Origin of the sequence: Pseudomonas sp. PDNC002, assembly GCF_016919445.1 — a bacterium.
GTDB lineage: Bacteria > Pseudomonadota > Gammaproteobacteria > Pseudomonadales > Pseudomonadaceae > Pseudomonas.
Genome location: NZ_CP070356.1, coordinates 1,941,360 through 2,851,732, shown reverse-complemented (window position 1 = coordinate 2,851,732; position 910,373 = coordinate 1,941,360). Strand labels below are relative to the sequence as shown.

Below are 910,373 nucleotides of genomic sequence, written 5' to 3'. Positions count from 1 at the left end.
ACGCCGGATGCCATCGCGGACGAAGTCCGCTCCTACAAAATCAAGAGCCCCTCACCCTAACCCTGGCTGCGCGCCCCGCCCCTCAAGCGGGGAGAGGGTACGGTTCTGAGCAGGGAGAAACCATTGCGTCAGCCGGCACTCTCCGCCCCCTCTCCCTGAGGGAGAGGGCTGGGGTGAGGGGGAAAACACGGGCACGGGCTTTCCCAGGACAAGTCAGTTGTTCCTATGAAAAAGCCATCAGCCTGCGGAACGCTCCGAAGGCCGCCGCGCACCAGCAACGATCTTGTCCACCGCCCGCGCCGCCGCGACCATGCCGAAGGTCGCGGTAACCATCATCACCGCACCGAAACCGCCGGCGCAGTCCAGCTTTACGCCCTCGCCCACGAAGCTCTTGGACTGGCACACCGTGCCGTCCGGCTTCGGGTAGCGCAACTGCTCGGTGGAGAACACACACTGCACGCTGTAATGGCGGCCCGGCGTGCGCGAGAAGTTGTAGTCGCGGCGCAGCGTGGAGCGGACCTTGGCGGCCAGCGGGTCGTTGAAGGTCTTGTTCAGGTCGGCGACCTGGATCTGCGTCGGGTCAACCTGCCCACCGGCACCGCCGGTGGTGATGATCTGCAGCTTGCGGCGCTTGCACCAGGCGATCAGCGCGGCCTTGGCCGCAACGCTGTCGATGCAGTCGATGACGCAGTCCAGCTCCGGAGTGATGTAGTCCGCCATCGTCTCGCGGGTGACGAAATCGGCTATAGCATGTACGACGATGCCCGGATTGATCGCCTTTAGACGCTCGGCCATCACCTCGACCTTGGGCTTGCCCACGGCACCGTCCAGCGCATGCACCTGGCGATTGGTGTTGGTGACGCAGACGTCATCCAGATCGAACAGGGAAATCTCGCCCACGCCGCTGCGCGCCAGGGCCTCGGCCGCCCAGGAGCCCACGCCGCCGATCCCGACCACCGCCACATGGCTGGCCGCCAGCCGCTCCAGGCCTTCACGGCCGTAAAGCCGCGCAATTCCGCCGAAACGCTGTTCATCCAGTTGCATCGCCCACACCTCGCATCGAAACGGCCGGCATTCTATAACGGAGACTCTCCGCACGCCTGCAACAAAGCTGATTTGACGCAGTCTCAGTCACGCACCTTCAGCCCATTCTAAACTGTCAGAAAAACCTCTCCGACACCTCGGCGGCGGATGGGGGCGGCAACCTGTACAGCCCCTGGAGTGCGGGGTAGGATGCGCCCCGGCCAGGCTCCACTCCGGCCTCCCCGTTCCACCCTTTGGAACCCGATCGCACCATGTCTTCACGCAAGCTCGGCCTCAACCTGGTGGTATTCGTCGCCCTCGCGGCGCTCTTCACCGGTTTCTGGGCCCTCTATAACCGCCCCGTCAGCGTTCCCGACTGGCCGGAAAGCATTTCCGGATTCTCCTTCTCGCCGTTCCGGCTGAACCAGAATCCGCAGAAGAACCAGTTCCCCAGTGACGACGAGATCCGCTCGGACCTGGAGCTGGTCTCCAAGCAGACCGACAACATCCGTACCTACTCGGTAAAAGGTTCGCTGGCCGACATCCCACGCCTAGCCGAAGAGCTCGGCATGCGCGTCAGCCTGGGGATATGGATCGGCCCGGACGAGGCGGAGAACGAAGCCGAGATCGAGCGCGGCATCGAGATCGCCAACAACTCGCGCAGCGTCGTGCGGGTGATCGTCGGCAACGAGGCGCTGTTCCGCCGCGAGGTCACGGTCGAACAGCTGAGCGCCTACCTGGACCGCGTGCGCAAGGCGGTGAAGGTGCCGGTCACCACCGCCGAACAGTGGCACATCTACGAGAAGTACCCGGAGCTGGCCAAGCACGTCGACCTGATCGCCGCCCACGTCCTGCCCTACTGGGAATACACGCCGATGGACGACGCCGTTCCGTTCGTCCTCGAGCGCGCCAAGGAGCTGCGCGCCAAGTTCCCGCGCAAACCGCTGCTGCTGGCCGAGGTCGGCTGGCCGAGCAACGGCCGCATGCGCGGCGGCGCCGACGCCACCCAGGCAGACCAGGCCATCTACCTGCGCACGCTGACCAACCTGCTGAACAAGAAGGGCTACAACTACTTCGTCGTCGAAGCCTTCGACCAGCCATGGAAAGTCGGTGACGAAGGCTCGGTCGGTGCCTACTGGGGCGTCTACAACGCCCAGCGCCAGCCCAAGTTCAACTTCGACGGGCCGGTGGTGAACATCCCGCAATGGCGCGCCCTGGCGGTCGCCTCGGTGGTGATGGCGCTGCTCGCCCTGACCCTGCTGATGATCGACGGCAGCGCCCTGCGCCAGCGCGGCCGCACCTTCCTCACCGTGGTCGCCTTCGCCGGCGGCTCGGTGCTGGTGTGGATCGCCTACGACTACAGCCAGCAGTACAGCACCTGGTTCAGCCTGACCGTCGGGGGCCTGCTGGGCATCGGCGCGCTGGGCGTGTTCATCGTCCTGCTCACCGAGGCCCACGAACTGGCCGAGACCGTCTGGGTGCGCAAGCGCCGCCGGCCGTTCGACCCGGTGCTGACCGATACCGGCTACCGGCCCAAGGTTTCGGTGCACGTGCCCTGCTACAACGAACCGCCGGAGATGATGAAGAAGACCCTGGATGCGCTGTCCAGGCTCGACTATCCGGACTTCGAAGTCCTGATCATCGACAACAACACCAAGGACCCGGCGGTGTGGGAACCGGTACGCGACTACTGCGAAGTCCTCGGCCCGCGCTTCCGCTTCTTCCACGTCGCACCACTGGCTGGCTTCAAGGGCGGCGCACTGAACTACATCCTGCCGCACACCGCGCCGGACGTCGAAGTCGTGGCGGTGATCGACGCCGACTACTGCGTCGAGCCGAACTGGCTCAAGCAGATGGTGCCGCACTTCAGTGATCCGAAGATCGCCGTGGTGCAGTCCCCGCAGGACTACCACGACGGCGAGGAAAACGTCTTCAAGAAGCTCTGCTACGCCGAATACAAGGGCTTCTTCCACATCGGCATGGTCACCCGCAACGATCGCGACGCGATCATCCAGCACGGCACCATGACCATGATCCGCCGGACCGTGATGGACGAACTCAAGTGGGCCGACTGGACCATCTGCGAGGACGCCGAGCTGGGCCTGCGGGTATTCGAGAAGGGCTACTCAGCCGCCTACTCGCACCAGAGCTTCGGCAAGGGCGTGATGCCCGACACCTTCATCGACTACAAGAAGCAGCGCTTCCGCTGGGCCTATGGCGCCATCCAGATCATGAAGGGCCACGCCCGGGCGCTGTTCCAGGGCAAGGACAGCAAGCTCACCACCGGCCAGCGCTACCACTTCATCGCCGGCTGGCTGCCGTGGATCGCCGACGGCATGAACATCTTCTTCACCGCCGGCGCGCTGCTCTGGTCCTCGGCGATGATCATCGTGCCCAAGCGGGTCGACCCGCCGCTGCTGATCTTCGCCATCCCGCCGCTGGCGCTGTTCTTCTTCAAGTTCGGCAAGATCATGTTCCTCTACCGCCGCGCCGTGGGCGTGGACCTGCTGCGTTCGTTCCAGGCAGCGGTGGCGGGCCTCGCACTGTCGCATACCATCGCCAAGGCGGTGCTCTACGGGACGTTCACCAAGACCATCCCGTTCTTCCGCACACCGAAGATGGCCTCCAACCACGGCCTTCTGGTGGCGTTAGCCGAGGCTCGCGAAGAAGTGTTCATCATGCTCCTGCTGTGGGGCGCGGCACTGGGTATCGTCCTGGTGCAGGGCGTGCCGAGCCGCGACATGATGTTCTGGGTGGCCATGCTGCTGGTGCAGTCCCTGCCCTACCTCGCCGCACTGGTGATGGCGCTGCTGTCTGCCGCGCCCAAGGCTCAGGAGGCGCCGGCAGCGGACGTCGCGCCAGCCAGCTGATGCAAGGCCCGTAGGAGCGAGCTTGCTCGCGAACACTTTTGCCTGATGCCTGGGCACCAAGCCTGTTCGCTAGCAAGCCCGCTCCTACAAGGTGAACCGTACCGCTGATCCGCTCCCGAGAACGCCGGCCAATCGCCGGCGTTTTTGCTTTAAGATGGGCGCCTTTTTCCGTTCCACCCCCAGGATGACCTCAATGTCCCTCTCGCCGACACTGGCCCTCGCCTGCGAGCTGATTCGCCGTCCCTCCGTCACACCTGTCGATGCCGACTGCCAGCAGCTGATGATGCAGCGCCTGGACGCCTGCGGCTTCGCCCTGGAGCCCATGCGCATCGAGGAAGTGGACAACTTCTGGGCCCTGCGCCAGGGCCGCGATGGCGCCAATGGCCCGGTACTGTGCTTCGCCGGCCACACCGACGTGGTCCCCACCGGTCCCGAACAGGCCTGGCAGCACCAGCCCTTCGACGCCCTGATCGACGCCGATGGCATGCTCTGCGGCCGGGGCGCAGCGGACATGAAGGGCAGCCTGGCCTCGATGATCATCGCCACCGAACGCTTCGTCGCCGACCACCCGGACCATCGCGGCAGCATCGCCTACCTGATCACCAGCGATGAGGAAGGCCCGGCCCACCACGGTACCAAGGCCGTGGTAGAGCGCCTGAAGGCGCGCAACGAGCGCCTGGACTGGTGCATCGTCGGCGAGCCGTCGAGCACCACCCTGGTGGGCGATATCGTCAAGAACGGTCGCCGCGGCTCGCTGGGCGCTACTCTCAGCGTGCGCGGCAAGCAAGGCCACGTGGCCTACCCGCACCTGGCGAAGAACCCGATTCACCTCGCCGCCCCGGCCCTGGCCGAGCTCGCCGCCGAGCACTGGGACAACGGCAACGACTACTTCCCGCCGACCAGCTTCCAGATCTCCAACATCAATGGCGGCACCGGCGCGACCAACGTGATTCCCGGCGAACTGAAGGTCATCTTCAACTTCCGCTTCTCCACCGAATCCACCGTGGAAGGCCTGCAGCAGCGCGTCGCGGACATCCTCGACAAGCACGGCCTGGACTGGCACATCGACTGGGCCCTGTCGGGCCTGCCGTTCCTTACCCAGCCGGGCGAGCTGCTCGATGGCGTGGCCGCTGCGATCCGTGCGGTCACCAGTCGCGAAACCACCCCGTCCACCTCCGGCGGCACCTCCGACGGCCGCTTCATCGCCACCATGGGGACCCAGGTGGTCGAACTCGGCCCGGTGAACGCCACCATCCACCAGGTGGACGAACGCGTACTGGCCAGCGACCTCGATGTCCTGACCGAAATCTACTACCAGACCCTGGTGCGACTGCTGGCATGAGCAAATTGAACAAAGGCTTCTGCCTTGGCGCTACGCGTCCCGATACCCCGCCGCCCGCGCCAGCCGCCGAGCGCCGCTATTCCCTGCGCGTGTACCAACTCGCCCAGCGCCGCCGCTCGCTGCCGACCGTACTGTTGAACGACCTGCCGCAGCCGTTGGGGCCAGGAAAAAAAGGATGCTGATCTGTCCGCTGTGCCGCGAGGCGCTGACCGACGTCGACAACGGTGTCGCCTGCCCCGCCGGCCACCGCTTCGACCGCGCGCGCCAGGGCTACCTGAATCTGCTGCCGGTACAGCACAAGAAGAGCCTCGACCCAGGCGACAACGCCACCATGGTCGAGGCGCGCCGCTACTTCCTCGGCGCCGGGCATTACGCACCGCTGGCCAAGCGCCTGGCCGAACTGGCAGCCGAGCGCGCGCCGGGCCGCTGGCTGGATATCGGCTGCGGCGAGGGCTACTACACCGCACAACTGGGCGAGGCACTGCCCCAGGCCGACGGCTACGCGCTGGATATCTCCCGCGAAGCGGTCAAGCGCGCCTGCAAACGCGCTCCGCAGCTGACCTGGATGGTCGCCAGCATGGCCCGCGTACCGCTAGAGGACGCTTCCTGCCAACTGCTCGCCAGCGTCTTCAGCCCCATCGATTGGAAAGAAGCGACGCGCCTGCTCACTCCCGGCGGCGGCATTCTGCGCCTCGGGCCGGCCCGCGACCATCTGCTGGAACTGCGTCAACGCCTGTACGACGAAGTGCGCGAGTACGTCGAGGACAAGCACCTCGCCGACCTGCCCGCCGAGCTCAAGCCGGCGCACACCGAACAACTGAGTTTCAAGCTGCCGCTGGAGACCCGCGAAGCCCGCGAGCACCTGCTGGCGATGACGCCCCATGGCTGGCGTGTCAACGCAGAGCGACGCGAGCACATCCTCGCCGAACCCTTCGAGGTAACCGTCGCGGTACGCTACGATTGGCTGCAACGCCAAGAACCCTGACGAGGACGCCATGCGCCAACCGGATATCGAGATCTACATCAAGGATGCCGACCAGGCCGCCGTCAGTGCCTGGCTGGAAAAGGCAATTGGCCCGTGCAGCGAATGGCGCGCCCAGGGCGAAACCTTCAAGTGCATCGCCGGCAGCATTCCCGCCACCTGGCTGCCCAAAGCCGTGGGCAAGTGGAACAGCCTGTTCCTGGACAGCGACAAGACGCCGTGGGACGACGATGTCGCCTGCGCTCGCGACGCCTGCGCCGCGCTGGAAGTGGAAGTACGCTGCGCACCCGGCAGCTGGAGCGAGGATCAGGGCGAGGAAGACGCGGACCGCTGGCTGAAAGTGACCACCGCGGGCGTCGAAGAGATCACCTGGCGCACGGGCTGAAACTTCACTGCGCAAGGCTTTAAAAACAAAGGCCCGTCCATTGGACGGGCCTTTGTTCTTTCGGGGGCTCAGACCTTGGCGACGTCTTCCGCCTGGAGGCCTTTCTGACCCTGGATCACCGAGAACTCCACTTTCTGGCCTTCGACCAGGGAGCGGTGACCATCGCCACGAATGGCACGGTAGTGAACGAAAACGTCCGGACCGCTATCGCGTTGAATGAATCCATAACCTTTGGCGTCATTGAACCACTTGACGGTTCCGACCTCACGATCAGCCATTACCACACTCTCCAACTTGCCTATTATTTTTGGGTGGCCCCCGGGAATGAGGACTTTGGCGATCACCAGCTGAACGTTTTCCCAATCATCCAACCCGGATCGAAACCCTGTTGGAAGGTAATTCGAAATAACGCCCAATGGCGACCACGCTCCCGAGTATATAAATCAAAAGTTACAGCTGAAAAGCACTTTTTCATCAACTCCGCGGCCCTATGACCAAACAGGCCCAAGTGCCATTTTTCGGGGCTTGTAGAGCCATTTTGGTGCTCGTTACCCAGCGTAACGAAAGTGTTTCGAACGTGGACCTTTTCGCGCGTCTCCGCATTTTCCACGGGTAATTTCGTTCCCGATTTCCCTTCAACCTGCATGGCTGCGAATTCAGTCCAAAGCCGCGCAATTACTTACACGACCCTGCATTCCAATGGATATGCCCTATCATTCCGCAGCTGAATTCGGCCTCGCCAACAGATTGCCGGGCGCGAGCCAGGAGCATTTCCGATCGGCCTGCCATCGGACGGGCGCCGGAATCGACGCACCATCCGCGGTCCTGCGCTCCCAATGCTCGCGGACTATTACTTCCCTGGCGGAGCGCCAGGGAATCAGCTTCCCTGTCGAGCCCTGCGCCACAGCCACATGAAGAGAGCGACCAGCGTCAGCAGCAAGGGCACCGCTGCGATATTGATGACTCTCAGGCGAGCACCCAACTTGTCGATGTCGGCATTCAACTGGAACTGTACGTCGCGCAACTCCTTGCGAAGCTGGATGCGCTCCTGGATGAACTGCTGCAATGTAGCCTGCTGCTCAGGCGCGAGCTCATTGACCTTGCCCGGCTCGGGCTTCTTCAGCCCTGCAAGCTTCTCCTCGGTCTCCGCCAGACGCCCCTTCAGCGCATCCTCCCGCTCACGGAAGCGTGACTCTGCCTTGCGCTGCAGGTCATTCACCACCAGGAACGGGCGGCTGAATGTTCCACGGGAACGCACGCTGATCAGCGCGTCCGAGCCAGCCAGGTTATCCAGGCTGTTGACGATGAAATTCGCGTTGTCCGCCCACGGTTGCGGCACCTGCTGGCCGTAGAAGTCCTGCAACTGCACCCACAGGCGATCACTCAGCAGATCGGTGTCCGCTACCACGATCACATTGATGCTCGCGGAGCTCTTGAAGCCTCCTTTGCGCCCCTCGACACCCTGTGGAAAGGCACTCTCGGCCGGCCCCTGGATGCGGGCGGCAATAGTGTAGCGCTGACCGGTCGGCGCCAGTTCCCCCATCAACAGGCCCGGGTTCTCGAGTGTGCGGAATCGCCGTGCATCGAAGGGCATGGCGTTGGTCGAGCTGCTGAGCAGCGGAGTGAACTGCGTCTTGGCGCCTTCGAGCGGCTCTAGAATGCCTGCCGTGGCGACATTGATACTGTCAAGGCCGGCGGTGGTAATGTCGGTCTGATCGATTGCCTGGCGATCCAGGCTGAGCCAGGCCGGGTGGTGGGTCGCCTGTTCGCCCGCCCCCAAGTTCACCGACATCGCGTACGTGCCATCGCCCAGCACCTGGTCCGGGAGCATTCGCAGCCCCCAGGCCTTGAACAGCGGCTGGATGTCCGACGACAGCTCTCCCGCGCCGCCCAGCGCGGCCATCGGCGAATCTCGATCCGCCTCGCTGAAGGGGTCTACGAACACCAGAAGCTTGCCGCCACGGAGTACGTACTGATCGATCGCGTACAGCGTTTCCTGCGTCAGATTCTTCGGGTGCACCAGCATCAACACGGTAATGTCCCGTGGGATCTGGTCCATGTTGAGTTTCAGGTTGCGCACATCGAACTGCTGACGGATGTCGTTGAACAGCACCCACGACGCCGTCATCTGCTGTGTCTGCAGGTCGTAGCCGCCACTCATGTCCAGCGCGGACATCACGCCGATGACAGGCCGCTTGGGCTCGGCCAGGGCCTGTATCAAACGGCTGACATCGTATTCCAGGAATTGCTCCTGATCCGGCATGAAGATCGGAACCACCTGGGAATGCCCCAGGGAATTGGTGCCCGCCAGGCCAAAGTAGAGCGGTGCGCCACCATCGGGCACCGGAACCCCCTGGAGGCCGAACTCGGCAGCGCGGTCCTCATCTTCCGAGAACGGCTGGGGATCGATCAGATGCAGGCGAACCTTGCCTTTCGCCTGGCGCTCGTAGGTCTTGAGGAGTTCGGCAACGCGATTGGCGTAGTTGCGCAGCGGGACCAGGTCACGCGTGCCCTTGTCGGAATAGTAGAAGTAGAGATCGACCGGCTCCTCGAGCGAATTGAGGATCTGCCGGGTGCCGGCGGAAATGGTGTAGAGCTTCTGCTGGGTCAGATCCACCCGTGCATTGGTGAATACCTGGCTGCAGAGCATATTGAAGGCCAGGAAGAGCAGTGCGACGAGAACCAGCCCCGCCCCGGAGTACAGAATCTTTTTCATCGGGGCAGACTCACTCGGCTTTCTTGAGATCAATGACGACGACAGTTGCGACCAGCCACGCGGCAATCAGACTGACGAAATACGACAGGTCACGAAGGTCGATGACGCCCTTGCTGACAGCATCGAAGCGCATCAGGAAGCTCATCGAGGCGATTGCATCGAGCAGTCTTTGCGGAGCCCAGAAGCGGAATACATCCAGCACCATGGGCAATCCAGCCGCGATGAAGACGAAGCAGGTGACGATAGCCAGGATGAAGGCGATCACCTGGTTCTTGGAGAGCGCAGACATGCAGGAGCCAATGGCGAGATAAGTGCCTGCCAGCAGCCAGCTCCCCAGATAACCGGTGAAGATCGCGCCGTTGTCGGGCCTTCCCAGGTAGTTGACCGTGATGACCATGGGGAAAGTCAGCAGCAATGCGATGCCCGCGAATACCCACGCGGCCAGGAACTTGCCAGCCACCGCCTGCAGGCGCGTAACCGGCAGGGTCATCAGCAATTCGATGGTTCCGGACTTGCGCTCCTCTGACCAAAGGCGCATGGCAACTGCGGGAATCAGGAACAGATACAACCAGGGGTGAAAGCTGAAGAAGGCGTTGAGATCGGCTTGGTTCCGCTCGTAGAAGTTGCCCAGGTAAAACGTGAATACGCCTGATAGCACGAGGAATATCACGATGAATACATAGGCCAGGGGCGTAGCGAAATAGCTCATCAACTCCCGTTTGAAGATGATCGACAACTGCATCATGCAGCTCTCCCCCGCGTCAGGCTGCGGAATACCTCGTCCAGACGCCCCCGCTCCACGGTCAGTTGCTGCACGGCCCAGCCGCGGTCGTGAACGAGGCCACTGACCTGGGGGAAAATGACGTGCCCCGGTTTCGCCAGGACCGTCAGGCCATTCTCGGCATCGCTCCTCTCCACGCTTGCAACCCCCGGCAAGGCGGCCAATGCGACGGCATCGAGAGCACACTCGGCGATCATCGACACTGCCTGGTGGTACCGGGACCGGCGCTCCAGGCGCTCAGGTGACTCGTCCGCCACCAATCGGCCATTGGCGATCACCACCGCTCGCGAACAGAGAGCGCTCACTTCCTCGAGGATATGGGTGGAAACGACGGTGATCCGGCCGCCGGCCAATTCCTTGATCAGTTCGCGAACCTGATGCTTCTGGTTCGGGTCGAGGCCATCCGTGGGCTCGTCGAGGATCAAGACCTGCGGATCATGCAGAATTGCCTGGGCGACACCGACCCGGCGCTTGAATCCCTTGGACAGGGTATCGATCGTCTGCCGGCGGACGGCTTCCAGCTCAAGTTGCTCCACCACCCGCCCCACGCGCTCGCGGGCCTGCTTTCCACGGAACCCGCGTATACCGGCGATGAAATCCAGATACGCAGTGACACTCATGTCGCCATAGCTGGGGGCGCCTTCGGGCAAGTAGCCGATCAGCTTTTGTGCGCGCCGGGTCTGCGCAAGGATGTCATAGCCATGGATGCTCGCGGTGCCGGAGGTTGGCGCCAGGAACCCCGTCAGCATTCGCATGGTGGTGGACTTTCCCGCACCGTTGGGTCCGAGGAAGCCAAGCACTTCGCCTTGGCGGATGCTGAACGACAGATCGTCGACAACCGTGTGGTGCCCGAAGCGCTTCGTGAGTTCTTTAATAACGATCATCATCTCTTACCATTACCGCGCGGACCCGCTGCTCGGGGACGGGTTCCCGCTTGATCCGGCGCGATCAACGGCCGCCGCCGGAAAAATGTGGCAGCGCGAACACCCACTGCAATACGCCCCTACGTTGAAAGTCGCTGAATGCTACAGCGATCTCCGCGGCCCGAGACGAGTCCCGGAAATCTCCGACGAACTCTTCAGCACCGTCGCATCCCCTGTCCTTTCCCCCGCCAATTAGAGTGACAACTCCTTCGCGCGACTCTGCGCTTCATGCAAGGCATTTCACATGAGTACACCGACCATCCGCGTTGAGACCCTCGAACATCAGATCGTCGACGCCACTGTCCTCTGCGGATTTGCAGTTCCACGAATTCATCAGAATTTCGTGGTGTATAGCCTCGACGAAGAATCCGCCCTCGGTTACTCCCGCGTTTACATCGCCGCCCTGCGCAAGCACGGCGAGGAGTACCACCTGGAAACCGCTTCCTCGAACGAGGATTGGCAAGTCGCCGCACAAACGTTCAAGCAGATCGTCAGGAATGCAACGGTATGAGCGATACCGACAAGACATCCGACTATCACCTGCTGGACCTCGCATCCGTGGAGATTCCCACCGGGGTGATGGCGGAACACCGAACGGCAAGCATCAACAACAAGCTGATGGAAAGAATCATCGCCGTACGAAGCGATAGCGATTACGGCCCTATCCTCGACTCGTCCCACTCCGCTATCGAGTACACGCGCGCAGAGCTCGAAGACATCGCGAATGCCCTGGCGGACATGGATCAGCCAGTGGAGCAGCCGACAACAGTCGCTCTCGAGCAGTCTTCCCTACCCGAGCCGACAGAGATATCGGACGAAACTGAATCGGTCGACGATGCATGTGCCAACAGCCAGGCGTCCGAACCCACTCCCGAATCGCCAGCCCCGCAGATGCCCCCCGAGACCATGTCCACTCTATCCCTACACACCCCAGTCACCAGCGCCGAGATATCAACTGCGATGACATCTGCAAGCCCAGACACAGAGCGACTGCAGGTGCAGGGGGAAATCAGCACGGACACGGAGCACATGCTCTACGACGTCCAGGCGACGCTCGAGAACCTGGCCGGAATGGCTAGAGGCCTGGCTCAGCAAAAACTGGAAACCGAGAAGCATCGCGACAACCTCGACTCTCGCCATCACAGCCTCCAGGAGAAGGAACGTCACCTCCAGGAAAGAGACGAGCATCTGCGCCAACAGCAGAATCAACTGCAACGCGAGCGCGCCAGCATGGAGCAGTTGGCAGAGAACAATGCCCGCGTCCTGGCGGAGCGCAGCACTGCACTGCAGAAGCTGGCCGAAAGCATCGAAGCCCGTGATAAAGCCAGCGCGAAGCGCGCTGAAGCACTTGAGCAGGATCAGCAGCGGCAGCAGGAATTGGCTGATCAGCTACGCCAGAGACTGGCAGAGGTGGAAAAACGTGAGGTTGCCTTGCAGCGTCGCGATACCGAGCTGAATGAGAAATTCAAGCAACTGCTAGGAGCCAAGGAACGCTTCGGCGCTATCGTCCGCAGCTTCAACGAGACGATGGTGTTCAATGATGGACTCCACGCCATCTCCAAAACGGCCTTCGGCGACGAGAACTGATTACACGTTCAACGCAGTTACCTGCAAAAAGTGGACGGCACAGGTCGTCCACTACACTTTTGCCAATCCGGCTATTACGGCAAACTAGCGCCGCTCGGTTATCGCCGGGTCCGTATCAACTGCCAGTAGAAGCCGTATGCCTCGCTATCCGTTCCGTCGCTTTGGTTTTGGTGCATTGCGCCGCTTGCTGTACCTCTGGGTGCGCTCGGAAACCATCAACCAATCGGCCTTCAGTCTGAAGATCGATCGCAGCAAACCGGTTCTCTATGTCCTGCAGCAACCGTCGGTCAGTGACCTGGCTGTGGTGGATACCGAATGTCGCAAGGCCGGGCTGCCGCGACCAGTGATGCCAGTGGCCGTGGGCGAATCCATCGAGCCGGCGGCTTTCTTCTATCTGACTCCGGAACCGGATTGGCTTGGCCGCCAGGACAAGCGTGGTGCCCCGCCGGCGCTGGTGCGCATGCTGGGCGCGATTGGCCAGAACGGCATCGACGACGCGCAGATCATCCCGGTCAGCGTGTTCTGGGGCCAGTCACCCGACAGCGAGAAGAGTGCCTGGAAACTGCTGTTCGCGGACAACTGGGCCGTCACCGGCCGCCTTCGCAAGCTGGCGCGCATCCTGATTCTCGGCCGCAAGACCCGAGTGCAGTTTTCCGCCCCCATCCACCTGCGCGAGCTGGTGGAACAGAACAAAGGGCACGAGCGCACCCTGCGCATGGTTCAACGCATCCTCCGCGTGCACTTCCGTAACCAGAAGACCGCCGTGATCGGCCCGGATCTCTCCCACCGCCGTACGCTGGTCAAAGGCCTGCTGCGCGCCCCGCTGGTGCGCCAGGCGATCCAGGAAGAGTGCGAGACCCAGAAGATTTCCCAGGAAAAGGCCGAAATCATCGCCTTGCGGTACGCGAATGAGATCGCCGCCGACGTCTCCTACCCGGTGATCCGTTTCCTGGAAGTGACCCTGACCTGGTTCTGGAACAAGCTCTACGAGGGCGTGAAGGTCAACCACATCGAGCGCGTGCAGGAAGTCGCCCAGGGCCACGAGATCGTCTATGTACCCTGCCACCGCAGCCACATCGACTACCTGCTGCTGTCCTACCTGCTGTTCCGCAACGGCCTGACACCGCCGCACATCGCCGCCGGCATAAACCTGAACATGCCGGTGGTCGGCTCGATTCTCCGGCGCGGCGGCGCCTTCTTCATGCGCCGCAGCTTCAAGGGCAATCAGTTGTACACCGCGGTATTCAACGAGTACCTGCATACCCTGTTCAGCCGTGGTTTCTCCACCGAATACTTCGTCGAGGGGGGCCGCTCGCGTACCGGGCGTATGCTGCATCCGCGCACTGGCATGCTGGCCATCACCCTGCGCAGCTTCCTGCGCGACTCCCGCCGTCCCATCGTCTTCGTTCCGGTCTATATCGGCTACGAACGCGTACTGGAGGGCCGCACCTACCTGGGGGAACTGCGCGGTGCGGTGAAGAAGAAGGAATCGATCTTCGATATCTTCAAGGTCATTGGTGCGCTGAAGCAGCGCTTCGGCCAGGTCTGGGTGAACTTCGGCGAGCCGATCCACCTCGACCGGTTCCTCGACCAGCAGCAGCCGGACTGGCGCCAGCAGGAGCTGGGCCCGGAATATCGCCCGGCCTGGCTATCGGACACCACCAACCACCTGGCCCGCGATGTAGCGCGTCACCTCAACGATGCCGCCGCGATCAACCCGGTGAACCTGGTCGCCCTGGCGCTGCTCTCCACCACCCGCCTGGCGCTGGACGAAACCGCCCTGGCGCGGGTGATCGACCTGTACCTCGACCTGCTGCGCAAGGTGCCCTACTCGCCGAGCGCCACGCTGCCCGAAGGCGACGGCCAGCAACTGATCGAGTACGTTAAGAGCATGAATCTGCTCAGCGAGCAGAAGGACGCGCTGGGCCGCATCTGCTACCTCGACGAGCAGAACGCGGTGCTGATGACCTACTACCGCAACAACGTCCTGCACATCTTCGCCCTGCCGGCGCTGATCGCCTGCTTCTTCCAGAACAGCGGCCGGATCAGCCGCGAGCAGTTGCTGCGCTACACCCGCGCCCTGTATCCCTACCTGCAGGCCGAGCTGTTCATCCGCTGGAGCCTGGACGAGCTGGACGCCGTAGTCGATCAGTGGCTGCAGGCCATGGTCGCGAGCGAACTGCTCAAGCAAGAGAACGACACCTTCATCCGCCCGGCCCCCAGCTCGCGCCAGTATGTGTTGCTGACCCTGCTGGCCCGCGCGATCGCCCAGACCCTGCAGCGCTTCTACATGGCCATCTCGCTGGTGCTCAACGCCGGGCAGAAGCAGCTCACCGCCGAAGAGCTGGAAAACCTCTGCACCGTCATGGCCCAGCGCCTGTCGATCCTCCATGGGCTGAACGCCCCGGAGTTCTTCGACAAGAGCCTGTTCCGCCACTTCATTCAGACGCTGCTGGACGAAGGCGTGCTGCGCAAGGATGAGCACGGCAAGCTGAGCCACCACGGGCTCCTGGGCGAACTGGCTGAGGGTGCAGCGAAGCGCGTGCTGCCGGCGGAGATTCGACTGTCCATCCGACAGGTTGCCCTGGAGCGTCCCAGCCAGGAAGAAAGCGCCCCCGCCGAACAGCCGCCAGCTGGCCAGAACTGAGGCCGGCCGGCCCCGAGCCGCCTGCTTGACGCCCCTGCACCGCGACCGATAGATTTCTGACGATCACCCTCGGTCGCGGTCAGGGACGCTCCCGTGCTCAACAGGATTCTGATCGTTTGCGTCGGCAATATCTGTCGTAGCCCCATCGCTGAACATCTGTTACGCGAATCGCTGCATGGCACCGACATCGCCGTCGGTTCCGCCGGGCTTGGCGCATTGCGCGGCCATTCGACAGACAGCGCTGCCCTGGCCATTCTGCACCGCCACGGACATCGCCCTCAGCCTCACCACGCCCGCCAACTCACGGTAGAACTGCTACACGAGGCCAACCTCGTGCTGGTGATGGAGCAATCCCAGATCCAGAGCGTGATCCGCCTTGCACCGGAAGCACGCGGCAAGACCTTTCTGCTGGGCAAGTGGCAAGCCGACCAGGAGATCCCCGACCCCTATCGTAAAGGCCCGGAAGCCTTCGAGCTTGCCTATGAACTGATCGCTGCGTCGGTAGCAGCCTGGGCCGCACGGATACGAAATCGTCGGTAAATTGACACCAAAACCAAAAGCGTCAAATCTCCTTACACTCACCCTGTGAAAACGGCTACGCTCTAGCCAGCAAGACCATATCCAGCTGTTTGGTCGCCTCGTTACGCCACGTAATTTTCCAGGGGCCTGCACCGTTTATGAAAATCCTGCACATCACCGAGTCCTTCGGCGGCGGCGTGACCTCGGCCATCAACTCCTACATCCTCAATTCCCAGCAGCACGAGCACTACCTGCTGGCGTCGGTGCGCAAGGGCGATACGACGGGCGAAGAGGGACAAGGCCTGTTCAAGCACCGGGAACTGGTGCCGCGCCGCCTCTCCAGCCTGGCACGGGTACGTCCCTACATCGAGCGCATAGGACCTGATGTCATCCATCTGCACAGCACCTATGCCGGGGCGCTGATTCGCGCCTTGCCGTTCATACCCGCCGAGAAGATCGTCTACACCCCGCACGGCTTTGCCTTCCTGCGCGGAGACCATCCGTTGATGCTCAAGGCCTACCGCTGGGTAGAGAGCGTCCTGGCAAAACGCACCGCGGTGATCGCAGGCTGCGGACTGGATGAACAACGCATCGCCGCTGAGCTGATCAGGCCCGAGCAAACTCTGGGACTGGTGAACATCTGCGATGAGCTACCCGCGGTTGCTGCCATTCGCAGCCTCACGGGCAAACCGGTGATCGGCATGGTCGGACGGATCAGCCGGCAGAAGGGGCACGCATACTTTCAGTCCGTTGCCAACGCCTGCGCCGACGTCGCCCACTTCAAGTGGATCGGAGGCGGCGACCCACAGGTCATGGCGGAAATGGAACGCGCCGGCATCGAGGTCACGGGATGGCGCCCGCGCGCAGAGGTGATCGCGCACATGCGGGGCCTGGACCTGTACTTCCATACCGCCGCCTGGGATGGCTTTCCCATCTCCGTCCTGGAAGCAGCGAAGCTGGGACTTCCAGTCGTCCTGCGACGTATCGGCCCCTTCACCGCCGAGGGCCTCGCAACGGTGTCCGATCCGCACAGCGCCCGCCAGGAAATCATTGCCTTCGCCAACGGCGAGTCCGCGTCCTGCGCCCGCGCGCGCCGAAACAGCGAGTCCATCCAGGCTCTCCATCGCGGCGAACAATTGCGCGCCGCCCTCGACGACCTGTACACCCGCTTCGCCCCACAAGAGGTGACGAGCAGGCTGGCCGTCGGCTGACGGAACTCCGGCGCCTGCGATTCGGCCGCGACGACGCCTTTTTACACCCGCAAACCCGCAGAGACTTCGCCCAGATCATGGTGCGGAAACCAAAGTCATCCACAATGGTCTGACGCCTTTCGTGTCCAAGGAGAGTCTCACCATGAAAGCCCTGCCCCTGCTGTTGATGACCGGCCTGCTCGCCGCCTGTGGCACCACTGCCTCCGGCGACAAGGCGTCGCTGGACGGCGAAGTCTTCTACCTGCAACGCATCGCGCTGCCGCCGAGCGCACAGGTCACCGTCAGCCTGCAGGACGTATCCCTGGCGGATGCTCCGGCCGTGGACCTGGCCCAGCAGCAACTGCAATCCGGGCGCCAGGTTCCGCTGGCGTTCCACCTCGACTATGACCACAACCAGGTCAAGCCCGGCCACAGCTACGCGGTCAGCGCGCGTATCGAGGACAATGGCCGCCTGCTGTTCATCACCACCGAACGCCACAGCGTGAAGCTCGACGGTAGCGATCCCCAGCCGCTACGCGTACGCGTCGATCCCGTGCGCTGATTCACCACGCCGCCGGGTTTTCCCCGGCGACCTCCCCCGTTAATCTCCCTCCTCCATTCTCCGCCTCGGCAGCCAGACCGGCTGCCGGGTTTCGTTCAAGGAAGTCTTGATGCTGCGATTCCCCGTTCTGCTGGCCGGCGCCCTGCTGTCGGTCAATGCCTTTGCCCTGTCCCTTTCCGATCTCAGCCAGAGCGATGCCTCCGGCGGCCTGAAGGACGCGCTGACCCAGGGGGCGCAGGTTGCCGTGAAACAGCTCAGCCAGCCCGGTGGCTTCAGCAATGACCCGGCGGTACGCATCGAGCTGCCCGGCAAGCTGGGCAAGGCCGCCAAGACCATGAAGCAGTTCGGCATGGGCGCCCAGGTCGACCAGTTGGAAGCCAGCATGAACAAGGCCGCCGAGGCTGCCATGCCGCAAGCCCAGGCGCTGCTGGTGGACGCGGTGAAGAAAATGACCATGACCGACGCCAAGGGCATCCTGCAGGGTGGCGACCACTCCGCCACCGACTACCTCAACCGCAGCAGCCGCGACCAGTTGCGCGCCAAGTTCCTGCCGATCATCAAGCAGGCCACCGACCAGGTCGGCGTCGCCAAGCAGTACAACGCCTTCGCCAGCCAGGCCGCCGCCTTCGGCGTGGTCGACGCGAAAAGCGCGAACATCGAGAACTACGTGACCGAAGAAGCGCTGGACGGCCTGTTCAAGATCATCGCCCAGCAGGAAAAGACCATTCGCGAGAATCCGACCGCCGCCGCCAGCGGCCTGGCGAAGAAGGTGTTCGGGGTGCTCTGATCGCGGCCAACCGTCAGGAGCACGCGCAAGCGCACCTTCGAAGCCCATGAAAAAGCCCGGCCAGTGCCGGGCTTTTTCATGCCTGCGTCTCTCAGACTTCCTTCTTCACCCTGAACCACGCCGCGTACAGCGCCGGCAGGAACAGCAGGGTCAGCGCCGTGGCGACGATCAGGCCACCCATGATCGCCACCGCCATCGGCCCGAAGAACACGCTGCGCGACAGCGGGATCATCGCCAGCACCGCCGCCAGGGCGGTCAGTACGATGGGACGGAAGCGTCGCACCGTGGCTTCGATGATCGCGTGCCAGGTGTCCAGGCCGTGGGCACGATCCTGCTCGATCTGGTCCACCAGGATCACCGAGTTGCGCATGATCATCCCGGCCAGCGCGATGGTGCCGAGCATCGCCACGAAGCCGAAGGGTTTCTGGAAGATCAGCAGGAACAGCGTCACGCCGATCAGCCCCAGCGGCGCGGTGAGAAACACCATGATCATCCGCGAGAAACTGCGCAGCTGGAGCATCAGCAGGGTCAGCACCACCACGATGAACAACGGTACGCCGGCGTTCACCGAGTTCTGGCCCTTGGCCGAATCCTCCACGGTGCCACCGACATCCAGCAGGTAGCCGTCGGGCAGCTCGGCACGGATTGGGTCCAGCGTCGGCGAGATCTGCTTCACCAGGGTTGCCGGTAGCGAGCCGTCGTAGATGTCCGCGCGCACCGTCACGGTGGGGAGGCGGTTGCGCCGCCAGATGATGCCTTCCTCGAAGCCGTACTCCAGCGTCGCCACCTGCGACAACGCCACGCTGCGGCCACTGCTGGTCTGCATCGACAGGCTGGGCAGTTGCGACAGGTCATGCCGGCCTCGCTCGTCGCCGCGCAGGAGGATCTCGATCAGCTCGTTGTCCTCGCGGTAGTAGCTGACGGTGGAGCCAGTCAGCGAGCTCTGCAGGAATTGGGAGATGTCCGCGGTGCTGACGCCCAGGGCGCGAGCGCGCTCCTGGTCGATGTCGAGGAAGATCGCCTTGCTCGGCTCCTCCCAGTCCAGGTGCACGTTCACCACATGGGGGTTCTCGCGCATCTTGTCGGCGACCTTGCGCGCCAGCTCGCGGACTTCCGGGATGTGCTCGCCGGAAACACGGAACTGCACCGGATAGCCCACTGGCGGGCCGTTTTCCAGGCGGCTGATACGCGTGCGCAGGGTCGGGAAGTCCTCGTTCATGTGCTTGATCAGCCACTGGCGGATTTCCTCGCGCGACTCCAGGCTCTTGGCCAGGACCACGAACTGCGCGAAGCTCGCCGCCGGCAGTTGCTGGTCCAGCGGCAGGTAGAAGCGCGGCGAACCGGTGCCGACGTAGGCCACGTAGTTCTCGATGCCCGGATGCTCGGCGAGCATCTTCTCCAGGCGATTGACCTGCTCGGTGGTGGCGGTCAGCGAGTCGCCCTCGGCCAATTTCAGGTCCACCAGCAGTTCCAGGCGCGCCGACGGCGGGAAGAACTGCTGTGGCACCAGGCGGAACAGCATGATCGAGCCGATGAACGCCAGCACGGTCAGCAGGATCACCGTCTTGCGGTAGCGCACGCACCACTCCACCACGCGGCGGAAGCGCTGGTAGAACGGCGTCGAGTAAGGGTCATGGCCCTGGTCGGTGCCACCATGTTTTTCCGCGTAGCGCTTGGCCAGGTCCGGCAGCAGCTTCTCGCCCAGATACGGTACGAACACCACGGCGGCGATCCACGACACCAGCAGCGCGATGGTCACCACCTGGAACAGCGAGCGGGTGTATTCGCCGGTACCCGACTGCGCGGTGGCGATCGGCAGGAAGCCGGCCGCGGTCACCAGGGTGCCGGTGAGCATCGGGAAGGCGGTGCTGGTCCAGGCATAGCTCGCCGCCTTGAGCCGGTCGTAGCCCTGCTCCATCTTCACCGCCATCATCTCCACGGCGATGATCGCGTCGTCCACCAGCAAGCCCAGCGCCAGCACCAGCGCGCCGAGGGAAATCTTGTGCAGGCCGATGCCGAAGTAGTACATGCAGGCGAAGGTCATCGCCAGCACCAGCGGGATCGACAGCGCCACCACCAGGCCGGTGCGCAGGCCGAGGGAGAAGAAGCTCACCAGCAAGACGATTACCAGGGCTTCGGCCAGCACGCGGACGAACTCGCCCACGCCCTCGCGTACCGCCGCCGGCTGGTCGGACACCTTGCGCAGCTCCATGCCGGTCGGCAGGGTCTGCTGCAGCCGTTCGAACTCGCTGTCCAGGGCCTTGCCCAGGACAAGGATATCGCCGCCGTCCTTCATCGCCACGGCGATGCCGATGGCGTCCTCGCCCATGAAGCGCATGCGCGGCGCGGGCGGGTCGTTGAAGCCACGGTGCACCTCGGCCACATCGCCAATGCGGAAGGTGCGGTCGCCGACGCGGATCGGGAAGGCACGGATGTCCTCCACCGAGTCGAAGCGCCCGGAGACGCGCAGTTGCACGCGATCGGTCGAGGTCTCGAAGAAGCCGGTGGCAGTCACCGCGTTCTGTTCTTCCAGCGCCTTCTGTACCGCCGCCAACGGCAGGCCGAGGGTGGCGAGCTTGGTGTTGGACAGGTCGATCCAGATCTTCTCGTCCTGCAGGCCGACCAGCTCGACCTTGCCGACGTCCTTGATGCGCTGCAGTTGCAGCTGCAGGCGGTCGGCGTAGTCCTTGAGCACCGCGTAGTCGAAGCCCTTGCCCGACAGCGCGTAGATGTTGCCGAAGGTGGTACCGAATTCGTCGTTGAAGAAGGGCCCCTGGATGCCCTGCGGCAGGGTGTAGCGGATGTCGTTGACCTTCTTGCGGATCTGGTACCAGAGCTCGGGAATGTCGCGGGAATGGAAGTCCTCGCGGGCGACGAAGGTCACCTGGGATTCACCGGGGCGGGAGAAGGAGATGATGCGGTCGAAGTCACCGGTCTCCATCAGTTTCTTCTCGATGCGCTCGGTGACCTGGCGCGAGACTTCCTCGGCGGTCGCGCCCGGCCAGTTGGTCTTCACCACCATGGCCTTGAAGGTGAATGGCGGGTCTTCACTCTGCCCCAGCTTGGAGTAGGACAGCGCGCCGACGATGCCCAGCAGCAGCATGAGGTAGAGGACGATGGAGCGGTTCTGCAGCGCCCAGGCGGAAAGGTTGAATTGCATCGGGCGTTACTCCTTCGCCACCAGCTTGATCGAACGGTTTTCCCGATCGACCGGCCGTACCTCCTGACCTTCACGCAGTACCTGCACACCTGCGGCCACCACCCAGTCGCTATCCTTCAGGCCTTCCAGCACCGGCACGCGGTCCTCGGCATAGGGGCCGACACGCACCGGGCGGCGATGCAAGGTGGACGTATTGGGATCGACGACCCAGACGAACGGCTGGCCACCCTCGGCGGTCAGCGCAGCCAGCGGCACCGCCAACGGCACCGCGCCCTCGGCGTGGATATAGACGCGAGCGCTCTGGCCCAGCTCGGCGGGCACCTTGGCATCGTCGAACGCCACCCGCGCGGCGAAGGTGCGCGATTGCGGGTCGGCGGCCGGCGACAGTTCGCGAATCTTGCCGCTGAAGCGCTTGTCGCGCTGCGACCAGAGTTCGACGCTTACCGCTTCACCGACGCGGAAGCGCTCGAAAGCATGCTCGGGGAAGCTGATCAGGACCTCGCGATCACCGTCGGCGGCCAGGGTGAAGACAGTCTGCCCGGCGGCGACCACCTGCCCCACTTCCACCCGGCGGGTGGCGATCACGCCATCCTGGGGCGAACGCAGTACGGCGTAGCCGGCCTGGTTGCTGGCCACGTCGTACTCGGCGCGAATCTGCTTTACCCGCGCTTCGCCAGCGCGATAGGTGTTCTCGATGTTGTCGAACTGCGACTGGCTGACCAACTGGCGTTCGAGCAGGGTCTTGTAGCGGGTGTATTCGGAGCGGACCGTCTGCAGGTTGGCCTCGGCGGCGGCTACCTGGGCGCGCGTGGCTTCCAGTTGCAGGCGTACGTCTTCGGGATCGAGTTCCGCCAGGGGTTGGTCCTTCTTCACCCGCTCGCCGGTTTCCACCAGGCGCTTGCTGACCTTGCCGCCGATGCGGAAGGCCAGTTCCGGCTCGTGCCGGGCGTGGACTTCGCCGGGATAGGCTTCGGTTACGTCCTTGGCCGGCAACGGCTGCACCACGATGGCCGGACGCACGGCGGGCTTGGGAGGCTCGCCGTTACCGCAGGCAGAAAGGGACAGAATGAAGGCAGCAGGCAGCGCGACAGACAGAGCATGGCGGAACATGATGTGTGACCCTTTCGCAAAACGCGGTTGGAATTCTTATACTCCCCGGTATAGTAAAAATACAGAACCCATCAGTCCAGTATTAGAAATGTAAAATCATGTCGCCATCGAACTCATCGAACGGACCGGGCCGCCCCAAGGACCCCGCCAAGCGCAAGGCCATTCTCGAAGCCGCCAAGGAGCTGTTCGTGCGCTATGGCTACGACGGCAGCAGCATGGAGGCCATCGCCGCCGAGGCCGGCGTCTCCAAGCTCACCGTGTACAGCCACTTCACGGACAAGGAGACGCTGTTCGTCGAAGCCGTGCAGGCCAAGTGCGCGGAGAACCTGCCAGAGCTGTTTGCAGAGCCATCGGCCGATGCGCCGCTGGAAAGCCTGCTGCTGAATCTGGCGCGCGGCTTCAACCAGCTGATCAACAGTCCGGAGGCCATTGCGCTGAGCCGGCTGATGATTGCCCAGGGCGGGCAGAACCCGCATCTGTCCCAGCTGTTCTTCGACGCAGGTCCCCAGCGCGTGCTGGACCAGATGGAGCGCCTGTTGGAGCAGGCCCGTCAGCAGGGCAAGCTGGCGATGGACAGCCCGCGCCGGGCCGCCGAGCACTTCCTGATGCTGGTGCAGGGCTGCGTGCACTTCCGCCTGATGATCGGCTGCGTGCAGCCGCCGACCGAGGAGGAGTCCGAGGCTCACGCGCAGGAAGTGGTGGCGCTGTTTCTCAAGGCCTTCAGGCCCTGACACTCTCATAGTGACTGAACGTAGGCCAGGAGCCTCTTCGTCCCCTAAGAGCCCCTCACCCTAACCCTCTCCCAGAGGGAGAGGGGACCATCCTGAGCGCACTGATCGCGCTACGATAGCCGGCTGGCTCCGGAATCGATCCACTGTGCCGAACGGCTCCCTCTCCTTGGGGAGAGGGTTGGGGTTAGGGGTACGATTGGCAGAGGAGCCAGAGCAGAAAGACGTCAGCCCTTGAGGCTCTTCAGCGGATAGATGTCATAGCGGCTGGACTTGCCTTCCAGGCTGTAGCTGGGCTTCTGCCCCTCGATGATCGGCGCCTTGCGCGGGCGCTTGACCACCACCCGGTGGCTGGCCAGTTTCAGTGCGGCCTCCAGCAGCGCCGGGGCGTCCAGGTCGTCACCCACCAGCGGGCGGAACAGGCGCATTTCCTTCTTCACCAGCGCGCTCTTGTCGCGGTGCGGGAACATCGGGTCGAGGTAGATCACCTGCGGCGCCTCGCCTTCCCACGCCGCCATGCGCTCGATGGAATTGCCTGGCAGCAGGCGCATGCGGGCGACGATGCCACCCACCTCGAAATCCCCCGCCGCACGAGCCAGCCCGTCCTCCAGCAGCGCGGCGATGATCGGCTGTCGCTCGGTCAGGTCCATCTCGCAGCCCAGGGTCGCCAGCACGAAGGCGTCCTTGCCCAGCCCGGCGGTGGCATCCAGCACGTGGGGGCGAACACCCTGCTGGATGCCCACGGCCTTGGCGATCATCTGCCCGGTGCCGCCGCCGAACTGGCGGCGGTGGGCGGTGGCGCCTTCGAGGAAGTCCACGCGCACCGGACCGGGCGAGTCGGGCCCCAGCTGCAGCAACTGCAACCCGTCATCGCCCAGCTGCAGAGCGAAATCCGCCCCCTCGCCTTCTCCCATACCCAAGCCCAGGCGCTGCGCCCACTGCTCGGCGGCGGCCTGCCAGGCGGGTGCCAATGCCTGGACGACGATGCGCGGCGGGGTGAGGGTCTCGGTCATGACGGGGCGATCCTGGGAAAAACCGCAATTCTATCGCAGCGCGCGGCCGCCTGACTCAACGGCAGATCTGCCAACCGCCCAGGTCGAGGTGGAAATGATCGTGATGCGCACGGTTGTAATCCGGCCCCAACACACCATCGAAGTTGCTGCACGCGCCGTCGCGCACAGCGCGTAGAAATCGCGCCGCATCGCCCTGCCCGCTCCAGTCCTTCGCCACCACAATGCGCCGGCCATCGGCGAGGCGGAAAGCAGCGATGTCCAGCGCATTGGCGGTGGCGTGCTGGCTGCGGCGGGCATCGGTGCGCCCATAGATGTTGCGGCAGGCGAAGCTGCCCAGGTGTTCGATGCCCGCCACCGGCTGACCGTAGATTTCGCGCGCCGCCGGCTGCAGCGCATGCCGCTCGAACAGCGCGAAGCTCACTGCCAGCGGACAGCTGGCGAGAAAGCTGCTGCTCAGCTTCACCTGCGCGGCCTGCACGCGCCAGACGTTCTGCAACGGGCAACCCGCGACAGGCTCGCTGTCAGCCATGGGCTGCGCCTTGAGATCGGAGCTTTGCAGTGCCAGGCGGCACAGGTCGACGTCGTCACGCAGGCGCCAGAGCTTGTAGCGGGTCAGCAAGTTCGGCTCGTCGCGCACATCCAGCGGCGCCCAGGGATTCCAGCGACCAGGCACCTGTACCCAGTGCTGCTGCACCGCCAGGGCGAAACTGGCGAGCGCCAGGACGACACCGAGCAGCCACCAGCGCAAACGTCAGCCCCGGAACAGTCCGTTGATCCGGTCGAACGGCATGGCGCCGTGCATGGGCGTCAGGTCGCCTTTTGCCAACGCCTCGGAAGCACTGAAGAAGGCGCCGTAAGCCGTGCGGGCCAGGGTCGAGCCGACACTGACGCGCTTCACGCCCAACTCGGCCAACTCCTCCAGCCCCAACTGCAGCGCCGGCGAACCCACCAGCACATTGACCGGCCGCGGCGCCACGGCCTTGACCACGGCGGCGATTTCCTCGCGGGTCTTCAGGCCCGGCGCGTAGAGCACATCGGCGCCAGCGTCGGCGAAGGCCACCAGGCGGCGGATGGTGTCGTCCAGGTCGACGCGGCCGTGGAGGAAGTTTTCCGCCCGCGCAGCGAGGGTGAAGGTGAAAGGCAGCGCACGGGCGGCTTGCACGGCGGCGGTGATGCGCTCAACGGCCAGTTCCAGCGGGTAGATCGGCGCATCTGGGCGCCCGGTGGCGTCCTCGATGGAGCCGCCCACCAGCCCGCACGCGGCAGCCAGGCGAATGGTCTCGGCGCAGTCTTCCGGCGTGTCGCCGTAACCGTTCTCCAGGTCGGCGGCCACCGGCAGCGGGGTCGCCTCGACGATGTCGCGCGCATTGGCGAGTGCTTCGGCACGGCTGACCGCCCCTTCGGCATCCCGGCGGCCCAGGGCGAATGCCAGGCCCGCACTGGTGGTAGCGAGAGCCTCGAAACCAAGATGAGCGAGCATCTTCGCCGAACCGGCGTCCCACGGATTGGGCAGGACGAACAGACCGTCACGCTGGTGCAGGGCGCGGAAAGCCTCGCCGCGTTGCTGTTGAGTGCTGTTGTGCTGGGAAGGCATGGCTGACTCCTGACCGGGCGGGGAACGAGCAGGTTAGCCGCCTCGCCGCCCCAGCGCCATGCGCAGTTGCCCGCTCAGAGCAGGCCGAGCTGTTCCACTTCCGGCTTGGGCTCGAACAGCGGCGGCAGGCCCGGCAGGCGCTCACGCAGCAGCGCATGGAAGCGCTGCGCCTGCTCGGCGGCGCGGTGGTTGTCCGGGGTATGGAGGAAGACGTAGGGCGTCAGGCCCTGCTCGATCCACTCGGCCACCTTGGCGATCCAGGGCCGCAAGTGGACCAGATTGGCGTCCAGGTCCGGACCGCCGATAAAGCGCACCTGCGGGCTGTCGCTGAAGGCCGCCGGACGCACCGGCACCTTGGGCTTCTTCGATTGCGCGTGGAGCACCGCGGGATCGTCGGACCTGCATGCGAACAGCGCCCGCGAGTCCAGGCAGATACGCTCAACACCGCGATCCAGCAGCAGCCGGTTCAGCGCGCGCTCCTCGTCGCCCTTGGCGAAGAACGCCGGATGGCGCACCTCCACCGCGATGCGCCGTTCAGCGAAGGCATCCAGCCATGCCGCCAGCTCGCCCAGGCGATCCGGGCCGAAGCTGGCGGACACCTGCAGCCACAGCGGCGCGACGCGCTTATCCAGCGGCTTCAGCAGATCGAGGAAGTCCCGCGTGTTCTCCAACTGGCCGCGCAGGTCGCCCTCGTGGCTGATATCGCGGGGCAGCTTGGCACAGAAGCGGAACGTCTCCGGCATGGTCTGCGCCCAGCGCGCGAGGGTATCGGCGTTGGGGCGGGCGTAGAAAGTGGTATTGCCTTCCACGGCGTTGAACACCTGGGAGTAGAAACCCAGGGTATCGGCGGAACGCAGGTCGGCGGGATAGAAACTGCCGCGCCAGGCCGGCTCGTTCCAGGACGGACAGCCCAGATAATACGGCAAGCTCATGGAGTCAGGCGTAGAGGTCGAGACCGAGGACTTCCTGGCCTTCGTACTGGCCAGCCATGCTGGCGGTGCTGGTGTAGCTGGCGAGCGCCTGGGCCGCGCGGGAACTCAGCGGGCGCTGGTATTCGATATCACGCAGGGTCGCCGGCACGCCATAGCTGCTGGCGCTGGAGGATTCCACGCGGCGAGTCTGGGATTGCGACTCCAGGCCCTGGCTCGCCGAGGTCGGCGCGGGCTGCTCGCGGCGGGTCTCGACGTCACTCTGCACGTCCCGATACGGCGTAACCGCAGTGCCCGTTCGGGAACCGCGCTCCGGCGTCTGGGAAATGGAGGTGAAACCGTCGATACGCATGCTGAAGACTCGGTGGGAATACCCATCACTCTAGCGACCGCGTGCAACTGCGGTCAATTGGCACAGGTCAGGCTTTCTTGGGCGTCGCTACGTTGTCACGCAGGTAGACCGGCTGCGCCTGTTCGGCATCGACGGCCTCGCCCCGCGCCCAGGCGAATTCGGCCAGGGTCAGCAGGTCCTCGGAGTGCGGCAGCAGGCTGGCATCGCGGGCGGCAACCTTTACCGCCAGGCGCTCCTCGAAGCCCCAGCCGGTGCCGGAGCCGAACCACTCGCCGTGGGCATCGCGGGGCAGCTCGACACGCTCGGGCGGCAGCACCGCCTCGGCGCCCGCCAGGCGCATTTCGCCCTGCTCCAGGCGGTAGCAGCCCCAGTACACCTCGTCCATCCGCGCATCGATGGCAGCGGCCACCTGGACGGCGCCGTGCTCGCGGTACGCACGCTGGGCCAGCACCGCCAGGTCGGAGATCGGCAACACCGGTTTCTGCAGGGCAAAGGCCAGACCCTGGACCACGCCGATGGCGATCCGCACGCCGGTGAAGGCGCCGGGGCCGCGGCCGAAGGCAATGGCGTCGACAGCGGACAGCTTGATGCCGGCCTCGTCGAGGATGTCCTGCACCATGGGCAGCAGGCGCTGGGCGTGCAGGCGCGGGATCACCTCGTGGCGCACGAACCGGCGGTCGTCATGCAGCAGCGCGACAGAACAGGCTTCGGTCGAGGTATCCAGGGCCAGCAGCGTGGGCATGGTGCTTTCCATAAGTCGATAAAAAATGGGCGGGCATTATAAACGCCAAAGGCCCGCATGTGCGGGCCTTTGGCAGACGCGGGAGCGATCAGCTCAGAGCGGCGAGCACCTTGGTGGTGATCTGCTCTACCGAGCCGACACCCTCGACGCGGGTGTACTTCGGAGTGCCTTCGGCGGCGGCCAGCTTCTGGTAGAAGTCGACCAGCGGCTTGGTCTGCGAGTGGTAGACCGACAGGCGGTGACGCACGGTGGCTTCCTTGTCGTCTTCGCGCTGGATCAGCTCTTCGCCGGTCTCGTCGTCCTTGCCGGCAACCTTCGGCGGGTTGTGCTCGACGTGGTAGACGCGGCCGGAAGCGGCGTGAACGCGGCGGCCGGCGATGCGGCTGACGATTTCCTCGTCTTCAACGGCGATCTCGACGACGTGGTCGATGCTGACGCCCGCTTCCTTCATGGCCTCGGCCTGGGGAATGGTGCGCGGGAAGCCATCGAACAGGAAGCCCTTGGCGCAGTCCGGCTGGGCGATACGTTCCTTGACCAGGTTGATGATCAGGTCATCGGAGACCAGACCGCCGGCGTCCATCACGCTCTTGGCCTGCAGGCCCAGTTCGGTGCCGGCCTTGACCGCCGCACGCAGCATGTCGCCGGTAGAGATCTGCGGAATGCCGAACTTCTCAGTGATGAAGCGAGCCTGGGTACCTTTGCCGGCACCGGGCGCCCCGAGCAGAATCACACGCATCGATATGCTCCTTAATACTTGTTAAGCGAAATCACGGATCCGCCTCTTGGGGCCAATCTCATCGTGCTGGAATGGCGCAGACATGCGCCGAAAGGTTGCTCACGATACACAGCGGCCCCCTGCCAGACAAGCCGGCCATGGGGACTGCGCGAGCCGATCCCGGACGTTTCAGGGCGCCCGGAACAGTCATCAAATTAATCTCATTTCCCGGCTCGGCAATCCACCTTTGGTGGGGGGCTATGCTCCCTCAACCGGTGTTGCGCAGACCGGCGGCGATCCCCGCGACGGTCACCAGCATCGCCTGCTCCAGACCGCCGCAGGCATCGCCGGTACAGCGTCGCGAGCGGGCCAAAAGCTCGGCCTGGAGCAGGTGCAGCGGGTCCAGGTAGGTATTGCGCACACCAATGGACTCGCGCGTCTCGGCGGCGTGGGCGAGCAACTGGGACTGGCCGGTCAGACCCAGCACCACGCGCACCGACTGCGACAATAGGTCGCGTAAATGCGCACCTAATGGTCGCAGTTCCGATTGCACCAGTCGCTCGTCGTAGAGTTGGGCGATTTCCCGGTCGGCCTTGGCCAGCACCATCTCCAGCATGTCGATGCGCGTGGTGAAGAACGGCCACTCCTTGCGCATGCGTGAAAGCAGCGCGCCTTCGCCGCGTTCGATGGCCTTGAACAACGCGTCTTCCCAGCCCAGCCAGGCCGGCAGCATCAGGCGCGTCTGGGTCCAGGCGAAAATCCAGGGGATCGCCCGCAGGCTCTCCACCCCGCCCTCGCGGCGCTTGGCCGGGCGGCTGCCCAGCGGCAGGCGGCCCAGTTCCTGCTCCGGCGTGGCCTCGCGGAAGTAGTCGACGAACTGCGGGTTCTCCCGCACCACCGCGCGGTAGGCGACGACGCCATCGGCGGCCAGGCGGTCCATCTCCTCGCGCCAGGCCGGCTCGGGCACTGGCGGCGGCTGCAGCGTGGCTTCCAGCACGGCAGCGAGGTAGAGGTTGAGGTTCTGTTCGGCGATGTCCGGCAGGCCGAACTTGAAGCGGATCATCTCGCCCTGTTCGGTGGTGCGGAAGCGACCGGCCACCGAGCCTGGCGGCTGCGAGAGGATCGCCGCATGGGCCGGGCCGCCGCCGCGGCCAACGGTGCCGCCGCGGCCATGGAACAGCAGCAGTTCGACGCCATGGTCGCGGCAGATGTCCACCAGCGCTTCCTGGGCGCGGTACTGCGCCCAGGCGGCGGCCAGGGTGCCGGCGTCCTTGGCCGAATCGGAATAGCCGATCATCACTTCCTGCGGCCCGGCCAGGCGCGTGCGGTAGCTGTCCAGGCTAAGCAAGCGGTCGATGCAGGGGCCGGCGTTATCGAGGTCGTCCAGCGTCTCGAACAGCGGGACGACGCGCATCGGCCGCGCCAGGCCGCACTCCTTGAGCAGCAACTGCACGGCAAGCACGTCGGACGGATGGCCGGCCATGGAGATGACATAGGAGCCCAGTGATGCCGCCGGCGCCTGCGCCACGACCCGGCAGGTGGCGAGCACTTCGGCGGTCTCGGGCGATGGTTCGTAGTTCGCCGGCAGCAACGGACGACGACTGCCAAGCTCCTCCAGGAGGAACTCCTGACGCACGCTTTCGTCCCACTCGGCGTAGTTGCCCAGCCCGAGGTAGTCGGTGATCTCGCTCATCGCCCTGGCGTGGCGCGTGGAGTCCTGACGTACGTCGAGGCGGGCCAGGAACAACCCGAAGGTGGCGGCACGGCGCAGGGTGTCGAGCAACGCGCCATCGGCGATCACGCCCATGCCGCAGTCATGCAGCGAGCGGTAGGAGAGCTGCAGCGGTTCGAGCAGTTCGCGGTTGTCCTGCAATACATCGGCGCCCGGCTCCTCGCCGGTGTGGATGGCGCGCTCGGCCCAGGCGCGGGTAGCGCGCAAGCGTTCGCGCAGTTGCTTGAGCAGCGCGCGGTAGGGCTCGGCGAGGTCGCCCACTTCCGCGCGCAGTTCATCGCTGGCCTGTTGCATGGACAGGTCGGCGGCCAGGCTGTCCACATCGCGAAGATAGAGATCGGCGGCCATCCAGCGCGCCAGCAGCAGGACCTCGCGGGTGATCGCGGCGGTGACATTGGGGTTGCCGTCGCGGTCGCCGCCCATCCAGGAGGCGAAGCGGATCGGCGCGGACTCCAGCGGCAGGCGTTCGCCGAGGGTTTCCTGCAGGGTGCGATCGACGTGGCGGAGGAAGTCCGGCAGCGCTTGCCAGAGGGAATGCTCGATCACCGCGAAGCCCCATTTCGCCTCGTCCACCGGGGTTGGCCGGGTGCGGCGGATTTCATCGGTGTGCCAGGCCTCGGCGATCAGCCGCTGGAGTTTTTCCTGCACCGCCTGGCGCTCTTCGGGCAGCAGGTCGCTGTGATCGCCTGCGGCCAGTTGCGCGGCGATGGCGTCGTACTTCTGGATCAGCGTGCGGCGCGCCACTTCTGTGGGATGCGCGGTGAGCACCAGTTCGATCTCCAGGTCCGCCACCTGCCGCGCCAGGCCTTCGACGCCCAGGCCGGATTTGCGCAGACGCGCGAGCAACTCGGCCAGCACGCGGTTCTCGAAGGGTTCGGGCTCCTTGGGCGTGCGGCGGCGGATGCGGTGGTACTGCTCGGCGATGTTGGCCAGGTTGAGGAACTGGTTGAAGGCGCGCGCCACTGGCAGCAGTTCGTCCTCGCCGAGGCCGTCGAGGGTCGCGGTGAGCTGCTTGGCGCCTTCGGCGGAGCCGCGCCGCGCCGCCTTGGCACCGGTGCGGATCAGCTCGATCTTGTCGAGGAAAGCCTGTCCGTACTGGTCGCGGATGGTCTGCCCGAGCAGTTCGCCCAAGAGGTGAACGTCCTCGCGCAGGCGCGCGTCGATATCCGGCATGGCGGAGTCTCCTAATGAGAGAGGCCTTGGCTGTGGGTTCTACAGTGCCGCCGGCTCCGGCGGCTGACAAGCGTGCTCGTCCTGCTGCTCGGACAACGACTAGGCTCAAAGTGATCCCGAAACGCACGGGAATTCACGCGGTCCCACGAAGACCGGTCCATCGCCCCGCCACGAGCGGGCCTACGAGGTGAACATGAAAATCCGCGAGCTGGTACGCCATTGGGAACAGAGCGCCAGGGGGCGCATGACCAAACATCAGTACAGCATTCCGCTGGACGTCGAGACCGCCGCGCGTCTGGCCGCGCTGCACGACATGTACCCCAAGCGCAGTGTGGAGGAGTTGCTGGGGGAGCTGGTGAATGCGGCGCTGGAGGAACTGGAGGCGAGCTTCCCTTATGTGCAGGGAACGAAGGTGGTCGCGCAGGACGAACAGGGCGATCCGCTCTACGAAGACACCGGCCCTACACCGCGCTTCCTGGCACTATCGCGCAAGTACCTGCATGAGCTGACGGAGGCCGAGCACTCCTGAATGAAAACGCCCCGGCATCTGCCGGGGCGCTTGGTTTCAGGCTTCAGGAACCACTGCCTTGCTGCGGCTGCTTCGGTGCCTGGACTTCCCCCTCACCCCAGCCCTCTCCCTCAGGGAGAGGGGGCAGATTGTGCCGGCTGATGCCATGGTTTCATCCTGCTCCATACGGTCCCCTCTCCCTCTGGGATAGGGGACAATTGTGCCGGCTGACGCCATGGTTTCATCCTGCTCCATACGGGACCCTCTCCCTCTGGGAGAGAGGCCAATTGTGCCGGCTGACGCCATGCTTTCATTCCGCTCCTACGAGCCCCTCTCCCTCTAGGAGAGAGACCAATTGTGCCAGCTGATGCCATGGTTTCATCCTGCCCCATACGGTCCCCTCTCCCTCTGGGAGAGGGTTAGGGTGAGGGCCGATCCAAGCGCAGAAGCCTATTGGCGAAGCGGCCCCACGTGCCTTCCTGCACTGACCAGTCAATGCCGGCCGTGGACGCCGGGCACATGCAGATGCCCCGCCTCCGCGCAGGCCTCGGGAATCACCGACGGCTCCGCCGGCTGTTCCAGCTCGCGCAGGATGCCGCAATCCTCGCTGCTGCCCTCGCCCTCGCACTGCGCCCGCAGGTCGCGCAGCTGCTGGCTGAGCGACTGCAATTCGGCAATGCGCACCTCGACGTGGTGCAGGTGTTCCTCGATCAGCCGATTGGCGGTGCCGCAGTCGGATTCCGGACGGTCGCGCAGGCCGAGAAGGATGCGGATTTCATCCTGGGTCATGTCCAACGAGCGGCAATGGCGGATGAAGGACAGGCGCTCGACATGCATCGCGTCGTACTGCCGGTAGTTACCCTCGCTGCGCGACGGCGCCGGCAGCAGGCCTTCGCGCTCGTAATAGCGGATGGTTTCCACTGGGCAGCCGGTCAGTTTCGCCAGTTCACCGATCTTCATCTGCGACTCCTCGCAAGCAGGTGCTTGACTCTGTAGTTGCTACAGGGTGTGCAATCAGCAGCAACTCGTCAAACAGGAACGGACGACATGACTGCCAACCGCCAGGGTCCGATCATCCATGGCCCCGCCCAAGACCGCGAACAGGAAGCCGCTGGCTGCTGCGGCTGCGACAAAGGCGCGCTGCTGCGCGCCCCAGCCGCCGAACCGATCCCGCACGATCACGGCCATGCCCACGATCACGATCACGATCACGATCACGATCACGATCACGATCATCAGCATGAACGCATCGACCCGGCGCAAGCGGCAAGCGCCGTGGCGGGCGCTGCGGCCGGCGAGTTGCGCTGGACCAGCCTGCGCATCGAAGCCATGGACTGCCCCACCGAGGAACGCTTGCTGCGCGATGCGCTGGGCCGCGTACCGGCGGTGGAAGACCTGGACTTCAACCTGATGCAGCGCCTGCTGCGCGTGCAGCACCGCTTCGACAGCATTGAGCCGTTGCAGAAGCTGGTGGCCTCCCTCGGCATGCAGGCCGAGCCGGTGGACGACAACGCTCCCACTTCCGCACAGCCCGCCCCGCAGAAACCCTGGTGGCCGCTGGCGCTGGCCGGTGTCGCGGCCGCGGGCGCCGAGTTCTTCGAATGGTTCGCCATCGGCCCGCACTGGCTGGTAGCGGCGCTGGCCATCGCGGCGATCCTCGGCGCTGGCCTGCCGACCTACCGCAAGGGCTGGATCGCCCTGAAGAACCGCAACCTCAACATCAACGCCCTGATGAGCATCGCCGTGACTGGTGCCATGCTGATCGGCCAGTGGCCGGAAGCGGCCATGGTGGCGGTGCTGTTCGCCATCGCCGAGCTGATCGAGGCCAAGTCGCTGGACCGCGCGCGCAACGCCATTCGCGGCCTGCTGCAACTGGCGCCGGAACAGGCCACGGTGCTGGTGGACGGCCAATGGCAGGAACTGCCAGCCAAGTTCGTAACGCTCGACGCCCGCGTGCGAGTGCGCCCCGGCGAGCGCATCGCCCTGGACGGCGAAGTGCTCGATGGCCGCTCCAGCGTCAACCAGGCGCCCATTACCGGCGAGAGCCTGCCGGTGGAGAAACAGGTTGGCGACACCCTGTTCGCCGGCACCATCAACGGCGAGAGCGCACTGGAATACCGCGTCACCCGCGTGGCCGACGACAGCACCCTGGCGCGGATCATCCACGCCGTGGAAGAAGCCCAGGGCTCGCGGGCGCCGACCCAGCGCTTCGTCGACCAGTTCTCGCGCATCTACACCCCGGCGGTATTCCTCATCGCCATCGCCACCGCGCTGCTGCCGCCGCTGTTCTTCGGCGGCGCCTGGCTGGACTGGGTCTACCGCGCGCTGGTGCTGCTGGTGATCGCCTGCCCCTGCGCGCTGGTGATCTCGACACCGGTGACCATCGTCAGCGGCCTGTCGGCGGCGGCGCGCCTGGGCATCCTGATCAAGGGTGGCGTGTTTCTGGAAATGGGCCGCTCGCTGGACTGGATCGCCCTGGACAAGACCGGCACCCTCACCGAAGGCCGCCCGCGCCAGACCGACTTCACCGCCCTGCGCGACAGCGATGGCGGCGACGTGCGCGCCCTGGCCGCGAGCCTCGCCGCGCGCTCCGATCACCCGGTGTCCCAGGCCGTCGCGAAAGCAGCCGAACAGGACAACATCGCGCTGTATGGCGTCGGCGAGCTGACCGCCCTGCCCGGCCGCGGCGTAAAGGGCGAGATCGACGGGCGCACCTATCACCTGGGCAACCATCGCCTGGTGGAAGAACTGGAGCTGTGCTCGAAGGAGCTGGAAGCGCGCCTGGACGCCCTCGAGCAGCAGGGCAAGACCGTCATCGTGCTGCTCGACGCACAAGGGCCGCTGGCGCTGTTCGCCGTGGCCGATGCAGTCAAGGAAACCAGCCGTGAAGCGGTCGCCCAGCTACACGAAATGGGCGTGAAGACGCTGATGCTGACCGGCGACAACCCGCACACCGCCAATGCCATCGGCGCCCAGGTGGGCATCGACGTGGCGCTGGGCAACCTGCTGCCGGAGGACAAGCTGCGCGAGGTGAAGCAGCGCCAGGAAGGTGGGCGCCGGGTCGGCATGGTTGGCGATGGGATCAACGATGCCCCTGCCCTGGCCCGTGCCGACATCGGCTTCGCCATGGGCGCGGCCGGTACCGATACCGCCATCGAAACCGCTGGTGTGGCGCTGATGGACGACGACCTGCGCAAATTGCCGTCCTTCATTCGCCTGTCACGCCAGACCCACCGTGTGCTGATCCAGAACATCACCCTCGCGCTGGGCATCAAGGCGGTGTTCCTCGCCCTCACCCTGGCCGGCGAAGGCACCCTGTGGATGGCGGTATTCGCCGACATGGGCGCCAGTCTGCTGGTGGTGTTCAACGGCCTGCGATTGCTGCGTCATCGCGGCTGATTCCCGCTGATCGTCACCGATGCCCGCCAATACGGCGGGCATTTTTTTTGAACCCCCTGACAAAACCCTTAGTCCCCTAAACAGATGCCCACTACTGATCACCGACAACCTCGGCGCCAGCAGCAGGCATCCGCCGGCACTCGAAACGCCGAGGGAACCCCCTATCCAAGTCAGAGGATTCGCCCAATGGAACTGAAATCTCAAAGCGCTCGAACCGTCCCTGCCCTTTCCTCCTGCGCTTCGCTGCGCCGCTGGCGCGTTGGACTGCTCGCCCTGGGCAGCGCCGCGCTGCTCGCCGGTTGCGCCGGTAACCCGCCCAGCGAGCAGATGGCCGTCACCGAATCGGCGGTGAACGCTGCCGTCAGCTCCGGCGGGCCGGAGTTCGCCCCGGTGGAGACCAAGAACGCCCAGGACAAGCTCGCCCAGGCGCGCATCGCCCTGAACGACAAGGAATACGACCAGGCCAAGCGCCTGGCCCAGCAGGCCGAATGGGACGCTCGCGTGGCCGAGCGCAAGTCGCAGGCCGTGAAGGCCCAGAACAACGTCAAGGACGCCCAGCAGGGCGTGATGGAGTTGCGTCAGGAAGGCCTGCAGCAGGCCCAGTGATCCCGCCCCTACGTCCGGTCATATAAGGAATTCCGACATGAACAAGCTCATCGTACTGCCCGCCATTTCGACCCTCGCCCTGGCCCTGGCCGCGTGCTCGACGCCGCCCAACGCCAACCTGGAGAAAGCCCGCAACGACTTCCAGGCGCTGCAGGCCGAACCCCAGGCCACCCAGCAGGCCGCGCTGGAAACCAAGGACGCCGGCGACTGGCTGGCCAAGACCGACAAGGCCTACCGCGACGGCGCCGACCAGAAGGACGTCGACCAGATGGCCTACCTGACCCAGCAGCGCATCGAGCTGGCCAACCAGACGGTGGCCCTGCGCAACGCCGAGGACCAGATGAAGAACACCTCCGCCCAGCGCGCCCAGGCCCGTCTGGATGCCCGTACCGCACAGCTGAACAAGCTCAAGGGCGAGCTGAACGCCAAGCAGACCTCGCGCGGGACCATGGTGTCCTTCGGCGACGTGCTGTTCGATCTCGACCGCGCCGAGTTGAAGCCCGGCGCCATGAGCAATGTGCAGAACCTCGCCGGCTACCTCCAGCAGAATCCGGAGCGCAAGGTCATCGTCGAGGGCTACACCGACAGCAGCGGCTCGTCCTCCTACAACCAGGGGCTGTCCGAGCGTCGCGCCGACGCCATTCGCCTGGCGCTGCTGAGCCAGGGTGTCACGTCTGATCGCGTCGTCTCCCGGGGCTATGGCAAGGAGTATCCGGTGTCGAGCAACGCTACCCCGGCGGGCCGCGCGATGAACCGTCGCGTCGAGGTGACCATTTCCAACGACGCCAATCCGGTGCAGCCGCGCTCAGCGGTAAGCGGCACCTACTGATCAGGCAAACGGCCCGCTCCTGCGCTCTTCGTAGGAGCGGGCTTGCTCGCGAATCGCATACCGCGCTCAAGCTTCCCCTCACCCTAACCCTCTCCCGGAGGGAGAGGGAACCGCTGGGCACGAGTGGCAGCTTCAGCGCCCGTCGGCGAGTCCTCTTCAAATCGCCGATAAGCTGCAGGACTCAGCCACACCTGCAGAGCGCTCGGGCTGCCCTCTCTCCCGGAGGGAGAGGGAATCGCTGGGCATGAGTGGTAGCTCCAGCGCCCATCGGCGAGTCCACTTCAAATCGCTGCAAAGCTGCAGGACTCAACCACACCTGCAGCGCGCTCGGGCTGCCCCCTCTCCCGGAGGGAGAGGGAACCGCTGGGCATGAGTGGCAGCTTCAGCGCCCGTCGGCGAGTCTTCTTCACATCGCTGCAAAGCTGCAGGACTCAACCACACCTGCAGCGCGCTCGGGCTGCCCCTCTCCCGGAGGGAGAGGGAATCGCTGGGCATGAGTGGCAGCTCCAGCGCCCGTCGGCGAGTCCTCTTCAAATCACTGCAAAGCTGCAGGACTCAACCACACCTGCAGCGCACTCGGGCTACCCCCTCTCCCGGCGGGAGAGGGGGCCGCTGGGTATGAGTGGCAGCTTCAGCGTCCGTCGGCGAGTCTTCTTCACATCGCTGCAAAGCTGCAGGACTCAACCACACCTGCAGCGCGCTCGGGCTGCCCCTCTCCCGGAGGGAGAGGGAATCGCTGGGCATGAGTGGTAGCTCCAGCGCCCATCGGCGAGTCCTCTTCAAATCGCTGAGAAGCTGCAGGACTCAACCACACCTGCAGCGCGCTCGGTCTGCCCCCTCTCCCCCTGGGAGAGGGCTGGGGTGAGGGTACGACAGCGGCTCGGAGGTCAGCCCAGCAAGCGCCGATAGAGCTCCGCCATCTCCACCGAAAACGGCACCAGCACCAATTCCTTCAGCGAACTTCCCTCCCCGCGCGGGCGACGCAATTCCTCCACCGCAACCTGCGCTGCCGCTTCGGCGGGATAACCGTAGATACCGGTACTGATGGCGGGAAAGGCGACACTCGCCAGGCCCTTCTCTTCGGCCAGTTGCAGGCTGTTGCGGTAGCACTCGGCGAGCAGCTCGGGCTCGCCGTGCTCACCGCCGCGCCAGACGGGCCCGACTGTGTGTATGACGAAGCGCGCCAGCAGGCGGAAGCCGGGGGTGATCTTCGCCTGGCCAGTCTGGCAGCCCCCCAGCGGGCGACACGCGTGGACAAGGTCCGGTCCGGCCGCGCGATGGATAGCCCCGTCGACACCGCCGCCACCCAGCAGCGAGCTGTTGGCAGCGTTGACGATGGCGCCGACGTCGAGGCGGGTGATGTCGCCCTGCCAGACGCGGATCTCGGGGTGGCTCATGACCTTCCTCCCTCAGTCCGCTGTGCCAGGGCCGACCGTCACTTGGTTTCTTGCGGAGTCTGCTCACCCATGCAGCGCACGGCGCGCTTGCGGCCATCGACCAGCACGCCGGTCAGGCCCTTCTGGGTCATGTCGAACATCACCAGCACACCATCGATGCACTGCGCCTGCTGGTCAGCCGGGTCCAGCGACAGTTTGGTGTCCTGGCCGGGAATGCTCTTCAGCATGGTGAACTGGCTCAGTTCCAGCGCGTCCTCGGGTTTGGCGAAGTGCAGGTAACCGTAATACCAGAGCGTGCCGACCGAGACGAAGATGGTGGCGATGATGGTGAGGATGTACGAGATCGGGTTGTTCATGGCTTGCCTTGGTTGGAGGAGTCCGCCGGCGATTCCTGGGGTTTCGCCGGAGCAGGAGAGTTCGGGACTTCGGCCAGCCTGCGCAAACCGGTGAAGTGCTGCGGATCATCGAGGAAGCGCAGCATCACTTCACGCCACACGGGTTCCCCGAAGGTTTCCACATGGTTTCCACGGGTCGGCTGGAAGACCTTGGGCGGCGGAGTGGCCTTGTACAGGGCCAGGCCGTTGTCCAGGGGCACAATGGTATCGTCGATGCTGTGGAAGAACAGCACGGGTGCGCCAGAAAGTCGCGGCATGGAGCGGATCGCGCTGTCGCCATCGGGCACCAGCCAGGACAGCGGCACCTGCAGCGGCCAGGTCAGCCAACTGGTACTCAGGGTGTACCGCCCCACGTCGCGGTAGCTGGCTGGTACGCCATCGAGCACCACGGCATGCAGCTGTTTCTGCCGCTCCGGATGCATGCCCAGGTAATGCACCGCCAGGGCGCCACCGAGGCTCTGGCCCAGCAGGATCACCGGCTTGCCCTGCGCCTCCGGCGCCTTGTCCAGCCAGGCGAAGGCGGCGTCGATGTCCTGGTAGATCGCCGGCAGGCTCGGCTCACCCTCGGAATGCCCGTAGCCACGGTAATCCACCATCAACACCTGGTAGCCCTGCTCCGGCAGCCAGTAGGCGCCGCCCAGGTGCCAGGCCATGTTGCCCCCATTGCCGTGCAGGTGCAGCACGGTGCCCTTCACCGGTACCCCCGCTTTCGCCGGCAGCCACCAGCCGGCGAGCTTCACGCCATCGGCGGTGGTGAGGGTGACGTCGCGGTAGTCCAGCTTGGCGCGCGCGGGCGTGATGGCGACGTCGTCGCTGGGGTAGAACAGCAGGGAGCTGCAGCCGCTCAACAGGAGAGCGCTTGTCAGCAGCAGGCAGGCTTTCAGCAGTCGAATCATGCAGCAGGTGTCCTTGTATACCGCCAGCCAATCACCATGTGGGGCGCTGCGCGGCGGTTATTTGCGCCCGAGTATCCGCAGCACCCTCAGGAACAGGTTGATGATGTCCATGTAGAGCGCCGCTGCGCTGTCGATAGCGTTGTCGAGCGTCTTGGGAATCTGATTTGCGCGAGCCCAGTCGTAGCCGATGTACCCGCAGAAGATCACGGCGGTGATCCAGTCGAGGATGCCGTGGTGCACTCCGAAAACGAAGATTTCCACCAACTCGACCACGATCACCAGCAGCAAGGCGACGAAAAGTGTCGAGCCGATTCGCTGGAAGAACGCCGGGAACAGGCTGCCGGCACACATCATCCCAGCGGTGACCAGCCCTGTGATGCGTATAGCTTCCAGCACCAGTTGCGGGTCGTAGCGAGCGACGACCAGGTTGATGATCAGGCCGAACGGAACCACCACGAGGTTATAGCCCAGGAAGCTCACCGCCGGGTTGCTGGACGAGCTGAACAGGTAGGCGCCGCTCAGGCAGCAGGCGAAATAGCCGATATAGAAGGTCCAGGGGCTGATGTCGCGAATCCACTCAACCGGAACGTTGCCCACCATCCACCAATTGACCAGGAATCCCCAGCAGAGGGTCAACCCGATGATCAGGTTGTAGGCGGCTGCGCCGATCGGACGGTCCTCCAGGTTCGCCTGTCTGTCGAATACCGAATGTTCCATTGCGATGCGCTCCTTGCGTCTGGATAGCGGCAAACTCTCCCGTCATGCCGCAGGCACACGGCCTCAGAGGATATTGGCGTAATCCGCCTCGATGCGATCAAGGCTCAGGTGGTTGAGGAAGTTGGAGAAACACATCCACGCGGACAGCGCGTTGAGGTCGCGGAACTGCGGCGGCAGGTACTTGGGTGGCACCACTAGGCCCTCGTCCACCAGTTGGCGCAGGGTACGCATGTCCTCCAGGGTCGCCTTGCCGCAGAACAACAACGGGATCTGCTCCAGTTTGCCCTTCCGCACGGCGAGCTGGATGTAGTTGTAGATCAGGATGAAGCCCTTGAGGTACGACAGGTCCTTGGTGAAGGGCAGCCCCGTAGGCGTCGAGCCACGGAACACCCGGCTGGCATTCTGGTAGCTGCTTTCGACGCTGTAACCCTGCTCGCGGTAGAAGTGGAACACCTCCAGGAAGTCCGCGCCCTCCTCTGCCATGTGGATGGCGCGGGTGCGGTTGGTGAGCTTGCGCAGGCGCGTCGGATACGAGGCGAAGGCAATCACTTCCATCAGGATCGCCAGGCCCTCCTGGGTCACGGTGGAGGACGGCGGGCCCTTGGCGAGGAAGGTGCAGATCGGCTGGTTGAGGCCGTTGAGCGTGGTGCCGACATGCACCAGGCCTTCGTGGACTTCCAGCGCACGCACGTCTCGCTCGTTGAACATCGCGTCCGCGCGCACCTTGATGTAGTCGGCGCCGGCCGCCGCGTCAGCGACGATGCCGTCGGACTCGAAGACGCGGATGGTGTCTTCCTTGCCATCGAACACCTTGTTCAGGCGCTCCTGCAGCATCTTCACCGCATCGCTGGCGGTCAGCGTCTTGGGTTCGTCCTTGAGGTCGCCACGGTCGGCGATGTTGTTCAGGTAATCCGAGAGCATCAGGCCCAGGTCCGCCAGGGTCGGATCGCCCGCGTGGAAGGCGTCGGAAGCCGAGCCGTAGAGCTCCTGGGAAATCAGCCCGAAGTCCTGGGTGCCGCGTGCTTCGAGCATGCGGATGACCATGCGGTATTCCTTGCACATGCGCCGCATGATCTGCCCGACCGGGTTGAACTGCCCCAGGTGGCGGGTGATGTCGCGCTCGATGTTCTGGAATTCCTGCTTCTTCGCGCTGCTGTCGAAGGACAGCGGGCGATTGTCGTAGTAATGCCGATCGACCTTGGGCGCGTGCTTGCCGCGGCCCTTGAGGAAGTCGTCGCGGATGCCGTCGTCCCACTTGATGGCGTCGAGCACGCGGATCGGCGTCTGCGCCTCGACGATGCGGTCGGACAGGCCGCGGATGATCTGTTGGTATTCGCTGGGCGTAGACTTCTTGCGCCGTGGGGTCATTGCTTTTCTCCCGGGGTCACGCGCGAAAAGCGCAGCGCTTCGACGAACACGTCGGAGTTGGCCGGATCGTTCAGGTAGGTGATGACGTCGGCCAGCGGGCTGCTCACCAGCGCTCCGGCGCCCTGCTCGGTGTCGACTTTCTCGCCCTTGAGCGTGCCTTCCTTCATGTCCTGCAGGATGTGGTCGACGTCCAGGTTATAGATCACCAGTTCGTCCTTGTCGGTGATCTCGAAGCCGGCCAGGGCGAAATTGCCGCCCATGCTTTTCGGCAACCCGGCGGAGAGGTACCAGCGCTTGCCGTGGTGGGCGACGGTGAAGCCGAAATCCTCGACGCTGTCGGTGTTGTCCTTGCTGTCGACGTAGCTGAGCGCACGGTAGAGGTTGGAGCCGGAACGAGTGACTTCGAGGAACTGCTCCTCGCCGTACTCGTCCACACGCGACCACTGGCCCAGCAGGTGAGCCGGCGCGGGCTCGTTGGCCGGAATCGGGTCCTTGAACGTCACCAGACAGCCACTGAGCAGGCAGATGCTCAACAGCAGCAGTGCACGCCAGACTTTCATCACGCCCTCCTTAGGTCCGGATGCCTTTCCATGCGATGCGCAGAGGCGGCCGGAGCAAAAAACCCCGCCGGCCGGCGGGGTTGAAATGCAGCTGCTGGGGCTACAGGCCCATCACCAGGTCGAGGTAGCGGCTAAGGATGGCACGCATTTCCTCGATCTGCAGGTGGTCGGCCCCGTCCAGCAGGCCCTGATACTCCATCTGCAGGATGATGGCCGTCAACACCTTGGCATCCTGCTCGGGCTGCTTTGAACCGAGCACTTCGAAGAAATGCACCACGCCCAGGGAGAGGATGCGCCGGTGACGCTGCGCCAGGTCGCTGAGGCTGGGATTGAGCAACGCTTCCTGGCGGAAGGCCTGCTCGGCCAGCAGGTGCTCGCGGCGCTCGGTGAGCTGGACCTGCACGTACTTGATCGCCAGCTCGACGATATTCGCGGTCAGCTCGCGGCGCGCCTGCGGGTCATCCTGGGCGAGACCGGCAGCCATGGCCTGCAGGTCGCCCTCGACGCTACCCCAGAAGGTCGACAGGGCTTCGGCGCTGCGTTCGACGAAGAGCGCGAAGGTGTCGGTGATGAGGTCCTGGATGTCCTTGAAGTAGTAGGTGGTGGCCGACAGCGGCACACCGGCCTCGGCGGCCACGGCGCGGTGGCGTACGGCGCGGACGCCATCTCGCACGATGATCCGCAGGGCGGCGTCGAGGATCGCCTGGCGGCGCTGTTCGCTGCCCTGGCGGCTGGCCTTACGGCCCTGGTATTTGACACTTTCGGCGATCGCGCTGGCGACTTGCGCGGCACTGTCTCGCGGGGACACTGGGGTCACGGGCATTACCTCCGACGGCGCGGCCTGATGGCGCATTGTTCGAGCTTTTCGATGGGAAAACAATCGCCGCCATGCAGTTGCGACACCGGCGCACGAGACGGGCCGCGAGGCAGAACAGGCGGCCGGGAGTCAGACCTGGGTGTATGACGTGCTACATAGCGCGCGAGCCACGGGAATGGCATGCATTTCGTCGGACGATCCTACAAGAGCGCCCAACCTCGGAAACGCAAGCCGGGCCCGTGGCGCCGTTCCGGCAGGAGCGTAGTGCGTATAACGATCGACGTTATACGCACTACGATGGGAGCGATTCCTGCGCACGACGGGAAAACAAAAAAGGCCGCCCGGTGGGCGGCCTTTTTCGCTGATTCCTGCGCTTACGCCTGCGGGCGCATGTGCGGGAACAGGATGACGTCGCGGATCGACGGCGAGTTGGTCAGCAGCATCACCAGGCGGTCGATACCGATGCCTTCACCGGCGGTGGGCGGCATGCCGTATTCGAGCGCGTTGACGAAGTCGGCGTCGAAGTGCATCGCCTCGTCGTCACCGGCGTCCTTCTCCTTGACCTGCAGCATGAAGCGCTCGGCCTGGTCTTCGGCGTCGTTGAGCTCGGAGTAGGCGTTGGCGATCTCGCGGCCACCGATGAACAGCTCGAAGCGGTCGGTGACGCTCGGGTCGTTGTCGTTGCGGCGGGCCAGCGGGGACACTTCGAACGGGTACTGGGTAATGAAGTGCGGCTGCTCCAGCTTGTGCTCGACCAGCTCTTCGAAAATCATCACCTGCAGCTTGCCCAGGCCTTCGTGGCCAAGGACCTTGGCGCCGGCCTTCTTGGCGATGGCGCGGGCCTTCTCGACGTCTTTCAGGTCAGCCGCGGTGATGTCCGGGTTGTACTTGAGGATGGCGTCGAACACGGACAGGCGGGCGAACGGCTCGCCGAAGTGGAAGACCTTGTCGCCGTACGGCACGTCGGTGCTGCCGAGCACGGCCTGGGCCAGCTCGCGGAACAGCTCTTCGGTCAGGTCCATGTTGTCTTCGTAGTCGGCGTAGGCCTGGTAGAACTCGAGCATGGTGAACTCGGGGTTGTGCCGGGTCGAGACGCCTTCGTTACGGAAGTTGCGGTTGATCTCGAAGACCTTCTCGAAGCCACCGACGACCAGGCGCTTGAGGTACAGCTCCGGGGCGATACGCAGGAACATGGCCATGTCCAGCGCATTGTGGTGGGTTTCGAAGGGCTTGGCCGCCGCGCCGCCGGGGATGGTCTGCAGCATCGGGGTTTCCACTTCGAGGAAGCCGCGATCGGAGAGGAAGCGACGGATGTGGGCGATGACCTGCGAACGCACACGGAAGGTGTGGCGGGTTTCCTCGTTGACGATCAGGTCGACGTAGCGCTGGCGGTAGCGCTGCTCGGTATCGGTCAGGCCGTGGTGCTTGTCCGGCAGCGGGCGCAGCGACTTGGTCAGCAGGCGCACGTTGGTCATCTCGACGTACAGGTCACCCTTGCCGGAACGCGCCAGGGTGCCCTCGGCGCCGATGATGTCGCCCAGGTCCCAGGTCTTGATCTCGGCCAGGGTTTCTTCCGGCAGGGTCTTGCGATTCACGTAGACCTGCAGGCGGCCGCTGCTGTCCTGCAGGACGATGAATGAGCCGCGGTTGAGCATGATGCGACCGGCGACCTTGACCGGGATGGCGGCTGCTTCCAGCTCTTCCTTGGTCGCGGTCTCGTACTGTTTCTGCAGGTCCGCGAAGTAGTTCTCGCGGCGGAAGTCGTTGGGGAAGGCGATGGCCTTGGCTTCACGCACGGCGGCAAGCTTTTCCTTGCGCTGGGCGATCAGCTTGTTTTCTTCCTGTTGCAGTTCGGTCTGGTCGAGTTGTTGGTCGCTCATGGTCGTCTATCTGCCTGGCGTCTTGATCAATAGGGGTTACTGGCGGGGCGGGCCACGCGGCCCGTCCCGCGGGGGTGCTGTTTACAGGCCTTGCTTCAGGCTGGCTTCCAGGTATTCGTCCAGGTCGCCGTCCAGCACCTTGTCGCAATCGCTGCGTTCCACGCCGGTACGCAGGTCCTTGATGCGCGACTGGTCGAGCACATAGGAGCGGATCTGGTGGCCCCAGCCGATATCGGATTTGGTGTCTTCCAGCGCCTGCGAAGCGGCGTTGCGTTTCTGCATCTCCTGCTCGTACAACCGGGCCCGCAGCATTTTCATGGCGGTGTCCTTGTTGGCGTGCTGGGAGCGTTCGTTCTGGCACGCCACCACGGTGTTGGTCGGCACGTGGGTGATACGCACCGCGGAGTCGGTGGTGTTCACGTGCTGGCCGCCCGCGCCGGAGGAGCGGTAGGTGTCGATGCGCAGGTCCGACGGGTTGATCTCGATCTCGATGTTGTCATCGATTTCCGGCGAGACGAAGACCGCGGTGAACGAGGTGTGGCGACGGTTGCCGGAGTCGAACGGGCTCTTGCGCACCAGGCGGTGCACGCCGATCTCGGTCCGCAGCCAACCGAAGGCGTACTCGCCCTTGATGTGCACGGTGGCGCCCTTGATGCCGGCGACTTCGCCTTCGGACAGCTCGACGATCTCGGCACTGAAGCCGTGCTTGTCGGACCAGCGCAGGTACATGCGCAGCAGCATGTTGGCCCAGTCCTGGGCTTCGGTGCCGCCGGAACCGGCCTGGATGTCCAGGTAGGCGTTGTTCGGGTCCATCTCGCCGCTGAACATGCGGCGGAATTCCAGCTTCTCGAGGATGTCGCGCAGGCGCTCGACTTCAGTGGCGACGTCGTTCACGGCACCTTCGTCGTTTTCCTCGACGGCCATGTCCAGCAGGTCGCGGGAGTCGGCCAGACCGCCGGTGAGCTCATCGAGAGTCTCGACGATCTGCGCCAGGGTGGCGCGCTCGCGGCCCAGGTTCTGGGCGTATTCGGGGTTGTTCCAGACCGCCGGGTCTTCCAGCTCGCGGTTTACTTCGATCAGACGATCATGTTTCAGATCGTAGTCAAAGATACCCCCGAATGGACTGGGTACGGTCGGTGAGGTCCTTGATGCTGTTGAGGATTGGTTGGATTTCCATGGCGGGCATCTCTCACGGGTAAAGGGCGTAGAAAAGCCGGCAAGTATACCTGAGATCGACCGCGATGATCTGCACTACGTCAGGCGATTCTGCGGCCGCCCGCGCCGCGGTTTGCCCGCGCCGCGCAGCGGTTTTCGCACCTTACGCGTCCGTCGTGTCAGCCATGCCGACCTGGTTGCGGCCACCGTGCTTGGCGTTGTAGAGCGCCTGGTCGGCCATTTCGATGAGCTGGCGGCAGGTCTTGCCCGCGTTCGGGATCAGCGTCGCCACGCCGATGCTGATGGTCAGCGGCGAGCCGGAGGTGGGCAGCTCGTGGCGGATGTTCAGGTCCTGCACCGAGCGCCGCAGCTTCTCGGCCAACAGGCGCGCGCCGCCCGGCGAGGTATTGGGCAGGACCATGACGAACTCTTCGCCGCCATAACGCGCCGGCAAATCCGAGGGGCGACTGGCGCTGGCGCGGATCGCCCCGGCGACCTGGCGCAACGCCTCGTCGCCCTGCACGTGGCCGAAGGTGTCGTTGTAGGCCTTGAAGTGGTCGACATCGATCAACAGGATCGACAGCTGGGCCTGCTCGCGCAGGCCGCGGCGCCACTCCATTTCCAGGTATTCGTCGAAGTGACGGCGGTTGGACAGACCGGTGAGGCCGTCGGAGTTCATCAGCCGCTGCAGCACCAGGTTGGTTTCCAGCAGCTGCTGCTGGCTCTCGCGCAGGGCGCGGTAGGCCTCGTCGCGCTGCAGCAGCGCCAGGTAGGAGCGCGAGTGGTAGCGCACCCGGGCGATCAGTTCGATGGCGTCGGGCAGCTTCACCAGGTAGTCGTTGGCGCCGGCGGTGAACGCCGCGCTCTTCACCGCCGGGTCCTCCTTGGTGGACAGGACGATGATCGGCAGGTCGCGGGTCGCGGGGTTGGCGCGGTACTCGCGCACCAGCGAGAGGCCGTCGGCGCCGGGCATCACCAGGTCCTGGAGGATCACGGTGGGCTTGATCTGGATCGCCAGGGCAATGGCCTGGTGCGGGTCGGAGCAGAAGTGGAAGTCGATGCTCGGATCGTCCGCCAGGGCGCGGCGCACGGCTTCGCCGATCATGGGCTGGTCGTCGACCAGCAGCACCATCACAGTGGAGTCGCCTGGGGTGTGCACGGGGTAGTCACTCGTCAAAGGGTTCATGGAATCAGCTCCGTAGTCCGCACTCAGGTGCAGACGTCAGCGAGTCGTCGGGCGATGTCGCCCAGTGCGCGAATCTCCACCGCGGCGCCAATCGCCGCCGCAGCCTTGGGCATGCCGTAGACGGCGCTGCTGCCCTGGTCCTGCGCCAGGGTCAGGAAGCCTCGTTCGCGCATGTGCTTCAGGCCCTCGGCGCCGTCGCGGCCCATGCCGGTGAGCAACACACCGACGGCGTCGCCGCTCCAGTTCTCCACCAGGCTGTCGAAGAACACGTCGATCGAGGGCCGGTAGATATGGCTGCTGGGCTCGGCCGTATAGGCCAACTCGCCGCCCTTGAGCAGGCGGATGTGATGATTGGTGCCGGCCAGCAGCACGCAGCCCGGCTGTGGCGGCTCGCCGTTGCGCGCCAGGCGCACGGGGATCCGTGATTGCGTCGACAGCCACTCGGCCATGCCGGCGGCGAAGACTTCGTCGACGTGCTGGACCACGACGATGGCGGCAGGGAAATTCGCCGGCAACTGGCCGAACAGCTCCGCCAGCGCCGCCGGGCCGCCCGCCGAGGAGCCGATGGCCACCAGCTTGCGCGCCCCGATGCCCTTGCGTACCGGCGCGACGCTGGAACTGGGCCGGGTATCGCGCGGGGCATTGAGCCAGGCCAGGTTCTGCAACTTGCGCAATAGCGGGCGCGCCGCCTCCGCCGGATCACCGGTACCGATGGCCGGGGTATTCACCGCGTCCACCGCGCCATTGCCCATGGCGTCGAACACGCGGCTCATGTTCTGTTCCAGGTCGACGGTGACGACGATGATCGCGCAGGGGCTCTGGGCCATGATCCTGCGGGTCGCCTCGACGCCATCCATCACCGGCATCAACAGGTCCATCAGCACCACGTCGGGCTTGTGCGCGGCGCACATCTCGATGGCCTCGGCGCCGTTGGACGCGACCCAGACCACCCGGTGCGCCGGCTCGAAGGCCAGCGCCCGGCGCATCGCCTCCACCGCCAGCGGCATGTCGTTGACGATCCCTATCTTCATCCCTGGGCACCCCCGATCAGGTCGACCACCGCATCCAGCAGGGCCTCATCGTGGAAACTGGCCTTGGCCAGATAATAGTCGGCACCGGCATCCAGACCGCGCCGACGGTCCTCTTCGCGGTCCTTGTAGGACACCACCATCACCGGCAGCGATTGCAGGCGGGTGTCGCGGCGGATCAGGGTCACCAGCTCGATGCCATCCATGCGCGGCATGTCGATGTCGGTGATGACCAGGTCGAAGTGCTCCGAGCGCAGCGCGTTCCAGCCGTCCATGCCATCCACCGCCACGGCGACGTCGTAACCACGCCCCAGCAGCAGCTTGCGCTCCAGCTCGCGCACGGTGAGCGAATCGTCCACCACCAGCACCCGTTTGCGCGCCGGGCCGGAGAGGCGGCCGGTGGGATCGATGCGCTCCAGGCGGCCGGTGGCGAGGAGTTTCTCCACCGAACGCAGCATGTCTTCCACATCGAGGATCAGCACCGGCGTGCCGTCATCCAACAAGGCGCCGGCGGAAACGTCCTGCACCTTGCCCAGGCGCGCGTCCAGCGGCACCACCACCAGGGTGCGCTCGCCGATGAATTTCTCCACCGCCACGCCGTAGGCACTCTCGCGCTCGCGGATCACCACCACCGGAATCTCGTCCGCCGTGGTTTCACCCTCGGGGCGCTGCAGCAACTGGCTGGCGGCGACCAGGCCGACGTGCCGGCCCTCGTGCCAGAACTGCTGGCGGCCCTCGAGCTGGACGATCTCGTCCGGCGCCAGGCGGCGCATGCGCTCGATGTGGGCGAGCGGGAAGGCGTAGGCCTCGCCACCGATGGTCACCACCAGGCTGCGCACCACCGACAGGGTCAGCGGCACTTCCAGGTGGAAACGCGCGCCCTGCCCGCTCACCTGCTCCATGCGAATACCGCCGCGCAGCAGGCGCACCATGTGCTGCACGGCGTCGAGGCCGACGCCGCGGCCGGACACCTCGGTCACCTGCTCGCGCATGCTGAAGCCGGGCAGGAACAGGAAGGTCAGCAACTCCTCCTCGGTGAGCCGCGCCACGGTCTCCTCGGTGGACAGCTGACGGCGCACGATGGCGCTGCGCAGGCGCTCGAGATCGACGCCGCCGCCATCGTCCTGCAACTCCAGCACCAGCATGCCGGCGTGGTGCCGGGCGAGCAGCTGGATCGTGCCCTCCTCCGGCTTGCCGGCGCGGGCGCGCACGTCAGGCGGCTCGATGCCATGGTCGACGGCATTGCGCAGCAGGTGGGTCAACGGCGCTTCGAGCTTTTCCAGCACTTCGCGGTCGACCTGGGTGGACGCGCCCTGCACGTCCAGGCGCACCGGCTTGCCCAGCGAACGGCCAAGATCGCGGACCATCCGCGCCTGCCCGGCCAGCACGTCGGAGAACGGCCGCATGCGGCAGGCCAGCGCCGTGTCGTAGAGCGAGCGGGCCCGCTGGCCGGCCTTGAAGCTGAATTCGTCGAGTTCGGCGATCTGCTCGCTGAGCAGCTGCTGGCATTCGCCGACCAGTCGGCGAGCGTCGGCCAGGTAGGCTTGCGCCTCGGCATCGAGATTGGCCGTGCTGGCCGCATCGCGGGCGCCGTCGAGCACACGGCTGGCGCTGGCCTGCACGCGTTTGAGACGTTGCAGCGAGTCCAGCAGGGGCTTGAGGCGCTGGGATTCCACCAGCGACTTGCTGGAATAGTCGAGCAACTGGTTCAGGCGTTCCGCGGTGACCCGCAGAACGCGCTCGCCGCCTTCGTCGCTATCGCTGGCGCGGCGGCGCGCCGTGGGCTCGGCGGGCACGGTCGGCGACGGATCGACCAGGCTGGGTTCCAGCGGCGCCGCAACAGGCTCCGCGACCCGCTCCGCAAGCTGCGGCGCAGGCGGTGCCGGCAGCGTGGAGCGCACTGGCGCCTGTCCGGACACCAACGCCTGCAGGCGCTCGACCATCGCCGGCACCCCCTGCTGCGCCTGCTCGGCGCGTTCGGGCTGGGCATCGGCGATATGCAGCAGGATATCGGTGCCGGCCAGCAGCGCGTCGATATGCCCGGAAGCCAGCAGCAACCGGCCCTCCTGGGCGCCGACCAGGCAGTCTTCCATCACGTGGGCGACCTGCACGCCGGCGTCGAGGCCGACGATACGCGCCGCGCCCTTGAGCGAATGCGCAGCGCGCATGCAGGCTTCCAGCTGGTCGGCCTGGGTCGGATTGCGCTCCAGCGCCATCAAGCCGTGGACGAGCACCTGCGTCTGGGCTTCCGCCTCCAGGCGGAACAGCTCCAGCATCGAGGCATCCTTCATCTGGTCCGGGGTCATGCAAGGCTCCGGGTGGCGGCATCGAGCAGGGCTTCCTGGTCGAGCAGGCGGATGCTGCGCTGGCGCCACTGCATCACCCCACGGGTGAAGCGGTCGTTGGCGGCATGGCTGTGGGACGAGGCGGTGATCACGGCGCTCTCGCTCAACTCATGGATACCGTCCACTTCGTCCACCGGCGAGATGATCGGCCCGCCCGTGGCGGCAAGAATTAGCATGCGCGGGACGATGCGCGCGTCATCGCGGGCGGCGGCACGGATATCGAGGCCCAGCAGTTCACCCAGGGAGACACAGGCGACCAGCGTGCCGCGAACGTTGGCCACGCCGAGCAGCGCCGGCGACCGCTGGTGCGGCAGCGAATGCACCACGCACGCCGGCGCCACTTCGGCAAGGGCGCGGGTGGGCAGGCCCAACCATTCTTCGCCAAGGCGGAAGATCAGGTGCGCGCGACCATCCTCGATGGCCGTTTCGCCGCTTTCGACCGGCATTTGCACAGGCTCTTCGCCGCCCAAGGCATAGCGGTCGAGCAGGCTGATCGCCGCCGCGGCATGCACCGGGCAGTTACGGCAATGAATATATTCGACGAGCTTCGGGCAACTGCGGTCGCCGCGCACGCCGACGCGATTCCAGCAGTCGTCCACCGGCGGCAACTCGGTCTGCGATGAATAGCCGCGTTCAACCATTGCGCTTCACTCCTCGCGCGGCGCGCTCCTGCAGGCGGCGAGCACCGGCGGCGTCGCCCTGGGCGGCGAGCAGCGCGGCCAGGTGCAGGAGGCTTTCCTGGTGGTCGGGTTGCAGATACAGGGCCTTGCGGTAGAAACCTTGCGCCTCGATGCCCTGGCCCTGGGCATCGGCCAGCAACCCGAGCCAATAGTAGGCCTCGGCGTTCGGCCCTTTCTCGGCCAGCAAGGCCTCGCAACGCTGGCGTGCCGCACCGGCCTGGCCGGAGTTGGCCAGCCGGGCGATGTCCGCCAGCGCATCGGTGGCGGGCTCAGCGACGTGCTGCACGGGTTTCACCGCCACCCGCGGACGCATCGGCGCCTGTACCGGCACGGGTTTCGGCGCGCTTGGGCGCGGCAGCGGTGCGGGCGGCGTCCAGCTCAACGGAGCCGGACGGACGACTTCGGCACTCGCCAGGGGGAAGGCGAAGGACTGCGCCACGCCCAGCGGCTTGAGGCCGATGCGGGACATCAGGCTGGCCTCGGCAGGACCGATGAACAGCACGCCGTCGGCCCGCGCCAGGCGGCACAGCACGTCGACGACCTGCTCCTGGGTGGCGCGGTCGAAATAGATCAGCAGGTTGCGGCAGAACACGAAGTCGTACGGCGCCTCGCCGGCCAGCAGATCCGCCGCCAGCAGGTTGCCGACACGGAAGCGGACTTTCTTGCGGACCGTTTCGGCAATCCGGTAGCCGCCCTCCTCGTCGATGAAATGACGGTCGCGGAAGCCGAGTTCGACGCCCCGGAAGGAGTTACGCCCGTAGCGCCCCTCCTCCGCCCGCTCCAGCACGGAGCGGCTGACGTCCAGCGCATCGACCTGGAACGCCGACGGCGCGAGCCCCGCATCGAGCATCGTCATGACGATGGAGTACGGCTCCTCGCCGGTGGAGCACGGCAGGCTGAGCAGGCGCAGCGGCCGCGTACCCGCCAGCTCCAGCACACGCCGGGTGGCGAGATCGGCCAGCGCGGCGAAGGATTCGGGATAACGGAAGAACCAGGTCTCGGGAACGATCACCGCCTCGATCAGCGCCTGCACCTCCTCCGCCGAGCCCTGGAGCTGCAGCCAGTAGTGCTCGGCGTCACCGCCGCTGACCTTGCTGCAGCGCTGGCGCACCGCTCGCTCGATCACCGCGTCGCCCACCGATTCGGCGTCCAGGCCGATACGTGCCTTGAGCAACTGGGCGAAGCGCGGATCGTTCATGGCGACTCGCTCCCGGACTCCGGTAGCAGACGTGCACGCGCTTCGTCGCTGAGCAGCGCGTCGACGCTCACCCGTTGCAGCAACCCCTGTTCGTCTTCCAGCACCGGCCCGAGGTAGCGCGCGCTGCCGTTGTCGAGGTCGTAGTCACGGAAGGCCGCCGGGTCCAGGCGCAGGGTGTGGGTGGCCTGTTCGAGAATCAGCCCGAGCCGTTGCTCCGGGCCCTGGTCGCCGTTGCGATAGCGCGCCAGCACCAGGCGGGTGCTGGTGCGACGGGGAGCGCTGTGGCCGAACGCCAGTTGACTCAGGTCGAGCACTGGCAGCAATTCGCCGCGGTGCGCGAACAGCCCGGCAACCCACCCCGGCGCTTCCGGCACGCGCTTGAGTACAGGCAGCGGCAGCACTTCGACGACGTCGTGCACGTCCAGCGCATAGCGGTCCGCGCCCAGGCGAAATTGCAGGTAGAGCCTGCCCGCCGAGGCGGCCTCAGACCTTGAAGCGGGAGACGCCATTGCGCAATCCGTTGGCCACGAGGTTCAGCTCGTCGATGGCAAAGCTGGCCTGGCGCAGGGATTCCACGGTCTGCCCGGTGGCCTCGCCCAATTGCACCAGCGCCTGGTTGATCTGCTCGGCGCCGGTGGCCTGGGCCTGCATGCCTTCGTTGACCATCTGCACGCGCGGCGCCAGGGCTTGCACCTGCTGGATGATCTGCGAGAGCTGCTCGCCGACCTGGCCGACTTCCGAAATGCCGCGACGCACCTCCTCGGAGAACTTGTCCATGCCCATCACGCCGGCGGACACAGCGGACTGGATCTCACGCACCATCTGCTCGATGTCGTAGGTGGCCACGGCGGTCTGGTCGGCCAGGCGACGCACCTCGGTGGCGACCACGGCGAAACCCCGGCCGTACTCGCCAGCCTTCTCCGCCTCGATGGCGGCGTTGAGCGACAGCAGGTTGGTCTGGTCGGCCACTTTCACGATGGTGGTGACCACCTGGTTGATGTTGCCGGCGCGCTCGTTGAGGATCGCCAGCTTGGCGTTGACCAGCTCGGCGGCGCCCATCACGTGGTGCATGGTCTCTTCCATGCGCGCCAGGCCCATCTGGCCCGAACCGGCGAGGGTGGACGTCTGTTCGGCGGCCGAGGAAACCTCGGTCATGGTGCGCACCAGGTCGCGCGACGTGGCGGCGATTTCCCGCGAGGTGGCGCCGATCTCGGTGGTGGTGGCGGCGGTTTCGGTCGCGGTGGCCTGCTGCTGCTTGGAAGTAGCGGCGATCTCGGTCACCGAGGTGGTGACCTGGATGGCCGAGCGCTGCGCCTGCGACACCAGCGCCTTGAGCTCTTCGGCCATGCCGTTGAAGCCGGTCTCGATGACGGCGAATTCGTCGTTGCGCTCCATGGCCAGGCGCGTGGTGAAATCGCCGCCGCCCATGACCTGAAGCCCCTTGACCACCTGGCGCACCGGCTCGGTGATCGCGCGCATCAGCAGCAGACCGCAGATCGCGGCCACGGCGATGGCCAGCAACAGCGACAACAGCATGACCACCTTGGCGTTGGTCACCTCGGTCACGATGTTGTCCGCCGCGGCGTCGGCGATTTCCTTGTTCAGCGAGATCAGTTGGTTGAGGGTCTTGCGGCCTTCTTCCCACTTCGGCTCCAGGCTTTCCAGCAACAGGTGGCGCGAAGCATCGCGGTCAGTGGTATAGAGCTGCAGCACCTGGGCCAGGAGATTGTCGTACTCCGTCACCTGCTGCTTGAAGTGGGCGAGCAGTTCCTTGTCGCGCAGGTCGCTAACGGTGCGCTCGTAGAGGGTGATGCGCTCGACCAGCACGTCGTGGTTGGCACGGAATTCCTGGCGGCGGGCGTCGTCCAGCGCCTTTCCGTCGCTCAGGCCGACCAGGACCTGGGTCAGCAGGATGCTGTCGGTCCAGGCCGAACGCACGGTCGTCAGCGCGTAGGTACCGGGCATGGCGTCTTCGCTGACCCGTTGGGTACTGGCTTCCACGCGTAGCAAGCGGGTGTAGGAAATCACCACCATCAGCAGCATGATCGCGATGACGACGGCAAAGCTGGCCAGGATGCGTTGGCGTAGAGTCCAGTTCTTCACAGCATTCCCCAGAAGATGAGCGTGACATGCCGACGGATGATGCATTCGCGCGGGTGGTAGCGGCGAATGTAAATTCGTACTAAATCCTCAGCAAGATAGGACATATAGTATCCGTAGACGCCGGAACCTCGTCTCTTTATTCCGAATTTTTAGTACGCCAGTTCATCAATTTCTGTCTCTCTTTTACCCGCCTGTTATCACGCCCAATGCTCAGCCTCGCCCTGGCCGCCCACGCCGGTCTTTTCCTCTCCGCGTTCATCGCCGCCACCCTGCTGCCCTTGCAGTCCGAGGCCGTGCTCGTCGGCCTGCTGCTCGGCGGCCAGTACCCGCTGTGGACGCTGCTGCTGGCCGCCAGCCTGGGCAACGTGCTCGGCTCGTTGCTGAACTGGCTGCTGGGGCGCGGCATAGAGCGTTGGCGTGACCGGCGCTGGTTCCCAGTCAGCGCGCAGGCGCTGGAAAAAGCGCAGCGCCATTACCAGCGTTTCGGCTGCTGGTCGCTGTTGCTGAGCTGGGCGCCGATCATCGGCGATCCGCTGACCCTGATCGCCGGCGTCATGCGTGAGCCACTCTGGCGCTTCCTCGCCCTGGTCACGCTGGCCAAGGTCGGGCGCTACGCCGTGCTGGCGTGGCTGACGCTCGTCTGAATCATCCCCCCTGCCTTGAGCGGACAGGAATTTCGTCTGCTAGTCCTGTTTTGCCACTGCCGCGGTTTTTTGGCGCCAATAATATCAATGCGCCATCACTGATGGCACGCCGAACACAATGGATGAAGAAAAAGGGAAATTCACGATGTTCAGAAGCATGACTATTGGTCGCCGCGCCTCCCTGGGCTTTGCCGTCATGGGCCTGCTGCTGGTGTTTCTCGGCCTGTTCTCGCTGTACAAGCTATCGACCCTGCGCGCCGCCTCGGAGGAGATCGACAGCAACTGGCTGCTGAGCATCAACCACATGAACCAGCTATCGGGCGACATCGCCCGCATCCGCCTGGAATCCATGCGCCTGCTGGTCAACCAGGACGCCACCGCGCGCCAGCACAGCCTCGACCTGATCGCCGAAGCGCGCCAGGACAAGGACAAGGTCCTCGCCGACTATCGCCGGCTGATCCTCAGCCCCGAGGAACAACAGCGCACCGATGAGCTGCGCCAGGCGCTGGACGGCTACCTCGGCTTCGTCGACCAGATGGTCGAGAAGGTCCGGCAGAACGACAACGAAGGCGCGCTGCACATCCTCAACGGCAACATCGCCCAGCAGGGCGCGGAGCTGAACAAGCGCCTGACCACGCTGATCGACCTGAACCGAAATGGCGCAGCCGCCGCCGCGGACCGCGCGGTGGAGCAGTTCCAGAGCGGCCGGCTAGTGGTCAGCGCGATCCTCGTGCTCAGCGTCGGCCTGACCCTGCTGCTGGCCTGGCAACTCACCCGCAGCATCGTCGTGCCGCTGGGCCAGGCGGTGCGGATCGCCCAGACCATCGCCAGCGGCGACCTCAGCCAGCGCTTCAGCATCGAGGGCCGCGACGAGCCGGCCCAGCTGCTGCACGCCCTGGCCGACATGCAGGAGCGGCTGCGCGAGACCATCCGGGGCATCGGCAACTCCGCCAGCCAACTGGCCTCCGCCGCCGAGGAAATGCACAGCGTGATGGAGGAAAGCGGCCGCACCCTGCAACAGCAGAGCGACCAGATCGAGATGGCCGCCACCGCCGTCAACCAGATGACCAGCGCGGTGGAAGAAGTGGCGAGCAACGCCGCCTCAACCTCCGCCGCCTCCCGCGAAGCCATCGATGCCGCGCGCTCCGGCAGCGAGCGCGTCGACGAGACGTCCAGCGCCATCGGCACCCTGGCCGGTGAAGTGGGCTCCGCCTCGCAGCAGGCGGAAACCCTGGCCAACCAGGCGCAGGACATCGGCAAGGTGCTGGAGGTGATCCGCAGCGTCGCCGAGCAGACCAACCTGCTGGCGCTCAACGCCGCCATCGAGGCGGCCCGCGCCGGCGAGGCCGGGCGCGGTTTCGCGGTGGTCGCCGATGAAGTCCGTTCGCTGGCCCAGCGCACCCAGAGCTCGACCCGCGAGATCGAGGAACTGGTCTCGGCCATCCAGAACGGCAGCGACCGCACCGTTGCCGCCCTGCTCAGCAGCACCGCCCATGCCGAGCGCACCGTCAGCCGCACCGGCGAGGCAGGCGCCTCGCTGCAGGTGATCCTCGAGCGCATGTCGCTGATCAACGAGCGCAACCTGGTGATCGCCAGCGCCACCGAGGAACAGGCCCAGGTCGCGCGCGAGGTGGACCGCAACCTGCTGGCCATCCGCGACCTGGCGACCCAGACCTCGGCGGGCGCCACCCAGACCAGCGCGGCAAGCCAGGAACTGTCGCGCCTGGCGGTGGACCTGAATGGCATGGTGGCGCGCTTCGTCGTGTAACGGCGCGAGTCCTACTCCCGATTCGTCGCGCATGTGACGAATCAGGATCTGGCGATAGGGAATTTTTCTGGCGATTCCCTATCCAATGGCCATCATGGAACGCCACAGGGTGGATAGATGAAGCTTTTGAAATTCTCGGCCGTGCTGGCTGCCGCCGCGCTCTTGAGCGCCTGCGGTGGCAACGAGGCCAAGGTCTGCGGCTCGGACGACGTGAAGAACCAACTGGTGAAGATCTTCCTCAGCGGTGCCCTGTCCGCCCAGTCCGACGCGCTGAGCAAGGCCGAGCTGAAGGACGTGGCGATCATCGACAAGGACCCCGACAGCGGCGTGCTGCAATGCGTCGGCACCCTGACCGTGCCGGTCGTTGGTCAGGTCGCCTCGGGTACCCTCAAGTACCAGATCGCTCCGGCGGCCAAGTCCGAGCACGATTACCTGCTGCTGCTCGCCGATGGTCCGCTGGCCAATGCCTTCGCCAGGCGCATCGAGGGGATGATCCCGCAGCAGTGAGGGTTTTCCGCAGGCAATGAAAAACCGGCCCATATGGCCGGTTTTTTATTGTGCGGGCTTCTACCGATATCCGATGCCCCCAGGATTCCGCCAGGAGGACCTCGCGGTAGCCTCCACGGGAATTCGGCTTAGAAACCTTCCAGATCGATCAGCTCGCCCTCGAAGCGCAGCCAGCCGCCCTCTTCATTCGCCTCGCCGCTCTGGATCTCGCCGTAGTAGGACAGCCCGTTGTCCAACGTCACGCAGACATGGGTGGGCTCGTCCGGCGCGTCCAGCTGGCCCTTGAAGCGCACTTCGATCATGCCCTCTTCCGGAGCGCTGAGGCTCACGGAAACGCGCGCGTTGTCCACCGCTTCGGCCTCGCGCCCCCAATGCTCGGCGCTGACGGTCACGGTGGCGATTTCCTGTTTCATGCTCGATGGTTCTCCGCAAAGGGTCCGGCGCAACGCGCACCGGGAAATACCGCAAGGGTATTCCAGCGGCGGCCCCCAGGCGAGCGCGGAATCTACCCCATGAACACGAAGGGCGCCCACAGGCGCCCTTCGTGCCGTCGCCGGCTCAGTCGGCGTGGATGTCGTTGTGGCGCGTTTCCTTGAGGAACAGCAGCGAGCACACCAGACTCATCGCCGTGATCAGCACCGGATACCACAGGCCATAGAAGATATTGCCGGTGTACACCACCAGCGCGAACGAGATGGTCGGCAGCAGCCCGCCGAACCAGCCATTGCCGATGTGGTACGGCAGCGACAGCGAGGTGTAGCGGATGCGCGTCGGGAACAGCTCGACCATCAGCGCCGCCAGCGGTCCATAGCAGCAGGTGGCGATGAAGATCAGCGCGACGATGATCGCCACCACCATCGGCCGGTTCACCAGCGAGGAGTCAGCCACGGTCGGGTAGCCGGCGTCCTTCACGGCAGCGCCCAGCGCGGCGGCGTCGAAGCCCTCGATGCGCTTTTCGCCCACGGTCACCACCAGTTCGCTGCCGGACGGCGCGGCCACCGAGCTGTAGGGCACGCCGCCCTTCACCAGCAGGGTCTTGGCCTTGTCGCAGGCGCTGTCGAACTTGGCCTTGCCCACTGGATCGAACTGGAAGGTGCAGGTGGCCGGGTCCGCCATCACGGTGACCGGCGCCTGGCGCGAGGCCGCATCGATCTGCGGGTTGGCGTAGTGGGTCAGCGCCTTGAACAGCGGGAAGTACAGCACCGTGGCCAGCAGCAACCCGGTGATCAGCACCGGCTTGCGACCGACCTTGTCCGACAGCCAGCCCATGATCACGAACAGCGGCGCACCGATCACCAGCGCAACGATCAGCATCCCGTTGGACAGCGCCGGGTCGACCTTCAGCACCTGGGTGAGGAAGAACATCACGTAGAACTGCGCCGCGTAGAAGGTCACCGCCTGGCCGGCGTTGATGCTGAACAGCGCGATCAGGACGATCTTCAGGTTGCTCCAATTGGTGAACGACTCCTTGAGCGGCGACTTGCTCACCTTGCCCTCGGCCTTCATTTTCAGGAATGCCGGCGACTCGTGCATGGACAGGCGAATCCAGGTGGAGATGCCCAGCAGCACGATGGAAATCAGGAACGGCAGGCGCCAGCCCCAGGTTTCGAACTCGGGCCCGGTGAGCTGGCGGCAACCCCAGATCACCACCAGCGACAGCAGCAGGCCGCCGGTGGCGGTGCATTGGATCCAGCTGGTATAGGCGCCACGCTTGTGGTCCGGCGCATGCTCGGCCACATAGATCGCCGCGCCGCCGTACTCGCCGCCCAGCGCCAGGCCCTGGAGCAGGCGCAGCACGATGAGGATGACCGGCGCGGCCACGCCGATGGTGGCGTAGGCCGGCAGCAGGCCGACCGCGAAGGTCGACAGGCCCATCAGCAGGATGGTGACGAGGAAGGTGTACTTGCGCCCGATCATGTCGCCCAGGCGGCCGAACACCAGCGCGCCGAAGGGTCGGACGAGGAAGCCGGCGGCGAACGCCAGCAGGGCGAAGATGAAGGCGGTGGTGTCGTTGACCCCGGCGAAGAAGTGCTTGGCGATGATGGCCGCCAGCGATCCGTAGAGGAAGAAGTCGTACCACTCGAACACCGTGCCGAGCGACGAGGCGAAGATCACCTTGCGCTCGTCGCGGCGGGACGTCAAGCGCCCCTCGTAAGGGCTGGACTGTGCTACATCGGTCATTACGGGCTCTCCTGCCCCTTCTGGGGGCTTTTGTTTTTGTCAGCCTCGACTGCCACGGTTTTCACACCGCGCGATACCGGTTGTCTTGCTACACGCCAATTAAAAAGTGGGCAGACGGGATCGCCGTCACGCCACCGGAGCTTCCTCCTGTGTGCGCCCACTGGAAGGGATGACCTCCGCGCCGCGCGCGGGTTCGCTCAAAATCATTTGCGCGGCCTTTTCCGCGATCACCAGCACCGGCGAGCAGCTGTTGCCGGAGGTCAGGCTGGGCATGATCGACGCATCGGCGATGCGCAGGCCGGGAATGCCGTGCACGCGCAACTGGCTATCCACCACCGCGCCCTCCCCCGTCCCCATCCGGCAGGTGCCGGCCGGGTGGAAGATCGTGGTGCCGATGTCGGCGGCGGCGCGGTGCAGGTCTTCGTCGGTCTGGAAATCCATGCCCGGCTTGAACTCCTCCGGGCGGAAGCGCGCCAGGGCCGGCGCGGCGGCGATGCGCCGGGTCAGGCGGATGGCGTCGGCGGCGACGCGCAGGTCCTGTGGGTGGCTCAGGTAATTGGGCTGGATCAGCGGCTTGTCGCGCGGGTCCGGCGAACGCAGCGTCACCGTGCCGCGGCTCAGCGGGCGCAGGTCGCAGACTGACGCGGTGAACGCCGGGAAGCTGTGCAGTGGCTCGCCGAAGCGCTCCAGCGACAGCGGCTGCACGTGGTATTCGAGGTTGGCCGAACGCTGGCCCGGGTCGGACTTGGCGAACGCGCCCAACTGGCTCGGCGCCATGGACAGCGGCCCGCTGCGCTTGAACAGGTACTCCAGGCCCATGCCCATCTTGCCCCACAGCGTGGAGGCAATCTGGTTCAGCGAGGGCGCGCCGTTCATGCGGTAGATCAGGCGCAGCTGCAGGTGGTCCTGCAGGTTGCCGCCGACGCCGGAAAGCTCATGGCGGACGCCGATGCCGTGCTTCTCCAGCAAGTCGCGCGGGCCGATGCCGGAGCGTTGCAGCAGCACCGGCGTGTTGATCGCCCCGGCGCAAAGGATCACCTCGCGCCTGGCCCGCAGCTCGCGGCGCGCGCCCTGCCAATTCACTTCCAGGCCCGCCGCACGGCCGTTTTCCAGCAGCACGCGATGGGCTTCCACGTTGGTCAGCACGGTGAGATTCGGGCGATTGGCGATAGGCCGCAAGAAGGCCTTCGACGCATTCCAGCGCACGCCGGAACGCTGATTCACCTGGAAGTAGCCGCAGCCTTCGTTGTCGCCACCATTGAAGTCTTCCACCGACGGAATGCCCGCCTGCGCCGCCGCTTCGCGGAACGCATCGAGGATCGCCCACGACAACCGCTGTTTCTCCACCCGCCATTCACCGCCCGAGCCGTGCAGTTCGCTGGAACCGGCGAAGTGATCCTCCATCTTCATGAACAGCGGCAGCAGGTCGTTCCAACCCCAGCCGGGATTGCCCTCGGCGGCCCAGCCGTCGTAGTCCAGCGCCTGGCCGCGCATATAGATCATGCCGTTGATCGAAGAGCAGCCGCCCAGCGTGCGCCCGCGCGGGTACTTGATGGCGCGGCCGTTCAGGCCCGGCACCTTTTCGGTGTCGAAACACCAGTCGGTGCGCGGGTTGCCGATGCAATAGAGGTAGCCGACAGGGATGTGGATCCAGGGATAGTTGTCCGGGCCGCCGGCTTCGAGCAGCAGCACGCGGTTGGCGGGGTCGGCGGATAGGCGATTGGCCAGCAGGCAGCCAGCGGGGCCTGCGCCAACGATCAGGTAGTCATAGGCATCCAGCGCCTGGGGCATGGAAAGGTACCTCGTCGTTCTTGTTCTTTTTGCTCTGACGATTGAGCCTAGCCGTTCGTTCGCGATAAAAATACGAACGTTTCAAGTCACCTGCTGTGCGTTTTCTAACAGCGCGTCATCAGAAAAAGAGAGCCGCCCCATGTTCGACTGGAACGATCTGCGCTACTTCCTGGAACTGCACCGCAGCGGCCGCCTGCTGACCACCGCCAAGCGCCTGAACACCACCCACGCCACGGTGGCGCGACACATCGAAAGCATCGAGCGCGACCTCGGCACCCAGCTGTTCGCCCAGCACACCGGCGGCTACCAGCTCACTCCCGCCGGGCAGGCGCTGCTCAAGCACGCCGAGGCCATGGAGAACACCGCCCTCCTCGCCCAGGAGGAAATGAGCCAGGCGATCTCGCCACTGGGGCAGATTCGCATCGGCGTCACCGAAGGCCTGGGTACCATGTTCCTCGCCCCGCGCATGGGCGAACTGATGCAGCGCTACCCCGGCCTGGAAGTGGAACTGGTCTCCGTGCCGCGCTTCGTCAGCATCACCAACCGCGAGGCGGACATCGCCATCACCCTGGAGCGGCCCAGCGCCGACCTCGTCATCAGCCGCCTGCTCACCCGCTACCGCCTGAGCCTGTTCGCCAGCCCGGCTTACCTCGCCTCCGCCCCGCCGCTGCGCAACCGCGAGGACCTGTGCAAGCACCCATGGATCGGCTACGTCGACGACCTGCTGTTCAGCCAGGAACTGCTGTTCCACCACAGCTTCTGCCGCCACCCGCAAGTGGTGTTCCGCAGTACCAGCGTGGTCGCCCAGCAACAGGCCGCCCAGGCGGGCATCGGCATCGCCATCCTTCCGCAATACATGGGCCTGCACGACCCGCTGCTGGTGCCGGTGCTGCCGGAGGAATTCATCGAGCGGGAATACTGGATGTGTACGCGGCGCGAGTTACACCGGTCGGTGAGGCTGAGACTGGTGTGGGATTTCCTGGCGGAGGTGTGCGGGCGGGAGCAAGGAATCCTCGTGGGAGGAAAAGCCGCGACTCCAACGTAGGGCGCATAAAGCGGAACGCTTTATGCGCCGCCGGAATGGCGGATAACGCATGGGGCGTTATGCGTCCTCCTTGCCAATCGAAATATCAGTGCCGGGACTCATCGCTATTGAAAAACAGTCCGCCCCCCACCCATTTATCATCCGAACGTACCTCGGGCACATTCAACTGGAGATCTCTCGATATCAATTTCTGCAACGCGGCATATGCCTCGGAGTGAGCAGGGTCTTTTTCATCGGTCAGCCGCTCGCTCCATTCAGCACGCCATCCCGGAATGCCGTGTTCCTTCTGATATCTGATTGTGCGAATTGAGGCGTCCTGACCGACCCCTTGGAAAGTTTCAAATGCAATCTGATCCATGTAGCGAGAATATGCCTCGAAAGTATCGCTTGACCATATAGCTCGATTCGAATGCATCACCGCATGAATCTGCCTTCGATAGGCATATATTTTTTCTGGCGTCTCCTCTTTCCAAGTCCCCACATCATCGATGAAACAGTAAATTCTATTGAGATTAAGGCGAATCTCATCATATACAGCCAAACGTCTGTCAACCAAGCGCTCACTCGTACGCCTTTCTTGCGCTTGATCCGCAACTTCGGACTGAATCAGATACCCGACACAACCAACCATGATCGGGGTTAGTGCCGCGATAACAATCTTGGTAACTTCAAGACTATTCCACACTGACGGCTTTACTGGCGCCGAACTTTTGGCGTCCCGCAAAGAAAACTTCCTTGGCTTCATTGCAAGTCTCCCTTGTAGAGAAAATTGAATACGACTTGGGAACATTAGCCCAGGAAACCGGGGAAAGCGGGGCATTCTAAAACTCTGTTAGCGGCCCCATCTCTTTCCTAAGGATGGGGTCATTGCGTTGGCCATCCGGACGATTTCGTTAAGTTATTCCAATGGTGCTGAACACACCCTCGCAACGGAATACATGCCCGTTAGCATGGAGCGTTACTTCAAGGGACGCCCTATCCATGTCCCTTTCAACAACTCCCTTAACCCCCACTGTTTTCTTCCGAGCCGATACGGCGACCGAGCAGCCGCGCCGCCTGCTGTGTTGGGAGCACCAGCAGCTGAGCGTGCTGGATTGGCAGGGGCAGGTCTGGGTGCCGCGTCCCCAGTTGGCGCAAGCCTTGCACCTGGGCTGATGCCACGCGCCCCGTGGCTCAAGCTGCGGGGCGTCGCTCTTCTGTAGGAACGACAGCGCCGGAATGGCGCGCCCAAAACGGCGCGAATGAGCCCGAAATCAAGTCAGACTCAGAAACGCCAACTAGTCCGAAAATTCCGATTTAGATATTCCTTCTTTCCCCAATCCAGATGCGACCCGAGCAGGGGGCCCCTAACGTCGAGCCCTGACCGCGCCTTTCGCGCCCATCCCTGCCAGGAAGTACAGAGATGAATGCTCCGCAGCATCCGGAACCCTCTCACCCGCCGCTCGACAGCGGCCTGGACTGCCTGTTGACCCTCGCGCGCTTCCACGGCATCGGCGCCAGCGCCGAGCAACTGCGCCACGAGTTCGCCGACGACGGCCAGCCGTTCGACCGTGATCGCTTGCTGCTTGCCGCGCGCCAGCTGGGGTTGATGGCCAAGGCCGTCGAGACCCGGCCGCAGCGCCTGGCGCGCACGCCGCTGCCGGCCATCGCGGAAACCCCGGCGGGCGACTTCTTCACCCTCGCCCGCGTCGATCAGGACCAGGCGCTGGTGCAGGTTCCCGGTGAGCCAAGGCCGCGCACGCTGCCGCTGGCCGAGCTGGCAGAGTGGTGGAGCGGCCGGTTGATCCTGCTGCGCTTGCAGGCGTCGATCGGCGGCGAGCTGGCGCGCTTCGACTTCACCTGGTTCATCCCCGCCATCGTCAAGTACCGCAAGCTGCTCGGCGAAATCCTCCTGGCGTCGTTCTGCCTGCAGGTCTTCGCGCTGATCACGCCGCTGTTCTTCCAGGTGGTGATGGACAAGGTGCTGGTCCACCGCGGCCTGTCCACGCTGGACGTGATTTGCACGGGGCTGCTGGCGGTGCTGATCTTCGAGAGCGTGCTCAGCGGTCTGCGCGGTTACGTGTTCGCCCACACCGCCAGCCGCATCGACGTGGAGCTGGGTTCGCGTCTGTATCGCCACCTGATTGCGCTGCCGCTGGCGTACTTCCAGGCGCGCCGGGTGGGCGATTCGGTGGCGCGGGTGCGCGAGCTGGAGAACATCCGCAACTTCCTGACCGGCAACGCCATCACGCTGATGCTGGACCTGCTGTTCTGCGTGGTGTTCATCGCCGTGATGCTGTTCTACAGCGGCTGGCTGACGCTGGTGGTGGCGCTGTCGCTGCCGGCGTACGCGCTGCTGTCGCTGTTCATCACGCCGCCCCTGCGCGCGCGCTTGCAGGAGAGTTTCAACCGTGGCGCGGAGAACCAGGCCTTCCTGGTCGAATCGCTGAACGGCATCGACACCCTGAAGTCCCTCGCGGTGGAGCCGCAGTCCACGCGGCGCTGGGATAACCAGTTGGCCGCCTACGTCGCCGCCAGTTTCCGCACCCAGGTGCTGTCCACGCTGGCCAACGAGGGCGTCGGGCTGATCGGCAAGCTGGTCACGGTGCTCACGCTCTGGCTGGGCGCGCGCCTGGTCATCGATGGTCAGCTCTCAGTCGGCCAGTTGATCGCCTTCAACATGCTGGCCGGCCGCGTCGCCCAGCCGATCATGCGTCTCGCCCAGCTGTGGCCGAACTTCCAGCAGACCGGGGTTTCCGTGCAGCGCCTGGGCGACATCCTCAACACCCGCAGCGAGGCCGGCGCCGGCCGGCGCAGCCCGCTACCGCCGTTGCGCGGCCATATCGCGTTCGAGCAGGTGTCGTTCCGCTATCGCAGTGACGGCTCGGAAGTATTGCGCGCCGTCGACCTGGAAATCCGCCCCGGCGAAGTCATCGGCATCGTCGGCCGCTCCGGCTCCGGCAAGAGCACCCTGGCGCGCCTGCTGCAACGCCTGTATGTACCGGATCGCGGCCGCGTGATGGTGGATGGCATGGACCTGGCGCTGGCCGAGGTTTCCTCCCTGCGCCGGCAGATCGGCGTGGTGTTGCAGGAGAACCTGCTGTTCAACCGCAGCATCCGCGAGAACATCGCCCTCACCGACCCGGGCGTACCGCTGGAGCGGGTGATCGAGGTGGCGCGGCTGGCCGGCGCCCACGACTTCATCCTGGAACTGCCCGAAGGCTACGACACCCTCGTCGGCGAACACGGCGCCTCGCTGTCCGGCGGCCAACGGCAGCGCATCGCCATTGCCCGCGCGCTGCTGGGCAACCCACGCATCCTGATCTTCGACGAGGCCACCAGCGCGCTGGACTATGAATCCGAACGCATCGTCCAGCAGAACATGCGGGCGATCTGCCAGGGCCGCAGCGTGATCATCATCGCCCACCGTCTCACGGCCGTGCGCCAGGCCGACCGCATCGTGGTGCTCGACCGCGGGCAGGTCGTCGAACAAGGCAGCCACGGCGAACTGCTGGCCCGGCAGGCCGGGCATTACGCGCGCCTGCATCGTCTGCAGCAAGGCTGAGGGGAGCATTCGGAGATGAACAGACCTGCCGCCGCCCAACACGAATTCCTGCAGCGCTACCGCCAGGCCTGGACGCACGCGTGGCGCCAGCGCGCGAGCATGCAGGGCGTGCCGCGCCTGCCCCACGAACGGCAATTCCTGCCCGCCGCACTGGCCTTGCAGGAAACCCCGGTGCATCCCGCGCCGCGCTACCTGCAATGGCTGATCATGCTGTTCGCCGCCCTGGCGCTGCTGTGGGCCTGTCTCGGCGAGGTGGACGTGGTGGCCAACGCCACCGGGCGCATCGTTTCCAATGGCCGCAGTAAGCTGATCCAGCCGCACGATGTGGCCGTGGTGAAGGCCATCCATGTTACCGATGGGCAGTTGGTGAAAGCCGGCCAACTGCTGGTGGAGCTGGATCGCAGCCAGACCGGTGCGGATGTCGACCGGCTGGCAAGCGATCTGCTCGCCAGCGAGGTGGACGCGGTGCGCGCCCAGGCCATGCTCGATGCCATCGACGGCCAGCGTGCGCCGGCCGATGTCACCGCTCAGCTACCGCAGGCGAGCAGCGCCGAACAGGCCGCCGCCAATCGCTGGCTGCGGGGTCAGTATCAAGAATTGCTCAGCGCGCTCGCGCAGCAGGATGCGCAGATCGCCCAGCACACCGTGGAAATCCAGGCCGCCCGCCTCTCCGCCGGCAAGCTGCAGCAGATGCTGCCGATCACCCGCCGCATCACTGCGGACTATGCGCGGCTGGCGGAAAAGGGACTGGTGCCCAAGCACAATTATCTGAACAAGCAGCAGGAACAGATGGAGCAGGAGCGCCAGTTGGGCGAGCAGCAGGGACGGATCCTGGAGCTGTCCTCGGCGCGCGATGCCGCGCTGCAACAACGCGAGACCACCCTGGCGCAGAACCGCCGGGCGATGCTCGATTTGCTGCACCAGGCGCAGCAGAAGGCTGCCGCGCTGCAACAGGAACTGCGCAAGGCCAAAAGCCTGGACAACCTCACCCGCCTCACCGCGCCGGTGGACGGTACCGTCCAGCAACTGGCAATCCACACGGCGGGCGGCGTGGTGACCGAAGCGCAGACGCTGATGGTGCTGGTACCGCGCGACCAACCCGTGGAAATCGAAGCGCAACTGGAGAACAAGGACATCGGCTTCATCCGCCCCGGCCAGGAGGTCACGGTCAAGGTGGATGCCTTCAACTTCACCAAGTACGGGGTGGTGCGCGGCAAGGTGCTGAGCCTTTCCGAGGACGCCATCGAGGATGAAAAACGCGGCCTGCTCTACAGCCTGCGCATCGAGCTCGAACAGAATCATCTGCGCGTCGGCGGGCAGGACATGCCGTTGACGCCCGGCATGACGATCCGCGCGGAGATCAAGACCGACCGGCAACGGGTCATCGACTACTTCCTCAGCCCGCTGAAGCAGTATGTCGACGAGAGCCTGGAGGAACGCTGAGGCCGGCCCCGGCAAGCGCCTGCCTCACGCACGGCATGGGCAGGCGCCGGGCTCGATCAGGCGACTTCGCCGCCGGTCTTCGCCTGTTGTTCCAGGTGCGCCTGCAGCTCGGGATCGAGGTTGAGGTTGTAGGCGAGCTCATCAAGATAGGTGCGTTCGGCGTCCTGCTGGTCATCCACCAGCATCACGCTGACCAGGTACATTTCCGCGGCCACGGCGGGGTCGCCCTGGGCGGTCTGGGCGACGTCGGCGGCATCCAGCGGCTTGCGCATCTCGGCGTCGATCCACGCCTGTAGCTGCGGCTCGCCGGCGTGGCGCTGCAATTCGGCCTGGATCGCGGCTTGTTCGCGCTGGTCGATCCGACCGTCCGCCTTGGCGGCGGCGAGCATGGCGGTGAGGATCGCGTGGCTGTGGGCTTCGGCTTCGGGGCCGTCGAGCTGGTCAACCGTGGTGAGGGATTGTTGCTGCGAGGGATTGGCGCTCTGCTGGCGTTGCCAATTCTGGTAGGCCTGGAAGGCCATCATGCCCAGCGAGGCGAGCATGGCGTAGTTGACGCCGCCACCACCGGAGCGCCCCTGGGGCATACCGCCACCGCTGGTGCCGCCGCCGAGCATGCTGCCCAGCACGCCACCCAGGCCGCCGAGACCGCCCGCGCCGCCGGCACTACCGCCGCCGCCACCGAGGATCGAACCCAGGCCACCGCCACCGCCGCCACCCAGCAGCCCGCCGAGCAGACCGCCCAGGCCACCCAGTGGGTCCGCGCCACCACCGGCGCCGCTTTGTTGCTGTTGCGCCGACGAGCCCTGTCCGGCCCGCAGCAGTTGTTCCAGTAGATCGGTTGTGTTCATGACCCGTGCCTCGCCATCGCGCGGTGTGCGTTGGGCAACGATAGTCCCGCCACACCGATGCGCCAGCCCATTCCGCCAGCCGGCCCGCAACGGGATGCCCGGCTCCTTGCGAGCAGAGCGCCCGGGGCTTCATCCGGCGGTGGCGAGGGTGGTCGGGCCGCTCAGGCGGGCACCGCGTCCAGCGCCTTCTGCGCCTGGGCTTCCAGCTCCGACTTGAGGCCGACGTCGAGGCTCAACTGGCGGGCCAGTTCGTCGAGGTAGGCGCGCTCCATGTAGTTGGTCTCGTCGACCATCAGCAGGCTGGCCAGGTACATCTCGGCGGCCATTTCCTCGCTGGTGGCAGCGCGGGCGACTTCGGCCGGGTCCAGCGGCTTGGCCAGTTCGCGGTCGAGCCAGCCTTGCAGCTCCACATCGCCGGTGAGCTTGGCGATTTCGCCATCGATCAGCTGGCGTTCGCGATCATCGATATGTCCGTCCGCCTTCGCGGCGGCGACGATGGCCCGCAGGATGGCGTGGCTGTGCTGCTCGATCTGGGCCGGCGGCACGCGGTCGACGGTCTGCGGCTCACCGCGCGGGGCGCTGGCCTGCTTCTGCTGCCAGTTGCCGTAGGCCTTGTAGGCCAGCAGGCCGAGAGCCGCGAGGCCACCATAGGCGACGACCTTGCCGCCGACCTTGCGCGCCTTCTTGCTGCCCATCAGCAGGCCCAGCGCACCGGCTGCCAGGGCGCCGCCACCGGCGCCGGAGAGCAGGCTGCCCAGGTCCAGGCCGCCCTTGCTGCCGCCCTGCGCGGGTTGGCCGCCGCCCTGCTGGGTCAGGCCTTTGTTCTGCATCAGTTCCTGCCCGGATTTGAGCAGTTGGTCGAGCAGGCCACGTGTGTTCATAGCGATCTCCGCTAGCTATCGAGATGAAAAGTCAGGCCTCCGACTCTAGCTCGCAGCCTTGTCACAGCGGAGTCACAGAGTGCTTCCGGATATTGCGGGCCTGTGCCGGCGGGTCCGCAGGGCAAATAGGCCGCTTTCATTCGATTAAAAAGAATGCTCCTATAGATTTTCGATAATCAACAATGAAATGCGCCGAGACCGGCTAGACAAGGCTCTAGATCGCGGCTCCGCGCGCCAGCGGCCAATCACCATGATGACGCTCCGCCAGATCCGCCACTTCATCGCCGTCGCCGAGACCGGCTCGATCTCCGCCGCCGCCCAGGCGGTGTTCATTTCCCAGTCGACCCTGACGCTGGCCATTCAGCAGCTGGAAGAAGAGATCGGCGTGCGCCTGTTCGACCGCCACGCCAAGGGCATGACCCTGACCCACCAGGGCCACCAGTTCCTGCGCCAGGCACACCTGATCCTGGCCACGGTCGAGAACGCCAAGCGCAGCCTGCAGCAGAGCACCGACCAGGTGGCCGGCAGCCTGACCATCGGGGTGACCAGCCTGGTTGCCGGCTATTACCTGGCCGACCTGATCAACCGCTTCCAGCGCGCCTTCCCCAACGTGAAGACCCGCGTGGTGGAGGACGAGCGCCCGTACATCGAGCACCTGCTGGTGAGCGGCGAGATCGACGTCGGCGTGCTGATCCTTTCCAACCTGGAAGACCGACACGCCCTGCAGACCGAGGTGCTCACCCACTCGCCGCACCGCCTGTGGCTGCCGGCGCAGCACCCGCTGCTGGAACGCGACAGCATCGGCCTGGCCGATGTGGCCGGCGAGCCATTGATCCAGCTGAACGCCGACGAGATGGGCCTGCACACCCAGCGCATCTGGTCCCGCGCCGGGCTGGTGCCGCAGGTCACGCTGCGCACCGCCTCGGTGGAAGCCGTGCGAAGCCTGGTGGCGGCGGGCCTGGGGCTGTCGATCCAGCCGGACATGACCTACCGCCCCTGGTCGCTGGAAGGCGACATCATCGAGGCGCGGCCGCTGGTGGACCTGTCCGAACCATTGGACGTCGGCCTGGCTTGGCGTCGCGGTACTGCTCGACCGGCGCTGGTGGACCCGTTCCTCACCGTCGCCCGCGAGCAGCCCAACGCCAAACGCCTTTCCATCTGACCTCCGAGTTACACGGACGCGCCGGACCCAAGTAGGGCGAATAACCGCTAGCGGTTATCCGCCGATAGCGTTGAGGAGGGATAGCCGGCGGATAACGCTTACAGCGTTATGCGCCCTACGAAGGACAGCCACTCAAGTGCTGTTCAATGCAAAACGCCTTGCGATCTAGAGGCTTACAGCGTTCGATTTAATCGAACGGCGCTTTCAGTAATTAGAATTTGTCGACCCCACGTCCGGACTCTAGTCTCTCGTCCCATACCAAAGGGCCAAGTTCCGGGCACCGCCCCTACGCCGGAGCACGCACATGGCCCCCGAAAACAAGACAGATAAAAGACGAGTTTCCAAGATGACCGGCGCAACCCTGCATACCGCCTTGCTGATCGACGGCCAACTGGTCGCCGGCGAAGGCATGGCCGAGCCGATCATCAACCCCACCACCGGCGAGACCATCGTCAGCATCGCCGACGGCTCCATCGACCAGGTCGAGCAGGCCATCGCCGCTGCGCACCGCGCCTTCCCCGCCTGGGCCCGCACCACGCCTGCCCAACGTTCCGCCGCGCTGCTGGCCATCGCCGATGCCATCGACAAACGCGCCAATGACCTCGCACAGCTGGAATCGCTGAACTGCGGCAAGCCGCTGCACCTCGCGCGCCAGGACGACATCCCCGCCACCGCTGACGTGTTCCGCTTCTTCGCTGGCGCCGTGCGCTGCCAACAAGGCCAGCTCGCAGGCGAATACGTGCCCGGCCACACCAGCATGGTGCGCCGCGATCCGGTGGGCGTAGTCGCCTCCATTGCGCCGTGGAACTACCCGCTGATGATGGCCGCATGGAAGATCGCCCCCGCGCTGGCCGCCGGCAACACGCTGGTGTTCAAGCCATCCGAACACACCCCGCTGAGCATCCTGGCGCTGGCGCCAGCGCTGGCGGAAATCCTCCCCGCCGGTGTGATCAACATCGTCTGCGGTGGCGGCGAAGGCGTCGGCAGCCATCTGGTCAGCCACCCGAAGGTGCGCATGGTCTCCCTTACCGGCGACATCGTCACCGGCCAGAAGATTCTCCAGGCTGCCTCGCGCACGCTCAAACGTACCCACCTGGAACTGGGCGGCAAGGCGCCGGTGATCGTCTGCAACGACGCCGACCTCGAAGCCGTGGTCCAGGGCGTGCGCACCCACGGCTACTACAACGCCGGCCAGGACTGCACCGCCGCCTGCCGCATCTACGCGCAGGCTGGCATCCATGACCGCCTCGTCGCCGAGCTGGGCGACGCCGTGGCAAGCATCCGCTTCGCCCGCAAGCGCGACGCCGACAACGAGATCAGCCCGCTGATCAGCGCCCGCCAGCGCGACCGCGTGGCCAGCTTCGTCGAGCGCGCCCTCGGCCAGCCGCACATCGAGCGCGTCACCGGCGCCGCCGTGCATTCGGGCCCCGGTTTCTACTACCAGCCGACCCTGCTGGCCGGCTGCAAGCAGCAGGACGAGATCGTCCAGCGCGAAGTGTTCGGCCCGGTCGTCACCGTGACCCGCTTCGACCAGCTGGAGCAGGCGGTGGATTGGGCGAACGACTCCGAATACGGCCTGGCCTCCTCGGTGTGGACGCAGAACCTGGACAAGGCCTTCCAGATCGCCAACCGCCTGCAGTACGGCTGCACCTGGATCAACACCCATTTCATGCTCGCCAGCGAGATGCCCCACGGCGGGCTCAAGCGCTCGGGCTACGGCAAGGACCTGTCCAGCGACTCGCTGCAGGACTACAGCGTCGTGCGCCACATCATGGCGCGCCACGGCCAGCAACTGGATTGAACCATCCGGCGGGCCACCCGCCGGCACATAAGAAACGCCCCGGCGGTACGCCGCGCGAGGGCTGTTGCTCGATTGAACTGCCCCACCAATAGAGACAACAACGAGAGGGAGACACCCGATGCGCAAGACCGCACTGCTCAGTGCCATCACCACCGCCCTGCTGGCCAGCGCCGGCGTCCAGGCCGCCGAGGCCCTGAAGGAAGTCGGCAAAGGCGAAGGCCGCCTGGACATCATCGCCTGGCCCGGCTACATCGAGCGCGGCCAGTCCGACAAGAACTACGACTGGGTCACCCAGTTCGAGAAGGACACCGGTTGCCAGGTCAACGTGAAGACCGCCGCCACCTCCGACGAGATGGTCAGCCTGATGGCCAAGGGCGGCTACGACCTGGTCACCGCGTCGGGCGACGCCTCCCTGCGCCTGATCTACGGCAAGCGCGTGCAGCCGATCGATCCGTCGCTGATCCCCAACTGGAAGAACATCGACCCGCGCCTGAAGGACGCCGCCTGGTACGTCGTCAACGGCAAGACCTACGGCGCGCCGTACCAGTGGGGCCCGAACCTGCTGATGTACAACACCAAGGTCTTCCCCACCGCGCCGGACAGCTGGAAAGTCGTGTTCGACGCGCAGAACCTGCCCGATGGCAAGCCGAACAAGGGCCGCGTGCAGGCCTACGACGGCCCGATCTACGTCGCCGACGCCGCGCTGTACCTGAAGGCCACCCAGCCGGAACTGGGCATCACCGATCCGTACCAGCTCGACGAGAAGCAGTACGCCGCCGTGGTCGAACTGCTGCGCAAGCAGCATGACCTGATCCACCGCTACTGGCACGACACCACCGTGCAGATGAGCGACTTCAAGAACGAAGGCGTCGCCGCTTCCAGCGCCTGGCCGTATCAGGCCAACGCCCTGAAGGCCGAAGGCCAACCGATTGCCACCGTGTTCCCGAAAGAGGGCGTCACCGGCTGGGCCGACACCACCATGCTGCACGCCGAAGCCCAGCACCCGAGCTGCGCCTACAAGTGGCTGAACTGGTCGCTGGAGCCCAAGGTCCAGGGCGATGTGGCTGCCTGGTTCGGCTCCGTGCCGGCGGTGCCGGAAGGCTGCAAGGCCAGCACCCTGCTGGGCGGCGAAGGCTGCGCCACCAACGGCTACAACCAGTTCGACAAGATCGCGTTCTGGAAGACTCCGGTGGCCGAGGGCGGCAAGTTCGTCCCGTACAGCCGCTGGACCCAGGACTATATCGGGATCATGGGCGGCCGTTGATTCCGGCTCCCCTCTCCCTCTGGGAGAGGGGTTGGGGGTGAGGGCCCGGTCGCGTGCCGTGGCTTCCCTCACCCCGGCCCTCTCCCAGAGGGAGAGGGAGTTCCCGCCCCACCCAATTCGCATCGATTCACCCGTATCTCAGATTCACGGGCAGGACTCCCCTACGCCGGAATCCTGCCCCTTGGAGCGTGCACCATGACCACCCCCGCTGTTCAATTCACCCAGGTCTCCCGCCAGTTCGGCGAGGTGAAAGCCGTTGACCGGGTGTCCATCGACATCAAGGACGGCGAGTTCTTCTCCATGCTCGGCCCGTCGGGTTCGGGCAAAACCACCTGCCTGCGCCTGATCGCCGGCTTCGAGCAACCCAGCGCAGGCTCCATCCGCATTCATGGCGAGGAGGCCGCTGGCCTGCCGCCGTACCAGCGTGACGTCAACACGGTGTTCCAGGACTACGCACTGTTCCCGCACATGAGCGTGCTGGAGAACGTCGCCTATGGCCTGAAGGTGAAAGGCATCGGCAAGGCCGAGCGTCTCAAGCGCGCCGAAGAAGCCCTGGCCATGGTCGCCCTGGGCGGCTACGGCGTGCGCAAGCCGGTGCAGCTCTCCGGTGGCCAGCGTCAGCGCGTAGCCCTGGCCCGCGCCCTGGTGAATCGCCCGCGCGTGCTGCTGCTGGACGAACCCCTCGGCGCCCTCGACCTCAAGCTGCGCGAGCAGATGCAGAGCGAGCTGAAGAAGCTGCAGCGCCAGCTGGGCATCACCTTCATCTTCGTTACCCACGACCAGAGCGAAGCGCTGTCCATGTCCGACCGCGTGGCGGTGTTCAACAAGGGCCGCATCGAGCAGGTCGACACCCCGCGCAACCTCTACATGAAGCCAGCGACCCCGTTCGTGGCGGAGTTCGTCGGCACCTCCAACGTGCTGCGCGGCGACATCGCCCAGGGCCTGACCGGCAACGCCCAGCCCTTCTCCATCCGCCCGGAGCACATCACCTTCGCCAACGGCGAGCGCGCCACGTCGGACATCGAGATCAGCGGCCTGCTGCACGACATCCAGTACCAGGGCGCCGCGACCCGCTACGAGATCCGTCTCGACAACGGCCAGAACCTCTGCCTCAGCCAGGCCAACAGCCAGTGGGCCGACATCGACCTCGCCCACCAGCCGGGCCAGCGCGTGACCGCTCGCTGGGCGCGCGAGGCGATGGTGGTGCTGAACGAGGGCGCGTGAGATGGAACTGACGATGAATGCAGCGCTGCCGGCGGCCAGCAATGGCCCGCTGCGCCGCCTGTCCAACCTGCTGTACCGCAAGCCGACGCTATACCTCTCGCTGCTGCTGATCCCGCCGCTGCTGTGGTTCGGCGCGATCTACCTCGGCTCGCTGCTGACGCTGCTGTGGCAGGGTTTCTACACCTTCGACGACTTCACCATGACGGTGACGCCGGACCTGACCTGGGCCAACTTCGGCTCGCTGTTCAGCGGCTCCAACTTCGACATCATCCAGCGCACCGTGCTGATGGCGGTCGCAGTGTCGATCGCCAGCGGCGCGGTGGCCTTCCCCATCGCCTACTACATGGCGCGCTACACCACCGGCAAGACCAAGGCGTTCTTCTACATCGCCGTGATGATGCCGATGTGGGCCAGCTACATCGTCAAGGCCTACGCCTGGACCCTGCTGCTGGCCAAGGGCGGCGTGGCGATGTGGTTCGTCCAGCACCTGGGCCTTGAGCCCGTGCTGAACCTGTTGCTGGGCATTCCGGGCATCGGTGGCAACACCCTGTCCACCTCCAGCTTCGGGCGCTTCCTGGTGTTCGTGTACATCTGGCTGCCGTTCATGATCCTGCCGATCCAGGCCTCCCTGGAGCGCCTGCCGCCGTCGCTGCTGCAAGCCTCGGCGGACCTCGGCGCGCACCCGCGGCAGACCTTCTTTCAGGTCATCCTGCCACTGTCGATCCCCGGCATCGCCGCCGGCTCGATCTTCACCTTCAGCCTGACCCTGGGCGACTTCATCGTGCCGCAACTGGTGGGCCCGCCCGGCTACTTCATCGGCAGCATGGTCTACGCCCAGCAGGGCGCGATCGGCAACATGCCGATGGCCGCCGCCTTCACTCTCGTTCCGATCGTGCTGATCGCCGTGTACCTGTCCATCGTCAAACGCCTGGGGGCCTTCGATGCACTCTGAGAAAGCTTCCTGGGGGCTCAAAGCAGCTGCCTGGGGCGGGCTGGTGTTCCTGCACTTCCCGATCCTGATCATCTTCCTGTACGCCTTCAACACCGAGGACGCGGCCTTCAGCTTCCCGCCCAAGGGCTTCACCCTGCACTGGTTCAGCGTCGCCTTCGCGCGCCAGGACGTGCTCGAAGCCATCGAGCTGTCGGTGAAGATCGCCAGCGTCGCCACGCTGATCGCCATGCTCCTGGGCACGCTTGCGGCCGCCGCGCTGTACCGCCGCGACTTCTTCGGCAAGGAAGGCATCTCGCTGATGCTGATCCTGCCGATCGCCCTGCCCGGCATCATCACCGGCATCGCGCTGCTGTCGGCGTTCAAGACCCTCGGCATCGAGCCGGGCTTCCTGACCATCGTCATCGGCCACGCCACCTTCTGCGTGGTGATCGTCTACAACAACGTCATCGCGCGCTTCCGCCGCACCTCCCACAGCCTCATCGAAGCCTCGATGGACCTGGGCGCCGACGGCTGGCAGACCTTCCGCTACGTGATCCTGCCGAACCTCGGCTCGGCGCTGCTGGCGGGCGGCATGCTGGCGTTCGCGCTGTCCTTCGACGAGATCATCGTCACCACCTTCACGGCCGGCCACGAACGCACCCTGCCGATCTGGCTGCTCAACCAGCTGGGCCGCCCGCGCGACGTGCCGGTGACCAACGTGGTAGCGATGCTGGTGATGATCGTGACCATGCTGCCGATCCTCGGCGCCTACTACCTGACCAAGGGTGGTGAGGGCGTGGCGGGGAGCGGGAAGTAATTTGGGTGCCATGCGAAACCCCTCACCCCCGCCCTCTCCCCAGGGGAGAGGGAGCTGTACGTGCCGGCTGACGCAATGGTTTCAGCCAGCACCAAACAGTCCCCTCTCCCTCCGGGAGAGGGTTAGGGTGAGGGCCGCATGGCACAGAGCCCAACAGAACCCCTCAGGCCCGCCGGCCCACTCCCCGGCAGGCCCCTAAAAAGAAACACCCAACCGAATTTGCACTACGTTCCTGACCAAGAGGACTCAACCATGCAAACCAACCTGCTGATCAACGGCCAACTGGTCGCTGGCGAAGGCGAGAAGCTCGCTGTTGTGAACCCGTCCCTGGGCACCACCCTGGTGGAAATCGCCGAGGCCACCCCGGCCCAGGTCGACGCCGCCGTGCTGGCCGCCGATGCCGCCTTCGACAGCTGGTCGCAGACCGCGCCGAAAGACCGCGCGATGCTCCTGCTGCAACTGGCCGACGCCATCGACGCCAACGCCGAGGAACTGGCCCGCCTGGAATCCAACAACTGCGGCAAGCCCTACTCCGCCGCGCTGAACGACGAACTGCCGGCCGTGGCCGACGTGTTCCGCTTCTTCGCCGGCGCCTGCCGCGTGATGCAAGGCTCCGCCGCTGGCGAATACCTGCCGGGCCACACCTCGATGATCCGCCGTGACCCAGTCGGCGTGGTCGCCTCCATCGCGCCGTGGAACTACCCGCTGATGATGGTCGCCTGGAAACTCGGCCCGGCCCTGGCCGCCGGCAACACCGTGGTGCTCAAGCCGTCCGAGCAGACCCCGCTGACCGCCCTGCGCCTGGCGCAGCTGATGGCCGAGATCTTCCCCGCCGGCGTGGTCAACCTGGTGTTCGGCCGTGGCCCGACCGTTGGCGAGCCGCTGACCACCCACCCGAAAGTACGCATGGTCTCGCTGACCGGCTCGGTCGCCACCGGTAGCCGCATCATCGCCGGCACCGCCGACACCGTGAAGCGCATGCACATGGAACTGGGCGGCAAGGCCCCGGTACTGATCTTCGACGACGCCGACATCGACGCCGCCGTGGAAGGCATCCGCACCTTCGGCTTCTACAACGCAGGGCAAGACTGCACCGCCGCCTGCCGCATCTACGCGCAGAAAGGCATCTACGCCAAGTTCGTGGAGAAGCTCGGCGCCGCCGTGGCCAGCATCCAGTACGGCGAGCAGGACGATCCGAACACCGAGCTGGGCCCGGTCATCACCGAGCAGCACCTGGAGCGCGTCGTCGGTTTCGTTGAGCGCGCCAAGCAGGTACCGCACATCGAAGTGGTCACCGGCGGCAAGCGTGCCGACCGCGCGGGCTTCTTCTTCGAGCCGACCGTGCTCGCCGGCGCCCGCCAGGACGACGAAGTGGTCCGTCGCGAAATCTTCGGCCCGGTGGTTTCGGTCACAGAGTTCGACGACGAAGCGCAGGCGCTGGCCTGGGCGAACGACTCCGACTACGGCCTGGCCTCCTCGGTGTGGACCAGCGACATCGGCCGCGCCCATCGCCTGTCCGCGCGCCTGCAGTACGGCTGCACCTGGGTCAACACGCACTTCATGCTGACCACCGAAATGCCCCACGGCGGCATGAAGCTGTCGGGCTACGGCAAGGACATGTCGATGTATGGCCTCGAGGACTACACGGCCATCCGCCACGTCATGATCAAACACTGATTGGAGCGCGGCCTGCTGCGCGTCGGCGGAGCTGCGTTGAAACGTAGCGCAGCGAAGTAACAGCCAGCGGCTGGCCCGCAGGGCGAGCAAAGCGAGTCAAGGCGGTTCGTACCCAGTTATTTACCCTCCTGGGCCCAAACCGCCTTCCGCCTTGCTGCGCTCTAGCTCGCGAGGCCCAACAGTACGGTGAAAAAAGCAACCAGCGGACCAAGGTCCGCTGGTTCAACGGCGCCCCGCTCGACCGGGACCGCCGCGCGGCCACGCATGCCGCACCCCCTTCCGGTATGGAAGGGCAAAACCATGACAGCCCTGTCCCGGGCCATCACCTTGCAAGGACTTCCCATGACCATCACCCGCCGCGACTTCCTCAACGGCGTTGCCCTCACCATCGGCGCGGGCCTCACCCCGCTGCAACTTCTCCAGGCCGCTCCGTCCGGCCGCTACTACCCGCCTGCCCTGACCGGCATGCGCGGCAGCCATCCCGGCGCGTTCGAGGTCGCGCACCAGATGGGCTGGGAGAAGAAGGTATTCAATACCGATGGCCTGAAGATCGAGGAGCAGTACGACCTGGTGGTGGTCGGTGGCGGCATCAGCGGTCTGTCCGCGGCCTGGTTCTACCGGCAGAAGTACCCCAAGGCGCGCGTGCTGATCATCGAGAACCACGACGACTTCGGCGGCCACGCCAAGCGCAATGAATTCCAGGCCGGTGGCCGGATGATCCTCGGCTACGGCGGCAGCGAAGCCTTCCAGTCGCCCAAGCACCTGTACAGCGACACCGTCAACAACCTGCTCAAGCAGCTCAACGTCGACGTCGACCGTTTCGAGACCGCCTTCGACCGTGACTTCTACCCGAACCTGGGCCTGTCGCGCGGGGTGTTCTTCGACAAGGCCGGCTTCGGCGAGGCGAAGATGGTCAGCGGTGACCCGACGCCGATGGTGGCCGACGACATCGCCCCGGAAAAACTCAACGCCCGCAGCTGGCGCGCCTTCATCGGCGACTTCCCGCTTCCCGAGGCCGACCGCCAGGCGCTGATCGACCTGCACGAGGCACCGAAGGATTACCTCGCCGGCAAGACCCGCGAGGAGAAGGAAGCGCACCTGGCCAAGACCAGCTACCAGGACTTCCTGCGCAAGGACGTCGGCCTGAGCGAAGCCGCCACCCGCTACTTCCTCAGCCGCACCAACGACTTCTCTGCGCTGAGCATCGATGCCGTCCCCGCCGATTCGGCCTATTCCGTGGGCTTCCCCGGTTTCGGCGCGATGGACCTCTCGCCCATCAGCGAGGAAGCCAAGGCGGAGATGGAAGAGCCGTACATCTACCACTTCCCCGACGGCAACGCCTCGCTGGCGCGCCTGCTGGTGCGTGGCCTGATTCCGGGCGTGGCGCCGGGCAAGGACATGAACGACATCGTCCTGGCCACCTTCGACTACGCCAAGCTGGACCAGCCGAGCAACGCCGTACGCCTGCGCCTGAACAGCACCGCTGTGAGCGTGAAGAACCGCGACGGCGGCGTGGACGTCGGCTACAGCCGCGCCGGCGCCCTGCACCGCGTGCGCGCCAAGCACTGCGTGCTGGCCTGCTACAACATGATCATCCCGTACATCCTGCGCGATCTCTCCGCCGAGCAGTCCCATGCCCTGGCGCAGAACGTGAAGTTCCCGCTGGTGTACACCAAGGTGGTGATCCGCAACTGGCAGAGCTTCATGAAGCTGGGCGTGCACGAGATCTACGCACCGAGCCAGCCATACAGCCGCGTGAAGCTGGACTACCCGGTGGACATCGGCGGCTACAGCCACCCGCGCGACCCGAACCAGCCCATCGGCCTGCACATGGTCTACGTGCCCACCAGCCCGAACGCCGGCATGGACGCGCGCACCCAGGCCCGCGTCGGCCGCGGCAAGCTCTACGCCATGAGCTTCGAGCAGATGGAGGGCATGATCCGCGACCAGCTGCAGGCCATGCTCGGCCCGGCCGGCTTCGATCATCAGAAGGATATCCAGGCGATCACCATCAACCGTTGGTCGCACGGCTATTCGTACTTCTCCAACAGCCTCTTCGATGATGAGGAAGAGAGCGAAAAACTGATGAACCTGGCCCGCACCAAGGTCGGCAACGTCACCATCGCCAACTCCGACGCAGCCTGGGACGCCTATGCCCATGCCGCCATCGACGAAGCCTGGCGCGCGGTGGGCGAACTGTCCTGATAGACCCGGCGCCACGCCCTGCGTGGCGCCACACACAACGGCCATCCGGCCGAAACCCCGCGGGCACGCCCGCAACGGAGGCAAGCATGCGTCACCTCGTCAGAGCGTTTTACCTGCTGTCGCTGTTCACCTTTGCCAGCCTGGTCCAGGCCGCAGAGTCGCCAAAACAGATCGTCGATGCCTACATGGCCGCGTGGAACGCCCACGACGCCGAGAAGGCCGCCGGCTACCTGGCCAAGGATGCGGAGTACTTCGACGTCACCGTCGGCACTCCGCAGAAGGGCCGCGATGCCGCGCGTGACAACGTGATCAAGGTGTTCGTGGGGGCCGTTCCGGACCTGAAGTGGAAGATGAACGGCAAGCCGATCATCGACAAGGATGGCATCGCCTTCCAGTGGACCTTCAGCGGCACCAACACCGGCGCCTGGGACGCCCAGACCCCGGCGACCAACAAGCCGCTGTCGTTCGACGGTGTGAGCTACGTGAAGGTCAAGGACGGCAAGATCGTCTACCAGGGCGACTACTACGACGCCCTGGGGCTGCACAAGCAGTTGGGTTGGTAACGGAAACGTAGGGCGCATAACCCAGAACGGGTTATCCGCCGTCCAGCCATGGCGGCGGATAACGCTACGCGTTATTCGCCCTACGTAACCACGACCAGCGCTCTACTACACAGCCGCGCCTCCGGGTGCGGCTGACATTAGAAGAAAGAAGCCCTCGCCTACCCCTGCCCTCATCCGCCACTGCAGTGTCCCAACCCATGCCAAGCCCACAGGAAAGCCGGCCCGCCAGCGCCGAAGACAGCTCCAGCACCCGCTCCACCATCGACCAGGTCAAGCAACTGATCGCCGACCTCAACGTGCGCTGGACGCAGATCAGCAAGGTTTCCGAAACCATCAAGCAGATCGCCAGGAATACCAACCTGGTGGCGCTCAATGCCGCCATCGAAGCCGCCCGCGCCGGGGAAAGCGGGCGCGGCTTCGCCGTGGTCGCCGACGAGGTGCGCCGCCTGGCCACCCAGTCAGCCAACGCCACCGCCGACATCGGCAACGTCGTGGCCTCGATCAAGAACGAAAGTGCCAAGGCCCTGGCCGATGTCGAACAGGCCGAACACTCCAGCCTGCTGGACACCGCCCGCGTGGTGCTGGCCGGCGAAGCCCAGCGCCTGGAAGCGCGCTTCGCCGTGATGGCCACCGCGCTCTATGGCCTGAAGAACTTCATCCTCGGCCTGAAGGCGCGCAACCTCGGCCCGCAGCGCGAGCAGATCGACGCGGTGATGCACGAGTACCTCACGCGCAACCCCGACCTGCTGGCCTTCGCCTGCGGCTGCGAGCCCAATGCCTTCGACGGCCGCGACCGCGAGTTCATCGATGCGCCGGGCCACGACGCCAGCGGCCGCCTGATGGCCTACTGGCACCGTGGCAGCGGCGTGGCCCAGCGCGAATGCCTGGTCGGCTACGACAAGGCCGACGGCAGCGGCGACTGGTACCAGGTCCCCCGCGACAAGGGCCGCGACGTGTTCATGGAACCCTACGAATACAGCGTCGCCGGCAGCACCGTGCTGATGACCTCGTTCATGTCACCCATGTACGCCAACGGCCGCTTCCTCGGCATCCTCGGCGCCGACTACACCTTGCACCAGTTGCAGGAAAGTCTTGGCAAGCTGACGCCCATGGGCGGCGGCCGCTACGCGCTGCTCTCCAATGCGGGCGTCTACGTCACGCACGCCGACGCCAAACGCCTGGGCGACAAGGCCAGCGAACTGCCGCAGGAAGCGCGCAACGCCATCGCCCAGGGCAAGGCCTGGGAACAGGTGAAGGGCCAGCGTGTGGAGCTGCTGCAACCGATCCGTGTCGGCGACAGCGATGCGCCCTGGGCGTTGATGATGAGCTTCGAGCTGGCGCAGGCGACGGAGTGATAGTCAGCAGGGCGCCCTTCGGGCGCCTTTCGCGGAGAAGCTCCGCTCCTACAAAAGCCACACCGTAGCTGACCTGTAGGAGCGGACCTTGTCCGCGAAACCCCGGCGCAGCCGAATCGGTCCGGGACCAACTACGCCCGGTCAGGCAATTCGGTGATATGGATTTCCGTCACCAGCGCCGGCTTCACCAGCGGCGTACGCGACAGCAACGGGCAGAAGCGCGCCAGGGTGCCAATCAGCTCCCATTGGGTATCCAGGGATTGCGCCAGCACATCGACATCCGCCAGCACGCGCTGGCCGACACGCTGCAGGTGCGGGTCCGGGCTATGGCCGAGTTCCACCGAGAGCTGGGTGATCAGCGTGCTGAGGTTGGACATGTTGCGGGTGGCGAGGGCGAGGATGTTCGCCAAGAGAGCGATTTCGGATTGCGGAATGACAGCAGGCGTTGCAGATGCGTCCATGCGTGCTCCAGTGATGCTCGGGTGGGTAGTTGCGCAGTCCTTGCGCGAGCACGGTGAGGGTAGCATCACAGTGCCACCTTGCGACAGATATCACATTTCAATTCTTTTCCTGACCGAGAGGTCACGCTGATCGGGTCAGCGTGACCTGCCCGTGGCTCAGGCCTGTCCGAAGGCCTTGCGCTTCGGCGTGCCGCGTTGCGCAGCGCGCAGGTATTGCGCCGGCCAGGGCACCGGCTGGCCGCCCAGTTCATCGGCGGCGTGCAGCGGCCAGTAAGGATCGCGCAGCAACTCGCGGGCCAGCAGGATCAGGTCGGCCTGCCCGGTGCGCAGGATGTGCTCGGCCTGCACCGGCTCGGTGATCATGCCGACGGTGCCGCTGGCCACGCCGGCTTCCTTGCGCACGCGCTCGGCGAACTGCGTCTGGTAGCCCGGCCCCACCGGAATCTCGGCGTTCACCGCAGTGCCACCGGAAGACACATCGATCAGGTCCACGCCCAGGCCCTTCAGGCGCCGCGCCAGCTCCACGGTTTCGTCGGGGTTCCAGCCGTCCTCCACCCAGTCGGTGGCGGACAGACGGACAAACAGCGGCAGCTCCTGCGGCCACACCGCCCGCACCGCCTCGGTGATTTCGAGGAGGAAGCGGATGCGGTTCTCGAAGCAGGTGCCGTACTGGTCGCGGCGCTGGTTGGAGAGCGGCGAGAGGAACTGGTGCAGCAGGTAGCCATGGGCCGCGTGCACCTCGGCAATCTTGAAGCCGGCGGCCAGGGCGCGCTCGGCGCCGCGCACGAACTGGTGCTTGATGGTCGCCATCTGCTCTTCGCTCAGGGCGATGGGCGCGGTGTGTTGCGGGTCGAAGGCGATGGCCGAGGGCGCCACCGGTGTCCAGCCACCCTCGCTGATCGGCACCGAGCCATGCTTGCCCAGCCACGGCGCCCAGGTGCTCGCCTTGCGCCCGGCGTGGGCCAGCTGCACGCCGGCCACCGCGCCCTGGGACTCGATGAAGCGGGTGATGCGCCGCAGCGGCTCGACCTGCTCGTCATTCCAGATGCCCAGGTCCTCGGCGCTGATCCGTCCTTCCGGGGCGACGGCTGTGGCTTCGACGATCACCAGGCCGGCGCCGCCGACGGCGCGACTGCCCAGGTGTACCAGGTGCCAGTCGTTGGCCAGGCCGTCCTGGGCGGAGTATTGGCACATGGGGGATACGGCGATGCGGTTGGACAGGGTCAGCTGACGCAGGGTCAGGGGCTCGAACAACTGGCTCATGGTGGCACTCCCTCGGGTCTTCAGAACTTGTCACTTCAACTGTAGACCGGGATCGCCTAAGGATAGGCTCCGATGATCGGTGGAAGCCGTTCCTACCCGCGCAAACCTCGTCGGCGCAGGCCCTGTCCGTAATGCTCGAGGACATCGCGGACAAAGTCCGCTCCTACAGCTCATCCCCGGCGCGGCTCTTGTAGGAGCGGAGCCTCTCCGCGAATTCCCGGCGAAGCCCGGACAGCCGAGTGAAGTGGGAGCACCGGCCTATCGGCCGGATCGCGGACAAGGTCCGCTCCTACAGCTCATCCCCGGCGCGGCTCTTGTAGGAGCGGAGCTTCTCCGCGAATTCCCGGCGAAGCCGGGACAACCGAGTGAAGTGGGAGCACCGGCCTATCGGCCGGGTCGCGGACAAGGTCCGCTCCTACAGCTCATCCCCGGCGCGGCTCTTGTAGGAGCGGAGCTTCTCCGCGAATTCCCGGCAAAGCCGGGACAGCCGAGTGGCGTGGGGGCGCCGGCCTATCGGCCGGATCGCGGACAGGGTCCGCTCCTACAGCTCATCCCGGCGCGGCTCTTGTAGGAGCGGAGCTTCTCCGCGAATTCCCGGCGAAGCCGGGACAGCCGGGCGGCATGGGGGCGCCGGCCTATCGGCCGGGTCGCGGACAGGGTCCGCTCCTACAGGTCATCCCGGCGCGGCTCTTGTAGGAGCGGAGCTTCTCCGCGAATTCCCGGCAAAGCCGGGACAACCGAGTGGCGTGAGGGCACCGGCCTATCGGCCGGGTCGCGGACAAGGTCCGCTCCTACAGGTCATCCCGGCGCGGCTCTTGTAGGAGCGGAGCTTCTCCGCGAATTCCCGGCAAAGCCGGGACAGCCGAGTGCCATGCGGCGCCCGATTGCCAACCGCCGCCGAGCGCCTTGTACAGGGCCACGCTGGCCTGCAAGCGCAACTGGCGCAGGTTGGCCAGGCCGTCCTGCGCGGCGTACAGCGTGCGCTGGGCGTCGAGCAGCACCAGCAGGTCCTCGGCCCCCGCGCGGTAGCGGGAGCTGGCCAGCTCGAAGGCTCGCTCGGCCTGGCGCACCTGCTCGGCCTGGGCCTGTAGCCGTGCCTCCAGCCCGTCGATGGCGTCCAGGCCGGATTCCACTTCGCCGAACGCGGTGATGATCGCTGCGCGGTAGTCCGCCAACAGCTCTTCCTGCCGAGCCTGGGCAAGATCACGCTGGCCGCTCAGGCGGCCATGATTGAAGATCGGCGCGACCAACCCGCCGCTGACGCTGTAGAGCGGATCACTGGTGAGATCACCCAGGCGCGAGCCGCCGCTGTTCAGGTCCAGCCCCAGGGTGAGTTGCGGGAACAGCGCAGCACGGGCGGCGCCCAGATCGGCGGCGGCACTTTGCAGCTGTGCCTCGGCGCGAGCGAGGTCCGGCCGCCGGGCCAGCAACTGCGATGGCACTCCCGCCGCGATGCCCGGGTCGCTCAGGGCGTTCAACGAGTCCGCCTGCAGGCGCAGTTCCTGGCGCGTGCTGCCGAGCAATACGGCCACCGCCACTTCGCTTTGCGCCGCCTGCTGGCGCAGGTCTGCCTGTTCGACTCGCAGCCCCGCGAGCAGCGCGCGCTGCTGGGCGAGTTCCAGCGGCATGGCCGCCCCGGCGCGCTGGCGCGATTCCAGGGTGGCGAGCACGTCCTCGGCGTTCTTCAGGTTCAGCCCGGCAATGCGCAGGCGCTCGCTCAGGCCGGCGTGCTCCAGCCAGGCGGTGGCGACGGCGGCGGTCAGGCTCAGGTGGGTGCTGTACAGGTCGAACTCGCTGGCCCGCCATTGCGCTCGAGCCGCGTCGCGCAGCGCCTGGTTGCGGCCCCACAGGTCCAGCTCGTAACGGGTTTGCAGGCCGAGACCGAACGCATTTCCCGCCACCTCCGCGCTACCACCCAGGCGTCCCTGGCGCGAGGCGTTCAACGTGCCGTTCACTTCCGGCAGCAGGGGCGCGCCGGCGATCTGCAAGGCCGCACGGGCCTGGCGCAGGCGCGCCTCGGCGGCCTGCAAATCATAGCTGTCGCGGGCAGCGCGGGCGACCAACTGGTCCAGCTCGGCGCTACCGAACTGGCGCCACCACTGGGCATCCAGTTGCGCTGCAGCCGGCGCGGCGGTGTGTGCCCAAGCAGCAGGCGCGGCGATCTGGTGCGACGGCGCCGGCTCCTGCAACGAACAGCCGGCCAGCAGCAGGCAGAGCAATAACAGTCGCGCCTTCATCACTCACCTCCCAGCGCGACAACCGGGTCGAGCCGCGCCGCCTGCCGGGCCGGCGCATAGCCGAACACCAGCCCGGTGACCAAGGCGCAACCGAACGCGCCGAGGATCGCCGTCAGCGAGAACACTACCGGCACGCCGCTAAGCAGCAGCACGGCACCGATGGACAAACCGATGACCACGCCGATCAACCCGCCCACCAGGCTCAGCAAGGTGGATTCGGAGAGAAACTGCCGAAGGATGTCGCGCTGCCGCGCGCCGGTGGCTACGCGAATGCCGATCTCGCGGGTACGTTCGCGCACGGTCATCAGCATCACGTTCATCACGCCGATGCCGCCCACCAGCAGCGATACGGCGGCGATCAGGCTGAGCATCAGGGTCATGCTGTCCTGCGCCTCGGCCTGGGCCTGCAACTTGGCGGCGGCGTTGCCGATGCCGAAGTCCTTGCGCCCGTGACGCTCCAGCAGCAGCTCCTTCATGGCCTCTTCCGCCTCTTTCACCAGCGCCGGCGACATGGCGTCGATCACCGCGTAGTCAGGATCGGTCATGCCCTTGTAGACCCGCGCGCGGCCGGCGTTGTAGGGGATGAAGAGCATCTCGTCGTAGTCCTCGACGCCCGAATCGGCGCCCTTCTCCTTGAGCACGCCGATCACCTCGAACAGCGCATTGCCCACCAGCAGTTGCCGGCCCAGCGGGCTCTCTCCGTCGGGGAAGAAGTAGGTCCAGGCCTTGTGCCCCATCACCACCAGCGGCGCCAGTTCGCGGTCCTCGGCGGCGGTGAAGAAGCGCCCCTGCACCACTGGCCAGCGGTGGATCAGCGGCATTTCCTCGGTGGAAGCGAAGGTGTAGAGCGACTTGGACAGGTTGCCGTAACGCACGGTCAGGGCGTTGCCGATCACCGGCATGGCATGGCGCACCTCCGGCAGCTCGGCCACCGCTGCCAGGTCATCCACGGTCACCGCACCGATGGGCCCGCCCTCGGGGGGATAGTCGCCGCTGACGTACATGATGGTCGCGCCCAGCGACGCCATCTGCTGCACCACGCGCTGCTTGGTGCCCAGGCCGATGGCGAGCATGACGATCACCGAGGCCACGCCGATGACGATGCCCAGCAACGTAAGCGCCGTGCGGAAGCGGTTCAGCCACATCACGCGCCAGGCCGAGCGCAGCGCTTCCAGCAGGTCGCCGGCCAGGCTTGCCCCTCCGGCTTCGCGGGCGTCGCGCAGATCGGGAAGCGGCAACGCGGCGGCGCCGGCCTGCCCGCCGCTGTCGGAGACGATGTGGCCATCGCGGATCTCTATGACGCGCCTTGCCCGCGCCGCCACCTCGCGGTCGTGGGTGATGAGGATCAGCGTGTGGCCCTGGGCGGACAGCTCATCCAGCAGCGCCATGACCTCTTCGCCGCTGCGGCTGTCCAGCGCGCCGGTGGGTTCGTCGGCGAGAATGATGCGCCCGCCGTTCATCAGCGCGCGGGCGATGGACACACGCTGCTGCTGGCCGCCGGAGAGCTGGTTGGGGCGGTTGTCCAGGCGCTCGCCCAGGCCCAGGCGGTGCAGCAACTGGCTGGCTCGCTGATGGCGCTCATCGGCGGCACGGCCGGCGTAGAGCGCAGGGACTTCGACGTTCTCCCGCGCGCTGCACGTGGGAATCAGGTGGTAACCCTGGAACACGAAGCCGAACGCCTCGCGGCGCAGCCAGGCCAGTTCGTCGCTGTCCATCCGCGCCACGTCGCTGCCAGCGAAGCGATAGCTGCCGGCGCTGGGTCGATCCAGGCAGCCGAGGATGTGCATCAGGGTGGATTTGCCCGAGCCGGAGGCGCCGACGATGGCGACGAATTCGCCCGGTTCGATGCGCAGGGAAACCCCGTGCAGCACCGTGACCTTCGGACTGGCTCCGCCGCCGTAGTGTTTGACGATGCCGTCCAGTTCGATCAGGGCGGTCACCAGGTGAATCTCCGCGGGCCTTCCTGGGCGGTCAGCTCGCCAAGTATCAGTTCGTCGCCTTCCGCCAGGCCGTCGAGCACTTCGCCCTGCAGCCGGTTGCGCACGCCGACGCGCACCTCGCGGGTCTGCAACTGGCCGGCGCCATCCAGCACCCGCGCGCGGTACAGGCCACGCTGTTGCGGCACGGACTCCAGCGCGGTGAGCGGGACGGCGAGCACATCCGTGGCGGCGGCGTTGACGAAGGTGACCTGGGCGGTCATCTGCGGCATCAGCGCGCCGTCGGCGTTGTCCACGTCGAACAGCACGGTGTACAGCACGACCTTGCTGGTGCCGCTGCTGGCCTGGCCGCTTCCGCTGCTGCTTTCCTCGGTCTTGGGTTCTTCCGGCGCCGGCAGTACCTGGCGCACGCTGCCGGTCCAGCTGCGGCCGTCACCGCCCAGGGTGGTGAAGCGCACCGGCATGCCGGCGCGCACCCGGCCGACATCGGCTTCGGAAACATCCGTCCACACGGTCATCGACGACAGGTCGGCGATACGCAGGATCGCCGGGGTCTGGTAGGTGGCATTGAGAGTCTGGCCCTGCTCGGCCTTCACCGAGATCACCGCGCCGGCGATGGGCGCATAGACGCGGGTGTAGTCCAGTTGGGTCTGGTCGGCGCTGAGGGTCGAGCGGGTCTGCTGGATCTTCGCCTGCAACTGGTCGATGCGCGCGGCGGACACCTTGCGCTCGGCCTCGGCTGTCTGCAGGTCCTCCAGGCGCGTGGAGCCCTCGGCGTACATCTGTCGCTGGCGGCCATGCTTCTGTTCGGCCAGTTGCAGTTGGGCGCGCTGCTCGGCGAGCTGCGCCTGCAAGTCGGCCAATTGGGCCTTGCCGGCATCCACCGTGGCCTGTGGAATGCGCGGGTCGATCTCGGCCAGCAACTGGCCCTGCTCCACCACATCGCCGGCCTTCACCAGTAGGCGGTCGATCTGCCCGGAAACCCGCACGCCCACTTCCACCTGGGTGCGCGGTCGCAGCGTGCCGATGGCACTCACCGTCGCTTCGATATCGCCCCGCTGTACTGTCTGGGTCTGGTAGCGCACGCCATCGCGCCCCAACGCCCAGACCAATCCGCCCCCCACAACGACCAACAGGGCCGCCAGCGTCAGCAGGCGGCCCTTCTTCCCCCGTCCCATCCACTACATCCTTGCTGTCAGTGCAATTCGCTCGATTTGCCCATGGCCGCCACCGCTCCGGGTGCCAGGCTGTATCGCTTGTTCTCGTCGCGTTCGAGCAGGCCGGAGAGGTGCAGCCGGCGCAGGGTCTGGCTGACGCAACTGAGGGAGATCGGCAGGCCGGGCTCCTCCAGGTAGGCATGCAGCTCCACCGCGGTCGCCCTGCGACAGGCCACCAGGGCATCGAGGATATTCAGGCGCGGCAGGCTGCTGCGCAGGCCGGCGTGCTCCAGCAATTGGCGGGCCGGGCGCGGCAGGCGCGGGCGGACCGGGGTGCTGGCTTTCACGGTTGCTCTTAGGGGCGATGTCATGGGCGCACCTCGAAAGACAGGGTGGAAACGTGGATCACGCTGTCATAGCGCTTGCCGTCGACGCTGGCGCCGCCGTTGACCTGGGCGGAGACCTCCAGCACATAGCGCGCCGGGAACGGCGTGGCCAGGGTCACCGTGCCGTCCGCCGCCGGTTTCAGGCTGCGGCTCCACTGCTCGGAGGTGTACACGTTGACCTGCGAGGCCGGCACCACGGTGCCTTTCCAGTGCAGGGCGAAGGTATTGCCGCCGGGCGTGGTGGGCACCAGTTCCAGATCATTCTGCGCGTTGGTTTCGCTGCGGCCTTCGCGTGCCTGATAGATGGTCAGGGTGCTGCCTTCCGCGCGCTGGGCGGCGGCGCGCAGGTCGCCTGCGGGAACGTTGCCGATCTCGAAGGACTCGACGCCGGCCTTCATCGGCGCGGTCTTGCCGTCGCCCAGGACGACGTGCGGATTCTGCAACTGGGCCACCGGCAGGTGCTCGCCGGGCTGCAGTTCGCTGAAGTAGCTTTTCGCGCTCTGGCCTGCATTGCGTTCCAGCCACAGATAGTCCGCGTTGGCCAATGGCGCGCAGCTCAGCGCCACGGCCAGCAGCGAGAGCTGGCGAAGGGTCACGGTCATGCGAGGTTCTCCTGTCTTGAAGGCGCTTGTCTGAAGAAAGCGACATTCGCTTCCGTTGCGAATCGATCGCTTTCACATACAAGACGGATGAGCAGCGAAAAACGCGCACCGAAAATGTGTAAAGAAATGGAAAAGACCGCGAAATCCACGCCGAAACATTTATTTGCAACTGGAAACGGCCGGTTTTTCCGTTTCATCCGTCCTTATTGCTAGAACACCGCTGCTCCTTGGGTGTCTTCGCGCCTCGCCGGCCCGCTCCGGCGGGGGCCTTTTCCTTTGTCTTGTCCTTGCGTGGCCGTGATTCCCCATGTCCAAGAAATCCCGCTCCAGGCTCTGGTTCCTGGTCCACAGCTGGCTGGCCCTGCCCATCTGGTTCTTCGTGTTCCTGGTGTGCATCACCGGCACCCTGGCCACGGTGAGCCAGGAGATCGTCTGGCTCGCCGACCCCGCCGTGCGTGCCAATGCGCCCGATGACGACGCCCAGCGCCTGGGCTACGACCAGGTGCTCGCGGCCATCGCCGAGCAGCAGCCGCAGGCCGCCGTGCGCATGATCAATGTCCCCAGCGAATCGCATTTCGCCCTGCTGGCGCGCGTGACCTATCCGGACACCGGCACCGCCACGCTCTACGTCAACCCCTACACCGGGGTCATCCAGGGCAAGACACCGCTGTTCGATTTCCAGCAGTTCACCCGCGCCCTGCACGGCTGGTGGCTGGTGCCCTTCACCCATGGTTTCAGCTGGGGCTGGTACCTGGTCTCGCTGCTGGGCCTGCCGATGCTCGCCTCGCTTGTGACCGGCCTGGTGGTGTACAAGCGCTTCTGGCGCGGCTTCCTCAAGCCGACCCTGCGCCTGCGCCAGGGCGCGCGCATCTTCTGGGGCGATGTGCACCGGCTGATGGGCATCTGGTCGATCTGGTTCATCGCGGTGATCTCCATCACCGGCACCTGGTTCCTGATCCAGGCGGTGTTGTTCGACAACAACATCTCCATCTCCAGCGAAGGCGTGCCGACCATCATCCAGCGTGACCGGATCCCGCCGGGCGAGAATGGCGCGGCGCCCTCGCGCATCGGCCTGGACGCCGCCGTGCTGGCCGCCCAGGAACGCATTCCGGGCCTGGAGGCGCGCTACTTCGTGCTACCGGCCAATGCCTTCGATCCGCTGAGCGTCGGTGGCAAATCCTGGTACCCGCTGATGTTCGAGAGCGCATCGGTGAATCTCTACGACGGCAGCGTGCCGTCCGTGCGCCTGCTGGGCGACCGCAGCGGCCTGGAGTTCGTCACCGAATCCATGCGCCCGCTGCACACCGGCGACTTCGGCGGGCTGTGGATCAAGCTGATCTGGTTCGTGTTCGGCCTGATCCTCAGCATGATGGTGCTCAGCGGCCTGATGATCTGGAGCAAGCGCACCCTGATCGCCACCGCCAAGGAACTGAAGAAGCAGAAAGCCCGCGAGCGGGTCATCGCCACGACCATCACGGAGGCCCGCCCATGAGCAGCCCGAGCCGACTGCGCCGCCAGTGGCTGCGCTGGCGATTCCACCTCAGCGCCCTGCTGGTGCTGATTCCCCTGGGCTTCATGCCCCAGTACTTCCACGAAGCGAAGCTGGATCGCGGCCTGCGTGGCCTGGGCGAACGCGAGATCGGCGCCGTGCAGGTCGGCCCCTGGACCGCGCGCATGGCCGAATGGGAAGTCGGCGGGCCGGAAGACGAAGGCCGCGCCGGCTTCGTCAAGGCGTTCACCCTGGCCTTCTGCGACAGCTGTTATCCCCAGGTGAAAGCCGCCTACCTGCGCATCGGCGAACCGCGCAGCCTGCGCGCTGCCGGCGGGCTGTTCTCCGGCACGCCGCACCAGCAGTTCGCCGAAGTGACGGTGCCGCCGCGCGTCACCGCCAGCGATGCGCTGTGGCTGACCGTGGAAGGCTGGGATGGCGCCGTGCACCAGACGCAGATTCCCCTCGACCAGGCCTCGCCTTCGCTGGTGGCCTGGCTGGAAAAGACCCGGAGCCCATGATGAAAACGACTCTACGATCCGCCGCCGCCCTCCTCGCCCTGGGCGCCAGCGCCGGCGCGCTGGCCCACGCGCCGTTCTGCGAATGCACCGCGCTGGACGCCGAGACCATCCGCTGTGTGGGCGGCTTCAGCGACGGCAGCGACGCACCGGGCGTGACCCTGGACGTGATGAGCGCCGACAACAAGGTGCTGATTCCCGGCAAGCTGGGCGCGGACTCCAGCCTGACCTTCAAGCGCCCGAACGAGGACTTCTACATCCTCTTCGATGTCGGGCCGGGCTATCAGGTGGAGGTCGAGCCGAGCGAAATCAAAAGCCTCTGATTCGACCGTCCATACTGGCGTGGCAATCGTGGACTTGCTCCGGGGGAAACATCCAAAATAGAATGCGAATTAATCTCAATTTCATTTTATTCGCGGAGCAGTCCCGTTCATGTTCACGCCAGACCTGGCCTACCAACTCCAGGTGCAGCAGTACTATCGCCAGCACCACGGTCTGGTCCGCAACTGGCTGGCGCGCAAGCTCGGCAACGCCTGCGACGCGGCAGACCTGGCGCACGATGTGTTCCTGCGGCTGCTGTCGCAGCGCCGCCAGTTCGACAGTGACAGCCACGTGCGCGCCTACCTGCTGGCCATCTCGCGCAACGCCTGCGTGGACTTCTGGCGCCGTCGCCAACTGGAACAGGCCTGGCTGGACACCCTCGCCTGCCGGCCGGATACATTCCTGCCCTCGGAAGAACAGCGGGCGATCATCTTCGAGACCCTGGAACAGATCCACGGCATGCTCGCGCGCCTGCCCGAGCGCGTCGCCGAGGCCTTCCTGCTGTCTCAGCTCGAAGGCCTGGGCTACCGCGAAATAGGTGAGCGACTGGGCGTATCCGAACGAACCGTCTGCAAATACATGGCGCAGGCCATGTACCAGTGCCTGTTGCTGGAGATGGAACTGGACGAGGCGCTGCAGCCTTGAGCGCAACGCGTCCCGACCATGCGACGCTGGAGCAGGCGGCGCAGTGGTTCGCCCAGCTCAATGCCCATCCCGAGGATCGCCAGTTGCACGCCCGCTGGCAGCAGTGGCACGCGCAGAGCACGCAGAACCGCCAGGCCTGGGGTTACGTCGAGCGCATCGGCCAACGCTTTCAGCCGCTGCTCGATGACAACCAACTGGCCGCGCAGACACTGCGCTCGGCGCGCACCCTGTCACGGCGCCGCACGTTGCAGACGCTGGCCGTGCTCTCCGGCGGCACGCTGCTCGGCCTCGTCGGCTGGCGCCACGGCGCGTTGCGCGAGCAGTGGGCTAGCTGGAGCGCCGACTACCAAAGCGGCAGCGGGGAAATCCGCGAATTCCGCCTGGCCGACGACAGCCATTGCTGGCTCGGTGGCGACAGCGCGCTGGACGTGGATTTCAGCGGTGACTCCCGCCGTCTGCTGCTGCGCAGCGGGGAAATCCTCATCGATACCGCCAAGGATCGCCGGCCCTTCTTCGTCGAAACCGCACAAGGTCGCCTGCAGGCGCTGGGCACGCGCTTCAGCGTCACGCAACAGGAAGCCGCCACGCGCCTGGCGGTCTTCGAAGGCGCGGTGGAAATCGCCCTGTCCGGCCAGAGAAAGGTCGTGCCGGCCGGCCAGCAGACGAGCTTCGACGGCCAGCACATTGGTGCGCTGCAAGCGGTTGATCCCGCCCGTGAGGCGTGGAGCCGGGGCGTTCTGCTGGCCAACGACCTGTCGCTGAGCGAATTCATCGCCGAGCTGATTCCCTATCGCCGCGGGTATCTGGGCGTCAGCCCGGAAGTAGCCAGGCTGCGGGTCATGGGCAGCTTCCCCCTGCACGACAGCGACCGTGCCCTGGACATGCTCGCGAGCATCCTGCCGGTGCGCATCCAGCGCACGCTGCCCTGGTGGGTAAGCATCGAGCCACGTCCGTAGAAATCGCCCTCCGTCATTTTTTGAAAATAATTCGCGTTTGCGCTTCCGGTTTTTTCCGCTCGTTCGAATCAGTGGGTGACAACAGCGCTTTGTCGCGCGCAAAAACACCAAAGGAATTTCCATGTCACCCGCCAAGACCTGCCATTCCCCCGTTCCCCTGCGCCAGCTGGCGCTGTGCGTTTCCCTGGCACTGGGCACCTGCCTTGCCGTTACCACTCCACCAGCCGTGGCCACCGAGCAGGGCCAGGCGGGCGTACGCGACTACAACATTGCCGCCGGCCCCATGGCCCAGCAATTGAACCAGTTCGCTGCGCAGAGTGGCATCTACCTGGCGGCCGACAGCACACTCACCCAGGGCAAGCGGAGCAACGCGCTACACGGCCGCTTCAGCCCGGACCGGGCGCTCGAACTGCTACTGGAAGACACTGGCGTGCAAGCCATCCAGGCCGCCGAAGGGCACTACGAGTTGCGCCTGGCACCGGACAGCCCGATGGAAATGTCCGCCGTGACCATTTCCGGCAAGGCGCCGGGCTCCACTACCGAGGGCAGCGGCTCGTACACCACCTATTCGTCGAGCAGTTCGACCCGCCTCAACCTGACGCCCTCCGAGACCCCGCAATCGGTCACCGTGCTGACCCGCCAACGCCTCGACGACCAGAAACTCGACCGTCTGAGCGACGCGCTGGAAGCCACCGCCGGCATCACCGTGGTTCGCAGCGGACTGGGCGCCGACACCGAGGGTTTCTGGTCGCGCGGCTTCCTGATCAACAACTTTGAAACCGACGGCGTGCCGACCTCCTCGCTGCTCGGCAATCACCTGCAAAGCACCGCCATGTACGATCGCGTGGAAGTCGTGCGCGGTGCCACCGGCCTGACCAGCGGCATGGGCAATCCCTCGGCGACCATCAACCTGATCCGCAAGCGACCGACCCTCGAGCCGCAAGTCAGCCTCACCGGGGAAGCCGGCAGCTGGGATCGCTACGGCACCGGCGTGGATGTCTCCGGGCCGCTCAACGACCAGGGCAACGCCCGTGGCCGCCTGGTGATGGACTACAAGACCCAGCGCGCCTGGATCGACCGTTATGACCGGCAATCCGGGCTGATCTACGGCATCAGCGAATTCGACCTGTCCGACGCCACCCTGCTGACCGTCGGCTTCAGCTACCTCAAGGAAGACGTCAACACACCGATGCGCAGCGGCTTCCCGCTGCAGTACGGCAACGGCCAGCGGCTGGACGTGAAGCGCTCGGACAACTCGGCGCCGGACTGGAGCTACTACAACAACGAGCTGGAGAATGTGTTCGCCTCGGTCGAGCACCACTTCGACAACGACTGGAGCGGCAAGGCCGAGCTGAGCCATACCGAGTACCGCTACGACGGCGTGGTCACCTACATGACCGGCAGCGCCGACCAGGCCAGCGGCGCGGGGCTGTCGATCCTGCCGGTACGCTGGAAGTCCGCGCCGCAGCAGGACAACCTCGACCTCTACCTCACCGGACCGTTCTCGCTGTTCGGCGCCGAACACGAGCTGATCGGCGGCATGACCCTGTCGCAGATCCGCGAACTGGACACTCCCGACTACGGCGGCTGGCTGTACGACGGCTACGATGGCTCGATCCCGAATATCCGCGACTGGAATGGCTCGGCAGCCAAGCCGACCTTCAGCAAGTACGGCGAGTCCGACAGCCGCGAGAACCAGTACGCCGCCTACCTGACTTCGCGCTTCCACCTGAGCGATGCCGCCAGCCTGATCCTCGGCGGTCGCGTTGTGGACTGGAAGCGCACGCAGGAAAGCCATCCGTACGACGGCGCCGATAGCAAGAACAAGGAGCGCGAGAGCGGCGTGTTCATCCCCTACACCGGCATCACCTACGCGCTGGATGACATCTGGTCGCTGTACGCCAGCTACACCAAGATCTTCAACCCGCAAGGTTCCTGGGTCCGCGACCGCAACAACCAACCGCTCGACCCCGAAGAAGGCACCAGCTACGAGGCCGGCATCAAGGCCGCCTTCGCCGAGGGTCGCCTGACTTCCAGCCTGGCCCTGTTCAAGACTGAGCAGGACAACCTGGCGATCTGGGACGGCGTCGCCTACAGCGCCGCGCAAGGCGCCACCACCAAGGGCGTGGAGCTTGAGCTCAACGGCGAACTGGCCGAAGGCTGGCAGCTCACCAGTGGCTATGCCTACAGCGTGACCACCGATAAGGACGACGAGCGCATCGTCACCGACCTGCCGCGCCACAGCCTGAAAACCTTCACCAGTTACCGCATGCCCGGCGAGTGGGACAAGCTGACCCTCGGCGGCGGTTTCAACTGGCAGAGCAAGACCGGCGCTGACCTGGGCTACCACACCCAGGACAGCTACTACGTGGCCAACCTGATGGCGCGCTACCAGCTCACCCCCCAGCTATCGGTGGCGGCGAACCTGAACAACGTATTCGACCGCGAGTACTACACCAGCGTGAGCACCTACGGTGTCTACGGCGCACCGCGCAACCTGATGACCAGCGTCAAGTACGACTTCTGAAGCACCCGGCCCGGCGCCTGGCGCGTCGGGCCGGTCAGCGATGACTCAGATCGCCGTCGACTCGCCACCCTGCGGCAGGATCAGCCGGTCGGGCACATGGCCCTGGCTGTTGCGCGCCAACAGGTAGTAGGCCAGCGCTGGTAACAACAGGCCGATCAGCCAGGAGATATCCACGCCACCGAGCCTCTCCACCAACGGACCGGTGTAGAAACCGCTGTCGATGAAGGGCATCTGCACCAGCACGCCGAAGCAGTAGACGCCGATGCCGGTCCAGTTCCAGCGACCGTAGCGGCCGTCGGGATCGGACAGCGCGGGGATGTCATAGCGCTCGCGGGTGATGCAGTAGTAATCCACCAGGTTGATCGCGCTCCACGGCGTGAAGAACGCCAGCAGGAACAGCAGGAACGACTTGAACGCGGCCAGGAAGGAATGCTGCCCGGCCAGCGCCAGGCCGGTGGACAGGCCGACGATCACCAGCACGAACAGCAGACGCTGCAGGTGCGTGACCTTCAACTGGCCACGGAAGCCGCTGATGATGGTGGCGATGCACATGAAGCTGCCGTAGGCATTCAAGGTGGCGATGGTGACCTTGCCGAAGGCCACGCTGAAGAACAGTGCGGACGCCATCATGCCGCTGGCGCCCAGGCCCACCACGTAAGCCACCGGCTGCCCGGAGAACTCCTTACCGGCCAGCGCCGCGGCGAACACCCCGAGGACCATGGACGTCTGCGAGCCGAGCACCGAGCCCAGGCCCACCGCGAAGAACGTCTTCGGCGACGAGGTTTCGCTGGGCAGGTAGCGCGAGTAGTCTGCCACGTAGGGCCCGAAGGCGATCTGCCAGGACGCCGCCAGGGAAACCGCGAGCAGGAAGGTGTTCCAGGCGAAGTGGCGATTCTCCAGCAGCACACCGATGTCGTTGACCGACAGCAGGCGCACGAACAGGTAGGCGAAGGCGACGATGCCCAGCACGCTGGCGGCCTTGCCGAGCCAATGGATCACCCGGTAGCCGCAGACCGTCACCGCGACGATCACCGCCGCGAACACCAGGATGCCGACGGTGTCGCTGACATGGGCCAACTGGCCGATGGCCTGGCCCGCCAGCACCGTGCCGGTGGCGTTGAAACCGACGTACATCACGCAGACCAGCACCAGCGGGATCACCGCGCCGAACACGCCGAACTGCACACGGCTGGAGATCATCTGCGGCAGGCCGAGCTTGGGCCCCTGGGCGCCGTGCAACGCCATCACCACGCCGCCGAATATCTGCCCGATGAGCAGGCCGATCAGCGACCAGAACACGTCGCCGCCAAGCACCACCGCCAGCGCGCCGGTGACGATGGCGGTGATCTGCAGGTTGCAGCCGAACCACAGGGTGAACTGGCTGAACAGGCGGCCGTGCCGTTCAGCCTGGGGAATGTAATCGATGGAGCGGGTTTCGATCAGGGACTTACCAGCCATGAAGCTTTCTCCTCGCCGCCGGACGTTCGCCCAGCCGCGCTGTTGTTGTTATGGAGCCTGTTCACGACCTCGCGAGCTAGAGCCGTAGTAGGCGGAAAGCACCCGAAGAGCGGAGTTTACGAGCTGTAATTGAGCATCTGAGGGCGCTTTCCAACGCCCTACGGCCGACGCGCAGCAGATCGTGGACAGGTTTTGTGCACAGCGTTTCCTGATTCACCGGGGCGGCAGCGGAGGCCGCCCCGTACCTGCCGTCAATGGCGGGCGGCATCCAGCACGGCGCGGGAGATGATGATCTTCTGCACCTCGGAGGTTCCCTCGAAGATCCGCAGGATCCGGGCGTCGCGCACGAAGCGCTCCAGCGGCAGGTCGCGGATGTAGCCGTAGCCGCCGTGCAGTTGCAGCGCGGCGTCGGTGATGAAGCCGCAGGCCTCGGCGGCGAACAATTTGGCGGTCGCCGATTCGAGGCTGAAGCGCTCGCCGCTGTCACGCCGCGCGGCGGCCTGCTGGGTGAGCAGGCGCGCGGCCTGGAACTGCGCGTGCATATCGGCGATGCGCCACTGGGTGCCCTGGTAGGCCGACAGCGGCTTGGTGCCGATCTGCCGCTCATCCACCCACTTCAAGGCGTACTCCATGGCGGCGCGGGCGATGCCCAGCGACATGGCGGCGACTTCCACGCGGCCGCGATCCAGCACTTCCATGGCGGTGCGGAAGCCCTGGTTTTCCTCGCCCAGCAGCGCATCCGCCGGCAGCCAGCAGTCCAGCGCCAGCTCGTAGATGGTGCTGCCGCGCAGGCCCATGGTCTTTTCCGGGTTGGCGAAGGTGACGCCGGCGGTGCCCTTGGGAATCAGGAAGGCGCTGATGCCACGGGCGCCGGCCTCCGGGTCGGTCTTGGCATAGAGCACGATGAAATCGGCTTCGCGGGCATTGGTGATGTAGTGCTTGCTGCCGCGAATCCGCCAGCCGCCGGTCTCGCGCACGGCGCGGGTGCGCATGTCCGCCGGGTTGGAGCCGGCCGCCGGCTCGGTCAGGCCGAAGGCGCCGAGCAGCTCGCCGCTGGCGCAGCGCGGCAGCCATTCCTGGCGCTGCTCCTCGGTGCCGCCGATGAGGATCGAATCGGTGGCGAGGAAGTGTGCGGTCAACGCTGACGCGGTGGAGGCGCAGGCCGCCGACACCGCCTCGACTACGCGGCTCATGGCCAGGCTGCCGATGCCGAAGCCGCCATAGGTTTCCGGCAGGTTGATGCCCATGAAGCCCAGCTCGCCGAGGGCCTGCAGGCTTTCGGCGCAGAAGGATTCCTCTTCGTCATAGCGCTGGGCGTTGGCGGCCAGCACGTCGCGGCAGACCCGCTCGGCGGAGTCGACGATGGCCAGTTCGGTGGCGTCGATGTCGAAGTTCATTGCACAGCTCCTGCTTTATTCGTGAGGCCGAACGCGGCGTTGGCTTCGCCCAAGCGGGGAGCGCGCGTCGCGGCGTGGGGCTTGCGCCCGTTGAAGTAGACCGGTTGCGGCACCAGTGGCGGCTGGTCGTCGGCCGGTTGCACCAGCAGTTGGCGCACCTGCGCCTGTTCGCTGCCGGTGGCCTCGGCGAGGTTCCACACCGGCGAGGCCGGCACGCCGGCATCCAGCAGCAGGTCGCAGGCCTGTTCGACGCTGCGCTGACCGGTCCAGGCCTCGATCTCGGCGCGCAGTGCCTGCTCGTTGCGGGTGCGCGAGGGGTCGTCGGCAAAGCGCGGATCGTCGGCCAGTTCGCCGCGGCCGATGCTTTCGCAGAAGCGCCGGAACAGCTTGTCGCTGGCCACCGCGATCACCACCAGGCCGTCGGCGGCGCGGTAGGTGTCGAACGGCGTCGACACCGGATGGCGGTTGCCGACCAGGCCCGGCGCCTTGCCGTGGGCGAACAGGTTCGACAGGCCGGTCATCTGCAGGCTGACCAGCACGTCGAACATCGCCACGTCGATATATTGCGCACTGCTGCCCTGGTGCTCGCGGGCGAACAATGCGCTGCTGATCGCCCAGGCCGCATAGACGCCGGCGCACAGGTCACCAAGGGCTTCGCCGCTGCGGGTCGGACCCGTCTCGGGGAATCCGCTGACGCTCATCAGCCCGGACATCGCCTGGGCGACGATGTCGTAGGCCGGGCGGCGCGACAGCGGGCCGTTCTGGCCGAAACCGGAAATGCTCGCGTAGATCAGCTTCGGGTTGTGCTGCCTGAGGCTGTCGAAATCGATGCCCAGGCGCTGGGTGACGCCGGGGCGGAAGTTCTCCACCACCACATCGGCGTCCGCCACCAGGTCATAGAAACGTTGCAGGTCTTCCGGCGACTTGAAGTCCAGCTCGACGCTGCGTTTGCCGCGGTTGATCAAGCCGAAATAGACGCTTTCGCCGTCCTTGAACGGGCCGAGGTGGCGGCTGTCGTCGCCGTGCCCCGGCACTTCGAACTTGATCACTTCCGCACCGAGATCGGCGAGCATCGCGGTGCAGTGCGGGCCAGCCAGCACGCGGCTCAGGTCCAGTACACGCACGCCATTCAGCGGCTGCGGCGTGGGCAGTTCAGTCACATTGCTCATGCTCGATTCCTCAGCCGGTGATCATCGGCAGGTTCAGGCCCTGCTCCCTGGCGCAATCAATCGCGATCTGGTAACCCGCATCGGCATGGCGCATCACGCCGGTGCCTGGGTCGTTGGTCAGCACGCGGGCGATGCGCGCCGCCGCCTCGTCGGTGCCGTCGCAGACGATCACCATCCCCGAGTGCTGGGAGAAGCCCATGCCCACGCCGCCGCCGTGGTGCAGTGAGACCCAGGTGGCGCCGCTGGCGGTGTTCAGCAGGGCGTTGAGCAGCGGCCAGTCGGACACGGCGTCGGAGCCGTCGCGCATGGCTTCGGTCTCGCGGTTGGGGCTTGCCACCGAGCCGGAGTCGAGGTGGTCACGGCCGATCACGATCGGCGCTTTCAGCTCGCCGCTGCGGACCATCTCGTTGAATGCGAGGCCGAGCTTGGCGCGCTGGCCCAGGCCGACCCAGCAGATGCGCGCCGGCAGGCCCTGGAAGCTGATGCGCTCGCGCGCCATGTCCAGCCAGTTGTGCAGGTGGGCGTCGTCGGCGATCAGTTCCTTGACCTTGGCGTCGGTCTTGTAGATGTCCTCGGCGTCGCCGGACAGCGCGGCCCAGCGGAACGGACCGACGCCACGGCAGAACAGCGGGCGGATGTAGGCCGGGACGAAGCCGGGGAAGTCGAAGGCGTTAGTGACACCCTCTTCCTTGGCCATCTGGCGGATGTTGTTGCCGTAGTCGAAGGTCGGCACGCCCTGCTTCTGGAACTCCAGCATGGCGTTGACGTGCACAGCCATGGATTGCTTGGCGGCCTTGACCACGGCGGCCGGGTCGGTCTGCGCGCGGTCGCGGTACTGCTCCCAGGTCCAGCCGGCCGGCAGGTAACCATTGAGCGGGTCGTGGGCGGAGGTCTGGTCGGTGACCATGTCCGGGCGCACGCCGCGCTTGATCAGTTCCGGGAGGATTTCCGCGGCGTTGCCCAGCAGGGCGATGGAGATGGCCTTGCCTTCGGCGGTGTACTTCGCGAGGCGCGCCAGGGCGTCGTCGAGGTCCTTGGCCTGCTCGTCGACGTAGCGGCTGGCGAGGCGGAAGTCGATGCGGCTCTGCTGGCATTCGATGTTCAGCGAGCAGGCACCGGCCAGGGTCGCGGCCAGCGGCTGGGCGCCGCCCATGCCGCCGAGGCCGGCGGTGAGCACCCACTTGCCTTTCAGGTTGCCGTCGTAATGCTGGCGACCGGCTTCGACGAAGGTTTCGTAGGTGCCCTGGACGATGCCCTGGCTGCCGATGTAGATCCAGGAGCCGGCGGTCATCTGGCCGTACATGGCCAGGCCCTTGGCGTCGAGTTCGTTGAAGTGCTCCCAGTTGGCCCAGTGCGGCACCAGGTTGGAGTTGGCGATCAGCACGCGCGGGGCGTTGGCGTGGGTCTTGAAAACGCCGACCGGCTTGCCGGACTGCACCAGCAGGGTTTCGTCTTCATTCAGTTCCTTCAGGGTGGCGACGATCTTGTCGTAGCACTCCCAGTTACGCGCGGCGCGACCGATGCCGCCGTACACCACCAGCTCCTTGGGGTTCTCGGCGACTTCCGGGTCGAGGTTGTTCATCAGCATGCGCAGCGGCGCTTCGGTCAGCCAGCTCTTGGCGTTCAGTTGGGTGCCGCGCGGGGCACGGATTTCGGTATCACGGTAACGGCCGGTGGAGCTCATCTGGACTTCCTCGATGCAGGGGTGGCGCCACGCTGGAAGGCAGTCCGGCGGGGCGGAAACGGGTGAATAGAGGGCAACGGGCACTGCCGTACTCATCTACTGTCACCTGATATGTGTAAAACCTTATATCAACCTGTATATACAAGCTAATGCAAAGCAAGGGCCAAATAAGCTGGCGGTGCGCTAGGAGCTCATTTCCGCGATGAGAATGTCTTTTTATTTCAAATGGATAGAAATCTTATGCACAGACAGGCGACGCCCCTCGCCACGGGTGGCAGCGAGAGAAGGCTTCGGGAAAGGAAGGAGGAAAAGTAACAGCGCGGTGCACAGAGGTAACAAAACGGTGCACCAAAGGAGACAGCGGGGGCGGACTTTTCGCCCCGTCGGGTGACAGCCGATTACTGCCCGAAACGACCTTCGAGGCGATAGCGCGACCCCGGATAGACCAGTCGCGCGGCACCCACCTGCCCCTTCGCCGACCAGGTGCGGCGACGGATCAGCAGGCAAGCATCACCCCGCTTGATGCGCAGCAGCTTGCAGTCGGCCGCTTCGGCGTTGATCGCCTCGACCACATGTTCACCCTCGGTCAGCGGCGCCAGTTGGATCAGGTAGGCGTAGGGCGTGATGCGGGTGAAGTCCTGCTGCAGGTACTCCGGCGCCACCTCGGCGTTGACGAAGCGTTCCTCCAACTGCACCGGCACTTCGTTCTCGTAGTGCACGACGATGGAGTGAAAGATGCGCTGGACGTTTTCCAGCTCGAACGGCATCGCCAGGGTCGCACCCTCGGCCAGCGGCTCCAGTAGCACCACTTCGCAGCGGTGTTCATGTCCGCGTGCGGCGATCTCCTCGGCGATGTTGTGGATCTCGAAGAGCGCCGCGTGGCCCTTCTGTTCGGCGACGAAGGTCCCCACGCCCTGCAGGCGCACCAGCACGCCTTCGATGGTCAGCTCGCGCAACGCGCGGTTGATGGTCATCCGGCTCACGCCAAGCAGGGCGAACAGCTCGCTCTCCGAAGGCAACTTGGAGTTGGGTTTCCAGACGCCGTTGCGGATCTGCTGCAGGATGATTTCCTTGACCCGCGCATACAGGGGCGCCGGAGTTTCCAGCGCGAATGCGGCCAGGGAAGAATGATCTTGGGACACGGCAGCTCCTGAATCGGCGGATGGCGGGCTAGCCGCCAGTTTACCCGCCGCCGGGCCTGCCGCCTACGCGCCGCCGAACCACGGGCACCGGTGAGCGGCTTTGGTAGGGCGCATAACGCGTCAGCGTTATCCGCCGCGATGGGGCCGGCGGATAACCTGTTCCAGGTTATTCGCCCTACAGTCGACGAAACACCGTACTCGTGATCAGCGCGGCGCGATATGCGCCACCATCAGCTGCACGGTTTCATTGCCGCGGAATTCGTTGACGTCCAGCTTGTAGGCCACTTCCGCCCAGCGCACGGTGGGGTTGGGCCAGATGTCGCGGTCGATGTTGAAGGCGATGGCGTCCAGCTGCAGCGAGCCGCACTCGGTCTTGAGCACCAGCTTCAGGTGGCGCTCGCCGACGACGCGCTGCTGGACGATCTGGAAAATGCCGTGGAATAGCGGCTCGGGGAAATGCTGGCCCCAGGGCCCGGCCTGGCGCAGGGCGCGGGCCAGTTCCAGGTGGAATTCCTCGGCGCTGAGCTGGCCGTCGGAGAGCAGGCGCCCGGTCAGGTCGTCCTCCTCCAGCTGGCGGCGCACCTCGAAGTCAAAACCGGCGGCGAAGGCGCCGAAGTTTTCCTGCGGCAGCGACAGGCCGGCCGCCATCGCGTGGCCGCCGAACTTGCTGATCAGACCCGGATGGCGTGCGGCCACGGCGTCCAGCGCATCGCGGATATGGAAGCCCGGCACCGAACGCGCCGAGCCCTTGAGCGTACCGTCGCCGGCATCGGCGAAGGCGATGGTCGGGCGGTGGTAACGCTCCTTCAGGCGCGAGGCGAGGATGCCGATCACGCCCTGGTGCCATTCGGGGTCGAACAGGCACAGGCCGAAGGGCATCTCCTCCACCGGCAGTTCCTTGAGTTGGGCCAGCGCCTCGCGCTGCATGCCCTGCTCGATGGCCTTGCGGTCCTGGTTGAGCTGGTCGAGCTGCACCGCCATGTCGCGGGCGACGCCTTCGTCTTCGCAGAGCAGCAGCTCGATGCCCAGGGACATGTCGTCCAGGCGCCCGGCGGCGTTCAGCCGCGGACCGAGGATGAAGCCGAGGTCCGTGGATGTGATCCGCCGGCAATCGCGCCCGGCCACTTCCAGCAGCGCGCGCAGGCCCGGACGCGCACGGCCAGCACGGATTCGCGCGAGGCCCTGGTGCACCAGGATGCGGTTGTTGGCGTCCAGCGGCACCACGTCGGCGACGCTGCCCAGGGACACCAGGTCGAGCAATTCGGCGAGGTTCGGCTCGGCAATGCCGCGTGCGGCAAACCAGCCGCGCTCACGCAGGCGGGCGCGCAAGGCGAGCATCACGTAGAAGATCACGCCGACACCAGCCATGGCTTTGCTGGGGAAGTCGCAGCCGGGCTGGTTCGGGTTGACGATGGCGTCGGCGGCGGGCAGTTCCGGCCCCGGCAGGTGGTGGTCAGTGACCAGCACGCGCAGGCCGGCGGCCTTGGCGGCGGCGACGCCGTCGATGCTGGAGATGCCGTTGTCCACGGTCACCAGCAGTTCCGGGCGCTTCTCCAGCGCCACGGCGACGATTTCCGGGGTCAGGCCGTAGCCGTACTCGAAGCGATTGGGCACCAGGTAATCGACCCAGGCCGCGCCGAGCATGCGCAGCGCCAGCACACCGACGCTGCTGGCGGTGGCGCCGTCGGCGTCGAAGTCGCCGACGTAGAGAATCCGCTGGCCCTTTTCCAGCGCATCGACCAGCAGTTCCACCGCCGCGTCCACACCCTTGAGCTGCTGGTACGGGATCAGCCGCGCCAGGCCCTTGTCCAGCTCCTCCGCACTCTGCACGCCACGGGCGGCGTAGAGGCGGGTCAGCAGCGGCGGCAGGTCGCCCAGGTTGGGCAGGGTTTGCGGGAGGGGGCGGGATTCGATGCGCATGGGTGTTCCAGTCGATTCATTCAGGCGCCGATCCCGGCGCCCTGGTTACAGCGGGTAAAGCTGGCGATTAACGCTCGCCCATCAGCCATTCCACTTGCAGCTCGTGCTGGCCGCGCTCGTCGGTGACGAAGATGGTCCCTTCGCTGATCATCACGGTCCAGTTGATCGAGCGCGGCAGGTCGCGGGAGATTTCTTCCAGCGCTTCCTGGGGCATGGCGACGACGTTGAGGTTCTTCAGGTGGCGCACGCTGTCGAGCACCTTGGTGGTCCACACGCGCAGGTTGCCGTAGGCCACCAGGGTCAGCTTCTCGCAGCGGCGCGAGCACCAGGTCAGGCGGTCGGCATCCGGCTGGCCGACTTCGATCCAGTGCAGCACGCGGTCGTCCAGGCTCTTTTCCCACAGCGAGGGCTCTTCCACGTCCGACAGGCCACGGCCGAAAGCCAGCTGCTCGTTGTACCAGATGACGTAGGCCAGCAGGCGCACCGCCAGGCGCTCCTCGGTTTCCGAGGGATGGCGGGCGACGGTGAAGCGCAGGGTCTCGTAGACCCCACGGTCGAGGTCGGTCAGGCTGATATCGGCTTTGTAGGGCGTGGCGGACAGGGCCATGGGCGTTCCCGGCGAATTTTCGAAGGCGGCAAGTCTACCGCGAAAGCACGGGCGCGGCTGACTAACTCCGCGGACGTCGGTCGGTTCCCGGCTCCGGCGCGGCCAGTTCGATGCGGTTGCGGCCCTTGGCCTTGGCGGCGTAGAGCGCCTGGTCGGCCAACGACAGCAGGCGCAACAGGTCGTGGCCTGCCTCGCGGCTGGTGGCGATGCCGATGCTCACGCTCAGCTGGCCCTCGGCCATGAACGGCAACTCGGCGAACTCGCGGCGCACGCGCTCCGCCACCTGGCAGGCGCCCTCAGTATCGGCACCCACCAGCAGGCAGGCGAACTCTTCCCCACCGATGCGGGCGAACTGGTCGTGCTTGCGCATCCGCGAGGCGGTGATGCGGCTGAATTCCACCAACACGCGGTCGCCGGCGGGATGGCCGAAGGAGTCGTTGAGGCGCTTGAAATTGTCCAGGTCGCAGAGCAGCAGCGAGGCCTGTTCCCCGCGATCGGCGCACAGCCGCAGCAGGCGTTCGCCGGTTTCCATGAAGGCGCGGCGGTTGCCCACGCCGGTCAGCGGATCGCTGAGGGCGGCGCTGCGGAACTGCAGCTCGGCGCGTTCCTTGACCATCGCCAGGGTAGCGAAGGCGATGCCGATGGCGAACAGCATGGTCTCGAAGACCAGGAAGGTGAAGAAGGTCGAGCCTTGGCCGTTGTTGGCCACGCTCTCGAACGGCATGCCGCGGTCGACCACCAGGCGCACCACATAGACGACGGTGTGGAACAGCAGCAGCGCCAGCGTTGGCCGCAGTTCCACCTCCAGTTTCTGGCGGCTGCGCCACAGCTCGCTGATCGCCGCGATGCAATAGATGACGGTGATGCTGGTACTGACGGCGATGCGCGCCACCAGGGATTCGTAGAAGGGTGGAACCAGGCAGAGCAGCGCCCAGAACGCCGCGCCGGCACCGATCAGCGGCCAGTGCGGCTTGCGTCCGGTGAAGACACGCATGGAGGTCCAGGTCATCGCCGAGCAGAGGTGCAGGATCACGTTCCCCAGCAGGATCGGCACCACATCCATGCCGAATCCGCGCAGCGTCGCGACGAATGTTCCGATGGCGCCCAGCAACAGCGCCGCACTCATGTACCCCAGCGTCGACTCGCGACGACCGCTGTGCCAGGCGAACGCCATCAGCACACCCACCAGGGTCAGGACATACAGGTCGACAACTACCAGCGTTGGCAGGTGCAACGTCATGCAGCCCCCTCGCCACCCGTCGGCGCACATTCTCCAGGGAATGCCGCCAGATCATCGGGCTGTTTGCAGGAAGACGAACGCATCACAGTGTACCTGCCCGAAATCGGGCGAGATTAAGTAGGAAGCATCTGAATGAGGCTACTCTACGCGCGCACAAGGCCGTCGCAAAGCGCTGATACCGGACGCCTGCCCGGCGGCCTGTTCGAAGCCGCGCACACGGGTTAGAGTCCCGCCACTCTTCTTTGCTCGGACCCACCGATGAACAGCACCGCCAAACCCCTCGCCGGCCTCAAGGTCATCGAACTCGGCACCCTGATCGCCGGCCCCTTCGCCTCGCGCCTGTGCGCGGAATTCGGCGCCGAGGTGATCAAGGTCGAGTCGCCCGATGGCGGCGATCCGCTGCGCAAGTGGCGCAAGCTCTACGAGGGCACCTCGCTGTGGTGGTTCGTGCAGGCGCGCAACAAGCGTTCGCTGACCCTTAACCTCAAGCACGAGGCCGGTCGCGAGGTGCTGAAGAAGCTGCTGGCCGAGGCCGATATCCTGATCGAGAACTTCCGCCCAGGCGTGCTGGAGAAACTCGGCCTGGGCTGGGACGTGATCCACGCGCTGAACCCGAAGCTGGTGATGGTGCGCCTTTCCGGCTTCGGCCAGAGCGGCCCGTACAAGGACCAGCCGGGCTTCGGCGCGGTGGGCGAGTCCATGGGCGGGCTGCGCTACATCACCGGCTTCGAGGACCGCCCGCCGGTGCGCACCGGCATCTCCATCGGCGACTCCATTGCCGCGCTGTGGGGCGTGATCGGCGCGCTCATGGCGCTGCGCCACCGTGAAGTGAACGGCGGCGCAGGACAGGTCGTTGACGTGGCGCTCTACGAAGCGGTGTTCGCCATGATGGAGTCGATGGTCCCGGAGTTCGACGTGTTCGGCTTCATCCGCGAGCGCACCGGCAACATCATGCCCGGCATCACGCCCTCCTCCGTGCACACCACGGCCGACGGCAAGCATGTGCAGATCGCCGCCAACGGCGACGCCATCTTCCGCCGCTTCATGACCGCCATCGGCCGCCTGGACCTCGCCGAAGACCCGACGCTCGCCAGCAACGACGGCCGCGATGCCCGCCGCGATGAGCTCTACGGCATCATCAATCGCTGGGCCAGGTCCGAATCGCTGGATACCGTGCTCAAGGTGCTCAACGAAGCCGAGGTGCCGGCCAGCCGCATCTTCTCCGCCGAGGACATGTTCAGCGACCCGCAATTCCTGGCACGGGAGATGTTCCTCTCCGCCAAGCTGCCGGACGGCAAATCCTTTCGCATGCCCGGTATCGTTCCCAAGCTCTCCGACACGCCCGGCAGTGCAGAGTGGATCGGGCCCAAGCTGGGTGAGCATACGGATGAGGTGCTGAGCGGGCTGGGTTACGACGCGACTGCTATCGCCGCGCTGCGCAAGGACGGCGCGGTCTGAGCGTTCGCTCTTCGTAGGAGCGGAGCTTCTCCGCGAAAATCCGGCGCAGCCGGGACAAGACTTCCGGCCGGGCGGCCGGGTCGCGGATAAGATCCGCTCCTACAAAACGCCACCCGCCGAAGTGGTAAGCAGGAAAGCAGTGAGTCAGCCGGCTTCCTGCTCCGGCTCTTCGGTCTGCGCGATGAACTCCAGCATCTTCTCGCTGCCGTCCAGCAGGTCGGCGTGGATCGCCTCGCGGGCGGCGGCGCCGTTGCGATCGCGCAGGGCGCGCAGGACGTCCCAGTGGTGCTCGATAGCCATGCGCTCGTTGAAGTCGGCGTAGGCCTGGGCAATCAGCGGGCCGGTGCGCATCCACAGGCTGTCGAGGAAGGCGCGCAGCAGCGGCATGCCGGCGATGTCGGCGAGGGCGAAGTGGAAGGCCTGGTTGAGCTTGAGCGCCAGCACCAGGTCCTCGGCGTGAATCGCGTCGAGATTCTCGCGAATATTGGTCTCCAGCTCGTCGAGCTGCCCGTCGCTGGCACGTTCGGCGGCAGTCTCGGCGGCGAGGCCTTCGAGCGCTACGCGGATGCTGCGGATCTCCAGGTACTGCTCACGGGTCAGTAACGGCACGCGGATATCGCGCGGGGTCTTGAGGACCAGTGCCTGCTCCTTGGCCAACTGCAGGATGGCGTCGCGCACCGGGGTGACGCTGGTGCCCAACTGCTGGGCCAGGTCGCGGATGCGCAGGCGATCGTCCGGCTTGAAGCGGCCGGTGATCAGCGCCTCGCGCAGCAGCGCGTAAACGCCGCTGCCCAGGTAGGAATGATTGAGCCCTTCGATCGGGTAGTTCATCGCCGTCTCATCGCGTGGTGCGGAATTCGGGCGCGAATGATGGTCGCTGATCGCGCCGAATACCAGCCGGTTTCACACATGCTGCCCGCCATTGACGTGGATTTCCGCACCATTCACGTAGGACGCGCCGCTGGTGCAGAGGAAGTGGATGAGCGAGGCGACCTCCTCCGGCTTGCCCAGGCGGTGCATGGGAATGTCGCGTTCGACGATCAGCTCGGTACCCGACGACAGGATAGCCGTGTCGATTTCCCCCGGCGCGATGGCGTTCACCCGCACGCCATGCGGGCCGAAGTCGTGGGCCATCTCGCGGGTCAGCGCGGCCAGCGCGGCTTTCGAGCAGGCGTAGGCCGCACCGGCGAAGGGGTGCACGCGCGACCCGGCGATGGAGGTGACGTTGATCACCGAGCCCTTGGCCGCCTTCAGTTCGTCGAACAGGCCACGCGCCAGCAGCGCGGTGGAGAACAGGTTGACGTTGAACACCTTCAGCCAGGTGGCGTAGTCGCTGCCCAGCACGCCCAGGCGTTCACCTTCCGGGCCCTTGGGAGAGATGCCGGCGTTGTTCACCAGGGCGTGCAGCGAGCCGCCGAGCTTCTCGCGGATCATCGGCAGGCTGGCCTGCACGCTGTCGATGTCCTCCAGGTCCAAGTGGATGTGGTTGATCAGGCCTTCGGCCCAGGGGCATTCGGCGCTCCAGTCCTGGCGCGAGGCGGTGAACACGCGCCAGCCGGCGGCATTGAAGTGCTTCACCGTGGCGTGGCCGATGCCGCGGCTGGCGCCGGTAAGGAGCAAGGTTCTGGTCTGGTTCATGGGGCTTCCCTCTCAAGTCTGAGCCGCTTTCTATGCCCCATCGGGGCGCGCGATCGATGAACGTCCGTGAAGCGATGGCGTCAATAAAAACATGATGCATCATGTTTTGGAAGATGTTTTAATCGGTCCAGCTTGGTCCTACACCGAGCTATCCGAACAACAACAAGAAACGGAGCAACTTCACATGATCGATCTCACCCGTTCCGCCGGTTCCTCTCCCTGATGTCCGAGGGCAATGCCAGCCGGCCTTCCAGCTTGGCCCGGCGCATCGCCCCACTCTTGAAGCTGCCCTCTTATTCATGGGCCGGATTGGCCCGCTCAGGAGTCATCGCATGTTCAAGAAAGCCATAGCACTGATGATGTTGGCCGGCGGCGCCGCCCAGCTCCACGCCGAGACACTGACCGTGGTGTCCTTCGGTGGCGACAACAAGGTGGCCCAGGAAAAGGCCTTCTACAAACCCTTCGAGCAGCAGGCCAAGGTCACCGTCCAGGGCGCCGAGTACAACGGCGAGATGGCCAAGATCAAGGTCATGGCCGACACCGGCAAGACCAGCTGGGACGTGGTCGAGGTGGAATCCCCGGAACTGATGCGCGGTTGCAGCGAAGGCCTGTTCGAGCAGCTCGACTGGAGCAAGCTCGGCAAGCAGGCCGACTTCCTCGACGCCGCCGTGAGCGACTGTGGCGTAGGCATCTTCATCTGGTCCACGGTGCTCACCTACGACGCCAAGAAGCTGGCCAGCGCCCCCACCAGCTGGGCCGACTTCTGGGACGTGAAGAAGTACCCGGGCAAGCGCGGCCTGCGCCGGGGCGCCAAGTTCACCCTGGAATTCGCCCTGGAAGCCGACGGCGTGAAACAGGCCGACCTGTACAAGGTGCTGGGCACCAAGGAAGGCGTGGACCGCGCGTTCAAGAAGCTCGACGAGATCAAGCCCTACATCCAGTGGTGGGAAGCCGGCGCGCAACCGCTGCAATGGCTGGCCGCCGGTGACGTGGTAATGACCTCGGCCTACAACGGCCGCGTCGCCACCGCGCAGAAGGAAGGCCGCGACTTCGCCATCCAGTGGAACGGCAGCATCTACGACCTCGACCACTGGGCTATCGTCAAGGGCAGTCCGAAGAAGGAGCTGGCCGAGCAGTTCATTGCCCTGGCCAACAAACCCGAGTACCAGAAGGTCTTTGCCGAAACCATCCCCTACGGCCCGACCAACAAGAACACCATCCCGCTGATCAACGCCGCCATCGCGCCGAACCTCCCCACTGCGCCGCAGAACCTGGAGAACGCGCGCGCCATGGACACCGAGTTCTGGATCGACCACGGCGAGGAACTGGAAACCCGCTTCAACGCCTGGGCAAGCAAGTAAGTGGATGGCGTCCGCCCGGCCCCGCGCCGGGCGGACGCGCCACCTCGCCCGGCCGCTGCAATACAGAACGACCGCTGAACCCTGCTGGAGATGTACCCGTGCCCCTCAATACCGCTCCCGTCCACGATCACCTGCTGGAAGCGGCCCCCGCCCAGGTGAGCGATGCCCAGGCCGCTGCCATCGCCGAGGAATACTTCGGCCAGCGCGGCACGCTGCACCGCCTCGCCGGCGAACGCGACCTGAACTTCCATATCGCCCACGGCCATGGCGACGACCGCCTGCTGAAGCTCTCGCACCCGCTGGAAGACCCGCAGGTGGTGGACTTCCAGACCCGCGCCCTGCTGCGCGTGGAGGCCCTGGACCCGACTCTGGCAGTGCAGCGCGTCTATCCCTCGCTGAACGGCGAACACCAGATTCCCATCACCGTCGACGGCCAGCCGATGATTGCCCGGCTGTTCTCCTTCGTCGACGGCGTCCCGCTGCACCGCGTCCCGCAACGCAGTCGCGCCCTGCGCGAGAACCTGGGCGACGACCTGGCCCGCCTGGGCCTGGCGCTCAAGGGTTTCGAACACCCGGCCACCGCCGACCACGAGCTGCTCTGGGACCTCAAGCACGCCTCGCGCCTGCGCAACCTGCTGACCTACATCGAGGACCGCGAACAGCGCGCCCTGGTCGAGCGCTTCCTCGACAACTTCGAGCGCCATGCCCTGCCCCGCCAGACCACGCTGCGCGCCCAGGTCATCCACAACGACCTGAATCCGCACAACGTCATCGTCGATGCCGAGCATCCGGACCGGGTACGCAACATCCTCGACTTCGGCGACATGGTCCACGCGCCGCTGATCAACGACCTGGGCGTCGCCGCCGCCTACCAGGTGGGCGAGCCGGACGCGCCACTGGCCACCGCCTCCGAGATGATCGCCGCCTACCATCGCCGCTGCCCGCTGCAGGCCGAAGAACAGGAAATCCTCGCCGACCTGATCGCCACGCGCCTGATCATGACCCTGAGCATCACCGCCTGGCGCGCCAGCCTGCACCCCGAGAACCGCGACTACATCCTGCGTAACACCGGCCACGCATGGCAGGCCGTACAAGGCCTGGCCCGCCTGAGCCGGGAACAGGCGCAGGAGCAGATCTTCGCCGCCTGCGCCCAACAAGAGGAGCCCCGCAAATGACCATGCCCAACGGATTCAGCGCCGCCGACGCCGAGCGCCTGAGCGAACAGGAACGTCGCCTGATCGAGCGCCGCGCGCGCCTGCTCGGTCCGGCCTACCGGCTGTTCTACGAGCGCCCGCTGCACACCGTGCGCGGCGAAGGCGTATGGCTCTACGACAACCAGGGCAACCGCTACCTCGACGCCTACAACAACGTCGCCTCCATCGGCCACTGCCACCCGCGCGTGGTGCAGGCCATCGCCAGCCAGGCAGCAGTGCTCAACACCCACACCCGCTACCTGCAGGAAGGCATCCTCGACTACGCCGAAGACCTGCTCGCCACCTTCCCCGCCGGGCTGGACCAGGTGATGTTCACCTGCACCGGCAGCGAGGCCAATGACCTCGCCCTGCGCATCGCCCGCCAGTACACCGGCGGCACCGGGGTGATCATCACCCGCTTCGCCTACCACGGCGTCACCGGCACCATCTCCGAGCTGTCGCCGTCCCTCGGCGCCGGCATCACCCTGCCCGCCCACGCCCGCACCTTGCGCGCGCCGGACGCCTACCGCCTGGGTGCGGAGAACGTCGGCAAGCTGTTCGCCGATGACGTGCGCGCCGCCATCGCCGACCTGCGCGCCAATGGCATCAAGCCCGCCGCGCTGCTGCTCGACGGCATCTTCGCCAGCGACGGCGTGCTGGCCGATCCGGCCGGATTCCTCGCCGAAGCGGTGAAGGTCGCCCAAGACGAAGGCCTGCTCTACATCGCCGACGAAGTGCAGAGCGGTTTCGCTCGTACCGGCGACGCCATGTGGGGCTTCCAGCGCCACGGCGTACAACCGGACCTGGTCACCCTCGGCAAACCCATGGGTAACGGCCAGCCCATCGCCGGCGTGGTCGTGCGCCCGGAAATCCTCGAAAGCTTCGGCCGCGAGGTGCGCTACTTCAACACCTTCGGCGGCAACCCGGTGTCCTGCGCGGCGGCCCAGGCAGTGCTCGATGTCATCCGTGATGAACAACTGCAGGAGCGCTCACAGCGCATCGGCAACTTCATGCTGGACGGCATCCGCCAGTTGGCCGACCGGCACGAACTGATCGGTGACGTGCGCGGCGCGGGACTGTTCCTCGGCGTCGAATTGGTCACGGATCGCGCGGCAAAAAGCCCGGCCGCCAACCAGACCCGCCAGGTGGTGAACGCGATGCGTGAGCGCGGCGTGCTGATCAGCGCGGCCGGCCCGATGGAGAACATCCTGAAGATTCGCCCGCTACTGGCCTTCGAGCAGGAACATGCGGAGCTGTTCATCGATTGCCTGGACAAGGCGCTGAAGGAAGTAACTGCCTGACTTTTTCGTCTTTCAGAAACGACGCGGGCCGCGATGAACATCCATCGTGGCCCGTTTCGTTTCTGCAGGGTGAAGGATCAGAAGCGCACGCCGACGTTAACCATCGCGGCCGATCCCCCCAGCACCACGAACTCCGCAGCGACCGGCCCCAGGTGCGCGCCCACCGACGGGATGATTGCCGGCGCTACGCCATAGCGGTTCAGCGGAATCTTGTCGCGGTAGTCGCCGCGATAACCCTGTAGCGCGCCGCCAGTGACCTTGGCGTAGAACGGCGTGCCGTCCCAGTCGAAGCGCTTGCCGGCATAGACGTAGTTGGAACGCTGGCTGAACGAGTTCTTGAAGGTCGCACCGCCGAACACCACGCCATCGGCGCGGTTACGCTCGAGGCCGATCAGTTCCTGGTGGTTGTTGTGCTCCGGATCGTTGGTCCAGTGGGTCGTGTAGACGCTGGTCTGCAGGTACCAGAAGCCCCCGTCATCAGCCATGGCGATGCCACATCCAAGCAGGGCCAGCGCGGCAATCAGCAGGCGGCGCATGGCGCGTCCTCCGTTCAGATGGTGACGCGGCTGGCGCCGTTGACGGTCATGATGCGCACGCGATCACCGATCCGGAACTGCTGGTTGGCATCCACCGCCTGAACGTAGGCGCGGGTGCCGCCGTCATCCTCGCGGACCACGATCTCGACGCCCTGGGTGCGGGTAATGCCCTCTTCCACCGCCGAGCCCGCCGCCCCGCCAGCCACGCCGCCGAGAATGGTGGTGATGGCCTTTCCACGGCCGCCGCCAATGGAGTTGCCGGCGATACCGCCAACCGCCGCGCCGGCCAGGGTGCCGATGGGCGTCTTGGTGCCTTCGATCTGCACCGGCCGCAGGGATTCGACGGTGCCCATGCGGACGTTCTGCACAGCGCGGGCGTCAGCGCGGGAATAGGAAGAACCCGACAGGTTGGACGCGCAGCCGCTCAGCAGAGCGGCGCTGGTGAGCAGGGCGGTCAGCAGCAGAGTAGAACGGTTCATGGTGGTCACCTCGGAAGGGGCTGAAAGAATAGGGCAAAGCCTACGAGGCCAACCCTGAACTCCCCCTGAACCCTTTCTGAACCATCACTGAACAAAGCTGAACGAAGCTGAATGAAACCTCTGTCAGCCCTCCAGGGCGACCAACTGCCTGCGGCTGCGCTCGAACCAGCGCAGCAGGTAGTCCGCCAGAAGCTGCGTGCGGCGCGGCAGGCGACCCTGGTACGGATGGATGAGGAACACCGGCTGGCTGCGAGTCTGGTAATCACGGAGCAGCCAGACAAGGCTGCCTTCAGCCAATTCCTGCTGAATCATGTAGGACGGCAGCCGACTGATGCCGGCACCAGCCAGCGCGGCTTTCTTCAGCAGCGTGTAGTGGTTGCTCGCCAGCACGCCACTGATCGCAACGCGGAACAGTTCGTGGCGGCGCTGATAAAGCCACACGTCGCTGTCCTGATAGTGGGTGTTCTGCAGGCAGGAATGCCCGGTCAGGTCCGCCGGAACCTGCGGCGCACCGTGTTCGGCGAGGTAGTCCGGCGTGGCGCAGGTCAGTTCCTGCAAGGCGAACAGGGGCTTGGCGACGAAGCGGTCATCCACTTCCAGGCTGCCGGAACGGATCGCCAGGTCGAAGCCGTCGGCCACCAGGTCGCGGCGCTCGTTGGACAGATCCAGTTCCAGGCGGATGTCCGGGTATTGGCGGGAGAACTCCATCAGCCAGGCATCGAAGAAGGTCTCACCCAGCGACACCGGTACGCTCAGCCGCACCTTGCCCTGTGCCTCTTCCTGCAACGCCAGCACCGCCTGCCGAGCCCGCGCCGCCTGGGCATTGAGCGCCTGGGCCTCGGGCAATAGCGCGGCGCCGGCTGCGGTCAGGGACAGACGCCGTGTCGTACGGTGCACCAGGGTCGCGCCCAGCGCCTGCTCCAGCGCGGAAATGCGCTTGGACAACTGGCCCTTGCTGCAACCGAGCTTCTCCGCAGCGTGGGTGAAGCTGCCGCATTCCAGCAGCACGGCAAAGGCGGAAAGGTCTTCCAGGTCGCTGGCGATTGTTTCCATATGAAAACCAAAGGTTGTCGATTAGATGGATTATCACAACAAGTTGCCAGACTACTCTGGATAGGTCTTCAGCCAAACCACCCAGTGGAGCCTTCTCATGAAAATCATCCTGATCGGTGCCAGCGGCACCCTCGGCCAGGCCGTCGCCAACGAACTGAGCCCGCGCCACGACATCATCCGCGTGGGCCGCAACAGCGGCGACTACCGCGTGGACATCACCGACAGCGCCTCGATCCGCAAGCTGTTCGAACAGATCGGCGGTTTCGACGCGCTGGTCAGCGCCGCCGGCAAGGTGCACTTCGGTGCGCTGTCGGAAATGGGCGAAGCGGAAATGGCGGTCGGTCTGAAGGACAAGCTGATGGGCCAAGTGAACCTGGTGCTGATCGGCAGCCAGTACGCCAACGACGGCGCTTCCTTCACCCTCACCACCGGCATCCTCAGCGAACAGCCCATCGTGCTGGGTAGCTCCGCCAGCCTGGTCAATGGCGCGGTGGAAGGCTTCGTATGCAGCGCCGCCCTGGAATTGCCGCGCGGCCAGCGGATCAACGCGGTGAGCCCGAACGTGCTGGTGGAATCGATGGAGGGCTACGCGCCGTTCTTCCGTGGCTTCAAGCCGGTCCCCGCCGCCGACGCCGCGCTGGGCTTCGCCCGCAGCGTGGAAGGCAAGCAGACCGGGCAGGTGTACAAGATCTGGTGACCACCCTGCACGCTGCGCTCTGAGCGGCTTTGCGTAGGATGGTGTGGAGCGAAGCGATACCCATCAATGCACCGACAGACATTGTCGATGGGTATCGCAAGTTCTACCCATCCGACGATCCTGACAGTCGGACTGATGCCTTGGCGTCTGCCATTCACCTGGGTTCGCGAACAAGCTCGCGAACTGCCGCTATTCGGTCTTCCCGGCATAACAGACCGGGGAACTCCCCTCGCCCTGTTTCTCCAGCTCATCCTCAAGGAACTCCGCCAGCACCCGGGCATTGTTGTGCTCCTCGTCCCTGGCCGCATAGAGCAGCGTCAGCGTGCCCTTGCGCGCCAGATCGAGCAGGCCCATCCAATGCTCCGGATGCGCGTTCAGCTCGCCGTGGTAGGCCCTGCGGAAATCCTCGAACAGGCTCGGATCATGATGAAAGCGCTGACGCAGCTCGTTGGACGGCGCAGCGTCCTTGGCCCAGAACGCCATGTACAGGTCTTCCTTGCGAATCCCCCGCGGCCACAGGCGGTCCACCAGTACCCGCTCTCCATCCGCTTTCATGGCCGGCTCGTAGGCGCGCTTGCAACGAATCATCCGAAATCCTCCCCACCCAGGGCTTAGCCCTTGAGATGACCGGCGTCGCTGGGTAACGTGGCTCCACTTTCGAGGGAGCCACTCCATGCGATCCAGCCGTTTCATTATCTTCAGCCTGCTACCCCTGTTCGCCGCCTGCCAGGTGTGGACGCCGAACAAGACCGATATTAACGCCTCCACCCGCCTGCAAGGCGAGCTGAGCCGGCTGGACGGCAAACTGGTGTTCCGCAGCTGTGCCGAGCAGCGCCGCTTCAGCATCGAGGACACCGGCAACACCGGCCTGCCCCGCGACGCGCTGGAAATGTTCAACGACGGCGCTACCACCCTGTTCGCCGACCTGCGCGGCAACTTCAGCGGCAGCACCGCCCAGGCCACCGACGGCAAGCTGGAAGTGAGCAAGGTCCTGCGCCTGCAGAACGAAGGTCCGGGCTGCGACGATCCGAACTTCAAGCGCGCCATCGTCCGCGCCAGCGGCAACGAGCCGGGCTGGAGCGCGCTGGTGAACAACCAGGGCATGCTGATCGAACAACCGGGCAAGCCGCCGCTGGTACTTCCCTTCATCGCCGAAGGTGTGCCGGATGGCAGCACCAGTTACTCCAGCGAAGCCAACGGCGAGAAGGTCGAGCTATGGATCGCTCCGGCGCGCTGCCAGGACAGCATGAGCGGCGCCCTGAGCAACCTGTCGGCCGAGCTGCGCCTGGACGACAAGGTCATGCGCGGCTGCGCCTATCCGGGCGGCTCCAGCAACGACTGACTGCACCCTATGCACTGATGCCCAGGCTTCCACTCCAAGCGCCACCACTCGCAGGAACAGCCCAAGGTGACAGGCTTTTGACCTTGTAGGAGCGGACCTTGTCCGCGAAGCGGTTCGATTCACGCTGGGCCATCCGGCGCATGCCGGGTGGAGTTCGCGGACAAGGTCCGCTCCTACGGGGCGATTTCAGTACTTCTGGCGCGATAGGTTCGAATCGCGCCTGTGGCCATCGCGGGCGACGTCCGCTCCCACGTCCTGCCAGTTCAGACCAGCAGCCCCGCCGCCATCAGCCGCGCCTTGAGCGCAGCGAACTCCTCGGCGTACTCCCAGTAGGCCAACCGGCCGGGGCTGGCGGTCACCAGTACGTACTTCTCGCTGATCGACTGGATGCGTTCGATGCGCACCAGTTTCTCGACGAAATCTGGCTCCGCGACCTGTTCGATCACTTCGCGGTTCTGCTCGTCGTAGCCGTGCACCATGAACGCGGCGCGCACCTTCAGGCTGATGAAACTCATGCCGGCTCTCCCAGGATGGCTGCATCGGCCGCGTGCAAGGCGTGCAGGGCGGTGGTATCGAACAGCGGGACCGAGGCGTCGGCCGGGCCGACCAGCAGGGAAATCTCCGTGCAACCCAGGATCACCGCCTCGGCGCCCTGCTCCACCAGCGCGGCGACGACGCGCCGGTACTCTTGCCGCGACGCGTCGCGAATCTGCCCCAGGCACAGCTCCTCATAAATGATTCGGTGCACCACCTGGCGGTCCGCCTCGTCCGGCGTCAGTACCTTCAGCCCGAACCTGTCCACCAGGCGATCCTTGTAGAACGCCTGCTCCATGGTGAAGCGCGTCCCCAGCAGGCCAACCGTGGAAACACCCGCTGCGCGGATCGCCTCGGCGGTCGGGTCGGCGATGTGCAGCAGCGGGATGTCCACCGCCGCCTCGATGGCCGGCGCCACCTTGTGCATGGTGTTGGTACAGAGCACCAGGAAGTCGGCGCCCGCAGCCGCCAGCGAACGCGCAGCGCCGGCCAGCACACGGCCGGCGGCATCCCAGTCACCGGCGTGCTGCAAGCGCTCGATCTCGTGGAAGTCCACGCTGTAGAGGGCGATCTTCGCCGAGTGCAGGCCGCCGAGTTTTTCCTTGATGCGTTCGTTGATCTGCCGGTAGTAGGGAATGGTCGATTCCCAGCTCATGCCGCCGATCAGGCCAATGGTTTTCATGGTTCCCTCCAGGAATATCAGTCCAGTCCGATGCAAGGCAGATCACCGGGAAGCGCCGCGCCATGTTCGGCGCACTGGCGCACCGCGTCGATCAGCGGATCGAGGTCGAAGCCCTGGGAAATCAGCCACAGCGGGTTGTAGTAGGTGGTCTCGTAGCGCTCGCCGCTGTCGCAGAGGATCGCCACCACCGAGCCGCTCTCGCGCCGCGCCACCATCTGCCGCGCCACCAGTAGCGCGCCGATCAGGTTGGTCCCGCTGGAGCCGCCGACATGCCGCCCCAGGCGCTGCGCCAGGTAGTGCATGGCGGCCAGGGAAAGATCGTCTGGGACCTTGCAGCAGGCGTCCAGCACGTTGGGCAGGAACGACGCTTCCACGCGTGGCCGGCCGATGCCCTCGATGCGCGAGCCGTAGTTCAGGGTCAGGTCGCGATCGCCGGTGCGGTAGGAATCGAAGAACACCGAGCGCTCGGCGTCGGCGCAGAGCACGCGGGTTTCGTGGCGGCGATAGCGCGCGAAGCGGCCGAGCGTGGCCAGTGTGCCCCCGGTGCCGGGGCTGGAGACCAGCCAGGACGGCGTGGGGAAGCGCTCGTGGCGCATCTGCTGGAAGATCGACTCGGCGATGTTGTTGTTCGCCCGCCAGTCGGTGGCGCGCTCGGCGTAGGTGAACTGGTCCATGAAGTGGCCGCCGGTTTCCTTCGCCAGGCGATCCGACTCGGCATAGATCTGCGTCGGGTCATCCACCAGATGGCTCTGGCCGCCGTAGAAGGCGATCTGCGCGATCTTCTCCTTCGAGGTGCTGGCCGGCACCACGGCAATGAACGGCAAGCCCAGCAAGCGGGCGAAATAGGCCTCGGAGATGGCGGTGGAGCCACTGGACGCCTCGATCACCGGCGCACCGGGGCGCAGCCAGCCGTTGCACAGCGCGTAGAGAAACAGCGAGCGCGCCAGGCGATGCTTGAGGCTGCCGGTGGGGTGGCTGGATTCGTCCTTGAAGTACAGGTCGACACCCGGCAGGCCGGGCAGGTCCAGCGGGATCAGGTGAGTGTCGGCACTGCGCTGGAAATCCGCCTCGATGATGCGGATCGCCTCGTGGGTCCAGTTGCGTTCCTGGGCGGACATGGTGGGTTCTCCTCGCACAATTCTCGATTCGGTGGATTCAGTCCAGCACACCGGCCGGCGTGGTGGGCGGCGCGCTGCGCCATTGGCTCAGGGCGACGCCGACGAACACCAGCCCGGCGGCCAGCGCCTGCTGGCCGCTGAGCACTTCGCCCAGCAGCAGCGCGGCGAAGATCAGGGTGAAGACCGGGATCAGGTTGATGAAGCCGGTCGCCTGGCTCGCCGGCAGGCGGCTGACACCGAAGTTGTACAGGCCGTAGGCGCCAACGGTCACCACACTGCCCAGGTAGATCAGCGCAAACCAGCCAGTCGGGCCGGGCGCCGACGGCAGGCCGGATGTCGCCAGCGCCAGCGGCAGGAAGAACACCGAACCGATGAACGCCTGCATGGCGGTCAGGATGAAGGGCGAATAGCGCGCCGACAGGTGCTTGAGCAACAGGGTGTAGCCGGTGGCGCAGAGCATCGCCAGCAGCTCGTAGAAATTGCCCAGCAGCGGGTTGGGCGCATGACGGTCCGGCTCGCTGGCCAGGGTCAGCCAGAGCGAGCCGAGTACCGCCAGGGCAAAGCCCAGCCAGGTGTTGCGGGCGATCTTTTCATGCAGCAGGAAGAAGGCGCCGACCGCCACCAGCAACGGCAGCAGCGCGGTAATCATTCCCGCCTGCGCGGCGCTGGTCTGCTGCAGGGCCAGGGATTCGAAGATGAAGTACAGGCAGGGCTCGCAGGCGGCCAGCGCCAGCAGCCATTTCCAGTCGCCGGGGCGGTAGTCGATACGTCCGCGCCAGCGCCAGGCGGCGAGGAAGATCAGGCTGCCCAGCGCCATCCGGGCGAAGATCACCCACATGGCGGGCATTTCCTGGAAGGCGAATTTCAGGGCGATGAAGGAACTGCCCCAGAGCGCCATGGCCAGCACCAGGCACGCGAGGGCGAACGGCCGGGATTGCTGCACGGGACGCTCCAGTCAAAAGGTCACCGGAGTATAGGAGGCGGGCGGTTCGGACCGACAGGTACAGAATCGCAGGGAAACTGTATGGGCTGGCACACTCTTTTTGCAGGACCGAGGGGGGACGCCCAGTCCTTGCTCGCGAACAGACGGGCCGGCGGCTCCATCGCTCAGGCGGTTCGCGAGCAAGCTCACTCCTACGAGCATCATCCAGGCAGTGAGGGGCGCTGCTGGTTTTCCCTCACCCCAGCCCTCTCCCAGAGGAAGAGGGAGCTGTCCTCCGCTGGCCGGGAGGTTCGGAACCAATCCTTGCGCCAATCAGTCCCCTCTCCCTCTGGGAGAGGGTTAGGGTGAGGGCAGGTCCCGCGCAGAAGCCGCAAAAAAATCACTCCCAGGGCTTTCCCTTGGTCCCTCGCTCCACCGGCACACGCTGCTGCATCGCCGCCTTGGCCAGCAGGTGCGCGCTCACCGGCGCGGTGATGAAGAGGAACGCGGTGATCAGCACCTCATGCAGACTCACGCCCTCGCCGCGCGTGCTGAAGTACAGCAGCGAAGCCAGCACCACACCGCCCACGCCCAGGGTCGAGGCCTTGGTCGGCGCGTGCAGGCGCGTGTAGAAGTCCGGTAGCCGGTACAGGCCGATGGCGCCGAGCAGGGCGAACAGGCTGCCAGCCAGCAGCAGCAGGCAAACCAGCGCTTCGACGATCCACTGAGTAGTCATTCGATGATGTCTCCCCGCAGGAGGAACTTGCACAGCGCCACGGTGCTGACGAAGCCCATCACCGCGATCAGCAGCGCCGCCTCGAAGTAGAGGCCGCTGCCCTTCCAGATGCCGAACAACACGATCAGCGCGATGGCTTTGATCGACAGGGTATCCAGCGCGAGGATGCGGTCCGCCACCGACGGCCCGCGAATTAGTCGCGCCACGGTGAGCAGCACGGCCACGCCCAGCAGCGCCAGGCAGATCGGGATCACGATGCCGAGCATGCGAACACCTCCTTCAGCGGCGCCTCGTAGCGCGCCTTGATGTCCGCCACGAGAGCCTGCGGATCGGGGACATCGATGCCGTGGACCAACAGCGTGCGGCGGTCGGCGGACAGATCCGCCGAACAGGTACCGGGGGTCAGGGTGATGACGCTGGCGAGGATGCTGATGGCGAGATCGTCGGTCAGCTCCAGAGGGATTTCGACGAAGCCTGGTTGCAGGTTCGACTTCGGCCCCAACACCAGTTTCGCCACCTGCAGGTTCGCCACAACGATGTCGTAGAGCACCAGGCCGATAAAGCGCAGCAGCAGGCCTGGCCGCTGAATGCGCGGCGCGGCCAGCAGCAGGTTGCGGCACAGCAGCGGAATCGTCAGACCGAGGAAGGCGCCCAGCAACCAGTGGCCGAGGGAGAAATCGTTGACCAGCAGCAGCCAGCTCAACAGCAACACGCCGCTGAGCAACGGGTGCGGTAACAAGCGCCGGATCATGCGCCACCTCCCAGCAGGATCGCGTGACGATACAGCCCGGCATCCAGCAGCTGTGCAGCGGCGGCCTGGGTGTAGTCGATCAACGGCCGCGCCGCGACCACCATCAGCGGTGCGCTGGCCAGCAGGCCGAAGGTCGCCAGCATCTTCACCGGCTCACGGTCGGCGCTACCCAGGACACTCAGCCCGGTGCGCCAGAACAGCGTGCTGCCGGCGCGGCTCAGGGCGATGATGGTCACCAGCCCGCTGACCAGCACCACGCTCCACAGCGCGACAGCCTCGCTGCCACCGCTCACCGAGCGCAGCAGCATCAGCTTGCCGAGGAAGCCCGACAGTGGCGGCAAGCCGGCGACCGCGATGGCACCGAAGAAGAACGCACCGCCCAGCAGATGCGGTTGCAACAAGGCCGGGCCTCGTACCAGTTGGCCGCTTTTGTCGCCGCGCTGGCGGGCGATCAGGTCGGCGAGCAGGAACAGGCCACCCGCCACCCAGATGCTGTGCAGCAGGTAGTAGAGCGCGGCGGACAAGGCTTCCGGCGTTCCCAGCGCGATAGCCGCGAGCAGCGTACCGGCGGAGACCACGACCAGGTACGACAGCAGCCCCTGCAGCGTGGTCGCCGCCAGCGCACCCAGCGCACCGGCCACGATGCCGGCCAGCGCCAGCGGCCACAGCCAGGCCTGCGCGAGGTTCGCCAGCTCGCCGGCCTGCTCGCCGAAGATCAGCGTGTACACGCGCAGGATCGAGTAGATGCCCACCTTAGTCATGATCGAGAACAGCGCCGCCACTGGCGCAGTGGCTTCGGCGTAGGCCCTGGGCAACCAGAAGTACAGCGGCAGCAGCGCGGCCTTCAGGCCGAACACCACCAGCAACAGCAAGGCGGCCACACGTACCAGCGGTGCCTGCTCGGCGCTCAACTGCGCCACCCGCTCGGCCATGTGCGCCATGTTCAGCGTGCCGGTGATGCCATAGAGCGTGCCCACCGCGATCAGGAAGAACGCCGAGCCGACCAGGTTGAGCACCACGTAATGCACGCCCGCGCGCACCCGCCCTGCCCCGCCACCATGCAGTAGCAGCGCATAGGACGCGATCAGCAGGATCTCGAAGAACACGAAGAGGTTGAACAGATCGCCGGTGAGGAAGGCACCATTCAGCCCGAGCAACTGGAACTGGAACAGCGCGTGGAAGCGCTTGCCGCGCTTGTCGTCCCCGCTCACCGCGTAGATCAGCGCGAGGCTGGCCAACAGCGCGGTGGCGGCAATCATCAGCGCACTCAGGCGGTCCAGCACCAGGATGATGCCGAACGGTGGTTGCCAGTTGCCCAGCGCGTAGAACTGCACCACACCGCTGTCGGCCTGTTGCAACAGCACGGCGGACAAAGGCAGCAGTGCCAGCGTGGCGAGCAACGACAGACCGCGCTGCAGGCGATTGCCCACGAGCAGCAGCGCGCAACCGGCGAACAGCGGCAGCAGGACGGGCAGGATCAGCCAGTGGTTCATCGGCTCTGCTCTCCTTCGTGGCCATCTCCACCGTCGACGTGATCACCGCCGGTGTCCGCGAGGCCACGCAGGGCCAGGACAATGACGAAAGCCGTCATGGCGAAGCCGATGACGATGGCGGTCAGCACCAGCGCCTGGGGAATCGGATCGCCGGCGTTGGCGACCTTGCCAATCACCGCCGGATCACCGGCCAGCCGGCCCATGGCGAAGAGGAACAGGTTCACCGCATACGACAGCAGGGTCAGCCCCAGCACCACCGGGAAGGTACGCGCACGCAGCAGCAGATAGACGCCGCTGGCGGTCAGCAGGCCGAGGGCGATGGCGAACAGCGCTTCCATCAGTGCGCCTCCTTGGTCAGAGGCTCCGGCGGCGCGGTGACCGAACCCAGCCCGGAAAGAATCAGTAGCGTCGCGCCGACCACGGTGAAGTACACGCCCAGGTCGAAGAGCATGGCGGTGGCCAGCTCGATCTCACCCACCAGCGGAATGTGGAAGTGGCCGAACGCCGAGGTAAGGAACGGGAAGCCGAAGAACCAGGCGCCCAGCCCGGTCAGCCCGGCGATCAGTACACCGAGACCGGCAAGGCGGCTGTAGTCCAGCGGCAGGCGCGTGCTCACCCAGCGGCTGCCGCAGGCGATGTACTGGAGGATCAGCGCCACAGAAGTGATCAACCCGGCGATGAAGCCGCCGCCCGGCAGGTTGTGCCCGCGCAGGAAGATGAACACCGAGACCAGCAGCGCCAGCGGCAACAACAGGCGTGACAGCGTGGCGAGGATCGGCGGGAAGCGATCCTTCGCCCAGGCACGGCCTTCGTCATCGCTCTCGCGGCGCAGCAGGCGCAGGCCATCGAGCAGCGCGAAGATGCCGACGGCGGCGATGGCCAGAACGGTGATCTCGCCGAGGGTATCGAAGCCACGGAAGTCCACCAGGATCACGTTCACCACGTTGTGCCCGCCACCACCCGAAACGCTGTTCTCCAGGTAGTAGCCGGCAATGCTGTCGTAGGGGCGAGTCAGCACGGCGTAGGTCAGCAGCGTGACCATCAGGCCGGCGCCCAGGGCGATCACGAAATCGCGCAGGCGGCGCAGGCTGCTGGAAGTCTTCGGCGTACGCGCCGGCAGGTAGTACAGCGCCAGCATCAGCAGGACCATGGTCACCACTTCCACCGACAGCTGGGTCAGCGCCAGGTCCGGCGCGGCGAAGCGGGCGAAGGCAAGAGCCACCAGCAGGCCGGCGATGCTGAGGATGACCAGCGCAGTCAGGCGCTGGCGATGGAACCAGACGGTGAGCGGCCCGGCGATCACCAGCAGGACCAGCCCCAGCGCAGTGATGCCATCCAGCGGCGTCTGCGCACGGTCACCCTGGATCCCGGGCAACGGCGCAAGACCGGCGAACACTACGACCACGGCGGCCAGCACCAGCAGCATCGAATAACGTTGCAGCGAGCCATTCTCCAGGTAGCCAGTGACTCGCGCGGCAAAGCGCACCACGCGCTGCACCTGCTGCTCGAACACCAGCTTGGCGTCCAACGCCGGCAGCCCGGCGTACCAGTCGAACAGCGGCTTGCGCAGCACGTAGAGCAGCACGCCGCCGGCGGTGGCGACAAAGCTCATGGCCAGCGGCGCGTTGAAGCCATGCCAGATCGCCAGGCTGTACTCGGGCAGCGCGCCGTTCAGGCTCGACGCGGCGGCGCCGGCCAGCAGCGGGCCGACGATGATCCCCGGCATGATGCCGACCAACAGGCAGATCAGTACGAGGATTTCTACCGGCACCTTCATGTAGCGCGGCGGCTCGTGCGGATGCGGGTTGGGCAGGTTGATCGGCTCGCCGTTGAAGAACACGTCGTGGATGAAGCGCACCGAGTAGCTCACCGAGAACAGCGCGCCGACGGTGGCCAGTGCCGGGATCAGCCAGTTGAAGCTGCCCATCATGTTCTGCGCCAGGGTCTCGCCGAAGAACATCTCCTTGCTGAGGAAGCCGTTGAGCAGCGGCACGCCGGCCATGGACGCCGACGCCACCATCGCCAGCACGGCGGTGTGCGGCATGTACTTCCACATGCCGTTGATGCGGCGCATGTCGCGGCTGCCGGTCTCGTGGTCGATGATGCCGGCGGCCATGAACAGCGAGGCCTTGAAGGTGGCGTGGTTGATGATGTGGAAGATCGCCGCGACGTTGGCCATCGGCGAGTCCAGGCCGAACAGCAGGGTGATCAGGCCCAGGTGGCTGATCGTGGAATACGCCAGCAGCCCCTTGAGGTCGTTCTGGAACAGCGCCATGAAGGCGCCCATCAGCAGGGTCGTCAAGCCGGTCAGGCTGACCAGGTAGAACCACAGGTCGTTGCCCGACAACAGCGGGTACAGGCGCGCCAGCAGGAAGACGCCAGCCTTCACCATGGTCGCCGAGTGCAGATAGGCCGACACCGGCGTCGGCGCCGCCATCGCGTGGGGCAGCCAGAAGTGGAACGGGAACTGTGCGGACTTGGTGAACACGCCCAGCAGCACCAGACACAGCGCCAGCGGGAACAGCGGGCTGGCCTGCAACACCTCGCGCGCACCGAGCACCGTGGAGAGTTCGAAGCTGCCGACCACGTGACCGATCAGCAGAATGCCGGCCAGCAGCGCGAGACCGCCGCCACCGGTGACCGCCAGTGCCATCCGCGCGCCCTTGCGCGCATCCGAGCGATGGCCCCAGAAGCCGATCAGCAGGAACGACGACAGGCTGGTCAGCTCCCAGAACACCAGCATCAACAGCAGGTTTTCGCTGAGCACCACGCCGAGCATGGCGCCCATGAACAGCAGCAGGAAGGCGAAGAACCGCCCGGCGGGCTCCTTCTCGGAGAGGTAATAGCGCGCGTAGAGAATGACCAGCAGGCCGATGCCCAAGATCAGCAGCGCGAACAGGAAGCCCAGGCCGTCCAGGCGCAGGCTGAGGTTCAGGCCCAGCTCCGGCAACCAGTCCAGGCGATACACCTGTGCCTCGGAACCCAGCACCGAGCGCTGGCCCATCAGCAGGATCAGCCCCAGCAGCGGCACCAGGCCGGTCGCGGCGGCACAGGCGGTACGGCCGAAACGCTCGGCCAGCAATGGCAGCAATACCCCGAAGAAAGGCAGCGCGATAATCAGCGCCAACGTCATGACCTACTCCTTTTCACCGCCGGACGGCGTTCGGACAAACAACACCGCGCACAGGCGGCCGGCTTGCAAAGGCGACGATTATCCATATCTATCGATTACACGTCATGGATTGAAGTATTACGAAAATACAGCCCCGAGCCGCGCCCGCATTGAGCTGCGCCGGATTTTCCGATCCCCCAAACGATAGCGCGCGACAGTCGGGGTGACTGTCGCGCGCTGGTTTTCGATGGCTGCCACGCACGGGCAGCCAGGTGCCGGTCAGTGAGCGACGCGGCTGGTACCGTTGACGGTGAGGATGCGCACGCGCTCGCCAACGCGGAACACGGCACCTTCATCGACCTGCTGGACGTAGGCGCGGGTGCTGCCGTCGTCTTCACGAACGGTGATTTCCACACCCTGGGTGCGGGTCAGGCCTTCCTCGGTGGCCGCACCGAGCAGGCCGCCGGCCACGGCGCCGATGATGGCGGTGACGTAGCTACCCTTGCCACCACCGATGGCGCTGCCACCGATACCGCCGACTGCGGCGCCGGCAACCGAACCGATCGGGGTCTTGGTGCCTTCGATCTTCACGGGGCGCAGGGCCTGGATGGTACCCATGCGAACGTTCTGCACGGTGCGTGCTTCTTCACGGGTATAGGTATCGCCAGTCAGGCTGGACTGGCAACCACCGAGGGTCATGGCCAGGGCAGCGAACGTCACGGCGATCAGGGCAGTTTTACGCATTGGGAACCTCCGGATAGGGCAACGGCTATTAGACTCCGACGGCAGCCCAACTGTCACGCCAGGCCTTGCAACATCTTCGTTCGAGTTCAGCTTTCGTACAGTTTGAGCCATATCCGCTGAAAACGCCTGTCATGGCTCAGTTTTCTGTGCGTATGGATGGGTTAGCCTGACGACCGCAACATGGAGCCCACATGGACTACTTCATCATCGTCGCTACCACCGCCGCCGGCCTGTACTTCCACTGGTGGATCTACTGGCGTATTCGCCGCTGGATGGACCGCGACCTGGCCCTGTCGATGGCGGGCGACGATCCGCAAAAGCGCACCTACCTGCTGCAGCGCCTGGACGATGCCAAGCGCCAGAAGGTGAAGCGCCGCGAGTTGCCCGACTGGTTGCAGCGCGCAGCGGACGACTACCGCGCCGCCTGAGCCAGGGACCAGAATCGCGACAGCGCCTCGGCGCGACGTTCCAACTCGACCGCTGCCCGTGCGCAGGCATCGGCCAGGGTGATCGGCCCCGGCGCCAGGCTGAACGCGGCTTCGATACCCACGTCCCGCAGTTCCGCCAGGCCTTCGCCGACACTGCCGGCCAGCGCGATTACCGGCACACCGACACGCCGCGCCACATGGGCCACGCCTACCGGTGTCTTGCCGTGCAGACTCTGGCCATCCAGGCGACCTTCACCGGTAATGACCAGCGACGCACCCGCCAATGCCGATTCAAGTTCGGAGAGCTCGGCGATCAACTCGATGCCCGGACGGAAGCGCGCCTTGAGAAAAGCCCGGCACGCGAAGCCCAGGCCGCCCGCCGCACCGACACCGGGGAACAGGCTGTGATCCTGCCCCAGTGCACGGGCCGCCACCTGCGCATAACGCGCCAACGCCGCGTCCAGTTGCTGCACCTGCGCGGGACTGGCCCCCTTCTGCGGACCGAACACCGCCGAGGCGCCGTGGGGACCGCAGAGGGGATTGTTCACATCAGCCGCCACGTCGACTTCGACCTCGGCCAGACGCGGGTCGAGGTTCGACAGGTCGATCCGTTCGAGCTGCGCGAGTTGCGCGCCGCCGGCGCCGAGTTCGTTGCCCTGGCCGTCGAGGAAACTCGCACCCAGCGCCTGTAGCAGACCCAGGCCGCCATCATTGGTGGCGCTGCCGCCCAGGCCGATGATGATCTTCCTCGCGCCGGCATCCAGCGCCGCGCGGATCAGTTCGCCGGTGCCGCGACTGGTGGTGCGGGTGGCGTCGCGCTGGCCTTCGGGCACCCAGTGCAGGCCGCTGGCGGCGGCCATCTCGATCACTGCGGTGGCGTCGTCCAGCCAGCCCCAGTGCGCCTTTACCGGCAGCTCCAGCGGGCCACAGACATCCAGTGCGCGGCGCTCTCCCGGCCGCGCCGCCAACACCGCGTCCACCGTCCCTTCGCCGCCATCGGCCATTGGCCGCAGCAACGTTTCGTCGCCGGGCCGGGCGCGCAGCCAGCCACGGGAAATGGCCTCCGCGACCTCGGGGGCGGAAAGGCTTTCCTTGAAGGAGTCAGGGGCGATGACGACTTTCATGGGGCGGGTCCGTTGTGCGGGAGGATGCTGGGCATCCTACACCGCCACGGGGGGCCACGTAGGAGCGGACTCCGTCCGCGATGATTTCCGCAGGTGCCGGATGCCCATCGCGGACAGGGTCCGCTCCTACACGATCAACAGCCCCTCAGCCTGACCCTCTTCCTCAGGAGTGGAGCGCGCAGCCAGGGCTGCGGTGAGGAAAAGCATCGGCACGGGCTACCCGGGAAAGACAGTTGCTCCTACGAAAGCCCCATCCGCAGATCAGGGCGCGAGGCGCTCGCGGACCCAGGCACCGTTTTCGTTGCGGAAATTAAGACGGTCATGCAGGCGACTCGGACGTCCCTGCCAGAACTCGACGCGGCTGGGCAGCAGGCGGAAGCCACCCCAGAATTCCGGGCAGGTGGGCGCCGTGTCGGCGAAGCGTTGTTCGGTCTCGGCCAGCAACTGTTCCAACTCGCCACGGCCATCGATCACCCGGCTCTGCGGTGACGCCCAGGCCCCCAGACGGCTGCCCAGCGGGCGCACCCGGTAGTAGGCGGCGGATTCCTCGGCGGAGACTTTCTCGACGCGCCCTTCGATGCGTACCTGACGCTCCAGGGCCGGCCAGAAGAAGGTCATGGCCGCGCGCGGGTTTTCCCCGAGCTGCTGGCCCTTGGCGCTTTCGTAGTTGCTGAAGAAGGTGAAGCCACGCTCGTCCAGGCCCTTGAGCAGCAGCACGCGGCAATGCGGCTGGCCGTCGGCGTCCACGGTGGCGAGCATCATCGCGTTGGGCTCGACCGGCAGTTGCTCGGTCTTCACCGCGTCCTCGAACCACTGGTTGAACAGGCTGAACGGCTCGGCGGGCGCCTGGGCTTCGGTCAGTCCGTCACGGGTGTATTCGCGGCGCATATCGGCCAGGGTCTGGGCCATCGCAATTCTCCTTCGGAAGAAGTCCCTAAGCTTATCCAGAGTTGCGCCTTCGCGCTTGATCCACGACAAGCGTCATTCCGCACGAAATGACGCCGTCGGCAGGAAAGATCAGTTGGCCTGGGCGAGCGCCAGCAGGCTGGTGCGCTGGGTCAGCAGCACTTCGACGCGGCGGTTCAGCGCACGGCCTTCGGCGCTGGCGTTGTCGGCGCGCGGCAGGCTGGAGCCGACGCCCTTCAGGCGCAGGCGATCGGCACCCAGGCCGCTCAGGCGGAAGATCGAGGACACCGCCTGGGCACGCTGCAGGCTGACCTTGTCGTTGGTCGCCTTGTCGCCGGAGCTGTCGCTGTGGCCGAGGACCAGCACGCCGCTTTCCGGATCGTTCTGCAGCATCTTCGCCACGTTGCCCAGCGGCGCCAGGGTGATCGGCAGCAGCAGTTCAGGACGCTTGGGGTTGAAGGAGCCTTCCACCGGGGCGATAAGCACCAGGGCGTTTTCGCGGCGCTCGACGGTGAACTTGCTGCCCGCCACAGCGGCGCGCAGGGACTTCTCATGCTGGTCCAGCCATTCCTTGCTGACCTGTACGGTCTGCGGCTTGGCGGCCTGGTCGGCACCCGGCTTGCTCTCGCTCACGCCGAACGGCCACCACCAGTGGCCACCGGGCTGCTTGCTGCCCGCCTCGGCTACCTTGGGCGCTTCCACGGGCTTCTGCTCCGGCGCGGGCGCGGCGGCGGTCACTTCCTCGTCGCCACCGAAGGGCCACCACCAGTGGCTGGTGCCGGCGGCAGGCTTGGCGGTAGCAGCGGTGTTTTCCGGGGCCTGGGCCGGGTCCTTGGACTGGAACTGGCTGCAGGCGGAAAGACCGACACAGAGTGCGAGGGTAGAGACTTTCAACAGATTCATGGGGCGATTCCATAAGTCGGAATTTGACGGGAGGCCGGGCGCGGCAAACAGGCAGTCGCACCCTGACTTCAGCAATCAGCTTAAGAGTTGTACATAACTTACTCAGTTGGAACGAGATTTTAATCTCGAACTGACGAGCGGCGCTCATCGGCGCCCGGAGAGGAACGTCGTCGCGAAACTGGCCGACAGCGATTGCGGACGACCTTAAGAAGGCGCAGCGGGAGGAAGGTTCCTCCCGCCCGTCGCTACAGGCACTCGCCGGCGATACGCGCCAGGCGCTGCGCGCGCGGGTCCATCAGCACATAGGGGCCGAGGGTGTTCACGACGAAGCCGAAGGCCAGTTCGCGCTGCGGATCGGCGAAGCCGATGGAGCCGCCCGCGCCCGGATGACCGAAGGCCTGCGGGCCCAGGCCATAGGTAGCGTTGGCCACCTCTGCCTGGTCGAGCATGGTGCCCAGGCCGAAACGTGTGCGCGTCAGCAGGGTGCGGTCCTCGCCCACCGCATGCTCACGGGTGAGTTCGGCGAGCAGCGCTGGGTCGAGCAGCTTGCCATGCAGCAGACCGCTGTAGAAGCCGGCCAGCGAGCGCGCATTGCCGTGACCGTTGGCCGCCGGCTGCGACATGCGCCGCCATTCCGGCTTGTTGGTGCCGGTGAGCACCGATGGCGGATTGGTGAAGGCGCGGGTGGAGAGCGCCGCCGCATCGGTCATCATGGTCTTGAGCAGGCGCTGTGCGGCGGCATCACCGAGGCTGCCCTTGCCACGGGCGATGTGCGCCACGCGGTGGAACTCAGCGTCGTCCAGGCCGATGTGGAAATCCAACCCCAGCGGCGCGGCGGTGCGCGCAACGATGGCAGCTCCCGGCTCGCGCCCATCGACGCGGCGGATCACTTCCCCTACCAACCAGCCGTAGGTGATCGGCGCATAGCCATGCTCGGCGCCGGGCACCCACCAGGGCGTTTCGGCAGCCAGCGCGGCGGTCATGGTGTCCCAGTCGTACAACGCTTCCGGCGCCAGCGGCTCGCGGATCGCCGGCAGCCCGGCGCGATGGCAGAGCAATTGGCGAACGGTGATGTCCTGCTTGCCGGCCTGGGCGAACTCCGGCCAATAGCGCGCCACCGGGGCGTCCAGCTCCAGCCGGCCCTCGCCCACCAGTTGCAGCGCGGCAACGGCGGCGAAAGTCTTGGTGCAGGAGAACAGGTTGAGCAGCGTGTCGGCCTGCCAGTCCTGGCCCGGCTCCTTCCCCGCGCTGCCGGCCCAGAGGTCGACCACCGTCTCGCCGTCGACCTGGATGCACAGCGCGGCGCCGCGTTCCTGAGGGTCTTCGAACAGCGCGTTGAAGGCATCGGCAACGGGGGTGAAACGCGGATCGCAGTGGCCGTTCAGGGTCATCTCAAGCTCCGGAAATGCACAGGGGCGGAAGGCGCCATTCTTTCAGCGCGTCCCGCCCCTGGGAACCCCGCCAAAGGCGGGGATGGACATCACGAATGTTGGATCATTGCTCCGAAGACGGCTGCTCGTCGTTGCTGTCGTCATCGTCCGACGCCGGTTTCGGCCCCGGCTCCGCAGGCGCCTTGGCAGCCGCGCGAGCCTGCTCGTCGATGGCCTTGAGCGTTTGCTGGTTGGCCTTGCGCACGGCATCGACGAAGCCGGTGAACGGCAGGTCGGTGATGCCGACCAGGCCGATGTGACCGTTCTCGCCGTCGAGCAGGCGGCCAGTCACCGGCTGGTCGAGGTACTGGAACCAGTGCGCGCCAACGATGTTCGGCTCCTTCGCCGCATCGGCCAGGAAGCGCTGGTACGCCTCGCCACGCTGCTGCTCGTTGTAGACCTCGGCGACGCCGCCCCAGAACGGCCCGCGATCGCGCGAGCCAAAGTGGAACTCGGTGATCAACACCGGCTTGTCCAGGCTGCGTACGTAGTTCGCGTCATAGCCCTGCTGCGGCAGCGGGACGTAGAGATTGAAGCTGAGCACGTCGCAGTACTGCGCGCAGGAGGCCAGCGCCTCCGGCGTGCTGACGGCAAAGCGTGGGCCGAGCAGCAGATGGTTCGGCGCGTTCCACTTCAGCGAGTCCTTCAGCGTCTTGAAATACTGGTCGGCGTAGAGGCGCAGGAAGGCGCTGTAGTCCTGGACGATCGCCGGGTGCGCCTCGCTCGGCAGCGGGGCCTGGTAGCCCGGCGCGTCGAGGTCTTCCCAGGCACCCAGTTGCACGCCCCAGGCCTCGGCGAGGGCTTCGTGTTCCGTGTACTTATCCTTGAGCTGCTTGATGAAAGCGCGCTTGGCCGGGCTGTCGGTGGACAGCTTCAAGGTGCCGAACACCAGCGCATAGTGCGACTGCACGTCATCGCCGCGACCGGCCCAGGCCAGCTCGTTGTCCGCGTAGTAACCCAGCAGCCAGGCATCCTCGCGGTGATCGCGGGCGGCGATGGCGATGGCGCGCTCAGCGGCCATGGCGAAACGCGGATCGAACGGATCGGGCATGGCGCCCCACCAGTCGTAGCCGGTGCTGACGGTGGCGTAGTCGCCGCTAATGGACAGCGGGACGCTGTACGGCATGTGCGGATCGGCGGCGAACTCCGGGTCGCTCCAGTCGCCCAGCGTGTTGAAACCCCAGGCGCCGAGACGCTGCAGCGTCCGCTCGCGCCAGGCGGTGGCCGCGGCGTCGCCGGTCAGTCCGCCGTCGGCGCGGAAGCGGTTGGCGGCGTAGAAGTCGTACCAGCGGCCATTGCCGAAGGCGCGGCCCTGCTGGGCGCCGACGCCACTGCGGTCGTCGCGCTGGCCGTAGAAGGCGGCCAACGGATCGTCTTCCTTGGGCAGGGTGGCGAACATGTACTCGCGGCCTTCCACGTAGGTCTGGCTACTGTCGGCATTGACCGCGTTGACGCCCATGGACCAGAACGAATGTCCTTCCGGCGTCACCAGCCACCAGCGGCCGTTGCGCTTTTCGATGCGGAAGAAGCCGGTGCCTTCGAAGGCCGGTCCATCCAGCAAGCCGCCGAATGCATCACGGCCGGGCGCGGGCTGCCACTTCTTCAACTGCTCGCCTTCGGTTTTCCAGGCACTGGCCAATTGCTCGGCGCTCTTCACCTTTTCCGGCCACTCGCTGCGGGTGGACTGTCCGAAGCCGTCGACGATGCCGGTGTAGGCCTTGTGGTACTCGTCGTTGCCGGCGCGGGTGCCGAAGCGGCCAACGAGGATGTCCTGCGCCGCCTTGGGCGCGTTCAGGTAGAGCTTCACCGCGCCGACCTGGCTGCGGTTCAGCTCGCCGGTCACCTTGCTCGCCAACAGCAGGCGCTGGCCATCCTGGGTGATCGGCATCGGCACGCCGGCACGCATGCCGAAGTTCTCCGGCGTCATGGCTTGCAGGGGAATCACCAGGGTCTGCGCGGGCCCCGCCGGCAGCGCGATGCTGGCATGCAGACCGGGGGCACCGGCAACACCCTCGATCTCCACCTCCAGGGTGATCGCCCAGTCCATGGCGTTCTGGATGCGCAGGCTGATGCTGTCCGCCTGGGACCAGTCCCAGCTACCGCTGGACGGCGCCAGGCGCAGGGTTGGCTGGGGCGCCGGGTTGAAGTTCACCCGCCGCAGGATTTCACCCTCGGGCGTGGCTTCCGCGGTGGAACTGGGCAGGTCGGCGTTCTGCGTGGTGACGCTAACCACGGCCATCGGCTTGATGAAGTTGAACAGGGTTTCATTGCCGCCAGCCGACCAGGCCGGAGCACTGGCGATGGCCAGGCTGAGCAGCAGAGGCAGATGCCAACGCATCGATGTCATGTGTTCTTGTCCTTGCAGCACGCCCGCCGGGCGGCAGGCGTTCGTTTGACAGCAAGCGCGGGAACTCGCTCCCGCACACAACTCAAGCTATTTCGCGGCGGAATGGCGGTAGTGCGTTGAGGATGGCCTTACCGTAGCGTTGCGTCACTACGCGCCGATCGAGCAGCGTGATTGTGCCGCGATCTTCCTCGGTGCGCAGCAGGCGTCCGCAGGCCTGCACCAGCCGCAGCGAGGCGTCGGGCACGGCGATTTCCATGAACGGGTTGCCACCGCGCGCTTCGATCCATTCCGACAGCGCCGCCTCCACCGGATCGTCCGGCACCGCGAAGGGAATCTTGGCGATGACCACGTGTTCGCAGTAGGCGCCGGGCAGGTCCACCCCTTCGGAAAAGCTCGCCAGGCCGAACAGCACGCTCGGCTCGCCATCGTCCACACGCGAGCGGTGCTTGTTCAGGGTTTCCTGCTTGGACAGGTTGCCCTGGATCAGCACGCGCTTGCGCCAGTCGCGATCCAGGCCGTCGAAGACCTCCTGCATCTGCTTGCGTGAAGAGAACAGGATCAGCGAACCGCGCGAACCTTCGACTATCTCCGGCAACTCGCGAATGATCGCGGCGGTATGCGCGGCGGCATCGCGCGGATCGGCCTTGAGGTCCGGCACGCGCAGCACGCCGGCATCGGCATGGTGGAACGGGCTCGGCACCACGGCGGTGACGGCGGCGCGCGGCAGGCCGGCGCGCATCCGGTAACGGTCGAAGGTGCCCAGCGCAGTAAGCGTCGCCGAGGTCACCAGCACGCCATAGGCGACGTTCCACAGGTTGCGGCGCAGCGTCTCGGCGGCAAGGATCGGGCTGGCGTTGGCTTCGATGTCGTAGAAGGTGCCGCTCTCGGCGAGGGTCAGCCAGCGCGCCATCGGCGGGCTGTCTTCGGGATCTTCGCAGGTGAAGGCGGTCCACAGCTCCCAGTTGCCCTGGGCGCGGGACAGCAGGCTGCCAAACAGCGGATACCACTCCTCGGCCTGGTAGCTGGCAATGCCGACGCTGCCCTCCCCGTCCATGGCTTCCTTGAGCAATTCGGTCAGGCGGGTGAAGAGGTCGGTGAGCTTGGAGAAGCCCTTCTTCAACTCGATGCCCATCTCGCGGATGTGTTCGGGAATCACCCCGCCCTCGAAGCGGTGGCGCGGCCGCTCGCGGCCTTCCATGTCCTCGCCGGCACGAAAATCGCCGATCTCCTCGCAGGCGGTGAACATGAACTGCTGGTGCGTGCGCAGCTCGCGGGCCAGCTCCGGCACCTGTTCGATCAAGCGACCGAGGTCGCCCGGCAGCGGGTTCTGCGCCAGCAGCTTGGTCAGGTTCTTGTCCACCTGGGCCAGCCAGTCGGCGGTGGCGCGCAGGCGGGTGAAATGCGCGAAGTGGCCGATGGCCTTGTCCGGCAGGTGGTGGCCTTCGTCGAACACGTAGAGGGTCTCGCGCGGGTCCGGCAGGATCGCGCCGCCGCCCAGGGCGAGGTCCGCCAGCACCAGGTCATGGTTGGTGACGATGACGTCGACCTTGGTCATGCCTTCGCGCGCCTTGTAGAAGGCGCACTGCTGGAAGTTCGGGCAATGGCGGTTGGTGCACTGGCTGTGGTCGGTGGTGACCTGCGCCCAGTGTGCGTCCTCGATGGCCTCGGGCCAGGAGTCGCGGTCGCCGTCCCAGCGGTTGCCGGCCAGGCGCTCGATCATCTGGTTGAACAGTTTGGTGGAGGTCTCGTCCACGTCGATGCGGAAGCCTTCCTCCTCGAAGAGTTGGGCGGTGGCGCTCTGCGCCTGGCCTTCCTGCAGCAGGTGGTCGAGCTTGGACAGGCACATGTAGCGCCCGCGCCCCTTGGCCAAGGCGAAGCTGAACGACAGGCCGGAGTTGCGCAGCAGGTCGGGCAGGTCCTTGTGGACGATCTGCTCCTGCAGCGCGACGGTGGCGGTGGCGACCACCAGGCGCTTGCCGGCGGCCTTGGCGCAGGCGATGGCGGCAAGGCTGTAGGCGACGGTCTTGCCGGTGCCGGTGCCGGCTTCCACGGCGACCACGGCGGCATCGCCGAGGCGATGGCCTTCCTCGTCGCTGGCGATGGTCCCCAGGACCTTGGCGACTTCGGCGATCATCAGGCGCTGGCCGTAGCGCGGCTTGAGTTCCTTGGCCTCGAGGAAGCGCGAGTAGGCGCCCTGGATCGTGGCCTTGAGTTCGGTGCTGAGCATGGACTTCCCGGACCCCGGACGGGTCTCGGTGGACACATCCGGATGCTGGATAAATTTTCAGTGGTTCGATGGGGCGGCTATGATAACGCGCTTGTCCACAACCGCCAGCGGAGATCGTCCGAATGACACCCTTTGCCTTCGTCTATGCCCTGCACGTCCTGGCCGCCCTGGTCTGGGTTGGCGGCATGTTCTTCGCCTGGATGGTACTGCGCCCGGCCGCCGTCGCCGCGCTGGAGCCGCCAGCAAGGCTGAAGCTGTGGCTGCAGGTATTCCCGCGTTTCTTCCGCTGGGTATGGGCCGCGGTGATCCTGCTGCCGGTGACCGGCATCGGCATGATGCACCTGAGCTACAACGGCATGGCGGGTGCGCCGCGTTACGTGCAGGTAATGATGGGGCTGTATGTCGCGATGCTCGCGCTGTTCCTGCGCATCCAGGCGCTGCAGCTGCCGGAACTGCGCAATGCGGTCGGGGCCGAGGACTGGCCGGCCGGCGGCGCCGCGCTGGGCAAGATCCGCAAGACCGTTGGCCTGAACCTGATCATCGGCCTGGCGCTGGTGGCCTTCGTCGCGGCACGCCCGCACTGGTAAAACAAAAAAGCCCGCCTGGATGCCAGGCGGGCTTTTTGCTCGGCCAAGGCGCCTTAGAAGCGTTTCACTTCCAGGCGGCCTTCGCTGCCCTTCGCTCCTTCCGCACCGCCCTTGCCTTCCGAGCCGGGCTGCTCGCCCGCCACCGAATAGAACCAGCAGCCTTTCTCGCCGCTGCGCGCACCCGCCTTGCCGGGCTTGCCGCCCGCGCCGCCGGCGCCACCTTCCAGCCGTACCTTGACGCGTTCGACATCGAAGTGCTCCGGCACTTCCAGGCGCACCACGCCACCGGCCGCGCCTTGTTGGCCATCGGCACCATTCTGGCCGTCACCGGCGGAGCGGCCGCCACCCCACAGGCAACCGGAAGTCTGCGCGCTACCGCCGTCCAATCCGTCGTAGCCCGGCGCGCCAACGCCACCGCGCACGTCGATCAGCAGGTTCTGCACCTGCACGTCCTGGAGGTGCAGCACCAGGTTGCGGCCACCACTGGCGGGTTTCTCGAAGCTGCCCGAACTGCCCTGCGCGGCGATCACGCTGCCGTCGGCCAGGTTGCCGTGCTGTACGTCGATCTGCAGCACATCGCTGCCAGGAAACACGCCGAGCCGAGCGTTCTTCGCCAGGTCCAGCTCGCCGATCTTCAGTTCCTTCACCCGCGACGGGATCAGCAGTGCACCTTCCGGGCCGACCGTGACGCGGTCGAGGGTCAGGCTGTCGCCCTTCACCGGCAGGCGCAGCACGGTATTAGCCTCGACCGATACAGATCCGGCGGCGGAACACGCCAGCGGCACGAACAGTGCCACGCCCAGCAACGACTTACGCATGGGTATCTCCTTCTACGTTTGCGGATGCCGGTTGCGGCAGAGTGGCGAAATGGAAGACGCCGAACAGCAGGATCTGCAGGCGGTCCATGCCCGGATGCGGGCGGCCTTGCAGGCGCTTGCGCAGGGCCAGGACCTCGACGATATGGATCAGCAGGATCAGCGCGCCCGCCGCGTTGAGCAGCAGGCCGAAGGGATGTGCGAAGGGTTGAATCAGGTTGGCCAGCACCGCCAGCCAGAACAACAGGGCAACCAGCTTGCCCAGCCCCAACAACGCTTTCATGAAGTGCCCCCGTATTTTTCTTTGCCGGGGAACATACGCCTCTGTCCCGGACGATGCCAGTGGCCGCCCGGAATGACAAAGGGGGCCAGAAGGCCCCCTTTGTACACATCACGCCAGGATTACTGACGAGTGATCTTGATTTCCGTGCGACGGTTCTCGGCGCGGCCTTCCTTGGTCTTGTTGTCCGCAACCGGTTGGCTTTCACCGTAACCGACCACCGACTTGATGCTGCTGGCAGGTACACCAGCGTCGATCAGGTAGTTGGACACGGCATTGGCGCGGCGTTCGGACAGTTTCTGGTTGTAGGCATCGGTACCGATACTGTCGGTATGACCGCCGATGTTCAGCTCGGTGGTCGCGGCCTCACCTTTCAGGCGGGTAGCGATGGTGTCGAGCTTGTCCTTGTCCTGCGCATCGATTTTCGACGAGTCGAAGGCGAAGTGCAGGTCACGCACGACGATGGTCTCTTCCTTGGGCAGCGGTGCCGGAGCGGGCTCAGGAGCCGGCGCAGGCGGCGGAACCTCAGCCACTTGTTCTTCAGCACCATGTACCCAGCAGTAGGATGCCCCCAGCACACCACCAATCAAGGCGCCCCAGCCAGCCCATGCGCTGCTTTCAATGGAACCCAGACCGGCGCCGCCGACACCGCCAACCACGGCGCAAGTCGGCCAGTCGGACTTCTGCAACCCTGCGCAACCGGTGAGCAACGTGCTTACCAGCAGCAGGGGTAAAGCGGTCCTTGTGATGCTCATAAAGTTAAGTCTCCTCTAATGATCGGGTCTTGACCGACAATTACCGAGTAAAGACGTGACTGACAGAATGCGCCAGCACTAGGCCATATGGGTGTCACACGCTAGTCTTCGTTCATTATTTTTTGCATTCGAAGAGTCCCATGATTTCGACACGCACACCGCAACAGGCCCTTGCCGCCCTGCTCGACCGCTACACACCGCAGCGCCTGCTGCTGGTGGGCGCCAGCCAGATGCCGGCGGTGGAGGCCTTCCTCGCGGCGCATCCGGATTGCGAACTGTCCCACGCCGACGCCGGCGCGCTGCCGGCGGAACTGGCCGCCAAGCGCTATGACCTGGCGCTGCTCGCCGACTGCCTGGAACACCTGCCCCGGCGCGAGGCGCAACAACTGGTGGGTGGCATCCGCAACCTGAACAGCAACCGTGTCGCCGTGCTGGTCGACCTGGACGCTGCACAGGCTCGCGACGCCGACTTCTACGCCCTGGCCATGCAGGCCAGCGAACGCTTCCAGCGCGAGGCGCAGGTGCTCACCCTGTTCACCTACGACCTGCGCGAATACAAGCAGGTCCCGGACTGGCTCAACGCGAAGTTCTGGGCCAATCCGGAAAACTTCGGCAAGTACTGGTGGTAACCATGATCGAACCGACCTGTCCCTGCGGCAGCGGCCACCCGCTACCCGATTGTTGCGGGCGCTTTCACGCCGGGCTCGCCGCCCCCACCGCCGAGGCGCTGATGCGCTCGCGCTACAGCGCTTACGCGCTGGGGCTGGTGGATTACCTGCGCGCTACCACGCTACCCGCCCAGCAGGACGGCCTGGACCTGGACGCCATCCGCGCGTGGAGCCTGGGCAGCACCTGGCTGGGCCTGGAAGTGGAAAACCATGAAGTGCTCGGCGGCCAGCCGGAGCACGCGCGGGTGACCTTCATCGCGCGCTGGCACGATGCCAGCGGCGAACACAGCCATCGCGAGTGCTCGGGCTTCGTCCAGCGCGACGGCCGCTGGTACTTCCTCGACCCGACCGTGCCGATGAAACTCGGACGCAACGATCCCTGCCCCTGTGGCGCCGGTGGCAAGCTGAAGAAATGCTGCGGACCGTGGATCGAATAATGTCCATACGCACACCACTTGGGGGCGGCAGGTGCGTGGGCTAGAATCCGCGCTTTTTTCCGGGGCGGCGGCCATTCGCCGCACCGGCTACCCCTGCCGGAACTCGCCATGCTGCTGACCGTTCTCTACATCATCGCCATCACCGCCGAAGCCATGACCGGCGCGCTGTCCGCCGGACGCCGCAGCATGGACCTGTTCGGCGTCGTGCTGGTGGCCTGCGTTACCGCCCTGGGTGGCGGCTCGGTACGTGACATGCTGCTGGGGCACTATCCGCTGACCTGGGTGCGTCACCCCGAATACCTGGCGCTCACCGCCGCAGCCGCGCTGGTGACGGTGTTCATCGCACCACTGATGCGCCACCTGCGCTCGCTGTTCCTCGCGCTCGACGCCGTCGGCCTGGTGGCCTTCACCCTGATCGGTTGCCAGGTCAGCCTGGAAATGGGTCACAGCCTGTTGATCGCCGCGGTGAGCGGGGTGATCACCGGGGTCTTCGGCGGCATCCTGCGGGACATCTTCTGCAACGACGTACCGCTGATCTTCCGCCGCGAGCTGTACGCCAGCGTGTCCTTCGCCAGCGCCTGGTGCTACCTGATCTGCCTGCAGATCGACCTGCCCAAGGAGCAGGCCATGCTGATCACCCTGTCTGCCGGCTTCCTGTTCCGCATGCTGGCGATCCGTTTCCGCTGGGAAATGCCCAAGTTCGTCTACAAGGACGACCCGCACCAGGGCGACTGATCAGTCCTGCAATTTCAGATGGCTGGTATCTGGCGCAGGTCCCGCCGGCGAAGGCTTGGCCTGGCCCATGTCGCTGCCCACCGGGGCCACGCTGAACTGGCTGAGGTCCACGCGCGGCGCCTGGGCCTCGGGCTTCTCGTCCTGCAGGTCGGCGCCTACCGGGGCGAGGCCGAAATCCGGGGCATCGACATCGGCGAACGCGGCCATGTACTCATCGCGCGGAGCGACCTTCAGGCGCCCCTGCGACGACGCGCCGGACGCTGCCGGTTGCATCGGCGCAGCAGGCTCGGCCGCTGGGGGCGGGGCCAGTTCGATTTCCTCGATCTGCGCATCCATGTCGACCACGTCGACGATGGCGCCGGCACGCTCCAGTACGCTGCGGTACTTTTCCGCGGCCTCGGCGTCGAGGTTGTTCTTGATGACCATGCGCCGCCCGGAGAACAGCAGCGCAATACGCTGGGCGTCGGCCTGGAACAGCTTGGCCAGGTTGGCCTTCACCGTCTCCAGTTGCGCCCCGGGGACGGTTTGCCCCGAGAAGGCGATCTCATAGCGGCTCATCTTCACTCTCCTGTGTTAACCCGCCGGTTACATTCGGCCAGTATGGTGCAGCTTCTTTTAACGTAACAACAACTTGCGGCCGAGCAGGTGCTTGGTACACTGAGGCGTCTTAGGGGATAGACATGAATTATCAGGCGCAAATGATAAGAATTATCAGCCTGATCTGGTTCTTCAGCCTGGTTTCAGGCTGCAGCTGGATCACAGGCGATTTCCAGCAGCCGGACGTGAAACTGGTCAAGGTAAACGTCGTCAAGGCACGCTTGCTGGAGCAGGAATTCACCCTGCACTTCCGCATCGACAATCCGAACGACTTCAGCCTCCCGGTTCGCGGCCTGGCCTACAAGGTCAAGCTGAACGATATCGACCTGGCCGAAGGTGAGTCGAATAACTGGTTCACAGTGCCGGCCAACGGCCATGAAACCTTTGAAGTACCGGTGACCACCAACCTCTGGCGGCACATGAAGTACATCGTCAAGTTGCTGGAAGATCCGGACAAGCCGATCCGCTATCGCCTTGAGGGCGAAGTGAAGACCGGGCTGCTGTTCGGACAGAGCGTGCACATTGCGCGCAATGGCGAGATAATTCCCGGCGATTTCATCCCCGATTGAGTGTCACCATGAGCCAGGAACCCCACGTACACGGTCCGAACTGCAACCACGACCATGATCACGATCATCATCATGACCACGGTCACGTGCACGGCCCGCACTGCAACCACAGCCATGAGCCGGCGCGTAACCCGCTCAAGGACGTCGGTCGCAACGACCCCTGCCCTTGCGGCAGCGGCAGCAAGTACAAGAAGTGCCACGGCGCCTGACCCAGGCTTCGAGCACTGCCCCGAAGGCCCGCCGAGCGCGGGCCTTCTGCTGTCTGGCCCAACTATTCGTCGGCTGCTGAAAATCCCGCTCCGCGCGGCTTGCACAGCTATCCTCGGCTCACTAACGTAGCGCCTTTTCCGCGACCCACTTTGTGCAGGAGCACATCCCCATGGCCCCGCGTGCCTTCCGCCGGCTTCCCAGCTTCGGCCTTGCCGCCACCGTCACTGCCGCTGTCAGCCTTACCGGCTGCCAGGGCTGGCTGAATGACCGCTATTCCGACAGCCTGCCGCCGAGCTACGGCGTGCAGCCGATCAAGGGCCTGGCCGACAACGTATCGATCCGCCGCAACAGCCTGGGCATGCCGCTGATCGAAACCAGCACCTTCCACGACGCCCTGTTCACTCTGGGCTACGTGCATGCCAGCGACCGCATCAGCCAGATGGTCGGCCTGCGCCTGATGGCCCAGGGGCGTCTGTCGGAAATGGTCGGCCCCGGCGCGCTGGAGACTGACCGTTTCATGCGCACGGTGAACCTGAAGAAAGCTGCTGACGCCCTCTATGCCGGCGCCTCGCCGCGCCTCAAGCGCTTCTTCGAGACCTACGCGCGCGGTGTCAACGCCTACCTGTACCGTTACCGCGACAAGCTGCCGATGGACCTGGCCGAGTCCGGCTACCGGCCCGAATACTGGAAGCCGGAAGACTCCGCGCTGGTCTTCAGCCTGCTGAACTTCGGCCTGGCGGTGAACCTGCAGGAAGAGATCGCCTCGCTGGTGCTCGCGCAGAAAGTCGGCGCCGACAAGCTGCCCTGGCTGACGCCGATCTACCCGGATGAAGCGCTGCCCTTCGAGGAAGCCGAGAAGCTCAAGGGCCTGCGCCTGGACGGCAAGATCGCGGGGCTCGAGCAACTGGACAAGGCCGCCGGACAGATCGCCGCGCTGCAGATGATGGGCGTCGCCGCCTCCAACAACTGGGCCATCGCCCCGCAGCGTACGCGCAGCGGCAAGAGCATCCTGGCCAACGACACCCACCTGCCGCTGTCCATGCCCTCGGTGTGGAACTACGTGCAGATCCGCTCGCCCAAGTACAACGCCGCGGGCGTCTCCATCGCCGGCGTACCGGGCGTGGTCGCCGGTTTCAACGGCAAGCTCGCCTGGGGCATGACCATGGTCATGGGCGACAACCAGGACCTCTTCCTCGAACAGGTCAAACGCCAGGGCAGCAAGCTCTACTACCTCGCCGACGGCCAGTGGAAGCCGGCCATCGAGCGCAACGAGACCTTCTTCATCAAGGGCCAGAGCCCGGTCCGCGAGGTCATCTACGAAACCCGCCACGGCCCGCTGCTCAACAGCGCGCTGGGCCCGCGCAAGCACGAGCTGCAACCGCTGGAGCTGTCCAGCGGCTACGGCATCGCCTACCAGAGCATCCAGGGCGAGACCGACCGCACCCTCGACGCCTTCTTCGACCTGTCCCGCGCGAAGAACGTCGAGCAGGCCTTCGACGCCACCCGCGACGTCCGCGCCATGGCGCTGAACATCGTGTTCGCCGACGAGAAGCACATCGGCTGGCAGGTCACCGGGCGCTTCCCCAACCGCAAGGAAGGCCGCGGCCTGCTGCCCTCCCCTGGCTGGGATGGGCGCTATGACTGGGATGGCTTCGCCGACCCGATCCTGCATCCGTCCGACCAGGACCCGGCGCAGGGCTGGCTGGGCACCGCCAACCACCGCAGCGTGCAACCGGGCTACGGCGCGCAGCTGTCCAGCTCCTGGTACTACCCGGAGCGCTACGAGCGCATCGCCCAGCTCGCTGGCGGCAGCAAGAGCCACGACTACCGCAGCATGATCGCCATGCAGTACGACCAGACCACGCCCTTCGCCGGCAAGCTGCAGACGATGTTCGATGCTCCGGGCATGGCGCAGCCGCTGAAGAAAGCCATCGACGCCCTGCCCGCCGATCAGCGCGCCCGCGCCCGCGAAGCGCTGGACCGGATCATGGCGTTCGACGGCAAGCTCTCGCCCACCTCCGGCGACGCCGCGCTGTACGAAGCCTTCCTGCAAGAGAGCACCAAGCAGATCTTCCTCGACGAGCTCGGCCCGGAGGACAGCCCGTCCTGGAAGGCCTTCGTCGAGACCGCCAACCTGTCCTACTCGGCCCAGGCCGACCACCTGCTGGGCCGCGATGACAGCCCGTTCTGGGATGACACCCGCACCCCGCAGAAGGAAGACAAGCCGGCGATCCTCGCCCGAAGCCTGGCCGCTGCCACCGCGTTCTGCGAGCAGAAGCTGGGCAGCGACCGCCACGCCTGGCAGTGGGGCAAGCTGCATACCTACGAGTGGGTCAGCGACAGCACCAAGATGGCGCCCAATCTCAGCGCTGGCGAACGCGCCAGCCTCGGCGCGATCAAGGGCTACCTGGACCGCGGCCCCTACCCGGCCGGCGGCGACCACACGACGCTGAACGTGTCCGCCTACCACTGGGGCCAGGACTTCGACACCTGGCTGATCCCGGCCATGCGCATCGTCGTCGACTTTGGCCAGAGCGAACCGATGATCGGCCTCAACAGCAGCGGCCAGTCCGGCAACCCGGCCAGCCCGCACTACGCCGACGGCATCGACGCCTGGCTCAAGGGCAACTACATGAGCTTCCCGTTCCAGTCGCAGAACCTGGAGAAGGTCTACGGCGTGAAACGCCTGACGCTGGTGCCGGAAAAGTGATGATCTGAAAAATATTTCCGGGAGTCGGGAACTTGCTTCCCGCCCCGGAATCAGAATTGTCGACTTACTCCATGATCATATTCAGGCACCCCTTGGGTGCCTTTCTTTTTTTCCCCGCCCCGCTTCCGCCGCACCACCCTCCTGCAAGACCTTCCCCGGCTGGTACTCCCCTGCATCCTTTCCTTCAGGAGTCATCGCCATGTCCGAATCCCTCATCGTCATTACCGGCAGCCCCGGCGCCGGCAAGAGCACGCTGCTCGACCATCTGCATCGCCATCACGGCCTGAACGTCGTCGAGGAAGGCGGCCGCGCCATCATTCGCGAGCAACTGGCCAGGGGCGGCGACGCGCTGCCGTGGGCAAACCGGGGGGGCTTTCTGCCAGGCGATGTTCGAGCACGCACTGACGACCCGCGAGCGCGCGCTCAATGCGGGTGGGTTGTGGCTGTTCGATCGCGGCCTGCCGGATGTGCTGGGGTATGCGAGGCTCTGCGGCCTAGCGGTTCCGGAAGAGCTGCAAATCGCCGCGCGGGAACTGCGCTACGGGCAGACCGTGCTCCTGGCGCCAGCTTGGGAAGCCATCTACCTCAACGATGCCGAACGCCGGCAGGACTTCGCCGAAGCGCAGCAAACGGCGGCGATCATGACCGAGGTGTACGACGAGCTGGGATATCGCGTGCTGCAGCTGCCGTGCGCCGATCTGGAAGCGCGAGCGGCCTTCGTGCTGGAAGCCTTACGGACGCCCGCCCATGACACCCATTGAAGCGGCGGGCGGCTCGGGAATGCTCACGCTGAGGGACACCACGATCTGGTGACTTTCGCCCTGGATGCCGTAGTCGTCGGAGTTTCCATAGCCCAGCCAGATTTCGCTGTCGCCGCGCATGCGGACATCCGACAGCTCATCGCCGTCCCCTTCCAGGCCATTCAGCCACGCGGAGGCTTCGCCCCGCTCCTGGCCAAGATGCACCTTGCCGTCCACGGCAAAGGTCAGCGGGTCCTTGCCCGGCTCGACCTGGTCGAGCCAACCGAGGAACAGCGACGGAGTGAATCGGCTATGCAGCCAGCAGCGCACCTGCGTCAGGCGCTGCCCCTTGAACACCAGCAGTGTGGAATTGCCATAGAGCAGGCCCTGCTCTCCGCCGCGCATGGGCAGGCGCGCGGTGGGCTCGCCCAGGCGTTCGACGAATTGCTTCAGGGGAGCGTTCGATGGGAGGCCGAGCACCTCGCCACCGGGCGTGACGCTGAGTTCGGCTGCCGCCAGATGGCCGCTCGCGCCCAGCAACAGCGCGCAGAGCAGGCCCCGCAGTCCTTGCGAGGTCATGTCCGGAATCTCTCTGAATCAGGCCTTGGGCAGGGTAACGCCGGTCTGGCCCTGGTACTTGCCGCCGCGGTCGCGGTAGGACACTTCGCAAGCTTCGTCCGACTGCAGGAACAGCATCTGCGCCACGCCTTCGTGGGCGTAGATCTTCGCCGGCAGGTTGGTGGTGTTGGAGAATTCCAGGGTCACGTGGCCTTCCCACTCCGGTTCCAGCGGGGTCACGTTGACGATGATGCCGCAGCGCGCATAGGTGCTCTTGCCCAGGCAGATGGTCAGCACGTCGCGCGGGACGCGGAAGTATTCGACGGTGCGGGCCAGGGCGAAGGAGTTCGGCGGAATGATGCAGACGTCGCTGTTGATGTCGACGAAGCTCTTCTCGTCGAAGTTCTTCGGATCGACCACCGCCGAGTGGATGTTGGTGAACACCTTGAATTCGGCGGCACAGCGCACGTCGTAGCCGTAGCTGGAAACGCCGTAGGAAATCACCCGGCTGTCATCGGCACCGCGAATCTGGCGTTCGACGAACGGCTCGATCATGCCGTGCTCCTGAGCCATGCGGCGAATCCACTTGTCCGATTTGATGCTCATGGCGGGTGTCCTGTGCGGCGGTTGAAAAAGAAGGCGAATCTTACCGGGGCCGGCCCTTCGGGGCAAAGGGCCGGCGGTCAAGCGCTGGCGATGCTCAGGGCAGCCAGGTCGTGCGCAATTTCCGCTGATCCACGGAGAAACGCAGCCAATCCTCGGCATAAGCGTCGGCACAGTCGCACTCCGCACCGGGCACGGCTTCACGCACCAGGCGCAGATCGACGCCATTCGCGGACTGGCGAAGCACCAGGCTGGCGGTTTTCAGCAAGCCTTCCACGGCGCCGGGGTCGCCCAGGCGCTTATCCACAACCTGCAGGGTGGCGAGGTCGAGCAGCAGCGAATCCACCACCGGCAGTCCGGGGCGGTTGTCGCGCACCAGAAGCATCAGCCCCAGGCCGTCGCCCATGTCCAGCAGCGGCACAGGGTCGCAGGCGCTCTTCGGGCTGCCGAGCAGCCCGCTGGCGTGGTAGAGCGCGGGCGGCAGCGGCAAGGTAACGACGGCGCCGTCGGCGCGGCGCGCCTGCACGGCCATGTCGTCCTCGAAGGCATCGCCCGAGGCGGAGCGGAAGTCCAGGGTCACCGGCTTGCCGCCGATCACGCACTGGGCCTGCCAGTCGGCGGAGTCCTCGTCGGCGCCCCAGGCCAATGAGCCGGTGAGGCCCATGCACGCCGCCAGCAGCCAGCCGGCGGCGGTTTTTGCATCCTTGCGCATTGCAGAGCTTCCGGATCAGTCGTCGCTGATGGAGATGTTCGGCATGTCCGGCGCAGCCTTCTCGCTCAGGGCGATGCGGGCGCCGACGCAGCGCGCGGTTTCCTGGTAGATCATCGCCAACTGGCTTTCCGGGTCGGCAACCACGGTGGGTTTGCCGCCGTCAGCCTGCATGCGGATGGCCATGGACAACGGCAGCGAGGCCAGCAGGTCGACGCCGAACTGCGCGGCCAGCTTCTCGCCACCGCCCTCGCCGAACAGGTGCTCGGCGTGGCCACAATTGGAGCAGATGTGCACGGCCATGTTCTCGACCACGCCCAGCACGGGGATATTCACCTTGCGGAACATCTCCACGCCCTTCTTGGCGTCCAGCAGGGCCAGGTCCTGCGGCGTGGTAACGATCACCGCGCCGGCCACTGGGACTTTTTGCGCGAGGGTCAGCTGGATATCGCCGGTACCCGGCGGCATGTCGATCACCAGGTAGTCGAGGTCATTCCAGGCCGTCTGGGTGATCAACTGGATCAGCGCGCCGGAGACCATCGGGCCTCGCCAGACCACCGGGGTGTTGTCGTCGGTGAGGAAGGCCATGGACATGACTTCCACGCCGTGGGCTTCCAGCGGGATGAACCACTTCTGGTCGCGGATCTTCGGCCGGGTGCCTTCGGGGATGCCGAACATGATGCCCTGGCTCGGGCCATAGATGTCGGCGTCGAGGATGCCGACCTTGGCGCCTTCGCGGGCCAGCGCCAGCGCGAGGTTGGCGGCGGTGGTGGACTTGCCCACGCCGCCCTTGCCGGAGGCGACGGCGATGATGTTCTTCACGTTGCTCATGCCCGGCACCTGGGCCTGGGCCTTGTGCGCGGCGATATGGGTTTCCACCTTGACCTGCGCGGAGTCAACGCCGTCCAGCGCTTCCAGGGCCAACTGCACGGTCTGCGCCAGGCCGTTCTTGAACAGGCCGGCGGCGTAGCCAAGTTCCAGGGTCAGCGAGATGCGCCCGCCCTGGATGTCCAGCTCGCGCAGGTAGCCGGCGTCCAGCAGGTTCTGGCCGGTGTGAGGGTCGTTGATCTGGCGGAGAAGGTTTTCCACCGTGGCTCGGTTGGCGGCGCCCATGGGTACTCCCGATGAAAGACTGAGCAGAATGGGCGGGTATCTTACGCCTGTCGTCGCGGCCTTGCTCGGGATCATCAGGGCCGTCTCACTCCCGTAGGAGCGGACCTTGTCCGCGATCCGGCCGCCAGGCCGGTGCCCAGGCCCACGATGCCATCCCGGCCATGCCGGGAATTCGCGGAGAAGCTCCGCTCCTACACAAAGCAGACTCCGGCGCCAATCCGTCGCAGTCGCCCCTCCCCTACTGCCAGGCGGCCCACGGGTGAAAGTTTCGCCCCAGCCCTATATAGTTGCCGATTCCCTCGTTTTAACCGGAACGGCCGATCATCATGTCCGAAGCCCGCAAGATCCTCGTCACCAGCGCCCTGCCCTACGCCAATGGTTCGATCCACCTCGGTCACATGCTGGAGTACATCCAGACCGACATCTGGGTTCGCTTCCAGAAGATGCGTGGCAATCAGGCGGTGTACGTGTGCGCGGACGATGCCCACGGCTCGGCCATCATGCTGCGCGCCGAGCGCGAAGGCATCACCTCCGAGCAACTGATCGATGGCGTGCGCGCCGAGCACATGGGCGATTTCGCCGACTTCCTGGTGGAGTTCGACAACTACCATTCGACCCATTCGGAAGAGAACCGCGAGCTGTCCTCGGCCATCTACCTGAAGCTGCGCGAAGCCGGCCACATCGCCACCCGTCCGGTGACCCAGTACTTCGACCCGGAAAAGCAGATGTTCCTGGCCGATCGCTTCATCAAGGGCACCTGTCCCAAGTGCGGCACCGCCGACCAGTACGGCGACAACTGCGAAGCCTGCGGCGCGACCTATGCGCCCACCGAGCTGAAGGACCCGAAATCGGCGATCTCCGGCGCCACCCCGGTGCTCAAGGAATCGCTGCACTACTTCTTCAAGCTGCCTGACTTCCAGGCCATGCTGCAGCAGTGGACCCGCAGCGGCGCCCTGCAGGAATCGGTGGCCAACAAGCTCGCCGAGTGGCTGGACTCCGGCCTGCAGGAATGGGACATCTCCCGCGATGCACCCTACTTCGGCTTCGAGATCCCCGACGCGCCGGGCAAGTACTTCTACGTCTGGCTGGACGCGCCGATCGGCTACATGGCCAGCTTCAAGAACCTCTGCGCGCGCCGTCCGGAACTGGACTTCGACGCCTACTGGAAACAGGGCTCCGACGCCGAGCTGTACCACTTCATCGGCAAGGACATCGTCAACTTCCACGCGCTGTTCTGGCCGGCCATGCTCGAAGGCGCCGGCTACCGCAAGCCGACCGCGCTGAACGTGCACGGCTACCTGACCGTCAACGGCCAGAAGATGTCCAAGTCGCGCGGCACCTTCGTCAAGGCGCGCACCTACCTGGATCACCTGGACCCGGAATACCTGCGCTACTACTACGCCTCCAAGCTGGGCCGCGGCGTGGACGACCTCGACCTTAACCTCGAGGACTTCGTGCAGAAGGTCAACTCCGACCTGGTCGGCAAGGTAGTGAACATCGCCAGCCGTTGCGCCGGCTTCATCCACAAGGGCAACAACGGCCTGCTGGTGGACGCCAACCCGGCGCCGGAACTGGCCCAGGCCTTCAAGGACGCGGCACCGAGCATCGCTGCCGCCTACGAAGCCCGCGACTTCGGCCGCGCCATGCGCGAGATCATGGCCCTGGCCGACCAGGCCAACGCCTGGATCGCCGACAAGGCGCCCTGGTCGCTGAACAAGCAGGAAGGCAAGCAGGATGAGGTCCAGGCCATCTGCGCCCTGGGCGTGAACCTGTTCCGCCAACTGGTGATCTTCCTCAAGCCCGTGTTGCCGAAACTGGCCGTTGCCGCCGAAGCCTTCCTCAACGTCGCCCCGCTGAAATGGGCCGACCACGAGCAACTGTTGGCCAATCACCAACTGAACCCGTTCAACCCGCTGATGACCCGTATCGAGCCCGCGAAAATCGAAGCCATGATCGAAGCCTCCAAGGAAGACCTTCTCGCCAGCGCCCCAAAACCCGCCGGCAACGGTGAACTGACCAAGGACCCGCTGGCCGCGGAAATCAACTTCGACGCCTTCGCCGCCGTCGACCTGCGCATCGCGCTGATCGAGAAGTGCGAGTTCGTCGAAGGCGCCGACAAGCTGCTGCGCCTGTCCCTGGACATCGGCGACGAGAAACGCAACGTGTTCTCCGGCATCAAGAGCGCCTACCCGGACCCGAGCAAGCTCGAAGGTCGCCTGACCCTGTACGTGGCCAACCTGGCTCCGCGCAAGATGAAGTTCGGCGTCTCCGAAGGCATGGTCCTGGCCGCCGGCCCCGGCGGTGAAGAGATCTACCTGCTCAGCCCGGACAGCGGCGCCAAGCCGGGTCAGCGCGTCAAGTAAGCGTCGGACGGCAAGGAGGCCAACGATGAAACTGCACCACGGGGCAGCGCTCGCCCTGAGCGCCGCCCTCGCCGGCTGCGGCGCCTCTTCGGAGCACGCAGCCAATTCCGGCGCCGCTTTCCAAGGGGAAGCGGCGAAAGCCGGCTCCTTCCTCGCCTACGAACACCAGGTCGGCATCCGCCTGGCCAGTGAGCGCATCGACGCGCAGCTGGCCGCCTCCCGCGATGCCTGCACCCTGGACCGCTTCGGCCCCTGCGAGCTGATCGCCATCGAGCAGAGCGGCGACAGCCAGATGCGCAACGCGCATCTTGTGGTTCGCATCGTCCCCGATGGTGTGGAAAAGCTCGTCGCCCTCGCGGCCGAAGGCGGCCAACTGCAAAGCCGCCGCACCCAGGCCGAAGACCTCGCCCAGGCCGTCAGCGACAACCAGCAGCTGCGCGAGCGCCTGGAGCGCGAATATCAGACCCTGCAAGGCTTCCAGGGCCGCAAGGACATGAGCGTCAGCGACCTGCTGGCGCTGGCCAAGGCCACCGCCGAAGTCGAGCAGCAACTGCACGCCGCGCGCCAGGACGCAGCCCAGCAGCAACGCCGCATCGCCACCAACCTGCTGACCCTGGACTTCTCCAGCGAATACCAGCCGACCGGGCGCTGGTCGCGCATCGGCAAGGCCTTCGGCAATTCGCTGGACGAACTCACCGACGGCACCGTCAACGCCATCCAGGTGGCCGCCTTCGGCCTGCCACTACTGGTCGTGCTGCTGGTCGCGGGGCTGATCCTGCGCTGGCTGTGGCGCAAACTCGGAACCCGACGCGCCACGAAGCGAGCTGCGTGACACGGACTCCCCGCCTTCGGTGGGGCTGCCTCAGGCCTACTGAGCGCCCTCGCAGTCCACATCCCCGCCACCCATGTGCTCGAAGCCTTCGAGGTATAGGCAGGAGGCGTCCTCGGCGCAGTCCTGCAGCGAGGCGTTGCTCAGGTTTTCCCGCGACGTCGGATCTTCCAGGTTCACGTCCGGGAAGATGTCCGCGACTTCCTCCGCGGTCATGATCTTGTCGAAGGTGACGTTCACCGACTGCAGGCGCCCGTACTCCCAGTCCAGGTCTACTGCCGTGACGTGCGGACTCAACTGCCGCGCCAGGGCTTCGGGCAACTGCGGGCCGGCGTAGCTGAGGTCGGTGTCATGGCAGGCGTCACCCCAGTTGCTCAGCTTCTTGCTGGCGGCGCAGCTGAACTGCGCGTCGGCGTGACCGGTACGCTGTTCCAGCAGGCAGGCGAAATCGGCGACATTCATCCGCGGCCAACTGACCAGGTCAGCCGTAGTAAAGGGGGCGGCCGAAGCCAGGCCACTGGAGAACAGCAGGCAAAGTGCGGTGAGGCGTCCGGACAGAGTTTTGCGCATCGCGACTTCCGTGAGGGGAACCGATCAGGTTCGGCAGCCGTCGATGTTCCTCCCGCCGCCCCTGGCACCGCAACTGATTTCGGGGAGGTACAATTACCTACTTCGCACCTTGTATTCGACCTATGCCATCTCGCCGCCAGCAACCCGCCGACCACCGGTCTCCGAGCATGATCCGCCTCCCCTCGCGCCCGGCTGCGAGCGCGCGACCATGACCGAACTCGCCCTGATCCTGGTCAGCGCCATTCTGGTCAACAACTTCGTGCTGGTGCAGTTCCTCGGCATCTGCCCGTTCAAGGGCGTGTCGCGCAAGATCGAGACGGCGCTTGCCCTCGCCCTGGCGACCACCTTCGTCCTCACCCTCGCCTCGGCGTGCAGCTACATCCTGCTGCACTACGTGCTGCGGCCGCTGGACCTGGAATTCCTGCGCACCATCAGCTTCATCCTGGTCATCGCCCTGGTCGTGCAGCTCACCGAGCTGCTGGTGAAGAAGACCAGCCCCCTGCTCGCCCGCGTGCTGGGCATCTTCCTGCCGCTGATCACCACCAACTGCATTGTCCTCGGCGTCGCGCTGCTCAACGCCAACAAGCCCGAGTTCGGCTTCCTGCAGTCCACCTTCCAGGGCTTCGGCGCCGGGCTCGGCTTCTCGCTGGTACTGGTGCTTTTCGCCGCCCTGCGCGAGCGCATCGCCATCGCCGACGTACCCAAGCCATTCAAGGGTGCGGCCATCGGCATGATCACCGCAGGGCTGATGTCCCTGGCGTTCATGGGCTTCAGCGGGTTGCTCAAGCCATGATCGCGGCACTGCTGATCATCCTGGCTTGCCTCGCGGGCGTTGTGGCGCTGCGCTACGCCTCGGTACGGGTGAACGTCGCGGGCGAACCCACCGCCGAACAGATCAACGACCTGCTGCCGCAGACCCAGTGCGGGCAGTGCGGTTACGCAGGCTGCAAGCCCTACGCCCAGGCGATCGCCGAAGGCGATGCAATCAACAAGTGCCCGCCCGGCGGCGCCGCGACCATCGCCGCTCTCGCCGACCTGCTGGACGTCGAGCCGCTGCCACTGGACGCCACCGAAGAAACGCCGCTGCGCGTGGCCTACATCCGCGAGGCCGAGTGCATCGGCTGCACCAAGTGCATCCGGGCCTGCCCGGTGGACGCCATCGTCGGCGCCGCCAAGCTGATGCACACGGTGATCGTCGACGAATGCACCGGCTGCGACCTGTGCATGGAACCCTGCCCGGTGGATTGCATCGAGATGCGCGACCTGCCCGCGAACGTCGCCGACTGGACCTGGCCGCTGCCGCAGAGTCGGCTGATCCACAGCGACCGGGAGCAAGCGGCATGAGCGCGCAGGTCTGGCGTTTCCCCGGCGGCCTGAGCCTGCCGGACAACAAGCAGCAGTCGACCCGGACACCTATCCAGCGGCCGCCGCTGCCGCGCCGCCTGGTGCTGCCGCTGCAACAGCACATCGGCGAGCCCGCCGTGCCCTGCGTCGACATCGGCCAGCGCGTGCTCAAGGGCCAGCTCATCGCCGAAGCCGGCAGCGCCATCAGCGCCGCACTGCATGCGCCGACCTCCGGCACCGTGGTGGCGCTGGGCGAACAACCCTATCCGCACACCTCCGGGCTGGCGGCGCCAGCCATCGTCATCGAAAGTGACGGCGCGGAGGAGTGGGCAGCGCTCGATCCGATTGTCGAGTACGCGTCCCTCTCAGGCGTCGAACTGCTGGCGCGCATCCGCCGCGCCGGCATCGCCGGGCTTGGCGGCGCGGGCTTTCCCACTGCCGCCAAGCTGGCCGCGCGCGCGCAGGACGACCTGCACACCCTGATCATCAACGGTGCGGAATGCGAGCCCTACATCAGCTGCGACGACCTGCTGATGCGAGAGCGCGCCGCCGAACTGCTGGAAGGCATCGACGTGCTGATGCACATCCTCCAGCCAGAAGAGGTGCTGATCGGCATCGAGGACGACAAGCCCCAGGCCATCGCCGCCGTGCAGGCCGCCATCGGCGAGCGGAACATCCGGTTGCAGGCGATCCCGACCTGTTATCCATCCGGCGGCGAGCGCCAGCTGATCCAGATTCTCACCGGCCGCGAAGTCCCCTCCGGCGGACTGCCGGCAGATATCGGCATGCTCTGCGTCAACGTCGCCACCGCCGTCGCCGTGGCCGATGCCGTACAGCGCGGTCGGCCACTGATCTCGCGCATCACCACACTGACGGGCGCAGCGCTGCAACACCCCTGCAACGTCGAAGCGCTGATCGGCACGCCGGTGGGCGAGCTACTGGACTTCGCCGGCCTCGACCATGGCAGGCTCGACCGCCTGCTGCTCGGCGGTCCACTGATGGGCGACAGCCTGCCTTCGCTGGAGGTGCCGCTGATCAAGACCGCCAACTGCCTGCTGGCCGCCACCCACGAGGAACTGCCGCTGCCGGCGCTCGCCATGCCGTGCATCCGCTGCGGCGACTGCGCGCAGGTCTGCCCGGCCAGCCTGCTGCCGCAGCAACTGCACTTTTTCGCTCTCGGCGAGGATCATGACCAGCTCCTGGCGCACAACCTGTTCGACTGCATCGAGTGCGGCGCCTGCGCCTATGTCTGCCCGTCGAGCATTCCGCTGGTGCAGTACTACCGCGCCTCCAAGGCCGAGATCCGCGAACTGGAACAGCGTCAACTGAAGGCCGAGCGATCGCGCCGGCGCTTCGAACAGCGCCAGGATCGCCTGCGCGGTGAAGAGCAACACCGCGCCGCCGAACGGCTCGCCCGCCAGGAACGCGCCGCGCGCGTACAGGAAGACGAAACGACGGTCGAGGTACCCAGCACACCGGCCGCCCAATCGGTGATCGAGCGCGTGAAGGCCGAGAAGGCGGTGGGCAATGCGCCGGACCAGATCAAGCGCCTGAAGATCGAAGCGAGCATGGCCCAGGTGGCGCTGAAGAAAGCCGAGAAGCAACTGGCCGCCCATGACACGGATCAGTTGCGCGCCCAGGTGGCCGAATTGCGTAGCGCCGCCGAAGAGGCCAAGGCCGCGCTGGCTGCCGCCGAATCGGAAAGCACCAGCGTCGCGCCGGCCCCAGTCGTTGCGCCGGCCGCCGATGACGCCGCACTCAAGAAAGCGAAGATCAACGCCGCCATGGCCCGCGCCCAGTTGAAGAAATCGGAGAAGGCCTTCGGCGAGTCACCCACGGATGAGCAGCGCGCGACACTCACATCCCTGCGCGAGGATGTCGAACGCATCGAGCATCAACTCGGCGAACTGCAGAACGCTGTCGGGTCGACGTCATCGACGTCCATCGAGCCTGTCGACGGTGTTCTGGCCCTGCGCCAGGCCAAGCAGCATTACGTCAGCCAGCGCGACGCGCTGCGCCAGGCCGAACACGACGGCGTTTCCGAGGAACACATGGCCGCCCTCCGCGCCACGCTGGCCGCCGCCGAAAAAGCCCTGCACGCCGCCGAAGATGCCAGCGGCAAGGCTCCACCGGAGCTGGTGCGCACCGACAAGCGCCCGGTAAGCGCTGCCCTGCGCGCCGCCAAGACGGAGCTGGCCTACGCCCGCGCCGACCTAAAGAAACTCGAACGCGAAGGCGCCGGCAATGAAGCCCTGGCCAGCGCCCGCGCCCGCCTGGACGCCGCCGAACGCGCCGTGGCCAACGCCAGCGCAGAGGGCCCCCAATGAAACTGCCGCGCATCACATCGCCCCACGCCACTGGCGGCAACCGTACGCAGAAGATCATGCTGACGCTGCTCACCGCCTGCGCGCCCGGCGCCCTGGTGCTGATCGGCCTGTACGGCGCGGGCACGCTGTTCAACCTGCTCTGGTGCAGCCTGCTCGCGCTCAGCACCGAAGCCATCCTGCTGAAGTTGCGCGACCGCCCACTGGCATTCTTCCTCAAGGACGGCAGCGCGCTGGTCACCGCCGTGCTGCTCGCCCTCGCGCTGCCGCCTTATGCGCCCTGGTGGTTGAGCGGCGTTGCGGTGGTGTTTGCGCTGATCTTCGGCAAACACCTCTACGGCGGCCTCGGGCAGAACCCGTTCAACCCCGCCATGGTCGGCTACGCGGTGGTGCTGGTGTCCTTCCCGCAACTGATGAGCCAATGGCCAACGCCGGACAGCGCACCGGGATTCGGCGACGGGTTACGGCAGATTTTCGGCTTCGCCAGCGTGGCGCCGGACGCCTGGGTCGGCGCCACCGCGCTGGACGTGGTGCGCAACAACCACAGCCTGACCATGGAAGAACTCCTGGCGCAGTCCCCGGCCTTCGGCAGCGTCGGCGGGCGCGGCGTGGAACTGGTCAACCTGGCTTTCCTCGCCGGCGGCCTGTTCCTGCTCTGGCGCAAGCTGTTCACCTGGCACGCGCCGGTGGGCATGCTCGGGGGACTGTTCGTCATGAGCCTGCTGTTCTGGAACGGTTCGGGCTCCGACTCCCACGGCTCGCCGCTGCTGCACCTGTTCAGCGGCGCGACCATGCTCGGCGCCTTCTTCATCGTCACCGACCCGGTGTCCGGCGCCACCAGCAACCGGGGCCGCCTGGTATTCGGCATCGGTGTCGGCGTGCTCACCTACGTGATCCGCGCCTGGGGCGGCTACCCGGATGGCCTGGCCTTCGCCGTACTGCTGATGAACCTCGCCGCGCCGACCATCGACTACTTCACCCGCCCGCGCACCTACGGGCACAAGAAGCCCGAGAGCGGTTTCAAGGCAGGTGACCGATGAACCGCGAGTTGCTGAAGAGCGTCCTGGCGCTGGGCGTGGTCGCATCGATCGCCGCCGGCGTGGTGGCAGCCGTCCACCAGTTCACCGCGCAGCGAATCGACACGGTCCAGCGCGAGGCACGCGGCCGCACGATTCTGGAGCTGCTGCCGCAAGGCAGCTACGACAACCATCCGCTGGAAGACCAGGTCAGTACCCTCGACCCGAAACTGCTCGGCCGCGACGAACCGGCGCCGGCCTTCATCGCTCGCCGCCAGGGCCAGGCAACGGCGGTGGTGCTCCAACCCGTGGCGCGGGACGGCTATGGCGGCTCCATCCAACTGCTGGTGGGTGTCACCGCGCAAGGCCGCCTGCTCGGCGTGCGGGTCGTAGCGCATCATGAAACGCCGGGCCAGGGCGACCGTATCGAGCTGGGCAAGAGCGATTGGCTGCACGGCTTCGACGGCCGTTCGCTGACTGATCCGGGTGACAACGGCTGGAAAGTTAAGAAGGACGGCGGCCAGTTCGACCAGTTCGCCGGCGCCACCGTCACCCCGCGCGCCGTGGTCAAGGCCACGCACCTGGCGCTGCAGTATTTCGACGCGCACAAGGCCCAGTTGCTCAACGCCGAGCTCGCCCCCGCCATTACGGGAGACCGCCATGAATAGTCTCGGCTACCGCGAAATCGCCCTGCAGGGCCTGTGGAAGAACAACCCGGGGCTGGTACAACTGCTCGGCCTCTGCCCACTGCTGGGCACCAGCAACTCCATGGTCAAAGCCCTCGGCCTGGGCTTGGCGACCATCGTCGTGCTGGTCCTTTCCAGCAGCGCCGTCGCGCTGATCCGTGGCTCCCTCAGCCAGGCCGTGCGCCTGCCCGTCTTCATCCTGATCATCGCCGCGCTGACCACCTGCATCGAACTGCTGATGCAGGCCTGGCGCTACGAGCTGTACCAGGTGCTGGGGATCTTCGTCCCGCTGATCACCACCAACTGCGTGATCCTCGGCCGCGCGGATTCCTTCGCGGCGAACAACAATGTGGCGCGCTCGGCCTTCGACGGCTTGATGATGGGGCTGGGCTTCGCCCTCGTCCTGCTGACCGTCGGCACCCTGCGCGAGCTGCTCGGCCATGGCACCCTGCTGGCCGGTATGGAGCTGCTGTTCGGCCCCACCGCCGCCGACTGGAAAGTACAGATCCCCGGCTACCAGGGCCTGCTGCTGGCGGTGCTGCCACCCGGCGCCTTCCTGGTGCTGGGCCTGCTGATCGCCCTCAAGAACCGTATTGATGAAAGCCTGGCGGAACGCGCCAAGGCGCAGGCGGGCGACGTACCCGCCACTGAGCGCCAACGCGTCCGCGTGACCGGAGTGATCGAATGAATGCCGCCAAGCGCGCGGAGATTTTCCGCCGACTTAAAGAAGACAATCCCAACCCCGAGACCGAACTGGCCTACAGCTCGCCCTTCGAGCTGCTCATCGCGGTGCTGCTCTCCGCCCAGGCCACCGACGTGGGGGTGAACAAGGCCACCGCCAAGCTCTATCCGGTGGCCAATACCCCGGAAGCGATCTACGCCCTGGGCGTGGAGGGCCTGTCGGAGTACATCAAGACCATCGGCCTGTACAACAGCAAGGCGAAGAACACCATCGAGACCTGCCGTATCCTCATCGAGAAGCACGGCAGCCAGGTGCCGGAGAACCGCGAAGACCTGGAGGCCTTGCCCGGCGTGGGCCGCAAAACGGCCAACGTGGTCCTCAACACGGCTTTCCGACAGCCGGCGATGGCGGTGGACACCCACATCTTCCGCGTATCCAACCGCACCAACATCGCGCCGGGGCGCAATGTGCTGGAGGTGGAACGCAAGCTGCTCAAGTTCGTGCCCAAGGAATACCTGCTGGACGCGCACCACTGGCTGATCCTGCACGGGCGCTACGTCTGCAAGGCGCGCAAGCCGCAGTGTGGCAGCTGCCGGATCGAGGACCTGTGCGAGTACAAGCACAAGACTTCGGACGATTGAGCGTTATCGGAAAAATCCTTCAGTCCGATTGAAAAAATCTTTTTTACCGCCCGGTCCTTTGTCGTTATAAGGGGCGCCAACACACCCCGTGTTGTGGAGTGCACCGAATGGCAAACGACAAAGAAGACCTCGAACTCGAGGACGATGTCAGCACGGAAGACAGCGACGACAGCGCTGAAGCCACGGCGGAAGTCGCCAAGACCAACCTGACCAAGCGCCGCATCATCGACAACTACCTCGAAGAACGTCGCCTGCAACGTCAGCTGTCCGACTACGATTTCGATCTGTAAGCCTGCTCCTGAATGTAAGTCCTGGACGTAAAGCCCGCATGAAAAAGCCCCGCAACCTGGCGGGGCTTTTTGTTTTTACTGTCAGGTTGAATCCACCACATCCGCCTGCTCGAACGGCTCCCTCTCCCTCCGGGAGAGGGCGGGGGTGAGGGCCAGCCCTGACACCGTGCTTACCGGCGCCCCTCACCCTAACCCTGGCTACGCGCCCCGCTCAGAGGGAGAGGGAATTGTCCTCTGCCACTCGCCGGCTTTCAGTCAGCCCGCAAATGCCGCACTGCGCTGCACTACCCGGTAACAAGGCTCGTACGCCGCACCACCCGGCAACTTCATCCGGTGCTGCTCGACGAACGCCTGCAGCAGCGCGTCCAACGGCTCCATGATCGCCGCATCACCGTGGATCTCGTACGGGCCGAACTCCTCGATCATGCGGATGCCACGATCCTTCACGTTGCCGGCGACGATGCCGGAGAACGCCCGGCGCAGGTTCGCCGCCAGTTCGTGGGGCGGCACGTCGCGGCCCAGGTCCAGCCCGGCCATGTTCTCGTGGGTCGGTTCGAACGGACGCTGGAAGCCCTCGTCGATCTTCAGCAACCAGTTGAAGTGATAGGCGTCGTTGCGCTCGCGGCGGAACTGCTTGACCCGCTTCAGGCCCTCACTCATTTCCCGCGCGACTTCCGCCGGGTCGTCGATGATGATGCGATAGCGCTGCTGCGCCGCCTCGCCCAGGGTCGCGCCGACGAAGGCGTGCAACTGTTCGATGTACGCCGCCGCGCTGCGCGGGCCGGTGAGCACCAGGGGGAACGGCATGTCCTGGTTCTCCGGGTGCATGAGAATGCCCAGCAGGTAGAGGAACTCCTCCGCCGTGCCGACACCGCCGGGGAACACGATGATGCCGTGGCCGACGCGGACGAAGGCCTCCAGGCGCTTCTCGATGTCCGGCAGGATCACCAGCTCGTTGACGATCGGGTTCGGCGCCTCGGCGGCGATGATGCCCGGCTCGGTCAAGCCGATATAGCGACCGTCGGTGATGCGTTGCTTGGCGTGGCCGATGGTGGCGCCCTTCATCGGGCCCTTCATCACGCCCGGACCGCAGCCGGTACAGACGTCGAGGCTGCGCAGGCCCAGCTCGTGGCCGACCTTCTTGGTGTACTTGTACTCGTTGGTGCTGATGGAGTGACCGCCCCAGCAGACGACGATCTTCGGCTCCACGCCGGCATGCAGCGCGCGAGCGTTGCGCAGCAGGTGGAAGACGTAATCGGTGATGCCGGCCGAGCTGTCCAGGCCGAAGCGCCGGCTGTTCAGCGCGTTCTGGGTGTAGACGATGTCGCGCAGGGCGCTGAAGAGCATCTCGCGGGTACTGGCGATCATCTCGCCGTCGACGAAGGCGTCGGCCGGCGCGTTGAACAGTTCCAGGCGCACACCGCGGTCCTGCTGGTGGATTTCCAGCTCGAAGTCGCGGTAGGCATCGAGGATGTGCTTGGCGTTGTCGATCTGCGTGCCGGTGTTGAGGATGGCCAGGGCACACTGGCGGAAGAGTTTGTAGGTGCTGCCCGAGCCCGCTTCGCTGAGCTGGTGCACTTCACGTTGGGAGAGGGTTTCGAGGCTGCCCTTGGGGCTGACCGAGGCATTGTTTACCGGTCTTGGGGACATGCTGTATTCCTTGACGAAGGAAGCCGGGCGCCGTGGCGCGGGCCTTCCGATAAATCGATGCGGCCGTCCATTCGGCCGTCATTGTCAGGTGCCACGCGGCGGGGGTTCTCCGGCCCGCAGCGCTGCTCCTGAGTATCTGACAAGCAAATGGCGGAAACTGCTTCCGCAATCGACGCGTCCCGCGTCGATGCCATTTGAGTATGACCGCTGCGGCGGTTTTCTGAATGACCGCCGGAAAAGAAAAACACTGCCGGGTTGGCGGGGTTTCTCCAGGGACGCTTCGGCCAAGCCGAAGGATCAGTCCTTGCGCTGCGGGCTCAGCAGCTCGATCTTGTAGCCGTCCGGGTCTTCGACGAAGGCCAGGACGCTGGTGCCATGCTTCATCGGGCCCGGCTCGCGGGTGATCTTGCCGCCGCGGGAGCGGATGTCCTCGCAGGCCTTGTAGACGTCGGCCACTTCCAGGGCGATGTGACCGTAGCCGGTACCCAGCTCGTATTTGTCCACGCCCCAGTTGTAGGTCAGCTCGATGACGCTGTTCTCGTCCTCGCTGCCGTAGCCGACGAAGGCCAGGGTGAATTGGCCGTCCGGGTAATCCTTGCGGCGCAGCAGGGTCATGCCCAGGACTTCGGTGTAGAAGGCGATGGATTTGTCCATGTCGCCGACGCGCAGCATGGTATGCAGCAGTCTCATCGATTCTTTCCTCATCAGGTGCCCGGATAGCGGGCTTATAAACACAAACCCCGGCTCGTGGCCGGGGTTTGCTTGTCACGGGAGACGCCAGCTTATCAGAACAGCTTGCGACCCTTGTTCGCGGCGATACGCATGCGCAGCGCGTTGAGCTTGATGAAGCCAGCGGCATCGGCCTGATTGTAGGCGCCGCCGTCTTCCTCGAAGGTCGCGATGTTGGCATCGAACAGCGAGTCGTCGGACTTGCGGCCAACCACGATGACGTTGCCCTTGTACAGCTTCAGGCGCACGACGCCGTTCACGTACTCCTGGGAGGCATCGATCATCTGCTGGAGCATCTCGCGCTCCGGGCTCCACCAGTAGCCGGTGTAGATCAGCTTGGCGTAGCGCGGCATCAGCTCGTCCTTCAGGTGAGCGACTTCGCGGTCCAGGGTGATCGACTCGATGGCACGGTGCGCCTTGAGCATGATGGTGCCGCCGGGGGTCTCGTAGCAGCCACGGGACTTCATGCCGACGTAGCGGTTCTCGACGATGTCGAGACGGCCGATGCCGTTGGCGCCGCCGATGCGGTTCAGCTCGGTGAGCACCTGCGCCGGGGTCATGTCCTTGCCGTCGATGGCGACGATGTCGCCCTTGCGGTAGGTCAGCTCGATATAGGTCGCGGTTTCAGGGGCCTTCTCCGGGGAGACGGTCCACTTCCACATGTCCTCTTCGTGCTCGGTCCAGGTGTCTTCCAGCACGCCGCCTTCATAGGAGATGTGCAGCAGGTTGGCATCCATGGAGTACGGCGATTTCTTCTTGCCGTGACGCTCGATCGGGATGTTGTGGGTTTCGGCGTAGTCCATCAGCTTCTCGCGGGACAGCAGGTCCCACTCGCGCCAGGGAGCGATGACCTTGACGCCCGGCTTGAGCGCGTAGGCGCCCAGCTCGAAGCGAACCTGGTCGTTGCCCTTGCCGGTGGCGCCGTGGGAGATGGCGTCAGCGCCGGTGGCGTTGGCGATCTCGATCAGGCGCTTGGCGATCAGCGGGCGGGCGATGGAAGTACCCAGCAGGTACTCGCCTTCGTAGACGGTGTTGGCACGGAACATCGGGAAGACGAAATCGCGGACGAACTCTTCTCGCAGGTCCTCGATGAAGATCTCTTTCACGCCCATCTGCTTGGCCTTGGCGCGGGCCGGCTCGACCTCCTCGCCCTGACCCAGGTCAGCGGTAAAGGTCACCACTTCGCAGTTATAGGTATCCTGCAGCCACTTCAGAATCACGGAGGTGTCCAGGCCACCGGAATACGCCAGGACTACCTTCTTCACGTCCGCCATGCCACTCAACTCCACGGGGGTTGTCACGAAAGGGACCGATTCTACTGTCCGCTCGGGATAATTTACAGAGGGGCGACAGCTTTTGACGACAAAGCGACAAATACTATCGTCGGTGCGACCCGCCGCCGCAGGTTCAACCCTTGGGTGCGGCGGTGGGCGCGGGGGCGTTGGCGGCAGGCATGGCGGGCGCGGTAGACGCCCCTTTTGTCGGAGCGCTGGCCGCAGCCGGCGCGGGGGGCGTTGGCGCCACGGGCGCGACCGGCTCGGCGGGCGCTTCCTCGATGACCGCCTCACGGGAGAGGTTCACCGTCACCCGACGATTCTGGGCGCGGTTGGCGGCGGAGGTGTTCTTCACCAGCGGATAGCGCTCGCCATAGAAGCGCACGGTGATCTGCGATTCGGCAACGCCATTGGCCTTCAGGTACTCCATTACCGCAATGGCGCGACGCCGCGAGGCTTCGCGGTTGGCCAGGCGATTGCCGGTGTTGTCCGAATGACCGTCCAGTTCGATGCGATTCACCGTCGGGTCGGCCTTCATGTACTGCAGGATGATGTCCAGTTTGGCGCGGCCCAGCGCATCGACCTCGGTGCCACCGTCGGGGAAACCGACCTGGCTCTGGCGCACCTGGTCGAAGTTGACCGGGAGCATCTTCGTCGAACAGTCCTGGAACTGCGCATACCCGTCGGCGAAACGCGTCGGCAGCAGGCGTACCAGCAAACTCTCGCCGGTGCGGGTGCGGTGTCGGACTTCCGGCGTGCGGCCTTCCAGCAGGCCACCCAGCAGGCGCCCCGCCTGTTGCTGGGTGCTGTTGAACGGCACATCCCCGGAGCCGACGCGTACCGAGCCCAGGTTCAGGTCGCCCTGCCCCGGCCGCCACGGCGGCGCCGCGGCCAACAAGGTCGCGGAGCCGGAGCCCAGCCAGCCCTGCTGGGACTTGAGACGGAAGGTCGGCTGCTCGCCGGCCCGCCAGACGAACTCGCCGACGCCGAAACCACCGACACTCTGCGACAGCCGGCACTCGAACTGATCGCCCGCCACCGTCCACTGGGCGCTTTCCAGGCGCGGCTGGAAGGTCAGCCCCCAGGCCGGAAGGCTGGTGCAAAGAGCGATCAGAAGAAGAGAAGGCTGGCGCACGGTGGCATCCACACAGGTAAATAGGCGTCCCAGAATCTATCGGTCGGCCCTGGCAAAACTTGATAGCGAGTGCCGGCGACGGCCTTTTCCGGTAGCATTTCACCCTCTTCCCGCTGCAACCGCCTTCCTGGAATCCGCATGTCCGACCGCCTGACACTCCTGCGCCCCGACGACTGGCACATCCACCTGCGCGACGGCGCCGCACTCGCGCAAACCGTCGGCGACGCCGCCCGCACTTTCGGCCGCGCCATCATCATGCCGAACCTGGTGCCGCCGGTACGCAACGCCGCCGAAGCCGACGCCTATCGCCAGCGCATCCTGGCCGCCCGTCCCGCCGGCAGCCGCTTCGAGCCGCTGATGGTGCTCTACCTCACCGACCGCACCAGCGCCGAGGAAGTCCGCGCCGCCAAGGCCTCGGGCTTCGTGCACGCCGCCAAGCTCTACCCGGCCGGCGCCACCACCAACTCCGATTCCGGCGTCACCAGCATCGACAACATCTTCCACGTCCTGGAAGCCATGGCCGAAGTCGGTCTGCCGCTGCTGGTGCACGGTGAAGTGACCCGCGCGGAAGTCGACGTGTTCGACCGCGAGAAGCGCTTCATCGACGAGCACCTGACCCGCGTGGTCGAGCGTTTCCCGACCCTCAAGGTGGTCTTCGAGCACATCACCACCGGCGATGCCGCCGCCTTCGTCAAGGCCGCCCCGGCCAACGTCGGCGCCACCATCACCGCGCACCACCTGCTGTACAACCGCAACCACATGCTGGTGGGCGGTATTCGTCCGCACTTCTATTGCCTGCCGATCCTCAAGCGCAACACCCACCAGGAAGCCCTGCTGGATGCGGCCGTGAGCGGCAGCCCGAAATTCTTCCTCGGCACCGACTCGGCACCCCACGCGCGTCACGCCAAGGAAGCCGCCTGCGGTTGCGCCGGCTGCTACACCGCCTACGCCGCCATCGAGCTGTACGCGGAAGCCTTCGAGCAACGCAATGCGCTGGACAAGCTGGAGGGCTTCGCCAGCTTCCACGGCCCGGACTTCTACGGCCTGCCACGTAACAGCGACCGCATCACCCTGGTGCGCGAGGAATGGGAAGCCCCGGCCTCGCTGCCGTTCGGCGATTTCGATGTAGTCCCGCTGCGTGCCGGCGAGAAACTGCGCTGGCGCCTGCTGGAGACCGAGGCATGAGTGACGAGAACGAAATCTTCGAAGAAGAACTCGACGGTTCCTTCCCGCCCGGCCCGCGCCACCCGATGGCGCGCCGTTTCCGTGGCTACCTGCCGGTCGTGGTGGACGTGGAGACCGGCGGTTTCAACGCTGGCACCGACGCGCTGCTGGAAATCGCCGCCGTCACCATCGGCATGGACGAGAGTGGCTACCTGTTCCCGGAGCACACCTACTTCTTCCGAGTAGAGCCTTTTGAAGGCGCCAACATCGAGCAGGCCGCACTGGAGTTCACCGGCATCAAGCTGGACCACCCGCTGCGCATGGCCGTGCCGGAAGAACAGGCGCTGACCGAGATCTTCCGGGGCATCCGCAAGTCGCTGAAGTCCAATGGCTGCAAGCGGGCGATCCTGGTCGGCCACAACAGCAGCTTCGACCTCGGCTTCCTCAACGCGGCAGTCAACCGCAGCGGCGTGAAGCGCAACCCGTTCCACCCCTTCTCCAGCTTCGACACCGCGACGCTCGCCGGCCTCGCCTACGGCCAGACCGTCCTGGCCAAGGCCTGCCAGACCGCCGGGATCGAGTTCGACAACCGCGAGGCGCACTCGGCGCGTTACGACACCGAGAAGACCGCCGAGCTGTTCTGCGGCATCGTCAACCGCTGGAAGGAGTTCGGCGGCTGGATGGAAGACGATCACTGATCGACTTGCACTCGCTCCATGAAAAAGCCCCGCACTCGCGGGGCTTTTTCATGCTGGTAGGCATCTATTTGTAGGAGCAACTGTTTTTCTCGGGAAGCCCGTGCCGATATTTTCCCCTCACCCCAGCCCTCTCCCGAAGGGAGAGGGAGCAGTCCGTGCCGGCTGACACCAAAGATTCATCCTGCACCGAACGGTCCCCTCTCCCCCTGGGAGAGGGTTAGGGTGAGGGCTGACAGGAGCACGGACCGATCAGGTAGGAGCGGGTGCTGTGCGTGAAATCGACACCGCTTTGCGGGCCTTCGCGGACAAGCTCTGCTCTTACGGAAAGCACCCGTTCCGGTGAAAGGACTTCAACTAACCGCGATAAAAAGCCCGCCGAAGCGGGCTTTTTATCCACAGGCAGTCTTACAGCTTGCCGGCATGCTCGGCCAGGTAAGCGGCGACACCTTCGGGCGAAGCGGTCAGCCCGATGTCACCCTTCGTCCAGTTCGCCGGGCAGACCTGGCCGTGCTCCTCGGTGAACTGCAGGGCATCGACCAACCGCAGCAGCTCGTCCAGGTTGCGCCCCAACGGCAGGTCGTTGACGACCTGTGAGCGAACCATGCCGCCCTTGTCGATCAGGAACGCGCCGCGCAACGCGACGCCGCCTTCGGACTCGACGTCATAGGCCTTGGCGATTTCATGGGTGATGTCGGCGGCCAAGGTGAAGGTGACGGGGCCGATACCGCCCTTCTCCACCGGGATGCTGCGCCAGGCGTTATGGGTGAAGTGGGAGTCGATGGACACCGCGATCACTTCGACATTGCGCGCCTGGAAGTCGGGAATACGGTGGTCCAGGGCAATCAGCTCAGTTGGACAGACGAATGCGAAATCCAGCGGGTAGAAGAACAGCAGGCCGTACTTGCCCTTGATTGCGTCGAACAGCACGAAGCTGTCGACGATTTCCCCCGTGCCCAACACCGCCGCCACATTGAAATCGGGAGCCTTCTTGCCAACGAGTACGCTCATTCCCTGCCTCCAGAACGGAGAGGACTCCAGGGCACGCCTGGCGCCCCGGGTGATCGGAACTGCTGGCTTGATGGTACTCCACCTCGGTGTGGCGCCTCCGTGTTTCAGCCCAACGCCCGAATCCATTGGGCCTGCGGGGCTAACCCATTGATGCCAATGACCATTTGTCAGAGACCTCAGATGCGTACCTGGGAACTTTTGACAATCATTCTCATTATTATTAGTATCGCTTCCAACAACCCCACAGCGACTAGTAGTGCAACCATGTACGTCTGCCTCTGCCAAGGTGTCACCGATACTCAGATCCGCGATGCGATCTACGATGGCGCATGCAACTATCGCGAAGTGCGCGAGTGCACCGGCGTCGGTACCCAGTGCGGCAAGTGCGCCTGCCTGGCCAAGCAGGTCGTTCGCGAGACCCTCGGCGAACTGCAAGGCGCCCAGGCGATGAACTACAACCTGGCCTACGCGGCGGGCTGAAAAAAATACCGCTGATCAGTTCAGCAGGAATTCCGAAGAAACCGGGCACTGGCCCGGTTTTTTTATGCCCGCAATTCAGGGGTTTAGCGCCGGGATGCGGAATTAAAACATTCGCATTCATATTCCTTTTTATAACAAATTCAAGGACTTATGTTTGACATGTGGTTATAAGGGGGCGAGAATTTCAATCTCTCCCACTCCACACGGCAGGACCCCGGCATGAAAGGCGACAAGAAAGTCATCCAGCATCTGAACAAGATCCTCGGCAACGAGCTGATCGCCATCAACCAGTACTTCCTCCACTCGCGCATGTGGAACGACTGGGGCCTGAAGCGCCTCGGCGCGCACGAGTACCACGAGTCCATCGATGAGATGAAGCACGCCGACAAGCTCATCGAACGCATCCTGTTCCTCGAAGGCCTGCCCAACCTGCAGGACCTGGGCAAGCTGCTGGTCGGCGAGAACACCCAGGAAATGCTGCAGTGCGACCTGAACCTGGAACTCAAGGCCACCAAGGACCTGCGCGACGCCATCGTGCATTGCGAAAGCGTGCATGACTACGTCAGCCGCGACCTGCTCAAGGACATCCTCGAGTCCGAGGAAGAGCACATCGACTACCTGGAAACCCAACTGGGCCTGATCCAGAAAGTCGGTCTGGAGAACTACCTGCAGTCGCACATGCACGAAGACGACTGATCAGAAACAAGGCACCGGCGCGGTTGTGGACGCCGGTGCCCTTCCCTTCTAGACGTTCGCCTTGGGCGGACGGCGCACCAGTCCGGCCTTGAACACCAGGCCCGCACACAGCCCGATCACCACCAACAGCGACAGGCGCAGCCCTATGTGCTCGGCGAGGAAGCCGATCAACGGCGGGCCCAGCAGCAAACCGCCGTAACCGAACGACGCCACCGCAGCCACACCGCGCGAAGGCTCGACGCCCGGCCGATTGCCCGCCGCGCCGATCAGGATCGGCACCACCACCGACAGCCCTGCGCCGACCAGCGCGAATCCGGCGATTGCCCCACCCACCCACGGGCTGAACAACGCCAACAGCATCCCCGCGATGGCCAGCAGTGCCAGGTTGCGCACCAGCGCTTCGTCGGCGAAGCGCACCCGTAGGCGATCACCGAACAGTCGGCCCAGCACCATGGTCGCGGAGAACGCCGCGAAGCCCAGTGCCGCTACCCGCTCCGACGCGCCCATCACCTGGTGCAGCAGCAAGGCGCCCCAGTCGGCGACCGCGCCTTCGGACACGAATGCGCACAAGGTCAACACACCCAGACCGATCAAGGCCGGTGGCGGCAGGCGCCAGCCACGTTGGGCTGGCGCCTCCTCCTCTGTGGGCTCCGGGCGCCCTTCGAACAACTGACGGGCGAAGAACGGCAGGATCGCCACCGCAATGACCGCCAGCAGCGTGAAATGCCAGATTGGCGCCAGCCCGGCGAAAACTGCAGCGCCCACCGCACCCACCAGCCCGCCGAGGCTGTACATGCCATGCAGGCTGGAGATGCAGGGCCGCCCGAGGCGCCGCTCCACCTCGACCGCCTGGGTGTTCATCGCCACGTCCATGGTGGCGAAGGTCAGGCCGACCAGCAGCAGCCCCGCCGCCAGATACCAGACGTTCGGCGCCAGCCCCAGCAGCGGGAAGCAGGCCATCAGCGCCAAGCCGGAGATGACCGTGATCGCGCGGCTGCCGTACCGGCGCACCAGAGCGCCGGCGAACACGAACGCCAGCAGCGCGCCGACTCCCGCGCCCAGCAGGGCCTGGCCCAGCTGCTGTTCGTCCACGCCGGTCATGTTCTTGAGTGCCGGCACCCGGCCCATCAGGCTGCCATGCACCATGCCGCCCATGGCGAAGCAGTACCCGCATGCCCAGCGCGCGGCGTTGGCCCGCGTTTGTTCAGTCATTCATTCCTTCCTAGAAACAAAAAGCCCCGCCGAAGCGGGGCTTTGTGCGAAGCACGAAAGACTCAGGCGTCGGCCTTGCCTACGGCAGCCTTGATCAGCGGCTGCAGCTCACCCTTTTCGAACATCTCGGCCAGGATGTCGCTGCCGCCGACCAGCTCGCCGCCGACCCACAGTTGCGGGAAGGTCGGCCAGTTGGCGTACTTGGGCAGGTTGGCGCGGATTTCCGGATTCTGCAGGATGTCCACGTAGGCGAATTTCTCGCCGCAAGCCATCAGCACCTGTGCGGCGCGGGACGAGAAACCGCACTGGGGAGCATTCGGCGAACCCTTCATGTACAGCAGTACGGGGTTGTTGGCGATCTGCTCTTTGATGGTATCGATGATATCCATGAACTTCCTCGGCTGAACTATCAGATACTGATCCGGCAGCTGCCTCCTCGGATGGCGCTGGCCGGCACGGTACCGCGCATTGTACTGCAAAGCCGAGCGCTACGCTCGGCTTTGCAGGCGCCTTGCGACAGCCTGTCAGGCCGCTTCGACTTCCACCGGCACGCCGTTGAGCGCGGTGTTGCCGGACAGCGCATCCAGATGACGTTCGTCGGTCAGGTCGTTGGCGCTGGCGCCGCCCTGCTCCCGCGCAATCGACAGCTGCACGCCCGGCCGCCCGTGCCCCCAGCCATGGGGCAGACTGACCACGCCGGCCATGACTTCATCGCTGGAAGCCACCTCGATCTCGATGCTGCCGACCCGCGAACGCACCCGTACTTTCTGACCGTCCACCAACCCGCGCGTGGCCAGGTCCTGCGGATGCATGAGCAACTGGTGGCGCGGCTTGCCCTTCACCAGGCGGTGATAGTTGTGCATCCACGAATTGTTGCTGCGCACGTGGCGGCGGCCGATCAACAACAACTGGTCCGGCGCTGGCGACTGGGTGTCGGCGAAGCGACGCAGGTCGCCGAGGAAGATATCCGGTGCCGCTTCGATGCTGCGGCTGGCGGTCTTCAGGCGTGGCGCCAGATTCGGTTGTAGCGGGCCCAGGTCCAGTCCGTGGGGATGCTCGCGCAGCCGCGCCAGGTTCAGCTTGTGCTCGCTGGCATCACCGTAGGGGCCGAAGCGCAGGCCCATCTCGATCATCTGCTCCGGCGCCATGGTCGGTTTCAGCTCGGTGCCCATTCGCGCGGCGTAGGCCTTGGCCAGCCCGACGAAGATTTCCCAGTCATGCAATGCGCCTTCGGGTTTGGGCAGGATCGCCTCGTTGAATCGGGTGACGTTGCGCACCGCGAAGACGTTGAAGGTAGTGTCGTAGTGATCGTGCTCCAGCGGCGCCGTGGGCGGCAGGATCAGGTCGGCGTAGCGCGTGGTTTCGTTGATGTAGAGGTCGACGCTGAGCATGAACTCCAGGCCGTCCAGCGCCTGCTCCAGGCGGCGGCCGTTGGGCGTGGACAGCACCGGATTGCCCGCCACCGTCACCAGCGCGCGCACCTGGCCTTCCCCTTCGCTGAGCATCTCTTCGGCCAGCGCCGCCACCGGCAGTTCGCCGCCATATTCCGGCAGGCCGGAGACGCGGCTCTGCCAGCGATTGAAGGCGCCACCCGCGGTGGTCGCCACCAGGTCGACCGCCGGCGTGGTGCACAGGGTGCCGCCCACGCGGTCGAGGTTGCCGGTGACCAGGTTGATCAGTTGCACCAGCCATTGGCAGAGGCTGCCGAAGACTTGCGTCGAAACGCCCATGCGCCCATAGCAGACGGCCTTGTCGGCGGCGGCGAAGTCCCGCGCCAGCTGGCGAATCTCTCCCGCTGGAATGCCGCAGCGAGCAGCCATGGCTTCGACTTTGAACGGCGCCAGCGCCTCGCGTACCGCCTCCAATCCGTTCACCGGCAGGGATGATTCGCGGGTCAGCCCTTCGCTGAGCAGCGTATCGAGGATGCCCAGCAACAGCGCCGCATCTTCACCGGGACGGACGAACAGGTGCTGGTCAGCCAGCACGGCCGTTTCTGTGCGGCGCGGGTCGACGACCACCAGCTTGCCGCCTCGCGCCTTCAGTGCCTTCAGGCGCTTTTCCACGTCCGGCACGGTCATGATGCTGCCATTGGACGCCAGCGGGTTTCCGCCCAGGATCAGCATGAAGTCGGTGTGGTCGATGTCCGGGATCGGGATCAGCAGGCCATGGCCGAACATCTGCTGGCTGACCAGATGGTGCGGCAGCTGGTCCACCGACGTCGCGGAGTAGCGGTTGCGGGTCTTGAGCTGGCCGAGGAAGTAGTTGCTGTGGGTCATCAACCCATAGTTGTGCACGCTGGGGTTGCCCTGGTACACGGCCACGGCGTCGTTGCCATGGCGCTCACGGATCTCGGCCAGGCGCGTGGCGACCAGCTCGAAGGCCTCGTCCCAACCGATCGGCTGCCATTCCTCGCCGACGCGCCGCATCGGCTGGCGCAGGCGGTCCGGATCGTTCTGGATGTCCTGCAGCGCCACCGCCTTGGGGCAGACGTGACCGCGGCTGAAACTGTCCTGGGCGTCGCCCTTGATGGACAGGATGCGCTCGTCCTCGGTCTCGATGGTCAGGCCGCAGATGGCCTCGCACAGATGGCACGCACGGTGGTGGAGGGTCTTGCTCATGGCTCGCCTCGTTGTTGTTGTCGCCGGCGCCTCATGGGGGCCGGTCGCGGGGTCGAAAGCACTATGAATCCTGACCTTGAGAAGCACCACCAGCTTCCGTCGGGTGAATCCCCGGGCATCAGGAACGACCATGGAGAAGCCCCGCGCGACGGGCCTTCCGGGCGAAACTTGCATGGACGTGACATTTCCTTATAGGATCGCGCCTTCCCCCATTTTCCGCTCCATGCGGTCCCGCCGCAGGTTCAGCCCGTTTTTTCTCACGAAATCCGGTCGGTACCTCGGCCTGATTCTGAGAATAAGTAGTAGGTACGAACCATGAGCGCACGTCACTTCCTCTCGATGCTGGATTACACGACCGAAGAACTGCTCGGTCTGATCCGCCGCGCCACCGAGCTGAAGGACCTGCGCGACCGAGGCGTGCTCTACGAACCGCTGAAAAACCGCGTGCTGGGCATGATCTTCGAGAAGGCCTCGACGCGGACGCGGATTTCCTTCGAAGCCGGCATGATCCAGCTCGGCGGCCAGGCCATTTTCCTCTCCCCGCGCGACACCCAACTGGGCCGTGGCGAGCCGATCGCCGATGCCGCACGGGTGATGTCGCGGATGGTCGATGCGGTGATGATCCGCACCTTCGCCCACAGCAACCTGATCGAGTTCTCCGAGAACTCCCGCGTGCCGGTGATCAACGGCCTGTCGGACGACCTGCACCCCTGCCAGTTGCTGGCCGATATGCAGACCTTCCATGAGCACCGCGGCAGCATCGCCGGCAAGACCGTGGCGTGGATCGGCGACGGCAACAACATGTGCAACAGCTACATCGAGGCGGCCATCCGCTTCGACTTCCAGCTGAACGTGGCCTGCCCGCAAGGCTACGAGCCGAACGCCGCGCTGATGGAACTGGCCGGCGAGCGCGTGAAGATCTTCCGCGACCCGCGCGAAGCGGTGACCGGCTCGCACCTGGTGAGCACCGACGTCTGGGCCTCCATGGGCCAGGAAGACGAAGCGGCTGCGCGCCTGCGCCTGTTCCAGCCATATCAGGTAACACGTGCGCTGCTCGACGGCGCGGCGGCGGATGTACTATTCATGCACTGCCTGCCGGCCCACCGTGGCGAAGAGATCAGCGAAGACCTGCTGGACGACGCCCGATCCGTGGCCTGGGACCAGGCGGAAAACCGTCTCCACGCCCAGAAAGCCCTGCTCGAACTGCTGGTCGAGCACGCGCATTACGCCTAATCCCCTGTTTCGAGTCCGATGACCAAACCGCTGCTGCTCACCCTCGATAACCTTTCCTGTGGCTATGAACAGCAGCGCGTGGTGCAAGGCGTCAGCCTGCACCTGAACGCCGGCGACATCGGTTGCCTGCTCGGCCCCTCGGGCTGCGGCAAGACCACCACGCTGCGCGCCATCGCCGGTTTCGAGCCGGTGCAGGGTGGCCGCATCGAGCTGGCTGGCGAAGTCATCTCCCGCCCCGGTTTCACCCTGTCGCCGGAGAAGCGCCGGATCGGCATGGTGTTCCAGGACTACGCGCTGTTCCCGCACCTGTCGGTGGCGGACAACATCGCCTTCGGCATCCGCAAGCACCCCGAGCGCGAACGCATCGTCGGCGAACTGCTGGAACTGGTGAAGCTCGACAGCCTCGGCCAGCGCTTCCCCCATGAGCTTTCCGGCGGCCAGCAACAGCGCGTGGCCCTCGCCCGCGCGCTGGCGCCGCAACCGCAACTGCTGCTGCTCGACGAGCCCTTCTCCAACCTCGATGTGGAACTGCGCCGACAGCTCAGCCACGAGGTGCGCGACATTCTCAAGGCGCGCGGCACCAGCGCCATCCTCGTGACCCACGACCAGGAAGAAGCCTTCGCCGTCAGCGACCACGTCGGCGTGTTTCGCCATGGCCTGCTGGAGCAGTGGGACACCCCGTTCAACCTCTACCACGAGCCGCAGACGCCCTTCGTCGCCAGCTTCGTCGGCCAGGGCTATTTCATTCGCGGACAGATGTGCGGGACCGATGCGGTGCAGACCGAATTGGGCCTGCTGCGCGGCAACCGCGCCTACAGCCTTCCCGATGGCAGCCCGGTGGACGTGCTGCTGCGCCCGGACGACCTGGTGCCAGCCGCCGATGGCGCGCTGAAGGCGCGCATCGTCGGCAAGTCGTTCCTCGGCGCGGCGACGCTCTATCGCCTGCAACTGCCGACCGGCACCGAGCTGGAATCACTCTTCCCCAGCCACGCCGATCACCAGCCGGGTGATGAAGTGGGAATCGGCGTCGCCGCCGAACACCTGGTGCTGTTCCCGGCACAGGGCAGCGTGGCGCTTTAGCCCAATGCGCGCTGCAGTTCCGGCAACAGCTCGAACAGGTCGCCCTGCAGCCCGTAGTCGGCAATCTCGAAGATCGGTGCCTCCGGGTCGAGGTTGATGGCGGCGATGACCTTGGCGTCCTTCATGCCGGCCACGTGCTGCACCGCCCCGGAAATCCCCACGGCGAGATAAAGCTCCGGCGCGACGATTCGCCCGGACTGGCCGATCTGCAGTTCCGCTGGGGCGAAGCCCGCATCCACCGCCGCCAGCGACGCCCCCACGGCGCCGTGCAGACGGTCCGCCAGCGGATAAAGCGCTGCGAAGCCTTCCTCGGTCTGCAGGCCGCGACCACCGGCGACTATGACTTTCGCCGACTCCAGCGCCGGCCGCTCGAAGTCCGGATGTTCCTCGCCCTGCCAACTCGACAGGCCCAGCGCTCCCGCTCCGTCGATACGCTCAAGCTGCGCATGACCGCCGTCGGCAGCGACCGGATCGAATGCCGTTGGACGGATGCCCGCCACGATCACCGCCCCCTCGCAGCGCACCGTGGCAATGACGTTGCCGGCGTAGATCGGGCGTTGAAAGGTCTGTTCGTCGATGACGGCGATGACGTCGGATACCGCATCCACATCCAGCAGCGCGGCGATGCGCGGCAGGCAGTCGCGGCCTACGGAGGTGGCGGGGGCCAGGATATGTGTGAAGCCAGGAGCCAGCTGGACCACCAGCGCCGAGAGATTCTCCGCCAGCAGATGGTCATAGGCGGCGTCATCGGCAAGCAGCACCCGTGCGACACCGTCGACCCTGCGGGCCTGATCGGCCAGCTCGGCAAGACCACTGCCAGCGAGCAGGAGGTTCACCTCGCCGCCGATCTGCCGGGCGGCCGAAATAGCGCTCAGGGTTGCCGGCGCCAGCACGGCACAGTCGCCGTGGGATTGATAGTCAGCGATGACCAGGATTGCCATGGACGTGTCTCCATTCGAGCGAGCCGTGCCAAGCAGGCGCGGCTCCGAGTGAAGACAAGGCTACGCCGGGAAGCCGAAGGCTCCCCGGTCATAGATCAAACAACCAGCAGACGACCGCTGGCCACCAGGCGCGCGTAACCGGCGATGCTCACGCGATCGCCTTCCAGACGGCACCACAGCTCGCCGCCGCGCGCGGAAGACTGGAAGGCGCGCATCTGCAGCTTGTTCAGGCGACGGGACCAGTAGGGAATCAGCACGCAATGAGCGGCGCCAGTCACCGGGTCTTCATTGAGGCCAATCGCCGGGGCGAAGAAGCGCGAGACGAAGTCATAGTCGTCGCTGCGCGCGGTGACGATGATGCCCAGGTACGGCAAGCGCGCCAGCGCGGAGTAATCCGGCTTGCAGTCTCGCACCGCCTGCTCCGACTCCAGCAACACCAGCAGGTGATTGGCGGTATTCAACGCATCAACGACATCCACGCCCAGTGCATTCTCCAGCTCGACCGTGGAGCCGGACTCGGTCGGCGGCTGTGCCGGGAAGTTCAGCGCCAGCCGGCCATCCTCGCGAGTCACGCGCAGCGGACCGGACAGCGAATTCAGCTCAAGCACGTCGCCCGGCTCATCGAATACCTCGAACAGCACGTGAGCGCTGGCCAGGGTGGCGTGCCCGCACAGCGGCACCTCGGCGGTCGGGGTGAACCAGCGGATGCGCCAGCCGCCCGGTTCCCTCACCAGAAACGCGGTCTCCGACAGGTTGTGCTCGGCGGCGATCTGCTGCATCAGCTCGTCGCTCAACCAAGCGTCGAGGCGGTAGACCATGGCCGGGTTACCGGCGAAGGGACGGTCGGCGAAAGCGTCTACCTGGTGGAAATCGAGCAGCATGGCAGTCTCCTGAAAAGTGATGTCCGAGCATGACAGAAGCCGATGAACGAGGAACCGTACAGTAGGGGCCACACAGAGCTCCCCTCCCGCGGAGATCAGGAGCCCCACACCCTGCCCCTCTCCCGCAGGCGGGAGAGGGAACCGTTCGGTGCAGGATAAAACCACAGCGTTAGCCCCCTCTTCCTCAGGAGCGGGGCGCACAGCCAGGGTTGGGTGAGGTCAGGAGCTGGCCGAGCTATTGAGAAAACAATGTTGCTCCTACAAAGAGCTCAATTTCTCCCGATTGGCGCAAACTTCGCCGACGTCAGCCCGGCGAGGGTGTCGGCGCTCAGTTCCACTTCCAGTCCACGACGGCCGGCGCTGACGTGTATGGTCGGGAAACCCTGGGCGGATTCGTCGATGAAGGTACGCAGGCGCTTCTTCTGCCCCAGCGGGCTGATACCGCCCACCAGATAGCCTGTGGCGCGCTGCGCGGCATGGGGATCGGCCATGTCGGCCTTCTTCACGCCGGCGGCGTGGGCCAGCGCTTTCAGGTCCAGCGTGCCCACCACTGGCACCACGGCGACCAGCAGCTCGCCCTTTTCGCTGGCGGCGAGCAGCGTCTTGAACACCCGCGCCGGATCGAGGTTGAGCTTCTCGGCGGCCTCCAGGCCATAGGACGGCGCCTTGGGGTCGTGCTCGTAGCTCAGCACGTGGTGTTCGGCGCGGTTCTTCTTCAGCAGGTCGATGGCGGGAGTCATGATCGGCGGGCTTCTCGCAAGCGGCTTTCCAGCGCATAACAGTAAGCCAAGGCGTGCTGCACTGCACGGTGTTCGCTTCACCGACGCGGACGAATCCCGTATGGTCTGCGCCATTCACCGTCCGGCCCGCGTGGCCGGGACTGCCGAACGGAACCCGCACAAGGCCGCCCGCATGACCGACCTGAAGAACAAGAAATACATCGTCGCCCTCGACCAGGGCACTACCAGTTCGCGCGCCATCATCTTCGACCATGACGCCAACGTGGTCAGCGTGGCCCAGCGCGAGTTCGCACAGATCTACCCGCAGCCGGGCTGGGTCGAGCACGACCCGATGGAAATCTGGGCGACCCAGAGTTCGACCCTGGTCGAAGCCCTGGCCCAGGCCAACCTCAGCGTCGCCGAAGTGGCCGCCATCGGCATCACCAACCAGCGTGAAACCACCCTGGTGTGGGACAAGACCACCGGCCGGCCGATCCACAACGCCATCGTCTGGCAGTGCCGGCGCAGCGCGGCGATCTGCGAACAACTAAAGCGCGACGGTCTGGAACAGTACATCCGCGACACCACCGGGCTGGTCGTCGACCCCTACTTCTCCGGCACCAAGCTCAAGTGGATTCTCGATAACGTCGACGGCGCCCGCGAGCGCGCGAAGCGTGGCGAGCTGCTGTTCGGCACCGTCGACAGTTGGCTGATCTGGAAACTCACCGAAGGCGAAGTGCACGTCACCGACTACACCAACGCCTCGCGCACCCTGATGTTCGATATCCACAAGCTCGACTGGGACGAACGCCTGCTCGCCGCGCTGGATGTGCCGCGCGCCATGCTGCCCCAGGTGCGCGCCTCCTCCGAGGTCTACGGCCACGCCAAGGTCGGCGGCCTGGGTGTGCACCGCACGCCCATCGCCGGGATCGCCGGCGATCAGCAGGCCGCGCTATTCGGGCAGATGTGCGTGGAGCCGGGCCAGGCCAAGAATACCTACGGCACCGGCTGCTTCCTGCTGATGAACACCGGCGCCAAGGCAGTGAAATCCACCCACGGCCTGCTCACCACCATCGCCTGCGGCCCGCGCGGCGAAGTCGCCTACGCGCTGGAGGGCGCCGTGTTCAACGGCGGCTCCACCGTGCAGTGGCTGCGCGACGAGCTGAAGGTGATCAACGATGCCCACGACTCGGAGTACTTCGCCACCAAGGTGAAGGACAGCAACGGCGTCTACCTGGTCCCCGCCTTCACCGGCCTCGGCGCGCCTTACTGGGACCCGTATGCCCGCGGCGCACTGTTCGGCCTGACCCGCGGGGTGAAGGCCGATCACCTGATCCGCGCCACCCTCGAATCCATCGCCTACCAGACCCGCGACGTGCTCGACGCCATGCAGCAGGACGCCGGCGAACCGCTGCGCGCCCTGCGCGTGGACGGCGGCGCGGTGGCCAACAACTTCCTCATGCAGTTCCAGGCCGACATCCTCGGCACCCCGGTGGAACGCCCGCAGATGCGCGAGACCACTGCCCTCGGCGCCGCCGTGCTGGCGGGCCTGGCCTGCGGTTTCTGGGGCAGCCTTGCGGAGCTTAAGAACAAGGCGGTGATCGAGCGGGTGTTCCAGCCGGCCTGTGACGAGGCCGAACGCACGCGGCTGTATGCGGGGTGGAAAAAGGCCGTGGAGCGCACCCGTGGTTGGGCGGCCGAGGACTGAACCCCAGGTGCCACGTCTCCCCTCACCCCAGCCCTCTCCCTGAGGGAGAGGGAGCCGTACGGAGCAGTCGATTGACTCCGGTTTTCCCGGCGATTCTGGACGGTTCCCTCTCCCTGAGGGAGAGGGAGCCGTACGGAGCAGTCGGTTGACTCCGGTTTTCCCGGCGATTCTGGACAGTTCCCTCTCCCTGAGGGAGAGGGAACCGTACGGAGCAGTCGGTTGACTCCGGTTTTCCCGGCGATGCTGGACAGTTCCCTCTCCCTCAGGGAGAGGGTTAGGGTGAGGGAAAGCCGCCCGCACCGAACTCCCCCAGCATGACAGCAAGGCCCCCGCTGCGGCATCCTTGCCCCTTCGGCCCGCCCTGACGAGCACCGCACATGAACCTGCCCCCCCGACAGCAAAGCATCCTCGACCTGGTCCGCGAACGCGGTTACCTGAGCATCGAGGAGCTCGCCCAGCAGTTCGCCGTGACCCCGCAGACCATCCGCCGCGACATCAACCAGCTCGCCGAGCAAAACCTGCTGCGTCGCTACCACGGCGGCGCCGCCTGGGATTCGAGCGTCGAGAACACCGCCTACAACACCCGCGCCGACCAGATGCGCGACGAGAAGCAGCGCATCGCCGAGGCCATCGCCGCGCACATCCCGGACAACGCCTCGCTGTTCATCAACATTGGCACCACCACCGAGGCCATCGCCCGTTCCCTGCTCGGCCACAAGAATCTCAAGGTCATCACCAACAACCTGCATGTCGCCAGCATCCTCGCCGGCAAGGACGACTTCGAAGTGCTGATCGCCGGCGGCACGGTGCGCGGCGACGGTGGCGTGGTCGGGCAGGCGGCGGTGGACTTCATCGAGCAGTTCCGCGTCGACTTCGCCGTGGTCGGTATCAGCGGCATCGACGAGGACGGCAGCCTGCTGGACTTCGATTACCAGGAAGTGCGCGTCTCCCGCGCCATCATCGACAACGCGCGGCAGGTGTTCCTCGCCGCCGACTCCAGCAAGTTCGGACGCAACGCCGTCGTGCGCCTGGGACCGATCTCCCTGGTCAGCCGGGTATTCACCGACAACCCGCCGCCCGCCGCCGTGGCGCGCCTGATGCAGCAGCACAAGGTGCAGCTCGAGCTGGTCTGACCCTTCCGGGCCGCCCTTCACTTTCGAACATTCAGACGAATGCCTGCGCGAATTCGCGCGAAAGGCTGGTCATATTTCGTTCACTGAACTAGGATATTTTCGAAAACGAACATCAAAATATTCACTTTCAATTCCAGGGCGGCCCCATGAACCCAACCAGCAAGCGCAATGCGCCCCTGGCCGAAGTCTATGACCTGGCCGTCGTCGGCGGTGGAATCAACGGCGCGGGGATCGCGGCAGATGCTGCCGGACGCGGGCTATCGGTGTTCCTTTGCGAACAACATGACCTCGCCAGCCACACCTCCTCCGCCAGCAGCAAGCTGATCCACGGCGGCCTGCGCTACCTGGAGCACCATGAATTCCGCCTGGTCCGCGAAGCCCTCGCCGAGCGCGAAGTGCTGCTGGCCAAGGCTCCGCACATCGTTCATCCGCTGCGCTTCATCCTGCCGCACCGCCCGCATCTGCGTCCGGCCTGGATGATCCGCGCCGGCCTGTTCCTCTACGACCACCTCGGCAAGCGCGAAAAGCTGCCGGCCTCCCGCGGCCTGCGTTTCGGCCTGGACAGCCCGCTGAAAGCCGAAATCACCCGCGGCTTCGAATACTCCGACTGCTCGGTGGACGACGCTCGCCTGGTGGTGGTCAACGCCATGGCCGCCCGCGAGAACGGCGCACACATCCACCCGCGCACACGCTGCGTCAGCGCCCGGCGCAGCAAGGGTTTGTGGCACCTGCACCTGGAGCGCCGCGATGGCAGCCTCTATTCGATTCGCGCCCGCGCGCTGGTCAACGCCGCCGGCCCCTGGGTCGACCGTTTCCTGCGCGATGAGCTGCGGCAGAAACCGCCCTACGGTATCCGCCTGATCCAGGGCAGCCACCTGATCGTGCCGCGTCTGTACGAAGGCGACCACGCCTACATCCTGCAGAACGAGGACCGCCGCATCGTCTTCGCGATCCCCTACCTGCGCCAGTTCACCCTGATCGGCACCACCGACCGCGAATACCAGGGCGACCCGGCGAAGATCAGCATCAGCGAGGAAGAGACCGACTACCTGCTCAACGTGGTCAATGCCCACTTCAAGCACCAGCTGGGCCGCCAGGACATCCTGCGCAGCTACTCCGGCGTGCGCCCGCTGTGCGACGACGAGTCCGACGACCCGTCCGCCGTCACCCGCGACTACACCCTGGCACTGGACAACACCCCCGGCGAAGCGCCGCTGCTCTCGGTGTTCGGCGGCAAGCTGACCACCTACCGCAAACTTGCCGAAGCCGCGCTGGAGCAGTTGGCCCCGCACTTCGTCGGCGTCATGAAGCCGCGCTGGACCGCCACCGCTCCGCTCCCCGGCGGCGAGGCGATGACCACGGTGGAAGACCTGGCCATCCAGTTGATGGATCGCCTGCGCCAGCTCGATCCCGCCCTCGCCAAGCGCTGGGCCAGCACCTATGGCAGCCGCATCTGGAAGCTGCTGGACGGCGCGCACAATCTCAGCGAACTGGGCGAGCACCTGGGCGCCGGACTGTATGCGCGGGAAGTGGAATACCTGGTTCGCGAGGAGTGGGCGCGCGACGTCGACGACATCCTCTGGCGCCGCACCAAGCTCGGCCTGTTCCTCAACGCCCGGCAGAGGGAGCGCCTGGAACAGTTCCTCGCCAGCGAGAGCCCGCTGGAGCCCAGCACGCAAGTCGCCTGATCGTCGGATTGGTAGCGAACGCCGCTCTCGCGGATAATCCCCGACGCCACCGCCCCGGTGGCGTCGCCGCATAGAGAACGACGTGGACCTGATCCTCAAGGCCGCCCTCGGCGCCGGTGTGGTGCTAATCCTCGCCGCGCTGTCGAAGACGCGCAATTACTACATCGCCGGCCTGGTGCCGCTGTTTCCCACCTTCGCCCTGATCGCCCACTACATCGTCGGCAAGAGTCGTTCGCTGGACGACCTGAAGACCACCATCGCCTTCGGCATGTGGTCGATCATTCCCTACTTCGTCTACCTGGCAGCGCTCTACGTGCTGGTGGATCGCATGCGCCTGGAGCTGTCCCTGGCGATGGCCGCGCTGGCCTGGCTGGTGGCGGCGACGATCCTGGTTACGCTCTGGGTTCGCCTGCACTGAGTCAGGCGCGCTCGCTCAGCTTCGCTTCCAGTTCCTCGATGCGCGCCTGCAGGCGCTCGCGCTCGGCGCGCTCGGCGCCTATGTCTTCGAACACGCTGATCAGGTGATCGGGCAGTCCGTCCTGGCGGCGGCGCTGCAGCGAGGTGCGCACGCGCACCCATACGTGGGTGCCATCGCGCCGGCGCACGCGCTTCTCTACCACGTAACGGTCGAAATGGCCGGCGAGCAGTTGGCGCAGCAGGTCCAGATTCTTCGCCAGGTCATCGGGGTGGGTGATGTCCTGGAAGGTCATGCCGTACAGCTCTTCGGCACGGTAGCCAAGCAGTTCGCAGAGGCTGCCGTTGACGCGCTGCCAGCCACCGTCCAGGCCGATGTAGGCCAGCGCGCCCCAGGTCAGCTCGAAGATTGCGCGGAAGCGTTCCTCGCTGTTGCGCAGTTGCTCCTCGGTAAGCATGCGCGAGGTGTTGTCCATGCTGATGCCGACCATCTTCAGCGGGCGGCCGACGGCGTCGTTGACCACGGTGGCCCGGGATGAAATCCAGCGCAGCCCGCCATCGGGCTGGAAGATACGGAAGTCGCATTCGCAGCCGGTGCCCTCGGCGACGGCTCGGTCGTACATCGACTGCATGGCGGCGACGTCTTCCGCGGGCAGATGGCGCCAGAAGTCCTGATTGGAGCTGACGGTCCAGCCGTAGACCGCCTCGACGTTGGGTGAGTACGTCACCTCGTCGCTGATCAGGTTCCACTCCCAGGTGACGATGCGCGCGCCTTCCTGGGCCAGTTTCATGCGCGTCTCGCTTTCCATGATCTCGGCGGTGTAGCGGCGACGCAGGTCGGTCATCGGCAGTTCGATGGGCTCGGCGTCCTGCACGCTGCGCAGGGCCTCTTCGCCATAACGCAGCCACAGCCAGTTGACCTTGAGGAAGTCGGCCAGCTTGCGCAGATTGTCGTAGTCGATCTCGCCGCCCTTGGTCCACTTGTGCACCGCCGTGCGGGAAATGCCCAGCGCCGTACCCACTGCCTGCAGCGTCAGTTTGTGGTGTTCGAGCAGTTCCTTGAGACGGAAGGCGAAGCTGTTTTCCATCATGGGTGGCGCGGTCCCTGGGGCTTGATCAAGGGCCGCAGTATACACAGCTGTAAACCAGTGGATGACAGACGTGCCGGATGCCGGCGGCTGATCGTAGGAGCGGACTCCGCGATTGGCTAGCCGCGCTCCGGGGTTGGCCGGAGCAGCGGAGAAACGATCGCGGACGGAGTCTGCTCCTACGCGAGCCGGATGCCCAGCTTAGAGATCGATCACCAGACGCTCGCCGCGCGCGCGGGAGACGCAGAGCATCAGGGTCTGCTGCGAGGCTTTCTCCTCATCGGAGAGATACTGGTCGAAATGCTCGACCTCGCCTTCGAGGATACGGGTCTCGCAGGTGCCGCACACACCTTCGCGGCACAGGCAATCCACCGTGGCCGCCTTCACGTTTTCGATGGCCTGGATAATGGTCATGCCCTCCTCCACCCGCAGTTCTCGACCGGAGCGGCCCAACACCAGGGTAAAGGCGCCGCCGCTGGCAGGCGCGGCAGCGAACTGTTCGAAGTGCACGTGCGCATCAGCGATGCCGGCCTTCTTCGCGTCCTCGATCACTGCGTCGATCAGCGGTTTGGGACCGCAGACGTAGACGTGATCATTCGCCTCCAGCGAAGCGAACAGCGCGGCAAGGTCGAGCCGGCGCTCCTCACTGTCGATATAGAAGCGCACCTTCCCGGCGTGCGGCCCCTCGGCCAGCTCAGCGTGGAATGCGCCATGTTCCGGGCTGCGGAAGGCGTAATGCAGTTCGTAGGGCACCGCGCCGGTTTCCAGTTCATGCAGTTGCGAGAGGAACGGCGTGATGCCGATGCCGCCGGCGATCATCACATGGCGACCGGCCTTGGGATCGAGGGCGAACAGATTATTGGGGGTGGAAATGGTCAACTCGCTGCCCACCTTCACCTGCTGGTGCATGAAGGCTGAACCGCCCTTGGACTGCTCTTCCAGGCGCACACCGATCTGGTAGTGGCTGAGATCGCGCGGATCGCTCATCAGCGAGTAGGCGTTGCTCAGGCCGTCGGCCATTTTCACGATCACATGACTGCCGCCGGTGAAGGCCGGCATCGGCAGCCCGTCGGCGCGCGCCAGGGTGAAGCGCTTGATCTGCGGGGTCGCCTGCTCCACAGCGGTCACGCGCACGCTGAACATCTCGTAGGTATTGGCCATCGTTCACCTCAACTGCAATTCTCGGGTGGACTCACCACCGCTTCGCCCGACTCCCGCATGGCTGCGGGTCAGAGCTGTTGTTATGGAAGGCCGCCCCGGACTCGCCAGGGTGGCAAACCTGCCACCTGCCAGGCTTCACGCATGCATTCGGATGCGCCGCCAGCCGACCGGCTGGCGGCAGCGTCCTCAGTCGAGGTGGGATACGGCGATCAGGTTGTGGAAGTGGGCGATGCCGTGTTCGCTGATGCCGGTGCGCTGCTTGTCCACCATGATCCGGCCCTGACCGCGGTAGCCGCGGGACTTCAGGCCCTTCTGCACGCTTTCCACCAGGCGCAGGTCTTCGGGGCGGAAGACTTCGCGGTACCAGTCGATCAACTTCTGCTGTTCCTCGGTGATGTCCTTGTTGAGGAAGTAGATGTCGTAATGCTGCAGGGTGGTCTCGGCGTCGACCGGGAACTCGTAGATCACGGTCATGAAGTTGGCGCCCGGCGGCACGTTGAACATGGTGCACGGCCAGGCCCAGAAGCCGGAGAAGGACGGATCGCTGACCGACTCATCAACCTTGAAGGACTGCTCGGAAGACTTGGCGATGCCGTATTGCAGCGTCCAGTTGCCATGCAGGGTGTGGACGTACTGGCCGACGTCCACCGAGTCGGCGAAGCTGGGGTGCGCCGGGCCGCAGTGGTAGCACTCCATGTAGTTGTCGACGATGGATTTCCAGTTCGCCGGCGTCGAGCTGACGAAGCGCGCGGCCAGGTGGAGGTCGTCGATCACCGCGCAGGCGCCGCGCATCTTGGCTTCCAGGCCGGGCAACTGGTCTTCGACGCTGCCGGCGTTGGGGTCCATGTTGATGAAGATGAACCCGGCATATTCCTCGACGCGCAGTTGCACCAGGCTGTAGTCGCCCTTGTCGAAGGCTTCGACCTGGTCGCAGTTGCGCACATGGGTCAGTTCGCCATCGAGCTTGAAGGTCCAGGCGTGGTACGGACAGGCGATGACGTTCTTGGCGATGCCGCCGGTGCCTTCGAGCAGTTGGTGACCACGGTGCGGGCAGACGTTGTAGAAGGCGCGCAGCACGTCGTCGCGGCCGCGCACGACGATGATGCTCTCGCCGATCACCTCGCGGACGATATAGGCATTCTTCTCCGCCACTTCACTGCGATGGCCCAGGCAGATCCAGCTGTGGGCGAAGATCTTTTCCTTCTCGTGCTCGAATACGGCATCGCTGGTGTAGAAGTTTGCCGGGATGGTGAAGGCGCGCTCATGGTCGCTGCAGAAATCGGCGGGCAGGCGTTCGAAGTCGGTCATTTGGTGTATCTCCAGGCTGCGCGGTGCGCGGTCAGTCTACTTATTGGTTAACTGCAACCCGATGGTTAACAAGGCAGGCAAAAAAAAAGCCTGCGGGTGGCGCCGCCCTCGGGCTGGCGGCGCCACGCAGGAATCACTGGGCCAAGGCCACTTTCTCGATCAGCGGCTGGGTGGCCGGTGCGGTCGAAGACGAGTCCTCCCCTTCCAGCGCCATGGCGGCGGCCTCCTCCTCGATGCGGTGGGCCGGCATGGCACCGTAGTCCGCCAGCATCCACTTGAAGAAGCCGTAGACCTTCACCAGCAGGATCAGGGTGAACGGAATGGCGGTGAGCACCACGGCGGTCTTCATGGTCGACAGCGAGGCCTTGGCGAACAGCATGGCCAGCGGCACCAGGGTCAGGGTCACGCACCAGAACAGGCGATGGGTCGGCGTCGGATCTTCGCCTTCCTGCAGGTTGCGGGTGCTGGTGGCGGCCACGGCGTAGGCGGCGGCATCCATGTGCGAGGCGCAGAAGACCGCCATGATGAACAGGTAGACGGCGAGGAACAGCTTGCCCCACGGCAGCGCCAGCAGCAGGGCCTCGACGGCGCTTTCGCCGCCCTGCTCGGTGAGGATCTTCGGCACGTCGACGGCGCCGGTGATGAACTGGTGCATGCTGTAGCTTTCCAGCGCGCCGAAGAAGAACCAGCAACCGAAGCTACCGCCCAGCAGCAGGGCGAACACCACTTCGCGGATCTGCCGCCCACGCGACACGCGGGTCACGAACATGGCCACGCCCGGCGCGTAGGACACCCACCAGAGCCAGTAGAACACCGTCCAGTTGCGGGTGAACGCGCCATCGCCAGCCGGGTCGGTGAACAGGCTCATGTGCACGTAGTTCTGGATCATCAGGCCGATGCCGTTGGCGGTGTTGTTGATGGTGAACTGGGTCGGGCCGACCAGCAGCACCACCGCGGCGAACACCAGCGCGCCGTAGCAGACGATCTTGCTCAGCTTCTGCAGGCCGCCGTCGATGCCGATGTAGGAACTCAGGGAGAACAGCACGGCGATCACGCCGATCACCATCACCTGGACCATGAAGGTGTCCGGGGTGCCGACCAGCCCGGAGAGGCCACGGGTCAGGGTCGAGGCGGTGAGTGCCAGGGAAACGGTGAGCGCGCCCATCATGGTCAGCAGGAAGATCAGGTCGACCACGCGCCCTACCGGGCCGGTGGCCTTGAAGCCGGTGACAGCCTCGACGATGGAGGCGAGGTTCAGGCCGCTCTTCTTGCGCACGTGGAAGTGGTAGGCCATGGCCAGCGAGGCCAGCGCGTAGATCGACCAGGCGCTGATGCCCCAGTGGAAGAACGAGTAGCCGACGCTGTACTCCAGCGCTTCACGGGATTGCGGGGCGATGTTCAGGCCGGGGGTCTGGTAGTAGTAGGCCCACTCCATCACACCCCAGTAGAGGGTGGACGAGCCCATGCCGGCACAGATGAACATGAATACCCAGGTCGCGGTGGAGTATTCGGGTTTGCCGGTGCCCAGGCGGATGTGGCCGTACTTGCTGCAGGCCACGTAGAGCACGGCCAGGGAGCTGCCGAAGATCAGCAACTGGACGGCGGTACCGAAGGAGCGGGTGGAAAGCTCGAACAACTGGTTGGCAGCGTGCTCGGCTTGAGTCGGAAAGGCAGCGAGCCCGACGACGGTCAACAGCACCGCTACCAGGCTCATGGATATCAGGAATACATCGACCTTCTTGCTCTTGGGTGACATCAGACGGGACATCAGGCGTCTCCTGGGACTTTTTTGTTGTTGTTCACATCCGACGCAGGCAGCGGATGAGGTAGCGGAGCCGGTCAGCTTCGCCATAGTTAACTAGCGGTTAACATTTACCTATTGGTTAACAGTGTGCGGTGAATCGCCGCACAGCGCAAGAGCAGGCCATCGCTTCGATGGGCGCTGCGGAAATGCCCACGATCAATCAGGGCCGGGCATTTCCACAGGTATTTCGGTAGTTGTAGGAATTATCCCGCCACGATCTCGGCAATTGCCTGACCGACCGCCTGCGTCGACAACTCGCCCCCCATGTCGCGGGTGACCGCGCCATCGGCGATTACCCGCTCGATGGCCTGGAGGATGTCATCGTGGGCGGCGCGGTAGCGCGCATCGCCCTGGCCGACGAAGTCCAGCATCAGCGCGCCGGACCAGATCATGGCGATGGGGTTGGCGATGTTCCGGCCGAAGATGTCCGGCGCCGAACCGTGCACCGGCTCGAACAGCGAGGGGAACTTGCGCTCCGGGTTGAGGTTGGCGGATGGCGCGATGCCGATGGTCCCGGCGCAGGCCGGGCCGAGGTCGGAGAGGATGTCGCCGAACAGGTTGGAGGCCACCACCACGTCGAAGCGTTCCGGCTGCAGGACGAAACGGGCGCAGAGGATATCGATGTGCTGCTTGTCCCAGGTGATTTCCGGATAACCGGCCGCCATGGCCTCGGTGCGCTCGTCCCAGTAGGGCATGCTCACCGCCATGCCATTGGACTTGGTGGCCGAGGTCAGCCGCTTGCGCTCGCGGGTCTGCGCCAGGTCGAAGGCGTACTTGAGGATGCGGTCGACGCCCCGGCGGGTGAACACCGATTCCTGCAGCACGAACTCGTTCTCGGTGCCTTCGAACATGCGACCGCCCAGGGAGGAATACTCGCCCTCGGTGTTCTCGCGGATCACCACGAAATCGATGTCGCCGGGCTTCTTGCCGGCCAGCGGGCACGGCACGCCGGGGAACAGGCGAACCGGGCGGATGTTCACGTACTGGTCGAACTCACGGCGGAACTTGAGCAGAGAGCCCCAGAGGGAAATGTGGTCGGGCACCTTGTCCGGCCAGCCGACGGCGCCGAAATACAAGGCGTCGAAGTCCTTGAGCTGCTCGAACCAGTCGTCCGGCATCATCTTGCCGTGTTCCAGGTAGTAGTCGCAGCTGGCCCACTCGAAGTGCTCGAACTCCAGTGCCAGGCCGTGCTTCTGCGCAGCCGCCCGGACCACGCGCAGGCCTTCGGGTAGGACTTCCTGGCCGATGCCGTCTCCGGCGATGGCGGCGATTCTGAATGTCTTGCTCATGGGGGCAATCTCGCTGGTGAGAAATTGGAAGCGGTGCCAGCCATGCTATAAGTCGCAAAAACAAACATAATCATCGCGACTGTTGATTCTTGAAACACGAACTGTGAACAATCTACCGAACCTGGAAGACCTGCGGGTATTCGTCCACGTGGCGCGCCGTTCGAGCTTCGTCGCCGCCGCCAGCGAACTGGACATGTCCGCCGCCTTCGTCAGCAAGCGCATCCGCCTGCTGGAAGAGGACCTTGGCGTGCGCCTGCTGCACCGCACCACCCGGCGCGTCTCGATCAGCGAAGACGGCGAACGTGTCTACCAATGGGCGCTGCGCATCCTCGACTCAGTGCAGCGGATGGGCGATGACGTCTCCACACTGCACCGCGAGCCCAGCGGCCAGCTGCGCATCGCCAGCAGCCTCGGCCTGGGCCGGCGCTTCGTCGCCCCAGCTCTCTCGGAACTCGCCACGCGCCACCCGCAGTTGGACATCCGGCTGGACGTGCAGGACCGCCTGGTGGACTTGATCGGAGAGGGCTTTGACCTCGACGTACGGGTGGGTAACGAGATCGATCCGAACCTGATCGCCCGCCCGCTGGCGCGCAATCGTCGGGTGCTCTGCGCCGCGCCCGCCTATCTCGCACGACGCGGCACGCCGCGCGGCCTGGCCGAACTGGCCGGGCATGACTGCCTGGTGATCAAGGAGCGCGACCACCCGTTCGGCGTCTGGAACCTGCAAGGCCCGGAGGGCGAGGAAAGCGTGAAGGTCACCGGCCCGCTGTCATCCAATCACGGCGAGGTGGTGCACCAGTGGTGCATCGATGGCCGTGGCATCCTGCTGCGCTCCTGGTGGGACGTGCACGACAGCCTGGAAGATGGGCGCCTGGTTCAGGTGCTGCCGGAGTACCAGCAGCCGGCGGATATCTGGGCGGTGTATGCCGCGCCGCTGGCGAGTTCGGCCAAGGTGCGCGTGGCGGTGGAGTGCCTGCGGCAGTATTTTGCCGAGCGCTATAGCTTGCCTGAAGACTGAAGCCGTAGAGCAGGTAGGAGCAGCGGTCTTCTTCAGGGAAGTCCCTGCCGATGCATCCCCCCTCACCCCAGCCCTCTCCCAGGGGGAGAGGGGGCAGCTCGAGCTGACTGACACAATGGTTTCATCCTGCACTGGACGGTCCCCTCTCCCTCGGGAGAGGGTGAGAGCCACCCTAGACACAGAGGTATCTCGTAGGAGCGGACTCCGTCCGCGATCGATCGCCGGCCACTCCGAGCTGGTCGGCTGCACATCACGGACGGCGTCCACTCCTGCGCAAGCTCTAGAGCTGAGCGACGTGCCCGCCGCCTTGATGCTCACGCAGGTAAGGCAGCACCGCCCCTAGCAGCGGCTCCTTGAAGTTCTCCTGGAAACGGTGAGCCATCCCCGGAATCAGCTTCAGTACCGAACCCCGGATATGGGCCGCCACGTGCACGCCATGCATGACCGGCAACAGCGGGTCCGCCGTCCCGTGCACCACCAGCGTCGGCACATTCAGGCGATTGAGCAGCTCCACCCGGCTCGGCTCGGCGAGAATCGCCAGTATCTGCCGCTGTACCCCCTCCGGATTGAAGGCACGGTCGTAGGAACGCGCGGCCTGCTGCAGCAACTGCTGCCGGTCGTCGCGCACCTCCGGACTGCCAAGGGCGGCCAGCAGGTCCGCCTGCTGCTCGATGGCCTGCTCGCGGCTGGCGGCTTCGCGCCGTGCCAGCAGGCGCAGCAGCGACTCGCTGGGAGCCGGCAGGCCCTCGGCTCCTGAGCTGGTCATCACCAGCGTCAGGCTGATCACGCGCTGCGGCGCAAGGTCCGCCACGTGCTGGGCGATCATTCCGCCCATGCTCGCGCCGAGCACGTGGGCACGCTCGACATGCAGCGCATCCAGCAGATGCAAGGAGTCCTCGGCCATGTCGGTCAGGCTGTAGGGCGCACTAACGGGCAAACCGAGGCGATAGCGAATCACTTCGTAGGTCAGATTTCCGCTGGGAGTAGGAACTCTCCACGAGGACAGTCCGACATCGCGGTTGTCATAGCGGATAACCCGGAAGCCTTGCTGGCAGAGCGCTTCGACCACTTCGTCCGGCCAATGGATAAGCTGGCCGCCCAACCCCATGATCAGCAGCAGTGTCGGGTCCTGTGACCGGCCGATGCTCTGATAGGCCAGGCGCACGTCACCCAGGTCGACCATCTCGGTCGGCACGCGCGGGTCGCATCGATCCGCAGCGAACGACTGATTGGCGGTAATGGAAAGCAAGGGCAGGCCGCAAAAAAGGGCGACCGCCAGCAGGAAGGCACGCATGAGTGAAAATCCGGAACGCAAAACCCCAGTTGAGCGCAATTCTGATGAATTTCCGTCGAGCGCTCTGCCACAGGTCCGTGACAGTTTGATGAAAGACGCCGAGCGGTCATCGCAGGGTCTTCTGCTGACACGGATCAAAGGCGACGGAACGGATCGCTGGTGAAGATAGGAACCTTCCGCCCGGACGCTTCTCCATGGCCTTCCCCCTCGTTCTCGTGCTGCACCTGCTGGCGGCGATCCTGTTCGTTGGCACCGTATTCTTCGAAGTGCTCTTCCTGGAGAGGATTCACACCCGCGTGCCGCCGCGGGCGATGAAGGCGGTCGAAGCGGCGCTGGGGCAGCGCCTGCGCCGCGTGATGCCCTGGGTGATCCTGACTCTCTTCGGCAGTGGCCTGGGCATGCTGCACCTGCGCTATGCGCCCCTGCTGACCCACCCGCTGGCCTCGCCCTTCGCCACATTGCTCAGTCTGAAAATTGTTTTGGCCTGCAGTGTCCTCGGACATTTCGGCTTCGCCATGTACTCATTCCGCACAGGACGCATGACGGGTGAACGCTCACGCCTCATCCATTACAGCGTCTTCGTACACGCACTATTGATCGTCCTACTAGCGAAGGGGATGTTCTATCTGAACTGGTGAAGGCTAGAGGGCCGGTTTATCATGAGGCAATCTCAACTGATCCAGCATTTCATAAAGTTTTCCTCATACTGATATCGAGGCCGCGCCATGCTTGAACTTCGCCACCTGAAAACCCTGCATGCCCTGCGCGAAGCCGATAGCCTGGTGGAAGCCGCCGAACGCCTGCACCTTACCCAGTCCGCCCTCTCCCATCAGTTCAAGGAACTGGAAGAGCGCCTGGGCCTGTCGCTGTTCATCCGCAAGACCAAGCCCGTGCGCTTCACCAGCGCCGGCCTGCGCCTGCTGCAACTGGCCGATGCCGTGCTGCCGCAACTGCGCGGCGCCGAACGCGACCTGGCGCGCCTGGCCGGTGGCACCGCCGGCCGCCTGCACATGGCCATCGAATGCCATAGCTGCTTCCAGTGGCTGATGCCGACCATCGATCAGTTCCGCGATGCCTGGCCGGAAGTCGAGCTGGACCTCGCCTCGGGCTTCTCCTTCGCGCCATTACCGGCGCTGGCTCGCGGCGACCTGGACCTGGTGGTGACCTCCGACCCGGTGGACATTGCCGGCATCACCTACGTGCCGCTGTTCACCTACGAAGCGCTGCTGGCGGTGGACAATCACCACGCGCTGGCCGGCAAGTCCTGCATCGTGCCGGAGGACCTGGCCAGCCAGACCCTGATCACCTACCCGATCGAACGCGACCGCCTGGACATCTTCACCCGCTTCCTCGAACCGGCCGATGTCGAGCCCGCGCAGGTACGCACCTCGGAACTGACGGTGATGATGATGCAGCTGGTGGCGTCCGGGCGCGGCGTCTGCAGCCTCCCCAACTGGGCGCTGCACGAGTACAGCTCGCGCGGCTACGTAACCGCCAAGCGCCTGGGGGAGAAAGGTCTGTACTGCACACTGTTCGCCGCCATACGCGCCGACATGCTGGATGCGCCCTTCATGCGCGACTTCCTGCTGACGGCAAAGGACACCTCGTTCGCGACCCTCGAAGGCGTGAGTGCCGCCAAGAGCTGACAGCAAATACTCGATAGCAGACATGGCTGACGAAAAGCGTGTAAGGCAAATCAGCGGCCAACGGCTCAAGAACGGGCGTCCAGCACTCTCGGAAATAAAAAAGGCCTGCCATTGCTGGCAGGCCCAAGGAGTTAACAATTGACTAGTCGATCAATCATTAATGCCCCTGTAGGAACAGGGAGCGAAGCGAATGATCCGACAGCCGTCAGCAACTTCAAAGTGCGCTCGTCGATGTAGGAAAAATCAACGCATATTTGAGACTGGATATACATCTTCAATATCCGGCTCATTCATGCGCCATCGTCGCTGGACATATCCGTAACCAACGCGAAATCCATTTGCCGCCCGAGCGGCGGACCTTCATCACTGCGAGCGAGCGCCAATGAAAAATGGCCCACTCCGGGGAGTGGGCCAGGGACACGACGAAGGTTCTGGCTTTCTAATCGTTTTTTGAACTTGCCAACGTCACGCGATGGGGTGCGCGGCGTTGGAAGCATGATTGATCAGGTCGTTAATCATGGAAATAAACCCACAACCAAATAGGAATCTTCCCACTTAACATGAGAACGTTTCCTCATTCCCCTGCATGACCTCACAAACCGCGCCGCACTGACCTATGGCCGCGCCGCCCTCCTGCCCAGCGAATCAGGGTGCCTTGGCTTCCGCCGCCTTGGCGTGATCCTCGGCCCATTTGATGTCGCGCTCCCAGACACGAGCGAACGCCGGGCGCGACGTCACCAGTTCCACGTAACGCTCGAAGACCGGCAGCTTGGGCACCACGCCGAAGCCGATGGTCCAGCGCAGGGCCGCGCCCCACAAAACGTCGGCGGCGGTCATGCGATTGCCCAGCAGGTAGGGTCCGGTTTCCAGTTGTTCGGCGATGGCGCGCATCACGCTGTCGTAGTCGCCGTAGGGGCTCATGGCCAATGGCGCCGCGTCACGCTTGAGGGCGCGGTCGACGATGGCCGGCTCGAAACTTGAGCCGTAGAACACCAGCCAGCGCAGGTAGGGGCCACGCAGCGGATCGTCGAGGGCGGGGGCAAGGCCCGCGCGGGGAAAGAGGTCGGCGAGGTAGATGAAGATGGCGCCCTGCTCGGTGACCAGGGAATCGCCAATGCGGATCGCCGGGACCTTGCCCAGCGGGTTGACGGTCAAATAGGCCGGCTTGCGCTGCTCGCCGGCCTTCATGTTGATCAGTTCGAGGTCATACTCGGCGCCCAGTTCTTCCAGCAGCACCAGGGTGCCGCTGGAGCGTGTCTGGGGCGCATGGTAGAGGGTGAGGCGGGGCATGGCGGGATCTCCTCGTTCATCACGGCTCGGAGTCCCCAGCATAGCCCCGCACGGGACTCACGCCTCCTCGAAATGCATCTCCGGCGGTTGCTGGCGGAAGCCGCCGGTGATCACCGCGAGGTAGATCACGCCGAGCACCAGCCAGGTGGCGCCGAGCCAGATCGCCAGGTGGTCGAGGCTGACCATCAGCCAAAGGTCGGCGAGCAGGCCGATCAGCGGGAACAGCAGGAACAGCACCAGCTCGCGCAGGCCGCGGCGCTCGGCGTTCAGGTAGTAGTGGAAGATCACCGACAGGTTCACCAGGCTGAAGGCCAGGAAGGCGCCGAAGTTGATGAACGAGGTGGAGGTGGTGACGTCCATGTGCAGCGCCAGCAGGGCCACCACGCCACACAGCACGATGCTGTTCACCGGGGTTTCGAAGCGCTGGCTGATGCGACCGAAGAACGGGCGCGGCAGCACGCCATCGCGGCCCATGGCGAACAACAGGCGCGAGGCGCTGGCCTGAGCCGACAGGCCGGAGGTGAACTGGCCGACGATCAGGCCGATCAGGAAGAAGCTGACGAACAGGTCGCCACCGATGTTGCGGGCAATTTCGTAGGCGGCGGAATCGGCGTTCTGGAACTCCACCGACGGGTGCGCCAGCTGTACGAAATAGCTGGCGGCGATGAAGATGCCGCCGCCGATCAGGGTGATCAGCAGGATGGCGCGCGGAATGGTCTTGCGCGGTTCGTGGGTTTCTTCGGTCAGGGTGCTGACCGCGTCAAAGCCCAGGAATGAATAACAGGCGATGGCCGCGCCACCCATGATCAGCGGCAGCTGGGTGCCTTCCTTGAGGAAAGGCTCCAGGGTCCACAGCGGACGGCTGACGTCGCCCATCACGTAGTGGATGGCCAGCGCAACGAAGGCCAGCAGGACGAGGAACTGCACGAGCATCAGCACGCCGTTGATGTTCTTCGCCAGGCGCAGGCCGACCACGTTGATCGCGGTGGTTACGCCGATGAAGGCCAATACCCACAGGGCCTGGGGCACGGCCGGGAAGGCGGAATGCAGGTAGGCCGCGCCGATCAGCCAGATGGCCATGGGCAGGAACAGGTAGTCCAGCAGCACTGCCCAGCCAGCGAGGAAGCCCAGTTTCGGACTGATCGACTTGCGCACGTAGGTATAGGCCGAACCCGCCACCGGGAAGGCGGCTGCCATGCGCCCGTAGCTGAGCGCGGTGAAGAGCATGGCGACAGAGGCGACCAGATAGGCCGAAGGGACTACGCCGCGCGTGACGTCGGCGAGGATGCCGAAGGTGCCGAGGACGATGATCGGGGTCATGTAGGCGATGCCGAACAGCACCACCGAACCCAATGACAGGGTTCGTTTGAGTCGAGCCATTACTGCTTACTCCGCGTTGTGTTTGTTATGGCAGTACAAGGTTGCCGGCCTCCACTCACCCGGAGGCCTGCGGGCACTCGGGCACCCGTCTGGTCTTGGAGAATCGCTGTGTCGGCGCGGCCCTGCGCCCCGGTCCGCCTGCCTACAGAAACAGGCGAGCCGGATGGGAAACTCAGGCGGGAATGATCAGCTCGCGCAAGCCGTCTGCGTGCTCACGCATCTCGCCGGGCAGCACGAAACGGCGCTCGCCCAGGTAGCTGTAGTCGCGGCGCGATTGCGCCAGGCGCTCGAAGTCCAGCTCGACGATCTGCCGGCACTCTTCGCGGCCAGCCTCGACGATGAGTTGGCCGTAGGGATCGACCACGGCACTGCCGCCGGCGAACACCAGGCCGTCGTCACCTTCGCCGACGCGGTTGACCATCACGGCGTAGGCCTGGTTTTCCATGGCGCGGCCCATGATCGCGGTGCGGTGGGTCGGGCCGTACGGGTCCATGTTGCCGTTGGTCACGATGATCAGCTCGGCGCCCAGTTGGCCCAGGGCGCGGGCGGATTCGGGGAACTCGATGTCGAAGCAGATCACGATACCGACGCGGATGCCGCTCCACAGGCAGGTGGCGTAGCGGTCGCCGGGGGTGAAGATGCCGCGGTCCGACGCCCACAGATGCGTCTTGCGGTACTTCATGGCGATGCCTTCGGGGGTGATAAGCAGCGTGGTGTTGTAGAAGCGGCCATCCTCAGCGGCTTCGGCGAAGCCCACGGCGACGGAGATGTTCTTCTCCCGCGCGGCACGCTGCACGGCCTGTACGCTGGGGCCCTCGATCGGCTCGGCAATTGCCGCGATGTTCGCTGCAGTGGGGAAGCCGGTCAGCTGGGTCTCGGGGAACACCACCAGTTGGGTGTCGTCGGCGCAGGCGTGGATGGCCTCCAGGGTGCGGGCCAGGTTCCAGGCCACATCGCCATCACGGCCGGCGAGTTGGACGAGTTCTACTTTCATGGGGCTTCCTCGGATTCTTGTCTTTGCGGTGACCGGGCGCTGCAAAAGGGTCAAAATGCGCACCGCGCCGGCTCAAGGCATCCACCGAGTATGCCGGGCGTGCCATCACCGGGTAATTACGCCCGCGTGGTAACCCATCGGGGGTAGAGTCATGAGCCTTTCCCTTCAGGATATCGCCTGGCACCGCTCGGTCGGGCAGCTGATCGAGGCACTGGACAAGCCGAATTTCTGGACCTTGCTGGTGCGTCTGCTGGGCCAGTATGTGCCCTTCGACAGCTGGGTCGTGCTGCTCTTCAGCAATGGTCGGCCACAGGTTTTCGCCGAATGCCCGGGCGAGGACGGCGGCCCCGACTCACTGTTCCAGGACTACCTCAAGGGCCTCTACCTGCTCGACCCGTTCTACATCGCCAGCCGCGAGGCACCCGGCAGCGGACTGTTCCGCCTGGACGACGTGGCGCCGGAGATGTTCGAACAGACCGACTACTTCCAGCGTTACTTCAGCCTGAACGTCGTCGCCGATGAAGTGCAGATCAACGTGCAGCTCGACGCAGAGCGCACCCTCTGCTGCTCGGTGGGCAGCAAGGGCCGCTTCACCCCGGAGCAGATCGCCCTGCTCGCCCTGGTGCAACCCTGGATCGCCGGCCTGATGCGCCAGCGCATGGCCTTCGAGCGCGAGGTGCAGGAAGCGCCCCCGCCGCCGCGCTGGCAGACCCGCCTGGAGTCCACCGCGCAGCAGATGGAAACGCCGCTCACCGCGCGCGAGCTGGAAGTCGGCCGGCTAATGCTCAGCGGCTGCTCCAGCAAGGAAATCGCCCGCAAGCTGGCGATCTCCGCTGAAACGGTGAAAGTCCATCGCAAGCACATGTACGCCAAGCTGGGGATCAAGTCGCAGTCGGAGCTGTTCTCATTGTTCCTGCAGGCGCAGGGCTGAGGCCAGGAGCGCCCCCTGTAGGAACGAGCTTGCTCGCGAACAGAGTTTCCTGGCCGGCTCCGCGGTGAACCGGTTCGCGAGCAAGAACCAGGCGTCCCCCTCTCACCTACAAAAAGCGCTTGGCCGTCGAGCGGTCGGTGAGCATTCAAGCCCACACGGGTCCATGCTGGAAGACAGGAGGAAACCCCATGACCCTCAGCGTCTTCGACATGTTCAAGCCCGGTGTCGGGCCGTCCAGCTCCCACACCGTCGGACCGATGTGCGCCACCCGCGAGTTCGTCGATCGCCTGCGTGACGACGGCCTGCTGGCCCGAACCACGGCCGTAGAGGTGCATCTCTACGGCTCCCTCAGCGCCACCGGCAAGGGCCACGCCACCGACCGCGCCTGCCTGATCGGCCTGCTCGGCATCGACCCGGCCGAAGCCGATCCCGCCGCCCTCGCCCCGCAGGTGGACGACATCCTGCTGCGCCATCGCCTGCGCCTGGGCGGCGTGGAGGAAATCGACTTCGACCCGGCGCGCCAACTGGTCTTCCACGACGACAGCCTGCCCGCCCACCCCAACGGCCTGCACCTGCGCGCGCTGGATGAACAGGGCGAGTTGCTGGCCGAGCGCGTCTGCTACTCGGTCGGCGGCGGCTTCGTGGTAGACCAGGCTGACTTCAACACCGACCGCGCCCTGCCCGACAGCCCCATGCCTTATCCCTTCCGCAGCGCCGAGGAACTGCTGCGCCTTTGCCACGAGCACGGATTCAGGCGCATCAGCGACCTGATGTGGGCCAACGAACTGGCGGTGCGCAGCGAGGCAGAGATCCACGCCGGGCTCGCGCATATCTGGGAGGAAATGCAGGCCTGCGTGAACCGCGGCCTGGAAACCGAAGGCACGCTGCCCGGCGGGCTGAAGGTGCGCCGCCGCGCGCCCATGCTGTTCCGCCGGTTGAACGAGGCGGACAGTGGCAACCTGATCGCCACCACGCTCGGTGCGATGGACTGGGTGGACCTCTGGGCGCTGGCCGTCAATGAAGAAAACGCCGCCGGCGGACGTGTCGTGACCGCGCCCACCAACGGCGCCGCCGGCATCGTTCCGGCGGTGCTGCATTACTACGCGCGCTATGACGACAACGCCAAGGCCGACAGCATCGAGCGCTACCTGTTGACCGCCGCCGCCATCGGCATGCTCTGCAAGCTCAATGCGTCGATTTCCGGCGCCGAGGTCGGCTGCCAGGGCGAGGTCGGCTCGGCCTGCGCCATGGCGGCCGCCGGGCTGGCGGAAGTCCTGGGCGGTAGCCTGGAACAGGTGGAGAACGCCGCGGAGATCGGCCTGGAGCACAACCTCGGCCTGACCTGCGACCCGGTCGCCGGGCTGGTACAGGTGCCCTGCATCGAGCGCAACGCCATGGCCTCGCTCAAGGCCATCAACGCCGCCCAACTCGCCTTGCGCGGCGACGGCCAGCACCTGGTCAGCCTGGACAAGGCCATCGACACCCTGCGCGAAACAGGGCGCGACATGATGGACAAGTACAAGGAGACCTCGAAGGGCGGGCTGGCGGTGAATGTGATTGCCTGTTGATCAATGCCAGTCAGGTGCGTTTCTGCCCGAAACCTTCTCCCCCGCCCTCTCCCTGAAGGGAGAGGGCGCCTTCCGTGCCGGCTGAGATCACGGTTTCAGCCGGCACCACTCCAGTCCCCTCTCCCTGAAGGGAGAGAGAGCCTTCCGTGCCAGCTGAGATCACGGTTTCATCCGGTACCAATCCAGTCCCCTCTCCCTGAAGGGAGAGAGAGCCTTCCGTGCCGGCTGAAATTACGGTTTCAGCCGGTACCAATCCAGTCTCCTCTCCCTGAAGGGAGAGGGAGCCTTCCGCGCCGGCTGAAATTACGGTTTCAACCGGCACCAATCCAGTCCCCTCTCCCTGAAGGGAGAGAGAGCCTTCCGCGCCGGCTGAAATTACGGTTTCAGCCGGCACCAATCCAGTCCCCTCTCCCTGAAGGGAGAGAGAGCGTTCCGCGCCGGCTGAAATTACGGTTTCAGCCGGCACCAATCCAGTCCCATCTCCCTGAAGTGAGAGGGAGCCTTCCGTGCCGGCTGAAATTACGGTTTCAGCCGGTACCAATCCAGTCCCCTCTCCCTTCAGGGAGAGGGTTAGGGAGAGGGAAGCCCCCCAGCACCGAATGATCGAAGAAGACAATTGCACAAGCTGTGCGGCCATTTCTTGCACCGCCCGAAACAAGCTTTCTCAGCCCCGGAGAAAATCGTTAGCTAGCTTTCTTTTTTACCCGCTTCGGGCTACCGTCGATGCCCGCCAGAACTAGAAAACGTCCGAAAGTCCGCCGCATTGACCTTTGCCCAGGCACGTTCGCGCGATGCCTGCCATGCTCTGTGGCGGCCCTTTCGGCCAACCCCACCGTGATAAAAGCCCGACGACTGGAGATTCCATGAACCTGTCGCTGCTCAGCCGTTATGCCTTCTTCGCCGCGTGCGTCCTGTTCACCCTGCTCAGCCTGCCCTTCCTGGGACATGACTGGATCTGGCCCTTCACCCTGCTGACCCTCGTCCTGAGCGTGATCGGGGTGTTCGACCTGCTGCAGGAACGCCACGCCGTGCGGCGCAACTACCCGATCCTCGGCAACATCCGCTACCTGGTGGAAGCCATCCGCCCGGAGATCCGCCAGTACCTGCTCGAAGGCGACCAGGAGGCCCTGCCCTTCTCCCGCGCCCAGCGCGCGCTGGTGTACTCGCGGGCGAAGAACGAGACCGCCGACAAGCCCTTCGGCACCCTGATCGACGTCTACCAGTCCGGCTTCGAGTTCATCGCCCACTCCATCCGCCCGGCGCCGGTGGCCGATCCCTGCACCTTCCGCGTCAGTGTCGGCGGCCCGGACTGCCAGCAGCCCTACTCCATCTCGGTGTTCAATATCTCGGCGATGAGCTTCGGCTCGCTGAGCGCCAACGCCATCCGCGCGCTGAACAAGGGCGCCAAGCTCGGCGGCTTCATCCATGACACCGGCGAGGGCAGCATCAGCCCGTACCACCGCGAATACGGCGGCGACCTGACCTGGGAGCTGGGCAGCGGCTACTTCGGCTGCCGCAACGACGACGGCACCTTCAGCCCCGAGCGCTTCGCCAAGCAGGCGGTCGACCCGCAGGTGAAGATGATCGAGATCAAGCTGAGCCAGGGCGCCAAGCCCGGCCACGGCGGCATCCTGCCCAAGCACAAGGTCACCGAGGAAATTGCCGCGACCCGTGGCGTGCCCATGGGCAAGGACTGCATTTCGCCCTCTTCCCACAGCGCCTTCAGCACGCCCAAGGGGTTGCTCGACTTCATCGTTCAGCTGCGCCAGCTCTCCGGTGGCAAGCCTGTGGGCTTCAAGCTGTGCATCGGCCATCCGTGGGAGTTCATGGGCATCGCCAAGGCCATGCACGAGACCGGCATCCTCCCCGACTTCATCGTCGTCGACGGCAAGGAAGGCGGCACCGGCGCCGCGCCCCTGGAGTTCACCGACCACATGGGCCTGCCGATGCGCGAGGGCCTGCTGTTCGTGCACAACACCCTGGTCGGCCTGAACCTGCGCGACAAGATCCGCATCGGCGCCAGCGGCAAGATCGTCAGCGCCTTCGATATCGCCAGCGTGCTAGCCATGGGCGCCGACTGGGCCAACTCGGCGCGGGGCTTCATGTTCGCCATCGGCTGCATTCAGTCGCAGAGCTGCCACACGAACAAATGCCCCACCGGCGTTGCCACCCAGGACCCGCTGCGCCAGCGTGCCCTGGTCGTGCCGGACAAGGCCGAACGCGTCTACAGCTTCCACCGCAATACGCTCAAAGGCCTGGCCGAGATGATCGCCGCCGCGGGCATCCAGCATCCGTCGCAGCTGGAAGCCAAGCACCTGGTGCGCCGTGTGTCCGCCACCGAGATCCGCCTGTTCTCGCACCTGCACTACTTCCTCAAGCCGGGCGAGCTGACCTCGGGCAACATCGAGGGCGAGTTCTACGAGCGCATCTGGCGCATGGCGCGCAGTGACAGCTTCGACGCCGCCGACGCCTAAGCCAGCGCATGCCGATAGCGGCTTCAGCACACGACGCTGAAGCCGCCGGCATTGGCGCCGGCGTAGAAGAGGAGCGCGAACTGGATGTGGCCAAGGCGGCATGCTCCGTGAACACTCCAGATTCAGATAATCTGCGTTATCAATTCATACACAATTTGAAACATTCCCTTCGCACAGTTTTGACAAATTCTTTGCCTTCCACCTTGTAGCTTCTCGCCCCCAAGCCGGCGACGGCACTTTCAGCGCTGCCGCCCCCCGGCCGGCGCGAATCTACAAGGGCGTCCCCATGCAACTCTTCCGCTCGGCTCCGACCCGCTTTCTGGCGCTGATCGCCTTCCTGTGGCTCTCCGTATTCCTCCTGACTCGCGCGGTCCTCCTGATCGCTCACCTGTCCGAGTTGGGGGCGGGCCACCTGGCGGTCTTCGCCATCGGCTTCCTGTACGACCTGAGCTTCCTCGCCTACGCCCTGCTGCCGCTCGGATTGCTCCTGATGCTGCTGCCCGCCCGGATCTGGCGCACTGCCGCCTGGCGCTGGATTCTCACCGCCGTGGTCTTCGCCAGCCTCTACGTGATGTTGTTCACGGCGGTGGCCGAATGGCTGTTCTGGGACGAGTTCGGCGTGCGCTTCAACTTCATCGCCGTCGACTACCTGGTCTATTCCGACGAGGTCCTGAACAACATTCTCGAGTCCTATCCCATCGGAATGCTCTTGAGCATCCTGGCGGCGGCTTCCCTGGCCGTTACCCTGGCGCTGCTCAAGGCATTGCGCGCCATCACCAATGCGCAAGTTCCACCACTGCGCCAACGTCTCGCGGGTTGTGCCGGCCTGCTGGGCATGGCGGTGGTGGCGCTGTTCCTGGTCGATCAGGAGCATCCGCGCACCCAGGGCGGCAACGCCTACCTGCGTGAACTGGAGAGCAACGGTCCGTACCAGTTCTTCTCCGCGTTCCGGAACAACGAGCTGGACTACGCGCAGTTCTACACGCCCCTTCCGGCGCAGCAGGCCACCACGCTGATCCGCGCCGAACTGGCTGAGCCCAACGCACGCTATGCGGGCTCCGCACCGATGGATATCCGCCGCACCATCAGCCACGACGGAGCGCCGAAGAAGTACAACATCGTCCTGGTCACCATCGAGAGCCTCAGCGCCAAGTACCTGGGCAGCAATGGCGATGAGCGAGACCTCACCCCCAATCTCGATGAGCTGCGCCGCAACAGCCTCTACTTCAACAACTTCTATGCCACCGGCACCCGCACCGACCGCGGCCTGGAGGCCATCACCCTGTCGATACCGCCGACTCCCGGCCGCTCGATCGTCAAGCGCGTCGGCCGCGAGAGCGGTTTCGCCAGCCTCGGACAACAGCTCAAGGCCGTTGGGTATGACACGGTGTTCCTGTACGGCGGCCGCGGCTATTTCGACAACATGAACGCCTTCTTCGGTGGCAACGGCTACCGCATCGTCGACCAGTCGAGCGTGAAAGAGGCCGACATCCACTTCAAGAACGCCTGGGGCATGGCCGACGAGGACCTCTACGCGCAGGCGATCAAGGTGGCCGACGAGGACCACGCCAGGCAGCAGCCCTTCCTCCTGCAACTGATGACCACCTCGAACCACCGCCCTTACACCTATCCGGCGGGGCGCATCGACATTCCCTCGGGCAATGGCCGCGATGGCGCGGTGAAGTACACCGACTACGCGATCGGTCAGTTCCTCGCCAACGTGAAGAGCAAGCCGTGGTTCGACAACACGATCTTCGTGTTCGTGGCCGACCATACGGCTGGCAGCGCCGGCAAGGAGGACCTGCCGGTCGAGAACTACCAGATTCCCCTGTTCATCTACGCCCCCAAACTGCTGCCAGTAGGCGAGCGCCCCGAACTAGCGAGCCAGCTCGACCTGGCGCCCACCCTGTTGTCGATGCTGAACCTGAGCTACCAGTCGACCTTCTTTGGCCGCGACCTGATGACGGATAGTCACCTGCCGCCGCGCGTGGTGATCGGCAACTACCAGCACCTGGGCCTGTTCGACGGCAAGGACCTGGCGATCCTGAGCCCGCGCCAAGGCTTGCGCCGGCACAACCAGGCACTGGGGGAAAGCGTGGAAGTCCCCGCGAAGACGGATGATCCCCTGGTGGACCGCGCCATCAGCTACTACCAGACGGCCAGCTACGGCTTCAGCCATCATCTGCTGGACTGGAAGCCGCAGCCCGCGCAGTAACCGGCCCAACGGCTGCACGAATCTTCCAGACATCGCCCGCCTGCGCGTTATGCTGGCCGACCGGGCGAGCGATGCGGAGGCGGCCCATGCACAAAGACAACTGGATCGACCTGCTGCAGGATGCCGACACCGGCATCCAGAGCCTGCGCGCGCACTTCAAGGGCCACGCCTACGACCCGCACTGGCACGACAGCTACCTGATCGGCTACACCGAATCCGGCGTCCAGCAGTTCCGCAGCCGCAACCAGCGCTACATCAGCACCACCGGCAAGGTGTTCTTCCTCGAGCCCGGCGACATCCATGACGGCGACGCGCCCACCGAAGGCGGGTTCACCTATCGCACCCTGTACCTCGACGCGCCCTGGCTGGAGCGGGAAATCGCCACGCTGTTCGAAGAGGCGCCGGGCAACTGCCAATTGGCCGTACCCGAGCTGCTGATCGACGATCCGCGATTGGCGCGACGCGTCGACAATGCCTTCCAGGCGGTGCACGGCAACGACCTGAAGATCGTTCGCCAGACCGCCATCGACGACCTCCTCGACGGCATGACCCGACACCTGCATTGGCGCCAGCGCGCCACCACGCAGACACACCTGCCGCTGGTAGCGCAGCGCGCGCGGGATTACCTGCACGCCAACCTGACCGCCGACATCGGCCTCGACGACGTGGCACGCGCCAGCGGCTGCGACCGCTTCCGGCTGACCCGCGCCTTCAAGCAGGCCTTCGGCCTGCCGCCCCATGCCTATCTGATCCAGCTGCGCCTGGCCCGTGCGCGCCAGCTGCTCGGACGCGGCCTGGCGCCAGCGGACATCGCCGCCGACCTCGGCTTCGCTGACCAGAGCCATCTGGGCCGCTGGTTCCGCCGCGCCTATGGTGTGACGCCCGCCTACTACCGCAATCGCTGCTCAAAGCTTCCAGACTGAGCCCGCCGCGCTGGCGAAGATGAACTCCCACGGATTCACCGGAGTTCCCGCCATGCACCTCGCCCAGCTCAGCCAGTGGCTGCCCTTCCTGCTCTTCGCTTTCGTCGCCTCGATCACCCCCGGCCCGACCAATCTGCTGATTTTCAGCAACAGCGCGCGCTTCGGCTGGAGCGCCGCGTTGCCGATCATGCTCGGTGGATGTGGCGCCGCAGCGGCGCTGGTGCTGGCGGTGGGCAGCGGTCTGGGCGAAGCCCTCGCCAGCTTGCCGCGCGTGCAGCAGGGCATGAGCGTGGCCGGCGTGCTCTGGCTGAGCTGGCTGGCCTGGCAGATCTTCCGCAGCCCGCCAGCAGACCTCGCGCGGGACGGCAATGCCGCGCGCCTGGGCCTGGTCGGCGCCGCCGCACTGCAGTTGGTCAACCCGAAGACCTGGATGATGGCGCTGGCGGTGATCAGCGTGTACGCCGGCCATGGCGTCGACCGACTGGACCGCGTGCAACTGCTGTCGCTGCTGTTCTTCCTCGTGTCGCTTCCCTGCATGGCGGTCTGGGCCGGACTGGGCATCGGCAGCCAGCGCCTGCTTTCACCGACGCAGATGCAGCGGCTCAACCAGCTGATGGCGGTCCTGCTGCTGGTGTCGGCCTGGGCCGGGGCGCTGCTCTGAACGGTCACTGACAAAGGGCCGGCAGCGCTGGCAAAATCCGCGGCAACCACACAAGGAGGTTGGGGCCGTGGAATCCCTGTACTTCTCACCGATGCTGCTCGGCCTCAACCTGATGCTCGCCAGCGCCATCGCCTGCACCGGCCTCTGGTACTTCGCCCGCCCCTACCGAGGCCCCGGCCTGTGGATGAGCGGCGCCTGGACTCTGATCGTCGGCATTCTGTTGTTCATGGGCTTCATGGCCAGCGGCAACAAGCTGCTGAACATCCTTGGCAACGCCACACAGCTGGCTGGTGAAGCGCTCCTGCTGCTGGGCGTGTACCGCTTCCTCGGTCTGCCGCCACCCTGGTGGACAGTCCCCGCCAGCGCAGCCGCGATGACCGTGGCGTTGTCCTGGCACTGGTGGGTCGCACCGATCAATTCCGAGTACCTGATCGCCATCTATGCCGGCATCGGCGGCCTGTTGCCGATCCAGGCCTGCCTGATTCTGCTGCGCACTCAAGGCGAGATCGAATTGCGCGGCGTGCGCCGCTTCGTGGCCGCCGCCCTGGGTGCGTACGCCCTGGTCACCCTGGCGCGTTCCGGCATCGGCCTGCACGATGGCTTGCACGGCATCGAGCACGTCGACGTCACCCGCTCCTTCAGCTACCTGCTGCCTTACAACTTCGGCGTTCCGTTGTGGGTGATCGCCCTGGTCGGCATGGCCCTGATGACCATGCGCCGGATCCTCGCCGACAGCCAACGCCACGCCCGCGATGCCGCCGCCAGCGCCGAGCGTTTCGAGCGGCTGATGCAGGTCGCCCATGCCGGCATGCTGGTGCTGCGCGACGGCAAGGTGGTGGACGCCAACCCGATGCTCGAACGCATGCTGCTCTGGCCCCGCGAGCGGCTGATCGGCCAGGACTTCAGTGAACTCTTCGTCGGCGAAGTTCAGGAAGACCTGCACGAGCTTCTCGCCGCTGCAGACGGTAAGCCCCACGACATATTGGCCATGCGTGACGACGGCAGCACCTTCGCCGCAGAGCTGAGCGTCGAGCGCCTGGCCGGCGGTCAACAGCGGGTCGCGGAAATCCGTGACGTCAGCCACCACAAGGCCCTGGAAAACCAGCTGCGCCAGCTGGCCACGCTCGATCCCCTGACCAGCGCGCTCAACCGCCGGGCCTTCCAGGCCCAGGCCGAGCACGAGCTGGCCCGCAGCGCACGCTATGGCTCGCCGTTGAGCCTGGCGATACTCGACCTCGATCACTTCAAGCGGATCAACGACCAGTACGGCCACGCCGCCGGTGACCGAGCGCTTTGCCAGTTCAGCGAACTGTGCCGGCGGCTGGCTCGCAGCACCGACCTGTTCGCCCGTTTCGGTGGAGAGGAGTTCGTCTTCCTGCTGCCCAGTACCGACGCCGATGCGGCCCGGCACTTCCTCGATCGGCTGCGGGAAAACCTGCAGAGCCTTCGCCTGGACGTCGAGGGCGGTGAGTTGCGGGTCAGCGTCAGCATCGGGCTGGTCTCGGTGGAGCAGGCCTGCGACCTGGCGCAATTGCTCGAGGGCGCCGACCGGGCGCTTTACCAGGCCAAGGCCAACGGTCGCAACCGGCTGGAAAGCGCCCAGCTCTGAGCGCTCAGAGGATGCCGTCGCGCCGCAGATACTCGCGCAGGTGCTCGATGAACGCGTGGATCTTGCGCGTCGCCCGGCGGTTGCTTGGGTACACGGCCAGGATCTGCGCGCCGAAGGTGTCCGGCTCGAAGAAATAGTCATCCAGCACCGTCACCAGCCGACCGCTGCGCAGGTGTTCCAGCACACTCCAGTGCGGGCATGGCAGCAGGCCGTGCCCGGCGAGGCAGGCGGTCAACAGCACCGCCTGGTTGTCGCTGTTCAGGCGACCGTTGCGCGGAGTGGAAAAGCGCTCCCCTTCCACGTCGAACCACCAGCGATCATCCAGCGCCGGATGGCGGTAGACCAGGCAATCGTGGTCGACGATCTCACTCGGATGCCGGGGCGCTCCGCGCCGCGCAAGGTACGCCGGGCTGGCGCACATGGCCAGGCGGCTTTCGGCCAACGGCTGGGCGATCAGTCCCGGCAGGTCGCTGTTGCCCATGCGCAGGGCGAGGTCGTAGCGGCCGTCGAGCAGGTCGACGTAGCTGTCGGAGAGGTCCACCTGCAGGCGCACGTCCGGGTGCAGGTCGAGAAACTCGGCGCAGGCCTGGTCGAGGAACACCGGGCCGACGATCAGCGGCCCGGTGATACGCAGTACGCCGCGCAGGCTGTGCTGTAGCTGGGCGATTTCCTCGGTGGTCTCGCGCATCCGCGCCAGCACTTCGCGGGCACCGTCCAGATAGAGCTGGCCGGCCTCGGTGAGCGACATGCTGCGGGTGGTGCGCTCGAACAGGCGCGCGCCGACTTCGATCTCCAGCTGGCCGACTGCCTTGGTCACCGCCGAGGGCGTCTTGCCCAGTTGCTCGGCGGCACGGCTGAAACTGCCGGTCTCGGCGCTGGCGACGAACATCGCCAGGCTGCTGAATCTGTCCATCGTCATTCGTGCCAATCCTTCACAAGTGTTATGCCCGTTGGCGACTTCCGCGCACTCCGTCGCACCGTTAGCCTCCGCTACAGACCAACAATAATCCAACGAAAAGCAAGGGGAAGTCATGCACGGCATGCTCAAAGGGGCGCTGGCACTCGCTATCGCACTCGGTACTTTTGAAGCACAGGCACAGAACGCAGACCTGATTCTGTACAACGCCAAGGTCTTCACCGCCGAACCCGGCCAGCCTATGCAGCAGGCGGTCGCGGTCGCCGACGGCAAGGTGCTGCAGGTGGGTTCCAACGAGGACATCCGCAAGCTCGCCGGCACCGGCAGCAAGCAGGTCGACCTGGGCGGCAAGGTACTGATGCCCGGCTTCATCGACAGCCACTCGCACTCGATCTTCGGCGGCCTGGAGCTGATCTCCGCCAGCCTGCTGGACGAGCAGATGGACCTCGACGCCTTCGAGAAGCGCCTGAAGCAGGACCGCGACAGCGGCAAGGCCAAGGTGCACGACACCGTGGTCATGAACGGCATGAACTCCAGCTACTGGTCCCAGGCCGACGGCCTGGCCAAGCGCTTCAACCAGGGCGAGTGGAAAGACACGCCCGTGGTGCTGATCGGCAGCGACCACCACACCGCCTGGGCCAATGCCGCGATGCTCAAGCGCGCCGGACTCGATGCCAAGCGCGTGCGCAGCCTGAGCCCGCTGGAACAGCAGAACGTCGCCCACGACAAGTCGTTCAACCCCACCGGCTTCCTGGTCGACTCCGGCTTCGATCTGGTCGCCGCCGCGATGCCGGTACCCGATACCGCCACCATGGACCGCGCCGGCGTCGCCGCAGTGAAGTACAACAACAGCCTCGGCATCACCGCCTGGATGGACCCGGCGGCCAACGGCAGCCCGGGTGAGGCGCTGTTCGCCATCAAGCCCACCGAGAAGACCGTCGGCGTGCTGCCGGTGTACCGCGACCTGGCTCGCGATGGCCAGCTCACCGCCCACGTCGCCGCGCTGCAGGTGGTCAATCCCAAGAGCAGCCCGGCCGATCTTGACGTCATCGAGAAGGTCCGCCAGCAGTTCCAGGGCATTCCGAACCTGACGCTGCCCGGCATCAAGGTGTTCGCCGACGGCGTGATCGAGTTCCCGGCGCAGTCCGCCGCGCTGCTGGAGGACTACAAGAACAGCCACAAGCCGGGCGAACTATTGATCGATCCGAAGCACTTCGGCGAGCTGGTCAGCGCCGCCGATGCGCGCGGCTGGCTGGTCCACATCCACGCCATCGGCGACCGTGCGGTGCGCGAATCGCTCAACGGTATCGCGCAGGCACGCAAGGATCGGCAAAGCGGTGTGACCCACTCGATCACCCACCTGCAACTGGTCAATCCCAAGGACTTCCCACGCTTCAAGGAGCTTGGGGTGATCGCCTCGATGCAACTGGATTGGGCCACCGCCGAGGTCTACACGGTGGAGCTGGTGAAGCCCTACATCGCCGACGAGGCGTACCGCTACATGTACCCGGCGAAATCCCTGCTGGACAACGGCGCCACCATCGCCGGCGCCAGCGACTGGCCGGTGTCCACGCCTGATCCGCTGAAAGCCATCTACCAGGCCGTCACCCGCCAGGGCGAGGAAGGCGTACTCAACGCCGCCGAGCGCGTGGACCGCCAGACCATGTTCTATGCCTACACCCGCAACGCCGCGCAGACCATCGGCCTGGGCGACAAGATCGGCACCCTGGCCCCCGGCAAGCAGGCCGACATGGTGGTGCTCGACCGCGACGTGTTCACCGTGCCCGACCAGCAACTGGACGAGGCCCGCGTGCTCCACACCCTGTTCGAAGGGCGCGAAATCTACCGCGCCGAAGACCAACCGGCTCTCTGAGCCGGGCTCCTGCGCCGGGGCCTGAACAGCTCCGGCGCCCTGCCCGCCAGCCCTACTCTTGCCGCAGCTTCCCGAGTTGACCGGGAGGGTCGGCGCTGCGCGGGATTTTTCATCTGCCCACAGACAATCACAACAAAGGGACTCCCCGCATGAATCGCCCCCATTGGCTGGCCGGCGCGCTGCTCGCCTGCGCGCCGCTCACCTCCGCCCTGGCCGTCGAGCTGGGCCACGACTTCAACCTGCAGATCGACACCGCCCTGGTCAGCGACTACCGCACCCGTGGCATCTCGCAGACCCAGGGCGACCCGGCCGTCCAGGTCGGCGCCACCCTGCAGCACGCCTCCGGCGCCTACCTGGGCGTGTGGAGCTCCAACGTCGACTTCGGCGCCGACTTCAAGACCCGCCAGGAAGTGGACTACTACGGCGGCTGGTACTGGCAGGCCAACGACGATATCGCCCTGGACCTGGGCTACATCAAGTACGCCTACCCCAAGGAAAGCCAGTTCAACCAGAGCGACACCTACGCCATCCTCCACGCCTACGGCTTCGAAGTGGCCGCCTATTACGGCAACGACTACCCCACCTATTTCGGCGAGGACCAGGCCAACCTCTACACCTACCTGGCCTACAACGCCGAGCTGCCGGCCGAATTCAAGCTGCGCGTACGCTACGGCCGCAACGACGCCAAGGACCCGCTCTACCTGTCCGGCAGCGGCGAAACCCGCGATACCTACCATGAGTGGGAAGCCAAGCTGAGCCATGAATGGGTGGGCTTCGACTGGGCGGTGAGCTACATCGACACCGACCTGTCGCAGAACGAATGCCGGACCCAGTTCGGCTTCGGCGACGCCTGCACGGCCACGGTGGTGGCCAGCGTTTCCCGGTCGTTCTAACGCAACCGTGCGGGGCGCGACCGGTGCGCGTCCCGCTCGCCCAGCAGGGCGATGGCGCACAACGCCAGGGCGGCGATATTGGTGGAGACCGGATTGAAGGCGCCCAGCAGCAATTCCGGGGCGAACAGCGCCACATCCACCAGCAGGCCCACCAGTGCAGCCGCCGCCAGCCATAGTGGCCAGCGGCTGCGGCGCAGCAGCAGGATGGCCAGCGCCAGGACGATCTCGGTGGCGCCGGCCACCTCGGCGATGCGCTGGGTGGACAGCGGCCAGCCGTGGGCCTCGATCATCCGGACTTCGTCAGGACTGAGGAACAGCAGCTTGGGCACCAGGCCGTGGTAGAGGAACACCACGCCCAGCGCCAGGCGCGCGATGGCCGCGCTAGTCATTGCCGAGGAAACGCCCGCGGTACTGCGGCGAGGGCACCAGGCACTGGTCTTCGCGGCCGAACAGGCGATAGCGGTTGAGGGCGATACGGTCATAGCACCAGTCACGCAACGGCCGGGGAATCAGCCAGAGCACGCGCAGCCAGTTCCAGGGCGCCGGCAACTGGCCGATCACCCGCAGGAAGGCGTCGCTGCGCTCGAAACCTTCACGGCCATCGACATAGAGCATGGTGTCGAAATACTCGGTGGGCAGGCCGAACCAATCGAGGATCGCCTGGCCCTCGTCGGACTGCACGCTGCACAGCTTTATCCGGTGCTCGCGGTCGTGCAGCAGGAGGAAGCGGCTCCAGCCGTTGCACAGACGGCAGGTGCCGTCGAACAGCACCACCTTGTCGTCACGCTGCATGTTGGGGGGCAGAGCCATGGGGTCGTCCGCGGATCCCTGATGCGCCAACCGTGCCCGCCCTGTGTGACAACTCTCGCTCTTCATCGCTCATCCATTGGCGAGTGAGTACAAACGGTATTCGACCCAGCCCGGCCCCAGCCGGCCCTCGCCCACCGCCAGTTGGTGGTTGAGCCAGCGGTAGCGGTCATCGCCCACTTCGAAGCGCGGCTGGATCATGAAATAGGTATCGCCGAACTCGGTGCTGTCCCCCCGCGAGACCGCATGAATGGTCTTCGGGTTGGCCACCAGCAGGCCATTGTGCTGCATCAGGATACGCGCGCCGTCGTCGGTGCGCAGTACCAGGCGCACCTCCAGGTGCCAGCCACCGTCGCTGTCCACCAGTATCCAGTCGCCGCCGCCGGGCAGCACTTCGCCGCTCAGGCGCTGCCCCTTGAAGGTCCCCCCACCGGCTGCCGAAATCAGCCGTTGGCCCTGGGGCACGCGGCCGATCTCCAGCGGCACGCTGGCCTTCACACTCATCTCCATCAGCGGCTCGAGCTTCATCGGTGGGTCCTGCGCAACATCGTCGTGGAAAAATCAGTAAAGCAGCCAGCGGTCGGCGCGGCCACGCGCAGTCGAAACGGCGTTTTTCAGCCGAAGCGATAACGCAGGAGCCGGCCCATGCGACGCAGCGCGGGGACCGCCAGGGTGATCCGGTAGAGCAGGCGCATGCCCAGCGACAACCGGTCGATCTGCTGCCAATCGTAGGCGGCGATCGCCTCCGTGAAGCGCAAGCCCGGCACCTGTGCCTCCAGATCGCTCGGCTCGTCGATGCCCCAGTGCAGGACGGCGCCGGTCTTGCGGATCATCGGATTACGCTGCAAAAGGCGAATCCCCAGGGGCGTGTAACCGTCGAACACCAGCTCGCCATGGCCGAAATGCCCCACCAGCGCGCGCAACAGCCAGAACACGTCGTTGCCCTCGATATAGGGCAGCACACCCTCGGCGATGACCAGCACCGGCAGCCCCACCGGAAGCGACCGCCACCAGTCCGGCGCGGTCAGTGCAGTCGCCAGCATGTGGCAGTGCTCCCGTGGCGGGTACAGGCGCTCGCGCAAGGCGATGACCTCGGGATAGTCCACCTCGAACCACTCCACGCTGGCCGGCGGATCGATACGAAACACCCGGCTGTCCAGCCCGCAGCCCAATTGCAGGACGACGCACGCGGGATTGGCGACGAGGAAGTCGCGCACCCAGTCGTCGAACAGCTTGGCCCGCAACGCAATGCCCACCTGCTCCGCGCGGCCGATGTGCAGGCGGGCGAAGTCGTAGTCGATCTGCTCCACGGCCTGCCGCGAGAAACGGTCGCGCAGCAGGCTGTCGGGTAGCTCGCTTTCCTTCGCCTTGGCATAGAGGGTAATCAGCAGGGTTTCCGGCGTCCCGCGCAGGCCGATGCGTTCCACGTCACTCGTGCAGGTAGTAGAGCTTGTTGACGATCTGCCAGCCGTTGCCGATCCGCAGCAGCGACAGGTAGTCGGTGAAGTGCATGCCCATGAACTCGTCGGTGACCTTGGCCACCGCGCTGTCGCCGGTGACGTCCAGCGTCTTCAGCTCCCACGCCGGTGGCGCGCCTTCGGACGGAGGCGACTCGGCCTTGATGGCGCCGATGAACTCGTCCAGCGATGCCCACTCCAGCGCGCCGTGGTAATTGCCGATGATCTTGCAGGATGGATGGAAGGCCTGGCGCAGCTTGGCCTCGTCGCCGAAGGTCATGCCCTCGACATAGTCCGTGAGTACCCGGTTGATCGCGGCGCTGTCCGCCGTGTAGTTGCTCATCGCTGTTGCCCTCCCGGCCGCCTTGGCCATTGGGGAAGGCTAGCACCGCCCCCTGGCCGCGCCGTGGGGAGCGACGACCGGGGGCAGTGAAGGGTGTGGATTCAGACCACCGCGAGATGCCGCTTGCGGCTGGGCGGCGGGAAGGCGGCGTCGAGGGCTTCGAGGTCCTCGGGCGTCAGGCGAAGCTCCAGCGCGGCGGCGTTGTCGCGCACGTGCAGCGGCTCCACGGCCTTGGGAATGGCGATCACGCCGGGCTGGTGGATCAGCCACGCCAAGGCCACGCGGGCCGGGGTGGCGTCATGGCGGCCGGCGATGTCCGCCAGCACGCGGTGGCGCAGCAGTTGGCCACCCTGCCCCACCGGGCAGTAGGCCATCAGCGGCATGCGTTCTTCCTGGCACCAGGGCAGCAGGTCCCACTCGATGCCGCGCTCTTCCAGGCTGTACTGCACCTGGTTGGTGGCGCAGGCCGGCTCGTTGAGTTCGTGCATGTCGTCGAGGTCGAAGTTCGACACGCCCCAGCGCTTGATCTTGCCCGCCTCGCGCAGCCGCTCGAAGGCCTCGACGGTTTCGTCCAGCGGGTACTGGCCGCGCCAGTGCAGCAGGTAGAGGTCCAGGCAGTCGGTGCGCAGACGCTTGAGGCTGCGCTCGCAGGCTTCGGGGATGCCGCGTCGGCTGGCGTTGTGCGGGTAGACCTTGCTGACCAGGAAGACCTTGTCGCGCAGCCCGGCCAGCGCCTCGCCAACCACCTCTTCCGAGCCGCCTTCGGCGTACATCTCGGCGGTGTCGATCAGCGTCAGGCCGCGCTCGATGCCTTCGCGCAGGGCGGCGACTTCACGCTGCCGCTGTGCGCGATCCTCGCCCATGCGCCAGGTGCCCTGGCCGATGGCGGGGACGGCGGTGCCGTCGGCGAATACCACTGTGTTCATCTCGTGCTCCTTCTGACTGTTCGTTACGGGACACGGGGCCGGCCGCCCGGATCGGGCGGCGGAGTGTCAGGGTAGCGCAGAAGAAAGTGCCCAGGGATGGATCAGCGGTTGGTCTGCAGATTCCGGCGGGCGGTGTGGCGCTCGATGGCCAGGTCGATCAGGCGGCTGACCAGTTCGCTGTAGGTCATCCCGGCGGCCTGCCAGAGCTTGGGGTACATGCTGATGCGGGTGAAGCCGGGCAGCGAGTTCAGCTCGTTGATCAGCACTTCGCCGCTGTCGGTGAGGAACACGTCGACCCGCGCCAGTCCGGAGCACTCAAGGGCGAGGAAGGCGTCCACCGCGAGTTGGCGGATGTGCTCGCTGGCCTCGGCCGGAATATCCGCGGGCACCACGACCTTGGCGGCGTCCTCGTCGATGTACTTGCTGTCGTAGGAGTAGAAACCGCTGCCCACGACGATCTCGCCGCAGCCGCTGGCGATTGGCTGATCGTTGCCCAGCACCGCGCATTCGATCTCGCGGCCCCTGACGGCGGACTCCACCAGCACCTTGTCGTCGAAGGCCAGGGCCAGGCGCACGGCTTCGTCGTACGCGGCCTCGTCCTCGACCTTGCTCACGCCCACCGAGGAACCCATGTTGGCCGGCTTGATGAACAGCGGCAGGCCGAGCTTGCGCTGTGCCTCGGCAAACGGCGTGCGCGCGGCGTTGGCGCGGGTCAGGGTGAGGAACGGCGTGATGGCGATGCCGGCGTCGCGGAGAAGCCGCTTGCTCACGTCCTTGTCCATGCAGATGGCCGAGCCCAGCACGTCGGAGCCGACGAAGGGAATGTCGGCCATGCGCAGCAGCCCTTGCAGGCAACCGTCCTCGCCTTGGGTGCCGTGGACGATGGGGAAGATCACGTCGACGTGATCAAGCAACTGGCGGCTGCCGGTTTCGACCAGTTGCTGCTCGGCCTTGCCCGGCACCACGGCAAGCTCGCGGTTGGAGCGATTCAGCGCAATCAGCGCCGGGTTTTCCTGGTTGAGCAGGTAGTCGGAGGCATCGTTGAGGTGCCAACGGCCTTCCTTGTCGATGCCGATCAGCACCGGTTCGAAGCGCTCGCGATCCAGCGCATCGACGATGTTCTTCGCCGATTGCAGCGACACCTCGTGCTCCGCCGAACGCCCACCGAAAATCACCCCAACGCGCAACTTGCCCATGACAGCCTCCCAAGGATCGATGGGCGCTTTCTAACACGCGACTTGGTGCTTGGGTAGGAACAGTGAATGGCGAACAGACAAAGCGCCCCTCAATACCCAGCCAGCTCCTGCGCCAGCTCGCGCGCGGCCTGCCCGCTGTGCACACCGGGAAACAGGTGGGTGAACGGCAAGGCCGCGAAGCGTCCTTCACGCACGGCGCGCAATCGCGAGAGCACCGGGTCGGCACGCAACGTTTTCATCTTCTGCTCGGCCGTGGACCACAGCGCATCGGCCAACAGGATCACATCCGGGTCGCGCGCCAGCAGTTGTTCGGCGTTGGCGGTGAAGCTGCCCAGGTCGACATCCTCGAACAGGTTGTGCGCGCCGGCCGCATGCAGCAGCTGGGTGACCACACCGCGCCTTCCCTGGCTCTCCAGGCCGTTGCTGGCACTGTCGAGGTAGAAGACGTCCAGCGGTTTGTTGTGGGCGAAGAGCCGGCGCGCCTCGGCCAGCTCTGCACGTTGCTGGTGGATCAGTGCCTGCGCCCTGCCCTGTTCGCCGAGCAGGTCGCCCAGCGTTTTCAGGTCCTGCTCGACACCCGCGAACAGATCGTCCTGCCGCGCGACGCAACCGGCATCCAGCAGGTAGCTGGCCACTCCATGGCCGGCCAGTTCCTCACGGGACAGGTTGCCCAGCCGGAAGGCCGAGGCGAAGCCGGCCACCACCAGGTCCGGGCGCTGCGCGTAGACCGCTTCCGCCGACGGATACTGTCGAGATAAGAGCGGCACGCCGCGATAGCGGCCGCTGGCCACATCGAGGTCGTCATCGATGTAGGCCACACCGACCAACCGCTCCCCAGCGCCCAGCGCCAGCAGCAGGTCGGCGGCGTGTTGATTGAGCGCGAGGATGCGTTGCGGAGGGTGATCGAGGTGCCAGGTCCGGGCGCAGTTGCGGTAGTCCTGGGCGGTGGCCGTCGCCGTGCCCAGCATCAACGCCACCCCAAGCGCCAGGACTGAACTGTAGGAGCGAGCTTGCTCGCGAACAGCGCTAGCGCAGAAACATCGCGGACGAAGTCCGCTCCTACACTTTTGGGAAGGCCGTGCCGGGGTTTCGCCCTCACCCCAGCCCTCTCCCTCAGGGAGAGGGGGCAGTCCGTGCCGGCTGACGCTACGGTGTCCATCCACGCCGATCAGTCCCCTCTCCCTCCGGGAGAGGGTTAGGGTGAGGGGCCGTTGAAGGAGAAGGACGAATCCAGCCCCCTGCGTCCAGAGGTTCGCGAGCAAGCTCGCTCCTGCAACGAGCGGAGTGCGTTTCATATCTCGTCATCCACGCGCAGATCCGCCACCGGCACACCATCGCGCAGGTGCTCCGTCACCACCCGACAAACCTGCTCATCGCTGCGTAGTCCATACCAGACACGCTCGGGATAGACCGTCAGCACCGGCCCGCGATTGCAGGGGAACTGGCAACCCGTGCGAGTCAGCAAGGCGCCTTCGCCATTCTCGTAGAGGTCGTGGCGAATCAGCTCGCGGCGCAAGGTTTTCCACAAGGGCAATGCACCCCGGCGCACGCAGCGCGGCCCGGTGCAGAGGAACAGGTGATGCCGGTGCGGCGGTGGCGCGGACCAGTCCGGCTGCGACGGCACCTCGCCGACGCCCTGGCAGTCCAGCTGTTGCGCCGGATCATCGATCGCTGCCAGCACTGCGCCGGCATCCAGCCCGCGACGGCCCAGCGCCGAAGCCGTGATGCTCGGCACCGGCGCCTGCGGAAACTCATCCGCCAGCACCGCCAGTTCGGCGCGCAGCCAGTCGAGATAGGCACCGTCAGCGGCGGGCTCCAGGTCGACCAGCAGCAACGGCGCGCCATCGGCCAACTGCGCGCGCGCTCGCGTCCAGAGCGCGTCGAAACCCTCGCTGGTGTCGATGATCTCGACACCAGTCAGACGCGCCGACACCTCGCGATGCAGGCGCTCGCCCTGGACGCCGGCCAGCGGGCCGACCAGCAGGATGGCCCTCATCAGAAGCTGAAGGTGTAGCGCAGCTCGGCGGTGCGCGGCCGGCCGAGGTTGTCCACCTGGCGGCTGCCATTGCTGGTGCGGCCGGTGGCGTAGTCGCGGTCCAGCAGGTTCTCCAGCAGCAGGCTCAGGCGGTGCGCGTGGGCCGGGTCGAGATAGCGATAGGCGTCGCCGTCGAGCACGGTGTAGTGGCCGTAGTCGTCGTCCTGGGCGCTGACGATGGAGCCCACGTAGCGTGTCGCGAGGCCGGCGCCCCAGAGGTTGTCGTCATAGCCCAGGCGCACACGGGCGAAGAAGTGCGGGATGTTGTTGACCGTCACGCCTTCGCGGCTGTCCACCAGGTTGCGCGTGGCGTCAGCGGAGACCTGCCAGTGCCGGCCGAACTGCCACTGGCCGTTGGCCTCAACGCCGCGCACCTCGATCTCCCCGTTGCCGTTCACCCACTGGTCACCCGCCAGGGTGATGAAGTCGGTGATCTCACGGCGGAACAGGGTGACACTGCCGCTCCACGGCTGGTCGAACAGCTCGCCGGTGTAGTCCAGGCCCAGCTCGGCATTGCGGCTGCGCTCGGGCTTGAGGTCGCGGTTGCCGACTTCGTCTCCCGGCTCGTTGACGAACAGTTGCTCGGCGGTGGGCAGCTTGAAGGCGGTGCCGAACTGGCCGCGCAGCTTGAGCTGCTCGGTGAGGTCGTAGAGCGACGTGAGCATCCACACCGTGGCGCCTTCGCCGCCGGAGATTTCCTCGCGGCGCACGCCCAGGCTCGGGTGCCAATCGGGCAGCGCGTCGATGCGCGGGCGCAGTTGGGCGTAGAGCGCATGGGATTCGGCCTTGTCGTTGTCGATGATCAGCACATCGTCCTGGCCCTTGTACCACTGGTTGTCGCTACCGAAGACCAGCTCGTGACCGCCACCGAACCTGGCCTTGCCTTCGAGCTGCGCGCCCCAGTCGGTGAAGCCCCAGTAGTCGTTGTGGTTGAGCACCTGGGTGCCGCCGCCCTGCAGGTTGTAGACGCGGTCGTAGCGGGTGTCCCAGTCGTTGATGTGGGTCTTGGCGAACCAGCTGAAAACGTCGTTGACGCTCTGCTGGAAGGTGGCCGTGGCGATCTGTTGCACGCGGTTGTTGCTGGTGTGGTGGTTCGACGTTGGCCGGGCGAAATCCAGCTCGGCGTCGGCGTACTGGTAGAACAGCTCCAGGCGCGAAGCCTCACCGATGGCCTGGATGGCCTTGGCGCCGAACACGTTGACGTCGTACGAGCGGCGCTTGTCGCTGACCGTGCTGGTCATGTCCCGGTCGCGGTAGGGCTGGTAGCCGTCAGAGCGGTTGTGGCTGACGTAGGCCATCAGGCCGAGGTCGCCCAGGCCGTTCTGCACGACCTTCTCCGCGCGGGCATCGCCGCTGCGGCCCTTGAAGGTGTCCAGGCCGAGGTTCACCTCGCCGGACGCCTCGCGGCTGCGCGCGCTGCGGGTGACGATATTGATCACCCCGGACACCGCCTGGGTGCCGAACAGCAGGCCCTGGCCGCCCTTGAGCACCTCGATGCGTTCCACTGCGGTGGTCGGCAGGGTGTCAATGTAGATGCCGCCGTAGAGGCGATTGTTCAGGCGCACGCCGTCCAGCAGGATCAGCGTGTCGTCGTTGCGCCCGCCCAGCAGCGAGTAGGTGCCGTAGTCGAACGGGCCGTTCTTCGGCGCAACGAACAGGCCCGGCACGTACATCTGCAGCACGCGGGTGATGTCGGCGCTGGGGCCGGCGCGTTCGATCTGCTGGCGGTCGATGACCTCCAGCTTGCTGCCGTAGCGCGCCATGTCGGCCACCGTGGTGGACTCCACGGAAGGCGCGCTGACGATTTCATCGGCCAGGTCGAGGGGAGCCGCCACAAGCTGCGAACTCAGGGCACAGAGGGAGAGAACGGGAGTCCAGCGCAAGGCGCGCCGGGAATTGGAAGCAGGAGAATGCAAGGTGATCGCCTCGAAATAGATATTTCGCAGGCGGCGCAGCGACACCCGGAACGAGCGCGCCCCGGGAACCGGCTCACGCCCGCCCACCGCGGGTTTGCCAAACAGGTTCCAGGCCGGTCTCCGGGCTTGCGAGGGTCCTGGGGCATCCGCCTTCCCATGCTGGTGCACAGTGGCCTAGTGGATGCTCCGCTCGCTTACCGTTGCGGGGGCAGCGCCGGACTGATCGCACGAGGGCGACGCACCGGCTTCCCGTTTCACCCCACGCACGGCGGCGGGGGGCACCTGAAACGGGGCGCATATCAACACTTGCGATGGGAAAGCGTCAAGCGCGGGGCTTGCGCAGGATGTTGCAGAGCGGCGTCAGTGCCAGGGATCGTAGGTGCCGAAGCTCCAGATATGCCCTTCCGGATCGCGACAGGTGAAGCCCTGGCCGCCGTAGTCTTCGTCCTTGATGTCGATGACGATCTGCGCGCCGCCATCCACCGCTGCGCGGTACAACGCTTCGGCGTCCTTCACCACCACGTAGATGCTCTGGGTGCAGCCGCCAATCTCGTCGGGCTGGCGCATCAGCCGGCCGTACTCGTTGTCGTGCAGCGAACCCAGCATCACCAGCCCACTGCCGTCGGCCATCGCCAGCTGGGCGTGGGCGATGCCGCCATGTTCATCGGCAACGACCAGTTGTCGCTGGAAGCCGAAGGTCGCGCACAGCCAGTCGATGGCCTGGGGCGCATCGCGGTAGCGCAGGCAGGGAATGACGCTGGGGCGGACGGCGGGAACGGTCTGTGACATGGCGATCTCCGACGCGGGGTGGGCGCGACCCTTCCAGCATAGTCGCGCCTTTTCGCCGCTTCAGCGCTGCGCGGCGACCAGCAGCAACATCGGCCGTTCGCGCTCCTCGGCCAGCGACGGGATGGCCTGCACCTGCTCGGCGCTCGGGCCCCAGTCCTCGACGTGGCGCAGCGTCAGCCCCGAGCCGATCACGGCATTGAGAATGCTGCCGAGGGTGCGGTGATGCTTGAGCACGCCCTTGGCCAGCCAGTCGGTGCGGCGCTCGCCTTCGTCCTGGTAATGGTCCACCGGCCAGCAGCGGCGGCCATCGCCGTCGACTATCCAGCCCGGTTTGAGCGAGGCCATGTAGATCGGGTGCTCGATGGAAAACACCAGGCTGCCGCCGGGGCGCAGCGCGTCGTGCACGTTGCGGAAGAAATGCGGCAGGTCCTCCAGGTAATGCAGGGTCAGCGAGCTGTAGGCGAGGTCGAACGCCGCGGTGGGCAATTCGAGCTGGTCGAGGTCGGCATGGAAGTAGCTCACCTGTGCGGCGTCGGTGTTCGCCCGCGCGTGGTCGAGCATCTTCCGCGACACGTCCAGCCCGCTCACCGTGCGTGCGCCCTGCTCTGCTACGTAACGGCTGAACCAGCCGTAGCCGCAACCGAGGTCGACCACGTCCAGGCCTTCCAGCGGCGGCAGCAGGGAACGCAGCACGGCCCACTCCGGCGCGCCGTCCAGGCCGTGCCGGGAACGGGGCAGCTGGGCGTAGCCGGCGAAGAATTCAGGGTTGTCGTAGATGTTCTGCGCCATGGATCGGCACTCCTTTTTGACGCATCGATTGTCGGCGTCAAGGACGGGGCCGGCAACCCGACGAGGTCAATGCCAGGGCGATCGAAGCGCAATTTCCTGCAAGACCACTCGACGGCACGACCTTAGTGTCAGCGGCATCAGAAAAGGAGAGACCACCGTGACCCAACACCAACCGATCAACCTCCGGGACAAGCTCGCCCTGATCCACGAAACCTGGCAGCCGCGGGTAATCGCCGAGATGAACGACTACCAGTTCAAGGTGGTGAAGCTGCACGGCGATTTCGTCTGGCACAGCCACGCCGACACCGACGAGACCTTCATCGTGCTCGACGGCGAACTGCGCATCGACTTCCGCGACGGCCCACTGACCCTGCGCGCCGGTGAGCTGTACGTGGTACCGCGCGGGGTCGAGCACAAACCCTATGCCGAGCACGAAGTGCAGGTGATGCTGATCGAACCGCGCGGCGTGCTGAATACCGGGGATCAGGGGGGCGAGCGGACGGCGGAGAATGATCGCTGGATCTGACCGCCGATCGCCTGCACCTCGTATCGCCGATCAGCGGCCCTGCCAGCGCCAGCCGGGCTGCTATGCCTGACGGGAGGAATCCGCTCCCAGCCGGAGGCTGTCACGCCTGGGATACACAGGCGCGACTCTGGCGGCGGTGCCGAATCGGGTCCGCGCATCATCACAGCCCGAGGCAGGGCCGGAGGTGCGACATGCTCTATCTGGTGAACTGGACCATCCCCATCGAGAACCGCGACAAGATCATCCAGCGATTTCTCAAGACCGGCGGCCTGCCGCCGCCCGGCGTCAAGCTGGTCGGCCGCTGGCACGCCTTGGGCCACATGCTCGGCTTCGGCCTGGCAGAGGCCGAGAACCCGCTCGACGTGCAACGCTGGATGCTGCAATGGACCGACCTGATGCACCTGCAAGTGCACCCGGCGATGACCGATGCGGAATACGCGCCCCTGCTTGCGCAGCTGGCGCAACAGGCGGCGGACGCGCCTTCGGTCAGTCCCTGAGCGCGGCCTCGGCCGGCTTCGCGCCGAAGCGCTTGCGGTAATCACTCGGCGCCATCCCGGTGATCTTGCGGAAGGTGCTGCGGAACGAGCCCGGATCGAGGTAGCCGACCGTGTAGGCGATGTGGTCCACCGTGCCATTGGTGAACTCCAGCAGCTCCCGCGCCTTGCCCACCCGCAGGTGCTGGCAGTACTCGGTGGGCTTGAGCCCGGTGGCGGCGCGGAAGCGGCGCAGGAAGGTGCGCTCCTCCAAACCTGCCTGTGCGGCCATGGCGGCGAGGCTGACATCCACCGCGCCATTGCCCTGCAGCCAGTGCTGAACCTTGAGGATCGCAGCATCGCCATGGCCCAGCAGCGGCGCGAAGTTGCTGCCGCATTGCTGCGCGCTGTCGCTGTGCTCCACCACCAGGAAGCGCGCGGTACGGCTGGCGATGCTCGGGCCGAGCAGGCGGTCGACGATGCGCAGGCCCAGCTCCGACCAGGCCATCAGCCCGGCGGAAGTGATCAGGTCGCCGTCGTCGACCATGGGTTTGTGCGGCTCCAGGCGCACGCGCGGGAAGCGTTTGGCGAAGGCCTCGGCGCCGCTCCAATGGGCGGTGGCGCTGCGGCCGTCGAGAAGCCCGGCTTCGGCTACCAGAAGCCCGCCGATGCACACCGAGCCGACGATGGCACCCTCGCCATGGCGGACAGCGAGCCAGTCGGTGAGGTTGCGCAGCGGCGCGGCGTCGGGCAGGCCGAACAGCGATGGCGGGACGAGCACGGCGCCCAAGCGGCTGTCAGCGCCAGGATGCGTGTCGAACACACGCCGGGGCTCGCCGCCGTCTTCGCCGGACCAATGGCTGACGCGCAGCGCCGGCAACTGCTGCGCGGCCTCTTCGGCGGCGATACGGTCGGCCACCGCGAACAGGTCGGTCAACCCGTGCAGCGCCGCCGTCTGCACACCGGGATAGAGCAGCAACCCGATCTCGACGACGCCCCGTTCCACAGCCATTGTCAGTTTTCCCCCGGTTATTGTCGTTCCGCCTGATCCCCGCGCGGCGCGCGGCGAACCATACTGGTCGCACTTCCTCACCACTCAACTCCCAAGAAGGAATTCGGAAATGGCCAAGCAAGCGCTCATCCTAGTGGATATCCAGAACGACTACTTCCCTTCCGGCAAATGGCCGCTGGTCGGCATCGAAGCCGCCGCCGACCAGGCCGCCAAGGTGCTGGCCGCCTTCCGCGAGCGCGGTGACCTGGTGGTGCACATTCGCCACGAGTTCGAAAGCACCGATGCGCCCTTCTTCGTTCCCGGCAGCGACGGCGCGAAGATCCACACCAAGGTCGCCAATCTGCCCGCCGAGCCGGTGGTGCTCAAGCACTTCGTCAACTCGTTCCGCGACACCAACCTGAAGACCATTCTCGACGAGCATGGCATCGACTCCGTGGTGGTGGTCGGGCACATGAGCCACATGTGCGTGGATGGCGCCTCCCGCGCTGCCGCCGACTTCGGCTACGCGGTCACCGTGCTGCACGACGCCTGCGCCACCCTGGACCTGGAGTTCAACGGCGTGAAGGTGCCGGCCGCCCAGGTCCATGCGGCCTACATGGCATCCCTGGCATTCGCCTACGCCGAGGTGGTGTCCACTGCCGAGTACCTGAACCGCTGATTCACAAAAGATCGAAAACAGGGCCTCCAGGGAGGCCCTGTTTCATTTAGAAATGCGCCGCAACACCGCCGATGAACTAACGAAGCAAGACGTGAGAAGTTGCCCAACACGCCACTGGCTTTCCGCTATTATCGGGGCTCGATCGCCTGCCGATAAGGAAATCCCATGAGCGTCTCTTCGATCATTATCCTCGCCATCATCGCTGGCGTGATCTTCCTGCTGATCAGCGTCTTCAACCGCCTGGTGGCACTGCGCAACCGGTATCAGAACGCCTTCGCGCAGATCGAGGTGCAACTCAAGCGCCGCTACGACCTGATCCCCAACCTGGTGGAAACCGCCAAGGCCTATCTCAAGCACGAGCGCGAGACCCTGGAAGCCGTGATCGCCGCGCGCAACGCCGCCGTGGCCGGCCTGAAGGCCGCCGCCGAACAGCCGGGCGATGCCGGACGCATGGCGCAACTGGCCGCCGCCGAGAACGCCCTGGGTGGCGCCATAGGCCGCCTGAATGTGACCCTGGAAGCCTACCCGGACCTCAAGGCCTCGCAGAACCTGCAACAGGTCAGCGAGGAACTGTCGAGCACCGAGAACAAGGTGGCCTTCGCCCGCCAGGCGTACAACGACGCGGTGATGGAGTACAACACCTACCGCCAGTCCTTCCCCGCCAACTTCCTGGCCAAGACCTACGGCCACACCAAGGACGCCAGCCTGCTCGAGTTCGACGACCGCGAGCAGATCCAGGCCGCGCCGAAAGTCGCCTTCTAACACCTCGGCGCAGGACGCGCGATGAACTTCTTCGAACACCAGGACCGCGCCCGCAAGCAGACCGGGCGCCTGGTCCTGCTGCTGACCGTGGCAGTGGTCTGCCTGGTGACTATCACCAGCTTCGCCCTGGGCTGGCTCTGGCGTCACCTGGGTGAGCCGGCGCTGCACCTGACCTCGCGCGCCTCCCTGCCCGATCCGGAGCTGTACCTGTCGGTGGCCGCCGTGATCGTCGGCGTGGTCGTCCTCGGCGCACTGTACAAACAGGTGCAATTGAGCGCCGGCGGCAAGGTCGTGGCCGAGAGCCTCGGCGGCCGCCTGCTCAACCTCAGCGCCGGCAACGCCGACGAGCGCCGCCTGCTCAACGTCGTCGAGGAAATGGCGCTGGCATCCGGCTCTCCGGTACCGCCGGTGTACGTGCTGGAAGACGGCTCGATCAACGCCTTCGCCGCCGGCCTCAGCCCCCGCGATGCGGTGATCGGCATCACCCGCGGTGCCATCGAGCAACTCGACCGCAATGAACTGCAGGGCGTGATCGCCCACGAGTTCAGCCACATCCACCACGGCGACATGCTGCTCAACACCCGGCTGACCGCCCTGCTCCACGGCATGCTCCTGCTCGGTTTGATCGGCGGCATGCTGCTGCGCGGCTGGAGCGAGACCAGCAGCGGCATCCGCATCAGCAGCCGGAGCAGCAGCAACGACAAGAACGGCGGCGGCAGCGTGGTGCTGCTGGTGATCGGCGCCGGCGTGGTCCTCTACGTGCTGGGCTATGTGGGGACTTTCTTTGGCCAGTTGATCAAGGCTTCGGTCAGCCGCCAACGCGAGTTCCTGGCCGACGCCTCGGCCGTGCAGTTCACCCGCGACCCTTCGACCATCGCCGGTGCGCTGAAGAAGATCGGTGGCAACCCGCTCGGCGCCCTGCTCAGTGCCCCGCGCGCGGCAGAATTCAGCCACCTGTACTTCGGCGACGGTGTGGGCAGCAGTTGGTTCGATACGCACCCGCCGCTGAAGGACCGCATCCGCCGTGTCGATCCGGGCTGGGACGGCCGCTACCCGAAATTCGAACCACGCCTGGACGTGGCGCTGATGAACAAGGACGCCTGGACCGCCGCCGTCGCCGGACAGCCTTACCAGCCCAGCGCCGTGGAAGTGGCAGTGGCCGCCGTCGGCGCGCCTACCATCGCGCACCTGCAGGAAGCCCGCAGCACCCTGCAACGCCTGGATGAGCGACTGCAACGCGCGGCCCATGACAGCGAAGGCGCCCAGGCGCTGGTCTACGGGCTGCTGCTGGACAGCGAATCCGGCCTGCGTGCGCGCCAGCTGGAAGCGATCAAGCAGCACCTGAACCTGAGTCTCGCGCTGCAACTGGACCTGCTGGAGGAATCGCTGGTCCACCTCGATCCGGGCCAGCGACTGCCCTTGCTCGATCTGGCCATGCCGGCGCTCAAGCAGTTGGACGCCAAGGCCTTCCTCGCCCTGCGGGAGAACATGGCGCTGCTGATCAAGCTGGACGGCAAGGTAAAGCTGCTGGAATGGACGCTGCTGCGCATCATCGAGCGCAACCTGCGGCCGGGCAGCGGGAAGATTGGCAACGTGGCGCTGGCGGACCTGTCCGATGCCTGCGCGACACTGCTGGCGTTCCTCGCCCGCGTGGGCGAAGCCAGCGACCTGCAGATCGAACAGGCGTTCGCCGATGCCTGGACCGGCCTGCCCTTCGCGCCCCGGCCCTTGCCGGCGACGGGCAGCCTGCGCGATCTGGAAAACGCCTTGAAGAAGCTGGAGCAACTGCGGCCGCTGCAGAAACCGCAACTGCTCAAGGCACTGGCGCGCTGCGTGGAGCACGACGGCCAGATCACCGCCAGCGAAGCGGAGCTGATGCGCGCGGTGGCGGATATCCTGGATTGCCCGATGCCGCCGTTGTTGCCGGGCTGATCGGCCAATCGCGGACAAGGTCCGCTCCTACAATAGGCGCCCACCGCCGGCGTTTGCCGATAGCCGTATATGCCTTCGCGGTGGATTTCGCGGACAAGGTCCGCTCCTACAATAGGCGCCCACCGCCGGTGTTTGCCGATAGCCGTGTATGCGTTCGCGGTGGATTTCGCGGACAAGGTCCGCTCCTACGAAGGGCTCCGCGCTATTCGGCGAGCGTAGGAGCGGACTCCGTCCGCGATGGTTCGAATACGTAGTCACTCGCATAGCCTTCGCGGAGGCACGCTCCTAGGATGTCCGGCATCACGGATACCGGACGTTTGCCATGCCCCACATCGCCATCGACTACACCGCCAACCTCACCGACGCCCTGCGCACGCTTGAACTACCCCGCAAGCTGCATGAGGCGGCACAAGGTCTGGGCGTATTCCCCAGCAACGGCCTGCGCACTTTCGCCCGCGCCATCGACCAGTACCACGTCGGCGCCAACACCCAAGGCGAAGCCTTCATCAACATCCAGATCCGCATCGCTCCCGGTCGCCCGGAGGAGCTGCGCCAGCGCATCGTCGACACGCTGTTCGCCACCGCCGAGCAGACCCTCGCCGCACTCATCGAAACACGCCCCGTCGGCCTGCAACTGGAAATCACCGAATTCGACCGCAGCCTGACCCGCATGGCTGGCAGCCTGCCCAGCGCCTGATCCAGCAATAAAAAAGGGCCTCCGAAGAGGCCCTTTTCATTCGTTCAACCGAGCATCAGGCGCGGCTGGCCACACTGCCCTGCTCTTTCGGAGCCAGGTTCAGCGCGTAGTACAGCACCGTCAGCAGCACCAGGAAGGCCGGGCCGATGTACAGCGCGATGCGGGTGTCCTCGAAGAACGCCATCAACACCACCACCAGCACCAGGAAGGCCATGGCCAGGTAGGAGCTGATCGGGTACAGCCACATCCTGAACTGCAGCTTGCCGGCTTCGGCGGCGGAGAGGCCACGGCGGAACTTCAGCTGCGCCAGCAGGATCATCGCCCAGGTCCAGATCGCACCGAAGGTGGCGATGGAGGTGACCCAGGTGAACACCTTTTCCGGCACGAGATAGTTCAGCAGCACGCCCAGCAGCAGCGCGGCGATGGACAGCAGCAGCGCATTGCGCGGCACGCCGCCCCTGGAGGTCTTGGCGAACACGGCCGGAGCCTGGCCATGCTGAGCAAGGCTGTAGAGCATGCGACCGGTGCTGAAGATGCCGCCGTTGCAGGACGACAGCGCGGCGGTGATCACCACGAAGTTGATGATGCCGGCGGCGGTCTTGATGCCCATGCGCTCGAAGGTCATCACGAAGGGGCTGCCCTGGGTGCCGATCTCGTTCCACGGGTAGATCGACATGATCACGAACAGCGCGCCCACGTAGAACAGCAGGATGCGCCAGAACACCGAGTTGATCGCGCCGGGGATGGTCTTCTGCGGGTTCTTCGCTTCGCCGGCGGTGAGGCCGATCATCTCCACGCCCAGGTAGGCGAACATCACCATCTGCAGCGACATCAGCACGCCGGTGATGCCGTGGGGCATGAAGCCGCCGTTGCTCCAGAGGTTGGAGATTCCGGTGGCGATACCGCCGTTGCCCAGGCCGAAGAAGATCATGCCGGCGCCGGCCAGGATCATGGCGACGATGGTGACGATCTTGATCAGGGCGAACCAGAACTCGAACTCACCGAAGGCGCGTACCGCCACCAGGTTGATGGTGCCCATGCTCGCCAGCGCGGCCAGCGCCCAGATCCAGCGCGGCACGTCGGGGAACCAGATGCCCATGTAGATGGCCACCGCGGTGATCTCCGCGACGCAGGTCACCAGCCAGAGGAACCAGTAGTTCCAGCCGGTCAGGTAGCCGGCCAGCGGGCCGAGGTAGTCCTGCGCATAGCGGGCGAAGGAGCCGGCCACGGGATTGTGCACGGCCATCTCGCCGAGGGCGCGCATGATCACGAGGATGGCGAGACCGCCGATGATGTAGGACAGCATGATGGCCGGGCCGGCCATCTGGATGGCCTTGGCGGAGCCGAGGAACAGACCGACGCCGATGCAGGCGCCCAGGGCCATGAGACGGATGTGCCGCTCGTTGAGATCCCTTTGGAGATCGTGGGACGACATGGTGATGCAACCTCATTTTGTTCTTGGGAAATATCAGCTGAGGACTCTAAGTGCAGTCGGGATGCGGAAGCGCCGAAACGGCTTCGCCATCGCGCCGGGCGGCACGGAGGGAGAAGTGTCTGGCAGTTCCAGGACGGCACACCGGAAGAGGCTGCCCGCTCTTGTGAAGCGGACGTGGGCATTGCGGGAGGACCACGGCTGAGGTCGCGGGCGAGTGTTACACAAGTGCGAGCGAATCGTCTGCACCACCAAGGTGCAATGTGACCAAAGGAATAGCGGCGTTTCGCCACATCCCCGCTGGCCGCGAGCTCCCGGCGTAGAGCGGTTTCAGCCGGCCAGCGGCTGCAGGTCCAGGAGCAGCGAGCAGGGTTTGCCGGTGTCCGGATGCCGGGGTTCGCGCAGCTGCCGCAAGCGCCAGCCGCTGGCAGCCAGCAGCGCCAGCCAGGACTCCAGCGTACGGAAGAACCAGGGCATCGGCGTGCTGAACTCCCCGCCGAAAGCGGCGAAGGTTTCCAGCCGCCAACCGTCGGCGTACGGCTCGTCCCCACAGGCGGTCCAGGGATGCACGGTCTGGATCAGCAGGCGCCCGCCGGGCGCGACGCGTTCGCGCAAGGCGCCGAGCAGTGGCGCGATGTAGTCGTCGAGCAAGGCGAAGTTGCACACCAGGAGGTCGAACTGGCCGAGGGACTCCCCGTGGGCGATCAACGCCGCGTAGTCCATCACCTCGTAGCGCCCGCCACCCGCTGCTTGCGCGGACTCGATCAGGGGCGCGGAGGCATCCACGCCGACGCACTCGCTGCCCCGCGCCGCCAATGCGCGGCACAACCAGCCTTCACCGCAGCCGATGTCCAGAGCACGCTGCGCCGGGCCTTCGGCGACGGCGGCGAGGATCGCGGCGTCCGTCACCAGCCGCCGGCTCTCGATACGCTGCTCGCGCACGGCGCGGGTCCAGGCGTCAGCGTTGGCCTGCCAGCTATGGCGGATCCGGGCGTCGTGGTCGGTCATGGCGAACTCCGTGCGTGAGGTGAAGCGATCGCGGATGAATCCGCTCCTACGGGATCAAGCACCCCTGCCCTGACCCTGGCTGTGAGCCCCGCTCCTGAGGGAGAGGGAACTGTTCGGTGCAGGATGAAACCAGGGGGCTCAACCGGCACGCCCTGCCCCCTCTCCCTGAGGGAGAGGGCCGGGGTGAGGGGAAGCAACGGCGCACTCCTTCCCGGTACAGATAACTGCCCATGGTCCTGTACTACTGCGTCCTCAGTGCCTTGGGCAGCGCCAGCCCCTTGGGCGGCGGGGTCTGCGGCAGCACCTCGCGGCAAACGGCGTCGCGGAACGGCCCGCCGATCTTCGTCCAACCACTGCCCGGCGAGGTCTGCTGGCAGGTATAGGCGCCATCCAGCTTGCTTTGCCACTTGTAGAATGGCATGGGCGCGGCGCTGAGGCTCAGCGGCACCAGCAACAACGCGACAAGGGGCAAAAAATGCGAACGCATGACCGGGGCTTCCTGTCGAAATAAATACATTGCACATGCTGGCCGTCGGCAAATCAATCCGGCGAGCTCGGAACGGTGCTTCGCGGCGCGCAGATTTTCCGCCGCGAACTACGCTGGAGAATAGGAAAGCCGCTGGCATGGGGCTTTCGCGGCGCCGGGAGGGGCGTCGGCCATCACGTGGGCGGAGTCCGCTGACCTGAGGGCCTGTTGGCGTTTCGCCGTGTCTGCGACGTCGCCACATTTGCGCAGAAATACGGCTTACCTCGTGACGCCAGCAGAACCTCGCCGTTGAGCATGGGCAGGGCGTGAAGATGGGCAAACCGAAGCATTCCGGTACGCAAGCAGCAAGTCAACCGGGTGGCTTGGAGCCCGGTATTCCCCAAGGAAAAGCCCACCACCACCGATTCCTGATCCTCTTCCTGTTCCTCTTGCCGTTGCTCGCGGCCATGGGCGCGGCGCTGCTCTATGAAGCGCGCACTTCGAAGCTGCAGGCACGCGAACTGTCTCGCTACGCTACGGGACTGACCTGGAGCCTGGAACAGGGCGGCACCGGCAGCGTGGTGTATCCACAGGGTGGTCCGTTCGACCGGCGCCTGGGCTACCAGCAGTTGCCGACTTTCCTCGACCGTCTGCACGAACGCAACTTCGTTACCCTGAGCCAGGCGCGCTTCTCCGATCCGCTGATGCAGTACACCGGCCACGGTATGTTCCCGCCCTACCCGGAGAAGGCCCAGGCCGGGGTCGACATCGCCGACTGCCGCGGCCTGCCCATCTACAACTTCCGCTACCCGCAACGCCTGTACGCCAACTTCGAAAGCATCTCGCCGACCATCGTCAACAGCCTGCTGTTCATCGAGAACCGCGACCTGCTCGACCCCGATCGCCCCTACCTCAACCCGGCCATCGACTGGAGCCGCTTCACCCAGGCATCGGTCGCACAGGTCGGCAAGATCGTCGGCCTGGGCAACCACGCGCCCGGCGGCAGCACCCTGGCCACGCAGATCGAGAAGTACCGCCATTCCGAAGACGGCCGCACCAACTCCATTACCGACAAGCTGCGGCAGATGGCTTCGGCCAGCGTGCGCACCTACCAGGGTGGCGCGGAAAACATGGCAGCGCGGCGCAACGTGGCACTGACCTACCTCAACTCGGTACCGCTCTCCGCGCAGCCTGGCTACGGCGAAGTCAGCGGCCTGCCCGACGGCCTGTGGATCTGGTACGGCGCCGACTACCAGCAGGTCAACAAGCTGCTCAACGCCCCGCCCGCCTCCGGTGCGGAGCTTGCCGCGCAGGGCAAGGCGCTGCGCCAGGTCGTCTCGCTGATGATTGCCCACCGCCGGCCTTCCTGGTACCTCGCCCGTGGCCGCGACCAGTTGGCCGTGCTGACCGACAGCTACCTGCGCCTGCTGGCGCAGAACAACGTGATCGCCCCGGAACTGCGCGACGCGGCGCTCAAGCAGAAGCTGGTGTTCCGCGATCCGCGCAGCGAACCGAGCTTCACCCCGCTGGAAAACAACAAGGGCATCGGTCTTGCGCGCACCCGCCTGGCCGGCATGCTCGACGTGCCGCTGTACGACCTCGACCGCCTCGACATGAGCTTCACCACGACCCTGCAGCATGAACTGCAGGAACAGGTCACCGGCTACCTGCGGCACCTGTCCGACCCGGACTTCGCCGAGCAGATCGGCCTGTTCGGCGAGCACCTGCTGTCCAAGGACAAGACCAAGGACGTGCGCTACAGCTTCACCCTGTTCGAGCGCACCCCCAGCGGCAACCGCGTGCGCGTGCAGACCGACAGCACCGAGCAACCCTTCGACATCAACGAAGGCAGCAAGCTGGAGCTGGGCTCCACCGCCAAGCTGCGGGTGCTGGCGACCTACCTGGAAACCGTCGCCGACCTGCACCAGCAGTACGCCGCGATGCCCGCCGCCGAGCTGAAGAAAGTGCCGGTGGAACCGCTGGACTTCATCACTCGCTGGTCCATCGACTACCTGATCACCGCCAAGGACCGCAACCTGCCGGACATGCTCGCCGCCGCCCTGCAGCGCAAGTATTCCGCCAGCCCCTACGAGAGCTTCTTCACTGGCGGCGGCATCCATACCTTCAGCAACTTCCGCAAGGAGGACAACGGCCGCATTCCAACGCTGCAGGACGCCTTGCGCGAGTCGATCAACCTGCCCTTCGTGCGCCTGCTGCGCGACCTGGTGCGCCACGACATCTACGCCAACGAGGGCAGCAAGGTCGCCGTGCTGGCCGACGACAAGGACCCGCGCCGGCAGGACTACCTGGACCGTTTCGTCGACAAGGAAAGCCAGGTCTACCTGCTGCGCTTCTGGCAGAAGTACAAGGGCAAGGACAACGATGACCGCCTGAGCACCTTCCTCGATGGCCTGCGCGCCTGGCCGGTTCGCCTGGCGGCAATCCATCGCTACCTGCAACCCCAGGCCGACCTGCCGACCTTCGCTGCCTTCCTGCAGGACCGCCTGAAACAAGGCAAGTACAGCGGTGACAAACTCACCGACAAGCGCATCGGAGACCTCTACACGCGCTACGGACCGGGCGCCTTCGACCTCAATGACCAGGGCTACGTCGCCCGCGTGCACCCGCTGGAGCTGTGGTTGCTGGGCTACCTGCAGCGCCAGCCGGCGGCCACCTTCGCCGATGCCGTGGCGGCCAGCAGCGCCGAGCGCAAGCAGGTCTATGGCTGGCTGTTCAAGTCGCGGCACAAATACGCCCGCGACAAGCGCATCCGCATCATGCTGGAGGTGGAAGCCTTCCTCGATCTGCATGAACAATGGAAACGCCTGGGCTACCCGTTCGATCACCTGGTGCCGTCGCTGGCCACCGCGCTGGGCAGCTCGGGCGACCGCCCGGCCGCGCTGGCGGAGCTGATGGGCATCATCCTCAACGACGGCGTGCGCATGCCGACCTTGCGCATCGACAGCCTGCACTTCGGCGCCTCCACGCCCTATGAAGTGACCCTCGGTCCGGAGTCGGGTACCGGCCGCCAGGTCATGCAATCGGAAGTCGCCCAGGCGCTGCGCACCGCACTCTCCCAGGTGGTGGATGCGGGCACCGCTCGGCGCCTCTCCGGAAGCTTCAAACTGGCCGATGGCAGCCCCCTGGTGATGGGCGGCAAGACCGGCACCGGCGACAACCGCATCGAAAGCGTGACCCGCAGCGGCTGGGTGAAGAGCTCCAAGGCGATGAACCGCACGGCGACCTTCGTCTTCTACCTCGGCCCGCGCCACTTCGGCACGCTGACCGCCTACGTTGCGGGCAGCGAATCGGACAACTTCAAGTTCACCTCGGCGCTACCGGTGCAGGTGCTCAAGGGGATGGCGCCGATGCTGTCGAGCTATCTCGAACCGGGGATCAGCACCGGGTGCCAGGAGCGGCTGGATAACCTGCGGGTGAGCTGGCGGTAGGCGCTGCTGCATAGATCGGCTTCGCCCCCTCACCCTAGCCCTGGCTGCGCGCCCCGCTCAGAGGGAGAGGGGACTGTCCCGAGCACTCTGGCATTGCTGCGCTGTCCGGCTGACTCGATTTGTATCCAGGGTACCGAACGGCTCCCTCTCCCTGGGGAGAGGGCTGGGGTGAGGGGATAGCACAGATGCCTGAACCTGTAGGAGCGAGCTTGCTCGCGAACCGCTTCATGCCATGGGTAACCGGCCAGGTTCGCGAGCAAGCTCGCTCCTACGAAGAGCCGCTCAGTTACTTGCCCTGCATGCTCTTCACGTACAACGCCTCGACCTGCTCCCGCGCCCACGGGGTGCGGCGCAGGAAGGTCAGGCTGGACTTGATGCTCGGGTCGTTCTTGAAGCAGCGCACGTCAATGCGCTTGGCCAGCCCTTCCCAGCCGTACTGCGCAACCAGCTGGTTGAGGATGGCTTCAAGGGTCACGCCGTGCAGCGGGTTCTTCGGTTTGTCGGTCATGATGGGTGTCGTCGTACGGGGAATGCGCGGCACCTTAGCATCCAAACCTCAGGCCCGCAGCCCGGCCACACCACCGATGATCAGCGCCACCGACAGCAGCTTGGTCAGGGTCAGCGCCTCGCCCAGCAGCAGGAAGCCGAACAGCACCGTGCCCAGGGTGCCGATGGCCGTCCAGATCGGGTAGGCGATGCTCACCGGCAACTGGCGCATCGCCAACGTGAGGAAGAAGATTCCGCCGATCACCGCGAATACCGTCACCACGGTGGGCAACGGCCGGGTGAATCCCTCGGCGTACTTCATCGACACCGCGAACATCACCTCGAACACCGCCGCCACCATCAGCATCGCCCAGGCCATCACGCCCGCGCCCACTCGCTCTCGGCGAGATCGGCCAGGGCTTTTTCAGCCTGTTGATAAGACGCGCGGAAGGCATCCGGATTGCCCTCCTCACCCTCGGCGGCGATCACCTGCACGTCGTCGATGCCGAGGAAACCCAGCGCCACGCGCAGCCAGGCATCGGCGTGGTTCATCCACTCCAGCTCACCGCCCGGCCCCATGCCAGCGCCACCGCGGCTGGTGATGATCAGCGCCTTGCGACCCTTGAGCAGCGGCTCGTATTCCGCCTCGCCGTCCTTCACGTGCAGGTCGAAGGTACGACCGAGCCGAACGATCTGGTCGACCCAGGCCTTCAAGCCACTGGGCACGCTGAAGTTGTACATGGGCGTGGAGATCACCAGCAGGTCGTGGGCGAGCAGCTCGTCCACCAGTTCGTCGCTCAAGGTCAGTTCCGTCTGAAGCTCGGCCGGACGATGCTCACGCTGGGGGTGGAAGGCGGCTGCGATGAAGCCTTCGCTGACGTGGGGCAGATCGGCGCGGCCAACCTCGCGGCGGGTGATCTCCGCTTGCGGCAGCGCAGCGAGGAAGCCTTCGGCCAGGCGGCGGGAATGGGAACGCTCGGCACGCGGACTGGCGTGAATGGCAAGAATACGGCTCATCTGTAGTTCCTTCGGTTCGACTTGTTCCAGGTGATTCATCCGGTACACTGGATTACCACCCTGCTTGCCATCCAAGGTATTTTCCGGCGGTCTCCCGGACAACTGAGGGAAACTGCACTCAGATGAGTTCTACTCATCCATGGAGCTTTCGATGTTCGCCAACCTGCCCCTGCCCGCCCTGCGCACCTTCGAATCCGCCGCACGCCAACTGAGCTTCAAGGCCGCCGCCGAGGAGCTGGCGGTGACGCCCACGGCGGTGTCCCACCAGGTCCGCGCGCTGGAGGAATGGCTGGGCCTGCCACTGTTCGAACGCCTGCCGCGCCAGGTGCGCCTGACCGAAGCCGGCGAGCGGCTATTCCGCAGCCTGCATGGCGCGCTGCTGGAGGTGTCGCAATCGGTGGACAGCCTGCGCCCGCAGCGCAGCGCCAGCAGCCTGACGATCTCCACCACGCCGGCCTTCGCCGCGCTCTGGCTGGTGCCGCGCCTGGGCCGTTTCTACGCGCGTCATCCGCACATCCGCCTGCGCCTGGACAGCCAATGCGAGCTGCTCGACCTGCAACAGGACGCCAGCGTCGACCTGGCGATCCGCTACGGCTTCGGCAACTACCCGCGCATGCACAGCCAGTTCCTTTTGGCCGAGCGCTTCGCCGTCTATGGCGCACCGGCACTGGTGGCGACCGCCGACGTGGACGTGCCGGAGATGATCAGCGTGCGCTGGCACAACTCCGAACTCTACGAGCGCGGCTGGAAGGCCTGGTGCCAGGTGGCCGGCGAGGAATGCCTGCTGGCCCAGGCGGTGCAGCGCGAGTACGACGAAGAGTTCTACGCCCTGCAGGCGGCCATCGCCGGCCAGGGGCTGGTACTGGCCAGTTCGCTGCTGGTGTCCGAGAGCGTGGAGAAGGGCCTGCTGGTGCCCTACCGCCCGGACATCAACGTGCCCGGCGCCAGCTACACCGCGCTCTGCGTACCGGGCCGGGAGCGCCACCCGCCGGTGCGTGCGTTCCTCGACTGGCTGGCCGAGGAAGCCGCACAGGCGGTCGACCCGCTGATCGACAACGCCGCCTGAGCCTGCCGCTGCGCCCGCGCAGGTGACCCTTTGCCGTGCGCGGGCCGGGATGCGTGGGTAGAATTAGTCACCGCCGCAACAACAATTCTTCTTTGCCCGGACACGCCGCGCGTGATCCCAAGGCACGGCCTGAGCCCCCTCTCACCTCAGGATTCCCATGACAACCGCGCAAGACACCCGTACCGGCAGTTGGCTGAACGTCATCGCCCTGGCCATCGCCGCCTTCATCTTCAACACCACCGAGTTCGTCCCGGTGGGCCTGCTCAGCGACATCGGCCGCAGTTTCGACATGCGTCCGGAACAGACCGGGCTGATGCTCACGCTCTACGCCTGGGTCGTGTCGCTGGCCTCGCTGCCGCTGATGCAGCTCACCCGCAACATGGAGCGCCGCCGCCTGCTGGTGGTGATCTTCTGCCTGTTCATCGTCAGCCACGTGCTCTCGGGCTTTGCCTGGAACTTCACGGTGCTGATGATCAGCCGCTTCGGCATCGCCTTCGCCCACGCGGTGTTCTGGTCGATCACCGCCTCGCTCGCGGTGCGCGTGGCGCCGCCGGGCCAGCAGGCGAAAGCCCTCGGCCTGCTGGCGACCGGGACCATCCTGGCGATGGTGCTGGGTATTCCGCTGGGCCGCGTGCTGGGTGAAGCGATGGGCTGGCGCACCACCTTCCTGGCGATTGCCGGCGTCTCGGTAGTCGTCGTGCTCTGGCTGGCCCGCGCGCTGCCGCTGCTGCCCAGCCAGAACTCCGGTTCGCTGCGCAGCCTGCCATTGTTGCTGCGCCGTCCGGCGCTGGTGTCGATGTATGTGCTCACCGTGCTGGTGATCACCGCGCAATTCACCGCCTATAGCTACATCGAGCCGTTCGCGCGGGAGATCGCCGCGCTGGACAGCCAGAAGACCACGCTGCTCCTGCTGCTGTTCGGCGGCGCGGGAATGTTCGGCTCGATCCTCTTCAGCCGCTACAGCGAGCGCTTCCCACGCGCCTTCCCGTGCATCGCGATTGCCGTGCTTGGAGGCTCGCTCCTGCTGCTGATGCCGCTGTCCCATTCGCCCACGGCGCTGCTGGGCCTGAGCCTGTTCTGGGGCGCGGCGATCCTCTGCTTCGGCCTGGCGCTGCAGGCCAAGGTGCTGCAACTGGCCCATGACGCTACCGACGTGGCCATGGCGATGTTCTCCGGCCTGTACAACGTCGGCATCGGCGGCGGCGCGCTGCTGGGCAGCCGCGTGGCGGTGGGCATGGGGCTGGAGTGGATCGGCTATGTCGGCGGCGCGCTGGCGGTGGTCGGCCTGGCGCTGTGCCTGTTCGCCTGCTGGCGGTATGCAGCGGCGATGAGTGGCGGGCACGCGTCGAATTAATCGGCCAGCGCCGGCATTCACAGGCGGACTCCGTTCGCAAAAGGTCCGCGTCGTACCGGAGCGCATCCAACTGCAAGCGCAAAAGCCCCTCACCCTAACCCTCTCCCGCAAGCGGGGGAGGGGACCGTTCGGTGCAGGATGAATCTTCGGCGTCAGCCGGCACGAACTGCCCCCTCTCCCTGCGGGAGAGGGTTGGGGTGAGGGAGAGAACAGGCACGGTCTCTCACGAGAAGGCAGTAGCTCCTACAAAAAGCCACAAAAAAGGCCGCGCCCCTTCCGGGAGCGCGGCCTTTTTCATTCAGCTCAGGATCAGCGGCTGGTCACCGGAGTGCCTGCCGGCTGAGTGGCCTCGGCGTATTCCGCCTCGGCTTCCTCGAAGCGCTGGATCATCGCCTTCGACGGTGCCGAGCCGATCAGGCTGAACACCACGATGGAAACGCTGGAGAGGATGAAGCCCGGAATGATCTCGTACAGGCCGAGCCAGCCGAACTGCTTCCAGACGATCACGGTGACCGCACCGACGATGATGCCGGCCAGCGCGCCGTTGCGGGTCATGCCCTTCCACAGCACGGAGAACAGCACCAGCGGGCCGAAGGCGGCGCCGAAGCCGGCCCAGGCGTAGGACACCAGGCCCAGGACGCGGTTTTCCGGGTTGGCGGCCAGGGCGATGGACACCAGCGCCACCAGCAGCACCATGGCGCGGCCGACCCACACCAGTTCCAGCTGGGTAGCGTTCTTGCGCAGGAAGGCCTTGTAGAAGTCTTCGGTCAGCGCCGAGGAGCACACCAGCAGTTGGCAGCTCAGGGTGCTCATCACTGCCGCGAGAATGGCGGACAGCAGCACGCCGGCGATCCACGGGTTGAACAGGATCTTCGCCAGTTCGATGAAGATGCGCTCGTGGTTCTCGCCCACGGCGCCGGCCTGCTCCGGGTGCGCCTGGAAGTAGGCGATACCGAAGAAGCCGACGGCCACGGCGCCGCCCAGGCAGAGGATCATCCAGGTCATGGAGATGCGGCGGGCAGCCGGGATCGATTTCACCGAGTCAGCGGCCATGAAGCGCGCCAGGATGTGCGGCTGGCCGAAGTAGCCCAGGCCCCAGGCCATCAGCGACAGCACGCCGACGAAGGAAGCGCCCTTGAACATGTCGAAGTTGGCGGCGTCCTTCAGCTCGATGGCGGCGAAGGTCGGCTCCACGCCACCGGTGGCGAACAGCACGATCACCGGAGTGAGGATCAGCGCGAAGATCATCAGCGAGGCCTGCACGGTGTCGGTCCAGCTCACCGCCAGGAAACCACCAACGAAGGTGTAGGCGATGGTCGCGGCAGCACCGGCCCACAGCGCGGTCTCGTAGGACATGCCGAAGGTGCTTTCGAACAGGCGGGCGCCGGCGACGATGCCGGAGGCGCAGTAGATGGTGAAGAACACCAGGATCACCAGCGCGGAGATCACCCGCAGGATGCGGCTGTTGTCCTCGAAGCGGGTGCTGAAGTAGTCCGGCAGGGTCAGCGCATTGCCGTTGTGCTCGGTGTGCACGCGCAGGCGGCCGGCGACGAACAGCCAGTTCAGGTAGGCGCCGCAGATCAGGCCGATGGCGATCCAGCTTTCCGAGATGCCCGACAGGTAGATGGCGCCCGGCAGGCCCATCAGCAGCCAGCCGCTCATATCCGAAGCACCAGCCGACAGTGCGGTGACGAAGCTGCCGAGGCTGCGGCCACCGAGGATGTAGTCGGAGAAGTTGTTGGTCGAACGATAGGCGGCCAAGCCGATCAGAACCATGGCCGCGATGTAGATCACGAAGGTGATCAGTGTTGGCGTGTTGACGCTCATGGGGACTCCCCTACAGCTTGTTTTTATCCAGGTTCGCGGGGTATCGCGGACCCTTGACTGGCAGCCGGCGTGGTTGACGCCGACCGGTTAGCGCTTGCTCACAGCAAACCGGGTTGCGCGTGATGCCAACTGGCACCGAACCGCTACGCATCCCGACGCAGGCACGCCGTCGTCCTTGCTGGCGTTTTCCTGCGGCCACCGTCTCACCACGGTGACCTTCGCCCCGCTCTCGCCGGTTAGCGAATCGCGGGGCATTTCCCGGGCTGTGCCCGTGATCCTTCAGACGCCTACAGTGGCGCCCACACCCTGCTAGCACACCGGGATGCCGCGCGAGAGGCGGCGGCAGCGGTTTCCAGCGGAGTCGTTCGAAATTGTGCTCACGCACGCAGAGAGATGCGGCAGGGAGTGGCCGGCGCGCGAGGGCGCGGATTGTACAGAATGCGAGCGAAGCGGTTGCACCGGTCCGACCGGTGACGGCGCAGGGGAGCGGACGACGGCGGCTAGCCGTGCCGTGGAGGCGTATGTGCGGCCAGGTGCAGGCGCGCAGGCAAAGACAGAACCGGTGATGGGCATGTCGCCCCTCCCGCGTATCGAGCTGGCTGTTGTTCTTGGTCTGACCGGGTTGCACCTTGGAACACCAGCAACGCGGTGGGCGGACTCTATGGGTTGCACCCTGCGTAATTCTTGCTGAAAGCTCTGGAGTTCTTGCAAAAGACTCCGACACCCAAAAGTCGCTATCTGACCATTCGATCAGCAATCAAGGGCGCGCACGCTAGCGGATTCAGCTGCGGCGCAGGCTGCCCGGCGTCAACCCCAGGTAACGGCGCATCGCGGTGGTCAGGGCGCTCTGGCTGGAAAAACCACACTCGCCGGCCACGCCCACCAGTGGCAGGTCGGTTTCCCGCAGCATCCGCGCGGCGCGGTCCAGGCGCTGGCGCAACAGGTACTGGTGCGGCGTGAGGCCGACACGATCCTTGAACTGCGCGTGGAAGTGACTGGGACTCAGGCAAGCAACTTGCGCCAACTCTGCCACGGTGATGCGCCGGGAAAGGTGATCGGCGATGTAATCGTCCAGCCGCTCCAGGTCCAGCGGCCCGTTGCGCGGCGCGCGGTCCTCGCCGAACAACCGCAGGTGCAGTGCCCGCAGCAGCACACCGCCCAGCGCACGGGCGAGCAGCGGGTCATCGCCGTAGCGGGCGATCTCCGCTCCGGCGTAGCTGAGCAGGTTCTGGAAGTCCGCATCCAGGGTCGGGTAGCGCGGCACCTCGAACAGCCTCGCCAGTAGTTCGCGATCCTGCTCGCTGGTACCCGCCTCGTTCAGATCGACGATCAGCATCCGATTGTCGCCCAGCCCGGCGAACTCGTGCCCCACATCCCCCGGCACCAGGCAGGCGCGCATGCGACAGACCTCGCCACCAGCGCCGCCAATTTCGAATTCCGCTCGGCCGCTCAGGGACATCACCAACTGGTGATGGTCATGGGCATGCTGGTCGGTCTGGTCGGACAGCGTGGCGAGGCGGGTATCGAACATGGCGCGATCTGATCAAATTTTGAGCATGGTACGAAAATTCCAGCGACCTGCCCAGCCAGCAGGTGCAACCCGGCGCAACTCGCCACCAGGCTCCGCACGAAATCATCTAAGCAGGAAAGTCTTGCTAACCGATGGATATGTTATGTTATAACAAATAACACTTTCCCATTTTCCCCTTCCCGCCGCCTGGCGCATCCCTGACCACGAGAGGGAGGGGTTCGCTTTGCCAGAAGAAAAACCAGGAGTTCGTCATGCCCCCATCCCTTCCCCGCCCGCGCTGGCGTTTCGCACCGCTGGGCCTTGCCTTGTGTGCCGGTGCGCCCTCGCTGGCCGATGCCGCCCCCACCGAACTGGGACCCCAGGTAATTACCGCCAACCCGCTGGGCGACGCCTCCCCTGCCGCGCCCAGCAGCGTGCTGCAGGGCGACGAGCTGACCCTGCGGCAGAAAGGCAGCCTGGGTGAAACCCTCAATGGCACACCGGGCGTGTCTTCCACCTGGTTCGGCCCCGGCGCCAGCCGCCCGGTGATCCGCGGCATGGATGGCGACCGCATCCGCATCCTGCGCAACGGCGTGGGCGCGCTGGATGCCTCGTCGCTGTCCTACGACCACGCCGTGCCGGAAGACCCGAACGTGGTCGAGCGAATCGAAGTGGTGCGCGGCCCGGCCGCCCTGCTCTACGGCGGCAATGCCATCGGCGGCGTGGTCAACAGTTTCGACAACCGCATCCCCAGCGAACCGGTGGACGGCATCCACGGCCAGGGCGAGCTGCGCTACGGCGGCTCGGACACCACTCGCAGCGCCGCCGGCGCGCTGGAGGCCGGCGACGGCAACTTCGCCCTGCACCTGGACGCGGGCTCCCGCGAGTTCAACGACCTGCGCATCCCCGGCTACGCCCACTCCGCGCGCCAGCGCCAAACCGACGGCGACGACTCCAAGCACCGCGTGAACAACAGCGACGGCCGCCAGGACAGCGGCGCCATCGGTGGCAGCTACCACTGGGATCACGGCTATGCGGGCCTGTCCTACAGCGGCTACGACAGCAACTATGGCTCGCCCGCCGAAGACGACGTACGCCTGAAGATGCAGCAGGATCGCTATGCCTTCGCCTCGGAAATCCGCGACCTAGACGGCCCCTTCAGCTCGGTGAAGCTGGACGCGGCCTACACCGAGTACCAGCACAAGGAAATCGAGGACGGCGAGACTGGCACCACCTTCAAGAACGACGGCTACGAGGCCCGCATCGAGGCCCGGCACAAACCGATCGGCCCGGTGGAAGGTATCGTCGGCGCGCAAATCGGCAACAGCCGCTTCTCCGCACTGGGCGAAGAAGCCTTCGTACCGCACACCGAGACCGACAGCGCGGCGCTGTTCTTCCTGGAAAACTGGCAGGCCACTGAACGCCTGGCGCTGAACCTGGGCGGCCGCGCCGAGCACACGCGCATCGAACCCAACGCCAAGGGCAACGAGCGCTTCGCCGAGAACGACGGCTCACGCAACTTCACCGCCGGCAGCCTGTCCAGTGGTGCGGTGTACAAGCTGACGCCGATCTGGTCGCTGGCCGCCACCCTCGCCTACACCGAGCGCGCGCCGACCTTCTACGAGCTCTACGCCAACGGCGCTCACGCAGCGACCGGCACCTATGAAGTGGGCGACGCCGACGCGAGCAAAGAAAAAGCCGTTTCCACCGACCTCGCCCTGCGCTTCGATAGCGGCCGGCACAAGGGCAGCGTCGGCGTGTTCTACAGCCGCTTCTCCAACTACATCGGCCTGCTGGCCAGCGGGCGCTATCGTGACGAGGACGGTGCGGTAGTAGATGCCGGCGACGATGAGGCGCTGCCGGAATACCTCTACAGCGGCGTGAAAGCAGACTTCTACGGCGTCGAGGCGCAGGATCGCATCCACCTGCTGGACAGCCCCTACGGCCGCTTCGACCTGGAACTATCCGGCGACTACACCCGCGCGAAGAACAAGGACACCGGCGAAGCGCTGCCGCGCATCGCCCCGCTGCGCCTGAACAGCGCGCTGCTCTGGGAACTGCAGCAGTGGCAGGCACGGGTCGACGTCGAATACGCCGCCGACCAGAGCCGCGTGCCGGAGAACGAGTTGCGCACCGACGGCTACACCACCCTCGGCGCCAGCCTCGGCTACCGCTTCGACCTGGGCGACAGCCGCTGGCTGGCCTTCGTCAAGGGCGAGAACCTGACCAACCAGACCGTGCGCTACGCCAGCTCCATCCTGCGCGACAGCGTGCCGGCCGGCGGGCGCGGCATCCAGGCGGGGGTGAAGGTCGCCTTCTGACGGGCTAAGGTCGACGCCCGGCGTAATCCCGGGCGAACTGTGCGGCGATCCGTCCGGATCGCGACCCGCGATGGGTCGCCCAGCGGATCGCCGCCTGTTCCCACTCCGCCTGCGCTACGGCGCCCAAGCCGTGATATTCCAGCCAGCGCGCGACCGCCTCCAGATACTGTTCCTGGCTGAAGGCATAGAAAGATATCCACAGGCCGAAACGCTCGGACAGCGAGATCTTCTCCTCCACCGCTTCGCCCGGATGCAGCTCGCCACTCTCGCTGCGCTGGAAGGACAGGTTGTCCTCGGCGCGCTCGGCGAGCAGGTGGCGGCGGTTGGAGGTCGCGTAGATCAGCACATTGCCGGACTGCCCAGCCACCGAGCCGTCGAGCACGGTCTTCAGGCCCTTGTAGCCGGTCTCGCCATCCTCGAAGGACAGGTCGTCGCAGAACAGGACGAAGCGCTCCTGGCGATGGCGCAGCAGGTCGATGATCTGCGGCAGGTCGGCCAGGTGTTCCTTGTCCACCTCGATCAGGCGCAGTCCCTCGGCGTGGAAGGCGTGCAGGCAGGCCTTGACCAGCGAACTCTTGCCCGTGCCGCGCGCGCCGGTGAGCAGCACGTTATTGGCCGGACGGCCGGAGACGAACTGGCGGGTGTTCTGTTCGATCAGCGCTTTCTGCCGGTCGACATTGCGCAGGTCGTCAAAGGCGATCAGCGCGGGCTCGACGACAGGAGTCAGGCGCGGCTGGCCCTGGCGGTATTCCCAGAGGTGGGCGATGGCGCCTTCCTCCAGCGCCAGCTCGGCGCGCGTCGGCAAGGATTGTTCGAGCAACCGGGCGATACGCGCCAGTTGCTCGGCGATTACGGACATGTCGGTCATGGCGGGATCATCGAAGCAGATGGGGACTGTTCAGCAGCCTAGCGATGGAGGAAAGTGGCCGTCTAACGACAAATAGGCATTCAGATGCGCAAAAAGGACATTCCACCTCAAACAGTGGAAAACCACGGCGACGAACGGGCCGCCAGCCCGGTGGCGGCCGTCGCCCTGGATTTTCCTGATGGCCATCAAGTTCCGGCGCACAGCCACCACCGCGCACAGCTGCTCTATGCCGTGCGCGGCGTGCTGGTGGTGGGCAGCGCCAGCGGCCAGTGGGTGGTACCGGACAACCGAGGCCTGTGGATTCCCGCCGGCGTGGAGCACTGGACGCGCATGGTCGGCGATGTGCAGGTACGCACGCTTTATGTGGAGCCGGACAGCGCCCCGCACCTGCCGCTGGACTGCTGCGTGCTGGCGGTCTCGCCGTTGCTGCGCGAGCTGATCCTGGCGGCACTGTCGATCAGCGGAGAGGTGTCCCCGGACTCCCGCGACGGGCGCGTCCTCGGCCTGCTGCTCGACGAACTGCGCGAAGAACCGGTGATGCCGCTGCACCTGCCTTTGCCTGCGCATCCGCGCCTGCGCGAGCTTTGCCAGGCCCTCCAGCGCCAGCCTGGGGACAACGCCGGCCTGGCCGAATGGGCAGCGAAACTGAACGTGGACAGCAAGACGGTGCAGCGCTGGTTCTTCCGCGAAACCGGGCTGACCTTCGGCCAATGGCGCCAACAGGCACGGCTGCTCGCAGCGCTGGAGCGTCTGGCGCTGGGTGAGACTGTTCTCAACGTGGCGCTGGAAGTGGGCTACAGCACGCCCAGCGCTTTCAGCGCCATGTTCAGTCGCCAATTCGGCCGCCCGCCCAGCGACTTCCTACGCCAGCGCTCGCTAATCCGCTCGTAAGCTCCGTTGATTAACAATCGGCCGCAACATGCTACTGACACATCCTCTGAAACGATGGGATTGAAACCTCGCGCAGGCTTCCCCATCTAGACTGTCATGTTCAATCAGTCAGGTGCCTCATGAGCGACCACGACGAGATTCACGATATTCCCAGCGCCGAAGAGGTCAGCAGCACCGGACTGGTGTTGCCCGGGCAGAACCTGCCGACCACGGTGTACGTCATCCCGATCCACAACCGCCCGTTCTTCCCCGCGCAAGTGCTGCCGGTGATCGTCAACGAGGAGCCGTGGGCGGAGACCCTTGAGCTGGTCGCCAAGACCGACCATCACAACCTGGCGCTGTTCTTCATGGAGAACCCGCCGGAAGACCCCCGTCATTTCGACCCGGACAGCCTGCCCGAGCACGGCACGCTGGTGCGCGTGCATCACGCCAGCCGCGAGGGCGGCAAGCTGCAATTCGTCGCCCAGGGCCTGTCTCGGGTACGCGTGCGTGGCTGGATCAAGCGCCACCGCCCGCCCTTCCTCGTGGAAGTGGAGTACCCGCACACGCCCAGCGACCCCAGCGACGAGGTGAAGGCCTACGGCATGGCCCTGATCAACGCGATCAAGGAACTGCTGCCGCTCAACCCGCTGTACAGCGAAGAGCTGAAGAATTACCTGAATCGCTTCAATCCCAACGACCCATCGCCGCTGACTGACTTCGCCGCCGCCCTCACCACCGCGCCGGGCGCCGAACTGCAAGGCGTGCTGGACACCGTGCCGATCCTCAAGCGCATGGAGAAGGTGCTGCCGCTGCTGCGCAAGGAAGTGGAAGTCGCGCGCCTGCAGAAAGAGCTGTCCGCCGAGGTCAACCGCAAGATCGGCGAGCGCCAGCGTGAGTTCTTCCTGCAGGAACAGCTGAAGATCATCCAGCAGGAACTGGGCATCACCAAGGACGACAAGAGCGCCGACTCCGACGAGTTCCGCGCACGCCTCGAAGGCAAGACCCTGCCCGACCAGGCGAAGAAGCGTATCGACGAAGAGCTGAACAAGCTGTCGATCCTGGAGACCGGCTCTCCGGAATACGCCGTCACGCGCAACTACCTCGACTGGGCGACCTCCGTGCCGTGGGGCCTGATGGGCGTCGACAAGCTCGACCTCAAGCACGCGCGCAAGGTGCTCGACCGGCACCATTCCGGCCTGGAAGACGTGAAGGACCGCATCCTCGAATTCCTCGCGGTGGGTACCTTCAAAGGCGAGATCGCCGGCTCCATCGTGCTGCTGGTGGGCCCGCCCGGCGTGGGCAAGACCAGCATCGGCAAATCCATCGCCGAGAGCCTGGGGCGGCCGTTCTACCGTTTCAGCGTTGGCGGCATGCGAGACGAAGCCGAGATCAAGGGCCACCGCCGCACCTACATCGGCGCCCTGCCCGGCAAGCTGGTGCAGGCGCTGAAAGAGGTGGAGGTGATGAACCCGGTGATCATGCTCGACGAGATCGACAAGCTCGGCAGCAGCTACCAGGGCGACCCCGCCTCGGCACTGCTGGAGACGCTCGATCCGGAGCAGAACGTCGAATTCCTCGACCACTACCTGGACCTGCGCCTGGACCTGTCCAAGGTGCTGTTCGTCTGCACCGCCAACACCCTGGACTCCATCCCCGGCCCGCTGCTCGACCGCATGGAAGTCATCCGCCTGTCCGGCTACATCGCCGAGGAGAAGCTGGCCATCGCCAAGCGCCACCTCTGGCCCAAGCAGCTGGAAAAGGCCGGCGTGCCGAAGCACCGCGTCTCGATCAACGACGCCGCCCTGCGCGCGGTAATCGAGGGCTACGCCCGCGAAGCCGGCGTGCGCCAGCTGGAGAAAGTGCTGGGCAAGCTGGTGCGCAAATCGGTGATGAAGCTGCTGGAGGCCCCGGAATCGACGGTGAAGATCGGCGTCAAGGACCTGGAGGAATACCTGGGCATGCCGGTGTTCCGCACCGAGCAGGTCCTCTCTGGCGTCGGCGTGATCACCGGCCTGGCCTGGACCAGCATGGGCGGGGCGACCCTGCCCATCGAAGCGACGCGCATCCACACGTTGAACCGTGGCTTCAAGCTCACCGGGCAACTGGGCGATGTGATGAAAGAGTCTGCGGAGATCGCTTACAGCTACATCAGCTCGAACCTCAAGAAGTTTGGCGGTGATCCGACCTTCTTCGACCAGGCCTTCATCCACGTGCACGTCCCGGAAGGCGCCACGCCCAAGGATGGCCCGAGCGCCGGCGTCACCATGGCCAGCGCCTTGCTGTCCCTGGCGCGTAACCAGGCGCCGAAGAAGGGCGTGGCCATGACCGGCGAGCTGACCCTCACCGGGCAGGTGCTGCCCATTGGCGGCGTTCGCGAGAAAGTCATCGCGGCGCGCCGGCAGAAGATCTTCGAGCTGATCCTGCCGGAACCCAACCGCGGGGATTTCGAGGAGCTGCCGGAGTACCTCAAGGAAGGCCTGACAGTGCATTTCGCCAAGCGCTATGGGGATGTGGCGAAGGTGCTGTTCCCGGGCTGACTGGCTGCGCCCGGCTGATCGCGGGCATGTCTCCTCTTGCAGCGGATTCAACCTGTGGGAGCGACTTGCTCGCGATCCAACTCCGCAGCGCACCCAGGTTCGTGAGCAAGCTCGCTCCTACACGAAAGCATGCCCTGCACTTTGGCTTTGGCTTCAGTGGACTTCCAGAGAAACCACCACACACTCCGAACTGCCCCTTTCAGGAGGCCTCGTTGAAGCGGAGTTTCAGGGGTTGAGCGACATGGATGTCGCGAGAGCCACGATGGGCCAGGGATGGCCCGTCGTGGCGTGCCCCTGAAACTTCGCTTCAACGAGGGTATTTTTCGCCCCAAGCGAAAAACCGGATGGAGGGGCAAGACCTTTTGGTTCCTTTTGGGGCGTTTGCCAAAAGGGACTCGCCCGAGGGGGCGAAACACAATCTTGCAGCGCACACCGAGGCGACGCTGAAACACATCCCCACAAGGCGAACACAGTCCGCTTGAAACCCCGATTGCGTTATCCTGCGGCCAAACCTGTCCCCTCCCAGGAGCCGTCATGCCGTCGTACCGCTCATTGCTGCCCCTCTCCCTGGCCCTGCTCGCCGGCTGTGCCGGGCAGACCAAACCTGTGGTCACCCTGGAAGACGCCAGCGACTGCAAGCCCCTGAAGCTGCACGAAGGCCAGGAACTGGTGCTGATCCTGCCGAGCAACCCCACCACCGGCTTCCGCTGGGAAATGCGCAACGCCGCCAACGGCCTGCTGCGCGCCCTCGGCCCGGAGGTCTATAGCAACCCCGAAGACGCAGGCCTGGTCGGCAGCGCCGGCGAGTCCACCTGGCGCTTCCGCGTGAGTGGCGCAGGCGAGGACAAGCTGGAACTGGCCTACCGCCGGCCCTGGGAAGCGGAAGTCGCTCCCGCACAGACCTTCGTCTGCCCCATCGCAGTGAAGTGACTGCCGCGCGGACCGGCGCCATAAGCCGCTCGCGCTGACGCCTTCGGCCTGTGGGCCAGGCGCCGCGCTGCGGCACAGTGAGCGCTCGTTTCCACGGGAGGGAACCCCATGCGCTGGGCGCTCTTGGCACTGATCGGCGGTGCCGCTTACCTGCTTGCCATCACCTTCGACCTGCCCGCCTTGCGCATGCTGTGCAAGCCGTTGCCAGTCCTCGCCTTGCTGCTCTGGGTGCTCACCACGCCCGCCGACGGCTACCGCCGCTGGGTCGCCATCGGCCTGGTGCTGTCGATGCTGGGGGACATTCTCCTGGAATGGCCGATTAACGCCTTCGTGCCGGGCCTCGCGGCGTTCCTGCTTGCCCATCTCGCCTACCTGGTCGCGTATCTGGGCGATACTCGCCGCGTCGCGCCAGCGGGCCTGCTGTTCGCCGGCGTCATCGGCGGCAGCCTGTTCGCCTTGCTCCACAGCCGGGGCCTCGGTCCGTTACTGCTGCCCATCGCGCTGTACAGCCTGACGATCAGCGCCATGCTCTGGCGCGCCATCGCCCGGCTGGGCGTGCCCTCGATCACCAATGCCAGTCGCGTACTCGCGGCACTGGGCGCACTGCTGTTCGTCAGCTCCGACGCGATGATCGGCGTGAACCGATTCGTCGCCGCCTTCGACGGATCCTCCTACGCGATCATGCTCACCTACTGGCTCGGCCAGTTCGGCATCGCCGCCTCGGTGACGAGTCGTCATATCGATCTGCCATACTCTTCGGGACAACCAAACTCCCGAGCCTGACATGCTGCGACTCGCTTCACCGGCCCTGCTCCTCTGTTCGGCGCTGGCCAGCGCCGAACCCCTGCGCCTGGCCGGCGACGACTGGTGTCCCTACCTCTGCCCGGACGATCCGCAAAAGCCCGGATTCCTCCTCGAAGCCCTCGCCCAGGTATTGCCGCAGAAGCCCCTGTTCGAACCGCTGCCCTGGCCGCGCGCCCTGCAGATGGCCCGTGAAGGCCTGGTGGATGGCGTGATCGGCGCCTACAGCGAAGAGTCCAATGAGCTGCTGATCGGCCGCGAACCCATCGGCTGGGTGACCATGCGTTTCTACGTCCGCGCCGACAATCCCTGGACCTGGAACGGCCCCGCCTCGCTGAACAGCCAATCCATCGGACTTGCCCAGGGCTATTCCTATGGCACGGAACTGGACAGCTGGCGCGACGGGCACCTGGCGAACCACGAGCAGGTGCAGATCCTCAGCGGCGAGAAGGTGCTGGAGCGGAACATCCAGAAACTGCTGCTGGGGCGTATCACGGTACTGCTTGAGGACAGCCAGATCGTCGAGCACTATCTGCACCGCGAAGGCTTGTCCGGGCGTATTCAAGCAGCCGGCGAACTGGCCGATAAACGTCCCATGTACGTCGCGCTGAACCCTCGCCTGGATGGCGTGCAGGAGCGTCTCGCCGACCTCGACGAAGGCCTGCGCGAACTGCGTCGCAACGACCAATGGCGACCGCTGATGCAGGGATACGGCATCGCTGTCGATTAGCCCCGCAACAGTACAAGAAAAGTCCTGCAGAGCCTTCTGCCATCGGCTATAGATCAATCATAAGAGACTGCGAAAAGGGGAGCTCCATGCGTGCAGTAGTTCGCTCGATGTTGTTGCTGGGAGCCTGCCTGACGCTCTCGGCCTGTGGCAGCTTGTTGCCCAGCGAACGCGCGGAAGTGCAGTCACCATTCCTGGACTACCAGGATGCACAGAGCCGTTACAACCAGGTCGATCCCGGCAGAACCACCAAGTCCCAGCTTTACGCGCTGGGCTTCGATCCGCTGTCACAGGGCAACGCGAAGATGCTCTCGTTCATCGACGTCCGCCTGCTCTTCGTCCAGCCCAACATCCCCATCGATTACCTGCCTGACGGCCTGGTGACCTGCCTGCAGGCCAAGGACCGCTGCGTCGGCTACGCCTTCGATTTCAGCAAGACCGACAGCCAGCGCGTCGGCAGTTTCTGGGCCGACATCTTCAACTTCCGCAAGCGCCGCGAGGTGCAGGGCTGGTCGTTCCGCCCAGTGTTCGTGCTGATCGACGACGTCGTGGTGCACAAGACCAGCAACGGCGAGCCAAACATCCGCCGCATGGAAGACAAGAAAAATCCGCTCGGCCCACTGCAAGGCGCTGGCGAGTACTTCTCCGACCAGCTCAAGTGACCCTTATCGGCTGAAGCTTGGGCGCACTGGGCGCCTCGGCTACAATGCGCGCCCCGGCACACCGGGCGCGCCGCGCCTGGCTGCCTGTTCAGCGTAACGAGGCCCCATCCAGCGTGAGCGAATCCGACCGCATCTTCGCCCAGCCGCAAGCCCAGGTTCCCGACTTCACCTTCAACGAGGACGTGGTGCGCGTCTTCCCGGACATGATCAAGCGATCGGTCCCGGGCTACCCCACCATCGTCGAGAACATCGGTGTGCTCGGCGCGCGCTTCGCCGCCCCGAACAGCGTGCTCTATGACCTCGGCTGCTCGCTGGGCGCCGTGACCCAGGCGCTTCGCCGCCATGTGAAGACCGAAGGCTGCCGCGTGATCGGTGTGGACAATTCCGCGCCGATGATCGAGCGCTGCGGCGAATACCTGCGCGCCCAGGATGCCATGCACCAGGAACTGCTGCCGGTCGAGCTGATCGAGGCGGACATCCTGAACCTGGAGCTCAAGCCCTGCTCGCTGATCGCCCTGAACTTCACCCTGCAATTCATCGCCCCCGAACAACGCCTGGAACTGCTCACCCGCCTGCATGACAGCCTGCTGCCGGGCGGCGCACTGATCCTTTCGGAAAAACTGCGCTTCGCCGATGAGCAGGAGCACGAACTACTCACCGACCTGCACATCGACTTCAAGCGCGCCAATGGCTACAGCGAACTGGAAATCGCCCAGAAGCGCACCGCCATCGAGAACGTCATGCGCCCCGACACCCTGGACACCCATCGCGAGCGCCTGCTGGCCGCCGGTTTCTCCAAGGTCGTGCCCTGGTTCCAATGCCTCAACTTCGCTTCCCTGATTGCCCTGCCATGATCGAACGCTTCGACCTCGACCGCCTCAGCCTTGAACTGGCCGGCACGCCACTGGACTCCTGGGCCGCCTCGCTGCCCGCGCAACTGGCCGCCAAGGTCGACGACGGCCATGGCGACCTCGAACGCTGGCTGGCGGCGGTGGATCGCCTGCCCGAACTGCAAGCCGCCGCCATCGAGCTGCGTGAGCGCTTCAACCTGGAAGGCGCGTGCGACGAAGCCACTCGCGACCAGCTCAAGCTGGCGCTGCAAGGGCTGATCCCCTGGCGCAAGGGGCCGTTCCACCTGTTCGGCGTGCACATCGACACCGAATGGCGCTCGGACTGGAAATGGCAGCGTGTCTCGCCGCACCTCGACCTGGCCGGCAAGCGCGTGCTGGATGTCGGCTGCGGCAACGGTTACTACCAATGGCGCATGCTCGGCGCAGGCGCGCGCAGCGTGGTGGGTGTCGACCCGAACTGGCTGTTCTTCTGCCAGTTCCTCGCCATGAAGCGGTACCTGCCGGACCTGCCGGCGTGGCATCTGCCCTTCGCCCTGGAAGACCTGCCCGAGAAGCTGGAAGGCTTCGACACCGTGTTCTCCATGGGCGTGCTCTACCACCGACGCTCACCCATCGACCACCTGCTCGCGCTCAAGGACTGCCTGCGCAAGGGGGGCGAACTGGTGCTGGAGACCCTGGTGGTGGAAGGCGACGTGAACACAGTGCTGGTGCCCGAGGACCGCTACGCGCAGATGCGCAACGTCTGGTTCCTGCCGTCGGTGCCGGCGCTGGAGCTGTGGCTGCGCCGCGCGGGCTTTACCGATGTGCACAGCGTAGACATCAGCCGCACCTCGGTGGAAGAGCAGCGTGCGACGGAGTGGATGCGCTATCAGTCGCTGCCGGACTTCCTCGACCCGGACGACCACAGCCGCACCATCGAGGGCCTGCCGGCGCCGCTGCGCGCCACGCTTGTGGCGCGCAAGCCCTGAGCGCTGCCGAGGTCGAATCAGAACGTAGGGCGCATAACGCCCGAGGCGTTATCCGCCGTGATGGCGGATAACCCGTTCCGGGTTATCCGCCCTACGGTTTCTAAGCAGATGGCGATCAGCGGTTAGCCGCCGCCACGATCAGCGCCTTCATCTCCGCCACCGCCTGCTTGAAGCCCACGAACAGCGCATGGGCGACGATGGCGTGGCCGATATTCAGCTCGTTGATCCCGGCAATCGCCGCCACCGGCTCGGCATTGTGGTAATGCAACCCGTGGCCGGCATTGACGATCAGTCCGTGGGACAGGCCGAACTCCACGCCATCACGGATACGCGCCAGTTCATGGGCGGCTTCGGCGGGGTTGTGCGCGTCGGCATAGCGACCAGTGTGCAGCTCGACAGCCGGCGCGCCGATACGCGCGGAGGCTTCGATCTGACGCTGGTCCGGATCGATGAACAACGACACCTCGCAACCGGCGGCGGCCAGGCGCTGCACCGCCTCGCGGATGCGCGCTTCCTGGCCGGCGACGTCCAGGCCGCCTTCGGTGGTCAGCTCCTGGCGGGTTTCTGGCACCAGGCAGACGTGAGCCGGACGGATGATCTCGGCGAACTTCATCATCTCCTCGGTGACGCCCATCTCGAAGTTCATGCGGGTCTGCAGCACTTCGGCCAGCACGCGCACATCGCGATCCTGGATGTGCCGGCGATCTTCGCGCAGGTGCACGGTAATACCGTCGGCGCCGGCTTCCTCGGCATCCAGGGCAGCTTTTACCGGATCGGGATAACGGGTGCCGCGGGCCTGGCGCAGGGTGGCGACGTGGTCGATGTTCACGCCGAGCAGGATACGGTTGGCTTCAGTCACGGGAGTTGTCCTTGCGATTCATGAAGAGCTCGCGGCTGACCAGCGGTCGGCCGCCAAGATGGGGCGCCAGGGCCTGGCGCATCAGGCGCTTGGCCGCTGCCAGGGCGCCGGGGGCGCTCCAGTCGGCTTCGGCCATGGCCAGCAGGTCGGCGCCGTGGAACAGGCCCGGCTGCAGGCTGCCGACCGGCTCCAGGCCCGAGTCCGGCAACAGGCGATAGAGACCGTCCGGCGCAATGCCCTGGCCGACGATATCGGTGTCCAGGGAAAAACCATAGCCCAGGTCGTCCAGCAGCCGCCATTCGAAGGAGCGCAGCAAAGGCTCAAGCGGGCTGCCGGCGGCCAGCAGCGGCAGCGTCGCGCGGTAGTGCTCGAACAGCGCGGGGTGCGGGTCTTCGGCGGGCAGCAGGCGGACCATCAGTTCGTTCAGGTACAGGCCGCTGAACAGCGCCTCGCCACTGAGCAGATTGGGAATGCCATTGGCTTCCAGGCGAACGACGTTCTTCAGGTCGCTGCGTCCGCGGAACTCGGCTTCCAACGGGACGAACGGCCGTGCCAGCGCGCCAGCCTTGCCCCGCGCGCCACGCAGCACGGCGCGCAAGCGGCCCTGCGGGGTGAAGAAATCCACCAGCGCGCTGGTTTCCTTGTAGGCCCGGCTGTGCAGGACGAAGGCGGCTTGGGCGGGAGAAGCGAGGCTCATGGCGCTGCGCCTGGATCAGAAATGGGGATCGGAACGCACTGCAGCGTCCGGGAGCGCCCCGCGAACGGCTCGCGGGGCATTATGCGTCAGAGGTCGCCGTAACCCAGCGAACGCAGCGCGCGCTCGTCGTCGGACCAGCCACCCTTCACTTTCACCCAGAGGTTGAGCATGACCTTGGAGTCGAACAGCACTTCCATGTCCTTGCGGGCATTCTGGCCGATGCTTTTGATGCGCTCGCCCTTCTCGCCGATGATGATCTTCTTCTGGCCGTCGCGTTCCACGAGGATCAGCGCGTGGATGTGCAGGATCGGACCGTCCTGCTTGAACTCTTCGATCTCCACGGTGACCTGGTACGGCAGCTCCGCGCCCAGCTGGCGCATGATCTTCTCGCGCACCAGTTCGGCGGCAAGGAAGCGGCTGCTGCGGTCGGTGATCTGGTCTTCCGGGAAGAAGTGCTCGCTCTCCGGCAGACGCTCGGCCACCAGGCCTTCCAGTACGTCGAGGTTCTGTCCGTGCTGCGCGGAGATCGGCACGACCTCGGCGTTGGGCAGCTGTTCGGCCAGCCACTGCAGGTGCGGCAGCAGGTCGCCCTTGTCTTCCATGCGGTCGACCTTGTTCACCGCCAGCAGAACCGGGCAGCTCACGTACTTGACCTTGTCGTAGACCATCTGGTCTTCGTCGGTCCAGCGGTTGCGGTCGACGACGAAGATCACCACGTCGACGTCCTTCAGCGCGGCGCTGGCCGAACGGTTCATGTAGCGGTTGAGCGCCTTGTCGTTGTCCTTGTGCAGGCCGGGGGTATCGACATACACCGCCTGCACATCACCCTCGGTCTTGATGCCCAGCAGGGTGTGACGGGTGGTCTGAGGCTTGCGCGAGGTGATCGCCAGCTTCTGCCCGAGGATATGGTTGAGCAAGGTCGACTTGCCGACGTTGGGGCGGCCGACGATCGCGACATAGCCGCAACGAACGACTCCTGCTTCATCGTGCTCGGATTGATCGTGCTGGTCTTGCTCGTGCTCACTCATGGCCATTCTCCACGCCCAGGGCTGCCAGAGCGGCGGCGGCGGCCACCTGCTCGGCGATGCGGCGGCTGCCGCCGTGACCATGGGTCTTGTCATTCAGCAGGGCAACCTCGCACTCGACGAAGAAAGTGCGGCAATGCGGCTCGCCCTGGATATCCACCACATCGTAGCGCGGCAGGTCGCACCCGCGGGACTGCAGGAATTCCTGCAGGCGGGTCTTGGGGTCCTTGTTGGTATCCACCGGGGTCAGCTCGCGCAGTTGCGGGCCGAGCCAGGCCATGATCCGCTCGCGGGCGGAGTCCATGCCGGTATCCAGATAGATGGCGCCGATCAGCGCCTCCATGGCGTCGGCCAGGATCGACTCGCGGCGATAACCGCCGCTCTTCAGCTCGCCCGAACCCAGTCGCAGGTAATCCCCGATTTCGAAACCGCGGGCCAGCAGGGCCAGGGTTTCGCCTTTCACCAGTCGCGCACGCAGACGTGACAGCTGGCCTTCGCGGGCCTGGGGAAAATGGGTGAACAGGGCTTCGCCGATGACGAAGTTGAGGATGGCATCCCCCAGGAACTCCAGGCGCTCGTTATTGCGCCCGGCGAAACTGCGATGGGTCAGCGCCAGGACCATCAGGTCCTGGTCGCGGAAGGTATAGCCAAGCTTGCGCTCGAGTCGATCCAGACTGTTACTCACGGCATTCGTACACGGAATTCTTTGTCAAAGTGGACCACCAGGTCGACGTTCTGGACCAGTGGCTCGCGTTTTTCGTACTTCAGGTGGGCGCGGAACTCGTTGTTCTCGAGTTGTACGTCCAGTGCATCTTCCAGCTTGAGGTCGCGGATATTGTTGATGATCAGCGCCTTGTTCACGTAAGCGTAGAACTCGGGAACGGTACGCACTTCGGCGGCCTTGTCGGTTTCCACCGAGGTGATGGCCTTCTCGATCGAGTAGTAATCGAGGTAGTGCGGAATGATCTTGAACGCGGTGCTGGCGAGGAACGCCACAACGGCGAGCACAACCAGCCAGCCCAACAACGACATCCCCTTCTGCGAACGTGCGTACGTCATATCGACCTCATGTCGGTATCGTTCTTATTTGCCCGCCAACCTCGGCGGTTCCAAGTGCAAGCGGGGCTGCACCACTCCCCGCGTGCAGCCCCGCCCGGATTTCTAGCACCGTTCTCGGCCCTGGAGCTTCGAACGTCTCACAAGTTTAGTGAATCACGCCGACTCGCGAGAAATTCGGCAGGTTGCGCATTTTCGGATCCGGCCAGCTCATCCAGACCGCGAACGCCTTACCGACGATGTTGTGGTCCGGAACCATGCCCAGCAGGTCTTTCGGGATCTTCGGGTCGTTCCAGTAGCGGCTGTCGTTGGAGTTGTCGCGGTTGTCGCCCATCATGAAGTAATGGTCGGCAGGCACTTTCCACTGCTTGCCCGGCTCGATGCGGAAGCGGGTCATTTCCTTGCGGATCATGTGCTCCACGGCGCCCAGCTTTTCCTGGTACAGGGTCACGCTGCCCAGGGTGCCCGGCTCTTCGCCCACCAGGCTCTCGGCCACCAGCTGGTCGTTGATGTACAGGCGCTTGTCGCTGGTGTAGCGAATGCTGTCGCCCGGTACGCCGACGACGCGCTTGATGTAGTTGATGTTCGGATCGCTCGGGTAGCGGAACACCATGACATCACCGCGTTGCGGATCGCCCACCGGGATCACCTTGGTGTCCAGCACCGGCAGGCGGATGCCGTAGGCGAACTTGTTCACCAGGATGAAATCGCCCACTTCCAGGGTCGGCTTCATCGAGCCGGACGGAATCTGGAAGGGCTCGACGAGGAACGAGCGCAGCACCAGCACGATGAACAGCACCGGGAAGAACGACTTGCCGTACTCGACCAGCACCGGTTCCTTGTTCAGTTTTTCCAGCACTTCCGGATCAGGCTCGCCGACCGTGCCTTCATAGGCGGAAATGGCCGCCCGGCGGCGCGGCGCGAACAGCACCAGGTCCACCAGGGCGAGAACGCCGCATACCGCAACGGCAATCACCAGCAACAGCGGGAAATTCAGGGTCATAGGGTTCAACTGTCCACTTTGAGCACAGCGAGGAAGGCTTCCTGCGGGATCTCCACGCTACCGACCTGCTTCATCCTTTTCTTACCGGCCTTCTGCTTCTCGAGCAGCTTGCGCTTACGGCTCACATCACCACCATAGCACTTGGCCAGCACGTTCTTCCTGAGCGCCTTGACCGTCGAGCGGGCGATGATCTGCCCACCGATGGCCGCCTGAATCGCGACGTCGAACATCTGCCGCGGGATCAGTTCCTTCATCTTCTCCACCAGCTGGCGACCCTTGTACGGGGCGTTGTCGCGGTGGACGATCAGAGCGAGGGCATCCACCTTCTCGCCGTTGATCAGTACGTCGAGACGGACCAGGTTGGCCGGTTCGAAACGATCGAAGCTGTAATCGAGGGAAGCGTAGCCACGGCTGGTCGACTTCAGTCGGTCGAAGAAGTCCAGCACCACTTCGTTCATCGGCAGGTCATAGATCACCTGGACCTGGCCGCTGAGGAAGTGCATGTCGCGCTGTACGCCGCGCTTCTCGATGCACAAGGTAATGACGTTGCCCAGGTGCTCCTGAGGCACAAGAATGGTTGCGCGACAGATCGGCTCACGCATTTCGTCGATGGACGAAAGGTCGGGCAGCTTGGACGGGTTGTCGACATAGAGGATGTCGCCGTTCTTCTGCACGATCTCGAAGATCACGGTCGGCGCGGTGGTGATCAGGTCCAGGTCGTATTCGCGCTCCAGGCGCTCCTGGATGATCTCCATGTGCAGCATGCCGAGGAAGCCGATGCGGAAGCCAAAGCCCAGGGCCTCGGAGCTTTCCGGCTCGTATTGCAGCGCGGCATCGTTCAGGGTCAGCTTCTGCAGGGCTTCGCGGAAGTCCTCGAAGTCATCGGAGCTGACCGGGAACAGGCCGGCGTAGACCTGCGGCTTGATGCGCTTGAAGCCCGGCAGCACGTCCACGTCGGGCGTGTTGTTCAGGGTCAGCGTATCGCCGACCGGAGCACCGAGAATCTCCTTGATGCCGGCAATGATGAAGCCTACTTCGCCAGCCTTGAGATCAGGGGTCTCGGTGTGTTTCGGAGTGAAGACGCCGACGCTGTCCACCTGGTGGACCTTGCCGGTGGACTTCACCAGAATCTTGTCGCCTTTCTTGACCCGACCATGCTTGACGCGCACCAGGGAAACCACGCCCAGGTAGTTGTCGAACCAGGAGTCGATGATCAGGGCTTGCAGCGGCGCATCGATATTGCCTTCCGGAGCCGGAATGGTGGCAACCAGTCGCTCCAGCACTTCATCGACGCCCATACCACTTTTCGCCGAGCAGGCGACGGCGTCGGTGGCGTCGATGCCGATGATGCTTTCGATCTCGTCCTTCACGCGGTCCGGATCGGCCTGCGGCAGGTCCATCTTGTTCAGCACGGGCATGACTTCCAGGCCCTGCTCGATGGCGGTATAGCAGTTGGCGACCGACTGCGCCTCCACGCCCTGGCCGGCGTCTACCACCAGCAGCGCGCCCTCGCAGGCGGCCAGCGAGCGACTGACTTCATAGGTGAAGTCGACGTGGCCGGGGGTATCGATGAAGTTCAGCTGGTAGGTCTTGCCGTCCTTCGCCTTGTAGTGAAGGGTGACGCTGTGCGCCTTGATGGTGATGCCGCGCTCACGCTCCAGGTCCATGGAGTCCAGCACCTGGGCCTCCATCTCGCGGTCGGACAGGCCGCCGCACATCTGGATGAAGCGGTCTGCCAGCGTCGACTTGCCATGGTCGATGTGGGCGATGATGGAGAAATTGCGGATATGACTAAGGTCACTCACGGCTGAACACACTCGGAAGGCTGAAGGCGGCGGTCCGCCGAAAAATAGCCGGGGAGTTTACCTGAATACAGCCAGGGGCGTCACGCCGCGCCGGACGGTCAGGCATGAAAAAGGGCGGTCGAAACCGCCCTTTTTCAGTGCACCAACCTTACTCGGTCAGTTTGAATGTGATGAAGCTCGCACGTCCCTGGCGCAGCACGCGCATGGAGATCGAGCGATCCTTCGGCAGCTCCTTGGCAATTTCGGTGAAGGTCTTGGAGGAATCCACCGCGCGGTTGTTCAGGTGCGTGATGACGTCACCCGGACGCAGGCCGATCATGGCCGCCGGACCGCCCTGTACTTCCTTGATCACCACACCGCCCTTGATATCCATGGACTTGCGCTGCTCGCTGGTCAGCTCCGCCACGGTCACACCCAGGCGGTTGCTGCTGCGCTCGGCGCCCTTGCCTTCGACGGCGGCGACTTCCTCATCGTCGTCCGGCAGGCTGCCAATGGACATGTTCAGGGTCTTGCGACTGCCATCGCGGATGACTTCCAGGGACGCCTTGTCACCCGGCTTCATATTCCCCACCAGGTGCGGCAAATCGGCGGACTCGTTGATGGTCTGGCCATTCAGGCTCAGGATCACATCACCCACCTGCAGGCCGCCCTTGGCAGCCGGACCATCTTCAACCAACTGCGCAACCAGGGCGCCGGACGGCTTGTCGAGGCCGAACGACTCGGCCAGGTCCTTGTTAACTTCCTGAATCACCACACCCAGCCAGCCGCGGCTGACTTTGCCTTCTTTTTTCAGCTGATCGGCGACGTTCAGCGCCACATCGATCGGAATCGCGAAGGACAGCCCCATGAAACCGCCGGAGCGCGTGAATATCTGCGAGTTGATACCCACCACTTCGCCCTGCAGGTTCAGCAGCGGACCACCGGAGTTGCCCGGGTTGATCGCCACGTCAGTCTGGATGAACGGTACGTAATTCTCGTTCGGCAGGCTACGCCCCTTGGCGCTGACGATACCGGCGGTCACCGAATGGTCGAAACCGAACGGCGAACCGATGGCCAGCACCCACTCACCCACCTTCAGCTTGTCGGAATCGCCCAGCTTCAGGGTCGGCAGGCCTTTCGCCTCGATCTTCAGCACAGCCACATCGCTGCGCGGGTCTGCCCCAACCAGCTTGGCCTTGTGCTCGCTGCGGTCGGACAGACGGACCAGAATCTCGTCAGCGTCGGCCACCACATGGTTGTTGGTAAGGATGTAGCCATCATCGGAAATGATGAAGCCCGAGCCCAGGGACTGAGCCTCGCGCTGCTGGCCACGGGGAGCCTGCCCCTGACCGCCCTGGCCACGGGGAATGCTGCGCTCGAAGAACTCGCGCAGGCCCGGCGGCAGGCCGTCGAGGTCCGGAATGCCCATCTGGGCATTCGAGCGATCAGGAAGCTTCTGGGTGGTACTGATGTTGACCACCGCCGGCGAGGCTTTCTCGACCAGCGGGGTGAAGTCCGGTAATTCAGCCCGCGCAGTGACCGACAGGCTCAAGGCCAGCAGGGCGAACAGCGCAGCCATGCTGCGTTTCAGGGTTTGCATTGACTACAGCTCCCGTGATGTTGATTGGGAAGATCACTAAACAGGGCCGGGCGGCCCGCCGACCAGCGCACGCAGCACAACCGGTTGCATCGCCGGATCATCCATATAGCGCCGCGCGAAGCGACGCACGAGTAGCCAGGCCAGCAGGAATCCCGCCATTCCGGCCACAATGATGAAAGGTTCTCCCAGGCCGATCCGCGCCGCCAGCAAGGCCAGTGCGAACAACCCAAGCAAAGGGGATAGATAGAAAAACAGAGCGCTTTTCAGCAGAAGGTCTTCGTCCACTCCCAGCACGACTTCGTCGCCGGGAGCCAGCTTCAGCGAAGACAGGGCGCGCACATGGCCGCGGCCCTTGGCAACGCCCAGTCGCCCCAGGATGCCCTGGCCGCAACCGGCGTTTGCAGAACAAGCTGAGCAGGTGGAGCGGCGCAGCGTTTCGACCTGGACAGAACCAGACTCGACCGCTACCACCCTCCCCTGCTCTTCGATCACTGTGGCTGGGCTCCTGATGGCCGCATGGACAATGCCACGCGCTCGGCCGTGCCACTGGGTATCTCACCCACCACCGTCACCATGGTGCCGCCATCTTCGCTGGCGAGTCGCCTCGATACCACGGTGGTCGGGCCCAGCTGGGTCCGCGCATCGTCAACCTTCGCGCCGTGCAGCGGCTCGAGGAAGACCGAGAAGCGCGCCAAGCCGTCACCATAGGCGAGGCAGACAACCTGGTCATTGGAGACAGCGCTGCGCTGCTGCATCGTACTGTTCAAGGTGAACCCCGGAGGCACCCACTCCGAATGCCAGGCAGTCTTGACGGCAGCGGTCTTCAGCTCCTTCACCGGCTGACAGGCCGAACTGGGCTGCAACTCGCCGTCCTCGGGCGCCGATAGATCGATCCGGGTGAACTGCAGCCGCTCGATGATTTGCCCTTTGTCGTTAAGCAAGAGCGACTTCAGCGGCAAGCCGGTTTCCTTGTCCAGGTGCAATTCGAAGCCATAGCGATGCTGGTCTCGCGGAATGACGGCCAACACCACCGCGGGACGGTCGGCGATACGCGACTCCCCAGCGATCCGGACGTCATACCAGGAAGCCAGTTCGGCGGGATTGAGCTTGCGCGCCGGCCACAGTTCGCCGCTCGCCATCTGCCCAGCCATGCCACCGCCGACGCAGCGGGTGGCACCATCGACCCGCACCACTTCCTGGCGCGGCCCGTCGACCTGGACCAGATGCTCGCGCACGGAACCGTCGCTCTCCACACGATGCCAGACATCGTGAGTGGAGAAAGCTCCGCTGCGTTCGTAGATGAAGGTACCCTGGAAATTCTGCTGCCGATCAGCCTCGGAGAGGCGTTTGATCCAGTCCAACGCATCGGCGGCCTGGACTGGCAATGCCAGCAGACCGCCGAGGAAGAACAACAGTGCTGTCGTAGCGCGCATGTCGCTCCTTAAGGTCGCAAATCAGCGGCTTTCCAGGCTCGCGGCGCGTGCATAAGGCAGGGCGCTATCGGTGCCGCTGACAGCGGACTGCTGCGCATGCTGACGCAGGTAACCCGGAAGACGCTGCTCATGCCAGGTGGTCTGCCCACCTTGGGCATTGGTGATCACCTGCGGCGCCTCGTCCTGAGTGTAGCCTGCCAGCACCGCCGGACCCTGCACTTGCGGCAGCGCGATCTGCGGAGTGGCGCCTTGCTGGGCAAGACCGTTGGCCACACTGTCATCCTGATGATACAGGCGCACACCGGCCAGCACGGCCAGGGTCACCGAAGCGGCGACCGCCAGGCGACCGACGTTGCGCCACGGATTGCGGCTACGCGGTGCCGGTGCGACCTCATCGGCCAGTGCGGCAGACACGGCGGCGGCGATGTCCAGCTTGGGCATTGCCGGCTCGCGGTGCATCACTGCACGGGCCAGTTGGTAACGGGACCAGGTGGCCCGCAATTCGGCGTCCTCGCCGCAGGCTGCAAGCACACGCCGCAGCTCCAGCTCATCCGCTTCGTTATCCATAACAGCGGACAGCGACTCCTGCAGGGCTTCACGACTCATAGCGGTACCTCTCTTGGCTTCTGCCGCTGTATCAGACTTCTTCATGCAACAAAGGCTGCAAAGCTTTGTCGATCGCTTCCCGCGCACGGAAGATCCGTGAGCGGACGGTTCCCACCGGACACTGCATCACGGTGGCGATATCTTCGTAACTCAGCCCTTCGAACTCGCGCAGGGTCAATGCCGTGCGCAGATCATCGGGCAGTTGCTGGATGGTTCGATGGACGGTTTCCTCGATCTCATCCCGCAGCATTGCTCTTTCCGGCGACTCGATGTCCTTGAGGGCGTGATCGCCATCGAAGAACTCCGCGTCCTCTGCCGTAACATCGCTGTCTGGCGGTCGCCGACCCCGCGCAACCAGATGGTTTTTCGCGGTGTTGATGGCGATTCGGTACAGCCAGGTATAAAAGGCACTGTCACCGCGGAAGTTGCCCAAGGCGCGATAGGCCTTGATGAACGCTTCCTGAGCGACATCCTGGGCTTCCTGCGCGTCATGCACGAAACGCACGATCAGTCCCAGAATCTTGTGCTGGTACTTCAGCACCAGCAGATCGAATGCCCGTTTATCTCCGCGCTGTACGCGCTCGACCAGTTGCTGATCCTCTTCCTGGGTTAGCATGAATGCTCCTCTACGAACCTGGAGGAGCTTCGAGCACCCTGGTGAATCGTCCTGCCAAGATAGACTCGGGCCTTTTGCAAAAGTTCTCCCCTCCAAGCATGCGCCGCACAGTTTTTTTACTTTCGCGGCAACCGGACCCCGACATGCGTCCGAAGCCCGTTGAATTCAACTGTACCGGGCGAAACACCCGCGCCCCTTCCGCGCAATGTCAATCTGCGCGAAAAGTAGATTAGGTATTCCGCGTTCGAACCGGAACGCCTGAAAAAGTTCCGGCTATTTGCTGCGATCCTTCACCGTCTTCCACGACACCCATACCGCCCTGGCGAGCCGGCTTGAGCGAGATAAACCACTTCCCGCCCTGCGGCTGCCGCCCCGCCGGAAACGATCCCGGTGTCATCGGTTCGCCAGTATTGTGCCGCGCCCCCCTTCTATATACTAGGGCGCCATTTTGTGGAGCCGGGTATGAGTCAGCATTTCCAGCACGATGTCCTTGTGATTGGCAGCGGGGCCGCCGGCCTGACGCTGGCCCTGACGCTGCCCGCCCACCTCAGAATCGCCGTGCTGAGCAAGGGCGAACTGTCCCAGGGCTCCACTTTCTGGGCCCAGGGCGGGGTTGCCGCCGTGCTGGACGACACCGATACCGTCGAGTCCCACGTCGAGGACACCCTGGTTGCCGGTGCCGGTCTGTGCCGCGAAGACGCGGTGAAGTTCACCGTGGAACATAGTCGCGAAGCCATCGAATGGCTGATCGAACAGGGCGTCCCCTTCACCCGCGACCACGAGCCGGGCCGCGAAGACGGCAGCTTCGAGTTCCACCTGACGCGCGAAGGCGGCCATAGCCATCGCCGCATCATCCACGCCGCGGACGCCACTGGCGCAGCCATCTTCAATACCTTGCTGGAGCAGGCCCGCCTGCGGCCGAACATCGAGTTGCTGTCGCAACGAGTCGCCGTAGACCTGATCACCGAGCGAAAACTGGGGATGAACGGCCAACGCTGCCTGGGCGCCTACGTGCTCGACCGCACGACCGGCGAGGTGGACACCTTCAGCGCCCGCTTCACCGTGCTCGCCTCCGGCGGCGCCAGCAAGGTCTACCTCTATACCAGCAACCCGGATGGCAACTCAGGCGACGGCATCGCCATGGCCTGGCGCGCCGGCTGCCGGGTCGGCAACCTGGAATTCAATCAGTTCCACCCGACCTGCCTGTACCATCCGCAGGCCAAGAGCTTCCTGATCACCGAGGCGCTGCGCGGCGAAGGCGCCCTGCTGCGCCTGCCCAATGGCGAGCGCTTCATGCAGCGCTTCCATACCCTGGCCGAGCTGGCCCCACGCGACGTGGTGGCCCGCGCCATCGACCACGAGATGAAGCGCCTGGGCATCGACTACGTCTACCTGGACATCAGCCACAAGCCGGCCGAGTTCATCCGCGAGCATTTCCCCACGGTCTATGAGCGCTGCCTGGACTTCGGCATCGACATCACCTGCGAGCCCATCCCGGTGGTGCCGGCGGCGCACTACACCTGTGGCGGCGTGATGATTGACGAAAACGGCCGCACCGATGTGCCGAACCTCTACGCCATCGGCGAGACCACCTTCACCGGCCTGCATGGCGCCAACCGCATGGCCAGCAACTCGCTGCTGGAATGCTTCGTCTACGCCCGTTCCGCCGCCGCCGACATCCTCGCCGAGCTGCCCAAGGCGCAGACGCTCGCGGCCCTGCCCAGCTGGGACGCCAGCCAGGTGACCGACTCCGACGAGGACGTGATCATCGCGCACAACTGGGACGAGCTGCGGCGCTTCATGTGGGACTACGTGGGCATCGTGCGCACCAACAAGCGCCTGGCGCGCGCCCAGCACCGGGTGCGCCTGCTACTGGACGAGATCGACGAGTTCTACTCGAACTACAAGGTCAGCCGCGACCTGATCGAGCTGCGCAACCTGGCGCAGGTGGCCGAGCTGATCATTCTGTCCGCCATGCAGCGCCGCGAGAGCCGCGGCCTGCACTACACGCTGGACTATCCGGACCTGCTGCCCGAGGCCCGCGACACTATCCTGGCACCGTCCACCTACTGCGGCTGAAACGCAGTCGCACGCGCAAGCGCCGGTGCAACTCCGGCGCCATGGCATCGGCAGGGATGCAGACGCTGCGCGCCAGCCAATCGCCCGGGCGGCGAAAGCGCAGCACGATCAGCGACGGCAGCGCGAGGCTGTCCGGCAGCAACCGCACCGCCTGGAAGCCTTCCCGCTCGCTCCACAGCTGCCAACCCTCGGCGTTGTGGCGCAGCGCACGCACGGAGGACGGCCCGCGCAATAGAATCTGGCGCGGCACGACGAGGCATGCGTGCAACAGGCAGAGGCTCAGGCCCAGCGTTGTCCAGTGGAGCGGAACATCGGCGAGCAGCAGGGCCAGGATGGCAACGGACTGTGCGGCGAGATAGGCCGCCAGCAAACCGATGGACGGTCGCCAGCGGCACTCGAAGGGGTCACTTCGGCTGGACACGGTCCAGGATCATGCGAACGATGATGCGCAGGTCGGCATCTTCCGGCTCGCCGCGCTGCATGAACCAGCCAAACATATCCTGGTCCTCGCACTCGAGCAGCTTGCGGAAGCGCGCCTTGTCATCGGCTTCGAGGCCTGGGTACACCTCCTGGACGAAAGGCACCAGCAGCACGTCCAGCTCCAGCATGCCGCGGCGGCTGTGCCAGAAAAGGCGTTTGAGTTCGATTTCGTCGGTCATCTGCGGGTTACCTCGAGTTACAGCGGGCGTATGCGTCTGGTCGCTCGCGCAGTCGACGGACGGCGCGAACCGAGCGGCATTATACGCATGCTGCGAAGGGCCCGGCACCCGCTGACAAGGCACGGTCCGAGCTCTATCATGAGGCCCCTAACTTTCTTCCAGCGAATCGTGATGACCGACTCTGCTTTCTTCACCGAACTCAATCACGAAGGGATTCTCGCCGTCCGTGGCGCGGACGCCGCCAAATTCCTCCAGGGCCAGCTGACCTGCAACCTCAATTACCTCAACGCCGACTACTCCAGCCTCGGCGGCCGCTGCACGCCCAAGGGGCGCATGACCTCCAGCTTCCGCATCCTCGCCGAGGGTGACGGCTACTTGCTGGCCATGGCGAGCGAGCTGCTGGAAAGCCAGCTGGCCGATCTGAAGAAATACGCGGTGTTCTCCAAGGTCACTCTGTCCGATGACAGCGCACAGTGGGCGCGCTTCGGCCTGAGCGGCGCGGATGCGCTGCTCGTCGATCTGGGTCTGTCGCTCGATGGCGCAGCCGACCAGGTGGCGCGTGCCGACGGCCTGATCGCCATCGGCCTGGGCCAGGGTCGTGTCGAACTCTGGGTGCCGGCCGAACGTGCCGCCGCCGTCGTCGACCTGTTGCAGGCCCGCCTGCCCCACGCCGAGCTCAATGACTGGCTGCTCGGCCAGGTGCGCGCCGGCATCGGCCAGGTCTTCGGCGCCACCCGCGAGCTGTTCATCCCGCAGATGATCAACCTGCAGGCCGTCGGTGGCGTGAGCTTCAAGAAGGGCTGCTACACCGGCCAGGAAATCGTCGCGCGCATGCAATACCTCGGCCGTCTGAAACGCCGCCTGCAACGCCTGGTGCTCGATGGCAACGACCTGCCTGAGCCCGGCCGCGAGCTGTTCTCGCCGGTGCACTCCAGCAGCGTTGGCGAAGTGGTACTGGCCGCCCGCGCGGGCGAAGGCGTGGAACTGCTGGCCGTGCTGCAGGACGACGCAGCCGCCGACGGCCAGGTGCGCCTCGGCGAGGCCGAGGGCACGCCGCTGCGCCTACTGGATCTGCCCTACGTTCTGGACAGCGATCGCGAAATCCAGCGCTGAATTCCGTGCCGGGTGGGGAGCCCGGCGTCCCTCTCAAGGAAATGCCATGAGCAAGCTTGCCGAAAAAGTACAACAGGAACTGCTGCGGGCCATCGATAACGACGAGCTGGTGCTGCCAACGCTGCCGGAAGTCGCCTTGCGCGTGCGCGAAGCGGCGGAAGACCCGGACATCAGCATCCAGGATCTGGCCAAGGTGATCGGCAACGACGCCGCGCTGACAGCGCGCATCATCAAGGTGGTGAACAGCCCGCTGCTGCGCACCAACAAGGAAATCAACGACCTGCAGATGGCGATCAGCCGCCTGGGGATCAACTACACCTGCAACCTGGCCACCGGCCTGGCGATGGAGCAGATGTTCCAGGCCACCTCCGACGTGGTCGACCGCAAGATGCGCGAGGTGTGGACCAAGAGCACCGAGATCGCCGGCATCTGCCATGCGCTGTGCCGCCACTACACGCGCCTGGCGCCGGACCAGGCGACCCTCGCAGGCCTCGTGCACCAGATCGGCGTGCTGCCGATCCTCACCTATGCCGAGGAACACAGTGAGTTGCTGGCCGACTCCATCAGCCTCAACCACGTGATCGAGCGCATCCACCCGATCATCGGCGACCGCATCCTCAAGGCCTGGGACTTCCCGGCGCCGATCGCCGCCGTGCCGGGCCAGCACCTGGACTTCAGCCGCGACTCGGCCAAGGTCGACTACGTGGACATCGTCCAGGTCGCCACCCTGCAGAGCTACCTGGGCAGCCAGCACCCCTACACCGAGCTGGACTGGGCGACCATCCCGGCCTTCTCCAAGCTGGGCCTGGATCCGAAAGCGGACTACAAGGAAGACGAAGACCTCTCCGCCGCCATGGAAGCGGCCATGAGCATGCTTCAGTAGTAACGGCGGACAATTAATTGCACCGCCGGTGATCGATCGCGGACGGAGTCCGCTCCTACGCATCGGGAAAATCCGTATCCAGGACATTCCCTCACTCCTCTCCCATAGGGAGAGGGGCCGTCTGTGCCGGCTGACGCAATGCTTTCCGCATGCACCGACCGGTCCCCTCTCCCGCCTGCGGGAGAGGGTCAGGGTAAGGGGCTTTTGCCCTCGCAGGAGCGGACTCCGTCCGCGATGTCCACGCCCAGCACCGAAACCCGCCCTGACCGGCGGGTTTCGCGCTTCTGGTTCAGGGGCTTTCCGTCGGGAAGGTTACCCGCACCCGCAAGCCGCCCAGACCGCCCTGTCCAAGCTCTATCTGGGCGCGGTGGGCGCTGCAGATCTCGCCAACGATGGCCAACCCCAGGCCGGTACCCTGCTGGCGGCGGCGGTAGAAGCGGCGGAAAACCTTGTCGCGCTCCTCCGGCGGGATGCCAGGCCCGTCGTCCTCGACTTCCAGCACGGCGGGCGCCAGCAGGCGGATGACCACGTTACCTTCCTTGGGAGCGTGGGCGATGGCGTTGTCCACCAGGTTGCTCAGCAGTTCGTTGAGCAGCATCGGGTCGCCCCGCACCCAGACGGACTCATCGGCCTCCAGCGCCAGCGCCACACCGCGCGAATAAGCCAGGGGGGCCAGCGCCATTCCGAGCTCACGGGCAAGCTGGCTCAGTTCGATGCGCTCCCCCGCCCCTTCAGCGATCGCGCGTGCGCCGCTTTCGACGCGTGCCAGCGACAGCAACTGGTTGGCCAGCCCGGTCACCCGGTCGGTGTTCTGCACCGCGTCGACCAACGTCGCGCGCCATAGCTGCGGGTCCTGCTCGCGCAGCCCCAGCTCCAGGCGCGCCTTGAGCGCCGCCAGCGGTGTACGCAATTCGTGGGACGCCTCGGCGATGAACTGCGACTGCCGCTCGAACAGCCCGCGCAGGCGCACGGTGAAATGGTTGAGCGCCGCCACCAGCGGGCGCAGCTCCTTCTGAACACGGACTTCCGGCAGCGGCCGCAGGTCATCCGGCTGGCGCTCCTCCACCGCCTGGCGCAGGCGGTCGAGGGGGCGCAGACCGGCACTCACCGCGTACCAGACCATCATCAGCGCGGCGACAGCGGACAGCGCGAGATTGAGCAGCGTATCGGCGAGCAGGCTGCGCGCGAGCCGCTCGCGGGCGCCCATGGTCTCCGCCACGCGAATTTCCGCCATACCGCTCACCGTCGGCTGGCTGACCGGCTGGAGCAGGCTGACAACCCGCACTCCCTGGCCCTTGTAGGTCGCGTCGTAGAACTTGGCCAGCGCCGGGTAATCATCGGTACGCGGTGTGGTCGGCAGCGGCGCGGGCAGGTTTTCGTAGCCGGACACCATGTTCCCCTGCGGATCGATCACCTGGTAAAAGATGCGCCCGGCGCTGTCGTACTCGAAGCTGTCCAGCGCCACGTAGGGCACATTGGCGCGCAGGGTACCGTCGCTGGCATAGAGGCCATCGGCGATATCCCGCGCCGAGGCCAGCAAGGTGCGGTCGTAGGCGATATCGGCGGCATTGCGGGCGCGCCAGTAGGTCGCCGCGCTACCGATCAGCAGCAGCACCAGCAGCAGTCCGCCGAGGCGCCAGAGCAGGCGCCCGCGCAGACTGCCCGCGCCAAGGAATCCCCAGCGGCGCTCAGGCATCCTTGGCCTCGAGCAGGTAGCCCAGGCCGCGGAAGGTGACGATGCGCACCGAGCTGCCCTCCAGTTTCTTGCGCAAGCGGTGCACATAGATCTCGATGGCGTCGGCACTGGCGTCCTGGTCCAGACCGAAGACCTGCGCCGCCAACTGCTCCTTGCTCATCACCCGGCCGGGCCGCGCGATCAGCGCTTCCAGCACGGCCTGTTCGCGAGAGGTCAGGGTCATCGCCTGCTCGGCCAGGGTGAAACGCCGCACGCCGAGGTCATAGACCAGCTCGCCGCAACGCTGCTGCTGTTCGCCACCGAGCACGCTGCGGCGCAGCAGGGCTTTCACCCGCGCTTCCAGCTCGCTCAGCTCGAAAGGTTTGGCCAGGTAATCGTCGGCGCCCAGGTTCAGGCCATGCACACGGTCACGCACTTCGCCACGGGCGGTGAGCATCAGCACCGGCAGGGTCTTGCCGCGCTCGCGCAGGCGCGCCAGCACCTGGAAACCGTCGAGGCGTGGCAGGCCGACATCGAGGATCGCCAGGGCGTAGTCCTCGCTCGCGAGGGCGAGGTCGGCGGCTACGCCGTCCTGCAGCAGATCCACGGTCCAGCCGGCCCCCTTGAGCGCCTGGAGCACGCTTTCGCCGAGTTGCGGATGGTCTTCAACCAGGAGGATTCGCACGCGTTCTACTCCTTTCGGGACGACAGATCGGGCGGGCAGTTTACCCATCCGCAGGCCGCTGTGAATGGGGGAAATTCGCTGAAATCACTGCGAAAGCGGATTGAAAGCCTGGCGAAAGCTTAGCCCGTTAGCATCGCCCCAGAGCCGTCCCCCAAACTCGTTTTACGTGCCTTCTGCCCAGGCACGACGAAGGGGGAACAGCGGACTCGCCGACGGCAAAGACCGTCAACAGAGCGAAAGGCGGCGTGGTGCCCTTTCGCGACAACAACAAGAATGGAGACCACAAAATGCCTACCGCCCAGCCTATGGCTGCACAGGCTTGTCGAAAGCCTTCGTCCAGTCGACTGACGCCCGCCCACGCCGGCGCCCTGATCGCTTTCGCCGGGGTCGCGCCACTGTGCGACGCCGCCGGATTCATCGAAGACAGCAGCGCCCGCCTCAGTACCCAGAACATCTATTTCAACCGCGACTTTCGTGACGGCACCGGCCAGTCCAAGCGCGAAGAATGGGCCCAGGGCTTCATCCTCGATTTCCAGTCCGGCTACACGCCCGGCACCATTGGCGTCGGCCTCGACGCCATGGGCATGCTCGGCCTCAAGCTCGACTCGGCGCCCGACCGCACCGGCACCGGCCTGTTGCCGACCCACAGCGACGGCCGCGCCGCCGACGAGTACAGCAAGCTGGGTCTGACCGCAAAATTCAAGGCCTCCGAGACCGAGCTGAAGATCGGCAACCTGATTCCCGACCTGCCCACCCTGCAGCCCAATGACAGCCGCCTGTTCCCGCAGACCTTCGAAGGCGGCCTGCTCAACTCCACCGACCTGCCGGGCCTCGACTTCACCGGCGGCCGCCTGGAGAAGGTCAAGGACCGCGACTCCACCGACTGGCAGGACCTGGCGCTGAACAACAAGAACCGCCGTTTCTCCGGCGGCAACGCCGAAGGCAAGCACTACGACCTGGCCGGCGGCGACTACAAGCTCACCGACAACCTCACCGGTCGCTACCACTACGCCGTGCTCGACGATGTCTATCGCCAGCACTTCGTCGGCCTGCTCGCCGCCTACCCGCTCGGCCCCGGCAAATTCACCGCCGACGTGCGCCTGGCAATCAGCGACGACCAGGGCGAGGCGCGCGGCGGCAAAATCGACAACCGCGCCTTCAACAGCATGTTCGGCTACACCCTGGGCGCCAACAAGTTCAGCTTCGGCTGGCAGCAGATGAACGGCGACAGCGCTTTCCCCTACATCGATGGCAGCAATCCCTACCTGGTGAACTTCGTCCAGGTCGGCGACTTCGCCGACGCCGACGAACGCTCCTGGCAGGTACGCCATGACTACGACTTCGCCGGCCTCGGGATTCCCGGCCTGACTCTGATGAACCGCTATATCAGCGGTGACAATGCCAAAATCAACGGCATGGACGGTCGGGGTCAGGAGTGGGAACGCAACACAGACATCAAGTACGTGATCCAGAGTGGCCCGCTGAAGGACGTGGCGGTGCGCGTGCGCAACGCCACCTACCGTTCGAACTTCGCGCGGGACGCCGACGAGACGCGTATCTACCTCAGTTACTCCCTGGCGATCTGGTAAACCAAAGAACAACAAGAGAGGAATTGCCCCATGCCCACTGTCCTGCGCAACCTGACCCTGGCCGGCGCCACGCTGCTGGCTGCCAGCCAACTGATGGCCGAGCCCTCGCGCCCGGAGTGCATCGCACCGGCCGCCCCCGGCGGCGGCTTCGACCTCACCTGCAAACTGGCGCAAAGCGCCCTGCTGGATGAGAAGCTGCTGTCCAAACCGATGCGCGTCACCTACATGCCCGGCGGCGTCGGCGCCGTCGCCTATAACGCCGTGGTCGCCCAGCGACCGGCCGATGGCAACACCATTACCGCCTTCTCCAGCGGTTCGCTGCTGAACCTGGCCCAGGGCAAGTTCGGTCGCTTCGACGAGAGCGCGGTGAAATGGCTGGCGGCAGTCGGCACCAGCTACGGCGCCATCGCCGTACCGGCGGATTCGCCCTACAAGAACCTCGGCGACCTGGTCGCCGCCCTGAAGGCCGATCCGGGCAAGGTGGTGATCGGCTCCGGCGGCACCGTCGGCAGCCAGGACTGGATGCAGACCGCCCTGATCGCCAAGGCCGCTGGCATCGATCCCAAGCAACTGCGCTATGTCGCCCTGGAAGGCGGCGGCGAGATCGCCACGGCGCTGCTGGGCGGGCACATCCAGGTCGGCAGCACCGATATCTCCGACTCCATGCCGCATATACGCGCCGGCAAGATGCGTCTGCTCGCGGTGTTCTCCGAAGAACGCCTGAAGGACGAAGGCATGACCGACATCCCCACCGCCAAGGAACAGGGCTTCGACATTGTCTGGCCGGTGGTGCGTGGCTTCTACGTCGGGCCGAAGGTCAGCGACGAGGACTATGCGTTCTGGAAGGCGTCCTTCGACAAGCTGCTGGCCTCCGAGGAGTTCGCCAAGCTGCGTGACCAGCGCGAGCTGTTCCCCTTCGCCATGACCGGCCCGGAACTGGACGCCTACGTGAAGCAGCAGGTCGCCCAGTACAAGCAGCTGGCCCGCGAGTTCGGCCTCATCCAGTAACGCCCCGTGCGGCGCCGCCTTCAGCGAAGGCGGCGCCAGGAGACTTCCCATGTCCCAGACCAGCCTCTTCCAGCGGCTGTTCGCCGGCGCCTGGCTGCTCGCCTGCGTCGCCTTCGCCCTGATCGCCTGGCATCTCCAGGCGCCCTTCTCCTACGAGCCAGTCGGCCCGCGCGCCTATCCGCTGCTCTGCCTGGGCCTGATGGCCGCGGGGCTCGCCTGGTTGATCGTGCGCCCCACACCGATCAAGCGCGAAGACGACGAGCCTGCGCTGGAAGGCGCGCTGCTCGCCAAGGTCGCGCTCTGCATCGTGCTGCTGGCGGTGTACGCCGGGCTGTTCGAGCCGCTGGGTTTCATTCCGGCCAGCGCCCTGGTCGGCACCTTCCTCGCGCTGATCTACGGCGGCCGCCCGGTGACCAGTGTGACCACCGCCAGCCTGCTCGCCATCGGCCTGTACGTGCTGTTCGACCGAACCCTGGATGTGCCGCTGCCACTGGGCATTCTCGAACCCCTGCTCTGAGGATTCTGTGATGGAAACGTTGAGCTACCTCGGCCAGGGCTTCGGTGTTGCCCTGACCCCATACAACCTGATCACCGCGCTGATCGGCACCCTGATCGGCACCGTCGTCGGCCTGCTGCCGGGCCTAGGCCCGATCAACGGCGTGGCCCTGCTGATCCCGGTGGCCTTCGCCCTCGGCCTGCCGCCGGAATCGGCGCTGATCCTGCTGGCCGCCGTGTACCTGGGCTGCGAGTACGGCGGGCGGATTTCCTCGATCCTGCTGAACATTCCCGGCGAAGCCTCCACCGTGATGACCACCCTCGACGGCTACCCCATGGCACGCAACGGCCTGGCCGGCGTGGCGCTGTCGCTGTCGGCCTGGAGCTCATTCATTGGCGCCTTCATCGCCACCTGCGGCATGGTGCTGTTCGCCCCGCTGCTGGCGAAATGGGCAATTGCCTTCGGCCCGGCGGAATACTTCGTGCTGATGGTCTTCGCCATCGTCGCCCTGGGCGGGCTGGCCGGCGACCGGCCGCTGAAGACGCTGCTGGCCGCGCTGCTCGGGCTGTTCCTCTCCAGCGTCGGGATCGACGCCAACAGCGGCGTGTACCGTTTCACCTTCGACAATATCCACGTCTCCGATGGCATCCAGTTCGTGGTGCTTGTGCTGGGGCTGTTCTCGGTGAGCGAAATCCTCCTGCTGCTGGAGAAGACCCACCATGGCCACAAGATGGTCGAAGCCAGCGGGCGCATGCTGTTCAACATGAAGGAAGCGACGGCGGTGGCGGTGGTCAATCTGCGCTGCGGCCTGCTCGGCTTCATCATGGGCGTATTGCCCGGCGCCGGCGCGACCCTCGCCAGCGCGGTGGCCTACATGACCGAGAAGAAGATGGCCGGCGAATCGGGCAAGTTCGGCAAGGGCGACCTGCGCGGCCTCGCCGCTCCGGAAACCGCCATCGGCGCCTCCGCCTGTGGAGCCCTGGTGCCGATGCTGACCCTCGGCGTCCCCGGCTCGGGCACCACCGCGGTGATGATCGGCGCGCTCAGCCTGTACAACATCACCCCCGGCCCGCTGCTGTTCCAGGAGCAACCGAACATCGTCTGGGGCCTGATCGCCTCGCTGTTCATCGCCAACGTCATGCTGATCATCCTCAACGTGCCGATGGTCCGGGTATTCACCCGCATCCTCTCGGTGCCGAACTGGGCGCTGGTTCCGGGCATCGCGATCATCACCGCCATCGGCGTCTACGCCGTACACGCCACCACCTTCGACCTGTTCCTGATGGTCGCCATCGGCATCCTCGGCTACGTCCTGCGCAAGCTGGACTTCCCGCTCTCGCCGCTGCTGCTGGGCTTCATCCTCGGCGGACTGATGGAGCAGAACCTGCGCCGCGCGCTGTCCATCTCCAACGGCGAACTGGGCATCCTCTGGTCCAGCCCCATTGCCATCGGCACCTGGGCGCTGGTCGCGGTCATGCTCGGCTTGCCGCTGTACCGCGCCTGGCGCAAACGTGTCCGCCGTACCCGCGAGGCGCTGGCTGACGCCGCGTAAAGCAACCACGCTCGCCGCGTCAGAGACACGCGGCGATTTTCAGGCCCGCCTTCGTGCGGGCCTCTTTTTTGGTGGTTTCAGGAAGGATGGAAGACGCGCAACGGGACCGACCAGCGTTCACCACTGACGGGCCTGGCGCAGGAGACTTCGACGACCTGGCGGGTGATTTCGCGGCCATTCTGCGCAAAGAGTCGGATCGCGCGCCAGCGGGTCGTCAGCGGTACCGAGCAGCGCGTCACCAGGATCTTGAGATTGGGCTCGGTGACGACCCAATCAGTCTGGTTCCGGGCATTCTCGATGGCCACGAAGGCACGGGCCGCCTGATCGATCTCGTACAGCCCGTGGAAGGCGTCGGTGGAGCGCTGCCTCTCGAGTAAGGACTCGGCCGCAAGGCTGCTGCCGGCGAACACCAGCCCCGCAAGAATCGCCAGCCATCCGCGCCGGTTCATGACGATCAGACCGGCGGAAGCGACCAGTCGATAGGCGTCAGACCGCTCTGTTCGAGAAACTTGTTGGTGCGGCTGAAGTGGCCGTTACCGAGGAAGCCACGGTAGGCCGAGAGCGGCGACGGATGCGCGGACTTGAGCACCAGGTGCTTCTGCGCGTCGATCAGCTTCTGCTTGCTCTGCGCATGGGAGCCCCAGAGCAGGAACACCAGGCGGTCGCAGCGCTGGCTGACCACCTCGATCACCTTGTCGGTGAACGGGCCCCAGCCCGCCTGGGCATGGGAGCCGGCACGGGCCTGCTCGACGGTCAGCGAGGTGTTGAGCAGCAGCACGCCCTGCTCGGCCCAGTGCTGCAGGTAACCGTGATTCGGGATCGGGATGTTCAGGTCACGCTGCAGCTCTTTATAGATGTTCTGCAACGACGGCGGCGTCGGCACGCCCGGCTGTACCGAGAAGCACAGGCCGTGGGCCTGGCCGGGGCCGTGGTATGGGTCCTGGCCGATGATCACGACCTTGATGCGCTCCAGCGGCGTGGTATTCAGCGCATTGAAGATCAGCGGACCGGGCGGGAAGATCACCTTGCCGGCGGCCTTCTCCGCACGCAGGAACTCGCCCAGCTGCTTCATGTAGGGCTTCTCGAATTCTTCGTGGAGCGCTTCTTTCCAGCTGGGTTCCAGCTTGATCCGGTCGTCGTTGGTCATGGTGCGTCTGCCTGGTGAAACGAACCGGCACGCTAAGCAAGCGCCCCGGTCAAGTCAAGGCGACTTGTGCCGCACAACCGGCACTCCCGGCAGGCGCGGCGCGCCAGTACCCAAGCCGGCCAGCACCCAGGCCGTCACAGCAACCCCTAGCGCCAGGTGGAATAGCTCGCGGCGCGCTATGCCGGCCCACTCGCCACGGGTGCCGATCAGCAGGCCGGCGCCGATGAACAGCAGCGCGCCAAGCAGGGCCAGTGGATAACGCCGGGAGCGTCCCGGCCAGGCGATCACCAGCAGAGCGACCAGGTTGCCGAGCAGGCTGAGCTGGGATGGCAGCAGCACCAGGGCGACACAGACCAGCAGCACCAGCGCATGCCTGATCGCTGCGCCGTTGATTCGCCCCAGCGCAATCAGCGGCAGGCTTACCGCGCCGGACAGCACGCTCGCCTGGTGGTGCAACTCGACCAGCCCAGTGAACCCGCCATACTCCAGCGCCCCGAGAAAAGCCGCGACTCCCATCGACAGGAAACCCAGCGCCCGCCAGCCCGCCCGCTCGCGCAGGGCGAGCCCGGCGGCGACGGCGCAGGCCAGGGTCAGCAGCAGTTCGGCGATCACGGGCAGCATGGGGAATCCTTCTTCTTGTCGTCGCAGCAGACTAGCGAGCCGTGTATCGCTGTGCACGGTGGCACACGCCAGCGGGGGCGACGCCGCGCGCCAATGTCAGGCGTCGGAGAGTTGCTCGTCGTCGACCGGGTACTTCACTCGCACTCGGTTGCAGTAAATGCAGGCGCGCTCCAGCAGGGTTCCTTGCTGGCCTTTTTCGTGGACATCACGCCAGATCTCGTTCTCCCGAATAACGCCTGCGCCAGACCTCAGGAATCGATGGTTGCGCTGGTAGACGTGATAACGGACGGGACGTTCGGCGCTGCACAGCAGTATGCCTTCCAACTGGTGCTCCGCGACCCGCAGATCGAACTGGAACGTCTGCTGTGTCGGATTGAACAGCACCAGATCAACGAAGTTGTAGAAGATCGCCGCGCCCGAACCAAAAGGCAGGACCCTGCCGTCGTCGGGGAACGGGTCGAAACTGTGGTTGGCACGCTCCACAACCTTCAACGGCGAGTGCAGCGCCATCCAGTGAAGCAAGTTGCTGAGCTGACAGACGCCACCGCCGACGCCTTGCCGCGCTTCGCCAAACGACAACTCCATGCCCTCGACGAAGCCTCGCCGTCGGGTCGGCCGGCCGAGCAGGCGGCAAAAGGAGAAGTATTCCCCCGGCCCGATTCGAACGCCGTCCATGCATTCAACCGCCAGGCGCAGGTTGATGACCTTGCCGTGCTGCAACGCCAGGTCGCTATTGCCCAGCCGCCGAATCAGCTTGGAAGTGTGCTTGATGTACCGAAAGGGCAAGCGGTCCTTATCCGCCGTCTGCTCCACATAATGGCGACCAGACAATGCCCACTGGCAACGACGAAACAGCCGCCGCTGCCAGACGCGAAGCGCATAGAGCCACGGATGGTAAAGAGAAAGCGGTTTACGCACGGCGAATACTGTCCCTGGGCCCGAACAATCCTTGATGTCACGACCGGCGGCAATCCGCCGGCCCTGGTGTAGGTCGCGAAATTTTCGGGCATACCCGGAAACGTCGGCAACCAGAAAACACCCACGCTGGAGTCGGCACTTTCATGCGACCAAAGACCAATGGGCCTGACTCGTCGGACTGTGCACAGTCCCCTCTTCGCTTTACCCGCCAATAAAAACAACAGGGAACGAACATGCGCTTTCTGACTGCCGCACTCTCGCTGGTGGCTGCCTTCAGCTGCCTGGCGCACGCCGCCGAGCCGATCAACCTCGGTCTCAACTACCCCCGCACCGGCTCCTACAAGGAAGAAGGCCTCGCGCAGATGCGCGGCGCGCTGCTGGCCATCGACGAGATCAACACCCAGGGTGGCGTGCTCGGCCGGCCGCTGCACCTGCTGAGCAAGGACGATGCCTCGCGCCCGGAGAAGGCCCTGCGCAATATCGACGCGATGGCCGCCGACGGCGCGGCGATGTTCTTCGGCGGCGCCTCCAGCGCGGTGGCCATCGCCGCCGGCGAACGAGCGGCGCAAAAGAAGCTGCTGTACTTCGGCACCCTCACCTACTCCAACGACACCACCGGCAAGGACGGCCAGCGCTACATGTTCCGCGAGTGCAACAGCGCGTGGATGAGCGCCCGCGCCCTGGGCAGCTACCTGGGCCGCACATTGCCGGGCAAGCGCTACTTCTACGTCACCGCCAACTACACCTGGGGCCTGACTACCGAAAGCTCGCTGCGCCACTACACCGGCACCGAAGATGCCGCCCGGCATCCGTCGATCAAGGTGCCCTTCCCCGGCGCGCGTCTCTCCGATTACCGCAACGCCTTGACCCAGGCAGCGGCGAGCAAGGCCGATGTACTGGTGCTGGCGCTGTTCGGCGAGGACCTGGTGCACGCCATGCGCATCGCCGACGAACTGGGGCTGACGCGCAACCACCAGATCATCGCGCCCAACCTCACCCAAAGCATGGTCGAGCTGGCCGGGCCCGGCCTGATGCAGGGCGTGATCGGCACCGAGCCCTGGACCTGGCAGGTGCCCGAGCGCGAGGGCTCGGCGCGCGGCCAGGCCTTCGTGCGCGACTTCACCGAGCGCTATGGGGTCTATCCCGCGAGCTCCGCCGCCTCTGCCTACAGCATCGTCTACCAGTGGGCCGACGCCGCCAAACGCAGCGGCAGCCTGGACAGCGACGCGCTGGTCAAGGCGCTGGAGGGCCATCGCTACAGCCTGCTCAAGGGCGAACAGCAATGGCGCGGCTTCGATCACCAGAACATCCAGCGCGTCTATGTGGTGAAGGTGAAACCGCGCGATGAAGTCCTGCGCGACCCGCTGCATCAGGACTACTTCGAGATCGTCGAGCACATGGACGGCCCCGAAGCGGCCCCGACCCTCGCCGAGTGGCAGGCCGAACGCAGCGCCGCAGGCAAGCCGCTGACGCTGCAATAGCTCAGCCGGTATGCAGCGCCCGGTAATGACTGGGCGCCATGCCCACCACGCTCTTGAACAGCCGCGAGAAATAGTACGGATCGGCGTAGCCCAGTTGCTCGGCGACCTGGCGCACTTCGAGATTGCCCTGGTCGAGCAGGCGGCAGGCGTGGGTCATCTTCAGCCGGATGAAATCCTGGATCGGCGCCTGGCCGGTCAGCGCGCGGTAGGTCTTGGCGAAGTGGAAGCGCGACAGGCGGAACTGCGCGGCCAGCTCGTCGAGGTTCAGCGCGTCGTGCAGGTGTTCGCGCATCATCGCCTGCACCGCCTCCACGTCCAACACGCGACCGGACTTCAGCCGAGCCCGCGCCGGGCGCAGCGCCAAGGAGGTCAGCAGGCTTTGCAACAAATGCGCGGCATGGATGAAGTGCGGCAGGCTCAGGCCCTGGCGGCGCAGCGCCAACAGCGCATCGAACTCACCGAGAATCCGCGGCTGTACGCCTACACGCAGGCGCGGCGACTTGCCCAGCGGGCGCAGGAAGTCCTCGGCCAGCCGCCCCTCAAGGTGCACCCAGAAGATCGACCACGGGCGCTGCGGGTCGGCGCCATAGGCGTGGGCAAGGCCCTTGGGTAGCACCAGCAGGTCGCCACCGGCGACCTCGAATCGTCCATCCGCCGTTTCCAGCCAGCCATGTCCGGCGCTGCAGTAGATCAGCAGATGATCGTCCGGGCTTTCCCGCTCCATGCGATGCCCCACCGCCGCCGGGTAGTAGCCCAGGGCCAGCGGATAGCACGCCTGGCCGAGCGGGTGGCGGTCCAGCGCACGTCGCAGACGCGGAGGCGTGATGAAGCGGACGCCCTGCTGGGGCAGCGGCCAGGTGGAAATCAGCGGACGGGACATGGGCAGTATTCCGGTGACGGCAACACCAAGATCGTCCATCCACGGCACAAGATCGTCAATCCACAGCCGGAGGCGCAAAGGCTATAACCAGAACACTCTCTACCCAAGAGAAAGGCGCCACGAGCGCGAAGCGGTAGCCGACAAGAACAAACAGAGGTAGCTGCATGCATTTCGATCTGTCCGAAGAACAACGCCTGCTGGTGGATAGCGCCCGCGCCTTTGCCAGCCGCGAACTGGCGCCCCACGCCGCCGACTGGGACCGCCAGCACCACTTCCCGGTGGAGGTGATCCGCCGCGCCGCCGAGCAGGGCTACCTGGGCCTGTACATCGCCGAGGAAGACGGCGGCCTCGGCCTGTCGCGGCTGTCCGCCTCGCTGATCTTCGAGCAACTGGCCGCCGGCTGCGTCGCCACCACCGCCTACATGACCATCCACAACATGGCCAGCTGGATGCTCGCCAGCTTCGGCGACGCCGCACTCAAGGAGCAGTGGCTGCCGGGGCTGATCGGCGGAGAACTGCTGGCTTCCTACTGCCTCACCGAGCCGGATGCCGGCTCTGACGCCGCCCGCCTGCGCACCCGCGCCAAACGCGAAGGTGACGACTACGTACTGGATGGCGCCAAGACCTTCATCTCTGGCGCCGGCTCCACCGACGTGCTGATCGTCATGGCGCGCACCGGCGAGGAAGGCGCCAAGGGCATTTCCTGCTTCCTGGTGCCGGCCAACGCCGAGGGCATCCGCTACGGCCGCAACGAGGACAAGATGGGCTGGAAGGCCCAGCCGACGCGCACCATTACCTTCGAAGGCGTGCGCATTCCCGCCGGCAACCGCATCGGCCCGGAAGGTCAGGGCTTCGTCTACGCCATGAAAGGTCTGGACGGCGGCCGCCTGAACATCGCCAGTTGCTCCCTCGGCGCTGCCCAGGCGGCACTGGAGCAATCGCTGCGCTACGTCGAGGAGCGCAAGCAGTTCGGCAAGGCGCTGGCGGAATTCCAGGCCCTGCAGTTCAAACTCGCCGACATGCTCACCGACCTCACCGCCAGCCGACAGATGGTGCGCCTGGCCGCGCACAAGCTGGACCACAAGGACGGCGAGGCAACGCTGTACTGCGCCATGGCCAAGCGCTTCGCCACCGACCGTTGCTTCTCCCTGTGCAACGAGGCGCTGCAACTGCACGGCGGCTACGGCTACCTCAACGACTACCCGCTGGAGCGCTGGGTGCGCGACAGCCGGGTGCACCAGATCCTGGAAGGCACCAACGAGATCATGCGGGTGATCGTCGCCCGCCGCCTGCTGGAACAGGGTGGGATGCTGGACCGCCTGCTCTGAAATCAAATGGCCGAACCGTAGGGCGCATAACCTGGAACAGGTTATGCGCCGGCCCCTGGATGGCGCATAACGCTGACGCGTTATGCGCCCTACATGAAGCGCCAACGGTTGTGGTCCGCAGTGGAATCACTGGAAAAACCGCCCGCCTGCGCGGGCGCAATCGAACAGATCGGACATGGACGCGCCCCGCCGCACGCACCTAGAGTCCATGCCCATACGCCCGCCCAACGGCGGCACCGACAAGGAGATGCCCATGAGCAACGCCCTCGAGCCCTACAAGCCCGGAGTCTTCGACCTGACCCACAAGCTGACGGTGGAAAAGCACGGCCACACCGCGCTGATCACCATCAACCATCCACCGGCCAACACCTGGGACCGCGACTCGCTGATCGGCCTGCGCCAGGTGATCGAGCACCTGAACCGCGACGACGATATCTACGCCCTGGTGGTGACCGGCCAGGGCCCGAAATTCTTCTCCGCTGGTGCCGACCTGAACATGTTCGCCGACGGTGACAAGGCCCGCGCCCGCGAGATGGCCCGCCGCTTCGGCGAGGCCTTCGAGGCGCTGCGTGACTTCCGTGGCGTCTCCATCGCGGCGATCAACGGCTACGCCATGGGCGGCGGCCTGGAATGTGCCCTGGCCTGCGACATCCGCATCGCCGAGCGTCAGGCGCAGATGGCCCTGCCCGAAGCCGCGGTCGGCCTGCTGCCCTGCGCCGGCGGCACCCAGGCGCTGCCGTGGCTGGTTGGCGAAGGCTGGGCCAAGCGCATGATCCTCTGCGGCGAGCGTGTCGATGCCGACACCGCGCTGCGCATCGGTCTGGTCGAGCAGGTCGTCGATACCGGCGAAGCACGCGGCACCGCCCTGCTGCTGGCCGCCAAGGTCGCACGGCAGAGCCCGGTGGCGGTGCGCACCATCAAACCGCTGATCCAGGGCGCCCGCGAACGCGGTCCGACCACCTGGCTGCCGGAGGAGCGCGAGCGCTTCGTCGACCTGTTCGACGCCGACGACACCCGCGAGGGCGTGAATGCCTTCCTGGAGAAACGCGATCCGCACTGGCGCAACCAATAAGGCCCTGACCATGAATGTGATGTTCGAGGAACGCCCCGGCCTGCACGGCTTCCGTATCGGCGTGGTGACGCTGGACGCGGAGAAGAGCCTGAACGCCCTGAGCCTGCCGATGATCGAGGCGATGAACCACCAACTGCGCGTCTGGCAGGACGACCCGCAGATCGCCTGCGTGGTGCTGCGTGGTAACGGTGGCAAGGCCTTCTGCGCAGGCGGCGACGTGCGCAAGCTGGTGGACGCCTGCCGGGAGAAACCCGGAGAGGTGCCGGAGTTGGCCCGTCGCTTCTTCGCTGACGAGTATCGTCTGGACTACCTCATCCACACCTACTCCAAACCGCTGATCTGCTGGGCCCACGGCTACGTGATGGGCGGTGGCATGGGCCTGATGCAGGGCGCCGGCGTGCGCATTGTCACCCCGAGCAGCCGCCTGGCCATGCCGGAAGTGAATATCGGCCTGTACCCGGATGTCGGCGCGAGCTGGTTCCTTGCCCGCCTGCCCGGCCGTCTCGGCCTGTTCCTCGGCCTGACCGCCACCCAGATGAACGCCCGCGACGCGCTGGACCTGGACCTCGCCGACCGTTTCCTGCTCGACACCCAGCAGGAAGACCTGATCGACGGCCTGGTGCAACTGAACTGGCGCGAACAGACCGACGTGCAATTGCACAGCCTGCTGCAGGCGCTGGAGCACGAAGCCCGCGGCGAGATGCCCGACGCCCAGTTGCTGCCGCGCCGCGAGCGCCTGGATGCGGTGCTGGACTGCGCCAACATCGCCGAGGCCTGGCAGGCACTGACTGCGCTGACCAATGACGAGGATGCGCTGATCGCCCGGGGGGCCAAGACCCTCGCCTCGGGCTGCCCGCTGACCGCTCATCTGGTCTGGGAACAGATCCGCCGCGCTCGCCATCTGTCGACCGCCGAAGTCTTCCGCATGGAATACGCGATGAGCCTGAACTGCTGCCGCCACCCGGAATTCCCGGAGGGCGTGCGGGCCCGGCTGATCGACAAGGACAACACCCCGCACTGGCACTGGCCGGATATCGCTGCCATACCTGATGCTGTGGTGAATGCGCACTTCGACGCGACCTGGGAGGGCGAGCATCCGCTGGCGGATCTGTAACCGCCCCTGCCGTCCCCTGAGCCGCGTAGGGCGCATAACCTGGAACAGGTTATCCGCCGCCGACTGAGCGGCGGATAACGCTGGCGCGTTATACGCCCTACGAGAACCGCTACCCGCCTCGGATTAGGAATACTGTCTGCTGGCGCTGGCGTGTCCTGCGGTCCAACAGGAGGAAACCAGCATGCAAACCATCGCCTTCATCGGCCTCGGCCACATGGGCGCCCCCATGGCCGCCAACCTGATCAAGGCCGGCTACCTGCTGCGCGTGTTCGACCTGGTGCAGAGCGCCATCGACGGCCTGGTCGCCCAGGGCGCGAGCGCGGCCCGTAGCGCCCACGATGCGGTGGACGGCGCCGACGTGGTGGTCACCATGCTGCCGGCCAGCGGGCACGTCGAAGGGCTCTATCTCGGCAACGAAGGCCTGCTGGCGCACATCACTCCCGGCACGCTGGTGCTGGAATGTTCCACCATCGCCCCCGCTTCGGCGCGCAAAGTCCACCAGGCCGCCGCCGAACTCAAGATCCCCATGCTCGACGCCCCGGTCTCCGGCGGCACCGGCGGCGCCATCGCCGGCACCCTGACCTTCATGGTCGGCGGCGACGCCGAGGTGCTGGAGCGTGCTCGCCCGGTATTCAGCGCCATGGGACGGAACATCTTCCACGCCGGCGGCGACGGCGCCGGGCAAGTGGCCAAGGTGTGCAACAACCAGTTGCTCGCCGTTCTCATGATCGGCACCGCCGAATCGCTGGCGCTCGGTGCCGCCAACGGTCTGGACCCGGTAGTCCTCTCGGAGATCATGCGCCGCAGCTCCGGTGGCAACTGGGCGCTGGAGGTCTACAACCCATGGCCGGGCGTGATGGAGAACGCCCCCGCGTCGCGCGGCTACACCGGCGGCTTCATGGCCAACCTGATGGTCAAGGACCTCGGCCTCGCCCTGGAGACCGCCCAGGTCAGCGGCAACAGCACGCCCATGGGCAGCCTGGCACTGGCGCTGTACCGCCTGCTGGCGAAACAGGGCCACGGAGAACAGGATTTTTCCGTCGTGCAGAAACTATTCGATTCCTAGTCCGGGGCATAGAACTCCGACTGCGACCAGGACCAGACTGACAGGCCCCACTCCCGCGCCCATCAGCTGCCATCTTGAAAAATTTCCTGTCGCACTATCGCTTCCGCCTCCTGCTCAACAGCGTGCTGTTGGTGCTGCTGGTACTGTCGATCCCGTCACCACCCAAGCTGCTGGAGCTGGGCAGCCTGCTGCTGATGGTGCTGGCGGGGATCAACACCGTGCGCAGCCGCAGCAAGGGCTTCCATCTGGTCTGCGTGATGGGCACGCTCAACCTGTGCATGTCGTTCGTGCCCGACGACTGGCCGATCCATCCCGTTCTCATGCGCGGCATCCCGCAGATTGCCTTCATCCTGCTGATGGTCGTCAGCATCTTTCACCGGGTTACCCAGCAGCGGCCGGTGACGCGCGAACTCGGCTACGGCCTGTGCGCGCTGTACCTGAACTTCGTCCTGTCCTTCGCGCTGACCTACAACCTGATCGAACACCTCGCCCCCCACAGCTTCCAGACCACCGATGGGCCGCTGGACATGGCCAGCTTCGTCTACTTCAGCATGATCACCCTGACCACCATCGGCTATGGCGACATCGTCCCCGTGCACCCATTGGCGCGCCTGCTGGCCGGTAGCGAGGCGATCATGGGGGCGCTCTTCATCGCCCTGGCAGTGGCACGGGGGCTGAGCCTGATGAACGACGACGTCAAACAGTGATTGTGAAGGCAGGCTTACGAGTGCATGCCGCCAGCCCGTCTTTATCGCTGCCGACGCAAAGCCCAGGATGAGCTACCCGCCGCGCTCATGCGGCATCCCACAGAAGGTCATGCCATGAACATTGCCCTGATCGGCGCCACCGGCCACGTCGGCCACTACTTCCTCGAAGAGGCCCTGAGTCGCGGCCATCACGTCACCGCGCTGGTACGCGATCCCACCAAACTGACGGCAAGTGAACAGCTCAAGGTGGTACAGGCGGATGTCGGCGATGCTGCCCAGGTCGCCCGCGCCGTAGCCGGCCACGATGTGGTGATCAGCGCGTTCAACGCCGGCTGGGGCAATCCGGATATTCGTGGCGCCCACGCCCGTGGCAGCCGCGCCATCGTCAACGGCGTGAAAGCCGCCGGAGTGAAACGCCTGCTGGTGCTCGGCGGCGCCGGCAGCCTGGAAATCGCACCCGGCCAGCGCCTGGTGGACAGCCCGGAATTCCCCGAACAGTGGAAGCAGGGCGCGCTGGGCGCCGCCGATGCGCTGGACCAGCTGCGCGCGGAAAGCGAACTGGACTGGGCCTTCCTCAGCCCGGCGATGCTGCTCGAGGGCGAAACCCGCACCGGCAGCTTCCGCGTTGGCGGCGACCAGGTGTTGTTCGATGGCAACGGCGAGAGCCGCATTTCCCTGCCGGACCTGGCGGTGGCGATGCTCGATGAGGCCGAGCAGGCCAATCATCATCAGCAGCGGTTTACCGTGGCGTATTGATCTGACCGGCAGAAAGAAAAAGGGCCACCCGATGGGGTGGCCCTTTTTTGTGTAGGCACTCTCGATTTACCGTTCCCGCAGCGCCTCCGCCTTGGCCCGCAGGATGGGCTTGAGCAGGTAGCTCAGGATGCTCTTCTTGCCCGTGATGATGTCCACCGTGGCAACCATGCCGGGGATGATCAGCAGCGGCTTGTCATCGGTCCCGAGGTGGCTTTTGCGGGTGCGTAGCTTGATCAGGTAGAAGCTGTTGCCGTCCTCGTCGGTGACGGTGTCGGCGCCGATCTGTTCCAGGTCCGCCTGCAGCCCGCCGTAGATGGTGTAGTCGTAGGCGGTGAACTTGACCATGGCGTGCTGGCCCGGCCGCAGGAAGGCGATGTCCTGCGGACGGATGCGCGCTTCCACCAGCAGGGTGTCGTCCAGCGGAACGATCTCGATCAGGTCGCTGCCCGGCTGGATCACACCGCCGATGGTATTCACCAGCATCTGCTTGACGATGCCTCGCACCGGCGAGGTGACCAGGGTACGGCTGACGCGATCCTCCAGTGCCTTGCCCGTGGCTGTCGCCTTGCTCAGTTCGGTGCGTGCCTCGTTGAGTTCCTTCAGCGCGTCGCTGCGGAAGCGCGACTGGGTCTCGGCGACCTTGCGTTCCACTTCCTTCACCGCCGCCTCGGCACGCGGGATCGCCAGGGTGGTAGCGTCCAGCTGGCCACGGATTTCCACTTCCGAGCGCTTCAGACGCAGCAACTCGACCTGGGACATCGCGCCCTGGGCCACCAATGGCTCGGACATGGAGATTTCCTGGCGCAGCAGCCCGAGGCTGTTACGGTATTGCGCCTGCTTGGAGCCGAACTCGCGCAACTCCTGCTGCTTCTGCACCAGTTGCTGCTGCAGGCCATCGGTCTCGTCTTTCAGCTGCTGCTGGCGGCTGTGGAACAGCGCCTCTTCGCTGCTGGCCTGGCCAGGGGCCTTGGCGCGCACGTCATCGGGAATATCGAGCGGACGAGCGTCCACTTCGGCGGATAGTCGCTCCACGCGCAGGAACATCGCCACGCGGTCGGCTTCGGTTTCGCCGACGTTGGACTGGAAGCGCGTCGGGTCCAGGCGCATCAGTTGCTCGCCGGCCTGCACCACCTGCCCTTCGTGGACGAAGATCTGCGAGACGATGCCGCCTTCGAGGTTCTGGATCTTCTGCACCTTGGACGAGGGAATCGCCTTGCCCTCGCCACGGGTGACCTCGTCGATCTGCGCGAAATGCGCCCAGAGCAGGAGGAAGGCGACGAAGCCGATCAGCACCCAGATGGTCAGCCGCACCACCCGTGGCGCGTCTTCGACCAGGGCCTTGCTGACTTCCGGGAGCGGCTGGCCGGAGAGATTGTCGCCGCCCTTGAAATAGCCACGGACAGAGTGGCGGATACTGCCCAGAGGATTAAGCGACACTGATCTGCCCCTTCTTCAGCGCATCCATCACCACGTCCTTCGGACCGTCGGCGATGATGCGTCCCTTGTCGACGATCACCAGGCGATCCACCAGGCTGAGCATGGAGGCGCGGTGGGTGACCAGCAGCAACGTCTTGTCGCCCATGATCGAATGCAGGCGCTGTTTCAACCGCTCCTCACCGGCGTTGTCCATCGCACTGGTGGGTTCGTCCAGCAGCAGGATCGGCGGGTTGAGCAGCAGCGCGCGAGCCAGGGCGACGTTCTGCCGCTGGCCGCCGGAAAGGTTGTGGCCACGCTCGCCAACCTGCAGCTCGTAGCCCTGCGGGTGGAGGCGGACGAACTCGTTCACCCCGGTCAGCTCGGCGACTTCGAGCACGCGCTCGTCATCGACATAGCGCGCGCCGGCCACCAGGTTGTCGCGCAAGGTACCGCTGAACAGACTGATGTCCTGCGGTACGTAGCCGATGTTGTGGCGCAGCTCGCTGATGTCGAGCTGGCGCACATCGGCACCATCGACCAGCAGGTTGCCGTTGTCCGGTTGATAGAGGCCGACGATCAGCTTGGCCAGCGAGCTCTTGCCCGAGCCGCTGCGGCCGATGATGCCGATCTTTTCGCCAGCGCGGATCTGCAGGTTGATGCCGTGCAGCGCCGCGACCTGCTGGTTCGGGTAGGCGAAGTCGAGCGCGCGCATCTCGATGCCGCCGCGCAACTGCGAGCGGGTCAGCGGACGCTCGTCGGCGTTGCGCTCCTGCGGCAGCGCCATCATCTGGTTGGTGGTGTCCATGGACAGGCGCGCCTGCTGGTAGCGCTGGATCAGCCCGGAGAGCTGGGTCAGCGGACCGAGCGCGCGGCCGTTGAGCATGTAGCAGGCGATCAGGCCGCCCATGGAGAGGTCGCCGGCGATGATCAGGTAGACGCCGCCGATGATCATGATGACCCCGGCCAGCGCCTGGATCAGTACGGTCATGTTCATCGCCAGGGACGACAACAGCTTCACCCGCAGCTCCAGGCGGCTGAGGGTGCCGATGGTCTGCTCCCACAGGTACTGGCGTTCGCTCTCGGCGTTGTTGACCTTCACCGCGTCGAGGCTGGCGAGGGTCTCGATCAGGCTCGACTGGCGCTCGGCGGCCAACGCCATGGTGCGGTTCATCGTTTCCACCAGCGGCTTCTGCAGGAGCCAGCCCAGGCCCGCGGCCAGCGGGAAGGCAACCAGCGGGACGAACACCAGCGGTCCGCCGATGATGCCGATCACCAACAGGATCAGCAGCGTGAACGGCAGGTCGATCAGGGTGGTCAGCGTCAGCGAGTTGAGGAAGTCGCGCAGCGTCTGGAACTCATGGATGTTCTGCGCGAACGAGCCGACCCGCGTGGGGCGGAACTTCATGCTCATGCCGACGATGCGTTCGAACAGGGTCGCCGAGATGATCAGGTCGGTCTTCTTGCCGGCCAGGTCCAGGCACAGGCCGCGCATGGTCTTGAGCAGCAGGTCGAACAGGTAGGCGCCGCTGATGCCGACGGCCAGCACCCAGAGGGTGGCGGCGGCCTGGTTGGGTACCACGCGGTCGTAGACGTTCATCACGAACAGCGGCGCGGCCAGGGCGATCAGGTTGATCAGCAGGCTCGCGGCCACGGCGTCGACATACAGCCAGCGCGAACGCTTGAGGGTGTCGCGGAACCAGTGCCGGGCACGGGGAATCAACTCGCCGTGCTGTAGGTCGAACTTGTGCTGCGGCTGGGCGAAGAAGGCCTGGCCGATATAGTCCTCGCCCAGCAGCTCGCGGGTGACCCGCACCTCGCCGCCGTCGCTCTCGGAGAGCAGCAGGCGTGCATCACCGTTGCTCTCCCAGCCCAGCAATACCGCGCAGCGTCCTTCGCGCAGCAGCAGCATGGCCGGCATGGCGAGGGATGGAATCTGTTCCAACTTGCGCTGCAGCAGGCGCCCCTGCAGACCGGCGCGAGCCGCCGCACGGGGCAGCAACTCGGCGGACAGGCGCTGCCCGGGTAGCGGCAGGCCGCTGGTGAGCATGGCGCGGCTGGCCGGCTTCTGGTGCAGCTGACAGAGCGTCAGCAGGCTGTCCAGCAGCGGGTCGTCGAGCAGACCGCGCGGATCGTGGCTTAGGGGTACTGCACTGACTTCTTGATCCACGCGGATGCTCTCTCGGGCAGGTTAGTTAAGGCCTGGCAGCTGGACTTTCGGCTTGATGTCTTCGGAGGCCACCGACGCCATCGGCGCCACCACACCCTGGCTCTTGAGCAGTTCGCCCAGGGTGGCCTTGATGCGGTACTGGGTGAACAGCTCGGTGTACTTCAGGTCGACCAGGCGGCGCGAAGCGTTGAACAGTTCGTTCTCGCTGTCCAGCAGGTCGAGCAGGGTGCGCTCGCCGATGGTGAACTGCTTCTGGTAGGCCTCGCGCACGCGGGTGCTGTAGTCCACGTACTGGCGGGCGATCGGCAGCTGGTCACGGGCGTTGGCCAGGGCGTTCCAGGACAATCCGAGTTCCTCGTTCAACTGACGCAGGGCGTTGTTGCGGATATCCAGGGCCTGGTTCGCCTCGTAGGACTTGGCTTCCAGCTCGGCCTTGTTGCTGCCACCAGCGAACAGGTTGTAGCGCATGCGCAGCATGGCCTGCCATTCGTTGTTGTGGCCCTCTTCTCCGTCGAGATTGTTATCGGCACCACGGGAGAGTTCTGCATCGAATCTCGGATAGAAGGTCGATTTCGCCGCGTCGTACTGCTTCTCGGCGGCCGCCACGTCCGATTCCGCGGAGCGCAGCACCGGGCTGTTCTCGACCAGTTGCCGACGAGCGGCTTGCAGATCGTCCGGTAGCTGGCCGGCAAGACCGGTCGGATCGGTCAGCTCGGCCGGATCGCTGCCCACCACGCTGTAGTAGTTGGTGCGCGCGTCGGCCAGGTTGGTTTTCTCGGTCATGAGGTTGTTCTGCGCCTGGGCCAGACGGGCTTCCGCCTGGTCCTGGTCAGCCAGGCGACCCACGCCACGGGAGCTGCGCAGGCTGATCTGGTCGTAGACGCGCTGGTGGCTCTTCAGGTTTTCCTCGGCAAGCCGAACCATTTCCTGACGGCGCAGCACTTCGATGTACACCTGGGCAACGTCCAGCGCGGTGCGCTCGGAGGTGCCGAGCAGCGCATAGGCGCGGGAGTTGACGTTGGCCTGCTGGCGGCCGACCTCGCTGGAAGTGGCGAAGCCATCGAACACCATCTGCCGCAGGCTCAGGGCCGACTCGCCTCGATTCAGGGTCTGCCAGGAGTGGTCGCCTTCGCCACGGGTGGTGGTGTTGTCGGAGCCTTCGCGGCCATAACCGGCGGTCAGGTCGACGGATGGCAGGTAGCCACCTTTCGCCGCGCGCAGCTGCTTGTCGGCAGCCAGGCGGGAATTCACGCCGGCCTGGATTTCCGGGTGGTAGTCCATGGCCTTCTGCATGGCCTGGGTGAGGGTGTCGGCCTGCACCGACGAAGTAACAGGCAGCACGAATGCCAGGGCGAAGGGCACTACGGAAGCGAATCGCATGCGCATGGAAAACATCCTTATCAGTGAGATAGCCGCAGCGATTCGATTGGCGCAAATAGCGTCAAAAGACCGGCGAATGCGCTGCAAGGAAAGCATCGAAAAGCGTGATGAATTTCACGCTAAATTTTTTTGAGCCCGCATCCGATATCAAAGTGACATCGATTTGCCAATTGTTTAGGATGGCAGTCGAATGGTCAATACATTGGCATATGGGTAATTTCGAAGCGCTATAAGCCGATTTTTTGACGCCAAGTTTTTTGCTCTAACAAAGACAAGGGAATGCCCCTGAGCCGATCTGCATGCGGCCGGTCGGCAACCAGGCAAGCCTCACCAGGAGAAGTGCATGAGCAGCGTCGTCGCGGTCGTAAAAAGCATCATCGGCCAAGTGATTGCGGTATCCCCCGAGGGCGTCCAGCGCGTCCTGATCGAGGGTGATCGTGTCTATCAGGGCGAACAGCTGCTCACCGGCGCGGCCGGTGCAGTGAGCCTGGATGTGGGGGGCGGCAAGCTGGTCGACCTGGGCCGTGACAGCCAGTGGAGCAGCGCCGACCTGCCGGTATCCGAGCAGGCCCGTGCACCGCACACCGAGGCGCCGAGCACCGCCGACCTGCAGAAAGCCATCGCTGCCGGTCTCGACCCGACCCAGGCGCTTGCCCCCACCGCCGCGGGCCCGGGCGCTGGCGCATCCAGCGGTGGTTCCGGCGTTGCCGGTGGCAGCCACAGTTTCGTGATGCTCAATGAGACCGCTGGCCGGGTAGATCCGAACATCGGCTACACCACCGCCGGCCCGGCCAATGGTGGCGCCGCCGGTGACGAACGGCAGAGCGACCTGACCCCGAACCTGGCCCCCGAATTCACCGAGGGCAGGAACGGCGTGCTGGAACTCACCACCGCCGAAGACACCCTGCTCAATGGCGCCTTCGCCGCGCGCGACCCGAATGGCGACACCATCCGCTACAGCGTCGGCCAGGGCCCGGCCAACGGCCAGCTGGTGCTCGATCCGAACGGCACCTGGCAATACCTGCCGAATGCCGACTACAACGGCGCCGACAGCTTCACCGTGGTCGTCACCGACAGCCGCGGCGCGTCCAGCACCCTGACCGTCAACCTCGGCATCACCCCGGTGAACGACGCTCCGGTCGCCTCCGGCACCTACACCGCCAGCGTGACCGACACCGCCGCCAACGACAGCTTTGCCGACATCAAGGGTCAATTGACCGCCACCGATGTCGACGACCGCAACCTGACCTGGACCGGCAGCGCCAAGGGCGCCTATGGCGAACTGACCGTCAATGCCGACGGCAGCTACACCTACGTCGTCGACGCCAACGCGGTGAACGCCCTGCCCCAGGGCCAGAATCCGCAGGAAAGCTTCACCGTCACGGTGACCGATGCGTCCGGCGCCACCGACACCCGCGTCATCACCATCAACATCCAGGGTGCCAACGACACCCCGGTCGCCCTCCCTGGCGCAGCCAGCGGTAGCGAAGACACAGTGATCGGCGGGCAGCTCGTGGCCACCGACCGCGACAGCGGCAGCACCCTCAGCTTCACCGTCAACGGCAATCCGCCGGCAGGCTTCACCCTGAAACCGGACGGCAGTTGGACCCTCGACGCCAAGGACCCGGCCTACCAGCACCTGAGCGAAGGCCAGACCCTGGTGGTGCAGGTGCCCTACACCGTCACCGACGAGCACGGCGCCAGCAGCACCTCCACCATCACCGTTACCCTGACCGGCACCAACGACGCGCCGGTCGCCGCCGCCGGCAGCGCGAGCACCGAAGAGAACACCGTACTCAACGGCCAGGTGCCGGTCGCCACCGATGTCGACGGCAGCGTCGTCGGCTACCAGCTGACCACCGGTGTCGGCAACGGCAATGGCTCGCTGACCTTCAACGCCGATGGCAGCTACGTCTTCAATCCAGGCAAGGACTTCGACAATCTGGCCGACGGCCAGAGCCGCGACGTCACCTTCACCTACCAGGCGAAGGACAACGACGGCGCCCTGAGCGATCCGCAGACCATCACCATCACCGTCACCGGCAGCAACGACGCGCCGGTCGCCAGCGCCACCAGCGGCGCCGTCAACGAAGACGCCCAGATCAGCGGCCAGCTCGCCGCCAGCGACGCCGACGATGGCGCCGTGCTGACCTACACCCTGGACAAGGCCGCCCCGGCTGGCTTCACCGTCGGCGCCGACGGCAAATGGAGCTTCGACGCCGGCAATGCCGCGTACCAACACCTCAAGGCCGGTGCGACCCAGGTCATCAACATCGACTTCACCGTCACCGACGAGCACGGCGCGCAAAGCGCCAGCAGCTTGACCATCACCGTCACCGGCACCAACGATGCGCCCATCGCCAATGCCGCCAGCGCCAACGTCAGCGAAGACAAGCTGAGCTTCGGCAAGCTGACTGCCAGCGACATCGACGACGGCGCCAAGCTGAGCTTCAGCCTGAATGACAAGGCCCCGGCCGGCTTCGCGCTCGGCAAGGACGGCAGCTGGGTCTTCAACGGCCTCGATCCGGCCTATGCCAGCCTCGCCGCTGGCGAGACCAAGGTCCTGAGCATCGACTACACCGTCACCGACGACCAGGGCGCCACCAGCACCAACACCCTGACGCTCACCGTCACCGGCACCAACGACACGCCGATCGCCCTGCCCTCGCTGATCAACCCGGTGAAGGAAGACGCGCAGATCAGCGGCACGCTGAAGGCCATCGACCCGGACAACGGCGCGCAACTGACCTTCACCACCGGCAAGCTGCCGGCCGGCCTGACCGTCGGCAGCGACGGCCAGTGGAACTTCAACGCCGGCGACGCCGCCTACCAGCACCTCAAGGCCGGCGCCACGCAGATCATCAGCGTGCCCTTCACCGTGACCGACGAGCACGGCGCGAAAACCAGCAGCCTGCTGGTGATCACCGTCACCGGCACCAACGATGCTCCGATTGCCAACGCGGCCAGCGCCGGTGTCAGCGAAGACCAGCTCAGCAAGGGCCAGCTCACCGCCAGCGACGTGGACGACGGCGCCAAGCTGAGCTTCAGCGTCGACGGCACCCCGCCGGCCGGTTTCACCCTGAAGACCGACGGCAGCTGGACCTTCGACGGCAACAACGCCGCCTACCAGAGCCTGGCCAAGGACGAAACCCAGGACATCCAGGTCAAGTTCATCGTCACCGACCAGTTCGGCGCCACCGATACCAAGACCCTGACCCTCACCGTGACCGGCACCAACGACGCCCCGGTGGCTTCCGCCGCCAGCGACTCGGTCAAGGAAGATGCGTCCATCTCCGGCCAGCTCAGCGCCACCGATGTCGACCACGGTGCGACCCTGAACTTCAGCCTCGACCAGCAGGCCCCCGCCGGCTTCACCCTGAACCCGGACGGCAGCTGGACCTTCGATGCCGCCGACCCGGCCTACGCGCACCTGGCCCAGGATGCGACCCAGGTCATCAACATCGGCTTCACCGTCACCGACGAACACGGCGCCACCGACAGCAAGGTCCTGACCCTGACCGTCACCGGCACCAATGACGCGCCGGTCGCCAGCGCCACCGTGGGCGCAGTGAAAGAAGATGCGCAGATCAGCGGCCAGCTCGCCGCCACCGACGCCGACGACGGCGCCAAGCTGACCTACGCCCTGGACAAGGCCGCCCCGGCCGGTTTCAGCGTCGACGCCGACGGCAAGTGGAGCTTCGATGCCAGCGACGCTGCCTATCAGCACCTGAAAGCCGGCGCTACCCAGGTCATCAGCGTGCCCTTCACCGTCACCGATGAACACGGCGCCACCAGCTCCAGCACCCTGACCATCACCATCACCGGCACCAACGACGCGCCGGTCGCCGATGCCATCAGCGCCAACGCCAGCGAAGACAAGCTCAGCACCGGCAAGCTCACCGCCAGCGACGTCGACGACGGCGCCAAGCTCAGCTTCAGCTTGAACGACAAGGCCCCGGACGGCTTCACCCTGGCCAAGAACGGCAGCTGGCTGTTCAACGGCCTCGATCCGGCCTATGCCAGTCTCGCCGCCGGCGAGACCAAGGTCCTGAGCATCGACTACACCGTCACCGACGAACACGGCGCCACCAGCACCAACACCCTGACGCTCACCGTCACCGGCACCAACGACACGCCGATCGCCCTGCCCTCGCTGCTCAACCCGGTGAAGGAAGACGCGCAGATCAGCGGCACGCTGAAGGCCATCGACCCGGACAACGGCGCACAGCTCACCTTCACCACCGGCAAGCTGCCGGCGGGCCTGACCGTCGGCAGCGACGGCCAGTGGAACTTCAACGCCGGCGACGCCGCCTACCAGCACCTCAAGGCCGGCGCCACGCAGATCATCAGCGTGCCCTTCACCGTGACCGACGAGCACGGCGCGAAAACCAGCAGCCTGCTGGTGATCACCGTCACCGGTACCAACGACGCGCCGATTGCCAACGCGGCCACCGCCGCTGTCAGCGAAGACCAGCTCAGCAAGGGCCAGCTCACCGCCACCGACGTCGACGACGGCGCCAAGCTGAGCTTCAGCGTCGACGGCACCCCGCCGGCCGGCTTCACCCTCAAGACCGATGGCAGCTGGACCTTCGACGGCAACAACGCCGCCTACCAGAGCCTGGCCCAGAACGAAACCCAGGACATCCAGGTCAAGCTCATCGTCACCGACGAGTTCGGCGCGACCGATACCAAGACTCTGACCATTACCGTCACCGGCACCAACGACGCCCCGGTGGCTTCCGCCGCCAGCGACTCGGTCAAGGAAGATGCGTCCATCTCCGGCCAGCTCAGCGCCACCGACGTCGACCACGGTGCGACCCTGAACTTCAGCCTCGACCAGCAGGCCCCTGCCGGCTTCACCCTGAACCCGGACGGCAGCTGGACCTTCGATGCCGCCGACCCGGCCTACGCGCACCTGGCCCAGGACGCGACCCAGGTCATCAACATCGGCTTCACCGTCACCGACGAACATGGCGCCACCGACAGCAAGGTCCTGACCCTGACCGTCACCGGCACCAATGACGCGCCGGTCGCCAGCGCCACCCAGGCCACGGTGGCCGAAGACGCCACCCTCACCGGCCAGCTCGATGGCAAGGACGCGGACAATGGCGCGCAATTGACCTACAGCACCACCGGCACCTTGCCGGTGGGCTTCTCCGTCGGCACCGACGGCCAGTGGAGCTTCAATGCCGCTCAGCCGGTCTACCAGCACCTCGCGGTTGGGGCCACCGAGACCTTCACCGTTAACTTCACCGTCACCGACCAGTTTGGCGCGAAGAGCTCCAGCACCCTGACCCTGACCGTCGTCGGCACCAACGACGCGCCGGTGGCCTACGCCGCCAGCTCCGCAGTGAACGAAGACCAGATCAGCAGCGGCCAGCTCACCTCCTCCGACGTCGACGACGGCCACGCCGCCTACTACAGCCTCAAGGATGCCGCCCCGGCCGGCTTCACCCTCAACCAGGACGGTTCCTGGAGCTTCGACGGCAACAACGCCGCCTACCAGAAGCTCGCTGAAGGTGAAACCCAGGAGCTGCAAATCAAGTTCATCGTCACCGACGACAAGGGCGCCACCGGCGAGAACGTGCTGACCCTGACCGTCACCGGCAGCAACGACGCCGCCGTCATCGGCGGCGCCAAGGTTGCCAACGTCTACGAGACCGACAGCGCGGTGAACACCGGCGGCCAACTGACCATCAGCGACGTCGACGGCCCCGCCAGCTTCCAGCCGCAGACCGACACCCTCGGCCAGTACGGCAAGTTCAGCATCGACGCCAGCGGCAAGTGGACCTTCTACGCCCAGGGCGCCTACAACGAGCTGAAGGTCGGCGAAGTCCTCACCGACACCTTCACCGTGAAGGCCGCCGATGGCACTACCTCCAGCGTCACGGTGAACATCGTCGGTACCAACGACGCGCCGTTCGCCATCCCCGCCAGCGCCAGCGCGGTGGAAGGCGGCGTGGCCCTGCCGAGCCTGGTGGACAATGCCGCCGAAGGCTCGGCCCTCACCCTGACCGTGACCACCACCCACGCCGGCGAAGCCGTGAGCTTCAACTGGAACTTCGCCACCAACGACTACGGGCAGTACAACGACTTCGCCTACCTGCTGATCAACGGCCAAGCAGTGAAACTGTCCGACGTCGCCACCGTGGGCGATGGCGGCAGCTCCGGGCAGCAGCTGTTCAGCCATGTGTTCGGCCAGCCGGGCACCTACACCATCGTCATCGGCGTCGCCGACAACGGCGACAAGGGCATCGACTCCAGCCTGGTGCTGAGCAACCTCTCCAGCCAGATCACCGTCAGCCAGTCGGTGGGCAGCGTCAACCTGAGCAACGGCCAGTGGACCCTGACCACCAACGGCGCCAGCCAGCAGACCCTGCAGGAACTCAACAAGACCGGCCAGGCCGTCACCGGCCAGTTGCAGGCCAGCGACATCGACCATGACGCCCTGCTGACCTTCAGCCTGAAGAACGCCGCCCCCGCCGGCTTCACGCTCAACAGCGATGGCAGCTGGACCTTCGACCCGACCTCGGCCGCCTACGACAGCCTCGCGGCGGGCGAGAAACAGGTCCTGACCATCGACTACGTCGTCACCGACGAGCACAACGCCAGCAGCACCAGCACCCTCACCCTGACCATCACCGGTACCAACGACGCGCCGGTCGCCACTGCGGCCCAGTTCACCGTCAACGAAGACCAGACCGCTACCGGCAACATCGGCGCCACCGACGTCGACCACAACAGCACCCTGACCTACGCCGCCATGGGCAACCTGCCGGCCGGCGTCACCCTGCGCGGCGACGGCAACTGGGCCTTCAACGGCAACAACAGCGCCTACCAGCACCTGGCCGAAGGCGAGAAGCTGAACCTGCAGATCGCCTACAAGGTCACCGACGAGCACGGCGCCACCAGCTACGGCACCCTGACCCTGACCGTGGTTGGCGCGAACGACGCCGCCATCCTCGGCAGCGCCGACGTGACCCTGCAGGAAACCAACGCCGTACTGACCACCGGCGGCCAACTGAGCATCAGCGACGTCGACAGCCCGGCCACCTTCCAGGTGCAGAACAACACCGTGGGCCAATACGGCACGTTCAGCATCGACGCTGCCGGCCACTGGACCTTCGTCGCCAACTCGGCCCTCGACAGCCTGTCCGCCGGGCAGGTCGCCCAGGACACCTTCGTGGTGAAGAGCGCCGATGGCACCGCGACCTCGGTGAAAGTCACCATCATCGGTACCAACGACGCCGCCGTGATCGGCAGCACCAGCGTGACGCTGCAGGAAACCGACGCGCCGCTGACCGCCAATGGCCACCTCAGCATCAGCGATGTCGACAGCCCCGCCACCTTCCAGGTGCAGACCGACAAGGTCGGCACGCTGGGCAACTTCAGCATCGACAGCGCCGGCAACTGGAGCTTCGTCGCCAACTCCGCGTACGACCACCTGGCCCAGGGCAAGACCCTGACCGAAGTGTTCGACGTGAAGAGCGCCGACGGCACCCTCGGCAGCGTTACCGTGACCATCTCCGGCACCAACGATGCGCCGATCGCCAGCAACAGCTCCGCCAACGTCAACGAAGACGTGCAGAGCCAGGGCCAGCTCAGCGCCACCGACGTCGACGACGGCGCCCAACTGCAATACGCGGTGGTCGGCAACGCCCCGGCAGGCTTCGTGCTCAACGCCAACGGCAGCTGGACCTTCGATGGCAGCAATCCGGCGTACCAGTCCCTGAAGGCCGGACAGGTCCTCGAGATCGAGGTCAAGTACAGCGTCAGCGACGAGCACCAGGCCAGCGATGATGGTGTGCTCAAGCTCATCGTCACCGGCGCCAACGACGGCCCGACCGCCGTGGCCGACAGCGCCCAGGCGCAGGAAGACACCACGCTGAAGATCGATGTGCTGGGCAACGACACCGATCCGGACGGCGACGCACTGTTCGTCACCTCCGCCAGCGCCGGCAACGGCACCGTGGTGATCAATCAGGACGGAACCCTGAGCTACACGCCGAAGGCCAACTTCAGCGGCAACGACACCATCACGTACAGCATCAGCGACGGCAAGGGCGGCACCTCCACGTCCACCGTCAGCGTGGCCATCGCCGCCGTGGCGGACCAACCCAACCTGTCCCTGGACGGCCACCTGAACGCCACCGGCCTGACCCTGCAGACCTGGACCGGCCTCGCCCTGGGCAATGGCGGCAATGGCGCCGCGCCGAGCGACCTGCAGAGCAAGATCGACGCCGCCGGCACCCCGGCGACCAGCGAATCCACCAACACCGTCAAGGACACCGACGTCCCCGCCGGCACCGCCAGCAAGGTCAGCGGCCTGATCTTCCTCGAAGCCGGTCACACCTATACCTTCAGCGGCACCGGTGACGACAGCGTGCGCCTGGTCATCGGCGGCACCAACGTGGCCGAGGCCACCTGGGGCGGCAGCAGCGGCAAGTACAGCGGCACCTTCACCCCGACCGAAAGCGGCTACTACACCCTGGCGCTCTACCAGCACAACCAGAGCGGCCCGGGCAATTTCGACCTGAAGATCTCCGACAACGGCAGCACGCCGACACTGGTGGGCACCGACAGCGCGCTGGTCTACCACAACGTCGGCGAACTGGCCGCCGGTGGCGAGAACCTGACCGCGCACCTGGGCGGCAACGGCCAGGGCTACTACACCACCGCTCCGCTCAACCAGGGCAACGAAGACAGCGCCATTGCGCTGTCGAAGATCCACGCTTCCCTGGTCGATACCGACGGTTCCGAGAGCCTGTCGATCAGCGTCGGCAAGATCCCGGCCGGCGCCATCCTGAGCGACGGCACGCACACCTTCACCGCCGATGCCACCCATGACAGCACCACCCTCACCGGCTGGAACCTGCAGACCCTGACGCTGACGCCGCCGGCGAACTTCAACGGCACCATCACGCTGGAAGTCACCGCCACCGCGACCGAGAGCAGCAACCAGGATGCGGCCACCCGCACCCTTGACCTGACCGTCACCGTCAACCCGGTGAACGATGCGCCGACCGTTTCCGGCACGCAGAACCTCTCCACCGACGAAGACACCCCGGTCAACGGCCAGATCCACGCCAACGATGTCGACGGCGACAGCTTGAGCTACGCCGTGAAGAACGGCAGCGGCCCGGCCAACGGCAGCGTCACCTTCGGCAGCGACGGCCACTACACCTACACCCCGGCGCCCAACTACAACGGCAGCGACAGCTTCACCGTGGTGGTCAGCGATGGCCATGGCGGCAGCGTGGAGCAGGTCGTCACCGTCGGCATCAAACCGGTGAACGACGTACCGACCACCGCCGACCAGCAGAAGACCATCGCCGAGGACGCCTCGCTGAGCGGCAAGATCGTCGCCAGCGATGTGGACGGCGATACGCTTACCTACAGCTTCAACTTCAACGCACTGCCGCAGCACATGCAGTGGCTATCGCTGAACAATTCGACAGGCGAGTACACCTACCAGCCGGCCGCCAACTACCACGGCACGGACTCCTTCACCATCACCATCAGCGACGGCAAGGGCGGCGTGACCTATTCGACGGTCACCATCACCATCACCCCGGTGAACGACCTGCCGGTGTTCGACACTCCGACCAACACCACCACGGCCGAGGACACCGCGCTGGTCAGCTCGGTACACGCCACCGACGTCGACGGCGACAGCCTCACCTACAGCCTCAAGACCGGCCCCGCGCACGGCACTCTGACGCTGCAGGCCGATGGCAACTACACCTACACGCCGAACGCCAACTACCACGGCAGCGACAGCTTCACCGTGACGGTCAACGACGGCAACGGCGGTATCGACCAGGCGGTGACCCTCACCGTCACCCCGGTGAACGATGCGCCGACCACCGCCGACCAGTCCAAGAACACCCTCGAGGACGCCTCGGTCACCGGCAAGATCGTCGCCAGCGACGTTGATGGCGACACGCTGAGCTACGCCGTGAAGAGCGGCGTAGCCCACGGCACCCTGGTGCTCAACGCCACCACCGGCGACTACACCTACACCCCGGCAGCCAACTACAACGGCACCGACAGCTTCACGGTGCGCGTCAGCGATGGCCAGGGCGGCTATGCCGACTCCGTGGTGAGCATCAATGTCACTGCGGTCAACGATTTGCCAGTGTTCAACGCGCCGAGCAACACCAGCGGCGCCGAAGATACCGTGCTCACCGGCAAGGTCAGCGCCACCGATGTGGATGGCGACACCCTGACCTACACCCTGAAGAGTGGGCCGACCCACGGCAGCATCGTGGTCGACGCCGCCGGCAACTACAGCTACACGCCGAGCACGGACTACAACGGCGGCGACAGCTTCGTCGTCACCGTCAACGACGGCCACGGCGGCGTGGTGGACCAGACCGTCAACCTCACCATCACCCCGGTGAACGACGCACCGACCACCGCCAACCAGACCAAGTCCGTCGCTGAAGACACCCCGCTGACCGGCAAGATCGTCGCCAGCGACGTCGACGGCGATACCCTGAGCTACGCCGTGAAAAGCGGCACCGCCCACGGCACCCTGGTGCTCAACACCACCACCGGTGACTACACCTATACCCCGGCAGCCAACTACAACGGCAGCGACAGCTTCACTGTCACTGTCAGCGACGGCCACGGCGGCACCGTCGACTCCGTGGTGAGCATTACCGTCACTGCGGTCAACGATTTGCCGGTATTCAACGCACCGAGCAACACCACCACCGCCGAAGACAGCGTGCTCATCGGCAAGGTCAGTGCCACCGATGTCGATGGCGACAGCCTGAGCTACAACCTGAAGACGGCGCCGACCCACGGCACCATCGTGATCGATGCCGCCGGCAACTACACCTACACGCCGAGCAAGGACTACAACGGCGGCGACAGCTTCATCGTCACCGTCAACGATGGTCATGGCGGCGTGGTGGACCAGACCGTCAACCTCACCATCACCCCGGTGAACGACGCGCCGGTATTCACCAGTGGCGCGACCCTGACCACTGCCGAAGACAACGCGAAGATCGGCCAGCTCACCGCCACCGACGTCGAGAACGACAGCGTCAGCTTCAACCTGAAGGCCGGTGGCCAGGCCCTGCACGGCACCGTGGTGGTCAACGCCAACGGCAGCTACACCTACACCCCGGCGGCCAACTACAACGGCACGGACAGCTTCACCGTGCAGGCCAACGACGGACACGGCGGCATCACCGACCAGGTCATCAACGTCACCGTCACCCCGGTGAACGATGCGCCCAACGGCACCGACAACACCATCACCCTGGGCGAGGACAGCAGCCGCAGCTTCGCCGTGGCCGACTTCGGCTTCACCGACGTGGATACCGGTGACACCCTCAGCGCCGTCCGCATCGACAGCCTGCCCACCAACGGCAGCCTGACCTACAACGGCGTTGCGGTAACCGCGGGCCAGGTCATCGCCGCGGCGGATCTGGGCAAGCTCGCCTTCACTCCGGCGGCCAATGCCAACGGCAACAACTACGCCAGCTTCACCTTCTCGGTGAAGGACAGTGCCGGCGCGTTCGACGCCACGCCGAACAAGATCACCCTGAACGTCACTCCGGTGAACGACAACCCGGTGGCAGTGAACGACTCCTTCACCGTCTCCGGCCTGCAGGGCAACTACTGGGGCTACCGCGAAGGCCCGGACGGCGCCAACCTGACCAACCTCAGCCAGGTCGTCGCCTTCATTGCCGGCAAAGCGGCCGCCGCCACCTTCACCGCCACCTCGCTGAACTACAACCTCAGCGGCGGCGACCTGGGCGGCGACGGTAACCTGCAGAAGTTCCTCGGCAACGACGCGGGGTCGCTCAATACCGATCCGGCGAACACTTCCGACGCCATCGTCCAGCTCACCGGCGCGATCAACCTCAACGCCGGCAACTACCAGCTGCGGGTCAACGCCGACGACGGTTTCAGCATCAAGATCGACGGTGTGGAAGTCTTCAAGTACGACGCCATCCAGAGTCCCACCGGCCGTGAATCGGCGGTGTTCAACATCGCCCAGAGCGGCAACCACACCATCGAGATCATCTACTGGGATCAGGGTGGCCAGGCGCAGCTGCAGGTCGAGATGCGCCCGCAAGGGGGCACCTACGCCACCGTTGGCGGTGCCGCGCTGACCCACGCCGTGGGCGAGCTGGTGACCAACGAGGACACCGCGCTGACCATCGCGCCGAAGACCCTGCTGGGCAACGACAGCGACGTGGACGGCGACAGCCTGACGATCATCAGCGTGCAGGGCGCCGTGAACGGCACCGTGAAGCTGGAGAACGGCAACGTCGTCTTCACCCCGAGCAAGGACGTCAACGGCACCGGCAGCTTCACCTACACCGTCAGCGATGGCCACGGCGGCACCAGCACCGCGACCGTCACCGTCGGCATCACCGCCGTCAACGACGCGCCGACCCTCGTCGCCGATACCGCCAGCACCAAGGAAGACACGGCGGTGAAGATCGACGTGCTGGCCAACGACAGCGACGTGGACGGCGACAAGCTCACCCTGAGCACCGCCACCGCCAGCAACGGCACCGTGGTCATCAACGCCGACGGCACCCTGACCTACACGCCGAAATCCAACTTCAGCGGCAGCGACACCATCAGCTACACCGTCAGCGACGGCCATGGCGGCACCGCCACCAGCACCGTCGCGGTCAATGTCAGCCCGGTCGCCGATGCGCCGCTGCTGAGCAGCGGCAGCATCTTCGTGCTCAACCCTGGCGCGGTGAGCATCAGCACCACCCAGGAAGTCACCCGCGCGGTGCTGGAGCAGGAAACCGGCCTGGCCAACAACGCCCTCAACGGTATCGACCCGCCCAAGGGCGCGCTCAACGACCCGGGCAATGTCACCGTCATCGACGGCGCGCTGACCAGCTCCGACTACAGCCTCACCGCCGGCAGCAAGATCAACTTCACCTGGGCCTTCACCAACGGCGAGAACACCGTCAGCGAGATCCAGGACGGCTTCAACGATATCGTCGCCCTGGTCGTCACCGATCCCACCGGCGCCAAGCAGGTCATCCAGGTGACCTCTTCGGAGCAACTGGGCGCCAGCGTGAACGGCAATGGCATCCAGAGCTTCACCGCCAGCATGAACGGCAACTACCACTTCGACTGGCTGGTGCTCAACGGTGGCGACAACGGCAAGGACTCCACCCTGGCCATCAACAACACCACCGTGACCTTCGGCGGCAAGACCTACGGTTCGGCCGTGGACATCGCCCTGACCACCGGCCTGGTCGACACCGACGGCTCCGAGAGCCTGAGCGTGAAGATCAGCGGTGTGCCGGCCGATGCCGCGTTCACCGCCGGCACCAAGGGCAGCGACGGCGTCTGGACCTTCACCGAAGCGCAACTGCATGACCTGCAGCTGCTGACCGCGGTGAACTACACCGGCACCCTGAACCTGAATGTCACCGCCATCGCCACCGAGTCCGACGGCAGCACCGCCAGCAGCACCGGCACCCTGGCCGTCACCGTCGCCACCACCACCAGCACCATGGTCAGCAGCAACAACGACCTGCTGCACGGCCTGGATGGCGCCGACACGATCAGCGGCGGCAACGGCCACGACATCATCTACGGCGGTACCGGCAACGACACCCTCAACGGTGGCAACGGCAACGACTCACTCTACGGCGGCCTGGGCAACGACACGCTCAACGGCGATGCCGGCAACGACCTGCTGGTAGGCAACGAAGGCAACGACATCCTCAATGGCGGGGCTGGCGACGACATCCTGATCGGCGGCAAGGGCAACGATACCCTCACCGGCGGTGCGGGTGCCGACACCTTCACCTGGCGTGCGGGCGACACCGGCAGCGACACCATCACCGACTTCAAGGCCAGCGAAGGCGATCGCATCGACCTCAGCGACCTGCTGCCCGATGCCGCGCACAACGACATCCTCAGCTACCTGAAGGTGGACACCGCGACCTCGACCCTGCAGGTGAGCACCACCGGCCAGGTCAACAGCAGCGCGGACGTCACCATCAAGCTGACCGGCGTCGATCTCAGCGCCTACGGCACGACCTCGTCGGAGATCGTCAACAAGCTGGTGGCGGGCGCCGATCCGGTGGTCAAGACTGAGCATCACTGATCCGAGGTTGCCGCGAGGCGACCGAAGGGCCAGGCTCTGACACGACGACGGCGGAGTCATCCCACGGGATGGCTCCGCCGCCGCTCCTTCACACACGACAAAACGGGGACGGGCCGATGCTGTACATCCAGCGCAATGCCGAGGGAAAAGTGGCGCGCGTCGAGGACGCCGAGTTCGAGGGCGCCACCGGCACGCTGCCGGCGGACCATCCGGACATCCAGGCCTGGGCCGCCGAGAGCAGCCTGCTGCAGCTCAAGCAGAGCGACCTGGACATGATCCGGGTACTGGAAGACCTGATCTCGGTGTTGATCACCAAGGGCGTGATCCGCATTACCGACCTGCCGCCGGCGGCGCGTTCCAAGCTGCTCAACCGGACCCAGGCGCGGGAAGCCCTGGGCGGACTGACGCGATTGATCAACGACGACGAGGAAACGGGGCTGATCTGAGCCCCGTTTTTTTTGCTCGATGGCCGCACGGCGCCCCTGTAGGAGCGGACCTTGTCCGCGAAGCCCATCAGCGGCTGGGAAACATCGCGGACAAGGTCCGCTCCTACGAAAAGCGCCGCGCCCGGACGTGGATCACCAGGGCGCCGGCCCACCGAACAACTGCCTCTGCACGCCCTGGATGCCCATCTCTTTCAACACACGGAGTTCCCCGGCAGTCTCGACGCGCTCCGCGATCAAGGGCAGGTCGATGCTGTGGGCCGCCCGCTGCATCGCCTCGAGGAAACGGGGCTGATCTGAGCCCCGTTTTTTTGCTCGATGGCCGCACGGCCGCCCCTGTAGGAGCGGACCTTGTCCGCGAAGCCCATCAGCGGCTGGGAAACATCGCGGACAAGGTCCGCTCCTACGAAAAGCGCCGCGCCCGGACGTCGATCACCAGGGCGCCGGCCCACCGAACAACTGCCCCTGCACGCCCTGGATGCCCATCTCCTTCAGCACGCGGAACTCTCCGGCAGTCTCGAAGCGCTCCGCGATCAAGGGCAGATCGATGCTGTGGGCCGCCCGTTGCATCGCTTCGAGGAAACGGGGCTGATCTGAGCCCCGTTTTCTTTTGCTCGATGGCCGCACGGCAGCCCCTGTAGGAGCGGACCTTGTCCGCGAAGCCCATCAGCGGCTGGGAAACATCGCGGACAAGGTCCGCTCCTACGAAAAGCGCCTCGCCCGGGACATCAATCACCAGGTCGCCGGCCCACCGAACAACTGCCCCTGCACGCCCTGGATGCCCATCTCTTTCAACACACGGAATTCCCCGGCAGTCTCGACGCGCTCCGCGATCAAGGGCAGGTCGATGCTGTGGGCCGCCCGTTGCATCGCTTCGAGGAAACGGGGCTGATCTGAGCCCCGTTTTTTTTTGCTCGATGGCCGCACGGCGCCCCTGTAGGAGCGGACCTTGTCCGCGAAGCCCATCAGCGGCTGGGAAACATCGCGGACAAGGTCCGCTCCTACGAAAAACGCCTCGCCCGGACGTCGATCACCAGGGCGCCGGGCCACCGAACAACTGCCCCTGCACGCCCTGGATGCCCATCTCTTTCAACACACGGAACTCCCCGGCAGTCTCGACGCGCTCCGCGATCAAGGGCAGATCGATGCTGTGGGCCGCCCGTTGCATCGCCTCGATGAACAGGCGCTTGTCGTTCTCCTGATCGATGTGGCGAATGTGGCTGCCGTCCACCTTGAGATAAGCCAGGCCCAAACGAGCCAGGTTGCCGATCATGCTGAAGCGCCCGCCGAAGTGCTGCAGGCTCAGGCGATAACCCAGCTCGCCGAGGCGACGGGTCAGGGCCTCCAGCACCGGTTGGGCCGGCAACTGGTCTTCCTCCAGCTCCAGGGTCAGGCGCCCGGCAAACTGCGGGTGCTGACGCAACAGATCGAATACCCGGCTGGTCGCCCACTCATCCCGCAACAGTGCAGCAGACAGGTTCAGCGCCAGCGGACGGTTGTGCTTCGCCATGTCGGCCAGCACGCTTTCGAGCATCAGCAGGTCCAGCCGCGCCGTCCAGCCGAAGCGATCCAGCCAGGGCAGGAAGCGCCCGGCGGCGATGCTGCCACCCTGCCCGTCCGGCAGACGTGAAAGCACCTTGTAGTGCAGTACCTGCTGAGGATCGGCACAGGACACCACCGCCTGGAAATGCAGCTGGAAGCGCTTGTGCACCAGCGCCTCGTCCAGCAGCTGGTGCCAACTGTGACGCTCCTCCGCGACCGGTTTCGCCCCTCCCTGGAGGAAGGCCCAGCAGCTGTCGTTCTGCCGCTCGGCCTGTGCCAATGCCTCGTCGGCACGCTGCAGCAGAACCTGCGCCGGCTCGCCGGAAACGAAGGGCACCAGGCCCAGGCACGCCACGGGGCTGACATCGCTGGCCCCGGTGGTGACCAGCGCGGCCAGCATGCCTTCCAGGCGCATCGCCAGGGCCGGCGCATCCTCGGGCATCAGCCCCGGCGCCAGCATCACGAACTCGCCGCCGCGGCTGCGCGCCAGGGTCAGGCCGGCCCCCAGGCCTTGCCCGGCAAGACGCAGCTGATCAGCCACGGCCTTGAGCAACTGGTCGACACGCTGGCCGCCCAGGCGCTGGTTCAATCCGGCCAGGTCGTTGACCCGCAGCACCAGCAGCACACCGCTGCTGACCTGGTCCTCGGCGCTCAGTCGGTTGTGCAGTTGCATATCGAAGAAGCGCCGGTTGCCCAGCCCGGTCAGGCTGTCCTGGTAGGCCTCATCGCGCAGGCGTTCGCTGCGCTGGGCCTGTTCCTGGAACAGCGCCTTGAGCTTCTCCACCATCTGGTTCATCGCCTGCACCACACGGCGCAGCTCGGGGGTGCGCGGCAGTTCCGGCAGGCTGAGGAATTCGCGGCGGGCGATGGCGTGGGACTGCTCGACCATGTAGTCCAGCGGTTTCAACTGGCGGCGCAACAGGATGGCGCCGAGCACAGCGCTGGCGATGCCGCACAGCACCAGCCAGAGCAGGCTGCCCAGGGCGCTCTGCCAGAGTTTGGCGATGGCGAACATCGGGTGGCTGAGCACCTCGACCCGTGCGGCCTGGGTCCAGCCGCGGCTGACGATGGCGTCGCCGCCGGCCGAGTGCAGGTCGATCAGCGAGATGAACCACTGCGGCACCTTGGCCGCCACGGCATCCGGCACGCCGGTGCGCTCGACGATGACCTTGCCGGTGGCCAGGTCGATCACCCGGATGCTCTCGAAATAGCCACTGTCGAAGATCGAGCTGACCATCAGCTCGACCATCGCCGGATCGTCGATGTTCGGCGTCAGCGACAGGCCCAGCGCGGTGGCCGCGTCCTGGGCGTGGGAGCGCAGCTGGTTGCCATACTGCTCGCGCGAGCTTTCCAGGCCGACCATGAAGCTGCCGCTGAAGGCGACCACCAGGAACAGGCAGATGGCGATCAACAACTGTTTGAACAGGGACATCGTGTCTCCAGGCTCCCTCGACGGAGCAATTCGTATCGGTGCAGCTATTCGTTCAGAGGAAAGCCTTCAGCTTTCATTTTCTTCAGCAGGTCCTGCCACCGCGACAGCCGCTTGCTGTCGCCCACCTGCTTGCCGCCGCCGGCGCCAGTGCCGGCGAGCCACAGGCCTTCGCCGTTGAACGCGTAGACCGGCTGCAGGTCGCTGCGCTGGCTGGCCGGCAGGATGCTGCCGATCAGGTTGTCCAGCACCAGCGGCACGGCATCGGGCCTCGGGTAGTAAGTCAGCACCATATGCGCCTGGTTCAACCGCAATGCCTTGACGTAGGTAATGCGCAGCTTCTGCGCCGGCACGCCCAGGTGTCGCAGGCTGATGTACTTGGCGATGGCGAAGTCCTCGCAGTCGCCGGCGCCCTTGAGCAACGCCTCCACCGGCGTGGCCCAGTAGTCCACTTCGTGCCAGAGGCTCAAGTCATCGGTGAAGCGCAGTTGATCGTTGAAGAAGCGATTGACCGCCTGCAATTGATCGCGCTCGCCTGCCGCGGCCTGCTGCACGAGCAGCTTCTGCCAGGCATCGATGCGCACCTGACCTTCGCCCAGCGGACCGTAGAGCCGCGCCGACTGCTGGCTGATCAGCTTGAAGTCCCACTCGGCCTGCTGCGCCCCCGCCAGGACGCCGAGCGAAGCCGCCAGCACCAGGACCAACGGCCCCGGCCAGCAACGACGCCACACCCTGGAACAACGGCTGAACACGATCGCGACTACTCGACTGCGAGCGCCAGCAACCAGCTGCGGGCGCAGGGTTGGCATGGTGCAGACTGGCCGCGAAAAAAACAATGGCACAATGCAATCACTGCATTGTGCCATCAGCGGATGACGCGGCCTTGAGGGGTATCAGCCGCGCCGGACGCAGGAGAGCGTTCAGCTCTTCTCGGGCGGGGTCACGATGTCGAACCAGAAGTTGAAGTCTTCGAGCATGCCGAACAGCTTCGCCAACAGCAGCGGATTGCCCGAACTCTTGAGCTTGCCCTCGAATACCAGGCGCACCGGCGAGACTTCCTTGAGCATCAGACGGTTGAGGTCGGCGCGGTCGATGGTCACGGTCTGCCCGGCGTTCTCGCTCTGCACACCCTTGATGTTGTTCAGGTGCGAGTTCTTCAGCTCCAGCAGGTACTGCTCATTCTTGTCCGGCAGCACCAGGTTGATGCTGAAATCTTCGCCCTCGGCCTTCTCCGCGCTCAGGCGTACGCCGAGGTAGTCGAACAGCAAGCCGGTATCCATGGCCGCCAGCGCATCGGGGTTGGCTACGCGCAGCGAAGGCAGGTCGCGCGGCACGCCGTTGCGCAGCTCCTGCGCGGCGACCAGGTAGCTGTTGCGCCAGCCGGCGTTCTCCGCCTGGTAGCCGAGCTGCTCCAGGGCATCGGCCTGCAGGTTGCGTGCGGCCTGGTTGGTCGGGTCGGCGAAGACCAGCTTGTTCACCACTTCCACGACCCAGCGGTATTCACCCTTGTCGAAGGATGCCTTGGCCATCTGCAGCAGGTGATCTGCGCCGCCCATGAACTCCACGTACTTCACCGCCGAATCCTCCGGCGCCAGCGGGTTCAGGGTTGCCGGGTTGCTGTCGTAGTAGCCCAGGTACTTGTTCACCACCGCGCGCACGTTGTGGCTGACGCTGCCGTGGTAGCCGCGGTTGAACCACTCGTTGGCCAGCTCCGGCGGCACCTTCAGGCGCTCGTGGATCTGATTGATGGTCACCCCGTTGTTGGCCAGGTGCAGGGTCTGGTCATTCAGGTAGCCGTACATGTCGCGCTGCTTCTCCAGGGTATGGACGATGTCCTCGTGCCCCCAGCGCGGCCAGTTGTGCACGGCGAACATCACCTCGGCCTTGTCGCCGAAACGGTGCAGCGCCTCGTTGATGTACTTGCTCCAGCCCAGCGGATCGCGCGTCTCGGCGCCGCGCAGGGTGTAAAGGTTGTGCAGCGTGGCGGTGACGTTCTCGGCCATCAGCAGCGCTTTCTGCTGCGGCAGCCAGACGTTCATTTCCGCCGGGGATTCGGTGCCCGGGGTGTTCTGGAAGGTGAAGGGAACGCCGTCGATTTCCAGGTCCTGCAGCTCCCCCTCGATCAGCTTGGTCGGCGCGATGATGCTCAGCGGGCCGTGCGCCACGCCCTTGCCGATCGCCATGTCGACCTGACCATTCGGCCCCTTCGGCAGCACAGTGCCGTACTGGTAGGTGGCACGACGGATCATGGCGTTGCCGGCCATGACGTTCTCCTTGATCGCCGCTTCCATGAAGCCCTTGGGCGCGATGATCTGCACCTCGCCCTTGTCCACCTGCTCCTGGCTGACCAACCCCTTCACCCCACCGAAATGGTCGGCGTGGGCGTGGCTGTAGATGATCGCGCGGATCGGCTTCTGCCCCAGCTCCTGGCTCACCAGGGCGTAGGCAGCCTTGGAGGTCGCCGGGGTGGTCAGGGTGTCGATGACGATCCAGCCGGTCTTGCCTTCGATGAAGGTGGTGTTGGCCAGATCGTAGCCACGCACCTGATAGATGCCGTCGGTGACCTTGAACAGGCCGTAACTGAGGTTCAGCTGCGCCTGGCGCATCAGGCTCGGGTTGACGCTGGCGATGTCCTTGGCGGCCTTGATGAAGTCGTAGTCGCCCAGTTGCCAGGCGACGCTGCCGTCATCGTTCTTGATCACCAGGTTCTCGGGGCGTTTGATCAGCCCCTTCTCCACCCGGTCGAAGTCGGCGCGGTCACCGAAGGGCAGTGACTGGCGCACCTGCTCCTGGGCGGCCTGGGTAAAGGAAGTCGCTGGCTTGGGCTGTTCGGCGGCGACCAGCAGGCCGGGACAGAGACTGGCCAGGAGAACGGCAGCGGAAAGACGGGACATCGGAAGGCTCCGGTATTTGTTGTTGTGCTCGCACTATGCCGGCCGTCGCGCTAATAATTCCAATGCATTCCAAAATCACTATCAATGCAGGAAGCGCATGAGCGATCTTCGCCAGCTACGCCACTTCGTCGCCCTCGCCGAGCACGGTCACTTCGCCCGCGCCGCCGATGCGGTGAATCTTAGTCAACCCGCCCTGTCGCGCAGCATCCAGGCGCTGGAAGGCCAGCTGGACTGCCAGTTGGTGGACCGCAATCCACGCGGCATCACCCTCACTGCGCACGGCAAGCTGGTGCTGGAACACGCCCGCCGCCTGCTGGCCGGCGACCGCGCGCTGAAGAATGCCGTGCTGCAACTGGCCGACCTGGAAACCGGCGAGCTGCGCCTGGGCGCCGGCCCCTTCCCTGGCGCGCGGCTGATGCCGCAGGTACTGGCGCGCTACAGCAGTGCGCATCCGAAGGTGTCGATCCTGCTGTCCATCGAGAACTGGGGCGAGCTGCAGCAGCGCCTGCTGGATGACGAACTGGAGCTGTTCGTCGCCGACTACCGCGAACTGGAAGGCGACAGCCGCCTCGACATCCTGCCGCTACGGGAACATCGCGGCGTGCTGTTCTGCCGGCCGGAGCATCCGCTGATGGCCAGCCAACCCTCGCTCGACAGCGTGCTCAGCCATCCGCTGGCGGGGCCGCGCCTGCCCCGCGACGCCCATGAGGGACTCTCGCGCATCCTGGGCCGCGCGCAACCGTTGAGCGTGCAGTGCGATGACGTGCTGATGCTCAAGGAACTGGTGAAGGGCAGCGACGTGCTCTGCCTTGCCACCTGGGACGTGGTTGCCGCCGATGTCCAGGCCGGTAGTCTCGCCGTGCTGCCCTGGCCCAACGGCGAGGTGGCCGGGCGCGGCTCTGCCTACGCGCTGGTGCGGCACGCCGGCCGCAGCCTGTCGCCGGCGGCCAGCCAGTTCGTCGAGCTGTTGCTGGAGGAAGACGCGGCGTTCAACGCCGCGCCCTGAATGGGGCCGCACACGACAAGACGCCACTTCGTTGAAGGTTCAGTGCTGGGGTTCCCCTCAGGCTGCGCGCCCCGCTCCCAAGGGAGAGGGAGCCGTCCGTGCCGGCTGAAACATAGGCTTCCTCCTGCACCGAACGGTCCCCTCTCCCGCTTGCGGGAGAGGGTTAGGGTGAGGGGCTCTGGCCCTGCCTTGAACGTCACCGGTGCCAGCCCTGGTAGGGGCCGCCGTAGTAAGCCGGCGGTGGCGGCGCGGGGCGATAGTAGTGCGGGCGGTCGCGCCAGCCTCCATGGTCATGCTCGTAGACCACGCAACCGGTCAACGGAAGGATCATCAGTACAGCAGCGAAGAGTCGACGCATGGCGCCTCCATCGAGCGAGCCGGCTGCCCCGCGGGAGTGCGGGGCGACAGTTCTTCCGGTCTCGCAAGATCAGACATGTCTGTCAGAAGGCGGTGCCACAGCTAAAGGTAAAGCTTCGGTAAATCAGCCGTTTACAATTTCCAGGCGACGAAGCTTGCGGCTTTGCAGATGCAGCACACCGAACAGCAGCACCTGCACCTTCTCGGTGACCGAACGCCGACGCGCCAGCAACAGCACCTCACCGACGTGCACCAGCAGGATGGCGGCGGACAGCCACAGCAGCGGACGGTGCAGCTCACCGAACGGGTAGATCAGGTTGAGCACGGCGGCGAGCCAGAACATGGCCAGCGCGCCCTTGGCGAAGCTCAGCAACTCGGACATGGCGATGGATTCCTCAAGGTGAATGTCGCTTCAGTCTGCCGCCCGGTACACCTGGCACGCTCCTGCCTTTCGACTGGCCCGCGCACCAGGAAGCGGCGCCACGCTTCATTTGAGGGCAGGCGAACGCCCTCGCGTGCACCGAAATATCCGCTCCGATTCGCCGCAGCCCTTCTGCCCCGGCACTTTCGCCAACTTGGCACGCCGCTCGCTATATCCGAGTCGTGCAGGAGCCATCCGCCACAGCGGAAAGCAGCACCACAATTCGACAATGGATGACTAGGGTTCCGGCTCGCCAAGCGAGTGACTGGTCCGAGAGTCATCGACCTCCAGCGAGGTTACACGGCGGGACAAAAGCCCGGGAGACGAGAGCGACACGTGCCGCCCGACTCCTGCCTGCCCGCCAATCGACTGGAGATGCTCCATGCGCAAGCCCCTTCTGACCGCCCTGTTCGCCGCCGGCCTCGCCGCCTTCAGCCTCTCAGCCTCCGCCGCCGCGAAGAACAGCTTCAACCTCTGCTGGACCATCTATGCCGGCTGGATGCCCTGGGAATACGCGGCCAGCCACGGCATCGTCGACAAGTGGGCGAAGAAGTACGGCATCGAGATCAAGGTCACCCAGCTCAACGACTACATCGAGTCGATCAACCAGTACACCGCCGGCCAGTTCGATGGCTGCACCATGACCAACATGGACGCCCTGACCATCCCCGCCGCCGGCGGCGTCGACTCCACCGCGCTGATCGTCAGCGACTTCTCCAACGGCAACGACGGCATCGTCATCAAGGGTGAAGGCAAGACCCTGGCCGACCTCAAGGGTGTGGACGTCAACCTGGTGGAGCTCTCGGTCTCCCACTACCTGCTCGCCCGCGCGCTGGAAAGCGCCCGCCTGAGCGAGAAGGACGTGAAGACGGTGAACACCTCCGACGCCGACATCGCCGCCGCCTTCAACACCGACGACGTGCAGGCCGTGACCACCTGGAACCCGATGCTCGCCGAGGCCCGCGCCAAGCCGGGCACCACCGAGGTGTTCAACTCCAGCCAGATCCCCGGCGAGATCATGGACATGATGGTGGTCAACAGCTCCGTGCTCAAAGACAACCCCGCCCTGGGCAAGGCGCTGACCGGCGCCTGGTTCGAAACCGTCGCGCTGATGCAGGGCGACAGCGCCGAAACCCGTGCCGCGCTGGAACACATGGCCAAGGCCTCGGGTACCGACCTCGCCGGCTACCAGAGCCAGCTCGCCACCACCAAGCTGTTCGCCACGCCGAAGGAGGCGCTGGCCTTCGCCACCAGCCCGAAACTGCCGGCGACCATGGACAAGGTCGCGGCCTTCTCCTTCGCCCACGGCCTGCTCGGTGAAGGCGCGAAAAGTGCCGACGCGGTCGGCATGAGCTTCGCGGGCGGGCTGTCCACCGGTGACGCGAAGAACCTCAAGCTGCGCTTCGACCCGAGCTACGTGCAGATGGCAGCCGAAGGCAAGCTCTGACCTGTAGGAGCGGACCTTGTCCGCGAAAGCCGCAGACGTCGGCGCGATTCGCGGATGAGATCCGCTCCTACGAGAGCCGCTCTCCCTGCCCCTCCGTTCTGTCCAGGAAGGCGCCACGGCGCCAGCCGGCACGGACCGCCCCCTCTCCCCCTGGGAGAGGGCTGGGGTGAGGGAAAGCATCGGCACGAAATCACGCGACGAAGTTACCGGCCCCCAGGGCCCGCAATAAACAGGTACGAAGCATGCGCCTGATCAACCGAACCCCCGACCGCAGCGGCCGCCTGTTCCTGGTACTGCTGCCCTTCGCCCTGCTGCTGTTCGCCTACTTCGCGGGCTCCACCTCGCGGCTGGCGGAGAACCCCAACGACAAGCTGCTACCCAGCGCCGCGCAGATGGCCGACGCGGTGAACCGCCTGGCTTTCAACGAAGACAAGCGCACCGGCGAAGTGCTGTTCTGGCAGGACACCGGCGCCAGCCTGCAACGTCTCGGCATGGGTCTTGGCATCGCCGCCCTGCTCGGCCTGGTGCTGGGCATCGCCGCCGGCAGCGTGCCGCTGTTCGGCGCGCCGCTGTCACCGTTGCTCACCGTGCTGTCGATGATTCCGCCGCTGGCGATCCTGCCGGTGCTGTTCATCGTCTTCGGCCTCGGCGAGTTGTCCAAGGTGGTGCTGATCGTCATCGGCGTCGCCCCCTGCATCGCCCGTGACATCGAACAGCGCGCAAGGGAAATCCCCCGCGAATTGCTGATCAAGGCGCAGACCCTGGGCGCCAGCACCTGGACGCTGATCCTGCGCGTGGTGCTGCCGCAACTGATGCCGCGCCTGCTGATTTCCCTGCGCCTGATGCTCGGCTCGGCCTGGCTGTTCCTCATCGCCGCCGAAGCCATCGCCTCCACTGACGGCCTGGGCTACCGCATCTTCCTCGTGCGCCGCTACCTCGCCATGGACGTGATCCTGCCCTACGTGGTGTGGATCACCGCCCTGGCCTGGCTGATGGACTACGGCCTGCGCCTGCTTACCCAGCGTGCCTTCCCCTGGTACGAAGGAGGCAAGGCATGAGCTTCATTTCTGTCCGCAATGTCTGGCAGGAATACGACGGCAACGTGGTGCTCGAACGCCTCAATCTCGAGGTGAAGGAAGGCGAGTTCTGCACCCTGGTCGGCGCCTCCGGCTGCGGCAAATCCACCTTCCTGCGCCTGCTGCTCGGCCAGGAGCGCCCCAGCCGTGGCGAGCTGTTGCTCGAAGGCCAACCGCTGCCGGGCGAGCCCGACCCGAGCCGTGGCGTGGTGTTCCAGCGCTACTCGGTATTCCCGCACTTGTCCGTGCTCGACAACGTCGCCCTCGGCCTGGAATTGCCGCGCTCGCCGCTGCTCGGCCGGCTGTTCGGCAGCGCCAAGCGCGAGGCCCGCGAGCAGGCTGCCGCCCTGCTTGAGCGCGTCGGCCTCGGCCATGCGCTGAAGCAGTATCCGAGGGCCCTCTCCGGCGGCATGCAGCAACGCCTGGCCATCGCCCAGGCACTGGTGATGAAGCCACGTGTGCTGCTGCTCGACGAACCCTTCGGCGCGCTCGATCCCGGCATCCGCAAGGACATGCACGTCCTGCTGCTGGAGCTGTGGCAGGAAACCCGGCTCACCGTGTTCATGGTCACCCACGACCTCGCCGAGGGCTTCAGCCTGGGCACCCGCCTGCTGGTCTTCGACAAGGTTCGCCATGACCCGCAGGCACCCAACGCCTATGGCGCCCGTATCACCTACGACATCCCGCTCAACGCCGACCGCAAGGCCGCCCGCGCCGCCCTGCCCGAACCGCTTGCCGCGCGCCTGGAAACGGCCGCCGCCCCGCTGATCACGCCGGCCTACTAAGGAGCCCGCCATGAACGAATTGCGCACCACCCTCTACGAAGAAACCGTCCCCGGCGGCGGCCACACCTCCTTCGTCCTCAAGCGCGGCCAGGTGCTGCGCCTGACCGACATCGAAGGCGGCGGCAACATCAGCCTGCTGCTGTTCAACGCCGCCGAGAAAAGCGAGCGGCTGAACCTGCCCGACAGCCTCAAATGCCAGCACACCGCCAAGCTCACCGCCGGCCACTGCCTGTACTCGGACATGGGCCGCGTGCTCGCCGCCATCACCGCCGACAGCTGCGGCTGGCACGACAGCTTCGGCGGCGTGCTGAACGCCGCCGAAGTGCAGGAGAAATACGGCGCGGGGCGCTACCAGGAACTGCGCAACGGCTTCTACCGCAATGGCGTGGACAACCTGCTGGTGGAGATGGGCAAGTGGGACATGCGCCTGCAGGACCTGCTGATGTGCCTGAACCTGTTCAGCCGCGTGGACGTCGATGCCGACGGCTGCTTCCGCTTCGCCCAGGTCAATTCCAAGGCCGGCGACTACGTCGAGCTCTACGCGCCGATGGACACCCTGGTAGTGCTCACCGCCCTTCAACACCCCATGGACCCGAACCCGCAGTACGCGCCCAAGCCCATCGGCCTGACCTGGCAGCAGGTCGCCGCCGACGGCATCAGCGTGCTCTGCCGTACGTCCCGCCCGGAGAATGGCCGCGGCTTCCACAACACCGAACGCCAGTACCTGTAAGGAGCGCGAGCATGCCCATCGTCCCCAGCGACAAACACCCGGAAGCCTGCGTCTCGCGCACCCTGATCCCGGCCGGCGAACCCAGCCTCACCGAACTCAAGGCCGGGCAGACCCTGCGCATCCTCGACCTGGAAGGCAACCAGGCGGTGGACACGCTGTTCTTCAGCGCCGCCAACCCGCGCGAGCGTTATGACGTACAACGCACCCTGCGCAAGCAGGGGCAGGTCTACCTCAGCGCCGGCAGCGTGCTGTATTCCAACCTCGGCAACCCGATGCTGAGCATCGTCGCCGACACCTGCGGCCGCCACGACACCCTCGGCGGCGCCTGTGCCCAGGAAAGCAACACCGTGCGCTACGCCCTGGACAAGCGCTACATGCACAGCTGCCGCGACAACTTCCTGCGCGCCAGCCTGCACGACGGTCGCCTGAGCAAGGCCGACATCAGCCACAACATCAACTTCTTCATGAACGTGCCGGTCACCGCCGAAGGCGGCCTGACCTTCGAGGACGGCATCTCCGGCGCCGGCAAGTACGTCGAGCTGCTCGCACACATGGACGTGATCGTCCTGATCTCCAACTGCCCGCAACTCAACAACCCCTGCAACGGCTGGAACCCGACGCCGGCGGAGCTGCTGGTATGGGACTGAAGCAGCCACAAGCGGCAGGCGGAAAGCTGCAAGCGGTGCGGCGCTGGATCTTCTCCCTCAGCCAGAGCCGGAGTGGCCAATGCAGCCCGACGCTGCGGATAGCTCCCTCTCCTGCTTGCGGGAGAGGGCGGGGGGAGAGGGAACGCCCAGCGCCATAGCAAGGGCCCCTCTCCCCGGCCCTCTGACTGGGCGTCCCCCCCATGAAGGGAGAGGGAGCAGTACGCAGCAGGGCTCAGACCCCCACAGCCACGTAGGGCGGATAACGCCACAGCGTTATCCGCCAGCAGAGCACACACAGCCAATCGGCGGATGGGTAAAGCTCATCCGCCCTGCGAGTCCGCAATCCCGCCCCGGACGACCGGGATGGGTACCGAATGACGGCGGGACGGCCCGCCACCCCATGGGGACGCCCTCATGTTCGACAAGCTCCTGATCGCCAACCGCGGCGCCATCGCCTGCCGCATCCTGCGCACGCTCAATGAACTGAACGTGGGCGGCGTCGCCGTGTACTCCGAAGCCGACGCCGCCAGCCTACACATCCAGCAGGCCGCCCAGGCCATCAGCCTCGGCGAGGGTCCGGCCTCCAGCACCTATCTGGTCGTGGAGAAAATCCTCGCCGCCGCTCGCGACAGCGGCGCCCAGGCGATCCATCCCGGCTACGGCTTCCTCTCGGAAAACGCCGCCTTCGCCGAAGCCTGCGAAGCCGCCGGCATCGCCTTCGTCGGCCCGACGCCGGAGCAACTGCGCGTGTTCGGCCTCAAGCACACTGCCCGCGCGCTGGCCCGCGAACAGGGCGTGCCGATGCTCGAAGGCACCGACCTGTTGCCCGACCTTGAAACCGCGCTGCTCGCTGGTGAGCAAGTCGGCTACCCGGTGATGCTGAAAAGCACCGCTGGCGGTGGCGGCATCGGCATGCGCGTGTGCCGCTCAGCGGACGAACTGCGCGACGCCTTCGACGCGGTGAAGCGCCTGGGGCAGAACAACTTCAGCGACTCGGGCGTGTTCATCGAGAAATACATCCAGCGCGCCCGCCATCTGGAGGTGCAGGTGTTCGGCGACGGCCAGGGCGAAGTGATCGCCCTCGGCGTACGCGACTGTTCGGTACAGCGGCGCAACCAGAAAGTGCTGGAAGAAACCCCGGCGCCCAACCTGCCCGCCGGCATGGCTGATGCACTCTGCGCAGCGGCGATCCTGTTGGCGAAAGCGGTCAGCTACCGCAGCGCTGGCACCGTGGAGTTCGTCTACGACAGCGACGCGCAGCGCTTCTACTTCCTCGAAGTGAACACCCGTCTGCAAGTCGAACACGGCGTCACCGAACAGGTCTGGGGCGTCGACCTGGTGCGCTGGATGATCGAACTGGCGGCCGGTGATCTGCCGCCGCTGGCCGACCTCGTCGCCGAGCTGAAGCCCAACGGCCATGCGATCCAGGCACGTCTCTACGCGGAAGACCCCGGCCGCGATTTCCAGCCCTGCCCGGGCCTGCTCACCGCCGTGCAATTCCCGCCGGCTGACGGCAAAACCCTGCGCATCGACACCTGGGTCGAGGCCGGCTGCGAAATCCCTCCTTACTTCGACCCGATGATCGCCAAGCTCATCGCCTGGGCGCCGACCCGCGAACAGGCCAGCGCCGACCTCGATCGCGCGCTGGCCGACAGCGTGCTCTACGGCGTGGAATGCAACCGCGACTACCTGCGGCAGATCATCAAAGACGCGCCCTTCGCCAGCGGCTCGCCCTGGACGCGCTGCCTGGAAGGCCTGCGCTACCGCGCCCACACATTTGAAGTGCTCAGCGCCGGCACCCAGACCAGCGTGCAGGACTACCCCGGCCGCCTCGGCTACTGGGCCGTGGGCGTGCCGCCATCGGGCCCGATGGACGATCGTGCGCTGCGCCTGGGCAACGTCCTGCTGGGCAATCCCGAAGGTGCCGCCGCGCTGGAAATCACCATGAGCGGCCCGACCCTGCGCTTCAACACCGATGCCGTCGTGGCTGTCACCGGCGCGGCGTTGCCGATCAGCCTGGACGGCACCGCGCAGCCGATGGACATCGCGCTGTTCATCGCCGCCGGCTCGACCCTGAGCCTGGGCACCGTAAGCGGCGCCGGCGCGCGCAGCTACCTGTGCCTGCGCGGCGGCCTGAACGTGCCGGATTATCTGGGCAGCAAGAGCACCTTCACCCTCGGCCAGTTCGGCGGCCACGGCGGCCGCGCACTGCGCGCTGGTGATGTGCTGCACCTCGACGCGCTGGCAGACGTACGCCACGGTGAAAGCCTGCCGGTGGAACTGCGCACCGACCTCCCTGCAGTGCGCAGCATCCGCGTGATCTACGGTCCCCACGGCGCGCCGGAATACTTCACCCCGGCCTACATCGACACCTTCTTCGCCACCGACTGGGAGGTGCACTTCAACTCCAGCCGCACCGGCGTACGCCTGATCGGCCCGAAACCGGAATGGGTGCGCGAGAGCGGCGGCGAGGCCGGCCTGCACCCGTCGAACATCCACGACAACCCCTACGCCATCGGCGCGGTGGACTTCACCGGCGACATGCCGGTGATCCTCGGCCCTGACGGCCCGAGCCTGGGCGGCTTCGTTTGCCCGGTGACGGTGATCGAGGCCGATCTCTGGCAGCTTGGCCAGCTCAAGGCGGGGGACAGGGTTCGCTTCCTGCCGGTGGATATCGCCACTGCCCGTTCGCTGAGCTGCACTCAATCCTACGAATACCGTGCTCTCTGTAGGAGCGAGCTTGTGACCCACATGGATGTGGGAAATGCCGAAATCCGTCGGGAACGGATTCGGCCTCGCGAACCTGAACAGAGCCACGGGCAGAATGCGCTCGCGAGCAAGGGCTGGGGCGCCCCCCTCGGTTCTACGGGGGTACAACCCACCTCCGGTGCAAGCGGTTTCCCTTCACCCCAACCCTCTCCCGGAGGGAGAGGGGGCAGTTCGGTGTTGCCGGCGGGCACGGTGTTCTCCGATGGCACGGACGGCTCCCTCTCCCTCCGGGAGAGGGCGGGGGGTGAGGGCAGCCCAGGCGCCATGCTCACCTCCCCCATCGTCCTCAACCTCGGTCAGGACGACACCCGCCTGGTCGCCCGCCTCTCCGGCGACACCCACCTGCTGCTGGAAATCGGCCAGCCCGAGCTGGACCTCGTCCTGCGCTTCCGCGGCCATGCCCTGATGCAGGCGCTGGAAGCCAAGAACCTCGATGGCGTGATCGACCTCACCCCCGGCATCCGCTCGCTGCAGGTGCACTACCAGCCGGAAACCCTGCCGCTGGACAGCCTGCTGGAAACCGTCGCCGGCCTCTGGGACACCGTCTGCGCCGCGCAGGACCTCAAGGTGCCTTCGCGCATCGTCCACCTGCCGCTGTCCTGGGACGACCCGGCCTGCCAGCTGGCCATCGAGAAATACATGACCACCGTGCGCAAGGACGCGCCCTGGTGCCCGAGCAACCTGGAGTTCATCCGCCGCATCAACGAGCTGCCGGACCTGGAGGCGGTGTACCGCACCGTCTTCGAAGCCAGTTACCTGGTGATGGGCCTGGGTGACGTCTACCTCGGCGCGCCGGTGGCCACGCCGCTGGACCCACGCCACCGCCTGGTGACCACCAAGTACAACCCGGCGCGCACCTGGACCGCGGAAAACTCCGTGGGCATCGGCGGCGCCTATATGTGCGTCTACGGCATGGAAGGCCCCGGCGGCTACCAGTTCGTCGGCCGCACCCTGCAGATGTGGAATCGCTACCGCGAAGTCGCCGCGTTCGACGGCAAGCCCTGGCTGCTGCGCTTCTTCGACCAGATCCGTTTCTACCCGGTGTCGGCGGACGAACTGCTGCGCATCCGCCGCGACTTCCCGCTGGGCCGCTATCCGCTGCGCATCGAAGAAAGCGAGCTGCGCCTGGCCGACTATCAGCAATTCCTCGCCGAGGAAGCCGACAGCATCGCTGCGTTCCGCAGCCACCAACGCGCCGCCTTCGACGCCGAGCGCCAGCGCTGGATCGCCTCCGGCCAGGCCCACTTCGAGAGCGAGGAGGCCGCCGTCGACACCGGAGAGGACGCTCCGCTCGGCGCCGGCCAGCACGCCGTCGAAAGCCACATCGCCGGCAACCTCTGGCAGGTGCAGGTGGAAGCCGGCGCCAGCGTAAAGGCCGGCGACATCCTGGTGATCCTCGAATCCATGAAGATGGAAATCCCCCTCACCGCGCCGCGTGACGGCGTGGTGCGCGAGGTCCGTGTGCAGCCCGGTTCGCCGGTGCGCGCCGGGCAGCGGGTGGTGGTGATGGAGGAGGCTTGAGCTGACGTTATCGATCTGGCCAGGAGCCCCTCACCCTAACCCTCTCCCAGAGGGAGAGGGGACTGTTCGGAGTGGGCCTCAGCGCTGGATTCAACCTGAACCACAGTCCGCGCCACCCGGCCAACCATGGTTCGAACCCAACACCGCGCCGGACTGCTCTTCCCCCTCTCCCTCCGGGAGAGGGCCGGGGTGAGGGCAGCCCAGCCTGAGAACTGATCGGCCCAAGGAATCTCGACCATGCCCAACACCTTCGACCTCCGCCTCACCACCCTGCGCACCACCTACCGCGAAGGCCGCACCACCGCGCGCCAACTGATCGCCCAACTGCGCGACAAGGCCGCCGCGCTGAACCCCGACTACCACCTGTTCATCCACCTGCTGACGCTGGACGAACTGGAACCCTACCTCGCCGCGCTGGACGAAAAGTCGCCGGACAGCCTGCCGCTCTACGGCATCCCCTTCGCCATCAAGGACAACATCGACCTCGCCGGCATCCCCACCACCGCCGCCTGCCCGGCCTTCGCCTACACGCCGGAATCTTCCGCGACTCTGGTGCAACAGTTGATCGACCTGGGCGCCATCCCGCTGGGCAAGACCAACCTCGACCAGTTCGCCACCGGCCTCAACGGCACCCGCTCGCCCTACGGCGAATGCCGCAACAGCGTGCTGCCCGATTACCCGTCGGGTGGCTCCAGCGCCGGCTCCTCTCTCGCCGTGGCACTGGGCGTGGCGAGCTTCGCCCTGGGCACCGACACCGCCGGCTCCGGTCGCGTGCCGGCAGCGCTCAACGGTTTGCTCGGGCTGAAACCGAGCAAGGGGCTGCTGTCCAACCACGGCCTGGTGCCGGCCTGCCGCACACTGGACTGCATCACCTACTTCACCGCCAGTGCCGCCGAGGCCAGTGAACTGCTCGCTCTCACCGCCCGGCTCGATCCGCAGGACGGCTACAGCCGCGCCAATCCAGCCTGGAACGACGCCAGCGCCTTCGGTGCGCCCAAACCGTTCCGCTTCGGTGTCCCCCGTGCCGATCAACTGGAGTTCTTCGGCTGCCAGCAAGGCCCAGTGCTGTTCACCGATGCCCTGAACCAGCTCAAGGCCCTGGGCGGCGAGCCTCGGGAAATCGACTTCGCGCCCTTCCTCGAAGCCGCGCGCCTGCTCTATGAGGGCCCCTGGGTCGCCGAGCGCTACAGCGTGGCGGGCGAGCTGATCGAGCGCGACCCGCAGGCGGTGCTGCCAGTGATCCGCGACGTGCTGGCCAAAGCACCCGGCGCAACTGCCGTGCAGGCGTTCCGCGCGCAATACCGGCTGCAGGAACTCAAGGCCCAGTGCGACGCGATCCTCGCCGACCTTGACTGCGTACTGACGCCCACCATCGGCCGCCCGGTGACGCTGGACGAGCTGCACGCCGAACCGGTGAAGCGCAACTCGGAGCTGGGTTACTACACCAACTTCATGAACCTGCTGGACTACGCCGCCGTGGCGGTACCCAGCGCGATCATGGACAACGGCCTGCCCTGGGGCGTGACCCTGTTCGGCCGCGCCTTCACCGACCAGTACCTGCTCGGCGTGGCCGACGCCCTGCAGCGCCAGCACAACTTGCCGCTCGCCGGGGGCAACGCCATCGCCCCGGCATCCTCCGCCAACCCCGCACGCAACGACCGCGCGCGTCTGGTCGTGTGCGGTGCGCACCTGGACGGCCTGGCGCTGAACTGGCAACTGCGCCAGCGCGGCGCCCGCCTGCTGCGCGCCATCCACAGCGCCCCGGCCTACAAGCTCTACGCCCTGGCCGGCGGCCCGCCGCTGCGCCCCGGCATGCTGCGCGTGGCCGAAGGCGGCGTGGCCATCGAGGTGGAAGTCTGGGAGCTGCCCAGCGCCGAGCTGGGTTCCTTCCTCACCGGCATTCCAGCGCCACTGGGGTTGGGCAAGGTGCAACTGGAGGATGGCAGCTGGGAGACCGGCTTCATCTGCGACGCCTGGGGCCTGGACGGCGCCGAGGACATCAGCCACTTCGGCGGCTGGCGGGCCTGGCTTGCCAATCGCAGCTGATCACAGAGACTTTCGTAGGATGGCATGGAGCGCGGAGGCACCTGGCTCCAGCTCGCGGACGCCACCACCGGGGAGTCCGTTCGCGAACCAGAACCAGGCGCCCCTCCTCGCCCAAGGCAATCCGCCCACCTCTGGCGCTTCGCCATGGCGATCAACGCGGGCGGAGTCCGCTCCTGCGAAGGTCAGCCCAGGTGTAGGAGCAACTGTCTGTTCCTGGGAAGTCCATACCAATGCATCCCCCTCACCCCAGCCCTCTCCCTCAGGGAGAGGGGGCAGCCCGAGCCGACTGACGCTGAGGTTTCATCCTGCACCTAACGGCTCCCTCTCCCCCTGGGAGATGGAGCCGTTAGGGTGAAGGCCGACCCGAGCGCAGAACTTTCACGTAGGAGCGGACTCCGTCCGCGATGACCCGCCAACGTGAACAGAGTCATCCGGAAAGCCATGGAACCCCGCCGCGCCACCAGCTAGAGTCCCAGCATCACCCGTCGCAAGGACCGGTCATGCCCGATCTCAGCCACCAGCAGGCGCAGCAGCGTGTGGACGATATCCACGCCTTCGACCGCGAACTGCAACGCCTCACCGACGAGGGTGCGCTTACCCTCGACAGCCCCCAACGCGAACGCCTGCACGACCACCAGCAACGCCTGCTCGCCGACTACCGCGCGCGCTTCGACATCGACCGCGACAGCCAGGACCATCGCCTGTCCCTGGGCATGCGCATCGCCTCCTTCCTCGGCGCGCTGGCCCTGGCCGCCAGCCTGTTCTTTCTCTTCTATCAATTCTGGGGACTGTTCGGCGAAGCCGCCCAGGTCATCATCCTGGTCGCCGCCTCGCTGCTCAGCCTGCTGCTGACCCTCGCCCTGCAGCGGCGCGACGCCTCCGGCTACTTCGCCAAGCTGGGCGCCATGCTCGCCTTCGCCTGCCTGGTGCTGAACGTCGTGATGCTCGGGCAGATCTTCAACATCACGCCCTCGGACAAGGCCCTGCTACCCTGGGCCGCCTATGCGCTGCTGCTGGCCTATACCTGCAACGCGCGGCTGCTGCTGGCCGTCGCGCTGATCTGCCTGATGGGCTACGTCGCCGCGCGGGTCGGCACCTGGAGCGGGGTCTACTGGCTGGACGTCGGCGAACGGCCGGAGAACTTCTTCCCGGCCGCGCTGCTGATCTTCCTCGTCCCCGCCATCATCCCGCAGCGCCGCTTCGACGGCTTCGCCTCGATCTACCGGTTGTTCGGGCTGCTCGGCCTGTTCCTGCCGATGCTGGTGCTGGCCAACTGGGGCGGCGGCAGCTACCTGCCCTTCCATCCGCGCCCGGTGGAAAGCCTCTACCAGGTGCTGGGCTTCGTGGTATCGGCGCTGGCCATCTGGCTCGGCGCGCGTCGCGAATGGCCGGAAGTGGTGAACACCGGGCTGACCTTCTTCGTGATCTTCCTCTACACCAAGTTCTTCGACTGGTGGTGGGAGGTGATGCCCAAGTACCTGTTCTTCCTCGTGCTGGGCTTGTGCGCGGTACTGATCCTGCTGGTACTGCGCCGCCTGCGTCGCGCCCACGGTCTGCTGGGAGGGAGTCGACCATGAACTGGACCCGCACCCATGCGTTGCTTGGCGGCGTCGGACTGATCGTGCTGGTCAACGCCGTCGCCCTCGGCGGCGTGGCCTGGAACCGCTCCGCCGAGCCGGACAGCTTGCTGCGCCTGAGCCAACGTGAACTCTCGCGCAATAGCGACTGGTACAAGGAGAACAGCGGCCTGAGCCTGCGCCTCTTCTGGCGCGTGCCCAGCCGCGAAGAGGACGCCAACCGGCACAACCCCGGCTGGCAGCCACCGGTCACCGCGCAGGCCATGGCCGAGCTTGGCTTCGCCATGCCGGAGCAGGTGGATGACAACAGCGCCCGGCGTTTCGACCGCCAGCAATCCCGCGCCGCTCTGCTGGTGCTGGAACTGGACGGCCCGCTGTACCAGCGCGAACTGCAACTGGCGCGCAAGCATCTGGAGGAAGCACAGCAGGCCGCCGAAGCCGCGCCGGGCAACGAGAAGCTGGCCTTCGAGCTGAAATACAGCCGCAACGCCCTGGAAAGCGAAGAGAAGCGCGCCACCCGGCTGCTGCTCAAGGATGTGGGGGCGGACCTGGCCGTCCTGCGCAACCGCTACCCGGACCGCCAGCGCTACCTGATCGTGCACGGCCTGGTGCGACCGGTGTCGAACTTCCACGAACACATCTGGACCCTCGGCGGCACCGCCAGCGCCAACGGCCTGGACTCGATCAACGTGCCGTACACCTGGCGCGAACGGCTCGACGCGATCACCACCCAGCCGCACCGTGCAGCGGACGAGCGCGCCCAGCCCTTCATCGCCGAGGTCGCCTTCGGCCGCCGGCTGGAGCCGTGGATCAAGCACATCGAGATGCCCTGAGCGCTCCTCGCGCGCCGATCCGAATTCCCTTGCGCGATGCGGGTCGGCGCTGCAACCTGTGCGCCCGCATCGCCCCGTTCCGTCATGAGCGAAGACATCCTCGATCCCACCCGCTGCCCGCTCTGCGGCCAGTCCAACCGCTGTTCCCAGGCCGACCCGGCGCTGGAGGGCACGCCGTGCTGGTGCTTCCAGACCCGCATCGATCGCAATGCCCTGGAGCGCATCCCGCCCGAACTGGTCAATCGCGCCTGCCTGTGTCCGTGCTGCGCCGCCGGGCTCGAGCCGACGGGCACTTCCGCCCAGGGAGCTTCACCGACAATCCAGGACGCCGACGAGAACGCCTGATGCGCCTGGATCGTTTCATCGCCAACCTGCCGCAATTCAACCGCCAGCAAGCTCGCCAACTGCTCGCCGAAGGCCGCCTGCGCGTCGATGGCCAAGTCATTCGCGACGGCACCCACGAGGTGCGCGAGTTCAGCCGTGTGGAACTCGACGATATGCTGCTGCAGGCCGGCAAACCGGCGCGCTACTTCATGCTGCACAAGCCGACCGGTTGCGTCAGCGCTACCCGCGACGCCGAGCACCGCACCGTGCTCGACCTGCTGGACGAGCCGGACAAGCACGAGCTGCACATCGGCGGTCGCCTGGACTACAACACCACCGGGCTACTGCTGATCACCAACGATGGCCTGTGGTCGCGGCGCATGACGCTGCCGGGGCGCAAGCTGCCCAAGGTCTACTACGTCGAGACCGAAGACCCGATCGAGGAGCGCTACATCGAGACCTTCGACCGAGGCCTCTACTTCGCCTTCGAAGACCTCACCACCCTGCCCGCCCAGCTGGAAATCCTCGACACTCGCGCCGCACGCCTGACCCTGCACGAAGGTCGCTACCACCAGGTCAAACGCATGTTCGGCCACTTCCAGAACAAGGTGACGCGCCTGCACCGCGAGAGCATGGGCGGCCTGGTACTCGACCCCGCGTTGCAACCCGGCGAGTACCGCTCGCTGACCGCGCAGGAAGTCGCAGACCTGGACCGGTAGGAGCAACTGTCTTTTCCGGGTAGCCCGTGCCGATGTTTTTCCCTCACCCAGCCCTCTCCCAGAGGGAGAGGGAGCAGCCCGAGCCGACTGGCGTGATGGTTTCATCCTGCACCGAACGGTACCCTCTCCCCCTGGGAGAGGGTTAGGGTGAGGGCCGTCCCAAACACAGAGGCCTCTCGTAGGAGCAGGCTCCGTCCGCGATGGCTGGCGTGGCACCCTCTGCCAGGCCGGAGCGGGCATTGAATCGATCGCGGACTCATCCGAAAAGACAGTTGCTCCCACGACACGCCCTGCGCCGAGACACCTTGCACACTCCTGAAATCACCCAGCGGACCGTTCAGCCCGGCGGTTTGCAGCCTTCGCCATCGCTTGGCTAAGCTGCCAACCATGCCCGCGTTCCAAGGAAAGGTAATGAAGAGACTGTCGGTTGCCCTGTTGATCGCCCTGAGCGCCAGCATCGCCGTCGCGAATCCGAGCAAGCCCTCGCCGCTATCGGACCTGCAAGCCGCGCTGAAGACGCTCAAGCCGGGGCAATTCCTCTGGTACCCGGAAATCTCCCCCGCCGGTCCGGTCACCCTGGTCGTCAGCCTGACCGAGCAGCGCGCCTACGTGTACCGCAACGGCATCGCCATCGGCGTGGCCACGGTCAGCACCGGCAAGAAGGGCAAGGAAACCCCCACCGGCGTGTTCTCCATCCTGCAGAAGAAAGTCGAGTATCACTCCGACCTCTACAACAGCGCGCCCATGCCCTACATGCAGCGCCTGACCTGGGACGGCATCGCCCTGCATGCCGGCAACCTGCCCGGATATCCCGCCTCCCACGGCTGCATCCGCCTGCCCATGGCCTTCGCCAAGAAGCTCTACGAGGTCACCGGCTTCACCTCCACCACGGTGATCATCTCCGACGCCAAGAGCTCGCCGGTCGAGGTCTACCATCCCGGATTGCTAGCCCCCATCGTCAGTGACGGACGCCCCGCCGGCCCGCATGACGACAGCGGAATGGTAGTGCCGTTCTGGAGCGACCCGGGCGCGGAGAAAGGCCCGGTGTCCGTCCTCGTCAGCCGTGCCGACCGCCGCCTCTATGTGTATCGCGGCGGCCTGCAGATCGGCACCGCGCCGGTCGCCTTCGAACACCCGGAAGAGAGGACCGGCGTGGCGGCCTTCTCCCTGATGGAAAAGCCCTCCCAGGCCGAAATCGACAGCGAGAACCCCAACCTGCGCTGGACCAGCGTGCAGGTCAGCGATCCGCAGCGCGGCCTGACGCCCGCCGAGCAATTGGGCAAATTCAGCCTCGACCGCGAATTCCTGCGCAACCTGCTGGCCAGCATGGACGTGGGTAGCACCCTGGTGATCACCGACCTGCCCTCCACACGCGACATGCGCAGCAATCCGGACTTCACCGTGATCACCACCAACGACCGGCAAGCGGAACAGAAGCCGGTCAAGAACCAGCCGGTGAATTGAGCGATGTCCCGGCGCGATGACCTCCTCCTCGCGCCACCGCTGCAGAATTCTTCTTCCGCCGCTTCCTCCTTCCAACACCATGGTGCTCCTGGGTTGCGCGCGCTCGGCTTCCGATGGATGGCCTCAAGCTGGCCGGGCAGGCAGTCGAAAAATCGTGAAACGGCCAGGCTCTGCATACCGGTCCGGGATGCACGCCAGCCCGCGCCAACCGGCGTTCCAAGGCCTTCGGCCGCAGCGGAAAGTTCGCAAATACCGACGGGCGGATCCATAATTGGTTAAAAAACAATCACATCGCTGGTCAAAAATCGCGCACAATGCGGCGTTTCCCAGAAAAAACCATATCGATTCAACGGGAATGTTGTATTCATGCTGACTTTTTTGAAGTTTCGGGGGATCTTCCGGATTTCGCTCGCCAGTGCCGCGCTCTTCGCGATCGGTAGCTGGCAGGTTGCGTCCGCCGCCCGCCTGCCCACGGCCGAGGAACTGCACCGCCTCGCGCCCGCCGCCAATACCGAGACGCTGCGCCTGGCACTCAGCGCACTGCAATGCGCCAGTACCCAACTGGGTGGCCAGAACCAGCTGCTGACAGTGATCGACTACTCCAAGCCATCGCGCGATAAACGCCTCTGGGTCTTCGACCTGAAGCAGCGCAAGTTGCTCTTCGAGGAATGGGTCGCCCATGGCAAGAAGAGTGGCGACGACATGGCCACTTCGTTCTCCAACCGCCCGGAGAGCAACCAGTCTTCCATCGGCCTCTACCAGACCGGCCAGACCTACAGTGGCAAGCACGGCCGTTCCCTGCGCCTGGTGGGCCTCGAGCCGGGCTTCAACGACAACAGCGAAGAGCGCGCCATCGTCATGCACGCGGCCGCCTACGCCGATCCCAAGGTCGTCTCCGGCCTGGGCCGTCTTGGTCGCAGCCTGGGCTGTCCCGCGGTACGTCCGCAGGTGGCGCAGAAGCTTATCGACACGGTGAAGAACGGCAGCTACGTATTCGCCTACTACCCGCAGCAGCAATACCTGAAGACCTCCCAGTTCCTCGCCGGACAGAGCTGCACCGTGGCGAAAAACCCGCAGATCAACCGCTACGCCACCAACCTCGCCAAGCGCTGATCGCTACCCGCTCCCCAGAATGCAAACCGCCGGCTGATGCCGGCGGTTTGCATTTACGCCCTTCGCAGGAGCGAGCTTGCTCGCGAGCCCACGTCGGCGAAGAAGAGCTTCGCGAGCAAGCTCGCTCCCACATTGGCCAAAGATCAAGCCTTCACCCCGTCCAGGATCTCCAGGATCGCGCGCACGTCCACGACATCCATCTGCTCGGGCTGGAGGAAGCGCTCGCCGTACTCACGGTACACGCCCTGGCTGATGAACAGGCGGAACAGGTCAGCGTCGATGTGCTGGTCACGGGCCATGAAGGCGAGAATCTTCAACGACTCGGATAGCGTCTTCGGCGCCTTGTAGGGCCGGTCGGCGGCGGTCAGCGCCTCGAAGATGTCGGCAATCGCCATCACCCGTTCGGGGATGCTCATCTGGTCACGGTTGAGTTTGCGCGGGTAGCCGGTGCCATCCATCTTCTCGTGGTGGTTGGCGGCGATGGTCGGCACGCGGCGCAGATGGCGGGGCAGCGGCAAGGTGGTGAGCATCATGAGGGTCTGGACGATGTGCTCGTTGATCTTGAAACGCTCCTCCTCGTTCAGCGTGCCGCGGCGAATGCCCAGGTTGTACAGCTCGCCGTAGTTGCTCGCGTAGGGTGGTAGGCGCATGTCGAAGCCCCAGATATTGCGCGGGTCGCCCTTGACCACCGGCGGTTTGCGCTCGCCCCACGGCACGCGGTGCTCGGGCTTGTCGGCGAGAAGGAATTCCTCCGCCGGCAGCGGTCGCTCAGGCCGTCCCTGGAGACGCTCGGCTTCGTCGTGGGAGATGCCCAGGCGATCATCGAAGTAACGCATCCAACGGCGCTCGCCGATCTGCTTGAGACGCTCGATATCCTCGTCCTTCATGAACTCGCCACCGACGTTGGCCTGGGCGACGAAGGCGTAATCCTCCTTCAACGCCTCGTGCAAGGCGTCGCGGCGCGCGGCCAGCAAGCCGATGTCGCTGCCCGCGGCAATACCGCGCCAGTAGTCCAGTTCGATGTCGCGCCAGATCACCTCGAAGCGCGTGCGGACCTCATGCAGGCGGTTATAGAGGGTTTCCAGCTTGGTGGCCTTGTCCACCACATACTCGGGACTGGTGATCTTGCCGCAGTCATGCAGCCACGCGGCGATCTGGAACTCGTAGCGCTCCAGATCGTTCATGTCGAAGCTGGCGTACTCGCCATCGCGCGAATCGATGACCTTCTGCAGCAGCAGGTCGGCCAGTTGCGGCACGCGCTCGCAGTGGCCGCCGGTGTAGGGGCTCTTGGCGTCGATGGCGTCGGCCAGGAGCTTGATGATCGCATCCAGCAAGCGCTGCTGTGCCTCGATCAACTGACGGGTCTCGATGGCCACGGCGGCAGCGCCGGAAAGCTCCTCGACGAAACGCTTGAACGGCTTGCGCGGCTGGCGGCTGTGGGCGCCCTCTTCCGCCAGCTGCAGGACCAGGATGCCCAGCAACTCGTCCGAGCGGTTACGCAGCGATACCTCCAGGAACTGCCCGCGATTGGCCAATGCCAGGTCCACCCGCTCGGCCAGCTCCGCCTCGGTAAAACCTTCGATCAGCATGGACTGCGGGTACTGCTCGCCGTTAACCGTGCAAGCCAGTCGCAGGCGGCACTCCTCGTCTTCCAGCAGATAGACAGCGCCGCCCATCACGGCGGTGGCCTCCACCAAACGCGAGAGCACACCCTCGAGCATGCTTTCCAGACGTGTCTCGCGGCTCAGGGTCAGGGTGATGGCCTGGAAGTTGTGGATGGTGCGCGACATGCTGCCCATGACACTGCTCAAGTCACGAACCTCGGCGATCTTCGACTCCACGCCCACCGGCCGGGCGAAATCGAACGCCGCCAGGGCGCCAACCTGGTCGGCCAGCGCGGTCAGCGGCCGGGCGATGCGCCGGCCGATGTACCAGCCAATCAGCAGCAATACCAGCAGCAGGGTCCCGCTCCATAGCGCCTGGTTGAACAGCAACTGGCGCGCGCCGGCCAGCAACTCCACGGCGGGAATCGCGATCAGCACCCGCACTTCGTTGCTGGTGAAGTTCGACAGCGGCACCCAGATGCCATACCAGTCCTCGCCGTTCACCTGATACGACTGCGGCGTACCAGAGGGCACGGAATTGACGTTCAGTTCACTCAGGCTGGGCACCTTCAACTCGTCCAGCGTGGCCAGTCGCAGTTGATCGCCGTCACGGACCATCAGCTTGGAGAGGTCCGGGTAGGCGATCACCGTGCCCTTGCCGTCCACGACCGCCAACTCGGTATGGGCGGTCTGGCGCAGGTCGCCCATTTCGCCGCCCAGGTCGTTGACCGAAGCGTCCATGCCGATCACTGCCGCGCCGTCGACGCTACGGTGCGCCAGGGTCAGACCGATCTCGCGGGTGGTGAAGAAGACGTAGGGCTGGGTCAGCACGGTCTTGCTCGTGCTTCGCGCCTCCGTGTACCAGGGGCGCTGCCGCGGGTCGTACTGGTAATCCGGCCGCTCCTGCACACGCAGCAGGCGCAGCTCGCTGTCGTAGAAACGCCACTCACCGAGCAGCCCGCCCTGGCCGTTGAGCGTCTGGCTCTGCACCAGGTACTTGGCCGCGTCGGGCGCCTGGAGAGCACGGCGCACCTCGGGTACGCGCAAGGCGCGGATCAGCAGGAACTCACCATTCGGGTAACCGATGTACACCGCGCTCAGGGTGCGGTTGGCACGCAGGTTCTCCACCAGCATGGGCAGGCGATCGAGGCGCGCCGGCAGGTTGTCCGTCTGCGAGATGGGGTCGTGGGTAAGCAGGCGCAGCGCGCTTTCCGCCGGGTCGATCAGGCGCCGGATGCGCTCGTTGATAGTCGCGCCCAACTGGCTGGCCGATTCCCCGGCCGCCGTCACCAGCGCACCCTCCACGCCCCGGTATCCCTGGATCAGCAACGCACCCGCCAGCACCAGCATGCTGGCGATGATGGCCCCAGCCACCAGCAGTTGCAGCGGAATACCCCGTTCGAATGCCTTCATCCTTTACCAGCCTCTGTCCGTGGAGCTGTAGCGATAGCCGCTGTCGAGCAGTCCTTCCGCCACCGAAGGCGGTGCGTTGTTGCTCATGATCCGTGCCAGGGTTCCGTCCAGCCACAACGTTTCCACCAGGCGCATCCATTCAGCGCTTTGCGCCGGGGTGAAGCGCTTGCGCGAAAGCATCAGGTTATGGGGCGTCGCCGGTCCGGGCATCACATCTACCACATGAAAGCGTTCCCTTTGACGGCGATCCTTCACCGCCCCCTCGAGGTTCATCTCATGGCCGATCACTCCCTCCACATTGCCATTGAGCAGCGCGGTGAAGCGGCTGGCGTCGTCCTTGTATTCCACCACCCGCCCCTCGGCTCGGAGGATGCGCAACATGCCGTCGATGTAGGCGCCATGGCGGTAGCCTGCAATGACTCCCAGCCGTGCACCGGGCATGTCGTGGAAGGCGTCCAGGGTACTCATCGCGCCCAGGTCGTCGCGCACGATCAGCTTGTTGCGCATATAGAGGTAAGGCAGCAGGTAGGTGTAGGCGCGCCGCTGCGGCGTGGCCACGCCGCTGGTGCCCATCTGCAGCGTGCCACTTTCGAGCATGCTCCAGATTTCGTCGCGCGGGCGAACCGAGGCCTCGAACCGGCACCCGGTACGCTTGGCCAGTTCGGCGATCAGGGCTGGGTCGATGCCGACATCGTCATGGAAGAACACCACGTTGCGGGTGTATGCCACGGTGATCGGTTGCTCGCAGCCATACCGATCTTCGGCCATGGCTTCCGCACACAGCCATGCGGCCGGGGCCAGGACCAGCAATGTGCGCAACCGTGGAAGAAGTGCCATTGAACCGCTCCGCACGCGGTATCGGCCTCAGGGGGGAGCACGGCGAAATCGCTCGTCTTCGGCAAGGGGAATGACAGCTATCACATGAGTGTAATCCGGCTTCACCAAAGCGCCGGACAATCGCAGAGAGAAATGTCATTTCGTCGGAATTCGGCAAAAGCATGTGACTCAAGCGCCCAGTGGCTGTTGCAGGCGCCGGACCAGCCTGCTTAACTCAGGCCCAAGCGTGACCAATGAGTCACGCAGCACAGCTAACAATGATTTTCGCGGCAGCCGTTCCCCGAGCCGCACCTTCCCCCCGCCTGATCAGAAGCCAACTTCCGCGCCCGCACGGGCTTCGGAACGTCGTCTTATGATGTCGTAACCATTTGAAAATCAAGAGATTGTTAACTTTCGTCGAGTGACATGAAGCTGTCACGTCAAGACGCTTTCCTCTGCCTGGGTACTTTCTTCGCATCCGATGGTGGATGCGCACCATGACCTGCGTCTGGAGGAATACGACATGAGGCCGGAAACCGCCGTCGTCGAGATTCAGCAACACCGGGTACACACGGAGTTTCACGCCAACAGGGAAGCGCAGCAGACCATCATCCTGGTCAATGGCTCGCTGGCGACCACCGCCTCCTTCGCGCAAACAGTGAAATACCTGCAACCGCACTTCAACGTCGTCTGCTACGACCAGCCCTACGCGGGCCGGTCCAAGGCCCACAACGATTGCCGCGAGCTCATCACCAAGGAATACGAGGCGCAGTTGCTCCTCGGCCTGATCGAGCACTACCGCGCCGATGTGGTGATGTCCTTCTCCTGGGGCGGCGTAGCTACCCTGCTCGCCCTCGCGGAACGCCCGGCGCGGATTCAGAAAGCGGTGATCAATTCCTTCTCGCCGCTGCTCAATGCACCGATGCTGGACTACCTGCACCGCGGCCTGGACTATCTCGCCAGTTGCGACCGCACCAATATCGGCAACCTGGTCAACGACACCATCGGCCGCTACCTGCCGCAGCTGTTCAAGCGCTACAACTTCCGCCACGTCAGCGGCCTCGACGAGCACGAATACCGGCAGATGCACTTCCACGTCTGCCAGGTGCTCAAGCTCAGCGCCGAGAGCTACATGGAGAAGTTCGCCGCCATCGACATCCCGCTGCTGTTCCTCAACGGTGAGCTGGACCTCTACACCACCCCGACCGATGCCAAGCTGTTCCAGCAACTGATCAGTGATTGCGAGTTCCGCACCATCCGCAACGCCGGGCACTTCATCGACGTGGAGCACAAGAAAGCCTGGCAGGAAACCCAGGACGCCCTGCTCGGCTTCCTCCAGCCACAACGCCAACCGGCACTGGCCAATCCCTACCTGCCCAGCAGCCAGGGCATTCCTATCGCCGCCATGGTGGGCTGATGCGGCCAGCACACAAAGCCGGGGACCGGCCCCAACCTTCCGCCCCCGGCTTTTTATCGCACCAACCGCCTCACGAAATCCGCTCCACCTGCGCCCCTCGCCGGCCAAGGCTTCACTAAGCCCCGCCCTTCTGGTAAAAAGGCACCCCCAAGCGGGCGTCGTATAATGGCATTACCTGAGCTTCCCAAGCTCATGACGAGGGTTCGATTCCCTTCGCCCGCTCCACATCAGCTTCCACTGGAATCCAACCGGTTCCACAAGTGCCTGTCATCAAAGGATTTTCCCCTTGATCGGCGGCCAGTGAAATCCACTGGAATCCACCCGCTTATGGACTGATTTAGTCCATTTTTCAGTCCATCGAAAAGCGGTTGGGTTCGAATCCGGATTGTTGCTGGGATCAAGCGTGCCATAGAGTAAAGGTTCAACTTCTGACGTAATTCAGGAGCTGACATGGCACTCACCGACAGGGTGGTCCGGCAAGCCAAGACCACCGGCAAGAACTACACACTGGGCGATTTCGACGGACTGTCCCTCAGCGTCAATGCGCGTGGTAGCAAGTCCTGGCATTTCCGCTACTCATGGCTTGGCAAGCAAAAACGTATGTCCTTGGGGCGCTATCCCGAGGTCGACCTGCGCGATGCCCGCATGCGGCGTGACGAGGCCCGCGCCCTACTCGCCCAAAACATCAATCCTTGCGCGCAGCGCAAACTTCAACACCAGTTGGTACGCCAGTCAGCGGAACACACTTTCGAGGCGGTGTATGGGAAGTGGCTCGCGCATCGCGAGCTCAGCCTCAAGCACGGTCGCCAAAGTACGCTGGCTGTCCTGCCTCGTGTTTTCGCCAAGGACGTGTTGCCGGTCCTGGCCAAGCGCTCGATCCATGACATCGCCCGCGCCGATCTGCTGGAAATCCTCGGGCGCATCGAGCAGCGCAAAGCGCTGTCCGTGGCCGAGAAAGGTCCGCACCTGGTTCAACCAGCTTTTTCGCTTCGCCCTGGTGATCGTGCCAGGGCTGGATCGCAATCCGGCCTTCGATCTGGATGTGGTCGCGGTGCCCCAGCCGCCGGTGCGCCACAACCCTTTCCTGCGCATGCCTGAATTGCCGGCATTGCTTCAGACCCTGCGCAAGTACCCAGGCAGACATCAGACCCAACTGGGCTTGCGCTTGCTTTTGTTGACCGGTGTTCGGACTGGCGAACTGCGCCGCGCGACACCCGACCAGTTTCATCTGGATCAGGGCTTGTGGATTATTTCTCCGGCGGTGATGAAGCAGTTGCAATTGAGGATGCTCAAGGACACCAAAGCCTCCGCCGACATCCCACCCTACATCGTGCCGCTGTCCGAGCAAGCAACGGAAATCGTTCGCTTCCTGCTGGATCGTGTCAAACCCCCACAGCGCTACCTGCTTCACCATGACAGTTGCCTCAAGCAGTACATCAGCGAAAACACCTTGAATACGGCATTGAAGCGCCTGGGCTACGGCGATCGGTTGACCGGGCACGGTATCCGCGGCACGATCTCCACCGCGCTGAATGAGATTGGCTACCCCAAGGCCTGGATCGAAGCCCAGCTTTCGCATACCGATCGCGACAATGTCAGCGCGGCCTACAACCATGCCGAGTACATTGAACAGCGGCGCCGCATGATGCAGGACTGGGCCGACCGTCTGGATCTGTTCGAGCAGAACCAGATGGACGCCGCCAGCACCACGCTATCGCCGGTCTTGAACGATGCTCCCACATGGGATGCCAGGCAGACTGGCAGCGCCTCGACCTCGCCGGCACCATCCGCGCTGGCGTCATTGGTAGGCGGCGCCCCCAATGAAGCACCCTGTGTGTCCAAACCGCCCGTGCAACGCCTGTCCGCCGTTCGTGTGGACTGTATCAACGGCCAGCGCGCCATTCCCCCGATCCAGCGCGAGCGCATGATGTTGCTCGTCCTGCTCGAAGCCCCGCACAATCTGCCGGTGGCCGAGTATGCCCAACTCGTCGGCAAGTCCCGTCGCTGGGTCAGCTACGAAATCCAAGCTGGCCGCCTGCTGGCAATTCACCTGGGCAACCGGGGCCAGCGCGTACCAGACTGGCACCTTGATCCGGTCAAGCACGCATTGATTCAGGAGGTGCTTCAACACGTTCCGCGCAGCGTGGATTCCTGGGCGATCTACCATGCAATGCTGCGCCCGTATGACACCCTGGGGGAGCGCTCGCCGATTGAGGCGGTCACCTTGAAAAACCTGCCCCAGGTGGTACAGGTCGTCGTCGGGGAGGTGATGGCAGGAACCGCCAGTCTGTCGAATGGATAGAACTCTGACACCCTCAACCCACGGCGCCAGTTAGAGTGGCGAGGCGCAACTATAGATAACGGAGTCCAACATGCCGCGTTCTTTTCACGGTATCGTCGCCGCAGTGGTCTTGCTGCTCAGCATCTTTTCGCTTCTGAAGTTCACTTATTTCTTTCTACTCCCGTATAAGAAGCGCCGTTCGGCGCTCGACAAGGCGTATGACGGCAAAGCCTTCGCCACGGACACCTCCGACATCGTGATGCTGGCCGTTGGGGTTGTGCTCGCCATCGCGATCTTCGCCATGGGCGGGGAGTCCGTCTCGTTTCTTGGCAGGCTCTTTGTCGGCGCCACGCTGATCCAACTCTTTTTCCATGCCTTCCACGCGCCAGTGCCAAACGATCGCGAGGCGCCGGAGCCTTGCTCGCCACTCAAGCGGATGCCCTTTGCGATCTAGGATCGCCCGGAACACGCGCATGGACGGAGATGGCGGCTTACGCTGCCATCGTTGTCGCCGGGATCGTTCTGTATTTCACGTCATGATCGAGAGTCGATCTCACCGAGATGTGGCGGTTGCGCGCACACCCATCATTGCAAGCGGTCCCACCTAAACACCCCTTCCGTGCAACGGGCCATGCTGGAAGAAGTCGAATATCGAGAGGAGCTTGAACATGATCGAATGGCGAGGTGCGTTCGAGAACACCGAGGTCAATGCCCTCCATGCCGAATGCTTTGGGCACCCGTTGCGAAGCAACGACTGGTGGTCGCGAGTGAACCAGTTCAGTCTTGGCTGGGTTCTCGCTCGGCGAGCCACGCGACTCGTCGGGTTCGTGAACCTTGCATGGGATGGCGCAGCCCACGCCTTCGTGCTCGACACGATGGTAGCCCCCGCTTTCCAGCGTCAAGGTATTGCAAAGGTTCTGATCGAAGAAGCGGTGGCTCGGTCGAAGCAAGCGGATTGCGATTGGCTCCATGTGGACTTCGAACCGCACCTGCAATCTTTCTATCGGGACGCCTGCGGCTTCCGACCTACCCATGCGGGGCTCATCTCGTTGAAGTGAGCGCGTCGCATCATTGCACTGCCGGGCAGTGGCTACGGCACGACGGATGGAAAGTGGCGCATGGTCGAAGCCGTTGAGTTGCTGCCGCGACCATTTGCAGATGTCGGGATGATCGCAGGCTGATCAACGAGATGAACATCCTGTTGGCTGCACGACCTTTCCTCCCACCGCTTGCCGCTCCAAAAAATGTACTGCGGCACATACCGCATTGTTTGCTGACGTACAGGCGGGGCGCGATGTGATGCCAGGCAACGGGCCATGCCGGCCCCAACCCTGGAGTCCTTCCGATGGCAGACCACCTCACCCATCCACTGCGGCGAGATACGTCACTGACCACGCCCGTCGCGCTCATGCTGGATGTTCGCCTCACGCCGCTGGAGCGCAACGGCTGGCAAGTGCTGTGCATGCTGCGCGCGGCCAACGGCCTGAGCACGCTGACGAACATGGTTGTCGAATCGAGATCGAGTAGGTTCGCCAGCTGTGCGGGCATTCGTAGAACCGCGTGTCCGGATGGACTGAAGTGTTCCCGTCTTTCAAAGCGAGCGCACTTCACTGCAGGGTGGTTTTCGTCACCTGCGCGTTGCCACTGTCGTCCAGCCAACTGAATTCCACCCGGATAGGGCCGCCTGGACGCTGTCCTTCCGCTTCCAATGGCAGCGTGCTGAAAGGTGGGATCATCTTGCCCTTCAGCGGTTGATGCTTGTCGCCCGCCAACAATTCCACCCCCGTCAATGTCATGTAATAGGGCGTTGGATTACTAACCTTCACTGCTGCCTTGCTTCCGGTCTGCTGCCACTGGAAGGTCAGCTTGCCTGCGGCCTCTTCCGGCGGCATCGCGAGCTTTACCGGACGGTAGAACACCTTCATTTGCGTATGCATGGAGACCACCAGGCGTTGCTGCTCGGGCTGCATGCCCTGGACTGCTTCCGTCGGAGGAACTTCGTGGATGTTGAGCCAGAAAACAGACTCGCGGTCGGTGGGCAAGGCCGCCGTTCCGGTGAATATGATCCGGAGGGAGCGGCGCTCGCTGGGCTCCAGTCGGAACACTGGCGGCAAAGACATGAAACTGGAGATTGCCTTGTCGGGTGTGGAGTCGAGTCCGCCATCATCCATCCAGGTCTGCACCAACACGGGGTACTTGTTGGCGTTGACCAGTAAAACCGCTACCTCATTGAGGTCGGAAGGAAAAATTACCCGGGTACTTTCCGCTGTGACGCCGGCAAAAGCCATTGTGCTGAGCACGAGCGCGCAAAGACAAAGCAGCGCATCCGATATTCGGACCATCCATTTACTGCACACGAAACAATGCCCCCGTGACTCCGATCTTGCCTGGCACAACGCAGCTGCCGCGAGCATCTCAACGTCGCCCATGTATTTCCTGGCACTACTTCGCCAACCGTGGAAGCCCTCAGCCGAAGCGATACCCCTCCTGCGTTGGAGGGGTGCCGTTCCGGCGCGAGGTTTGGTTACTGCACCTGGATCAGCACCCGAGCAGTCGCACTGACCTTGCCAGATGTCACACCGCTGTTGGGCACGCCGGGCAGCTTCGTGAGTTTGGCCTGGAAGGTTTCGCGGTATTTGCCTCCCCCCAGGGGCATGGTGTTGGTATCCACCAGCTTGTACCACCCCACCAGATTGGCGGCCGCATCCGTAGCGGCGTTGGCCGAGTTCTGGTTGCTCAGCAGGTTCATCGGCTGGTTGTTGCGACTGATCTGGATGCCGACACCCTTGGCGACGTCACTGGAAATACCGTAATTGTCGGACAACAGGTAAGTCAGGCCGCCACTCGCCGTCTGGAGATTCATGGCCTGAGCCTGGGCAATGGCATTGGCACTGGTCGGCAGCAGACCAAGCGCCGCCCCGGAGCGGCTGAGGCACAACGCATTGTTGTACGACTGGTAGGACATCCCCTGGCCGCAGGTGACGGTGGACGAGTTGTAGACGAACGAGCCGTAGGATGTATCGGAGTACGTCGAGTTGACTATCGCGCCCGCCTGGCAATTGGACTCGATGACGAACGGCTGCGTACGGCTTTGCCCCGAATTCAGCTCATTCACCATGATGGTGGGGAAGTTGACCACCGGTGTGACATTCGTGACCGCACAGGTAGCCGAGCGACGAAGATAGATGTTCTTGTAGAAACCAACCATGCCGACCCAGCCATAACCCCTGAAGCCAGTGGTGTAATTGCCGGGGTCACCCGGTTTCGGGGTATACCCCGCATTGGCCGCTCCCGTGTTGTAGAACAAGGTGTAGGCGATGGCCCAGGGTTCGGCATCATAGGAGCCGGCGGATTTGTATTCGGAGCCCGGTAAAGCGTTATCCGCGGGATCGACACGTATCAACTCGAACTTCACGTCGGAGAAGTTCTTGGCCTTGATCAGCAGGTAGCCGGCACTGTCCCTGTCCAGGGTGCTCTTGTCGAAGGACCGGGTCTTGAAGATATTGTCGTAGGTTTGGCCCGAGGCAAGGTTGGTGATGCGAATCCCCACATCCGCCCATTTCGTGGAGTAGACATTCCCGCCGTACTTCGCCTGGTTATTCAATGCGCTGCCGTATGGGTTGACGTTACCGTGCATGGAAAACATTTCGGCGACGTCATCGCCGGGGGCACACCGCCAGAATACTGCGTTCGGGTCATAACCGCCGGTGATCGCATACTTGGTGAATGGCATCACGCTGGTGGCCAGAACCGTACCTGCCGGCTGAATGCTGAGGTCGGTATTCACCAGCAGGATGTTGGGCAAGCCCAGCGAACCATTTCGGCCTGCATCGGGCAGTTGCGAATAGGGCACCAGAACACCCTCACTCGCCTTGATTGTGTTGTTGCCGGTGGGAGTTCCAGTAGTCGTGGCGGTCACGGTGTAACACGTCGCCGACGCCTGCTCACCCACCATCACCCCGATGACAGTCAGCACAGCCCCGAGCCAGGGGCGGTAGCGCCTGCAGGCCGATACCTGCGCCAATTTTGCAAGAATATGCTGAAGCATGATCCTAATACCTTTTCTGCTGTCGCCTTAGCCGCACGTGCCGTTCAAACGAACAAGCACTTGGCCTTCGGTGTTCTGGCCCGTCATGTCATAAGGCAGCTTGCATTGCTCATCGCTGGCATCACCCCACTTGACGGTGAATTCCCCCTTGGCGGCCTCGGCGCGGGCATAGAGTTGCCCTCCCTGCCCCACCATGCCCAAGCTCGCGCCGCCATTGCCGAATACGCCGGCTCCCAGCGGTAGCGCCGAGCCGTCCGCGCGCTTGGCAACAATCAGCAGTGCCTGGCCAGACAACGTCTTGAACTCGAGCTTGACCATTGCGCCGGCATACGGCGCCACCTGGCGGTCGGTCTCGACCAGCTCGGTCTTGCTGTTGATGCCCTGCGGATTGAGGCTGACCTGGTTGTAGTGATAGGGGTTGAGCGATGGCACGATGGCGTAGCCAGAGCTGTTGATGCGGGCCCCTTGGCCACCCCGAATCGTGGCCCCTTCCGCGCCTTTGGCCTCGACCAGGCCGAAGGTGTCGCCCAGGTAGGGACCGAACGTCAGGCCACCGCTGTGTGCCACCAATGCCCCACGGGCGCTGCCACTCACCTGCTTGTAACCATCGCCTTGCGAATAGTTCGCGCCCACGGTAGCGCTCGGCAGTTGCTTCTGCAGCGAACCGCCCCAGTCCGTCGTGCGGTAATCGCTGTCACGCGAGGCATTCACGCTGTAGCTCAGCGTACGATCCTGCCCCAGGGTGCCACTCAGGCCAGTCTGATAGGAGTCCCCGCCGCTGCTTCCGGAGCGATGAGACGCCGATGCCGACACGAAGGTGGAGCTCTTGGATCCCAGCGGCAGAGAGAGGGACAGCATCACGATGCTGTCGTCGTAACTGTTGCTCTGCTTTATGTGCGTGATGTACTCAGGCAGCGTTTCGGTGTAATCGGAGTTGTTGAGGCGTACCGATTTTTGCCGCGTATACGAGAGGTTGTAGCTCAGGTCTCGCCAGCCACCGGAGTAGCCAAACTGCAATTGCGTGTTACGGCTGCTTCCATCGTAGAAGTCTGCCGTGGAGCCGGAGAGATAGAGGCTCCCGTACGAGCCCAGCGATTGGCTCACCGTGGTGACGAACTGGTTGCGCTGCTGGTAAGTGCTGGAGTTCCAGACGGTGCCATTGTGCTCCGCCTCTCGCACGCCGAGGACGTCGGACAGATCGCGGAAACCATCGGTCGAGTAGCGGTAGCCAGCCAGTGTCAGCGTGGTGGCGGTGGGCGTGAAGGTACGGCTGTAGGTCGCTTCGGCACGCCAGCCACTCTTGCGCTGGTTGTTCTCGGCTTTGGCGGTGGAGAACGTGGTGTTGAAGCCGAAAGCCCCGAGCTCGCTTGCCACAACACCACCGCCCAGTACGGCAAGATAGTCCTGCGCGATTCGGGAGCCGGTGTTGACCGTCAGGCTGTTGCTGATACCGCGTTGGTAAGTGGCGTCAGCGAAATAATCATCGCCGTTACCGTAGTAGCGCGCCTGGCCAACGCTGACGTTGTAGCGCGATTGCCCCGGACGCATGGAGCTTGGCACCGCCGCGAAGGGGACAGTGAAGCTGGATACCCGGCCATCGGCTTCCACTACTTTGACGTCGAGGTCGCCCTGGTAGTTGGTACCGCCCAGATCATCAATGATGAACGGGCCTGGCGCCACGGTGGTTTCGTAGATGTCATGGCCGTTCTGACTGACGACCACGCGGGCATTGGTGGATGCCACGCCGCGAATCTGCGGCGCATAGCTACGCATCGAGTCCGGCAGCATGCGGTCGTCGGAGCCCAGTTGGACACCCCGGAAGCCCATGCTGTTGAACAGGTCACCTGCAGTATAGGTATCACCAACGGTCATCTCGCTGCGGATGCCCGGCAGCGCTCGTTGGGCGTAGGTGCGAATCGAGTTGTATTCCCGCTGGGACTGGCCACCGTAATCCGAGTAACGGTAGTTGCCCTGATGGCGCAGGCGCCAGAGCCCGATATTGGTGCCGCCATTCACCCCGACATAGCCGTAATTCGAGTCGGAGCTGTCGCCCCCCGTGTACTTGGAGTGGTAATAGCTCGTGTCGTAGTTGAGGAACGACATGGTGCTGCCGACATCCCACTCCGACGGATCGACGTAACCGCGCGGCTTGTTGTCCATGAACGCCTGGGGAACGGCGACATCCATCCGCAGCAGGGCGATATCGAACTTGGCGCTAGCACCGGGCAGACGCAGGGCCAGCGGTTCGCAACGAGCCGTGTCGCTCAGATCCTGGCCGCTCTTGGCGCTGACATTGAGCTTGCTTGGCAATACGCGCATGGCATCGGCCAGGAAACGGTCGCTCAGGCACGGCACCGTTTGTGCCTGGTTGCCCTCGCCGTAGCGGCGGAACTCGACTGCCCGGCGGGCGATGAAGCTGCCATTCACGAACAGGTCGACACTGTAGGTACCAGGGTCCACCTGGTTTGGCTGGTTAAAGCGGGACAACTGTCCCGAGCCCAGCGGTGCGCCCATCAACATGTTGTCGTCGAAGCTGTAGGCCAGCAGGTCACCTGAAGTCTGTGCATGGGCGATCCCGGCGATCGCCACCATGCTGGTCCCGGCCATCGCCTTGAACAGCTTGCGGAGAGCAAAAGGTGCCCTGAGGTCAACCTTGTCATGTGGGCTGATCATGTTAAACGCGCGCTTAACGCGCGACCTCCGTTTCATTCGGAACCCGTGCTCCGTAGTCATTCACCAGCAGGAAACGCATGGTCAGCGCGCCGGCAGGTATCGAGAACTCTTTCGGGACAGGCCAGCTGGCGTGGGACAGGGGGGGCACCATGTCCGCCTGGACCAGGGTTTCCGTAGTGCCCGCGGCCAGCTTTCCTTCGGCAAACGAGGCGAAGTAACCGGTGGGATTTTCCACGTCGATAACCCAGCCGCCGCCTTGCTGCTTGAGCCTGAAACGCAAGCTCTTGGCGACGCTTTCAGGCTTTTGCTGAATACCGCCGGGGCGATAGAAAACCTTCAGCCGGCTGCGGGTCATCACCAGCATCTGGCTCTGGTCGTCATAGGCGGAATTGCGGGGAGGAATCTGCAGGACATTCAGGTAGAACACCGATTCGCGGTCCTGCGGCAGGCCCTGGCCGGTGTACAACATGCGCATGGTCTGGCCAGCCTTTGGCTCCATGCGGAACATGGGTGGCGTAATGACGAAGGGTGCGTCTGCGTCCGTGGGAGTTGATTGAGGATTATTGATGTCGACCCATGCCTGGACGACATTCGGATAATCATCCTGGTTGGTCAGGCGAATGGTTTTTTCCCGCGCGTCCGCTGGATATATGAAGCGAGTACCGGTGACGATCACACTGGCGGACACGCCAGCAGCCATCGCCATGCAGGAAATACTCAACGCTGCCACTAGCAGCTTGGAAATAATCGTCTTTTCATGCATCACTAACACCTACTGATAAATTGGCTAAACACCCCCATCCAGGCAGCACTTGGCCGAGCCTTTATAAATTGGCCGATATCCCTATATTTCTGTCGAAATAGAAAAATCCATTAGGCAAGCGACTGTTACCGATTGGAAAACCGCACCGAGCCTTAATGTTCAGGCATTAAAGTCAAATAGTCGGGCGCACTTAGGCGCCCAACTATCACGCAACATGAATGTTGCATTTGGCGACGGGCTTACTGGTAGCTCACGGTGTATTCAGTAACGCCAGTAACCAGACCCGGAGTGGCGCCGCCCGGTACGGAGATGTACTGCACGGCATAATCGTGCTGGCCGGAAGTGCTGCCGCCGAGGTTGATGCCGGTAGCGGCGGTTGTGACGCCGCCGGCCAGGTTGATTGCCGCGCCGCCAACAGCTTCCTGCAGTTGCAGGGCTACGTTGGTCGCGGCGGTGCCAGTGGCGATGTTGCCCAGGTTGCCGTTGGCATCAACGCTATGGCCCAGGAACTTGGCTTTGATGGACTGCGAGCCGGAGGTGGAGCAGCCGGTGACGCCCAGGGTGAACGGAGTCGAACCGGTCTTGCTGCCGGCAGTGCTCAGGGTCGATGCGGCAACGGTGTTCAGCAATACGGAAGCATTGCCAGTGGTGCCGTTGATGGTGACGGCACAAGTTTGATCAGTAACTTCACCATTGAAAGTGATGGTATCTGCAGCCGCGGCGAAACCCGGGGCAGCGAAGATGGCGAGGGCGATAAGTTTCTTCAGATTGACGTTCATAATTTCTCCTAAATTGGGCAGCCATCTGCCCTGGAAAAATTATCTCTTATGCGTTTTTTTCATTTTGTAAGAATCACCCCATGGACCATTAAGGAAAATCCTTATCCAAACAAATCACCCTTCACACACACCCGCATGACAGAACCACATCTCACACCGAGCCATTCATACTCACCACGGAAATAAATCCCTTGATCTCTTCCGTTTTTCGTGGCTTAAGGGGCATGCACGAAACATCAGGAAAACGCTGAAATCCCCATCTGGAATACCGAGTCTCACCTTTTCAGATCGCCCCCTAGCTCAGGAATCTCATTAGTTCTGAATGTCTGGCACGACAGTAATATGAGTAATCCGCATCTACTGCTCCGAGGAGCGGAATGTGGCTACAGACGATGCCCAAAAACCGCCAGCGATCACCTAGCCAGCATGGGATTACAAGCTTCCACCTCGCAAACAAAAAAGGCCGTATCAATCGATACGGCCTTTTCTTCATGCCAGCGGATGAATCAGGACTCAGGCTTCTTCGGCCTGGCGATGGTGAACTCGGCTCGTTTGTAGGGCTCCTTGCGCCCATGCTTCCCGGTTGGAATCTCCTGGATTTCGCCGCCCTTCGACAAGAAGGCAGAGATTTTCTTATCCAGCTCCAAACGTGCGCTTTTCGTCTCTGAATCGGACATCAGGTCACCCAAGGTGATGAGCCACCAGATTGGTGGCTAGCGGACCACTATACGCAACAAATGCAAGGTTCCCTGACCGCCTGACCGATTTATGCAGTTTCACGCGAAATCCCTACCTATTCCCTGCCAAGTCTGTATGCTGGACCTCTGCCTGCTCGGTTTAGCGGCGCCCGTCCGATGTTTTGTCTTCTTGATTCTCCATCCTTGCGGTCCCTTCACTTCGCATCCAGTCACGCCACGCATGTTGCAGGGCCTGATTAATTTTTGATTGGAGATTCATCATGGCAACTCGCCAAACCGGTATCGTCAAATGGTTCAACGCTGAAAAGGGCTTCGGCTTCATCACCCCGGAAAGCGGTCCTGACGTCTTTGTCCACTTCCGCGCCATCGAAGGCACCGGGTACAAGTCGCTGGACGAAGGCCAGAACGTCAGCTTCAACGTGACCGCCGGCGCCAAAGGCCCGCAAGCTGAGCAAGTGCAAGTGATCTAACCGTCACTGCTCAAAAAAGGCCCCGCAGATGCGGGGCTTTTTCGTTTCTGGCCAACCGATTCGATTAGGCCCCACATCCACAACCCGCCACTGGGCACGCCACCGCACTACACTCCCACGCATGCAGGGTGATCAGCCAAGGCTGCAGGCTTTGGCGGCCGCCAGGCAGGTCTTGTAGAATTTCCCGGCCTCTTCACTTGGCCGACGACACCACTTTCTGTCCGGACTCCCCGTATGCCCGCTTCTGCATTGCACCGGCAGCTGATGTCCTGGCTCCTGCTTCCTCTCCTGTTGCTCGCGCGTCTCGCCTGGGCAGGCCCGGTGATCGACGCCGCCAGCGTCACGCACCAACCTCTGACGCTGACCAGTTACGTCTCCGTGCTGGAGGACCCGACCCGCGCCCTCACATTGGCGGACGTACAAGCCCCCCAGCAACAGGCCCGCTTCAAGGCCGACCAGCCGCCAGGCAGCTCATTGGCGATGGGGTTCACCCGCTCGGCCTTCTGGCTGCGGCTCACAGTCAGCAACACCCGTGATGCACCATTGCAGCGACTGCTGGTGGTGGAGAATCCGCGGATCTCGCATGTGCAGGCGAACATTCCACAAGCGGATGGCACCTACCGCACTATCGACACCGGCAGCGATGTCGCGCAAAGCAGCAAGGTCTATCCGAACCGCAACTTCGTCTTCCCATTGAACCTTCCGGCGCACTCCGAGCAGGTGATCTACCTGCGCGTGGAGTCCAGTATCGGCTTGCTGGTTCCGCTGCAGCTGTGGCCGGTGAAGGCATTCTCCACCTACGAACGCGACGACTACACCGGCAAGGCGTGGTACTTCGGCATCGCCGTGGCGATGATCCTGTTCAACCTGATGCTGCTGCTCGCCCTGCGCGATCCGATCTACCTGCTCTACGTGATCTTCGTGAGCTGCACCGCCGGGGCGCTGGCGATCAAGAATGGCCTGGCGCCCGACTGGACGATTCTCGGCGAGCCACTCAACTCCAACGTCATCTATTACTCTGGTGTGTCGCTCGCACTTGCTGCACTGCTGCAGTTTGCCCGACGGATGATGCAATTCGACCGGATACTGCCGCGCCTGGACTGGGTACTGCGCGGGATGATCCTGCTCTACCTGCTCAGCCTCGTCGCCTATGCAGTCGCGCTGCCCTACGTGTCCCGCGTCGGCATCCTGCTGAACTTCGCCACGGCGGTAATCCTGCTGACAGGTGCTGGCGTCGCCGCTTTCAAGCGCCAGCGCAGCGCGTTCTTCTTCCTCGCCGCATTCGCGCTGCTGATGCTCGGCGGCGCGATGACCTCGCTGCGCGCCCTGGGTATTGTTCCGACCAACATGTTCACCGTCGATGGCCTGCAACTGGGCTCGGCGATGGAAATGATCGTGCTCGCCTTCGCCCTCGCCGACCGCTTCAACGTGATGCGCCGGGAGAAGGCGCGGGTGCAGGAGGAGCTGATCCAGACCCAGCAGCAATTGGTCGAAAACCTGCGCACTTCCGAACATGAGTTGGAGCTGCGCGTCGCCGAGCGCACCGACGAGCTACGCGAGCTCAACACCCGATTGCAGGCCATGAGCATGACCGACGGGCTTACCGGCATTGCCAACCGCCGCCGCTTCGACCAGGTACTGGAACAGGAGTGGAGCCATGCCCGCCGCTCGGGCGAGCCACTAGCCCTGGCGGTGATGGATGTGGACTGGTTCAAGCGCTACAACGACCACTATGGGCATCCAGCCGGCGACACCTGCCTGCGCGAGATCGCCCGAGCGCTAGCCGGTTCGGCCCATCGCGCCACCGATCTGGTGGCGCGCTATGGCGGGGAAGAGTTCGTCCTTCTCGCGCCGATGACCGACCTCGCCGGCATACGTGGCATGGCGCACAAGCTGCTTGAAGCGGTGGAGGCGCTCGCCCTCCACCACGAGCTTTCCCCACTGGGGCGGGTGAGTGTCAGCATCGGCATCGCGGCGTCAGTGTCGGGGCAGGAAAGCTCGGCACAAGCGCTGGTGGAGCGTGCGGATGCGGCGCTGTATGAGGCGAAGAAGCAGGGGCGAAATCAGGTGGCGGGATGACCACGCCGATTCGCCGACCTCCTTTGCCTATTGTCTGGTCTCCGCCTTCGCGCTCCTGCTCTCTTGCAACAACGTCTGGATCACCTGTTCCTGCTCCTCATATCCGCCCTCGCCTATCGAAAGGTGACGAATCCGCCCCTGGGCATCGATGAAGTAGTGCGCCGGCCAATACTGGTTACCGAACGCATTCCAGAGGCGGTATTGGTTATCCACAGCCACCGGGTAGTGGATGTCGTGTTTCTCCACGGCGGCGCGGACGTTGGCCGGAATGCGTTCGTAGGGATACTCCGGCGTGTGCACGCCGATCACCACCAGCCCCTGGTCCGCGTACTTCTTCGCCCAGGCGTTCACGTACGGCAGGCTGTGCTGGCAGTTGATGCAGTCGTAGGTCCAGAAGTCCACCAGCACTACCTTGCCGCGCAGATCATGCAGGTTAAGTTCAGGGCTGTTGATCCACTCCACGGCGCCTTGCAGTTCGGGAGCCGGGCCGAGGTCGGGCAGGCGCCCGGCGCCGTGGGCCATGTCGCCGGGCATAAGCTGACTGATGAGTGCGGGTACGCCGTCGATGACCTTGCGCTCCAGGTTATTCACCAGCGTGGAAGAGCTGCCGGAAGCCAGTTGCGCGCTGGTACCGCTGGCAATGCCAACCACGGCCAGCAGGGCAAGCACACCGGTGGCGCGGCGCAGGCCTTCGATGACGGCCATGCGCGGGCGAAGATGCTGCATCAGGCGGCGGCCGGCAAAGAGCACCACGCCGAGCACCGTGGCACTACCCAGGCCGTAGGCGAACAGCAGCAGGCTGGTCTGCGCGCTCGGGCCTTGCAGCATAGCGCCGGAGAGAATCAGCCCCAGCACCGGCCCGGCGCAGGGCGCCCACAGCAGACCAGCAGCGAAACCCAGTACCCATGCGGAAAGAGCCGGCGGCATGCGCCGGGCTTCGCCATGCAGACGGTCACCGATCCACGCCCAGGGCTTGGCCAGCCAGTCGCTGAAACGCGGCCAGAGCAGCGCGAGCGCGGATACCGACAGCAGCACGAGGGCGAAATAGCGGCCCCACTCGCTGGCGGCGATCACCCAGTTGCTGGAAACGCTCGCCAGGCTCGCCAGCACGGTGAAACCGCTGGCCAGGCCGAGCAGCGTGACCCAGGGCGACCACACCGGGCCGCCGGCACGCTGCAACAACAATGGAAGCACGGGAAGGATGCAGGGACTGAGCAGAGTCAGCGCCCCGCCGAGAAACGCGATGAGCAACATGGTCACCTCGGTGGGCCGGCGGCCCGTGGGGTTCACACTTGGGATAAACGCCAGGGAATAAACGCCGCGGCCGTCCCTGCCCGCGGCTGAGGGGAATCAACCGCCTTCGTTGCAGTCGGTGGCGAACTTGCGGTAAGCCAGGCTGTGCGGCTGGCCGTGGGAGTCCAGGTAGTCCATGCGGGCGTTGACGATGCCGCAGCCGAAGGGCGACGCACCCTCTTCGTGAATGGCGATGACCTGCTTCACATCCAGTTTCTGACCGTAGTGGTACTGCTCGACCGGCTGGCCGTCGGCGGCCTGGGCACCGAAGCTGGCGAAGACCGCGATGGCAGCGAAGAGGCAAGCGTTGGTGAGTTGGATGGCTTTCATGGTGATTCTCCTGTCCTGTGTCGGGTTTGGCTGGCGAAGGCTGTTCGCTTCGCCGTTGGTGCCCATTTCACTGGCAGGAGGTATCGGACTTGTGTCGTGCAACGCCGCCGATTGCGGCTTCGGGTATCGGCGGCGGGGCTGGATACAGTGGAATACAAAGCACGGCAGGCAAGCGCGGCGCGGCGCTATAAACTCGGATCAACCTACTACGAACGAGGCACCGGCATGGACCATGTCGATCACGTACTGATCGTCGACGACGACCGCGAGATCCGCGAGCTGGTCGGCAACTACCTGAAGAAGAACGGCCTGCGCGTGAGCCTGGCGGCGGATGGCCGGCAGATGCGCGCCTTCCTCGACGGCAACTCCGTCGACCTGATCGTGCTGGATATCATGATGCCCGGCGACGACGGCCTGAAGCTGTGCCGCGAACTGCGCGTGGGCAAGCACAAATCCACGCCAGTGCTGATGCTCACCGCGCGCAACGACGAGACCGACCGCATCATCGGCCTGGAAATGGGCGCCGACGACTACCTCACCAAGCCCTTCTCCGCCCGCGAGCTGCTGGCGCGGATCAACGCCGTGCTGCGCCGCACCCGCATGCTGCCGCCGAACCTGCAGGTCAGCGAGGCGAGCCGGTTGATCGGCTTCGGCCGCTGGAAACTCGATACCACCGCGCGCCACCTGCTGGATGAAGACGGTACCCTGGTCGCCCTGAGCGGCGCCGAATATCGCCTGCTGCGCGTGTTCGTCGATCACCCGCAACGCGTACTCAGCCGCGAGCAACTGCTGAACCTCACCCAAGGCCGGGAGGCGGACATCTTCGACCGCTCCATCGACCTGCTGGTCAGCCGCCTGCGCCAGCGCCTGCTGGATGACGCCCGTGAGCCTGCCTACATCAAGACGGTGCGCAGCGAAGGCTACGTCTTCGCCCTGGCCGTCGAACTGCTCGAGCCCAACGAATGAAATCCGTCCTGCACTGGCCACGCACGCTGGCCGCACGCCTGGCGCTGATCTTCCTCGCCGGGTTGGTGTTCGCCTACAGCCTGTCGTTCTGCTCGCAGTTCTATGAGCGCTACCAGAGCGCGCGCAGCATGATGCTGGGCAACCTGGAAACCGACGTCAGTACCGCCGTCGCCCTGCTCGATCGCTTGCCACTGGACGAGCGCGAACGCTGGCTGCCCATGGTGCAACGCCCCAACTACCGCTACCGCCTCGACGGCGGCCAGCCCGGCGAGCCGATGAACATGGCGCAGGCGCCGATGGCGGCGACTTCCATCGCCGATTCCATCGGTCCGCGCTATGGCCTGCGCTTCGAGACCATTCCAGGCTCCATTCCGCACTTCCAGGTGCACCTGAAGCTGGCCGACGGCATGCCGCTGACCATCGACGTGACGCCCAAGGGCGTGCCGGTGGCGCAATGGCTGCCCTGGGTGCTGATCGTCCAGCTGGCGTTGTTGCTGTTCTGCACCTGGCTCGCCGTGCGCCTGGCCATTCGCCCACTGACGCGCCTGGCCCAGGCCGTCGACAACCTCGACCCGGACGCCCCCGCGCCTGATCTGGACGAGCGCGGCCCCAGCGAAGTCGCCTACGCCGCCCGCGCCTTCAACGCGTTGCAGGGCCGCATCGGCTCGTACCTCAAGGAACGCATGCAACTGCTTGCAGCCATCTCCCATGACCTGCAGACGCCCATCACACGGATGAAGCTGCGCGTCGAGCAGATGGACGACTCGCCCGAGCGCGAGCGCCTGTGGAGCGACTTGGAAGAAATGCAGCACCTGGTCCGCGAAGGCGTGGCCTATGCGCGCAGCATGGACGGCGCCAGCGAGGCGGCGGTCAAGGTCAACCTCGATTCCTTCCTCGACAGCCTGGTGCTCGACTACCAGGACAGCGGCCAGGCCGTGGAGCTGCAAGGCAACAGCAATGCCGTGCTGGAAACCCGCCCGCACGCGCTGCGCCGGGTGCTCACCAACCTGGTGGACAACGCCCTGAAATTCGGTGGCTCGGCCCAGGTGGAAGTCGAGCGCGATGCCCGAGGCTTCCTGTGTATTCGTGTACTGGACGAAGGTCCCGGCATCCCCGAGGAAGAACTCACCGAAGTGGTCAAACCCTTCTACCGGGTGGAAAGCTCGCGCAACCGCAGCACCGGCGGCACCGGCCTGGGGCTGGCGATTGCCCAGCAACTGAGCCAGGCGCTGGGCGGCACGCTCAGCCTGTCCAACCGCGCCACCGGCGGGCTGTGCGCACAGCTGGAATTGCGCCCCTCCTGACGCCTTTGTACACAGAGATACAAGACGGGCCTTGCCGGACACATCTGGTATAAGGCCCGTCGCCAAGATGGCTCCACGAACAGCGACGGCATCCCGCCCGCCGCGTTCTCCCAAAGGAGCCTGCCATGAACCGTCCCGCCGAAAACGCCAGCCTGCATGGCTGGCGTCTGTTTTCCCTGCTGTCGTTGCTGGTGCTGATCGCTACCGCGCTCGCCTTGTGGTCACAGCAGCAGTGGGTGGAAGCCCTGCGCAGTGCGATCCGCGTCACTGCCCGGACTTCCTTCGCGATCTTCCTCGCAACCTTCCTCGCCTCTTCATTGGCAACCCTGGTGCCCGGCGACGTCACCCGTGGCCTGCTGCGTGAACGGCGTTTCCTCGGGCTGGCCTTCGCCTTCTCCCATGCCGTGCATGCGCTGCTGATCATCCTCTACGTGAAGTTCTTCCCCGAGACCTTCTGGCACGGCCGCAGCGCCGCTGCGAACATTCCCGGTTCGGTCGGCTATCTGTTCATCTTCCTGCTGACGATCACCTCCTTCCCCTATGCGGTGAGGCTCCTTGGCGCCCGCGTCTGGAAAGGGCTGCACAGCGCCGGCACCTGGGTGATCGCCGCAGTCTTCGTCCTGTCGTTCTACAAGCGGCTGCCGATGGGTTCCTGGTATCCGTTGGGCTTCGCGCTGATCACTTCCGCGGTCGCCATCAAGCTCATCGCAAAACTGGCTCTGCGCCGGCGCCATGAGAGTCGCGCCGCCACTGCCATCACCGCCCGTAACTGACTTCCACGGCCGGACGACACCGTCCGGACGACACCGCGTTGCTCACAACTTTTCTGCACATGAGGTGCGCCATGACCCTGCTGACCCTGAACCCGATCAAGACCGCATTCGACCAACTCGACCGCCTCGCCGCCTGGGGCTGGGACATTCCGCTACGGCTGTTCCTGGCCTGGGAATTCTTCGAGTCGGGACTGGAGAAATGGCACGGCGACAACTGGTTCGAACAGATCCACGCCAGCTTCCCCTTCCCTTTCAACCACTTCTCCGCCGGCTTCGACTGGCAGGTGTCGATGTGGGCCGAGCTGATCGCGCCAATCTTGTTGCTGCTGGGCCTGGCCACGCGCTTTGCCTCGGCCTCGCTGATCGTCGTGACCCTTGTCGCCATCGCAGCAGTGCATTGGCCGGCGCAGTGGTCGAGCCTCGCGGAACTGGCCCAGGGCTACTCGATTACCGACCACGGATTCGGCAACTACAAACTGCCGCTGATCTACCTGGTGGCGCTGGTGCCGCTGGTGTTGAAGGGCTCCGGACATTTCAGCCTCGACCGCGCCCTGGTCAGGTTTCTGAAGTGAAATGCAAACGGCTCAGGCCGGGTGCAGCATCGTTGCAGAATCCGCCGTCTGCTCCCGTGACTGAGCCACTGCGCAGATCAACTGAGCCAGGCCCGGCGGATCGATCAGCGTGATGTCCTGTCCCGGCCCATGCAGGCACAGGTTGATTGGTAATTTCGAATCCAGGTCAGCTACCGTCAACCGATGAACGCTGTACTGGGCATGGTGGCGGCTGGCTGATTCATTCCGCACTTCCAGCCAATGCAGTGGCCGATGATCGGCGTCCACCAGGGCCAGCACTGACGTGGGGAGCAGCTCACCCACGAGATGTATATAGCCTTCGGCGACGAAGGCTCCGATGTACCCCCGGCTGGACATGGAGCCGTTACGCTGCAGCTGCAGTTGATTGGCCACGCTGATTCGACAATTGGCGGGCACATCGCGCGTGATGACGCAGGCCGGGCTGATGAACACGTTGTCGCCGATGGTGACCGCGCCCAACACCCGCGCACCCGCACCAATCTCCACTTGACTGCCCAAGGTCGGATGGCGCTTGCCCAGGCCATTGTCAGCGATACCGGATGCTCCCAGCGTCACCCCACTGAGCAGGTAGCAATCATCACCGATTTCACAGGTTTCCCCGATCACCGTTCCATAGCCATGGTCGAGCACGAAGCGCCGGCCGATGCAGGCGCAGGGATGGATCTCGGCGCCGGACTGCAACTTCCCAGCGTTGGCCAGCCGCTGGGCGATCGCCTCATGGTCAGCGATAGCATCGTTGTGCCAGATCTCGTGAGCGAAGCGGTGGAACAGAATCGCCCTGAACGAGGCGTAACTATCGAGTATCACCTCAACCCGCCCATTGGAGGCGGGGTCACGCTCGGCGTAGGCCCGCAGGTCTTGCTCAATCTGCACCACGCTGATGGACCAGAGGCTATCCAGACAGGGAATCAACTGCACCCAGTCGGCAGGTTTGAGGACCTGCTCGAGAAGCTCGAACAAGCGCTCCTCGAGCGCGGTCCGCTTGAAACGTCGTGGCATGGAAATCTCCGCAATGTCACTCGAACTCAGGTAGGTAGCTGTCCACGCCGTCATAAATCAGCGTCAGCACCCGCGTCCCTTTCATCCACTCACCCACCATCCGGGCTATCGCCTCCAGATTGGCCGCCGAGGAGAGTCCCAGACTCAGACCATCCTCGCGCATGGTCTTGCGCACGCGCGTCAGGCAATCGCGGCGGGACACCTTGATCATCCCGTCGAGCACCGCGAGGTTGAGAATGGGCGGCACCAAGCCGATCGACAGACCTTGAATGCCATGGGGCGCATGACGATTACGTAGCAGGTCGCATTCTTCCGGTTCCACGCCGAACACCCCCAGTGTCGGCCAACGCGCCTTGAGCATTTCCCCCAGGCCGGTGATATGGCCGCCAGTGCCGATACCCGCCACCAGGCAATCGGGGGGAGAGTCGCGAAAGTCTTGTAGAACCTCTTGTGCCGTGGTGCGCCGATGGATATCCGGATTCGCCGGGTTGCGCTGCTGATTGAGCATCACGTACTCGGGATGCTCGAGCTGCAACTCCATGGCTCGCTCGCCGTGTGAGTTGTTGCCACGGAGGCTGTCCGACAGCACCACTTCGGCGCCATACAGACGCAACAGCTTCTGCTTCTCCGGGCTGTAGTTGTCCGGGATCACCAGTACTACGCCGTAGCCCAGGATGTTCGCTGCGATGGCCAGACCGATGCCGGTGTTGCCCCCGCTGGGCTCAAGGATGGTCTGCCCACTTTCGGGCACCAGAATGCCGCGCTCTTCAGCATCGCGGATCATGGCCAGGGCAATGCGCGCCTTGTGACTGCCGCCCGGATTCAGGGACTCCAGCTTGGCGTAGACGTCGAAACCGGTCTCCGCGCTGAACGCCGGCAAACACACCACCGGCGTGTTGCCGATTACGTGGAGCAATGAGGAATGGATCATGGCGGCGCGACCTCAGTAGAGCGGCATATCAGGGTCGATATCACGCGCCCAGGCCTTGATACCGCCACGCAGCACACGAACAGGAGCGAATCCTTCAGCCAGCATCATGGCGGCCACCCGCTCGGCCCGCGCCCCGGCATAGCAGATCACGCACCAGGTAAATCGACGGTCGAGTTCATGCAGGCGGTTGCGCACCTCTCCAACCGGGATATTCACCGAACCCGGCAACTGACAGACCTCCAGCTCGTTGGCATCTCGTACATCCAGCAGGCGTACCTCACCAGACTGCGAAAGCCCCTCGTGCAATTGCTGCGGATCGATGTAGAAATCATCGGGCAGGCGGCTATCCGAACCTGCAGTCGATGCACATGAGACCTGCGGCTGTGGCTGCAGCGCCCGTCCCGCTCGCGCCGGAGAGCAAGTGGGGCAATCCGGACGTCGCCCGTACAGGACCTCCGAAAAGCGCATCGCCAAAGCGTCGAATCTCAGCAGACGCCCCGACAGAGACTGGCCGATGCCAAGGATCAGCTTCACCGTCTCGGTGGCCTGGATCAGCCCGATGACGCCCGGCAGTACGCCGATGACACCACCGGCACTGCAATTTGGCGAGAGTTCTCCGGGCGGGGGCTGAGGGAACAGGCAGCGATAGCAGGGGCCGTCATCCTGGTTGAAAACGCTGGCCTGGCCGTCGAATCGATGCAGCGCCCCGTAGACCAACGGGCGTCCGAGCAACACACAGGCATTATTGATCAGATAGCGGGTCGCGAAGTTGTCGGTGCCATCCACGACCACGTCGTAGTTGCCGATCAGCTGCAGGGCGTTGTCCGCCGTCAGCGCCGCATCATGCGCCTGGATCTCGATATCCGGATTCAGATCGAGCAGCCTCAGCCGCGCCGACTCCACTTTCGCCAACCCCACCGAGCCTGTTCCATGCACCACCTGTCGCTGCAGATTGCTACGCTCCACTCGGTCGAAATCCACCAGGCCAAGAGTTCCGGTGCCCGCCGCCGCCAAATACAAGCTGATAGGTGAGCCCAATCCACCGGAGCCGACGATCAGCACCCGCGCTTTCTTCAGGCGGAGCTGCCCCTGGCGGCCAACATGGGGCAAGGTGATATGCCGGACGTAGCGTCGTACCTCGTCGTTGCTCAATTCATCCAGGTCCAGCCCGCCGGAGGTGGCCAGAAGGATTTCCAGTTCGGCATCCGCGGCGAGTGGGCTTTCACCATCCACCAATCGCCCGCTGGAAGTCAGGAGAAAATGCTCCTTGAACTGATGGTTGCCATAGAACAGGTGCTGCCAGAGCTCGCTATGCCGCTCGCACAGATATTCCACCCGCTCCCGCGCGGTATTGCCTTGGCTCGGCAAGCGCGTGGATGACAGCCCGACTACCCGGACCAGTACTTCAGGAAAAACTACAGCGTTCATAACGACTCCTAGTTATTTCTGGATTGGCTGACCGGTGAGTTCATGAGTGCATGTGAATCCGCCACCGCTCCATTCAAACAATCTGGCGCCATACGCCTGCGCGCCACGAACGTCGACCACCAGATAAGCCACGGGAACGATCGGCTGGCCCATGAACAGCGCTTTGTCCTCGTCTTCGCGACTGAAATAGGCACCGACATCCGGATGCGAGTGATAGATGACCTTCGCCGGATTGCTGCTTCGCAGGCTCTGGTTGAGGAGCAAGGTGTCCTGCACCGCAAAGGTGTAGCCATTGGCTGCGGTGCGATGGAAAACCTCAGGTTGGTTACGGTGGAGGTGGGCTTGGATGTTGGTCCCCAGGTGCACCGTGGCGTCAGCGAAAACCAGGCCGCAACACTCGTCGGGGTACTCCACTTCGGCATGGCGAAAGATTTCCCGAACAACCGCATCCGTCAGAACGTCCTCGGCGCTCATGACTTCATCTCCTCGCTGCCAACCACTGCTCGACGGGCACCTTGGTTATAGCGAACCCCAGGAGCAATAACGCCGAATACAACGCCAGTTCCGGGGAGATGAACTGCCCCTCGTACCAGGAGCCGATGATCACGGCGAACACGGGGAAGATGATGAAAACGAAGGACAGCACGACTGGGCTCAAACGCTTGAGCAGGACGAAGTAGGCGATAAATCCACCCACCGAAGCACAAATGCCCAGATAGATCAGCGCCCACCAGGAGCGCTCGCTAATGACCGAAAACTGCGGCTCTTCCATGGCCAAGCCGAGACCAAACAGCAGAAGTCCGGCGATTCCGATCGGCAAGGCGTTGTAGGTGATGACACTGATCTGGGCGCCCTTCTTCTTGGTGATCACGTAACACAGCGCATGCATTACGGCGGCCGCCAGAATGGCCAATACGCCCCAGAATTCCGCGCGATCGACGCGCACACCCTGTACCCGCAGGATCATATAAAGGCTGCCGAAGCCGATGACGATGCCGATGATCTGCGAGAGATAAATACGCTCTTTGAGCAACAGCGCAGAAAACGCCAGGATGAATACCGGCATGCAACTGAAGAGCAGCGCGGTCAATCCTGACGAAACATGGGTTTCACCGTAATTGAGCAAGTAATAAGGCACGCTGAAATACATCAGCGTGACGAAGACGAAGAACCCTTGAGTGCCGCGCGGGAAAAATATCGGATCGCGGCGCACGAGGGCAAACGTGATGAAAAGGGGAAAGGCGATCAGGAAGCGCAAGCCTGCCGCCGTCAATGGTGGAACGGTTTCCACCGCTATCTTGATGCCCAGCCAGGTGGTCCCCCAACTCAGGCAAACGCAAAGAAATAACAACCCGGTCAATAAACCCGCCAGCCAAGGTTTTCTGATCTTATCCGTGGAGAATGCGGCCGATGTCGTCGACATGATGTCATTGCCTCGATTGCACGTTATTGTCTTGGTCCAATGCCTGATTGAATCCATTAATTCGAGGCTATTTGAGGGGCAAAATGGCTGTCAAACCCTATATTGACATCGTGTCAATTCTGAGGAACGCGCTTCGATCAGCTCCTGGAGCAAAATACAAGAGACTCTCCGCAGCGCTGGAAAAGAGCATTCTAGAAGGTACTTTTAATGCCGGAATGAAGTTACCTCCCCATCGTATTTTGGCCGATCAAATTGGCGTCACCATTGGTACCGTCAGCCGCGCCTATGCCGAACTGGAACGACTGGGGCTGACAATTGCGCGGGTGGGAGACGGAACTTTCGTGCGTCAGCTAGGACAGGAAAACAGACGTGAGGCCGGCTTCAGAAACTTCATAGAAAGCACGCCCGATTTATTTGACATGAGTCGGAACATGCATATTCCAGGTGCAGAGATACCTTTCTTTGAGAAAAGCCTTAAAGAACTTTCCGAGGATAAACGAATAATCCAGGAGCTGATGCTTTATACCCCCGACACGGGTCTTCCCAGATTCAGACAGGCAGGTGCGCAATGGCTGTCAAATGGCGCATTCCAACCTGAAGCGGAACAGGTCTTGTGCGTGAACGGCGGCCAGCACGGTTTGATGTGCGCGCTCTCCTCCCTGCTACGCCCGGGCGATACCGTGGTGACCGAGCAACTCACTTACCCCGGTCTCATCACCGCCGCGCGTCTGTTAGGCATCCGCCTGCTGGGCGCGGCGATGGATGCCGAGGGCATATTGCCCGAGTCGCTGGACGAGCTCTGCCGGCAGAATCGGATTGCGGCGCTGTATTGCACGCCGACCCTGCAGAACCCCACGACCTCGGTGCTCTCCGAAGAGCGGCGTGCGGCCGTGGCGGAAATCTGCCGACAGCACAATGTTCTCATCCTGGAGGACGAGACCCATGCCGCGCTGCTGGAGAGCCGGCCGTTGCCGCTCAGCCACTACGCCCCCGAACGTTCCGTATTGATTGGCGGCCTGAGCAAGGGAGTCTCGGCCGGACTGCGGGTTGGCTATGTACACGCTCCGGTGCAGATGGTCGGCCAGATCGCCGCCGCCATTCGCGCCTCCTGCTGGATGGCCACGCCCCTGGCGATGGAGCTGGCTACACGCTGGATCGAAGACGGCACGGCAACCCATCTGTTGCGCCTGCAGGCCGCCGAAATCCGCCGCCGCAAGGAATGGGTGAAAACCTGCCTGCACGCAGTGACTTACCGCACACATCCGCAGTGCCCTCACTTCTGGATCGAGGTGCCCGAGCCGTGGCGGGCATCGGATATCGAAGCGGAGCTCAAGCTCATGAATTATCTGATCTCCACAGCGGAATCCTTCGCTGTGGGCCGGACGGCCGTGCCGCACTACATCCGAGCGAGCATCAGCAATACAGCGCAGGACGACTCCAGGCTGCAGGCAGGATTCCAGGCGCTCGCCAGCGCTCTTCGCGGGGAAGCGGCCCCCAGCGCTTACAGGTGATAGAGGTCACAAGGAACATCGCGGCCGCAGTAGCTGTCCCGGCTGCGCCGGGAGTACGCGGAGAAGCTCCGCTCCTACAAAAGCAGTGTCGTACTCGACTGTAGGAGCAGGCCTTTTCCTCGATCCGGTTGGCAGGCAGGAGCGTTAGAAAGGAGATCGATCACGGAATCACAAACCCAACCTCGATGTTTCCGCGAGTCGCCTTGGAATACGGGCAGATCTGATGCGCCTCATCGACCAGCTTCGCCTTGTCCTCGGCGTCCAGCCCCGGCAGATGCACGGTGAGCTGGGCGGCCAGGGCGAAGCCGCCGTCGGCGGTATTGCCCAGGGAGACTTCGGCGTCCACCGCCACATCGGCCGGCAGTCGCACGTTCAGCTTCTGCCCGGCGCGGCGCAGGGCGCCGATGAAGCAGGCGGACCAGCCGATGGCGAACAGCTGCTCGGGGTTGGTGCCGGGGCGGCCTGAGCCGGGCGGGCTCAGCGGCAGGTCCAGCTCGCCGTCGGTGGTCTGGCCGCGACCATCGCGGCCGCCAGTGGTGTGGGTCTGGGCGGTATAGATCACGGTTGCCAGGGTATCGGTCATGGCGCTTCTCCTGTGTCAGCGGCGTGGAGTGGTGCAGTTGGGGCGGGTGCCGATCACCACGCCTTGTTCCTTCAGGCTGCGCAACAAGGCGATGCCTTGCTCTTCGATGGCAGCCAGTTCGACGCCGACGATTTCCGCCAGCGCCTTGAGGTGTTCGTGACCGGTGAGCTGCCACTGCTGCAGGGATACCAGCAGGGCATGGGCCAGCGGCGCCAGGCGCGAGAAGTGCACCTTGAGGTCGGTGCCCCGGCGGGCCAGCAGCAGTGTCGGTTCGGCCGGCATTTCCAGGGGAATGCTCTCGGGGCCGATGTGGCTGACCGGCCAGGCATACGCCAATGGCGCAGCAAGGCTGGAAAGCAGCGGCACACCGTCGAGCAGATCGCCATCCGGATCATAAGCCGGTTCGGCCTTGTCGCTGAGCAGCAGCGCGGTCTCGATCCATTCGTAGTGAGCCAGCTCGGCCACCCAGCCGGGTTGCTCGCCACGGCCTTCCAGATAGTCGACGAACTCGCCGGCAACCTCTGTGAAGAGCGGCGTCTGGCAGCGGAAGCCAGCGTAGAAATCCTCGGTCAAGGTTTGCCATTGCTCGCGCGGAACGCTGGCATGCAGCACCGGGAAGTTGCCGGCCAGCAGCGATTGCAGGTTGCCGAAGAACAGTTGCCGGTAGACCGCCAGGCGGCGTGCCTCGATGCCGGGCGGCGGCTCGTTGGCCTGCGGGTCGCGGATGTAGCGGCTCATGCGCAGTTGCTGTTCGCGCAGGGACTCAGCCATGACGCACCTCCGGCTGGCGAGCGGCACGTTGCAGGCCGCGGATGTAATCCACTTCGCCGAGCAACTCGGCCAGCGGCGGCAGGTTGAAGTCACGTTCCAGCAGGGTCGGGACCGTGCCCAGGTGCTGATAGGCGCTGGCCAGCAGGCTCCAGACGTCGTCCTTCACGGCAGCGCCATGGGTGTCGACTTTCAGGTCCGGCGCCTCGTCGTAGTGCCCGGCGACGTGCAGGCAGACGACACGTTCCGCCGGCACGCGGGCCAGGAAGCTGGCGGCGTCGTAGCCGTGGTTGTGGGCGTTGACGTAGAGGTTGTTGACGTCCAGCAGCAGGTCGCAATCGGCTTCGTCGAGGACAGCGCGCAGGAAGTCGATCTCGCTCAGCGCCTGGTAGGGCGCGGCATAGTAGGAGATGTTTTCCACGGCGATGCGGCGGCCGAGAACGTCCTGCACTTCGCGGATGCGGCTGGCGATGTGGCGCACGGCCTCTTCGGTGAAGGGCATGGGAATCAGGTCGTAAAGGTGGCCTTCGTCGGAGCAGTAGCTCAGGTGTTCGCTGAACAGCGGCACATTGTGCTGATCCAGGAATTCGCGGACGCGGCGCAGAAAAACGTGGTCCAGCGGTTCCGGGCCGCCGAGGGACAGCGACAGGCCGTGGCAGGACAGCGGGAAGCGTTCGGCCAGGCGCGCCAGGCCTTCGCCGTAGGAACCGCCAACGCCGATCCAGTTGTCCGGGGCGACTTCGAGGAAGTCCACGGCGCGGTCGTCCATGGTCAACAGGTCGGGCAGCATGGCGCGGCGCAGGCCGAGGCCAGCTCCGTGCAGGGATACGGTCGTGGTCATGGCGGTCTCCTTGGCGAAGTGCCCTCCCCGGCCAGCGGCGCGGGGAGGTCAGCGGCGAATGTCAGTTCTTGGCCTGGCTCAGCTTGCTGTATAGGTCCGACGGGAACGGCTTGCCGTTGGAGTCGAACTGGTTCTTGCGGAACTGATAGACCTCGGCTTCAGAGAGGTAGCCGTCGTGGTTGGCGTCGATGGCGTCGAACTCGGCGTTGGCCTTGGGCGCCACGGCCAGCAGTTCGGCGCGGGAGACGCGGCCATCGTGGTCAGCATCGGTGCGGGCGAAGGAGGCGTCGCCACACTTGCCTTCACCGCATTTGCCCTCGGCGCCGTTAGCCTTGGCCTGGGCACCGTCGGCGCCGCATTTGCCTTCGCCACACTTGCCTTCGCCCTGGTTGGCCTTGGCTTTGGCTTCCTTGGCGGCGCCGCACTTGCCCTCGCCACACTTGCCCTCCCCGGCCTTGGCGGCGGAGGCCAATTGGTAACCCTGCGGCAGTGCTTCTAAGGCGAAGGCCGAAGACGCCATGTTCAAGCCACCGGCCAGGGCGACAGCGAGCAGGCCCAGTTGGGATTTGGAACGCAGGGTTTTCGCGATACCAGTCATTGTGCTTCTCCAGATGCTGTGGCGCGTTGGGCGCCGGGTCATGCCGCAAGGGCGAATCCCTGGAACGATGCTCTGGAGGGTTTTCCCTGCCGTCGCGTTGTTTCGTTCGGGTAGGGCTATTTCGCCGTAGCGATGTATCGCGGGCGTATCGGCGGCGGGAGGCTTTTGTATGCGTGTGCCGGCTCAGGGAGCGGCAGATACAAAGGAATACATTCGGCGGGGATCTGGAGCGGGGAAGTTCGCGAGCAAGCTCGCTCCTGCAGGTTCTCGCCACGCCGCTCCTTGCAGGAGCGAGCTTGCTCGCGAACCGTGGTCATGTCGCAGAGGTGGCAAAAAAAGAAAGGGCCGCAGAGCGGCCCGATCCTACAAAGGCAGGAAAATCAGCTCGCGCGCTTGGCAGCGATGGCGGTGACTTCCACCTTCATGCCGTCCACCGCCAGCTCGGCGATACCAACGGCGGCGCGCACCGGGTAGGGCTTGGCGAAGAAGCGGCAGTACACCTCGTTGAACGCGGCGCGGTCGACCATGCTGGTGAGGTAGATGGTCAGGTGCAGTACGTGGTCCAGGCCGCTGCCGGCCTTTTCCAGGGCCAGTTGCAGGCTGCGCAGGGTGGCTTCGCTCTGGGCCTTGATGTCGCCCAGTTCCAGGCTGCCGTCCTCAAGGGTGGGGATCTGCGTGGAAACCAGCAGCCCGCCGAAGCCGGCGACGTCGGAGGAGATGGATTCGGGGTCCGCGTCGGGGATGAAGGTAGGCGTCATGGAGAAATCTCTGCTGTCGATGAGTGGGGCACGTCGTCGCACAAGGTGCGAAGGCCGGGTCGCGCAGCTTAGCCGCAACGCCCCGCGGCGCGCCATGTCACCGTGCCCGCAGCCCGCGGAAACAGTGACATTGCAACTATCCGAATAACTTTCGAATTACTTTTGTCTATTCGACCTAGGTACGGATTATTACATTTTGAGACATAGACCTTTTCATATTTCGTTATTTAAACAGCGAACTCTTTGGGCATTATGACGTCGCCTTTCCGCGTCTGGAGCAATTCGCGGAGAGTGCAATACCAAGATAATCGCAACAATGCCAACGCAACTTCCTGCGACTTCCGCCGTGGTCATTCCATGTTCGGATTCATTGTGCCTGCCTATAAAAACGTCCGGCTCTCACGCTGTTCATCGAGCCGGCCCTCCAAGACTCTAGGGGCAATATCCATGAAGCACCTCAAACGCAGCGCCATCGTGCTCGCTGTATCCGCCGCCGCCAGCCAGTTTGCCAGCGCCGAACCCTTCGTCACCGACCAGGCCGATGCCAAGGGCTTCGCCGAGGACGCCAAGTTCGACGTCCTGCTGCGCAACCAGTACTACGACCATGACGGCAAGAACGGCGCAGCCGATAACCGCGACTGGACCCAGGGCTTCCTGGCCAACTTCTCCTCCGGCTACACCCAGGGCACCGTCGGTTTCGGCGTGGATGCCTTCGGCTACCTGGGCATCAAGCTCGACGCCGGCCGTGGCCGCGCGGGCACCGGCAACCTGCCGGTGGGCAACGACGGCAAGCCGGACGACGACTATGGCAAGGCCGGCGGCGCGCTGAAGGTGCGCATCTCCAAGACCGAGCTGAAGTTCGGCGACATGCAGCCGACCGCTCCGGTGTTCGCCGCCGGCGGCACCCGCCTGATCCCGCAGACCGCGTCGGGCTTCAACCTGCTGAGCAGCGAAATCGAGGGCCTGGACCTGGAAGCCGGTCACTTCACCTCCGGCACCAGCCCGGTCACCACCGCCCGCGACGGCGGCCTGTGGGCGGCCTACGCCGGCGTGGAAACCAGTGACGTCGACTTCCTCGGCGGCAAGTACGCGATCAACGACAATCTGAGCGTTTCGCTGTACGGCTCCGAGTTCAAGGACATCTGGCGCCAGTACTACGGCAACGTGAACTGGGTGCTGCCGGTGGCCGCAGACCAGTCGCTGGCCTTCGACTTCAACATCTATCGCACCAACGACGAAGGCCAGGCCAAGGCCGGCGAGATCAGCAACACCACCTGGTCGCTGGCAGCCGCCTACTCCTTCCTGCAGGCGCATACCGTCACCCTGGCCTACCAGAAGGTCCATGGCGACACCCCGTTCGACTACGTAGGCTTCGGCGACGACGGCGACGGTGCCACTGGTGACTCGGTGTTCCTCGCCAACTCCGTGCAGTACTCCGACTTCAACGGTCCGGGCGAGCGCTCCTGGCAGGTGCGCTACGACCTGGCAATGGACACCTACGGCGTACCGGGCCTGAGCTTCATGGCGCGCTACATCAACGGTACCGGCATCGACGGCTCCCACGCCGATGTGGACGGCGCCTATGCCGGCCTGTACGGCGACGATGGCAAGCACCACGAGACCGATTTCGAGGCCAAGTACGTGGTCCAGGCCGGCCCGGCCAAGGACCTGTCCTTCCGCCTGCGCCAGGCTTTCCACCGCGCCAACGCCGACCAGGGCGAAGCGGACAACAACGAGATGCGCCTGATCGTCGAATATCCGCTGTCGATCCTGTAATCGGCTCGAATAATTGCCAGGATAATTGCGCGGGGCAACTTTCGGATTCGTCTGAATGTTTGCCCCGCGTTTTCGCCGGATTATTACGCCAGTACAGAAAGTCTCTTCCCGGATTGACGGTTTATCCCGTCACCGCAACTTTCTAGAATCAACCCATCTTCCCGCTTCCGCACTTTCCCTGCGGAAGGCAACTCCTGACGTTGATATTGTGATTGCTCCTTCGACGTCCTTTCGAGCCGCTCCATTGGAGCGGCTTTTTTTATTCCGCCCCAGCCTCGTAACTGGCTGGGTGAAATTTGATCGAATTCACCCAACCGATGGTGGTCAGAACTTTCAACGACGCGGCGATTCCGCTCGTACACGAAAGGAGGCACTTCATCATGAGTGCGATGACTCTCGAAGGCTGGTGCAAGCTCAGCGCAGACCAGAAACCCACTCACCTGGAAGATATCCACTTCTACCTGACCGCCGAGGACCGGCTGCACCTGGAACAGGCCGAGGTGTACCTGCAGGAGAACGGGCAGAAGGAAATGATGGTCGACGCGAACCTGGACACCCTCGACCTGAAGATGCCCGAGGGCTATGGGCCGCTGGCGGACTGTATGTTCCGCGTGTACCTGGGTGGCGTTGAACACCGCGGCCAGTTCCACCTGGTCGGCCACCGCGCCAGCGATGGCAGCCTGATCTACACCAACGCCGTGCTGATCGACCAGCTGCTGAACTGACAGGCATTTCCCACAAACAAGCGCCACACTTCCGGGCGGCGACTGCGAATGCACGCTCGTCGCCCGTTTCGCGAGTGGAGATTGTGGCCGCCCGCCCGCCCGTGATCTCATAGAGCCATCTGCGTCCGCCTGTCGCAGGGCGATGCGCGGATGCATGCGTGCATTGCCCATCCTCCGTTGAAGAAGCTGCTATCGGATGCGAACTTCCAGTGAATCCGGGGTAAAGGAGAACGGGCGTTACGACGGCCTGCTGCGCCTCGCCCAGCTCTCGTGCGGCGGTTGCGCCGCCTTGCTCATCGACATGCGCGGCCAGGTGCTCGGCCAGAACGGCATCAACGACGCCGGCGCACTGTCCATCGCGACCTTGCTGTCCCTCAACGCGGCGTCCGGCCCATTGCGGCATCGTGGCCAGACCCTGTACCTGCTCACCAGCGAGACCTTGCGCGACGAGCAGGGCTTTCCCCACGCCCGCCTTCTGCTGCTGGACCATGAGGATCGCCTGCCCGACCAGACGCAGCGGGCGCTGCTGGAGGATGTGCTGCAACTGGGCGAGGCATTGCTCGATCACCTCCGCGCGCCGCACCGGGAAAGCGACCGGCGCCTCGCTATGGCCGTCGCCGGCAGCGGCACGGGCATCTGGGATCGTCATGTGGCCAGCGGCGAGATTCACTATTCCACGGCATGGAAATCCCTGCTGGGTTACGACGACGACGAAATCGGCAACCGCATCGAGGACGCCTACACCCGCATCCATCCCGATGACCTGAGCTACGTGCAGAACACCATCCTCGAGCACTTCGAAGGGCGCAGCGACGCCTACGAAGTGGAGCATCGGTTGCAGCACAAGGATGGCCATTACCTCTGGGTCTGCAGCCGCGGCAAGGTGGTCGAGCGCGACGCCGCCGGAAACGCCCTGCGCATGCTCGGCACCACCACCGACATCACCGCCCTGCGCGGCATGGCCGAACAGTTGCGGGAAAGCGTGCAGTTGCTCACCGACCTGACCAACGAAATTCCCGGCATGGTTTTCCAGTTCCGCCGCCTTCCCGATGGCACCGGCGTTTTTCCCTACGTCAGCGCGGGGGTCAGGGATATCTACGGCAAGACGCCGGAACAGGTGCAGAACGATACGTCGATCCTGCGCGAACTGGTCCACCCGGAGGACATGCCCGCCTACCTCGCCTCGCTGGAAGCTTCAGCGGCGAGCCTGCGGCCCTGGCGCCACGAGTACCGCGTGCAGCTTCCCGAGCAGGGCATGGTCTGGCGGCAGGGCAATGCCCAGCCCAAGCGCCTGGAGGACGGCAGCCTGATCTGGCACGGATTCATCACCGACATCACCGAGCGCAAACGCATCGAAGCCGAGCTGCAGCTGATGGCGACCACCGACTACCTCACCCAACTGCCCAACCGCGGACACTTCATGCACCTGATCGAGGCCGAGCTGGGCCGCGTGCAACGGAGCGTGGAACGCAGCGCGGCGATCCTGATGTGCGACATCGACCACTTCAAGGCGATCAACGATCGCTGGGGGCATACCGTCGGCGATGAGGCGTTGCGCCATTTCGCCAGCATCCTCGGCCGGGCGATCCGCCGCATCGATTTCGCTGGGCGCATCGGCGGGGAGGAGTTCGCCGTCGTCCTCGGCGATGCGGACCTCGCCAGCGCCGAAATCTTCGCGCAGCGCCTGCAATTGCAACTGGCGGATCAACCGCTGCTGCAGAACGGCCAGCGCATCGCACTGACCATCAGCATCGGCGTAGCCATTCTGGAAGCTGGCGACGCAACCGCCGAGGCCGCCCTCACCCGCAGCGACAGCGCCCTCTACCGGGCCAAGGAAAACGGCCGGAACCGCATCGAGTGCCACTGACGGCAAAGCCGCGAGGCAGACCGTGCCGCGAGGTGCGCGTGTAGTCGATCCTGCACAGCCGCCATGAAAAAGCGTGCAGAATTTTTCACCATTATGATTGCGCGTTTTAAATAATGGACTTTTAAGCTCATCCGGAAATTTACAAAAACGCTTTAAAAACAATCAGTTAAAAATATTGTTCGACAGGATTTCGGCCATTATTTTTGACACCCCCAACCGATTTCGTTTGACATATTTAACGGCTCTGGCAGGCTGGTAGGCAGGTTTCGACCGGGAATTCTCGCCTTCTGTGCGCTCTCGGCAGTGCTCGGAACCTCAGGTAGCGCGCTTTTTCAGCTGCGCGCCTGCACAAAAACGATGGGCTGCAGCTCGTCCAAAGGTGACATATGTCCAACAGCAACATTGGCAACAAGAAACAGACTCTCCGTAAACCCGTCGTCCTGATGTCCATGGGCAGCCAAGAGCGCAAAGGCCACGACTATCAGGTAATGACCCACAAATACATCGTGCCCCTGGTCGAACAGTCCGATTGCGTGCCGGTTCTGGTGCCGACCTGCTGCGGCATCGAAGACCTCGATCAGTACCTCGACATGGCCGACGGCGTGTACCTGACCGGCGCCGGCAGCAACATCGATCCGACCCTGTACGGCCAGGAGAACGAAACTCCCGGCAAGGGCCAGGACAAGGACCGCGACAACTTCGACATCCCGCTGATCAAGGCCGCCATCGCGCGTGGCCTGCCGATCTTCGGCATCTGCCGCGGCATGCAGGAAATCAACGTGGCCCTGGGCGGCGATATCTACCAGAAGGTCTACGCCGAGCCCGGCTTCAACGACCATCGCGAGAATCCCGAAGACCCGGTCGACGTGCAGTACAGCCAGGTCCACGGCGTTCGCCCGCAACCGGGTAGCTGGCTGCAGCAGCTGCTGGGGGACGAGATCCGCGTCAACTCGCTGCACGGCCAGGGCCTGAAGAACCTCGGCAAGGGCATCGAAGCCATCGCCCTCGCCGAAGACGGCCTGGTCGAGGCGATCCACGCGCCGACTCTTTCCTCCTTCCTCTTCGCGGTGCAATGGCACCCGGAATGGCAGGCGGCGAAGAACCCCGACTCGGTGAAGATCTTCCAGGCCTTTGGCGATGCATGCCGCCAACAGGTGAAGAAGAAATCGGCGCGCGCCCTCGCCGCCTGATTGCCTCATCCGTCATGAAAAAGCCCGGCCTTGTGCCGGGCTTTTTCGTTTCTGCTGTTTGTCAGAGCAACTGTCTTTTACTGGGAAAATCCGTGCCTGTGTTTCCCCCTCACCCCAGCCCTCTCCCTCAGGGAGAGGGGCAGATCGTGCCGGCTGACGCCGAATCTTGATCCTGCACCGAACGCGCCCCTCTCCCGCTTGCGGGAGAGGGGCATTTGATCTTGTAGGAGCGAGCGCCTCGTTATTCGCGATGCGAATGGCGCACCCTGCACGCCCTTGAGGGCACCTCGGGCTACCCTTGGCGGTCAGCGATTCCGCTTGATCGAACAAGGTGCCCCCATGAACAACGACCTCTTCTCCCTCGCCGGCAAGACCGTGCTGGTCACCGGAGCCTCCAGCGGCATCGGCGCCCACCTGGCGCGCGTGGCTGCACGTCACGGCGCCCGCGTGGTGCTGGCGGCGCGACGCACTGAACGACTGGCGCAAGTGGCCGAAGCGATCCGCGCTGACGGCGGCGAAGCCCACGCCGTGGCACTAGACGTGACCGACCGCGCCAGCGTGGAAGCCGCCTTCGACAGCGCAGAAGCGCAATTTGGCGTGATCGAGGTAGTGCTCAACAATGCCGGCATCGGCAACGGCCAGCGCGCGCTGGACGTCAGCGAAGACGACTGGCGCGCCATGCTCTCCACCAACCTCGACGGCGTCTGGCGCGTCGCCCAGTGCGCGGCACAGCGCCTGGCCAAGGCCGGGCGCGGCGGCAGTATCGTCAATATCGCCTCGATCCTCGGCCTGCGTGTGGGCGGCGGCTACAGCCACTACTGTGCGGCCAAGGCTGGCGTGGTGCAGCTGAGCAAATCCCTGGCGCTGGAACTGGCGCGCTTCAACGTGCGGGTCAACGCCATCGCACCGGGCTACTTCAAGACCGAGATGAACGATGCCTACTTCGACAGCGACAAGGGCCAGGCCTACATCCGCGATACCGTTCCCATGCGCCGCCTCGGCCAGCTGACGGAGCTGGAAGGCCCCTTCCTGCTACTGGCCAGCGAGGCCGGTGCCTTCATGACCGGCGCGGTGCTGGCCGTGGACGGCGGGCACCTGGTGAGCAGCCTGTAACTACTCCTCCAGCTCGCGAAGACGCAGCTCGAGGAAGCGCCGCTCCGGCTCCAGCTTCGCCAGTGCCAGGGCGCGCTCGTAGGCTTCGCGTGCTTGCGCGCGGCGATCCAGGCGGCGCAGGAAGTCAGCGCGGGCGGCGTGGGCGAGGTGATAGTCCTGTAACTCGCCCCGGGCAAGGATCGCATCGACCTGTGTCAAACCCGCTTGCGGCCCGTCGCGCATGGCCAGGGCCACGGTACGGTTGAGCTCGATCACCGGCGAGGGCTGCATGGCCAGCAGGAGGTCGTAGAGACCGACGATTTCCGTCCAGTCGGTGGAGGCCATGTCGGGAGCGGCAGCATGTACGGCGGAGATGGCCGCTTGCAGCGTGTAGGGGCCGACGCGGCGGGTCCGCAGCGCGGCGCTGATCAGTTGCTGGCCCTCCGCAATCAGCGCGCGATCCCAGCGCGCTCGATCCTGGTTCTCCAACAGCACCAGCTCGCCGTCCTCGGCGGTGCGTGCCTCACGTCGGGACTCGTGCAGCAGCATCAGCGCCAGCAGTCCCATTACTTCCGTCTCCGGCAGCAACTCCAGCAGTTGTCGGCCCAGGCGGATGGCTTCGGCGGACAGGTCGGTGCGTGTCAGCGAGTCGCCGGCCGAGGCCGAATAGCCTTCGTTGAACACCAGGTAGATGACCCGCAGCACGCTGGCCAGGCGCTCCGGCAGCTCCGCCGCCTCGGGTACCTGGTAGGGAATCTGTGCATCGCGGATCTTCGCCTTGGCGCGGACGATGCGCTGGGCGATGGTCGAGGGCGTGGCGAGGTAGGCGCGGGCGATTTCCTCGGTCTTCAGGTCGCAGACTTCGCGCAGGGTCAGCGGCACCTGTGCGTCGGCCGGCAGTGCCGGGTGGCAGCAGGTGAAGATCAGCCGCAGGCGGTCGTCCTCGACGCTCTCGTCGGCCTGCTCTTCCACCGACTGGGTGTCGATCTCCAACTGCTCGGCGATCTGCGTCAGGGAGGCATCGAAACGCGAACGCCGGCGCAGGCCATCGATGGCCTTGAAGCGCCCGGCGGAGACCAGCCAGGCGCGCGGGTTGGCCGGCACGCCGTCACGCCGCCACTGGTCCACGGCGGCGACGAAGGCTTCGTGCAGCGCCTCCTCGGCGAGATCGAAATCGCCCAGCAGGCGGATCAGCGTGGCCAACACCCGGCGCGATTCGCGGCGGTAGATGTCATCCACCACGTCACGCAGGGGCTGGGCGGCGTACTCGTGCATGGGGCCGGTGATCCTTGGCGGGGAATGGGTCTGCCTATCCTGCACGGGTTTTCGCCGGGGAGGGAGGTGGCCGGACGGGTGAGAGGTGGGAGAGCGTTGCGGGGTGTTTCTGGGTGACCGGCCGCGCACCGGGGCCGATGGGATTTGCAGGAGCGAGCTTGCTCGCGAACCTCGCCGGGCAACCATGGCGTCAGGCGGTTCGCGAGCAAGCTCGCTCCTACAGGGTCAGGGCCGAGTCAGGGCTTGGCATCGAACAGCAACTGCCCGGTCGCCGGATCGAAGGGAATGGAGAAGTGCTCGTGGGCAATCTTCCACTGCCCCGCCTCGCGCCGCAGGCCGACGGTCACACGCACCCAGGAGGCATTGTGCTGGCCCTTGTCGTCGGTGCCGCCGCAATAGGCAAGGTAATGCCCGAAGGCCGTCTCGCCACCTCCTTCGAAGCTCAACTCGTGCATCTCGAAAGTGCTTTCCTTGCACATCTTCAGGCAGTCGCGCCAATGGCTGGCATAAGCCTCGACGCCCTTGAACTGCAGTTGCTTCACCGCATCGAAGGCGAGGATATCGTGGGCATAGTGGCGGGTGATGCCCTCCACGTCGGCCGCGCGCACGGCCTTCAACCAGCTTTCCAGCAGCGCGTGCAGCTCGACGTGAGCGGGGTTCTTTTCAGCGGCAGTCATGGGGTGTCCTCCCGGTTCTCGGTGTGCGCATCAGGACCCGCAGCAACTGTGCGGCTGCGGAGCTTCGTCGTAGTCGTCGTGGAAGCGCGTCCAGTTCATGCCCTTGCCCTGGTAATCGGGCATGCCACCCCAGCCTTCGCCGCGCCCCAGCGGGGTGAGGTCGAGCAGGTGGTAGGTGAACAGCGGCGCTTCCAGCCCCCGGCCGTAGGTCGAGTAACTGTGGAAGACCTGGTCGCCGTCGCGCAGGAACACGCTCATGCCCGGTTGCTCGCCGCGCACGTGGTAGTCCTGGCCGAGGCGCTCCAGCTCGGCCTTGTCACGGTAGTTGTATTCCACCGGGGCGACTGTCTCGTCGACGCTGACATGGAAGTCATAGTTGAAATCGCTGCCGAACGACGAGTACCAGGGGAACTGCCAGCCCATGCGCGCGCGGAACGGCGCGATTTCCGCCAGCGGCGCGCGGGACACCATGGCGAAGGTGGTGCCACGGGCATGCAGGTGTTCCAGTCGGCCGATATTGTCGATCAGGAACGAGCATCCGTCGCAGCCCAGCGCGGTGTCGCGGTGGAACATGAAGTGGTAGACGATCAGCTGCGGCCGGCCCTCGAACAGGTCGAGCAGGCGCAGCGGGCCGTGCGGGCCTTCGAAGCGGTAGTCCTTGTCGATGTGTACCACCGGCAACTCGCGGCGCTGGGCGTTGAGCGCGTCGCGGGCGTGGGTGGCGGCCTTCTCCTGTTCCAGCAGGCGAATCCGCGCCTGGCGCCAGGCGGCCTGTGAAACCACTCGTGGAAAATCCTGATTGGCCAGTTTCATGTTGCACGCTCCTGGGGACGCTCCTGTGAAAGCCCCCGTTGATCGTTGGACCGGGCGCGGCGCTTGCCGCGCAGGCGGGTGACGGCGAATGCGCTGACGCCGCCGGCGGAAAGAACGCTGGTTACCGCCAGCGTCAGGGTCGATACGCACAGAGGGCACATGGCTCACCTCCACGGGTGGGCTGCGGGATGGATCAGCCTTGCTCGGCAAGCGCCTTGAGGTTGGCCAGGCCAGCCTCGAAGTCCTTGCCGACCATGCGGTCCACATCGATGAACAGGTGCATGATCTTCGCCACGAAGGGCACCGGGCCGAACATCGCCCAGGTCACCTCGGTGCCGCCGTCGCGCGGCACCAGACTGAATTCGGCGGTGTTGCTGGCTTTGAACGGCTTGAGGAAGTCCAGCGCGATGGTCACGCGGCTGCCCGGATCGTTCTCGACGATCTCCATGCGCCCCGCGCCGGCCTTGCCGTTGCCGGACCAGGCATACACCGCGCCACGGCCCTTCTCCGCGCCGGAATAGGTGCGCTGCATGTCCGGGTCGAGCTTCTCGTAGGGCGACCATTGGCGCCACAGGTGGAAGTCCTCGATATAGCCCTGCACCCGTTCCGGCGGCGCCTGGATGCGCATGGTGCGCTCCACCCGGAAGGTTCCGGGACGATTCGCCGCCAGCACCAGAACCACCACCACGGCCAGTACCACCACCAACGCAATCCACTTGAGCATCACATCCTCCTGATGTCGCTATCACTGATGAAACCAGGCTTCAGCGCCCGGCGAAGTAACGGTCCCAGTCGCGCACCGGGCGGACTTCCACAGCGCCCAGGCGGCCACTGGGAATTCGCTGCGCAATCTGCAGCGCCTCGTTGAGGTCACGCGCGTCGATCAGCACGAAGCCGCCCAGGTACTCGCGGGTCTCGGCGAACGGGCCGTCGGTGATCGCCAGCCCCGCCGGCTCATGACGCAGCGTAGTGGCGGTTTCCACCGTTTCCAGCGCCTCGGAGGCCAACACCCGGCCAGCCCGGCGCTGGTACTCGTCGTTGGCGAAGCACTCGTCCATCAGGCGCCGGTATTCCGGCTCGGACAGGCTCGACAGGCGCTGGTCATCCACATAGATCAGACAGAGGTACTTCATGGTCGCCTCCCCGCACAGTGCGCTTGCAGTTACCTCATAGTCGAAGCGCGCGAGCAGGATTCGACAGCCGTGCAGAATTTTTTCGCGCGATGCCGGACGGTGCACGTCGGATACACCAGCGCAAGGCTCTGCCACGGCGGCTGCGCCGTCTGTCAGGCGCCTTGTCAGGCGTGCTCCAGCGCTTTCAGATTCGTCTCAGAGAGTTCAGAACGCTACGAAGGGAAGATGGCCATGGGAAAAAACCCTGACCATGGAGCTCAAGAGAATGAAACTTCACGCAACCGCCCTGGCTGTCGCAGCCGCTTTTGCTGTGCCGGGCCTTGCCTTCGCCGCCAACACCATCAACTTCAGCGGTGAAGTCACCGACCAGACCTGTTCGGCCGTGGTCGATGGCAACACCGATCCAACCGTAATCCTCGACAGTGTCCCGGTCAGCGCCCTGAACGGTACCGTCGGCCAGACCACCGGTGAAACCAGCTTCACCCTGCAACTGACCGGTTGCGCCGCTCCCAGCGGGGCCGACGAGCACTTCACCACGCTGTTCCAGGCGACCAACGCCACCGCCTCGGGCAACCTCACCAACACTGCCTCCAGCGGTGCCACTGGCGTGGCCCTGCAACTGCTCGACGGTCCGGCCGGCGCCCCGGTGAACCTGGCGGGCGGCGCGGCCGTGGCCGCCGGCGACATCGTCCTCGCCGATGGTGAAACCAGCGCCAGCTACGACTACGCGGTGCAGTACATCTCCGAAGCCACCACCGTGACCCCCGGGCCGGTACTCGGCTCGGTGACCTACACCCTGCGTTACGAGTGATACCCCGCGGCACCGCCCCCCGGTGCCGCACTCCCCACATTACGCCGCCCCGCTCAGGGACAACCGCCCAGCGACCAGTCCCGAGCAGCCCGGCCACAAAGGTGAACAGGATGAATGCCCTCCCACTTCGCGCGGCGACGCTCGCGCTCGCCCTGTTGGCATCCGTCACCGCCTCCCTGGCCCAGGCCAGCGTGGTGATCACCGGCACTCGCGTGATCTACCCCGGCGATGCACGGGAAAAGACCGTGCAGATGACCAACAAGGACGGATTCCCCAACGTCATCCAGGCCTGGATCGACGTCGACGATCCCGCCTCGACGCCGGACACCGCCAAGGCACCGTTCCTCGTCAACCCGGCGGTATCGCGCATGGCGCCCGGCAGCGGCCAGACCCTGCGGATCATCTACACCGGTTCCGGCCTGCCGCAGGACCGCGAATCGCTGTTCCACCTCAACGTGCTGCAGATTCCACCGCGCAACGCCGCCAAGGCCGACCAGAACCAGATGCTGCTGATGCTGCGCAACCGCCTGAAGCTGTTCTATCGCCCGGCCAGCATCGCCGGCAGCCCGGACCAACTGCCCGAGAAGCTGCGTTTCTCCCTGGTTCAGACTGGCAGCGGCTGGCGTGTGAAAGTGGAGAACCCCACCGGCTTCCACGCCTCCTTCGGCAGCGCGACGCTCAGCGTCGGCGAGCACCAGTGGAAGCTGCAGCCAGGCATGGTCGCACCGATGAGCCAGGCGCAATGGCAGGCGGAAAAGCCTTCGACACTGCCGGCCGGCACACCGCGATTGTCCGCCCTGCTGATCAACGACTACGGCGCAAGAGTGGAACTTCGCCATGATCTGCCGCGTTGATCCCTACCGTGGAGCGCTGCTGCCCTTCACCCTCGGAACCCTCGCCATGGTGGTCGCGGGCCTTGCCCAGGGCGATGCGGACTACCGCTTCGACGACAACCTGCTGATGGGCTCGGGCCTGGCCGGCGGCAGCCTGGAGCGCTTCAACCGCGCCGACCAGGTGGACCCCGGCACCTACCACGTCGATCTCTACCTCAACGGCCAGTACGCCACCCGCGCCGAGGTGGAGTTCCGCCAGCGTGGCGAGCGCGCCGAACCCTGCTTCAGCGAGCGCTTCCTGCGCCAGAGCCTGGGCGCGCGCCCCGACCCGCTGGCCGGCAAGGATGACCAGGGCATCTGCCACTGGCTCAGCGAGCGGCTGCCCGCCTCGACCTGGAATTTCGACACCGCACGCCTGCGCCTCGACCTCGCGGTGCCCCAGGCACTGCTCGACATCAAGCCGCGCGGCTACGTGAGCCCCGACGAGTGGGATGCCGGCAGCACCATGGGCTTCGTCAACTACGACGCCAACCTCTACCGTTCGAGCTTCGAAGGCGCCGGCAGTGGCGGTGATTCGGACTACGGCTACCTCGGCCTGAATGGCGGCGTGAATCTCGGCCTGTGGCGCCTGCGCCACCAGTCCAACTACACCTACTCCAGCTACGCCGGGAACACCCGCAGCGACTGGAACAGCATCCGCACCTACGCCCAGCGCGCCGTGCCCGGCCTGCGCAGCGAACTGACCCTGGGCGACAGCTACACCGAAGGCAACCTGTTCGGCAGCATGGGCTATCGCGGCGTGCGCCTGGCCACCGACGATCGCATGCTGCCCGACTCGCAACGCCAGTACGCGCCCCAGGTGCGCGGCACCGCGAACACCAATGCGCGGGTGGTGATCAGCCAGAACGGCCGGAAGATCCACGAGACCACCGTGGCGCCCGGCCCCTTCGTCATCGACGACCTCTACGGTACCGCCTACGACGGCGACCTGGACGTGCAGGTGATCGAGGCCGACGGCAGCGTCTCGCGCTTCTCCGTGCCCTTCTCCGCCGTGCCCGAGTCCATGCGCCCCGGCCTGTCGCGCTACAGCGCCACGGTCGGCCAGGCGCGCCAGTACGGCGACGGCAATGACCTGTTCGGTGACCTGACCTACCAGCGCGGCCTGACCAACGCCCTCACCGCGAACCTCGGCACGCGCGTCGCCGAGGACTACCTGGCGCTGCTTGGCGGCGGCGTGCTGGCCACGCCCTACGGCGCCTTCGGCATGAACACCACCTTCTCCAGCGCCACCGTGGAGAACAACCAGCGCAAGCAGGGCTGGCGCGTCGGCCTGAACTACAGCCGGACCTTCCAGCCGACCCAGACCACCCTGACGCTGGCCGGCTATCGCTACTCCACCGAAGGCTACCGTGACCTGGGCGATGCGCTCTCGGCACGCGATGCCAGCGACCACGGCGACACCTGGGACTCGAGCAGCTACAAGCAGCGCAACCAGTTCACCCTGCTGGTCAACCAGGGATTGGGCGAGTACGGGAACCTCTACCTGTCCGGCTCCACCAGCGACTACTACGACGGCAAGAGCCGCGACACCCAGTTGCAGGTCGGCTACTCCAATACCTGGCGCCAGCTCAGCTACAACCTCGCCTACTCGCGCCAGCAGACCACCTGGTACCGCGACGTGAATGACGACTACGACCCGTCGCAGCCGCCGCAGTACAACCTGCAGCACGGCAGCAACCGCAACAACACCCTGACCCTGAGCGTTTCCATGCCGCTGGGCTCCACCAGCCGCGCGCCGAACCTCAACGCCATGGCCTCGCGGCGCTCCGGCGACAGCAGCGGCAGCACCTACCAGACCGGCCTCAACGGCACCCTGGGCGCGGACCGCACCCTGAGCTATTCGCTTTCCGCCGGGCGCGACAGCGAAGGCCAGGGCACCGATTTCAACGGCAGCCTGCAGAAGCAGACCTCGGTCGCCACGCTCAACGCCGGTTACGCCGAAAGCTCCAGCTACCGCCAGGTCAACGGCGGCCTGCGCGGCGCGGCGGTGCTACACAGCGGCGGCCTGACCCTGGGTCCCTACGTCGGCGATACCTTCGCCCTGGTGGAAGCCAAGGGCGCCAGCGGCGCGGGTGTACGCGGCGGCCAGGGCGCGCGGGTGAACAGTAGCGGCTACGCCGTGGTGCCGTCGCTCTCGCCCTACCGCTACAACCCCATCAGCCTCGACCCGCAAGGCATCGACGAGAACGCCGAGCTGGTGGAAACCGAACGCAAGGTCGCGCCCTACGCCGGTGCCGCCGTGAAGGTCGAGTTCAAGACCCTCACCGGCCACCCGCTGCTGATCCAGGCGAAGCTGCCCGATGGCCAGCCACTGCCGCTGGGCGCCGACGTGCTCGACGGCAACGGCGTGAACATCGGCATGGTCGGCCAGGGCGGGCAGGTCTATGCCCGCGCCGAAGGCGAGAAAGGCCGGCTGCGCGTGCAATGGGGCGAGCGTGCCGAAGACAGTTGCCAGCTCCCCTACGACCTCAAGGGCGCCGACCCCGACCAGGTGCTGGTGCGCCTGCAAGCGACCTGCCTACCGGAGGCTTCATGAACCCCATCCTGCGCAGCCTGCCGCTGCTCGCCCTGCTGCTTGCGCCGACGGCCTGGGCCACCTGTTACAAAGTCACCGGCGTGGGCACGGCAACCACCACGCTGAACTACCAGATCCGCCCCGGCGAGGGCGTCGCCGGCGCCTGGCCGGGCGATGGCGCCTGCGATACCTGCAATGGCTCCCTTGGCCTGCCCAGCGTGATCAACGTCAGCGATGCCAGTTTCCAGCCCGACGGCACCCTGATTGCCAGCGCCGTATCCCCCATCACCCAGTACGGCAATTCCGCCGGCTACGACGCCGAGCGCGTGTTCTTCCGCTGCGCGCCGGGCGATGCGGTGTACGAGATGTTTTCCTCCAACGCCGATGACCTCTACAGCGGCTGGTACAACGGTGGCGACAGCGTGGGCAACTCCATCGGCCTGCAGTCGGCCTACCGTACGGCGTGGCCCAATGTGCTGCTGCGCCTGACCCACGTCGAAACCGGCCAGTACTTCACCGATGTCTGGCGCGAACGCCAGCTCAGCGGGCTGGACATCGACTCGCGCGGCTACCAACTGGTCAAGGCGAAAAACCTCAGTGCCGTGCGCGCCGAACTGTTCCGCGCACCGCTGGAAAGCACCCGCTACTACTCGGCAACCATCGCCTCCCAGGCGTACCTCTATACCCAGCCCGCCGGCTACATCGCCATCAAGGGGCCAGGCCTGGCCTACCCCAACGTCGGCCAGACGCACTACGGCAACTACAGCGGCTGGCACTACAACTGGCCGGGCGCCATCGGTCTGTATGGTGATGTGACGCTCAAGCGCTATCCGACCTGCGCCGTCACCAACGTCACGCCGCATGTGGTCTTCCCGTCGATCTCCATCGGCGAAATCAACTCGGGAGCCAACCGCGAGATGCCCTTCCAGGTCGATTTCAAGTGCCAGACCGGCGTGATCAACAGCACCGCCGCCAACGGCACGGCGCTGGGCATCAAGGTCTCCGCCGGGGCGTTGGCGGCTTCCTCCGGGCTCGGGCTGGTCAATGCCAACGGCGGGCTGTCCTACCTGGTTTCCGACCGCTATGGCCAACCCGGCATGGCCAAGGGCGTGGGCATCCGCCTGCTGCGCAACGGCAGCGCGATGAACCTGCTGGCCAACGAGGACTCCGCCAACGGCAGCAACGCCGAAGCGCGTGGCTGGTACCCGGTGATCGGCAGCGCCTCGAACAACACCGGTACGGTGAGCGGCATTACCCAGTACAGCGAAACCTTCCGCGCACGGCTGGAAAAGCTCAGCCTGGGCGCCATGCCGACGGTCACCGCCGGCCGCGTCGAGGCGACCGCGCAGGTGGTGATCCGTGTTCAGTAACCGCCTGCGCGGCGCCCTGCTCGGCCTCGCCGTGCTGCTGGGCGCCAATGCCCATGCCGGCGTCACCGCCGAACGCACGCGGGTGATCTTCGAGGAAGGCAAGCGCGAGGCCTCGCTGGCCCTGGTGAACCAGAACAGCTACCCGGTCATCGTGCAGACCTGGATCGACGACGGTGACCTCGACAGCGCACCGCAGACCGCCCAGGCGCCGATCATGCCGCTGCCCCCGGTCTTCCGCCTGAACCCCGGCCAGCAGCGCAGCCTGCGCCTGCTCCATACCGGGGAAAAACTCCCCGCGGACCGCGAGTCGCTGTACTGGCTCAACCTCTACGAGATTCCACCGCAATCCAACGAGCCGCTTGCCGAAGGGCAGTCGCGCCTGACCGTCACCCTGCGCACCCAGATGAAGATCATCTATCGGCCGCGCTCGCTGGTAAAAGACGCGGAGGAGGCGCCACGCCAGCTGGTCTTCCGAAAGATCGGTAATGCGGTGCAGGTCGAGAATCCCACCGCCTACTTCATCACCCTGGCCGGTGCCGAAGTACGCCAGGGCAACACGGGGTCGCCGCTGCCCGCCGAACTGCTGCCGCCGTTCTCGCAGCGCACGTTGTCACCCCCGCAAGGCTTGCCGACGAACGCTGGAGAGGTGCGTTACCTGTGGATCGACGATGGCGGGAATAGCCAGCAGGGCAACACGCCGCTGCGCTGAGCCCCCACTCACCGTAGGAGCGGACTCCGTCCGCGATCGGGTCGGCAGCACGCCGGAAGCCATCGCGGACAAGGTCCGCTCCTACAAAGATCAATAGCCCCTCACCCTAATCCTCTCCCAGGGGGAGAGGGGACCGTCTGGTACAGGATGAAACCATCGCGTCAGCCGGCTCGGGCGGCTCCCTCTCCCCAGGGAGAGGGCTGGGGTGAGGGAGATGCATCAGCACGGGCTAACCGGGAAAGACAAGTTGCTACTACGCAAGGGGAAGCAGCGCAGCCGGCCAGCAGGACCGCGGACATGGCCGGTTACTGCAAAAGGTCGGCGCCGGGCTTACTGGAACAGATTCGCCATCACGCAGAACGTCAGCAGCGCCTGGTCGGTCTCCACGTCCAGCTTGCGCATGGCGGAGATCTTCTGCGCACTCACCGTCTTCACGCTGCGGTTCAGCAGCAGGGCAATGTCGCGCACGCTCATCCCGGAGATGAAGTGGCGCAGCACTTCGTATTCCTTCACCGACAGACTGGCGATGCGTCCCTCCACGTCGTCCCCGCTGGCCAGCACGCTGCTGCTGGACTGCATGCCCGGGCCCCGGTAGATGCGATCCTGGGACAGCGCCTTGAGCGCCACCAGGATCTCGTCCAGGTCGCCGTTCTTCAGGATCACCCCCGACACGCCCAGGTCGTACAGGCTGGAGAGAATCAGCGGGTTGGACAGCATGGTGAGGATCAGGATGCGCGTGTCGGGGAAGTTGCGCAGCAGGTACTCGATCAGCTTGATGCCATCGCCGTAGGTCTGGTCGCCCGGCATGTTGTAGTCGGTGATGACGATGGCAGGTTGCTGCTCGCGGTAGAGAGCCACCAGCTCGCTGGAGTTGTGCGCCTCGCCAATCACCTCGAAGCGATCATCCCGTTCGATCACCTCGCGAACGCCCATCAGGACGATGGGATGGTCGTCCGCTAGTGCCACTCTGACTTTTTCCATGAGTTTTCTTGAGTCCCAACGTTTGCGATCGTCGGCCGGCCACAGGGCACGACCACTATTCCAGAGTAGCCCCGGATACCGTACAGGCTCTCAGAGCCTGGCCAGGGCTGCCTCGATTCGTCCCATCAGCACCGTTACCGCCGCCGACAGTTCCGGCCCGGCGGGCTGTGCGATCAGCGCTTCCTCCACCGCACCGCAGGCATCGCTGAGCGCGTGGGCCCGGACCACCGCGAGCGCGCCGCGCAGGCGATGCACATGCTGACGAACGGTCGCCAGGTCGCTGTCCTGCAGGGCGTCGGTCACGCCTTGCATATCCTGGCGCATGGTCCGCAGGAACAGGTCGCGCATCTTTTCCGAGACCTGGATGTCGTCCTGCGTCGACACCTCGGCCTCCACATCGCTGTCCGCCGGCCCGGCCGCCGCATGGCCGCACACCTTGAGCAGCCCATCGTGCAACGTGCGCAGGCTCATCGGCTTGACCAGCCAGGCGTTCATGCCCACCGCCATGCAGCGCTCGCCCTCCTCGCGCAGGGCGTTGGCGGTGACGCCGATGATCGGCAGCCAGCTGTCCTGCCGGCGTAATTCGCAGACCAGCTCGTAGCCATTCATCACCGGCATGTTCACGTCAGTCAACAGCGCGTCGAAGGCGCCAGGCGCCCAGCGCTGCAGCGCCTCGCGACCATTGCTGGTGAGGGTAACGCGGCAGCCCAGCTCCTCGAGCTGTTCCTTGAGCAGCGCCTGGTTGATCGGATTGTCCTCGGCCACCAGCACCCGCAGGCCAAGCTTGCCCAGCCGGGCGACACGGGGCGTCTGCCGTGCCTCGACGCCTCCGCCCTGCTGCGCCAGGCGCAGGGCCTGGGCGATGCCGGCGAGGTGGTAGAGGCTGACCTCCCAGCCCTGGGTCGATGCCAATGGCTGCGCGCCCGCGTCGGCCAGCGCGCAGACCCGCGGGCCGTGCCACAACGGCTCTTTGCTGGCTTCGAGGAGGTCCAGCAGCACCGCACCGGGCGGGGTATCCGCGGGCAACTCTTCCTGGACCAGCGCCGAACCTCCCCAACCGTCGATCCAGGCGGCCAGGTTCTGCGCCAGCTCCTTTACCGGCGCCCGCACGTAGACCGGCTGCGGTAGCAGCGGTGCACTGTCGGCCAGCGGCTGGGCGCGCTCCAGGACCGGCAGCGCCAGGGTGAAGGTGAAGCTGCTGCCCAGCCCGGTTTCGCTCACCACGCGCAGCTGGCCGCCCATCAGTTGACTCAGCCGCGCGCAGATCGACAGGCCCAGGCCGGTGCCGCTGACCGTGTGTTCATGGCCGTGGGCCTGGTAGAAGGGCTCGAACAGGCGCTGCTGCTGCGCGTCGGACATGCCGATGCCGGTATCCGTCACCTGCCATTGCAAGGCCGTCTCGCCCGCCTCACCCACCACCATGCGCAAGCGCAGCACCACGCGGCCGATATCGGTGAACTTCAGTGCATTGCTCAGCAGGTTGGCGAGGATCTGCCGAATGCGCGCGGCATCGCCGCGCACCAGGCCAGGGACATTCGCGTCGATGCAGGCATACAGCTGCAACTCCTTGCCCCCGGCTACCCCGGCGTACCCGGAAACGACGTCCTCGGACAATTCGAGCGGGTTGAACTCCACCGCCTCCAGGGCCATCTGTCCGGCCTCGATCTTGGACACATCGAGGATGTCGCTGATCAGCTGCAGCAGGGTCGAGGACGAGCGCTGGATGGTGGCGAGATAGTCGCGCTGCTGCTGGCTCAGGTCAGTCAGGCCGAGCAGTTCCAGGGTGCCCAGCACACCGTAGAGCGGTGTGCGGATTTCGTGGCTCATGGTGGCGAGGAATACCGTCTTGGCCTCGCTGGCGGCGTCCGCCGAGAGCTTGGCGTCGGCCAGCATCTGCTGCGCCTGGCGGTGCGCGCTGATGTCGTTGAAGGCGCAGAGCACCACGTTCTCGCCGTGGTAGCGGGTCGGCGCGAAGCTGGCGTGCAGGGTGCGCCCTTCCACCTCGAACACCCGGTCGCCGGCGTCGCCGTTGTCGCCACCCAGGTCCCAATCCCGGCTGATGCGGGTGATGGCCTCGGCATCACCCAGCCAGAGTTCGGCCAGGCGATTCTGCATGACCACCTGATGGCTGCCATGGCGCAACACGCACAGCGCCACCGGCGCGGTCTGGATCACCGCGCGACTGAAGGCATTGCTCTCGACGACGTCCAGGTGCGCGCGACGTGCCGGCTTGATCACCCGTCGCTCATACCAGTGGAGCGCGACCCAGCCGCCGACAAGACTGCCCAGGATCAGCACCAGACCACCGATGAACTGCCACTTGGCGTAGCGGAAGAAGCTCGCGTAGCTCAGGCGGTAGAGCGCGGTCCAGCCACCATGGAATTCGCTGCGAACCTTGAATACCAGGCCGTCGGCGCTGAAGTTGAGACCATCCTGGTAATCCTTTTCACCGCCGGGAAAGTCGATCAGCACCTGACCGTGCGGCGAGATCAGCTCCAGTTCGTCGAACACCGGCCGGTCGAGTACCTGTTCGAGGTCGTTGATGCGTCCCAGGTCGAGCAGCGAGACAGCGACGACACGGCGGTCCAGGTCGGACTCCCACCACAGCGCATCCGGCAGGTCGAGGCTGACGTAGGCCAGCAGCTCGCGACTCTCCGCCCCGGTATAGGCCTGCGCCTGCGCCCAGTGCACCTGGGTGTCGCCGCGTTTGGGCGTGCGCTTTTCCAGCGCCTCGCGCACGCTCTCGATCACCGGCAGGTAATTGCCTCGGGTCAGCGGCCGTTGCCCGCGGAAGTTGTCGATGGAGGGCACCGCGAGGCTGGTAGCCCCTTGCAGGTCGAGCACCAGCACCTGCGGCGAGGGAAAGGACGAGGTGCTCCAGTAGCTGCTGTAGAAATTCGCCAGCATCACTCCAAAGGAAAAGGTGCCGGGCCGCTCGTTTGGATTGGCGTGGCGCACCAGTTGCGCCAGCGTGAAGGACATGGCGAAGGAGAACTCCCGCCCCTCGTGAATTTCCATGCCGTTCTCGCGAATCAGCATGCGCCGTTGCAGAGGAATCACATCCAGGTCCTGGCGCTGGGTGGACTCGTCGCTCTGCTGGGCGACGCGGTTGAGGAAGGCCTCGTGCTCGTGGATGTCGCCCACCAGCCGGCTGAAGTGGAAATGCACCTTGTCGCGCTCTTCCTGCACCACGCGGCCGAGCGCCCAGTAGCAGGCCCCCACCAGCATCAGGGCAAGGAAAACGGCGCACAGCAGCACAACGTTCAGGCGCAGCGAAGTGCTGGCCAGTTTACGAATCGAGCCGTTGTCGTGTTCCTTCATGCAAAGCATCCGGTGTCGCGAAAAATGGCGGCGGAAGGCCCGCCGGATACCAGCAGACTGTAGATGTGAGTCATGGATAAGGCGACCCGGCGGCCCAGGACAGGGCGACGACCGCCCTTGCATCTGCGATGAGCCTGCCGTGGGTCAATGAGCGATGGCGGTACGCTCCTGGAGCAACTGGCGGGTGAACACGTCTTGCGGAACTGCCTCGGAGAACAGAAAGCCCTGGGCGCAATCACAACGCAGCCGGCGCAGCAGGGCCAACTCGTCCGGGTGCTCGACGCCTTCGGCGATCACTTCCAGCCCCAACTGCCGGCCGAGCTTGACGATGCTCTCCAGTGCCGCCGCCAGCCCGTCGTCATCCACGCAGCCATGCACCAGCGCACGGTCGATCTTGAGCTCCGTGAACGGGGTCGAGACCAGGTTGTACAGCGAGCTGTAGCCTTGACCGAAATCGTCCTGGGCCAGGCCGAAGCCCTTCATCCGCAGACGGCAGGTGCCGGCGTAATAGTTGGCCGGGGTCGCCGTGCTGCTGCATTCGAGGAGTTCGAAGACGATATGCGCCGGAACCCCGCCACGGGCCGCGACGAAGGCCGCGAGGCGGTCCGGCAGATCGGCGTCGTCCAGCAGGTGGGTCGGCAGGTTCACCGCCACCGCCAGGTGAAAACCCAGTTGTCCCCAGGCGGCCTGGGCGTGCATCGCCTGTTCAAGCACTAACCAGAGCAGCGCCTCATCCAGCCCGGCGGCGGTCAGCGCTGCCATGAAGCTGCCCGGATACAGCACGCCGTGGCGCGGGTGCGCCCAACGCACCAATGCCTCTGCCGCGACGATACGCCCGTCGATCAGCGAGGCCTTGGGCTGGAACCAGGCGCACAACTGCCGCTGCTCCAGCGCGATCTCCAGCTCTTCGCGGGTCGGCACGGGGACCGCCGGCGCGCGGTGCTGCTCCTGCCGCTCCAGGCGCGAGTCGAGCTTCTCCAGCAGGCGACGAACCACCGGCGCGCGGGCAGGCTTGGCGATCTGTTCCAGTACGGTGATGCCATGGGCGCGGGCCACCATGCAGGCACTGCCCATCAGCGGGCGCGAAGCCGAACTCATGATCGCCAGCAGCGGCGGATGGCTCAGCGCGGCCAGTCGCTGGATCAGCTGCACGCCGTCCAGGCCGGGCATCATCAGGTCGCTGACCACCAGGTCGAAGCGCTCCTGCTCCAGCCAGCGCAGCGCCTCGGCGCCATCCTCGGCGGCGCGCGGCTCCCGAACGCCCTGTTCGCGGAACAGATTGATCAGATACTCGCGCTGGAAGGGTTGGTCTTCGACGATCAGGATTCGCTGATTTCGCATGGCGGCACCTCCGCAGGCAGGCTGGTCAAGCATTGGCGCAGGGTGCGCAGGTCCACCGGCTTGAGCAGGCAGAGATTCATGCCAGCGGCGAGGCAACGTTCGTTTTCCTCGTGCATGGCGTTGGCGGTGGCGCCGATGATCGGCCCGCGATAGCCGCGCTGGCGAAGCGCGCGAGTCAGCTCATAGCCATTGAGATGGGGCATGTTGACGTCGGTGAGCACGACATCGAAAGCGTCCGTCTGCCAGCGCGAAAGCGCCTGGCGACCATCGGCGGCAAGTTCGACCACGCAGCCGAGGGTTTCCAGTTGGTCACGCAGGATCAACTGGTTGATCGGATTGTCCTCCACCAGCAGCACGCGCAGGCCAAGCCCGATATCGGGCAAGGCATCGGCCATTCGCGCCGCCTCGTCGCTGGCGCAGCCCTGCGCCACCGCCACGGCACGGCGCAACCCTTCGAGGTTGTAGCGGCCCACGTGCCAGTCGCAGCCTTCCTGGCGCGGCTGCTCGCCACCCAGGTCGGTCACCAGCACCCGGCAGCCGCGCCAGGTGGGCAGCGGCTTGCGGTCATGGGGGTTGAAGCGCAGGTCCACCAGCACGCTGGAAGTGTCTTCCTCCACAGGCTGGTCGCAGGCCACCACCTGGGCCCGCGCACCCCAGCGAGTGATCCAGCCGCAAAGGCTCTCGGCCAGTTCGCGGGTCGGCGCATGCACCCACACCATCGAGTTGCACAGCCGGGGTTCGTTGTAGGTCTGCCGGTCCACGCACTGCAGGGGCAGGCTGAGGGAGAAGCTGCTGCCCAGGCCGACGTCGCTGACGACTCGCAACTGCCCGCCCATCAACTCGGTGAGACGTTTGCAGATCGATAGCCCAAGGCCCGTGCCACCGGCCGTTCGCGTGTTGCCGGAGACTTGGTAGAAAGCGTCGAAGAGGTGCGCCTGCTGGTCTTCGGGGATGCCGATGCCGGTATCGGCGACCTGCCAGTGCAGGGTGTCATGCCAGCCCTCGCCTGGCTCGGCACGGACGCGCAGGACGATGCGCCCGCTGTCGGTGAACTTCACCGCGTTGCTCAGCAGGTTGTTGAGGATCTGGCGGATGCGCGTGGCGTCACCCAGCATTCGCTCGGGCATCTGCGAGTCGCAGCAGGCATAGATCTGCAGGCCCTTGGCGCGGGCGGTGGCGGCGTAGGACTGGACGGTATCGAGGGTCAGCTCCAGCGGCGAGAACTCCACCGGCTCAAGACCCAGTTGACCGACCTCGATCTTCGATACGTCGAGCACATCGCTGATCAGTTGCAACAGGGTCGAGGACGAACGCTGGATCGCGCGCAGGTAGCCGGACTGCTGGTGGTTCAGCGCCGTGCGGCCAAGCAGTTCCAGGGTGCCGAGCACACCGTAGAGCGGCGTGCGGATTTCATGGCTCATGGTCGCCAGGAACAGCGTCTTGGCCTCGTTGGCGCTATCGGACAAGCGCTTGGCTTCGGCCAGGGCGGCTTCGGTCTGCTTGCGCGCGCTGATGTCGCTGAAGGCGCAGCACAGCACTTCCTCGCCCTTGTAGCGGGTCGGCGTGTAGCTCAGGTACAGGTGCCGCCCGGTGTGGGTTTCCACCTCCTCCGAACCGCCCTGCTCACCACTGTTGAAACCGCGCTCCAGCCAGCCACGGCTCCAGTAGCGGCGCTCGTCGCCGCAGCCGAGCCATTGCTGGGCGAGGCGATTCTCCAGCACCACCTCGGCGTCGCTACGGCGCAGCACGCAGAGCGCCACCGGCGCGGTCTGGATCATCGCGCGGGAGAACCCCTCGTTCTCCACCAGGGCATTGAGGCGATGTTGCGCCGGGACGATCAGGCGACGATTGATCCGCCGGCACATGCCCCAGACCAGCGCGGAGCACGCCAGCAGGAACACGAGCGAGCCGAGCAGCCGCGGCCACATCGGCAACAGCAGGTCGGAGAGGTTGAAGTAGTAGATCAGCGACCAGTCGGAACTGCCCAGGTGCTTGAGCAGCGCCAGGTGACTGGGCAGCAGGCCGTGGCCGCTGAAGGCGAAGTTGTCGCCCTGCCACAGGTCACTGAACTGCAGGCCGAGCTGCGGCGTGACGGCGCTGCCGAGAATCGCCCGGTGGTCGCGGTCCAGCAGCAGGAAGCGCCCGGCCTCGGGCATGCCGAATGCGGCGGCGAGATCGGCGCCGAACAGCTCCAGGCCCAGCCAGCCATTGTCCTGCTCGCTGGTCACGCGGGTGAACAGGTACTGCCGCGCCTGCGGGTCGGTCGGGTCGGCCAGCCAGCGCACCTGCCGCTCCTCCGTCGGCGTACCGGGACGTCCCAGCGCCTCCAGCACCGATGGCGGCACCACGGCATTGAGCGCCGGGGCGCCGTACAGCCGGGTGACCGAGCGATCCGGCGCGGCGGACACGAAAACCAGGTTCAGCCGCTTGGCCTCCATCTCCGACAGGTCGCGTCCGGACAGTGCCAGGCTCCAACCCGAACCCGGCTCGCCGAGGGTGACGAAGACCTGCTCGTGAGGCGGCACCGGTACACTCAGCTGACGCCACTGCACCAGCGGCTCGCGGGCCTTCCAGGTCACCCCCCGGCTGATGTGCTCCAGCAACAACTCGCGCTGGCCGAGGTAATCCTGGGCCTGGTACATGGCCGCGTTCATCTGCCGGCGCAGCTGTGACACCTCGCTGTTGAAGCTGGCGGCCAGGAACAGGCTGAGGGTGAAGAACAGGCAGGCGATCACCACCCAGGCCAGCAAGCGAAGGAGCTTTCGGGCCGCCTTCGGGGTGGAAAAGGACGAGTCCTGAGGACGAAGGAACTGCTTGAGTTTCATGCCCGCCAGCCTGGCGAAAAGCAGGCCAGGCGGACATCAGACAAATCTAAAAAGTGCCGAAGCGCGAGCGATCGCTCAAAAACCGCGCCTGCGTTCGTCAGCCGTCCAGCAAGCCGCTCGCCCGCTGCACTCGCCGCTCCGTCGCCGCTTCGAGCACCTGCCAGCCGCGGCCGGCGCTGGCGAGGGTGAACCATTGACGGGCGCGGGTGATACCGGTGTAGACCAGCTCGCGGGTGAGGATGGGGTTCAGGCTGTCAGGCAGCAGCAGCGCGGCGTGGGTGAACTCCGAGCCCTGGGACTTGTGCACCGTCATGGCGAATACCGTCTCCACCGCCTGCAGGCGGCTGGGCAGAATCCAGCGGATGGCGTCGGTGCCGTCGCCAGCGGGGAAGGCCACGCGCGGCACCCAACGGATCGCGCCGTCTTCGCCAGCCTGCGGCAGCGCGAGGGTAATGCCGATATCGCCGTTCATCAGGCCCAGGCCGTAGTCGTTGCGGGTAACCAGTACCGGGCGGCCGGCGAACCAGCCGCTCGCCATGGGAATCAGCCCTTCGCGCTGTAGCAGGTCGCCGATCAGCGCATTCAGCCCTTCGACACCCCAGGGCCCGCGCCGCAGCGCGCAGAGGAGCTGGAACTGGCCATGGGCCCGCAGCACATGGCGCGCCCAATCGTCCAGTGCGGCCTGGTCGGCATCGTCTGCCGGACGGGAGCCACTGACCACGCGCAGGTAATGCGAGTAACCCACCGGTCCGAACAGATCGCCACCGCGCCCGCCGTCGATCACCAGATCGCGCAGGCTGCGGGTTTCCTGGGCGTCCACGGCGATGCGCGCGAGGTCCGCATGCTGCGCCTTCCACACCTGGCGCAACGCCGGGATATCGCCGGCGTTGACCGCCTCGGCCAACTGGCCGATGCCGCTGTCGGCACTGAACCGGTGGCTGTGGCGAAGCATGGCCACGGCCTGGTCGAGGTCGCTGCCGGCGGCGTCCAGCAGCGCGGAGTCGATCGATTCGCCGGTCACGGCCTCCAGCCAATCACGGGTGGCCGGGCGGTAATGGCCTTCGCGGGCGCGGCTGCACAGCTCACCCAGGACGGCGCCGGCTTCCACCGAGGCCAACTGGTCCTTGTCCCCCAGCAGGATCAATCGCGCACGCGGAGGTAGCGCGGCAAGCAGCGAGGCCATCATTTCCAGATCGACCATGGAGGCTTCGTCCACCACCAGCAGCTCCAGCGCCAGCGGGTTGCCGGCGTGATGGCGGAACTGGCGGCTGTCCGGGCGGCTGCCGAGCAGGCGGTGCAGTGTGGTGACTTCCGTGGGGATGGCTTCGCGCGCGGCCTCGCCATTGGCCAGGCCGGTGAGGTCGAGGCGCTGCACGGCGCCGGCAATGGATTCGTTCAGGCGTGCGGCGGCCTTGCCGGTGGGCGCGGCGAGACGGATGCGCAGCGGCCGTCCACCCTCCCCCAGCGCCAGGCTTTGCAGCAGGGCGAGCAACTTCACCACGGTGGTCGTCTTGCCGGTGCCGGGGCCGCCGGTAACGATGCCGAAGGCGTTGCCGGCAACCAGTGCGCAAGCCAGTTTCTGCCAGTCCGCCCCCTGGCTGTTCTTAACGTTGCCGACCTTCTTCGGGAACAGGGCGTCCAGTGCCTGGCGCAACTGCGCCGGCGGCAACGCGGCCCGCAGCGCCTCGCCCTGCTTCAGGCGCTGGTCGATGCCGGTGCGTACTTCGCGTTCGTATTGCCAGTAACGTCGCAGGTACAGCCGGCGTCCAGAGAGCACCAGCGGCGTCTCACCCGGCCCATCGCCGACCAGGCGCGGATCGTTGAGCACGGCGCGCCAGGCGTCGAGATCGAAGCCGTCCAGCAATACGCCGGGCAGCTCCGGCGCGTCCTTGGCGGAGTCGCCTTCGGGCGGTAGCGACAGGGCGAAACGGCTGTCGGCCAGCGTCGCTTCCAGGTCGAGGCAGACATGCCCACGGCCCAGCTGGTGACTGGCCAGGGCGGCGGCGAGGATCAGCAGCGGGTTGGCGTCCGGCGCTCGCTCGACGAGGAAGATCGCGAAGGCGCGGTCCAGCTCGCGCAGCCAGCCGCGCTCGGCCCAGCGGCCGATCAGGTCGAGCATCTCGGCGGTGCTCTTCATGCCGGTACCTCCGCGCGGAACAGGCGGTCCAGCTCATCCATCAGCGCCTTCGGCGGGCGTTCCAAATACATGCCCTGGGTCGCCGAGGAACTGCCGCGCAGGAACAGGTACATCGCGCCTCCGATGTGGCGGTCGTAGTCGTAGTCGGGCAGGCGCGCCTGCAGCAGCCGGTGCAGGGCGAACAGGTAGAGCGCGTACTGCAGGTCGTAGCGGTGCTCCAGCAGGGCTTCGCGCAATGCCTCCTGCGTGTAGGCCTCATCGTCGGCGCCCAACCAGTTGGATTTGTAGTCGGCCACGTAGTAGCGGCCTTCGTGCTCGAACACCAGGTCGATGAAGCCCTTGAGCATGCCGTTGAGCAGGTTCGCCTGCAGCGTCGGCCGCGCCACGCCGCCCAGGGTGTGGCGGATCACGGCGGCGTCGAGGCGTTGAGTGTCGACATTGCGGGTGGAGAACCAGAACTCCATTTCCTTCTGGAAGGTGGCCAACCCGGCGAGACTGACCGGCGCCGCATCCGGCACGCGGAAAGCCGTGCGCAGATACTGGCCGAGCCAGCCGGTGAGCGGTTCGATCCACTCCTCCCAGCCGCGCAGGGCGCAGCGGCGGGCGATCTGGTCGCGCAGTTGCCCTTCATCGACGTCGAAGTTTTCGTCGGCAGCCCATTCAAGCAGGCCATGGAGGAAGCTGCCGGGGTTCGCGCCGCGGGGGAAAGCGTGCAGGCTGAAAGGTGTCGGGACGACTTCCACCTCGCGCAGGTCTTCCAGGCTGCTTTCGCGCAACAGGTCTTCACTGGCGCTGATCGGCTCATCGGCAGCTGGCGCGGGCGCAACGTCGCTGTCGTCCTCGGTGGCCAGTGTCGCCAGCGCGGAGTAGCTGGCGATCCACCATTTTTCCGCCACGCGACGGCGCGGCTCGCGGGCCGCGCCCAGCTCACCGGCCTGAATGCCGACGAACAGTTCGCTGCCGACCTCCGGCGCGGGCTCCAGGGCGATCTCCACCGCTCCCGCCTGCAATTCGCCCAGGCGCACGGTTACGTCCTCGACGCTCAGCGCGTTGCCGCCGCCGAGCAGGTAGCCCATGGCACCCTTGTGCAGTTCGGGGTTCTTGCTGTTGCTCATCACCAGCGGCGCCATGCCCAGCCACACGGCGTGGCACGCGCGGGTCAGGGCCACGTAGAGCAGGCGCATGTCCTCGCTCAGGCGTTCGTCGTTGGCCAGCTGGAAAGCGGCCTTGGCCAGCTCCTTGTCGCGGGATAGCTCGACGACCCGGGAATCGCCGGACTGGAAGCTCGGCGGCGTGCCGCTCTTGCCGTCCAGCTCGCGCCAGGTGCAGATGAAGGGCAGCAATACCAGCGGATATTCCAGGCCCTTGGACTTGTGGATGGTCACCACCTTGATCAGGTCGGCGTCGCTTTCCAGGCGCAGGATTTCTTCGCTCGACGGGCTCTCCAGCTGCTCGGCGAGCACCCGCAGCAGCGCATGCTCACCGTCCACTTCCACGGCCTCGCGCTGCAGCCATTCGGCCAGGTGCAGCAGGTTGGTCAGGCTGCGTTCGCCATCGGGCTCGCGCAGCAGGCGCGCCGGCAGGGCGAAATCGGCCAGCAGGCGGCGTAGCATCGGCAAAACGCCTTGCTGTTGCCAGAGCAGGCGATAGTCGCGGAAGCGCAGCACCATGGCTTCCCAGAAGCGCTCATCCTGGTTCAGCCGCTCCAGGGTCGCCCAGTCCAGCGCCAGGCTGCGGGTGGCCAGGGCGATGCGCAGCGCGCCATCGTCGCCGGGGTCGGCGCAGGCACGCAGCCAGTGCAGCAGGTCGACGGCCTCGGGGCTGTCGAACACCGAGTCGCGGTCGGACAGGTAGACGCTGGCGAGCCGGCGCCTGGCCAGTTCGCCGCGTATGGCCTCGGCCTCGCTGCGGCCGCGCACGAGGATGGCGATGTCCGCCGGGCGCAATGCGCGCCATTGTCCCTCGGCATCGCGGAAGCCGCTCTGCGCGGAGCTCAGCCAGCGCTGGATGGCGCTGGCGCTGCGCGCGGCCATCTCCTGTCGATACAGCGTGGAGCCGCAGACCTGGCCGTCGTTGTCCAGTTGCCAGAAGGTCATGGCCGGCGCTTCGTCGCCTTCGAGCAGCAGCGTTTCGTCCCGCCCGCGCGCGCCGACTTCGAGGAAAGGCACCGGGTTTTCCTGCTCTTCCACGGCAAAGCGGAATGCCGCACGCGGATGACTTTCGGCGAACAGGAAGCAGCGGTTGGCCGCGTTGACCATCGCCTGTGTGGAGCGGTAGTTGATGCCCAGCGTGTAGTGGCGCCCGGCGGTGGCGGCGCGGGCGCGCAGGTAGGTGTGGATATCGGCGCCACGGAAGGCGTAGATCGCCTGCTTGGGGTCGCCGATCATGAACAGGCCAAGGCTTCTCGGGTTCTCACCGATCCGATAGACGCGCTCGAAGATGCGGTACTGCAGCGGGTCGGTGTCCTGGAATTCGTCGATCAGCGCCACCGGGAACTGCTCACGGATGCGCTCGGCCAGGCGCTCTCCTCCGCTGCCGGCCAACGCCCGGTCGAGGCGCACCAGCAGGTCATCAAAGCCCAGCTCGGCGCGCTTCTGCTTTTCCGCTTCGAGGTTCCGGCGCACCTCATTCAACGCATGCAGCAGCAGTTGCGGAGCGATCTCCGGGCGCTGTTCGGCACGTTCGACCCAGGCATCGATGGCCTGCAACGCAGGGTGTTCCGGCACCACGGCCTTGGCTTTCACCTTGATCCGCGTCTGGCCGAACTTGGCGAGGTTGTCCGGCGCGTCGGCGCCTTCGCTCCAGGCATCGAGCGCCTCGATCCAGCCGGCGAACACGGCGTCGTCGTCCTTGTTGCGGTAGCTGTTGCCGTTGAGGTCACCACGCAGGTTGCGCAGCAGTTCGGCGAGGCCTGCGCGGTCCGCCGCCCAGGCCTCGCGGGCGCGAGTTTCGGCGGCGGCGAGTTCGTCGTAGAACTGGCCGGTGGTTTCCAGCAGCTCGCTGAGGGAGGCCGGTGCGGTCAGTGGTTGGTCGGCATAGCGGAAGCCGGCCTCCTGCGCCGCCAGCAGCGGTTGCAGGGCGCGGGCCAGGGCTTCTGGGCCGGCGTAGCAATGGCGCACGGCATTGGCGGCAGCCACGCCCAGCGGATAGAAGTTGCGCCGCCAGTAATCGCGCACGGCTTCGGCAAGCAGTTCGCTCTGGTCGGCGGCCAGGTCCTGAGTGAACAGGCTGCCGCTGTCGAAGGCGTGCTCGCGCAGCATGCGGTAGCACCAGCTGTGGATGGTGGACACGGCGGCCTCGTCCATCCATTCGGCGGCCAGGCGCAGCAGGCGTGCGCAGCCGGGCCAGCGCTCGGGCGCATAGCTGTCGCACAGTTTCACCAAGAGGCCATCGTGCTTCTGCTCGGGTTCGGCGAAGCAGCGCGCAGCCTCGCCCAGGCGTGCGCGGATACGCTCGCGCAGCTCCTGGGTCGCGGCTTCGGTGAAGGTCACCACGAGGATTTCCGGCGGGCTCAATGGCCGGCCGAAGGCGGCTTGCTCACCGCCGTGGTCGAGGACAAGGCGCACATAAAGCAGCGCAATGGTGAAGGTCTTGCCGGTGCCGGCACTGGCCTCGATCAGTCGACTGCCGTGCAGGGGAAATTCGAGAGGCTTCAGCTCGACAGCACTCATTGGGCTTCCTCCTTGCGCTGGAGGATCGCAAACAGCGGCCCGTACAAAGCTTCGGCCCAGGTGGCGAACTCGTCGCTGGCGTTGAGCGTCGCGAAGTCCGGGTAGACCCGTGCCAGCGCCGCCGAGGAAGCGGCCTCGCCGCTCAGGTTGAAGCCGCCGTCATAGCGTTTGGCGGCCTCGCGGGCGGCGCGCTCTTCGTCATCACCGGCGGCCAACCAGGCGAAGGCAGCCTTGCACGCCACCGGCAGCGGGCGGCTCATACCCTGGAACCAGGCGTCCATCAGCGCATTCAATTCCGCACGCGCCTGCTCGGCGGGTAGCGGTGGAAACTCCAGGGTGCCAGTCAGGCCGACCAGCACGCTGGTCACCGAATCGCCGCACAGTTGCAGCGCGAGGTGGCGCACCCAAGGGCGCACCAGGCCATGCCATTTGTAACCCTTGCCTTCGTGGAGCTTGCCGCTGACCAGTTGCAGGCTGGCGAGTTTCCCGGCGGCGTTGCGACGCAGCCCACCGAGCCAGTCGGCCAGTTCGATGCCGGTATGTTCGTGGCTGAGTTCGCGCTGTTCGTCCTCGACCTGCGACCAGTGTTCGAGCTGCTCGCGGTAGCGCGACAGCAAGTCGTGCAACGGCGCCACCAGCGCCTGGGCGGAGAAGTCGCCGAAGGCCGCCAGCGGCAGCCGGCCTTCACGGCGCAGGCGTTCGACCTGGCCGGTGAGTTGCGCAGCCAGTTGCTCGTCCTGCCAGTGCTGCTCGACCCACGGGCGCAAGCGCTCGCAGAGTTCGAACTGCAACTGCCAGACATCCAGCCCGTTCAGCTCGAAGGGCTCTTCATCCTGGCCGGTCAGTTGCTCCTCGGCGAAGCGCACCTTGAGGCGTTGCAGGAAGAAGGCGCCGACCGGATTGGCAAGGAAATCGGCGAGCACGCGCAGGCCGATGGGCGCATCCAGTACGGGCGGCGGCAACGGCGCATCGTCCGTCGCGCTGTCGTGCTCGCGGTGCACGTCGCGCCACTCACGGGCGTAGGTGTAGAGGCCGTCGATGCCCTGATCCGCAGGCGCCTCGAAATAGGCACGGCTGAACGGTTGCAGCGGGTGCTCCAGGGTCAGGCCATGCAGCAGATCGCCGCCATCCGAACGCTGCCAGCCAGCGGCAAGGTGGTCGCGCAACTGGCCGATCAGCACCGAGGGCGGCCGGTCGGTGTTGTCGCGAATGCTCCGTCCAACCCAACTGACATAGAGCTGGCGGCGCGCCGAAAGCAGCGCTTCGAGCAGCAGGTAGCGGTCATCCTCGCGGCGCGAGCGGTCGCCGGGGCGGTAGTCGTTGCGCATCAGGTCGAAGTCCAGCGGCGATTGCGGGCGCGGGTAGTCACCGTCGTTCATGCCCAGCAGGCAAACCAACTGGAAGGGAATCGCACGCATCGGCATCAGGGTGCAGAAGCTCACCGCACCGGCGAGGAAGCGCTGGTTCAGGCCTCCGGCGTCCAGGCCGCTCAGCCAGGCCTCGCGCACCACCGAGAGTGGCAGCGGATCGGTGAAGCCGGCGTGGCCGCAGGTTTCCAGCCAGCCTTCGAGCAATTGCAGGAGTTGCTGGCGCAGCAACTCGTCGTGGTCATCGGTGACCTGGAAGAAGTCTTCCAGCAGGGTGCGCAGGCGCTGCACCCAGGTGGCGGGGGCGGCGTCTTCGCTGAGGGCATCGCATGCCTTCTCCAGTGCGCCGAGCAGCCCGGCCAAGGGACCGAGCGCGGCGGCGTCGAGCCCGCCGATCTCCGCGTAGGGCTGGATGCCCTGGAAAGCGTCGCCCTCGCCCACCGCAAAGCCCAGCAGCATGCGGCGCAGGCCGAAGCGCCAGCTGTTGGCTTCGGCGGCGGCGGGCAGGCCGAGGCGCTCACGCTGCTGGCCATCGAGCCCCCAGCGCACCCCCGCGCCGTCGATCCAGCGGCGCAGCAGCGGCAGGTCGGCGTCGGCCAGGCCAAAGCGCGCGCGCACGGCGGCAACGTCCAGCAGGTCGAGGATTTCGCTCACGGCGAAACGGCTGTCGGGCAGGCGCAACAGGTGCTCCAGCGCCACCAGCAGCGGCTCGCGGCCGCGCTGGCCCTGGTCGGCCAGGGTGTAGGGGATAAAGCGCTTGTCGTCGCGGGGCAACTGGCCGAACACGGCTTCGATGTGCGGCGCGTAGGGGTTGATGTCCGGGACCATGACGATGACATCACGCGGACGCAACGTCGGGTCGGCATCGAAGCGCGCGAGCAATTGGTCGTGGAGGATTTCCACTTCGCGCTGGGCGCTGTGGGCGACGTGGAAGCGCACCGAGTCGTCAGCCTGCGGATCGACCGCCGGCCAGTGTTCGCGGGTTTCGTTGATCGGCCGCAGTTCGAGAATGTCGTCCTGCAGTTGGCCAAGCAGGTTGGTCGGCTCGACCTCGCTGAACAGATCGATTCGCCCATTGCTCACCGCACCCAGGCGTGCGCGGTAGGTTTCCGGATCGTCGTACTGGTCGAGCAGGTTGATGTAGTCACGGCCCTGCTTGCCCCAGGCGGCCAGCAGTGGCTGAGCGTACTGGTGCTGCTGGTCGTCGCTGAGCAGTTCCGGCGTGCCGGCACGGCGACGCTGGCGGCGGTACTCGTGGCGCAGCAGGTCCTTGTCGGCGACGATATCGGCCCAGTGGTGGCGGCAGGGGTTGTGCACGCAGAGCAGTACCTGGGCGTGGCGCGCCAGCACGGCAAGCGCCTCGACGGTCTGCGCGGGCATCGCGGAGATACCGAAGACCACCACGCGGCGCGGCAATCCCGGCAGCGGGTTCTCGGCGGACTTGAGTTTCTGGATAAAGCGGCCATGCACGCCGGCACGGCTGGTAGCCAGCCCCTCGGCACCGACATCATCGAGCAGAGCGCGCCACAGGGCGGCCTGCCAGCGGTTGTCGGCTTCCAGCTCCTTCACGGTGCCATTGGCCAGGCGCAACTGGTCCACGCCGCAACTCCAGTCCTCCAGCCAATCCGCGCGGTAGACCTGGTACTGGTCGAACAGGTCTGCCAGGCGTTCGGCCAACTGGTGGCGCTTGCGCAGGTCGGCATCGTCGGCGAGGAAGCGTTGCAGGGTGGCGAATTCGTCGCGCGCAAGCAGGGTTGGCAGCAGGCGCATCAGGCGCCAGGTCAGCGGGCCCTTGTCGAGCACCGAGACTTCGGGGATTTCATCGCGGCCCAGCGCGCCGCGGTAGGCACGCCAGAGGAATTGCGCGGGGAGTTGCACGTCCAGCGCGGCGGTGACGCCGCAGCCGCCCTCCTCCACATCGCGCCCCAGCGCCAGCTTCAGCCACTGGGCGATGCCGTTGCTCTGCACCAGGATGACTTCGTTTTCCAGCGGCGCCAGCGGATGCAGACTCATCCACTGCACCAGCAGGTCGCGCAGCGCTTCCGGATGGTTGCCGTGGATCACCATCAGGCCGGGGGTCAGTCGCTGCTCGGTCATCGTGTCTCCTGGATCGGGCGAGCAGCCGTTGCCCGCGAAGTACGACGGGCATTTCACCAAAGAAGGACCGAACGGGATAGCTTTTTACGACGGCGCCTACGCGGTCAGCGAACGGCTCCGGATGCCGCGGCGAGCGCCCAGGCCTGGCGGATATCGGCCACCACGGCATCGCGCAGCGCCTCGCGGCGACGGAACTCGCTGCGCCGCTGGCTCTTCACCTCGGAAATATCACGGGCGGGCTCGTGCTCGGGCAGGCGATACCAGTGCCGTTCATGGCACTCCCCGCGCAGTTCCAGCCAGAAGGTGTCGTAGCTGGAACGCAGTTTGTCCGAGCAGCTGTGCGCCGCGTCGCTGATACCCAGTATCCGCGGGCCGCCCATGCACCTGGACAACTCGTACAAGGCCGACATCAGCAGGTTCTTCGGGCGTAGGCCGTGCATTTCCTTGCCCAGCCATTTGACCGTGCCTTCCTCGACACTCGGGCGCGGCCCCTGCAACCCGCCGATCATGATGCAACCCTTGCCCAGGCAGAAACTCACGGAGTACAGGCGCTCGCCAGTCGCGTCGCGCAGGAACAGGCCCAGTTCGCCCTCTTTGGCGAACTCCGAGGGTTCCAGCGACAGGTGCAGGCGCTCGCCTCCCTTCAGCTCCACGTCGCACAAGGCGATGCCCTGGTGGATGAACAGGCGCTCGGCCCAGGCGGAAGGTAATTGCTCAAGCCGCGTGTAATGCTCATGCAGTGCGCGCAAGCGACGGGCAATGCTCCAGTGTCGGCAGAGGTAGGTCTTGCGGTGGCGCCGTGCAGAAACCAGCTGTCCCTTGTAGGACGAGCGCAGCGTCGGGTGGAGTTTCCGCAGGCGTGACCATTGCCAATGCAGGTGGGGGGCGGTGACCAGGGCCAACACCTTGTGGGCGGAGTTTCGGAGGGAGCGCAGATGCATGACGGGCTCGCGGCGATAGGACTGCGACAGGTTGCTCGCGGTACCTTGCGGCGGGCTTAAGGAGCGTCGAGCTGAAGGACTTTGCCGGTGTTCCGCGGACGAAGATGTAGGAATGGCAAGAGTCCGCTTGGCGAACATTCCGATGCTGCAATTACTCACGGAATTCGAACCTGCTCGATTGCAACCACCCGCTATGCTCATTGCCACAGGGCTTTTACCCAGGAGGAAGTGATGGGCAAGAAGAGCAAGGTAAAGATCCCGGCCGCCGAATCGACCGGGAAGATGAAGACCAAGGATTACGAGGAGCATCTGCGCACGCTCACCGTCGAACTGGTGAAGCTGCAGGAATGGGTGGTGCACAAGGGCCTGAAGGTCTGCATCATCTTCGAGGGCCGCGATGGCGCCGGCAAAGGCGGCACCATCAAGGCCATCACCGAGCGTGTCAGCCCGCGGGTATTCCGTACCGTCGCCCTGCCCGCCCCGACCGAGCGGGAAAAATCCCAGCTCTACGTGCAACGCTACATGTCGCACCTGCCGGCCGCCGGTGAAGTGGTGATCTTCGACCGCAGCTGGTACAACCGCGCCGGCGTCGAGCGGGTGATGGGCTTCTGCACCGAGGACCAGGCGGACAAGTTCCTCTCCGTCACACCGCTGTTCGAGCGGATGATGACCGAGTCCGGAATCATCCTGCTCAAGTACTGGCTCGAAGTCAGCCCGGAAGAGCAGGCGCGCCGCCTGAAGGACCGTATCACCGATGGCCGCAAGGTCTGGAAGCTGTCGCCGATGGACATCAAGTCCTTCACCCGCTGGGATGACTACACCCGCGCCCGCGACCTGATGTTCGCCTCCACCGACTCACCCTGGGCGCCCTGGTTCGTGGCGCGCTCGGAGGACAAGAAGCGCGTGCGCCTGAATGTCATCAGCCACATCCTCAAGCACGTGCCCTACAAGGAGGTGCCGCGCGAGGAAGTGAAGCTGCCCCGGCGCGGCAAGATCGGCAAGTACCAGAGTCCGGATTACCCGTTCCACTACATCGACGAGGCATTCTGACGCAGACCTGGGCCGGCACGTGCCGGCCCAGGTAGCGCGCCGACTCAGGCGATGCTGCGCAGGTACGTCTCCACCTCACCCGCCAACCACCCGGCGAATGCCGCGACCTTGGCCTGCGCTGCCTCGCGCTCCGGCCACACCAGCCAGTACGGGAATCCGTAGGGCACCCGCAGGTCGCTCAGCGCCACCAGCTCGCCACGCGCCAGCGCGCCCGCCACCAGGCTGCGCCGCTCAAGCCCGATACCTTGCCCCATGCGCACCGCCTCGATGCTCAGGTTGGAATCGTTGACCACGAACTCCGCCGGCTCCAATGGCACCGCCACGCCCGCCGCCTGGCACCAGTCCAGCCAGGATTCGAAACCGGTGACGCGGGGACAGCGGAGGATTTCCTCGGGCGTCTGCGGTAGGCGCCCACCATTGAAGTCCGGCGCGGCGACGACCACCACCTCATCCTCGAACAGGCGATGCTGAGCCAGGCCCTCCCAGTGCCCCTGGCCGATGCGGATGGCAACATCGGCCAGGCCCTGGCGCAGGTCCATCACTTCCAGGCTGGCCAGCAAGCGCAGGCGATACCGGGGATGGCTCGCGCGAAAACCGGGCAGGCGCGGCAGCAACCATTTCTGGCCGAAGGATGGCGTGAGCGCCACCACCAGTTCGTCCTCCCCCGGCCGCGCCTTCGCCAGGCGGGTCGCCTCGGCGATGTCGCGCAAGGCGCCGCGAACCTGCAGGGCGTACAGCCGCCCCTCTTCGCTCAGGCGTAGGCCCCGGCCTTCACGCTGCAACAGCGTGACGCCCAACAGCCCCTCCAGCAGGCGCACCTGCTGGCTGACCGCCGAATGGGTGACGTGCAGCTCGCTGGCGGCGAGCGTCACACTCCCCAGCCGGGCGACGGCCTCGAAGCTGCGTAAGGCAGATAGCGGCGGCAACGCGCTCATGTAAGTTTTCCTAACCGAGTCGGTCACTAATCGTCGATATTTTCCGGCTGGCAAAGCCGCTAGATTCATGGGCACCGCGCGCAAATCCGCGCCGCCCGCCATGTAATCTCCAATAACAGGATGCGCCCATGCAACAGAAGCCTCCGCATTTGATCGGCATGCTTGACTCCCCCTATGTCCGCCGCGTGGCGATCAGCCTGCGCCTGCTCGGTATCCCGTTCAGCCATCAGTCCCTGTCGGTGTTCCGAACCTACGAGGAGTTCCGCGGCATCAATCCGGTGGTGAAGGCCCCGACGCTGGTGCTGGGCGATGGCGAGGTGCTGATGGATTCCACCCTGATCATCGACTGGCTGGAGCATCAGGCGGGACGCAGCCTGATGCCCGCCGAGCCGGCCGCGCGGCTGCGCACCACGCGCTTGCTGGCCCTGGCACTGGCGGTCATGGAGAAAGCCGTGCAGCGCTACTACGAGCAGCAGCGGCCGGAGGAAAAGCAACTGGCGAGCTGGCAGGAGCGGGTCGACCAGCAGTTGCACGCGGCGCTGGCGGGGCTGGAAAGCGAACTGCGCGAGATGTCGCTGGATATCGGCGCACCGCTGGACCAGGCCGGCCTGAGCATCGCGGTGGCGTGGACCTTCGTACAGCTGCTGCACTCGGAGGACATTCCGGCGGACAGCTACCCGGCGGTGCGCGACTGGACGGAACAGGCCGAGACACTGGAGGCCTTCAAGGCCTTCCCGCCGGTTTGATCCCCACGGGGCGTAGGCTCAATCCTTGGGCAGCTCTTCATGCTGCTGCCGGGTGAAGCGCAGCAGGCCGAAGCAGATGAAGAAGCCGCAGAGCGCCAGCCCGGCGGCGACCAGGAAGATCGACGCGTAGCCGTGGCGGGCGGCGACCAGCCCCATCAGCGGGCCGGCGACGCCCATCGCCAGGTCGAAGAACAGCGCATAGGCGCCCAGCCCGGCGCTGCGGCTGCTGGCCGGAATGCGCAGTACGGCCTCGACGCCCAGCGACGGATAGACCAACGACAAGCCACAGCCGGTGAGCGCCGCGCCCAGCAGCGCGAAGCCCGGCCCCGGCGCCTGCCAGAGCAGCAGCAGGCCGAGAACCTCCACACCGAGGCAGACCACCGCGACGGCAAAGCCGCCGAAGCGATTGACCGCACCTGAGAAGATCAGCCGCGCGCCGACGAAACAGACGCCGAAGGCGGTCAGGCACCAGGCCGGGTCGGCCCAGCCCTGGCTGCCGTAATACAGGGTGATGAAGGTGGCCAGGGTGCCGAAACCGATGGAGCCGAGCATCACGCACAGCCCGTAGGGCAGCACGCGGCCGAGCAGCGCATGGAAGGCCATGCGCGTGCCACTGATGATCGGCACTTCCGCGCGGCCACGGGCGGCCAGCCAGCCCAGCGCGGTAAGCGCCAGCACACTCACGCCCAGGCTCCACAACCCCAGCGAGGCGGACATGGTGACGCCCAGCGGCGCCCCGATGGCGATGCCGCCGTAACTGACGATGCCGTTCCAGGAGATCACCTTGGCGGTGTTCTGCGTGCCAACCAGGGCAATACCCCAGCTCGCCGTGCCGATCCCCAGCAGCCCCTGGGCCAGCCCGAACAGCAGACGACTGCCGAGCAGCAGCACCAGACTCAGCAGCGGCCACGCCTCGACGCTGGTCGCCAGCAGCACCAGCACGCCGGCCATGCCGAGCACGCCCAGCCCCTGCAGGACCGCGCGCTTGGCGCCATGGGTATCGGTCAGGTATCCCGCCAGCGGCCGGGAAACCAGCGTGGCGATGTACTGCAAGCCGATCACCACGCCGGCGACCACGGTGGAATAACCCAGGCCTTCATGGACGAAACCGGGCAAGACTGGCAGCAGCAGCCCGATGCTCAGGAACAGGATGAAGGTAAAGACAACGGTGGCGAGGATTCGCAGGGTAACGGAGGCAGTTCGCTGCTCGGACGAGCTCATGGACAGGCCTGGCGGTGGGTAGCGACACGGGTGACGGATGTGATTGAAAGCAGGCTATCTATTTCCGCCCGACTTGCCAATGCGAACCTTGCCCGTCGGCGGATGCTCCTATAGTTGTTGCATCGCCGCAGCCACCTTCGTATTGCGCCCCGGCGGCGCACCCTTTTGTTCAAGGAGGTTCACATGGATACCAGCCAGCACAGCCTCGGCGCCCTGTTCAAGCAACTGGGCCTGCCCAATGACCGGAAAGACATCGACGCCTTCCTCGACAGCCACCGCCTGGTCGAGGGGCAGAAGCTCCCGGATGCGCCCTTCTGGAACAAGGCCCAGGCGCAGTTCCTGCGTGAAGCGCTGCAGCAGGATTCGGACTGGACCGAGGAAGCCGACGAACTGGCGGTGCGCCTGTCCGACTGACCCGAATTACTTGAGATAGGAGCGCAGCACACCCATGACCTGTTCCAGGTCCTCGTGGCGCTGCGCCGCCGTACGGTCTTCGGCGCCCAGGTGGTCGCGCAGGTGGCCTTCGAGCACCTCGGCCATCAGGCCGTTCACCGCGCCACGGATGGCGGCGATCTGCTGCAGGATCGCCGCACATTCGCTGCCCGCCTCCAATGCCCGCTCCAGCGCCTCGCTCTGCCCCTTGATGCGGCGCACACGGGTCAGCAGCTTCTTCTGGTCCTTGATGGTATGTCCCACGGCAAAACTCCAAAGGTATACTGGGGTATAGTATCCAGGCTCATCTTTCGGATCATCATCATGCAGCACGCAGTACACCCGCAAGACGGCCGGCACGATCATCAGTTCCACGAAGGCAATCCGCTGGCCGAACGCAATACCTTGCGCGCCGCGTTGTTGACAGTGGTGATGATGGTGGTGGAGATCGCCGGCGGCTGGATCTTCAACTCCATGGCCCTGCTCGCCGACGGCTGGCACATGAGCTCCCACGCCCTGGCCCTAGGCCTGGCGTTCTTCGCCTATGTCGCCGCACGACGCTTCACCGGCGATGCGCGCTTCGCCTTCGGCACGTTCAAGATCGAGGTACTGGCCAGCTACACCAGCGCCATCCTGCTGTTGGGCGTGGCGGCGCTGATGATGTTCGAGTCCGTGGCGCGGCTGCTCTCACCTTCGCCGATCCATTATGAGCAGGCCATCGCCATTGCCGTCCTCGGCCTGCTGGTGAACCTGGCCTGTGCGTGGCTGCTGCGCGGCGACCACCCGCACCACGATCACGGGCATGACCACGATCACCACCATGGGCACGATCACCATCACGGTGACGACCTGAACCTGCGCGCCGCCTACCTGCATGTGATCGCCGACGCCGCCACATCGGTGGCAGCAATCGTCGCGCTGATCGGCGGCTGGCTATGGGGCGCCTCCTGGCTCGACCCGCTGATGGGCATCGTCGGTGCGGTGCTGGTGGCGGCCTGGTCGGTCGGCCTGCTCAAGCAGAGCAGCCGCGTGCTGCTGGACGCGGAGATGAACGACCCGGTAGTGGAGGAAATCCGCGAAGTGGTCGCCGAGCTGCCGCAGCCGGCGCGCATCACCGACCTGCACCTGTGGCGCGTGGGCAAGTCGCGCTACGCCTGCATCCTCAGCCTGGCCAGCGACGGCGCCCTGACGCCCGAGCTGGTGCGCCAGCGCCTGCAGGTGCACGAGGAACTCGCCCACATCACGGTGGAAATCAACCCGATTCCCGCGTGAGAACTACCCATGAACAGACCGGAAGTCGTGGCGGCTTTGACGACCGCCGCGCCGCTGCGGCCTAATGCGCAGCCTGTCGAATTCCGGTCACCGCTTCCGATGTCCAGCCCACGCTTCTCCGCCGCCCAGCAACGCGCCAGCACCCTGCACCTGCCCGCCGGCCCCTGGGCAACGGTGCTGGACTGCCTCTGCGCGCGCTTCCCGGCCGTCGACCGCGCCACCTGGCTCGACCGCATGGCCCGGGGCAAGGTGCTGGACAGCGACGGTCAGCCCATCGGCCCCGAGCACCCGTATCGGGAAGCACTGCGTATCCATTATTTCCGCGAGGTGCCGCAGGAGACGCCGATCCCCTTCCAGGAAAGCATCCTGTACGCCGACGCCGACCTGGTCGTCGCCGACAAGCCGCACTTCCTCCCGGTGACACCTGCCGGGCAGTACGTGGAAGAAACCCTGCTGGCGCGTCTCGCCAGGCGCCTGGACAACCCGTTGCTGGTGCCCTTGCACCGGATCGACCGGCTCACCGCCGGACTGGTGCTGTTCTCCGCCAATCCGGACAACCGCGACGCCTACCAGGCGCTGTTCCGCGAGCGGCGTATTCAGAAGCAGTACGAAGCCATCGCCCCCGCCTTGCCGCAGCTGGAGTTTCCCCTGGTGCATCGCTCGCGACTGGTCGAAGGCGATCCCTTCATCCGCATGCAGGAAGCGGACGGTCCTCCCAACAGCGAAACCCGCATCGAGGTCCTGGAGAAACGCGGCGAGCTGTGGCGCTACGGCCTGAAGCCGGTCAGCGGCAAACGCCACCAGTTGCGCGTGCACATGTCGGCGCTGGGCGCGGCGCTGTGCTTCGATCCGCTCTATCCCACGCTGCCGCCACGCGACCAGCGACCGCCGGAAGACTACGACCGCCCGCTGAAGCTGCTCGCCCGCCAGTTGGACTTCATCGACCCGCTGAGCGGCGAGCCGCGGCACTTCGCAAGCCAACTGGAGCTGACCTGGCCTTCCATCAATTTCATCGATGGTCATCAGTAAGACGATCCATTTCCGTCGATGACGACCCCGGTGTTTTCATAGCTCCACCCAAGGAGAGAAAGCATCGGGAGCCCGATCATGAGCTACAGCGCCAAGTCCTTTTCCGCCCTCGTCAACGCCCTGCTGGCCGATGGCATCACCCGCCCCGAACAGATGGCCCGCCAGCCCTTCCGCAACGCGCAGGGCTTCTGGTCCGCAGTGGCGAAGAAATGAACGTCATCCGGCGAGTCCCGCCCGCCCTGCGCACGGATGCGGTGATCGTCCTTTACGCCCTGGTCACGGCCTGGCTGGTATTTTCCGGGCTCTAGGGCGACAGCTTCCACAATGAAAAAGGGCAGCCATGGGCTGCCCTTGTCGTTCCTCGCGGCACTGCCGCGCACCATCGTCACTTTTTCAGGCAGGTGCTCATGAACGCCTTGCGTTCATCACCCTTGAGCGCCTTGGTGGTCGCATCGGCATTGCAGGACTTCATCTTCTCCTGCTGCGGGGTCATTTTCTTGGTGTCCCCGCCACCGGCCTTGAGGCAAGTGCTCATGAACGCCTTGCGCTCTTCACCCTTGAGCGCCTTGGTGGTCGCATCGGCGTTGCAGGTCTTCATCTTTTCCTGCTGCGCGGTCTGCGCGGCGGTGGCCGCGAAGCCTTGCGCCGAGAAGAGCAGAGCGAGGGCGAGCAGCGGAATTCGAACGATGGTCATGGAGTGGTCTCCCAGGATGAAATTTCCACTCTGAGCGTAGCTCGCAGCCCAGCATTCGCGAGGCCCGCAGCACATATCCCCAGGCCCTGCGGAAATCCCTGTGAACACCGCTCGCCCCTGATCAAGCATAAAAGTTATATATAAATTCTAATTGATAATTTTTTGAAATAACAAAAATGCCGCAGTATGGCGATGCCACTCATTCGGTACGCCAGGAACCCACCATGTCGCTGTTGACCCTTCCCAATGCCCGCGAGCAAACCAAGTCGGTCCGCGCCACGGTGCTGGTGTTCAAGGACCCACGCTCGCAGGAACTGCTCAACCGCATCGAGCGCCTGGCGCCCAGCGAAGCCAACGCGTTGATCATCGGCGAGACCGGCACCGGCAAGGAGCTGGTGGCACGACATATCCACAAGCTCAGCCGACGCGGCGCCGCCCCCTTTGTGGCTGTAAACTGCGGCGCTTTTTCCGAAACGCTGGTGGAAAGTGAGCTATTTGGCCACGAAAAAGGCGCCTACACCGGCGCCACCAGCAGCAAGGCCGGCTGGTTCGAGGCGGCCAACGGCGGCACGCTGTTCCTCGACGAGATCGGCGACCTGCCGCTGAACATGCAGGTCAAGCTGCTGCGCGTGCTGCAGGAACGCGAAGTCGTACGCCTGGGGTCGCGCACCCCCGTACCGATCAACGTGCGGGTAGTCGCCGCGACCAACGTCAACCTGGCCGACGCCGTGGTCGCCGGGCATTTCCGCGAGGACCTGTTCTACCGCCTGCACGTCGCCACCATCCGCCTGCCGCCGCTGCGCGAGCGCCCCGGCGACATTCTGCCGCTGGCCGAATTCTTCCTCGAGGAACACTGCCAGCGCCTGGGCTACAACCGCGCCAGCCTCAGCGCGGAAGCCGAACGCAAGCTGCTGGGCCACACCTGGCCCGGCAACATCCGCGAGCTGGAGAACGCCATCCACCATGCCCTGCTGGTGTGCCGCAACCAGCAGGTGCAGCCGGGCGACCTGCAACTGGCCGAGCTGCCGTCGGCGCCGCGTCACGACCTGTTGCGCCACGAACACAGCCCCCACGCCCTGGCGCCACGCGTCGAGGCGACCCTGGAGCAGGCGCTGCTGGAGCTGTTCGAAAGCAACAAGCCCGACCTCTACGAGCACGTGGAAGAAGTGCTGTTCCGCACCGCCTACCACTTCTGCCACGGCAACCAGTTGCAGACCGGTCGCCTGCTGGGCATCAGCCGCAACATCGTCCGCGCCCGCCTGGAAAAGATCGGCGAACTGAACCTCAGCCGTACCGGCTGAGGGGGGTTCCACCCCACGAATCGACTCGCGCGTTGCCGTCCGTCGGCGATCATCGACCGGCCTCCCCCCACGAAAGGTTATAATCCGCGCCGTTTTCCGGCCCGGCAGCTCTTGACCCAGCGTCTACACTGCCAGGATGACGTCCAGGCCGGACGTCCCATGCCAGTCAACAGACAACAGCCTCAAGTCATCAGGACAGACCGTGACCAAAGACGAACTGCGCGCGGAACTGGAGCGCCAGGAGCAACGCTACAAGGACGTGTATGGCGGCGAAGTGACCCTCTACGCCGCCCAGCCTGACCCCGAGAAGAAGCCGTGGCGCAAGCGCCGCAACCTGCTGGACAAGGCTTTCGACCGGGAACTGGAAAAGATCGAAGAACAACGACTGAAAAAGGAACAGGAAGCCGCTTCCTTCAAATCGTAGGTACGGCTCCCCGGCCCTGGTTTTCCGTGAGAAGACCACCGTCGGAGGAAAGCGCTGCTCCGTGGGGGAGTACGCACGCTGACCTGCAAAATACTCATTCGACGGGCCGGCAGCCCGGCGTGGAAGCATTGCAAACTTTTTCCACCCTGCCTGAAAGCGCCGTGCGACGTGGCGTCGCGCAAATTCGAGAAACCGTTTCAGCCTGAATACGGTGACTCACGCTTCTGGCATAATCGCCGCCCCGTCTCCGACCGGTCATAGAATTTTCATGTTCGATCTCTTCAGCGGCCTCGATGTCTGGGTGAGTGTCAGCCTCGTGCTGGCCCTCGCATTCGTCCTTGCCTTCGAGTTCATCAACGGCTTCCACGACACCGCCAACGCGGTGGCCACGGTCATCTATACCAAGGCCATGTCCCCGTACCGCGCGGTGATCCTCTCCGGCATCTTCAACTTCCTCGGCGTATTGCTCGGCGGCGTCGGCGTCGCCTACGCCATCGTCCACCTGCTGCCGGTGGAGCTGCTGATCAACGTGAACACCGGCCACGGCCTGGCCATGGTGTTCTCCCTGCTTGCCGCCGCCATCACCTGGAACCTGGGCACCTGGTACTTCGGCATCCCCGCGTCCAGCTCCCATACCCTGATCGGCTCGATCCTCGGCGTTGGCCTGGCCAACGCGCTGATTACCGACGTGCCGCTGGCCGACGGGATCAACTGGGGCAAGGCCATCGACATCGGCCTGTCGCTGATCTTCTCGCCGCTGGCCGGCTTCCTGATCGCCGGCGCGCTGCTGATCGGCCTGAAGTGGATGTACCCGCTGTCGAAGATGCACAAGACGCCGGAAACCCGCCGCGACGTCGACGAGAAGAAGCACCCGCCGTTCTGGAACCGCCTGGTCCTGGTGATCTCGGCCATGACCGTGAGCTTCGTGCACGGCTCCAACGACGGCCAGAAAGGCATCGGCCTGATCATGCTGGTACTGATCGGCATCGTGCCGACCAAGTTCGTCCTCGACCTGAACAGCACCACCTACCAGATCGAGCGCACCCGCGACGCCGCCGTCCACCTGCAGCAGTTCTACAACCGTCACTCCGATACCCTCGGTGAGATGCTGGCGCTGGGCAAGTCCGCCGACACCGACATGCCGGACCTGTACCGTTGCGAGCCGAAGCAGACCGAAGCGACCCTCAAGGGCCTGCTGAAGGACCTGCACGGCGTGTCCACCTACAACGACCTGGCCGACGACGAGCGCGTGCAGGTTCGCCGCTACCTGCTGTGCCTGGACGACACCGCGAAGAAGGTCGGCAAGCTGTCCGAGCTGCCATCGCGCGAGAAGGCGGACCTCGAGAAGCTGCGCAAGGACCTCACCAGCACCACCGAATACGCCCCGTTCTGGGTGATCATCGCGGTGGCCCTGGCCCTAGGCATTGGCACCATGGTTGGCTGGAAGCGCGTGGTACTCACCGTCGGCGAAAAAATCGGCAAGCAGGGCATGAGTTACGCCCAGGGCATCAGCGCCCAGCTCACCGCGACCCTCGCCATCGGCATGGCGAACATCTACAGCCTGCCGGTCTCGACGACCCATGTGCTGTCTTCGGGGGTGGCCGGCACCATGGTCGCCAACCGCAGCGGCCTGCAGGGTGGCACCGTGCGCAACATCCTGATGGCCTGGATCCTCACCCTGCCCACCTCGATGGCGCTGGCCGCCGGCCTGTTCTGGCTGTCGTCGCGCTTCGTCGGCTGAGTTTCCGCTGCCACGAAAAACGCCTGCTCATGCAGGCGTTTTTCATTTCCGCGGCATTACCCGCCGCTCAGGTGCAGCTCAGGCGTTCTCGGCCTGGCGCGGCAAGCGGATGACGAAGCGCGCGCCACCCTTGAAGTTATCCACAGACAGGCTGCCGCCCATGTTGCGGATCAGGTCGTGGCTCACCGACAACCCCAGGCCGGTGCCCTTCCCGGCGGGCTTGGTGGTGAAGAACGGCTCGAAGATCCGCTCCATCACTGCCGCATCGATGCCACCGGCGTTGTCGCGCACATGGACCTCGACCCAGCCGGTATCCAGGCAAGGCTCCTGCGAGACTCCGACCCAGCGCGCGCCTTCGGTGTCCCGGCCGAGCAAGGCGTCGCGGGCGTTGGCCAGCAGGTTGATCAGCACCTGCTCCAGCTGATCGGCATATCCGCGGACCACCACGCGCTGCGCCGGCGCCCGGCATTCCAGGGAAATGCCCTGTTGCGTCAGGCTTTCGCCCAGCAGCGCCAGTGCGCCCTCGCAGGCGTCATAGGGATCGAAGGGCGCGGCCTCCAGTTCCGACTTGCGACTGAACACCCCCATGTGCCCGATGACCCGCGACAGCCGGTCGATCTGCGCGTCGGCGCGCTCCAGCTTCTCCTTCAGATAATCCTGGTCGCCGAGCTTCTGCCGCGCGTTGTACAGCGACATGCGCAGGACGTGCAGCGGCTGCTTCATCTCGTGGGCCATGCCGCTGACCATCTCGCCCAGGCTGGCCATCTTGGCGCCCTGGGCCAGTTGCTGCTGGGCGTGGCGCACGGCGGTGTTGTCGCGGCCCACGGCCTGGACTTCCAGCAGGCGGCCAGTGGCGTCCGGCAGCGGACGGTCCGACCAGATCAGCCAGAGATTGCGCTGGCCCGGCAGGCTGAAGCGCAGCTCCCAGGAGTCATCGGACGTGGTCCGGCCACCGTCCACCAGGCGCGCGCGCAGGGCGCTGGAGTCCTGCTCCGACAGCCATTCGTCCAGGCGCCGACCAAGCAGCGCCTCCACCGACTCGCCGAGCACCTGGGCGAAGGTGTGGTTGATGAAGGTGAGTCGCAGGTCCGGGTCGTAGCGGCAGATCAATGCGGGTGAATCCTCCACCAGCACGCGGTAGCGTTCTTCGCTCTCGGCGATCTGCAGCGCCGCCAGATGCTGCTCGGTAACGTCCAGCCAGAGCCCTACGGCTTCCTGGGGAATGCCCTGGATATCGCGCAGCAGCTTGGCCTCGTCGTACAGCCAGTGCCATTCGCCCGCGCTATCGAGCAACCGGTACTCGGTACGCACCCTGCCCTCGCGCAGCAGTTCGCGGCCGCGATCGAGGAAGGTTTCCAGATCCTCGGGATGCACGCGTTCGGCCAGTGCCTGCCAGCTCTGGCCCTGGAGATCGAGGCCCAGCAGGTTGCTGGCATTCTCGCTGTAGAACTCGGGGATCAGGTGGCCTTCTTCCACACGCTGCACGTAGATGACCACCGGCGCGCTGTCGATCAGGTTGCGCAGCCGGGCATGGGCGGCCAGCGCCTGCTCTTCCTGCAACTTGCCCTCGCTGATATCCAGCAGTACGCCATCCATCAGTTGATCGCCGGCGCGCGCCTGCATCCGTCCTTGCAGGCGCAGCCAGCGGCGCGTCTGCTGCGTGGCCGCGCCGCGCAGGCGCAAATCCTGCACCAGCCGTCCGCCCGGTTGCAGATGGCGCAGACGCAGGCTGAGTTCGTCAGCATCGGCCGGGTGCAGCTGAATCAACAGGTCGGCCAGCGCCAGCTGGTTCTGCCCGGCCGGCAGGCCAAGGCTGGCGGACACCGCCGGGGACAATTCGAACACACCCTCATCGACGCGCAGCCGCCACCAGCCACCGCCAACCATGTCCTGCAACAGGCTCAGGCGCCGACTGCTGTCGCGCAGGCTGTAGAGTTCGGCGCGCTCGTGCACGAGGTTGGCGAGGATCTCCGCCAGGTACTGCCAATCGCTGGGCGCCAGGCTCGGCCAGTTCGGCGCGTGATCCGCGGGTTCGGCCAGCAGGCCGGCGAGGCGCCCGCCGCGCACGGGCGCCGGCACCAGGTAGAGGCGGTCGCAGCACAGCGATTCGAGCAGGTCCGAACGCCGCTCATCGATGCCCAGCAGGCAGGCGCCACTGGCCGCGCGCAGTTCCTGGTCGGGCAGCGCCAGGCCGTCGCGCAGGAGACTGTCGAGCCCCGGCTGAACATGGCAGGCGAAAACCCGCACGCCATCGGCCGACTCCAGCAAGAGCGCCATGGAACGCATGTGGAAGCTGCTGCAGAAAGCTTCCAGCACCTCCCCCACCGCCTCGCTCAGACGCCGTTGCGAGCTATGCCGCAAGCGGGCCAGGAGCAATTTGCTGAGGTTCAGGCATTGCAGCTTGTGCTGCTGGCTGTCGGACTGCCAGTTGAGGTCGGAGATGTCGGTGCCCAGCAGCAGGCAATGTTCATTGGGCTGCAACAGCGCCTGGAAGCGGCATACCAACGGCAGGTCGCCGGTGCTGCGCAGTACCAGGTCGACCCGTTCGCCACCGCGCAGGCTGGCCAGCGGCGAGCCGCCGGGCGCCCGGCGGTCGAGATGGTCGGTGAGCGTGGGCAGCTCGCTGTTGCCGCGCGCAGGCGGCAACAGCCGGTGCACCATCCCGCCACCTCGGGCCACCACGCGGTCATGGCTGTCCAGTTCCAGCCAGATATCCCAGTTCTCGATGGCCGGAGCGCTCGTCTCCGCCGGCGCCACCTGGGGCCGGCGACGGGCTGCCAGCGGACGGCTGGGTGGCGAGTTCTGCGCTGGCTCGCCCTGGATACTCCGGGAACGGAAGAAGTCGAACATCGCATTCCTCAGAGCAGGACGCTGGCCTGGCCGGTCAGCACGGCGGGTAGCTGCGGTACGGTGCCGATTCCCGGCAACGTCAGTAGCGGCACGATGGGAGACGTGGAGTAGGGGTAGTTCACGCAGACACGCACCCGCGTGTAGTTGCGGCCATTCACGGTCTCGGTGGTCGGGGTGTCGAGGAACTGGCCGCTGTAGCAGCCGTTGCGCCAGGACGTCGGCATCCAGCTCAGGCGCTGGTTGACCTCGTTGGTGACGGCTGTGCGCAGCACCGTGGCGTAGCCGCTCACGTTCGGATTGACCGACACCGCGATGCGCGCACCGGACGCCGCTGCATCATTGAACGCCTGCAGCATCAGGAGCGGCACGCAGTAACCCAGCAAGCCGTAGAGCACCGCGAAGAACAACACGAAGACGCCAGCGAACTCGATGGCCACCGTGCCTTTCTGCCCCTTGCGTCCGCCGACTCCGTTCATCCACGAAACTCCTCGATCAACTTCACTTGAATGATCGTTCAACTTATCGGCGCCAGCGACGATATCTGAAGTAACTCTCCGTCGGATAAACGCGCCATTCATGAGCAATACTAGGCGCTCCACGGAAATTCACCGCATGACCATTCGGTATAACGTTTCGAGCCAATTACCCCGAATACCTGGCTTAATTTGCAATACGGGGTAATTGTAGGAAATAACTTACAAAAACGATGAGCCACTGAGCCCCTGATCGAGGGATAAGGATGTTGTCGATGCCGCTCGAACTGCTCCTCCTCGCCTGGTGTGGCCTGTGCGGCTACCAGGACCTCACGCGCCTGCGCGTAAGCAACCTGCTGACCCTCGGCGGGGGCGTGGCGGCGGCCGTTTTCCTGCTGGTGTGCGGGCACAGTCTCACCGGCCATTCGCCCGCGGATGCCCTGGGGGCGGCCGTTCTGGCGCTGGCGCTCACCGGGCCGGGGTACTGGCTCGGCAAGCTGGGGGCGGCGGACGTGAAGCTGCTGGTGGCCCTGGGCCTGGCCAGCGATCCGCTGACCGTGCTGTACACCCTGGCACTGGCCAGCCTGGTCTGCGTAGTCCTGATGCTCGCCAGCAAACTTTTGATTGATTCGGACAAGTTGCCGGCTAATTTCAAATCGCAATTAGCCAGACTGAGACCGTCAAGGAACAAGTCATTTCCTTTCATATTCGCGCTATTCGCCGGTCTTCTGACGTATATTTCGATCGTCCAGTAAATGACACTCGCCATTGGCACGATTCAAACTTAACGACTATATGCTATGGGTTAATACCACCTGTCACTTCGGTGCAGGTTCCGGCTCAGGATATTGAACAGCCGGACGATAAAAACAATGGATGTGTACTAACTCACGGAGCGTGCAGTCATGGATAAAACGGCCAATCGTCGTTTCAGTGTGCTGGTCATCGACGACGAGCCCCAGGTCACCGCCGAACTTGCCGAACTGCTGGAAAACAGCGGCTATCGCTGCCTGACCAGCGACAGCAAGGACGGCGCCCTCCAGCAGTTCCGCGACGACACCTCGATCGGCCTGGTGATCTGCGACCTGGGCCTGGGCCGCGACAACGGCATCCGCGTGGTCGAGGCGCTCAAGGAAATCGCCGGCGCCAGTCGCTTCTTCGAAACCATCATCCTCACCGGCCAGCAAGGCAGCCAGGAAGTGATCGAGGCCATGCGCGTCGGCGTCGCCGACTACTACCAGAAGCCGGTGGCGCCCATGGACCTGCTCAAGGGCCTGGAACGCCTGGAGGCCCGGCTGCACGAACGCATCCGCAGCCAGCTGAGCCTGAGCCACGTCAACCAGCGCCTGGAATACCTCGCCGAATCGCTCAACTCGATCTCGCGGGATATCCACAAGATCAAGTACGAAGTGCACGGCGGCGGCCAGGCCAGCAGCGCGCTGAAGCAGGAGCAGGCGGAAACGCCGGAGAACGCACCGAGCAGCGCCGAACAGATCGCCCCGGTGGTGAACAACCCGCTGTTCAACAAGTTGTCGCCGCGCCAGCAGGCCGTGGCGCGGCTGGTGAGCAAGGGGCTGACCAACTACCAGATCGCCTACGACCTGGGCATCACCGAGAACACCGTGAAGCTGTATGTCTCCCAGGTGCTGCGGCTGATGCACATGCACAACCGCACCCAGCTCGCCCTCGCCCTCTCGCCCTCCTCCTCGCAAAGCAGCGCGGTGCACTGAGCACCGCGTGCGCCAGCCTTCAGATCAGCAGCTCCGCGCCGCCGGTCTGGAGGTCGATCAGGCGTACGTCGAGGATGCCGGTCTGGATGCCGAGCAACGACAACAGCGGATCAATGAGCTGCTGTCCAAGGGCGCTGACCAGCGTGCCCAACCCCGCCGTGAGATCGAGTGCGAGCTGGGCGATGGAACTGACCAAGCCGCTCAGGGCACAAAGCAGCCAGCTCAGGATGTTGTCGCAATTTCCGCCGGCCTTGATTTTGATGCTCAATGAGTTCCCCAGACTGGTCAGTCCTGCTCCCAGCGACGAACCCAGCGGGCTTTGCACCCGTTTCACCACACTCGGCAGATCGGACGGGCCGTTCACGGTGAAACTCAACGATTGCTCTCCAGGTATGGCGAACTGAGTACCGGCCGACGTGCTGCTGCTGTCCACCCCGGTCGCGCTGTTGGTGATGGTCACCCCCACCAGGCTGCCGCTGGCTCCGGAAAGCAGGCTGACAGCGGCATCGAGGTTGGCGCTCGCCACGCCGGGTCTGGCCATCACGTTGACTGTCACCGGTTTGCCCACACCTCCGCACTGAATGCTGTCCAACGCCGCATACCCCTCCGCCACACCGACCTTCAGGTTCAGCGCCAGCTTCACCAGGTTCAGCCCCAGCAGGTTGGCATTGACGCCGACCTCCAGTTGAACCTGGGCATTCTTCGCCACGGTGCGCCAGTTGCCGGCGCTGTCCTTGCCCGGATAGCCGATAGCGATGGTGGGTGGCGAGATGACCCGCAGTTTTACCGTCGGCACCACGCCGGCGATGTTCTTACCCTTCAGGTCGAGGTCCACCGCGTTGTTCTTGTTCGCCACCAACGCCGTGGCCATCAGCAGGTCCAGCAGATTGACCCCTGCATTGAGCGCCGTATCGCGCACACTGTCCGGCGCCACTACGCTGAGAATCTGCCCCAGGGTCAGGTTGGCCGTCGGTACGTTGATGCTGGCCAATGCGGTGCGCAGCAGCGAGGTATTCACCCCGGCCAGTTGCGAGGCGTCGGCGGCGTTGATCATCGCCTGGAGCAATTGCGCCGCGGTGACGTTGGCCCCCAGCAGGCTGTCGATCTTGCCCAGTTCGAGGTTCACGCCGGCCGCCTTGAGCTGCTGGCTGAGGGCGAGCAGCGACACGTTGGCGCCGGCGATGCCCTGGTAGGTGACCAGGTCGAGGTTGACGGTGGTGCCCAACAGGCCACCCAGCAGCGCGTTGAGCAGCGGCGAATTGGTCGAGTCCAGGCTCAGCACGCCACTGCCCGCGGAAATCCCCGCCAACGCCGTGCGCCGCGCCACCGCCTGGGCGCTGATCACGGTATTGGTGGTGGCCCCGCTGAACAGGCTGGCGACATTCAGTATCAGGCTGGACGGCACTGTGTGGGATGCCTGCACGCGTACGGAGTCCGCCGGATCGCCGCCGGCGGTGAAGAACCGGCGCGACGATGCCGCGCCGTACCCGCCATCGAAAGCGACACTGCCCAGCGTCCCCACCAGGGTATCGCCGGTGGCCGGGACGAAACCGTTCTTCGCCGCGCTCGCGGTGACGTAGCCCTGGACGTCCCCCGCCAGCTGCGAACCACACATGCCGCTCTGAGACGCTGCTTCCAGCGCGGCCATGTCGGCGACGCGCTGCAACTTGCGCTGCTCGAAATACAGGCGCCCGGTGTCCACCACCAGTGCCAGGCAGATCAGCGCGAGCAGCAGCGTGACCGCCGCCATCACACCAATTGCGCCCCGCTGCCGTTCGCGTCCCATGGCACGCTCCCGCAGGCTTACTTGCTGCCTGTGCTGAAGTCGTTGTCCTGGAGCAGATACTCGGGAATCTCGCGGGTATAGCTCTTCAGGTAGCGTTGATAAGCGCGGTCACGCTCGGCCGGCGTCGCGCTCTGGCGATTGGCCGACGCGGCGCGCCCGCTGGATTGCAGCTCCAGCCAGGTGAGCACTTCCTGCTGGTCGCGGGCCACGGTGCCCTGCGGAGCGGGTGTCGCCGCGCGCTCGGCGGCTGACGACAACAGCGGAGCCGCCAGCAGCGCGCCAGCCAGAATCCATGCCTTCATCACATCCTCCCTGCCCGACTCAGCGGGCATTGACCAGCAGCTTGGCGTCGCGCGCCTCGGCGGGCGCCGACGCCATCGAATCCGCGTGCGGCGTGTCGCGCGGCTCATCCACGTAGCTCACGCTTTCCGGCTGGACCGGCGCATGGGCGGCCGGCCGCAGCGAATCCGCCTGATCACGCGCCGCGCGCACCTGATCGGCGCTCAGCCCGACGCTTTGAATCAGGCTTTTTGCCTGGCGGTCATCGTCCTGCAGGTACAGCAGGCTGAGCAGATTGGTGGCCGACAGCTTGTCGTGATCATCCAGCTCCATCGCCGTGATGAACTCGAAACGCGCGCGCTCCAGCGCACCGCTGCGCATCAGCGCGTAACCGAGGTCGTTGCGGAACGCGCTGTCGGTGGGACGCAGGCGCGCCGCCTCGCCCAGCTCTTCCTCGGCGCGGACGGTATTGCCGCCACGCATCGCAATCTGTCCCAGGCCGTGGTGGGCCTCGGCCGCCTTGCAGGTATTGAGCAGGTTCCGATACTCCACCAGCGCCCGTGGATCGCCGATGCGCCGCAAGGCCAGCGCCCGGCTTTCGCGCACTTCCAGCGAGTCCTGCGGCAGCATGTCGAGGTTGGCCAGCGCGGCATGGGCGCGCCCGTTGTCGAGCATCTCCCGCGCAAGGTTGAGCTGCAGCTCCACGGACTGCCCCAGGTTCTCGCTACAGGCCTGGCCGACCTGGTTTCCGCCCAGCGGCCCGAGGTTGGCGCAGCCGCCGAGCGCCAGGCTCAGCAGACCGATCACGCATGCGTTTCTCATCCCATACCCCCCATGGCCTTGGTAATGGCGAGGAAGCCGGGCCCGGCGAGGATGATCAGCAGTGCCGGGAACAACAGCACCATCATCACCAGGCTCATCTTCGCCGACAGCTTGCTGACCTTTTCCTGCAAGGCAGTCAGGCGGCGGTCCTCGAACAATTGCTTGAGCGTCTGCAACGAGCTGCGCGCGCTGCCGCCCTGGCGCACCATCTGGCGCAGCACGTTGCAGCAGTCGGTCAGCTCGCTCACCACCAGGCGGCGGCTCAGTTGCTCCAGTTCTTCGGCCAGGTCCAGGCCGCTGTCGGTATGTCCCAGCACCGTCTCGAGCTCCGAGGCGAGGACCGGGACGATGTTCTGCCCTTCCCGGCAGACCACGCGCAGGCTCTGCTCCACGGTGAGGCCGGAGTCGAAGAGGATGCGGATCAGCTGGATGAACAGGATCACTTCCTCGGCCAGGCGCAGCCGGCGCTTCTCGGCGACGTAGGCCAGCACGCGCTTGGGCAGCAGGAAGCCGATGCCCGCGGCGAACAGCAGCGGCACGACCGGCGAGGTGCCGGCGTTGCCGGGCATCGCCAGGTACACCACGACGATACCCATCAGCAGGAACGGGCAAACGACCAGCGACAGCAGGTAGACGCTGCGCGGCGTGCTGCCGCCCCAACCGGCCTGGTGCAACAGCACGCGGACTTCCTCGTCGCGCAGGTGCAGGCGCTTGCCCAGGCCGCTGCCCCCCAGGCGATCGAAGAAGCCCGCCAGGCGGTTGCCGGCGCGTGGCAGCGGATCGCCACCCAGGCGCTGCTCGATCAGGCGTTGTTCGCGCCCCGCCGCGCGGCTCTGCGAGAGCATCAGCAGAATCGCCGCCAGCAGCAGGATCAGCGCCATCAGGCCGTACATCAGTGGCATGGCGAACTCCTCATATGCTCTTGAGCATGCGCCAGAGCGTGTAGACGCCCAGCACCTGCAGCCCAAGGGACGTCAGCAGCATCCAGCGGCCGCCGCCGTCGAGCCACATGTTCATCAGGTAGCCCGGGTTGGTGAACAGGATGTAGCCGCCCAGGCTGATCGGCAGCACCGCCAGCACCAGGGCGCTCAGGCGCGTCTCGCCGGTCATGGCGCGCAGTTGGCGGCTGAGTTTTTCCCGCTCGTGGATCACCTTGATGATGTTTTCCAGCAGCTCGGTGGTGTTTCCGCCGTAGCGATGGTTCACCGCAACGCCCAGGGAGAACACGTGCAGCTCCTCCACGTCGTACAGCTCGGCGACTTCCTGCAGCGCCTCGGGCAGGCTGATACCGAGCAGTACGTGGTTGTTGACCAGCGAGAAGATCTCCCGCAGCGGGTCGTCCGCGCTGCTGACGGCCTGGCCGATGGAATCACCCAGGGTGCGGCCGGAGTGCAGGCTGCGCACCACCTGGTCGAGGAAGTTGGGCATCTGCCGGATCATCTTCTGCAACCGGCGCTGGTAGAGGACGTTGAGCAGGAAGTGGAAGCCCAGCACCGCCAAGCCCACGCCACACAGCACACCGAGAGCGCCGTAGATGCGCTCCCCGAACAATCCCAGCAGCACCGCCGCGAGGCCGGCGCCCAGCAGCCAGCCGCGCATGTCGGCGATGCCGGCACGGCGCATGCGCCGCGCCAGCCAGTGGCTGCTGCGCCCGCGGCCGCCCTGGGTGATCGGCTCGCCGCTCAGCCGGCGCATCACCTGCTCGTTGTGCCGCGCGCGCCAGCTCATGGCGCTGAGCACGACGCCGACCGCCGCCAGCGACAGACTCGCCAGGATCAGCCACAGCGCGCCGTTCACATCAGCACCTGGCGGAATTTCAGGCCGCTCGGCTGGGCCGTGCGGACAAACTGCCCGCTGCCGCGCCGGTCGAGGCTGAACAGGGAGTTGGTGACGTAGACACCGTCGCGCACCTCCAGCACTTCGATGATTTCGCTGATGCAACGCCGGCCGTTGGACAGGCGGGTGATCTGCACCACGATGTCCAGCGCCGAGCAGAGCATCTGCCGCAGGGTCTGCTCCGGCACGCGCTGGCCGGTGAGGCCGACCAGCATCTCCAGGCGCAACAGGGAATCCATCGCGGAGTTGGCGTGCACGGTGCTCATCGAGCCGTCGTGACCGGTGTTCATCGCCTGCAGCACGTCGAGCACTTCGACGCCGCGGATCTCGCCAAGGATGATGCGGTCCGGACGCATCCGCAGGGCGTTGCGGATCAGGTCGCGGGCGCTGACCTCGCCGTAGCCTTCGGCGTTCGGCGGACGGGTCTCCAGGCGTACCACATGGTCGTGGCCCAGTTGCAGCTCGGCGGTGTCCTCGATGGTGACGATGCGCTCGCGCTCGTCGATGAAGCTGCTCATCACATTGAGCAGTGTGGTCTTGCCGGTGCCGGTGCCGCCGCTGATGAGGATGTTGCAGCGGCTCGCCACCGCCTGGCGGAGAAACGCCAGCATGGCTTCGTCGACGCTCTGGTAGGCCAGCAGGTCGCCGCTCTTGAGCAGCTCCTTGCTGAATTTGCGGATCGACAGGCAGGGGCCGTCCAGCGCCACCGGCGGGATGATCGCGTTGACCCGGCTGCCGTCGGGCAGGCGCGCGTCCACCATCGGGCTGGACTCATCCAGGCGCCGGCCCAGCGGCGCGAGGATGCGCTGGATGACGCGCTGCACATGATGGTCGTCGATGAAGCGCAGGTCACTCTGGTACAGGCGCCCCTCATGCTCGATGAACACACGGTTCGGCCCGTTGACCAGGATTTCCGAGATACCGGGGTCGCGCAGCAGGATCTCCAGCGGACCGAAACCGGTCAGCTCGTCCACCACCTCTTCGGCGAGGCGGTCCAGCTCGTAGCGGGAAATCGCCAGCTGGCGGCGCGCGGCATACTCGCAGACCTTTTCGGAGACGTACTGCGCCACCGCGGGACGCGCGCCTTCGAGCAGGTTCATGCCGTCTTCGTCGATCTCGTCGATGATGTAGCGGTGCAGGCGCATCTTCAGGGACTGCAGGTCCTGATCGTGACGCCCGCCGTGGCCGCTGCCACCACCGTTGTAGAGCTGGCTCATGGCCGCGCCGCCTTCGCCTTGCCGATCCAGCCGAACAGCCCGCGGCGCTCGCCGACACCTGCGCCCAGGCCTTCCGCCAGGTCACGCAACTTGACCGTCAGCGGATCGCGCGGCGACAGGTCGAACAGGCTCTGCCCGAGGTTCTTCGCCCGCAGGCGCGCCTCCGGCGAGGCCGGCAGCACCCCGAAGAGTTCCAGGCCGAACATCTTGCCCAGCGCCGCCGCGTCGGGCGGCACCGACGGCCAGTAGCGCTCGACCAGCAGTTCCATGCGCGGCAGCGAGGGATTGCGCTCGCGCAGGCGACGCAGGCGTTCCATGCCTTTCTTGCAGGACGGCACGCTCTGGTCCACCAACCACAGCACGCGGTTGGCCTGCATCAGCAGTTGGCCACTGAGCTCGCCCTCGGCGATACCGGTGAGGTTGATCACGATATGACTGAACGCACCGCGCAGATTGCCCAGCAGCAGGTACAGCTCCGCCGTGGTCACCCGCTCCAGGGCGCCGGGTTCGTCGGACAGGCTGAGCACCCGCAGGCCGGATTCGTGCCGGGTGAAGGCGCTGTCGATCAGCGTCTGGTCGAGGCGGCGCAGGTTGCGCATCGCGTCGGCGAAGGTGAACGAGGGCTCCATGCCGAGGATGGCCAGGGCCTCGCCGGTGGGCAGGCCGATGTCCACCAGCAGCACCCGGTGTTCAGGCTGGCGTTGCAGCGCCAGCGCCAGGTGCAGGGCGACGAAGGCACCGTCGGCGTCCGGGCGGGCGCTGATCAGGCTGATCAGTTCGCCCTGCTGGGTAGCACTCACCGGCACCGTGGGCAGACGGCCGCCCAGGCGGCGGATCAGGCCGCTCAGCTCGCTGGCACGGGCGCCATAGGTGACGAAGTCGCGGGCGCCGGCGCGCATCGCCGCCAGCACCAGTTGGTTGTCCAGGCCATCGCCCACGGCGACCACCGAAAGCAGTGGCCGCGCGGACACCAACCCTTCGATGAGCGAGCTCTGCGCCACCAGGTTGGCCTTGTTCAGGCTGGTGAACAATACGGTGGCGCCGGTGACGTCCAGCAGCGCCAGCAATTCCTCCAGGGTACCGCTGTTGGCCAGCACGACCTGCCCGCAGCTGGCCAGGCTGCTCTGCAGCCACTCCTGCTCTCCGGGGTGCTGGACCAGCGCCACAAACGTCTGACTCATGCCCGTGCTCCCTTCCTTTGGTTTACCGCCCGCTCTCTGGCGGGTCAGCGCTTCGTAGGTATCCATCAGCGCGACATCCCACTGCTGGCCTTGCGCCGGTCGAACCGGCCGTCTTCCAGGAAGTAGAACTCTCCGAAACCGGGGTCGTAATTGCGCAGGCCTTCACCCGGCAGGGTGGGCAGCGCGGCGTTGGCGGCCAGCGGCTGGACCAGATGCGGGGTGACGATCATCAGCAGCTCGCGATCGTCCTTGTCCAGGTTCGAGGAGCGGAACAAGGCGCCGAGCACCGGGATGTTGCCCAGGAACGGGAACTTGTCGATGTTGCTGATGGTGTTGCTGCTGATCAGCCCGCTGATCACGAAGCTCTCGCCGTCGGCCAGCATCACGCTGGTATCGGTGCGGCGTACGGTCAGGGCCGGCACCGCGATGTTGTTGGTGCGGATGCCGCTGGTGAAGTCCAGTTCGCTGACTTCCGGCGCCACCTTCAGGGAGATGCGCTTGTCGTTCATCACCGTCGGCGTGAGGGTCAGGCGCACGCCGAATTCCTTGTACTCGATGGTGATGGTGTCGTTATCGCCGTTGGGCACCGGAATCGGGAACTCGCCGCCCGCCAGGAACGACGCGCTCTGCCCGCTGGTCGCCACCAGGCTCGGCCGTGCCAGGGTGTAGGCGAAGCCGCTGCCCTCCAGTGCATTGATGAAGCCCAGCCATTTGCTGCTGCCGCCACCCCAGATGATGTTGAAGCCGTTGCCGCCCATCGTCGTGGTGGCATCGCCGAGCACACCGCGCGGGCTGACCTCGATATTCGACAGGCTTCCCGGAGCCCCGAGGACGAAGGTATTGGAACCCTGGCGCACCAGCGAGGTGCTGGCCTGCTTGAGCTTGCTGCGGCTGACCTCGACGAAGCGCACGTCGGTCTGTACCTGGTTGGGCAGACCGGCGGCCAGCCCGCCCGCTGCGCCAGCGACATCACCGATGGCGCGCGCGCCGACACGCACTACGCTGCGCATCGGCTGGTCGCCGCAAGTCGTCCAGATCAGCAGGCTGGTCAGCCCCTCGGCCTTGCCGGTGATGAGGAAGTCGCGCTTGTCGAGCACCTGCACGTCGGCGATGTTCGGATCGCCGATGGCCAGGCGCTTGATCGGTACCGGGAGCTGCTGGTCACGCTGGGCGCCCTGCTCCACGTCGAGGTTCAACTGTTGTCCGGCGAGCCCCGCGCAGGCACTCGGCACCGCCTGCACGGCGGAGTGAGCGGTGCAGGCCAGCAGAGCGGTCAGGGACAGAATGAAGCGCTTGGACATCGATGCACTCCTTGCTCAATGTGCTTCACGGGTGACTTCGGTACCGCGATAGACCACCACGCCCTGGCTCACCGCAGGCGCGGAAACCTGGCGCGTGGCGGGTGCCGGGCGGGGCTTGCCGATCAGTTGTTCGAGGGTGATCGGCTGGCTGCCGCTCATCCCCAGGGAGGCCTGGATGTAGCGTCCTTCCTGCTCCTTCTCGTACAGCTTTTCATCCTTGCTGCGCACTGCCAGGCGCAACGAGCCGGCCTGGCTGGCCAGCATCAGGCGCGACGTGGCCTCGGCTGGCACGGCCAGTACGGCAGTGCGCGGCGGGCGCGGCGTCTGGTCCTTGGGATCGCCGGCGTTGCGGGCCTGGCCATCCTTCGCCACGGCGATCTGTTCGCCATAGGTGAGCACGCGGACGCCGGGCAGCACGACCTGGGCGCTGACATTGCGCTCGCCGGTCTGCTGGTCCTGGACGAAGAGCATGACGTCGACGTAATCGCCCGGCAGGACGAACCCGCCGCCGCCGATGACCTCGTCTACGGCGATGGCCATGGCGCGTTCGTCGGGGCGGATGGTCCGCGCCAGCGGGCCGCCCGGTTCGGTGATGGAGGAGGAAATGATGCTGCCGGCCGGCACCGCGACCCACACGCGCTGGCCGATCAGCTCTTCAGGTTTGGGGAAACTGCCACTGGGGGCGGTGCGCAGCAGCTCGACGGCGAGGTCGTCCTTGCCAATCACCGCCAGCGCCGGCAGGTCACGCGCCGCCACGACCACCGGGGTCCGCTGCAGCTTGTCGGCCTCGGCCACCGCTGCCGGCGCCACCTCCTGAACCACACCCGCCGCCGGCGCGGCCGGCTTGCCGACCTTGAGCCCGAGGTAACCCACTACCCCTGCGCATACCAACAACAGCCCGGCGAATACCATCAGCACCTTGCTATTCATGACACCATCCTTGCGCGGTATTGGGAAAGTTGCCCCACCGGTCGGGCGCCTCGAAAATCGCTGCCTGCCGGGTTAGTCCCAGGGACCTTTATTGTTATTTCGGCTGCAAAGGAAAGTTCGATAAGAATCTTTCCTGATAATCAGACGCTGCTTGTTCCAAAGCAGAATTTAGTAGCTGCGGTAATAGCGTCAAATGCGAACTGGAAATTTCCAATCCTCAGTTAGTTCTACTCCGCCATGACTATAACTTTGGTATTAGCGCTATTTGACCAATTGCGTTTGGCCACGCTGCGCCTAGCCTGACGATGAAGTCAGGGCAATCGCCCTGTTTGCAGTCGGGCGTGCACGGAGCGACGGCCATGAAATCCAAAACCTCAGTAAAACAACTTCCGAAGAATATCCTCAGCAAAGTGAATTCTTTTATCCGCGATCGCGAAGGCGCAACCGCCATCGAATATGCGGTTATTGCGGGACTTATTTCCATCGCGGTACTTACCGCGGCAACTCCGATCGGCACCCGTATCGGAGCACTCATGACGGCGATCAAGACCGCCATCGGTGCATAACTCCCCCACCTGATTCGAAACGTTCGCGGAGCCCGGAAACCGGCTCCGTCGACGCCGCTGTCTCCTGCCCGGAGGGCTCGTACATGGAACGCACGATCGACTCAGTGAAACGTCTCTACTCGCGGCTGCATGCCTTCCTGTCCGATCGGGAAGGCGCCACGGCCATCGAGTACGCGGTGATCGCCGGGCTCATCTCCATCGCGATCGTTGCCGCTGCCACTCCCATCGGCACCAAGATCGGATCGTTGATGAGCCAGGTGCAGACCGCACTGGGCCTGTAATTCCGGTTCACTTTGGGCGCGGTGCGACACCGCGCCCATTTCCGCATTTTCGCCCTAAAGTCCCGTCGTAGACGGCCGATACATCCTGCCTACCCCTTGTTTCACTTGCAGGATGCTTTGCCGATGCTTCGCTCGCTGTCCTTCGCCAAGAAGATTCTTCTGGCGGCCTCACTCGTGGTCACCTTCGCCTTCGCCTGTTTCATCCTCTTCAACGACTTCCGCCAGCGCGAAGCGATCCACTCCGACACCGAATCCTATCTGTCCGAAGTAGGCAGCCTGACCGCCAGCAACATCCAGAGCTGGCTGGAAGGCCGCATCCAGTTGGTGGAAGCCGAGGCCGCACAGTTGGCAGACGGCGAGCCGACGCCCGAGCGCATCCAGCACGTGCTGGAACAGGCGGTGTTCCAGAAGAACTTCGAATCGGTCTACCTGGGTGAAGCCGCCAGCGGCGTGTTCACCATGCGCCCCTATGCGCCGATGCCCGATGGCTACGACCCGCGCACCCGCGGCTGGTACAAGGATGCCGTGGCCGCCGGCCGGCTGATCGTCACCGAGCCCTTCCTGGATGCCGGCACCAACGAGCAGATCCTCGCCATGTCGATGCCGGTCATGCGCAACGGCCAACTGGTGGGTGTGGCCGCTGGCGACATGAAGCTGGAGACCATCACCGCGATCATCAACTCGCTGAAGTTCGACGGCGACGGCTATGCCTTCCTGGTCAGCGATGCCGGCAAGATCCTCCTGCACCCGGACAGCAGCCTGATCTTCAAATCCCTCGGCGAGGTCTACCAGCAAGGCGCACCGAAGGTGCAGCCGGGCGTGCAGGAAGTCAGCATCAAGGGTGAAGAGCAACTGGTCTCGATGACGCCGGTGAAAGGCCTGCCGGGAGTCACCTGGTACGTCGCCCTGGTGCTCAACAAGGACTCCGCCTACGCGATGCTGAGCGACTTCCGCAACACTGCCATCATCGCCACCGTGATCGCCATCGTCGCGATCCTCTTCCTGCTGGGCATGCTGATCCGCGTGCTGATGGCGCCGCTGACCGACATGGGCCGTGCCATGCAGGACATCGCCCAGGGCGAAGGCGATCTGACCAAGCGTCTGCAGGTCGCCAGCAACGACGAGTTCGGCGTACTGGCCAACGCCTTCAACCGCTTCGTCGAGCGTATCCACGAGTCGATCCGCGAAGTGGCCTCCACCGCGCGCAGCCTGCACGACGTCTCGCAGCTGGTGGTGAATGCCTCCAACTCGTCCATGAGCAACTCCGACGAGCAAGCCAATCGCACCAACAGCGTCGCTGCGGCGATCAACGAGCTGGGCGCCGCCGCCCAGGAAATCGCCCGTAACGCCGCCGACGCCTCGCACCACGCCACCGATGCCTCGCACCAGGCCGGCGATGGCCGCCAGGTCGTCGAGCAGACCATCAGCGCGATGAACCTGCTGTCGGACAAGATCAGCTCCGCCTGCGCCAACATCGAGGCACTGAACAGCCGCACGGTGAACATCGGGCAGATTCTGGAGGTGATCAAAGGCATCTCCGAGCAGACCAACCTGCTGGCCCTGAACGCCGCCATCGAAGCCGCCCGCGCCGGTGAAGCCGGTCGTGGCTTCGCGGTGGTCGCGGATGAAGTGCGCAACCTGGCGCACCGCGCCCAGGAATCCGCGCAGGAAATCCAGAAGATGATCGAAGAGCTGCAGGTCGGCGCCCGCGAAGCGGTGGACACCATGACCGAAAGCCAGCGCTACAGCCTGGAAAGCGTGGAGATCGCCAACCGTGCTGGCGAGCGCCTGGCCAGCGTGACTCACCGTATCGGCGAGATCGACTCGATGAACCAGTCGGTCGCCACCGCCACCGAGGAACAGACCGCGGTGGTCGACTCGCTGAACATGGACATCACCGAGATCAACACCCTGAACCAGGAAGGCGTGGAAAACCTGCAGGCTACCCTGCGCGCCTGTGCTGACCTGGAGAACCAGGCAGGCCGCCTGCGTCATCTGGTGGACAGCTTCCGCATCTGATTTTCAGTGGAAACGAAAAAGGCGCCTTCGGGCGCCTTTTTTGTGGGAGCGCGCTTCGCGCGCGATCGCGGATAAGATCCGCTCCTACAGGTCTCCCGCTTTCGTAGGAGCGGATCTTATCCGCGAAAGGCGGGCACAGCCCGCCCTGTATCACCACTGAAACACCCACCCCAGAGCGCCCAGCGCCCAACCGCTACCGTTCGTCCGCCTGCCTCAAGCTTCCAGCGGGTGAGCCGACAGCAAGGGTGAGGCCCACGAGAACCAATAACCCAAGCGGGCCAACGTCACCGCCGGCACAAGGGAGTACCGGCCACGCCTGCGCGGCTATCCGCCGAGCAAGCGCCATTCGTTTCACACCACGGGGACGAATGCCCCGCGGCGACATCGGATCTGTCGCCCGCACCAACGCCGTTCTGGCATCCCACTACTTCCGGACTCGACGCAGCATGATCAAGAGCCTGAAATTCAGCCATAAGATCCTTCTGGCCGCTTCGCTTGTTGTTTTCTCGGCATTCGCCCTCTTCACCCTCTACAACGACTACCTGCAGCGCAACGCGATCCGCGAGGACCTCGAGGATTACCTGCGGGAGATGGGCGATGTGAGCGCCAGCAATATCCAGAACTGGCTGAGCGGCCGGCTGCTGCTGATCGAAAGCACCGCCCAGACCCTCGCCCGCGACAGCTCCCCGGAACACCTCACCGGGCTGCTGGAGCAGGACACCCTGCGCAACACCTTCAACTTCACCTACCTGGGCCAGGAAGACGGCGCGTTCACCATGCGCCCCAACAGCGCCATGCCCGATGGTTACGACCCACGCACGCGCCCCTGGTACAAGGACGCCGTGGCTGCCGGTGGCACGACGCTGACCGAGCCCTACATCGACGCCGCCACGCAGCAGTTGATCATGACCGTCGCCACCCCGGCCCGCGCCGGCGGCAAGACCCTCGGCGTGGTCGGCGGCGACCTCGGCCTGCAGACCCTGGTGCAGATCATCAATTCGCTGAACTTCAGCGGCATGGGGTACGCCTTCCTGGTCAGCAGCGACGGCAAGATCCTGGTTCACCCGGACAAGAACCTCATCATGAAGTCCCTGTCCGACGTCTACCCGCAGAACACCCCGAAAATCGGCGGCGGCTTCAGCGAAGCCGAACTGAACGGGCATACGCGCATCCTCAGCTTCACCCAGGTGAAGGGCCTGCCGTCGGTGAACTGGTACATCGGCCTGTCCATCGACAAGGACTCCGCCTATTCGATGCTCAGCAAGTTCCGCACCTCGGCCATCGTCGCCGCGGCCATCGCCATCGTCGCCATCCTGCTCCTGCTGGGCATGCTGATCCGCGTGCTGATGCAGCCGCTGACCACCATGGGCCGCGCGATGGAAGACATCGCCCAGGGCGAAGGCGACCTGACCAAGCGCCTGAAGGTCGCCAGCAATGATGAGTTCGGCGTGCTCGGTAATGCCTTCAACCGCTTCGTCGAGCGTATTCACGAGTCGATCCGCGAAGTGGCCTCCACCGCGCGCAGCCTGCACGACGTCTCGCAGCTGGTGGTGAATGCCTCCAACTCGTCCATGAGCAACTCCGACGAGCAGGCCAACCGCACCAACAGCGTCGCCGCGGCGATCAACGAACTGGGCGCCGCCGCCCAGGAAATCGCCCGTAATGCCGCCGACGCCTCGCACCACGCCACCGACGCCTCGCACCAGGCCGGCGATGGCCGCCAGGTCGTCGAGCAGACCATCAGCGCGATGAACCTGCTGTCGGACAAGATCAGCTCGGCCTGCGCCAACATCGAGGCGCTGAACAGCCGCACGGTGAACATCGGGCAGATTCTCGAAGTGATCAAAGGCATCTCCGAGCAGACCAACCTGCTGGCCCTGAACGCCGCCATCGAGGCTGCCCGCGCCGGGGAAGCCGGTCGTGGCTTCGCGGTGGTCGCCGACGAAGTGCGCAACCTCGCCCACCGCGCGCAGGAGTCAGCCCAGCAGATTCAGAAGATGATCGAGGAGCTGCAGGTCGGTGCCCGCGAGGCCGTGGACACCATGACCGAAAGCCAGCGCTACAGCCTGGAAAGCGTGGAGATCGCCAACCTCGCCGGCGAGCGCCTGGCCAGCGTGACTCACCGTATCGGCGAGATCGACTCGATGAACCAGTCGGTCGCCACCGCCACCGAGGAACAGACCGCGGTGGTCGACTCGCTGAACATGGACATCACCGAGATCAATACGCTGAACCAGGAAGGCGTGGAAAACCTGCAGGCCACCCTGCGCGCCTGCGCCGACCTGGAGAACCAGGCCGGCCGCCTGCGCCATCTGGTGGACAGTTTCCGCATCTGATTTTCAGTGGAAACGAAAAAGGCGCCTTCGGGCGCCTTTTTTGTGGGAGCGCGCTTTGCGCGCGATCGCGGATAAGATCCGCTCCTACAGGTCTCCCTCTTTCGTAGGAGCGGATCTTATCCGCGAAAGGCGGGCAAAGCCCGCCCTGCCCCCTTACCGTCGCTTGCTCCCACCCAACAGCGCCCCCATCAACCCGCGCACCAACTGCCGGCCGATCTGGTTCGCCGCCTGGCGCACCACGGTCTTGCTGACCTGGCTGGCCAGCGAGCCCAGAATCTCGCCGGCCATGCCGCCGAAGTCGGTGCCAGTGCCAGCGCCCTTCTCCTGAGTCGGCGCCATCTTGTCGTCAGCGCGGCCGGTCAGCTTCTCGTAGGCGGACTCCCGGTCGATCGGCTGGTCATAACGGCCCGCCAGTGGCGAACGGCGGATGACGTCCGCGCGCTCGGCATCGGTCAGCGGGCCGATGCGCGACTGCGGTGGCGCCACGGCAACGCGCTGGACCATCGCCGGCGTGCCCTTCTCTTCCAGGGTGCCGACCAACGCTTCGCCGATACCCAGCTCGGCGAGCACCTTGAGCGTGTCGAGCGCGGGGTTGGGCCGGAAGCCATCGGCGACCGCACGCAGGGACTTCTGTTCCTTGGCGGTGAACGCGCGCAGGCCGTGCTGGATACGCAGGCCCAGTTGCGCCAGCACGTCGTCCGGCAGGTCGCCCGGCGACTGGGTGACGAAATACACGCCGACACCCTTGGAGCGGATCAGCCGCACTACCTGCTCCAGGCGATCCTGCAACGCCTTGGGCGTGCCGTTGAACAGCAGGTGCGCCTCGTCGAAGAACAGCGCCAGGATGGGCTTGTCGGCATCGCCGCGCTCGGGCAGTTGCTCGAACAGCTCGGCCAGCAGCCAGAGCAGGAAGGTGGCGTAGACCTTGGGCGCGTCGTGCACCAGCTTGCTGGCATCCAGCAGGTGGATGCGCCCGCGACCATCGGCCTCGGGGCGCAGCAGGTCCTCCAGTTGCAGCGCCGGTTCGCCGAAGAAGTCCTCGGCACCCTGCTGCTCCAGCAGCGCCAGGCGCCGCAACAGTGCCTGGGACGAGGCGGCCGTGAACAGCGCTCGGTCTTCGCCGAGCACTTCCGGGTGTTCCTTGAAGTGGTTGAGCAGCGCCTTGAGGTCTTTCAGATCGAGCAGCAGCAGGCCTTCGCGATCCGCCACCTTGAACGCGGCGAACAACGCCGCCTGCTGGCTCTCGGTCAGTTCCAGCAGGTTGGAAAGCAACAGCGGGCCCATCTCCGACAGCGTGGTGCGCAGCGGGTGGCCGGTCTTGCCGGCCACGTCCCAGATACTGACCGGGTAGGCCTGGGGCTTGTAGTTCAGCCAGGGCATGCTGGCGATACGCTCGGCCACCTTGCCCTGCGGGTTGCCAGCGGCGGCGATGCCGCACAGGTCGCCCTTGATATCGGCGGCGAACACCGCGATACCGGCATCGCTGAAGGATTCGGCGAGGTGCTGCAACGTCACCGTCTTGCCGGTGCCGGTAGCACCGGCGATCAGGCCATGGCGGTTGGCGAGCTTCCAGGACTGGCCGACCGGCTGTCCATCCGGACCGGCGCCGATGATGAGTTCGTTCGTGGCTGACATCCGTTGTTCCCCTTCAGTGGGCCTGTCGCGATGAGTGCATCAGCAAGAGTGGCGCGTCCCGGCGGGCGGCGCAATTACCTAGCCCGGTACTTTGAAGACGTGCCGGAGATAACGCAGGAAGTTCTCGTCCTTGCACTGGGTCTTGCCCGGCGCGTCGGAGATCTTCGCCACCGGATGGTCGTTGCAGGCGGTCATCTTCAGCACGATGTTCATCGGCTGCACGCCCGGGACATCGCAGGTGAAATGGGTGCCGATGCCGAAGCTGATGTCGATGCGCTCGCGCAGCGCGCGGAAGATTTCCAGCGCGCGTGGCAGGTTGAGCCCGTCGGAGAACACCAGGGTCTTGGTCAACGGGTCGATGCCCAGGCGCTCATAGTGCCGGATAGCCTTTTCCGCCCATTCCAGCGGATCACCCGAGTCGTGGCGCAGGCCATCGAAGAGCTTGGCGAAGTACAGGTCGAAATCGGTCAGGAAGGCATCCATGGTGATGCAGTCGGTCAGGGCGATGCCCAACTGGCCACGGTACTCGCGAACCCAGGCATCCAGTGCGGCGGCCTGGCTGTCGATCAGGCGCGGGCCGAGTTGCTGGTGGGCCATCAGCCATTCGTGGGCCATGGTGCCGAGCGGCTTCACCCCCAGTTCGCGGGCCAGGTGTACGTTGCTGGTGCCGACGAAGTGGCCGGGGAAACCGTCGCGCAGGTCGCGCACCACCGCTTCCTGCACGCGGTAGGAGAAGCGCCGGCGGGTGCCGAAATCGGCCATCTTGAAACCGGCCAGCTCATCGGCGCTGGCCTCACGGCGCAGCCAGTCGAACTTCTCCTGCAGACGGTCGCGCACCGCGGCCAGCGAGGTGCCCGGATGGCGGTGGCGATTGCGCACTTCGCTGATGGTGGCCAGCAGCGGCACTTCGAAAAGGATGACATGCAGCCACGGGCCTTTCAGGCGCAGGAAGAACTCACCGTTCTCCACCCCCAGCTGGACATAGTTGGGATTGAAGCGGAACAGTCCGAGGAAGCGGATGAAGTCGGGCTTGAAGAACGGAATGCGTTCGAGGAAGGCCAGCTCCTGGGGCGAGAACGAAAGCTCCGCCAGGCGCTCGATCTGCTCGCGCACCGGATCGAGGTAAGCGCGCAAGTCCTCCTCGTTACGGCAGCGGAACTCCCACTCCACTTCGGCGTTGGGATAGTTGTGCAGCACCGCCTGCATCATGCTCAGCTTGTAGAAATCGGTGTCCAGCAGGTTCTGCACGATCCGCCGGGAAAATACGCTGTCGCTCATGCTCGTCTCGTTGCAGGCATTGATCCGGCAGTCTAAACCCGCCGCCCACAAAAAACCCCGCCGGGGCGGGGTTTTCCATTGGAAGCAGAAATCAGCGCGGACTTGCTCCGCCGCCCTGGGACATGCCGAAAAGGAACAGCAGGAGATCATGGTCAGGACGGATGTCCTGTTGCTTCGCACGCAGGTTTGCCGGCATCGGACAACTGTCCAGGCCACTCGAGCTGGTGATGACGGTGGGGCCCGGCTCGTGCCAGGCGGCCGCCGCCAACGTCGCCACGCCGAGCGCACCGACGAGGAGCAAACCTCGCGTAACTTCTAACTTCATGTCTGCAACCCTTTGATGGCGCTGCCAAACGCCGCTTGGTAACCATAGACAAAGGCTTGCCACTGCGCTTCTGTCCACGACGAACGGCGTTTGACCTGGCGAAGATCGTGACGAGCGGCACGCTTGGCGCTGAAACGACGGCGTGCTTTCTCCATGTCGATCAGTGCCACGTCGATCTTGTCGCCATCGACCCGCACGAAGACATGCTTGAGATACAGGCAGCCATGTTGCCAATGGCCGGCGTTCAGCTTGGCGAGGGTACTACCGTATTGTTGCAGAATGCGTTGATGGGAGGCTTCGCCCCAGCGCTCGTGATCGCCACGGGCGTAGCAGTCTTCCAGGCTCGAATAGCCGTCCAGCGATTCGGTGACCAGCAGTGCCTGCCACTCACCGTCCACCTTGCGGCAACCGGCGTAGACCACGGTCGGCACCTTCACGCCCAGCGACTCGGCGGCCTTGAGCGCATTACGCTCGCGGATAGCGGTGGGGTAGCCGAAAGGATGCAGCAGATCGCGATAGATATGACCGACCTGCTGCTTGCGGTACAGCAGGCGCCCATCGGAGGTCAGCACGCGTTGCACGCCGCTTTCACCTCCGCGCCGCCGATTCGGCTCCTCCACCCATTTGCCGGGAATCTGCAACCAGCGGTCGATAGCGTTTTCACCGGAAATTTGCTGCAGAGATGCCAGATCAGCGGCCATCCATTACTCCTTGCGCAGAATATAGACCCGCCACATATGAACGAGCGGGACGAAATCGATGTGATCCTGGACCTTGAAACCAGCCTCGCGGAACTCCGCCTCGATGGTCTTGGCGGGAATCACGAAGCGGTTCTGGTAAGCATGTTTCTTGCGAGCCGACTCGGCACGCGTGCGTTTCCAGGACTTGAAGTTGCCATCTACCCATAGCGACAGGATCACCGAATCACGGGTTACGCGGTGGAACTCGCGCAACATCGTCAGTCGATCGTCCGCTTCGCCGATGTGGTGCATCAGGCGCATCGAGAAGATGCTGTCGACGGCATTGTCCGGAAGATCAATGGCAAAAGCGGAAGTCTGCAAAGGTCGAACGCGTTTTACAACCTCGTTCGGTTGACCGGCACAGGCCACGGCGATCATATCGGCGGAATTGTCCGCCCCGATGATCACCCGGTTTTCCTTCTCCGCCAGCATGGGCCAGAAGCGCCCGGCACCGCAGGGCAGGTCGAGTACCAGATTGGGCTGACCGGCAAGCTTGAGCGCCTGGCGGGCTATCTGGACATCTCGCCAATGGGAAAGTTTCCGCGACAGTCCGGCCTGGTGTTTACGCAGATAGCGCTCTGCGTGCTTGCGGTCGTACTTGCGGGAGAACTCCAGATCAACGGACTTTTCACTCATCGGATTGTCACCTTTCCCGAAATCAGGGCGAACGATACGAGCCAGCCTGTCACAGCCGGGTCATGCACTTGTGAAGAAATTGTCAAACTATGGCTAGGCGAACTTCGAACCGGCAGCCGTGGGGTTCCACGGGACGCAAGGTCACGTCCCAGCCTTCGGAGGCGCAGATTCGCTTGACCAGCGACAGCCCCAGTCCGAGCCCTTCACCACGCGGGTTTGCGCCGCGCACGAACGGTTGGAAGACCAATTCCCGTTGCTCTTCGGGAATGCCGGCGCCTGTGTCTTCGACCCAGAATCCGCTCGCCGAAAGTTGTAAGCGGATGCTGCCGGTTTCGGTGTAATGCATGGCATTGCGCAATAAATTGCTCATTACCGAACGCAGGAAAGGCGCGTTGAATCGACCGGGCATGGCATCGCGATCGTCGTACTCCAGCGTCAGGCCTTTCGCCTCGATCATGCCGCGCCACTGCGCCACCAGTTCGTCGCCGATCTGCCGCAGCCCGGCCTGGGAAACGATGGCCATGTCCTTGCGCTGGGCGCGGGCCAGCAACAGGAAGGTCTGCACCAGGTCACGCATTTCCTCGCAGGCGCTGCTCATACGTGCCAACTGGGCGCGCGCTCGCGGGCTGAGCCCCGGTTCCTCCGCCAGCAGCTCGCAGCTGGTGGCGATGACCATCAACGGCGTGCGCAGCTCATGGCTGACGTCGCTGGTGAACAGCTTCTCCCGGGTCAGCACGTCGTGCAGGCGACCCATGGCGTAATCGAAGGCCGCCGCCAGCTCGCCCACTTCGTCGTTCGCGTAATCCGGCGACATCGGCGGCGCCAGCTCGAGCAACTGGTCGCGGTGGCGAACCTGGCGCGCCAGCCGCGCCACTGGCTCCATGACCTTGCGCGACAGCAGCCAGCCCAGCAGCCCGGCCAGGGTCAGGCTGAGCACGTAGCCGGTCACCACGGCGGCATAGAGGATCTGCTCCCGCGCCTCGAAGTCGCTCTGGTCCTGCAACAGTACGAATCGGCGGCCATCGACATCGCGCACCAGGGCGTGGAATGACAGCTCGCCATCGAACACTTCGTGGAAACCGTCATCCAGCCGCCGCAGCGCGGGCGGCATGGCGTAGACGCCCGCGCCATCGCTGATGAAGAAGCGCATGCCCGGGTCGAGCTTGGGGGCCTGGCCGGTGCCGATGTCCTCGTTGAGGATGCGGTCCAGCTCGCCGCCCAGGTCCCGGGAGATCAGGCGCTCCTCGACCACGTGGACCACGCCGACGATGCCCACCGAGAACAGGCCGCCAACGGCGGCGGTCATGAGTACGAAGGCAAAGACAATCCGTCGGGAGAGGCTCTGCTTATACTCCATGCGCTTCCTCGGCCAGCTTGTAGCCGACGCCGTGCACCGTATGCAGCAAGGCGGATTCGAACGGTTTGTCGATCACCTGGCGCAACTGATGGACATGGCTGCGCAGGCTGTCGCTGTCCGGGCAGTCGTCACCCCAGACGGCTTCTTCGAGCACGTCGCGGCGCACCACATGGGGGCTCTTCTGCATGAGCACCGCGAGTAGCTTGAGGCCGATGGGGTTGAGCTTGAGGGATTTGCCGGCGCGGTGCACCTCGAGGGTATCGAGGTTGTAGCTCAGGTCGGCGACCTGCAATTCGCGCCGACCGCCGCCCTGGCTGCGGCGCAGCACGGCTTCGATGCGTGCCGCCAGCTCGGACAGGGCGAAGGGTTTCAGAAGGTAGTCGTCGGCGCCGGAGCGGAAGCCCTGCAGGCGGTCGTCCAGTTGGTCGCGGGCGGTGAGCATGATCACCGGCGTGTCGCGGCGTGCATCTTCGCGCAGGCGGCGGCACAGGGTGAATCCGTCCAGTCCCGGCAGCATCACGTCCAGTACGATCAGGTCGTAATGGGACGTCGCCGCCAGGTGCAATCCGGACAGGCCGTCCTGGGCGCAATCCACCGTGTAGCCCTTCAGGCCCAGGTAGTCGGCCATATTGGCCAGGATGTCCCGATTGTCTTCAACCAACAGAATTCGCATGTACTCTCCTTTCGCGAACAGCACTCTAGCCTAACTGGCTTAAATGGAACTTAAGCGCCTTTGACGGATTTTTCACACTTGTTCGCACTGAGACAGTAGCACCGACACGCGGCACGCCGAGCGCAGGTTCCCGGCGGCGGTCAGTCGTCCTCGCCGGTGACGCCGAACTCGATCGGCGTCTTCACGTAGAACAGCTTCACGCCTGCCTGGCGGATGATGCCGAAGATGCGTTCGGACTCCTCTTCGCTCACGGCCATGGTGACTTCCTGCGGCTGATCGGCCAGCTCGAAGAAATGCGCGTAGTGAATGCGCCCGGTCTTGCCGAACCCCTCGCTCGCCGTCATCAGCGTTGCGCCGCGAACGCCTTGCCGCCGAGCCTCTTCCAACAGCCACTGGGCCAGAGGCAGGCCGGCATGTTTACGGTCCTGCTGGGTGAAGAACTTCAACTGATAGCCGTTCATCTCGTCCTCCAAAGGCCTGCGGCCTTTCGATCGCCTGCGCCCTGACGGGCCCTCTTCTGCCCGGACCTAGCGGCCCATCAGCGCGTGCACCGACCAGAGTCCGGCCAGCGTCATCAACAGAGAACCGGCGAGGTGCGTGGCCACGGTGCCCATCGCCCAGGCCAGCCGGCCCTGCTGCAGCAGCACGACGACTTCCGCCGAGAAGGTGGAGAAGGTAGTGAGTCCGCCGCAGAAGCCGGTGATGATCAGCAACCGCCATTCTGGCGCCACGCCGGGCGTGTTGGCGAAGAAAGCGATGGCCGCGCCGATGATGTAGCCGCCGATCAGGTTGGCGACCACGGTGCCCGGTGGCATCGAAGGCAGGAGAGTATTGAGCTTGAGCCCGAGCACCCAGCGCAGCAGTGCGCCGAGAGCGGCTCCGAGGGAGACGGCGAGAATGGATTTCCACATGGTCCTGTCCTGGGGAAGGTGGTTGGACAGGCTGCAGGCGAGCGCCTACGCGCCTTTCCAGGTCTATGCGTAGGCATCATCAGCCACAAGGGCGGTTGAAGGAGGAATGCCATCTCCTGCGGCGCAGTCTGGCATATCCACCGCCCATGAAAAAGCCCCGCCTAGGCGGGGCTTTTTCTTATAGCAGGTGCCGGGTGGCTTACATCATGCCGCCCATGCCACCCATGCCGCCCATGTCCGGCATGGCCGGAGCAGCCTTGTCGTCAGCCACTTCGGCAACCATCGCCTCGGTGGTGACCATCAGGCCGCCGATGGAAGCAGCGGCTTGCAGGGCCGAACGGGTGACTTTGGCCGGATCGAGGATACCCATCTCGATCATGTCGCCGTACACGCCGGTAGCAGCGTTGTAGCCGTAGTTGCCCGAACCTTGCTTGACCTTGTCGACTACCACGCTCGGCTCGTCGCCGGAGTTGGCAACGATCTGGCGCAGCGGAGCTTCGACAGCGCGACGCAGCAGAGCGATACCGACGTTCTGGTCTTCGTTGTCGCCCTTCAGGCCTTCAATGGCTTGCAGAGCACGTACCAGAGCGACGCCGCCGCCAGGAACCACGCCTTCTTCCACCGCGGCACGGGTAGCGTGCAGGGCGTCTTCAACGCGGGCTTTCTTCTCTTTCATCTCGACTTCGGTGGCAGCGCCAACCTTGATCACGGCAACACCGCCAGCCAGCTTGGCCAGACGCTCTTGCAGCTTCTCACGGTCGTAGTCGGAGGAAGTCTCTTCGACCTGCTTGCGGATCTGCAGGACGCGAGCTTCGATGTCGGCTTGAGCGCCAGCGCCATCGATGATGGTGGTGTTTTCTTTGCTCAGAACCACGCGCTTGGCGTTACCCAGGTGCTCCAGGGTGGCGCCTTCCAGGCTCAGACCGACTTCTTCGGAGATGACGGTACCGCCGGTCAGGATGGCGATGTCCTGCAGCATGGCCTTGCGGCGGTCGCCGAAGCCCGGAGCCTTGACGGCTGCGACTTTGACGATGCCACGCATGTTGTTGACGACCAGGGTAGCCAGGGCTTCGCCTTCGACGTCTTCAGCCACGATCAGCAGCGGACGGCCGGCTTTGGCAACGGCTTCCAGGACCGGCAGCATTTCGCGGATGTTCGAGATCTTCTTGTCGACCAGCAGCAGCAGCGGGCCGTCGAGCTCGGCCACCATGGTGTCCGGCTTGTTGATGAAGTAGGGGGACAGGTAGCCACGGTCGAACTGCATGCCTTCTACGACGGACAGTTCGTTTTCCAGGCCCGAGCCTTCTTCAACGGTGATCACGCCTTCTTTACCGACCTTGTCCATGGCTTCGGCAATGATGTTGCCGATGGAGTCGTCGGAGTTGGCGGAGATGGTGCCTACCTGGGCGATGGCCTTGGTGTCGGCGCAGGGCTTGGCCTGCTCTTTCAGCTGGGCAACGATGGCGATGGTCGCCTTGTCGATGCCGCGCTTCAGGTCCATCGGGTTCATGCCGGCAGCGACGGCTTTCAGGCCTTCGTTGACGATGGCTTGAGCCAGAACGGTAGCGGTGGTGGTGCCGTCACCGGCAGCGTCGTTGGCCTTGGAGGCAACGTCTTTCACCAGTTGGGCGCCCATGTTCTCGAACTTGTCTTTGAGTTCGATTTCCTTGGCGACGGAAACGCCGTCCTTGGTGATGGTCGGAGCACCGAAGCTCTTGTCCAGGATGACGTTACGGCCTTTCGGGCCGAGGGTCGCTTTAACTGCGTCGGCCAGGACGTTTACGCCGACCAGCATTTTCTTGCGAGCGGAATCGCCGAACTTAACTTCTTTGGCAGCCATGTTCTGTTTCCTCTAAATCGAATTCAGTGGGATTGGGGACGGACTGGATCAGTCTTCCAGGACGGCGAGGATCTCGGACTCGCCCATCACCAGCAGCTCTTCACCGTCGACCTTGATGGCGTTGCTGCCCGAGTACGGGCCGAAGACCACCTTGTCACCCACTTTCACCGCCAGAGCGCGAACTTCACCGTTGTCCAGCACGCGGCCGGCACCTACGGCTACCACTTCACCGCGGTTCGGCTTCTCGGCGGCGGAACCCGGCAGCACGATGCCGCCTGCGGTTTTGGTCTCTTCCTCGCTGCGACGGATAACGACGCGATCATGCAGAGGACGAAGCTTCATAGTCGTAACTCTCCCAAACTGTGATTTCCAACGGCCAGATCGATGCCCGGCAGGTTTTATTGAATCCGGCGTTGCCGGTTTGCGTCCCGGCTGGCGAGACGCGTAAAGAGCAGCCTGTCCATGTGACAGGGACCTTGCGGTGACCGGTACATAAGGTCGCTGCAAGGCATTTCAAGGGTGTGACCAAAAAATTTTTGCTAACGGAGGGTGCCTCGGGCGGGTGTAACCGCCCGACGCTCAACGCAGGCGGTCGCGGTCTTCCTCGCGGCGCTGGTACTCACCTTCGATCACGCTGGGGCCGCCACGTTGCTGGGCGCCAGGATCGTCGGCGAACGCCCGGCGGCGCTCGGCCTGTTCCTGCATGCGCTGGCGCACGCGGCCCAGCATCAGACGGCGGGTGAACGGGATCAGGCAGAGCAGGCCGAAGACGTCGCTGATGAAGCCCGGGAGCATCAGCAGGCCGCCGCCCAGGGCGATGACCAGGCCCTCGAGCATTTCCTGCTCGGGCAGCTCGCCGCGGTTCAGGCGCTCGCGGGCACGCAGCGCGGTGGCGACGCCAGCCACGCGCAATACGGCTGCACCGATGAAGGCGCCAGCGATGATCAGCAGCAGGGTCCAGCCCACGCCGATCACGCTGCCGACCTTGATCATCACGGCCAGCTCGATCAGCGGGAAGAGAAGAATCAGGAAAAGAGGAACTCGCATTGATGTTTCCTTGGCGGGTCGTTTGCCCAGATAACAGGCAAGGTGGCGACGTCCCGCTCCGATTTCAAGGGATTGCCCGGGGATTGCTCACGCCTGGATAACTTCGTTGCCCGGCCAGACGTCCGCCTTGGCCAACTGCACGAGCGCCTGGCGAACCGCGCCAGGATTGCCGCACGGCGCGGGGAATGGCAGCCAATGCAGGCTCTGGCCGATGCGCAGGTGGAAACCTTCGGTATCAATTCCAGCCAGTTGCGGGCCCTTGCCGGCAGGTAATCCGGCCAGCTCGACGTAATGCTCGATGGCATTGGCGTGGTCGCTGTTCATGTGCTCGACCATGCTCTTTTCCGCCTCGCCGACGAAGGGGTTGGCCAGCGGCACACTCTCGGCACCCAGCCAGTGGATGTCGCCGAAACCACCGATGAAGCGCCACTGCACCGGTTCGAGCACCCAGAAATCGAAATCGTGGACGATGTGGTAGTCCTGCGAGCCGGGGAAATAGCGGTAATAGCGCTCGGCGGCGCCGGCGATGGCGTCGACGTCCTCGATCTGCCGCGCCTCGGCCAGCAGGGTCAGGCGGCCGGCGGCCTGGATGTCGTCGACGCCGCGCTCGCCGATGAGCAACGAGCATTTGCCGTCCTGCTGCAGGTTATGGGTGTGCTGGGCGATGCGGCTGATCAGGATCAGCGGCCGGCCGGCCTCATCCAGGCAATAGGGCACCACCGAACCGAAGGGGAAGCCGGGCCATTTCTTCGAATGGGTCGAGAGGACGCCGCGGTATTCCTTGAGCAGCAGTTCTCGGGCATGCTTGGCAGCTTTCACGCTCAACTTATGACTCCTCGCAAAGAATCCGTCGTAAACGGACGGGCAGGACTGACTCTGTGCACAGCTGCCGGCGGGGCCTTTCACCAGAAACTGTTCGTGGGGTTGTTCCGATGCAATTGAAAGACAAGGTCATCATCATCACCGGTGGCTGCCAGGGCCTGGGCCGCGCCATGGGCGAGTACCTCGCCGGCAAGGGCGCGCGCGTCGCGCTGGTTGACCTCAACGCCGAAAAACTGGACGAAGCCGTGACCGCCTGCAAGGCCGCCGGCGGTGACGCCCGCGCCTATATCTGCAACGTCGCCAATGAAGAACAGGTTACCCACATGGTGGCCCAGGTCGCCAGCGACTTCGGCGCCATCAACGGCCTGGTCAACAATGCCGGCATCCTGCGCGACGGCCTGACCATCAAGGTCAAGGACGGCGAGCTGAGCAAGATGAGCCTCGCCCAGTGGCAGGCGGTGATCGACGTCAACCTGACCGGCGTGTTCCTCTGCACCCGCGAAGTGGCGGCGAAGATGATCGAGCTGAAGAACGAGGGCGCGATCGTCAACATTTCCTCCATTTCCCGCGCCGGCAACATGGGCCAGGCCAACTACTCCGCGGCCAAGGCCGGCGTCGCCGCCGATACCGTGGTGTGGGCGAAGGAACTGGCGCGCTATGGCATCCGCGTGGCGGGCGTGGCCCCTGGCTTCATCGAGACCGACATGGTCGCCAGCATGAAGCCCGAAGCCCTGGAGAAGATGACCTCCGGCATTCCGCTCAAGCGTCTGGGCAAGCCGATGGAAATCGCCCACTCGGTGGCCTACATCCTGGAAAACGACTACTACACCGGCCGCGTGCTGGAGCTGGACGGCGGCCTGCGTCTGTAATCCGCCCGCCCAGGAAAAAGCCCCGCCAGGTGCGGGGCTTTTTTTCGGCTATTCGTAGGAGCGGATCTCATCCGCGAACCGCACCGGGGCTTCCGGCTGATCGCGGACAAGGTCCGCTCCTACGACAGCGCCTTCCGGCACATCCGGGCGGGGTTTACCAGCCCACGCCCAGGCCAACGGTATAACGGCGCTCGTTGACGTCGCCGTCGTTGCCGCTGAGTTTGTCCCACTCGGCCTTCAGGCTCAGGGACGCCCAGGAAGTCAGCTTGTAGCGGATGCCCGCCTCGCTCTCCAGCTCGTACTCCACGTTGGACTCCAGCGGCTTGCTCACCTCGCCATTGGTGAACAGCTCGAACTGCTTGGCCAGCAGATAGCGGTTGTAGTCCCATTTCAGGCTGGTGCTGTAGAAGTGCGATTTCTCGTTGTCGACGAATTCGTAGTCGTTGCGGTTGACCAGCGTGGCCAGGGAGAACGCGCCCAGCTCGTTGTCCCAGAACTGGTAGCCCGGGCCAGTACCGACGGTGCGCTTCTTCTCCAGGTCTTCGATCCAGTCGCGCTTGTACTGCGCCTGGCCCTGCCAGAACCAATGCTCGTCGAGGAAGCGGTCCAACGCATACTCGGCCGAGTAGTTGTTGGTGCTGACCTGGTCGTTCTTCTTCTCGCGGTTGTACTCACCCTGCAGGTTGTGGCGCCAGCGGCCGTGGCGGGCGTTGGTCTTGAAGTCGATGTCGTAGTCCTCGACATCGTTCTCCGCCTGCTTGTGGTCGAGGGAGAAATCGACGTTGCCGGTCCATACCCAGTCTTCCAGGATCGGCTTGGGCGGCATCATCTGCTCGATCTTCGCCAGCTCCACCGTACGCGGCTGGCCATTGACCAGCGTGACCTTGCCATCGTCCGACGCCTTGATGCCCTTGGAGTGCTCACCGCTCTCTTCGTCGTACTTCACCAGCAGGTTCTGGTCGGTCTCGAGGGTCTTGATCTTGTCCCATTTCAGGGTGATCTCCCCGCCATAATCGGTCGCCAGCAGCAGCTTGCCGCCGTCGAACAGCTTGATGGTGCCGGTGAGACGGTCACCATTCTTCAGCCAGACGGTATCGGCAAGGGCGGGCAGGGAACAGGACGCGAGGGCAAGGGACAGCAGGGCTCTGGGCAACATGAGTCGAATTCAACTGGATTGGATGGGCAAAAAGCCGGGCATTATCCAGATACCCGACACCAGAGCAACGACTGACAGACCCAGTTGCAGGGAGTTCACAATGACTGACAGATGGGGCTGACAAAAATGCCAGCTTGTCAGACTCGCAGCAGCCGATATGCTGACCTCCGGCCCCTCTGATTCGGCGCTTTCGATGCCCAGATCCAAGCTTCCACCTGTCACGCCGTCCCCCGATCTCGGGCTGGAAAGCCTGCAGGTGCGTCGTGAGGCAATCTTCCTGGTGATCGCTCAGGTGCCGGAGGGGCACGTCATCACCTATGGCGACGTCGCGCGGCTTGCTGGCCTGGGCCGCTCCGCGCGCCTCGTCGGACGCGTCCTCAGTCAGTTGCCGGAAGGCACCCGCCTGCCCTGGCACCGCGTGATCGCGGCGGGCGGGCGGATCAGCCTTCCGCAAGGCACTCCCTCGGGCAACGAGCAGCGCGCACGTTTGCGTGCCGAGGGTGTCAGAATCCATAACGATCGGGTGGACATACGTCGGCACGGCTGGCCTAGCGGCGAGCAGTCCTAGTAGAGTTCGCGATAATTTTCGACCTGCTGGAAAACAACCCCCATGAAAGAGCATTCCTGGCGAGAGGCATGGATTGCCTACAAGTCTCCCGCCAGCCTCGCGCTTTTGCTGCTGGGATTCGCCGCCGGCCTGCCGTACATGCTGGTGCTCTCCACCCTCTCGGTGTGGTTGCGTGAAGCGGGTGTCGGCCGGGAAACCATCGGTTTCGCCAGCTGGATCGGGCTGGTCTACGCCTTCAAATGGGTGTGGTCGCCCATGCTCGACCAGTGGCGCCTGCCCTTCATCGGCCGCCTGGGCCGCCGCCGCTCGTGGCTGGTGTTCTCCCAGGGGCTGATCGCCATCGGCCTGCTCGGCATGGCCCTGTGCAACCCGCAATTCCACCTGAACTGGCTGATCTGCCTGGCGATGGTGGTGGCCTTCGCCTCGGCCACCCAGGACATCGCCATCGACGCCTACCGCCTGGAAATCGCCGAGAACTCCCGCCAGGCCGCCCTCGCCGCCTGCTACATGACCGGCTACCGGGTCGCCGTGCTGTTCGCCACCGCCGGCGTGCTGTTCCTCGCCGAATGGGCCGGCTCCAGCGCCCTGCACTACAGCCAGTCGGCCTGGGCGCTGACCTACGCCGTGTGTTCGCTGGCGATCCTCCCCGGGCTGATCACCACCCTGCTGATGCGCGAGCCGCCGGTCAACGTGCAGCCCCAGGCCGGCAGCTCGGCATTCGCCTTCAACCATCAACTGCTCTCGGTGCTGACCCTGCTGGTGCTGCTGATCTCCGTGCCGGCCATGCTCACCGCGCTGACCAACCAGGCCTGGCCGCGCGCCGCGCTCTACGCGATCTTCATCGCCATCTGCATCACGCCCCACGGCCGCCGGCAGATCCGCCCGGTACGCGAGCTGCTGTCGAAGGTACGCCGGCCGCTGCTGCTGGCGGTGCACGGGCGCGGCCTGCCGCAGTTCGACTTCGTCCACCAGGCCGTATCGGTGATCGTGCTGATCATCCTGCTGGTCACGGGGACCGCCTTCATCAGCATGGCGGACGCCGGCAAGTGGTGGCTGGCCATTCTCTATCTGCTGATTTCCCTGAGCTGCATTTCCGCCCCTGGCCGCCTGCTGATGGCGCCGGTGCTGACGCCAATCACCGAATTCGTCCGCCGCTACCGCTGGCAGGCGCTGCTGCTGCTCGGGCTGATCTCCACCTACCGGATGTCGGACACCGTCATGGGCACCATGGCCAGCGTGTTCTACATCGACATGGGCTTCTCCAAGGACACCATCGCCACCGTCAGCAAGCTGTTCGGCGTGATCATGACCCTGGTAGGCGCGGCCGCCGGCGGTGTACTGATCGCCCGCTTCAGCATCCTGCCGATCCTTTTCATCGGCGGCGCGGCCTCGGCGGCGACCAACCTGCTATTCGCCATGCTCGCGCAGATGGGCGCGATCGAAGACCCGCACCTGATGGGACAGAACGTGTTCGCCCTGCTCAAGGTGCTGGAACCCCACGTCACCATGCTGGTGGTGACCATCATGCTCGACAACTTCAGCGGCGGCCTGGCTACTTCGGCGTTCGTCGCCTATCTGTCGAGTCTGACCAACCTGAAGTTCTCGGCGACCCAGTACGCCATGCTCAGTTCCACGATGCTGCTGCTGCCGCGTTTTATCGGCGGTTACTCCGGCGCCATGGTCGAGGGCATGGGCTACGAGCGGTTCTTCTTCTTCACGGCCTTGCTCGGCGTGCCGACACTGCTGCTGATCGGCTGGCTGTGGCTGCGCCGCCGCAACGACATGACCAACGGTGCGCCGGAGGAAACATCGGAAGCGCCGCCGCAACAACCTGCCAGCGCCGAGCGGCACTGAACCGGGGGAAACGAAAAAGGCCGGCGAATGCCGGCCTTTTGCTGGATGCCTGGCTCAATCGGCCAGCACCGCGTCCTCTTCACCTTTGACCACGCGCACTACTTTGCTCGGCGCCAGGTCGATGCTGTGGTCGAGCAAACGCGAGCGCACCTGCTCATTGAGCATGAAGGTCACCGCCCAGTAGTCCGAGTTGGCGGTCCACAGGCGCAGCGACAGGGTCACCGAATTCTCGCCCAGCCCCGCGACCACCACTACCGGCGCCGGCTGCTTGAGTACGCGCGGGTCCTCCGCCAGCTCCTTGAGAATGGCGCGCGCGCCATCCAGGTCGGCGTCGTAGGCCAGCTTCACGTCGAAGGTCACCTGGCGGGTCGCCTGGCTGGAGGTGTTGGTGATGATGCCGTTGGACAGCGCGCCGTTGGGCACGATCACGGTGCGGTTATCGCCGGTACGCAGCACGGTGTGGAAAATCATGATGGTGTCGACGGTGCCGGCCACGCCCTGCGCCTCGATCCAATCACCGATCTTGAACGGGCGGAACAGCAGGATCAGCACCCCGCCGGCGAAGTTCGACAGGCTGCCCTGCAACGCCAGGCCGATGGCCAGGCCGGCGGCACCAATGGCAGCGACGAAGCTGGTGGTCTGGATGCCGATCATCGACGCCACGCTGACCATCAGCAGGATCTTCAGGATGATGTTCACCATGCTGCCGATGAAGCTCTGCAGCGTCTTGTCCACATGCTTGGTGGACAGCACGCCGCCGACGCGACGGGTAAACAGATTGATCACCCACCAGCCGATCAGCAGGGTCAACAGCGCCAGCACGGCATTGCCCAGGTAGGCCAGGACGACCGGCGTCCAGGCCTCCGCGCTGTTCATGATCTGCTCGTAATTCATATCCATGGATGCAGGCCCCTTGTCTATTGCCATTTCAAAAACAAAACCGCCATGGCAAGCCATGGCGGTCGGGAGTTCGCCGAGCGACTCTATTACTGCGACGTCACTCGGGCGATGAGGTTCCGCTGAGAGATATCAGTCGCGGAAATTATTGAATTGCAGGGGCATACCCAGGGACTCGCCGCGCAGCAGCGCGATGGCCTCCTGCAGGTCGTCGCGCTTCTTGCCGGTGACACGCACCTGCTCACCCTGGATGGCGGCCTGGACCTTGAGCTTCTTGTCCTTGATCAGGGCGACGATCTTCTTCGCCAGATCCTTGTCGATGCCCTCGCGGAAATCGACTTCCTGCTTGACCACCTTGCCGGAAGCGAAGGAATCCTTGACCTCCATGCACTGTGCGTCGATCTTCCGCTTCACCAGGCTGGAGCGGAGAATGTCGAGCATCTGCTCGAGCATGAAGTCCGCCTCGGCGGTCAGGGTGATGGACTTGTCCTTGGCCTCGAAGCTGCACTTGCCCTTCAGGTCGAAACGGCGGTCCAGTTCCTTGACGGCATTGTCCAGGGCGTTGGTCAGTTCGTGTTTGTCCAGTTCGGACACCACGTCGAACGAAGGCATGACATCTCTCCAGATGGACGGCGCGACCCGGTTCACAGACGGGACGACGCCTGGCTTGACGATAAAAATGCGCGGTCATTATAACTGACCGACAAGACTGCGCCTGGCCCCGAGACAAAGAAGAGCCGGCATTTCCCACCTCTTTACGAGCCTGTTCATGCCAACCAACCATCTCAGCATCCTGGTGGTCGACGACGCCAAGTTCTCCAGCGCCATGATCGGCCGCGCGCTGAGCCAGGCCGGCTACCAGAATGTGCGATTCGCCAGCAGCGCCAGCGAGGCACTGGAAATCCTCGACAAGCACCCGGTGAGCATCCTCCTCGCCGACTGGCTGATGCCGGAGATGGACGGCCTGGAGCTCACCGCACGGGTCCGCCAGCTTGACGAGAGCGGCGACCACTACACCTACATCATCCTGCTCACCGGCAAGGAGGGCGACAACGCCCTGGCCGAAGCCTTCGATCGCGGCGTGGACGACTTCGTCAGCAAGTCGGCGATGAACGAGCAACTGGTGCCCCGCGTCCTCGCCGCGGACCGCCTGAGCAATACCCTGCAGCGCCTGCTGATGGAAAACCGCCTGCTCACCGAGAACATCACCAGCCTGGAAGAGCGCAACCTGGTGGACAGCGCCACCGGCCTGGGCAACCAGCGCTACCTCAAGCAGAAGCTGGCCGACAGCATCCGCCAGGTGGAATCGCGCGGCGGCGCCGTGTGCTACATGCTGATCGGCCTGCCGGAGCTGGCCGAGCTGGGCCAGAAGCACGGCCAGCCGTTCCAGAACGAACTGCTCCACGGTGTCGCCCGGCGCCTGCAACAGCTGGTGCGCCCGCTGGACGTACTGGCCCGCCTGGACAGCCAGCACTTCGCCCTGATCACCCTGCTGGAAGACCTGCAGGAATGCTCGCCCAGCAGCTTCCGCCGCCTGCACGAAGGCCTGAACCTCAAGGCCTTCAAGACCAGCGAAGGCTTCATCACCCTCAAGGCCGGCATCAGCCTGGTCGGCCTGGATGCCAAGGCGCTGCCGCTGGAAGTCGAGCAGCTCATGCAGCAGGCTCGCACCCTGCTCCCGGATGCCTACACCAGCGGACGGATCAACGCGAGCCGCCTGACCGGCCTGCGCTAAACTCCGCGGTAAGCCCTCCAACCGCGAAGTCCTTGCCATGACCTGGTACATCCTCGGCGCCGGCAGCCTCGGCTGCCTGTGGGCCGCCCGCCTGTCCCGCGCCGGCCTGCCCGTCCGCCTGCTGCTGCGCGACCGCCAGCGCCTCAACGCCTATCGCGCACTCGGCGGCATCACGCTGATAGAGGACGGTCGCGAAAGCCTCTACCCGATCCCCGCGGAAACCGCCGCCCAGGGCGCACCGATCCAGCGCCTGCTGCTGGCCTGCAAGGCCTATGACGCCGAGTCCGCCGCCGCCAGCGTGGCCGCGCGCCTGGCCCCCGGCGCCGAGTTGCTCCTGCTGCAGAACGGCCTCGGTAGCCAGCAGGCGGTCAGCGCGCACCTGCCCCGGGCACGCTGCCTGTACGCTTCCAGCACCGAAGGCGCGTTTCGCGCCTCCGACTTCCGGGTGGTCTTCGCAGGCGCCGGTCAGACCTGGCTGGGCGACGAGCTCGGTGGCCCCGCGCCGGACTGGCTCGCGGACCTGCGACAGGCGGAGATCCCCGCGCAATGGAGCGATGACATCCTCGAGCGCCTGTGGCGCAAGGTCGCGCTGAACTGCGCGATCAATCCGCTGACCGTCCTGCACCAGTGCCGTAACGGCGAGCTGGCCAGCCATCCGGCCGAAGTCGCCGGACTCTGCGACGAACTGGGCCAAGTGCTCCACGCCGCCGGCTATCCGCTCGCCGCGCGGGAACTGCAAGGCGATGTGGAACGGGTGATCGCCGCCACCGCCGCGAATTTCTCCTCGATGTACCAGGACGTGGCCAAGGGACGCCGCAGCGAGATTGCCTATCTGCTGGGCCACGCCTGCGCCGAAGGCGATCGCCTGCGTCTGCCGCTGCCGCGGTTGCGCGCCCTGCATGAACGCCTGCGTGCCTACCTGGTGGCGCGCGGATTGCCCGACACCTGATCGCGGGCTAACCTGCCCGCCTCTCCTGTTTTTCCAAGAAAGCGCCCATGCCTTCACCCATGAACCTGCGCCAGCGCCTGGAAGACCTGCCGGTCGGCCAGAAGGTCCTCGCCGCCCTGCTGGTGCTGCTGGCCACCGTCCTGCTGGTGGCCAATCTCGCCTTCATCAGCGCGGCCTACTGGATCTCCCAGGACAGCGTGGCGCCCCAGGCCCTGCAGACCATTGGCCGGCTGATCGCCAACCCGGCGCTCAGCGAGCCGGCGTTGGCTTCGCCGACCCAGGCCCAGGTCCTGCTGCGCCAACTGGACGATTACCAACCCCTGCGCGCCGCCGCGCTCTACGACAGCAACGGCGAGCGCATCGCGCAGACGCCCAGCAACGGCCCCATCGCGCTGCCTGAGCGCCTGGATCACCTGGAACGCTGGCGCCAGCACGAATACCGCCTCAATGCGCTGTTCGAACTGCCGCAACCCGGCCGCAACAGTGGCTACCTGCTGCTGGTGGCCAGCAGCGAACTGCCCGGCGCCTTCTACACCGGCACCCTGACCGCCAGCCTGGTGATCCTCGCCGTCTCCGTGCTGCTCTGGCTGCTCATCGCCCAGCAGATCCGCCGGCTGATCACCCGGCCGATTCGCAGCCTGGAAGAACTGTCGCGCCAGGTCACCCGCGAGGAGAACTACGCCCTGCGCGCCGAGCGTGGCAATGCCGACGAAATCGGACGCCTGGCAGACGCCTTCAACACCATGCTGACCCGCATCGACGCCCGCGAGCAGCAGCTCAAGCGCGCCCGCGACGACGCCCAGGAAGCCGTCGAGCAAGCCCAGTCGCTGGCCGAAGAAACCCGCCGCTCGAACCGCAAGCTGGAGCTGGAAGTCCAGGTACGCAGCAAGATCGAGAAGAAACTCACCGGCTTCCAGCATTACCTCAACAGCATCATCGACTCCATGCCCTCGGCGCTGATCGCCGTCGACGAGCAGCTCTACGTCACCCAGTGGAACCAGGAAGCCAGCCGGCTATCCGGCACCAGCCTGGACGATGCGGTGAACCAGCCGGTGTTCCTCGCCTTCCCGTCGCTCAAACCCTTCCTGCCGCAGCTCACCCGCGCGGCCGAGCAGCACAAGGTGGAGCGTGTCGAGCGCGTCACCTGGGCGCTGACCGACGCCCCGCGCCACTACGCGCTGACCTTCTACCCACTGATGGGCGGCACCGGCCGTGGTGCGGTGATCCGTATCGACGACATCACCGACCGCCTGGGCATGGAAGAGATGATGGTGCAGTCGGAGAAGATGCTCTCCGTCGGCGGCCTCGCCGCCGGCATGGCTCACGAGATCAACAACCCGCTGGGGGCCATCCTGCACAACGTGCAGAACATCCGCCGGCGCCTATCGCCGGAGTTGCCGAAGAACCTGGAGGTCGCCGGTGAGGTGGGCGTGCGCCTGGACGACCTCAACCACTACCTGGAAGCGCGGGAGATACCCAAGCTGATGGATGGCATCCAGTACGCCGGCTCCCGCGCCGCGAAGATCGTCACCCACATGCTCTCCTTCAGCCGCCGCAGCCACCGGCAGATGGCCGCCTGCGAGCTGCCAGCGCTGTTGGAGCAAGCCGTGGAGATTGCCGGCAACGACTTCGACCTCACCGGCGGCTTCGACTTCAAGTCGCTGGAGATCGTCCACGAGTACGACCCGCGCCTCGGCCCGGTGCCCGTGATCGCCAACGAAATCGAACAGGTGCTGCTCAACCTGCTGAAGAACGGCGCCCAGGCCATCCACCTGCGCGACGACGAAGAGGAAGGCGAGTACGGCCGCATCACCCTGCGCACCCGGCTCAATCCGCCCTGGGCGGAAATCCACGTGGAAGACAACGGCTGCGGCATGCCGGAGAACGTGCGCAAGCGCATCTTCGAGCCTTTCTTCACCACCAAGGAAGTCGGCCAGGGCACAGGGCTGGGCCTGTCGGTCTCCTACTTCATCGTCACCAACAACCACAAGGGGCAGATGGAGGTGCAGTCCGAGCTGGGTGTCGGCACCTGCTTCACCATCCGCCTGCCGCTGGCCGCCGAAATTCCCCCGCCGCTGCCGCTGCTGGCGCGCGACGACAAGGAGCATTGAGCATGGGCAACCGCCTGTCGAAGATCTACACCCGCACCGGCGATGCCGGTGAGACCGGCCTGGCCGATGGCCGCCGCGTGCCCAAGCACCACCCGCGCGTGGAAGCCATGGGCGCCGTGGACGAGCTGAACAGCCACCTCGGCCTGCTGCTGGCAGGGCTGCACGAAGCGCGCAGCAGTGCGCTGGAAGAAGTGATCGGCGTACTGGCGCCGATCCAGCACCGCCTGTTCGACCTGGGCGGTGAATTGGCGATGCCGGAGTACCGTGCGCTGAACGACGCAGAAGTGGAGCGTCTGGAGCAGGTGATCGACCGCTGGAACGAGGAGCTCGGGCCGCTGAAGAACTTCATCCTGCCGGGCGGCTCGCGCCTGGTCGCTCTCGCCCACCTGTGCCGCGCCCAGGCGCGCAATGCCGAGCGCCGCTGTCAGCAGCTGAATGCCGAGGAACCGCTGGAAGGCGCAGGCCTGCGCTACCTGAACCGGCTATCCGACCTGCTGTTCGTCGCCGCACGCTTCATCGCCCGGCGCCAGGGCGTGGAAGAGATTCTCTGGCAGGCCGCCGAAAAGCCCGCTTGAGCCCCCTCCATCCTCAATCCGGCACCGAGAGGTGCCGAACCTGTAGGAGCGAGCTTGCTCGCGAACCGCCCAGCACCTCAGCCAGGCCTGTTCGCGAGCAAGGGCTAGGCGCCCCCTCGGTCCCACGAAGATCCTTCAGCTCGACGGTTGATCGATCTTCGGCCAGAACGCGCGAATCCCCGCCACGCCCTGGGCTCCGGTCTGCCAGGCGCGCTCCAGGTCCTGCGGGCCGACACCGCCGAGCAGGAACACCGGCTGGTTGAAGCCATCGATCAGCTCAGCGGCCGCGTCCCAGCCCAGCGCGGGCTCGCCAGGATGACTCTCGGTGGGCTGCACCGGCGACAGGGTGACGAAATCCACGCCCATGCGGGTGGCCAGTTCCAGTTCCTCGGCGTTGTGGCAGGAAGCCGCCAGCAGACGCTCACGCGGGAACGGACGGCCATTGGGCGCGTATTTGCGCAGTTGCTCAGACGTCAGGTGCCAGCCGGCCGCCGGGAAATCTCCCAGCCATTCCAGCGGGCCCTTGAGCATCAGCTGCGCCTTGCCGGCGCACAGGCCCTGCACGTCCACCGCGAGATCGCGGTACTCGGGGCTGTACATGTTCGGCGCGCGCAACTGAACCAGGCGGATGCCGCTAGCGACTGCAGCGCGCACGCCCTGCACCAGTTGCGGGATTTCCAGGCCTTCCGGGGTGATCAGGTAGCGATCCGGCAGGCGTGCGGCCTGCACGATGGGTTCGTTGGCCGCCGGGAATTCGTAGTCCGGCAGGTCGCGCGGGGCAACCCAGGCCAGCGGCTGACCCTCGGCGCCGTGGGGCGCGCCAGAGAAGGCGGAGACTTCCCAGACATCCAGTAGCACGTGCTTGTCGCTGTAGTCGTGCTGCACACGGATCAGCGGACGCGCCTGCTCGACGTCGATGCCCAGCTCTTCCTTCAGCTCGCGAGCGAGGGCGACCTGCACCGCCTCGCCCTCTTCCACCTTGCCACCGGGAAACTCCCAGAGACCGCCCTGGTGCTTGTCGTCCGGACGGCGGGCGATCAGCACCCGGCCATCGAGTCCGCGAATCACGGCGGCGGCGACATGTACTCGTTTCACAGTGCTACTCCTCAATCCGATTCAGGCAGGGCCCGCGCAGAGGGGCATTCTACCGTCATTGGCGGGCGGGTTCAGGCGCGTTCGACCATCGCCGCGTCCAGCCAGGGGCGGAAGGCCGGCCAGGCGTAGATGGCATCGACGTAGTTCTGCGCCTCGATGGGCAGGGTTACGCAGTAGCTACGCAGGCGCGTGGCGACAGGCGCGTAGAACGCATCGGCAATGCTGGCGTGGCCGAACAGGAACGGGCCGTCCTGGCCGAACTGCTGGCGGCACAGCGCCCACAACTCGACGACGCGGGCGATATCCGCCTCCACGGCCTCGGGCACTTCCGCCAGCGGCTGGTTGCGCTGAATGTCCATAGGCATGTGCGAGCGCAGCGCCATGAAGCCACTGTGCATTTCGGCGCAAACCGTGCGCGCAAGGGCGCGGGCCGCTTCACCACGGGGCCAGAGGTGGGCTTCGGGAAAACGTTCGGCGAGGTATTCGGCGATCGACAGGGAATCCCAGATCAGCCCGTGCTCGCACTTGAGCGCCGGCACCTTGCCGCTGGGCGAGTGCTCGCGGATGCGCCGCGCAGTGTCCTGGCCTCCGAGGGGAATCAGGATTTCCTCGAACTCGGCGCCGGTGAGCTGCATGGCCAGCCAGCCGCGCAGGGACCAGGAGGAGACGTTCTTGCTGCCGATGATCAGGGTGAGGGACATGGACGCAATGCTCTTGAGGGTCAGTCAGAAGACCTTAGAGCGCGGCAGCCATGAAAACAAATTCCCGATTTTCATCCTTCGATGAAAATCGGGAATCCAAGTGGAGCAAGGTGCCGACGCAGGATCAGCACCTAAGGTTACGCAGCGATCAGGTGCGGTATTCCGCGTTGATCTTCACGTACTCGTGGGACAGGTCGGTGGTCCAGATGGTCTCGCTGCAGGTGCCGCGGCCGAGATCGATACGGATAGTGATCTCTTCCTGGGCCATGACCTTCGCGCCCTGGTCCTCGGTATAGCTGGCGGCGCGGCCACCGCGGCTGGCGATGGCGACATCGTCCAGGTACACGTCGATCAGGCTGACGTCGAGGTCCGGCACGCCGGCACGACCGACGGCGGCGAGGATGCGGCCCCAGTTCGGGTCAGACGCGAACAGCGCGGTCTTGATCAGCGGCGAGTGGGACACGGCGTAGCCGACATCCAGGCACTCCTGGTGAGTCGCGCCGCCGTTCACCTGCACGGTGACGAACTTGGTGGCGCCTTCGCCGTCACGGACGATGGCCTGGGCCAGCTCCATGGACACTTCCAGCACGGCCTGCTTCAGCGCGGCGAACAGTGCACCGGAGGCGGCGGTGATTTCCGGCAGCGCGGCCTGGCCGGTGGCGACCAGCATGCAGCAGTCGTTGGTGGAGGTATCGCCGTCGATGGTGATGCGGTTGAAGGACTTGTTCGAGGCGTCGCGCAGCAGGTCCTGCAGCACGCCCTGGGCGACCTTGGCGTCGGTGGCGATGTAGCCGAGCATGGTGGCCATGTTCGGCTTGATCATGCCCGCGCCCTTGCTGATGCCAGTGACGGTGATGGTCACGCCATCATGCTCGAACTGGCGGCTCGCGCCCTTGGGCAGGGTGTCGGTGGTCATGATCCCGGCAGCGGCGTCGGCCCAGTTATCCACAGACAGGTTGGCCAGCGCGGCGGGGAGCGCGGCTTCGATCTTCTCGACCGGCAGCGGCTCGCCGATCACGCCGGTGGAGTACGGCAGTACGGCGTTTTCCGGGACGCCGGCCAGCTCAGCCAGCTTGGCGCAGGTACGGGTGGCGTTGGCCAGACCCGACTCGCCGGTACCAGCGTTGGCGTTACCGGTGTTGGTCAGCAGGTAGCGCACCGGGCCCAGGAAGCGCTTGCGCGCCAGGATCACGGGGGCGGCACAGAAGGCGTTGGTGGTGAACACACCGGCGACGGTGGAACCTTCGGCGCAGCGCATTACCACGATGTCCTTGCGGCCAGGTCGCTTGATGCCGGCGGACGCAATGCCGAGTTCGAAACCGGGGACCGGATGCAGGGTGGACATGGGGCCGAGACCAACAGCCATGTGGCGCGCTCCTTTATTTTTCAGTGAATCGTTTTCAGTGGAATCGTTCTGGGGTGGTTCAAGTGAGAAAAACGCCGCGAGCGGCAGGGCCGGTCGCGGCGTCGATATCAGGGTCGGGGAAGGTTATTCCACCTGACCGTGGCAGTGCTTGTACTTCTTGCCCGAACCGCAGGGGCACGGCTCGTTGCGGCCGATCTTCGGTTCGTTGCGGATGGGTTCCATCGGCACCACGTTGTCAGTCGCCAGCTCGCCTTCTTCTTCCGGCTCGCCGGTGACCTCGTCGATGGACGGCGCGGCGGCATGCTGGAACTGCATGCGCTTGGCCATTTCCTCGGCTTCGCGACGCAGACGGGCTTCTTCTTCGGCCGGGTCTTCGCGGCGAACCTGGACGAAGGACAGCACGCGGATGGTGTCGCGCTTGATGGAGTTCAGCAGTTCCTGGAACAGGTTGAAGGACTCGCGCTTGTATTCCTGCTTCGGGTTCTTCTGCGCATAGCCGCGCAGGTGAATACCGTGACGCAGGTGATCCATGGTGGACAGGTGGTCCTTCCACAGGTCGTCCAGCACGCGCAGCAGCATTTGCTTCTCGAAGGTACGCAGGGCTTCGGCGCCGGCGAGGTCTTCCTTCTCGTTATACGCAGCCACCAGCTCGGTGAGGATCTTCTCGCGCAGGGTTTCTTCGTAGAGCTTGTCGTCTTCGTCCAGCCACTGCTGGATCGGCAGCTTGAGACCGAAATCGCTGTACAGCGACGCTTCCAGGCCGGCGACGTCCCACTGCTCGGGCAGCGACTGCGGCGGGATGTGCTCGCTGATGGTGTTGTTCAGGGTTTCTTCGCGGAACTCGACGATGGTCTCGCCGATGTTGTCCGCCGCGAGCAGGGTGTTGCGCATGTGGTAGATCACCTTGCGCTGCTCGTTGGCGACGTCGTCGAACTCCAGCAGTTGCTTGCGGATATCGAAGTTGCGGCCTTCGACCTTGCGCTGCGCCTTCTCGATGGCGTTGGTCACCATGCGGTGCTCGATGGCCTCGCCCGGCTGCATGCCCAGCGCTTTCATGAAGTTCTTCACCCGATCGGAGGCGAAGATGCGCATCAGGTGGTCTTCCAGCGACAGGTAGAAGCGGCTGGAGCCCGGGTCGCCCTGACGGCCGGCACGGCCGCGCAGCTGGTTGTCGATACGGCGGGACTCGTGGCGCTCGGAGGCGATCACGTGCAGGCCACCCGACTCGATGACCTGCTGGTGGCGCTTCTGCCAATCGGCCTTGATCTGCGCGACCTGCTCGTCGGTGGGGTTCTCCAGCGCGGCGACTTCCACTTCCCAGTTGCCGCCGAGCAGGATGTCGGTACCGCGACCGGCCATGTTGGTGGCAATGGTGACCGAGCCCGGACGACCGGCCTGGGCGATGATCTCGGCTTCTTTCTCGTGGTACTTGGCGTTCAGTACCTTGTGCTCGATCCCGGCTTTTTCCAGCAGCTGGGAAACGTACTCGGACGTCTCGACCGAGGCGGTACCCACGAGGATCGGACGGCCCAGCGCCTGGCACTGTTGCACGTCGGTGATGATGGCGGCGTACTTCTCGTCCTGGGTCAGGTAGACCAGGTCGTTGAAGTCCTTACGGGCAACCGGACGGTGGGTCGGGATTACCACCACGTCCAGGCCGTAGGTCTGGCGGAATTCGAACGCCTCGGTGTCGGCGGTACCGGTCATGCCGGCCAGCTTGGCGTAGAGGCGGAAGTAGTTCTGGAAGGTGGTGGAGGCCAGGGTCTGGCTCTCGGCCTGGATCGGCAGGTTTTCCTTCGCCTCGATGGCCTGGTGCAGGCCCTCGGAGAGGCGGCGGCCCGGCATGGTGCGGCCGGTGTGCTCGTCGATCAGCAGGACCTGGTCGCCCTGGACGATGTACTCGACGTTGCGGTGGAACAGGGTGTGGGCGCGCAGCGCGGCGTAGACGTGGGTCAGCAGGCTGAGATTGTGCGCCGAGTAGAGGCTCTCGCCCTCGGCCAGCAGGCCGTTCTGGGTAAGCAGCTCTTCGATGTACTGGTGGCCCTGCTCGTTCAGCTCCACCTGACGGGTTTTCTCGTCGATGCTGAAGTGGCCCTGCTGGGTCACCTGGCCTTCGACTTCCTCGACGTGGCGCTTCAGGCGCGGGATCAGCTTGTTGATCTTGATGTACAGCTCGGAGCTGTCTTCGGCCTGGCCGGAGATGATCAGCGGAGTCCGCGCCTCGTCGATGAGGATGGAGTCCACTTCGTCGACCACGGCGAAGTTCAGTTCACGCTGGAACTTGTCTTCCAGGCTGAACGCCATGTTGTCGCGCAGGTAGTCGAAGCCGAATTCGTTGTTGGTGCCGTAGGTGATGTCGGCGGCGTAGGCGGCGCGTTTCTCCTCCGGCGGCTGGAACGGGCTGACGATGCCGACGGTCAGGCCGAGGAATTCATACAGCGGGCGCATCCAGTTGGCATCGCGGCGAGCCAGGTAGTCGTTCACGGTGACCACATGCACGCCTTTGCCGGCCAGGGCGTTCAGGTAGACCGCCAGGGTACCCACGAGGGTCTTGCCCTCACCGGTACGCATCTCGGCGATCTTGCCTTCGTGCAGGGTCATGCCGCCGATCAGCTGAACGTCGAAGTGACGCATGCCCATCACGCGCTTGCCGGCCTCGCGGGCCACGGCAAAGGCTTCGGGCAGGATCTGGTCGAGGGTCTCGCCCTTGGCCAGGCGCGCCTTGAACTCTTCGGTCTTGGCCTTCAGTTGCTCATCGGACAGCGGAACCATCTGAGGCTCGAGTGCATTGATGGCCTGTACCTGCTTGACCATGCGCTTCACTTCGCGCTCGTTCTTGCTTCCAAAGAGTTTTTTCAACAAAGGCGCAAACATATCGACTGGGTCATCCGAACTGGAGAATTGGAGGGCTGCCCGACTGGCTGGCCGCGGCGCGGAACGGCAATTAAACGGGCATTCTACCCGGAAACGTGTACGAAAAAAGTGCCGAAGTTTCGTGGGAAGATTCGCACTCCACGATATATCGAGCAACGCACACGCGGACAACTTTCATTTCGCCCTGCCGATATGGTGGCGCCACCGCTCCAGTTCAAGGCCTGGGTGAAAGTTACTGCCATCCGCGAGGGGTGGAGAGCGATCTGCTAACATCGCCATCAACTTGCTCTCTGGTTCTCCCATGGCCTTCCGCCCTCTTCCAGCCCAGGCAATGAACAAGCTACTGCGCGAAGCCAAGCCGCTGCAGTCGCTGTTCGTCCAGGCGCAGCGCCTGTCCCGGCTGCAGGAGCTGCTCGACTCGCAGTTGCAGCCCGCCGCGCGGCCCTATTGCCGCATCGCCTCATGGCGGGAAGGCAGCCTGCTGCTGGTCGTCACCGACGGTCACTGGGCCGCCCGGCTGCGCTACCAGCAGAATCGCCTGATGCGGCAACTTGCCACCTTCGAGGAGTTTCGTGGGCTCGCGCGCATCCTGTTCAAGGTGCAACCGCAAACCCAGGCGCCCACTCGAGTGAACACCAACGAACTGACCGCGTCGGCCTCCGCCACCTTGCAGGAAGCCGCCGACGGTATCAGCAACCCGCAATTGAAGGCCGCACTCGAGCGCCTCGCCAGCCGTAGCCGCAAGCCGAAGGAATAAGAATCCGGGCATAAAAAAAGGCCACCCGAAGGTGGCCTTTGAATGTATTGCTGAAGGAGGAGGTTCCTTATACGGCCGCAGCGGGTCGCATATAGGAGATCGGCGCGGTCTTGGCGTCCTCGAAGGTCACCACTTCCCAAGCGTCCTTGTCTGCGATGAGGGTCCGCAGCAGACGGTTGTTCAGGGCGTGACCGGACTTGTAGCCGATGAACTCGCCGATGAGGCTATTACCCAACAGGTACAGGTCACCAATGGCGTCCAGGATCTTGTGCTTGACGAACTCGTCCTCGTAACGAAGACCGTCTTCGTTGAGCACTCGATACTCGTCGACCACGATGGCGTTCTCCACACTGCCACCGAGCGCCAGGTTCTGCGAACGCAGCATCTCGATGTCGCGCATGAACCCGAAGGTACGGGCGCGGCTGACTTCCTTGACGAAGGAAGTGCTGGAGAAATCCACCACGGCTTTCTGGGTGCGACCACGGAAGACCGGGTGATCGAAATCGATCTCGAAGCTCACCTTGAAGCCGTCGAACGGAACGAAGGTGGCGCGCTTGTCGCCCTCTTCCACCGTCACTTCGCGCTTGATGCGGATGAACTTCTTGGCCGCTTCCTGCTCTTGCAGGCCAGCGGACTGGATCAGGAATACGAATGGACCTGCGCTGCCGTCCATGATCGGTACTTCCGACGCGGACAGCTCGACATAGGCGTTGTCGATACCCAGGCCGGCCATGGCCGAAAGCAGATGCTCCACGGTATCCACCTTGACGTCACCCTTGATCAGGGTGGTCGACATGGTGGTTTCGCCGACATTCGAAGCACGGGCGGGAATTTCCACCACGGGGTCGAGGTCGGCTCGGCAGAACACGATGCCAGTGTCGACTGGAGCCGGCTTCAGGGTGAGGTAAACCTTCTCCCCCGAGTGCAGGCCGACGCCGGTCGCCCGGATGATGTTCTTCAAGGTGCGTTGTCTGATCATGGCTTTGGCCGCTTTCGCGCAAGTTGCGAACTGTTGTCAACAATGGGCGGCGATGATAGCAGAACCGCCCTTTGCTGAACACCAATCACATTGATACTCCTGATAAATCGACTCAATCGGCTTGACGGCGCAGGAAGGCCGGGATGTCCAGGTAGTCCAGATCGTCCTGCGGATTCAGCTTGGCCGCGGTGGCAGCGCCGCCGTGGCTCTGGTTACGCATGACGGTCGGACGGTCCAGGTCGCGGTAGTTCACCGACTGCTGTTCGCGCTGAACCGGAGCCTGGGTGCTGACGGCCTGGGTCTGCACGGTGTTGTCGACGACCTTGACCGGTTTTTCCAGGCGAGCGCCCAGACCCGTGGCAACGACGGTGACGTGCAGCTCGTCGCGCATGTCCGGATCGATCACGGTGCCCACCTTGACGGTGGCGTGCTCGGAAGCGAACTGCTCGATGATGTTACCCACGTCGGAGTACTCGCCCAGGGACAGGTCGGGACCGGCGGTGATGTTCACCAGGATGCCGCGCGCGCCCTGCAGGTTGACGTCTTCCAGCAGCGGGTTGCGGATAGCCGCTTCGGTCGCCTCGCGAGCGCGATTCGGACCGCTGGCGCAGCCGGTGCCCATCATGGCCATGCCCATCTCGCTCATGACGGTCTTCACGTCGGCGAAGTCGACGTTGATCATGCCCGGACGCTTGATGATGTCGGAGATGCCACGAACGGCACCGGCCAGCACATCGTCAGCCTTGGCGAAAGCAGCCAGCAGGCTGGCGTCCTTGCCGAGGATGGTCAGCAGCTTCTCGTTGGGGATGGTGATCAGCGAGTCGACGCTTTCGGACAGCGAGCGGATGCCTTCATCGGCGATCTGCATGCGCTTGCGGCCTTCGAACGGGAACGGACGGGTCACCACCGCAACGGTGAGGATGCCCATCTCCTTGGCCACTTCGGCGATGATCGGCGCAGCACCGGTACCGGTACCGCCACCCATGCCAGTGGTGATGAAGACCATGTCGGCGCCTTCCAGCACCTCGGCGATACGCTCGCGGTCTTCCAGGGCAGCCTGACGGCCGACCTCGGGGTTGGCGCCAGCACCCAGGCCCTTGGTCACGCCTGGGCCGAGCTGCAGCACGGTGCGCGCAGCGATGTTCTTCAGCGCTTGCGCATCGGTGTTGGCGCAGATGAATTCGACGCCATCAACGTTGTTCTTGGCCATGTGATTCACGGCGTTGCCGCCGCCACCACCTACGCCAATGACTTTGATGACTGCTGTTTGTGGGACGTTATCGACCAGTTCAAACATTTCCCCTCTCCTTCCTTTTCTAGTTGTGTCGCCTACGTTTACCGCGGTGGTAAATCAGAAATTGCCCTGGACCCAGCGTTTGAGCTTTTCCAGTACCGGTGTCTTGGGTTCGTCACTGCTGAAGCTGCTGCCGGACATGGAGATGCCGTCGGACTGCTTTTGCAGCCCATACAGAAGTAGCCCTACACCAGTGGAATAGATTGGATTGCGCACGACGTCGGCCAGTCCCTTGACGCTGTGTGGTACGCCCAGGCGCACCGGCATGTGAAAGATCTCCTCGGCCAGCTCGACAGCGCCTTCCATCTTGGAGGTGCCACCGGTCAGGACGATGCCGGCAGGAATCAGGTCCTCATAGCCACTGCGGCGAAGCTCTGCCTGCACCAGTGTGAAGAGCTCGTCGTAACGAGGCTCGACCACTTCGGCAAGCGCTTGGCGCGACAGTTCCCGCGGCGGCCGATCCCCTACGCTGGGCACCTTGATGGTTTCGCCCGGACCGGCCAGTTTGGCCAAGGCACAAGCATATCGAATCTTGATCTCTTCGGCATATTGTGTCGGGGTCCGCAACGCCATGGCGATGTCATTGGTGACCTGGTCGCCAGCGATCGGGATCACCGCCGTATGACGGATCGCACCTTCGGTGAAGATCGCGATGTCGGTGGTACCGCCACCGATGTCCACCAGGCACACGCCCAGTTCCTTTTCATCCTCGGTGAGCACCGAATAGGCCGAGGCCAGTTGCTCGAGGATGATGTCGTCCACTTCCAGGCCGCAGCGGCGCACGCACTTCTCGATGTTCTGCGCGGCGTTCACCGCGCAGGTCACCACGTGCACCTTGGCTTCCAGGCGTACGCCGGACATACCCAGCGGCTCGCGCACGCCTTCCTGGTTGTCGATCACGTAGTCCTGGGCCAGGGTGTGCAGCACACGCTGGTCGGCCGGGATGGCCACGGCCTGGGCCGCGTCCAGCACGCGCTCGATGTCGGCGCCGCTGACTTCGCGGTCGCGAATCGCCACGATGCCGTGGGAATTCAGGCTGCGGATATGGTTGCCGGCGATGCCGACGAAGGCCGAGTGGATACGGCAGCCAGCCATCTGCTGGGCCTCGTCGATGGCGCGCTGGATCGACTGCACGGTGGACTCGATGTTCACCACCACGCCTTTCTTCAGGCCGCGCGACGGATGCGTCCCGATGCCGACGATTTCCAGCTTGCCATCGGCCGCTACCTCGCCCACCAGCGCCACCACCTTGGAGGTGCCGATGTCGAGGCCGACGACCATTTTGCCGCTCTGCACGCTTGCCATGTTTATCGAAGTCTCCTCAACTCACTGCACGGCGGCGGTCTGAGCCACCGTCGTTTCCGGCACCGGATCGCGCCACGCCACGGCCAGGCCGTTGGGGTAACGCATGTCGATGCGGGCAATTTTCGTAATCTGTTCTTTCAGCGCCTTGTCGTAGATGGTCACGAACCGGCGAATCTGTTCTACCGCGTGATCGCGGCCCAGCATGATTTCCACGCCTTGCGCGGTGCCCAGGGTCCAGGCGCCGCGCGAACTCATGTCCAGGCTAGCGATGGTGAAGCCCAGCGGGCGGAGCATCTGGCTGAGAATCTGGTACTGCTGCATCACTTGCTGCTGAGCACGCTGCGGGCCGGACAGGCGCGGCAGGTGCTCGTAGTTGGCCACTTCCCGCGGAGCGAATGCCTGACCCTGGTTGTTCAGCAGCGCTTCGTCACCCCAGCGGGCGATTGGCAACTGCTCGTCCAGGCGGATCACCACCTGGTCAGGCCAGACACGACGTACCTCGGCGTGGGCGATCCAGGGCATCTGCTCCAGCTCCTGGCGCATCCCGGCCAGGTCGATGGTGAAGAAGCTGGCCGACACGTAGGGACTGATCCGCTGCTGCACCGCCGCCTGGCTGATGTAGCTGAGGTCGCCTTCCACGCTGACCTTGGCGATCGGCCGGTCCGCATAGGGCAGCACGTATTGCGCGCCGTAATACGCACCACCGCCAAGAACGCCCAGCACCAGAGGCCACAGCAGCACCTTCAGGAAGCCGAAGCTGGGCTTGGGCATGCGGGCGCTGAGCGGCTCCTTGGCCACCAGACGGCTGGCGCCGCGCGGCACCGGCTTGCGTGCGGGTGCACGGCCGATTCCGGGTTGCTGGTGACGAAGCTGCGCGCCGTTCATTGCTTACCCCCTTGCCTCGACGCTGTCGGCGAGGATCGCCAGCACCAGTTGCTGGAAATCCAGGCCGGCCGCGCGCGCGGCCATGGGCACCAGGCTGTGATCGGTCATGCCCGGTGCGGTGTTCACTTCCAGCAGCCAGAAGCGGCCTTCGGTGTCCTGCATTACATCGGCCCGACCCCAGCCCTGGATGCCGAGGGCATCGCAGGCGCGCGCGGTCAGGTCCTTGAGTTCCTGTTCCTTGTCGGCATCCAGGCCGCAGGGAATCTGGTACTGGGTATCGTTGGCCAGGTACTTCGCGTCGTAGTCATAGAAGGTGTGCGGGGTACCCAGACGGATGGGCGGCAGCACCTGGCCACGCAGGACAGCGATGGTGAATTCGGGGCCGCTGATCCACTGTTCGACGAGCACCTGCGGGTCGTACTTCGCGGCAGCAGCCCAGGCGGCGATCAGCTCTTGCTCGCTGTTCACCTTGGCCATGCCAATGCTCGAACCTTCGCTGGCCGGCTTGACGATCAGCGGGAAACCGAGCTTCGCGGCGGCGGCACGGCAATCGTCCTCGCTGGCGAGCACGGCGTGGTCGGGCGTCGGCAGGCCCAGGCTCAGCCACACGCGCTTGGTGCGCAGCTTGTCCATGGCCAGCGCAGAGGCCAGAACGCCGCTGCCGGTGTAGGGAATACCGGCGATTTCCAGCAAACCCTGCATGGTGCCGTCTTCACCGCCACGACCGTGGAGGATGATGAAGGCGCGGTCGATCTTCTCGCGGGTCAGACGCTCCAGAAGATCGTCGCCCACGTCGATACCGAAGGCGTCCACACCCGCGCCCTGCAGAGCCTGCAGGACCATGGCGCCGGACTTCAGCGACACCTCGCGCTCGGCGCTCTTGCCGCCATACAGCACGGCGACGCGACCGAAGGCGCGGGGCTCGAGGGCGGATTTAAGGGCGTCACTCATTGCTTCTTCCCCTCAGCGCCAGCAGCGGCGGCGCCGAACATCGGATTCTTGATCAGTGCCGGAGCCAGCCCGCCGATATCGCCGGCGCCCTGGCAGAGCAGGATGTCGCCCGGACGCAGTAGCGGTTTGAGCAGCGAGGCGAGATCACCGCCGCGCTCCAGATAGATAGGGTCGAGCTGGCCGCGCTGGCGGATGCTGTGGCACAGGTGACGGCTGTCGGCGCCGGGGATCGGCTCTTCGCCGGCCGGGTAGACCTCCATCAGCATCAGCACATTGGCTTCGCCCAGCACCTGCACGAAGTCGTCGTACAGATCGCGGGTACGGCTGAAGCGGTGCGGCTGGTAGACCATCACCAGGCGACGCTCCGGCCAGCCACCACGCACGGCCCTGATCACCGCCGCGACTTCGCGCGGGTGGTGGCCGTAGTCGTCGACCAGCATCACGCTGCCGCCTTCCACCTGCAGGTCGCCATAGACCTGGAAGCGCCGGCCAACGCCCTGGAAGCCGGACAGGCCCTGGACGATGGCTTCGTCGGAGATGCCTTCGTCGGTGGCGATGACGATGGTCGCCAGGGAGTTCAGCACGTTGTGCAGGCCGGGCATGTTCACCGAGACGTCCAGCGGCTCGCGCTCGGGGCGCAGCACGGTGAAGTAGGTGCGCATGCCTTCCTGGCGGATGTTGATGGCGCGGACGTCAGCGTCCTCGCTCAGGCCGTAGGTCACGGTCGGACGCGCCACCTGCGGCAGGATCTCGCGCACCACCGGGTCGTCCACGCAAACCACGGCCAGACCGTAGAACGGCAGGTTGTGCAGGAAGTCGACGAAGGTGCGCTTCAGCTTGTTGAAGTCGCCGCCGTAGGTGCTCATGTGGTCGGCGTCGATGTTGGTGACCACCGAGACCATCGGCTGCAGGTGCAGGAAGCTGGCGTCGCTCTCGTCGGCCTCGGCCACCAGGTAGCGGCTGGTGCCCAGCTGCGCGTTGGTGCCGGCAGCGTTCAGGCGGCCGCCGATGACGAAGGTCGGGTCCAGGCCGCCGGCGGCGAATACCGAGGCGATCAGGCTGGTTGTGGTGGTCTTGCCGTGGGTACCGGCAACGGCGATGCCATGGCGGTAGCGCATCAGCTCGGCGAGCATCTCGGCGCGCGGCACGACCGGCACGCGGCGATCCAGCGCGGCAGCGACTTCCGGGTTCGACTTGTTCACCGCGCTGGATACCACCAGCACGTCGGCGCCGTCGGAGTTTTCCGCTCGGTGGCCGATGAAGATCTCTGCACCGAACTTCTCCAGGCGCTCGGTAACCGGCGAAGCCTTGAGGTCGGAGCCGGACACTTCATAGCCGAGGTTCAGCAGCACTTCCGCGATACCGCACATGCCCACGCCACCGATGCCGACGAAGTGGATGCGACGGATGCGCCGCATGGTGCGGGTGACGCCAGTGGGTTCTTTAACCACGGGCCACCTCCAGGCAGGCATCGACTACCGTGCGGGTAGCCTCGGGCTTGGCCAGGCTGCGTGCGCGAGCGGCCATGCGGGTCAGGGAATCGGGATGCATCAATACCTCGGACAGCTGCGCGGCCAGATCGGCGGCGCTGGTAGATTTCTGTGGCAGCAGGTGGGCCGCGCCCTCCCGCACCAGGAATTCGGCGTTCTTGGTCTGGTGGTCGTCGATCGCGTGGGGCAACGGCACCAGGAAAGACGGCAGGCCGGCGGCGGTCAGCTCACTCACGGTCAGCGCGCCGGCGCGGCAGATCACCAGATCGGCCCAGGCGTAGGCGGCGGCCATGTCGGCGATGAACGGAGCTACGTCCGCTTCGACCCCGGCGGCGCGGTAACGCTCCGCAGTAATTTCGTCATGCTGACGACCGGCCTGATGGCGAATGGCCGGGCGAATTTCGACCGGAACCTGCGCCAGCGCTTCGGGCAGCAGCTTGTTCAGCGGCTCGGCGCCCAGGCTGCCGCCCAGCACCAGCAGATTGACCCGACGGCCGGCCAGCGGCGCGCGGGCGCCCTCTTCCAGGAACAACTCGACGCGCACCGGATTGCCGGTGGTCAGGCGCTTGGCGCTGCCCTCGAAGGTATCCGGGAAGGCTTCGCAGACACGCTTGGCCAGCGGCGCAAGGCTGCGGTTGGCGGTGCCGGCGACGGCGTTCTGTTCATGGATCACCAGCGGCACGCCGGACAGCTTGGCAGCCAGGCCACCTGGGCCGGTGACATAGCCGCCCAGGCCCAGCACGCAGACCGGCTTGAGCTGGCGAACCACGCCAATGGCCTGGAACAGCGACTTGAGCAGGTCGAACGGCGCGCGCAGCAGCGACTTGATGCCCTTGCCGCGCAGGCCGCTGACATTGATCAGGTGCAGCGGCAGGCCGGCCTTGGGTACCAGGTCGTTCTCGATACCGCGCGGGGTGCCCAGCCAATGCACGCTGTAACCGCGCGCCTGGAACTCACGGGCGCAGGCCAGGGCCGGGAACACATGTCCGCCGGTACCGCCCGCCATGATCAGGACATTACCTTTCATCGGCAAAGTCCTCTTCGCTGAATTCATATTCCTCGCTGCCCATCACGGTGCGGCGCTCCCATTCGATGCGCAGCAGCATCCCCAGGCAGGCACAGCAGATCACCAGCGACGAACCGCCGTAGCTGAGGAACGGCAGGGTCAGGCCCTTGGTCGGCAACAGGCCGACGTTCACGCCCACGTTGATCAGGAACTGGCCGATCCACAGGAAGGCCAGCCCGTAGGCGACGTAGGCGGAGAAGTACTGTTTCGACTGCTCGGCCCAGATGCCGATGTACAGCGCGCGCAGGCTGACGAAGACGAACAGGGCCACGGTAGCCATGGCGCCGACGATGCCCAGCTCCTCCGCGAGGACCGCGAACACGAAGTCGGTGTGCGCCTCGGGCAGGTAGAACTGCTTCTGGATGCTGTTGCCCAGGCCCATGCCGGTCCAGCCTCCACGGCCGAAGGCAATCAGTGCCTGGCTGAGCTGGTAACCGGCGCCGAACTGGTCGGCCCAGGGGTCGGTGAAGTTGGTCAGGCGCGCCATCCGATAGGGCTGGGTCTGGATCAGCAGCACTACGGCGCCGACAGCCAGAGCGACCATCAGACCGAAGCGGAACAGGCCCACGCCGCCGAGGAACAGCATCGCGGCGGCCGCGCCCATCATTACCACGGTGGCGCCGAAGTCGGGCTCGCGCAGCAGCAGGCCAGCCATTGGCAAGAGCACCACGAAAGGCTTGAAGAAGCCCAGCCAGCTCTCGCGCACTTCTTCCTGGCGGCGTACCAGGTAGCCGGCCATGAAGACCACCACGAAGACCTTGGCGATCTCCGAAGGCTGGATGTTGAACAGGCCGAAGCCGATCCAGCGCATGGAGCCGTTCACCTCGCGGCCAATGCCGGGGGTGATCACCATCACCAGCAGCACGAAGGCCACGGCCAGCAGCTTCCAGCCCAGGCGCTGCCAGGTTTCCATCGGCACCATCATGGTCACGCCGCAGGCGACGAAGCCGATGGCGAGGTAGATCAGGTGGCGGACCGAGAAGTACAGCGGGTTGCCGGACTGCGCCGCGGCGACCTCGGAGGACGCCGAGGTGACCATCACCAATCCCAGGCCTAGCAGCGCCAGGCAACCGGCCAGCAACGGGAAATCAATATCGATGCCGTTGCGGCTGATCAGCGGGGACGGATAAGGACGCAGGAAGGAGAACATCAGGCGAGCTCCTCCGCGGCCTTGGCGAACAGGCGTCCGCGTTCTTCGTAGTTCTTGAACATGTCCAGGCTCGCGCAGGCCGGCGACAGCAGTACCGCATCCCCCGGCAGGGCGAGGTCGGCGGCATGCTCGACGGCTTCTTCGAGGGTGTTCACACGCACTTTGGGCACGGCGTTGCCGATAGCGGCGCTCACCAGTTCGGCATCACGCCCCAGCAGCACCACGGCGCGGCAATGCTGCGCAACCGGGCCACGCAGGTCATGGAAATCGGCACCTTTGCCGTCGCCACCGGCGATCAGCACCAGCTTGCCGTCGATGTCGGCGCCCAGGCCTTCGATGGCAGCCAGGGCGGCGCCGACGTTGGTGGCCTTGGAGTCGTCATAGAAATTCACGCCGTTGCGCTCGCGTACCCACTGGCAGCGATGGGCGAGGCCGGCGAATTCGCGCAGGGTCTGCAGCATCGGCTCGAACGGCAGCCCGACGGCGTGGCCCAAGGCCAGTGCGGCCAGCGCGTTGGACTGGTTGTGCGCACCACGAATCTTCAGCTCGCGGGCTGGCATCAGCTTGTCGAACTGGAAGGCCAGCCACTTCTCGCCGTCCTCCTCGATCAGGCCGAAAGCCTTGAAGTCCGGCTTGTTGATGCCGAAAGTCCAGCACGGCACGTTGTCGGCGATCAGCGGGCGGCTCAGCGCATCGGCGCGGTTCACTACGACCTGCCTGGCGCCGCGGAAGATGCGGTGCTTGGCCAGGTGGTAGTCGGCCATGCCGTCGTAGCGATCCATGTGGTCTTCGCTGACGTTAAGGCAGGTGGCGACTTCAGCGTTCAGCCGCTCGCAGGTTTCCAGCTGGAAGCTGGACAGCTCCACGACGTACAGCTCGACGTCATCGGCCAACAGGTCCAGCGCTGGGGTGCCGAGGTTGCCGCCCACGGCGACGCGCTTGCCGGCAGCCTTGGCCATGTCGCCCACCAGGGTGGTGACGGTGCTCTTGGCGTTGGAGCCGGTGATGGCGACGATCGGCGCCTTGGCGTTGCGGGCGAACAGGTCCACATCGCCGGACAGGCGCACACCACGAGCAGCGGCTTCGATCAACGCGGGCACGCGCAGCGACAAGCCGGGGCTCACGTAGAGCTCCTGGGCGCGGCAGAGGAAATCGGCATCGAGGTCGCCGCAGCGCACCTCGACCTGCGGATACTGCTCGCGCAGGGTTGCCAGCTCCGGCGGATTCGCGCGCGTATCGGCCACGGCAAACGGCACGCCCTGACGCGCCAGGTAGCGCACCAGGGACATGCCGCTCTTGCCGAGGCCGACAACGATGCGGAATTGGTCGGAAGCGATCAGGCTCATGCTCGATCAGTCCTCAACGCAGTTTCAACGTGGCAAGGCCGATCAACACGAGAATCACCGTGATGATCCAGAAGCGCACGATCACGCGCGGTTCAGGCCAGCCTTTGAGTTCGAAGTGGTGGTGGATCGGCGCCATGCGGAACACCCGCTTGCCGGTCAGCTTGAAGGAGGCGACCTGGATCACCACCGACAGGGTTTCCATGACGAACACGCCACCCATGATGAACAGCACGATCTCCTGGCGAACGATCACCGCGATGGTGCCCAGCGCGGCGCCCAGCGCCAGTGCGCCGACGTCACCCATGAAGACCTGCGCCGGGTAGGTGTTGAACCAGAGGAAGCCCAGCCCCGCGCCAACGATGGCGGAACAGAAGATGATCAGCTCGCCCGCCCCCGGAACGCTGGGGATCAGCAGGTATTCGGCGAATTTGATGTTGCCCGACAGGTAGCAGAAGATCCCCAGCGCGCCGCCAACCATCACGGTGGGCATGATGGCGAGGCCGTCGAGGCCGTCGGTCAGGTTCACCGCGTTGCTTGAGCCAACGATCACGAAGTAGGTCAGCACCACGAAGAAGATGCCCAGCGGGATCTCGACGCTCTTCAGCATCGGCACGATCAGGGTGGTCTCGACCGGCGTCTCGGCAGTCATATAAAGGAAGATCGCCGCACCCAGGCCGAATACCGACTGCCAGAAATACTTCCAGCGGCTCGGCAGACCGCGAGAGTTCTTCTCGATCACCTTGCGATAGTCGTCGACCCAGCCGACGGCGCCGAACAGCAGGGTCACGGCCAGTACGACCCAGACGTAGCGGTTCGACCAGTCCGCCCAAAGCAGCGTGCTGATGGCGATGGCGGTGAGAATCAGCGCGCCGCCCATGGTCGGCGTGCCTTTCTTGGACAGGTGCGATTGCGGACCGTCGTTGCGTACGGCCTGGCCGATCTGGCGGATCTGCAGGGTGCGGATCATCCACGGGCCCAGCCACAGCGACAGGGCGAGCGCGGTCAGCACGCTCAGGATGCCGCGCAGGGTCAGGTACTGGAAAACGCCGAAGCCCTTGTAGAACTGTTGCAGGTACTCGGCGAGCAGCAGCAGCATTTAGTGACTCTCCTCGGAGGAACCACAGAGCGCCGCGACGACCTTGTCCATCGCCGCGCTGCGGGAACCCTTGATCAGAATGGTGGTTGTCGGTGCTTCATCGGCCAGGGCCTGGATCAGGCTGGCCTGATCGGCGAAGTGCCGGCCCGCGGAACCGAACGCCTGCACGGCATGGCTCATCAGCGGTCCGACGGCATAGAGAGCGGCAACCTTGCCTACGGCATAGGTGCCCACTTCGCGATGGGATGACTCCGCCCAGGCGCCGAGCTCGCCCATGTCCCCGAGGACCAGGACGGTCCGGCCGGAAAAGCCGGCGAGTATATCAATCGCTGCACAGATTGAAGCCGGGTTGGCGTTGTAGCTGTCGTCGATGACGCGCATGCCGTTCGTCGCCAGCTGCGCTACCGCGCGCCCCTTGACCGGCTGCAGGTTCTGCAGGCCGGAGACGATACCGACCAGCGGCACGCCGAGGGCGTGGGCCGCGGCGGCGGCGGCCAGCGCGTTGGTGACGTTGTGCTCGCCCAGCAGGTTCAGCTGGATGCGCGCCTCACCGGCGGGGCCCTGCAGGGCGAACCCTGGGCAACCGCGGGCATCGCGCTGCACATCGCTGGCACGGAAGTCCGCCCGCGCATCGCGCAGGCCGAAGCTGGAGACACGGCGACCGGCGGCACGGGCCTGCCAGGTGTCGAAGGCCTTGTCATCGCGATTGAGGATGGCCACGCCGTCGGCGGCCAGCCCTTCGAGGATCTCGCCCTTGGCCAGGACGATCTTGTCCTGGCCACCGAACTCACCCACGTGGGCGGTGCCGGCGTTGGTGATGATGGCGACTTGCGGGCGGGTCAGCGCGACGGTGTAGGCAATCTCGCCGACACGGTTGGCGCCCAGTTCGATGACCGCGCTCCGGTGCTCCGGCGATAGTTGCAGCAGGGTCAGCGGCGCACCGAGGTCGTTGTTCAGGTTGCCGCGGGTCGCCAGGACTTCGCCCTGGGTCCGCAGGATGCTGGCGAGCATTTCCTTCACGGTGGTCTTGCCACTCGAACCGGTGACGGCGGCGACGCGACCGGGGAAGGCAGCGCGATTCAGCGCACCCAGCTGGCCCAGCGCGATACGAGTGTCCGTGACGACGAGTTGCGACAGCGGCGCGCCGGCAACCTCTCGCTCGACCAGAGCGGCGACAGCGCCCTTGGCGGCGACATCGGCCAGATAGTCGTGACCGTCGAAGCGCGGACCGGTCAGGGCGATGAACAGCTGGCCCGGCTCGATGGCGCGGCTGTCGGTGCTCACGGCATCGAAAGTGACATCGGCGCCGACCACGCGGCCGTCCAGTGCACCGGCGATCTCGTTGAGCGACAGGGGCTTAAGCACGTTTCACCTCCCAGGCAGCCAGCGCCTTGGCGGCTTGATCAAGATCGGAGAACGGATGGCGTACACCGTCGATCTCCTGGTAATCCTCATGTCCCTTGCCGGCGAGCAGCACGACGTCGTCGACGCCGGCGGCGGCAATCAGGCGAGCGATGGCGTCGCCACGGCCCGGGACGAACTCAACAGCGTCAGGCTTGGCGAAACCGGCGCGGATGTCGGCGATGATCGCCTCGCTCTTCTCGGTGCGCGGGTTGTCGTCCGTCACCAGCACGCGATCGGCGTGCTGTTCGGCGATCTGCGCCATGATCGGACGCTTGCCGCGGTCACGGTCACCGCCGCAGCCGAACAGGCAGAGCAGTTGGCCATGCACATGCGGACGCAGAGCCAGCAGGACTTTTTCCAGCGCATCCGGGGTGTGGGCGTAATCCACGACCACCAGCGGCTTTTCACCGCCGCCCAGACGCTGCATGCGGCCAATGGGGCCTTCCAGCTGCGGCAGCACCTTGAGGACGTCGCCCAGCGGGTAGTCCAGACCCAGCAGCGCACCGACCACGGCCAGCAGGTTGCTCAGGTTGAATTTGCCCAGCAGCGAGCTGCGCAGCAGGCCCTCGCCTTGCGGGGTGACGATCTGAGCCTGCACACCAGCGTCGCTGAACGTCGCTTCGCGGCAGTAGATGTAGGCTGCCGGGTCGATCAGGCTGTAACCCAGCAGACGTGACTCATGGGATTCGGCGGCCAGTTGGCGGCCAAAATCGTCGTCCAGGTTGATCACCCGGCAACGTAGGCCCTGCCAGGCGAACAGCTTGGCCTTGGCGGCACCATAGGCTTCCATCGAGCCGTGGTAATCCAGGTGGTCGCGGGACAGGTTGGTGAATACCGCAACGTCGAACCCTAGCGCGGCAACGCGGCCCTGTTCCAGGCCATGGGAGGACACTTCCATGGCCACGGCCTTGGCGCCGGCCTGCTTCAGGCGCGCCAGGGTCGCCTGTACAGCGAGCGGATCGGGCGTGGTGTGGCGGCCGCTTTCCAGCGCGCCATAGAAACCGGTGCCGAGGGTGCCGACGATGCCACAGCGCTCGCCGAGCAGATCGAGGGCCTGGGCTACCAACTGGCTGACGCTGGTCTTGCCGTTGGTACCGGTCACGCCCACCAGATCGACGCCACGGCTCGGCTCGCCATAGAAGCGACCGGCAATGGCGGAAAGCTGCCTGGCCAGTCCCTTGATGGCGATCATCGGCACGTCGCTGGGCGGCAGGTTGGCAGCACCTTCGGCTTCGTAGGCGATGGCGGCGGCGCCCAGTTTGAGCGCTGCAGCGATGTGCGTGCGTCCATCCTGGCTACCGCCCGGCACAGCAAGGAACAGGTCGCCCGGCTTGACGGTACGGCTGTCCAGGGTCAGCTCGCGAATCAGTTCGCCGCTTTCTGCCTGGGGCAGCAGCTGGTTCAGGCTCATCGGCATCAGCCACGCCCTCCTTTGGCAGCGGGCGCAGCTTCGGCTTGTTGCTGCGGAGTCGCCGCCGGCAGGTTGTCCGGCGGCACGTTCATCAGGCGCAGCGTGCCGGACATCACCTTGCTGAACACCGGCGCGGAAACCAGGCCACCGAAGTAGCCGGCCTTGCTGGGTTCGTCGATGACGACCACGGCGACGTAGCGCGGATTGTTCATCGGCGCGAAGCCGGCGAACAGGGAGCGGTAGGAGTTCTCGGCGTAGCCTTTGGCGCCCGTGGCGGTTTTGCGCGCGGTACCGGACTTGCCGGCCACGTGGTAGCCCGGCACCTGGGCACGGAACACGCCGTTGGGTGCCTCGATCACTTGTTGCAGCATGCCCTGCATGGTCTTGGCGACCGGCTCGGGAATGACCTGGGTGGCATCCGGCTGACGATCGGCCCGCACCATGGTCAGCGGCACGCTGCGGCCGTTGTTGGCCAGTGCCGCATAGGCGTGGGCCAGTTGGATGGCGGTCACCGACAGGCCGTAGCCGTAGGACAGCGTCGCGGTCTCTGCCTTGCGCCATTCCCGGTAGTTCGGCAGATTGCCGACGCGCTCGCCAGGGAAGCCCAGGCCGGTGTCCTGGCCGAGGCCGACCTTCTGCATCAGGCTGTAAATGGCTTCGCCGCCGATATCGAAGGCGACCTTGCTCATGCCCACGTTACTGGAGCGGATCAGGATCCCGGTCAGGTCCAGCACAGGACCTTCGGTACGGGATACGTCACGAATGGTGTAGCGGCCGATCTGCAGGGTGCCGGGATAGACCTCAACCTTGTCGGTGGGCTTCCAGCGGCCGGTTTCCAGCGCCGCACTCATGGAGAACGGCTTCATCGTCGAACCGGGCTCGAACACGTCGATCATCGCGCGGTTGCGCATCATCGCCGGCTGCAGGTTGCGACGGTTGTTCGGGTTGTAGGTGGGCTGGTTGGCCATGGCCAACACTTCGCCGCTCTTCACGTCGAGAATCACCAGGCTGCCGGCCTTGGCGCCGTTCTCCACCAGCGCGTTACGCAGCTCGCGGTTGGCGAGGTACTGCAGACGCAGATCGATGGACAGGGCGAGAGTCTTGCCGGCCTTGGCGTTGCGGGTGACCTGTACGTCGCGGATCAGGTGGCCACGGCGATCCTTGAGCACCTGGCGCTTGCCCGGCACACCGGCCAGCCAGCTATCGAAGGCGAGTTCCACGCCTTCGCGGCCACGGTCATCCACATCGGTGAAACCCACGACCTGGGCGGCAACTTCGCCGGACGGGTAGAAACGACGGAATTCCTCGACCGAATAGACGCCCGGGATGCGGTGAGTCTTCACCTGCCCCATCACGGCCTCGCCCTGCTCCGGGGTCAGGCCACGGACCAGATAGATGAATTCCTTGTCGGCGTTTGCCTCCAGGCGCTCGGACAGGGCTGCCTTCGGCTGGCCGAGAGCGTCGGCGAGGAAGCCCCACTTCTCGCGCTCGAGCACCAGTTCCTTGGGGTTCGCCCAGAGGGTAGCGACCGGCGTACTGACGGCCAGCGGCTCACCGTTGCGATCGGTGATCAGGCCGCGGTGCGCCGGGATCGAGATATGGCGCACGCTGCGCGCATCGCCCTGCCCCTTGAGGAAGTCGTGGTCGATGACATGCAGGTCGACGATTCGCCAGGCGATAGCCGCCACCATCGCCAGCAGCAGGGCGATGACGACGCGGAAGCGCCAGGGATAACGAGCGCCGGCCAGATCTCTCATGGTGCCACCATGATGATTTCGGTCGGATCGGGGACGCGCATTTTCAGCTGATCGGTCGCCAGCCCCTCGATGCGGCTGTGGGCCGTCCAGGTGCTCTGTTCGAGGATCAACCGGCCGTACTCGGCCTGCGCCTTGTCGCGAACGTTGAGCTCGGAGTACAGCGAGTTGAGCAACTGGCGATTCCAGTACGCGCTGTAGGAAACGGAGATGGCCGACAGCAGCACGCCAATGAACAGCAGCAGCATGAAGAAGCTGCCGGTAGGCAGGCGCTTGGAGAAGAGGCGGCTCATCTGACCTTCTCCGCGATGCGCATGACCGCGCTGCGCGAGCGCGGGTTGGCCTTGAGCTCGGCTTCGGAGGCGTAGACCGGCTTGCCGATCAGCTTCAGGCGCGGCTCGAACGGCTTGACCTGGATCGGCAGGTTGCGCGGCAGGTTGTCTGCCTCGCCCTTCACCTGCTTGCGCATGAACTGTTTGACGATGCGATCTTCCAGCGAGTGGAAGCTGATCACCACCAGACGACCGCCCACGGCCAGGCCTTCCATCGCAGCTTCGAGGCCGCGCTCCAGATCGCCCAGCTCGTTGTTGATGAAAATGCGCAGGCCCTGGAAGGCGCGAGTGGCCGGGTTCTTGCCCTTCTCCCAGGCCGGGTTGGCCTCGGTGATCACGGCAGCCAGATCGGCGGTGCGCTCGAAAGGCTTCTCGGCACGGCGCTGCACAATGGCGCGGGCCATGCGCTTGGCGAAACGCTCTTCGCCGTAATCCTTGAACACGCGAGCGATCTCGTCCTCGGCGGCCGTGGCGATCCACTGCGCGGCGCTGACGCCCTGGTCCGGGTTCATCCGCATGTCCAGCGGACCGTCATTGAGGAAGCTGAAGCCGCGCTCCGGATCATCCAGTTGCGGCGAGGACACGCCCAGGTCCAGCAGAACGCCATTCACGCTGCCCTGCAGGCCGCGCGCGGAGAACTCTTCGCCCATCTCGGCGAAGGACCTTTGCACAATGACGAAGCGGCCGTCTTCGGCCGCCAGTGTTTTTCCCGTCGCGATTGCCTGGGGATCCTTGTCGAACCCGAGCAGTTGACCGCCCGGGCCGAGCTTCCCGAGCAAGGCCCGGCTGTGCCCTCCCCTGCCGAAGGTTCCGTCCACATAGCGGCCGCCCTCCAGGGGGGCCAGCGCTTCGACGGCCTCCTCGAGTAGAACGGTGATGTGTTGGAAGGTACTGGTCACAGGCAGGCTCACAGAATAAGGTCGCGCAATTCATCCGGCAGGCCGCCGGGCTCTTTGATGGCTGCGAGATCGGCCTCGGCAACCGCATTCCATTTGTCTTCGTCCCACAGCTGGAACTTGTTCAACTGGCCGACCAGCATCGCCTTCTTGTCCAACCCGGCGTATTCGCGCAGGCGCGGCGGAACGAGGAAACGCCCGGCGCTATCGAGCTCCAGGTCCACGGCATTACCAATCAGCAAACGCTGCAGGCGCCGCGTTTCTTCACGCAGCGAGGGCAGTTCACGCAGCTTGGCTTCGATGAGTTCCCATTCCGGGAGGGGGTATACGGTGAGGCAGGTGTCGACCGCATCGATGGTGACGATGAGCTGGCCATCGCAACGCGAAACGAGCTCGTCACGATACCGACTCGGCATCGCGAGGCGCCCTTTGGCGTCGAGACTGATGGCGTTAGCTCCGCGAAACACGTCAGCGCTTCCCCTGTGGTTGGCTATCCATGCCTGTTGATCCCACTTTTACCCACTTCATACCACTTCCGCACACTATAGAAATCCGCGCTCCCCACCGTCAAGGCGAGTCAGAAGGGAAAAATCCTTACAGGACCGAGATTTAGCGTGCTTTTGCGAGGGACAGGGAGGGATTTTGACGCGCTGAAAAAGAGAAAAGCCCAGTGTTTTCAAAACACTGGGCTTTCACACTTAAAGTGATTTATTAAGTTTTAAACTTCTTCCGGTCAGCGACAAATGGTCATGTGGGAAGAAGTGGAGAGAAAGTGGTGAGAGTCGATCTATAAGCCGGGTTCTGTCGAGGACAGCCATTCCTCTGGGACATTCATCACTGAATGCCTCAAGCGATCTACCCGAACCCAACGCGGGCCGCGCCAATGGGTTCCTATTTGATCTTGCTCCGAGTGGGGTTTACCTAGCCACGAACTGTTGCCAGCCGTGCGGTGCGCTCTTACCGCACCTTTTCACCCTTACCGGCGCTTGCGCGCTTAGGCGGTTATTTTCTGTGGCACTTTCCGTAGGCTCACGCCTCCCAGGCGTTACCTGGCACTCTGCCCTATGGAGCCCGGACTTTCCTCCACCCCGTGATGGAACACCACGGAACAGCGACTGTCCAATCGACTCTCAGTCCGCAAGGTTAGCGGCTGACGACGCTCAGGACAAGCTCAAGCCTTGCCCTGGCGCTCCAGCGCGAGCTGATAAAGTTGATTCTTGCGCGCCCCAGTGATTTCAGCCGCCAGCGCCGCAGCGCGCTTGACCGGCAACTCCGCCAACAACAGATCGAGCACGCGCAGGGTCTGCGCATCCACCGCCTCATCGCTCTCCGGCGCCGGCTTGCCGGCTACCAGCAGCACGCATTCGCCACGCTGCTGATTACTGTCGGCAGCCACAAACTCTCGCAACTCCCCCAAGGGCAGCCCCTTGAGCGTCTCGAACGTCTTGGTCAGCTCACGCCCCAGCACCGCCGGTCGGTCAACACCGAAGATGGCGGCCATGTCCTCGATGCACTCCAGCACACGATGCGGCGCCTCGTAGAAAATCAGGGTGCGTGGCTCGTCCACCAGCGCCTCCAGCTTTCCGCGACGGCCGGCCATCTTGGCGGGAAGGAAACCCTCGAAAACGAATCGGTCCGACGGCAGCCCTGCCGCGGACAAGGCGGCGATCAGCGCACACGCGCCCGGAACCGGAACCACCGTAATACCCGCCGCGCGCGCCTGGCGCACCAGGTGATAACCGGGGTCGGAGATCAGCGGCGTTCCCGCGTCGGAGATCAGTGCAACGTCTTCACCCGCTTGCAGCTTGGTCAGAAACCGCCCGCCCTGCTCCCGCTCGTTGTGCTCGTGACAGGCGGCCAGCGGCGTCTCGATGCCGAAGTGCTGCAGCAGCCGCACCGAATGACGAGTGTCCTCGGCGGCGATGAGCGATACGTCGGCAAGCACCTTGAGCGCCCGCGCACTGATGTCGTCCAGATTGCCGATAGGGGTGGCCACCACATAGAGAGTGCCGAAGCTCACGCGCAAAACCTCACCGGAGTTATCTGAAAAAACCGCATTGTATCGCGATTCCGGCAGCCGCCATCGCGCCACCCTCGCCGCTTCGGTACAATCGGCAGCTCTTTGAATGCGTCACGAGAAGCCCGATATGATCGCTCGCCTGCGTCCGCTATCCGCTCTGTTCCTTGCCGGCATGCTCGCCGCCTGTGCGTCCTCCCCGTCGTCCAACCTCGGCGAACTGCCGCGGACCCCGGACGCCAGCATCGAACAATTGCTGCAGCAGGCATCCACCGCCCAGCCGGACGAAGCCAACGTATTGCGTCTGTCGGCCGCGGACCTGGCCTACAAGCAGAAGGACCTGGGCCGCTCCACGCAGATTCTGGACCAGATTCCGATGGATAGCCTGAAGCCCGCCCAGCAGGTCTTCGCCAGCACCCTTCGGGCCCAGCTGGAAATGGCGCGCAACAAACCCAAGGCAGCCCTGAAAGCCTTCGACAACCCCAGCTTCCAGCGCCTGGGCGAAATGCCGGTGGATCTCCAGGCCCGTGCCGGCATGGTCAAGTCGCAGGCCCTGGCAGCCGATGGCCAGGCCATGGCTGCCGCTCGCGAACGCGTCTTCATCGACCCGCTGCTCAACGCAGAAGCCAGCAAGGCCAACCATGAGGAAATCTGGAAGCTGGTGTCCAGCCTGCCCGTTGACCAGATGCAAGCCAGCAGCAATGAAGGCGACCTGAGCGGCTGGCTCGACCTGGCGCGCATCACCAAGTCCTCGTCGACCCTGAAAGAACAGCAGTCGAACATCGACAACTGGGTTGCCCAGAACCCGGAGCACCCGGCCGCCAAGCAACTGCCGGATGCCCTGATCAAGCTGAAGTCACTGGCCGCCCAGCCACTGAACAAGATCGCCTTGCTGCTACCGCAGCAAGGCCAGCTCGCCTCCGTCGCCCGCGCCCTACAGGATGGTTTCCTCGCCGCCCATTACCAGGCGCAACAGGGCGGCCAGGCGCAACCGGCGATCAAGCTCTACGACAGCACCCAGGTGCGCTCGCTCGACGAGTTCTACCGCCAGGCCCAGGCTGATGGCGTGCAGCTGGTCGTCGGGCCGCTGGAAAAGAACCTGGTCAAGCAGATGAGCAGCCAACCGCAACTGCCCATCACCACCCTGGCCCTGAACTACGCCGACGGCAATCAGGAAGGCCCTGCCCAGCTCTTCCAGTTCGGCCTGTCCGCCGAGGACGAGGCCCGCGAAGTCGCCAACCGCGCTTGGAACGATGGCATGCGCCGCGCCGTGGCCCTGGTGCCGCGCGGCGAATGGGGCGATCGCGTACTGGCCTCGTTCAGCCGCAACTGGCAAGCCGCTGGCGGCACGCTGATCGCCGCCGAGCACGTTGACCAACCCGTCGAGCTGGCCCGCCAGATCGCCGACCTGTTGCAACTGCGCCAGAGCGAAGGTCGCGCCAAGCGCCTGCAGGGCGTTCTGGACAGCAGCGTCGACACCCAGCCTTCCCGCCGCCAGGACATCGACTTCATCTTCCTCGCCGCCACTCCACAGCAGGCTCGCCAGATCAAGCCCACCCTGGCCTTCCAGTACGCCGGCGACCTGCCTGTATACGCGACCTCCAACCTGTACACCGGCGTGAACAATCCGGCCCAGGACCAGGACCTGAATGGCATCCGCTTCTGCGAAACCCCGTGGCTGCTGAACCCGAACAACGCCCTGCGCCAGCAGGTTGCTGCGCAGTGGCCGCAAGCCAACGGCAGCCTCGGCCGCCTGTACGCCATGGGTGCTGATGCCTACCAGCTGGCCCCGCGCCTGCCGGAGCTGAAGGCCGTGCCGAGCATGCAGGTGGACGGCTTGACCGGCACCCTGAGCGTCAGCGCCGGTCAGCGCGTCGAGCGCCGCCTGCCCTGGGCCGAGTTCAAGAACGGTCAGGTCCAGCCGCTGGAGAACAGCGGTATTTGATCGGCAACAGTCCCACCCAGAAGGCCGGGCAGCAGGCTGAAGCCGCCGCCCTGGCCCACCTGGAACAGCATGGACTGCGCCTGCTGGCGCAGAACTGGACGTGTCGCCGCGGCGAGCTCGATCTGGTCATGCTGGACGGCGATACAGTAGTATTCGTCGAAGTTCGCTCCCGCCGGTACTCCGCCTGGGGAGGAGCGCTGGAGAGCGTGGACATGCGCAAGCGTCAACGCCTGGCCATTTCCGCTGAACTCTTCCTGCAACAGAACGCCCGCTGGAGCAGCCACCCCTGCCGGTTCGACATCGTCGCCATCGACATTCGCGCCCCAGGCTCCGCAGGGCAATTGAACTGGATTCCCAACGCTTTTGACACCTGATCAGACGCCCGACGAAAGGTCACACCTGATGGACATGCAATCCCGTATCCGCCAGCTCTTCCATGCCAGCATCGAGACCAAGCAGCAGGCCACCGAGGTGCTCATCCCGCATATCGAGCAGGCCAGCATGGTCATGGTCAACGCCCTGCTCAATGAGGGCAAGATTCTCTCCTGCGGCAACGGCGGCTCGGCCGGCGACGCCCAGCACTTCTCCTCCGAGCTGCTGAACCGCTTCGAGCGCGAGCGCCCGAGCTTGCCGGCCGTCGCCCTGACCACCGACAGTTCGACCATCACCTCGATCGCCAACGACTACAGCTACAACGAAGTCTTCTCCAAGCAGATCCGCGCCCTGGGCCAACCGGGCGACGTATTGCTGGCGATTTCCACTAGCGGCAACTCGGCGAACGTCATTCAAGCAATCCAGGCCGCACATGATCGCGAAATGGTTGTCGTAGCTCTGACCGGCCGCGACGGCGGCAACATGGCATCGTTGCTGCTGCCCGAAGACGTGGAGATCCGCGTCCCGGCCAAGGTCACCGCACGCATCCAGGAAGTCCACCTGCTGGTCATCCATTGCCTGTGCGACCTCATCGACCGTCAACTGTTCGGGAGTGAAGAATGACCCGTACCCCTCTGATCGCTGCCGCTCTGGCCGTGACCATGGCACTGGGTGGCTGCAGCAGTTTCGTCAGCGCCACCCGCGACAAGCCGATCGACGATGACAAGGGTACCCGCACCCTTGGCAGCAAGATCGACGACTCGCTGATCGAAACCAAGGTGGCGGTCAACGTCGCCAAGGCCGACCCGGGCCTCGACCGCGACTCCCACGTCGTGGTGATCAGCTACAACGGCGTGGTGCTGCTGGCCGGCCAGACTCCGCGCGCAGACCTGAAGAACAAGGCCGAGCAGGCCGCCAAGGAAGTGCAGAAGGTCAAGACCGTGCACAACGAGTTGCAGATCCTGCAACCCTCCTCCCTGGCCGCTCGCAGCAACGACACCTGGCTGACCACCAAGATCAAGAGCCAGATGCTCGCTGACGCGAACGTACCCTCCACACGCATCAAGATCCTGACCGAGAACGGCATCGTCTACATGCTGGGCCTGGTTACCCGCAAGGAAGGCGACCTGGCCACCCAGGTGGTGCAGGGGGTGGACGGAGTGCAGAAGATCGTCCGGCTGTTCGAGTACATCGACTGATCGAACCGTTCACTGCAGGATTGCAGGCATGAAAAAGGCGACCTTCGGGTCGCCTTTTTTATTACTTCACCACCTTGAGACTCGGGCGGCCGCTGGGGCGCGGCGGCTCATCGGAGGGGCCGTCATCCGGCAGATCCTCGTCATCGGTGGGCACCGGCGGCTCCAGATCGAAGACCATGCCTTGCCCGTTCTCCCGCGCGTAGATGGCCATGACAGCCTGGGACGGGACGTACAGGCTCTGGGCAACACCACCGAAACGACCTTCGAAGCTGACCGCCTCGTTGTCCATCTGCAGGTGGCGCACGGCGGTCGGCGAGACGTTGAGCACGATCTGGCCGTCGCTGGCATACCCCGGCGGCACCCGCACGCCCGGGTACTCGGAATTCACCAGGATATGCGGCGTGCAGCCGTTATCGACGATCCACTCATAGAGGGCTCGCACGAGGTAGGGACGACTGGAGTTCATCATCGGGCTCCTTAGCGCATATCACGTTCGATAGAGGACAGGCTGGCACGGAAAGTTTCCCGTGCAAACTGCCGCTCCATGTAATCCAGCAAAGGCTTCGCCGGTCGTGGAAGCTCAATGCCCAGTATTGGCAACCGCCAGAGGATCGGCAGCAGGCAGCAATCCACCAGGCTCAGATCGTCACTGAGGAAGAACGGCTTGTCGGCGAACAGCGGCGACACACCCGTCAGGCTCTCACGCAATTCCTTGCGCGCCAAGGCACGTTCGGCGTCCTTGCGGCGGGTATCGAGGATGCGATCCACCAGACTGCACCAGTCGCGCTGGATGCGGTGCATCAGCAGGCGGCTGTTGGCACGAGCCACCGGATACACCGGCAGTAGAGGCGGGTGTGGATAACGCTCGTCGAGGTACTCCATGACCACCGTCGACTCGTAGAGCGCGAGATCGCGATCCACCAACGTCGGCAGGCTGCCATAGGGGTTCACTTCGGCGAGCTTGGCCGGGATATTGCCAGCCGGTACGTCGATGATGTCGGCGACGACACTCTTCTCGGCCAGGACCAGGCGCACGCGATGGCTGTAGTGGCAGGAAGGATCGGAGAAGCAGGTGAGCTTATTGATTGCGGCCATGCCGCGCGCCTCCTCGCAGGATTTTCTTGTGGGAGGTAGAAAAACGCACGCGCGCCCCGTAGGGCGCGCGCTTGTTACTACGACTGGTTGTGCTTAGTGCACGTCCTTCCAGTATTCGCGCTTGAGCAGGTAGGCGAACACGAAGAAGAAGGCCAGGAACAGCAGGACGTAGGTGCCGATGCGGTGAGAGTCCAGCTTGTTCGGATCAGCCGAATAAGCCAGGAAGGTCACCAGGTTCTTCACCTTCTCGTCGAACTGAGCTTCGGTCAGTTGGCCCGACTTCGGCACGATGGTCAGCTGGTCGCAGGCCTCGTGGGTCAGCGGGGTACCGGTCAGAGGATCGTACTGCTTCTTGCCATCCTCGACGACCTGAACCTGCTTGCAACCGATGACCTGGCGGCCCTGCAGGCTCACCAGTACGTTCGGCATGCCGACGTTCGGGAAGACCTTGTTGTTCACGCCCCACGGACGCTTGGGATCTTCGTAGAACGAACGCAGGTAGGTGTATAGCCAGTCGGCGCCACGTACGCGGGCCACCAGGGTCAGGTCCGGCGGTGCAGCACCGAACCAAACCTTGGCATCAGCCGGCTTCATGCCGATATCCATGTGGTCGCCGATCTTGCCACCGGTGAACACCAGATGGCTCAGCATCAGCTCTTCCGGAATACCCAGATCTCGGCCAACACGCTCATAACGCTGGAACTTGGCGCTGTGGCAGCCCATGCAGTAGTTGGCGAAGGTACGCGCGCCATCCTGCATGGCAGCCTTGTCGGTCAGGTCGATATCGACCTTGTCCAGGGCCGGACCATGGCCCTCGGCAGCGAAGCCGAAGACAGGCAGCAGAGCCAGAACAAATGCAGCGAATTGCTTTTTCATCAGCCAGTCACCCTTTCCGGAACCGGTTTGGTTTTCTCCATCCGGGTGTAGAACGGCATCAGGATGAAGAAGGCGAAATACAGAATGGTGCACAGGCGGGACAGCGTGGTGCCCAGCGGCGACGGCGCTTGCGAGCCGTAGTAGCCGAGGATCACGAAGGAAACCGCGAAGATCACCAGCCAGATCTTGCTCAGCCAGCCCTTGTAGCGGATCGAGCGAACCGGGCTACGGTCCAGCCACGGCAGCACGAACAGCACGGCGATGGCGGCGCCCATGGCGATGACACCCATCAGCTTGTCCGGAACGGCGCGCAGGATGGCGTAGAACGGAGTGAAGTACCACACCGGAGCGATGTGTTCGGGGGTCTTGAACTGGTTCGCCATCTCGAAGTTGGGCTTCTCGAGGAAGAAACCGCCCATTTCCGGGAAGAAGAAGATCACGGTGCAGAAGACGAACAGGAAGACCACGACACCGACGATGTCCTTGACGGTGTAGTACGGGTGGAACGGAATGCCATCCAGCGGAATGCCGTTCTCGTCCTTCTTCTTCTTGATGTCCACGCCGTCGGGGTTGTTCGAGCCGACTTCGTGCAGCGCCAGGATGTGCAGCACGACCAGGCCGAGCAGAACGATCGGCAGCGCGATCACGTGCAACGCGAAGAAGCGGTTCAGGGTGATGCCGGAGATCAGGAAGTCACCGCGGATCCACTGTGCCAGGTCCTCGCCGACGACCGGGATGGCGCCGAACAGCGAGATGATCACCTGGGCACCCCAGTAGGACATCTGGCCCCAGGGCAGCAGGTAGCCCATGAAGGCCTCGGCCATCAGGGCGAGGTAGATCAGCATGCCGAAGATCCATACCAGCTCGCGCGGCTTCTGGTAGGAGCCGTACAGCAGGCCACGGAACATGTGCAGGTAGACGACCACGAAGAACGCCGACGCACCGGTGGAGTGCATGTAGCGGATAATCCAGCCGTAATCTACATCTCGCATGATGTACTCGACGGACGCGAACGCCTCTTCCGCCGAGGGAGTGAAACTCATGGTCAGCCAGATACCGGTGAGGATCTGGTTAACCAGGACCAGCAGTGCGAGGGAGCCGAAGAAGTACCAGAAGTTGAAGTTCTTCGGGGCGTAATACTTGCTTAGATGGTCTTCCCACATCTTGGTGGCGGGGAAGCGGGCATCGACCCAAGCCATGAACTTGTTCATCAGGCTTTCTCCTGGTCCACACCGATGGTCAATTCATCACCATCAAGCGAATAGGGCGGAATCGGCAGGTTCAGGGGCGCAGGTTGTCCCTTGTAAACGCGGCCGGCGAGGTCGTAATGGGAGCCGTGGCATGGGCAGAAGTAACCGCCCTTCCAGTCCGGACCGAGGTCGGCGGGAGCGACTTCCGGGCGGAAGGTCGGCGAGCAGCCCAGGTGGGTGCAGATGCCAACGATCACTGCCAGCTCCGGCTTGATCGAACGTACCTTGGGATCGACGTAGGCCGGCTGTTCCGAAGCCTTCGACTCGGGGTCGGCCAGTTGCCCGTCGAGGGTCGGCAGCGCGTCCAGCATTTCCTTGGTGCGATGCACCAGGAACACCGGCTTGCCGCGCCACTCAGCGATGACCTGCTGACCCGGCTCGATCTTGGCTACGTTGTACTTCACCGGCGCGCCAGCGGCCTTCGCCTTGGCACTGGGGAACCATGACCCCACGAACGGGACCGCAGCTCCGACCGCTCCTGCCGCACCAACCACCGAAGTGGCCGCGACAAGGAAGCGACGCCGGCCTGCATTCACGCCGTCATTACTCATTCAGTCGTCTCCCATCAGCTTCAAGCCTGTTCAAATCAGGCTTTTAAGTAAAAATTCGAGCCGCGCAAAAAATTCGCCAAATGGTAAAGAAAAGCCCTTGTGATGACAAGGTAATAGCCTGTTACGCAACCCCTGAAAGCCTTGCACGGCGCGGCTTACGCGGATGCGACACCTTGCCGCACGACCTTATTGAAGACATAAAAAAACGCCCAGTCCAAAGGATCTGGGCGTTTTTTTCGAAGCGTCGTATTAACGCTTGGAGTACTGCGGACGCTTACGCGCTTTACGCAGACCGACTTTCTTACGTTCAACTTCACGAGCATCGCGAGTGACGTAGCCGGCTTTGCGCAGCGGGCTGCGCAGGGTTTCGTCGTACTCGATCAGAGCGCGGGTGATACCGTGACGGATCGCACCGGCCTGGCCGCTTACGCCACCGCCAACGACGGTCACGTAGATATCGAACTTCTCGGTGTTCTCGGTCAGCTCGAGCGGCTGACGGACAACCATGCGAGCGGTCTCACGACCGAAGAACTGCTCGATGGAGCGGTTGTTGATGGAGATCTTGCCAGTACCCGGACGCAGGAAGACGCGAGCGGTAGCGGTCTTACGACGGCCAGTGCCGTAATTTTGAGTCGCCGACATAATGAGCTATCCCGTTAAATCTTCAGTTCTTGAGGCTGCTGAGCGGTGTGCGGGTGGTTGGCACCCTTGTACACTTTCAGCTTGCGGTACATGTCGCGACCCAGCGGGTTCTTCGGCAGCATGCCTTTGACGGCAGTCTCGATAACGCGCTCAGGAGCCTTGGCGATCAGCTTTTCGAAGTTGATCGACTTGATACCGCCCGGGAAGCCCGAGTGATGGTAATACATCTTGTCGGTAGTTTTGGCGCCGGTGACGCGAACCTGCTCGGCGTTGATGACGACGATGTAGTCGCCGGTGTCAACGTGCGGGGTGTATTCCGGCTTGTGCTTGCCGCGCAGGCGGGTAGCAATCTCGGTAGCCAGACGACCCAGGGTCAGGCCAGCAGCGTCGACGACGAACCAGTCGCGCTTAACAGTTTCTGGTTTCGCGGTATAAGTTTTCATTCGTTATAGCCTCAGGGGCCGCCTGAAAATAAGACGGCGAATCTTACTGGACAGTGGTTGCCTTGACAAGTCAAGGACAGCCGAAGACAGACACGAATTGGGGCTCGGGTCGGTGTGCGTCCGTAACGACTAGATGTATCAATCGGCAGGCTTTGGCATCCCCCACCGATGAAAGGCTGCGGAATTATGCAGATTCCGGCAGAATTTTCAACCGTATGACGCACTTGTTTTCATGAGGAGACCTGCATGGAGTACCGCCCGCTCGGCCGCACCGAACTGAAAGTCAGCGCCCTCTGCCTGGGGACCATGACCTGGGGCGAGCAGAACACGCAAAGCGAGGCTTTCGCCCAGATCGAACGGGCCAAGGCCGCCGGTCTGAATTTCATCGATACCGCCGAGATGTACCCGGTTCCACCGCGCGCGGAAACCTACACCCGCACCGAACAGATCATCGGCAACTGGTTCGCCCAACGCGGTGATCGCGCCGACTGGGTACTCGCCAGCAAGGTCGCCGGCCCTGGCAACTCGATCAGCCACATCCGCGACGGCCAGCTGAAACTGGATCGGAAGAATATCGTCGCGGCGCTGGACGGCAGCCTCAAGCGCCTGCAGACCGACTGGATCGACCTCTACCAGTTGCACTGGCCCGAGCGCAGCACGAACTTCTTCGGCCAACTGGGCTACCAGCACAAGGACGAGAGTTTCACGGCGCTGGAAGACACCCTGGAAGTGCTCGACGAGCAGGTCCGCGCCGGCAAGATCCGCCATGTCGGCCTGTCCAACGAGACGCCCTGGGGCACCATGCGCTTCCTGCAGATCGCCCAGGAGCGCGGCTGGCCGCGCGCGGTGTCGATCCAGAACCCCTACAACCTGCTCAATCGCAGCTTCGAAGTCGGCTTGGCGGAAATCGCCATCCGTGAACAGATCGGCCTTTTGGCCTACTCGCCCATGGCCTTCGGCATGCTCTCGGGCAAGTATTTTGGCGGCGCGCGCCCGGTCAACTCGCGGATCACCCTGTTCAGCCGTTTCACCCGCTACACCAACCCGCAGACCGCCAGCGCCTGCGACCGCTACGTGACCCTGGCCCGCGAGCACGGCCTGGACCCGGCGCAGATGGCCCTGGCCTTCGTCACAACCCGGCCGTTCGTAACCAGCAACATCATTGGCGCGACCAACCTCGAGCAACTGGAAGCCAACCTCGGCAGCTTCGACCTGAAGCTCTCCGACGAGGTGCTGGCCGGCATCGAGGCAATCCACAAGGACCAGCCGAACCCGGCACCCTGAATGCCCCGCAAAACAGAAAAGCCCGGCGATGCCGGGCTTTTTTTCATCCGTGCCGATTACAGCGCGCGGGCGATGATCTCCTTCATGATCTCGTTGGTGCCTGCGTAGATGCGCTGCACGCGCGCATCGGCCCAGGCGCGAGCAATCGGGTATTCCCACATGTAGCCGTAGCCGCCATGCAGTTGCACGCACTCATCGAGGACCTTGCACTGCAGGTCGGTGGTCCAGTACTTGGCCATGGCAGCAGTCGGCACGTCCAGCTTGCCTTCCAGGTGCTGCTCCAGGCAGCGATCGACGAATACCCGGCCAACCTGTACCTCGGTGGCGATCTCGGCCAGCTTGAAGCGGGTGTTCTGGAAATCCGCCACAGACTTGCCGAAAGCCTTGCGCTCACGGGTGTACTCCAGCGTCCACTTCAGCGCCGCCTCGGCCGAGGCCAGCGCGCCGAGGGCAACCGTCAGGCGCTCCTGGGGCAGTTCCTGCATCAGGTAGATGAAGCCCTGCCCTTCCTTGCCCAGCAGGTTCTCCTTGGGAATGCGCACGTCCTGGAAGAACAGCTCGGAGGTGTCCTGGGCTTTCATGCCGACCTTCTCCAGCCGCTTGCCCTTGCTGAAGCCCGGCGTGCCGGCCTCCACCAGGAACAGGCTGGTGCCCTTGGCGCCAGCCTTCGGGTCGGTCTTGGCGACCACGATCACCAGGTCGGCCAGCCAGCCGTTGGTGATGAAGGTCTTCGAGCCATTGATGACGTACTCATCGCCATCCAGCACGGCGGTGGTCTTCACGCCCTGCAGGTCGGAGCCTGCGCCCGGCTCGGTCATGGCGATTGCCGAGACCATCTCGCCGGAGATCAGCTTGGGCAGGTAGCGCTGCTTCAGCTCTTCACTCCCATAGTGAAGGATGTAGGGCGCGACGATGTCCGAATGCAGCGAGAAGCCGATGCCGGTCAGGCCCAGGCGACCGATTTCCTCGATCACCACGGCGCTGTAGAGGAAGTCCGCAGCCATGCCGCCGTACGCCTCGGGCAGGTGCGAGCAGAGCATTCCCGCCTCGCCGGCCTTGTTCCACAGCGCGCGGTCGATGTGACCGTCCTTTTCCCACTGGCTGTGGAAAGGCACCGCCTCCTGCTCGAGGAATTTGCGGACGCTGTCGCGGAACAATTCGTGGTCGGAAGTGAACAGGGTTCTCGGAATCATGCGCTGTACCTGCGGATCGGATTATTGGAATTGTAGGAACGCCGACTGTAGGACAGCGCGAACCGCTCTGCACTGGACACTTTCGCCAAAAAATAAGACGATCCAGCCGCATCATGACCACTTTAGCGTCATGCAAAGACATCCATAAGAAGTACAAGAATCGATGCCCAATCCAGCTTCCCGCGTGCTGCGCCGCGTCAGCATCCTCGCCACCCACGGCGCGTTCGGCTCTACCCTGATGCAGGCCAAGGACTTCTTCCACATGGCCGCACTGCGCCATGGCCGCCAGCAGGGCCTCGGCCTGCAACCCAGCTTCGAAACCCGTATCGTCAGCCCGGACGGCCAGCCGGTGCAGAGCTTCAGTGGTGACACCCTGTCGGTACACGGGGCCCTGGACGAGCCGGAGCTGATCATTCTCCCCGCCTTCTGGGGCGACTTCGACGAACTGCTGAACCGCTACCCGCAGGTCCTACCCTGGCTGCGCGAGCGCCATGCCGCCGGCTGCGTACTCTGCGGCGAGGTATCCGGGGTATTCTGGCTGGCCGAGGCTGGCCTGCTGGACGGTAAGGAAGCGACGACCTACTGGCGCTTCTTCCGCGAATTCGCCGAGCGTTACCCAAAGGTGCAGCTCAACCAGGAAAAACACATCGCCGACGCCGACAACATCTACACCGCCGGCGGCCTGACATCGGCCTGCGACCTGTACATCTACCTGATCGAGCACTTCTGCGGCGCCGCCGTGGCCCAGGGCGTGGCCCGCGACATCCTCTATGAGGTGCAGCGCAGCTACGTCCCCGGCCGTCTCGGCTTCGGCGGACAGAAACTGCATCATGACCCGGCGATCCTGCAGATCCAGCATTGGCTCGAAGAGCACTTCTCCGACAAGTTCCGCTTCGAGGACGTGGCCCGCGAGCACGGCATGAGCATCCGCAACTTCATGCGGCGCTTCCAGGCGGCCACCGGCGACAAGCCGCTGCACTACCTGCAGCGACTGCGTATCGAGACGGCACGCAACCTGCTGTCCACCAGCCGCAAGAGCATCAAGACCATCAGCTACGAAGTCGGCTACGACGACGCCAGTTTCTTCGCACGGCTATTCCGCCAGCACACGGGCCTTTCGCCAAACCATTACCGGCGCCAGTACGAACAGAAGGAAGGCTGAAACAGGCCATCCCTAGGATGGGTTCACGGACTCGGGGGCGGCCCTATGATCAGGGCAGCTTTCGACAACAAGAACCCAACGGGATATCGCCATGCGCCGCCTTCTGCTTGCCCTGCTGACCGTCTTCAGCCTCACCGCTGTGGCCGATGACACCTGGAAACCCTTCCCCTACGACCAGAGCACCTTCGACTACAGCGGCGACAAGCTGCGCCAGGCCTGGCCAAGACTCACCCGCGGATTCGGTGCGAACTACCCGTTCCCCGACGCGGACTGGGTGGTGACCATGGCCACGACACATCCCGAAGCCCTGGAGAAAACCGTGGCCGCCGGCACCGGCTTCAGCGGTAAGCCGGAAGAGGCGCAGGTCTACGCCGAGAAGCTGCAGGACGTGTGGCGCAAGGTGTTCCGCGGCGACTTCGCCCAGGCCAAGAAAGATGGCCTGGCGCTGGGCGTCCGCGGCCAGGTGCCGGGCATGTTCGCCCAGGTGCTCTACGCCATGTTCCTCGCGCCGAACCAGGACGAGAAGCAACGTCTGCTGGAAGAAGTGATCAGCTACACCGACGAAGCCGGCCCGCTGCTCAATGCCGACCCCATCGCTCAGTTCGGCCGCGCCTACGCCAAGGCCCGCCTGGCCGAAGACCTGCCGGTGCCGGTGGTGCTCAAGCGCGGCTACACCAGCGAGATCCCCAAGGAACTGGACGCCCTGCTGGCCAAACAGCCGAACCAGCCCTTCGCCCTGGCGCTCTATGGCGGCTATGAGGCCGGTGTGATCCGCAAGGTCGGCAAGCTGGTGGGCAAAATGACCTACGGGGTCAGCGCGGACAAGATGGAACAGTACTTTGCCCGATCCTTCCGCGCCGCCGACGACCTGCCCATCGGCCACTACGAGTACGCCAATGCGCTGAGCTACGTGTACGGCGAGGACGAGGAACAGAAGGCGCTGGAACAACTGAAGAAGGCCGTGGCGATCAAGCCGATCAACGCCATGGAGGCGCTGGAAGTCGCCCACGCCCAGCAACTGCTGAAGAAGGCGCAGCAGGAGATGGCCCAGCGCTGAGTCTTGATTTGTAGGAGCGAGCTTGCTCGCGAACCGCCCAGCTTCCGAGCTGCCGGTGAAATGTTCGCGAGCAAGCTCGCTCCTACGAAGAGCCACAACAAAAAAGGCTGCCCTAGGGCAGCCTTTTTCGTTTACCGAACTATCAGGGACGGTGCGGGCGGCTCAGGTATTCGTGGGACTGCATCTCCAGCAGGCGGCTCAGGGTGCGCTGGAATTCGAACTCCAGGCGACCGCCGGTGTACAGGTCCTTCAGCTCCACCTCGGCGGAGAGGATCAGCTTGACGTTGCGGTCGTAGAATTCGTCCACCAGGTTGATGAAGCGGCGGGCCATATCGTCCTTGGCCACGCCCATCTGCTCGACGTTGGAGATCAGGATCGCGTGGAAGATCTTCGCCAGCTCGATGTAGTCGTTCTGGCTACGCGGGCCGTCGCACAGCTCGCGGAATTCGAACCAGGCCACGTCATCGCAGGTGATGCGTGCGCGGATCTCGCGGTTCTCGATCATCAGCGCGTCATCACGGGTCGCTGCGGCGCACTCCGGCGTCAATGCCTTGAAGTCGCGGGTCATGGCCTGGTCGGCCTGCTCGGACAGCGGCCAGTGGTACAGCTCGGCCTGCTCCAGGGCGCGCAGACGGTAGTCCACGCCGCTGTCGACGTTGACCACTTCGGTGTGCTGCTTGACCAGCGCGATGGCGGGCAGGAAGCGCGCGCGCTGCAGGCCGTCCTTGTAGAGGCCGTCCGGCACGATGTTGGAGGTTGCCACCAGGCTGACGCCGTTCTTGAACAGCTCTTCCAGCAGGGTCGCGAGGATCATCGCGTCGGTGATATCGGAGACGAAGAATTCATCGAAGCAGATTACCCGCGCTTCGTCGGCGAAACGTTTGCCGATGATGGTCAGCGGGTTCTTCTCGCCCTTGAGGGTTTTCATTTCCTCGTGGACGCGCTTCATGAAGCGGTGGAAGTGCGTGCGCATCTTCTGTTTGAAGGGCAGCGCTTCGAAGAAGGTATCCACCAGGTAGGTCTTGCCGCGGCCGACACCGCCCCAGAAGTACAGGCCCTTCACCGGCTCCTGGGACTTCTTGCCCAGCAGCTTGCCGAACAGGCCGGTCTTGCCTTTATCAGCGGCGACCAGGTCGTCGTAGAGGCGTTGCAGGTGCTTCACGGCGTTCGCTTGCGCGGCGTCGTGGAAGAAATCGGGGCGTTTGAGGTCTTCCTGGTAGCGCTGAAGAGGCGTCATGATCGGTAGCAAGGCAACGAAAACGGGGGCGCACACTTTAGCGGCGCCCCCGTTGCTTGGCAATTGGCCGGTAGTCGGACCGGCCTGCAAACCCTCACTCCTGCGGAGCGAGAGCCTCGCGCAGACGCTGCATGGCGGCGTCGCGCTCCGCATCAGAGGAGAACTCTGGGCTGTACGCCACGGCTTCGCCATCCAGACGCACGCTGAAGGCGTTCAGCTCGGCATGCAGGTCCAGCTCCTCGGACTGCAGGCGCTTGGTCACCTGGCCGGCGGCCTTGCCGTCGGCGAAGGCGATGGAAAGCAGCAACTGCTCACCGGCGGCATCCAGCAGGCGGAAGCGGAAGCCGTCGTCCTCGCGGAAGCTGACGAAACGCGCGGCCTTGGCGGCCTTCTTCTTGCCTTCGCTGGCCACTTGCACCTGCTCGCGGAACGAGCGCAGGCCCACGGCTTCGCGCAGCTCGCCGAGGAACGGGGTGGCGATGCGGCGGGCCTTGGCGGCGCCGGCCAGGAGGATGTCCTCCAGGTCAGCCGGGCGGGTGATCAGCGCGTGATAGCGCTCGCGGGCCTCGCCCAGTTCATTGTCGAGCAGCTCGAACAGGCGCTGCTTGGCTTCACCCCAAGCCAGGCCACCGAGCAGCTCGGCGCGGAACGCGGCCTGTTGCTCGTGGGTGGAGAAGGCCTGGTACAGGGTGAACAGGTGGGAGTTGTCCGGGTCCTTCGGCTCGCCCGGCGCACGGGAGTCGGTGACGATGCGCGCCACGGCGTCCTTGAGCTGCTTGGCGCTGCCGAACAGCGGGATGGTGTTGTCGTAGCTCTTGGACATCTTGCGGCCGTCCAGGCCCGGCAGGGTCGCCACGTCTTCCTCGATCACCACCTCGGGCAGGGTGAACAGCTCCTTGCCGTTGCCGAACAGGTGGTTGAAGCGCTGGCCGATGTCGCGGGCCATCTCGACGTGCTGGATCTGGTCGCGGCCGACCGGCACCTTGTGCGCGTTGAACATCAGGATGTCCGCGGCCATCAGCACCGGGTAGCTGTACAGGCCCATGGTGACGCCGGCGTCCGGGTCTTCGCCGGCCTCGACGTTCTTGTCCACCGAGGCCTTGTAGGCGTGGGCGCGATTGAGCAGGCCCTTGGCGCTGACGCAAGTGAGCAGCCAGGTCAGCTCGGGGATTTCGGGAATATCGGACTGGCGATAGAAGGTCGCCTTGTCAGCATCCAGGCCGCAGGCCAGCCAGGTGGCGGCGATTTCCAGACGCGAACGCTGGATGCGCGTCGGGTCATCGCACTTGATCAGCGCGTGGTAGTCGGCCAGGAAATAGAAGGAATCTGCCTGCGGATCGCGGCTGGCGACGATGGCCGGGCGGATGGCGCCGGCGTAGTTGCCCAGGTGCGGAGTACCGGTGGTGGTGATGCCGGTCAGGATACGGGTCGTCATGGGAATCCAGGAATCAACACAAATGAAATGGCGGGCCGGATGGTAACGCGGCTTGGCGGCCTAGGCGAGCCGGGCCTGTATCAGGTCCTTGAGCTCGATCAGCTTGCCGTGGAAGAAATGGCTGCACTCGGGCACGCGGATCAGTTCGTGGGGCTTGCTCAGCTCCGCGCTCCAGGCATACACGCGCTCAGGCGTGACCACTTCGTCGGCCTCCGGCTGGATCACCGTCAGCGGGCACTGCTCGGGCAAGTCGACGTCGAAACGCTCCACCGGCGGCGCCAGCATGAACAACTGTGCGAGTTCAGCGCCCTGCTCTTCCAGGCGCTCCGCAGCATTGCCAGCCACGCAGGAGCCGAAGGAGAAGCCCATCAGCGTCAGCGGCAGCCCTGGATGCTCCCCGGCCAGCCAGCGCGCGGCGGCCAGCGCGTCGTCGATCTCACCACGGCCTTCGGCATAACTGCCGGCGCTCTGACCCACGCCACGAAAATTGAAACGCAGGGTGGCGTATCCTGCATCCCGTGCGGCGCGCTGCAGGGTGGCGACCACCTTGGTCTGCATGGTGCCGGCGAACAGCGGGTGCGGATGGCAGATCAGCGCGACGCCCTTGGCGTCCGGCGTGGCGAGGTGCAAGGCTTCCAGTTGGCCTTCGGGACCATCGAGGAACAGGGGGATTTCGCGGGTGGTCAAACAACAGCTCCGTGACCCCGTGGCGGGTCGTCTCGTCTAGCTCAATACCTGCGCAGGCGGCGAAGCATTCGCCACGGTATACAAGCACAGGTGCAAGCCGCTAACGTAAAGCAAAGCCGTCTATAGAGGAAGGATTCGCGTGGAACAGTCCCTCACCACCTGGTTGCTGCCGCTACTCGCCCTGATCGTCGGGGCCGGCATCGGCTTTCTGATCGCCCGCCTGCTGCCCAACGCCGCGCCGAACAAGCTGCAGCGTCAGGTAGACGACATGCAGGATCGTTTCGACAGCTACCAGCGCGAAGTGGTGACCCACTTCAGCACCTCTGCCAGCCTGATGAAGAAGCTCACCCAGAGCTATCAGGATGTGCAGGATCATCTGTCCGAAGGCGCCGAGCGCCTGGCCCTGGACGAACAGACCAAGCAGCGCCTGCTGGCCGCCCTGCACACGGACGAATACCCCGAGCGCCGCGAGCGCCTGACCCCGCCGGCGAACAACGAAGCGCCGCGCGACTACGCGCCCAAGACCGGCGACGGCCCGGGCACCCTGGACGAGACGTACGGGCTGAAGAGCAAATACTGATATCTCGCACCCATAAAAAAGCCCCGCAGTTGCGGGGCTTTTTTATGGGCAGAACTCAGTCATGACGCCGTAGGAGCGGACCTTGTCCGCGACTCCCCACAGCCACACCACACCCTCAAAAGCCCACTCCCTCAGCATCCTGCGCAGGCCGCGAATAATGGTTTGGTCACGAAGCACGGACCTACTTCATGCCGCAACCAAGCAGACACAATCAGGAGTCAGCGGCGCCTTTTGCGGAACACGCGACGGTCTGGAACTGCCCAGGCGAGTGGGGGATGACGGACGTCCTCAGGCAGGATGGATGCATTTCGCGGACAAGGTCCGCTCCTACGAAAGCGGGCTGCTCCGAGCATGGGGGCTGCCAGGCATCACCCAAGAAAAAGCCCCGCAGGTGCGGGGCTTTTTCATCTCAGTGCTGTGCGATCAGATTGCGCCGCGCTGGCGAAGCAGGTCGAGAACCGCCTTGACGCCCTCTTCCACCGATTGGCTCTGGGTGTCGATCACCAGATCGGCATCCAGCGGCACATCGTACGGGAAGGACTCGCCCGGGATGTTGTCCTGGCCGGCGGCGTACAGACCTTGCGGATCACGTTCGCGGCAGACCTGCGGGGAAGCCTGGACGTAGACGGTGACGAAGCGCTCGGCACCGATCAGCGCCTTGCCCTGCTCGCGGCCTTCGGCACTCGGGGCGACGAAGGCGCACAGGCTGATCAGGCCGGCTTCGTTGAACTGCTTGGCCACATGGGCGGTGCGCAGCCAGTTTTCGTTGCGACCGGCGCGATCCTGCGGCAGGCCCTTGTTCAGGTCGTGGCGCAGGTTCTGGCCGTCCAGCACATAGACCGCGCGGCCCATGTCGAACAGCTTGCGCTCAACGGCGTAGGCCAGGGTGCTCTTGCCTGCGCCGGAAAGGCCGCTGAACAGCACGGTAGCGGGCTGCTGGCCGAAGCGGGCGGCGCGCTCGTCGCGGGCTACATGACCATTGCCGTGGTGCGCGGCGGCACCATGGGTCGCCTGCGGCGCGGCGATGATCATGCCGGCACCGACGGTACCATTGGTCAGGCGGTCAACGACGATGAAGGCGCCGGTGGTGCGGTTCTGTTCGTAGCCATCCAGTGCGATGGGCGCATCCAGGCTGACCTTCACGCGGGCGATCTCGTTGAGCTTGAGTTCGCTGGCGGCGGTCTCTTCCAGGGTGTTCACGTCCACCTTGTGGGTGATGCTCGGAATCGAACCCGGGACGTAGCTGGTGGCGCGCTTGATGTCGTATTTCTTGCCAGGGAGCATCGGCTCTTCGGCCATCCACACCAGCATGGCGTCGAAGCCATCGGTGACCTGCGGACGGTTGTCGGCATGCACCAGCATGTCGCCGCGGGAGACGTCGATCTCGTCTTCCAGGGTCAGGGTGATGGCCTGGCCCGGACCTGCCTGCTCCAGCTCACCTTCGTAGGTGACGATGGACTTGACCTTGCTGCCCTTGCCCGACGGCAGTGCGATGACGTCGTCGCCCTTGCGCACGATGCCGCTCGCGAGGGTGCCAGCGAAGCCGCGGAAGTTCAGGTTCGGGCGGTTGACGTACTGCACCGGGAAGCGCATGTCGTCGAGGTTGCGGTCGCCCGCGACTTCCACGGTCTCGAGGATTTCCATCAGCGACTGGCCGGTGTACCACGGCGAGCGCTCGGACTTGTTGACCACGTTGTCGCCCTTCAGCGCCGACATCGGCACGAAGTGCAGGGAATTGGTCTTGAGGTTGATCTTCTCGGCGAACTGCAGGTAGTCGGCCTTGATCTGCTCGAACACGCCCTGATCGAAGCCCTTGAGGTCCATCTTGTTGATGGCCACGACGATGTGCTTGATGCCCAGCAGCGAGGCGATGAAGCTGTGCCGGCGGGTCTGGGTCTGCACGCCGTAGCGGGCGTCGATCAGGATGATGGCCAGGTCGCAGGTGGACGCGCCGGTGGCCATGTTGCGGGTGTACTGCTCATGGCCAGGGGTGTCGGCGATGATGAACTTGCGCTTGGCGGTGCTGAAGTAGCGGTACGCCACGTCGATGGTGATGCCCTGCTCGCGCTCGGCCTGCAGGCCGTCGACCAGCAGCGCCAGGTCGACGTCATCGCCGGTGGTGCCGACTTTCTTCGAGTCGCGGGTGATGGCCTCGAGGTGGTCCTCGTAGATCATCTTGGAGTCGTGCAGCAGGCGCCCGATCAGGGTGCTCTTGCCGTCGTCGACGTTGCCGCAGGTGAGGAAGCGCAGGAGTTCCTTGCGCTCGTGCTGGGCCAGGTAGGCGAGGATGTCCTCGCTGATCAGATCGGATTGATGCGACATGGTGCGAGAACCTTAGAAGTAACCCTGACGTTTCTTTTCTTCCATCGAGCCGGCGGCGTCGTGGTCGATGACCCGGCCCTGGCGTTCGGAAGTCCGCGTCAGCAGCATTTCCTGGATGATTTCCGGCAGCGAGGTAGCGGTCGACTCGACCGCGCCGGTCAGCGGGTAGCAGCCCAGGGTACGGAAACGCACCATCTTTTTCTGGATGCTGGCCTTCTGCTCGGGCGTGAGGTGCTCGAGAATGCGTTCGTCGTCGATCATGATCAGCGAGCCGTTCATTTCGATGACTTCGCGCTCTTCGGCGAAGTACAGCGGCACGATCGGGATCTGCTCGAGGTAGATGTACTGCCAGATGTCCAGCTCGGTCCAGTTGGAGAGCGGGAAGACGCGAATCGACTCGCCCTTCTTCACCTTGCCGTTGTAGACGTTCCACAGCTCGGGGCGCTGGTTCTTCGGGTCCCAGCGGTGCTTGCTGTCGCGGAACGAGTAGACGCGCTCCTTGGCGCGGGACTTCTCTTCGTCACGACGGGCGCCGCCGAAGGCCGCATCGAAACCGTACTTGTCGAGCGCCTGCTTGAGGCCCTCGGTCTTCATGATGTCGGTGTGCTTGGCACTGCCGTGGGTGAACGGGTTGATGTCCTGCGCCACGCCATCGGGGTTGATGTGGGTGATCAGGTCCAGGCCCAGTTCCTCGACCATCTTGGTGCGGAAGCTGTACATCTCCTGGAATTTCCAGCGGGTGTCGACATGCATCACCGGGAACGGCAGCTTGCCGGGGAAGAAAGCCTTGCGCGCGAGGTGAAGCATCACCGCGCTATCCTTGCCGATCGAGTACAGCATCACCGGGTTGTCGAACTCGGCGGCGACCTCGCGGATGATGTGGATGCTCTCGGCCTCCAGCTGTTTCAGATGCGTCAGTTTGTCGACCATGGCTACTCACGGAATTGCTTATGGACGGCCGGCGGGCCGTAGACGAGCGCGCACTCTATCACAGCGCAAGGTGCTAACCGGGGGGCCGGTTATACCGAAAAAATATACTTATATAGCCATACGCGCTCACTGCCGGAACAGGCTCCTTTTCATGTCGGAAGGGGCCCGGCGAGGAAGCTGGAGCGAGAATTGGCAATGCCTGAAAGGGGATGCTGGATCCCCACCGGGGACTTTTCCTGCAACAGAGTCAGCATCCCCAGCTGCATGCTCCCGGCTTGTGCCCGGCCGGCACTGCGCTAGCATAGCGGCACGTTTTCCTGTCCCAGAAGATTTCCCATGCGCCGCATCGCTTTCGCCCTGCCTTTGCTCGTCCTGATTTCCGCGTGCAGCAGCAAACCGACTCCCGCCCCGCAGCCGGCCCAGAAGCCGACGACACCCACCCTGATCTCGCCCAGCGCGCACCCGGCATTCGGCTCGGTGCAACCGATCACCCCGCTACGCGGTGATTTCGCCGGCAATGCCAGTGCCCAGCGCTTCATCGACAAAATGGTGAGCCAGCACAACTTCAACCGCCAGGACCTGCAGGACCTGTTCGCCCAGACCCGCGAGCTGGACTGGGTAATCCGCCTGATGGATCGCCAGGCGCCGACCTACACCCCGCCCAGCGGCCCGAACGGCGCCTGGCTGCGCTACCGGAAGAAGTTCATCACCCCGGACAACGTGCAGAACGGTGTGCTGTTCTGGAACCAGTACGAAGCCGACCTGCAGCGCGCCTCGCGCACCTATGGCGTGCCGCCGGAAATCATCGTCGGCATCATCGGCGTGGAAACCCGCTGGGGTCGCGTGATGGGCAAGACCCGCATCATCGACGCGCTGGCCACCCTGTCGTTCTCCTACCCGCGTCGCGCCGAGTTCTTCAGCGGCGAGCTGGAGCAGTTCCTCCTGCAGGCACGCAAGGAAGGCGACAACCCGCTGGAGATGCGCGGGTCCTACGCTGGAGCCATGGGTTACGGGCAGTTCATGCCCTCCTCCTTCACCCAGTACGCCGTGGACTTTGACGGCGACGGCCACCGCGACCTGTGGAACCCGCGCGACGCCATCGGCAGCGTGGCCAACTACTTCAAGCAGCACGGCTGGATTAGCGGTGACGCGGTGGCGATCCCTGCCATCGGCCAGGCGCGCTCACTGGAAGACGGTTTCAAGACCCAGTACCCGATCAGCGTGCTATCCGCCGCCGGCCTGCGCCCGCAGGGTTCGCTGGGCAATCACCAAAGTGCCAGCCTGCTGCGCCTGGACATGGGCAACACCTACCAGTACTGGTACGGCCTGCCGAACTTCTACGTCATCACCCGCTACAACCACAGCACGCACTACGCCATGGCGGTGTGGGAGCTGGGCAAGGCAGTGGACCGCCAGCGCCACGGCTACCGCTGAGGCGCGCACAAAAAAGCCGGCTCATTGAGCCGGCTTTTTCATGCCCTGAAGAATCAGGCAGGGTTCGGACAATCGATGAACAGATGCTCGATGGCAAAGCGCTTGGCCAGGTAATCCCCCAGCGCCTGCACGCCGTAGCGCTCGGTGGCGTGGTGGCCGGCAGCGATGAAGCTGATGCCGTTCTCCCGCGCGCTGTGCACGGTCTGTTCGGAGACCTCACCGGTCAGGTACGCATCGACGCCAGCGGCAATCGCCTGGTCGATGTAGCCCTGGGCACCGCCGGTGCACCAGGCAATGCGCCGGATCGGCTGGCCGCCGTCCACCAGCAGCGGCTCGCGGCCGAGCACATCGCGCACGTGGATGGCCAGGTCGCTCGGCAGCATGGGTTCTGGCAACGAGCCCACCAGCACGATGGAGCGCGGATTTCCCGGCTCCAACGGTCCTTCGATCTCGAAACCGAGCAGGCGCCCCAGCTGCACGTTGTTGCCGACTTCACCGTGCAGATCCAGCGGTAGGTGATAGGCCAACAGGCTGATGTCGTTGTTCAGCAGGGTCTTCAGGCGACGCTGCTTCATGCCGACCACGCGAGCGTCCTCGCCCTTCCAGAAATAGCCGTGGTGAACCAGCACCACATCGGCGCCCGCTTCCACCGCGGCATCCAGCAGCGCCTGGCTGGCGGTGACGCCGGAAACGATGCGGCGCACCTGCGGACGGCCCTCGACCTGCAAGCCGTTGGGGCAGTAATCCTGGATCTTCGCAGCGTCCAGAAAACGGTCAGCTTCCTCGACCAATGTGCTCAGCGAGATTGCCATCGAAATTCCTCCAACATCGGCTGCGAGCGTCTATTTTCTTGGCTCGCCGCCCGTATAATGGCGGCCACCCTATCGGCCATCCCCCGGCCAAGCAACCCCAAGGATTTTCTTCGATGCTGAAGGCCCTGCGTTTCCTCGGCTGGCCCGTGCTGGTTGGCGTCCTGTTGGCGCTACTGATTATCCAGCATAACCCGCAATGGGTCGGCCTTCCGCAGCAGGAAGTGCACCTGCAACAGGCCCCGCTGCTCAGCCGCCTCCAGCAGGGTCCGGTCAGCTACGCCGATGCGGTGACCCGCTCTTCGCCCGCCGTAGCCAACCTGTACACCACCAAGATGGTCAGCAAGCCGAACAACTCGATGCTCGACGACCCGCTGTTCCGGCGCTTCTTCGGCGATAACCTGCCGCAGCAGAAGCGCATGGAATCGAGCCTGGGTTCGGCGGTGATCATGAGCCCCGAAGGCTACCTGCTGACCAACAACCACGTGACCTCCGGCGCCGACCAGATCGTCGTGGCCCTGCGCGATGGCCGCGAGACCATCGCCCGCCTGGTGGGAAGCGATCCGGAGACCGATCTTGCGGTCCTGAAGATCGACCTCAAGGACTTGCCCTCGATCATGCTCGGCCGCTCCGACGGCATCCGCACCGGCGACGTCTGCCTGGCCATCGGCAACCCCTTCGGCGTCGGCCAGACCGTCACCATGGGCATCATCAGCGCAACCGGCCGTAATCAGCTGGGCCTGAACACCTACGAAGACTTCATCCAGACCGACGCGGCGATCAACCCGGGCAACTCCGGCGGCGCGCTGGTGGACGCCAACGGCAACCTGATCGGCATCAACACCGCGATCTTCTCCAAGTCCGGCGGCTCCCAGGGCATCGGCTTCGCCATCCCGACCAAGCTGGCCCTGGAGGTCATGCAGTCGATCATCGAGCACGGCCAGGTGATCCGCGGCTGGCTCGGCGTCGAAGTGCAGCCGCTGACCCCGGAGCTGGCCGAATCCTTCGACCTCACGGACAAGGCCGGTATCGTCGTCGCCGGTGTCTACCGCGACGGCCCCGCCGCCAAGGCCGGCCTGCTGCCCGGCGACATCATCCTGAACATCGATGGCGAGGCCGCCAGCGATGGCCGTCGCTCGATGAACCAGGTGGCTCGCACCAAGCCGGGCGAGAAGATCACCATCGTAGTGCTGCGCAATGGCAAGCAGGTGACGCTCAACGCCGAAGTCGGCCTACGCCCGCCGCCTGCGCCCAACGGCAACTGATCTGGCAATCCGTTCCCGGCCACTCCCGGAAACGAAAACGGCGCCCGAGGGCGCCGTTTTCTTTTGCAGCAACTGCCTTACAGCTTCAGGCGCAGGGCATCCAGCAGCGCCTGGTTCTGCTCGTCGGTACCGATGCTGATACGCAGGAACTGATTGATCCGCTGCTGCTTGAAGTGACGCACGATCACGCCCTCCTCGCGCAGGGCCGCGGCCAGTTCGGCGCCGTCACGCTGCGGGTGGCGAGCGAAGATGAAGTTCGCCGCCGACGGCAGTACGTCGAAGCCCAGGGTCTTGAGTTCGGCCACCAGCTTCTCGCGGCTGTGGATAACCGCGTTGCAGGTCTGCTCGAAGTACGCCTGATCCTCGAAGGACGCCACCGCGCCGGCTAAGGCCAGGCGATCCAGCGGGTAGGAGTTAAAGCTGTTCTTCACCCGCTCCAGCGCTTCGATCAGGTCTTCGTGACCAACAGCGAAGCCCACGCGCAGGCCGGCCAGCGAGCGCGACTTCGACAGGGTCTGGGCCACCAGCAGGTTCGGGTAGCGGTTCACCAGGGAGATCGCAGTCTCGCCACCGAAATCGACGTAGGCCTCGTCCACCAGCACCACGCTGTCCGGGCTGGCCTGCAGCAGGCGCTCGATGGCTTCAAGCGGCAGTAGGCAACCGGTGGGCGCATTGGGGTTGGGGAAGATGATGCCGCCGTTCGGGCGCGCGTAATCCTCGACGCGAATCTGGAACTGCTCGTCCAGCGGCAGCGCTTCGAAGTCGATGCCGTACAGGCCGCAGTAGACCGGGTAGAAGCTGTAGGTCACGTCGGGGAACAGCAGCGGTTTGCCGTGCTGGAACAGCGCGTGGAAGGCGTGGGCCAGGACTTCGTCCGAACCGTTGCCGACGAACACCTGGGAAGTCTTCACGCCGTGGTACTCGGCGATGGTCTGCTTCAGGCGGTCGGCGTTGGGGTCCGGATACAGGCGCAGCGTATCGTTCAGCTCGGCCTGGATCGCGGCGACCACCTTCGGCGAAGGGCCGTAGGGGTTCTCGTTGGTGTTCAGCTTGACCAGCTTCGCCAGCTTGGGCTGCTCGCCCGGAACGTAGGGCACCAGTTCCTTGACGAAGGGACTCCAGAATTTGCTCATGGGTTACTCACTCTTGCCGTCAAGGATGCGGAATTCAGCGCTACGCGCGTGGGCGGTCAGCGACTCGCCACGGGCCAGGATCGACGCGGTCTTGCCCAGTTCGGAAGCACCCGGCGCGGAGCAGAAGATGATCGAGGAGCGCTTCTGGAAGTCGTACACGCCCAGCGGCGAGGAGAAGCGCGCGGTACCGGAGGTCGGCAGCACGTGGTTCGGGCCGGCGCAGTAGTCGCCAAGCGCCTCGGCGGTGTAGCGGCCCATGAAGATGGCGCCGGCGTGGCGGATCTTCGGCAGCCAGCTCTCCGGGTCGGCCACCGACAGCTCCAGGTGCTCCGGGGCGATGCGGTTGGCGACCTGGCAGGCCTGCTCCTGGTCGGCGACAAGGATCAGCGCGCCACGGTTAGTCAGCGAGGTGCGGATGATCTCGGCGCGCTCCATGGTCGGCAGCAACTTCTCGATGCTGGCGGCGACCTTGTCGAGGAAGGCCGCGTCCGGGCTGACCAGGATCGACTGGGCGTCCTCGTCGTGCTCGGCCTGGGAGAACAGGTCCATGGCGATCCAGTCCGGATCGGTACCGCCGTCGCAGACCACGAGGATTTCCGACGGGCCGGCGATCATGTCGATGCCGACCTGGCCGAATACGTGGCGCTTGGCGGTGGCGACGTAGATGTTGCCCGGGCCGACGATCTTGTCCACCTGCGGCACGCTCTCGGTACCGTAGGCCAAAGCGGCCACGGCCTGGGCGCCGCCAATGGTGAAGACGCGGTCGACGCCAGCGATGCAGGCGGCGGCCAGGACGATTTCATTGATCTCGCCGCGCGGGGTCGGCACCACCATCACTACTTCGGCCACACCGGCGACCTTGGCCGGAATGGCGTTCATCAGCACGGAAGACGGGTAGGACGCCTTGCCGCCAGGCACGTACAGGCCAGCGCGGTCCAGCGGGGTGACCTGCTGGCCGAGCACAGTGCCGTCGGCTTCGGTGTAGCGCCAGGAGTCCTGTTTCTGCTTCTCGTGGTAGCTGCGCACGCGCTCGGCAGCGGTTTCCAGCGCCTCGCGCTGGGCCGGGGTGATGCGGGTCAGGGCCAGCTCCAGGCGCTCGCGCGGCAGGATCAGGTCGGCCATGGTCTTGGCGTCGACACCGTCGAAGCGCTGGGTGAATTCCACCACCGCGGCGTCACCGCGATTGCGTACGTCGGCAATGATGTCCAGTACGCGCTGGTTCACCGACTCGTCGGAGACGCTTTCCCAGGAGAGCAGATGGTCCAGATGACGCGCGAAGTCCGGATCGGCGGCGTTGAGTCGACGGATAGCGAAGGGTGCGGTCATAGCTGGCCTCTTTAATTGGCATGATCATGAATCTGCTCCTGTTCGTCGCGAGCGACGGTCAGGCAAGGCGAAAACTGGCGAGGAAGCGGAGTTTACGTGCAGTAAATGAGCATTCCGAGCCGGTTTTCAACGCCGCCTGACCGAGCGCAGCAGGTCAGGAGCAGGATTCTCGGGCGCCGCAAGACTATCAAGCCTACCGTGCGGGCACCCGAGAAAATTTGGCTATGACACGGATAGGCGGGCGCGGCAGGAGAGCCGCGCTGAGGATTACGCCCGGTGTCGAGACTCCACCGCGTCGCGCAGGGTGTCGATCAGCGCCTGGATGCGAGCGTGCTGCATCTTCATCGAGGCCTTGTTCACCACCAGGCGCGAGCTGATGTGCGCGATCAGTTCCTGGGGCTCCAGGCCATTCGCACGCAGGGTGTTACCGGTGTCGACCACGTCGATGATCTTGTCGGCGAGGCCGATCAGCGGTGCCAGCTCCATGGAGCCGTACAGCTTGATCACGTCGACCTGGCGACCCTGTTCGGCGTAGTAGCGCTTGGCAACGTTGACGAACTTGGTGGCCACGCGCAGACGGCCCTTGGGCTCCGCCGCGCCAACCGCACCGGCGGTCATCAGCTTGCAGTTGGCGATCTTCAGGTCCAGGGGCTCGTACAGGCCCTGGCCACCGTACTCCATGAGCACATCCTTGCCCGCTACGCCAAGGTCGGCGGCGCCATGTTCGACGTAGGTCGGCACGTCGGTGGCGCGCACGATCAGCAGACGCACGTCATCGAGGGTGGTGGGGATGATCAGCTTGCGGCTCTTGTCCGGATTCTCGGTCGGCACGATGCCCGCCGCTGCGAGCAGCGGCAGGGTGTCGTCGAGGATACGGCCCTTGGACAGGGCAATCGTCAGCATTGTCTGGCTCAGCCCTAGCCCGGTACGCGGCGAATCTTCGCCCCGAGGAGTTGCAGTTTCTCTTCGATGCACTCGTAGCCACGGTCGATGTGGTAGATGCGGTCGATCATGGTGTCGCCTTCGGCCACCAGAGCGGCGATCACCAGGCTGGCGGAAGCGCGCAGGTCGGTCGCCATGACCGGTGCGCCCTTGAGCTGCGGAACGCCGGTGACGATGGCGGTGTTGCCTTCGACCAGGATCTGCGCGCCCATGCGGTTCATTTCATAGACGTGCATGAAGCGGTTCTCGAACACGGTCTCGATAACCGCGCCGGTACCTTCGGCGATGGCGTTCAGGGAAATGAACTGCGCCTGCATGTCGGTGGGGAATGCCGGGTACGGCGCGGTGCGGATATTCACCGCCTTCGGCCGGTTGCCCTTCATGTCCAGCTCGATCCAGTTGCTGCCGGTGGTGATGTGCGCACCAGCTTCGACCAGCTTGGCCAGCACCGCTTCGAGGATGGTCGGATCGGTGTCCTTGAGCTTGACGCGGCCACCAGTGGCTGCAGCAGCGGCCAGGTAGGTGCCGGTCTCGATGCGGTCGGGCATGACGTTGTACTTGGCGCCGCCCCCCAGACTTTTTACACCGTTGATCACGATGGTGTCGGTGCCAGCACCTTGTACATCACCGCCCATGGCGTTGATGAAGTTGGCAAGGTCGACGACCTCGGGCTCGCGCGCGGCGTTTTCCAGCACGGAGCGGCCATTGGCAAGGGCAGCGGCCATCATGATGTTCTCGGTACCGGTCACGGACACGGTATCGAAGAAGAAGTGCGCGCCACGCAGGCCGCCGGCCGGGGCCTTGGCCTTGATGTAGCCGCCTTCGACGGAGATTTGCGCGCCCATGGCTTCGAGGCCGCGGATGTGCAGGTCCACCGGACGCGAACCGATTGCGCAGCCGCCGGGCAACGCAACTTCGGCTTCACCGAAGCGGGCAACCATCGGGCCGAGCACCAGGATCGACGCGCGCATGGTTTTCACCAGCTCGTAAGGCGCCACCAGGGTCTTGATGGTGCTGGCGTCGACTTCGACGTTGAGCTTCTCGTCGATGATCGGCTGCACGCCCATGCGGCCGAACAGCTCGATCATGGTGGTGATGTCGTGCAGGTGCGGCAGGTTGCAGACGGTCACCGGGGTGTCCGCCAGCAGGGTCGCGGCGAGGATCGGCAGCGCAGAGTTCTTGGCGCCGGAGATACGGATCTCGCCATCGAGACGAGTGCCGCCGGTAATGATCAGTTTGTCCATTGCAATGTTTCCCCGTGGGCTCAGGAACGCTCGGCCCAGGCGGCGCGGCTGAAGAATTTCATGGTGACGGCATGGATGGCGCCCGAGGCGATCCACTCGTTCAGGTGGGCATAGATCTGCTGCTGACGTTTTACCGGGCTCAGGCCGGCCAGTTCGTCGCTGATCAGGTTCAGCTGGAAGTTGCAGCCTTCGCCTTCCACTTCAACCTGGGTACCTGGCAGTTTCGTTTCCAGGAAGTTTTTGACTTCTACGGCCTGCATGCTCAACCTCGTTCGGCGCCCTATCGCGCGCGGGTCGGCAATGATACAAAAAAGCCCCCCGCCTGCGAACCCCGGCAAGGGAACTCGCGGACGGAGGGCCTTTTCACTGTATCAATGCTGTAACGGCAGAATCTCCAGGAGACCGCCAACCTTGGCGATTTCCTGCATCTCTTTGGGCATGCCGCCGATCTGCAGCGACTTGCCGGCCTTGCGCGCATCACGGACGAAGGACAGCAGCAGCGACAATCCGACGCTGCTGGAGCGCTCCACCGCCGAGCAGTCCAGACGCAGCGCACTGGCCTTGCTCGCGGCGATCAGGCGCCCGCCCTGCTCGCGCAGTGCCGGCCCGGTGCTGTAATCCAGCACGCCGGCCAGGGCGAGATCGCCCTCGGCGCGTTCCGTGATACTGCCCTGACTCATTGCTCGCCGCCTTCCGGCTGCCCCTTGGCAGCGTCCTTGGCGTTGGCGACGACCTGACCCCAACCCGCGATGGTCTTCTCCAGGTCGTTGCGGTTCTTCTGCATGGCATCGGCGAACTGATCACGGAACAGCTTGCCGATGTTAATGCCATTGATGATCACGTTACGCAGGCGCCAGTCGCCGCCCTGGCTGACCATGGTGTACTGCACCGGATAGACGGCACCGTTGCTGCCGACCACTTCCATGTTCACCGAAGCGCGATCCTGCTCCTGCTTGCCGGTATTCAGCACGCGGATGTCCTGGTTGTCGTACTCCAGCAACGCGTTGCCGTAGAACTGGAACAGGCTGTTCTTGAACGTCTCTTCGAAGCGCTTGATCTGCTCCGGCGAGGCCTGGCGCGAGTACTTGACGGTCATCACGCCCTTGGCGATGCCTTCGGAGTCCACCACCGGGCCGAGGATACGGTTCAGGGTGTCGTAGAACGCCTGGGGATTGCTCTTGTAGCTGGCCTTGTTCTGCTTCAGGTCCGTCAACAGGGCATCGACGGTCTGTTGCACGACCTGCTGTGCGGTCTGCTCGGCCTGGGCAAAGAGCGGCAGGATCGCGAGCAGAACCAGGAAGCCACGGCGCAAGGTTTTCATCATGGAAGGAGTCCTCATTTCTTCGAGTCGTCTTTGTTGACCGAATTCAGCAGGAACTTGCCGATCAGGTCTTCCAGCACCAGCGCGGACTGGGTGTCCTTGATGGTATCGCCATCCTTGAGGACTTCCTCGTCGCCGCCGACGCTGATGCCGATGTACTTCTCACCCAGCAGGCCAGCGGTGAGGATGGAAGCCGTGGAATCGTCCGGCAGGTTGTTGGCCTGGCGGTTGATTTCCATGGTCACGCGACCACGATAGGTGTCGTGATCCAGATCGATTGCAGTGACCTTGCCAATGGTCACGCCGGCCATGGTCACCTTGCCGCGCACGGTGACGCCAGCAATGTTGTCGAAGTAGGCGTACAGCTTGTAGGTATCGCCCGAATTGCCGATCGTCAGTCCACTGACGCGCAAGGCCAGCAACAGCAAGGCCAGCAGACCGGCCAGAATGAACAGGCCTACACCGATTTCCAGGGTGCGGGTTTGCATCAGAAGTCTCCAAACATCAAAGCGGTCAGGATGAAGTCCAGCCCCAGCACGGCCAGGGAGGCATACACAACGGTACGGGTGGTGGCGCGACTGATTCCTTCGGAGGTGGGTTCGCAGTCATAGCCCTGGTACACAGCGATCCAGGTCACCACGAAGGCGAACACCACACTCTTGATCACGCCATTGAGGATGTCCTTGGTGAACTGCACGCTGTTCTGCATGTTCGACCAGTATGACCCGTCGTACACGCCCAGCCAGTCCACAGCCACCAGGGCGCCGCCCCAGATACCCACGACACTGAAGATCGCCGCCAGCAGCGGCATGGAAATGAACCCCGCCCACAGGCGAGGCGCGATGATGTACTTGAGCGGGTCGACGCCGATCATCTCCAGGCTGGACAGCTGCTCGGTGGACTTCATGTTGCCGATCTCGGCGGTCAGCGCGGAACCTGCGCGTCCGGCAAACAACAGACCGGTGACCACGGGCCCCAGTTCACGCAACAGCGTCAGGGCCACCATCTGGCCGACCGCCTGCTCGGAACCATAGCTCGCCAGGATGTTATAGCCCTGCAGCGCCAGCACCATGCCGATGAACAGGCCCGACACCACGATGATCGCCAGGGACAGCACACCTACGGAATAGAGCTGCTTGACCAGCAACTGGAAGCCGCCGCTATGAACGCGGCGACCGAAGATGGCGTGGACCAGGAACAGCGTCGAACGGCCGAGCGCCTCGAGTACGTCGAGGCCCGATCGCCCAAGCAGGCGGATGCGCTCGAGCGGTGAAGTCTTGCGCATCAACGTTCTCCCAGCAGGTCGGCGCGGTAATCGCGGGCAGGATAATGGAACGGCACGGGGCCGTCCGGGATGCCCTTCATGAACTGGCGAACGCGCGGATCGTCGAGCCCTTGCAGGTCGGCCGGCGTCCCATGGCCAAGCACCCGACCGTCACCGACGATATAGATGTAGTCGGCGATGCTCGCGGTTTCCGCCAGATCGTGGGAGACAACGATACTGGTGATGCCCAGGGCATCGTTGAGCAGGCGGATCAGGCGCACCAGCACGCCCATGGCGATCGGGTCCTGGCCCACGAAGGGCTCGTCGTACATCAGAATCTGCGGATCCAGCGCGATGGCACGGGCCAGCGCCACGCGACGCTTCATGCCGCCGGACAGCTCATCCGGCATCAGCTCCACTGCCCCGCGCAGGCCGACGGCCTGCAGTTTCATCAGGACAATGTCACGAATCATGTCCTCGGGCAGTTCGGTGTGCACGCGCAGGGGGAAGGCGACGTTCTCGAAGACGTCCAGATCGGTGAACAGCGCGCCGCTCTGGAACAGCACGCCGAACTGCTTGCGCATGTCGAACAGGTCGCTGCGACCCAGCGACGGGAGGTTCTGGCCGTTGACCCACACTTCGCCCTTCGCCGGTCGCAGCTGGGCGGCGATCAGTCGCAACAGGGTGGTCTTGCCACAGCCCGACGGCCCCATGATCCCGGTGACCTTGCCGCGTGGAATGCGGATGTCCACGTTATCGAAAATCGTACGCGTGCCGCGCTTGAAGCTCAGGCCCTTCAGCTCGACCGCGTATTGGTCATTGGTGCTCATAGAACTCCTTTCATCACGGCGCTGTCCGTTGCCCCGTCTGTCTCACGGCAGAAACACGGCGCGACAGGCCGAACGGCCGCGAACTATAACACCCCGCGAAGCCACGCCCCAAGGCCTGCTAAGCCGCCGTTAAGCCACAGTTCAGCAAAATGCGGCCAACATTGAGATGTCTGTGATGAAGCCTTCGTCGCTTTCCCGTTATAATCTCGCACTTCATTTCGCCCCACGCCCTTCGAACATGAGCCAGAATCACGATTTCATCCAGTCGGCACAGCGCACCATCCGCCTCGAGCGTGACTCGGTGGACGCCCTGTTGCCGCGTATTGGTGCCGACTTCTCCCTGGCTTGCGAGCTGCTGCTGAACTGCAAGGGCCGCGTGGTCGTGGTCGGCATGGGCAAGTCCGGGCACATCGGCCGCAAGATCGCCGCCACCCTGGCGAGCACCGGCACCCCGTCGTTTTTTGTACACCCGGCCGAAGCCAGCCACGGCGACATGGGCATGATCACCAAGGACGACGTCGTCCTGGCCCTGTCCAACTCCGGCTCCACCGCGGAAATCGTCACCCTGCTGCCGCTGATCAAGCGCCTGGGCATCACCCTGGTGAGCATGACCGGCAAGCCCGACTCGCCTTTGGCCAAGGCCGCCGCGGTCAACCTGGACGCTGGCGTCGAGCACGAAGCCTGCTCGCTGAACCTGGCGCCGACCTCTTCCACCACGGTATCCCTGGTGCTGGGCGACGCCCTCGCCATCGCCCTGTTGGAAGCCCGCGGCTTCACCGCCGAGGACTTCGCTTTCTCGCATCCGGGCGGCGCACTGGGCCGTCGATTGTTGCTGAAAGTGGAAAACATCATGCACGTGGGTGAAGAACTGCCGCAGGTTTCCCCCGGCACCTCACTCAGCGGCGCGCTGCTGGAAATGACCCGCAAGGGCCTGGGCATGACCATCATCCTGGGCGAAGACGGCCACCTCGCCGGCGTCTTCACCGACGGCGACCTGCGCCGCACCCTGGACAAGGGCCTGGACGTCCGCCAGGTCACCATCGACCAGGTCATGACCGTACATGGCAAGACCGCCCGCCCGGACATGCTCGCCGCCGAAGCACTGAAGATCATGGACGACCACAAGATCAACGTCCTGGTCGTGGTCGACGACAATGACCACCCGGTCGGCGTCCTCCACGTCCACGACCTGACTCGCGCGGGAGTGATCTGAATGACCGCTGACCTGCTGCAACGCGCGAAAGCGATCCGCCTCGCGGTGTTCGACGTCGATGGCGTGCTCACCGACGGCAAACTCTACTTCCTGCCCGATGGCGGTGAGTTCAAGACCTTCAACACCCTGGATGGCCACGGCATCAAGATGCTCATGGCCTCCGGCGTGCGCACCGCGATCATCACCGGCCGTTCCAGCCTGGTGGTCGAGCGCCGGGCGAAGAACCTGGGCATCAATCACCTGTTCCAGGGACGTGAAGACAAGCTGGTCGCCCTTGACGAACTGCTCACGGAACTGGGTCTAGGCTATGAAGAAGTTGCCTACCTGGGTGACGACCTGCCCGACCTGCCGGCCATTCGCCGCGCCGGGCTGGGCATGGCGGTCGCCAGCGCCGACCCGTTCGTGCGCCAGCACGCCGATGGCGTGACCCAGGCTCGCGGTGGCGAAGGAGCGGCGCGCGAATTCTGCGAGCTGATCATGCGCGCCCAGGGCACTCTCGACGCCGCCCAAAGTGCGTACCTCTAGAGCCGAACATGCCCAAGACATTCCGCCAAAAGCTGTTGCTCGCCCTGATCGCCATCCTGATGATCGCCCTCGGCTATTACTGGAACGTGCGCCTGGACTTCAGCGAGCGGCAACTCAAGTCGCAGACCAGCGACGCCATCGATTTCTATGCGGTCAACGCGCACAGCGTGCAGTTCCGCCCCGACGGCAGCCTCGCCTACGAGATGACCGCCGACAAGCTCGAACACCTGAAAGCAACCGACGTGACCCTGGTCACCACGCCTGACCTCTACTTCCACCGGGAGAATGAGCCGCAGCCGTGGCATGTCCAGAGCGTTCGCGCCGAAGTGGCCCCCGAAGGCAAGCAGGTCGAGCTGATCGACGACGTGCGCGTTGCGCGCACCGACGCGCAGCAGCGCACGCTCCTGCTCAACACCTCGCGCATGACGGTGTTCCCAGACAAGGACTATGCGCAGACTGACCAGCCCGTGAAGATCACCGAACCCAACGGTGTGACCACGGCAGTTGGCATGAAAGCGTATCTGAAAGACAGCCGGATGCTCCTGCTGTCCAACGTAAGAGGTCAGCATGAGGCTCGTTAACACCCTCCCCCTTCTTTTCAGCCTCGCCGCCGCTATCGGCAGCTCTGCCGCCTGGGCCCTTCCCACCGACCGGGAACAGCCGATCCGCGTTCAGGCCGACAGTGCCGAACTGGATGACAAGCAGGGCGTGGCCGTCTATAGAGGCGACGTGGTGGTGACCCAGGGCAGCATGAAGCTGACCGGCAACACCGTTACGCTCAAGCAGAACAAGGACGGCGACATCGAAGTCGTTACCTCGGTCGGCAAGCCCGCCTACTTCGAGCAGAAGCCGGCGCCGGAAAAGCAGATCACCCAGGCCTACGGCCTGACGATCCAGTACTTCGTCACCCAGAACCGCGTCGTCCTGATCGACCAGGCCAAGGTAATCCAGGAAGGCAACACCTTCGAAGGCGAGAAGATCGTCTACGACACCCAGCGCCAGATCGTCAACGCAGGCCGCGCCACCGGCGCCCAGGTGACCACGCCGCGCCCGCGTATCGACATGGTCATCCAGCCCAAGAAAAAGCAGGATCAAGCGCAGTAATGGCAACGCTAACCGCGCAGCACCTCGCCAAGAGCTACAAGAGCCGGCAAGTCGTCCGCGATGTCAGCATGAGCATCGAAAGCGGGCAGATCGTCGGCCTGCTCGGCCCCAACGGAGCGGGCAAGACCACCTGCTTCTACATGATCGTCGGCCTGGTCCGCGCCGATCAGGGAATCGTGCGCATCGACGAGCAGGACGTCACGCACCTGCCCATGCACGGCCGCGCGCGCGCAGGCATCGGCTACCTGCCCCAGGAAGCCTCGATCTTCCGCAAGCTGTCGGTGGCGGACAACATCGGCGCCATCCTGGAAACCCGTAGCGACCTCGATCGCGCCGGCCGCCAGGAAGCCCTGGAAAGCCTGCTCGAGGAATTCCACATCCACCACATCCGCGACAACCTCGGCATGAGCTTGTCCGGCGGTGAACGCCGCCGTGTGGAAATCGCTCGCGCCCTGGCCAGCTCGCCGAAGTTCATCCTGCTGGACGAACCCTTCGCCGGCGTCGATCCGATCTCCGTAGGCGACATCAAGCAGATCATCCATCACCTCAAGGCCAAGGGTATCGGTGTACTGATCACCGACCACAACGTCCGCGAAACCCTGGATATCTGCGAGACGGCGTACATCGTCAACGACGGTCAGCTGATCGCCGAAGGCAGCGCCGAAAGCATCCTCGCCAACGACCTGGTGAAGGAAGTCTACCTGGGCCACGAGTTCCGCCTCTAAGGCCCCACACCGCGCCCTGCCTGGGCGCGGCAGCCAATCCCTCCCCTCGCCCGTGGCGCGGCTCGCCTGCCGCTCCACGACGCATTCGGCTGCCCGGCATCCCCTGGCGCAACCGGGTTGTAACGAAAGGTCGACAGCCTCTAGGCAAAGCGTCCAAACTCAGGCATATAATTTGCTTCCTCGCGGCGCCCCGGCGTCCGTAGTCGTGGATATGGCGCGCTTTGCGCCAGCGAACAAGGTGCCTAGTTCCAGCCATGAAACCATCGCTAGTCCTCAAGATGGGCCAGCAGCTGACGATGACCCCGCAGCTGCAACAGGCCATCCGACTGCTCCAGCTCTCCACGCTGGACCTCCAACAGGAAATCCAGGAAGCCCTGGAGTCCAACCCGATGCTGGAGCGCCAGGAAGAGGGCGAGGACTACGACAACAGCGACCCCATGGCCGACGGCGCCGAGTCCGCCGTCAACGGCACCAGCAGCAACTCCCAGGACAACTTCCAGGAAAGCACCACGCCCAACGCCGACAGCCTCGACGAGGACCAGTGGGCCGAGCGCATCCCCAACGAGCTTCCCGTCGATACCGCCTGGGAAGACATCTACCAGACCAGCGCCAGCAGCCTGCCCAGCAACGACGACGACGAGTGGGACTTCACCTCCCGCACCTCCGCCGGCGAGAGCCTGCAGAGCCACCTGCTGTGGCAACTGAACCTGGCACCGATGTCCGACACCGACCGCCTGATCGCCCTGAGCATCATCGACGGCATCAACGACGACGGTTACCTCGAAGAATCCCTCGACGACATCCTCGTCTCCATCGACCCCGAACTGGGCGTGGAAATGGACGAAGTGGAAGTCGTCCTGCGCCGGGTCCAACAGCTCGAACCCGCCGGTGTCGGCGCACGCAACCTGCGCGAATGCCTGCTGCTGCAGCTTCGCCAGATGCCCGCCAAGACCTACCTGCTGACCGAGGCCCTGAAGCTGGTTTCCGACCACCTCGACCTGCTCGGCAGCCGTGACTACAGCCAGCTGATGCGCCGCATGAAGCTCAAGGAAGACGAGCTGCGCGAGACCATCGAACTGATCCAGTCGCTGCACCCACGCCCCGGTTCGCAGATCGAGTCCGGCGAAGCCGAGTACGTGGTGCCGGATGTCATCGTCCGCAAGCACAACGAACGCTGGCTGGTGGAGCTGAACCAGGAAGCGGTGCCACGCCTGCGCGTGAACTCGCAGTATGCCGGCCTCGTGCGCCGCGCCGACTCCAGCGCCGACAACACCTTCATGCGCAACCAGCTGCAGGAAGCGCGCTGGTTCATCAAGAGCCTGCAGAGCCGCAACGAGACGCTGATGAAGGTGGCGACGCAGATCGTCGAGCACCAGCGCGGCTTCCTCGAGTACGGCGAGGAGGCGATGAAGCCGCTGGTCCTGCACGACATCGCCGAAGCCGTCGGCATGCATGAATCGACCATCTCGCGCGTCACCACGCAGAAGTTCATGCACACGCCGCGCGGCATCTTCGAGCTGAAATATTTCTTCTCCAGCCACGTCAGCACCTCCGAGGGCGGCGAGTGCTCGTCCACCGCGATCCGCGCCATCATCAAGAAACTGGTCGCGGCTGAAAGTCCGAAAAAGCCATTGAGTGACAGCAAGATCGCTGGTTTACTGGAGGCACAGGGCATTCAAGTGGCACGTCGCACCGTAGCCAAATACCGGGAGTCCCTAGGAATCTCTCCCTCCAGCGAGCGTAAACGGCTGGTGTGACGTTGATCCACGCCAAGGTGTTCCGGCGGCAGGCCAAATAACCTGCCACTTACACACGGGCAATAAGGAGAAAGCGGTATGCAAGTCAACATCAGTGGACATCAACTGGATGTGACCGACGCCCTGCGCGACTATGTCGGCGAGAAACTAGGCCGACTGGAGCGCCACTTCGACAAGATCACCAATGTTCAGGTCATCATGGAGGTCGAGAAGCTGAAGCAGAAAATCGAAGCCACCCTGCACATCGCCGGAGGCGAAGTGGTGGCCTGTGCCGAGCATGAAGACATGTACGCGGCTATCGACCTTCTTACCGACAAACTCGACCGCCAGCTGATCAAGCACAAGGAAAAATACCTCGAACGCCAGCAAGGTGTGGGCGTTCGTTAACCCCCTCTATGATCCGACTTGAGCAAATCCTGACCCCCGGCCGTTCCCTCGTGAACGTGCCGGGCGGCAGCAAGAAACGTGTCCTCGAACAAATCGCCAACCTGGTGGCTCGCGAGCTGCCGGGTTTCGATTCCCAAGACATCTTCGACAGCCTGGTGGCCCGGGAACGCCTGGGCTCCACCGGTTTCGGCAATGGCATCGCCATTCCGCACTGCCGCCTCCCCGGCTGCCAGTCGCCCATCAGCGCCATCCTGCACCTTGACCACCCGGTAGACTTCGACGCCCTCGACGGCGCTCCGGTGGACCTGGTGTTCGTGCTGCTGGTGCCGGAAGCCGCTACCGAGGAGCACCTGGAACTGCTCCGGCAGATCGCTTCCATGCTCGACCGTTCCGACGTCCGCGACCGCCTGCGCCACGCCGCCAACGGCGAGGACCTGTACCGGATCGTCGTGGACTTCCAGAACAACGGGCACTGATCATGCGCCTGATCATCATCAGTGGAAGGTCCGGCTCGGGCAAGAGCACCGCGCTCAATGTGCTCGAGGACAACGGCTTCTACTGTATCGATAACCTGCCGGCAAGCCTCCTTCCGGATCTGGCCCAGCGCGCGCTGCTACACACCGAACTGCTGCACCCGCAGGTTGCGGTCTCCATTGATGCACGCAACTTGCCCAGCCAACTGCAACGCTTCCCGGAACTGTTGCAGGAAGCGCGCGACAAGCACATTCAGTGCGACGTCCTGTATCTCGATGCGGACGATGAAACCCTTCTCAAGCGTTTCTCCGAGACGCGCCGCCGCCACCCGCTGACCAACGACACCCGCTCGCTGGCCGAAGCCATTGGCGACGAAACGAGCCTGTTGGCGCCCATCGCCGACCTGGCCGACCTCAAGCTCAACACCACGAACCTGAACCTGTATCAGCTGCGCGACGTACTCAAGCTGCGCCTGCTGAACAAGCCCGAACTGGGCACCGCGTTCCTGGTCGAATCCTTCGGTTTCAAGCGCGGCATGCCGGTGGACGCCGACCTGGTGTTCGACGTGCGCTGCCTGCCCAACCCCTACTGGAAGCCGGAACTGCGCGAGCACACCGGGCTGGATGTGGAAGTGCAGGAGTACCTGGCCGCGCAACCCGACGTCGAGGAGATGTACCAGGATATCCTCGGCTACCTGAACAAATGGCTGCCGCGCTTCGCCGCGAGCAACCGGGCCTACGTCACCATCGCCATCGGTTGTACCGGTGGTCAGCACCGCTCGACCTACCTGGCCGAGCGTATTGGCCGGGCCCTCAAGGACACCCTCACCAACGTGCAGATTCGCCACCGCGACCTGAGCTAGCAGCGACAGACAACAAAAGGACAGCCCCTCGCGATGCCCGCCCTCGAAGTCACCATCATCAACAAGCTTGGCCTGCACGCCCGTGCGGCAGCCAAATTCGTCGGCGTCGCGGGACGTTATCCCTGCCAGGTTCGCGTGGGGCGCAATCCGGAGAGCACGGTGGACGGCAAGAGCATCATGGCCGTGATGATGCTCGCTGCCGGCAAGGGCACCAATCTGCACCTCGCCGCCGAAGGCGAGCAGGAAGACGAAGCGCTGAAGGCGCTGGTCGACCTGATCAACAACTACTTCGACGAAGGCGAGTGACGCGCCGGGCACTCAGCCCAGCGACGTATCCAGCACCATCATCAGACAGAAGCCAATGATCAGCCCCTGGGTGGCCTGTGCCGCATGACCGCGGCGCTGGGATTCGGGAATGATCTCGCGCACCACCACATAGAGCATTGCGCCCGCCGCAGCGGCCAGCCCCCAGGGCAGGAACATCCGCGAGATGCCAATCAGCCAGGCGCAGAGCACCGCGAACAGCGGCTCGACCAGCCCGGAAGCGGCTCCCGCCAGCGCCGCCTTGCCGCGCGACACGCCCGCCCCCGCGAGTACCAGCGCGATCGCCAGCCCCTCAGGCACGTCCTGCAGCGCGATGCCCAGCGCAAGGCCGCTGGCGCCTTGCACTTCCCCGCCGGCCGCGACACCCACGGCCATGCCTTCGGGAATGTTGTGCAGGACGATGGCCGCGACGAACAGCAGGATTCGCGCGGGCACCTTTCCATCAGCGACGCCCTGGATATTGGCCTGCGCGTCCTCGAGCACTCGGCCGAATACCGCGAGACCGAAGGCCCCCAGCGCCAGGCCGAGGCTGACCAGCAACGAAGCCAGCCACGTGGGCCGGCCCGAGGCTTCAGCCGCCTCCAGCGCGGGGAGCAACAGCGAGAATGCGGTGGCTGCCAGCATCACGCCGGCGCCGAATCCGAGCATGGCGTCGGCGATCCGCGCCGGCATGCTGCGCACCAGCAGCACGGGCAGCGCGCCCAGGGCGGTCCCGAGCGCGCAGAGCATGCCGCCATGCAGGGCGAGATACATCGGTGCGGACAGCGACAATCGCGCCAGCAGCATCAAGTGCTGGGCCACCAGCAGACCGCCGCCGAGGACAATGATCAGTCCCAGCAACCAACGCACGTTGCGTCCTCCGCTCTCACGCAGACTCTGCACGATCAGACGCATGGGACGGCCTTCGGTTTCATCCTTGTCCCCGCGCCTGCAGCGCCAGACGGTAGCGCCGCAGCACCTCCGGCCAGGCGACCACGTTGTAGAAGGCCGCGATGTATTCCGGCCGGCGGTTCTGGTAGCGCAGGTAATAGGCGTGCTCCCAGACGTCCAGGCCGAGGATCGGCAGGTTGCCCTGCATCAGCGGGCTGTCCTGGTTGCCGGTGCTTTCCACCACCAGCTTGCCCTGCGGATCGACGCTCAGCCACGCCCAACCGCTACCGAAGCGCGTCAGTGCGGCCTTGGTGAAGGCCTGGCAGAACGCGTCGTAGCCGCCCAGTTCGCTGTCGATGGCCTGGCGCAGTTCTTCCTGCGGCTGGCCGCCACCGTGCGGCGCCATCACGGTCCAGAACAGCGAATGATTGGCGTGGCCGCCGCCGTTGTTGACCACTCCGGCGCGCAGCGCCTGGGGCAGGCTCTCAAGCTTCTGCAGCAGCTCTTCCACCGGAACGTCGGCGAACTCGGTGCCCTCCAGCGCGGCATTGAGGTTGTTGATGTAGGTCTGGTGGTGCTTGCTGTGATGGATTTCCATGGTCTGCGCATCGATGTGCGGTTCCAGCGCATCGTAGGCATAGGGCAAGGCAGGCAGGACGTGAGGCATCTTCGAACCTTCTTCAGCAGTAGCGCATCGACTCAGTGATAACGCATCGATTGAACGGCGGTGAACAGGCCCGGACGCAGTTCCACCGCGCCCTGGCGACGTAACAGGCGCTGGGTGCGCGGATAGGTGCCGTGCTCGCCGATGAAGTTGAGCAACTCGACGTAGGTACGCCGGCTGTGCTGCACCGCCGCGGCGCGCAGGTCCGAACATTTGCGCAGGTCCTCGCCCAGCACCAGCAGCCGCTCGTGGCAGGCGCACAGGTACTCGGCGGTTTCCTCCGGCTGGCCGAGTTGCAGGTGCAGGTCGCCGAGGTTGTGGTGGGAGATGACAAACGCCATCACGGCTTCCTCCGGGTCGTGCCAACGGTCCAGCAGGACCTGGGCCAGCGCCAGCGCGTGGAGGTAATGCTCACGGGCATCGATCAGCTCGTTACGAATGAAGCAGCGGTTGCCCAGTTCGATGGTGCGTTGCCAATGACGCATGGCATTTTCCTCCAGTGGCGGCGGACTCAGAGTCCACCGGCGGTGAGCTTCTCGGGATTGAGCAGTTGCTCAAGGCGGGCGCGGTCCAGGTCGATGCCCTCTAAAGCAGAGAACTCAAGCGCAACCTCGATGATCGGCCGCCCTTCTCGGTAGGCCTGCTTGGCGATCTCCGCGGCCTTCTGGTAGCCGATGATCGGGTTCAGCGCGGTAACCAGGATCGGATTGCGCGACAGCGCCTCGCGCAGGCTCGCCTCGTTGACCTTGAAGCTGGCGATGGCCTTGTCCGCCAGCAGACGGCTGACGTTGGCCAGCAGATGGATACTGTGCAGCAGGTTGTCAGCGATCACCGGCAGCATCACGTTCAGCTCGAAGTTGCCCGACTGGCCGGCGACGGCAATGGTGGTGTCGTTGCCCATGACCTGGGCGGCGACCATGGCGGTGGCTTCCGGGATCACCGGGTTGACCTTGCCCGGCATGATCGAGGATCCCGGCTGCAGTGCTTCCAGTTCGATCTCGGCGAGGCCGGCGAGCGGGCCGGAGTTCATCCAGCGCAGGTCGTTGGCGATCTTCATCAGCGCCACCGCCAGGGCCTTGAGCTGACCGGAGGTGGCCACGGCAATGTCCTGGGCGCCGATCAGCGCGAAGAAGTCGTCACCAGGGCGGAACACCAGACCAGTCAGACCGTTGAGTTCCTCGCAGAAGCGTGCGGCAAACTGAGGATGCGCATTCACGCCGGTGCCGACAGCCGTGCCGCCCTGGGCGAGCTGCTGCAGCGCCGGCAATTGACCTTCGATGCCCTGCGACGCCTGGCGCACCTGTTGCGCCCAGCCGCCAAGCACCTGGCTCAGGCGTACCGGCATGGCATCCATCAGGTGAGTGCGGCCGGTCTTCACGTGCTGGTGCACGGCCTTGGCCTTCTTCTCCAGGGTGGCGTGCAGGTGGTCCAGCGCTGGCAACAGGTGCTGGTGGATCTCCAGCGCCGCACTGATGTGGATGGTCGAGGGAATGATGTCGTTGCTGCTCTGCCCGCAGTTGACCTGGTCATTGGCGTTGACCGGCTTGCCCAGGCGAAGGCTGGCCAGGGTGGCGACCACCTCGTTGGCGTTCATGTTCGAGCTGGTGCCCGAACCGGTCTGGAATACGTCCACCGGGAAGTGCTGCTGCAGATCGCCCGCCAGCAGTTCCTCGCAGGCGGCGACAATCGCGGCACCGGCCTCCGCGTCCAGCTGTTCCAGGCTGACGTTGGCCCGCGCCGCCGCGGCCTTGGCCAGCAGCAGCGCGCGAATGAACGGACGCGGCATGCGCTGGCCACTCACCGGGAAGTTGTTCACCGCCCGCTGCGTCTGGGCTCCGTAGAGCGCCGCAATCGGCACCTCCAGTTCGCCCATGCTGTCGCGTTCGATACGGCTGTCAGTCATTCTCGATTCCTTCTTGCAGCTTCAGGGAAGGCGCCATCTCCTGCTGCGCCATGCGCCGGGCCAGCAGGCTCAGGCGTTGACGCTGGACGGAAGAGGTCGCCAGGCGTTGCAGTTCGCGCAGGGGGAGATAGGCGTGGTCCAGGCAGAGCACGCGCCAATGCCAGGGCAGTGCGATGTCGCGACTGCTGTCGAGCAGCAGTTGGTAGCACTTCTCGAACAGGCGCCAGGCCGGCACCGGCTCCCAGGCCGCCAGGTAGCGTGCTTCGCCGAGGTATTGCTCCACCAGGCGCGGCTCGTCCGGCTCCAGCGCACAGCGGATGCGGGTGCCCAGTCGGTACCAGCGGTCGGTGATCGAGCTGTCGATTTCGGCAAACATGGCAATCCCATAATCGATAATGAGATTGATTATTGTTTGCGAGAATCAAAAAAACAAGCCGCCCAACGCAATGCGCAGGGCGGCTCGTCTGGAGAAAGGCTTCGAGAACAGCGGGGAAGCCGCGGCCAGACAGGCCGCGGCGGGTGTATCAGTTGCCGGCGACCATCATCTTTTCGATGAGCACGGAACCGGTATGCAGGTTGCCGCGGTACTCCACATCGTTGCCGATGGCGACGATGTTGCGGAACAAATCGCGCAGGTTGGCGGCGATGGTGACTTCCTGTACCGGGAACTGGATTTCGCCGTTCTCTACCCAGTAGCCGCCGGCGCCACGGGAATAGTCGCCGGTCACCAGGTTGACGCCCTGCCCCATCAGTTCGGTGACCAGCAGGCCACGGCCCATGCGGCGGATCAGGGCAGCCTGGTCTTCATCGCCATGGCTGACGAACAGGTTGTGCACGCCACCGGAGTTGGCCGTGCTGGGCATGCCCAGCTTGCGCCCGGAGTAGGTGCCAAGCACGTAGGAGACCAGCTCACCACCTTCCACGAACGACTTGGCATAGGTGGCCAGGCCGTCGTTGTCGAACGAGGCGCTGCCCAGCGCGCCGCGCAACAGCGGGCGCTCGTCCAGGGTCAACCATTCCGGGAACAGCCGCTGGCCCAGCGCACCTTCGAGGAAGGACGACTTGCGGTACAGACTGCCGCCGGAGATGGCGCCGAGGAAGTGGCCGAACAGGCCGACCGCGACCTCCGGGGCGAACAGCACCGGCACTTCGGCGGTTGGCACCGGGCGGGCGCCCAGGCGGCTGGCGGCGCGCTCGGCGGCGCGGCGACCGATGGATTCGGGGGTAGCCAGCAGCTCGCCGCGACGGTTTACGTCGTACCAGTAGTCGCGCTGCATCTGCCCTTCACCTTCGGCGATCATCACGCAACTCAGGCTGTGGCGGGTGCTGGCATAGCCGCCAACGAAGCCATGGCTGTTGCCGTAGACGCGGCAGCCCTGGTGGGTGTTCAGCGTAGTGCCGTCGGCCTTGGTGACGCGCTTGTCGGCGGCGAACGCCGCAGCCTCGCACGCCAGGGCGCGCTCGATGGCCTGGTCGGGGGTGATCGACCAGCCGTGGTACAGGTCCAGGTCCGGCAGGTCGCGGGCCATCAGCGCCGGATCGGCCAGCCCGGCGCAATCGTCCTCGGAAGCGTGCTTGGCAATAGCCAATGCTGCCGCCACGGTTTCGCGGATGGCATCCGCGCCGGTGGCCGAGGTACTCGCCGAGCCCTTGCGTTGACCAACGTAGAGGGTGATGCCAAAGCCCTGGTCGCGGTTGAACTCGACAGTCTCGACTTCACCCTGGCGCACCGAGGTCGAAAGCCCCTGCTCCACCGATACCGCCACTTCGCAGGCGCTGGCGCCTTGCCGGGTGGCCTCGGCGATGATCCGCTCGACCTGCTCGCGCAGTTCGGGAAGAACCTCCGGGCTCACTGCCGGGTTGTGTTCGCTCATTGCATGCCTCTCCTGTTCATGGTCCGACCCTGCCTTCAAGCGGCGAGGACCGGCGCGGGCCGGACAAGCGGCCCCTGACTCGTTATCATGGCGGCGTTTTCAACGAGACCCCCGCCATGGCTGAAATTCACGATGACGACTCGTCCTTCGATGAGAAGAGCAAGTCGCAAGTTAAACGCGAGCTGCACGCCCTGCAGGACCTCGGCGAGCGCCTGACGACGCTCAAGCCGGACCTGCTGGACCGCATGCCGCTCACCGATCCGCTGCGCCGCGCACTGGACGAAGCACCCAAGCACAAGGCCAATGCCGCCAAGAAGCGCCACCGGCAGTTCATCGGCAAGCTGATGCGCGACCAGGACATCGACGCCATCGTCGCCCTCCTGGAACAGGTAGACAGCTCCACCCGCCAATACAACGAACGCTTCCACGCCCTGGAGCGTTGGCGCGACCACCTGATCACCGGCGGCGACGCGGCCCTGTCGGCGTTCTTCGGCGAATACCCCGAGAGCGACCGCCAGCACTTGCTCCAACTGATCCGCCATGCCCAGCACGAGGCCGCTCACAACAAGCCTCCAGCCGCGGCGCGGAAGATCTTCAAGTACATCCGCGAGCTGGACGAGCTCAAACGCGGCCTGCGCTGAGCAGCCGCGTCCCTCCCCTCCAGCGTCATCGGCAACGGCTTCAGGCGCCCGTGCCGCCTACGGTAATCGCATCGATCTTCAGGGTCGGCTGACCGACACCGACTGGCACGGACTGGCCGTCCTTGCCGCAAGTGCCCACGCCGCTGTCCAGCGCCAGGTCGTTGCCGACCATGGATACCCGGCTCATCACTTCCGGACCGTTGCCGATCAGGGTCGCGCCCTTCACCGGGCGAGTGATCTTGCCGTTCTCGATCAGGTAGGCCTCGCTGGTGGCAAAGACGAACTTGCCGCTGGTGATGTCCACCTGACCGCCACCCAGGTTCGCGCAGTAGATCCCGCGCTCGACGCTGGCGATGATTTCTTCCGGATCGCTCTGCCCGGCCAGCATGTAGGTGTTGGTCATGCGCGGCATCGGCAGGTGCGCATAGGACTCGCGGCGACCATTGCCGGTGCGCGCCACACCCATCAGGCGGGCGTTGAGCTTGTCCTGCATGTAGCCCTTGAGGATGCCGTTCTCGATCAGCACGTTGCAGTGGGTCGGCGTACCCTCGTCGTCCACCGACAGCGAGCCACGGCGGCCGGCGATGGTGCCGTCATCGACGATGGTGCACAGGCTGGACGCGACCTTCTCGCCGATGCGTCCGCTGTAGTTCGAGCTGCCCTTGCGGTTGAAGTCGCCTTCCAGGCCGTGGCCCACGGCTTCATGCAGCAGCACGCCGGACCAGCCGGCGCCCATCACCACCGGCAGGCTGCCAGCCGGCGCGGGAACGGCTTCGAGGTTGACCAGCGCCTGGCGCAGCGCCTCGCGGGCGTAACCCATGGCGCGGTCTTCCTGGAGGAAGTATTTGTAGTCGGTGCGACCGCCGCCGCCGTGACCGCCGCGCTCGCGGCGACCATTCTGCTCGACGATGACGCTGACGTTGAAGCGCACCAGCGGGCGGATGTCCGCAGCCAGCGAGCCGTCCGCCGCGGCGATCAGCACCTTGTCCCAGACACCGGCGAGGCTGACGGTGACCTGCTGGATGCGCGGGTCGAGGGCGCGGGTGGCGGCGTCGATCTTCTGCAGCAGCTCGACCTTCTCCGCGCGGCTCATCACGTCCAGTGGGTTTTCGCCGGCGTAGAGACGAGTCGGCACCACGGCGTTGAACGCCTGCACCTTGCCGTTCTGGCCGGCACGGGAGATCGAGCGGGCAGCGCGGGCAGCCTGGATCAGCGCTTCATGGTTGATCGCGTTGCTGTAGGCGAAGCCGGTCTTCTCGCCGGACTGCGCGCGCACGCCGACACCCTGGTCCATGTGGAAGCTGCCTTCCTTGACGATGCCGTCCTCCAGCATCCAGGACTCGGAGACCTGGCTCTGGAAGTACAGGTCCGCGGCATCGATACCGGGGCCGCTCAGCTCGTGCAGGATCGGCGACAGCTGGTCGATATCCAGACCACCGGGGACCAGCAGGTGCTGGCTGACGGATGACAACAGTTCGCTCATATTCACTCCGTACGCGCCGGTCGTGGTTCGACCGGCGGGAAAAATCTTCTGTGCCGGGCAATCGGCATGCGCTGCCGGACTGCCGCCTGTTCTTCGCTGTCGCGCTCGGCCAGCAGCACGGCCTCGCCCTTGGCCTGTTCGGCCAGGATACGCCCCCAGGGGTCGACGATGGCCGACTGGCCCCAGGTTTCCCGTCCTTTGGGGTGGGTTCCGCCCTGCCCGGCTGCCAGCAGGTAGCACTGAGTCTCGATGGCGCGGGCGCGGATGAGGATTTCCCAGTGCGCCGCACCAGTTACCGCCGTGAACGCCGACGGGGCGCTGATCAGCTCCGCACCCGCCTCGCGCAGCGCGGTGTAGAGCTCGGGGAAGCGCAGGTCGTAGCACACCGTCAGCCCCAGGCGCCCGACCGGGGTATCCGCCACCACCACGCGCTGGCCGAAGGCGTAGTCATCCGACTCGCGATAACGACCACGGGCGTCGGCGACGTCCACATCGAACAGGTGCAGCTTGTCGTAGCGCGCCGCCACTTCGCCGTGCTCGTCCACCAGCAGCGAACAGGCATTGGCCTTGGCTTCCGGTTGATCGATGGGCGGCAGCGGCAGGGTGCCGGCGACAATCCACAACCTGAGGTCGCGGGCGGTGCTTTTCAACCAGGGCAGGATCGGCCCCTCGCCCCGGGCTTCCGCGCGACCGAGGTCCGCGAGATCGCGGCGGCCCATGGCGGCGAAGTTCTCCGGCAGCACGGCGAGGCGCGCGCCACCCTCGGCGGCCTGCTCGAGCAAGCGACGGGCGGCGGTGAGATTGGCCTGGACATCGTCCTGGCTGACCATCTGGATAACGCTGATGGGCATCGTGAGCTCCGGCTGTGTCCTGGGTTTCATGCTAACCGATGCCCGACCAGTCTGCTCAGTGAGGTTTTTCGAAGGGTTTCTCGAAGGCGATGGTGGGGCTCTGCCACGGCCCTTTCACGCTGTACTGCACGCTGGCGAAGCGCGCGACCCGGTCACCCAGCAGCTTGTCCACCACGAACAGCGCGCCGCCGATGGCCGGCGCGCCGACGATCAGCGCGGCAAGGGGCAGGTTGTTGGTCACCGGCAGGGTCACCAGCAGCTTGGCGTCGATCTCGTCGTGGGCGAGGTCGAGGGTGCCATTGAGCTCCAGATTGCTCGACGGACCGTCCAGGCGCAGCGGTTCGCGGGTGAAGAAGACGCCATCGGTGGCCGTCAATACGCCCTTCACGCGGTCGTAGCTCAGGCCCTTGCCCAGCAGATCGGAGAAGTCCAGGCGCAGACGGCGGCTGATGGCGTTGAAGTTCAGCAGGCCGAACACCCGCAGGGCATTGGCGCCACCTTCCACCTCCACGAACTGGCCCTTGCGCAGACTGGCATCGAGCGTGCCGCCAAAGCGCCGCAGACTCAGTGCCGCCGGAGAGCCGGGCCAGTTGCCGTTGATGTCCACGCGGAAGCGCTCACTGGTCACGCTGGGGGCGAAATCCCAGGCCTTGAGCACGTCGCCCAGGTTCTTGCCCTCCAGTTTGCCGACAAAGGTGCTGCGAGCGCTCGTGTCCACTCCGTCCCAGCGCAGGTTGCCCTTCACCGAGATGCCGCGCAGGTCCAGCGCCACGTTGTCGAAGCTGGTGCCGGTCGGGGTGGGGCGCAGGTTGAAACTCCAGGCGCCCACCGGCTGCCCGGCCTTGAGCACCTGGCGAATGGTCACGTCCATCGCCGGCAGCGAGCGCGGGTCGATCTTGGCCAGCGGGTCCGGGGCCTCGACCGCACGTTCCGAGTCGATGGCCTCGCCCTTGGGCAAGTCGATGCGGTCGAGGGCAATCACAATGGGCCGCGCCTTGTTGTCCGGCACGGTGACCTTGCCGGAAACCAGGGAACTGACCAGCCCAAGCTGCCAACTGCTGTCGACGCGCAAAAGGTCCACCGTGAGGTTCTCGAGCGTCTGGCCAAATCCCTTGAAGCGGCCAATCTGCAGGTCTGCGCCCCGCAGCAGCCCGGCGGCGCCCTCGACGCCTGAGTTGGAATACTTCTTCAGCACCGCCTGCCAGGCGTCGGCGTCCACCTCGTCGATCTTGCCGCGCACCTGTACGCCACTCCAGCTCGGCAGCACCGCGGGGTCGCCCCCCAGGCGCAGGACGCCGCGCCCGGCCAGTGGCTGGTCGGCCGGTGCGGCATAGGCGAGGCTGGCACGATCACCATAAATCGCCCAGTAACGCCGCTCGGCGCCATCCAGGGTCATGCGCCATTCGCTGTTACGGGTTTCCTGGGCAGCCTTGCCCAACGGCGCCGGCAGGTCGATGGTCACCCCCTGAAGATTGGAGGCGACCTGCAGCTGGCTGTCCTTGCCGGCAAGCAGCAGATTGAGCTGGAAGGGAATGCGGCCATCGACTGGCAGTTGCTTTTGCACCTTGGCCCAGTCAAGCAGGGACTTCACCGGCAACTGCCCGCCCACCAGCACGCGGGTACGCGAATCGCCATTGCGCCCTTCGGCGCGGATGCTGCCGGTGACGCGGGTGCCGAGGACCTGGGCGGCGACATTCTGCCCGCTCAGGCCGCTATCGGTGTCGAAGCGAAACTTGCCCTTGACCTGTTCGAGGTTCAGTTCGGGCTTGGCGATCTTCAGTCGCGCCTTGTCCGTGGCGAAGTCGACGATCACCCGCGCCTTGCTCGCCTCGCCCTTGGCCAGCGGGATATCCAGCTTCAGGTGACCATTCAGATCGCCCTCGCCCTCCCAGCCGGCGAAGGTGTGGGTCGCGCCGATGGGCGAATCCTGGAGAATCTTCAGGCCATCGACGAGATTGCTGTCGATGTCGCCGTCCACGTGCAGGTGGGCCACCTCGCCCGGCGCCGAATGAGGGATGTCCACCGACACATCGCGCACCTGGCTGTTGAGAATCCTGCCACTGCTGGCGTTGATGCTGACTCCGCTGTCCTCTACCCGCACTTCGCCCTCGGCCTTGCTCAGGCCCGGCCAGCCGGGTTGATAGTCGAGCACGCCGTCGTGGACCTTGAAGTACAGGCTCATGGCATGCGCCTCTGGCGCGGAACCCTTCTGCAACGATCCCTGCCAGAGGAAATAGCCCTGTTCGATGCGACCACTCTTGATCGAGCCCTTGAGCCAGGCGGCGAGGTCCTTGCTCATCTGCGGGATGACGGTGGGCAGGTACTTGCTGGTGAAGCGCGCGTCGCCGTTGCTCATGCCGACACGCAGGTCCATGTAGTCCTCCTGCGCCGGGTCGCGCATCAGGCGGATCAACATGTCGCCGGCGATGGTCCCCTCTTCGCCCTCTACCTGCATCAGGTGGCTGCCGAGGGTGAACGCCTCGTCGTTGAACTGGAAGAACATCCGCGTATGCGCGGTGCGGTAATGCCAAGGCTCCGGGAACAGGGTCGCCAGGTGCAGCATGAAGTCCTGGGCGTTGGCATCCAACTGGCCGCCGCCAAGGTTGCCGCGCAAGGTGCCGTCGACATTCGCCACGGCGGGTACGTCATGGAAGGCGCTGACCCCGACCTTCTCCAGGTTGGTGGCATACGCGACACGGTCGATATCTTCGCGTTGCGGCCAGTAGTCGAAATTGACGTTGTGCAGCACGCCATGCGGCTTCAGGCCGTCGAGCCACTCGATGACCTTGTCCGGCAACGGCGCCAGGGCGGTGATCGTCGGGCCCAGCGGCGTCAGGTCAAGACGATCGGCACGCAGTTGCCAATGCTCCTCGCCCTTCATGCGCCGGGTAAGCTCCAGCTCCACTTCGCCCCAGCGCGTTTCGCCGAGGTTGGCCGCCAGATCGGCGACGCGCAGGTCGAAATCGTCGCCGCTGCGCTTGAAGAACAGCCCCACGCCCAGGTCGCTCAGGCTGACCGGCGGGCGGTCGCCCAGCGCGGCCTCGATCTTCGGCGCATTCAGGCGCGCCACGGCGGCCACCGGCACGCCCTTGTCGATCGTGGCCCAGAACTCGCCGCCAGCCTTGGCCTGGGACAGCTTCCAGGCACCGGTCAGGCCCGCGGGCAACCACTGCGCCCAGTCCGCCTGCGGCAGGCTGAGGTACAGCTGTGCCGAACTCTTCGCCCAGTCATCCCGGTCCAGCCGGGTCTCCAGCCGCGCCGCCACCGGCTCGCCGCCGGGCAGGCTGAAGCGCGCTTCCAGGCGCTGCCGACTGCCGCTGTGCAACGTCATGCCCACATAGTTGAGCGATAGCGCCTTGGCCTGCTGTGGCAGGACAGTCAGTTGGCTATCCATCAGCGACAGTCGCCGCGGTGTGAGCAGCATGTCGATGAGCTTGCGCGGGTCGGTGTCGTTATTGCGGTTGGGCAGCCCGTCGGCGTGCCACTTGCCCGCTTCGTCCTCGCGCAACGTCAGGTGCAGGCCTTCCAGCTCCAGGCTGTCGATGCGCGGCTGGCGCGCCATCAGGCTGGCTAGGATATCCGGGGTCAGACGCACCCGTTCCAGGCGCAGCGAGTCATTGCCCTCGCCAAGCTGAATGTCGCGCACCACGATGATTGGACTGAATGCGTGCCAATGCCCCTCCAGCGCGCCGATGGTGACCGGCAGGCCGAGCTGGTCGCTCGCCTGTTGCGCCAGGTCGTCGCGGTACTCCGCCACCAGAGGGACCAGCTGCCGACCGAGGCTGACGTACAGCGCGAGCAGCACAAGGCCCAAGGCGAGCAGGCCCAGGACGGCGCGCAGCGCGGTGGCGAACAGGCTGCCGGCGCGCTCCATGTCAGGCAGACACCGGGAATGGATGGCGATGGGTCATCGAGCGGCCTCCGAGCCGATCAAGGTCGACGCTGATCCGACAGCCAGGGCCGGATAAAGCTCCATGAAAGCCCATTGCAGAGCGGTATGCCGCCAGAAATCCACGTACTGCGACCCGCCGCTCAAAGCAGGACAACGTCGTACTGCTCCTGGGAGTACATGGCCTCGACCTGGAACTTGATGGGGCGACCGATGAACAGTTCCAGATCGGCGACATTGCCCGACTCTTCGTCGAGCAGGCGATCGACCACCTTCTGGTTGGCCAGCACCAGGTAGGAATCGGCCTGGTAGGCCCGCGCTTCGCGGAGGATCTCGCGGAAGATCTCGTAGCAGATCGTCTCAGGGGTCTTCAGCATGCCGCGCCCCTGGCAGCTCGGGCAGGGCTCGCAGAGCACCTGCACCAGGCTTTCGCGGGTGCGCTTGCGGGTCATCTGCACCAGCCCCAACTCGGTGATGCCGATGATATTGGTCTTGGCATGGTCGCGTTCGAGCTGCTTCTCCAGGGTGCGCAGAACCTGGCGGCGGTGCTCTTCGTCTTCCATGTCGATGAAGTCGATGATGATGATCCCGCCCAGGTTGCGCAGGCGCAGTTGGCGGGCGATGGCGGTGGCGGCCTCGAGGTTGGTCTTGAAGATGGTCTCTTCGAGATTGCGGTGGCCGACGAAGGCGCCGGTGTTCACGTCGATGGTGGTCATCGCCTCGGTCGGGTCGATGATCAGGTAGCCGCCGGACTTGAGCAGGACCTTGCGCTCGAGCGCCTTCTGTACCTCATCCTCGACCCCGTAGAGGTCGAAGATCGGCCGCTCGCCCGGATAGTGCTCCAGGCGGTCGGCGATTTCCGGCATCAGCTCTTCGACGAACTGCGTGATTTTCTGGAAGTTCTCCCGGGAATCGACACGGATCTTCTCGATACGCGGGTTCACCAGGTCGCGCAGGGTGCGCAGCGCCAGGGACAGGTCTTCGTAGATCATCGTCGGCGCGCCGACGGTCTGGATCTGCGCATCGATCTGGTCCCAGAGGCGGCGCAGGTAGCGTATGTCGGCGAGGATCTCGTCCTCGCCGGCGCCTTCGGCAGCGGTGCGCAGGATGAAGCCGCCGCGCTCGACGATGCCTTCGGCCTCGACGCATTTGGCGACCACCTGCTTGAGGCGATCGCGCTCGTGTTCGTCCTCGATCTTGAGGGAAATGCCAACGTGGCTGGTACGCGGCATGTAGACCAGGTAGCGGGAAGGAATCGACAGGTGGGTGGTCAGGCGCGCGCCCTTGGTGCCGATGGGGTCCTTGGTGACCTGCACCACCAGGCTCTGGCCTTCGTGGACCAGCGCGCCGATGCTTTCCACGGCGCTGCCCTCGCGGGTGGAAATCTCGGCGGCATGAATGAAGGCTGCGCGTTCCAGGCCAATATCGACGAAGGCGGCCTGCATGCCCGGCAGCACCCGCACGACCTTGCCCTTGTAGATATTGCCGACGATCCCGCGACGCAGCGTGCGCTCGACGTGGACCTCCTGGAGGACGCCGTTCTCCACCACCGCCACGCGCGACTCCATCGGCGTGATATTGATCAGAATCTCTTCGCTCATGCGCCCTTCCTTATCGCGCCTGGGAGTTTCAGCGCTACTTCGTGATCAAGACTGCCAGCTAGGGATAGAGAAGTCAGCCAGCAATGCCGCGCTTTCGCACAAGGGCAGGCCGACCACGGCGCTGTAGCTACCTTCGACACGGCTGACGAAGACCGCCGCGAGCCCCTGGATAGCATAGCTACCCGCCTTGTCCTGCGGCTCGCCGGTTTCCCAGTAGCGTTCGGCTTCCTCGGCGGAAATCTCCCGGAAGGTCACACGGCTGCTGACCACGCGGGCCTCGCAGCGCTCGCGATCGGCAACCGCGACGGCGGTGAGCACCTCGTGTTCGCGGCCCGACAGCGCCCGCAGCATGGCCAGGGCATCGTCGCGATCCGCCGGTTTGCCGAGGATGCGGCCGTCCAGCACCACTGCGGTATCCGCACCGAGCACGCAGATGTCGGCGCGCTGGGCGAGGAAGTTCAGCCCGGCGAGCGCCTTGCCGCGCGCCAGGCGCTCCACATAGCCAGGTGCCGACTCGTCGGCCTCCGGCGTTTCATCGATGGATGCGGGCACTATGTGGAACGGCAGGCCGATCTGGGTGAGCAGCTCGCGGCGGCGCGGCGAACTGGAGGCTAGGTACAGCTGGGCCATCTGGAACTCCCGGGACGGGCCTGCGAGGCAGACCCGGTGACTCCCTCGAAAAGGGGCGATCAGTTGATGTTCAGGCGCAGCCGCAGGGCCCGCAGCAATGTGTAGACCCAAGGCCAGAGCAAGGCACTGACCAGCGCGGGCAGGAGGAACACCAGGGTCGGCGGGCGGTTGCCAGTCAGGGCGCTGATCCAGAGCTGGACCAGTTGGGCGAGACCGAAGACCACCAGCAACACCAGGCATTGCTGCCAGATGGGGAACATGCGCAGGCGCTGGTGCAAGGACAGCACCAGGAAAATGATCAGGCTGAGGATCAGGGCGTTCTGCCCCAGCAGGCTGCCATAGAGCACATCCTCGGCGACACCCAGCACCCACGCGCTGAGCATGCCGACCTTGTGCGGCAGGTAGAGCACCCAGTAGGTGAGGAACATGGCCAGCCAGAGCGGGCGGCCGATCTCCATGAAACCGGGCATTGGCGCCACCGAGAGCAGCAGCGCCAGAAGCAGTGTCAGCCAGATGGCCCAGCCGTTGTTCGAGCCTTGGCCGGCCATCAGTGGCGCGTCCTTGGCGCCGGGTGCGCAGCAGGCGCGGCGGGAGTACCACCAGCGGCCGGCTGCGCGGGATGACCGGCGGGAGCCGTCGCTGGCACGGCAGGCGCCGTCTCATGGGATTGGGTCGCTGGCGCGGGCTGCCCCGGGGCAGCGGACTCGGCGGCCTTGCGGTCGGCCTCTGCCTGGGCCTCGGCGGCGTCGGTGGCGCGCTGCTCGGGTGTGCGGCTATCAGTGAACACCAGCAGCACATAACGGCTGCGATTCATCTTCGCGGTCGGCACGGCACGGATAGTGGCGAATGGCCCGCCCGTATCATGCTGCACTTCCTTGACCGTCGCGACCGGATAGCCGGCGGGGAAACGCTGCCCCAGGCCGGAACTGACCAGCAGGTCGCCTTCCTTGATGTCAGCGGTATCGGCGACGTAGCGCAGCTCCAGGCGTTCCGGATTGCCGGTGCCCACGGCGATGGCGCGCAGGCCATTGCGGTTCACCTGCACCGGAATGCTGTGGGTGGTATCGGTCAGCAGCAGGACGCGAGCGGTGTACGGCATCACCTCGACCACCTGCCCCATCAGGCCGCTGGCATCGAGTACCGGCTGGCCCTGGAACACGCCGTCCTTCTCGCCCTTGTCGATCAGGATGCGTTGGGTAAAGGGGTTCGGGTCGACGCCGATCAGCTCGCCCACCAGCACCTTGTCATCGACCAGGGCGGAGGAATTGAGGAGTTCGCGCAGGCGTACGTTCTGTTCGGTCAGGGTGGCCAGCTTCTGCAGGCGACGCTGCATCAGCAATTGCTCGGCCTTGAGGCGCTCGTTCTCAGCCAGCAGCTCGCTGCGGCTGGTGAACTGGTCGCGCACGCCTTCCCAGGCGCGAACCGGAAAATCGGCGATGCCATAGAACGGGCTCAGCACCAGCCCCATCTGGCTACGTACCGGCTTGAGATAATCGAAGCGGGCATCGACCACCATCAAGGCGACCGACAGGACAGCGAGCACCAACAGGCGCGCGCCCAGCGAGGGCCCTTTGGAGAATATCGGTTTGATGACCGGCTCCTAGCTGTGCAAGGTCGGTTGAAGTTTCACCATGCACGATGAAACGTCAACCAACCTCCACTCCCATCTTATTCGGTGGAGAGCAGGTCCATCGAATGACGGTCCATCATTTCCAGCGCCTTGCCGCCGCCACGAGCCACGCAGGTCAGCGGGTCCTCGGCGACGATTACCGGCAGGCCGGTTTCCTGGGCCAGCAGCTTGTCCAGGTCACGCAACAGCGCGCCACCACCGGTCAGCACCAGGCCGCGCTCGGCGATGTCGGAAGCGAGTTCCGGCGGGGACTGCTCCAGCGCGCTCTTGACCGCCTGGACGATGGTCGCCAGGGATTCCTGCAGCGCTTCGAGCACTTCGTTGGAATTCAGGGTGAAGCTGCGCGGTACGCCTTCGGCCAGGTTGCGGCCACGGACGTCCACTTCGCGGACTTCGCCACCCGGGAAGGCGGTGCCGATTTCCTGTTTGATGCGCTCAGCGGTGGATTCGCCGATCAGGCTGCCGTAGTTGCGGCGCACGTAAGTGACGATGGCTTCGTCGAAGCGGTCGCCGCCGACGCGGACGGATTCGGCATAGACCACGCCGTTGAGGGAGATCAGCGCGATCTCGGTGGTGCCGCCGCCGATATCGACGACCATGGAACCACGGGCCTCTTCGACCGGCAGGCCGGCGCCGATGGCCGCGGCCATCGGTTCTTCGATCAGGTACACCTCACGGGCGCCAGCGCCCAGGGCCGATTCACGGATGGCGCGGCGTTCCACCTGGGTGGATTTGCACGGCACGCAGATCAGCACGCGAGGGCTGGGCTGCAGGAAGCTGTTCTCATGAACCTTGTTGATGAAGTACTGCAGCATCTTCTCGCAGACGCTGAAGTCGGCGATCACGCCGTCCTTCATCGGACGAATGGCGGCAATGTTGCCCGGGGTACGGCCGAGCATGCGCTTGGCCTCGGTGCCGACGGCGACCACGCTTTTCTGGCTGCCATGGCTACGGATGGCGACCACGGACGGTTCGTTCAGGACGATGCCGCGTTCGCGCACATAAATAAGGGTATTGGCAGTGCCCAGGTCGATCGACAGATCACTGGAGAACATGCCACGCAGTTTTTTGAACATTGGAAAGAAACCCATAGGTGGCGCGTGGGTGAAAAGTGCGCGGGTAAAAAAGTGCGGCAAACTCTAACAATGACGGGGATTTTGGGCAAGGCGGCAATTTATGCTAGATTCCTCGTTTTTCCGGGCCTGCGGGCCCATCCCAGCGGCCTTCGACCGTCTGCCGCGGGTTCTGTTCCCTGCCCTGCAAATTCCGTCCGGCCAGGCCCAGTTCGAGTCTGGCCGCTCTAGCTGGAGACCCCAATGGCGCTTGAACGCTCCGACGTGGAAAAGATCGCCCACCTCGCCCGCCTGGGCCTGGAGGAAGCCGACATTTCGCGTACCACCGATACCCTCAACAACATCCTCGGCCTGATCGACGCCATGCAGGCGGTCGATACCGACGGCGTGGAGCCCCTGGCCCACCCGCTGGAGGCCACCCAGCGCCTGCGCGCGGACGCCGTCACCGAGGAGAACCGCCGCGAAGCCTACCAGGCCATCGCGCCGGCCGTGGAAGACGGCCTCTACCTCGTCCCGAAAGTCATCGAGTAAGCGAGAAGGACACGGACATATGCTGCATCAATTGACCCTCGCCGAAGTCGCTCGCGGACTCGCCGACAAGCAATTTTCCGCCCAGGAACTGGCCACTGCCCTGCTCGCGCGCATCAAGCAGCTCGACCCGCAGTTGAACAGCTTCATCACGATTACCGAAGAAAACGCCCTGGCCCAGGCCAAGGCCGCCGACGAACGGCGCGCCAAAGGCGACACCGGCGCCCTGCTCGGCGCGCCGATCGCCCACAAGGACCTGTTCTGCACCCAGGGCGTGCGCACCAGCTGCGGCTCGAAGATCCTCGACGCCTTCGTCTCGCCCTACGACGCCACCGTCGTCGAGCGCCTGGCCGATGCCGGCACCGTGAGCCTGGGCAAGCTGAACATGGACGAGTTCGCCATGGGCTCGGCCAACGAATCCAGCCACTACGGCCCGGTGAAGAACCCCTGGGATACCTCCCGCGTACCGGGCGGCTCCTCCGGCGGCTCCGCCGCTGCCGTGGCCGCGCGCCTGATTCCGGCCGCCACCGGCACCGACACCGGCGGTTCGATCCGCCAGCCCGCGGCACTGACCAACCTGACCGGCATCAAGCCGACCTACGGTCGCGTGTCCCGCTGGGGCATGATCGCCTACGCCTCCAGCCTCGACCAGGGCGGCCCGCTGGCCCGCACCGCCGAGGACTGCGCGCTGATGCTCGGCGCCATGGCCGGCTTCGACCCGAAGGACTCCACCTGCGTCGACCAGCCGGTAGACGATTACCTGGCCGCCCTGGCCAAGCCGCTCACCGGTCTGCGCATCGGCCTGCCGAAGGAATACTTCGGTGCCGGCCTGGACAGCCGCATCGCCGATGCGGTGATGAAAGTGGTCGAGCAGCTCAAGCAGCTCGGCGCGGTGGTCAAGGAGATCTCCCTGCCGAACATGCAGCATGCGATTCCTGCTTATTATGTGATAGCGCCCGCAGAAGCGAGCTCCAACCTGTCGCGCTTCGACGGCGTTCGCTACGGCTACCGCTGCGAGGACCCGAAGGACCTGCAGGACCTGTACAAGCGCTCCCGCGCCGAAGGCTTCGGCGCTGAAGTGAAGAACCGCATCATGGTCGGTACCTACGCGCTGTCCGCCGGTTACTACGATGCGTACTACCTGAAAGCCCAGAAGATTCGTCGCCTGATCAAGAACGACTTCACCAATGCCTTCGCGGAAGTCGACGTGATCCTCGGCCCGACCACGCCGAACCCGGCCTGGAAGCTCGGCGAGAAGAACAACGACCCGGTCGCCCAGTACCTGGAAGACATCTACACCATCACCGCCAACCTCGCCGGCATTCCGGGCCTGTCCATGCCCGCCGGCTTCGTCGACGGCCTGCCGGTGGGTGTCCAGCTGCTCGCGCCGTACTTCCAGGAAGGCCGCCTGCTCAACGTCGCGCACCAGTACCAACTGGCGACCGACTGGCACAAACAAGCACCGGCTGGATTCTGAGAGCCTGCTCAAGGTCTAGCCGAGCACAGCTCAGGCAAGGCGAAAACAGGCGAGAAAGCGCAGTTTGCGCGCTGTAAATGAGCATTTTGAGTCTGTTTTCAACGCCGCATGAGCAAGTGCAGGCAGACATTGAGCAGGCTCGGAGGACGACACACATGCAATGGGAAACGGTGATCGGGCTGGAAATCCACGCACAGCTCTCCACCCAATCGAAGATCTTCTCCGGTAGCGCCACCACCTTCGGCGCCGCCCCGAACACCCAGGCCAGCCTGATCGACCTGGCGATGCCCGGCACCCTGCCGGTGCTGAACCAGGAAGCCGTGCGCATGGCGTGCCAGTTCGGCCTGGCGATCAACGCCGAGATCGCCGAGCGCAACGTCTTCGCCCGGAAGAACTACTTCTACCCGGACCTGCCCAAGGGCTACCAGACCAGCCAGATGGACCACCCCATCGTCGGCAAGGGCTTCCTCGACATCACCCTGGAAGACGGCACCGTCAAGCGCGTCGGCATCACCCGCGCGCACCTGGAAGAAGACGCCGGCAAGAGCCTGCACGAAGACTTCCACGGCATGAGCGGCATCGACCTGAACCGCGCCGGCACCCCGCTGCTGGAGATCGTCTCCGAGCCGGAGATGCGCAGCGCCAAGGAAGCCGTGGCGTATGCCAAGGCGATCCATGCGCTGGTGCGCTACCTGGGCATCTGCGACGGCAACATGGCCGAAGGCTCGCTGCGTTGCGACTGCAACGTCTCAGTACGCCCCAAAGGCCAGGCTGAGTTCGGCACTCGCCGCGAGATCAAGAACGTCAACTCGTTCAAGTTCATCGAGCGGGCCATCAACACGGAGATTGCCTGGCAGATCGACGAGCTGGAATCCGGCCGCAAGATCGTCCAGGAAACAGTCCTGTATGACGTGGCTGCCAACGAAACGCGCTCCATGCGCAGCAAGGAAGAAGCCAACGACTACCGTTACTTCCCCTGTCCGGACCTGCTGCCGGTGGTGATCGAACAGAGCTTCCTCGACGACCTGCGCGGCCAACTGCCGGAACTGCCGGACCAGAAGCGCGAGCGCTTCGAGAGCCAGTACGGCCTGTCCGCCTACGACGCCAGCGTGCTGTCCGCCAGCCGCGAGATGGCCGACTACTTCGAGAAGGTCCAGACCATCTGCGGCGACGCCAAGCTGGCCGCCAACTGGGTGATGGGCGAGCTCTCCAGCCTGCTCAACAAGGACGGCCTGGAGATCGAGCAGTCGCCGGTTTCCGCCCAGCACCTGGGCGAGATGATCCTGCGCCTGAAGGACGGCACCATCAACGGCAAGGCCGCGAAGACCGTGTTCGCCGCCATGGCCGAGGGTGAAGGCTCGCCGGACGAGATCATCAAGGCCAAGGACCTGGTGCAGAACACCGACAGCGGCGCCGTCGAGAAGCTGCTGGACGATGTGCTGGCGGCCAACGCCGAGCAGGTCGAACAGTACCGCGCCAGCGATGAAGCCAAGCGCGGCAAGATGTTCGGCTTCTTCGTCGGCCAGGCCATGAAGGCCGCCAAGGGCAAGGCCAACCCGGCGCAAGTGAACGAACTGCTGAAGAAGAAGCTCGAAGGCTGAGCCCACACTTCAACGACGCCGGGCTTGCCCGGCGTTTTTTTCGTCCGGAGGTTCGATGCTACGACCCATGGCCCTCGTCGGTTGTCTGGCCCTGCTGGCCGGCTGTAGCACCACGTCTTACGACAGCGACTCGGAGGTCTCCGGCCGCGGCTACCGCGCCGAAGGCACCGCGTCCTATTACGGCAAGGCCCACCACGGCAAGCGTACCGCCAGCGGCGAGCGCTTCAACCAGAACGCCTTGACCGCCGCGCACCGCACCCTGGCCTTCGGCACCCGGGTAAAAGTCACCAACCTCGACAATGGCCGCAGCGTCGTCGTGCGCATCAACGACCGCGGGCCGTTCGGTCGCGGCCGCATCATCGACGTCTCGAAAGCCGCCGCCGAACAACTCAACATGCTGCGCTCCGGCACTGCCCGGGTGCGCCTGGAAGGTCTCTGAAGGAGCCAGAATGAGCAACGACAACCGCAAGGCCGGCGAGCAGGTTCGCCGCGAAGTGATGGGCGACGCCTTCGTCGACCGCGCCCTGGGCAATGCCACCGAGTTCACCCAGCCGCTGCAGGACTTCGTCAACGAACACGCCTGGGGTGGCGTCTGGAACCGCGAAGGCCTGCCGCGCAAGACCCGCAGCCTGATCACCCTGGCCGCACTGACTGCACTGAAATGCCCGCAGGAGCTGAAAGGCCACGTGCGCGGCGCTCTGAACAACGGCTGCACCGTGGAAGAGATTCGCGAGGCGTTGCTGCATTGCGCGGTGTATGCCGGCGTCCCGGCGGCCATCGATGCCTTCCGCGCTGCGCAGGAAGTGATCGACGCCTGGCAGGCCGATCAGAAAGCCTGATTCGGCCTTTGCGTAGGAGCGGACTCCGTCCGCGATAGGTCCGCATCGCGCCGGATACCATCGCGGACAGCCCGCTCCTACGAGAAACCTCTGCGCTCGGGGTGGCCCTCACCCTAACCCTCTCCCTGAGGGAGAGGGGACCGTTCGGTGCAAGTTGAAACCTTTGCGTCAGTCGGCTCGGACTGCCCCCTCTCCCTCTGGGAGAGGGCTGGGGTGAGGGGAATTCAGGGGCACGGATTTACCGAAGAAGACAGTTGCTCCTACGAGAACTTTAACCCCGCCGTTATGGATAACTGAACCGCTTCACCAGCGTCAGCTCGCCCGGCTGGCGCATCGGGATCAGGAAGGACTCCTGCTTCTCGTTCACTGTCCCTTCCTCCGTGACGATCGTCACCTGTGCCGTGGTCAGCGGCTTGGCTGCGTTGACGTCACCGGAGCTGTCATCCTCACTCCAACCCCCGCCGTAGTAGTTCACGTAGACCAGGTACTGGCCCTTGAGCGGCGTCGGGCTGGCGATGATCTCCGGACCATAGCCGGTGGTCACGTCGACGTCCTGGGCCGCGCCGTTGGGCAGCGAGCGGTTGCCGTACCAGACGTGCCCGCCATCGGGCGTCACCAGGTGCAGGTCGAGGTCGGTGTTGTCCGAATCCCAGGACAGCATGACCCGCAGCTTGGCCGCCACCTCGCCGCCACCGCCGCCGTGATAAAACTGCACGCGCTTGCGCTGCTGGCCGTCCGGGCTGATGACTTCGACGCTGTTGGACCCCGCCGGGAATGCGAAGGGGCGGTCGAACCTGCCATCGTTTTCGACCCGCATCGGCATGGCTACGCCGTTGACCACCAGACGTGCCGGCTCCTTGCTGTCCTTGGGCAGCCCACGGATTTCTCCACGGATACGCGCGGTATCGGACTGGTCCTCCCGCGAGTTCACCGAAGACGCCGGGTAGTTCACCGTCTGCCGGAAGTCGGCCTTGTCGCCATCGCCCGCGCGCCAGCCACCCAGCGGCGTGTCCAGGCTGATCGGCGATTCAGCGGCCTGCGCAGCCAACGGAATCAGGCTGGCGAGCAGGGACAGGCGGAGCACATGGGCGAATTTCATGGCGATCATTCCAGTATCAGGCGACGGGCCAGGCTTTCCACGTAGCCCTCGTCTTGTCCATTGGGGTGCGCCTGGAAAGCCAGGTGCAGGTATTCATGAGCCAGGTCGAGACGGTCCTGCTGGGAGTACAGGCCGCGCACGTAGATGCGCTGGCGTTCGCGATCGACGTAGGGCCGGCCGCTGCTCAGGCGGCATACCGCGAAGGACTGCAACTCTTCATAGCCCGGCTCGCTTTCCAGGCGTGGCCGCCAGTCGCGGCGCTGCGCCTTGAGCCAGCGCTCGGCCTCCGGCAGGGGCTGGCAGGCGGCGATCGGGTTGCTCCAGCGGCTGAGGCTGGTACGCGGGAATGCACGAGCGAGGATCGCATCGTAGCGCAGGCCCTTGGCGGCCTGGTCCTGGGCATCGCGCCAGGACAGTTTCGACTGCCCCGCCTCGTCAGAGTGATAGGTGACAGTGCCACCGGCCAATACCAGATCGGCGGTCCAGGCGGCGATGCCTCGCGCCGCGTCACTGGCCGGGCGCGGCGCCACGCGCTGGCGCTGGCTACTGTCGTCGATGCTCAGGCAGTCGCCGCGCGGAGCGCCGTTCTGCAACAGGTAGGTGCGGATGGTCACCGCCAGCGCCTTGGCCGCTTCCGCGGGCGTAACGGAGGCCTCGCGATCCAGCACCCGCGCCACATATTCCTCGCGGGACAGGCGCGCGGTCAGACGCGGCCCCTGGGCGCCGCGCTCGAGGAACAGATCGCCGCTGCTGTTCACATCGAGGCGAACCCCGTTGGCGAACAGCACATTCTGCCGACCCTCCAGCAAGCCTTCGGCGGCAAGTTGATTGCGCGCGTCGTAGACCTCCTTCAACGGATAGCGACTGAACAGGCTGACTTCCACGCAGCGCCCCGGATCACGCGGCCAGGGCGCGGGCAGCGCAGCACCAATGGCATTGCCGTACTTCGCCAGGACCGTCTTGCTGGTGCCCGGACCGCGCGCCCAGAGCGGCGTACCGTCCACCAGCCAGCCGGCAAAGCCGCCTTCGCGCTTGCCGTTCTCGTCCCAACTCCAGGTCTTTACCCGCAGGCGGCCACCCAACGCGGCCGGGGCACGGCCGTCATCGGCGGCGAGGCTGACGTCCAGCAGCACCTTCTGTGCCTGCTCCTGGGCGGGCAGGTGTTGAAGTTGATCGAGCAGTTCTTCGACCGGCACTTCGGTCTGCGGCGTTAGATGGTCGAGTTGCGTGATCCAGGCCGGCGCATGGCGCGCCTGCCAATACTGCTGCCAGACGGCGTCGTCGATTCCCAGGCGCTGCGGCTGGAAGTACAGGCCGCAGGACTTCACCAGCGCGGCATCACGCCCGATGCTCTGCCCCGCAGCGCAGCAGTAGACCTCTTCCTTGCTCTCGCCTCGGCATTGATAGGCCGGCTCCTGCTGGCCGGTATCGTTCAGCCAGGCATAGACGAAGAGCTTCCACAGGCTGCCCAACGGCGTCTTCTGGTCCGCTGGCAGCGGTTGACGGTCGAGCACCTGCTGCGGCCCGAGACGCAGCAGTTCGTCACCCTGTGCGGTGCGCCAGGCCAGTTGCGCCTGCTCCTGCGAGCCGGGCGCCGCCTGGGCGCACAGCGGCAACAGCAGGATCAGCCCGGCAAGGCGCACACGCATTTACTGGACCTTGATCTTCGCCAGGGCCGGCTGCTGCTCCAGCGCCTGTTCCTGCGGCGCATAGAGCCGCTGGTAGCGCGCCGGCGGCAGGACGAATTCGCCTTTCTGCGAGAAGCGGACCAGATGGCGGAAGCGCAGCTCGCCACCCAGGGTATCCACCGGCACGCCGTAGAACAGGTCACCCGGCTCGTTGCGCGCGCGTTCCAGGCTGGTCGCCTCGACGCCACCCAGGCCGCTGATCTGCAGGCCCCAGGTAGTGCGCTCGACATCAGCGCCCGGCGGCAGCGGCACTTCCAGCATGCCGTAGCGCAGGGCTTGCGCCTGATCGGTGGTCAGGGTCACTTCGTCCAGGTACAGCTCGTCGCTGGACAGCGGCTTGTCGCCCAGTTCCTCGGCCTTGAAGGCGAAGGCGTCATCACCCGGCACCAGGCGCAGCAGGCGGCGCTTGATGGTCACCGGCAGTTGGCTGGCCGGCGCTTCGGCGCTGCGGAAGGTCACGGAGGCGTTGAGCGGACGCGACGGCGCGGCACTCAGGTCCAGTTGTGCCGGAACGCCGTTGCCCTGCCATTGCCAGAAGGCATCGCCGGTGGTGCTGCGGCCTTCTTTCCACTCTGCCGCCGGCTTGGGCAGTTCGGCCGCCGGGGCCTCGGCCACGGCGCGCTGCATCCAGGTCAGCGCCAGGGCGCGTTCAACGGTCGACTGTTGCGGAGCCAGACTCAGCAGCAGTGCGCGGGCACGGCTGGCATCCACGGTACCGCTGTACAGCTGTACGGCACGAGCGAACGGCTGGTCGCTGGTGTTCAATTTCAGGCGTGCGCCATCCAGTTGCTTGGCGAAGCCCGACGGCAGCGCGACCTTGTTCTGCTCGGCCAGGCTGGCCGTCAGCACACGGGCCACCGCCAGACCCAGCTCGGAGTCCGGGCGGCCCATGACCAGGCTGTCGTCGCTGTCGAAGTCGTTGACGGACTTCGCTGCCTCGCCGTTGCCTGCGTTCTCCAGGTCGGCGAGCAGGCCGCTGACCAGGGTCTGTACCGGCAACTGCATGTCGCGGGCGAACGCCAGGATCAGCGCGCGCTGCAACAGGGGAGTCGCGCTGGCACGCGCGGAGTACAGCTCCAGCACGCGCTGCCAGTGGTCCGGCGGCAACTGGATTTCCAGCGCACGGCTGGCGTGCCAGTCGGCGTAGTAGGCGTAGGCGGTGAGGAAAGCGTCGTTGTCTTCGCCGCCCCACCAGGTGAAGTAGGCATCCGGGCCGGCCATCTGCACCAGGCGCAGGCGGCTGGTCTGCATGATCAGGCGCAGGCGGTCACGCACACGCGGTTCGCCATTGGCCAGCATCGGGTAGGCGACGCTCAGAGGCAGCAACTGGCTGGCGGTCTGCTCGACACCACCCCACGGATAATTCAGCAGCGAATCGAGGTTGCCGCGCAGCAATGCCTGGGCGCTGTCATCCAGGCGCAGGCTCACGTCGCGGGCATCCGCCGGCAGTTGCAGCGGGGTGTTCTGCGCGCTGACCTGCAGCGGTTTGGACTGCAGCACCTGCCAGCTATCGGCCACCAGGCTGAAGTGGACGCCGAGGCTATCGCGAACCTGTCCGTCCTGGCGCAGTTCCACGCTCCAGTCACCATCATTCAACGGCTGTTGCGGCAGGGCGATGTAGTTGACGCCGCGCTTGAGTTCCAGCGCCTGGGTCTTCTCTTCGCCATTGGCGCGGATCAGCAGTTCAGCCTTGGTGTCCTGTTCGCCCTGGTTGAAGACGAACAGACCAAGGTCCGGCGCATCGCCGGTGCGGAAGCGTTTCGGGCCGCTCCACTTCAGGTACAGCGGCTTCTCGGAGCGGATGAACTGCTTCTTCTGGCCGACCTGCCCCTCGTCATCCATGGCACGGGCGGTGATGCGCCAGCGGGTCAGGGAATCGGGCATGCGGAACTTGAACTGGGCCTTGCCGTTGGCGTCGGAGACCAGCTCCGGCTCCCAGGCGGCGGTGTCGACTTCCTCGCGGCGCGGGCGCTCCAGTACCTTCACGCCGCGCTCGCTGCGGTTGGCGCGGCCGGGGGCACTGGGTGTACCCGGCAAGGCGACGTCGTAGCTGATGAACGACAGGCTGGCGCTGGTGCGCACGTTGTTGCGGCGCGGGTGGTAGAAGAACTGGTCGATGCCCGGGGCGATCTCCGGCTGCAGTGCGTAGATCATCTCGTCCACCACGCTCACGGTGAGGTGGCTGGAAACGGGCTTGCCGGCATAGGTGGTGTCGAGGTTGACAGTGACCGTCTCGCCCGGCTCGTAGCGCTCCTTGTCGGTGCTGACGGCGATCTCCACCTGCGGCACCGCGACCTTGATGCCGGCGTTCTGGAAGCTGTAGTCGCCGCTGCGGGTGTAGAGCACGGAGAAGGTCAGGTTCGGCGAGAACTCGGCCTTCACCGGAATGCGCGCGCGGTACTGGGTCGGGTTGAGCTTCTCCAGCTTCAGCCAGTCGCCGCCCTTGGACAGCAGCGCGGTGGCCTCGACCTTGTCGCGCTCCAGCGAGAGCAGCGCATCGTCCACCGGCTCGGGGAAGGTGATCAGCGCCAGCGCTTCTTCACCGGCCTTGTACTCGGCCTTGTCGAGGACGATTTCCACGGTGCCCGGTACGGCCTTCACACCGTCGCCGCTGACCGAATGGCCAGTGCCGCCGAGCAGTTGGCCGGCCTTGTCGCGCAGCTCGACGCTGTAGGTGCCGGGCTTGTCGAAGGTGATGGCGAACTTGCCGTCGGCCACCGCGCCATCGCCGCTGCTGCGGTCTTCCAGGCGCAGCCAGCGGTAGGCGGTCGGCTGGATCGGCGTCTGCTGTTCTGCGGCGTAGCTGAACTCGACCTTGTCACCGGCGGCGCTGAAGCGCTGCGGCGCACTCACGCGGTAGCGCGCGGCGCCGCGCTCGATGAGGATTTCCTTGCTGGTCTTCACGCGGTACGCGGCGCCATCGCTGGCGAACACGGTGAGCATGTAGCGGCTGGGCCTCTCCGCCGCCGGCAGGTCCAGCGCGGCGCGGCCCTGGGCATCGGTGGTGATCTGCGCGCTGGACAGCTCCACGGGGAACTGACCGAGGTACTGTAGTTCGTTGTCCACCATGGACAGCTGCTGGGCGCGCAGGCTCAGTTCCAGGCGTGCGTTGGCCACCGGCTTGCCGTCCGGGTAGAGCAGGATCAGGTTGCCCTTCACCGGCTCGCCGGTCTTGAAGTCCGGCTTGGCGAGATCAAGGGAAATCTCGAAGTGCGGCTTGATGTACTCGGCGACGCGGAAGGCGCTGCTGTAGGTCTGGTCGCGGTAGTCGAAGCGCAGCTCGTAGCCGCCGGCCACGGCGTTGGCCGGCAGTTGGAAGCGGCCGTTGGTGCCACTCTTGGCGTCGTATTTCAGGTCCAGCGTCTGCAGCGTGGTGCCGGCGGCGTCGATCACCGACAGGCGCAGCGGGGCAGCTTGCGGAGCCTGCGACTCACGGGAGTTCTTGAACTCACGGCCGACGATCTTCAGCGATACCCAGTCGCCCGGACGGTACAGCGGGCGGTCAGTGAAGGCGTAGAGCTTGGTGTCGTAGATTTCGCTGTCGTAATAGAAGTTCTCGGAGACGAAGACACCGCCCTCCTCGTCCTCGCCGATCACGAAGGAGCGCTCGGGGCTGACGTGCTGCAGGCGCAACAGGCCATCGGCATCGCTGCTGCCGCTGCTCATCACGCCCAGGCCATCGGTCCACAGTACCTTGGCGCCGGCAACCGGCGTGCCCTCATGCTTGCGCGCGGTCCAGACCAGCAGCTCGTTGCCGGCGATCTTGCTCACCGCAACGCTGTTGGAGACGAACACCACGGTGGTGGCGCGGTATTTACCGACCAGCGCTTCGACCAGATAGAGGCCGGGCTTCAGCTTGCCCAGCGGCACGTAGACGTTGCCGGGAGCGACGTTGATGAACTCGCTGGAGGAGCCGGCCAGGGTGACTTCTTTCGGCGGCTGGATCGGCTTGGCGTCCCACAGCGGGTAGCGGAACTGGCTGACCATCGGCAGGCCGGGAATCGGCGCGTACTGCGGCTGGGCGTCGTACGGGGTGGGCGCGCGCATGGCATTGCCCATCTTCAGTTCGGGCACCACTTCGGTGACCTGCTGGCGCGACTCGTAGGAGAAGGTCCGCTGCATCACCCGACGCGACTTGCGGTACCAGTTGTCCCACAGGTAGGCCAGGGTGTTGGACAGGCCTTCGCCCTTGAACTGCCCTTCGGACAGCACGCGGTGCAGGTTCTTCTGGCGCTTGAGGAAGTCCAGCGGCTGGTCGATGCGGTAGACGCGGATGTCCGCGCCGCCGTAGGGCTCCATGCGATAGCGACGGTAGTCGCGGCCCGGCGCTTCCAGGCGCACCTTGGCCACCTCGTCGGAAGCGAAGCTGGAGTCGGCGAGCAGGAAGAACGACTCGCCGGCCATGGGCGTGTAGCCGCTCGCCGGGACGTCGTCGTCCGCCTGCACAAGCGCGGGGGCGGCGGCGAACAGGCCGACGCAGGCCAGGGCAGCGGCCACGCCGCGCAGCGCGTTCATCGGGTCAGGAAGGACAAGCGATAGACGCCGATAAAGTTGGGATTGGATTCGTCGGGTATCCATCGGGTGTCCTTCCATGTCATGAGTTGTTGCAGGCTGACCGAGCGCATGCCGTTGTCGGTCGCCGTACGAGTGCCGGTGTGATAAGCGATGTCGCGGCCCATCCAGATCATCAGATGCTGGTCATCGCCCTGGTCGAAGAACATCAGATCGCCGGGGCGCGCCTGGTTGAGGTCGCGGCCGACGAGCTGGCTGTTGTATTGAATGAGTTTGATCGCGTTGACGTAGGGGCCGGTCTTGCCGCCGCCCTGCTGCCAGGTCTGTGCGAGGTTGCGCTGCGCGTCGGACAATTCCAGCTCCGGCGGCAGATAGCGGTTGGACATGCCGTTGGCGCGCAGCCACTTGGCGTCGTGGACCTTCAGCGCCTCGTTGGCGGCGAAGCGCACCAGCCCCGCGCAGTCCTGCTGGTACCAGCGCGGGTTCGGCCCGCGGCGCAACTGCTCCTCGGCGATGCGCACGAACCAGGCGCGAAACACCTGGGTCTGCTGCGAGTCCAGCGCAGGCTCCGTCGCGTGCGCCAGCGTGGCGACAAGCAGACCGGCGAGCAGCGTGAGGGGAGCTCGAATCACAGCGCCTTCCATTCCAGCGGCAGCCACTCCCATTCGCCGCTCGGCTCGCTGCCGGCCGGCAGGGTCAGGGCGTAGGAGCCGTTGCCGGCGAGGGTCTTCAGGCGCGGCAGGAGCAGCGTGTCGGCGGCGTTGCGGAACACCGGCTCGATGTCCTGAGGCAGGCTGTCGAGGGTTTCACGCTTGAGGAGTTCGGACAGCGTCTTGGGCGCCAGGTAGGCGGGCACCAGGGCGTCCGTGGGCAGCACATCGGCCAGCGGCGGGTAGCGCTTGGCCAGGGTGTTGCGGGCCTTGTCCAGCAACTTGTCGTCGATGGAGAACAGCAGCGTGTTGCCATCGCGCAGCAGGCTGACGCGGAAGAAACCATTGCCGCTGACCTGGTCCGGGTTCTCCGCCTCGCTGGCCGGGTACTGGCCGAAACGCGAGCTGACCTGGCGCTGCCACAGGCGGCCGTCACCCTCGGCGCGGCTTTCCACCTCGAAGGCACCCGCCTCCACATTGGCCTCGTAAGCACCGATCATGCTGCCGAACAGCTTGCCCAGTTGCTCGTCCAGCTCAGGGCTAGCCGGGGCGTCGAGCTTCACCGCGAGCAGCGGCGAATGCAGGCGCGAATCCGGGTACCAGCAGAGGCCGGCAGCACCGGAGAGATGCTCGGAGAAGGCCGCGGCCATCTTCTGCTCGGCCCCCAGCTTCACCAGCATGTTGTCGTACAGGCCCGGCGTGACCGGCAGCGCAACGCAGGCGCTGGCGCCCATGGGCATGGCCTGCCAGACGGGGGTAAAGTCCAGGTCCGGCTGGCGCGCCACTTCATTGAGCGCCAGGTAGCTGTGCCAGCCGTCCTTTCCCTGTTCGAAGCGCACACCGGCAAACGTCGGGATGAAGCGTTGGTAGCCCATGGCGAGCACACCGGCACCCAGGGTGATGCGCTGCTTCAGCTCACCGCGCGGCTCCAGGGCGAAGTCCTTGGCGAACAGCGGTTCGCCTTCCAGCGCGGTTCCCAGGTCCTTGGCGATGGCCGCATCGGGCTCGCCCAGCTTGTCGTAGTCCGGGTTGGGGAAGAGCATCTTCGGGTTCGACAGCACCAGCATCTGGTCGCCACGGGAAACGAACAGCAGTGTCTTCTCGGCGCCGTAGCGCAGGCTGTAGACAGGCGTGGCACTGCCCTTCACCTGAATCTCCGAGACCTTCTTCAACTGGGTGTCATCAGCCGCGACCTTGGCCAGCGGCTCCAGTACCTTGGCCAGCCCGCCACGCTTGAGCACCACCATGAAGTCGCGCAGACGGCCATCGGCGCCGCGCCACAGGGCTACCTGGGCCGGCTGGTCGAGCAGTTCCTCGATCACGCTGTCCTTCAGCGTCAGGTCGTGCTCGTAGACGATGCGTCGCAGGGTGCCGGTCAGGCCCAGGCGGTCGGCGTTGTTCTCGTAGTAGAAGACGAAGTCCTCGGTGAGCACGTCGCGCAGCAGCGGTACTTCCAGCACGGCCTTGGGCAACTGGCTGAGGGAGGCGCTTTCGATCAGTGCATCCGGGCGTTTCAGGTCACGCACGACGTCCGGATTCTCCGGCGCCTCAAGGGAGCCCACCGGCGCCGAATGGAACGCGGGAATCAGGCCGAACGCCAGGGCCAGGCCGCCAGCGACCAGCGCGGCGGCCACTACACCGATTGCGATCAGCGGGCCGCGGCGTGGAGGCTGGGCGGCAGGCGGCGTGGGGATGCTGTCTTGGCTGCTGGAGGGGGTGTTGTCGCTCATGGATCGCTTGTCCCGTGTCATCCCTGCGAGGGGCGAATTCAGTAATTGAAGGTCTTCACCAGCACCAGATCACCGATGGTGCGCATGGGCACCACGAAGGTCTCGCGCTTCTCGTTGACGGTATTTTCGTTGAACACCAGGTTGATCTCGGCGGTGATCACGTCCTGCTCGTTGCTACCGGCCTGGAAGTTGTAACCCTGACTGTTCAGGTTGCCCCAGTAATTGACATAGACCAGGTAAGTGCCATGCAGCGGAGCCGCCATGGTGAACATTTCCGGACCGGGACCGTCGACGCCGTCCGGGTCGAGGCCGCCGCCGTTGCTCAGGCGCGGATTGGCCCAGAAGGCATGTTGGCCATCCGGGGTGACGATATGCAGATCGAGTTCGGCCTTGGGATCGTTCCAGCCCAGCACCAAGCGGATACGCGGCGGTATCCGGCTGTTGTTGGCCTCGTAGAACTGGATGCGCTTGAGGGACTTGCCCTCGGCGCTGGCGACTTCGACGCTGTTGCTGCCGGCGCCGAAGTTGTACGGACGGACGAACTTGCCTTCAGCATCGGTATAAAGCGGCAGGGGATTGCCATTGACGACCAGGCGCTGGGCGCGGTCCACGCCGGCCACTTCGCGCAGGTGGCCTTCGATCAGGCTGCGGCCACGGACCCCGCCACGATCGATGGGCGGGGTGGGATAGGCCACGCGGGGAATGCTGGGATCATCGTTGAGCCCCGAGTAACGCCAGCCAGCGCTGGGACTGGTGAGCTCCGCACCCGGTTCGGCAGCCACCGTCGCAGCCAGGAAACTGGCTGACAGATAGAGTGCGGCACGAATAATCCGGCGCGTGGGCTGCATGAACATTCCTTGATCCTGCAATGCGGGGGAGCCAAATGTAACCGGTCTTGTCGGTACGCGGAACGGCCTTCGCTCAGCGTTGGGATACAGGACGATCTTTCAGAAATATCCTACAAACCCGGTAGCCATTAACTCACCCTTATTGGAAGCAGATCGCCCCGATCAGGTCACATCCAGCCGCCCCATTGCAGGACGAAAATGCCGACGTTGGTCGTCACTGCCGCCACCAGCGTGGTGATGACGATGATCGATGCCGCCAGCTCGTGGTTGCCGTTGGCGGCGCGGGCCATCACATAGCTGGCCGCCGCCGTGGGGCTGGCGAAATAGAGGAAGAGGATGCCCAACTCGGCGCCGCGAAAACCCAGCATCCAGGCCGCGGAGGTACAGACCAGGGGCAACCACACCATCTTCATCAGGCTCGCGCTGAGGGCCAGGCCGCCGCTTTCCCTCAGCGAAGCCAGGGACAGCGTTCCCCCGATGCACACCAGCGCCAGCGGCAGGGTCATCTGGGCAAAGTAGTCGGCGGAGGTCAGCAGCCAGGCGGGCAGGCCGATGGCGAACCAGGAGAAAGGCAGCGCGGCCAGCACGCTGATGATCAGTGGGTTGCTGATGACATTCCTGGCGATGCTCAGCGGATCGGATTTCATGCTCGGGCTGTAGATCGCCAACACCACCGACGAGAGCGTGTTGTAGCAAAGGATCACCAGGGCGGCGAGCACCGAGCCCAGGGCCAGGCCATGGTCGCCATAGAGGCTGGTGGCCAGCGCCAGGCCGATGATGCCGTTGTTGCCGCGGAACGAGCCCTGCACGTAGACGCCGCGCTCCTCGCGCGGGACCCGCCACGCCGCCCAGCCCCAGGCCAGCAGGAAGCCCGCCAGGGTCGCCACGCAGAAGAACAGGAGGACCTCAGGACGTGCCGCGCTGTGCAGGTCGGAATGGTAGATGCCGAGGAATAGCATCGCCGGCATGGTGGCGTTGAACACCAGGGCCGACGCGGTCTTGATGAACTCCGGGTTGATCGCCCCGACGCGGCGCAGCAGCACTCCCAGAAACAGCATGGCGAAGACCGGTGCGGTGATGCTGAGGGTCTGGAGCAGGAGTGCGAGCATGGGAGGACGACATCAGGGCGGCGAAGCGCGAAATCATAGCAAGCTATGTACCCTCCGCCGAGGACGGATCAGGCCTCCGCGTCGGCCGTTTCGCTCCTGACCGGTGCCGGCAATTCCAGCGGTTTCGGCGCCTCGCCATCCGCCAGGCGGGTCAGCTTGCCGTCGACGGTGGCGCCATTTTCCATGCTCAGCTGGCGATACTGGATGTTGCCGATGACCCGCGCATTGGAGTGCAGTTCCAGCAGGTGCTCGACATACAGGTCGCCGATGATGGTGCCGTCGATCAGCGCGTCGTAGCTGCTCACGTTGCCCTCGATGCGCCCTTCCGCACTGAGTGCCAGCAGGCTCGCAGCGCCGGGCTTGTGGTTGACGTTGCCCTTCACGGTGCCAAGAATCTTCAGGCCGTCCTCGAACTGCACGTCACCGACCAGGGCGACGTTGCCCGACAGTAGGCTGGAGAACTTGTCCACCGATACCTGTGGGCCCTTTTTCTTGCTGTTGCTGAACATGACTTCTCCTCCGACGGCCTATTTCCCGGGTTTCTGCTGGCGATAGAACGCCTGCTCCGTCTTCAATTGCTTGATCTGGGCGGACATCGCGTCGATGCGGCGCATCAACTGATCGCGGTTCGCCTTCTCCTCGTTCACCTGCAGCCGCTCGCGTTCCAGGGCCTCGGTCAATTCCTGGTTGCGCGCTTCCAGTTCGGCGATGCGCTGCTGCGCCTGGTGTTGGTCGCCCTGGCGCATCCAGTACCAGCCCGCGAAGCCGCTCGCCAGGATCGCGACCAGCAGCGCGCCCCACACCAACCCGGCGTAACCACGAGGCACATGCGGGCGATGCTCGGCGTGCAGCAGTTGGCGCGTGTCGAGTCGTCTAGTCCGAAGCCATGCCATCGCTGTCTATTTCCATCCCGCCCAGCGAAAGGAAGTTCTGCGGATCGACGAACTCCCCCTTGAGCAACACTTCGAAATGCAGGTGCGCCCCGGTGGAGCGCCCCGTGGAGCCGACGGCGGCGATCTTCTGCTCGGGCAATACGACGTCGCCGACCTTCACGAAGATTTTCGAGGCATGGGCATACCGCGTGACCAGCCCATTGCCGTGGTCGATCTCGACCAGGTTGCCGTACGACGTATGCGGGCCGGCTGTGATGACCCGACCGCCCGCCGCCGCATGGATCGGCGTGCCGACCGGTGCGGAAAAATCCTGACCGGAGTGGAACGCCAGGCGGCGATTGAACGGATCGACACGATTGCCGAACGGCGAACCCAGCCGTGCCTGTTCCAGCGGACGGCGCGCGGGGATTGCCATGAAATCGGCATTGCGCCGGGCGACCTGATCCATCAGTTGATCGAAGACGCGGCGCAAACAGACGATGGATTGCTCGCTCTGCAGCAGGTCGCGGGCCGGCGTGCCGCTGCATCCGCGCGGCGGCAGCAGTATCCCGCCCTCTCCATCGGAGTGTGCGGGCCTGGCCTTGGGAATCAGCGCGGGATCGACCTGGCTGACCTTGCGGGTAATCTCCTGCTGGCTGTCCACCGCCTTGAGCAGATATTCCGCGTCCTTTTCCAGGACCTGCAGGCGGCCGGCCAGCTCTCCTACGCGCTCTGCGGTGAAGCGCTCCTCCGAGTCATCGGCAGCGGTGGCATCGGCTTGTGCCTCCGGCGGCTGCACGGCGGGAGCAGTCTGCCAGCGACCGATCCACACACCGCCGGCGAACGCCAGAGCGGCCAGCAGCAGCGACACGCAGACGGCAGCGAGCACGAGTCGACGGGGGTCGACCAGGCGCAGGTCCGAGCGAGTCAGTGCTTGCCGTGACGGTGAAAGGGACTTCATAGCAGTACCGTTGATCTGTAGCGAAACCGGCCGCTAGCCCGGCCGGGGTGCACAGGGTACCTGCTATTGAAATTTTCGCAGCGGCTAAACACTGAAAAATGTAAATAAATAAGAAGAAATCATCCTGTATGAGAATGCTTTCAGATGATTCCCACTAACGACATCACATTTAACCAGTGAATCAAACTGCCACTACGCCGGCAAAACGGCTTCGATCTCCTGCAAATGATGCTCTTCCAGACGCAACTGGCGCGGGTGGAAGCGTTTCAGGCTGGTGCGGTGGCCGATGCTGACGAGGGTGGTGTCGGGCAGTTGCTCCAGCAGCACCTGATAGAGCGCGGCCTCATCGGTCTCGTCCAGCGCGGAGGTTGCCTCATCGAGGAACAGCCACTGCGGTGCATAGAGCAGCGCGCGGGCAATGGCCAGCCGCTGCTGTTCGCCCGGCGAGAGAACCCGTTGCCAGTGATCGGCCTCGTCCAGGCGCGGTACCAGCGAATCCAGGCGACATAGCTGCAACACGTGCTTCAGGCGCTCAGCATCGTGGCTGTTGCCTGGGTCGGGATAGCAGAGCGCTTCCGCCAGGGTACCGATGGGCAGGTAGGGCTTCTGCGGGACGAACAGGCTGCGCGCCTGGGGCATCTGCACCACGCCGCTACCGTAGCGCCACAGGCCGCTCATGGCGCGCAACAGCGTGCTCTTGCCACTGCCGGACGGGCCGCCGATCAGCACGTGTTCGCCAGCGTTCACCGTCAGGCTGGTGGCCGCCAGCAGCTCACGACCATTCCCCAGGCTGAGGGCAAGGTCCTGCAGGTGCAGGCTGTCGCCGCTCTTGCGCACGTCGATGTTGGCCGACTCCTGGGAGGTCTCGGCCATGGCCGCGCGGAAGCTCAGCAGACGATCACAGGTGGCGCGCCAGCTGGCGAGTTCGGCGTAGGCGTCGATGAACCAGCTCATCGCCGACTGTACGTTGCCGAATGCCGAGTTGATCTGCATGAGTTCGCCCAGTTGGATCTGCCCGGCAAAGTAGCGAGGCGCAGCGACGATGAAGGGAAAGACCGTGGCGATCTGACCGTATCCCGCGGAAAAGAAGGTCAAGCGCTTCTGCACTTTCATCAGTTCCCAGAAATTGCCCCAGACATTGCGGAAGCGCGCCATCAGCCTGTCGTTTTCGTTCGCCTCGCCGTTGTACAGCGCGATGCTCTCGGCGTTCTCGCGCACCCGCACCAGGCCGAAACGCAGGTCCGCCTCGTAACGCTGCTGGCGGTTATTCAAACCGATCAGGCGGCGGGCGATCAGGTGGGTCAGCCAACTGCCGACCAAGGCGTAGACCAGAGCAGCCCAGAACATGTAGCCGGGGATAGTGACGCCAAATATCTCGATGCTGCCGGAAACGCCCCAGAGAATCACCGAAAAGGACACCAGGCTGACCACGTTGCTCAACAGGCCAAGGCTCAGGCCGAGGGTCGTGGTGGTAAAACTCTTCAGGTCGTCGGTCAGGCGTTGGTCAGGGTTATCGGTATGGCCGCCCTGCTCCATGCGGAAGTAGTTCTTGTGTTGCAGCCATGCGCCGAAGTGCCGTTCGGTCAGCCAGCGACGCCAGCGGATTGTCAGCATCTGAGTCAGATAAAGCCGGTACACGGCCGTCAGGATGAACACCGCGGCGATGCCGCTGAACATCAGCATTAGATGGACGAAGCTCTTCAGGTCCTTGTTCTGCAGGGCGTTGTAAAAGTCCCGGTACCAGCTGTTGAGCCAAACGTTCAGGGCAACACCCACCAGCGACAGGGCGATCACCACGATCAGCAGCAGCCAGGCCATGCCCTTTTCTTCGCTGCGCCAGTAGGGCGCGGTGAGTTGCCAGACTCGGTGGAAGAAGCGGCTGCGAACGGCATCGTTCGCGGCCCGGTATTCGGCGCTGTCGGTCATGGGGGCTGCTCGCACGGCTGTACATATAAAAAAGGAGCGCTCATTGGCGCTCCTTTGTGTTATCGATCGCTTAACGCCTCACCGGGCGCTTCTGCAGCTTACGTTGCAATGTGCGCCGGTGCATGCCCAGCGCTCGAGCGGTCGCGGAGATGTTGCCGTCATGTTCGGCAAGCACGCGCTGGATATGTTCCCACTGCAGGCGATCCACCGACATGGGGTTTTCCGGCACCAGGGTATCCAGGTTGGCATGCTGTGACAGCAGCGCCGTCAGCACGTCGTCGGCATCGGCGGGTTTGCACAGGTAGTTGGTGGCGCCACGCTTGATGGCCTCCACCGCGGTGGCGATGCTGGAGTAGCCGGTGAGGATCACCACGCGCATCTCGGCATCGAGTTCGAGCAGCTTGGGCAGCAGCACCAGGCCGGAGTCGCCGTCCATCTTCAGGTCGAGTACGGCGTAATCGGGCAGATCTTCCTTGGCCATGGCCAGGCCTTCCTCGGCGGAGCCGGCGACCGACACCCGCAACCCGCGACGGGTCATGGCGCGGGCCATGACGCGGGTAAAGGTGGCGTCATCGTCCACCAGCAGCAGGTGGGGCTGCTCTTCGCCTTCGAACAGGATCTCTTCGCTCATGGTACTTCCTCGCAGCGCGGCAATCAGGCCACGCCATAGCTTCTGGGCAGACGCAACTCGGTCAGAGTGCCGCCATCTTCATGGTTATACAACTTCACCGTGCCACCCGCGCGGGTCACGCTGGCCTGGCTGAGGAACAGCCCGAGGCCAAAACCCTTGCCCTTGGTGGTAAAGAACGGTTTGCCGAGCTGCTCGGCAATCGCCAGCGGTACACCCGCGCCCTGGTCGCGGATGCTCAGGCAGATTTCCCCGGCATCCCAGTCCAGACGGATATCCAGGTCGTCCGGACAAGCGTCGGTCGCATTGTTCAGCAGGTTGAGCAACGCCTGGCTCAGGTCAGTCGGCGGGATCATCCGCGGCGGCTTGCCCTTGCCCAGCGTCTGGTAGCGATAGCTCGCCTCCGGACGCATCAGGTGCCAGCGGCGCAGGACGGACTCGACCCACTCGCTGGCCCCCTGCTCTTCCACCGCCTGGCGACGATCCGCCTCGGCGGCGCGCACCAGGTGCTGCAGAGTGTCCTTGCACAGCTTCACCTGCTCCTGCAGCAGGGCGAGATCTTCCTGCAACATGGGCTGGTCCGCATTGGTCTGGCGCAATTCTTTGAGCAGTACGCTCATGGTCGCCAGCGGCGTACCCAGCTCGTGGGCGGCGCCGGCGGCCTGGGTGGCCACGGCCAGCAGTTGCTGGTCACGCATGCCTTCCTCGCGGCGCTGGGCCTGGAGCTGTTCCTGGCGGCGCAACGACTCGGACATGCGGGCGACGAAGAAGGTGATCAGCGCGGCGGCCAGTGCGAAGCTCAGCCACATGCCGTAGATCAGCAGGTTGTCGCGCTGCCCGGCGGCCATCTCCAGCGGGTGGAACCACACCAGCAGCACCGTGTAGCTGGCCAGCGCGAGGCCGGCCAGGGCGATGGTGTAGAGCCATGGCAAGGTCGCCGCGGCGATGGTCAACGGCACCAGGTAATAGGAGACGAAGGGATTGCTCGATCCGCCGGAGTAATACAGCAGCACGCTATGGATGATCAGGTCGCAGGCGAGCTGCACGGCGTATTCCAGCTCGGTCACCGGCCAGGGGCCGCGCAGGCGCAGGGCCGTGCCGAGGCAGAGCACGAGGGAGACACCGAGGGTTACGCCGAGCGCGAGCCAGGGCAGCTGGATCAGCTGCGCCTTGTAGGCGAGCCCGACCGAACCTGCCTGGGCGGCTAGAACGAGGATACGGATGAGCGTCAGATGCAGTAGGTTCTGACGACTGGCGGAAAGCTGGAAAACCGGTGGGCGCATGGTGAATTCCGGAATTTGCGCGAGTATAGCCAAGTGCCCCCTCCAACTTATGCGGCATAGCGCCACAGCATACTCCAGCGATCCCCCTGCTGGCCGCTTCGGGCCGAAACAATTAGTGACACCCGTCATTGACCCGGATCGGAACGAATCCTCGTCAAAGGGTCTGACAGTCCTCGCCACTGCCTCTACTAAGCTGTGGCCGGGACATACTTTCCGGAGCAAGGAGTCATCCATGTCTGTACTGAAGAAACCCTTCACCGCCATCGCCGCCGCCATCGCCCTGTGCGCCACCAGCCTGGGTGCGCTGGCAGACGAGCCTCGCTACAACCAGGTCTCGCTGCGCGCCGAAGTCAGCCAGGAGGTCGCCCACGATCTGATGCACGTGACCCTGTTCACCGAAGGGCAAGCCACCGACCCGGCCAAGCTCGCCGGCGAGACCACCACCACGCTGAATGCCGCCGTCGAGCAGGCACGCAAGGTCAAGGGCATCACCGTCAGCCTGGGCAGCCGCAACAGCTACCCGGTGTATGACGACAAAGGCCAGAAGATCACCGCCTGGCGCGAACGCGCGCAAGTGCGTCTGGAAAGCACCGACTTCGCCGCGCTCTCCCAGCTCACCGCCGACCTGCTGGGCAAGCTGAAGATGGGCAGCATGGACTTCAGCATCGCCGACGCCACCCGCGCGAAGAACGAGGATGCAATGATGAAAGGCGCCGTGGACGCCTTCAAGGCACGCGCCCAGGTCCTCACCGATGCCCTCGGCGGCAAGGGTTACAAGCTGGTCAGCCTGAACCTGAATACCTCCGGCGCGCCGCGCCCGATGCCGGTGATGCGCATGGCGGCGATGAAGGCCGATAGCTACGGCGGCGCCCCGGCGCAGGAGATCGAGGCCGGCACCAGCCAGGTCACCGTCAGCGCCGACGGTACCATCGAGGTGCAGATGCCGTAACACTCGCGGCCACGTCCAGCGCGGCGCCCTGGGGAATCGGGGCGCCGCTGCGCGACCGCCCGGTTCCCATTGTCGAAATTGCGACATTCACTTGCACCCGCGTCACAACTTCTACACTCATCCCGGTCAGCAGCTTGCGCCCGGCATGTGCCGTGCATAGCTTCACGCAACGCAGCCCACAAGGCTGTTCCTCGATGACAACCAGAATAACCAGAGGTCCGTATGCGTAAGAACGCCGTCATCCGCTCCATGATTGCCGCTGGGCTGATCGCCAGCGCCCCGCTCGCCCACGCCGCCAACAACCTGGTCTACTGCTCCGAAGGCAGCCCCGCGGGCTTCGACCCCGGCCAGTACACCACCGGCACCGACTTCGATGCCTCGGCGGAAACCGTGTTCAACCGCCTCACCCAGTTCGAGCGCGGCGGCACCCAGGTCATCCCGGGCCTGGCGGAAAAGTGGGACGTTTCCGATGACGGCAAGACCTATACCTTCCATCTGCGTTCCGGCGTGAAGTTCCACACCACCGACTACTTCAAGCCCACCCGCGAATTCAACGCCGACGACGTGCTGTTCACCTTCAACCGCATGCTCGACAAGAACCATCCGTTCCGTAAGGCGTACCAGACCGAATTCCCCTACTTCACCGACATGGGCATGGACGCGAACATCGCCAAGGTGGAGAAGGTCGACGACAAGACCGTCAAGTTCACCCTCAACGAAGTCGACGCCGCGTTCATCCAGAACCTGGCCATGAGCTTCGCCTCGATCCAGTCCGCCGAGTACGCCGACCAGTTGCTCAAGCAGGGCAAGGCCAGCGACATCAACCAGAAGCCCATCGGCACCGGTCCGTTCGTTTTCAATCGCTACCAGAAGGACGCGATGATCCGCTTCAAGGCCAACCCGGACTACTGGAACAAGGGCGAGGTGAAGATCGACAACCTGATCTTCGCCATCAACACCGACGCCTCGGTGCGCATGCAGAAGCTCAAGGCCAACGAGTGCCAGATCACCCTCTTCCCGCGCCCGGCCGACCTGGAAGCGCTGAAGAAAGACCCGAACCTGAACATGCCGTCGCAGCCGGGCTTCAACCTCGGCTACATCGCGTACAACGTCCTGCACAAGCCGTTCGACAAGCTCGAAGTGCGCGAGGCGCTGGACATGGCGGTGAACAAGAAGGCGATCATCGACGCCGTCTACCAGGGCGCCGGCCAGCTCGCCGTGAATGGCATGCCGCCGACCCAGTGGTCCTACGACGACACCATCAAGGACGCCGGCTACAACCCGGAGAAAGCCAAGGAACTGCTGAAGAAGGCCGGCGTCGCCGAAGGCACCGAGATCACCCTGTGGGCCATGCCGGTGCAGCGCCCGTATAACCCCAACGCCAAGCTGATGGCCGAGATGCTGCAGTCCGACTGGGCCAAGGTCGGCATCAAGGCGAAGATCGTCACCTATGAGTGGGGCGAGTACATCAAGCGCGCCAAGGGCGGCGAGCACGATGCCATGCTGATCGGCTGGAGCGGCGACAACGGTGACCCGGACAACTGGCTGGGCACCCTCTACGGCTGCGACGCCGTGGACGGCAACAACTTCTCCAAATGGTGCGACCCGGCGTACGACAAGCTGATCAAGGATGCCAAGCGCACCCCGGACCAGGCCAAGCGTACCGAGCTGTACAAGCAGGCCCAGCACATCCTCAAGGAGCAGGTGCCGATCACGCCGATCGCCCACTCCACCGTGTACCAACCGATGCGTAAATCGGTGCAGGACTTCAAGATCAGTCCATTCGCGCTGAACTCCTTCTACGGCGTCAGCGTAGGCAAGTAAGGCCAGAGGCCGCCGCTCACACCGGCGGCCTTTTTTCTTTTCGAGTCCAGTCCGTGCCCAAGACCCTCGCCCGCTATTGCCTGCTCGGCCTGCTCGGCTGCGCGCCGGCGTTCGGCCAATCCCTGGTGGTCTGTACCGAGGCCAGCCCGGAAGGCTTCGACATCACCCAGTACACCGCCGCCACCACCGCCGACGCCTCCGCCGAGACGGTGTTCGAGCGCCTGGTCCAGTTCGCCGCCGGCAGCACCCGCGTGGTGCCCGCCCTGGCCGAAAGCTGGGAGATCAGCGACGACGGCCTGCAGTACACCTTCACCCTGCGCCAGGGTGTGAAATTCCACAGCACCGACTACTTCACCCCGACCCGCGAATTCAACGCCGATGACGTGCTCTGGAGCTTCCAGCGCCAGCTCGACCCGCAGCATCCGTGGAACAAGCTCGCGCCCCGCGGCTTTCCCTATGCCGAAGCGATGGGCCTGCCCAGCCTGATCAGCGCGGTGGAAAAACTCGACGACCACCATGTGCGCTTCACCCTGAAACATCCCGAGGCGCCCTTCCTCGCCGACCTGGCGATGGGCTTCGCCTCCCTCTATTCCGCCGAGTACGGCGACCTGCTGCTGGCCGCCGGCAAGGCCGAGCAACTGAACAACCTGCCCATCGGCACCGGGCCCTTTGTCTTCCAGCGCTACCAGAAGGACGCCCAGGTCCGATTCATCGCCAATCCGGACTACTGGGGCGGCAAGCCGAAGATCGAGCGCCTGCTGTTGGCGATCACCCCGGATCCGAACGTGCGCATTCAGAAGGTCAAGGCCGGCGACTGCCAGATCGCCGTCTACCCAAAGCCCACCGACGTGCCCGCTCTACGCCAGGATCCGAAGCTGAAGATCGAGGAACTGGACTCCCTGCTGGTCGCGTATGTCGGCATCAATACGCGCCACAAGCCACTGGACGACGTGCGCGTGCGCCAGGCGATCAACCTCGCCTTCGACCGCAACGCCTACCTGCGCGCCCAGTTCGGCGAAGGTGCCGCAACCCTGGCCGTGGCGCCGTACCCGCCGACGCTGTGGGGTTCCGATCCGCAGCTCAAGATCTGGCCCCATGATCCGGCGCGGGCGAAACAACTGCTGGAGGAAGCCGGCATCAAACCCGGCCTCAAGCTGTCGATCTGGACGCGGCCGGGCGGCGGGCCGACCAATCCCAACCCCGGCATCGGCGCGCAGATGCTGCAGAACGACCTAGGGCAGATCGGCATCCAGGCAGACATCCGCGTGTTCGAATGGGGCGAGCTGATCAAGCGCGCCAAGCAGGGCGAGCACGACCTGATCTTCATGGGCTGGGCCGGCGACAATGGCGATCCGGACAACTTCCTCACGCCGAACCTGTCCTGCGCCGCCGCCAAGAGCGGCGAGAACCAGGCCGGCTGGTGCAATGCGGAGTTCGACGAACTGCTGCGCCAGGCCCGCGCCATCACCGACCAGGACACCCGCGCCGGGCTGTACCGCCAGGCGCTGGCGATCTACCAGCGCGAGGCGCCGTGGATCGCCCTGGCCTATCCGAAACAGTTCGCGGTGGTGCGTCCCGGGGTGAGTGGATTCACCCTGAGCCCGCTGGGTTCGAACAACTTTTCGCGCGTTGAAGTCAAGCCCTGAGATTCATCTGGAGGAGCCAATGAGTTCTCGCCTGCGCGCTTGCCATCACCCCAATCCTCTCCCCCTGGTAAAGGGTGGCATCTCGTAGGAGCGGACTCCGTCCGCGATGTCTCCCAGCCGCTGATGAGCATCGCGGACGAAGTCCGCTCCTACAAAAAGCGCTCAGGCGTTCAGGCCGAACGGATCGTCCACCGAATGGCTCGGCTGGGTGAACCAGCGCGGCCCACCTGCCGTCATGTAGAAGTGATCCTCCAGACGGATGCCGAACTCCCCCGGCACGCAGATCATCGGCTCGTTGCTGAAGCACATGCCGACGTCCAGCGGCGTGCTGTCACCGCGCACCAGATACGGACCTTCGTGGATATCCAGGCCGATACCGTGACCGGTGCGATGCGGCAGCCCCGGCAACGCATAGTTCGGACCGAGACCACCGGCCTCCAGGCAACGCCGTGCAGCGGCGTCCACCTGCTCGCAGGCGGCGCCGGGCATCGCGGCATCAAACGCGGCCTGCTGCGCCGCCTTCTCCAGGTTCCACAGCTCACGCTGGCGCGCGCTCGGCGTGCCGAACACATAGCTGCGGGTGATATCCGAGTTGTAGCCGTACAACTGGCAACCCGTGTCGATCAGCACCATGTCGCCTTCGCGCAGCGGGCGCGGCTGGCGCACGCCATGGGGGAAGGCGCTGTCCTCGCCAAACAGCACGATGCAGAAGGTCGAACCCGGCGCACCGACCTGACGATGCGCCGCCTCGATGAAGCGAACCACCTCGGTGGTGGTGATGCCTTCGCGCAGGATGCTCGCGGCGGCCTTGTGAACTTCCAGCGTCATGTCCTTCGCCCGCTGCATCAGCGCCAGCTCTGCCGATGACTTGCTGCGCCGGCACTGTTCGATCAGGGCGCCGGCATCCACCAGCTGGAACCTGCCCGCCGCCTGGCGCAGACGCTCCGCCATCCCGAACGGCAGGCTGTGGGAAAGGCCGACCCGTGCGCCGCCGCCGACCTCGATTTCCGACAGCATCTCGACCAGCAGGGTGAACGGGCTTTCATGCTCGGCCCACACGCAGATACTGCCGGGCAGCACCTGCAAGTCACGTACCGTGCCTTCCTCGAACGCCGGAGCGATGTAGCGCACGTCGCCGCGCGCGGGCACCAGCGCGCCGACCATCCGTTCGCTCGGACTCCACTTCAGGCCGGTGAAATACAACAGCGAGCTGCCGGCATCGACGAACACCGCCGCGATTTCCCGGGCCTGCATCAGGCGCTGAAGCTGCGCGATCCGCTGCTGGTACTCCTCAAGTGCGATAGGGCGTGCGCCGGCCGTCATGACCTGCAACTTCGCCAGCGCCTGATCGGGGCTTGCGCCCCCTACACCCAGTGTCATGCGACTCTCCCTGAGGCAATGGAAAACAGCCCGAAATTTAAGCAGCACTAAAATTATCGGTCAAAGACTTTTCTTCACCGCCCCCGTTTCCAGCCGATTCTCCGCGCCATCGTGGCAAGGTGCTTTCAGCGGCCGACGACGCTGGTATGCTGCCCGCCTCCCACAAGAGCCTAGACAATGTCCGCAGATCGCATCGGAGAACGCCTGCGCCGCTTCCGGCGTGCAGCGAAAAAGACCCTTAATCAGGTAGCCGCCGAGTCCGGCCTCACGGCCAGTTTCCTGTCCCAGGCCGAACGCAACCTGACCGGTGTCTCGCTGTCGTCCCTGGCCAGCATCGCCAAGGCCCTGGACGTCCCGCTCAATGCGCTCTTCGACTCGCCGCAGCAGATTCCGCCGGACTCCCACCAGGGCGAGCGCGTGCGCTACACCATCGAAGGCCAGCCGCTGAGCTACGAGCGCCTGTCCAGCAGCTTCCCCGGTAACCAGCTGAATGCAGTGAAAGTCACCGTTCCGGTGGGCTACGAATCGGAACTGATCACCCATGACGGTGCCGAGTTCGCCTATGTCCTCAGCGGACGCATCGCCTACGACATCGACGGCCACACCTATCCGCTGGGCCCCGGCGACTCCGTGCACTTCGACTCTGGCAAACGCCACTGCCTGCGCAACACCGGCGACAGCATCGCGGAAATGCTGACAGTCACCACGCTCCCGCTTTTCGGCGACCATCCCGCAACCTGAATCACAGACTGGTAGATTTTTCAGTCCCACTGAATTTTGAGTTGATCTTAATTTCAGCCTGACTTAACTTCGGCGGCGGCATGGCCGGGCACAGCCCGGCCATGCGTGGACGGGCTCTATCCGATCCCGCCCGACCAGGCCGGCTAAAAACCTCATCGGTCCGCCGGCCTCCTCAGAAGAACAAGAACGAGGTCAGGCAATGCGCAAGATGCGACGTAATTCCCTGCACGCACTCGCCTTCGGCGGGCTGCTGCTCGCCGGCTCCACAGCCCAGGCCGCCTCCAGCCTGGTGTACTGCTCCGAAGGCAGCCCCGCGGGTTTCGACCCCAGCCAATACACCGCCGGCACCGATTACGACGCCACCTCGGAAACCCTGTTCAATCGCCTGGTGCAGTTCCAGCGTGGCGGCACCGAAGCCCAGCCCGCACTCGCCGAGCACTGGGAAACTTCCGCCGACGGCAAGACCTGGACCTTTCACCTGCGTGCAGGCGTGAAGTTCCACACCACCGACTACTTCAAGCCCACCCGCGAATTCAACGCCGACGACGTGCTGTTCACCTTCAACCGCATGCTCGACAAGGACCAACCCTTCCGCAAGGCGTATCCCTCCGAGTTCCCCTACTTCACCGACATGGGCCTGGACCGCAACATCGCCAAGGTGAGCAAGGTCGACGAGCACACCGTGACCTTCACCCTCAACGAAGTGGACGCGGCCTTCGTGCAGAACCTGGCGATGAACTTCGCCGTCATCCAGTCCGCCGAGTACGCCGACCAGTTGCTCAAGCAGGGCAATCCCGCGCAGATCAACCAGAAGCCCATCGGCACCGGACCGTTCGTGTTCAGCCGGTACCAGAAGGACGCGATGATCCGCTTCAAGGGCAACAAGGACTACTGGAAACCCGATGACGTGAAGGTCGACAACCTGGTCTTCGCCATCAATACCGACGCCTCGGTGCGCATGCAGAAGCTCAAGGCCGGCGAATGCCAGATCACCCTGAACCCGCGCCCGGCCGACCTGGAAGCACTGAAGAAAGACCCGGACCTGAACATGCCGTCGCAGCCGGGCTTCAACCTCGGCTTCCTGGCCTACAACGTCACCCACGCGCCGCTGGACAAGGTGGATGTGCGCCGCGCGCTGGACATGGCGGTGAACAAGCCGGCGATCATCGACGCGATCTACCAGGGCTCCGGCCAGTTGGCGGTGAACGCCATGCCGCCAACCCAGTGGTCGTACGACACGTCGATCAAGGGGCAGGCCTACGATCCCGAGCAGGCCAAGGCGCTGCTGAAGAAGGCAGGCATCCCGGACGGTACCGAGATCACCCTCTGGGCCATGCCCGTGCAGCGCCCCTACAACCCCAACGCCAAGCTGATGGCCGAGATGATCCAGGCCGACTGGGCCAAGGTCGGCATCAAGGCGAAGATCGTTACCTACGAATGGGGTGAATACATCAAGCGCGCCCATGCCGGCGAACACGACGCGATGCTCTTCGGCTGGACCGGTGACAACGGTGACCCGGACACCTGGCTCGGCACCCTCTATGGCTGCGACTCGGTGAGCGGCAACAACGTCTCCAAATGGTGTGACGCGGACTACGACAAGCTGGTGCGACAGGCCAAGGCCACGACGGACCACGACCAACGCGTCAGTCTCTACCAGCAGGCCCAGCGGCTGCTGGCGCAACAGGTCCCGATCAGCCCCATCGCCCACTCCACCGTCTACCAGCCCATGCGCAAGTCGGTGCAGGGCTTCCTGATCAGCCCCTTCGGGCGCAACTCCTTCTACGGCGTGTCCAACCAACCCTGACCGCCATGAGTCACTGGCGGCCTCGGCCGTCTGAACGCCAGCCCGGCAAAGACCGGGCGGCATTTTCCGCTCTCTCCTCCGCCTGTCGGCTCCCCCATCTGCACGATGGGTGGAGGAGATGCATTCGTTGCTAGGAAGACCGATAACAACAAGGAGCAACTCATGCAGCGTTACGTACTCAGCCGATCCCTTCTGGCCTTGGCCATCGGTGTCGCCGGCCTGGGCCAGGCCTGGGCCGACGGCGAAGACCTCCCGCCAGACGAAATCCGCCGCGACACCGAAGTGGTGGTCAAGGGCCAGGCCGGCGCCAAGGGTTTCATCGAAGGCCAGCAACTCACCTTCAGCACCCGCAATTTCGCCTCCCGCGAGCAAAAGAAAGACAGCTTCCACTTCAACATCAAGAAGGACGGCTACACCGAGCCGACCCACAGCCGCTACACCTGGACCCAGGGAAGCCAGCTCAAGTACAGCTCCGGCTACACCCAGGGCACCGTGGGTGTAGGCGTGGACGCCGCCGCCTTCAATGAAATCGCCCTGGAGCGCGGGCACGGGCGCATCGCCGGCGGCGGCACCCGCACCCTGGCGGACAGCGACGGCGACGCCGTGGACCAGTGGTCGAAGATGGGGCTGGCCAACGTGAAGCTGCGCGCCTCCAATACCGAGCTGCGCGCCGGCCGCCAGCAGACCGAGAACCCGGTATTCAACATCAATGACAACCGCGCCCTGCCCTCGTCCTTCGACGGCATCAGCCTGCTCAGCGAAGAACTCGAAGGCCTGCAGGTGCAGGCCGGCAGCTTCACCCGCGGCAGCCCGCGCACCGGCTCCGGCCATCAAGGGCTCACCACCGAATACGGCTCGATGGACTTCACCGGAAGCCATTTCAGCTACCTCGGTGGTAGCTACCAGGTGCAGAAGAGCCTGAAGCTGACCGCCTACGGCGCGCACTTCGAAGACATCTGGAACCAGTATTACTTCGGCGCCTCCCACGACCTGGGCGACCCGGCCAGCCTGGCGCTGAACACCAGCCTCAACTACTACGGCACCCACGACACTGGCGAGCGCAAGGCCGGCTACATCGACAACAACGCCTACAGCCTGGCCTTCACCCTGACCCACGGCGCCCATGCCGTACTGCTTGGCTGGCAGCAGATCGATGGCAACGAATACTTCGACTACGTGCACGAGACCGCCGCCATCTACCTGGCCAACTCGCTGCTGTCCGACTACAACGGCCCCAACGAAAAATCCCTCCAGCTACGCTACTCCACCGACTGGGCGACATTCGGCGTTCCCGGCCTCACCACCATGGCGTGGTATGCGAAGGGCTGGGGGATCGACGGCACGCACTATGACGGCGACCGCAACGGTGTGACCGGCTACGACGTGCGCAACATGGACAACGAGAAGCACCATGAGCTCGGCCTTTCCACCGGCTATACGCTGCAGGATGGTCCGCTCAAGAGCAGCAGCTTCCGTCTCTCCTACATGAAGCACCTGGCCAGCCAGAACCAGGCCGACGGCAGCATCAACGAGATCCGTCTGGTCAGCAATTTCCCCTTCAACCTGCTGTAAAGGAGAACCGGCATGCCCATCTCGCGCGTTATTCCCCTGCTGCTGGCCCTGGCCAGCGGCACCGCCCTGGCGCAGAACCTGGTGGTCTGCACCGAAGCGAGCCCGGAAGGTTTCGATGTGGTCCAGTACACCGGCGCGGTCACCAACGACGCCACCTCGGAAACCATCTTCAACCGCCTGGTGGGCTTCCGGCCCGGTACCACCGAGCTCGAGCCATCTCTGGCGCAGAGCTGGGAAATCAGCCCGGATGGGCTGACCTACACCTTCCACCTGCGCCCGGACGTGAAATTCCATAGCACCGACTACTTCAAGCCCACCCGCGCCTTCAACGCCGACGACGTGCTCTGGACCTTCCAGCGCGCGCTGGACCCGAAGCATCCCTGGCACGAATCGGCCAATCGCGGTTACGCCTACTTCGACGCCATGGGCATGCGCGAGCTGATCAAGTCGGTGGACAAGGTCGACGAACACACCGTGCGCTTCACCCTCAACCACCCCGAAGCGCCGTTCCTCGCCGACATGGCCATGGGCTTCGCCTCGATCTATTCCGCGGAATACGGCGACCAATTGCTGGCAGCCGGCAAGCAGGGCCAGATCAACAACCTGCCCATCGGCACCGGTCCTTTCGTCTTCAACCGCTACGCCAAGGACGCCCAGGTGCGCTACCGCGCCAACCCCGACTATTTCGGCGGCAAGCCGGCAATCGACAACCTGGTGTTCGCCATCACCCTCGACCCGAACGTGCGCATGCAGAAGGTGCGGCGCAACGAATGCCAGATCGCCCTGTGTCCCAAGCCCTCGGACGCACCCGCCCTGCAGCAGGACAAGAACCTTGCGGTGGACAGCATCGATGCGCTGATGACCACCTACGTGGCCATCAACACCCAACACAAGCCGCTGGACGACGTGCGCGTGCGCCAGGCGATCAACCTCGCCATCGACAAGAAGGCCCTGATCGACGCCGTGTTCGGCGCCAACGCCGCGAGCCCGGCGATCAATCCGTATCCATCGACGCTGCTCGGCTACAACAAGGACCTGCAGGACTGGCCCCATGACCCGGAACGGGCCAAGGCGTTACTGAAGGAAGCCGGTGCGGAGAACCTCAAGCTGACGCTCTTCATCCGCAACGGCAGCTCGCCGACCATCCCCAATCCAGCGCTGGCGGCACAGATGATGCAGGCCGATCTGGCCAAAGCCGGCATCGACCTGCAGATCCGCTCCCTGGAGTGGGGCGAGCTGCTCAAGCGCTCCAAGGCCGGCGAACACGACCTGTCGTTGCTGGGCTGGGCCGGCGACAACGGCGACCCGGACAACTTCGTCAGCCCGAACCTGAGCTGCGCCGCCGCGAAATCCGGCGAAAACCAGGCGTTCTGGTGCAATCAGGAGTTCGAAGCGCTGATACAGGAAGGCCGTCAGACGAATGACCCCACAAAACGGGCGGAACTTTATAGAAAGGCGACATCCATATTCCACGAGCAATCCCCGTGGATTCCCCTGGCGCATCCTAAACTGTTCAATGTGCGCCGCAGCAATATCTCGGGTTACACCATCAACCCGATGACCAATAACAACTTCGCCGCTGTTCGAATCCAATAGCCGGCAAAGTGATAAGAAACCGGCGCCCGTCATCACCCCCGACGGGTAGCTGCTCGGTGAGGAGCCCCCAAACACCATGCTCAGTTTCATCGCACGCCGATTCGGTCTGCTGATCCCGACCTTCTTCGGCGTCACCCTGCTTACCTTCGCGCTGATCCGCCTGATTCCGGGCGACCCCGTGGAAGTGATGATGGGTGAACGCCGCGTCGATCCGCAGATGCATGCCGAGGCCATGCACCGCCTGGGGCTCGACAAGCCCCTCTACCAGCAGTACCTCGACTACATCGGCAACCTCGCCCAGGGCAACCTCGGCGAATCGCTGACCACCCGCGACAGCGTCTGGCACGAATTCCTCACCCTGTTCCCCGCCACCCTCGAACTGTCACTGGCGGCCCTGCTGTTCGCCGGCGTCTTCGGCCTGCTCGCCGGGGTGATCGCGGCGCTCAAGCGCGGCTCGCTGTTCGACCACGGAGTGATGACCATTTCCCTGGCCGGCTACTCGATGCCGATCTTCTGGTGGGGCCTGATCCTCATCATGCTGTTCTCCGTGAGCCTGGGCTGGACGCCGGTCTCCGGGCGCTTGGACCTGCTCTACGACATCGAGCCGAAGACCGGCTTCATGCTCATCGACACCCTGCTGTCCGATGAGGAAGGCGCCTTCATGGACGCCGTGCGCCACTTGATCCTGCCCGCCATCGTGCTGGGCACCATCCCGTTGGCGGTGATCGCCCGGATGACCCGTTCCTCAATGCTCGAAGTGCTGCGCGAGGACTACGTGCGCACTGCCCGGGCCAAGGGCCTCTCGCCGGCCCGCGTGGTGTTCGTACACGCCCTGCGCAACGCCATGATCCCGGTGCTCACCGTGTTCGGCCTGCAGGTCGGCACGCTGCTGGCCGGCGCGGTCCTGACCGAAACCATCTTCTCCTGGCCCGGCATCGGCAAATGGCTGATCGACGCCATCGGCCGCCGCGACTACCCGGTGGTGCAGAACGGCATCCTGCTGGTGGCGACCCTGGTGATCCTGGTGAACTTCATCGTGGACATCCTCTACGGCCTCGCCAACCCGCGCATCCGTCACCAGCGCTAAGGAGTCGACGACATGAGCAACGTTTCCCCAGCTCCCGCCAGCGACCCGAGCCTGGTCTACCCGTCACCGTTGAAAGAATTCTGGCACGCCTTCTCGCGCAACAAGGGCGCGGTCGGTGGCCTGCTGTTCATGCTGGTCATCGTGTTCTGCGCACTGTTCGCGCCCTGGGTCGCGCCGCACGATCCGAGCGAGCAGTTCCGCGACTTCCTGCTCACCCCGCCAGTCTGGCTCGAAGGTGGCCAGTGGCAGTTCCTGCTGGGCACCGACGAGCTGGGCCGCGACCTGCTCTCGCGCCTGATGCATGGCGCGCGGCTGTCGCTGATGATCGGCCTGACCTCGGTGCTGATCTCGATGATCCCCGGCATCTTCCTCGGCCTGCTCGCCGGCTTCTCGCCGACGCGCCTGGGCCCGGTGATCATGCGCCTGATGGACATCATGCTGGCCCTGCCCTCGCTGCTGCTGGCGGTGGCCATCGTCGCCATCCTCGGCCCAGGCCTGATCAACACCGTGATCGCCATCGCCATCGTCTCGCTGCCGGCCTACGTGCGCCTGACCCGCGCCGCCGTGATGGGCGAACTGAACCGTGACTACGTCACCGCCTCGCGCCTGGCCGGCGCCGGCACCCTGCGCCTGATGTTCGTCACCGTGCTGCCCAACTGCATGGCGCCGCTGATCGTGCAGGGCACGCTGAGCTTCTCCTCGGCCATCCTCGACGCCGCCGCCCTGGGCTTCCTCGGCCTCGGCGTGCAACCGCCAACCCCTGAGTGGGGCACCATGCTGGCCTCCGCGCGCGACTACATCGAGCGCGCCTGGTGGGTCGTCTCGCTACCCGGCCTGACCATCCTGCTCAGCGTCCTGGCGATCAACCTGATGGGCGACGGCCTGCGCGACGCGCTGGATCCGAAGCTGAAGAACGCGGCGTGAGGACAGTGACCATGCACAGCCTCAAGATCGCCAACGACAACAAGAAAAGCCTGATGGAGACCGCCGTATGAGCCTCCTCGACCTGCGCAATCTCTCGGTCCGCTTCGGCGACCGCAATGCCATCCCGGTGGTGGATGGCCTCGACCTCTCGGTGGACAAGGGCGAAGTCCTGGCCATCGTCGGCGAATCCGGCTCCGGCAAGTCAGTGACCATGATGGCCCTGATGGGCTTGATCGACGCCCCCGGCATCATCACCGCCGACACCATGCAGTTCGATGGCACCGACATGCTGCGCCTGAAGGGCCGTGAGCGTCGGCGCATCGTCGGCAAGGACATCGCCATGGTCTTCCAGGACCCGATGACCGCCCTCAACCCCAGCTTCACCGTCGGCTACCAGATCGAGGAAGTGCTCAAGCTGCACCTCGGCCTGCGCGGCAAGGCCCTGCGCCAGCGCGCCCTGGAACTGCTCGAACGGGTGGAAATCCCTGGCGCCGCCCAGCGCCTGGACGCCTACCCGCACCAGCTCTCCGGCGGCATGAGCCAACGCGTCGCCATCGCCATGGCGATTGCCGGCGAGCCCAAGCTGCTGATCGCCGACGAACCCACCACCGCGCTGGACGTGACCATCCAGGCGCAGATCATGGAGCTGCTGCTGAACCTGCAGCGCGACCAGGGCATGGCGCTGATCCTGATCACCCACGACCTCGCCGTGGTCGCCGAGACCGCCCAGCGCGTCTGCGTGATGTACGCGGGCCAGGCGGTGGAAATCGGCCAGGTGCCGGCGCTGTTCGACCTGCCGACCCATCCGTATACCGAAGCGCTGCTCAAGGCGATCCCCGAGCACAGCGCCGGCGAGGAACGCCTGGCCACCCTGCCCGGCATCGTGCCCGGCAAGTACGACCGGCCGCAGGGCTGCCTGCTGTCGCCGCGCTGCCCTTACGTGCGGGACAACTGCCGCACGGTGCGTCCGGCCCTGGAACCCCATGAGCGCGGCGCCGTGCGCTGCTTCTACCCGCTCAACCTGAACACCGAGGTGGCCCGATGAACGCCGTTCTGACCGCCCGCGACCTGACCCGTCACTATGAAATTTCCCAGGGCCTGTTCAAGCCGCACGCCCTGGTCCGCGCACTGAACGGCGTGTCCTTCGAGCTGCAGGCCGGCAAGACCCTCGCCGTGGTCGGCGAATCCGGCTGCGGCAAGTCCACCCTCGCCCGCGCCCTGACCCTGATCGAAGAACCCACCTCCGGCTCGCTGCAGATTGCCGGCCAGGAGGTGAAAGGCGCCAACCACGAGCAGCGCAAGCAGTTGCGCCGCGACGTGCAGATGGTCTTCCAGAACCCCTACGCCTCGCTCAACCCGCGGCAGAAGATCGGTGACCAGTTGGCCGAACCGCTGCTGATCAACACCAGCCTGTCCCGTGCGGAACGCCGCGAGCGGGTGCAGACGATGATGAAGCAGGTCGGCCTGCGCCCCGAGCACTACCAGCGCTATCCGCACATGTTCTCCGGCGGCCAGCGCCAGCGCATTGCCCTGGCCCGCGCCATGATGCTGCGACCCAAGGTGCTGGTGGCGGACGAGCCGACCTCGGCGCTGGACGTGTCGATCCAGGCCCAGGTGCTCAACCTGTTCATGGATTTGCAGGAAGAGTTCGGCACTGCCTATGTGTTCATCTCCCACAACCTCGCCGTGGTCCGCCACGTAGCCGACGACGTGCTGGTGATGTACCTCGGCCGCCCAGCGGAAATGGGCCCGGCGGACAAGCTCTACGCGCGCCCGCTGCACCCCTACACCCAGGCCCTGCTCTCGGCGACGCCGGCAATCCACCCCGATCCGACCAAGCCGAAGATCAAGATCCAGGGCGAACTGCCCAACCCGCTCAACCCGCCCAGCGGCTGCGCCTTCCACAAGCGCTGCCCTTACGCGACCGAGCGCTGCAAGACCGAGGTGCCGGAACTGCGTTTGCTGGATGAACGCCAGGTCGCCTGTCACCACGCCGAGCAGTTCCTGAACTGATGCGAAAAGGGCCGGTCATAGGCCGGCCCCTCTTTCGGTAACAGTCGCGCATTACGACAGTATCGGAACAGTCCTACCCCCTGTTCCCGATAGTCCCGCTAGGGTTGCGTCCCGCCACTGTCCTGCACCGCAGTGGCCGTTATCCACAGGGCCACGATCTTCATGCTGCTGTTTTTCCTCCTGCTCATCCTCGCTACCGCCATCATCGCCAATGTGCAGCTCCACAAATGGAAGCGGCAACGGCGGATGGATGTCCGCGCAGCGGTGAAATCGCGGAAGAAGCCCACGCCGCAGAAGAACACCAGTGAAGAAGTCGACCTCGACGAGATCGACTGGGACGGACTTGCCTCGGATGAGCTGGATGTCGCTCCGCCGCCGCCAACTCCGGTAGCACGCCCCAGACCGGCACCAGTGAAGGCCGAGCCGCCGGCTCCGCCATCTCCCACGAAACCGACAGCGGCGCCCGGGGGAGACTTCCTGCCACTGGAGCGTGCGCTGCAGGAACGGATGTCGACAACGCAGCGCAGCGAAGCCCTGGCGCATCTGCTCAAGGCCAACCTCCACGTCCCCGCACCGGATGCCGGCGAGCAGCACGTTGTGCTGGACATGGACGACGGCAGCTACGTGCCGGTCGCCACCCACCCAGCCGCGGCCGTCATCGCCCTCGGGCATCTCGCCGAGAACCTACAGCCACGCCAGGGCGCGCAGTTGCTGCGCGAGTTGCGCGGCAAGGAATTGGGGCTGCTGGTGGTCGCACGTAATCCGCAGAAGCCGTCCATGGCACGGCTGTGGAAAATCCTCCCAGAAGACCTGTAGGAGCCGTTTGCGCTGTTCTCCAACTTGCTCACCACCGCACCGAAACTGTCCCTACAGATCGCGGATCAGCGCGAGGCGCACGCCGAAGCCCAGCAGGATGCCGCCGAAGCCCCACTGCTGCACCCGCTGCATCGTCCTGTGGCGCGCCAGCCAGCGCCCCATGCGTTCGCCGCTGAGCGCATAGAAACTGTCGAAACCCAACCCGACCACCACCAGTACAGCGCCCAGCAACGCGAACTGCATGAGCAGAGGTCCGTTCTGCGGATGAATGAACTGCGGCAACAGCACCGAACAGAACAGCAGCGCCTTGGGGTTGAGCAGATTGGTCAGCAGGCCGCGACGAAAGGCACGGCGGTAGCTCACTGTGGATAACCCAGCGGTCCCTTCCGCCACCGGCACACCCACCGGCGCACGGAGCAATTGCAGGCCGATCCACGCCAGGTAAAGGCCCCCGCCGATGCGCACCACATCGAAGGTCCAGGGCGCGGTGCGGAACAGCAGCGCCAGCCCGGTCGCCGCCAGCGCCACATGGCAGGCGCGCGCCAGGCCCAGGCCGAGCGCGGTTGCCAATGCTGCGCGGTATCCATCGCGAGCGCCGGTATGCAGCAGGAGAATCATGTCCGGCCCGGGCAGCAGGTAGACCATCGCCAGGGCCAGCAGGAAGACACCGATATCCACAAGAGCCACTCCTAAGAATTCATTGTGGATAAGGATTCTATGCCTGAAGGTCGACGCAGGTGCTTGCGTATTCGACCAGCATGGAGCACATGATTGGCATATCCTGCCAACCTAATTTAGCTGAGTAGCCAATCATGCCAACCCCAAAGCTGGACGCGTACGACCACCGCATCCTCGCTGCCTTGCAGCGCGATGGACGCCTGACCAACGTGCAGCTCGCCGAGGAAATAGGCCTCTCCCCCTCTCCCTGCCTGCGCCGGGTGCGCCTACTGGAAGAGGCCGGGATGATCCGTGGCTACCACGCCGAACTGGGCCGCGACGAGGTCGGTTTGGGGCTGACCGTGTTCGTCGGCGTCAAAGTCGAACGCCACAGCGACTCCAGCGCTGCCGCCTTCCGCCAGGCGGTGATCGACCTGCCGGAAGTCATCTCGGTGCACCTGGTCAGCGGCGAATCGGACTTCCTCCTGCAAGTCGTCCTGCCCGACCTGCGCGCCTACGAGCAGTTCCTCACCGGCACCCTGCTCAAGCTGCCGGGCGTCAGCGACATCCGCAGCAACTTCGCCATCCAGACGGTGAAGGAGTCGGCACCGCTGCCGCTGCGGCACCTGCCAAAATAGCGAGGATTGCGCGCGGGCGGCCGCGCGCCTATCATTCGCCACCTTCCATCCACCGACAGCAAAGGAGAGACATCATGCAAGCACTGATCACCCTTTGCAGGTCGCGTCTGGCGTAATCGCTTCCCCGCCGCCCCGTTGGCGGCATCGCATTGCCCGGCTCCGGCCTGCCCCCATCCTCTTTTTTCGTTTCATTCCTCATGGGATTGGACAATGGGCAATTGCATCAAAAATCTGTCCGACGGCATCACCCTGATAGCCGCGGACGACACCTGGATCGAAGGCAAAGCGATCCAGCAACTGGAAACCACCGCCCGCCTGCCGGGCATGCAGCAGGTCGCCGGCATGCCGGACCTGCACCCAGGACGTGGCTATCCGATCGGCGCCGCGTTCTTCTCCACCGGCCGCCTGTATCCGGCACTGGTAGGCAACGACATCGGCTGCGGCATGGCGCTGTGGCGCACCGATATCGCCAGCGCCAAGCTCAACCTGGACAAGCTGGAAAAGCGCCTGGGCAACCTCGACGGCCCGCTGGACGAAGACTGGAGCGAGCGCATCGCCAGTTTCGGTCTGCCACCGTGCGGCCACGAGCATTCGCTGGGCACCATCGGCGGCGGCAACCACTTCGCGGAACTGCAGCAACTCGACCAGGTGTATGACGCCGAAGCCGTGGAAGCGCTCGCACTCGACCGTCGTCACCTGCTCCTGCTGGTGCACAGCGGCTCGCGCGGGCTGGGCGAAGCAATCCTGCGCGAGCAGGTGGATCGCTTCAGCCACCAGGGCCTCGAAGAAGGCAGCGAAGACTGCGCGCATTACCTGGCCCGTCATGACGGCGCCCTGCGCTTCGCCGAAGCCAACCGCCAGCTGATCGCCCTGCGCATGCTCGACCGCCTGCGCGCCGACGGTTCGCAGGTGCTGGACGTGAACCACAACCTGGTTAGCCCGGCGCAGGTCGAAGGCATCGACGGCTGGCTGCACCGCAAGGGCGCGACGCCGGCGGACCGCGGGGTGATGGTCATCCCCGGCTCGCGCGGCGACTACAGCTACCTGGTGGAGCCGGTCGCCGACCCGCGCAGCCTCTTCTCCCTCGCCCACGGCGCGGGGCGCAAGTGGATGCGCAGCGAGTGCAAGGACCGTCTCTCGACGCGCTACCGCGTCGAACAACTGGCCCGCACCGCACTGGGCAGCCGGGTGATCTGCGGTGATCGCGGGCTGATCTACGAGGAGGCGCCGGAAGCCTACAAGGCCATCGACTCGGTGGTCGGCGCGCTGCGCGAAGCGGGACTGCTGCGGGTACTGGCGCGGCTGAAGCCGGTGCTGACCTACAAGACCCGCGGGGAGTGCTGCTGATGATTCTGCTGCAACTTTCCGCGGCCCAGGGGCCGGATGAATGCGCCTTGGCCGTGGCCAAGGCGCTGCAACGCCTGCTGCGCGAGGCTGAAACCCTCGGGGCCGAGGTTCGCGTGATCGAGGAAGAAGCCGGACCGCGCCGGGGCACCCTGCTCTCGGTGCTGCTGGCGCTGGAGGGCGACTCGGCGGTCGTGCTGGCCGAGAGCTGGAGTGGCACCCTGCAATGGGTCTGCGCCAGCCCTTACCGGCCCAACCACGGGCGCAAGAACTGGTACTTCGGCGGCGCGCAGTTCAGCGCGCCACCGGCCAGCCTCGAAGGCGAAGTACGCTTCGAGACGCTGCGCTCCTCCGGTCCCGGCGGCCAGCACGTCAACACCACTGACTCCGCCGTGCGCGCCACCCACGTCGCCTCCGGCCTTAGCGTCAAGGTCCAGAGCGAGCGCAGCCAGCACGCCAACAAACGCCTGGCGCTGCTGCTGATCGCCCGCAAGCTGGAGGAACGCGCGGAGCAGGCAGACAGCGAGCTGCGTGCCGAGCGCCGACTGGTGCATCACCAGTTGGAGCGTGGCAATCCACGGCGAGTGTTTCGTGGTGAACGCTTCGAAGGCTGAGTTTAGCCGGAGAAGAACCTCAGGAATGCGCGCAGGTCCGCCTGCGCCTGTTCCACGTCAGCCTCGACAAAACTCACCTCGCTATGCGCCGGGCATTGCCCCAGGCGCCCGATGTCCAGCGGGTGCAGCATACCCAGCAACGGGTAGCCGCCCATGGTCTGCCGGTCGGCCAGCAGGATGATCGGCTGGCCATCCGGCGGCACCTGGATGGCGCCTTCCACGACTCCCAACGACCATTGCCGACGAGGTGCGCCCAGCGCCTCGCCGCGCAGTCGCACGCCCATGCGATCGGATTGCGGACTGATCTGCCAGGGCTGGGTGAAGAAAGCCCGGCGCTGTTCGGCGGTGAAGGCGTCCGGACCTGGCAAGACGCGCAGGACAGCGGGTTCCCGGTAGTCCGGCCGATAGGGCCAGGGTACCTCGGTGCCACGGGAGAAATGCTCGCCCGCAGCGGCGCATTCCAGCACATCCCCCACGGCCAGGGGCTCACCATTACCGGTAAGACCCCCGAGCTTCTCCCGCACCTGGGTCGAAACGCTGCCCAGCACCGGCACCCCACGAAACCCGTCGACGGCAGCGAGATAGGCGCGCTGCCCGGCACGGGCGAAGCCCAGTTTCAGGCGCTGCCCGGCACGGACGTGAAAGCGCGACCAGGCCGGAAGCGGTTCGCCATCGAGCTGCGCGGGCAGCTCGGCACCGGTCAGCGCGAGCCAGGTATCGTCCTGCACCTCCAGCTCCAAGCCGCCCAGCGCAATCTCCAACACTGCTGTGCCATAAAGATTGCCGAGCAGGCGATTGGCCCAGGCCGCGGCGTGTTTATCCACAGGTCCGCCAGGAGAAACGCCGAGCCGTTGCCAGCCCTGGCGACCGGCATCCTGCAGCAGGCACAGCGGGCCACAGGCGATGATCGTCAGGCTCATGCTTCACCACCGGTGGCGCGAAAAGCGGCTTCGTCGATGGGCACGAAGCGCACCCGATCGCCCACGGCCAGCGGACAAGGCGGCTCCCGATGCGCATCGAACAAGCGCTGGGCGGTACGCCCCAGCAGATGCCAACCACCGGGCGAGGCCTGTGGGTAAACCGCCGTCTGCCGTTCGGCGATCGCCAGGCTGCCAGCGGGCACGCGGGTGCGCGGCGTAGCGCGGCGCGGCAGAGCGAGGCGTTCATCGAGCTCGCCGAGGTAGGCGAAGCCCGGGGCGAAACCGATGGCGCCGACGCGGTAGTCGCGACTGGCGTGCAGATCGATCACCTGCGCAGCGGTGAGGCCACAGAGACGAGCGACCTCAGCGAGGTCTTCGCCGGCATACCAGACGCCGATCTCGTGCAGGCGTCCGGCGTGAAGTTCGCCGCACTCTGCAGGCCAGTTGGCCAGCGCGGCCTGCACCCGGCGTTGCAGTTGCGCCGGGTCGATGCGCAGCAGGTCATAGTGCAGCAAGAGCGTGGTCCAGCCCGGCACGCAATCGGTCAGCGCCGCGCCCAGTTCACTCTGCAGGCGCTCGGCCAGGCGTGCGATGCGCAAGGGCAGCGCAGCGTCGGCCTGCTCGGCGAGGGTAATCAGCAGCGCCGTGGCGCCGAAGGGCTCGAGGCGAATCATGCCTGGTCCAGCAGGCCACGCAGGCGCCGCAGCACCGCCAGGGATTCCGGATTGTCGCCATGCACGCAGAGGCTGTCGGCGCGTAGCCGCAGCGGGTTGCCGTCGATGTCCGGGAAAGGCTCGCCACGGGCGATGGCCAGGGCCTGGTCGAGAATGCGTTGCGGCTCGTGGTGCACGGCGTTGCACAGCCGGCGCGGGGCGAGCTGGCCGTCGGGCAGGTAGGCGCGGTCGGCGAAGGCTTCGAACATCAGCGGCACGTCGGCGGCATCGGCCAGTTGCAGCTCGCGGCTGTTGTCGGCCAGGGCCAGTACCATCAGCGGCAGGCGCTTGCGGTAGGCGGCGCAGGCATCGAGCACCGCCGACAGCAGCGCATCGTCGCGCACCAGATCGTTGTACAGCGCGCCGTGGGGCTTCACATAAGCCACCTGGGTGCCGGCGGCGCGGCAGAAGGCATCCAGCGCGCCGATCTGGTAGAGCACCAGGGCGTGGACTTCCTCGGGCGAGCAGCTCATGTGGCGGCGGCCGAAACCGGCGAGGTCCGGGTAGGCCGGGTGCGCCCCGATACTGACGCCCTGCTCCACCGCCAGGCGCACGGTCCGCTGCATGGTCAGCGGGTCACCCGCGTGGTAGCCGCAGGCGAGGTTGGCCTGGTCGACCAGCGGCATGGCGTGGACGTCGTCGCCCATGCGCCAGGCGCCGAAGCTTTCGCCCATGTCGCAGTTGAGCAGGATTCGCGGGGTGGGCTCGGTCATCGATGTCGCCGTCCTTCCATATTTCCTACAGGTTAAAGCAGCGAGTGGCCTTTGGCCTTCGGAGAATACTCAGTCACGTTCAGGAGGAGTAACATTCTTCCTCTAGACCCGTGGAAACCTTCCCCCGAATGATTAAAGCCGCCATCCTGGCCGCCTTCGGCCTGAGCATCGTTTATGTCCACCTGCGTGGGCGGGTGCGCCACAAGTTCACGCGCCAGCTGAGTGACCACTCCAGCTTCCTGGCGCCGATCAACTGCCTGATGTATATGTTCTCCAAGGTACCGAGCCGTCCCTATCTTGCGACCGACGAATTCCCCGAGATGCGCCTGCTTTCCGAAAACTGGGAAGCCATCCGCAGCGAGGCCCTGCACCTGCGCGACGCCGGCAGCATCAAGCGCTCCGAGCAGCTCAACGACGTGGGCTTCAACTCCTTCTTCAAGACCGGCTGGAAGCGCTTCTACCTGAAATGGTACGACGATAGCCATCCGTCCGCCGACGCCCTGTGCCCGAAGACCACCGAACTGCTGCGGCAGATTCCGTCGGTGAAGGCCGCGATGTTCGCCGAACTGCCGCCCGGCTCGCGCCTGGTGCGCCACCGCGACCCGTACGCCGGTTCGTTGCGCTATCACCTGGGCCTGCTGACGCCGAACGATCCGGGCTGCTTCATCGAGGTCGACGGCGAGCGCTACCACTGGCGCGACGGCGAGGCAGTGGTGTTCGACGAGACCTATATCCACTACGCCGAGAACACCACGGAGCATGACCGGGTGATTCTGTTCTGCGACATCGAGCGCCCGCTGAAGTACGGCTGGGTGACGGCCTTCAACCGCTGGTTCAGTCGTAACGTGATGGCTGCGGCGGCCTCGCCCAACGACGCGGGCGACAAGACCGGTGGCATCAACCGCGCTTTCGCCTCGCTGTACAAGATCCGCCTGCAGGGCAAGGCCCTGAAGAAGCGCAATCGCAAGCTGTATTACTTGCAGAAGTGGGGATTCTTCGCGGCGGTGCTGGCGGTTTTCCTGTGGATTTGAGTGGCTGGATCTGAAGACCACGCAGACAAAAAGGCCTCCGCTTTCGCGGGGGCCTTTTTGTTTGCGGACAACGGAAGAGCGTCGCGGGTCCAGTCCGTTTCCGGGTGAAATCTGGCGTTTGGCTTGCCCTCACCCCAGCCCTCTCCCAGAGGGAGAGGGAGCAGTACGTGCCGGCTGACGCCACGGTTCCACCCTATACCGAACTGTCCCCTCACCCACTTGAGGAGCGGAGCGTGCAGCCAGGGTTAGCGTGAGGCGCATTTGATCCTGGAGGAGCGAGCTTGCTCGCGCGCGCCCAGCGCTAGAGCCGCCGGCAAATCCGTTCGCGAGCAAGCTCGCTCCTACAACATGCAACGCGCGCAGCCTCGTAGGGCGTACAACCGTTCGCGGTTGTACGCCGTCGCACCGGTTGGACGGCGCATAACGTCGAACGTTATGCGTCCTACGACTTGGCTCGGCGCTCTCGCTCAATAAACGTCGCGCCGATAACGCCCGCTCTCCAGCAACTCCTCGACCTCGGCATCGCCAAGTATCTCGCGCAAGGCACGGTCGACACCTTCGGCCATGCCTTGCAGGCTGCCGCAAACGTAGATCGCTGCGCCCTGGTCCAGCCACTGGACAAGGGTTTCGCCATTGGCGCGCAGGCGGTCCTGCACGTAGACCTTCTGGGCCTGGTCGCGGGAGAAGGCGACGTCCAGGCGCTGCAGCTCGCCACGCGCCAGCATCCGGTCCAATTCGTCGCGGCAATAGAAGTCGTGGGCAATGTTGCGCTCGCCGAACATCAGCCAGTTGCGCGTGCGGCCCTCGGCGACGCTGGCGTGCAGCAGCGCGCGCAGACCGGCGATGCCGGTGCCATTGCCGATCAGGATCAGCGGGCGATCATCCTCGCTCAGGTGGAAGCTGCGGTTACGGCGCAGGCGCAGCAGCAGGCTGCCGCCTTCGGGCAGATACTCGGTCAGCCAGCCGGAGCAGATGCCCAGCGAACCGTCGGCGTGCTGTTCCTGGCGCACGATCAGCTCCATCGCGCCTTCGCTGCGCAGCGAGGCGATGGAGTACTGGCGCACAGAAAGTTTGATCAGCGCATCGACCACCGCCTGGCCGTGCAGGCCGACCAGGTGTTCGAGGTTGCCCGGCAGCAGGCAGCCGGCCAGGGCATCCTTGAGCGGCATGGCCAGGCCATCCAGCTGCACACTAGCGGCACCTTCCAGGCCGAGGCGTTCGAGCCAGCGGGCGACCAGGAACTCTGGTTGGCGCGGGACGATTTCCACCAGGTCGCCAGCGGCCCAGTCGATCTGCGAATCGTTCGGTGCGGTCAGACGCAGCAGCCAGGTGGATTCGCCCTGGCTGCCGGGATTGAGGTGCTCACGGCCGCTCAGTGTCCAGACCTCGAAGGCCGGCGCGGTGAAGGCCACTTGCGGCGCGGCGCCGGAGAGCTCGGCCAGGCGCACCTGCCAGTCGTGCAGCGCGGCGGCGTCGCCATTGTCCACTTCCACGCCGTCGAACAGCGGGCGCGCGCCCTGCCCTTGCAGCCAGCCCTGCATGCGCCGGGCGAAGCCGCAGAAGTGTTCGTACTGGCGATCGCCCAGGGCGAGCACGGCAAAGCGCAGGTCATTGAGGCCGAGGGTCTGGCCGAGCACCTGGCGCTCGAAGCCACGAGCGCTGTCCGGCGCCTCGCCCTCGCCGAAGGTGCTGACCACGAACAGCGCGTTGCGGGTCTGTTCCAGTTGCACGCGGTCCAGCTTGCTCAGCGGTTCCACGCGCACCGGCAGGCCGGCGGCCTGCAACTGACCGGCGCTCTGCCAGGCCAGTTGCTCGGCGAAGCCGCTCTGGCTGGCATAGCCGATCAGCCAGGAGTCGGCGCCACCTGCGGTGTTGCCCAGCTCGCCACGGGCGGCCAGCGCTGCGCGCTTCTTGCGGCGGCGGTCGAGGTACAGCAGCCAGCCGGTGACGAAGAACAGCGGCATGGTCAGGCTGGCAAGCATCATCAGGATGCGCCCGGTCAGCCCGAAGTAACTGCCCACGTGCAGCGCGTAGACGCTGGTGAGCAGTTGCTTGCCGGTGCTGCTGTCGTTGTAGCGGCGGTCCTTGAGCAGCTTGCCGCTGGCCGGGTCGATGGTCATCTCGTTGAAGGCGCGCTCGTGGGCGGCGTCATCGAGGAGGTAGAACACGGTGGCCGGCTGGCCCTTCACCGGCGGCAGGCGCAGGTTGTAGGCGGTCATGGCGGAGCCACCGGTCTGCTGGATGGTGTTCCAGATGGCCGTGGCATCGACCACCGGCGGCGGGCCTTCCGGCGCGGGGCCACGTTTGCCGCCGCCGCGCTGGCCACCCTTGGCCTGCCCGGCGGGGGCGTCGTCCAGCAGCTTGAACAGGCCGTTGCGGTACCACTCGTAGGACCAGTAGAGGCCGGTCAATGAGGCCAGGAGATAGAACACCAGGCACCAGGTGCCGGCCACGGCGTGCAGGTCCCAGTTGAAGGCGCGGCCCTTCTTGGCCCAGTCGAAGGTCAGCCAGGTGCGCCAGTTCAGCGCGTTGCGCGGCCAGCGCAGGTACAGGCCGGAGAGGCAGAAGAAGATCAGGATCAGGGTGCAGGCGCCCGTGACCTTCTGACCGGTCTCGCCGGCGGCGAGGAAGCGGTGCAGTTGCATGATGAACATGAAGGCGCCCTCGCCCACGGGCGCGGGCAGGAAGCGGCCATCATAAGGGTCGACATAGCGCGACTCGCCACGACGCTCACCCGGCTTGGGGGTGTAGAACACGCGCGCGGCATCGTCGCTGTCGACCTTCACCCAGACGAAGGCGACTTTCTTGCCCGGTTCGGCGCTTTCCACCCGGTGGATCAGTTCGTCCATTGGCAGCACGCCCTCGGCGCGCTTTTCCACCACGAGGCTGTCGGGGTTCATGGCACGCAGGATTTCATCCTGGAACGACAGCATCGCTCCGGTGAGGCCCATCAGCGCCAGCACCAGGCCTGCGCTGATACCGAACACCCAATGCAACTGGAACAGGACTTTCTTCAACACCGCGGCTTCACCTTCGGACACCCATCACGCAGGGCGGCATTTTATTGAGAATGGCTCGCAAACGCAGCCGATTTAACAAACTTTACCCAGGCCTTACGTCCGCCCCGGGCTCGACCCGGACAAAGAAACGCCCCGGCCGAGGAGCATCGGCCGGGGCGGGTCGCCAGAGGTGCGCGACCTTAGAAGTGGAAGTTGGTGGACAGCAGCACGGTGCGGCCGGCCGCCTGCGACGCGTAGTGCGCGGCGTAGGCCTTGTCGAAGTACTTCTTGTCGAAGACGTTCTGCACGTTGAGTTGGAAGTCGACGTTCTTGCTCAGCTTGTAGGCAGCCATCGCGTCGTAGCGCCAGTAGTCCGGCACGTACATGGTGTTGGCCACGTCGCCATAGACCTTGTCGACGTAGAAGGTGCCGCCGCCGATGGTGGCGTTGGGCAGGACGTCGTAGGTGGTCCACAGGCTGAAGCTGTTTTCCGGGGTGTTAGGCATCTTGTTGCCGTCGTTGGACGGTGCGGTGGCATTCACCGTGCCGGTACGACCCGCCTTGCCCGCCTTGACCAGCTCGCTGTCGAGGTAGCTGTAGCCGGCGAAGACCTTCCACTTGTCGGTCAGCTTGCCGCTGGCGGACAGCTCGATGCCGTCGACGCGGGACTGGCCGGCGTTGTCGTAGGTCTGGTTGGCTACCAGTACGCGGGCGTTGTCCTTGTCGGTGCGGAAGATCGCCGCGGTCAGCTCCAGGCGCTCGTCGAGGAAGTTCCACTTGGTGCCGATTTCGTAGTTGGTGGTTTCTTCCGGCTCCAGGTTGTTCTTCACCGCGAAGGTATCCACGGCGTTGCCGGTGTCACCGTTGTCCAGCATGGAGCCAGGCGGGGTCGCGGAAGTGGCGTAGGAGGCGTAGATGCTGCCGTTGGGCGCCGGCTTGTAGACCACACCGGCCTGCCAGTTCCAGAAGCTGGAGCTGTCCTCGAACTTGGTGTTCGGAGTCACGCCGTGGTTCTTCGCGGTGGTCTCGAAGCTGTCGAAACGCGCGCCGACGTTGACCTGCCATTGCTCGTTCAGGTCGATGGTGTCGAAGCCGTAGATCGCCTTGGTGGTGGCCACGGTGTTCAGCGGCTTGTAGTTGCGGACGATGCTGCCATTCCACGGATCGTGCGGATTGGGATTTTCCAGGCTGGTGCAGTTGTAGCCGCTGGGTGCGCCGATGATGGCCGGGCGGCACTTGTTGGCGCCGGCGCTGGAACCGGTATTGGTGTTCACCGTGTAGCCGTCGCGCTTGCTGTCTTCGCGGGTGAATTCCAGGCCGGTGGTGAAGCTGTTCTTGAAGCCGGCCAGGTAGAACTCGCCGAACAGGTCGGTCTGGTTGGTCGCGGTGGTGGTGGTGCTGACGCGGTTGTTGTTGCGGCGCCACACGCTCCCGTTGTTGATGTTGCCCTGGCTGTCGTCGGGCTGGGTCCAGATGTAGTCCTGGTGCGCGGTGCCGTAGCGCAGGGTGTTGCGCAGGCCCAGGGCATCGTTGAAGTCGTGCTCGAAGGTGAGGGTGCTGGTGTCGATACGGCTCTTCTGGAAGTCGCGATCCTCCAGGCCGTAGTAGTTGTCGCGGTCGACGTTCACCGGCTTGTCGGGGTTGTGCTTGCTGCGGTCGGCGCTCTTGGCGTACGGGATGCCCGAGTCCGGGGTGTCGTCGCTTTCCAGGTGGTAATGGCTGACGGTGATACGGGTCGGGCCGTTGAGGCCGAAGGTCAGGGATGGCGCGATACCCCAGCGGCTGGCGTCCACCGCCTGGCGACCGGCGACGTTCTGGTCGTGGGTCATCAGGTTCAGGCGGAACGCGGCGTTGCCGTCGAGGAACTCCTGGTTGGTGTCGAGGGTGTAGCGGCGGGTCTGGTCGGAACCGTAGGTGAAGCTGCCGTCGGTGAAGTTGCCGGCCTTGGCCTGCTTGCTGATCAGGTTCAGGCTGCCACCGGCCGAGCCGCGGCCACCGAAGGCCGAGTTCGGGCCCTTGCTGACTTCGATCTGCTCGAGGTTGAAGACCTCGCGGGATTGGGCTCCGGTGTCACGGACGCCGTCGACGTAGGTGTCGCTCTGCGCGTCGAAGCCACGGATGAACGGACGGTCACCCGTCGGGTTGCCACCCTCGCCGGCGCCGAAGGTAATGCCCGGCACGGTACGCAGCGCGTCCTGCAGGGTCAGCGCGCCGGTGTCCTTGATCACCTGCTGCGGCACCACGGTCACCGAGCGCGGCGTGTCCAGCAGCGGCGCGGTGTACTTCTTCGAGGCGGACTTCTCGACGTTGTAGGTGGTCGGGTCCTGCTGCTGGCTACCGACGACAGTGTCGGCATCCAGGGACAGCACGTCCTGGCCAGACTTCTTCTCGGACGCCTCGGCGGCGTGGGCCAGATGGGTACCGGACATGGCGGTGATCGCCACGCCGACAGCGCTGACTAGAAGGCGCGGCTTGCTGCCGGCGAACTCGGTGGATTGACGCGACATCGAGACTCCCTCCCCAGGGGTTCATGAAGGCCGCGCAATTTATTGCAAATAAGAATTTGTATCAATTCACATTCATTACCATACGCATATGATTTACAACTTTTACACTTTCTCCCTGTCGGAAGTAGGGGTATGCCGGTTGTACCGACATGTTGCAAATCATTATCATTGGCAAATTATCGAACCTGATGGAACCGGCCCATGCTGCTGCACATTCCCGGCGTCTTCACCCGTGATGAGGTGACGCGCATCCGCGCCGCCCTGGAACAGGCCGAGTGGGCCGACGGCAAGGTCACCGCCGGCTACCAGTCATCCCGCGCCAAGCACAACCTGCAACTGCCGCAGGACCATCCCCTGGCCCGCGAAATCGGCGAAGCCATGCTGCAGCGCCTGTGGAGCAACCCGCTGTTCCAGTCCGCCGCGCTGCCGAGCAAGGTCTTCCCGCCGCTGTTCAACTGCTACACCGGCGGCGGTTCGTTCGACTTCCACATCGACAACGCCGTGCGCGACACCCAGGGTGGCCGCGAGCGGGTGCGTACCGACGTGTCCTCGACGCTGTTCTTCAGCGACCCGGAGGATTACGACGGCGGTGAACTAGTGATCCAGGACACCTACGGCACCCAACAGGTGAAACTGCCGGCCGGCGACCTGGTGCTCTACCCCGCCACCAGCCTGCACAAGGTCAACCCGGTGACCCGTGGCGCGCGCATCGCCTCGTTCTTCTGGACCCAGAGCCTGGTGCGCGAGGACAGCCAGCGCGCCCTGCTGTTCCAGATGGACCAGTCGATCCAGGCGCTGACCCGCGATGTGCCGGAACACCCGGCACTGATCGAACTGACCGGCACCTACCACAACCTGCTGCGCCGCTGGGTGGACGTCTGAGACATCATGAGTTTCGTCCTGCGTCGCACTGAAGAAATCAACGTCGAAGACCTCACCGGCCAGCTCGCCGACAACCCGCGCCAGGCCGCCCGGCTGATCCTCGCCGGCGCCCGCGACGGCGACCTGGAAGCCCAGGCGCTGCTCGGGCAGATCCTCCTCGACGGCCACGGCATCGAACAGGACATCGGCCTCGCCCTGACCTGGTTCGGCATCGCCGCCGAGCGCGGCCACGCCATGGCGCGCAACATGCTCGGCCGCTGTCTGGAACATGGCTGGGGCTGCGAAAAGGATGAGGCCGGTGCCGCCCGTCATTACGCGATAGCCGCGCAGCAGAAGCTCGACTGGGCCATGTACAACCTCGCCAACCTGCTCTCCACCGGGCGCGGCGTGGCGCGCGACGATTCCCGCGCCCTGGCGCTCTACCAGAGCGCAGCCGCGCTGGGTCATGCCAAGTCGATGAACCTGGTCGGGCGCTTCCATGAGGAGGGGTTGGTGGTCCCGTGTGACCTGGACCTTGCCCGCCAGTGGTACCGCCGCTCCGCCGAAGCGGGTGACTTCCGTGGGCAGTTCAGCCACGCCTCGGTGCTGGCCGAACGCGGCGACTTGCCGGCCGCCCGCATCTGGCTCGAACGGGCGCTGGAAGGTGGCAACCTCAATTTCCTGCGCGTTGCACGCGAACAGCTCGCCGCCTCGATGCCGCCGAGCCTGAGCGAACTGACCCTGGCCTACTTCCAGCGCGCCGCCGAACTGGGTGACGACACGGACCTTGCACGACTCGCGCAAGCGCTGGAAGTGGCCTGACAGCAAAACTCTGTTTCAATTTGACGTATTTTTCACGACTGTACTGCTAGCCTCGCAGCCTCTCTGGCTGCCGAACGATTCGGCAGTGTCACGAAATGACGAGGCGCGCGTGTCTACCTCTACTCCACCTTCCATCCGCAAAGGCGTGGACTGGGCCGGCCTGGGCTGGCTCCTGCTGTTCTTCTGGTACTTCTCCGGCGTCACCCAGGCCTTGATCCTGTTCAGTGGCACCACTGGCTTCGCCGGCTTCCGCGACGCCTTCTTCCTCAGCAGCCTGTGGCTCGCTCCGGCGCTGCTGCTGCCGCGCTTCACCAAAGGCATCGCCGCGGTCATCGGCCTGGTGCTCTGGGGCGCCTCGCTGGTGGGCCTGAGCTACTTCGGCATCTACAAGCAGGAGTTCTCGCAGAGCGTCATCTTCGTGATGTTCGAGTCGAACACCGCCGAAGCCGGCGAGTACTTCAGCCAGTATTTCAGCCTCTGGCTGTGCCTGGCGCTGCTGGCCTACACCGTGGTCGCCGTGCTGCTGTGGAAGCGCATCCGCCCGGTCACCCTGCCGCTGTATGCCCGCGTGCCGGTAGCCGTGCTGCTGGTGGCGATGAACCTCGTGTATCCGTTCTACAAGCAGATGGTCACCCAGGAGCGCACCTTCGCTCAGGCGCTGGAGAAGGTGCAATCGCGCATGGAACCGGCGGTGCCGTGGCAGTTGGTGGTGGGCTATGTCCAGTACCGCCAGCAACTGGACAACATGCAGAAGCTGCTGCAGCAGAACGCCTCGCTGCCGCCCCTGCAGAACCTCCAGGACAGCAGCGGCGAAGCCCCGCGCACCCTGGTGCTGGTGCTGGGTGAATCCACTACCCGCCAACACATGCACCTGTACGGCTACGGCCGCGACACCACGCCGAACCTCGATGCCCTCGCCGCCCAAGGCAAGGGACTGACCGTGTTCCAGAACGTCGTCGCGCCGCGCCCCTACACCATCGAGGTGATGCAGCAGATCCTCACCTTCGGCGATGAGCAGAACCCGGACCGCTTCCTCACCGATCCGTCGCTGATCAACCTGATGAAACAGGCGGGCTACAAGACCTTCTGGATCACCAACCAGCAGACGATGACCAAGCGCAACACCATGCTCACCACCTTCTCCCAGCAGACGGACGAGCAGGCGTACCTGAACAACCAGCGCAACCAGAACGCCAGCCAGTACGACGGCGTGGTGCTGGCGCCATTCGAAAAGGCCCTGAAGGACCCGGCGCAGAAGAAGTTCATCGTGATCCACCTGCTGGGCACGCACATGGACTACCGCTATCGCTATCCTGAGGAGTTCGCCTACTTCAAGGACCGCCAGGGCGCGCCCTCGGCGTTGTCGGATGACCAGGTGGAGACCTACAACTTCTACGACAACGCGGTGCGCTACAACGACTTCGTGGTGTCGAGCCTGATCAAGCGTTACTCCGACGCGAACGCCAACGGCTTCATGCTCTACCTCTCCGACCACGGCGAAGACGTCTACAGCTCCGGCAACCATGACCGCCTGGGCCGCAACGAAATGGACCCGACCCGGCCGATGTACACCATTCCGTTCATGGTCTGGACCTCGCCGAGCTGGCAGGCCGCCCACCCGCGCGACCTGCAGGCGGTGGCCGATCGCTCCTACAGCAGCTCGCACCTGATCCACACCCTGTCGGACCTCGCCGGCCTGAGCTACGACCGCTACGAGCCGGCCAAGAGCCTGGTGAACCAGCAGTTCGCCACCGCACCGCGCTGGATCGGCGACCCGTACAAGAAGGACGGCCTGCACGAGTTCGACAAGCTGCCGATGGACAAGGCCGAGCAGGAGATTGCCACCGATGGCAAGGCCCCTGCCACGGCGCAGGCTCCGGCCAAGGTACTGCCCAAAGAGGGCTGATACGCACCCGATGCCGTGAAGAGCGCCCCGCCAATGCGGGGCGTTTTTCATTCTGCTGCGCGCGGTGGCTCGCCTTTGGGAGCAACTGCCTTTATCTGGGGCAGCTGATCTGGGCGTTCCCCTCACCCCAGCCCTCTCCCTGAACGGAGAGGGGGCTGTTCGTGCCGGCTGTCATTGCGGTTTCCCCCTGCTCCGAACGATCCCCTCTGCCGCTTGAGGAGCGGGGCGCGCAGCCAGGGTGAGGGTTTTTTGATTTCGTAGGAGCGGACTCCGTCCGCGATTTGCCGGCAATCCTCGTTGCCTGGGTTCGCGAGCAAGTACTGAGCGCAGCCTTGACTTGCTTCTACGCCAATGGATTCCGCCGCGATGGATTTCGCGGACAAGGTCCGCTCCTACGAAGAGCCAGCTCCCTACCGATGACGGAAAAGAAAAAGCCCCGCATCAGCGGGGCTTTTTCGTGGAAGCAAGCCTTACAGGTAGAACGCCTTCAGCGGCGGGAAGCCGTTGAACTCCACCGCGCTGTAGCTGGTGGTGTAGGCACCGGTGGACAGCCAGTACAGGCGGTCGCCAGCGGCCAGGTTCAGCGGCAGGCCGTACTTGTAGTGCTCGTACATGATGTCCGCGCTGTCGCAGGTCGGGCCTGCGATCACCACTTCTTCCAGCTCGCCCGCCTTCTCAACATGGATCGGGAACTTGATGGACTCGTCCATGGTTTCGATCAGGCCGGAGAACTTGCCCACGTCGGTGAACACCCAGCGCTCCACCGCGGTGCGCGACTTGCGCGCCACCAGCACGACTTCGCTGACCAGGATGCCGGCGTTGGCGATCAGCGAACGGCCCGGCTCCAGGATGATTTCCGGCAGCTCGTCGCCGAAGTCTTCCTTGAGGAAGCGGATGATCTCTTCGGCGTAGGTTTCCAGGCTGTTGGTCTTGGCGATGTAGTTGGCCGGGAAGCCGCCGCCCATGTTGATCAGCTTCAGCTCGATGCCGTCTTCTTCTTTCAGGCGTTCGAAGATGACCTTCACCTTGGCGATGGCCGCGTCCCAGACGCCGATGTCACGCTGTTGCGAACCGACGTGGAAGGATACGCCGTAAGGCACCAGGCCCAGGTCGCGGGCCAGCACCAGCAGGTCCATGGCCATGTCGGACTGGCAGCCGAACTTGCGCGACAGCGGCCAGTCGGCCGAGGTGGAGCCTTCGGTGAGGATGCGCACGTAGACCTTGGAGCCCGGCGCGGCCTTGGCGATGTTGCGCAGGTCGGCTTCGGAGTCGGTGGCGAACAGGCGCACGCCCTTCTCGTAGAAGTAGCGAATGTCGCGGGCTTTCTTGATGGTGTTGCCGTAGCTGATCTGCTCGGCGCGCACGCCGGTCTTCATCACCTTGTCCAGCTCATAGATGGAGGCGATATCGAAGTTCGAACCCTTGTCGCGCAGCAGCTCGGTGATCTCGGTGGCCGGGTTGGCCTTCACCGCGTAGTAGATCTTGGCGAACGGGAAGCAGCCTGTCAGCTGGTCGTAGGCATCGGCGATGGTCTGCTTGTCGATGACGACGAAGGGGGTTTCCTGCTTGTCGGCAAACGCCTTCATGCGCTGGAAGGTTTCGGGGGCGAAGTAATCCTCGACCTTGATGGACATGGTTGGGACTCCAAATGGCAGAACAGGTTATTCGTAGGGGTGAAGCTGAACGTCGAATCCGTTTCCCCACTTTGGTTCGCCTACTTCCCAAGGCATGTCGCCGAGCATTACCGATACCGGGGCAAGGCACCGGCTATCTCTCGTCGTCAGTACTTGAGCCGGATGGATCGTTTCCAGCATGGACGTTCGGGCGCGAACTTTAGGACCTGAAGTTCGTGAGTTCAACCCTGAATTGCCGCTTTTTTACATCCCTTTGTCGCTATGCCGGTTGACTGTTTTGGATACTCAACAAAATGCACGGAATACCGCACAGCACGGGGCTTTCGACGGGTTTCTGCATCATCGTCCTACTGAGTTAACGACCGGTGACAGAGGGGGGAGTTCAGCGATTGGGGATGGGTGGTGCGGGAGGGAGTTATTCTGGAATCTCGGAGCGAGGACCATCCCCTCACCCCTGCCCTCTCCCAGAGGGAGAGGGGGTAATCCGAGCAGGCTGGAAGTGCGTCCCGGATGGGTAGGCTGACGCCAGCCTGGCAGCAAACTCCGGACGGTCCCCTCTCCCTCCGGGAGAGGGTTAGGGTGAGGGGCGCGCGTCCACAGGAAGCATCAGGAAGCCTGCGCCACCTCCGCCGGCGACACGATATTGGTCTTGCGCCCACGCGAGCGACCGGAGCTCAGGTAATCCGCGATGGACTCCTGCGTCACCTCACCGAGGAACTGCCCGTCCGCATCGAGCACCGGCAGCCACGAACTGTTGAACTCGTACATGCGCGACAACAGGATCCGCAGGTGTTCGTCATGGCTCGCGGTCACGCGGAACTCGTTGAGGAAGTCGCTGCACACGCCTTCCTTGCGGCGCATGTCCTTGCGACGCACGTAGCCCAGGCCCTTGCCGTTGGCGTCCACCACGACCAGGTAGCGGCGGTCGTCTTCTTCCATCTTTTCCAGCGCCTCAGCCACCGTGGTCTGCGGGCTGGCGGTGACGATGCTGCTGTCGGCGGCATCCTCGGCGCGCACCAGCAGCAGACGCTTGAGGGTGCTGTCCTGACCGGTGAAGGCGCTGACGAACTCGTCCGCCGGGTGCGCCAGCAAGGTGTCCGGATGGTCGAACTGAAGCAGACGGCCGCTCTTGAACACCGCCACCTTGTCGCCCAGCTTGATCGCTTCGTCGATGTCGTGGCTGACCATGATCACGGTCATGCCCAGCTTGCGCTGCAACTCGAAGAACTCGTTCTGGATCGACTCGCGGTTGATCGGGTCCACCGCGCCGAACGGCTCGTCCATCAGCAGCAACGGCGCATCCGCGGCCAACGCGCGGATCACGCCGATGCGCTGTTGCTGCCCACCGGACAGCTCGCGCGGGTAGCGCGACAGGTACTGCTTGGGTTCGAGCTTGACCATGGCCATCAGCTCGCGCGCCTTGTCCTTGCACTTCTGCTTGTCCCAGCCGAGCAGGCGCGGCACGACCATGATGTTTTCCTCGATGGTCATGTTGGGAAACAGGCCGATCTGCTGGATCACATAACCGATGTGGCGGCGCAGCGTCACTTCGTCCAGCTCGCGGGTGTCCTGGCCGTCGATCAGCACGCGCCCGGAAGTGGGCTGGATGATGCGGTTGATCATCTTCAGCGTGGTGGTCTTGCCACAGCCGGAGGGGCCGAGGAACACGCAGATCTCGCCCTTCTCCACGGTCAGGCTGACCTTGTCCACGGCGCGGAATTCCTTGCCGTCCTTGAGGGTGAAGGTCTTGGTCAGTTGGTCGAGTTCGATCATGTTCAGTCTCCTGTCTGCGGGCGCAGGCCCTTCGGGGTGAGCGCACGCTGCAGCCACTGCAGCAGCAGGTCGGCGGCGATGGCGAGCAGGCTCACCAGGACCGCGCCGACCACCAGCATGGGCATGTTGGATTGGCTGATGGAATTGAGGATGAGCACGCCCAGGCCGCCGGCGCCAATCACCGCAGCGATGGTCATCACGCCGATGTTCATCACCACGGCGGTGCGCACGCCGGCGAGGATCACCGGGACGGCGATGGGGATATCGACCATCCGCAGGCGCTGCCAGAAGGTCATGCCGATGCCCTTGCCGGCTTCGCGAATGCCAGGCTCGACATTGGTCAGCGCGAGGTAGGTGTTGCGCAGGATCGGCAGCAGCGAATAGAGGAACACCGCGGTGATCGCCGGCAGCGGGCCAAGGCCCTGTCCGATCTTCGAGTACAGCGGCAGCATCAGGCCGAACAGCGCGATGGACGGGATGGTCAGCACCACGGTGGCGGCGCCCTGCAACGGCCCGGCGAGCCACTTGAAGCGCGTCATCAGCACGCCCAGTGGCACACCGACGACGATAGCCAGGCCCACGGCGATGGATACCAGCATCAGGTGCTGCAGCGTCAGCTGGCCGACCTGCACCCAGTCGAGGCGGGAAATCACGGTCATGAAGTCCATGTCAGTTCTCCTCCTTTATGGGCTGGTCCTGTGCCGGCCGGGCCTTGTCGCCCAGCAGGTCGTGGTCGCGCAGGAATTTCTGCGCCACGCGCTGCACTGGCTCCTGCTGGATGTCGACCTGGGCGTTGAGCGCCTGCATGGTCTTGTCGTCGAGCAGATTGGCGATGGGGTCGAACAGCGTCTTCAGCTCCGGGTGCTTCTCCAGCAGATCGGCACGCATCACCGGCGCGGCGTTGTAGAACGGGAAGAACTGCTTGTCGTCTTCCAGCACGCGCAGCTTGAAGTCCTTCAGGCGGCCATCGGTGGTGTAGACGAGGCCGACGAACACCTGGCGATTCTTCAGCGCGGTGTAGACCAGCCCGGCATCCATCTGCCGCACGTCGTCGCGAGTGAAGTGGAAGCCGTACAGCTCGCTCATCGGCGCGAGACCGTCCGGACGGCCGGCGAATTCCGGATCCATGGCGAACAGGTGGGTCTTCTTGTCGCCCTGCTCCTTCATCACCCGGGCCAGGTCACTGAGGGTGCGCACCCCGAGCTGTTCGGCCTGCTCCTCGGGCATCGCCAGCGCATAGGTATTGTTGAACGGCGCGGGCGTAGGCCAGACCAGCCCCTTCTTGCCGTCCAGCTCGCGAACCTTGGCCAGCGATTGCTCGGCGTTGAGCTTGTCCTTGACCTTGTTGTAGACGATCAGCGACGAGCCGGTGTACTCCCAGACCAGGTCCAGCTGGCCGCTCTGTTGCGCGCTGCGCGCAAGGGTGCTGCCCAGGCCGTTGGTGACCTTCACCTCGTAGCCCTTGCTCTGCAGGTACTGCGCGGTGATGGCGGTGAGCAGGCGTTGTTCGGTGAACGGTTTGCCGCCGATGCGGATCACATCGGCCGCCTGCGCGAGACCGGTTGTGGCGGCGAGCACGAGGCCCAGCGCGCCAAGCAGACGTCGTGTCATGCGGGCTCCTTTCAAACAACTCCCTTTCATTTCGCCAGCCCCCGTTCCAGGAAACCGCGGCTGAACAGCACCACCAGGCCATCGAGCACCAGCGCCAGCAGCGCAGTGCACACGGCGCCGAGCAGCAGCTTGGACTGGTCGTCCAGGGCGATGCCGGGGAAGATCAGGCTGCCCAGGCTGTTGGCGCCGATCAGGAAGGCCAGCGGCGCTGAACCGACGTTGAGCGCCAGCGCGATGCGCACACCGCCCATGATCAGCGGCACCGCATTGGGCAGTTCGACGCGCAGCAGCACCTGCCGTGGCGTCATGCCGATGCCGGTGGCCGCTTCCTTGAGCGACGCCGGCACGGCGCGCAGGCCCTCGTAGGTATTGCGCACGATGGGCAGCAGCGAAGCGAGGAACAGCGCGAGGATCGCCGGGCCGTTGCCGATCCCGACGATCGCCAGGGCGATGGCCAGCACGGCCAGTGGCGGGATGGTGTTGCCGACGTTGAATATCTGCATCAGGCGCTCGGCCTGTCCTTGCAGGGCGGGCCGGCTGAGCAGCATGCCGGCGGGGATGCCGACCACGATGGCGGCGAACATGGATGCGAACACCAGGATCAGGTGCGCCTGCAGGTAGAACAGCAGGTCTTCGCGGTACTGCCACAGAGTGGCGGGGGTGATCCAATGGATCAGCAAAGCCAGCACAACGACTGCGAAGCAGACGCCGAACAGGGCCTTGCCCGTGGTGGTTTTCACCATGGTTGGGGGACTCCCTTCGGGTGCGCGGCGACTGGCATCGCCGCGCTCACGTGACGCTCGATCCCGTCCTGAGACTTACCTGGGACCTCGATTAAACGCGACGAGAATCAAGTACTTGCGAAAGCGCCTACGGATTGTCGTCGCGAAGGGGTGGACCCCCGTGCGTGCCGTTACGTTCAATAAAATTGCCATCCTTGTGCCATCGCGCGGCCGCGCATTCGGCTTCAGCCCCCATGGTCCGGGGGCTGCGGCGGACAAAAAAACTTTCGAAAAAACTTCCGATCCGGCTGAACCATCGCCCTCCTCCACTTGCCCAACGGCGGATGCGCCCGGCGAAAACGTACGCAGATTCGCTCAGCGGTTATCATCGGGATTCTTTCGCGTGCCCCCGACCCATGGATAGGTCACTCGGGGCCGGCGTTCTTGCCTACCACGGAGATCCATCGCCATGCTTGATCTGGCCGCGGCGTTCATTGCGCTGACCACCCTGCTCACCTACGTCAACTACCGCTTCATCCGCCTGCCGCCGACCATCGGCGTCATGGCCACCGCGCTGATCTTTTCCTTCATCGCCCAGGGCATGTCGCTGCTCGGCTACCCGGTGCTGGAAGTCGAGATGCAGCAGATCATCAGCCGCATCGACTTCTCCGACGTGCTGATGACCTGGTTCCTCCCCGCGCTGCTGTTCGCCGGCGCCCTGCACGTGAACCTCGCCGACCTGCGCAACTACAAGTGGCCCATCGGCCTGCTCGCCACCTTCGGCGTGCTGATCGCCACCACGGTGATCGGCTACCTGGCCTACTACACCTTCGCCCTCTTCGGCTGGCACGTGGACTTCATCTACTGCCTGCTGTTCGGCGCGCTGATCTCGCCCACCGACCCCATCGCGGTGCTGGGCATCCTCAAGTCCGCCGGCGCGCCCAAGCCGCTGGCCACCACCATCGTCGGCGAGTCGCTGTTCAACGACGGCACCGCCGTGGTGGTCTTCACCATCCTGCTGGGCATCCTGCTGGCCGGCGAAACGCCCACCGCCTCGACGATTGCCTGGCTGTTCGTGCAGGAAGCCATCGGCGGCATCCTGTTCGGCGCGGCGCTGGGCTACGGCGTGTTCCTGATGATGCGCGGCATCGACCAGTACCAGGTGGAAGTCATGCTCACCCTGGCCCTGGTGATCGGCGGCGCTGCGCTGGCGGCGCGGCTGCACGTGTCGGCGCCCATCGCCATGGTGGTGGCCGGCCTGATCATCGGCAACCAGGCGCGCCACTACGCGATGTCCGACGAAACGCGGCGCTACATCGACAAGTTCTGGGAGCTGATCGACGAGATCCTCAACGCCCTGCTGTTCGCCCTGATCGGCCTGGAGCTGCTCCTGCTGCCGTTCAACTGGCTGCACGTGGTGGCGGCGTTCACCCTGGGCGGCGCGGTACTGATCTCGCGCCTGCTCACCGTCGCACCGGCCATCGTCGTGCTGCGCCAGACCGAGAACGGCCGCCGCCAGGTGCCCGCCGGGACCATCCGCATCCTCGTCTGGGGCGGCCTGCGCGGCGGAGTGTCGGTGGCCCTGGCGCTGTCCCTGCCGCTGGGCGAGCAGCGCGACCTGATCCTCAGCCTGACCTACGTGGTGGTGCTGGTGTCGATCCTGCTCCAGGGCCTGTCCATCGGCCCGCTGGTGCGGCGCATCTACAAGGGCGCCGAGCCGGTCGCCGACAGCGACCACTGACAGCGCCCTCCAGGGTCCTTGAGCCTTGCGTCGCCGGGTCTGCCGGCGACGCCACGATTCAGGCTATAATCCCGCGTTTTTCGGGCCGCTCGCTGCCCGTCTTCACCGAATCGACCAGGCACCCATCCATGAGCATCCAAGCCGCCGAAGTCGCGAAGCGCCGCACGTTCGCGATCATTTCCCACCCCGACGCCGGTAAGACCACCATTACCGAGAAGCTCCTGCTGATGGGCAAGGCGATTGCCGTCGCCGGTACCGTGAAGTCGCGCAAGTCCGACCGCCACGCCACCTCCGACTGGATGGAGATGGAGAAGCAGCGCGGCATCTCCATCACCACCTCGGTGATGCAGTTCCCCTACCGCGAGCACATGATCAACCTGCTCGACACCCCCGGCCACGAAGACTTCTCCGAAGACACCTACCGCACCCTGACCGCGGTGGACTCGGCGCTGATGGTCCTCGACGGCGGTAAGGGTGTAGAGCCGCGCACCATCGCCCTGATGGAAGTCTGCCGCCTGCGCGACACGCCCATCGTCAGCTTCATCAACAAACTCGACCGCGACATCCGCGACCCCATCGAGCTGCTCGACGAGATCGAAGCCGTCCTGAAGATCAAGGCCGCGCCGATCACCTGGCCGATCGGCTGCTACCGCGACTTCAAGGGCGTGTACCACCTCGCCCAGGACAAGATCATCGTCTACGTGCCGGGCCACGGCCACGAGCGTATCGAGACCCAGGTCATCGACAAGCTCGACTCGGACGAGGCCCGCGCGCACCTGGGCGACCTCTACGACAACTTCCTCGAAGAGCTGGAACTGGTGCAGGGCGCCTGCCACGAGTTCGACAAGGACGCCTTCCTCAAGGGCGAGATGACCCCGGTATTCTTCGGTACCGCGCTGGGCAACTTCGGTGTCGACCAGGTGCTGGACTGCATCGTCGACTGGGCCCCGCAACCGCTGGAGCGTGGCGCCCACGAGCGCACCGTGGCGCCGACCGAAGAGAAGTTCTCCGGCTTCGTGTTCAAGATCCAGGCGAACATGGACCCGAAACACCGCGACCGCATCGCCTTCATGCGCATCTGCTCGGGCAAGTACGAGAAGGGCATGAAGATGCGCCACGTGCGCCTGGGCAAGGACGTGAAGATCGCCGACGCGCTGACCTTCTTCTCCAGCGAGCGTGAGCAGCTGGAAGAGGCCTTCGCCGGCGACATCATCGGCCTGCACAACCACGGCACCATCCAGATCGGCGACACCTTCACCGAAGGCGAGGCGCTGGGCTTCACCGGTATCCCGCATTTCGCCCCGGAACTGTTCCGCCGCGTGCGCCTGAAGGACCCGCTGAAATCCAAGCAGCTGCGCCAGGGCCTGCAGGAACTGGCCGAGGAAGGCGCCACTCAGGTGTTCTTCCCCGAACGCAACAACGACATCATCCTCGGCGCCGTCGGTGTGCTGCAGTTCGACGTCGTCGCCAGCCGCCTGAAGGAGGAATACAAGGTCGAGTGCGCCTACGAGCAGATCAACGTCTGGTCCGCGCGCTGGATCGAGTGCAAGGACGAGAAGAAGCTCAAGGAGTTCAAGGACAAGGCCTTCGAAAACCTGTCCGTGGACGGCGGCGGCCACCTCACCTACCTGGCCCCGACCCGCGTCAACCTGAGCCTGATGGAAGAGCGCTGGCCGGACATCACCTTCCGCGCTACCCGCGAACACCACTGAGTTCGCCGCTCACGAAAACGCCCGCCTTGTGCGGGCGTTTTTGTTCTTCCTTGTTTGCTTTTGGGTCGAGATGCGCGGGTAAGAGCCCCTCACCCTAACCCTGGCTGCGCGCCCCGCTCCTCAAGCGGGAGAGGGGACCGTTCGGTGCAGGATGAAACCACAGCGTCAGGCGGCACAATCTGCCCCCTCTCCCTCTGGGAGAGGGTTGGGGTGAGGGATGCCCCGTACAGAAACCGATTACGGATCAAGCGCCCCCGAGCTCCAGGTGCTCGACTGCGCTGTACCAGTGAACTTGCCCGCGATGGCCCCCTGGGGAATCAACCGGTCACGGTAACGGGTGGCGAACAATCCGCTCTGCGGCGCCCGCAGGATGTGTTCGCTACTGGCGTCGCCAGGGCGCGAAATGATGCGTGCGAAGCGCTCGCCCGCCTCGAGATACTCGCCCAGCTCACGCTCGAACACCAGCACGCCGGCGGCCGGGGCGAACACCGTCTCCATGAAGCCCATCGGGGTCGCGACTCCTTTCCACTCTGGCAGCGGCCCAGCGTCGTCCACCACGCCGCGGGCACCGAGGAAGCGGTAAAGGCCGTCGACGTCCTGCTGCGCCAGCGCATCGCTTACATCACCCTGGCCACGCAGCTCGACGGTGGCCACCAGGCGCCCGTCGAAGCGCTGCTCGGCGAGCCATGGCGCGATCACCACTTCCTCGAAAGCGCCGTCGCCATCGCCCTCCCAGATAATCGCCAACTCCGCACCGAGGGCCGCGGCGAGGTCCTGCGCGCCGGGCCAGAAGCACTCGTGGACATAGACGTATTGCAGCGCCTCGTCGTCGGTGTGCAGGTCGAGCACGATATCCGCCGGCGCCGCCAATTCGGCCAGGCGCTTCTGCCACAACGAAAGGTTGTCCAGCGTCCCCGTGGCCGCCGCCGAGGCGAGGAAGCCCCGGTTGAAATTGCGCGACGTGGAGTCGTGGTTGCGACCGAGAATCCGCCCCTGGCGGAACTGCCCGATGCCGATGGAATTAGCCTGCGGCACCACAGTCACGCTGCCATTGAGCGCCCCGCGCTCGGCGGCCTCGCGCAGGCGCGGCAATAGTTCGTGGAGCACCAGCATCCCGGCGATCTCGTCGGCATGCACACCGGCCTGCAGGTGCACCCTGGGCCCCGGTTTGCCACCATCGATACGCCACGCCAGAACGCGTAGCTCTGCGCCCGAGTCACCGGGTACGCTGAAGGACACATCCTCGATCATCAAGTCCTCTCCTCTGTCCGAATCGCCCATGGAAATCTTCGTCGGCGCCTCCTAGTATCGAAGCCAGTCGCCGGTTTCCGGCACGCCGCAAAAGGACGTCGCACCGTGGATATGCCCCGCCAGAAAGCCCAGCGCGCCACCTCCGAGGAACGTCGCGACCACCTGGTACGCGCCTGCCTCAAGTGCCTGGTCGCCGATGGCCACGCGGGCATTTCCGTGCGCCGCATTGCCAAGGAAGCCGGCGTCGCCGTGGGCCTGGTGAACCATCACTTCGGCAGCATCGACGCGCTGGTCGCCCAGGCTTACGAAACCCTCGCCGGCGAAGTGACCCAGGCGCTCTACCAGCAGGTCGACGCCGTCGGCAGCGATCCCGCCGCACGCATGGAAGCCTTCCTCACCGGCTCCTTCTCGCCCCAGGTGCTGGACCCCGACCTGCTCAGTCCCTGGGTGGTGTTCTGGAGCCTGATCCGCCACTCGCCGCCGGTGAACGAAGCCCACGAGCGCGGCTACCACACGTACCTCGGGATCCTGGAAAAACTCATCAGCGACCTCGCCAGCGCCGAGGGCTTCACGGTGGCGCGTCCGCGCCTGGCCGCCATCGGCCTCTCCGCCATGCTCGACGGGCTGTGGCTGGAGTGGTGTCTGAATCCCACCACCTTCAGCGCCGCGGACGGCCTGGAACTCAGCCGCTGCTGGGTAGAGGGCCTGCGTCGCGGCGCCTACGCCTGAAGTGCGGCAACGATCTGCTGCGCGTCGGCTGGATGTCGTTGGGCGCCGCTCTCAGATACTCATTTGCTGGCGTAAACGCCGCTCTTCGAGCGACGCCCGCCTAATCCAGCGCTAGCTCGCAAGATCGTCAGGCGAGCAGTGAATGTTCAAACCGCCGTTCTCGCACGACGTTTACCGAACCATGATCGCTGCACCGGCTTCTGCGTTTCGCGGCGAACCGGCGTGGTGCGTTCCAGCACGGCGAACAGCGCCTCGATGATGAAGGTCAGGCAGATATAGATCGCCGCCACCAGCAACAGCGGCTCGTACACCTGGAAGGTCTGCGCGCGCACCACGTTGGCGGCGCCCAGCAGGTCGACCACGGCAATGGTGGAGGCCAGTGCGGTGGACTTGAGCAGCATCACGGTCTCCCCCGCCAGGGTCGGCAACAGCAGGCGGATCGCACGTGGCAGCCAGACGCGGTAGAGCACCAGCGTGCGGTTCATGCCGAACGCCGAAGCGGCCTCCAGCTCACCACGCGGCACCGCCTTCAGGCCGCCGCGCACCACCTCGCCGACGTAGGCGCCCACCGAGAGAATCAGGGCGATGACGATGTACCAGAAGCCATCGCGCAGGTACGGCCAGAGGAAGCTGCCGCGAATCAGCGGGAACTGCGCGAACAGGCTGCCCAGGCCGTAGTAGAAGATGTAGATCTGCACCAGCAGCGGTGTACCGCGGATCACGCTGGTGTACGCCAGCGCCAGCCGTGAGACCAGGAAGTTGCGCGACATCCGCGCCAGCGCCACGACCAGTGCCAGGGCAAAGCCGAGGATGGCGGAAATCAGCAGGATCACCAGGGTGGTGCCCAGGCCTTTCAGCAACAGAGCCCCGTAGACGAATAGCCAGTGTTCGTTCATCGCCGCGCCTCGCTCAGACCGCCGGAATCCAGCGACGGAAACGCCGCTCCAGGTAGCCCGCGAACAGGTTGGAAAGCACGGTGAGCACGTAGTACAGCGCCGCCGCGGTGAGGTAGAAGGTCAGGTAGTGCCGGGTCGATCCGGCGGCTTGCTTGGCGGTGTAGAGCAGCTCGTTGGTGCCGACCACGCTGATCAGCGCACTGTCCTTGATCAGGTTGACCCACAGGTTGGCCATGCCGGCCAGCGCGTTGGGCGCCATCATCGGCAAGGTCACGCGACGAAACAGGCCGAAACCGTGCATGCCATAGGCGCGCGCCGCTTCGATCTGCCCGAAGGGAATCGACTGGATCGCGCCACGGAAGATTTCCGAGGCGTAGGCACCCTGCACCAGGCCGAGCACGACGATGGCCACCATCATGCCGTTGAGCTTCACCTCGCCGTAGCCCAGCCAGGCGAAGAACTGGTTCAGGCCCATGGAGCCGACGTAGAACAGCAGCAGGATCAGCAACAGTTCCGGCACCGCCCGGCACAGCGTGGTGTAGCCGCGCGCGAGCATCGCCAGCGGCCAGGGCCCGCCGATCTTGGCGCTCGCCGCGCCCAGGCCGATCAGCATGCCAACCAGGAAGGCGCCGACGGAAATCTGCAGGGTGACCAGCAGCCCTTTGAGCAGCGCCGGGCCCCAGCCCGTGGCGCCGAATCCGATCAGGTCGAAGATGCTTTGCATGGCGTTCTCCATGGCAAAACCTTGCTCTCAGGCCCGCGCCCGAACGGGCGCGGGAATGCACGGAGTTACTGCTTGGGCGCGACGCTCATGCCGAAATACTTGTCCGACAATGCCTTGTAGTCGTCGCTGGCGAGCAGCTTGCCGATGGCATCATCGAGCTTCGCCTTGAGCGCGGTGTCGTCCTTGCGCAGGCCGGCGCCGACGCCACGGCCGAAGATCGGGTCGTACTTCACCTCGCCCTTGTTGACGATGCCGGCGGCCTGGGCGTCCGGCGACTTGACGAAGGAAGCCACGGCGATACCGTCGGCCATCATCAGGTCGATGCGCCCGGCCACCAGGTCGGCGTTCACCGAGTCCTGGGTGTCGTAGTAGCGCACGTCGGCGATCTTCTCGTAGTACTTCTTCAGGTAGTTGGAACTGACGGTGGAGATCTGCACGCCGATGGCCTTGCCCTTGAGGCCCTCGGGGGTGACCTGCACGTCCACCGCCTGTGGCGCGGCGACGGCCACCGGGGTGTCGTAGTAGGGGCGACTGAAGGCGATCTGCTTCTCGCGCTCATCGGTGATCGACATGGAGTTGAAGATCACGTCGATCTTCTTCGCCAGCAGCGAGGGGATGATGCCGTCCCAGGCCACTTCGTCGATCTCGCACTGGGCTTTCATCTCGGCGCAGACCTTGTGGATCAGGTCCGGCTCGAAGCCGGTCCAGCTGCCATCGGGCTGCTTCTGCGAGAACGGCGGATAGGGCTCGGCGGCCAGGGCGAAGCGGATCGTCTCGGCCTGCGCGCTCACCGCGCCGGCCATCAGCATCGCCGCACCCACCATCAGTTTGCACAGACCTTTCTTGCTCATCGTGATCCCCTGCTTTGTTTTATTTAGTGTTGGGTCACGCTCATCGATGCGCCGACAACGCGGCATCGGTCAGCGATTCTGGTGCGCGTTGACGAACTGCCGGCAGCGCTCGCTGCGCGGCCGCGAGAACACCTCTTCGGGAGTCCCCTCCTCTTCGATCAGTCCTTTGTGAAGGAACGCCACGTGGCTGGACACATCGCGGGCGAAGGCCATTTCGTGGGTGACCAGGATCATGGTCCGCCCCTCTTCCGCCAGCGAACGGATCACCCGCAGCACTTCGCCCACCAGTTCCGGGTCGAGCGCCGAGGTCGGTTCGTCGAACAACATCACTTTAGGCCGCACGGCGAGGGCGCGCGCGATGGCCACGCGCTGCTGCTGGCCGCCGGAGAGGAAGGCCGGATACTCGTGACGCTTCTCGGCCAGGCCGACGCGTTCCAGCAGCGCCTCGGCACGCTCGCGGGCCTCGGCCTTGCTCTCGTGGAGAACGAAGGTCGGCGCCTCGATGAGGTTTTCCAGCACGGTGCGGTGCGGCCACAGGTTGAAACTCTGGAACACCATGCCCAGCTGCGAGCGGATACGGGTGAGTTGCCGCTGGTCGGCCACCATCGGTTCGCCCTGGCGATTACGGGTGAGGCCGATGGTCTCGCCGCTGACGGTGACGGAGCCCTGGTTGGGAATCTCCAGCATGTTGATGCAGCGCAGCAGCGTGCTCTTGCCCGAGCCGCTGGCGCCGATCAGCGAGATCACCTCGCCCTCGCGGGCCGACAGCGACACACCCTTGAGCACTTCGAAATCGCCGAAGCGCTTGTGGATATCTCGCACCTCGATCACCGGCTTGGTCGCGGCAGGCTCTAGTAGGAGCGGACCTTGTCCGCGATCAGCCGCCACGCCGGGATTGGTTTCGCGGACAAGGTCCGCTCCTACCGTTGCTGCCTTGGCGGGGAGCGACTCGACGAAGCGAATGATCCGCGCACAGGCCTCGGCCATGCTCTCGTCGCTCAGGCCGAATGACAGCCGCACGAAGCCTTCCGCCTGCGGACCGAAGGCCGCCGCGTCGAGCACCGAAACGCCGGTGGCGTGGAACAGTTGCCAGGAGAAGTCCAGCGAACTCAGGCCGGTGTCGCGCACGTCCACCATCACGAACATGCCGGCCTCGGGGCTGAGCACCTTCACCCGCGGACAGTCGCTGAGCGCGGCTACCACCAGGTCACGCCGGCGGCGATAGATCTCGCGCATCGACGCCACCACCTCATCGTGGCGCTCAACGGCGACGCGCGCAGCCTCCTGGATGAAGCCCGGCAGGCCGTAGAACATGTTCAGCGCGAGGTTTTCCAGGTGCCCGACCAGCGTCGGGTTGGCGATGATCCAGCCGGTGCGCCAGCCGGTCATCGCATGGGATTTCGACAGGCTGCCGATGCTCAGGGTGCGTTCGGCCATGCCCGGCAGCGCGGCGAAGCTCTGGTGCTCGCGCTCGAAGGTCAGCCCTTCGTAGACCTCGTCCACCACCACCCAGAGATCGTGGGCGTGCGCCAGCTCGGCGATGGTCAGCAGCTCCTCGCGATCGAGTACGACGCCGGTGGGATTGTTCGGGTTGGCGAGGAAGATGGCCTTGGTGCGCGGGGTGATCGCAGCGGCCAGGTCGGCGGCCTGCGGGCGGAAGCCGGTGTCAGGACGGGTTGGAACGGTAACCAGCGTGGCGCCAGTGGACTTCAGGGTGGCTTCGTACGTGACGTAGACAGGGTCGAACACGATGACTTCGTCGCCCTTCTCGAGCAGGCACATCGCGGCGGCGAACAGCCCGTTCTGTGCCCCGGCGACGACGATGACGCTCTCCGGCGCCACCGTCTGCCCGCATCGTCGTTCGTGCAGCGCGGCGATGGCCTGGCGCAGCTCGGGCTTGCCGGCCACGTCGCTGTAGTGCGTGTCGCCGGCGCGCAGCGACGTGACGGCGGCTTCGGTGATGAAGTCCGGCGTGGCGAAGTCCGGATCGCCAACACTCAGCACGATCACATCCCGCCCCGCGCGCTGCGCGGCGATCGCGGCATAGTGAATGTCCCAGGCGGCAACGCCGGGTCCGACCATCCTGTCCACAAGCGACGAATAACGCATGCAAGGGCCTCATCCGAATGACGGAGTGCCTACGGTCATGTCCGCAGGAGCTTGGGGCCACCATAGCCAAGGATGAACGAGTGTTCAACAGAGTTTTCCGACATCGCCCATGTCGTTTTCAGAACGTCCCACAACCAGGCGCCTTCGCCCGTGTACGAAGGCGCAGTACGGCAGAAAGATCGCCGACCAACGGAATCCTCACATCCACTTAACGGGTTCTTAACGAACTCAGCCGTAGCGTTCGCTCACCTTGTGACAGAGCGGCCACGGCCGTTGGAACCCAAATGGAAACCTCTTTCCTCCCCTTTTCGCGCCCGAGTATCGGCGAAGAGGAAATCCAGGCAGTCAACGACGTACTGCGCTCCGGCTGGATCACCACCGGGCCGAAGAACCAGGAGCTGGAGCAGCGCTTCGCCCAATCCATCGGCTGCCGCCACGCCATCGCGCTGTCTTCCGCCACCGGCGGCATGCACCTGGCGCTGCTGGCCCTGGGCATCGGCCCTGGCGATGAAGTGATCACCCCGTCGCAGACCTGGGTGTCCACCGCCAACATGATCTGCCTGCTGGGCGCCACCCCCGTATTCGTCGACGTCGACCGCGACACCCTGATGACCGACGCCGCGCGCATCGAAGCCGCGATTACACCGCGCACCCGCGCCATCATCCCGGTGCACTACGCCGGCGCCGCCTGCGACATGGACCCGATCAATGAGCTCGCCCGGCGTCACGGCATCGCCGTGATCGAAGACGCGGCTCACGCTGCCGGCACCTTCTACCGCGGCCGCCCGGTGGGCTCGCGCGGTACGGCGATCTTCTCGTTCCACGCGATCAAGAACCTCACCTGCGCCGAAGGCGCCATGTTCGTCACCGACGACGAGGCCCTGGCCAACCGCGTGCGCACGCTGAAATTCCACGGCCTGGGCGTCGACGCCTACGACCGCCTGACCCATGGCCGCAAGCCACAGGCGCAGGTGGTGGAGCCCGGCTTCAAGTACAACCTCACCGACATCAACGCCGCCATCGCCCTGGTCCAGCTGCCCAAGCTCGAAGCGATCAACGCCCGCCGTGCCGAACTGGCCGCCGGTTACGCCGAACGCCTGGCGAAGCTGCCGGTACAACCGCTGACGCTGCCGGATTACCCGCAGCACCACGCCTGGCACCTGTACGTCCTGCGCATCGACCAGGAGCGCTGCGGTATCGACCGCGACGCCTTCATGCAGGGCCTGCAGCAACGCGGCATCGGCACCGGCATCCACTTCATCGGCAGCCACCTGCACAGCTACTACCGCCAACGCTACCCGGATGTGCAGCTGCCCAACACCGAGTGGAACTCCTCGCGGATCGTCTCCATCCCGCTGTTCCCCGACATGACCCAGGCCGACCAGGACCGCGTGGTCGACGCCATCGAAACCCTGATCCGGTAACGCCACCGTGAAACCCTATCCGATCCACCGCGTATCCATCGTCATCCCGGTGTACAACGAAGAGGCGAGCCTCCCCGAGCTGCTGCGCCGTACCACCGCCGCCTGCGATCAGCTGGGCCGCGACTACGAGATCGTGCTGATCGACGACGGCAGCCGCGACAGCTCCGCCGACTTGCTGCAGGAAGCCGCCGAGGCGCCGGGCAGCCATGTGGTCGCGGTGATCCTCAACCGCAACTACGGCCAGCACGCCGCGATCATGGCCGGCTTCGAGCAATGCCAGGGCGACCTGGTGATCACCCTCGATGCCGACCTGCAGAACCCGCCGGAAGAAATCCCGCGCCTGGTCAGCGAGGCCGCCAAGGGCTACGACGTGGTCGGCAGCGTGCGCCAGCAACGCCAGGACTCCGCCCTGCGCCGCTGGCCGTCGAAGCTGATCAACCTCGCCGTGCAGCGCTCCACCGGCGTCGCGATGAACGACTACGGCTGCATGCTGCGCGCTTATCGCGCGAGCATCGTCAAGGCGATGCTGGCCTGCCGCGAGCGCAGCACCTTCATCCCGATCCTGGCCAACAGCTTCGCCCGCCACACCAGCGAGATCCTCGTGGCCCACGCCGAGCGCGAGCACGGTGAGTCGAAGTACGACTTCCTGCGCCTGATCAACCTGATGTTCGACCTGGTCACCTGCATGACCACCTCGCCGCTGCGCCTGCTGTCCTTCGTCGGCGGCGGCATGGCGGTGGCCGGCTTCGCCTTCGCCCTGCTGCTGCTGGTGCTGCGCCTGCTGTTCGGCGCCGCCTGGGCCGGCCACGGGGTATTCGTGCTGTTCGCCGTGCTGTTCATGTTCACCGGCGTGCAACTGGTCGGTATGGGTCTGCTCGGCGAGTACCTGGGCCGCATGTACAACGACGTGCGCGCCCGCCCCCGCTTCTTCATCGAGCGCATTGTCCGCGCCGATGCACCGCGCCCCCAGATTTCCTCTTCCTCCCCTTCTTTCGAGTCCATCCAGCCATGACCCAGCAGACCATCGTCTTCGCCTACCACGACTTCGGCTGCGCCGGCATCGAAGCACTGCTCGCCGCCGGTTACCAGATCGACGCCGTCTTCACCCACGCCGACGATCCCAAGGAAAACCGCTTCTACGGCTCGGTAGCGCAGCTCTGCGCACGCCTGGGCATCCCCGTGCACGCTCCGGACGATGTCAATCACCCGCTGTGGGTCGCGCGCATCCGTGAGCTGCAACCGCAGTACATCTTCTCCTTCTACTACCGCCACCTGCTCAGCGACGAGCTGCTGGCCTGCGCCACCAAGGGCGCCTACAACCTGCACGGCTCGCTGCTGCCGCGCTACCGTGGCCGCGCCCCGGCCAACTGGGTGCTGGTCAACGGCGAGACCGAGACCGGCGTGACCCTGCACCGCATGGTCAAGCGCGCCGATGCCGGCGGCATCCTCGCCCAGCTGAGCGTCTCCATCGGCGCCGACGACACCGCGCTGGTGCTGCACGGCAAGCTGCGCGAAGCCACCCGCGAGCTGCTCGCCGACGCCCTGCCGCGTCTGGCCCGTGGTGAGTTGCAGGAAGTCGCCCAGGACGAATCCCGCGCCAGCTACTTCGGTCGCCGCACTCCGGCGGACGGCCTGATCGACTGGAAGCGCCCGGCCCGCGAACTGCACAACCTGGTGCGCGCCGTGACCCAGCCCTACCCGGGCGCCTTCGCCCCCGTGGGTGATCGCAAGCTGATCGTCTGGAGTTCGCGCGTCGCCGCCGGCAACAACGGCAAGGCGCCCGGCTCGGTGCTGAGTGTCGATCCGCTGCGCATCGCCTGCGGCGAAGATTCGCTGGAAATCCTCTCCGGCCAGCAGGGCGACAGCGGCCTGTTCCTCGCCGGTCCGCAACTGGCCCGCGAGATGGGCCTGGTGGATGGCTCGCGCCTGCACGGCGCTGCCGGCAAACCCAAGCGCAAGACTCGCGTGCTGATCCTCGGCGTCAACGGCTTCATCGGCAACCACCTCTCCGAGCGCCTGCTGCGCGACGGCAACTACGAGGTCTACGGCCTGGACATCGGCTCCGACGCCATCGAGCGCCTGAAGGGCAATCCGGACTTCCACTTCGTCGAAGGCGACATCAGCATCCACACCGAGTGGATCGAGTACCACATCAAGAAGTGCGACGTCGTGCTGCCGTTGGTGGCCATCGCCACCCCCATCGAATACACGCGCAATCCGCTGCGGGTGTTCGAGCTAGACTTCGAGGAAAACCTCAAGCTGGTGCGCTACTGCGTGAAGTACAACAAACGTGTGATCTTCCCCTCCACCTCCGAGGTGTACGGCATGTGCACCGATGCCAACTTCGACGAGGACACCTCCAACCTGATCGTCGGCCCGATCAACAAGCAGCGCTGGATCTACTCGGTATCCAAGCAACTGCTCGACCGCGTCATCTGGGCCTACGGCCAGAAGGGCCTGAAGTTCACCCTGTTCCGTCCGTTCAACTGGATGGGCCCGCGCCTGGACCGCCTGGACTCGGCGCGTATCGGCAGCTCCCGAGCCATCACCCAGCTGATCCTGCACCTCGTGGAAGGCACCCCGATCCGCCTGGTGGACGGCGGCGAGCAGAAGCGTTGCTTCACCGACGTGGACGACGGCATCGAAGCGCTGGCACGCATCATCGACAACGAAGGCAGTCGCTGTGACGGGCAGATCGTCAACATCGGCAACCCGGACAACGAAGCCAGCATCCGCCAGCTGGGCGAAGAACTGCTGCGCCAGTTCGAGGCCCATCCGCTGCGCGACCAGTTCCCGCCCTTCGCCGGCTTCCGCGAAGTGGAGAGCCGCAGCTTCTACGGCGACGGCTACCAGGATGTGTCGCACCGCAAGCCGAGCATCGACAACGCCCGCCGCCTGCTGAACTGGCAACCGAGCGTGGAGCTGGCTGAAACCATCGGCAAGACGCTGGACTTCTTCCTCCGTGAAGCCCTGGCCGAACGCGCCGGTGGCCAGCCGCATGCCTTTCCGCTGAAAAGCATCGCCTGATGAGAGCAGGACTGCGCATCGACGTAGACACCTACCGTGGTACCCGTGATGGGGTGCCACGGTTGCTGGACATGCTCGACGAGGCCGGCGTGAAGGCGACCTTCTTTTTCAGCGTCGGGCCCGACAACATGGGCCGTCACCTGTGGCGGCTGGTACGCCCGCAGTTCCTGTGGAAGATGCTGCGCTCCAACGCCGCCGGGCTCTACGGCTGGGACATCCTGCTGGCCGGCACCGCCTGGCCGGGCAAGCTGATCGGTCGCGATCTCGGCCATCTCATGCGTCGCGCGCGCTACGCCGGCCACGAGGTCGGCCTGCACGCCTGGGACCACCATGGCTGGCAGGCCAACGCCGGCAACTGGAGCGCGGGCCAACTGACGGAGCAGATTCGCCAGGGCGTGGACACCCTCGCCGACATCCTCGGTGAACCGGTGCAATGCTCGGCGGTGGCCGGCTGGCGCGCGGACGAGCGGGTGATCGAGGCCAAGGAAAGCTTCGGCTTCCGCTACAACAGCGATTGCCGCGGCCGCGCACCATTCCGCCCGCGCCTGAGCGATGGGCGCGCCGGTACACCGCAGATTCCGGTGGACCTGCCGACCTTCGACGAAGTGGTCGGTCCGCAGATACCGCCCTCCGCGTTCAACGACTTCATCCTGTCGCGCTTCAGCCCCGATGCCACCAACGTGTACACGGTGCACGCCGAAGTCGAAGGCATCCTCATGGCCCACGACTTCCGCCGCCTGCTGGCCGAAGCCCAACATCGCGGCATCCGTTTCGGCACGCTGGGCCGGCTGCTGCCCGACGATCCGACGACTCTGCCGGTGGCCGGCCTCGGCCGCGGCGAGCTCCCAGGCCGCGAAGGCTGGCTGGGGGTACAATTGCCGTGAAGCGCCTGGCATACCCGGCGCTGATTGCCGCTTTTCTCCTCTGCATCCTGTTGCCGCTGGCCTTTCATGGCCTGTGGATACCCGATGAGACACGCAACGCGCAGATCAGCCAGGCCATGCTGCAGAGCGGCGACTGGGTGTCGCCGCGGCTGCTCGGCCTGCGCTACTTCGAGAAACCCAGCGGCGGTTACTGGCTGATCGCCGCCAGCCAGGCGGTGTTCGGCCAGAACCTGTTCGGCGTGCGCGCCGCTTCCGCCCTGGTCACCGCGCTGAGCACCCTGCTGGTGCTGCTGATGGCCCGCCGGCTGTGGAACGACCCACGGCGCACCTGGGCCGCCGCTGCGCTGTACGCCAGCTTCGGCCTGATCGCCGGGCAAGCTGGCTACGCCAACCTGGATCCGCAATTCACCCTGTGCGTAAACCTCAGCCTCGCCGCGCTCTGGTTCGCCTTCGACGCCCTTACGCTGCGTGCCCGCCTCGCCGCCTGGAGCACGCTGGGCGTCGCCTGTGCGCTGGGCTTCATGACCAAGGGCTTTCTCGCGCTGCTGCTGCCGGTGATCGTCGCGCTACCCTTTGCGGTACTGCGCCGGCGTATCGGTGACCTGCTGCGCTACGGCCCGCTGGCGGTGCTGGTGGCAGTGCTGGTCTGCGCCCCCTGGGCACTGGCGATCCATGCCCGCGAGCCGGACTTCTGGAACTTCTTCTTCTGGCACGAGCACATCCGTCGCTTCGCCGGGGACGACGCCCAGCACGACCGGCCGTTCTGGTTCTTCGTCCCGTTGTTGCTGGCCAGCGCGCTGCCCTGGGCGGTGCTGACCCTGTCCGCCCTGGGCGCGGGCAGCCGGCGCTGGCGCGAGCCGAAAACGCTATTCCTGCTACTGTGGTTCGCCCTGCCTTTCCTGTTCTTCAGCCTGGCCCGCGGCAAGCTGCCGACCTACATCATGCCCTGCTTCGCTCCGCTGGCGTTGCTGATGGCCGATGCCCTGGCCAACGCCCTGCAGCAGCGCCGCCTGCTCGGCCTGAAACTCAATGGACTGCTCAACCTGCTGCTCGGCGCCGCCGCGCTGGTAGCGCTGATCGTGGTCCAGCTGAGGCATCCGCTCTACCAGAGCGAAACGCCCAGCGTGCTGATGGTCGCGCTGGTCTGCGTCGCCTGGATGATCGGCGGCCTGCTGCAGTGGCTGCGGCCGGAGCAGCTGTGGGCTGCACCGGCGTTCGCCGTGTGGTTGCTCGTGGCGCTGCTGCCGTCGGCGATGCCCAACCGCCTGGTCAACAGCAAGATGCCCGACCAGTTCATCCTCGAGCACCTCGCCGACCTGCGCGGCTCCGCCAGCCTGTTGAGCAACGACCTGGGCGCCGCCACCGCGCTGGCCTGGCGCACCCGGCGTGACGACATCACCCTGCTCAACACCGAGGGCGAGCTGAAGTACGGCCTGGCCTGGCCGGAAGGCGCCGGGCGCAGCCTCCCGCTGCGGGAGGTCCGCACCTGGATCGACCGTGCCCGAGCCGAGGGTTCGATCGGTGTGGTGCTGCGGGTGAATAGCCCCAGCGACGAGGCCGACCTGGCGCGAATGCCGCAGGACGCCATCAGCTTCCGGCAGAACCACCTGGTGGTCCTGCTGATCCCGCAGGCCACGCTATGACCGCCCTGCTGCTCGCCGCCGTCTGCCTGCTGACCTGCCTGGGCCAGATCGCCCAGAAGTTCGCCGTGGAAAGCTGGCGAGGCCAGGACAGCGGCATCGCCGCGAAGCTGCTGTCGCCCTGGCTGCTGCTGGCCGTCGCCTGCCTCGGCGGCGGTCTCCTGCTCTGGCTGGGCGTGCTGCGCAGGCTCGAAGTGGGCGTGGCCTATCCGATGCTGAGCCTGAATTTCGTGCTGGTGACGCTGGTGGCCAGCCGATTGTTCGGCGAGCGCATCGATACCCGCCATTGGCTGGGCGTGGCGCTCATCGTCGGCGGCGTGGCACTGCTGGGGCTGCACGCATGAAGCACGGCATCGCTTTCGCGCTGGGCAGCGTGCTGCTGGTCAGCGGCGCCCAACTGGGCATGCGCTGGTGCATGGCGCGCCTGCGCCTGGACTGGCCCCTCGATGTGGCGGCGCTCGACCCGGTGGCACTCGCGGCGCTGGCCGCTGCCGTGTGCGCCTACGCCCTGTCGATGCTCTGCTGGCTGCTGGCCCTGAAATCCCTGCCGCTGAGCCGCGCCTACTCGCTGCTCAGCCTCAGCTACGCCCTGGTCTACCTCGGCGCCGCCTGGCTGCCGGGCTTCGGCGAGCCGCTGAGCCTGCCGCGCACCCTGGGCGTCGCACTGGTGATCGCCGGGGTCGTCTGCATCAACGCGCCACGACGCCAGCCCCGCGCCGCGCCTCCCGAACAGAGCGCTCCGCGCAGCGAGCAGGCCTGACGCGCGCCTAATCGATTACTCCCCTTTACCGAGAGATCTCAACATGAAAATCAGCGTATTCGGAATCGGCTATGTGGGCCTGGTGCAGGCCGCCGTCATGGCGGAAGTCGGCCACGACGTGCTGTGCATGGATATCGACAAGGAAAAGATCGCCAAGCTCAAGCGCGGCCAGATCAGCATCTTCGAACCGGGCCTGGCCGAACTGGTGAAGGACAACCTCGAAGCCGGCCGCCTGCACTTCACCACCGACGTCGCCGAAGCCGCCGCCCACGGTCGCGTGCAGTTCATCGCCGTGGGCACGCCACCGCAGGCCGACGGCTCGGCTGACCTGCGCGCCGTGCTGGCGGTGGCCGAAGGCATTGCCGCGCACCGCAAGCAGCCGGTGATCATCGTCGAGAAATCCACCGTACCGGTGGGCACCGGCGACCGCGTCCGCGCGCGCATCCAGCAGGTGCTGGCGGACAGCGGCCGCACGCTGGACTTCGATATCGTTTCAAACCCCGAATTCCTCAAGGAAGGCTCGGCCCTGGCCGACTGCCGCAAGCCCGACCGCATCGTCATCGGCTGCGACCGCCCGGAAGTGCTCGACGTGATGCGCGAGATCTACGAGCCCTTCAACCGCAACCACGACCGCATCATCAGCATGAACCTGCGCAGCGCCGAGCTGACCAAGTACGCGGCCAACTGCATGCTGGCAACCAAGATCAGCTTCATCAACCAGATCGCCGAACTAGCCGAACACCTGGGTGCCGACATCGAGGCGGTGCGCCAGGGCATGGGCGCCGACCCGCGCATCGGCTACCACTTCATCTACCCCGGGTGCGGCTACGGCGGCTCGTGCTTCCCCAAGGACGTCCAGGCGCTGATCCAGAGCGCCGAGGAAGCGCACTGCTCCAGTGACCTGCTGCGCGCCGTGGAAGCGGTGAACCAGCGGCAGAAGAACAAGCTGTTCGAGCGTATCGACAGCTACTACGGCGGCCAGCTCAAGGGGCGTACCTTCGCGCTCTGGGGCCTGTCGTTCAAACCCAACACCGACGACATGCGCGACGCCCCGAGCCGCGTGCTGATGGAAGCGCTCTGGGCCGCCGGCGCGCGGGTCCGCGCCTTCGACCCCGAGGCCATGCCCGAAGCGCAGCGCCTGTACGGACACGACGACCGCCTCACCCTGATGGGCACGCCGGAGGCCACCCTCGGCGATGCCGACGCCCTGGTGATCTGCACCGAATGGCGGCAGTTCAAGGCGCCGGATTTCGAACTGCTGGCCAGCCGGCTGAAAGCCCCGGTGATCTTCGACGGCCGCAACCTGTTCGACCCGGAGCGCGTGGCACGCCATGGCTTCGAATACTTCCCCATGGGTCGCGGCGATTCGCACCGTTTGCCGGTGCCCGCGCACGTGGGTGAACAGCGTCAGCGGCGCAGCGCCTGATGCTCGGACAGGGCAGGTAAGCGCTCGCGTTTACCCGCCCGCCCCCGCGCCGACAGCGCTGGTCAGGGCTTGGGCAACAGCCACACGGTATGCGGCGCAGCCAGCCCATAGTTGCCCTGGAAACTGTCGTCCTTGCCGTACAGCACAACGCTCCGCTCGCTGCCCAGGGCTTCCTGGAAGATCGCCCGCAGACGCTCATCAGCGCTCCCGGCATAAATCGTCCGCCCCTCCGGGCGATCATCGATGACCAGATCCGGAACACTCACCAGTTGCAGCTCTCCCGCAGAGCCGATGTACGCCTTGGCGCTGTCGTCCGCCAGGCGATAGCGCTGCTGGTTCAGTGGCCGGTCATTGGACAGGTCGGCGGACAAGGGATGTCGCCCAGGCTTGATGCGCGTCACTACCTTGCGGCTGCCGGAGTAGGTGAAACGGGTCATGGCGGGATAGCGCAGCCGGCCGAACTGGCCCACAACGCGCTGCCAGCGAGCGTCCTTCAGCCGGTAGAGGCTGGTGGTCCAGTAACCATCGCTGAAGTCCATCGTCAGTAGTTGGGCATGCCCGTCGCCCTTGAGATCGAGCAGGTCTTCCACGCCGTTGCGGCCGGGCCCCGAGTATCCCCAGACGGTCAGGTAGACAGGTTGGCCAGAGGCGTCGAACGTGAGGATGCCCAGGCCCGCGGTGGGCGCCATGCCGGCACCGGTGTTCGGCAACCAGAACACCAGATCGTCGATACCGTTGCGATCCAGATCGGCCTGGTAGATTTCGCCGTCACCTCCGGCATTGCTCATGAATCCAGTAAACACCCGCCAGGGCTTGCCGGCCTTGTCCTTTCCCTGCAGCAACCAGCCATCGGCGATGCGTTCCATGCTGACGCCACCGACACCCGCGGTGAAGTGGCGCAGTGGCGGTGCCGGGCTATCGGCATCCTCATCGGCAAGGCCGATGCGCGCCACCTCGCGCATGGGGAAGCGCCTGGACATTTCCTGATCGGTCAGCGGCAGATAGGACCGCTCGGCGGCATGGACCAACAGACTGCTGAACAGCAACAGCAGCAACACGACTATTCCCTGCATATTCGTTCCTTGCCTCGCCTCTATGGCGAGGCACTGAGTGTCACCCAAGGAACGGAGAAATGCAGTGCGCCATGCCAGGGTTGCGCGTCCGAGCCGGTCTGCGGGAGCAAGCTTGCTCGTGCCCCCACCTGGCACCGTGCTTGTCGGTCATCACGCGCCGCTCAATCGACGCTCGGCGCTCCCAGGCCCCGGATCGCCAAGCCTCACCCTCGACCGGGCGCCTGCTCGCCCATCACCATCATCGGCGCCACCTCGTCACGCTTGAGCAGCGCGTAGAGCACACCGGTCACCACGCTGCCGATGGCAATCGCCAGCAGGTACAGCAAGGCGTGGTTCATCGCATTGGGAATCAGCAGCACGAACAGCCCGCCATGGGGCGCCAGCAACTTGCAGCCGAACAGCATCGACAGTGCGCCGGTCAGCGCGCCGCCGGCGATGCTGGCCGGGATGACCCGCAGCGGGTCCTTGGCGGCGAACGGAATCGCCCCTTCGGAGATGAAGCACAGCCCCAGCACCAGCGCGGCCTTGCCCGCCTCGCGCTCGCTCTGGGCGAACTTGCGCCGCGCCAGCAGCGTGGCGATACCCATGCCGATGGGCGGGACCATGCCGCCGGCCATCACCGCCGCCATCGGCGCGTAGCTCTGCGAGGCCAGCAGGCCGACCGAGAAGGCATAGGCCGCCTTGTTGATCGGGCCACCGAGGTCCACGCACATCATCCCGCCCAGCAGCAGGCCGAGGAGGATCGCGTTGGTGGTGCCCATGCCGGCGAGGAAGTCCGTCAGCGAACGCATCATCGCCGCGACCGGCGAGCCCACCACGTAGATCATCACCAGCCCGGTAAACAGGCTGGCCAGCAGCGGGATGATCAGGATCGGCTTGAGCGCCGCGACACTGGCCGGCAGCGGTAGCCACTGGGCGATGGCGCGCGCGCTGTAGCCCGCCAGCAGCCCGGCGACGATGCCGCCGAGGAAGCCCGCGCCCAGCGTGCTCGCCAGCAACCCGCCGATCATCCCCGGTGCCAGGCCGGGCCGGTCGGCGATGGACCAGGCGATGTACCCCGCCAGCATCGGCACCATCAACTTGAACGCGGCGTCCCCGCCGATCTGCATCAGCGCCGCCGCCAGCGTGCCCTGCTCCTTGAAGGCCTCGATACCGAAGACGAAGGACAGCGCGATCAGCAGACCGCCGGCCACCACCATCGGCAGCATGAACGACACGCCGGTGAGCAGGTGCTTGTACACGCCGCGCGCTTCGCTCTTCGCCGGTGCGGCAGCGCTGCCGACGGTCGAAGCGGACTCCGCCGTCGCCTCCTTCAGCGCGCGCCCGATAGTGGCCTGCGGCTGTTTCAGGGCCACGCCAGTGCCGCAACGGAAGATACGCTTGCCGGCGAAGCGCTCGGGATTGACCTCGATGTCCGCGGCCAGCAGCACCACATCGGCGGCGGCGATGTCCTCGGCAGACAGCGGATTGCGCGCACCCACCGAGCCCTGGGTTTCCACCTTCAACTCGACGCCCATCTGCTGCGCGGCCTGCTGCAGTGCTTCGGCCGCCATGAACGTGTGCGCCACGCCGGTCGGGCAGGCGGTCACCGCCACCAGCCTCGCCACACGCTCTGCTTCGACGACCGCACCCGAGCGCTCATCGCCTTGCCAGACGTCCGCCTCCTGCGCAGCGCGCTGAAGGAAGGCAACGGGCTCAGCCAGCGCTTCTGCCGGCCGCGCCTGCACCAGGCGCTTGCCGACGAAGCGCGAGAGGTCCAGCGGCTGGACGCTGACCACCAGCACCCAATCGGCCGCCTCGATCTGGCCGGCGCTGAGCTGACGCTCCGGATGCTGGGGATCGCACCGCTCGACGCACACCGACCAGCCCAGGCGCTCCGCTGCCGCACGCAGCAGTCGGGCACTGAGCACGCTGGAAATCTGGCCGTTGGGGCAGGCCGTGATCAGGGCAAGGTTCATCGTCATACCTCGTGTTGTTCTGTCGCTCAGGCCTGCGCCTGAACCTGCACGGCGTCCGCGATACGTATCAGTCGCTGCGCGTCGCCGATACCGAACTCGAACTGGGTCACCGCCAGCGCCGCCACCGCGGTGGCCTGGCGCAGCACGCGTTCGGCAGGCCATCCGCTCAGCAGGCCATGGACCATCCCGGCCAGCAGCGAGTCGCCGGCACCGACGGTGCTGGCCACTTCCACCGTCGGCGGAATCGCCTGCCAGGCACCTTGCGGGCCGAACCAGCGCACACCTTCCGCCCCCTGGGAAACCACGACCTGCTCGATGCCGCGCGAGCGCAGCGAGGCGACCTGCGCGGCCAGCTCATCGGCACTGCCGGCAAGTTGGCCACAGGCCTCGCCCAGTTCCTGGTCATTGGGTTTGATCAACCAGGGCGCGGCCTCGATGCCGGCGCGCAGGGCCGCGCCGCTGCAATCGAAGGCGACCCTCAGGCCATGGCCCTTCAAGCGCAGCAACAGCTCGCGCAGCCATTGTGGGTCGACGCCACGCGGCAGGCTGCCGGCGACCACGGCGACATCGAAATCGGCAGCGATGAGGTCAAGCCGATCCAGCAACGCGTCCTGTTGGCCCTGGCTGACATCCGGACCGGGGCCATTGATATCGGTGATACGGCCGGAGCCCTCGGCGATCTTGATGTTCCTGCGCGTCTCGCCCGGCACGCGGACGAAGGCATCGACGAAGCCACGGCGGCGGAACAGCGCCTCGAACGGCAACGCATTGTCGGCGCCGAGAAAACCGGCCACGGTCAGCGCATGGCCGAGATCGGCCAGCACCTGGGCGACATTCAGGCCCTTGCCGGCCGCCTGGCTGAGCGCGGATTCGCTGCGGTTCACCTCGCCGGGCGTCATCGTCGGCAGGCGCACCGTCAGGTCCAGCGCCGGGTTCAGGGTCAGTGTGAGAATGCGGGCCATCAGTGCACCTCCGGCAGCGCGAGGGCAACGCTCTGGCGTACATCCGCCGCCGAGCACAGGGCCAGCGCCGCCTGCGCCAGCTCGCGGGAGGTCGGCATGTCCAGCTCGCGCACACGCGCCTTGACCAGGGGAATGCTGCGCGCCGAAACGCTCAGTTCATCCACTCCCAGCCCGACGAGCAAGGGCACTGCCAGCGGGTCGGCAGCCAGCTCGCCGCACACGCCTACCCACTTGCCGTGGGCATGGGCGGCGCGCACGGTCATGTCGATCAGTTGCAGCACAGCCGGGTGCAAGCCGTCGGCCTGGGCGGACAAGGTCGGGTGGCCGCGGTCGATGGCCAGGGCGTATTGGGTCAGGTCGTTGGTGCCGACGCTGAAGAAATCCACTTCGCGCGCCAGCACCGGCGCGAGCAGCGCGGCGGACGGCACCTCGACCATGATGCCCAGCTGCAGGTCGTGCTCGCCGCCCAGCTCCGCGCAGAGTTCGAGAGTGAGGTCGCGGGCCTGCCGCCATTCCTCCACCTGGCCGACCATGGGGAACATGATGCGCAGCGGGCGCCCGGCGGCGGCACTGAGCAATGCGCGCAGCTGGGTGCGGAATATCTGCGGGCGTTGCAAGGTCAGGCGCACGCCACGGATGCCCAGGTAGGGATTGGTTTCCTCGTCGATTGGCCAATAGGGCAACGGCTTGTCGCCGCCCACGTCCAGCGTGCGCGCCACCAGTGGGCGACCGCCCAAGGCATCGAGTACACGGCGGTACTCGAGCTCCTGGGTTGCCTGGTCCGGCGCCTGGGGGTTGTCCATGAAGACGAATTCGGTGCGCAGCAGGCCGACACCCTCCGCGCCCAGCTCCACGGCCTTGGCGGCGCCGGCGGTGTCGCCCAGGTTGGCGCAGACTTCCACGGCGTGGCCATCGCGGGTGATCGCGGGTTCATGGCGGCGCGCCTCGGCCTGCTCGGTGCGGCGTTGGCGCACATCGCGCTGGCGCTCGGCGACGTGCAGCGTGGCGGCATCCGGCGCGACGGTCAGTTCGCCCTTCTCGCCATCGAGCAGCAACGCGGTGCCGGACTCCAGCGCCAGCACCGCCGCCCCGGCACCGACCAGCGCCGGAATGCCCAGGGCGCGAGCGATGATCGCGCTGTGGGACGTTGCGCCGCCGCGCGCGGTGACGATGCCGGCCACGCGCTCGGGATCGAGCCGCGCCACATCGGAGGGGCCGACTTCATCCATCACCAGGATGTAGGGCTCGCTGGGCTCGACGGCGCTCTCGACACCGCACAGACGCGCCAGCACGCGCCGCCCGACATCCCGCAAGTCCGCCGCGCGTTCGGCCAGCAGCGCATCGCGCAGGGCCTCCTGCTCGCTGGCCACGCGTTCGATCACCTGGCTCCAGGCCGCTTCGGCGCTGGCGCCTTCGGCGAGCCGCGCCTGCACTTCGTCGAGCAGTTCGGGGTCGTCCAGCAAGGCCTGGTGGGTGACGAAGATGTCGCGGATCGCCTTGACCTGGCTGCGCGCCACCAGTGCTTCGATTTCCTCGGTGATTGCCAGGCGCGCCTCGTCCAGACGCTGGCGTTCGACCTCCGGCGATTCCCCTCGCGGGGCAAACTCGAAGTCACGCGCCACTTGCAGATAGGCCGGCCCATGGGCGATGCCAGGCGACGCGGCGATGGCCTGGAGCTGCGCGCCCGCCTCCGGTGCGCGCACGGCCTGTAGCACCTGCTCGTCCGGGTGGCTGTTTTCGACGACAGGCTCGATGACTTCCGGCAGCGGCTCGACCACTTCGCCCAACCCCTGCTCCACCGCGGCGCGAACGGCGGCCAGCGCTGCCTCCGCGATCTCCGGCTCGGCGAAGAATTCGAGCATCTGACCACGCCGCGCGCCGAGGCTGAGCAGTTTGCTGAGGCTGCGGATCGAGACCGGCGCGCTGTCGCCTTCGGCAATGCGCACGCGGATTTCACCGGTGAAATCCCGCGCCAACAGCATCAGCACCTGCGCCGGACGAGCATGCAGGCCGTGGGGATTGGCCAGTGGCACGCGCACGCTGGGCCAGTCCACCGGCAGCTCGCCGCCCAGGGCTTCGAGCACGCTGCGTACCGAGGTGGCGCGAGCCAGTTCACCGGCACGGCCATCCACCAGCAGGTCGCACAGGCGCGCAAACACAGCGTCGTGGGCATCGTCCTGGCGAGCCAGGCAGAACAGTCCGCGCACTGGCTGGCCCGCGTGGCTCAGCTCGCGCGCCGGTGTGACGAAGACGAGGCCGGGGCGCGTGACGCAGCGGTCGCTGTCCTGCCACCAGAGGCCTTCGCCCAGGGGCAGCGCCTCCTGGCCATGCAGTGCGGCGGCGAATCCGGGAATGACGCAGCCTGCCTTCTTCAAGCGGCGCGCGCCCACCAACGCCAGCTCGTCGAAATCCTCGGCCGCGACGCCCAGCCCCACCAGTTGCTCATCGAACAACAATGGCTGTGCCGCGCCACCTTGCAGCAACTGGAGCAGGTCTTCGGGCTTCTGCGCCTGGCGCAGCGCCGCACCGACGTCGCCGTCGCCCAGCGCGCGGGTCAGCAGTTGCAGGAGGCGCAGGTGCTCGTCGGACTTGGCGGCGATGGCAATGGCCAGGTGCACGGTCTGCCCGTCGCCCCAGTGCACGCCCTCGGGAAAATGCATGAGTCGCACGCCGGTACGCTGCACCAGATGGCGCGTTTCCGGCGTGCCATGGGGAATGGCGATGCCCTGGCCGAGGTAGGTAGAACCCTGCGCCTCGCGGGCCTGGATGCCGGCCAGGTAGCCTGCGGCGACCAGCCCGTCGTCCTCAAGGGCGGAGCCAAGCATGGCCAGGGCGGCCTGCTTGTCGGCAGCGCGCTGGCCCATGCGGACCTGCTGCGCGTTGAATTCGAGCATCGCGTTCTCCTCACCGACGTTCGCGCGCGTCGGCGCTGGGGCGGTTATCCGCTTGTACGGTGATCAGCTTAGAGGTTGCGCCGCAGGAACAGGGATCAGGCAATACCGCATGCGCTATGCTGAATCGTTTCACCTATTGAGACTGGCACGTTACTCGATAATGCGTGATCCTTGAAGCCCCCAATTGTCGGCAGCATCCGCGTTGAAACTCAGTGATATCGCCCGCCTGGCCGGTGTATCGGTCACCACCGCCAGCTATGTGATCAATGGCAAGGCCATCCAGCGCCGCATCAGCGCCGCCACGGTGGAACGCGTGCGCGCGGTGATCGAGGAACACGGCTACCACCCCGACCAGCAGGCGGCCAGCCTGCGCCGCGGGCAGACCCGCACCCTGGGCTTCGTCCTGCCGGACCTGGAAAACCCCAGCTACGCCAAGCTCGCCAAGCTGCTGGAACAAGGCGCCCGCGCGCGCGGCTACCAGTTGCTGATCGCCTGCTCGGACGACGAGCCGGACACCGAGCGCCAGGTGCTAAACCTGTTCCGCGCGCGACGCTGCGACGCACTGATCGTCGCCAGCTGCCTGCCCGCCAGCGACGACAGCCATGCGCGCCTGCAGGCCGCCGGCGTGCCGGTGGTCGCAGTGGACCGCCAGCTCGACCCGCAGCGGTTCTGCTCGGTGGTCAGCGATGACCGCGACGCCAGCCAGCGCCTGACCGCCAGCCTGCTGAACCCGGCGCCGCGGAACATCGCCCTGCTCGGCGCGCGGCCGGAACTGATCATTTCCCAGGAGCGCGCCGCCGGCTTCCGCAGCGCCCTGCGCGACTACAAGGGCCAGGTGCTGATCGAGCACGCCGAGACCTTCAGCCGAGCCTGTGGCCGCCGCCTGATGGAGGAACTGCTGGCCGGTCAGGGCCAGTTGCCCGAGGCGCTGATCACGACGTCCTACGTGCTGCTCGAAGGTGTGTTCGACGTGCTCCAGGCACTGCCCGCCGGCTGGCCGGCCAACCTGCGCATCGCCACCTTCGGCGACACTCAGTTGCTGGACTTCGTGCCGATCAAGGTCAACGCCATTTCCCAGCAGCACGCACTGATCGCCGAGCGCGCGCTGGACCTGGCGCTGAGCGCCATCGAAGAGAACAACTACACGCCCGGCGTGCATCCGATTCCGCGCAACCTGAAGCTGCGCACGGAGTAACCCCATGCGCCTGATCGATACCCACAACCACCTCGACTGCCCGGACTTCGCGCAGGACCGTGCTGCCGTGCTGCAACGCAGCCGCGAGTTGGGTGTGGAGCGTCAGGTGCTGCTGGGGGTCTTCCGCGAGAACTGGGAAGACGTCTGGGCGCTGGTGGAAAGCGAGCCGGATCTGTACGCCGCGCTTGGCCTGCATCCGATCTACCTGGCACGCCATCGCCCGGAACACCTGGCGGCGCTGCGCGAATGGCTCGAACGCCTGGCCGGTCACCCGAAGCTCTGTGCGGTAGGCGAGATCGGTCTGGATTACTACCTGGAAGACCTCGACCGCGATGACCAGCAGGCCATCTTCGAAGAGCAACTGCGCATCGCCATCGACTTCGAACTGCCGGTGTTGCTGCACGTGCGCCACGCCCACGCGGCGATGATCGCCACGCTCAAGCGCTACAAGCCCAAACGCCAGGGCATCGTCCACGCCTTCGCCGGCAGCCGCGAGGAAGCCCGCGAATACCTCAAGTTGGGCTTCCGCCTGGGCCTGGGCGGCGCGCCGACCTGGCCGCAGGCCAACCGCCTGCGCAAGGTGGTACCGGAGATTCCGCTGGAATCCATCGTGCTGGAAACCGACTCGCCGGACATGGCGCCGGCCATGTACCCCGGCGTGCGCAACAGCCCCGAGCACCTGCCGGAGATCTGCACGGCGTTGGCGGCATTGAAGGGCATCAGCCCGGAAGAACTGGCCAGCACCAGCACGCGCAACGCGATGGAACTGTTCGGCTGGAGGTAGTAGCGGACTCCGTCCGCGATCGGTTTCCGACCACTCCTGATCGCGGGTGAATCCGCTTGTACAAGATCAAGATCTCCTCTCCCTAACCCTGGCTACGCGCCCCGCTCCTCAAGCGGGAAAGGGGACCGTTCGGTGCAGGATGAAACTTCGGCGCCAGCCGGCACGACCTGCTCCCTCTCCCTTCGGAGCGGGGCGCGGAGCCAGGGTTGGGGAGACGGCAATCCATTGGCACGGCCCGCCAGAAGAGGACAGTTGCTCCTACAAGAGCCCCTCACCCTAGCCCTCTCCCGCAAGCGGGAGAGGGGACCGCTCGGTGCAGGATGAAATCATGGCTTCAGCCGGCAGGACGCGCTCCCTCTCCCTTCGGAGCGGGGGCGCGGAGCCAGGGTTGGGGAGAGGGCAAACCATTGGCACGGCCCGCCAGAAGAGGACAGTTGCTCCTACAAGAGCCCCTCACCCTAGCCCTCTCCCGCAAGCGGGAGAGGGACCGTTCGGTGCAGGATGAATTCATGGCTTCAGCCGGCACAATCGGCTCCCTCTCCCTGAGGGAGAGGGCTGGGGTGAGGGGGAAGCATCGGCACCAATATCTCGGCCGAAAACAACTGTCTCTGCAAAGTGAATTCACCGACAAACCGATGCCCGTGAGATGGGGTGCATCCGTGCGACCCACGGACATCGGTCTGCTGGCGAAACCCTGTGACGAGGCGAGCCATCGGGCCCGCCACGAATCCTTGAAAATCAGACGCGGAACGCGCCGATCAGCCGCTTCAGCTCCACCACCTGCCCGGCCAACTCGCGGCTGGCGCGCTCGGTCTCGCTGGCGCCTTCGGAGGTGCGCTCCCCGGCCTGGTTGATCTCGACGATGTTCTGGTCGATGTCATGGGCCACGGCGGTCTGCTGCTCGGCGGCGGCGGCAATCTGCTGGTTCTGGTCGACGATGGCGCCAACCGCCTGGAGGATGTTCTCCAGCGCTTGCTGCACCCGCGCCGACTGGCTGACGGTGCCGTCGGCGGTCTGGTGACTGCTGCCCATGGCCTTCACCGCCGCGCCCACGCCGTTCTGCAGGCGCGCGATCATCTGCTCGATTTCCTCGGTGGACTGCTGCGTGCGCTTGGCCAGGGTACGTACCTCGTCGGCGACCACCGCGAAGCCCCTGCCCTGCTCACCGGCACGGGCGGCCTCGATGGCGGCGTTGAGCGCCAGCAGGTTGGTCTGCTCGGCGATGCCCTTGATCACATCCAGCACTCGGCTGATCGAGGCGCTGTCGGCGGCCAATTGGTTGATCACTTCCACCGACTCGTCGATCTCGCCCGCCAGGCGCTGGATACTGCCCACCTGGGACTCCACGAGGGCGCGGCCGCTGGTGGTTTCCTGGTTGACGTTGTGCGCGCTGTTCACTGCCACGGCAGCGCTGCGGGCGACCTCCTGGGCGGTCGCGGCCATCTGGTTCATGGCCGTGGCGACCTGCTCGATCTGGTTGCGCTGGCCGGCCACCGCCTGGTTGCTCTCGGCGGACACCGACTCCACGCGCACGGTCTGCCGCTCCACTTCGGACACGGTGCGACCGACCTGTTCGATCAGGTCGTGGATCTTCGCCACGGTCTGGTTGAAGGCGTCGCCCAGCTCGCCCAGCTCATCGCGGCTCTGGGCCTGGAAGTTGACGGTCATGTCGCCGGCGGCGACGCGCTCCATCATCTTGCCCAGGCTCTTGAGCGTGGTGCGGGTGGAGACGTAGAAACCGCCGTAGAGGTAGACGATGGCGACGAACACCACGACCAGCGCCACGACCAGTAGGACCATCTGCCGTTGCTTGCTGGCCAGGCGCGCCTGCAACGAACCGTCGACGAATTGCAGCACGTGGCCGTCGAGGCGGTAGGTCTGCTCCATCGCCTTGCTGACCTGCTCGTAGAAGTCGAGCCAGGGCGTGTCGAGGGTATCGGCCATCACGACCTTGTCCTCGAACAGCTTGCCCATGCTCTTGATCGTCTCGCGGCTCGCCTGCGCATCGGCCGCCAGCGCAGTCTGCGCCGCCTGGCTCGCGCCCAGGGCATCCTGCAGCTTGAGACCGTATTCGGCGTGGAGCTTTTCCAGCTCCTGCAGCAGGTCATCGAGCTTGCTGCTGGTGGACGAGTTCAGGAAGCCCTGGCCCAGGGCGCTGGCGCCCATGGTGCGGCCCTGGCTGAGGGTCTCGGTGACTTGCGGGGTCCCGGAGGTGATCAGTTCGGCGAGCTGACGCAGGTCGCGCGCATCGTCCTGGCTGAGACCGGACTGGGACACCAGCAGCTTGTTGAAGACCTGCACCTCGCTGAGCAGGCGCGAGGCCATCGCCGACTTGCTCTGCAGCGAGCCTTCGGCGTCAACGCCCTTCAGGCTGGCCAGCAATTCGTCGCGCTTGGTATTGAACTCGGCGACCTGCTCGGCATCCTGGGTGACCGGTTGCAACGCGCCGATCTGCGCCTGCAGGTCCTTGTGCAATTGACCGATGCGCGAGTCGAGGCCGCCGCTCTTGCTGGACTGGCCGAGCACGCCATTGATCTGCAACAGGTCGTTGTAGGCTTCGAGGTTGCGGCGGATCTGCATGCCGTTGCCGATCATCTGGAGGCTTTCCAGTTCGGCGCGGGTGCTGACGAACTGCCCGTAGGAGTCGCGCACCAGGTAGAAGTTGGTTATCAGCATCGGCAGGAAGAACAGCACGCTGATCAGACTGAACTTCATACCGAAGCTCAGGCGATTCATCAGCGCGATGGCCGGATAGAGCACGGTCCTCACAAAGACGTCTCCTGTTCCCGTTATTGTTATGTCGCTTGTCGGGGAGTGTGCGGCGCGCCCCTGGACGGGTCGTCGCCGTGCGCTGGCTAGGCGACCGCTGGCATGCAGCGGTCGTCACCAAGCGCTCAGGCTTGATGTGTACCTGATATCGGCCGTGAGTTCTGTAACTTAAGGTTAAAATGCCATCATCGGACCGGCGGTCGCCGGCCCGGGATCGGCGTGTCAGAGCAGCAGCGCCCAGATCGCAAAGACTGCGTACCAGAGCACCGCCGAACGCACCAGCAGTTGCCAGAGCGCGTCCAGGCTGGCGACGCCCTTGGCACCCAGACCGCCTTCGTTGAAGTCTTCGGCCACGTAGCCGGCACGCGCCAGCAGACGAGCAGCGGGAACGTCCCAGGCCAACAGGTCGTGCAGCAGCATGCGCGTCACCGCAACGAAGTTGCCCACCAGGGCGAAACTCAGCACCAGCGCGCGTGCCGGCAGCCAGTCGAAGGCGTGGCGCAGTTGCGCGGCGCGCTCGCGCAGCACCGGTTGGCGGTCCTGCTCCGCGGCAATGGCCAGCAGCCGGTAAGCCAGCGCGGCCACCGGGCCGAGCAGCGCATACCAGAAGATCACCGCGAAGAATGCCTGGTAGGCCTGCCATACCAGTGTGCCCTGCACCACGGCGAGCAGGTCGTTGTCGCGATCGGCCTGCACCTGCACGCCCAGGTCACGTTCGGCGACATGGTAGGCACCCTGCGCATCCTCACGACGCCAGGCATCGCGGAACGGTCCGATAGCACGCAGCACATCGCCGCGTCCGAGGCTCCAGACCACCACCAGCAACTGCAGTGGCAGCGCCAGGAGCCCATAGGCGACGGGCTCCAGAATGGTCAGCAACAAGGCCAGCAACAGCAGCGGCGGCAACACCGCCACCAGCAGCCCCAGCCAGGGCTGCGCGGTCATGGACTTCACCCCGCCCACCGCGTCCAACCAGCCGAGCCACCAACCATCACGCTGCACCCGCGCGCGCCAGCCGGAAAACTTCTCGATCAGCAGGACCAGCAACAACACCAGGAAACTCATGTCGACTCCTTGTTCGCACCGATATCGGCGAGGAAGCGCGTCCAATCGAACGCCTCACCCGGGTCGGTCTTGCGCTCCGGCGCGATATCGCAATGGCCCTGGATACGCGCCGGCGTGATCGCCGGATAGACCTTGAGCAATTGCCGGGCGAGTTGCGCCAGCACCTCGTACTGGCGGTCGCAATAGGGTTCGGTATCCGTGCCTTCGAGCTCGATGCCGATGGAGAAATCGTTGCAGTTCTCGCGGCCATCGAAGCGCGACACGCCGGCATGCCATGCGCGGTGATTGCAGGAAACGAACTGGAACAGGGAACCGTCGCGCTCGATGAGGAAATGCGCGGACACCGTCATGCTGCAGATACTGGCGAAGTACGGATGCTCGTCGGCGTCGAGGCGGTTCTGGAAGAATTCCTGCACCTTGCAGGTACCGAACTGGCCAGGCGGCAGGCTGATGTTGTGGATCACCAGCAGGGACACCACCTCGCCATCGGGGCGGGCGTTGAAGTTCGGCGAGGGGCAGCGCTGGGCGTCGAGGCACCAGCCGGAATCGGGATCGATCTGCATGGAGACTCCTTGGCAGAGCCCCACTCTAAAGCAGCAGGCCGGGGAAATGAACTCGCTGGCGCGTGGCCAGCGGGATCAGGCGTTCTTCAGGCGGCGCAGGTTGCCAATCACCGACTCCAGCGCGCGATCGAACAGCAGCGCATCGTCGAGCAAGCGTACCGCATTGCGGCGGAACTCCACGGCCAGGCTCATGCGGGTCTTTTCCAGCACCTTCATGCCGGTGCGGTTGACGAAGATGTAGCGGCCGCTGGGACGGATAACCGCCGCCAGCTTGCAACGCAGCTTGTGCTCTTCGTCTTCCTGGATTTCCACCCAGCTACCGACGCGCAGCTCGTCGACCTTGCGCAGGGAATCGTCGTTCTCGGCGAAGGCTTCCTCGGGCTCCACGGCGCGGGCTTCTTCCGGCGAGGCCAGGACGATCTCCTCGACCACGGCGACCATTGCCGCTTGCGGAGTGGCCGGAGCGGCCAGCGGCTCATCGAGCAGCGGCAGGTCATCCTGCGGATCGAGCAGCGGCGCTTCCTCGACCTGCTTGTAACGCTGGAAGGCCTGCACATGGAGCCCTTCCAGGCGGCTGAAGAATTCGCCGGTGGAGAACGGATCGAACGCCGCGGAGGCCAGGCCTTCACGCAGCGACTTGAGCAGTTGCGGGACCATTTCCAGCAGACGCAGACGGGAGTCCGGGTCTTCGTGGGGCTCCACGCTCCAGATCAGGTCATCCATGGTCGCCAGAGCGGCGTCCCATTCGGTGGAGTGGGTACCATGCTTGAGACAGGTCAGCAGCAGCACCTTGCTCCAGGCTTCCTGCAGCAGGCGCACCACCACTTCAGGCAGCGTGCGGCCGAGCAGTCGCTCGTTGAGCACGCCCTCTACGTCCTGGCGGGCCAGCTCGGCGCGGGCGCGGCCTTCCTCGGCATCGCGGGTGCGCTGTTCGAGCAGGTCGCTGCGGCGGCGCTCGTCGCCGGTGAAGGCTATGAACTCGTCGAGCAGCTCGGAGAAGATCGCCGGATCGTCGACGAAGTCGTTCAGCAGACGCATCACCACCTGCTCGATCTTCTGATACAGGTGGTCGCGCTGACCGTCGGAGTGCTCGGCCCAGCCGAGGGCGGCGGTGGCGATCTCGTTCAGCAGCCGGCGCGCCGGATGGCTGCCACGGCTGAAGAAGGTCTTGTCGAGCACCGCCACCTTGAGCATCGGGATCTGCATGCGGCCGATCAGGGCCTTGAGCGAGTCCGGCAGGGTGCGGTCATCGAGGATGAATTCAAAGAGCATCGAAACGAGGTTGATGACGTCCTCATCGACCTGGCCAACCACGCGGGAACGGCCGCTCTTGCTGCTGACACGGGTCAGCAGGTGATCCAGGTGCTGGCGGACATCGATCTCATCGATGCTCTGCGCCGGCAGATGCGATTGCAGGTGCGACAGCAGGCGCATCAGGTCGTTGCTGGTGATCGGCACCGCATCGGCAGGCATCGGACGCAGCGGAGCCGCGCTACCGCGAACCTGGGATAGCAACTCCTGCAGCGCCGCGAACGCCGCCTGGCTGTCGGCATCCATGTACTGCTGCGCGGCACCCGGTTCGCCTGCCTGAGCGGCCCCCGAAGGCGCGGCGCCCTGGTTGGGCACGGTGCGCTGCGGAGGACGACGCAGGGGAACGGATTTCAGCTCAGGCAGCACGCCCAGGCTGATCAGTGTCTGGTTGGCTTCCGCATACAGGTGCTCGGCATCGGCCAGCACGTATTTCTCGAACAGCTTGAGGATGATCAGCTTAACCTTGATCTCCACACCCAGGCCGCGGCAGGCATCGAGGAAGGACTCGCAGAGCTGGCGCGGACCAAGCGGGTTGCTCTTGTCTTCGACCTTCTTGCTGACCAGGGTATTGAGGCGGGTGGTCAGGTGCGCGAGCGCCACACCGTCGCGGCTCATCACCTTGGCGACCATGGCGTCGAGGGCGACGGACTCTTCCAGCTCGTCGTTCTGCACCAGGGTGAGATTGTCGTAGGAAACGGCGTCAAGGGCGGTAGCCCTGCCGATCTCGTACTGAGTGAGGTTGGCGAAGTTCTCGAAGACTTTCTGCAGGAAGCCACGCTCGATACCCTTGCGCTTCAGGCGCAGGTCGCGCATGGCTTCGAAATAGGCGCTCTGCTCGGCATTGTTGCCGGCGCGGTCAGCCATCTCGAACAGGGTATCGTCGGCGTTATCGAACAACGCCTGCATTGCATGACGCAGTTGCGCGGCCACCTTGTCGCGCACGGCGACAAGCCCCGCCGGCAAACGCCCGGAGAACGAGGTCTGCGACTGTTCGCTGGCCGACTTGTTCAGCGGCACTACATTCGCGTCGTTCTGCATCGCAAGTCTCCTGCCGTCAGACCGATCTGGCGGCACCAGCAATCATCGAAGCGTCATCCGTAACGTCAATTTAGTGGCGTCAAAAAGCGGAAAGGTTCAACGTCATTATAGGGAAGCTTCTTACACAACCAAGAGACATTTCACGCATTCTTGAAGAAATTCACACTGTGATAGGCACCGTCCGTCAGACAAATCGCGCGAGGGCGCAAAAATCTTCTGTCGCTGCACGTCATACGCCGCCACCCGTATAATCCGCCGACTGCGAACAGGAGCCCTCCATGCCGAACCTCACCCTCGCCGAGCTTTCCGGGGAAATCCAGGCCAACGTCCGCGCCGCACTGGCCGAAGACGTCGGCAGCGGCGACATCACTGCCCAGCTGATCCCCGCCGAGCGCGACGCCAGCGCCCGCATCATCACCCGCGAGAACGCCACCATCGCCGGCAGCGCCTGGGTCGATGAAGTGTTCCGCCAGGTCGATCCGCGCGTGCAGGTGAAATGGCAAGTGAAGGACGGCGACCTGGTCAGCGCCGATCAAACCCTCTTCACCCTGGAAGGCCCGGCCCGCGCCCTGCTAACCGGCGAGCGCAGCGCACTGAACTTCCTTCAGCTGCTCTCCGGCACCGCCACCCGCGCGCGCCACTACGCCGACCTCGTCGAGGGCACCAACGTCAAGCTGCTCGATACCCGCAAGACCCTGCCTGGCCTGCGCCTGGCGCAGAAATACGCAGTCACCTGCGGCGGCTGCCATAACCACCGTATCGGCCTGTACGACGCCTTCCTGATCAAGGAAAACCACATCGCCGCCTGCGGCGGGATCGCCCAGGCCATCGACGCGGCCCACCGTATCGCCCCAGGCAAGCCCGTGGAGATCGAGGTGGAAGACCTCGATGAACTGGGCCAGGCCCTGGACGCTGGCGCGGACATCGTCATGCTCGATGAGCTGAGTCTGGACGATATGCGCACCGCCGTCAGCCTCACCGCAGGCCGCGCCAAGCTGGAAGCTTCCGGCGGCATCACCGAGACGTCCCTGCGCACCATCGCCGAGACCGGCGTGGACTACATCTCCATCGGCACCCTGACCAAGGACATCAAGGCGCTGGACCTCTCCATGCGCCTCAGCCTGTAATCCGCACTCCAGCCTGCCGACACCGTCACGCCCGCATCGATAGTGCCGATCTGGCCGCGTCTGACATACTCAGACGCGGCCAGATCGGCGAACCAGCGAAGGGAATACAGGCGCGACATGACGAAAAGGATTCTGCTGACCGGGGGCTGCGGCTACATCGGTTCCCACATCTGCCTGGAACTGATCGAACAGGGCTACCACCCGCTGGTGCTCGACAACCTGAGCAACAGTTCGCCCATCCCGCTGCGACGCATCGAACAGCTGACCGGCCAGAGCATCCCCTTCATCGAGGGCGACGTGCGCGACGAGGCCATCCTCGACCGCCTGTTCGCCGAGCACGACATCGACGCCACGATTCACCTGGCCGGCCTGAAGTCCGTGGCCGAATCGGTGGCCGATCCCATCGCCTACTACCAGACCAACTTCGCCGGCACCGTCACCCTCTGTCAGGTCATGCAGCGCCATGGCGTGAAGCGCTTCATCTATAGCTCTTCGGCGACGGTCTACGGCCTGGCGGCGGAAAGCCCGATCCGCGAGGACGCCCCCACCGGCCCGGCCAGCCCCTACGGCCAGTCCAAGCTGATGGCGGAGATTGCCCTGCGCGACATCGCCCACGCCGATCCCGAATGGACCATGGCCATCCTGCGTTACTTCAACCCTGTCGGCGCCCACGCCAGTGGCAGGATCGGCGAAGACCCCAACGGCGTCCCCAACAACCTGATGCCTTACGTCTCCCAGGTCGCCACCGGCAAGCAGCCGTTTATCCGCGTCTTCGGCAACGACTACCCAACGCCGGACGGCACCGGTGTGCGCGACTACCTGCACGTCTGTGACCTGGCCAACGCCCACCTCAGCGCCCTGCGCTGGCTGGACGGAGCCCGGGGAGCGAAGACCTTCAACCTCGGCACCGGTCGCGGCTACAGCGTGCTGGAAATCATCCACGCCTACGAGAAGGCGTGCGGCCGCGAACTGCCCTTCCAGTTCCTCCCGCGCCGCGACGGCGACATCGCCAGCTACCACGCCGACCCGGCGCTGGCCCGCGCGGAACTGCAGTGGTCCGCCGCCCGCGACATCGAAGACATGTGCCGCGACGCCTGGAACTGGCAGAACCAGAACCCCGCCGGCTACGCCTGAGGTTTCCGGCGACGGAAAAACAAAAAGCCCCGCTGGATGCGGGGCTTTTTGCTGAAGATGGTGCCGGTAAGAGGAATCGAACCCCCGACCTTCTCATTACGAATGAGCTGCTCTACCGACTGAGCTACACCGGCAAGTCGCGCGAAAGATAGCATTACGCAAGAAGCCCGTTCAATACTTCCGCAAGGTCACCTGAAGTCCTGATCAATCAATAACCTGCCCGGTGTCGGCCTGATATTTTGTGCGATGATCCGGCGCATTTCCGGGCGCATCCGGATAGGCTTCCATCCAGCAATTTCAAGAGTGTTTCTTCATGAAGCTTTCCGTCGTCGCCACGATGTATATGTCTGCGCCCCATTTACTGGAGTTTCACCACCGCGCCAGTGAAGCCGCGCGCAAACTGGTCGGCGATGACTATGAAATAGTACTGGTCAACGATGGTTCGCCTGACGACAGCTTGCAAATCGCACGGGAACTGGTCGCACGTGACGCACATGTCGTTGTCGTCGATCTCTCTCGAAACTTCGGCCACCACAAAGCGATGATGACCGGACTGGAGCATGCAAGGGGCGAACGAACCTTCCTGATCGATAGCGACCTTGAGGAATCGCCGGAGTGGCTCTCGACCTTCGCCGAGATCATGGCCGAGAAACAGTGCGATGTCGTTTACGGCGTACAGGAAACCCGGAAGGGGGGCTGGTTCGAACGCACGAGCGGACGTCTCTTCTACTGGCTGCTCAATCGGCTGAGTGGTGACGCGCTGCCGCAGAATGTCGTGACAGCACGACTGATGAGCCGCCGCTACGTCAATGCACTGCTGCAGCACAGGGAAAGAGAGGTGTTTATCGTCGGCCTCTGGCACCTCACCGGCTTCGACCAGGTGGCCGAGGTCGTCGGCAAGAAAAGCAGCAGCCAGACCAGTTATACGCTGAGGAAAAAGTTGTCCCTGATGGTGAATGCCATCACCTCATTCAGCAATGCCCCCCTGGTCTGGGTATTCAATATCGGCGCCATGATCTCCTCTGCCGCCCTGCTCTATACCCTCTATCTGATCGCCAACTGGTTGTTCTTCACAACACCGCTACTGGGCTGGACTTCGGTCATGGCATCCATCTGGCTGGTAGGTGGCATGATCATTTGCTTCATCGGCGTCGTCGGCATCTATCTTTCAAAGATATTCAGCGAAATCAAGCAGCGCCCCTACACCATCGTCAGGGACATCCATAGGCACGAGCCAGAATCCTGAGGAAATCCAGATGGCATTCTATTCAGATGAAGAACTGGCAAGCCTCGGCTTTAAACGCCTGGGCAAAAACGTTCGGATCAGCAAGCTTGCCAGCATTTACAACCATGACCAGATCGAGATTGGCGATCATTCCAGGATCGACGATTTCTGCGTTCTTTCGGGCAAGGTCAGTATCGGACGCAACGTGCACGTCGCCGTATTCTGCAATCTCGCCGGCGGAGAACAGGGAATAACCATGGAAGACTTCTCTGGCCTGGCATACGGCTGCAACGTTTTCACACAGAGCGATGATTATTCCGGCCGGACCCTGACCAACCCGACGGTGCCGGATCAGTACAAGAAGGAAATCAAGGCGGCAATCACGATCGGGCGCCACTCCATAGTCGGCACCCAGTCGATCATCTTCCCTGGCGTACACCTGGCCGAAGGCACCTCCGTAGGCGCCATGACCATGATGACGCGGAGCTCTGAAGCCTGGTCGGTCTACTTCGGCTGTCCGGGACGGAAGCTGAAGGATCGCAAGCGTGACCTTCTGGAACTGGAAGCCGCTTACTTGTCTTCGCCACTTGCCTGACGAGCGCGGTTAGTTCACCGAATGAGTATTTCCCGACAGTTCACGACATATTTGGCAGTTGGCCTGCTGACCAATCTGTCCGGCTACATTGCCTACCTGCTGATCACCTACTGGGGCGTCAGGCCTGAAATGGCGGTGACATTGATCTATGCCGTTTGCGCCACAGCAGCATTCATCGGAAACAGGAAATTCACCTTCCAGCATGAAGGCAGGCTGACCAGAGCGGGATACCGCTACGCTCTGGCTCAGCTGGGAGGTTACCTGCTGAACATCGCACTCATCGAAGTGCTCAGCAATCGACTGGGATTCGCACACCAACTGGTACAGGCCGGCAGCATTCCTGTCATCGCAGTATTTCTATTTCTGGTGTCGAAGTTCTACGTCTTCAACGAGAGGGTTAGCTAGTCTTCCTTGTGGGTATACAACCACCAGCCACCGCCTGACTGAACCAGCGACAAACCACAACGCGGGTCGTCGAAATACATAGCGCTCAGGTCGATCTCAGCCTTGACCAGTACATAGCCAAACTCCTTCACATAGGGAGCATCGCATCTGAACTGGTTGGGGAACCACTCGATGTTGGGAGGCGCCAGCGCACCTGCCGGCGGCGAGTACACCACTGGCAAGCCATAGAAGGACGCAAAGTTGAACTCCACGAATCCCTTCTTCTGCGCGCCATACCACTGTGCGAAATGCAAATAGGAGGGCGCGCTGTACCACAGTGTCTGAGGGTCGAATGCCAGGTACAGAACCCGTTGTCGCTCGGGGATGGCCTGAAGCACAGGCGTGAATCCAGCCGATTCACGATCGAACTGATAGGCCTTGGCACCTTGAATGGACACCACCAGCGCGATCAGCAGACCGGCTATCAGGCCGCCAAGTGAGCCACTGCGCGATCCGGACTCAGGGGCGGACGACTGCCTGGGCTCCAGCGCCAGCAAAAGCAGCGGAAGAATGAATATCGAGAACCGCTGATAGGTGAAGTACGTCCCCATGACCCGATTGGGCAACACAAAATAAGCCACTACGACAATCAGAACCGGCAGCAATCGCCATGGGCTCCTCGACAGCCTGGAGCCGCCCACGCCAAGGCAGATCAGAGCAACGATCGCGACACCCAGCATCTGCTCGGCACCGCCGAAGCTCAACCCAAGCAGGTCTCGCATCAATTGCCCGATGCGAATCCATCCCAAGTCCCAGAGGATAGGCTGCTTGGCCTGAGCCGGTCCTTGCGCCGCCCAGGTCAGCCAAGCAAGCGCTAGAACTCCCGACGGTACCACCACCAGCGCGGCGCGCAGCGCTCTGGAGCAGGTAAGCCAACGCACGCCATAGATGATCATGAACAGCCCATAGGCATAGGCGTGCAGGAAGAAAAGAAGAATGCTGTAGGCCGCAATGGCTGCCGCACCTTGCCGGGCGCCGCTCTCGAAATAGCGATCGATCGCGTCGACCCCTAGCACCAGCGCCGAACAGGCGACCATGAAGCTGACGAAGCCCCACTGGAAAGCGAAGCCATACAGACCGGGCACCACCAGCAATGCAAGCCAGGGAGAGAGCGCACGCCTGCGCAAGACCACCGCGACAGCGGCAGGAATGGACAACATCGAGACAGCAGCGACAACTTTCGCCGCCATAACGGATGACATGAACAGACTCAGTACGAACGCCGGCAGGTAGAAGCCGTAGTACGGCGTGAACCACTGGTTCTGCACCAACTTCTGCCAATCGGAAGTACCAAGAATCAGTTGCCGCGCTAGTTCCAGGTTGGCTGCATGCTGGGGAAGGTCCACCAGCGGAGGGAAATCAGGCAACCAGATCGGAACTGAAATCAGAAACGCTGCCGCCAGCGCCGCCAGCCAGCCAATAGCCAATCGCATCGAGAGTTATCCAGAAGGCAAGGTTCAGGCAGAGGGCCCATAGAAGTCATGGAGCACGCTCAGGACGCGATCCTGATCGGCCTCGGAAAGATCGAAATAGAACGGCAGCCGGATCAGCGTCTCGCTGACTTTCTCGGTTACCGGAAGGTCCCCCTCCCCCCAGCCAAGCTCCTGCCCCATCGGTGAAGTATGCAGTGGCACGTAGTGGAATACCGCATGGATGTCGGAGTTTCTGAACGCTTGCAACAACGCGCTGCGGGTCTCCACATCGCGAGTGCGGATGTGGAACATGTGGAAGTTGGAATCGCACTCAGCGGGGACATGAGGTAGTTCGAGGCACTCGCGTCGCGCCAGATCGATCAGGTGCTCTGCGTAACGATCGTAGATAGCCTTTCTCCGCCCGGTAATCTCTTCGTGGCGCTCCAACTGAGCGAAGAGATAGGCGGCCAGGATGTCGGAACTCAACGCTGAACTGCCATGATCGACCCAGGTGTACTTGTCCACTTCGCCGCGGAAGAACTTGGATCGATTGGTGCCTTTCTCCCGCAGGATTTCCGCGCGCTCAACGTAGGCGGGATCGTTGACTATCAGCGCACCACCTTCCCCGCAGATGAAGTTCTTCGTCTCGTGGAAGCTGTAGGCCCCCAGAACTCCCAAACCGCCCAGGTAGCGGCCTTTGTAACGGGAGCTAACAGCCTGGGCCGCGTCCTCGACCAGGGGAATATCATGCCGTCGAGCGATATCGAGCAGTGTATCCATTTCGCAGGCCACACCGGCGTAGTGCACCACGCAGATGGCTCTCGTACGCGGCGTGATCGCCGCTTCGACTTTGGTCTCGTCGATATTCAGAGTATCGGGACGGATATCGACGAAAACCGGCTTGGCGCCGCGCAAAACGAAGGCGTTAGCGGTGGAAACGAAGGTATAGGACGGAAGTATGACTTCGTCCCCCGGCTGGATATTCAGCAACAGCGCCGAAAGCTCGAGAGCCGTGGTGCAGGAAGTGGTCAACAGCGCGGTACGAAGTTGAAAACTGTCCTGCAGGAATTCCCGGCACTGGCGAGTGAATGGACCATCCCCCGCGGCATGCTGATTGTTCATGATGCTTTGCGCGATGTAATACAACTCGCGACCGACGATGGCGGGCTTGTTGAAGGGAACAAGGTTCTTCATGCTGCAATCTCCATACATTCCACCCACTAGGACCCTTCACGGGAAGAAAGTACTTTCTCTTTCTCTCTGCAGACCAGTTGATCAGAGCGCGTTGTGCAAAAACGCTTTATAAAATCGGCACGCACAGCATATGCAGAATCCCCCACTGGCTTGGAGAACCTCTCTATAGACTCTGCAAAAAGGCGATTCCCCTGTTCTATATCGTTCTGTGCATAGGCACCAAAGGCACGATACATCGGTATTACCGCATAGCTTGAATCATAGAAGTTCATCACATCCAAACTTCTATTCAGCTCTTCATAATCCCCAAGATACAAGTACGCCTCAGCTTTTGCGCCATAAACGAAGCGTATATACCAAGTACCTGAGTATCCATTCAGAACAATTTTTGTCTTATTTATGTCGATCCCTTTCTCAAGAATTTCCTTATGCGGCTGGTACTCTCCAACAAGGCCCGCATCCAACATCGCCAGCCCCTCCGCATACTTTTGCTGGCGTATCAATAACTGCCCCTTCAGCCCCTTCATCCTGCTCGACAGCCCGGCAGGCGTCTTTTCAAATTCGGACAACAGCCGCTCGGCCTCATCTTCACGCTGATAGAACAGCAGGGATGCAACGTAATTGAAGCGGACGTAGTCGGACTCCGGCACCTTCTCGAATGCCCATGCCCATAGAGACTGCTCACTTCCCCAAAGCGGAGTATTCAGGCGAATATTCAACGCGCCAAGAGCAAGCCATACGAGGACCAATGCACCGCCAAGCCACGGCAGTAATCGACGCATAGCCTCAGATAGCGCGCTTGTTGGAATTGACACCTGCGCCAACGCCAATGCAAGGAACGCAACTGGCAATGTGAGGAAGCGCTCCTGACCAATGTTTCCGCTGATCAGCAAAGGAGCAATATTCAAAACAGGGAGCAGTGCTAACAAGCCACACAGCAGAAGAAGCCCAACCCTTTTCCCTCGAACTGCTAACAGCAGCAATACGCTAATGAATGCCAGTACAATGGATACGCCAGTCAACTTCTGATTCGCGGTCATCGCTGCCGCATCAAATGGGTGAATAGGGCTCAGATCGGCGAAAGGCCAAACAGCCATATGGAGATAAAACCAGAGGGTTTGACCGACGAATGCAATGCGAGCAATAAAATCCTGCCCCAGAGAGTCGTCATTCTTGAACAAACCACCAAAGAGCGAAAAGCGTAGCGCAACATACGCAGTGCCAGCGATCAAAATGAACACGTACAAGCGCCGATTTTCAGCGCTCAGGATTGAACTGACTCGAGCCCTGAGCCCCGCCGGAGGCCGCTTATCGAGCCACAACCACAATACAATTAACGCGGGAAACGTAATCGCCATCTCCTTTGAACCGATGGCGAATAGAAAACAGCTAGTGACCAGCAGATCTCGAGTCAAGCCCCGCGCGCAGGAAAGGCTCAACAAGCCTAATAGTGCAAAGGCTGTGACTAGAAGGTCGAAACGCCCAGATACCCATGCTGCCGACTCGAGAAGTACCGGATTGCATCCATAAATGAGTACGGCGAATGCAGCCCGAAGCATTCGCTCCCGCTCCCTCCTCCCGCGCGAAAGATGCCACGCGAGAAATCCGATCGTGGTGCAATTGACTAGCAGAATGAAGTAGTTAAACGCATGAGAGATGTCAGGACGCACACCAAACAGCTTGAACTCGGCGATGAACGTTAGCAGCACCACCGGCCGGAAGTACGTTGTGCCTGGCAGCAATTGAGTACTAAGTGAAACCCAGATGTCGTCGGGATTACGCAGCAACGGGCTATCTAGAAATAGAGTCGTATCATCCCAGACGTACCCCAGAGAGTTGACCGGCCAATAAAGTAGCGCCAAGCCCAACAGAGCAAGGCAGGGTACCGTCCACCACCAATGATTCCGCATTTGCTGCCAATCCTTACAGAGACAGAAAAGCCCTCCTAAGAGGGCCTTTCATTACCACCAGACGCCGTTATGCCAAAGAGCAATCAGCGGCATTCAGCAGGAACATACTTCGCATCGGTAGAAGTGGTGCACTTCCAGGTGATAGCACCGGTCGGAACGGCACCGGCGCTCAGTGCGGAGCCACCCGAAGACGGAGTCAGTTTGAGGTTCACGCTACCAGCGGCAGCTTGGTACACGACGGAGATTTCGCCAGTGCCGCCGTTAACCGAAACGCTGGATACGTTCTTGGTGGCAGTTGGAGCAGTCCAGCCAGCGCTCAGCGGAGAAGTACCGTTTGCAGCGTTTTCTGCTACAGCGGTCTTAGCAGCAGAAGCCAGAACCAGACCTTCACTCACACGCGCACGCACGGTGTAGTCCTGATAGGCCGGCAGAGCGATGGCGGCCAGAATGCCGATGATCGCAACAACGATCATCAATTCGATCAGAGTAAAGCCTTTTTGAGCTTTCATATTTCTCTCCAGGTTTTTAGACGAGGTCGTAGGACCTGCCTTCGGAAAAGCAGCTTCCGTGCCAATATCGAGCACCTGAATTTCAGGCATCAGGAGAGAATTTGCCTACAAAGTAAAACGAATTTACGCAGGAAGTGACGCTTTTCGTCAGTTTTATTCAGCACATTTGGCACTCAGGACCATCTACGATATAAGGCACCGAACATCTTTTCTGGCCATCCTCCAATGAACGATCAAGTCGTGCTGTCAGGCCTCGCCCGCCAGCTGGTGCACTCCGAGCTTCTCGATGAGAAAAGCGCGCAGCAAGCTCAGCTCCAGGCACAGCGAAATAAGCTGTCGCTGGTGACTTACCTCGTACAAAACAAGCTGGTCAAAAGCAGACCACTGACCGAACTGGCCGCAGAGCAGTTCGGCGTGGCTTTCTGCGACCTCAGCAGCCTTGATCGAGAGAGCCTCCCGAAGGAACTGGTGAGTGAGAAGCTAATCCGCCAACACCGGGTGCTCCCGCTGTGGCGTCGCGGCAACAAGCTATTTGTCGGCCTCTCGGACCCGACCAACCACCAAGCCATCACGGACGTCCAGTTCAGTACAGGCCTCACCACGGAAGCCATCCTGGTGGAGGATGACAAGCTCGGTGAGGCTATCGAAAAGCTATTCGAAAGCGTCACTGGCGGGCTGGACGATCTGGGCGATGTCGATCTCGACGGACTAGACATCGAGAGTGGCAACACCGAGCACAAGGATGAGCCCATTGGGGGCGACGCAGATGACGCGCCAGTGGTGCGCTTCGTCAACAAGATGCTTCTGGATGCCATCAAGGGCGGCTCTTCCGACCTGCACTTCGAGCCCTACGAGAAAGTCTACCGCGTGCGCTTCCGCACCGACGGCATGCTGCACGAGACGGCCAAGCCCCCAATCCAATTGGCCAGTCGTATCTCCGCGCGCCTGAAGGTAATGGCCGGCCTGGATATCTCTGAGCGACGCAAGCCTCAGGACGGCCGCATTAAGATGCGAGTATCGAAGAGCAAATCCATCGACTTCCGCGTCAACACCCTGCCAACCCTGTGGGGCGAGAAGATCGTCATGCGGATTCTCGACTCCGCGAGCGCCCAGATGGGTATCGACGCCCTGGGCTACGAGGATGCTCAGAAGCAGCTCTACATGGATGCGCTCAAGCAACCGCAAGGCATGATTCTGGTGACAGGCCCGACCGGATCGGGAAAGACCGTCTCGCTCTACACCGGCCTGAATATCCTCAACACCCCGGACATCAATATTTCCACTGCAGAAGACCCGGTGGAGATCAACCTCGAAGGTATCAACCAGGTCAACGTCAACCCCCGCCAAGGGATGGACTTCGCCCAAGCGCTCCGGGCATTCCTGCGCCAAGATCCCGACGTGATCATGGTCGGCGAGATCCGTGACCTGGAAACGGCGGAAATCGCCATCAAAGCCGCTCAAACCGGCCACATGGTAATGTCTACACTGCACACCAACAGTGCCGCCGAGACACTGACGCGCTTGCTTAACATGGGTGTCGCATCCTTCAACCTGGCGACCTCCACCAACCTGATCATTGCCCAGCGACTCGCTCGTAAACTCTGCCCGACCTGCAAAAAAGAACACGACGTGCCTCGAGATGCTCTGCTGCATGAAGGCTTCCCGGAGGACAAGATCGGGTCCTTCAAACTGTACTCCCCCGTCGGGTGTGAAAATTGCAAGGGCGGTTATAAAGGTCGAGTCGGTATTTATGAAGTGGTTAAAATCACGCCAGCCTTGCAGCGGATTATCATGGAGGAAGGTAACTCCATTCAGATCGCCGAACAGGCCCGGAAAGAAGGCTTCAACGATCTGCGCGCCTCAGGGCTGGTGAAAGCCATGCAAGGCATCACCAGCCTCGAGGAAGTCAACCGCGTGACCAAGGATTAATTCATGGCGGAAAAAGCATTGAAGACCAGTGTCTTTACCTGGGAGGGCACTGATCGAAAGGGCGGGAAGGTCAAGGGGGAGCTTGCCGGGGCCAATACCGCTCTCGTGAAAGCCCAGTTGCGCAAACAGGGAATCAACCCCCTCAAAGTGCGCAAGAAGGGTATTTCGCTGCTTGGCCAGGGCAAGAAAATCAAGCCCATGGACATCGCCCTGTTCACGCGCCAGATGGCGACAATGATGGGTTCGGGCGTTCCCCTGCTGCAGTCTTTTGACATCATCGGCGAGGGATTCGATAACCCCAACATGCGCAAGCTGGTCGACGAGATCAAACAGGAAGTTGCCTCCGGCAACAGTCTCGCCAATTCGCTGCGCAAGAAACCGATGTATTTCGACGATCTCTACTGCAACCTGGTCGATGCAGGGGAACAGTCGGGCGCGCTGGAAACGTTGCTGGACCGCGTTGCCACCTACAAGGAAAAAACCGAGTCACTCAAGGCCAAGATCAAGAAGGCCATGACATACCCCATTGCGGTGGTAGTCGTCGCGGTCATCGTTTCGTCCATTCTGCTGATCAAGGTTGTCCCGCAGTTCCAGTCCGTATTCTCGAGCTTCGGTGCCGAACTGCCAGCTTTCACGCAGATGGTCATCGCTCTATCTGAAGTTCTGCAAGAGTGGTGGTTCATCTTCCTGATAGGAATATTCGTCATTGCGTTCGCTCTGCGAGAACTCCACCGTCGCTCGGAAAAATTCAGGGACGGGACAGACCGTACTATTCTTAAGCTGCCTATCGTCGGCGGTATCCTCTACAAGTCGGCGGTAGCACGTTATGCACGTACCTTGTCGACAACCTTCGCCGCGGGTGTGCCCTTGGTGGAAGCCTTGGACTCTGTATCTGGCGCAACTGGCAACGTTGTATTCCGTACAGCAGTCAATCGCATCAAGCAGGACGTCTCCTCCGGCACCCAACTCAACTTCTCCATGCGGACTACCGGCGTCTTCCCCAGCATGGCCATCCAGATGGCAGCCATCGGAGAAGAATCCGGTTCTCTGGACTCGATGCTCGATAAGGTCGCCAGCTATTACGAGGAAGAGGTCGACAACGCCGTCGACAACCTGACCACACTTATGGAACCCATGATCATGGCTGTTCTCGGGGTCCTCGTCGGCGGCCTGATCATTGCCATGTACCTGCCGATCTTCCAGTTGGGCTCTGTCGTATAACCCATGCCTGTCGTCGACTTCCTGGCCAGCACCCCGCTGGCCTTTGTTTTGTGCGTAACGCTGCTCGGCCTGCTGGTCGGCAGCTTCCTCAATGTGGTGATCCATCGGCTTCCGAAGATGATGGAGCTCAGTTGGCAGCGTGAAGCGCGCGAGGCGCTGAACTTGCCGGACGAAGAGCCGAAGGGTACCTACAACCTCATTCTCCCTAACTCCCAGTGCCCGCACTGCGCTCACGAGATCAAGCCCTGGGAGAACATCCCGGTGGTCAGTTGGCTGGCGCTGGGCGGCAAGTGTTCGTCCTGCAAGGCGCCGATCAGCAAGCGCTATCCATTGGTGGAGCTGGCTTGCGGTGTCCTGTCAGCCTTCATCGCCTGGCACTACGGCTTCGGCTGGCAGGCCGGGGCGATGCTGGTGCTGACCTGGGGCTTGCTGGCGATGAGCATGATCGACGTCGATCACCAGTTGCTACCGGACGCCCTGGTGCTGCCGCTGCTCTGGCTGGGACTGATCGTCAACTACTTCGGCCTGTTCGCCAGTCTGGGCGATGCGCTCTGGGGCGCGGTATTCGGCTACCTGAGCCTGTGGTCGGTGTACTGGCTGTTCAAGCTGATCACTGGCAAGGAGGGCATGGGTTACGGCGACTTCAAGCTGCTGGCCATGCTCGGCGCCTGGGGTGGCTGGCAGGTATTGCCGCTGACCATCCTGCTGTCGTCGCTGGTCGGTGCGGTGCTGGGCATTATTACCCTGCGCCTGCGCAACGCCGAGACCAGTACGCCGATCCCCTTCGGTCCCTATCTGGCCATTGCCGGCTGGATTGCGCTGCTCTGGGGTGATCAAATAACCGCGACCTATCTGCAGTTCGCCGGTTTCCGCTAGCCCTCTCCCGCGCCGAGTCCCGTCGGCGCATCTGGACGGCCACCGGGCCGGCTGAAAGGAGAACGATGAAACCCTGGATCCTGGGCCTCACCGGCGGCATCGGCAGCGGCAAGAGTGCCGCCGCCGAGCATTTTGCCTCGCTGGGCATACACATGGTCGACGCCGACCACGCCGCGCGCTGGGTAGTCGAACCCGGCCGCCCTGCCCTGGCGAAGATCGTCGAGCGCTTCGGCGAAACCATGCTGCTGCCGGACGGCCAGCTCAACCGCGCCGCCCTGCGCGAGCGCATCTTCAAGGCGGAGGACGAACGCCGCTGGCTGGAACAATTGCTGCACCCGCTGATCGGCCAGGAGATCGCCAGCAACCTGGCGCAGGCGCAGTCGCCCTACGCCATCCTGGTTTCACCGCTACTGGTAGAGTCCGGGCAGCACCGCATGACCCAGCGCGTGCTGGTGGTGGACACCCCCGAACACCTGCAACTGGAGCGCACGATGCAGCGCGACAAGGTGTCCGAAGAACAGGTCCGCGCGATCCTCAAGGCCCAGGCCTTGCGCGATGACCGACTCAAGCACGCGGACGACGTGCTGCTCAACGATGGAGACCTTTCCCACCTGCACCAGCAGGTCGAGCGTCTGCATCAGTTCTATCTAGGCCTGCGTGGAGGACAACCATGAGCCAACCCCTGACCGTGGAATGCCCCACCTGCGGCGCCCCTGTTGAATGGAGCGCCAAGAACGAATTCCGCCCCTTCTGCTCGCACCGTTGCAAGCTGATCGACCTTGGCGCCTGGGCGGCGGAAGAACACGCCATTCCCAGCGATAACCAGGAAGACGAGCTGTTCTCCGGCGATCTGGAAAAGCCACGCGGACATTGATCCGTGAAAAAGCCGCCCCGAAAGGCGGCTTTTTTGTGTGCCGCCCTTTGCTCCTGCGGATGCGGGAATTTCAATCAGGGACGCATGAAGGTGTAGTCCCGCTCCTCGTCGAGGTTGTCGGCCAGGAATCGCAGTTCGTGGCCCAGGTCTTCCTGCGTACGCACCTGGGCATTGGCCTGCACCACCGCGCTGAGCATGGCCCGCAACATCAGTTGCGGGTCCTGCCCTGCCGCTTCCGCCTCGATCAGCAGCTCCTGGAGGCGCTGCTCGGCCCAGCTGTGAATGCTCATCGGAAATCTCCTAGCGAATGGGGGACCAAGCTTCCCCGATCACAAGACGCGTCCGAACTGACGTGGATCAAACGACGGGGACGATGCGGGGCGTCGATGACGGCGCATCAGCGCGGTTCATCGTCATCCTTCCAGGGCGCTTGCAGATAGCGCGTCCGGTTGAAGGTCTCCAGCCAGTCCGGGTAGAAGACCACCAGGCCGGTGACGATGGTGCCGTTGATGAAAGCCTCGGGAAACATGATCAGCCACAGGTAGCCGATGAAATCCTCGATCCACGGCGGCATGGGGAACAGGCCGTCCATCCACAGCAGGCCCAACCCAAGCATCAGGCTGCAAACCGCCGCCAGCGCCGCCGGGAAGAATCCCGAGCAGAAGATATAAACGAACAGGTTGCGCGGCTGCCGGCGCTCGACAAGGATCGCCGCCACCTCGGTGATCAGCACCGGAATCAGGATCAGCAGGATGCCGTTGATGCCGATGGCCGCCCAGTCCTGGCGGCCAATCGCGCACAGGCCCAGCTGCGCCACCAGTCCGACGATGATCGCCAACGGCCAGTCCAGCAGCAGGGTCACGGCGGTCATGCCGATGAAGTGGAAGGACACTCCGGACGCGAAGTCCCTCCGCACCAGCCAGAGCAGGAACAGCCCGAGCATGGTGCCGAACACCAGGTGCTGGCGGCGAAAGTCGCTGACCAGCTCCAACCAGGGCGCGCGCCAGATGGCCCAGGCGACGATGGGCAGGTAGATCGCCCAGCCGATCTCGAGGGTTTCCTCGGACAGCAACTGCGCAGCGATCACGGCGCGCCCCGCTCCAGCGCCTGGCGCAGGGCATCGGCCGAGTCATAGCTGCGCGTGGCAACGACCTTGCCTTGCTCCAGCTGCAGCCAGGTCACCGCATCGACCGTGGCCGGGAAGCGATTGGCCACGCGCGGCTCGCGGTCGAGCAACACGCGATAGGCATAGTCGCGCATGGCCGGTACGGCGAACAGCTTCGAGATGGGCGCCGGCATGCGGCTGATATCGGCGACGAAAGCGGCATGCCGCGCATCGAGATAGCCTTCCGGGCGATCCGCCAGCGCCGCTTTCACCAGTTTCGAGCCTGCCATATCGTGGGCGATGAGCAGCACCTTCAAGTCGGAGGTCGCGGTGTAGGGTTTGTCGAACTGGTCCAGCAGCGTCCAGCCGATGGCCGGAGACTCCTGTGCCACGGCCGCACTCGCCAGCACCATCAACAGCAACCCGCCCAACAGTCGTCTCACGCTTCCCCCTTGCCCGACGCGCCAATGATTGGCAACAGTCTACACCGCCATTCACGCCCGCCCGCTCCTGCCAGCAACTATGCTTGAGGCATGAACGAGTCCGACTATCTGCGCCTGCTGACGCGCCAGGCGGAGCAAGCCAACGACTTCCTTTCCAATGCCCGCAAGTGGGAACGGGAGTGCTGGGCCTGCCAGCGCCTGCTGCAGGCACTCAAGGTGCCTTATCGCCAGGAAGACTTCGTGGCGCCGACGCAACAGCCGCCGGATGTGCTGTTCCGCGATGCGAGCTTCGAGGTGTTCTTCGTGCTCGATCAGGGCCGGCGGCTCAATGAGGAATGGAAGGAAGAGCTGCTGCGCCGGCGCATGGCGCAGAGCATCAACCAGTTGATCCGCCGCGAGCAGCGGCCCCGGCGGATTCCCTGCGCGGAACTGCAGGCGCGCCTGGCGCCAACGCTGCGCAAGAAGGCACATAACTACACCGAGCGCGGCATCGACCCGCGCGAACTGGACCTGCTCGCCTTCGTCAGCCTCAAGCGCGAGACGCCGGACTTCAACACCCCTTTTCCACCGCCGACCGAGTACCTGCGCCAGGGTTGGCGCTCACTCTCGCTGGTGGGGCCGACCTTCGCCCGCGTGCTCTTCGCCCATAGTGATGCGCCGGATTTCCTGCGCGGCAGCCTGGGGCGCAGCATCCTGTTCGACATGGGGGTCGGCCTGTAAATATGCGCCGCTGCAACGCTGCATTGATCGGCAGCGCATTGAGGGGGCGTCCAAGCCCTACTAGAATGCTCGACATTATAAACGGAGGCCGCCCATGCCCAGCCGCTTGAGCCCCGAAGACCAGCAGAAGGTCGATCACTACCTCAGCTCCCCCGTACACCAGGTCGAACGCGCGCCGTTCAAGCCCTGGCTGATGATGGGGGGCTTGCTCGCGGTGGTCATTGCCCTGGGTTTGCTGAGCCGCCTCCTGGCCTACCTTGCGTGAGCGCCGTGCCGCCACGGGCCAATACAGGATTCCTTAAGCTATGAGAATGCACCATGTCCCATCGTATCGTGATCGTCGGCGGCGGCGCCGGCGGGCTGGAGCTCGCGACCCGTCTCGGCCGCACCCTGGGTAAAAAAGGCAAGGCGCGCATTACGCTCGTCGATGCCAACCTCACCCACATCTGGAAACCCCTTCTGCACGAAGTCGCCGCCGGCTCGCTCAACTCCTCGGAGGATGAGCTGAACTACGTCGCCCAGGCGAAATGGAACCACTTCGAATTCCAGCTCGGCCGCCTCGATGGCCTGGACCGCGCGAGCAAGCGCATCCAGCTCGCCGCCACGCTCGATGAGCAGGGCGAGGAACTGGTGCCCGCACGCGGCCTGGAGTACGACACGCTGGTCCTGTCCATCGGCAGCACCACCAATGACTTCGGCACCGCAGGCGCCGCGGACCACTGCATCTTCCTCGACACCCGCGAGCAGGCTGAGCGCTTCCACAAGCAGCTGCTCACTCATTACCTGCGCGCCCATGCTGGGCAGGACAAGGACGACCAGATCAGCGTCGCCATCGTTGGCGCAGGCGCCACGGGCGTCGAGCTATCGGCCGAGCTGCACCACGCCGCGCAGGAACTGGCGGCCTACGGGCTGACCGGCATCCAGCCGCAGAACATGCGCATCACCCTGATCGAGGCCGGCCCGCGTGTGCTGCCGGCACTGCCCGAGCGCATCAGCCAGCCGGTACACCAGACGCTGGAGAAGCTCGGCGTGCGCGTGGCCACCGGTTCGGCGGTGCAGGAAGTAACAGCCGATGGCCTGCGCACTTCTGCCGGCGAATTCATTCCGGCGAGCCTGAAAGTGTGGGCAGCGGGTATCCGCGCGCCGAGCCTGCTCAAGGAGATCGACGGCCTGGAGACCAATCGCATCAACCAGTTGGTGGTGCGTTCCACACTGCAAACCACCCGTGACGACGACATCTTCGCCTTCGGTGACTGCGCTGCCTGCCCCATGGGCGATGGCAGCGAACGCACTGTGCCGCCGCGCGCCCAGGCCGCTCACCAGCAGGCCTCATTGCTGGCCAAGGCACTGGTCGCGAAGTTGGATGGCAAGCCGCTGCCGGAGTACCGCTACACCGATTACGGCTCGCTGATCTCGCTGTCGCGCTTCAGCGCGGTGGGCAACCTGATGGGTAACCTGATGGGCAGCGTGAAGCTGGAAGGCTGGCTGGCGCGGATGTTCTATGTGTCTCTGTACCGCATGCACCAGATGGCGCTGTACGGGCCGTTCCGCACGGCGTTGTTGATGATTGCGGATCGGATCGGGCGCAGTACGGAGCCTAGGTTGAAATTGCATTGACCGGATAGCGATCGCGGACGGAGTCCGCTCCTACGCGCGAGGCGAACACGGTGTCTCACCTGTAGGAGCGGATCCTATCCGCGAAATCCATCACCGATTTGCCCGTTCCACCTGGGAATACCGATGGCCGTTTATACGGCCTTCGCGGACAAGGTCCGCTCCTACAGGAGCATCGGTGCCACCCTGTAGGAGCGAGCACATCGTCCGTATCGGAATGACGCGCACAAAAAAAGCCGCCCCGAGGGGCGGCTTTTTCGTTGCAGCCGAGCAGCCTTACAGCGCCGCCAGCATCGACTGGGCCGGGATGGCCTGGAAGTCGATGGACATCATCAGGCTCAGCACGCTGATCGCGATGATGGAGAAGGCGAACAACTGGCGGGCCCAGCGGCGATCGTCTTCGGCACTGAAGCCTTTCACCGCGATGAACAGCCACCAGGCGCTGACAGCCAGCGCCACCACCAGGTAACCGTAGCCGGCGAAGCCGGTGACGGTCAGCAGCAGGGTCGCCAGGCCGAAGGCCAGCACGTAGTAGAGGATCTGCTTCTTGGTCGCTTCGATGCCCCGCTCCACCGGCAGTACGGGAATCCCGGCGGCGCGGTAGTCGTTGAGACGGAAGATCGCGATGGCGTAGCTGTGCGGCATCTGCCACAGGCAGAAGATCAGCAGCAGCACCGCCGCGCCCATGTCGAAGTGACCGCTGGCGGCGCAGTAGCCCACCACTGGCGGCATGGCTCCGGAGAGACTGCCGACCAGTGTGCCGTAGACCGAGGCGCGCTTGAGCCAGAGGCTGTAGAGCACGACGTAGACGAAGAAGCCGAACGCCGCGAGCAGGGTTGCCTGCACGTTGGTCTTCCACGCCAGCAGGCCGAAGCCCGCCACACCGAGCACCACGCCGTGGGCCAGGGCGGCCTTCAGCGAGATCTGCCCGGTCACGGTGACACGGCTGCGGGTACGCTCCATGAAGCGATCGATGTCGCGGTCGATGCAGTTGTTGAACACACAACCACTGGCAACCACCAGCGACAGGCCGATCACGGTGGCCAGCAGCAGCATCGGGTCAACGCTGCCGCGAGCGGCGAGGAAATATCCCCCAGCCACCGCGATCAGGTTTCCGAAGATGATGCCCGGCTTGGCGACCAGGAGATAACGCTTGAGTTTCACGGCATCGGCCCTCAGGGCATCGGCATCATCAGGGTGTCTGCGGTGTAGATGATCCACAGCGACAGACCGACCACCAGCAGGATGATGATGGCGGTGAAGATGAATGCCATGACGTTCCAGCGACCTTCGGAGCTGAAGTTCATGTGCAGGAAGCAGATCAGGTGCACGACGACCTGAACCAGGCCCAGGATCACCATGGTCAGCAGGGTGGCGTGACGCGAGAAGCCACCGTCGATGACCATGTAGAACGGGATCGCGGTCAGGATCACCGAGAGCACGAAGCCGATGGCGTACGAACCCAGGCTGCCGTGGCCGGCACCGTGGGAGTCGTGGCCGTGGGCGCCGTGGGAGTCGTGATGATGTGCAGCAGCGGTCATTACAGAGCCCCCATCAGGTAGACGACGGTGAAGACGCAGATCCAGACGATGTCCAGGAAGTGCCAGAACAGGCTCAGGCACATCATGCGGGTGTTGTTCTGCGCGGTCAGGCCACGGGTGCCGATCTGCGCCATCAGCACCAGCATCCACAGCAGGCCTGCGGATACGTGCAGGCCGTGCATGCCGACCAGGGTGAAGAAGGACGACAGGAAGGCGCTGCGGCTCGGGCCGAAGCCTTCGACGATCAGGTGATGGAACTCGTTGAGTTCCATGCCGATGAACGCGGCGCCGCACAGGAAGGTCACGCCCAGCCAGGCGATGGCCTTGCCCTTGGCACCCTTGTGCGCGGCCAGCATGGCCAGGCCGTAGGTGCAGGAGGAGATCAGCAGGATCGCGGTTTCGACGGCCACGTAGGGCAGTTCGAAGATGTCCTTGCCGCTCGGGCCGCCGGCCGTGTGGTTGACCAGCACGGCGTAGGTGGCGAAGACGCTCGCGAACAGGATGCAGTCGGTCATCAGGTACAGCCAGAAGCCGAATACCGTCATGCCGCCGCTGTCGTGGGCGTGGTCATGGTCGTGCGCCGCTTCGTGCGTATCGACCAGGTGTTGATTCAGTACTGCCGTCGACATGGTTTTATACCTGCTGCGCGGTGGCGAGTTTCTGGAAGTTGGCGTTCTCGATGCGCTCGATCTCATCCGGCTGGACGTAGTAGTCCACGTCGGTGATGTAGCTGCGCACGATGACCGAAGCGATCATGCCGACGAAGCCAACACCCACCAGCCACCAGATGTGCCAGATGGCGGCGAAGCCGAAGAGGAAGGCGAACACGGCGATGGAGAAGCCAGCGGCGGTGTTCTTCGGCATGTGGATCGGCGCGTAGGCCGGCAGCTTGCGGTACGCGGTACCGGTCTGCTTCATGTCGTGGAACGCGTCGATGTCGTTGACCTTCGGCAGTTCGGCGAAGTTGTAGTACGGCGGCGGCGAGGAAGTGGACCATTCCAGGGTACGGCCGCCCCACGGGTCGCCAGTCAGGTCGGCCAGCTTCTCGCGGTTCTTGATCGACACGAACAGCTGGATCAGCTGGCAGGCGATACCGAAGAAGATCAGCACGGCGCCGCAGAAAGCCACCACCATGTACGGCTGCCACATCGGGTTTTCATAGTGGTTCAGGCGACGGGTCATGCCCATGAAGCCGAGGATGTACAGCGGCATGAAGGCCATGTAGAAGCCGACCAGCCAGCACCAGAAGGAACGCTTGCCCCACTTCTCGTCCAGCTTGAAGCCGAAGGCTTTCGGGAACCAGAAGACGAAGCCGGCCAGGTAGCCGAACACCGCACCACCGATGATGGTGTTGTGGAAGTGGGCGATCAGGAACAGGCTGTTGTGCAGCAGGTAGTCAGCGCCCGGGATGGCCAGCAGAACGCCGGTCATGCCACCGATGGTGAAGGTGACGATGAAGCCCAGGGTCCACAGGATCGGGGTGTCGAAGCGCAGGCGGCCACGGTAGATGGTGAACAGCCAGTTGAACAGCTTCACCCCGGTCGGGATGGAGATCAGCATGGTCGCAACGCCGAAGAAGCCGTTGACGTCGCCGCCCGAACCCATGGTGAAGAAGTGGTGCAGCCACACGGTGAAGCCGAGGAAGGTGATCGCGGCGCTCGCCCACACCATCGAGGTGTAGCCGAACATCTTCTTGCCAGCGAAGGTCGCGGTAACTTCGGAGAAGATACCGAACGCCGGCAGGATCAGGATGTACACCTCAGGATGGCCCCAGGCCCAGAAGAGGTTGATGTACATCATGGCGTTGCCGCCCAGCTCGTTGGTGAAGAAGTGCATGTCGAAGTAGCGGTCCAGCGACAGCAGGCCCAGGGCCGCGGTCAGGATCGGGAACGACGCAACGATCAGGATGTTGGCGAAGGTGCAGGTCCAGGTGAAGATCGGCATCTGCATCAGCTTCATGCCGGGGGTGCGCATCTTGAACACGGTTACCAGGAAGTTGATACCCGTGAGCAAGGTACCCATACCCGATATCTGTAGCGCCCAGATGTAGTAGTCCACACCCACGCCCGGGCTGTAGGCCAGCTCGGACAGCGGCGGGTAGGCGACCCAGCCGGTACGGGCGAATTCACCCAGGCCCAGCGAGACGTTCACCAGCATGGCGCTGACGACCAGCAGCCAGAAGCTCAGCGAGTTCAGGAAGGGGAACGCCACGTCGCGCGCGCCGATCTGCAGCGGCACGGCCAGGTTCATCAGGCCGGTCATGAAGGGCATGGCCATGAAGATGATCATGATCACGCCGTGAGCGGTGAAAATCTGGTCGTAATGTTCCGGCGGCAGGTAGCCGTGGTTGGCGCCTTCAGCCAGCGCGAGCTGGCCGCGCATCATGATGGCGTCGGCGAAGCCGCGCAGCAGCATGACCAGAGCGACGATGATGTACATCACGCCGATTTTCTTGTGGTCGATGGACGTCAGCCATTCGGTCCACAGGTAGGTCCACTTGCGGTAGTAGGTGATCGCGCCGAACACACCGAGGCCCAGCAGGGCGACGATAGCCAGCGTGATGACGATGATCGGCTCGTGATACGGCACGGCCGACAGTGTCAGTTTCCCGAACATCTGCGGTTACTCCTGGCTCGGATTCATTTGCATGCCAGGCATGCCTTGCATGTTGCTCATGTCGTGGCCCGCCATGGCGGCCTCTTCATGCGCTTCGCCGTGCTCGCCCTTCTCGGCCTGCTCTTTGGCTTCGTGGGCCTTGGCCATCGCGTGGCCTGCGTGTTCCCACTTGTTCAGCACTTGGGAGAACAGCTCGGGGCTGACGGTTGCGAAGTAGGTCGCCGGAACGTTCTCGGTCGGTTTCACCAGCTCCGGGTACTGATCCAGGTTCAGGGTTTGCTGCGAGGCCTTGACCTTCGCGACCCAGTCCTGGAAGCCCTGCTCGGAGGTGGAGATGGCCTTGAACTTCATGCCCGAGAAACCGCCGCCGCTGTAGTTCGCGGAGATGCCGTCGAACACGCCCTCTTCGTTGGCGATCAGGTGCAGCTTGGTGAGCATCCCGGCCATGGAATAGATCTGGCTGCCCAGCTGCGGGATGAAGAACGAGTTCATCACCGAATCCGAGGTGATCTGGAAGTTCACCGGGGTGTCTTTCGGGAAGGCGATTTCGTTGACGGTGGCGATACCCTGTTCCGGGTAGATGAACAGCCACTTCCAGTCCAGCGAGATGGCCTGGATGGTCACCGGCTTGACCTCGGAGTCCAGCGGACGATACGGGTCCAGCTTGTGGGTGCTCTCCCAGGTGATCCAGCCGAGCACGGCAATGATCAGGCAGGGAACCAGCCATACCACCAGCTCGATCTTGGTCGAGTGGGACCAGTCCGGCATGTAGGTGGCCTTGGTGTTCGAAGCCCGGTATTTCCAGGCGAACGCGAAGGTCATCAGGATGACCGGTACCACCACGATCAGCATCAGCAGGGTTGCCGTGATGATCAGGGACTTCTCGTCAGCGCCGACCTGCCCCTTCGGGTCGAACAGCGCCATGTTGCAACCACCGAGCATCAGCATCGGCAGCCACGCAAGTCTCTTCAAAATTCCTGTGTACTGCTCTTTTTTCATCTTGCGGCCTTAGTGGATGAAAATCGCTTCACCGCCCACGAGTCTTCGCCATGCACTGCTCGACGACTCGTTACCCGCGACTTTTCCAAGCCGCCTGCCAGGGCTGTCATGGATTCACGAACGCGGCCGCACGGATTCCAGGCAAAGGGAGGTCGCCCGGTCTTCGCGATGCGAAACCGATTTCGTCAGCTGATTCGTTCCGTGTTATTCAGCGTGTGGTGTCTGGACTGGCGGCTCGTTGGAGCACGCGCGTCGCACACCTTTTGCACGAGGGGATTGCCCGCCTCGTCGTATGACAGGAGCCCACCGATGGCAGCCCCCTGTTGTTATGCCGCTGCACCGAAGGGTGAACACTGACAATGACTTGCGTCAGTGCGACTCAGCGATTTGGGGGTAGGAAATGGACGGCGGGTATTACAAAGCATTTCAGAAACCCCTTTCAAGGCCCCGACCTTTCATTTTTAACAAGATATTTTCTCACCCTACGAAACAGTCGCGCGGAAGGCCGCTCAGAAAACGACCAATTCACCCAGGCAACGTAAGGTATTGCTTCTCTGCCAAGCGCTTGCTCGCCCTGCCATGAATCTGTGTCAAATCCATGAATCACGCGGGTTTCAAGGAGGCCAAGGGGAAATGGCCAGGTGCCATTAACGTGTTGGCAAAGACCCTGCCATGACGGCGATCAAGAGCCCTTGGGAAAGCCGGCAAAACGCAGCGCGCACCCTGCGACACATCGACGCAGCGTAATTTTTGCAAGAAGCAAAGTGGTTCAAATTGTGACGGTCGTTCCGATTTCACGAGGCAATTTCAGAGTTCGTGGGCCCCACGAATTCGTGCTGAAGGCTAGCGCCTCGACGGAAGATTGTTGCGGAAAAAGAAAAAACCCGCAGTCTCGATGAGACTGCGGGTTTTTCTTGGCCCTTGCGAGCCTGATATGGTGGGTCGTGTAGGATTCGAACCTACGACCAATTGGTTAAAAGCCAACTGCTCTACCGACTGAGCTAACGACCCAAAATTTGGTCGGGGTAGGGGGATTCGAACTCCCGACATCTTGCTCCCAAAGCAAGCGCGCTACCGGACTGCGCTATACCCCGTTTGAAAGTTGGCTCCGCGACCTGGACTCGAACCAGGGACCCAATGATTAACAGTCATTTGCTCTACCGACTGAGCTATCGCGGAACGACGAGCCTTCCAATCTCTTCTACGCTTCCGGTTACACCGGTTTCCCGTATCAGAGGCGCGCCATTTTACGCATAACGAAATGCCTGTCAACACTCTGATCCAAAAAGTTTTTCTTCTCTTTGCAGGTAGCTGGGCGCATTGCTATATCTGCATGAAAAATCACATGTGATCACCGCGGGTGTAGACGGACCGATCACGCACAGGATGGCCATGAGCACCAAGGACACCCCACCGCCTTCGCCGATCGCCAGCCGCATGATTCAGCCGCGCTTCGGCGAACTGGTCCAGGCCTGCCGCCAACTGGCGATGAATCAACTCGCCGAACTCCTGGGCAATGTCTTCGCCCAGGTCGACGACACGCTCTTCGAATGCGCCGAGAAAGCCGAGAACAACCAGGTCCAGGCGCTGTTCTTCGACAGCATGCGGGAGATCCGCCGCGAGCGCCCCAATCTCGAACGCTTCTACCATCAGCGCATCGCCCAGGGCCTGAGCGACTTCCTGGAAGGCAAGCTGCCGCTGGCCGAGCCGCTGGAAGAGCTGGACGTGGATCAGCTCACCCTCGTTGGCAACGACGAATATGAGGAGACGCTGCTGGTCACCAACATGGTGAACCAGGTCCGCGCCCACTGCGCCCAGGCGCTGTTCGCCCTCGACCAGCGCCTGGCCCTGCTCAACAACGGCAGCAAGCTGGGCGAAGAGCGCAACCCCTTCGGTCCGCTCGCCATTGCCCAGGCCTTCCGCGACACCCTGGCACGCAGCGCCTCCCCCCTGCGGATCAAGACCATCCTTTATGTACTGTTCGACCAGCAGGTGATGCAGCACCTTCAGCCTCTATATGAACAGCTGAACCAGCGCCTGGTCGATGGCGGCATCCTGCCTAACCTGAAGTACCGTCCGCACGGCAACCGTCCGGCGCCGACGCGGCAGACGACCCAGGACAAAAGCAGCGCCACGCCCCCGGCGCCACCGCCGCTGCAGCCGCACTACACCGCCAGCGAACTACCGGACACTCCGCCAACCGACCGCAATGCGCTGTTCGGCGGACTGGCTGTGCTGCTCGCCGAACACCGCCGGCGGGGAGACAAGGCGACGCTGTTCGGCAACAGCCACAGCATCGTCAGCTTCGGCCCCTCCTCCGCGACCACCACCTACAGCGCCAATGAGCTGCTGGAAGCGCTGAACCGCCTGCAGCGCGAGTCGGCCCGCGAGCTCGCGCAGCGCCTGCGCCAGCCGCAGCCGGTGGATGCACTGAAGGCCGACCTGCATCGCCACCTGGAAGCAAGCACCGCGCAGCCGGGCAATACACGCCTGACCGAACAGGAAGCGGACGTCATCGACCTGGTCGGGATGGTCTTCGACTTCATCCTGGACGACGAAAACCTGCCGGATAGCTGCAAGACCACCCTCTCCCACCTGCACACGCCGTTCCTCAAGGTGGCCCTGCTGGACAAGCAACTGTTCACCCAGCACCACCACCCGGCACGCAAGCTGCTCAATGCCATGGCCCAGGCCGGTGTCCTGTATGGCGGCGAAGGCGAGGAACGAAGTCTGCTGGCGAAGATGCACTGGATCGTTGAGCGCGTGATCCAGGACTTCACCGGCGACTTCAGCCTCTTCGACACACTGCTCGGTGAGTTCAACGAATACGTCGGCAACCTCCGGCAGAAAGTAGAGCTCCGCGAGCGCCGCGCCATGGAGGCCGCCCGCGGCCGCGATCGCCTGCTGGCCGCGCGCGAGCAGGCGCTGGATGCCATCAGCCGCGTCACCCACGACCGCGAACTACCGGAGCTGGTGCGCAACTTCCTCGAAATGAGTTGGTGCGACGCACTCACCTTCATCGTGCTGCGCAGTGGCGAGCACAGTGACGAATGGAAACGTGCCTGCGAAGTCGGCGAGCAACTGGCCTGGAGCGTGACGCCGCTGGATGACGCCGGGCGCGAGCGCCTGCAGAAATTGCGCGTGGCCCTGCTCGACGACATTCGCAAAGGCCTGGAGGTGCTTGGCGGCTACCACGAGGATGGCATCCGCCGGTTGCTGCAGGATCTGGTCGCCTGCCAGCACGCGATTCAGGCCAAGCAGCCGCAGATCGCCGCGCAGCTCAAGCAGCAACTCCCGGAAAGCCCGCTTGGTGCCATGCTGGGTGCCGAAGGCCATGTCCTGGCGAGCCCCAGTGGCGAGGCGCTTTCGGAGCGTGTCCGGCTATTGATGAAGGAACTGAGCCACCTGGAGTTCGGCACCTGGTTCGAGTTCAGCGACACCACGCCGGCGCGCCGGCTCAAGCTTTCCTGGTTCAGCCCGACCACACGCAACTACATGTTCGTCGACCACACCGGGCAACGGGTGGCGGTCAAACCCATAGTGCAGTTGGCCCAGGAAATGGAAGCGGGCAAGGTCCGCCTGGTACCGACGGAACAGTCCGCCCCGCTGATGGATCGCGCCCTGAATGCGATCTACCGGGTCCTGCAACGCTTTACCGGGCGCAGCCCGGCACAGATCTGAGGAGCAGTCGATGGGAGAACGTCGCCAGCACAACCGGCAGCAGACCGGGCTGACCGTGGAGGTCCTCGACCGCCACTCCGGGCGTAACCTGGGTCGGCTCGCCGACCTGTCCAGCGAGGGCTTCATGCTCTGCGGCGTGGACGTGCCGGAAGCCGACTCGGTATGGGACTGCCGGTTGGTACCCATGCCCCCGCTGGATGAAATCGCCGAGATCCATCTCGGTGCCGACTGCCTGTGGAGCCGCGGCGGCATCGATGGTCAACTGGGCTGGGCGGGATTCCATATCATTGACCTGGCGGAAGACCAGGCCGATGCGCTGGAGCGTCTCCTGAGCCTGCTCGGCGGCGCACGCGAGACAGACTGAAAGCCCAACGGCAGACATGAAAAAGCCCCGCAGAGCGGGGCTTTTTCATGGGCCTGCGGATCAGGAGAAGACGATTTCGCCGTTCTCCACCTTGGCATGGATCTTCGCCCCAGGGCTGAAGGTACCGGCGAGAATCAGCTGGGCCAGCGGGTTCTCGATCCAGCGCTGGATCGCGCGTTTGAGCGGGCGCGCGCCATACACCGGATCGAAACCAACGGCGATCAGCTTGTCCATCGCCTCGTCGCTCAGCTCCAGGCTCAGCTCGCGCTCGGCCAGACGCTTGCGCAGGCGGCCCATCTGGATCTGGGCGATGCCGGCGATCTGGTCACGGGCCAGCGGCTCGAACACCACCACTTCATCGATCCGGTTGATGAATTCCGGGCGGAAGTGGGAGTTCACCGCATCCATGACCGCTGCGCGCTGGGCCTCTCGGTCCCCCACCAACTCCTGGATCTGCGCCGAACCGAGGTTCGAGGTCATCACGATCACGGTATTGCGGAAGTCCACGGTACGGCCATGGCTGTCGGTCAGGCGACCGTCCTCCAGCACCTGCAGCAGGACGTTGAAGACATCCGGATGAGCCTTCTCCACCTCGTCCATCAGCACGACGGAATAAGGTTTGCGGCGAACGGCCTCGGTCAGGTAGCCGCCCTCTTCATAGCCGACGTAGCCTGGCGGTGCGCCGATCAGGCGAGCCACGGAGTGTTTCTCCATGAACTCGGACATGTCGATGCGCACCAGCGCTTCCTCGGTGTCGAACAGGAACTCGGCCAGTGCCTTGCACAGCTCGGTCTTGCCCACACCGGTCGGGCCGAGGAAGAGGAACGAGCCGCTGGGGCGGTTCGGGTCGGAAAGGCCTGCGCGAGACCGACGCACGGCGTTGGCGACGGCCACCACGGCCTCGTCCTGGCCGATGACGCGCTTGTGCAGGTCATCCTCCATGCGCAGCAACTTCTCGCGCTCACCTTCGAGCATCTTGGACACCGGGATGCCAGTCCACTTGGCGACGACTTCGGCGATTTCCTCGTCGGTCACCTTGTTACGCAGCAGTTGCTTCTCGGTCTGGCCGTGCTGGTCGACCATCTGCAGGCTGCGCTCCAGGTCCGGAATGGTCTGGTACTGGATGCGCGCCATGGTTTCCAGGTCGCCCTTGCGCCGAGCCGCTTCCATTTCCTGCTTGGCCTGTTCGATCTTCTGCTGGATCTGCGCGGAACCCTGGACCTCGGCTTTCTCCGACTTCCAGATTTCCTCGAGATCGGCGTACTCGCGTTCGAGCTTGGCGATGTCGTCTTCCAGCTTGGCGAGGCGCTTCTTGGTGGCCTCGTCGTCTTCTTTCTTCAGCGCCTCGCGCTCGATCTTCAGCTGGATCAGGCGACGATCCAGACGATCCAGCTCTTCAGGCTTGGAATCGATCTCCATGCGGATGCGGCTGGCGGCCTCGTCGATCAGGTCGATGGCCTTGTCCGGCAGCTGGCGGTCGGTGATGTAGCGATGGCTGAGCTTGGCCGCCGCGATGATCGCGCCGTCGGTGATTGTGACGCCGTGGTGCACCTCGTAGCGCTCTTTCAGGCCACGCAGGATGGCGATGGTGTCTTCCTCGCTCGGCTCGTCGACCAGGACTTTCTGGAAGCGACGCTCCAGGGCGGCGTCCTTCTCGATGTACTGGCGGTATTCGTCCAGGGTGGTGGCGCCCACGCAGTGCAGTTCGCCGCGGGCCAGAGCCGGCTTGAGCATGTTGCCGGCGTCCATGGCGCCCTCGGCCTTGCCGGCGCCGACCATGGTATGCAGTTCGTCGATGAACAGGATGATCCGGCCTTCCTGCTTGGACAGCTCGTTGAGCACGGCTTTCAGGCGCTCCTCGAACTCGCCGCGGAACTTGGCGCCAGCGATCAGAGAACCCATGTCCAACGCCAGCAGGCGTTTGTCCTTCAGGCCGTCCGGCACTTCGCCGTTGACGATGCGCTGGGCGAGGCCTTCGACGATGGCGGTCTTGCCGACGCCAGGTTCGCCGATCAGCACGGGGTTGTTCTTGGTGCGGCGCTGCAGGACCTGGATGGTCCGGCGGATTTCGTCGTCACGGCCGATTACCGGGTCGAGCTTGCCGTCTTCGGCGCGCTTGGTCATGTCGACGGTGTACTTGTCCAGCGCCTGGCGCGAATCCTCGGCGTTGGGATCGTTCACCGCCTCGCCGCCGCGCAGGTTGGCCACCGCGTTCTCCAGGGCTTTCTTGGAGACGCCCTGGCTGGTCAGCAGCTTGCCGAGCTTGGTGTTGTCGTCCATGGCCGCCAGCAGCACCAGCTCACTGGAGATGAACTGGTCGCCCTTCTGCTGGGCCAGGCGGTCGGCCTGGTTGAGCAGGCGCGCCAGGTCCTGCGACAGGTTCACGTCGCCGGTGGGGTTCTGGATCTTCGGCAGCGTATCCATCTCTTTATTAAGAGAGGAGCGCAGCGCGGGGATGTCGAAGCCGACCTGCATCAGCAGGGGCTTGATGGAGCCGCCCTGCTGCTCGATGAGCGCGGACAGCAGGTGCACCGGCTCGATGGCCGGGTGGTCATGTCCAACGGCCAGGGACTGGGCATCGGAGAGTGCAAGCTGGAGCTTGCTGGTCAAACGGTCGATTCGCATGTGGGTCGTCCTTCCTTTCTATAGCGGGCCGGGGAGATGGGTGCCCCTGGTCACGACAAAGCCCGCCGGGATGCCAGATAGATAAGGACGATTTTGGTCGGTTCAAGCCATTTGGCCATGACACCCGTCAGTTCGTGCTTTCGCCAGGACCGTAGGAGCGGACTTTGTCCGCGATCGACTGCCGACCACATCGAGCTGCCGGTTGCACATCGCGGACAGAGTCCGCTCCTACGAAGTAGGCGTCAGGCCAGCCAGATCAGGCTGGCCAGGCGGCCTGTGCGGGAGCTGCGGCGGTAGGAATAGAAGCGCTCGGTATCGGTGAAGGTGCAGTAATCGCCACCGTACACAGCCGTCACGCCTTTCGCCGCCAGGCGAATACGCGCCAGCGCATAGATGTCGGCCATGTATTTACCGGTATTGGCGCTGGGCTCGAAAGCGCGCTCGGCCTCTACGTGATCCGCGAGGAACGCCTCGCGCACCTCAGCGCCCACTTCGAAAGCCTGCGGACCGATGGACGGGCCGAGCCAGACCAGCAATTCCTGCGGCTCGATACCCATGGCGTCGACGGTGGCTTCCAGCACGCCACCCGCCAACCCGCGCCAACCGGCGTGGGCGGCCGCCACACGCGTGCCGGCGCGATCGCAGAACAGTGCCGGCAGGCAGTCGGCAGTCATGATGGTGCAGGCGATGCCGGGAGCGGCGCTCCAGCTGGCATCCGCCGTGGCGACAGCGGACGGATCGGCTTGCACTACGTCGATTCCGTGCACCTGGCTCAGCCAGGCGGGCTGGCAACCCAGCTCCGCGGTGAGACGCCGGCGATTCTCGGCGACAGCCGCCGGATCGTCACCGACGTGGTCGCCGAGGTTGAAGCTGTCGAACGGCTCTCCGCTGACGCCGCCCGCGCGCGTGGTCACACAGGCGCGGACATTGGCCGGAGCCGGCCAGTCGGGCGTCAGCCAGGAGGTCATACGAAGGACTCGTTGTCCTGCCGCAGCAGGCTCAGCAGCCAGGTGAAGTCGTCCGGCAACGGCGACTCCCACTTCATGCGCACGTTGGTGGCCGGGTGGTCCAGCTCCAGGAAGCGCGCGTGCAGGGCCTGGCGCGGGAAATCACGCAGCGATTCAATCAGGGTCGGGCTCGCCCCCGGCGGAATGCGGAAGCGCCCGCCGTAGGTGGGATCGCCCACCAGCGGGTGACCGATATGCGTCATATGGACGCGGATCTGGTGGGTACGGCCGGTCTCCAGCTTCACGCGGGTGTGGGTATGGGCGCGGAAGCGCTCCAGCACACGGTAATGGCTGATCGCTACCTTACCGGCATCCACCACGGCCATTTTCTGCCGTTGCACGCCGTGGCGGCCGATGGGCGCATCGACGGTGCCGCCGGAAACGATCACGCCGGTGACAATGGCCTCGTAGATGCGGCTGACGGAGCGCGCTTGCAGCTGAGAAACCAGGTTGGTGTGGGCTTCCAGGGTCTTGGCCACCACCATCAGGCCGGTGGTGTCCTTGTCCAGGCGGTGCACGATGCCGGCGCGCGGCACGTTGGCCAGGTGCGGCACATGATGCAGCAGCGCGTTGAGCAGGGTGCCGTCCTGGTGGCCGGCGGCGGGGTGGACCACCAGGCCGGTCGGTTTGTCGATGACCAGGATGTGGTCATCCTCGTAGACGATGTCCAGCTCGATGTCCTGAGCCTTCCACTCGCCCTGGGCCTCGAGTTCGACTTGCAGTTCCAGACGGGAGCCGGCGTGAACGATGTCACGCGGGCGCAGAACCGCGCCGTCAACCGTGAGGTGGCCGTCCTTGATCCAGCCGGCAAGGCGCGAGCGGGAGTGATCGGAGAAGAGCTGCGCGGCGACCTGGTCGAGGCGTTGCCCACCGAGGTCGAACGGCACTTCTGCCGCGAGTTGGATGATATCGGACATGACTCGACACGAAGGGCGCGCGGCCTTTTGGTTCGGCTGCGCGCTGTGGTTAAATACGGGGCCTTTGTCCCAGGGGTATCCCTGGGGCGCCAATCATAACAGACGGTTGCGGCCGCGACAGCCGACCGTCCAGGGACGCAAGCCGCCATGCAAGTGAAACACCTGCTGCTGATCGCCACCCTCGCCTTCGTTACCGCCTGCTCCTCCAAGGGCGACAAGGTGGATGAGAACCTGAGCGAAAGCCAGCTGTACCAGCAGGCCCAGGAAGACCTCAATAACAAGAGCTACACCAACGCCGTCGCCAAGCTGAAGGCGCTGGAGTCCCGCTATCCGTTCGGTCGCTACGCCGAGCAGGCCCAGTTGGAACTGATCTACGCCAACTACAAGAACATGGAGCCCGAAGCCGCCCGCGCCGCCGCCGAGCGCTTCATCCGCCTGCATCCGCAGCACCCGAACGTCGACTACGCCTACTATCTCAAGGGCCTGGCCTCGTTCGACCAGGACCGCGGCCTGCTGGCGCGCTTCCTGCCGCTGGACATGACCAAGCGTGACCCGGGCGCCGCCCGCGACTCCTTCAACGAGTTCGCGCAACTGGTCAGCCGCTACCCGAACAGCCGCTACGCCCCGGACGCCAAGGCGCGCATGATCTACCTGCGCAACCTGCTGGCCGCCTACGAAGTCCACGTCGGCCACTACTACCTCAAGCGCCAGGCCTATGTCGCCGCCGCCAACCGTGGCCGCTACGTGGTCGAGAACTTCCAGGAAACCCCGGCCGTCGGCGATGGCCTGGCGATCATGGTCGAGGCTTACCAGCGCCTGGGGCTGAACGACCTGGCCGATTCCAGCCTGGAAACCCTGAAGGCCAACTACCCGGACAACCCCAGCCTCAAGGATGGCCAGTTCGTTCCGCGCGAGGATGAAGCCGACAACCGCTCCTGGCTGGCGAAGGCCACCCTGGGCCTGATCGAGACCAACGATGCCCCTCCGCACATGGAAACCCAGGCATCCAAGGACGTGATCAAGCAGTACGAAGACGCCGAGCAGCAGATCCCTTCCGAGCTCAAGCCTGAAAACCAGAGCGACGTGCAAGAGGAACAGCATGAGTCCGAAGGCAACGCTGGCAACAGCGACCGCTCGTGGTTCAGCTACATGACCTTCGGCATCTTCGACTGATTCCGACAGGTTCGACGAAAAAGGGAGGCTCCGGCCTCCCTTTTTCATGGGCGACTTTTCGGGATCGATCACCGCTCGTTCGCACCAAGTCCCTGTGCGTCATCGCGCAGCTTGGATAAACTGCCGCTCTTTACGCACCCAGGGATTGCCATGACCCGACTGCTGTTCTGGATCGCCCTCTTCATCCTGGCCTGGTGGCTGTGGCGCAAGGCCACCCGTCCGGCGCGCCCAGCGACGAAAGCGACCGGCGACGAGCGCGCCACGCCGATGGTTCGCTGCACCCAGTGCGGCGTCCACGTCCCGCAGGGCGATGCGCTGCAGGACGAACAGAACTGGTACTGCAGCCGCGCCCACCTCGAGCAGGACCGCTCCACCCGTGGCCGCTGAGGGCATCTCGCTTACCGGACAGGGCCTGCGCGTCCTGCGCCTGTACCACCTGTATCGCCTTACCATCGGCCTGGTATTGGTGCTGCTGATTTCCAGCAGCCTGGACGACGACCTCCTCAAGCTGGCCCATCCCAGCCTGTTCCATGTCGGTTGCTGGATTTACCTCGTCATCAACATCCTGATCGCGGTACTGATGCCCACACCGCGCCAACTGCTGCCTCTATTCATCCTGGCGGCGTTGGACGTAATCCTGCTCAGCGGCCTGTTCTATACCGCCGGCGGCATTCCCAGCGGAATCGGCAACCTGATGGTGATCGCCGTCGCCATCGCCAACATCCTGCTGCGCGGACGGATCGGCCTGCTGATCGCGGCGATTGCCGCCATCGGCCTGATCTACCTGACCTTCTACCTGAGCCTCAGCCAGCCCACAGCGATCAATCACTACGTGCAGGCTGGCGGTCTGGGTGCGCTCAGCTTCGCCTCCGCGCTGCTGATCCAGGCTCTGGCGCGGCGCCAGCAGATCGTCGAGAACATCGCCGAACAACGCGCCACTACCGTCGCCAATCTCGAAGAGCTCAACGCACTGATCCTCCAGCGCATGCGCACCGGCATTCTGGTGCTGGGCGACCGCCATCGCGTCCTGCTGGCCAATCAGAGCGCAACTGCCCTGCTGGGCGGCCAGGAGCTGGCGGGCCAATCCCTGACGCTGCACAGCCCGCACCTGATCAACAGCCTGCAGCAATGGCAGCAGAATCCAGCCCTGCGTCCACCCAGCATGCAACTGCTGGAGTCGGGCCCGACCGTTCAACCAAGCTTCATTCCCCTGCGCCGCGGCAACGAGCAGCATATCCTGATGTTCCTCGAGGACATCTCGCAGATCGCCCAGCAGGCGCAGCAACTCAAGCTTGCCGCGCTGGGACGACTGACCGCCGGCATCGCCCACGAGATCCGCAATCCACTTGGCGCGATCAGCCACGCCGCGCAACTGCTGCTGGAGTCCGAAGAACTCGACCCGCCGGATCGCCGCCTGACGCAGATCATCCAGGACCAGTCGCGGCGCATGAACCTGGTCATCGAGAACGTGCTGCAGCTGTCCCGGCGGCGGCAGTCCGAGCCGCAGCTCCTGGACCTCAAGTATTGGCTGCACCGCTTCGCCGGCGAGCTGCGCGAAGGCCTGCGCAACGGCCAGCAGATCCATGTGGAAACCGGCCAGGGCACAGTGCAGACGCGCATGGACCCGCATCAGTTGACCCAGGTACTGACCAACCTGGTCCAGAATGGGTTACGGTACAGCACTCAGAAAAATGGCGTCGGCCAGGTCTGGCTCAAGCTCTTCCGCGACCGCGAGACTGATCTGCCGGTGCTGGAAGTGCTCGACGACGGCCCCGGTATCGCCGCCGAACAGCGGGGGAAGCTGTTCGAGCCGTTCTTCACCACTGAAAGCAAGGGCACCGGACTGGGCCTGTACATCTCCAGGGAGCTGTGCGAAAGCAACCAGGCACGGCTGGACTACAAGACGCGCGAGGAAGGCGGCAGCTGCTTCCGTATCACCTTCGCCCACCCGCGCAAACAAAGCTAAGAATCCGCAATGAGCACGAGTCGCCAAAAAGCCCTGATCGTCGATGACGAACCCGATATCCGCGAGTTGCTGGAAATCACCCTGGGGCGCATGAAGCTGGACACCCGCAGCGCCCGCAACGTCAAGGAAGCCCGCGACTTTCTGGCGCGCGAACCTTTCGACTTCTGCCTGACCGACATGCGCCTGCCCGACGGCACGGGGCTGGACCTCGTGCAGTACATCCAGCAGCGCCATCCGCAGATGCCAGTGGCGATGATCACCGCCTTCGGCAGCCTGGATACCGCCGTCCAGGCGCTCAAGGCCGGTGCTTTCGACTTCCTGACCAAGCCGGTCGACCTCGGCCGCCTGCGCGAGCTGGTGCATTCCGCCCTGCGACTGCGCTCGCCGGGCGCCGAAGAAGCACCTGTGGATAACCGCCTGCTCGGCGACTCGCCGCCCATGCGCACCCTGCGCAACCAGGTCGCCAAGCTCGCCCGCAGCCAGGCGCCGGTGTATATCAGCGGCGAATCCGGCAGCGGCAAGGAACTGGTAGCCCGGCTCATCCACGAGCAAGGGCCGCGGGAGAACAACACGTTCGTTCCAGTGAACTGCGGCGCCATTCCCTCCGAACTGATGGAAAGCGAATTCTTCGGCCACAAGAAAGGCAGCTTCACCGGCGCCGTGGAGGACAAGCTCGGCCTGTTCCAGGCGGCCAATGGCGGCACGCTGTTCCTCGACGAGGTCGCCGACCTGCCGTTGCCGATGCAGGTCAAGCTGCTGCGCGCCATCCAGGAAAAGGCCGTGCGCGCCGTGGGTGGCCAACAGGAAGTCTCGGTGGACGTACGTGTCCTGAGCGCCACGCACAAGGACCTGGCCGCGGAAGTCGCCGCCGGCCGCTTCCGCCAGGACCTCTACTACCGGCTCAACGTCATCGAGTTGCGCGTACCGCCGCTGCGCGAACGCCGCGAAGACATCCCGCTGCTCACCGACCGCATGCTCAAGCGCCTGTCCGGCGATAGCGGCCTGGCGGCGGCCTCGGTGAGTCCCGATGCCCTGGAAAAGCTGAAGAGCTACCGCTTCCCAGGCAACGTGCGCGAGCTGGAGAACATGCTGGAGCGCGCCTACACACTGTGCGAGAACGATGTCATCCAGCCCCACGATCTGCGCCTGGCGGACGCCGGAAGCCCCGACAACGGTGGCGAAGCGAGCCTGGCGCAGATCGACAACCTCGAAGACTACCTCGAGGACATCGAGCGCAAGCTGATCATGCAGGCGCTGGAGGAAACCCGCTGGAACCGCACCGCGGCGGCACAACGCCTCGGCCTGACCTTCCGCTCGATGCGCTATCGCCTGAAGAAACTGGGGATCGATTGATCCCCAGGCTCGTTCAGACGATCGGTGTCGCCACCAGGCGGCCGTCCGGCGCATAGGGCGCCGCCTCGATGATCGGCTGACGCTGCTGCATCAGGTCCGCCAGCAATTGGCAGGACGCCGGCGCCAGCACCAGGCCGTTGCGGTAATGCCCAGTGTTCAGCCACAGGCCGCGATGGCCGGGTACCTCGCCAATGAACGGAATACCCCGCGGCGAGCCAGGTCGCAATCCCGCCCAGTGATTGACGGGCTCCATGACGGCCAACCGGGGGATCAATTCTTCCGCTGACGCCCGCAGGCTGGCCAGCGCTTCGTCGGACGGTGTCTTGTCGAAGCCGGCGTGTTCCAGCGTGCTGCCAATCAGGATGTGCCCGTCACGCCGGGGAATCGCATAGCGCCCCTTGGCCAGCACCATGCTGGAAAGGAAGTCCGGAGCGCAGCGATACAGGATCATCTGCCCCTTCACCGGCTCGACCGGCAACGCCAGGCCCAGCTTCGCCAGCAGTTGGCCACTCCAGGCTCCCGCCGCCAGCACGACAGAGTCAGCCGCGAAGTCGCCCTGCGCAGTGCGCACGCCTTGCACCCGCTCGCCCTCGCGCAGGAAGCCGGTTACCTCGACCTGCTCCTGCACCGTCACATTGGGCAGTCGCATCAACGCCTCGCGCAGGGACTTGGCCAGACGCGGATTGCGAACATTGGCCACGCCCGCCATGTAGACCGCCCGGCTGAACCCCTCGCCCAGCACCGGCACCGCGTCATGGACGGAGGCAATGCTCACCTCCGAGAGCGGGCGATCATGGGCACGCGCCCAGGCCAGCGCCTCGGCCTGGTCGTCAAGATCGAGCCAATAGAGGCCGGTGACGTGGACTTCCGGGTCGAGGCCCGTGTCGGCGAGCAGGCGGGCGCCCAGCTGCGGGTAGAAATCCTGCGACCAATGCGCAAGGTTGGCGACCGCCGCGCTGTAGCGCCAGGGATAGAGCGGCGAAACGATGCCGCCACCGGCCCAGGACGCTTCCCTCCCGGTCTCGCCGCGTTCCAGCAGGACTATCTCGGCCCCGGCCTGTCCCAGCGTCCAGGCAGTCAGCATCCCGACTACCCCGCCACCCACCACGATCACATCCGGCATACCACGCCCACCACTGCAGAGAATCAAAGGTCAATCGCCAGCCGCGCACTATACCGGGCAAGTCCCGTCGACGGAGCACGACGGAAGTCGGTGCGGCATCGGACCGCTCCTACAGGCCCTATCCAGAATGTCCGCAGGCAACCCAGCTGACCAGATCAATACTTCCGAGCTGCAATCAACCACAAGGAGCGGACCATGCCCAAGGATCAGGGCCTCAGCCTTATCGAACTGCTGCTCACCGTCGCCATTCTCGCCATCACATTATCCCTAGCAGCTCCGGGGCTCTCGGAGCTCCTGCGCAACCACCGCACCAGCAGCACGACCCACGAGTTGCGCAACGCGCTCGATTTCGCCCGGGAAACCTCGGTGCATACCGGCCAGCCGATCAGCATCGCCATCTCCGGAGTGGACTGGTCCTCCGGCTGGGAAGTCTTCGTCGACAGCGACAACCGCGGCACCCGCAACGCCAATACCCCGCCGCTCGCCGCCCACGGGCCGCTGGCGGGAGTCAGCGTTCGCACCGACAGCACGTCGCGTCGGTACATTCACTTCACCCCACGCGGCAACAGTATCCAGGCCAATGGCGCATTCCACTCGGGCTCATTGACGCTCTGCGGCGAAGGCCAGGTCAGCTACCGCATCGTCTTCAACAAGGCAGGACGCATTCGTACAGAGTCAGGAACTACCGAAGGCTTCTGTCCGCACTGACAGGCTTCTCACTCGCCTAGCGACGGGGTTCACAGATCGCCGAGGCACATGACCGGACATCGCCCTATCGCGAACGGTCATCCATAGAAAAAGGACATTTCCCACAAGACAAGGCAGCATTACCTCTATCTAAAAAGCGAGGAATGCGCCTATGTCGCGCCCCAAGGCATCGGCGGGGTTTACTGTTATCGAGCTGATGGTCGTAGTGTTTGTCGTGGCAATTTTTGTCAGCGTCGCATTACCCAGCTTCAGCACCGCCATCACCAACTCCCGTCTCCAATCTGCCAGCAACGAACTGGCGAGCTTGATTCAGTACGCTCGCAGCACCGCGGTGCAGAACAACCAGAGCATGAATCTCTGCGCCAGCAGTGGCGTCTGGTCGGTCCGCAAAAGCTGCACCGACGCCTCCGCCACCGTACTGCGATCCTTCACCCCGCCGACCGGCGTAACGGTCTCGGCATCGGTGGCCAGCCTGACCTTCCGCTCCAACGGCACCGCCAGCAGCGCGGCAGACCTCATCGCCTGCGTGAACAGCTCCGCCTCCACCGGCTACAAGCTGAGCGTGCAGGCCAGCGGTTTCGTTCGAATCAACGCCCAGGGCAAGGACGGTAGCTCCACCCTGAGTTCCTGCACCCCTTCATGAGAACCACGATGAAGAACACTCGCGGCTTCAGCATGATCGAAGTACTCATCACACTGGTGCTGGTCTGCATCGGCGTACTTGGCATGGTTGCTCTTCAAGGGCGCACCGTGAGCTACACCCAGGATTCGGTGCAGCGCAATACCGCGGCGGCGCTGGCCAACGACCTCGTCGAAATGATTCGCGCCAATCCCACGGGTTTGCCTGCCAGCTCGGGCTTCTACAAGGCAGCCAACAGCGCCTTCCCCGACGCGCCAACTGCCGGCTGCGGCAGCACCACCAACGTGCCGGCGGAACAACTGGCCTGCTGGGGGCAGAAAGCCGGAAAACTGCTGCCGGGCGCCAGCTCGTTGTTGACCAGTGACTTCTACGTTTGCCGCTCGTTGAACGCCAACAGCTGCGGTAACGGCTCCGCCGTGGAAATCCAGCTGGCGTGGACGGTGAAGGCAGGCGAGTGCATGGACAACAGCACAGCCACGACCTGTTACTACCGCCTGCGCACTGAAATCTAGGGACTCGTGATGAACAACCGATACCAACAGCGCGGCCTGTCGATGATCGAACTGATGGTCGCCTTGGCCATCAGCAGTTTCCTCATCATCGGGGTAACTCAAATCTACATCGACAACAAACGCAGCTACACCTTTCAGCAAAGCCAGTCGGAGAACCAGGAGGGTTCGCGTTACTCGCTGATTTTCCTGCAGCAGGAACTGGCGAAGGCTGGTTACCGCCGCCGTCCCGACGAGCCGGTGGACGCTGCGTTCAAGGCGGAGAACCTTTCAGGCTGCAACTTCTCTGCCGGCCAGACGGTGATGCGTATCAGTGCCAGCTCGGTATGCATTCGCTACCAGCCGCGCGACAGCAACGACCGTGATTGCCAGGGCAACGCCGTGGCGACAGCCGCCAACTTCACGTCGCCTTACACCAAGTCGACGGAGAATTTCGTCGAGCGTATCTGGTTCGACAGCGCGAACAACAACCTGGTGTGCACCCGTCAGACAGGCACCACCACCCAGGACTCGATCATGATGAGCGGGCTCGCCGACCTGCGCTTCGTCTTCGGCGTAGGCAGTGCCGCCAGCCCACGCAACGTGACCCAATACGTGGCCAGCCCCACCTCGACACAACCGGTCCTCGCCGTGCGCTTCATCACCCTGACCCGCAGCACCTCCAACTATGTGCGCGACGCCAGCACTGCCGATAACGCATTGCAGAACTGGAAAGACTACAGCGGCGCCACGGCTGCCGAAGTCACGGCCCTCAAGAACGCCGACAAGAACCAGCTCTATCAGTTCAGCCAGAACACCGTCACCCTCAGGAACCTGACGCCATGATGACCGCCAAGCCCCTCAGCAACTCTTTCGGCTCGCGGCAAAAGCAGACCGGTGCATCCCTGTTCATCGCGCTGATCATCCTGCTGCTCGTGACCCTTCTGGCGCTCTCCAGCACCCGCGAGGTCGCGTTGGAATCGCGTATCACGGCCAACTTCGTCGAGCAGCAACGCCTGGCCAACGGCGCCGAGGCGGGCCTGCGGGACGGCGAGTACTCGATGATCAATCGCCTGCGTCCCCTGGAGCCCACCGCGACCTGCGCGACCGCTGCGGCGGGTACCGTGCCTGACGCCTGCCTGCTCAAGCTGCGAAACAACACCGCTACCTATTCGTTGCTGTTCGATACAACGGGCCTTTCACGAGCCTATTACCCCAAGGATGGCACCCAGGCGGACAGCAGGATGCCCATCCTTTGGTACGCCCTCCCCGCTCCAGGTGGCGCGGAGTCCGGCGAGGCGGAAAACCCCGAGTACGGCAACATGATGAACCAGACGGGCACCTTCCGTTACGAGGTCAACGCCAAGGCTTCGACCACCGCGACCAGCAACGCTACCTACCTGCGTTCGACCACCGCCAAACTCTTCGACAACGGTGACCGTTGATGAAACCCAGGACCTTCTCCCACAAGGCATCGCTCAGCCTGCTGCTGTGCTCGATGCTTTTCAGCGCAACCCAACAGGCACAGGCCACGCTGCTGAGCGTCGCGCAGTCGCCGCTGATCCTCTCCGAATCGGTTGCCCCGAACCTGATCCTCACCCTGGATGACTCGGGCAGTATGCGTTACGCCTTCGCCCCGGACAGCATGGGCGACAACGGCGCCTATCGGCGCTTCAAGGCGGCCGTGTTCAACCCGATGTACTACAACCCTTCGGTCACCTACCTGATTCCCACGAAGGTCAACAGCGACGGTTCACGTGCCAACCCGGGCTACAGCACCTCGTTCACCGCGGCCTATTCCAACGGGTTCAAGACCAGCACGGGCACCACGGACCTGAGCAGCTCTTACTGGGTCACACGCAACTCCGATCCTGCGAGTGCGCCGGGCGCCAGCTTTACCTCTACCGACGCGGTATACGGGTGGCGCCAGTACGTACAGAACCCCGATGCCGACTTCGGCCCGAGGGTCCTCAGCCAGAACACCACGACCGGTAATCCGCAGGTCACCAACAACTATGTAAACAGCACGACCTTGCGCAGTTGCCCCTCAGGCAACGTAGTCTCCCCGGATAGCTCTACCGACTCGAACTCCACAACGGGAAGCGACGGTAGCGTCACCAAGGTCGACACCAGCACCACGACGACCTATGCCTTTGTCAGTTGCAAGAAGAACAGCGGAAACAGCCGCTACACGCTGATCACCAACGCGACCACCACAACGACCACCACAACGACGGTCACCAGTGCCGACAAGACCCAGTCCAGAGTGCCGGCCTACTACTACCTGTACGACACCACGCTGACCGGGTGTACCTCGACCACCACCGATGACAACTGCTATCGACTGGTCACCGTGTCGGCGACCTCCGGCGTCGGCAATACCGATGAGCGGCAGAACTTCGCCATCTGGTACTCGTTCTACCGGACACGCGCGCTGGCCACGCTGAGCGCCGCGAACCTTGCCTTCAACAGCCTGCCCACCAGCATCCGTCTGACCTGGCAGACGCTGAACGACTGTACGACGCTGAACTCCAGCAGTTGCGGCACCAACTATTTCCGCAAATTCTCCGACCAGCATCGCGGTAACTTCTTCACCTGGCTGAGCGGCGTGCCCTTCGTCAACGGCACCTCGCTGCGCCTTGCGATGAGCCGTGCCGGTGAGTTCCTCAAGAGCAACGATGCCTGGGCTTACGATCCCAACCCGTTCACCTCGAGCGGCGGCAGGGGCACAACCGTGCAGAGCCCGAGCTATGCCTGCCGCCCCAGCTATCAGATCATGATGACCGACGGCATGTGGAACGGCGATAACGGCACGACCAGTGCGACCCTCAAGCCCGACCAGAGCAATACGACGCTGCCCGACAGCAAGACCTACAGCAAGCAGGCACCGTTCAACGATGCCACCCAGAACACCCTGGCGGACCTGGCCTTCCACTACTGGGCCACCGACGCCAATACCAACCTGGACAACGACGTGAAACCCTTGCTGGTGGCGCCTAACACCAGCGACGCCACTGCCGAGTACTGGGACCCGCGCAACGATCCGGCCACCTGGCAGCACCTGGTCAACTACACCATCGGCCTGGGCCTGACGAGCGCGCTCGACAAGCCCGGCATCCCCTGGAACGGCGACACCTACGGCGGCGCGGGCTATACCGCATTAAAAAACGGCACCGCGTGGCCGGCGGCCAGCTCCGACAGCGCCAACAACGTCTACGACCTGTGGCACACGGCGATCAACTCCCGCGGCGAATTCTTCAGCGCCGACAGCCCGGACAAGATCGTCGAGGCGTTCCGCACCATCATCAACCGCATCAGTAACCGTACCGCGTCGGCAAGCGCCCCGGGCGTCACCGCCTCGGTCGTGGAGGACACCATCACTCGCGAGGTCTACGAGACCCAGTTCAACAGCGAGGATTGGTCCGGCAACCTGATCAAGTACACCATCGACAGTAATGGCGCACGCACGCAGTCCTGGGACCTGGCCACCACGCTCAACGGCGTGCAGGCCTCCGGACGCACGATCAAGATGTTCAGCAGCACCGGCACCAGCAAGCTGAAGGACTTCACCTGGGCCAACCTCAGCACCGCCCAGCAGACCTTGCTCAACCGCGACTACGACACCACCAACTCCACCGCCGATACCAAAGGCTCGCAACGCGTCGCCTACATTCGTGGCGACCAGAGCAACGAAGGTAGCGCCACGGGGCAATTCCGCGAGCGCGGCAGCGTCGTCGGCGACATCATCAACTCGTCGCCGGTGCTGGTGGGGACGCCGAAATACCTGGCCTACCTGGCAGACGCCATCGATGGCGCAACCACGGATGGAACCAGCAAATATGCAGCATTCCGCACGGCAAACAGCGCAGATGGTGCCAACCCGGCTCGCCGGCCAATGGTCTATGTGGGCGGTAACGACGGCATGCTCCATGGTTTCGACACTCGCACCGGAGCAGAAGTATTTGCCTATGTGCCGTCGGCAGTGATCGAGAACCTCTACAAACTACCGGCGAAGAAGTACAAGGGCGGCGCCCACCAGTTCTACGTCGATGGCACCCCGGTGGTCTCCGACGTTTATTACGGCGACGCCTGGCACACCGTACTGGTCGGCACGCTGCGCGCCGGCGGCCGCTCGATGTTTGCGCTGGACATCACCAACCCCGATGCCATCACCCTGCTCTGGGAGAAGAGTTTCGATACCAGCACCACCTACGCCAACATGGGATACACCTTCCCTACCCCATCCATCGCTCGCCTCCACAATGGCAAATGGGCGGTTGTCACCGGCAACGGCTACGGCAACCAGAGTGGTACCGACGCCGACAAGGCCTCGCTGATGATCCTCGACGTACAGACCGGCGACATGATCAAGGAGCTCGTCGTTACCGGGGACAACACCAAGGCGAATGGCATGTCCAGTGTGAAACTGGCAGACAACAACAGTGACGGCGTGGCCGATTACGCCTATGCCGGCGACCTGCAGGGCAACCTCTGGCGCTTCGACCTGTTCCCCGCCAGCGCACGCGACGGCACCGGGACGGATCCCTTCAAGCGCGGCACCGGCGGCATCACCGATTCTGCGAGCAACGCCAACGACTTTGCTGTTTCCTATGGCGGCAAGCCGATCTATACGGCCAAGGACAGCCGCACTACCGGCGCCACCGCACAGACGATCATGGCGGCGCCTTCGCTGGTACGCCACCCGACCACCCTGGGTTACCTGGTGATCTTCGGAACGGGCAAATACTTCGAAACCACCGACGGCAACGTCGACTCGACCCGCGCACAGAGCATCTACGGCATCTGGGACCGCAAGACCCGCGCCCAGAGCACCTCGGCCCCCAACCCGGCATTGGCTCGGAGCAATCTCGTCACCCAGACGATCACCGAGGAAGCGGCGAGCAATCCGTTCAGCGGCAACACCAACGTGGAAGGTATCCGTACCGTCAGTCAGAACTCGATCCAGTGGTACGCGACCGGCGCCACCGATACAGCGGACTCGAGCGTGAATAAATGGGGCTGGGTACTGGATCTGAAGATCGACGGCTCCAGCACCTTGAGCGGCGAGATGATGATCAACCCGATGGCAACGCGCGGTACCACGCTCCTGGCCAACACCCTGACGCCCAATGCCGACCCCTGCAAGGAAGGCGTTGACTCCTGGATCTATGGCCTTGATCCCTATACCGGCGGTCGCACCAAGTACAGCGTATTCGACTTGAACAACGACAAGACCATCAACGACAGCGACACCTACGGTAGTAGCAATAACGTCGTGTCGGGATACAAGAAACCCGGCGCTGGCGGCTTCACCACCAACAACGGCGAAATCTATACCTCTCCGGGCCTGGGCAGCGGCATGATGTACAGCTCCGGTCCTACCTCTACCGGGCGCCAGTCCTGGCGAGTCATTCCCGAGGAAGCACGATGAGAACCTCTTCGACCAAATCGGCCGGCTTCACGCTGATGGAACTGATGATCGTAGTCGCGGTGATCGGCGTCCTGGCGGCCATCGCCTACCCCAGCTACTCCAACTACGTACTGCGCGCCAATCGCAGTGAGGCTCAGGCCATGCTCAACGACGCAGCGGCCAGGCAGGAGCGCTACTACGCACAGAACTATGCCTATGTCGTCAGTGCCACCGACATGGGCAAGCTCGGCATGCGCAATACGACGGGCACCGGCAGCGCAACAGCGGTCAAGTCAGATACCGGTAAGTACACCCTGAGCGTCGGAACGGATAACAGCGGCTATATCCTGACCGCCACTCGGGCAGGACCGCAGGTCGCCGACACGACCTGCGGTAATCTCACGCTCAATGGTGCCGGGGTCAAAGGCGTCAGCGTATCGGGCGCCAGCGTCGCGGACTGCTGGAAATAACCGGCGCATAAAAAAGCCCGATCAATCGATCGGGCTTTTTCTTTTCCAGGCTCGGCTCAGATCGCCTTCACCCGCAATTCCTTCGGCATGGAGAAGGTGATGTTCTCCTCCCGCCCATCCAGCTCCACTTCGGGCTCGGCGCCCCAATCGCGCAGTTGCTGGATCACCCCGCGCACCAGCACTTCCGGCGCGGACGCACCAGCAGTGATACCGACGCGCTGCACGCCATCGAACCACTCCTTCTTCATGTCTTCGGCGCCGTCGATCAGGTAGCCGGGGGTACCCATGCGCTCGGCCAGCTCGCGCAGGCGGTTGGAGTTGGAGCTGTTCGGGCTGCCGACCACCAGCACCAGATCACACTGGTCGGCCAGTTCCTTAACGGCATCCTGGCGGTTCTGAGTGGCGTAGCAGATGTCGTTCTTGCGCGGCCCCTGGATGTGCGGGAATTTGCCGCGCAGGGCGTCGATCACCTTGGAGGTGTCATCCATCGACAGGGTGGTCTGGGTGACAAAGTGCAGCGCCTCGGAATTGCGTACTTCCAGCGCGGCAACATCCGCCTCGTCTTCCACCAGGTAGATGGCGCCGCCGTTGGAGTCATCGTACTGGCCCATGGTGCCTTCCACCTCCGGATGCCCCTCGTGGCCAATCAGGATGCACTCGTGGCCGTCGCGGCTGTAGCGCACGACCTCCATGTGCACCTTGGTCACCAGCGGACAGGTGGCGTCGAAGACTTTCAGGCCGCGATTCTCGGCTTCCTTGCGCACCGCCTGGGAGACGCCGTGGGCGCTGAAAATGACGATGGTGTCGTCCGGTACCTGGTCGAGTTCTTCGACGAACACGGCGCCACGGTTGCGCAGGTTCTCCACCACGAACTTGTTGTGCACCACTTCATGGCGCACATAGATCGGCGGGCCGAAGACGTCGAGGGCGCGGTTGACGATCTCGATCGCCCGGTCGACGCCGGCGCAGAAGCCGCGGGGATTGGCGAGTTTGATTTGCATGGTGGCCTCGGGTGCTACGCAAGCCGGCCCACAAGGGGCCGGTAGGAATACTTCGCCTGGTGCGAAACGGCCCGTTGAATCCGGACCGGCCGCTCGGTCAGGCTGATTTCACGTCAATGATATCGACTTCGAAGGCCAGCGTTTTGCCGGCCAGCGGATGGTTGAAATCGATGGTGACGTGCTGCTCGTCGAACTCCTTGACGATGCCCGGCAGCTCGGTCTTGGCGGCATCGTTGAAGATCACCAGCAGACCTTCGGCCAGCTCCATGCCCTGGAACTGGTCACGCGGCATCACCTGAACGTTGGCCGGGTTCGGCTGGCCGAAGCCCTGCTCCGGCTCGATGGTCAGGGTGCGCTTATCACCGGCCTTGAGGCCGAACAGCGCCTGCTCGAAGCCCGGCAGCAGGTTGCCGTCACCGACCTTGAAGGTGGCCGGCTGCTTGTCGAAGGTGCTGTCGACGACATTGCCGTCATCCAGTTTCAGAGCGAAATGCAGGGTGACCTGAGAATCACCGCCAATACGCTGAATGGTGTCAGAAGAATCAGCCATGGGCGGTCTCTCCGGATTTCTTCGATTTGAACATGTCCAGCGCCAGCATGATGGCGCCGACGGTGATGGCGCTATCGGCCAGGTTGAACGCAGGGAAATACCAGCGGTTCTGCCAGTGCACGAGGATGAAGTCCACCACGTGTCCCAGGACCATGCGATCGTACAGGTTGCCCAGCGCGCCACCCAGCACCAGGGCCAGGGCGATGGCCAGCCAGGTCTCGCCACGCTTGAGGCGCTTGAGCCAGACCACCAGCACACCGCTGACCACAATGGCGATCAGGGCGAACAACCAGCGCTGCCAGCCCGAGCTGTCCGCCAGGAAGCTGAATGCGGCGCCGGTGTTGTAGGCCAGGGTCCAGCTGAACAGGTCGGGGATCACCACGATCTGTTGGTACATGTTCAGCTCGGCCTGGAAAAAGGCCTTGCTGACCTGATCCAGAACGAACACGACCACGGTGATCCACAGCCAGGGCAGACGGCCGAAACGATCGGCGTTAGGCATAGTGACGCACCTCGCCCGCGCCTTCGATGTTCTCGACGCAGCGGCCACACAGCTCCGGATGCGCGGCATTGCTGCCGACGTCCGCGCGGAAGTGCCAGCAACGGCCGCACTTGGCGTGGGAGGACTTCACGACCTGCAGCTTCAGGCCTGGCAGTTCGCTCGCCACCGCGTCGGCCGGCGCTGCGGACAGCGGCGCGACGGTGGCGGCGGAAGTGATCAGCACAAAGCGCAGCTCATTGCCCAGCTTCTCCAGGCGCTTGGCCAGGGAGTCTTCGGCGTAGAGGGTGATCTCGGCCTGCAGGTTGCCACCGATGGTCTTGGCGCTGCGCAGGTTCTCCAGCTCCTTGTTCACGGCGGCCTTGGCAGCCATGACCTCGTCCCAGTAGGCACGATCCAGCTCGGCGTCGGCCGGCAGCTCGGAGAGGCCGTCGTACCAGGTGGTCAGCATCACCGACTCGGCGCGCTCGCCCGGCATGAAGCTCCAGATTTCCTCGGCGGTGAAGGCCATGATCGGCGCGATCCAGCGCACCAGAGCCTCGGCGATGTGGAACAGCGCGGTCTGGCAGGAACGGCGGGCAACGCTGTTCGCCTGGGTGGTGTACTGGCGGTCCTTGATGATGTCCAGGTAGAAGCCGCCCAGCTCCTGCACGCAGAAGTTGTGCACCTTGGAGTAGACGTTCCAGAAGCGGTAGTCGCGATAGGCCTCTTCCAGCTCGCGCTGCAGCTGCAGGGCGCGGTCGATGGCCCAGCGGTCCAGGGCCAGCAACTGGTCGTTGGGCAGCAGGTCCTTGGCCGGGTCGAAGCCGGACAGGTTGGACAGCAGGAAGCGCGTGGTATTGCGGATACGACGATAGGCGTCGGCGCTGCGCTGGAGGATCTGCTGGGAAACGGCGATCTCACCGGAGTAGTCGGTGGACGCGACCCACAGGCGCAGGATGTCGGCGCCCATGCTATCGATCACGGTCTGCGGCACCACGGTGTTGCCCAGGGACTTGGACATCTTGCGGCCGGACTCGTCCACGGTGAAACCGTGGGTCAGCAGCTGGCGGTACGGCGCGTGGCCGTCGATGGCGCAGCCAGTCAGCAGCGAGGAATGGAACCAGCCGCGGTGCTGGTCGGAGCCTTCCAGATAGAGGTCGGCGGCCGGGCCGCTGGCGTGGCCCAGCTCGGCGTGGGAGCCGCGCAGCACGTGCCAGTGCGTGGTGCCGGAGTCGAACCAGACGTCCAGGGTGTCATTGATCTTGTCGTACTGCGCGGCTTCATCGCCCAGCAGTTCGGCGGCGTCGAGCTTGAACCAGGCTTCGATGCCTTCTTTCTCGACGCGCAGGGCGACTTTTTCCATCAGCTCGACGGTGCGCGGGTGCAGCTCACCGGTGGCCTTGTGCAGGAAGAACGGGATCGGTACGCCCCAGTTGCGTTGACGCGAGATGCACCAGTCCGGACGGCCAGCGATCATGCCGTGCAGGCGCGCCTGGCCCCAGTTGGGCACGAATTCGGTTTCAGTGATGGCTTCCAGCGCGCGCTCGCGCAGGGTGGCGCCGGTCTGCGGCTGCTTGTCCATGCCGACGAACCACTGCGCAGTTGCGCGGTAGATCAGCGGGGTCTTGTGGCGCCAGCAGTGCATGTAGCTGTGGTTGATGGCCGCGTGCTTGAGCAGCGCGCCGACTTCCTCGAGCTTGGTGACGATGGCCGGGTTGGCCTTCCAGATGAACTGGCCGCCGAAGAACGGCAGGTCGGCCACGTACACGCCGTTGCTCTGCACCGGGCTGAGGATGTCGTCGTTGCTCATGCCGTACTGCTTGCAGGTACGGAAGTCGTCCTCACCGTAGGCCGGGGCGGAGTGAACCACGCCGGTGCCGGCGCCCAGTTCGACATACTCGGCCAGGTAGACCGGCGACAGGCGCTCGTAGAACGGATGACGGAAGCGGATCAGATCCAGCGCTTCGCCTTGTGCGGTAGCGATGACCTTGCCTTCCAGGCCGTAGCGTTGCAGGCAGGACTCGACCAGTTCCTCGGCCAGCACCAACAGGCGCTCGCCGGTATCGACCAGCGCGTAGGTGAATTCGGGGTGGACGTTCAGTGCCTGGTTGGCCGGGATGGTCCAGGGGGTGGTGGTCCAGATGACGATGGCGGCGGGCTTCGGCAGGCTGGCCAGGCCGAAGGCGGCGGCCAGCTTGTCGGCGTCTTCCACCGGGAAGGCGACGTCGATGGCGTCGGACTTCTTGTCGGCGTATTCAACCTCGGCTTCAGCCAGGGCCGAGCCGCAGTCGAAGCACCAGTTCACCGGCTTCAGGCCCTTGAACACGAAGCCCTGCTTGACCATCTCGGCGAGGGCGCGGATTTCGCCGGCCTCGTTGGAGAAGTTCATGGTCTTGTAGGGATTGTCCCAGTCACCCAGCACGCCCAGGCGGATGAAGTCGGCCTTCTGCCCTTCGATCTGCTCGGCAGCGTATTCGCGGCACAGCTCGCGGGTCTTGTCCGCCGGCAGGTTCTTGCCATGGGTGGTCTCGACCTTGTGCTCGATCGGCAGGCCGTGGCAGTCCCAGCCCGGCACGTAGGGGGCGTCGTAGCCAGCCAGGGTCTTGGAGCGGACGATGATGTCCTTGAGGATCTTGTTGACCGCGTGACCGATGTGGATGCTGCCGTTGGCGTAGGGCGGGCCATCGTGCAGGATGAATTTCGGGCGACCTTCGCCAATCTTCCGCAGCTTCTGGTACAGGCCAATGTCGTTCCAGAGCTTGAGGGTTTGCGGCTCGCGCTGCGGCAGGCCGGCTTTCATCGGGAAGTCGGTTTCGGGAAGGTTCAGAGTGGCTTTGTAATCGGTCATCTCAGGGCCTGTTCAGGATCTTCAATCAAGCGGTTGGCCCAGCCAGTAGGCTCGGGCGGCGGCGATGTCGGCGAGGATGGCCGCCTTGAGTGCCTCGAGCGAGGCGAAACGCTGCTCATCACGCAGCTTCTGGTGGAACGTGATATCCAGGTGCTGGCCGTACAGATCGCCGGCGAAATCCAGCAGATGCACTTCCAGGTGGGGCCGGCCATCGCCATTCACTGACGGCCGGGTGCCGATGTTGGCAACCCCGTTCTGACGCTGACCAGCCACCATGGTGCTGACCAGGTAAACGCCGTTGAGCGGCGCCTTGCGGCGCTTGAGCTGGATGTTCGCGGTGGGCGAACCCAACGTGCGACCCAGCTTCTGCCCGTGCAGCACGCGGCCGCTCAGGCGATACGGGCGACCCAGCAGGCGCTCGACCATGTGCAGGTCACCGTCGGCGAGGTCCTTGCGGATACGCGAGCTGCTGACGCGCATGCCGTCGACTTCCACCGTGGTCGCGGCTTCGACGGTAAAGCCCTGCTCCGCACTGGCGTTGACCAGGAAGGCGAAGTCACCGGAGCGGTCGCAGCCGAAGCGGAAATCGTCACCCACTTCCAGATGGCGGACCCGCAGCCCCTCCACCAGCACCTGGCGGACAAACTCAGCGGCCGACAGCTCGCGCAGACGGCGGTTGAACGCCAGGCAAAGGACGAAATCGACGCCGTACTGGCGCAGCAGTTCGAGCTTCTCGCGCAGGCGGCTCAGGCGCACCGGCGCGGCATCGGGCGCGAAATACTCGCGCGGCTGCGGCTCGAAGATCACCACGCAGCTGGGCACGCCCAGCTCCAGCGAACGCTCGCGCAGACGCCCCAGGATCGCCTGGTGGCCGAGATGGACGCCGTCGAAGTTACCGATGGTGGCGACACAGCCCCCGGACAGGGGCCGCAGGTTGTGAAGGCCTCGAAGCAGCTGCATAGCGCGCGTATTGCTCAGAAAGTGGTCGATTATACCCGCACCCGCCGCGGCGCGACAGGCAAAATGCCGTCGCCGCAAACGGATGCAATGCTTTGCCGCGCGAAGGTTACAGCACCGCGCGCCGGGAGAAGTCCCGCAGGCGGAAGCCGAGAATCGCCAGCATACCGAAATAGGCGACTACGCCGGCCACCACCAGCACGCCCAGGCGCACCAGGCGAATCGGCATCCCGCCCTGATCCCAGGCCGGCATGAAGTACATCATGCCGATCAACACGGCGCACATCACCAGTACAGATGCGACTAATTTGGCGATGAACCTGCCCCAGCCTGGCTGCGGGTCGAACAGCTGTTGCTTGCGCAGTTGCCAGAACAACAGGCCAGCGTTCAGACAGGCCGCCAGACTGATGGCCAGGGCAAGACCCGCATGCTTGAGCGGGCCGATGAACACCAGGTTCATCAGTTGGGTGGAAACCAGGGTGAACAGCGCGATCTTCACCGGCGTCTTGATGTTCTGCCGCGCATAGAAGCCCGGCGCCAGCACCTTCACCAGGATGATGCCGAGCAGGCCGACGGCGTACGCGATCAGCGCGCGCTGGGTCATCAGGGCGTCATGGGCGCTGAACTTGCCATACTGGAACAGCGCGACGGTCAGCGGCTCGGCGATCACCGCCAGGGCCAGGGAACACGGCAGTACCAGCAGGAAGCACAGACGCAGCCCCCAGTCCATCAGCCGCGAATACTCGTGGCGGTCATCGCTGGCATAGGTCTTGGCCAGCGACGGCAGCAGGATGGTGCCCAGCGCCACGCCGAGCACGCCGGACGGCAGCTCCATCAGGCGGTCCGCGTAGTACATCCACGACACCGAGCCGGCGACCAGGAAGGAAGCGAAGATGGTATTGATGATCAGCGAGATCTGGCTGACCGAGACACCGAGGATCGCCGGTCCCATCTGCTTCATCACTCGCCACACGCCGGAATCGCGCAGATTGATGCGCGGCAGCACCAGCATGCCGATCTTCTTCAGGTGCGGGAGCTGATAGAGCAGTTGCGCCAGGCCGCCCGCCAGTACCGCCCAGCCCAGCGCCATGATCGGCGGATCGAAGTACGGCGTCAGGAACAGCGCGAACAGGATCATGCTGACGTTCAGCAGGGTCGGCACGAAGGCCGGCACCGAGAAGCGGTTCCAGGTATTGAGGATCGCCCCCGCCAGGGACGCCAGCGAGATCAGCAGGATATAAGGGAAGGTCACCCGCAGCAGGGAACTGGTGAGCTCGAACTTCTCCGGCGAGTCGACGAAACCGGGCGCCGTCACCCAGATCACCCAGGGCGCAGCAAGGATGCCGAGCGCCGTGACGACCGCCAGGATCAGAGTCAGCAGGCCGGAAACATACGCGATGAAAGTGCGCGTCGCCTCCTCGCCCTGCTGGGTCTTGTACTCGGCCAGGATCGGCACGAACGCTTGGGAGAACGCTCCCTCGGCAAAGATTCGGCGCAGCAGGTTGGGCAGCTTGAAGGCGACGAAGAAGGCGTCGGTGGCCATACCGGCGCCGAACATGCGGGCGACGATGGTATCGCGCACGAAGCCAAGCACCCGCGAGATCATGGTCATCGAGCTGACCGCGGCCAGCGATTTGAGTAGGTTCATAGCGTCCAAAACAGGTAGAATGGCCGCCCCTGCCGGGCGCGGCACTGGCTTGGAGCGATTGCTCGCATGCCAGGCGAAGCGCAGCAGTGTAGGGCCGCGGGGCGAATAAATCACCCCGTCCGCCGGCCAGTGTACGCCCGTCGCACCACTCGTCGGAGGTTGCCCATACCCTTGACAAGGCCTTGATGCAACGGCATTATTCGCGGCCTTAATTTATTCGCAACATCCCAAGTTTTTTTCGAGGAGCTCGACGGTGGCCAACACACCTTCCGCCAAAAAACGCGCCAAACAGGCTGAGAAGCGTCGCAGCCACAACGCCAGCCTGCGTTCTATGGTTCGTACCTACATCAAGAACGTAGTCAAAGCAGTCGACGCCAAGGACCTGCCGAAGGCCCAGGCCGCTCTGGTTGCTGCCGTACCGGTCATCGACCGCATGGCCGACAAAGGCATCATCCACAAGAACAAGGCCGCTCGTCACAAGAGCCGCCTGAACGCCCACGTGAAGGCCCTGGCCACCGCGTAAGCGTTCCGTTCTTGAAAAACCGGCCCCAGGGCCGGTTTTTTATTGCCTGCGATTTGCCTACCTGACACTTATCCAAGGGGCGGCTTTCTGCGGGCAAAAAGAAAGGGCGGTCAGCCCGCCCTTTTCTTTCTTACTTCTCAGGCCACGGCATGATCGGAATCGCCGTCACCGCATTCTGCGGACTACCCTCGATCACCCGGTCGCTGTAAACCAGATAGACCAGCGCGTTGCGCTTCTTGTCGAAGAAGCGCACCACCTGCATGGTCTTGAACACCAGTGAAGTACGCTGCTGAAACACCACCTCGCCGTCCTTGAGCTCACCAGCGAAACGGATCGGCCCGATCTGGCGACAAGAGATCGACGCCTCGGCGCGGTCCTCCGCCAGCCCCAGCCCACCCTTCACACCGCCGGTCTTGGCGCGGGACAGGTAGCAGCTGACGCCCTCCACCTTCGGATCATCGAAGGCCTCGACGAGGATCTTATCGTTCGGCCCGACCCACTTGAAGACGGTGGACACTTCGCCGATCACATCGGCCCGAGCCAGCGCCGGCAGCAACATCAGTGCAGCGATCAATCCCTTGCGCATGCGAATGCTCCTCAGACGAGAACCAGGTTGTCGCGGTGCACCAGCTCAGGCCCATCGACATAGCCAAGCAGGCCTTCGATGGCATCGGTCGGCTGGCCGACGATCTTTTGCGCCTCGAGCGCGCTGTAATTGGCCAGCCCGCGGGCGATTTCGCGCCCCCGCTGATCCACACAGACCACCATCTCACCACGACGGAAACTGCCCTGAACGGCCTTCACGCCGACCGGCAGCAAACTCTTGTGATCCTGAGCGACCGCTTTCACAGCCCCATCATCCAGCACCAGCGTGCCGCGCATCTGCAGGTGGCCAGCCAGCCACTGCTTGCGCGCCGCCTTACGGCTCTGCTCGGGAGTCAGCAGCGTGCCGAGGCGCTCGCCGACACGCAAACGATCCAGCACGCGCTCGATACGCCCGCCGACGATCACGGTATGCGCACCAGAACGCGCAGCCAGCCGCGCAGCGCGCAGCTTGGTCTGCATGCCACCACGCCCCAGCGCGCCGCCGGTACCGCCAGCCACCGCATCCAGCGCCGAATCATCCGCACGGGCCTCGAAAATCAACTGGGCATCGGGATTGTTGCGCGGGTCGGCATCGAACATGCCGTCTCGGTCCGTGAGGATCACCAGCAGATCAGCCTCGACCAGGTTGGCCACCAGCGCCGCCAGGGTATCGTTGTCGCCGAAGCGGATCTCGTCGGTGACCACGGTGTCGTTCTCGTTGATCACCGGGATCACGCCGAGATCGACCAACGTGCGCAGGGTATTGCGCCCGTTCAGGTAACGCTTGCGGTCCGAGAGGTCGTCATGAGTCAGCAGCACCTGCGCAGTCTGCAGGCCGTGCACGCCAAAGCTGGACTCCCAGGCCTGCACCAGGCCCATCTGCCCCACCGCGGCAGCCGCCTGCAGCTCGTGCATGTCGCTAGGTCGGGAAACCCAACCCAGGCGACTCATGCCCGCCGCGACAGCGCCCGAGGACACCAGCACCAGCTCGACGCCCGCGCAATGCAGCGCGACCATTTGCTCGACCCATACCGCCATGGCGTCGCGATCCAGACCACGACCATCAGCGGTCAGCAACGCACTGCCAATCTTGACTACCCAGCGCTTGGCGCCAGTTACCTTCTCACGCATACCCTCAACCTTAGAACCTGTCCAATGTCTGCCTGCGCTTGCCCATGCTGAGTTAAAAGCAGGCTCAAAATGCTCATTTACCACTCGTAAACTGCGCTTTTTCACCTGCTTTTGCCTTGCCTGAGCTGCGCTCGACGAGACTTTGAACAGGCTCTAGAAGTCAGGCCTCACACGTTACATCCGGACCAGCGGGCGCCGCTCCGATCAAGGCACATAGAAGATTTCCGGCCCATCGCCGTCGTCTTCGTCATCCTCGAAATCATCGTCATCCACATCGTCGGCATTCTTCAGACCGGCGCGGCGCAGAGCGCGGGCATCGTCCAGCGCCTGCAGGCGGGCGCGAGCCTCGTCCTCGATGCGCTGATCCAGCGCCGCCAGGGCTTCGCCATAGGCCGGCTCCTCCTCGATGCGCAGGGTGCGCTCGTCGAGGTATTTCATGATGTCCTGGCTCAGCTTCTCGGTGCCTTCGCGCTCCAGGGCAGAGATCACATAGACCGGACCTTCCCAACCCAGGCGATCGACCACGTCCTGCTTGCGACGCTCTTGCTCTTCGGGCTCGAGGATCTGGTCCATCTTGTTCAGCACCAGCCAGCGGTCACGCTCAGTCAGTGCCGGGCTGAATTTCTCCAACTCATGGACAATGATCTCAGCAGCATCAGCCGGGTCGCTTTCGTCCAGCGGCGCCATGTCCACGATATGCAGCAGCAGGCGAGTACGCGCCAGGTGCTTGAGGAAGCGGATGCCCAGGCCGGCGCCTTCGGCGGCACCTTCGATCAGGCCAGGAATATCGGCGACCACGAAGCTCTTGAAGCGACCAACGCTGACTACGCCCAGGTTCGGCACCAGGGTGGTGAAGGGATAGTCGGCGACCTTCGGCTTGGCGGCGGACACCGCACGGATGAAGGTGCTCTTGCCGGCGTTCGGCAGGCCGAGCAGACCAACGTCTGCCAGTACCTTCAGCTCCAGCTTGAGATCACGCGCCTCGCCGGGCTTGCCCGGAGTGGTCTGGCGCGGCGCACGGTTGGTGCTGGACTTGAAGCGGGTATTACCCAGGCCGTGCCAGCCGCCCTGGGCGACCATCAGGCGCTGACCGGCAGTGGTCAGGTCACCAATGATTTCCTGGGTGTTGGCATCGATGATGGTGGTACCGACCGGCACGGGCAGGACGAGATCGTCACCCTTGGCACCGGTGCAGTCCTTGCTGCCACCGTTCTCGCCGCGCTGGGCGTCGAAGCGGCGGGTGTAGCGGTAGTCCACCAGGGTATTCAGGTTCTCGTCGGCCTCGAGGAACACCGAGCCGCCGTCACCACCGTCACCGCCGTTGGGACCGCCTTTCTCGATGAACTTCTCGCGGCGGAAGCTCATGAGGCCGTTGCCGCCGTCACCGGCTTTCACGTGGATGGATACTTCGTCGACGAATTTCATTGCTAACGCCTCCCGCCGGAGGGCGGGTTGAATAAGAAAAGGAGCATAGGATACAGCCAAGTCCGCGCAAACGCCCGAACCGACGGCACCTCGCCTGGAAACGCCAGAAACAAAAAAGCCCCGTCGCGAGACAGGGCTTTTTCAGTGAGAGCTCGCTTAGGCAGCGACGACGCTTACATAGCGACGGCCAAAGGCGCCTTTCACTTCGAACTTGATCACGCCGTCGACTTTAGCGAACAGGGTGTGATCCTTGCCCATGCCAACGCCGTAGCCAGCGTGGAACTGGGTACCGCGCTGACGCACGATGATGTTGCCTGCTTTAACAGCCTGGCTACCGAACAGCTTCACGCCAAGGCGTTTGCTTTCTGAGTCGCGGCCGTTGCGGGTACTACCGCCAGCTTTTTTGTGTGCCATGAGTCAATTCTCCTAAAGAGGAATTAGGCCTGGATGCCGGTGATTTTGATTTCAGTGAACCACTGGCGGTGGCCCTGACGCTTCATGTGGTGCTTGCGGCGGCGGAACTTGATGATGCGGATTTTATCGTGACGACCGTGGGAAACCACTTCAGCGGTCACTTTCGCGCCTTCTACCACCGGCAGGCCGATCTTGACGTCGTCGCCGTTGGCAACCAGCAGGATGCGATCCAGGTTGATCGCTTCGCCGGTGGCAACGTCGAGTTTCTCGACCTTGAGGAATTCGCCTTCGGTGACTTTGTATTGCTTGCCACCAGTAACAATTACTGCGTACATCTGGATGTCTCCGTTAGACCTGCTCACCCGACGCTTTATAGAAAGAGGAATCGGTCGGCATGGCTGCATGGGGCCGGAAAGGACGCCCGTGCAATTGCGTAAGGCAGGATATGCCAGGGAAGTTCGGGGCCGCGATTCTACGCAAACACTCGGCGCGAATCAAGCCTGCCGGGGCTTTCCTTGACAGGCCTTCCCCCCGGCACCTAGCATGCCGCGCAATCTACGAGGAGCGCTGTCTTTAATGCAACCCCAGGCTTTCTATCGCGTGGTGGCGGATGACTTCACCGCCGTCGACGGAATCATCCGTCGCCAACTCACTTCTCGCGTTCCCCTGGTGGAAAAGATCGGCGACTACATCATCTCCGCCGGTGGCAAGCGTCTGCGCCCGCTGCTGGTGCTCCTCTCTGGCAAGGCTCTGGGCTATTCGGGCGATGACCTGAAGCTACTGGCCGCCACCATTGAGTTCCTGCACACCTCGACCCTGCTGCACGACGACGTGGTCGATGCCTCCGGCCTGCGCCGCGGCCGCGCCACCGCCAATGCCCAGTGGGGCAACGCGCCAAGCGTGCTGGTGGGTGACTTCCTTTATGCGCGCTCCTTCGAAATGATGGTCGAACTCGGCTCCATGCCGGTGATGCGCATCATCTCCCAGGCGACCCGCGTGATCGCCGAAGGCGAAGTGCTGCAGCTGTCCAAGGTCCGCGACGCCAGCACCACCGAAGAAACCTACATGGAAGTCATCCGCGGCAAGACCGCGATGCTCTTCGAAGCCTCCACCCACAGCGCTGCCGCGCTGGCCAACGCCCAGCCGGAGCAATCCGAGGCGCTGCGCCTGTTCGGCGACGCCCTGGGCATCGCCTTCCAGCTGGTGGACGACCTGCTCGACTACCGCGGCGACGCCGCAAGCCTGGGCAAGAATGTCGGCGACGACCTCGCCGAAGGCAAGCCGACCCTGCCGCTGATCGCCACCATGCGCGACGGCACCCCGGAACAGGCCGCGCTCGTGCGCAAGGCCATCCAGCAAGGCGGCAGCCAGGACCTGGAGGGCATCCGCGCCGCCGTGGAAGCTGCCGGCGCCCTGGACTACACCGCCAACCTGGCCCGCGAATACGCGGCCCGCGCCATTGAGCACCTCAAGGCGCTGCCGGACAACGAATACCGCGCCGCGCTGATCGAGCTGGCCGAGTTCTCCGTCGCCCGCACGCACTGATCCGCCGCTTCGCAAAGGCCCGCCCCGGTTCGCCGCGGCGGGCTTTTTGTTGTCTGTCCCCTGGGCGGGAACAACAACGGGAACAACAGATCGTCGCCTGCGTGAAAATTTTTCCAATTCAGGCTTGCTATTGAGATAATAAGAATTATTCTCATTAAACGGTCTGCACGGAGGAACATGCCATGACCTACATGATTGACGCCTGGCTGGATCGCCCGCACCCCTACCTGCGCATCCTGCATCGGGACACCGGGGAAGTCTGCGCGGTGCTGGAGGAAGAGGCCCTGGATGAGCTGCGCGAACAGGGTGGCCTGGAATTATCCGAGCTCAATACCAGCGAGCCGCTGGTGCTCAAGGAGCTGGTGCGCAACCTGTTCCTGTTCTGTTACGCCCGCGCGCTGCGCTAGACACATGTGCAAGCCCGCTCCTTCAAAAAGGCGGGAATGTTCGAGAGGTTGCGGAGGCGCAGGACGCGCCGCCGGTGCTCCGCCGCCCGGGAGGCGGATGCACAAAGGGGCGCCGAAGCGCCCCTCTTCCTGCGGAGTCGCCAAGGATGGCACTCCGCAGCGAACCCTCGGGAATCAGAGGATTTCCAGCAGCTCGACGTCGAACACCAGCACGCTGTGCGGCGGGATGCTGCCGACGGCCTGGCCGCCATAGGCGAGCTCGCTCGGCACGTGCAGGCGCCACTTGCTGCCGGCGTTCATCAGTTGCAGGGCCTCGACCCAGCCGGCGATCACACCGCCCACCGGGAATTCGGCCGGCTGGCCGCGCTCGTAGGAGCTGTCGAAGACGGTGCCGTCGACCAGGGTGCCGTGGTAGTGGGTACGCACGGTGTCTTCGCGGGACGGCTTGGCGCCTTCGCCGCTGACCAGTACTTCGTACTGCAGGCCGGACGGCAGGACAGTAATGCCTTCGCGCTTGGCGTTTTCCACCAGGTACTCGCGACCAACGGCGGCGGCAGCTTCGGCTTTCGCCTGGGCTTCGGCCTGCATGCGCTCGCGGATCACCTGGAAGCTGGCGGACAGGGCTTCGCCCGGAACACGGCTTTCGGCGCCGGCGTAGGCGTCGGACAGGCCAGCGAGGATGGCGTCGAGGGTCATGCCCGGAACCGGGTTCTCGCGCAGCTGGTCGCCCAGCTGACGGCCAATGCCGTAGCTGACGCGGGCTTCGTCGGTGGAAAGATTGAGTTCGCTCATGGCGGCGCTCCGCTGGGGGTTCAAAAAAGGGCCGCCAGCCTAGCACAGATGCACCGCCTCCCCCACCGCGCGAGCCTCGCGCAGCGGGATGGACCGGCGCCACGAACCTAATGCAACGGGATGGTCACGCCCGCGCCGATGTCGCGCTCATCATCCATGCCGCACATCTCGTCATGCACCACGGCATGCACCAGATGAAAGGGGACATTGGGCAACGCGCGGAGCACTTCCCGCGCATGCGCCACGGACCGCACGCTGATGACGTGTCCGGCCTCGTCCTGGAGCGGGTAGAAGCGCGCGCCCATGCGGGCCTCCAACACATAGATATCGCCCTCCAGCGACACCAGGTTGATCTCGTCGATATCACCGGCGACGGAGCGACTGGTCAGTTCCTGCAGATTCATACGCTGTACCTCCTGCGGATTGATCCACGCAAAAAGTCTTGTACAGCAGGCGCTCACCGCAAGCCGAAAACACAACCGCCCGTCCGTTTTGCAACGGTCGGGCGGCTAGGGAAGCGCTTGAAGGGCTCAGTGGTCGTGACGCGTGGCCTTGTCCAGATAGCCCATGGCGAAGGCCGACAGCACGAATGTGAGGTGAATGATCACGTACCACATCAGTTTGTTGTCATCGACGTTCTTCGCGTCCATGAAGATTCGCAGCAGGTGGATCGAGGAGATCGCCACGATGGAGGCAGCTACCTTGTTCTTCAGCGAGCTGGCGTCCATCTTGCCCAGCCAGTTGAGCTTCTCCTTGTCTTCGTCGATGTCCAGCTGCGACACGAAGTTCTCGTAGCCGGAGAACATCACCATCACCAGCAAGCCACCCACCAGCGCCATGTCGATCAGCGAGAGGATGACCAGGACCAGGTCCGCTTCGGCGATCGAGAAGATGCCGGGCAGGATATGGATGATTTCCTGGAAGAACTTGATGGTCAGCGCCAGCAGGGCCAACGACAGGCCGATGTAGATCGGCGCCAGCAACCAGCGTGCGGCGTACAGGGAATTCTCGATGAATCGTTCCATGGTGCTCGTAGGAAGGTCTGAGGAAGGAGGCGGCGGCAGTATAGCGGAAGGCAGTTGCGAGTTATCCCGCATTTCTGTGGATAAATATGTGGGCCGCCACGGTATGAATGCGTAGCGGCCAGGAACCACGGGGCGTTCAGCAAATTGTGCAGGCGCTGCCCACTCTTCGCGTCAGACCTCGGGTCGGAGCTGGAAATTGCCTGCGCGACGTGAGCGCTCGCCATTCAGGCGGCGCAGTTCACCCTGCAGGTGCAGTTGCCAGATCGGTGGGTCGGGAGCCTCGACATAGCCCTGCTGGGCCAGGCAGTCGCAGATCGCGTCAAGCACGCCCTCAGCCACGAAAGGCCCGCAGAACGGGCCCTGCGCCTTGATGGCGGTAGGCTGCGCACCGGACATGCCGGCGGCACACAACAAAGTCCAGAGTCCATTCTCTCCGGCCAGCGGCCTGATCACGCACTCGATGCGCGTGGTCAACCCCAGACAGGGGCGGATAAGGCAGAGGTTACGCGGCATGGCGGCACCCTCGCGGTTGTCCTGAGTTCGAGACTACACCCAGGTTCCGACACGCGAAAGCGCCGATTTATCCACCCATCTTGTGGATAACGGTGTGAAAAGTGCGGGGGCAGGAGCGCCACAGGGGCGCCCCGCCTGGGTTGCGAGCAGTTGCTTAGCTTCTGCTCAGTCGCCCTTCTTCCTGCGGGCACGCTCCTTTTCCACAGGAGCCTTGTCCACAGGCGCCTTCTCCACCTTGGGCTTGGCGGCGACTTCCTTGACCGGCTTCTCCTTGTCTTTTTCCTTCTCCTCTTCGTCCATGCCCAGCTCGGAGATCTCTTTGAGGCGCTCGACGACACGGGCGTTGACGCTGCCCTTGGGGAAATAGCCCTTGGCATCCGGCGCGCCAGCCGGCTCACCCACCAGCAGCCCCAGCGCTTCGTCGACCTGGCGCACGGCGTAGACGTGGAACTGACCGTTGCGCACCGCCTGCAGCACGCGCTCGTCGAGCATCAGCGTGGCGATGTTGGCGCGCGGGATGATCACACCCTGTTCGCCGGTCAGGCCGCGAGCCTCGCAAAGGCGGAAGAAGCCCTCGATCTTTTCGTTGACCCCGCCGACCGCCTGCACTTCGCCGAACTGGTTGATCGAACCGGTGATGGCGAAGCACTGCCGCAGCGGCGTGCGCGACAACGCGGAAATCAATGTGCAGACCTCGCCCAGCGAGGCGCTGTCGCCATCCACATAGCCGTAGGACTGTTCCAGCGCGATGCTCGCGGAAATCTCCAGCGGGAATTCCTGGGCATACCGGCTGCCGAGGTAGCCGGTAAGGATCATCACGCCCTTGGAGTGGATCGGCTGGCCGAGATTGACCTCGCGCTCGATGTCGACGATGCCGCTGCCGCCGGGGTAGACGGTGGCGGAAATGCGCGCCGGCATGCCGAAGGCGGAGTCGCCCACTTCCAGCACGGTCAGGCCGTTGCACTTGCCCACCGCCGCGCCTTCGCTGTCGATCAGGATGATGCCGGCGAGGATGTCATCGAGAATCCGCGCGGAGACGCGGCCAGTGCGGGTTTCCTTGGCCTTCAGGGCACGTTCGATGTGACCCAGGTCGGTCACCTCGTCGTTAGCCAGCTGGCGAATGAAGTCCGCCTCGCTGACCAGTTGGAACAGGTCGCTGATGCGCGCCGAGAGCCGTCCCTGGTGCTCGGCCAGGCGCGCGCTGTAGGTGGCCAGGCGCGCCACGGCTTCACGGGTGAGCGGCGCCAGGCCTTCTTCCGAGGTGCGGGTCTTCAGCAGGGCGGCGAACTGTTCGAGGCTGTCTTCGCCCAGCGGGACGTCTTCATCGAAGTCCACCAGGACGCGGAACATTTCCTGGAAGTCAGGATCCAGGTCCTGCAACGTGTAGTAGATCTGCCGCGAACCGATGATGATCACCTTGATGTTCAGCGGGATCACCTGGGGCGTCAGGCTCATGGCGGCCAGACGGCCCAGTTCGGCCAGGGGCGACTCCATCTTCAGCTGGCGCGACTGCAGCGCGCGCTTGAGGGCGTCCCAGACGAAGGGTTCGCTGAGCAGCTTCTCCGCCTCCAGCACCAGGAAGCCGCCGTTGGCACGGTGCAGCGCGCCCGGGCGCAGTTGGCGGTAGCTGGTGTAGAGGGCGCCCTGGTCAGACGCGTATTCGATACGTCCGAACAGGTTGTCGTAGGTCGGGTGCGACTCGAAAACCACTGGCGCGCCACTGGTGGCGTGGTGACCGATCACCTGGTTGGGCGCGTACTGCTCCTCCAGGCCCTGCTTGCGCTGCGGGTCGGTGCGCTCGGCATCCACCAACTGGTCGACCACGGTCTTCAGCAGATTGAGCTGCATGGACTGCAGGTAGGTGTTCACACCGGAATTGTTGTTGTACTTCTCCACCAACGGCGCTAGCAGTGGCTGCAGCGCCAGGGTGATGGTTTCCTCGTTGAGCTGGCGAAGCTGGTTGCTCGACTCGCGCTTCCACTGCGGCAGGCTGGCCAGCTCCTCGTTGAGGTGCTCCTCCAGATCGGCGATATCGGCATGGAAGCGCTCGCGCTCCCCCTCGGGCAGCTGTGCGAATTCAGCTTCGTCCAGCGCCTTGCCATCCTTCATCGGGGTGAAGGCGATGTTGGAGCTGTCGCGGTACAGCGCGACTTCCTTCTCCAGCGCCAGGCGCTCGACGGTGTCCAGGGCCTTGTCGTAGCGCTGGTTGAAGGCGCGATCGATGGCGCTCTTCTTCTGCTGGTAGGCCGGGTTCTCGAAAACCGAGGGGAAGGTGGAGAGCAGGTTGTCGATCAGGTGATCGATGTCAGCGCCGAATTCCGCCGCGCTGCCCGGCGGCAGCTCGATGACGCGCGGCTCGCGGGATTCGTCGAAATTATTGACGTAGACCCAGTCGGCCGGCGTCGGCAGGCGCTTGCCCTCGGCCTTCAGGTAGCGCTGCACGAAGGAGAAACGCCCTGTGCCCGGCTCGCCCATGACGAACACGTTATAGCCCGGACGCGGCATCGCCACACCGAACTGCAACGCCTCGACCGCGCGCTCCTGGCCGAGTACTCCCAGGAAGGGTTCCAGTTCTTCGGTGGTCTTGAAGGGAAACTGCTCGGGGGTGAAGGGGCGGGTCAGTTCATCGGGCGCCAGGCGCAGGCCGGCAGCAACGGAATCGGGCATCGGAAGTCCTTGCTTCAGGCGGCGCAAGGCCGCGGAGAGTTGCCCGCATTCTCGCGCTGCCCGCGCGCCACTGGCAAGGCAGTATTGGTGACAGCGTCAGTCCACGGCGTCCGCGCAGCGCAGACAGTGCTCGGCTGCCGGCAGCGCACGCAGGCGACGCTCTTCGATGGGGTCGCCGCAGCGCGCGCACTCGCCGTAGGTGCCCTCGGCCAGCCGCAGCCGCGCCAGCCCGACCAGACGCATGCCGGCTTCCGCTTCGGCCAACAGCGCGCGCAGGACGTCATCGTTCTGCCGCTGCTGGGCCTGCTCGGCGAAATCCGGCGAGTGCGCCTGGCCCAGGTCGCGACGGATCGCCTCGGCGCGCTTGGAGTATTCCGCCGCCAATTGGTCCAACGCCGGCCTTGGATCGAAATCGACCATGACAACCACCTCAGAAGGGGAACTGATTGAAGTGTGGCCGGTTCCAAGACTTCCGCCGCTGATGCCGATCAATTGCCGGTCGCCGGGTCTTGTCGTCCCGGCTCGGCCATACTGCTGACGGCAGCGGTTGCCTTGACACCCGCAAGGCATTGGAGAAAAGCTCTGGCAGGCGCTGTTTTGTTGTCAGCGACTGTTCAACGGTCCCCGACCTCATAAAGAGAGAAAAACGATGAAAAGGATTCTGCTCGGTACCCTCCTCGCCACCGCCTCCCTCAGCGCCCTCGCCGATGCCCCCGGCAGCGACGGCTGCGGCTGGGGCAACATGCTGTTCAAGGGCCAGCGCGGCACCGCCACCCACGTCCTGGCAGCCACCACCAACGGCACCAGCGGCAACAACACCTTCGGCATGACCACCGGCACCAACGGCTGCCACACCAACGGTGCGCTGACCTACGGCGGCAAGCCGATGATCGTGCTCAGCAGCATCATGGACGAGCTGTCCGAGGACATGGCCAAGGGTGACGGCGAAGCGCTGACCACCTACGCCGTGGTGCTGGGCGTGAAGCCCGAAGACCGCGCACACTTCGCCCAGGTCACCCACGAGCACTTCGCTCAGATCTTCACCAAGTCCGACGTTACCGCCCAGGACGTCTATGCCAACACCCAGGCCGTGCTGAAGCAGGACACCACCCTGGCCAAGTACGCCGAACAGGCCTGATCGCCTGATGCGAGCCCGCTCCGCAGAGCGGGCTCCCCCTTTCCTTCCAGTAGTCTCCTACATGCCCAAACGCCTGTTGCCCTGGATGGCGCTGTGCGCCTGCACTTCCCTGTTCGCCGCCCCACAGATCGCCGCGCAACGCCTGCAGGCGTTGGCCAACGAGCCCTACTGGCTCGCCCTGGGCCACTACGAGCACGCCAAACTTGGTGGCTGGCGCAGTTTTGTCGACGATCCGGACTTTTTCCTCGCCAAGGACGGAGAGCGCCACCCGGAGTCGGAACTGGCGGCGACCGTGAAGGCCCTCTACGCCCCCGCCAGTCTCGGCGACAAGCACGCCCAGTGCGTCTATCCCGCGCGCACCCGCTGGCTACGCCAGCAATTGCAGCTCGACGACTTGCCGCAGGTCGAGTGCAAGGAGTTCCAGACCTGGTACCGCGACATCAACCCGCACAGCGCCGTGCTGGTGTTCCCCGCTGCCTACCTGAACAGCCCGTCCTCGATGTTCGGCCATACCCTGCTGCGCATCGACCAGGCCGACGTCGACTCCGACAACACCGCCCTGCTCAGCTACGCGCTGAACTTCGGCGCCTTCATCGAAGGCATGGACAACAGCATTCTCTATGCGTGGAAAGGCCTGATGGGCGGCTACCCCGGCCTGTTCGCCCTGGTGCCCTACCGCGAGAAGCTCTCCGAATACAGCCGCCTGGAGAACCGCGACCTCTGGGAGTACCGCCTGAACCTGACGCCCGAGGAAACCGGGCGCATGGTGGAACACGTCTGGGAGCTGAAGCAGATTCGCTTCAAGTACTACTTCTTCGACGAGAACTGCTCGTTCCGCCTACTGGAGTTGCTGGAGATCGCCCGGCCCGGCACCGAGCTGACCGACGAATTCCCGATTACCGCCATCCCAACCGATACCGTGCGCGCAGTGAAGAACGCCGGGTTGATCGACCGCGTGGACTACCGCCCCTCCCGCGAACGCGAGCTGCTGGCCCGCGGCGAACCGCTGAGCCACGACGAGAAGGTACTGGCGCGACACATCGCCGATGACGACAGCCAGTTGCAGAGCCCCGAATTCGCCGCCCTCCCCGTCGACCGCCAGGCGCTGGTGCAGGACACCGCCTTCCGCCTCGTGCGCTACCGCGCCACCGGCCAGGCGCGCGACGAAGGCTCCGCCTCGCGCAGCTACAACCTGCTCAAGGCGATCAACCGCAACCCGCCGCCCGCGCTGGACGTGGAGCGCCCCGGCCAGCCGGAGAGCGGCCACGAATCCCGCACCTGGCAACTGGGCGCCGGTAGCCGCGATGGCGAGGCATTCGCCCAGTACGGCCTGCGCATGGCGTACCACGACCTGGACGACAACGCCTACGGTTTCCCCCTCGGCGCGCAGATCGAGATCGGCCAGCTCAAGCTGCGCCAGTACGAAGGCAATCGCTGGCAACTGCAGCAACTGGACCTGGTCACCATCCGCTCCATGACGCCGCGCAACGAGCTGCTGCAACCGCTGTCATGGCAAGTCGCCGGCGGCTGGGAACGGGTGATCGGCAAACACAGCGACAATGACCACGACACCCTGGTCGGCCACCTCAACGGCGGCGCCGGCGGCAGCTGGAAACTCACCGACGACCTGCAGGCCTTCGCCCTGGGCACGGCGCGCATCGAGAACAACCAGGACTTCGCCGCCACCATCGCCCCGGCCATGGGCTTCGACACCGGCGTGCTCTGGAGCAACCCGCTGGGCAACCTCAGCCTGGAGGGCAAGGGCGATTACTTCCACAACGGCGAAGTGCGCCGCACCCTGAGCTTCGGCCAGCAGGTGGAGCTGGGCCGCAACCTCGGCCTGCGCTTATCGGCACAACGCGAGTTCAGCCACGAGGCGAGCCCGCGCAACGAGGTGATGCTGGAGCTGCGCTGGTACCACTACTGAGGCGCATTGCGCCTCAGCCCCTCAACGACGCCCAATCCAGGCCGAAGCGCGCCAGGTACTTGCGCAGGCGATCGGCGTCGTTGGGGTTCTGCTTTTCCTGGCGCGAGACGGCGAACAGCTGACGACCGGCGTCGGACAGGCTGCGCGCCTGGCGGCAGACGCCGATCACCGCTTCCAGTTGCAGCCGGTCGAACAGGTCCAGCGTCTCGGCGCCCTCCCCCAGCAAAAGCTGCAGCAGGCTTTCCGCCTGGGTGGCGCCCCAGGAGCGGCGTAACCGGCCGATCTCTTCCTCGACCAGCGCCTCATCGATCCGCCCGCTGTCGGCCAGGGTTGCCATGCGCGTGATGGATGCCGACAGCTCGCGGAAGTTGCCGCTCCACAGCGCCAGCGCCGAGTTGGCGAAAGCCAGGTAGCGCGTGCGCGCTTCGCGGTTGAAACGCACCAGCCGGCCCTGCTCGCGGGCGTGGCGTTCCAGCTCGAAATCGATGTTCGGCTCGATGTCCTCACGGCGCCCTGCCAGGCCCGGCAGGTCGAAGGTCCAGAGGTTGATGCGGGCGAACAGGTCCTCGCGGAACAGCCCCTCGGCGACGCGCTCGCGCAGATCACGGTGAGTGCCGGCGATCAGCTGGAAATCGCTGCCCATCTCGCGGTCCGAGCCCAGCGGGAAGAAACGCTTCTCCTCGATGGCCTTGAGCAGCATGGCCTGCTCGTCCAGGCCCAACTCGCCGATCTCGTCAAGGAACAGCATGCCGCCATCGGCCGCGCGCAGCAGGCCTTCGCGGGCGTTCTGCGCGCCGGTGAAGGCCCCCTTGATGTGGCCGAACAGCGCGGACATGGCGCCGTCGCCGCGCAGCGTTGCGCAGTTCACCTCGACGAAACGGCCCTGGAACTGGTGCCGCGCGCGCTTGAGCTCGTACACGCGACGAGCGAGGAACGACTTGCCGGCGCCGGTCGGGCCGATCAGCAGCATCGGTGCGCGGGAGCGCCCGGCAACCCGCTCGATCTGCTCGATGGAACGGTTGAACTCGGCGTTGCGCGTGGCGATGCCGGACTTCAGGAACGCCAGGCTCTCCTCCTGCTCGCGGCGGAAGCGCGTGGCGATGCGGTCGTAACGCGACAGGTTGAGGTCGATCACCGCGACCGTCCCTTCCGGCTGCCGCGCCTCGTCCTTGCGCCGCGACGGCGACGCCTGCACCAGCCGCGCCGGCAGGTAGCGCGCCTCGGTCAGGAGAAACCAGCAGATCTGCGCGACGTGCGTCCCGGTGGTGATGTGCACCAGGTAGTCCTCGCGCTCGGTGTCGAAGGGGTAACCGCCGACGAAATCGTGCAACGCGCCGTAGACCTCTTCGAAGTCCCAGGGGTTGCGCAGCGCCATGGGTTGCAGGCGCACCTCGGTTTCCGGGGAGACGTGCCGGACGTCGGCGGCGACGCGCTCGGCCAGCCCGATATCCCGCGCATCCAGCCCGTGGATCAGCTCCAGGCGGTCGATCAGCAGGTCCTGCTGCTGGCACAGGCCGACCGTGGGCCGCCACTTCTGCCAGCGCGCCGCGCCCTTGCCGACGCGGTCCAGGGTCGAACCGAGGAAGCCGATGGCGACGGTTTTCTTGGCTTTCATCTTTTATCCATCAAGATAAATAACGATCCAAGAATATCCATAAATATCTTCACCGACCAACCAGCGAAATCAAAAGGCCACGCAATAAAAATAATTAAATCGTTATTTATCAGCTATTTACAAACCTCCTCACCCATCGAAAACAAACCTGGCACACCTCTCGCTATATCCCTCTCGACCGCATCGCTGATGCAGCCCACGGGCAGGGACTTCAACTCCCGCCGGTGCCCGAGCCCACCCCTGGTGTCGGCTTCGTGCATGCCGCTGCAGCAGTCACGGTCGATGGCGCGGTAGCTCAGCCCGGTAGAGCACTCCTTTGAGGGGAGCCGTCACAGGTTCGAATCCTGCCCGTGCCGTTCGATAGCTCAGCCTGGTAGAGCAGCCATTTTCGAATGGCCTGTCGCGGGTTCGACTCGAACACTGCCCTGTTAAGGCAGCTACTCATGAAGGCAACACCCCGCCGGTGGGCGACGGGACAGGCGCAAAGTGGCCAGGAAGGCCGGATACGCCAGGGACCCGAAGCCGCCGCCGGCCCGCCCGGTAAGAGGACCGGGCCCGCGACAAGGCAAGTGCTAGCCGATGGATTCGGCGCAATGGACAGGAAGTCCGCAGCACCTGGCTCTCGCAGGCTCCCTCCTCGCCACCCGACGGGCCGGCGAACACCGGCACCCAAGGACAAAGAGAAGAAGGAAGAGAGAGATGAAACTGCTGAAGCGCTTTACCGTGAAGAAGAACGAACGAGGCCTGTTGTACTCCGAGGGCGACTTCCTGGCGATCCTCGAGCCAGGCATCCACCGCCACCTGGACCTGTACAACCGCCTGAGCGTGGAAACCTTCAGCCTGAACACCCCACTGTTCGAGCACCGCCTGGCCGGCTACCTGCGCCAGTCCGAACCTGCGCTGGTCGAACGCTACTTCACCCGCATGGACCTGGCCGAGAACGAGGCCGGCCTGCGTTTCGAGGACGGTGTGCTGGCGGAAATCCTCGCACCCGGCAGCCGCCGACTGTACTGGAAAGGCCAGACCGAGCAGCGCCTGGAGCGCATCGACCTGGGCCAGGAGTACCGCGTGGCCCCGTCGCTGTTGCAGCAGATGCAGGGCAACCTGCGCGGCCGCAGCGTGATCGGCGCCGAGGCGCTGCTGGTAACGCTGGTGCCGGCCTACCAGGTCGGCGTGCTGAAAGTCGACGGCGCGGTGGTCGAGCTGTTGCCGGCGGGCCAGTACGGCTTCTGGCGCCACAACCGCCAGGTGAGCGTGGAGCTGATCGATACGCGGATCCAGGCGCTGGAAGTCAGCGGCCAGGAAATCCTCACCCGGGACAAGGTGAGCCTGCGCCTGAACCTGGCTGCCAACTGGCGTTACAGCGACGTGCTGATGGCGTTTTCCAGCCTGAGCAAGCCGCTGGAGCACCTCTACCGCGAGCTGCAGTTCGGCCTGCGCGCGGCAGTGGGAACGCGCACGCTGGATGAACTGCTGGAGAACAAGCAGGTGATCGACGAGTCGGTCGGCGCCTACCTGAAGGAGCGGCTGCAAGGCACCGGCATCGAGGTCAGCGGCCTGGGCGTGCGCGACATCATCCTGCCGGGCGAGATGAAGACCCTGCTGGCCCAGGTGGTGGAGGCTGAGAAGGCCGCACAGGCGAACGTGATCCGTCGTCGTGAAGAAACCTCGGCGACCCGCTCGCTGCTGAACACGGCCAAGGTGATGGAAGACAACCCCACCGCCCTGCGCCTGAAGGAACTGGAAACCCTGGAACGGGTGGCCGAACGAATCGACCGCATCTCGGTATTCGGCGGCCTGGATCAGGTATTGAATGGATTGGTAACGCTGAAGCAGGCCTGACAAAGCCTGCCCGGCGCAGGAGTTGGCATCGTGAAGAGCAACAAGCAACGCCGCCAGGAAATCCGCCAGAAGCGTGAACGACGCAAGGCCTGGAAGGCCGAGCAGGCCAGGCGCCCTGAGAGCCGACTGCCTCCGCCCGGCAGCTTCCCGGTCAACCGCTCGAACCTGGCACCCTACAACAGCTATGGCGACCCGATTTTCGTGCGCCGCGGCTGGTACGAGGACCAGGAGTTCACCTGCCACGACTGCGGCGCCGAGCAGACCTGGACCGCCGCGCAGCAGAAGTGGTGGTACGAAGACTGTCAGGGACAGGTGTTTTCCACGGCGATACGCTGCCGCGCCTGCCGATTGAACAAACGAATTCGCGATGGCCGGGCACAACCCGCCTCCGGCCACGTCGCTACGCAACAGAAGAGAGTCGAAACATGAGCAACAAGACCTTCCAACTGCTGGAAGTCGCCAACGGCAAACCAATCAAGCTCTGGACCCAGGGCGTGCCGGTGGAAGAAGACGCCAAACAGCAACTGATGAACACCGCGAAGATGCCCTTCATCTTCAAGCACCTGGCCGTGATGCCGGACGTGCACCTGGGCAAGGGTTCGACCATCGGCAGCGTGATCCCCACCAAGGGCGCCATCATCCCGGCTGCCGTAGGCGTGGATATCGGCTGCGGCATGATCGCGGCGCGCACCTCGCTGGTGGCCTCGGACCTGCCGGATAACCTGCATGGCCTGCGCACCGCCATCGAGAAGGCCGTGCCCCATGGCAAGACCTTCGGCCGCCGCGACCAGGGCGCCTGGGAAGACGTGCCCGAGCACGCCGACGACGCATGGCGCGCATTGGCCGGCCGCTTCAAGGTGATCACCGACAAGCAGCCGAAGCTGGAGAAGACCAACAACCGCAAGCACCTGGGAACCCTCGGCACCGGCAACCACTTCATCGAGGTCTGCCTCGACGAAGCCAACCGCGTCTGGTTCATGCTGCACAGCGGATCGCGCGGTGTGGGTAACGCCATCGGCAACCTGTTCATCGAACTGGCCCAGGCCGATATGCGCCAGCACATCGCCAACCTGCCGGACCGGGACCTGGCCTACTTCGAAGAAGGCAGCCAGCACTTCGACGACTACGTGGAAGCCGTCGGCTGGGCCCAGGACTTCGCCCGGCAGAACCGCGAGCTGATGATGCGCTCGGTGATCGCGGCAGCGCGGCAGGTCATCCGCAAGCCGTTCGAAGCGAGCCTGGAAGCGGTGAACTGCCACCACAACTACGTGCAGAAGGAACGCCACTTCGGCGAAGAGGTACTGGTAACCCGTAAAGGCGCGGTATCCGCGCAGAAGGGTCAGCTCGGCATCATTCCGGGGTCGATGGGCGCCAAGAGCTTCATCGTCCGCGGCCTGGGTAACGAGGAAGCCTTCTGCTCCTGCAGCCACGGCGCTGGCCGGACCATGAGCCGCACCAAGGCGAAGAAACTGTTCAGCGTCGAGGACCAGGTGCGCGCCACCGCCCACGTCGAGTGCCGCAAGGACAAGGACGTGATCGACGAGATCCCGATGGCCTACAAGGACATCGACGCCGTGATGGACGCCCAGCGCGAGCTGGTGGAAGTGCTGCATACCCTGCGTCAGGTCGTGTGCGTGAAGGGCTAGAGCAACGCAGGCCGGCAGCGGCCTGTGTTGACTGCAAGACAAGGAATCGAGAAATGAACAAGGACCTGATCGAACTCGACGGCGCCGAAGGCGGCGGGCAGATCCTGCGCAGCGCGCTGAGCCTGTCGATGATCACCGGCAAGCCGTTGCGCATCGTCAATATCCGTGGCCGGCGCTCGCGGCCGGGGCTGTTGCGCCAGCACCTGACGGCCGTGCGCGCGGCGGCGGAAATCTGCGGCGCGGCGGTGGAAGGCGATGAGCTGGGTTCGCGCAGCCTGACCTTCCGCCCCGGCGCGATTCGTGGCGGTGACTACCGCTTCGCCATTGGCAGCGCGGGCAGTGCCGTGCTGGTGTTGCAGACGCTGCTGCCGGCCCTGCTGTTCGCCGATGGGCCGAGCAGCCTGGCGATCAGCGGCGGCACGCACAATCCACTGGCACCGCCGGCGGACTTCATCGAGCGCAGCTGGCTACCGCTGCTGCGGCGCATGGGCGCGGAGGTGAACTTCGAGTTGCTGCGCCATGGCTTCATGCCGGCCGGCGGCGGTGAGCTGCGGGTGCAAGTGGAGGCCGGTGAGCTGCAGCCGCTGCATCTGCCGGGTGCCGGCAACGAGCGCTCGCGCTCGGCCCGTGCGCTGCTGGCGGCGATTCCCAGCCACGTGGCGGATCGCGAGCTGGAACGAGTGACGCGGCATCAGGAATGGCGGGCGGCGTCCACGCAGGTTGTGCGGCTACCGGAAGACCAGGGCCCGGGCAACGCGCTGTTGCTGGAAGTCGAGTGCGAGCAACTGACCCTGGTGTTCTGCGCCTTCGGCCAATCCGGGGTCAGCGCCGAACGCGTCGCCAGCCAGGCGCTGCGCCAGGCCGATGACTGGCGTCGCAGCGGCACCAGCGTCGAGGAGCACCTCGCCGACCAGTTGCTGCTGCCCATGGCCCTGGCCGGCGGCGGCAGCTTCACCACGCCCGGGCTGAGCGATCATTTGCTGAGCAACCGCGCGGTGATCGAAGCCTTCCTGCCAGTGCGCATCGACTGCGCGCAGCATGCATCGGCTGGCCAGCACATCCGCATCACGCCGGCTTGACGCTTTCCTCACGAGCCACTGAATAGAGTCGCGCCACGTCACCTCGCGTGGCGCCAACTCTTCTGGCGCGTGTGCCCGCCTCCCCGGCACACGGGAGTCTCCATGGCGCACCGCGCCGCCCTCATCCTGCTCTGCGCCGCGCTGCTCGCCGGCTGCGAAACCACCCACGAAACCCTCATCGCCCAGGGCTATCCGCCTGCCTACGCCGACGGCTTCGACGACGGTTGTGGCAGCGGCCGGCAAGCGGCGGGCGCCATCAGCGGCGAATTCCGCAAGGACGTGCCGCGCTACCTCGGCGAGGCGAAGTACGCCCTGGGCTGGAACGACGGCTTCCAGCAATGCCAGGCCATGCGCGTGAGCCAGGAGCGCCAGCAGTACGAAGAGCAGCGCAACAGCGACCGGGACCGTGACTGGGAAGAACAGAAGGACCGCGCACTCAGCCGCGCCCTGCGCGGCAACTGACCGCTGCGGCAACCTCCCGCACCGGGAAGGCCCTCCCGGTTGATTTCGATCAAGCCAGCCGACGCCGCGGTGGCCTCTTCTTGAACTCAGAAAAAACCAAAAAGCCTGAGACAAGGAGACTCCACATGCAGCCCTTCAAACTGGCCCTGGGCAGCCTGTTGCTGGCGGTGAGCACGGCAGCGGCCCACGCCGATGCCGACACACTGCGCGACAATGCCAACAGCATCTTCAAGCCCATCCCCGAGCAGGCCAGCGACAAGCTCGACCCTAATCAGGTCGAGCTGGGCCGGCAGCTGTTCTTCGAGCCACGCCTGTCCGCCAGCCATGTGATCAGCTGCAACACCTGCCACAACATCGGCACCGGCGGCGCCGACAACGTGCCCGCCTCCAGCGGCCACGCCTGGCAGAAGGGCGCGCGCAACTCGCCCACGGTGTTCAACGCGGTATTCAACGTCGCGCAGTTCTGGGATGGCCGCGCGAAGGACCTGGAGGAACAGGCCAAGGGCCCGGTGCAGAATCCGGTGGAGATGCACAACACGCCGAAGAACGTCGAGGCCACGCTCCAGAGCATGCCGGAGTACGTCGCGTCCTTCGAGAAAGCCTTCCCCGGTGACAAGCAGGCGGTCAGCTTCGACAACATGGCCCGCGCACTGCAGGCCTTCGAGTCGACCTTGATCACCCCGGACTCGCGCTTCGACCTCTACCTCAAGGGTGACGACACGGCCCTCGACGCGAAGGAGAAGAAGGGCCTGCAGACCTTCATGAGCGCCGGCTGCATCAGCTGCCACAACGGCGTAAACCTGGGCGGCCAGGCGTACTTCCCGTTCGGCCTGGTGAAGAAGCCGGACGGCAAGATCCTGCCCACGGGCGACAAGGGCCGCTTCGAAGTGACCAAGACGCAGAACGATACCTATGTGTTCCGCGCCGCGCCCCTGCGCAACATCGCCCTGACCGCGCCGTACTTCCACAGCGGGCAGGTCTGGGACCTGGAAGAAGCGGTGGCGATCATGGGCACCGCGCAGTTGGGCAAGCAGCTCAACGCGGAAGAAGTCGGCGACATCGTTGCCTTCCTCAAGACCGCTACCGGCAAGCAGCCGAAGGTGGAATACCCGCTGCTGCCGCCAAGCACGGCGACTACGCCGAAGCCGGTGGATTGATCGAGCGATTCTCTCCAACGGGGGAGGTCGACGCTCGGCACTGCCCTCACCCTAACCCTCTCCCATAGGGAGAGGGGACTACTCGGTGCAGGAGGAAGCCATTGCGTCAGCCGGCACGGGCCGCCCCCTCTCCCTATGGGAGAGGGCTGGGGTGAGGGGAAGCATCGACACAGACGTTCCGGATCGCGCCCGGGCCTGTTCGCGAGCAAGCTCGCTCCTACAAGAACAGCCCGTGCTGCACCGGCTGAAATGAAAACGGGCCCATCGGGCCCGTTTTCCATGCTGGGGCAGCGGTCAGACCACGCCCTGTGCCAGCATCGCGTCGGCAACCTTGACGAAGCCGGCGATGTTGGCGCCCTTCACGTAGTTGATCCGGCCATTCTCTTCGCCGTAGGCGACGCAGGCATGGTGGATGTTCTGCATGATGCCGTGCAGGCGCTGGTCCACTTCACCGGCGGTCCACAGCAGGCGCATGGCGTTCTGGCTCATTTCCAGGCCGCTGGTGGCGACGCCGCCGGCGTTGGATGCCTTGCCCGGCGCATAGAGGATGCCGGCCTCGAGGAAGATATCCACAGCCTCCAGGGTCGACGGCATGTTCGCGCCTTCGGCCACGCAGATGCAGCCGTTGCTCAGCAGCGTGCGCGCGTCTTTGGCGTCCAGCTCGTTCTGGGTGGCGCAGGGCAGCGCGATGTCGCAGGCGAGCGACCACGGACGCTGACCGGCGATGAAGCGCAGGCCGGGACCGGTCATTTCGCTGAGACGGCCGCGGCGGACGTTCTTCAGCTCCATGACTTCTTCCCACTGCTCCAGGCTCAGGCCAGCCTCGATGAACAGGGTGCCTTCGGAATCGGACAGCGAGATCACCTTGCCACCCAGTTCCATGACCTTCTGCGCGGCGTACTGCGCCACGTTGCCGGAACCGGAGATCGCCACGCGCTGACCGTCAAAGCCGCTCTCGCGGGCCTTGAGCATCTCCTGGGCGAAGTACACGCAGCCGTAGCCGGTCGCTTCCGGGCGGATCAGGCTGCCGCCATAGGACATGCCCTTGCCGGTCAGCACCGAGGTGAACTCGTTGGACAGCCGCTTGTACTGGCCGAACAGATAGCCGATCTCGCGGGCACCGACGCCGATGTCGCCGGCCGGCACGTCGAGGTCCGCGCCGACGTGGCGGAACAGCTCGCTCATGAAGGACTGGCAGAAGCGCATGACTTCCGCGTCGCTCTTGCCCTTCGGGTCGAAGTCCGAGCCGCCCTTGCCGCCGCCCATGGGCAGCGAGGTCAGGGAGTTCTTGAACACCTGCTCGAAAGCCAGGAACTTCAGCACGCCCAGGTTCACCGAAGGGTGGAAGCGCAGGCCGCCCTTGTACGGGCCGATGGCGCTGCTCATCTGGATACGGAAACCACGGTTGACCCGTACTCGCCCGGCGTCATCGACCCACGGTACGCGGAACAGGATCGCGCGTTCGGGCTCGACGATGCGCTCGACGATGCCGGCCTGCAGGTAGTGCGGATTGGCTTCGAGGAAGGGCCAGAGGGAGCGCAGCACCTCTTCCACCGCCTGGTGGAATTCGGGCTGATCGGGGTCGCGCCGCTTGAGGCGCTCGAGGAACGAGTCAACGGATTGCGTCATGTCTACACCGGTACTTTTCTGGTTATGTGATGCTTTTTGCCGGCAGACTCTAACAATCCACGCCGCACTCAGATAGTGCAACGTGACGCTTTTATGAATCTTTATGGTGCAAAAATATAAATTCCACTTCTGCCGGACCGGCAGAAAAACAGATATTTGTATACAAAATCAATAGATAGTTGCATTCAAATACATCATTCCATCAGGACGATACCGATGCTCGCACGCCCGCTCGCGCTCCTCGCCGCCCTCACCTGCGCCTTCGCGCTGCCCGCCCATGCGGCCATGAAACTCGGCAATTTCACCGAATCCGGTGCGCTGGTGGTGGCGGATACATTCGACAGCGAAGTGATCCACAAGTCGAACTTCAGCACCGATGACCTGCAACGCATGTCGCGGCAGCTGGAAGAACAGCAGCGCGCCCTGCAGGACCAGGCGCGACAGATCGACACACTGGAGCGCCAGCTGGAAGATCAGCGCCGAGCCCTGGACGATCTCAAGCGCAGCCGCTGAGCTAATCACAGAAACGAAAACGGGGCCCGAAGGCCCCGTTTTCATCGCGAAGCGGCTTACGCCAGCTTCTTGTAACGCACGCGGTGCGGCTGCGAAGCAGCGTCGCCCAGGCGTTTTTTACGATCGGCTTCGAACTCGGTGTAGTTACCTTCGAAGAAGGTCACCTTGCCGTCGTCCTCGTAGGAGAGGATGTGGGTCGCGATGCGGTCCAGGAACCAGCGATCGTGGGAAATCACGATGGCGGCGCCGGGGAAGTCCAGCAGCGCTTCTTCCAGCGCACGCAGGGTTTCCACGTCGAGGTCGTTGGACGGTTCGTCGAGCAGCAGCACGTTGCCGCCCTGCTTCAGGGTCAGGGCCAGGTGCAGACGGCCACGCTCACCACCGGAGAGGTCCTTGACGAACTTCTGCTGGTCGCCGCCCTTGAAGTTGAAGCGGCCGACGTAGCTGCGCGACGGGACTTCGTAGTTGCCGATCTTGATCTGCTCGAAGCCGTCGGACACCTGTTCCCAGACAGTCTTGTTGCCTTCGAGGATCTCGCGGCTCTGGTCGACGCTGGCGATCTGCACGGTTTCGCCGATCTCGATGGTGCCCGAGTCCGGTTGCTCCTTGCCGGTCAGCATGCGGAACAGGGTGGATTTACCCGCGCCGTTACCGCCGATCACGCCAACGATGGCGCCCTTGGGAATGCTCAGCGACAGGTCTTCGATCAGTACGCGATCGCCATAACCCTTGCTGACGTTGTGCAGCTCGATGACCTTGTCACCCAGGCGCGGACCGGCCGGGATGTAGATCTCGTTGGTCTCGCTGCGCTTCTGGAACTCCTGCGATTGCAGTTCCTCGAAGCGTTGCAGACGGGCCTTGGACTTGGACTGACGAGCCTTGGCGCCCTGGCGCACCCACTCCAGTTCGGCCTTCATGGCCTTGGCGTGGGAGGCTTCCTGCTTGGCTTCCTGGGCCAGGCGGTTGGCCTTGGATTCCAGCCAGCCGGAGTAGTTGCCTTCGAACGGGATGCCGTGGCCACGGTCCAGCTCGAGGATCCAGCCGGCGACGTTGTCGAGGAAGTAACGGTCGTGGGTGATCGCTACCACGGTGCCCGGGAAGTCGTGGAGGAAGTGTTCCAGCCAGGCGACGGAGTCGGCGTCCAGGTGGTTGGTCGGTTCGTCCAGCAGCAGCATGTCCGGGGCGGACAGCAGCAGGCGGCAGAGAGCGACGCGGCGTTTTTCACCACCGGAGAGGTGTTCGATCTTCGCGTCCCACGGCGGCAGGCGCAGGGCGTCAGCGGCGACTTCCAGCTGGCGCTCTAGGTTGTGGCCGTCGGAGGCCTGGAGGATGGCTTCCAGCTTGGCCTGCTCGGCGGCCAGGGCATCGAAGTCGGCGTCCGGCTCGGCGTAGGCGGCGTAGACCTCGTCCAGACGGGCCTGGGCCTGCTTGATCTGGCCAACGGCCTCTTCGACGATGTCGCGCACGGTGGCCTGCGGATCGAGCTTGGGCTCCTGCGGCAGGTAGCCGACATTGATGCCCGGCATCGGACGGGCTTCGCCTTCGATCTCGGTGTCGACGCCGGCCATGATGCGCAGCAGGGTGGATTTACCCGCGCCGTTCAGGCCGAGAACGCCGATCTTGGCGCCGGGGAAGAACGACAGGGAGATGTCCTTGAGGATTTCACGCTTGGGCGGCACGACCTTGCCGACCCGGTGCATGGTGTAGACGTATTGAGCCATGTGTACCTGACTTCTGGGATGAATTGATGATCGGGATGGCCGGAACGGACGACGGCAGGTTCCGGGACGCCGGCTCACTGGCCGGAGCGGCAGCGCTCGAACTCGCGGGAGCTGGCTGCCGGCGGGCGCGAACGGCCGATGGACGGCCCTTCGCGCGGGACTCGCTGCGGATGTACTTTATGCACCGCATTTTCGTGGCATTTCAGACGCGCGCGTGCGGCAAAGCTACCGGAATGGATCGGGAAGGGCAAACGACGCTCGTCGGCCATGCTGGCACTTCGCCGCCTTTCCGGGCATCCTAGCCTGCGCCGAATTCAGCCGTATCGCCCCAGGTCGTCCCAGGTTAAAGCCCCTTTGTCTATTCCCACCCGTACTCCTCCGGATGCCCTGGCCAGGTCAGGCCGCATAGCGACCCGGACAGCCCTGTTGCTGCTGGTGCTGCTGATGCTCGGCCTGCTGGGCTGGCAGTTGCACCAGGAGTTCCGCAATCAGGAACGCTTCGAACGCGAGCGGGTGATATTGCACAGCGAACAGATGGCCCAGCGCCTGTCGCTGACCCTGGAACTCAAGGCGGTGGCAGCCCAGGCGCTGATCCAGCAAGAGCGCGATGACGGCGAAAGCGCCGGCCAGACCGCACTGCTCGGCGGCCTGAGGCACATCTACCCGTCCTTCCACAGCCTGGTGCAGCTCGATCCCAACGGCTCGCTCGCCAGCGACTCGGCCAGCGGCCTGAAGGATGCCGCCTTCATCGAGGCGCTGCGCCAGCGCAGCGGGCAGCAGGCCTACCACTACGCCTTCAGCGAAGAGAATGGCGGCCACTTCTATGTCTGGCTACGGGCCACCGAACCGGGCGAAGGCGACAGCGTCATCCGCCTGGACGAGAAGATCGCCCGCCGCGGCTGGGCCGCGCAGATCCGTCCCGAATCTCCGGACTGGATTCTCGTCGACGACGTACAACAGAAGGTCCTCGGCCGCTCCAGCGGCTATCGCCCCGGACCGCTCACCGCCGCATCGCCACTGGAACAGGCACGGAGCCTGGACGGCCTGGAGATCCAGAACTCCGACTGGCACCTGCGCCCGCAGTTCGACAGCCAGCAGATGCGCGCCACCCTCCTGCCACGCCTGGGCGGCGAGCTGGCCCTGCTGCTGGTCCTGGGCGGCGTCGCCGGCGGCGCGCTGCTCCGCCTGCAACGCGAACAGCAGAACCTGCGAGCCCTGACGGCGGAGTCCCGACAACGCCTGCACCAGGCGGCGCAGGCGCTGGGCGCCATCGATGAGCGGGTCCTGGTCACCCGCGCCGATGGCCGGCTCGCCTACCTCAATCCACAAGCGGAGCAGTTGTTCGGCATCTCCGCCGAGAACGCCGATAACCATCACCTGCTGGAGCTGCTACCCGGCCTTGGCGCGCTGCTCAATGGCGGCGATTCCGCGGCCGATGGCGGCTCGGAGCTGGTGCGGGTCAATCACACCGGGCAGCCGCGGCTGTTCGCCGTCAGCCAGCACTCGCTCGACGACAGCCCGCTGTCGCCGGAGCAGTCCTGGGTACTGCGCGGCAACCTGCCCCAGGGCGGCCAGGTCTGGGTGCTGCGCGATGTCACCGAGGAACAGCAGGCGCTGCACATCCTCGAGGAGACCCGCCGGCGCTACCAGGACATCTTCGACGGCGTCGGCGTCGCGCTCTGCGTGCTTGACCTCTCCGCCCTGCGCCAGAGCCTGGTGGACCTCAACCTGCGGCGGCAGAGCGACCTGCGCGACTGGATCGCCTCGCAGCCCGAGCGCCTGCCCTGGCTGCTGCGCCAGGCGCGTATCACCGAGATCAACAATGTCGCCAAGCGCCTGATGGGCGTGAGCACCACCGAACAGGCCTGGCAGATCCTCATCGGCAGCGCCGGCATGCGCCCGGACGGCGTGCGCAGCAAGGTGCTCGAGGCGGTATTGCACGGCCACGGCATGGTCGAGCTGGAAGCCTGCATCCGCACGCGCCAGGGCGAGGAGCGCCATCTCTGGCTGCAACTGCGCGTGCCGGAGATGATCCAGGACTTCCACGCCGTCACCCTCAGCCTGTCGGACATCACCAGCCGCAAGCAGGTCGAGCTGTCGCTGATCGAGCGCGAGAAGTTCTGGTCCGACGCGGTGCGCGCGGTGCCCGATACCCTCTATATCCACGACATCGCCGCGCGGCGGGTGATCTTCAGCAACCACAACCTCGGCCACCAGCTCGGCTACAGCGGCGACGAGCTGCGCGAGATGGGCGAGCGCTTCTGGGAAAAGGTCCTGCACCCGGACGACGTCGAGTACTACTGGCGCGTGCGCAACCTGCAGCAGGTGGTGGGCGACGGCCTGCTGCTGGACAGCCAGCTGCGCTGGCGGCATCGCGATGGCAGCTGGCACTGGTTCGACATCCGCGAACAGGCCTTCACCCGCGACGCTTCCGGCCGCGTGGCGCGCCTGATCGGCGTGGCGAAGGACATCACCGACACGGTCGAGGCGCACAACTCCCTGCGCGAGAGCGGCCGCCGCTACCGCATGCTGGCCGAAAGCATCAGCGACGTGATCCTCTCCACCGATGCCCAGGTCCAGCTCAACTACATCAGTCCGTCGATCCAGCAGGTGTTCGGCTACAGTCCCGAGTGGGTGCTGGCCAATGGCTTTCAGCAGATAGCCGCCAACCCGGCACAGCTGGAGCGCCTGGACGAGCTGCTGAACCGTGTACAGGCCGCCATCGGCGAACCCAAGCGCCTGGCGGAGTTGCGCGAGAGCGCCGAACCGCAGCTGTTCAGCCTCGACTGCCTGCACGCCGACGGCCACAAGATTCCCGTGGAGCTGCGCATCGCCCTGATGTGGGACGACCACGGCCGCTTCGAGGGCCTGCTCGGCGTCGCCCGCGACATCAGCCAGCAGCGCCGCGCCGAGCGCGAGATGCGCATGGCGGCAACGGTTTTCGAGCACTCCACGGCGGCGATCATGGTCACCGACCCGGCCGGCTACATCGTGCAGATCAACGACTCCTTCAGCCGCCTCACCGGCTACTCCGCCGAGGAAGTGCTGGACCAGCTGCCGCGCCTGCTCACCGCCGACCGCCAGGAAGCCAACCAGCTCAAGCACGTGCTGGAAAGCCTGCGCAAGAGCGGCAGCTGGGAAGGCGAGATCCTGCAGAAGCGCAAGAGCGGCGAGCTGTACCCGAGCTGGGTCGGCATCACCGCGGTGCACGACGAGGAAGGCGACCTGGTCAGCTTCGTCTGCTTCTTCAGCGACATCAGCGAACGCAAGGCCAGCGAGCGGCGCATCCACCGCCTGGCCTACTACGATGCCCTGACCCACCTGCCCAACCGCACGCTGTTCCAGGACCGCCTGCACACCGCCCTGCTGCAGGCCGAACGGCACCAGCAGTGGGTCGTGCTGATGTTCCTCGACCTCGACCGCTTCAAGCCGATCAACGACTCCCTCGGCCACGCCGCGGGCGACCGCATGCTCAAGGAAGTGGCCGAGCGCCTGAGCCATTGCGTCAGCGACGACGACACCGTGGCGCGCATGGGTGGCGACGAGTTCACCCTGCTGCTGCCCGGACAGAAAGACCGTGACCGCGCGCTGAACCAGGCGATCCAGGTCGCCGAGCAGATCCTCGCCAGCCTCGCCCGCCCGTTCACCCTGGAAGGCCGCGAGTTCTTCGTCACCGCCAGCATCGGCGTCGCGCTCTCGCCGCAGGACGGCGCCGAGCTCAGCCAACTGATGAAGAACGCCGACACGGCGATGTACCACGCCAAGGAAATGGGCAAGAACAACTTCCAGTTCTACCAGGCCGAGATGAACGCCCGCGCCCTGGAGCGTCTGGAGCTGGAAAGCGACCTGCGCCGCGCCATCGAGCTGCACGAGTTCGTCCTGCACTATCAGCCGCAGTTCACCGGCGACGGTCGCCGCCTGACCGGTGCCGAGGCGCTGTTGCGCTGGCAGCACCCCAAGCGCGGGCTGATCCCGCCGGCGGAGTTCATCCCGGTGCTGGAAGAGCTCGGCCTGGTCGCCCAGGTCGGCGACTGGCTGCTGGAGCAGGCCTGCCTGCAACTGCGCGCCTGGCACCGCGACAAGGTGCGGGTGCCGAAGATTTCCGTGAACCTCTCGGCCCGGCAGTTCGCCGACGGCCAGTTGGGCGAACGCATCGCCGGCATCCTTGAGGACACCGGCATCGCCCCGGCGTGCCTGGAGCTGGAACTGACCGAAAGCATCCTGATGAGCGACGTTTCCCAGGCGATGCAGATACTTCAGGGCCTGAAACGCCTGGGCCTGGCGATTGCGGTGGACGACTTCGGCACCGGGTATTCCTCGCTCAACTACCTCAAGCAGTTCCCCATCGACGTGCTGAAAATCGATCGCAGCTTCGTCGACGGCCTGCCCCACGGCGAGCAAGATGCGCAGATCGCCCGCGCCATCATCGCCATGGCTCACAGCCTGAACCTGATGGTGATCGCCGAAGGCGTGGAGAGCCACGAGCAGCTTGAGTTCCTCCGCGAGCACGGCTGCGACGAGGTGCAGGGCTTCCTCTTCGGTCGCCCGGTGCCGGCCGACCAGTTCGCCGCGCTGTTCGCCAGCAATGCGTTGTTCCTGCTGGGATAACGCCGCCGCCCATCATGGCGCGCCCTACGGGCGCTATCGCGGACAAGGTCCGCTCCTACGAAAGGCAAGCGGTGCCTCGCGACTCCCGTAGGAGCGGACCTTGTCCGCGAAATCCATCCCCCAACACATCGCCACGACGCCTCCGCCTCTCCGAAACCCGCTTCCGCCCTCGCCTTGAGCCCCGCTTGTCAGCCACATGACCGCCTTTCATGTGCCAGCACCGGCGCCTTGGGTTAGAATGCGCGCCTTTCCCCCAGCACCCGATCCTTAAGAGGACCGCCATGTTCAGCCGTGATTTGACCCTCGCCCGCTACGATGCCGAACTCTTCGCCGCGATGGAGCAGGAAGCCCAGCGCCAGGAAGAGCACATCGAGCTCATCGCCTCCGAGAACTACACCAGCCCGGCGGTGATGGAAGCCCAGGGTTCGGTGCTGACCAACAAGTACGCCGAAGGCTACCCGGGCAAGCGCTACTACGGTGGTTGCGAGTACGTCGACGTCGTCGAGCAACTGGCCATCGACCGCGCCAAGGAACTGTTCGGCGCCGACTACGCCAACGTCCAGCCGCACGCCGGTTCCCAGGCCAACGCCGCCGTCTACCTGGCCCTGCTGTCGGCCGGTGACACCATCCTGGGCATGAGCCTGGCCCACGGCGGTCACCTGACCCACGGCGCCAGCGTTTCCTCCTCCGGCAAGCTGTACAACGCTGTTCAGTACGGCATCACCGACGCCGGCCTGATCGACTACGACGAAGTCGAGCGCCTGGCCGTCGAGCACAAGCCGAAGATGATCGTCGCCGGCTTCTCCGCCTACTCCCAGGTGCTGGACTTCGCCCGCTTCCGCGCCATCGCCGACAAGGTCGGTGCCTACCTGTTCGTCGACATGGCCCACGTGGCCGGTCTGGTCGCCGCTGGCGTCTACCCGAACCCGGTGCCGTTCGCCGACGTGGTCACCACCACTACCCACAAGACCCTGCGCGGCCCGCGCGGCGGCCTGATCCTCGCTCGCAAGAACGAAGAGATCGAGAAGAAGCTGAACTCCGCCGTCTTCCCAGGCGCCCAGGGTGGCCCGCTGGAGCACGTGATCGCCGCCAAGGCCGTGTGCTTCAAGGAAGCCCTGCAACCCGAGTTCAAGGCCTACCAGCAGCAGGTCCTGAAGAACGCCCAGACCATGGCCAGCGTGTTCATCGAGCGCGGCTTCGACGTGGTGTCCGGCGGTACCCAGAACCACCTGTTCCTGCTGTCCCTGATCAAGCAGGACATCACCGGTAAGGACGCCGACGCCGCCCTGGGTCGCGCCTTCATCACCGTGAACAAGAACAGCGTGCCGAACGACCCGCGTTCCCCGTTCGTAACCTCCGGCCTGCGCATCGGCACCCCGGCCGTCACCACCCGCGGCTTCAAGGAAGCCGAGTGCCGCGAGCTGGCCGGCTGGATCTGCGACATCCTGACCAACATGGGCGACGAGTCCGTGGTGGACGGCGTGCGCGAGAAGGTCAAGGCCATCTGCGCCAAGTTCCCGGTGTACGGCGCCTAAGCCGAAACCCGCGAACAGCAATACGAAAAAAGCCCGGCAGATGCCGGGCTTTTTTCATGTCCGAGATTTTTGGTGGGCGATGGGGCCGTGCCGTTTCGTAGGGCGCATAACGCGCCAGCGTTATCCGCCACCAGGACGCCGGCGGATAACCTGTTCCAGGTTATTCACCCTACGCAGAGCCACTCCCTATAAAGGACGGGCTAAGGCTGACCGCTAGCCCCCTGCTCCGGCTGCACCGGCACGTTGCGCAACGCATTGAGCTGCCGCACCAGGGTTTCCGCCTCGGCCTGGCTGGCGAAGCCCTTGAGTATCACCCGGCCATCGGTCACCACTCGCGTGACCTTCGGCAGCAGGCGCAACTGCCCGTCGATGACCACCGCCAGCGCCTTGCCCTGCTCTTCCCGAGTCAGCTTGGCCAGGCGTTGGCTGGCTTCCGGGGTGAACAGCACGCGCACCGCCGGCTTGCCGTCGGCGATGCTGGCCAGCTCAGCGCGCTCCACGTCGTGCTGGGTCAGCGCCGGATGGGTTTCCACCAGTGTTGCCTTGCCTTGTGGGTCGGCCAGGGTACGGGTGCTGGCCGTGGGTTTCTCCGCCAGGGCATGGACATCGAATGTATGCTGCGGCGCACTCGGCGGCGCACCGGCGCAGGCGCCCAACAGAGAGACGAGAAGGATCGGAATAGAGCGTTTCATCGACTGCGAATCGGACAGGACGGCCCGGTCGGGCCAGGGTTATAGAGAGTCAGACCACCGCCAGCGTACAAGTTGCACTCCCTTGATCGGCACCCGCGACTAAGCTTGCAGACGAACGGATGCTGGCGGTCCGGTCAGAAATTCTCCGGCTCAGGGCAAGCTGGTATCATGCGCGCCTTTTGCCGGTCACAAGAAAAGGCGCAGGGCCCACCTGGGCATGCACCTTGCTTTTCCCGGCCAGAACGACAACGGCGCAAGCAGCGTCACGGGGAGCCAAACATGCTGGAAAAGCTGTTCCAACTCAAGGCGCACAACACCAATGTGCGCACCGAGATCCTGGCGGGTATCACTACCTTCCTGACCATGGCCTACATCCTCTTCGTCAACCCGAGCATCCTCGGCGAGACGGGCATGGACAAGGGCGCGATCTTCGTGGCGACGTGTCTCGCGGCAGCCATCGGTTCGGCCATCATGGGCCTGATCGCCAACTACCCGATCGCCCTGGCTCCCGGCATGGGCCTGAACGCCTTCTTCACCTACACCGTGGTCCTGCACATGGGCCATACCTGGCAGGTGGCGCTCGGCGCGGTGTTCCTCTCCGCATGCATGTTCTTCATCATTTCGATCTTCCGCATCCGCGAGTGGATCATCAACAGCATTCCGCTAGCCCTGCGCTCGGCGATTGCCGCCGGCATCGGCCTGTTCCTCGCGCTGATCGCGCTGAAGGAGTCGGGCATCGTCGTCGCCAACCAGGCCACTCTGGTGGGCATGGGTGACCTGGCCAAGCCCGCGCCGCTTTTGGCGATCCTCGGCTTCATCCTGATCGTCGCCCTGGAAGCCCGCCGCGTGACCGGCGCGGTGATGATCGGCATCCTGGTCGTCACCTTCATTTCCATCGCCATCGGCGTCTCCCAGTTCGGTGGCGTGGTGTCGATGCCGCCGTCGCTGGCACCGACCTTCCTGCAGCTGGATATCAAGGGCGCGCTGGACATCGGCCTGTTCAGCGTGATCTTCGCCTTCCTCTTCGTCGACCTGTTCGACAACTCCGGCACCCTGATCGGCGTGGCCAAGCGCGCCGGCCTGATGGGCAAGGACGGGCACATGCCGAAGATGGGCCGTGCGCTGATCGCCGACAGCTCCGCCGCCATGGTCGGCTCGCTGCTGGGCACCTCGACCACCACCAGCTACATCGAGTCGGCGGCGGGCGTTTCCGCCGGTGGCCGCACCGGCCTGACCGCCATCGTGGTCGCCGTACTGTTTCTGCTGGCCCTGTTCTTCGCCCCGCTGGCCGGCAACGTCCCGGCCTTCGCCACCGCACCGGCGCTGTTCTTCGTCGCCGTGCTGATGGCCTCCGGCCTGGCCGAGATCGACTGGGACGACCTGACCGTCGCCGCCCCCGTGGTAGTAACCGCCCTGGCCATGCCGCTGACCTTCTCCATCGCCAACGGCATCGCCTTCGGCTTCATCACCTGGACCGCCTGCAAGCTGTTGTCCGGCCGCTTCCGCGAACTGAACCCGGCGCTGGTGATTCTGTCCGTGCTGTTCGTGATCAAGCTGGGCTGGTTCAACGCCTGATTTTACTTTCGCGGCATGGGTATCGCTGCGCTCCGCCCACCTTACAAGTGACACTGACGTAGGATGGCGTGGAGCGCAGCGATACCCAGCAAATGCCTCCGACTACACGAGTTACCCGTCCCATGAGCAGTCCGCGTTTCGATCCCTCCCACTACGACAGCCAACTGGCCGACAAGGCCGCGCGCCTGCGCGAGCTGCTGGCGCCTTTCGCCGCGCCGGAGCCGGAGGTGTTCGATTCGCCCCGCGAGCATTACCGCCTGCGCGCCGAGTTCCGCCTGTGGCGCGAGGGCGAGGCACGGCACTATGCGATGTTCGAGCAGGGCGACAAGCACACGCCGATCCTGATCGAAGAGTTCCCCATCGCCAGCCAGCGCATCAATGAACTGATGCCGCGCCTGAAGGCCGCCTGGGCCGAGCCGACGCTGGGCCACAAGCTGTTCCAGGTGGAGTTCCTCACCACCCTGGCGGGCGATGCGCTGATCACCCTCTGCTACCACCGTCCGGTGGACGCGACCTGGCAAGTCGCCGCCGAGAAACTGGCCGCCGAACTGGGCGTGAGCATCGTTGGCCGCTCCCGTGGCAAACGCCTGGTGGTGGGTCGTGACTACGTGAGTGAAGAACTGACCGTCGCGGGCCGTACCTTCCGCTACCGCCAGCCGGAGGGCGCGTTCACCCAGCCCAACGGCGAGGTCTGCCAGAAGATGCTCAACTGGGCATACGAAGCCCTGGGCCAGCGCGACGACGACCTGCTGGAGCTGTACTGCGGCAACGGCAACTTCACCCTGCCGCTGGCAACCCGCGTGCGCAAGGTGCTAGCCACCGAGATCAGCAAGACCTCGGTGAACGCCGCCCTGGCGAACCTGGCCGACAACGCCGTGGACAACGTCACCCTGGTACGTCTCTCCGCCGAGGAGCTGACCCAGGCGCTCAACGAGGTGCGCCCGTTCCGCCGCCTGGCCGATGTCGACCTGAAGTCCTACGCCTTCGGCAGCGTGTTCGTCGATCCGCCGCGCGCCGGCATGGACCCGGACACCTGCGAGCTGACCCGGCGCTTCGACAACATCCTCTATATCTCCTGCAACCCGGAGACCCTGGCGCAGAACATCGCCCAGTTGCACGACACCCATCAGGTCAGCCGCTGCGCCCTGTTCGACCAGTTCCCCTACACGCACCACATGGAAGCCGGCGTGCTGCTGACCCGCCGCTGAGCATTCGTTGCCCAGGTGACTGCCGCCCAACCTAGGGTTGGGCGGCGCCTCCGGGTTCCGCGGCTAGGCTTGCGGAACAACGACAAGAGGCACGCCCATGTCCCGCCTGATACTTCCCTTGCTGTTCCTGCTGCTGAGTGCCTGCGCCAGCAGCGACCCCGCCAATATCAGCGTCTCCCCCGCCGCCCAGGGGCGGCAGAGCACCTTCTTCATCCAGGCCGTGCGCGCGCAGGGGCACCGCGAGGACCTCGAGGATCGCTTCGACCTCGCTGTGCGCCGCGCGCTGGAAGCCAAGGGCTACCGCTATCAGGAAAGCTCAGGGGAGTTGCGGGTGATCTACGCCGTCGGCCTGGACAGCCAGACCGGCATCGTCCAGCGACCGGTGGCGACCAGTGCGGGCGTGATGACCCAGACACAGTTCACCGACCAGGAACAGGCGCGCCTGGCGCTGCGGATTCTCGACGAGGCTACGGGGCAGGTGCTGTACCAGGCGCAAGTGGCGCGCCAGCTACACGACCCGAAGGTGACCCAGCAGGCCGTGGACGAAGGCATCGCACGGCTGCTCAGGGATTTCCCCGCGCATGCGGGGCAATGAGGATCAGCCGAAGTTCGACGGCGACTTGCGCACGAACTTGATGCTGTACTTGAAGTCAGCCTTGCGCGTCACGCTGATGGCGCGGCGAGTGACGGTGTCGATGGTGACGTTCCAGTTACCGGTGCTGGGCACCTTGATCTTGGCCGGGAAACGGTCGAATGCGCCGCCGTGGTAGACGTGGCGGCCGCCGTTCTTGAAGCTGCGGAAGGCGGCGTCGGTCATCAGACGGATGTTGCAGGTCATGGAGCACTCGATGACGACCAGGTCGCCTTCGTTGAGGTGTTCACGCTGATGGACGAACTTCATGCTGACTCCGCTGCTACTACCGCAAAATCAATACGATAGCACGGAGCGGGGTCGGCCCGGCAGCGGCGCCGCTTTCCGGCAGCGCCGCTCATCCGAACTCACAACCCCTCGAAGTCGGCCTTGCGCCCCTCCGGCTCGGCTTGTTCGTGCACCACGACCTGTCGATTGCGCGACTGCCGCTCCAGCCAATAGAGGGCGAAGATGGCCAGCGCCGAGATCACCCCGCGATAGACCACGCCAGCCAGCTGCGCGTCCCACTCCATGCCGCCTTCGGTCCAGGCGATGAGCAGGCGCGAGAGCGTCAGGGTCAGTTGCACCAGGATCACCAGGATCAGCGCCGGGCGAACCAGCAGGCGGCGACGCAGGGCGAAGACGAGGAACAGTGCGAGGGCGAACTGGTGGCCGCCATAGAAGACGCGGGCATCGCTCACCGAGGACGGCTCCATCAGCAGCATGCCGCTGAGATTGGCCATTTCGTAGGGGCGGATCCAGTAGAGCAGTCCCAGGCCACCCCAGACCAGAGCCTGAACCAGCAGGACGAGACGGGCGAAGAGCATCCGATTTCTCCTTGGCCATGCAGCCATTGCCGAGCGTCCATACCTGCGACCGGGAGTCGCGGACGCACCACCGATCAGCTAGAGACCCCGCCTCCCGCGGCAAGTTCGACGGCCGCGTCATATGGGGAAACAAACGGCGGGTGGGGACGCAGGGCGCTCGGGAGTATGCTCGGTCGCGTTCGAATTTCGAGGTTCCAACCATGCGCACCCTGCTTCTGCTCACCGCCCTTGTCGCTGGCGTCGCCCAGGCCGCCGAGCCACTGACCATCGACGTGCACCGCGATGCCAACTGCGGCTGCTGCAAGGACTGGATCAAGCACCTGGAAAGCAACGGCTTCACCGTCAACGACCACGTCGAAGCCGACATGAGTGCAGTGAAGACCAAGCTCGGCGTTCCGCACAGCATGGGTTCGTGCCACACCGGCGTGATCGACGGCAAGTTCGTCGAAGGCCACGTGCCGGCCGCCGACGTGCTGAAGCTGCGCGAGCGGGCCGACCTGGTCGGCGCCGCCGTGCCAGGCATGCCGATGGGCTCGCCGGGCATGGAAATGGGCGATCGCCACGACGCCTACCAAGTGGTCGGACTGACCAAGGCAGGCCAGCGCGAAGTGCTGGCGGACTACCCGGCGCACTGACGGCAACGCAACACACATGGGCTTTCCCTCACCCCCGAGCGCTGGTGCGCCGACGCGCGGGGCACTCTCCAGGTTCCCGCGCGGCATTGCTCCGCGAGCAGGATGGGGTGAGGGACTCCAAAATGAAAAGGGCGACCATCGGGTCGCCCTTTTCATTCATGCGGCCTTTATTCGGCCTTAGCCGGCAACAGCCCGTCGGCACGGAACATTGACTTGATCCCGCGCACGGCCTGGCGCAGGCGGTCGCGGTTCTCGATCAGGGCGAAGCGCACGTGGTCATCGCCGTAGTCGCCGAAGCCGATGCCCGGCGACACCGAGACCTTGGCATCCTTGAGCAGCTTCTTGGCGAACTCCAGCGAGCCCAGGTGCGCATAGGGCTCAGGAATCTTCGCCCAGATGTACATCGACGCCTTGGGGTTCTCCACCATCCAGCCAGCCTCGTGCAGGCCTTTCACCAGCACGTCGCGACGCTTCTGGTACTGCTCGGCGATATCGCGCACGCACTGCTGGTCGCCCTCCAGCGCGGCAATGGCCGCCACCTGCAGCGGGGTGAAGGTGCCGTAGTCGTGGTAGCTCTTGATCCGCGCCAGGGCCGAGACCAGCTCCGGGTTACCGACCATGAAGCCGATGCGCCAGCCCGCCATGTTGTAGCTCTTGGACAGGGTGAAGAACTCCACCGCGATGTCCTTGGCGCCCGGCACCTGCATGATCGACGGCGCCTTCCAGCCATCGAAGGTGATATCCGCGTAGGCCAGGTCGTGCACCACCAGCACGTCGTAACGCTTGGCGAGGTCGACCACGCGCTCGAAGAAGTCCAGCTCCACGCACTGCGCAGTGGGGTTGGAGGGGAAGCCGAGGATCATCATCTTCGGCTTGGGAATCGACTCGCGGATCGCCCGCTCCAGTTCGTTGAAGAAGTCGATGCCCGGCACCAGCGGCACCGAGCGTACCTGCGCGCCGGCGATCACCGCACCGTAGATGTGGATCGGGTAGCTTGGGTTGGGCACGAGGATGGTGTCACCGTGGTCCAGGGTGGCGAGCATCAAGTGCGCCAGGCCTTCCTTGGAGCCGATGGTGACGATGGCCTCGGATTCCGGATCGATCTCGACCTCGTAGCGGTCGCGGTACCAGTGCGAAATGGCGCGGCGCAGGCGCGGAATGCCACGGGAGGTGGAGTAGCCGTGGGTGTCTTCGCGCTGGGCGACCTGGCAGAGTTTCTCGACGATGTGCGGCGGCGTGGCCCCGTCCGGGTTGCCCATGGACAGGTCGATGATGTCCTCGCCACGGCGGCGGGCGGCCATCTTCAGTTCGGCGGTGATATTGAAAACGTAGGGGGGCAGGCGATCGATGCGCGCAAAGCGACGAGCTGAACGGGGTTCAGTCATGGTGTCCTCTGATGAACGTAGGCGCCCGGAACCGTCCGAGCGACGCCGGCCACTGCGGTGGCCTGGAAAGCGCGGCGCTGTGACCTGCACTTTCTTGTCGGCGAACATATAGCTCGCTAGGCTGGCTGTCGAGTTTTTCTTTGCGCCGCTCAAGGGCGGCATCTGGAGGCCCATGTCCGCGCAACAGTACTGGCAGCTCGACGTCTTCGCCGACCAACCGCTTACCGGCAATGGCCTGGCGGTGTTCCCCGACGCCCGCGGCATCCCCGCCCAGACCCTGCTGGCGCTGACCCAGGAGTTGCGCCAGTTCGAGTCGATATTCCTGTTCCCCTCCGCCACGCTGGACACCTATTCGGCACGCATTTTCACCGTCGACGAGGAACTGCCTTTCGCCGGCCACCCGGTTCTGGGCGCCGCTGCGCTCCTCCACCACCTGCACCAGCGCGGCGAGGAAGAACACTGGACGCTGGAGTTGCCTGCAAAAGCCGTGAAGGTCGCCACTCGCCGCCGCGGCGCGGGCTTCCACGCAGAGATGAACCAGGGCGCCGCCGACTTCGGCACCGTGCTGGACGACGAAGCCCGCCGCTGGTTCGCCGAAGCCTTCTCGCTGAGTGTCACGGACCTGGCCGACTACCCCGCCGCCGTGGTCAGCACCGGCCTGCCCTACCTGTTGCTGCCGGTGCGCAGCGAAGCCCTGGGCCGCGTGCGCCAGCGCACGGATCTGACAGCGGAGTTGGCGAAGCTCAACGCCGCCTTCGTTTTCGTGCTGGATGTGGATAATCGCGAGGGCCGCACCTGGGACGGCGCCGGGATCATCGAGGACATTGCCACCGGCAGCGCCGCCGGCCCCGTCGCCGCCTACCTGGTGGAACTGGGCAAGGCGCGCCGCGGCGAGCTGTTCCACCTGTCCCAGGGCCGCTTCGTCGGCCGCCCCAGCCGGCTCGACGTGCAGGTCGGCCAGGACGATGACGTCCACGTCGGCGGCGACGTGCAACTGCTGGCTCGCGCCGAGCTACTGCACCGTTTCGCCTGACGACCGGGCTGGCGGTCAGCGCCACTGAAGACAACACTGAACCCACCTGTTCGATGGAGATGCCGCCATGCTCTGGCGCAAAGGACGACGCAGCGACAACGTAGTGGATGCCCGCGATGACAGCGGCGGCGGCATGGGCGGTGGCGGAGGCATGCGTATCGGCGGCCGCGGCCTGAGCCTGGGCGGCGTGGCCATCGTGGTGGTGATCGGCCTGCTCTCCGGACAGGATCCGATGACCATCCTCGGTTCGCTGCTCGGCCAGATGGACGTCTCGCAACAAGCTCCGGCTCGCCCCACTCAGGGCAAGCCGGCCACCGGCAACGACCCGCAGGTGGAGTTCGTCCAGTCGATCCTCGGCGATACCGAAGACACCTGGGGCGAGATCTTCGCCCGCAGCAACCAGCAGTACGAGCAGCCCAAGCTGATCCTGTTCAATGGCGGGGTGAACTCGGCGTGCGGCTTCGCCTCCTCGGCGGTCGGCCCGTTCTATTGCCCCGGCGACCACCGCGTCTACCTCGACCTCGGCTTCTTCCGCGAGATGGAGCAGAAGTTCTCCGCCGCCGGCGACTTCGCCCAGGCCTACGTCATCGCCCACGAAGTCGGCCACCATGTGCAGAACCTGCTGGGCATCTCCGCCAAGATCAACGCCGCCCGCCAGCGCGGCGCGCGCATGGAAGGCGCCAACGGGCTTTCGGTGCGCCAGGAACTGCAAGCCGACTGCTTCGCTGGCGTCTGGGCCAACCATGCCCAGCAACGCCTGAACTGGCTGGAGCCGGGCGATATCGAAGAAGCGCTGAACGCCGCCAACGCCATCGGCGACGACCACCTGCAGCGCCAGGCGCGCGGCACGGTGATGCCCGACTCCTTCACCCACGGCTCGTCCGCGCAGCGCGTACGCTGGTTCAAGCTCGGCTTCGAAAGCGGCTCGCCGGGCAAGTGCGACACGTTCAAGGCGCAGACGCTGTAGCGCACCGAACTCCGATTGCGGACGAGGCGCTCGCGTAGCAGCGGACTCCGTCTGCGATAGCTACCGAGCCGCATCGGACTGATCGACACCTGCAGCTAGAAACTTCGGCTGAGCGCACGCACAAACAACAGCGGATCCACAGGTTTAGGCAGGAAGTCCAGCACGTTCAACGGCGTTTCCGAGGAAATCCCGCCCAGCTCCATTGGCGCGGACAGGACGATGATCGGTAGAAAGGTGCCGGTCCTGTTCAATTCATGGATGAACGCCAGCCCCGGGCCATCGGGCTCCAGGTCCAGGCCGCTGACCAGCAGGTCGATGGCCGCCTCGTCGCGAAAAATGCGGCGCATCGCCTCCGCCGCGCTACTGGCCGTCATGCAGCGCATACCGGCGCCTTCGACCAGCCGACGAAGCCGAGCCAGCGCGGCCCGATCATCATCCACCACCAGGATCACGGGCCTGCGGGGCACCAACGTGGTGATATCGCGCAGCGCTTCGAGCTCGTCATCGTCGAGTGAGTGGCGGTTGATCATGGGCGCAATACGACCAGTAGAGGCACGGTGCCATGATCTTAGATGGCAAACCGCCTTTATTCCTGCCAGACCAAGGTTGGGCCGATGTGTGGGCAAGACGGCCGGACAAAAAAGGGCCGCAACGAGTGCGGCCCTGGAAATACGCCGGCAAGACCGGCGTCGTGGGATATCAGCCGGCCTTGGCCAGCCCCGCCTGGCCTAGCCGTTCAGCGATTTCGCCGAGGATAGCCGGGTCGTCGATGGTGGACGGCGGCGCGTAGCTCTCTCCGTCGGCGATCTTGCGCAGCACGGCGCGGAGGATCTTGCCCGAGCGGGTCTTGGGCAGGCGCTTCACCACCACCGCCCGCTGGAAGCAGGCCAGCGCGCCGATGCGCTCGCGCACCAGCGCCACCAGTTCGCGCTGCAGGTTGGCTTCAGTCACTTGCGCGCCGTCCTTGAGCACCACCAGCCCCAGCGGCACATGGCCCTTGAGGTCGTCCTGCACGGCGATCACCGCGCACTCGGCGACGGCCTCGTGCAGCGCCAGCAACTCTTCCATCTCGCCGGTGGAAAGCCTGTGGCCGGAGACGTTTATCACATCGTCGGTGCGGCCCATGATGTAGACGAAGCCCTCCTCGTCCACATAACCGCCATCGCCGGTGTGGTAGTAGTCGGGATAGGTCTTCAGGTACGCCTGCAGATAGCGTGGGTGATCGTTCCACAGCGTCTGCGCGCAACCGGGCGGCAGCGGCAGGGCGATGACGATCGAGCCCTGCTCGTTTGGCCCCAGCAACCGGCCTTCGTCGTCCACCACCTGCACGTGGTAACCGGGCACCGCACGGTTGGTGGAGCCGGCGCGCAGGTCATGGTCGCCCAGACCGGTGCAGGGCGCGGTCACTGGCCAGCCAGTCTCGGTCTGCCACCAGTGATCGTGCACCGGCTTGCCGGTGAGTTCCTCCAGCCAGTGCTGGGTGCTGCTGTCGAGTTTCTCGCCGGCCAGGAACAGGTGGCGCAGCGAGCTCAGGTCATAGCGCTTGAGCAGTTCGCCCTGGGGATCTTCCTTGCGGATCGCGCGGATCGCCGTGGGCGCGCAGAACAGACTGTTGACCTTGTGCTCCTCGATCACCCGCCAGTAACTGCCAGCATCCGGCGTGCGCACCGGCTTGCCCTCGTAGAACACCGTGGTGCAGCCGCTCATCAACGGCCCGTAAACGATCAGCGAGTGACCGACCACCCAACCGACGTCGGAAACGCCCCACCAGACATCCCCCGGCTGCAGGCCGAAGATGGTCGGCAACGCGTAGCTCAGCGCCACGGCATGGCCACCGTTGTCGCGCACGATGCCCTTGGGTTTCCCGGTGGTGCCGGAGGTGTACATGATGTACAGAGGGTCGCCGCTGGCGACGTGCACCGGGTCGGCCGGTTGCGCGTGGGCCAGGGTCTCGCGCCAGTCCAGGTCGCGGCCGGCCTGTAGCTCGGCCATCGCCTGCGGACGCTGCAGAACCAGCACGTGGGCCGGCTGGTGACTGGCCAGCTCCAGGGCCTTGTCCACCAGCGGCTTGTATTCGATCACCCGCTCGAACTCCAGCCCGCAGGAAGCGGTGAGCACCAGCTTGGGTTTGGCGTCGTCGATGCGCAGTGCCAACTCATGGGGCGCAAAACCACCGAAGACCACCGAGTGCACCGCGCCGAGTCGAGCGCAGGCCAGCATGGCCATGGCCGCCTGCGGCACCATCGGCATATAGATGATCACCCCGTCGCCCTTCTCCACCCCCAGAGCGCGCAAGGCGCCGGCCAGGCGCGCGACTTCATCGCGCAGCTCCAGGTAGCTGAAGCGCTGCTGGGTATTGGTCACGGGAGAGTCGTAGATCAGCGCGACCTGATTGCCGCGACCGAGTTCGATCTGCCGGTCGAGGGCAAGGTAGCAGGTGTTCAGGCGGCCATCGGCGAACCAGCGATGGCTGCCGTCAGGCAGGGCCTGCAGGGTCTCCTGCGGGGCGCGGTACCAGGCCACGCGGCCGGCCTGCTCGGCCCAGAAGGCGGAAGGCTCCGCGATGGAGCGGTCATGGGACTGCCGGTAACTCATCGTCACTGCCTCTTATTGTTGTTATCGAGGTCGAACAACGAGTATGGACGGGGATCACCAGCCCACCATCAACCTTTGGTCGTACTCCACTTGCGGAGTCGCCGCCGGGCTGGCCGCCAATCTTTTCAAGACTTTTCAGGATGCTGCCGACGGACTCGCGCGCATCCGGCCGCAAGCGTCTGGATCGAGGGATTGGCGGCCTGCCAAACCCGACAACGCCCGCATGTCGGCGACCACGGGTCGCACCCTTGATCGCCAGGTTAGGGGACTACACTGAGAGTCCCTTTCACATGACTGCACCGGGGTGAACACCATGAACATCCTCGTCCGTCCGTCCACCATCCGCAAAGACCAGCCGTGGGAAGTCTGCCTCGACCAGCAGGCCGTGCGCTTCCGCAGCGAACTGGAGGCACGCAGCTTCGTCGCTATCCTCGAAGCCCGCCTGAAGGCCCCACACCAGCTACCGGAACAGCAGCAGCGCGCTGCCAGCTGATCAGGCCGCGCGTTCGCTGATCTGCCCGCTCAGCCAGCCGAGCACAGCGGCCACCAGGCCGCAAACGGTGATGACGAGAGCCATCGGCAGCGCCGAGCCGTCGTGCAGCACGCCGACCAGCGCCGAGGCCCCGGCCGCGACAGTGAACTGCAGGCTCCCCATCAACGCCGAAGCACTGCCGGCGTGCCGGCCCTGGCTGGCCATCGCGCAAGCCGAGGAATTCGGCATCAGGAAGCCCAGGCTGGCGATGGAGCCGAACAGTGGAATCAACAGCGGCCACAGTTGTGCCGGCTTGGCCAGGGTCACCGCCAGCAGCCCCAGGCCGCAAGCGAAGTACACCCAGACCGCCCGCCGCAGCCAGAAGCCTGGGCCGCGATAACGCAGCAAGCGCGCGTTGACCTGCGCCATCAGGATGAAACCAGCGGCATTGCTGCCGAAGATCCAGCCGTAATGTTCGGCCGGCACGCCGTACAGCTGGATGAAGATGAAGGGCGATCCGGCGATGTAGGAGAACATCCCGGCGATGGCTACGCCGCCGGTGAGTGCGTAGGTGATGAAAGAGCGGTCACGGAACAGCGCCCGGTACTGTTTCAGCGCTCCACGCAGCGGCGCGCGCGGACCGGCAGGAATGGTCTCGGGCAGCCACAGCGCGATGGCGCCGCCGGCCAGGGCACTGAACAGCGTCAGGCAGTAGAAGATCGACTGCCAGCCCGAGAGACTCAGCAACAGCCCTCCCCCCAGCGGCGCCAGGATCGGCGCCAGCCCCATCACCAGCATCAACTGCGAGAACGCCTTGGCGGCAGCAACCGGGTCGCACAGGTCACGCACCACTGCCCGCGAAATCACCATTCCCGCACAGCCACCCAGCGCTTGCACGAAGCGCGCGCCGATCAGCCATTCCAGGCTGGGCGCAAAGGCGCAGGCGAGGGACGCCAGGGTGAAGATGCTCACCCCCAGCAGCAGCGGAACCCGCCGCCCGATACGGTCGGCCAGCGGGCCGTACAACAACTGGCCAATGGCGAGGCCGGCGAAGTAGGCCGACAGGCTCAGCTGTACATGCTCGACGTCGGTCCCGAAAGCCTGCGCCAACGTCGGGAAGCTGGGCAGATAGAAGTCGATGGCCATGGGCCCGAAGGCGCTCAGCGCGCCGAGGATCAGGAGGATGCGGAGGTTCATGGAAGCTCGTTGTATGTGAGTCAGTCGTCGGCCAATCCACCGCCCGGAATCTGACGCTATTTGGAAGATGGCGCGCATTTTAACCGGCGCTGCAAATGGACATCGAAGTTCTTGCCGGATAGGCAAAAGATGCATGGATAGCCGGGCGACCCAGTTGGCAATTTCACCGGTATCCACGGTGTCGACTATGCGTTCGGCATCTTGCGAGCGAGCGGCGCTTATTCTGCCCGTTTTTCAGGGAGGAACCTCGTGCGCGCTCGCCATTTCAACATCGATTGGCTCATTGCGCCGTTTCTGGCGCTGACGGCCCTGCTCCTGGCCAAAGTGACGCCACAGCAGCAGATCGACGACGCCTACATTACCTACAGGTACGCCTACAACCTGTTGGAACACGGACAACTGGTCTGGAATCAGGGCCAGTTCCTGGAAGGCCAGACCAATCTGCTCTGGTCATTGCTGCTAGCGGCCGTGGCATTCCTGACCAACAGCGAAATTCCCGCAGTCTCGCAAACGCTTTGCCTGCTGCTCGGGGCAACGAATGCGATCCTGCTATTCCACATGGCGCGCGCCTTCGGACTGCCGCGACCGGCTTCGCTATTGCTGAGCCTGGCATTCATGCTGACACCCGCCGCTATCGGCTTTTCCCTCGCGGGGCTGGAAAGTGCTCTGGTAGCGATGCTGACCGCTGGCGCAATCATTGCCACGCTTCGCCAGATGCCGCATCTGACCGCTTTGCTGGCGGGGCTGCTATTCATGGCCCGCCCGGACGCAGCGGTCATCGCCATCGCCCTGGTCGGCATCGACTTCGCTGGCACCCGCTCGCTGTCCGGGGTCCTGCATCGCTGGTGGCCCGCCCTGCTTTTGGCCCTTGGGACCGAAGCATTCCGAGCGCTGTATTACCACGCACTGGTTCCCAACTCGATCATCGCCAAGTCCCTGCCACTCTCCCTGATTCTGGGTGACTGCTGGAAGTACCACACCAAGCCTTATCTACTGGAGTTCCTGGCCTGGCCCACGGCCTGGTTATTCATCGCGAGCGCCATACTCGGTGTGCTGGCGGCCTGGCGCGCCAGCTTCGCTACCAACCAGCGACTCGGCTGGCTCGGCGTGGTCGTGCTGCTGGCGACCCTGCTGATGGTGGTACGCAATGGCGGCGACTGGATGGAGCACTTCCGCCTGATCTCCCAATACTACCCCGCCTATGCCGCCGGACTCTGCGTCTTCCTGGCTTCGGCTCGACTACCGCGTCCGACGCTTCGCCTGGCAACCGGCATGGCCATCTGCGGAATCTCAGTGTTCTTGTCAGTGTCCGCGGCCTGGCCTCAGTGGTCCGTGCGCAATGCCAAGCTGGCGCAGAACGAGGTCAGCATTGATCCGTTCTACCGCAGTCTTCCCGGAAGGCTGGCGGGATTGGACCTGAACGGCCTGACCCTGAGCAGCGAAGCCGCAGGCATGCCGCTGTTTATACTGCCGCAGATCAAGGGCCACGATCCCCTGGGACTGCTCGATCCCTGGTTGTCGCGCCACGGCAATCCGGCGATCACCTATGGCAGGATCGACCTGAATTACAGCTTCTTCGAGGTGCAACCGGACATCGCTCTGTTTCATTGGTCAGGGCACCTGTTGGGAGTCACCAACAAGCAGGCGTTGCTACAACGCTACGAGATTCGTTGCTTTTCCGGCTGTGACAGCCTTGAGCTCGCCAAATTGGTACTCCTGAAAAGGTCGCTACCCGAAGCGGTGCGCCAGCGCTTCACTGATCTGCCACTGTGGCAGATGGCGGATGAGTACGTAGCCAGACCCTGACGACGCCTGGCCTTGCTCCCCCAATGGAGGAGCAAGGCCAGCGAAACCTCACACGTCGTGCGTCACATCCGCGACAGCGGGCTTGGCCTTGTTCTTGCGGCCGCTGAGCTTGTCCGCCGCCGATTCCACCAGCATGTAGAACATCGGGATGAGGAAGGTCGCCAGCAGGGTTGCGGCGAGCATCCCGCCGATCACCCCGGTGCCGATGGAGTGCCGGCTGGCAGAGCCGGCGCCGGTGCTGATGGCCAGCGGTACGCAGCCCAGGATGAAGGCCAGGGAGGTCATCACGATCGGACGGAAGCGCAGCTTGGCCGCCTCCAGCGCGGCCTCCATCGGTCCCATGCCCTGTTCCTCGCGGCACAGCACCGCGAACTCGATGATCAGGATAGCGTTCTTCGCCGCAAGACCGATCAGCGTCACCAGGCCTACCTGGAAGTACACGTCGTTGTCCAGGCCACGGATCCAGATCGCCAGGATCGCGCCGAACACGGCGAAGGGCACCGCCGTGACCACCGCCAGCGGCAGAGTCCAGCGCTCGTACTGGGCGGCCAGGATGAGGAACACCAGGATCAGGCCGAAGATGAACGCGGTACTGCCCGAGCCCTGGGTGGCCAGTTCCTGGTACGCGGAGCCGATCCAGGCCAGGGTGTACTCCTCGCCCAGCGTTTCGTTGGCCACTTCCTGCATCGCCGCCAGCGCCTGGCCGGAGCTGTAACCCGGTGCAGGCCCGCCGAGCAACTTGGCGGCGGGGAAGACGTTGAAGCGCGCGTAGGAGTCCGGGCCCAGTATGCGTTTCACCGAGACCAGCGTCGTCAGCGGCACCAGATCGCCCGTGGCGGATCGCACGAAGACCTGGCTCAGGTCATCCGGCTTGCGGCGGAACTCCGGCTCCGACTCCAGGGTGACCTGCCAGGTGCGGCCGTACAGGCTGAAGTCGTTGACGTAGTAGCTGCCGAAGGTCGACTGCATGGCGGTGAACACATCGTCGATGGCCACGCCCAGTGAGCGCGCCTTGGTGCGGTCGAGGTCGACGTAGTACTGAGGCACGTTGGCGTTGAAGGTGGAGTTCACGCCCGCCAGCTCAGGCCGCTTCGAGGCCGCGGCGAGGAACTTCTGCACGACGACCTCCAGTTGCTCCGAGGTGCCGCCACTGCGGTCCTGGATATAGGCCTCGAAGCCACCCGTGGTACTCATGCCGGTAATGGGTGGCGGGTTGAAGGACAGCACCACGCCGTCTTCCTGGCCGGCGCCCATCTTCATGAATTCGCGGGTCAGGTTGCGCGCGTCCAGTTCAGGCGTGTCGCGTTCCTTCCAGTCCTTGAGCGGCACGAAGGAAACCCCGGCATTGCTGCGAGTACCGTAGGTGAGGATGTCGAAGCCGGCAAAGGTCACGACGTCGGCGACCGCCGGGTGTTTCATCAGTTGCTGCGTGACGTCGTCGGTCAGCTTCTCGGTACGCGTCAGCGAGGCCGCTGGCGGCAGGAAGTAGGCGTTGATCACATAGCCCTGGTCTTCATCGGGCACCAGCGAACCCGGCACGCGGCCGAACAGGATCACCAGCAGGGCAATCATTCCGCCGAACAGAATGAGGCCAATGACCGCGCGTTTGAGGAAGAACTGCACGCCGGCGCCGTAGCCATTGGTCGCGCGTTCGAACACCCGGTTGAACCAGCGGAACGGCGCGGCCGGCTCCTTGTGCTCGGGCTTGAGGATCAGGGCGCAGAGTGCCGGCGACAGGGTCAGTGCGACGATCCCCGAGATCACCACCGATACCGCAATGGTGATCGCGAACTGCTTGTACATCTGTCCAGCCAGGCCGCCCAGGAAGCCGACCGGCACGAACACCGCGCAAAGCACGAGCACGATGGCGACGATGGGGCCGGTCACCTCGTTCATCGCCTTGATCGCCGCTTCCTTCGGGCCGAGCTTCTCGGTTCGCATGACCCGCTCGACGTTCTCCAGCACCACGATGGCGTCGTCCACCACGATGCCGATGGCCAGCACCATGCCGAACAGCGACAACAGGTTGATGGAGAAGCCCATCAAGTACATGCCGGCGAAGGTGCCGACCAGCGAGACAGGGATGGCCAGCACTGGAATCAGCGTGGCGCGGATGTTCTGCAGGAAGATGTAGACCACCACCATCACCAGGATCAGCGCCTCGATGAAGGTGTGGATCACCTCCTCGATGGAGACCTGCACGAAGATCGTGGTGTCATACGGAATCTTGTAGGTAATGCCCTGGGGAAAGCGTTTGGACAGCCGATCCATGGTGGTCTTCACCGCCTCGGCGGTGTCCAGGGCGTTGGCCCCCGGCTGCAGGTAGATACCGAACGCGGCGTTCTGCTGCCCATTGAGCGAGGTGACCAGGGAATAATCCTGCGCTCCCAGCTCGACCCGGGCGACGTCCTTGAGCAGCAGGCTGGCGCCGGTCTGGTCGCTGCGCAGGATGACGTTCTCGAACTCCTTGGGATCGGTGAAGCGGCCCTGGGCCGTGGCCATGTAGGTGAAGTCCTGCTTCTCCTTCATCGGCTGCTGGCCAAAGCTGCCGGCGGCGAACTGCGAGTTCTGCTCGCGGATCGCATTCACCACGTCGGTCGGTGTCATGTTGTACTGCGCCAGCTTGTCCGGCCGCAGCCAGATGCGCATGGAGTAGTCCTTGGAGCCGAACTGGCTGACATCACCCACGCCGGGGAGCCGCTTGAGCTCGTCGATCACGTTGATCAGCGCGTAGTTGCTGATGAAGATCGGGTCGCGGGAGTTGTCCGGCGAGAACAGCGTCACCACCTGGAGAATGTCGGAGGATTTCTTCTCCACCTTCACGCCCTGGCGGCGCACTTCCTCGGGCAGCTTGGCCAGCGCGGCCTGCACCTTGTTGTTGACGTCGATGGTGGCCTGGTCCGGATCGGTGCCGACCTCGAAGTACACGGTCAGGCTCATGGCGCCACTGCTGTCGGAGTTCGACAGCTGGTAGATCATGCCTTCGACGCCGTTGATTTCCTGCTCCAGCGGCGCCGCCACGGTCTCGGCGATCACCTGCGAGCTGGCGCCGGGATAAGCGGCGGAAACCGACACCTGCGGCGGTACGATTTCCGGGTACTGGGCGATGGGCAGCGCGCGCATGGCGACGAGGCCGGCCAGCAGGATCACGATGGAAATCACCATCGCGAACACGGGACGTTCGATGAAGAAGCGCGAGATCACGATGGGCGCTCCTTAGGACTGGGTCTGGGCGGGTTGCGAGGCGTTCTGCTGCGCTGGCGCTTCGCTGGCTTTCACGGGCTGGTCCGGGCGGACCTTGGGAATGCCTTCGACAATGACCCGATCGCCGTCGTCCACGCCAGCGTCGATGATCCAGCGTCCGTTGACGGTCTTGGAGGTGGTTACCTGGCGCACGCGGGCGAAGCCGTCCTTGTCCACCACGTAGACGAAAGTGCCACGCGGGCCCTGGGCCAGAGCACGCTCCGGCAGGGTCACGGCGTTGCTCTGGGTGATGCCGGTGATCAGGATGCGCACGAACTGGCCCGGGATCAGCAGATTGTGCGGGTTGGGCACTACGGCGCGGGCATTCACGGTGCCGGTACCGGTATTGACGAAGCTGTCGGTGAAATCGACGACCCCCTCGATGGGGTACTTGCTGCCATCGCCGAAGCGCAGCTCGGCGGTCAGCTTGCCATCCTTGGGCAGGATATAGCGGCCGCTCTTCACCCCGTCGTTCATCTGCGTGGCCTGGGTGTCGGGATAAGCGAAGTTGACGTACACCGGATCGAGCTGGGTGAGCTTGGTCAGCAGGCTGGAGTTCGGATCGCTGGCCGCGACCAGGCTACCCTCCGAGCGCACCTCCTTGCTCGCCATGCCGGAGATGGGCGCGGTGACCGTGGTGTAGTTCAGGTCGATCTGCTTGGCCTGGACGTTGGCCTTGGCGGCCTCGACGTCGGCCTTGGCCTGTTCGAAATCGGAAACGTAGCGATCCAGTTCGCTTTCGCTGGCAAAGCCCTTCTTCTGCAGTTCCCGGATACGCTTGAGGTCGCGCTCGGTCTGCCGGTAGCGCGCCTGCGTCTGTGCCAGCGAACCCTTGGCCTGGCCCAGCGCGGCCTGATAGGGGCGCGGGTCGATGCGGAACAGAACCTGGCCTTCCTTTACCGGACGACCTTCCTCGTAGGTGCGCCGCTGCAGGATGCCACTGACCTGGGCGCGCACTTCCACCTCGCGGTAACCGGCGGTTCGCGCGGCGTATTCGAAGGTCAGCGGGACGGGGGCGCTCTTGGCTACTTCAATGGTCACTGCCGGGGGAGGTGGCGCCGCCGCAGCAGTTTTGTCCTCTGCCTGCACCCAGGCGGCGAACAGTACTGGCAACCCAACGACAACAAGCGCAACGGGCAAACGGCGGGCAAACGGCATGTAACCTCTCCATGGAAAAGACTGACTTCAAACTTCGCAGGGGTGACGCTTGGGTGACGGTTACCTACGCTTATGTCTGTAAGGCACTGTTAGCGCTCTAAAATCAGTAAACTGCCAGTCACCCTGTGATCCTAGCCTGTATACCAGCAAGCGCCATGCGAAGAACTAAAGAAGATTCGGAACGAACTCGCCAGACGATTCTTGACTCGGCTGAAGGCCTTTTCCTTACGAAAGGGGTCTCCCATACCAGCCTTGAAGAGATCGCTCGCGCCGCCGGAGTGACCCGTGGCGCGGTCTACTGGCACTTCCAGAACAAGGCGCACCTGTTCAACGAGATGCTCAACCAGGTCCGCCTGCCGCCGGAGCAGTTAGCCCAGCGCCTGTCCGGTTGCGACGGCCACGACCCGATCGAATCGCTGTTCCAGCTCAGCGTGGAAGTCGTCGAAAACCTCGCCCGCGACGAACAGAGACGGCGCATCCTCACCATCCTGCTGCAGCGCTGCGAGTTCACCGACGAACTGCGCGATGCGGAGGAGCGTCACAATCACTTCGTCCGGCAATTCATCGAGCTGTGCGAACAGTTGTTCAGCCGCGAAGATTGCCGTGAACGGCTGATGCCGGGCGTGACGCCCAAGATCGCCTCGCGGGCGGTGCACGCGATGATCTTCGGCCTGCTCAGCGACTGGCTGCGCGATCCGGAGCTGTTCGATCCGGTGCAGGAAACCCGGCAACTGTTCGACGCCGTATTCCGCGGCCTCGTGCGCGACTGGCACCCCGCGGTGGCATGAGGGCCGGCAGAACGCCGGCCCGGAGGGGTTGAAGCCTCAGTCGGCTTCGGCTTCGTAGCCTTCCTCGCGGATCGCCGACAGAATGGCGGCATCGTCCAGGCGACTGGCAACGCGGACCTCGCCGCTGCCCAGGTCGACCTGCACGTCCGCCGCCGCGTCAAGTGCCTGTACCGCCTGAGTGATCGCCCGTACACAGTGACCGCAGCTCATGCCTTTGACATTGAAGGTATGCATGGAATGTCTCCTCGGTTGGGATGGATCGTTGGAAGCAGTGTCAACCTTGCCATCGTGGCAAGGTCAAGGCCCGCCCGGCGAACCTGCTTCGGACTTGTCCTGCGTCAGCCTCTCAGCCAAGCTGCGGAAACAGCCGACACATCGGAGAACGCCCATGCGCCGTTCCCTTCTGCCCATCGCCGCCCTGCTCGCCGCCCTGCCCCTTGCCGCGAGCGCCGATGGCATGCCCGACTCCACACCCCCTGCACCCTCATCGCCCAACTCGCCCACGCCGGCTTCCCCAGGCTCCTGGCCGGTGCCCGATGCGCAACCGGTGGCCTACGCCGTGCTGATCGTCAGCCGCGAGCGCGTGGATACCGGCACCGCCTGCGATATCGACCTCTACGTGCAGGACCAGAAAGTCTCGCGCCTGCAGCCCGAGGGGGAGATCGCCCTCAACCTGCCGCCAGGCGAAGTCTCCCTGCGCCTGCAAACCGCCAACTCAGGGCTCTGCCACGGCGGTATCGAACCGCTGCGCGCGCAATCGGTGCAACTGCACTCCGGTGAGGTGCGCAAATTCCGCATCGCCAACAGCGAGAGCGGCCTCTACCTGATGCCAGTGTCCAGCGGCAGCTGATCCCCGACGTGGCTTGACCTGCGGCAAGACGACAGCACAGGAGGCTTGACCTTGCCCTCGTGTCAAGGTTGATGCTGTCGGGGAACTTCAGGGAGATAGCCCATGAGCAGCGCCAACCCCATCGAACTCGACCTGCCCGTTTCCGGGATGACCTGCGCCAGCTGCGCCGGCCGGGTCGAGCGCGCCCTGCGCAAAGTACCCGGCGTGCAGGATGCCAGCGTCAATCTCGCCAGCGAACAGGCCCGCGTGCAACTTGCCGCGCCGTCCAACGGTGACACACTGCCGGCGCTGGTGGCCGCCGTCGAACAGGCCGGCTACCAGGTGCCCGCCCACAGCCTGGAACTGGCCATCGAGGGCATGACCTGCGCCAGCTGTGTCGGCCGCGTCGAACGCGCCTTGAGCAAGGTTCCCGGCGTGCGCTCGACCAGCGTCAACCTGGCCAGTGAGCGCGCCCACGTCGAACTCCTCGGCGCGGTGGATGCCGCAGCGCTGATCGCCGCCGTCGACAAGGCCGGCTACAAGGCCCGCCCCATCGAATCGGACCAGCCGACCGTCGACCCGGCCCTGGCTCGCCTGGCACGCGAACGCTGGTGGCTGGCCGCCGCCATCCTGCTGTCTCTGCCGCTGGTACTGCCGATGGCGGGCGACTGGTTCGGTCAGCACTGGATGCTCCCGGCCTGGGCGCAGTTCCTGCTCGCCACTCCCGTGCAATTCCTCATCGGTGCGCGCTTCTACGTTTCCGCCTACAAGGCCGTGCGCGCCCGTAGCGGCAACATGGACCTGCTGGTCGCCCTCGGCACCAGCGCCGGCTACGGCCTGAGCCTGTACCTCTGGTACGCCGCAGCTCCCGGGCAGATGCCGCACCTGTACTTCGAAGCCAGCGCCGTGGTCATCACCCTGATCCTGCTCGGCAAGTACCTGGAAAGCCGCGCCAAGCGCCAGACCGCCGCCGCTATCCGGGCGCTGGAAGCCCTGCGCCCCGAGCGCGCCACCCGTGTGCGTGATGGCGTGGAAGAAGACGTCGCCATCGCCGTATTGCGCCTGGGCGACGAAGTGCTGGTGCGCCCCGGCGAGCGCTTCCCGGTGGACGGCGAAGTCCTCGCCGGTCAAAGCCATGCCGATGAAGCCCTGATCACCGGCGAAAGCCTGCCGGTGCCCAAGGACGTCGGCGACCCGGTCACCGGCGGCGCCATCAACGGCGAAGGCGTGCTGCGCGTGAAGACCACCGCGCTGGGCGGCGAGACCGTGCTGGCGCGCATCATCCGCCTGGTAGAGGACGCACAAGCGGCCAAGGCACCGATCCAGAAGCTGGTGGACAAGGTCAGCAACGTCTTCGTCCCGGTGGTGATCGGTATCGCCCTGGTCACCCTGGTCGGCTGGCTGATCGCCGGCGCCGGCTGGGAACACTCGCTGATCAACGCCGTGGCCGTGCTGGTCATCGCCTGCCCCTGCGCCTTGGGCCTGGCTACGCCGACCGCGATCATGGCCGGCACCGGCGTGGCGGCCAAACACGGCATCCTGATCAAGGACGCCGAGGCACTGGAAGTCGCCCATGCCGTGACCGCCGTGGCCTTCGACAAGACCGGTACCCTTACCTCCGGCCAGCCGCGCATCACCAACCTCGCCGCCACCGAAGATGAAGCCCAAGCGCTGGCACTGGCCGGCGCCCTGCAACGCGGCAGCGAGCATCCACTGGCCAAGGCCGTGCTGGATGAATGCGCCGAGCGCGGGCTGAACCCGGCCGCCGCCGAAGCTACCCAGGCGCTTACCGGGCGAGGTATCCAGGGCCGCGTCGATGACCGCCTGCTCGCCCTGGGCAACCGGCGGATGCTCGATGAAGCACAGCTACAACCCGGTGCACTGGCCGATTCCGCCGTGCAATGGGAAGCCGAGGGCCGCACCCTGTCCTGGCTGATCGAGCGCGAACCGCAGGCCCGCGTGCTGGCCCTCTTCGCCTTCGGCGACAGCCTCAAGGAGGGTGCGAAAACCGCTATCGACGCCCTGCGTGAGCGCGGCATTGCCAGCCACCTGATCACCGGCGACAACCGTGGCAGCGCCAAGGTCGTCGCCGATGCCCTGGGCCTGGACGACGTGCACGCCGAAGTGCTGCCCGGCGACAAGGCGGACGTGGTCGGTGCGCTGCGCAAGGAAGGAAAAGTCGTGGCGATGGTTGGCGACGGCATCAACGACGCCCCGGCGCTGGCCGCAGCGGATGTCGGCATCGCCATGGGCGGCGGCACCGACGTGGCCATGCACGCCGCCGGCATCACCCTGATGCGCGGCGACCCGCGCCTGGTCCCGGCGGCGCTGGATATCTCCCGGCGTACCTACGCGAAGATCCGCCAGAACCTGTTCTGGGCCTTCATCTACAACCTGGTGGGCATCCCGCTGGCTGCCTTCGGCCTGCTCAACCCCATGGTCGCCGGCGCGGCGATGGCCGCCTCCAGCGTCAGCGTGGTGAGCAACGCCCTGCTGCTCAAGCGCTGGAAACCGCAGGATCACCAATGACACTCGCGCCCCGCTGCGGCGGGGCGTTCGTTCGAGAGGAAACAGCATGAATATCGGCGAAGCAGCGAAGAAGAGCGGCCTGACCGCGAAAATGATCCGCTACTACGAATCCACCGGCCTGCTCGCCCCCGCCGGCCGCAGCGCCAGCGGCTACCGCCACTACAGCGAGCAGGACCTGCACACCCTGGCCTTCATCCGCCGCTCGCGGGACTTCGGCTTCTCCCTGGAGGAAGTCGGCCAGTTGCTCGCCCTCTGGCAGGACCGCCAGCGCGCCAGCGCCGATGTGAAGGCCCTGGCCGCCCGGCACATCGACGAACTCAACCGCAAGATCGCCGAACTCAGCAGCCTGCGCGACACCCTGCAGGAACTCAGCGACCACTGCCAGGGCGACCACCGCCCGGACTGCCCGATCCTCAAGGACCTGGAGTCGGGGGCGTGCTGTCATTGATCTGTTGTTACAGGCTCTGATCAGCCTTGTGCGTTGGCCACTGCACGACGGCGCCAGATCGAGGCTGGCAGTACGGTCACGGCCAGGCCAACGAAGACCAGCACGCAGGCCATCCAGTCCTGGGTGGTGAGGTCTTCACCGAGGAACAGCCAGCCCGACAGCAGGCCGGACACCGGCACCGCCAGGGCGAAGGGTGTGACCTGGCTGGCCGGATAGCGGCGCAGCAGGAAGCTCCAAAGGCCGAAGCCCACGGTGGTGGCGAGGAAAGCGATGTAGAGCAGCGCGCCCATCCCGCTCAAGCTGATGTTGAGTACGGCGTGCTCGATGGCGTCGGGGCCTTCGAATATCCACGACAGCAGCAGTAGCGGCAGCGGCGGAATCAGGCTCACCCAGCTGATCAGACGCAGCATGTCGCTGGCGCCGGAACGCTTGGTGGCGATGTTGGAAAAGGCCCAGGCCAGGGCGGCGGCGATCACCAGCAGGAAGGCCACCAGGCTGTCACCCAGCGGACGCTCCAGGCCGATCAGCAGCAGACCGCCTGCGGCCAGCGCCAGGCCGATCAGCGCGCGCGGGCTGGGCCGCTCGCCGAGGAAGACGGCAGCGATCAGCACGGTGAAGAACACCTGGCTCTGCAACACCAGAGAAGACAGGCCCGCGGGCATACCGATGTGCATGCCGACGAACAGCAGGCCAAATTTGACCACACCCAGCAGTACGCCGATCTGCACGATCCGCCAGAACGGCGCTGGCAACGGGCCGCGCAGGAAGATCAGCGGCAGCGCGGCCAGGGCAAAGCGCAGGGCGCAGAACAGCAGCGGCGGGAAGTCATGCAGGCCGACCTTGATCACGACGAAGTTGACGCCCCAGATCAGCGTGACCAGCAGGGCAAGGAGAACATGGCGGAGGGGCATGACAGAGCGCTCGGGGTGGAATATAGGAAAATTAACAGTCCCCGCCTGAAATGTATGGATACAGTTGCGGCCTTACAGATTCCGAGAAGCCCTCAGTAGCCGGTATGAAGGACTTGTAGGAGCGGACCTTGTCCGCGAAATCCAGCACGTAGCGCCTCTCCCAACCGGCGAACGCCTGCTATCGTGGCTGACGCATCGCGGACAAGGTCCGCTCCTACAGGGCTTCGATGCGCAGCTTCGGCCAGCGCGCCGGCCAGTTCTTGGCGGCGAGGCGGGCACGGTAGATGTCCGGCTTGCGGCGGAAGTGCTCGGTAGGCCGAACACGTAGCGCCCAGAGGTCCTCGACACCTACAGGCGCCAGCAGCTCCAGGGATTCTCCACGCAGCCGCACAGCGACCACTGTGCAGACCTCAGGCCAATGGCACATTGCGTCGCCGCAATCCCGATAGGGCGAATCGCCGTTGCGCAGATGCATCCGCGCCTGGTTACGCACAGACCAGGGTACATCCGCGCAGACGCCCAGCAGCCGGCGCTCCCAGGCGTAATCTGCCTCGGGCTCCAGGCAGTCGGCAGAGAAATACAGCACATCGAGATCGCTGAGCGGCGTGGGTTCGCGGTAGCCATGCATGGCGTCCCACACCGCGTTGCGCACGAAACCGGCGGCGATCCAGGCGCCTTCCGGGCCGTGATCACGCACCATGCGCAGCAGGTGCATGCGTTCGGGTTGCCCGGCGATCAGTGCAAGAAGCTCCGACTCGCCGGGCAATTCACTCAGCCCTGCTCCCACGGCGGTGGTGGCGGTTCGTCGCGCTGTTGCGGGGCGTCCTGGGCGGCGCGGCCAGCCTCGCGACGCTCCTGCTCGCGCATGGCCTCGGCGATCTCTCGCAGCACGGAGTCCACGTCCGCCTCGTCTTCCGGATCATCGAAATGCCCGGTCAGCGGCGTATCGGGCTGCAGCTTGCCGTCTTCGTACAGGGCCCACATTTCCTTGGCGTAATGCGTGTACCGAAGCTCCGGCGCAAAACGGCCGAAGTAGGCGGCCATGTTGCCGACGTCGCGCTCCAGCATGCGGAAGGCGTGGTTATTGCCAGCGGCGTCCACGGCTTGCGGCAGATCGATGATCACCGGGCCATCCGGGCCGACCAGCACGTTGAACTCCGACAGGTCGCCGTGCACGAGGCCGGCGCAGAGCATCATGACGATCTGGCGGATGAGGAATTCGTGGAAATCACGGGCCAGCTCAGGCTCCATCACCACGTCGTTCAGGCGCGGCGCGGCATCGCCCTCTTCGTCGGCGACCATTTCCATGAGCAGCACACCGTCGAGGAAGTCGTACGGCTTGGGCACCCGGACTCCGGCGTTGGCCAGACGGAACAGCGCGGCCACCTCGGCGTTCTGCCAGGCGTCCTCCTGCTCCTTGCGGCCGTACTTGGTGCCCTTGGCCATGGCGCGCGCCTGGCGGCTGTTACGCACCTTGCGGCCTTCCTGGTATTCGGCGGCCTGGCGGAAGCTGCGCTTGTTCGCTTCCTTGTAGACCTTGGCGCAGCGCAGCTCGGCGCCGCAGCGCACTACATAGACCGCTGCTTCCTTGCCGCTCATCAGCGGGCGCAATACTTCGTCGATCAGGCCGTCTTCGATCAACGGCTCTAGGCGTTTCGGGGTCTTCATCGGGCTTCCTGGCGTACCTCTCTGGGGCGCTGCGCTCCTTATACGGCAATCGCCGACAACCGCCCAGAGCGATCAAGGCTCCGGCGGTGTCAGCTCGATACTTTCCGTGACGGCATCTTCCAGCCGCTGCAGCTCAAGACCGAGCGCTTCGTCACTGTCGGCATAGCGCTGGGCGATGCTGGCGAAACCTTCGGCGACCTCGCTGAAGGCCTCGACCACGCGCGGATCGAACTGGCTGCCGGCACCCGCCTTGATGCGCAACGCCGCTTCCTCCGGGCTCAGCGAGGAGCGATAGGCGTGGCGGCAGGTGAATTCGTCGTAACAGTCGATCAGCGACAGCATGCGCGCGCCCAGCGGAATGCGCTCACCGGACAGTCCCTCGGGAAAACCGCTGCCGTCCCAGTGCTCGTGGTGACTGTAGGCGATTTCCTTGGCGTAACGCAGAAACTCCGCTGGATATCCCAGCTTGCGCTCCGCCGCCGCCAGGGCGTCCCGGCCAACCGTGGTATGGCTCTCCAGCAACAGGCGGTCGGCTTCTTCCAGTTGGCCGGGGCTGTGCAGGATGCGGTCGGGCACCGCGACCTTGCCAATGTCGTGCAGTTGCGCCGAACGCACCAGCAGTTCGATGTTCTCCACCGACAGCTCGGCGGCGAACTCGCTGTGCAGCGCCAAGGTGCTGCCGAGCAGGCGCATGTAGTGCTCGATGCGCACCAGGTGGTTGCTGTGCGGGTTGTCGCGCAGGTCGCAGAGGGTCGCCATGGCTTCCAGGGTGGCGTCCTGGATGGCCTGCAGCTCGCGGGCGCGGCGACGCACTTCCAGCTCCAGGTATTCGCTCTTGTCGCGCAGGAAGTCGGAATTGGCCTTGAGGTTCAGGTGGGCGCGGATGCGCGCCAGCGTTACCGGCGGGCTGATCGGCTTGGTCAGGTAGTCGACGGCGCCCAGGTCCAGGCCCTTCTGCTCGTCGCTGGAACTGACCATTCCGGTGAGGAAGATCACGGGAATGTCGCGGGTCAGCGGATCGGCCTTGAGCTGGCGGCACACTTCGTAGCCGTCCATCTCCGGCATCATGATGTCGAGCAGCACCAGGTCCGGGCGCGGATCGCTCTGCACCAGGCGCAGCGCCTTGGCCCCGCTGGAGGCGACGCGGACCTGGTAGCGATCCATCAGCAGCTCGCTCATCAACATCAGGTTATCCGGCTGGTCATCCACTACCAGGATCAGTTCCTGCTCCGGCCGGTCCAGCATGCTATCCATCGCTCCCCCTCACCTCGGTCAGACTCGTCACATGGCATGCGTGATCGGACCACGGCCATGCCTGGGTGTTCCTCTGCGGCGATTGACCGCGCCGGCCCGTGCCAGACGCGGCCAGCACGCCGCCTCAAATGCGAATGTCGCGTTCCCTCGCGAGATTCACCAGACTTTCCAGGGCTCGTTCGAACTCGAAACGCCGTACGCTCGTGGCGATCCCCTCGTACCCCTCATTGAAGACGCTGCGCAGCAGGCTTGCACGTTCGCCGAGCAATCGCCCGGCGCGCGGATCGTCCGCCGCCAGCAGATGTGCGAGGCGCCGGCAAACCTGCTCGACCTCGGCGTCGGTGCCGCTCTCCAGCAGCGCCGGGGCGGCCGCCACGGCCGTCGGCAGCACAGGAACCGGCAGCGGCAGGTGGCTGATGCTCTGCAGGCTCAGCCCCGTCGAATCGTCCACCCGGCCAAACGGCAACCGTGCCCAGAACAGGCTGCCCTGGTTCGGTTCGCTTTCCACGCCGACGCTGCCGCCCATCGCCTCGGCCAGTCGTTTGCAGATCGCCAGGCCCAGGCCCGAACCACCGTAGCGGCGGGTAATCGAGCTGTCCGCCTGGCGGAACGATTCGAACAGGCGCTCCTGCTGCAGCTCGGAGATGCCGATGCCGGTATCGCGGAAGCCGAAATACAGCTGCAGGCTGTCTTCGTCCTCATCCTCCAGGCGGACGATCAGCACCACTTCTCCGCGCTCGGTGAACTTCAGCGCGTTATTGCCGAAGTTCATCAGGATCTGCCGCAGGCGCAGCGAGTCCCCCACGACCTGGGCGGGCACCCGCGAATCGATTTCGCAGCGCACCGCCAGGCCCTTGCTCGCCGCACGGATGTTGAACAGGTCGAACAGTTCGCCGAGCAGACGTTCGAGGTCGAAGTCGATGTGCTCGAACTCCAGCTTCCCGGCTTCGACCCGCGACAGGTCGAGGATGTCGCTGATCAGCTCCAGCAGGTACTGGCCCGAACCCTGGATCTTGCCGAGGTAATCCACCTGCTGCTGGTCGAGGGTGGTTTCCTGCAGCAGGTGGGCCAGGCCGATGATGATGTTGAGCGGAGTACGGATCTCGTGGCTCATGTTGGCGAGGAAGTCGCTCTTGAGCCGGGTCGCCTCCTCCGCCAGGTCGCGGGCCTGGGCCAGCGCCAGTTCGGTGGCCTTGCGCGCAGTGACATCGCGGCTCACGCCCACCAGGCCGAGCAGCCGGCCACGGTCGTCGTGGAAGGCACTGCGCAGGGTGTCGAACAGCACCCGCCGGCCATCCGGGTAGACCACCCAGCCCTCGCTGGCGTACGGCACATCGCCGGTCAGCGCCTGGCGGTCACGGTCCTGGCGGCCGGCGCCGGCTTCGCTGCTGAACATCTGCTGGTCGCTGCGCCCGACGATCTCCTCCGGCTTGCGCCCCAGGCAATCGGCGAATGCCTGGTTGACGCCGAGGTAGTGTCCTTGCGGGTCCTTGAACCAGATCGGATCGGGGATCGAGTTGATCAACGCCAGCAGGGTGCTGCGCTGGCGCCGCTCCTCCGCTTCGGCGCGGGCGCGCTCGGCTACCTGGATGGACAGGCGACGGTTCCAGACCAGCACGAAGGTCAGCAAGGCAAGGAAACCCACCACCCAGGGCCAGGCGATCTGCAGCAGGTTCATCCAGTCGAACACGTCCAGCGCAGGCAGCCAGCGCGCCTGGATGGTCTCTTCTTCGCTGCGGGTGATGTTGCCCAGCGCACGGTCCAGCAGCGGCACCAGCGGCAGCAGGTCCTTGCGTACGCCGAAGCGCACCTGGCTGTTGCCCAGGCCGCTGTCGCCGCGCACTTCCAGGTTCGACAGGCCGAGTTGCTCGATGAGGTAGCTGGAGGTGATCAGGTTGCCGACGTAGGCGTCCGCGCGACCGATGGAGACGGCCTTGAGCGCGCTGGAGGAGTCCTCGGTGATGACGAAGTCCACGCCGGGCACAGCCTTGGTGAGCAGCTCATGGACGGCGTAGTCCTGCTCCACCGCGACGCGGCGCCCGGACAAATCGTCGAGCACGCGGATCGTGCTGTCGCGGCGAGCGAAGATCAGGCTGCTGGTGGACAAGTAAGGCTTGCTGAAACTGAGGAATGCCTCCCGCTCGGGCGTGGAGGCCATCGATGGCAGCAGGTCGACCTCGCCGGCCTTTACCGCCGCCAGCACCTCTTCCCAGGTGTTGAACAGCACAGGCTGGACCTGCAGCCCCAGGCGCTCGGAAACCAGCTGCAGGTAGTCGGCGCTGATGCCGTGGAACTGATCGAACTCGTCGATCACCTCGAACGGCGGCCAGCCGGCGCGGAACAGCCCGACGCGCAACGGCTGGTGCGCGTCGACGATGGCGCGCTCCTCGTCGGACAACGCCAGGCTCGCCGCCCGGGCCTGGGCGCACAGCGCGACGAACAGCAGAAGACAGCACAGGCAGAATCGGCGCACGGGCATCAAGGTCTCTCTGGGAATACCTTGCAAGCGTAGCCGCTGCCGCCGCATGCGAGTTTGAAAACGCGATGCGGATTGCTGCGTCGGGTGGCGGGACGGAGAATCTCCCCAACGGCCCATTTCCCTGGAGAGCTGCCATGACGAATACCCGACTCGACCCGGAGCGCTGCTGGCAGGCGGTCTGCGAGCGCGACGCGCAGTACGAGGACCGTTTCGTCTTCAGCGTGCGCTCCACCGGCATCTATTGCCGGCCGAACTGCCCGGCGCGCCGGCCCTCGCGGGACAACGTGGCCTTCTACGCCGCCCCGGAAGCCGCCGAAGCCGCGGGCTTCCGCCCCTGCAAACGCTGTTCGCCGCGCGGCCAGAGCCCACGCGAGCAGCTCGACGCGCTGGTCGCTGCCGCCTGCGCGCTGCTCGATAAAGCCGAGAAGCCGCTGACGCTGGACGAGCTGGCCGGCCGTATCGGCCTGTCCGCCTCGCACCTGGCCCGCGCCTTCAAGGCGCGCACCGGCCTTACACCGCGCGCCTGGGCGGAATCCCGCCGCGAGCAACGCCTGGCCGCCGCCCTGCCGCAATCCCGCTCGGTGCTGGACGCCGCGCTGGAGGCCGGTTATTCCGGCACCCGCGCGCTCTATGAAAGCGCCGCGCCGCTGAGCCCGGCACAGCGCCGCCAGAAAGGCGCCGGCGAACGCCTGCGCTACGCCATCGCGCCCTGCCCGCTTGGCCAGGTGTTGCTGGCCGCCACGGACAAAGGTGTCTGTGCCCTGCTGTTCGCCGACGATGCCGGCGAACTGGAGCGCCAGCTGGCCGAACGCTTCACCGCCGCGGAGCGCAGTCGGGACGATGCCGGCCTGGGCGACTGGTTGCGCGAGGTGATCACGCAGCTGGAGGAGCCCGAACAGGCCGCACACCTGCCGCTGGACCTGCACGGAAGTGCCTTCCAGTTACGCGTCTGGCGCGCACTCACGCGCATTCCCAGCGGCGAGACGCGGCGCTACGGCGAACTGGCCGAGCAACTGGGTACCCATCCACGCGCCATCGCCCGCGCTTGCGCCAGCAACAACATCGGCCTGCTGGTGCCCTGCCACCGCGTAGTCGGCGGGTCCGGCGAAGGCGGCTATCGCTGGGGCCTGCCGAGAAAGCGCGAGCTGTTGCGCCGCGAGGAGCATGCCGCCGGTCAGGCCAGCGAAGTCGATTGAGCCTGGCCACGCACGGCGCCCAGAGGCGCCGTGCTATGTTTCCCCTCCTCCTCGCTCCCTGCCGAACCCCATGGATTTCTGGCCCATCATCACCCGCCTTGGCGACAGCTCCCTGCTGGCGCCGGCTGCCGTGTTCATCCTTGTCTGGCTGCTGTATCGCCGCGAGACCACGAAAGCCGGGCTATGGGTACTGACGTTCGGATTCTCGACCGCACTGGTGGTGAGTTCGAAACTGGCCTTCATGGGCTGGGGAATCGGAATTCCGAACCTCGACTTCACTGGCATCTCCGGCCACAGCATGATGGCCGGCGCCGTGCTGCCAACCCTGGCCGCACAGCTGTTCCCCTCACGCCGCCTCGGGCTGGTGGCAGCCGGGCTCGCTGCGCTGCTGGCCGTGCTGGTCGGGCTTTCGCGGCTGGCCATCGGCGTGCATTCGCCGGCAGAGGTGTATGCCGGGCTCACACTCGGGCTCGCCACCAGCGCCACCTTCCTCGCGGCCACGCGCGCCAGCCTGCCGAGTTTCCAGCCCGCCCTGCTGCTGGTGGTGCTCGCCCTGGGCCTGGGCCAGGCAGCCACCGGCGTACGCGCGCCGACGCACCACTTGCTGGAACGTATCGCCATCCACCTTGCCGATCGCCCTGTGCCCTTCCAGCGCGGCCAGTGGGCCGGACAGCCGGACGTTTGAAGCGCCACTTTCGTTCGGATTTCCGAACGAAGTTCTCGTAAAAATCCGGACAGCCGAACGAAGCTCGATGTCGCCCGCTCAAAGAATCTGAATTTAATCATTTAAATTCAATTACTTAGCAATTTACCCCAGCCTTGGCACGGAGCCTGCTCTGCTCCACCTCGAACATGCGACCGGCCTGGAGTGAGCCTCGTCGGCGCAGGACTGAATAACAAACACAACCAGTCGAGGTAGTCTCCATGCGTTTCGCACCCCGTGCGCTGGGCGTCGCCATTGTCGCGGCCCTGCTCGCCACCCCCGTCGTCGCCGAAGAACTGACCGGTACCCTGAAGAAGATCAAGGACTCCGGCACCGTGGTTCTCGGCCACCGTGACGCCTCCATCCCCTTCTCCTACCTCGGCAGCGACCCGCGCCAGCCGGAAGGTTACTCCCACGACCTGCAGATCAAGGTCGTCGAAGCCCTGAAGAAAGAGCTGAATCTTCCTGAGCTGAAGGTCCGCTACAACCTGGTCACCTCCCAGACTCGCATCCCGCTGGTGCAGAACGGCACCGTGGACATCGAGTGCGGCTCCACCACCAACAACCTCGAGCGCCAGAAGCAGGTCGACTTCTCCGTCGGCATCTTCGAGGTCGGCACCCGCCTGCTGACCAAGACCAGCTCCGGCATCAACGACTTCCCGGACCTGAAGGGCAAGAACGTGGTGACCACCGCCGGCACCACTTCCGAGCGCCTGCTCAAGCAGATGAACGCCGACCAGAAGATGGGCATGAACATCATCTCGGCCAAGGACCATGGCGAGTCCTTCCTGATGCTGGAGTCCGGCCGCGCCGTGGCCTTCATGATGGACGACGCGCTGCTCTACGGTGAAATGGCCAAGGCCAAGAAGCCGGACGACTGGCACGTGGTCGGCAAGCCGCAGTCCTTCGAGATCTACGCGTGCATGGTTCGCAAGGGCGACGCACCGTTCAAGAAGGTGGTCGACAAGGCCATCTCCGACACCTTCGCCTCGGGTGAGGTCAACAAGATCTACGACAAGTGGTTCATGCAGCCCATCCCGCCGAAGAACCTGAACCTCAACTTCCCGATGAGTGATGAGCTCAAGAAGCTGATCGCCAATCCGACCGACAAGTCTGCCGAGCAGATGTAACGGTCGCGCGCGGCTGCGCCCACAAGGCGCAGCCACGCGGGGGATCGGGAGCGCAAGCCATGCGCTCCCGGCCCGACTTCCACTCTGACGATGCCGGAACACCCGCTACCCGCGGGTGGCGGGCGGCCTTGCGCCCGCATCCGGCCCCGTACCGTACAAAGCCACCGTGCAAAGCAATCGAGGGGAAACCCGTCATGGATTACAACTGGGACTGGGGCGTGTTCTTCAAGTCCACCGGGATCGGCGACGAACGCTACCTGGACTGGTACATCACCGGCCTGGGCTGGACCATCGCCGTGTCGCTCGCGGCCTGGGTCATCGCCCTGGCGCTCGGCTCGCTGCTGGGCGTGATGCGCACCCTGCCCAATCGCTGGCTGTCGGGCATCGCCACCGCCTACGTGGAGCTGTTCCGCAACGTGCCGCTGCTGGTGCAGCTGTTCATCTGGTACTTCCTGGTGCCGGACTACCTGCCGCAGCCAATCCAGGACTGGTTCAAGCTGGGCATCGCCCCGGAAACCTCGGCCTTCATCAGCGTCGTCGTGTGCCTGGGCCTGTTCACCGCCGCGCGGGTCTGCGAGCAGGTGCGCACCGGCATCCAGGCGCTGCCCAAGGGCCAGCTCGCCGCCGCCAGCGCCGTGGGTTTCCGCCTGCCGTCGATCTACCGCCACGTGCTGCTGCCACAGGCCTTCCGGATCATCATTCCGCCGCTGACCTCGGAATTCCTCAACGTCTTCAAGAACTCCTCCGTGGCCTCGCTGATCGGCCTCATGGAGCTGCTGGCGCAGACCAAACAGACCGCCGAGTTCAGCGCCAACCTGTTCGAAGCCTTCACCCTGGCCACGCTGATCTACTTCACGCTGAACATGAGCCTGATGCTGACCATGCGCCTGATCGAGAAGAAGGTCGCCGTGCCGGGCCTGATTTCCGTGGGAGGTAAATGATGGACTTCAGCCAGATCGTTCCCGCCCTCCCCGGCCTCTGGGAAGGCATGCTCACCACCCTGCAACTGATGGTGCTGGGTGTCGTCGGCGGCGTCGTGCTGGGCACCATCCTGGCGCTGATGCGCCTGTCCAGCAACAAGCTGCTGTCGAACCTCGCCGGCTTCTACGTCAACTACTTCCGCTCGATCCCGCTGCTGCTGGTGATCACCTGGTTCTACTTCGCGGTGCCGTACATCCTGCGCTGGATCACCGGCGAGGACACCCCGGTGGGTGCGTTCACCTCGTGCCTGGTGGCCTTCATGATGTTCGAGGCGGCCTACTTCTGCGAGATCGTCCGCGCCGGCATCCAGGCCATCCCGAAGGGCCAGATGGGCGCCGCCTACGCGCTGGGCATGACCTACGGCCAGTGCATGCGCCTGATCATCCTGCCCCAGGCGTTCCGCAAGATGACTCCGCTGCTGCTGCAGCAGAGCATCATCCTGTTCCAGGACACCTCGCTGGTTTACAGCGTCGGCCTGATGGACTTCCTCAATGCCGCCCGCTCTCGCGGCGACATCATCGGCCAGCCCCATGAATTCCTGATCTTCGCCGGTCTCGTCTACTTCGTTATCAGCTTCTCCGCCTCGCTCGCGGTCAGGCTCCTGCAGAAAAGGTTAACCGTATGATCACCATCGATAACGTCAGCAAATGGTACGGCGACTTCCAGGTCCTCACCGACTGCAACACCAAGGTCGCCAAGGGTGAAGTGGTGGTGGTCTGCGGGCCGTCCGGCTCGGGCAAGTCGACCCTGATCAAGTGCGTCAACGCGCTGGAGCCCTTCCAGAAGGGCGACATCACCGTCGACGGCACCTCCATCGCCAACCCCAAGACCGACCTGCCCAAGCTTCGCTCGCGGGTCGGCATGGTGTTCCAGCACTTCGAGCTGTTCCCGCACCTGACCATCACCGAGAACCTCACCATCGCACAGCGCAAGGTGCTGGGGCGGAGCAAGGAAGAGGCGCTGGACAAGGGCCTGGCGCTGCTCGACCGCGTCGGCCTCAAGGCCCACGCGCACAAGCACCCCGGCCAGCTCTCCGGCGGCCAGCAGCAGCGCGTGGCGATCGCCCGCGCGCTGGCCATGGACCCGATCGTCATGCTGTTCGACGAACCGACGTCGGCACTCGACCCGGAGATGGTCAACGAGGTGCTCGACGTGATGGTCCAGCTCGCCCACGAAGGCATGACCATGATGTGCGTGACCCACGAGATGGGCTTCGCGCGCAAGGTCGCCGACCGGGTGATCTTCATGGACCGCGGGCAGATCGTCGAAGACTGCCCGAAAGAGGAATTCTTCGGCGACCTGCAGAACCGCGCCGAACGCACCCAGCAGTTCCTCGCCAAGATCCTGCCGCACTGATCCACGTTAACCACTCCAACTGAACGCCCCGGTTCGCAGGGGCGTTCAACCTCACCGCAAGCACAAGAATAAATAAGGAAGTTCCATGCGCGTGTTCCACTTCAGCAAGCTGCCCCTGGGCGTCGCGATCCTCGCGGCGAGTTCGTCGGTCTTCGCCGTCACCCTCGACGGTGGCGCGGTTGCCGCGCCGGATCAGTACGGCGCGAAAGTCGCCGCCGAAATCCTCAAGAAGGGCGGCAACGCCGTCGATGCCGCGGTCGCCACCGCCTTCACCCTCGCGGTCACCTACCCCGAAGCCGGCAACATCGGCGGCGGCGGTTTCATGACCCTGTACGTCGACGGCAAGCCGTACTTCCTCGACTACCGCGAGATCGCCCCCAAGGCCGCGACCAAGACCATGTACCTGAACGAGAAAGGCGAGGTGATCGAGAACCTCAGCCTGGTCGGCGCCAAGGCCGCCGGCGTGCCGGGTACCGTGATGGGCCTGTGGGAAGCGCACAAGCGCTTCGGCAAGCTGAAGTGGAGCGAGCTGCTGACCCCGGCCATCGGCTACGCGCAGAGCGGCTTCAAGGTCGCCGACCAGCAGTACCAGTACCGCCAGGACGCCATCGCGCTGTTCAATGGCAAGACTAACTTCGGCGACTACTTCGGCACCATGAAGCCGGGCGAGACCTTCACGCAGCCCGAGCTGGCCAAGACCCTGGAGCGCATCGCCGACAAGGGCCCGGACGACTTCTACAAGGGCGAGACCGCCAAGCTGCTGGTCGCGCAGATGAAACAGGACGGCGGGCTGATCACCGCCGACGACCTGGTCGACTACAAGGCCCAGTGGCGCGAGCCGATGCGCATCGACTGGCAGGGCAACACCCTCTACACCGCGCCGCTGCCCAGCTCCGGCGGCATCGCCCTGGCCCAGCTGATCGGCATCAAGGAACAGCGCGCCGCCGACTTCAAGGGCGTGGAGCTGAACTCCGCCAAGTACATCCACCTGCTCTCGGAGATCGAGAAGCGCGTGTTCGCCGACCGTGCCGACTACCTGGGCGACCCGCAGTTCTCCAAGGTGCCGGTAGCCCAGCTGACCGACCCGAAATACATCGCCAAGCGCGCCAAGGAAGTGAACCCGGACGCCATCTCGGAAACCGAGAAAGTCCGCCCGGGCCTGGAGCCGCACCAGACCACGCACTTCTCCATCGTCGACAAGGACGGCAATGCCGTCAGCAACACCTACACCCTCAACTGGGACTTCGGTAGCGGCGTGGTGGTCAAGGGCGCCGGCTTCCTGCTCAACGACGAGATGGATGACTTCAGCTCCAAGCCGGGCGTGGCCAACGCCTTCGGCGTAGTGGGCAGCGATGCCAACGCCATCGAGCCGGGCAAGCGCATGCTCTCCTCCATGAGCCCGAGCATCGTCACCCGCGACGGTCATGTCAGCCTGGTGCTGGGCACGCCCGGCGGCTCGCGGATCTTCACCTCGATCTTCCAGGTGCTGAACAACGTCTACGACTTCCACCTGCCCCTGGAGAAGGCCGTGGCCGCGCAGCGTGTGCATCACCAACTGCTGCCGAAAGACACCATCTATTACGACGCGTACGCACCGCTCACCGGCAAGGTCGCCGATGAGCTCAAAGCCATGGGCTACACCCTGGAAGACCAGGGCTGGAACATGGGTGACATCCAGGCCATCCGTGTGAACGGCAAGGTACTGGAAACCGCCTCCGATCCGCGCGGCCGCGGCGTCGGGATGGTGGTCAAACCCTAAGCCCCGGCAGACGCACCGTGTGGTACCCGAGCCAGTCCATCGCCGCCCCCCGGCGTTGGGCTGGCTCGGCCTCGGCGACTGTGCTGCAATGCGCTTCCAGCCCATTGCCGTCGCCGCTCACCGTGAAGCCACGCCTCGTGCGCAACTACCTGTTGCCCTTCCTGCTGCTCCTGCTCACCCTGGGCTTCGGCTACGGCGGCTACCTGATCAGCGAAGGCGCCGGCACCCGCAGCCTGATCGAATCCGGCGAACGCCAGCTGGAACTGCACGCCCGTGGCGTGGAAAGCGAGATCAGCCGCTACACCTACCTGCCCAGCCTGCTGGAGCTCGAAGGCAGCGTCAGCCGCCTGCTGGTGGACCCAACCCCACTGCACCGCGACCGCGTCAACCATTACCTGGAAGGCCTCAACCGCCGCGCCGGCAGCCGCGCCGTGTACCTGCTGGACACCTCCGGCCGCGTGCTGGCCACCAGCAACTGGCAGGACGCCGACAGCTACCTGGGTGAGGACCTCTCGTTCCGCGCCTATTTCCAGGAAGCCGTGCAAGGCCGTCCCGGACGCTTCTACGGCATCGGCAGCACCACCGGCGAGCCCGGCTACTACCTCGCCCACGGCCTGGTGCACGGCGGCAAGATCGTCGGCGTCGCCGTGGTGAAAGTGCGCATGGAATCCCTTGAAGAACGCTGGGAGAAAGCGCGTCTGCAAGCCTTCGTCAGCGACGAGAACGGCATCATCATCCTCTCCAGCGACCCGACCCTGCGCCTGAAAGCCGTGCGCCCGCTCAGCGATGCGGACAAGGAGCGCCTGGCTCGCAGCCTGCAGTACTACTGGTGGGCGCTCAATGAATGGCAGCCGCTGGCGCGTCGCTCCCTCGGCGACGGCGTCGAGGAAATCAGCTTCCCGCCGCCGGCCGGCGAGGGCCATGGGGACAGCCACAAGCCGCTGAGCTACCTGATGCAGACCCGCGGCCTGAGCGACACGCCCTGGCACTTCACCCTGCTCACCCCACTGGCGGACCTGCGCCGCGAAGCGATGATCCACGGCATGCTCGCCGCCGCCGGCTTCGCCCTGTTCGCCTTCCTGCTGATCGCCTGGAACGAGCGGCGCAAGGTCATCGCCACCCGCCTCGCCGCCCGTGAGGCGCTGGAGCAGGCCAACAACGCCCTGGAACGCCGCATCGCCGACCGCACCGCCGACCTGCGCGCCAGCAACCAGCACCTGCGCGAGCAGATCCGCGAACGCCGGCAGGCCGAGGACACCCTGCGCAAGGCCCAGGACCGACTCGTGCAGGCCGGCAAGCTGGCGGTGATCGGGCAGATGTCCACCAGCATCGCCCACGAACTCAACCAGCCGCTGGCAGCACTGCGCACCCTGTCGAGCAACAGCGTGCGCTTCCTCGAACGCGGCAAGCTGGACGTTGCCAGCAGCAACCTCGAAGCCATCGCCGAGATGGTCGACCGCATGGGCCGCATCACCGCCAGCCTGCGCGCCTTTGCCCGGCGAGCCGACGACCACGGCCAGGCGACCTTGAGCAAGGCGGTGGATGCCGCCGTGATGGTGTTGCAGGGGCGGCTTTCGGAAGTGCCGGTGACCCTGCACCGCGACTACCCCGATGCGCACCTGGCCATCGACCAGACGCGCCTGGAACAGATACTGGTCAACCTGATCGCCAACGCGCTGGACGCCATGAGCGGCCAGAGCGACCGCCAGCTCTGGCTGGAAGGCCGTAGCGAAGGCGACGGCCACTATCGTCTGGTGGTCCGCGACAACGGCCCCGGCATCCCGCCGGACGCCCGCGTGCACCTGTTCGAGCCCTTCTTCACCACCAAGCCCGGCGAACTCGGCCTGGGCCTGGGCCTGACTCTTTCCGCCAGCCTCGCCACCGCCGCCGGCGGTTCCCTGGGCGTGGCCTACCCGGAAACCGGCGGCACCGCGTTCGAGCTGAACCTGCCGCTGCTGCCCGCCCTGGAGACACCCGCATGAGCGATCCATCCCTGCGCGTCCTGATCGTCGAGGACGACCCGCATGTACGGCTCGGCTGCCAGCAGGCGCTGGCCCTGGAAGACATCGAGACCGACAGCGTGGGCAGCGCCGAGGAAGCACTGAAGAAGGTCGGTGCGGACTTCCCCGGCATCGTCGTCAGCGACATCCGCATGCCCGGCATGGACGGCCTGCAACTGCTGGAAAAGCTCAAGGAGCGCGACCCCAGCCTGCCGGTGGTGCTGATCACCGGTCACGGCGACATCGCCATGGCGGTCAAGGCCATGCGCGACGGCGCCTATGACTTCATGGAGAAGCCCTTCTCCCCCGAGAAGCTGGTCGACACCGCGCGCCGCGCCCTCGCCCAGCGCGCACTGACCCGCGAAGTCAGCCAACTGCGCCGCCAGCTCGCCGGCAAGCAGGCCCTGGAAAGCCGGTTAATCGGTCGCTCGCCGGCCATGCAGGCGCTGCGCGAGCTGATCGCCAATGTCGCCGACACGTCCGCCAACGTACTCATCGAGGGCGAGACCGGCACCGGCAAGGAACTGGTCGCGCGCTGCCTGCACGACTACAGCCGGCGCCAGGCCAAGCCCTTCGTCGCGCTCAACTGCGGCGGCCTGCCGGAAAGCCTGATCGACAGCGAAATCTTCGGCCACGAGGCCCACGCCTTCACCGGCGCCGGCAAGCGTCGGATCGGCAAGATCGAACACGCCGACGGCGGCAGCCTGTTCCTCGACGAGATCGAGAGCATGCCGCTGAACCTGCAGATCAAACTGCTGCGCGTACTGCAGGAACAGCAGCTGGAACGCCTGGGTTCCAACGAACTGATCCGCGTGGACTGCCGGGTGATCGCCGCGACCAAGTCCGACCTCGCCGCCATGGGCCGCGAAGGGACTTTCCGCAGCGACCTCTACTACCGCCTCAACGTCATCACCCTGAACCTGCCACCGCTGCGCGAACGCCGCGAAGACATCCTGATGCTCTTCGAGCACTTCCTGCAGCAGTCCTCGCTGCGCTTCGACCGCCCGGCGCCGGACATCGACAATGCCACCGCCGCCACCCTGATGGCCCACGACTGGCCGGGCAACGTGCGCGAGTTGCGCAACGTCGCCGAGCGTTTCGCCCTCGGCCTCCCGGTGCTGGCCGGCGGCAACCTTGGCCCGGACGCCGGCGAGCCGCGTTTCGCCGAGGCCGTGGAAGCCTTCGAGAAGAGCCTGCTGTCCACCGCCTTGGAGCGCCATGCCGGCAACCTCAGCCAGGCCGCCCACGCCCTGGGCATGGCCAAGACCACGCTGTTCGACAAGGTGAAGAAGTACGGCCTGAAGGGCGAGTGAATGACGCGATTGGCTTCCCCGTAGGAGCGGACCTTGTCCGCGATCCGGCCGTATGGCCGGCCTGATTGCGTTTTCGCGGACAAGGTCCGCTCCTACAGGGAAATCCTGCGCAAGACCTCAGCCGGCTCGCGCAACAGCCGCTTATACAAAGGGTGGCCGTGCGCGGCGGAGCGTCCCATTGATCTGGGCCGCCCGCTCCCGGACACTACCCATCTTTGAACCGGCCGCACGAGCGGGAGCCATCATGTCCACCCAAGCCGAAACCCTCTGGAACCAGCTCTGCGCCGACGCCGGCGTCGACCCGCAGCAGCGCATGGCCGCGCGCCGCGCCATTCTCGCCGACAGCAGCGCGCTGGACGCCACCGTCTACCGCCCGGACGACAACGACCCGGACGCCGAAGAACTGGACATGGGCGACGCCAAGGTCCTCTTCCTCGGTCCCTTCGAGGCGCCCGTCGAATGGGATGCCGCCGAGCGCGAGGACTTCTTCGACGACGCCGACCCGGCGCTGTTCTTCAGCGTCCGTATCGAGTGCGAAGCCGAACCGGGCAGCTCGGGTTTCTTCGTCCCGGAAGTGGGCGACTACCTGGCGGTGATGGACGGCGGCAAGATCCAGATGTACTTCCTGCACGACTGGCGCGAAGACGAAGACGGCTGCACCTGCGTGCTGATCCGCGACGATATCCAGCTCTAGCGCTTTCCCGCCGCTTGCCCAGGCAGGCATAAAAAAGCCCGCTCACGTAGCGGGCTGAAGATTGCGCGGCGTCGGGAACGCCGCGCAATTGAAGGTCAACGGGTAGCGGACAGGTCGCCCCGCTTCATCTTGCTGGTATCCAGGTGCAGCAGGCCGAACGCGGTGCCGTAGAAGATGTTGCCCAGCGTATCGACCTTGATCGGCGCGTACATCCCGTTGTAGATCGGATCGCTGCCTTCGCGGATGGACAACACGGTCTTGCCGGTGTCGAGGTCCATGCCGATGTGATAGCGATCGTTCCAGGACTTGCTGAAGTAACCGTCGATCAGCGCCATGCGGCCCTCGCCGGAAATCATCGGTACGACCGAGATCGACGAGACGTCATTGCGGCCCCACAGTTGCTTCCACTCATGGGTCTGGCTGTTCCAGCGGAAGCTCGCTGCGCCCAGCGGCCCCGGGCGCGTCGCGCCGAGCAGGGTGCTGACGTAGTAGGGGCTCGGGTCCAGGGTCTTCTCATCGGCGCTGCGGATGTTGTTCACCACGAAGGCGTAATCGCCGTACACGGCCACTGACTGTTCCGACTGCACCGTATCGGTACCGGGGATCTCCACTTTGTGCTGATCAACGATGCGTGGGCTGGCGGTGCCCGGCTTCTGCTTCCAGCCGGCGGGAATCTCGTCGCGCCAGAAGGCGACCATGCTCATGTTCTTCGCGCCGTCGGTGATCACCACCAGCTTGTCTTCATCGGGCCCGAAGCCCATCAGCGTCGGCGTGGCGCCGGTGCCATCGGCCAGCTTCGGCGCCGGCATGCGGATGCCGCGCTCGTACCCGGCCTTCCAGGCGCCGCTGGCTTCGTCGTCGTGGATCTTGCCATCCTTGTCCACCACCAGTCGGTACATGGTGGTGTTCGAGGCGACATAGATGGCGCCACCGTTCGCTTCCGGGCCAGTGGCGAAACTGTTGAGGAACAGTTCGTCGTTGCCGGCGACGGTGTAGCTGTCGATCACCTCCAGCGAGTCGCGGTTGAGCGTGATGATCTTGCCGCCAAGCGTGTTGACCACGACGAAACCGTTGTAGCTCATGCTCATGCCGAACAGCATGTCACCGGGGAAGCGGGTACCGCGCTTGACCTTCTCGTTGTCGAACAGGCCTACCGGAATCGCGCTGACCTTGCCCAGCTTCATCGCCGAGTTGGCCCGCTTGGGGTCGGCCTGGTCGATGCGGAATATCTGCCTGCCATTGCAGCCGACGAAGGCGTCTTCGCGGGTCAGCAGCGCATAGACAGAGCCGTTGAGCGCCTGGTCCGAGGCAGCGGTGAGCATGCGGTTCGGCTGCGCCTTCATGTAGTCGAGCAGGCCCTTCTCGTCCTTCGCATCAAGGAACTTCTGCACCGCCCTGGACTGCTCGACGCGCTGCTGGGCAGTAACGGGCGTGTAGTTGGGCAGCTTGACCGGAATATCGGCACGCGCCAGCTCAGTGAGCTTGCCGCCCTCCAGGCTGACCTTGCGCAACGCAAAGCCCGACCACCAGAAATACACCGGCTTGCCGTCCACTGTGTCGGAGAAGATCGGCAGGCCCACGCCTTCGCCGGGCAGGAACTGCACCGACTCGGGAGTGACGTCGTAGGCACCACGGGCCACCGGGAATCCGACGCTGTCGGTGGCGCCATCGTTCCAGTGCGTCTGGTTGTTGTAGGACTGGGCGAGGTACGGATTCTGCGCCGGCCACGCCGGTTCTACGGCGTGGGCCAGTCCACCGCACAGGGCGAGCGCAATGGACAACGGAAGCAAGCGAAGCGAAGAGGTGGAACGAGGGGACATCGGCAGACTCCAGCAGGTTGAAGGCACCGCGAATGGCACAGGGGAAGCGAGTGACGAGCGCCGGGCGGCGTTGAGGGTCGTCGTCACCGTAAGGGGATCACTCGGCAGCGGAGACCCCCCGAATCAGGGAGTGGAGTGCGCGCGTTCATCGCCAAGCATGCGTACGACGAATCGCACGTTGCCCAGCGCTTCTTCAGCCCCACGACGCAGCCCCTGGAACCGCTCAGGTTGCGCGCCGCACGCTTCCCGGCGACACGCCAATGCACCGCTTGAACGCCCGGCTGAAGGCCGCCTCGGACTGGTAGCCGAGGCGCTCGGCCAACTCCGCCACGGCGATCTCCCGTTCTTGCAGCCAGCTCAACGCCACGTGCATGCGCCAGCGGGTGACGTACTGCATCGCCGGCATGCCGACCTTCTCGGCGAAATGGGCGGCGAACGCGGAGCGCGACATGGCGGCGATATCGGCCAGGTTCGCCAGGCTCCAGCTGCGCGCCGGGTCGCGGTGGATCAGGCTCAGCGCGCGCCCCAGCTGGCGGTCCTGCAGGGCGCCGAGCCAACCGGTCTGCGCCGCCGGGTCCTGTTCGATCCAGGCGCGGATGGCCTGGATCACCAGGATGTCAGCGAGCCGGGTGATGACGGTCTCGCCGCCCGGCCGCATCGCCTGCGCCTCGCTCTCCATCAACCGCAGCGTGCTCAGCAGCCAGTCGCGCTGTCCCGGATCGCGCACCTGCGCCTCCAGCACCCGCGGCAGCAGGCGCACCAGTTGCTGGGCGGCGGGATGGTCGAAGCGCACCGCACCGCAGATCATCGCCGCCGGCTCGCCACCGCCACCCTGGCGGAGCACCTCGTAGCGGTCGCTGGCGTAGGCGCGTGGCAAATCGAACAGCCCCGCCGCCGCTTCACCCGGTGCGCTGACCAACCGATGCCCTTCGCCATGGGGTACCAGCACCAGGTCGCCGGGCACCAGCCGACGCGGTGCATCGCCCTGTGCCTCCAGCCAGCATTCGCCGAGCGTCAACACGTGGAACATCAGGCACTGCGGCATGGCGGGCAGGTCGAGTCCCCAGGGCGCGGTGAACTCCGAACGGCAGTAGAAGGTGCCGCTCATGCGCAGGAAATGCAGGGCCTCGCCCAATGGATCGGTGGAGACCGCCCAGGGATCGGGAGAATCGGCGCTGACGGATGGGGAATGGCTCATGGACTCGAGCGTGGCGTGCGGCACGATCGGCGTCCAGCGCCTCTGGACGAATGAGCATGATATGGCGATTTACAGGCATTAACCGTCCAGCCATTGCGCGAGAGACTTCCCTCCAGGCCAACGAACCCACGGCGGGCGCCGCGGGACGGCCAGCAGCGAGGACACCGCCATGATCACCGTAATGGGAGCCACCGGCCGCACCGGTTCGAGAATCTGCCATACCCTGCTGGAGGCCGGCGTGCCGGTCCGCGCCCTCGGGCGCAGCGCAGAGCGCCTGGCGCCACTGGCCGCCGCCGGCGCACAGATCGCCGTGGGCGAGCCGAATGACGCCGCCTTTCTGAGCGAGGCATTCCGGGGCGTCGAGGCGGTCTACACGCTGCTCGCCTATGGGCCTGACACCGAGGACTACCGCCGCCAGCAAGCAGCCCAGGGCGAAGCGATCACCCAGGCCATCGGCCACAGCGGCGTGCGCAATGTGGTGTTCCTCAGCAGCGTCGGCGCCGAGGTGTCCTCCGGCACTGGCCCGATCATCAGCATGCACGACCAGGAGCAGCGGCTGCGGGCAGTGCCAGCGGACGTGAACATCCTGATGCTGCGCGCCGGCGCGCTGTTCGAGAATCTCTATGGCGCGCTGGAGATCGTCCGCGCATACGGGTGCTACAGCGACGCGGTGGCGGCGGATGTCCCCGTCCCGATGGTCGCCAGTGCCGACGTGGCGGATGCGGCCGCCCGGGCCCTGCTCGACCGCGACTGGCGTGGCGTACAGGTGCGCGAGTTGCTCGGCCAGCGTGACGTCAGCTACGCCGAGGCGACCCGCCTGCTCGGCGCCGCCATTGGCCTGCCGGACCTGCCATACATCCAGGTATCCGCCGAGGAACTGACGGGCGCGCTGCTGCAGGCCGGTTACACGCCGAGCATCGCCGGCTGCTATGCGGAACTGGCCGAGGCGATCAACAGTGGACGCGTCCGCGCGCAGGAGCAGCGCTCGGCGCGAAACACCACGGCGACCTCCCTGGAGGAGTTTTCCCAGACCTGGGCCGCGTCCTACGCAGCCCTGGGCTGAAACGCGCCATCGCCGCGCAACAAAATAATTTCCTACAAATTGCTCAGAGATCCCTGATGAGTTTGGCGGCTACTCGCTGTCTAGATTAGCCGCCCATCACTTGTCAGCGAAGCACTTGCCATGCAACACGATCCCGACAGTCTCTGGGTCGAAGTGGAGACCTGGTCTCCGTATCGGCCGCAACGCCTCCTTCACGGCCGCATCAGCCGCGAGGATTACCTGGCCCTGCACCGTGGCTACGCCCCCAGCATGGTTCGCCTGGACGACTGCCAGAGCGGCCACACCCCGAGCGGGCCCGTGCAGGACCTGTTCCTCAGCAGCGCGCATATCCTCAGCATCAATCCTCTCGAGCGCAGCCAGGGCTGAGCCGCAGCGGCAGGCAAGCTCACACCTGCGTCCGCCCGGCGCTCAGTCGGCCATGCCGCGATAGACATAGGTCATCGGCCGCGGACCTGGCAGGTAATCCTGGATCAGCTCGCGCAGTTGGAAACCGCCGGACTCGATCAGCGCCGGCATGTCGCGGTCCAGGTGGCAACCGCCGGCCAGCGGCTTCCACACTGGCGTCAGCCGGTGCTGCCAAGTACGCACGCTGGCGTCCGGCGCCAGCCCATGTTCGCAGAAGAGGAATTCGCCACCGGGCTTGAGCACCCGGCGCATCTCCTTCAACGCCGCCACCGCATCAGGGATGCTGCACAGGGTGAAGGTGCAGACGATGCTGTCGAAGCTGCCGGCTTCGGCGCGGATCTGCCCCAGCTCCAGTGCCACCATCTCCACCGGAATGCCGATCCGCGCCGCGCGCTCGCGGGCGAGCTTCTGCATCTGCGCCGCGGGGTCGACGCCGACGATTGTCGACACTTTCGCCGGATCGTAGAACGACAGGTTCAGCCCGGTACCCATGCCGATCTCCAGCACCCGCCCGTGAGCGCGGGGCACCAGCAGCGAGCGCTGCTTCATCACGTCACCCATGCCGCAGGCGAAATCGATCAGTCGGGGCAGCAGGTAGCGGTCATAGAGTTGCATGGCGATCTCCGTCGTTTCGCCGATCCTAGCCGGCTCGCGCGGCACCGGCACGGCAGCCGACGAGGGGATATCCGCCAATCTCGCGCACAGCGGCGCGCCTCGGCCTTAAAGGCAAGGCATAAGTGTCGGGCCACATTAGACGATTGTCGACAATTCATCAGATCCTGATTGACCAAGAGGGTTTCCAGGGGTAGCTTTCGCCGCACATCAAGAAGATTGTCGACACCATGAGCGATAGCCTGATTCTGCCCATCCCCGCCAGCGACGACGGCGAGACCCTGTCGGAACACGTGTTCCGCAAGATCCAGTCGGCCATCGTCAAGGGCGAGATCGCCCCCGGCAGCAAGATTTCCGAGCCGGAACTGGCGCGCACCTACGGCATCAGCCGCGGTCCGCTGCGCGAGGCGATCCACCGCCTGGAAGGCCAGAAGCTGCTGGTGCGCGTACCGCACGTCGGCGCGCGAGTCGTGTCGCTCAGCCATGAGGAATTGCTGGAGCTCTACGAAATCCGCGAATCCCTCGAAGGCATGGCCTGCCGCCTGGCCGCCGAGCGCATGACCCAGGCCGAGATCGACGAACTGCGCCGGGTACTCGACACCCACGAGCGCGACGAAGCCTTCCAGGCCGGCCGTGGCTACTACCAGCAGGAAGGCGACTACGACTTCCACTACCGGATCATCCAGGGCAGCGGCAACCGCACCCTCACCCGCATGCTCTGCGGCGAGCTGTACCAGTTGGTGCGCATGTACCGCCTGCAGTTCTCGGCGACGCCCAACCGCCCGCGCCAGGCCTTCGCCGAACACCACCGGATTCTCGATGCCATCGCCGACCGTGACGGCGAACTGGCCGAGTTGCTGATGCGCCGTCACATCGGCGCCTCGAAACGCAATATGGAGCGCCATTACCTGGACGCCCACGCCAAGACAGCCAACGAACGAGGTGAACAATGAGCTACAAGACCGCCGGCCAACGCTTCCGTGAAGCCCTTGCCGAAGAAAAGCCGCTGCAGGTGATCGGCGCGATCAACGCCAACCACGCGCTGCTGGCCAAGCGCGCCGGCTTCAAGGCCATCTATCTTTCCGGTGGCGGCGTGGCGGCGGGTTCCCTCGGCCTGCCGGACCTGGGCATCAACACCCTGGATGACGTGCTCACCGACGTGCGGCGCATCACCGACGTCTGCGACCTGCCGCTGCTGGTGGACATCGACACCGGCTTCGGCCCCAGCGCCTTCAACATCGAGCGCACCGTGAAGAGCCTGATCAAGGCTGGTGCCGCCGCCGCGCACATCGAGGACCAGGTTGGCGCCAAGCGTTGCGGCCACCGTCCGGGCAAGGAAATCGTCTCCGTCGATGAAATGGCCGACCGCGTGAAAGCCGCCGCCGATGCCAAGACCGACCCGAACTTCTTCCTGATCGCCCGCACCGACGCCATCCAGGCCGAAGGCGTGGACGCCGCCATCGAGCGCTGCCAGCGCTACGTCGAGGCCGGCGCCGATGCGATCTTCGCCGAAGCCGCCTACGACCTGCCGACCTACAAGCGCTTCGTCGATGCGCTGAACGTACCGATCCTGGCCAACATCACCGAGTTCGGCGCCACACCGCTGTTCACCCGCGACGAGCTGGCCTCGGTCGGCGTGGCCATTCAGCTGTATCCGCTGTCGGCCTTCCGCGCCGCCAACAAGGCCGCCGAAGCCGTGTACACCGCGATCCGCGAGGAAGGCCACCAGCAGAACGTGATCGAGCTGATGCAAACCCGCGCGGAACTGTACGACCGCATCGGCTACCACGCCTTCGAGCAGAAGCTCGACGCGCTGTTCGCTGCCGGCAAGAAGTAATTCAGGCGACAACGGCGGATAACGCTGCGCGTTATTCGCCCTACGCCAAAACCTGAAAAACCGTAGGGCGCATAACGCCACAGGCGTTATCCGCCAACCAGATTCGAACCGAAATCCCGGCCCGTGCCGGGGGACAAGAACAAGCAACCGGATTTGATGAGGAGACACGCGATGAGCGCTACCGCAGAAACCACCACCGCCTTCAAACCCAAGAAGTCCGTGGCCCTGAGTGGCACCGCCGCTGGCAACACCGCCCTGTGCACTGTCGGCCGCACCGGCAACGACCTGCACTACCGTGGCTATGACGTCCTGGATTTCGCCAACCGCTGCGACTTCGAGGAAATCGCCCACCTGCTGGTTCACGGCAAGCTGCCCAACGTCGCCGAGCTCGCTGGCTACAAGGCCAAGCTGAAAGCCCTGCGCGGCCTGCCGGCCGGCGTGAAGGCCGCCCTGGAAACCCTGCCGCCGTCGGCCCACCCGATGGACGTGATGCGCACCGCCGTGTCCGTGCTCGGTTGCCTGTCGCCGGAGAAGGACGACCACAACCATCCGGGCGCCCGTGACATCGCCGACAAGCTGATGGCTTCGCTCGGTTCCGCGCTGCTCTACTGGTACCACTTCAGCCACAACGGCAAGCGCATCGACGTCGAGACCGACGACGACTCCATCGGCGGCCACTTCCTGCACCTGCTGCACGGTCAGAAGCCGCGCGAGTCCTGGGTGCGCGCCATGCACACCTCGCTGAACCTGTACGCCGAACACGAATTCAACGCCTCGACCTTCACCTCCCGGGTGATCGCCGGCACCGGCTCGGACATCTACTCCTGCGTCGCCGGCGCCATCGGCGCGCTGCGCGGCCCGAAACACGGCGGCGCCAACGAAGTGGCCTTCGAGATCCAAAAGCGCTACGACAATCCGGACGAAGCCGAGGCTGATATCCGTGCCCGCGTCGAGCGCAAGGAAGTGGTAATCGGCTTCGGCCACCCGGTCTACACCGTGTCCGACCCGCGCAACAAGGTGATCAAGGAAGTCGCCCACCAGCTGTCGAACGAGCAGTCGAACACCAAGATGTACGACATCGCCGAGCGCCTGGAAACCATCATGTGGGACATCAAGAAGATGTTCCCCAACCTCGATTGGTTCAGCGCCGTGAGCTACCACATGATGGGCGTGCCCACCGCGATGTTCACCCCGCTGTTCGTCATCGCCCGCACCGCCGGCTGGTCCGCCCACGTCATCGAGCAACGCATCGACGGCAAGATCATCCGCCCGAGCGCCAACTACACCGGTCCCGAAGACCTGAAGTTCGTGCCGCTCAAGGATCGCCCCTAATCATGAACGGAAAAATGAACAGCCAATACCGTAAACGCCTGCCCGGCACCGCGCTGGATTACTTCGACGCCCGCGAGGCAGTCGAGGCGATCCAGGCCGGAGCCTGGGACAAACTCCCCTACACCTCCCGCGTGCTGGCCGAACAGCTGGTGCGCCGCTGCGAGCCGGAAGACCTGACCGATTCGCTTGCGCAACTGGTCTACCGCAAGCGCGACCTCGACTTCCCCTGGTACCCGGCGCGCGTGGTCTGCCACGACATCCTCGGCCAGACCGCGCTGGTCGACCTCGCCGGCCTGCGCGACGCCATCGCCGAAAAAGGTGGCGACCCGTCCAAGGTCAACCCGGTGGTGCCGACCCAGCTGATCGTCGACCACTCGCTGGCCGTGGAAGCCGCCGGCTTCGACCCGGACGCGTTCGAGAAGAACCGCGCCATCGAGGACCGTCGCAACGAGGATCGCTTCCACTTCATCGACTGGACCAAGACAGCGTTCAAGAACGTCGATGTGATCCCCGCCGGCAACGGCATCATGCACCAGATCAACCTGGAGAAAATGAGCCCGGTGATCCAGGCGCGTGGCGGCGTCGCGTTCCCCGACACCTGCGTCGGCACCGACTCGCACACCCCGCACGTGGATGCCCTGGGCGTGATCGCGATCGGTGTCGGCGGCCTCGAAGCCGAGACCGTGATGCTCGGTCACCCATCGATGATGCGCCTGCCCGACATCGTCGGCGTCGAGCTGACCGGCAAGCGCCAGCCCGGCATCACCGCCACCGACATCGTGCTGGCGATCACCGAGTTCCTGCGCAAGGAACGCGTGGTCGGCGCCTACGTCGAGTTCTTCGGCGAGGGTGCGGACAGCCTGTCCATCGGCGACCGCGCGACCATCTCCAACATGTGCCCGGAATATGGCGCCACCGCCTCGATGTTCTACATCGACGGCCAGACCATCGACTACCTCAAGCTCACCGGCCGCGAGCCCGAGCAGGTCGAGCTGGTGGAGAACTACGCGAAGACCCTCGGCCTGTGGAGCGATGCACTCAAGACCGCCGAGTACGAGCGCGTGCTGAGCTTCGACCTGGGCAGCGTGGTGCGCAACATGGCCGGCCCGTCCAACCCGCACCGCCGCCTGCCGACCTCGGCATTGGCCGAGCGCGGCATCGCCGACGAAGCCAAGCTGGAATCCGGCCGGGTCGAGGAAGCCGAAGGCCTGATGCCCGATGGCGCGGTGATCATCGCCGCCATCACCAGCTGCACCAACACCTCCAACCCGCGCAACGTCATCGCCGCCGGCCTGGTGGCGAAGAAGGCCAACGCGCTGGGCATGATCCGCAAGCCGTGGGTGAAGACCTCCTTCGCGCCCGGCTCGAAGGTCGCCAAGCTGTACCTGGAAGAAGCCGGCCTGCTGACCGAACTGGAAAAGCTCGGCTTCGGCATCGTCGCCTACGCCTGCACCACCTGTAACGGCATGTCCGGCGCACTGGACCCGGTGATTCAGAAAGAGATCATCGACCGCGACCTGTACGCCACCGCCGTGCTCTCGGGCAACCGCAACTTCGACGGCCGTATTCACCCCTACGCCAAGCAGGCCTTCCTCGCCTCGCCGCCGCTGGTGGTCGCCTACGCCATCGCCGGTACCGTGCGTTTCGACATCGAGCAGGACCCGCTGGGCACCGACAGTCAAGGCAACCCCGTCACCCTGAAGGACCTCTGGCCGTCGGACGAAGAGATCGACGCCATCGTCGCCTCCAGCGTCAAGCCCGAGCAGTTCAAGCAGGTCTACATCCCGATGTTCGACCTGGGCACCGTGCAGGAAGCCGAAAGCCCGCTGTACGACTGGCGCCCGATGTCCACCTACATCCGCCGCCCGCCGTACTGGGAAGGCGCGCTGGCCGGCGAGCGCACGCTCAAGGGCATGCTCCCGCTGGCGATCCTGCCGGACAACATCACCACCGATCACCTGTCGCCGTCCAACGCCATCCTGGCGGACTCGGCCGCCGGTGAATACCTGGCGAAAATGGGCCTGCCGGAGGAGGACTTCAACTCCTACGCCACCCACCGCGGCGACCACCTGACCGCCCAGCGCGCCACCTTCGCCAACCCGCAACTGGTCAACGAAATGGCCGTGGTGAACGGTGAAGTGAAGAAGGGTTCGCTGGCCCGCGTGGAGCCAGAAGGCAAGGTGATGCGCATGTGGGAAGCCATCGAAACCTACATGAACCGCAAGCAGAACCTGATCATCGTCGCCGGCGCCGACTACGGCCAGGGCTCGTCCCGCGACTGGGCGGCCAAGGGCGTGCGCCTGGCCGGTGTGGAAGTGATCGTCGCCGAAGGCTTCGAGCGCATCCACCGTACCAACCTCGTGGGCATGGGCGTGCTGCCGGTGGAGTTCAAGCCGGGCACCACGCGCCTGACCCTGGGCCTGGACGGCACCGAGACCTACGACATCAAGGGCGACGTCTCGCCGCGCTGCGACCTGACCCTGGTGGTCAATCGCCGCAATGGTGAAGTGGTCGAAGTCCCGGTCACCTGCCGCCTGGACACCGCCGCCGAAGTGAAGGTGTACAACGCCGGTGGCGTGCTGCAGCGCTTTGCCAAGGACTTCCTGGAAGGCGCGGTAGCGTGATGTAAGTGCTTCGTCCTGCTATCTGCAGTGGGCCGGAGCAAGAGACCCTCTCCCTAACCCTCTCCCTGAAGGGAGAGGGGACCGTTCGGTGCAGGATAAAACCACTGCGTCAGCCGGCACGGTCAGTTCCCTCTCCCTGAAGGGAGAGGGCGGGGGGAGAGGGTTCCCCACACCGAACAACCAGGTATCGACCCCATGCCCCACGTACCCCAAGTGAAGATCCCCGCCACCTACATCCGCGGCGGCACCAGCAAGGGCGTGTTCTTCCGCCTGCAGGACCTGCCCGAGCGTTGCCAGGTACCCGGTGAGGCCCGCGACAAGCTGTTCATGCGCGTGATCGGCAGCCCCGATCCGTACAGCGCGCACATCGACGGCATGGGCGGCGCGACCTCCAGCACCAGCAAGTGCGTGATCCTGTCGAAAAGCACCCAGCCCGATCACGACGTCGACTACCTCTACGGGCAGATTTCCATCGACAAGGCCTTCGTCGACTGGAGCGGCAACTGCGGCAACCTCTCCACGGCCGCCGGCTCCTTCGCCATCCACGCCGGCCTGGTCGATCCCTCGCGCATTCCGGATAACGGCACCTGTGTGGTGCGCATCTGGCAGGCGAATATCCAGAAGACCATCATCGCCCACGTGCCGATCACCAACGGCCAGGTCCAGGAAACCGGTGACTTCGAGCTGGACGGCGTGACCTTCCCCGCCGCCGAGATCGTGCTGGAGTTCCTCGATCCGTCCGACGATGGCGAAGACGGCGGCTCGATGTTCCCCACCGGCAACCTGGTGGACGACCTGGAAGTGCCCGGCATCGGCACCTTCAAGGCGACCATGATCACCGCCGGCATCCCGACCATCTTCGTCAACGCCCAGGACATCGGCTACACCGGCGCCGAGCTGCGCGAAGCGATCAATGGCGACCCCGAGCAACTGGCGCGCTTCGAGAAATTCCGCATCGCCGGCGCCCTGCGCATGGGCCTGATCAAGACTCCCGAAGAAGCCGCGACCCGCCAGCACACGCCGAAGATTGCCTTCGTCGCGCCGGCGAAGAACTACGTCACCTCCAGCGGCAAGGAAGTCCAGGCCGGCGACATCGACCTGCTGGTGCGTGCGTTGTCCATGGGCAAGCTGCACCACGCCATGATGGGCACCGCCGCCGTGGCCATCGGCACCGCCGCCGCTATCCCCGGCACCCTGGTGAACCTCGCTGCCGGCGGTGGCGAACGCAGTGCCGTGCGCTTCGGCCACCCCTCCGGCACCCTGCGTGTGGGCGCCGAGGCGAAGCAGGTGAACGGCGAGTGGACCGTGACCAAGGCCATCATGAGCCGCAGCTCGCGCATCCTCATGGAAGGCTGGGTACGGGTGCCGGGCGATTCGTTCTGATTGCCGCCCTGCTCCGTCAACAACAAGGCCCGCATATGCGGGCCTTGTCGTTTCAGGGAGAGATCGTGCCTGGGCTTGCCCTCACCCCAACCCTCTCCCAGAGGGAGAGGGGGCCGTTCGGAGCAGGCAATAAATACGTCGTTCCCTGGAGACTCGGTCTATCAGGCGCGGACTCCCTCTCCCCTTGGGAGAGGGCCGGGGTGAGGGCTGATCAACGCGCCGATGCATCCCAGTAGGCACGAGCGACACACTTTTGATCTCGTAGGAGCGGAGCTTCTCCGCGAACACCGGCGCGAGCTGAACGCTTCGCGGACAAGGTCCGCTCCTACGAATGCGCCCGATGCAGATCTGGCGTCAGGCGACGAAATCACCCTGCAACTGCTCCAGCAGAACCTGGATGCGCGCCAGGCGCACGGTCGGGTCGTCCATCTCCAGCAGCACCTGCTTCTGGTCGCGCTCGAAGGGCAGCAGGTAGGCGAGCTGGCAGGCCAGTTCCTGCTGCCCGTTGACCTCGCCACCCATCTCCAGCGCCGAAACCATGGGGTGCATGGACAGCGCCTCGAGCAGCGCAGCGAGGTCGTCGTGTTCCTTCGTCAGCGGCTGGTTCGGCTGCTCGTCCAGCCACTCCACTTCAGCCACCGTCAGCTGGTCCGTCTGCACGTTGGCGGAGAGCACGCGGAAGCGCCGGCCGCCCTCGACACGAATGCCCAGCAGGCCGTTGGACTGCTGCTTCCAGTCCTTGATGTGCGCCTCGCAGCCAACCAGGCTGTAGCGCTCCGGCGCATCGCCGACTTCCTCGCCCTCGACGATGGCCACCACGCCGAACCCGCCGTTCTGCTTCATGCAGCGGCCGATCATGTCCAGGTAGCGCGCTTCGAATATCTGCAGGTCGAGGCGGCAGCCGGGGAACAGCACGGTATTGAGGGGGAAGAGCGGAAAACTCATGGGTACTCCATTGGGCAATTCAGGCGATCAGCGCTACCGCCAACGGTAGCAGCACAGCGGTGGCCACGCCCATCAGGCTCATCGCCAGGGCGGCGAAGGCGCCACACTCCTCGCCCTCCTGCAGGGCGCGGGAGGTGCCCACGGCGTGAGCGGTCATGCCCAGCGCCATACCCTGCGCGGCCGGGTGATGAACGCCGACGCGACGCAGCAGCTCCGGGCCGAGAATGGCGCCGAGCACGCCGGTGATCAGCACGAACACTGCCGCCAGCGCAGCCACGCCACCGATCTGGCTGGCCACCAGCATGGCGATGGGCGAGGTCACCGACTTGGGCGCCAGGCTCATCAGCAACTCGTGATCGACGCCGAACAGCCAGCCCAGGCCGATGCCCAGCGCGGTGGCGAACAGACCGCCCACCAGCAGGGTGATCAACGTCGGCCAGAACAGCTGGCGGATGCGCTTGAGGTTGAGGAATAGCGGCACCGCCAGCGCGACAGTGGCGGGCCCGAGGAGGATGGTCAGCACCTTGGCGCTGTTGCTGTACTCGCTGTAGTCGATGCCGCAGGCCAGCAGCACTGCGATGACGATGAGCATGGAGACGAGCACCGGCTGCAGGAACACCCAGCGCGTGCGCTCGTAGGCGGCCAGCGCCAGCTGGTAGCCGCCGAGGGTGACGCCGACGCAGAACAGCGGATGGTGGATGACGGAGTTCACCGCGCCTTGCCAGTCGAACATCAGGCGTTCTCCTTCTGCTTGCGCTGGCGGTCGATGAGCTTCTGCATCAGCCAGCCGGCGAACACGAAGGACACCAGCAGCGACAGCGCCAGGGCGCCGGCGATCGCCCAGAAATCCGCGGCGATCTGCTTCGCGTAGGCCATCACGCCCACCGCCGCCGGCACCAGCAGCAGCGGCAGGTAGCGCAGCAGCGAGGCCGCGGCCTCATTGACCGGCTTGCTCACCTCGCCGTTCCACACCAGGAAGGCGAACAGCAGCACCAGCCCAATGATCGGGCCGGGAATCATGTGCAGGATGAGAGCATTCAGGCCCGTGCCGAGCAGTTGGAACAGCACCAGCCAGGTCAGGCCGCGTAACAACATCAGGAACATCTCCAGCGCAATGAGCGGACATTATGCCCGCCCGGCGCCCGCTATGGCGCGGCATTCGCCCAAAGCATGAATGCTTGACCCCGCCTGGGCGCCATGCTGATCTACTGGCGGACTCTCACGTAGGCCGTACTAAGAAGAACAACGTATTCCCCGGAGGAAACATGGCATTCGTACCTGTAAACGCACTGAAGGACTACATCGGCAAGGACCTGGGCCATTCGCAGTGGATCACCATCGATCAACAGCGCATCAACCAGTTCGCCGAGTGCACCGAGGACCACCAGTTCATACACGTCGACCCGGAGAAGGCGAAGAAGACGCCCTTCGGCGGCACCATCGCCCACGGCTTCCTGTCGCTGTCGCTGATCCCCAAGCTCTGCGAGGGCCTGCTGGTCCTGCCGGAGAACCCCAAGATGGTGGTCAACTACGGCCTGGACAGCGTGCGTTTCATCCAGCCAGTACCGGTGGACTCGCGCGTGCGCCTGCAGGTGACCATCACCGACATCACCGAGAAGAACCCCGGCCAGTGGCTGATCAAGGCACGCTGCACCCTGGAGATCGAAGGCCTGCCCAAGCCGGCCTACATCGCCGAATCCCTGAGCCTGTGCTTCGTCTGACGGCTGCTGCACAACGCTGAAAAAAAGCCCGCGACCGCGGGCTTTTTTGCGTCACACTGCCCCTGCGCCCTACCGTCGATTCGAGATTCCCATGTCACGTTTCCTCCTGCCCTTGAGCCTCGCCCTGACCCTCGCCGCCTGCGGGGAAGGTGAACCGCTGACCCCGCCCGATGCCCGCCTGCCCGATGGCGCGCGCTACCGCGGCGAACTGGTGAACGGCCAGTTGCAGGGCAAGGGCCGGCTGGATTACAGCAATGGCGCCTGGTACGAGGGCGGCTTCGACAAGGGTCTGCAGAGCGGCCAGGGCAAGTGGGTCGACGGCACCGGCACGGTCTATGAGGGCGAATTCCGTGACGGCACGTTCGAGGGTCGCGGCCGCTTGCAATACTCCGACGGCAGTGTCTACGAGGGCCAGTTCAAGCGCGGCGAATCGGACGGCGAAGGCCGCCTGGTCCAGGGCGAAACAAACTACAGCGGTGGCTTCCGCAAGGGCCTCTATGAGGGCCTGGGCAGCCTCGAACAGGCCGACGGAACCCGCCACCAGGGCTTCTTCGCCAAGGGTGTGGCCAACGGCGAAGGTGCCCGCCAGGACAGCCTCGGCAACCAGTACAGCGGTCAGTTCAAGAACGGCGTGCTCGAGGGCAAGGGCACCTTCCGCGACGACGCCGGCGATCACTACAGCGGCGAATTCCGCAACGACCAGTTCGACGGCTCCGGGCGCTTCCAGAACGCCAACGGCGATGTCTGGCTCGGTCGCTTCAAGGCTGGCGCACTGAGCGGACCGGGCGAATTCATCGGCGTCGATGGCAGCCGCTACAAGGGCGAGTTCCGCGCCTGGCGTTTCGACGGCAAGGGCACGCTGACTCGTTCCGACGGCCAGACCTATACAGGCGGCTTCGCCCGAGGCGAGTACTCGGGCGAAGGTACACTTACCCGCCCCGACGGCAGCGCGCAAAAGGGCATCTGGAGCGCCGGCCAGTTGCGCCAGGACGCCGCCGGCATGCTGCTGCCCAATCCGTTGGAAATCGGCCTGCTGGAACAGGGCGCGATGCTGGACAAGGCGCTGGCGGCCATTCCGCAATCCACACCCGCCATTGAACTCTACGGCGTCAGCCTCGGCGGCGACGGCAAGCAGAGCGTGTTCCTGCGCGAGGCGGACTACGTCGCCAACCTGCTCGGCGAACGCTTCGGCGCCCGCGGCGTGGTGCGCCTGGTGAACCACCGCGATCATCTCGCCGACCGCCCCATGGCCACCCGCGAAACCCTCGCCCGCACCTTGCGCACGATCGCCGAACGCAGCGGCCCGGAAGACCTGGTGTTCATCTACCTGACCAGCCACGGCTCCCACGACCACCAACTGGTGCTGGACATGCCCGGCCTGAAACTGAACAACCTGCCGGCCAGCGAACTGGCCAGCCTGCTCGCCCCGCTCAAGGACCGCTACAAAGTGCTGGTGATCTCCGCCTGCTACAGCGGCGGCTTCATCCCCGCGCTCAAGGACGACAAGACCCTGATCATGACCGCCGCCCGCAGCGACCGGGTGTCCTTCGGCTGCTCCGAGGAGGCCGACTTCACCTACTTCGGCGATGCGCTGTTCGCCAAGGCCTTCCAGCAGACAGACGATCTGAAGCAGGCTTTCGCGCTGGCCAGCGACACCGTGGCCAAGCGCGAGAAGGAGGAAAAGTTCGAGCCGTCGGAGCCGCAACTCTGGGCGCCGGACGCGGTCATCAGCCGCTGGCGGGCCTTGCGCGCGCAGCAGTCGCAGGCGGCCTTCGACACGAAGAATGCCGCCGCGCAGGCAAAACAATAGGGCGGCAACTAAGCTGGACAGTGTGTCAGGGGAGAAACACCTATGGTCTTGAAACCGACGAACATTCTGCTTGCCGGAGCCACCGGCCTGACCGGCGAGCATCTGCTCGACCGGATGCTCAACGAACCCACGGTCAAACGCGTCGTCGCCCCCGCCCGGCGGCCGCTGGCGGAACATCCGCGCCTGCAGAACCCTGTCGGCCCGCTGGCCGAACTCATTCCGCAACTGACAGGGTCAGTGGATACCGTGTTCTGCTGCCTGGGCACCACGCTCAAGGAAGCGGGTTCGGAAGAAGCCTTCCGCAGCGTCGATTTCGACCTGCCGCTGGCGCTGGGCGCGCGCGGCCTGGAGCTGGGTGCGCGGCACTACATCGTGGTCAGCGCGCTGGGCGCAGACAGCAAGTCGTCGATCTTCTACAGCCGGGTGAAAGGCGAGTTGGAAGATGCCCTTCGCCAGCAAGGCTGGCCGCAACTGACCATCGCCCGCCCTTCCCTGCTGCTGGGTCAGCGCGAGGAAATCCGCCTCGCCGAACTGCTTGCCGCGCCCTTCTCACGCATGCTCCCCGGCAAGCTACACGGCATCGAGGCCATCGCCTTGGCCCGAGCCCTCTGGCGCCTGGCGCTGGAAACCGGCAAGGGCACCCGCATTGTCGAATCGGACGAGCTGCGCAAACTGGGCAAGTAGCGCCACCCATGGCGCTTGAGGGAACAACTGTCTTCTCCCTGCAAGTCCGTGCCTGTGCGCTCCCCTCACCCCAGCCCTCTCCCGATGGGAGAGGGAGCAGTCCTCTGCGAAAAGTAACGGTGGCTGTTCCCCGGAAATGTCAGGGAGCAATATGCTTTCCGAGCACGCTGACCAGTCCTCTCTCCCTCAGGAGCGGGGCGCGTAGCCAGGGCTAGGGTGAGGGCAAGCCATCGCGCCATGGATCGGTGGTGAGCAGACCGATTACGGGAACTGGCTCAGTTCCCGCCCCACACCTGCAGGCCAACCCCCAGTTCCGCGGCGATCGAAAGCGGCAGCAGCAACGTATCCAGCAGCGCACTGCCGGGCAGGTCCAGGCCAGGGTAAGCCGGCGCGTCCGTGCCGAAATGATCCTTCGGGCAACAGCCGCCATTGAGCGAATACCAGTCCAACCGGGTGCCGGCATAGATCAGTGGATCGCCGGGGCGGCTGTCGTTGAGGGTTTTCACGGTGGCACAGCCGCCCAATTGCAGCAGCAACAGGGCGGCGAAGAGCTTATTCGTCACTGACAAGATGGTGTTCGCCCCAGCGCGGCAGCATGTCCTGGGGAATGCCCAGTTGATTGAGGATGCGCGCAACGACGAAGTCGATCAGGTCGTCCACCGTCTGCGGCTGGTGATAGAAGCCCGGAGCGGCGGGCAGGATCACCGCGCCCATATTGGACAGCTTGAGCATGTTCTCCAGGTGGATGCTGGAGAACGGTGCCTCGCGCGGCACCAGGATCAACTGGCGGCGCTCCTTCAGCGCCACATCGGCGGCACGTTCGATCAGGTTGTTGCAGGCGCCGGTGGCGATGGCCGACAGAGTCCCCGTCGAGCAGGGCACCACCACCATCGCGCTGGGCGCGCCGGACCCGGAGGCCACCGGAGCCATCCAGTCTTCCTTGCCGTAGACGCGGATCTGCCCGGGGGCTGCGCCGGTGTATTCACTGAGGAAGGCCTGCATCGCCTGCGGCTTGCTCGGCAGGGTCACGTCGGTCTCGGTGGCAACGACCAGTTGCGCGGCCTTGGAGATCAGGAAGTGCACCTCGCGGTCTTCCTGCACCAGGCAGTCGAGCAGGCGCAGGCCGTACTGGGCGCCGGAGGCGCCGGTCATGGCGAGGGTGACGCGTTCGGCTCCGGGCATCGCGTCAGTCCTCCAGGGCCTTGGCCAGCTTGCCGTGCAGGCCGCCGAAACCGCCGTTGCTCATGATCACCACCTGGGTGCCTGGCGTGGCGATGGCTTTCACGCCGTCGATGATGGCTTCCAGCGAGTCGCACACCTGGGTCGGTACGGTGGAGCTTGCGACGGTGGCGGCCAGGTCCCAACCGAGGTTCGGCGGGGCGTACCAGAACACGTTGTCGGCCTGCACCACGGACTCCGGCAGACCGTCGCGGTGGGCGCCGAGCTTCATGGAGTTGGAGCGCGGTTCGACCACGGCGATCACCGGCGCATCACCGACGCGCTTGCGCAGGCCGTCGAGGGTGGTGGCGATGGCGGTCGGGTGGTGTGCGAAGTCGTCGAAGATGGTTACGCCATTGACTTCAGCGACCTTCTCCATGCGCCGCTTGACGCTCTTGAAGGCCGACAGCGCGGCGCAGCCCAGCTCCGGCACCACGCCGACATGGCGGGCCGCCGCAAGGCAGGCCAGGGCGTTGGCGACGTTGTGCTGACCGGTCAGCTCCCAGTCCACGGTGCCCTGGGGTTTACCGTCGAACAGCACCTCGAAGTGCGAGCCGTCTTCGCTGAGCAGACGCGCCTGCCACTGGCCACCCTCGCCGGTGGTCTGCACCGGGGTCCAGCAGCCCATGTCGATCACGCGCTTGAGAGCGGTTTCGGAGGTGGGATGGATGACCAGGCCTTCACCGGGAATGGTCCGCACCAGGTGGTGGAACTGCCGCTCGATGGCGGCGAGGTCGGGGAAGATATCCGCGTGGTCGAACTCCAGGTTGTTGAGGATCGCCGTGCGCGGGTGGTAGTGGACGAACTTGGAACGCTTGTCGAAGAAGGCGCTGTCGTACTCGTCGGCCTCGACCACGAAGAACGGCGTGCCGCCCAGGCGCGCGGAGACGCCGAAGTTCTGCGGCACACCGCCGATCAGGAAGCCCGGGCTCATGCCGGCATGTTCCAGCACCCAGGCCAGCATGCTGCTGGTGGTGGTCTTGCCGTGGGTACCGGCCGCCGCCAGGACCCAGCGGCCCTGCAGCACGTGGTCAGCCAGCCACTGCGGGCCGGAGACGTAGGGTAGGCCCTTGTTGAGGACGTATTCCACGGCGGGGTTGCCGCGCGACAGGGCGTTGCCGACGACTACCAGATCCGGGGCCGGCTCCAGGTGCGCGGGATCGTAACCCTGCATCAGCTCGATGCCGAGGGTTTCGAGCTGGGTGCTCATGGGCGGGTAGACGTTGGCGTCGGAGCCGGTCACGCGGTGGCCCAGTTCCTTCGCCAGGACGGCCAGCGACCCCATGAAGGTGCCGCAGATGCCGAGGATGTGGATATGCATGCAGACTCCTGCAATCAAGCCTTTCCAGGCGCTTCGAATGGGCGGCAGAGTAGCACAGGGCGCCCCCGCGCGGCCCGCCGCCGGGGCATCAGACGACGAGGTGGGGAGGCGGTTCCCGGTGGGTGGTGAAGCGAGTCACTTTCCGATATCGAGTGGCGCAGATCAAAGGATGAGGAAAAGCAGCAGTCATTTCCCGGGGTAGCCGTGCCTATGCTTCCCCCTCACCCCAGCCCTCTCCCTCAGGGAGAGGGAGCTGGCCGCGCCGGCTAACGCTGCGGTTTCATCCTGCACCGAACGGTCCCCTCTCCCTCGGGGAGAGGGCTAGGGTGAGGGGCTCCTGCGGCTCAGGCCATGACGATTAAGCTTGCGGTACAGCGTGTTGCGGCTGATGCCCAGCTGCTGCGCGGCGCGGCTGACGTGCCAGCGCTGCGCTTCCAGCACCGCCAGCAGTGCGTCGCGCTCGGCGGCACCAAGAGTGTCGCCGCCCTGCTCGCTCACGACGACCGGAGTAACAGCGGGAGCCGGCGCACGGCGCAGGTCCGGCGGCAGGTCGGTCATCTGGATGCGCCCGCCCTCGCACAGCGCGCAGAGCGTGCGCAGCACGTTGCGCAGCTGGCGCACGTTGCCCGGCCAGGGGAAGTCCAGCAGGTGCCGGCGCACGTCGTCGTCCAGGCGCACGCTGCGACCCTTGCTCTCCTCGGCGAGCAGATGGTCGAGCAGCGCGCCACGATCCTCTCGCTCGCGCAGCGGCGGCAGGGCGACGACCAGACCGTTAAGGCGGTAATAGAGGTCTTCACGGAACTGCCCGGCGGCGACCAGCGCCTCCAGGTCACGGTGACTGGCGCTGATCAGGCGGATATCCACATCCTGCGGCTCGCCGCCGATGGGCACCACCTGGCGCTCTTCCAGCACGCGCAGCAGGCGTGTCTGCAACGCCAGCGGCATGTCGCCGATCTCGTCGAGGAACAGCGTGCCACCATCGGCCTGCTGCAACTTGCCGCGCATGCCTTCCTTGCGGGCGCCGGTGAAGCTGCCGCCGCGATAGCCGAACAGCTCGCTCTCGATCAGGGTCTCGGGGATCGCCGCGCAGTTCAGCGCGACGAAGGCCTTGCCGGCACGCTCGCCCCCCAGGTGCACGGCACGGGCGAACGCCTCCTTGCCGGTGCCGGTTTCACCCTGCAACAGCAGCGGCACATCGTGGGCGTAGACCTTCAGCGCCCGGCGGAAATCATGGACCAGTTGCGGGTCGTCGATGCATAGCCCCTTTGCCAGCGGCGCACGCGGCAGCACCGGCGCGGCGGCGATGGGACGCTTGCCGCGCAGCAGTGCATACAGGGTGCGCCCGGCGTGGGTACGCAGCGGCCAGCTGGCATTGGGCTGCGGGTCGGCGCGGCTGAACAGGTCATCCAGACGGCAATCGAAGAACTGGTCCAGGGAACGACCGATCAGGCTCTCGCGGCGACTGCCGAGCAGGTTGATGGCGCTCTGGTTGGCTGCACGGATGCGCCCGTCACTGCCGAACGCCATCATGCCCTCGCTGAACAGCCCGAGGCCGTCCGGCTGCAGGTGGAAGCGCAGCAGCCACAGATCCTCGAAATGCCGCAGGAAGTAGCAGCTCTCGATGGCCTTGGCCGACAGGTTGACCAGCGCCATGGTGTGGAACTGGCTCTGCCGCGACACGTCGCGGCGCGCGGAGGAAACGTCGAGCACCGCCAGCAGTTCGCCCTGCGGGTCGAACACCGGGCTGGCCGAGCAGGTCAGGCCGGTGTGGCGGCTGCGGAAATGTTCGTCCTGGTGGATGGTCAGCGCCTGGCGTTCCACCAGGCAGGTACCGATGCCGTTAGTGCCTTCGCGCGCCTCGCTCCAGTCGGCGCCAAGCCACAGGCCGGCCTGCTCGAAGGTACGGCGCTCGGCGGCTTCGCTCACGCAGTTGAGGATGACCCCGCGGGAATCGGTGAGCAGCACCGCGTGGCCGGCGCCAGAGAGCTGCTGGTGCAGGCTGTTCATCTCGCCGCTGGCGATTTCCAGCACCTGGCGGTGGCGCTCGCGGACTTCGAGCATGCGCGCGTGCTCCAGCACGGCCGGCGCCATGGGCTGCGCCGGGTCGAGGTGGTACTGCTCCAGGCAGCGCATCCAGGAGCGGGCGATCGATGGGTCAGCACCGGGGGCTCCGGCGCGGGCCTTGCCCTCGGCCACGGTCATGACCTGGCGTGCGTGGCGGCTCAAATCGTTGGCGCGCATTCTTGTTGTTCTCCGCTTTGGGGACGGGGAGGCAGCCCCGAGGTTCCGGCGAAGTGTTGTCTGACAATTCGACAGAACGCAGGACAGCATCCCCCACGCGCCGGACCAATGCAACGCTTGTCCGACCGTCAGGTCACGACTGTCACGAATACGGGACAAAGTGTCACCCGGCACTGTGCCAACGGCATGACAGCAGGCTTTCCGGTAACCCGCCAGGCACGGCGCAACCCAAGCAGCGCGCGGCTTTCACTGGCATGGCCCGGCCCTTGCTCTACGCTTGTTCAACGTCCTCCCCAACAAGCACAAGACCCAGGAGATCCGACCATGCGTTATGCCCATCCCGGTAGCGAAGGCGCCATCGTTTCGTTCAAGGCGCGCTACGGCAACTACATCGGCGGCGAATTCGTCCCGCCGGTGAAGGGTCAGTACTTCACCAACACCTCGCCGGTGAATGGCGAGGCCATCGCCGAATTCCCCCGCTCCACCGCCGAGGATATCGACAAGGCGCTGGACGCCGCCCATGCCGCCGCCGACGCCTGGGGCCGCACCTCGGTGCAGGACCGCTCACTGGTGCTGCTGAAGATCGCCGACCGCATCGAACAGAACCTGGAACTGCTGGCTGTCACCGAGACCTGGGACAACGGCAAGCCGGTGCGCGAAACCCTCAACGCCGACATCCCCCTGGCCGCCGACCACTTCCGCTACTTCGCCGGCTGCATCCGCGCCCAGGAAGGCAGCGCCGCCGAGATCAACGACAGCACTGTGGCTTACCACATCCACGAGCCGCTGGGCGTGGTCGGGCAGATCATCCCATGGAACTTCCCGCTGCTGATGGCCGCGTGGAAACTCGCCCCGGCCCTGGCCGCCGGCAACTGCGTGGTGCTCAAGCCGGCCGAGCAGACCCCGCTGGGCATCTGCGTACTGATGGAGCTGATCGGCGACCTGCTGCCCAAGGGCGTGCTCAACGTCGTCCAGGGCTTCGGCAAGGAGGCTGGTGAAGCGCTGGCCACCAGCAAGCGCATTGCCAAGATCGCCTTCACCGGCTCGACCCCGGTGGGCTCGCACATCCTCAAGTGCGCCGCGGAGAACATCATCCCGTCCACCGTGGAGCTGGGCGGCAAGAGCCCGAACATCTACTTCGAAGACATCATGCAGGCCGAGCCGACCTTCATCGAGAAGGCCGCCGAAGGCCTGGTGCTGGCCTTCTTCAACCAGGGCGAGGTGTGCACCTGCCCGTCCCGCGCGCTGGTGCAGGAGTCCATCTACCCGCAGTTCATGGACGTGGTGATGAAGAAGGTGAAGGCCATCAAGCGCGGCGACCCGCTGGACACCGACACCATGGTCGGCGCCCAGGCCTCGCAGCAGCAGTACGAGAAGATTCTCTCCTACCTCGACATCGCCCAACAGGAAGGCGCGCAGATCCTGGTCGGCGGCTCGGTCGAGAAGCTCGAAGGCAACCTGTCCACCGGCTATTACATCCAGCCGACGCTGCTCAAGGGCAGCAACAAGATGCGTGTGTTCCAGGAGGAAATCTTCGGGCCGGTGGTCGGTGTGACCACCTTCAAGGACGAAGCCGAAGCACTGGCCATCGCCAATGACACCGAGTATGGCCTGGGCGCCGGCGTCTGGACCCGCGACATCAACCGCGCCTACCGCATGGGCCGCGGCATCAAGGCCGGCCGCGTGTGGACCAACTGCTACCACCTGTACCCGGCGCACGCCGCCTTCGGTGGCTACAAGAAATCCGGCGTGGGCCGCGAGACCCACAAGATGATGCTCGACCACTACCAGCAGACCAAGAACCTGCTGGTGAGCTACGACATCAACCCGCTGGGTTTCTTCTGATTGCTCGCTGCTGATTGACCCCGCCCGGTTCGCCGGGCGGTCTCCCCCGAATCGATCTTTGCGCGGCCCACGGGCCGCGCTTTTTTATGTCCGGGAAAAGGCAGGGAGCGCTTTTTGTAGGGGTGGGCTATGCCGGCGGCCCGCATACGGACCACGGACATGGCCGGCTTCTATCCGATAAATCCTCGCTAGACCCCACCCTCACCCTAACCCTCTCCCAAGGGGAGAGGGGACCGTTCGGCGCAGGATGACATCTTGGCGTCAGCCGGCACGAACTGCTCCCTCTCCCGTTGGGAGAGGGCGGGGGTGAGGGGAATTCAGCGGCACGGACTTACCGAAGGAGACAGTTGCCCTACACAGGGGAAGTTCAGCTCGCGTCGCTGCGCCACTGCCGCGGGCTCACCCCGAACCAGCGACGGAAGGCGCGGGAGAAGGCGCTGGTCTCGGAGTAGCCGAGCAACGGCGCCAGCTCGGAAATCGGCCGTTGCGGCTGGCGCAGGTAGTGCAGCGCCAGCTCACGGCGGGTGTTTTCCACCAGTTGGCTGAAGCTCAGCCCGGCCTCGCGCAGGCGGCGCTGCAGGCCGGCGGTGGTGAGTTCCAATTGCTCGGCGATCAGTTCCAGCGAGGGCTCGCCCTCACTGAGAGCCAGGCGAATCTGCGTGCCGGCATCCTCCACCAGATTGGGCGCGCCGCCCTGCTCGCCCAGGCGGCGGATCACGTCCTGCACCAGGAACAGCAGGTTGGCATCGCGCTCGGGCATCTGCCGGCCGTAAAGGTCGCGCTTGGGAATCAGCATCGAATTGCAGCCGCGCTGGAACAGCACCGGCGCGTCGAACACCCGGCCATGTTCCTGCCAGCCTTCCGGCCGCGCGTGCTCGAAGCTCACCGCACGCGGCGCCCATTCGGCGCCGAGCGCATGGCGCATCAGGTTCAGCGCCATGCCCAGGGTCAGCTCGGCGTCCTGGCGGCGGTCGAGAATCGCGCCGTGGCGCACCTGGTAGTCGAAGCGGTAGCACTCGCCGCAATCCACCAGGCGGATCAGCGTGTCGTGCTGGTGATAGGGGAAGGCAGCGGCGAAGTTCTTCAGCGCGTCTTCCAGCGTCTCCGAACACAGCCCGACATAGCCCAGCAAACCGAGCTCGCGCGGACGAAACTGTTCGCCGTAGCGCAACCCGAAGTTGTCACAGCCGGACTGTCGCGCAGCCTCTTCCAGAACCTGGCAGTAGTTGGTCAGCGCCAGGCTCAAGGTGGGATGCAGCAGGCGTTCGGGGTCGATGCCGGCGCGGCCGAAGACGCGGTCGATATCACCGCCCTGGTCACCGATAAAGCGGCCCAGGCCGCTGGCGGCGGCGGACAGCACGCCGATATTGCTGGCCAGGGGCAGGCTAAGGCCGGACGGAGAAAACAGAGGCTGGCTCATGTCGGTTACCGATCTTGTTTTGAGACGCGCAAGGCACATGGCTCCCGGAAAGAAGGGAACGAATAAACAAAGCAATTCCCGTGCCTCGCCATGCATTACCGATCAGCCGGACACGGCGCCACGCCTGGTCTGCAGCTGCCACAGCAGAGGGCAGATGCGAGGAATTGGGCACCAGAAACGGGCACCGGGCGCCGTGTGGGGCAATGGGTAACAGCCAGTTGACCCTGCGCGGCGAAAGCCGGTTCCAGCGGTCAAGTCTTGCGCGGCAGTGCGCCACTACCATCGAGGCTCAGGTATCCGTCCACGCCCCTGCGGCCCGCCTTCTGCGGCCTACCCCTTGCGGAGAGAGGAATAACAACAATGAGCGCATCACAACTCAAACCAACGCTGGGCACCCTGCACCTCTGGGGGCTCGCCGTGGGCCTGGTGATCTCCGGCGAGTACTTTGGCTGGAGCTACGGCTGGGCCGCCGCCGGCACCCTGGGCTTCCTCGTCACCACGCTGATCGTCGCGGTGATGTACACCTGTTTCATCTTCAGTTACACCGAGCTGACCACCGCCATTCCCCATGCCGGCGGCCCCTTCGCCTACAGCCTGCGGGCCTTCGGCAAGACCGGCGGGATGGTCGCCGGCATCGCCACGCTGATCGAGTTCGTCTTCGCCCCGCCGGCCATCGCCATGGCCATCGGCGCGTACCTCAACGTGCAGTTCCCCGGCCTCGATCCGAAGTGGGCCGCCACCGGCGCCTACGTGATCTTCATGACCCTGAACATCCTCGGCGTGAGCATCGCCGCCACCTTCGAACTGGTGGTGACGGTGCTAGCGGTAGCCGAGCTGCTGGTGTTCATGGGTGTGGTCGCGCCGGGCTTCAGCTTCAGCAACTTCGTGCTCAACGGCTGGGCCGGCTCTAACGTGTTCGGCTCCACCGCCATGGCGGGCATCTTCGCCGCCATTCCGTTCGCCATCTGGTTCTTCCTCGCCATCGAGGGCGCGGCCATGGCTGCCGAAGAGGCGAAAGACCCGAAACGCACCATCCCGCGCGCCTACATCGCCGGCATCCTGACCCTGGTGACCCTGGCCATCGGCGTGATGATCTTCGCCGGCGGCGTGGGCGACTGGCGCGCGCTGTCGAACATCAACGACCCGCTGCCGCAGGCCATGAAAGCCGTGGTCGGCAACAACTCCACCTGGATGCACATGCTGGTGTGGATCGGCCTGTTCGGCCTGGTGGCGAGCTTCCACGGCATCATCCTCGGCTACTCGCGGCAGTTCTTCGCCCTCGCCCGCGCCGGCTTCCTCCCACGCAGCCTGGCCAAGCTGTCGCGCTTCCAGACCCCGCACCGCGCCATCCTCGCTGGCGGCGCCGTGGGCATCGCGGCGATCTTCAGCGACGGTCTGATCAGCCTGCAGGGCATGACCCTGACCGCGGCGATGATCACCATGAGTGTGTTCGGCGCCATCGTCATGTACATCATGAGCATGTTCAGCCTGTTCAAACTGCGCCGCAGCGAACCGGACCTGGAGCGCAGCTTCCGCGCCCCTGGCTACCCGGTGGTACCGGCCATCGCGCTGGTGCTGGCGCTGGTCTGCCTGGCCGCGATGCTCTGGTTCAACAGCGTCATCGCCTCGGTGTTCCTGGTGCTGATGATCGGCGGCTGCTCCTGCTGCAGCATCGTCATCAGCCTCAATCGCGGCACCGACGCGTCGTTCGCCAGCCAGGGTTGAGAGAGGTCGGCATGTCCGGATTCGCCCATAGCATCGGTGGCCAGACCTGGCGCTTCGACAGCCTGCGCGAGGTGATGGCCAAGGCCAGCCCGGCGCGCTCCGGCGACCGCCTCGCCGGGGTCGCCGCGGGCAGCGACGCCGAGCGCGTCGCTGCGCAGATGGCGCTGGCCGACATCCCGCTCAAGCACTTCCTCGACGAAGCGCTGATCCCCTACGAGAGCGACGAGGTCACCCGGCTGATCATCGACACCCATGATCGTGAAGCCTTCGCCCCGGTCAGCCACCTCACGGTGGGTGGCCTGCGCGACTGGCTTCTCGGCGATGCCGCCGACGAAGCCAGCCTGCGCGCCCTGGCGCCGGGGCTGACGCCGGAAATGGCGGCGGCGGTGTCGAAGATCATGCGTGTGCAGGACCTGGTGCTGGTCGCGCAGAAGATCCGTGTGGTCACCCGCTTCCGCAACACCATGGGTCTGCGCGGACGCATGTCCACGCGGCTGCAACCCAACCACCCCACGGACGCCCCGGCCGGCATCGCCGCCAGCGTGCTCGACGGCCTGCTCTACGGCAACGGCGACGCCATGCTCGGCATCAACCCGGCCACCGACAGCCTGCAATCGATCTGCACGCTGCTGGAGATGCTCGACGCGATCATCCAGCGCTACGAGATTCCCACCCAGTCCTGCGTGCTCACCCACGTCACCAGCTCCATCGAGGCGATCAACCGCGGCGCACCGCTGGACCTGGTGTTCCAGTCCATCGCCGGCACCGAGGCCGCCAACGCCAGCTTCGGCGTCAGCCTGTCGATCCTGAAGGAAGGCTACGAGGCCGGGCTGTCGCAGAAGCGCGGCACCCTGGGCGACAACCTGATGTACTTCGAGACCGGCCAGGGCAGCGCGCTATCCGCCAACGCCCACCACGGCGTCGACCAGCAGACCTGCGAAACCCGCGCCTACGCGGTGGCGCGGCACTTCAAGCCATTCCTGGTGAACACCGTGGTCGGTTTCATCGGCCCGGAGTACCTGTACAACGGCAAGCAGATCATCCGCGCCGGGCTGGAAGACCACTTCTGCGCCAAGCTGCTCGGCGTGCCCATGGGCTGCGACATTTGCTACACCAATCACGCCGAGGCCGACCAGGACGACATGGACATGCTCCTGACCCTGCTCGGCGTGGCTGGCATCAACTTCATCATGGGCATCCCCGGCTCCGACGACGTGATGCTCAACTACCAGACCACCTCCTTTCACGATGCGCTCTACGCGCGCCAGACGCTGGGCCTGAGGCCGGCGCCGGAGTTCGAGGCATGGCTTGCGCGCATGGAAATCCTCCGCCAGCAGGACGGCCGCGTGCACATGGCCAGCCAGCTTCCCGGCGCCTTCCGCCACGCGCTAGCGCAACTGTCCTGAGGGCCGCTCGCCTGAGGAGTTTTCGATGAGCGACAGCTTCACCCCCAATCCCTGGCAGGAGCTGCGCCGGCTGACCTCCGCGCGCATCGCCCTGGGTCGCGCCGGCACCAGCCTGCCGACCGGCGCACAGCTGGACTTCCAGTTCGCCCACGCCCAGGCGCGCGACGCCGTGCACCTGCCCTTCGACCGCAACGGTCTCGCCACGCAACTGGCTGAACGCGGCCGCGAGACGCTGCTGCTACACAGCGCCGCCGCCGACCGCGATACCTATCTGCAACGCCCCGATCTCGGCCGCCGCCTGAACGAAGATTCGGTAGAGATTCTGCGCCGCCATGCCGACCGCCATCCGCAGGGCTACGACCTCGCCGTGGTGATCGCCGACGGGCTCTCCTCGCTGGCCGTGCAACGCCACAGCCTGCCCTTCCTCGAACGCATGGAAGAACAGGCGCGCAATGAAGGCTGGAGCCTGTCGCCGATCGCACTGGTGCAGCAGGGCCGCGTCGCCGTCGCCGATGAAGTGGCCGAGCTGCTGCGGGCGAAAATGGTGGTGATCCTGATCGGCGAGCGCCCCGGCCTGTCATCACCGGACAGCCTGGGCCTGTACTTCACCTGGGCACCGAAGGTCGGGCTGAACGACGCCTACCGCAACTGCATCTCCAACGTGCGCCTGGAGGGCCTGAGCTACGGTTTGGCCACGCACCGACTGCTGTACCTGATGCGCGAAGCCTGCCGTCGGCAACTGTCGGGGGTGAACCTGAAGGATGAAGCGGAACTGCCAACCCTGGAAGGCGCCGGGGCAGGGGCGAATTTCCTGCTGACCTAAAAGCCACGCGCAAACACAGGTGTAGCAACAGCTGTCGTTCTCGGAGGCACTCCCTGCCACGGCCCCCTCACCCCAGCCCTCTCCCAGAGGGAGAGGGAGCCGCCCGTGCCGATTGAAACCAAGGCTCCCTTCTGCACCGCACGGTCCCCTCTCCCTCCGGGAGAGGGTTAGAGTGAGGGCCGATCCCGCACGCAGGACTATCAGTAGGAGTGAACACTATTCGCGATGGCATCCGGCGCGATGCGGACCAATCGCGGACGGAGTCCGCTCCTACGCCCGCCCCAGCCGCGCTCTGCCAACCATTGCAGATCAAACGCTCGCTTGGATTGCGCTTTCCACAATTTCTGGTGCAGCATCGGACGCGATGGCTATCCGCTGGCATAGCCCCTGCATTGCCATACCAGCCCATTAACCTCCCGCCGAGGCCCGCCCATGCGCATCGTGCAAGCCACGCTCGACCACCTCGATCTGCTCGCGCCCCTGTTCGTCAAATACCGCGAGTTCTACGGCATGCTCCCCTACCCCGAATCGTCGCGAAAATTCCTCGAGAAGCGCCTGCGCCGCAAGGAATCGGTGATCTACCTGGCCTTGCCCGACGAAGGTGACGACAAGATCCTGGGCTTCTGCCAGCTCTACCCGAGCTTCTCCTCCCTGTCGCTCAAGCGCGTGTGGATCCTCAACGATATCTACGTCGCCGAAGACGCTCGCCGCCAGCTGGTCGCCGACCACCTGCTGCAAACGGCCCGGCAAATGGCCCGCGAGACCCAGGCCGTGCGCATGCGCGTGTCCACCAGCGTCAACAACGAAGTGGCGCAGAAGGTCTACGAATCCATCGGTTTCCGCGAGGACAGCGAGTTCAAGAACTACATCCTGCCGATCAGCGACGACCTGAACTGACGGCCCGCTCCATGGGCCCGCTGGTATCGGCGGGCCCGGCGCATTAGAGTGCCATCATCGGAATTGCCGCGGCCTCCGCATGAAGGGATCCCATGCGTTTTTCCCTGCTCGTTCTGCGCACTGCCTGCCTCTGTCTCGCGCTGCTGGGCGTCACCGTCCACGCGCAAAACCTGCGCATCGCCACCCTGGAGTGGGCGCCCTACGTCGGCTCGGACCTGCCAGGCAACGGACTGGCCAGCCGCATCCTCAACGAAGCCCTGGCGCTCAATGGCGACAAGGCCGAACTGGTATTCCTGCCCTGGCAGCGCGCGCTCAACGAGACCCGCGAGGGCCGCTTCGACGCGCTGATGCCGGCGTATCTGTCAGCTGATCGCAGCGCGGACTTCTATACCTCGATGCCACTGCTGGACTCGCAGCTCGGCTTCTTCCGCCGCCGCGACCGCGCCCTGCCGATTGTCCCGGGCAATCTCGACAGCCTTCGCCCCTACCGCATCGGTGTCGTGCGTGGCTACGTCAACCAGAGCGAATTCGACGCCGCCGATTTCCTCAACAAGGACGTCGTCAGCAGCGATTGGCAGAACCTGGAAAAGCTCCTGCGCGGACGCATCGACCTCGCCGTGGTGGACCGCTACACCGGGTATCAGTTGCTCAGCCAAAATGCCCCCGCGCTGCGCGAGCAACTGGTATTCATCGAGCCGCCACTGGAGATCAAGCCGCTCTATGTTCTGGTGCCGAAGAAACGCGCCGAGGGCGAAGCGCTGGCCGCCAGCCTCGATCGTGGCCTGCGCACCCTGCGCCGCAGTGGACGACTGCAACAGCTGATCGCCGAAGCGCACCTGGAAACGGCGATGAATGCCCGTGAAGTAGCCGCGCACCCGCTAGCCGAGCAACTCCCAGCCTCCGACCACCAGTCCGGCGGCCAGTACGGCGCCAGCGCCCAACCAGGACAGGCGGCGCCAGCGCTGCTGAGCTGGCAGGCGAGCCTGCTCTAGCGGCCGACGCAGCGCCAGGATGAACTCCGACAGCGCCTCGAAGCGTTGCTCCGGTGCGGGCGACAGGGCTCGCGCCAGCACACCGTCCCAGCCTGGCGGCAAGCCATCGACCCGCCCTTCCAGTGGTACGTAGAGCGATCCCTCGCGCACATCGGGTGTGGCCGCTTCCGGCCAGCTGCCGCTGAGCAGCCAGTAGAACAACGCAGCCAGGGCGAATTGATCCGCACGCCCATCCACCGCCAGGTCCTCGCGCAGTTCGGGCGCCAGCGGCAACGCATCGGCTGGCAACGCCTGGCGCGCCACCCCCGGTATCACCGCCGCCAACTCCGGCAGCGCCAGCACGCGCCCGTTGGGCCCCAGCAACCATTGCCGTGGCGTCAGCCAGAGTCCGTGCACACCCCGTCGCTGCAGCGCGCGGACCGCCGCGACACACTGCTCCAGCATGTCCAGCGCGGCTGCCACCTCCACTCGCCGCCGCGCCGTCACCCACTCGGCGAAGCTGCGCCACTCGCCCTCCGCAGGGACGAACAACTGATAGGCGTGCCGGCGCGCGACGCGGCACGGCAGGACATCCGGCAAACTGGCTACCTTGCAGCAGCGCATGGCCCACTCTCGCTGCCAGAAGACCTGCCCGGCATCTTCTTCGGCAAGCAGCAGCCACGCCTCGCGACCATCCGCGTGGCGCGCCTGAAAGGTCCGCTGCGCTGGCCCGAAGCGGCATGGCGCGAGCAATTCCCAGCCCTCCAGGTGGTTCCCCGTGTGCAGCCCCGCCGTCGCCGGCCAGTTGCCGACGGTCTCCGCCATCGCCCCTTCCTCGGTCGCTCCCGGCAATACCAGGGCCACCGCGCCCGGCGCGCGCAGGAGCGGCGCCAGCGCATCAGCCAGCGACGACGGGGAAAGATCGCGACACGTAGCCTGCACCAGCGTCCGATCCATGACCGCCAACAGCGGCTGCGGCGCCATCAACAGGACCTCGCCATCGTCCAGATTGAGATGGTGCTGGGTCAGCGCCAGCTCGGCCTGACCGCCCAGCGTCTGCCCTGAAGGCCCGACGAGCTCGACCAGCTCGCCCCGCCGATAACGCAGCAGCCCCACGTCACCGCATTGCAGAAAGTGCGCGCTGTCCCCCTGCAGCAACAGGATGCCGGCGGCGAGCGCGGCAGGCACGGCGCGGCCTTGAGCCGCGGCACGAAAGCACTGCATGTTGAGTGCCGCGAGCACCTGCCGCGCGGCCTGGCCCTCGCTCCAGCCTTCCGGAGTGCAGAGGTAGTCGGCGAACAGGCTATCGAGCCGCACCTCGAGCCAATGCACCAGATTGGCGCAGTCACGCCCCCACAGCATCGCCAGCATGAACACCGGCGGCCGGCCCTGGCGAGGCGCCAACCAGGCCGCCCGAGCCCGCGCAGACTGTCCCGGCAGGTCCATTCCCGTGCCCAGCGCAGCGCTCACTCCCCCCTGCCTGAAGCTCTCCAGCGCCATGCGCTGCCCCCTATTTCAGCTTTTGTCACAGGGCATTGCAGCCTTCATGCCGACAGGATTTTCACTCAGAAGCTGTAATATCCTCCCACGGGACTTCCGTCGCAGGATTCGACGGAGCGTGCCCCCAGCAGCCCGGCCGCCCCCTATAATGCGCGCCCCGGCCGTTCTCCTCGTTGTCACACAGGCTTCTCATGGATTTCAACCTGATCGACCTGATTCTCCACCTCGACACCTACCTGTCGATGCTGGTGGCCAACTATGGCGTGTGGATCTACGCCATCCTCTTCCTCGTGATCTTCTGCGAGACCGGTCTGGTGGTAACGCCCTTCCTGCCGGGCGACTCGCTGCTGTTCATCGCCGGCGCCATCTGCGCCAGTGGCGGCATGGACCCCTGGCTGCTCGGCGGCCTGCTGCTGGTCGCGGCGATCAGCGGCGACAGCACCAACTACGTGATCGGTCGAACGCTGGGCAAACGCCTCTTCAGCAATCCCGACTCCAAGGTATTCCGCCGCGACTACCTCGACCAGACGCACGCCTTCTATGAACGCCACGGCGGCAAGACGGTGACACTGGCGCGATTCCTGCCCATCGTCCGCACCTTCGCGCCCTTCGTCGCCGGCATGGCCTACATGCCCTACGTGCGCTTCCTGTTCTTCAGCGTGGCCGGCAGCATCGCCTGGGTGGGCGGCCTGGTTACCCTGGGCTACTTCTTCGGCAACGTGCCGTTCATCAAGCAAAACCTCTCCGTAATGATCATCGCGATCATCGCGTTCTCCCTGGTGCCCATGCTGATCGGCGTCATCCGCCACAAGATGCGCCCCTCGGCGAAGGCCCAGACCGGCGAGCGCTGATTCGTTCATGTGGTCGCTCAGTGCCTGGCGCCGCCGGCGCTTCCTCGCCCGCCATCGGCTCGATGCCGGACTCTGGACGCGGGTGCGCCGGCACCTGCCGATTCTCGACGGCCTGAGCGAAGACGAATTGCGCCTGCTCGGCGAGCGCGCGCTGCTGTTCCTGCGCGACAAGCACCTCACCCCGCTGCCCGGCATCGAACTGGACGACTATCGCCGCCTGTTGCTGGCCACACAGGCCGAGCTACCCCTGCTGCACCTGCCCGAGCTGAACTGGTACAGCGGCTTCCACGAACTGGTTCTCTACCCCGACGACTTCGTCAGCCCGCAGAAACACCGCGATCCCGCCGGCGTCATGCATGAGTTCGACGATGAGCGCGCCGGCGAGACCTCGCTGCAGGGCCCGGTCATCCTCGCCTGGCCCGGTGTGGAAAGCGGTGGTGGCTGGGACGCCTACAACCTGGTCATCCACGAACTGGCGCACAAGCTGGACATGCTCAACGGCGACGCCAACGGCCTGCCGCCGCTGCACCGCGACATGCGCGTGACCGACTGGGCCGCTGCCATGCAGGCCGCCTACGACGACATGAACCGCCGGCTCGACCGCGACCCGCAAGCGCATACCGCCATCGATCCCTATGCCGCCGAGAATCCGGCGGAATTCTTCGCCGTTACCAGCGAGTACTTCTTCACCGCGCCAGACCTGCTGCACCACGCCTATCCCAAAGTCTATGAACAGCTTTCGCTGTTCTACCGGCAAGATCCGCTTTCGCGCCTGCACAGACTGCAAACCGAGCACCCCGAATATCAGGAAACTCAGGCGCACTAGGCGATGTCAGTGGCTTGGACACGGCAATCTGCCTATAATCCGCCGCACTTTTTCGGCCCGACCACTATCTGGAGTCGTCCATGAGCTACAGCAGCATCCCGGCTGGCAAAGACCTGCCGAACGACATTTACGTCGCCATCGAGATCCCGGCCAACCACGCGCCGATCAAGTACGAAATCGACAAGGACACCGACTGCCTGTTCGTCGACCGTTTCATGGCCACCCCGATGTTCTACCCGGCCAACTACGGCTTCATCCCGAACACCCTGGCCGACGACGGTGATCCCCTGGACGTGCTGGTCGTGACCCCGTATCCGGTCGCCCCGGGCTCCGTGATCCGCGCCCGTCCGGTCGGCGTGCTGAACATGAGCGACGAAGCCGGCGGCGACGCCAAGCTGATCGCCGTACCCCACGACAAACTGACCGTGCTGTACCAGGACGTGAAGGAATACACCGACCTGCCGGCCCTGCTGCTGGAGCAGATCAAGCACTTCTTCGAGAACTACAAGGATCTCGAGAAGGGCAAGTGGGTGAAGGTCGAAGGCTGGGGCGACGCTGCTCAAGCCCACGACTACATCACCAAAGCCGTCGCCGCCTTCCAGGCCAAGTGATGGTCGCGGGGTAGCCCCCGCCGCGAAGAAGCCCCGCCACGGCGGGGCTTTTTTGTGACCGCGATTAGGCTTTTCGTCCCGACTTTGTTACCATCTGCGCCCCGCGAGCAGCTCGCTGCATCGCCACAGAATCAAGGCGGTCTGCCCTACCAGAAGTAAGGTTGGACCACCCCCTGAAAGCCGGCCACAAGCCGGCTTTTTTAATGCCTGCGATAATCTTCACACTGCGATCCAGACCGCTCGCCGGCCAATGCGCCGCAGTCACGGGCAAGGCATAAGATCGAGCTATTCCCCCGCCGGTCGCACCGCCATGAAACGCTTCTCGCCACGTCTCACTGCCCAGCTCATGGCAGCCGCGCTGCTGATGTGCAGCCCGGCATGGGCACAGGCGCAAGGCTGGACACTGGCGAAGAACGAAGACGGCGTGAAGGTCTACCTGCGCGACGTGCCCGGCTCACGCTACAAGAGCTTCCGCGGCGTCACCCTGGTGAAATCAGACGTTGCCACCCTTGGCCACCTTCAGGAAAACCTGCGCGTTTCCTGCGCCTGGCTCTACGCCTGCGCACAGATGCGCCTGCTCAAGTACAGCGACGAGGCCATCTGGGTCTACCTCGACACCAAGCTGCCCTGGCCCGCCGCGCCGCGCGACATGGTCCTCAAGGTCGTCACCCAGGACACGCCTGACGGCGGCATGATCCGCCGCCTGCAGGCGGCTCCGGACTATGTCCCGCCAGTGACAGGCCGCATCCGCGTGCCGACACTTTCGGGCACCTGGCAGATGGTCCCCAAGGGCCCGAAGCTCACTGAAGTCACCTACGAAATGCAGGGCGAGCCCGGCGGCAGCGTACCGTCGTGGCTGGCGAATCAGTTCGTGGTGGATGCACCGTTCGAGTCGCTAAGGATGCTGAAGGTGGTGGCTGAACATCAGGGGATCAGCAGCCCCGGCTACTGAGGCTCAGTTGCCCGATGTGGAACGCTCAACCACGGTGGACATCATCGAAATCGTCACCTTTGGGGGTGGACACGATGCCCTTGGCTTCCTGGCTGCGGTAATAAGCTTCGACGCTGAGTTGCGGATCGACATGGGGCTCGCGGATGCAGGGCTCCTGCTGCCAGGGATAGGCCGCAACTTGGGCGCGCAGGTCGCGGCCGGCGGTTCTTGCCCAGGCCTTGATGTCGATGTCGCGCCAGTAGCGGGGCGACCGTTGCACGGCCGTATCGTGAGCAGCTGTGACGGGGTCGAGGTGGCGGCTCTGTTCGAGGATGGGTAGGTCCGGCAGGGGTTGCTCCACATCCATGTAGCGCTGCAGGGTGTCCCAGACGGCCAGGGCGTTTTCCCGGTCCAGGCCCAGGCTGTGGATCTTGAACGCCAGGCACAGCTTGTTGCTGGTGTAGCGGTGCCGCAGCCACAGCACGTAGTCCCGCCCACCGTGGGGCAGAATCTGTAGTTGCAGTGTCGGATCGAATTCGTAGAACGGCGCCACGAACGGCTTGCGCCACCAGGTGCGGGCCATGCGCAGCATGCCATCACGGCGATTGAATTCGCTGCCGTCGTGGCGGTAGCAGAGGGCGTACAGGGTCATCAACGCGCTCGCTCCGACGACACCCATCAGCCCCCACCCCGCCCCCAGCCAAAAGGCGGTCTGCTCAGACCAAAAACCCCAGAGAGCTTTTTCATGCCAAGCAATAAAAGAAGCCGTTGTTAGCGCCGCCAACCCCATCGCTAGCGCAGCGTAGCGCCGCCACTCGCTCATCAGCCAGAGCCCGGAGAAAGCTCCAGCAACTCCCACGACAATAGGCACAAAGTCCCATCCCAAACCCTCTTTATAGAGAAGCTCTGAAACCTTGGCACTCCATAACACCCAGGGGAAACCACAACCGACTAACTGAAGGAGGAAGATCAGCTTGGGAATAATTGTCGAACCGGTGTTATCGAATCGCCAGCGCTCGGCATCACAAGGCGCAAGCTGCTTGCGCTCCTCCCTCTCCTGCGTCTCGTAAAGCAGATGCTTTCCTTCCTCCAACTGCTCCTTGATCTGGGTAGGAGAATCCAGGCCCGCGTAATGCCCCCATTTCAGTGGCGTCTCGACGATCCCGCCCGATTCCTCGACGGCGGGCGCCAGTGCCGGCAGCGCGCCGGCCCGGTATGCTGCCGGGCCGTACGGGGTAAAGGATTCCTGTGCACTCACGCTTTGAACTCCGTGACTTCGATCTGCCAGTAAGGCGCATCGCCTGGCTGGGTTTTCAACGCGGGCGGGCGGCGGTACGCCGGCGTATAGGGCTTCCAGGTTTTAGGACTGGGCTGAGGTAGAACAAGACGCTGCTCGGGGAGCTCCGCAGCCCCCAGATGAAACTGGCCCAGTACCTTGAGACGCTGGGTAACTTGTCCGCCATGGCGCTGCAACGGCGTCAGCGTGATCTGTGGGAACTGTTTGGGCAAGACATACAGCACCGTAGAGCTGTTCAGCGGAAGGGCTGCAAGCTTGGGTTCATTCACCGTCCGCGTCTCGATACGTTCGGCATTGAACACACCACTGAAGGGCAGCATGCCCAGCTGTTCCGTGGCGTACAGTTGGAAGTCCTGCTCCGTCCGAAACATCGCCAGTAGAGGGGAGTAAATCGTTACCACCCAGTCGTCATCGACGAAGGCTTCCGCGCTAGGTCGTTGGCAGCTCATCATCATTCCTATTGGAGTAGTTGCCCGACGTTGAGCGTTAATGGCTTGCACCCGTGTTCGATCCACGGCAGCAGCGCTTCGCATCCAGTCGCTGTAGCGACTAACGGTAATCACTGGCTTGCCAAGCAAACCTATCAGTTCGACGTAGGCATTCTGTGGGTCGTTCAGGTGGGCAAAGCGGGCGTCGTTCCCCATGACACTATCCAGGAAACCCACCTCGCCCCGCTCAGAGCCAAATGGCCCGTGCTTGATTAAGGCTTCAGCGTCGCTGTCGGTCAGCCAGCCGGCGACGATGTTACCGCCTATGAAGAGCACGGCTCCCGCGACCAGGGCATAAGGATTGATGAGAATCCCTACACCGTATACAGCCCATATTCCTGCGCCAATTGCAGCAACGCCGTACGCCGCTGCCGCATCGGTGTCGCCCTGACACCAGGCTCGCTCTGCATCCCATGCGGTTACAAGGGTCGTGATCAACATAGCAAATCCGGAAAAAGCACGAAGTATTGGCAGCTTCGCGTTGCCAGTTTGCTCAAAGAGGTTCGCTGCCCAGCGTTTAGACAACACTTCAACGTTTAATCGCGGGGTGTTCAGAACTCTAACCAGGCTGGAGTCACCAAGCAGCGGGCCTGCAAGACTGCCCAGGGCCACAACCAGATCGAGCGATGCCGAAACCCAACCAATTCCGTAGCGAAGAGCTCCATCCCCAGGCTCATCACGCAAGCTCCTCATACCGTCAACCTGCGCCTGAAGGTTGTACATCGCACAGGCCACCGCGACGATCGGCACCGCCCCTGTAGCAGTAACCGACTCCAGCTTACGGTTCGCAGTGGCCTTCCAGACGCTGAATTTGAGCACCTGCGGATCGTTGGCCGGCGCCACGAGGAAGGTGGTGCGTCCAAGGTTCGAATTTGGCTGCGGCACAAGCTTGGGACTGCTCGAGGCCACCACCTTCCCTTCGTGATCGACAATCGTGCCGTACAGGAAGTTTTCCCGGCGCACCTGCATGCGTTCGGCAGGGGTCAGACCGTTGTGCAAACCGCCGCCATTGACGCCGAGAATACGCAGGTTCCGCGCATTGGCTTCCGCCTCGCTCATCAGACGAATGTCTTTCCAGGTGGGTGACAGCTTGTCCAGTACCGCCAGTGAAGGTGCGAATACTCGCTTGAATTCGACCTCTCGCAAGACACCACTTTTTCTCAGGCGAGCGATGCAGGTCACCACGCTCGCGGAGAACGTGTCCATGAAGTCGCCAATCAACGCGTGAACGTTCTTGTACGCCAGAGCCTTGTCGGGATCCGCGGGATCGATGCTCGCACCTTGCAGAAGGCTGCTGAGCCCCATGTGCTCTGGTTCCGGGGTACGCTGGCTGGAGGCCAGGGCCCGCAAGCGCTGTACGGCGCCAGGCAGTGCATCTGGCTTGTCAGCGAGGAAGTAACGGGTAAAGGGATGCGAGCCTTCCAGCAAGCGGATACACAACCTTTCGATCGAGCCCTGCAACTCCTTGTCCGCCTCCGCGGTGGCAAGGGCATCGACCTGGCTCGGGTTCTTGCTGAGGCATTCGAGCACCTCGGTCAACAGGGCATAGGGCTCGAGCAGACGTTCGTCATGACTGAGATGCCACTGCGGTTGCGAGAGGATCGAAGAGGAGCCGAATAGCCTCACGATGCGCCGCAACAGAGCACTGAGGTAATCGCGGGTACGCCTGCGCTCCTTTTCCAGGATGGCCTGGTGAAACTGCGGAAGGTTTATGCAGTCCTGCAAATCCGCCAACGGATTCTTGCCAGGCTGCATGACCGTCCCCTGCAGTACCTGGGCATAGCGGCCATTGGGCTTATGGCCGACGAGTGCATTGAGCACCAGCAGGTGCGCCTCGGCCAGACGTGCTTGAGCAGTTGAGTGACGCAAGTCGAACAGCGGGTCGTCCAGCATGAGGCCGACCAGTTGCGGGTAACCCCGCAATCCGCTCAGCACATCGGGGCCGGCCTCCAGCACCGGCAGCGCTTCGGGCGCCTTGGACTTTTCGTAGCCAGCCAGCTCAACCAGCGCCTGCTGGTGTTCGCTGATCAATTCGCCTGCAGGGTAGGACGTCAGGTTGGGCTTGAACTTCGACGGATCGGCCAACAACGTTTCGATGCCATAGTCGCGAGGACGGAGGCCATCGCTGTGGCCGTCGATCACAATGGCCGGCATGGCCTGCGTGGGATACCAGCGCTCACCACCCACTACTGCCGCAGCCCATGCAATGGATACCGTCTGGCTGATGGCATTGACCCGATTGGGGTCTTCCTCCAGCCAGGCGATGAACTCCCAGGTCCAGGGCATTTCGCTGTAGGCCATCTGGTAGCTGTCGCCAACCGCACGGCCCTGGATCAGGATCGGCGTCAGCAGAATGCTCTGCTTTACGCCTACCGCCGGCCGCTCGTCTGCCGGCTTCTTTTGCTCAGCCTGCTTTCGCCAGTGGGCGAGATCTACCTCGGCGAGCCCACCCTTGCCGTCGCAGAGCGCTTCGCGCCAGAGCTTGCTGTCCTGAAAGACGTAGATGCAGCCTGGCCGTGGCACTGCCGGGTGTGGTCGTTCGCCAAGCTTGTCATAACCGGGCAGGCGCACAAGGGGCATAATCGCCAGCAAGGTGTTCTGCTGGATGTCTTTCTCTTCGCGGTGGCTACGCATATCCGCAGCGATGGGAATACTGAGCTCGCCGCCGTCCTTGCGCTTGATGGTCAAGGCGAGCCGAGAACGACGGCTATCCTCGTACTCGGTCTTCTTACGCACGCCTTGCTTGATGGATTCATCCTTGAGCTCGCTCATGCCTCTCCCTCCGGATCAAGCAATTTCACCTGGCCGCCCATCCCCGGATCACCCCAGACATCAACGATCAGCTTCCGCTGATCAGCTGCTTTTTCTCGTGGCTTGGCGGGGTTTCTCAGCACCGCGCCGGGCGGCGCCGTGTCTGCGGGCGCTGGCAATGCTGGGAGTAGAGGCGCCGCAGGCGTCCCGCTTCCGGAGCTGCCGCCGCTGTTCACCTTCACCGACGCCCCACTGAGGACGATCCCGCTCCCATCGAGCTTGACGAAGCTCCCGCCGGCCTTGAGGGTCAGCTCGCTCCCCGCTTCCATCACCACTTTCAGACCAGCTGAGAGGTGAATCTCCTGTCCGGCCTCGACGAATTGTCCGGTGCCAATCTTGATGTGCTGGTTGTTGCCGACAGTGAGGTGGTCGTCGCTGCGCAGTTCCACCTTGCGGTCACCGTCGGTGGTGCGGTGCTCCTCGGCCTTGAACTCGCTGTAGGTGTTGGCTTCGACCGTGACATGGCGTTCGTGGCCAACGCGGATGCGCTGGTCGTGCTCGATGTTCTCATCCCAGTCGCGCTGGGCATGGAGGAATATCTGTTCCTGCCCCTTGCGGTCCTCGATGCGCAGTTCGTTGTAGCCACCGCCGCCGGGATAGCTGTTGGTCTTGAACAGGCTGCGGGTCTTGTTCTCCGGCAGTTGGTAGGGCACCTGTTTCTCGGCATGGTAGAGGCAACCGGAAACCAGCGGCTGGTCGGGGTCGCCTTCAAGGAAGCTGACCAGCACCTCCATGCCAACACGCGGAATGGCAATCGCGCCGAATTGCTTGCCCGCCCAACTGGATGCAACACGCAGCCAGCAACTGGTCTTGTCGTCGGCCTGGCCTTCGCGGTCCCAGAAAAACTGGACCTTCACCCGACCGTACGGGTCGCAATGAATTTCCTCGCCCTGGGGACCGGTGACCACAGCGCTCTGGCTGCCGAGAATGCGTGGCTTCGGATGCTCCAGCGGCGGACGGTACGGCACGCTCCAGGGCGTGGCGGTGAAGCGGTTGCGGTAGCCCTGGTGGAAATCGTCCTTGAGTTCGGTGGTGTTGCTGGTAACGGACTCTTCCAGCACCTGGGGCTGCTTGCCTTCATGGTGAACTTCGGTGAGCAACCAGAGGTCGTTCCAATCCGCTCGTGGGTGAGCGCTCAGGGTAAGGAAATGACCGCTGCGCAAGGCTGGCTGGTCGCTGCGCCCCTCACTGAGGACGAAATCGCTGCGATGACGCTCCAGCGCCCTTTGGCTGAGATGTTTGCCACGCTCTCGATCGATGTAGCGACCTGGATAGTCGTAGTCTTCCAGATCCGGCTTGAAGTCGCTGCGGGCTGAACTCTCCAGATCGAGTTGCGGCTTCTCGAAGTGATAGTCCCGTCGGGTGGTGCGGCTGGTACGGGTTTCCAGGCGCTGGCCGAAGCGACGGACCACAGGAGCGTCGGCAACCATGCCGGAATCCTGCTGATAAGCCACCGGCGCCAGCTTTGGAAAACAGGCCTGGTCATCTCCGAAGACCAGAAGGTGCTGCTGGGCGCTGTGTTCGAAGTGATAGTGAATCCCCTCCTCTTCGCATAGGCGCTGGACGAAGTGCAAATCCGACTCGTCGTATTGGGTGCAGTAGTCACGCAGGGGGTAGAGGCTCGGTCCCAGCTTGAAACGATAAGCATCGGCAAGAATGCCGTGCTCCTCCAGGACCTTGCCGATGATCTGCGGCACGGTGAGCTGCTGGAAGATACGCTGGTTGAATCGATGGGCCAGGTAGGCCAGGCGCGGCACCAGGCTGATCTGATAGCGGGTCAGGCGCTTGCCAGACTCCCCCTGGGCAACCCGATAGACCTGTCCATGGATACCGGTTCCGCTCTGCCCGATGGCCAGATAGGCCGCCTTATGCAGCAGGTTTTCCAGGTCCAGCGCAGAGTTTTCGCTGACCAACTCGAGCTCGAAGAGGAAGGTCTGGTTCAGCGCCTCTCTTCCGATGAACTCGAGTACCTGCAGGTCACCACTGGTACCTTCGATGTTCAGGCTGAAATGAGTCTGGTTGGCGGGGGCGAACATCCGATGCTCCTCTGCACAGGCGGCCGGTCATCCCTGCCGCCATCGATCGCGAGGCATGCCGGACAAGCGAACCGGTAGAACGAGCAGCGGCCAGGAAGACCTGGCCGATGCATTTGGCTTCGACCGCCGCGGATTACGCGGAGATCGGGGTGCGCCAGTCGTCGGAACCGGAAGTACCGGAGACTTCGTGGGTCCAGACAATCTTGCGGTAGGTGAAGTAGACGTCTTCCAGGTGGGTGAAGTGCGCCATGTTCGGGTCCTGGCAGTTCGGCATGCGCGACTGCACGTCGACGATCACGGCGTCTTCCAGTTCGATGGTGAAGTAGTGCTCCTGGGTACCGGTGGACGAGGTGCGGTACCACTCCAGGCGGCACTTGTTCAGGCGCTCGCCGGAAGTCAGGGCGTTGAAGATCAGCGGCGAGGACTTGTCGAAGACCTTGGTGATCATCAGCGGCTTGTGGACGCGCTGGCCGGTCGGCTGGCCGGACTGCGGGTCACGCGGGATGATGACCTGGTGATTGAATGCCTGAACCAGGACCTGGTCTTCATGACCTTCCTGGAAGATGTTGCCGACCGAGTCCTCGGTGAAGGTGCCAGCGGTGATCAGGCCTTGCTTGGTGCCTTCGAGGGACAGGTACGCGGGTGTTGGCATGAAAGCTCTCCTTGCCATGATGAAGTGATGGGCCCGGCGCCATGTTTGGACCGGGTTGCGAGCCTCTAACAATTTGCATGCCAGTTATATTCAAGATCACTAGCCATAGGCGCCGCAGACAATTAACCATCCAGTCATCCGAAGTAAAACAGCAACAAACCCCGTCCTTTCAGCAACAATCTGCCATTCTCTGTGCAACTTCCTGCCAAACCTACAGAGCACTAAGCCCGGCAAGCTTTAATTAATAATAAAACAAAAAAATCTGGCAAAAAGTTGCACACCACAACATCGAAATATCACTACGTTACTTCCCGTAGGAAGAAGCCTTCAGCTGATGCTATCTTCCTTCCCACATCGGAACAAGCCAGCGGAATCCCCTATTTTAGAGCTGTCAAAGCCTAAATTCGAGATACTGAGGCATCCTCGTATTTTGCAAGATCGTTCACGCCAGAGCGGTCAGCCATTTATGTACTACACGATAAATGGCAAATTTCTTACACACCAGCCTATGCAAAAAATTGCACAATTAATCACCAACTACAGAAACCCGACAACGACTGAACCTTAGAAACCACCCCGTCTCACCCTGGCAATTCAGATACTTCTCATATTCATAGCTGCGCCACCCCCCGGAAGATCGCAGGAATGAACCATTCCAGAAAACTCGCATCGCATTATCTCGAGCTGGTTGACGCCCCCATCTCTTCGGGGAGTTATGCAGGCGAGGATGTGCGTTATTCCCCGGAATACGAGAGCCTGGAAGCAGAATTGGCCAAGGCTTCGTCCCTGCACGGCAACGGGCTGGTGGATTGGCAAAAGGTCATGGACGTCAGCGAATCCATACTCCGCGGCCAGTCCAAGGATCTACGCATCGCGGCCTGGATGACATGGGCTCTGCACCAACGCGAATCCTTTGTCGGCCTCCAGGCGGGCATGAGCCTGATCCTCCAGCTCTGCCAGGCACACTGGGACGAGTTGCATCCTCGCAAGGATCGCACTCGGGCAGCAGCCATCAACTGGCTGGTCCCCCGCCTCGAACCATTGTTCGACGAAAGCCTGGCAATCAAGGACCAACTTCCTCTGTTCCGTCAGTTGGCGGACAACCTGCGCGGCCTCGATGAGTGTCTGAATACGCGCCTGGGCACCGACGCCCCCTTGCTGCTTCCGCTATGCAGGCGCCTGGACGAGATGATTCAACGGTCCGCCCAGGGCCAGCCTGAGCCTGGCTCGGTCGGTGCGGTGGTCGCGCAAGTGAAGCAGGCGGCGACCAATCTGTTGGCTCCGGCCAGCCCGATCGACAATGAGAAGGATGCCCACAAGGCATTGCGCGCCCAGCAGGACAGCGCACGCCCCCTTTGTTCCTGGTGGTTGCGCCAGAAAGCCACGGACCTGCGCGCTCTTCGCCTGAGCCGTACCCTGCTCTGGCTGCCCATCGACAGTCTGCCTGAGCGCAACACCGAGCAGGCGACCGCCCTTCGCAGCCTTCCTCCCGACAAGCTGCGCTCCTACACCGAACGCTTCGAGCAAGGTCAGTTTGCCGATCTGCTCGTGGATTTGGAGAACAGCCTGGCACGAGCGCCGTTCTGGTTCGACGGGCAGCGACTGGCCTGGGAGTGCCTCCAGGCACTCGATGCGGAAGCCGCCATGCGCGAGGTGGAGATTCAGTTTGCGTTGTTCCTGCAGCGACTGCCCGGCGTCATCGACCTGAAGTTCTTCGATGGACTTCCATTCGCCGATCCCGCCACCCGCAGCTGGATCAGCGCCCACGTGATGCCCCATCTGCAGCCCCCCTCGGCGCCCCGCGAGGTCGTTGTCACCCACGAGTCCCCTGCCTGGGATCTGGCGCTCCAGGAAGCACTGCCATTGCTTCGCAAGGACGGCCTCAAGCGAGCCGTCCAGGTACTCAAGCAGGGACTGCTGGGCGCCCAGGGAGGCCGCGAGCGGTTCTTCTGGCAATTGAGCATGGCCCGCCTGTGCGTACAGGCGAAGAAACATGAGCTGGCACGTACCCAGCTTGAATCCCTCGACGAACAGTTGCAGGAATCCGGACTGCATCGCTGGGAACCTGATCTTGCCCTGGAAGTGCTGCACATGCTGCACACCTGCTGCGAATTGCTGCCGCAGAACCACAGCGTGCGCGAACGCAAGGACGAGGTCTATCGCAGGCTGTGCCACCTCGATCTCGAAGTGGTGCTCGACTAGGCCCTCGGGCCGTAAATGCAAAGGAGAAATGCCATGGCCAAAGATGGCTCGGTAGCCCCCAAGGAACGCATCAACATCACCTTCAAACCCGCCACCGGCAATGCCCAGGAAGAAATCGAGCTGCCACTGAAGCTGCTGGTTCTGGGGGATTTCACCCAGCGCGCGGACGACCGCAAGGTCGAAGATCGCAAACCGATCGGCATCGACAAGAACAACTTCGACGAGGTACTGGCCAAGCAGGAGCTCAGCTTGACCCTCAACGTCCCCAACCGACTGCAGGAGAACGCACCGGACGAGGACCTGGGCGTATCGCTACGGGTCAACTCCATGAAGGACTTCAACCCGGCGAGCCTCGTGGATCAGGTTCCGGAATTGAAGAAGCTGATGGAACTGCGCGACGCCCTGGTAGCCCTCAAGGGGCCACTGGGCAATGCGCCGGCCTTCCGAAAGGCCATTGAAAGCGTACTGGCCGATGATGACTCGCGCGATCGCGTGTTAGCCGAGCTCGGCCTCGCCGCCCAGCAGGACGCCTGAGCGCGCCACTGAAAAGGAATCCAACACATGAGCACGAGCGCAGTACAGGAAACCACCGGGGCCGGCGCAGAGTACGGCATTCTCGACAGAATCATTGCCGAGACCAGCCTGACCCCAGACGATGAGGCCTACGGCATCGCCAAGCGAGGCGTCTCCGCCTTCATCGAAGAATTGCTGAAACCCCAGAACCAGGGCGAGCAGGTCAAGAAGGCGCTGGTCGATCGGATGATCGCCGAGATCGACGCCAAGCTCAGCCAGCAGATGGACGAAATCCTTCACCACGCCGAGTTCCAGGCGCTGGAATCCTCCTGGCGCGGCCTGAAGCTCCTGGTGCTTCAGAGCGCGTAAAGATGATGCCGATAGCCGCTTAAACCAGACCTATCGGGCACTGCTTCAGCGAATTGATAATGCCTACAGCCCCAGCCCCAAGAAGAGAGATTTGTTGAAAAGCCAATTGAAGAACGCGCAGCTTCAATGGATGTACCTGCGGGATGCAGATTGCGAGCTGATGGCGTTTGAGGCAGACCAGGTAGTCAGGCTTATGAGGGAAATGTCAATCAATGCGTCACTGCGGCTACGCAGCTCCGTTCCCGGCAGTTACGCGAAATCTCCTCTCAGCTGACGCCACAAGAAATGATCAAGCACTGACCATTTCTCGCTTCTGCCTGGCAGCAACGGTGACGTGGCTGCGCGTCCGTCATCACGCGAGCTGGGGGTGCTAAGGCTCGAATACTCAACACAGCCCGAGCCGCCTCCCGCATTTGCCCACAATCCCCGTCTCTGCTAGTGTCGCGAGGTTTCCGAATACCCCGCCGAGATGTCCGCATGGCCCGCAAGAAAGCTTCCCTCGACTTCGAACAGTCCCTCGCCGAGCTGCAAACGCTGGTGGAGCGCCTGGAAAGCGGCGAGCTGTCGCTGGAGGACTCGCTGGGTGCCTTCGAGCAGGGCATCCGTCTGACCCGCGATTGCCAGGCGGCGCTGACCCAGGCGGAGCAGAAGGTGCAGATCCTGCTGGAACGCGATGGCGAACTGAGCGAAGCGCCCTTCGATCCGGAAGGCGACGACGCATGATCGCCGGGTACCAGACGCGCTGCCAGGCGCGTGTCGATGCTGCGCTGGAAAAGCTGTTCGTCGCTCCCCGTGAAGAACTGACCCGCATCTACGGCGCCATGCGCTACAGCGTGGTCAACGGCGGCAAGCGCGTGCGTCCGCTACTGGCCTACGCGGCCTGCGAAGCATTGGGTGGCGAGGCGGAACGTGCCGATGGCGCAGCCTGCGCGGTGGAGCTGATCCACGCCTATTCCCTGGTGCACGACGACCTGCCGGCGATGGACGACGACGACCTGCGTCGCGGCCAGCCGACCACCCACATTGCCTACGACGAAGCCTGCGCGATTCTCGCCGGTGACGGTCTGCAAACACTGGCATTCGAGGTGATCGGTAACGCCCAGCTCAATCCGCAGGATGCGCAGACCCGCCTGGACATGCTGATGATCCTCACCCGCGCCGCCGGTTCTGCCGGGATGGTTGGCGGGCAGGCGATCGACCTGGAGTCCGTGGGTCGCAAGATCGACCAGGCGGCGCTGGAAACCATGCACCGGCACAAGACCGGCGCGCTGATCGAAGCCAGCGTGCAGCTCGGCGCCCTGGCCAGCGGCCGCGCCAACGCCAATGCGCTGGAAGCCCTGCGCCGCTACGCCGAGGCCGTGGGCCTGGCGTTCCAGGTGCAGGACGACATCCTCGACGTGGAAAGCGACACCGCCACCCTCGGCAAGACCCAGGGCAAGGACCAGGCCCACGACAAGCCGACCTACCCCGCGCTGCTCGGCCTCGACGAAGCCAAGGCCTACGCCCTCGCCCTGCGCGACCAGGCGCTCGCGGCGCTGGAAGGCTTTGGCGATAGCGCCGAACCGCTGCGCGCCCTGGCCCGCTACATCGTCGAACGCCGCAACTGATTCCCCGGCACGCGCATTGCGTGTGCAAATCCCGTGATTCATCCATTGCGATGACCGCTCGCCGGTGCTTCACTGCATCGCAGGGATTTCGTATACCATATCCGACAAAAGCCACCTGACCGGACTGCATCGTGCCGCTACGCAACGCCCCCAACCTGGGTATCGTCCCCTCCGCCTCGGAGACCATCGCCAAGCACCTGCGCGAGGCGATCATTTCCGGCCAGATGGCAGAGCACGAGCCGATCCGCCAGGACGATATCGCGCAGATCTTCAACGTCAGCAAGATTCCCGTGCGCGAGGCGCTCAAGCGCCTGGAGGCCGAGGGGCTGGTGGAGTTCCAGCGCAACAAGGGCGCGCTGGTGACGAAGATTTCCGAGCCGGAACTGGCACAGATGTTCGAGGTACGGGTCGTCCTCGAAGCCCAGGCGATCCGTCTCGCGGTGCCGAACATGACCGCCGAGACCTTCGAGCGCGCCGAGCGCATCTGTGCCGAGTTCGTCGGCGAGGACGATGTCGGCCGTTGGGCGGAGCTGAACTGGGAGCTGCACGCCTGCCTCTATGAACCGGCGCAGCGACCCTATCTGGTCGGCCTGATCCGCTCGATCCATGACAAGCTCGAACGCTACCTGCGCATGCAGATGAGCCTGTCCTCCGGCAAGGAGCGCGCGGACCACGAGCACCATGACATCCTCGATGCCTGCCGCGCCGGCGATGGCGAGCTGGCCGCACGCTTGCTGGAAGAACACATCAACGGCGTCTGCCGCACGCTCTACGAACACCTGCCGAACCGGCCCACACCTAGCTGATCGGAAAGCTCCGCTGTGCCGATTTCATCATCGGCCCGGCGGAAAACCCTCAAGCCCCGATTCCCGTCCCGCGCCACCCTAGGGTCTACAACAAGACACCCCAGGGGGCAGCATGAAACGCATCCAGGTTCTCGATTCCCACACCGGCGGCGAACCCACGCGCCTGGTGCTCGACGGCTTTCCCGATCTGGGCAAGGGCAGCATGGCCGAACGCCGCGCGCTGCTGGCCGAGAAACATGACAGCTGGCGCGCCGCTACCGTACTGGAACCGCGCGGCAGCGACGTACTGGTCGGCGCCCTGCTCTGCGAGCCGGTGGACCCGAGCGCCTGCGCCGGGGTGATCTTCTTCAACAACACCGGTTACCTGGGCATGTGCGGCCACGGCACCATCGGCCTGGTGGTCTCATTGGCGCACCTCGGCCGCATCGGCCCCGGCACGCACAAGATCGAGACGCCGGTGGGCACCGTCGAAGCAACCCTGCACGAAGACCGCTCGGTGAGCGTGCGCAACGTCCCCTCCTATCGCTACCGCAAGCAGGTGCCGGTGCAAGTGCCCGGCCACGGGCTGGTGCACGGCGATATCGCCTGGGGCGGCAACTGGTTCTTCCTGATTGCCGATCACGGCCTGCGCGTGGCCGGCGACAACCTGGACGAGCTGACCGCCTACACCGTCGCCGTGCAGAAGGCGCTGGAAGACCAGGGCATCCGCGGTGAAGACGGCGGGCTGATCGACCACATCGAGCTGTTCGCCGACGATCCCGAAGCGGACAGCCGCAACTACGTGCTCTGCCCCGGCAAGGCCTACGACCGCTCGCCCTGCGGCACCGGCACGAGCGCCAAGCTGGCGTGCCTGGCCGCTGATGGCAAACTCGCCGCCGGCGATGCCTGGCGCCAGGCCAGCGTGATCGGCAGCCAGTTCGAAGGCCGCTTCGAGTGGGTCGGCGAGCCCGCCGAGGGGCGTATCATCCCTACCATCCGCGGCCGCGCCAACATCAGCGCCGAGGCCACCCTGCTGCTGGAAGAGGACGACCCGTTCGCCTGGGGCATCCGTTCGTGAGCGATGCGGACATCATCGTCATCGGCGCCGGTATCGTCGGCGCCGCCTGCGCCCACGCCCTGGCCCGCCGCGGGCTGGATGTACTGGTGCTGGATGCGCGCCTGCCCGGCGCCACCGCCGTCGGCATGGGCCACCTGCTGGTGCTCGACGACAACGCCGCCGAACTGGCGCTGAGCAACTACTCGCTGCAACGCTGGCGCGAGTGGGGCCACGACATGCCCGCCGAATGCGCCTACCGCAGCAACGGCACGATGTGGCTGGCGGCCAATGACGAAGAGATGGCCGAAGCCGAACGCAAGTTCGCCGTCCTGCGCGAACACGGCGTCACCGCAAGACTGCTGAACAGCGCGGAGCTGCAGCAGGAGGAACCCGAGCTGCGCAGCGACCTGCACGGCGGGCTGGAGATCACCGGTGACGGCATTCTCTACGCCCCGCGCGCCGCCGCGTGGCTGCTGGAATCGGCGCTGATCCCGATCCGCCAGCGCCAGGCAAAAGTGGTGGAAATCGACGAACCCCGCGTGCGCCTGGACGACGGCCAGTGGCTGAGCGCCAAGGCCATCGTCCTGGCCAATGGCATCCAGGCCACGCAGCTCTGCGCCGACCTGCCCATCGAACCGAAGAAAGGTCATCTGCTGATCACCGACCGCTACCCCGGCAAGGTGCGTCGCACGCTGGTGGAGCTGGGCTACGTGACCAGCGCGCATAACGCCAGCGGGCCTTCGGTGGCCTGCAACATCCAGCCGCGCCCGACCGGCCAGTTGTTCATTGGCGCCTCGCGGCAGTTCGGCACCACCGACCCACAGGTGGAAGGCTGGATGCTGGCGAAGATGCTGCGCCGCGCCGTCGACTACATGCCCGGCCTGGCCAACCTCAACGTGATCCGCAGTTGGGCCGGCTTCCGCGCCGCCAGCCCGGACGGCATGCCGCTGGTGGGCGAACATCCGCAGCGCCCCGGCCTGTGGCTCGCTGTCGGCCACGAAGGCCTGGGCGTAACCACCGCGCCGGGCACCGCCGACCTGCTCGCCGCGCAGCTGTGCGGCGAGCAGCTGCCGCTGCCGGCCGAACCCTATTCCCCGCGCCGTTTCCTCGGAGCCACCGCCCATGCCTGACCTGACTCTTGACGGCCGCCCGCTGCGTGTCGTCGCCGGCACCACGGTGGCCGCCGCGCTTGCCCTGGGCGGCGACGGCACCACGCGCACCTCGGTCAGCGGCCAACGCCGTGCGCCGCTGTGCGGCATGGGCATCTGCCAGGAGTGCCGGGTGACCATCGACGGTCAACGCCGCCTGGCCTGCCAGACACTGTGCCGCGACGGCATGCAGGTGGAGACGCGCCCATGAGCGAGTCCGTCGATATCGTCATCATCGGCGCCGGGCCGGCGGGAATGTCTGCCGCCCTCGCCGCCGCGCCGAGCGGCGCCAGCATCGTCATCCTCGACGACAACCCGCTGCCCGGCGGGCAGATCTGGCGCGACGGGCCCAATGCGCACCTGCCGCGCGCCGCTCTGGAGCTGCGCGAAAAGGTTACCGCCTGCGCCAACATCAGGATTCACAGCGCCACCCGCGTGGTGGCTTTGGCCGGCGAACGCGGCCTGCTGCTGGAAGACTTCGAACGTGGCTGGCGGCTGGATTACCGCAAGCTGATCCTCTGCACCGGTGCCCGCGAACTGCTGCTGCCCTTCCCCGGCTGGACGCTGCCCGGCGTCACCGGTGCAGGCGGACTGCAGGCTCTGGTGAAAGGCGGCGTGCCGGTAGACGGCCAGCGCGTAGTGATCGCCGGCAGCGGCCCGCTGCTGCTCGCCAGCGCCGCGACCGCCCGCGCCAACGGCGCGAAGATCCTGCGCATCGCCGAACAGGCATCGTGGTCTGCGTTGGCCAGCTTTGCGCTGAAGCTGCCGCGCTGGCCGAACAAGCTGTTGCAGTCCTTCGGCCTGTACGACCCGGCCTACCGTGCCGACAGCCATGTCGTCGCCGCGCTGGGGACAGATCACCTGGAAGGCGTGCGAATCAGCCAGGGCGGCAAGCTGAAGGAAATCGAATGCGACCGGCTGGCCTGCGGCTTCGGCCTGATCCCCAACGTGCAGCTTGGCCAGGCGCTGGGCTGTGCGGTGGACGACGGTGCAATCCGCGTCGACGCCTGGCAGGCAAGCAGCCGCGATGGCATCTACGCCGCGGGCGAATGCACCGGCTTCGGCGGTTCGGAGAAAGCGCTGGTGGAGGGTCGCATCGCCGGCCACGCCGCCGTGGGTGAACACGACCGCGCCCGTGAACTCTGGTCGCAGCGCCAACGCTGGCAGGGCTTCGCCGACGCACTGAAAAAGGACTTTGCCCTCGACCCGCGCCTGAACCAGCTCGCCCAAGCGGACACTCTCGTCTGCCGCTGCGAAGACGTGCCGTACTCCGCGCTCGCCGGCAAACCGGACTGGACCGCCGCCAAGCTCGCCAGCCGTTGCGGCATGGGCGCCTGCCAGGGTCGCGTGTGCGGCGCGGCGGCCAAGCAATTGTTCGGCTGGCAACCGCCGGCGCCGCGTCCGCCGTTCAGCCCGACGCGGGTGGAAACCCTTCTTCAGCTGGCCGACGACTGAGCTAACGCCCTGCCAGTTCCGTAGGGCGCATAACGCCTCTGGCGTTATCCGCCGCCTGCGTTCAACGGAGGGGAGACGGCGGATAAAGCGTCCCGCTTTATCCGCCCTACGAGTTGACAGCGCCTCGCCATCTCGCCACCTTGCAGCGTACCTTCCGCCATGTTCCGACAGCCGACTCGCCTCCCGATGCACGACCTGATCCCCCAGGGCGCCCGCGACCTGGACAGCCTGCTGCAGACCCTTGCGCAGATTTCCCCGCTGCTCGATGCCATGCCCGGCGTGGTGTTCTTCATCAAGGACACCGCGGCACGCTACGTGCTGGTCAACCAGACCCTGGCGCGGCGCTGCGGTGTGAAGGATGCCCGCGAGTTGCTCGGGCGCACCGCCGAGGATGTCTTTCCCTCGCGCTTCGGACCGATCTATACCGAGCAGGATCGCCGCGTGCTGGAAACCGGCGGCCAGCTCAGCGACCAGTTGGAGCTGCACCTTTATCCCGGCCGGCTGCCGGGCTGGTGCCTGACCCACAAGCTGGCGCTGCGCGATGCACAAGGCGTCGTGATCGGCATGGCGGGAATCTCCAGCGACCTGCAGGCGGCGCAATCCACGCATCCCGCGTACCAGCGCCTCGCCGCCGTCGATGCCTACATCCGCGAGCACTTCGACAAGCCAATCAACCTTGCCGAGCTGACCGAGCTGGCCGGCCTCTCCGTCGCCCAGCTGGAGCGCCACTGCAAGCGCATCTTCCAGCTCACGCCACGGCAGATGATCCACAAGGCGCGTCTGGGTGCGGCCACCCGCCTGCTCGGCGAGGACCTGCCGATCACCGAGATCGCCCTGCGCTGCGGTTACACCGACCACAGTGCCTTCAGCCGGCAGTTCCGCGCACTGACCGGGCTGTCGCCGACGCAGTATCGTGAGTCGCAGATCGCTCCCAACTGACGAAACCTGTAGCGCTGGCATGGGCTGAGCGACTCCACCGCCCCTACAAGAGCCCCTCACCCTAACCCTCTCCCGCGCGCGGGAGAGGGGACCGTTCGGTGAAGGATAAAACCACAGCGTCAGCCGGCACGATCTGCCCCCTCCCCTCCGGGAGAGGGCTGGGGTGAGGGGAAAGCAGACACGACTTTTCCCGCAGAAGACAGCTGCTCCCACAAGGGACAACAGCGCACGCAACTTCCCGAGTGCTCCCATACGGGGCAGCGAAACACGCTCCTGCTTCATTTGGTAACAGCGTCGGGAACGCTCCTACAACCCCGGCAGAAGACTCCCAACACCTGATCCCACCAATACCGGGCCTCGCGACCAATCAGTCATGCCTGAGCCATTTCTGGCACATGCCTTGCTCTAAGAAATATCGTATACGAAATCCATAATACAAAAATCGCTGCACAACACTGACTCAGAGAGGCCCCCATGAAATTCACCCGAATTGCTCTAGCCCTCACCGCTGTGTTTCTCGCCGGCCAGGCCCAGGCCGACAAGCTCGACGACATCATCGAATCCGGCAAGCTGCGCTGCGCCGTGACCCTGGACTTCCCGCCCATGGGCTCGCGCGATGCGCAGAACAACCCGGTCGGCTTCGACGTGGACTACTGCAACGACCTGGCGAAAGTCCTCGGTGTTACCGCCGAAGTCGTCGAGACGCCCTTCCCGGATCGTATTCCCGCGCTGGTTTCCGGCCGCGCCGACGTGATCGTCGCCTCCACCTCCGACACCCTGGAGCGCGCCAAGACGGTCGCCATGACCATTCCCTACTTTGCCTTCCAGATGGTGGTGCTGACCCGCGAAGACACCGGCATCACCAAGTACGAGGACATCAAGGACCGCCCGGTGGGCAACACCAGCGGCACCTATGAAGCCATCGCGCTGGAGAAGGACGTGAAGAAATGGGGCGGCAAGGGTTCCTTCCGCGCCTACCAGAGCCAGAACGACACCATCCTCGCCGTCGCCCAGGGCCACATCGACGCCACCGTGGTGACCAACACCGTCGCCGCCTCCACTCTTAAATCCGGCAAGTACAAGGGTCTGAAGGTCGTCGGCAACGCGCCCTACGTGATCGACTACGTATCGCTGGCCGCCGCGCGCAATGAGTACGGCCTGATCCACTACCTCAACCTCTTCGTCAACCAGCAGGTCCGCACCGGCCGCTACGCCGAGCTGTACGAGAAGTGGGTCGGCGGCACCCCGGTCGACCTCACCGTTCCCCACGTGTACTACTGACGGCGGGCGCAACATGTCTTCGATGCAGGCCTCAAGGGTGCGGGACTCACGCCTAACAGGGCGGGTCCTGATGGGGGGTAGCGCCGAAGGGGCGCTACTCCATGCCGACACCGGGCTGAGCTTCTGGGGTGGCGTCGAGCCCTTCAGCGGCGAGGTCATCGACCGCCACCATCCGCTCTCCGGCAGCTTCCTGCCCGGGCGGGTGCTGGCGATTCCCAGCGGACGCGGCTCCTGTACCGGCAGCAGCGTGATGCTGGAAATACTGCTCAACGGCCACGCGCCGGCAGCGCTGCTGCTGGCCGAGCCGGACGAGATCCTCACCCTTGGTGTGCTGGTGGCGCAGGCGTTGTTCGGCCGCTCCATCCCGGTGCTGTGCCTGGGCCACGAGGCTTTCGAGCAGTTGTCCACGGGCGGCTGGGCCCGCATCGAAGACGGACAGGTAACACTCACCGCCGAGCGCCCTGCCGATGGCTGGCAGGGCGTGATGGCCAGCGATGCCGGCCCGTTGCCGGAAGGCCTGGCGCTCACCGCCGGCGACCATGAACTGCTCGACGGCCAGCACGGCAAGGCCGCCCAGGCCGCCATGCAGATCGTCCTGCGCATGGCCGCACTGCAAGGCGCAAAGGACCTGCTGGACATCGCCCAGGCGCACATCGACGGCTGCATCTATACCGGCCCCGCCAGCCTGCGCTTCGCCCGCCAACTGGCGGACTGGGGCGGCAAAGTACGGGTGCCGACCACTCTGAATTCCATCTCCGTGGACCACCGCCGCTGGCGCGAACTGGGTGTCGACAAGGCCTTCGGCGAGCCTGCCGCGGCGCTGGGCGATGCCTACATGGAGATGGGCGCGCAGATGAGCTACACCTGCGCGCCCTACCTGCTGGACAGCAAGCCAAGCCTCGGCGAACAGGTGGTCTGGGCCGAGTCCAACGCCGTGGTGTACGCCAACAGCGTGCTCGGCGCGCGGACCCTGAAATACCCGGATTACCTCGACATCTGCATCGCCCTCACCGGCCGCGCGCCGAACGTCGGCAGCCACCGCGACGAGGGCCGGCTGGCCGTGCTGCGGATCGATGTCGAGCTGCCGGCCGAGCACGACGAATCGATCTTCCCGCTGCTCGGCTACCACATCGGCGAGCTCTGCGGCACGCGCATCCCGGTGGTCGACGGCCTGCAGCCGCTGGCGCCGGACAGCGATGCGCTGAAAGCCTTCGGCGCGGCCTTCGCCACCACCTCCGCCGCCCCGATGTTCCACATCGTCGGCGTTACGCCGGAAGCGCCGGACGTCGCCACCGCACTGGGCGGCAAAGCCCCGCTGCAACACCTGCGCGTCACGCCAGCGGACCTCATCGCTTCCTGGCACGAGCTGGACCACGCGGCAGAACCCACCGTGCAACTGGTGTCCCTGGGCAACCCACACTTCTCCGCCAGCGAGTGTGCCGAACTGGCGAAACTGGTGGCCGGGCGCCGCAAGCATCCGGGTGTCGCGCTGGTCGTCGCCCTCGGCCGCGCCGTGCAGGAAAAGGCCCGCGCCGCCGGCGACGTGAAGGTGCTGGAAGACTTCGGCGCGCAACTGCTCAACGACACCTGCTGGTGCATGATCGGCGAGCCGGTGATCCCGCCGGACTGCACCACGCTGATCACCAATTCGGCGAAGTACGCCCACTACGGCCCGGGCCTGGCCGGGCGCCAGGTGCATTTCGGCAGCCTTGCCGCGTGTGTCGAGGCGGCCTGCAGCGGGCGCGGTGACGGTGGCGTCCCGAGCTGGCTGAGCGAGGGGGTGCGCTGATGTTCAACTACAGCTTCCACTGGCGCTCCGCCTTCAAGGCCCTGCCGGACATGCTCGGCGGCGCCTGGGTAACGCTCGAAACCGCCGCGCTGTCGATGATCCTCGGCGTGCTCATCGCACTGCTGCTGACCGTCATGCGGCAGATGAAGAACCCGCTGCTCAAGGGTTTCGCCGACACCTGGGTATCCATCGCGCGCAACACGCCGTCGCTGTTCCAGATCTACATCCTGTACTTCGGCCTGGGCTCCTTCGGCCTGCACGTCAGTTCCTGGGTGGCGCTGCTGGCGGGGATCACCTTCAACAACGCCGGCTACCTCGCGGAGAACTTCCGTGGCGGCCTCAAGGCCGTGCCGGACACCCAGATGCGCGCTGCGCGTTCGCTGGGCATGAGCGCCTTCCAGGCGTACCGGATGATCATCGTTCCGCAGCTGCTGCGCATCGTCTATTACCCGCTGACGAACCAGATGGTCTGGGCGGTGCTGATGACGTCGCTGGGCGTGGTGGTGGGGCTGAACAACGACCTCACCGGCGTGACCCAGGACTTCAACGTGCGCACCTTCCGCACCTTCGAGTACTTCGCCCTGGCCGCGGTGCTCTATTACATCATCGCCAAGGTCATCGTGGCGGTCGCCCGCCTGTTGAGCTGGCGGCTGTTCCGCTACTAGGAGAAGCACGCATGTTTTCCACGAGCTTCACCGTCAACGACCTGATGTTCCTGCTGCAAGGGGCCTGGGTCACCGTCAAGCTGACCGTCGGCGCCATGCTCATCGGCACCCTCGCCGGCGTCGTGCTGGGCTGGCTGCGCGCCACCCTGCCGCGCGCCACGATGCCGGTCGGCTGGTTCCTCGACATCTTCCGCAGCGTGCCGCTGCTGATCCAGTTCGTGCTGTTCAACTCGCTGAAAAGCATCGTCGGCCTGAACTGGAGCGCCTTCACCGTCGGCTGTCTGGTGCTGGGTGTCTACGCGGCGGCGTTCTGCACCGAGATCATCCGCAGCGGCATCCTCGCTGTCGGCCCGAACATCCGCCGCGCCAGCCGCTCGCTGGGCCTCAGCTACTGGCAGGACCTGCGCTACATCGTGCTGCCGCTGGCCGCGCGGGTGGCCTTCCCCGGCTGGCTGAACCTGGTGCTGGGGGTGATGAAGGACACCGCGCTGGTCATGTGGATCGGCATCGTCGAACTGCTCCGCGCCTCGCAGACCATCGTGACGCGCATCCAGGAACCCCTGCTGGTGCTGTGCATCGCCGGGGTCATCTATTACCTCATGAGTTGGGTCGTGGCGCGCCTCGGCGCCCGGCTGGAACAAAGGTGGCAGGAAAATGATTGAAATCGACAACGTGCACAAAGCCTACGGCGATCTGGAAGTGGTCAAGGGCGTCAGCCTGACCGTGAAGAAGGGCGAGGTGGTCTCGATCATCGGCGGCTCGGGTTCGGGCAAGTCCACCCTGCTGATGTGCATCAACGGCCTGGAACCGATCCAGCGCGGCAAGATCCGCGTCGATGGCATCGAGGTCCACGCCAAGACCACCGACCTGAACAAGCTGCGGCAGAAGATCGGCATCGTCTTCCAGCAGTGGAACGCCTTCCCGCACCTGACCGTGCTGGAGAACGTCATGCTCGCCCCGCGCAAGGTGCTCGGCCTGTCCAAGGAAGAGGCCGAGGCGATGGCGGTGAAGCAGCTCAAGCACGTCGGCCTGGGCGACAAGCTCAATGTGTTCCCGCAGAAGCTCTCGGGCGGGCAGCAGCAGCGTATGGCGATCGCCCGCGCGCTGGCCATGTCGCCGGACTACATGCTGTTCGACGAAGCCACCTCGGCACTCGACCCGCAACTGGTGGGCGAGGTACTCGACACCATGCGCCTGCTCGCCGAAGAGGGCATGACCATGGTCCTGGTGACCCACGAAATCCGCTTCGCCCGCGATGTGTCCGACCGCGTGGCGTTCTTCCGCGAAGGCCTGGTGCACGAGATCGGCACGCCGGACCAGGTGATCGTCAACCCGCAGCGGGCGGAGACGGCGGAGTTTCTGAGGTCGGTGAACTAGGCGGTCGATGAGTGAATAAGAGCCCCTCACCCTAACCCTCTCCCGCGCGCGGGAGAGGGGACCGTTCGGTGAAGGATAAAACCACAGCGTCAGCCGGCACGGCCTGCCCCCTCTCCCTCTGGGAGAGGGCTGGGGTGAGGGAAGGCAGGCGGCACGGAACCAGGAGACAGACATGCGTTCGAGCAAGATCATCCACGTCGTCAGTTGCCACGCCGAAGGCGAAGTCGGCGACGTCATCGTCGGCGGCGTCGCCCCGCCGCCGGGCGATACCGTGTGGGCGCAGTCGCGCTTCATCGCCAGCGACAACGTGCTGCGCAACTTCGTCCTCAATGAGCCGCGCGGCGGCGTGTTCCGCCATGTGAACCTGCTGGTGCCGCCGAAGGACCCGCGAGCGCAGATGGCCTGGATCATCATGGAACCGGCCGACGTGCCGCCCATGTCCGGCTCCAACTCGCTGTGCGTCAGCACCGTGCTGCTGGACAGCGGCATCCTGCCGATGCAGGAGCCGCAGACACGCCTGACCCTGGAAGCCCCCGGCGGCCTGATCGAAGCCGTCGCCGACTGCAAGGACGGCAAGGTGCAGCGCGTGGAAGTACGCAACCTGCCCTCCTTCGCCGACAAGCTCGACGCCTGGATCGAAGTGGAAGGCCTCGGTTCGCTGCAGGTGGATACCGCCTACGGCGGCGACAGCTTCGTGCTGGCCGACGCGCACGCGCTGGGCTTCACCCTGCACGCCTCGGAGGCCGCCGACCTGGTCGCCACCGGCCTGAAGATCACCCAGGCGGCGAACCAGCAACTGGGCTTCAAGCACCCGGTGAACCACGACTGGGCGCACATCTCCTTCTGCCAGCTGACCGCGCCGGTAGAACGCGTCGATGGTGTGCTGCACGGGCGCAACGCCGTGGTCATCCGCCCCGGCAAGATCGACCGCTCGCCCTGCGGCACCGGCTGCTCGGCACGCATGGCGGTGCTGCATGCCAAGGGCCAGCTGAAGGACGGCGAGCGCTTCGTCGGCCACTCGATCATCGATTCCAAGTTCCATTGCCGCATCGACGGTCTCACCAGCGTCGGCGACAAGCCAGCCATCCATCCGTGCATTTCTGGTCGAGCCTGGATCACCGGCACCCACCAGCACCTGCTCGACCCGGATGATCCGTGGCCGGAGGGTTACCGACTCTCGGACACCTGGCCCAACGGTTACTGATTTCCCCTTTCAACCCTGATTCGCCGCGTAGCGGCACCCGACGACGAAATTTCAGGGAAACCTCCCAGAACTTTCGTATACGAAATACGACAATTGGAGAAAAACATGAGCAAGAAGGTCAATTGGAGTGGCGTGTTCCCCGCGGTGACCACTCAGTTCAACGACGATTACTCGGTCAACCTGGAAGCCACCCACAAGGTGATCTCCAACCTCGTGCGCGACGGCGTATCGGGCCTGGTGGTGTGCGGCAGCGTGGGCGAGAACACCTCGCTGTCTATCGAGGAAAAGATGGCCGTCACCGAAGTCGCCAAGGACGCCTCCGGCGGCCGCGTGCCGGTGATCTGCGGCATCGCCGAGTTCACCAGCCATGGCGCCTCGCAGGTGGCCAAGGCGGTACAGAAGGTCGGCGTCGACGGCATCATGGTGATGCCGGCGCTGGTCTACTCCTCCAAGCCGCATGAAACCGCCGCGCACTTCCGCAGCGTGGCCACCAGCACCGACCTGCCGGTGATGGTTTACAACAACCCGCCGATCTACAAAAACGACGTCACCCCGGACATCCTCATCTCCCTGGCCGACTGCGAGAACATCGTCTGCTTCAAGGACAGCTCCGGCGACACCCGCCGCTTCATCGACGTGCGCAATGAAGTGGGCAACCGCTTCATCCTCTTCGCCGGCCTCGACGACGTGGTGCTGGAGAGCATCGCCGTGGGCGCCGAGGGCTGGATCTCGGGGATGTCCAACGTGTTCCCGCAGGAAGGCGAAACCATCTTCCGCCTGTGCAAGGCCGGCCGTTACGAAGAAGCCATGCCGATCTACGAATGGCTGATGCCGATCCTCCACCTCGACGCCCGCCCGGACCTGGTGCAGTGCATCAAGCTGTGCGAAGAGATCGCCGGCCGCGGCACCGCCCTCACCCGCCCGCCGCGCCTGGCGCTGCAAGGCGCGGATCGCGAGCACGTGGAGACGATCATGGCCAAGGCGCTGGCGAATCGGCCGAAGTTGCCTGACGTCGGACTCTGAGTGGCGATTGAACCACCCTCACCCTAACCCTCTCCCAAGGGGAGAGGGGACCGTACGTGCCGGCTCGAAATTCCACTCTCGCCGATACGTCCGCAATCTCTGCACACCGTGCAAGCCGGCTGACTCCCAGGTCGCCGGCCACACGACCTGCTCCCTCTCCCTCCGGGAGAGGGCTGGGGTGAGGGGCTCTTGCTCTTCACCTCACTCTTTCCAATAGAGAGCCCGCCCATGACCGCCCAGAACTTCATCGCCGGCCAACGCATCGGCACCGGCAGCATCCACCTGCAGAGCCTCGACGCCAGCACTGGCGAAGCCCTGCCCCGCGAATTCCTCCAGGCCACCGAAGCCGAAGTCGACGCCGCCGCCCGCGCCGCCGAAGCTGCCTTCCCAGCCTACAATGCGCTGTCGCCGGAACGCCGCGCGCAGTTCCTCGACGCCATCGCCAGCGAACTGGAAGCCCTCGGCGACGATTTCATCGCCATCGTTTGTCGCGAGACGGCCCTGCCCGCCGCACGCATCCAGGGCGAGCGCGGCCGCACCGCCAACCAGATGCGCCTGTTCGCCAAGGTGCTGCGCCGTGGCGACTTCCTCGGCGCGCGCATCGACCGCGCACTGCCCGAGCGCCAGCCGCTGCCCCGCCCGGACCTGCGCCAGTACCGCACCGGCGTCGGCCCGGTGGCCGTGTTCGGCGCCAGCAACTTCCCGCTGGCCTTCTCCACCGCCGGTGGCGATACCGCCGCCGCGCTGGCCGCCGGCTGCCCGGTGGTGGTCAAGGCCCACAGCGGCCACATGGCCACCGCCGAACTCGTCGGCGAAGCCATCGTCCGCGCAGCCGAATCCACCGGCATGCCCGCCGGCGTGTTCAACATGATCTACGGCGCCGGCGTTGGCGAGCCGTTGGTCAGGCACCCGGCGATCCAGGCGGTCGGCTTCACCGGCTCGCTCAAGGGCGGTCGCGCACTGTGCGACCTGGCTGCCGCGCGCCCACAGCCGATCCCGGTGTTCGCCGAGATGAGCAGCATCAACCCGGTGCTGGTGCTGCCCGCCGCCCTGGAAGCGCGCGGCGAGAAAATCGCCCGCGAGCTGGTGGATTCCGTGGTCATGGGTTGCGGCCAGTTCTGCACCAATCCCGGCCTGGTGATCGGTATCGCTTCGCCGGCCTTCAGCCTGTTCACCGCCAACCTGATCGCCGAGATCGGCCAGCGCCCGGCGCAGACCATGCTCAACGCCGGCACCCTGAAAAGCTACGAGAAGGGCATCGCCAAGCTGCTCACCCACCCCGGCCTGCGCCACCTCGCCGGGCATCCACAGGAGGGCCGACAGGCGTTCCCACAACTGTTCCAGGCCAAGGCCAGCCTGCTGCTGGAAGGTGAAGAACTGCTGCAGGAAGAAGTCTTCGGCCCGACCACCATCGTTGTCGAAGTGGCCGATGAAGCCGAACTGCGCCGCGCGCTGGACGGCCTGCACGGCCAGCTCACCGCCACACTGATCGCCGAACCGGGCGACCTCTCGCGCTTCGCCGGCCTGGTGCCGGTGCTGGAGCGCAAGGCCGGACGATTACTGATCAACGGCTACCCGACCGGTGTGGAAGTCTGCGACGCGATGGTCCACGGCGGGCCGTACCCGGCGACCTCCGACGCGCGCGGCACGTCAGTCGGCAGCCTGGCCATCGACCGCTTCCTGCGCCCGGTGTGCTACCAGAACTACCCGGATGCGCTGCTGCCCGACGCATTGAAGGACGCCAACCCGCTGGGCATCGCGCGGCTGGTGGATGGCGAGACGACACGCAACGCCGTGACTCGCTGAGGGTTCGTCGGCGCGGGAGTGAACTGTCGGCCAGTCCCGCGCCGATGCTCAGCCCCGGCCTTGTGCCGGGGCTTTTTTATGCGTTCGATGGTGAGACTCACGTAGGAGCGGACCTTGTCCGCGATGACTTCGCTGCGCGCCGGTCCCATCGCGGACAAGGTCCGCTCCTACAAGAGCCGCGCCGTGCAGCGCGCTCGCAGGGCGAATAACGCGCCAGCGTTATCCGCCGCCGAACCTACGGCGGATAACCTGCTCCAGGTTATTCGCCCTACGCGTTGGTCAGGCGTAAGGGCAAGCCGATCTCGAACTATTCCAGCAGCGCGCGCAAATCGGCATACAGCGAATCGCTGATCGCCACGCCCTCTTTCAGGCTGCGCTCGCGTGCCGTGAAACGCCGCTGAGACGGCAGGCGCGCGCCCATGTCGACGATGGACTCGAACAGCGTCTCGGCCCGCGCCAGGTGCTGCGGCGCTTCGGCACCAAGGAAGCGCGCCGGGTCGATGGCGATCAGCAGTTCGCCGTGATACGGCGAGGATTTCGTCCCGGCATCGAACACCGTGGACTCGGCACTGGTCAGGTCGCCGATCAGCGGCCCGGCGATCAGCTCGACCATGGTCGCCAGCGCCGAGCCCTTGTGCCCGCCAAAGGTGAGCATGGCGCCGTCGAGCACGGCGCTTGCGTCAGTGCTGGGATTGCCCTGCGCATCGATACCCCAACCCAGCGGAATCGACTTGCCCTCGCGCTCGTGCAGCTGGATTTCACCGCGCGCCACGACCGTGGTGGCGAAGTCGAAGACATAAGGATTCTGCCCGACACGCGGCCAGCCGAAGGCGATGGGGTTGGTGCCGAACAATGGCCGCGTCCCACCGGCCGGCGCCACGTAGGCCTGCGCCGGGGTGACGGCCAGGGCCACGAGGCCGTGGGCGACGATCCGCTCGATCTCCACCCACAGCGCCGAAAAGTGCACGCAGTGATTGACCGCCATCGCGGCAATGCCCTGGCTGCGTGCCTTTTCGACCAGCTTCGGCAGGCCGAGATCGAAGGCGCACTGCGAGAAGCCGCCCTTGGCGTCCACCCGCACCAGCGCCGGGGCCGGCTCCGACAGCTCCGGCACGGCGTCCAGCGAGACCTTGCCGGCGCGCGCCGTATGGATGCAGCCCAGCAGGCGCCAAACACCGTGGGACGTGCAGCCATCGCGCTCGCCGGCCAGCACGGTCTCGGTCACGCCCTGCACGTGGGGCTCGCTGAAACCGTGGCGACGCAGGATCGCTTCGGACAGTTCGCGCAGTTCATCCAGGCTCAGTCGGGTCACGCCATCCTCCTCGATTGCTACAAAAGACTGCGGCAATCCGCCGCCGGTCGGTGATCGTGTCTACAGTGGATCCTCGCGCCAAGGCCCGCTTGCGTGCAATCGTCGGAAGCGACGACGATTTCGGCACAGCCTGCCGCCCCATTTCCGACTATCCGGTCGTCCGAAGGATTGGCCCCACGTTGCTTGGGCCAATCCGGAGCTTCGGGTAAACTTCCGCATCTTTGCCTTTCATAACGATCAGCCTGATGCCCACGACGTTCCACGAGATTCCCCGCGAGCGCCCTGCCACGCCCCTGCTCGACCGCGCCAGCACGCCGGTCGAACTGCGCCGGCTGGGGGAAGCGGAGCTGCTGACCCTCGCTGACGAACTGCGCCAGTACCTCCTGTACAGCGTCGGCCAGACCGGCGGCCACTTCGGCGCCGGGCTCGGCGTGATCGAGCTGACGGTGGCCCTGCACTACGTCTTCGACACCCCGGACGACCGCCTGGTGTGGGACGTCGGCCACCAGGCCTACCCGCACAAGATCCTCACCGGTCGCCGCGAGCGCATGGGCAGCCTGCGCCAGAAGGACGGCCTGGCCGCCTTCCCGCGCCGCTCGGAGAGCGAGTACGACACCTTCGGCGTCGGCCACTCCAGCACCTCCATCAGCGCCGCCTTAGGGATGGCCATCGCCGCGCGCATGCAGGGCTCCAACCGCAAGTCGGTGGCAGTGATCGGTGACGGCGCGCTGACCGCCGGTATGGCTTTCGAGGCGCTCAACCACGCGTCGGAAGTGAAGGCCGACATGCTGGTGATCCTCAACGACAACGACATGTCGATCTCCAACAACGTCGGCGGCCTGTCCAACTACCTGGCCAAGATCCTCTCCAGCCGCACCTACAGCAGCATGCGCGAAGGCAGCAAGAAGGTGCTCTCGCGCCTGCCCGGCGCCTGGGAGATCGCCCGCCGCACCGAGGAATACGCCAAGGGCATGCTGGTCCCCGGCACGCTCTTCGAGGAGCTGGGCTGGAACTACATAGGCCCCATCGATGGCCACGACCTGCCGACCCTGATCGCCACCCTGCGCAACATGCGTGACCTCAAGGGCCCGCAGTTCCTGCACGTGGTGACCAAGAAGGGCAAGGGCTTCGGCCCGGCCGAGATCGACCCGATCGGCTACCACGCCATCACCAAGCTGGAGCCCGAAGGCGCCCCCGCCCACGCCGTGCCGAAGAAGGCCGGCGGGCCGAAGTACTCCAGCGTGTTCGGCCAATGGCTGTGCGACATGGCTGCCCAGGACCCGCGCCTGGTCGGCATTACCCCGGCGATGAAGGAAGGCTCCGACCTGGTGGCCTTCGCCGACAAATTCCCGGACCGCTACTTCGACGTCGCCATCGCCGAACAGCACGCCGTGACCCTGGCGGCCGGCATGGCCTGCGACGGCGCCAAGCCGGTGGTGGCGATCTACTCCACCTTCCTGCAGCGCGGCTACGACCAGTTGATCCACGACGTCGCGGTGCAGAACCTCGACGTGCTGTTCGCCATCGACCGCGCCGGCCTGGTGGGCGAAGACGGCCCGACCCACGCCGGCAGCTTCGACCTCTCCTACCTGCGCTGCATCCCCGGCATGCTGGTGATGACCCCCAGCGACGAGAACGAACTGCGCAAGCTGCTCACCACCGGCCATCACTTCGAAGGCCCGGCGGCGGTGCGCTACCCGCGCGGCACCGGCCCGAACGCCGCCATCGAAGCCGAGCTGGCCCCGGTGGAAATCGGCAAGGGCGTGGTGCGCCGCGAAGGCAAGGCCGGCAAGGTCGCCTTCCTGGTGTTCGGCGTGCAACTGGCCGAAGCGCTGAAAGTCGCCGAACAGTTCGACGCCACGGTCGCCGACATGCGCTTCGTCAAGCCGCTCGACGAGGAGCTGGTGCGCCAGCTGGCCGCCAGCCACGAGCTGCTGGTGACCATCGAGGAAAACTCGGTGATGGGTGGCGCTGGCGCCGCCGTCAGCGAATTCCTCGCCCGCGAGAATATCCAGCAGCCAATCCTGCACCTGGGTCTGCCGGACTACTACGTCGAGCACGCCAAGCCCGCACAGATGCTCGCGGAGTGCGGTCTTGACGCTGCGGGCATCGAAGCCTCGGTGAAGGCGCGCCTGGAGGCCCTCGGCAACCGCTGAGACCGATCGGCGCATCCCTCCTCGGGAGTATTGCCAGTGACGGGCGCACCGACTAAGGTGCGCCCGTTTTCGTTCGAGGTAACGGGAAGCAGGTGAAAGACCTGCGCTGCCCCCGCAACGGTAACCGACGCGCCCCGACAGGGAGCGCAGCATCGCCATCCGCCACTGCAGAACGCGGGAAGGCGGCGATGTGACGTCGGCAGCCCGGAGACCGCCCTCGACACGCCCCGACAGGTGTTGCGGAGGGCCGCACCGTCAAGTGCGGCCTGCCGCCCTTGCCACGCCCTCCTCGAAAGTCATCCGCCCGCTTTTGAGGACGTTCCATGAAACTGACCCGACTCGCCCTGGCCACCAGCCTGCTCCCCGGCATGGCCTTCGCCGCTGGCGACATCTACACGCTCTCCGACCAGGTGATCACCTCAGCGCGCCAGGCCCAGCCGCGCGCCGAAGCCACCTCGGCCAACAGCGTGTTCACCCGCGCCGACATCGAACGCCTGCAGGTACGCAGTGTCCCCGCCCTGCTCGCCCGCGTGCCCGGCGTGCAGATGGGCAGCTCCGGCGGCGTGGTCTCGTACTCCGTGCGCGGCACCAGCACCGCGCAAACCCTGGTGCTGGTGGACGGCCAGCGCATCGCCTCGGCCAGCAGCGGCATCGCCCGCCTGGACTACCTGAGCATCGACAGCATCGAGCGCGTCGAAGTGACCCGAGGCCCGCGCTCGGCGCTGTACGGCGCCGACGCCATTGGTGGGGTCATCCAGATCTTCACCCGCCGCGGCGAAGCCGGCCTGCACCCGGAAGTGCGCCTGGCCGCCGGCAGCCACGGCACCTTCGAGCGCAGCCTGAGCCTTTCCGGCGGCAACGAGCAGACCCGCTACAACCTCGGCGGCAGCCTGGATGAGAGTCAGGGCTGGGACCGCACCAGCGACAACGTCGGCGCCGACAGCGACCACGACGCCCAGCGCAACAAGGCCGTGCACCTGAACCTGGACCATCGCTTCAGCGACGACTGGAAAGCCGGCCTGAACCTCAACGACCAGCGCGGCAAGAACGAATACGACGACGCCTACAACTTCGAGCCCGGTACGCCGCAGGACGAATTCCGCGTCAGCAGCTACAGCGCCTACCTCGACGGTCAGATCACGAAGATGTGGAACAGCCGCCTGGAGCTGGGCCGCAGCTTCGACCGCAACAAGGCCGTGGGCGCCGCCGACAGCTGGAACAACGGCACCCTGGAGACCACCCGCCACTCGGCGAGCTGGATCAACCGCCTGCAACTGGACGACTCCAACCAGCTGGCCCTGGGCGCCGACTGGTACGAAGACAAGGTCGACGGCAGCACCGACTTCGCCGAGGACCAGCGCAGCAACCGCGCCTTCTTCGCCCAGCACAGCTTCAAGGGCGACAGCTTCGGCACCGAACTGGGCATCCGCCACGACAACAACCAGGCCTACGGCAGCCAGAACAGCTGGAACGCCGCCTTCAGCCTGCCGGTCGGCGACAACCAGACCTGGATCGCCAGCTACGGCGAAGGTTTCCGCGCACCGACCTTCAGCGACCTCTACTACCCCGGCGCGAGCAACCCGGACCTGAAGGCCGAGACCTCGAAGACCTATGAGCTGCAATGGCGCGGCGACTTCTCCGGCACGCACCTGGAAGCCTCGCTGTACCGCACCGAGATCGACGATCTGATCGCCTGGGACAGCACCAGCAACCAGCCGGAGAACATCAACAAGGCGCGCATCAATGGCTTCGAGGCCAGCGTTGCCCGCGACGTACTGGGCTGGCAGGCCGCTCTCGGTTTGAGCCTGATCGACCCGCGCGACCGCGACACCGGCCACACCCTGCCGTACCGCGCGCGCCGTACCTTGAACCTGGACCTCGATCGCCAGTTCGGCGCCTTCGGTGTCGGCGGCACCTGGCGTGCGGTCAGCCAGCGCTACGACGACGCGGCCAACACCCGCGAACTCTCCGGCTACGGCGTGCTCGACCTGCGCACCAGTTGGCTGGCCAGCAATGAGATTCGCTTCGACCTGAAGCTGGATAACGCCCTGGACCGCGACTACACCCTGGGCGACTACCTACGCCCAACCAGCCCGATGGACTTCATGGGCGAAGCCCGCCCCTACCGCGAACCGGGCCGCACCGCGCTGCTGGCGGTGACCTGGACGCCGGAGCTGTAAGAGAAGCAGCCTGGCGGCCCTTACCCTGACCCTGGCTACGCGCCCCGCTCCTGAGGGAGAGGGGACTGTCCGAGCAGGGTAGAGCCTCAGCGCTCGCCGGCTGACTCCCCAAGCTCCCCAAAATGCCAAACGGCTCCCTCTCCCTGAGGGAGAGGAGACTGTCGGAGAAGGGTAAGGCCTCAGCGCTCGCCGGCTGACGCCACAAGCTCCCACAAATGCCAAACGGCCCCCTCTCCCTGAGGGAGAGGGCTGGGGTGAGGGGAAATCCAGCGCGCCGATGCCAACCCGCAGGAGCGGATTCACCCGCGATGACCTGACGTGGCCGGACACCAATCGCGGACGAAGTCCGCTCCTACGCGTAGGGCGATATGCAGCGCAGCTGTTCGCGAGCAAGCTCGCTCTACGAAGAGCTACCCGGCGTGCTCGGGTCGATCAGAGCACTCCGCCCCTTGTAGGACCGAGGGGGGCGCCTAGCCCTTGCTCGCGAACCCGCACAGCAGCGTGCTTAAACCAGAACCCCCGCCATCCGCCCCAGCTCCGCGCAATCCTGCGCGTGCCAGTCGGTCAGCTCGGGCCAGGGATTCTCAGCAAGATTCACCAGCGCACTGTGCGCCCCGGCCGCACGCGCGCAGTTGAGGTCGAAGCGGTAGTCGCCGACCATCAGCATCTTCTGTGGCGCTACGTCCCAGCGCGCCGCCAGGCGCAGCAGGCCGTCCGGGCTTGGCTTGGGATCGGCCTCGCCACGGCCGAGAACATCTTCAGTCAGGAAGCAATCACCAATGCCAATCGCAGCCAGCGTGATCAGCGCCAGCTCATGGGCGTTGCGCGTGAGGATGCCCAGGCGATAGCCCGCACCATGCAGCGCACGCACCAGCTCCACCGCGCCCGGCGCGGCCCTGGAAGCCACCGCCAGCTCGCGCTCGTGCTCCAGCAGCCAGGCATGCTTGGCCGCCGCCTCATCCTCCGGCAGCGCGGCCAGGTGGGTGAGGATGTCGTGCTCCTGGGGAATCCCCAGCGCGCGCTTGATCGCCGGGAAGTCGTGTACCGCCAGGGTCAGGGTGCCGTCCATGTCGAACACCCAATGACGGATATCCCCAAGCCTCATGCCCAGTCCTCGCGGCGGCGGATCAGGCCTTCCTGGGTCGAGGAAGCGACCAGCTGGCCGTCACGATTGAAGATGCTGCCGCGCACGAAGCCACGGCCATTGCCGGCCCAGGGGCTATCGATGGCGTAGAGCAGCCACTCGTCCGCGCGCAGGTCGCGGTGGAACCACACGGAATGGTCGATGGTGGCGACCTGCATGTCCTTCTGCCACACCGAGCGGCCGTGGGGCAGCAGGGAGGTGGTGAGGAAACCGAAGTCCGAGGCATAGGCGAGGATGTACTTGTGCAGCGCCGGCACGTCCGGCAGCTTGCCGTCGGCGCGCAGCCAGAGGTACTTGATCGGCTCGCCGACCTCCGGGTCGTACGGGTCGTTCTCGGTCACCGGGCGGATTTCGATGGGCTTGGGATAGAGCAGCTTGTCGCGGATGCGCTCGGGGAACTGCGCGGCACTGCGCTTCTTGAGTTCCTGATCGGTCGGCAGGTTCTCCGGGCCGACCACGTCGGGCATGGTGATCTGGTGCTCGAAGCCTTCCTCGTCGGTCTGGAACGAGGTGCTCAGGGCGAAGATCGGCTGGCCCTTCTGGATCGCGGTGACGCGGCGGGTGCTGAAGGTGCCGCCGTCGCGCACGCGGTCGACCTGGTAGACGACCGGCTTGCTGGCATCGCCCGGGCGCAGGAAGTAGCCGTGCATCGAGTGCACGTGGCGCTCCGGGTCGACGGTCTGGCTGGCCGCCGACAGCGCCTGGCCGAGTACCTGCCCGCCGTAGAGCTGGCGGAACCCGAGGTCCTGGCTCGTGCCGCGGAACAGGTTCTCTTCGATCTGTTCCAGGCTCAGCAGAGCCACCAGGTTGTCCAGGATCTGGGTCATGCGCGTTGTTTCCTCAATTGCGGACTTGCTGAAGTGGGAGTCGGCGTGGCGACGGATAGGCGGGAAGGCTGGAGAGCCGTTCATCCCAGACCGCGCGGCCAATGGTGAAATGATAGAGGCTGACCGGGCAGTCCGGACCACCGCCGAGCAATTCGTCCAGCGCCGGATCGAAATAGCAGCCGATGCCGGTGCCCGACAGGCCCGCCGCTTCGGCTTCCAGGTAGAGCAACTGGCCGATCTGACCGGCTTCCCAGTACAGGCGCGGATAAGTCCAGGCGCCCTGTGCCAGCGCGGCGTCGAGGTCGGCGAGCATGGCGAAGGCGACGCAACCGTCGCTGGCGATGTCCTGCCCACAGGACAGGAACGCCGACAGCCCACGCGCATCGCCGGACAACAGGCGGTAGAGCGGCACACCGCTCTCCGCCACCGGCTGCCACAGGTAGTCCTCGCGCAACCCGCCCGCCTCGCGGCCACTGCGGCCCAGCCAATACAGGCCCGGCTCCAGGCCCTGGACGCGGTGGACGAACAGCAGCAGGTCGACACGCGCCGGCTCGCCGGTGCAGGCGAACGGCACGGGCGAGCGCTCGGGCATCAGGCGGCGCAGCCAGGCATACAGCAGTTCGGCGTGAATGCCGCTGCGGCCGTCCATGGACTGTGCGCTGCGCCGACGGTGGAGGATCGGGCGCAGTGGCAGGCCTGGGTTATCCACAGCTGGATCGGCGTTCGCGGCGCTCCATTGGCCGGCGGGCAACGAGGGCGCGCGGCACAGCTGGTGCGCACGCTCCAGCTCCGGCCAGTGGCGATAGTCGCGGGACAGACGATTGGGCGTGCCGTCCAACGGCAACTCGGCAAGGCCCTTGAGCAGTGTGTCGGGCAATGGGAATTCGGCCGGCTGCGCCGGGCCGATCCATAGCAGTGCGTCGGCGAACTCATGCTCGCTGAAGCCTTCACGGTCGAGACCGATCAGCGCATCCAGCCGTGATTCGGCAATGCCACGCAGCAAGCGCACTTCCCAGCCCTGGATCGCCGCAGCGATGCCTAGGCAGGCCAGCGCGTGGCCGAGGTCGTGATTGCAGTAGCGATAGGCGCGCTCGCCGTACTTCCAGGCCTCGCGCCAGGGAATGCTGGCCAGCGCCAGCAGGAAGCCGCCAACAGGCAAGGCATCGTTCAGTTGGCTGGCCAGCGGCGCGGGCAGTTCGGCGCGCACCTCCAGCACATGTTCATCGGCGCTGTAATGCGCCAGCAACGCAGCGTTATCCACAGCTCCGGCAGGCAGCAGCAAATAGGCTTCCGTCGGGTGCAGGTTGCCGCTGGAGGGGTTGACCCGTAGCGCCCAGCGATTGCCACCGGCTTCCTTCCACGCCGAGATCGCCAGGCTGTCGTAAAGCAGCTGTGAGACGTTGGCGAGGTTCAGCGGCGCCGGTTGGCCGATGGGGCCGGCGAAGACACCGTCATACCCTGGCGATTCTTCCTGCGGCCGGTGCAGCAGCTCGATGCAGCGCGCCCCCGCATAGCGGCGGAAGGCGGCCGGCTGGGTCGCCCAGTCGAGCTGGCCCGGGCCGGGGGCGAAGCGCTCCGGGCGATGGCTGCTCAGTTCGTGGTAGGCGCGGACGCCGTCTTCGGATTTCATGGGCGGCGAATCCGGTACAGCACATGGGGGCGCAAGGCGTGGCCTTCCGGCAGGCGCGGGTGTTCGAAGTCGCCGGCTTCATCGCGAATCATCCCCAGGCGCTGCATCAAGCCCTGGGACGGCAGATTGGCCGGCACGGTGAAGGCCACCACTTCCTCCAGCTGCAACTGCTTGAAAGCGAAATCCAGCGCGGCGCGGGCCGCTTCCAAGGCATAGCCCTGGCGCCAATAGGCGACGTTGAAACGCCAGCCGATCTCCACCGCCGGGGTGAAGGCCGCCTCGAAGGACACCCGCGCCAGCCCGAGCACGCCGATGAACGCGCCATCCTCGCGGCGCTCGACTATCCACTGGCCGAAGCCATGCTCGTCGAAATGCTGGAGGATGCGCGCGGCCAGCAGGTCGCTCTCCTCGCGGCTCATGCAGGCGGGGAAGTGGCGCATCACCTGTGCGTCGGCGTTCAACGCGGCGAAGGGCGCGAGGTCCTCGGTGCGCCAGGGGCGCAGCAGCAGGCGCTCGGTAGTCAGGCTCGGGATATCCATGGTCGGCATCACGCGTCGGCAAAGGTGACCATGATACCCGTCCACGGACCTGTAGGCGGCAATCCGTCAGACCAGGCGCAATCGATTCAGCATCGAGCGCCATCATCTGGTATTTTTCTCCTACCTTCGCTGTCGGTCACTGCCTTGACCGTGCTTACGCAGACAGCCGCGCCGCCCGGGCGCACCTCAAAAAGACCAAGGAAACCCAATGACGACCTCCACCACCGGACTGCAACGCAGTACGGCCCTGGTGCTTTTCGCCCTTGCTGTCGGCGGCTTCGCCATCGGCACCACCGAATTCGCCACCATGAGCCTTCTGCCCTACTTCGCCCCGGCGCTGGGCATCGATGCTCCCACCGCCGGCCACGTGATCAGCGCCTACGCCCTGGGCGTGGTGGTCGGCGCGCCGCTGCTGGCGGTGCTCGGCGCGCGCCTGCCGCGTCGTACCCTGCTGGTACTGCTGATGGCGCTGTTCGCCGTCGGCAACGGCCTCAGCGCCCTGGCGCCGACCTACCACTGGATGCTGCTGTTCCGCTTCATCAGCGGCCTGCCCCACGGCGCCTACTTCGGCATCGCTGCGCTGGTCGCCGCCTCCATCGTGCCGCCGCACCGGCGCACCGTGGCGGTCGGGCGGATGTTTCTCGGCCTCACCGTCGCCACCATCATCGGCGTGCCGCTGGCCAATTGGCTGAGCCAGGCCGTGGGCTGGCGCTGGAGCTTCGCCCTGGTCGCCGCGCTGGGCGTGCTGACCATGATCTGCGTGCGCCTGCTGGCGCCCTACTCGCCGGCCGAGCCGGATTCCAGCCCGCTGCGCGAGCTGGGCGCGCTCAAGCGCGGCCAGGTCTGGCTGACCCTGGGCATTGGCGCCATCGGCTTCGGCGGCCTGTTCGCCGTCTACACCTACCTGGCCGACATCCTCGGCGCCGTCACCCACGTCTCACCGAGCATCGTGCCACTGGTGATGGCGGTGTTCGGCATCGGCATGACCCTGGGCAACCTGTTCATCCCGGTGCTCGCCGACCGCGCCGTGATGCCCACCGCCGGCGGCCTGCTGGTGTGGAGTGCGGTGGTGCTGGCGATCTTCCCGTTCACGGCGGGGAACATCTGGACCATCTCGATCTGCGTGTTCTTCGTCGGCTTCGGCGGCGCCCTGGGCACCGTGCTGCAGACCCGCCTGATGGACGTCGCCGAAGACGCCCAGGGCCTGGCCGCGGCGCTGAACCATTCGGCGTTCAACTTCGCCAACGCGCTGGGCCCGTACCTCGGCGGCCTGGCCCTGGCGGCCGGCTACGGCTGGACCTCGCCGGGCTGGGTCGGCAGCCTGCTGGCCATCGGCGGCTTCGTGCTGTGGTCGGTCTCGGTGGCTACCAGCCGCAGCGCCCAGCGCAACGCAGCGGTCTCCAACGAGGGCTGATGCAAAAAAGGGCCGGCGCAATGCCGGCCCTTTCGTAGGTGCTCAACCTCAGCGTACCCTGACGCCATGCCGCTGCCCCTGGTCTACCACGACGATTACAGTCCGCCTTTCCCGGACAACCACCGCTTCCCCATGGAGAAGTTCCGCCTGCTGCGCGACCACCTGGTGGACGGCGGGCTGGTGAGCGACGCCGAACTGTTGCGCCCGGAACTCTGCCCTGTGGATATCCTCGCCCTGGCCCACGATCGCGCCTACATCGAGCGCTATTGCAGCGGCGAGATGAGCCGCGAGGAGCTGCGCCGCCTCGGCCTGCCCTGGAGCGAAGCGTTGGCTCGGCGCACCGTGCGCGCCGTGGGCGGATCGGTGCTCAGCGCGGATCTGGCGCTGAAGCATGGCTTGGCCTGCCATCTCGCCGGCGGCACCCACCACGCGCACCATGACCACGCCTCGGGCTTCTGCATCTTCAACGATCTTGCCGTGATCAGCCTCTACCTGCTGGAAAGCGGCAAGGCCAACCGCGTGCTGATCTTCGACTGCGATGTGCACCAGGGCGACGGCACCGCGCGCATCCTGGAGACCGTGCCGGACGCGGTGACGGTGTCACTGCACTGCGAGAAGAACTTCCCCGCACGCAAGGCGCAAAGCGACTGGGACATTCCCCTGCCACTACACCTGGGCGATGCGGAATACCTGAAGGTGGTGCAGGAAGCGCTGGACTACCTGCTGCCGCTGTACCAGCCGGACATCGTGCTCTACGACGCCGGCGTGGACGTGCACAAGGACGACGCGCTGGGCTACCTGAACCTGACCGATGCCGGGCTGGCCGCGCGGGATGAGCATGTCATCCGCCGCTGCCTGGCCAGCGACATCCCGGTGGTGGGCGTGATCGGTGGCGGCTACGACAAGGACCGCCACGCGCTGGCCCGCCGCCACGGCATCCTGCACCACAGCGCCGCGCGGGTGGCGGCGGAGTTTCAGCTGGCGCGGTAGCGCGAATTGTTGGTGCACATGCGCGAGGGCAGACGCTGCTGTTCCCAGCGTGCCAGCTCATGGGCGGAGTAACCCAGAAGCGCTGCGGCGCGCTGCCGGCACTCGGCGGCGTAGTGTTTCTCGCAGAAGCGCATCACCTGCTCGGGCACATGGTGCTGCAGCAGTTCCTGCGCGCGCAGCGGTCCCGCGTACTGCAGGTAGCGCGGCAGAAGTCGGCTCCAGTTGGTGAACACGTATAGATTGTGCAGCGCTATCTGCAGCGACAGCAGCTCAAGAATCCGTTGCTCGAACTTCAGCTTCGAACCTGTCAGGTTCTTGTTCAGGCGCACCACCATATGAGCCACCGCCTCGTTGAGGAGCAAGCGGATGTCCTCGCTGGGAAGGCTGCGGATGACGATATCGAGGCCGCTGACCCGCACGCGGGTGTCGCTGCCCTCCACCCACAGGTGGGCCTCAAGAGAGCGAAGATAATCACGAACTTTCATCGAATGTGGGACCGGCGTTGCAAGAGGCCGGCATGCTGATGGATTCACAAAAACGCCAACATCGGCACAATCTCCATACGCTGTCGGAATTATCGCAATCAGCCTGATCTGAGAGTCGGAACGGTGGTTCTCAAGAATCACCGTCCGACAGTTCCACGCGCCTCCCAAGCCACCGAACTTTTTCCACCATCGCTGTGGAGCAGCCTGTGGATAAGCTGCGGGCAAGCGTGCCCAGTGCCGATGGCCAGGGCGTTCGCAACGGCTGGCTGGAAAATGTTCAGCCGGAGCATCGCGGCCCTGCGCTAGAATTGCGCACCGTTCGCAACTCCCGCCTGGCCGCTGCATGACCCACAATTCCGCGCTCGCTTCCCGTACCGCCATTGTCATCGGCGGCGGCCCTGCCGGCCTGATGGCCGCCGAAGTCATGGCGGGCGCTGGCGTACGGGTGGAACTGTTCGATGCCATGCCATCGGTGGGGCGCAAGTTCCTGCTGGCCGGCGTAGGCGGTATGAACATCACCCATTCGGAGGCCCGCGAGCCCTTCCTCTCGCGCTACGGCCAGCGCGCGCAGACACTCGCGCCGCTGATCGACGCCTTCGACAACGAGGCCCTCTGCCAGTGGATCCACGGCCTGGGCATCGAGACCTTCGTCGGCACCTCCGGACGCGTCTTCCCCCGCGACATGAAAGCCGCGCCGTTGCTGCGTGCCTGGCTCAAGCGCCTGCGCGATACCGGCGTGGTCATCCATACCCGCCATCGCTGGCTGGGCTGGGCCGCCGACGGCGCCCTGCTGATCGACGGCCCGGACGGCCAACGCGTCGTCAACGCGGACACGACCGTGCTCGCCCTGGGCGGCGGCAGTTGGCAGCGTCTGGGCTCCGATGGCGCCTGGGTGCCGCTGTTGCGCGAGCGCGCTGTGGATATCGCGCCGCTGCGCCCGGCCAACTGCGGCTTCGAGGTGGAAGGCTGGAGCGAATTCTTCCGCGACAAGTTCGCCGGCGCGCCGGTCAAGCCAGTGGCGCTCTCGCTGGCCGATAGCACGCCGCGCCAGGGCGAGTTCGTGGTCACCGCCGGCGGTATCGAAGGCAGCCTGGTTTACGCGCTGTCCGCCGGTATCCGCGAGCAGATCGAGCAGACCGGCAGCGCCACGGTGTATCTCGACCTGCTGCCCAACCGCAGCCTGGAGCAGGTCGCCAAGGCCGTGGCGCAGCCGCGCGGCTCCAAGTCCATGGCCAATCATCTGCGCGGCCGGCTGGGCCTGGACGGCGTGCGTGCCGGGCTCTTGCGCGAGTTGTCCACAGCCGCCGACTACGCCAACCCGCAACGACTCGCCCAACTGATCAAGGCATTGCCGCTGACCGCAGTGCGTGCGCGCCCGCTGGACGAAGCCATCAGCAGCGCCGGTGGTGTGACCTTCGAGGCGCTGGACGAACACCTGATGCTCAAGGCGCTACCGGGCGTGTTTTGCGCCGGCGAAATGCTCGACTGGGAAGCGCCCACCGGCGGTTACCTGCTCACTGCCTGCTTTGCCAGCGGCCGCGCGGCCGGGGCCGGCGCGTTGAAGTGGCTCGAAACGCAAGGCTGAGCGCTGCACTTTCTGGAACCATGGTGCTAGATTCTCGACTCCCACCCAGGAGTCGCCTGCATGCCGCTGACCTTCCGCCGCGCCCGCCCCGATGATGTCGATGCCGCCATCCCGCTGATCTACAGCTCCGGCCCCGATGCCTTCGACTACGCCTTCGCCCGCCCCGGCCGCAACAGCGCGCAGGACTTCCTGCGTTACGCCTTTGTCCAGGGTGGTGGCCAATTCGGCTGGCGCCAGCACTGGGTTGGCGAACAGGATGGCCAGGTGGTGGCGGCCGGCACGGTGTTCGGCGGCGAGGTGACCCTGGGCTACATGCTCGCGGCCACGCGGCAGATCCTCGGCTACTTCGGCCTGGGCGCGCCCGGCGTCATCCGCCGTGGCCTGCAACTGGAGAAGATCATCTGCCCGCCGCCCCGGCGCACCTTGTACCTCGCGCATCTGGGCGTCACGCCGGACCTTCGCGGCGAGGGGCTGGGCAGCCAGCTGATCGAGCACTTCCTGCAGATCGGCCGCGACAGCGACCTGCCCATCGCAGCGCTGGACGTTTCGGTGGCCAACCCCAAGGCACAGGCGCTCTATGAACGCTTCGGCTTCGGCGTGCAGGTGGAGCGGGCCTCGACGCTGCCGGGCGTGTCCAGCCATCGCTACATGCAGCGCCAGCTCTGAGTTAGACTCGCGGCCAGCCGCCCGCCAGAGGCGGCCTGATCCATTGCCGTCGTGAAAGCCTGCTCACGCATTAACCAGGAAGGTTGCCTCATGAGCACTGCCAGCGTTGAACTGAAAGTCTTCGTCCCCGCCCGCGATTTCGCACTCTCCCAGCAGTTCTACAAGGACCTGGGCTTCACCTCGCCGTGGAGTTCCGAGGAGCTTGCCTACTTCCACCACGGCGATCACTGCGCCTTCCTGCTGCAGAACTTTTACGTCAAGGAATTCGCCGAGAATCTGATGCTGCACCTGCTGGTGGAAGATGCCGACGCCTGGTACGCGAAGCTGCGCGACTCCGGCCTGGCCGAGCGCTACGGCGTCCGCCTTGGCGCACTGGAAGACCAGCCGTGGAAGATGCGCGACTTCACCCTGCACGACCCGAGCGGCGTGCTTTGGCGGATCGGGCATAACCTCGATTGAAGCGCGGGAGCCCGCTATTACAAGATCAAGAGCCCCTCACCCTAACCCTCTCCCGCAAGCGGGAGAGGGGACCGGCCGGTGCAGGATGAAACCTTGGCGTCAGCCGGCACGGGCGGCTCCCTCTCCCTCAGGAGCGGGGCGCGCAGCCAGGGCTGGGGTGAGGGGAATTCAGTGGCACGGACCCAGCCCGAAGAAGACAGTTGCTCCTGCAACAGCGCGCAAGGAAGGTTTGCCACCAACAAACCCTCAGCCCTTCAGGTACCACCCCCACGGCTGATCCGAGACGTACTCCGTCACCTGCTTCACCTCCAGGTAGTTCTCCAGCCCCCACACGCCCAGCTCGCGGCCGATGCCGCTGTGCTTCATGCCGCCCCAGGGCGCCTGGGTGAAGGTGGGTTGCGAGCAGTTCACCCAGACGATCCCCGCCCGCAGCCCATCCGCTACCCGCGCGGCACGCTGCGGGTCGCCCGACATCACCGCGCCGGCCAGGCCGAAGCGGCTGTCGTTGGCCAGGCGCAGGGCCTCGGCCTCGGTCTTGAAGCGCTTCACGCAGAGCACCGGGCCGAAGATTTCCTCGCGCCAGATCAGCGCGTCCTCGGCCGGCTCGTCGAAGATCGCCGGCTCCATGAACCAGCCCTGCTCCAGCCCCGCCGGACGCTTGCCGCCGGTGAGCAGGCGGGCGCCGCTAGCGCGGCCCTTGTCGACGAAACCGAGCACCTTCTCGTGCTGCCCCTGGCTGACCAGCGGGCCGAGCAGCACGCCCGGTTCCATGCCGTTGCCGATGGTGATGGCGCGGGTCGCTTCCACCAGACGCTCGATCAGGCGCGGGGCGATGCCCTCCTGCACCAGCAGGCGCGAGGTGGCGCTGCACACCTGACCCTGGTTCCAGAAGATGCCGAAGAGAATCCATTCCACCGCCGCCTCGATATCGCTGTCGTCGAAGACGATGAAGGCCGACTTGCCGCCCAGCTCCAGGCTGACGTTCTTGATGTCCTGGGCTGCCGCCGACATGATCCGCGAGCCGGTTGGCACGCTGCCGGTGAAGGCCAGCTTGTCCACGCCGGGATGCTGGCTCAGCGGCCCACCAGCCTCCGCGCCCAGCCCCGGCAGCACGTTCAGCACGCCGGCCGGCAGCCCGATCGCGTCCGCCGCGGCGGCCAGTTCCAGGGCGCTCAGCGGCGTCAGCTCGGATGGCTTGAGCACGCAGGTGGCGCCCGCTGCCAGGGCCGGCGCGACCTTCCACGCCGCCATCAGCAGCGGGTAGTTCCAGGGGATGATCTGCCCCGCCACGCCCACCGGCTCCTGGCGGATACGGCAGCGGAAGCGTTCGTCGGGCAGTGGCAGAGTCTGGTCCTGGCGCTCGTCCAGCTCCCGCGCCAGATCGGCGTAATAGCGGAAACAGCCGATGGCGTCGGCCACGTCCCATTGCGCCTCGGGCAGCGGCTTGCCGTTGTCGCGCACTTCCAGTTCGGCCAGCGAATCCTGGTTGCGTTCCAGCTCCCCGGCCAGCGCCTCCAGCCACTCCGCGCGCTCGGCGCCGCGGCTCTGCCCCCAGCCACGATTGAACGCGGTACGCGCCGCGCGCACGGCATGGTCGACGTCTTCCTCGGTGGCCGCCGGTACTTCGCGCAGCGGCTGGCCGGTGGCCGGGTCGAAGCTGGTGAAACGGCCGCCCAGGTCCGGCCTGACCCACTGCCCGTTGATGTAGAGCTGGTCGCGCATCCTCGAGTCTCCTTGAAGTCGGCCCTCAGGCGGCCTGAACGCCGGTGCGGCGGTTCTGCAGGTAGCGGGAGGTGAACAGCAGCGCCAGCGAGGCGCAGATGATCACCGTGGAGATGGCGTTGATCTCGGGCGTGATACCGCGACGGATCGACGAGAAGATGTAGATCGGCAGCGTGGTTTCCGAGCCGGCGACGAAGAAGGCGATGATGAAGTCGTCGAAGCTGAAGGTGAACGCCAGCAGGAAGCCGGCCAGGATCGCCGGGGCGATCTGCGGCAGGGTCACGCGCCAGAAGGTGTCCAGCGGCGGCGCGTAGAGGTCGGCGGAGGCTTCCAGCAGCGACTTGTCCATCGCCTCGACGCGGGTGCGGACGATCACCATCACCAGCGCCATGGTGAACAGCGAATGCGCCGCCACGACGGTGCCGAAGCCCATGTTGAGTTTCGGCAGGCCGATATCCAGCAGCGCCAGCAGCGGGTTCACCACGTCGAACAGGGTGATGAAGGCGATCAGCGTGGCGATGCCGATGACGATACCCGGCACGATGATCGCGCAGTAGGTCAGCGCGTCGAACAGCAGGCGCACGCGCTTGCCGACCCGCTGCAGGCCGAACACTGCGAGGGTGCCGAACAGCGTGGCGATCAGCGCCGAGCAGAAGGCGATCAGCGCGCTGTTGCCCAGGGCTTCCATGATGAACGGGTTGCCGAAGGCGCGGCCGAACCACTGCACCGAGCAGCACTGGAAGCTCAGCCCGCTGCGCCCGGCGTTGAAGGCGAAGAGCATGATCAGCGCGATGGGCGCGTAGAGGAACAGGTAGACCGAGGTGGAGTAACTGCGCAGCCACATGTCAGAGCACCCCGTCGTTGCGCGAGCCGCCATAGCGGGCCACGAGTTTCAGGTAGACACCGATGATCACCAGCATCATCGCCACCAGGGTCATCGCCACCGCGCTGCCGAACGGCCAGTTGCGCGATTGCAGGAACAGGTCGACCAGCGCGTTGCCAACGAAGAACACCTTGCCGCCGCCGAGGATCGCCGGGATCAGGAACTCGCCCATGAGCAGGATGAACACCAGCATCACCCCGGTGATCACCCCCGGCGCGGAGAGCGGCAGGGTGATCCGGCGGAAGGTCTCGAAGGCGCTCGCGCCGAGGTCGCCGGAGGCTTCCAGCAGGCGCTTGTCGAGCTTCTCCAGGGTCACATAGATGGGGAACACCATCAGCGGCAGGTAGCCGTAGACGATGCCGATCAGCACCGCGTAGGGCGTGTTGATCAGACGCACGTCGGCGATGCCGAAGCTCTCCAGCAGCGCGGGAATGCCGCGCCCGCTGAGGATGAAGATCCAGGCGTAGGTGCGGATCAGGAAGCTGGTCCAGAACGGCACGATGACCAGCGTGAGCAGCAGCGACTTATTGCGTCGCACCTTCACCGCCAGGAAGTAGGCCAGCGGGTAGGCCGCCAGCAGGCAGGCCAGGGTGCCCAGCGGCGCCAGGGTCAGGGTGTTCCAGAAGGCCTGGGCGCGGGAACCGAGGTTCAGGTAGTTCTCCAGCGTCAGCCCGCCGCCGTAGCCGCCCACGGCGCTGCGTTCGCCAAAGCTGAAGACCAGGATGATCACCAGCGGCATCAGCAGCAATAGCAGGAACCACAGGGTGGACGGCAGGAGCAGCAGGAGCGTGACGCGCCGGCCGAGGCTTTTCGCACGCGAGGCCGTGGGCGTCGCCTGGGTCTGCGGCAACGGGGCGCTGACAGCGATGTTCATGTTCGAATCCTTGGGCATGGGCATGCCGTTGCGGTAGGGCGAATAACGCCGGAGCGTTATCCGCCATCTCCCGCGCTCACGATGACAACGTTCCTCACGCCGCCTTGAACCGCGCCATCAGTTCGGCGCGCGCCGGGCTGGTGAGGGTCGCCGCGGCGCCGAACTCCAGCGGCGACAGACGCTCGGCCGCCGGGTACATGATCGGGTCGTCGAGCATTTCCTTGGAGAGCAGCGCATCGACACGCTTGTCCCCGCTCGGGTAGCCGTGGGAGAGCACCTCCAGCTTGTTGTGCTGCGGATCGAGCAGGTAGTTGATGAACGCGTAGGCCGCGTCGCGATGCTCGGCGCTCTTGGGAATGGCGAAGAAGTCGCTCCAGATTTCGCCGCCTTCCTTGCCCAGCACGAAGGTCATGTCCGGGTTGTCGCGGTGCAGCTGCGAGGCGTCGCCGGTCCAGGCCATGGCCATCCAGGCGTCGCCGTTGCGCAGCGAGGGCTGGATGTCGGAGTTGATCGCGAACAGGTGCGGCTTGGCCTGGATCAGCAGCTTCTCGGCCTCGGCCAGTTCCTTCGGGTCCAGCGAGTTGAAGCTGTAGCCGTAATACTTGAGCGCGTTGCCGATGGCAGTGAGCTGGTAGTCGTGGACGATGGTGCGGCCCGAGGCGCTAGTCAGCGTCAGGTCCCAGAACTGCTTCCAGGAATCCGGGCTGCCCTTGACCTTGCTGGCATCGTAGACGATGCCGGTGGTGCCCCAGTTCTTCGGCACCGCGTAGACCTTGCCATCCACCGTGCCTTGGGCCATGAAGCGTTCCTCGAAGGCCTTGGGGTCGAAGTTGGGGATGCGCGACAGGTCCAGCGGCTCGATCAGCCCGAGCTGCACGTAGGTGCTGATGGTGTAGTTGGTCGGCACGAAGACGTCCCAGCCGCTGCCGCCGGCCTGCAGCTTGGCGAGCATCTCCTCGTTGGAGCCGAATACGTTCATCTGCACCCGCGCGCCGGTGGCCTTGGCGAAGGCGTCGAAGTTCTCCTGGCTGTGGTAATTCGGCCAGGTGGCCAGGGCCAGGCGGTCGCCGATGTTGCTGCCCTCGGCCGCGTAGGCCTTGCCGGTCAGCAGGCCGGGAGTGTTGGCGGCGACCACGGCCATCGCCAGGCCGAGACCGGTCTTGCCGAGAAAGTCGCGTCGCGTGATGGAGCCGTTTTCCCAGCTGCGCATCGTCTTGATGAAGCTCTTCTTGTCCATCGTCACTCCCCGCCTATCTGCTGATTGTCGTTATGGTTGGATCGTCGGGCTGAGCCCGGTTCAGAGCGCCATGGCCAGGCCGCTGGCCTGGTTCCAGCCGACCTGCACCGGCGCGCCGTGCTCGAAGGCTTCCGCCTCGCCGCCGGCCTTGCGCGGCACGCGCACGCAGACGATGCCGAAGGCATCGGTGCGCACGCGGTATTCGGTGAGATTGCCCAGGTAGATGCGGTCCTCGACCCGGCCCTTCAGGCGCACATCGCGCTGCAGCTCCGAATCGGCGGCGGCAATACCGACCAGCTCGGGGCGCACGGCGATGCAGCCTTCGGCCTGGGGCGAGAGCGAGGGGCCAGTGGGTGTCGGCGGGCTGCTCAGTTCCAGCCCGGCCGGGGTGCCCAGCACCACGCGGCCAGAGTCGAGGCGGCGCACGGTGCCAGCGAAGAGATTGGACTCGCCGATGAAGTCGGCCACGTAGCGGCTCGCCGGGGTCTCGTAGAGCGCCTCGGGCGTAGCGGTCTGGATGATCAGGCCGTCCTTCATGATGCTGATGCTGTCGCTCATGGACAGCGCTTCTTCCTGGTCATGGGTGACCAGCACGAAGGTAATGCCGACCTCGCGCTGCAGGCGCAGCAGCTCGGACTGCATCTCCTTGCGCAGCTTGCGGTCGAGTGCCGCCAGCGGCTCGTCGAGCAGCAGCACGGTGGGCTTGTTCACCAGCGCGCGGGCCAGCGCCACGCGCTGTTGCTGGCCGCCGGAAAGCTCGTGGGGCTTGCGCGTGCCGAAGCCGGACAGGCGCACCATCTCCAGCGCTTCGTCGGCCATCCGGCGCTGCTGCGCGCGGTCCGGGCGTGGTGTGCGGTAGCGCAGGCCGTAGGCGATGTTTTCGGCCACCGTCAGGTGCGGGAACAGCGCGTAGTGCTGGAACACCATGTTCACCGCACGCTGGTGCGCCGGCACCCCGGCCACCGCCTGGCCGGCGAGCAGCACCTCGCCCTCGCTGGGCTGCTCGAAGCCGGCGATCATCCGTAGGGTGGTGGTCTTGCCACAGCCGGAGCTGCCGAGGAAGGAGTGGAAAGCGCCGCGCTTCACCTTGAAGCTCAGCCCGTTGACCGCCGGCACGCTGCCGTAGCGTTTGACCACGTTACGGAACTCGATATCGACATCCTGACCGCTTTCCATCACCGCGCTCCCACCTTGTTCTTGTTGGTGGTCACGCTAGCAATGGGGCTTTCGGGGTGTATATATCCCTCGGGGGATAGATGGCGGGATTGGATCGTGTCTACCAGATCAAAGGCCCCTCACCCTAACCCTCTCCCGCGAGCGGGAGAGGGGACCGTTCGGTGCAGGATGAAACCTTTGCTTCAGCCGGCACGGACGGCCCCCTCTCCCTCTGGGAGAGGGTTGGGGTGAGGGGAAGAGCGTGGCACGGATTTCGCCGGAGGTCTGCTCACCCCACCGCGCGCATCCCACCCGCCGCATCGCGCCCCGCCAGCTCGCGGATGAACAGCCCGAGCAGCTCCGACTGGCTGCCGATGCCGAGCTTGGCGTAGATGTTCTTGCGATGGATCTTCACCGTGCCGGGGCTGATATCCAGCTGCTCGGCCACCGAGGCGCTGGAGTGGCCGCGCAGCAGCAGCTGGACGATCTCCTGCTCGCGGGGCGTGAGCAACTGGGCGCCGAACTGGTCGAAGGCCTCGCGGATCTGGTAGTCCAGGTCCTGCGCCGGGCGCGGTTGCGCGCGGCGCAGCTCCCAGGCCTCGCGCACCACCTGCTCGACCACCGGCCGCGCGCATTCGAGCAGTTGCATCTCGTCGCGACTGTAGGCGGGGCTGGAGGCCTTGCGCATCAGCGAGAGCACGGCGGTGGCGCCGTCGGCCAGGTCGACGAAGAAGGCGATCTCCTCGGTCAGGCCGGTCTGCTGGTAGTAGGTCTGGTAGTACTCGCCCAGGTAGAAGTGGTCCGGCGCGAACTGTCGCAGGCGCCACAGCCCCGGCGCCTGGTGGCGGGTACAGGCGAGGTAGAAGGGATCGAGCAGGTAGGGGCCAACCTGGTAGTCCTCGACGTAGACGTGACGGACGTCGGCCGGGAAGGTGTCGAACAGGTCCAGCGGCCGGTGGTTGCCTTCGTAGACGAAGAGCACGAAGTTATCCACCGCACAGACCTGCTGCAGCCACTGGCTGAGGCCGAGCAGGCGCGGGCGACCGGGGGCCAGCGAGAGCAGATGGGCGACTCCGCCGGTCCAGGCTTTGAGTTCCTTGTGGCGCATGGGCTGTCGTTCTTGTTGTGTGCGCGATGGGCACACTATAGGCGTTCGGGATTCCACACGGAAATGCAGCTTTTGCGCCACACCCCGCAAGGCCCCGCCGAGCCTGGAGACAGCCCCGAATCAGCCCTTGGCGGCGCACCGCGATGAAGCAGGCGCGCGCCTTAACGGCTCAGGGCCGACGACCGCCCTTGCCGCCCGGCTTTCCAGCAGGCGACTTGCCGGAAGGAGACTTGCCGCCTGCCGGTTTGCCGCCAAGACCGAAGCCCGGCGCCTTGCGCACCGCCTTGACCTGCGGCTTGTCGTCCAGCAGCGAACCCAGGTGGACCTTGCCCGGTTTGCCTTCCGGCACCTTGGGTTGCTTGGGCTTCTTCGGCTTCTTCGTGATCTGGCCGCCAGGGGCGGTGACGGGCACCCGGTGTTCCGCCTCGAAGCCATCTTCTTCCTGGCGCTGCAGGGTCTGGCCGATCAGCGTCTCGATGGCCGCCAGCTGCTGCACTTCGTCGGCGCAGACCAGCGAGATCGCCTGCCCGCTGGCGCCGGCGCGGCCGGTACGGCCGATGCGGTGCACGTAGTCTTCGGGGACGATGGGCAGGTCGAAGTTGACCACCAGCGGCATTTCCTCGATATCCAGGCCGCGCGCGGCAACGTCAGTGGCAATGAGGAAGTCCACATCGCCGGCCTTGAACCGCGCCAGCGCGCGCAGGCGGGACGGCTGCGGCTTGTCACCGTGGATCGAGTCGGCGCGGATGCCTTCTTTCTGCAACAGGCCAACCAGTTCGTCGACGCCCTTGCGGGTCTTGGCGAACACCAGGGCCTGGCGCCAGCCCTGCTCGCGCATCAGGTGGAGGAACAGCTCGGCCTTGCGCTTCTTGTCGACGGTGACCAGGTGCTGCTTCACCGTCTTCGCCGCCGTGTTGCGTGGCGCCACGTCGATGGTCAGCGGGTCGCGCAGCAGCTCGCGGGCCATCTGGCGGATAGCGTCGGAGAAGGTCGCGGAGAACAGCAGGGTCTGCCGGCGCTTGGGCAGCGCGGCAAAGACTTCGTCCAGCTCGCGGGCGAAGCCCAGGTCGAGCATGCGGTCGGCTTCGTCCAGCACCAGGGCCTGCAGCTGGGTGAATTTCAGGGCGTTCTGCCGGTACAGGTCGAGCAGGCGGCCGGGCGTGGCCACCAGCACGTCGACGCCCTTGCGCAGCTTCATCATCTGCGGGTTGATGCTCACTCCGCCGTAAGCCACAGCGGTACGCAGCGGCACGTGCTGGCCGTAGGCGCGGAAGCTTTCGTGGACCTGCTCGGCCAGTTCACGGGTCGGCACCAGCACCAGCGCGCGGATCGAGTTGGCCGCTACTTGCGGGCCTTCGTGCAGCAGTTTCTGCAGCAGCGGCAGGGCAAAGCCGGCGGTCTTGCCGGTACCGGTCTGGGCGGCGGCGAGCAGGTCGCGGCCCTTGAGCACGGCCGGAATGGCCTGGGCCTGGACCGCCGTCGGGTTCTGGTAGCCGAGCCCGTCGAGGGCGCGCAGGAGGGGATCGATCAGGCCGAGGGTGGCGAAGGTCATGGAGCGCTCGCAATACGAATTCGGAATGGGCGGCATTGTAGCCGCAAGGCTCAGGAACGCAGCAGCAGCGCGCCTTCGATGGGCACGTAGCGGCTGGCCGCGCGGATCAGCGCCTGGGCGGTGAGGCCCGGCACGCCGTAGGCGGTGGCATCGGTACCGCCGGCGCGGACGCGGTCGAGCAGCAGGTCGAAGTCACCGTCGCCGGAAGCCAGCACGACTTCGTCCACGTTCGGTGCGGCGTCGAGGATGTCGATGGTGATGCCCACGTCCCAGTCGCCCTTGGCCGAGCCGTCGGCGCGCTGGATGTAGGGCTTGAGCTTCACGGTGAAGCCGAGCTTGCGCAGGATCTGCTGGAACTGCTGCTGCCGGGCATCGCCCCGGTCGATGGCGTAGGCGTAGGCCTGGACGATGGTGCCCTGGGCGCTCAGCTCGGCCCACAGGGCGGCATAGTTGAAGTGGCAGCCGTAGGCCTGACGCACGGTGTAGTAGAGGTTCTGCACGTCGGCGAACAGGGCGATGGTCTTCAACGGTGGCTCCGGGACTCGAACAGCGGGGGCGCATTATCGGCACAGCGGCGCGCCCCCGCCAGTCCCGGCGGGCGGGCGGCTCAGCTGAACATGTCGCCGTCGTCGCCGCCAAAGAAGCCCGAATCGTCGCCAAAGCTGCCGCTGTCGTCGTAATTGGCATCGCTGAAACCGTTGTCGGCATAGCGATCGCCGTTCTGCAGGGAGTCGTCCGGCAGCGAATCATTGAAGCTCGAGGGCTCCGGCTGTACCGGCTGCTCCTGGATCACTTCGACGATTTCCTGCGGCTGGCTGCTGTGGAACAGGCTGGTCAGCGCGTTCGCCACCATCACGCCGCCCGCCACACCGGCCGCGGTTTGCAGCGCGCCACGCAGGAAGCCGCCACCTTGCGGCGCCGCCTGGGCCGCCGGAGCCTGGGCCGGGCGCCAATCATTCGGGTTGCTGGTGGGATTGCTGGCGTAGTTCGCATTGCCGCCGCCGGGTTGGGAAAAGCGCGTCTGACCCCAGCCGTCCGGGCGCTGCTGCGGCTGCGCCGGGCGTTGCTCCTGGCTCTGGCCGCCGCCGAACAGACCGGCGAGGAAGCCGCCACTGCTGGGGCGACTTTGCTGGGCCTGGGCTTCGAGTTCCTTGACGCGCTGGTCCAGACGCTTGATCGCCGCCTCCTGGATCAGCATCGCCTGGGCCATGTAGTACGGCGCGGCAGGCTGCTGTACCAGGTGCTGGTTGATCTGCGCCTCGGCCTGGGGATCGCGCGGCGCGGTCTGCGCCTCGGCGTCGCGCAGGCGGGTGAACAGACCATCGATCAGGGATTGCTCTTCGGAATTCATGGCGGGCCTCGAGTGAGCGGGTGGTTCGAGCAAGGTTGCTTGCCCTTCGAACATTGGATCAGGTCGGAAAAAAACAAGTTCCGGTCGCAGAATTCTCGCGCCTTCTATCTGAGGGTTTGCTTAAGTTAGAGTCGAAGCCCTCGGACAGTATCGGGTTACTGATGAATCCCCTCTCCATCCTTCGCGACACCTGGTATTTCTTCTCCCGCCACGTGGGCACCCTGGTGCCGCTGTGCCTGCCGTGGATCGTCATCGAGACGCTGGTCCAGCAGCAGATCAACCTCGCCGCCGGCTCGCAGAACTTCGCCCCCTGGGGCATGGCCGCGGGCCTGGTGTTCTATCCGATCTACACCGCCAGCCTGATCCTCTACATGATCGATGCCGGCGAAGGCGCGGAGCGCGGCGTGCGCGAACTGTGGAGCGCGGCGCTGCGCCTGTGGCCGGCTTTCGCCTTGCTCTCGGCGATCACCTCGCTGCTGATCGTGGTGGGCCTGTCGCTGCTGGTGCTGCCGGGCATCTTCATCATGATCAAACTGGCATTTTCCGAGTTCCTGCTGGTGCAGCGCGGCCAGACTCCCATCGATTCGATGCGCGAGAGCTTCCGCCTGACCACCGGGCACTTCTTCCTGGTGCTGGTGACTTCGCTGGCGATTCTCGCGCCGGTGTGGATCGCCGAAGGCTGGATCAACGATATCGGCAAGGACTCGCCGGTCGCCGGAGTCGCCTTGCACTCGCTGAGCGGTTTCTTCCAGTTGCTGCTGACGGTGGCGGCGTACCGCATCTTCATCCTGCTGCCCGAACGCGACAGCTGAGGCGCCGCAAAATGCGGCAACCAATCGCACGGCAAACCGCACGCCGAGCTTCTACGCTGGTGTCTTCTGCCTATCACCGGAGTCTCCCGTGAGCGACCAACCGAGCTATCCGCCCAGCTGCATCTCGCACATTTCCATCGGCACCAACGACTACCCGCGCGCCAAGGCCTTCTACGATGCGGTCCTGCGTACCCTGGGCTGCCAGCAGATCATGGAGCACCCCGGCGCAGTGGCCTACGGTCGCGAGTTCCCGGAGTTCTGGGTACAGAAGCCCATCGACGGTCGCCCGGCCGGCGTCGGCAACGGCACGCACTTCGGCTTCATGGCCAACTCCCGCGAGCAGGTGGATGCGTTCTATCGCGCGGCAATCGCGGCCGGCGCCACTGACGACGGCGCGCCCGGCCCGCGCCCGCTCTATGGCGACCCGTACTACGGCTGCTTCATCCGTGATCTGGATGGGCACAAGATCGAGGCGTCGTTCTGGGACATGTCGCTGGCGGGCGGCGGTTTCGACAGCCACTCGCATTGATGCGCCCCCCGCACTGCGCATAACCCGGAACGGGTTATCCGCCAGACCGGCGGATAACGCCGCGGGCGTTATGCGCCCTACGTTGCCAAGCGGTGTTTCTGCGCTCGGCCCGGCCCTCACCCTAGCCCTCTCCCAGGGGGAGAGGGAACCGCTCGGCGCAGGATGAAATCATGGTGTCAGCCGGCACATTCGGCCCCCTCTCCCTCCGTGAGAGGGCTGGGGTGAGGGGAAAGCACGGGCACAGAGCTCCCCGAAAGAAAACACTGCCCTAACAACAATGGTCAGTGCCCCGGCCTGAGCCCCGACATCTTCGGCACCAGCAACTTCTCGAACAGGCGCGGGAAAAACCGCGCCAGGATGCGCGCCCGCCAATTGACGTTGGACAGCACCAGCAACCTTCGCCGCTGCAGCGCTCCCTGGTAGATCGCCTCGGCCACGTCGCGCGGCGAGGCCACCTCCGCGCCCAGCACCACCGCCGGCTGGCGGATCACCGAGCCATCGCCCACCAGCGCATTCTTGCGCAGGTCGGTGGCAGTGAATCCGGGACAGGCCAGGGTGATCGCCACGCCGGTACCGTCCAGCTCCATGCGCAGCGTGTCGAACAACCCGTGCAGCGCATGCTTGCTGGCGTTGTAGGCGCTGCGGTAGAGCAATGGCGCAAAGCCGGTCAGCGAACTCAGCACGACGATCTGCCCGCGTCGCTCCAGCAGGCTGGGCAATGCCGCCTGGGTGCAATGCAGCGCGCCGTAGAAATTCACCGCCATCACCCGGCGGAACACCGCCAGCTCCGTCTCGATGAATAGGCTGCGGTGGGTGATGCCGGCGTTGTTCACCAGCACATCGATACCGCCGAAGCGCTCGATGGCCAGCGCCACGCTGCGCTGCACCGACTCGGTGTCGGCGATGTCGCAGCGCAGGCCGAGGGCTTCGACGCCCAGGTGCTCGCGCAGGTGCTGCACCAGGCTATCCAGGGCGGACTGATCGAGGTCGAGGATCACCGGGTGCGCGCCCGCCTGGGCGAAGCGCAGCACCAGTGCGCGGCCGATGCCGGAACAGCCGCCGCTGACCAGCACGACCTTGTGCCGATAGATCTGCTGGGCGAAGAACTTGCGTGGCATGGCGACCTCCCGGAGCTATGCCCGTCGCCTCGCGAGGCCTCTCCCGCCACCGGCCAGAAGGTTGCGAGATGCTTCGCGAGGCAAATGCGCAGGTGAAATGCGCGGTCACAGACACTATCCTCTGGACCCAACAAGCATAGCCCCTGGTCACCCATGAGCCCTTCGCTGCCCAGACGAATCCTGTTCCTGCTGTTCATCGTCCTGTTGCTCGCCGTCACCGCTGCCGCCTGGCTGCTGGCCTGGCACCCCGCCGAACGCGAACCCGTCGCCGCGCAATGCCGCGTGCCGGCGCCGCAGCTGCAACCGGGGCAGGCATTGAAGGTGATGACCTGGAACGTCCAGTACCTGGCTGGCAAGCGCTACATCTTCTGGGACGACCTGCCCGACACCACCGGCCCGGACGACAGCCCCAGCGCCGAGGACATCGCCTACAGCCTCGACGAGGTCGTGCGGGTGATCCGCGACGAAGCGCCGGACATCGTGCTGCTGCAGGAAGTCGACGACGGCGCCGCCGCCACCGGCAAGCAGGACCAGCAGGCGCTGATCGGCGACCGCCTGGCCGACCTCTATCCCTGTTCCGCCGCCACCTTCGACTGGAAGGCGCGCTTCGATCCCAACCCCCACGTATTCGGCAGCGCCGGGCGCAAGCTGGTGACCTTCAGCCGCTTCCAGATCACCGGTGGCGAGCGCATCGCCCTGCCACAGCGCTCGTCGATCCCGCTGCTGCGCCTGTTCGCCCCGCAACCGGCAATGCTGCAGAGCAACCTGCCGATCCGTGGCGGCGGCCAGCTCAGCGTGGTCAACACCTGGCTGCAACGGCCCAACGGCGACGACACCCCGCAGCGCCAGGTCGAGGCCGTCGAGGCGCACCTGAGCACCCTGCAGGCCGCCGGACGCCCCTGGCTGCTGGGTGGTGATCTCGGCCTGCTGCCGCTGGGCCAGTACCCGTACCTGCCGGAAGTCCTGCGCGCGCCGTACCGCGCCAACAGCGAGCTGAACCTGCTGGCGGCGCGTTTCCCGGTCATCCCGGCGGTGGAGGAGTCCAGCGGCGCCGACCAGGAAAACTGGTACACCCACTTCCCCAACGACCCGCGCGTACACAAGCCCGACCGCACCCTCGACTACCTGATCCACAGCCCCAGCCTGAGCCGGGTCGAGGCGGGAGTGCGGCGCAGCGACACCCTGCGAATCTCCAACCACCTGCCGCTGGCGGCGCGCTTCCTGCTGCCGCACTGAGCGGCACATTTCGACCGGCTGCACGTCCTGCGCGGGCAAATCTGGACAAGCGCGGCACGGCGGCCGCATGCTCGGCTCGCTTCGAACAAAAACTATAACGAGCATCCCAGGCCATCCATGCATTTGAGCCGCCTCGCCGGGCTGACCCTCGCCCTCCTCTGCCTCCATGCCACCGCCGTGGAGCGTCCCACACTCGCCGACCGCCTGCCGCGTCCGTTGCCGGCGCTGACCGTGGGCTACTACGAATTCCCTCCCTACACCTACACAGCCCCGGACGGCAGCACGCGCGGCAGCGGCGCCGAGATGGTCCGGCGCATCCTGCTCAAGGCCGGCTACCGTGCGGATTTCCGCCCGCTGCCCAGCGCCCGCCTGTACCTGGGGTTGCAGGATGGCAGCGTGCAGCTCTGGGCCGGCGCGCCTGGCAAACAGGAACTGGCCGGTAGCACGCTGGAATGCGAGCGCACGCTGGGCCACGTCGAGCTGAACCTCTATCACCTGCCCTCGCGCCCATCGCCGAAGATGCCCGAAGGCCTCACCGGCAGCCGGGTGATCCTGATCAGCGGCTACAGCTACTGGCGGCCGATCACCGACCTGCTGGCCGACCCGGCGCTGAAGCTCGAACTGCACCGCACCAGCACGCACACCGCCGCGCTGCAGATGCTCGAACGCGGACGCGGCGATTTCCTCATCGACTACCAGACCCCGGTGGAACAGGCTCAGCGCGAACTGAACATGGTGCCGCTGGCCTTCGACCACCTCTACAGCGTGCCGACCAAACTGATCGTCTCGCGCCGAGCGCCGGACGCCGAAGCGCTGCGGGTCCAACTGGACCACGCCTACGACGAATTGCAGGCGGCGGGATACGAGATGAAGTTGCCCTGAGCAGGGTTTCGCGGGGCGGCATTGCGCAGGAGCGGACTCCGTCCGCGATCGATTCCGTGCCGCGCAAGAGCATCGCGGATGAATCCGCTCCTACAAGATCAAGAGCCCTCACCCTAACCCTGGGCGCGCGCCCCGCTCCTGAGGGAGAGGGAACCGTTCGGTGCAGGAGGAAACCAAGGTCTCAGCCGGCTCGGATTGCCCCCTCTCCCTGAGGGAGAGGGCTGGGGTGAGGGGGATGCGTCGGTACGGACCTCCCTGAAGAAGACAGTTGCCCCCACAAGATCAAGAGCCCCTCACCCTAACCCTGGCTACGCCCCGCACCTCAAGCGTGCGAGGGAACCGTTCGGTGCAGGAGGAAACCAAGGTCTCAGCCGGCTCGGGCTGCCCCCTCTCCCTGAGGGAGAGGGCTGGGGTGAGGGGGATGCGTCGGTACGGACCTCCCTGAAGAAGACAGTTGCCCCCACAAGATAAAGAGCCCCTCACCCTAACCCTGGCTACACGCCCCCGCACCTCAAGCGTGCGAGGGAACCGTTCGGTGCAGGAGGAAACCAAGGTCTCAGCCGGCTCGGGCTGCCCCCTCTCCCTGAGGGAGAGGGCTGGGGTGAGGGCAAGCCATCGCTGCGCCCCTACCCCTTGCGCGGCTTCGCCCGCGCCGTGGGCTCGGCGATCAACGGGTCATCCGGCCAGTAATGCTTCGGATAGCGACCCTTGAGGTCCTTCTTCACTTCGGCATAGGTACTGCGCCAGAAGTTGGCCAGGTCCTGCGTCACCTGCACCGGCCGCTGCGCCGGAGAAAGCAGGTGCAACTTCACCGCCACGCGGCCCTGGGCGATGCGCGGCGTATCGGCGAGGCCGAACAGCTCCTGCAACCGCACAGCCAGCACCGGCGGGAACTCGCTGTAGTCCAGGCGGATGTTCGAGCCGGACGGCACCTGCAGCGAGCGCGGCGCCAGCTCGTCCAGGCGTTGCGGCAGTGGCCAGGGCAGCTGCGCATGGAGAATCCCGGCCAGCTCCAGGTTGGCGAAGTGCGACAACCGCGAGACCTTGCCCAGGTAGGGCAGTAGCCAATCCTCCAGCGAAGCCAGCAGCGCGGCGTCGCTGACGTCCGGCCATTCGCTCTCTCCTTTGCCTTCCAGATCGAGCCGGCGCAGCAAGGCGATGCGCGCCTGCCATTGGCGCAGCTCCGGTGTCCACGGCAGCAGCTCCAAGCCCTTGCGCCGCACAAGGCCGAGCAGAGCGCGACTGCGCGCCTCGGCATCGAGGTTGGGCAGCGCCTCGGTGGACAGCACCAGTTCACCGACCTTGCGCTGACGCTCGGCGCGCAGCACTCCTTCGCGCTCGTCCCAGTCCAGCTCGTCGTGGACGCTGACCTGCTCGGCCAGGATCGTTTCGAACAGCGCCGGCTCCAGCGCCGCCGCCAGGTAGATGCGCTCCTCGCGCTGGCCCTGGCGGCTGCCGAGGTCGGCGATCACCAACCAGGCTTCCTTCATCAGCGCATCCGGCTCGCCGAACAGCGCGGCGCGACCGTTGGCCAGGCGGTATTCGCCGCCACCCGCGCGACGCTGGCGGGCGATACGGTCCGGGTAGGCGAAGGCCAGCAGGCCACCGAGCCAGCGCGGATGATCCGGATCGCTCACCGGTTCGCGGGCCGGTCCACGCAGGTAACCCTTGAACTGCCGCGCCAGCTGGCGAACCCGCTGCACCGCGCCACGGCTGGCGCGCGGGCCGTTCTGCTCACCGGCCAGCAGAGCGATGCGGTGGTGCAGGTCGGCGTCGTTGCCGCGCAGGATGTCGCGCTCGCCCAGCAGGGCGGCCAGATCACAGGCCAATTGCCCTAGTCCCAGCGCATGGCCGCGCAACAGCAGATGGGCGATTCGCGGATGCGCCGGCACCTCGGCCATGGCTTGGCCATGCGCGGTCAAGCTGCCGCCGCCGGCGCGGGAGGCCAGCGCACCGAGGCGCTCCAGCAGGTCCTGAGCCTGCGCATAAGCGGCGGCAGGCGGCAGATCGAGCCAGACCAGTTCCTGCGGGGCGACGCCCCAGCGCGCCAGTTGCAGGGCGAGACCGGCAAGGTCCGCCTGAAGGATTTCCGCCGCGCCGTACGCCGGCAGTTGATCGTGTTGCGCCTCGGACCACAGGCGATAACAGGCGCCCGGCTCCAGTCGTCCGGCACGGCCGGCACGCTGGGTGGCGGAGGCGCGGGAGATACGCTGGGTGTCCAGGCGTGTCATGCCGCTGCCCGGATCGAAACGCGGCACCCGTGCCAGCCCGGCGTCCACCACGACGCGCACCCCGTCGATGGTCAGGCTGGTCTCGGCGATGTTGGTCGCCAGCACCACCTTGCGCTTGCCCGCTGGCGCGGGCTCGATGGCGGCGCGCTGGGCGTCCAGCTCAAGCTCGCCATGCAGCGGGCAGATGAGGATATCGGCGCGGCCGGCTAACGCCTCGCCCAGTTGCTCGGCAACGCGGCGAATTTCCGCCTGGCCGGGCAGGAACACCAGCAGGCTGCCGGATTCGTCGGCCAGCGCCTGCTGGACCGTCTGCACCACGCGCGGCTCGATGAACTCACCGGCCTGCCACGGACGGCCCCAGCGGATATCCACCGGGAACATGCGCCCCTCGCTGCGCACCACTGGCGCGTCGTCCAGCAGTGCGGACAGACGCTCGCCCTCCAGCGTCGCCGACATCACCAGCACCTTGAGCGGCGGCTCGTCGCGCAGCAGCGCGCGACCGTTGAGGGTCAGCGCCAAGGCCAGATCGGCATCCAGGGAGCGCTCGTGGAATTCGTCGAAGATCACCAGCCCCACGCCTTCCAAAGCCGGGTCGTCCTGCAGGCGGCGGGCAAGGATGCCTTCGGTGACCACTTCGATACGTGTTTTCGGGCCGACCTTGCTGTCCAGGCGGATGCGGTAGCCGACGGTCTCGCCGACTTTCTCCCCCAGTTCGCTGGCCAGCCGCTCGGCGGCGGCACGGGCAGCCAGGCGGCGCGGTTCCAGCATCAGGATCGACTGCCCGGCCAGCCACGCCTCGCCCAGCAGCGCCAGCGGCACGCGGGTAGTCTTGCCGGCGCCGGGAGGCGCTTCCAGCACCACCTCGTGGCGCGCGGCCAGGGCCTGGCGCAGGGCGGGAAGGACGCTGTCGATGGGAAGGGCGTTCATGCCGGCTCCTGGAACTCGAATTTCATAAGGCGGTAACCCGGATTACGCGGGCGGCGGCGATTATAACGGGCGAACCGCGATGCCAACTCAGCAGTCATAGAAGCAACGAGAACGCTGGCTAGTGCGAAACTGCCAGCAGCCGTTCAGGACTCGTTGTTATAGTTGTCCGCATCATCCTCCCGGAGGTTTTTTCATGCGTCTTGCCACCCGTGTGTCCTGCGCCGTTCTGAGCGCCGCCCTGTTCAGCCAGCTGACCGCCTGCGGCACCCTGTTCTATCCCGACCGCCGCGGCCAGATCGATGGCCGAATCGACCCGGCCATCGTCGCCTTCGATGCCATCGGACTGTTGTTCTACGTCATCCCGGGCCTGATCGCCTTCGGCGTAGACTTCGCTACCGGCGCGATCTATCTGCCCGATGCGAAGTACTCCGTCGCGCCGGAAAAGCTCAAGGATGCCGTGGGTGAAGACGGCACCGTGGACAAGGCTAAACTCAAGGCGATCCTCGAGCGTGAAACCGGTCGCAGCCTGCCCCTGGACGATCCGCGTCTGATCCAGCGCAGCGGCGACCTCCAACAACTCGCCAGCCTGGGCCTGCGCCCGGAGGCCTGATATGCACGGCGCTCTCGCTTCACACCTTCAGCAACTCCTGGCGTACCACCAGTGGGCCTACGAACGCATCCTGGAGGCCGTCGCGCCCCTGGATGAAGAGGCCTACCGCGCGCCGCGCGGGCTGTTCTTCGACAGCCTGCACGGCACCCTCAACCACCTCGCGGTGGTCGATCGCATCTGGTTCGCCCGTGTGCAGCGCGAGCCCTGGCAGTTCGAGCGGCTCGACGCCGAGGCGGCGCCTGATCGCGCCGGCCTCGCCGACTTCCTCAATGACGGCGTCGGCGCCTGGCGCCTGTGGCTGAGCAAGCAGAGCGACGCTACCCTCGGCACCCAGCTGGACTACCGCAACATGGCCGGGCAGGAACACCGCCAGAGCCTGGCGAACATCGTCCAGCACCTGGTCAACCACGGCACCCACCACCGCGGGCAGATGAGCGCGGCGATCACCGCGCTCGGCCACAAGGCGCCGCTGCTGGACTACATCTACTTCCTGCCCAATCGCCTGGACAGCTGATGCTCAAGCACGCCAGCCACGCCCACCTCATGCGGCTGGCGACCTTTGCGTCGCTCGGCGTCGCGACCACCCTGATCGTCGCCAAGGCCATCGCCTGGTGGCTCAGCGGCTCGGTCAGCTTGCTGGCTGGCCTTACCGACTCGCTACTCGACGGCGCCGCGTCCTTCCTCAACCTGCTGGCGGTGCACTACGCCATCCGCCCGGCGGATGACGACCACCGCTATGGCCATGGCAAGGCGGAGTCCTTGTCAGGGCTGGCCCAGGCGCTGTTCATCGCGGTCAGCGCCGTGCTGGTCGGCGCCCAGGCCATCGACCGCCTGCAGCACCCCGAACCGGTGGAAGCCGCCGGCTGGGGCATCGCGGTGATGATCCTGTCGCTGGTGCTCACCGCCGGCCTCCTGCTGGTCCAGGGCTATGTGGTGAAGATCACCGGCTCCAACGCCATCCGCGCCGACTCCCTGCACTACCGCTCCGACCTGCTGCTCAACAGCAGCATCCTGGTCGCCCTGGTGCTGGCAAGCTTCGGCTGGCAGCAGATGGATGCCATCTTCGGCCTGGGCATCGCCTTCTATATCCTCTGGAGTTCGTTCCAGATCGCCCGCGAGTCCGTAGCCGTGCTGATGGACGAGGAACTGCCGCCGGACGTCAGCACGCGCATGCTCGAACTGGTGCGCGAGGTGCCCGGCGTGCTCGGTGCCCACGACCTACGCACGCGGATTTCCGGCACGCACTGGTTCGTCCAGCTGCACCTGGAACTGCCGGGGTCGTTGACGCTGCTGAAGGCGCATCAGCTGTGCGACGAGGCGGTGCTGGCGATCCACAAGGAGTTCCCGCGGGCCGAAGTGCTGGTGCACGCCGATCCGCAGGAAGTAGTGGGCAAAGAGACGATCAGTTGACGCTGTAGCCACGCCCGCTCAGACAGGCTCCCAGCGCGCGGCGGTAGTTGTCCGCAACGTAAGCCGGCGGCGCGTAGCTTGCCGACGCCGGGTCGAAGCCACTCTGCTGCACCGCCCAGCCATGGCACTCGTAGCGGTCGCGGGCCTGCTGGTCCGGACCCTGGTTGTACATCGGATACGCGATCACGTCGTAGCCCGTCTGCGCGACGGCCACTGGCTGTTGCTGGGGCGGCGCCACCACTTCGTAATCCTGCGAACTGGCCTGCCACAGGTAGTAGGTACCCGCCGCCAGGAAGTAGCCGATGCTGCCGATCCACACCTGCTCGGCGTAGGACGGCAGGTAGCGCACGCGCACGCCATAGGGCGGCGTTACCACCACGTAGCGCGAGCCATAAGGGCGATACCAGTAACCGTCGTTGAAGTAGTAATCGCTGCCGCGATAGGGCACGCGGTAATGTCCTGGCGGCATGCTGCCGGTGACGTAGCCAGGCCGCCAGTAGGACGGGTGCGGGCCCCAGTTGCCGTGGTTGGGCGGCGGGCGACCCTGCCAGCCGCTGGCCGGCGGGCTCACCTCATGGGAGCCGAACTTGCCGTTGTTGTCGTGATCGGCGGGCGGGCGGTTCTGCCATTGGCTGTCGCCATAGCCCGGCGGGCGGCCCTGCCCCTGCCCCTGCCATTGGTTGCCGTTGCCGCCGTTGTGGCCATTGTTGCCGTTCTGGCCCGGAGGACGACCATGCCACTGGCCATCGTTGTTGCCGTTATTGCCCGGTGGTCGACCGTGCCACTGGCCATCGTTGTTGCCGTTCTGGCCCGGAGGCCGTCCCTGCCACTGGCCATTGTTGCCGCCACTGGGCGGACGCCCTTGCCAGCCGCCACCGGAGTTACTCGGGACATCGTGGGAGCCGAACTTGCCGCCGCCGGAGTTACCGGCGTTGCCTGGGTTTCCAGAGCCGCCCGAAGGCCGCCCCTGGCCGCCGCCCTGGGCGGGCGGTTGGCCTTGCCCGCCGCCTTGCACGTCCGCACCGCCAAATCCGGCAGCCGCAGCCGTCTGCATGGCCACCGCCAGGGAAAGCACAGCCAACGAGGCGAACTGCCAGATACCCGACTTCATGGATTCCTCACTTCGGCTCCTGCCGAAAACAGTGATGTGACAATGCCATAGACCACGGCGCGGAGTCCGCATTGCAAGGCGCTGGGTAAAGTCAGGGTAAAGACGGCGGGAAGAAATCGCGGGCAAGAAAAAAGGGAGGCTCGTCAGCCTCCCTTCCGGAATCTCGTCCTGCTCGTCGCTGTTGGCGCCGGCTCACCTCGCTCCGCCTTCTGGGCAGTGCGTAGCCCGGTGGCCGGCGCGATCCTGTGGGGTCGGCGGGCCGCGAAGCGCCTGATTGGGCGGATCGCAGGGGGACGTAATGTCCGGGCTGTGAATCTGGAAGAAATAGTACGGCGACAGAGCGGATAAATGATTGCTAAGATTGCTCAGACAGGCACCACCTGAGCAACAAACAGCTAAAAATTACGCCAAAAGCGCAATTCATTTAATTTCCGAGGCTTTCATGGACAAGCTGGACCGCTACGACCTGCGAATTCTTGCCGAACTGCAACGCGATGCGCGCATCTCCAACCAGGAGCTGGCCGAGCGCATCGGCCTGTCGCCCTCCCCCTGTTCGCGGCGGGTCAAGCAGCTCGAAGACGACGGCTACATAGTCCGCCAGGTCGCCCTGCTGGACAGCAAGAAGCTCGGCCTGAGCCTCACCGCCTTCGTCCTGATCGGCATGGACCGCCACACACCCGAGCGCTTCGAGCATTTCCAGCAGATCATCGGCAAGTGCCCCGAAGTGCTGGAATGCAGCCTGGTGACCGGGATGGACGCGGACTACCAGCTCAAGGTGATGGTGCCGGACATGGAGCACTATCAGCACTTCCTGCTCGGTACCGTGACGCGTATCGAAGGCGTGACCAGCGTTCGATCCAGCTTCGTGTTGCGCAACGTACTGGCCAGCACCGAGTTGCCGCTGGATCACCTGCGCGCCTGATCGGCTTTCTGCAGGAGCGAGCTTGCGCCCCTGCGACACAGCAGCGCACCCTGCGTCCCGCCGAACGAAATCGATACCGGAAATTTCCCCGCCAGCACGGCCGCGGCGGGAAGTTTCGCGGCATTGCGTCCGTCGCGCAGGAGGAACTGGTCAATTTCTGAACGGCTCTGATCAACAAAGGGCCAGGTGCGTATAATGCGCGCCTTCTCCACCACCACCCTCAGTCCCGGCGCCCCACGCGACACGTCCGTACCGGGCAGGAGCAGCAATGAACGAAAGTTTCGAAGACTGGATGATGTATGGCCTGGTGACCGGCCTGATCCTGTTCATGGCCTTCATCGTCTGGGACCTCGCCAAGAAGTCCAAGGCCGGCCGCATGGGCACCATGGTGCTGTTCTTCGCACTGGGCCTGGGCGTACTTGGCTTCCTGATCAAGTCCGTGGTCGTCGCCGGACTCGAAGGCGGCTTCTGACGCCCGCCCCGCCCCGGACCTTCAGAGTTCGGGGCTGACTTCCCGCCACTGTCCCGGTTGCAGGCCGTCCAGCTGCCACGGACCGATACGCACGCGCACCAGGCGCAGGGTCGGCAAGCCGACCGCCGCCGTCATCCGTCGTACCTGGCGGTTGCGACCCTCGCGGATCACCAGCTCCAGCCAGGCCGTGGGCACCGACTTGCGGAAACGCACCGGCGGGTTGCGCTCCCACAGCTGAGGCTCCTCCAACCGCCGCGCCTCGGCCGGCAGCGTCGGGCCATCATTGAGCTGTACGCCCTTGCGCAGCTGATCAAGCTGTTCGTCACTGGGTTCGCCTTCCACTTGCACCCAATACGTCTTCGGCAGCTTGTGCTTGGGATCGGCGATGCGCGCCTGCAAGCGGCCATCGTTGGTCAGCAGCAACAGGCCCTCGCTGTCGCGATCCAGCCGACCGGCGGGATAAACGCCCGGCACGTCGACGAAGTCCTTCAGCGTTGCGCGGCCATCGCTGTCGGCAAACTGCGTCAGCACGTCGAACGGCTTGTTCAGCAGGATCAGCTTCGGTTGCGCCGGCGGCGCCTTGGCCACGCGGCGGGGCGCGGGGCGAGGAGCGGGACGGCGATTGGCGGGACGTGGCGGACGGGGCATGGTGAAAAGACTGGTAACCGAGGATGGGGGTACGGCGAATGCCCGGCATGCTAGGTTGTGCCGAGCCCTCACTGCAAGAGATCGCAAGAGCACGCCCATGAGCCACCCCACCTGGCTGATCACCCTGCGCAACCTCAGTGGCCGCCTCGGCGCGCGTTACCGGGGCCCGCGGACCGCTCATTTCGACGGACAGCGCTTCCACAACCTCGACCGTCAACCGCACAACGGCCTGCGCGCCTTCCTCAAATGGCAGCGTGAGCGCGGCCGACAGGCGGAGTGGCTCGCCCAGCCCGGCCGCGACACCCGCGCTGAGACACCGGCCCGAGTCGAAGGCGACGAACTGCGCGTCACCTACATCAACCACGCCACCCTGCTGATCCAGCACCGCGGCCTGAACATCCTCACCGATCCGCTGTGGTGCGAGCGCACCAGCCCGTTCAGCTTCGTCGGCCCCAAGCGCGTGCACCCACCGGGCCTGGCGCTGGACGAGCTGCCGCCGATCAACCTGATCCTGGTGAGCCACAACCACTACGACCACCTCGACATCGGCAGCCTGCAAGCCTTGGCTCAGCGATTCCCCAGCGCGAAGGTCGTGACCGGACTGGGCAACGGCGAGCTGATCCACGCCTGCGGCTTCAAGGACATCGTCGAACTGGACTGGTGGCAGAGCCTGCCGATGCCCGAAGGCATGCTGCTGACCGGCGTACCGGCACAACACTGGTCGGCGCGCTCGCGGCGCGACACCAACCGCACCCTGTGGATGGGCTTCGTGCTGGAATCACCGGATGGCCCCGTGCTGTTCCCCGGCGATACCGGTTTGGGCGAGGAATTCGGCCTGATGCATCAGCGCTTCGGTCCAATGCGCTTCGCCGCCCTGCCCATCGGCGCTTACGAGCCGCGCTGGTTCATGCGCCACCACCACATGAACCCGGACGACGCCGTGCAGGCGCACCAGCAGTTGGATTCGCAGTGCAGCATGGCGATCCACTTCGGCACCTTCCGCCTGAGCGACGAAGGCCAGTTCACGCCGGTCAGCGACCTGGCCGTGGCACTGCAACAGCGCGGCGTGGCCCCGGAACGCTTCCGCGCGCCGAAGCCGGGCGAACAGTGGCTGGTTCCGCCGATGCCGGATGCCTCTCTGTAGCTGCGAGCTGTCGCGGACAAGGTCCGCTCCTACGGTCGGCACTGGGTAGGACCTTCAGGTAAGCCCGTGCCAATGCATTCCCCTCACCCCAGCCAGGGTCAAGGTGGCCCCCGCGCCGATGCCCTGTAGGAGCGGACCTTGTCCGCGATCGCTCGGCGCCCGCACCGATGCCTCAAAAGATCGCGAGCAAACTCGCTCCCACGAAGAACAGTCTCAGTTCTCGCGAACCCGCTTGCTGCAGCAATTGCGATAACGCTTGCCGCTGGTGCACGGGCACGGCTTGTCGCCTCGCCCGCCCAGCTCCAGCCAGCTTTCCAGGCGCTGGCGCATGGATTCGCGGACTTCCCGACGCTCGTCGTCCATCTGCGGTTTGCTCAGCTCACGGCTGAGCCAGAGGTAATCCTCCAGCAACTCGTCGCGCTCCAGCGCATGCAACTGCTCAGCCAGCGGCACGCCTTCGTAGCGACGCTTCGGGTCGGGCAGGAAGGCGATGGCCTCGCCACCCGGCAGCACGTTCCACAGGCGCCCCTGGGCATCGCGCCAGCAGGCGCTGAAGCGGGCACGCAAGGCGAGCCCCGGCCACTCTTCCAGGCACCAGCCATCCACGCGCTCACCACCCAATCCTTCCACTGCCTTGCCGACCGAGAACCAGGGCTCGCCAGCGATGCTATCGGGCAGCGGAAGCGGCGCGGCGACTTCGGGCGAGCCGTTTTCCACCAGGCGGCGGGCGAAGCGGCGCAAGGGATTGGTCAGGTGCGAGGGGGCGCGGAAAGGCATGCAATCACCAGCGAAAGAGGTCGGCGAAGGTCCGACCGGAGGGGCGCGCCACGGTTCCCCGCGGCGCGCGAGGCGAGCATTCTAGGCCCGCCTCGGGTTGCGTCAACGCGCGTCGTTCAATAGCTGCGCGTGGAGGTGGGCTTGGCCCCGGCGCCCAGCTCGCGCAGCAGGTCATCGAGCAGCGAGGAAGCCCCGAAACGCAGATGCTCCGGAGTGGCCCAGTCGGTGCCGAAACGCTCCTCCACCAGCGCTCGATAGACCTGGGCATCGGCCAGCGTGCGCAGCCCGCCGGACACCTTGAGTCCGATCTTGCCGCCCGTCTCCTCAATGCATTCCAGCATCACCCGTACGGCATCCGGCGTGGCGTTCACCGTCGCCTTGCCGGTGCTGGTCTTGAGGAAGTCGGCGCCGCCGGCGATGGCTTCTCGACAAGCGGCGCGGATCAGATCCGGGTCCGCGAGTTCGCCGGTTTCCAGGATCACCTTGAGCCGGTGGTACGGCCCGCACAGCGTCTTGCAGGTGCGGATCAGCTCCACCGCGCCAGTTGCCTCGCCAGCCTTGAGCTTGCGCCAGGGATAGACCAGATCGATCTCGTCGGCACCTTCAGCGAGGGTCTTGCGCACTTCCTCTACCACATCCGCCAGTGAAGCATTGCCAGCCGGGAAGTTGCACACGCTGGCGACCTTCACGCCCCGTCCACCCAGGGTATTGAGCGTGCGACGGGCCACATGCACCAGCTTCGGCCAGACGCACACCGCTGCCACTTCGCCATATGGCGTCAGCGCGCGGCGGCAGAGTTCGACGGTGCTTTGCAGGTCGTCGCGCTCATTCAGGGAGGTCAGGTCCAGCAGGACGAGCGTACGGCCCGCCGGGGTCTTGCGAGGATCGGTCATCGGCAACTCTCCATCAGCTCTCCTCATGCTGCCACGGAGCGACCACGGCCGTACCGTGAATCGCCCCGCGCCATGTCGCAGATCAGCGGAACGGCGGCTCGTCGAAGCTGCGCAGCTTGCGCGAGTGCAGCGAGTTGAGCTGGGTGCGCAGCAGGTCGACCGCGGCGATGCCGATCGACAGGTGTTGGCTGACCGCGCGCTGGTAGAACGCCGTGGCGGCGCCGGGCAGCTTGATCTCGCTGTGCAGCGGCTTATCCGACACACACAGCAGCGTGCCGTAGGGCACCCGCAGGCGGTAGCCCTGGGCGGCGATGGTGCCGCTTTCCATGTCCACCGCGATGGCCCGCGCCAGGTTGATCAGCGGGCGCTCCTGGGCCCAGTGCAGCTCCCAGTTGCGGTCGTCGTAGGTCAGCACGGTGCCGGTACGCAGGCGGCGCTTGAGCTGGTCGCCGCGCTCGCCGGTGACCAGCGCGGCAGCTTCCTGCAGCGCCAGCTGCACTTCGGCCAGCGCCGGGATCGGGATGTGCGGCGGCAGCACGCGGTCGAGAATGCCGTCGCGGCGCATATAGGCGTGCGCCAGCACGTAGTCGCCAATGGTCTGCGACTGCCGCAGGCCGCCGCAGTGGCCGACCATCAGCCAGCAGTGCGGGCGCAGCACGGCGAGGTGGTCGGTGATGTTCTTCGCGTTGGACGGGCCGACGCCGATGTTCACCAATGTCACGCCATCGCCGTCCTCGGCGATCAGGTGGTAGGCCGGCATCTGGAATCGATGCCACTCGACGCTGGCGACGATGGCGTTGGCCTCGCCGGCATCGGTGCCGCGCTCGATGATCACGTTGCCCGGCAACACCATGCGCACGAAGCGCGGGTCATCGCGCAGGCGCTCAAGGCCCAGGTGGATGAACTGGTCGACGTAGCGGTGGTAGTTGGTCAGCAGGATCCACGGCTGCACATGGCGCCAGTCGCTGCCGGTGTAGTGCACCATGCGGCGCAGGGAGAAATCGGTGCGCGCGGCATCGAACAGCGCCAGCGGCATCGGGTCGGCGTTCTCCCACTCGTACAGGCCATCGGCCACGCCGTCGGACGTGGCCGACAAGTCGGTGCTGGGGAAAACCCGCGCCAACTCGGCGGCGGTCACGCCGGAACCGCCCAGCTCGTCGCCGCTTTCCACCACGTAGGGGTAAGGAATGTTCTGCTGGCTGACGCCGACTTCCACCCGCACGGTGAAGTCTTCCATCAACGGACGCAGCTGCTCGAGCAGGTATTTGCGGAAGGCCTTGGGCTGGGTGATGGTCACGGCGTAAGTGCCGGGTACCTGGACCTTGGCGTAGGCGCGGGTGGTAGATGGCACTTCGCCCTGGCACAGGTAGGTCACCCGCAGCAGCGGGTAGCGGAATTGTTCGCGCTGCTGCGCGTCGGGGACTTCGCGGTCCTTCAGGTACCGCTTCAGCGCCTGGTTCAGGGCGCCGGTGGCGCGCTCGTGGAGCACGGCCAGTTGATCGACGGCCTCTTCGGCGGTCTGGGCGACGAAGAAGTCATCGCCAGTCGAGAGAGTCATGGTGGGCATCCTGTCTGAACGATCAGCTCCATCTTGCCTGCTTCCGTGGCGGAAGGGGATGACAGATTTCGTGCTGGCAGGACGAGCGGGAGGGTTAAATCAACCTGATGACAGAAATATGTTGTGGCGGGTGCGGTTCAGCCCCGCAAGCGCGGGGAACACATGTGGGCCAGGGACTGGGCTGCGTCGTAGACCGGTTCATCCCCGCATACGCGGGGAACACTTCTCACACAGCAACCACGCCTTCGCCAGCGGCGGTTCATCCCCGCATACGCGGGGAACACTCGACCGCTGTCGAGGAACCCTGGGATCTCGACGGTTCATCCCCGCATACGCGGGGAACACTCTTCCAGCAACCTATTGATCCATAGGTCTTTTTTCAACCCGAAAATTTCTACCGAAATTTCCTTACGCCAGATGCGGCGTCGCCCGTGCCACCAGCGCTTCCACATCCACTCCGCGCGGCAGGGTGCCGTAGACGCGGCCGCCGTCGTCCAGGCGGCTGGCGATGAAGGCGTCGGAAACCACCGAGTTGCCCGCCTCCAGCAGCAGCTTGGCCTGCAGGGCGACGGCGACGTTTTCGGTGAGTTGGCGGGCGCGGTACTGGATGTCCTGGGTGTCGGCGAAGGACGCCTTGAGGTTGCCGATAAACGAGGCCAGTCGCGCATCGCCGTGGCCGTCGCCGAGTTCGGCGAACAGTGCGTCGAGCACGCCAGGCTCCTTGGACAGGGCGCGCAGCACGTCCAGGCACTGCACGTTGCCCGAGCCTTCCCAGGTGGAGTTGACCGGCGCTTCGCGGTACAGGCGCGGGAGGATGGTGTCCTCGACGTAGCCAGCACCGCCCAGGCATTCGGCGGCTTCGTTGATCATCGCGGGGGCGCGCTTGCAGATCCAGTATTTGCCCACGGCGGTCACCAGGCGGGCGAACTTGTCTTCCTGGTCGTCGTGCAGGTGGTCCAGGGCGCGGCCCATGCGCATGGTCAGGGCCAGTGCGGCTTCGCTTTCCAGGGCGAGGTCGGCCAGCACGTTCTGCATCAGCGGTTGCTCGGCCAGCACGCGGCCGCCGACCTGGCGGTAGGCGCAGTGGTGCGCGGCCTGGGTCAGCGCCTGGCGCATCAGCGAGCTGGAGCCGATCATGCAGTCGAAGCGGGTCATGGCAACCATTTCGATGATGGTCGGCACGCCGCGTCCTTCCTCACCGACCATCCAGGCCAGCGCGCCACGGTATTCCACTTCGCTGGACGCGTTGGACCAGTTGCCCAGCTTGTTCTTCAGGCGCTGGATGTAGAACTCGTTGCGAGTGCCGTCCGGGCGGTGGCGCGGCAGCAGGAAGCAGGTCAGGCCCTTGTCGGTGTAGGCCAGGGTGAGGAAGGCGTCGCACATCGGCGCCGAGCAGAACCACTTGTGGCCGACCAACTCGTAGGCCTGGCCCGGACCGGGAATGCCCACCGGATAAGCACGTGTGGTGTTGGCGCGGACGTCGGTGCCGCCCTGCTTCTCGGTCATGGCCATGCCGATGGTGGCGCCGGCCTTCTGCTCGATGGGCAGGTTGCGTGGGTCGTACTCGGTGGAAAGGATCTTCGGCAGCCACTTCTCGGCGATGTCCGCTTGCAGGCGGATGGCGGGCACGCTGGCGAAGGTCATGGTCAGCGGGCAACCGGTGCCGGCTTCGGCCTGGCTATGCAGGTAGCTGAGGCCGGCGCGGGCGACGTGGGCGCCAGCGCGCGGATCGGTCCAGGGCATGGACGGGATACCAGCCTCGATGGAGGCACGCATCAGCTCGTGGTAGGCCGGGTGGAACTCGATGAGATCGACGCGGTGGCCGTAGCGGTCATGGGACTTGAATACCGGTTTGTTCTCGTTGGCCAGGAAGCCCGCCGCCATCAGCGGACCACCGGCCAGCGCGCCATAGGCGTCGAGCTTCTGCTCGGCGAATCCGCCGCCGAAGCGACGCACCCACTCCTGCAGCGGCAGGTCGATGCGATAGAGGTTGGCGCCATCCAGCGGCGGCACCTGGTTGGTCACTTCGTGGGTTTCGGCGTACTGGTGCAGGTTCATGGCTGGTCCTCCTTTGCAGGCGTGGGCGGGACAGGCGTGTGCGCACCGACGGCGCGCAGGCAGAAGTTCACGAGGGCGTCGCTGACGTCCTCCAGGGAAATCGTGGAATCACCCGCATCCCGCGCTGCACGGGCCGGCGGCGAGAGCGGTCCGATCAACGCCTCGGCGATCGCGCCGACCAGGCAGGCGGCCGTCAGTTGCACCGGCTGGGGATGGAATTCGCCGGCGGCGATGCCCTGCTCCAGCAGGGTGACGAACAGCGCGGCATAGGCTTCGCGGTAGATCAGGCGCTGTTCGTCCACTTCCGGATCGACCGGTTCGGCGATCAGCGCGAAGGCCAGTTGGCGGCTGCCCCAGGCGCGCGCGGCGAACTGGCGCAAGCCACGGTCCAGGCGCTGCGCGGCATTGCCGGGATCCTTGAGCAGCGCGCCCAGCGTGTCGACCTCGTGCTGGCTGGCGCGGGCGAAGACCTCGGCGGCCAATTCACCCTTGCCGCTGAAGTGCCGATAGAGGCTGCCAGTGGCGATACCGGCGGCGTCCGCCAGGCTCTGCATGGTCAGTGCGGCGAAACCGCCATCGACGACCCGCCCGAGCGCCAGCGCCAGGATGCGCTCGCGCAGCGCGCTGTCCTTCTGCAACCGGGCCTGGGTTTGTCGGTACGCCATGATCTGAATCCTGATTCACTGCATGGAAATCAGTGAATCACGGTTCAGACTTTGCCCGAAAGGGACATTCCAGCCACGGGTGGAGCGGTTTCCGCCACCCCACCGTTGCGCCTTGTCGAATCAGGCGAAGCCACCCAGCTCAGTCAGATCGTGCAGTTGCCAGCTCGCCGCGATCAGACGGGCCGCTTCGGCTTCGTCACGCCGCCCGGCGAAGGCCAGCAGGCGGCGGAACTTGTCTTCCAGCTCAGCTCGGCTCAAGCCGTTGCCCGGATCGCCCTTGGGTTCGTCGATGGCGCCGTGCAACCGGCGGCCATCGGTGGTGAGCACGTCCACGCGGCCCAGCCAGCGTTGCGGATAGGCGCCGTCGACCTCGGCATCGAGCTGCATCTCGACCTTGTCGCGGAAGGCAGCCACGTGCGGATCGTTCATGGCGAATTCCTCGAACTCCACCAGACCGGCCTTGCCATGCACGGCGATCAGCCCCAGCACCGTGCCCATGGAGAACTTCGCCTGGTGCACCGACTGCGGCACGACCACCCGCCCCAATACATCGATGGCGCCCTGGTGCACGCGGGTGGTGACCTTCGCGATATCGCCATGGCCCAGCCCCTCGCGCTGCATCAGCGCCAGCAGCGCATCGGCGGCCGGGTGGGTGTGGCGGCAGGAGGCGTGGAACTTGAAGGACGTCTCGGTGAGTGCCCAGCGCGTGCCCAGGCCATCCACCAGACGGCTCGGATCGGCATCGCTGGACATGCCGGCAGCCAGGCCCTGATCACCTTCGAGAATGTTCTGCGCCCCCGTCAGCCCGTCGGCTGTCAGGTAGGCGGCAAGCAGGCCATCGGCGGCGGCCTTGGCGGTGTGCAACTGTTTGGAGTCGGCGGCATCGAGGAGGAACTCCCAGAGCCCTGCCGCCTGGGTACCGGCGCTGCCCAGGCAGTGGACGAACTGCCGGCTGTCCAGGCCGAGCAGCTTGCCCACGGCCACGGCGGCGGCCAGGGTGCCGACCGTGGCGGTGGTGTGGAAGATGCGGTAATGCGAGCGGCCGAGGAACTCGCCGATGCGGATGCCCGCCTCGTAGCCGGCGACGCTGGCGAGGATCAGCTCGCGGCCGGACTTGCCGAGCTCCTGGGCAGCGGCCAGCGCAGCCGGGAAGACCACCGTGGCCGGGTGCAGCACCGAGCTGTTGTGCAGGTCGTCCTGCTCCACCAGGTGCGAGCTGGCGCCATTGACCAGGGCGGCGAAGTAGGCCGAGGTGGCGGAGCCATCCACCAGCACGCGACTGCCTCCGTCCGCCGGCCCCATGCGCCGGGCGTAGCGCTGGAATAGCGGAATGGGGTGACGATCCTGGCTGGCCAGCGCCGAGCCCAGCCAATCGAGGAAGAGTTCTTCGGTACGAGCCACCACCGCTGGCGGCAAGTCTTCGTAGCGCAGGCCGGCGAGGAATTCGGCGAGGGCATGGATGTTGTTCATGGTCGGGCTCCCGGGGAGGTTAAAGGAACGGAGCGCGGCGTAATCGGCGCCCCGGTGGAATGCACACGGCGCGTCTCACCACAGCGGCATCTGGTAGCTGACGATCACCCGCGTTTCGTCGATATCGTTGCCGAAGTCGCTACGGAAGGAGCCGTTGCGCACCTTGAAGCCAAGGTTCTTCAACGGGCCGTTCTGCACCACGTAGCCGATGTCGGTATCGCGCTCCCATTCCTTGCCGCGCCCCTGGCCGTTGAGCAGGTCGATGTGATCGCCCTGCAGGTAGCGCGTCATGAAGGTCAGCCCGGGCAGGCCGAGGCCGGCGAAGTCGTAGTCGTAGCGCGCCTGCCAGGAGCGTTCGTCCTTGTTGGCGAAGTCGCCGATCTGCACGAAGTTGGTCAGGTACGGGTCGGTGCCGCTGAGGTAGGCAAAGCCGGTGTCGCCGGACATGCGCTGGTAGCCCACGCCGAAGCCGCTGCCGCCGATGCGGTAGGTGAACAGTGCGTTGAGCGCGCTGTTATCGACATTACTGCCGCCATCATCGGTGGAGCGCGCCCAGCGGAGGTCGGACTTGAGCGATTGGCCCGCGGCGATGGGCAGCATATGGACCACGCTCAGGTAGTGCTGCCGGTAGAAGTTTTCCAGGCCGCCGTAGTGGTAGCTGGTGCTGAGGTTGTCGGTCCAGCGATAGGTGCCGCCGGCGAGGTTGAAGCGGTCGCTGGTGGTGTGGCTGCCGAGCACGATGTTGCGCTTGTTGCCACGGGTCATCGACAGGTCTTCGTCGTTAGTCGAGTCGCGTTGCTTCACCTGGCGCAGCTGGCCGAGCTGCGCGGTGAGGCCGTCGATTTCGTTGATCTCCGCCAGACCGCCCTGGAAGGTCTGCGGGTGCAGGCGCGTGTCGTTGTATTGCACCACCGGCAGCTTCGGTAGCAGCGTGCCGACCTTCAGGGTGCTTTTCGAGGCGCGCAGCTTGGCAGTCACGCCCAGGTCGCTGTAGTCGTCGGCGGCGCGCTTGTCGCTGGCCGAGTACGGCAGCAGGCCGGAGCCGGTGCGATCGGGGCTGGAGTCCAGCTTGATGCCCAGCAGGCCGAGTGCATCGACGCCCACACCGACGGTCCCCTCGGTGTAGCCGGACTCGAAGCGCAGCAGGAAGCCCTGTGCCCATTCCTCGGATTTCGACTGGGCGGCACCGCTCTGGCGATAGTCGCGGTTGAAGTAGAAATTGCGCAGTTCCAGGCTCGCCTTGCTGTCCGCGATGAAGTCCGCGTGGGCGAACAGGGGCAGGCAGGCGAAGCTCGACACGAGCGCCCGTACGGGAAGATTTTTCATTGTTGTTGTCTCTTCGTCAGGTGAGGTTAAGGCGGCGTCGCTGCTCCTTGGTGAGTTCTGTGCGAGATCCGGCCCTCTCCCTAGCCCTCTCCCTGAAGGGAGAGGGGACCGTTCGGTGCAGGTTGAAACGATGGCATCAGCCGGCACGAGTAGCTCCCTCTCCCTTCAGGGAGAGGGCGGGGGAGAGGGCGAGCCCGGGCACAAGTCTCCAGAAGTAGCGCTTGCTCCACGCCGCCACATGGAAAATCACTGGATAAGCAAACCCTCCAATCGCTCGCGGATCAGGCCGCGTGCCTGCTCGACGATGCCGCGCAGCAGTTCCTCGCAGCTCGGCTCATCATCGATCAGTCCCTGGACCATGCCGGCCGACCAGATGCCCAGGTCGGTGTCGCCCTGTTCATACACGGTGCGCCCGCGCAGGCCGCTGACCAGCGTGGCGATGTCGGCATAGGTGGCGTTGCCGCGCGCCTCGATGGCCAGCACTTCCTGGCTGACGGCGTTGCGCGCGACCCGCGCGCTGTTGCGCAGCGAGCGCATGATCACGTCTGTGGAGCGCTCGTCCGCTGCGCGAATGGCCGCCTTGACCTGCGGATGGATCGGACACTCGCGGGTGCTCAGGAAGCGCGTGCCCATGTTGATCGCGTCGGCTCCCAGCGCCAGCGCCGCCACCAGTCCCCGGCCGTCGGCGAAACCGCCGGACGCAATGATCGGCACGCGCAACCGGTTGGCCGCGGCGGGCAGCAGGACCAGACCGGGAATGTCGTCCTCGCCCGGATGGCCGGCGCACTCGAAGCCGTCGATGGACACCGCGTCGACACCCAATTGCTCGGCCTTGAGCGCATGGCGCACGGCCGTGCATTTGTGGATCACCTTGACCCCGTGCTGGCGGAACTCGGCGATGTGCTCGCCGGGGTTGTTCCCGGCGGTTTCGACGACGCGGATGCCGCTCTCGATGATGACTGCGCGGTACTCGGCGTAAGGGATCGGCTTCTGCGTCGGCAGCAGCGTCAGGTTGACGCCGAAAGGCTTGTCGGTGAGTTCGCGGCAGCGCGCGATCTCGTCGGCCAGTGCCTCGGGCGTCGGCTGGGTCAGCGCCGAGAGCGTCGCCAGCCCGCCGGCATTGGCCACCGCCGCCGCCATCTCGGCGCGCCCCACCCACTGCATGCCGCCCTGCATGATCGGGTGTTCGACGCCGAAGGTTTCAGTGAATCGGGTCTTGAACATGCGCCTGCCTCCGAAAGGTCAGATCGGGTCCCAGGAGAACACGTCCGGGCTGCGCGCCAGGTCCATGAAGCTGCCGCGCAGCGCCGGCATGCCGTGCTCGGCGATGCTCTGCGGGGTCCAGCCGTTGTCGCTGTGCACGCTGCGCAGCGGGCGGCTCTGGCTCATCAGGAAGATCTCGTGGTTGCGCGCGGCGAACACCTGGCCGTTGACCGCACTGGCGGCATCGGAGGCGAGGTACACGGCCAGCGGCGCGTTCTTGTCCGGGGTCATGCGCTGCAGGTTTTCCACCCGCGCTTTCTGCTCCGGCGTCTCGGCCGGAATGGAGTCGGTCATGCGGCTCCAGGCGAAGGGCGCGATGCAGTTGGAGCGCACGTTGTAGCGCTGCATGTCGAGGGCGATGGACTTGCTCAGCGCAACGATGCCGAGCTTGGCCGCCGAGTAGTTGGCCTGGCCGAAGTTGCCGATCAGCCCCGAGGTGCTGGTCATGTGCACGAAGGCGCCGCTGTTCTGCGCGCGGAAGTGCTCGGCAGCGGCACGGCTGACGAAGAAGCTGCCGTTGAGGTGCACGTTGATCACCGACAGCCAGTCCTCGGCGCTCATCTTGTGGAAGATGGTGTCGCGCAGGATGCCGGCGTTGTTCACCACGATGTCGACGCGGCCGAAGGCGTCGATGGCGCTGGCGACAATGCGTCGCGCGCTGTCCCAGTCCGACACGCTGTCGGTGTTGATGGCGCCGTCGCCGCCGCGCTGGCGGATCAGCCCGAGGGTTTCCTCGGCCGGCGAGGCCGAACCGCCCTCGCCCTGCAGGGACACGCCGATATCGTTGATCAGCACCCGCGCGCCGCTGTCGGCCAGGGCCAGGGCGATCTCGCGGCCGATGCCGCCACCGGCGCCAGTGACGATCGCTACCTTGCCTTCGTTGAGTCGTTGGGTCATTGCTCGTTCCTTACTTCAATTCGTGTTTGAGGTTCGTTCTGCGCACGATCAGCTCGGCAGGCCGAGCACGGCCTTGGCGAGGATGTTGCGCTGGATCTCGTTGGTGCCGCCGTAGATGGTGGTCGGCCGCGACTGGATGAAAATGCCCGCCGGGTGCAGTTCGGGATCGTCGGCGTACGGATGCAACAGCGCCGAGTCGAGGCCGGCGATCTCCAGGCCCAGCTCGCTGATGCGCTGGTACAGCTCGGACTGGTGGATCTTCAGCAGGGAAACGTCCGGGCCCAGTTCCTCGCCGCGCCGCAGGCGTTCGGCGAAGCGCTCGTAGAGCGCCTTGTGGCAGTCCAGGTCCATGCTCAGCGCGGCGAAGCGCTGGGCGAACACCGGGTCGTCCCACAGGCCCTGATGGCGGGCCAGGCGCACCAGGCGTTCGAGGGCGAAGGTGGCCTGCTTGGGCGAACCGAGGAAGATGCGCTCGAAGCCCAGCAGTGCCTTGGCCATGCCCCAGCCGTGGTTGACCGCACCGACGAGGTTTTCCTCCGGCACGCGCACGTCGTTGAAGAACACCTCGCAGAATTCGCCCTGCAGTTCGAGGTTGAGGATCGGCCGCACCTCGACGCCGGGGCTGTCCATCGGCACCAGCAGGAAGCTGATGCCCTGCTGCGCCTTGGCGCTGCGTTCGGTGCGCGCCAGCACGAAGATCCAGTTGGCCTCGGTGCCCATGGTGGTCCAGGTCTTCTGGCCGTTGATCACCCATTCGCCGTCGCGCAGCACCGCCTCGGTGCGCAGGCTGGCGAGGTCGGAGCCGGCATTGGGCTCGCTGTAGCCCTGGCACCAGATGTCCTCGCCACTGAGGATGCGCGGCAGGAAACGCTCGCGCTGGGCGTCGGTGCCGTAGCGGATCAGCAGCGGGCCGAGCATGGTGATGCCGCTATCGGGCAGGCGCGCACAGCCGTAGTTTTCCATCTCCTCGATCATGATCAGCTGCTTGCCGGCGGAGAGGCCCATGCCGCCGTGTTGCACCGGCCAGCCGGGGCACAGCCAGCCCTGTTTCGACAGCGCCTGGTACCACTCCCAGGTGTCGTCACGGCCCAGGCGGTGGGCCGGGTTGCGGATGCGTTGCGGGTAGTTGGCGGCGACCCACTCGCGCACCAGCCGACGGAATTCGCCATCGTCGAGGGCGTTGTAATCGGTCATGTCTATGTCCTCGGCTCAGTGGCCTTTGAAAGAGGGCGAACGCTTGTCGAGGAAGGCCGCTTTGCCTTCGGCGTGGTCGGCACTGAGGAACAGCTGGCTCTGGAAATCGCCTTCGCGTTCGAGCAGCAGTTCCAGGCCATCGGCCAGCAGCGCCTTGGTCAGCGACAGCGCGAGCGGCGCCTGTTGTTCAACCTTCGCGGCCAATGCCAACGCGGCATCCAGCGCGGCACCCGGCGCGCAGAGCTGGTCCACCAGACCGATACGCAGCGCTTCCTCGGCCTCGATCACCTGGCCGAACATCAGCACTTGCCGCGCCCGACCGTTGCCGATGCGCGCCGGCAAGGTGTGCAGCTGACCGAGATCGGCGATCAAGCCAACCTTGCCGAATCCGGCGGCAAAGCGCGCCGTGCCGCCGCAAACCAGGCTGTCGCAGGCCAGCGCCACGGACAGCCCGGCGCCCACCGCCCAGCCTTCGATGGCGGCGATGATGGGCTTGCCCATGCGCAACATCTGGCGGACCAGATCGGCGTTCTTCTGCATGCGCACGCGGCCGGCGTTGAGGTCGGTGACGTGCATGTCGCTCAAATCGCCACCGGCACTGAAGACTTCCGCCGAACCGGTGAGCACCACGCTGCGCACGACGGGATCGGCGTCCGCTTCACGCAGCGCGTCGAGCAGCTCGGCACGCAGTGCGGGAGACAGCGCGTTGCGCCGCGCCGGATTGTTGAAGCGCAGCAGGCGCACCGAGCCGTGGGTTTCCTGCAACAGCATCTCGCTCATCACGCCACCTCCGCATGCAGCAGGGCGATGTAGCGCGCCCGGTGGAAGGCCAGCGAGCCCTGGCTGTTGAGCAGCACCATGGCGCGGCGCAGGAACAGGCCGATGTCGGCTTCGTCGGTGTAGCCGATGCCGCCGTGCAGCTGGATCGCCTGGCGGGTGACCAGCATCGCGGCCTCAGCCGCGCGAACCTTGGCGGAGGACACCAGGCGCTGTACCTGGGCGGTCGGCGCACCGTCGTCCAGCGCGGCGGCCGCTTCGCCGACGATGGCGCGGGCCAGTTCGATCTGCAGCTTGAGGTCGACCATGCGGTGCTGCAGCGACTGGAAGCTGCCGATCTCACGGCCAAACTGCCGGCGCACGCCGAGGTAGTCGCGGGTCTGCGCGAAGGCCGCATCCATCAGCCCGACCAGATAGGCCGAGCAGGCCAGCGCCGCTTCATCGAGGGCTGCGGGCGTGGACTCGACGCGTTGCGCCGGCGTGCCGTCGAAGCGCAGGCGCGCCAGGTGGCCGCCGTCCTGGGTGGGTTCCTGATACAGGCTGAGCCCTTCGGCATTACGTTGCACGAGAGCGAAACCACTATCGCAGGCGACCAGCCAGGCATCGGCGGCCGCACCGAGCGCCACGTGGGCGATCTCGCCGCGCAGCTGGCCATCGCGCAGCACCGGCAACGCGGCACTCGCTTCATAGCCGATACCGGCGGGCAAGATCAGTCGTTCGCCAGCCAACAGTGCATCGCGCTCGTCCGCAGGCAGCAACGGAGCGACCAGACTTGCCTCGATCAGCGGCTCAGGCAGCAGGCCACGTCCAAGCTCTTCCAGCAGCGCCGCGTACTCGGCCATGCCCAGTCCGCTGCCGCCCAGTTCTTCCGCCAGGCGCAGGCCCGGCCAGCCCATGGCGCAGACTTCGCCCCAGGCGTCGCGGTCCACGCCCGTCGACTGGAAGCGCAGGCGGCGCACCCGTCCCAGGTCGCCGCCGCGCGGGACCAGGGAGGCGGCGCTGTCACGGATCAGCCGCAGGCGCTCTTCGCGCTCCTCGGCCATCGCGGTGTGGTCGGTCATTTCATCATTCCCGTGTCGGTTGAACAGCTCCGGCCGCCGCGGGCCGGTACTTGAAACTGCCGGTGGCGCTGGCGATCAGCTCGCCGGCCTCATCGAAGATTTCCGCCGCGCAGAAGCACAGCGTGCGAGTGCGCTTGAGCACCCGGCCGACGGCGTTGATCTCGCCGCGGGTGCTGCCCATGAAGTGGGTGGCCATGTCGATGGTGACCATCGAGCAACCCGGCATCTGCGCGCGGATCGCGCCGGCCATGGCGGCATCGAGCACGCTCATCAGCACGCCGCCGTGGAAGCTGTCGATGTAGTTCATCAGCTCCGGGCGGTGGCGCAGGCGTACCCGCACCACCTCGCCATCGACCCAGCGCTCCAGGCCTAGGAACTCCTGGAAGGTGTATCGATCGCGGGGGAACATGTCCGGTCCCGGTGCATTGGCGGCGCGGGAGAGATCGGTCATCGCAGGCTTTCCTCCGTAACGGGTTGGCCCAGTGGGCGGGCTGCGCTGTGCGCCGGCGCATGCGCGGGTGCGGGTGCGGGTGCGCTGGGCTGCGCTGTGCGCGCTTCGCGGTTTGGGTCATACAGGCGGTTGGGGATCATCAGCGCCGGGATCAGGCCGGTGATCACATAGGTGATGCCCATCACCAGGAAGCCCGCACCGATGGACACGTGCGAAGCCAGCAGGCCGATGGCCGCCGGAGCCACCGCCGCGCCGATGCGGCCAAGGTTGTAGGACGTGCCGACGGCGGCGCCGCGCACCTGGGTGGAGAAGCTCTCGGTCATGTAGGTGGCCAGCACGCCCACCGGTACGCCGTAGATGAAGCCGAACAGCGCGAGGATCCAGACGATGTTGTCCGGGGTGTGCCAGAACACGATCACCGGCATGAAGATCGCGGTGCCGATGGCGCCAGCGGCGAAGGTGGCGCGGCGACCGAAGCGGTCCGAGGCGATCCCGGCGAGCACCTTGCCGAGGATCATCGCGGTGTAGGTGCCGACCATGTAGCCGGTCATGGACTTGAAGTTCATGCCCAGCTCGCTTTCCAGGTACGAGGGCATCCAGTTGTTGGTGCCGTAGTAGCCGAACAGCAGGAAGCACGAGGTCAGGCTCCACAGCACGAACATGCGTCGCGTGGACGGATCGACCAGCAGTTGGCGCATGCCGCCGCTGGCGACTGCTTGCCGGCGTCCGCTGTCGGCCTGCTGCACCCGTTGCGCGCGGGCCGCCAGCCAGGACGGCGACTCCGGCACCCAGGGCCGCAGCGCCAGGCAGATCAGCGCCGCGCCAATGGCGGTGAAGAACAGCGCGCGCCAGCCGTAGTCGGGGATGATCAGCCCGGCGAGGACGGTCGCCACCAGGTAGCCCACGGTCCAGCCGGCCTGCATGGTTGCCAGGATGGTGGTGCGGTACTTCGCGGTGACGAACTCCGACATCAGGATGTTGCAGGCCACGAACAGCGAGCCCAGCCCCAGCGAGGAGACGAAGCGGATCAGCGCGAAGGCCCAGAAGTTGTGCGCCAGCCCGAGCAGCGCGGTGCCCAGGGAGAACACCAGGATGGTCCAGGTCACCACCCGCACCCGACCGAAGCGGTCGCACGCCCAGCCGCCGTAGATACCGCCGATGGCCATGCCGGCCAGGGTGACGCTGCCCAGCGAACCGGCCTCGAAGTTGGAGAGACCGAATTCCGCCTTCAGGCTGTTCAGGCTGTAGGCGAGGAACATCAGGTCCGCGCCATCGGCGAGCAGACCCAGGAAGCAGAAGAGGAAAGCGATCACCAGGGTCCGCCGCGGTATCGCGGTGCTCTGGGCCAAGCTGTCGGGTGCGTTCATTGTTGTTGTTCTCGCAGGTTGGTTGAGGTCGTCGTCGCGCTATGCCCGCCCGGCGTGTTCTCCCATCTCCGGGGTCAGGCGCACGCGGCCGTTGTCCAGCACCACCACGTCGCGCTCGACGACGCGGGTGCGGAAGGAGCCGTCATTCCAGATTTCGGTACGCAGGGTTTCGCCGGGAAACACCGGTGCGGAGAAGCGCACCTGCAAGTGGGCGAAACGCTCCGCGCGGTAGTCGGCGAAGCCGCGCAGCAGCGCGTGGAAGGCCACGCCGAGGGTGCACAGGCCATGCAGGATCGGCCGCGGGAAGCCACCACGAGCGGCCGCCGCAGGGCTGGCATGGATCGGGTTGTCGTCGCCGTTCAGGCGGTAGTGCAGCGCCTGCTCGGGGCGAGTCGGCAGGTCGATGACCAGGTCCGGCGCCTGCTCGGGCAGACGGTGCGGCTGGCTCAGCGACTGGCTGTCGCCGCCGAAACCGCCATCGCCGCGCAGGAAGGTGGTGCCGCGGGCAATCGCCAGCACCTCACCGCTTTGCGCATCGCTGACGACCTTCTCGCTATAGAGCAGCGCGCCCTTGCCGGCGCCCTTGTCGACCAGCCCGGTGACGCGGGTGCGGCCGATCACTTCGCCTTCCACCGGCAGCGGCTTGAGCCATTCGATGCTCTGCTCGCCGTGGACCAGGCGCAGGGCATCGACGCCGGTGTCCGGATTGCCCAGCCAGAAGCCGGGATGACCCAGCACCACCGCCATGCAGGGCAGCGCCTGGAGATCGCGGTTGGCGTCGACGAAGGTCAGCTGGTGCTCGTCCATCGGGTCCGCGCCGAGCCCGACCGACAGCGCATAGAAGGCGCTGTCATGGCGGCTGAAGCGCTGGCGTACTTCCGGGATCGGGTAGTTCAGCAGATGCTCAGGATTCAGCGCCATGGGCCACCTCCTCCACTTCCAGCACCGCGTCGGCGGCCCAGGCGCCCTGCCCTTCGGGCATGGCGAAGACCGGGTTGAGGTCCACCGAACGCAGGCGCGGGCCGGCCTCCGCAGCGAACTGCGAGAGTTGCGCCAGCACGCGCGACAGGGCCTTGATATCGGTCACCGGACGACCACGGGCGCCCAGCAGCAGCGGCGCGCCCTTGATGCTGCGGATCATCTGCTCGGCCTCATCGACGCCGAACGGGCAGCGACGGAACACCACGTCCTTGAGCACCTCGACGAAGATGCCGCCAAGGCCGAACACCGCTACCGGACCGAACTGCGCGTCACGCTGGATGCCCATGAAGCACTCGACGCCGCCCTGCAGCTGACGAGCCACCAGCACGCCGTCGAGGCGAGCGTTCGGCGCATGTTCGGCAGCGCGTTCGAGCAGCAATGCGTAGCCGTCGCGCACGGCCTGGGCGCTGCCGACGTTGAGCAACACGCCGCCGATTTCCGACTTATGCAGAATGTCCGCCGAGGCGATTTTCAACACCACCGGGAAGCCGATCTGTTCGGCGAATGCGGCAGCTTCCGCAGCGCTTTTCAGCACACGTTCGGGCGCCGATTCGATGCCGGCGCGCGCCAGCAATTGCTTGGCCTCAGCCTCACCGGGCGTGCTGGGCGGCAGCTCGACGCCGCCGGGCACAGGAATCCTGCGCAGCGGCCGGGCGAATGCTTCGCCCAACTGGCCCATGGCCTGGATGGCGCGCACGGCGCGGGTCGGGTCTTCGAACAGGGCGAAGCCGGCCTTCTGGTACGGCGCCAGCTCCTCGCCCTCGCCCATCACCGAGACCACGAACAGGCGGTCCGGGTGATCGACCTTGATCCGCGCGAACTGCTCGGCCAGGCGCGGGCCGATGGAGGCAGCAGTACCGGCCTGGGTGAAGAAGGCGATCAGCGAGCGATAGCCGCCGTCCACCACCATGGACTCGGTGAAATCGTGCACCAGGCTCAGGTCGTTGAGCGCCTGGGCCGTGCAGTCCACCGGGTTCAGCGGCGAGGCATAGTGCAGGCGCTGCTTCAGGCGTGCCTGGGCCGCTTCCGGCATCGGCGGCATGGGCAGGCCGACGTCCTCGGCGGCGTCGCTGACGATGATCCCGGCGCCACCGCTGACGGTGATCATTCCTAGGCTGTTGTTCACCGGGTAGATGCGCTGCGTGGCGAGGTAGGCGATGTCCACCAGCTCTTCGGTGGTGCGCGCGCGGACCACCGCGTAGTCGGCCAGAACCGCGTCGAGCACCTTGTCGTCGCCGGCCAGGGAGGCGGTGTGCGACATGGCCGCACGGCCGCCCAGCTCGCTGCGCCCGACCTTGTGCAGGATCACCGGCTTGCCGGCGCGATGGGCCGCTTCGAGCGCGGCGAGGAAGCTGTCGACGTTGCGGATGGATTCGGCGTAGGCCATCACCACGTCGACCTCCGGCGATTCCACCAGCCAGCCGATGGCATCGCCCAGGGTGACGTCGGCCTCGTTGCCGGTGGCGACGCAGATCGGTGTACCCAGCCCGCGCTGCCGCGACAGACCCAGCAGGTGCGCGCCGTAGGCGCCGGATTGGGTGGCGATGCCGACGCGCCCGGCCAGCGGGATGCCGCGCTCCAGGCTGGTGGAGAAGAAGGCGTAGTAGCCCAGGTTGGCGTTGAACACGCCCAGGGCGTTCGGCCCCAGCAGGCGCATGTTCGCCGCGCGGGCGGCTTCGACGATGGCGTCCTGCATGGCCACGCCTTCCTCGCCGACTTCGCTGAAGCCCGAGGAGAACACGATGGCGCTGCGCGCGCCCTTGCGGCCCAGCGCCTGGACGGTTTCCAGCACCTGCGGTGCCGGCACCGCGATGATCGCCACGTCCGGCGCCTCGGGCAGCGCGTCGACACTGGCATAGGCCGGCAGGCCCTGGATCTCGGTGCGATTGGGGTTCACCGGCAGGATGCGGCCGGTGAAGCCGTTGCGCAGCATGTAGGCGATGGGGCGGCCACCGATGCGGTGCGGGTCGCTGGAGGCGCCGACCACGGCGACCGAGCGCGGCTGGATCAGCGGGGTGAGACTGGCGAAGCCTGTGTGTTGCAAGTGACTCACTGACATGACGTTCCACCTGAACAAGTAGCGGGTGCCGGCCGTTCGTGTGCCGGCGCGAGGGCGAGTGCGTCCACGGCGGGCCGTCTGCAACGGCCACCGGGAGCGACGAACCCAAATCTCAGAGCACGTTCTGGGTGCCGAGCAGCGCGGTGACCTGGCTGGACAGCGTGCCGCCGTTGCCGTGCAGCAAGGCGATATCGGCCTTCTTCAACTGGCGCTCACCGGCCTGTCGGCGCAGCTGGGTAACCGCCTCGATGATCAGGAACATGCCGTACATGCCCGGATGCACACAGGACAGCCCACCGCCGTTGGTGTTCACCGCCAGCTCACCGCCGGGGGCGATGCGCCCGCCCTGGACGAAGCGGCCGCCCTCGCCCTTCGGGCAGAAGCCGAGGTCTTCGAGGAACAGGATCGTATTGATGGTGAAGGCGTCGTAGACCATCACCAGGTCGATATCCGAGTGCTTCACGCCGGCCATCTGCATGGCGCGTGGACCGCTCTCGGAAGCGGCAGTGACGGTGAGGTCGGGCATGGCAACGATGGAGCGGTGCCACTGCGCGCCGGCCGCGCCGAGGAAGTAGATCGGCGCCTTGGGCAGGTCCCGCGCACGCTCGGCGCGCACCATCACACAGGCACCACCGCCGTCGGTGACCAGGCAGCAGTCGGCCTTGCTCAGCGGGTCGCTGACCATCCGTGCGGCGAGCACGTCATCGATGCTCAGCGGGCCACGGGCGAAGGCCTCGGGATTGAGGTTGGCCCAGCCCCGCGCGGCGACGGCCACTTCGGCCAGGTGCTCGCGGGTGGTGCCGTATTGATGCATATGCCGACTGGCAGCCAGCGCATAAGCAGTGATCGGGTGGCGCGGCTGGTAGGGCGTTTCGTGCCACTGCGGCTCGCTCATCGACACCAGCTTGCCGCCAGCGGTGCGCTGGTTGGAGCCATAGCAGATCAGCGCCGCGTCACACAGGCCGGCCTCCAGGGCCAGGGTTGCCTGCAGAAGATGGAGCTCGAAGCTGGAGCCGCCGACGTTGGTGCCGTCGACGAATTTCGGTTTGATGCCCAGGTACTCGCAGACCGAGAGGGTCGGGAAGGCATGGGAGCTGGTGGCCGAGAACACCGCGTCGATGTCCGAAAGCTTCAGCCCGGCATCGGCGATGGCTTTCATCGAGGCCTGGCCGAGCAATTCCATGGCGCTATAGCCGTGGGCTTCGCCGATACCGGCGCTGCCGATGCCGACGATGGCGGTCTTGCCACGCAGGACCTGACTCATGCTTGCACCTCCGCGAGAGGCTCGAAGACGACGACGGCGCCACTCTCCTGCTGGGCAATGCGCGCCTTGACGCGGGCGCCGATGGGCAGGCTGAGATGCCCTTCGATACGCGACATCATGCGTACACCTTCATCCAGGTCGATCAGGGCGACGTTGTAGTCACCGCTGCGGGCGCGATTGACGGTCAGGGCATACAGGGTGCCCAGGCCACTGGCGGGAACCCATTCCAGGTCCGTTTCGCCGCTGCCGGGCACCTGGGTGCGCGGGTAGAACACGTATCGGCCGGTGGAGGCGCTGCGCTGCAACATGAAGCGACCCTGGGCGAGGAAGGCGAGGTACTGCGCCTCCGGCCCTGGCATGTTGCGGTCGGGGAAATCCACCATCGAGGTTTCTCCTTTGTTCTTGTTCTGCCTTTGTTGCAAAGTGCGTTACCGCCCATGCCAAGCCAGCTTCACGGAAGCCGTTGCAGGCGTCGCAGGGTCAGAATACATTCACAATACTGAATGTCAATCAGAATACAGAATATGACCACTGAAAAGACCGTCGAAGAAAGCAACAGCAAACGCACCGGCAGCGCCAAGGATGTCGGCGCCGTCGTGAATGCCATCCAGATCCTTCGCCACCTGGCCAATGCCGAGGGCCCCGAGGGCGCGACCGCCATCGCCCGCGCCACCGGCATCAGCCCGAGCACCACCTTCAATATCCTGCGCACCCTGACCAACGAGCAGCTGACCTCGTTCGACAACGACACCAAGACCTACCGCCTTGGCCTGGGCCTGTCGGAGCTGGCGGTGAGCTTCATCGGCCGCAGCTACGCCGACCTGATCCAGCCGGAACTGGAACGTCTGAGCACCAGCCACCAGATCCTCATCGCCCTGTGGCAGGTGACCGACGACGCGCACATCCGCGTGATCGCCGTCTCCGCGCCACCCGTGGCCCACGTCAACGTCGCCGTCGGCTCGCGCCTGCCGGAACTGGTGGGTGCCGCCGGGCGCTGCATCGCCGGCCTGCGCAACCTGCCGGACGATGAGCTGCGCCGCCGCCTGACCCGCGTGCGCTGGGAGAGCCCGCCCGGCTTCGAGGAGTTTCGCAATGACGCCATCGGCGCCCTCGAACTCGGCTGGGCCATTGACCAGGACCACCTCTACCGCGGCGTCAGCATGGTCGCCAGCGCGATCATCGACCACGACCGGCAGCCGCGCTTCGTCATCTCCGGCATCGGCATCAGCGCGCAGCATGAGCGGGAAAAACTGGAACAGATCGGTGCCAGCCTGCACGAGACAGCACGCTTCATCAGCCGCTCACTGTTTCCCCAAGGGAGCGCCAGTAAGCCGGAATGACAGAAAATATATTCAGCATACGAAATGTCATTCACAAAAATGACAAATTTCAGCTGAATATCCGGCCTGGACCCCGCAGACGGGCAGCAAAATCCACCGCCCGTCTCGGCATTGCCACCCGCGACCCTGCGCCAAGGTCGCTCGGTTCCCGATGCGACTGATGGCAGCGATATTCGCAGCCCAGCCCCCACAGCCGCGAATATCGCCGGTATCATGGCAAGTCCTGGTGGAGTCCTGGCGGTACCATCAAGCGGGGGACGTCGCTCCCCCCGCGTAGCGGAATCCTGGTGATTCAGGCAGCGCCCGCCGTCAGGGTCCCGAAATCACCATGCGGATGCTCGCCCGCCATGCCCTGGCAGACGAATGGCCGCAGGCAATCCCATTGAATGAGGCAACCATGGCACAGAACGACATCGATTGGGGCGCGCTCGGATTCGATTACATCAAGACCGATTTCCGCTACATCTCCCACTGGCGCGATGGCCTCTGGGACGACGGCAAGCTGACCGAAGACAACACCCTGCACATCAGCGAGGGCTCCTCGGCGCTGCATTACGGCCAGCAGTGCTTCGAAGGCCTGAAGGCCTACCGCTGCAAGGACGGCTCGATCAACCTGTTCCGCCCGGACCAGAACGCCGCGCGCATGGCCCGCAGCTGCGCCCGCGTACTGATGCCGCAGGTGTCCGAAGAGCAGTTCATCGACGCCTGCAAGCAGGTGGTCCGCGCCAACGAACGCTTCATTCCCCCCTACGGCTCCGGCGGCGCCCTGTACCTGCGTCCGTTCGTGATCGGCGTGGGCGACAATATCGGCGTGCGTCCGGCCCCGGAATTCATCTTCTCGGTGTTCTGCATCCCGGTCGGCGCCTACTTCAAGGGCGGCATGAAGCCCCATGACTTCATGATCTCCACCTTCGACCGCGCCGCGCCCCACGGCACCGGCGCCGCCAAGGTCGGTGGCAACTATGCCGCCAGCCTGCTGCCGGGCTCCCAGGCCAAGAAAGCCGGCTTCGCCGACTGCATCTACCTCGACCCGGCCACCCACAGCCGCATCGAGGAAGTGGGTTCGGCCAACTTCTTCGCCATCACCCACAACGACGAGTTCGTTACCCCGCGCTCCAGCTCCGTACTGCCGGGCATCACCCGCCTGTCGCTGATGCAACTGGCCGCCGACCGCCTGGGCCTGAAGGTGATCGAGGGCGACGTGGAGATCAACGACCTGGCGCGCTTCAAGGAAGCCGGCGCCTGCGGTACCGCGGCGGTGATCACCCCGATCGGCGGCATCCAGTACCAGGACAACCTGCACGTATTCTACAGCCGCGAAGACGTCGGCCCGGTGACCCGTCGCCTCTACGAAGAACTGACCGGCATCCAGACCGGCGACGTGGAAGGCCCGGACGGATGGGTCGTCAAGGTCTGAGCCTGACAGCTCGCTGAAACAGAAACGCCGCGATGCCGAGAGGGATCGCGGCGTTTTTCTTTGGATCGACAGAGGGATTTGTCATCGCGTAGGAGCGGACTCTGTCCGCGATGCTATCCGGCGCGATGCGAACCTATCGCGGACGAAGTCCGCTCCTACGCATAGTCCAGCCTCAGGCGTGACTGGGCAGCGCCGGCTGGCACAGCAGCCAGTCATGCAGCAGCATCTGCAACTCCTCGAACTTCACCGGCTTGGCCATGTAGTCGCTCATTCCGGCGGCCAGGCAGCGCTCGCGGTCGCCGCTGTGGCTGTGGGCGGTGATGGCCAGTACCGGCAGGTCGCCACAACCCGGCAGGGTGCGGATCGCCCGGCACGTGGCGAAGCCGTCCATCACCGGCATCTGGCAGTCCAGCAACACCGTGTCGATGGTTTCGCGGCGCAGCAGTTCGATGGCCTCGGCGCCGTTGTCCGCCGTGCGCACCCGATAGCCGAGCTTGAGCAGCATGCCGCGGATCACCAACTGGTTGATGGCATTGTCCTCCACCACCAGTACCGTGCACTGCTCCGGACTGCGCAGCGCCTGGCCGCCCGCGCGGCGCGGCGGCGGGGCGATGTTCTGGGCGGGTTGGCCGACCTGGATGTCCAGGCTGAATCGACTGCCCTGCCCCGGCTCGGACTCGTGCACCAGCTCGCCGCCCAGCAGCGCCACCAGCTTGCGGCACAGCGCCAGGCCGATGCCGAGACCACCGTATTCACGGGTCAGCGAACCATCGAGCTGGAAGAAGCGCTGGTACAGCGCACCATCCGGCGGGGTGGAGAAACCGATACCGCTGTCCTGCACCTCGATGCGCAGGGACAGCCCTTCATTGTTCGCCACGCCCCCGACACGCAGGTTCACGCCGCCCTGGCGGGTGAACTTGATGGCGTTGTCGATCAGGTAGCCCAGCGCCTGCGCCATCTTGCCGGCATCACCTTCGAGGGTGTCGGGCAGGCTCTCGTCCAATTGCAGCACGAAACGCAGCCCGCGCTCCTCGGCGCGCGGCGCGTACTGCGCGCGCAGGCCGTCGCACAGCCCACGTAGGCTGAACGGCTCACGGCGCGGGTAAAGCTTGCCGGCCTGCAGCTCGATCAACGCGAGGATGTCGTTGACCATGCGCATCATGTCCCGCGCCGAGCCGGTGGCGGTCTTGTGGTACTGGGCCAGTTCGATGTCCATCGGCACCGTCTGCATCAGCTCCAGCGAGCCGATCACCCCGCTCATGGGCGTACGCAGTTCGTGGGTGACGGTGGCGAGGAACTCGTCCTTCAGGCGGTTGCTGCTGGCCAGCTCCAGGTTCAACTGTTCCAGCTTGCGACTGGTTTCCTGGAGGATGCGCGTGCGCTCCTCCTTCATGGCATTGATGCGGTCGGCCAGCGCCAGGGATAGCAGTCCGACTTCCAGCGCCGAGCCGATCTGGCTGGCGTACATGGTGAGGAAGATGTTGGGCAGCAGACCCAGCACCATCAGGGTATTGATCACCCCGCCAAGCAGGAAGGCGCTCCAGGCGAAGATGAAGTAGCGCGCCACGCGCATGCCGCGCAGCCAGGCGACGATGCCGGCGCTGAAGATCACCACGGTGAAGGCGAGCGCCAGGTAAGTGGCCAGGCGCAGCGCAATCGCGTAGCTGACGGTCAGCGCCAGGATCATCACCAGCGCGCCGACAGCCATCAGGACGCGCAGGATGCGGTCGATCCACAGGCTGTGCTCGCGGGTGTGCAGGAAACTGCGGGCGAACTGGCAGCCGAACAGCCCCGCCGAGCCGATCAGGAAGGGCGTGGAAGCATTGGCCCACCAGGGGTTGTTGGGCCAGAAGTACTCGATGCCCGCGCCATTGACCGATATCTGGTAGAAGCCGAACGAGGCGATATAGAGGATGTAATAGAGGTAGCTGGTGTCGCGGACGCTGAGGAAGATGAACAGGTTGTAGATCAGCATCACCAGCAGCACGCCGTAGATGATGCCCAGCACATAGATGCGTTGCGGCTGCTCTTCCAGATAGGCCTTGGGCGACCAGAGCGTCAGCGGCGCCTGGATCGAGCCCTGGCTTTCCAGGCGCAGGTAGACGCGCAGCGGCTTGCCGGGCTCGAGCTTGAGGTCGAACAGGTAATTGTTCTGGCGGATCGGCCGGCTGTCGAACGGCAGGGTGTCGCCGGTGCGCTGGGCGAGCGTGAAGCCGCCATGGCCGTCGGGCAGATAGAGATCGAGCTTGTCCAGCGGCGGGTAGGCCAGTTCCAGCAGCCAGTTGGCCGGATCTTTCGAGGCTTGCGGCTGGTAATCCAGGTCCAGGCGCAGCCAGAACACCGAGCGGGAATAGCCGGCATTGAGCACATCGCGCTCATGGCGGCGGAAGCTGGCGGCCAGCGCCGGTGAGCTGATCTCTGCGATGTCGGCGGTGCCGCGCACGTCCTCGAAGACATCCATCGCCCGCCCCAGGGGCAATTGCCCGACGCGCTCGTCGAAGCTGATGGCGCTCGCCACTGGCGAGAGGATGAGAAGGATCAGGAAGATCAGCCAGTGCCGCATGGTGCCCCGCAGTGCCACCGACAGCCGCGCCGGAGATCCCCATCTCTCGTTCTGGCGCGCCGTGAAGGCGTTGTGTTGGAATCGGCGAACTCTACCACAGGCCTTGTGCCCCGTGGCATTCGACCACTCGGCCAGAGCGCGGCCAGGCGATGCGCAATGGACCGTTCGGTCAGCTCAGCGCCCCGTTTTGGTGATAAGCTCCCGCGCCATGAAAACACCTGCCTCCCGTCCCGTAGTGCTCTGCCTGTCCGGCCACGACCCGAGTGGTGGCGCCGGCCTGCAAGCCGATATCGAAGCCCTGATCGCCCAAGGCTGCCACGCCGCGCCGACCGTCACCGCACTGACCGTTCAGGATACCGTCAACGTTTCCGACTTCCGCGTGCTCGACCGCGAGTGGGTGCTGGCCCAGGCCAACGCCGTGATCGCCGACCTGCCGGTGGCGGCGGTCAAGCTGGGCATGCTCGGCTCGGTGCAGATGGTCGACACGGTCGTCGAGATCATGCAATCGCTGCCGGGCATCCCGCTGGTCTGCGACCCGGTGTTGCGCGCTGGCGGCGGCGGCTCGCTGGGTAAGGACGATGTCGGCTACGCCATGCGCGAACGCCTGCTGCCAATCGCAGCAGTGGCCACGCCGAACCTGCCCGAAGCGCGCATCCTCGCCGAACTGCCCGAAGGCACCGCGGACGAGTGCGCCGACAAGCTGCTGCCTTATATCCAGACCCTGCTGATTACAGGCGGGCACGGCGATGAGTCCGAGGTGCACAATCGCCTGTACACCCGGGACGGCCAGCGCCACACCTTTACCTGCCAGCGCCTGCCCGGCAGCTACCACGGTTCGGGCTGCACCCTGGCGAGCACCCTCGCCGGTCGCCTGGCCCTGGGCGAGGAGCTGGTGAGCGCGGTGCGCAGCGCCCTGGACTACACCTGGCGCACCCTGCGCGACGCGGAAGCGCCCGGCCACGGCCAGTACGTGCCGCGCCGCCTGCCGCTGGACTACTGCTCTTAATATGTCGGTGCCCGCGAGGGCGGGCACCCGGATCGAGGTTGCGATGAAACTGCGCGGACTCTACGCCATCACCGACAGCCAGCTGCTCGACGGCGGCCGCCTGCTGCCCTACGTCGAAGCCGCCCTCAAGGGCGGCGCCAAACTGCTGCAATACCGCGACAAGTCCGACGACGCTTCGCGCCGCCTGCGTGAAGCCGAAGCGTTGCGCGATCTCTGCGCGCGCTACGGCGCCACGCTGCTGATCAACGATGACGCCGAACTGGCCGCGCGCCTGAGCGTCAGCGTGCACCTGGGCCAGACCGACGGCTCGCTGGCCGCTGCCCGCGCCCTGCTGGGCCGCGATGCCGTCATCGGCGGCACCTGCCACGCCAGCCTCGACCTGGCCGAGAGAGCCATCGCCGAGGGCGCCAGCTACGTCGCCTTCGGTCGCTTCTTCGCCTCCCAGACCAAACCGGGCGCCTCCGCCGCCAGCCTCGAACTGCTGGAACAGGCCAAGGCCCGCTTCAACGTGCCGCTGGTGGCCATCGGCGGCGTGACCCTGGAAAACGCACCCGAGCTGATCGCCCGGGGTGCCGACATGATCGCCGTGATTCACGCCCTGTTCGCCGCCGAGTCCCCGGCCGAAGTCGAACAGCGCGCCCGCGCCTTTAGTCAACTCTTCGAAACCCGCTGAGCGCCCACGCGCCCGGCCCTTCACAGCTTCGCGAGGTACACCATGTCCCGTTCCGAAACGCTTTTCGCCAATGCCCAGAAACACATCCCCGGTGGCGTGAACTCGCCGGTGCGCGCGTTCAAGAGCGTCGGCGGCACCCCGCTGTTCTTCAAGCACGCGGAAGGCGCCTACGTCGTGGACGAAGATGACAAGCGCTACGTCGACTACGTCGGCTCCTGGGGCCCGATGATCCTCGGCCACAGCCACCCGGACGTGCTCGACGCCGTGCGCAAGCAGCTCGACCACGGCCTGTCCTACGGCGCGCCGACCGCGCTGGAAGTGGAAATGGCCGATCTGGTCTGCTCGCTGGTTCCGTCCATGGACATGGTGCGCATGGTCAGCTCCGGCACCGAAGCCACCATGAGCGCCATCCGCCTGGCCCGTGGCTATACCGGCCGCGACAGCATCATCAAGTTCGAAGGCTGCTACCACGGCCACTCCGACAGCCTGCTGGTGAAAGCCGGCTCCGGCGCCCTGACCTTCGGCGTACCGAACTCCCCCGGCGTACCGGCGGCCTTCGCCAAGCACACCCTGACCCTGCCCTTCAACGACATCGCCGCCGTCGAGAAGACCCTGGGCGAAGTCGGCAAGGAAGTGGCGTGCATCATCGTCGAGCCGGTCGCCGGCAACATGAACTGCGTGCCGCCGGCCCCCGGCTTCCTCGAAGGCCTGCGCAGCCTGTGCGACCAGCACGGCGTGGTGCTGATCTTCGACGAAGTGATGACCGGCTTCCGCGTCGCCCTCGGTGGCGCCCAGGCGCACTACGGCATCACCCCGGACCTGTCGACCTTCGGCAAGATCATCGGCGGCGGCATGCCGGTGGGCGCCTTCGGTGGCAAGCGCGAGATCATGGAGCAGATTTCCCCGCTCGGCCCGGTCTACCAGGCAGGCACCCTGTCGGGTAACCCGCTGGCCATGGCCGCCGGCCTGACCACCCTGCGCCTGATCAGTCGCCCCGGCTTCCACGACGAGCTGACCACCTACACCACCCGCATGCTGCAAGGCCTGCAGGAGCGCGCCGACGCCGCCGGCATCCCCTTCGTGACCACCCAGGCGGGTGCCGCGATGTTCGGCCTGTACTTCACCGGCGCGGACGACATCGTCACCTTCGACGACGTGATGACCAGCGACGCGGAACGCTTCAAGCGCTTCTTCCACCTGATGCTGGACGCCGGCGTGTACCTGGCTCCGAGTGCCTTCGAGGCCGGCTTCACCTCCATCGCCCACGGCGAAACCGAGCTGAAACTGACCCTGGACGCCGCCGAACGCGCATTCGCCGCGCTCAAGTAAGCCCTTGCGAAGGCGCCCGGCCGGGCGCCTTTCGCCCGCTGCTTCTTTATTTCCGCGTTACGCTCCACCTTGCATCGCACGCCTTCCTGATAGAAAAATCAGAAAAGAAGGTAAAGACTTTGTAAGGAAGCGCCGGCTTATTTCATAATGTGAAGGCCGGCGCATTTCGCTGGCCGGGTTTTGCCCGCCCCGATTCTGGAGGCCGTTTCTCCCCATGTACCGTTCCGGTCGTACGCTGCTCGGTTGCCTGTTGCTCGCTCTCCCCCTGTTCACTCAGGCGGGCGGCAATTCGCTGCTGATTCCGGCCACCGGACGCTGCACCCTGAACACCGTGCCCGAACAGCTGCAGCAGGCGCTGGCCAGCTGCCAGCAGGCCGCCAACGCAGGCGACGCCCAGGCACAGTTCGAACTAGGGGAATTCTTCTATACCGGAGAACGCGCCCCGCGCGACTTCCAGGCCGCCCTGCACTGGTACGAGAAAGCTTCGCTGCAAGGCCACGCCGACGCACAGCTGCGCCTGGGCACCATGTTCTTCCGCGGCGAAGGCGTGAAGGCCAACAACGTGCAGGCCTACATCGTGCTGAAAATGGCCGCCGTGAATGGCGCCGAAGACGCCATGGACAGCGCCGACCTGGTCGCCGAGCAGATGAACAAGGACGAACTGGACATCGCCACCAAGGTGCTCGGCCAGATCTTCCGCAACTACCTGATCGAACTGCAGACCGCCGGCAACACGCCGTTCTCACCGCTGCCCTGAGCCGCTACGTCCAACTCAAGAGCCCCTCCCCCCAATCCTGGCTACGTGCATCGCTCCCGCGGGAGAGGGGGCAGTTCGCGCAAGCAACGCCGTAGCGCTCGACTCCCTCTCCCTCAGGGAGAGGGCTGGGGTGAGGGGAAAGGACAGGCACAGAGCTACCGGAAGGCAGCAACGCCTGCATGGTGAAGTGGATCAGCTGTCCTTGCCGGGCATCGGCATGGGGAACGGCATCACGTTGCCGGTGATCTTGGCGTCGCTGATCTTCGCGGTGCCCAGGCGCTCCACCTCGTCGATGCGGATGATCGAGTGCAGCGGCACGAAACTGCGGATGACGCCATCGAACTGCGCCTTGAGCTTCTCCTCGCTGGGGTCGACCACCACCTGGGTGCGCTCGCCGAAGACGAACTCCTCGATCTCCAGGAAGCCCCACAGATCGCTCTGGTAGATCTGCTTGGCATACATCTCGTACACCTGGCCCTGATTGAGGAAGACCACCTTGTAGATCGGGTTCTCGCGCTTGCTCATGAACGAAGGATGACAGCTTTGCAAAAAGGGCACGCAGGATAGCACATGCGTGCAGCCAGCCATGCGCCGGCAGGTCGACAGCACTAGAATCAGCGGGCATTTGCCAAGGACGCGCCATGCCCACCTACTCTCCAGCTCGTTACTCCACCGCCCTACTGATCGCTCTCTGCCCCCTCGCCGCCTCCGCTGAGCCGGCCTGCTCGCCAGCAGCACTTGCCCGCCCACTGGTGAACCACCTGTTTGCCCGAAAGGACTACGGCGAAGCGATTGCGCGCCTGGAAGCGGCCATGGACAGGCAATCCCAGTGTTCCAGCGTGCCTGACCGCAACTGGTACTGGTTGCGCAGCGACCTCGCGCTGGCCTATCTGAAAGCCGGCAGGGAGCAGGATTGCCGCAAGCAACTACAGCCTCTGATCAACAACCCACGCAGCTCATCCGACGTGAACACTGTCTTTCCCGAGGATGCCAAGCTGATTCGCGCACTGGAGACCAACCAGCGCTTGTGCAACGAAGCCCATGAAAAGCGCCTCGCAAACTTCACTAAGACGGCCTGCCAGACTTTGATCCCGGGCGCGCTGGCCAGAGCACTGACACCATACGGCACCTGCATGGCAGTACTGCCAGCCCCATCCAATACATCAGGCGCCTGCCCAAGCCTGGTGGAGTGGCAAGGCGGCAAGCAACTGCGCCAACTGCACCTGGTCGCAAGTGATGACAACTCACCCTTGGGCGACGCGTCGCTCTGCTGCAAGATCCACTCAGTCCGTGTCGCGCGGGCCGACGGAAAGCTCCTGCTGCGCCTGCAGGGCGAGGGGCGCGACTGCTTCGGTGGCACCGCCTATGACGTGCTGGATGCGACCTACGAACTCAACGGCAGCGAGCTAAAAGCGCTGGATGATTTCTCCCTCACCTACTGACGCGGTAGCTGACGTATCTGTCCGGGCTTATAATGCGCGGTCATTTTTTAACCAGACAAAGAAAGACTCCATGGCCAAGAAGCTTTTCATCCAGACCCACGGTTGCCAGATGAACGAGTACGACAGCTCGCGCATGGCCGACCTGTTGGGTGAGCATCAGGCCCTGGAAATCACCGAGAAAGCCGAAGAAGCCGACGTCATCCTGCTCAATACCTGCTCGATCCGCGAGAAAGCGCAGGAGAAGGTGTTCTCCGAGCTGGGCGCCTGGCGCACGCTCAAACAGCAGAACCCCAACCTCGTGATCGGTGTCGGCGGCTGCGTGGCAAGCCAGGAAGGCGCGGCGATCCGCGAGCGAGCGCCCTATGTCGACGTGGTGTTCGGCCCGCAGACCCTGCACCGTCTGCCGGAAATGATCGATGCCGCCCGCGCCACCCGCCAACCGCAGGTGGACGTGTCCTTCCCGGAAATCGAGAAGTTCGACCGCCTGCCCGAACCCCAGGTGAACGGCCCGACCGCCTTCGTCTCGGTGATGGAAGGCTGCAGCAAGTACTGCACCTTCTGCGTGGTGCCCTACACCCGTGGCGAAGAGGTCAGCCGTCCGTTCGACGACGTGCTCGCCGAGGTGATCCACCTGGCCGAGAACGGCGTGAAGGAAGTCACCCTGCTCGGCCAGAACGTCAACGGCTACCGCGGTCAGACCCACGACGGTCGCATCGCCGACTTCGCCGAGCTGATCCGCGTGGTCGCCGAGGTCGATGGCATCGAGCGTATCCGCTACACCACCTCGCACCCGCTGGAATTCTCCGACTCGCTGATCGCCGCCCATGCCGAAGTGCCGCAGTTGGTGAAGTTCGTCCACCTGCCGATACAGGCCGGCTCCGACCGCATCCTCGCGGCGATGAAGCGCAACCACACCGCGCTGGAGTACAAGTCGCGCATCCGCAAGCTCAAGGCGGCGGTGCCGGACATCTGCATCAGCTCGGACTTCATCATCGGCTTCCCCGGCGAGACCGAGAAGGATTTCGAGCAGACCATGAAGCTGGTGGAAGACGTCGGCTTCGACTTCTCCTTCTCCTTCATCTACAGCTCGCGCCCGGGCACCCCGGCCGCCGACCTGCTGGACGACACCCCGGACGAAGTGAAGAAGCAGCGCCTGCTGATCCTCAACAGTCGCCTCAACCAACAGGGCTTCGAGATCAGCCGACGGATGGTCGGCACGATCCAGCGCATCCTCGTCACCGACTACGCCAAGCGCGACCCGGGCCAGCTCCAGGGGCGCACCGAGAACAACCGAGTGGTCAACTTCCGTTGCGACAATCCGCGCCTGATCGGCCAGTTCGTCGACGTGGAAATCTACGAAGCGCTGCCCAACTCCCTGCGCGCCACCCTCGTGGAAGCACGCCACTGAAATTCGACCGTTGAAGCCCTCGAAGGCGACCGAACTTTCGTAGTCGGTCGCCTGGGGTTATCCTTCGACCATCTCCCCATGAAGCACGGCGACTTAGACAGCCCTTGAACGCCCCCCTGGATATCCATCGTTTCATGCTCGAGCCCTTCGAGGGCCGCAGCTTCGCCAACCTGTGCGGACAGTTCGACGAACACCTGCACCAGATCGAGAAGCGCCTCGGCATCGAGATCCGCAATCGCGGCAACCAGTTCGAACTGGTCGGCGACCCCGAGCGCACCCAGGCAGCGGAAAACCTGCTGCAGCGCCTCTACCGCGAAGTGCAGAACGGCACCGAGATGACGCCCGACCTGGTTCACCTGTTCCTGCAGGAATCCGGCCTGGAAGAACTCGCCGTCGAGCCCGTCGTCCCGCTGGTGACGCTCAAGACCCGCCAGGCACACATCCGTCCGCGCGGCGCCAACCAGCAGCGCTACGTCAAGGCCATCCTCGACCACGACATCAACTTCGGCATCGGCCCGGCCGGCACCGGCAAGACCTACCTCGCCGTCGCCTGCGCCGTGGACGCCCTGGAGCGCGAGCAGATCCGCCGCATCCTGCTGGTGCGCCCGGCGGTGGAAGCCGGCGAGAAGCTCGGCTTCCTGCCCGGCGACCTGTCGCAGAAGATCGACCCCTACCTGCGCCCGCTGTATGACGCGCTGTACGAGATGCTCGGCTTCGAGACCGTGGCCAAGCTGATCGAACGCCAGGTCATCGAGGTCGCGCCGCTCGCCTACATGCGCGGCCGCACGCTGAGCAACAGCTTCATCATTCTCGACGAAAGCCAGAACACCACGATGGAACAGATGAAGATGTTCCTCACCCGGATCGGCTTCGGTTCCACCGCGGTGATCACCGGCGACGTCACCCAGGTCGACCTGCCGAAAGGCACCCGCTCGGGCCTCAAGCACGTGATGGAAGTGCTGCGCGACGTCCCCGGCATCAGCTTCACCCACTTCAAGTCCAAGGACGTCGTGCGCCACCCGCTGGTGCAGCGCATCGTCGATGCCTACGACGCCTATGAAAACCGTCTGACCGGCGTAGAAGGCCAGGGCAACAAGAATGCTTGAACTGGACCTGCAGGTCGCCTCCGAAGCGGCCGGCCTGCCAAGCGAAGCCGAATTCAGAACCTGGTGCGAACTGGCCCTGCGCCAGCGCCAGAATGATTCTGAACTCACCATCCGCCTGGTGGACGAACCCGAAGGACGCGAGCTGAACAAGACCTGGCGGCACAAGGACTACGCCACCAACGTACTGTCCTTCCCCGCCGATGTTCCCGATGAGTTGCTGGACATCCCGCTGCTCGGCGACCTGGTGATCTGCGCCCCCGTGGTCACCCGCGAAGCCGCCGAACAGGGCAAGTCCGCCGAGGCCCATTGGGCCCATCTCGTCATCCATGGCTGCCTGCACCTGCTCGGCTACGATCACATCGACGATGTCGAGGCCGAGGAGATGGAAAGCCTGGAACGGGAGTTGCTGGCCGAACTGGGTCATCCCGACCCGTACGCGGCCGATGAAGAATAAAAGCCACCGAGCAAGGAAAAGATGAGCGAAGACCGATCGAGCAATGGGCACAAGTCGTGGTTGGACAAGATCACCCAGGCTTTTGCCCATGAGCCGAGAAACCGCCAGGAGCTGCTTGAGCTGCTGCGCGAAGCCCACGACAACAAGCTGCTGGACAGCGAGGCGTTGTCCATTGTCGAAGGCGCGATCCAGGTGGCGGACCTCCAGGTCCGCGACATCATGATCCCGCGTTCGCAGATGATCACTATCAAGTCGACGCAGGTTCCCGCCGACTTCCTCCCCGCCATCATCGACGCCGCGCACTCGCGCTACCCGGTGATCGGCGAAAGCCTGGACGACATCATGGGCGTCCTGCTGGCCAAGGACCTGCTGCCGCTGGTTCTCCATGACCAGAACCACGCCTTCAACATCAAGGACCTGCTGCGCCCGGCCACCTTCGTGCCCGAGTCCAAGCGCCTGAACGTGCTCCTGCGCGAATTCCGCGCCAACCGCAATCACATGGCCATCGTCATTGACGAATACGGCGGCGTGGCGGGACTGGTGACCATCGAGGACGTGCTGGAGCAGATCGTCGGCGACATCGAGGACGAGCACGATGTCGAGGAAGACAGCTACATCAAGCCGTTGCCCAGCGGTGATTTCATCGTCAAGGCACTGACCCCGGTGGAGGCCTTCAACGATTTCTTCGGCGCTGAATTCTCCGACGAGGAATTCGACACCGTCGGCGGCGTGGTGATGAGCGCCTTCGGCCACCTGCCCAAGCGCAACGAAACCACGGAATTGGGCGGTTTCCGCTTCCGTGTGCTGAATGCGGACAGCCGCCGCCTGCATCTGCTGCGCCTCACCCCGCTGCAAGACTAACGGGTAAGCACCCTGTAGGAGCGAGCCTGCTCGCGAACCCACTCCCCCACGAGGGCCGTTCGCGAGCAAGCTCGCTCCTACAATCAGCCCCGACCTTTCCTGCAACACCCTGCCGCAGTCAGCTCATGGCTTTTGGCTTTCACCCCCATAGCCTACCGTTCGTCTCTCCATTACTCTTGCGCATCGCTTAACCGCAACAAGGATTCCCGATGCGCTGGATCACCCGCCCCGGCCTGCCAGGCCACCTGCTCGCCCTGGCCGCTGGCGCGCTCACTCCGCTGTTCCTGGCTCCGTTCGGCTACTGGCCGCTGGCGGTGCTCTCGCTGGCCCTGTTCTACCTTGGCCTGCGCGGCACCCCTCCCGGTTCGGCGCTGTGGCGCGGCTGGTGGTACGGCTTTGGCGCCTTCATCGCCGGGACCAGCTGGATCTACTTCAGCATCCACAACTTCGGCGGTGCCTCGGGACCTCTGGCCGGCTTCCTGGTAGCGGGCTTCAGCGCTGGCGTGGCCTTCTTCTTCGCGCTGCCCGCATGGGTCTGGGCACGCTTCTTCCGCCGCAACAACGCCCCGGTCAGCGATGCACTCGCCTTCGCGGCACTGTGGGTGGTGCTGGAGCTGTTCCGCAGTTGGTTCCTTACCGGCTTCCCGTGGCTCTACGCCGGCTACAGCCAGCTCGAAGGCCCGCTGGCCGGACTCGCACCGCTGGGCGGTGTCTGGCTGGTGTCGTTCAGCATTGCCCTCTCCGCCGCGCTGATCATCAACATCCCCGCCCTGACCCGGCGCCCGGCGCGCCTGGTCACCGGCCTGGTCCTGCTGATCGCCCCCTGGGCCGTCGGCCTGGGCTACAAGGGCCACGCCTGGACCACCCCTGCGGGCGCCCCGCTGAAGGTCGCCGCGCTGCAAGGCAACATCGCCCAGGAAATGAAGTGGGACCCGAAGGCCATCACCCACCAATTGGAGCTGTACCGCGACCTGACCGCCGAGCAGAACGGCGTCGACCTGATCGTCTGGCCGGAAACCGCCGTCCCCGTGCTCAAGGACCAGGCGACCGGCTACCTGGAAATGATCAACGGCGTCGCGACTGCCAAGAAAGCCGCTCTGATTACCGGCGTGCCGGTGCGCGAGAAGACCGCCGACGGCATCCGCTACTACAACGGCATCACCGTGGTGGGCGAAGGCAGCGGCAACTACCTCAAGCAGAAACTCGTTCCCTTCGGTGAATACGTCCCGCTGCAGGACCTGCTGCGCGGCCTGATCGCCTTCTTCGACCTGCCCATGTCCGACTTCGCCCGCGGCCCGGCCGACCAGCCGCTGCTCAAGGCCAAGGGCTATTCCGTGGCGCCGTACATCTGCTACGAAGTGGTCTACCCGGAATTCGCCGCTGAGCTGGCCGCACAAAGCCAACTGCTACTCACCATCAGCAACGACGCCTGGTTCGGCACCTCCATCGGCCCGCTGCAGCACCTGCAGATGGCGCAGATGCGTGCGCTGGAAGCCGGCCGCTGGATGGTGCGCGGCACCAACAACGGCGTGACCGCACTGATCGATCCGTTCGGCAAGCTGACCGTGCAGATCCCGCAGTTCCAGCAAGGCGTGCTGCACGGCGAGGTGGTGCCGATGCAGGGCCTGACGCCGTACCTGAAGTGGCGTGTCTGGCCGCTGGCCATCCTCAGCGGCGTGCTGCTGGTGTGGGCGCTGGTGCGCCGCCGGACGCATCCGGAAGAGCGCCGGCTGTTTGGCTGACTCCAACGAAAAAAGGGCCTCATCGCGAGGCCCTTTTTCATCGTGCTGCCAGATCGACTGGCACGCTTTTGTAGGAGCGGAGCTTCTCCGCGATCACCGCGATAGCGAGGCAATACCCAGGGCACCGGCCTACCGGCCGGACCGCGGATAAGATCCGCTCCTACGAAGAGCCTGTTCGGCAGTAATCGGCGCTAGCGGTAGAACAACCGATACCCGACCAGCCCGATGGCCTCGTTGAGCAACTGCCCGCTCTGCCAGATCGCCCGCCCTTCCGGCAGCCAGCCGCTCATGGGCACCGCATCGTCCTTACCGATATAGCCCGAAGACGCCGGCACGACTTCCAGCCCGGCCTTCTCGAAGCTCCAGATCGAACGCGGCATATGCAGGGCGCTGGTGACCAGTACCACGCGCTTGATCCCGGCCTCGCGCAACATCTCTGCGCTGAACAGGGCGTTCTCCCAGGTGGTACGGCTGCGCCCTTCCTCCCAACGTACCGGCACGCCGTAATCATCCAGCAGGCTCTGCGCCATGATCCGCGCCTCGGAAGGCGGCGTGCCGTAATGCAGGCCGCCGGAGGTCAGCACCGGCAGGCCGCTGGCCTTGGCCAGGCGCGCCGCGTAGCGAATCCGTTCACGAGCCATCAGGCCGGGCTGGTCCTCCTCCCAGGCACGATCGCCGCGAATCCGGCCAGCGCCCAGGACGACGATGGCGTCGGCGCGCTGCGCCAGCGCTGCCCACTCCGCCTGCTTCAACGGTTCCTGCTGCTCCAACTGACGTGCGCCCCACTCCACGGTGATCGGCAGGCTCATCACCAGCAGACCCAGGAAGCCCGAAAAGAAGCAGAACACCGAGACGCGCGGATAGCGGCGACGCAGCACGAACCCCAGGAGCAGCAACAGAAGCAGCAGCCCTGGCGGCATGAAAATCTGTTTGAGGATGAAGCGGATAGGCATTGGCGACTCCTTGTCGAGCGCCAAGCCTAACGGATAGGGGAACGGTCAGCGCGCCCTGGAGTTGCGGAACAGCTGCGAACCGCAGGCGGTGCAGGGCAATACGCCCTGGCTGCGACTCCATGCCACCGGGCTACCACACAACGCGCATTGCAGCGACTGCGGGCGTGGTACCAGACGCGGCCGGCTGGGCGGCACGGGATGACGCGGCGGCCGCGGCGCCCGCGTGGCTCCGCGCTCCAGCAATGCCAACTCTTCCGCCGCGGCATGCCAGCCGCGCAGCCAGTTCACATCCTGGTCGAGATAGGCCCGGATCAGCTCCATTTCCGCACTGCTCAAGCCGCGCAGCTCCAGTTCCACGGGACACTCGTCGCGTAATCGCTCGGCGGTATCGGCTTCATCCAGAGCCAGCGCGAGTCGTTGCAACAACCGCTCATACAGACCGGAACCCGAAGCACTTGCGCGATGCAGCTCAGCCATCAGTCACCTCAAGACAGGCGGAAACCTCCCGCCTTCAGGCAAAGCTTAGCGGGCCACCCCCGCAGGCACCGAGCGTGCGACAAACGGCGCGGGCTACCGGCTCGGGTGGGGGTCATGTATGCTACGAGGCTTTCTGTAGCCGCCCGGCCCGTGTTTTCTCAGGGGTCGGTGGAGCGGAGGGCCACTCGACCTCCCCGGTTGCGCAATTCTTTTCCGTACAGGTTCAAATCGCGCCATGCACGAGCAATACCAGCCTCTCGAGATCGAATCCCAGGCCCAGAATTTCTGGAACGAACACAACTCCTTCCGCGTCGACGAAGTCGCTGCCAAGGAGAAGTTCTACTGCCTGTCGATGTTCCCGTATCCGAGCGGCAAGCTACACATGGGGCACGTGCGCAACTACACCATCGGTGACGTGATCAGCCGCTACCACCGCATGCAGGGCAAGAACGTCCTGCAACCGATGGGCTGGGACGCCTTCGGCATGCCGGCGGAAAACGCCGCGATGAAGAACAACGTCGCGCCGGCGGCCTGGACCTACGACAACATCGCCTACATGAAGGCCCAGCTCAACAGCCTGGGCCTGGCCATCGACTGGTCCCGCGAAGTCACCACCTGCAAGCCGGACTACTACCGCTGGGAACAGTGGCTGTTCACCCGCCTGTTCGAAAAGGGCGTGATCTACCGCAAGAACGGCACCGTGAACTGGGACCCGGCCGACCAGACCGTACTCGCCAACGAGCAGGTCATCGATGGCCGTGGCTGGCGTTCGGGCGCGCTGATCGAGAAGCGCGAAATCCCGATGTACTACTTCAAGATCACCGCCTACGCCGAAGAGCTGCTGTCCAGCCTCGACGACCTGCCGGGCTGGCCTGAACAGGTCAAGACCATGCAGCGCAACTGGATCGGCAAATCCCGCGGCATGGAGATCGCCTTCCCCTACGACCAGGCTTCCATTGGCGAAGCCGGCCAGCTGAAGGTCTTCACCACCCGTCCTGACACCCTGATGGGCGCCACCTACGTCGCCGTGGCCGCCGAGCACCCGCTGGCCACCCTGGCCGCCGAGCGCGATCCGTCGCTGCAGGCGTTCATCGACGAGTGCAAGCGCGGCGGCGTCGCCGAAGCCGACATCGCCACCCAGGAGAAGAAAGGCGTCGCCACTTCCCTGTTCGTCGAGCACCCGCTGACCGGTGACAAGCTGCCGGTGTGGATCGCCAACTACGTCCTGATGACCTACGGCGAAGGCGCCGTGATGGCTGTTCCGGGCCACGACGAGCGTGACTTCGAGTTCTCCAACAAGTACGGCCTGCCCATCGTCCAGGTCATCGCCAAGGTCGAAGGCGACAACGACTTCGAAACCGGCACCTGGAAAGAGTGGTACGGCCTGAAGGACGAGTCGGTCATCACCGTCAACTCCGGCAAGTACGACGGCCTCGGCTACCAGGCTGCGTTCGACGCCATCGGCGCCGACCTCGCCGCCAAGAATCTCGGCCAGCAGCGCACCCAGTTCCGCCTGCGCGACTGGGGTATCAGCCGCCAGCGCTACTGGGGCTGCCCGATCCCGATCATCCACTGCGACGCCTGCGGTGACGTGCCGGTCCCGGCCGACCAGTTGCCGGTGGTCCTGCCTGAAGACGTGGTACCGGACGGCGCCGGCTCGCCGCTGGCCAAACTGCCGTCGTTCTACGAGTGCAGCTGCCCGAAATGCGGCCAGCCGGCCAAGCGCGAAACCGACACCATGGACACCTTCGTCGAGTCGTCCTGGTACTTCGCCCGCTACGCCTGCCCGCAGTTCGAAGACGGCATGCTGGACAAGAAGGCCGCCAACTACTGGCTGCCGGTCGACCAGTACATCGGCGGCATCGAGCACGCCATTCTCCACCTGCTCTACGCGCGCTTCTTCCACAAGCTGATGCGCGACGAAGGCCTGATCGACTCCGACGAGCCGTTCAAGAACCTGCTGACCCAGGGCATGGTGGTCGCCGAAACCTATTACCGCGTCGCCTCCAATGGCGGCAAGGAATGGTTCAACCCGGCGGACGTGGAAGTCGAGCGTGATGCCAAGGCCAAGGTCATCGGCGCGCGCCTGAAGACCGACGGCCTGCCGGTGGAAATCGGCGGCACCGAGAAAATGTCCAAGTCCAAGAACAACGGCGTGGACCCGCAGGCCATGATCGACGCCTACGGCGCCGACACCTGCCGCCTGTTCATGATGTTCGCCTCGCCGCCGGACATGAGCCTGGAATGGTCCGACTCCGGCGTCGAGGGTGCGAGCCGCTTCCTGCGCCGCGTCTGGCGCCTGGCCCAGGCCCACGTCAACGCAGGCCCTGCCGGCGCCGTGGACAAGTCCGCCCTGGACGACGCACAGAAAGCCATTCACCGTGCCATCCACCTGGCCATCCGCCAGGCCAGCCAGGACGTGGGCCAGCACCACAAGTTCAACACCGCCATCGCCGCCGTGATGACCCTGATGAACGTGCTGGAGAAGGCCCCGACCGAATCCGCCGCCGACCGCGCCCTGCTGCAGGAAGGCCTGGAAACCGTCGCCCTGCTGCTGGCCCCGATCACCCCGCACATCTGCCACGTGATCTGGCAGGAACTGGGCAAGGACGGCGCCGTGATCGACGCCAGCTGGCCGCAGGTCGACGAAGCCGCCCTGGTGCAGGACAGCCTGCAACTGGTGGTCCAGGTCAACGGCAAGCTGCGCGGCCACATCGAAATGCCCGCCAGCGCCAGCCGTGAAGAAGTCGAGGCTGCCGCCCGTGGCAACGAAAACGTCCTGCGCTTCACCGACGGCCTGACCATCCGCAAGGTCATCGTGGTGCCGGGCAAGCTGGTCAATATCGTCGCCAACTGAATCAACGCTGGAAAATGAGCAATCGCCCGTGGCACCTTCGTGCCACGGACCAACAGGAGTGAGGAAGCTTGATGAAACGTATCCTGACCAGCCTTGCGCTGATCGGCCTGGCCAGCGTTCTGACCGCTTGCGGTTTCCATCTGCGCGGTCTGGGCGATACGACCTTTGCGCTCAAGGAAGTGGATCTGAGCGCGCGCAACGCTTACGGCGAAACCGTCAAGCAACTCCAGCAGGTGCTCGAAGGCAGCGGCGTGAAAGTCATTTCGCGTGCGCCCTACCACGTCATTCTCGCTCGCGAGGACGTGACCACCCGCACCGTCAGCTACACCAGCTCGGCGCGTAGCGCGGAGAACCAATTGACCAACACCCTGGACTACGAGATCCGTGGCGCCGACGACCTGCTGCTGATGAACGGCCAGGTACAGGTGCGCAAGGTCTACGTGCAGGACGAGAACAACCTGATCGGCTCCGACCAGGAAGCTGCGCAGATTCGCGAAGAAATGCGCCGCGACCTGGTCCAGCAAATGGCCATGCGCCTGCAGATGATCACCCCGGCCCAGCTGGATGACCTGCAACGCAAGGCGGAAGCCAAGGCCAAGGCCGAAGCTGACGCCGCGAAGGCCGCGGCCGAAGCCGCCAAGGCCCAGCCGCAGCAGTCGCCGATCGAATTCAAGAAAGCCGACTGACAGACAGGGGCCGGACACACCGGCCCCTTTTTCATCATGAAGCTGAATCCCGGACAACTCGCCAAACACCTGCAGGGCAACCTGGCCTCGGTCTATGTCGTCAGCGGCGACGAGCCGCTGCTGTGCCAGGAAGCCTGTGACGCCATTCGCGCAACGTGCCGCCAGCGCGACTTCAGCGAGCGCCAGGTATTCAACGCCGAAGCCAACTTCGACTGGGGCCAGCTGCTCGAAGCCGGCGCCAGCCTGTCGCTGTTCGCCGAGAAACGCCTGATCGAACTGCGCCTGCCTTCCGGCAAGCCCGGCGACAAGGGTGCGGCCATCCTCCAGGAGTACCTCCAGCGCCCGCCGGAGGACACCGTCCTGCTGGTCAGCCTGCCCAAGCTCGATGGCAGCACGCAGAAGACCAAGTGGGCCAAGGCCCTGATCGACGGCGACGTCGCGCAGTTCATCCAGATCTGGCCCATCGACGTGCACCAGCTGCCGCAGTGGATTCGCCAGCGCCTGTCCCAGGCCGGCCTCGCCGCCAGCCAGGAAGCGGTGGACCTGATCGCCGCGCGGGTGGAAGGCAACCTGCTGGCCGCCGCCCAGGAAATCGAAAAGCTCAAGTTGCTCGCCGATGGCCAGCAGATCGATGCCGCCACGGTGCAAGCCGCGGTCGCGGACAGTGCGCGCTTCGACGTCTTCGGCCTGATCGATGCCGCCCTCAACGGTGAAGCCGCCCACTGCCTGCGCGTGCTCGAAGGCTTGCGCGGCGAAGGCGTGGAGCCGCCGGTGATCCTCTGGGCGCTGGCCCGGGAAATCCGCGTGCTCGCCAGCCTCGCCCAGCAGTTCAGCCAGGGCGTTCCGCTGGACAAGGCCTTCAGCCAGGCCCGCCCGCCGATCTGGGACAAGCGCCGCCCGCTGATGAGCAAAGCCCTGCAACGGCACACCGCGCAACGCTGGAACCAGATGCTGCAGGACGCCCAACTGATCGATGCACAGATCAAGGGCCAGGCTCCCGGCAACGTCTGGAACAGTCTCGCCCGCCTCGCCCTGCTGGTCGCCGGCCAGCGCATCAGCCTGCCTTCGGCCTGATTGCGCTTTCCACGGTGCAGCCGCGCGGTCAGCCGGTGAGTCATCGCGGACGGAGTCCGCTCGGCAAGATCAAGAGCCCCTCACCCTAACCCGATCAAACCCCGCGCGATATTGCAGAACCTGCCCCTGCAGGAGCGAGCTTGCTCGCGAACCGCCCAATGCCAGGAGTGGTCAGGACCGCGCCGGCACTGCCCGATGCGCCTGCCCCTCCGCCCGGTCCAGCGCCACGCCGCGAGTATCCCGCCCGGTGCTGATCAGCACGCAGATCAGTACCGCCACGGTACCGGCGACGATGGCCATGGCCGTCCCGTAGCTGTAGCTCTTGGCGATCTCCGCCTGCAGCGGCGCGTTCACCGAGGCGATCAGGTTGCCCAACTGATAGACAAAGCCCGGCAGCACCGCGCGAGTCCCCACCGGCGCCAGCTCGTTGAGATACGCCGGAATCACGCCCCAGGCACCCTGCACCATGAACTGCATGAGGAAGGCGCCCGCGCCGAGCGCCACTGCGCCGTGGCTGAACGCCCACAGCGGAATTACCGGCAACGCCAGCAGCGATCCGCAGATGATCGCCTTCTTGCGCCCGATCCGCTCGGAGAGGCTGCCGAACAGGATGCCGCCGAGGATCGCCGCGATGTTGTAGACCACCGCGATCAGGCTGACAGTGTGCGTATCAAAACCGTGCTGCACCTTGAGGAAGGTCGGGTACAGGTCCTGGGTGCCATGGCTGAAGAAGTTGAAGCAGGCCATCAGCAGTACCGCGTACAGGCACAGTTTCCACTGGCTGCGCAGCACCGGCCAGAGCGGCGTGGACTCCTTGCGCTCGCGCGCCGCCAGCCAGATCGGCGACTCCGGCACCTTGAACCAGATGAACGCCACCAGCAGCACCGGCACGCAGCCGACGATGAACATGCCGCGCCAGCCGAGCATCTCGAAGAACAGGCCATAGATGATCGAGGCGATCAGGTAGCCAGCCGGATAGCCCGCCTGGAACAGGCCCGACACCATGCCGCGCGAGCGCTCGGGGATCGTCTCCATCGCCAGCGACGACGCAACGCCCCAGATACCGCCCATGGCCACCCCGTAGACCACCCGCAGGATCAGGAACGTCATCAGGTTCGGCGAGAATGCCGACGCCAGCTCCAGCACGGAGTAGATCAGGATGTTGACCATCAATACCGGCCGCCGCCCGTAGCGCTCTGCGGCGCGGCCGAACAGCAGCGCGCCGATGGGCCGCACCGCCAAGGTCAGCAGAATGGCCAGCGAGACCTGCGGCAGGTCGACATGGAAAGTCTGGGCGATGTCGGTGAGAACGAAGACCAGCAGGAAGAAATCGAAAGCATCCAGCGTCCAGGCGAGCACCGAGGCGATCACCACATTGCGCTGGGTCGGGGACCATTGCTGCATGACGCATCTCCAGCCGATGACGCCGCGCTCCCTGCACGCCAGGGCGATAGTTAGCCAGCTATTAAGCTAGCCGAGGCTATCGATTGCCCACAGCCCGTCCATCTGAAAAGGACTGTTACAATTTTTGCGACAATCCGCCGCAGGGCTGGCGCCCGGCCCGTGACAGCACGCCGGGCCGGATCAGCGATGAGTCCCCGTGCGCAGCACGCTCACGTTCACTCCCACTCGCGTACCTGGCGCACCTCCACGCACCCCAGCCGGCCCGGCGGAATGCCGGCGGCGATACGCTGCGCCTCGTCCATGTCGCTTGCCTCGATCAGGTAGAACCCACCCAATTGCTCGCGGGTTTCAGCGAAAGGCCCATCGGTGACCGCCAGCTTCTCGCCCTGGCCACGCAAGGTGCGGCCAGTCATCGTCGGGAGCAGCGCATTGGCGGCAATGTAGTTGCCACTGCGGCGCAGTTGTTCGCTGTAGGTCATGCAGTCGTCGACGATGCCGCGCAACTCGGCCTCCGGCAGCTCGGCCGCCTTTCGTTCGTCGAAATAGATCATGCAGAGAAATTTCATTCATCAGTCCTTCAATGGAGAAAGTCACGCAGCCAGCGTAGTCCGAATCGGAACTGACTCACGAAATATCCATTTGGTGACCGCCCGGTCACGAATGCATGCAAGTATTTGCCCACCTACCTCTCCCGCTATCAAGCACTCCGATGGCTATCCCGTCCTTTGCACTACGCAGCGCCATACGCGAGGCTGCGCGCCTGGCCTTTTCCCTGGTTCGCGCGGATCACGCGCACCAGCGCTTCTACTACTTCGCCCTGGTGACGACCGCCAAGGCGGCCTGTCCGGTCCCCTGTGCCTGCAGCGTGGAAGGCCTGATCAGTACCCTGACCGAGTACAGGCAGAATGGTTACTACTACGACGTGGAGGACTTGCGCTGGTCTGTCGTGGACTCACCGTACTTCCTCTACGGCGATGAATACTTCGAGGGTGTTCGCGAGATGTTCGACATGCCCGGCCATGGCGCCACCCGCCCCAATAACATGCGAGGAAAGGACATCGCCCTGCGGCTGACGGCCATGGAAGGTGCGCTGCACGACCTGGACCGCGAAGGCTTCTTCGGCAAGGGCGAGGACCGCGAAAAGGTTGTTATCAACGTGGTCATGACGGAGGGTGAGCAGGACCGGATCATGTTCGCGCGGGCCGGCAACCTGAACCCCGCCAAAAGCCTGGGCGTGATGCAGCACGACCTGTGGGGGTGATGGCGTAGCGGTGGACAAGCCGGGGAAACAGGCGGAAGATGCGCCCGCCGGCACTCCGGCCGGTATCGATGAGGAAAGCCCCATGGCGAAGAAATCCAAACGGCCGAACAAGGCCAAATCCCTGGTCGCGCAACCCCTGTTCCGCAGCCGCCAGGAAACGCCCCTCAAAGGCAAAGGCAGCTACCGCCGCGAAGCCTCCCACAGTTGGGAGGCTTCTTCGTTTCTGGCGGCGTAAAAGCCAGCAGAAAAGCTGAACCATCCCCGCGTTTTCGCTTTCAACCGGACAGCCATCCCCTGGAGGTCCAACCATGAAAGCCCCCCTCATCGTCGCCATCCTCGCCCTCCCCTTCAGCCTCTCCGCCCACGCGTTCTGCTCCGACCAGGAAGCCGAGGCCAAGGGTAAGCAGGTTGCCGCCAAGGTCACCGAAGTCACCCGCAGCGATCCCCAGCGCGCGCAGAAGCTCAACGAGAAACTGGCCGAAATGAAGAAGTCGCGCTCCAGCGAACAGCGCCCCGACGACTGCGCCGCCTACGACGACATGCTCAAGGAACTGAACCAGAGCGCGCCCAAGGTCGACCAGGAGACCGGCGCGAAGCCGAAATCGTGACATCGGACGGCAGCGACAGCGCCATCCGTTACCGGCCGGCGACAACGAACCCAGTGCGGGAATTTTCCCCGCGGTTTGTCATCGAACCCTGCATAGCCCGCGCCTGCGCCTGACGCAGACGCGTCACAGTGGCCATGCTAAGGTGGCCGCTCCCCTGCCCGTTTCCGAGGAGAGCAATGCGCAAGCCTGTTTCACCTGTTGTCGGTCAACGCTGCCTGCTCGCCGTCACCCTGTCCCTGGCCGCTTTCGGCCTGCTGTCATCCTGCGCCGAGGCGCCGACCCGTGGCGCGCCTTCCGCAGTCGCCCAGGCGCAACCATCCCAGAGCTTCGACCAGTGGCGTGACGGCTTCCGCGCGCAGGCCCTGGCCGCCGGCATCAGCGCGCAGACTTTCGACACCGCCTTCGACGGCATAGAACCGGACGACTCGGTGGTGACCGCTGACCGCAGCCAACCCGAGTTCACCCGTCCCGTCTGGCAGTACCTCGACAGCGCGGTATCCCCCGCGCGGGTGCGCAATGGCCAGGATCACCTGCTGCAGAACGACGCCGCGCTGCAACGCATCGAGGCGCGCTACGGCGTCGAGCGCCAGGCCGTCGTGGCCATCTGGGGTATGGAAAGCAACTTCGGCGCGCAGATGGGCAGCAAGAACGTCATCCGCTCGCTCGCCACCCTCGCGTATGAGGGCCGCCGCCCGGACTTCGGGCGTGACCAGTTGATCGCCGCGCTACAGATCCTCCAGCACGGCGATGTCCCGGCGAGCAGCATGATCGGCTCCTGGGCCGGCGCCATGGGCCAGACGCAATTCATCCCGACCACCTACCAACGCTACGCCGTGGATTTCGACGGCGATGGCCGGCGCGATATCTGGGCGTCTTCCACCGACGCACTCGCCTCCACGGCCAACTACCTGAGCGCCTCCGGCTGGCAGCGCGGTCAGCCCTGGGGCTTCGAGGTGCGCCTGCCGCCAACCTTCGACTATGCCCAGGCGGACATGGAGATCCGCAAGCCGCTGGCCGAATGGCAACGCCTTGGCGTGCAGCCGGCGAGCGGCAACCTGGCGGTCGACCCGCAGACCAGCGCCTCGCTGCTGCTCCCCGCCGGTTACCGTGGCCCGGCCTTCCTGGTGACGGACAACTTCCGAGCCATCCTCAAGTACAACAACTCCACCTCCTACGCGCTGGCCGTGGGCCTGCTGGCGGACAGCCTGAACGGCGGCGGCCAGTTGGTCGGGCACTGGCCAGTGGGCGATGCCCAGCTCAGTCGCACGGATCGTGTCGAGCTTCAGCAGCGCCTGAGCGAACGTGGCTTCGCGGCCGGGAGCGCGGATGGCGTGATCGGCGCCAACACACGCCGGGCTCTGCGCGACTACCAGAAAACCATCGGCGAACCAGCCGACGGCTACCCCACGGCAGACGCCTTGCAGCGATTGCGAGCGCCCTGAAAAAAAGCGCCCCATTGGGGCGCTGGAGTCAATGACCAAGCCAAACCTTGGCCCCACGGAGTTGTTGAACCCAGTGGGGCGCCGCGTCACTTCCCCCTGATCCTGAAGGGCCACATCGGGCTGGTTCGCGGCAGATTGTCGATGTGTGCCGCGAACTCCTGGATCAGTTGGAACAACCGCAGGACGAAGCCACATTCGTAGCTGTAGCGCGCCAGCCCGCTCTTCACCCGGTTCCGCCCATGAATCAAACCATTCCAGGGAGCAGGGCCCTCGGCGCCATTCAGACTGCGCTCGGCAGCCAGCATGCCGAGGCGAAGCTCATCCACATGCATCTGCTGGTGCGGGCCGAGAGCGATTTCCCGGCAATACGGTGTAGCGCCCACCGACTCCCTGGTGATCCGCTGGTGCAGACTGGCCTGCCAATAGGCTTGCTGTACCTGCTCGGACAACTGAGCCAACAAGTCGAGCGCGGGAGCGAGTTCTCCGCAGAGTAGATGCTCGCGCAAACTCTCGAGGTTATGCATAGCCAGCTCATAGTGCCGCTGGCCAGGGTCGGAAAGTCCCATGCGATGTCACCTCCCCATTACGCGCTGGCGCGGATCCAGCGCCAGCGCGGAAGAGAGGCGCACCACCGGTTCAACGAAACCGGGATCAGGCTTTCGCCCGAGGGCGCGGAGCAAGTCCCCCATAGCAGTCAACTGGTGGGAGGACGCTTCGAAGAGGTGCTCGGAGGGCGCCAAGGCATTCACGAACGGGACGTCATCGTAAGACTGCGCGGACAAAGGTACGGCGCGAACGTCAGATATTTCGTACCCGCGTGATGAAGACCACGGAGTGATAGAAGGGGGGCGCGCGGGGCTGAAAGGGGGGTAGTGCATTTCCGATACTCCGATCTTGCGTTGGAAGCCGCCACCGTTTTGCTGCGACACAAAGTTAGGGTGGCGGACCGTGCGGAGGTCGCAGTACCGGAGTCGGAGATTCCGGCCAGGCGTGAGCCTGCCCCGCACGGTCTGCCATGGCTGCACCGGCAGCACAGGCACAAAAAAAGCGCCTATGGTCGGGGCAATGGCGCTACGTGCGCTCCGATAAACTCGGGCTGCGACACCCGGCCACGGGATTGACCGTGGCAATAGCAATTTATCGGCGCCACTTGTAGGACAACAAGGCTATTGAAGCATGGGAAAAATCGCATCTATTCGTCATGCCACTGCATACGAATGAATCGGAATTATGCAGCTGCGAAACAGCATTCCCATAGAAGAAAAACGATTTCTCTGGCCAAGCCGAATTTGCCCTGGCTATGGACATGCACGCGGTCAGCCCGGTAGGGGAAGCTGGCTGGCGCTCGCGGACACACCACCCAGCCGCATCGAACTGCGGCAGCGCCTATGCTGAAACCGGCCCAGCGCACGACAGGCAAAAAAAAGGGCACTCGAAAGTGCCCTTCTTCTGCGCAGTGCGCTTCGCCGGCAAACCGGCTGATAAATCGATCAGTTATAGAACAGCGTCAATTGAGCAACACCACGAACGATCCCCCCTTGCACGTCACTCGCCGAACCAGTGCGGAAGTACGAAACGTTCAGCGGAACACTCGCGCCGCCCCCAGTACTGGCGCTGTAGCTGGGGACCGCATAGGTCGTACCATCCAGCCGAATAGCCGCAGTACCCGCGCTATTGGTCAACCGCAGCCCGACCCCCTGGGCCTTGTCTGTCCCAGTCTCATTGGCGAAGACGCCATTCGCCGCATCAATGACAGGCGTCAACGGATCAATACGATACGTGAATGAAGTAAGGCCGGCCGGGAAATTGCTCAGATTAAACTGGAACGGTGTAGTCTCAAGAATTGTCGCCGACTGGAACTGAGACTTTAAAACCGCGTTCATGAATACATCATTCGCGCTCACCGTACAGGTTCTGACAACGAAGGTCGCCGTTCCCAACTGGTATAGTTTCGGGCCAATTCCCGGATAAATCGAAAGAGGGCCTTCACAATCACCACCGCAATTCCCTGGCTGTCTCAGAGTCCTCCCAGGATAGGCTTTAAATAGATCAAAACCGCCTAATAGCGCTGTGCCATTTGGAACTGCCCCATACTGCACAAGCCGCATCTTGACCGTTCCACCATAGTTTCCATAGTAGCTTTTCGTGGATGTCTCCGCGCAGGCTGTACCATAGTAGGGAACTGGCCTACCTTGATAGGTAAATTCATTTGCCAGCCATGTCTGAATATCCTTATTGCTAAAAGGAGGCGCACAAGGGCCATCTGCAGGCGTCCAGATGATCTGAACGCCAACATTTTCAGTACCTGTTTTGTACACAGGGTAGGTGTCCAGACTCATGCCTGCACTTTGTAGGGCCGACGTATCAATCAAGATACCCATCCCCATTCGGTCGCCTGGGGTACCACCAGCCTGGCAGCTGAACCAAGTACCGCCAGGGGCGGTTACCCAGCCTGTAACTGCTGTCACGCCCGCACCATCCCTAGAAGCCAGGGTAATTGTCCCAAAGCTCAAAGCAACAGTACTGATATCCCCCGACCTACAATTCACAGTGCCTGCGACGGCTATTTGCCCGCCGAGAAGAGCCACGACCACAACGACAACCAGCTTTATAGAGTTCCCCAAAAGCACCAGTCTGCGCACGATGCAATTAAGACAACCAACAAAAAACATCATATCTCATCCTGAAATACAAATCGCACAATTAAAACCAAAACCCAATTGACACTTAAAATTCCGGCCAATTTCGAATTATCCAATACGGATCGAAAGAGAGAATTCACCTTAATGAAATAAGCAGTATGACAAGAGCTCTCATGCAACTAACAACTGATAGGGAAGCTATAGCCAGAATCATGATCCAAGTTCACAATCAGTTGCACCTGGGACTTCAGCCACGCAGGTAGATATCTCCGCCCCGACTGAGGCGAGACCGCTCAGATTGAGGTAATCCTCACTGTTAAAGCGATAGGCCAAGACGATGAAATTGGTGCTGACAGCTCAAGCTGATTACCCCTGATCACGCGATAACTCTGACTGCTCATCTCTTTCTTCAGGTCGCACGGCGTGTCACTAAGGTTCTGCGCGTTGAGCTGTTTCCGGCAGAGTTCAGAGCGGCGACGAGCAATTTTTTCATTTGATTTTCTCAGCAGTGTTGAGATGGCTGGGGGAAAACCACCTAACGTAATACATGCCACTTCTCACATTCCCCGTGGCTACTGGCGCTACCGATCTGGTGATCGCGAGCGACGGGGCGAATTCTGCTAATTGAAAAGCCACTCAGCTGTAGGACGCGCACTTCCTAACTGTAAGGATTTCCCCATAAAAACCTTCGACCACATGAGACTGGGTGGCTCTTGGCCGGGCATGAGAGATTGGGAGGTTGTTCGGTACTGCGAGAGCCTGATTCGGGTAACGCAAAAAACAAAGGCCGCATCCCTAGGGAGGCGGCCTTTGTCATGCAGCTCAGATGCGATCAGCCGATCTTGGTACCGTGCGCCTGCTGGTCGGCGTGGTAGGACGAGCGCACCAGCGGGCCGGATGCGACGTTCTTGAAGCCCATCTTCTCGCCTTCCTCGGCGAACCAGGCGAAGGTGTCCGGGTGGACGAAACGCTGCACCGGCAGGTGGTTGCGCGAGGGCTGCAGGTACTGGCCGAGGGTCAGCATGTCGATGTCGTGCTCGCGCATGCGGTGCATGACTTCGATGACTTCGTCGTCGGTCTCGCCCAGGCCGAGCATCAGGCCGGACTTGGTCGGCACATGGGGAACCATCTGCTTGAACTTCTGCAGCAGGTCGAGCGACCACTCGAAGTCGGAACCCGGACGGGACGACTTGTACAGGCGCGGGACGGTTTCCAGGTTGTGGTTGAACACGTCCGGCGGCTCGTTGGCGGTGATTTCCAGGGCGATGTCCATGCGGCCGCGGTAGTCCGGGACCAGGGTTTCCAGCTGCACGCCAGGGGACAGCTTGCGGATCTCGCGCAGGCAGTCGGCGAAATGCTGGGCGCCGCCGTCACGCAGGTCGTCGCGGTCCACCGAGGTGATCACCACATACTTCAGGCGCAGGTCGGCGATGGCGATGGCGAGGTTGGTCGGCTCGTCGACGTCCAGCGGCTTCGGACGGCCATGGCCGACGTCGCAGAACGGGCAGCGACGGGTGCAGATGTCGCCCATGATCATGAAGGTGGCGGTGCCGCCGGAGAAACACTCGCCCAGGTTCGGGCAGGAGGCTTCCTCGCAGACGCTGTGCAGCTTGTGCTTGCGCAGCAGTTGCTTGATGCGGTCGACCTCGGGGGAAACGGGGATGCGCACGCGAATCCAGTCGGGCTTCTTCGGCAGCTCGTCGGTGGGGATGATCTTCACCGGAATGCGCGCGACTTTCTCCGCGCCGCGCAGCTTGACGCCGACTTCCACCTTGCCCGGCTTGGCGGCCGGGGCTGCCTGACCTGCGTTCTCCACAACAGTGCTCATCTCGGTTAGATCCCGCCCGTTAGGGTCTTCTGTGCAGCGTAGCCAAGGCGTTCGACGAGTTCGCCACGCAGGCGCTCGCGCACATCGGCCAATGCGATGGGGCCGGCCAGCTCGCTGAGCTGGGTCATGGCCATGCCTGCGTAACCGCAGGGATTGATGCGTCGAAAGGGTTCCAGGTCCATGTCCACATTGAGGGCCAGGCCATGGAAGGAGCGGCCGTTGCGGATGCGCAGGCCGAGGGATGCGATCTTCGCGCCGTCCACATAGACGCCCGGCGCATCGGGTTTGGACACAGCCTTGACGCCATAGCTGTCCAGGAGGCCGATGAGGCTCTGCTCGATGCGCGAAACCAACTCTCGCACGCCGATGCCGGAGCGGCGCACGTCGAGCAGCAGGTAGGCAACCAGCTGGCCGGGGCCGTGGTAGGTGACCTGGCCGCCACGATCGACCTGTACGACCGGAATGTCACCGGGGAACAGCACGTGCTCGGCCTTGCCGGCCTGGCCCTGGGTGAACACGCGCTCGTGTTCGAGCAACCAGACTTCATCGGGCGTGACGGGTTCGCGCTCGGCAGTGAAGCGCTGCATGGCGTGCCAGGTCGGCTCGTAAGGCAGGATGCCCAGCTCACGAAAGCCCAGCGTGTCGCCCATCAGAGCACCATGTGGACGCGGCCGGTGGCGCGCAGGTCTTTATGGATGTTCTGCAGTTGGTCGACGCCGGTGGCGGTGATCAGCACCTGCACGGACAGGAAGCGACCATTGCGGCTGTCACGGGAGACCAGGGTGGTGATGTCGAGGTCCGGCGCGTGGCGCTGGATGACTTCGACGACCAGATCGGAGAAACCTTCGCCGGCATCGCCGATGACCTTGATCGGATAGCGTTCACAGGGGAACTCGATCTTCGGCGCGGGCTGCTCTGAGGCGTCAACGGTATTGGGGGTATCAGTCATGGCAATCGCGGGCGGGTGGCCCGCCTCCGCATGAGCGGCCGGGTGGGGCGCTCCGGGTGGATCGGACGACGGCTGCAGGGCCACGGGGGGACCGGGCAGTCGCAGGCGGGGCATTTTACCCGAGTTTGCGGCTGCGCGGGCGGGTCAATCCCGGCCTTGTATACAAAAGTACAAGGCCGGGACGGGCGGTCAGTTGAACAGGCCGTAGAAGAACATGCGCAGGCTGTCCCAGATGCGACGGAAGAAGCCACCCTCTTCCACGGCATTC

Annotated in this window: 808 protein-coding genes, 5 tRNA genes, 1 other RNA gene, 5 pseudogenes, 1 CRISPR repeat array and 4 riboswitches (1 of these 824 only partly in view); of the genes and pseudogenes, 376 read left to right on the top strand and 443 right to left on the bottom strand. The window is 65.1% G+C overall.

Translation table 11 applies throughout. The annotated features are described in order from the left end of the window. Positions 1–237: 237 nt before the first annotated feature. The gene (gene tcdA / locus JVX91_RS13150; protein ID WP_205339629.1) at positions 238–1,044 is read right to left on the bottom strand and encodes a tRNA cyclic N6-threonylcarbamoyladenosine(37) synthase TcdA; all 807 of its coding nucleotides are present in this window, start codon (positions 1,042–1,044) and stop codon (positions 238–240) included. Between the two features lie 251 nt (positions 1,045–1,295). Between tcdA and JVX91_RS13145 the strand changes: the two genes are divergently transcribed. The 5 genes from JVX91_RS13145 (at position 1,296) to JVX91_RS13125 (ending at position 6,602) form a co-directional block, all read left to right on the top strand. Next, positions 1,296–3,893: a glycosyltransferase gene (locus JVX91_RS13145; RefSeq protein ID WP_205339628.1), complete on the top strand. Its 2,598-nt coding sequence runs from the start codon at positions 1,296–1,298 to the stop codon at positions 3,891–3,893. Positions 3,894–4,077: 184 nt separating this feature from the next. After that, positions 4,078–5,235 (top strand): succinyl-diaminopimelate desuccinylase, encoded by a 1,158-nt coding sequence (dapE, locus tag JVX91_RS13140; protein WP_205339627.1) that lies wholly within the window; start codon positions 4,078–4,080, stop codon positions 5,233–5,235. Next, the gene (locus tag JVX91_RS13135) at positions 5,232–5,417 is read left to right on the top strand and encodes a hypothetical protein (RefSeq protein ID WP_205339626.1); all 186 of its coding nucleotides are present in this window, start codon (positions 5,232–5,234) and stop codon (positions 5,415–5,417) included. Before dapE ends, JVX91_RS13135 begins: the two co-directional genes overlap by 4 nt. Beyond that, complete coding sequence (locus JVX91_RS13130) at positions 5,411–6,220, top strand: putative RNA methyltransferase (RefSeq protein WP_205339625.1); 810 nt, start codon at positions 5,411–5,413, stop codon at positions 6,218–6,220. Before JVX91_RS13135 ends, JVX91_RS13130 begins: the two co-directional genes overlap by 7 nt. Positions 6,221–6,230: 10 nt before the next feature. Further along, the gene (locus tag JVX91_RS13125) at positions 6,231–6,602 is read left to right on the top strand and encodes a hypothetical protein (protein WP_205339624.1); all 372 of its coding nucleotides are present in this window, start codon (positions 6,231–6,233) and stop codon (positions 6,600–6,602) included. A 68-nt stretch (positions 6,603–6,670) separates the two neighbouring features. On the opposite strand, the gene JVX91_RS13120 is transcribed toward JVX91_RS13125, so the two are convergent. From JVX91_RS13120 to JVX91_RS13105, 4 genes are all read right to left on the bottom strand, one after another. Beyond that, on the bottom strand, positions 6,671–6,880 hold the full coding sequence (locus JVX91_RS13120; RefSeq protein ID WP_015476243.1) for a cold-shock protein: 210 nt from the start codon (positions 6,878–6,880) through the stop codon (positions 6,671–6,673). A 599-nt stretch (positions 6,881–7,479) separates the two neighbouring features. Continuing rightward, entirely contained in the window at positions 7,480–9,318 is a 1,839-nt protein-coding gene (locus JVX91_RS13115; protein WP_205339623.1) for a Gldg family protein, read from the bottom strand. A gap of 10 nt (positions 9,319–9,328) precedes the next feature. Continuing rightward, positions 9,329–10,063, bottom strand: a complete 735-nt coding sequence (locus JVX91_RS13110; protein WP_205339622.1) for an ABC transporter permease subunit — start codon at positions 10,061–10,063, stop codon at positions 9,329–9,331. Beyond that, the gene (locus tag JVX91_RS13105) at positions 10,060–10,983 is read right to left on the bottom strand and encodes an ABC transporter ATP-binding protein (protein WP_205340002.1); all 924 of its coding nucleotides are present in this window, start codon (positions 10,981–10,983) and stop codon (positions 10,060–10,062) included. Before JVX91_RS13105 ends, JVX91_RS13110 begins: the two co-directional genes overlap by 4 nt. A gap of 283 nt (positions 10,984–11,266) precedes the next feature. Here JVX91_RS13105 and JVX91_RS13100 point away from each other — a divergent pair, with 283 nt between their 5' ends. The 7 genes from JVX91_RS13100 (at position 11,267) to JVX91_RS13070 (ending at position 18,314) form a co-directional block, all read left to right on the top strand. Continuing rightward, positions 11,267–11,533: a hypothetical protein gene (locus JVX91_RS13100; protein WP_205339621.1), complete on the top strand. Its 267-nt coding sequence runs from the start codon at positions 11,267–11,269 to the stop codon at positions 11,531–11,533. Further along, a complete protein-coding gene (locus JVX91_RS13095) occupies positions 11,530–12,609 on the top strand; it encodes a hypothetical protein (protein ID WP_205339620.1) in 1,080 nt (359 codons plus the stop codon). Before JVX91_RS13100 ends, JVX91_RS13095 begins: the two co-directional genes overlap by 4 nt. Before the next feature lie 136 nt (positions 12,610–12,745). Next, positions 12,746–15,256: a glycerol-3-phosphate 1-O-acyltransferase PlsB gene (gene plsB / locus JVX91_RS13090; RefSeq protein WP_205339619.1), complete on the top strand. Its 2,511-nt coding sequence runs from the start codon at positions 12,746–12,748 to the stop codon at positions 15,254–15,256. A gap of 93 nt (positions 15,257–15,349) precedes the next feature. Continuing rightward, positions 15,350–15,796 (top strand): low molecular weight protein-tyrosine-phosphatase, encoded by a 447-nt coding sequence (locus JVX91_RS13085; protein WP_205339618.1) that lies wholly within the window; start codon positions 15,350–15,352, stop codon positions 15,794–15,796. A 137-nt stretch (positions 15,797–15,933) separates the two neighbouring features. Beyond that, positions 15,934–16,986, top strand: a complete 1,053-nt coding sequence (locus tag JVX91_RS13080; protein ID WP_205339617.1) for a glycosyltransferase family 4 protein — start codon at positions 15,934–15,936, stop codon at positions 16,984–16,986. A 142-nt stretch (positions 16,987–17,128) separates the two neighbouring features. Next, on the top strand, positions 17,129–17,527 hold the full coding sequence (locus tag JVX91_RS13075) for a YbaY family lipoprotein (protein ID WP_205339616.1): 399 nt from the start codon (positions 17,129–17,131) through the stop codon (positions 17,525–17,527). Positions 17,528–17,636: 109 nt separating this feature from the next. Beyond that, positions 17,637–18,314 carry a DUF4197 domain-containing protein gene (locus JVX91_RS13070; protein WP_205339615.1) on the top strand — a complete coding sequence of 226 codons (678 nt, stop codon included), beginning with the start codon at positions 17,637–17,639 and terminating at the stop codon, positions 18,312–18,314. Positions 18,315–18,405: 91 nt separating this feature from the next. Here JVX91_RS13070 and JVX91_RS13065 read toward each other — a convergent pair whose 3' ends face one another. Both JVX91_RS13065 and JVX91_RS13060 read right to left on the bottom strand, forming a co-directional pair. Further along, positions 18,406–21,474 (bottom strand): efflux RND transporter permease subunit, encoded by a 3,069-nt coding sequence (locus tag JVX91_RS13065; RefSeq protein ID WP_205339614.1) that lies wholly within the window; start codon positions 21,472–21,474, stop codon positions 18,406–18,408. Between the two features lie 6 nt (positions 21,475–21,480). After that, positions 21,481–22,584, bottom strand: coding sequence for an efflux RND transporter periplasmic adaptor subunit (locus tag JVX91_RS13060; protein ID WP_205339613.1), 1,104 nt, complete (start codon positions 22,582–22,584; stop codon positions 21,481–21,483). A 98-nt stretch (positions 22,585–22,682) separates the two neighbouring features. Here JVX91_RS13060 and JVX91_RS13055 point away from each other — a divergent pair, with 98 nt between their 5' ends. Beyond that, complete coding sequence (locus JVX91_RS13055; RefSeq protein ID WP_205339612.1) at positions 22,683–23,315, top strand: TetR/AcrR family transcriptional regulator; 633 nt, start codon at positions 22,683–22,685, stop codon at positions 23,313–23,315. 224 nt (positions 23,316–23,539) lie between these two features. Here JVX91_RS13055 and JVX91_RS13050 read toward each other — a convergent pair whose 3' ends face one another. From JVX91_RS13050 to ppc, 8 genes are all read right to left on the bottom strand, one after another. Next, complete coding sequence (locus JVX91_RS13050; protein ID WP_205339611.1) at positions 23,540–24,325, bottom strand: class I SAM-dependent methyltransferase; 786 nt, start codon at positions 24,323–24,325, stop codon at positions 23,540–23,542. 55 nt (positions 24,326–24,380) lie between these two features. Continuing rightward, the gene (locus JVX91_RS13045) at positions 24,381–25,073 is read right to left on the bottom strand and encodes an extensin family protein (protein WP_240201737.1); all 693 of its coding nucleotides are present in this window, start codon (positions 25,071–25,073) and stop codon (positions 24,381–24,383) included. Between the two features lie 3 nt (positions 25,074–25,076). Further along, the gene (locus JVX91_RS13040) at positions 25,077–25,919 is read right to left on the bottom strand and encodes an isocitrate lyase/phosphoenolpyruvate mutase family protein (protein ID WP_205339610.1); all 843 of its coding nucleotides are present in this window, start codon (positions 25,917–25,919) and stop codon (positions 25,077–25,079) included. Positions 25,920–25,993: 74 nt separating this feature from the next. Next, positions 25,994–26,851 (bottom strand): DUF72 domain-containing protein, encoded by an 858-nt coding sequence (locus JVX91_RS13035; protein ID WP_205339609.1) that lies wholly within the window; start codon positions 26,849–26,851, stop codon positions 25,994–25,996. Between the two features lie 4 nt (positions 26,852–26,855). Further along, positions 26,856–27,200: a hypothetical protein gene (locus JVX91_RS13030; RefSeq protein ID WP_205339608.1), complete on the bottom strand. Its 345-nt coding sequence runs from the start codon at positions 27,198–27,200 to the stop codon at positions 26,856–26,858. A gap of 67 nt (positions 27,201–27,267) precedes the next feature. Next, positions 27,268–27,942 carry a tRNA (adenosine(37)-N6)-threonylcarbamoyltransferase complex dimerization subunit type 1 TsaB gene (tsaB, locus tag JVX91_RS13025; RefSeq protein WP_205339607.1) on the bottom strand — a complete coding sequence of 225 codons (675 nt, stop codon included), beginning with the start codon at positions 27,940–27,942 and terminating at the stop codon, positions 27,268–27,270. Positions 27,943–28,030: 88 nt separating this feature from the next. After that, positions 28,031–28,678 (bottom strand): adenylate kinase, encoded by a 648-nt coding sequence (gene adk, locus JVX91_RS13020; RefSeq protein ID WP_205339606.1) that lies wholly within the window; start codon positions 28,676–28,678, stop codon positions 28,031–28,033. Between the two features lie 247 nt (positions 28,679–28,925). After that, a complete protein-coding gene (ppc, locus tag JVX91_RS13015; RefSeq protein ID WP_205339605.1) occupies positions 28,926–31,562 on the bottom strand; it encodes a phosphoenolpyruvate carboxylase in 2,637 nt (878 codons plus the stop codon). Between the two features lie 193 nt (positions 31,563–31,755). Here ppc and JVX91_RS13010 point away from each other — a divergent pair, with 193 nt between their 5' ends. Beyond that, entirely contained in the window at positions 31,756–32,091 is a 336-nt protein-coding gene (locus JVX91_RS13010; RefSeq protein ID WP_205339604.1) for a pilin assembly protein, read from the top strand. Positions 32,092–32,562: 471 nt separating this feature from the next. On the opposite strand, the gene cadR is transcribed toward JVX91_RS13010, so the two are convergent. Beyond that, entirely contained in the window at positions 32,563–33,030 is a 468-nt protein-coding gene (cadR, locus tag JVX91_RS13005) for a Cd(II)/Pb(II)-responsive transcriptional regulator (protein ID WP_205339603.1), read from the bottom strand. An 87-nt stretch (positions 33,031–33,117) separates the two neighbouring features. Here cadR and JVX91_RS13000 point away from each other — a divergent pair, with 87 nt between their 5' ends. The 3 genes from JVX91_RS13000 to JVX91_RS12990 all read left to right on the top strand — a co-directional run bounded on the left by JVX91_RS13000 (position 33,118) and on the right by JVX91_RS12990 (position 36,904). After that, a complete protein-coding gene (locus tag JVX91_RS13000; protein ID WP_240201736.1) occupies positions 33,118–35,469 on the top strand; it encodes a heavy metal translocating P-type ATPase in 2,352 nt (783 codons plus the stop codon). Positions 35,470–35,655: 186 nt separating this feature from the next. Next, the gene (locus tag JVX91_RS12995) at positions 35,656–36,075 is read left to right on the top strand and encodes a DUF4398 domain-containing protein (protein WP_205339602.1); all 420 of its coding nucleotides are present in this window, start codon (positions 35,656–35,658) and stop codon (positions 36,073–36,075) included. A gap of 37 nt (positions 36,076–36,112) precedes the next feature. Then, positions 36,113–36,904, top strand: coding sequence for an OmpA family protein (locus JVX91_RS12990; protein WP_205339601.1), 792 nt, complete (start codon positions 36,113–36,115; stop codon positions 36,902–36,904). An 887-nt stretch (positions 36,905–37,791) separates the two neighbouring features. On the opposite strand, the gene JVX91_RS12985 is transcribed toward JVX91_RS12990, so the two are convergent. The 16 genes from JVX91_RS12985 to JVX91_RS12910 form a co-directional block, all read right to left on the bottom strand. Continuing rightward, positions 37,792–38,301, bottom strand: a complete 510-nt coding sequence (locus tag JVX91_RS12985; protein WP_205339600.1) for an O-acetyl-ADP-ribose deacetylase — start codon at positions 38,299–38,301, stop codon at positions 37,792–37,794. Between the two features lie 38 nt (positions 38,302–38,339). Continuing rightward, entirely contained in the window at positions 38,340–38,657 is a 318-nt protein-coding gene (locus JVX91_RS12980; protein WP_205339599.1) for a hypothetical protein, read from the bottom strand. After that, a complete protein-coding gene (locus JVX91_RS12975) occupies positions 38,654–39,592 on the bottom strand; it encodes an alpha/beta hydrolase (RefSeq protein ID WP_205339598.1) in 939 nt (312 codons plus the stop codon). Before JVX91_RS12975 ends, JVX91_RS12980 begins: the two co-directional genes overlap by 4 nt. A gap of 57 nt (positions 39,593–39,649) precedes the next feature. Next, positions 39,650–40,309 (bottom strand): Bax inhibitor-1 family protein, encoded by a 660-nt coding sequence (locus tag JVX91_RS12970; protein WP_205339597.1) that lies wholly within the window; start codon positions 40,307–40,309, stop codon positions 39,650–39,652. A gap of 63 nt (positions 40,310–40,372) precedes the next feature. Then, positions 40,373–41,677, bottom strand: coding sequence for a flavohemoglobin expression-modulating QEGLA motif protein (locus JVX91_RS12965; RefSeq protein WP_205339596.1), 1,305 nt, complete (start codon positions 41,675–41,677; stop codon positions 40,373–40,375). Continuing rightward, complete coding sequence (locus tag JVX91_RS12960; protein ID WP_205339595.1) at positions 41,674–42,237, bottom strand: hypothetical protein; 564 nt, start codon at positions 42,235–42,237, stop codon at positions 41,674–41,676. The genes JVX91_RS12965 and JVX91_RS12960 overlap by 4 nt, the downstream gene beginning before the upstream one ends. Positions 42,238–42,337: 100 nt before the next feature. Continuing rightward, on the bottom strand, positions 42,338–43,054 hold the full coding sequence (locus JVX91_RS12955) for a TetR family transcriptional regulator (protein WP_205339594.1): 717 nt from the start codon (positions 43,052–43,054) through the stop codon (positions 42,338–42,340). Positions 43,055–43,428: 374 nt separating this feature from the next. After that, positions 43,429–44,934 carry a lysine--tRNA ligase gene (lysS, locus tag JVX91_RS12950; RefSeq protein WP_205339593.1) on the bottom strand — a complete coding sequence of 502 codons (1,506 nt, stop codon included), beginning with the start codon at positions 44,932–44,934 and terminating at the stop codon, positions 43,429–43,431. A gap of 81 nt (positions 44,935–45,015) precedes the next feature. Continuing rightward, positions 45,016–46,111, bottom strand: a protein-coding gene (gene prfB / locus JVX91_RS12945) for a peptide chain release factor 2 (RefSeq protein ID WP_205339592.1) whose coding sequence is annotated in 2 segments (ribosomal slippage) — positions 45,016–46,038 and positions 46,040–46,111 — 1,095 coding nt in all. Because the reading frame shifts where the segments join, the coding sequence is not laid out codon by codon here. A 141-nt stretch (positions 46,112–46,252) separates the two neighbouring features. Further along, positions 46,253–47,275, bottom strand: a complete 1,023-nt coding sequence (locus JVX91_RS12940) for a PleD family two-component system response regulator (protein ID WP_205339591.1) — start codon at positions 47,273–47,275, stop codon at positions 46,253–46,255. A 23-nt stretch (positions 47,276–47,298) separates the two neighbouring features. Continuing rightward, positions 47,299–48,306: a chemotaxis response regulator protein-glutamate methylesterase gene (locus tag JVX91_RS12935; RefSeq protein ID WP_205339590.1), complete on the bottom strand. Its 1,008-nt coding sequence runs from the start codon at positions 48,304–48,306 to the stop codon at positions 47,299–47,301. Continuing rightward, entirely contained in the window at positions 48,303–50,609 is a 2,307-nt protein-coding gene (locus JVX91_RS12930; protein WP_205339589.1) for a hybrid sensor histidine kinase/response regulator, read from the bottom strand. Before JVX91_RS12930 ends, JVX91_RS12935 begins: the two co-directional genes overlap by 4 nt. Next, positions 50,606–51,289 (bottom strand): chemotaxis protein CheW, encoded by a 684-nt coding sequence (locus tag JVX91_RS12925; RefSeq protein ID WP_205339588.1) that lies wholly within the window; start codon positions 51,287–51,289, stop codon positions 50,606–50,608. Before JVX91_RS12925 ends, JVX91_RS12930 begins: the two co-directional genes overlap by 4 nt. After that, positions 51,282–52,526: a CheR family methyltransferase gene (locus tag JVX91_RS12920; RefSeq protein WP_205339587.1), complete on the bottom strand. Its 1,245-nt coding sequence runs from the start codon at positions 52,524–52,526 to the stop codon at positions 51,282–51,284. Before JVX91_RS12920 ends, JVX91_RS12925 begins: the two co-directional genes overlap by 8 nt. After that, a complete protein-coding gene (locus tag JVX91_RS12915; RefSeq protein ID WP_205339586.1) occupies positions 52,523–53,035 on the bottom strand; it encodes a chemotaxis protein CheW in 513 nt (170 codons plus the stop codon). The genes JVX91_RS12920 and JVX91_RS12915 overlap by 4 nt, the downstream gene beginning before the upstream one ends. After that, the gene (locus JVX91_RS12910) at positions 53,010–54,629 is read right to left on the bottom strand and encodes a methyl-accepting chemotaxis protein (RefSeq protein ID WP_205339585.1); all 1,620 of its coding nucleotides are present in this window, start codon (positions 54,627–54,629) and stop codon (positions 53,010–53,012) included. The genes JVX91_RS12915 and JVX91_RS12910 overlap by 26 nt, the downstream gene beginning before the upstream one ends. 206 nt (positions 54,630–54,835) lie before the next feature. Between JVX91_RS12910 and JVX91_RS12905 the strand changes: the two genes are divergently transcribed. The 3 genes from JVX91_RS12905 (at position 54,836) to JVX91_RS12895 (ending at position 57,548) form a co-directional block, all read left to right on the top strand. Then, on the top strand, positions 54,836–55,273 hold the full coding sequence (locus tag JVX91_RS12905) for a YqaA family protein (protein ID WP_205339584.1): 438 nt from the start codon (positions 54,836–54,838) through the stop codon (positions 55,271–55,273). A gap of 145 nt (positions 55,274–55,418) precedes the next feature. Next, positions 55,419–57,041: a methyl-accepting chemotaxis protein gene (locus JVX91_RS12900; RefSeq protein ID WP_205339583.1), complete on the top strand. Its 1,623-nt coding sequence runs from the start codon at positions 55,419–55,421 to the stop codon at positions 57,039–57,041. Positions 57,042–57,158: 117 nt separating this feature from the next. Next, positions 57,159–57,548, top strand: a complete 390-nt coding sequence (locus JVX91_RS12895; protein ID WP_205339582.1) for a hypothetical protein — start codon at positions 57,159–57,161, stop codon at positions 57,546–57,548. 128 nt (positions 57,549–57,676) lie between these two features. Here the strand turns inward: JVX91_RS12895 and JVX91_RS12890 are convergent, their stop codons facing one another. The 3 genes from JVX91_RS12890 to JVX91_RS12880 all read right to left on the bottom strand — a co-directional run bounded on the left by JVX91_RS12890 (position 57,677) and on the right by JVX91_RS12880 (position 61,520). Further along, positions 57,677–57,961: a hypothetical protein gene (locus JVX91_RS12890; protein ID WP_205339581.1), complete on the bottom strand. Its 285-nt coding sequence runs from the start codon at positions 57,959–57,961 to the stop codon at positions 57,677–57,679. Positions 57,962–58,106: 145 nt separating this feature from the next. After that, the gene (locus tag JVX91_RS12885) at positions 58,107–59,729 is read right to left on the bottom strand and encodes an MFS transporter (protein ID WP_205339580.1); all 1,623 of its coding nucleotides are present in this window, start codon (positions 59,727–59,729) and stop codon (positions 58,107–58,109) included. A gap of 126 nt (positions 59,730–59,855) precedes the next feature. After that, the gene (locus JVX91_RS12880) at positions 59,856–61,520 is read right to left on the bottom strand and encodes a GMC family oxidoreductase N-terminal domain-containing protein (RefSeq protein WP_205339579.1); all 1,665 of its coding nucleotides are present in this window, start codon (positions 61,518–61,520) and stop codon (positions 59,856–59,858) included. A 139-nt stretch (positions 61,521–61,659) separates the two neighbouring features. On the opposite strand from JVX91_RS12880, the gene JVX91_RS12875 reads away from it, so the two are divergent. Next, positions 61,660–62,565: a LysR family transcriptional regulator gene (locus JVX91_RS12875; protein WP_205339578.1), complete on the top strand. Its 906-nt coding sequence runs from the start codon at positions 61,660–61,662 to the stop codon at positions 62,563–62,565. A gap of 85 nt (positions 62,566–62,650) precedes the next feature. On the opposite strand, the gene JVX91_RS12870 is transcribed toward JVX91_RS12875, so the two are convergent. Then, entirely contained in the window at positions 62,651–63,310 is a 660-nt protein-coding gene (locus JVX91_RS12870) for a hypothetical protein (RefSeq protein ID WP_205339577.1), read from the bottom strand. A gap of 657 nt (positions 63,311–63,967) precedes the next feature. Between JVX91_RS12870 and JVX91_RS12865 the strand changes: the two genes are divergently transcribed. Then, positions 63,968–66,109, top strand: coding sequence for a type I secretion system permease/ATPase (locus JVX91_RS12865; protein ID WP_205339576.1), 2,142 nt, complete (start codon positions 63,968–63,970; stop codon positions 66,107–66,109). Between the two features lie 15 nt (positions 66,110–66,124). Further along, positions 66,125–67,552 carry an HlyD family type I secretion periplasmic adaptor subunit gene (locus JVX91_RS12860; RefSeq protein WP_205339575.1) on the top strand — a complete coding sequence of 476 codons (1,428 nt, stop codon included), beginning with the start codon at positions 66,125–66,127 and terminating at the stop codon, positions 67,550–67,552. Between the two features lie 56 nt (positions 67,553–67,608). Here the strand turns inward: JVX91_RS12860 and JVX91_RS12855 are convergent, their stop codons facing one another. Both JVX91_RS12855 and JVX91_RS12850 read right to left on the bottom strand, forming a co-directional pair. After that, on the bottom strand, positions 67,609–68,400 hold the full coding sequence (locus tag JVX91_RS12855) for a tellurite resistance TerB family protein (protein WP_205339574.1): 792 nt from the start codon (positions 68,398–68,400) through the stop codon (positions 67,609–67,611). Between the two features lie 161 nt (positions 68,401–68,561). Then, positions 68,562–69,281, bottom strand: coding sequence for a tellurite resistance TerB family protein (locus JVX91_RS12850; RefSeq protein ID WP_205339573.1), 720 nt, complete (start codon positions 69,279–69,281; stop codon positions 68,562–68,564). Positions 69,282–69,531: 250 nt separating this feature from the next. Between JVX91_RS12850 and JVX91_RS12845 the strand changes: the two genes are divergently transcribed. The 11 genes and pseudogenes from JVX91_RS12845 (at position 69,532) to JVX91_RS29120 (ending at position 82,280) form a co-directional block, all read left to right on the top strand. After that, entirely contained in the window at positions 69,532–70,443 is a 912-nt protein-coding gene (locus JVX91_RS12845; RefSeq protein ID WP_045209919.1) for a LysR family transcriptional regulator, read from the top strand. 304 nt (positions 70,444–70,747) lie between these two features. Further along, on the top strand, positions 70,748–72,244 hold the full coding sequence (locus JVX91_RS12840) for a gamma-aminobutyraldehyde dehydrogenase (protein WP_205339572.1): 1,497 nt from the start codon (positions 70,748–70,750) through the stop codon (positions 72,242–72,244). Between the two features lie 118 nt (positions 72,245–72,362). Then, complete coding sequence (gene ydcS / locus JVX91_RS12835; RefSeq protein WP_024765696.1) at positions 72,363–73,508, top strand: putative ABC transporter substrate-binding protein YdcS; 1,146 nt, start codon at positions 72,363–72,365, stop codon at positions 73,506–73,508. 195 nt (positions 73,509–73,703) lie between these two features. Continuing rightward, entirely contained in the window at positions 73,704–74,732 is a 1,029-nt protein-coding gene (locus JVX91_RS12830; RefSeq protein ID WP_205339571.1) for an ABC transporter ATP-binding protein, read from the top strand. Positions 74,733–74,745: 13 nt separating this feature from the next. Next, positions 74,746–75,684 carry an ABC transporter permease gene (locus JVX91_RS12825; protein ID WP_089285880.1) on the top strand — a complete coding sequence of 313 codons (939 nt, stop codon included), beginning with the start codon at positions 74,746–74,748 and terminating at the stop codon, positions 75,682–75,684. Beyond that, the gene (locus tag JVX91_RS12820) at positions 75,674–76,480 is read left to right on the top strand and encodes an ABC transporter permease (RefSeq protein ID WP_024766933.1); all 807 of its coding nucleotides are present in this window, start codon (positions 75,674–75,676) and stop codon (positions 76,478–76,480) included. Before JVX91_RS12825 ends, JVX91_RS12820 begins: the two co-directional genes overlap by 11 nt. 252 nt (positions 76,481–76,732) lie before the next feature. Next, entirely contained in the window at positions 76,733–78,157 is a 1,425-nt protein-coding gene (locus JVX91_RS12815; protein ID WP_205339570.1) for a gamma-aminobutyraldehyde dehydrogenase, read from the top strand. 342 nt (positions 78,158–78,499) lie between these two features. Continuing rightward, complete coding sequence (locus JVX91_RS12810) at positions 78,500–80,362, top strand: FAD/NAD(P)-binding protein (RefSeq protein WP_205339569.1); 1,863 nt, start codon at positions 78,500–78,502, stop codon at positions 80,360–80,362. Between the two features lie 86 nt (positions 80,363–80,448). Then, the gene (locus JVX91_RS12805) at positions 80,449–80,925 is read left to right on the top strand and encodes an ester cyclase (protein ID WP_205339568.1); all 477 of its coding nucleotides are present in this window, start codon (positions 80,449–80,451) and stop codon (positions 80,923–80,925) included. Positions 80,926–81,122: 197 nt separating this feature from the next. After that, positions 81,123–81,464, top strand: a pseudogene (locus JVX91_RS29190) (methyl-accepting chemotaxis protein); the annotation flags it as partial. Next, a complete protein-coding gene (locus JVX91_RS29120; protein ID WP_345890295.1) occupies positions 81,450–82,280 on the top strand; it encodes a cache domain-containing protein in 831 nt (276 codons plus the stop codon). The pseudogene JVX91_RS29190 and the gene JVX91_RS29120, both read left to right, overlap by 15 nt. Before the next feature lie 131 nt (positions 82,281–82,411). Here the strand turns inward: JVX91_RS29120 and JVX91_RS12795 are convergent, their stop codons facing one another. The 7 genes from JVX91_RS12795 to JVX91_RS12765 all read right to left on the bottom strand — a co-directional run bounded on the left by JVX91_RS12795 (position 82,412) and on the right by JVX91_RS12765 (position 90,323). After that, positions 82,412–82,741 (bottom strand): hypothetical protein, encoded by a 330-nt coding sequence (locus JVX91_RS12795; RefSeq protein ID WP_205339566.1) that lies wholly within the window; start codon positions 82,739–82,741, stop codon positions 82,412–82,414. Between the two features lie 156 nt (positions 82,742–82,897). Next, entirely contained in the window at positions 82,898–84,004 is a 1,107-nt protein-coding gene (locus tag JVX91_RS12790; protein WP_054908245.1) for an NADH:flavin oxidoreductase/NADH oxidase, read from the bottom strand. Positions 84,005–84,795: 791 nt separating this feature from the next. Beyond that, positions 84,796–86,241: an efflux transporter outer membrane subunit gene (locus JVX91_RS12785; protein WP_205339565.1), complete on the bottom strand. Its 1,446-nt coding sequence runs from the start codon at positions 86,239–86,241 to the stop codon at positions 84,796–84,798. Beyond that, positions 86,241–88,184 (bottom strand): ABC transporter permease, encoded by a 1,944-nt coding sequence (locus tag JVX91_RS12780; RefSeq protein ID WP_205339999.1) that lies wholly within the window; start codon positions 88,182–88,184, stop codon positions 86,241–86,243. The genes JVX91_RS12785 and JVX91_RS12780 overlap by 1 nt, the downstream gene beginning before the upstream one ends. Beyond that, complete coding sequence (locus JVX91_RS12775) at positions 88,178–89,356, bottom strand: efflux RND transporter periplasmic adaptor subunit (protein WP_205339564.1); 1,179 nt, start codon at positions 89,354–89,356, stop codon at positions 88,178–88,180. The genes JVX91_RS12780 and JVX91_RS12775 overlap by 7 nt, the downstream gene beginning before the upstream one ends. A gap of 17 nt (positions 89,357–89,373) precedes the next feature. Further along, complete coding sequence (locus JVX91_RS12770; RefSeq protein ID WP_205339563.1) at positions 89,374–89,682, bottom strand: transcriptional repressor; 309 nt, start codon at positions 89,680–89,682, stop codon at positions 89,374–89,376. 20 nt (positions 89,683–89,702) lie between these two features. After that, positions 89,703–90,323 carry a hypothetical protein gene (locus tag JVX91_RS12765; RefSeq protein ID WP_205339562.1) on the bottom strand — a complete coding sequence of 207 codons (621 nt, stop codon included), beginning with the start codon at positions 90,321–90,323 and terminating at the stop codon, positions 89,703–89,705. Positions 90,324–90,630: 307 nt separating this feature from the next. On the opposite strand from JVX91_RS12765, the gene JVX91_RS12760 reads away from it, so the two are divergent. The 6 genes from JVX91_RS12760 (at position 90,631) to JVX91_RS12735 (ending at position 96,779) form a co-directional block, all read left to right on the top strand. Beyond that, complete coding sequence (locus JVX91_RS12760) at positions 90,631–91,815, top strand: PepSY domain-containing protein (protein WP_205339561.1); 1,185 nt, start codon at positions 90,631–90,633, stop codon at positions 91,813–91,815. Beyond that, positions 91,812–92,333 (top strand): thiamine pyrophosphate-binding protein, encoded by a 522-nt coding sequence (locus tag JVX91_RS12755; RefSeq protein WP_205339560.1) that lies wholly within the window; start codon positions 91,812–91,814, stop codon positions 92,331–92,333. Before JVX91_RS12760 ends, JVX91_RS12755 begins: the two co-directional genes overlap by 4 nt. Beyond that, positions 92,330–92,653 (top strand): hypothetical protein, encoded by a 324-nt coding sequence (locus JVX91_RS12750; RefSeq protein WP_205339559.1) that lies wholly within the window; start codon positions 92,330–92,332, stop codon positions 92,651–92,653. Before JVX91_RS12755 ends, JVX91_RS12750 begins: the two co-directional genes overlap by 4 nt. Before the next feature lie 109 nt (positions 92,654–92,762). Beyond that, positions 92,763–93,296, top strand: coding sequence for a sigma-70 family RNA polymerase sigma factor (locus JVX91_RS12745; protein WP_205339558.1), 534 nt, complete (start codon positions 92,763–92,765; stop codon positions 93,294–93,296). Beyond that, positions 93,293–94,252, top strand: coding sequence for a FecR domain-containing protein (locus tag JVX91_RS12740; protein WP_240201735.1), 960 nt, complete (start codon positions 93,293–93,295; stop codon positions 94,250–94,252). The genes JVX91_RS12745 and JVX91_RS12740 overlap by 4 nt, the downstream gene beginning before the upstream one ends. Before the next feature lie 121 nt (positions 94,253–94,373). Beyond that, the gene (locus JVX91_RS12735; protein ID WP_205339557.1) at positions 94,374–96,779 is read left to right on the top strand and encodes a TonB-dependent siderophore receptor; all 2,406 of its coding nucleotides are present in this window, start codon (positions 94,374–94,376) and stop codon (positions 96,777–96,779) included. Positions 96,780–96,824: 45 nt separating this feature from the next. Here the strand turns inward: JVX91_RS12735 and JVX91_RS12730 are convergent, their stop codons facing one another. The 8 genes from JVX91_RS12730 to JVX91_RS12695 form a co-directional block, all read right to left on the bottom strand. Further along, entirely contained in the window at positions 96,825–98,237 is a 1,413-nt protein-coding gene (locus tag JVX91_RS12730) for a cytosine permease (protein ID WP_205339556.1), read from the bottom strand. A gap of 251 nt (positions 98,238–98,488) precedes the next feature. Further along, a complete protein-coding gene (locus JVX91_RS12725) occupies positions 98,489–99,634 on the bottom strand; it encodes an acyl-CoA dehydrogenase family protein (protein ID WP_205339555.1) in 1,146 nt (381 codons plus the stop codon). Then, positions 99,631–100,803: a CaiB/BaiF CoA-transferase family protein gene (locus JVX91_RS12720; protein WP_205339554.1), complete on the bottom strand. Its 1,173-nt coding sequence runs from the start codon at positions 100,801–100,803 to the stop codon at positions 99,631–99,633. The genes JVX91_RS12725 and JVX91_RS12720 overlap by 4 nt, the downstream gene beginning before the upstream one ends. A gap of 10 nt (positions 100,804–100,813) precedes the next feature. Beyond that, entirely contained in the window at positions 100,814–102,487 is a 1,674-nt protein-coding gene (gene hutU, locus JVX91_RS12715; protein ID WP_205339553.1) for a urocanate hydratase, read from the bottom strand. 398 nt (positions 102,488–102,885) lie between these two features. Further along, the gene (hutC, locus tag JVX91_RS12710) at positions 102,886–103,629 is read right to left on the bottom strand and encodes a histidine utilization repressor (RefSeq protein ID WP_205339552.1); all 744 of its coding nucleotides are present in this window, start codon (positions 103,627–103,629) and stop codon (positions 102,886–102,888) included. A gap of 204 nt (positions 103,630–103,833) precedes the next feature. Further along, a complete protein-coding gene (gene recJ / locus JVX91_RS12705; protein WP_205339551.1) occupies positions 103,834–105,549 on the bottom strand; it encodes a single-stranded-DNA-specific exonuclease RecJ in 1,716 nt (571 codons plus the stop codon). A gap of 67 nt (positions 105,550–105,616) precedes the next feature. Then, the gene (locus JVX91_RS12700) at positions 105,617–106,156 is read right to left on the bottom strand and encodes a YaeQ family protein (protein ID WP_045209899.1); all 540 of its coding nucleotides are present in this window, start codon (positions 106,154–106,156) and stop codon (positions 105,617–105,619) included. 61 nt (positions 106,157–106,217) lie between these two features. Continuing rightward, positions 106,218–107,396 (bottom strand): GGDEF domain-containing protein, encoded by a 1,179-nt coding sequence (locus JVX91_RS12695; protein WP_205339550.1) that lies wholly within the window; start codon positions 107,394–107,396, stop codon positions 106,218–106,220. Between the two features lie 258 nt (positions 107,397–107,654). On the opposite strand from JVX91_RS12695, the gene JVX91_RS12690 reads away from it, so the two are divergent. Next, entirely contained in the window at positions 107,655–108,854 is a 1,200-nt protein-coding gene (locus tag JVX91_RS12690) for a CaiB/BaiF CoA-transferase family protein (RefSeq protein WP_205339549.1), read from the top strand. Positions 108,855–108,998: 144 nt separating this feature from the next. On the opposite strand, the gene JVX91_RS12685 is transcribed toward JVX91_RS12690, so the two are convergent. Together JVX91_RS12685 and JVX91_RS12680 are read right to left on the bottom strand one after the other, a co-directional pair. Continuing rightward, complete coding sequence (locus JVX91_RS12685) at positions 108,999–109,685, bottom strand: GntR family transcriptional regulator (protein ID WP_205339548.1); 687 nt, start codon at positions 109,683–109,685, stop codon at positions 108,999–109,001. Between the two features lie 72 nt (positions 109,686–109,757). Further along, positions 109,758–110,492, bottom strand: a complete 735-nt coding sequence (locus tag JVX91_RS12680) for an SDR family oxidoreductase (RefSeq protein ID WP_024765199.1) — start codon at positions 110,490–110,492, stop codon at positions 109,758–109,760. Positions 110,493–110,824: 332 nt separating this feature from the next. Here JVX91_RS12680 and JVX91_RS12675 point away from each other — a divergent pair, with 332 nt between their 5' ends. From JVX91_RS12675 to JVX91_RS12665, 3 genes are all read left to right on the top strand, one after another. Beyond that, positions 110,825–111,853, top strand: a complete 1,029-nt coding sequence (locus JVX91_RS12675; protein WP_205339547.1) for an ABC transporter substrate-binding protein — start codon at positions 110,825–110,827, stop codon at positions 111,851–111,853. 98 nt (positions 111,854–111,951) lie between these two features. After that, the gene (locus JVX91_RS12670) at positions 111,952–113,028 is read left to right on the top strand and encodes a phosphotransferase (protein WP_205339546.1); all 1,077 of its coding nucleotides are present in this window, start codon (positions 111,952–111,954) and stop codon (positions 113,026–113,028) included. Then, positions 113,025–114,347: an aminotransferase class III-fold pyridoxal phosphate-dependent enzyme gene (locus JVX91_RS12665; protein ID WP_205339545.1), complete on the top strand. Its 1,323-nt coding sequence runs from the start codon at positions 113,025–113,027 to the stop codon at positions 114,345–114,347. The genes JVX91_RS12670 and JVX91_RS12665 overlap by 4 nt, the downstream gene beginning before the upstream one ends. 77 nt (positions 114,348–114,424) lie before the next feature. Here the strand turns inward: JVX91_RS12665 and JVX91_RS12660 are convergent, their stop codons facing one another. From JVX91_RS12660 to JVX91_RS12650, 3 genes are all read right to left on the bottom strand, one after another. Beyond that, positions 114,425–114,883, bottom strand: a complete 459-nt coding sequence (locus JVX91_RS12660; protein WP_205339544.1) for a sn-glycerol-3-phosphate transporter — start codon at positions 114,881–114,883, stop codon at positions 114,425–114,427. A gap of 14 nt (positions 114,884–114,897) precedes the next feature. Continuing rightward, positions 114,898–115,362 carry a glycine zipper 2TM domain-containing protein gene (locus tag JVX91_RS12655; RefSeq protein ID WP_205339543.1) on the bottom strand — a complete coding sequence of 155 codons (465 nt, stop codon included), beginning with the start codon at positions 115,360–115,362 and terminating at the stop codon, positions 114,898–114,900. 123 nt (positions 115,363–115,485) lie between these two features. Beyond that, a complete protein-coding gene (locus JVX91_RS12650; protein ID WP_205339542.1) occupies positions 115,486–116,415 on the bottom strand; it encodes a LysR family transcriptional regulator in 930 nt (309 codons plus the stop codon). 97 nt (positions 116,416–116,512) lie between these two features. On the opposite strand from JVX91_RS12650, the gene JVX91_RS12645 reads away from it, so the two are divergent. Next, entirely contained in the window at positions 116,513–117,112 is a 600-nt protein-coding gene (locus JVX91_RS12645) for a short chain dehydrogenase (RefSeq protein WP_205339541.1), read from the top strand. A 189-nt stretch (positions 117,113–117,301) separates the two neighbouring features. Here the strand turns inward: JVX91_RS12645 and JVX91_RS12640 are convergent, their stop codons facing one another. Then, positions 117,302–117,700, bottom strand: a complete 399-nt coding sequence (locus JVX91_RS12640) for a DUF488 domain-containing protein (protein ID WP_205339540.1) — start codon at positions 117,698–117,700, stop codon at positions 117,302–117,304. 85 nt (positions 117,701–117,785) lie between these two features. Here JVX91_RS12640 and JVX91_RS12635 point away from each other — a divergent pair, with 85 nt between their 5' ends. After that, positions 117,786–118,454, top strand: coding sequence for a hypothetical protein (locus JVX91_RS12635; RefSeq protein WP_205339539.1), 669 nt, complete (start codon positions 117,786–117,788; stop codon positions 118,452–118,454). Positions 118,455–118,717: 263 nt separating this feature from the next. Here JVX91_RS12635 and JVX91_RS12630 read toward each other — a convergent pair whose 3' ends face one another. From JVX91_RS12630 to JVX91_RS12580, 11 genes are all read right to left on the bottom strand, one after another. Continuing rightward, complete coding sequence (locus tag JVX91_RS12630) at positions 118,718–118,969, bottom strand: hypothetical protein (protein ID WP_205339538.1); 252 nt, start codon at positions 118,967–118,969, stop codon at positions 118,718–118,720. Then, positions 118,966–119,670 carry an aspartate/glutamate racemase family protein gene (locus JVX91_RS12625; protein ID WP_205339537.1) on the bottom strand — a complete coding sequence of 235 codons (705 nt, stop codon included), beginning with the start codon at positions 119,668–119,670 and terminating at the stop codon, positions 118,966–118,968. Before JVX91_RS12625 ends, JVX91_RS12630 begins: the two co-directional genes overlap by 4 nt. Before the next feature lie 17 nt (positions 119,671–119,687). Beyond that, entirely contained in the window at positions 119,688–120,788 is a 1,101-nt protein-coding gene (locus JVX91_RS12620) for a PLP-dependent cysteine synthase family protein (RefSeq protein ID WP_205339536.1), read from the bottom strand. Positions 120,789–120,825: 37 nt separating this feature from the next. Next, positions 120,826–121,731, bottom strand: coding sequence for a DMT family transporter (locus JVX91_RS12615; RefSeq protein WP_205339535.1), 906 nt, complete (start codon positions 121,729–121,731; stop codon positions 120,826–120,828). A 379-nt stretch (positions 121,732–122,110) separates the two neighbouring features. Beyond that, positions 122,111–122,446 carry a Na+/H+ antiporter subunit G gene (locus tag JVX91_RS12610; protein WP_205339534.1) on the bottom strand — a complete coding sequence of 112 codons (336 nt, stop codon included), beginning with the start codon at positions 122,444–122,446 and terminating at the stop codon, positions 122,111–122,113. Next, a complete protein-coding gene (locus tag JVX91_RS12605; RefSeq protein WP_017521062.1) occupies positions 122,443–122,712 on the bottom strand; it encodes a K+/H+ antiporter subunit F in 270 nt (89 codons plus the stop codon). The genes JVX91_RS12610 and JVX91_RS12605 overlap by 4 nt, the downstream gene beginning before the upstream one ends. Then, positions 122,697–123,197 carry a Na+/H+ antiporter subunit E gene (locus JVX91_RS12600; protein ID WP_205339533.1) on the bottom strand — a complete coding sequence of 167 codons (501 nt, stop codon included), beginning with the start codon at positions 123,195–123,197 and terminating at the stop codon, positions 122,697–122,699. The genes JVX91_RS12605 and JVX91_RS12600 overlap by 16 nt, the downstream gene beginning before the upstream one ends. Then, positions 123,194–124,690 carry a monovalent cation/H+ antiporter subunit D gene (locus JVX91_RS12595; protein WP_205339532.1) on the bottom strand — a complete coding sequence of 499 codons (1,497 nt, stop codon included), beginning with the start codon at positions 124,688–124,690 and terminating at the stop codon, positions 123,194–123,196. Before JVX91_RS12595 ends, JVX91_RS12600 begins: the two co-directional genes overlap by 4 nt. Beyond that, the gene (locus JVX91_RS12590) at positions 124,687–125,028 is read right to left on the bottom strand and encodes a Na+/H+ antiporter subunit C (RefSeq protein WP_205339531.1); all 342 of its coding nucleotides are present in this window, start codon (positions 125,026–125,028) and stop codon (positions 124,687–124,689) included. The genes JVX91_RS12595 and JVX91_RS12590 overlap by 4 nt, the downstream gene beginning before the upstream one ends. Continuing rightward, complete coding sequence (locus JVX91_RS12585; RefSeq protein ID WP_205339530.1) at positions 125,028–127,823, bottom strand: monovalent cation/H+ antiporter subunit A; 2,796 nt, start codon at positions 127,821–127,823, stop codon at positions 125,028–125,030. The genes JVX91_RS12590 and JVX91_RS12585 overlap by 1 nt, the downstream gene beginning before the upstream one ends. 258 nt (positions 127,824–128,081) lie before the next feature. Further along, a complete protein-coding gene (locus JVX91_RS12580; protein ID WP_045209875.1) occupies positions 128,082–128,546 on the bottom strand; it encodes a glycine zipper 2TM domain-containing protein in 465 nt (154 codons plus the stop codon). Between the two features lie 191 nt (positions 128,547–128,737). On the opposite strand from JVX91_RS12580, the gene JVX91_RS12575 reads away from it, so the two are divergent. Further along, positions 128,738–128,974 carry a hypothetical protein gene (locus JVX91_RS12575; RefSeq protein ID WP_205339529.1) on the top strand — a complete coding sequence of 79 codons (237 nt, stop codon included), beginning with the start codon at positions 128,738–128,740 and terminating at the stop codon, positions 128,972–128,974. Here JVX91_RS12575 and JVX91_RS12570 read toward each other — a convergent pair. The 6 genes from JVX91_RS12570 to dinG all read right to left on the bottom strand — a co-directional run bounded on the left by JVX91_RS12570 (position 128,959) and on the right by dinG (position 137,911). Next, complete coding sequence (locus tag JVX91_RS12570) at positions 128,959–130,098, bottom strand: glycerate kinase (RefSeq protein WP_205339528.1); 1,140 nt, start codon at positions 130,096–130,098, stop codon at positions 128,959–128,961. The two genes, JVX91_RS12575 and JVX91_RS12570, sit on opposite strands and share 16 nt — an antisense overlap. 261 nt (positions 130,099–130,359) lie before the next feature. After that, on the bottom strand, positions 130,360–131,007 hold the full coding sequence (gene pdxH, locus JVX91_RS12565) for a pyridoxamine 5'-phosphate oxidase (RefSeq protein WP_205339527.1): 648 nt from the start codon (positions 131,005–131,007) through the stop codon (positions 130,360–130,362). 108 nt (positions 131,008–131,115) lie between these two features. After that, positions 131,116–131,907: an OmpA family protein gene (locus tag JVX91_RS12560; protein WP_205339526.1), complete on the bottom strand. Its 792-nt coding sequence runs from the start codon at positions 131,905–131,907 to the stop codon at positions 131,116–131,118. Positions 131,908–132,152: 245 nt separating this feature from the next. After that, the gene (locus tag JVX91_RS12555; RefSeq protein WP_205339525.1) at positions 132,153–133,298 is read right to left on the bottom strand and encodes a serine hydrolase domain-containing protein; all 1,146 of its coding nucleotides are present in this window, start codon (positions 133,296–133,298) and stop codon (positions 132,153–132,155) included. A 103-nt stretch (positions 133,299–133,401) separates the two neighbouring features. After that, entirely contained in the window at positions 133,402–135,684 is a 2,283-nt protein-coding gene (locus JVX91_RS12550; RefSeq protein ID WP_205339524.1) for a beta-galactosidase, read from the bottom strand. A gap of 82 nt (positions 135,685–135,766) precedes the next feature. Continuing rightward, positions 135,767–137,911 (bottom strand): ATP-dependent DNA helicase DinG, encoded by a 2,145-nt coding sequence (dinG, locus tag JVX91_RS12545; protein WP_205339523.1) that lies wholly within the window; start codon positions 137,909–137,911, stop codon positions 135,767–135,769. 122 nt (positions 137,912–138,033) lie between these two features. Between dinG and JVX91_RS12540 the strand changes: the two genes are divergently transcribed. Beyond that, entirely contained in the window at positions 138,034–138,498 is a 465-nt protein-coding gene (locus JVX91_RS12540) for a CopD family protein (RefSeq protein ID WP_205339522.1), read from the top strand. A gap of 53 nt (positions 138,499–138,551) precedes the next feature. Here the strand turns inward: JVX91_RS12540 and JVX91_RS12535 are convergent, their stop codons facing one another. From JVX91_RS12535 to JVX91_RS12525, 3 genes are all read right to left on the bottom strand, one after another. Continuing rightward, positions 138,552–139,316, bottom strand: a complete 765-nt coding sequence (locus JVX91_RS12535; RefSeq protein ID WP_205339521.1) for a collagen-like protein — start codon at positions 139,314–139,316, stop codon at positions 138,552–138,554. Then, the gene (locus JVX91_RS12530) at positions 139,309–139,596 is read right to left on the bottom strand and encodes a DUF1145 domain-containing protein (RefSeq protein WP_205339520.1); all 288 of its coding nucleotides are present in this window, start codon (positions 139,594–139,596) and stop codon (positions 139,309–139,311) included. The genes JVX91_RS12535 and JVX91_RS12530 overlap by 8 nt, the downstream gene beginning before the upstream one ends. 119 nt (positions 139,597–139,715) lie before the next feature. Beyond that, complete coding sequence (locus JVX91_RS12525; RefSeq protein ID WP_205339519.1) at positions 139,716–140,348, bottom strand: OmpA family protein; 633 nt, start codon at positions 140,346–140,348, stop codon at positions 139,716–139,718. Positions 140,349–140,488: 140 nt separating this feature from the next. On the opposite strand from JVX91_RS12525, the gene JVX91_RS12520 reads away from it, so the two are divergent. The 3 genes from JVX91_RS12520 to JVX91_RS12510 all read left to right on the top strand — a co-directional run bounded on the left by JVX91_RS12520 (position 140,489) and on the right by JVX91_RS12510 (position 142,188). Further along, positions 140,489–140,977 (top strand): DUF6231 family protein, encoded by a 489-nt coding sequence (locus JVX91_RS12520; RefSeq protein ID WP_205339518.1) that lies wholly within the window; start codon positions 140,489–140,491, stop codon positions 140,975–140,977. Between the two features lie 2 nt (positions 140,978–140,979). Next, the gene (locus JVX91_RS12515) at positions 140,980–141,453 is read left to right on the top strand and encodes a YchJ family protein (RefSeq protein ID WP_205339517.1); all 474 of its coding nucleotides are present in this window, start codon (positions 140,980–140,982) and stop codon (positions 141,451–141,453) included. Between the two features lie 108 nt (positions 141,454–141,561). After that, positions 141,562–142,188 carry a trimeric intracellular cation channel family protein gene (locus tag JVX91_RS12510; RefSeq protein ID WP_205339516.1) on the top strand — a complete coding sequence of 209 codons (627 nt, stop codon included), beginning with the start codon at positions 141,562–141,564 and terminating at the stop codon, positions 142,186–142,188. On the opposite strand, the gene JVX91_RS12505 is transcribed toward JVX91_RS12510, so the two are convergent. Then, positions 142,189–142,746 (bottom strand): hypothetical protein, encoded by a 558-nt coding sequence (locus JVX91_RS12505; RefSeq protein ID WP_205339515.1) that lies wholly within the window; start codon positions 142,744–142,746, stop codon positions 142,189–142,191. Between the two features lie 122 nt (positions 142,747–142,868). On the opposite strand from JVX91_RS12505, the gene JVX91_RS12500 reads away from it, so the two are divergent. The 4 genes from JVX91_RS12500 (at position 142,869) to JVX91_RS12485 (ending at position 147,035) form a co-directional block, all read left to right on the top strand. Then, entirely contained in the window at positions 142,869–143,354 is a 486-nt protein-coding gene (locus tag JVX91_RS12500) for an LEA type 2 family protein (RefSeq protein WP_205339514.1), read from the top strand. Positions 143,355–143,362: 8 nt separating this feature from the next. Next, the gene (locus JVX91_RS12495; RefSeq protein WP_024765232.1) at positions 143,363–143,563 is read left to right on the top strand and encodes an SEC-C metal-binding domain-containing protein; all 201 of its coding nucleotides are present in this window, start codon (positions 143,363–143,365) and stop codon (positions 143,561–143,563) included. 170 nt (positions 143,564–143,733) lie between these two features. Beyond that, positions 143,734–146,274: a penicillin acylase family protein gene (locus JVX91_RS12490; RefSeq protein ID WP_205339513.1), complete on the top strand. Its 2,541-nt coding sequence runs from the start codon at positions 143,734–143,736 to the stop codon at positions 146,272–146,274. 386 nt (positions 146,275–146,660) lie between these two features. After that, a complete protein-coding gene (locus JVX91_RS12485; protein WP_240201734.1) occupies positions 146,661–147,035 on the top strand; it encodes an AAA family ATPase in 375 nt (124 codons plus the stop codon). Here JVX91_RS12485 and JVX91_RS12480 read toward each other — a convergent pair. The 4 genes from JVX91_RS12480 to apbC form a co-directional block, all read right to left on the bottom strand. Further along, positions 147,006–147,593, bottom strand: coding sequence for a hypothetical protein (locus JVX91_RS12480; protein ID WP_205339512.1), 588 nt, complete (start codon positions 147,591–147,593; stop codon positions 147,006–147,008). The genes JVX91_RS12485 and JVX91_RS12480 overlap by 30 nt on opposite strands. Before the next feature lie 18 nt (positions 147,594–147,611). Then, entirely contained in the window at positions 147,612–148,178 is a 567-nt protein-coding gene (gene dcd, locus JVX91_RS12475; protein ID WP_205339511.1) for a dCTP deaminase, read from the bottom strand. A 94-nt stretch (positions 148,179–148,272) separates the two neighbouring features. Continuing rightward, positions 148,273–148,887 carry a hypothetical protein gene (locus JVX91_RS12470; protein ID WP_205339510.1) on the bottom strand — a complete coding sequence of 205 codons (615 nt, stop codon included), beginning with the start codon at positions 148,885–148,887 and terminating at the stop codon, positions 148,273–148,275. Between the two features lie 15 nt (positions 148,888–148,902). Continuing rightward, positions 148,903–149,997, bottom strand: coding sequence for an iron-sulfur cluster carrier protein ApbC (gene apbC / locus JVX91_RS12465; protein WP_205339509.1), 1,095 nt, complete (start codon positions 149,995–149,997; stop codon positions 148,903–148,905). Positions 149,998–150,323: 326 nt separating this feature from the next. Between apbC and metG the strand changes: the two genes are divergently transcribed. Both metG and JVX91_RS12455 read left to right on the top strand, forming a co-directional pair. Further along, positions 150,324–152,360, top strand: coding sequence for a methionine--tRNA ligase (gene metG, locus JVX91_RS12460; protein ID WP_205339508.1), 2,037 nt, complete (start codon positions 150,324–150,326; stop codon positions 152,358–152,360). A 25-nt stretch (positions 152,361–152,385) separates the two neighbouring features. Next, positions 152,386–153,192: a DUF4349 domain-containing protein gene (locus JVX91_RS12455; protein WP_205339507.1), complete on the top strand. Its 807-nt coding sequence runs from the start codon at positions 152,386–152,388 to the stop codon at positions 153,190–153,192. A gap of 36 nt (positions 153,193–153,228) precedes the next feature. On the opposite strand, the gene JVX91_RS12450 is transcribed toward JVX91_RS12455, so the two are convergent. After that, complete coding sequence (locus JVX91_RS12450; RefSeq protein ID WP_205339506.1) at positions 153,229–153,759, bottom strand: hypothetical protein; 531 nt, start codon at positions 153,757–153,759, stop codon at positions 153,229–153,231. Positions 153,760–153,967: 208 nt separating this feature from the next. Here JVX91_RS12450 and rsxA point away from each other — a divergent pair, with 208 nt between their 5' ends. The 8 genes from rsxA (at position 153,968) to JVX91_RS12410 (ending at position 160,742) form a co-directional block, all read left to right on the top strand. Further along, positions 153,968–154,552, top strand: coding sequence for an electron transport complex subunit RsxA (gene rsxA, locus JVX91_RS12445; RefSeq protein ID WP_205339505.1), 585 nt, complete (start codon positions 153,968–153,970; stop codon positions 154,550–154,552). Continuing rightward, positions 154,549–155,103: an electron transport complex subunit RsxB gene (gene rsxB, locus JVX91_RS12440; protein WP_205339504.1), complete on the top strand. Its 555-nt coding sequence runs from the start codon at positions 154,549–154,551 to the stop codon at positions 155,101–155,103. The genes rsxA and rsxB overlap by 4 nt, the downstream gene beginning before the upstream one ends. After that, positions 155,100–157,430, top strand: coding sequence for an electron transport complex subunit RsxC (gene rsxC / locus JVX91_RS12435; protein WP_205339503.1), 2,331 nt, complete (start codon positions 155,100–155,102; stop codon positions 157,428–157,430). Before rsxB ends, rsxC begins: the two co-directional genes overlap by 4 nt. Then, positions 157,427–158,467 carry an RnfABCDGE type electron transport complex subunit D gene (locus tag JVX91_RS12430; RefSeq protein WP_205339502.1) on the top strand — a complete coding sequence of 347 codons (1,041 nt, stop codon included), beginning with the start codon at positions 157,427–157,429 and terminating at the stop codon, positions 158,465–158,467. Before rsxC ends, JVX91_RS12430 begins: the two co-directional genes overlap by 4 nt. Beyond that, a complete protein-coding gene (gene rsxG / locus JVX91_RS12425; RefSeq protein ID WP_205339501.1) occupies positions 158,464–159,111 on the top strand; it encodes an electron transport complex subunit RsxG in 648 nt (215 codons plus the stop codon). Before JVX91_RS12430 ends, rsxG begins: the two co-directional genes overlap by 4 nt. Then, positions 159,104–159,817 (top strand): electron transport complex subunit E, encoded by a 714-nt coding sequence (locus JVX91_RS12420; protein WP_205339500.1) that lies wholly within the window; start codon positions 159,104–159,106, stop codon positions 159,815–159,817. The genes rsxG and JVX91_RS12420 overlap by 8 nt, the downstream gene beginning before the upstream one ends. Further along, positions 159,814–160,452 (top strand): endonuclease III, encoded by a 639-nt coding sequence (nth, locus tag JVX91_RS12415; protein ID WP_205339499.1) that lies wholly within the window; start codon positions 159,814–159,816, stop codon positions 160,450–160,452. The genes JVX91_RS12420 and nth overlap by 4 nt, the downstream gene beginning before the upstream one ends. Before the next feature lie 107 nt (positions 160,453–160,559). Continuing rightward, positions 160,560–160,742: a hypothetical protein gene (locus JVX91_RS12410; RefSeq protein WP_205339498.1), complete on the top strand. Its 183-nt coding sequence runs from the start codon at positions 160,560–160,562 to the stop codon at positions 160,740–160,742. A 255-nt stretch (positions 160,743–160,997) separates the two neighbouring features. Here JVX91_RS12410 and ppnN read toward each other — a convergent pair whose 3' ends face one another. The 4 genes from ppnN to JVX91_RS12390 all read right to left on the bottom strand — a co-directional run bounded on the left by ppnN (position 160,998) and on the right by JVX91_RS12390 (position 165,530). Beyond that, positions 160,998–162,392: a nucleotide 5'-monophosphate nucleosidase PpnN gene (gene ppnN, locus JVX91_RS12405; protein WP_205339497.1), complete on the bottom strand. Its 1,395-nt coding sequence runs from the start codon at positions 162,390–162,392 to the stop codon at positions 160,998–161,000. A 297-nt stretch (positions 162,393–162,689) separates the two neighbouring features. After that, entirely contained in the window at positions 162,690–163,082 is a 393-nt protein-coding gene (gloA, locus tag JVX91_RS12400) for a lactoylglutathione lyase (protein ID WP_205339496.1), read from the bottom strand. A gap of 95 nt (positions 163,083–163,177) precedes the next feature. Continuing rightward, on the bottom strand, positions 163,178–164,395 hold the full coding sequence (locus tag JVX91_RS12395) for an argininosuccinate synthase (RefSeq protein ID WP_205339997.1): 1,218 nt from the start codon (positions 164,393–164,395) through the stop codon (positions 163,178–163,180). A 133-nt stretch (positions 164,396–164,528) separates the two neighbouring features. Further along, positions 164,529–165,530, bottom strand: coding sequence for an OmpA family protein (locus JVX91_RS12390; protein ID WP_205339495.1), 1,002 nt, complete (start codon positions 165,528–165,530; stop codon positions 164,529–164,531). A gap of 138 nt (positions 165,531–165,668) precedes the next feature. On the opposite strand from JVX91_RS12390, the gene pyrC reads away from it, so the two are divergent. Beyond that, entirely contained in the window at positions 165,669–166,715 is a 1,047-nt protein-coding gene (gene pyrC, locus JVX91_RS12385; protein ID WP_205339494.1) for a dihydroorotase, read from the top strand. After that, positions 166,712–167,392, top strand: a complete 681-nt coding sequence (gene rnt / locus JVX91_RS12380) for a ribonuclease T (RefSeq protein ID WP_037011317.1) — start codon at positions 166,712–166,714, stop codon at positions 167,390–167,392. Before pyrC ends, rnt begins: the two co-directional genes overlap by 4 nt. Positions 167,393–167,797: 405 nt before the next feature. Here rnt and JVX91_RS12375 read toward each other — a convergent pair whose 3' ends face one another. Then, positions 167,798–168,400, bottom strand: coding sequence for a peroxiredoxin (locus tag JVX91_RS12375; protein ID WP_205339493.1), 603 nt, complete (start codon positions 168,398–168,400; stop codon positions 167,798–167,800). A gap of 264 nt (positions 168,401–168,664) precedes the next feature. Between JVX91_RS12375 and JVX91_RS12370 the strand changes: the two genes are divergently transcribed. Both JVX91_RS12370 and bfrB read left to right on the top strand, forming a co-directional pair. Next, complete coding sequence (locus JVX91_RS12370) at positions 168,665–168,880, top strand: bacterioferritin-associated ferredoxin (protein WP_205339492.1); 216 nt, start codon at positions 168,665–168,667, stop codon at positions 168,878–168,880. Between the two features lie 219 nt (positions 168,881–169,099). Continuing rightward, entirely contained in the window at positions 169,100–169,576 is a 477-nt protein-coding gene (gene bfrB / locus JVX91_RS12365) for a bacterioferritin BfrB (RefSeq protein WP_205339491.1), read from the top strand. Positions 169,577–169,624: 48 nt separating this feature from the next. On the opposite strand, the gene JVX91_RS12360 is transcribed toward bfrB, so the two are convergent. The 3 genes from JVX91_RS12360 to JVX91_RS12350 all read right to left on the bottom strand — a co-directional run bounded on the left by JVX91_RS12360 (position 169,625) and on the right by JVX91_RS12350 (position 173,406). Continuing rightward, complete coding sequence (locus JVX91_RS12360) at positions 169,625–170,788, bottom strand: MFS transporter (protein ID WP_205339490.1); 1,164 nt, start codon at positions 170,786–170,788, stop codon at positions 169,625–169,627. A gap of 62 nt (positions 170,789–170,850) precedes the next feature. After that, positions 170,851–171,177 carry a Grx4 family monothiol glutaredoxin gene (gene grxD, locus JVX91_RS12355; RefSeq protein ID WP_205339489.1) on the bottom strand — a complete coding sequence of 109 codons (327 nt, stop codon included), beginning with the start codon at positions 171,175–171,177 and terminating at the stop codon, positions 170,851–170,853. A 135-nt stretch (positions 171,178–171,312) separates the two neighbouring features. Then, positions 171,313–173,406: a molybdopterin oxidoreductase family protein gene (locus JVX91_RS12350; protein ID WP_205339488.1), complete on the bottom strand. Its 2,094-nt coding sequence runs from the start codon at positions 173,404–173,406 to the stop codon at positions 171,313–171,315. A 315-nt stretch (positions 173,407–173,721) separates the two neighbouring features. On the opposite strand from JVX91_RS12350, the gene argF reads away from it, so the two are divergent. Continuing rightward, the gene (argF, locus tag JVX91_RS12345) at positions 173,722–174,639 is read left to right on the top strand and encodes an ornithine carbamoyltransferase (RefSeq protein ID WP_205339487.1); all 918 of its coding nucleotides are present in this window, start codon (positions 173,722–173,724) and stop codon (positions 174,637–174,639) included. An 18-nt stretch (positions 174,640–174,657) separates the two neighbouring features. Then, positions 174,658–175,719, top strand: coding sequence for an ABC transporter ATP-binding protein (locus JVX91_RS12340; protein WP_205339486.1), 1,062 nt, complete (start codon positions 174,658–174,660; stop codon positions 175,717–175,719). Here the strand turns inward: JVX91_RS12340 and JVX91_RS12335 are convergent. The 3 genes from JVX91_RS12335 to ybaK all read right to left on the bottom strand — a co-directional run bounded on the left by JVX91_RS12335 (position 175,716) and on the right by ybaK (position 178,281). Continuing rightward, a complete protein-coding gene (locus JVX91_RS12335; protein WP_205339485.1) occupies positions 175,716–176,660 on the bottom strand; it encodes an FAD-binding protein in 945 nt (314 codons plus the stop codon). The genes JVX91_RS12340 and JVX91_RS12335 overlap by 4 nt on opposite strands. Positions 176,661–176,755: 95 nt before the next feature. After that, positions 176,756–177,541, bottom strand: a complete 786-nt coding sequence (locus tag JVX91_RS12330) for a PhzF family phenazine biosynthesis protein (protein WP_205339484.1) — start codon at positions 177,539–177,541, stop codon at positions 176,756–176,758. Between the two features lie 269 nt (positions 177,542–177,810). Then, positions 177,811–178,281, bottom strand: a complete 471-nt coding sequence (gene ybaK, locus JVX91_RS12325; protein WP_205339483.1) for a Cys-tRNA(Pro) deacylase — start codon at positions 178,279–178,281, stop codon at positions 177,811–177,813. Positions 178,282–178,453: 172 nt separating this feature from the next. Between ybaK and glpK the strand changes: the two genes are divergently transcribed. The 4 genes from glpK to JVX91_RS12305 all read left to right on the top strand — a co-directional run bounded on the left by glpK (position 178,454) and on the right by JVX91_RS12305 (position 183,207). After that, a complete protein-coding gene (gene glpK / locus JVX91_RS12320) occupies positions 178,454–179,968 on the top strand; it encodes a glycerol kinase GlpK (protein ID WP_205339996.1) in 1,515 nt (504 codons plus the stop codon). A 377-nt stretch (positions 179,969–180,345) separates the two neighbouring features. Beyond that, complete coding sequence (locus JVX91_RS12315; RefSeq protein ID WP_205339482.1) at positions 180,346–181,101, top strand: DeoR/GlpR family transcriptional regulator; 756 nt, start codon at positions 180,346–180,348, stop codon at positions 181,099–181,101. Between the two features lie 146 nt (positions 181,102–181,247). Then, positions 181,248–182,789, top strand: a complete 1,542-nt coding sequence (gene glpD, locus JVX91_RS12310; protein ID WP_205339481.1) for a glycerol-3-phosphate dehydrogenase — start codon at positions 181,248–181,250, stop codon at positions 182,787–182,789. A 91-nt stretch (positions 182,790–182,880) separates the two neighbouring features. Then, on the top strand, positions 182,881–183,207 hold the full coding sequence (locus JVX91_RS12305; RefSeq protein ID WP_205339995.1) for a GlpM family protein: 327 nt from the start codon (positions 182,881–182,883) through the stop codon (positions 183,205–183,207). A gap of 1 nt (position 183,208) precedes the next feature. Here the strand turns inward: JVX91_RS12305 and JVX91_RS12300 are convergent, their stop codons facing one another. The 5 genes from JVX91_RS12300 to JVX91_RS12280 form a co-directional block, all read right to left on the bottom strand. Continuing rightward, entirely contained in the window at positions 183,209–184,294 is a 1,086-nt protein-coding gene (locus JVX91_RS12300) for a helix-turn-helix transcriptional regulator (protein WP_205339480.1), read from the bottom strand. Positions 184,295–184,492: 198 nt separating this feature from the next. Continuing rightward, positions 184,493–185,452: a PDR/VanB family oxidoreductase gene (locus JVX91_RS12295; RefSeq protein ID WP_205339479.1), complete on the bottom strand. Its 960-nt coding sequence runs from the start codon at positions 185,450–185,452 to the stop codon at positions 184,493–184,495. Between the two features lie 186 nt (positions 185,453–185,638). Further along, positions 185,639–186,760: a ring-hydroxylating oxygenase subunit alpha gene (locus JVX91_RS12290; protein WP_205339478.1), complete on the bottom strand. Its 1,122-nt coding sequence runs from the start codon at positions 186,758–186,760 to the stop codon at positions 185,639–185,641. A 133-nt stretch (positions 186,761–186,893) separates the two neighbouring features. Beyond that, positions 186,894–188,528 carry a BCCT family transporter gene (locus JVX91_RS12285; protein WP_275892385.1) on the bottom strand — a complete coding sequence of 545 codons (1,635 nt, stop codon included), beginning with the start codon at positions 188,526–188,528 and terminating at the stop codon, positions 186,894–186,896. 239 nt (positions 188,529–188,767) lie between these two features. Further along, positions 188,768–189,853 carry a tartrate dehydrogenase gene (locus tag JVX91_RS12280; RefSeq protein ID WP_205339477.1) on the bottom strand — a complete coding sequence of 362 codons (1,086 nt, stop codon included), beginning with the start codon at positions 189,851–189,853 and terminating at the stop codon, positions 188,768–188,770. A 103-nt stretch (positions 189,854–189,956) separates the two neighbouring features. Between JVX91_RS12280 and JVX91_RS12275 the strand changes: the two genes are divergently transcribed. After that, positions 189,957–190,871: a LysR substrate-binding domain-containing protein gene (locus JVX91_RS12275; protein WP_205339476.1), complete on the top strand. Its 915-nt coding sequence runs from the start codon at positions 189,957–189,959 to the stop codon at positions 190,869–190,871. Between the two features lie 280 nt (positions 190,872–191,151). On the opposite strand, the gene JVX91_RS12270 is transcribed toward JVX91_RS12275, so the two are convergent. Further along, positions 191,152–192,165, bottom strand: coding sequence for an alpha/beta hydrolase (locus JVX91_RS12270; RefSeq protein WP_240201733.1), 1,014 nt, complete (start codon positions 192,163–192,165; stop codon positions 191,152–191,154). On the opposite strand from JVX91_RS12270, the gene JVX91_RS12265 reads away from it, so the two are divergent. From JVX91_RS12265 to metR, 3 genes are all read left to right on the top strand, one after another. Further along, positions 192,164–192,328 carry a hypothetical protein gene (locus tag JVX91_RS12265; RefSeq protein WP_205339475.1) on the top strand — a complete coding sequence of 55 codons (165 nt, stop codon included), beginning with the start codon at positions 192,164–192,166 and terminating at the stop codon, positions 192,326–192,328. The genes JVX91_RS12270 and JVX91_RS12265 overlap by 2 nt on opposite strands. Before the next feature lie 31 nt (positions 192,329–192,359). Then, a complete protein-coding gene (locus JVX91_RS12260) occupies positions 192,360–192,803 on the top strand; it encodes a hypothetical protein (RefSeq protein ID WP_205339474.1) in 444 nt (147 codons plus the stop codon). A gap of 87 nt (positions 192,804–192,890) precedes the next feature. Next, on the top strand, positions 192,891–193,811 hold the full coding sequence (gene metR / locus JVX91_RS12255) for a transcriptional regulator MetR (protein ID WP_205339473.1): 921 nt from the start codon (positions 192,891–192,893) through the stop codon (positions 193,809–193,811). Between the two features lie 645 nt (positions 193,812–194,456). Here metR and JVX91_RS12250 read toward each other — a convergent pair. The 3 genes from JVX91_RS12250 to JVX91_RS12240 all read right to left on the bottom strand — a co-directional run bounded on the left by JVX91_RS12250 (position 194,457) and on the right by JVX91_RS12240 (position 197,475). Continuing rightward, the gene (locus JVX91_RS12250) at positions 194,457–195,101 is read right to left on the bottom strand and encodes a glutathione S-transferase family protein (protein WP_205339472.1); all 645 of its coding nucleotides are present in this window, start codon (positions 195,099–195,101) and stop codon (positions 194,457–194,459) included. A gap of 57 nt (positions 195,102–195,158) precedes the next feature. Continuing rightward, positions 195,159–196,481: an APC family permease gene (locus tag JVX91_RS12245; RefSeq protein WP_205339471.1), complete on the bottom strand. Its 1,323-nt coding sequence runs from the start codon at positions 196,479–196,481 to the stop codon at positions 195,159–195,161. 172 nt (positions 196,482–196,653) lie between these two features. After that, on the bottom strand, positions 196,654–197,475 hold the full coding sequence (locus JVX91_RS12240) for a carbon-nitrogen hydrolase family protein (RefSeq protein ID WP_205339470.1): 822 nt from the start codon (positions 197,473–197,475) through the stop codon (positions 196,654–196,656). Positions 197,476–197,626: 151 nt separating this feature from the next. Between JVX91_RS12240 and JVX91_RS12235 the strand changes: the two genes are divergently transcribed. After that, on the top strand, positions 197,627–198,406 hold the full coding sequence (locus tag JVX91_RS12235) for a LuxR C-terminal-related transcriptional regulator (RefSeq protein ID WP_205339469.1): 780 nt from the start codon (positions 197,627–197,629) through the stop codon (positions 198,404–198,406). A 188-nt stretch (positions 198,407–198,594) separates the two neighbouring features. Further along, entirely contained in the window at positions 198,595–199,974 is a 1,380-nt protein-coding gene (locus tag JVX91_RS12230) for an L-serine ammonia-lyase (RefSeq protein ID WP_205339468.1), read from the top strand. Positions 199,975–199,984: 10 nt separating this feature from the next. Here the strand turns inward: JVX91_RS12230 and JVX91_RS12225 are convergent, their stop codons facing one another. Beyond that, positions 199,985–200,611, bottom strand: a complete 627-nt coding sequence (locus tag JVX91_RS12225) for a hypothetical protein (RefSeq protein WP_205339467.1) — start codon at positions 200,609–200,611, stop codon at positions 199,985–199,987. A 226-nt stretch (positions 200,612–200,837) separates the two neighbouring features. Here JVX91_RS12225 and JVX91_RS12220 point away from each other — a divergent pair, with 226 nt between their 5' ends. The 5 genes from JVX91_RS12220 (at position 200,838) to JVX91_RS12200 (ending at position 207,856) form a co-directional block, all read left to right on the top strand. Then, positions 200,838–202,448 carry an FMN-binding glutamate synthase family protein gene (locus JVX91_RS12220; protein ID WP_205339466.1) on the top strand — a complete coding sequence of 537 codons (1,611 nt, stop codon included), beginning with the start codon at positions 200,838–200,840 and terminating at the stop codon, positions 202,446–202,448. A 286-nt stretch (positions 202,449–202,734) separates the two neighbouring features. Beyond that, positions 202,735–204,663, top strand: coding sequence for an LTA synthase family protein (locus JVX91_RS12215; RefSeq protein ID WP_205339465.1), 1,929 nt, complete (start codon positions 202,735–202,737; stop codon positions 204,661–204,663). An 86-nt stretch (positions 204,664–204,749) separates the two neighbouring features. Next, on the top strand, positions 204,750–205,586 hold the full coding sequence (locus tag JVX91_RS12210) for an AraC family transcriptional regulator (protein ID WP_205339464.1): 837 nt from the start codon (positions 204,750–204,752) through the stop codon (positions 205,584–205,586). A 52-nt stretch (positions 205,587–205,638) separates the two neighbouring features. Further along, the gene (locus JVX91_RS12205; protein ID WP_205339463.1) at positions 205,639–206,247 is read left to right on the top strand and encodes a LysE family translocator; all 609 of its coding nucleotides are present in this window, start codon (positions 205,639–205,641) and stop codon (positions 206,245–206,247) included. Between the two features lie 67 nt (positions 206,248–206,314). After that, on the top strand, positions 206,315–207,856 hold the full coding sequence (locus tag JVX91_RS12200; RefSeq protein WP_205339462.1) for a sensor domain-containing diguanylate cyclase: 1,542 nt from the start codon (positions 206,315–206,317) through the stop codon (positions 207,854–207,856). Between the two features lie 4 nt (positions 207,857–207,860). Here the strand turns inward: JVX91_RS12200 and JVX91_RS12195 are convergent, their stop codons facing one another. Next, entirely contained in the window at positions 207,861–208,769 is a 909-nt protein-coding gene (locus JVX91_RS12195) for a LysR substrate-binding domain-containing protein (protein ID WP_205339993.1), read from the bottom strand. A 118-nt stretch (positions 208,770–208,887) separates the two neighbouring features. Here JVX91_RS12195 and JVX91_RS12190 point away from each other — a divergent pair, with 118 nt between their 5' ends. Then, positions 208,888–210,645, top strand: coding sequence for an amidohydrolase (locus tag JVX91_RS12190; protein ID WP_205339461.1), 1,758 nt, complete (start codon positions 208,888–208,890; stop codon positions 210,643–210,645). Positions 210,646–210,794: 149 nt separating this feature from the next. Continuing rightward, the gene (locus tag JVX91_RS12185; protein ID WP_205339460.1) at positions 210,795–211,538 is read left to right on the top strand and encodes a TorF family putative porin; all 744 of its coding nucleotides are present in this window, start codon (positions 210,795–210,797) and stop codon (positions 211,536–211,538) included. Here JVX91_RS12185 and JVX91_RS12180 read toward each other — a convergent pair. The 12 genes from JVX91_RS12180 to JVX91_RS12125 form a co-directional block, all read right to left on the bottom strand. Then, the gene (locus JVX91_RS12180) at positions 211,535–211,927 is read right to left on the bottom strand and encodes a DoxX-like family protein (protein WP_205339459.1); all 393 of its coding nucleotides are present in this window, start codon (positions 211,925–211,927) and stop codon (positions 211,535–211,537) included. The genes JVX91_RS12185 and JVX91_RS12180 overlap by 4 nt on opposite strands. After that, positions 211,920–212,348 (bottom strand): thiol-disulfide oxidoreductase DCC family protein, encoded by a 429-nt coding sequence (locus JVX91_RS12175; protein ID WP_205339458.1) that lies wholly within the window; start codon positions 212,346–212,348, stop codon positions 211,920–211,922. Before JVX91_RS12175 ends, JVX91_RS12180 begins: the two co-directional genes overlap by 8 nt. Before the next feature lie 69 nt (positions 212,349–212,417). Further along, the gene (locus JVX91_RS12170; RefSeq protein WP_205339457.1) at positions 212,418–212,873 is read right to left on the bottom strand and encodes a DUF3237 domain-containing protein; all 456 of its coding nucleotides are present in this window, start codon (positions 212,871–212,873) and stop codon (positions 212,418–212,420) included. A gap of 86 nt (positions 212,874–212,959) precedes the next feature. Beyond that, entirely contained in the window at positions 212,960–213,772 is an 813-nt protein-coding gene (locus tag JVX91_RS12165) for a class I SAM-dependent methyltransferase (protein ID WP_205339456.1), read from the bottom strand. A 1-nt stretch (position 213,773) separates the two neighbouring features. Continuing rightward, positions 213,774–214,145, bottom strand: coding sequence for a nuclear transport factor 2 family protein (locus JVX91_RS12160; protein WP_205339455.1), 372 nt, complete (start codon positions 214,143–214,145; stop codon positions 213,774–213,776). A gap of 101 nt (positions 214,146–214,246) precedes the next feature. After that, the gene (locus tag JVX91_RS12155) at positions 214,247–215,071 is read right to left on the bottom strand and encodes an aldo/keto reductase (RefSeq protein WP_205339454.1); all 825 of its coding nucleotides are present in this window, start codon (positions 215,069–215,071) and stop codon (positions 214,247–214,249) included. Positions 215,072–215,172: 101 nt separating this feature from the next. Beyond that, entirely contained in the window at positions 215,173–216,267 is a 1,095-nt protein-coding gene (ddlA, locus tag JVX91_RS12150; protein WP_205339453.1) for a D-alanine--D-alanine ligase, read from the bottom strand. Positions 216,268–216,356: 89 nt separating this feature from the next. Beyond that, entirely contained in the window at positions 216,357–217,235 is an 879-nt protein-coding gene (locus JVX91_RS12145) for an ABC transporter substrate-binding protein (RefSeq protein WP_240201772.1), read from the bottom strand. Between the two features lie 323 nt (positions 217,236–217,558). Beyond that, positions 217,559–218,263, bottom strand: coding sequence for a (2Fe-2S) ferredoxin domain-containing protein (locus JVX91_RS12140; RefSeq protein WP_205339452.1), 705 nt, complete (start codon positions 218,261–218,263; stop codon positions 217,559–217,561). After that, the gene (locus JVX91_RS12135; RefSeq protein ID WP_240201732.1) at positions 218,263–220,137 is read right to left on the bottom strand and encodes a TonB-dependent receptor; all 1,875 of its coding nucleotides are present in this window, start codon (positions 220,135–220,137) and stop codon (positions 218,263–218,265) included. Before JVX91_RS12135 ends, JVX91_RS12140 begins: the two co-directional genes overlap by 1 nt. A gap of 174 nt (positions 220,138–220,311) precedes the next feature. Continuing rightward, a riboswitch (cobalamin riboswitch) is annotated at positions 220,312–220,519 on the bottom strand. A 59-nt stretch (positions 220,520–220,578) separates the two neighbouring features. Next, on the bottom strand, positions 220,579–221,007 hold the full coding sequence (locus JVX91_RS12130; RefSeq protein ID WP_205339450.1) for a VOC family protein: 429 nt from the start codon (positions 221,005–221,007) through the stop codon (positions 220,579–220,581). Positions 221,008–221,067: 60 nt separating this feature from the next. Continuing rightward, positions 221,068–221,796 carry a class I SAM-dependent methyltransferase gene (locus JVX91_RS12125; RefSeq protein ID WP_205339449.1) on the bottom strand — a complete coding sequence of 243 codons (729 nt, stop codon included), beginning with the start codon at positions 221,794–221,796 and terminating at the stop codon, positions 221,068–221,070. A 157-nt stretch (positions 221,797–221,953) separates the two neighbouring features. Here JVX91_RS12125 and JVX91_RS12120 point away from each other — a divergent pair, with 157 nt between their 5' ends. Then, the gene (locus JVX91_RS12120) at positions 221,954–222,322 is read left to right on the top strand and encodes a cupin domain-containing protein (RefSeq protein WP_205339448.1); all 369 of its coding nucleotides are present in this window, start codon (positions 221,954–221,956) and stop codon (positions 222,320–222,322) included. Positions 222,323–222,513: 191 nt separating this feature from the next. Further along, entirely contained in the window at positions 222,514–222,819 is a 306-nt protein-coding gene (locus tag JVX91_RS12115; protein ID WP_205339447.1) for a DUF3303 family protein, read from the top strand. On the opposite strand, the gene JVX91_RS12110 is transcribed toward JVX91_RS12115, so the two are convergent. Next, positions 222,809–223,807 (bottom strand): GlxA family transcriptional regulator, encoded by a 999-nt coding sequence (locus tag JVX91_RS12110; RefSeq protein WP_205339446.1) that lies wholly within the window; start codon positions 223,805–223,807, stop codon positions 222,809–222,811. The two genes, JVX91_RS12115 and JVX91_RS12110, sit on opposite strands and share 11 nt — an antisense overlap. Positions 223,808–223,916: 109 nt before the next feature. Here JVX91_RS12110 and JVX91_RS12105 point away from each other — a divergent pair, with 109 nt between their 5' ends. The 4 genes from JVX91_RS12105 to JVX91_RS12090 all read left to right on the top strand — a co-directional run bounded on the left by JVX91_RS12105 (position 223,917) and on the right by JVX91_RS12090 (position 227,856). Next, complete coding sequence (locus JVX91_RS12105) at positions 223,917–224,465, top strand: cysteine hydrolase family protein (RefSeq protein WP_205339445.1); 549 nt, start codon at positions 223,917–223,919, stop codon at positions 224,463–224,465. A 165-nt stretch (positions 224,466–224,630) separates the two neighbouring features. Next, positions 224,631–225,227, top strand: coding sequence for a LemA family protein (locus JVX91_RS12100; RefSeq protein ID WP_205339444.1), 597 nt, complete (start codon positions 224,631–224,633; stop codon positions 225,225–225,227). A gap of 21 nt (positions 225,228–225,248) precedes the next feature. Next, the gene (locus JVX91_RS12095; RefSeq protein WP_205339443.1) at positions 225,249–227,159 is read left to right on the top strand and encodes a M48 family metallopeptidase; all 1,911 of its coding nucleotides are present in this window, start codon (positions 225,249–225,251) and stop codon (positions 227,157–227,159) included. Between the two features lie 322 nt (positions 227,160–227,481). Continuing rightward, complete coding sequence (locus JVX91_RS12090; protein WP_205339442.1) at positions 227,482–227,856, top strand: 5-carboxymethyl-2-hydroxymuconate Delta-isomerase; 375 nt, start codon at positions 227,482–227,484, stop codon at positions 227,854–227,856. 55 nt (positions 227,857–227,911) lie between these two features. On the opposite strand, the gene JVX91_RS12085 is transcribed toward JVX91_RS12090, so the two are convergent. The 3 genes from JVX91_RS12085 to JVX91_RS12075 all read right to left on the bottom strand — a co-directional run bounded on the left by JVX91_RS12085 (position 227,912) and on the right by JVX91_RS12075 (position 230,783). After that, entirely contained in the window at positions 227,912–229,291 is a 1,380-nt protein-coding gene (locus JVX91_RS12085; RefSeq protein WP_205339441.1) for an amino acid permease, read from the bottom strand. A gap of 327 nt (positions 229,292–229,618) precedes the next feature. Then, positions 229,619–230,296 carry a class I SAM-dependent methyltransferase gene (locus JVX91_RS12080; RefSeq protein ID WP_205339440.1) on the bottom strand — a complete coding sequence of 226 codons (678 nt, stop codon included), beginning with the start codon at positions 230,294–230,296 and terminating at the stop codon, positions 229,619–229,621. 241 nt (positions 230,297–230,537) lie between these two features. Then, entirely contained in the window at positions 230,538–230,783 is a 246-nt protein-coding gene (locus JVX91_RS12075) for a hypothetical protein (protein ID WP_205339439.1), read from the bottom strand. Positions 230,784–231,229: 446 nt separating this feature from the next. Here JVX91_RS12075 and JVX91_RS12070 point away from each other — a divergent pair, with 446 nt between their 5' ends. Next, positions 231,230–234,211, top strand: a complete 2,982-nt coding sequence (locus tag JVX91_RS12070; RefSeq protein WP_240201771.1) for a transglycosylase domain-containing protein — start codon at positions 231,230–231,232, stop codon at positions 234,209–234,211. 286 nt (positions 234,212–234,497) lie between these two features. On the opposite strand, the gene JVX91_RS12065 is transcribed toward JVX91_RS12070, so the two are convergent. Genes JVX91_RS12065 through JVX91_RS12055 form a run of 3 tightly spaced genes read right to left on the bottom strand, consistent with a single transcriptional unit; the run spans position 234,498 to position 235,714 of the window. Next, on the bottom strand, positions 234,498–234,719 hold the full coding sequence (locus JVX91_RS12065; protein ID WP_205339437.1) for a VF530 family protein: 222 nt from the start codon (positions 234,717–234,719) through the stop codon (positions 234,498–234,500). Positions 234,720–234,767: 48 nt separating this feature from the next. Next, the gene (locus JVX91_RS12060; RefSeq protein WP_205339436.1) at positions 234,768–235,076 is read right to left on the bottom strand and encodes a multidrug efflux SMR transporter; all 309 of its coding nucleotides are present in this window, start codon (positions 235,074–235,076) and stop codon (positions 234,768–234,770) included. Beyond that, positions 235,076–235,714: an NAD(P)H-dependent oxidoreductase gene (locus JVX91_RS12055; protein WP_205339435.1), complete on the bottom strand. Its 639-nt coding sequence runs from the start codon at positions 235,712–235,714 to the stop codon at positions 235,076–235,078. Before JVX91_RS12055 ends, JVX91_RS12060 begins: the two co-directional genes overlap by 1 nt. 151 nt (positions 235,715–235,865) lie before the next feature. On the opposite strand from JVX91_RS12055, the gene JVX91_RS12050 reads away from it, so the two are divergent. After that, positions 235,866–236,780, top strand: coding sequence for a LysR substrate-binding domain-containing protein (locus tag JVX91_RS12050; RefSeq protein WP_205339434.1), 915 nt, complete (start codon positions 235,866–235,868; stop codon positions 236,778–236,780). Between the two features lie 157 nt (positions 236,781–236,937). Further along, positions 236,938–238,134 carry a sugar transporter gene (locus JVX91_RS12045; protein WP_205339433.1) on the top strand — a complete coding sequence of 399 codons (1,197 nt, stop codon included), beginning with the start codon at positions 236,938–236,940 and terminating at the stop codon, positions 238,132–238,134. A 309-nt stretch (positions 238,135–238,443) separates the two neighbouring features. Here the strand turns inward: JVX91_RS12045 and putP are convergent, their stop codons facing one another. Both putP and JVX91_RS12035 read right to left on the bottom strand, forming a co-directional pair. Further along, complete coding sequence (gene putP / locus JVX91_RS12040; RefSeq protein WP_205339432.1) at positions 238,444–239,961, bottom strand: sodium/proline symporter PutP; 1,518 nt, start codon at positions 239,959–239,961, stop codon at positions 238,444–238,446. Between the two features lie 781 nt (positions 239,962–240,742). Further along, complete coding sequence (locus tag JVX91_RS12035) at positions 240,743–241,492, bottom strand: AraC family transcriptional regulator (protein ID WP_205339431.1); 750 nt, start codon at positions 241,490–241,492, stop codon at positions 240,743–240,745. 251 nt (positions 241,493–241,743) lie between these two features. On the opposite strand from JVX91_RS12035, the gene JVX91_RS12030 reads away from it, so the two are divergent. After that, on the top strand, positions 241,744–243,792 hold the full coding sequence (locus JVX91_RS12030; protein ID WP_205339430.1) for a TonB-dependent receptor: 2,049 nt from the start codon (positions 241,744–241,746) through the stop codon (positions 243,790–243,792). 4 nt (positions 243,793–243,796) lie between these two features. Here JVX91_RS12030 and JVX91_RS12025 read toward each other — a convergent pair whose 3' ends face one another. Further along, positions 243,797–244,660 carry an ATP-binding protein gene (locus JVX91_RS12025; protein ID WP_205339429.1) on the bottom strand — a complete coding sequence of 288 codons (864 nt, stop codon included), beginning with the start codon at positions 244,658–244,660 and terminating at the stop codon, positions 243,797–243,799. An 84-nt stretch (positions 244,661–244,744) separates the two neighbouring features. Here JVX91_RS12025 and JVX91_RS12020 point away from each other — a divergent pair, with 84 nt between their 5' ends. The 8 genes from JVX91_RS12020 to cmoB all read left to right on the top strand — a co-directional run bounded on the left by JVX91_RS12020 (position 244,745) and on the right by cmoB (position 253,009). Further along, a complete protein-coding gene (locus JVX91_RS12020) occupies positions 244,745–245,551 on the top strand; it encodes a helix-turn-helix transcriptional regulator (protein WP_205339428.1) in 807 nt (268 codons plus the stop codon). 119 nt (positions 245,552–245,670) lie between these two features. Continuing rightward, a complete protein-coding gene (gene lon, locus JVX91_RS12015; RefSeq protein WP_205339427.1) occupies positions 245,671–248,070 on the top strand; it encodes an endopeptidase La in 2,400 nt (799 codons plus the stop codon). Between the two features lie 534 nt (positions 248,071–248,604). Further along, positions 248,605–249,000 carry a protease inhibitor I42 family protein gene (locus JVX91_RS12010; protein ID WP_205339426.1) on the top strand — a complete coding sequence of 132 codons (396 nt, stop codon included), beginning with the start codon at positions 248,605–248,607 and terminating at the stop codon, positions 248,998–249,000. A 108-nt stretch (positions 249,001–249,108) separates the two neighbouring features. Beyond that, complete coding sequence (locus JVX91_RS12005) at positions 249,109–249,783, top strand: lysoplasmalogenase (protein WP_205339425.1); 675 nt, start codon at positions 249,109–249,111, stop codon at positions 249,781–249,783. A 1-nt stretch (position 249,784) separates the two neighbouring features. Further along, positions 249,785–250,531, top strand: a complete 747-nt coding sequence (locus JVX91_RS12000) for a transporter substrate-binding domain-containing protein (protein WP_205339424.1) — start codon at positions 249,785–249,787, stop codon at positions 250,529–250,531. Between the two features lie 86 nt (positions 250,532–250,617). Then, positions 250,618–251,190, top strand: a complete 573-nt coding sequence (locus tag JVX91_RS11995) for a hypothetical protein (protein ID WP_205339423.1) — start codon at positions 250,618–250,620, stop codon at positions 251,188–251,190. A gap of 113 nt (positions 251,191–251,303) precedes the next feature. Continuing rightward, complete coding sequence (gene cmoA / locus JVX91_RS11990) at positions 251,304–252,044, top strand: carboxy-S-adenosyl-L-methionine synthase CmoA (protein WP_205339422.1); 741 nt, start codon at positions 251,304–251,306, stop codon at positions 252,042–252,044. Next, positions 252,041–253,009 (top strand): tRNA 5-methoxyuridine(34)/uridine 5-oxyacetic acid(34) synthase CmoB, encoded by a 969-nt coding sequence (cmoB, locus tag JVX91_RS11985; RefSeq protein ID WP_205339421.1) that lies wholly within the window; start codon positions 252,041–252,043, stop codon positions 253,007–253,009. The genes cmoA and cmoB overlap by 4 nt, the downstream gene beginning before the upstream one ends. A 115-nt stretch (positions 253,010–253,124) precedes the next feature. Here the strand turns inward: cmoB and pdxJ are convergent, their stop codons facing one another. The 12 genes from pdxJ to rpoE form a co-directional block, all read right to left on the bottom strand. Continuing rightward, positions 253,125–253,868, bottom strand: a complete 744-nt coding sequence (gene pdxJ, locus JVX91_RS11980; RefSeq protein ID WP_017517398.1) for a pyridoxine 5'-phosphate synthase — start codon at positions 253,866–253,868, stop codon at positions 253,125–253,127. Further along, positions 253,861–254,565: a DNA repair protein RecO gene (recO, locus tag JVX91_RS11975; protein WP_205339420.1), complete on the bottom strand. Its 705-nt coding sequence runs from the start codon at positions 254,563–254,565 to the stop codon at positions 253,861–253,863. Before recO ends, pdxJ begins: the two co-directional genes overlap by 8 nt. 86 nt (positions 254,566–254,651) lie before the next feature. Further along, positions 254,652–255,593, bottom strand: a complete 942-nt coding sequence (gene era, locus JVX91_RS11970) for a GTPase Era (RefSeq protein ID WP_205339419.1) — start codon at positions 255,591–255,593, stop codon at positions 254,652–254,654. Further along, on the bottom strand, positions 255,586–256,275 hold the full coding sequence (gene rnc, locus JVX91_RS11965) for a ribonuclease III (protein ID WP_205339418.1): 690 nt from the start codon (positions 256,273–256,275) through the stop codon (positions 255,586–255,588). The genes era and rnc overlap by 8 nt, the downstream gene beginning before the upstream one ends. Further along, positions 256,272–256,649: a DUF4845 domain-containing protein gene (locus JVX91_RS11960; protein ID WP_205339417.1), complete on the bottom strand. Its 378-nt coding sequence runs from the start codon at positions 256,647–256,649 to the stop codon at positions 256,272–256,274. The genes rnc and JVX91_RS11960 overlap by 4 nt, the downstream gene beginning before the upstream one ends. 145 nt (positions 256,650–256,794) lie before the next feature. Next, positions 256,795–257,649 carry a signal peptidase I gene (gene lepB, locus JVX91_RS11955; RefSeq protein WP_205339416.1) on the bottom strand — a complete coding sequence of 285 codons (855 nt, stop codon included), beginning with the start codon at positions 257,647–257,649 and terminating at the stop codon, positions 256,795–256,797. Positions 257,650–257,654: 5 nt separating this feature from the next. Beyond that, positions 257,655–259,454, bottom strand: coding sequence for a translation elongation factor 4 (gene lepA / locus JVX91_RS11950; protein ID WP_205339415.1), 1,800 nt, complete (start codon positions 259,452–259,454; stop codon positions 257,655–257,657). A 148-nt stretch (positions 259,455–259,602) separates the two neighbouring features. Next, a complete protein-coding gene (locus tag JVX91_RS11945) occupies positions 259,603–261,033 on the bottom strand; it encodes a DegQ family serine endoprotease (protein ID WP_205339414.1) in 1,431 nt (476 codons plus the stop codon). Positions 261,034–261,069: 36 nt separating this feature from the next. Then, entirely contained in the window at positions 261,070–261,525 is a 456-nt protein-coding gene (locus tag JVX91_RS11940; RefSeq protein ID WP_205339413.1) for a SoxR reducing system RseC family protein, read from the bottom strand. Beyond that, entirely contained in the window at positions 261,522–262,466 is a 945-nt protein-coding gene (locus JVX91_RS11935) for a MucB/RseB C-terminal domain-containing protein (protein WP_205339412.1), read from the bottom strand. Before JVX91_RS11935 ends, JVX91_RS11940 begins: the two co-directional genes overlap by 4 nt. 21 nt (positions 262,467–262,487) lie before the next feature. Continuing rightward, the gene (locus JVX91_RS11930; protein ID WP_205339411.1) at positions 262,488–263,072 is read right to left on the bottom strand and encodes an RseA family anti-sigma factor; all 585 of its coding nucleotides are present in this window, start codon (positions 263,070–263,072) and stop codon (positions 262,488–262,490) included. A gap of 31 nt (positions 263,073–263,103) precedes the next feature. After that, positions 263,104–263,688 (bottom strand): RNA polymerase sigma factor RpoE, encoded by a 585-nt coding sequence (rpoE, locus tag JVX91_RS11925; protein WP_205339410.1) that lies wholly within the window; start codon positions 263,686–263,688, stop codon positions 263,104–263,106. Between the two features lie 462 nt (positions 263,689–264,150). Here rpoE and nadB point away from each other — a divergent pair, with 462 nt between their 5' ends. Beyond that, on the top strand, positions 264,151–265,767 hold the full coding sequence (gene nadB / locus JVX91_RS11920) for an L-aspartate oxidase (protein WP_205339409.1): 1,617 nt from the start codon (positions 264,151–264,153) through the stop codon (positions 265,765–265,767). On the opposite strand, the gene JVX91_RS11915 is transcribed toward nadB, so the two are convergent. Together JVX91_RS11915 and JVX91_RS11910 are read right to left on the bottom strand one after the other, a co-directional pair. Further along, positions 265,736–266,188, bottom strand: coding sequence for a protein YgfX (locus JVX91_RS11915; protein WP_205339408.1), 453 nt, complete (start codon positions 266,186–266,188; stop codon positions 265,736–265,738). The two genes, nadB and JVX91_RS11915, sit on opposite strands and share 32 nt — an antisense overlap. Beyond that, on the bottom strand, positions 266,172–266,426 hold the full coding sequence (locus tag JVX91_RS11910; RefSeq protein WP_205339407.1) for a succinate dehydrogenase assembly factor 2: 255 nt from the start codon (positions 266,424–266,426) through the stop codon (positions 266,172–266,174). The genes JVX91_RS11915 and JVX91_RS11910 overlap by 17 nt, the downstream gene beginning before the upstream one ends. 171 nt (positions 266,427–266,597) lie before the next feature. On the opposite strand from JVX91_RS11910, the gene JVX91_RS11905 reads away from it, so the two are divergent. Together JVX91_RS11905 and JVX91_RS11900 are read left to right on the top strand one after the other, a co-directional pair. Beyond that, positions 266,598–267,539, top strand: a complete 942-nt coding sequence (locus JVX91_RS11905) for a folate-binding protein YgfZ (RefSeq protein WP_205339406.1) — start codon at positions 266,598–266,600, stop codon at positions 267,537–267,539. A gap of 46 nt (positions 267,540–267,585) precedes the next feature. Further along, on the top strand, positions 267,586–268,422 hold the full coding sequence (locus JVX91_RS11900; protein ID WP_205339405.1) for an HDOD domain-containing protein: 837 nt from the start codon (positions 267,586–267,588) through the stop codon (positions 268,420–268,422). A gap of 289 nt (positions 268,423–268,711) precedes the next feature. Here JVX91_RS11900 and JVX91_RS11895 read toward each other — a convergent pair whose 3' ends face one another. Together JVX91_RS11895 and JVX91_RS11890 are read right to left on the bottom strand one after the other, a co-directional pair. Continuing rightward, positions 268,712–270,118 (bottom strand): sensor histidine kinase, encoded by a 1,407-nt coding sequence (locus tag JVX91_RS11895; RefSeq protein WP_205339404.1) that lies wholly within the window; start codon positions 270,116–270,118, stop codon positions 268,712–268,714. Continuing rightward, positions 270,111–270,782: a response regulator gene (locus tag JVX91_RS11890; protein WP_205339403.1), complete on the bottom strand. Its 672-nt coding sequence runs from the start codon at positions 270,780–270,782 to the stop codon at positions 270,111–270,113. Before JVX91_RS11890 ends, JVX91_RS11895 begins: the two co-directional genes overlap by 8 nt. Before the next feature lie 305 nt (positions 270,783–271,087). Here JVX91_RS11890 and JVX91_RS11885 point away from each other — a divergent pair, with 305 nt between their 5' ends. Genes JVX91_RS11885 through JVX91_RS11870 form a run of 4 tightly spaced genes read left to right on the top strand, consistent with a single transcriptional unit; the run spans position 271,088 to position 275,427 of the window. Continuing rightward, positions 271,088–272,371: an OprD family porin gene (locus JVX91_RS11885; protein WP_240201770.1), complete on the top strand. Its 1,284-nt coding sequence runs from the start codon at positions 271,088–271,090 to the stop codon at positions 272,369–272,371. A gap of 30 nt (positions 272,372–272,401) precedes the next feature. Continuing rightward, positions 272,402–273,379: a tripartite tricarboxylate transporter substrate binding protein gene (locus JVX91_RS11880; protein WP_205339401.1), complete on the top strand. Its 978-nt coding sequence runs from the start codon at positions 272,402–272,404 to the stop codon at positions 273,377–273,379. Positions 273,380–273,428: 49 nt separating this feature from the next. Further along, positions 273,429–273,896, top strand: coding sequence for a tripartite tricarboxylate transporter TctB family protein (locus JVX91_RS11875; RefSeq protein ID WP_205339400.1), 468 nt, complete (start codon positions 273,429–273,431; stop codon positions 273,894–273,896). A gap of 10 nt (positions 273,897–273,906) precedes the next feature. Further along, positions 273,907–275,427, top strand: a complete 1,521-nt coding sequence (locus tag JVX91_RS11870) for a tripartite tricarboxylate transporter permease (protein WP_205339399.1) — start codon at positions 273,907–273,909, stop codon at positions 275,425–275,427. Between the two features lie 77 nt (positions 275,428–275,504). Here the strand turns inward: JVX91_RS11870 and JVX91_RS11865 are convergent, their stop codons facing one another. From JVX91_RS11865 to JVX91_RS11850, 4 genes are all read right to left on the bottom strand, one after another. Further along, the gene (locus tag JVX91_RS11865; protein WP_205339398.1) at positions 275,505–275,876 is read right to left on the bottom strand and encodes a hypothetical protein; all 372 of its coding nucleotides are present in this window, start codon (positions 275,874–275,876) and stop codon (positions 275,505–275,507) included. 5 nt (positions 275,877–275,881) lie between these two features. Beyond that, positions 275,882–276,574: a uracil-DNA glycosylase gene (gene ung / locus JVX91_RS11860; RefSeq protein WP_205339397.1), complete on the bottom strand. Its 693-nt coding sequence runs from the start codon at positions 276,572–276,574 to the stop codon at positions 275,882–275,884. A 54-nt stretch (positions 276,575–276,628) separates the two neighbouring features. Next, positions 276,629–277,195, bottom strand: a complete 567-nt coding sequence (locus JVX91_RS11855; protein ID WP_205339396.1) for a hypothetical protein — start codon at positions 277,193–277,195, stop codon at positions 276,629–276,631. A gap of 96 nt (positions 277,196–277,291) precedes the next feature. Beyond that, complete coding sequence (locus JVX91_RS11850; protein ID WP_205339395.1) at positions 277,292–278,113, bottom strand: VanW family protein; 822 nt, start codon at positions 278,111–278,113, stop codon at positions 277,292–277,294. A gap of 233 nt (positions 278,114–278,346) precedes the next feature. On the opposite strand from JVX91_RS11850, the gene JVX91_RS11845 reads away from it, so the two are divergent. Beyond that, positions 278,347–279,594, top strand: coding sequence for an ABC transporter substrate-binding protein (locus JVX91_RS11845; protein WP_205339394.1), 1,248 nt, complete (start codon positions 278,347–278,349; stop codon positions 279,592–279,594). Between the two features lies 1 nt (position 279,595). Here the strand turns inward: JVX91_RS11845 and JVX91_RS11840 are convergent, their stop codons facing one another. Further along, positions 279,596–280,474: an AraC family transcriptional regulator gene (locus JVX91_RS11840; protein ID WP_205339393.1), complete on the bottom strand. Its 879-nt coding sequence runs from the start codon at positions 280,472–280,474 to the stop codon at positions 279,596–279,598. Between the two features lie 164 nt (positions 280,475–280,638). Here JVX91_RS11840 and JVX91_RS11835 point away from each other — a divergent pair, with 164 nt between their 5' ends. From JVX91_RS11835 to JVX91_RS11810, 6 genes are all read left to right on the top strand, one after another. Beyond that, on the top strand, positions 280,639–281,802 hold the full coding sequence (locus JVX91_RS11835; RefSeq protein ID WP_205339392.1) for an isobutyryl-CoA dehydrogenase: 1,164 nt from the start codon (positions 280,639–280,641) through the stop codon (positions 281,800–281,802). A 253-nt stretch (positions 281,803–282,055) separates the two neighbouring features. Then, positions 282,056–282,874, top strand: a complete 819-nt coding sequence (locus JVX91_RS11830; protein ID WP_026078752.1) for an enoyl-CoA hydratase — start codon at positions 282,056–282,058, stop codon at positions 282,872–282,874. Between the two features lie 10 nt (positions 282,875–282,884). Next, complete coding sequence (locus tag JVX91_RS11825; protein WP_205339391.1) at positions 282,885–283,988, top strand: enoyl-CoA hydratase/isomerase family protein; 1,104 nt, start codon at positions 282,885–282,887, stop codon at positions 283,986–283,988. 181 nt (positions 283,989–284,169) lie between these two features. Beyond that, positions 284,170–285,054, top strand: a complete 885-nt coding sequence (gene mmsB / locus JVX91_RS11820; protein ID WP_205339390.1) for a 3-hydroxyisobutyrate dehydrogenase — start codon at positions 284,170–284,172, stop codon at positions 285,052–285,054. 74 nt (positions 285,055–285,128) lie between these two features. Continuing rightward, entirely contained in the window at positions 285,129–285,761 is a 633-nt protein-coding gene (locus tag JVX91_RS11815) for a potassium channel family protein (protein ID WP_205339389.1), read from the top strand. 114 nt (positions 285,762–285,875) lie between these two features. Then, positions 285,876–286,517 (top strand): NAD(P)-dependent oxidoreductase, encoded by a 642-nt coding sequence (locus JVX91_RS11810; protein WP_205339388.1) that lies wholly within the window; start codon positions 285,876–285,878, stop codon positions 286,515–286,517. A 66-nt stretch (positions 286,518–286,583) separates the two neighbouring features. Here JVX91_RS11810 and JVX91_RS11805 read toward each other — a convergent pair whose 3' ends face one another. Genes JVX91_RS11805 through JVX91_RS11795 form a run of 3 tightly spaced genes read right to left on the bottom strand, consistent with a single transcriptional unit; the run spans position 286,584 to position 291,486 of the window. Continuing rightward, positions 286,584–287,954 carry an HlyD family type I secretion periplasmic adaptor subunit gene (locus tag JVX91_RS11805; protein WP_205339387.1) on the bottom strand — a complete coding sequence of 457 codons (1,371 nt, stop codon included), beginning with the start codon at positions 287,952–287,954 and terminating at the stop codon, positions 286,584–286,586. Continuing rightward, positions 287,944–290,100: a type I secretion system permease/ATPase gene (locus tag JVX91_RS11800; protein WP_205339386.1), complete on the bottom strand. Its 2,157-nt coding sequence runs from the start codon at positions 290,098–290,100 to the stop codon at positions 287,944–287,946. Before JVX91_RS11800 ends, JVX91_RS11805 begins: the two co-directional genes overlap by 11 nt. A 21-nt stretch (positions 290,101–290,121) precedes the next feature. Beyond that, positions 290,122–291,486, bottom strand: a complete 1,365-nt coding sequence (locus tag JVX91_RS11795) for a TolC family outer membrane protein (RefSeq protein ID WP_205339385.1) — start codon at positions 291,484–291,486, stop codon at positions 290,122–290,124. Positions 291,487–291,823: 337 nt separating this feature from the next. Between JVX91_RS11795 and JVX91_RS11790 the strand changes: the two genes are divergently transcribed. Both JVX91_RS11790 and JVX91_RS11785 read left to right on the top strand, forming a co-directional pair. Continuing rightward, on the top strand, positions 291,824–305,587 hold the full coding sequence (locus JVX91_RS11790; protein ID WP_205339384.1) for a retention module-containing protein: 13,764 nt from the start codon (positions 291,824–291,826) through the stop codon (positions 305,585–305,587). A gap of 116 nt (positions 305,588–305,703) precedes the next feature. Continuing rightward, complete coding sequence (locus JVX91_RS11785; protein WP_024767779.1) at positions 305,704–306,033, top strand: hypothetical protein; 330 nt, start codon at positions 305,704–305,706, stop codon at positions 306,031–306,033. Positions 306,034–306,462: 429 nt separating this feature from the next. Here the strand turns inward: JVX91_RS11785 and JVX91_RS11775 are convergent, their stop codons facing one another. The 5 genes from JVX91_RS11775 to JVX91_RS11755 form a co-directional block, all read right to left on the bottom strand. Next, positions 306,463–306,657 carry an EAL domain-containing protein gene (locus JVX91_RS11775; protein ID WP_275892384.1) on the bottom strand — a complete coding sequence of 65 codons (195 nt, stop codon included), beginning with the start codon at positions 306,655–306,657 and terminating at the stop codon, positions 306,463–306,465. Between the two features lie 105 nt (positions 306,658–306,762). Continuing rightward, the gene (locus JVX91_RS11770; RefSeq protein WP_205339381.1) at positions 306,763–306,996 is read right to left on the bottom strand and encodes an EAL domain-containing protein; all 234 of its coding nucleotides are present in this window, start codon (positions 306,994–306,996) and stop codon (positions 306,763–306,765) included. A 64-nt stretch (positions 306,997–307,060) separates the two neighbouring features. Continuing rightward, a complete protein-coding gene (gene lapD / locus JVX91_RS11765) occupies positions 307,061–309,004 on the bottom strand; it encodes a cyclic di-GMP receptor LapD (protein ID WP_205339380.1) in 1,944 nt (647 codons plus the stop codon). 44 nt (positions 309,005–309,048) lie between these two features. Next, a complete protein-coding gene (gene lapG / locus JVX91_RS11760; protein WP_240201731.1) occupies positions 309,049–309,810 on the bottom strand; it encodes a cysteine protease LapG in 762 nt (253 codons plus the stop codon). Between the two features lie 111 nt (positions 309,811–309,921). Continuing rightward, the gene (locus tag JVX91_RS11755) at positions 309,922–311,895 is read right to left on the bottom strand and encodes an alkyl sulfatase dimerization domain-containing protein (RefSeq protein ID WP_205339379.1); all 1,974 of its coding nucleotides are present in this window, start codon (positions 311,893–311,895) and stop codon (positions 309,922–309,924) included. Positions 311,896–311,992: 97 nt separating this feature from the next. Between JVX91_RS11755 and JVX91_RS11750 the strand changes: the two genes are divergently transcribed. Continuing rightward, a complete protein-coding gene (locus JVX91_RS11750; RefSeq protein WP_205339378.1) occupies positions 311,993–312,901 on the top strand; it encodes a LysR family transcriptional regulator in 909 nt (302 codons plus the stop codon). A gap of 196 nt (positions 312,902–313,097) precedes the next feature. Here the strand turns inward: JVX91_RS11750 and JVX91_RS11745 are convergent, their stop codons facing one another. Beyond that, positions 313,098–313,259, bottom strand: coding sequence for a hypothetical protein (locus JVX91_RS11745; protein ID WP_205339377.1), 162 nt, complete (start codon positions 313,257–313,259; stop codon positions 313,098–313,100). Positions 313,260–313,382: 123 nt separating this feature from the next. Beyond that, positions 313,383–313,640 carry a DUF1145 domain-containing protein gene (locus tag JVX91_RS11740; RefSeq protein WP_205339376.1) on the bottom strand — a complete coding sequence of 86 codons (258 nt, stop codon included), beginning with the start codon at positions 313,638–313,640 and terminating at the stop codon, positions 313,383–313,385. Positions 313,641–313,905: 265 nt separating this feature from the next. Next, positions 313,906–314,004, top strand: a riboswitch (guanidine-I (ykkC/yxkD leader). A gap of 57 nt (positions 314,005–314,061) precedes the next feature. Here JVX91_RS11740 and JVX91_RS11735 point away from each other — a divergent pair. The 13 genes from JVX91_RS11735 (at position 314,062) to JVX91_RS11675 (ending at position 330,730) form a co-directional block, all read left to right on the top strand. Beyond that, on the top strand, positions 314,062–315,126 hold the full coding sequence (locus tag JVX91_RS11735) for a putative urea ABC transporter substrate-binding protein (protein WP_205339375.1): 1,065 nt from the start codon (positions 314,062–314,064) through the stop codon (positions 315,124–315,126). Between the two features lie 242 nt (positions 315,127–315,368). Next, positions 315,369–316,184: an ABC transporter permease gene (locus tag JVX91_RS11730; protein ID WP_205339374.1), complete on the top strand. Its 816-nt coding sequence runs from the start codon at positions 315,369–315,371 to the stop codon at positions 316,182–316,184. Continuing rightward, positions 316,181–316,987, top strand: coding sequence for an ABC transporter ATP-binding protein (locus JVX91_RS11725; protein ID WP_205339373.1), 807 nt, complete (start codon positions 316,181–316,183; stop codon positions 316,985–316,987). The genes JVX91_RS11730 and JVX91_RS11725 overlap by 4 nt, the downstream gene beginning before the upstream one ends. Before the next feature lie 10 nt (positions 316,988–316,997). Further along, positions 316,998–317,717, top strand: coding sequence for an urea amidolyase associated protein UAAP1 (locus JVX91_RS11720; protein WP_205339372.1), 720 nt, complete (start codon positions 316,998–317,000; stop codon positions 317,715–317,717). Between the two features lie 11 nt (positions 317,718–317,728). Continuing rightward, on the top strand, positions 317,729–318,364 hold the full coding sequence (locus JVX91_RS11715; protein ID WP_205339371.1) for an urea amidolyase associated protein UAAP2: 636 nt from the start codon (positions 317,729–317,731) through the stop codon (positions 318,362–318,364). A gap of 414 nt (positions 318,365–318,778) precedes the next feature. After that, entirely contained in the window at positions 318,779–322,654 is a 3,876-nt protein-coding gene (locus JVX91_RS11710; protein WP_205339370.1) for a 5-oxoprolinase/urea amidolyase family protein, read from the top strand. A gap of 237 nt (positions 322,655–322,891) precedes the next feature. Next, positions 322,892–324,700 (top strand): allophanate hydrolase, encoded by a 1,809-nt coding sequence (atzF, locus tag JVX91_RS11705; RefSeq protein ID WP_205339369.1) that lies wholly within the window; start codon positions 322,892–322,894, stop codon positions 324,698–324,700. Positions 324,701–325,200: 500 nt separating this feature from the next. Beyond that, positions 325,201–326,277 carry a DUF2157 domain-containing protein gene (locus tag JVX91_RS11700; protein ID WP_205339368.1) on the top strand — a complete coding sequence of 359 codons (1,077 nt, stop codon included), beginning with the start codon at positions 325,201–325,203 and terminating at the stop codon, positions 326,275–326,277. Next, a complete protein-coding gene (locus JVX91_RS11695; protein ID WP_205339367.1) occupies positions 326,274–327,110 on the top strand; it encodes a DUF4824 family protein in 837 nt (278 codons plus the stop codon). Before JVX91_RS11700 ends, JVX91_RS11695 begins: the two co-directional genes overlap by 4 nt. Before the next feature lie 84 nt (positions 327,111–327,194). Next, positions 327,195–327,455, top strand: coding sequence for a cysteine-rich CWC family protein (locus tag JVX91_RS11690; RefSeq protein WP_205339366.1), 261 nt, complete (start codon positions 327,195–327,197; stop codon positions 327,453–327,455). Beyond that, positions 327,455–328,153 carry a 16S rRNA pseudouridine(516) synthase gene (locus tag JVX91_RS11685; RefSeq protein ID WP_205339365.1) on the top strand — a complete coding sequence of 233 codons (699 nt, stop codon included), beginning with the start codon at positions 327,455–327,457 and terminating at the stop codon, positions 328,151–328,153. Before JVX91_RS11690 ends, JVX91_RS11685 begins: the two co-directional genes overlap by 1 nt. A gap of 411 nt (positions 328,154–328,564) precedes the next feature. Further along, positions 328,565–329,617 carry a L,D-transpeptidase gene (locus tag JVX91_RS11680; RefSeq protein WP_205339364.1) on the top strand — a complete coding sequence of 351 codons (1,053 nt, stop codon included), beginning with the start codon at positions 328,565–328,567 and terminating at the stop codon, positions 329,615–329,617. Positions 329,618–329,983: 366 nt separating this feature from the next. After that, positions 329,984–330,730 (top strand): murein L,D-transpeptidase catalytic domain family protein, encoded by a 747-nt coding sequence (locus JVX91_RS11675; RefSeq protein WP_205339363.1) that lies wholly within the window; start codon positions 329,984–329,986, stop codon positions 330,728–330,730. 143 nt (positions 330,731–330,873) lie between these two features. On the opposite strand, the gene JVX91_RS11670 is transcribed toward JVX91_RS11675, so the two are convergent. Both JVX91_RS11670 and JVX91_RS11665 read right to left on the bottom strand, forming a co-directional pair. After that, positions 330,874–333,747, bottom strand: coding sequence for an HD domain-containing phosphohydrolase (locus JVX91_RS11670; RefSeq protein WP_205339362.1), 2,874 nt, complete (start codon positions 333,745–333,747; stop codon positions 330,874–330,876). A 3-nt stretch (positions 333,748–333,750) separates the two neighbouring features. Further along, positions 333,751–334,584, bottom strand: coding sequence for a transporter substrate-binding domain-containing protein (locus tag JVX91_RS11665; protein WP_205339361.1), 834 nt, complete (start codon positions 334,582–334,584; stop codon positions 333,751–333,753). A gap of 502 nt (positions 334,585–335,086) precedes the next feature. On the opposite strand from JVX91_RS11665, the gene JVX91_RS11660 reads away from it, so the two are divergent. The 5 genes and pseudogenes from JVX91_RS11660 (at position 335,087) to JVX91_RS11640 (ending at position 339,319) form a co-directional block, all read left to right on the top strand. Next, the gene (locus JVX91_RS11660) at positions 335,087–335,980 is read left to right on the top strand and encodes an alpha/beta hydrolase (protein WP_205339360.1); all 894 of its coding nucleotides are present in this window, start codon (positions 335,087–335,089) and stop codon (positions 335,978–335,980) included. A 151-nt stretch (positions 335,981–336,131) separates the two neighbouring features. Continuing rightward, positions 336,132–336,205, top strand: a tRNA-Gly gene (locus JVX91_RS11655). Positions 336,206–336,430: 225 nt separating this feature from the next. After that, a pseudogene (locus tag JVX91_RS11650) lies at positions 336,431–338,282 on the top strand (integrase arm-type DNA-binding domain-containing protein). Positions 338,283–338,352: 70 nt separating this feature from the next. Further along, complete coding sequence (locus JVX91_RS11645; RefSeq protein WP_205339359.1) at positions 338,353–338,715, top strand: hypothetical protein; 363 nt, start codon at positions 338,353–338,355, stop codon at positions 338,713–338,715. Between the two features lie 214 nt (positions 338,716–338,929). Next, complete coding sequence (locus JVX91_RS11640) at positions 338,930–339,319, top strand: GNAT family N-acetyltransferase (protein ID WP_205339358.1); 390 nt, start codon at positions 338,930–338,932, stop codon at positions 339,317–339,319. Positions 339,320–339,868: 549 nt separating this feature from the next. Here JVX91_RS11640 and JVX91_RS11635 read toward each other — a convergent pair. The 6 genes from JVX91_RS11635 to JVX91_RS11610 all read right to left on the bottom strand — a co-directional run bounded on the left by JVX91_RS11635 (position 339,869) and on the right by JVX91_RS11610 (position 347,201). After that, entirely contained in the window at positions 339,869–340,690 is an 822-nt protein-coding gene (locus JVX91_RS11635) for a molecular chaperone (RefSeq protein ID WP_240201730.1), read from the bottom strand. 95 nt (positions 340,691–340,785) lie between these two features. Further along, a complete protein-coding gene (locus JVX91_RS11630) occupies positions 340,786–342,309 on the bottom strand; it encodes a fimbrial protein (RefSeq protein ID WP_205339357.1) in 1,524 nt (507 codons plus the stop codon). Positions 342,310–342,336: 27 nt separating this feature from the next. Then, positions 342,337–344,982, bottom strand: a complete 2,646-nt coding sequence (locus JVX91_RS11625) for a fimbria/pilus outer membrane usher protein (protein ID WP_240201729.1) — start codon at positions 344,980–344,982, stop codon at positions 342,337–342,339. Between the two features lie 13 nt (positions 344,983–344,995). Continuing rightward, positions 344,996–345,745 carry a molecular chaperone gene (locus JVX91_RS11620; RefSeq protein WP_240201728.1) on the bottom strand — a complete coding sequence of 250 codons (750 nt, stop codon included), beginning with the start codon at positions 345,743–345,745 and terminating at the stop codon, positions 344,996–344,998. Between the two features lie 239 nt (positions 345,746–345,984). After that, complete coding sequence (locus JVX91_RS11615) at positions 345,985–346,524, bottom strand: fimbrial protein (RefSeq protein WP_205339356.1); 540 nt, start codon at positions 346,522–346,524, stop codon at positions 345,985–345,987. Positions 346,525–347,030: 506 nt separating this feature from the next. Then, positions 347,031–347,201 carry a hypothetical protein gene (locus JVX91_RS11610; RefSeq protein WP_205339355.1) on the bottom strand — a complete coding sequence of 57 codons (171 nt, stop codon included), beginning with the start codon at positions 347,199–347,201 and terminating at the stop codon, positions 347,031–347,033. A 281-nt stretch (positions 347,202–347,482) separates the two neighbouring features. On the opposite strand from JVX91_RS11610, the gene JVX91_RS11605 reads away from it, so the two are divergent. Together JVX91_RS11605 and JVX91_RS11600 are read left to right on the top strand one after the other, a co-directional pair. Continuing rightward, positions 347,483–347,692 carry a cold-shock protein gene (locus JVX91_RS11605; RefSeq protein ID WP_205339354.1) on the top strand — a complete coding sequence of 70 codons (210 nt, stop codon included), beginning with the start codon at positions 347,483–347,485 and terminating at the stop codon, positions 347,690–347,692. Positions 347,693–347,926: 234 nt separating this feature from the next. Continuing rightward, positions 347,927–349,771: a diguanylate cyclase gene (locus tag JVX91_RS11600; protein ID WP_205339353.1), complete on the top strand. Its 1,845-nt coding sequence runs from the start codon at positions 347,927–347,929 to the stop codon at positions 349,769–349,771. A gap of 27 nt (positions 349,772–349,798) precedes the next feature. Here JVX91_RS11600 and JVX91_RS11595 read toward each other — a convergent pair whose 3' ends face one another. Both JVX91_RS11595 and JVX91_RS11590 read right to left on the bottom strand, forming a co-directional pair. Then, complete coding sequence (locus JVX91_RS11595) at positions 349,799–351,025, bottom strand: cytochrome c biogenesis protein DipZ (RefSeq protein ID WP_205339352.1); 1,227 nt, start codon at positions 351,023–351,025, stop codon at positions 349,799–349,801. A 96-nt stretch (positions 351,026–351,121) separates the two neighbouring features. Beyond that, positions 351,122–351,394 carry a DUF2790 domain-containing protein gene (locus JVX91_RS11590; protein ID WP_205339351.1) on the bottom strand — a complete coding sequence of 91 codons (273 nt, stop codon included), beginning with the start codon at positions 351,392–351,394 and terminating at the stop codon, positions 351,122–351,124. A 225-nt stretch (positions 351,395–351,619) separates the two neighbouring features. Between JVX91_RS11590 and JVX91_RS11585 the strand changes: the two genes are divergently transcribed. The 4 genes from JVX91_RS11585 to JVX91_RS11570 all read left to right on the top strand — a co-directional run bounded on the left by JVX91_RS11585 (position 351,620) and on the right by JVX91_RS11570 (position 355,009). Continuing rightward, entirely contained in the window at positions 351,620–352,360 is a 741-nt protein-coding gene (locus JVX91_RS11585; RefSeq protein WP_017519429.1) for a response regulator, read from the top strand. Then, the gene (locus JVX91_RS11580; RefSeq protein ID WP_205339350.1) at positions 352,357–353,664 is read left to right on the top strand and encodes a HAMP domain-containing sensor histidine kinase; all 1,308 of its coding nucleotides are present in this window, start codon (positions 352,357–352,359) and stop codon (positions 353,662–353,664) included. Before JVX91_RS11585 ends, JVX91_RS11580 begins: the two co-directional genes overlap by 4 nt. Positions 353,665–353,789: 125 nt before the next feature. After that, the gene (locus tag JVX91_RS11575; protein WP_205339349.1) at positions 353,790–354,437 is read left to right on the top strand and encodes a hypothetical protein; all 648 of its coding nucleotides are present in this window, start codon (positions 353,790–353,792) and stop codon (positions 354,435–354,437) included. Between the two features lie 71 nt (positions 354,438–354,508). Next, complete coding sequence (locus JVX91_RS11570) at positions 354,509–355,009, top strand: DoxX family protein (RefSeq protein ID WP_205339348.1); 501 nt, start codon at positions 354,509–354,511, stop codon at positions 355,007–355,009. 12 nt (positions 355,010–355,021) lie between these two features. Here JVX91_RS11570 and JVX91_RS11565 read toward each other — a convergent pair whose 3' ends face one another. The 4 genes and pseudogenes from JVX91_RS11565 to JVX91_RS11550 form a co-directional block, all read right to left on the bottom strand. Beyond that, the gene (locus tag JVX91_RS11565; protein ID WP_205339347.1) at positions 355,022–356,029 is read right to left on the bottom strand and encodes a serine O-acetyltransferase; all 1,008 of its coding nucleotides are present in this window, start codon (positions 356,027–356,029) and stop codon (positions 355,022–355,024) included. Between the two features lie 16 nt (positions 356,030–356,045). Next, entirely contained in the window at positions 356,046–356,960 is a 915-nt protein-coding gene (locus JVX91_RS11560) for a cysteine synthase family protein (RefSeq protein WP_205339346.1), read from the bottom strand. A 12-nt stretch (positions 356,961–356,972) separates the two neighbouring features. Next, positions 356,973–358,862: pseudogene (moeB, locus tag JVX91_RS11555) on the bottom strand (molybdopterin-synthase adenylyltransferase MoeB). Between the two features lie 4 nt (positions 358,863–358,866). Beyond that, complete coding sequence (locus tag JVX91_RS11550) at positions 358,867–359,811, bottom strand: DMT family transporter (protein ID WP_205339345.1); 945 nt, start codon at positions 359,809–359,811, stop codon at positions 358,867–358,869. Positions 359,812–359,894: 83 nt separating this feature from the next. Between JVX91_RS11550 and JVX91_RS11545 the strand changes: the two genes are divergently transcribed. Beyond that, positions 359,895–361,322: a PLP-dependent aminotransferase family protein gene (locus JVX91_RS11545; protein WP_205339344.1), complete on the top strand. Its 1,428-nt coding sequence runs from the start codon at positions 359,895–359,897 to the stop codon at positions 361,320–361,322. Between the two features lie 160 nt (positions 361,323–361,482). On the opposite strand, the gene JVX91_RS11540 is transcribed toward JVX91_RS11545, so the two are convergent. The 5 genes from JVX91_RS11540 to JVX91_RS11520 all read right to left on the bottom strand — a co-directional run bounded on the left by JVX91_RS11540 (position 361,483) and on the right by JVX91_RS11520 (position 364,870). Further along, positions 361,483–361,905 (bottom strand): organic hydroperoxide resistance protein, encoded by a 423-nt coding sequence (locus tag JVX91_RS11540; RefSeq protein ID WP_240201727.1) that lies wholly within the window; start codon positions 361,903–361,905, stop codon positions 361,483–361,485. 15 nt (positions 361,906–361,920) lie between these two features. Beyond that, positions 361,921–362,676 (bottom strand): putative DNA-binding domain-containing protein, encoded by a 756-nt coding sequence (locus tag JVX91_RS11535; protein ID WP_205339343.1) that lies wholly within the window; start codon positions 362,674–362,676, stop codon positions 361,921–361,923. Then, the gene (locus tag JVX91_RS11530; protein WP_205339342.1) at positions 362,669–363,514 is read right to left on the bottom strand and encodes a DUF692 domain-containing protein; all 846 of its coding nucleotides are present in this window, start codon (positions 363,512–363,514) and stop codon (positions 362,669–362,671) included. The genes JVX91_RS11535 and JVX91_RS11530 overlap by 8 nt, the downstream gene beginning before the upstream one ends. 61 nt (positions 363,515–363,575) lie before the next feature. Further along, a complete protein-coding gene (locus JVX91_RS11525) occupies positions 363,576–364,112 on the bottom strand; it encodes a hypothetical protein (RefSeq protein ID WP_205339341.1) in 537 nt (178 codons plus the stop codon). A 380-nt stretch (positions 364,113–364,492) separates the two neighbouring features. Continuing rightward, positions 364,493–364,870 carry a RidA family protein gene (locus tag JVX91_RS11520; protein WP_205339340.1) on the bottom strand — a complete coding sequence of 126 codons (378 nt, stop codon included), beginning with the start codon at positions 364,868–364,870 and terminating at the stop codon, positions 364,493–364,495. Positions 364,871–365,317: 447 nt separating this feature from the next. Between JVX91_RS11520 and JVX91_RS11515 the strand changes: the two genes are divergently transcribed. From JVX91_RS11515 to JVX91_RS11495, 5 genes are all read left to right on the top strand, one after another. Further along, complete coding sequence (locus tag JVX91_RS11515; RefSeq protein WP_205339339.1) at positions 365,318–366,646, top strand: OprD family porin; 1,329 nt, start codon at positions 365,318–365,320, stop codon at positions 366,644–366,646. 380 nt (positions 366,647–367,026) lie between these two features. Then, a complete protein-coding gene (locus JVX91_RS11510) occupies positions 367,027–367,371 on the top strand; it encodes a hypothetical protein (RefSeq protein ID WP_205339338.1) in 345 nt (114 codons plus the stop codon). A gap of 196 nt (positions 367,372–367,567) precedes the next feature. Next, on the top strand, positions 367,568–369,238 hold the full coding sequence (locus JVX91_RS11505) for a sensor domain-containing diguanylate cyclase (protein ID WP_205339337.1): 1,671 nt from the start codon (positions 367,568–367,570) through the stop codon (positions 369,236–369,238). 386 nt (positions 369,239–369,624) lie between these two features. After that, a complete protein-coding gene (locus JVX91_RS11500) occupies positions 369,625–370,428 on the top strand; it encodes a type 1 glutamine amidotransferase (protein WP_205339336.1) in 804 nt (267 codons plus the stop codon). Between the two features lie 339 nt (positions 370,429–370,767). Continuing rightward, positions 370,768–371,541, top strand: coding sequence for an SDR family NAD(P)-dependent oxidoreductase (locus JVX91_RS11495; RefSeq protein WP_205339335.1), 774 nt, complete (start codon positions 370,768–370,770; stop codon positions 371,539–371,541). Here JVX91_RS11495 and JVX91_RS11490 read toward each other — a convergent pair whose 3' ends face one another. The 6 genes from JVX91_RS11490 to JVX91_RS11465 all read right to left on the bottom strand — a co-directional run bounded on the left by JVX91_RS11490 (position 371,542) and on the right by JVX91_RS11465 (position 375,418). Beyond that, entirely contained in the window at positions 371,542–372,795 is a 1,254-nt protein-coding gene (locus JVX91_RS11490) for an RNA polymerase sigma factor (RefSeq protein ID WP_205339334.1), read from the bottom strand. Positions 372,796–373,031: 236 nt separating this feature from the next. Then, the gene (locus tag JVX91_RS11485; RefSeq protein WP_205339333.1) at positions 373,032–373,472 is read right to left on the bottom strand and encodes a nuclear transport factor 2 family protein; all 441 of its coding nucleotides are present in this window, start codon (positions 373,470–373,472) and stop codon (positions 373,032–373,034) included. Positions 373,473–373,502: 30 nt separating this feature from the next. After that, positions 373,503–374,285 carry a DUF899 domain-containing protein gene (locus JVX91_RS11480; protein ID WP_205339332.1) on the bottom strand — a complete coding sequence of 261 codons (783 nt, stop codon included), beginning with the start codon at positions 374,283–374,285 and terminating at the stop codon, positions 373,503–373,505. Next, positions 374,282–374,446: a hypothetical protein gene (locus JVX91_RS11475; protein ID WP_205339331.1), complete on the bottom strand. Its 165-nt coding sequence runs from the start codon at positions 374,444–374,446 to the stop codon at positions 374,282–374,284. The genes JVX91_RS11480 and JVX91_RS11475 overlap by 4 nt, the downstream gene beginning before the upstream one ends. Before the next feature lie 32 nt (positions 374,447–374,478). Then, a complete protein-coding gene (locus JVX91_RS11470; protein ID WP_205339330.1) occupies positions 374,479–375,009 on the bottom strand; it encodes an SRPBCC family protein in 531 nt (176 codons plus the stop codon). A 40-nt stretch (positions 375,010–375,049) separates the two neighbouring features. Then, the gene (locus JVX91_RS11465; RefSeq protein WP_205339329.1) at positions 375,050–375,418 is read right to left on the bottom strand and encodes a YciI family protein; all 369 of its coding nucleotides are present in this window, start codon (positions 375,416–375,418) and stop codon (positions 375,050–375,052) included. Between the two features lie 265 nt (positions 375,419–375,683). Here JVX91_RS11465 and JVX91_RS11460 point away from each other — a divergent pair, with 265 nt between their 5' ends. The 5 genes from JVX91_RS11460 to JVX91_RS11440 all read left to right on the top strand — a co-directional run bounded on the left by JVX91_RS11460 (position 375,684) and on the right by JVX91_RS11440 (position 381,716). Continuing rightward, positions 375,684–376,229, top strand: a complete 546-nt coding sequence (locus JVX91_RS11460) for a fimbrial protein (RefSeq protein WP_205339328.1) — start codon at positions 375,684–375,686, stop codon at positions 376,227–376,229. 110 nt (positions 376,230–376,339) lie between these two features. After that, a complete protein-coding gene (locus JVX91_RS11455) occupies positions 376,340–377,083 on the top strand; it encodes a molecular chaperone (protein WP_205339327.1) in 744 nt (247 codons plus the stop codon). Continuing rightward, complete coding sequence (locus tag JVX91_RS11450; RefSeq protein WP_205339326.1) at positions 377,067–379,658, top strand: fimbria/pilus outer membrane usher protein; 2,592 nt, start codon at positions 377,067–377,069, stop codon at positions 379,656–379,658. The genes JVX91_RS11455 and JVX91_RS11450 overlap by 17 nt, the downstream gene beginning before the upstream one ends. After that, positions 379,655–381,007, top strand: a complete 1,353-nt coding sequence (locus JVX91_RS11445) for a fimbrial protein (RefSeq protein WP_205339325.1) — start codon at positions 379,655–379,657, stop codon at positions 381,005–381,007. The genes JVX91_RS11450 and JVX91_RS11445 overlap by 4 nt, the downstream gene beginning before the upstream one ends. Then, positions 380,997–381,716 (top strand): molecular chaperone, encoded by a 720-nt coding sequence (locus JVX91_RS11440; protein WP_205339324.1) that lies wholly within the window; start codon positions 380,997–380,999, stop codon positions 381,714–381,716. Before JVX91_RS11445 ends, JVX91_RS11440 begins: the two co-directional genes overlap by 11 nt. A 330-nt stretch (positions 381,717–382,046) precedes the next feature. On the opposite strand, the gene JVX91_RS11435 is transcribed toward JVX91_RS11440, so the two are convergent. The 8 genes from JVX91_RS11435 to JVX91_RS11400 form a co-directional block, all read right to left on the bottom strand. Further along, a complete protein-coding gene (locus tag JVX91_RS11435) occupies positions 382,047–382,697 on the bottom strand; it encodes a response regulator (RefSeq protein WP_205339323.1) in 651 nt (216 codons plus the stop codon). 90 nt (positions 382,698–382,787) lie between these two features. Beyond that, complete coding sequence (locus JVX91_RS11430) at positions 382,788–386,018, bottom strand: hybrid sensor histidine kinase/response regulator (RefSeq protein WP_205339322.1); 3,231 nt, start codon at positions 386,016–386,018, stop codon at positions 382,788–382,790. A 144-nt stretch (positions 386,019–386,162) separates the two neighbouring features. Next, a complete protein-coding gene (locus tag JVX91_RS11425) occupies positions 386,163–387,359 on the bottom strand; it encodes an EAL domain-containing protein (protein ID WP_205339321.1) in 1,197 nt (398 codons plus the stop codon). Beyond that, entirely contained in the window at positions 387,338–390,184 is a 2,847-nt protein-coding gene (locus tag JVX91_RS11420; RefSeq protein WP_205339320.1) for an ATP-binding protein, read from the bottom strand. Before JVX91_RS11420 ends, JVX91_RS11425 begins: the two co-directional genes overlap by 22 nt. A gap of 97 nt (positions 390,185–390,281) precedes the next feature. Then, positions 390,282–392,321, bottom strand: a complete 2,040-nt coding sequence (recD, locus tag JVX91_RS11415) for an exodeoxyribonuclease V subunit alpha (RefSeq protein WP_205339319.1) — start codon at positions 392,319–392,321, stop codon at positions 390,282–390,284. Next, on the bottom strand, positions 392,318–395,992 hold the full coding sequence (gene recB / locus JVX91_RS11410; protein WP_205339318.1) for an exodeoxyribonuclease V subunit beta: 3,675 nt from the start codon (positions 395,990–395,992) through the stop codon (positions 392,318–392,320). The genes recD and recB overlap by 4 nt, the downstream gene beginning before the upstream one ends. Further along, positions 395,989–399,456: an exodeoxyribonuclease V subunit gamma gene (gene recC, locus JVX91_RS11405; RefSeq protein ID WP_205339317.1), complete on the bottom strand. Its 3,468-nt coding sequence runs from the start codon at positions 399,454–399,456 to the stop codon at positions 395,989–395,991. Before recC ends, recB begins: the two co-directional genes overlap by 4 nt. 104 nt (positions 399,457–399,560) lie before the next feature. After that, positions 399,561–400,397: a DUF535 family protein gene (locus JVX91_RS11400; protein ID WP_205339316.1), complete on the bottom strand. Its 837-nt coding sequence runs from the start codon at positions 400,395–400,397 to the stop codon at positions 399,561–399,563. Between the two features lie 282 nt (positions 400,398–400,679). Between JVX91_RS11400 and ppk2 the strand changes: the two genes are divergently transcribed. After that, positions 400,680–401,447, top strand: a complete 768-nt coding sequence (ppk2, locus tag JVX91_RS11395; RefSeq protein WP_240201768.1) for a polyphosphate kinase 2 — start codon at positions 400,680–400,682, stop codon at positions 401,445–401,447. A gap of 44 nt (positions 401,448–401,491) precedes the next feature. Here the strand turns inward: ppk2 and JVX91_RS11390 are convergent, their stop codons facing one another. Next, the gene (locus JVX91_RS11390) at positions 401,492–402,382 is read right to left on the bottom strand and encodes a LysR substrate-binding domain-containing protein (RefSeq protein ID WP_205339314.1); all 891 of its coding nucleotides are present in this window, start codon (positions 402,380–402,382) and stop codon (positions 401,492–401,494) included. Positions 402,383–402,510: 128 nt separating this feature from the next. On the opposite strand from JVX91_RS11390, the gene JVX91_RS11385 reads away from it, so the two are divergent. Next, positions 402,511–403,128, top strand: a complete 618-nt coding sequence (locus JVX91_RS11385) for a glutathione S-transferase family protein (RefSeq protein ID WP_205339313.1) — start codon at positions 402,511–402,513, stop codon at positions 403,126–403,128. Positions 403,129–403,146: 18 nt separating this feature from the next. Here the strand turns inward: JVX91_RS11385 and JVX91_RS11380 are convergent, their stop codons facing one another. Beyond that, on the bottom strand, positions 403,147–404,349 hold the full coding sequence (locus tag JVX91_RS11380; RefSeq protein ID WP_205339312.1) for an MFS transporter: 1,203 nt from the start codon (positions 404,347–404,349) through the stop codon (positions 403,147–403,149). A 183-nt stretch (positions 404,350–404,532) separates the two neighbouring features. Between JVX91_RS11380 and JVX91_RS11375 the strand changes: the two genes are divergently transcribed. Continuing rightward, positions 404,533–404,763 (top strand): DUF2789 domain-containing protein, encoded by a 231-nt coding sequence (locus JVX91_RS11375; protein ID WP_205339311.1) that lies wholly within the window; start codon positions 404,533–404,535, stop codon positions 404,761–404,763. 6 nt (positions 404,764–404,769) lie between these two features. Here the strand turns inward: JVX91_RS11375 and JVX91_RS11370 are convergent, their stop codons facing one another. Next, positions 404,770–405,045, bottom strand: a complete 276-nt coding sequence (locus JVX91_RS11370) for a metal/formaldehyde-sensitive transcriptional repressor (RefSeq protein ID WP_024764116.1) — start codon at positions 405,043–405,045, stop codon at positions 404,770–404,772. 60 nt (positions 405,046–405,105) lie between these two features. Here JVX91_RS11370 and dmeF point away from each other — a divergent pair, with 60 nt between their 5' ends. The 3 genes from dmeF (at position 405,106) to JVX91_RS29115 (ending at position 407,295) form a co-directional block, all read left to right on the top strand. Beyond that, positions 405,106–406,053 (top strand): CDF family Co(II)/Ni(II) efflux transporter DmeF, encoded by a 948-nt coding sequence (gene dmeF, locus JVX91_RS11365; RefSeq protein WP_205339310.1) that lies wholly within the window; start codon positions 405,106–405,108, stop codon positions 406,051–406,053. Positions 406,054–406,152: 99 nt separating this feature from the next. Beyond that, positions 406,153–407,082, top strand: a complete 930-nt coding sequence (locus JVX91_RS11360; RefSeq protein ID WP_205339309.1) for a pseudouridine synthase — start codon at positions 406,153–406,155, stop codon at positions 407,080–407,082. 78 nt (positions 407,083–407,160) lie between these two features. Next, positions 407,161–407,295: a hypothetical protein gene (locus JVX91_RS29115; protein WP_275892383.1), complete on the top strand. Its 135-nt coding sequence runs from the start codon at positions 407,161–407,163 to the stop codon at positions 407,293–407,295. 172 nt (positions 407,296–407,467) lie between these two features. Here the strand turns inward: JVX91_RS29115 and JVX91_RS11355 are convergent, their stop codons facing one another. Next, on the bottom strand, positions 407,468–407,776 hold the full coding sequence (locus JVX91_RS11355; protein WP_205339308.1) for a PsiF family protein: 309 nt from the start codon (positions 407,774–407,776) through the stop codon (positions 407,468–407,470). Between the two features lie 224 nt (positions 407,777–408,000). On the opposite strand from JVX91_RS11355, the gene JVX91_RS11350 reads away from it, so the two are divergent. The 3 genes from JVX91_RS11350 to JVX91_RS11340 all read left to right on the top strand — a co-directional run bounded on the left by JVX91_RS11350 (position 408,001) and on the right by JVX91_RS11340 (position 411,242). Next, positions 408,001–409,077, top strand: coding sequence for a sigma-54 dependent transcriptional regulator (locus JVX91_RS11350; protein WP_205339307.1), 1,077 nt, complete (start codon positions 408,001–408,003; stop codon positions 409,075–409,077). Between the two features lie 202 nt (positions 409,078–409,279). Further along, positions 409,280–409,501 carry a hypothetical protein gene (locus JVX91_RS11345; RefSeq protein ID WP_205339306.1) on the top strand — a complete coding sequence of 74 codons (222 nt, stop codon included), beginning with the start codon at positions 409,280–409,282 and terminating at the stop codon, positions 409,499–409,501. 268 nt (positions 409,502–409,769) lie between these two features. After that, on the top strand, positions 409,770–411,242 hold the full coding sequence (locus JVX91_RS11340; RefSeq protein ID WP_205339305.1) for an inorganic phosphate transporter: 1,473 nt from the start codon (positions 409,770–409,772) through the stop codon (positions 411,240–411,242). Positions 411,243–411,320: 78 nt separating this feature from the next. On the opposite strand, the gene JVX91_RS11335 is transcribed toward JVX91_RS11340, so the two are convergent. Further along, positions 411,321–414,092: an ATP-binding protein gene (locus JVX91_RS11335; protein WP_205339304.1), complete on the bottom strand. Its 2,772-nt coding sequence runs from the start codon at positions 414,090–414,092 to the stop codon at positions 411,321–411,323. Between the two features lie 8 nt (positions 414,093–414,100). After that, positions 414,101–414,568, bottom strand: a complete 468-nt coding sequence (locus JVX91_RS11330; protein WP_205339303.1) for a TadE/TadG family type IV pilus assembly protein — start codon at positions 414,566–414,568, stop codon at positions 414,101–414,103. 272 nt (positions 414,569–414,840) lie between these two features. Here JVX91_RS11330 and JVX91_RS11325 point away from each other — a divergent pair, with 272 nt between their 5' ends. Together JVX91_RS11325 and JVX91_RS11320 are read left to right on the top strand one after the other, a co-directional pair. After that, a complete protein-coding gene (locus JVX91_RS11325; protein WP_205339302.1) occupies positions 414,841–415,320 on the top strand; it encodes a prepilin peptidase in 480 nt (159 codons plus the stop codon). Between the two features lie 150 nt (positions 415,321–415,470). After that, entirely contained in the window at positions 415,471–416,295 is an 825-nt protein-coding gene (locus JVX91_RS11320; RefSeq protein WP_205339301.1) for a response regulator transcription factor, read from the top strand. Positions 416,296–416,314: 19 nt separating this feature from the next. On the opposite strand, the gene JVX91_RS11315 is transcribed toward JVX91_RS11320, so the two are convergent. The 9 genes from JVX91_RS11315 to cpaB all read right to left on the bottom strand — a co-directional run bounded on the left by JVX91_RS11315 (position 416,315) and on the right by cpaB (position 425,647). Beyond that, positions 416,315–418,081 (bottom strand): pilus assembly protein TadG-related protein, encoded by a 1,767-nt coding sequence (locus JVX91_RS11315; protein WP_205339300.1) that lies wholly within the window; start codon positions 418,079–418,081, stop codon positions 416,315–416,317. Between the two features lie 17 nt (positions 418,082–418,098). Next, a complete protein-coding gene (locus JVX91_RS11310) occupies positions 418,099–418,383 on the bottom strand; it encodes a DUF3613 domain-containing protein (protein WP_205339299.1) in 285 nt (94 codons plus the stop codon). A gap of 19 nt (positions 418,384–418,402) precedes the next feature. Beyond that, positions 418,403–419,167 carry a hypothetical protein gene (locus JVX91_RS11305; protein WP_240201726.1) on the bottom strand — a complete coding sequence of 255 codons (765 nt, stop codon included), beginning with the start codon at positions 419,165–419,167 and terminating at the stop codon, positions 418,403–418,405. Between the two features lie 11 nt (positions 419,168–419,178). After that, positions 419,179–420,084 carry a type II secretion system F family protein gene (locus tag JVX91_RS11300; protein ID WP_205339297.1) on the bottom strand — a complete coding sequence of 302 codons (906 nt, stop codon included), beginning with the start codon at positions 420,082–420,084 and terminating at the stop codon, positions 419,179–419,181. Positions 420,085–420,094: 10 nt separating this feature from the next. Continuing rightward, positions 420,095–420,979: a type II secretion system F family protein gene (locus JVX91_RS11295; protein ID WP_205339296.1), complete on the bottom strand. Its 885-nt coding sequence runs from the start codon at positions 420,977–420,979 to the stop codon at positions 420,095–420,097. Continuing rightward, positions 420,976–422,235: a type 4b pilus Flp biogenesis ATPase TadA gene (gene tadA / locus JVX91_RS11290; RefSeq protein WP_205339295.1), complete on the bottom strand. Its 1,260-nt coding sequence runs from the start codon at positions 422,233–422,235 to the stop codon at positions 420,976–420,978. Before tadA ends, JVX91_RS11295 begins: the two co-directional genes overlap by 4 nt. After that, positions 422,232–423,416: a type 4b pilus Flp biogenesis protein TadZ gene (gene tadZ / locus JVX91_RS11285; RefSeq protein WP_205339294.1), complete on the bottom strand. Its 1,185-nt coding sequence runs from the start codon at positions 423,414–423,416 to the stop codon at positions 422,232–422,234. Before tadZ ends, tadA begins: the two co-directional genes overlap by 4 nt. Positions 423,417–423,481: 65 nt before the next feature. Further along, a complete protein-coding gene (locus tag JVX91_RS11280; RefSeq protein WP_205339293.1) occupies positions 423,482–424,717 on the bottom strand; it encodes a type II and III secretion system protein family protein in 1,236 nt (411 codons plus the stop codon). A 15-nt stretch (positions 424,718–424,732) separates the two neighbouring features. After that, positions 424,733–425,647 (bottom strand): Flp pilus assembly protein CpaB, encoded by a 915-nt coding sequence (gene cpaB / locus JVX91_RS11275; RefSeq protein ID WP_205339292.1) that lies wholly within the window; start codon positions 425,645–425,647, stop codon positions 424,733–424,735. Between the two features lie 359 nt (positions 425,648–426,006). Between cpaB and JVX91_RS11270 the strand changes: the two genes are divergently transcribed. From JVX91_RS11270 to JVX91_RS11255, 4 genes are all read left to right on the top strand, one after another. After that, complete coding sequence (locus tag JVX91_RS11270) at positions 426,007–426,213, top strand: Flp family type IVb pilin (RefSeq protein WP_205339291.1); 207 nt, start codon at positions 426,007–426,009, stop codon at positions 426,211–426,213. 83 nt (positions 426,214–426,296) lie between these two features. After that, positions 426,297–426,494 (top strand): Flp family type IVb pilin, encoded by a 198-nt coding sequence (locus JVX91_RS11265; protein WP_205339290.1) that lies wholly within the window; start codon positions 426,297–426,299, stop codon positions 426,492–426,494. 123 nt (positions 426,495–426,617) lie between these two features. Continuing rightward, positions 426,618–428,513, top strand: a complete 1,896-nt coding sequence (locus JVX91_RS11260; protein ID WP_205339289.1) for a methyl-accepting chemotaxis protein — start codon at positions 426,618–426,620, stop codon at positions 428,511–428,513. 446 nt (positions 428,514–428,959) lie between these two features. Further along, positions 428,960–430,849: a methyl-accepting chemotaxis protein gene (locus JVX91_RS11255; protein WP_205339288.1), complete on the top strand. Its 1,890-nt coding sequence runs from the start codon at positions 428,960–428,962 to the stop codon at positions 430,847–430,849. A gap of 153 nt (positions 430,850–431,002) precedes the next feature. Here the strand turns inward: JVX91_RS11255 and JVX91_RS11250 are convergent, their stop codons facing one another. The 13 genes from JVX91_RS11250 to JVX91_RS11190 all read right to left on the bottom strand — a co-directional run bounded on the left by JVX91_RS11250 (position 431,003) and on the right by JVX91_RS11190 (position 442,116). Then, positions 431,003–432,484, bottom strand: a complete 1,482-nt coding sequence (locus JVX91_RS11250) for a helicase HerA-like domain-containing protein (RefSeq protein WP_205339287.1) — start codon at positions 432,482–432,484, stop codon at positions 431,003–431,005. 78 nt (positions 432,485–432,562) lie between these two features. Beyond that, entirely contained in the window at positions 432,563–433,762 is a 1,200-nt protein-coding gene (gene pncB, locus JVX91_RS11245; protein ID WP_205339286.1) for a nicotinate phosphoribosyltransferase, read from the bottom strand. Positions 433,763–433,853: 91 nt separating this feature from the next. Further along, positions 433,854–434,087 (bottom strand): hypothetical protein, encoded by a 234-nt coding sequence (locus JVX91_RS11240; protein ID WP_205339285.1) that lies wholly within the window; start codon positions 434,085–434,087, stop codon positions 433,854–433,856. Beyond that, positions 434,084–434,788, bottom strand: a complete 705-nt coding sequence (locus tag JVX91_RS11235) for a lipopolysaccharide kinase InaA family protein (RefSeq protein WP_205339284.1) — start codon at positions 434,786–434,788, stop codon at positions 434,084–434,086. Before JVX91_RS11235 ends, JVX91_RS11240 begins: the two co-directional genes overlap by 4 nt. A gap of 3 nt (positions 434,789–434,791) precedes the next feature. Continuing rightward, on the bottom strand, positions 434,792–435,463 hold the full coding sequence (locus JVX91_RS11230) for a class I SAM-dependent methyltransferase (RefSeq protein ID WP_205339283.1): 672 nt from the start codon (positions 435,461–435,463) through the stop codon (positions 434,792–434,794). Between the two features lie 82 nt (positions 435,464–435,545). Next, the gene (locus JVX91_RS11225; RefSeq protein WP_205339282.1) at positions 435,546–436,820 is read right to left on the bottom strand and encodes a HAMP domain-containing sensor histidine kinase; all 1,275 of its coding nucleotides are present in this window, start codon (positions 436,818–436,820) and stop codon (positions 435,546–435,548) included. Beyond that, positions 436,810–437,493 carry a response regulator transcription factor gene (locus JVX91_RS11220; RefSeq protein WP_205339281.1) on the bottom strand — a complete coding sequence of 228 codons (684 nt, stop codon included), beginning with the start codon at positions 437,491–437,493 and terminating at the stop codon, positions 436,810–436,812. The genes JVX91_RS11225 and JVX91_RS11220 overlap by 11 nt, the downstream gene beginning before the upstream one ends. Before the next feature lie 140 nt (positions 437,494–437,633). Then, entirely contained in the window at positions 437,634–437,954 is a 321-nt protein-coding gene (locus JVX91_RS11215) for a DUF190 domain-containing protein (RefSeq protein ID WP_205339280.1), read from the bottom strand. A 66-nt stretch (positions 437,955–438,020) separates the two neighbouring features. Further along, positions 438,021–438,404 (bottom strand): fluoride efflux transporter CrcB, encoded by a 384-nt coding sequence (gene crcB, locus JVX91_RS11210; RefSeq protein ID WP_205339279.1) that lies wholly within the window; start codon positions 438,402–438,404, stop codon positions 438,021–438,023. A 63-nt stretch (positions 438,405–438,467) separates the two neighbouring features. After that, positions 438,468–438,530, bottom strand: a riboswitch (Fluoride riboswitch). Positions 438,531–438,603: 73 nt separating this feature from the next. After that, positions 438,604–440,244, bottom strand: a complete 1,641-nt coding sequence (gene groL / locus JVX91_RS11205; RefSeq protein WP_054906573.1) for a chaperonin GroEL — start codon at positions 440,242–440,244, stop codon at positions 438,604–438,606. A 48-nt stretch (positions 440,245–440,292) separates the two neighbouring features. Further along, positions 440,293–440,586: a co-chaperone GroES gene (locus JVX91_RS11200; RefSeq protein WP_009617968.1), complete on the bottom strand. Its 294-nt coding sequence runs from the start codon at positions 440,584–440,586 to the stop codon at positions 440,293–440,295. 237 nt (positions 440,587–440,823) lie between these two features. Beyond that, positions 440,824–441,291: an FxsA family protein gene (locus JVX91_RS11195; protein WP_205339278.1), complete on the bottom strand. Its 468-nt coding sequence runs from the start codon at positions 441,289–441,291 to the stop codon at positions 440,824–440,826. An 87-nt stretch (positions 441,292–441,378) separates the two neighbouring features. Beyond that, on the bottom strand, positions 441,379–442,116 hold the full coding sequence (locus JVX91_RS11190) for a HugZ family protein (RefSeq protein ID WP_205339277.1): 738 nt from the start codon (positions 442,114–442,116) through the stop codon (positions 441,379–441,381). 107 nt (positions 442,117–442,223) lie between these two features. On the opposite strand from JVX91_RS11190, the gene JVX91_RS11185 reads away from it, so the two are divergent. Next, positions 442,224–442,982: an SDR family oxidoreductase gene (locus JVX91_RS11185; RefSeq protein ID WP_205339276.1), complete on the top strand. Its 759-nt coding sequence runs from the start codon at positions 442,224–442,226 to the stop codon at positions 442,980–442,982. 154 nt (positions 442,983–443,136) lie between these two features. On the opposite strand, the gene JVX91_RS11180 is transcribed toward JVX91_RS11185, so the two are convergent. Beyond that, positions 443,137–444,138, bottom strand: a complete 1,002-nt coding sequence (locus JVX91_RS11180; protein WP_205339275.1) for a DUF481 domain-containing protein — start codon at positions 444,136–444,138, stop codon at positions 443,137–443,139. A 193-nt stretch (positions 444,139–444,331) separates the two neighbouring features. Between JVX91_RS11180 and JVX91_RS11175 the strand changes: the two genes are divergently transcribed. Together JVX91_RS11175 and JVX91_RS11170 are read left to right on the top strand one after the other, a co-directional pair. Next, the gene (locus JVX91_RS11175; protein WP_205339986.1) at positions 444,332–444,706 is read left to right on the top strand and encodes an MGMT family protein; all 375 of its coding nucleotides are present in this window, start codon (positions 444,332–444,334) and stop codon (positions 444,704–444,706) included. A 42-nt stretch (positions 444,707–444,748) separates the two neighbouring features. Beyond that, a complete protein-coding gene (locus JVX91_RS11170; RefSeq protein WP_205339274.1) occupies positions 444,749–446,560 on the top strand; it encodes an AmpG family muropeptide MFS transporter in 1,812 nt (603 codons plus the stop codon). Positions 446,561–446,614: 54 nt separating this feature from the next. Here the strand turns inward: JVX91_RS11170 and JVX91_RS11165 are convergent, their stop codons facing one another. Beyond that, positions 446,615–447,460, bottom strand: a complete 846-nt coding sequence (locus JVX91_RS11165; protein WP_205339273.1) for a mechanosensitive ion channel family protein — start codon at positions 447,458–447,460, stop codon at positions 446,615–446,617. 129 nt (positions 447,461–447,589) lie between these two features. Further along, positions 447,590–448,069, bottom strand: a complete 480-nt coding sequence (locus JVX91_RS11160) for a YajQ family cyclic di-GMP-binding protein (RefSeq protein WP_205339272.1) — start codon at positions 448,067–448,069, stop codon at positions 447,590–447,592. 139 nt (positions 448,070–448,208) lie between these two features. Between JVX91_RS11160 and JVX91_RS11155 the strand changes: the two are divergent. From JVX91_RS11155 to JVX91_RS11140, 4 genes and pseudogenes are all read left to right on the top strand, one after another. Then, positions 448,209–449,192, top strand: a pseudogene (locus JVX91_RS11155) (response regulator); the annotation flags it as partial. A 37-nt stretch (positions 449,193–449,229) separates the two neighbouring features. Beyond that, positions 449,230–450,141 (top strand): putative 2-dehydropantoate 2-reductase, encoded by a 912-nt coding sequence (locus tag JVX91_RS11150; protein WP_205339270.1) that lies wholly within the window; start codon positions 449,230–449,232, stop codon positions 450,139–450,141. Positions 450,142–450,200: 59 nt separating this feature from the next. Then, on the top strand, positions 450,201–452,252 hold the full coding sequence (locus JVX91_RS11145) for an ATP-binding protein (RefSeq protein WP_205339985.1): 2,052 nt from the start codon (positions 450,201–450,203) through the stop codon (positions 452,250–452,252). 2 nt (positions 452,253–452,254) lie between these two features. Beyond that, complete coding sequence (locus tag JVX91_RS11140; protein WP_081517502.1) at positions 452,255–452,827, top strand: cob(I)yrinic acid a,c-diamide adenosyltransferase; 573 nt, start codon at positions 452,255–452,257, stop codon at positions 452,825–452,827. Between the two features lie 135 nt (positions 452,828–452,962). Here the strand turns inward: JVX91_RS11140 and JVX91_RS11135 are convergent, their stop codons facing one another. From JVX91_RS11135 to secA, 4 genes are all read right to left on the bottom strand, one after another. Next, a complete protein-coding gene (locus JVX91_RS11135) occupies positions 452,963–453,922 on the bottom strand; it encodes a Nudix family hydrolase (protein ID WP_205339269.1) in 960 nt (319 codons plus the stop codon). Positions 453,923–453,993: 71 nt separating this feature from the next. Next, on the bottom strand, positions 453,994–454,623 hold the full coding sequence (locus JVX91_RS11130) for a glutathione S-transferase family protein (protein ID WP_205339268.1): 630 nt from the start codon (positions 454,621–454,623) through the stop codon (positions 453,994–453,996). 148 nt (positions 454,624–454,771) lie between these two features. Further along, positions 454,772–455,989, bottom strand: a complete 1,218-nt coding sequence (gene argJ / locus JVX91_RS11125; RefSeq protein WP_205339267.1) for a bifunctional glutamate N-acetyltransferase/amino-acid acetyltransferase ArgJ — start codon at positions 455,987–455,989, stop codon at positions 454,772–454,774. Positions 455,990–456,112: 123 nt separating this feature from the next. Then, positions 456,113–458,863, bottom strand: coding sequence for a preprotein translocase subunit SecA (gene secA / locus JVX91_RS11120; RefSeq protein ID WP_205339266.1), 2,751 nt, complete (start codon positions 458,861–458,863; stop codon positions 456,113–456,115). A 301-nt stretch (positions 458,864–459,164) separates the two neighbouring features. On the opposite strand from secA, the gene JVX91_RS11115 reads away from it, so the two are divergent. Next, positions 459,165–459,620, top strand: coding sequence for a DciA family protein (locus JVX91_RS11115; protein WP_205339265.1), 456 nt, complete (start codon positions 459,165–459,167; stop codon positions 459,618–459,620). 67 nt (positions 459,621–459,687) lie between these two features. On the opposite strand, the gene lpxC is transcribed toward JVX91_RS11115, so the two are convergent. The 18 genes from lpxC to rsmI form a co-directional block, all read right to left on the bottom strand. Further along, the gene (gene lpxC, locus JVX91_RS11110; RefSeq protein ID WP_015475884.1) at positions 459,688–460,599 is read right to left on the bottom strand and encodes a UDP-3-O-acyl-N-acetylglucosamine deacetylase; all 912 of its coding nucleotides are present in this window, start codon (positions 460,597–460,599) and stop codon (positions 459,688–459,690) included. A 112-nt stretch (positions 460,600–460,711) separates the two neighbouring features. Further along, entirely contained in the window at positions 460,712–461,896 is a 1,185-nt protein-coding gene (gene ftsZ, locus JVX91_RS11105) for a cell division protein FtsZ (protein WP_205339264.1), read from the bottom strand. Between the two features lie 54 nt (positions 461,897–461,950). Continuing rightward, positions 461,951–463,198, bottom strand: coding sequence for a cell division protein FtsA (ftsA, locus tag JVX91_RS11100; protein ID WP_045209630.1), 1,248 nt, complete (start codon positions 463,196–463,198; stop codon positions 461,951–461,953). A gap of 21 nt (positions 463,199–463,219) precedes the next feature. Beyond that, positions 463,220–464,083 carry a cell division protein FtsQ/DivIB gene (locus JVX91_RS11095; protein ID WP_205339263.1) on the bottom strand — a complete coding sequence of 288 codons (864 nt, stop codon included), beginning with the start codon at positions 464,081–464,083 and terminating at the stop codon, positions 463,220–463,222. 3 nt (positions 464,084–464,086) lie between these two features. After that, positions 464,087–465,034: a D-alanine--D-alanine ligase gene (locus tag JVX91_RS11090; protein WP_205339262.1), complete on the bottom strand. Its 948-nt coding sequence runs from the start codon at positions 465,032–465,034 to the stop codon at positions 464,087–464,089. Then, positions 465,031–466,485 (bottom strand): UDP-N-acetylmuramate--L-alanine ligase, encoded by a 1,455-nt coding sequence (murC, locus tag JVX91_RS11085; protein ID WP_205339261.1) that lies wholly within the window; start codon positions 466,483–466,485, stop codon positions 465,031–465,033. The genes JVX91_RS11090 and murC overlap by 4 nt, the downstream gene beginning before the upstream one ends. Continuing rightward, positions 466,478–467,551, bottom strand: a complete 1,074-nt coding sequence (gene murG / locus JVX91_RS11080) for an undecaprenyldiphospho-muramoylpentapeptide beta-N-acetylglucosaminyltransferase (RefSeq protein ID WP_205339260.1) — start codon at positions 467,549–467,551, stop codon at positions 466,478–466,480. Before murG ends, murC begins: the two co-directional genes overlap by 8 nt. Further along, positions 467,541–468,740 carry a putative lipid II flippase FtsW gene (gene ftsW, locus JVX91_RS11075; RefSeq protein ID WP_205339259.1) on the bottom strand — a complete coding sequence of 400 codons (1,200 nt, stop codon included), beginning with the start codon at positions 468,738–468,740 and terminating at the stop codon, positions 467,541–467,543. Before ftsW ends, murG begins: the two co-directional genes overlap by 11 nt. Next, complete coding sequence (gene murD / locus JVX91_RS11070) at positions 468,740–470,086, bottom strand: UDP-N-acetylmuramoyl-L-alanine--D-glutamate ligase (RefSeq protein ID WP_205339258.1); 1,347 nt, start codon at positions 470,084–470,086, stop codon at positions 468,740–468,742. The genes ftsW and murD overlap by 1 nt, the downstream gene beginning before the upstream one ends. A 13-nt stretch (positions 470,087–470,099) precedes the next feature. Further along, a complete protein-coding gene (gene mraY, locus JVX91_RS11065) occupies positions 470,100–471,182 on the bottom strand; it encodes a phospho-N-acetylmuramoyl-pentapeptide-transferase (protein ID WP_205339257.1) in 1,083 nt (360 codons plus the stop codon). Next, the gene (gene murF / locus JVX91_RS11060; RefSeq protein ID WP_205339256.1) at positions 471,183–472,547 is read right to left on the bottom strand and encodes a UDP-N-acetylmuramoyl-tripeptide--D-alanyl-D-alanine ligase; all 1,365 of its coding nucleotides are present in this window, start codon (positions 472,545–472,547) and stop codon (positions 471,183–471,185) included. After that, positions 472,540–474,003, bottom strand: a complete 1,464-nt coding sequence (locus tag JVX91_RS11055) for a UDP-N-acetylmuramoyl-L-alanyl-D-glutamate--2,6-diaminopimelate ligase (RefSeq protein ID WP_205339255.1) — start codon at positions 474,001–474,003, stop codon at positions 472,540–472,542. Before JVX91_RS11055 ends, murF begins: the two co-directional genes overlap by 8 nt. Beyond that, entirely contained in the window at positions 474,003–475,754 is a 1,752-nt protein-coding gene (locus JVX91_RS11050; RefSeq protein ID WP_205339254.1) for a penicillin-binding protein 2, read from the bottom strand. Before JVX91_RS11050 ends, JVX91_RS11055 begins: the two co-directional genes overlap by 1 nt. After that, positions 475,751–476,044: a cell division protein FtsL gene (ftsL, locus tag JVX91_RS11045; protein WP_205339253.1), complete on the bottom strand. Its 294-nt coding sequence runs from the start codon at positions 476,042–476,044 to the stop codon at positions 475,751–475,753. Before ftsL ends, JVX91_RS11050 begins: the two co-directional genes overlap by 4 nt. After that, positions 476,041–476,982, bottom strand: coding sequence for a 16S rRNA (cytosine(1402)-N(4))-methyltransferase RsmH (gene rsmH, locus JVX91_RS11040; RefSeq protein WP_205339252.1), 942 nt, complete (start codon positions 476,980–476,982; stop codon positions 476,041–476,043). The genes ftsL and rsmH overlap by 4 nt, the downstream gene beginning before the upstream one ends. Positions 476,983–476,990: 8 nt before the next feature. Beyond that, complete coding sequence (gene mraZ / locus JVX91_RS11035; RefSeq protein ID WP_205339251.1) at positions 476,991–477,446, bottom strand: division/cell wall cluster transcriptional repressor MraZ; 456 nt, start codon at positions 477,444–477,446, stop codon at positions 476,991–476,993. 307 nt (positions 477,447–477,753) lie between these two features. Next, positions 477,754–478,110: RNase P RNA component class A (gene rnpB, locus JVX91_RS11030), an RNA gene on the bottom strand. Positions 478,111–478,150: 40 nt separating this feature from the next. Continuing rightward, positions 478,151–478,999, bottom strand: coding sequence for a 16S rRNA (cytidine(1402)-2'-O)-methyltransferase (gene rsmI / locus JVX91_RS11025; RefSeq protein WP_205339250.1), 849 nt, complete (start codon positions 478,997–478,999; stop codon positions 478,151–478,153). Positions 479,000–479,126: 127 nt separating this feature from the next. Here rsmI and JVX91_RS11020 point away from each other — a divergent pair, with 127 nt between their 5' ends. Genes JVX91_RS11020 through JVX91_RS11005 form a run of 4 tightly spaced genes read left to right on the top strand, consistent with a single transcriptional unit; the run spans position 479,127 to position 482,512 of the window. Then, positions 479,127–480,941, top strand: a complete 1,815-nt coding sequence (locus JVX91_RS11020; protein ID WP_205339249.1) for a penicillin-binding protein activator — start codon at positions 479,127–479,129, stop codon at positions 480,939–480,941. Next, the gene (locus JVX91_RS11015) at positions 480,938–481,315 is read left to right on the top strand and encodes a YraN family protein (protein ID WP_205339248.1); all 378 of its coding nucleotides are present in this window, start codon (positions 480,938–480,940) and stop codon (positions 481,313–481,315) included. Before JVX91_RS11020 ends, JVX91_RS11015 begins: the two co-directional genes overlap by 4 nt. 28 nt (positions 481,316–481,343) lie before the next feature. Next, positions 481,344–481,937, top strand: coding sequence for a phosphoheptose isomerase (locus JVX91_RS11010; protein ID WP_017518113.1), 594 nt, complete (start codon positions 481,344–481,346; stop codon positions 481,935–481,937). After that, positions 481,934–482,512, top strand: a complete 579-nt coding sequence (locus JVX91_RS11005) for a BON domain-containing protein (RefSeq protein WP_205339247.1) — start codon at positions 481,934–481,936, stop codon at positions 482,510–482,512. Before JVX91_RS11010 ends, JVX91_RS11005 begins: the two co-directional genes overlap by 4 nt. Positions 482,513–482,573: 61 nt before the next feature. Here JVX91_RS11005 and JVX91_RS11000 read toward each other — a convergent pair whose 3' ends face one another. From JVX91_RS11000 to rplM, 7 genes are all read right to left on the bottom strand, one after another. Next, positions 482,574–482,978 (bottom strand): ClpXP protease specificity-enhancing factor, encoded by a 405-nt coding sequence (locus JVX91_RS11000; RefSeq protein WP_081517483.1) that lies wholly within the window; start codon positions 482,976–482,978, stop codon positions 482,574–482,576. Between the two features lie 11 nt (positions 482,979–482,989). Further along, positions 482,990–483,607, bottom strand: coding sequence for a glutathione S-transferase N-terminal domain-containing protein (locus tag JVX91_RS10995; RefSeq protein ID WP_205339246.1), 618 nt, complete (start codon positions 483,605–483,607; stop codon positions 482,990–482,992). A gap of 93 nt (positions 483,608–483,700) precedes the next feature. Further along, the gene (locus JVX91_RS10990) at positions 483,701–484,483 is read right to left on the bottom strand and encodes a cytochrome c1 (protein ID WP_205339245.1); all 783 of its coding nucleotides are present in this window, start codon (positions 484,481–484,483) and stop codon (positions 483,701–483,703) included. Beyond that, on the bottom strand, positions 484,483–485,694 hold the full coding sequence (locus JVX91_RS10985; RefSeq protein ID WP_045209611.1) for a cytochrome bc complex cytochrome b subunit: 1,212 nt from the start codon (positions 485,692–485,694) through the stop codon (positions 484,483–484,485). Before JVX91_RS10985 ends, JVX91_RS10990 begins: the two co-directional genes overlap by 1 nt. Next, the gene (gene petA / locus JVX91_RS10980) at positions 485,694–486,284 is read right to left on the bottom strand and encodes a ubiquinol-cytochrome c reductase iron-sulfur subunit (protein WP_205339244.1); all 591 of its coding nucleotides are present in this window, start codon (positions 486,282–486,284) and stop codon (positions 485,694–485,696) included. The genes JVX91_RS10985 and petA overlap by 1 nt, the downstream gene beginning before the upstream one ends. Before the next feature lie 249 nt (positions 486,285–486,533). After that, positions 486,534–486,926 carry a 30S ribosomal protein S9 gene (gene rpsI, locus JVX91_RS10975; RefSeq protein ID WP_017518120.1) on the bottom strand — a complete coding sequence of 131 codons (393 nt, stop codon included), beginning with the start codon at positions 486,924–486,926 and terminating at the stop codon, positions 486,534–486,536. A 14-nt stretch (positions 486,927–486,940) separates the two neighbouring features. Continuing rightward, entirely contained in the window at positions 486,941–487,369 is a 429-nt protein-coding gene (gene rplM / locus JVX91_RS10970) for a 50S ribosomal protein L13 (RefSeq protein WP_205339243.1), read from the bottom strand. A gap of 246 nt (positions 487,370–487,615) precedes the next feature. Here rplM and JVX91_RS10965 point away from each other — a divergent pair, with 246 nt between their 5' ends. Further along, entirely contained in the window at positions 487,616–488,653 is a 1,038-nt protein-coding gene (locus JVX91_RS10965; RefSeq protein WP_205339242.1) for an NADP(H)-dependent aldo-keto reductase, read from the top strand. A gap of 56 nt (positions 488,654–488,709) precedes the next feature. Here JVX91_RS10965 and JVX91_RS10960 read toward each other — a convergent pair whose 3' ends face one another. Next, positions 488,710–489,846: an acyl-CoA dehydrogenase family protein gene (locus JVX91_RS10960; RefSeq protein ID WP_205339241.1), complete on the bottom strand. Its 1,137-nt coding sequence runs from the start codon at positions 489,844–489,846 to the stop codon at positions 488,710–488,712. Between the two features lie 262 nt (positions 489,847–490,108). Here JVX91_RS10960 and JVX91_RS10955 point away from each other — a divergent pair, with 262 nt between their 5' ends. Together JVX91_RS10955 and JVX91_RS10950 are read left to right on the top strand one after the other, a co-directional pair. After that, the gene (locus JVX91_RS10955) at positions 490,109–491,008 is read left to right on the top strand and encodes a GlxA family transcriptional regulator (protein WP_205339984.1); all 900 of its coding nucleotides are present in this window, start codon (positions 490,109–490,111) and stop codon (positions 491,006–491,008) included. A gap of 91 nt (positions 491,009–491,099) precedes the next feature. Beyond that, positions 491,100–492,065, top strand: a complete 966-nt coding sequence (locus JVX91_RS10950; protein ID WP_205339240.1) for a hypothetical protein — start codon at positions 491,100–491,102, stop codon at positions 492,063–492,065. Between the two features lie 142 nt (positions 492,066–492,207). Here JVX91_RS10950 and zapE read toward each other — a convergent pair whose 3' ends face one another. The 3 genes from zapE to JVX91_RS10935 form a co-directional block, all read right to left on the bottom strand. After that, entirely contained in the window at positions 492,208–493,302 is a 1,095-nt protein-coding gene (gene zapE / locus JVX91_RS10945) for a cell division protein ZapE (protein ID WP_205339239.1), read from the bottom strand. A 94-nt stretch (positions 493,303–493,396) separates the two neighbouring features. Then, complete coding sequence (locus tag JVX91_RS10940) at positions 493,397–494,737, bottom strand: tryptophan--tRNA ligase (protein WP_205339238.1); 1,341 nt, start codon at positions 494,735–494,737, stop codon at positions 493,397–493,399. Positions 494,738–494,797: 60 nt separating this feature from the next. Beyond that, positions 494,798–495,424 (bottom strand): alpha/beta hydrolase, encoded by a 627-nt coding sequence (locus JVX91_RS10935; protein WP_205339237.1) that lies wholly within the window; start codon positions 495,422–495,424, stop codon positions 494,798–494,800. A gap of 139 nt (positions 495,425–495,563) precedes the next feature. Between JVX91_RS10935 and JVX91_RS10930 the strand changes: the two genes are divergently transcribed. Beyond that, a complete protein-coding gene (locus tag JVX91_RS10930; protein WP_205339236.1) occupies positions 495,564–496,004 on the top strand; it encodes a DUF1043 family protein in 441 nt (146 codons plus the stop codon). Positions 496,005–496,427: 423 nt separating this feature from the next. Here the strand turns inward: JVX91_RS10930 and cysN are convergent, their stop codons facing one another. Beyond that, positions 496,428–498,326, bottom strand: a complete 1,899-nt coding sequence (gene cysN, locus JVX91_RS10925; RefSeq protein WP_205339235.1) for a sulfate adenylyltransferase subunit CysN — start codon at positions 498,324–498,326, stop codon at positions 496,428–496,430. A gap of 12 nt (positions 498,327–498,338) precedes the next feature. Then, positions 498,339–499,256, bottom strand: a complete 918-nt coding sequence (cysD, locus tag JVX91_RS10920) for a sulfate adenylyltransferase subunit CysD (RefSeq protein WP_054906606.1) — start codon at positions 499,254–499,256, stop codon at positions 498,339–498,341. Positions 499,257–499,592: 336 nt separating this feature from the next. Between cysD and mltB the strand changes: the two genes are divergently transcribed. Continuing rightward, positions 499,593–500,690: a lytic murein transglycosylase B gene (gene mltB / locus JVX91_RS10915; RefSeq protein WP_205339234.1), complete on the top strand. Its 1,098-nt coding sequence runs from the start codon at positions 499,593–499,595 to the stop codon at positions 500,688–500,690. 53 nt (positions 500,691–500,743) lie between these two features. Here mltB and JVX91_RS10910 read toward each other — a convergent pair whose 3' ends face one another. After that, positions 500,744–501,502: a Nif3-like dinuclear metal center hexameric protein gene (locus JVX91_RS10910; RefSeq protein WP_205339233.1), complete on the bottom strand. Its 759-nt coding sequence runs from the start codon at positions 501,500–501,502 to the stop codon at positions 500,744–500,746. Positions 501,503–501,615: 113 nt separating this feature from the next. On the opposite strand from JVX91_RS10910, the gene algW reads away from it, so the two are divergent. After that, positions 501,616–502,764 (top strand): Do family serine endopeptidase AlgW, encoded by a 1,149-nt coding sequence (algW, locus tag JVX91_RS10905; protein ID WP_205339232.1) that lies wholly within the window; start codon positions 501,616–501,618, stop codon positions 502,762–502,764. Positions 502,765–502,841: 77 nt separating this feature from the next. Here the strand turns inward: algW and hisC are convergent, their stop codons facing one another. From hisC to JVX91_RS10855, 10 genes are all read right to left on the bottom strand, one after another. Continuing rightward, entirely contained in the window at positions 502,842–503,897 is a 1,056-nt protein-coding gene (gene hisC, locus JVX91_RS10900; protein ID WP_205339231.1) for a histidinol-phosphate transaminase, read from the bottom strand. A 3-nt stretch (positions 503,898–503,900) separates the two neighbouring features. Further along, positions 503,901–505,223, bottom strand: coding sequence for a histidinol dehydrogenase (hisD, locus tag JVX91_RS10895; RefSeq protein ID WP_205339230.1), 1,323 nt, complete (start codon positions 505,221–505,223; stop codon positions 503,901–503,903). A gap of 267 nt (positions 505,224–505,490) precedes the next feature. Further along, positions 505,491–506,126: an ATP phosphoribosyltransferase gene (gene hisG / locus JVX91_RS10890; protein ID WP_205339229.1), complete on the bottom strand. Its 636-nt coding sequence runs from the start codon at positions 506,124–506,126 to the stop codon at positions 505,491–505,493. A 14-nt stretch (positions 506,127–506,140) separates the two neighbouring features. Continuing rightward, the gene (gene murA, locus JVX91_RS10885) at positions 506,141–507,409 is read right to left on the bottom strand and encodes a UDP-N-acetylglucosamine 1-carboxyvinyltransferase (RefSeq protein ID WP_205339228.1); all 1,269 of its coding nucleotides are present in this window, start codon (positions 507,407–507,409) and stop codon (positions 506,141–506,143) included. A gap of 20 nt (positions 507,410–507,429) precedes the next feature. Further along, positions 507,430–507,669, bottom strand: coding sequence for a BolA family protein (locus tag JVX91_RS10880; protein WP_152220689.1), 240 nt, complete (start codon positions 507,667–507,669; stop codon positions 507,430–507,432). A gap of 111 nt (positions 507,670–507,780) precedes the next feature. Beyond that, positions 507,781–508,089, bottom strand: coding sequence for an STAS domain-containing protein (locus JVX91_RS10875; RefSeq protein WP_205339227.1), 309 nt, complete (start codon positions 508,087–508,089; stop codon positions 507,781–507,783). Further along, the gene (locus JVX91_RS10870) at positions 508,086–508,733 is read right to left on the bottom strand and encodes an ABC transporter substrate-binding protein (RefSeq protein ID WP_205339226.1); all 648 of its coding nucleotides are present in this window, start codon (positions 508,731–508,733) and stop codon (positions 508,086–508,088) included. The genes JVX91_RS10875 and JVX91_RS10870 overlap by 4 nt, the downstream gene beginning before the upstream one ends. Before the next feature lie 11 nt (positions 508,734–508,744). After that, on the bottom strand, positions 508,745–509,218 hold the full coding sequence (gene mlaD, locus JVX91_RS10865) for an outer membrane lipid asymmetry maintenance protein MlaD (RefSeq protein WP_205339225.1): 474 nt from the start codon (positions 509,216–509,218) through the stop codon (positions 508,745–508,747). After that, positions 509,218–510,015 (bottom strand): lipid asymmetry maintenance ABC transporter permease subunit MlaE, encoded by a 798-nt coding sequence (gene mlaE, locus JVX91_RS10860; protein WP_205339224.1) that lies wholly within the window; start codon positions 510,013–510,015, stop codon positions 509,218–509,220. Before mlaE ends, mlaD begins: the two co-directional genes overlap by 1 nt. Next, entirely contained in the window at positions 510,015–510,824 is an 810-nt protein-coding gene (locus JVX91_RS10855; RefSeq protein ID WP_205339223.1) for an ATP-binding cassette domain-containing protein, read from the bottom strand. The genes mlaE and JVX91_RS10855 overlap by 1 nt, the downstream gene beginning before the upstream one ends. Positions 510,825–511,062: 238 nt before the next feature. On the opposite strand from JVX91_RS10855, the gene JVX91_RS10850 reads away from it, so the two are divergent. From JVX91_RS10850 to JVX91_RS10805, 10 genes are all read left to right on the top strand, one after another. Continuing rightward, positions 511,063–512,037 carry a KpsF/GutQ family sugar-phosphate isomerase gene (locus JVX91_RS10850; RefSeq protein ID WP_205339222.1) on the top strand — a complete coding sequence of 325 codons (975 nt, stop codon included), beginning with the start codon at positions 511,063–511,065 and terminating at the stop codon, positions 512,035–512,037. Then, positions 512,038–512,562, top strand: a complete 525-nt coding sequence (locus JVX91_RS10845) for an HAD family hydrolase (RefSeq protein ID WP_205339221.1) — start codon at positions 512,038–512,040, stop codon at positions 512,560–512,562. An 8-nt stretch (positions 512,563–512,570) separates the two neighbouring features. Beyond that, the gene (lptC, locus tag JVX91_RS10840; RefSeq protein WP_205339220.1) at positions 512,571–513,143 is read left to right on the top strand and encodes an LPS export ABC transporter periplasmic protein LptC; all 573 of its coding nucleotides are present in this window, start codon (positions 512,571–512,573) and stop codon (positions 513,141–513,143) included. Next, positions 513,130–513,666 (top strand): lipopolysaccharide transport periplasmic protein LptA, encoded by a 537-nt coding sequence (gene lptA, locus JVX91_RS10835; protein WP_205339219.1) that lies wholly within the window; start codon positions 513,130–513,132, stop codon positions 513,664–513,666. Before lptC ends, lptA begins: the two co-directional genes overlap by 14 nt. Beyond that, on the top strand, positions 513,666–514,391 hold the full coding sequence (lptB, locus tag JVX91_RS10830) for an LPS export ABC transporter ATP-binding protein (protein ID WP_184588999.1): 726 nt from the start codon (positions 513,666–513,668) through the stop codon (positions 514,389–514,391). Before lptA ends, lptB begins: the two co-directional genes overlap by 1 nt. Before the next feature lie 254 nt (positions 514,392–514,645). Further along, a complete protein-coding gene (locus JVX91_RS10825; protein ID WP_205339218.1) occupies positions 514,646–516,148 on the top strand; it encodes an RNA polymerase factor sigma-54 in 1,503 nt (500 codons plus the stop codon). Between the two features lie 78 nt (positions 516,149–516,226). Then, positions 516,227–516,535, top strand: coding sequence for a ribosome-associated translation inhibitor RaiA (gene raiA / locus JVX91_RS10820; RefSeq protein ID WP_017518151.1), 309 nt, complete (start codon positions 516,227–516,229; stop codon positions 516,533–516,535). A gap of 8 nt (positions 516,536–516,543) precedes the next feature. Next, entirely contained in the window at positions 516,544–517,011 is a 468-nt protein-coding gene (gene ptsN / locus JVX91_RS10815) for a PTS IIA-like nitrogen regulatory protein PtsN (protein ID WP_037009823.1), read from the top strand. Positions 517,012–517,013: 2 nt separating this feature from the next. After that, positions 517,014–517,871 carry an RNase adapter RapZ gene (gene rapZ, locus JVX91_RS10810; RefSeq protein WP_205339217.1) on the top strand — a complete coding sequence of 286 codons (858 nt, stop codon included), beginning with the start codon at positions 517,014–517,016 and terminating at the stop codon, positions 517,869–517,871. 33 nt (positions 517,872–517,904) lie between these two features. Further along, on the top strand, positions 517,905–518,177 hold the full coding sequence (locus JVX91_RS10805; RefSeq protein ID WP_205339216.1) for an HPr family phosphocarrier protein: 273 nt from the start codon (positions 517,905–517,907) through the stop codon (positions 518,175–518,177). 12 nt (positions 518,178–518,189) lie between these two features. Here the strand turns inward: JVX91_RS10805 and JVX91_RS10800 are convergent, their stop codons facing one another. The 6 genes from JVX91_RS10800 to pmbA form a co-directional block, all read right to left on the bottom strand. Beyond that, positions 518,190–519,089 carry a ZIP family metal transporter gene (locus JVX91_RS10800; protein ID WP_205339215.1) on the bottom strand — a complete coding sequence of 300 codons (900 nt, stop codon included), beginning with the start codon at positions 519,087–519,089 and terminating at the stop codon, positions 518,190–518,192. A 16-nt stretch (positions 519,090–519,105) separates the two neighbouring features. Next, positions 519,106–519,732, bottom strand: coding sequence for a superoxide dismutase (locus tag JVX91_RS10795; protein ID WP_205339214.1), 627 nt, complete (start codon positions 519,730–519,732; stop codon positions 519,106–519,108). Positions 519,733–519,764: 32 nt separating this feature from the next. Continuing rightward, the gene (locus JVX91_RS10790) at positions 519,765–520,214 is read right to left on the bottom strand and encodes a hypothetical protein (RefSeq protein ID WP_054906625.1); all 450 of its coding nucleotides are present in this window, start codon (positions 520,212–520,214) and stop codon (positions 519,765–519,767) included. A gap of 26 nt (positions 520,215–520,240) precedes the next feature. Further along, positions 520,241–521,632: a class II fumarate hydratase FumC gene (gene fumC, locus JVX91_RS10785; RefSeq protein ID WP_205339213.1), complete on the bottom strand. Its 1,392-nt coding sequence runs from the start codon at positions 521,630–521,632 to the stop codon at positions 520,241–520,243. Next, a complete protein-coding gene (locus JVX91_RS10780) occupies positions 521,625–522,008 on the bottom strand; it encodes a FagA protein (RefSeq protein ID WP_205339212.1) in 384 nt (127 codons plus the stop codon). The genes fumC and JVX91_RS10780 overlap by 8 nt, the downstream gene beginning before the upstream one ends. Before the next feature lie 148 nt (positions 522,009–522,156). After that, positions 522,157–523,506: a metalloprotease PmbA gene (pmbA, locus tag JVX91_RS10775; protein ID WP_205339211.1), complete on the bottom strand. Its 1,350-nt coding sequence runs from the start codon at positions 523,504–523,506 to the stop codon at positions 522,157–522,159. A gap of 116 nt (positions 523,507–523,622) precedes the next feature. Here pmbA and yjgA point away from each other — a divergent pair, with 116 nt between their 5' ends. Continuing rightward, positions 523,623–524,147: a ribosome biogenesis factor YjgA gene (gene yjgA, locus JVX91_RS10770; RefSeq protein WP_240201725.1), complete on the top strand. Its 525-nt coding sequence runs from the start codon at positions 523,623–523,625 to the stop codon at positions 524,145–524,147. Between the two features lie 40 nt (positions 524,148–524,187). Here yjgA and tldD read toward each other — a convergent pair whose 3' ends face one another. The 8 genes from tldD to mreB form a co-directional block, all read right to left on the bottom strand. Continuing rightward, positions 524,188–525,630 carry a metalloprotease TldD gene (tldD, locus tag JVX91_RS10765; protein ID WP_205339210.1) on the bottom strand — a complete coding sequence of 481 codons (1,443 nt, stop codon included), beginning with the start codon at positions 525,628–525,630 and terminating at the stop codon, positions 524,188–524,190. 2 nt (positions 525,631–525,632) lie between these two features. Beyond that, positions 525,633–526,481: a carbon-nitrogen hydrolase family protein gene (locus JVX91_RS10760; protein WP_205339209.1), complete on the bottom strand. Its 849-nt coding sequence runs from the start codon at positions 526,479–526,481 to the stop codon at positions 525,633–525,635. 55 nt (positions 526,482–526,536) lie between these two features. After that, the gene (locus tag JVX91_RS10755) at positions 526,537–530,355 is read right to left on the bottom strand and encodes a YhdP family protein (protein WP_205339208.1); all 3,819 of its coding nucleotides are present in this window, start codon (positions 530,353–530,355) and stop codon (positions 526,537–526,539) included. 158 nt (positions 530,356–530,513) lie between these two features. Next, positions 530,514–531,971 (bottom strand): ribonuclease G, encoded by a 1,458-nt coding sequence (rng, locus tag JVX91_RS10750; protein WP_205339207.1) that lies wholly within the window; start codon positions 531,969–531,971, stop codon positions 530,514–530,516. A gap of 45 nt (positions 531,972–532,016) precedes the next feature. Further along, positions 532,017–532,601, bottom strand: a complete 585-nt coding sequence (locus JVX91_RS10745; protein ID WP_205339206.1) for a Maf family protein — start codon at positions 532,599–532,601, stop codon at positions 532,017–532,019. Between the two features lie 59 nt (positions 532,602–532,660). Continuing rightward, positions 532,661–533,149, bottom strand: coding sequence for a rod shape-determining protein MreD (mreD, locus tag JVX91_RS10740; protein ID WP_205339205.1), 489 nt, complete (start codon positions 533,147–533,149; stop codon positions 532,661–532,663). Further along, the gene (gene mreC / locus JVX91_RS10735; protein ID WP_205339982.1) at positions 533,149–534,183 is read right to left on the bottom strand and encodes a rod shape-determining protein MreC; all 1,035 of its coding nucleotides are present in this window, start codon (positions 534,181–534,183) and stop codon (positions 533,149–533,151) included. Before mreC ends, mreD begins: the two co-directional genes overlap by 1 nt. An 86-nt stretch (positions 534,184–534,269) precedes the next feature. Beyond that, positions 534,270–535,307, bottom strand: coding sequence for a rod shape-determining protein MreB (gene mreB, locus JVX91_RS10730; RefSeq protein ID WP_017518164.1), 1,038 nt, complete (start codon positions 535,305–535,307; stop codon positions 534,270–534,272). A gap of 240 nt (positions 535,308–535,547) precedes the next feature. On the opposite strand from mreB, the gene gatC reads away from it, so the two are divergent. From gatC to JVX91_RS10705, 5 genes are all read left to right on the top strand, one after another. Next, complete coding sequence (gene gatC, locus JVX91_RS10725; RefSeq protein ID WP_015475813.1) at positions 535,548–535,835, top strand: Asp-tRNA(Asn)/Glu-tRNA(Gln) amidotransferase subunit GatC; 288 nt, start codon at positions 535,548–535,550, stop codon at positions 535,833–535,835. A gap of 19 nt (positions 535,836–535,854) precedes the next feature. Continuing rightward, positions 535,855–537,309, top strand: coding sequence for an Asp-tRNA(Asn)/Glu-tRNA(Gln) amidotransferase subunit GatA (gene gatA, locus JVX91_RS10720; RefSeq protein ID WP_205339204.1), 1,455 nt, complete (start codon positions 535,855–535,857; stop codon positions 537,307–537,309). 155 nt (positions 537,310–537,464) lie between these two features. Further along, positions 537,465–538,910: an Asp-tRNA(Asn)/Glu-tRNA(Gln) amidotransferase subunit GatB gene (gatB, locus tag JVX91_RS10715; protein WP_205339203.1), complete on the top strand. Its 1,446-nt coding sequence runs from the start codon at positions 537,465–537,467 to the stop codon at positions 538,908–538,910. Between the two features lie 55 nt (positions 538,911–538,965). After that, positions 538,966–539,349 carry a septal ring lytic transglycosylase RlpA family protein gene (locus tag JVX91_RS10710; RefSeq protein WP_024765927.1) on the top strand — a complete coding sequence of 128 codons (384 nt, stop codon included), beginning with the start codon at positions 538,966–538,968 and terminating at the stop codon, positions 539,347–539,349. A gap of 10 nt (positions 539,350–539,359) precedes the next feature. Continuing rightward, entirely contained in the window at positions 539,360–539,749 is a 390-nt protein-coding gene (locus JVX91_RS10705; protein WP_205339202.1) for a carboxymuconolactone decarboxylase family protein, read from the top strand. A gap of 283 nt (positions 539,750–540,032) precedes the next feature. Here JVX91_RS10705 and JVX91_RS10700 read toward each other — a convergent pair whose 3' ends face one another. The 13 genes from JVX91_RS10700 to JVX91_RS10640 form a co-directional block, all read right to left on the bottom strand. Beyond that, entirely contained in the window at positions 540,033–540,848 is an 816-nt protein-coding gene (locus tag JVX91_RS10700) for a DUF2135 domain-containing protein (RefSeq protein ID WP_205339201.1), read from the bottom strand. A 5-nt stretch (positions 540,849–540,853) separates the two neighbouring features. After that, positions 540,854–542,497, bottom strand: a complete 1,644-nt coding sequence (locus tag JVX91_RS10695) for a DUF2300 domain-containing protein (RefSeq protein ID WP_205339200.1) — start codon at positions 542,495–542,497, stop codon at positions 540,854–540,856. Further along, entirely contained in the window at positions 542,498–547,051 is a 4,554-nt protein-coding gene (locus JVX91_RS10690) for an alpha-2-macroglobulin (protein ID WP_205339199.1), read from the bottom strand. Further along, positions 547,048–547,692: a DUF1175 family protein gene (locus tag JVX91_RS10685; RefSeq protein WP_205339198.1), complete on the bottom strand. Its 645-nt coding sequence runs from the start codon at positions 547,690–547,692 to the stop codon at positions 547,048–547,050. Before JVX91_RS10685 ends, JVX91_RS10690 begins: the two co-directional genes overlap by 4 nt. Then, the gene (locus JVX91_RS10680; protein WP_205339197.1) at positions 547,677–549,428 is read right to left on the bottom strand and encodes a DUF2138 family protein; all 1,752 of its coding nucleotides are present in this window, start codon (positions 549,426–549,428) and stop codon (positions 547,677–547,679) included. The genes JVX91_RS10685 and JVX91_RS10680 overlap by 16 nt, the downstream gene beginning before the upstream one ends. A gap of 38 nt (positions 549,429–549,466) precedes the next feature. Further along, a complete protein-coding gene (locus tag JVX91_RS10675) occupies positions 549,467–550,276 on the bottom strand; it encodes a DUF2135 domain-containing protein (protein WP_205339196.1) in 810 nt (269 codons plus the stop codon). 167 nt (positions 550,277–550,443) lie between these two features. Beyond that, positions 550,444–551,385 (bottom strand): AEC family transporter, encoded by a 942-nt coding sequence (locus tag JVX91_RS10670; RefSeq protein ID WP_205339195.1) that lies wholly within the window; start codon positions 551,383–551,385, stop codon positions 550,444–550,446. Positions 551,386–551,453: 68 nt separating this feature from the next. Beyond that, complete coding sequence (locus JVX91_RS10665; protein ID WP_205339194.1) at positions 551,454–551,894, bottom strand: polymer-forming cytoskeletal protein; 441 nt, start codon at positions 551,892–551,894, stop codon at positions 551,454–551,456. Positions 551,895–551,912: 18 nt separating this feature from the next. Beyond that, a complete protein-coding gene (locus JVX91_RS29005; RefSeq protein ID WP_240201723.1) occupies positions 551,913–552,278 on the bottom strand; it encodes a hypothetical protein in 366 nt (121 codons plus the stop codon). Beyond that, positions 552,259–553,218, bottom strand: coding sequence for a M23 family metallopeptidase (locus tag JVX91_RS10655; RefSeq protein ID WP_205339193.1), 960 nt, complete (start codon positions 553,216–553,218; stop codon positions 552,259–552,261). Before JVX91_RS10655 ends, JVX91_RS29005 begins: the two co-directional genes overlap by 20 nt. Positions 553,219–553,410: 192 nt before the next feature. Beyond that, positions 553,411–555,144 carry an ABC transporter ATP-binding protein/permease gene (locus JVX91_RS10650; RefSeq protein WP_205339192.1) on the bottom strand — a complete coding sequence of 578 codons (1,734 nt, stop codon included), beginning with the start codon at positions 555,142–555,144 and terminating at the stop codon, positions 553,411–553,413. A 70-nt stretch (positions 555,145–555,214) separates the two neighbouring features. Next, positions 555,215–555,775 (bottom strand): response regulator transcription factor, encoded by a 561-nt coding sequence (locus tag JVX91_RS10645; protein ID WP_205339191.1) that lies wholly within the window; start codon positions 555,773–555,775, stop codon positions 555,215–555,217. A 23-nt stretch (positions 555,776–555,798) separates the two neighbouring features. Beyond that, positions 555,799–557,055 carry an ATP-binding protein gene (locus JVX91_RS10640; RefSeq protein WP_205339190.1) on the bottom strand — a complete coding sequence of 419 codons (1,257 nt, stop codon included), beginning with the start codon at positions 557,053–557,055 and terminating at the stop codon, positions 555,799–555,801. 232 nt (positions 557,056–557,287) lie between these two features. Here JVX91_RS10640 and JVX91_RS10635 point away from each other — a divergent pair, with 232 nt between their 5' ends. From JVX91_RS10635 to JVX91_RS10625, 3 genes are all read left to right on the top strand, one after another. Next, entirely contained in the window at positions 557,288–558,004 is a 717-nt protein-coding gene (locus tag JVX91_RS10635; protein ID WP_205339189.1) for an SIMPL domain-containing protein, read from the top strand. Between the two features lie 222 nt (positions 558,005–558,226). After that, positions 558,227–559,828, top strand: coding sequence for an ABC transporter substrate-binding protein (locus JVX91_RS10630; RefSeq protein ID WP_205339188.1), 1,602 nt, complete (start codon positions 558,227–558,229; stop codon positions 559,826–559,828). 80 nt (positions 559,829–559,908) lie between these two features. Further along, a complete protein-coding gene (locus JVX91_RS10625; RefSeq protein ID WP_240201767.1) occupies positions 559,909–561,474 on the top strand; it encodes an ABC transporter substrate-binding protein in 1,566 nt (521 codons plus the stop codon). Between the two features lie 162 nt (positions 561,475–561,636). On the opposite strand, the gene JVX91_RS10620 is transcribed toward JVX91_RS10625, so the two are convergent. Further along, positions 561,637–562,854: a Xaa-Pro peptidase family protein gene (locus JVX91_RS10620; RefSeq protein ID WP_205339186.1), complete on the bottom strand. Its 1,218-nt coding sequence runs from the start codon at positions 562,852–562,854 to the stop codon at positions 561,637–561,639. 177 nt (positions 562,855–563,031) lie between these two features. Here JVX91_RS10620 and JVX91_RS10615 point away from each other — a divergent pair, with 177 nt between their 5' ends. The 9 genes from JVX91_RS10615 (at position 563,032) to JVX91_RS10575 (ending at position 573,410) form a co-directional block, all read left to right on the top strand. After that, positions 563,032–563,595, top strand: coding sequence for an XRE family transcriptional regulator (locus JVX91_RS10615; protein WP_205339185.1), 564 nt, complete (start codon positions 563,032–563,034; stop codon positions 563,593–563,595). A 208-nt stretch (positions 563,596–563,803) separates the two neighbouring features. Then, positions 563,804–565,402: an ABC transporter substrate-binding protein gene (locus JVX91_RS10610; RefSeq protein WP_205339980.1), complete on the top strand. Its 1,599-nt coding sequence runs from the start codon at positions 563,804–563,806 to the stop codon at positions 565,400–565,402. 162 nt (positions 565,403–565,564) lie between these two features. After that, positions 565,565–566,974 (top strand): OprD family porin, encoded by a 1,410-nt coding sequence (locus JVX91_RS10605; protein ID WP_205339184.1) that lies wholly within the window; start codon positions 565,565–565,567, stop codon positions 566,972–566,974. A gap of 12 nt (positions 566,975–566,986) precedes the next feature. Continuing rightward, complete coding sequence (locus tag JVX91_RS10600; protein ID WP_205339183.1) at positions 566,987–568,570, top strand: ABC transporter substrate-binding protein; 1,584 nt, start codon at positions 566,987–566,989, stop codon at positions 568,568–568,570. Positions 568,571–568,646: 76 nt separating this feature from the next. Further along, positions 568,647–569,657 (top strand): ABC transporter permease subunit, encoded by a 1,011-nt coding sequence (locus JVX91_RS10595; protein ID WP_054906646.1) that lies wholly within the window; start codon positions 568,647–568,649, stop codon positions 569,655–569,657. Between the two features lie 12 nt (positions 569,658–569,669). Further along, a complete protein-coding gene (locus JVX91_RS10590) occupies positions 569,670–570,581 on the top strand; it encodes an ABC transporter permease subunit (RefSeq protein WP_205339182.1) in 912 nt (303 codons plus the stop codon). Positions 570,582–570,648: 67 nt separating this feature from the next. Further along, complete coding sequence (locus tag JVX91_RS10585; protein ID WP_205339181.1) at positions 570,649–571,626, top strand: ABC transporter ATP-binding protein; 978 nt, start codon at positions 570,649–570,651, stop codon at positions 571,624–571,626. Beyond that, positions 571,623–572,594, top strand: coding sequence for a peptide ABC transporter ATP-binding protein (locus JVX91_RS10580; protein WP_205339180.1), 972 nt, complete (start codon positions 571,623–571,625; stop codon positions 572,592–572,594). The genes JVX91_RS10585 and JVX91_RS10580 overlap by 4 nt, the downstream gene beginning before the upstream one ends. A 162-nt stretch (positions 572,595–572,756) precedes the next feature. Next, the gene (locus tag JVX91_RS10575) at positions 572,757–573,410 is read left to right on the top strand and encodes a hypothetical protein (protein ID WP_205339179.1); all 654 of its coding nucleotides are present in this window, start codon (positions 572,757–572,759) and stop codon (positions 573,408–573,410) included. 51 nt (positions 573,411–573,461) lie between these two features. Here JVX91_RS10575 and JVX91_RS10570 read toward each other — a convergent pair whose 3' ends face one another. Next, on the bottom strand, positions 573,462–574,088 hold the full coding sequence (locus JVX91_RS10570) for a LysE family translocator (protein WP_205339178.1): 627 nt from the start codon (positions 574,086–574,088) through the stop codon (positions 573,462–573,464). A 134-nt stretch (positions 574,089–574,222) separates the two neighbouring features. Here JVX91_RS10570 and JVX91_RS10565 point away from each other — a divergent pair, with 134 nt between their 5' ends. The 3 genes from JVX91_RS10565 to prfH all read left to right on the top strand — a co-directional run bounded on the left by JVX91_RS10565 (position 574,223) and on the right by prfH (position 576,663). Continuing rightward, a complete protein-coding gene (locus JVX91_RS10565; protein WP_205339177.1) occupies positions 574,223–574,705 on the top strand; it encodes an Lrp/AsnC family transcriptional regulator in 483 nt (160 codons plus the stop codon). Between the two features lie 210 nt (positions 574,706–574,915). Further along, entirely contained in the window at positions 574,916–576,052 is a 1,137-nt protein-coding gene (locus tag JVX91_RS10560; RefSeq protein WP_205339176.1) for an RNA ligase RtcB family protein, read from the top strand. Next, complete coding sequence (gene prfH, locus JVX91_RS10555) at positions 576,052–576,663, top strand: peptide chain release factor H (RefSeq protein ID WP_205339175.1); 612 nt, start codon at positions 576,052–576,054, stop codon at positions 576,661–576,663. Before JVX91_RS10560 ends, prfH begins: the two co-directional genes overlap by 1 nt. A 2-nt stretch (positions 576,664–576,665) precedes the next feature. On the opposite strand, the gene JVX91_RS10550 is transcribed toward prfH, so the two are convergent. Genes JVX91_RS10550 through JVX91_RS10540 form a run of 3 tightly spaced genes read right to left on the bottom strand, consistent with a single transcriptional unit; the run spans position 576,666 to position 579,009 of the window. After that, positions 576,666–577,583 (bottom strand): biotin-dependent carboxyltransferase family protein, encoded by a 918-nt coding sequence (locus JVX91_RS10550; protein WP_205339174.1) that lies wholly within the window; start codon positions 577,581–577,583, stop codon positions 576,666–576,668. Beyond that, entirely contained in the window at positions 577,580–578,257 is a 678-nt protein-coding gene (gene pxpB, locus JVX91_RS10545; RefSeq protein ID WP_205339173.1) for a 5-oxoprolinase subunit PxpB, read from the bottom strand. The genes JVX91_RS10550 and pxpB overlap by 4 nt, the downstream gene beginning before the upstream one ends. Beyond that, on the bottom strand, positions 578,254–579,009 hold the full coding sequence (locus JVX91_RS10540; RefSeq protein ID WP_205339172.1) for a 5-oxoprolinase subunit PxpA: 756 nt from the start codon (positions 579,007–579,009) through the stop codon (positions 578,254–578,256). The genes pxpB and JVX91_RS10540 overlap by 4 nt, the downstream gene beginning before the upstream one ends. 131 nt (positions 579,010–579,140) lie before the next feature. Here JVX91_RS10540 and lpxO point away from each other — a divergent pair, with 131 nt between their 5' ends. Further along, complete coding sequence (gene lpxO, locus JVX91_RS10535) at positions 579,141–580,040, top strand: lipid A hydroxylase LpxO (RefSeq protein WP_205339979.1); 900 nt, start codon at positions 579,141–579,143, stop codon at positions 580,038–580,040. 467 nt (positions 580,041–580,507) lie between these two features. Here the strand turns inward: lpxO and JVX91_RS10530 are convergent, their stop codons facing one another. Both JVX91_RS10530 and JVX91_RS10525 read right to left on the bottom strand, forming a co-directional pair. Next, positions 580,508–583,057 (bottom strand): sulfite reductase flavoprotein subunit alpha, encoded by a 2,550-nt coding sequence (locus JVX91_RS10530; protein WP_240201766.1) that lies wholly within the window; start codon positions 583,055–583,057, stop codon positions 580,508–580,510. Between the two features lie 182 nt (positions 583,058–583,239). Further along, positions 583,240–585,546, bottom strand: a complete 2,307-nt coding sequence (locus tag JVX91_RS10525) for a TonB-dependent siderophore receptor (RefSeq protein ID WP_205339170.1) — start codon at positions 585,544–585,546, stop codon at positions 583,240–583,242. 201 nt (positions 585,547–585,747) lie between these two features. Between JVX91_RS10525 and JVX91_RS10520 the strand changes: the two genes are divergently transcribed. From JVX91_RS10520 to JVX91_RS10510, 3 genes are all read left to right on the top strand, one after another. Further along, entirely contained in the window at positions 585,748–586,428 is a 681-nt protein-coding gene (locus JVX91_RS10520; RefSeq protein WP_205339169.1) for a Fe2+-dependent dioxygenase, read from the top strand. Between the two features lie 6 nt (positions 586,429–586,434). Beyond that, on the top strand, positions 586,435–587,229 hold the full coding sequence (locus JVX91_RS10515) for a tetratricopeptide repeat protein (RefSeq protein ID WP_205339168.1): 795 nt from the start codon (positions 586,435–586,437) through the stop codon (positions 587,227–587,229). Between the two features lie 109 nt (positions 587,230–587,338). Next, positions 587,339–589,135, top strand: a complete 1,797-nt coding sequence (locus tag JVX91_RS10510; RefSeq protein ID WP_205339167.1) for a phosphoethanolamine transferase CptA — start codon at positions 587,339–587,341, stop codon at positions 589,133–589,135. Between the two features lie 470 nt (positions 589,136–589,605). Here JVX91_RS10510 and JVX91_RS10505 read toward each other — a convergent pair whose 3' ends face one another. The 5 genes from JVX91_RS10505 to JVX91_RS10485 all read right to left on the bottom strand — a co-directional run bounded on the left by JVX91_RS10505 (position 589,606) and on the right by JVX91_RS10485 (position 594,896). After that, positions 589,606–590,769, bottom strand: a complete 1,164-nt coding sequence (locus tag JVX91_RS10505; RefSeq protein ID WP_045209531.1) for a type III PLP-dependent enzyme — start codon at positions 590,767–590,769, stop codon at positions 589,606–589,608. A gap of 606 nt (positions 590,770–591,375) precedes the next feature. Further along, on the bottom strand, positions 591,376–592,542 hold the full coding sequence (locus tag JVX91_RS10500; protein WP_205339166.1) for an ABC transporter ATP-binding protein: 1,167 nt from the start codon (positions 592,540–592,542) through the stop codon (positions 591,376–591,378). Positions 592,543–592,544: 2 nt separating this feature from the next. After that, entirely contained in the window at positions 592,545–593,210 is a 666-nt protein-coding gene (locus JVX91_RS10495) for an ABC transporter permease (protein WP_024765896.1), read from the bottom strand. A 1-nt stretch (position 593,211) separates the two neighbouring features. Next, the gene (locus JVX91_RS10490) at positions 593,212–594,153 is read right to left on the bottom strand and encodes a glycine betaine ABC transporter substrate-binding protein (protein WP_205339165.1); all 942 of its coding nucleotides are present in this window, start codon (positions 594,151–594,153) and stop codon (positions 593,212–593,214) included. Between the two features lie 26 nt (positions 594,154–594,179). Further along, positions 594,180–594,896 (bottom strand): ABC transporter permease, encoded by a 717-nt coding sequence (locus tag JVX91_RS10485; RefSeq protein ID WP_205339164.1) that lies wholly within the window; start codon positions 594,894–594,896, stop codon positions 594,180–594,182. A gap of 448 nt (positions 594,897–595,344) precedes the next feature. Between JVX91_RS10485 and JVX91_RS10480 the strand changes: the two genes are divergently transcribed. Together JVX91_RS10480 and JVX91_RS10475 are read left to right on the top strand one after the other, a co-directional pair. After that, a complete protein-coding gene (locus JVX91_RS10480) occupies positions 595,345–596,616 on the top strand; it encodes a sodium:proton antiporter (RefSeq protein WP_037014467.1) in 1,272 nt (423 codons plus the stop codon). Between the two features lie 128 nt (positions 596,617–596,744). After that, positions 596,745–598,328: a peptide chain release factor 3 gene (locus JVX91_RS10475; RefSeq protein WP_205339163.1), complete on the top strand. Its 1,584-nt coding sequence runs from the start codon at positions 596,745–596,747 to the stop codon at positions 598,326–598,328. A 237-nt stretch (positions 598,329–598,565) separates the two neighbouring features. On the opposite strand, the gene JVX91_RS10470 is transcribed toward JVX91_RS10475, so the two are convergent. Continuing rightward, the gene (locus JVX91_RS10470; RefSeq protein WP_205339162.1) at positions 598,566–599,579 is read right to left on the bottom strand and encodes a succinylglutamate desuccinylase/aspartoacylase family protein; all 1,014 of its coding nucleotides are present in this window, start codon (positions 599,577–599,579) and stop codon (positions 598,566–598,568) included. Between the two features lie 105 nt (positions 599,580–599,684). On the opposite strand from JVX91_RS10470, the gene JVX91_RS10465 reads away from it, so the two are divergent. Beyond that, entirely contained in the window at positions 599,685–600,308 is a 624-nt protein-coding gene (locus JVX91_RS10465) for a TetR family transcriptional regulator C-terminal domain-containing protein (RefSeq protein ID WP_205339161.1), read from the top strand. Positions 600,309–600,454: 146 nt separating this feature from the next. Here the strand turns inward: JVX91_RS10465 and JVX91_RS10460 are convergent, their stop codons facing one another. The 4 genes from JVX91_RS10460 to JVX91_RS29110 form a co-directional block, all read right to left on the bottom strand. Beyond that, a complete protein-coding gene (locus tag JVX91_RS10460) occupies positions 600,455–601,204 on the bottom strand; it encodes an ABC transporter permease subunit (protein WP_205339160.1) in 750 nt (249 codons plus the stop codon). Between the two features lie 13 nt (positions 601,205–601,217). Next, on the bottom strand, positions 601,218–601,928 hold the full coding sequence (locus JVX91_RS10455; protein WP_205339159.1) for an ABC transporter permease subunit: 711 nt from the start codon (positions 601,926–601,928) through the stop codon (positions 601,218–601,220). Between the two features lie 65 nt (positions 601,929–601,993). Beyond that, on the bottom strand, positions 601,994–602,779 hold the full coding sequence (locus JVX91_RS10450; protein WP_205339158.1) for a transporter substrate-binding domain-containing protein: 786 nt from the start codon (positions 602,777–602,779) through the stop codon (positions 601,994–601,996). 69 nt (positions 602,780–602,848) lie between these two features. Continuing rightward, positions 602,849–604,888, bottom strand: coding sequence for an aminotransferase class I/II-fold pyridoxal phosphate-dependent enzyme (locus tag JVX91_RS29110; RefSeq protein ID WP_205339157.1), 2,040 nt, complete (start codon positions 604,886–604,888; stop codon positions 602,849–602,851). Between the two features lie 284 nt (positions 604,889–605,172). Here JVX91_RS29110 and arnB point away from each other — a divergent pair, with 284 nt between their 5' ends. From arnB to JVX91_RS10405, 8 genes are read left to right on the top strand one after another with little or no spacing between them, the layout of a single operon-like run. Then, a complete protein-coding gene (gene arnB / locus JVX91_RS10440; protein ID WP_205339156.1) occupies positions 605,173–606,312 on the top strand; it encodes a UDP-4-amino-4-deoxy-L-arabinose aminotransferase in 1,140 nt (379 codons plus the stop codon). A gap of 7 nt (positions 606,313–606,319) precedes the next feature. Further along, complete coding sequence (gene arnC, locus JVX91_RS10435) at positions 606,320–607,324, top strand: undecaprenyl-phosphate 4-deoxy-4-formamido-L-arabinose transferase (protein ID WP_205339155.1); 1,005 nt, start codon at positions 606,320–606,322, stop codon at positions 607,322–607,324. Next, a complete protein-coding gene (arnA, locus tag JVX91_RS10430) occupies positions 607,321–609,339 on the top strand; it encodes a bifunctional UDP-4-amino-4-deoxy-L-arabinose formyltransferase/UDP-glucuronic acid oxidase ArnA (protein ID WP_205339154.1) in 2,019 nt (672 codons plus the stop codon). The genes arnC and arnA overlap by 4 nt, the downstream gene beginning before the upstream one ends. Next, on the top strand, positions 609,339–610,223 hold the full coding sequence (arnD, locus tag JVX91_RS10425; protein WP_205339153.1) for a 4-deoxy-4-formamido-L-arabinose-phosphoundecaprenol deformylase: 885 nt from the start codon (positions 609,339–609,341) through the stop codon (positions 610,221–610,223). Before arnA ends, arnD begins: the two co-directional genes overlap by 1 nt. Beyond that, positions 610,220–611,866 carry a lipid IV(A) 4-amino-4-deoxy-L-arabinosyltransferase gene (arnT, locus tag JVX91_RS10420; protein WP_205339152.1) on the top strand — a complete coding sequence of 549 codons (1,647 nt, stop codon included), beginning with the start codon at positions 610,220–610,222 and terminating at the stop codon, positions 611,864–611,866. Before arnD ends, arnT begins: the two co-directional genes overlap by 4 nt. After that, entirely contained in the window at positions 611,863–612,207 is a 345-nt protein-coding gene (gene arnE / locus JVX91_RS10415; protein WP_205339151.1) for a 4-amino-4-deoxy-L-arabinose-phosphoundecaprenol flippase subunit ArnE, read from the top strand. The genes arnT and arnE overlap by 4 nt, the downstream gene beginning before the upstream one ends. Then, complete coding sequence (arnF, locus tag JVX91_RS10410) at positions 612,204–612,623, top strand: 4-amino-4-deoxy-L-arabinose-phosphoundecaprenol flippase subunit ArnF (protein ID WP_205339150.1); 420 nt, start codon at positions 612,204–612,206, stop codon at positions 612,621–612,623. Before arnE ends, arnF begins: the two co-directional genes overlap by 4 nt. Positions 612,624–612,666: 43 nt before the next feature. After that, complete coding sequence (locus JVX91_RS10405; RefSeq protein WP_205339149.1) at positions 612,667–614,049, top strand: UDP-glucose/GDP-mannose dehydrogenase family protein; 1,383 nt, start codon at positions 612,667–612,669, stop codon at positions 614,047–614,049. 62 nt (positions 614,050–614,111) lie between these two features. Here JVX91_RS10405 and JVX91_RS10400 read toward each other — a convergent pair whose 3' ends face one another. The 4 genes from JVX91_RS10400 to ptsP form a co-directional block, all read right to left on the bottom strand. Beyond that, on the bottom strand, positions 614,112–615,122 hold the full coding sequence (locus tag JVX91_RS10400) for a hypothetical protein (protein WP_205339148.1): 1,011 nt from the start codon (positions 615,120–615,122) through the stop codon (positions 614,112–614,114). Positions 615,123–615,325: 203 nt separating this feature from the next. After that, positions 615,326–617,080 (bottom strand): PTS fructose-like transporter subunit IIB, encoded by a 1,755-nt coding sequence (locus JVX91_RS10395; protein ID WP_205339147.1) that lies wholly within the window; start codon positions 617,078–617,080, stop codon positions 615,326–615,328. A gap of 26 nt (positions 617,081–617,106) precedes the next feature. Next, positions 617,107–618,042, bottom strand: coding sequence for a 1-phosphofructokinase (gene pfkB, locus JVX91_RS10390; RefSeq protein WP_205339146.1), 936 nt, complete (start codon positions 618,040–618,042; stop codon positions 617,107–617,109). Then, a complete protein-coding gene (gene ptsP, locus JVX91_RS10385) occupies positions 618,042–620,936 on the bottom strand; it encodes a phosphoenolpyruvate--protein phosphotransferase (protein WP_205339145.1) in 2,895 nt (964 codons plus the stop codon). Before ptsP ends, pfkB begins: the two co-directional genes overlap by 1 nt. Positions 620,937–621,138: 202 nt before the next feature. On the opposite strand from ptsP, the gene cra reads away from it, so the two are divergent. Then, positions 621,139–622,131: a catabolite repressor/activator gene (gene cra, locus JVX91_RS10380; RefSeq protein ID WP_205339144.1), complete on the top strand. Its 993-nt coding sequence runs from the start codon at positions 621,139–621,141 to the stop codon at positions 622,129–622,131. 4 nt (positions 622,132–622,135) lie between these two features. Then, positions 622,136–622,915, top strand: coding sequence for a TatD family hydrolase (locus tag JVX91_RS10375; RefSeq protein WP_205339143.1), 780 nt, complete (start codon positions 622,136–622,138; stop codon positions 622,913–622,915). 738 nt (positions 622,916–623,653) lie between these two features. On the opposite strand, the gene JVX91_RS10370 is transcribed toward JVX91_RS10375, so the two are convergent. The 4 genes from JVX91_RS10370 to JVX91_RS10355 all read right to left on the bottom strand — a co-directional run bounded on the left by JVX91_RS10370 (position 623,654) and on the right by JVX91_RS10355 (position 629,661). Continuing rightward, positions 623,654–625,684, bottom strand: coding sequence for a methyl-accepting chemotaxis protein (locus JVX91_RS10370; RefSeq protein ID WP_205339142.1), 2,031 nt, complete (start codon positions 625,682–625,684; stop codon positions 623,654–623,656). A 222-nt stretch (positions 625,685–625,906) separates the two neighbouring features. Further along, a complete protein-coding gene (gene ampE / locus JVX91_RS10365) occupies positions 625,907–626,749 on the bottom strand; it encodes a regulatory signaling modulator protein AmpE (protein ID WP_205339141.1) in 843 nt (280 codons plus the stop codon). Next, on the bottom strand, positions 626,746–627,312 hold the full coding sequence (gene ampD / locus JVX91_RS10360; protein ID WP_205339140.1) for a 1,6-anhydro-N-acetylmuramyl-L-alanine amidase AmpD: 567 nt from the start codon (positions 627,310–627,312) through the stop codon (positions 626,746–626,748). Before ampD ends, ampE begins: the two co-directional genes overlap by 4 nt. 75 nt (positions 627,313–627,387) lie before the next feature. Next, entirely contained in the window at positions 627,388–629,661 is a 2,274-nt protein-coding gene (locus JVX91_RS10355; protein WP_205339139.1) for a DUF1631 domain-containing protein, read from the bottom strand. A 278-nt stretch (positions 629,662–629,939) separates the two neighbouring features. On the opposite strand from JVX91_RS10355, the gene nadC reads away from it, so the two are divergent. Further along, positions 629,940–630,788 (top strand): carboxylating nicotinate-nucleotide diphosphorylase, encoded by an 849-nt coding sequence (gene nadC, locus JVX91_RS10350; protein WP_205339138.1) that lies wholly within the window; start codon positions 629,940–629,942, stop codon positions 630,786–630,788. Between the two features lie 117 nt (positions 630,789–630,905). Then, positions 630,906–631,922, top strand: a complete 1,017-nt coding sequence (gene galE / locus JVX91_RS10345) for a UDP-glucose 4-epimerase GalE (RefSeq protein ID WP_205339137.1) — start codon at positions 630,906–630,908, stop codon at positions 631,920–631,922. 58 nt (positions 631,923–631,980) lie between these two features. Here galE and JVX91_RS10340 read toward each other — a convergent pair. Then, positions 631,981–632,056 (bottom strand) — tRNA-Thr (locus tag JVX91_RS10340). 179 nt (positions 632,057–632,235) lie between these two features. On the opposite strand from JVX91_RS10340, the gene JVX91_RS10335 reads away from it, so the two are divergent. From JVX91_RS10335 to JVX91_RS10325, 3 genes are read left to right on the top strand one after another with little or no spacing between them, the layout of a single operon-like run. After that, positions 632,236–633,168 (top strand): glycosyltransferase family 2 protein, encoded by a 933-nt coding sequence (locus JVX91_RS10335; protein WP_205339136.1) that lies wholly within the window; start codon positions 632,236–632,238, stop codon positions 633,166–633,168. Positions 633,169–633,178: 10 nt separating this feature from the next. After that, positions 633,179–633,742 (top strand): acyltransferase, encoded by a 564-nt coding sequence (locus tag JVX91_RS10330; RefSeq protein WP_205339135.1) that lies wholly within the window; start codon positions 633,179–633,181, stop codon positions 633,740–633,742. A 21-nt stretch (positions 633,743–633,763) separates the two neighbouring features. Beyond that, positions 633,764–634,147 (top strand): GtrA family protein, encoded by a 384-nt coding sequence (locus tag JVX91_RS10325; protein ID WP_205339134.1) that lies wholly within the window; start codon positions 633,764–633,766, stop codon positions 634,145–634,147. Here the strand turns inward: JVX91_RS10325 and JVX91_RS10320 are convergent. The 4 genes from JVX91_RS10320 to JVX91_RS10305 form a co-directional block, all read right to left on the bottom strand. Beyond that, complete coding sequence (locus tag JVX91_RS10320; protein ID WP_205339133.1) at positions 634,144–635,619, bottom strand: hypothetical protein; 1,476 nt, start codon at positions 635,617–635,619, stop codon at positions 634,144–634,146. The genes JVX91_RS10325 and JVX91_RS10320 overlap by 4 nt on opposite strands. A gap of 24 nt (positions 635,620–635,643) precedes the next feature. Further along, complete coding sequence (gene rffA, locus JVX91_RS10315) at positions 635,644–636,792, bottom strand: dTDP-4-amino-4,6-dideoxygalactose transaminase (protein ID WP_205339132.1); 1,149 nt, start codon at positions 636,790–636,792, stop codon at positions 635,644–635,646. 26 nt (positions 636,793–636,818) lie between these two features. Further along, on the bottom strand, positions 636,819–638,579 hold the full coding sequence (locus JVX91_RS10310) for a hypothetical protein (protein ID WP_205339131.1): 1,761 nt from the start codon (positions 638,577–638,579) through the stop codon (positions 636,819–636,821). Between the two features lie 206 nt (positions 638,580–638,785). Next, positions 638,786–639,211, bottom strand: coding sequence for a pilin (locus tag JVX91_RS10305; protein ID WP_205339978.1), 426 nt, complete (start codon positions 639,209–639,211; stop codon positions 638,786–638,788). 225 nt (positions 639,212–639,436) lie between these two features. Here JVX91_RS10305 and pilB point away from each other — a divergent pair, with 225 nt between their 5' ends. The 5 genes from pilB (at position 639,437) to yacG (ending at position 644,111) form a co-directional block, all read left to right on the top strand. Beyond that, positions 639,437–641,140, top strand: a complete 1,704-nt coding sequence (pilB, locus tag JVX91_RS10300; protein WP_205339130.1) for a type IV-A pilus assembly ATPase PilB — start codon at positions 639,437–639,439, stop codon at positions 641,138–641,140. 3 nt (positions 641,141–641,143) lie between these two features. After that, positions 641,144–642,361, top strand: a complete 1,218-nt coding sequence (locus JVX91_RS10295) for a type II secretion system F family protein (protein ID WP_205339129.1) — start codon at positions 641,144–641,146, stop codon at positions 642,359–642,361. A gap of 3 nt (positions 642,362–642,364) precedes the next feature. Next, positions 642,365–643,237 (top strand): A24 family peptidase, encoded by an 873-nt coding sequence (locus tag JVX91_RS10290; protein WP_205339128.1) that lies wholly within the window; start codon positions 642,365–642,367, stop codon positions 643,235–643,237. 65 nt (positions 643,238–643,302) lie between these two features. Then, positions 643,303–643,911: a dephospho-CoA kinase gene (gene coaE, locus JVX91_RS10285; RefSeq protein WP_205339127.1), complete on the top strand. Its 609-nt coding sequence runs from the start codon at positions 643,303–643,305 to the stop codon at positions 643,909–643,911. Beyond that, entirely contained in the window at positions 643,908–644,111 is a 204-nt protein-coding gene (yacG, locus tag JVX91_RS10280; RefSeq protein WP_205339126.1) for a DNA gyrase inhibitor YacG, read from the top strand. The genes coaE and yacG overlap by 4 nt, the downstream gene beginning before the upstream one ends. A 74-nt stretch (positions 644,112–644,185) precedes the next feature. Here yacG and JVX91_RS10275 read toward each other — a convergent pair whose 3' ends face one another. The 3 genes from JVX91_RS10275 to JVX91_RS10265 all read right to left on the bottom strand — a co-directional run bounded on the left by JVX91_RS10275 (position 644,186) and on the right by JVX91_RS10265 (position 645,629). Then, positions 644,186–644,401, bottom strand: coding sequence for a hypothetical protein (locus JVX91_RS10275; RefSeq protein WP_205339125.1), 216 nt, complete (start codon positions 644,399–644,401; stop codon positions 644,186–644,188). Positions 644,402–644,508: 107 nt separating this feature from the next. After that, positions 644,509–645,198, bottom strand: coding sequence for an energy-coupling factor ABC transporter permease (locus JVX91_RS10270; protein ID WP_205339124.1), 690 nt, complete (start codon positions 645,196–645,198; stop codon positions 644,509–644,511). Next, positions 645,195–645,629: an FAD/FMN-containing dehydrogenase gene (locus JVX91_RS10265; protein WP_205339977.1), complete on the bottom strand. Its 435-nt coding sequence runs from the start codon at positions 645,627–645,629 to the stop codon at positions 645,195–645,197. Before JVX91_RS10265 ends, JVX91_RS10270 begins: the two co-directional genes overlap by 4 nt. A gap of 120 nt (positions 645,630–645,749) precedes the next feature. Here JVX91_RS10265 and JVX91_RS10260 point away from each other — a divergent pair, with 120 nt between their 5' ends. The 3 genes from JVX91_RS10260 (at position 645,750) to JVX91_RS10250 (ending at position 647,996) form a co-directional block, all read left to right on the top strand. Beyond that, the gene (locus tag JVX91_RS10260; RefSeq protein ID WP_205339123.1) at positions 645,750–646,379 is read left to right on the top strand and encodes a DUF1780 domain-containing protein; all 630 of its coding nucleotides are present in this window, start codon (positions 645,750–645,752) and stop codon (positions 646,377–646,379) included. 94 nt (positions 646,380–646,473) lie between these two features. Further along, positions 646,474–646,644 carry a DUF3094 domain-containing protein gene (locus JVX91_RS10255; RefSeq protein WP_037011479.1) on the top strand — a complete coding sequence of 57 codons (171 nt, stop codon included), beginning with the start codon at positions 646,474–646,476 and terminating at the stop codon, positions 646,642–646,644. A 53-nt stretch (positions 646,645–646,697) separates the two neighbouring features. Then, positions 646,698–647,996, top strand: coding sequence for an NAD(P)/FAD-dependent oxidoreductase (locus JVX91_RS10250; protein WP_205339122.1), 1,299 nt, complete (start codon positions 646,698–646,700; stop codon positions 647,994–647,996). A gap of 273 nt (positions 647,997–648,269) precedes the next feature. Here the strand turns inward: JVX91_RS10250 and cyoE are convergent, their stop codons facing one another. From cyoE to JVX91_RS10210, 8 genes are all read right to left on the bottom strand, one after another. Next, positions 648,270–649,157, bottom strand: coding sequence for a heme o synthase (gene cyoE / locus JVX91_RS10245; protein WP_205339121.1), 888 nt, complete (start codon positions 649,155–649,157; stop codon positions 648,270–648,272). Positions 649,158–649,168: 11 nt separating this feature from the next. After that, complete coding sequence (cyoD, locus tag JVX91_RS10240; RefSeq protein ID WP_205339120.1) at positions 649,169–649,534, bottom strand: cytochrome o ubiquinol oxidase subunit IV; 366 nt, start codon at positions 649,532–649,534, stop codon at positions 649,169–649,171. Continuing rightward, complete coding sequence (gene cyoC, locus JVX91_RS10235) at positions 649,534–650,163, bottom strand: cytochrome o ubiquinol oxidase subunit III (protein WP_015475724.1); 630 nt, start codon at positions 650,161–650,163, stop codon at positions 649,534–649,536. Before cyoC ends, cyoD begins: the two co-directional genes overlap by 1 nt. Before the next feature lie 4 nt (positions 650,164–650,167). Then, positions 650,168–652,150: a cytochrome o ubiquinol oxidase subunit I gene (gene cyoB / locus JVX91_RS10230; RefSeq protein ID WP_205339119.1), complete on the bottom strand. Its 1,983-nt coding sequence runs from the start codon at positions 652,148–652,150 to the stop codon at positions 650,168–650,170. Positions 652,151–652,156: 6 nt separating this feature from the next. Next, on the bottom strand, positions 652,157–653,149 hold the full coding sequence (cyoA, locus tag JVX91_RS10225; RefSeq protein WP_205339118.1) for a ubiquinol oxidase subunit II: 993 nt from the start codon (positions 653,147–653,149) through the stop codon (positions 652,157–652,159). A 935-nt stretch (positions 653,150–654,084) separates the two neighbouring features. Further along, positions 654,085–654,160, bottom strand: a tRNA-Lys gene (locus tag JVX91_RS10220). Between the two features lie 6 nt (positions 654,161–654,166). Continuing rightward, positions 654,167–654,243, bottom strand: a tRNA-Pro gene (locus JVX91_RS10215). A 9-nt stretch (positions 654,244–654,252) separates the two neighbouring features. Continuing rightward, positions 654,253–654,328: transfer RNA gene (locus JVX91_RS10210), tRNA-Asn, on the bottom strand. A gap of 213 nt (positions 654,329–654,541) precedes the next feature. Between JVX91_RS10210 and JVX91_RS10205 the strand changes: the two genes are divergently transcribed. Continuing rightward, positions 654,542–656,830, top strand: a complete 2,289-nt coding sequence (locus JVX91_RS10205) for a DUF1631 domain-containing protein (RefSeq protein WP_205339117.1) — start codon at positions 654,542–654,544, stop codon at positions 656,828–656,830. 10 nt (positions 656,831–656,840) lie between these two features. Next, positions 656,841–657,194, top strand: coding sequence for a PilZ domain-containing protein (locus JVX91_RS10200; RefSeq protein WP_205339116.1), 354 nt, complete (start codon positions 656,841–656,843; stop codon positions 657,192–657,194). Between the two features lie 60 nt (positions 657,195–657,254). Here JVX91_RS10200 and clpB read toward each other — a convergent pair whose 3' ends face one another. The 3 genes from clpB to rluD form a co-directional block, all read right to left on the bottom strand. After that, the gene (gene clpB, locus JVX91_RS10195) at positions 657,255–659,819 is read right to left on the bottom strand and encodes an ATP-dependent chaperone ClpB (RefSeq protein ID WP_205339115.1); all 2,565 of its coding nucleotides are present in this window, start codon (positions 659,817–659,819) and stop codon (positions 657,255–657,257) included. Positions 659,820–660,061: 242 nt separating this feature from the next. Continuing rightward, the gene (pgeF, locus tag JVX91_RS10190; protein WP_205339114.1) at positions 660,062–660,787 is read right to left on the bottom strand and encodes a peptidoglycan editing factor PgeF; all 726 of its coding nucleotides are present in this window, start codon (positions 660,785–660,787) and stop codon (positions 660,062–660,064) included. Beyond that, positions 660,784–661,743, bottom strand: a complete 960-nt coding sequence (rluD, locus tag JVX91_RS10185; RefSeq protein ID WP_205339113.1) for a 23S rRNA pseudouridine(1911/1915/1917) synthase RluD — start codon at positions 661,741–661,743, stop codon at positions 660,784–660,786. Before rluD ends, pgeF begins: the two co-directional genes overlap by 4 nt. A gap of 147 nt (positions 661,744–661,890) precedes the next feature. Between rluD and JVX91_RS10180 the strand changes: the two genes are divergently transcribed. The 4 genes from JVX91_RS10180 (at position 661,891) to JVX91_RS10165 (ending at position 666,235) form a co-directional block, all read left to right on the top strand. Beyond that, entirely contained in the window at positions 661,891–662,916 is a 1,026-nt protein-coding gene (locus JVX91_RS10180; RefSeq protein ID WP_205339112.1) for an outer membrane protein assembly factor BamD, read from the top strand. 150 nt (positions 662,917–663,066) lie between these two features. After that, on the top strand, positions 663,067–663,303 hold the full coding sequence (locus JVX91_RS10175) for a PP0621 family protein (RefSeq protein WP_205339111.1): 237 nt from the start codon (positions 663,067–663,069) through the stop codon (positions 663,301–663,303). Beyond that, positions 663,293–664,882, top strand: a complete 1,590-nt coding sequence (locus JVX91_RS10170) for an ATP-binding protein (RefSeq protein WP_205339110.1) — start codon at positions 663,293–663,295, stop codon at positions 664,880–664,882. The genes JVX91_RS10175 and JVX91_RS10170 overlap by 11 nt, the downstream gene beginning before the upstream one ends. 9 nt (positions 664,883–664,891) lie before the next feature. Further along, the gene (locus tag JVX91_RS10165) at positions 664,892–666,235 is read left to right on the top strand and encodes a sigma-54 dependent transcriptional regulator (protein ID WP_205339109.1); all 1,344 of its coding nucleotides are present in this window, start codon (positions 664,892–664,894) and stop codon (positions 666,233–666,235) included. A 13-nt stretch (positions 666,236–666,248) separates the two neighbouring features. Here the strand turns inward: JVX91_RS10165 and thiO are convergent, their stop codons facing one another. Next, entirely contained in the window at positions 666,249–667,358 is a 1,110-nt protein-coding gene (thiO, locus tag JVX91_RS10160) for a glycine oxidase ThiO (protein WP_205339108.1), read from the bottom strand. 195 nt (positions 667,359–667,553) lie between these two features. Between thiO and JVX91_RS10155 the strand changes: the two genes are divergently transcribed. The 7 genes from JVX91_RS10155 to JVX91_RS10125 all read left to right on the top strand — a co-directional run bounded on the left by JVX91_RS10155 (position 667,554) and on the right by JVX91_RS10125 (position 675,074). Beyond that, a complete protein-coding gene (locus JVX91_RS10155) occupies positions 667,554–668,066 on the top strand; it encodes a GspH/FimT family pseudopilin (protein WP_205339107.1) in 513 nt (170 codons plus the stop codon). Between the two features lie 151 nt (positions 668,067–668,217). Beyond that, complete coding sequence (locus JVX91_RS10150) at positions 668,218–668,709, top strand: GspH/FimT family protein (protein ID WP_205339976.1); 492 nt, start codon at positions 668,218–668,220, stop codon at positions 668,707–668,709. Between the two features lie 8 nt (positions 668,710–668,717). Further along, positions 668,718–669,218, top strand: a complete 501-nt coding sequence (gene pilV, locus JVX91_RS10145) for a type IV pilus modification protein PilV (RefSeq protein ID WP_205339106.1) — start codon at positions 668,718–668,720, stop codon at positions 669,216–669,218. A gap of 9 nt (positions 669,219–669,227) precedes the next feature. Beyond that, positions 669,228–670,040 (top strand): PilW family protein, encoded by an 813-nt coding sequence (locus tag JVX91_RS10140; RefSeq protein WP_205339105.1) that lies wholly within the window; start codon positions 669,228–669,230, stop codon positions 670,038–670,040. Then, complete coding sequence (locus JVX91_RS10135; protein WP_240201721.1) at positions 670,037–670,639, top strand: PilX N-terminal domain-containing pilus assembly protein; 603 nt, start codon at positions 670,037–670,039, stop codon at positions 670,637–670,639. The genes JVX91_RS10140 and JVX91_RS10135 overlap by 4 nt, the downstream gene beginning before the upstream one ends. Then, entirely contained in the window at positions 670,639–674,625 is a 3,987-nt protein-coding gene (locus JVX91_RS10130) for a PilC/PilY family type IV pilus protein (RefSeq protein WP_205339104.1), read from the top strand. Before JVX91_RS10135 ends, JVX91_RS10130 begins: the two co-directional genes overlap by 1 nt. Continuing rightward, on the top strand, positions 674,622–675,074 hold the full coding sequence (locus tag JVX91_RS10125) for a type IV pilin protein (RefSeq protein WP_205339103.1): 453 nt from the start codon (positions 674,622–674,624) through the stop codon (positions 675,072–675,074). Before JVX91_RS10130 ends, JVX91_RS10125 begins: the two co-directional genes overlap by 4 nt. A 56-nt stretch (positions 675,075–675,130) precedes the next feature. Here the strand turns inward: JVX91_RS10125 and ispH are convergent, their stop codons facing one another. The 6 genes from ispH to murJ all read right to left on the bottom strand — a co-directional run bounded on the left by ispH (position 675,131) and on the right by murJ (position 682,559). Beyond that, a complete protein-coding gene (gene ispH / locus JVX91_RS10120) occupies positions 675,131–676,075 on the bottom strand; it encodes a 4-hydroxy-3-methylbut-2-enyl diphosphate reductase (protein WP_205339102.1) in 945 nt (314 codons plus the stop codon). A 97-nt stretch (positions 676,076–676,172) separates the two neighbouring features. Beyond that, the gene (gene fkpB, locus JVX91_RS10115; RefSeq protein ID WP_205339101.1) at positions 676,173–676,625 is read right to left on the bottom strand and encodes an FKBP-type peptidyl-prolyl cis-trans isomerase; all 453 of its coding nucleotides are present in this window, start codon (positions 676,623–676,625) and stop codon (positions 676,173–676,175) included. After that, positions 676,618–677,127 (bottom strand): signal peptidase II, encoded by a 510-nt coding sequence (gene lspA / locus JVX91_RS10110; protein ID WP_205339100.1) that lies wholly within the window; start codon positions 677,125–677,127, stop codon positions 676,618–676,620. Before lspA ends, fkpB begins: the two co-directional genes overlap by 8 nt. Then, the gene (gene ileS, locus JVX91_RS10105) at positions 677,120–679,954 is read right to left on the bottom strand and encodes an isoleucine--tRNA ligase (protein WP_205339099.1); all 2,835 of its coding nucleotides are present in this window, start codon (positions 679,952–679,954) and stop codon (positions 677,120–677,122) included. The genes lspA and ileS overlap by 8 nt, the downstream gene beginning before the upstream one ends. Positions 679,955–679,975: 21 nt before the next feature. Continuing rightward, a complete protein-coding gene (gene ribF, locus JVX91_RS10100) occupies positions 679,976–680,914 on the bottom strand; it encodes a bifunctional riboflavin kinase/FAD synthetase (protein WP_205339098.1) in 939 nt (312 codons plus the stop codon). Positions 680,915–681,020: 106 nt separating this feature from the next. Continuing rightward, the gene (gene murJ, locus JVX91_RS10095; RefSeq protein WP_205339097.1) at positions 681,021–682,559 is read right to left on the bottom strand and encodes a murein biosynthesis integral membrane protein MurJ; all 1,539 of its coding nucleotides are present in this window, start codon (positions 682,557–682,559) and stop codon (positions 681,021–681,023) included. 253 nt (positions 682,560–682,812) lie between these two features. Between murJ and rpsT the strand changes: the two genes are divergently transcribed. Next, on the top strand, positions 682,813–683,082 hold the full coding sequence (gene rpsT, locus JVX91_RS10090; RefSeq protein ID WP_009617555.1) for a 30S ribosomal protein S20: 270 nt from the start codon (positions 682,813–682,815) through the stop codon (positions 683,080–683,082). Positions 683,083–683,212: 130 nt separating this feature from the next. On the opposite strand, the gene JVX91_RS10085 is transcribed toward rpsT, so the two are convergent. From JVX91_RS10085 to rplU, 5 genes are all read right to left on the bottom strand, one after another. Further along, positions 683,213–683,668: a CreA family protein gene (locus JVX91_RS10085; protein WP_205339096.1), complete on the bottom strand. Its 456-nt coding sequence runs from the start codon at positions 683,666–683,668 to the stop codon at positions 683,213–683,215. An 11-nt stretch (positions 683,669–683,679) separates the two neighbouring features. Next, a complete protein-coding gene (proB, locus tag JVX91_RS10080) occupies positions 683,680–684,798 on the bottom strand; it encodes a glutamate 5-kinase (protein WP_205339095.1) in 1,119 nt (372 codons plus the stop codon). A gap of 204 nt (positions 684,799–685,002) precedes the next feature. Continuing rightward, positions 685,003–686,223, bottom strand: a complete 1,221-nt coding sequence (cgtA, locus tag JVX91_RS10075) for an Obg family GTPase CgtA (RefSeq protein ID WP_205339094.1) — start codon at positions 686,221–686,223, stop codon at positions 685,003–685,005. A gap of 156 nt (positions 686,224–686,379) precedes the next feature. Then, the gene (gene rpmA, locus JVX91_RS10070) at positions 686,380–686,637 is read right to left on the bottom strand and encodes a 50S ribosomal protein L27 (RefSeq protein ID WP_017521622.1); all 258 of its coding nucleotides are present in this window, start codon (positions 686,635–686,637) and stop codon (positions 686,380–686,382) included. A 23-nt stretch (positions 686,638–686,660) separates the two neighbouring features. Further along, positions 686,661–686,972 (bottom strand): 50S ribosomal protein L21, encoded by a 312-nt coding sequence (gene rplU, locus JVX91_RS10065; RefSeq protein ID WP_138212169.1) that lies wholly within the window; start codon positions 686,970–686,972, stop codon positions 686,661–686,663. 241 nt (positions 686,973–687,213) lie between these two features. Between rplU and JVX91_RS10060 the strand changes: the two genes are divergently transcribed. Then, positions 687,214–688,182 carry a polyprenyl synthetase family protein gene (locus JVX91_RS10060; RefSeq protein ID WP_024763078.1) on the top strand — a complete coding sequence of 323 codons (969 nt, stop codon included), beginning with the start codon at positions 687,214–687,216 and terminating at the stop codon, positions 688,180–688,182. Positions 688,183–688,364: 182 nt separating this feature from the next. Beyond that, positions 688,365–688,589, top strand: a complete 225-nt coding sequence (locus JVX91_RS10055; RefSeq protein ID WP_045217230.1) for a hypothetical protein — start codon at positions 688,365–688,367, stop codon at positions 688,587–688,589. Positions 688,590–688,763: 174 nt separating this feature from the next. Here JVX91_RS10055 and JVX91_RS10050 read toward each other — a convergent pair whose 3' ends face one another. From JVX91_RS10050 to JVX91_RS10025, 6 genes are all read right to left on the bottom strand, one after another. After that, a complete protein-coding gene (locus tag JVX91_RS10050; RefSeq protein ID WP_054909924.1) occupies positions 688,764–689,381 on the bottom strand; it encodes an FKBP-type peptidyl-prolyl cis-trans isomerase in 618 nt (205 codons plus the stop codon). Positions 689,382–689,488: 107 nt separating this feature from the next. Continuing rightward, positions 689,489–689,785: a DUF6482 family protein gene (locus JVX91_RS10045; protein WP_205339093.1), complete on the bottom strand. Its 297-nt coding sequence runs from the start codon at positions 689,783–689,785 to the stop codon at positions 689,489–689,491. Between the two features lie 126 nt (positions 689,786–689,911). Beyond that, positions 689,912–690,406, bottom strand: a complete 495-nt coding sequence (locus JVX91_RS10040; protein WP_205339092.1) for a TIGR00645 family protein — start codon at positions 690,404–690,406, stop codon at positions 689,912–689,914. A 171-nt stretch (positions 690,407–690,577) separates the two neighbouring features. Beyond that, positions 690,578–690,919, bottom strand: coding sequence for a hypothetical protein (locus JVX91_RS10035; RefSeq protein WP_205339091.1), 342 nt, complete (start codon positions 690,917–690,919; stop codon positions 690,578–690,580). Between the two features lie 165 nt (positions 690,920–691,084). Then, positions 691,085–693,586 (bottom strand): ATP-binding protein, encoded by a 2,502-nt coding sequence (locus tag JVX91_RS10030; protein WP_205339090.1) that lies wholly within the window; start codon positions 693,584–693,586, stop codon positions 691,085–691,087. 96 nt (positions 693,587–693,682) lie between these two features. After that, positions 693,683–694,006 (bottom strand): TraR/DksA family transcriptional regulator, encoded by a 324-nt coding sequence (locus tag JVX91_RS10025; protein ID WP_205339089.1) that lies wholly within the window; start codon positions 694,004–694,006, stop codon positions 693,683–693,685. Positions 694,007–694,235: 229 nt separating this feature from the next. Between JVX91_RS10025 and JVX91_RS10020 the strand changes: the two genes are divergently transcribed. Together JVX91_RS10020 and JVX91_RS10015 are read left to right on the top strand one after the other, a co-directional pair. Continuing rightward, complete coding sequence (locus JVX91_RS10020) at positions 694,236–694,724, top strand: DUF3015 domain-containing protein (RefSeq protein ID WP_205339088.1); 489 nt, start codon at positions 694,236–694,238, stop codon at positions 694,722–694,724. Positions 694,725–694,785: 61 nt separating this feature from the next. Continuing rightward, a complete protein-coding gene (locus tag JVX91_RS10015) occupies positions 694,786–696,651 on the top strand; it encodes a DUF4105 domain-containing protein (RefSeq protein ID WP_205339087.1) in 1,866 nt (621 codons plus the stop codon). 13 nt (positions 696,652–696,664) lie between these two features. Here JVX91_RS10015 and rtcR read toward each other — a convergent pair whose 3' ends face one another. Next, positions 696,665–698,266 carry an RNA repair transcriptional activator RtcR gene (gene rtcR, locus JVX91_RS10010; RefSeq protein WP_205339086.1) on the bottom strand — a complete coding sequence of 534 codons (1,602 nt, stop codon included), beginning with the start codon at positions 698,264–698,266 and terminating at the stop codon, positions 696,665–696,667. 699 nt (positions 698,267–698,965) lie between these two features. Here rtcR and JVX91_RS10005 point away from each other — a divergent pair. From JVX91_RS10005 to JVX91_RS09980, 6 genes are all read left to right on the top strand, one after another. After that, positions 698,966–700,108: a slipin family protein gene (locus JVX91_RS10005; protein ID WP_205339085.1), complete on the top strand. Its 1,143-nt coding sequence runs from the start codon at positions 698,966–698,968 to the stop codon at positions 700,106–700,108. 30 nt (positions 700,109–700,138) lie between these two features. Then, a complete protein-coding gene (locus tag JVX91_RS10000; protein ID WP_205339084.1) occupies positions 700,139–700,537 on the top strand; it encodes a zinc-ribbon domain containing protein in 399 nt (132 codons plus the stop codon). Next, complete coding sequence (locus JVX91_RS09995; protein ID WP_205339083.1) at positions 700,534–701,754, top strand: RtcB family protein; 1,221 nt, start codon at positions 700,534–700,536, stop codon at positions 701,752–701,754. The genes JVX91_RS10000 and JVX91_RS09995 overlap by 4 nt, the downstream gene beginning before the upstream one ends. 53 nt (positions 701,755–701,807) lie before the next feature. Further along, positions 701,808–702,833 (top strand): RNA 3'-terminal phosphate cyclase, encoded by a 1,026-nt coding sequence (rtcA, locus tag JVX91_RS09990; RefSeq protein WP_205339082.1) that lies wholly within the window; start codon positions 701,808–701,810, stop codon positions 702,831–702,833. Positions 702,834–702,935: 102 nt separating this feature from the next. Continuing rightward, positions 702,936–703,295, top strand: coding sequence for a hypothetical protein (locus JVX91_RS09985; protein ID WP_205339081.1), 360 nt, complete (start codon positions 702,936–702,938; stop codon positions 703,293–703,295). 125 nt (positions 703,296–703,420) lie between these two features. Further along, a complete protein-coding gene (locus JVX91_RS09980) occupies positions 703,421–704,452 on the top strand; it encodes a cytochrome-c peroxidase (protein ID WP_205339080.1) in 1,032 nt (343 codons plus the stop codon). 294 nt (positions 704,453–704,746) lie between these two features. On the opposite strand, the gene gdhA is transcribed toward JVX91_RS09980, so the two are convergent. Then, positions 704,747–706,081, bottom strand: coding sequence for an NADP-specific glutamate dehydrogenase (gene gdhA, locus JVX91_RS09975; protein ID WP_205339079.1), 1,335 nt, complete (start codon positions 706,079–706,081; stop codon positions 704,747–704,749). A 216-nt stretch (positions 706,082–706,297) separates the two neighbouring features. Between gdhA and JVX91_RS09970 the strand changes: the two genes are divergently transcribed. After that, positions 706,298–706,594, top strand: coding sequence for a hypothetical protein (locus JVX91_RS09970; RefSeq protein WP_240201720.1), 297 nt, complete (start codon positions 706,298–706,300; stop codon positions 706,592–706,594). Positions 706,595–706,650: 56 nt separating this feature from the next. Here the strand turns inward: JVX91_RS09970 and ettA are convergent, their stop codons facing one another. After that, positions 706,651–708,315: an energy-dependent translational throttle protein EttA gene (gene ettA / locus JVX91_RS09965; RefSeq protein ID WP_205339078.1), complete on the bottom strand. Its 1,665-nt coding sequence runs from the start codon at positions 708,313–708,315 to the stop codon at positions 706,651–706,653. Between the two features lie 444 nt (positions 708,316–708,759). On the opposite strand from ettA, the gene JVX91_RS09960 reads away from it, so the two are divergent. Next, complete coding sequence (locus JVX91_RS09960; protein WP_240201764.1) at positions 708,760–712,923, top strand: EAL domain-containing protein; 4,164 nt, start codon at positions 708,760–708,762, stop codon at positions 712,921–712,923. A 281-nt stretch (positions 712,924–713,204) separates the two neighbouring features. Then, positions 713,205–714,458 (top strand): serine hydroxymethyltransferase, encoded by a 1,254-nt coding sequence (gene glyA / locus JVX91_RS09955; protein ID WP_024763060.1) that lies wholly within the window; start codon positions 713,205–713,207, stop codon positions 714,456–714,458. A 200-nt stretch (positions 714,459–714,658) separates the two neighbouring features. On the opposite strand, the gene JVX91_RS09950 is transcribed toward glyA, so the two are convergent. Continuing rightward, entirely contained in the window at positions 714,659–715,150 is a 492-nt protein-coding gene (locus JVX91_RS09950; RefSeq protein ID WP_205339077.1) for a hypothetical protein, read from the bottom strand. A 279-nt stretch (positions 715,151–715,429) separates the two neighbouring features. On the opposite strand from JVX91_RS09950, the gene JVX91_RS09945 reads away from it, so the two are divergent. The 3 genes from JVX91_RS09945 (at position 715,430) to JVX91_RS09935 (ending at position 718,528) form a co-directional block, all read left to right on the top strand. Next, complete coding sequence (locus JVX91_RS09945; RefSeq protein WP_205339076.1) at positions 715,430–716,725, top strand: NCS2 family permease; 1,296 nt, start codon at positions 715,430–715,432, stop codon at positions 716,723–716,725. Between the two features lie 122 nt (positions 716,726–716,847). Then, positions 716,848–717,933 (top strand): tRNA (uridine(54)-C5)-methyltransferase TrmA, encoded by a 1,086-nt coding sequence (trmA, locus tag JVX91_RS09940; RefSeq protein WP_205339075.1) that lies wholly within the window; start codon positions 716,848–716,850, stop codon positions 717,931–717,933. A 97-nt stretch (positions 717,934–718,030) separates the two neighbouring features. Further along, positions 718,031–718,528 (top strand): DUF4136 domain-containing protein, encoded by a 498-nt coding sequence (locus JVX91_RS09935; RefSeq protein WP_205339074.1) that lies wholly within the window; start codon positions 718,031–718,033, stop codon positions 718,526–718,528. A 3-nt stretch (positions 718,529–718,531) separates the two neighbouring features. Here JVX91_RS09935 and JVX91_RS09930 read toward each other — a convergent pair whose 3' ends face one another. Beyond that, on the bottom strand, positions 718,532–718,834 hold the full coding sequence (locus tag JVX91_RS09930; protein ID WP_205339073.1) for a DUF1883 domain-containing protein: 303 nt from the start codon (positions 718,832–718,834) through the stop codon (positions 718,532–718,534). 98 nt (positions 718,835–718,932) lie between these two features. Next, positions 718,933–719,391, bottom strand: coding sequence for a DUF4345 family protein (locus tag JVX91_RS09925; RefSeq protein WP_205339072.1), 459 nt, complete (start codon positions 719,389–719,391; stop codon positions 718,933–718,935). Between the two features lie 200 nt (positions 719,392–719,591). Here JVX91_RS09925 and JVX91_RS09920 point away from each other — a divergent pair, with 200 nt between their 5' ends. Then, positions 719,592–720,026, top strand: a complete 435-nt coding sequence (locus tag JVX91_RS09920) for a DUF411 domain-containing protein (RefSeq protein ID WP_205339071.1) — start codon at positions 719,592–719,594, stop codon at positions 720,024–720,026. A 167-nt stretch (positions 720,027–720,193) separates the two neighbouring features. Here the strand turns inward: JVX91_RS09920 and alaC are convergent, their stop codons facing one another. Continuing rightward, positions 720,194–721,411 carry an alanine transaminase gene (gene alaC, locus JVX91_RS09915; protein WP_205339070.1) on the bottom strand — a complete coding sequence of 406 codons (1,218 nt, stop codon included), beginning with the start codon at positions 721,409–721,411 and terminating at the stop codon, positions 720,194–720,196. A 172-nt stretch (positions 721,412–721,583) separates the two neighbouring features. On the opposite strand from alaC, the gene JVX91_RS09910 reads away from it, so the two are divergent. Both JVX91_RS09910 and JVX91_RS09905 read left to right on the top strand, forming a co-directional pair. Continuing rightward, a complete protein-coding gene (locus tag JVX91_RS09910) occupies positions 721,584–722,444 on the top strand; it encodes a PhzF family phenazine biosynthesis protein (protein WP_205339069.1) in 861 nt (286 codons plus the stop codon). Between the two features lie 67 nt (positions 722,445–722,511). Beyond that, complete coding sequence (locus JVX91_RS09905) at positions 722,512–723,411, top strand: neutral zinc metallopeptidase (protein WP_205339068.1); 900 nt, start codon at positions 722,512–722,514, stop codon at positions 723,409–723,411. A 95-nt stretch (positions 723,412–723,506) separates the two neighbouring features. Here JVX91_RS09905 and JVX91_RS09900 read toward each other — a convergent pair whose 3' ends face one another. Further along, positions 723,507–723,941 (bottom strand): response regulator, encoded by a 435-nt coding sequence (locus JVX91_RS09900; RefSeq protein ID WP_205339067.1) that lies wholly within the window; start codon positions 723,939–723,941, stop codon positions 723,507–723,509. A gap of 169 nt (positions 723,942–724,110) precedes the next feature. Beyond that, positions 724,111–726,006, bottom strand: a complete 1,896-nt coding sequence (locus JVX91_RS09895; RefSeq protein WP_205339066.1) for a propionyl-CoA synthetase — start codon at positions 726,004–726,006, stop codon at positions 724,111–724,113. 313 nt (positions 726,007–726,319) lie between these two features. Here JVX91_RS09895 and JVX91_RS09890 point away from each other — a divergent pair, with 313 nt between their 5' ends. Next, positions 726,320–726,499, top strand: coding sequence for a hypothetical protein (locus JVX91_RS09890; protein ID WP_205339065.1), 180 nt, complete (start codon positions 726,320–726,322; stop codon positions 726,497–726,499). On the opposite strand, the gene JVX91_RS09885 is transcribed toward JVX91_RS09890, so the two are convergent. Continuing rightward, the gene (locus JVX91_RS09885; RefSeq protein ID WP_205339064.1) at positions 726,500–727,675 is read right to left on the bottom strand and encodes a multidrug effflux MFS transporter; all 1,176 of its coding nucleotides are present in this window, start codon (positions 727,673–727,675) and stop codon (positions 726,500–726,502) included. Positions 727,676–727,924: 249 nt separating this feature from the next. Between JVX91_RS09885 and JVX91_RS09880 the strand changes: the two genes are divergently transcribed. Further along, the gene (locus JVX91_RS09880; RefSeq protein WP_205339063.1) at positions 727,925–729,481 is read left to right on the top strand and encodes a hypothetical protein; all 1,557 of its coding nucleotides are present in this window, start codon (positions 727,925–727,927) and stop codon (positions 729,479–729,481) included. Between the two features lie 48 nt (positions 729,482–729,529). Here the strand turns inward: JVX91_RS09880 and JVX91_RS09875 are convergent, their stop codons facing one another. After that, positions 729,530–732,685: an efflux RND transporter permease subunit gene (locus JVX91_RS09875; protein ID WP_205339062.1), complete on the bottom strand. Its 3,156-nt coding sequence runs from the start codon at positions 732,683–732,685 to the stop codon at positions 729,530–729,532. A 12-nt stretch (positions 732,686–732,697) separates the two neighbouring features. Beyond that, positions 732,698–733,882: an efflux RND transporter periplasmic adaptor subunit gene (locus JVX91_RS09870; RefSeq protein WP_205339061.1), complete on the bottom strand. Its 1,185-nt coding sequence runs from the start codon at positions 733,880–733,882 to the stop codon at positions 732,698–732,700. Between the two features lie 155 nt (positions 733,883–734,037). Here JVX91_RS09870 and JVX91_RS09865 point away from each other — a divergent pair, with 155 nt between their 5' ends. Then, positions 734,038–734,670: a TetR family transcriptional regulator gene (locus JVX91_RS09865; RefSeq protein WP_205339060.1), complete on the top strand. Its 633-nt coding sequence runs from the start codon at positions 734,038–734,040 to the stop codon at positions 734,668–734,670. Between the two features lie 36 nt (positions 734,671–734,706). On the opposite strand, the gene JVX91_RS09860 is transcribed toward JVX91_RS09865, so the two are convergent. After that, positions 734,707–734,904, bottom strand: a complete 198-nt coding sequence (locus JVX91_RS09860) for a cation transporter (RefSeq protein WP_205339059.1) — start codon at positions 734,902–734,904, stop codon at positions 734,707–734,709. Positions 734,905–735,058: 154 nt separating this feature from the next. Between JVX91_RS09860 and JVX91_RS09855 the strand changes: the two genes are divergently transcribed. The 3 genes from JVX91_RS09855 (at position 735,059) to cueR (ending at position 738,476) form a co-directional block, all read left to right on the top strand. Further along, positions 735,059–735,520 carry a hypothetical protein gene (locus JVX91_RS09855; protein ID WP_205339058.1) on the top strand — a complete coding sequence of 154 codons (462 nt, stop codon included), beginning with the start codon at positions 735,059–735,061 and terminating at the stop codon, positions 735,518–735,520. Positions 735,521–735,622: 102 nt separating this feature from the next. Next, positions 735,623–738,028 (top strand): heavy metal translocating P-type ATPase, encoded by a 2,406-nt coding sequence (locus JVX91_RS09850; protein ID WP_205339057.1) that lies wholly within the window; start codon positions 735,623–735,625, stop codon positions 738,026–738,028. 46 nt (positions 738,029–738,074) lie between these two features. Then, on the top strand, positions 738,075–738,476 hold the full coding sequence (gene cueR / locus JVX91_RS09845) for a Cu(I)-responsive transcriptional regulator (protein ID WP_024763041.1): 402 nt from the start codon (positions 738,075–738,077) through the stop codon (positions 738,474–738,476). Positions 738,477–738,496: 20 nt separating this feature from the next. On the opposite strand, the gene JVX91_RS09840 is transcribed toward cueR, so the two are convergent. The 5 genes from JVX91_RS09840 to JVX91_RS09820 all read right to left on the bottom strand — a co-directional run bounded on the left by JVX91_RS09840 (position 738,497) and on the right by JVX91_RS09820 (position 744,788). Then, a complete protein-coding gene (locus tag JVX91_RS09840) occupies positions 738,497–739,387 on the bottom strand; it encodes an EamA family transporter (protein ID WP_205339056.1) in 891 nt (296 codons plus the stop codon). 214 nt (positions 739,388–739,601) lie between these two features. Next, on the bottom strand, positions 739,602–740,102 hold the full coding sequence (locus JVX91_RS09835; protein WP_205339972.1) for a nucleotidyltransferase family protein: 501 nt from the start codon (positions 740,100–740,102) through the stop codon (positions 739,602–739,604). A gap of 56 nt (positions 740,103–740,158) precedes the next feature. Beyond that, positions 740,159–741,055, bottom strand: a complete 897-nt coding sequence (locus JVX91_RS09830; protein ID WP_205339055.1) for a PA4780 family RIO1-like protein kinase — start codon at positions 741,053–741,055, stop codon at positions 740,159–740,161. Positions 741,056–741,127: 72 nt separating this feature from the next. Beyond that, entirely contained in the window at positions 741,128–742,309 is a 1,182-nt protein-coding gene (locus tag JVX91_RS09825; protein ID WP_205339054.1) for a two-component system response regulator, read from the bottom strand. Between the two features lie 124 nt (positions 742,310–742,433). Beyond that, the gene (locus JVX91_RS09820; protein WP_205339053.1) at positions 742,434–744,788 is read right to left on the bottom strand and encodes a transporter substrate-binding domain-containing protein; all 2,355 of its coding nucleotides are present in this window, start codon (positions 744,786–744,788) and stop codon (positions 742,434–742,436) included. A gap of 134 nt (positions 744,789–744,922) precedes the next feature. Here JVX91_RS09820 and ada point away from each other — a divergent pair, with 134 nt between their 5' ends. The 10 genes from ada to JVX91_RS09770 all read left to right on the top strand — a co-directional run bounded on the left by ada (position 744,923) and on the right by JVX91_RS09770 (position 755,920). Then, entirely contained in the window at positions 744,923–745,984 is a 1,062-nt protein-coding gene (gene ada, locus JVX91_RS09815; RefSeq protein WP_205339052.1) for a bifunctional DNA-binding transcriptional regulator/O6-methylguanine-DNA methyltransferase Ada, read from the top strand. A 70-nt stretch (positions 745,985–746,054) separates the two neighbouring features. Continuing rightward, positions 746,055–746,669 (top strand): phosphatase PAP2 family protein, encoded by a 615-nt coding sequence (locus JVX91_RS09810; RefSeq protein WP_205339051.1) that lies wholly within the window; start codon positions 746,055–746,057, stop codon positions 746,667–746,669. 239 nt (positions 746,670–746,908) lie between these two features. Further along, positions 746,909–747,817: a glutamate/aspartate ABC transporter substrate-binding protein gene (locus JVX91_RS09805; RefSeq protein WP_205339050.1), complete on the top strand. Its 909-nt coding sequence runs from the start codon at positions 746,909–746,911 to the stop codon at positions 747,815–747,817. 194 nt (positions 747,818–748,011) lie between these two features. Then, entirely contained in the window at positions 748,012–748,758 is a 747-nt protein-coding gene (locus JVX91_RS09800; protein WP_205339049.1) for an amino acid ABC transporter permease, read from the top strand. Then, positions 748,755–749,423 (top strand): ABC transporter permease subunit, encoded by a 669-nt coding sequence (locus tag JVX91_RS09795; protein ID WP_205339048.1) that lies wholly within the window; start codon positions 748,755–748,757, stop codon positions 749,421–749,423. Before JVX91_RS09800 ends, JVX91_RS09795 begins: the two co-directional genes overlap by 4 nt. Beyond that, positions 749,420–750,154: an amino acid ABC transporter ATP-binding protein gene (locus JVX91_RS09790; RefSeq protein ID WP_205339047.1), complete on the top strand. Its 735-nt coding sequence runs from the start codon at positions 749,420–749,422 to the stop codon at positions 750,152–750,154. The genes JVX91_RS09795 and JVX91_RS09790 overlap by 4 nt, the downstream gene beginning before the upstream one ends. Positions 750,155–750,239: 85 nt before the next feature. Beyond that, a complete protein-coding gene (ggt, locus tag JVX91_RS09785) occupies positions 750,240–751,913 on the top strand; it encodes a gamma-glutamyltransferase (protein WP_205339046.1) in 1,674 nt (557 codons plus the stop codon). Positions 751,914–751,993: 80 nt separating this feature from the next. Next, on the top strand, positions 751,994–753,895 hold the full coding sequence (locus JVX91_RS09780) for an ATP-binding protein (protein WP_205339971.1): 1,902 nt from the start codon (positions 751,994–751,996) through the stop codon (positions 753,893–753,895). After that, complete coding sequence (locus JVX91_RS09775) at positions 753,892–755,226, top strand: sigma-54 dependent transcriptional regulator (protein ID WP_205339045.1); 1,335 nt, start codon at positions 753,892–753,894, stop codon at positions 755,224–755,226. The genes JVX91_RS09780 and JVX91_RS09775 overlap by 4 nt, the downstream gene beginning before the upstream one ends. Positions 755,227–755,470: 244 nt before the next feature. Next, a complete protein-coding gene (locus tag JVX91_RS09770; RefSeq protein ID WP_205339044.1) occupies positions 755,471–755,920 on the top strand; it encodes a hypothetical protein in 450 nt (149 codons plus the stop codon). 95 nt (positions 755,921–756,015) lie between these two features. Here the strand turns inward: JVX91_RS09770 and JVX91_RS09765 are convergent, their stop codons facing one another. Both JVX91_RS09765 and JVX91_RS09760 read right to left on the bottom strand, forming a co-directional pair. After that, positions 756,016–757,740, bottom strand: coding sequence for a hypothetical protein (locus tag JVX91_RS09765; RefSeq protein WP_205339043.1), 1,725 nt, complete (start codon positions 757,738–757,740; stop codon positions 756,016–756,018). 223 nt (positions 757,741–757,963) lie between these two features. Then, positions 757,964–758,938: an AraC family transcriptional regulator gene (locus tag JVX91_RS09760; protein WP_205339042.1), complete on the bottom strand. Its 975-nt coding sequence runs from the start codon at positions 758,936–758,938 to the stop codon at positions 757,964–757,966. A gap of 169 nt (positions 758,939–759,107) precedes the next feature. Between JVX91_RS09760 and JVX91_RS09755 the strand changes: the two genes are divergently transcribed. After that, positions 759,108–760,001, top strand: coding sequence for an NAD(P)H-binding protein (locus JVX91_RS09755; RefSeq protein ID WP_205339041.1), 894 nt, complete (start codon positions 759,108–759,110; stop codon positions 759,999–760,001). Positions 760,002–760,121: 120 nt separating this feature from the next. Continuing rightward, complete coding sequence (locus JVX91_RS09750; protein WP_205339040.1) at positions 760,122–760,367, top strand: hypothetical protein; 246 nt, start codon at positions 760,122–760,124, stop codon at positions 760,365–760,367. A gap of 42 nt (positions 760,368–760,409) precedes the next feature. On the opposite strand, the gene JVX91_RS09745 is transcribed toward JVX91_RS09750, so the two are convergent. Then, complete coding sequence (locus JVX91_RS09745; RefSeq protein ID WP_205339039.1) at positions 760,410–761,021, bottom strand: class I SAM-dependent methyltransferase; 612 nt, start codon at positions 761,019–761,021, stop codon at positions 760,410–760,412. A gap of 227 nt (positions 761,022–761,248) precedes the next feature. On the opposite strand from JVX91_RS09745, the gene JVX91_RS09740 reads away from it, so the two are divergent. The 5 genes from JVX91_RS09740 (at position 761,249) to prpF (ending at position 768,194) form a co-directional block, all read left to right on the top strand. Further along, entirely contained in the window at positions 761,249–761,971 is a 723-nt protein-coding gene (locus JVX91_RS09740) for a GntR family transcriptional regulator (RefSeq protein WP_205339038.1), read from the top strand. Next, positions 761,968–762,855 (top strand): methylisocitrate lyase, encoded by an 888-nt coding sequence (gene prpB / locus JVX91_RS09735; RefSeq protein ID WP_205339037.1) that lies wholly within the window; start codon positions 761,968–761,970, stop codon positions 762,853–762,855. Before JVX91_RS09740 ends, prpB begins: the two co-directional genes overlap by 4 nt. Positions 762,856–763,026: 171 nt before the next feature. Continuing rightward, a complete protein-coding gene (gene prpC, locus JVX91_RS09730; RefSeq protein ID WP_205339036.1) occupies positions 763,027–764,187 on the top strand; it encodes a 2-methylcitrate synthase in 1,161 nt (386 codons plus the stop codon). 14 nt (positions 764,188–764,201) lie between these two features. After that, positions 764,202–766,811, top strand: coding sequence for a Fe/S-dependent 2-methylisocitrate dehydratase AcnD (gene acnD / locus JVX91_RS09725; RefSeq protein ID WP_205339035.1), 2,610 nt, complete (start codon positions 764,202–764,204; stop codon positions 766,809–766,811). A 195-nt stretch (positions 766,812–767,006) separates the two neighbouring features. Then, a complete protein-coding gene (gene prpF, locus JVX91_RS09720) occupies positions 767,007–768,194 on the top strand; it encodes a 2-methylaconitate cis-trans isomerase PrpF (RefSeq protein WP_205339034.1) in 1,188 nt (395 codons plus the stop codon). Between the two features lie 354 nt (positions 768,195–768,548). Here the strand turns inward: prpF and JVX91_RS09715 are convergent, their stop codons facing one another. The 3 genes from JVX91_RS09715 to JVX91_RS09705 are packed head-to-tail and all read right to left on the bottom strand — an operon-like array spanning position 768,549 to position 770,234. Continuing rightward, positions 768,549–769,139 carry an LON peptidase substrate-binding domain-containing protein gene (locus JVX91_RS09715; RefSeq protein WP_205339033.1) on the bottom strand — a complete coding sequence of 197 codons (591 nt, stop codon included), beginning with the start codon at positions 769,137–769,139 and terminating at the stop codon, positions 768,549–768,551. A 19-nt stretch (positions 769,140–769,158) separates the two neighbouring features. Beyond that, positions 769,159–769,872, bottom strand: a complete 714-nt coding sequence (locus JVX91_RS09710; RefSeq protein WP_205339032.1) for an LrgB family protein — start codon at positions 769,870–769,872, stop codon at positions 769,159–769,161. Beyond that, entirely contained in the window at positions 769,872–770,234 is a 363-nt protein-coding gene (locus JVX91_RS09705) for a CidA/LrgA family protein (RefSeq protein ID WP_024764691.1), read from the bottom strand. The genes JVX91_RS09710 and JVX91_RS09705 overlap by 1 nt, the downstream gene beginning before the upstream one ends. Before the next feature lie 170 nt (positions 770,235–770,404). On the opposite strand from JVX91_RS09705, the gene JVX91_RS09700 reads away from it, so the two are divergent. From JVX91_RS09700 to JVX91_RS09690, 3 genes are all read left to right on the top strand, one after another. After that, positions 770,405–770,860 carry a MaoC family dehydratase gene (locus tag JVX91_RS09700; RefSeq protein WP_205339031.1) on the top strand — a complete coding sequence of 152 codons (456 nt, stop codon included), beginning with the start codon at positions 770,405–770,407 and terminating at the stop codon, positions 770,858–770,860. 91 nt (positions 770,861–770,951) lie between these two features. Then, complete coding sequence (locus tag JVX91_RS09695; protein ID WP_205339030.1) at positions 770,952–772,670, top strand: C13 family peptidase; 1,719 nt, start codon at positions 770,952–770,954, stop codon at positions 772,668–772,670. Positions 772,671–772,712: 42 nt separating this feature from the next. Next, positions 772,713–773,354 carry an oxidoreductase gene (locus JVX91_RS09690; protein ID WP_205339029.1) on the top strand — a complete coding sequence of 214 codons (642 nt, stop codon included), beginning with the start codon at positions 772,713–772,715 and terminating at the stop codon, positions 773,352–773,354. A gap of 275 nt (positions 773,355–773,629) precedes the next feature. On the opposite strand, the gene JVX91_RS09685 is transcribed toward JVX91_RS09690, so the two are convergent. The 4 genes from JVX91_RS09685 to JVX91_RS09670 form a co-directional block, all read right to left on the bottom strand. Continuing rightward, positions 773,630–773,917: a YceK/YidQ family lipoprotein gene (locus tag JVX91_RS09685; protein WP_205339970.1), complete on the bottom strand. Its 288-nt coding sequence runs from the start codon at positions 773,915–773,917 to the stop codon at positions 773,630–773,632. After that, positions 773,907–774,536, bottom strand: coding sequence for a flavin prenyltransferase UbiX (gene ubiX / locus JVX91_RS09680; protein ID WP_205339028.1), 630 nt, complete (start codon positions 774,534–774,536; stop codon positions 773,907–773,909). Before ubiX ends, JVX91_RS09685 begins: the two co-directional genes overlap by 11 nt. Positions 774,537–774,540: 4 nt before the next feature. Beyond that, entirely contained in the window at positions 774,541–775,893 is a 1,353-nt protein-coding gene (gene mpl, locus JVX91_RS09675; RefSeq protein ID WP_205339027.1) for a UDP-N-acetylmuramate:L-alanyl-gamma-D-glutamyl-meso-diaminopimelate ligase, read from the bottom strand. A gap of 321 nt (positions 775,894–776,214) precedes the next feature. Beyond that, entirely contained in the window at positions 776,215–778,134 is a 1,920-nt protein-coding gene (locus JVX91_RS09670; RefSeq protein WP_205339026.1) for a sigma-54-dependent Fis family transcriptional regulator, read from the bottom strand. A gap of 324 nt (positions 778,135–778,458) precedes the next feature. Between JVX91_RS09670 and JVX91_RS09665 the strand changes: the two genes are divergently transcribed. After that, the gene (locus tag JVX91_RS09665) at positions 778,459–779,979 is read left to right on the top strand and encodes an aldehyde dehydrogenase family protein (protein WP_205339025.1); all 1,521 of its coding nucleotides are present in this window, start codon (positions 778,459–778,461) and stop codon (positions 779,977–779,979) included. Between the two features lie 367 nt (positions 779,980–780,346). On the opposite strand, the gene JVX91_RS09660 is transcribed toward JVX91_RS09665, so the two are convergent. After that, positions 780,347–781,399: an AraC family transcriptional regulator gene (locus JVX91_RS09660; protein WP_205339024.1), complete on the bottom strand. Its 1,053-nt coding sequence runs from the start codon at positions 781,397–781,399 to the stop codon at positions 780,347–780,349. A 360-nt stretch (positions 781,400–781,759) separates the two neighbouring features. Here JVX91_RS09660 and eat point away from each other — a divergent pair, with 360 nt between their 5' ends. From eat to JVX91_RS09635, 5 genes are all read left to right on the top strand, one after another. After that, on the top strand, positions 781,760–783,124 hold the full coding sequence (eat, locus tag JVX91_RS09655; RefSeq protein WP_205339023.1) for an ethanolamine permease: 1,365 nt from the start codon (positions 781,760–781,762) through the stop codon (positions 783,122–783,124). A gap of 11 nt (positions 783,125–783,135) precedes the next feature. Continuing rightward, positions 783,136–784,530, top strand: coding sequence for an ethanolamine ammonia-lyase subunit EutB (locus tag JVX91_RS09650; protein ID WP_205339022.1), 1,395 nt, complete (start codon positions 783,136–783,138; stop codon positions 784,528–784,530). A 25-nt stretch (positions 784,531–784,555) separates the two neighbouring features. Continuing rightward, on the top strand, positions 784,556–785,353 hold the full coding sequence (gene eutC, locus JVX91_RS09645) for an ethanolamine ammonia-lyase subunit EutC (RefSeq protein WP_205339021.1): 798 nt from the start codon (positions 784,556–784,558) through the stop codon (positions 785,351–785,353). A 432-nt stretch (positions 785,354–785,785) separates the two neighbouring features. Next, positions 785,786–786,250, top strand: a complete 465-nt coding sequence (locus JVX91_RS09640) for an N-acetyltransferase (RefSeq protein ID WP_205339020.1) — start codon at positions 785,786–785,788, stop codon at positions 786,248–786,250. Positions 786,251–786,342: 92 nt separating this feature from the next. Then, positions 786,343–787,242, top strand: coding sequence for a transporter substrate-binding domain-containing protein (locus JVX91_RS09635; RefSeq protein WP_205339019.1), 900 nt, complete (start codon positions 786,343–786,345; stop codon positions 787,240–787,242). Here the strand turns inward: JVX91_RS09635 and JVX91_RS09630 are convergent. Continuing rightward, positions 787,129–788,721 carry a protein kinase gene (locus JVX91_RS09630; RefSeq protein ID WP_205339018.1) on the bottom strand — a complete coding sequence of 531 codons (1,593 nt, stop codon included), beginning with the start codon at positions 788,719–788,721 and terminating at the stop codon, positions 787,129–787,131. The two genes, JVX91_RS09635 and JVX91_RS09630, sit on opposite strands and share 114 nt — an antisense overlap. 191 nt (positions 788,722–788,912) lie before the next feature. On the opposite strand from JVX91_RS09630, the gene JVX91_RS09625 reads away from it, so the two are divergent. The 4 genes from JVX91_RS09625 to JVX91_RS09610 all read left to right on the top strand — a co-directional run bounded on the left by JVX91_RS09625 (position 788,913) and on the right by JVX91_RS09610 (position 791,961). Then, positions 788,913–789,572, top strand: coding sequence for a DedA family protein (locus JVX91_RS09625; RefSeq protein ID WP_205339017.1), 660 nt, complete (start codon positions 788,913–788,915; stop codon positions 789,570–789,572). Positions 789,573–789,579: 7 nt separating this feature from the next. After that, positions 789,580–790,398 carry a zinc-dependent peptidase gene (locus tag JVX91_RS09620; RefSeq protein WP_205339016.1) on the top strand — a complete coding sequence of 273 codons (819 nt, stop codon included), beginning with the start codon at positions 789,580–789,582 and terminating at the stop codon, positions 790,396–790,398. A gap of 80 nt (positions 790,399–790,478) precedes the next feature. Further along, positions 790,479–791,009 carry an inorganic diphosphatase gene (ppa, locus tag JVX91_RS09615; RefSeq protein ID WP_184592577.1) on the top strand — a complete coding sequence of 177 codons (531 nt, stop codon included), beginning with the start codon at positions 790,479–790,481 and terminating at the stop codon, positions 791,007–791,009. 310 nt (positions 791,010–791,319) lie between these two features. Further along, the gene (locus JVX91_RS09610; protein WP_205339015.1) at positions 791,320–791,961 is read left to right on the top strand and encodes an START domain-containing protein; all 642 of its coding nucleotides are present in this window, start codon (positions 791,320–791,322) and stop codon (positions 791,959–791,961) included. 25 nt (positions 791,962–791,986) lie between these two features. Here JVX91_RS09610 and JVX91_RS28990 read toward each other — a convergent pair whose 3' ends face one another. The 4 genes from JVX91_RS28990 to JVX91_RS09590 form a co-directional block, all read right to left on the bottom strand. After that, a complete protein-coding gene (locus JVX91_RS28990) occupies positions 791,987–793,198 on the bottom strand; it encodes a hypothetical protein (protein ID WP_240201719.1) in 1,212 nt (403 codons plus the stop codon). Continuing rightward, positions 793,195–796,497, bottom strand: a complete 3,303-nt coding sequence (locus JVX91_RS09600) for a hypothetical protein (RefSeq protein WP_205339014.1) — start codon at positions 796,495–796,497, stop codon at positions 793,195–793,197. Before JVX91_RS09600 ends, JVX91_RS28990 begins: the two co-directional genes overlap by 4 nt. Then, positions 796,494–798,572 carry a type VI secretion system tip protein TssI/VgrG gene (gene tssI / locus JVX91_RS09595; protein ID WP_205339013.1) on the bottom strand — a complete coding sequence of 693 codons (2,079 nt, stop codon included), beginning with the start codon at positions 798,570–798,572 and terminating at the stop codon, positions 796,494–796,496. The genes JVX91_RS09600 and tssI overlap by 4 nt, the downstream gene beginning before the upstream one ends. Positions 798,573–798,705: 133 nt before the next feature. After that, positions 798,706–799,224 carry an Hcp family type VI secretion system effector gene (locus JVX91_RS09590; RefSeq protein WP_015475543.1) on the bottom strand — a complete coding sequence of 173 codons (519 nt, stop codon included), beginning with the start codon at positions 799,222–799,224 and terminating at the stop codon, positions 798,706–798,708. 645 nt (positions 799,225–799,869) lie between these two features. Between JVX91_RS09590 and tssA the strand changes: the two genes are divergently transcribed. From tssA to JVX91_RS09490, 19 genes and pseudogenes are all read left to right on the top strand, one after another. Continuing rightward, positions 799,870–801,426: a type VI secretion system protein TssA gene (tssA, locus tag JVX91_RS09585; protein WP_205339012.1), complete on the top strand. Its 1,557-nt coding sequence runs from the start codon at positions 799,870–799,872 to the stop codon at positions 801,424–801,426. Positions 801,427–801,459: 33 nt separating this feature from the next. Further along, on the top strand, positions 801,460–801,960 hold the full coding sequence (tssB, locus tag JVX91_RS09580) for a type VI secretion system contractile sheath small subunit (protein ID WP_205339011.1): 501 nt from the start codon (positions 801,460–801,462) through the stop codon (positions 801,958–801,960). Positions 801,961–801,987: 27 nt separating this feature from the next. Continuing rightward, positions 801,988–802,293: pseudogene (locus tag JVX91_RS09575) on the top strand (type VI secretion system contractile sheath large subunit); the annotation flags it as partial. A 492-nt stretch (positions 802,294–802,785) separates the two neighbouring features. Next, positions 802,786–803,031, top strand: coding sequence for an exodeoxyribonuclease VII small subunit (locus JVX91_RS09565; protein ID WP_081517239.1), 246 nt, complete (start codon positions 802,786–802,788; stop codon positions 803,029–803,031). After that, positions 803,028–803,915, top strand: a complete 888-nt coding sequence (gene ispA / locus JVX91_RS09560; RefSeq protein WP_205339010.1) for a (2E,6E)-farnesyl diphosphate synthase — start codon at positions 803,028–803,030, stop codon at positions 803,913–803,915. Before JVX91_RS09565 ends, ispA begins: the two co-directional genes overlap by 4 nt. A gap of 131 nt (positions 803,916–804,046) precedes the next feature. After that, a complete protein-coding gene (locus tag JVX91_RS09555; RefSeq protein WP_054906844.1) occupies positions 804,047–804,721 on the top strand; it encodes a GntR family transcriptional regulator in 675 nt (224 codons plus the stop codon). Between the two features lie 112 nt (positions 804,722–804,833). Then, positions 804,834–805,778: a 4-hydroxyproline epimerase gene (locus JVX91_RS09550; protein ID WP_205339009.1), complete on the top strand. Its 945-nt coding sequence runs from the start codon at positions 804,834–804,836 to the stop codon at positions 805,776–805,778. Next, the gene (locus tag JVX91_RS09545) at positions 805,775–806,887 is read left to right on the top strand and encodes an FAD-dependent oxidoreductase (RefSeq protein WP_205339008.1); all 1,113 of its coding nucleotides are present in this window, start codon (positions 805,775–805,777) and stop codon (positions 806,885–806,887) included. The genes JVX91_RS09550 and JVX91_RS09545 overlap by 4 nt, the downstream gene beginning before the upstream one ends. Then, positions 806,880–807,116 carry a (2Fe-2S)-binding protein gene (locus JVX91_RS09540; protein WP_205339007.1) on the top strand — a complete coding sequence of 79 codons (237 nt, stop codon included), beginning with the start codon at positions 806,880–806,882 and terminating at the stop codon, positions 807,114–807,116. Before JVX91_RS09545 ends, JVX91_RS09540 begins: the two co-directional genes overlap by 8 nt. After that, complete coding sequence (locus tag JVX91_RS09535) at positions 807,113–808,360, top strand: FAD/NAD(P)-binding oxidoreductase (RefSeq protein WP_205339006.1); 1,248 nt, start codon at positions 807,113–807,115, stop codon at positions 808,358–808,360. The genes JVX91_RS09540 and JVX91_RS09535 overlap by 4 nt, the downstream gene beginning before the upstream one ends. 159 nt (positions 808,361–808,519) lie before the next feature. Then, on the top strand, positions 808,520–809,299 hold the full coding sequence (locus JVX91_RS09530) for an AraC family transcriptional regulator (RefSeq protein ID WP_205339005.1): 780 nt from the start codon (positions 808,520–808,522) through the stop codon (positions 809,297–809,299). 474 nt (positions 809,300–809,773) lie between these two features. Further along, positions 809,774–810,580 (top strand): transporter substrate-binding domain-containing protein, encoded by an 807-nt coding sequence (locus JVX91_RS09525; protein WP_054906837.1) that lies wholly within the window; start codon positions 809,774–809,776, stop codon positions 810,578–810,580. A 70-nt stretch (positions 810,581–810,650) separates the two neighbouring features. Further along, complete coding sequence (locus JVX91_RS09520; RefSeq protein WP_205339004.1) at positions 810,651–812,369, top strand: aconitase family protein; 1,719 nt, start codon at positions 810,651–810,653, stop codon at positions 812,367–812,369. Beyond that, positions 812,369–813,034: an amino acid ABC transporter permease gene (locus JVX91_RS09515; protein ID WP_045216994.1), complete on the top strand. Its 666-nt coding sequence runs from the start codon at positions 812,369–812,371 to the stop codon at positions 813,032–813,034. The genes JVX91_RS09520 and JVX91_RS09515 overlap by 1 nt, the downstream gene beginning before the upstream one ends. Positions 813,035–813,045: 11 nt before the next feature. Next, positions 813,046–813,696 carry an amino acid ABC transporter permease gene (locus JVX91_RS09510; protein ID WP_024764660.1) on the top strand — a complete coding sequence of 217 codons (651 nt, stop codon included), beginning with the start codon at positions 813,046–813,048 and terminating at the stop codon, positions 813,694–813,696. Continuing rightward, complete coding sequence (locus JVX91_RS09505) at positions 813,689–814,411, top strand: amino acid ABC transporter ATP-binding protein (protein WP_205339003.1); 723 nt, start codon at positions 813,689–813,691, stop codon at positions 814,409–814,411. Before JVX91_RS09510 ends, JVX91_RS09505 begins: the two co-directional genes overlap by 8 nt. A gap of 172 nt (positions 814,412–814,583) precedes the next feature. Next, complete coding sequence (locus JVX91_RS09500) at positions 814,584–815,615, top strand: proline racemase family protein (RefSeq protein WP_205339002.1); 1,032 nt, start codon at positions 814,584–814,586, stop codon at positions 815,613–815,615. A gap of 105 nt (positions 815,616–815,720) precedes the next feature. Continuing rightward, on the top strand, positions 815,721–816,638 hold the full coding sequence (locus JVX91_RS09495; protein ID WP_169942064.1) for a dihydrodipicolinate synthase family protein: 918 nt from the start codon (positions 815,721–815,723) through the stop codon (positions 816,636–816,638). Between the two features lie 228 nt (positions 816,639–816,866). Then, the gene (locus tag JVX91_RS09490) at positions 816,867–818,444 is read left to right on the top strand and encodes an aldehyde dehydrogenase (NADP(+)) (protein ID WP_205339001.1); all 1,578 of its coding nucleotides are present in this window, start codon (positions 816,867–816,869) and stop codon (positions 818,442–818,444) included. Between the two features lie 307 nt (positions 818,445–818,751). Here the strand turns inward: JVX91_RS09490 and JVX91_RS09485 are convergent, their stop codons facing one another. Continuing rightward, on the bottom strand, positions 818,752–819,756 hold the full coding sequence (locus tag JVX91_RS09485) for an Ldh family oxidoreductase (protein WP_205339000.1): 1,005 nt from the start codon (positions 819,754–819,756) through the stop codon (positions 818,752–818,754). 245 nt (positions 819,757–820,001) lie between these two features. On the opposite strand from JVX91_RS09485, the gene dxs reads away from it, so the two are divergent. Together dxs and JVX91_RS09475 are read left to right on the top strand one after the other, a co-directional pair. Further along, positions 820,002–821,912, top strand: coding sequence for a 1-deoxy-D-xylulose-5-phosphate synthase (gene dxs, locus JVX91_RS09480; RefSeq protein WP_205338999.1), 1,911 nt, complete (start codon positions 820,002–820,004; stop codon positions 821,910–821,912). Between the two features lie 52 nt (positions 821,913–821,964). Further along, a riboswitch (cobalamin riboswitch) is annotated at positions 821,965–822,133 on the top strand. A 102-nt stretch (positions 822,134–822,235) separates the two neighbouring features. After that, positions 822,236–824,092, top strand: a complete 1,857-nt coding sequence (locus tag JVX91_RS09475) for a TonB-dependent receptor (RefSeq protein WP_205338998.1) — start codon at positions 822,236–822,238, stop codon at positions 824,090–824,092. 505 nt (positions 824,093–824,597) lie between these two features. Here the strand turns inward: JVX91_RS09475 and JVX91_RS09470 are convergent. Genes JVX91_RS09470 through JVX91_RS09455 form a run of 4 tightly spaced genes read right to left on the bottom strand, consistent with a single transcriptional unit; the run spans position 824,598 to position 828,232 of the window. Next, positions 824,598–825,197 (bottom strand): HAD family hydrolase, encoded by a 600-nt coding sequence (locus tag JVX91_RS09470; RefSeq protein WP_205338997.1) that lies wholly within the window; start codon positions 825,195–825,197, stop codon positions 824,598–824,600. Next, positions 825,194–826,063 (bottom strand): acyl-CoA thioesterase II, encoded by an 870-nt coding sequence (gene tesB, locus JVX91_RS09465; protein ID WP_205338996.1) that lies wholly within the window; start codon positions 826,061–826,063, stop codon positions 825,194–825,196. Before tesB ends, JVX91_RS09470 begins: the two co-directional genes overlap by 4 nt. A gap of 13 nt (positions 826,064–826,076) precedes the next feature. Continuing rightward, complete coding sequence (locus JVX91_RS09460; protein ID WP_205338995.1) at positions 826,077–827,693, bottom strand: SagB/ThcOx family dehydrogenase; 1,617 nt, start codon at positions 827,691–827,693, stop codon at positions 826,077–826,079. Continuing rightward, the gene (locus tag JVX91_RS09455; RefSeq protein WP_205338994.1) at positions 827,690–828,232 is read right to left on the bottom strand and encodes a GNAT family N-acetyltransferase; all 543 of its coding nucleotides are present in this window, start codon (positions 828,230–828,232) and stop codon (positions 827,690–827,692) included. The genes JVX91_RS09460 and JVX91_RS09455 overlap by 4 nt, the downstream gene beginning before the upstream one ends. Positions 828,233–828,440: 208 nt before the next feature. Between JVX91_RS09455 and JVX91_RS09450 the strand changes: the two genes are divergently transcribed. Together JVX91_RS09450 and JVX91_RS09445 are read left to right on the top strand one after the other, a co-directional pair. Further along, entirely contained in the window at positions 828,441–829,646 is a 1,206-nt protein-coding gene (locus tag JVX91_RS09450) for an MFS transporter (RefSeq protein WP_205338993.1), read from the top strand. Positions 829,647–829,712: 66 nt separating this feature from the next. After that, positions 829,713–830,636 (top strand): histone deacetylase, encoded by a 924-nt coding sequence (locus JVX91_RS09445; protein ID WP_205338992.1) that lies wholly within the window; start codon positions 829,713–829,715, stop codon positions 830,634–830,636. Here the strand turns inward: JVX91_RS09445 and JVX91_RS09440 are convergent. Further along, positions 830,621–831,121 carry a hypothetical protein gene (locus JVX91_RS09440; RefSeq protein ID WP_205338991.1) on the bottom strand — a complete coding sequence of 167 codons (501 nt, stop codon included), beginning with the start codon at positions 831,119–831,121 and terminating at the stop codon, positions 830,621–830,623. The two genes, JVX91_RS09445 and JVX91_RS09440, sit on opposite strands and share 16 nt — an antisense overlap. A 343-nt stretch (positions 831,122–831,464) precedes the next feature. Between JVX91_RS09440 and JVX91_RS09435 the strand changes: the two genes are divergently transcribed. The 3 genes from JVX91_RS09435 to JVX91_RS09425 all read left to right on the top strand — a co-directional run bounded on the left by JVX91_RS09435 (position 831,465) and on the right by JVX91_RS09425 (position 833,831). Further along, positions 831,465–832,706 carry a TIGR03862 family flavoprotein gene (locus tag JVX91_RS09435; RefSeq protein WP_205338990.1) on the top strand — a complete coding sequence of 414 codons (1,242 nt, stop codon included), beginning with the start codon at positions 831,465–831,467 and terminating at the stop codon, positions 832,704–832,706. 60 nt (positions 832,707–832,766) lie between these two features. Beyond that, positions 832,767–833,372 carry a GNAT family N-acetyltransferase gene (locus JVX91_RS09430; RefSeq protein ID WP_205338989.1) on the top strand — a complete coding sequence of 202 codons (606 nt, stop codon included), beginning with the start codon at positions 832,767–832,769 and terminating at the stop codon, positions 833,370–833,372. Positions 833,373–833,462: 90 nt separating this feature from the next. After that, positions 833,463–833,831 carry a VOC family protein gene (locus JVX91_RS09425; protein ID WP_205338988.1) on the top strand — a complete coding sequence of 123 codons (369 nt, stop codon included), beginning with the start codon at positions 833,463–833,465 and terminating at the stop codon, positions 833,829–833,831. 246 nt (positions 833,832–834,077) lie between these two features. Here JVX91_RS09425 and JVX91_RS09420 read toward each other — a convergent pair whose 3' ends face one another. The 9 genes from JVX91_RS09420 to JVX91_RS09380 form a co-directional block, all read right to left on the bottom strand. Then, the gene (locus JVX91_RS09420) at positions 834,078–835,553 is read right to left on the bottom strand and encodes an aldehyde dehydrogenase family protein (RefSeq protein ID WP_205338987.1); all 1,476 of its coding nucleotides are present in this window, start codon (positions 835,551–835,553) and stop codon (positions 834,078–834,080) included. 25 nt (positions 835,554–835,578) lie between these two features. Further along, positions 835,579–836,397 carry an ABC transporter permease gene (locus JVX91_RS09415; protein WP_024764643.1) on the bottom strand — a complete coding sequence of 273 codons (819 nt, stop codon included), beginning with the start codon at positions 836,395–836,397 and terminating at the stop codon, positions 835,579–835,581. 1 nt (position 836,398) lies between these two features. After that, a complete protein-coding gene (locus JVX91_RS09410; protein WP_205338986.1) occupies positions 836,399–837,310 on the bottom strand; it encodes an ABC transporter permease in 912 nt (303 codons plus the stop codon). A gap of 94 nt (positions 837,311–837,404) precedes the next feature. Beyond that, complete coding sequence (locus tag JVX91_RS09405; protein WP_205338985.1) at positions 837,405–838,547, bottom strand: spermidine/putrescine ABC transporter substrate-binding protein; 1,143 nt, start codon at positions 838,545–838,547, stop codon at positions 837,405–837,407. A gap of 60 nt (positions 838,548–838,607) precedes the next feature. Beyond that, a complete protein-coding gene (locus JVX91_RS09400; protein ID WP_205338984.1) occupies positions 838,608–839,723 on the bottom strand; it encodes an ABC transporter ATP-binding protein in 1,116 nt (371 codons plus the stop codon). 268 nt (positions 839,724–839,991) lie between these two features. Continuing rightward, positions 839,992–840,810 carry a LuxR C-terminal-related transcriptional regulator gene (locus JVX91_RS09395; RefSeq protein WP_205338983.1) on the bottom strand — a complete coding sequence of 273 codons (819 nt, stop codon included), beginning with the start codon at positions 840,808–840,810 and terminating at the stop codon, positions 839,992–839,994. A gap of 169 nt (positions 840,811–840,979) precedes the next feature. After that, the gene (locus tag JVX91_RS09390) at positions 840,980–842,362 is read right to left on the bottom strand and encodes a DEAD/DEAH box helicase (RefSeq protein ID WP_205338982.1); all 1,383 of its coding nucleotides are present in this window, start codon (positions 842,360–842,362) and stop codon (positions 840,980–840,982) included. A gap of 50 nt (positions 842,363–842,412) precedes the next feature. After that, complete coding sequence (locus JVX91_RS09385) at positions 842,413–842,889, bottom strand: NYN domain-containing protein (RefSeq protein ID WP_138212058.1); 477 nt, start codon at positions 842,887–842,889, stop codon at positions 842,413–842,415. 80 nt (positions 842,890–842,969) lie between these two features. After that, positions 842,970–843,713 carry a DUF2076 domain-containing protein gene (locus JVX91_RS09380; protein ID WP_205338981.1) on the bottom strand — a complete coding sequence of 248 codons (744 nt, stop codon included), beginning with the start codon at positions 843,711–843,713 and terminating at the stop codon, positions 842,970–842,972. 161 nt (positions 843,714–843,874) lie between these two features. Between JVX91_RS09380 and JVX91_RS09375 the strand changes: the two genes are divergently transcribed. Both JVX91_RS09375 and JVX91_RS09370 read left to right on the top strand, forming a co-directional pair. Further along, complete coding sequence (locus JVX91_RS09375; protein WP_205338980.1) at positions 843,875–844,525, top strand: YciC family protein; 651 nt, start codon at positions 843,875–843,877, stop codon at positions 844,523–844,525. An 88-nt stretch (positions 844,526–844,613) separates the two neighbouring features. Continuing rightward, positions 844,614–845,054 (top strand): VOC family protein, encoded by a 441-nt coding sequence (locus JVX91_RS09370; protein WP_205338979.1) that lies wholly within the window; start codon positions 844,614–844,616, stop codon positions 845,052–845,054. Between the two features lie 281 nt (positions 845,055–845,335). Here the strand turns inward: JVX91_RS09370 and JVX91_RS09365 are convergent, their stop codons facing one another. Then, positions 845,336–846,172, bottom strand: a complete 837-nt coding sequence (locus tag JVX91_RS09365) for an SDR family oxidoreductase (RefSeq protein ID WP_205338978.1) — start codon at positions 846,170–846,172, stop codon at positions 845,336–845,338. A 153-nt stretch (positions 846,173–846,325) separates the two neighbouring features. Here JVX91_RS09365 and JVX91_RS09360 point away from each other — a divergent pair, with 153 nt between their 5' ends. Then, the gene (locus JVX91_RS09360; protein ID WP_205338977.1) at positions 846,326–847,408 is read left to right on the top strand and encodes an endonuclease/exonuclease/phosphatase family protein; all 1,083 of its coding nucleotides are present in this window, start codon (positions 846,326–846,328) and stop codon (positions 847,406–847,408) included. Between the two features lie 117 nt (positions 847,409–847,525). After that, positions 847,526–848,290, top strand: a complete 765-nt coding sequence (locus JVX91_RS09355; protein WP_205338976.1) for a transporter substrate-binding domain-containing protein — start codon at positions 847,526–847,528, stop codon at positions 848,288–848,290. A gap of 626 nt (positions 848,291–848,916) precedes the next feature. Here the strand turns inward: JVX91_RS09355 and hrpB are convergent. Then, complete coding sequence (gene hrpB / locus JVX91_RS09350) at positions 848,917–851,448, bottom strand: ATP-dependent helicase HrpB (protein ID WP_205338975.1); 2,532 nt, start codon at positions 851,446–851,448, stop codon at positions 848,917–848,919. A 193-nt stretch (positions 851,449–851,641) separates the two neighbouring features. Between hrpB and JVX91_RS09345 the strand changes: the two genes are divergently transcribed. Genes JVX91_RS09345 through JVX91_RS09335 form a run of 3 tightly spaced genes read left to right on the top strand, consistent with a single transcriptional unit; the run spans position 851,642 to position 853,468 of the window. Next, positions 851,642–852,058 carry a polyribonucleotide nucleotidyltransferase gene (locus tag JVX91_RS09345; RefSeq protein WP_205338974.1) on the top strand — a complete coding sequence of 139 codons (417 nt, stop codon included), beginning with the start codon at positions 851,642–851,644 and terminating at the stop codon, positions 852,056–852,058. Position 852,059: 1 nt separating this feature from the next. After that, the gene (locus JVX91_RS09340; RefSeq protein WP_205338973.1) at positions 852,060–852,572 is read left to right on the top strand and encodes a DinB family protein; all 513 of its coding nucleotides are present in this window, start codon (positions 852,060–852,062) and stop codon (positions 852,570–852,572) included. Further along, positions 852,572–853,468 (top strand): cation diffusion facilitator family transporter, encoded by an 897-nt coding sequence (locus tag JVX91_RS09335; protein ID WP_205338972.1) that lies wholly within the window; start codon positions 852,572–852,574, stop codon positions 853,466–853,468. Before JVX91_RS09340 ends, JVX91_RS09335 begins: the two co-directional genes overlap by 1 nt. On the opposite strand, the gene JVX91_RS28985 is transcribed toward JVX91_RS09335, so the two are convergent. Continuing rightward, positions 853,461–854,579: a DUF6515 family protein gene (locus JVX91_RS28985; protein WP_240201718.1), complete on the bottom strand. Its 1,119-nt coding sequence runs from the start codon at positions 854,577–854,579 to the stop codon at positions 853,461–853,463. The genes JVX91_RS09335 and JVX91_RS28985 overlap by 8 nt on opposite strands. 442 nt (positions 854,580–855,021) lie before the next feature. Here JVX91_RS28985 and JVX91_RS09325 point away from each other — a divergent pair, with 442 nt between their 5' ends. After that, positions 855,022–855,501 carry an Lrp/AsnC family transcriptional regulator gene (locus JVX91_RS09325; RefSeq protein WP_138520145.1) on the top strand — a complete coding sequence of 160 codons (480 nt, stop codon included), beginning with the start codon at positions 855,022–855,024 and terminating at the stop codon, positions 855,499–855,501. On the opposite strand, the gene JVX91_RS09320 is transcribed toward JVX91_RS09325, so the two are convergent. Further along, complete coding sequence (locus JVX91_RS09320) at positions 855,486–855,770, bottom strand: hypothetical protein (RefSeq protein WP_205338971.1); 285 nt, start codon at positions 855,768–855,770, stop codon at positions 855,486–855,488. The two genes, JVX91_RS09325 and JVX91_RS09320, sit on opposite strands and share 16 nt — an antisense overlap. On the opposite strand from JVX91_RS09320, the gene JVX91_RS09315 reads away from it, so the two are divergent. Then, positions 855,770–855,973, top strand: a complete 204-nt coding sequence (locus JVX91_RS09315; RefSeq protein WP_015475469.1) for a DUF2788 domain-containing protein — start codon at positions 855,770–855,772, stop codon at positions 855,971–855,973. The two genes, JVX91_RS09320 and JVX91_RS09315, sit on opposite strands and share 1 nt — an antisense overlap. A 21-nt stretch (positions 855,974–855,994) precedes the next feature. Here the strand turns inward: JVX91_RS09315 and JVX91_RS09310 are convergent, their stop codons facing one another. Next, positions 855,995–856,561, bottom strand: coding sequence for a pseudouridine synthase (locus JVX91_RS09310; RefSeq protein WP_205339967.1), 567 nt, complete (start codon positions 856,559–856,561; stop codon positions 855,995–855,997). A 157-nt stretch (positions 856,562–856,718) separates the two neighbouring features. Between JVX91_RS09310 and JVX91_RS09305 the strand changes: the two genes are divergently transcribed. Continuing rightward, positions 856,719–857,765, top strand: coding sequence for an MBL fold metallo-hydrolase (locus tag JVX91_RS09305; RefSeq protein WP_205338970.1), 1,047 nt, complete (start codon positions 856,719–856,721; stop codon positions 857,763–857,765). A gap of 213 nt (positions 857,766–857,978) precedes the next feature. Here JVX91_RS09305 and JVX91_RS09300 read toward each other — a convergent pair whose 3' ends face one another. The 18 genes from JVX91_RS09300 to JVX91_RS09215 form a co-directional block, all read right to left on the bottom strand. Then, positions 857,979–858,542 carry a hypothetical protein gene (locus JVX91_RS09300; RefSeq protein ID WP_205338969.1) on the bottom strand — a complete coding sequence of 188 codons (564 nt, stop codon included), beginning with the start codon at positions 858,540–858,542 and terminating at the stop codon, positions 857,979–857,981. A gap of 116 nt (positions 858,543–858,658) precedes the next feature. Then, positions 858,659–859,435, bottom strand: a complete 777-nt coding sequence (deoC, locus tag JVX91_RS09295; protein ID WP_205338968.1) for a deoxyribose-phosphate aldolase — start codon at positions 859,433–859,435, stop codon at positions 858,659–858,661. 82 nt (positions 859,436–859,517) lie between these two features. Then, the gene (gene amn / locus JVX91_RS09290; protein WP_205338967.1) at positions 859,518–860,993 is read right to left on the bottom strand and encodes an AMP nucleosidase; all 1,476 of its coding nucleotides are present in this window, start codon (positions 860,991–860,993) and stop codon (positions 859,518–859,520) included. A 133-nt stretch (positions 860,994–861,126) separates the two neighbouring features. Further along, a CRISPR array of direct repeats spans positions 861,127–861,339; the repeat unit is 30 nt; unit sequence CGGTTCATCCCCGCATACGCGGGGAACACT. Between the two features lie 62 nt (positions 861,340–861,401). Continuing rightward, the gene (locus JVX91_RS09285; protein ID WP_205338966.1) at positions 861,402–863,051 is read right to left on the bottom strand and encodes an acyl-CoA dehydrogenase family protein; all 1,650 of its coding nucleotides are present in this window, start codon (positions 863,049–863,051) and stop codon (positions 861,402–861,404) included. Then, the gene (locus JVX91_RS09280; RefSeq protein WP_205338965.1) at positions 863,048–863,716 is read right to left on the bottom strand and encodes a TetR family transcriptional regulator; all 669 of its coding nucleotides are present in this window, start codon (positions 863,714–863,716) and stop codon (positions 863,048–863,050) included. Before JVX91_RS09280 ends, JVX91_RS09285 begins: the two co-directional genes overlap by 4 nt. A gap of 120 nt (positions 863,717–863,836) precedes the next feature. After that, positions 863,837–865,186, bottom strand: a complete 1,350-nt coding sequence (locus JVX91_RS09275; protein ID WP_205338964.1) for an MmgE/PrpD family protein — start codon at positions 865,184–865,186, stop codon at positions 863,837–863,839. 75 nt (positions 865,187–865,261) lie between these two features. Next, positions 865,262–866,512, bottom strand: a complete 1,251-nt coding sequence (locus JVX91_RS09270) for an OprD family porin (protein WP_205338963.1) — start codon at positions 866,510–866,512, stop codon at positions 865,262–865,264. A gap of 246 nt (positions 866,513–866,758) precedes the next feature. Next, positions 866,759–867,736 carry an NADH:ubiquinone reductase gene (locus JVX91_RS09265; protein WP_205338962.1) on the bottom strand — a complete coding sequence of 326 codons (978 nt, stop codon included), beginning with the start codon at positions 867,734–867,736 and terminating at the stop codon, positions 866,759–866,761. An 18-nt stretch (positions 867,737–867,754) separates the two neighbouring features. After that, the gene (locus JVX91_RS09260) at positions 867,755–868,672 is read right to left on the bottom strand and encodes an SDR family NAD(P)-dependent oxidoreductase (protein WP_024763956.1); all 918 of its coding nucleotides are present in this window, start codon (positions 868,670–868,672) and stop codon (positions 867,755–867,757) included. A gap of 48 nt (positions 868,673–868,720) precedes the next feature. Beyond that, the gene (locus JVX91_RS09255) at positions 868,721–869,866 is read right to left on the bottom strand and encodes an acyl-CoA dehydrogenase family protein (protein WP_205338961.1); all 1,146 of its coding nucleotides are present in this window, start codon (positions 869,864–869,866) and stop codon (positions 868,721–868,723) included. Positions 869,867–869,881: 15 nt separating this feature from the next. After that, on the bottom strand, positions 869,882–870,637 hold the full coding sequence (locus JVX91_RS09250; RefSeq protein WP_205339966.1) for an enoyl-CoA hydratase/isomerase family protein: 756 nt from the start codon (positions 870,635–870,637) through the stop codon (positions 869,882–869,884). A gap of 8 nt (positions 870,638–870,645) precedes the next feature. Beyond that, the gene (locus tag JVX91_RS09245) at positions 870,646–871,704 is read right to left on the bottom strand and encodes an acyl-CoA dehydrogenase family protein (RefSeq protein WP_205338960.1); all 1,059 of its coding nucleotides are present in this window, start codon (positions 871,702–871,704) and stop codon (positions 870,646–870,648) included. Positions 871,705–871,708: 4 nt separating this feature from the next. Next, on the bottom strand, positions 871,709–872,113 hold the full coding sequence (locus tag JVX91_RS09240) for a PaaI family thioesterase (protein WP_037006947.1): 405 nt from the start codon (positions 872,111–872,113) through the stop codon (positions 871,709–871,711). Between the two features lie 38 nt (positions 872,114–872,151). Further along, the gene (locus JVX91_RS09235; protein WP_205338959.1) at positions 872,152–873,522 is read right to left on the bottom strand and encodes an MFS transporter; all 1,371 of its coding nucleotides are present in this window, start codon (positions 873,520–873,522) and stop codon (positions 872,152–872,154) included. Between the two features lie 39 nt (positions 873,523–873,561). Then, the gene (locus tag JVX91_RS09230) at positions 873,562–874,443 is read right to left on the bottom strand and encodes a MaoC/PaaZ C-terminal domain-containing protein (RefSeq protein ID WP_205338958.1); all 882 of its coding nucleotides are present in this window, start codon (positions 874,441–874,443) and stop codon (positions 873,562–873,564) included. Then, positions 874,427–876,562: an acetate--CoA ligase family protein gene (locus tag JVX91_RS09225; protein ID WP_205338957.1), complete on the bottom strand. Its 2,136-nt coding sequence runs from the start codon at positions 876,560–876,562 to the stop codon at positions 874,427–874,429. The genes JVX91_RS09230 and JVX91_RS09225 overlap by 17 nt, the downstream gene beginning before the upstream one ends. A 112-nt stretch (positions 876,563–876,674) precedes the next feature. Next, positions 876,675–877,826, bottom strand: a complete 1,152-nt coding sequence (locus JVX91_RS09220; protein WP_205338956.1) for a thiolase — start codon at positions 877,824–877,826, stop codon at positions 876,675–876,677. Beyond that, a complete protein-coding gene (locus JVX91_RS09215; protein ID WP_205338955.1) occupies positions 877,823–878,209 on the bottom strand; it encodes an OB-fold domain-containing protein in 387 nt (128 codons plus the stop codon). Before JVX91_RS09215 ends, JVX91_RS09220 begins: the two co-directional genes overlap by 4 nt. A 141-nt stretch (positions 878,210–878,350) precedes the next feature. Between JVX91_RS09215 and JVX91_RS09210 the strand changes: the two genes are divergently transcribed. Then, positions 878,351–879,166 (top strand): IclR family transcriptional regulator, encoded by an 816-nt coding sequence (locus tag JVX91_RS09210; RefSeq protein WP_205338954.1) that lies wholly within the window; start codon positions 878,351–878,353, stop codon positions 879,164–879,166. 397 nt (positions 879,167–879,563) lie between these two features. After that, on the top strand, positions 879,564–880,583 hold the full coding sequence (locus JVX91_RS09205; RefSeq protein WP_205338953.1) for a branched-chain amino acid aminotransferase: 1,020 nt from the start codon (positions 879,564–879,566) through the stop codon (positions 880,581–880,583). Positions 880,584–880,755: 172 nt separating this feature from the next. On the opposite strand, the gene JVX91_RS09200 is transcribed toward JVX91_RS09205, so the two are convergent. After that, on the bottom strand, positions 880,756–883,146 hold the full coding sequence (locus JVX91_RS09200) for a hybrid sensor histidine kinase/response regulator (protein ID WP_205338952.1): 2,391 nt from the start codon (positions 883,144–883,146) through the stop codon (positions 880,756–880,758). A 208-nt stretch (positions 883,147–883,354) separates the two neighbouring features. Between JVX91_RS09200 and JVX91_RS09195 the strand changes: the two genes are divergently transcribed. From JVX91_RS09195 to JVX91_RS09180, 4 genes are all read left to right on the top strand, one after another. Then, positions 883,355–884,152 carry a hydroxymethylpyrimidine/phosphomethylpyrimidine kinase gene (locus JVX91_RS09195; RefSeq protein WP_026079345.1) on the top strand — a complete coding sequence of 266 codons (798 nt, stop codon included), beginning with the start codon at positions 883,355–883,357 and terminating at the stop codon, positions 884,150–884,152. Between the two features lie 43 nt (positions 884,153–884,195). Then, positions 884,196–884,825, top strand: a complete 630-nt coding sequence (gene thiE, locus JVX91_RS09190; protein WP_205338951.1) for a thiamine phosphate synthase — start codon at positions 884,196–884,198, stop codon at positions 884,823–884,825. 42 nt (positions 884,826–884,867) lie between these two features. Beyond that, positions 884,868–886,154: a glutamate-1-semialdehyde 2,1-aminomutase gene (gene hemL / locus JVX91_RS09185; protein WP_205338950.1), complete on the top strand. Its 1,287-nt coding sequence runs from the start codon at positions 884,868–884,870 to the stop codon at positions 886,152–886,154. A 214-nt stretch (positions 886,155–886,368) separates the two neighbouring features. Further along, a complete protein-coding gene (locus tag JVX91_RS09180; RefSeq protein ID WP_205338949.1) occupies positions 886,369–886,911 on the top strand; it encodes a tetratricopeptide repeat protein in 543 nt (180 codons plus the stop codon). A gap of 192 nt (positions 886,912–887,103) precedes the next feature. On the opposite strand, the gene JVX91_RS09175 is transcribed toward JVX91_RS09180, so the two are convergent. Next, on the bottom strand, positions 887,104–887,436 hold the full coding sequence (locus JVX91_RS09175) for a DUF1820 family protein (RefSeq protein WP_024763971.1): 333 nt from the start codon (positions 887,434–887,436) through the stop codon (positions 887,104–887,106). A 116-nt stretch (positions 887,437–887,552) separates the two neighbouring features. Between JVX91_RS09175 and JVX91_RS09170 the strand changes: the two genes are divergently transcribed. From JVX91_RS09170 to lnt, 6 genes are all read left to right on the top strand, one after another. Continuing rightward, the gene (locus tag JVX91_RS09170; RefSeq protein ID WP_205338948.1) at positions 887,553–888,353 is read left to right on the top strand and encodes a tetratricopeptide repeat protein; all 801 of its coding nucleotides are present in this window, start codon (positions 887,553–887,555) and stop codon (positions 888,351–888,353) included. 70 nt (positions 888,354–888,423) lie between these two features. After that, a complete protein-coding gene (gene miaB / locus JVX91_RS09165) occupies positions 888,424–889,761 on the top strand; it encodes a tRNA (N6-isopentenyl adenosine(37)-C2)-methylthiotransferase MiaB (RefSeq protein ID WP_205338947.1) in 1,338 nt (445 codons plus the stop codon). Between the two features lie 104 nt (positions 889,762–889,865). Then, positions 889,866–890,867, top strand: coding sequence for a PhoH family protein (locus JVX91_RS09160; RefSeq protein WP_205338946.1), 1,002 nt, complete (start codon positions 889,866–889,868; stop codon positions 890,865–890,867). Then, positions 890,860–891,321 carry an rRNA maturation RNase YbeY gene (ybeY, locus tag JVX91_RS09155; protein WP_205338945.1) on the top strand — a complete coding sequence of 154 codons (462 nt, stop codon included), beginning with the start codon at positions 890,860–890,862 and terminating at the stop codon, positions 891,319–891,321. Before JVX91_RS09160 ends, ybeY begins: the two co-directional genes overlap by 8 nt. 21 nt (positions 891,322–891,342) lie before the next feature. After that, complete coding sequence (locus tag JVX91_RS09150) at positions 891,343–892,182, top strand: HlyC/CorC family transporter (RefSeq protein ID WP_205338944.1); 840 nt, start codon at positions 891,343–891,345, stop codon at positions 892,180–892,182. Positions 892,183–892,391: 209 nt separating this feature from the next. After that, positions 892,392–893,924, top strand: a complete 1,533-nt coding sequence (lnt, locus tag JVX91_RS09145) for an apolipoprotein N-acyltransferase (protein WP_205338943.1) — start codon at positions 892,392–892,394, stop codon at positions 893,922–893,924. A gap of 191 nt (positions 893,925–894,115) precedes the next feature. Here lnt and JVX91_RS09140 read toward each other — a convergent pair whose 3' ends face one another. Both JVX91_RS09140 and JVX91_RS09135 read right to left on the bottom strand, forming a co-directional pair. Next, positions 894,116–894,877, bottom strand: a complete 762-nt coding sequence (locus tag JVX91_RS09140; protein ID WP_205338942.1) for a YdcF family protein — start codon at positions 894,875–894,877, stop codon at positions 894,116–894,118. 45 nt (positions 894,878–894,922) lie between these two features. Continuing rightward, on the bottom strand, positions 894,923–895,354 hold the full coding sequence (locus JVX91_RS09135; RefSeq protein WP_205338941.1) for a hypothetical protein: 432 nt from the start codon (positions 895,352–895,354) through the stop codon (positions 894,923–894,925). Positions 895,355–895,589: 235 nt separating this feature from the next. On the opposite strand from JVX91_RS09135, the gene leuS reads away from it, so the two are divergent. From leuS to holA, 3 genes are all read left to right on the top strand, one after another. Then, positions 895,590–898,211, top strand: a complete 2,622-nt coding sequence (gene leuS, locus JVX91_RS09130; RefSeq protein ID WP_205338940.1) for a leucine--tRNA ligase — start codon at positions 895,590–895,592, stop codon at positions 898,209–898,211. 71 nt (positions 898,212–898,282) lie between these two features. Next, positions 898,283–898,897, top strand: a complete 615-nt coding sequence (gene lptE, locus JVX91_RS09125; RefSeq protein ID WP_205338939.1) for an LPS assembly lipoprotein LptE — start codon at positions 898,283–898,285, stop codon at positions 898,895–898,897. 36 nt (positions 898,898–898,933) lie between these two features. After that, on the top strand, positions 898,934–899,971 hold the full coding sequence (gene holA / locus JVX91_RS09120; RefSeq protein WP_205338938.1) for a DNA polymerase III subunit delta: 1,038 nt from the start codon (positions 898,934–898,936) through the stop codon (positions 899,969–899,971). Between the two features lie 171 nt (positions 899,972–900,142). On the opposite strand, the gene JVX91_RS09115 is transcribed toward holA, so the two are convergent. Both JVX91_RS09115 and JVX91_RS09110 read right to left on the bottom strand, forming a co-directional pair. Continuing rightward, positions 900,143–901,375 carry an MFS transporter gene (locus JVX91_RS09115; RefSeq protein WP_205338937.1) on the bottom strand — a complete coding sequence of 411 codons (1,233 nt, stop codon included), beginning with the start codon at positions 901,373–901,375 and terminating at the stop codon, positions 900,143–900,145. Between the two features lie 215 nt (positions 901,376–901,590). Beyond that, on the bottom strand, positions 901,591–901,941 hold the full coding sequence (locus JVX91_RS09110) for a YciI family protein (RefSeq protein ID WP_205338936.1): 351 nt from the start codon (positions 901,939–901,941) through the stop codon (positions 901,591–901,593). Positions 901,942–902,084: 143 nt separating this feature from the next. On the opposite strand from JVX91_RS09110, the gene JVX91_RS09105 reads away from it, so the two are divergent. The 4 genes from JVX91_RS09105 (at position 902,085) to JVX91_RS09090 (ending at position 904,686) form a co-directional block, all read left to right on the top strand. Beyond that, positions 902,085–902,636 (top strand): DUF4303 domain-containing protein, encoded by a 552-nt coding sequence (locus JVX91_RS09105; protein ID WP_205338935.1) that lies wholly within the window; start codon positions 902,085–902,087, stop codon positions 902,634–902,636. A gap of 82 nt (positions 902,637–902,718) precedes the next feature. Then, a complete protein-coding gene (arfA, locus tag JVX91_RS09100) occupies positions 902,719–902,871 on the top strand; it encodes an alternative ribosome rescue factor ArfA (protein ID WP_205338934.1) in 153 nt (50 codons plus the stop codon). Between the two features lie 73 nt (positions 902,872–902,944). Further along, on the top strand, positions 902,945–903,244 hold the full coding sequence (locus tag JVX91_RS09095; protein ID WP_205338933.1) for a hypothetical protein: 300 nt from the start codon (positions 902,945–902,947) through the stop codon (positions 903,242–903,244). A gap of 176 nt (positions 903,245–903,420) precedes the next feature. Further along, entirely contained in the window at positions 903,421–904,686 is a 1,266-nt protein-coding gene (locus JVX91_RS09090; protein ID WP_205338932.1) for a lytic murein transglycosylase, read from the top strand. 86 nt (positions 904,687–904,772) lie between these two features. Here the strand turns inward: JVX91_RS09090 and JVX91_RS09085 are convergent, their stop codons facing one another. The 6 genes from JVX91_RS09085 to JVX91_RS09060 form a co-directional block, all read right to left on the bottom strand. Next, the gene (locus JVX91_RS09085) at positions 904,773–905,252 is read right to left on the bottom strand and encodes a hypothetical protein (RefSeq protein ID WP_205338931.1); all 480 of its coding nucleotides are present in this window, start codon (positions 905,250–905,252) and stop codon (positions 904,773–904,775) included. 924 nt (positions 905,253–906,176) lie between these two features. Beyond that, positions 906,177–907,025, bottom strand: a complete 849-nt coding sequence (locus tag JVX91_RS09080) for a type 1 fimbrial protein (RefSeq protein WP_205338930.1) — start codon at positions 907,023–907,025, stop codon at positions 906,177–906,179. A gap of 1,135 nt (positions 907,026–908,160) precedes the next feature. Continuing rightward, positions 908,161–909,156: a lipoyl synthase gene (lipA, locus tag JVX91_RS09075; protein ID WP_205338929.1), complete on the bottom strand. Its 996-nt coding sequence runs from the start codon at positions 909,154–909,156 to the stop codon at positions 908,161–908,163. A 5-nt stretch (positions 909,157–909,161) separates the two neighbouring features. Then, positions 909,162–909,806: a lipoyl(octanoyl) transferase LipB gene (gene lipB / locus JVX91_RS09070; RefSeq protein WP_205338928.1), complete on the bottom strand. Its 645-nt coding sequence runs from the start codon at positions 909,804–909,806 to the stop codon at positions 909,162–909,164. Beyond that, positions 909,806–910,105 (bottom strand): DUF493 domain-containing protein, encoded by a 300-nt coding sequence (locus tag JVX91_RS09065; protein ID WP_205338927.1) that lies wholly within the window; start codon positions 910,103–910,105, stop codon positions 909,806–909,808. The genes lipB and JVX91_RS09065 overlap by 1 nt, the downstream gene beginning before the upstream one ends. 189 nt (positions 910,106–910,294) lie before the next feature. Further along, a protein-coding gene (locus tag JVX91_RS09060) for a D-alanyl-D-alanine carboxypeptidase family protein (RefSeq protein ID WP_205338926.1) crosses the window boundary here: on the bottom strand, positions 910,295–910,373 show its 3' portion. Its footprint extends 1,079 nt past the window's final position; only the last 79 of its 1,158 coding nucleotides appear in the window; its start codon lies beyond the right edge, outside the window — the gene reads right to left on this strand; it ends in the stop codon at positions 910,295–910,297.

Bases quoted from the DNA above. Each gene is read 5' to 3' on its own strand.
- tcdA (WP_205339629.1), bottom strand. From the start codon at position 1,044: ATGCAACTGGATGAACAGCGTTTCGGCGGAATTGCGCGGCTTTACGGC.
- JVX91_RS13145 (WP_205339628.1), top strand. From the start codon at position 1,296: ATGTCTTCACGCAAGCTCGGCCTCAACCTGGTGGTATTCGTCGCCCTC.
- dapE (WP_205339627.1), top strand. From the start codon at position 4,078: ATGACCTCAATGTCCCTCTCGCCGACACTGGCCCTCGCCTGCGAGCTG.
- JVX91_RS13135 (WP_205339626.1), top strand. From the start codon at position 5,232: ATGAGCAAATTGAACAAAGGCTTCTGCCTTGGCGCTACGCGTCCCGAT.
- JVX91_RS13130 (WP_205339625.1), top strand. From the start codon at position 5,411: ATGCTGATCTGTCCGCTGTGCCGCGAGGCGCTGACCGACGTCGACAAC.
- JVX91_RS13125 (WP_205339624.1), top strand. From the start codon at position 6,231: ATGCGCCAACCGGATATCGAGATCTACATCAAGGATGCCGACCAGGCC.
- JVX91_RS13120 (WP_015476243.1), bottom strand. From the start codon at position 6,880: ATGGCTGATCGTGAGGTCGGAACCGTCAAGTGGTTCAATGACGCCAAA.
- JVX91_RS13115 (WP_205339623.1), bottom strand. From the start codon at position 9,318: ATGAAAAAGATTCTGTACTCCGGGGCGGGGCTGGTTCTCGTCGCACTG.
- JVX91_RS13110 (WP_205339622.1), bottom strand. From the start codon at position 10,063: ATGATGCAGTTGTCGATCATCTTCAAACGGGAGTTGATGAGCTATTTC.
- JVX91_RS13105 (WP_205340002.1), bottom strand. From the start codon at position 10,983: ATGATCGTTATTAAAGAACTCACGAAGCGCTTCGGGCACCACACGGTT.
- JVX91_RS13100 (WP_205339621.1), top strand. From the start codon at position 11,267: ATGAGTACACCGACCATCCGCGTTGAGACCCTCGAACATCAGATCGTC.
- JVX91_RS13095 (WP_205339620.1), top strand. From the start codon at position 11,530: ATGAGCGATACCGACAAGACATCCGACTATCACCTGCTGGACCTCGCA.
- plsB (WP_205339619.1), top strand. From the start codon at position 12,746: ATGCCTCGCTATCCGTTCCGTCGCTTTGGTTTTGGTGCATTGCGCCGC.
- JVX91_RS13080 (WP_205339617.1), top strand. From the start codon at position 15,934: ATGAAAATCCTGCACATCACCGAGTCCTTCGGCGGCGGCGTGACCTCG.
- JVX91_RS13075 (WP_205339616.1), top strand. From the start codon at position 17,129: ATGAAAGCCCTGCCCCTGCTGTTGATGACCGGCCTGCTCGCCGCCTGT.
- JVX91_RS13070 (WP_205339615.1), top strand. From the start codon at position 17,637: ATGCTGCGATTCCCCGTTCTGCTGGCCGGCGCCCTGCTGTCGGTCAAT.
- JVX91_RS13065 (WP_205339614.1), bottom strand. From the start codon at position 21,474: ATGCAATTCAACCTTTCCGCCTGGGCGCTGCAGAACCGCTCCATCGTC.
- JVX91_RS13060 (WP_205339613.1), bottom strand. From the start codon at position 22,584: ATGTTCCGCCATGCTCTGTCTGTCGCGCTGCCTGCTGCCTTCATTCTG.
- JVX91_RS13055 (WP_205339612.1), top strand. From the start codon at position 22,683: ATGTCGCCATCGAACTCATCGAACGGACCGGGCCGCCCCAAGGACCCC.
- JVX91_RS13050 (WP_205339611.1), bottom strand. From the start codon at position 24,325: ATGACCGAGACCCTCACCCCGCCGCGCATCGTCGTCCAGGCATTGGCA.
- JVX91_RS13040 (WP_205339610.1), bottom strand. From the start codon at position 25,919: ATGCCTTCCCAGCACAACAGCACTCAACAGCAACGCGGCGAGGCTTTC.
- JVX91_RS13035 (WP_205339609.1), bottom strand. From the start codon at position 26,851: ATGAGCTTGCCGTATTATCTGGGCTGTCCGTCCTGGAACGAGCCGGCC.
- JVX91_RS13030 (WP_205339608.1), bottom strand. From the start codon at position 27,200: ATGCGTATCGACGGTTTCACCTCCATTTCCCAGACGCCGGAGCGCGGT.
- tsaB (WP_205339607.1), bottom strand. From the start codon at position 27,942: ATGCCCACGCTGCTGGCCCTGGATACCTCGACCGAAGCCTGTTCTGTC.
- adk (WP_205339606.1), bottom strand. From the start codon at position 28,678: ATGCGTGTGATTCTGCTCGGGGCGCCCGGTGCCGGCAAAGGTACCCAG.
- ppc (WP_205339605.1), bottom strand. From the start codon at position 31,562: ATGCCGGATATCGACGCGCGCCTGCGCGAGGACGTTCACCTCTTGGGC.
- JVX91_RS13010 (WP_205339604.1), top strand. From the start codon at position 31,756: ATGAAAATCCGCGAGCTGGTACGCCATTGGGAACAGAGCGCCAGGGGG.
- cadR (WP_205339603.1), bottom strand. From the start codon at position 33,030: ATGAAGATCGGTGAACTGGCGAAACTGACCGGCTGCCCAGTGGAAACC.
- JVX91_RS13000 (WP_240201736.1), top strand. From the start codon at position 33,118: ATGACTGCCAACCGCCAGGGTCCGATCATCCATGGCCCCGCCCAAGAC.
- JVX91_RS12995 (WP_205339602.1), top strand. From the start codon at position 35,656: ATGGAACTGAAATCTCAAAGCGCTCGAACCGTCCCTGCCCTTTCCTCC.
- JVX91_RS12990 (WP_205339601.1), top strand. From the start codon at position 36,113: ATGAACAAGCTCATCGTACTGCCCGCCATTTCGACCCTCGCCCTGGCC.
- JVX91_RS12985 (WP_205339600.1), bottom strand. From the start codon at position 38,301: ATGAGCCACCCCGAGATCCGCGTCTGGCAGGGCGACATCACCCGCCTC.
- JVX91_RS12980 (WP_205339599.1), bottom strand. From the start codon at position 38,657: ATGAACAACCCGATCTCGTACATCCTCACCATCATCGCCACCATCTTC.
- JVX91_RS12975 (WP_205339598.1), bottom strand. From the start codon at position 39,592: ATGATTCGACTGCTGAAAGCCTGCCTGCTGCTGACAAGCGCTCTCCTG.
- JVX91_RS12970 (WP_205339597.1), bottom strand. From the start codon at position 40,309: ATGGAACATTCGGTATTCGACAGACAGGCGAACCTGGAGGACCGTCCG.
- JVX91_RS12965 (WP_205339596.1), bottom strand. From the start codon at position 41,677: ATGACCCCACGGCGCAAGAAGTCTACGCCCAGCGAATACCAACAGATC.
- JVX91_RS12960 (WP_205339595.1), bottom strand. From the start codon at position 42,237: ATGAAAGTCTGGCGTGCACTGCTGCTGTTGAGCATCTGCCTGCTCAGT.
- lysS (WP_205339593.1), bottom strand. From the start codon at position 44,934: ATGAGCGACCAACAACTCGACCAGACCGAACTGCAACAGGAAGAAAAC.
- JVX91_RS12940 (WP_205339591.1), bottom strand. From the start codon at position 47,275: ATGAACCCTTTGACGAGTGACTACCCCGTGCACACCCCAGGCGACTCC.
- JVX91_RS12935 (WP_205339590.1), bottom strand. From the start codon at position 48,306: ATGAAGATAGGGATCGTCAACGACATGCCGCTGGCGGTGGAGGCGATG.
- JVX91_RS12930 (WP_205339589.1), bottom strand. From the start codon at position 50,609: ATGACCCCGGACCAGATGAAGGATGCCTCGATGCTGGAGCTGTTCCGC.
- JVX91_RS12925 (WP_205339588.1), bottom strand. From the start codon at position 51,289: ATGGTTGAACGCGGCTATTCATCGCAGACCGAGTTGCCGCCGGTGGAC.
- JVX91_RS12920 (WP_205339587.1), bottom strand. From the start codon at position 52,526: ATGAACGATCCGCGCTTCGCCCAGTTGCTCAAGGCACGTATCGGCCTG.
- JVX91_RS12915 (WP_205339586.1), bottom strand. From the start codon at position 53,035: ATGGCGTCTCCCGCTTCAAGGTCTGAGGCCGCCTCGGCGGGCAGGCTC.
- JVX91_RS12905 (WP_205339584.1), top strand. From the start codon at position 54,836: ATGCTCAGCCTCGCCCTGGCCGCCCACGCCGGTCTTTTCCTCTCCGCG.
- JVX91_RS12900 (WP_205339583.1), top strand. From the start codon at position 55,419: ATGTTCAGAAGCATGACTATTGGTCGCCGCGCCTCCCTGGGCTTTGCC.
- JVX91_RS12895 (WP_205339582.1), top strand. From the start codon at position 57,159: ATGAAGCTTTTGAAATTCTCGGCCGTGCTGGCTGCCGCCGCGCTCTTG.
- JVX91_RS12890 (WP_205339581.1), bottom strand. From the start codon at position 57,961: ATGAAACAGGAAATCGCCACCGTGACCGTCAGCGCCGAGCATTGGGGG.
- JVX91_RS12885 (WP_205339580.1), bottom strand. From the start codon at position 59,729: ATGACCGATGTAGCACAGTCCAGCCCTTACGAGGGGCGCTTGACGTCC.
- JVX91_RS12880 (WP_205339579.1), bottom strand. From the start codon at position 61,520: ATGCCCCAGGCGCTGGATGCCTATGACTACCTGATCGTTGGCGCAGGC.
- JVX91_RS12875 (WP_205339578.1), top strand. From the start codon at position 61,660: ATGTTCGACTGGAACGATCTGCGCTACTTCCTGGAACTGCACCGCAGC.
- JVX91_RS12870 (WP_205339577.1), bottom strand. From the start codon at position 63,310: ATGAAGCCAAGGAAGTTTTCTTTGCGGGACGCCAAAAGTTCGGCGCCA.
- JVX91_RS12865 (WP_205339576.1), top strand. From the start codon at position 63,968: ATGAATGCTCCGCAGCATCCGGAACCCTCTCACCCGCCGCTCGACAGC.
- JVX91_RS12860 (WP_205339575.1), top strand. From the start codon at position 66,125: ATGAACAGACCTGCCGCCGCCCAACACGAATTCCTGCAGCGCTACCGC.
- JVX91_RS12855 (WP_205339574.1), bottom strand. From the start codon at position 68,400: ATGAACACAACCGATCTACTGGAACAACTGCTGCGGGCCGGACAGGGC.
- JVX91_RS12850 (WP_205339573.1), bottom strand. From the start codon at position 69,281: ATGAACACACGTGGCCTGCTCGACCAACTGCTCAAATCCGGGCAGGAA.
- JVX91_RS12845 (WP_045209919.1), top strand. From the start codon at position 69,532: ATGATGACGCTCCGCCAGATCCGCCACTTCATCGCCGTCGCCGAGACC.
- JVX91_RS12840 (WP_205339572.1), top strand. From the start codon at position 70,748: ATGGCCCCCGAAAACAAGACAGATAAAAGACGAGTTTCCAAGATGACC.
- ydcS (WP_024765696.1), top strand. From the start codon at position 72,363: ATGCGCAAGACCGCACTGCTCAGTGCCATCACCACCGCCCTGCTGGCC.
- JVX91_RS12830 (WP_205339571.1), top strand. From the start codon at position 73,704: ATGACCACCCCCGCTGTTCAATTCACCCAGGTCTCCCGCCAGTTCGGC.
- JVX91_RS12825 (WP_089285880.1), top strand. From the start codon at position 74,746: ATGAATGCAGCGCTGCCGGCGGCCAGCAATGGCCCGCTGCGCCGCCTG.
- JVX91_RS12820 (WP_024766933.1), top strand. From the start codon at position 75,674: ATGCACTCTGAGAAAGCTTCCTGGGGGCTCAAAGCAGCTGCCTGGGGC.
- JVX91_RS12815 (WP_205339570.1), top strand. From the start codon at position 76,733: ATGCAAACCAACCTGCTGATCAACGGCCAACTGGTCGCTGGCGAAGGC.
- JVX91_RS12810 (WP_205339569.1), top strand. From the start codon at position 78,500: ATGACCATCACCCGCCGCGACTTCCTCAACGGCGTTGCCCTCACCATC.
- JVX91_RS12805 (WP_205339568.1), top strand. From the start codon at position 80,449: ATGCGTCACCTCGTCAGAGCGTTTTACCTGCTGTCGCTGTTCACCTTT.
- JVX91_RS12795 (WP_205339566.1), bottom strand. From the start codon at position 82,741: ATGGACGCATCTGCAACGCCTGCTGTCATTCCGCAATCCGAAATCGCT.
- JVX91_RS12790 (WP_054908245.1), bottom strand. From the start codon at position 84,004: ATGAGCCAGTTGTTCGAGCCCCTGACCCTGCGTCAGCTGACCCTGTCC.
- JVX91_RS12785 (WP_205339565.1), bottom strand. From the start codon at position 86,241: ATGAAGGCGCGACTGTTATTGCTCTGCCTGCTGCTGGCCGGCTGTTCG.
- JVX91_RS12775 (WP_205339564.1), bottom strand. From the start codon at position 89,356: ATGGGACGGGGGAAGAAGGGCCGCCTGCTGACGCTGGCGGCCCTGTTG.
- JVX91_RS12765 (WP_205339562.1), bottom strand. From the start codon at position 90,323: ATGACCGTGACCCTTCGCCAGCTCTCGCTGCTGGCCGTGGCGCTGAGC.
- JVX91_RS12760 (WP_205339561.1), top strand. From the start codon at position 90,631: ATGTCCAAGAAATCCCGCTCCAGGCTCTGGTTCCTGGTCCACAGCTGG.
- JVX91_RS12755 (WP_205339560.1), top strand. From the start codon at position 91,812: ATGAGCAGCCCGAGCCGACTGCGCCGCCAGTGGCTGCGCTGGCGATTC.
- JVX91_RS12750 (WP_205339559.1), top strand. From the start codon at position 92,330: ATGATGAAAACGACTCTACGATCCGCCGCCGCCCTCCTCGCCCTGGGC.
- JVX91_RS12745 (WP_205339558.1), top strand. From the start codon at position 92,763: ATGTTCACGCCAGACCTGGCCTACCAACTCCAGGTGCAGCAGTACTAT.
- JVX91_RS12735 (WP_205339557.1), top strand. From the start codon at position 94,374: ATGTCACCCGCCAAGACCTGCCATTCCCCCGTTCCCCTGCGCCAGCTG.
- JVX91_RS12730 (WP_205339556.1), bottom strand. From the start codon at position 98,237: ATGGCTGGTAAGTCCCTGATCGAAACCCGCTCCATCGATTACATTCCC.
- JVX91_RS12725 (WP_205339555.1), bottom strand. From the start codon at position 99,634: ATGAACTTCGACATCGACGCCACCGAACTGGCCATCGTCGACTCCGCC.
- JVX91_RS12720 (WP_205339554.1), bottom strand. From the start codon at position 100,803: ATGAGCAATGTGACTGAACTGCCCACGCCGCAGCCGCTGAATGGCGTG.
- hutU (WP_205339553.1), bottom strand. From the start codon at position 102,487: ATGAGCTCCACCGGCCGTTACCGTGATACCGAAATCCGTGCCCCGCGC.
- recJ (WP_205339551.1), bottom strand. From the start codon at position 105,549: ATGCGCATCGAATCCCGCCCCCTCCCGCAAACCCTGCCCAACCTGGGC.
- JVX91_RS12700 (WP_045209899.1), bottom strand. From the start codon at position 106,156: ATGGCCCTGTCCGCCACGCCCTACAAAGCCGATATCAGCCTGACCGAC.
- JVX91_RS12695 (WP_205339550.1), bottom strand. From the start codon at position 107,396: ATGACGTTGCACCTGCCAACGCTGGTAGTTGTCGACCTGTATGTCCTG.
- JVX91_RS12690 (WP_205339549.1), top strand. From the start codon at position 107,655: ATGAACAGCACCGCCAAACCCCTCGCCGGCCTCAAGGTCATCGAACTC.
- JVX91_RS12685 (WP_205339548.1), bottom strand. From the start codon at position 109,685: ATGAACTACCCGATCGAAGGGCTCAATCATTCCTACCTGGGCAGCGGC.
- JVX91_RS12680 (WP_024765199.1), bottom strand. From the start codon at position 110,492: ATGAACCAGACCAGAACCTTGCTCCTTACCGGCGCCAGCCGCGGCATC.
- JVX91_RS12675 (WP_205339547.1), top strand. From the start codon at position 110,825: ATGTTCAAGAAAGCCATAGCACTGATGATGTTGGCCGGCGGCGCCGCC.
- JVX91_RS12665 (WP_205339545.1), top strand. From the start codon at position 113,025: ATGACCATGCCCAACGGATTCAGCGCCGCCGACGCCGAGCGCCTGAGC.
- JVX91_RS12660 (WP_205339544.1), bottom strand. From the start codon at position 114,883: ATGCGCCGCCTGCTGATTGCCGCGCTGGCCCTGCTTGGATGTGGCATC.
- JVX91_RS12655 (WP_205339543.1), bottom strand. From the start codon at position 115,362: ATGAACCGTTCTACTCTGCTGCTGACCGCCCTGCTCACCAGCGCCGCT.
- JVX91_RS12650 (WP_205339542.1), bottom strand. From the start codon at position 116,415: ATGGAAACAATCGCCAGCGACCTGGAAGACCTTTCCGCCTTTGCCGTG.
- JVX91_RS12645 (WP_205339541.1), top strand. From the start codon at position 116,513: ATGAAAATCATCCTGATCGGTGCCAGCGGCACCCTCGGCCAGGCCGTC.
- JVX91_RS12640 (WP_205339540.1), bottom strand. From the start codon at position 117,700: ATGATTCGTTGCAAGCGCGCCTACGAGCCGGCCATGAAAGCGGATGGA.
- JVX91_RS12635 (WP_205339539.1), top strand. From the start codon at position 117,786: ATGCGATCCAGCCGTTTCATTATCTTCAGCCTGCTACCCCTGTTCGCC.
- JVX91_RS12630 (WP_205339538.1), bottom strand. From the start codon at position 118,969: ATGAGTTTCATCAGCCTGAAGGTGCGCGCCGCGTTCATGGTGCACGGC.
- JVX91_RS12625 (WP_205339537.1), bottom strand. From the start codon at position 119,670: ATGAAAACCATTGGCCTGATCGGCGGCATGAGCTGGGAATCGACCATT.
- JVX91_RS12620 (WP_205339536.1), bottom strand. From the start codon at position 120,788: ATGTCCGCCCAGGAACGCAACTGGACCCACGAGGCGATCCGCATCATC.
- JVX91_RS12610 (WP_205339534.1), bottom strand. From the start codon at position 122,446: ATGACTACTCAGTGGATCGTCGAAGCGCTGGTTTGCCTGCTGCTGCTG.
- JVX91_RS12605 (WP_017521062.1), bottom strand. From the start codon at position 122,712: ATGCTCGGCATCGTGATCCCGATCTGCCTGGCGCTGCTGGGCGTGGCC.
- JVX91_RS12600 (WP_205339533.1), bottom strand. From the start codon at position 123,197: ATGATCCGGCGCTTGTTACCGCACCCGTTGCTCAGCGGCGTGTTGCTG.
- JVX91_RS12595 (WP_205339532.1), bottom strand. From the start codon at position 124,690: ATGAACCACTGGCTGATCCTGCCCGTCCTGCTGCCGCTGTTCGCCGGT.
- JVX91_RS12590 (WP_205339531.1), bottom strand. From the start codon at position 125,028: ATGGAAGCGCTGTTCGCCATCGCCCTCGGCCTGCTGACCGCCAGCGGC.
- JVX91_RS12585 (WP_205339530.1), bottom strand. From the start codon at position 127,823: ATGACGTTGGCGCTGATTATCGCGCTGCCTTTCTTCGGGGTATTGCTG.
- JVX91_RS12580 (WP_045209875.1), bottom strand. From the start codon at position 128,546: ATGCGTAAAACTGCCCTGATCGCCGTGACGTTCGCTGCCCTGGCCATG.
- JVX91_RS12575 (WP_205339529.1), top strand. From the start codon at position 128,738: ATGGACTACTTCATCATCGTCGCTACCACCGCCGCCGGCCTGTACTTC.
- JVX91_RS12570 (WP_205339528.1), bottom strand. From the start codon at position 130,098: ATGAAAGTCGTCATCGCCCCTGACTCCTTCAAGGAAAGCCTTTCCGCC.
- pdxH (WP_205339527.1), bottom strand. From the start codon at position 131,007: ATGGCCCAGACCCTGGCCGATATGCGCCGCGAATACACCCGTGACGGA.
- JVX91_RS12560 (WP_205339526.1), bottom strand. From the start codon at position 131,907: ATGAATCTGTTGAAAGTCTCTACCCTCGCACTCTGTGTCGGTCTTTCC.
- JVX91_RS12555 (WP_205339525.1), bottom strand. From the start codon at position 133,298: ATGACCCTGAACGGCCACTGCGATCCGCGTTTCACCCCCGTTGCCGAT.
- JVX91_RS12550 (WP_205339524.1), bottom strand. From the start codon at position 135,684: ATGACATCGATGCGTTGGCATCTGCCTCTGCTGCTCAGCCTGGCCATC.
- dinG (WP_205339523.1), bottom strand. From the start codon at position 137,911: ATGCTCAGCACCGAACTCAAGGCCACGATCCAGGGCGCCTACTCGCGC.
- JVX91_RS12540 (WP_205339522.1), top strand. From the start codon at position 138,034: ATGACACCCTTTGCCTTCGTCTATGCCCTGCACGTCCTGGCCGCCCTG.
- JVX91_RS12535 (WP_205339521.1), bottom strand. From the start codon at position 139,316: ATGCGTAAGTCGTTGCTGGGCGTGGCACTGTTCGTGCCGCTGGCGTGT.
- JVX91_RS12530 (WP_205339520.1), bottom strand. From the start codon at position 139,596: ATGAAAGCGTTGTTGGGGCTGGGCAAGCTGGTTGCCCTGTTGTTCTGG.
- JVX91_RS12525 (WP_205339519.1), bottom strand. From the start codon at position 140,348: ATGAGCATCACAAGGACCGCTTTACCCCTGCTGCTGGTAAGCACGTTG.
- JVX91_RS12520 (WP_205339518.1), top strand. From the start codon at position 140,489: ATGATTTCGACACGCACACCGCAACAGGCCCTTGCCGCCCTGCTCGAC.
- JVX91_RS12515 (WP_205339517.1), top strand. From the start codon at position 140,980: ATGATCGAACCGACCTGTCCCTGCGGCAGCGGCCACCCGCTACCCGAT.
- JVX91_RS12510 (WP_205339516.1), top strand. From the start codon at position 141,562: ATGCTGCTGACCGTTCTCTACATCATCGCCATCACCGCCGAAGCCATG.
- JVX91_RS12505 (WP_205339515.1), bottom strand. From the start codon at position 142,746: ATGAGCCGCTATGAGATCGCCTTCTCGGGGCAAACCGTCCCCGGGGCG.
- JVX91_RS12500 (WP_205339514.1), top strand. From the start codon at position 142,869: ATGAATTATCAGGCGCAAATGATAAGAATTATCAGCCTGATCTGGTTC.
- JVX91_RS12495 (WP_024765232.1), top strand. From the start codon at position 143,363: ATGAGCCAGGAACCCCACGTACACGGTCCGAACTGCAACCACGACCAT.
- JVX91_RS12490 (WP_205339513.1), top strand. From the start codon at position 143,734: ATGGCCCCGCGTGCCTTCCGCCGGCTTCCCAGCTTCGGCCTTGCCGCC.
- JVX91_RS12485 (WP_240201734.1), top strand. From the start codon at position 146,661: ATGTTCGAGCACGCACTGACGACCCGCGAGCGCGCGCTCAATGCGGGT.
- JVX91_RS12480 (WP_205339512.1), bottom strand. From the start codon at position 147,593: ATGACCTCGCAAGGACTGCGGGGCCTGCTCTGCGCGCTGTTGCTGGGC.
- dcd (WP_205339511.1), bottom strand. From the start codon at position 148,178: ATGAGCATCAAATCGGACAAGTGGATTCGCCGCATGGCTCAGGAGCAC.
- JVX91_RS12470 (WP_205339510.1), bottom strand. From the start codon at position 148,887: ATGCGCAAGGATGCAAAAACCGCCGCCGGCTGGCTGCTGGCGGCGTGC.
- apbC (WP_205339509.1), bottom strand. From the start codon at position 149,997: ATGGGCGCCGCCAACCGAGCCACGGTGGAAAACCTTCTCCGCCAGATC.
- metG (WP_205339508.1), top strand. From the start codon at position 150,324: ATGTCCGAAGCCCGCAAGATCCTCGTCACCAGCGCCCTGCCCTACGCC.
- JVX91_RS12455 (WP_205339507.1), top strand. From the start codon at position 152,386: ATGAAACTGCACCACGGGGCAGCGCTCGCCCTGAGCGCCGCCCTCGCC.
- JVX91_RS12450 (WP_205339506.1), bottom strand. From the start codon at position 153,759: ATGCGCAAAACTCTGTCCGGACGCCTCACCGCACTTTGCCTGCTGTTC.
- rsxA (WP_205339505.1), top strand. From the start codon at position 153,968: ATGACCGAACTCGCCCTGATCCTGGTCAGCGCCATTCTGGTCAACAAC.
- rsxB (WP_205339504.1), top strand. From the start codon at position 154,549: ATGATCGCGGCACTGCTGATCATCCTGGCTTGCCTCGCGGGCGTTGTG.
- rsxC (WP_205339503.1), top strand. From the start codon at position 155,100: ATGAGCGCGCAGGTCTGGCGTTTCCCCGGCGGCCTGAGCCTGCCGGAC.
- JVX91_RS12430 (WP_205339502.1), top strand. From the start codon at position 157,427: ATGAAACTGCCGCGCATCACATCGCCCCACGCCACTGGCGGCAACCGT.
- rsxG (WP_205339501.1), top strand. From the start codon at position 158,464: ATGAACCGCGAGTTGCTGAAGAGCGTCCTGGCGCTGGGCGTGGTCGCA.
- JVX91_RS12420 (WP_205339500.1), top strand. From the start codon at position 159,104: ATGAATAGTCTCGGCTACCGCGAAATCGCCCTGCAGGGCCTGTGGAAG.
- nth (WP_205339499.1), top strand. From the start codon at position 159,814: ATGAATGCCGCCAAGCGCGCGGAGATTTTCCGCCGACTTAAAGAAGAC.
- JVX91_RS12410 (WP_205339498.1), top strand. From the start codon at position 160,560: ATGGCAAACGACAAAGAAGACCTCGAACTCGAGGACGATGTCAGCACG.
- ppnN (WP_205339497.1), bottom strand. From the start codon at position 162,392: ATGTCCCCAAGACCGGTAAACAATGCCTCGGTCAGCCCCAAGGGCAGC.
- gloA (WP_205339496.1), bottom strand. From the start codon at position 163,082: ATGAGACTGCTGCATACCATGCTGCGCGTCGGCGACATGGACAAATCC.
- JVX91_RS12395 (WP_205339997.1), bottom strand. From the start codon at position 164,395: ATGGCGGACGTGAAGAAGGTAGTCCTGGCGTATTCCGGTGGCCTGGAC.
- pyrC (WP_205339494.1), top strand. From the start codon at position 165,669: ATGTCCGACCGCCTGACACTCCTGCGCCCCGACGACTGGCACATCCAC.
- rnt (WP_037011317.1), top strand. From the start codon at position 166,712: ATGAGTGACGAGAACGAAATCTTCGAAGAAGAACTCGACGGTTCCTTC.
- JVX91_RS12375 (WP_205339493.1), bottom strand. From the start codon at position 168,400: ATGAGCGTACTCGTTGGCAAGAAGGCTCCCGATTTCAATGTGGCGGCG.
- JVX91_RS12370 (WP_205339492.1), top strand. From the start codon at position 168,665: ATGTACGTCTGCCTCTGCCAAGGTGTCACCGATACTCAGATCCGCGAT.
- bfrB (WP_205339491.1), top strand. From the start codon at position 169,100: ATGAAAGGCGACAAGAAAGTCATCCAGCATCTGAACAAGATCCTCGGC.
- JVX91_RS12360 (WP_205339490.1), bottom strand. From the start codon at position 170,788: ATGACTGAACAAACGCGGGCCAACGCCGCGCGCTGGGCATGCGGGTAC.
- grxD (WP_205339489.1), bottom strand. From the start codon at position 171,177: ATGGATATCATCGATACCATCAAAGAGCAGATCGCCAACAACCCCGTA.
- JVX91_RS12350 (WP_205339488.1), bottom strand. From the start codon at position 173,406: ATGAGCAAGACCCTCCACCACCGTGCGTGCCATCTGTGCGAGGCCATC.
- argF (WP_205339487.1), top strand. From the start codon at position 173,722: ATGAGCGCACGTCACTTCCTCTCGATGCTGGATTACACGACCGAAGAA.
- JVX91_RS12340 (WP_205339486.1), top strand. From the start codon at position 174,658: ATGACCAAACCGCTGCTGCTCACCCTCGATAACCTTTCCTGTGGCTAT.
- JVX91_RS12335 (WP_205339485.1), bottom strand. From the start codon at position 176,660: ATGGCAATCCTGGTCATCGCTGACTATCAATCCCACGGCGACTGTGCC.
- JVX91_RS12330 (WP_205339484.1), bottom strand. From the start codon at position 177,541: ATGCTGCTCGATTTCCACCAGGTAGACGCTTTCGCCGACCGTCCCTTC.
- ybaK (WP_205339483.1), bottom strand. From the start codon at position 178,281: ATGACTCCCGCCATCGACCTGCTGAAGAAGAACCGCGCCGAACACCAC.
- glpK (WP_205339996.1), top strand. From the start codon at position 178,454: ATGACCGACCTGAAGAACAAGAAATACATCGTCGCCCTCGACCAGGGC.
- JVX91_RS12315 (WP_205339482.1), top strand. From the start codon at position 180,346: ATGAACCTGCCCCCCCGACAGCAAAGCATCCTCGACCTGGTCCGCGAA.
- glpD (WP_205339481.1), top strand. From the start codon at position 181,248: ATGAACCCAACCAGCAAGCGCAATGCGCCCCTGGCCGAAGTCTATGAC.
- JVX91_RS12300 (WP_205339480.1), bottom strand. From the start codon at position 184,294: ATGATGGAAAACAGCTTCGCCTTCCGTCTCAAGGAACTGCTCGAACAC.
- JVX91_RS12295 (WP_205339479.1), bottom strand. From the start codon at position 185,452: ATGGCCAATACCTACGAGATGTTCAGCGTGCGCGTGACCGCTGTGGAG.
- JVX91_RS12290 (WP_205339478.1), bottom strand. From the start codon at position 186,760: ATGACCGACTTCGAACGCCTGCCCGCCGATTTCTGCAGCGACCATGAG.
- JVX91_RS12285 (WP_275892385.1), bottom strand. From the start codon at position 188,528: ATGTCCCGTCTGATGTCACCCAAGAGCAAGAAGGTCGATGTATTCCTG.
- JVX91_RS12280 (WP_205339477.1), bottom strand. From the start codon at position 189,853: ATGAGCAAGACATTCAGAATCGCCGCCATCGCCGGAGACGGCATCGGC.
- JVX91_RS12265 (WP_205339475.1), top strand. From the start codon at position 192,164: ATGAGTGAAAATCCGGAACGCAAAACCCCAGTTGAGCGCAATTCTGAT.
- JVX91_RS12270 (WP_240201733.1), bottom strand. From the start codon at position 192,165: ATGCGTGCCTTCCTGCTGGCGGTCGCCCTTTTTTGCGGCCTGCCCTTG.
- JVX91_RS12260 (WP_205339474.1), top strand. From the start codon at position 192,360: ATGGCCTTCCCCCTCGTTCTCGTGCTGCACCTGCTGGCGGCGATCCTG.
- metR (WP_205339473.1), top strand. From the start codon at position 192,891: ATGCTTGAACTTCGCCACCTGAAAACCCTGCATGCCCTGCGCGAAGCC.
- JVX91_RS12250 (WP_205339472.1), bottom strand. From the start codon at position 195,101: ATGCCCCGCCTCACCCTCTACCATGCGCCCCAGACACGCTCCAGCGGC.
- JVX91_RS12245 (WP_205339471.1), bottom strand. From the start codon at position 196,481: ATGGCTCGACTCAAACGAACCCTGTCATTGGGTTCGGTGGTGCTGTTC.
- JVX91_RS12240 (WP_205339470.1), bottom strand. From the start codon at position 197,475: ATGAAAGTAGAACTCGTCCAACTCGCCGGCCGTGATGGCGATGTGGCC.
- JVX91_RS12235 (WP_205339469.1), top strand. From the start codon at position 197,627: ATGAGCCTTTCCCTTCAGGATATCGCCTGGCACCGCTCGGTCGGGCAG.
- JVX91_RS12230 (WP_205339468.1), top strand. From the start codon at position 198,595: ATGACCCTCAGCGTCTTCGACATGTTCAAGCCCGGTGTCGGGCCGTCC.
- JVX91_RS12225 (WP_205339467.1), bottom strand. From the start codon at position 200,611: ATGGCCGCACAGCTTGTGCAATTGTCTTCTTCGATCATTCGGTGCTGG.
- JVX91_RS12220 (WP_205339466.1), top strand. From the start codon at position 200,838: ATGAACCTGTCGCTGCTCAGCCGTTATGCCTTCTTCGCCGCGTGCGTC.
- JVX91_RS12215 (WP_205339465.1), top strand. From the start codon at position 202,735: ATGCAACTCTTCCGCTCGGCTCCGACCCGCTTTCTGGCGCTGATCGCC.
- JVX91_RS12210 (WP_205339464.1), top strand. From the start codon at position 204,750: ATGCACAAAGACAACTGGATCGACCTGCTGCAGGATGCCGACACCGGC.
- JVX91_RS12205 (WP_205339463.1), top strand. From the start codon at position 205,639: ATGCACCTCGCCCAGCTCAGCCAGTGGCTGCCCTTCCTGCTCTTCGCT.
- JVX91_RS12195 (WP_205339993.1), bottom strand. From the start codon at position 208,769: ATGGACAGATTCAGCAGCCTGGCGATGTTCGTCGCCAGCGCCGAGACC.
- JVX91_RS12190 (WP_205339461.1), top strand. From the start codon at position 208,888: ATGCACGGCATGCTCAAAGGGGCGCTGGCACTCGCTATCGCACTCGGT.
- JVX91_RS12185 (WP_205339460.1), top strand. From the start codon at position 210,795: ATGAATCGCCCCCATTGGCTGGCCGGCGCGCTGCTCGCCTGCGCGCCG.
- JVX91_RS12180 (WP_205339459.1), bottom strand. From the start codon at position 211,927: ATGACTAGCGCGGCCATCGCGCGCCTGGCGCTGGGCGTGGTGTTCCTC.
- JVX91_RS12175 (WP_205339458.1), bottom strand. From the start codon at position 212,348: ATGGCTCTGCCCCCCAACATGCAGCGTGACGACAAGGTGGTGCTGTTC.
- JVX91_RS12170 (WP_205339457.1), bottom strand. From the start codon at position 212,873: ATGAAGCTCGAGCCGCTGATGGAGATGAGTGTGAAGGCCAGCGTGCCG.
- JVX91_RS12160 (WP_205339455.1), bottom strand. From the start codon at position 214,145: ATGAGCAACTACACGGCGGACAGCGCCGCGATCAACCGGGTACTCACG.
- JVX91_RS12155 (WP_205339454.1), bottom strand. From the start codon at position 215,071: ATGAACACAGTGGTATTCGCCGACGGCACCGCCGTCCCCGCCATCGGC.
- ddlA (WP_205339453.1), bottom strand. From the start codon at position 216,267: ATGGGCAAGTTGCGCGTTGGGGTGATTTTCGGTGGGCGTTCGGCGGAG.
- JVX91_RS12145 (WP_240201772.1), bottom strand. From the start codon at position 217,235: ATGCTGGGCACGGCGACGGCCACCGCCCAGGACTACCGCAACTGCGCC.
- JVX91_RS12140 (WP_205339452.1), bottom strand. From the start codon at position 218,263: ATGAGGGCCATCCTGCTGGTCGGCCCGCTGGCCGGCGTCCAGGGCGAG.
- JVX91_RS12130 (WP_205339450.1), bottom strand. From the start codon at position 221,007: ATGTCACAGACCGTTCCCGCCGTCCGCCCCAGCGTCATTCCCTGCCTG.
- JVX91_RS12125 (WP_205339449.1), bottom strand. From the start codon at position 221,796: ATGGCGCAGAACATCTACGACAACCCTGAATTCTTCGCCGGCTACGCC.
- JVX91_RS12115 (WP_205339447.1), top strand. From the start codon at position 222,514: ATGCTCTATCTGGTGAACTGGACCATCCCCATCGAGAACCGCGACAAG.
- JVX91_RS12110 (WP_205339446.1), bottom strand. From the start codon at position 223,807: ATGGCTGTGGAACGGGGCGTCGTCGAGATCGGGTTGCTGCTCTATCCC.
- JVX91_RS12105 (WP_205339445.1), top strand. From the start codon at position 223,917: ATGGCCAAGCAAGCGCTCATCCTAGTGGATATCCAGAACGACTACTTC.
- JVX91_RS12100 (WP_205339444.1), top strand. From the start codon at position 224,631: ATGAGCGTCTCTTCGATCATTATCCTCGCCATCATCGCTGGCGTGATC.
- JVX91_RS12095 (WP_205339443.1), top strand. From the start codon at position 225,249: ATGAACTTCTTCGAACACCAGGACCGCGCCCGCAAGCAGACCGGGCGC.
- JVX91_RS12090 (WP_205339442.1), top strand. From the start codon at position 227,482: ATGCCCCACATCGCCATCGACTACACCGCCAACCTCACCGACGCCCTG.
- JVX91_RS12085 (WP_205339441.1), bottom strand. From the start codon at position 229,291: ATGTCGTCCCACGATCTCCAAAGGGATCTCAACGAGCGGCACATCCGT.
- JVX91_RS12080 (WP_205339440.1), bottom strand. From the start codon at position 230,296: ATGACCGACCACGACGCCCGGATCCGCCATAGCTGGCAGGCCAACGCT.
- JVX91_RS12075 (WP_205339439.1), bottom strand. From the start codon at position 230,783: ATGCGTTCGCATTTTTTGCCCCTTGTCGCGTTGTTGCTGGTGCCGCTG.
- JVX91_RS12070 (WP_240201771.1), top strand. From the start codon at position 231,230: ATGGGCGCGGCGCTGCTCTATGAAGCGCGCACTTCGAAGCTGCAGGCA.
- JVX91_RS12065 (WP_205339437.1), bottom strand. From the start codon at position 234,719: ATGACCGACAAACCGAAGAACCCGCTGCACGGCGTGACCCTTGAAGCC.
- JVX91_RS12060 (WP_205339436.1), bottom strand. From the start codon at position 235,076: ATGGCCTGGGCGATGCTGATGGTGGCGGCGGTGTTCGAGGTGATGTTC.
- JVX91_RS12055 (WP_205339435.1), bottom strand. From the start codon at position 235,714: ATGAGCCGTATTCTTGCCATTCACGCCAGTCCGCGTGCCGAGCGTTCC.
- JVX91_RS12050 (WP_205339434.1), top strand. From the start codon at position 235,866: ATGTTCGCCAACCTGCCCCTGCCCGCCCTGCGCACCTTCGAATCCGCC.
- JVX91_RS12045 (WP_205339433.1), top strand. From the start codon at position 236,938: ATGACAACCGCGCAAGACACCCGTACCGGCAGTTGGCTGAACGTCATC.
- putP (WP_205339432.1), bottom strand. From the start codon at position 239,961: ATGAGCGTCAACACGCCAACACTGATCACCTTCGTGATCTACATCGCG.
- JVX91_RS12035 (WP_205339431.1), bottom strand. From the start codon at position 241,492: ATGTTCGATACCCGCCTCGCCACGCTGTCCGACCAGACCGACCAGCAT.
- JVX91_RS12030 (WP_205339430.1), top strand. From the start codon at position 241,744: ATGCCCCCATCCCTTCCCCGCCCGCGCTGGCGTTTCGCACCGCTGGGC.
- JVX91_RS12025 (WP_205339429.1), bottom strand. From the start codon at position 244,660: ATGACCGACATGTCCGTAATCGCCGAGCAACTGGCGCGTATCGCCCGG.
- JVX91_RS12020 (WP_205339428.1), top strand. From the start codon at position 244,745: ATGCGCAAAAAGGACATTCCACCTCAAACAGTGGAAAACCACGGCGAC.
- lon (WP_205339427.1), top strand. From the start codon at position 245,671: ATGAGCGACCACGACGAGATTCACGATATTCCCAGCGCCGAAGAGGTC.
- JVX91_RS12010 (WP_205339426.1), top strand. From the start codon at position 248,605: ATGCCGTCGTACCGCTCATTGCTGCCCCTCTCCCTGGCCCTGCTCGCC.
- JVX91_RS12005 (WP_205339425.1), top strand. From the start codon at position 249,109: ATGCGCTGGGCGCTCTTGGCACTGATCGGCGGTGCCGCTTACCTGCTT.
- JVX91_RS12000 (WP_205339424.1), top strand. From the start codon at position 249,785: ATGCTGCGACTCGCTTCACCGGCCCTGCTCCTCTGTTCGGCGCTGGCC.
- JVX91_RS11995 (WP_205339423.1), top strand. From the start codon at position 250,618: ATGCGTGCAGTAGTTCGCTCGATGTTGTTGCTGGGAGCCTGCCTGACG.
- cmoB (WP_205339421.1), top strand. From the start codon at position 252,041: ATGATCGAACGCTTCGACCTCGACCGCCTCAGCCTTGAACTGGCCGGC.
- recO (WP_205339420.1), bottom strand. From the start codon at position 254,565: ATGAGCCTCGCTTCTCCCGCCCAAGCCGCCTTCGTCCTGCACAGCCGG.
- era (WP_205339419.1), bottom strand. From the start codon at position 255,593: ATGAGTGAGCACGAGCAAGACCAGCACGATCAATCCGAGCACGATGAA.
- JVX91_RS11960 (WP_205339417.1), bottom strand. From the start codon at position 256,649: ATGACGTACGCACGTTCGCAGAAGGGGATGTCGTTGTTGGGCTGGCTG.
- lepB (WP_205339416.1), bottom strand. From the start codon at position 257,649: ATGACCCTGAATTTCCCGCTGTTGCTGGTGATTGCCGTTGCGGTATGC.
- JVX91_RS11945 (WP_205339414.1), bottom strand. From the start codon at position 261,033: ATGCAAACCCTGAAACGCAGCATGGCTGCGCTGTTCGCCCTGCTGGCC.
- JVX91_RS11935 (WP_205339412.1), bottom strand. From the start codon at position 262,466: ATGCGCGCTACGACAGCACTGTTGTTCTTCCTCGGCGGTCTGCTGGCA.
- JVX91_RS11930 (WP_205339411.1), bottom strand. From the start codon at position 263,072: ATGAGTCGTGAAGCCCTGCAGGAGTCGCTGTCCGCTGTTATGGATAAC.
- rpoE (WP_205339410.1), bottom strand. From the start codon at position 263,688: ATGCTAACCCAGGAAGAGGATCAGCAACTGGTCGAGCGCGTACAGCGC.
- nadB (WP_205339409.1), top strand. From the start codon at position 264,151: ATGAGTCAGCATTTCCAGCACGATGTCCTTGTGATTGGCAGCGGGGCC.
- JVX91_RS11910 (WP_205339407.1), bottom strand. From the start codon at position 266,426: ATGACCGACGAAATCGAACTCAAACGCCTTTTCTGGCACAGCCGCCGC.
- JVX91_RS11905 (WP_205339406.1), top strand. From the start codon at position 266,598: ATGACCGACTCTGCTTTCTTCACCGAACTCAATCACGAAGGGATTCTC.
- JVX91_RS11900 (WP_205339405.1), top strand. From the start codon at position 267,586: ATGAGCAAGCTTGCCGAAAAAGTACAACAGGAACTGCTGCGGGCCATC.
- JVX91_RS11895 (WP_205339404.1), bottom strand. From the start codon at position 270,118: ATGCCTGAGCGCCGCTGGGGATTCCTTGGCGCGGGCAGTCTGCGCGGG.
- JVX91_RS11885 (WP_240201770.1), top strand. From the start codon at position 271,088: ATGGCTGCACAGGCTTGTCGAAAGCCTTCGTCCAGTCGACTGACGCCC.
- JVX91_RS11880 (WP_205339401.1), top strand. From the start codon at position 272,402: ATGCCCACTGTCCTGCGCAACCTGACCCTGGCCGGCGCCACGCTGCTG.
- JVX91_RS11875 (WP_205339400.1), top strand. From the start codon at position 273,429: ATGTCCCAGACCAGCCTCTTCCAGCGGCTGTTCGCCGGCGCCTGGCTG.
- JVX91_RS11870 (WP_205339399.1), top strand. From the start codon at position 273,907: ATGGAAACGTTGAGCTACCTCGGCCAGGGCTTCGGTGTTGCCCTGACC.
- JVX91_RS11865 (WP_205339398.1), bottom strand. From the start codon at position 275,876: ATGAACCGGCGCGGATGGCTGGCGATTCTTGCGGGGCTGGTGTTCGCC.
- ung (WP_205339397.1), bottom strand. From the start codon at position 276,574: ATGACCAACGACGACCGGATCAAGCTGGAACCCAGCTGGAAAGAAGCG.
- JVX91_RS11855 (WP_205339396.1), bottom strand. From the start codon at position 277,195: ATGCTGCCCGTGATCGCCGAACTGCTGCTGACCCTGGCCTGCGCCGTC.
- JVX91_RS11845 (WP_205339394.1), top strand. From the start codon at position 278,347: ATGCGCTTTCTGACTGCCGCACTCTCGCTGGTGGCTGCCTTCAGCTGC.
- JVX91_RS11840 (WP_205339393.1), bottom strand. From the start codon at position 280,474: ATGTCCCGTCCGCTGATTTCCACCTGGCCGCTGCCCCAGCAGGGCGTC.
- JVX91_RS11835 (WP_205339392.1), top strand. From the start codon at position 280,639: ATGCATTTCGATCTGTCCGAAGAACAACGCCTGCTGGTGGATAGCGCC.
- JVX91_RS11830 (WP_026078752.1), top strand. From the start codon at position 282,056: ATGAGCAACGCCCTCGAGCCCTACAAGCCCGGAGTCTTCGACCTGACC.
- JVX91_RS11825 (WP_205339391.1), top strand. From the start codon at position 282,885: ATGAATGTGATGTTCGAGGAACGCCCCGGCCTGCACGGCTTCCGTATC.
- mmsB (WP_205339390.1), top strand. From the start codon at position 284,170: ATGCAAACCATCGCCTTCATCGGCCTCGGCCACATGGGCGCCCCCATG.
- JVX91_RS11810 (WP_205339388.1), top strand. From the start codon at position 285,876: ATGAACATTGCCCTGATCGGCGCCACCGGCCACGTCGGCCACTACTTC.
- JVX91_RS11795 (WP_205339385.1), bottom strand. From the start codon at position 291,486: ATGCGCATGCGATTCGCTTCCGTAGTGCCCTTCGCCCTGGCATTCGTG.
- JVX91_RS11790 (WP_205339384.1), top strand. From the start codon at position 291,824: ATGAGCAGCGTCGTCGCGGTCGTAAAAAGCATCATCGGCCAAGTGATT.
- JVX91_RS11785 (WP_024767779.1), top strand. From the start codon at position 305,704: ATGCTGTACATCCAGCGCAATGCCGAGGGAAAAGTGGCGCGCGTCGAG.
- JVX91_RS11770 (WP_205339381.1), bottom strand. From the start codon at position 306,996: ATGGGCTTCGCGGACAAGGTCCGCTCCTACAGGGGCGCCGTGCGGCCA.
- lapD (WP_205339380.1), bottom strand. From the start codon at position 309,004: ATGTCCCTGTTCAAACAGTTGTTGATCGCCATCTGCCTGTTCCTGGTG.
- lapG (WP_240201731.1), bottom strand. From the start codon at position 309,810: ATGCCAACCCTGCGCCCGCAGCTGGTTGCTGGCGCTCGCAGTCGAGTA.
- JVX91_RS11755 (WP_205339379.1), bottom strand. From the start codon at position 311,895: ATGTCCCGTCTTTCCGCTGCCGTTCTCCTGGCCAGTCTCTGTCCCGGC.
- JVX91_RS11750 (WP_205339378.1), top strand. From the start codon at position 311,993: ATGAGCGATCTTCGCCAGCTACGCCACTTCGTCGCCCTCGCCGAGCAC.
- JVX91_RS11745 (WP_205339377.1), bottom strand. From the start codon at position 313,259: ATGCGTCGACTCTTCGCTGCTGTACTGATGATCCTTCCGTTGACCGGT.
- JVX91_RS11740 (WP_205339376.1), bottom strand. From the start codon at position 313,640: ATGTCCGAGTTGCTGAGCTTCGCCAAGGGCGCGCTGGCCATGTTCTGG.
- JVX91_RS11735 (WP_205339375.1), top strand. From the start codon at position 314,062: ATGCGCAAGCCCCTTCTGACCGCCCTGTTCGCCGCCGGCCTCGCCGCC.
- JVX91_RS11730 (WP_205339374.1), top strand. From the start codon at position 315,369: ATGCGCCTGATCAACCGAACCCCCGACCGCAGCGGCCGCCTGTTCCTG.
- JVX91_RS11725 (WP_205339373.1), top strand. From the start codon at position 316,181: ATGAGCTTCATTTCTGTCCGCAATGTCTGGCAGGAATACGACGGCAAC.
- JVX91_RS11720 (WP_205339372.1), top strand. From the start codon at position 316,998: ATGAACGAATTGCGCACCACCCTCTACGAAGAAACCGTCCCCGGCGGC.
- JVX91_RS11715 (WP_205339371.1), top strand. From the start codon at position 317,729: ATGCCCATCGTCCCCAGCGACAAACACCCGGAAGCCTGCGTCTCGCGC.
- JVX91_RS11710 (WP_205339370.1), top strand. From the start codon at position 318,779: ATGTTCGACAAGCTCCTGATCGCCAACCGCGGCGCCATCGCCTGCCGC.
- atzF (WP_205339369.1), top strand. From the start codon at position 322,892: ATGCCCAACACCTTCGACCTCCGCCTCACCACCCTGCGCACCACCTAC.
- JVX91_RS11700 (WP_205339368.1), top strand. From the start codon at position 325,201: ATGCCCGATCTCAGCCACCAGCAGGCGCAGCAGCGTGTGGACGATATC.
- JVX91_RS11695 (WP_205339367.1), top strand. From the start codon at position 326,274: ATGAACTGGACCCGCACCCATGCGTTGCTTGGCGGCGTCGGACTGATC.
- JVX91_RS11690 (WP_205339366.1), top strand. From the start codon at position 327,195: ATGAGCGAAGACATCCTCGATCCCACCCGCTGCCCGCTCTGCGGCCAG.
- JVX91_RS11685 (WP_205339365.1), top strand. From the start codon at position 327,455: ATGCGCCTGGATCGTTTCATCGCCAACCTGCCGCAATTCAACCGCCAG.
- JVX91_RS11680 (WP_205339364.1), top strand. From the start codon at position 328,565: ATGAAGAGACTGTCGGTTGCCCTGTTGATCGCCCTGAGCGCCAGCATC.
- JVX91_RS11675 (WP_205339363.1), top strand. From the start codon at position 329,984: ATGCTGACTTTTTTGAAGTTTCGGGGGATCTTCCGGATTTCGCTCGCC.
- JVX91_RS11670 (WP_205339362.1), bottom strand. From the start codon at position 333,747: ATGAAGGCATTCGAACGGGGTATTCCGCTGCAACTGCTGGTGGCTGGG.
- JVX91_RS11665 (WP_205339361.1), bottom strand. From the start codon at position 334,584: ATGGCACTTCTTCCACGGTTGCGCACATTGCTGGTCCTGGCCCCGGCC.
- JVX91_RS11660 (WP_205339360.1), top strand. From the start codon at position 335,087: ATGAGGCCGGAAACCGCCGTCGTCGAGATTCAGCAACACCGGGTACAC.
- JVX91_RS11645 (WP_205339359.1), top strand. From the start codon at position 338,353: ATGCCGCGTTCTTTTCACGGTATCGTCGCCGCAGTGGTCTTGCTGCTC.
- JVX91_RS11640 (WP_205339358.1), top strand. From the start codon at position 338,930: ATGATCGAATGGCGAGGTGCGTTCGAGAACACCGAGGTCAATGCCCTC.
- JVX91_RS11635 (WP_240201730.1), bottom strand. From the start codon at position 340,690: ATGGGCGACGTTGAGATGCTCGCGGCAGCTGCGTTGTGCCAGGCAAGA.
- JVX91_RS11630 (WP_205339357.1), bottom strand. From the start codon at position 342,309: ATGCTTCAGCATATTCTTGCAAAATTGGCGCAGGTATCGGCCTGCAGG.
- JVX91_RS11625 (WP_240201729.1), bottom strand. From the start codon at position 344,982: ATGATCAGCCCACATGACAAGGTTGACCTCAGGGCACCTTTTGCTCTC.
- JVX91_RS11620 (WP_240201728.1), bottom strand. From the start codon at position 345,745: ATGCATGAAAAGACGATTATTTCCAAGCTGCTAGTGGCAGCGTTGAGT.
- JVX91_RS11615 (WP_205339356.1), bottom strand. From the start codon at position 346,524: ATGAACGTCAATCTGAAGAAACTTATCGCCCTCGCCATCTTCGCTGCC.
- JVX91_RS11610 (WP_205339355.1), bottom strand. From the start codon at position 347,201: ATGTCCGATTCAGAGACGAAAAGCGCACGTTTGGAGCTGGATAAGAAA.
- JVX91_RS11605 (WP_205339354.1), top strand. From the start codon at position 347,483: ATGGCAACTCGCCAAACCGGTATCGTCAAATGGTTCAACGCTGAAAAG.
- JVX91_RS11600 (WP_205339353.1), top strand. From the start codon at position 347,927: ATGCCCGCTTCTGCATTGCACCGGCAGCTGATGTCCTGGCTCCTGCTT.
- JVX91_RS11595 (WP_205339352.1), bottom strand. From the start codon at position 351,025: ATGTTGCTCATCGCGTTTCTCGGCGGGGCGCTGACTCTGCTCAGTCCC.
- JVX91_RS11590 (WP_205339351.1), bottom strand. From the start codon at position 351,394: ATGAAAGCCATCCAACTCACCAACGCTTGCCTCTTCGCTGCCATCGCG.
- JVX91_RS11585 (WP_017519429.1), top strand. From the start codon at position 351,620: ATGGACCATGTCGATCACGTACTGATCGTCGACGACGACCGCGAGATC.
- JVX91_RS11580 (WP_205339350.1), top strand. From the start codon at position 352,357: ATGAAATCCGTCCTGCACTGGCCACGCACGCTGGCCGCACGCCTGGCG.
- JVX91_RS11575 (WP_205339349.1), top strand. From the start codon at position 353,790: ATGAACCGTCCCGCCGAAAACGCCAGCCTGCATGGCTGGCGTCTGTTT.
- JVX91_RS11570 (WP_205339348.1), top strand. From the start codon at position 354,509: ATGACCCTGCTGACCCTGAACCCGATCAAGACCGCATTCGACCAACTC.
- JVX91_RS11565 (WP_205339347.1), bottom strand. From the start codon at position 356,029: ATGCCACGACGTTTCAAGCGGACCGCGCTCGAGGAGCGCTTGTTCGAG.
- JVX91_RS11560 (WP_205339346.1), bottom strand. From the start codon at position 356,960: ATGATCCATTCCTCATTGCTCCACGTAATCGGCAACACGCCGGTGGTG.
- JVX91_RS11550 (WP_205339345.1), bottom strand. From the start codon at position 359,811: ATGTCGACGACATCGGCCGCATTCTCCACGGATAAGATCAGAAAACCT.
- JVX91_RS11545 (WP_205339344.1), top strand. From the start codon at position 359,895: ATGGCTGTCAAACCCTATATTGACATCGTGTCAATTCTGAGGAACGCG.
- JVX91_RS11540 (WP_240201727.1), bottom strand. From the start codon at position 361,905: ATGACCGATACCCTGGCAACCGTGATCTATACCGCCCAGACCCACACC.
- JVX91_RS11535 (WP_205339343.1), bottom strand. From the start codon at position 362,676: ATGGCTGAGTCCCTGCGCGAACAGCAACTGCGCATGAGCCGCTACATC.
- JVX91_RS11530 (WP_205339342.1), bottom strand. From the start codon at position 363,514: ATGACCACGACCGTATCCCTGCACGGAGCTGGCCTCGGCCTGCGCCGC.
- JVX91_RS11525 (WP_205339341.1), bottom strand. From the start codon at position 364,112: ATGACTGGTATCGCGAAAACCCTGCGTTCCAAATCCCAACTGGGCCTG.
- JVX91_RS11520 (WP_205339340.1), bottom strand. From the start codon at position 364,870: ATGACGCCTACCTTCATCCCCGACGCGGACCCCGAATCCATCTCCTCC.
- JVX91_RS11515 (WP_205339339.1), top strand. From the start codon at position 365,318: ATGAAGCACCTCAAACGCAGCGCCATCGTGCTCGCTGTATCCGCCGCC.
- JVX91_RS11510 (WP_205339338.1), top strand. From the start codon at position 367,027: ATGAGTGCGATGACTCTCGAAGGCTGGTGCAAGCTCAGCGCAGACCAG.
- JVX91_RS11505 (WP_205339337.1), top strand. From the start codon at position 367,568: ATGCGAACTTCCAGTGAATCCGGGGTAAAGGAGAACGGGCGTTACGAC.
- JVX91_RS11500 (WP_205339336.1), top strand. From the start codon at position 369,625: ATGTCCAACAGCAACATTGGCAACAAGAAACAGACTCTCCGTAAACCC.
- JVX91_RS11495 (WP_205339335.1), top strand. From the start codon at position 370,768: ATGAACAACGACCTCTTCTCCCTCGCCGGCAAGACCGTGCTGGTCACC.
- JVX91_RS11490 (WP_205339334.1), bottom strand. From the start codon at position 372,795: ATGCACGAGTACGCCGCCCAGCCCCTGCGTGACGTGGTGGATGACATC.
- JVX91_RS11485 (WP_205339333.1), bottom strand. From the start codon at position 373,472: ATGACTGCCGCTGAAAAGAACCCCGCTCACGTCGAGCTGCACGCGCTG.
- JVX91_RS11480 (WP_205339332.1), bottom strand. From the start codon at position 374,285: ATGAAACTGGCCAATCAGGATTTTCCACGAGTGGTTTCACAGGCCGCC.
- JVX91_RS11475 (WP_205339331.1), bottom strand. From the start codon at position 374,446: ATGTGCCCTCTGTGCGTATCGACCCTGACGCTGGCGGTAACCAGCGTT.
- JVX91_RS11470 (WP_205339330.1), bottom strand. From the start codon at position 375,009: ATGCTCAAGTGGATTGCGTTGGTGGTGGTACTGGCCGTGGTGGTGGTT.
- JVX91_RS11465 (WP_205339329.1), bottom strand. From the start codon at position 375,418: ATGAAGTACCTCTGTCTGATCTATGTGGATGACCAGCGCCTGTCGAGC.
- JVX91_RS11460 (WP_205339328.1), top strand. From the start codon at position 375,684: ATGAAACTTCACGCAACCGCCCTGGCTGTCGCAGCCGCTTTTGCTGTG.
- JVX91_RS11455 (WP_205339327.1), top strand. From the start codon at position 376,340: ATGAATGCCCTCCCACTTCGCGCGGCGACGCTCGCGCTCGCCCTGTTG.
- JVX91_RS11450 (WP_205339326.1), top strand. From the start codon at position 377,067: ATGATCTGCCGCGTTGATCCCTACCGTGGAGCGCTGCTGCCCTTCACC.
- JVX91_RS11445 (WP_205339325.1), top strand. From the start codon at position 379,655: ATGAACCCCATCCTGCGCAGCCTGCCGCTGCTCGCCCTGCTGCTTGCG.
- JVX91_RS11435 (WP_205339323.1), bottom strand. From the start codon at position 382,697: ATGGAAAAAGTCAGAGTGGCACTAGCGGACGACCATCCCATCGTCCTG.
- JVX91_RS11430 (WP_205339322.1), bottom strand. From the start codon at position 386,018: ATGAAGGAACACGACAACGGCTCGATTCGTAAACTGGCCAGCACTTCG.
- JVX91_RS11425 (WP_205339321.1), bottom strand. From the start codon at position 387,359: ATGCGAAATCAGCGAATCCTGATCGTCGAAGACCAACCCTTCCAGCGC.
- JVX91_RS11420 (WP_205339320.1), bottom strand. From the start codon at position 390,184: ATGAAACTCAAGCAGTTCCTTCGTCCTCAGGACTCGTCCTTTTCCACC.
- recD (WP_205339319.1), bottom strand. From the start codon at position 392,321: ATGAAGAGCACCGCCGAGATGCTCGACCTGATCGGCCGCTGGGCCGAG.
- recB (WP_205339318.1), bottom strand. From the start codon at position 395,992: ATGAGTGCTGTCGAGCTGAAGCCTCTCGAATTTCCCCTGCACGGCAGT.
- recC (WP_205339317.1), bottom strand. From the start codon at position 399,456: ATGACCGAGCAGCGACTGACCCCCGGCCTGATGGTGATCCACGGCAAC.
- JVX91_RS11400 (WP_205339316.1), bottom strand. From the start codon at position 400,397: ATGCATCTGCGCTCCCTCCGAAACTCCGCCCACAAGGTGTTGGCCCTG.
- ppk2 (WP_240201768.1), top strand. From the start codon at position 400,680: ATGAAGACCAAGGATTACGAGGAGCATCTGCGCACGCTCACCGTCGAA.
- JVX91_RS11390 (WP_205339314.1), bottom strand. From the start codon at position 402,382: ATGAGCGCGTTGCCGCCGCTATCTGCCTTACGCAGCTTCGAGGCCGTC.
- JVX91_RS11385 (WP_205339313.1), top strand. From the start codon at position 402,511: ATGCAACAGAAGCCTCCGCATTTGATCGGCATGCTTGACTCCCCCTAT.
- JVX91_RS11380 (WP_205339312.1), bottom strand. From the start codon at position 404,349: ATGAGCTCGTCCGAGCAGCGAACTGCCTCCGTTACCCTGCGAATCCTC.
- JVX91_RS11375 (WP_205339311.1), top strand. From the start codon at position 404,533: ATGGATACCAGCCAGCACAGCCTCGGCGCCCTGTTCAAGCAACTGGGC.
- dmeF (WP_205339310.1), top strand. From the start codon at position 405,106: ATGCAGCACGCAGTACACCCGCAAGACGGCCGGCACGATCATCAGTTC.
- JVX91_RS11360 (WP_205339309.1), top strand. From the start codon at position 406,153: ATGTCCAGCCCACGCTTCTCCGCCGCCCAGCAACGCGCCAGCACCCTG.
- JVX91_RS29115 (WP_275892383.1), top strand. From the start codon at position 407,161: ATGAGCTACAGCGCCAAGTCCTTTTCCGCCCTCGTCAACGCCCTGCTG.
- JVX91_RS11355 (WP_205339308.1), bottom strand. From the start codon at position 407,776: ATGACCATCGTTCGAATTCCGCTGCTCGCCCTCGCTCTGCTCTTCTCG.
- JVX91_RS11350 (WP_205339307.1), top strand. From the start codon at position 408,001: ATGTCGCTGTTGACCCTTCCCAATGCCCGCGAGCAAACCAAGTCGGTC.
- JVX91_RS11340 (WP_205339305.1), top strand. From the start codon at position 409,770: ATGTTCGATCTCTTCAGCGGCCTCGATGTCTGGGTGAGTGTCAGCCTC.
- JVX91_RS11335 (WP_205339304.1), bottom strand. From the start codon at position 414,092: ATGTTCGACTTCTTCCGTTCCCGGAGTATCCAGGGCGAGCCAGCGCAG.
- JVX91_RS11330 (WP_205339303.1), bottom strand. From the start codon at position 414,568: ATGAACGGAGTCGGCGGACGCAAGGGGCAGAAAGGCACGGTGGCCATC.
- JVX91_RS11325 (WP_205339302.1), top strand. From the start codon at position 414,841: ATGCCGCTCGAACTGCTCCTCCTCGCCTGGTGTGGCCTGTGCGGCTAC.
- JVX91_RS11320 (WP_205339301.1), top strand. From the start codon at position 415,471: ATGGATAAAACGGCCAATCGTCGTTTCAGTGTGCTGGTCATCGACGAC.
- JVX91_RS11315 (WP_205339300.1), bottom strand. From the start codon at position 418,081: ATGGGACGCGAACGGCAGCGGGGCGCAATTGGTGTGATGGCGGCGGTC.
- JVX91_RS11310 (WP_205339299.1), bottom strand. From the start codon at position 418,383: ATGAAGGCATGGATTCTGGCTGGCGCGCTGCTGGCGGCTCCGCTGTTG.
- JVX91_RS11300 (WP_205339297.1), bottom strand. From the start codon at position 420,084: ATGCCACTGATGTACGGCCTGATGGCGCTGATCCTGCTGCTGGCGGCG.
- tadA (WP_205339295.1), bottom strand. From the start codon at position 422,235: ATGAGCCAGCTCTACAACGGTGGTGGCAGCGGCCACGGCGGGCGTCAC.
- tadZ (WP_205339294.1), bottom strand. From the start codon at position 423,416: ATGAGTCAGACGTTTGTGGCGCTGGTCCAGCACCCCGGAGAGCAGGAG.
- JVX91_RS11280 (WP_205339293.1), bottom strand. From the start codon at position 424,717: ATGTCCAAGCGCTTCATTCTGTCCCTGACCGCTCTGCTGGCCTGCACC.
- cpaB (WP_205339292.1), bottom strand. From the start codon at position 425,647: ATGAATAGCAAGGTGCTGATGGTATTCGCCGGGCTGTTGTTGGTATGC.
- JVX91_RS11270 (WP_205339291.1), top strand. From the start codon at position 426,007: ATGAAATCCAAAACCTCAGTAAAACAACTTCCGAAGAATATCCTCAGC.
- JVX91_RS11265 (WP_205339290.1), top strand. From the start codon at position 426,297: ATGGAACGCACGATCGACTCAGTGAAACGTCTCTACTCGCGGCTGCAT.
- JVX91_RS11260 (WP_205339289.1), top strand. From the start codon at position 426,618: ATGCTTCGCTCGCTGTCCTTCGCCAAGAAGATTCTTCTGGCGGCCTCA.
- JVX91_RS11255 (WP_205339288.1), top strand. From the start codon at position 428,960: ATGATCAAGAGCCTGAAATTCAGCCATAAGATCCTTCTGGCCGCTTCG.
- JVX91_RS11250 (WP_205339287.1), bottom strand. From the start codon at position 432,484: ATGTCAGCCACGAACGAACTCATCATCGGCGCCGGTCCGGATGGACAG.
- pncB (WP_205339286.1), bottom strand. From the start codon at position 433,762: ATGAGCGACAGCGTATTTTCCCGGCGGATCGTGCAGAACCTGCTGGAC.
- JVX91_RS11240 (WP_205339285.1), bottom strand. From the start codon at position 434,087: ATGAAGTTAGAAGTTACGCGAGGTTTGCTCCTCGTCGGTGCGCTCGGC.
- JVX91_RS11235 (WP_205339284.1), bottom strand. From the start codon at position 434,788: ATGGCCGCTGATCTGGCATCTCTGCAGCAAATTTCCGGTGAAAACGCT.
- JVX91_RS11230 (WP_205339283.1), bottom strand. From the start codon at position 435,463: ATGAGTGAAAAGTCCGTTGATCTGGAGTTCTCCCGCAAGTACGACCGC.
- JVX91_RS11225 (WP_205339282.1), bottom strand. From the start codon at position 436,820: ATGGAGTATAAGCAGAGCCTCTCCCGACGGATTGTCTTTGCCTTCGTA.
- JVX91_RS11220 (WP_205339281.1), bottom strand. From the start codon at position 437,493: ATGCGAATTCTGTTGGTTGAAGACAATCGGGACATCCTGGCCAATATG.
- JVX91_RS11215 (WP_205339280.1), bottom strand. From the start codon at position 437,954: ATGAACGGCTATCAGTTGAAGTTCTTCACCCAGCAGGACCGTAAACAT.
- crcB (WP_205339279.1), bottom strand. From the start codon at position 438,404: ATGTGGAAATCCATTCTCGCCGTCTCCCTCGGAGCCGCTCTCGGCGCA.
- groL (WP_054906573.1), bottom strand. From the start codon at position 440,244: ATGGCTGCCAAAGAAGTTAAGTTCGGCGATTCCGCTCGCAAGAAAATG.
- JVX91_RS11200 (WP_009617968.1), bottom strand. From the start codon at position 440,586: ATGAAGCTTCGTCCTCTGCATGATCGCGTCGTTATCCGTCGCAGCGAG.
- JVX91_RS11195 (WP_205339278.1), bottom strand. From the start codon at position 441,291: ATGCGAGTTCCTCTTTTCCTGATTCTTCTCTTCCCGCTGATCGAGCTG.
- JVX91_RS11185 (WP_205339276.1), top strand. From the start codon at position 442,224: ATGCAATTGAAAGACAAGGTCATCATCATCACCGGTGGCTGCCAGGGC.
- JVX91_RS11180 (WP_205339275.1), bottom strand. From the start codon at position 444,138: ATGTTGCCCAGAGCCCTGCTGTCCCTTGCCCTCGCGTCCTGTTCCCTG.
- JVX91_RS11175 (WP_205339986.1), top strand. From the start codon at position 444,332: ATGCCCAGATCCAAGCTTCCACCTGTCACGCCGTCCCCCGATCTCGGG.
- JVX91_RS11170 (WP_205339274.1), top strand. From the start codon at position 444,749: ATGAAAGAGCATTCCTGGCGAGAGGCATGGATTGCCTACAAGTCTCCC.
- JVX91_RS11165 (WP_205339273.1), bottom strand. From the start codon at position 447,460: ATGGATATGAATTACGAGCAGATCATGAACAGCGCGGAGGCCTGGACG.
- JVX91_RS11160 (WP_205339272.1), bottom strand. From the start codon at position 448,069: ATGCCTTCGTTCGACGTGGTGTCCGAACTGGACAAACACGAACTGACC.
- JVX91_RS11150 (WP_205339270.1), top strand. From the start codon at position 449,230: ATGACCTGGTACATCCTCGGCGCCGGCAGCCTCGGCTGCCTGTGGGCC.
- JVX91_RS11145 (WP_205339985.1), top strand. From the start codon at position 450,201: ATGAACCTGCGCCAGCGCCTGGAAGACCTGCCGGTCGGCCAGAAGGTC.
- JVX91_RS11140 (WP_081517502.1), top strand. From the start codon at position 452,255: ATGGGCAACCGCCTGTCGAAGATCTACACCCGCACCGGCGATGCCGGT.
- JVX91_RS11130 (WP_205339268.1), bottom strand. From the start codon at position 454,623: ATGTCCCTCACCCTGATCATCGGCAGCAAGAACGTCTCCTCCTGGTCC.
- argJ (WP_205339267.1), bottom strand. From the start codon at position 455,989: ATGGCTGTTGGTCTCGGCCCCATGTCCACCCTGCATCCGGTCCCCGGT.
- secA (WP_205339266.1), bottom strand. From the start codon at position 458,863: ATGTTTGCGCCTTTGTTGAAAAAACTCTTTGGAAGCAAGAACGAGCGC.
- JVX91_RS11115 (WP_205339265.1), top strand. From the start codon at position 459,165: ATGGCCTTCCGCCCTCTTCCAGCCCAGGCAATGAACAAGCTACTGCGC.
- lpxC (WP_015475884.1), bottom strand. From the start codon at position 460,599: ATGATCAGACAACGCACCTTGAAGAACATCATCCGGGCGACCGGCGTC.
- ftsZ (WP_205339264.1), bottom strand. From the start codon at position 461,896: ATGTTTGAACTGGTCGATAACGTCCCACAAACAGCAGTCATCAAAGTC.
- ftsA (WP_045209630.1), bottom strand. From the start codon at position 463,198: ATGGCAAGCGTGCAGAGCGGCAAAATGGTCGTCGGCCTCGACATCGGC.
- JVX91_RS11095 (WP_205339263.1), bottom strand. From the start codon at position 464,083: ATGAACGGCGCGCAGCTTCGTCACCAGCAACCCGGAATCGGCCGTGCA.
- JVX91_RS11090 (WP_205339262.1), bottom strand. From the start codon at position 465,034: ATGAGTGACGCCCTTAAATCCGCCCTCGAGCCCCGCGCCTTCGGTCGC.
- murG (WP_205339260.1), bottom strand. From the start codon at position 467,551: ATGAAAGGTAATGTCCTGATCATGGCGGGCGGTACCGGCGGACATGTG.
- ftsW (WP_205339259.1), bottom strand. From the start codon at position 468,740: ATGTTCTCCTTCCTGCGTCCTTATCCGTCCCCGCTGATCAGCCGCAAC.
- murD (WP_205339258.1), bottom strand. From the start codon at position 470,086: ATGAGCCTGATCGCTTCCGACCAATTCCGCATCGTTGTCGGCCTCGGC.
- mraY (WP_205339257.1), bottom strand. From the start codon at position 471,182: ATGCTGCTGCTGCTCGCCGAGTACCTGCAACAGTTCTACAAGGGCTTC.
- JVX91_RS11055 (WP_205339255.1), bottom strand. From the start codon at position 474,003: ATGCCGATGAGCCTGAACCAGCTGCTGCCCCAGGCAGAAAGCGGCGAA.
- JVX91_RS11050 (WP_205339254.1), bottom strand. From the start codon at position 475,754: ATGAGAGATCTGGCCGGCGCTCGTTATCCCTGGCGCTTCCGCGTCGTC.
- ftsL (WP_205339253.1), bottom strand. From the start codon at position 476,044: ATGAGCCGCCTCTTCTCCAAGCGCCTGCCTACCGGCAGCTTCTTCATG.
- JVX91_RS11020 (WP_205339249.1), top strand. From the start codon at position 479,127: ATGATCGCTCGCCTGCGTCCGCTATCCGCTCTGTTCCTTGCCGGCATG.
- JVX91_RS11010 (WP_017518113.1), top strand. From the start codon at position 481,344: ATGGACATGCAATCCCGTATCCGCCAGCTCTTCCATGCCAGCATCGAG.
- JVX91_RS11005 (WP_205339247.1), top strand. From the start codon at position 481,934: ATGACCCGTACCCCTCTGATCGCTGCCGCTCTGGCCGTGACCATGGCA.
- JVX91_RS11000 (WP_081517483.1), bottom strand. From the start codon at position 482,978: ATGAACTCCAGTCGTCCCTACCTCGTGCGAGCCCTCTATGAGTGGATC.
- JVX91_RS10995 (WP_205339246.1), bottom strand. From the start codon at position 483,607: ATGGCCGCAATCAATAAGCTCACCTGCTTCTCCGATCCTTCCTGCCAC.
- JVX91_RS10990 (WP_205339245.1), bottom strand. From the start codon at position 484,483: ATGAAAAAGCAATTCGCTGCATTTGTTCTGGCTCTGCTGCCTGTCTTC.
- JVX91_RS10985 (WP_045209611.1), bottom strand. From the start codon at position 485,694: ATGAACAAGTTCATGGCTTGGGTCGATGCCCGCTTCCCCGCCACCAAG.
- petA (WP_205339244.1), bottom strand. From the start codon at position 486,284: ATGAGTAATGACGGCGTGAATGCAGGCCGGCGTCGCTTCCTTGTCGCG.
- rpsI (WP_017518120.1), bottom strand. From the start codon at position 486,926: ATGTCGGCGACTCAAAATTACGGCACTGGCCGTCGTAAGACCGCTACC.
- rplM (WP_205339243.1), bottom strand. From the start codon at position 487,369: ATGAAAACTTATACCGCGAAACCAGAAACTGTTAAGCGCGACTGGTTC.
- JVX91_RS10965 (WP_205339242.1), top strand. From the start codon at position 487,616: ATGGAGTACCGCCCGCTCGGCCGCACCGAACTGAAAGTCAGCGCCCTC.
- JVX91_RS10960 (WP_205339241.1), bottom strand. From the start codon at position 489,846: ATGATTCCGAGAACCCTGTTCACTTCCGACCACGAATTGTTCCGCGAC.
- JVX91_RS10955 (WP_205339984.1), top strand. From the start codon at position 490,109: ATGGCCGCACTGCGCCATGGCCGCCAGCAGGGCCTCGGCCTGCAACCC.
- JVX91_RS10950 (WP_205339240.1), top strand. From the start codon at position 491,100: ATGCGCCGCCTTCTGCTTGCCCTGCTGACCGTCTTCAGCCTCACCGCT.
- zapE (WP_205339239.1), bottom strand. From the start codon at position 493,302: ATGACGCCTCTTCAGCGCTACCAGGAAGACCTCAAACGCCCCGATTTC.
- JVX91_RS10940 (WP_205339238.1), bottom strand. From the start codon at position 494,737: ATGACGACCCGTATCCTGACCGGCATCACCACCACCGGTACTCCGCAC.
- cysN (WP_205339235.1), bottom strand. From the start codon at position 498,326: ATGTCGCATCAATCCGATCTGATCAGCGAGGACATCCTCGCCTACCTG.
- cysD (WP_054906606.1), bottom strand. From the start codon at position 499,256: ATGGTCGACAAACTGACGCATCTGAAACAGCTGGAGGCCGAGAGCATC.
- mltB (WP_205339234.1), top strand. From the start codon at position 499,593: ATGCGCCGCATCGCTTTCGCCCTGCCTTTGCTCGTCCTGATTTCCGCG.
- JVX91_RS10910 (WP_205339233.1), bottom strand. From the start codon at position 501,502: ATGGCAATCTCGCTGAGCACATTGGTCGAGGAAGCTGACCGTTTTCTG.
- algW (WP_205339232.1), top strand. From the start codon at position 501,616: ATGCTGAAGGCCCTGCGTTTCCTCGGCTGGCCCGTGCTGGTTGGCGTC.
- hisC (WP_205339231.1), bottom strand. From the start codon at position 503,897: ATGAGCAAATTCTGGAGTCCCTTCGTCAAGGAACTGGTGCCCTACGTT.
- hisD (WP_205339230.1), bottom strand. From the start codon at position 505,223: ATGACCGCACCCTTCGCTATCCGTCGACTCAACGCCGCCGATCCGGAC.
- hisG (WP_205339229.1), bottom strand. From the start codon at position 506,126: ATGCTGACGATTGCCCTGTCCAAGGGCCGTATCCTCGACGACACCCTG.
- murA (WP_205339228.1), bottom strand. From the start codon at position 507,409: ATGGACAAACTGATCATTACCGGCGGCACTCGTCTCGATGGCGAGATC.
- JVX91_RS10880 (WP_152220689.1), bottom strand. From the start codon at position 507,669: ATGCAGGCCGTAGAAGTCAAAAACTTCCTGGAAACGAAACTGCCAGGT.
- JVX91_RS10875 (WP_205339227.1), bottom strand. From the start codon at position 508,089: ATGAGTCAGGGCAGTATCACGGAACGCGCCGAGGGCGATCTCGCCCTG.
- JVX91_RS10870 (WP_205339226.1), bottom strand. From the start codon at position 508,733: ATGATGAAAACCTTGCGCCGTGGCTTCCTGGTTCTGCTCGCGATCCTG.
- mlaD (WP_205339225.1), bottom strand. From the start codon at position 509,218: ATGCAAACCCGCACCCTGGAAATCGGTGTAGGCCTGTTCATTCTGGCC.
- mlaE (WP_205339224.1), bottom strand. From the start codon at position 510,015: ATGCGCAAGACTTCACCGCTCGAGCGCATCCGCCTGCTTGGGCGATCG.
- JVX91_RS10855 (WP_205339223.1), bottom strand. From the start codon at position 510,824: ATGAGCACCAATGACCAATACGCGGTCGAGCTGAAGGGCCTGAGCTTC.
- JVX91_RS10850 (WP_205339222.1), top strand. From the start codon at position 511,063: ATGAGCCAGAATCACGATTTCATCCAGTCGGCACAGCGCACCATCCGC.
- JVX91_RS10845 (WP_205339221.1), top strand. From the start codon at position 512,038: ATGACCGCTGACCTGCTGCAACGCGCGAAAGCGATCCGCCTCGCGGTG.
- lptC (WP_205339220.1), top strand. From the start codon at position 512,571: ATGCCCAAGACATTCCGCCAAAAGCTGTTGCTCGCCCTGATCGCCATC.
- lptA (WP_205339219.1), top strand. From the start codon at position 513,130: ATGAGGCTCGTTAACACCCTCCCCCTTCTTTTCAGCCTCGCCGCCGCT.
- lptB (WP_184588999.1), top strand. From the start codon at position 513,666: ATGGCAACGCTAACCGCGCAGCACCTCGCCAAGAGCTACAAGAGCCGG.
- JVX91_RS10825 (WP_205339218.1), top strand. From the start codon at position 514,646: ATGAAACCATCGCTAGTCCTCAAGATGGGCCAGCAGCTGACGATGACC.
- raiA (WP_017518151.1), top strand. From the start codon at position 516,227: ATGCAAGTCAACATCAGTGGACATCAACTGGATGTGACCGACGCCCTG.
- ptsN (WP_037009823.1), top strand. From the start codon at position 516,544: ATGATCCGACTTGAGCAAATCCTGACCCCCGGCCGTTCCCTCGTGAAC.
- rapZ (WP_205339217.1), top strand. From the start codon at position 517,014: ATGCGCCTGATCATCATCAGTGGAAGGTCCGGCTCGGGCAAGAGCACC.
- JVX91_RS10805 (WP_205339216.1), top strand. From the start codon at position 517,905: ATGCCCGCCCTCGAAGTCACCATCATCAACAAGCTTGGCCTGCACGCC.
- JVX91_RS10800 (WP_205339215.1), bottom strand. From the start codon at position 519,089: ATGCGTCTGATCGTGCAGAGTCTGCGTGAGAGCGGAGGACGCAACGTG.
- JVX91_RS10795 (WP_205339214.1), bottom strand. From the start codon at position 519,732: ATGCCTCACGTCCTGCCTGCCTTGCCCTATGCCTACGATGCGCTGGAA.
- JVX91_RS10790 (WP_054906625.1), bottom strand. From the start codon at position 520,214: ATGCGTCATTGGCAACGCACCATCGAACTGGGCAACCGCTGCTTCATT.
- fumC (WP_205339213.1), bottom strand. From the start codon at position 521,632: ATGACTGACAGCCGTATCGAACGCGACAGCATGGGCGAACTGGAGGTG.
- JVX91_RS10780 (WP_205339212.1), bottom strand. From the start codon at position 522,008: ATGTTTGCCGAAATCGACAGCTCGATCACCGACCGCTGGTACCGACTG.
- pmbA (WP_205339211.1), bottom strand. From the start codon at position 523,506: ATGAGCGAACACAACCCGGCAGTGAGCCCGGAGGTTCTTCCCGAACTG.
- yjgA (WP_240201725.1), top strand. From the start codon at position 523,623: ATGGCTGAAATTCACGATGACGACTCGTCCTTCGATGAGAAGAGCAAG.
- tldD (WP_205339210.1), bottom strand. From the start codon at position 525,630: ATGAGCGAACTGTTGTCATCCGTCAGCCAGCACCTGCTGGTCCCCGGT.
- JVX91_RS10760 (WP_205339209.1), bottom strand. From the start codon at position 526,481: ATGCCCATCAGCGTTATCCAGATGGTCAGCCAGGACGATGTCCAGGCC.
- JVX91_RS10755 (WP_205339208.1), bottom strand. From the start codon at position 530,355: ATGGAGCGCGCCGGCAGCCTGTTCGCCACCGCGCTGCGCGCCGTCCTG.
- rng (WP_205339207.1), bottom strand. From the start codon at position 531,971: ATGAGCGAAGAGATTCTGATCAATATCACGCCGATGGAGTCGCGCGTG.
- JVX91_RS10745 (WP_205339206.1), bottom strand. From the start codon at position 532,601: ATGGCCCAGCTGTACCTAGCCTCCAGTTCGCCGCGCCGCCGCGAGCTG.
- mreD (WP_205339205.1), bottom strand. From the start codon at position 533,149: ATGGCCGGCCAAGGCTCGAACAACGGCTGGGCCATCTGGCTGACACTG.
- mreB (WP_017518164.1), bottom strand. From the start codon at position 535,307: ATGTTCAAAAAACTGCGTGGCATGTTCTCCAGTGATCTGTCGATCGAC.
- gatC (WP_015475813.1), top strand. From the start codon at position 535,548: ATGGCGCTTGAACGCTCCGACGTGGAAAAGATCGCCCACCTCGCCCGC.
- gatA (WP_205339204.1), top strand. From the start codon at position 535,855: ATGCTGCATCAATTGACCCTCGCCGAAGTCGCTCGCGGACTCGCCGAC.
- gatB (WP_205339203.1), top strand. From the start codon at position 537,465: ATGCAATGGGAAACGGTGATCGGGCTGGAAATCCACGCACAGCTCTCC.
- JVX91_RS10710 (WP_024765927.1), top strand. From the start codon at position 538,966: ATGCTACGACCCATGGCCCTCGTCGGTTGTCTGGCCCTGCTGGCCGGC.
- JVX91_RS10705 (WP_205339202.1), top strand. From the start codon at position 539,360: ATGAGCAACGACAACCGCAAGGCCGGCGAGCAGGTTCGCCGCGAAGTG.
- JVX91_RS10700 (WP_205339201.1), bottom strand. From the start codon at position 540,848: ATGAAATTCGCCCATGTGCTCCGCCTGTCCCTGCTCGCCAGCCTGATT.
- JVX91_RS10695 (WP_205339200.1), bottom strand. From the start codon at position 542,497: ATGCGTGTGCGCCTTGCCGGGCTGATCCTGCTGTTGCCGCTGTGCGCC.
- JVX91_RS10690 (WP_205339199.1), bottom strand. From the start codon at position 547,051: ATGAACGCGCTGCGCGGCGTGGCCGCTGCCCTGGCCTGCGTCGGCCTG.
- JVX91_RS10685 (WP_205339198.1), bottom strand. From the start codon at position 547,692: ATGGAAGGCGCTGTGATTCGAGCTCCCCTCACGCTGCTCGCCGGTCTG.
- JVX91_RS10680 (WP_205339197.1), bottom strand. From the start codon at position 549,428: ATGAGCGACAACACCCCCTCCAGCAGCCAAGACAGCATCCCCACGCCG.
- JVX91_RS10675 (WP_205339196.1), bottom strand. From the start codon at position 550,276: ATGCAGCCCACGCGCCGGATTATTCGTGCCGCACTCTATCTGTCAGCC.
- JVX91_RS10670 (WP_205339195.1), bottom strand. From the start codon at position 551,385: ATGCTCGCACTCCTGCTCCAGACCCTCAGCATCACCGCACCGGTCTTC.
- JVX91_RS10665 (WP_205339194.1), bottom strand. From the start codon at position 551,894: ATGTTCAGCAACAGCAAGAAAAAGGGCCCACAGGTATCGGTGGACAAG.
- JVX91_RS29005 (WP_240201723.1), bottom strand. From the start codon at position 552,278: ATGGCATGGCTTCGGACTAGACGACTCGACACGCGCCAACTGCTGCAC.
- JVX91_RS10655 (WP_205339193.1), bottom strand. From the start codon at position 553,218: ATGAAGTCCCTTTCACCGTCACGGCAAGCACTGACTCGCTCGGACCTG.
- JVX91_RS10650 (WP_205339192.1), bottom strand. From the start codon at position 555,144: ATGACCGACAGCGCCGAATACCGGGCCGCGAACGATGCCGTTCGCAGC.
- JVX91_RS10645 (WP_205339191.1), bottom strand. From the start codon at position 555,775: ATGAGCGAAGAGATCCTGTTCGAAGGCGAAGAGCAGCCCCACCTGCTG.
- JVX91_RS10640 (WP_205339190.1), bottom strand. From the start codon at position 557,055: ATGCGCCCACCGGTTTTCCAGCTTTCCGCCAGTCGTCAGAACCTACTG.
- JVX91_RS10635 (WP_205339189.1), top strand. From the start codon at position 557,288: ATGTCTGTACTGAAGAAACCCTTCACCGCCATCGCCGCCGCCATCGCC.
- JVX91_RS10630 (WP_205339188.1), top strand. From the start codon at position 558,227: ATGCGTAAGAACGCCGTCATCCGCTCCATGATTGCCGCTGGGCTGATC.
- JVX91_RS10620 (WP_205339186.1), bottom strand. From the start codon at position 562,854: ATGACACTGGGTGTAGGGGGCGCAAGCCCCGATCAGGCGCTGGCGAAG.
- JVX91_RS10615 (WP_205339185.1), top strand. From the start codon at position 563,032: ATGTCCGCAGATCGCATCGGAGAACGCCTGCGCCGCTTCCGGCGTGCA.
- JVX91_RS10610 (WP_205339980.1), top strand. From the start codon at position 563,804: ATGCGACGTAATTCCCTGCACGCACTCGCCTTCGGCGGGCTGCTGCTC.
- JVX91_RS10605 (WP_205339184.1), top strand. From the start codon at position 565,565: ATGCAGCGTTACGTACTCAGCCGATCCCTTCTGGCCTTGGCCATCGGT.
- JVX91_RS10600 (WP_205339183.1), top strand. From the start codon at position 566,987: ATGCCCATCTCGCGCGTTATTCCCCTGCTGCTGGCCCTGGCCAGCGGC.
- JVX91_RS10595 (WP_054906646.1), top strand. From the start codon at position 568,647: ATGCTCAGTTTCATCGCACGCCGATTCGGTCTGCTGATCCCGACCTTC.
- JVX91_RS10590 (WP_205339182.1), top strand. From the start codon at position 569,670: ATGAGCAACGTTTCCCCAGCTCCCGCCAGCGACCCGAGCCTGGTCTAC.
- JVX91_RS10585 (WP_205339181.1), top strand. From the start codon at position 570,649: ATGAGCCTCCTCGACCTGCGCAATCTCTCGGTCCGCTTCGGCGACCGC.
- JVX91_RS10580 (WP_205339180.1), top strand. From the start codon at position 571,623: ATGAACGCCGTTCTGACCGCCCGCGACCTGACCCGTCACTATGAAATT.
- JVX91_RS10575 (WP_205339179.1), top strand. From the start codon at position 572,757: ATGCTGCTGTTTTTCCTCCTGCTCATCCTCGCTACCGCCATCATCGCC.
- JVX91_RS10565 (WP_205339177.1), top strand. From the start codon at position 574,223: ATGCCAACCCCAAAGCTGGACGCGTACGACCACCGCATCCTCGCTGCC.
- JVX91_RS10560 (WP_205339176.1), top strand. From the start codon at position 574,916: ATGGGCAATTGCATCAAAAATCTGTCCGACGGCATCACCCTGATAGCC.
- prfH (WP_205339175.1), top strand. From the start codon at position 576,052: ATGATTCTGCTGCAACTTTCCGCGGCCCAGGGGCCGGATGAATGCGCC.
- JVX91_RS10550 (WP_205339174.1), bottom strand. From the start codon at position 577,583: ATGAGCCTGACGATCATCGCCTGTGGCCCGCTGTGCCTGCTGCAGGAT.
- pxpB (WP_205339173.1), bottom strand. From the start codon at position 578,257: ATGATTCGCCTCGAGCCCTTCGGCGCCACGGCGCTGCTGATTACCCTC.
- JVX91_RS10540 (WP_205339172.1), bottom strand. From the start codon at position 579,009: ATGACCGAGCCCACCCCGCGAATCCTGCTCAACTGCGACATGGGCGAA.
- JVX91_RS10525 (WP_205339170.1), bottom strand. From the start codon at position 585,546: ATGTCGCGTCAATCCACCGAGTTCGCCGGCAGCAAGCCGCGCCTTCTA.
- JVX91_RS10520 (WP_205339169.1), top strand. From the start codon at position 585,748: ATGCTGCTGCACATTCCCGGCGTCTTCACCCGTGATGAGGTGACGCGC.
- JVX91_RS10515 (WP_205339168.1), top strand. From the start codon at position 586,435: ATGAGTTTCGTCCTGCGTCGCACTGAAGAAATCAACGTCGAAGACCTC.
- JVX91_RS10505 (WP_045209531.1), bottom strand. From the start codon at position 590,769: ATGTCCATCAAGGTCGAGGATTACTTCGCCCCCGAAACCTTCCAGCGC.
- JVX91_RS10500 (WP_205339166.1), bottom strand. From the start codon at position 592,542: ATGATCGAACTCGACCAACTGACCAAGACCTTCACCCTCAAGGACGGC.
- JVX91_RS10495 (WP_024765896.1), bottom strand. From the start codon at position 593,210: ATGGACTTCATGACCGTGATTTCCCGCCTCGACTGGGTGCAGGTCGGC.
- JVX91_RS10490 (WP_205339165.1), bottom strand. From the start codon at position 594,153: ATGACACGACGTCTGCTTGGCGCGCTGGGCCTCGTGCTCGCCGCCACA.
- JVX91_RS10485 (WP_205339164.1), bottom strand. From the start codon at position 594,896: ATGGTGAAAACCACCACGGGCAAGGCCCTGTTCGGCGTCTGCTTCGCA.
- JVX91_RS10480 (WP_037014467.1), top strand. From the start codon at position 595,345: ATGCTTGATCTGGCCGCGGCGTTCATTGCGCTGACCACCCTGCTCACC.
- JVX91_RS10475 (WP_205339163.1), top strand. From the start codon at position 596,745: ATGAGCATCCAAGCCGCCGAAGTCGCGAAGCGCCGCACGTTCGCGATC.
- JVX91_RS10470 (WP_205339162.1), bottom strand. From the start codon at position 599,579: ATGATCGAGGATGTGTCCTTCAGCGTACCCGGTGACTCGGGCGCAGAG.
- JVX91_RS10460 (WP_205339160.1), bottom strand. From the start codon at position 601,204: ATGAACGAACACTGGCTATTCGTCTACGGGGCTCTGTTGCTGAAAGGC.
- JVX91_RS10455 (WP_205339159.1), bottom strand. From the start codon at position 601,928: ATGCAAAGCATCTTCGACCTGATCGGATTCGGCGCCACGGGCTGGGGC.
- JVX91_RS10450 (WP_205339158.1), bottom strand. From the start codon at position 602,779: ATGAGCAAGAAAGGTCTGTGCAAACTGATGGTGGGTGCGGCGATGCTG.
- JVX91_RS29110 (WP_205339157.1), bottom strand. From the start codon at position 604,888: ATGCGTTATTCGTCGCTTGTGGACAGGATGGTCGGACCCGGCGTTGCC.
- arnB (WP_205339156.1), top strand. From the start codon at position 605,173: ATGGAAACCTCTTTCCTCCCCTTTTCGCGCCCGAGTATCGGCGAAGAG.
- arnA (WP_205339154.1), top strand. From the start codon at position 607,321: ATGACCCAGCAGACCATCGTCTTCGCCTACCACGACTTCGGCTGCGCC.
- arnD (WP_205339153.1), top strand. From the start codon at position 609,339: ATGAGAGCAGGACTGCGCATCGACGTAGACACCTACCGTGGTACCCGT.
- arnE (WP_205339151.1), top strand. From the start codon at position 611,863: ATGACCGCCCTGCTGCTCGCCGCCGTCTGCCTGCTGACCTGCCTGGGC.
- arnF (WP_205339150.1), top strand. From the start codon at position 612,204: ATGAAGCACGGCATCGCTTTCGCGCTGGGCAGCGTGCTGCTGGTCAGC.
- JVX91_RS10405 (WP_205339149.1), top strand. From the start codon at position 612,667: ATGAAAATCAGCGTATTCGGAATCGGCTATGTGGGCCTGGTGCAGGCC.
- JVX91_RS10400 (WP_205339148.1), bottom strand. From the start codon at position 615,122: ATGCAGGGAATAGTCGTGTTGCTGCTGTTGCTGTTCAGCAGTCTGTTG.
- JVX91_RS10395 (WP_205339147.1), bottom strand. From the start codon at position 617,080: ATGAACCTTGCCCTGATCACGGCCTGCCCCAACGGCCAGATTTCCAGC.
- pfkB (WP_205339146.1), bottom strand. From the start codon at position 618,042: ATGGCCCGCATTCTCACACTGACCCTGAACCCGGCGCTGGACCTGACG.
- ptsP (WP_205339145.1), bottom strand. From the start codon at position 620,936: ATGCTCGAATTCAACGCGCAGCAGGTCCGCATGGGCCAGCGCGCTGCC.
- JVX91_RS10375 (WP_205339143.1), top strand. From the start codon at position 622,136: ATGCGCCTGATCGATACCCACAACCACCTCGACTGCCCGGACTTCGCG.
- ampE (WP_205339141.1), bottom strand. From the start codon at position 626,749: ATGAGTTTCCTGGTGTTGTTGCTGGTCCTGCTGATCGAGAAGTTTTCC.
- ampD (WP_205339140.1), bottom strand. From the start codon at position 627,312: ATGCAGATCGATCCCGATTCCGGCTGGTGCCTCGACGCCCAGCGCTGC.
- JVX91_RS10355 (WP_205339139.1), bottom strand. From the start codon at position 629,661: ATGCAGAACGACGCGAATGTAGTGCCGCTGAACAAGTCGGCCAGCGAA.
- nadC (WP_205339138.1), top strand. From the start codon at position 629,940: ATGCCGAACCTCACCCTCGCCGAGCTTTCCGGGGAAATCCAGGCCAAC.
- galE (WP_205339137.1), top strand. From the start codon at position 630,906: ATGACGAAAAGGATTCTGCTGACCGGGGGCTGCGGCTACATCGGTTCC.
- JVX91_RS10335 (WP_205339136.1), top strand. From the start codon at position 632,236: ATGAAGCTTTCCGTCGTCGCCACGATGTATATGTCTGCGCCCCATTTA.
- JVX91_RS10330 (WP_205339135.1), top strand. From the start codon at position 633,179: ATGGCATTCTATTCAGATGAAGAACTGGCAAGCCTCGGCTTTAAACGC.
- JVX91_RS10325 (WP_205339134.1), top strand. From the start codon at position 633,764: ATGAGTATTTCCCGACAGTTCACGACATATTTGGCAGTTGGCCTGCTG.
- JVX91_RS10320 (WP_205339133.1), bottom strand. From the start codon at position 635,619: ATGCGATTGGCTATTGGCTGGCTGGCGGCGCTGGCGGCAGCGTTTCTG.
- rffA (WP_205339132.1), bottom strand. From the start codon at position 636,792: ATGAAGAACCTTGTTCCCTTCAACAAGCCCGCCATCGTCGGTCGCGAG.
- JVX91_RS10305 (WP_205339978.1), bottom strand. From the start codon at position 639,211: ATGAAAGCTCAAAAAGGCTTTACTCTGATCGAATTGATGATCGTTGTT.
- pilB (WP_205339130.1), top strand. From the start codon at position 639,437: ATGAACGATCAAGTCGTGCTGTCAGGCCTCGCCCGCCAGCTGGTGCAC.
- JVX91_RS10295 (WP_205339129.1), top strand. From the start codon at position 641,144: ATGGCGGAAAAAGCATTGAAGACCAGTGTCTTTACCTGGGAGGGCACT.
- JVX91_RS10290 (WP_205339128.1), top strand. From the start codon at position 642,365: ATGCCTGTCGTCGACTTCCTGGCCAGCACCCCGCTGGCCTTTGTTTTG.
- coaE (WP_205339127.1), top strand. From the start codon at position 643,303: ATGAAACCCTGGATCCTGGGCCTCACCGGCGGCATCGGCAGCGGCAAG.
- yacG (WP_205339126.1), top strand. From the start codon at position 643,908: ATGAGCCAACCCCTGACCGTGGAATGCCCCACCTGCGGCGCCCCTGTT.
- JVX91_RS10275 (WP_205339125.1), bottom strand. From the start codon at position 644,401: ATGAGCATTCACAGCTGGGCCGAGCAGCGCCTCCAGGAGCTGCTGATC.
- JVX91_RS10265 (WP_205339977.1), bottom strand. From the start codon at position 645,629: ATGGTGCTGGCGAGTGCGGCCGTGGCACAGGAGTCTCCGGCCATCGGC.
- JVX91_RS10260 (WP_205339123.1), top strand. From the start codon at position 645,750: ATGAACGAGTCCGACTATCTGCGCCTGCTGACGCGCCAGGCGGAGCAA.
- JVX91_RS10255 (WP_037011479.1), top strand. From the start codon at position 646,474: ATGCCCAGCCGCTTGAGCCCCGAAGACCAGCAGAAGGTCGATCACTAC.
- JVX91_RS10250 (WP_205339122.1), top strand. From the start codon at position 646,698: ATGTCCCATCGTATCGTGATCGTCGGCGGCGGCGCCGGCGGGCTGGAG.
- cyoD (WP_205339120.1), bottom strand. From the start codon at position 649,534: ATGACCGCTGCTGCACATCATCACGACTCCCACGGCGCCCACGGCCAC.
- cyoC (WP_015475724.1), bottom strand. From the start codon at position 650,163: ATGTCGACGGCAGTACTGAATCAACACCTGGTCGATACGCACGAAGCG.
- cyoB (WP_205339119.1), bottom strand. From the start codon at position 652,150: ATGTTCGGGAAACTGACACTGTCGGCCGTGCCGTATCACGAGCCGATC.
- cyoA (WP_205339118.1), bottom strand. From the start codon at position 653,149: ATGAAAAAAGAGCAGTACACAGGAATTTTGAAGAGACTTGCGTGGCTG.
- JVX91_RS10205 (WP_205339117.1), top strand. From the start codon at position 654,542: ATGAGCACCAAGGACACCCCACCGCCTTCGCCGATCGCCAGCCGCATG.
- JVX91_RS10200 (WP_205339116.1), top strand. From the start codon at position 656,841: ATGGGAGAACGTCGCCAGCACAACCGGCAGCAGACCGGGCTGACCGTG.
- clpB (WP_205339115.1), bottom strand. From the start codon at position 659,819: ATGCGAATCGACCGTTTGACCAGCAAGCTCCAGCTTGCACTCTCCGAT.
- pgeF (WP_205339114.1), bottom strand. From the start codon at position 660,787: ATGACCTCCTGGCTGACGCCCGACTGGCCGGCTCCGGCCAATGTCCGC.
- rluD (WP_205339113.1), bottom strand. From the start codon at position 661,743: ATGTCCGATATCATCCAACTCGCGGCAGAAGTGCCGTTCGACCTCGGT.
- JVX91_RS10180 (WP_205339112.1), top strand. From the start codon at position 661,891: ATGCAAGTGAAACACCTGCTGCTGATCGCCACCCTCGCCTTCGTTACC.
- JVX91_RS10175 (WP_205339111.1), top strand. From the start codon at position 663,067: ATGACCCGACTGCTGTTCTGGATCGCCCTCTTCATCCTGGCCTGGTGG.
- JVX91_RS10165 (WP_205339109.1), top strand. From the start codon at position 664,892: ATGAGCACGAGTCGCCAAAAAGCCCTGATCGTCGATGACGAACCCGAT.
- thiO (WP_205339108.1), bottom strand. From the start codon at position 667,358: ATGCCGGATGTGATCGTGGTGGGTGGCGGGGTAGTCGGGATGCTGACT.
- JVX91_RS10155 (WP_205339107.1), top strand. From the start codon at position 667,554: ATGCCCAAGGATCAGGGCCTCAGCCTTATCGAACTGCTGCTCACCGTC.
- JVX91_RS10150 (WP_205339976.1), top strand. From the start codon at position 668,218: ATGTCGCGCCCCAAGGCATCGGCGGGGTTTACTGTTATCGAGCTGATG.
- pilV (WP_205339106.1), top strand. From the start codon at position 668,718: ATGAAGAACACTCGCGGCTTCAGCATGATCGAAGTACTCATCACACTG.
- JVX91_RS10140 (WP_205339105.1), top strand. From the start codon at position 669,228: ATGAACAACCGATACCAACAGCGCGGCCTGTCGATGATCGAACTGATG.
- JVX91_RS10135 (WP_240201721.1), top strand. From the start codon at position 670,037: ATGATGACCGCCAAGCCCCTCAGCAACTCTTTCGGCTCGCGGCAAAAG.
- JVX91_RS10130 (WP_205339104.1), top strand. From the start codon at position 670,639: ATGAAACCCAGGACCTTCTCCCACAAGGCATCGCTCAGCCTGCTGCTG.
- JVX91_RS10125 (WP_205339103.1), top strand. From the start codon at position 674,622: ATGAGAACCTCTTCGACCAAATCGGCCGGCTTCACGCTGATGGAACTG.
- ispH (WP_205339102.1), bottom strand. From the start codon at position 676,075: ATGCAAATCAAACTCGCCAATCCCCGCGGCTTCTGCGCCGGCGTCGAC.
- fkpB (WP_205339101.1), bottom strand. From the start codon at position 676,625: ATGGCTGATTCTTCTGACACCATTCAGCGTATTGGCGGTGATTCTCAG.
- lspA (WP_205339100.1), bottom strand. From the start codon at position 677,127: ATGCCTAACGCCGATCGTTTCGGCCGTCTGCCCTGGCTGTGGATCACC.
- ileS (WP_205339099.1), bottom strand. From the start codon at position 679,954: ATGACCGATTACAAAGCCACTCTGAACCTTCCCGAAACCGACTTCCCG.
- ribF (WP_205339098.1), bottom strand. From the start codon at position 680,914: ATGCAGCTGCTTCGAGGCCTTCACAACCTGCGGCCCCTGTCCGGGGGC.
- murJ (WP_205339097.1), bottom strand. From the start codon at position 682,559: ATGAACCTACTCAAATCGCTGGCCGCGGTCAGCTCGATGACCATGATC.
- JVX91_RS10085 (WP_205339096.1), bottom strand. From the start codon at position 683,668: ATGCGCAAGGGATTGATCGCTGCACTGATGTTGCTGCCGGCGCTGGCT.
- proB (WP_205339095.1), bottom strand. From the start codon at position 684,798: ATGCGTGAGAAGGTAACTGGCGCCAAGCGCTGGGTAGTCAAGATTGGC.
- cgtA (WP_205339094.1), bottom strand. From the start codon at position 686,223: ATGAAATTCGTCGACGAAGTATCCATCCACGTGAAAGCCGGTGACGGC.
- rpmA (WP_017521622.1), bottom strand. From the start codon at position 686,637: ATGGCACACAAAAAAGCTGGCGGTAGTACCCGCAACGGCCGCGACTCA.
- rplU (WP_138212169.1), bottom strand. From the start codon at position 686,972: ATGTACGCAGTAATTGTTACTGGTGGCAAGCAATACAAAGTCACCGAA.
- JVX91_RS10060 (WP_024763078.1), top strand. From the start codon at position 687,214: ATGCAACCCCAGGCTTTCTATCGCGTGGTGGCGGATGACTTCACCGCC.
- JVX91_RS10055 (WP_045217230.1), top strand. From the start codon at position 688,365: ATGACCTACATGATTGACGCCTGGCTGGATCGCCCGCACCCCTACCTG.
- JVX91_RS10050 (WP_054909924.1), bottom strand. From the start codon at position 689,381: ATGAGCGAACTCAATCTTTCCACCGACGAAGCCCGCGTCAGCTACGGC.
- JVX91_RS10045 (WP_205339093.1), bottom strand. From the start codon at position 689,785: ATGAATCTGCAGGAACTGACCAGTCGCTCCGTCGCCGGTGATATCGAC.
- JVX91_RS10040 (WP_205339092.1), bottom strand. From the start codon at position 690,406: ATGGAACGATTCATCGAGAATTCCCTGTACGCCGCACGCTGGTTGCTG.
- JVX91_RS10035 (WP_205339091.1), bottom strand. From the start codon at position 690,919: ATGCCGCGTAACCTCTGCCTTATCCGCCCCTGTCTGGGGTTGACCACG.
- JVX91_RS10030 (WP_205339090.1), bottom strand. From the start codon at position 693,586: ATGCCCGATTCCGTTGCTGCCGGCCTGCGCCTGGCGCCCGATGAACTG.
- JVX91_RS10025 (WP_205339089.1), bottom strand. From the start codon at position 694,006: ATGGTCGATTTCGATCCAAGGCCGGCGTTGGACCAATTGGCGGCGGAA.
- JVX91_RS10020 (WP_205339088.1), top strand. From the start codon at position 694,236: ATGAAAAGGATTCTGCTCGGTACCCTCCTCGCCACCGCCTCCCTCAGC.
- JVX91_RS10015 (WP_205339087.1), top strand. From the start codon at position 694,786: ATGCCCAAACGCCTGTTGCCCTGGATGGCGCTGTGCGCCTGCACTTCC.
- rtcR (WP_205339086.1), bottom strand. From the start codon at position 698,266: ATGAAAGCCAAGAAAACCGTCGCCATCGGCTTCCTCGGTTCGACCCTG.
- JVX91_RS10005 (WP_205339085.1), top strand. From the start codon at position 698,966: ATGAAACTGCTGAAGCGCTTTACCGTGAAGAAGAACGAACGAGGCCTG.
- JVX91_RS09995 (WP_205339083.1), top strand. From the start codon at position 700,534: ATGAGCAACAAGACCTTCCAACTGCTGGAAGTCGCCAACGGCAAACCA.
- rtcA (WP_205339082.1), top strand. From the start codon at position 701,808: ATGAACAAGGACCTGATCGAACTCGACGGCGCCGAAGGCGGCGGGCAG.
- JVX91_RS09985 (WP_205339081.1), top strand. From the start codon at position 702,936: ATGGCGCACCGCGCCGCCCTCATCCTGCTCTGCGCCGCGCTGCTCGCC.
- JVX91_RS09980 (WP_205339080.1), top strand. From the start codon at position 703,421: ATGCAGCCCTTCAAACTGGCCCTGGGCAGCCTGTTGCTGGCGGTGAGC.
- gdhA (WP_205339079.1), bottom strand. From the start codon at position 706,081: ATGACGCAATCCGTTGACTCGTTCCTCGAGCGCCTCAAGCGGCGCGAC.
- JVX91_RS09970 (WP_240201720.1), top strand. From the start codon at position 706,298: ATGCTCGCACGCCCGCTCGCGCTCCTCGCCGCCCTCACCTGCGCCTTC.
- ettA (WP_205339078.1), bottom strand. From the start codon at position 708,315: ATGGCTCAATACGTCTACACCATGCACCGGGTCGGCAAGGTCGTGCCG.
- JVX91_RS09960 (WP_240201764.1), top strand. From the start codon at position 708,760: ATGCTCGGCCTGCTGGGCTGGCAGTTGCACCAGGAGTTCCGCAATCAG.
- glyA (WP_024763060.1), top strand. From the start codon at position 713,205: ATGTTCAGCCGTGATTTGACCCTCGCCCGCTACGATGCCGAACTCTTC.
- JVX91_RS09950 (WP_205339077.1), bottom strand. From the start codon at position 715,150: ATGAAACGCTCTATTCCGATCCTTCTCGTCTCTCTGTTGGGCGCCTGC.
- JVX91_RS09945 (WP_205339076.1), top strand. From the start codon at position 715,430: ATGCTGGAAAAGCTGTTCCAACTCAAGGCGCACAACACCAATGTGCGC.
- trmA (WP_205339075.1), top strand. From the start codon at position 716,848: ATGAGCAGTCCGCGTTTCGATCCCTCCCACTACGACAGCCAACTGGCC.
- JVX91_RS09935 (WP_205339074.1), top strand. From the start codon at position 718,031: ATGTCCCGCCTGATACTTCCCTTGCTGTTCCTGCTGCTGAGTGCCTGC.
- JVX91_RS09930 (WP_205339073.1), bottom strand. From the start codon at position 718,834: ATGAAGTTCGTCCATCAGCGTGAACACCTCAACGAAGGCGACCTGGTC.
- JVX91_RS09925 (WP_205339072.1), bottom strand. From the start codon at position 719,391: ATGCTCTTCGCCCGTCTCGTCCTGCTGGTTCAGGCTCTGGTCTGGGGT.
- JVX91_RS09920 (WP_205339071.1), top strand. From the start codon at position 719,592: ATGCGCACCCTGCTTCTGCTCACCGCCCTTGTCGCTGGCGTCGCCCAG.
- alaC (WP_205339070.1), bottom strand. From the start codon at position 721,411: ATGACTGAACCCCGTTCAGCTCGTCGCTTTGCGCGCATCGATCGCCTG.
- JVX91_RS09910 (WP_205339069.1), top strand. From the start codon at position 721,584: ATGTCCGCGCAACAGTACTGGCAGCTCGACGTCTTCGCCGACCAACCG.
- JVX91_RS09905 (WP_205339068.1), top strand. From the start codon at position 722,512: ATGCTCTGGCGCAAAGGACGACGCAGCGACAACGTAGTGGATGCCCGC.
- JVX91_RS09900 (WP_205339067.1), bottom strand. From the start codon at position 723,941: ATGATCAACCGCCACTCACTCGACGATGACGAGCTCGAAGCGCTGCGC.
- JVX91_RS09895 (WP_205339066.1), bottom strand. From the start codon at position 726,006: ATGAGTTACCGGCAGTCCCATGACCGCTCCATCGCGGAGCCTTCCGCC.
- JVX91_RS09890 (WP_205339065.1), top strand. From the start codon at position 726,320: ATGAACATCCTCGTCCGTCCGTCCACCATCCGCAAAGACCAGCCGTGG.
- JVX91_RS09885 (WP_205339064.1), bottom strand. From the start codon at position 727,675: ATGAACCTCCGCATCCTCCTGATCCTCGGCGCGCTGAGCGCCTTCGGG.
- JVX91_RS09870 (WP_205339061.1), bottom strand. From the start codon at position 733,882: ATGCCGTTTGCCCGCCGTTTGCCCGTTGCGCTTGTTGTCGTTGGGTTG.
- JVX91_RS09865 (WP_205339060.1), top strand. From the start codon at position 734,038: ATGCGAAGAACTAAAGAAGATTCGGAACGAACTCGCCAGACGATTCTT.
- JVX91_RS09860 (WP_205339059.1), bottom strand. From the start codon at position 734,904: ATGCATACCTTCAATGTCAAAGGCATGAGCTGCGGTCACTGTGTACGG.
- JVX91_RS09855 (WP_205339058.1), top strand. From the start codon at position 735,059: ATGCGCCGTTCCCTTCTGCCCATCGCCGCCCTGCTCGCCGCCCTGCCC.
- JVX91_RS09850 (WP_205339057.1), top strand. From the start codon at position 735,623: ATGAGCAGCGCCAACCCCATCGAACTCGACCTGCCCGTTTCCGGGATG.
- cueR (WP_024763041.1), top strand. From the start codon at position 738,075: ATGAATATCGGCGAAGCAGCGAAGAAGAGCGGCCTGACCGCGAAAATG.
- JVX91_RS09840 (WP_205339056.1), bottom strand. From the start codon at position 739,387: ATGCCCCTCCGCCATGTTCTCCTTGCCCTGCTGGTCACGCTGATCTGG.
- JVX91_RS09835 (WP_205339972.1), bottom strand. From the start codon at position 740,102: ATGCACCTGCTGCGCATGGTGCGTGATCACGGCCCGGAAGGCGCCTGG.
- JVX91_RS09830 (WP_205339055.1), bottom strand. From the start codon at position 741,055: ATGAAGACCCCGAAACGCCTAGAGCCGTTGATCGAAGACGGCCTGATC.
- JVX91_RS09825 (WP_205339054.1), bottom strand. From the start codon at position 742,309: ATGGATAGCATGCTGGACCGGCCGGAGCAGGAACTGATCCTGGTAGTG.
- JVX91_RS09820 (WP_205339053.1), bottom strand. From the start codon at position 744,788: ATGCCCGTGCGCCGATTCTGCCTGTGCTGTCTTCTGCTGTTCGTCGCG.
- ada (WP_205339052.1), top strand. From the start codon at position 744,923: ATGACGAATACCCGACTCGACCCGGAGCGCTGCTGGCAGGCGGTCTGC.
- JVX91_RS09810 (WP_205339051.1), top strand. From the start codon at position 746,055: ATGGATTTCTGGCCCATCATCACCCGCCTTGGCGACAGCTCCCTGCTG.
- JVX91_RS09805 (WP_205339050.1), top strand. From the start codon at position 746,909: ATGCGTTTCGCACCCCGTGCGCTGGGCGTCGCCATTGTCGCGGCCCTG.
- JVX91_RS09800 (WP_205339049.1), top strand. From the start codon at position 748,012: ATGGATTACAACTGGGACTGGGGCGTGTTCTTCAAGTCCACCGGGATC.
- JVX91_RS09795 (WP_205339048.1), top strand. From the start codon at position 748,755: ATGATGGACTTCAGCCAGATCGTTCCCGCCCTCCCCGGCCTCTGGGAA.
- JVX91_RS09790 (WP_205339047.1), top strand. From the start codon at position 749,420: ATGATCACCATCGATAACGTCAGCAAATGGTACGGCGACTTCCAGGTC.
- ggt (WP_205339046.1), top strand. From the start codon at position 750,240: ATGCGCGTGTTCCACTTCAGCAAGCTGCCCCTGGGCGTCGCGATCCTC.
- JVX91_RS09775 (WP_205339045.1), top strand. From the start codon at position 753,892: ATGAGCGATCCATCCCTGCGCGTCCTGATCGTCGAGGACGACCCGCAT.
- JVX91_RS09770 (WP_205339044.1), top strand. From the start codon at position 755,471: ATGTCCACCCAAGCCGAAACCCTCTGGAACCAGCTCTGCGCCGACGCC.
- JVX91_RS09765 (WP_205339043.1), bottom strand. From the start codon at position 757,740: ATGTCCCCTCGTTCCACCTCTTCGCTTCGCTTGCTTCCGTTGTCCATT.
- JVX91_RS09760 (WP_205339042.1), bottom strand. From the start codon at position 758,938: ATGAGCCATTCCCCATCCGTCAGCGCCGATTCTCCCGATCCCTGGGCG.
- JVX91_RS09755 (WP_205339041.1), top strand. From the start codon at position 759,108: ATGATCACCGTAATGGGAGCCACCGGCCGCACCGGTTCGAGAATCTGC.
- JVX91_RS09750 (WP_205339040.1), top strand. From the start codon at position 760,122: ATGCAACACGATCCCGACAGTCTCTGGGTCGAAGTGGAGACCTGGTCT.
- JVX91_RS09745 (WP_205339039.1), bottom strand. From the start codon at position 761,021: ATGCAACTCTATGACCGCTACCTGCTGCCCCGACTGATCGATTTCGCC.
- JVX91_RS09740 (WP_205339038.1), top strand. From the start codon at position 761,249: ATGAGCGATAGCCTGATTCTGCCCATCCCCGCCAGCGACGACGGCGAG.
- prpB (WP_205339037.1), top strand. From the start codon at position 761,968: ATGAGCTACAAGACCGCCGGCCAACGCTTCCGTGAAGCCCTTGCCGAA.
- prpC (WP_205339036.1), top strand. From the start codon at position 763,027: ATGAGCGCTACCGCAGAAACCACCACCGCCTTCAAACCCAAGAAGTCC.
- acnD (WP_205339035.1), top strand. From the start codon at position 764,202: ATGAACAGCCAATACCGTAAACGCCTGCCCGGCACCGCGCTGGATTAC.
- prpF (WP_205339034.1), top strand. From the start codon at position 767,007: ATGCCCCACGTACCCCAAGTGAAGATCCCCGCCACCTACATCCGCGGC.
- JVX91_RS09715 (WP_205339033.1), bottom strand. From the start codon at position 769,139: ATGAGTTTTCCGCTCTTCCCCCTCAATACCGTGCTGTTCCCCGGCTGC.
- JVX91_RS09710 (WP_205339032.1), bottom strand. From the start codon at position 769,872: ATGTTCGACTGGCAAGGCGCGGTGAACTCCGTCATCCACCATCCGCTG.
- JVX91_RS09705 (WP_024764691.1), bottom strand. From the start codon at position 770,234: ATGTTGTTACGCGGCCTGACCTGGCTGGTGCTGTTCCAACTGCTCGGC.
- JVX91_RS09700 (WP_205339031.1), top strand. From the start codon at position 770,405: ATGGCATTCGTACCTGTAAACGCACTGAAGGACTACATCGGCAAGGAC.
- JVX91_RS09695 (WP_205339030.1), top strand. From the start codon at position 770,952: ATGTCACGTTTCCTCCTGCCCTTGAGCCTCGCCCTGACCCTCGCCGCC.
- JVX91_RS09690 (WP_205339029.1), top strand. From the start codon at position 772,713: ATGGTCTTGAAACCGACGAACATTCTGCTTGCCGGAGCCACCGGCCTG.
- ubiX (WP_205339028.1), bottom strand. From the start codon at position 774,536: ATGCCCGGAGCCGAACGCGTCACCCTCGCCATGACCGGCGCCTCCGGC.
- mpl (WP_205339027.1), bottom strand. From the start codon at position 775,893: ATGCATATCCACATCCTCGGCATCTGCGGCACCTTCATGGGGTCGCTG.
- JVX91_RS09670 (WP_205339026.1), bottom strand. From the start codon at position 778,134: ATGCGCGCCAACGATTTGAGCCGCCACGCACGCCAGGTCATGACCGTG.
- JVX91_RS09665 (WP_205339025.1), top strand. From the start codon at position 778,459: ATGCGTTATGCCCATCCCGGTAGCGAAGGCGCCATCGTTTCGTTCAAG.
- JVX91_RS09660 (WP_205339024.1), bottom strand. From the start codon at position 781,399: ATGAGCCAGCCTCTGTTTTCTCCGTCCGGCCTTAGCCTGCCCCTGGCC.
- eat (WP_205339023.1), top strand. From the start codon at position 781,760: ATGAGCGCATCACAACTCAAACCAACGCTGGGCACCCTGCACCTCTGG.
- JVX91_RS09650 (WP_205339022.1), top strand. From the start codon at position 783,136: ATGTCCGGATTCGCCCATAGCATCGGTGGCCAGACCTGGCGCTTCGAC.
- eutC (WP_205339021.1), top strand. From the start codon at position 784,556: ATGAGCGACAGCTTCACCCCCAATCCCTGGCAGGAGCTGCGCCGGCTG.
- JVX91_RS09640 (WP_205339020.1), top strand. From the start codon at position 785,786: ATGCGCATCGTGCAAGCCACGCTCGACCACCTCGATCTGCTCGCGCCC.
- JVX91_RS09635 (WP_205339019.1), top strand. From the start codon at position 786,343: ATGCGTTTTTCCCTGCTCGTTCTGCGCACTGCCTGCCTCTGTCTCGCG.
- JVX91_RS09630 (WP_205339018.1), bottom strand. From the start codon at position 788,721: ATGGCGCTGGAGAGCTTCAGGCAGGGGGGAGTGAGCGCTGCGCTGGGC.
- JVX91_RS09625 (WP_205339017.1), top strand. From the start codon at position 788,913: ATGGATTTCAACCTGATCGACCTGATTCTCCACCTCGACACCTACCTG.
- JVX91_RS09620 (WP_205339016.1), top strand. From the start codon at position 789,580: ATGTGGTCGCTCAGTGCCTGGCGCCGCCGGCGCTTCCTCGCCCGCCAT.
- ppa (WP_184592577.1), top strand. From the start codon at position 790,479: ATGAGCTACAGCAGCATCCCGGCTGGCAAAGACCTGCCGAACGACATT.
- JVX91_RS09610 (WP_205339015.1), top strand. From the start codon at position 791,320: ATGAAACGCTTCTCGCCACGTCTCACTGCCCAGCTCATGGCAGCCGCG.
- JVX91_RS09600 (WP_205339014.1), bottom strand. From the start codon at position 796,497: ATGAGCGAGCTCAAGGATGAATCCATCAAGCAAGGCGTGCGTAAGAAG.
- tssI (WP_205339013.1), bottom strand. From the start codon at position 798,572: ATGTTCGCCCCCGCCAACCAGACTCATTTCAGCCTGAACATCGAAGGT.
- JVX91_RS09590 (WP_015475543.1), bottom strand. From the start codon at position 799,224: ATGCCAACACCCGCGTACCTGTCCCTCGAAGGCACCAAGCAAGGCCTG.
- tssA (WP_205339012.1), top strand. From the start codon at position 799,870: ATGAACCATTCCAGAAAACTCGCATCGCATTATCTCGAGCTGGTTGAC.
- tssB (WP_205339011.1), top strand. From the start codon at position 801,460: ATGGCCAAAGATGGCTCGGTAGCCCCCAAGGAACGCATCAACATCACC.
- JVX91_RS09565 (WP_081517239.1), top strand. From the start codon at position 802,786: ATGGCCCGCAAGAAAGCTTCCCTCGACTTCGAACAGTCCCTCGCCGAG.
- ispA (WP_205339010.1), top strand. From the start codon at position 803,028: ATGATCGCCGGGTACCAGACGCGCTGCCAGGCGCGTGTCGATGCTGCG.
- JVX91_RS09550 (WP_205339009.1), top strand. From the start codon at position 804,834: ATGAAACGCATCCAGGTTCTCGATTCCCACACCGGCGGCGAACCCACG.
- JVX91_RS09540 (WP_205339007.1), top strand. From the start codon at position 806,880: ATGCCTGACCTGACTCTTGACGGCCGCCCGCTGCGTGTCGTCGCCGGC.
- JVX91_RS09535 (WP_205339006.1), top strand. From the start codon at position 807,113: ATGAGCGAGTCCGTCGATATCGTCATCATCGGCGCCGGGCCGGCGGGA.
- JVX91_RS09530 (WP_205339005.1), top strand. From the start codon at position 808,520: ATGTTCCGACAGCCGACTCGCCTCCCGATGCACGACCTGATCCCCCAG.
- JVX91_RS09525 (WP_054906837.1), top strand. From the start codon at position 809,774: ATGAAATTCACCCGAATTGCTCTAGCCCTCACCGCTGTGTTTCTCGCC.
- JVX91_RS09520 (WP_205339004.1), top strand. From the start codon at position 810,651: ATGGGGGGTAGCGCCGAAGGGGCGCTACTCCATGCCGACACCGGGCTG.
- JVX91_RS09515 (WP_045216994.1), top strand. From the start codon at position 812,369: ATGTTCAACTACAGCTTCCACTGGCGCTCCGCCTTCAAGGCCCTGCCG.
- JVX91_RS09510 (WP_024764660.1), top strand. From the start codon at position 813,046: ATGTTTTCCACGAGCTTCACCGTCAACGACCTGATGTTCCTGCTGCAA.
- JVX91_RS09505 (WP_205339003.1), top strand. From the start codon at position 813,689: ATGATTGAAATCGACAACGTGCACAAAGCCTACGGCGATCTGGAAGTG.
- JVX91_RS09500 (WP_205339002.1), top strand. From the start codon at position 814,584: ATGCGTTCGAGCAAGATCATCCACGTCGTCAGTTGCCACGCCGAAGGC.
- JVX91_RS09495 (WP_169942064.1), top strand. From the start codon at position 815,721: ATGAGCAAGAAGGTCAATTGGAGTGGCGTGTTCCCCGCGGTGACCACT.
- JVX91_RS09490 (WP_205339001.1), top strand. From the start codon at position 816,867: ATGACCGCCCAGAACTTCATCGCCGGCCAACGCATCGGCACCGGCAGC.
- dxs (WP_205338999.1), top strand. From the start codon at position 820,002: ATGCCCACGACGTTCCACGAGATTCCCCGCGAGCGCCCTGCCACGCCC.
- JVX91_RS09475 (WP_205338998.1), top strand. From the start codon at position 822,236: ATGAAACTGACCCGACTCGCCCTGGCCACCAGCCTGCTCCCCGGCATG.
- JVX91_RS09470 (WP_205338997.1), bottom strand. From the start codon at position 825,197: ATGAGGCTTGGGGATATCCGTCATTGGGTGTTCGACATGGACGGCACC.
- tesB (WP_205338996.1), bottom strand. From the start codon at position 826,063: ATGACCCAGATCCTGGACAACCTGGTGGCTCTGCTGAGCCTGGAACAG.
- JVX91_RS09460 (WP_205338995.1), bottom strand. From the start codon at position 827,693: ATGAAATCCGAAGACGGCGTCCGCGCCTACCACGAACTGAGCAGCCAT.
- JVX91_RS09455 (WP_205338994.1), bottom strand. From the start codon at position 828,232: ATGGATATCCCGAGCCTGACTACCGAGCGCCTGCTGCTGCGCCCCTGG.
- JVX91_RS09450 (WP_205338993.1), top strand. From the start codon at position 828,441: ATGACGACCTCCACCACCGGACTGCAACGCAGTACGGCCCTGGTGCTT.
- JVX91_RS09445 (WP_205338992.1), top strand. From the start codon at position 829,713: ATGCCGCTGCCCCTGGTCTACCACGACGATTACAGTCCGCCTTTCCCG.
- JVX91_RS09440 (WP_205338991.1), bottom strand. From the start codon at position 831,121: ATGAAAGTTCGTGATTATCTTCGCTCTCTTGAGGCCCACCTGTGGGTG.
- JVX91_RS09435 (WP_205338990.1), top strand. From the start codon at position 831,465: ATGACCCACAATTCCGCGCTCGCTTCCCGTACCGCCATTGTCATCGGC.
- JVX91_RS09430 (WP_205338989.1), top strand. From the start codon at position 832,767: ATGCCGCTGACCTTCCGCCGCGCCCGCCCCGATGATGTCGATGCCGCC.
- JVX91_RS09425 (WP_205338988.1), top strand. From the start codon at position 833,463: ATGAGCACTGCCAGCGTTGAACTGAAAGTCTTCGTCCCCGCCCGCGAT.
- JVX91_RS09420 (WP_205338987.1), bottom strand. From the start codon at position 835,553: ATGCGCGACCAGCTCTACATCAACGGGCAGTGGGTCAGGCCGGACCTG.
- JVX91_RS09415 (WP_024764643.1), bottom strand. From the start codon at position 836,397: ATGTGGCTGCGCAGTTACTCCACCTCGGTCTACCTGTTCCTCTACGCG.
- JVX91_RS09410 (WP_205338986.1), bottom strand. From the start codon at position 837,310: ATGAACATCGCTGTCAGCGCCCCGTTGCCGCAGACCCAGGCGACGCCC.
- JVX91_RS09405 (WP_205338985.1), bottom strand. From the start codon at position 838,547: ATGGACAAGAAGAGCTTCATCAAGACGATGCGCAGCTGGGAAAACGGC.
- JVX91_RS09400 (WP_205338984.1), bottom strand. From the start codon at position 839,723: ATGGAAAGCGGTCAGGATGTCGATATCGAGTTCCGTAACGTGGTCAAA.
- JVX91_RS09395 (WP_205338983.1), bottom strand. From the start codon at position 840,810: ATGCGCCACAAGGAACTCAAAGCCTGGACCGGCGGAGTCGCCCATCTG.
- JVX91_RS09390 (WP_205338982.1), bottom strand. From the start codon at position 842,362: ATGACCTTCGCCACCCTCGGCCTGATCGATCCCCTCCTGCGCGCCCTC.
- JVX91_RS09380 (WP_205338981.1), bottom strand. From the start codon at position 843,713: ATGAATTCCGAAGAGCAATCCCTGATCGATGGTCTGTTCACCCGCCTG.
- JVX91_RS09375 (WP_205338980.1), top strand. From the start codon at position 843,875: ATGAATCCCCTCTCCATCCTTCGCGACACCTGGTATTTCTTCTCCCGC.
- JVX91_RS09365 (WP_205338978.1), bottom strand. From the start codon at position 846,172: ATGCCACGCAAGTTCTTCGCCCAGCAGATCTATCGGCACAAGGTCGTG.
- JVX91_RS09360 (WP_205338977.1), top strand. From the start codon at position 846,326: ATGAGCCCTTCGCTGCCCAGACGAATCCTGTTCCTGCTGTTCATCGTC.
- JVX91_RS09355 (WP_205338976.1), top strand. From the start codon at position 847,526: ATGCATTTGAGCCGCCTCGCCGGGCTGACCCTCGCCCTCCTCTGCCTC.
- hrpB (WP_205338975.1), bottom strand. From the start codon at position 851,448: ATGAACGCCCTTCCCATCGACAGCGTCCTTCCCGCCCTGCGCCAGGCC.
- JVX91_RS09345 (WP_205338974.1), top strand. From the start codon at position 851,642: ATGCGTCTTGCCACCCGTGTGTCCTGCGCCGTTCTGAGCGCCGCCCTG.
- JVX91_RS09340 (WP_205338973.1), top strand. From the start codon at position 852,060: ATGCACGGCGCTCTCGCTTCACACCTTCAGCAACTCCTGGCGTACCAC.
- JVX91_RS09335 (WP_205338972.1), top strand. From the start codon at position 852,572: ATGCTCAAGCACGCCAGCCACGCCCACCTCATGCGGCTGGCGACCTTT.
- JVX91_RS28985 (WP_240201718.1), bottom strand. From the start codon at position 854,579: ATGAAGTCGGGTATCTGGCAGTTCGCCTCGTTGGCTGTGCTTTCCCTG.
- JVX91_RS09325 (WP_138520145.1), top strand. From the start codon at position 855,022: ATGGACAAGCTGGACCGCTACGACCTGCGAATTCTTGCCGAACTGCAA.
- JVX91_RS09315 (WP_015475469.1), top strand. From the start codon at position 855,770: ATGAACGAAAGTTTCGAAGACTGGATGATGTATGGCCTGGTGACCGGC.
- JVX91_RS09305 (WP_205338970.1), top strand. From the start codon at position 856,719: ATGAGCCACCCCACCTGGCTGATCACCCTGCGCAACCTCAGTGGCCGC.
- JVX91_RS09300 (WP_205338969.1), bottom strand. From the start codon at position 858,542: ATGCCTTTCCGCGCCCCCTCGCACCTGACCAATCCCTTGCGCCGCTTC.
- deoC (WP_205338968.1), bottom strand. From the start codon at position 859,435: ATGACCGATCCTCGCAAGACCCCGGCGGGCCGTACGCTCGTCCTGCTG.
- amn (WP_205338967.1), bottom strand. From the start codon at position 860,993: ATGACTCTCTCGACTGGCGATGACTTCTTCGTCGCCCAGACCGCCGAA.
- JVX91_RS09285 (WP_205338966.1), bottom strand. From the start codon at position 863,051: ATGAACCTGCACCAGTACGCCGAAACCCACGAAGTGACCAACCAGGTG.
- JVX91_RS09280 (WP_205338965.1), bottom strand. From the start codon at position 863,716: ATGGCGTACCGACAAACCCAGGCCCGGTTGCAGAAGGACAGCGCGCTG.
- JVX91_RS09275 (WP_205338964.1), bottom strand. From the start codon at position 865,186: ATGAACAACATCCATGCCCTCGCCGAATTCCTCGCCGGCCTGCGCTAC.
- JVX91_RS09270 (WP_205338963.1), bottom strand. From the start codon at position 866,512: ATGAAAAATCTTCCCGTACGGGCGCTCGTGTCGAGCTTCGCCTGCCTG.
- JVX91_RS09265 (WP_205338962.1), bottom strand. From the start codon at position 867,736: ATGTTCAAGACCCGATTCACTGAAACCTTCGGCGTCGAACACCCGATC.
- JVX91_RS09260 (WP_024763956.1), bottom strand. From the start codon at position 868,672: ATGACCCAACGACTCAACGAAGGCAAGGTAGCGATCGTCACTGGCGCC.
- JVX91_RS09255 (WP_205338961.1), bottom strand. From the start codon at position 869,866: ATGACCGATTACAACGCCCTCGACGATGGCGAATTCCGTCGGCTGGTG.
- JVX91_RS09250 (WP_205339966.1), bottom strand. From the start codon at position 870,637: ATGCTGTTGCAGGAAACCCACGGCTCGGTGCGCCTGCTGCGCTTCAAC.
- JVX91_RS09245 (WP_205338960.1), bottom strand. From the start codon at position 871,704: ATGACCGACCACACCGCGATGGCCGAGGAGCGCGAAGAGCGCCTGCGG.
- JVX91_RS09240 (WP_037006947.1), bottom strand. From the start codon at position 872,113: ATGTTCCCCCGCGATCGATACACCTTCCAGGAGTTCCTAGGCCTGGAG.
- JVX91_RS09235 (WP_205338959.1), bottom strand. From the start codon at position 873,522: ATGAACGCACCCGACAGCTTGGCCCAGAGCACCGCGATACCGCGGCGG.
- JVX91_RS09230 (WP_205338958.1), bottom strand. From the start codon at position 874,443: ATGGCGCTGAATCCTGAGCATCTGCTGAACTACCCGATCCCGGAAGTA.
- JVX91_RS09225 (WP_205338957.1), bottom strand. From the start codon at position 876,562: ATGTCAGTGAGTCACTTGCAACACACAGGCTTCGCCAGTCTCACCCCG.
- JVX91_RS09220 (WP_205338956.1), bottom strand. From the start codon at position 877,826: ATGAGTCAGGTCCTGCGTGGCAAGACCGCCATCGTCGGCATCGGCAGC.
- JVX91_RS09215 (WP_205338955.1), bottom strand. From the start codon at position 878,209: ATGGTGGATTTCCCCGACCGCAACATGCCAGGGCCGGAGGCGCAGTAC.
- JVX91_RS09210 (WP_205338954.1), top strand. From the start codon at position 878,351: ATGACCACTGAAAAGACCGTCGAAGAAAGCAACAGCAAACGCACCGGC.
- JVX91_RS09205 (WP_205338953.1), top strand. From the start codon at position 879,564: ATGGCACAGAACGACATCGATTGGGGCGCGCTCGGATTCGATTACATC.
- JVX91_RS09200 (WP_205338952.1), bottom strand. From the start codon at position 883,146: ATGCGGCACTGGCTGATCTTCCTGATCCTTCTCATCCTCTCGCCAGTG.
- JVX91_RS09195 (WP_026079345.1), top strand. From the start codon at position 883,355: ATGAAAACACCTGCCTCCCGTCCCGTAGTGCTCTGCCTGTCCGGCCAC.
- thiE (WP_205338951.1), top strand. From the start codon at position 884,196: ATGAAACTGCGCGGACTCTACGCCATCACCGACAGCCAGCTGCTCGAC.
- hemL (WP_205338950.1), top strand. From the start codon at position 884,868: ATGTCCCGTTCCGAAACGCTTTTCGCCAATGCCCAGAAACACATCCCC.
- JVX91_RS09180 (WP_205338949.1), top strand. From the start codon at position 886,369: ATGTACCGTTCCGGTCGTACGCTGCTCGGTTGCCTGTTGCTCGCTCTC.
- JVX91_RS09175 (WP_024763971.1), bottom strand. From the start codon at position 887,436: ATGAGCAAGCGCGAGAACCCGATCTACAAGGTGGTCTTCCTCAATCAG.
- JVX91_RS09170 (WP_205338948.1), top strand. From the start codon at position 887,553: ATGCCCACCTACTCTCCAGCTCGTTACTCCACCGCCCTACTGATCGCT.
- miaB (WP_205338947.1), top strand. From the start codon at position 888,424: ATGGCCAAGAAGCTTTTCATCCAGACCCACGGTTGCCAGATGAACGAG.
- ybeY (WP_205338945.1), top strand. From the start codon at position 890,860: ATGCTTGAACTGGACCTGCAGGTCGCCTCCGAAGCGGCCGGCCTGCCA.
- JVX91_RS09150 (WP_205338944.1), top strand. From the start codon at position 891,343: ATGAGCGAAGACCGATCGAGCAATGGGCACAAGTCGTGGTTGGACAAG.
- lnt (WP_205338943.1), top strand. From the start codon at position 892,392: ATGCGCTGGATCACCCGCCCCGGCCTGCCAGGCCACCTGCTCGCCCTG.
- JVX91_RS09140 (WP_205338942.1), bottom strand. From the start codon at position 894,877: ATGCCTATCCGCTTCATCCTCAAACAGATTTTCATGCCGCCAGGGCTG.
- JVX91_RS09135 (WP_205338941.1), bottom strand. From the start codon at position 895,354: ATGGCTGAGCTGCATCGCGCAAGTGCTTCGGGTTCCGGTCTGTATGAG.
- leuS (WP_205338940.1), top strand. From the start codon at position 895,590: ATGCACGAGCAATACCAGCCTCTCGAGATCGAATCCCAGGCCCAGAAT.
- lptE (WP_205338939.1), top strand. From the start codon at position 898,283: ATGAAACGTATCCTGACCAGCCTTGCGCTGATCGGCCTGGCCAGCGTT.
- holA (WP_205338938.1), top strand. From the start codon at position 898,934: ATGAAGCTGAATCCCGGACAACTCGCCAAACACCTGCAGGGCAACCTG.
- JVX91_RS09115 (WP_205338937.1), bottom strand. From the start codon at position 901,375: ATGCAGCAATGGTCCCCGACCCAGCGCAATGTGGTGATCGCCTCGGTG.
- JVX91_RS09110 (WP_205338936.1), bottom strand. From the start codon at position 901,941: ATGAAATTTCTCTGCATGATCTATTTCGACGAACGAAAGGCGGCCGAG.
- JVX91_RS09105 (WP_205338935.1), top strand. From the start codon at position 902,085: ATGGCTATCCCGTCCTTTGCACTACGCAGCGCCATACGCGAGGCTGCG.
- arfA (WP_205338934.1), top strand. From the start codon at position 902,719: ATGGCGAAGAAATCCAAACGGCCGAACAAGGCCAAATCCCTGGTCGCG.
- JVX91_RS09095 (WP_205338933.1), top strand. From the start codon at position 902,945: ATGAAAGCCCCCCTCATCGTCGCCATCCTCGCCCTCCCCTTCAGCCTC.
- JVX91_RS09090 (WP_205338932.1), top strand. From the start codon at position 903,421: ATGCGCAAGCCTGTTTCACCTGTTGTCGGTCAACGCTGCCTGCTCGCC.
- JVX91_RS09085 (WP_205338931.1), bottom strand. From the start codon at position 905,252: ATGGGACTTTCCGACCCTGGCCAGCGGCACTATGAGCTGGCTATGCAT.
- JVX91_RS09080 (WP_205338930.1), bottom strand. From the start codon at position 907,025: ATGAGTCTGGACACCTACCCTGTGTACAAAACAGGTACTGAAAATGTT.
- lipA (WP_205338929.1), bottom strand. From the start codon at position 909,156: ATGAGCACTGTTGTGGAGAACGCAGGTCAGGCAGCCCCGGCCGCCAAG.
- lipB (WP_205338928.1), bottom strand. From the start codon at position 909,806: ATGGGCGACACGCTGGGCTTTCGTGAGCTGGGCATCCTGCCTTACGAG.
- JVX91_RS09065 (WP_205338927.1), bottom strand. From the start codon at position 910,105: ATGACTGATACCCCCAATACCGTTGACGCCTCAGAGCAGCCCGCGCCG.